Here is a 914,823-nt window from a genome sequence, read left to right as displayed (position 1 = left end):
GTTGACCCCGACGATGTACGGAAGGCCGCGGTCCTCGAAGAAGTCAACCGGCGCGAACGAGTCGGCCAGCCGCCGGGTGTCCGCCAGCACCACCGCGCCGATGGCCCCGCGCACGAGGTCGTCCCACATGAACCAGAAGCGCTGCTGTCCGGGCGTGCCGAACAGATACAGGATGAGATCCTTGTCGAGCGACACTCTGCCGAAGTCCATGGCGACGGTCGTGGTCGCCTTGTTCGGCGTCGCCTCAAGGTCGTCGATGCCGGTACTCGCATCGGTCATCATCGCCTCGGTGGTCAACGGAACGATCTCGGACACCGAGCCGACAAACGTCGTCTTGCCGGCGCCGAACCCGCCCGCCACGACGATCTTGGCGGACGTCATCGTCTTCGGCGCGGCTTCGCGCGGTGCCTTAAAGCCGGCGGAGTCCACTCAACACCCTTTCCATCAACGTCAGGTGCGCCTCGGCGCCTTCGTCACCAGAGACGGTCCTGTGCACGGTGACCAGTCCCGCATCGGCAGCATCGCTGATCAGCACCCGAGCCACGCCCAGTGGTACCCGAAGCCGTGAGGCGATCTCCGCAACCGACTGCGGGGTACGACATTCTTCCATGATCACCTGAAGCTCGATCTGGTCGGGCACCGCGAGGAGCGCCGCGGCACGCGTCGAGATCAGTGTCTCCAGTTCCAGGTGGTGATTCGCCTTGGTCCGGCCACCGGTGAGGGCGTAAGGACGGACGAACCCGGTCTCCTCCGCCGGCTGCAACGGGAAAGCTTCGACTGCCACAGGCTGCTCCTTGATGCTCGTTCCGTTCTCGCCGTGTCCGTTCCCTGGCCCCGCCTGCCCGGAACCCCGGGCAGCCCCGCCCTTCCCTGCCCGCGCCCTGGTGGAGGCAGGCTCGTCACGGGGAGTCGGGGGCCCCGGGCTCATCGCGCGGTCATCCCACCGGTTCGCCGATCCGAGGTCCGCTCGACCCCTGGAGCTGAGCCCGGAGTTCCGGGGTGAGGAGCTGCCCCACGCGCTCCACCAGCAGCGTCATCTCGTAGGCGACCTGGCCGATGTCGCAGTTCGGAGCGGCGAGCACGGCGAGGCACGAGCCGTCGCTGATCGACATGAGCACCATGATCCCGAGTTCCATCTCCACCACGGTCTCGGTCACGGCGCCCGCCTCGAAACACCGTGCCGCACCCTGCGTGAGGCTGACCAGCCCGGACGCGACCGCCGCGAGCTGGTCGGCGCGGTCGAGCGGCAACCGGTTCGACGACGTCAGCAGAAGGCCGTCCGCCGAAACCACGACGGCGTGCGCGACACCCGGCACCCGCTCGGCGAAGTCGTTCACCAGCCATCCGAACTGGTTCTGCTGGGGCGCAGAGCGATCCGCCACGGTCATTCACCCTCCAGTCTTCCGTCTGCGTTGCCGGTCTCACTTGCGGTGTGATGCCGACCTCTGCGGACTCCCTGTTGAAAGCTTGCCAGCCTCCCTCGCACGTCTGCGGGGTCCCTCGGCAGCCTCCGGCGCGGCTCGGCCTGCCCCTCGGGGGCCGCGCTGCCGGGAAGCAGCCTCTCCCCACGCCGTCGCCGAGGCAAACCGGACGCGGTGTAGCTCGCCGGCTCGGCACGGGACACCTCGTCAACCGCTCTCCAGCGCTCATCGACAGCGAAAGCCCAGCTCGCGGCGCCGTGCTCGGGCGCGCGCGTTCCGGCGGGACCGCCGTCGGGAGCCTCGCCCGCCCTCTCGGGCGAATCGGTGGAAGGTCGTGAGTTGTCGGTGAACAGCCCCGCCCCACCGGCCACGACGTCGGTTGTCTCCGTGGCGCTTGGCTCGTCGGCGGCGGCTCCCGGCCTGACACGCCTCGGCCGCACCGCCTGGTCTTCTCCCTGCTCGCCGTCGCCGGGCGCGTCCTCCCTGCGATGCCGCCGCCCCCTCGTGACGCCCTGCTGAAAGCTGCTGAGCCTGCCGAGGACGTCGGCGGGGTCGCGCGGGCGGCGCTGCTGAGACTCGCCGGACGACCGTTCAGCGCTCTCACCACCACCGGGCGTGGCGCTGCCGGGCAGCAGCCGCTCACCTCGTTTGCGGCGGGGCAGACCGGCCTCGGTGAACTCCGAGGGAGCCTCGCGTTGCGAGACCTCCTGCACGGTCTTCCAGGTCCGGTCGGCGGCGAACTCCCAGTTGCCGCTCTCCTCGGGAGACCCGCTGCCCGCGGCGTCGGTGACCTTGCGGAACCACGCCGACACCATCTCGTCGAAGATCGGGGTCGTCTCGGCGTTGTCCACGGCCGCCTTGCGGGCCCTCCGCTGTTCCTCGGTCGGAACCCCCGAGTCCGTCTCGGTGACGGCAGCACTCCACCAGTCGTTGACCGCCGTGCTGTTCGCCTCGAAGAGCTTGCTGCCGGACAGTGGTTCGCCGCTGCGGTCGCCCCCACGTTCCCTGTCGCGTCGGGCTGCGGCCAGGCCCTCACTGGCCCTCGCATGTTCGGCGGCCTGCGCCTCCGAAGGCCAGGCCGGTGTCACGACGTCGGCCTGCGCGCCGTCACCCGCCTGTGCCGTGACCCCGCCCGGCGCGGGCTGCCGGGGTGGGGTCGGGCCGCCCTCTGCGGCCTCGTCCCACCCTGCGGGGGTGAACAAGGCCGATCCGGCCATCTCGTTGCCCGGTACGGCCTGCGCTGCCGCGCCGTCGCCACCGGGCGACGCCGATCGTGCTGCCGCGCTGCGGCCCGGCCTTCTCCGGGGCAGCGGACCTCCCGGCGTGTCCAGCGTCCCCGCGGGGAGCGGCCTCTCCGGCACCGCTCCGCCACCGGCCTCCGCAACCGTCGTTCCCGGAGTCCGGACAGCACCGGCGGCGTTCGCCGGTCCCCCTGCCAGCGCGTCCGCCACCGGATACGGAGCTTGCTCATCCGTCACGAGCTCCGCGGGGACGGCGACGGTGGCTCGCACTCCGACGATGTCCTTGCCACCGTGCAGCTCGACGCCGAATCCGTGCCTGCTCGCGAGCCTTCCCACCACGAACAGCCCCATCCGGCGCGACGTGGTGCGATCGATCGTGCCTGCCTCGGAGAGCCGCTCGTTGGCTTCGGCGACCTCGGCCTCGTTCATGCCGATGCCCTTGTCGAGGATGTCGATGGACAACGACGCGTCATCGAGCTGCCGCGTCGCCACGGTCACCTGCGTCTCGGGCGCGGAGAAGGCGGTGGCGTTGTCGAGCAGCTCCGCCACGAGCCTGATGAGGTCGCCCGCCGCGTAACCGACCACGCTGACCGGCGGAGGGGTGCGCACCGTGACCCGCTGGTACTGCTCGATCTCCGACACCGCTGCGCGTAACACGTCGGTGGCGCTCACCGGCTGGCCGGACCGGCGCGCGGGCTCGGCGCCGGAGAGCACCATCAGATTCTCGTTGTTGCGGCGCATCCGGGTGGCGAGATGGTCGAGCTGGAACAGCGTGGCGAGCTGGTCGGCGTCCTCCTCGTCGCGCTCGAGCCGTTCGATCAGCTGGAGCTGCCGCTGCACGAGGCTCTGGCTCCGGCGGGAGAGGTTGACGAACACGGACGCGTATCCGGCGCGCATCCCGGCCTGCTCTGCCGCCAGCCGCAGCGCCTCGCTGTGCACGGCGTCGAACGCCCTGGCCACCTCACCGATCTCGTCACGGGTGGAGATCGGCACGGGGTTGATCTCGGTGTCGTCGGTGTGGCCCTCCTGGATCGCCTGCACGGCCTCGGGCAACTCGTGCTCGGCGACCTCCAGCGCGGTGTTCCTCAAGATCTTCAGCGAGCGCAGCAGCTGCCGGGCGATCACGAACACGACAGCCGCGGCGAGCACGAACGACACGAACAGCGCCACGGCCAGCATCCCGACGCCGGTGCCCGCGTCGTCGGCCAGCGCCCCTGTCCCCCCTGTGAGCTGGTCGCCCAGCCGGTCGGTGACCGTGCCCATGGCGGTGAACACCGCCGCGGCGGTCTCGGCCCACTCGCCCGCGTCCGTCGAGGCCAGCAACTCGCTGCCCGCGTCCTGGCTCGACAGCACGGCGTCCACGACGCGCTGGTACTCGTCGAACGCCGCACCGCGCACCGTCTCGTCGAAGAGTGCGCGCTGCGCTTCCGTGGCCGCGGCCGAGAACTCGGCGAGCCTGTCGGCGCGGCGCACGTCGGCCGTTCGGACGGCGCCGAATTCGCTGGGCGCGAGCCCGAACGCGATTCCGTGCGCGACGAGAGCCTGGTGGACCGACACCTCCTCGCGGGCGACGAGCAGGTCGTGCATGGCATCGGCTGTGGCGCCGAGACCGTCGTCGGCCCCGATCCCGCTGACCACCGCGGTGTCCACGTCGAGCAGTGCCGCCGTGACGGCCCGGTACTCGGTGACGGCCTCGACGGCGCCGAGTTGCCCGCTCTCGGCCCTGTCGCGGATTCCGCCCAGCGCGGCGAGCTGCTTGTCGAGTTCCGCCCGCGCGGCCGACAGCCGATCGCCGGTCTCGGCGAGTGATTCCGTCAGCGGAGCCCGCGCGCGATCGACCTCCTCGCGAGCCCCGCGCACGTCCTCGGCGTCGAGCCCCTCGCCGTCGGTCAGCGCCGCGGCGGTGAGCGTGCGCTCGCGCTGCACCGCGTCGAGCAGCACGCGTGTCGCCGCGCTGACCTCGGCAAGCCTGTTCTGTTCCTCGTACTTGTCCGCACTGCCGATCCGGCTGCCGAGGGTGATCGCGCCGAGAACCACCGCGATGACGATCGGGACGAGCGTGACGGCCCCGAGTTTGAGCGGGAGGTTCCAGTCACGCCAACGCAGGGCCGCACGCCAGCCGGAACGAGGACGAGCCTCCTCACCGAGGAGTTCGCCCACCGGCACTTGGCCATCTGACGCAACCTTCACGAAGGTGACTCCTCCTCCGGCTCGCCCACTGTCCTGACGATGTGCGCGGCTCGTCCACCCTCAACGTGCGCTGTGAGCTCGTCGTCTGGATGGGCGCCGCTGCCTCGTCGATTCGCGCCTCTTGTCCTTCCGTCGTCCCGATCCTCCGGCCACGGCAGCACGTCACGTACGAGCGGACGCACCCTCCGTGACACCCGTCGGCCGTGCCACGGGCGGGGAGTTCGGTCGGCGGTGGACCGAGCCTACACCACGGGCCGGCCCCTTGATCTTGTTCGCGAACACGTCTCTGACCTGCGGAAACCAAGCCAGGAGACGATCTTCACGGACGGACGCACCCCGAGGCGCGCTGCGCCGATCGCACTGTGGTTACGGGTTTCATCAGTTCGAGCCGGTCAAGGGTCACCCACTCAGCCGATCACAACCCGCAGCAGTCACCCGTTCAGCTCAGCTCTGCGGGATTCTGGGTGGAACCCGGGTCACAAATGTGCACGATCTTGTGTCCCACGACCAGGGCGAACGGCAGGCCGGTGTGCCCTGGAGATTCGCCCTCCTCCGGGGCTCAGGTAGCCGTCCTCTCCCCTCACCGGGTCGCCCCTACCCTCGAAAGGCGTGAACGACACGGTCGCCCGCATTCGCGCCTTCCTCGACACACATCGCCCACCCACACCGTGCCTGGTGATCGACATCGACACGGTGATCGACCGCTACCGGCGGCTCACGAGCGCGTTCCCAGGTTGCCGTGTGCAGTACGCGGTGAAGGCCAATCCGCACCCGGCCGTCCTCCGTGCCCTCGTCGAGGCAGGCGCCGCCTTCGACGTCGCCAGTCCCGGTGAGATCGAACTGTGCCTCGCGGCAGGAGCGGAACCCGGCACGCTGTCGTACGGCAACACGATCAAGAAACCCTCCGACATCGCCCACGCCGACGCCAGGGGCGTCCGGGAGTACACGTTCGACTCCGCCTCCGACCTCGACAACCTGGCGGCCTGCGCACCGGGAGCGCAGGTGTCGGCACGCCTGCTGGTCAGGGGCGGCCCCGACTCGGTCACGCCATTCGGCCACAAGTTCGGTTGTCCTGCCGACGACGCCGCCACCCTGCTGCGGCGCGCCGCCGAGAAGGGCCTCGTCCCTGTCGGCGTCAGCTTCCACGTCGGATCGCAGCAACTGGACCCCACCGCGTGGGACGTCGCGGTGGCCGAGGCCGCGAAGGTGTTCGCTGCCACCGCCGAACACGGTGCCGCACTGCACAGGCTCAACATCGGCGGCGGGTTCGGAATCCCGTACAACGACCCCGCGCCCGAGATCGGCGACTACGCGGATGCCGTCACCGCCGCCGTGCGCGCCCACTTCCCTCGTGCTCCGGAACTGGTGTGCGAGCCGGGGCGCGCCGTCGTCGCCGAGGCCGGGCTCATCCGCAGCGAGGTCGTCGTCGTGTCCCGCAAACTCCCCACCGACCCGCACCGGTGGGTGTTTCTCGACATCGGCCGCTACAACGGGCTCGCCGAGACGGAGAACGAGGCGATCGCCTACCGGCTCGAACCCGTGGGACAGCACTCGCCGGAGGACGGCCCTGTGATCATCGCGGGGCCGACGTGCGATGGTGACGACGTGCTCTACCAGAGGACGCCGTACCGGCTTCCGATGTCGTTGCGGCCGGGCGACGCGATCGACATCCTGGCGTCCGGCGCGTACACGGCGAGCTACTCGTCGGTGGCGTTCAACGGGATCGAGCCGTTGCGTACGTACTGCATTTCCGAAGGGAGGCTGATCAGTGCCGAGTGAGTTCGTGCCGGTCGGTGTGTTCTCGGGCAAGCACGTCCTCGCCGAGCTCGGCGGGGTCGAAGGACGGCTGCTCGACGACGAGGAGTTCCTGCGAACCACCCTGGCGAGCACGTTGACCGACGCTGGTGCGACGGTGTGTGACGTCATCGCTCACCGCTTCGAACCGCAGGGCGTGACCGTGCTGGCGATGCTGGCCGAATCCCACGCCTCCGTCCACACCTATCCGGAACTCGGGGCCGTGTTCGTCGATGTCTTCACCTGCGGCGAACGCGCTGATCCGGAACACGCCGTGCGGCTGCTCGCCAAAGCACTCGGCACCGAGCCCGAGTCCATGTCCACGATCAGCAGGGGCAGGCCTGCGAAGGCGGTGATGTGATGACCATGCGGATCACAGAACCGATGGGCGAGGGGCTGGCCCGCGTCTGGGACGTGTCCGAGGTTCTGCTCGACACCCGAACCGACTACCAGCACGTGGTCATCGGCCGCACGGCGCAGGGCGTCTCCCTGTTCTGCGACGACGAGCGGCAGAGCACGGAGGAAAGCCAGCTCGTCTACCACGAAGCGCTGATGGTGCCCCCGATGCTGCTCGCGGACACGGTGAGGCGGGTTCTGATCATCGGGTCGAGTGAGGGGGTCGCCAGCCAACTCGCCGTCGCCTACGGAGCGACGGAGGTGGACCACGTCGATATCGACGCCGAGACCGTGCGGCAGTGCGCCAGCCATCTGCCCTACGGTTACACACCCGAGCAACTGGCCGAGGCCGAACGCGGTGACGGCCCCATCCGGGTCCACTACCGCGACGGCTGGGAGTTCCTCTCGGCCACGACGACCCGCTACGACGTCGTGGTGATCGATCTCCCCGACGAGAACGCCGACTCCGAGGCGCAGCACAACCGCCTCTACGGCGAGGACTTCCTGCGTCGTTGCACGGCTGTGCTGGCGGAGGGCGGGGTCGTCTGCTGCCAGGCAGGCTGTCCCACGGTGTGGCGCAACGACACACTCCTCGCGGCGTGGGAACGGTTCACCCGCGTGTTCGGCACCGTCGTGTACTTCGGCTCCGACGAGCACGAATGGGCGTTCCTCTCGGGTCGCCCCGATGTGCTCGACGCCCCGGTGCTGTCGATGACCGAGGCGCTGGCGAGGTCGGCCTACCTGCCCGAATCGATCGACGCCGACACGCTGCGAGGCTGCACCGTGCCGCCGCGTTCGGTGAGGGTCAGAGCTTCCGGCCCTCGGTGACCCTCCGGGTCACGGCCCGCTCCACGACGAAGGAGAAGAAGGGCACGCATCCGGCGAGCAGCACGCCGATCGTGCCCTTCACCGACCACCGGGCCTTCAGGGCGAGATCCACGGCGAGCACGAGGTACACCATGTAGATCACGCCGTGGATGGGTGAGTACACGGCCGAGGGGCCCGGGTTGTCGAACACGTAGCGGATCACCATGACCACGACGAGACCGAGCAGGCCGAGACCCGTGACGAAGGCAGCCACCCTGAAGCGCTGCAACGGTTTCCGCAAGTCTGCCTTCGCCGCCGTCTCGTCCCGCGCGGTCGTCACCATGTCAGTTCCTCTCCTGCTCACGGGCATTCAGTTGCGCCAGATAGGCGTTGTACTCCGCCAGCGCCACGTCTTCCGGGTCCTCGACATCCCCGCCGCGGGTGTCCTCGCTGTCGGCGGCACGCCGCACGACCGGCGTACGGGCGGTCCGCGTCCGCTGCCGTGGTCCAGCGGAACCCTCGTTCGTGATCGCGGCGGCTTCACCGGCCATGACGGCATCGACGGTGCCGGTGCCGTCTCCGGCGTTCGCGCGCGCCTGCCTGCGTAGCTTGGCCATCCGCCAGAACATGAACGCGGGGAAGAGCCCGAACAGCGGCCACTGCAATACGTAGCCGAGGTTCTGGTAGCTACCCCCTGCCGAGGTGAAGCGATCCCACTGCCACCACGCCAGCCCGCTGCACACGGCGAGGCTCAGCACGGACACGCAGGCGATCAGCAGCTTGCGCGAGGCCCGCGAGGCTGTGGAGCGACGATCGGACACGCCCCCGACGCTAGCACCCCCACCGGGAACGGCGACGGCTCGCCCGGTTTCACCTGTGATGTCCGTCCGTGGCGGCTCAGCGCCCTTCAGCGCCACCTGATTCCTCGAACGCCGTCCTGGCCAGCTCGGCAGCCAGCTCGGCGTAGTGCTCGGCGAGCCCGAACACCGTGCGGCCGTAATCGACGGAGTGGTTGTACGACAGCACCCCGTCCCACCACCCGTCGCCGGTGGCGAGATCGCGGCCGTGCGCGCACAGATAGAACGCCGCCGACAACGCCGCGTCGTCGATCTGCTGCGGGTCCGCCCTCCCGTCTCCGGACGCGTCAACCCCGACGAGCGACCAGGTACTGGGAATGAACTGCATGGGCCCCACCGCCCTGTCGTGCTTCGCATCGCCGTCGAGCACGCCACCGTCGGTGTCCGTGATGGCCTTCACGCCTGGCGAACCGTCGAGAGCGATTCCGATGATCGGCCGGGATGGCCGCCCATCGTCACCGAGAACCGCCCCGCCGTGCCGTCCGTGGTCGGACTCCACCCTGCCGATGCCCGCGAGAGTGGACCACGACAGCCCGCACCCCGGCAGCTCGTCGGCGACGATCAACTCGGCGTTGCCGTAGGCCAGCAGAGCACGGGGCGGAACACCGACAGCGGGTGCGAGGCGGTCGGCCCACTCCTGGAGTGTCCTCGGTCGTCCGGTGGTGGCGCTCGCGCTGTCCGTGGCGCGTGGACCGGACTCACTGTCGTGCACGGGAGCCTCGCTCCCCGGTTCGACGTCGGCGGGCCGCAGAGATAACGCGGGGATATCGGACCTCGTCGGCCCGGCGGAAGGTCCTGCGGCTGTGGCCACGACCCACACTCCACCGACAGCCACGGTGAACACCGCGCCGAGCACCAGGAGACGAGCGAGAACGGTTCGCAAGTGACCGGGTGCCCGTGGCGGAACGGCCTCGGTGGTCTCGTCCGGCTCAGCCACCGATCCGCCTTCGGTCACATCGCTGGTTCCGTACGCGGGGGGTCGGGGTGATCACGGTCAGGCGCACGACGCCGCACTGTATCCGCTCTGTGGCAAGCGGACAACGACGCCCTGCGGAGCACGCGGCGCGGCTCAGCCCGCGGCGTCCCTGCGCTGCCGCGCGAGCCGGGCGACACACCACGCGGGCGCGCTGCCACGGCGCAGGTGCTCCAGCACGGTCAACGGGCCGAGCCTCCTGGACAGGTCGGACGGTGCCAGCCCGGCCGCGCGGTAGTCGAGCGCTCGCTGATCGAGCGGGCTGACTCCCGCGTCCCACCACGCTTCGGCTTCCTCGACGTCGCCCACCATCTGCCACCAACCGGCTGCGGCGGCCAGCAGGTCGAGAGGGGCTTCGGGAAGCCGCTCCCGCATAGCCTCCACGAAGCCGGGGTCCGCGAGATCGACAGGAGCCCACCGTGCCGTACCGGTTCCCCTGCGCTGGCCCGGAATTCCGGGCGACTTCGCTTCGCCTGCCTCACTGCCGGGGATTTCCGCCAGCCAAGCCGACGCGATGCGGTGAACCTCCTGCTCCTCCGCGCTCTGCTCCCGTTCCGCCGCCCACTGCCGGATCACCGCGTCAACTCCGGGATCTCGCATCCTTGCCTCCTTCGCAACCCACTGCCGTGGTTCCTCAAGGACTGGTCGAGCACCGTTTGCAGGTTTCGAAGCGTGATCCCTCACCTACCGCGGGTCACGCAATGTGAGCACGGTAGGAGAGCCCACCGACAATCCGGAAGAGGTCAGCCGTGGAGGATTTCGGTGACCTGTGACTTCAACGGCGTAATCCACCCGTTTGCCGCAGCGAAACGGCCTTTCCTCGCCTCATGATCACGTTCTGTGGTCGGCTTCCGCGCGCAGCACGGTGTCCGGCCCCGTGATCATCGGGGCCGGACACCGTGGCGAAATGGGGTCAGGTGAACAGGCTCTGGAAGAACGTGATGATGGCTTCCGCACCGTCCTGCAACCAGGCCAACGCCGCACGGACGGTGTCAGCCGACTCGGTGGGCCGTGAGATCAGGAAGAACAGCACGAGTGCGACGACACCAAAGATGAGGATTTTCTTCAGTCCCGGCGACATGCTCCCACCCGATTCCGTCTCGTCCCGGCCTTACCGCGTTCCGGCGGACGCCTCGTCTCCTGCCGCTCCACCGGTTCCTTCATCTTGCCTGATCGCAGTGCCGTGCGAGGGGCAATCACGCGAAGGGGGCATCGCGTGATCGACACCGTCGATCCGACTCTAGGTCGTCCTCGCCGATCCGGGCGGCAACACGCCGAGGCGCGTGATCAGGAAATGGCTCCGCTCTCCCGCAGCGACCGGATCTCGTCGCCGTCGAAACCGAGTTCCTCCAGCACCCCGGCGGTGTCCGCACCACGCGGATGCGGTGGCCGGGGTGTCTCAGGAGGAGTCCTGTCGAACTTCGGCCCAGGCGCGGGCTGGACCACTCCGCCGATATCGACGAACGTCGCCCTCGCCGCGTTGTGCGGATGTTCGGGGGCTTCCCACGGCGAGAGCACGGGGGTCAGGCAGGCGTCGGTGCCCTCCGCCCTCGCCACGAGTTCGTCCCTGGTGCGCTTCCCGATCGCGTCGGCGAGCACCTCCCGCAACCGGGGCCACTGAGTCGGGTCCAGGTGGGACGGGACCGTCCCGGGGTCCAGTTCCAGCACCTCGGCCAGCGCGGCGAAGAACTTCGTCTCGATGGCGCCCACCGCGACGTAACGCCCGTCGGCCGTTTCGTAGGTGTCGTAGAACGGAGCCCCGCCGTCGAGGATGTTCTCCCCGCGCTCCCCTTCCCACAACCCGCTCGCTCTCAATCCGAACAGGTGCGTGGTGAGCAGCGCGGACCCGTCCACCATCGACGCGTCAACGACCTGTCCCCGCCCCGAAGTCTGCCGTTCGAACAGCGCGGCGAGGACCCCCATCGCGAGGTACATGCCACCGCCGCCGAAGTCGGCGAGGAAGTTCACCGGCGGCACGGGTCGCTCACCCCGCCTCCCGATGGGATGCAGCGCCCCGGAGAGGCCGATGTAGTTGATGTCGTGCCCGGCCGTGTGTGCCAGCGGGCCATCCTGGCCCCAGCCGGTGATCCGCCCGTAGACGACGCGGGGATTGCGTGCGTGGACGTCCGACGGCCCGAGTCCCATCCGCTCGGTCACCCCTGGCCGGAAGCCCTCCACGAACACGTCGGCACGCTCGGCGAGCCTCAGCACCACCTCGACACCCTCCGGCGTCTTGGTGTTGACGCCGATCGTCCTCCTGCCTCGCAGCAGAGGGTCCTTCGGCATGGCGAGCACGTCCTCGCCCTCGGTGACCCGGTCGATCCGCACGACGTCGGCGCCGAGGTCGGCGAGGATCGTGCAGGCGAACGGGGCCGGCGCGAGGCCCGCCAGTTCGACGACCCGCAACCCGCTCAGCGGTCCGGCTTTTCTCGCGTTCAAAAAGTCCTGCCTTCCTGCTCGTCGTCGCCGTCACAGCGTGCGGGAGATGATGTCCTTCATGATCTCGTTCGTTCCGCCGAAGATGCGTGAGACCCGGACGTCGGCCCACGCCCGCGCGATCGGGTACTCGGTCATGTAGCCGTAGCCGCCGAACAGTTGCACGCAGTCGTCCACGACCTTATTGACCCGCTCCGTGGTCCAGAGTTTGACCATGGCCGCGCCCTGAACGTCGAGTTCGCCCCTGAGGTGCCGCTCGATGCACTGGTCGAGGAAGGCGCGGGCGACGGCTGCCTCGGTGGCCGCCTCGGCGAGCGTGTACTTCGTGTTCTGGAAACCGAAAACAGGCCGGCCGAAAGCCGTGCGCTCCTTGGTGTAGTCGATGGTCTGCTCGATGGCACTCTCCATGCCGGCGACAGCGGTGACGGCGATGATGAGCCGCTCCTGCGGCAACTGCTCCATGAGCTGGACGAAACCCTGCCCCTCCTCGCCGCCGAGGAGGTTGTCCACGGGCACGCGCACGTCGTCGAAGAACAGTTCGGCGGTGTCCTGGCCGTGCATGCCCACCTTCTCCAGTACCCGCCCCCGCCGGAAACCGGGCGCCGAGGTCTCCACGACGATCAGCGAGACGCCCTTGGCGCCGGCTCCGGGATCGGTCTTGACCGCGACGACGACCAAGTCGGCGAGCCCGCCGTTGGTGATGAACGTCTTGGCGCCGTTGACGACGTAGTGATCGCCGCTTCGCACCGCCCTCGTGGTGATCGCCTGAAGGTCGGAACCCGTGCCGGGCTCCGTCATCGCGATGGCACCGACGTACTCGCCGCTCGCGAGCTTGGGCAGCCACTCGCGCTTCTTCTCCTCGGAGGCGTAGGCGAGCAGGTAGTGCGCCACGATGCCGTTGTGCACGGTGACGCCCCACGCGCTGTCACCGGAACGCGCCTGTTCCTCGTACAGCACCGCCTCGTGGGCGAATGTGCCACCCCCACCGCCGTAGGTCTCGGGCACGGACAACGCGAGCAGCCCGACCTCACCCGCCTTCGTCCACACCTCCCTGTCGATGTGCTTCTGCTCGGCCCATCGCCGGTGGTGCGGTGCGAGTTCCCTTCGGCAGAAGGTCCTTGCGAGGTCGCGGACGTCGTCCAGCTCGTCGGTCATCCAGGACGACCGGTGTGTCGGCAGCGGCACTGGCGCTCCTCAGGTAGAAACATTACGCTCGTAAGGTAAGTTCCATCTGGAATGTACGCCAGTCACACCGTCCGGTAAAGGAGTCGCGAGGACCATGCCGGAACGCACCCATCGCACGCAGGCCGAGCGCAGGGAACGCACCAGGACCGCTCTGCTCGACGCCACGATCACGTGCCTCGTGGAACTCGGCTACGCCCGCACCTCGATGCAGGAGATCTGCGCCAGGGCAGGGGTGTCGAAAGGCGCCGCCCAGCACCACTTCGCGGACAAGGCCGAACTGATGGCAGCGGCCGTCGCGCACCTGACGACAAGGCTGGCCGAACGCAACGTCCCCGAGGCGAGCGAGGTGCCGCCAGGGCCGGAACGGGTCGGGGCGATGGTGGATCTGCTGTGGCGGTCGTACTCGGGAACGCTCGCGACCGCGGCTATGGAACTGTGGATCGCCGCGCGCACCGACCCCGCACTCGCGGCAGCGATGCGCCCTGTTGACAAGGCACTCGCGCGGTCCACACTGGACCGTCTCGCGGAGTTGGTCGCCCTGCCGAGGACGCGGCTCGAAACGGTCTTCTGGCTCACCGTCAACCTCACGAGGGGCCTGGCACTCGATGCCGAACTCGGCGGCGACCCGCATCGGAGGGAGCAGCTCCTGCGCGAGTGGAAACGGGTTGCGACGGCTCTCTGCGCAGAGCACGCCGAGGACACTGAGCACCCCGAGAACGCTGAGCACGGCGGGAGCATCCGCGGCGCAGGGAACTCCCGCTGACCGACCAGGGCGGAAGGAACCGCCGCGCACACCGCCGGAGCGGTGATGCCGATCACGCCTGCGGGCGCCGCGGAGGCCGCAGGCGTCGGTATGCTCGGCGGCCACAGAGACTACTCTCCAGTAACAGGGCGGTTCGCGGAGGTGTCATGACCAGCTCGACTGCGGTCACGGTGGAACGAGAGCAGAGGCCGACGACGATCGGGGGCGTGGTAGGCGCTCCCCCGGTTTCGAGGGCCGAAACCCTTGTCTCCAGGGCCGTGAGCGGCCCCGGTTCTGAGTCGGTGACAATGACAGCGCCGTTCACCGGCCTGCCGACGGCCGTGCTCCCGCAGGCTTCCGACTGGCTGACTCGCTCCGCCTTCGGCCGCGCCCGCGAGGCACAGCCCTCGTGGGCGGCCACGAGCGCCGCGCAGCGGCAGCGGATCCTGCTGCGGCTGCACGAACTCGTCCTCGCCAGGCAGCGGGAAGGGCTCGACCTCGTGCAGGTCGAGTCCGGCAAGTCGAGGCTCGACGCTTTCGACGAGATCAGCGCAACAGCACTCGTCGCCGACTACTACGGCAGGCGCAGCGCGCGGCTGCTGGCGCCCCGGCGTGCGCCCGGCGCGCTGCCCGTGCTCACCAGAGCGACGCACACCCGGCATCCCCGAGGCGTGGTCGGCATCATCTCGCCGTGGAACTACCCGCTGGCGCTGACGGCGATGGACGTGCTGCCCGCACTCGCCGCGGGGAACACGGTGGTGCAGAAACCCGACAACCAGACGGCTCTGTCGGCGCTGTGGCTGCACGAACTCGCCGAGCAGGCCGGACTTCCCCGGGACGCATGGCAGATCGTGCTCGGAAAAGGCTCGGTGATCGGCGACGCCATCGTCGAGGAATCGGACTACGTGTGTTTCACGGGCTCGACTCCCACGGGCAAGCGCCTGGCGTCCTCCATCGCGGGAAGGCTCACGGGGTATTCGCTCGAACTCGGCGGCAAGAACCCGATGATCGTGTTGCCCGACGCCGACGTCACGAAGGCCGCGGCAGGGGCCGTGACCGCATGCTTCGCCTCGGCGGGCCAACTGTGCGTCTCGGTCGAGCGCGTCTACGTCCACGACAGCCTCCGCGAACGGTTCCTCGCCGAGTTCGCCCGGCGGGCGCGGGCGTTGCGGCTCGGCGCCTCGCTCGACTACCGCGCGGACATGGGATCGTTGACCACCGAGGAGCAGTTGCGGGCCGTGTCGGCGCATGTGGCCGACGCGCGGGAGCACGGAGCCACCGTCGTGACGGGTGGCGAGGCCCGGCCCGAGGCCGGGCCGCTGTTCTTCGAGCCGACGATCCTCACCGATGTCCCCGCGAGCGCCGCCGTGTTCGCCGACGAGACGTTCGGCCCCGTGGTCTCCGTCTACGGCTACACCGACATCGACGAGGCGGTCGAGCGCGCCAACGACACCGCCTTCGGTCTCAACGCCAGTGTGTGGTCGCGCGACACCCGCCATGCGCAGGAGGTGGCGACCCGGTTGAAGGCGGGCACGGTCAACGTCAACGAGGGCTACGCGGCCACCTTCGGCACGGTGGGCGTGCCCATGGGCGGGATGAAGGAATCCGGGGTCGGCAGGCGCAACGGCGCCGAGGGCCTGCTGAAGTACACCGAGTCACAGTCCATCGCCGTCCAGCGGGGACTGCGCCTTCGGCCGGGCCGGGGCGTGCCGCCCGCGCTGTGGACGGCGGCGCTGACGGCAGGGCTGCGCCTGCTGCGTAGGATGCCCGGCCGCTGAGCTACGACTCGGGGGTGAGCAGGCCACGGTCGTAGGCGATCGCCACCGCCTCCGCGCGTCTGCTCGCCCCGAGCTTCGCCATGGCACGGGACAGGTGCACGCTCACCGTCTTCTCGCTGATGTACAACTGCTCGCCGACCTGGCGGTTGGTGAGCCCCTCGGCAACCCGTTCCAGCACAGCGCGCTCCCTTGGGGTGAGCGGGTTGACGGCGTCCCGCCGGGGCCGGGCACCCGGCAGCGAGACGCGGGCCCGCCTGGCGAGGTCCTCGACGGCCTCTTTGAGCGGGCGCGCACCAAGCCGCGACGCGACCCGGTGGGTCTCGGTCAGTGCCGTCGCCGCACGGTCGTGTTCGCCCGCGTTCAGCCACGCCTCCGCGAGCTGGCGACGGCACAGCGCCTGCTCGTAGACGGCGCCGAAACCGAACTCCGCCACCGCCTGCTCCCACAGCGCGGGGTCGGCGTGGCCTTCGAGACCACTCGCCGCGGCGAGGGCTCTCGCGAACCACGCCCGCGCCTCCGGGCCGACCGTCCCGCCCCTCGGCACGCCGTTGTCGAGGGTGCTCCGGACACGGTCGAGGATTCCGGTGCCGGCTTCGGCAGCGGCCGTCGCACTCTCGACGCCACCCCTGCGGCGGTCATCCGCCGCCCACGCGGCAGCGGCCTCGACGCCGAGTGCCCCGATGCGGATTCCGACGAGCCCGTCGGGCAGCATCCGTTCCACCCGGTCCATGCCCTCGATCACCGCATCGACCGCCTTGCGATAGTCCCCGCGCCAGTACGCCAGTTCCGCGCCACCCGCTGCCGCCGCCGTCACGACCCACAGATCGACTCCACGCTGGTCGGCATCCCTCGGGTGGAGCAGCTCCAGCAGGCGATCCGCGTCCTCGAACCGGCCACGGGCCACCGACAGGTGCATCCACGTCGATTGGAGGATGGCGGTGACGAGGTCGGAGACCCCGCTCTCCGGCCGGTCCTGCTCGGTGTCGTCCGGCCAGTCCCCCGTGGTGTACCGCAGGGCCAGCAGCCGGGTCCGCGCTGAAATGCCGAGCGGCGACCAGGTGAGCCCCGACTCGGAAGCCCGCTCCGCCGTGTGGCGGTACCCGCGAAGGGCCTCGTCCAGCTCGCCACGGTCGTCGTGACTGAGCGCCCGGTAGTACCCGGCGCGGAGTTCGACATCGAGGGCGTCCGCGGCCTGCGCCTCCCGTTCGGCCTGGCACAGGAGTCGTCGCGCGACCTCGATGTCGCCCCTGATGTCGGCGATCACGCCCTGGATGGTGAGTGCCGCCGCGTGCGGGGCGTCGGCGCCTGCCGCCTTCGCCGCCTCGGCCGCCATCCGTGCGCTGCGCTCGGCGTCGTCGAGGCGGCCGACCCCGCGCAACACCTGGGCGCGCGTCGCGAGCACCCAGGCTTGCTCCCTGCTCGGCTCGCCGTCGGCGACCAGGTCCCACGCCTTGTCGATGGCCTCGACGGCCTCGTGGTAGGTGCCCTCCAACGTCATCAGTGCCTCGGCGAGCCTGCGCCAGATCGCCGCCTGCCGCGCGGTGGGGCTCCCGTCCACGCGGCGCACCCCTTCACGGGCGAACGCGATGGCACGCTCGGGTTCCCCTGCCCTCGCGGCCAGCTCCGAGGCCGACAGCAGCAACGTGATCTCGTCGCAGTCCCCCGGTCTCTGCTCGGGCCGCACCGCGTCCCAGATCTCCAGCGCCTGCTCCACGTGCCGCAGCGCCGAGCCGGGAGCGCCGAGCTCTTCCGCCTCGTCCGCCGCGCGCACCAGCGCGGTCAGCGCCGTCGGCAGATCGCGGCTGCGCAGACTGTGGTAGGCCAGCCGCGCATCGCGACCCCGGTGCGGCGGCAATCCGCCGATGCGGGCCGCGTACGCGGCGTGCATGCGGGACCGCTCGCCCGGCAACAAGTCGTGGTACACGGCCTCCCGCAGCAGCGCGTGCCGGAACCGGTAATGCCCATGATCGACCACGAGGACGTGGTGATGGACGGCCTCCCTCAGTGCCTCCTCCACGTCGATCGCCCCGATGCCTGCCACCTCGGCGACGGCCGTGTCCGCCACGTCCGCGCTCGCCACTGACACGGCGCGCAGCACCCGCCGGGTTTCCTGCGACAGACGTTCCAGTCGCGTCAGCAGCACGTCGGCGAGGCCGTCCGGCACGTCGTCGGCCGACGCTCCCGCGGCCAGCATCTCCTCGGCGAAGAAGGGGTTGCCCTCGCAGCGGCGCACAAGCCGGTCGAGGGCATCGGGCGGTAGTGGCCGGTCCGCGAGCGCCGTCAGAAACGCCCTGGTCTCGTCGTCGGTCATCGGCGGGACGTCCAACCGCTCGACGGCCGCCGACCGTGCCAGCTCCGCCAGCAGCGGCCGCAGCGGGTGCCGCCGGTGCACCTCCTCGGCACGGTAACTGGCGACCACGAGCAGCCGCTGCCCCCCGAGTCGGCCGACGAGGAACGACAGCAGGTCGCGGGTCGCACCGTCGGCCCAGTGGATGTCCTCCACGACCAGCACCACAGGGCGGTGCCGCGCCAGATCGCTCAGCACTCCCAGCACGGCGTCGAACAGCCGCAACTGGCCGAGGTCGTGTTCGGTCCTGACCCTGCGGACGTCCTGTTCGGACGCCGCCGCCCTCACCAGCGCCTCCCTGCCACTCGGAACGGACGGCATCTGAGGGATCAGGGTGGACAGCGCGCTCCTCGCCGCGACGGCGCTCGACACGTCCGGATCGCCGGACGCGGCGAGTGAGCCGAGTGCCTCGGTGAACGGCAGGTACGGCAGCCCGCCCTCGTGCAGGTCAAGGCAACGGCCGGTAAGGACGAGATGCCCTCGCTCTGCGGCGTCGGCCGTGATCTCGGAGAGCAGGCGCGTCTTGCCCACCCCGGCGTCACCCGCGAGGAGCACGCCCCGCCCACGCCCTTTCTCGATGTCGGTGAGCGCTTCACGCAACCGGTGCAGCTGCTCAACGCGACCTACCAGCGGCAGTGTCAGACCCAGTCGAGGCACGAGTGCCATTGTCCACCCCACCATCACCCGGACGTGTTATCAGCAAGCGATCGGCAGGTCGTTCTCCGCGTCCTGGGCCGTGCCGGCCCGCCGATCACGCTCCGGCCCGCGCAGTTCCGTGGTGGCGGACTCGTCGGCGGCCGGGCGACGACCGGTCACCGAAGCGGCCTCGTCCGCCCGGCTGACAGTGCCCTTCCGCCACGTCCTCGGTGCCCTGCTCCGGCGCAGCGACTCCTCCCGGTAGCTGATCTCCGCCCACGTCGAGTCAAAGGTCAAGTTCGAACCCATCATCGTGGTTTGCACCCCTTGTGTCGTTTCGTTGCACCACGAACACTGCTGCGAAGGTCAGGCCACAGGCATCGGTCGATCACGTCGCCCACGACGCACTCGGCCCCTTACCCTGCCGTCTCCTGGTGGGTAAGGGGCCGAGTGAGCGACCTCAGCTCAGATCGAGTTCACCGGCTCGAGCGGCGGACAGGAAGGCATCCCATTGCCTGCCGGACAGCGTCAGCGCACCGCCGCCGGGATTCTTCGAGTCACGCACGGCGGCGCCGCCGTCCGTGAAGGCGACCTCGACGCAGTCGTTGCCGCCGCCGCTGAAGCTGCTCTTGCGCCATTCGAGCCTGGCCAGGTCGGTGTCGGCCACCATCACTTCTCCTTCGTCAGCTCCGGATGGAGTTCGTTGTCACTTGGCGAACCGTCGCGCCGCACCGGCGATGGCCTCGACCGAGTCGTCCGGTTTGAGCGCGGCGGCCCGCAAATGATCGAACATCAACGTGTACCGGCGCACGTCGGCATCCAATTCCAGATAGAGGCCACTACTTGTGCTGTCCACATAAACCACATCGGGGTCCGCGCGCTCGGGAAAACCCAGGATCAGAAAGGGTCCTTCCATGCCGGGATGAGCACCGGATTCGAAAGGAACAACCTGGACAGTCACATGGGGAAGCCTCGCGAAATCACACAGTTGAGTGAATTGTTCGGCCATCACCTCGGGGCTGCCCACCACCCTGTGCAGAACCGCCTCGTCGATCACCGCCCAGAACTCGGGAGGGTTCGGGTCGCGCAGCAGCCGCTGCCGCGCCATCCTCGCCGCCACCCTGCGTTCGATCTCGGCGTCCTCCGCGTCGGGGCGCATCGCCCTGATCACCGCGTGCGCGTACCGCTCCGTCTGGAGCAGGCCCGGCACCAGCAACGCCTGGAACGCCTTGAGAGAGCTGGCATCGGCCTCCAGGCCGACGAACGCGCCGGTGAAGACCTCGTTGTAGGCGTGCCACCAGCCGCGTTTGCGGGCCTCCCTCGCCAGTTGCACCAGTGCTTCCTGATCGTCTCCCCTGACGCCGTACAGCTCAAGCATGTCGCGCACGTCACGGGGCGTGACACCAACGTGTCCCGTCTCGATCCGGCTGATCTTGGAAGCGGAACACTCCAGCTTCTCGCTGACCTCGTCGATGGTGAGCGCGGCGTTCTCCCGGAGCCGCCGCAACTCGCCGGCCAGTCGGCGACGCCGTACGGTCGGGCCGTGCCCTCGGGTCATGACGCACCTCCGGTTCGTTTGTTCGCGCACATCTAACCAGGGCTCGCGACACATCGGACTCGCGGCAACGGACCGTAAGGGAGGAATCCCCGATCGATGGACTGCAAATTGCATGAGGGGGTTGTATGCTCGCTCATGCTTCGCGGACGATCGACGACCGTTCCGTAGAAACACGAATCATCGGGAGAGCAGAGTGGTGGCCGGGCGCGATCTCATCGTCACTCCCTTGCAGGAGAGCGTGCATCGTAAACTCGACGAGATCACACACTCCGTCCACACCACATCCCCCGGAATCCGCGACGAACTCGACAACCTCAGCGTGGCGTTGCTCGCGGGTGCGCTGCGCACGGTACTGGCGGAGCACCGGCCCGACGAGAGTGGACACTGCACCCTCTGCCACGGCAGGCGCAGGCCGTTCGCCCGCAAGCGAGGCCCGCTGCCGTGCCGTGCCTACCTCGCCGCGCAGGTGGCACTCGTGCCCGACGAACCCTCGGCATCGAGAAGAACCAGGAGCGCGACACGTCACCGGTTGCGTGAACGCGCGGCGTTCTTCCTGTCCTGAGAGCTCTTCCCGCGAGAACCGCGTCACAGCACGCGGATCAGTCCCTCCTGCACGACGGTCGCGATGTGTGTGCCGTCGCGGGCGAACAACTGCCCTGTCGCGAGCGCACGAGCGTTCGACGCCGTGGGAGAGGCGCTGTCGTACAGAAACCACTCGTCGGCGCGGAAGGGGCGATGGAACCACAGTGCGTGGTCGAGACTCGCGCCGAGCACGCGGTCCAGGCTCCAGTACACCCCGTGCCGCGCGAGCGTGGAATCCAGCAACGTCATGTCGGAGGCGTAGGTCAGCACGCAGACGTGCAGCAACCGGTCGTCGGGCAAGGTGCCGTCGGCGCGCATCCACACCTGGTTGCGGGCGGGCCGCTCGCCCGTCTCCCGTGTCACCCAAGGCGGGTCGTTGACGTAGCGGACGTCCATCGGCCTCGGCTGTGATCGCAGCCCGAGTGAGTCCTCGTACCCGGCCGCGCGCTCCAGCAGCGTCGGCAGTGACTCAGGGTCCGGCACGTCCGGCATCCGCTCCGCGTGTTCCACACCGGACTCGGCCGCCTGGAACGACGCGGACAGCGAGAAGATCGCCTTGCCGTGCTGGATCGCGACGACGCGCCGGGTGGTGAACGACCGGCCGTCCCTGATCCGGTCCACCTCGTAGATGATCGGCGCCTTCGGGTCGCCGGGCCGGATAAAGTAGGCGTGCAGCGAATGCACGCCGCGCTCGCTCGGCACCGTACGTCCCGCGGCCACCAGCGCCTGACCCGCAACCTGCCCGCCGAAAACCCTGGTCGGCGAGTGCGGCGGGCTCACGCCCCGGTAGATGTTCTCCTCGATCCGTTCGAGATCGAGCAGGCCGACCAGCCTGTCCAGCACACGCTGTCCGCCATGACCACCTTCGGCGTCCAATCCGGACGCCGCCTGCTTCGCCAGCTCAGTCATAAGCGCGATTCAACACCGTCGGCTTCGCCATCCCGTCACGAGTCAGGAGAGGTCGTCCTCACCGAGGCGGTGCACGCGGATCAGGTTGGTGGAGCCGACGGTCCCCGGCGGCGATCCCGCGACGATCACGACGAGGTCCCCGGGCTGATACCGGCCGGTCTCCAGCATCGCGTGATCAACCTGCTCGATCATGCGGTCGGTGGAATCGACCTGCGAGACCAGCCGCGCCGTGGTTCCCCACGTCATGGCCAGCTGCCTGCGCACGCTCTCCAGCGGGGTGAACGCCAGCAGCGGCAACCGCGTGTGCAGGCGGGCGAGCCTTCGAACCGTGTCGCCCGACTGGGTGAACGCGACGAGTGCCTTCGCGTTGAGCCGCTCACCGATGTCACGGGCGGCGTAGGAAATCACGCCCCGCTTGGTACGCGGCACGTGGCTGAGCGGCGGCACGGCAGGCATGTCCGCCTCGACTGCCTCCACGATCCGGCCCATGGTCTTCACGGTCTCGATCGGGTACCGGCCGACGCTCGTCTCTCCGGAGAGCATCACCGCGTCGGTGCCGTCGAGCACCGCGTTGGCGACATCGGACGCCTCCGCACGCGTCGGGCGCGAGCTGCTGATCATCGAGTCGAGCATCTGCGTGGCGACGATGACCGGTTTCGCGTTCTCCCTGGCGATCTGGATGGCGCGCTTCTGCACCAGCGGCACCTGTTCGAGGGGCAGTTCGACGCCGAGGTCACCACGCGCGACCATCAGGCCGTCGAAGGCGAGCACGATGGCTTCCAGGTTGTAGACCGCCTCGGGCTTCTCCAGCTTGGCGATCACAGGGACCCTGCCCTTGCCCGCGCGGTCCATCACCTGGTGCACGAGGTCGATGTCGGCAGGCGAGCGGACGAAGGACAGAGCGACGAAATCGACCCCGAGTTCCATGGCGAACTCGAGGTCCTCGATGTCCTTCTCGGAAAGCGCGGGCACCGAGACGTCCATACCGGGGAGGGACACGCCCTTGTTGTTGCTGACCGGGCCGCCCTCAGTGACCTCGCAGACCACGTCGGGACCTTCGACGCGCTGCACGACGAGGCCGACCTTGCCGTCGTCAACGAGCAGGCGGTCCCCCTCTTTCGCGTCCCTGGCGAGGCCGCTGTAGGTGGTGGAAACACGATCGTGCGTGCCTGCGACGTCCTCCACCGTGATGCGCACGATGTCTCCCGTGCGCCACTCCACGGGACCACCCGCGAACGTGCCCAACCGGATCTTCGGTCCCTGGAGATCGGCGAGGATGCCCACGGCTCGACCCGACTCGGCCGAGGCCGCTCTGATGAGGTCGTAGACCTGCTTGTGATCGCCGTGGCTGCCGTGGCTGAAATTCATCCTCGCCACGTCCATCCCCGCATCGACGAGCGCCCGGATCTTATCCGCCGTCGCCGTGGCCGGGCCGAGAGTGCATACGATTTTCGCTCGTCTACTCACACTCGAACAGCGTAGCCGCTACGGGCGGGTACGTCTGTACCGATCCCGAAAACCGGTCGAGGCGAAAGCGAAAGGCTCCGCCTCGACCGGCAGGTCAGGTCAGTAAGCCAGCCCGAGAACCCACCCGCCGAGCGTGTAGGCGGCGATGGTGATGATGACGAGCGCGATCGCGTTGAGCCACACGCCGCCCTTGATCATCTGCCCGATCGTGACCTGACCCGTGCCGAACACGATGGCGTTCGGCGGTGTCGCGACGGGCAACATGAACGCGCAGGTCGCGGCCAGGGCGGCGGGAACGACCAGCACCATCGGCCCGTAGCCGAGCCCCACGGCGACCCCGCCGAGGATCGGCAGGAACGCCGCCGCCGTCGCGGTGTTACTGGTCAGTTCCGTGAGCAGCAACACGAGCAGCGCCACCACGGCGGCCAGCGCGATCACCGGCAGCGCGTCGAGCGCGCCGACCCGCTCGCCGATCCACCTGGACAGTCCCGTGTCGGTGAAGTGCTTCGACAGGCTCAAGCCTCCACCGAACAGCAGAAGGATCCCCCACGGCAGGTCCTTCGCCGTCTCCCAGTCGAGCGTGCGAACGCCCTCGGCCTTGTTGACCGGCAGCGCGAACAGCACCACGGCCGCCGCGATGGCGATGCCCGCGTCCGAGATGTTGGCGATCCACGGGATCGCGTTCGCTACCGCATCAATGTCGGCGAGCGTCGGGATGACGATCCACGACAGCGCGGCCAGCACGAACACGGCAAGCGCGTTCCATTCGCCCCTGCTCATCGGCCCGAGTTCGGTCAGCTGCCCCCTGATGAGTTCGCGGCCACCGGGCAGCGAGGTCAGCCTCGGCCGGAACACCCTGGTCAGCACGAACCACGCTACAGCGAGGAACACCACGGCGACGGGCAGGCCGAAGAGCATCCACTCGCCGAACGAGATCGTGATGTCGAAGTTCTCCTCCAGATAGCCGACCAGCAGCGTGTTCGGCGGGGTACCGATGATCGTGGCCAGCGAGCCGATGGACGCCGCGTAGGCGATGCCGAGCATGAGGGCCGTGGCGAAGTTCGGGTCGCCCTTGCCGTCACCGAGCTGCGAGACGAGCCCGAGCACCGACAGCCCGATGGGCATCATCATCACGGCGGTGGCGGTGTTGCTCACCCACATGCTGATGAACGCTGTGGCGATCATGAACCCGGCGACGAGCAGCACCGGTTTCGTCCCGACGGCGAGCACCGTTCGCAGCGCGATGCGCTTGTGGAGATTCCACTTCTGCATCGCGAGCGCGATCATGAACCCGCCCATGAAGAGAAAGATGATGTCGTTCGCGTACGGCGCGGCGGCGTCGCTGATGTCGCTCACCCCGAAGAACGGGAACAGCACCATCGGCAGCAGGGCCGTGGCCGCCAGCGGCAGGGCCTCCGTGACCCACCAGACCGCCATGAGCACCGCGACGGCGGCCGTGGCCTTGCCCTGGCTCGACAGGCTGTCGGGAAGGAGCAGGAAGACCGCGACCGCCAACACCGGCCCCAGTGCCATCCCGATCCAGTGTCTGCGCGGAGCCGCCGTACCGGGCGACGAGCTCGTGGACCCGCTCCTCACGGACTGTGCCATGACACACCTCCATCGCTGAGTGTCCGGAAGGTACCGCGATCATGGAGTGCTTTCACCCGGTAGCCCGACCCCGAGATGAGCTTGTTGTGATCGTGCGTGAGCACGGAGTACCGCAGACGCGGCGAGGCCGCCGAACGGATCGGCGGCCTCGTCGTCGGGCTCCTGCTAGGACGGTCAGCCGAAGAAGACCTCCGCCTCCGCGTAACGCTCCGGCGGCACCGTCTTCAGTTCCGCCGTGGCCTCCGCGAGCTTCACCCGGGCGATATCGGTGCCCCGCAGCGCCACCATCACCCCGAAGTCGCCGTCGGCGACGGCGTCAACGGCATGCAGCCCGAACCGGGTGGCGAGAACGCGGTCGTACGCCGTCGGAGTGCCGCCGCGCTGCGTGTGGCCCAGCACCACGGCACGCGACTCCTTGCCGGTGCGCGCGGCGATCTCGTCGGCGAGCCACGTGCCGACACCACCGAGCCGCACGTGCCCGAACGCGTCCTTCTCCCCGCTCTGGAGAACCTCCGCCCCGCCCTCCGGGAGGGCGCCCTCGGCCACCACGATGATCGGCGCGTACTCGCGCTCGAACCGCCGCTGGACCCATTCGACGACCTTGTCCACGGAGAACGGCCGCTCGGGCACGAGAATCACGCTCGCCGCGCCCGCGAGACCCGAGTGCAGGGCGATCCAGCCAGCGTGCCTGCCCATCACCTCGACCACAAGGGCCCTGTGGTGGGACTCTGCCGTGGTGTGGAGCCGGTCGATGGCCTCGGTGGCGATGTGGACGGCCGTATCGAAACCGAACGTGTAGTCGGTGGCACCGAGATCGTTGTCGATGGTCTTCGGCACCCCGACGACCTTCACACCCTCCTCGTTCAGCCTGGCGGCCACACCGAGGGTGTCCTCGCCGCCGATGGCCACAAGCGCGTCGATGCCCTTCTCGGCGAGTACGCGCTTGATCGTGGCCGCCCCGCCCTCCTCCTTGTACGGGTTGGTGCGCGAGGAGCCGAGGATCGTGCCGCCACGGGTGATGATGCCCTCGACGTCGTCACGGGACAGCCAGTCACCCTTGCCCGTGAGGGGTCCTCGCCAGCCTTCCCTGAACCCGAAGATCTCCCAACCGTGGACCTCGACGCCCTTGAGGACGACCGCACGGATCACCGCGTTCAGCCCAGGGCAGTCGCCGCCGCCGGTCAGCACACCGACTCGCATATCTGCGCCTTTCAGTTGTTCTGCGTCACATCGTCGCCGCCAGCGTAGCCCTCGTCACTCTTGATCGGTGCAGGGCCTGTTAGGCTCGGACCCGTGCAGCGCTTCTATTTCTGGTTTAGCAGGCCGGCCCGGGGTGGGCCGGTCGGCGAGACCGCGCGCTGACCGTCAACACCTCCGAGCCGGACGACAAGCCGGCTCGGCAGTGGCGCATCACGACACGGCGAGGCGGCTTGCGGAAAGGAAGCCCCGATGCCGAACAACGCCACCTCCTCCACTCACGGCCCCACCGATGAGACGCAGGACATCGATCCGCTGACCGCACTGGACAACCGGCGCACGGTGCGGGTCAGTCCGCTGCTCTCGCCCGCACTCCTGCGCGCCGAACACCCCATCGATCCCGGAGTGGCGAAGACCGTCACCCTCGGCAGGCGCGACACCGTGGACATCCTCGAAGGTCGCGACGATCGCCTGCTCGTGGTGGTCGGTCCGTGCTCGGTGCACGATCCCGGAGCCGCGCTCCACTACGCCCGTCTGCTGTCCGAGCACGCGGAGCGAGTCCGCGACGAGGTGTGCGTCGTCATGCGGGTCTACTTCGAGAAGCCGAGGACCACGCTGGGCTGGAAGGGCCTGATCAACGACCCCGACCTCGACGGCACCTACGCCGTCAACAAGGGACTGCGACTGGCTCGGCAACTCCTGCTGGACATCTCCGCGCTCGGGTTGCCCGTCGGCTGCGAGTTCCTCGACCCGATCACCCCTCAGTACATCGCGGACATCGTCACCTGGGGATCGATCGGCGCCAGGACGGCGGCCAGCCAGGTGCACCGGCAGTTGTGCAGCGCGCTGTCCATGCCCGTGGGCATCAAGAACTCCACCGAGGGTGACGTGCAGGTCGCGGTGGACGCCGTGCGGGCTGCCTCGGCAGGTCACGTGTTCCCCGGCATCAACGCCGACGGGCTCGCCGCGCTGGTGACCACGACCGGCAACCCGGACTGTCATGTCATCCTCCGCGGCGGTTCGGCGGGCCCGAACCACGATGAGCGAACCGTGGCGGACACGCTCACCCGGCTCCGCGCGGCAGGCCTGCCGGAGCGGCTTGTGGTGGACGCGAGCCACGGCAACAGCCGCAAGGACCACGTGCGCCAGGCCGCCGTCGTCACCGAACTCGCCGGACGGATCGCTGGGGGAGAACCCGGCATCGTGGGACTGATGATGGAGAGCTTCCTGGAAGCGGGGCGCCAGGACCTCACGCTCGGAAGGCGGGACGAGCTGGACTACGGGCGTAGTATCACCGACGCCTGCCTTGACTGGACCACCACGGCGAGCTTGCTCGACGAGCTCGCGGCGGCCGTGCGAGCCCGAAGGCGGCTGCGCGAGAACCGGTGACGCCGCCGATCAGGCCACCGGGAAACCCCGCAGGCGGGTGAGTTCCTGGCGAGCCTGCTCGATGACCCGCCATCGCCGGAGGTTGTGGCGGGCGTCGGCGAGCGCGTCATGGGCGTCGTCGGGCGGTGACGGCAGTTTCGGCCGCCCGACGTCGTCCCAGCGCTGGCGCAGGTCGCGGGTGAACCGGGGCAGTTGCCGGGGAAGCGATGGCATCGGTCCCCACAGCTGCGCCAGCGCCACGTGGTCGTAGGCGGCGTACCAGGCCCACAACTCGATGCCGTCGCGTGGGCGTCCGAGGAAGTCGAGAAGATCGGCGCGGATCCGCTCGCGGCTTCGCCACGCTCGATCGCCGGGTGAGGGGAGCTTGGTCAGCACATGTTCCCGGACCCACGGCCCGGCCTTGCCCTCGTCGAACTCGGTGGACACCGCGTAGAACTCGCGTCCCGACTCGTCAACGACACCGATCGACACGAGTTCGATGGTCTTGCCGTCCTCGATGAATTCGGTGTCGTAGAAGAACCGCACGCCGGGCACGGTACTCGACCGCCGTACGACGGCTCGCGCCCGGTCAACCGGCCTTCGACTCGGGAAGCCGTGCCACGTCGCGAGCTTCGGCCTGTGCCGGAACGGCCGGACGCAACCCCGCCTTCTCTGCCGCGATGAGTTCCTTGGCCTTCGCCGCGTAGATGTCCACGTACTCCTGGCCGGACAGCTCCATGAGCGCGTACATGATCTCGTCGGTGATGGAGCGCTCGACGAACCGGTCGCCGGCGAGACCCTCGTAACGGGAGAAGTCCAGCGGCTCGCCGAAATGGATCTCCAGCCTCCTCGGCCACCACATCTTCGAACCGATGGGATTGACCTTCTCCGTGCCCACCATCGCCACGGGGATGACCGGCACCCTGGCCTCCAGCGCGATCCTCGCCACGCCGGTCTTGCCCTTGTAGAGACGCCCGTCCGGCGAGCGCGTGCCCTCGGGGTAGATGCCGAGCAGGTGGCCCTCCCTCAAGAGCCGGACAGCGGTGTCGATCGCCGCCTGCGCGGCCGTGCCGCCGGAGCGGTCGATGGGGAACTGCCCCGCTCCGGTGAAGAACCACTTCTTGAGCTTGCCCTTGACCCCTGGCTCGGTGAAGTACTCCTGTTTGGCGGGGAAGGTCACCCTGCGCGGGACGCGGTTGGGCATGAAGAAGGAGTCAGCGACAGCAAGGTGGTTGCTGGCGAGGATGGCACCGCCCTCGGCGGGAATGTTCTCGATCCCCGTCACCCTCGTCGGCCAGAGCAGCCGCAGGAACGGACCCAGCAGCACATACTTCATCAGCCAATACAGCACTGCGTCTCGTTCCTCCCGGAGGGTTCAATGCCGACGAAACAGCGTACGAACCGGCGGCATCGGGGCACAACTCGGCCACTGTCATGAATACCGCACCGCGACGGACCTCACACCAGCGTCACCGGCGAGATCACAGGTTCCACATGGACCGGGTTCACCTGCCCCGGCTCGTGCGAACATAGGGTGATGCGGCTTCGAGGGAGGATCACCGGGCATGCCCGTTCTCGCCGGCGCTGAACCCTTTGTCCACGACACCTCCTCCGAGGTCGGCGTGCTGCTGTGTCACGGCTTCACAAGCACGCCTGCCACCATGCGCCCCTGGGGCGAGCACCTGGCGGAGGCCGGGTACACGGTGCGGTGCCCGCTGTTACCGGGCCACGGCACCACGTGGCAGGACTGCAACCGCACCCGCTGGCCGGACTGGTACGCCTGCCTGAGGCGGGAGTTCGCGGAGTTGTCGCGGCGATGCCCTCGCGTGTTCGTCTTCGGCCTTTCGATGGGCGGGACGCTCGCGTTGCGCCTCGCCGAGGACCTCGGCGACGCGATCAGCGGACTCGTGCTGGTCAACCCCTCCGTCCTGACCCGAAGACTCGACGCCAAACTCGCCACCCTGCTCGCCGATGTGCTGCCGTCGGCGAAGGGGCTGGCAGGCGACATCGCCCGCCCCGGTGTCGTCGAACTCGCCTACGACCGCACCCCGGTGCGGGCGCTGGCGAGCCTGTCGAGACTGTGGCGGCTGACAAGGCGAGACCTGCCGAGCGTCACCCAGCCTCTGCTGCTCGCCCATTCCGCCATCGACCACGTCGTGGAACCCGTCAACGCCGCCGTTGTGGCCGCGAATGTGCGTAGCGGGGACCTGCGCGAGGTAGTGCTCCACAACAGCTACCACGTCGCCACACTCGACAACGACGCACCGTTGCTCTTCCGGAGCAGTGTGGAGTTCGTCGAGTCCGTCAGACAGGTTGGTGCCCGATGAACAGAGCGTCAGGAGCGGAAGGGCCCGAGGACGTGGACGCCACGTTCGCCAGAATCGTGGCCGATCTGCGGGCCGAGGGGTTCGGCGCCGACGGCGACGATCACGACGATCGCGACGACCTTCTTGTTGACGCCGAAGACGACGAGGACGGCAGGCAGGGCAGGACGCGTCTGCGATCCGCTCGCGACCAGGACTCCCCCGCACCGCCCGGCACCGGCTGGCGCGATTCGCCGACGGGCTGGGACGAGACCATGCTCGGCGACGATCGGACAGCGGCCGGTCCGGATGACGACGACGAGCACTTCGTCCCACCGGAACCGCCGCCGCTGCCGCGTCCCCGCAAAGGGGCGATCGTGGTGCTGCTGTTCTTCGTGGTCGGACTACTGCTGCTCGTCGCTCCAGACGTGATCGGGCTGGCCGAGTCGATCTCACTGCCGCTGGGCATGCTCTGCCTCGCCACCGGCATCGCGCTCGCGTTGCTGCGCGTCAAGCAGGGACCGCCCGACGGCGCCGACCCCACCAACGGGGCGCAGGTCTGAGCCCTCCAGAAGCTCCCGGAGTCGTCGGAAATCCCCGGGAGCTCTCGGGAGCTACCACTGCCCCACGGGTGCTGTCCGGTCGAGGATTCTCCACAGTTCGGCAGGACCCAGCAGCGTGGAGCCGAGTTCACCGACGCGCCCGCGCAGATCGCGGTCAGCCGTGGCCACGACGACGTGGTCACGCGAGCCACTCGCGCGTAGCCGGGCCACCGTCTCCACCACGGTGTCGTCACCGTCGCCGGGCGCCGCGACGACCTCGACGTCCTCCAGCGCCCCGACACCGCGCGCCCTTCCCTCGGTCACCAGCACGATCCGTGGCCACCAGAACCACCGCACACCGTGGTCGAGGCCCACGCTGGTCGCGCCGACTCCCCTTCCCGCGAGAACGGCCAGCCGGTCCCTCAACCGTTCGGTGGCGCCTGCCCTGTCGTGCCACCAGCCGTCCGGCCTGGCACCGACGACGTTCGCCGCGTCCACGACGAGTACGAGTTGCCTGCCGAGCTGGCGCCGCAACGCGGGCCAGGCCGCGGCGAAATCCCGGTGCAGTTCGTACGTCTCCACCTCGTCCGGCCGCACCCAGTGCAGCGCCGTGCTCTCCGTGTTCGCGATGCGTGGCTCCACCTCGTGGCGCACGGCGGCCAGCACGGTGGTGTAGCGCCAGGTGCCGTGGTCCTCGACCGAGGACGACAGAACCCGGACAGCCTCGGGAGCAACGGTGGTCTCCTCCTCGGTCTCCCTCGTCGCGGCCTCGGCAGGAGTCTCCCCCGGCAGCACAGCGCCGCCCGGCAGGGCCCACGTGCTGCCGTGGTGCGTCCAGCCCGCCCTGTGTTGCAGGAGCACTCCGCGCCGAGGGTCGGTCAGGAGCAGCCCCGCCGCTCCGTGCGGCCCCCAGTGCTGCCGCCCGCAGGAACACTGGACGAAACCCTCGCTCTCACCCACCAGCATCCGCCCAGCGTAACGTCAAGTGGAAGCCCGTCAGCCCGCTGAACTCGGCGACACGGGACGGGTTCAGGACTTCCGCTCGCGGGCGAGAGTGGCCGCCCCGACGATCGCCGTCGCGTCGCCGAGCTGGGACGTGCGGATGCGGGCGAGCGGGCGATGACCGGCGCCGGTGAGCACCCTGGCGTAGTGGTCTCTCGCCTCGTCCGCGAACAACGGCGCCGATTCCGCCACCCCGCCTGCGAGGACGATGACCTCGGGATCGTAGACGTCGGCGACGATCGCCAGTCCCTCGCCGAGCCATCGCGCCAGCTCGGCGAACGCCTCCAGCGCCACGGGGTCGCCCTCACGCGCGGCATGGGCGACACGGCGCCCGCTGACGACCGCGGGGTCGGCGAGGTCGCGCCTCAGCACGGTGGAGCGAGAAGGATGCCGGGCCAGCAGCTCGACAGCCGTGGCCGCGAGCGCGGTCCCGCTGCAATACCTTTCCCAGCAGCCGTGCCTTCCACAGGGGCAGGGCCTGCCGTCCGGCACGACTCGGAGGTGCCCCAGTTCAGGAGCGACCCCGTGCGAGCCCCGGAAGATCTCTCCGCCGAGCAGCAGCCCCGCACCGATTCCGGTGCCGATCGCGAGCAGCAGCGCGACATTCGCGCCCCGCGCCGCACCGAACCGGTGTTCACCGACCGCAGCGGCGTTGGCATCGTGTTCCAGCGTCACGGGAAGGCTGAGGCGCGTCGCCATGCGGTCGGCCACGGGCGCGGCCCGCCACGGCAGATGCGGCGCGAACAGCACCGACCGCCGATCGGGCCGGACGAACCCGGCCACGGCGAGCCCGACGGCATCCACCACGTGGCGGCCACGCAGTTCGGCGACCACCGTGGCGATCGCGTCTTCAAGGGCGTCCTCGGCACCCGGCGTCGCCACCCTGGAGAAGTCCACGACACAACCGGCTTCATCGACGACACCGGCGCGCACGCTGGTGCCGCCGACGTCAACCCCGATCGTGAGCATCGGGCTCCCACTGGTCACTGGGACGCACCGTGACGTGCTGAACCCGCCTGGCTCGGCGTTGCGCGGGCTCGGTGTTCCTCTGCGGAGGGCGGAACCCCGGCATGTGGAGGCCGTCCTCGGGCTCCCACCGGTCGGCGAGCACGGCTCGCAGCAACGCGAGCACCTGGGTCACCTGTTCAAGGACCCTGGCCGCGACGTCCACCCGCTCGCCTCGGCAGAGAGCCACCACAAGGCACAGCGGGCACCGGTCGCGCCCACCGCACCCGGTGTCCTCCCCCGCTTCCTGTCGCGGTGCGGCGGAATCCGGGCGGGTTCCGCCGTGGCCTGCCGCGGCGACACCGTCCAGCCACGGCCTTGCCCGCTCCACCACCAGATCCACGAGCAACCGGATCTCGTCGGCGAGCCTGGCGCCGTCCGCTCGCTCGGAATGGTCGCCGGTGGTCGTCATAACGGACTCTCCAGGTGCACCAGCAGTCCACGGGCGTCGGACTCCGCGCCGGTGAGGGTGTAGGGACGCAACGACTCCGGGAGCGCGACGAGCCTGCGGAAGCCGTCCACCGTGACGGCGAGATCGTCGTCCACCCGTGCGAGCCGCACGGTGGAGTCCTTCGCCAGCGGCAGCACGATCCGCAAGTACACCCCGCTCTCCGCCTCGACTGTCTCCAGCAGTGGCGCGGCTCCTACGTCACCGACCAGCGGACTGGCCTTTCCGTAGAGTTCGTCCGCGATCTCCAGCAGGGCCTCCATTCCGACGGGTTCGACCGCGCGGTGCTCGACCGTCCGCAGTGTCCGGCCGGTGAGCCCGCCATCCCGAAGTTCCTCGATCACCTGCTCCTGCTGTGCTCGCCGGGTACGAAGCCACGAGGCGGCCGCTCCGCGCCACCATCCCGGCGAGGGCATCAGCCGGTTGACCACCACGCCGTCCACCGCGATCCCCCGCAGGGCCAGTGCTGTGAGTGTGCGCCGGGTCTCGGCCGCGACGACGCGCTCGGGCGTGAGCACGAGGCGGACCGTGGTGGTCTCGTGGTCGGTGAGTAACGCCCGCAGCGACTCGACGTGAGCCGCGAAGCGATCCACCGAGCGGGCCACCCTGGTCACGGACCTCCACGCCGGCAACCGCCTGAGATATCCGGCGACGGCTTCGGGCAGCGCGAGCAACCGCAGTGTCTCCGCCGTGGGCCCGCAATCCACGACGATGTTCTCCCACGGCCCTTCGTCAGCGAGCCGCCGCACCTGCCCGAGCGAGAGCAGCTCGTCCACGCCGGGCAGCACGGTGAGTTCCTCCGCGTCGAGCGCGTCGAGCCCAAGGCCCGACAGCGCCGTGGTGAGTTCGTGGCGCAGCGTCTCCCACGTGTCATCGACGAGTGTCCTCGCGTCGATCTGCGCGCCGTACAGGAAGCTGCCCACTTCGGATGGCTCGTCCCCGAGGGGGCTGCCGACGGCGTCGGCGAGCGAATGGGCCGGGTCGGTGGAGACCACGAGGGTCTTGCGGCCACGTCGGGCGAGACACGCTCCGGTGGCGGCGGCGAGCGTGGTCTTGCCGACGCCGCCCTTCCCGGTGAACAGCAGAACCCGCACGTCAGCCCCGGCCCTCCACCCGGCGCTTGAGTTCCCGCAGCGCCGTGTCCATGATCATTTTTTCGGCCTTGCGGCGCAACAGGCCGATCATGGGCAGTGCCAGCTCCACCGACAGCGTGTAGGTCACGCGCGTTCGCTCGGACCCGACGGGCTCCAGCAGGTAGCGACCCCGCTGGGCCTTCTGCATCTGCCCCTTCACCAGGTGCCAGCTCACCGAGAGGCCGTCGTCGGCCCAGTCGTAGGCCAGGGTGTAGACGTCCTTGACCGGACCCGAGTCGAGGGTGAACCGGACCTCGGCGGCTCTCCCCTCGTCGTCCGTGGCGAGAACCTCGGTCTCGCGCACGGCTTTCGCCCACTCCGGATACGCCGGAAGGTCGGCGATGACCGCCATGATGGCGGCCGGGGCGGCCTCGATCTCGATGGACTGCGTGGACTGCTCCGCCATGAGGCTAGAGCGTAGCGGCCCGTGACAGGTGGTTCACCAGCGCAGCACGTACGGGGTGGCCGTCCGCTGGAAGTGGCCGACGTTGCGGCATTCGGTGCGGCCGACTCTCGCCCCTTTCGACAGTGGCTGGTGGACGTGCCCGAACAGCGACCACCTCGGCTGCTCCGACCTGACGAGGTCGAGCAGCGACCGCGATCCGGCCTCCAACCGGCGCGACACCACGTCGAAAATCAGCTCCGGAACCGAGGGTGGGATGTGGCTGCACAACACGTCGATGTCGCGCAGCCGCGCGACCCGGTCGTCGAACTCCACCCTGGACAGCAGGTGGGGCCGCCAGACCGCGTTCGACGTCGGCACCGCGCCGTCCGGCAGGAGGGAGCCGCCGACGAACCCGAACCGCAGCCCCCCGATCTCCGTCACGAGGCCGTCCACGAGGTGCAGGCCCTCGGCGGCGTACTCGGGCCACAGCGCGGGCGCGTCAACGTTGCCGGGGATGGCGTAGGTGGGCGCGGTCATCGCGGGGAAGAGCTCGGCGTACTGCTCGCGCACCGCCTCGTCCACGGCGGCCGCCGGATCGTCGAGGCTCGCCCACAACGACCGCACGAAAGCGCCGATCTCGGAGCGGGTTCCCTCCCTGCGCAGCCTGGCGAAGGCACTGACGTTGTCCGCGCCGAAGAGACGGCCGAAGATCCCACTGCCGTGATCGTGATAGTCGATGAAGTCCAGCAGGTCACCGAGCACGATCAGCGCATCGGCTCCCTCGCCCGCCCTCGCCAGCGCCTCGGCGTTGCCGTGCACGTCGGAAACGACATGTACCCGCACGGGCGACACACTAGTGCCCTTCGTGCACGGCCGGTGCCACGCCAGGCGCCCTCCCGTCCTCAAGGACGTCCTTCAGGTTGAGCGCGATGGCCTTCGCGGCTCTGGCCCTCCGGTCGGCTTCACGCCGCAGTCTGGAAGGAGAAGGCCGCTCACCCGCGAGGTCGGCCCGCAGGAAGTAGTGCAGGATCGTGCCGTCGAACACGGGTTCCAGCCACACCTCCATCGTGCCGACCAGTGCTCCGCGCACCGTCCAGCGCAACCCCTGGTCGCCACGGTCGGTGTAGACTTCGAGCACGAGATCGGGCCAGTACAGAGGCCACGATCGTGGGTCCGCGAACGCCGACGCGATCGTGCTCGGGGGCACCGCGATGAAGGTCTCGTCGATGATGTCCAGAGCGGGCGCGTTCTCGTTGACTGCCACGGTTGCAGAATCGCACGGCGTGTGGAAACCACAGTCGGAGGGCATAGCCAAACCGTTCGTCAGGAGTTAAGTTGACCGCCGAGTAACATCTGCGGAACACGGAGGTTCACGTGCGCGAGTACAGCGCTCCCGCGATCGCTGCGGTCGCCGACGACGAGAACATGTCCGACGTCGTGTGGGTCAACGCCGAGCGGTTCGGAGACACCGTGAGTTTCCGTCGGCAGCTCGACGGTTCGTGGCGGGATGTCACCGCGAGAGAGTTCGCCGCGCAGGTGCTCTCCGTGGCGAAGGGTCTCGTGAAGGCGGGCATCGGTCAGGGCGACCGGGTGGCGCTGATGTCGAAGACGCGCTACGAGTGGACGCTCATCGACTTCGCGATCTGGGCTGCGGGCGGCGTCAGCGTGCCCATCTACGAGACCTCGTCGGCCGAGCAGGCACACTGGATCCTCACCGACTCCGGAGCGAAGGTCATCGTCGTCGAGACCGCCGAGCACACCGCGACGGTCGAGTCGGTACGCGGCCGCCTTCCCGAACTGGCCCACGTCTTCCAGATCGAGGGTGACAAGCCTGCCGTCGAGCAGCTCACCGAACTCGGCGGAGAAATCGCCGACGATGAGGTGCACACCCGCCGTCGCACGGTGGCGTCGAGCGACAACGCCACCATCGTCTACACGTCGGGAACCACGGGGAGGCCCAAGGGCGTCGTGCTGACGCACCGCAACCTCCTCGCCGAGGTGCGCGCCGACACGAAGGCGTTTCCCCGGCTCATGGAGGCGGGCAACTCGCTGCTGCTGTTCCTCCCGCTGGCCCACATCCTCGCCCGCGCCATCGCGCTGACCGCGTTCAGCTCGCGGGTCACTCTCGGCCACACCGCCGACATCAAGGAACTCGTCGCCGATCTCGGCACCTTCCGGCCGACGTTCGTGGTCGCGGTGCCTCGCGTGTTCGAGAAGGTCTACAACGGCGCCAAGCTGAAGGCTCATTCCGGAGGCAAGGGAAAGATCTTCGACGCGGCCGAGGCCACAGCCGTCGCCTACAGCCAGGCGCAGGACACGGGCAGGACCGGACTCGGTCTTCGCCTCAAGCACGCGGTGTTCGACAAACTCGTGTACTCGAAACTGCGGGCCGCGCTCGGTGGCCGGTGCATCGCGGCGGTGTCCGGTGGCGCCCCGCTCGGCGCGCGTCTCGCGCACTTCTTCCGAGGCATCGGTGTCCCGGTGTTCGAGGGCTACGGGCTCACCGAGACCTCGGCGGCGGCGAACGTGAACACCGTGGAGGCGTTCAAGGTCGGCACCGTGGGCAGGCCGGTGGCAGGCACCTCGGTGCGCATCGCCGAGGACGGCGAGGTGCTGCTGAAGGGTGATGTCGTCTTCGGCGAGTACTGGAACAACCCGGAGGCCACCCGTGAGGCTCTCGAAGACGGCTGGTTCCACACCGGCGACCTCGGCGAACTCGACGACGAGGGCTTCCTGAAGATCACCGGCCGCAAGAAGGAGATCATCGTCACCGCCGGTGGCAAGAACGTCGCCCCGTCCGGCCTTGAGGACACCCTCAAGGCCAACCCGCTGATCAGTCAGGCCATGGTGGTGGGCGATCAGCGCCCGTTCATCGGTGCGCTCGTCACGATCGACGAGGAGTTCTTCCCCACCTGGAAGTCCCAGAACGACAAGCCCGAGAGTGCGACGGTGGCCGACCTCGCCGACGACGCCGACCTGCGTGCCGCTGTCCAGGAGGCGGTGGACGCGGCCAACACGCAGGTCTCACAGGCTGAGTCGATCAAAAAATTCGTCATTCTGCCGAACGACTTCACCGAGGCCGGCGGCGAGGTGACCCCGAGCCTGAAGCTCAAGCGCAACGTGGTGAGCAAGAACTACGCCAACGCGATCGAGCAGCTGTACGCGAAGTAGGAATCCGACCGGCCGCGGGCCTTGTGTCCCCGGCCGGTCGCTCACTCCCCCGCCTCCCCCTGTTGCGGCAGGGTGGCCTCGATACCGGCGAGGATCCGGTCGAGGGCTCTGCCGAACCGCGTCTCCGCGTCGATCCGCGGAGTCAGCGCCTCGTACACGAACCGAGCGAAGTAGGGATACTCGCCGCTGTCGGCGATCCGCTTCACATACGCGCCGAGTTCGCGTTCGAGTACCTCCTCCGGTTCCGAGCGGAGGAATTCCACGAGGTCGAACTCCTGGCGGACGAAGCCGCTGGTCCAGGTGCTGATCAACATCACGGTCTCCACCATCTCGTCGATGTCGAGCCCGAGACCGTCCACCAACGACAGCGACCGCTCGAAGTGCCGGAGCACGTTCGGCCCCATGGTCGGCCCGATCCCCCACACCCGCAGCAGCCACGGATGGGCGAGTAACGCCCGCCGCTGGGCGTGAGCGAAGGCCCACAGGTCCTGACGCCACTCACCCGTGGGTTCGGGCCATTCGTGGCGGGCGTACATCCGGTCCGCGACGAGTTCCACGAGCGCGTCCTTGTTCTCCACGTAGCGGTAGAGACTCATGGCGCCGGTGCCCAATTCGGTGGCGACCCTGCGCATGGTGACCGCGTCGAGCCCGTCATTGTCGGCGATCGCGATGGCCGCGTCCGCGATCTGCTCCCTGGTGTAGGACGGAGCGGGCCCTCGTGCCGGTTTCGGAGGAGTCGTCCACAACCGGAGCCGGGATCGCAGGACGGACTCGTCGTTCGTTTCCATGGCTCGTCAGATCACCTCTCGCGAAAACCGTGTTGCGTACACCGTACTCGGTTGGCTAGTTTAACTGCGTACAACGCACCCAGTTCAGGGGGATTTCCATGTCAGCAGCAACCGGCGACGCCATCGTCGTCGCCGAGGGCGTGCACAAGAGATTCGGGGACACCCAGGCTCTGGCCGGGCTGGACCTGAGCGTGCCCCAAGGCACCGTCTACGGACTTCTCGGCCCCAACGGCGCGGGCAAGAGCACCACCGTCCGCGTACTCACCACGCTCACCCGGCCGGACAGCGGGTCGGTCATGGTGGCGGGTCACGACGTCGTGCGCGAACCGGCCGCCGTTCGTGCCAGGATCGGGTTGGCGGGGCAGCACGCGGCACTCGACGAGCAGCTCACCGGACGCGAGAACCTGCGCATCTTCGGCAGGCTCTTCCGGCTCGGGTCGGCCCGCGCCAAGGCACGCGCCGACGAGTTGCTCGAACGGTTCGACCTCGCCCACGCCGGTGATCGTCTCGTCCGCACCTACTCGGGCGGGATGCGCAGGCGCCTCGATCTCATCTCCAGCCTGATCGTCTCGCCGTCGGTGTTGTTCCTCGACGAACCGACCACGGGCTTGGACCCGCGCAGCCGCAACGAGATCTGGGCGACGGTGCGGGAGCTGGTCGCCGAGGGCACCACCGTGGTGCTGACCACGCAGTACCTCGACGAAGCCGACCAGCTCGCCGCCAACATCGCGGTCATCGACCACGGCAAGGTGATCGCGTCCGGCACCCCGCGCGAGCTCAAGGCACGCATCGGTGGCCGCCTCGACGTGGTCGTGGCCGATGCCGCCGAGCTGGCACACGCGGCCGACGTGCTCACCACGCTCACCGGCTCACCGGCCCCGCCCGACATCGACACCGAACTCACCCTCGTATCGGTTCCCGTCGCCACCGACGACGTCACCCTTCCCGACGTGGTCAGGCACCTCGACCAGGCCGGGGTGAAAGCCGTGGACGTCGGAATCCGCAAACCCACGCTGGACGAGGTCTTCTTGACCCTGACGGGGAAGCCTGGCACCGAGCACCAGGAGGCGAACCGGTGACGACCACGACCACGAATCCCGCGTCCGGCGCGCCCACGCAGGCCGGGAACTCCCTGCGTGCCGGTCTCTCCGACGGCATGACGATCCTCGCGCGCAACCTGCTCAAGCTGAAACACCAGCCCGGCCAGATCGTCGCCACGTTCGCGTTCCCGATCGTCTCGGTGGTGCTGTTCGGCTACGTCTTCGGAAGCGCCATCCCCATTCCCGGCGGTGGCAACTACCGCGAGTACCTCATGCCGGGATTGTTCGTCATGACTTCGGTGTTCGCGGTGATGGGTTCGCTGACGGTCATCGCCAAGGACAATGGCCTCGGCGTCATGGACCGCTTCCGCTCCATGCCCATGGCCCGTTCCGCCGTCCCGTTCGGACAGACGGCCGCCGACCTCGTGACCGGCGCGGGCGGGCTGGCCGTCATGGCTCTCTGCGGCCTGCTCTTCGGCTGGCGAGCACACAACGGCCTCGGTGCGACCCTCGCCGGATTCGGTGTCGTACTGCTCCTGCACTACTCCGTGTGCTGGCTCGGCGTCTATCTGGGTGCGCTCGCGAAAAACGAGGAGACCGCGGCCCGCATCGGACCACTCATCATGCCGATCACCATGATCTCCAACGTCTTCGTTCCCACCGACGGTATGCCGTCCGTGCTTCAGGTGATCGCCGACTGGAATCCCGTCAGCGCAGCCACAGCGGCCTGCCGGGAACTGTTCGGCAATCCGGGACTGCCGCTGGCCGAGGACGCGGTATGGCCGCTGCGGCATCCCGTCGTCGCGACGGTGGGCTGGTGCGTGCTGCTGCTCGTGATCTTCGTTCCGCTCTCGATCCGGCGGTTCCGCAACGCCGGGCTGTGACCGGCGCCGGAGGGTGAGGCGGCAGCCGCATCACCGCACCAGCCTCACCCTCTGGCCCGGATCGCCGGAGACCGGGATGTTGTATCGCTGCGCGAGGTACGACGCGATCTCGGAGAACAACGCGCCTGCCGAACTCCCGCCGGGAATCGTCGTGTCGGGAGCGTCCAGCCAGATCCCGACCACGAACCTCGGCTCCTCTGCGGGGAGGATGCCTGCGAACGTGATGTTGTGCAGCCGGTCGCTGTACCCACCGGTGCGAGGATCGACCTGCTGCCCTGTACCCGTCTTGCCCGAGATCTGGTACCCCTCCAGCGCGGCTTCCGGTGCGGTGCCGCTGTAGGCGTACTCACCACCTTGCATCGTCGAACGCAGCATATTCTTCACCGTGTCGGCCGTCTTCGGATCCGTCACCCTGACGCTGTCCGGTGCGGGCTCGGGGATCCTTCGTCCGTCCGGCGTGACCTTCGCCTTCACGACTCGGGGTTCGACGCGCACCCCTCCGTTGGCGATGGCCTGGTACATGCTCGTCATCTGCACCACCGTCATCGACAACCCTTGACCGATCGGGAGGTTGCCGTACGTCGTGCCCGACCACTTCTCGCGCGGCGGCACGTAGCCTGGACTCTCCCCCGGCAGCCCGATGCCTGTGCGCCGGCCCGCGCCGAACTTCGTCAGCGTCGCAAGGAACCGGTCGGGCCCGATCTCGTCGGCCAGCAGCAACGTGCCCACGTTGGACGACTTCCCGAAGATTCCGGTGACCGTGAAGTTCTGCGTGCCGTGGGACCAGGCGTCGTGCACCGTGTGGTCGGCCACCCGCATGGAGCCGGGCACGGAGAGTTCCCTCTCCGGCGTCGCCGTGCCCGACTCGATCGCTGCCACAGCAGTGATGATCTTCGCGACGGACCCTGGCTCGAACGGGGTCGAAACCGCGGGGTTGCCCATCGCGTCCGGCGACGACGGTGGTTCGTTCGGGTCGAACGTCTTGTGGTTGGCCAGCGCGTACACCTCGGCCGTCCGCGCGTCGAGGATCACGGCACTGCCGCCCTTGGCCTTCACCTTGTCCACATAGGCGGCGAGGCTGCGCTGGAGTTCGTACTGCACGTCGGAGTCGATGGTGAGTTCGAGGTCCGAACCCGGTGTGGCGGCCTGCATGTCCCGCTCTGTCCCCGGGATGACGACGTCGGCACCCTGCGCGGTATCGACGATCTGCCTTCCCGGCGTGCCGACGAGGTCGGCGTCGCGGTAGGACTCGAGCCCGGAAAGGCCGTGCAGGTTGTGCTCCGACACCTCGGGGCTGTCCGTGCGCCAGTTGGCGTACCCCACGATGTTCGCGGCGACCTCCTCGCCGGGATACACCCGCTTGGCGCGCTTCTCGTACCCGATCTCCGGAAATCGCTTGCTGATCTTCTCGGCCACCGAGGGCTCGACGTCGTCAACGAGGTAGGTGAAACTGCCGTCCTTGTGGAAGTCGTCGAGGAGGTCCTGTTCGGTGACGAGATGCGGCACCTGCCGGGCGATGTGATCGGCGATCTCGGCGGCTCGCGTCTCGAAGTCCTTGCCCGACCCCGGATGCTCGCGCGCGTACTCGGCCCAGTCCTTTCGCATCTGCCGCAGGTTCACCCACAGCTTGCGGGTCTCGACGCTGAAGGCCAGTTCGGCACCGTTTCGGTCCACGATGGACCCACGCTCGGCAGGGATGTCGATGATCGTCGTGCGCTGGCGCTCCGCGCGTTCGGACAGAGCCGATGCCTCGAAGGCCTGGATGTGCACCAGCTTCAGGCCCGCAGCCACCAGTACCAGCGTCAGCACGATACGCCCTGCCACGAACCGATTGCGGTTGTCCCGCACCGTGGTGGCCGAGCGACTTCTGCGGGCTCGGACCGAGTACGTCCGGTGTGGCCCACCGCCCGACCCGGTTCGCCGCGTGCCCCGCTGCCCCTGCATCACCGCTCTCCCCTCACCACGTTCCCTGCGTCCTACGGCGCCTCGCCGGTGCCCTCCGCGCCCGGCCCGGTGGCGGTTCGCGGCTTCGCCGCCTCCACCGGCTCGCCGACCACCGTGATAGAGCCGTCTTCTTTCACGACAAGGCGCGCCGGGTTACCCCCTGGAACCATGCCGAGCGCTTCGGCGCGTTCCGCGAGCGAGGACGGCGACTGCAACTGACCGACTTCCCTGCGCAGCTGCTCGGCACGCTCAGCGAGCTGCGCGTTGCGCTCCTTCAGCTGATCGAGCCGGTAGGAGTCGGCGATGGCCTGCGTGGACAGCCACAGCGATGTGGCGACCCCGCAAAGCATGAGTGCCATCAGGACGATGACGAAAGTCGCTCGCGAGCGGGGCCAGTTCTGCAGTCCGAGGCGAGCGGCCGTCGCCTTGCCTCGCGTTCCCCGTGCCGTGCCGGTTCGTTCGGCACGACGGGCGTACGCCCGCTGGGCAGCGGGACTTCGCCCGCCGTTCGGATTCGGGGCGGTTCCGCGCCGGGAAGGGCCGCCGGTTGACGGCGAGGGCGCCTCGGTGGGCGCCGAGGAGCGGGGCTGCGAGGCGGCCCGGCTTCGTGTCGGCACGGTCATGTCTCGTCTGCTCCTCTCTTCTCGGCCGCACGCAACCGGACCGAGGCCGCACGCGGATTTCTCCGGATCTCGGCCTCGTCCGCCTTCTCGGCTCCCCGCGTGAGTAACCGCAGCTGCGGGCCGTGGCCGGGAAGTTCGACCGGAAGTCCTTCGGGCGTGCGCGACGTCGCCGCTGTCGCCAGCGCCTGCTTGACGATGCGGTCCTCAAGGGAGTGGTACGACTCCACGACGATGCGTCCGCCCTCGCCCAGCGCCGCGATCGCGGCGGGTACCGCCTCGCGCAGGATGTCGAGCTCGCCGTTGACTTCGATACGCAAAGCCTGGAACGTGCGTTTGGCCGGGTGTCCTCCGGTGCGGCGGCTCGGCGCGGGAACCGCGTCGTACAGCAACCGCACGAGCGCCTCACTGGTCTCGAACGGGCTTCGTTGCCGCTGAGCCACCACGGTCTTCGCGATGCGACGGGCAAACTTCTCCTCGCCGTAGTCACGCAGAATCCGGGTCAGGTCGTCGAGCGAGTACGTGTTGAGCACATCGGCCGCCGTCGGCCCTGTGGTCGGGTCCATCCGCATGTCCAGTGGAGCGTCGCGCGCGTACGCGAAACCACGCTCGTCGAGATCGAGCTGCATGGACGAGACCCCGAGATCCATGAGCACACCCTCAACCGAGTCCAACCCGGCGTCTGCGAGGACTTCCGGAATGCGGTGGTACACGGTGTGCACGAAGCGGACCCGATCGCCGTAGCCAGCGAGTCGCTGCCGCGAACGCTCCAACGCACCGGGATCGCGGTCAAGACCGATCACCCTGAGCCGGGGAAACGCCGTGAGCAGCGCGTCGGTGTGACCTCCGAGCCCGAGCGTGGCGTCGATCAGGACGGCATCACGCCCTGCCACCGCGGGCTCGAACAGTTCCAGCACCCGGTCAACCAGCACAGGAAGGTGCGTGGCGTCCGGCACGGTGCCTTCGGGTTCGCCGGACCCGGCGGGTCTGCCGGATTCGCCGCTGTCGCTCACGACACCCCTCTCGTCGTCGGTTGTCTTCGGACGCCTCCGTCCCACAGAAAAGACGAACCGGATGCCGTCAGGTTGCGGACCTGATACCGGGGAAGTTGCACCAGGGCCGCAGCCTCACGCCATCCGGTCAGAACATGCCGGGCAGGATCTCCTCCTGCGCCTTCGCGTAACTGTCCTCGTGCTCCTCCAGGTAGGTGTCCCAGGCTCCGGCGTCCCAGATCTCCAGCCGCGTGATCGCGCCGATGACCACGCACTGCTTGGTCAGTCCCGCGTAACGACGGAGTTCGGGAGCGATGGCGATACGACCCTGACCGTCAGGACGTTGCTCGTCAGTTCCCGCGAAGAGGTACCGCTGGTAGGCCCGCACCGACTCGTTGGTGAACGGAGCCTCCGCGACCTTGCGGGCAAGCTGCTCGAACTCGGCACGCGGGAAGACATAGAGGCAGTGATCCTGTCCCTTGGTGATCATCAGCCCACCTGCCAGCGCGTCGCGGAACTTCGCAGGCAGCGTGAGCCGCCCCTTGTCGTCCAGCTTCGGAGTGTGGGTGCCGAGGAACACCGGCCTCCACCTCCCTACCGACCAGCGCCAGGACCCGGGGTCCGTCGAGATCGGCCACGGAGCATCCCTTCCGCCCCACTGGCCACCACCGTACCCCACTTTGCACCACAGTCAACGGCAAAACGCGGCGACCAGCCGATGATCGTCTGCGTTTTCGCAGGTCAGAGACACCGGACAGCGGTGGGGCCCTCCGGGGGCATCGCCACGCCGAGTGACACCGGATCGGTACGCCTCGACGTCACGAGACCGGCGGGCACGCGTTCGCGGCGGGATGGTGGGGCGGTGTGGGGAACGGGTTTCGTCCGCACCGTGAACCCGCGCGGACCCGCTTGCCCGGGGCCCGCACGGCAGGCTGCGAGCGAGAGCGGCAGGCCGCGACTCAGGCGCAGGAACCTGCTTCCTCGACGAGGTCAGCCAGCCGCCCGGCGATCCGTGCCGGATCGGCAGGCACGAGACTCAGCCACGGCTCGCTCGCCCTGCCCTCCGCGACGGTGCCGAGGTAGCCGCCTTCGTCCGTGACGAACCAGCTGACACCACCGACGCGCCGCAACCTCGCCTCGCACCGCAGGCGAACGGACAACTGACCGGCTGCGAGCACAGGGCGGGACTGAACGGCGAGCACCTCCCTCGACTGCTGCTCGAACACCCTGGCACGGCGGGTCTGCGAATGTTCCACCGCGGCGTCGGCGACCGTGGCGAGCGCCGAGGACGGCAGGCTCACCCCCATGCCGGGGCCCGCGGCGAAGTCCGGCAGGACACTCACCGCCGCGCCGAACACCTCAGCACCGCGGATGGCCGTGAGGGCGATCGTGCGGCGAGGTTGAACGGCGAGCACGCCACGCTCGCCCGCTGCCGCCGCGACGGCCCGCAGCGGCTCGGCATCGGCGAGATCGAGCAGTGCCTCGCATTCCACGGTGAGTGTCGCCCCGGCGAGCACGTCGAGGCGACGGCACAGCTCCGGATCGACGTCCCCACCCCGCACGAGACCCCGTTCGGCGAGGTTGGCGTACACCTCGGCGCGGATTCCGGCGCGCTCCTGTCCTGTCCGCCCCACGCTGTGCACTGCCAACGGCCGGGGGGAATGCGTGTGGCCAAGATCGGACCACAGGACGTCGAACGCGGACGCCGACACCCTGATCACACCGGCCCCGCCCTTCCGGTCATCGAGGCGGGACCATCGCCGCCGCCCGCGTCCCGCCCGGGACCGGTCAACGACGGCGGCCCGGGGAACCGCGTTCCGGGAACAGCCTCACCGAGCGCGGTGTCGCGCGCGTACATCACGTCCACCGCGCGTTGCCTGGCCTGCTCGGCCTCGTCCCTGCGAGCCGCCATCGCATCGGAGAGTCCCACGAGCTGCCACACATCACCGCTGGTGACGACCTGGCGGATCATCTCAGCGGGGTCGTAGGGCACCGGTTCCGGCATCTCCGCCCTCGCCCTCGCCGCCGCCTCCGCCTGCCCCGCCACGGCGTTGCCAACGGTCTCCGACGTCTCGGCCGCCCGCTGCGACCACTCGGCCGCATCGCGCACCATTGCTCGCAGTGCCTCCGCCGCACCACCCTGCCATGCGCTCTCGCTTCGCCCCGACAGCTCCGCGAGGGTGTCCCCGGCCTCCCGCAACCCCCGCGCGAGTTCGGTCCACTCGCGACTGATTTCTCCCGCTTCCGCCGGATCGTTGCCGTGGCCGACCTCGGTGTACATCTGCTCGTGGCTGTACGACTCGTAGCGGCGGTCAGCGGCTGGTCTCTCGGTCATGTCAGCTCCGGCTCGATCAACTCGGCCACTGTGGTGGCGCGGGTACAGGCCAATGTCGTGTCGTGGAAGTCGGCGTTGGTCACGTCGATGTGGACGGTGCCGTCCCCGCTACCCACGGACACCGACACCGAGCACACGCCGTCGTCGGCGTCACGGTCGGCGACGAGCAGCGCGTGCGCGGAACCCACTCGCACGGCCTCGGCTCCCGGCGCGCGGTCCCGCACCTCTTCCAGGTCCGTGCGGCTGTCCACGGTCACCGTGAGCCCGAACGACCCCGGTTGCACGTAGTCGCAGGCTGGAGACCCGGCGACCGTGATGTGCTCCCCCGGCGACGTAAGCCCTGCCGACGACCGATCCCCCGCCCCGAGGAGGGCACATGGGTCCACATCGATCCCTCCCCCGGTCGCCCCGGTGGAAGCACCGGGGACCGACCGCGCGGGCCCTGTTCCGCCCGCGTTCACCGACATCCCGAGACCGCTGTCGAGCGTGTCGCAGCCCGCGATCAACGCAGTCAACACGGTCAACACGGTCACGAGCGACGTCCCGACAGCGACCGGTGCCGACCGACCTCCGAGCACGCGCACAGGGGCGTCAGCCTCCGCCCACGCAGTCCACTCCGCGGGACGCGGTGCGGTCCTGGTCGTCGTAGCGGCGCAACGCCGTGTCGATGCGCTGCTTGAGGTTCTCGATCTCCTGCCCGAAGCGCGTCAGCGACTCGACGGCCGAGCCGGTGTCCGCGATGCCGTAGGTAGCCATGAATTCGCCGATCTCCCTGGCGTAGCCGTCACCGAGCGGCACGGTGCGGCCCAGCACTGCGGCCCTGCGCGCCAGCTGCCCCACCGTGTCCTGCACCTCGCTCAGCCTGGCGAAGGTGTCGGCGGCAAGCTCGGGATCGACGGCGAAACCGTCGGACGGGATGCGCACGTCGGCTTCGGTCATCACCGCACCTCTCTCGGTAGTCGGCCGACTACGCTGCCGTAGCGTAGGCGAGTTCGAACCTCCGCCAAGGTCTGTCGCCCGAACTCACCTGAAAGGGGCAATACTTTCCTGTGAGATGCTGCGCACCCCAGCGACAGTGATCCGGAGAGTGATCGACAGGCCGGGGCACCGGATCGGCGACCGTTTGACACACTGCGTGTCAGGACGGCTCGCAGGGGCGACGAGGGTCCCAACCGGACGTTCGAACCGCCGTGAGGGCTTTTCGTACCAGGAGGTCGTGTGACGTCGAGAGGACAGTCCACCGCTGTGTCCGCCCCCGCCCCTGCGGGTGACGGTCATTCCGCCACCGAGGCGCGCTACCCGTCCGACGGGTCATCCGGCGGTGACCATGCCGACCATGCCGACCGCGCCGACCGCGCCGACCGCGCCGAACACGGTGCGGCGTCCGGCATGCCGATCGGTCTCGACCAGCTGCACGACACGGCCCGGCGCATCGCGGCTAACGTCGAGCGCGTACTCGTCGGCAAGCCCGAGGTGGTCCGCATCGCGCTGGTGACCCTCCTCGCCGAGGGCCACCTCCTCGTGGAGGACGTGCCCGGCGTCGGTAAGACCTCGCTCGCCAAGGCACTCGCGCGCTCCATCGACTGCACGGTGAGCCGAGTGCAGTTCACCCCCGACCTGCTGCCGAGCGACGTCACTGGAGTCTCGATCTTCAACCGCCAGCGATCGGACTTCGAGTTCCGTCCCGGCCCGGTGTTCGCCAACATCGTCGTGGGCGACGAGATCAACCGGGCTTCGCCTAAAACGCAGTCGGCGCTGCTGGAGTGCATGGAAGAGCGCCAGGTCACCGTTGACGCGACCACGTACGAGCTCGGCAGGCCGTTCATGGTGATCGCCACTCAGAACCCCGTCGAGATGGAGGGCACCTACGCGCTGCCGGAGGCCCAGCGAGATCGCTTCACCGCCAGAGTGTCGATCGGCTATCCGGACGTGGCGGCCGAGCTCGCGATGGTTGACGAGCATGCGGGGGCGGACCCGCTGAGGCAACTCCGGCCCGTCTCCGACGGCACCACCGTGCAGCGGCTGGTGGACAAAGTGCGCACACTGCACGTGGCCGCCGAGGTCAAGCAGTACGCCGTCGAACTCGCGGCCGCGACGCGGCAACTGCCCGAGGTGCGGCTCGGCGCGTCCCCGAGGGCGACACTGCAACTCGTTCGCGCGGCGAGAGCGCAGGCCGCGCTCTCCGGCCGCGAGTTCGTCGTACCCGACGACCTGCACGCCGTGGCCGTCCCCGTCCTGGCACACCGGCTGGTGTTGACCACGGAGGCCCACGCGGCCCGCCGGTCGGCCACGGACGTGGTGCGTGCCGTTCTGGCGCGCGTGCCGGTCCCACACGGCGCCCGGCACAGGTAACGCCCGTGTTCCGCTCGTTGTCCGGCCTCACCACCCGGGGCCGGTGCCTGCTCGCCGCCGGCATCGCCGCGGGAGTGTGTGCCGTCGTCCTCAACGAGCGCGACCTGCTCAGGGTCGCGGTGTTCGTGCTCGCTCTCCCCCTCTGCGTGGTGCTGCTGGTCTCGGCCTCCCGCATGACGATCTCCGCGTCCCGTTCACTGCCGACCGAACGTATTCCCGTCGGCGGGCACGGCGAGGTGCGACTCGACATCTGGCGTACCGGGCGCATGCCCGCCGGCGAGGTACTGCTGGAGGACGGCCTGCCCTACACGCTGGGAGCGCGCCCCCGCTTCGTCGTGGAACGCCTTCCGCACCAGCGTCCCGTGCCGTTGCGCTACACGCTGCAACCCACGCTCCGTGGAGTCCACCGGATCGGGCCGCTCCGGGCCACGATCACCGATCCGTTCGGGCTGTGCGAGTTCGAGCGCGACCTCGTGGCCCACTCGCGGCTGATCGTGGTCCCGCGCGTCACGACGCTGTGGGGCCTGCCGAGGGGCGCGGGACTCGGCTCGGGCGACGACAGCAGCATCCGCCTGCACGCGGGCCAGGGCGAGACGGACGTCGTCGTACGCCAGTATCGCCGGGGTGACGACCTGCGCAAGGTGCACTGGCGCTCCACCGCCCGGCGCGACGAGATCATGGTGCGTGTCGAGGAGCGCCCGTGGCACGGCGGCACCACCGTGCTCCTCGATCACAGGGCGTCGGCCCACCGTGGTTCCGGAATGCATTCCAGCCTCGAGTGGGCTGTCGAGTTCGCCGCCAGCGTGTGCGTCCACCTGAACAGGACGGGACAGCGGGTGCGGCTGGTCACCGAGCACGGCAGGCTCCTCGCCGGCACACCGGAACAGGCGGGGCCGGGGCACGCCGGGGCCGTGCTCGACGCGTTGGCCGCCGTGCAGCCTGCGCACGAACGCGACATCGTGCTGGGCTCCGACCCCGGACAGGGCCAGGAACTGATCGCGGTGCTCGGCACCGTGGGAACCGAGTCGATCCACGAGCTGACCCGCCACCGCGCCCGTGGCACGCGCAGCTACGCCGTGTTGCTCGACACCACGGCCTGGGCCTCGGCCGAAGGGACGGGCGATGGTGACCTCGCCGTCGCCGACACCGCCGCGCTGCTGCGTGCTGCGGGGTGGGGCGTCGTCGTGGTGAAGGGAGGCCGGTCGGTGCCGGAGGTGTGGACGGAGTTGTGCCGGACGACGGCGCCGGGAGCGTCTTTGATCGGCGGTGGCTCGTGACAGCGTCTTCTCCGTCCTCTCCTCCTTCTCCGCCCACGATGTCCTCGGCGGCCTCGGCGGCCTCGCAGGCCGCAGCGCCCTCGGCACCTCGCCACGCCCGCCGGAAGCCGGACCCCGGGCCAAGGACGCCGCCTGCCGCGAGCACGCTGGTGGCCCCGGCCGCGGCGATGTTCGCGACCATCAGCGCCGCCACCTCTCTCACCGGCGTCGTCCGAGGCGGCGTTTGGCTGGCCTTCGTCGCCGTTGCCGCACTGCTCGTGGCGTTCACCGGGCTCGCCCTCCGTGCCCTGCGGGTTCCCACACCGCTCGTCGGGCTGGGCCAGGCCGTCGTCCTGCTGTTCCTGATCACCGGTTCCTTCACGAACAGCGGCATCCTGGCGATCATCCCGGGTCCAGCCGCCTTCGCCGAACTCGACGAGGTGCTGACCGCCGCGTTCGGAACCATCCGAACCGGTGTCCCTCCGGTGGAGGCCACCGCTCCCATCCTGTGCCTGGCCACGATCGCCATCGGTCTCGTCGCGATCGTGGTGGACACTCTCGTCGTGGCTGCCACCGCACCAGCCGCCGCCGGCCTGGTCCTGCTATGCGTCTACGCCGTGCCCTCCGCGCTCGCCGACAACCTGCTGCCGTGGTGGACGTTCGTTCTCGGCGCCACGGCCTTCGCGATCCTGCTCGCGGTGGACGGCAGCCACCGCCACAACCGGTGGCGGAACAGGCCGGCACTCTCGGGCGGTGTGCCCGCAGCCGCACGCCCCACGCCGGTGGCCGTGGTGGCGGGCGCGCTCGCAGCCGGCCTCGTCACGGGAACGGCGATCACCGGAATCGGCACCGAGGGCAGCCTCCCCGGAAGCAAGGGCGAGCGGATCGTGCTCGGCGGTCTCGGCGTCAACCCGTTCACCTCGCTGCGCGGGATGCTCGACCAGGGTGAGGACGTGCCGCTCTTCCGCGTCAGCGGGCTCGACGAACCGAGGCTGCTGCGCGCCTTCACGCTGGACACCTACCGGCCCAACGAGGGGTGGGGACTCGCCGAAGGACCCATTCCCGCCGGTGTCCCCGCGAACGGCCCGCTGCCGTCCGGCCACGGCGACGACGGGTCTGCGCCCGACCGCCGGATCACCATCGAGCCGGTGCACTGGAACGACGTGTGGCTTCCCGTCTACGGCTCCCCTCGTGCGCTGGAAGGGGTGTCCGAGGGCTGGTACTACGACCGCACCAGCGGCTCGGTGTTCCGCGAGCGCAGGCAGACCCCGGGCCCCTACGTGGAGACCGCCGCGCTGACGGAACCGACGAAGGCGGACCTCCGCGGCGTCGAACCGGATCCCACCGAGATCGACGACGTCTACACCCAGGTTTCTTACGTCGATCAGAGGGTCGCCCGCCTCGCGGAAAGGCTGGCGGCGTCATCCGAGACGACCTTCGACAAGGTGCACGCGATCTGGGAGTACTTCGACGTCGAGAACGGATTCGTCTACGACACGAGGACCGCACCCGCGGCGGACGGCGACGCGCTGGCCGACTTCGTCCTTCAGGGCAAGCGGGGCTACTGCGAACAGTACGCCTCGGCCATGGCGGTGATGTTGCGCTCGCTCGACATTCCCGCACGGGTCGCCATCGGATTCACCGGCGGAACCCCAGACGGCGACGTTCGGACCATCACCTCTCGGGACGCACACGCCTGGGTGGAAGTCTATTTCGGCGAGCACGGCTGGGTCGGTTTCGATCCGACACCCCTCGCCGACGGTCGTGGCTACCTGCCGCCCTACCTCACAGAGGAGCCGGACCAGGGCGGTGACACCGCGAACGGCGACGAGGTGCCGAGCACCCGGCCGAACGACTCGCCCGACCAGTCGGAACCGACGCGGGACCAGCAGAAACCGGGCGACGTGGCCGCACAGCAGCCGCAGGACGGCTCGCTCTCCGACCGTGACACCTGGCTCCTGCTGATCGCCGCGATCCTCGCGGCGGCAGCGGTCACCGTGGCGGTATTCGCGGTCGTCTCCGCGCGCAGGAGTCGCCCCTCAGGAAGCACGACACCGGCGGGCCGGGCGGCGTGGCTGCCCCTCGAGGCCGCCGGTCTCGGCTCGCTCGCCGCCGTACTACTCGGGTGGTGGGTGCACTGGGCCGTGGCGCTCGCGTTGCTGGTTTGCGCGGGACTGCTACTGGCGCCTGCCGTCGTAAGGCAGGCGCAGCGTCACCGCAGGCTCAACATTGTGGAACACGGCAGCGACGTGGCCGCCGCCGATGCGGCATGGCGCGAACTCCGGCAGGAATGTGGCGACCGGAACCTGGACATCACCAGCAGCGACACAGTGCGGCTGGCCGCACAGAAGATCGCCAGGAAGCACCGGCTGGACGATCGAGGTAAGCAGGATCTCCGCGTGCTCGTGACCATGATGGAGCAGTCATGGTACGGATCGGCGCGTGAGAGGAGCGACCGGGATGCCGCCGGGTTCGCTCGGGCTTTCCTCGGGGTGCTCGGCGCGCTCGACAGGGCGGAGCCGCTGTCCTGGAAGGGACGGCTGCTGCCCCGTTCGGTCGTGCGGCGAACACGCTCACGTTGACGCGGCACGACCGAACGGCGCTGTCAGCGGTCCTCGAAGCGCTGCCGGAAACGATCCTCCATGCGCTGGGTAAAGCTGTTCTTGGCCGACGATCCGCTTCGACCCTTCCCGCCCTGCCGCCCAGGGGACTCGTCGGCCTCACCCGACGCTCCAATGGCGGTCACGGCCATGAGCACACCACCGAACATCACGAGGAACCCGAGCACACTCACCCACGGGACCTCGGCGATGCGGAGGAACGGCGCGGACCCTGCCACACCGAGCACGAGCATGGCGACACCGACGACGAACAGCGCCGCGCCCTGTAGCCGACGACGGCGTGTGGGACGGCGCATCTTTGTTCCGCGCACGGCGGAAGCGAACTTGGGGTCCTCGGCATAGAGCTCGCGCTCGATCTGATCGAGCAGCCGCTGCTCATGCTCGGAGAGTGGCATCTTTCCTCCTCCGGCACAGCGTTGTCTGGCGACCCCTTGCGGGCACCGGAACCGCGCATGGACGTCGATCCGGACTACCCCCGATCGGGGTGTCAACACCAGGATACGAGTCGCGCGCTCGCAGGACTACCCGATCTCCCCCCAAGCGCCGCGCTTTTGACCACGAACGGCCCAGAGCGTCCACCATCAGCCCTTCTCCACGCCGTCGGCTGCGGCGAAACACCGCTGTTCGGGGCAGCTCACCGGGTTCGCGCTCACTGCGCGTCACGCTCGATCAGAGACGCGGGGCGCACGGCGGCGGCCCCGAACTTCGACCGTGCGACGTCGGCCGCGATCTCGGCGTCCCGCCAACGCGATCTGGGAAAGGCATCGTCGAGGCTGAGCTGCTCGGCGTCACCTGATCCGGCGAGCCCTTCGACACGAACGCCGAGCAAGCGCACGGCGGCAGTGGTCCCTGTCTCGGCGAGCAGGGCAACCGCTGTGGCGTGAACGGTTCTGGCCACGTCGGTGGCCGACGGAAGCGTCCTCGCCCTGGTGATGGTGCGGAAATCCGAGAACCGCACCTTGATCGACACGGTTCTGCCCCGCAGGCCCCGGCCACGCAGTGTCGAGGCCACCTTCTCCGCGAGGTGAAGCAGCTGCCGCTCCTGCTCGTAACGGTCGGCAAGATCGGTGTCGAACGTGCGCTCCGCGCCGAGGGACTTCTCCTCCGTGTCGGGCACAACGGCCCGCTCGTCGCGGCCGTGCGCCAGCGCGTGCAGGTGCTCGGCCGACGCCACGCCCACCCAGCGGCGCAGACGATCGAGCGGCGTTGCCGCGATGTCGGCGATTGTCCGCAGGCCGTGTCCCCGCAACACCTCCGCGCTTTTCGGCCCGACACCCCACAGCGCCGACACCGGCAGTGGCCGCAGGAACGCCGTCGTCTCCGACACGGGAACCACCACCATGCCGTCCGGCTTCGCTATGCCCGAGGCCAGCTTCGCCACGAACTTCACCCCGGCCACGCCGACGGAACAGGTGACTCCGTGCTCGGCCTCCACCCTGGCTCTGATCCGCCTGCCGATCTCCGAGGGTGTGGCCCCCAGCCTGCGCAGCGCACCCCGGACGTCGAGAAACGCCTCGTCGAGACTCAACGGCTCCACCAGGGGTGTGTACTCACCGAAGATGGCCATGACGCCCCGCGACACCTCGCCGTAGAGGCCGCGGGTCGGCGGCAGATACACCGCGTGCGGGCACAACTTGCGTGCCGCCGCCACCGGCATTGCCGAGGAGACACCGAACCGCCGGGCTGGGTAGTTCGCCGACAGCACCACCGAACGGGGACCCGCGCCGGCGACCACGACGGGACGGTCGGCCAGCTCCGGCCTTGTCCGCAGCTCGACGGCGGCGAAGAACGCGTCCATGTCGATGTGCAGCACGTGGCAACCGGTGTCGTCGGGCCCCGCCGAGCCGGTGACCCGGAACCGTTCGAATCCCTCGGGCAGTGCCGTGTTCCGTCCCATGACGGGCCGAGCCTACGTCGCGGCACCGACGTTTTCGTCGTGCCCTCGGGTGTCAGGACGGTTTGCGCGCCAATGCGTGCAGCCGGGTGGCGATGTCCCGCAGGGGCCTGGTGACCCCGGCAAGCGCCTCGAACTCCGCGAGCTCCCGCTCCCATGCGGCCGTGTCTGTCCGCGTTCCCTGCGGGGAGACAACCTCCGCGACGACGCCGTCACCCTGCACCTGCTCCACCGAAAGACCGGCCTCCACCAGGAGTTCGGTCAGTGTGTCGGCGTCGTACCTGCGCTGAACCGTCTCCGTGTCGCCGCACACACCGCCGGGCTCGGACAGCAGTTCCCTCGCCTCGGCCAGCCTTCCCGTCAACGCCCTGTGCAGCACGGCGGCGTGCCGGTTCGCCACCAGTACCGACACCGCACCTCCACCCGCCACGGCCTCGACGATGGCCGCCATGGTCCGCCGTGGATCGTCAACTACCTCCAGCAGCGAATGCGCGAGCACAAGGTCGGCAGACCCGGGCCGCACATGCTGTGCCAATGCTTCCGAGTCGTCGGCCACCACCGTGATCCGGTCGGAGACACCGTCCTCCGCCGCACGCCGCTGGAGCGTCGCGAGCGCGTCGAGATTCGGTTCCACCACTGTCACCCGGCAGCCCGAAGCCGCGAACGGCACCGCCCAGACCCCGCTGCCGCCGCCGACGTCCACCACAACAGGTTCCTCGGAGCCCCTGGCCCGCGCGGCGCGAACCTCGGCCTCCAACACCTTCCGCACCGCTGCCGACCCGTGCCCGGCCGAAGTCTCCGCTCGCATGGCCCCCAAGAGTAGTTGGGACACCTCGCGCGTTCTCACGGTGACCGTCCCCGGCTACGCTCGCAAGCGTGCACACGGTCGCCGTACTGAGCCTCAAGGGTGGCGTCGGCAAGACGACGGTCGCTCTCGGTGTCGCCTCGGCAGCGCTCCGCAGAGGAACCCGGACGCTGGTGGCGGACCTCGACCCGCAGGGCAACGCCACCGCGACACTCGATCCGCCACTCACCGATGCCACGCTCGCGGACGTGCTGGAGGCTCCCCGGCTCGGAGTGCTGACGAAAGCGATCGCGGCGAGTGGCTGGAGCGATCTCGTCGATGTGCTCGTCGGTTCGGAGGAGCTGGAACTGCTCAACGAACCTGGCCCGCACGCCCACCGCATGGACAACCTCGCCCTCGCGCTCGACGAGCTGCACCGGTACCCGCGGGGTGAGCCCTACGAACTCGTCGTCCTCGACTGCCCACCGTCTCTCGGCAGGCTCACGCGGTCGGCGCTGATCGCTGCCGACAGCGCTCTGCTCGTCACCGAACCCACCATGTACGCGGTGGCCGGCGCGCAGCGAGCACTGGAGGCCATCGACAGCATCCGCGCCGAGCACAACCCGAGGCTGCGACCCGCCGGTGTCGTGGTCAACCGGCTCCGCAGCCGGTCATACGAGCATGAGTACCGCGTCCAGGAACTGCGGGAGTCGTTCGGCAGGCTCGTGATGCCGACCGCGATCCCCGACCGGCTCGTGGTCCAGCAGGCTCAGGGCGCCTGCTCGCCCATCCACGAGTGGAACTCGCCCGCCGCACAGGAAATCGCACTGACGTTCAACATGGTGCTGGCCAAGATCCTGCGTTCCAATCGCGCGGGGCGGCACAGGCTCGGCGACGACGAATCCGGTACCGCACCGCCATCTCCTCCGTCACCTGCACCGCCACCGCCTGCACCGCCTCGCGGTGGCCCTCCCCGCCGCCTGCCCCCTGGCCGTCCGTACGCAGGGCGCGAGACGGGCTGAGCAGACCGTGCCCGAGGGTGACACCGTCCTTCACACCGGCGAGCGGCTTCGTGCCGCGCTGGTCGGCCGCACCCTCACCCGCACCGACTTCCGGCACCCCGCACTCGCCACGCTCGATCTCACCGGACTCGACGTGGTGGCCGTCCGCACCGTCGGCAAACATCTGTTCCTGCGGTTCTCCGACGGTACGAGCCTGCACAGCCATCTGAAGATGGACGGCTCGTGGCGGGTCTTCACACCGGGACAGCGGTGGTCCTCACCCGGCCATCACGCACGCGTGATCCTCGGCAACCGAAGCGCCGAGGTGGTCGGCTTCCGCGTGCACGACCTCGCCGTCGTGCCCACGGAGCAGGAGTCACGGTTCGTCGGCCACCTCGGTCCCGACCTCCTCGACCCGGAGTGGGGGCCCGGTCACGCGGCCACCGCGGTCGAAAGACTGCGTCAGCGGCCGGACGCCGAGATCGGTGAGGCGCTGCTGGACCAGCGGGTGATGGCGGGCATCGGCAACGTCTACAAGACCGAGATCTGCTTCCTGCTCGGCGTCTCACCGTGGACGCCGGTTGCCGAGGTGGACGCCGAACGCACCGTGAAAATCGCCAGGCGGCTGCTGTCGGCCAACGCCCACCGCTCGCGGCGCACCACCACCGGCATGGACGTCCGGGGCCGCCGCAGCTGGGTGTACGAACGGACCCGCCACGGGTGTCTGCGGTGCGGCGGGAGAGTTCGCATCGCCGATCAGGGAGTGGGAACGAGAGCGCGGCCGACGTGGTTCTGCCCCCGTTGCCAGCCGGGTCCCGCACCGGCGTGACGCCGGTCGCCGGCGGGAAAATTCGTTGCCGCCTCGGCCGCGACTCGCCTAGCGTGGCTGGTACACGGGAAAGGAGGTGGTCCAACGGTGAATAGCTACAGGACTCGTGAGGTGGCTGTCCGCTGACAGCACACACGGGCCACCCAGTTGACACGTGTGTCTGCCGGTGAATACCAGGCAGCCACCGGCCCCCAGTGCTCCCGGGAACAGGTCCGCCCCGGGCCCGAACGGCTGACGACGGTCGGGAGTCGCACCGGGGGCTTCTTCCTTTCTCCCCGCGGTCATCGGCCCGCTCCTCCGGCCGCCCACCTGCGGCGGGAACACCGGCCCCCATGACGGATACTGGGTGCCGTGCTTTTCGACAGGATCGTCCGCCCCACCCTGTATCGCCTCAACCGGCTGGACGCCGAAACCGTGCACGAGCGCACGGTGCGCGTGCTGGCCAGGATGAGCGCGGCCGGTCCACTCACCACCGCGCTGCGCCGGTACTACCGGATCGACGACCCGTGCACCGTGTTCGGCATCCGTTTTCCGAACCGGTTGGGACTGGCCGCGGGCATGGACAAGGACGGTCGCGCGCTGAACGCCTGGTCCGCGCTCGGATTCGGGTTCGTCGAGGTGGGCACCGTCACGCGCCACGCACAGCCGGGAAACCCCAAACCGAGGCTGTTCACACTCGAAGCCAGTGACGCCGTGCTCAACCGCATGGGTTTCAACAACGCCGGTGCGGCCGCGCTCGCCCGGCGGCTCGCCACCACGGGAACCCCCGACGTGCCGATCGGCATCAGCATCGGCAAGTCCAAGGTCACCCCTGTCGAGAACGCGATCTCCGACTACCGGGAATCGCTGGTGACCCTCTACCCGCACGCCGACTACGTCGCGGTCAACGTCAGCTCCCCGAACACGCCAGGGTTGCGCTCGCTCCAGGACCGCGGTGCGCTCACCGAACTACTGGCCGAACTGTCCCGTACCTCGCGCGACCTCGCGGCGGCGAGCGGGCGCGGCCCGGTTCCGCTGCTGGTCAAGGTGGCCCCCGACCTCACCTTCGACGCGATCGCCGAACTCCTCGACGTCTGCCTCGAACACGAGGTCGCCGGCGTGATCGCCACCAACACCACCCTGTCCAGGGACGGCCTCGCGCCTGAGGACGCACGGTTCGTCTCCGAACAGGGCGGCCTTTCCGGGCGGCCGCTCGCCGCGCGTTCGGTGGAGGTCGTGCGTTTCGTGCACGATCAGGCAGGCGACACGCTGCCGATCATCGGCGTCGGGGGGATCGGCGGGCCCGACGACGCGCTCCGGATGCTCGACGCGGGCGCGAGCCTGCTCCAGCTCTACAGCGCCTTCGCCCTGCACGGCCCCGGCGTGGTGCGGCGGATCAACTCCCGGCTCGCGCGGCGACGGGTCGTACCGCGCTGAGGTGGCGCAGGTAGGCACGCCAGCACTCCCAGGCGGTGAGATCAACACTCCGCTCGGCCACCGAGGGATCGCACAGGATCGCGGGCGCGCTCGTCCCGTCGGCCAGCTCCACGGTGCCGAGGCGCATCGGCGAAGGCAGACGCGCGACGAACTCCCCGAGAGCAGCGGGCGACAGCAGCCACTCCTCGCCCACCAGCGGCCCTCCCTCCGACGGCCGGTTCGCGGGCACCACACCGGCCTCCGGTGGGTCGTGCTCGATCAGCAGCAGGCGGTAGTGGCGTGACGTGGTCGCGAAGCCGGTGAACCGCGCGCCCACGCGTTCCAGATCGGCCGCACGAGGCTGCCCCCGCAGATACGAGCCGAAGGCGATGAGCCGCACCCCCACATCCGGGTACGGCGTTGAAGCCTGCGACCCGGTGAGCAGCCCCGCGAGGTCGAGGACGACCTGGTCGTCGAAGGGCTTGGCCAGCAGACCCACACCTCCCCCGTCGCGGGTGGGGAGAAGGACGGCGGCGGTGTCGAGCCGGGTGGCGAGGCGGGTGAGCGAGCACAGACCCGTGCCGAGCGGCAACAGGAGCGCTTCATGGTCGCCGAGCGCGACCGCGGCGCGCTTGCGGCACAGCCCGCCCGCGCCGTGAAGCTCCACCTCGTGCGTCGTTGCCCCCGCCACGCTCAGCGTGTCGGCCGTCGCGGCAAGCCTTGCCGCCTCCACCCTGCCCAGCTCGGCGAGGAACGCGCGATCCGGCACCGCGATACGCGGGTGCTCACCGGCACTCAGCCGTACCGAGTCGGGCCAGTGTCTGCTGAACCCCGCCGAGGTCGTCCGCGGATCGGGGCCCGTGACCGCGGCAGCGACCCGCTGGGCGACCGCCGCGTCCCGCGCCAGCACCGTGGTGATTCCTGAGCCGCTCGCAGGCAGCAATCCCCGCGTCGGCACGAAACCCACCACGCCACGGCAGGAAGCCGGTGGCTCGGTCACCAGCAGCGCGTCGAGCTTGCTGAGCGTCTCCAGCCGCACCTCACTGCCCGGCGACGGCGCGCCAGGAACCGTGTGCCCCGCGACGACCGCGCCTGCCTGCGCCAGCCTCTCCGCGACCACGGGCACCTCCGGTGCGGCGACGAGGATGCCCACCAACGACATCCGCTCCCCTGCCCTGACCCGCTCGTCCACGGCCTTGGCGTCCATGAGGACGTCCTCCCTGCACCTCAACCGCACCGGAGGAGCGGGACCGAGGCCACGAGCGAGCGCGTCGAACACCGACAACACACGCTGAACGGCCTGGCTGGTGGTGACGGGAGGAAGCGGGACCGTGTCGTCGTCGAACAGGAACAGGTTCACGCCGCTGTCCTTTCCTGACAGAGTCTGGCGCGTAGTACCTACCCGGCGCGACAGCCGGTCAACCGGACAGCACTGCAGCCGACGCCGTCATCGCGACGACAGATCACGCAGAGCCGACGCCAGGCCAGCGAGGCGGTCGGTGGCGTCGGTGAGCGCGTCCTTCGCCTGGGAGACGCCTCCGCTGGAGGCGGCGACGGCTCTTCCCGCCGCGGCGACGAGGGCGCCGTACTCCTCGACGCCGTCGTCGAGCTGCGCTCGCAGACTCGCGATCGCCGTGTCGAGCGCGGGTTGTTCCCCCGCCGGAGCGGACATCTTCGCCCGCTCGACCGACTCGATCCGCGCGGCGAGTGCCCGCAGCGCCGTGGCCGCCTCCGCAGCGGTGGCCCGGGTCTGTTCCACCGACAACGCTGGCACGGGCGCGGTCCCATGATCAGCGGAAGCGGACAGCTGCGCGAGCAGGTCCGTCAGTGATGCCTCGCTGCGTGCCAGCCGCTCCATGGGTTGCCGGGCCGCCGACCCGGTACGCGGTAGCACGGGCGGTCTCGGGGCCGGCACCACCGTCGTCCTGCTCAGCCGGTAGAGGCGTATCCCCGAACGCACGCCGAAAACAGTGAAGATCACCGTTCCCACCAGCCCGCTGAACGCGCCCTGCCACCCGCCGATTCCCCCTGTGATGCCCGCGTAGCCGACCACCGCGTACAGCACCGACAGCAGCGACAGGATGATCCACAGCGTCAGGGCACGGGAGGTGCGCCGTTTGCGACGTTCGTGTTTGGCCGCCGGATCGTTCCAGCGAACCCACTTGTCGCGGACCTCGGCGACCACAGGAGGAACGGCGGCCCCGACCTGGCGTGAGGGTGACCCGTCGCCGGCGGCCGTCGCACCGGACTGCCGCTCGGCCTTGCTCTCGGCGTACGCGCGCATCACCCGGCCCGCGCGCTGTGCGTAGTCGGGCAGACGCTGCACGTGCTTGTCGAACTTCCCGAAGCGCTCGTTCTGTCCGCCCGCCACGGTCACCCCCGCATGGATGCTGCTCCGGTCACGCCTGGTTCTTCTGCCGCTCCGCCTCGACCCTGGCCTGGATCTCACGCTGGACATCCGAGGTGGCCGAGGACGCCTGAGCACCGCTGCCCGCGGACTCGCCGCCGGTCACCTGCGCGACCGATTCGCCCTTCATCGACGCCCTGATCTGTTCGAGCCGGTTGTGACCCGCGAGCTGCGTCGTGGAGTGCTGCACCTCCAGCATCCTGCCCTGCACGGAGTTCTGAGCGAGCTCCGCGGACCCGAGCGCCGTGGTGTACCGCTTCTCGATCTTGTCGCGGATCTCGTCGAGCGACGGCGTGTTGCCCGGCGCCGCGAGTTCGGTCATCTGGGTGAGCGAGGCCGACACCTGCTCCTGCATCTTGGCCTGCTCAAGCTGAGACAGCAGCTTCGTGCGCTCGGCCAGCTTCTGCTGGAGCATGCTGGCGTTGCGCTCGACGGCCTGCTTCGCCTGTTCGGCCGCCTGCAACGCCTGGTCGTGCAGCGTCTTCAGGTCCTCGATGGCCTGCTCGGCCGTCACGAGCTGCGCGGCGAAGCCCTCAGCGGCGGTCTCGAACTCCTGAGCCTTCTTCTCGTCGCCCTTCGCCCTTGCCTCGTCGGCGAGCGTCAGCGCCTGGCGAGTGGAGGCCTGCAGCTTCTCGACCTCTCCGAGCTGCCGGTTGAGCTTCATCTCCAGCTGCCGCTGGTTACCGATCACCGAGGCGGCCTGCTGGGACAGGGCCTGGTGGTTCCGCTGTGCCTCCTCGATGGCCTGCTGGATCTGCACCTTCGGATCGGCATGCTCGTCAACCTTGGACGAGAACGCCGCCATCAGGTACTTCCAGAACTTCACGAAAGGGTTGGCCATCTCCTCCGCCTGCTTTCTCGCGTCCCACAGTTGCACACAGTCGCGGGAGCCGCGCTGCCCGGTCGGCGTCGGCGCCCCGGCGCGACGCGCGCCGCCCGCTCCCCGGACACGTGATCCCCGTGTGTGAGTTCCATCGTGTCAGGTCGGACGCCGCCGTTCCAGGCGACCCCGGTGAATTCAGGGATACCCCTGACCGTGCTGAAGCCGTTCGGTGACGTGGCCGTCACCGAACGGGCCCCACTCACGCGGCCAGCACAGCCTTCGCCTTGGGTGCGTGGATCGTGGTCCGCAGCGCCGGCGAGAGGCGGAGGTCCGCCAGCTCGTTGCCCTTGCGGCCCGAGACAAGACGGCCGCCTTCGAAACCGCGTTCGCCTGCCTTCACCCTGTCCTCGCTTGCCCGCTCCTCGCGGCCCTCCGCATCCCTCACGGCGGCGAGTTCGCCGGCGGTGGGCTCCACTGCCGCATCGACCCTGTCGAGCGCCGAGACGTCGGCGGCGACATTGCGCAGCAGTTCGCTCAGCGGGAGTTCGAGCGCCTCGCAGATCGAGGCGAGCAGCTCACTGGACGCCTCCTTCTGCCCTCGCTCGACCTCGGACAGGTACCCAAGGCTCACCTTGGCGGCGCGGGAGATGTCGCGCAGCGTCCGGCGCTTGGTGGTGCGGGCATGACGGAGCCGATCACCGATCGCCTCACGCAACAGCACGGTCATCACGCGCCTCCCTTCCAACTACGTCCACGGTACCGAGCCAGTGCGACGAAACGCAGGCATACACCGCGAACGTCCGCCCACAGCGAACGAGATAGTTACCGCATGTGTTCCCGGAGCAGCGCGAGAGCACACGTCACCGATCCCGCTCGCACCTCTTCCCTGCCGCCCGGCAGGTGCAAGGTCCGCACCACCCGCACACCGGGTCCGGCCAGCGCCACGTACACGGTGCCGGGCTCGGCACCGTCCTGGGGTTCCGGCCCCGCGACGCCAGTGAGGCCGAGACCCCAGTCCGCGCCGCACCGATGAAGAGCCCCCTCGGCAAGCTGCGCCGCGACCTCGGGATGCACGGCGCCGTGCTCGGCGAGAAGGCGGCTGTCCACGCCCGCGAGGCTGTGCTTGAGATCGGTGGCGTAGACCACGAGTCCACCACGGAGCACCGCGCTCGCCCCCGGTACGCGCGTGATCGTCGCGCACACCAGCCCCGCCGTGAGTGACTCGGCCGTGGCCACCGTCTGCCGCAGGCGGGTCAGCTCGGCCACCAGCCACCCGGCGTGCTCGTCGGCGCGGGCGGGGCCGTCCTGCGCGCTCACTCCACCTCCACGGGCCCCTGACGGGCGACCGCCCTCAGGCGCAACGCCCTCACGAGATAGTCAACGCCGGTGCCGACGGTGAGGACGAGGGCGACACCCAGCAGAACCCACTCGGCGGGATCGGCCTCCACGGGAAGCGGGAGCAGCACCACGCCGATGGCCGCGACCTGGGCCAACGTCTTCGCCTTGCCGCCCTTGCTCGCGGGGATGACGCCGTGCCGGAGCACCCAGAACCGCAGCCCCGTGACGGCGATCTCCCTGCCGAGGATCGCGCCGGTGAACCACCACGGCAGCTCACCGAGCACGCTCAAACCCAGCAGTGCGGCCCCGATCAAAGCCTTGTCGGCGATGGGATCGACGATCTTGCCGAAATTGGTCACCAGGTCGTAGCGGCGCGCCACCCACCCGTCGAGCCGGTCGGTCAGAGCCGCGAGCGCGAACACGCCCGTCGCGACATACCGCCACGGCGATGCAGCGAGGGCGGCCGAGCCGTCGTCGCCGGACACCTCGCCTGCGAACAGCGTCACGACGAACACGGGAACGAGCACGAGGCGCAACACGGTGAGCACGTTGGCCACGTTGAGCGTCGGCACCGTATCCGGTGCGGCGCTGCCCGAACCTCGCCCCCGTGCCGCTTCCTGCCCGCCTGCCCCGCCCGTGCTCACGTCGCTCACGTCTGTCACGTCGTGGAGTCCGGGGCACCGGCCGCCGCCCCTGCGGGCCGCACGACCAGATCGACACCCGCGCTGTCCACGACCTCGCAACGGATCAGCTGGCCGGCCTCGCAGTCGAGGTCGCCGAGCACGACGCACTCGCCGTCCACCTCGGGAGCCTGGTGCGCCGCCCTGCCCACGATCTCCTCCTCCACCGACTCGACGAGCACGTCAACCACCGAACCGATCCTGTCCTCGGCCCGCTGCGCGGTGAGTTCCTCGACCAGCGCCGACACCCTGCCGACGCGCTCGGTGACCTCGGAGGGGTCCAGCTTGCCGTCGAACGTCTCGGCCTCGGTGCCGTCCTCGTCGGAGTACCCGAAGACACCCACCGCGTCGAGCCGTGCCTCGGTGAGGAACCGTTCCAGCTCGGCCAGATCCTCCTCCGTCTCACCGGGAAACCCGACGATGACGTTGGTACGGATACCCGCCTCCGGCGCGTAGGACCGGATCTGCTCGATCAGTGCCAGGAACGACTCCGTCGAGCCGAACCGCCGCATGCGCCGCAGCACCGTCTCGCTGGAGTGCTGGAACGACAGGTCGAAGTAGTCGGCGACACCGGGTGTCGTGGCGATGACCTTGACAAGATCGGGGCGGGTCTCGGCGGGCTGGAGGTACGAAACCCGCACCCGTTCCACGCCCTCGACGGCGGCCAGCCTCGGCAGCAGCAGCTCCAGCGCCCGCGTCCCCCCGAGGTCACGGCTGAGATCCTTGCCGTACGACGTCGAGTTCTCGCTCACGAGGAACAGCTCCCGCACGCCTTGGGAGGCGAGCCACTCTGCCTCGGCGACCAGCTCGTCGGGATGGCGTGACACGAACGAACCTCGGAACGACGGGATGGCGCAGAACGAGCAGCGGCGGTCACACCCCGACGCGATCTTGAGCGCTGCGACGGGTGAATCGTCGAGCCTGGTCCGCAAGACGCGCGGGCCCCAGCTCCCGTGGCCCGGCACCGTCACGTCTTCCGCCGCGGCCTGCCGCTCGACGGGGGTGATCGGCAGCAGCGTCCTGCGGTCGGCCGGTGTGTGCGACTCGACGCGCCTGCCCTCGGCGATGTCGGCGAGCCGGTCGGCCAGGTGGGGATAGTGGTCGAAGCCGAGCACGGCCTCGGCCTCCGGCAGGTTCTGCGCGAGTTCCCTGCCGTACCGCTCGGCCATGCACCCGACGGCGACGACCTTCGCTCCCGTGTCCGCTGCCTCGAGCAGGGTGTCCACCGAGTCCTTCTTCGCCTGTTCGACGAAGCCACAGGTGTTCACCACGACGACGTCGCTGGCGGCGGGGTCGTCGCTGAGTTCCCATCCTCCGGCCACGAGACGACCTGCGAGCTCCTCGGAATCGACCTCGTTGCGAGCACACCCGAGCGTCAGGAGGGAGACCCTGCGGTGGGGCGAGGATTCGGCGCTAGACACCTGTTCAGGGTAACCGGCACCCGGCGGCGTCCGAGCACACCCTGATCACACCGAGACCGCACCCCCGTCCCTGCCCTTCTCCGCCCGCGCTAGCGTTGACGTCTGTGCAAGCACCCCTGATCCGGCGCGCCCGCATCGCCGATGTGCGCGCAATCAAGCGGTTGGTTGACTCCGACGCGGGGCGGGTGCTGCTGGAGAAAAATCTGATCACCCTCTACGAGGACGTGCAGGAATTCTGGGTGGCCGAGGTCGAAGGCACCGTCGTCGGGTGCGGGGCGCTGCACGTGATGTGGGAGGACCTCGCCGAGATCCGCACGGTGACGGTTGACCGGTCGGTGCGGGGCAGGGGAATCGGGCACGCTCTGGTGGAACGGCTCATCGACCTCGCGGCCGAACTGGGGCTGCGACGGCTGTTCGTGCTCACCTTCGAGACCGAATTCTTCGCGAGGCACGGGTTCACCGAGATCACCGGCACCCCCGTGCCCGCTGAGGTCTACGCGGAGATGCGCCGTTCGGCCGACACCGGTGTGGCCGAGTTCCTCGATCTTCCGTTCGTGAAGCCCAACACGCTCGGCAACACGCGCATGCTGCTGCACCTCACCACCGACACCACCGACACCACCGACACTGCCCGCCCCTGCGGCGAGGACGCGCACGACACTCAGCGTCGTTGAAGCAACGCGCCGACCCGCGCCAGGCGCGCCAGCCAGCGAGCCACCTCGACCGGGTCGATGGGAGCGTGGGCGTCAACGAGCGCGGGATCGGGCACCGGCTTCGCGGCGGGCACCGGCACGAACCCGTCAACGGGCCGCAACGCCGCCGACGCGGGAACCACGTCGCCGTCCAGCAACGACAGTGTGCCGAGGCCACACGCGAACGGGAGTTCGGGAAGCGCCGCGGCCAGAGCGACCTCGGCCGCGAGTCCCACGCTTGTCTCCAGCGCCGACGAGACGACGCAGGGCAGGCCACACGCCTCGGCGACCTGGAGAGCGCGATGCACCCCGCCCAGTGGCAGGCACTTGAGCACGGCGACGTCGGCGGCCTCGGCCACGGCGACCCTGAGGGGGTCGTCGGCCCTGCGGATCGACTCGTCGGCGGCGATGCGCACGTTCACCCGCCGCCTCACCTGCGCGAGTTCGGGCACGGTGGGGCAGGGCTGTTCCACGTATTCGAGGCCGCCTGCCGAGCGATCCAGCACTCTGATGTGGCGCACAGCCGACTCGACGTCCCACGCACCGTTGGCGTCAACCCGGATCGCGCCACCAGGCCCGAGCGCCGAGCGCACGGCTTCGACCCTGGCCTGGTCCTCGGCGAGCGAGCCGGGCCGGTCGGCGACCTTGACCTTCGCCGTGCGGCATCCGGACCGCGCGACGATCTCGTGAGCCACGTCGGGAGCGACGGCGGGGACAGTGCAGTTCACCGGCACGCGATCACGCACCGGAGCGGGCCAGTGCCCCGTGCACTGCTCGACGGCCGCCGCGAGCCACGGCACGGCACCGGCGTCGGGATAGTCGTCGAACGGGCAGAACTCTCCCCACCCGGTCGGCCCGCGCAGCAGCATGCCCTCCCGCACGGTGATGCCACGGAACCGCGTCCGCATCGCGATGGCATAGACGCGGACCTCCTCGACGGTGGCCAGTGGGTCGAAGGCGGAGTGGGTCACGGACACGGCGGCTACTCCTCCTGCGGCGGGTCGTCACCACGGATCATGGCGAGCACCCCCGGCAAGTCGTCGGGCTTCACGAGCACCTCCCGCGCCTTCGAACCCTCCGAGGGACCCACCACTCCCCTCGTCTCCAGCAGGTCCATCAGCCTGCCCGCTTTCGCGAATCCCACTCTCAGCTTGCGTTGCAGCATCGAGGTTGACCCGAACTGGGAGCTGACCACCAGCTCGGCCGCCTGGAGCAGCACGTCGAGGTCGTCGCCGATGTCGGGGTCGATGTCCTTCTTCTCACCGGCCTTGGCCGCCGTGACACCCTCGGTGTAGTCCGGCTCCGCCTGTTCCTTGGTCGCGGCGACGACGGCGGTGATCTCCTCGTCGCTGACGAAAGCCCCCTGCACACGGGTGGGTTTTCCCGCTCCCATCGGCAGGTAGAGCGCGTCGCCCATGCCGATCAGCTTCTCCGCGCCCGGCTGGTCGAGGATGACGCGGGAGTCGGTGAGCGACGACGTCGCGAACGCCAGCCGCGACGGCACGTTGGTCTTGATGAGACCGGTGACCACGTCCACGGACGGCCGCTGCGTCGCCAGCACGAGGTGAATACCGGCGGCCCTCGCCTTCTGCGTGATCCGCACGATGGCGTCCTCGACGTCCCTCGGCGCGGTCATCATCAGGTCGGCCAGCTCGTCCACGATCGCCATGATGTACGGGTACGGCCGGTAGACCCGCTCGCTGCCGGGCGGGGCGGTGATCTCGCCTTTCCGCACCTTGCGGTTGAAGTCGTCGATGTGCCGCACGCGGTTGGCCTGCATGTCCTGGTAACGCTGCTCCATCTCCTCCACGAGCCAGGCGAGCGCCGCTGCGGCCTTCTTCGGCTGCGTGATGATGGGCGTGATCAGGTGCGGGATGCCCTCGTACGGGGTGAGCTCGACCATCTTCGGGTCGATGAGGATCATGCGGCACTCGTCGGGCGTCGCCCTGGAGAGCAGGGAGACGAGCATCGAGTTGACGAAGCTCGACTTGCCGGAGCCCGTGGAGCCTGCCACCAGCAGGTGCGGCATCTTGGTGAGGTTGGCTGTGACGAAGTTGCCCTCGATGTCCTTGCCGAGGCCGATGACCATCGGGTGGTCGTCGGAGGCAGCCGTCGGCGAGCGCAGCACGTCGCCGAGGCGCACCATCTCGCGGTCGGTGTTGGGCACCTCGATACCCACAGCCGACTTGCCGGGGATGGGCGCGAGGAGGCGCACGTTCTCGGTGGCCACCGCGTAGGCGATGTTCTTCGTCAACGCGGTGATCTTCTCGACCTTCACGCCCGGGCCGAGTTCCACCTCGTACCGGGTGACCGTCGGGCCACGAGTGAAGCCGGTGACCTGCGCGTCGATCTTGAACTGGTCGAGCACGCCGGTGATTGCCTCGATCATCACGTCGTTGGCGCGGCTGTGCCCCTTCGGCGCGTCTCCCAGTGTGAGCAGTTCCAGTGAGGGGAGGTTGTAGTCGCCCTCGACCGTGCGGGTGACCGACAGCGCGGGTTCCTGCCGTCGTGACGACGCCATCGCCCCTGCCGCCTTCTTGCGGACCGGCGAGGGAGCAGGCACGGGGCCGCTGACCTGTTCCCCCTCCGGCGCGGTGAGATCGAGTGTGGCCTGCGCGTCGTCCGCGTCCGCTTTCGGCGTTCGCCCTCGCGACGGCCTGCGCAGGCGGGCGGTGGCCGGGTCGGCGCCGGTGACGGCGTCGCCGTCGGGAGCGGCAGTGTCGCCGCCCCGCGACCTGGTTCGTGACGGGGCCCGCTCGTCCGCCCCGTCCTCCCCCTCGCCCGGTTCTAGCGCGTCCGACGCGTCCGTGGACCCCGCAGACTCGGTCGTCCACTCGCGCAGCCGCTGGGGGAGGCGGCGGACGGGCGTTCCCGCGAACACCAGCACGCCGTAGGCCAGCACGAGCACCAGCAGGGGAACGGCGATCCACGCGGTGACGCCCCTGGCGAGCAGGTCGCCGGAGAACCAGCCGATCCAGCCGCCCGCGTACATCTGCTGCGCGTGCTCCTGCGGCCTACCGCTGATCAGATGCAGCAGCCCGAGCACGGCGAGGCCCACCAGCAGGCTTCCAACCACCATGCGCGGGCGGGTCTCCGGACGCGGCTGCGAGCGCATGAGCACCACCGCCGCCAGCAACAGGGCCACCGGCAATGCCACGGCCGCGGCTCCGATCACGCTGCGGGTACCGACCGCGATGGCCTCCCCTACCGGCCCCGCCGCTTCCCAGCCGACGCCGACGGCTGCCACCAGCGCGAGAGCGACGAGGCCGAGCGCGAGGCCGTCCCTGCGGTGCTCCGGATCGAGTTCGCGCGTGCGCCCGACGGTCCTGGCCACACCGCCGGTTCCCCTGGCGAGGAGCGTCCACGTCCCTCGCAGTGTCCTGCCGAGGGCTCCTCCCGCCGATCGCTTCGCCCGTTTCGCGGGCGGTCTGCGTGCCGCTGTGGTGCGGCCGGACGGCGTGGCCGACTTCGGTGACCTCGCCGGCTTCGCAGCCGACGCGGATTTCGCCTTCGCCGAGCGTTGCGCTCCGCGCCCCGCGCCTGTCCGCCCGGTGCCGCGCCCCCGTGTCGTCGAGCCGCTCGCCATGCCCCTACGGTAGCCGTTTCACCTCGTTCGCCCCGCGCGCCACACTGGCCACAGGTGATATTGATCAGCGTCACGCCCGCCCCGTGTCATGGGTGCGGGCCGCCGTGACATGCTTTGCGCCCATGGTGTCGCTTCAACACGACCGAGGGTCGTCCGGACGGGGCAAGGCCCCCCTCGTGTGGCGGACGATGCTGGCCGTCGATCACGGGCTCGTCTCCGTGGTGGGACGGCTGCGCGTCACCGGATGCGTTCCCCGTTCCCTTCGCGGGAAGCCCCTGCTCATGGCGGCCAACCACATCGGCGTGTTCGACGCGTTCGTCCTGATGGCCGCGTGCAGGCGCCTCGGCCTCGCGCCACGGTTCATGCTCGCCGGTGGCCTGCTCGACGCCCCGGTTGTCGGGCCCGCGCTGCGGGCGAGCGGACATCTTCGGGTGGACCGGGGTTCGTCGTCGGCGGTGGCGCAGTTCGGTCAGGCGGCGGAGGCCCTTCGCCTGGCGACGGGTCCGCTCATCGTGTATCCGGAAGGGCGCATTAGCCGCGAGCCGGGGCTGTGGCCCGAGCGCGGCAAGACGGGCGCGGCCAGGTTGGCTCTCGCGGCAGGGGTGCCGGTGATCCCGATCAGTCAGTGGGGAGCGCACGAGGCCGTCTACTGGGGAACCGAGACGGTGACCAAGCTGTCCGATATCCTCCCGCTCGCCAGGTCCGGCCTCACGGCACCACTACGACGGCCCACCTTCCGCGTGCACTTCGGGGAGCCGGTTGACCTCTCGCCGTTCCGGGCGGGACGTCCCGGGGACGCCGTCAAGGCGCACGCCGCGATCATGCACGCGATCACCGACGGGCTCGTTCCCCTGCGTGCGGACGAGCCTGATGTTCCGAGGTTCGTCGATCCCACGAGGCCCACGGACGGGCGCAGCCCGTGGCGACCGGGAGCGCGGCCGTGAGCGAGTCCGGTACCGCAGCCCGGGAGCAGGGCACGCCGTCGCGGAGCCGAGCGCGCGGCATCGTACTGCTGGTGCTGGCTTCGCTGTGTTTCGGCAGCTCGGGGGCCCTCGGCAAACCCGCGATGACGGCGGGGATGTCACCAGAGCAGGTCGCCGCTGCCCGCATCGGCATCGCCGCCGTCGTCCTGCTCATCGGCGTCGGACTGATCAGGCCCAGCCTGCTGAAGGTGAAGCGCGGCCAGTGGCGCGTGCTGCTCGGCTACGGCCTGCTCGGCGTCGCCGGTGTGCAGCTGTTCTACTTCCTCTCCGCCGCCCGCGTTCCCGTGGGCATCGCCATCCTGCTGGAGTTCACCTCGCCCGTGCTGGTGGCCCTGTGGGTGCGCTTCGTGCGCAGGGTGCGGCTGCCGTGGCCGATGTGGGCCGGGATCGGGCTGGCCCTGCTTGGCCTGGCGATGGTCGCCCGCGTGCACGAGGGGCTGACACTCGACGCGCTCGGTCTCGCGGCGGGTGTCGCGGCTGCCGTGTGCTCGGCCGCGTACTTCCTGCTGGGCGAACACGGCGTGGCCAGTCACCACCCGCTCGGGATGGTGACCTGGGGCATGGTGGTGGGCGCGGTCGCCGTGTGCGCCGTCGCCCCGCCGTGGACGTGGCCCGCCTCGACGCTTGCGGGCCCCGCCGAGATCGGGCCGTGGCAGCCCCCGGTGTGGACGTTGCTCGTCGCCGTCGCCTTGTTCTCGACCGTGCTGGCGTACCTGGCGGGGATCACGGCGTTGCGCCATCTGCCCGCCTCGACGGCGAGCGTGCTCGCCCTCCTCGAACCGCTGGTGGCCACGACCCTGGCCTGGGTGTTGCTCGACGAATCCCTCGTCTGGGTTCAGGTGCTGGGAGCCTGTGTGCTGCTCGGCGGTGCGCTGCTGGTGCAGCTCACCGCGCCGTCGTCGCAGGGCGGGCCCACCACCGCGGCCGAACCCCTTCCGGTGGGCGACCACGTGGACCACGGCACGGCCCGCTGACAGGGCAGGACCGCACCCGGCTCACGGGACAAATCGGGCGAGAGGGAACCGACAGCGGCCCAGCTCCTTCCAAATGGGTGACACCCGCGCGAGACTGCCCCGAGCGCTGCGGTCTTTCGCGCGGGTGACATCCGAGAAGAGCCGACACACAAGGGGGATGGATGAGCCGTCCGACTCGTGCCGAACAGCGCCGCGCCCGCAGGGCACTGCTCACCCAGGGCCTCACGGTCCTGCTGGCCCTCATGGTGGCCACCGTCAGGGCCAGGTCCCGGGCCTGCCGCCACCGCGACGGCAGCCAATGAGCCCGCTCGTCACACCGGGATGACCGTCGGCACGATCATCGGCCTGCGCCGATAGGTCTCGGCGACCCAGCGGCCGACCACCCGGCGCACCGCCTGAGCGATCTGGTGAGTGTCGGTGATGCCCTCGGCCTCGGTGCGCGACAGCTCCATCTCCACGAGCCTGGTCACCTCGTCGAGCGCTTTCGGGTCATCGGAGAACCCTCGGCCCGACAGCGTCGGTGAACTGACAGCCCTACCGGAGGTGGAATCGACGGCCACCGTGATGGCGATGAACCCGCCCTCCCCGAGCACGAGCCGATCGGACAGCGTGGACTCGCCGACATCGCCGACCGACAGCCCATCGACGTAGACCATGCCGACCTCGACCCTGCCGGTGATCGACGCCTTGCCATCGACGAGATCCACCACGACGCCGTCCTCGGCGAGGACGACGTTCTCCTCGGCCACCCCTGTGCGGACGGCCAGTGCCGCGTTGGCGCGCAGGTGCCGCCACTCGCCGTGGACGGGCATGACGTTGCTCGGCCGGACGGCGTTGTAGAGGAAGAGCAGCTCACCCGCCGACGCGTGTCCCGAGACGTGCACCTTCGCATTGCCCTGGTGCACGACGTCCGCGCCGAGCCGAACGAGGCCGTTGATCACGCCGAACACGGCGGTCTCGTTGCCGGGGATCAGGGAACTCGCGAGCACCACCGTGTCGCCCTCGCGAATGGAGATCTGCCTGTGCTCACCCCTGGCCATCCTCGACAACGCCGACAGCGGTTCGCCCTGCGACCCCGTCGAGATGAACAGCACCTTCGTCTCGGGAAGGTTCACCGCCTCGTCGAGGTCGATGAGCAGCCCCTGCGGGATCGTCAAAAGGCCGAGCTCGGCCGCGATGGTCATGTTGCGCACCATCGACCTGCCGACGAAGGCGACCCGCCTGCCGTGCCGTTGTGCCGCGTCAAGCACCTGCTGCACCCGGTGCACATGGCTGGCGAAGCACGCCACGATCACGCGCTGCCGCACCCGCGCGACGACGTCGTCGAGCACAGGCCCGATGTCGCGCTCCGGCGTGACGAAGCCGGGCACCTCGGCGTTGGTCGAGTCGATGCACAGCAGATCCACGCCCTCGTCACCGAGCCGCGAGAAGCCAGCCAGGTCGGTGAGCCTGCCGTCGAGCGGGAGCTGGTCGAGCTTGATGTCACCCGTGTGCAGCACGACCCCCGCCGGGGTGCGCAGGGCGACAGCGAGCGCGTCGGGAATCGAATGGTTGACCGCGAAGAACTCCAGCTCGAACGGCCCGACAGGGTGGCGCTGTCCCTCGGCGACCTCGACCAGCACAGGGCGCTGCCGGTGTTCCCTGCACTTGGCCGACAGCAGCGCCAGCGTGAAACGCGATCCGTACACCGGAAGGTCCGGGCGCATACGCAGCAGGAACGGCACGGCACCGATGTGATCCTCGTGGCCGTGCGTGAGCACGATGGCCTCGATGTCGTCGAGCCGGTCCTCGATGGCACGGAAGTCGGGCAGGATGAGATCGACGCCGGGCTGGGCGTCCTCGGGGAACAGGACCCCGCAATCGACGATCAGCAGTCTGCCGCCGTACTCGAAGACGGTCATGTTCCTGCCGACCTCGCCGATCCCGCCGAGAGCGACGACACGAAGTCCTCCCTCTGGCAGCGGCGGCGGCAGGTGTGCGGGTCCCGGTGCACTCGACTGATGGTTCAACGCTGAATGGTCCCAACGCTCGTGTGTGTGGTGGGTGTGACGTAGGCCGCCGCCGAATCCGCCTGCGCGACGCGTGAGGTCGCCCAGTCACCGGCAGGTGAGCTCTCCAGCGGCACCCCGGCCTGTGTGAGGTCGTCGGCGACGGCGCGCACCAGCTCCTCGGGCGCCGGCACGATGGGAAGGCGAGGCTCGCCCACGTCCATGCCACGCAGCCGCAACGCCGTTTTGGCGAAGACCACGCCGCCGACCCGCGAGAACGCCCGGTACACCGGGATCATGCCGCGATGGTTGGTGCGGGCCGTCGAGGTGTCGCCGTCCTCGTAGGCGTCGATCATCGCTCGGATCCGGCCTGCCACGACGTGACCGATGACGCTCACGACACCGGTGGCGCCGACGGACAGCCACGGCAGGTTGAGCCCGTCGTCACCCGAGTAGTAAGCGAGATGGGTGTTGGCGATGACCTCACTACCGGCCAGCAAATCACCCTTGGCGTCCTTGACGGCGAGGATGCGCGGGTGCTCGGCGAGCCTGCGCAGGGTATCGACCTCGATCGGCACGATGGAGCGCGGCGGGATGTCGTAGAGCATCACCGGGAGTTCCGTGGCGTCCGCGACAGCGGTGAAGTGCGCCTGGAGGCCCGCCTGCGTCGGCCGCGAGTAGTACGGGGTCACGACGAGCAGGCCGTGTGCGCCGGCCTTCTCCGCCTGCCTGGCCAGTTCGATGCTGTGTGCCGTGTCGTTGGTGCCCGCTCCGGCGACGACCGTGGCCCGTTCCCCGACCGCCTCGGTGACGGCCCGCACCAGGTCGGACTTCTCCGCGTCCGTCGTCGTGGGGCTCTCGCCCGTGGTTCCGTTGACGACCAGACCGTCGTTCCCCAGCTCCACCAGGTGGACGGCGAGCTCCTGCGCCCGCTTCAGATCCACCGCTCCGTCGGCGGTGAACGGCGTGACCATGGCTGTGAGCACCCGGCCGAACGGTCGTCCCGGCGCGGCCGTGGGTGGGGTGGGAGGTGCGATCGACATGGAACTGACGGTACCTCTTCGGCTCGACGACGACCGCGCCGACCGAGGTGAATGACCATGTTCCGGCCCCGGTGCGGCGCGGCAGCAGGATTGCCGGTGACAGCGTGGGGAAACGAGAACGCTTCCGCTACTCCACTTCCTGGATGACCGAACCGGTCCGCTGGCCGCCGTTGCGATCACCGACGAAACAGTAAATCCCCCTGACCCCGTCCGAGCTGTAGTCGTCCGGACGCTTCTCCCATTCCTTCTGGCTCGGGATCAGCGCGCGGTAGCTGAGCCCTTCGCGGAGTCCGTCGTTGACGCGGTTGGAGTGAAAGATCAGCCCGCACGCCTTCTCGGCGTAGCCGACGAGCGTCTCCCTCCCCGGATACCGGGCTTGCGGGGAACCCTCCTCGTCTGCCCCGCCGACCGGGTACTGCGAGGCGTACCACTCGACGTCGTGGTGTTCTTCGCAGTCCACCCAGTTGCTCTGGGTCACCGACCGGCCCTTGTCCAGGGTGGTGTTGACGCAGTTGTAGCTGCTGTCGATGTAGAGCTGGGCCATGTCACCGCCCTCGCCGTAGGTGAGGGTCGGCAGCATCTGCTCGTCAACGGAGGGCGACCACACGGGCTTGCCGAGGAAGAAGCCCGCTGCCAGCAAGGCGACCCCGGCGAGAGCGCCGACGGTCCAGGCTGCCTTCCTCCGCCCCGGGCTCGTGGCCTGGGAGGCGCTCGTGCCGGGATTGCCCGCGATCATGGTCGGCGAGGGCCCCGCGTGGTGCAGCGTCGGCTGCCCGCCCGGCGGTGTCATGGCCGAGGGCTGCTGCGCGGCGAGGGTGAGCAGCGCCTGCGCCTGCTCGGCGGTGATGCGGCCCTCGGGAGAGGACGCCATCAGTCCCATGATCGCGGAGGCGAGCGGCCCCTGAACCCTCGTGAGATACGGGACCTCGTTCATGATCGCGTGGAGTGTCGCGGCCGTGGAGGCCCGCTCGAACGGCACAGCACCCTCGGCCGCGAAGAACAGCGCAGCCCCCAGCGACCAGAGGTCCGAGGCGGGCATCGCCTCCCGACCCGCGACCCGCTCCGGCGCCATGAACGCGGGCGAGCCGATGAGCATCCCGCTGGTCGTGATGCGCGGGTCGTCGATGGCCTGCGCGATACCGAAATCGGTGAGCTTGGTCCTGCCGCTCGCGGCCACCATGATGTTCGCGGGCTTGACGTCACGGTGCACGATCCCGGCCTGGTGCGCGGCCCGCAGCGCCGACAGCACCTGAAGGCCGATGGAGGCGACCTGGTGCGGCGCGAGGGGGCCGCCGCTGCGGACGAGGTCCGACAGCGTCGGCGCCTCCACCAGCTCCATGACGATGTAGGTCGTACCACCGTCGGCCACCACGTCGAAGACCGTCACGACGGCGGGGTCGTTGAGCCTGCCGCCCGTGCGGACCTCACGGAGCACCCGCTCCTGGAACACGCCCTCCTCGGCGCCGTCGGGCAGCCGCAGCTCCTTGATCGCGACCTGCCTGCCGATCACGGTGTCCTCGGCTCGCCAGACCACGCCCATGCCACCACGGCCGAGTTCACCGCCGAGGCGGTAGCGGTTGGCGATCATCCGCATCGCTGGAGCCACGGGTGTGGTGGCGATCTGCTCGTCGGTCAACCTCGAACCCCCTCGTCTCGTGCGCAGAGATGGTAGCGAGGAGACCACCCGATCGGAGGACCGACCGTCCCGCACACACGTTCCCCCTGTGCGCCCGAGTTCGCGGTGGACCAGGCGCGAACCGCGCGGGCAGACAGCTCAGGTGCCGCGCACCTCGTGACCCGCCTCCCGCAGCGCCGCAACGGCACGGGTGAGATCGGCGTCCTTCACCAGCACGTGATCGGTGTCGTAAGTGGACACCGCGAACAGCGACACTCCGGCCGCCGCCAGCTCCCCCGCCAGCGCGGCCATGATTCCCGTCAGCGTGAACTCAAGCGGCCCTTCGACCGTGAGCAACCGCCAGCCCGCCTCCGCGACGGCACCGTCCGGCACGATGTCCACAGGGCCCACCACGGACAGCTCGCCGCCGTTGCACGTGACCGACACGAACGCGGCGCCGGCGGCGAACAACGCGGCCAGGTCGGGCGAGACCCCACCCGACCTGCCGTGCCGCGCTGTATCAACGCTCGCGTCCCGCTCGGTATCCATGCTCGCGTCCCGCTCGGTATCCATGCTCGCGTCCCGCTCGGTATCCATGCTCGCGTCCCGCTCGGTATCCCACCTGGCGACCACGTACTCACCCGGCCGGACGTCCACGACGAGCTTCCGCACGGTGCGATCCTCTCCCTCAGCCCTCGGCGACCATCGGGCTCGAAGCCACCTCGGTGCCGTCGGGCAGTGTCGAGATGGTGAAGTCGGCGAAGGCGTTCTCGGCGGCCTTCTGCAACTGCCGCAGGCATTCCACGGCAAGGGCCCTGATCTCCACGTCGGCCTGCTCTGTGGCCCGCATGGCGATGAAGTGCCGCCACGCCCGGTAGTTGCCGGTGACCACGATTCGGGTCTCGGTCGCATTGGGCAGCACAGCGCGGGCGGCCTGCCTCGCCTGCTTGCGCCGCAGAGTCGCGGAGGGGGCGTCGGCGAACTTCTCCTCCAGCCCCGCGAGCAGTTCGGTGTAGGCATCGACGCTGGCCTGTGTCGCCGCGAGGAACTTCTCGTGCAGCTCGGGGTCGTTCGCGATGACGTCGGGCTCGACGAACGCCGCGTCGCGCTCGGGAACGTAGCGCTGCGACAGCTGCGAGTACGAGAAATGCCGGTGCCGGATCAGCTCGTGGGTCAGCGAGCGCGAGATACCGGTGATGTAGAACGACACGCTCGCGTGTTCCAGCACCGAGAGGTGCCCGACATCGATGATGTGGTTGAGGTAACCCGCGTTGGTCGCGGTCCTCGGGTTCGGCTTCGACCACGACTGGTAGCACGCACGGCCCGCGAACTCGGCGAGCGCCTGCCCTCCGTCCGCGTCGGTTGTCCACGGCACGTCCTCAGGCGGGAAGAACTCCGTCTTCGCGATCAACCGCACCTTGGGTGCCACCGTTTCCGCCACGTCCGACTCCCTCCTTGTATTCGACACCCGCGAGCGTACTTCCGCCGGATGTGGGCTCCGCGAGGCGCGTCCCGGTCTTGGAGCCGACACGACGAAGTCACAGTGACATCATCAACGCCCTCGCCTCCCTTGAAAGACATCACATATGGTGTCACCATGGTGTCATGGACCTGAATCCGTACCTTTCCACGTTGCGGGAGAGCCTTGCCACCACGGCCAGTGCAGGCGACGAGCAACTCCAGCGCGCCGCGGCCGTGCTCGCTGCCACGCTGGAACCCGCAGCCCGCCTGACACTGATGAACGCCTTGTCCGACCTGGCAGCCGAGGTCACCGCCCAGCTTCCCGATCACGTGGTGGAGGTGCGGCTCGACGGCCGGGACGTCCGCGTGGTCGTCACCGGCGGCAGCCCTGCGGGCCAGGCGCAGGAGGCACCCCAACCACCTCCCCCGCCACCGCCTCCGCCGCCGCCCGGTGACTCAGGAGACATCAGCCGGATGACGCTTCGCCTGTTCGAGCACCTCAAAACCCAGGCGGAGCAGGCCGCGGCGGCGCAAGGAGTGTCACTGAACACGTTCGTCGCACAGGCGGTGCAGGGCGCGCTCCAGGGCAAGCCGCACGGCAGCTCCCCGTTCGGTCCTCCTCACCACGGGCGAGGTGGCCGGGGTCACGGCGGCTCGCACCTGCACGGCTGGGTCAGGGGGTGAGCGGAGTGACCGAGCAGTCAGAGGGCGGCAACGACGTCGTCCGCACGCAGACCTTCGACGCAGACGAGCCCGTCGAGCTGGACCTCGACCTCACAGCGGGCACTGTGGAGGTCCGCCTCACCGACGAGCCGGGCGTGTCCGTCGAGATACGGCGTGCGCACGCGCCAGGACCGTCGTGGGCTCAGGGTGCGGCCGGGGTGCTGAACTGGGTCGGTGAGATGTTCGGCGGGCAGAGTGGCCCACTGGCCGCCCCGGCCGACGCCGTGCAGGAGACGCGGATCGAGAAAGTGGGCGACCGTGTCGTGGTACGAGGCCCGAAAGCTCCCCCACCCATGGGTTCGCCGGTCGCGGTCACCGTCCGCGCTCCCGCCTCCTCCCACGTACGCGCCCGCACCCGGCTCGCCGGTGTGACGGTGCACGGCGCCTGTGGCGGGGCGGACGTCAACACCGGCTCCGGTTCGGTCACCCTCGACATGGCCGAGGGCACCACCACCGTGCGCACGAGCAGCGGGGAGATCGACATCGAGACTTTGTCGGGGCCTGCGACCGTCAACGGCGGCAGCGCGCGGGTCCGGCTGGGCGAGGTCGCCGACGCCGCCCTCGTGCGCACCACCAGTGGCGAGATCATCGTCGGCGAGGCCACCTCGGGTGCCGTCGAGGCGATCTCGGGCACCGGGGACATCCGCGTCGGCATCCGGCCCGGTGTCACGGCGGAGATCGACCTCTCCAGTGGCGCTGGCAGTGTCCACAGTGACCTCGACGTGTCGGACAGTCCACCGCAGGAGGCCGCGGCGTTGACCGTCCGCGCTCGCAGCGGCGCAGGAAGGGTCGTGGTCACGCGCGCCTGACCTCCTGCGCATGGCCGGAGGCACAATCGCTTCCGTCGTGCGAGCTGCCGCCCGTCAGATCGCACGACGGAGGTCGAGGGCCAGATCTCCGCGTTCACCGACGACGACCCGATCGAGCCCGAGCCACGACGCCATGACACCGAGTTCGCCCGCCAGCTCGGACGCGACCCTGTCGAGGTCCACATCGGACTCGGCGAAGGCGCCCTGTACCCGCAGTATCCCCGCTGCGCGGTCGGCCTTCAGATCGACCCGCGCGACCAGCGCCCCGTCGAGGAGGAACGGGAAGACGTAATAGCCGTGCACCCGTTTGGCCTCCGGCACGTAGATCTCGATGCGGTACCGGAAGCCGAACAGCCGTTCCGTCCTGCTTCGCTCCCACACCAGCGGATCGAAAGGACACAGCAGCGCCCTGCCCTCCACCGTGCGCGGTGCGCGGGCGGCGACATGCCGGTATGCGGGCGCCCGCCACGTGGCCACACGCACCGGTTCCAGGGTTCCCTCCTCGACGAGCTCGGCGACGGCTCTCTTGCTCACCTCGGGTGAAAGCCGGTAATAGTCGCGCAGATCGGGTTCGGTGGCGATGCCGTACGCCCTCGCGGCGCGGTCCACGAGTTCCCTCGCAGCGACGTCGGCGGCCACCGTGCGGTGCAACACCTCGGGCGGCAGCACTCGTTCGCTGAGGTCGTACAGCCGCTCGAATCCCCTGCGGGCACCCGTGGTCAGCTCCCCGATGCCGAAGAGCCACTCGCAGACCTTCTTGACGTCCGAGCGTTCCCACCACGAGCCCGGTGTCCTGGCCGCGGGCCCGGACAGTTCGCGTTCGATGGTGCCCGCACCGACCGGCCCCAGTTCCTTCACGACGGCGAGCACGTCGTCGATGAGAGCGGGTTCGGATTCGGCGATCCGGCCGTAGTGCCGCCACCAGCCTCGCGGCTTCGCTCCCGAATGCAGGAGCGGCCAATCCTCCACCGGCACCAGGCTCGCCTCGTGAGCCCAGCACTCCACGAGCATGCGGGGGCGGCGCGCGCTGTGTGTCCAGGCAGCGGAGTCCACGAGTTCCCTGTCGTACGCGCCGAGACGGGAGAACAGCGGCGCGTAGTGAGCGCGGACGGCGACGTTGACCGAATCGAGTTGGAGGACCTGCACACGGGACAGCACCCGGCGCAGATGCCTTCGATCCGGCTCACCGACGGGACGTGGATCGGCGAAACCCTGCGCTGCCAGGGCGGTCCGGGTGGCGACCCCGGGGCTGACGGTTCTCACGTCGGGCATCATGCCAGCGGGCACCGACATCCTCCGGCACGTCGATATCCCGTTGCCGGACGGCCGCTACTGTGACCGGCATGACCACCGCCGACGTCCGTCCCGCCACCGGCGGCGACGTGCCCGAGATCACCCGGATCCAGCTCGTCGCCTGGCGCACCGCCTTCGCGGAGTCCCTCGGCCCTTCCGTACTCGACCGGCTCGCTCCGGAGGAGATGTCGGCGAGCTGGGCCGAAGCCGTTGACCACCCCGGCACCGACGTCTACGTCGCCGTCGAGGGGCAGGCCACGGTGGGTTTCTGCGTCGCGGGGATGGCGCCGGAGGCGGAGGTCGCCGCCGCCGACGGTGCACTGCCCGACGACGCCGGGAGCACGGCGCTGATCGCGTCTCTCGTCGTGGAACCCCGCTGGGGCCGCCGCGGGCACGGCGGCCGGTTGCTCGCCACCGCGGCGGCCGGGTTACGCCGCCGTGGAGCCGAACGCGGCGTCACCTGGGTCATGCAGTCGGATTCGGCCACGCTCTCCTTCTACCGCGGTGCGGGCTGGCACCCCGACGGCACCGTCCGCACCCTCGACACCGGTGAGAACACGATCAAGGAACTCCGGCTCACTGGAACGCTCGACCTCCGGCTCGAACACCCCGAGACGTCCGGACCGGGCTGAGGGACTCCGGCGCGCACGGAACCGTGCCAGGGATCCCGGCGTCACAGGAGGCAGCGTCACAGGAGGCATTGAGGTCTCGGGCACCGCGACGAAGGGCGAACGCCATGACATACCCCCCGCAGCAGGGCGGCCAGCGAGGGCCCTACGACCAGCAAGGTCACTTCGGTGGCTGGACTCCCCAGCAGGGACAACCGGCTCAGCCGCAGGCTCCGCAGGCGTACGGGCAGCCACACGGCGCGCAGGCATTCGGGCAGCAGCAACCGCAGCAGGGCTTGGGCCAACTCGGCCAACTCGGCCAACTCGGCCATCCGTACGGTGGGATGCCTCCCGCGCAGCCGCCGCAGCAGTCCATGCCGCCTGCCCCGAAGAAGAAGACCGGGCTGTGGGTGGGGGTTTCCGTGGCGGTGGTGGCGCTGGCGGCGTTCGGTGTCACCGGCTTCGTCACCCCCGGATTCCTCCTCAGCGGTGACGACTCAGGCCGGGACGGCGCTGGCGGCGGCACGGACTTCGGCGACAGCGAGGCCGCCGCCGTCGCCGAGCAGGTCGCGCAGGGCTGGTCGAACGGAGACTACGAGGCGCTCAAGAAGCTGATCTGCCCTGCCGACGAGCCGAAGCTGCACGGCTTCGCCACCGATGCGCCCTACGTCACGAAGTTCGAGGTGACCAGCGGGCTCCAAGAGAAGCAGAACCCGCCGAGCGCGTCGTTCAAGGCGAGCATCGACCTGGAGAACGAGGGCAAGAAGCTCTCCGTCAACGCCACCTTCACCGTCGAGAACTCCTCGGGATCGTGGTGCTGGTCGGACATCGCGGAGGGCTGAACCCGACGTCGAGGACGACGAAGCGAGGTCGAGCGGAGCCGGACGCCGTGCGTCAGTTCCCCGCTCGACCCGCGTGATCGCCTCAGTCTCGGGCTTCCGCGCTTCGCCTCATTCGCCGACGGCCCGGTAGAGCGAGCCGATCTCCGCCTGCGTCAACGCCCGCAGCCTGCCGGGTTTCGTGTTGCCGAGGTACACCTCGCCCACGGCGGTCCTGACGAGTTTGCGCACCGGATGCCCCACCTCGGCCAGCAACCTGCGCACGATGTGCTTGCGACCCTCGTGCAGCACGATCTCGATCAATGTGCGGCCGGGGCGGGTGTCTTTGATCCGGAACTCGTCCACCTTCACGGGACCGTCTTCCAGGCGCACTCCGGCCCGCAGCCGCTTGCCGAGCCCCCTGGCAACCGTGCCGTCCACCTCGGCGAGATACGTCTTGGGAACGTGGAAGGACGGATGCATGAGCTTGTGCGCCAGATCCCCGTCGTTGGTGAGCAGCAGCAGGCCCTCGGTGTCGGCGTCGAGCCTGCCGACGTGGAACAGTCGTTCACCTCGGTCGCCCACGTAGTCACCCACGCACGGCCTGCCCTGCTCGTCGCTCATCGTCGTGTGCACGCCACGCGGTTTGTTCATGGCGAGATACGCGAGATCGTCGCGCACCTGAATCCGCTCGCCGTCAACGTGGATCACGGCGGTGTCAGGGTCAACCCTGCGGCCGAGTTCACGCACCACGGAGCCGTCCACGCTGACCCTGCCCGCCACGATGAGGTCTTCTGCGGCGCGGCGGGAGGCGATCCCAGCCTTGGCCAGCACCTTCTGCAGGCGCACGCCTTGGTCAGCTGTCGTCAATCGAATCCACCTCAGGTAGTAGCGGAGCGATCGGGGGCAGGTCGCCGAGCGACGACAACCCCAGTCGTTCCAGGAACAGTTCCGTCGTCACATACAGGGTGCCACCCGTCTCCGGGTCGGCGCCGCTCTCCTCGATCAGTCCCCGCGCGAGCAGGGTGCGAACGACGCCGTCCACGTTGACACCGCGCACGGCCGCGATCCGCGACCGCGTCACCGGCTGCCGGTAGGCCACGACGGCGAGTGTCTCCAACGCCGCCCTCGTGAGTTTCGAGCGCTGCCCGTCCAGCAGGAGTTTCTCCACGAAGGGTGCGTAGGTCTCGCGCGTGTAAAGCCGCCACCCCTCCGCCACCCTGCGCAGATCCATGCCGCTTCCCCGGTCGGCCAGATCCTCCGCCATCGTGCGCAGCATCTCGGTGACCCTGTCCACGGGCTGGTCCAGCGCGCCGGCGAGCGACTCCTCGTTCGCCGGGGAATCCACCACCAGAAGCAGGGCCTCCAGCGCCGAGGCCAGCGCGGTGTCGCTCGTGAGGTCCGGCAGTTCGCGCTCGTGCGGCACGACGGCGGGCTCACCGGCTCCCTCGCCTCGTCCTTCACCGCCCGCGAGGCTCTCCGCCGCGTCGTTCGTCAGGTCGTCCGTCACGTCGTGCGCAACGTCACTGTCCACGTCGAGTTCGCCCAGTGCGGAAACCCGCACGTCGCCGCTCTGATCATCGACGTCACTCACCCGTACTCCTCGTCCTCGATGCCCACCGCGCGGTCACGTTCGGCGTCGTCGGCGGCCTGCTCCGCCGAGCCGCCCGTCCACCGCACCCGCAGCTCAGCCAGCGCCTCGTCCTGGTCGAACTGCACCACCGACTCGCGATAGAGCTCCAGCAGCGCCAGAAACCGCGCGACCACCTCGATGGTGTGCTCGCAGTCGGCGACGAGTTCGGGAAAGGTCGCCGCTCCCCGTTTCGCCAGCTGGAGCCGCAACACAGCCGCGTGCTCCCGCACCGACACCCGCGCCATGTGCAGGTGGTCGAGCGACACCGTAGGCGGTGGTTTCGGCCGGAACACGCCCACCGCCACGTCGGCGAACTTCTCCTTCGTGACGCCGAGCATCACCTCGGGCAACAGGCTCGCGTAACGCTCCTCCAGCGCCACCGAACGCGGGTAGCGGCGTAGTGCCCCGGCCTCCAACTCGGCGAACAGAGCCGCGACCTGCTTGTACGCGCGGTACTGGAGCAGTCTGGCGAACAGCAGGTCGCGAGCCTCCAGCAGCGCGAGGTCGTCCTCGTTCTCCACCTCCGCCGAAGGCAGCAGGCGTGCCGCCTTGAGGTCGAGCAGTGTGGCCGCCACGACGAGGAATTCCGTGATCTCGTCGAGATTCCAGTTCTGCCCCAGCGTGCGGGTGTAGGCGATGAACTCGTCGGTGACCTGGTGGAGTGCGACCTCGGTGACGTCGAGCTGGTGCTGAGAGATCAGTTGCAGCAGCAGGTCGAACGGGCCCTCGAAGTTGTCGAGCCTCACCAGGAAACCGCGGTGGGGGCGGTCGGTGTCGTCCGGTTCGTCGGCGGGTGGGATGTGGGACGCCGTCATCGGCTCGTGGCGTCCTCGCCGGGGGCGCTGTCGTCGAGGAGGCGGTCCTCGTCGATGTCCTCGTCCTTGAGCCTGCGCACCAGGACGGAATCGTCCCCACGCCGCTCGAAGTCGGCGAGCACGACGGCCACGGCCTCACGCACGATCCGGCCCCGGTCCACCGCGAGATCGTGAGAGCCGCGCAGTTTCAGCCTGGCGTGCTCCATGGCGAGCAGCTCGTCCCCCGACACGTAAACCGTGATCTTGGCGTCGTGCTTCTGTCTTCCCGAACCGCGGCGAGGGGCCGACCGGTCCTCGGTCCTCGCGGGCCGTCGCGGCGCATCCTCCTGCGCGGTGGCCTGCGGCTGACGCGAGGCGTCGATGTCACGTTGCGCAGTCCGGCGAAACAGCTCCGAAGCACCGGGCAGCGGCGCTCGCCTGCTCACCGAGCGATCACCTCACGCGCCAGCGCGCGATAGGCCGTCGCACCGGCCGACCGGGGGGCCCACCTGGTGATCGGTTCACCGGCCACGGTCGTCTCGGGGAACCGCACGGTGCGATTGATCACCGTGTCGAACACGGTGTCACCGAATGCCTCCACCACGCGAGCGATGACCTCCTTCGAATGCAGGGTCCTCGGATCGAACATGGTGGCGAGGATTCCGGTGATGTCGAGCTTCGGGTTCAGCCGCTCGCGCACCTTCTCGATCGTGTCGATCAACAATGCCACACCGCGCAGGCTGAAGAACTCGCACTCCAGCGGAATGATGACCCCGTCGGCGGCGGTGAGCGCGTTCACGGTCAGCAGGCCGAGAGACGGCTGGCAGTCCACGAGGATGTAGTCGTAGTGACCCAGCACGGGACGCAGCACCCGGAGCAGGGTGTGCTCCCTCCCGACCTCGGCCACGAGCTGCACCTCGGCCGCGGAGAGGTCGATATTGCTCGGCAACAGATCGACGTTCTCGACGCGGGTCTCGCAGATCACGTCCTCGACGGCGACCGACCGTTCCATGATGACGTTGTAGACCGTCTGGTCGAGTTCGTGCGGCTGGATACCAAGGCCGACGGACAACGCGCCCTGCGGGTCGAAGTCCACCAGCAGCACCCTCCGCCCATACTCGGCCAGCGCGGCGCCGAGGTTGATGGTGGAGGTGGTCTTGCCGACGCCGCCTTTCTGGTTGCACATCGCGACGATCTGAGCAGGCCCGTGCCGGTCGATCGGAGGAGGATCCGGAATGTCGCGCAGCGGCCGCCCCGTGGGCCCCAGTCTGGGCTCGTCGTCGGCGGCGCCTGCGCTCTTTCCGTTCCTCGTGGCGGTCCTCGGATCCTTGACGTCCCTGCTCCCCTTCGCGATGCGCACGGCGGTCCGGTCGCGCTCCTCGGCGGTGGCCGGGCCTGACCCGTCCGCCTGGCTGGGGCGGTCCGACAGGCGCCGCGCCGGCTGTGGAAAAGTCGACATGGGGCGAAAGCTCCTTGTTCGCATGGACCGGCGTCAGCGTATGACGCACGGAGAGCAGCGCCAAAGCGGCTCGCCGGTCACGACCGGAGTACTTTCGCCCGCTCAGCCCAGTGCTCTGGGATGCGTGGTGGCATACACCTCACGCAGGGTGTTGACGGTGACGAGTGTGTAGACCTGGGTGGTGGTGACGGACGCATGCCCGAGCAGTTCCTGGACCACGCGAACATCCGCGCCGCCTTCGAGCAGGTGCGTCGCGAACGAATGTCGCAGCGTGTGGGGTGACACGGGGGCCGTGATTCCCGCGCGTTCGGCGGCCGACTTCAACACCTGCCACGCTCCCTGCCGCGACAGCCTGCCGCCTCGTGCGTTCACGAACAACGCGCCCGTTCCCCTGCCTTTCGCGACGAGCGCGGGCCTGCCGCGCACGAGGTAGGCATCGAGTGCTTCCCGCGCGGGACGGCCGAAGGGGACAAGGCGTTGCCGCCCGCCCTTGCCGTCGAGGACGACGGTGCGGTCGTCACGATCGACGTCATCGACGTCGAGTCCCGTGGCCTCGGAGATCCTCGCGCCCGTGGAGTACAGCAACTCCAGCAGCGCCTTGTCGCGCAGCGCTCGCGCGTCCTCCCCCGCAGGCAGGTCGAGCAGCCGCAGCACGTCGCCGAGGGGAAGCGCCTTGGGCAGTCTCCGGGTGAGCGACGGCGGTCGCACGTCGCGAGCCGGGTCGTCGCCTGTCCAGCCCTCGGCGTGGGCGAAGCGGTGCAAACCCCTCACGGCGGACAGCGCTCGTGCCGCCGACGACGGGGCCAGAGCGGGCCGGTCGCCGTGGCCACGCCGCATGGCGACGCCGAACGCGACGACGTGGTCGCTGCTCACCTGCCGCAGGTCGTTCACCCCCGCCTCGGCGAGATGGTCGGCGTAGCGGCGAAGGTCGCGGGAGTATCCGTCAACCGTGTTGCGGGCGGTGCCCCGCTCGACGGTCAGGTGATCCAGATAGGCGGCCACGGCCTGACGGAGAGGGTTCTGGGAATCGCCGGCCTGTGCCACGTGCCAACCCTACGGGAACGGACAGGCACGATCGGTGATCAACACGGGGTCAGACCTCGGCGACACCTTCGACGGGACGCGTGCCGCTGAACTGGTCCCGCATGGCGTCAACACCTTCCTGCGGTCGGGCCAACTCGACGAGGTCGTGCCTGTGATCACGCTTGCCTGCCGTGTCCAGCCGCATGGCGTCGTCGCGGTGCAGTTTGAGCGACTCGTCCGCCTCACCGTCGCGGTTGAACGACCACATCAGCATCGCGTCGCCCTTCGGCGCCTCGTCGCCCCGCTCCCCGTCGTGACGACCCGTGTGCCACGTATGCCAGGTCTTGCCGTAGCTGTTCATGAGCTGCTTCATCAGCGCCTTCTCGGCAACGGCGGGAAGGCCGGGGGCCGCGAGCTGACCCGACAGGATCTCGTAGTTGTGCGGGTGCCAGTACGTGCGTTCCTCGCGCGGCATCGTGGCGAACAACCTCTCGGACACGATGTACTCGACGCCGATCAGGTTCGCGTCGGCGGTGTTGCCGTCGAACAACACGCATTGCAGGAAATCCTCGTTCACGACGCGGCAGTAGTGGTGAGCCTCCATCTGCTGGCCGGGACGGTCCTTGGCGCAGTGCAGGCCGACGACGTAGACGTCGAAACCGGCAAGCGGTGTGGCCTGCTGGAGCAGGTTCGCGCCCTGCTCGAGTACCGCGAGCCAGCCGCTCTTCTCCTCACCCGCGGGACGCATCGGTGACGGCCGGGACGGGATGGTCGCATTCATGCCCCAGGCGTTGACGAAGCGGGCGACGACGAAACCTGCGGCTCGCCTAGGCTCGATGCCATGGACGGGGTGTTCGACACGGACGGCCTGCGCATCGGCACAGCGGAACGGGAAGCGGCGAGCCACGTGCTCGCCGACCACTTCGCGGAAGGACGTCTCACAACCGCCGAGTACGAGGAGCGCATCGACCGTGTCCTCACCGCTCGCACGCGAGGTGACGTACGGCCGCTGTTCGCCGACCTCCCCGAGCCCCATCCCGCCTTCCTCACGACGGCCACGCCCGCCACCGTCGCCCCGGCGCCCACCCCAGCCGCAGACCTGACGACCCCGGAGCCGTCCGACCGCTCGGCGGTCACGGCAGGCGTGCTCCAGATCGTGCTTCCCTTCGGCGCAGGCCGCTTCTACACCGGCGAGACCCGGCTCGCCGTCCTGCAACTGCTCTGCGTTGTGATCACCTTCGGCATGGGTGCGCTGTGGCCGCTCATCGACGGCATCATCCTGCTCACCCAGGGCGGAACCGACGGCAGGGGCCGCACACTGCGGTGACGTGCCCCTGCCGGGGTGGTTCAGCGCGTGCGGGAGGCGAAACGGGTCGGCCGGTGCCGCCACGGTGCGTCGGCGGCGCGCGGCGGAACACCTCCGGTGAGCACGGCGTGCGCGGCGAGCAAACCGCCGACGGTGGCCCCGTTGACGATCTCCCCCGACAGCACCATGCGCACCGCTTCGTCGAGCGGGACGGAGTGGACGACCAGGTCGGCTTCCTCCTCACCGTGTGCCTGACGGCCCACCTCGGTGAGGTCGCGCGCCAGGAACACGCGCACGACCTCGTCGGTGAAACCGGGGGATGCGGCGATGTCCACGAGCGTGTCCCACCGCTTCGCCCGAAGTCCCGTCTCCTCGACGAGTTCGCGGCCCGCCGTCTCGGCCGGGTCCTCACCGGGCTGGTCGAGAAGCCCCGCAGGCAACTCCCACAGCCGGTCACCGAGCGGGTGCCGGTACTGGTGCACGAGGGTCACCGCGCCGTCGTCGTCCACAGCGCAGACCGCGACGGCCCCCAGGTGTTCCACGACCTCCCGCGAGGCAGTGGAGCCACCCGGCATGACGACGTCGTCAACCCGAAGGCCCACGACCCGTCCGATGTGGATGTCGCGTGAGGACGCGACCGTGAACTCGTGGCTGCCCGGCTCGCTCACCGCGCCGCCACCGGAGTCTCCGGGAGTTCGACGGGAAGCCGATCCGCGGTGCGGTAGTCAACGACAGCGCGCACGAACGCCGCGAACAGCGGGTGGGGCCGCGTGGGGCGCGACTTCAGTTCGGGATGCGCCTGAGTACCGACGAAGAACGGGTGTTCCTTCTTCGGCAGTTCCACGAACTCGACGAGCCGGTCGTCGGGAGAGACACCGGAGAACACGAGTCCCGCTTCGGCGAGGCGCTTGCGGTAGGCGTTGTTCACCTCGTAGCGGTGCCGGTGCCTCTCGGACACCTCCCGTGTGCCGTACGCCTCGGCGACCTGCGAACCCGCGACGAGCTTCGCGGGGTAGGCGCCCAGTCGCATCGTCCCGCCCATGTCCCTCTCGCCCGCCACGACGTCCTTCTGGTCCGCCATGGTCGAGATCACCGGATTGGTCGTGTTCTCGTCGAACTCCGCCGAGTTGGCGTCCTTGATGCCCGCGAGATTGCGTGCCGCCTCGATGACCATGCACTGGAGGCCGAGGCACAGACCGAGCAGCGGGATCTTGTGAGTCCTCGCGTAGTTGATGGCACCGATCTTGCCCTCGATGCCGCGCACCCCGAACCCTCCCGGCACGAGAATACCGTCCACACCGGACAGTGCTGCCGCTGCTCCTGACGGCGTCGTGGCGTCGTCCGAGGGAACCCACACGATCTCGACCTTCGCCCGGTGGGCGAACCCGCCTGCCCGCAGCGCCTCGGTGACGGAGAGGTAGGCGTCCGGCAGATCGATGTACTTGCCGACGACGGCGACCCTGACGGTCTCGGTGGGGTTGTGCACGCGGTCGAGCAGGTCACCCCAGACTGTCCAGTCAACGTCGCGGAAGGGCAGGCCGAGCCTGCGCACCACGTAGGCGTCGAGCGCCTCCCTGTGCAGGACCTTGGGGATGTCGTAGATCGACGGCGCGTCGGGGCAGGCGATGACAGCCTCGGTCTCCACGTCGCACATGAGGCCGATCTTGCGCTTGAGTTCCTCCGGCAGATCCCGGTCGGCGCGGCACACCAGCGCGTCGGGCTGGATACCGATGTTGCGCAACGCCGCGACGGAGTGCTGCGTCGGCTTGGTCTTCAACTCACCGGACGGCGCGAGGTACGGCACCAGCGACACGTGGAGGAAGAAGCAGTTGTCCCTGCCGACGTCGTGTCGCACCTGGCGGCACGCCTCCAGAAACGGCAGCGATTCGATGTCGCCCACCGTTCCGCCGACCTCGGTGATCACGACGTCGGGCGTCGTCCCGCTGCCGTCGTCGGCGGCGAGCGTCATGATCCGCGACTTGATCTCGTCGGTGATGTGCGGAATGACCTGGACGGTGTCGCCCAGATACTCGCCCCGCCGCTCCTTGGCGATGACCGAGGAGTAGATCTGGCCGGTCGTGACGTTGGCGGTGCCGGAGAGGTCACGGTCGAGGAACCGCTCGTAGTGGCCGATGTCGAGATCGGTCTCGGCCCCGTCCTCGGTGACGAACACCTCCCCGTGCTGGAACGGGTTCATCGTTCCGGGGTCCACGTTGAGGTACGGGTCGAGCTTCTGCATCGTGACCCGGAGCCCGCGGGCCGTAAGGAGTTGTCCGAGGCTGGAGGCAGTGAGCCCCTTGCCAAGCGAGGAGGCGACGCCTCCGGTGACGAAGACGTACTTGGTTGTCCGCGGCTGAAGTCCCACGGGCTTCCACCTTATCGCACAAGGGGCCGTTCGTGCCGACAGGCCGCCTGAGGTGGTTCGCCTCGCGCGTGTGGGACAGTGGTCACGTGGGCGAGGACAACACCTGGGCCGCACCGACGGCCGCCGATGCGATCGATGCCGAGGTCCGGGTTCCCGGCTCGAAGTCGATCACCAACCGCGCCTTCGTGCTCGCCGCCCTCTCGGCAGGGAAGACGCTGGTGCGCGAGCCGCTGGACTCGCGGGACGCGCGGCTGATGTTGTCGGCGCTCGACGTCCTCGGCGCCGCCTCGACCGCGACCACGGACGGTGTGCTCCTGGAGCCGATGACCGGCGGCACCGGCGAGGTCCGTGTGGCGCTCGGCAACGCCGGAACCGTCGCGCGGTTCACGCCCCCGCTGGCCACGCTGGGCTCACGCACGGTCCATTTCGACGGTGACCCCGCCATCCGGCGCAGGCCCGTCGCGCCACTGCTCCACGCACTTCGCGCTCTCGGCGCGGACATCGACGACGGGGGGCGCGGCGCGGCTCCGTTCACCGTCCGAGGTCACGGCGGCCTCGACGGTGGCCGGGTAGACCTGGATTCGTCGGCGTCCAGCCAGTTCCTCTCCGCGCTGCTGCTGTCAGCGCCTGCCTTCACCCGGGGCGTCACGGTGCGGCTCAAGGGCGAGGCTCCCAGCGAGCCGCACATCGCGATGACGCTGGACATGCTGCGCCGGTTCGGTGCGGAGCCGGAACGTGACGGCCCCGAGTTCCACGTGCCGCCTGCCACGCTCGCGCTGGACACCTACACCGTCGAACCCGACCTGTCGAGCGCCGCTCCGTTCGTCGTCGCACCCCTGCTGGCAGGCGGTCGCGTCCGCGTCTCGGGCTGGCCTGCCGAGACAACGCAGCCGGGAGACTGGCTGCGCGACCTCGTGCGCGAACTGGGTGGCGAGGCAGTCCTCGACGCCGAAGGCCTCACCGTCACCGGTGGCGGCACCGTGCCGGGCGCGGACCTCGATCTGCACGCCGTCGGCGAACTCACCCCGGTGATCGCGGCGCTGCTCTGTTTCGCCGAAGGTCCCTCGGAGATCCGGGGGGTCGCGCATCTCCGGGGCCACGAGACCGACCGGCTCGCCGCGCTGGCCACGGAGCTGTCCGCGCTCGGCGGTGACGTCACCGAAACCGACGACGGCCTGCGCATCCGGCCTGCGCCGCTGCACGGCGGGACGTTCCACACCTACGACGACCACCGCCTCGTGATGGCGGGTGCCGTGCTGGGCCTGCGCATCGCCGACGTCGTTGTGGAGAACCCTGCCACGGTCGGCAAGACCTACCCGGAGTTCGTCGCCGACTGGGAGCGCGTGCTGCACCAGGGCTGAGGCACGGCACCGGGCTCACCCGGCGTGCGCACATGCCTCACGAGAACAGTCCGGCCACCCAGGTCACGACCGAGTTCCACCACTGTAAGACGTCGTCCGTGTACATCGGAGCAGCACCGGACAGCAACAGCGCCACCACGACGATCATGGCCGCGGCGCCGAGCAGAGCCAGAGCGAGCGCGGGCACCCTGCTGCGATGCAGCGCCGCGACGGCCTTGCCATCGACGACCTTGGTGCCGAGTTTCAGCCTGGTCAGGAACGTGGACGGGTTCGATCCCGACCGGCCCGCGTCGAGGAACTCGCGCAACGTGGCCTGGAATCCGATGGTCACCACGAGCGCGGCATCGTTGGCCTCGGCCAGCAACAGAGCGAGATCCTCCGGATTCGCTGTGGCGGGGAACGTCACCGCACCGATTCCAAGGTCCTGCACACGTTCGACGCCGGGGGCGTGCCCGTCCGGCTGAGCAGGCACGACCACCTCGGAGGCGGCCTTCAACGTCTCCGCCTCCACCGCTGTCGGATCGCCGACGACGACGTCGGGTGCGAATCCCAGCTCCCGCATCGTGTCGGCAGCGACCTCGACCCCGAACAGCACAGGACGGTGGTCCCGGATGTACCGCTTGAGGTCCCTGAGATCGTCGGCATGCCCTGCACCGGGTGCGACGACGACGATGTGCCGGTCGGTCAGCGACACCCGTAGCTGCGGCACCCCGACACCATCGAGGATCAGGCTGCGTTCCCTGCGCAGGAACTCGATCGTGTTGGCGGAGAAGGCTTCCAGTTGCGCGGCCATCCCCGCCCGCGCCTCCACGATCTGATCGGCGACGCTCTCGGGCGTCTGCACCACCGCCTTCGCGACCTCACGGCGTCCCACGTACACGCTGCCCTCGTGAACCCGCACCCTGCTGCCGTCGCGAACCCGGTGCAGCACCTCCGCACCGGCGTTGTCGAGCAACGGGATACCCGCCTTCAGCAACACCTCCGGCCCGAGATTCGGGTAGCGGCCCGAGATCGACGGCGCCGCGTTGACCACGGCGGCGACCTGTGCGCACACCAGAGCATCGGCACTCGCGCGGTCGAGATCGACGTGGTCGATCACCGCGATGTCCCCGGGTTGAGCCCGCCTGCACACCTCCCGGATCCGGCGATCGACACGGGCCGTGCCGGTGACACCGGGGAGTGCGGGCGTGGAGCGAGACAGCAAGCCGGCGAGTTTCATGCCGGGAATGGTGACAAAAGTCGGCTCGCGATGTGTGTGAGCCACGCCGCAGCGACGCCGGGGGATGACCGGGACGCGGGACGCCGGACCGGCGTGATCGTCCCGTCGAGCCGGAGGTAGATCACACCGATCACCGATTCCCTCGGCCGCTCTACCGGCGCGCCCCCCGTGTTCCGGCGACCGCAGACTCGGCGAACTCCTCCGCCGCGCGCAGCAACTCCTCCGCATGAGCCCGGCCGGTCTCGGTGTCGTCGAGCCCGGCGAGCATGCGGGCGAGTTCGGTGACGCGTTCGTCGTCGTCGAGTGTGCGAACCCCGCTGCGGGTCACCCCGTCGGCCGTGCCCTTGTCCACCACCAGATGCCGGTCAGCGAAGGCTGCCACCTGCGGGAGGTGGGTCACCACCAGCACCTGGTGTGTACGGGCCAGCCGCGCGAGGCGACGGCCGATCTCCACGGCCGCCCGCCCTCCGACCCCGGCATCGACCTCGTCGAACACCAGTGTCTGCACCGTGTCCGCGTGGGCGAGCACCACCTCGATCGCGAGCATCACCCGCGACAGCTCGCCACCCGACGCGGCCTTGTGCACGGGCAGGGCGGGTGCCTTCGCGTGCGCCCGCAACAGCAGCTCGACATCATCGACACCGTCGGGTCCCGCGGCGAGAGTCCGGCCTTCCACGGTCAACGCCGTCGCATCGGCCGCGTCCGCCTCCCTGCCCCGTACCGTGACCTCGACGGCCGCCTGTCCCATGGCCAGCCCCGAGAGTTCACTGGTGATCCGCTTCGCCAGTTCCTCTGCCGCGACACGGCGGGCCGAGGAAAGCCGTGCGGCATGCTCCGCCAGCTCACCGGCCAGGACGTCGCGGCGCGCCGCGAGTTCCTCCAGCGCCTCCTCCGAGGTGTCCATGCCTGCCAGCCGCGCACGGGCGTCGTCCGCCCACGCGAGCACACCGTCGATGTCGGCCGCGTACTTGCGGGTGAGCTTCTTCAACTCGGCCTGCCGCGCCAGGATCGCTTCGAGCCGCTCCGGGTCCGCGTCGAGCGTGCCGAGATAGGAGGCGAGTTCCCGGCTCACTTCCCCGAGCAGCACCGACGCTTCGGACAGCCTCGGCTCGAAGTCCCGCAATGTGGCGTCCTCGGCGGAGCCGAGCCTGCGCCGGGCTTCCGCGAGCAACCCCAGCGCACCCGGAAGGTCGGAGTCACCCTCGGGAGATCCCGCGATGGCGAGTTGCGCCGCGCTGGCAGTATCACGGAGTTCGTCAACGGCGGCGAGGCGCTTGACCTGCTCGGTCAGTGCGGTGTCCTCGCCGGGTGCCGGTTCCACAGCATCGATCTCGGCGAGGCCGTGGCGCAAGAGGTCGGCTTGCTGTGCCAGTTCGCGTGAGCGCGCTCGCCGCTCCGTGAGCTCACGCGCCACGGAGAGCCACTCCTGCCTGATCTTCCGGTACGCGGCCAGCGGGTCGGCGACGGCCTCCCCCGCGAACCGGTCGAGTACGGCACGCTGCTCGGCCGGACGCAGCAGTCGAAGTTGAGAGTTCTGTCCGTGAACCGCGAGGATCTGCTCGGACAACTCCCCGAGCACGCCGACGGGCACGGATCGGCCACCGAGATGGGCGCGCGACCGGCCTTCCGCGCTCACCGAACGCGCCGCGATCACACTGCCGTCCTCGTCGGCCTCGGCACCCGCATCGGACAGGATCCGCAGAGCGTGCTCACCGGTGATGTCGGTGAAACGGCCCTCCACGATCGCCTTCGCCGACCCAGCCCGCACCTTCGACGCGTCCGAACGTCCCCCGGAGAGCAGGTGCAGGCCGGTGACGACCATCGTCTTGCCTGCCCCGGTCTCCCCGGTGACCACCGTGAACCCGGGGTGCAGTTCGAGCGCGGCCTCCTCGATCACCCCGAGGCCCTGGATACGCATCTCGGCCAGCACGCCAACCACCGTAGCGGCAACCCGCGACAAGGTGGTCAACCCCGGCGGGCGTGCCGCTCCCTCCATCCCGTGACCGGCAGGGAGAACTTGTGCACCAGCCGGTCGGTGAACGGACCATCCCACAGTCGCGCGAGGCGCACCGGCACCTCACCGGCCACCACCCGCACCCTCGACCCCGGGTCGAGATCGACGTGCCGCAGCCCGTCGCAGGTCAGCACGGCAGGCGACCCATCGGGATCGACCTGCACGGTGATCACGGACGAGCGTGACACGACGAGCGGGCGCGAGAACATGGCGTGGGCGTTACTCGGCACCACGAGGAGTGCCTCCACCTCCGGCCAGACCACGGGGCCTCCGGCCGAGAACGCGTATGCCGTCGAACCGGTGGGGGTGGAGCAGAGCACGCCGTCGCAGCCGAACGACGACACCGGCCTGCCATCGACCTCGATGAGCGCGTCAAGGATGCGTTCCCGCGAACACTTCTCGACACTCGCCTCGTTCAACGCCCAGGTGCGAGCCACCACGGTGTCGCCGACCGTCACCGTGACGTCGATGGTCATGCGCTCCTCGATGCGGTAGGTGCGGGTCACCACGCGATCCACCGTGTCGCCCAGCGCGTCGTAGTCCGCCTCCGTCAGAAATCCCATGCGCCCCAGGTTCACTCCCAGCACCGGGACGCCTTCGGGCCGCGCCACTTCCGCCGCGCGCAACAGGGTGCCGTCGCCACCGAGAACCAGCACCAGTTCCGCTCCCCGAGCGGGGTTCTCCGACTCAGCGACCACGGCACACGGCAACGATCGGTCGGGAGGTTCCACGAGCTTGCGGACCTCGTCGTCGAGCACCCGGAGACCGATGCCAGCCTCGGCGAGGCGCGTCGCGACCTGCCCTGCCGCTTCACGGGTCGTGTCCCGGTCTGGATGGACGACCAACAGCACCTCTCGGCCAACGGGCTCGGTCACGAAGGTCCCCTTCTCACCGCGGTGCGGACCATGTCGTCGCGCCGCTGCTGTTCGGCTGGATCGGCTGGATCGGCGGGAACACTGTCCACCGCGCACGGCTCCTTGCGCAACCACGCGAAGTACTCGACATTGCCCGACGGCCCCGGTAGCGGGCTCGCCACGACCCCCAGTGTTCGCAAACCGAGGCTCGTGGCTTCGGCGAGCACATCCGACACCGCCTGCGCCCGTAGTTCGGGATCACGCACGACCCCGCCGCTGCCGAGCCGTTGCCGCCCCACTTCGAACTGCGGTTTCACCATCGGCAGCAGGTCGGCGCCCTCCGCGGCACAGGCGGCCAATGCGGGCAGGACCAGTCGAAGGGAGATGAAGGACAGGTCCGCGACCACGAGATCGACCACGCCGCCGATGGTGTCGGGGGTCAGGGTTCGCACGTTCGTCCTGTCCACCACCATCACCCGGTCGTCGGTGCGCAGCCTCCAGTCGAGCAGGCCACGACCCACATCGACCGCGACGACGGAACCGGCGCCGTGACGCAGCAGCACATCGGTGAACCCGCCGGTGGACGCGCCTGCGTCGAGACAACGCCGCCCCTTCACCGTTAGTCCTTGAGCGGAGAACTCCTCCAGCGCACCGAGCAGCTTGTGCGCGCCCCGGGAGGCCCAGCCGGGGTCGTCGTCGGCACGCACCACGATCGCGGCGTCCGGCTCGACGCTGGTCGCCGGCTTCTTGGCCACGAGCCCCCGCACCGTCACGCGACCTTCGGTGATCAGCGAGCTGGCGTGTTCTCTCGACCTGGCGAGGCCCCGCCGCACGAGTTCGGCGTCGAGGCGAGCCCTACGCGGCACGGCTACACCTTGTCGATACTGGACAGCGCCACGGACAACGCGGTGTGCACGGTCTCGAAGCGCTCGACATGCTCGGCCGTCGGCAGTGTGTCCAGCTCGTCGAGCGCCGCGACGGCATGGGCGATGGCGCCGCGAGGATCGGTGTGTTGCGATCCGGGCGGTGGGCCCGGCACCGGACGTGGCGCGGATTCGGTCTCAGCGTGCACCTGACAACGCTAACTGATCCCCGCAACGACGCGCTGTGACCCACGGCCATTCAGCCGAGCTCCCACGGCGCCAGTGCCGACTCCGCACGCACGTCGGCTGCCCGCACGGACGACACGGGTGCCGACCAGGCCACGTGACACAGGTGGCGCAGCAGGTCGAGTGAGTCACCGTCCCCTTCGCCCACGGCGCTCTCCACGACGGCGACGTCGCCCTTCACCGTCACTCGCCAGCCGGGGCGAGGACCGATCTCCAACTCCCCCGCGCTCAGGTCCCTCGTCAGCGCACCGAGATCCGCCGCGAGGTAATCGGGCCGCTCTCCCGGCCCTGCTGCGAGGAGCCGCCGCGGCGTCGCCACCCCGGTGAGGACGGCCAGCGAGCGGAATCCGGCGGCTGCGGCACCGGCGATGTCGGTGTCGAGCCGATCACCGACGACCAACGGCGACGCCGCGCCCGCGGAGTGCGCGGCCGTCCGCAGCAGTGGTGCCTCGGGTTTACCCGCCACGTGTGGTTCGCGCTCGGTCGCCGCCAGGAGAGCGGCCACCATGGAGCCGTTTCCCGGCAGCTGACCGCGTTCGCTTGGCAGCGTGGCGTCGGTGTTGCACGCCACCCACCATGCACCGGCCCGCACAGCGAGGCAGGCTTCCGCGAGGTCGGCCCAGCAGGTGTCGGGTGAGTGTCCCTGTACCACGGCGGCGACCTCGGGGCCGTGCCGCCGGGTGGGTCGCAGACCCACCGACCGCACCTGCGCTTCGAGGAAGGCGGTGCCGACCACAAGCACCACGGAGTCGGCGGGAAGTCGTTCCCGCAGCACCACTGCGGCGGCCTGTGCGCTCGTGCTCACCTCGGTGGGCTCGGCGTGAACCCCGAGGCTCACGAGGTGCTCAGCGACCGACTCCGGCGACTTCGCGGCGTTGTTCGTCACGAATCGCACGGCGCGGCCGCGCTCGCGGACGTGCGTGATGGCATCGGCCGCGCCGGGGATCGGCCGGCTGCCGTGGTACACGGTGCCGTCGAGATCGAACAGCACCGTGTCGTGGCGATCGAGCAGTGTCTTCGCCATCAGCTGGCCAGCTCCGCGGCACGTTCGGCGGCGTCGGTCTCCTCCTCGGGGTCGGCCTCCGCCGCGTGGAGGAACCACTGCACGGCCTCGTCGGTGCGTCCCGCAGCGGCGAGATTGTCGGCGTAGGCGTAGAACAGCCGGTGGCTCCAGGGATCGCGGCGGGCAGGGTCGAGTTCAGGCCCCTGAAGCGCCACCACGGCGGCGTCGAGTTGCCCGAGGTCCCGTCTCGCACCGGCGGCGACGATCTGCAACTCGATCTGCACTTCCTTCGGAAGCATGGACATGTCGGCGTCCTTGGCCACGTCCAGCGCCCTCTCGGGACGTCCGAGAGCGCGTTCGGCGTCGGCGATGACCGCGGCGTGGATGTCGGTCCGCGTCATGCGCCGTACAGCGCGAAGTTCGGACAGTGCCTCCGCCCATTCTCCGGCGTGGTAGGCGGCCAGCCCGACAGCTTCGCGCACGACGGCGATCCTGGCTGCCTTCGACTTGGCGTACCGAGCGTGTGCCAGTGCCGCCTCAGGATCTTCGTCGAGCAGGGTTCCCGCGGCGACGAGGTGCCTGCCGATCCGTTCGGCCAGGTCCTTCGGCAGCGACCGCAGCTCGCGCCGGGCATCGACATCGAGGTCCGTGTGATCGACGGAGTCGGGCAGTTCGGGAGCCGTCAGCAGCTCGCGAGCCGCAGCCGCGTCGTCCCGGCGAGGAGCACGCGGTCCCCCGTTCTGCCGGGGACGGTCGTGAGCGGGCCTTCGACCTCGGTCGTCCCGCTGAGCACCCGAACCGGGCCCACCACGCTCGTCGCGGCGGTCGAAGGACCGCCGATCGTCGCGACGATACTCACTTCGACGCTGGTCGCGGTCCCGATCAGATCGCCGGTCGTCTCGGGAGCGGTCGAACCCACGGTCGTCCCGGCGTCCCGACGACGCACGATCATCGCGGCGATCGAACGGCCTCCCGCCATCCCGCCGCTGATCGCGGCCATGGCCAGAACGGTCGTCGCGGCGATCGAAGGACTTCCTGTCATCCCGCCGGTTTTCGCTGCGCCGCTGGTCACGATCACTGCCGAATCGCCGCTCGTCGCGACGTCCGGAGAAGCGGTCGTCCTGGGAGCGGTCGAACCCACGGTCGTCCTTACGCCCCGACGGCCTGCGGTCGTCGCGACGATATTCACCCCGGCGCTGGTCACCGTCACGGCCGGGTCGCCGCTCACCGCGCCGGTCGGAGAAACTACGCCCCTCCCCGCGTCCGCGACCGTCGCGCCGCCGGTCGTCACTCTTGTCACCGGTGTCGCGGTCCCGAGCTCCGCGGCGATCGCCGAATTTCTTGTTCTCTTCGCGGCGCCCGTGGTCACGACGGTCCGGCCGACCGGGCCTCCTGTCGTCACCTGTGCCGCGCGGACCGTTCTCGGACACGCGTTCTCCTACCTGCATCACCGGGACGCGCCACCGCTGTGGGCGCTCTCTTACCACTATGGATGTAGACATGCTGAAAGGGCCCGCCGGGGTGGCTGTGTGGCCGTGCCCCGGCGGGCCCTTTAGGAAATGTGTTCGGCGGTGTCCTACTCTCCCACACCCCTTCGGGTGCAGTACCATCGGCGCTGGTGGGCTTAGCTTCCGGGTTCGGGATGGGTCCGGGCGTTTCCCCTACCGCTATGGCCGCCGTAACGTTGTGAAACAACCATTGTGTGGTGTTTCAGAGTTGCAGAGTGGGTGCGTAGCATGTTTGTGGTCAAGCCCTCGGCCGATTAGTACCAGTCCACTCGTAAGCGCATTGCTGCGTGTCCATGTCTGGCCTATCAACCCCATCGTCTTTAGGGGGCCTTACCCACTCGAGGGTGGTGGGAGACCTCATCTTGGAACAGGCTTCCCGCTTAGATGCCTTCAGCGGTTATCCTTTCCGAACGTAGCTAACCAGCCATGCCCCTGGTGGGACAACTGGCATACCAGAGGTTCGTCCGTCCCGGTCCTCTCGTACTAGGGACAGCCTTCCTCAAGTCTCCAACGCGCGCGGCGGATAGGGACCGAACTGTCTCACGACGTTCTAAACCCAGCTCGCGTGCCGCTTTAATGGGCGAACAGCCCAACCCTTGGGACCTACTCCGGCCCCAGGATGCGACGAGCCGACATCGAGGTGCCAAACCATGCCGTCGATATGGACTCTTGGGCAAGATCAGCCTGTTATCCCCGGGGTACCTTTTATCCGTTGAGCGACACCCCTTCCACCAGGTGGTGCCGGATCACTAGTCCCTGCTTTCGCACCTGCTCGACCTGTCGGTCTCACAGTCAAGCTCCCTTGTGCACTTACACTCAACACCTGATTGCCAACCAGGCTGAGGGAACCTTTGGGCGCCTCCGTTACTCTTTGGGAGGCAACCGCCCCAGTTAAACTACCCACCAGGCACTGTCCCTGAACCGGCTCACGGTCCGAGGTTAGATTCCCAATCCGGCCAGAGTGGTATTTCAACGTTGACTCCACAACCACTGGCGTGGCTGTTTCACAGTCTCCCACCTATCCTACACAAGCCGAACCGAAAACCAATACCAAGCTATAGTAAAGGTCCCGGGGTCTTTCCGTCCTGCCGCGCGAAACGAGCATCTTTACTCGTAGTGCAATTTCGCCGGGCCTGTGGTTGAGACAGCCGGAAAGTCGTTACGCCATTCGTGCAGGTCGGAACTTACCCGACAAGGAATTTCGCTACCTTAGGATGGTTATAGTTACCACCGCCGTTTACTGGCGCTTAAATTCTCAGCTTCACCCCCACAAGGAGGGTTAACCGGTCCTCTTAACGTTCCAGCACCGGGCAGGCGTCAGTCCATATACATCGACTTACGTCTTCGCATGGACCTGTGTTTTTAATAAACAGTCGCTTTCCGCTGGTCTCTGCGGCCAACCCACCCCAGCCCGCGAAGGGGCTTCAGGTGTTTTGGCCCCCCTTCTCCCGAAGTTACGGGGGCAATTTGCCGAGTTCCTTAACCACAGTTCACCCGATCGCCTTGGTATTCTCTACCTGACCACCTGTGTCGGTTTGGGGTACGGGCCACGCGCGCACTCGCTAGAGGCTTTTCTCGGCAGCAGAGGATCACCCTACTTCGCCACAACGGCTATGCATCACGCCTCACCCTCGTCATTCAAGACAGCCCGACGGATTTGCCTATCGGGCGGGCCACACGCTTACACCAGTATTACCACTGACTGGCGGGGCTACCTTCCTGCGTCACCCCATCGCTTGGCTACTACAAGCTCAGGTCCCACGCACCCCAACACCACGTCCCCGAAGGGACACCAGTGCAGGGCGGGTGGTTAGTCTCACCTGCCTCGCCAGGGACGCACACACGCGGGTACGGGAATATCAACCCGTTGTCCATCGACTACGCCTGTCGGCCTCGCCTTAGGTCCCGACTTACCCTGGGCGGAACAACCTGGCCCAGGAACCCTTGGTCATCCGGCGGCAGAGATTCTCACTCTGCATTCGCTACTCATGCCTGCATTCTCACTCCCACACCCTCCACAACTCGGTCACCCGGCTGCTTCCCTGGATGCAGGACGCTCCCCTACCCATCCACACGACTGCACCCACACCCCCGAAGAGGCGCGGGCGGATCACACATGTGAATGACACAGCTTCGGCGGTGTGCTTAAGCCCCGCTACATTGTCGGCGCAGAACCACTTGACCAGTGAGCTATTACGCACTCTTTCAAGGATGGCTGCTTCTAAGCCAACCTCCTGGTTGTCTCAGCGACTCCACATCCTTTCCCACTGAGCACACACTTAGGGGCCTTAGCTGGTGTTCTGGGCTGTTTCCCTCTCGACGACGAAGCTTATCCCCCGCCGTCTCACTGCCGCGCTCTCACACACCTGTATTCGGAGTTTGGTTGACTTCGGTAAGCCGGTAAGCCCCCTAGGCCATCCAGTAGCTCTACCCCAGATGTGAAACACACGACGCTGCACCTAAATGCATTTCGGGGAGAACCAGCTATCACGGAGTTTTGATTGGCCTTTCACCCCTACCCACAGCTCATCCCCCAGGTTTTCAACCCTGGTGGGTTCGGGCCTCCACGCCGTCTTACCGGCGCTTCACCCTGGCCATGGGTAGATCACTCCGCTTCGGGTCTAGACCACGCGACTACGGACGCCCTGTTCAGACTCGCTTTCGCTCCGGCTACCCCACACGGGTTAACCTCGCCACGCAGCACTAACTCGCAGGCTCATTCTTCAAAAGGCACGCCATCACCCCTACAGGGCTCTGACGGCTTGCAGGCACACGGTTTCAGGTACTCTTTCACTCCCCTCCCGGGGTACTTTTCATCTTTCCCTCACGGTACTTGTCCGCTATCGGTCACCAGGAAGTATTTAGGCTTACCGGGTGGTCCCGGCAGATTCACAGCGAATTCCACGAGCTCGCTGCTACTCGGGAACACCACCAAGACAATGCCATGCGGTTTTCGCGTACGGGACTCTCACCCACTCCGGTCACGCATCCCAACGTGTTCCACTAACCACACACACCATCCCCAGCAGTGTCAGCTACTGGACAGTGGCTCCCACAACACCGCACACACAACACCTGACAGTTTCACCATGCGCACGGTTTAGCCTCTTCCGCTTTCGCTCGCCACTACTCACGGAATCACGGTTGTTTTCTCTTCCTGCGGGTACTGAGATGTTTCACTTCCCCGCGTTCCCTCCACACCGGCTATAGATTCACCGGCGGGTGACACCCCATCACGGGTGCCGGGTTTCCCCATTCGGACACCCTCGGATCACAGCTCGGTTGGCAGCTCCCCGAGGCTTATCGCAGCCTCCCACGTCCTTCATCGGCTCCTGATGCCTAGACATCCACCATGTGCCCTACACAACTTGACCACAAAGATGCTCGCACCCACTCTGCAATTCTCAAACACCACACCAGAAACAACACCAGCGTGTTGCCTCAGGACCCAACAGCATGCCAGCGACCATCGAAACCAATCCCAGCACCCCCCACACCACAACAGCGCGGAGATCAAGCACCAGGATCATCTAGTAGCGGTTCACATCTAAGGCTCTCAACGAGCGAGAAAACTCCTTAGAAAGGAGGTGATCCAGCCGCACCTTCCGGTACGGCTACCTTGTTACGACTTCGTCCCAATCGCCAGTCCCACCTTCGACCACTCCCTCCCCGAAGGGTTGGGCCATGGGCTTCGGGTGTTACCGACTTTCATGACGTGACGGGCGGTGTGTACAAGGCCCGGGAACGTATTCACCGCAGCAATGCTGATCTGCGATTACTAGCGACTCCGACTTCACGCAGTCGAGTTGCAGACTGCGATCCGAACTGAGACTGGCTTTAAGGGATTCGCTCCACCTCACGGTATCGCAACCCTCTGTACCAGCCATTGTAGCATGTGTGAAGCCCTGGACATAAGGGGCATGATGACTTGACGTCATCCCCACCTTCCTCCGAGTTGACCCCGGCAGTCTCCCACGAGTCCCCCGGCATTACCCGCTGGCAACATGGGACAAGGGTTGCGCTCGTTGCGGGACTTAACCCAACATCTCACGACACGAGCTGACGACAGCCATGCACCACCTGTGCACCAGCCACAAGGGAAACCCCATCTCTGGAGTCGTCTGATGCATGTCAAGCCCAGGTAAGGTTCTTCGCGTTGCATCGAATTAATCCACATGCTCCGCCGCTTGTGCGGGCCCCCGTCAATTCCTTTGAGTTTTTAGCCTTGCGGCCGTACTCCCCAGGCGGGGCGCTTAATGCGTTAGCTACGGCACGGGACACGTGAACAGCGCCCCACACCTAGCGCCCAACGTTTACGGCGTGGACTACCAGGGTATCTAATCCTGTTCGCTCCCCACGCTTTCGCTCCTCAGCGTCAGTTTCGGCCCAGAGACCCGCCTTCGCCACCGGTGTTCCTCCTGATATCTGCGCATTCCACCGCTACACCAGGAATTCCAGTCTCCCCTACCGAACTCAAGTGATGCCCGTATCCACCGCACGCCCACGGTTAAGCCGCAGGTTTTCACGGCAGACGTGACACACCGCCTACGAGCTCTTTACGCCCAATAATTCCGGACAACGCTTGCACCCTACGTATTACCGCGGCTGCTGGCACGTAGTTGGCCGGTGCTTCTTCTCCCGGTACCGTCACTTTCGCTTCGTCCCGGGCGAAAGGGGTTTACAACCCGAAGGCCGTCATCCCCCACGCGGCGTCGCTGCATCAGGCTTGCGCCCATTGTGCAATATTCCCCACTGCTGCCTCCCGTAGGAGTCTGGGCCGTGTCTCAGTCCCAGTGTGGCCGGTCACCCTCTCAGGCCGGCTACCCGTCGTCGCCTTGGTAGGCCATCACCCCACCAACAAGCTGATAGGCCGCGGGCTCAACCTGTACCGCCGGAACTTTCCACACACCACCATGCGGTGATGTGTCCTATCCGGTATTAGACCCAGTTTCCCAGGCTTATCCCAGAGTACAGGGCAGATTACCCACGTGTTACTCACCCGTTCGCCACTCATCCACCCAGCAAGCTGAGCTTCAGCGTTCGACTTGCATGTGTTAAGCACGCCGCCAGCGTTCGTCCTGAGCCAGGATCAAACTCTCCAACAATGAATATTCGATCCGACGACTCATCAGTCATCTCAAAGAAACCCACAAAAAAGGGGCTCAAAAAAGAGCACTACTAGCTCGACAATCCACTAGCACACTGTTGAGTTCTCAAACAACACACCGAAACTTGTTTCCCAGCCACCGGGCGCGACCAACCCCACCACCAAAACCACATGATGAAGAAGAACCACACCCAACCGGGGAAGCCCACTCTACCACAACCGTGGGAGCCTGGTTCGCCATCCCCGCACCGAGTACCCCGCCCGGCCCCTTCCGGACCCGGCCGGTCTCCCCGGCGACGAAGAGAAGATTACATGCCCCCAAAACCCACCCGAACAGGGGGGCCCCTTAACGTCGTCTTCGCAGGTCAGGGACTCATTCGCAGGCGAAAGAGCGAAGGCCGCCGATCCCCGGCTCGAGCGGGGGGCGGCGGCCTTCCTGGCTCACGCTCGCGGGCTGTCACTCCGCGACGCGGACTCCGGCCAAGGTCTTCTTGCCACGCCGAACGACGAGCCACCGCCCGTGCAATGCGTCCGACAGGTCCGGCACCCACTCCTCGTCAGTGACCTTGGTGTTGTTGACGTAAGCACCGCCCTCCTTGACCGTGCGACGAGCTGCCCCCTTGCTGTCCACCAGACCACCGGCCACCAGAAGGTCGATGATCGTGGGCTTCTCGGCGAGCTTCACCTCGCCCGTGGGCACCTCGGCCATGGCGGCGTCCAACGTCGGCGCCGTGAGTTCCCGCAGGTCACCGCGCCCGAACAGAGCCTGACTCGCGGCGACGACCTGCCGGGTCTGCTCGGGGCCGTGGACCAGGTCGGTCAGCTCCTCGGCGAGCCTCCGCTGCGCCTGCCGTGCGGCAGGGCGCTCCCGTGTCGCGGTCTCCAGCTCGCCGATCTCGTCCTCGTCGAGGAAGGTGAGCAACTTCAGGCAGCGCACGACGTCGGCGTCCGGAAGGTTGAGGAAGTACTGGTACCAGGCGTACGGCGAAGTCATGCCGGGGTCGAGCCACACGTTGCCGCCGCCGGTGGACTTGCCGAGCTTGCGCCCCTCCGAATCCGTGATCAGCGGCGTCGTCAGCGCATGCACCTGGGCACCGTGAATCCGGCGCACGAGATCGACGCCGGCCACGATGTTGCCCCACTGATCGGAACCGCCGACCTGGAGCCGGACGCCGTAACGATCGAACAGCTCCCGGTAATCGGTCGCCTGGAGCAGCATGTAGCTGAACTCGGTGTAGGAGATGCCATCTCCTACGAGCCTGCGCTTCACGGTCTCCCGCGCCAGCATCGTGTTGATCGAGAAGTGCTTGCCGATGTCGCGCAGGAATGTCGGCACCGTCATCGAACCGAGCCAGTCGAGGTTGTTCACCTCGATCGGCGGCACCTCGGGGTGGTCGAAGTCCACGAACCGGGCGAGCTGCCCGCGCAGCCTGCTCGCCCACTCCCTCACCTGGTCCTCGGAGTTCAGGACACGCTCACCGACATCCCTGGGGTCACCGATGAGTCCCGTTCCTCCTCCTGCGAGCAGGACCGGCCGGTGGCCTGCGTTCTGGAACCGCCGCAGCATGAGCATCTGCACGAGGTGCCCGGCGTGCAGGCTCGGTGCAGTCGGGTCGAACCCCGCATAGAGGACGAGCGGACCACTGTCCAGATCTCGCCGCAACGCATCGAGGTCGGTGGACTGCGCGATGAGACCGCGCCAGGACAGCTCGTCAAGAATGTGCTCGCTCACGACTTCCATTCTCCTCACCTCGCAGAACACCACGGCCCTGGGGACGGCAGACTGCTTCGGTGGACTCCCGAGGACTGAGACCCGACGGCACGATCGCCCGCGAGGGCTCCCTCACGCGCGTCGCGCCCACGTTCCGGCCCGTGGTGGAGGCTGCGCGGGCCCGGATCGCCGCGACCTTCGGAGCGGATCGGTTGCACAGCGCTTACCTGTACGGCAGTGTGCCCCGAGGCACAGCGACGCCCGGGGTGTCGGATCTCGACGTGCTTCTGGTGCTCCGGGAGGAACCTGCCGACTCCGACCGCGCGGATGTGCAGGCCATCGAGAACGACCTGGACGCTGCGTTCGACCAGATCGACGGCGCTGCCATCGGCCTCGCCTCCGCGCCCGACCTACTCAGTGAACGGGAACGATACGACGGCGGGTTCTTCGTCGCGTGCCTGTGCACCCCGTTGCTTGGCGAGGACCTCGCGGCGAACCTGCCCCGGTACCGGCCCACGTCGCTGCTCGCGCGCGAGACCAACGGCGACCTCCACCTGCTGCTTCCTCAGTGGCGGGAACGTGCGGGGCAAATCGGGACGGAGGCCGAACACAAAACGCTGGGACGACGAGTCGGCCGACGGCTCGTGCGCACGGCGTTCACCCTCGTCATGCCGCGCTGGGGCGGTTGGACCAGTGATCTGCGACGCGCAGCGGAGATCACTGCACGCTACTACCCCGAACGGAGCGAGCAGTTTCGTCTCGCGGCTACGACCGGCCTCGGTTCACGCGCGGACGCGGACGTCATGCGAATACTTCTCGACGACCTCGGCCGTTGGCTCGTCACGGAGTACGAGGCGGTACACGGACGAAAAGCTCCGCGCGCCTGAGCACGCCCATGATTCCCTCAACGCCGGGCACGTCCGTTGCGGCGGTACGTGCTGACCGCGGGTGAGCCATCGATCCAGAACCGCCACGGCACGTCCTTGGCCGCCGCCACCCCGACCCGCGGACCCGACCTGATGTGCTCCGCCCCAACCGGTTCGCCGGCCAGGAGACGCACCGGCGAATCCGGGTCGGTGAGGTCGAGCCCGTTGTGGGCCCGGTCGAGCCCCAGCACGGAGGTCAGCACTGCGGGGCCCTTCGCGACGAGTCCACCGCCGCGTGCCGTCGGTCTCCGCGACCGAGCCAGCTCCCTGCCCTCGACGACCTCCCCCGCGCGCAGCAACACCGCTCCGGGTTCACCGTCGTTCAGCCCGACGACGTTCGCACAGAAATGCATGCCATAGACGAAGTAGACGTAGAGATGTCCCGCCGGGCCCCACATCACCTCGTTGCGGGGGGTCCGGCCGCGATAGCAGTGGGACGCGGGATCATCAAGGCCCCGGTACGCCTCCACCTCGACCAGACGTACACGCACCGTGCCCTGATCACTGCGCGACTCCAGCTCGTAACCCAGCAAGCTCAGAGCCAGGTCAACCGGATCGACAGCGAGGTCCTCCCGCCTGACCACACGTCCCGCCACAACTTCGTCCGTCACCGCGCTCCTCTTGCCGACATCGCCGCGACCAGAGTAGTGGGAGGCACCACCTACCGCGTCGCCCACGCACGAAGATCGGCCAGGCGCGACACCAACCGTTCCCTCTGCTCGGCGACCCGGTCGGGAGCCGTCCCACCACGCGAGTCACGGGATGCCACAGACCCACGGACGCTGATCACCGCGCGGACGTCCGGCGTCAGGGCCGGGTTGATCTTGGCAAGTTCCTCGTCGGTGAGCTGGTCCAGGCCCACGTCCCTGCTCTCAGCCACTCTGACGCACTCCCCCGCCGCCTCGTGTGCGCGGCGGAAAGGAACACCCTGCCGAACCAGCCATTCGGCGATATCGGTGGCGAGTGTGAACCCTGCGGGCGCCAGTTCGGCAAGGCGGTCGGTGTGGAAGGTCAGCGTCGCGATCATCCCCGCGATGGCGGGAAGGAGCAGCTCCAACTGCTCCACGGAGTCGAAGACCGGTTCCTTGTCCTCCTGGAGGTCACGGTTGTAGGCGAGGGGCTGCGCCTTCAACGTGGCGAGCAGGCCCGTGAGGTTGCCGATCAGCCGTCCGGCCTTGCCCCTGGTCAGTTCGGCCACATCGGGGTTCTTCTTCTGCGGCATGATGGAACTGCCGGTGGCCCAGGCGTCGTCGAGAGTCACGTAACCGAACTCGGCGGTGTTCCAGATGATGACTTCCTCGGCGATCCTCGACAGATTCACGCCGAGCATCGCGACGGCGAAACTGAACTCGGCGGCGAAGTCACGTGACGCCGTGCCGTCGATCGAGTTGTCCACCGAGGCCGGAAAACCCAGTTCGTGGGCGACGGCCTCGGGATCGAGACCCAGTGACGAGCCCGCCAGCGCGCCCGATCCGTACGGTGATTCGGCCGCACGCGCGTCCCAGTCCTGTAGCCGGCCGACATCGCGAAGCAGTGCCTGTGCGTGAGCGAGCAGGTGATGCGCGAGCAGAACAGGTTGCGCGTGTTGCAGGTGCGTCCGGCCGGGGAGCACCGCACCGGAGTGCCGGGTCGCCTGCGCGACGAGCGCGTCCACGACGTCGAGCGTTCCGGACGTCACCCGGCGAGCGGCGTCTCGCAACCACATGCGGAACAGAGTCGCCACCTGGTCGTTGCGGGACCTGCCTGCCCGCAGTTTTCCACCGAGTTCCTCCCCCGCGCGTTCGAGCAGCCCCCGCTCCAGCGCCGTGTGCACGTCCTCATCGGCCACAGTCGGTGTGAACGCACCCGATTCCACATCCTGCGCGAGGCGGTCGAGCGCCGCCAGCATGCCGTCGAGTTCGTTGTCGGTCAGCAAGCCTGCCCTGTGGAGCACGCGGGCGTGGGCACGTGAACCCGCGATGTCGTAAGGAGCCAGACGCCAGTCGAAATGGGTCGATGCCGACAGCGCAGCCATCGCCTCCGCCGGTCCGCCATCGAACCGTCCACCCCACAGCTTCATCGTGTCCCCTCCAGAAACAGCGGATGGTGGATCACTCGCGCCCGTGTCCGAGCGATCCACCATCTCGTGCCGTCGCGTCAGTTGTTCTTGCTCTGCTGCCGCTTCGCGGCGATCTTGCTGGGTAGGCCCCACAGCTGCACGAAACCCTTGGCCAGCGACTGGTCGAACGTGTCACCCTCGTCGTAGGTGGCGAGGTTGAAGTCGTACAACGACTCGTCGCTGCGCCGGCCGGTGACCGTCGCGGTGCCGCCGTGCAGGATCATCCGGATGTCCCCGGACACGTGTTCCTGGGCCTTGGCGACGAACCCGTCGAGTGCGTCCTTCAACGGCGAGAACCAGAGGCCGTCGTACACCAGCTCGCCCCAGCGCTGCTCGACCTGCCGCTTGAAGCGGGCCAGATCACGCTCGACCGTGACGTTCTCCAGCTCCTGGTGCGCGGTGATCAGCGCGATGGCTCCTGGGGCCTCGTAGACCTCACGGCTCTTGATGCCCACCAGCCGGTCCTCGACCATGTCGAGCCGTCCGATGCCGTGCGCTCCTGCGCGGCGGTTCATCTCCTGGATCGCCTCGAGGACGGTGACATCCTTGCCGTCGATCGCCACCGGAACCCCCTTCTTGAAGGTGATGACCACCTCGTCGGGAGCCTGGAAGTGAACCGTCGGGTCCTGCGTGTAGGAGTAGACCTCCTTCGGAGGCTCGTTCCAGAGATCCTCCAGGATTCCCGTCTCCACGGCACGACCCCACACGTTCTGGTCGATCGAGAACGGCGACTTCTTCGTGACGTCGATCGGAAGATTGCGCTCTTCCGCGTAGGCGATCGCCTTCTCCCGGGTCCACGCGAAGTCACGCACAGGCGCCAGTACGTTCAAATCGGGGGCGAGCGCACCGATTCCCACCTCGAAACGGACCTGGTCGTTGCCCTTGCCGGTGCAGCCGTGAGCCACCGTGGTAGCCCCGTGGTACTTGGCCGCCTCGGCAAGGTGCTTGACGATCAAGGGCCGGGACAACGCGGATACCAGTGGGTACCGATCCATGTACAGTGCGTTCGCCTGTAGCGCGGGAAGGCAGTACTCGTCGGCGAACTCGTCGCGCGCATCGGCGACCACCGCTTCCACGGCGCCGCAGTCGAGCGCGCGCTTGCGGATAGTCTCCAGGTCCTCACCGCCCTGCCCGAGATCGACGGCGACCGCAACCACTTCCGCACCGGTCTCCTCAGCGATCCAACCGATCGCCACGGAGGTGTCGAGCCCGCCCGAATAGGCGAGCACCACCCGCTCAGACATTGTCCTTCTCCTCGCTCACGTTCGTTTCCGCATTCGACGACCGCTGTGCCAGTGCGGTGAACCGTTCGGCTAATTCCTTGCCCGACAACGGTTCCCTGGCGATCACCGCGATCGTGTCGTCGCCGGCGATGGAGCCGACGACCTCGTCCAACGCTGCCCTGTCGATGGCGCTGGCCAAAAACTGCGCTGCACCGGGAGGGGTGCGTAGCACCATGAGATTCCCCGAGGCGTCCACCGAGACCATGAACTCGGCCAGTAGCCTCGACAGCCGTGTCGTCCCTCCCTGTACGCCCTTCACAGGGCTGCCGTCCTCGGGAATCACGTAGACCGGGGCGCCCGAGTCCGCGCCCCTGAGTTTCACGGCGCCGAGCTCGTCCAGGTCTCGCGACAACGTTGCCTGCGTTACCTCGATCCCTTCGGCGGCAAGCAACTTCGCCAGTTCCGTCTGGCTGCGAATGGCCATGCTCGACACCAGCTCGGTGATCCTCGCGTGGCGCCGGGCGCGGTTCATGCCGCCAGTGGGGGCGGGTCGGTGGGATTGGGTTGTCATCATCGCTCCTGCCGCAAAAGCCACACCAGAAGTGCTTTTTGAACGTGCAGGCGATTCTCCGCCTCGTCCCAGACCGCGCTGGCCGGTCCGTCGATCACCTCGTCGGTGATCTCCATGCCGCGATGGGCAGGAAGATCATGCAAGACGATGGTGTCCTTACCCGTCCTGCCGAGCAAATGGGTGTTCACCTGGTACGGCAGGAACGGCGTCGTGCGGTCCTTGCCGTCGCCCTCCTGGCCCATGGAGGTCCACGCGTCCGTGGTCACGACATCGGCACCATCCGCCGCCGCGTACGGATCGGTGAACACGGTGGCGCTCCCTCCTGTCTCCTCTGCCCGTTTCACCGCGACGTCGAGCACCCACGGCAGGGGATGGAATCCCTCCGGAGCTGCGATCCGCACGTGCATTCCGGCGGTGACACCACCCACCAGCAGGGAGTGCGCCATGTTGTTGGCGCCGTCGCCGAGGTAGGTCAGAGTGAGGCCGGACAGCGAGCCCTTGCGCTCGCGCACCGTGAAGAGGTCGGACAGAACCTGGCAGGGATGGAACTCGTCGGTGAGTGCGTTCACGACCGGAACAGTGGCCGCGTCCGCGAACTCCTCGATGCGTTCCTGGGCGAAGGTGCGCCACACCACGGCATCGGTGTACCGGGACAGCACGCGAGCAGTGTCGCCGATCGTCTCCTCGCGACCCAGCTGCATGCTGCGGCCGTCAACAACCACCGCATGACCACCCAGCTGCGCGATCCCCACCTCGAACGAGAAGCGAGTGCGTGTGGAGTTCTTCTCGAAGATCACCGCGACGCTCTTCGGACCGGCCAGCGCGTCGCCGTAAGGCTGTTGCTTGAGCTGTGTCGCGAGGTCGAGAACTTCGGCCTGTTCGTGAGGGCTGAGATCGTCGTCGCGGAGAAAGTGGCGTGGCATGTCAGTCGTCCTTCGAAATGGCGGCGTCGAGAGCCTGGGGTAGTGCTGCCAGCAGCGCATCGACTTGCGCCCGCGTCACGATCAGCGGAGGCGCCAGCCTGACCACATCGGGCTGGACCGGATTGACGAGGAAACCCGCTTGCCCGGCCGCTGCGGCGACGGCCGAGGACACGCCACTGTTCAGCACGACACCGAGCAGCAGGCCAACGCCTCGCACTGTCCGCACCAGCGGGTGGTCGATGCGTTCCACTCCCGCGGTGATCTCCTTGCCGAGGGCTGCGGCGTGTTCGAGCAAACCGTCCGCCGCGATGGTGTCGAGTACCGCGAGCCCTGCGGCACAGCAGACCGGGTTCCCGCCGAACGTGGTGCCATGCTGTCCAGGCTCGAATAGGTTCGCGGCCTCGCCGAACGCCAGGCAGGCACCGAGTGGCAACCCGCCGCCGAGGCCCTTCGCCAAGGTCACGATGTCGGGCCGGATCCCCGCCCGCTGATAGGCGAACCAACTACCCAGCCTGCCGATGCCGGTCTGGACCTCGTCCACGACGAGGAGGGCGCCGTGCCGGCTGGTGATCTCCCTTGCCGCCACGAGGTAATCGTCGCCTGGCACCACCACACCGTTCTCACCCTGGACCGGTTCCACCACGAAGGCCGCCGTGTCGGAGTCGATCGCACTCTCCAACGCTGTGACATCGCCGTAGGGCACATGCCGCACGCCCGGAACCAGCGGCTCGAAGGGCACGCGTTTGGCAGGCTGCCCTGTCAACGCCAGCGCACCCATCGTGCGTCCGTGGAATCCGCCCTCGGTGGACACGACCGTTCGCCTGCCCGTGCGCCGGGCGAGCTTGAACGCCGCCTCGACGGCCTCGGCGCCGGAATTGCAGAAGAACACCCTGCCGTCGTCGAACCCCGACAGGTCGAGAAGCCGCTCGGCCAGTGCCAGCGCAGGCTCGTTGAGGTAGAGGTTCGATGTGTGGCCGATGGTGGAGATCTGACTCGTCACCGCCGACACCACGGCGGGATGTGCGTGCCCGAGCGCGTTGACCGCGATACCCGTCACGAAATCGAGATACTGGCGACCGTCGGCGTCCCACACCACGGCCCCCTCGCCCCGGACGAGATGCACCGCAGGGGTGCCGTAGTTGTTCATCATGGCGGAACGCCACCGAAGCTGAGAGTCCTCATTGGACACCGTCATCGTCCCCCTCGTCCGGAAGTACCATCGTGCCGACGCCACGCGACGTGAAGACCTCGAGCAACACCGAGTGCGCGAGTCTGCCGTCGATGACGTGCGCTCGTCGCACACCACCTCGGACAGCCCGCAGACATGCCTCCATCTTCGGGATCATCCCGCTTGCCAGGCGCGGCAGAAGCTCTTCGAGATCGTTCGCCCCGATACGGTCCACGAGCGACGAGCGGTCGGGCCAGTCCGCGTAGAGGCCTTCCACGTCGGTCAGCACGACGAGTTTCTCCGCGTGCAGTGCCGCGGCGAGCGCGCCGGCAGCCGTATCGGCGTTGACGTTGTGGACCACGCCGTCGGCGTCCGGTGCCACGGTGGACACCACCGGGATCCGGCCCGCGTTCACGATGTCGAGGACCGCGTCCGGGTTGACGCCGACGACCTCACCGACCAGCCCGATATCGACCTGTTCACCGTCCACCGTGGCTTTCTTGCGTTCCGCGGTGAAGAGGTGGGCGTCCTCGCCCGAGATGCCCACGGCGTAGGGGCCGTGAGCGTTGACGAGTCCCACCAGTTCGCGACTCACCTGACCGACCAGGACCATCCGAACGATGTCCATCGTCTCGGGCGTGGTCACTCGGAGCCCGCCCCTGAACTGTCCGTCGATTCCGAGCCGGTCGAGCATGGCGGTGATCTGTGGTCCGCCACCGTGGACGACGACCGGCCGCAGCCCCGCGATGCGCAGGAACACCATGTCCTGCGCGAACGCCTTCTTCAATTCGTCGTCGATCATCGCGTTGCCGCCGTACTTCACGACGACCGTGGCACCGTGGAAGCGTTGGAGCCAGGGGAGTGCTTCGATGAGCACTCCGGCCTTCTCCGCGGCGGCGGTCAGTCGTTCGTCGGCCGGTACAAGAGAATTCGTGTGTGTCATGTCGAGTACGCCGAGTTCTCGTGCACATAGGCGTGGGTGAGGTCGTTGGTCCAGATCGTCGCCGCCTCATCGCCCGCCTTGAGGTCCACGGTGACGGTGACCTCACGGGCCGAGAGGTCCACGGCGTCCCTGGGTTCGCCCGGTTCGCCACCCCGGCAGATCCACACACCGTTGAACGCAACATCCAGTGCCGACGGCTCGAAGGTGGCGTCTGTCGTTCCCACCGCGGCGAGAATGCGACCCCAGTTCGGGTCCTTGCCGAACACCGCGGTCTTGAACAGGTTGCTCCGCGCGATCGCCCTGCCCACCGCGAGCGCGTCGTCCTCCGTCGCGGCGTTGACCACGTCAATCGTGATGTCGTGTTCGGAACCCTCCGCGTCACCGAGCAACTGCATCGCGAGGTCGTGACAGGTGGAGGTGAGCAACGACGTGAACTCCCCCGCGTCCGGCTCCGTGCCGGACGCACCGTTGCACATCAATAACACGGTGTCGTTGGTGGACATGCAACCGTCGGAGTCGAGCCGATCGAAGGTCGCGCGCGTAGCGGCACGCAACGCCCGGTCGGCCGTCTCGGCATCGACCGCGGCGTCGGTAGTGATCACGACGAGCATCGTGGCGAGTGCGGGCGCGAGCATGCCTGCGCCCTTCGCCATCCCGCCGACCGTGTAACCAGGACCTTCGCGTACCACCTGCTTGCTGCGGGTGTCCGTGGTCATGATGGCTTCGGCTGCCGAGGAGCCACCCTCCACCGACAACGCTTTCACTGCCGCCTCGATGCCGGTGTTCAACGCCTCGCGGTCGAGTTTCTCGCCGATCAGGCCGGTCGAGCAGACGACGACGTCGATAGCACCGAGCCCCAGCCGCTCCGCGACCAGCTCCGCCGACGCGTGAGTGGTCTGGAATCCGGCGGGACCGGTGTAACAGTTGGCGCCCCCTGAGTTGAGCACGACGGCCTTCGCACTGCGGTCGGCCATGACCTGCTCGCTCCACAGCACCGGATTCGCCTTACAGCGGTTGGTCGTGAACACGGCCGCGGCTACGTCGGAAGGGCCGTCGTTGACCACAAGTGCGACATCCGGCCTGCCGCTGGCCTTGAGCCCGGCGGCAACGCCTGCGGCGCGGAATCCCCGAGGTGAGGTGACGGTCATGCGCCTACCTCCGCTGGACCCGAAGCGGACCTCATGGTGCGACTCCTGTCATCGGCAGCCCGGCGGTTTCCGGGAGCCCGAGGGCGATGTTCATGGACTGCACGGCACCTCCTGCCGTGCCTTTGGTGAGGTTGTCGATCGCGGAGACCACGACAAGACGGCCTGCTGAGCTGTCCACCCCGACCTGGAGGTGGACCATGTTCGATCCGACCGTGGCTGCCGTCGTCGGCCACACGCCTTCCGGCAGGAGCGAAACGAAGGGTTCGTCACCGTAGGCCTTGTCGTAAACGCTCCGTACCGCGTCCAGACCCGTCTCCCCGCTGAGTGGAGCGCTGGCCGTGGTGAGAATGCCGCGCGGCATCGGGGCGAGCACCGGGGTGAACGACACGGTGACCGGACCGTCCGCGACCGCGCTGAGGTTCTGAACGAACTCAGGCGTGTGCCGGTGCGCTCCCCCGACTCCGTACGCGCTGGCGGAGCCCATCACCTCGGACCCGAGCAAGTGCGGTTTGAGACTCCTGCCCGCACCCGACGTCCCGGTGATCGAGACGATTGTCACCTCCGGCTTCACCAGACCAGACGCGATCGCCGGTGCCAACGCGAGCGATCCACCCGTCGGGAAACAACCAGGCACGGCAATGCGGGTCGCGCCGCGCAGACGCTCGCGCCCGCCTGGCAGCTCCGGCAGCCCATAGGGCCACGTGCCGGCGTGCTCGTTGCCGTACCACTGCTCCCAGTCGGAAGAGTTCTTCAGCCGATGGTCGGCCCCGAGGTCGATCACAAGGGTGTTCCGGCCCAGCTCGGCGGCGATCCCACCGGAGTGCCCGTGGGGCAGAGCGAGGAACACCACGTCGTGACCCGTCAGCGTGGCGGCTGTGGTCTTCTGGACAAGACGGTCGGCAAGCGGACCGAGATGCGGTTGGTGTGCCCCGAGCGAGGTTCCCGCGCTACTCGCGGCTGTGAGTGCGCCGATCTCGACGTCCGGGTGCGCGAGCAAGAGCCGCAGTAGCTCTCCACCCGCGTAGCCGGTCGCACCGGCCACCGCTGCCTTCACCGTCATGCGAATAATTATGCATCATCATGCAAATCCAATCAATCGGGGATCCCAAGCCGAGACATTCGCTCATATGTTCGATAGTATCGCCCGCGCCATCCCCCTCGCAGTTCCCGAAACGGGTGACTTCGTGCCAATACAGAACACACCTGAAAGCGACGAGGTCACCGCTGTGGTGACCGCCGTCCGGGACGGGCTGGCCGCACTCGCCGACCCGCGGAGTGCTCCCGCCATGCAGCGCTACATGAAATCCGACATGCCCTTCAGAGGTGTGCGGACGCCTCAACGGCGTGGCCTCGCCCGCAGGATCACCCGCGAGTTGCCGTTCCGGGACAGGAACACCTGGCTGCAGACGGTGCTCCGGCTCTGGGACGACGCCACCTACAGGGAAGAGCGCTACGTCGCGATCGATCTCACCGGTCACCGCGCCGTCGCCCACTGGCAGGCCCCGGACCTACTTCCCCTCTACGAGCACCTCATCGTGACGGGTGCATGGTGGGACTTCGTCGATGAGATCGCCATCAACCGCATCGGCCCTCTCCTACGACAGCACTTCGCCACCGTGGCCCCCGTCCTCCGGCACTGGGCACACGCCCCCGACCCGTGGAAACGCCGCGCGGCCCTGCTCAGCCAGAACGCGTCGGGAGCCAGCACCGACCCCGCCCTGCTGAACGACTGCATCGAAGCGAATCTCGACGAGCCCAGCTTCTTCCTGCGCAAGGCCATCGGCTGGGCGCTCAGGCAGTACGCGAGAACCGACACGCGATGGGTGGAAGACTTCGTCGCCGATCACCCTGGCCTGTCACCGCTGTCAAGAAAGGAAGCACTCAGGCGACGGTGACGTGGTCGCGCCGTGACGAGCGCGACCACGTCACCGCATCAAGCGCGCAGCACCGCGCCGAAACGCTCGCCCGCCACCGCAACAGCGGCGTCACGAGCCTTCGTGGCCTCCTCGACCGTCAACGTACGGTCAGGTGCGCGGAACCGCATCGCATACGCCAAAGACCGCTTGCCCTCACCGATCTGCTCACCCGCATAAAGGTCGAACAACGCGATGTCCTCCACGAGTTCACCCGCGCCGTCACGCAGAGCGGCAGCGAGATCGGCTGCGGAAACTTCGTCGTCAACGACCAGTGCCACATCCAGCAGAACCGGCGGGAACGGCGAGATCGACGGTGCGGGTCTGCGATCGACCACCGGAATCGCGTCGAGGTTCAGCTCCATCACAGCCGTGCGCTTCGGCAGTCCGAGTTTCTCGACCACCTTGGGATGCAGCTCACCGGCGTACCCGATCGTGCGGCCCTCCACCAAAAGCCGTGCACATCGACCGGGATGCCACGGCATGACATCCGCCGACTCGATGTCGATCTCCACGCCGGACACGGCACCGACGAGCCGTGCGGCCTGAACGGCGTCAGCCCACATGGCGGGCTCTCCCTTGCCCCACCAACCGGATCGCCGCAGCTCGCCGGTCAGCACGACAGCCACATGCAAAGGCTGGTCGGGAACCGCCTGCTCCAGCGCGGCAAGTTCCTCGTCGGACGGCCTCTGTTCCACACCGGGATCGGGTGCGCCGATCTGCTCGGGGCCCGGACGCACAACCTGGCCGACGTGGTAGAGCGCGACGTCACGGAATCCACGTGAGAGGTTGCGCTGCAACACGTCAAGCAAGCCCGGAAGCAACGTGGTCGTCAGCTGGTTCTTGTCCGACTCCAGTGGGTTCAGCACGGGCACCGAATGCCTGCGTGGATCGTCGTCGGACAGACCGAGGTCGTCCCACACCGTGGCCGGAACGAACGGGAACGGCAGAACCTCGACGTAACCGGCCTCGGCGAGAGTGCGCGAGACCGATCGCCGCCGACGCTGCGCCGCCGTCAGTCCGCGCCCCGCCGGAGCGGCGGGCAGGACCGACGGGATGGTGTCGTACCCCTCCAACCGCAGAACCTCTTCGACGAGGTCGGCCGCCTGAGAGAGGTCCCCGCGCCAGCTCGGCGGCACTGCGGTGACCACGGCGGTGCCGTCGTCACCCGTGCCCACCGCGACCTTGCAGCCAATCTGCGTAAGCCTGCGCACCGTGACACCGCGATCGAATCGCACGCCCGCGACCCGATCGGGAAGGCTGATCGGCATGGTGATCGGCAGAGGCGCCTCCACGCGCCCTTCGTCGGTTCGCCCTGGGCGGATACTGCCGTCGCCGTACCTGCGCAGCAGCCTGGCAGCCACCTCCACCGCGACCGCGCACAGTTCCGGATCGGTGAACCGCTCGAACCTGCGCGCCGCCTCCGAGAACAGGTTGTGCCTACGAGCCGTTCTGCTGATGGAACCGGGGTCCCAATGCGCGGCTTCCAGCAGCACGTCGGTGCTCTCGCCGTGAATCTCCGTACCCGCACCGCCCATGGTGCCCGCAAGCGAGATGACCCCGCTGTCGTCCGCGATCACCACGTCATCCGGGTCGAGTGTGCGCTCGACGTCGTCCAGCGTTGTCAGCGTCTCACCCGGCTTCGCGCGACGGATGACGAGATCACCTTGCACGGAGTTCGTGTCGAAGGCATGCAACGGGTGCCCGAGCTCCAGCATCACGTAGTTCGTGACGTCAACGGCGAGAGAGATCGGCCGCATTCCGGCGAGCAACAGGCGACGCTGAATCCACCACGGGGTCGGCGCGCCCGCGTCGAGATTCGTCACCCTGCGCAGCACGAAACGGCGGCAGCCCTGTGGATCCTCGATCCGAACAGGCCATGCGTCACCCTCGCCCTCGGGGACGTCCACATTCGCCGGGTCGCCGTAAGGCACGTCGAACGCGCAAGCCAGCTCCCGCGCAAGACCACGCACCGACAAGGTGTGCCCGAGATCAGGGGTGGGTGTCAGCTCGAACACCGCGTCCACGAGATCGAGCACCTCGCGGGCGTCGTCACCCGGGTCTGCCGTACCCGACGGCAACACCAGGATCCCACCGTGATCCTCTCCGATCCCGAGTTCCCGGACGGAGCAGATCATGCCCTCGCTGACATGGCCGTACGTCTTGCGAGCGGAGATCGCGAAGCCACCCGGCAACACGGCACCCGGCAGCGCGACCACCACGAGGTCACCCTCGGCGAAGTTCGTCGCTCCGCAGACGATGCCGTTGGTGGGCGGCTTCGTGGGATCGATGTCCTCGGCGCTCTCGGCCTCCTCCGTGCCACCGACATCGACCCGGCAGTACCGGATGGGCTTCTTGAAACCGGTGAGTTCCTCGATCTCGACGACGCGCCCGATGACGAGCGGGCCCGTGATCTCACCGACGGCCTCGACGCCCTCGACCTCGATACCCAGGTTCACGAAGGCGTTCGCGATGTCGTCGTTCGTGACGTCCTCGCCGAGTTCGAGGTGCTCCCTCAACCAGCTGGCCGGAACCTTCATCACGCCTCCGTTCCCTGCGGGACACCCGCACCCGGTCGGCGCGAACGACACACCGCCCGATCCTGTGCCATTCCCGCCTCCGTTCCCCGCGGGACACCCGCACCCGGTCGGCGCGAACGACACACCGCCCGATCCTGTGCCATTCCCGCCTCCGTTCCCCGCGGGACACCCGCACCCGGTCGGCGCGAATCACGCACCCTGCGATCCTGCGCCATTCACGCCTCCGTTCCGAAGGGCAGAGTGAACCTCACGTCGCCCTCCACCATGTCGCGCATGTCGGGGATGCCGTTGCGGAACATGAGGGTGCGCTCGAGCCCCATGCCGAAGGCGAAGCCCGAGTACACGTCGGGGTCGATGCCGCACGCCCTGAGCACGTTCGGGTTGACCATGCCGCAACCGCCCCACTCGACCCAGCCGGGGCCGCCCTTCTTCTCCGGGAACCACACATCCACCTCGGCGGAGGGTTCCGTGAAGGGGAAGAAGTGCGGCCGGAACCGCGTGCCCGATTCCTCGCCGAACATGGCTTTCGCGAACGCGTCCAGAGTGCCCCGCAGATGCGCCATCGTGAGCCCCTTGTCCACGGCGAGGCCCTCGACCTGGTGGAACACGGGTGTGTGGGTGGCGTCGAGCTCGTCGGTACGGAACGTCCGGCCGGGACACACGACGTACACCGGCAGTTCCCTGTGCAGCAACGCCCGCGCCTGCACCGGTGAGGTGTGGGTGCGCAGCACCAGGTTGGAGCCCTCCGGGCCCGCGTAGAACGTGTCGGCCATCCGGCGCGCCGGATGGTCCTTGCCGAAGTTCAGGGCGTCGAAGTTGAACCACTCGGCTTCGAGCTCCGGCCCCTCGGCCACCTCGTATCCCATCGCGACGAACACGTCGGCGACCTGCTCGGCGATCATGCTGACGGGGTGACGGGCTCCTCGCGGCACCCGGTCCCACGGCAAGGTCACGTCAACCGCTTCCTCGCGCAGCACCCGTTCGTCACGCTCGGCCTGAAGAGCGGCACGACGTTCGTCGAACGCGGCCTGCACCTCCTGGCGAGCCTGATTGACCAGCTTGCCCGCCTCGGACTTCCGCTCCTTGGGGAGCTTTCCGATGGCCCTGCGGGCGAGCGACAGCGGGGCCTGGTCGCCGAAGTGCGACGGCTTCACCGCGGCAAGGGCATCCAGATCCGCGGCAGCCGCGAACTCGTTCCTCGCCGCATCGACGGCCGCCCTCAACGTCTCGGGCGCGACCCTGTCTGCCGACTCCGGCTCCTGATTCTCCAAGGCTTCGGACATAGCTCCTCGAACGTCCGCTCCACGTTGAAAGGGCTGTACGCGAGCGCGAGCGCACGTCAGCGGTTCACACGCGGAATTCTAGGTGAGCACCATCGGCCACCGTCCGTCACCCTCCGTCAGGAATGGTGCCGGACGGCGCTGGCGTAAAGACACACGGCGGCCGCCGTGGCGAGATTGAGGCTCTCCGCCTTGCCGTACAACGGAACCCGCACGGCGCTGTCGCACGCGTCGAGCACGTCGTCGCCGAGGCCGTGCGCCTCGTTGCCGAAGAACCACGCGGTCGGCTTATCGAGACCGTCCGCAGTCGCCAGATCGGCCTCGGCGTACCCGTGGGCCGCGACAGTGGTCAGTCCGATCCGGCCGCACGCCTCGACAACGCGATCGACGTCGGGTTCCGCCGCGACAGGGAGATGGAAGAGGCTTCCGGTCGAGGCTCGCACACACTTGCCGTTGTGCACATCCACGCAGCGCCCCGCGAAGATCACGGCATCGGCACCGGCGGCGTCGGCCACTCTGAGCACGGTGCCCGCGTTGCCGGGGTCGGCGATGTCCACCAGCACCGCCACGAGGCGAGGCGCATTGGACAGCGCTGCGGCGACGTCGATCGTCACGGTGTCGCACACGGCCACGATGCCCTGGGGGGTCACCGTCTCGGACAGCAACTCGGCCGCACGGTCGTTGACGAGCGACACGAGGGGCGCTTCGGCGACCAACTCGGGATGCCGCCGCGCCGCGTCCTCGGTGACGTACAGCTCGTGCACCGTGCCGTAGCGAAGTGCCTCACGCACCGCCTGTGCACCCTCGGCGAGGAAGCGACCCGTCTCCGCGCGGACCGACCGGCGCGTCAGGCGCCGCGCAGCAACGACCCGGGGTGTCCGGTGGGTGAACGGGACATCCCCGGGTCGTTGATGCCTGGTGCTCAGGCCGACTTCTTCACGTCGGAGGGCAGGCTCTGCTTGGCCACCTCGGCGAGCGAGGCGAAAGCGGCGGCATCGTTCACCGCGAGGTCCGCGAGGATCTTGCGGTCAACCTCGACGCCCGCGGCCTTCAGACCCTGGATGAAGCGGTTGTAGGTGACGCCGTTCTGGCGCGCCGCCGCGTTGATGCGAGTGATCCACAGCTGGCGGAAGTCGCCCTTGCGGGCACGGCGGTCCCGGTAGGCGTAGTTCAGCGAGTGGAGCGTCTGTTCCTTGGCCTTGCGGTACAGGCGCGAACGCTGGCCGCGGTAGCCGCTGGCCAGTTCGAGAGTCGCGCGACGCTTCTTCTGGGCGTTGACCGCCCGCTTGACGCGTGCCACGGATCCATCCTGTCGTGTCGGGGGGCGCGGTCCGAGCGCCCCGGTGGGTTACGGCGAAGCTGGTTCGGCGCGAGGGTTCAGCGACCGAGCAGGCGCTTGACGCGGGGCACGTCCTGCGCCGCGACCTCGGTGGTGCCCTCGAGCCTGCGGGTCACCCTGCTCGACTTCTTCTCGAGCAGGTGCCTGCGACCGGTCTGCTGACGCCGGATCTTGCCGCTGCCCGTCACGCGGACGCGCTTCGACATCCCGCTGTGGGTCTTGTTCTTCGGCATTCTTACCTCTCTCATACGGCAGCACACCGATCACCGGTGTGCTGCTGCGTGGTGGCGGTACCGTCGGCCGACTTCGAATCGGCCGCCTGCCGCCCGCCATGGAGCGGGCGGCAGCGTGTCACGACTGGTCGCTACCTTCGTCCTTGGTCGCCTTCGACTTCGCTTTGGCGTTCTTGTGCGGAGCCAGGACCATGATCATGTTTCGGCCGTCCTGCTTCGGCTTCGACTCGACGAAACCCAGCTCGGACACGTCGTCCGCGAGTCGCTGCAGCAGGCGGAACCCGAGCTCCGGCCTCGACTGCTCACGCCCACGGAACATGATCGTCACCTTGACCTTGTTGCCCGCCTCGAGGAATCGGGACACGTGGCCCTTCTTCGTCGCGTAGTCGTGCGGGTCGATCTTGGGACGCAGCTTCTGTTCCTTGATGACGGTGAGCTGCTGGTTGCGGCGGGACTCACGGGCCTTCTGAGCACTCTCGTACTTGAACTTGCCGTAGTCCATGAGCTTCGCCACCGGCGGGCGTGCCTGCGGGGCGACCTCGACGAGGTCGAGATCTGCCTCCTGGGCGAGCCTCAGCGCGTCCTCGATACGGACGATGCCGACCTGCTCACCGTTCGGTCCCACGAGGCGAACCTCGGGAACGCGGATGCGCTCGTTGATGCGCGTCTCGGAGCTGATGGGGCCTCCTTGGTCCAAGTGCCGGTCATTCTGCTGTCTCGACCTGGTGCCCACATACCACAGGCCCCGGCACAAGCTGGTGTGCGGGGCCCTCGATCCGATCGGCATCCGAATCGGATGCTCGCGTGACCGCGACAACGACGATGCCGCCCGCGAGTCACGTGACCGGACCCGGCCGCCTGAAACGGCGACTCGGGTGGGAGCGGGGCTCCACTTGCGGCCCCCGATGCCTCGGAGGCTGGTCGCACGTGGAATCGTACCAGACGTGCGAGACGACTCATTCAACGCTGCCGAGCCCGGATCTGATTCCCAGGATTCGCCGGAACGTCCGGATTCACCCGAATCAGGGGAGTCGCCGGACGACGTCCGCGAGCTGCATTCCATCCCGAGCGTGGAGATCATCAGCAGGGCCGCCGTGATGCTGATGTCCGCTGCGGCGGAACGGCTCGGACTCGCCCACGAGGACCCCGACTCCAGCCCCCTACGCGACCTGGACGAGGCGCGAAGGCTCATCACCGCACTGGCAGGCTTGGTGACGGCGTCCGGTGAATACCTCGGGCTGCACGCCGCCCCGCTGCGCGACGGCCTTCAGTCGCTCCAGAAGGCGTTCCGCGAGGCCTCGGCCGTGCCGGACGCTCCGGGGCAGGGACCCGGCGAGAAGTACACCGGCCCCGTGTACTGATCACCCGATCACCGCGGGTCCAGCACCGCCAGTGCGTCGATCTCCACGAGCAGCCTTGCGGGAAGGCCCACGTACACCGTGGTCCGCGCCGGGTACGGCTCGGACACCAGCTCGTTGTAGACGGCGTTGAACTCGGCGAAGTGTGCCGTGTCGGTCAGGTAGACGCGCATCATCACGACGTCGTCGAGGTCAGCACCCGCCGCTCTCAGCACGGCACGCAGATTGGCGAACACCTGGCGGGTCTGGCCCGCGACTCCACCGTCGGCGATCTCACCGGTGGCCGCGTCGATCCCCACCTGGCCAGCCACCTGGACGATGTTGCCCTTCCTGACGGCCTGCGAGTACGCCGCCACAGGCGCCGGCGCCTCGGTCGTGGTCACCGCGTCCTTACCCATCACGTCCTCCTGTCACCCTGAGCCGACGATTCCATGATCGTGCGTTCACCCTAGCGGCGCGCCGTGGTCCTGGCGGCGATCATCAACGACGTGATTCCGAGGCCCTGTCACGAAGGTGCCTGCCGAGGCCCCACCGGCCTCGGCGCATCATGGCCGCGTGGTTGAGTCGAAGAAGCGGTCGCAGCCACGGGGACAACACCCGTAACAGGCGTCTCCGTACCTCGACCTCCTGGACGACGTCCACCCTGGTGCCCCTGCCATCCTGCGAGACGACGGCCTCGAGGAACCCGCGCAGGTCGCCGCCGACAGTGGCCCGCAACACCCCGCGCTCGGCGTCCTCCTCGACACGGTGCACATGGAGGACCAGGGTGAACGGAAGGCTCGACCGCGCCACCACACCGGCGGTGTCCCGGTCGCGATGAGACACGGAGCGTACATCGGGCCACCAGCGGGGATAGCCTGCGACGTCGGCCAGCACGGAGAACACGGTGTGATGGTCGGCAGGCAACCACCACACCGTGCGAAACCGGTAGCAGGTCAGCACGACACCGGGTTACCCGGCGAGCACGTGGTCAGCCCTCCAGCAACGGAGCGAGGAACCGCCCCGTGTAGCTGCCCTCCGTGGCCGCGACGTCCTCCGGTGTGCCCTCCGCGATGACCGTGCCACCGCCGGAACCACCCTCCGGACCGAGATCGACGACCCAGTCGGACGTCTTGATCACGTCGAGGTTGTGCTCGATCACGATGACGGTGTTTCCCTTGTCCACCAGTCCGTTGATCACCCCGAGGAGCTTGCGGATGTCCTCGAAGTGCAGGCCCGTCGTCGGCTCGTCAAGAATGTAGACCGTCTTGCCCGTCGAACGCTTCTGAAGCTCGCTGGCGAGCTTCACGCGCTGGGCCTCTCCTCCCGACAACGTGGGCGCGGGCTGTCCGAGCCGCACGTAGCCGAGCCCCACATCGACCAGCGTCTGCAGATGCCGGTGGATCGCCTTGATCGGTTCGAAGAAGGCCGCGGCCTCCTCGATCGGCATGTCGAGGACCTCGGCCACGGTCTTGCCCTTGTAATGAACTTCAAGCGTCTCCCGGTTGTAGCGGGCGCCCTTGCAGACCTCACACGGCACGTAGACGTCCGGGAGGAAGTTCATCTCGATCTTGATGGTGCCGTCGCCCGCGCAGGCCTCACACCGGCCGCCCTTGACGTTGAACGAGAAGCGGCCCTGCTGGTACCCGCGGACCTTGGCCTCGGTGGTGGAGGCGAACAGCTTGCGGACGTGATCCCACACACCTGTGTAGGTCGCCGGGTTCGACCTCGGTGTGCGGCCGATGGGCGACTGGTCCACCCTGACGAGCTTGTCCACGTGGTCGAGTCCCTTGACCCGCTTGTGCCGTCCAGGGACCTGCCGCGCGTTGTTCAGCTTGTTCGCCAGCACCGTCGCCAGGATGTCGTTGACCAGCGTGGACTTGCCCGACCCCGACACCCCGGTGACCGACACAAGGCAACCGAGCGGGAAGGAGACGTCGATGCCACGCAGGTTGTTCTCCCTGGCGCCCACCACCGTCAACTGGCGTTTCGGGTCAACTGGCCTTCGCTCGGCAGGCACGTCGATCGAACGGCGCCCTGCCAGGTAGTCACCGGTGAGGGATTTCTTGTTGCGCAACAGCTTTTCGTACGTGCCGCTGTGGACGATGAGACCGCCGTGTTCACCCGCGCCGGGCCCGATATCGACGACCCAGTCGCTGGCGCGGATGGTGTCCTCGTCGTGTTCGACGACGATCAACGTGTTGCCGAGATCGCGCAGCCTGGTGAGGGTCTCGATGAGCCTGTGATTGTCACGTTGGTGCAAGCCGATGGACGGCTCGTCGAGAACGTAGAGCACGCCGACGAGGCCGGAACCGATCTGCGTGGCCAGCCGGATGCGCTGTGCCTCGCCACCGGAGAGCGTGCCTGCGGCGCGATCGAGAGACAGGTAGTCGAGGCCGACGTCGAGCAGGAAGTGCAGGCGTGCCTGGATCTCCTTGAGCACCGCCCCGGCGATCATCGCCTCGCGAGGGCCCAGTTTCAGACCGTCGAGGAACTCCGACGCCTCCGAGACCGAGAGCGCGCAGACCTCGGCGATCGAACGCGCGCCGTGTCGCTCATGTTCGAGCGTGACCGCGAGAATCTCCGGTTTGAGACGGGTTCCCTGGCACGTGGGGCACGGCACCTCACGCATGTAGCCCTCGTAGCGTTCCCGCGCCCACTCGGACTCCGTCTGCTCGTGCCTGCGTTCGAGGAAGGGAATGACACCCTCGAAGCTGGCATAGTAGGAACGCTGCCTGCCGTATCGATTGCTGTACCGGACGTGGACCTGCTCATCGACGCCGTGCAGGACCGCCTTCTGCACCTTCGCGGGCAACTTCCGCCACGGCGTGTCCATCCGGAACCCGAGAGTGGTCGCCAACGACTCCAGCAGCCGCTGGAAGTACTCCGCGCTCTGACCGCCAGCCCACGGGGCGACGGCGCCGTCGGCGAGCGAGAGCTCATCGTCGGGCACCACCATCTCGGGATCGACCTCCTTGCGGACGCCGATGCCGGTGCAGTCGGGACACGCACCATATGGCGCGTTGAACGAGAACGACCTCGGTTCGAGGTCCTCGATGGCGAGCGGATGTCCGTTGGGGCAGGCGAGGTTCTCCGAGAAGCCCCTCGTGCGGTGTGGGTCGTGTTCGGGAAGGTCCACGAACTCCAGCTCGACGAGCCCGTCGGCCAGCCGCAGCGCCGTCTCCACCGAATCGGTGAGCCGCTGCTTGGCGCTCGACTTGACGGTGAGCCGGTCAACGACCACCCCGATGTCGTGCTTCTCCTGCTTCTTCAGCTTGGGCGGATCGGACAGCGAGTGGGTCGTGCCATCGACCCGCACCCGCGCGAAGCCCTGCTGCTGGAGGTTGGCGAACAGATCGACGTACTCGCCCTTGCGACCGCGGACCACCGGCGCGACGACCTGGAACCGCGTGCCCTCCTCCATGTCGAGGACCTGGTCCACGATCTGCTGCGGTGTCTGCTTGCTGATCGGTTCACCGCACTGCGGGCAGTGTGGCTTGCCCGCGCGGGCGTAGAGCAGCCTCAGATAGTCGTAGACCTCGGTGATGGTGCCGACGGTGGAGCGCGGGTTGCGCGAGGTGGATTTCTGGTCGATCGACACGGCAGGCGACAGGCCCTCGATGAAGTCCACGTCGGGCTTGTCCATCTGACCGAGGAACTGGCGGGCGTACGCCGAGAGCGACTCCACGTAGCGCCGCTGACCCTCCGCGAAGACGGTGTCGAACGCGAGGCTCGACTTTCCCGACCCCGAGAGCCCGGTGAACACGATCAGACTGTCCCTGGGCAGGTCGAGGTCAACGCCGCGCAGGTTGTGCTCACGGGCGCCACGGACTACGAGGCGATCAGCCACCCGAGATCCCTTCAAGAACTGGTGTTGGAGGGGCCGGAAAGCCGGCCGCCACCATGCTAGGGCGGGCCACCGACAGAAGTGCCGCGAGTGTCGCTCCGGCCGACCGCTTCCGTGGGGCGAGCCACAGCGGGTGTGTCTCGCCGGACGAACATACGGTGCGCCGGACGCTCGACGACCACGGTCAGCAGCCAGCCGAGGGCGATGGCCGCCCCGAACACCACCGACAAGCGTAGCCACCACGGCGAGACACCGGCCTCGGACAACGCCCTCGCGATGATGTAGCCGAGTTGCTGGTGGACGAGGTACAGGCCGTAGCTGATCCCGGCCAGCCAGGAAACGGGACGGCGAAGCAGTCGCACTCCCTTGACGTCCCAGTCGGGGCCGCGAGCCGCCGCGCACATCATCGCGAGCATCACCGCGAACCCGAGCGTCGCGTACCACGGACCTCGGAGGCTCTGGATCACCAGCGCGGCCGCGAGCAGCGCACTGAGCTGTGCCGACGAGAGCCTGCGTTGCTGCCACAACCAGATCGCCGCCCCCGCGGCGAACAGGTACGCGTACAGCGTCCCGGTCGCCGCGGCCACTCCCCCGACGAAGATCCGCACCACCAGCGCAAGCGCGGACAGCGCCATCGCCGCCCACAACATCTTCTGCGCACCAACTCGGCGGTGCAGCTTGGCTCGCCACAGCAACGCGGCCACCGCGAAGGCTGCCACCTGCACCGGCATCGTCCAGTACGAGCCGTCGATCCGGTGCCACGGGTCGAGATTCCACTCGTGCAACAGCAGGAGGTTGAGCACCAGGTCGTTCACATCGGGGACGTGCCAGGCGGGAAGGGCGTCCGGCGACGGGTCGTGCGGCATGATCGGGTCGAGGAACAGCAGTCCCGAAAGCCCGTCCTGGTGCACTCCCCCGTTGAACCGCACGACCACGAGCCGCGACACCGTGTAGACCAGCAGCACGGCGATCACGTATGCGGGCAGCAGACGGGCGAGGCGCGCGCGGAACCAGCGTCCGGGAGCACCGCGCCGGAGAGTCGGTCCGATGAAATAGCCGGACAACACCAGCAGCGTGATCGTGCCGAATCGGACGTCAATCCGCACGGGGTACGGTTCGATGCCGGGAACTTTCGCCGCCACTCCGGTGAAATGGCCGATCAGCACCAGCAGGATGGCCACGACCCGGATCACGTCCCAGCTGAACCGGCGTGAACGACGTGGCGATGGTTCCGGACGTGCCACGACGGCCACGACGATCCCCCCAGCACACTCCGCAGACACCCGCGAGAAGCAAACCCTAACGGGGTGTGGGCGGTCCGACCTCGCCGGGGGCGAGATGACGCGCGGACTACCGTGAGAGCGTGAACGTCACCGAGGACTACACCGGCCACGTCGAACCCGGTGGTGCGGCCGCGCGGCGCACGCTCGACGCGCTGACCATCACCAAGGTTTCCGTCGGCCCCATGGACAACAACGCCTACCTGCTGGTCTGCCGCGCCACCAACGAGGCGCTCGTCATCGACGCGGCCAACGAGTACGACCGGCTGTCCGACCTCATCGGCCACGACTCCGACCGGCCTTCGCTGCGCACGATCGTCACGACCCACCAGCACGCCGACCATTGGCAGGCGCTCGGCGCGCTGGCCGGCGCGTACGGCGCGGACACCGTGGTGCACCCTGCGGACGCCGATCCGCTGCCCGTACCGCCGGACGTCCTGGTGGAGCACGGCGACACGGTGTCGTTCGGCGACATCACGCTGGAGGTCATCCACCTTCGCGGTCACACGCCGGGCTCGATCGCCCTCCTCTACCGTGACCCGAAGGGGCACCCCCACCTGTTCACCGGGGACTCCCTCTTCCCCGGTGGGGTCGGCAAGACCACGTCGGAGGAGGACTTCACCTCGCTCATCGACGACGTGGAACAGCGGATCTTCGCCGAACTGCCCGACGAGACCTGGTTCTATCCCGGCCACGGTGACGATTCGACCCTCGGTGCCGAGCGTCCGAGCCTGGGTGAGTGGCGCCGGCGCGGCTGGTGATCGCCGCAGCCGTCTGATTACTTTCGACAGCGCTCGTGCCGTCGATTCGGGATACGTCCTTCGCTCGTGCCTGCCCGCGACGGTTGCCGATCAGGCGGCCACGGTCTCACGCTACCCTCCCGGCGAGCCGTGGCCGCGTCGTCGCCGTGCCGGGGACCCGCCGCACACGGCAGGACGGCGCAGCAACGGAAGGGAAGCGATGCCGAGCACGACACCCGCGACGGTGATCTCCGAGATCACTTCGGAGATCACCACTCATCACCGGATCCTCGCCGAATGGCTGTCCGGCACCGGGGACGCCGGGGCCCTCGAACTGTTCCTCGCGGCCCACACCGACGACTTCTCGCTGGTCACCGTGGACGGTGAGGTCGTGCAGGGGGAGGCGTTGTCCGACGGCCTCATCGCGGGCCAAGGCACCTGCCCAGGGCTGCGGATCACGATCCACGACGTCGTCGTGGTGTTCTCGTCGGCCGACGCGATCCTCGTCCGGTTCACCGAACGGCATCAGGTGGACGACGACATCGACGACCGGGTCGTCAGCGCACTGCTGCGGGTGGACGACACCGCGCCGCGCGGTCTGCGGTGGCAACACGTCCACGAGACAGCCAGGTAGCGCACCCTGGGGCGGCCGGAGCGCCGAGTGCGGGCACTGGCGCTCAGTCGATCTCGCCTCGTTCGGCCAGAATTCCGAGAGCCCGCCGCCCCGCGGGCGGACAGCGGTGGGCGTCCTCCGAGGTCAGCCACGCCAACTCGGCGATCTCCCTGCCCGGCCGCAGACGGCCGTCGTATCCCGCGGTGTAGGCGGTCATGTGGACCCGCCGCCCGTCGGAATAGCCGTCGGCGAGTTCGTCGAGCACCGAGAACAAGCTGAAACTGCGCGGCCGGAGTGCCACTCCCAGTTCCTCGTGAATCTCCCGGCACAGGCATTCGACGTCGCTCTCCCCCGGTTCCCGTTTGCCGCCGGGGAGGTAGAACTTCTGCCTGCCCTTCGTCCGCACGGCCAGCAGCCGCCGTTCCCTGACGAGGATCCAGGTCACGCTGTCGATCACGCTCTCCACACAGCCGGACGTTAGTCACCGGCCGCGCGGGTGACAGTGACAGGGCACCGGAAAGCCTGGACAGAGCAGCAGTGCCAGGGAAGACTGAGCGAGTCGCTACATTGCGTGTTGAGTGTTGTGCATTGTGTGTCGATTGCGGTGAATTACAGAACAATCAACGCGCGAAAGCGCACGAACCCGCACATCCGGGTTAGTCTAAGCGTATGACGACCATCGCCCTCAAGAACGTTCTCGCCAAGGCGGGGCTCAAGGTGGACCCCTCCGAGTTCTTGGCGCTGGTCGAAGACGCGGCCAAGCGCCTCACTCCACCGAGCCCCAACCCCTCGCACTATTTCTCGCCCGATCAGCGAGAGGCTCTGGAAGATGTCGGGCTGGATCTTTCCCCGGAGAGCGACGACGATCGCGACCACAGGGCCCGAACCGTGGCGGCCCATGCCGTGCTCGCGGACTCCGCCCTCACCGTCGGGGAGGCGGCGTCCCTGCTGGGCGTGGACGACAGCCGCATCCGGCACCGGTTGAAGGAAGGCAGGCTCACCGGGTGGAAGGCGCAGGGCGGCTGGCGGCTGCCCGCGTGGCAGTTCACCTCGACAGGGGTGCTGCCGGGTCTCGACGTCGTGCTCCGCTCCGTACCCGACGACCAGCCTGCCCTCGTCGTCGCGGCGTTCATGAGCACGCCGCAGACCGATCTGGTGATCAACGGTAGACCGGCCACCCCGAGACAGTGGCTGCTCGCAGGCGGCGACCCCGAGCTCGTGGCCGAACTGGCCTCGGTGCTCGGAACTCCCGTCTGATCCCGGGACCCGGATCGGTAAGTCACGGTTCATGGCACGACTGCCCCGTCCGCCGTCGCGGGCCGTACTGGTCAACGCGCTGCGCCCAACCGAAGACATCGTCGCCGTCCACCCGAACACCCGGTTGGTGCGGGTGTTCACAGCCCACGGAAGGCACCCGCAGCAGTGGGACACCTTTCGCTACACGGGTCCTCTTCCCCACGGACGGTTCGACCCGCAACAGCCCAAGCACGGCGAACTCGTCACCGACCCGCGCAACGGGGTGCTGTACTTCGGGCTGTCCGTGCGCACGAGTGTGGCCGAGGTGTACCAGACGACCTCGACGGTTGACCGCAAGACCCGGGGCCCGCACCTCGTGGTCGTACGACCCGCCCGCACTCTGCGGCTGCTGGATTTGTGCGGCCTATGGCCGACGCGCGTCGGCGCTTCCCAGGAGATCTCCAGCGGCCCCAAGAAGATAACCCAGGCCTGGGCAAGGGCGATCCGTTCCGCCTACCGCGATCTCGACGGCGTCTGGTACCGCTCGTCGATGGACGCGGGCGAGCCTGCGGTGTGCCTCTGGGACCCTCCGGCGGGAGGGGCGTTGCCGTCCGTGCCCGATGTGCTGCTTCCCCTCGACCACCCGGGACTGGACGTACCGCTGTCCCGGGTGTGCGAGGAACTCAACTACGTCCTGGTCAACTGACCGGCAGGTGTCGCTGCCACCACTCGAGCACCGCGTCGAACCGTTGGATGCGGTGCCGAGGGCTTCCCGACCGGGTCAGTTCGTGTCCCTCGCCGGGGAACAGCAGCATCTCCGTCTCGCATCCCCCGGCCTTCAGTGCGACGAACATGCGCTGCGCCTGCTCGATCGGGCAGCGCCAGTCGTGTTCCGAATGCGCGATCGCGAAGGGGATGCGGATGCGGTCTGCATGGGCGAGGGGACTGCGACGGCGCTGTTCCTCGGGGTCGTCGCCGACGTAGGCACCGGCGAACCACCAGCCGATGTCCGAGCTGCCCGTGAAGGAGTCCCAGGCGTTGACGGCGCGTTCGCTCCACGCCGCCGTGAACCGGTGGCCGTGGTGGGCGGCGAGCCAGCCGGTCATGAAACCGCCGTAGGAGCCGCCCATGACCCCGACACGGTCCGCGTCGGCATCCGGCCTCGTCAACGCGGCGTCGAGCAGGGCAAGCACGTCGTCGGCGTCCACCGTCCCCAGCGCACCGACGACCGCGCGCCCGTGCGACTCTCCGTATCCCGCGGAACCACGGGGGTTGGGCAACACAACGAGGTAGCCAGCGGAGGCGTAGACCTGTGCCTCGTCGAACAATCCCCAGTCGTACTGGGCAAAGGGGCCCCCGTGCACCACGAGCAGGACGGGATGCGGGCCGTCACCGTCCGGGGCCACCACCCAGCCGTGGACGGGGTAGCCGTCCGGCGCTGTGGCCGTCAATTCCTCGACGGGCCTGATCCCGGTCTCTCGCAGCGAGGCTGAGAAGTCCGTGACGATGGAGACCGTGCCGTCGTCGAGAAGCAGGACCTCACCCGCGTCGGCAGGACCAGCCTGCACGACCGCCACGCGTTCGCCGTCGATGGCGAAGGACCGCACGGCGGCATGCTTCCCCGTCACGAGGGTCAACGTGTCGAGCACGGCACCGTCGGAGTCACGGGGAACGTCACGCGGCACGCTGCGAAGCTCCACGGCCCCGCGATGGCGGACCGCGATCAGCACGTCGTCCCGGCGCGGCGCGGGCGGGCCCGCCGAGGTCTCGCAGTCAACCGTTTCCGCGTCGGTCAGTCTCACCGGACTGGCCGGCTCGGTGAGGGACGTGGCCCACAGGCCCGTGTTCCGCGCGACCCCGGCGAAGCCGTCGAACGAGGTGCCGTAGAAGTACACCGTGCCGTCCTCGGCCACCACCGGAAGGGACACGTTTCCCCTACCCCGCACGAGCAGGGAGGGGGTACCTCCCTCCGAGGGGACGACGTAGAGGTCCTCGTGCCGTGTCTCCCTGGCGTCCCAGTCCCTCGGCGCGACGACCACGACGCCACTGCCGTCGGGCGTCCAGGCCGGGTCCGCGACGGAGACCGCCGCGTCGGTGAGCGGCATCGGTTCCTCCGCCGTGGCGGGCGTGAGTCCGCTGTCCTCAGTCTTCACCGCGTCGATGACGAAGAGGCGGCGAGGCCGGTCCCTGGTGAAGCCCTTGTCGTCGATGCGGTAGTCGAGGCGGGTGATACGCCGAGGCCGTTCACGCTCGGGACTCACCACCGACCCGGAGCCGTTGACGGCCGTGCCGTACCGGCCGGGCTCGGGAACGTCGGCGGTGAAGGCGATGCGGCGGGAGTCCGGAGCCCACACCGGCGCTCCAGCGCCAAGGGGAAGGTCGGTGAGCCTGCGTGACTCGCCACCGGCGGAGGGCATCACGTGCAGTTGCGGGGCGTCCGTGCCGGTGGCCCGGAGGAAGGCCACCCACCGGCCGTCGGGAGAGATCGCCGGCGCGGTGTCCCGTTCGCCGTGCGTCCACGGCGAAGGCTCAGGGGAACCGATTCGGACCAGGATGCTGCGATAGGTGTCGGCGTCCGGGTCGGGGCGAGTCACCGCGGTCAGCAACAACTCGCCCCGCAACGCCGGGCGACCGGGGATGGCCATGCGGCCGAGATCTGTGGGGCGCATGGACCGGAACACTATCCGAAATCGTTAGCGAAGGTAACGGTTATCAGTCTCGCGACGGCTCTGGTGTGCCCTCGACGGACGACCCTGCCTGCAAGTTGATCTTGCCGACGGCGTTCGGATCCCTCCTGGCCTTCCTGAGGCTCGCGATGGTGGTGATGGTCAGCACCGTCACGATGACCCCGAGGGACATCCAGTTGTTGATCGCCAACCACGAGGGCGTGACGTGGTACTCGTGCAGCGCGTGGAGCACGAGCTTGACCCCGATGAAGCCCAGGATGACCGCGAGGCCGTAGGAGAGGTAGACCAGCTTGGCCACGAGGCCACCGAGCAGGAAGTAAAGCTGGCGCAGCCCCATCAGCGCGAACGCGTTCGCGGTGAAGACGAGATACGCCTCCTGCGTGATACCGAAGATCGCGGGGATCGAGTCAACGGCGAAGAGGAGATCCGCGCTGCCGATGGCGACGATCACCACGAACATCGGGGTCAGGGACCGCTTGCCGTCCTGCTTGACCAGCATCTTGTGGCCCACGTAGTCCGGGGTCACCGGGAAGAGCCTGCGCACCAGCCGCGTGAGTGCGTTCTCGCTGTACTCCTCCTCGTCGTCCTTCTTCTCCTTGACCATGTTGGCCGCGGTCCAGATGAGGAAGCCGCCGAAGACGAAGAACACCCACACGAATTTCGCGATCAGCGCGGCACCGACGGCGATGAACGCCGCACGCATGACCAACGCCAGCAGGATGCCGATCAGCAGAACCCGGTGCTGATGAATCGCAGGGACCCGGAACGACGCCATGATCACCATGAAGATGAACAGGTTGTCCACGGAAAGCGAGTACTCGGTGATGTAGCCCGTGAAGAACTCGACACCCGAGTCGTGCCCCGCCAGAACCCACACCCCGATGCCGAAGACGATCGCGCAGGAGACGTAGAAGATCACCCACCTTGCCGCCTCACCCGTGGTGACCTGGTGGGGCTTCCGATCGACGATCACCAGATCGACCGCGATGAGGAGGAGCAAGCCCCCTATCGTGGCGATCCACACCCATACGGGCACGCTCATGTATGCCAACCTCCGGTCAGCGCGTAGTGGCCATTACCGGAGGTCTCTCCCACCGGCTCTTCCGCCGGCCGACGGCGCCGGGTGTCGAAGTGATGACAGACCGTGCTGACGACGCCGCCGCGAAGGAATACTCCCCTCCACGAACTCACACATTCTCCTCGGCCGACCCTGTCCGTGACCAGTGGCCGTCACCGGGGTCACCGGCACGTGAGACGTAAGATCCATCACACGAGACACCCGGGTCCTTCGTAACCCGGAGAAAACTCTCAGGAAACGCCCAATACTGTTGCGGACGTGCCCCGAACCCTGATGCCTCGCGCGAGGCGCGCCCGTCTGCTCACGCTGTTGGCCGTTGCCGCGCTGGTGATTACGGGTGCGCTGGTGTGGGCCGACGACGGCGACCGGCCGCCCGGCTACACGACCAACGAGGCCGTGATCGACGTCGCCGCCGCTCCCGGCTCCGACGACCGTGTTCAACTCGACACGACGATGTACGTGCCGGAACGGACACCCGCCCCTGCCGTGCTCGTGCCACACGGGTTCGGCGGCGACAAGAACAGCGTCGCGCGCGAAGCAGCCGAGCTGGCCGAACGGGGTTTCGTCGTGCTGACGTACTCGGCGCGCGGCTTCGGTCGCAGCACCGGCCGCATCGCTTTGAATGACCCTGACCACGAGGTCGCCGACGCCTCACAGCTCGTGGACTACCTGGCCAGCCGTCCCGAGGTCGCGCTCGACGAGGACGGCGACCCCAGTATCGGAGTCACCGGCGCGTCCTACGGCGGTGCTCTCGCCCTGCTGCTGGCAGGTAACGACGAGAGGATCGACGTCATCGCACCCGTGATGACCTACAACGACCTGGGTCAGGCTCTGCTTCCCAACGCGGCGACCACGGAGCCGATCGCAAGCGGTACCCCGGCTCCGGGCGCGTTCTCCGACGGTGGTGTCTTCAAACGAGCGTGGGCCGGTTCGCTGTTCTCGGCCGGGCTCGGTCCCGCTCGGCCGTCCGGGCCTGGTGCGGAGGCCCCTGAGCCGGGCGACGACCCCGAGGACGGCGAGGACGCCGGTTTCTCCTCCGGTACCGCCGGAGCGAGTGTTCCCATGCCGGGGCAACGCCTCCCTGTCGGCGAGAACGACGGGAGTCCGTGCGGACGGTTCACCGAACAGGTGTGCGCGGCGTACACGGACGTCGCGACCGACGGCGTCGCGAGCGAGCAGACACTCGCCCTGCTGCGCCGGGTGTCACCGGTGTCGGTCACCGACAACATCACCGCTCCGACGTTGCTCGTCCAGGGCACCTCCGACACCCTGTTCGGCCTCGACCAGGCCGACGCCAACGCACGTCAGATCACCGGGGCTGGCGGCGAGGTGTCCGTCATCTGGTACACCGGCGGCCATGACGGCGGCGTCCCAGGGGCGCAGCTGCGCACCACCATCGGCGATTTCCTCGAACACCACCTCATCGGCGAGGGAGACGATCCCGGCATCCGGTTCGCCTACGACGTTCAGGGCGCACTCCGCACCAACGGAACCCCGTCCGTGCGCACCGTCGAGGCCACCGCGTATCCGGGCCTGCGCACCGCCCCTGCCGACCGGCGAACCATCCAGCTCGCCGGCACCGAGCAGGTGGCCCAGCGTCCACCCGGCGCCACCCCGTCGGCCGTCAGCGGCATCCCCGGATTGAACCGGGTGCTCGCCAACTCCTCACGCATTGCGGGGCTCTTCGCCGTTGATCCGCCTGGCCAGGCGGCCATGTTCACGTCGGGACCGGTGGACTCCCAGCTTCTGATCACCGGCGCGCCGACCGTGACGCTGAACGTCGCGGCGGCGGGCGACTCGGCGAGAGGTCGCGACGCGGTGCTCTTCGTCAAACTCTTCGACGTCAATCCGGACGGTTCGCGCAGCCTGCCCGGCAGTGCCGTCGCACCAGTGCGCATACCCGCGCTTCCCGCCGACGGCACGCCGGTCGAGGTGACGGTCACGCTGCCCGGCGTGGTGCGTCCGATCGAAGCGGGCCACAGCCTCCAACTTGTGGTGGCCACCACCGACCAGGCCTATGCCACACCGACCGAAGGCGCGGCGTACCGGATCTCGCTGTCCGGCGATTCGGCGGTCTCCGTGCCTCTGGTGCCCGGCACCACGATGACGTCCGGTTGGCCCGTCACCCAACTGCTCGGAATCGGCGGTGTGCTCGCCGTGGTCGCTCTGGTGGCCGTCGTCGCCGCCATCCGGCGAAGGCGTTCGCACCACGTGGACCCTAAACTCGCCGACACGCCGTTGGTCATCCGCGACCTCACGAAGTCCTATCCCGGTGGGCTGACCGCCGTGAAGGACCTGTCCTTCCGAGTGGAGCGTGGCCAGGTGCTTGGGCTACTCGGCCCCAACGGCGCTGGTAAGACAACCACACTGCGCATGCTGATGGGGCTCATCCAGCCCACGGCGGGTGACATCACGGTCTTCGGCCACGCCGTCTCGCCCGGCGCACCGGTGCTGTCGCGCATCGGCTCGTTCGTCGAGGGCTCCGGTTTCCTGCCGCACCTGTCGGGCGCGGAGAACCTCAAGCTCTACTGGGCGGCCACCGGGCGCCCGGCAGAGCAGGCGCGGTTCGAGGAAGCGCTGGAGATCGCGGGGCTCGGCGATGCCGTCCACCGCAGGGTTCGCACCTACAGCCAGGGCATGCGCCAGCGGCTCGCCATCGCCCAAGCCATGCTCGGCCTGCCTGATCTGCTCGTCCTCGACGAACCCACCAACGGGCTCGACCCGCCGCAGATCCACCAGATGCGCGAGGTGTTGCGTCGCTACGCCGCCACGGGGCGCACCGTTCTCGTGTCGAGCCATCTGCTCGCCGAGGTCGAACAGACCTGCACCCACGTCGTCGTAATGCACCGCGGTTCGCTGGTGGCGTCGGGCGAGGTCAGCGACATCGTCTCCGCCGGAGGTGAAGCCAGCTTCCGTGTCGATGACCCCGCCGCCGCAGTGAAGGTTCTCCGCGAGATCGACGGAGTGATCAGCGCGCACGCCGACGACGATGCCGTCCATGCCGATCTCGACGGCCTGCCGCGTTCCGAAGCCGTGGCCGCGCTCGTCCGGGCAGGTGTGGCTGTGGAACAGGCAGGCCCACGGCGCCGGCTGGAGGACGTGTTCCTCCAGCTGGTCGGAGAAGGGGAGCGCGACCGATGAGCAAGGCTGACAAGTCCGGCATCGGCACCGGCGAGGGCGTGCACACCGACCCGGCTGCCCTCGACGACCTCAGCGCGGCAGGCGCGCCCAGCGCCGAGGTTGGCCCGGACGGTGGGGTCGAGGGCTATCGTCCCGGCAAAACGCTGCGGCTGGGTGTGGAGTTGCGCAGGCAGCTGCGCAGGCGCCGCACCCAGCTGGTGCTCGCTCTGGTGGCACTGCTGCCGTTCATTCTCGTGACGGCGTTCGAGATCGGTGACGCCAATCCGAACCGCCGGTCGGGCGCGTTCATCGACCTGGCCACGGCGAGCGCGCCGAACTTCGTCGTCGTCGCGATGCTGGTGTCCGGGTCGTTCCTGCTGCCGATGATCGTCGCTTTGTACTTCGGCGACACCGTCGCCAGCGAGGCGTCGTGGTCGAGCATGAAATATCTGCTCGCCGTCCCCGTGCCGCGTCACCGGCTGCTGCGGCAGAAAGCCGTCGCGTCGGCGCTGCTCTCGGCGCTCACGCTCATGGTGCTTCCGCTGGTCTCACTGGCTGTGGGCGTCGTGTGGTACGGCGCGGGCGAGGCGATCAGCCCCACCGGTGATTCCGTGTCGTTCGGGGCGAGCGTGATGGCGCTCGCACTCGGCACGATCTACATCATCGTCCAGCTGTCCTGGGTCGCCGCGCTCGGACTGTTGCTCAGTGTGTCCACCGATGCCCCACTCGGCGCGGTCGGCGGCACCGTGCTGGTCGCCATCCTGTCGCAGATCCTCGATCAGATCACCGCCCTCGGCGACCTGCGCGACTTTCTGCCGACCCACTTCTCGTTCGCGTGGATGGATCTCATCGCCACGGACGTCGATTGGACCAACATGGCGAGCGGTGTCCTCTCGGCGGTGGTGTACGCGGCGGTGTTCGGTCTGCTGGCCGCACGCCGGTTCGCGACGAAGGACATCACGAGCTGAACCGCAGGCGTCAGCGCTGTCCATGCACGAGTGCCGCCGTCGCCAGGCTCGTCGGAACCGGATGTGCTTCCCCACGGGGCGGAGCGGATCACTGTCACACCGCCGCACACGTAGCTCTCCGGGAGCGCGACCCGCACGGGACGAGCGGCCGCGCGGCTGGCAGGTGCGCCGGTGGCGGGAGACAATTTGAGGACGGAGCCGTTCTCCACACCCACTCGTCCTGCACGCACCATCCGAGAGGTTACGCATGCCTCGACCGGTTCACTTCGAGATCCACGCGACCGACCCGGAACGCGCCATCACCTTCTACACCGCAGTGTTCGAGTGGTCGTTCGAACGCTCCGGGACAGAGCCATACTGGCTGATCACGACAGGTGAAGGACCGGGCATCAACGGGGGCCTCGCGAAACGCGAAGGCCCGATGCCCGATCCCGACGCCAGTGTGAACGCCTTTCCACTCACGATGGAGGTGGACGACCTCGACCTGCTGACCCGCGAGGTGGAGCTCGCGGGAGGCCGGGTCGTTGTCGCGAAGAGGCCGATCCCAGAAGTGGGCTGGATCACCTACTGCCGGGACCCAGAAGGCAACCTTTTCGGCATGCTTCAACTCGACCCGGGCGCCGAGTAGCGACGCCACAGAGCGCCGTCACCGCACTCCGGCGGCGTCCATCCCGCGCAGCTCCTTCTTCAACTCGGCGATCTCGTCGCGCAGCCGGGCGGCCAACTCGAACTGAAGGTCGCGCGCGGCCTGCATCATCTGGTCGGTCATCTGCTGGATGAGGTCGGCGAGTTCAGCTCTCGGCATTCCTGCGACGTCACGGTCAACGAGCACACCAGAGCTCCGCACGCGGTCACCCTGCTCCGGCTTCTTGCCACGCGACACGTTGCGTCCTGAACCGCCCACCTCGATCTCCTGCTCCGAGTCCTCGGCCTCGGTGTACACCCGGTCGAGAATGTCGGCGATCTTCTTGCGGAGCGGCGTGGGATCGATGCCGTGTTCCTCGTTGTAGGCGATCTGCTTCGCGCGTCTGCGGTTGGTCTCGTCGATGGCGTACCGCATCGAGTCGGTGATCGTGTCGGCGTACATGTGGACCTCCCCCGACACGTTCCGCGCCGCCCGGCCGATCGTCTGGATCAACGACGTACCGCTGCGAAGGAAGCCCTCCTTGTCGGCGTCGAGAATCGCCACCAACGACACCTCGGGCAGGTCGAGGCCCTCCCGAAGGAGGTTGATGCCGACGAGCACGTCGAAGTCGCCCGAGCGAAGCTGGCGCAGCAACTCGACCCGGCGCAGCGTGTCCACCTCCGAGTGGAGGTAGCGGACCCGAATGCCCAGTTCGAGCAGGTAGTCGGTGAGGTCCTCTGCCATCTTCTTGGTCAACGTGGTGACCAGAACCCGCTCGTCCTTCTCCGCGCGGACGCGGATCTCGTGCACGAGGTCGTCGATCTGCCCCTCGGTCGGCTTGACGACGACCTCGGGATCGATCAGACCGGTGGGCCGGATGACCTGCTCGACGAACTCACCGCCCGTCTGCCCCATCTCGTACGGCCCCGGCGTCGCGGACAGATATACCGTCTGACCGATCCGGTCGGAGAACTCCTCCCAGGTCAGCGGCCGGTTGTCGAGCGCGCTGGGGAGCCGGAATCCGTGCTCGACCAGAGTCCGCTTACGCGAGGCGTCGCCCTCGTACATGCCGCCGATCTGCGGCACCGTGACGTGGGATTCGTCGATGACGAGGAGAAAGTCTTCGGGAAAGTAGTCGATCAGCGTGGCGGGGGCTGAGCCGGCAGGCCTGCCATCGACATGGCGGGAGTAGTTCTCGATACCCGAGCAGAAACCGACCTGCCGCATCATCTCGATGTCGTAGTTGGTGCGCATCCGCAGACGTTGCGCCTCAAGGAGTTTGCCCTGCTTCTCCAGCTTCGCGAGCTGCTCCTCCAACTCCTTCTCGATGTCCCGGATCGCCTTCTCCATCCGCTCGGGCCCCGCGACGTAGTGGGTGGCAGGGAAGATCCGCACCTCATCGACCTCCCTGACGATGTCGCCGGTCAGGGGGTGCAGGTAGTACAGCTTGTCGATCTCGTCGCCGAAGAACTCGACGCGGATCGCCAGCTCCTCGTACGCGGGGATGATCTCCACTGTGTCGCCGCGTACCCGGAAGGTTCCCCTGGCGAACGCGAGGTCGTTGCGGGCGTACTGAACGTCAACGAGCGCGCGCAGGAACGTGTCGCGTTCCACCTCCTCGCCGACGACGAGCCGCGTTGACCTGTCGAGGTACGACTGTGGCGTGCCGAGGCCGTAGATGCAGGAGACGCTCGACACCACGATGACGTCACGGCGAGACAGCAGGTTCATCGTGGCGGAGTGGCGCAGACGCTCGACATCGTCGTTGATCGACGAGTCCTTCTCGATATAGGTGTCGGTCTGCGGGACGTACGCCTCAGGCTGGTAGTAGTCGTAGTAGCTGACGAAGTACTCCACCGCGTTGTGCGGGAACAGCTCGCGCAATTCGTTCGCCAGCTGGGCGGCCAGTGTCTTGTTCGGTGCCATCACAAGCGTGGGCCGCTGGACGCGCTCGATGAGCCACGCCGTGGTCGCCGACTTCCCGGTGCCGGTGGCGCCGAGCAACACCACATCCTTCTCGCCGGCCCTCAGCCTGCGTTCGAGTTCGTCGATCGCAGCGGGCTGATCGCCTGCGGGTTCGTAGTCGCTGACCACCCTGAACCGGCCGTCGGCTCGGGGCACCTCGGAAACCGGCCGGAAATCCGAATGTGCGAGTACGGGATGTTCGGTCGCGAAAGCCACGTCATCCAGGGTAAGCGCTCGCACCGACAATCCGGCCGACGCCTTCGACCGGACGAGAACTGGGCATCGGCACAACGGCGACGTGCGGACGGATCAGCTGGCGGGGCGGAGAACCTGGGGGTACCGCGTCCGGAGGGCGACGGCCGAAAGGCACCATTCGCACGGCATACCGCGCACCGAAGGCAGCCATTCCGACTCTCCACGCCTCAGTATCGCGCCGCACAGCGCCTCGAGATGATCGGGAACTCCCGGCGTGTCAGGGACCGGCACGACATGGCAGACCCGGCTGGCCTCACCGACGACTCCTCGCCGCAATCGAGCGAGCACCACTGCGTCATCCGGTTCAGGCAGTGCGGACCCCATGGGAGGAAAGCGTAGTGACTCGAAGGCGAATGCTCTTCGTGTCGAGCGACCAAAGGTTCACCTGCCCCGCTGGTCCGGCGAACCGAAAGGAGCCGTCAGCCACGTCGCAGCACGGCGCCGCCGAGCCGGTGACAGAGCTTGAGCGCGAGTTCGACGTCGAGGCGACGCTCGGCGAGGGGGACGGCGAGCAGTTCCTCCGCTTTCCGCACGCGGTACTGCACCGAGTTCTTGTGCATGGACAGCACCGCGGCCGACGCCGTGTAACTGCCTCCTGTCGCCAGGAACACCCGCAGCGTCTCCCGCAACCGTTCGTGCTGCGGGTCGTCTTCGGAGAGCGGCCCGAGCACGTACCTGACCCAGGTGCGCGCCGACGGCAGGTCGGAGCTCATCAGCGCGACCGCGCCCACGTCCGAGAACGTCAGCACAGGTGCGCACTCCTCACCGGCGGCCAGCGCGAGCGACTGCACACGCAACGCCTGACTGTGGGTCCGCCGGAAACCCTCCACACCCCGCGCGGGCTCGCCCAGCGCGACCCTGACGTCGTCGCGCAGTGTGGTGACGATCCGTTCGATCGTGCCCGCGTCGAACTCGGAGGCAGCCAGGGGCAACCAAATCCACGCGCACATCTCGTCGTAGGGGACGAACAGCGGGTCGCCACCCCGGCCGTCCGCACCGGAACGGCCGAGCCGGTGAGCGAGGGTCTCCAGTCCCGACAGCGGGTCCGGCGGATCGGCCTGCGCCGGATACCACGCGACGAGGCCCACGTGCTCGCCACGCAACCGGTAGCCGAGTGCGGCCTCGCTGGCCCCGATGTCCACGGTCTCGCCGTCGAGCACGGCACGCACCCTGGCCGCACGCACCGCGCTGCGGTTGAGCATCCACCGGCCGCGCTCCTCCTCGTAGGCGACCATGACCTGCCGCGTCACCCTGTCTACGAACCGGCACGTCGTCGTGAGCGCGTACCGCATGCAGACCCCGAGATCGGCAGGGTCGGACACCAGGCGGATCGCCTCGTCGAACGCCTTCTCCAGTATCGCTGTCTGCCCGAGGTAGTAGGCCCTGACCAGATCGTTCACCGGTGTGCCGCGTTGAGCGAGCCGCCGCGCGTACTCCATGGCCGCCGCGGGTGCCTCGACACGATCAGGGTCGATGTGGTGCCGGAAGATCCGCAGAGCGGTGTCGAGGTTCTGGTACACGCTCGCCGACAGCAGGCTCACCATGCTCTCATCGTCGTTCACCAGATTCGGGAGTTCTCGCTCGTAGAGGCCGACGAGATCAGCCGTCAGCTCCTGCTCACGGCCGGCCAGCGCAGTCGCGATCTCCGCGATCCACTTCTCGACGTCGGCCTCCAACTGCACGCGGCCACTCTAGACGTGATCTGGATCCCCGTCTCGGAATTGGTCCAGGATGTTTCGGTATGGGCACACATCCGCCGAAGCGGGAACGTTTCGACCTGTCCAGAGGCATCAACGTCGATCCGAAGGGCATCGCCAGAGCCGTCGAGGAGTTCCGCGTCGAGGACTTCGGGCTCTACCTGGCGAGGCCGACACCCGGCAGGGTCCAATTCCACTACCTGGAGTCCTGGGTGCTGCCGGGTTTGGGACTGCGGATCACCGATTTCTGGTTCAACCCCGGGCACGAACTCGACCAGGACTTCTACATCGATGTGGTGTCGGTGGACGTCCACGACACCGAATGGATCACCACCGACCTCTATCTCGACCTCACTGTCCGCACGGGCGAGGGAGTCGAGGTTCTGGACACCGGCGAGTTACTCGACGCCGTGGTCAGCGGCTTCGTCTCCCGTGACACCGCGACGGACACGCTCGAACGGACCTATCGCACAGTGGAGGCACTGACCGCGCACGACTACGACCTGCCCCGGTGGTTGTCGAGCATCGGCGTGTTCGCGACGTGGCGCAGGCATCCACCGATCGGTTGATCAGCAAGGAGACCACCGGTCGATTCGCCGCCCGCGATGCGCCGCGAGTCTTGGAACCATGCCTGAGCAAACCGTCATCGACGTGCATGGCCTCCACAAGAGATACGGCGACACGGTCGCTATCGACGACGTGTCCTTCACCGTGGAGCGAGGCGAGATCTTCGGGATCGTCGGGCCCAACGGGGCAGGCAAGACCACCACGGTCGAATGCGTCGCGGGTCTGCGGGTTCCCGACGGCGGCACCGTGCGGGTGCTCGGTCACGACCCTGGGCGGAACCCGGCCGAGCTCCGGCAACGACTCGGTGTCCAGTTGCAGAGCAGCCGACTGCCCGATCGCATCAAGGTGGGCGAGGCGTTACGCCTGTACTCCTCCTTCTACCGCGATCCCGCCGATATCGGTGAGCTGCTGGACCTTTTCGGGTTGACGGAGCGGCACCACACCGCGTTCAGCAAATTGTCCGGCGGCCAACAGCAGCGGGTCTCCATCGCCCTCGCGCTCATCGGTACGCCGGAGGTGGTGATCTTCGATGAGCTGACGACAGGGCTCGACCCGCACGCCAGACGGGACGTCTGGAGTCTTGTGGAACGCATCCGCGACAGCGGGGTCACCGTCGTTCTCGTCACTCATTACATGGAGGAGGCGGAACGGCTGTGCGACCGCCTCGCCATCATCGACTCCGGCAGGGTCGTGGCAACCGACACCCCGGCCCGCCTCGTGGCCACCGCCGAGGCAGGGCAGCGTGTCCGGTTCCGCCCGTCCGAACCTCTCGACGACGGCCTGGTATTGGCACTGCCGGAGGTGCTGGCCGTCGAACGTCAGGGCAGCCAGGTCGTCGTCTCGGGAACGAACGACGTTCTGCACGCCGTGACGTCGTTACTGGCCCGGCGCCACATCATCGCCCACGACCTGCGCGTCAGCCAGACCACGCTGGACGACGTCTTCGTCTCGCTGACGGGCAGGCCCCTGGAAAGCACCGAGGAAGGCTGAGCACGCCATGTCCACTGCCCCGTCCCCTATCCGCGCACTCGCCGCCATCGAGGCGAAGCTGTTCCTGCGCGACCCCTCCGCGTCGTTCATGGTGATCGGTCTCCCCGTGGGGATCCTGTTCGTGTTCGGTGTAATGCCGTGGACCCGCGTGGCGAGCCCCGAGCTGGGCGGGCAATCGCTGCTGTCGTTGTTCATCGCGCCCCTCGCGGTGACGCTGGTCGTCGCCATGCTCGCGCTGTCGATCTTTCCTGTGTTCCTCGCGACCCACAGGGAGAAGGGTGTGCTGCGGCGAATGCAGGCCACTCCGGTCTCCCCAGCCATGGTGCTCGTCGCGCAGTTGTCGGTCTACCTGCTGATCGGGCTCGTCGCGATCGCAGTCGTCCTGGGCCTCGGGATTCCGGTTCTCGACATCGAACTCCCGGCCAACGTCCCCGCGCTGCTGGTGGTGCTCGCCCTCGGCACCACCGCGCTGTTCTCCATCGGCCTGCTCGTCGGGGCACTGGCCCCCAGCAGCAGGGCCGCCAACGGCATCGCCATGGGAGTGTTCTTCCCCATGCTGGCCCTCGGCGGAGTGTGGGTTCCCGCGGAGTTCCTTCCCTCCGCGTTGCGCTGGGCCGCCGACACTCTTCCGATGGGGGCAATGTTCAACGCCCTGCGCACCGCATGGGCAGGGAACTGGCCGGGAATGGCGCCATTCGTATCGCTGATCGTGACCACGGTGGTATGTCTCGCCGTGGCGGCGCGGCGCTTCCGGTGGCAGTGAGCGATTCGCTGATCCGGTCAGCTTCCCGGGGCGTGCCGCCGGGGCATAATCACGCGGTGCGGCAAGGGTGTGAGCGTCAGTCGGCTTTTCTCTTCCCGGGACCCCACGGTTCCCTGTGGAGGGCATGGTTCGAGGACGGGCTGCCGCTGATACTGCTCGCGGTCGCGACGCTGATCGGTGTCACCGACCCCGGCCAGACTGGCTCGCAGCGTTGGGAGATCATCGCCTACACGCTTCTGACCACGGTCGTCGTGGTGCTCACCGACACGGGGACGCCCCCGGGATGGCGAACACCGTGGCGCAACACCACCGCGTTCGTGGCGCTGTTGTCGTGCGCGAGCGTGCTCACCCTCGTCGATCCGGTGTTCACGGTGTTCACCATCGCGGCCTTCTTCCGCGCCCTGACCCTGCGTCCCAAGCCCGCGATGGTGGCGGGGCTGGCTGTGACCTCGGCGCTCATCCACAGCCTTCCCGCAGGCGGCCCCGTGGTGGCGTTGCAGACGTGGCCGTTCCTCTACCTCACCATCGTCGCCGTCCAGACAGCCGCCATCGCGGGAGGCTTCGTGCTGTCCGAACGATTCATCGCACAGAGCGAGGAGAACCGCGCCCTCGTGGCCGAATTGCGCACCGCGATGGAGGAGAACGCCGGGCTGCACCGGCAGCTTCTGGTGCAGGCGCGGGAGTCAGGGGTGCTGGACGAACGACAGCGGATCAGCCGCGAAATCCACGACACGCTGGCGCAGGGCTTCGCGGGCATCATCACGCAACTCACTGCTGCCCGCCGGTCCGGCGCGGACCCGGCCGAGTCGCGGCGACGCACCGACCTCGCGATCGCACTCGCCAGGGAGAACCTTCAGCAGGCGAGGCGCGCGGTCCATGCGCTGACTCCGGGGGAACTCGACGGCGTGGGACTGAGCGAGGCGCTGGCGGCGGTCACCGCACGCTGGGCTGATCGTGCGGGTATCGACGCCGAGTTCTCCACCACCGGAACGGCCGTGGCACTCCATCCCGAGATCGAGACGACGCTCCTGCGCGTGACCCAGGAGGCACTGGCCAACGTCGCCAAGCACGCGCGGGCCACCCGCACCGTCGTCACGTTGTCGTACCTGGCGGATCAGGTGGCGCTCGACATCCGCGACGACGGTGTGGGGTTCAGTGCAGCCCCCGGTTCGCCCTGCGCTACCGCCTCCGCCGGGGCGGGCACAGCCGAGCGAACGGGCGGATACGGCCTACCGGGGATGCTCCGCCGGGTCCAGCGCATCGCAGGCCGCTTCGTGGTGGAGAGCGAACCCGGTGGCGGAACAGCCGTGTGCGCCACCGTTCCCGCGATCACGGCGCCGGCGATCGCATGATCACCATTCTTGTCGCTGACGACCATCCCGTGGTCAGGGACGGACTGCGCGGCATCTTCACGCCCGACGAGGGTTTCACCGTGGTCGGCGAGGCTGCGGACGGAGCGGAGGCGATAGCCGCTACGGAGCGGCTCCGCCCCGACGTGGTGCTCATGGACCTGCGCATGCCGCGAGTCGGCGGAGTCGAGGCGATCAGGCGGCTGGCCGCGCTGGGAAACCCGGCGCGCATCCTCGTGCTGACCACCTACGACACCGACTCCGACGTGGTGCCAGCCGTGGAAGCGGGCGCCACCGGCTATCTGCTGAAGGACGCACCACGAGCGGAGTTGTTCAGGGCCGTGCGGGCCACGGCACGCGGCGAATCGGTGCTCTCCCCCACCGTGGCCAGCCGGGTGCTCGGCCGGTTCCGCGGTCCCGCTGAGGACGCCCTCACCGCCCGCGAGATCGAGGTGCTGTCACTGGTGGCTCAGGGATATACCAACAGAGAGGCCGCGAAAGAGCTGTTCCTGAGCGAAGCCACCGTCAAGACCCACCTGCTGCACGTCTATGCCAAGCTGGGTGTGCGAGACCGCGCCGCGGCCGTGGCTGTGGCGTACCGGAGAGGTCTACTGTGACGGTGTCTCGGGCGACCAGCACGAGGCCGCGGCCCACTGCTCCGCCCTCCCGAACGCCTCGTTGATCCACGGCTGCTTGGCCTCGGCATACCCCGCCACCGTGCCGGAATCGGCGTGCTCGGCCGCGAGTCGTTTCTTCAGCTCGGCGTAGGCGGCGACCTCGTCCGGGTTGGCCCGCATCCAGTCGCGGAACAGCAGCGCCCGCCGCCATGCGGGGCTGTCCTCCACGCGGACGTGCAGGTTCACCGGACGTGCCGGGTCGGCCCCCGAATGCAGGTGTTTCGTCCACACCTTCTCGGCACCGACTGGCTCGTCCCACCACTCCTGGCCGTCCATGTGGACGAAACCGGCATCGGACAGTGGAGCGGCGAGCGCGTCGGCATCAGCAAGTGTCGGAACGACGACTTGCAGGTCCAGCACGTCCTTGGCAGGCAGGCCGGGAATGGCGGTCGAACCGATGTGGTCCATGCGCAGTGCGACGTGCCCGGCCATCACACGAATTCGCGCCAACGCCCTCGCGGCCTGCATCGGCCAGGTCGCATCGGAAGGGACGATCACGGGTGATGCGTCCGGACGGGCACGGCGCAACCGGATGTTCGTCTCGTACGGCACCAGCCGCTCACTCCACACCGCGTCCACCTGCGCAAACAGGGCATCCCGGTCACCGTTGTTGTCGAGCCACACGTCGGCCACCGCGCGCCGCGCTTCCGGTGACGCCTGCGCGGCGATCCGGGACCGTGCGTCGGTCTCCGCCATTCCCCGCGACTCGACGAGCCTGCGCACACGCATGTCCTCGTCGGCATGCACGACGATCACAAGGTGGTAGCCCGCCGCCAGGTTGTTCTCCACCAGCAGGGGAACGTCGTGGACGACGATGGCGTCGTCGGCCGCCTCGGCGAACCGCTCCACCGTCCGCGCGGCGATCTTCGGGTGCAGGATCGCGTTGAGTCGCTGCCTCGCCCCGTCGTCGGCGAAAGCCTTCGCGGCCAGCGCGCCGCGGTTCAACGCGCCGTCAGCGGTCAGGACCTCGGCACCGAACTCCGCCACCACCTCGGCGAGACCTTCAGTGCCCGGCTCGACGATCTCCCTGGCGATCGCGTCCGCGTCGATCACCACTGCGCCGTGCTCGGCCAGTCTCCTGGCCACTGTGGACTTCCCCGAGCCGATCCCGCCCGTCAATCCCACGCGCAACATGAGAGACATTCAATCATCCGGACCCGGCCCTCGAACGGTCCGGCCTTCAACGACAGTGGCCCCGGTCCACAACGGGACCGGGGCCACTGTTCACAGCCGTTCAGGCTCTACTCACGCACCGCCGGACAGCTTCTCGCGAAGGGCCGCGAGCTGCTCGTCGCTGGCGAGCGTGCCGCCCGAGCGCTCCTGGTCGGACTGCGAGGAGTTGTAGCTGGTCTCCCCGCCGCCGACGGCCTCCTCGGCGACAGCGGCGGCGTTCGCCTGCGCTGCCTCAGCCACCTGGCGCATGTGCTTCTCGTAGCGAGCGTGAGCCTCGGCGTACTGCCGCTCCCACTCCTCACGCTGCTTCTCGTAGCCTTCCTGCCACTCCTGGGTGTCGGGATCGAAACCCTCGGGGTAGATGTAGTTGCCCTGCTCGTCGTACTCGGCCGCCATGCCGTACTGCGTGGGGTCGAACTCGGTGTCCGGCGTGAAGCCCTCGTTGGCCTGCTTCAGCGACAGCGAGATCCGACGACGCTCCAGGTCGATGTCGATGACCTTGACCATGACCTCGCCGCCGACCTGCACGACCTGCTCGGGGATCTCGACGTGGCGCTCGGCCAGCTCCGAGATGTGCACCAGGCCCTCGATGCCCTCCTCGACGCGGACGAACGCGCCGAACGGGACGAGCTTGGTGACCTTGCCCGGCACGATCTGGCCAATGGCGTGGGTACGGGCGAACTGGCGCCACGGGTCTTCCTGGGTAGCCTTCAGCGACAGGGACACGCGCTCGCGGTCCATATCGACGTCGAGCACCTCGACGGTGACCTCCTGGCCGACCTCCACGACCTCGCTCGGGTGGTCGATGTGCTTCCAGGACAGCTCCGAGACGTGGACGAGGCCGTCAACGCCGCCGAGGTCCACGAACGCACCGAAGTTGACAATGGAGGACACGACGCCCTTGCGGACCTGGCCCTTGGCGAGAGCGTTGAGGAACTCGCTGCGAACCTCGGACTGGGTCTGCTCCAGGTAGGCGCGGCGGGACAGCACCACGTTGTTGCGGTTCTTGTCCAGCTCGATGATCTTGGCTTCGAGCTCGCGACCGACGTAGGGCTGAAGGTCGCGCACGCGGCGCATCTCGACGAGCGAGGCGGGCAGGAAGCCGCGCAGGCCGATGTCGAGGATCAGGCCGCCCTTGACGACCTCGATGACCGTGCCGCGGACCGGCTCGTCCTTCTCCTTGAGCTCCTCGATGGTGCCCCAGGCGCGCTCGTACTGGGCGCGCTTCTTGGAGAGGATCAGACGGCCTTCCTTGTCCTCCTTCTGCAGGACAAGGGCCTCCACCGCATCACCGACGGCGACAACCTCGGCCGGGTCAACATCGTGCTTGATGGAGAGTTCGCGGGACGGGATGACACCCTCGGTCTTGTAACCGATGTCGAGCAGCACTTCGTCGCGATCGACCTTGACGATGGTGCCTTCCACGATGTCGCCATCGTTGAAGTATTTGATTGTCTTGTCGATAGCAGCGAGGAAGTCTTCCTCCGTCCCGATGTCGTTAACGGCGACCTGCTTCGCCTGGGCGTTCGGGGCGGTGGTGGTGTCGATGGTCATTAGGTGGGTTGCTCCGGTTAGCGGCTTGGTCTCGTGGGATGTGCAGTTTGCGTGCGCGGGCGGGAACGGCGATGACAGTCCCAGCGTTCGGGCAGAACGGCCGCGACATCACCGAATGGTGCGCGAACCCGAGATCCCAGCACGTACTCACTGGGCCGAAGGCAGCGCGAACCCACTGCGCTGAGTGTCATCCTACGCGGAGCCGGCGTGCGGGCACAATGAGGGGTCCGGCGGCCGTCCGCACGCATCCCGCCGACAATGGTGGCGTGGCAGACCCGAACTCCGCAGATCGCCATGCGAGTGCCGTGGCGCGGCTCGGCACCAGCGGAATCGCTTATCGCGACGTCACTCACCCCGAGGCCGTCTCGGCCAGCCTCGCCTGGTGGGACGCGGACGCCGACGCATACCACGACACGCATGGCGAGTTCCTCGGTGACGCGGACTTCGTCTGGTGTCCCGAGGGACTGACGGAGGAGCAGGCGCACCTGCTCGGAGACGTCGCGAACACCGATGTGCTGGAGGTCGGGTGCGGATCGGCGCCGTGCTCTCGCTGGCTCACCAGCCGGGGGGCGCGAGTGGTCGGGTTCGATCTCTCGGCCGGGATGCTCCAGCACGCCGTGAGCGGCAACCGGCGAACGGGTCTTCGACCCGCACTCGTGCAGGCCGACGCCCAGCACCTTCCGTTCGCGGATGCCGGCTTCGACATCGCCTGTTCCGCCTTCGGTGCGATCCCGTTCGTACCCGACGTCCTCGCCGTGTTCCGCGAGATCGCGCGCGTGCTCCGGCCGGGTGGGCGGTGGGTCTTCTCGACCACGCACCCGCTGCGCTGGATCTTCCCCGACGATCCCGGCCCCAACGGCCTCACCGTCACCCAGCCCTACTTCGACCGAACTCCGTACGTCGAGGTGAACGGCGCAGGGCGGGCCACCTACGTCGAGTACCACCGCACCGTCGGCGACTACGTTCGCGCGCTCGGCGCGGCCGGGTTCCGGCTCGACGACCTCGTCGAACCGGAGTGGCCTCCGGGACACACGCGGGTGTGGGGGCAGTGGAGTCCCCTTCGCGGCAAGTTCTTCCCAGGCACCGCGATCTTCAGCTGTGTGAAGCAGCCGTGACGTTCACCCGGATCGACCCGTTGCTGCCCGACGTACTCGATCCGGGTGAAGGCGAACGCCTCCATGCCCGCACGCCGGAAGGGCGCGAGGTGACGGCGGTGGTGTATCGGGCGCGCCACGACGGCTGGTCGGCTCTGTGGCATCCGCGCGTGGTGTGGGAACTGACCCCGGTGTCCCCCGGCATCGACGCGGCCGGAATGGCCGCGCTGCTCGCCGCGCTGCGTCACCTGCTCCGGCTGCAGCGCCTCGGACCCGACTCCGCGTGCAGTGTGACGTGGCCCAGCCGTGACCTCGACGCCGCGGGAGCGCTGGCCGCGCACGGTTACACACCGTATTCGGTGCTCGCCGTGCGAGACGCGGCCCGCGAGGCTGGCGCCGTAGGCCCGCCGGGTATCCCGCATCGCGCTTCCGACATTGAGGTCAGGCCCGTCGAGGGCGGCGTCGATGCTGGTGGTGCCGGCGGTGCAGTTGATGCCGTCGTGACCGACCTCGTCGCACTGTGGCTGGCCGAGCGGCGGTATGCCGTGGCAGTCGGCGCGGCGGTAGCGCGGGACGACGCCCCCGCGCTGGTGGAGCGGGAACTTCGCAGGGCGATGTCGGCGGGTGACCCGATGTGGATGGCCGAGGCCGAGGGTGTGCTCGCCGGGCTCGCACTGTGCCGGTGGCCGTCGGCAGGTACTCGGTTGCCGTCCGGCACGTGGGCGCAACTGCACACCGTGTCCGTCGCTGCCGGAGCACGCGGCCGAGGGATCGGCCGCGCCCTCGTCTCCGCCGCACACGAGCGGTTGCTCGCTCAGGGAGCGCGCGGCACCTACGTGTTCTACAGTCCGCACAACGCACTGTCCTCGGTGTTCTGGCACCGCCTCGGTTACCGTCCACTCTGGACCACCTGGGAAGTGCGGCCTGCGACGGGAGCACGCTGAGCACCACCGACGGGGCACTTCCATGACCGACTCGACCGACCTGGTGGCCGATCAGGTCCAGCGACTCACCTCGATCGACCCGCTGCTGCCTCCGATCTCGGACCCGGGTTCCGGACACACGCTCGTCGCCGCGATCGCCGGCGGCGCGCGAGTCACTGGAGTGCTCGACATCCGTCTCGATCGAGGTCACGAGGTGCAGGAACTGCGGCCGTACGTGGGCAGGTATGGCGGAGTGGGCATGGACGCCGTGCTCCGTGCCCTGCGAGCCAGGTTCGACAGGACGCCGCCCGACCCGGAATCGATGTGCCTGATCGTGTGGCCGAGCCGGGACGCCGACTGCACAGGACCGCTGCTGGCACATGGCCTCCTGCCCGTTCTCGCGCTCGGCGTGCGAACCAAGCCCGCAGAACTGCCGCGAACACCACGCGCCGAGGTGCGGGAGGGCAACCCTGACGACGCCTCGGCCGTTCTGCGCCTCGCTCGCCAGGAATCCGAGTACTCGGCTCTCTTCTCCGTGTCCGCACCCCACCCGAGCGCCTCGGCGGACGAGGCGCTCGCCGAGGAGCTGCGCATTCCAGGCCGGGTATGGGTGGCACGGCAAGGGCTGCACACCGAGGAAATCACGGGCATGGTGCAGGTCGCCGAGCTACGGGCGGGCTCCTGGGAAAGAAGCTGCCTGCTCCCCGCGGGAAGGTGGGGACAGATCCTGCGCGTCGCGGTACGCCCCGACGAGCGCGGACGCGGAGTCGGGCGCGCTCTCGCCGACGCCGCCCACGGCGTTCTCAATCGCGCCGAGCTCACCCGCAGTGTGGTGTGGTACAGCCCGCTCAATCCGCTCGCCTCGGTGTTCTGGCATCGGCAGGGCTACCGGCCGCTGTGGAATGTCTGGCAGTGCCGTCCCGCCGATGTCGTGCGCTGAGGCGACCGTCCGGATTTCGTGTGAGCACGGCGCGCGCTGGCTCGCCGACTTAACCCGCAGCGGGAGAGACCCGGCGGGGCACCCGCCCGGCGACACCGTGTACCCGGGGTCGCGGCACCGAAGGATGCGGGCGAGGGTGACCGATCTCGTGCCTCGCCGACGGGGCACCCGCGAGAGCCCGCTCCACGGCGTCGCGCACGCCCGCGACGATCTCCGCCTGCCCCAGTGGCCGGGCGTCGTCGAACGCTGACACATCGCCGAGGAAGACGTACTGCGTCGGGCGGCCGGACTGCTCCGGAACCACAGCGGCCTCGGCCATCGGACGCACCTCCACCGAGGGAGCGGCAGGCGACATCAGCGGCTCCACCGCCTCCAGCACCCGTCCTCGATAGGTCTCGTGCAACCAGCTGACGAGCAGGTCAACCGGCCGGCCCTCCATGGCCTCGGCCACCCGGCGAGCCAGTTCGGCAGGCTGCTCCCAGCGTGCTTCCACCCATATCGCGCGCCCCGGATCGACGCCGCCCTGTGCCCTCAGCGGCGAGTACCGGCGGCACGGAAGCACGACATGCCAGCCGTCGGCGACCAAAGTCCGGGCAACGCCACGCAACATGCCGGCACCGGCGAGAATCAACGCTGTGGAAGCCATGCCCGAGATCTACCCGAACGGGCGGTTTTCAACCCGACGAGCCCTGTGACCTCGTTCGCAGCCAACCGAGATGCCTCGATCAGGCTGCCGTCAGTGCGCGGCGTCGTTCCACGAACGCCCGAAACCCACGGACACCTCCAACGGCACCGACAGTGCGTACGCCGACCCCATCTCGCGACGAACGAGGTTCTCCACCTCCCGATGCTCACCCTCGCCGATCTCCAGCACCAGTTCGTCGTGCACCTGGAGCAGCACGCGGCTACGCAGATCCGCCTCGGTCAGCGCGCGATGAACGCCGAGCATGGCGACCTTGATGATGTCGGCCGCGCTGCCCTGGATGGGCGCGTTGAGGGCCATCCGCTCGGCCATCTCGCGCCGCTGCCGGTTGTCGCTCGTGAGGTCGGGCAGGTAACGGCGCCGACCGAAGATCGTCTGCGTGTAGCCGTCCTTGGCCGCTCGATCAACGACGCTGTGCAGGTAGTCACGCACGCCACCGAACCGCAGGAAGTACTCGTCCATGAGGCTCCGCGCCTCCTCGGTGGAGATGCGGAGCTGCTGGGAAAGGCCGTACGCGGACAACCCGTACGCCAGGCCGTAGTTCATCGCCTTGATCTTGGCGCGCTGCTCGCTCGTGACCTCGGTGGGCTCGACGCCGAACACCCGCGCCGCCGTCGAGGCGTGGAAGTCGAAGCCGGACTGGAACGACTCGATGAGTGCCTCGTCGTTGGACAGGTGCGCCATGATGCGCATCTCGATCTGGCTGTAGTCGGCGGTCATGAGTTCGGAATAACCTTCGCCGACCACGAACGCCTCCCGGATGCGCCGTCCCTCCTCCGTGCGCACCGGGATGTTCTGGAGATTCGGGTCCACAGAGGACAGCCGCCCTGTCGCGGCGATCGTCTGGTGCAGCGTCGTGTGGATGCGCCCGTCGTCGGCGATCGACTTGATCAGCCCTTCCACGGTGGTCCGCAGCCGCGTGGCGTCGCGATGCTCCAGCAGGTACTGCAGGAACGGATGCTCCGTCTTCTCGAAGAGGGTTTGCAGCGCGTCGGCGTCCGTGGTGTAACCCGTCTTGGTGCGCTTGGTCTTCGGCATTCCCAGCTCGTCGAACAACACCACCTGGAGCTGTTTCGGCGAGCCGAGGTTGATCTGCTTGCCGATCACCTCGTAGGCCTGCTCCGTCGCCTGCTTCACGCGGCTCGCGTAGTGCGCTTCGAGCGTCGTCAGCGCATCGGCGTCCACGGCGATGCCTGCCGCCTCCAGCTCCGTGATCACTGTCAGCAGCGGCAATTCGATGTCGGCGAGCAGCGCGGTGCCGCCCGTGGCTTTCAGTTCCTCGGACAGCGCCGCCGACAGTTCGAGGATCGCCCTCGCCCATACCAGTTCGTCGTGCACGACTTGGTCGTCCGAGGCGGTGTCGAGCAGCGAGAGCTGCCCGCCGTCCTTCGTGCTCTCCGAACGCAGCTCCCTGCGCAGGTACCGCAGAACCAGGTCGTCGAGGCCGAAGGAGCGTTGCCCCGGCCGCACGAGGTACGCGGCCAGCTCAGTGTCCATCACCAGCCCCGCGAGCCGCCAGCCCCGTGCGCGGAGCGCGTGCAGCGGGGTCTTCAGCGAGTGCCCCACCTTGTGGACGCGCTCGTCGGCCAGCCAGTCCGCGAGTGCGCGCTCGTCGTCCTCACCGAGAGCGGTCACATCGAGATACGCGCCGTCACCGTCGGGTGCGGCCAGGCTGATCGACCGCACGTCGGAGGTCACCGACGCGCCCGTCGTGGTGAACGCCAACCCAACCGTGGTGCCCTCGGGAGCATGCCGAGACAGCCAGTCACCCACCGTGCCGGGCTGCAACGCGGAGCCCGCCACCTCGAACCCGGATTCGGCTTCCGGCTCCGCGCTCGACAGCGACGCGAACAGCCGGTCGCGCAGCACGCGGAACTCCAGCTCGTCGAAGAGATGGTGGACGGCGTCGCGATCCCACGCCCGCACCTCGAGGTCGGCTGGCTCCTCCTCCAGCGGCACGTCACGCACGAGTTCGGTGAGCTGCCGGTTGAGCATCACCGAGTCCAGGTGTGCCCTCAGTGCGTCGCCCACCTTGCCCTTGACCTCATCGACCCTGTCGATCAGCTCACCCAGCGAGCCGAACTGCCGCACCCATTTCGCCGCCGTCTTCTCGCCGACGCCGGGAATGCCGGGCAGGTTGTCCGAAGGGTCACCACGCAGCGCGGCGAAATCCGGGTACTGCACCGGCGAGAGGCCGTACTTCTCCTGGACCCCTGCCGGGTCGAAGCGCACGAGGTCGGAGACTCCCTTCCTCGGGTACAGCACCGTGACCGAGTCGTTGACCAGTTGCAGGGCGTCGCGGTCGCCCGTACAGATCAGCACCTCGTAGTCCTCGCCCGCCTTGGCGGTGAGGGTGGCGATCAGATCGTCCGCCTCGTAGCCCTCCTTCGCGAGCACCGGGATGGCCAGTGCCGCGAGGATCTCCTTGATCAGCTCGACCTGACCCTTGAAGTCCTCGGGGGTTGTCAGCCGGTTCGCCTTGTAGTCGGCGAACGTCTCCGATCGGAACGTCTTGCGTGACACGTCGAAGGCCACGGCCACGTGCGTCGGCGACTCGTCGCGCAGCAGATTGATCAGCATGGACGTGAACCCGAACACCGCGTTGGTGACCTGACCCGTTGACGTGCGGAAGCGGTCGGCGGGTACCGCGAAAAAGGCCCGGTAGGCCATGGAGTGCCCGTCGATCAGCAGCAGCCGGGGTGTGTCGTACGCAACGGAGGTGTTCTGGTTGGGGCTCACGCCCGTGAGTCTAGGGTGAGGGTCCGACAGCCTCGTGGTGCGTCGGCCGCTGGACAACACCCGCAGGACTCAAGGGAGACACGCGGTGACCGAGAACCCGCCCGAACAGCAGGTACGCGCCCTACTGGCCGGTATCTCCCCCGAGATCGCCGAGCAGCAACTGAACGACAAACTCGGGATCACCTTCGTTGACCTCACACCCCAGCGGGTCAGCGCCACCATGCCCGTCAAGGGCAATCTTCAGCCCTTCGGGCTACTGCACGGCGGGGCCAACGCCGTGCTGGCCGAGGCTCTCGGATCGACGATCGCGGCGCTGAACGCGGGCCCGCAGCGCGTGGCCATGGGCCTGGAGCTGTCCTGCACCCACCACCGCGCGGCGCTGTCCGGGTCGGTGACAGGTGTGGCGACGCCCCTGCACGTAGGTCGCTCGACGATCACCTCGGAGATCGTCGTCACCGACGAGTCCGGGAAGCGAACCTGCACCGCCCGCCTCACCTGCGTCGTGCGCGACCGCACACCCGGGTCCTGAACAGTCCCAGGCGCGCAGTCGCACCACGTCGTCTCTCGAGCGCCGATGGGTCGTTGGAACGAACGGAGCCGTTGGTGCTGTCCCTCGAAGTGGTGAAACGGCATCAGGTTTCGCGCCTCTCCGCGTTGGAGAACACGCAGCTCGAGCGGGTGTCCACCACGGAATGCGCACGGCGGTGACTCGGTCCTGTTCGCGGATCGACTTTCCTCACGCTCCCCTTTCCGTATCCACGGGTGGCTAGCCTTGCCGCCATGACCTCTCACCCCCACCTTCGCGCTCCGAACCTGGACGACGCCGCCGACAGCGATAACGGCGATAACGGCGATAACGGCGACTACGGCGAGTTGCTGGGAACGACAAGGCTTTCACCACTGCGTCTGCCGCCCGAAGCCGAGCTGGCCGCCATGGCACGGCGGAGTCCGCTGCTGGCCGCAGTGCGGGCGCTGGCGCTGTGGATCGGCGACGGCCGTCCTGTGGACGACGAGACAGGTGCGCTCAGCGAGGACGATCTCGCTCTGGCAGCCGAGGAACTGTCGGCTCGCGGGGTTCTGCCGACCGAGATGACCGATGCCACCGATGCCACCAATGCCACCCAGGTCACTCAGGTCACCGCGACCCGTGACGAGGTGTCGCAATGGTGGGAGCTCGCCGACGACCTCGAGTTCATCCACATCGGAGAGACGAAGGCCACCGTCGAGTCCGGTGTGGACGATTGGCCGGACGGTGACGACAACACCGTGTTGGAGGTGTGGAAGCAGGCGTTCGCGTCCGTGTGCGCCTGGAGCCTGAGTCTCGACGCCGAGCTGGCAGGCGAGCCGCATCTCCACCTGCACGGGGCGGGGGCCACTGTGTTACCGCTGTTCGCCGCCCGCGAGAACGGGATCACCATGGCCGAGTTGAGCGCGATGGTGCACGAGGTCGCGGTGATCGACGCGGATGGGGATTGGTCCGACGATGGCTGGCGGAGCTGGGTGGCGTCTCACGGCGATCCCGCTGAAGTGCTGTACGGGCGCCTCGCTCTCCTCGGTGCCGTGCAGATCACCGATGGCGTGGTGCGCTTGACGGAGCCAGGTTTGTTCGTGCTGTGGTCGGAGCTGAAATCCGAGATCGACATCCCGCTGCTGCCGTCCGCCGAGAGCATGAGCGCCTCGGACATGGTGTCGATCGCGCTGCTCGGAACGGACGAGCAGGTCGGCGTGGAGTGGAATCTGTGGTCGGCGACCCGGACAGCGACCGACGCCGCGAAGCAGCTCGCGGCCGCCGCCGAGGAAGGCGGTCCCGGCGAACGAGGAGCGGCGACGGCACTGCTGCACGAACTCGGCACGGACGCAAACCAGGTGTGGGAGGGGCTTCTCGACGTCCCGAGTCTTCGCCCTTACGCCAAGCAGGCGCTCCGCGAAGCGGGGAACACGTCGGCGCGGTGTGAGCTGACCGACCACGACATAGCGTGGTTGACGGCGGACATGTTCTGCGACGTCGATGTCGAGCACCCACCGGATCGGATCGGTGACCTCCTGGCGTCCACGGTCGGCGAGGGCGATGAGGGTCTGTTCGAGGTGTTGTGGAGGCTGAACCATCCCGGTGCTGGTGCCGCGCTGCGGGTCTTCGGCGAGTACCACCCGGACAGGAAGGTGGCGAAGGCGGCAAGACGGGCCGCGTTCAAGTTGGAAAGCGTTCGCTGAGCGGAACCGGTGGGTGCGTCTCGGCACCGTTCACCGGTTCCGTCCCGAGCTCACTTGCCGATGTTGTCGATGACCGCCTCGGCGACGGCCTTCATGGTGGTGCGGCGGTCCATGGCGGTGCGCTGGATCCAGCGGAAGGCGTCGGGCTCGCTCAGGTTCTGATGGGTCATCAGAAGTCCCTTGGCGCGGTCGATGAGCTTGCGTGTCTCCAGCCGGTCGGTGAGGCCCGCGACCTCGGCCTCCAGCGCCTGGAGTTCGGAGAAGCGGCTCACGGCGAGCTCGATGGCCGGTACGAGGTCGCGCTTGGCGAAGGGCTTGACGAGGTATGCCATCGTGCCTGCCTCGCGAGCACGCTCGACGAGATCCCGCTGGCTGAATGCGGTGAGGATGACCACCGGGGCGATACGGTCACCGGTGATCTTCGCTGCGGCCTCGATCCCGTCGAGTTTCGGCATCTTGACGTCGAGGATGACGAGGTCGGGCCTCAACTCGCCGGCGAGTTTGACGGCCTCTTCCCCGTCGCCCGCCTCGCCGACCACTTCGTAACCTTCTTCGCGAAGCATTTCGACGAGGTCGAGACGGATCAGCGCCTCGTCCTCTGCAACGAGGACACGCCGCTGTGGAGCGGCAGCGGCATCGCTGGCCTCGGTAGCCGCTTCGGTCACCGGGCTCCTCCTGGAACGATCGACGGGTCTGGGATCAAGCCGTGGCGCAAGCGCCACATCGAGGTTACCGCTATCGCCGACCGAGCCGGGATGGCGTTCACCACGTGCAGTGATCATCACGTCCCTCCGTGACGGCAACAGAACGAGCATGTTGCGACGGCGATAACCCCCGCCGCCACCCGATGCGGCGACGGGGAGTAAACTCCGGACCACGCCCCCGTAGCCCAATCGGCAGAGGCAGCGGACTCAAAATCCGTCCAGTGTGCGTTCGAGTCGCACCGGGGGCACCGTCCGTCACGGCACGAAACGGCCCCTCACCAGGCACGACGCGGTGAGGGGCCGATCTCGTGTTGTCCGGCTACAACCCGTCGTCACCAGCTGGCTGCGGTCTATTCGCGATCTCGGACAGCCATGGATGCGAAAACCTACGACTGTTGACGACGCTTGTCGTCCGGTCCGTGCACAATGCAGCCCACCGCTCCACTGGTCCGCTTGTCGCCGCCACCAATCCCGCGCCCGTCACTGCTACTACCAGCGCCAGGCAGCCCTCCGACCAGGGCATCGGATAGTTTGCGGACACGGCGGAGAGAGCACACGCAGATGCCAGAGCGGCTTTGGAATGACTGGCCCGCCAGGTCCGTAACGAGCTGTCAGCGGCTGGCATACCAGTAGTGGCGCCTGACTTGGTACGCGAATTGATGGCGGGGGCCGAGGTGGTCGTCGAATCGGAGGCCGACAACGGTGCTGTGTTCGTGAGCTGGAATGTTAACCCTCGGCTGCGCTGGAAGGCGTTGGACGCGCTGCGGCACCGCCGTCTGAATGACCCGGCGTTGCAGCATCAGGGCGCAGTCTTGGCCGCGATGGCCATGGCCACGATGACGATCCTGACGGCCACTGGCTTCACCGCGCGGGACGCGGAGAACGACATGAGCCCGTTCGGCGTGCAGATCCTCGACGGCCCCGGCTCAAACACAAAGCCAGCATGGGCCATGTCAGCAGATCTGACTCTCCCCGGCTGGCCGTCTACCACCAACCCTGAGCAACATCCGGTCGGCTCGCTGATCCGAAAGATCACGGCCTACGGCTGAGTACCACCGTCGCGGCATGGCGACATCCGCGACGAATGTCCCCTTCCGCGAGCACCTGGTGCTCTCCCGCGAGGGCAACCAGGCCCGAGATCCCCCAGGCCGTCGCCCGCCACATTGAACCGGCTGCGTAAACGCATCGAAAACAGTTGGCATGGGCGATTCGACGTGGGGGCGGGCGACGACCGCCCGTACCGCTGAGGAAGGCATACGAGACACGGGGACCGTGCGGGTCCTCGCCGACCCGGCCGGGCGGCGCCTGATCTGGGCGATCCCGGCCGGGTCGGCTGAGTTCCGTCAGCGACACCAGTCCTCGATCACGGACTCCACGTTGCGACCACGTCGAACGACCTCAGTGGCACCCGGCGTGACAGCCACGTTCACGCACCGGTTCGATCCGGGATCGCCTCCGCCGCCGTCGGCTTGCGGCCTGGGATCAGCGAGCCTGCGACGACCGCTCCGATGATCGCCGCGATCGCGGTGACGGTGAACGCCGTGACGTAGCCGCTGTCGGCCTGGGTGGCGAGGCTCGCTGCCGCGATGCTGGAGACCACAGCCGCGCCGACGGACGCGCCGAACTCGTGGAAGGTTGACACGATCCCCGAAGCGATCCCCGCCTCGTGTGGTTGGACCTGCCCCAGCGCGGTCGCGGACGCGACCACGAACAGGGTTCCGATTCCCGCCGATCCGACGCTGATGCCCACGACCACGCCGACCGTGCTCGGCCAGAAAGCCGGGATCACCAGCCCCGCCGCCGCGACGACAAGGCCGACGATCGCCAAACCGCGCCCTCCCGACGTTCCGATGATCCTGCCGCCGAGCTGCGCACCGATCATGGTCGCGATCGCGACAGGCAGGAACAGCAGCCCTGTGACGAGCGGGCCGAGCCCGGAGTGGTTTTGCAGATAGAAGGAGCCGAGGAAGAACACCGCCACCATCAACGCGGTGCCGATCGCGATCACGAACGTTCCCGCCACCACAGGCCGCCGGGACAGCAACCTCAGATCCATCAGTGGTGCCGTCGCGACCCGCTGGCGCCAACCGAAGAGCAGGTAGAGCAGGAGACCTGCCGCGAAGGTGAGCAACGTCCGGGGCGCCACCCAGCCGACCTCGCCCGCGCCGATCATGGCGTAGATGACCGATCCAGTCGCCGCGGTCACGAGCAGCGCGCCGAAGACGTCGACGCTGCGCCGCTGCCCCGTCTGTACAGGAGGCAGCGACGGAAGCAGACGGATGAGACCGGCGAACACGATCACACCGATCGGCACGTTGACGTAGAACACCCAGGGCCAGCCCGGCCCCGCCGCGAGCAGGCCGCCCACGAGCACGCCGACCGCGGCGCCACCACCACCGAGGGCCGACCAGATTCCGAGAGCCTTGTTGCGCTCGTCGCCCTCGAACAGGCGCACCACGACGGACAGGGCAGCCGGAGACAGCATCGCCGCACCCAGTCCCTGCCCGACCCTGCCGGTCAACACCATCACACCGTCCTGGGCGGCACCTGTCACCAGCGACGCGATCGTGAACACGGCCAGACCGGCCAGCACCGTCGTTCTCGGTCCGATCAGGTCGGCGATCCGCCCGCCCAGCAGCATCAAGCCACCGAACGTGAGCGTGTAGGCGCTGACCACCCACGTCACCGTCTGCCGGTCCAGGCCGAGGTCGGCACCCATCAACGGCAGCGAGATCGCCACCACGGTCACATCCAGGATCAACATGAACTGCGCGATCCCGAGCAGCGCCAACGTTCGCCAGCGCTGAGGGTAGCTACCCATGACTCCTCCTCAACCCAAACTCATACAAGCCTGTACGAGTTATGAAGCGGGTAGGGTAACTCAAACATTCCCGTACGAGTTGTGAGGTGAGTGATGGCAGCCACGAAGGCAGGTAAGCCCACCCGAGGTGAGGCCGGCTCGCCTGCGCACCGGGCCGCCAACCTCCGCGCTGACGCCCAACGCAACCGGGCAGCGATCCTGAGGGCGGCCGCGGACACTCTGCGGAAAAACCCAGACGCGTCGATGGCCCAGATCGCCTCCGAGGCCGGGGTGGGCAGGATGACACTCTACGGCCATTTCCGAACGCGACCCGAGTTGATCGAGGCCGCGCTCATCGACAGCCTCGATCGCGGGGAAGCCGTCCTCGCCGACGTCGATCTCGGCGGTGACGCGCGAGAGGCGTTCAGCCGCTTGATCGCATCGAGCTGGCTGCTTGTTGGCGAGGCAGGCGCCTTGCTCGCCGCCGCGCAGAAAGAACTCGCCCCGGCACGCATCCGCGAACTCCATCGGAAGGCGGAAGCGCGGGTGCGCGATCTTCTGGAACGCGGGCAGCGGGAGGGCGCGTTCCGCACCGACCTTCCTGTGAGCTGGCTTCTCGCCACGACCCATGTGGTGATGCACGGGGCCGCCGACGAGATCGCCACAGGTCGCCTGACCCCCGAGGAGGCTCCACGGTTCATCGACGCGACGCTGCAAGCCGCCTTCGCGAGGTCAGCCTAGGGACACTCGGACTGGAGACCGAATCTTTGTGCCACCTCCGCCGTCGCGCACGACGTCCCTTCATCTCCCGCGTGTGAAGGATGCGGCCGAGCCCGGCAACCAGTGCGAGTGCACTCGCGTTACAGCCCCGGGCATCGCGAGTCCGACCAAGGCGGCACAGCGCGATGCCGGGGGGCGAGGTCGCATGTGGAGGAACACCCCGCGTGTCGCTTCGACCGCTCCCCCGTGCGTTCTGGTGACATGTCCTGCGACAACGTCTCAACTTCTGTGTCGGCGGACGATTCCAACCTCAGAAAACCGGTTCGAATTCCGCCTTCTCACCGTCCTCGAAGACCGACCCGAAGGGCCCTTCCGCAATGTCCTCCGCGCTGATGTGGGCATGAATCAGGGAACTCAGGGAAAGTCCAGTGTTCCACCATTCGGCACTGCGAGTTCTGCTGACGACCACCGTCCACTCGTCCGGGTCGTCCGAGTCCGCAAGCCAGTATCCGGTATCGCCGTTGTCCGTGAGAAGGCACGGGAAAAGCTTGTGCTCTTCAACGTAGTCGGGGACATCGTCGGCCGAATAGATCTCCAGCAGACGCCTCAACTCCCCGGCCGCGTACTCCTCCGCCCTCAGAAGGTTCCCGTAGTCGGATCCCACAGGATGTAAGATCACGAAGAAGTCGGAGAACTTACCCGGCGGAACGAGGTCACAGATCTTCCTGTAATCACTCGGCAAGGCATGCCCGATACGGTTTTCGATCGTCTCCCATGAAATGCTCCAGAAGACCGGGGCGTACGGGCCGGTGAACTCGACGATGTCCCGAACGTTCCGCTCACAAAGAGGCATCTTTTTCGAACCTTCAAGCCGTTCTACTTCGTCAATACTCGTGGGAAATGGCCACAACGAGTCGCTACAGGCTACCGCTGAACCGACCTTCGCCACCCGCACCTCGCGTTGCGATCTCCGGCCGACCCCATGACAACGCGGCTGTCGTCATCACGTCGGCCCGCCACGCGTCGTGCCCACCGGCAGGGCAAACACCGCGTGCCGGTCCACGCCCACGCGACTCGATCAATCGAACCCGGCCCGAAACAGCGGTCTCGACGGCAGAAACAAGGCGCATTGTGCGGCCATTCGGGCTATTTCGCCGATTGTGTCTTTCCTGCTCGCGGCGACTCATTACCCTTCCGACGCGAGGCGCAGGCGCAATTTGGGGGTGGCATGGACGAGAACATCCTCGATCCGGACGGTGCTCGCGAGCGGCTGGCCGCGTGGAAGGGCCGCATCGACAAGCTCGCCGCCGACACCCAGACGATGAGCGCCCGGCTGCAGGAGGTCCGGGTCACCGTGGCCGACCCTGGCGGGCTCGTCGAGGTCACCATCGACTCGACCGGCGCCCTTGTCGATCTCACGCTGACCAATCGCATGGAGAGCACCAAGCCGGACGTGGTCTCGCGAACGATCATGGAGACACTCGCCGAGGCGAGGAATCAGTTGGCCGACCGGTCGCAGGAGATCATCGCCGAGACGGTGGGCACCGAGTCACCCGCTGCGCGGGCGATCGCGGAATCCGTCGGGAAACACCTGCGCAGTGGGCCGGCCGAGAACGCAGCGACCGACTCGGGTCCCGACGGCGACGACGACTACGAGAGCCGTTCCTTCCTGAAGAAGGGGTGACCATGGGCAACGGCTACGTCGTCAACGCCGAGCAACTCCGCGCGCACGCGAGCAAGGTGGAGCAGATTCGGGCTCGCTTCGACGCGGTGAAGGGCGCCAGCGCGCACATCCAGCAGAACGACCAGGCTTACGGGCTGCTCTGCGGGTGGATCGCGGGAATCCTCGAAGGCCGTCACGCCCGGCAGGACGAGCTGATCGACTTCGTCGCGGAGAACCTCTCGCTCGCGGCGGAATCGTTGCGCGCCGCCGCGGACCTCTACGAAAGCCGCGACAGGGAACACGCGGACCTGATCCAGTCGGCCGGTGAACTGCCATGAGCAACGATTCGCTGGTCGCTCCTGTGGAGTCGTCCCACAAGGCGTGGACCGGCTCTGGACTTGCCGAGGGAGTCGAAGGGCTGGTCACCGCGATCCAGAACGAGGACTGGGTTTCCGGCGCGCTGGCCGGGGTGGGACTGGGCCTCGAAGTCGCCGCCAGTGTGCTCGATCCGTTCAGCGCGTTGCTGTCCAACGGGATCGGCTGGGCCATGGAGTATTTCGAGCCGCTGCGGGAGATCCTCGACGAACTGACCGGCATCCCTGACGTGGTCATGTCCCATGCCGCGACCTGGAACAACATGGCCGAACAACTCGGCACCATGGCAGAAGACCTCACGTCGAGCATCGAAGGCGATCTGCCCGGGTGGCAGGGCGGGGCGGCCGACGCGTACCAGGCGATGATGGCCAACAACGTGGAGGCCGTCGGTGGTCTTTCGGCGATCTCGGCGGCGATGGCATCGGCCACCGAGGGCGCAGGCGGTTTGGTGCAGATGACCCGCGAGATCGTCCGCGACCTGATAGCGGACCTGGTGGCGCGGGTGGTCGTATGGGCGGTCGAAGCGATCTTCGTGGTGACGATCCCGGTGATCGCAGCCCAGATCGTGGCGGCGGTGGTCAAGTGGGCAGGTCGCATCTTCACCTACGTCACGAGTCTGATCGACAGCCTGACGAACCTCAGCAAGTTGCTGAACGGATGAGGGGGTTCCGTGGCGAAACCCAAGAGGCCTGGCGGCACCCACACCGACGGCGGCTCGCCGAGCAAACCCTCGCAGAAGGTCGGCGGGATCGACGCGAGCTCCAGCGTCGCCAAAGCTCAGGACGCCACGTACGAAGCAGCGAAAGGAGGCCGCCCGGGCTCCAACGGTCAGAGCTCCGCGACCCCGTCCAGCACCACCACGACCCCGTCGCCGGACACCCCACCGTTGGCGGACCCACCTCGGCCGCACGGCCAGGACGACGGCACAGAGCCGGACAGCGGGCAGAAGGCTGACGGCAACGACGGTTGCGACGGCAGGGGCGGCGACCCTGTCGATGTGGTGTCCGGCCAGATGATCACCGACGCCGTTGACGTGACCCTGCCCGGTGTCCTGCCGTTGGTCCTGCGCAGGGCCTACGCCTCCGGGTACGCGGACGGCGCGTTGTTCGGGCCTGGCTGGTCGTCAACGCTCGACCAGCGTCTCGAATTCACCAGGGACGGCATCCGGTATCTGGGAGACGATGCGCAGACGTTGGTGTATCCCCATCCCGACGGCGAGCCGGTACTGCCTTCCTTCGGCGCACGCTGGCCGCTGAGTAAGAACGACGACGTCTACAGCATCGAAGACCCGCAGTCCGGCCTCGTGCGTCACTTCGCACCCGACGAGACGGCGGCCGACCGGTGGTCGCTCACCACGCTGACCGACCGCAACGGCAACCGGATCACCTTCACTCGTGACGAGGTCCGCCACGACGGCGGTTACCTCGTGGCCGTTGACAGGGTTTCGACTCCGGCTGGCCAGCGCATCGGAGCGTTACGGCTGCTCGACGGCTCCGCCGAAGGTATCCAGCTTGTTCGGTACGACTACGACGAGCAAGGTCGGCTGGTCGCCATCACCGACTCGACGGGGGTCCCGTACCGCTACGAGTACGACACCGCTGGCCGAATCAACGCGTGGACGGACCGCAACGGCTACCGGTATTTCTACGACTACGACGAGGACGGCCGTGTGGTCCGCGCCGCAGGAGAAGACGGCGCGTTGGCGTCGATCTTCGACTACGACGCCAGGAACCGCGTCACCGCCGTCATCAACGCGCTGGGCCACACGACCACGTACCACTACGACCGGTTCGGTCATCTGACCGAAGTGGTCGATCCACTTGGGAACACGGTCGCCATGGAGTACGACCGCTACCACCGGTTGCTGGCGCACACCGATGGGACGGGCAACACGATCCGGTACACACTCGACGACAACGGTGACCCGATCACTATCGACCAGCCGGACGGATCGAGCCTGACGATCGAGTACGAGAACCGCCGTCCGGTCCGCATGGTGGCCGCGGACGGCGGGATCTGGCTGCGCGACTACGACGAACGCGGAAACCTTCTCGCCGTCACCGACCCGATGGGTGGCGTAATCCGTTACAGCTATGACTCGCGCGGGCATCGCATCGCGCGCATCGACCCACTCGGTCGCGTTGAGCGGTACACGACCGATCCCGCAGGGCTGGTCATCAGTGCCACGTCCGCAGGCGGTGAGACGGTCCGGTTCACACGGGACGCCTCTGGCCGGATCACGGCGATCTCCGATCCGCACCGAGGAGTGACCCGCCAGGGCTGGACCGTGGAGGGGAAGCAGCTGTGGCGAGTGTCCGCGGACGGCGCCCGCGAGGAGTGGCGTTACGACGCCTCAGGCAATCTGGTCGAATACCGCAACCCGGTCGGATACACGACTTCGTTCACTTACGGATCGTTCGGGCTGCCGACGTCACGCACCGAACCCGATGGCGCGAGATACGAGTTCACCCACGACCACGAGTTACGACTGACGACCGTGACCAACCCGCTCGGTCTCCGATGGCGATACGAATTCGACGCGGCGGGACGCCTGGTAGCAGAGATCGACTTTAACGACAGGACCCTCCGGTACGACTACGACGCGGCGGACCGGCTCATTGCGCGTACCAACGGTGCGGGTCAGACCGTGGAGTATTCGCGAGATGTCGTCGGGCGGGTCGTTCGCACGATGTCCGACGACGGCCGGACCACGACCTTCGCTTACGACGCCGCGGGACGCGTCATGCGTGCCGCCACCCAGGACAGCGTGCTGGAGTACGCGTACGACGCGGTGGGGCGGATTGTCGCGGAAACCGTCGATGGCCGGACAGTCGCACACACCTACGACCTCGCGGGCCAACGAGTCCGCCGCGTGACGCCGTCGGGTGCGGTGTCGATGTGGACCTATGACGCGCGTGGGCTTCCGGAGTCGCTCACCACCATGGGCGGCGTCCTGTCGTTTCACCACGATGCCGCAGGCCGAGAGGTGGGCCGTACGTTCGGGCACGGCAGTCTGACCCAGGCCTGGGACCCTGTCAACCAACTGGTCGGTCAGACGATCTGGGGCCAGGATCGGCGCGGTCCGCGGCGACTCCAGACTCGCGGCTACTCCTACCATCCCGACGGCCGCGTGTCGAAGGTCGCCGACCAACTCGGTGGGACCCGCCTTTTCGACCTCGACCCAGCAGGCCGAGTCACCGGGGTGCGTGCGGCGACGTGGAGAGAGACGTACACCTACGACCTGTCCGGGAACGTTGCGGGCGCTAGCTACCCGGCTTCGGACGATGCCGCGCAGGGCGCCCGCCGAACGCAGGGGACGCTCGTGAAGCAGGCCGGCAGGCTGCACTACGAGTACGACGCACAGGGCCGGGTGGTGCGGACTCTGCGTCACACCTTGTCGGGGCGGCGGAGGGAATGGCGATACACGTGGGACGCGGACGACCACCTCGTGGGTGTGGTCACTCCGGACGGGACGTCATGGCGGTACCGCTACGACGCGGTCGGCCGACGAATCGGCAAAACCAGGCTCGCACCGGACGGCAGTGTCGCCGAGGAAGTCGAATTCAGCTGGGACGGCGCCGCGCTGGCCGAGCAACGGATCGGCACCGGCAGCGACCAGCAGGCGGTGACATGGGACTACGAGCCCGGCACCTACCGCGCGGCCTGCCAACTCCATCGGACATGGCGCTCGGGTGCGCTGAGCCAGGAAGAGATCGACCGCACGTTCTACGCGATCGTCACCGATGTCGTGGGGACGCCGAGCGAACTGGTCACGCTCGACGGTCGGATCGCATGGCGACGGGTCACCACACTGTGGGGGAACGGGTTCGCGACGGGTGATCCCGGAGTGAACTGCCCGCTGCGCTTCCCCGGCCACTACCAGGACACCGAGACCGGTCTGCACTACAACTTGATGCGGTACTACGACGTGGAGACCGCCGCGTACCTGTCTCCGGATCCGTTGGGGCTGCGGCCGGCGGCGAACCCACACCGGTACGTGGACAACCCGCTTCTGTGGATCGACCCGCTGGGCCTGTCCGCATTCACGCCACTGCAACTGGGGACCTCGAAGTTTTGGACTCCGGTCGAATACAAGGGACAGCGCGTGTACCAGCGCGATGACCTGATCGACCCCGCCTACGTATCGCCTGAGGACAACTACGGCAGGACGAACCTGAAACGGATGACCCAGGGACTCGCCCCCATGGGACCGGACGACAAGCCGCTCAACATCCACCACATGCTGCAAACCCAGGACGGCCCGCTCGCCGAGTTGACTCAGTCGATGCACCTGGCTCAGGGTGACTACGCGGGCAGCGGCTCATACAATACGTTGCACTGGAAAGCTGGTACGAATATCCCGAGCGGCATCGATCGGGATGAGTTCGCCGAATGGAAGAAAGAGTACTGGAAAGACCGAGCCAAGGGATTCGGATGGTGTCCTAAGAAATGAGTGGCGTCGATTCGGTCAGGGAACTGATCGAACTGATCGAGAACAACCCGGACGAATGCAACTTCACCGGCGGACTGAGCGAGGAGGATATCGCACGCGCCGAAGCCGAGCTTTCGACGACGTTCCCGCCGTCATACCGGCTTTTCATCGCCGAGTTGGGAAGCTGCGAGGCCGGCGGCGTGGAGATCATGGGTGTCCACCGCACTCCGAAAGGCGGTGAACGGCTGCGCGGCACGGTGTCGGAGACACTCGAGGCTCGCGAGGACGAGCGTTTCCCGTCGGACCTGCTCGTCATCGAGTACGACGGCATGGGCGGCATCATCTCGCTGGACAGCTCGCAGCGGAACGAAGACGGCGAGTATCCGGTGGTCGCCTGGGATCCGGGTTCCGAGGCCCGTGGAGGTCCCGAACGACTCGGCGAGGACTTCGGAACCTACGCACTGCACCGCTGCCGGGTGGGTCTGCGCTGAGGGGCGAGAAACGGGGAGGGACAGTGCGAGCATACCGATGTCTCGTTCTCTTCTCCGCGGCGGAAGGCGGCAATGCCGGAGGTGTCGCCACGATCGATCTTGCTCCGGACAGGCTCCATGCCGTTGAGCGTCTCGACCGTGACGCAAATGTCCGCAAGGCGCTGGTCCGGATTTTTCCCTCGCCACAGGAGGGGTTTCCACAGTCTCCACGAATTCGCGGGACCTGATTCCAGATGCCGGACTTACTGCTTCCCCGGGGGTTCCCTGTGACGCCGCTCTTCGCCGCCCCGTGGCTGCTGGAGCGCGGCGGACACAGCATCGTGGCTGTATCGGCGTGGTGGTGCGGGCAGCCTGCGAGGCCGTGACCTCGCAGGCTGCCATCGCTCCAGCGTCGGCTCGATCGGACTACTCGGTGACCTCGAACGTGAGGGCCTCGGTGTAGGCCCGGCCGTGGACGTCGGTCGCCGTGATCTCGGCGGTGTGCTCACCGACGGCGAGGTCGGTGGGCAACTCAAGGCGCCACAGGTGCATGGAACGGTCGGCAAGGCCGCCGCCATGGACGAACTGCTCCTGGATCGCGACCGGGTCCGACCATTCCGCCCCGGCGAGCGGAGTCTCGCCCCGCATCTGCTGGGTGCGGACGGCCTCGACGGGTTCGCCGCCGTCGATCTGGACCTCGACGGTCGAGCCGGTGGAGCCCATCCAGAAGTTCGCGGTCAGCCAAGTCGTGCCGGTGAGATCGTTGTTCGACACGGCACGCGGATTCGCCAACGGAGGGGCTGTGCCACGGCGCTTGCCGACGTTCTCCGCATACCAAGCACGGTAGCGCGGAGAGTTCAGGCCGACTGCCATCTGGTGGGACTCGGCCTCACCGCGGACGGTGTAGCGTTCCGTGATCTTCGTGTTCTTGATGTCGAGCGTCAGGACGCCGGGAGGGGTGCCGTCGCGCTGGACGGCGGTGGGGTAACCCGCGTCAAGGACACGGCCCGCGTACCAGTGTCCCGACACCGCACCGACCGTGAGATGGGTGAACGGCAGTCCCTCGTCGCCGACGATGTCCTTCCACCCGGCCATGAGGTCGCCCTCGCGCAGGTTCTCGGACATGTGGGTGTGTCCGTCGATCGACACGACCTCGCGGCCCTCGAGGATCTCGTAGACCTCCTTGACCTGCTTCACCCGGTGAGAATTGCTGTAGTAGAACTCCAGCAGCGGCATGTGCGCGGCGAGGACGATCGGCTTGTTCTTGGGAACCCGCGCGATGTCCTTGCGCAGCCATTCCATCTGCTGTGCGTCGATGCCGTTGGTGTAGCTGCTCTTCTTGGGCGGCACCACCGTCGGATATTCGACGGTGTTCAGGGCGACGACGTGCGCCTTGCCGACGTCGTACGAGTAGTACGCCGGGCCGAGCTTCGCGCGGAACGTGTCGAAGTTGTGCTCGCTGGCCGGAGCGTCGAAGTCCAGGTCGTGATTGCCCGGCAGGAAACGAGCCGGGCCGTTGAGCATGCCGGTCAGTGCGCGCGTCCGCGGGTAGAGCGAAAGATCGTCGCCAACCACGTCGCCGATGAAGAGGGCGCCGCAGCCCGCGTAGTCGTCGCGTTCGGCGAGGTCGGCGAAAACGCCTGCGCGGGCGTATCCGACCTCTTTCTCGTTGTAGGTCTGGACGTCCGCGCCGATGACGCAGTGCTGTTCCGGCGACTGGGTGAGCGCGCTCTTGGCCAGCGGGAAGTTCACCTCGTCCGGCAGCGGGCCGGTCGGGGCGATGCCGCCGTACTTCAGTTCAGGAGAGCCCTCGGGCAGGTGGTGGTAGAAGAACTGGGCGACGTTGTCCTGATCGACAGGCACCTGGTAGCCGCGCGGCTGGGTGACGAAGACAGTCATGTTGTCGTAGGCCGGGAGTTCGTACCGGCCGTGGCTGTCGGTGGTGGTGACGTCGCGTCCGTTGGACACGGTCACCCCCGCAAGGCCCTGCTCGTTGCGGTTCTGGACGGAGTCTTTGTTCTTGTCAACGAAGACGGTGCCGTCGAGGATCTCCTGGTTCTCGTCTGGCCCCTCGACCACGTCAACGCCACCGCGATAGGCGGCGTCGGCCCAGGTGGCGCCTGCCGGAGCGCCGCCAGGAATAGCTGGGTCGGCGCTCGCTGCGGGCACCAGCAACGCTCCTGAGGCGGCGAGCGCGACAGCGGTGGCGGTGAGGCGGGCGGTGCGGGCACGGAGAGGTCTCGGCGGTCCGGCGTTCACAGTCATATGGCTCCCGTCGATGTCCGGCCGGCTCTCGGCCGGCCAGGCGAGACGGTCTCAGCCACTGGTGAACACTGATCAGCCGATGATCAAACCGCGCATGGAGCGCGCCCGACGATTCGTCCGGGATCAGCATCCGGCTTCTCGTTGCGACAAAGCTGCCGCGGAGCGTGCGCACATCATGAGCGGGAGGCACTTCAGTCTGGTGTAGACAGATCCTCTTGAGTCGCCGAGAAGGTCGGGCTCGTACACGGCCTGCGACGAGCGGCTCTCGATCAGGGGCGACGGCGCTCGTATCGCCGGTGGCAGTTTTCGGCCCGCCTCCACACCCTCGCGTTCGCCGACAGGCTCATCGGTGTCATGCAGAGCGCAAGATTCTCAGGGCGGTCCGCGTTGTGGGCGACGACCACGGTCGTCGGTTACGTGCTGGGAGCCTTGAAGACGATGGGACAAACGATGTGGGCGTCGCGACCGTAGACGCGCCGGTGGTCGGTTCGCCGGTCACCCCACGCGATTGATCGGCGGGCATTGCCAGCGCGCGTCGATGGCGTCCTGGTGCGGGAGATACATGCGCAAGGCCACGAACCAGGTGCCCTGAGTGGGTGTCGGCAGCCAGTTGCCTTCCCTGTCGGGGCCAGGCGAGTCGGGCCGCAGGTGGATGATCAGGCTGCCGTCCGGTTCTGTGACCAGGTCGCGGGCTCTGTCCCCGATGGAGTAGCGGTCGATCGGGTTGGCGATCAGGTTCCGGTTCTCGTCGTACGCCGTGAGCGACCAGAACGCGTCAACGGGAGGCAGTTTCCCCGCCTCGAAACGCATCTCGTAGCTGCCCGTTGACAGGGTTTCGCCCTCCGCGTCCTGGAAGGCCACGAGGTACAGCGCCTCTTCCGGGTCGTTCGCCGCGATACCGAACAGGGCCTGCTCGGCGGCGCGTTTCACGAAGTCGTCCCCGAAATGCCCCATCTGCGGCGGCGGGTAGCGCCAGCCGTTGATGAGTTTGGCCCAGTCGCCACTGAGCAGTTGCTGTTCGAGCATGGGGGCAGGTCGGCGGCCGAGGGCAGCGCGGGCAGGCCCTCGATCGTGGACGCGCGGGGGTTGACGGGGTAGCACGCCCCGGTGAACCCCGAGGCCAGGATGCTGCGCAACACCGCGTTGCCGAGTGATCCCCGCCTCCTTCCGGCCCCCACCACGGCGACCGATCCGGGGCGCAGCAGTGGTCGCAGGCTGGCGACGTCGGCCGTCCTTTCCCGTTCCTCCCAGGGAGCGGGGTAGCCGTCGTGGAGGTCGAGCACGACGTGGTAGGAGTCGCCTGCCGGATTCGCGGTGAGAGGCATGCCAATGTCCCTGAACACCCGCAGCATCGCCGTGTTCTCGGCCAGTACCTCGGCGACGAACCGCCGCACGCCCCGCCGCTGGGCGAGGGAGGCCAGGTGTTCGAGCAGCAGGGTGCCGACACCGTGGGCCTGTTGCCTGCGGTCCACCACGAAAGCGACCTCAGCCTCGTCCGACCCGGCGACCGGCTCGTAGTGCGCCACTCCCACGAGATCGTCGCCGAGAAAGGCGGCGAGCGCGGCATGCTCGGCGCCGGGCGAACTCACCAGTCGTCGCAGCAGCGCATCGAGATTCGCAGGGCGCGACGTGAAGAACCGGAAGTAGCGGTCACGCTCCGTGAGCCCGCTGTGCAGGCGCCGGAGCCGGTCGAGGTCGCCTGCCGACAACGGCCGCACCTCGACGATCCGCCCGTCGGCCAGCAGCGCCCTGACTGGCCCGCCGCCGGTGGCAGGAGATGACATATCGGCCCAGTCTGCCCCGGCCGTCCGGCGGTGTGGCAGGGCAGGAAGTCCTGCACTCGGCGCGGCCTACGACAGGGCGTGAGCAGGGACCATCGGCACTGTGACCGCGTCATCCGAGGGTGAATGCTTGACGACATGGCCGGCCGCAGCAGCCCCGACGAACGGACCCGATACAGCGCCCTCATGCTCGCCTGCCGAGCACCCTCACTGCACAACACGCAACCGTGGCGATGGCGCATCGAGACCCGCTCGGTGCACTTGTTCGCCGAGCGCTCCCGCCGGTTGCCCGCGATCGATCCGCACGGCAGACAGCTGATCGTGAGTTGCGGTGCCGCACTGCACCACGCCAGGGTCGCCTTCGCCTCGCTCGGCTGGCGCACCGATGTGACGCGGCTGCCCAATCCAGCGCTGCCGGATCACCTCGCGGCGCTGGAGTTCGGGCGGCTCGCCGAGATCTCGCCCGAGACGGTGCGACTCGCTCTCGCCGCAGCCCACCGGCACACCGACAGGAGACACTTCCTGCCCGCACCGATCCCGGCCGAACTGCGCGACCAGCTGGTCGCGGCGGCTGGGGAGGAGGACGCGAGCCTGACCCTCGCCGACGACGACGAGCAGCGCAGGGAACTCGCCGTCGCGATCCGGCATGCCGATTCCGTCCAGCACGCCGATCCCGCCTACGCCGCCGAACTGGCCGAGTGGACGGGGCGTTCCGACCTCGCGGAGGAAGGCATTCCGGCGAGGAACCTGCCCCGGCAAGGTGGCAGGGGAATGATCCGCAGGGACTTCGACCCCGAGGGCAGAGGCACGCTGGAGGTGCCGCCCGCTCTCGACGACGGCGCGATGATCGCTGTTCTTTCCACCGGCGGTGACGACGAGCGGGCGTGGTTGCGTGCCGGTGAGGCGCTGAGCGCCGTGTTGCTCACCGCCACCGAAGCCGGTCTGGCGACCTGTCCGCTCAGCCAGATCGCCGAGGTCGGGGAAAGCCGCGACGCCGTGCGGCGGTATGTCCTCACCGACGGCAGCGGGTATCCGCAGATCGCCCTGCGGCTGGGCTGGCCTCCCAGTGCCGAGGACATCCCGAACACCTACCGCCGCGCGCTCGACGACGTGATCGAAACGGCGGCGCAGGCCGGAGGCCGGTCAGGAGGCTCGGCGTAGGATCGAGGTCAGCAGCCGGATGACGACATCGAATGAGTGCGCGGTGGAACCTTCGTGTGAATTCCCTGATCACGGCCATCGGTGTGCATACCCGCCATGCGGGTGATCGCCCGCGACGGCCTGCACGAGATCGAGATCGCACGATCCCGGTTCCGGTGCACCGTCGCGAGGGTCACGGACCTCGACGAGGCCTCGTCGATCGTGGCGCGGGTCAGGAAGGCGGGCCCCGACGCCAACCACCACTGTGTCGCCCTGCGCGTGGGTGATCCCGGCGCGGGCGGGTTCACGGCGCGGAGCAGCGACGACGGCGAGCCCGCGGGTACGGCCGGTGTCCCGATGCTGGAAGTGCTGACCAGGCGCGACCTCACCGATGTCGTCGCCGTCGTCTCCCGGTGGTTCGGTGGCACCAAACTCGGTGCAGGTGGGCTGATCAGGGCCTACTCCGGTGCGCTCACCGCGACGCTGGACCTCGTCGGCGAACTCCGCAGGGTGCGCCACCGCGAACTGCTGGTGGCCGTCCCCCACGACCGCGCGGGACGGCTCGAACATCAACTGCGCCGTTCGCCGTACCGGCTGAGAGGTGTGGACCACGGCGCGGACGTCACGTTCACGATCGCCGTCGCCGAAAACGAGTTGGACGGCTTCCGGGAATGGCTGGCCGCACGCTCCGGCGCCGAGATGGAGACAATCGACGCCGGGCCGTGCGACGTCTTCGTCCCTTGATCACCCGATCGCGCACTCTCTTTTCCCGTGAATCATTTCGGAGTGCCGTTCTCGAATTACGTTGAAGAACACGATCGGACGGCGCGCACCGGAACACATGACCGTGATCAGCGATTATCACCTGGTCAGGCATCCGTCAGCGCGGGTCGGCACACGCCAGGGTGGCGGGGCGGAAACTCAGGTCGCCCTCCGCGACACGGTGAGCTAGCGCCGGATTCGCCGTTTCCGAACGGATCGCCACATCCCCATTCAGCGGGAACGGATTTGTCGCCACATCGCGACATCGCACATTCACCCGATACGGAGAAAACGCATGAAATTGCTTCCGAAAACGGTGGCCCGCACCGTGGCCGTGATCGCTCTCGCACTCGGCACCGTGGGTGTCACCGGATCGCCCGCGCTCGCGCAGACCGAGGACCCGCGCGCCACGGTCTTCCCCGGCAACGCCACCACGTGTGAGGATGCCGGTCTCGAAGGCGAGATCCTGACACCCGGCGTTGACTTCACCTACACCGGGGGAGGCCCGGACGACCAGTTCGTGACCATCGAGTCCGTCTCCGAGGGCACGGAGGTTACCGGCATCGTCGTCAAGGGCGGCCCCAACTACAACGTGTACGTTCCCGGAACGCTCGGCCTGCCTGCCGACCCGCCGTGGGAGGACCTGCGGTCGCCGCTGAACGAGGGCGGCAACATCCCCACGATCAGCCACTGGTTCGTCTGCGGCACCCCGGGCGACGGCAACGGCAACGGCAACGGTGACGGCGACAAGTGCTGCCCCGGCCTGCTCGGCATCTTCCAGCTCGAGAACATCAACCAGAACTCGGGGTACATCAACGAAACCCACGGCTGGAAGCACTGAGGCACACGCCGTCAGCGACAACTGAGCCCTCATCTCGCCACCTCGTCGCTCGATCACGCTCGCCGGAACTCGGCACGATCGGGCAGGAGAACGGCGGGTGAGGGCTCAGTCGTGTCGGCGTCGTGTCGGCCTGTGCCCTGTCGGCTCACCATCACCGGCCTGCTGTGTTGCCACCCACGGTGAGCCCGCCTCCGCCGACGCTGTCCTCACCCGTGTGCTCCGCACGGTGGCGAGCGACCTCACCCGACGCGACGATGAGGACGCGACAGGGCAGGCCGACCAGGACTCGGGGGACGGTGATGAGGGCATCGCAGGCGGGAACGGAACAGGTCCCCACCACCTCACGTGGTGGTCCGGTTCTTATGCTCGTGCTGGCCACACTCGGCTTCGCGCTCAACTTCTGGGCGTGGTCGCTGCTCAGTCCGCTCGCCCCCGCGCTGTCCCGCGAGTTGGGGCTCAGTGCCTTCGAGAAGTCTCTCGTGGTCGCGGTGCCTGTGGTGGTCGGGTCGCTCGGCCGCATCCCGATCGGCGCACTCACCGACCGGTACGGCGGGCGCCGTATGTTCCCCCTCGTGTCCGTGGCGACGATCGTGCCGGTGCTGTTCCTCGGCTTCGCGGGCGACACCTCGCTGGCCGCGCTGCTCGTCGGCGGATTCGTGCTCGGCATCGGCGGCACCGTGTTCGCCGTGGGCATCCCGTTCGTCAACGCCTGGTTCCCTCCACATCGCAGGGGCCTCGCCAACGGGATCTACGGCGTCGGCATGGGCGGCACCGCCATCGGTGCGCTCACCACGGTGACGCTCGTCGATCTGTGGGGACAGCCGACGCCGTTCGTGGTGACAGCGGTGTGCCTCGCGGTCTACGCCGCTGTCGCCACGCTGTTGCTGCGGGACCCGCCAGGACGCACCTCGCACGGCGAGCCGCTGAGCCGCAGGCTACGCACGATCCTGCGGATGCCGGTGACATGGCAGGCTTCCGCGCTCTACGCCGTGGCCTTCGGCGGCTACGTCGCGTTCTCGGTGTACCTGCCCGCCTACCTGGAGACGGCGTACGCGCTGGCGGAATCGGACGCGGCGAACCGCATGGCGGGGTTCGTGGTGGTTGCGGTGATCATGCGCCCGGTTGGCGGCTGGTTGTCCGACAGGCTCGGCCCGATCGTGGTGTTCTCCGTGTCGATGGCCGTGGTCGCCGCGGGAGCGGCGATCCAGTCGTTCACACCATCGCTGATGCCGCTGGGCACCGTGGCTTTCCTGTCCATGGCCGCGGGGCTCGGACTCGGCACGGGCGCGGTGTTCGCACTCGTGCCGCTGTTGACCCCCGCCGAGCGGGTCGGCGGCGTGACCGGAGTGGTCGGCGCGGCAGGTGGCCTCGGTGGGTTCGTTCCACCACTGGTGATGGGAGCCGTGTACGGGCTGCTCGGCTCGTACACGGTCGGGCTGGCCGCGCTGTCCGTCGTGGCGGCGGGGATGCTGGTCTTCGTCCTCACGGTCGTCCGGCGCGGCGTGCGAGCCCACCAGGCGGCGGCAGGCACACCGTGAACCCCCATGCGACACGCACTGCGGTCCCCCCTTTCCGTCGCTATGGTCGAGAAGCGCCAAGGCGGCAAGATCGTCCCCGTTCGCCGAAAGGGGCCGCCCGATGAGCACCGCGGCTGACAAACCCGGACTGGACAGCGAACTGACGGACGCCCTCGTGCGCACCCGCCGCTACTTCACGCGCGCGACGGTGTCCGACGACCGCCGCACCATCGAACACGTCGGGGGGAGACGGGCCGACACCTTCTACCGTGATCGCTGGAGCCACGACAAGGTCGTGCGCTCAACCCACGGCGTGAACTGCACGGGGTCGTGTTCGTGGAAGGTCTACGTCTCCGACGGGATCATCACGTGGGAGTCCCAGCAGACCGACTACCCTTCCGTCGGCCCCGACCGGCCGGAGTACGAGCCCCGGGGCTGTCCTCGCGGAGCGGCGTTCTCGTGGTACACCTACTCCCCCACGCGGGTGCGCTACCCCTACGTTCGCGGGGTGCTGCTGGAGATGTACCGGCAGGCACGCCGGGACACCGGCGATCCCGTCGCCGCGTGGGCGCGGATCGTGGAGGACCCCGAACTCGCCCGTCGCTACAAGTCCGCACGCGGACACGGCGGTCTGGTCAGGGCCAGTTGGGACGAGGCAACGGAGCTGGTGGCCGCCGCCCACGTGTACACGATCGCCCGATACGGCCCCGATCGGATCGCCGGTTTCTCCCCGATTCCCGCCATGTCCATGGTCTCCTACGCCTCGGGGTCGCGGTTCCTCTCGCTGATCGGCGCGCCGATGCTGTCGTTCTACGACTGGTACGCCGACCTGCCGGTCGCGTCGCCGCAGGTGTTCGGCGACCAGACCGACGTTCCGGAATCCGGTGACTGGTGGGATGCCGGGTATTTGATCATGTGGGGTTCGAACCTTCCCGTCACCCGCACTCCGGACGCGCACTGGATGGTCGAGGCCCGCTACCGGGGCCAGAAGGTGGTCGCGGTGTCGCCCGACTACGCCGACAACGTCAAGTTCGCCGACGACTGGCTCGCCGTGCGGCCCGGCACCGACGGCGCGCTGGCCATGGCGATGGGCCACGTGGTGTTGCGGGAGTTCTTCGTCGAACGGCTCGTGCCCGGCTTCGCCGACTACGTCAAGCGCTTCACCGATCTGCCGTTCCTCGTCCGGCTCGACGAGCACGGCGACGGCTACGTGCCGGGCAAGTTCCTCACGGCGGCCGACCTCACGAACGATGTCGGCGCCGACGCGGAGGGCAAAGGCACAGGGCAGGGCGCGGACACCGACGAGCACGCGGCGTTCAAGACCGTGCTGCTCGACGCGGTCACCGGCGAACCCGTGGTGCCCAACGGTTCCGTCGGCTTCCGCTACGGCGACGAGGGCGCGGGCCGGTGGAACCTCGATCTCGGCGAGATCGACCCGCTGCTGTCGCTCGCGGGTGAAGGAGCCGGCTCGGTGCCCGTGCTGCTGCCGCGCTTCGACCCCGTGTCCGATGCCGTGTCCGATGCCGTGCCCGACGATGGACGCGACGGCACGCGAAACGGCGCCGAACGCGCAACCGGCTCGGGGCCGGGGGTGCTCCGCAGGGGAGTCCCGGTGCGGCGCGTGGCGGGAAAGCTCGTGACCACCGTGTTCGACCTCCTGCTCGCGCAGTACGGGGTGGGGCGCGACGGGCTGCCCGGTGACTGGCCGACCGGCTACGACGACGCCGATTCGCCCTACACACCTGCCTGGCAGGAGAGGATCACCGGTGTACCGGCCGTGGCTGCGGCGCGCATCGGCCGGGAGTTCGCCGCCAACGCCGAGGCCACCGGCGGCCGTTCGATGATCATCATGGGTGCGGGCACGAACCACTGGTTCCACTCGGACACGATCTACCGAGCGTTCCTCACGCTCACGATGCTCACCGGAGGGCAGGGCGTCAACGGCGGCGGCTGGGCCCACTACGTCGGGCAGGAGAAGTGCCGCCCGATCACCGGCTGGAGTTCACTCGCGTTCGCGCTCGACTGGTCGCGCCCACCCAGGCAGACCATCCAGACCGCCTACTGGTACCTGCACACCGACCAGTTCCGCTACGACCACTCCGGCGCGAACGCCCACACCGCCGCCACAGCGCGGGGAACGCTGGCGGGACTGACCACCTCGGACCTGCTCTCGCGGTCCACTCGCATGGGCTGGATGCCGAGCGCACCGACCTTCGACCGCAACCCGCTCGACCTCGCCGACGAGGCCGAAGCCTCAGGGCGTGACCCCGTCGAGCACGTCGTGGAGGAACTGAAGGAGGGCAGGCTCGGCTTCGCCTGCGACGACCCCGACGCACCGCAGAACCATCCGAAGGTGCTGGACGTCTGGCGCGCGAACCTGCTCGGCTCGTCGGCCAAGGGCAACGAGTACTTCCTGAGACACCTGCTGGGCACGGATTGCTCACTGCGGGCCGAGGAGGTGCCGCCACACGCCCGCCCTCGCGAGGTCGTCTGGCGCGACGACGCCCCGGTCGGCAAGCTCGACCTGCTGCTGTCGCTGGACTTCCGCATGACGAGCACGACTCTGTTCTCCGACGTGGTGTTGCCGTCGGCCACCTGGTACGAGAAGCACGACCTCAACACCACCGACATGCACCCGTTCGTCCACTCGTTCAACCCGGCCATCGCACCGCCGTGGCAGACCCGCTCGGACTGGGCTGCCTTCCAGGCGATCGCGGAGAAGTTCAGCGCGCTGGCCGCCACCCACCTCGGCACCCGCCGCGACATCGTGGCCACTCCCCTGATGCACGACACCGCCGACGAACTCGCCACACCACGCGGCGTCGTGCGGGACTGGAAGAAGGGCGAGTGCGCCCCGATCCCGGGACTGACGATGCCGAGACTCACCGTCGTCGAGCGCGACTACACCGCCGTCGCGGCGAAGATGAACGCGCTGGGACCGCTGCTCGACTCCCACGGCGCGACCACGAAGGGGGTCACGTTCACCGTCGATCGGGAGATCGCCTACCTGCGGGAGAAGAACGGGACGGTCCGGGGTGGACCCGCGCACGGGCGGCCCTCGCTGGCCCGCGAGGTGGACATGTGCGAAGCCATCCTCGCGCTGTCGGGCACCACCAACGGGCGGCTCGCGACACAGGGTTTCGAGGCGCTCGAACAGCGCACCGGTGTCCGCCTCGCGGACCTGGCCGCCGAGCACGAGGGCAAGCTCGTCACGTTCGCCGACACGCAGAGCGCGCCGGTTCCGGTGATCACGTCTCCCGAGTGGTCGGGCTCGGAAGCCGGGGGCAGGCGGTACGCACCCTTCACCATCAACGTCGAGCGCGGCAAACCGTGGCACACCCTCACCGGGCGCCAGCACTTCTACCTCGACCACGAATGGATGGCCGAACTCGGCGAAAACCTGCCAGTGTTCCGGCCTCCGCTCGACCTCACCGCCCTGTTCTCCGATCCCCGGCCCGGCGAGCACAGCGCGAACGGGCTCGCCGTGCGATACCTCACGCCGCACAGCAAGTGGTCGATCCACTCCGAGTACCAGGACAACCTGTTCATGCTCAGCCTCTCGCGGGGCGGGCCGACCATCTGGATGTCCGTGGAGGACGCCGAGGCGATCGGGGTCTCCGACAACGACTGGATCGAGGCGGTGAACCGCAACGGCGTCGTGGTGGCCCGCGCGATCGTCACCCACCGTATGCCGCGCGGGACCGTCTACATGTACCACGCGCAGGAACGGCTCATCGACGTGCCGAAGACCGAGACGACCGGCAAGCGCGGCGGTATCCACAACTCGCTGACCCGCCTGCTGATCAAACCGACGCACCTGGTCGGCGGGTACGCGCAACTGTCCTTCGCGTTCAACTACCTCGGCCCGACGGGCAACCAGCGCGACGAGATCACCGTCATCCGCAGGCGCGGCCAGGAGGTGACCTACTGATGCGGGTCATGGCACAGCTCGCGATGGTGATGAACCTCGACAAGTGCATCGGGTGCCACACGTGCTCGGTGACGTGCAAGCAGGCGTGGACCAATCGCTCCGGGGTGGAGTACGTGTGGTTCAACAACGTCGAAACCCGCCCTGGCCAGGGTTATCCCCGCACCTACGAGGACCAGTCGCGCTGGCAGGGCGGCTGGGAGCTGAACCGGAAGGGACGGCTGCGGCTGAAAGCGGGCGGCCGGTTGCGCAAGCTTCTCACGATCTTCAGCAACCCGAAGCTGCCGAACATCAGGGATTACTACGAACCCTGGACCTACGACTACGCCACCCTCACCGACGCCCCCGCCCAGGACGACGTCCCCGTCGCGAGGCCGCGATCGCTGATCAGCGGCAAGGAGACGGCGATCACCTGGTCGGCGAACTGGGACGACGATCTCGCAGGCGCGCCCGAGCACGGACCCGACGACCCGCTCGTGGCGAAACTCTCCGAGAAGGTCAAGTTCGAGTTCGAGCGCACGTTCATGTTCTACCTGCCCCGGATCTGCGAGCACTGCCTCAACCCGTCGTGTGCGGCCTCGTGTCCCTCCGGCGCGATCTACAAGCGCACCGAGGACGGCATCGTGCTCGTCGATCAGGACCGCTGCCGGGGCTGGCGCATGTGCGTCACCGGCTGCCCCTACAAGAAGGTGTACTTCAACCACCGCACCGGCAAGGCCGAGAAGTGCACCTTCTGCTTCCCCCGCGTGGAGGTCGGGCTGCCCACGGTGTGCGCGGAGACGTGCGTGGGGCGGCTGCGCTACATCGGTCTCGTCCTCTACGACGTCGATCGGGTCACCGAGGCCGCGTGCGCGCCGGAACAGGACCTGCTGCGCGCGCAACAGGAACTTCTGCTCGACCCGAACGACCCTGACGTGGTGGCGGCGGCGGAGCGTTCGGGCATCCCGCACGACTGGATCGAGGCCGCGCAACGCTCACCGGTGTACCACCTGATCAACACCTACCGGGTGGCGCTGCCGCTGCACCCCGAGTACCGCACGATGCCCATGGTGTTCTACATCCCGCCGCTGTCGCCCGTCGTCGATGTCGTGCGCGACACCGGGCACGACGCCGAGGACCACGGCAATCTCTTCGCCGCCATCGACGCCCTGCGCATCCCCGTGGAGTACCTGGCCGAGCTGTTCACCGCCGGTGATCCCGATCCCGTCAACGACGTGCTGCGCAGGATGGCGGCGATGCGCAGCTACATGCGTGACATCAACCTCGGCAGGGAACCGGACGAGAACATCCCGGCGCGGGTGGGAATGACCGGCGAGCGGATGTACGACATGTATCGATTGCTGGCGCTGGCGAAGTACGACGAGCGCTACGTGATCCCGCCCGCACACGCCGAGCAGGCGCACGGACTTGAGGAGCTGGCCACCGAGTGCAGCCTCGACTACGAAGGCGGCCCCGGGATGGGCGGGTGGGGCCCGTTCGGCGAGTCGTCGGGCGGCGTCACTCCGCTGGCCGTGGAGAACTACGAAGCCCTGCGGTCGCGGCAGACGAGCGACACCCCCGCGGCGCCGATGGACAAGCAGAATCGGATGAACCTGCTGAACTGGGACGGCAAGGGACGGCCTCCCGGTCTCTTCCCGCCGCGCGACGACGGCGGACAGGCGGGTGGTGGACAGGCGAAGGACGCGGGCGGTGATCCGAACGCGGAGACGGAGCCGAAACCATGACGACCGCGCTCGCCGACGCCGACCGCCGCACAGCCCTTGCCTGGCAGGTGCAGTCGCTGCTGCTCGACTACCCCGACGGGCGGCTGCGGGAGCGGCTGCCTCTGCTGTGCAGGGCGGCCGAGAACCTGCCCTGCGAGGTGGGCGGCCCGCTGCTGACGCTCTGCTCGCACCTCGACACCACCCCACCGGCCGCGCTGGCAGCCGATTACGTGGACACGTTCGACCACCGCAAGCGGTTCAGCCTCTTCCTCACGTACTTCCGCCACGGCGACACCCGGGCCAGGGGGATGGCGCTGCTGCGTTTCCAGCACGCGTACCGGGTGGCGGGATACCGGATCGCGCCGACGGAACTGCCCGACCACCTCGCCGTGGTGCTGGAATTCGGCGCGACCGTGGACTTCGAGGCAGGACGGCGGCTGCTCACCGAGTACCGCGCCGGTGTCGAGCTGCTGCGGCTGGGGCTGCGCGAACACGGCTCCCCCTGGTTCGCGGTGCTGGAGTCGCTGTCGCGCACACTGCCGAAACTCAGCAGGCGGGAACGAGCGCTGGTCGCGCGGATCGCGGAGAACGGTCCACCGGAAGAAGAGGTCGGTCTCGGCCCGTATAGCGCGGCGAGCCCCGCGGGACCGGCAGCGCGCGCCCAGGGAGGAGCCACGGTATGAGCCGCCTTTCCGTTCTCTCCGCGATCCGGCAGGTGGCCGACCTCGGCACGGCCGACATCCTGCTGTGGGTGGTGCTTCCGTACGTGTCGCTGGCCGTGTTCGTCCTCGGGCACATCTGGCGTTACCGCTACGACAAGTTCGGCTGGACCACCCGATCCTCCGAGCTGTATGAGAACCGGCTGCTGCGGCTGGGCAGCCCGCTGTTCCACTTCGGAATCCTCGTGGTCTTCCTCGGGCACGTCGGCGGCCTGCTCGTGCCGAAGTCGTGGACGGAGGCGGTGGGCATCGGGCAGGAGACCTACCACGTCCTCGCGGTGGCACTCGGGGTCGTCGCGGGTGTCGCGACCCTCGCAGGCGCCGCCATCCTCGTGTACCGGCGGCGCACGGTCGGCCCGGTCTTCTCGGCCACAACGCGCAACGACAAGGCGATGTACGTGCTGCTGGTCGGCACGATCGTGCTCGGTCTCGGCACCACGGTGCTCGGCAACCTGACGGAGACTCCCCACGACTACCGGGAGACGGTCTCGCCGTGGTTCCGTTCGATCTTCGCGTTCCAGCCGGAGCCGGGACTCATGGCCGAGGCCACACTGGGCTTCCAGCTCCACGCGATCGCCGCTCTCGCCCTGTTCGCGTTCTGGCCGTTCAGCCGCCTCGTGCATGTCTTCTCGATGCCGCTCGGCTACCTGACCCGGCCCTACATCGTCTACCGCAGCCGCGACACCACGCTCGGAACAACGGTGCCGAGGCGAGGCTGGGAACGCACGCCGTGACGGGCGGGCTGATCAACGATTGTGATCGCCGCGCTGAAGTGGCTGACGTAGAGGTGACAGCCCGTCATAGCTGACTGTGATCACGCGGCTACTATGGCATCGCGGATTCGTCTTGGGGGGATTCCATGACATTGTTCAAGAACACCACCTACACCGTGGGTGACTTGGTCCATCGCATACAACGTGGCGAGGTCGGACTCCCCGACCTCCAGCGGCCGTTCGTCTGGGACGCCAGCAAGGTGCGTGACCTTTTCGACTCGCTCTACCGGGGATTTCCCGTCGGAAGCCTGCACCTGTGGGAAACGGGTGCCCAAGCCGGTGCCCGGCAGATCGGAGACGACCGGAAGCAAACCATTCCACACCTTCTCGTCGTGGACGGCCAACAGCGACTCACCTCCCTCTTCGCCGCGATCACCGGTAGCGCCGTGGTGAACGAGAAGTACCAGGAGGTGCGTGTCCGCATCGCTTTCCGGCCCGCCGACGGGGCTTTCCAGGTCTGCGATGCCGCGATCGAGAAGGACCCGGAGTACATCCCCGACATCTCGCTCGTGCTGGGCCAGAGGGGAACCAACAAAACGATCAATCGCTTCCTCTCCCGTCTGGGAGAACGGCGCACCGTCGATGAGGACGAGCAGGACCATCTCGCCACAGCCATCGACCAACTCCACGACATCCTCGGCTACACGTTTCACGCGGTGGAGTTGTCCTCCTCCGTCGAGCCGGAGGCCGTCGCGGACATCTTCGTCCGCATCAACAGCAAAGGCACACCGCTCAACCAGTCCGACTTCATCCTCACGTTGATGTCGGTGTTCTGGGACTCAGGACGCCGGGAACTGGAACAGTTCTCGCGGTCCAGCCGCGTGCCCAGTACCACGTCGGCGTCGTCGTTCAACTGGCATCTACAGCCACGCCCCTCGCAGTTGTTGCGAACGAGCATCGCGGTCGCGTTCCGGCGGGCCGTGCTCAAAGCCGTGTACTCGCTGCTTCGCGGACACGACATGCGTGGAGGAATGCTCGACTCGGCTCAACGCGAGGAACAGTTCGCCCGGCTGCAACGCGCTCAGGAACAGGTACTCGACATCTCGAACTGGCACGAGTTCCTGCGGTGCCTCGAACACGCTGGTTTTCGCAGCGCCCGCATCATTTCGAGCCGGAACACCATCGTCTACAGCTACGCACTCTGGCTCATCGGGCGCATCGACCACGGCATCGCTCCGGAACGGCTTCGCGATGCCGTCGCCCGCTGGTTCTTCATGGCACAGATCACCAGCCGCTACACCGGGTCATTCGAAAGCCGAGCGGAAGCGGACCTCGCACTCCTCGGCCCTGGTGAAGTTCGAAACGGCGACGAGTTCCTGCGCCGCATGGACAAGGTGGTCTCCGACACCCTCACACACGACTTCTGGAAGATCACACTTCCCAACGATCTCAGCACATCAGCCTCAGGTTCTCCGGCGCTGTTCAGCTACCTCGCCGCGCTGAACATCCTTGACGCCGACGTCCTGCTCAGCAAAACCAAGATCCGAAGTCAGATGGACCCAGCCCTGCTCGCGAACAACACCGTGGAGCGCCAGCATCTGTTCCCCCGAGGTTTCCTGCGGAACTCGCTCGGGCTCCAGACCGTGAAGGAAATCAATCAGATCGCGAACATGGCGATCGTGGAGTGGGCCAGCGACGTGGTCATCGGCGACCGCGCCCCCAGCGAGTACTGGCCGGAGCAGGTACGGGCGGCTCGCCTTTCAGAATCTCGCCTCGACAAGCAACGCTACCTGCATGCAGTTCCGGACGGTTGGGAGAAACTCGATTACGACACGTTCCTCGAACAGCGGCGCCGCGGCATGGCCGCCGTCGTCCATGACGCCTTCGACAAACTGGGGGAGGTGTCCTACCAGCCCCACTACGATCCCCCGACCCGCACCTATGTCGAGCGTGATCACGACATGTCCGGAGGAAAGGTGACCGTGCTCGGCGACCTCCTCACCAGCGGGCTGATCGAAGAGGGCGCGCGCATGTACGCGGCCGAGGCGGACGTCGCGGCCACCATTCTCGCCGACGGCCGGATCCGGATGGACGGAGAGATCTACCCAAGCCTCGCGACCGCCTCCGTCGCTGCCGGTGCCGCGGGCAACATCGAGAACTTCTGGCAGGTCGAGACCAAGGAGGGCGTGACGTCGTTGCGCGAGCTGTTCATCCGCTACCGGAGGCTGTCATGACGCGGGGCCGAGCGTCATGACGATATGCGCGGCGAGGTTTTCAAGGTAGGTGACGACGCTTCTCGCCTCGTCGGCCTTGATCGCCGCTCGCTGTCCGGGCGTACCCGGGTCGAGATCCGCCTGGTGGACGATCTGGTTACGCCGCTGGACGATGTGGGAGAGCCTCTCCCTGATGCTGTCGGCGGTAACGGTGCCACCGGTTTCGGCGCGCATCTGTTGTGCCACAGCGTGCCAGAACCGGCTGCCCTTGAAGACATGACCAAAGGCTTCCGCGATCTTGTCAGGGGACTGGAAGGAGCGGTAACGGAAAGTCTCGCGGAGGAAGCGGTCGAACTCGTCGCGCAGCGACGCGCCGTCGTGATACACCCTGTCGAACAGCGAGAGAGGAAGTTCCAGCTTCGCCAATCTGCTGGGCTTGTCCTTCGTGGGTTGCAGCAGCAGGTGCAGCGCTCGATGGTGAACTTCCTCGAAGACCCAGTGGTCCAGAGCGCCGACCGCCATGACCCACGCCGAACGGTACAGGTCTGTGACGTCGAATTCAGTGACGTGCTGCTGCTCCAGCCGCTCGCCACCGTCGATCAGGCCTTCGGAGTACTTGAGGTTCTGTCGAAGGGTACGGAAGGCCTGCGTGGTCCTGTTCAACGGAAGACTCTCCCCCCGGGTCATGCCGAGATCCTCGATCTCGGATCGTCTCATCACGTCGATCCGGCCCGGCAACGCGGTCATCGCACCCCGTTATCCCGTCGTGTGCCCTTGCACGTCGAAGCCGCGGGCGCCTCCGCGTGCCCGAGACCGCTGGCGGCTACTGGTACCTCGCCAGGTCCTCGGCCAGTCTGCGGGCCTGGGCGGCCTCGTCGTGTCGCCCCAGCGCCTCCAGTGCCCGCGCCCGGTTGTGGTGGGTCTGCGGGTCTTCGAGACCTTCGTCCACGGCCCGGTCGAGGCGATCCAGCGCCTCGCGAGGACGTCCGCACGCCAGCAGCGCCGCACCCTCCGCCGCCAGCGCGTAGGCCAGCAGCGCGGCGTTCTCGGCCTGCTCTCCTGTCTCGAAAAGGCGGACAGCCTCCTCGCACAGCTTGAGGGCTACGGGTGCCTCTCCCCTGTCGAGCAGCAGGATCGCCAGGTTCACCCTGGCCGAGCCATAGCCCGGCTCGATACCGATGGCGGTGCGGTAGGCATCGGCCGCCTCGTCGGCACGGCCCGCCGACGACAGCGCGGCACCCTTGTCGAACGCCGCCTGCGCGTTGCGGGGATCGAGACGAAGGAGGTCGTCGAGCACGGACACGGCCTCGTCCGTGCGACCCAGTTGGCGCAGCGTCACAGCCCGGTACAGCAGCGCGTGCGGATAGGAGGGCCGCAGCCGCAGCGCCGTGTCGAACTCCCTCAGAGCCTCCTCCCACCTACCTGCCTCCCCGCGCGCCATGCCCTCCTGGTAGGCGATCACCTCGGGCGGATCGGGCCGCTCGAACACGCGTGACCATCGCCGCCTTCCGTCCACCAGCCTTCCGGCACATCGTGGACAGCTCGGCCCGCGCAACCTGCCACTTTGCTTGTGGACACACCGGTCGCACAGCGTGGATTTGCAGTCCACGCAGATCCGGAACTCCACGGCCCACACCTCGGGTTCGGCCAGCGCCACCGGATTGGCCTGACGCAGCTCGGTCATGGAGACCAGCCGCCCGCACCCCCATCCCACACACGACCCGACCGTCACCTTGCCGCCCTCCGCTCGATCTCCTCGGTACGCAACCAACCCAGTCCCGCGTCGGCCAGCGCGTCGAACAGCGTCCGCCGCTCGACGCGCCCCAGTGCCGCACGTGCGAGGAACGCCTCGACATGCGGCCGCGCGGCCTCATGCCAGTCCGAGGGCTGCGGGAACTCGTAGTCCCATTCCAGCCGCCAGACCACCGTGTGATCAACACCCACCGACACCGCCGTCCTCGCGTCGGCGCTCAGGCCGAGCCACACGACCTCGTTGGTGTGACCTGTTAGCGTGCGCAGGCAGGTGCCCGCGTCGAGATCCCAGACCCGCACCGTGCCGTCGTCGCCGCAGGACAGCGTGAACCGGTCGTCCGCACATGGCGCGAGCATCCGCGCCGCGCCGTCGTGCCCGGTGAGTTCGGCAGCGAGTTCCCCCTCGGCGACCGCGAACACCCGCACAGCGCCGTCCTCGCCTGCCGTGTGGGCGCGGCGGCCGTCCGCGCTCACCGCCAGCCACAACACAGGTTCCGGGTTGCAGGTCAGGACGTCGCGAAAGTCCTGGGTGCGCGGGTCCACCACCCACAACGTCCGCTCGCCGAATCCCACGGACATCGCGGTGCCACCGTCCACACTCACCAGCCACGGCCCGACATGTCTCGGTTTGCCAGGCAGGATGCGCAGGAATCGCCCGGTTTCGGTGTCCCACACGGCGGCCGTGCCACGCTTGCCGACCGCGAACACGAGCCGAGCGTCGTGACTGAACGCGACCTCATCGATCTCGCCGGAGAAACCACTGAGCACCCGAAGGCAGGCGCCACTCGCGAGCTCCCACACCCTGACCTTCCTCCGGCGGCATGCGGACACGAGCAGTGCGCCATCCGCGCTGACCGCCACGGCCACGACCTCGTCCCGGTGACCGGTGAGGACGGCGCGGAGCTGTCCGCTACCGGTGTCCCACACCCGTACCCGCCGGTCCGCGCAACCGGCGACCGCCGTGGTGCCGTCCGGGCTGAGCGTTCTCCCCCTGAGTTCGAGCCCTTCCGCACTCAACCGCAGCAGGCGCCGCCCTGTGCTCAGATCCCACACCACATCTCCGGTGAGCAGGGCGGAACCGTCGCGGCTCAGCGCGTGGCGGCTGAGTGCGGCGTGGAAGAGCCAGCGCTGGTCGTCGGCGGACGCGGTGCGCGAGACCCGGTGTTCGAAGGCGTGTGGCAGCTCGAAGCGCTGCCACACGGTGAGCACTCCGGTGCGCCGCCCTTTCCGTCCGATGTGCGCCCACCGGTCGAGCAGTTCACGATTTCGCTCGTATCCGGGCAGGGTGAGGGCCTGCCGCAGCACACGCGCCGCAGCGGTCAGCGCGCCGTCGGCGATGCGCCGGTCGGCCCTCCGCAGTGCGCGGCGCACCCTGTCGGCCACGGTCGTGTATTCCGTCGCCGACCGGTGCCTCGGGTAGCTCCACGCGGCCGAGGGACCCAGCCTCGGCACCGGCAGCGCGATCAGCTGCTCGTGCCCGATGACGGCTCTGCGCCCTTGTGCGTCGAGTGCCCCGTGCTCGCAGGTGTGGGGCAGAGCACGAACGCAGCGGTCCTCGTCGAGAGACCACACCTGCGTCTCGGCAGGCGTGGAGAGCAGCACGGTACGGCCGTCACCGCTGATCGCACGCGGCCTGATGTCCTTTGTGTCCAGTGGGACCGCGCGGACGGGGGCGGCTTCCTCGGTGTCCCACACCTCAAACCCGCTCTCCGCGCCCACCAGCGCGAACCTGCCGCCTGGCGAGAGCAGCGCGGTCGATCGCGGAAGGCGCAGCACCCGCAGCAGATGGCCTGCGGGATCCCAGACCCGGATTCGCACGTGGTGGGACTCCCAGCGCACGACGCGACCCTCCGTCATCGCCACCGCGATACCGAAACCGGTGGTGTGCGGGCGTTGCACGGTGCGGACGAGGCTGCCGTCCTCCAGGTCCCACAGCCACACCGCGCCGTCGTCGGCCGCCGCGACGAGCGAGGTGCCTTCGGGGCTCACGGCCACAGAGCGGGCGACACCCGACGGACTGCGGATTCGGTGCCGCAGCGTCCCGGCTCCGGTGTCCCACACCAGGATCTCGCCGTCCTGCCCGCACGAGGCCAGCACGCTCCCATCGGCGCTCAGCCCGAGGTCGTACAGCCGTCCGGCGTGCGCGGGGAAGGTACGCGGCGCCGCTGTCGTATCCAGCCGCCACACCCGCACGACGCCGCGTTCACCGTCCCGCCCTGACCGCCCTGACCACCCTGACCACTGTCCCGAACCCGCGTCCGTGACACTGCCCGCGCAGACCCGGCCGTCCGCGCTGACGGCGCTCACCGCGCTCCAGTCCTGCCCGCTGGCGAGCACGGCCGGCTCCGGCACCGGTGGGAGTGCTCTGGCTGCCTCGACCGCCGCGGTGATCTCGGGGATGTTCCCAGCGTCCTCCGCCACCGAGGCCAGCAGCGCCAGAGCCTTCTCCCTGTCGCCCCGCTCCAGGTGCACGAGGCCGAGCAGGTAGTCGTCGATCCAGTCGCCCTCGTGGTTCTCCCTCATCTCCTCCATGCGGGCCACGAGCCGGGCGTCGCTGAGCCGTCCCGCCCGCCAGTGGTGCAGCCCCCGGTTGTAGACGGTGTGGGGATGGTGGGGGTCAGCGCGCAGCGCCTCGTCCCACAGCCGCTCCGCGCGGTCGGCCAGCCCGAGGTCGAGCAGGGACAGTGCCCGGTTCGACAGCCCGTCGGCGAGCAGCCGGGCCGCGGGAGGTTGCTGCCGGGAATACGGCTGTCCGGTCAGCTCCTCGTAGACCCCGGCGAGATCGTCGGCCACCTCCGTCAGGTCGGAGGGCCGCTCGCCGGGATCGGGCGCGAAACACCGGGCGAGCAGCTCCACCACCTGAGTCGGCATCCGGGGTATCACCGGGTCGTCGCCAGCGCCCTCCGCGAGGCGGGACAGCGCGTCGGCGGCCAGCTCGCCGTCGCGCACCGGTGGTCGGCCGGTGAACATCTCGACGACGCTCAGCGCCCACGACCACACGTCGGTGGCGCGGGTGAGACCGATGCCCTCGCCACGTGCGGCGCGCGCCTGTTCCGGCGAGCAGTAGGCCGGGGTCAGACCGCCGCAGCTCACGAGTTCCGAGCCGGACGGCCGCTCGCCCGCGGCGACCCTGGCGCGGGCGAGGCCGAAGTCGGTGATCTTGGCTGTGCCGTGGCCGAGGAGCAGGATGTTGGCAGGCTTGACGTCCTGGTGGATCAGACCGCTCGCGTGTGCGTGGGCGAGTCCCCACGCGCTCTGCACCGCGACGTCGAGCAGCGCGGGTAGCCCGCCCCGGTGCAGGCGACGGGTCCTGATCGCGTCGGCGAGACTGCCGCCGTCTGCCCACTCGGCGAACACGTGGGGCAGGTCGGCAAGCCTGCGCACGTAGACGCAGTCCACCACGTGCGGATGCGGGGCGAGTTCGACCCAGCGTTGTGCCTCGGCCTCGAACCCCCGCACGGCTTCCGCGGAGGCGACGAGGCCGGGCCGGGGCACCTTGACCGCGAGATCGACGTTCCAGCCCCTGTGCCACACGTGGTAGACCACGCCCATGCCTCCGCTGGTGATGACGTCACGAACCTCGTAGAGGCCGTGCACCACCTGCCCGGGAAGCCAGATCGCCATCAGTCCGCCAGCGCCACGTACAGCGGACTACCCAGCACGACACGGCGGCTGCCGAGACACCCGGACAGCAGTCGTTTGGCGACGAATTCGACGTTCTGGAGCGGGCCGCGCAGGTTCGCCGTGGCGAGTTCGACGGCACGCAACGCCTCGTCGTCGGCACCGGTGCCCACCCCGAGAAGGTCACCGATCTCCGGCTCGGCCGCCAGCCCGTCCAGCAGGTTAGGCGTGACCGAGCGTGGCACGCCCTCCGCGTCCCGCTCCGAGGAGCTGCCGAGGACATGCTTGCCCGAACCGCCGAGGCCGACGACGGTGCCGTCGATCTCGCCCCCGAAGTACACAAGCGACGTTCCGTGGAACGGGCCCCAGCGCATCGGCAGGATTCCGCCGAAGAACTGTCCCGGCTCCGCGACCGATCCCAGATCACCGAAGTCGTGCAGGTGCCGGACGACGCGCTCCAGCCTCGCGATGCGGTCGGACCCCGACGGCGCCTCGACGCCGCGCTTCGCCCCGAGCAGCGGAAGGCTCACGCTGACCTCGGTGGTGCGCTTTCTGGTCAGCGCGGGATCGATCTGCGAGAGCAGCATGTCGATCTTGTCATCGCTGATGTACACGTAGTAGCGGAACGACACCTCATCACAGTACGCATCCAAGACAGGGAAGTGGAGACCTTCTCGACCAGGGCTTCTCCGGAACACAGGGTCCAGGTTCCGACCCGTCGCGGCGTCGATCGAGTGGCCGGCCGGAATCCGTCACACGGCACGAAGATCCGGCGGTCATGATCCAGCGGGAACGGCGAGCGCGCACCGCGCGTCGCAGCGAAGACCTGATCCATGTGCGCGGCCGCTCCGGTCGTGCACCGTCGAAAGGGATGCCGTTCGTGAGTGTGGACGACTGGCCCGAATCCGTGGGCGGCTGGGACCTCGCCCGGCACGACCACATCGAGAACTACCGCAAACGACTCGCGAACAATGTGACGGTCTTCGCTGTCTGGGACAACAAGTCCGGCAAGGGTTCGGTGAACGCCAGGGTCGAGCCGCTGGGGATCGGGCGCACCCTCACGTCCAGCCGCACGGACTTCGACGACAAGACGGCGTTCTGGACGGCGGCCCGCTGCATCGTGGACATGGCCGCGAACCTGCCCTCACTCGGCGCGGGATCGGAAAGCCCCGCGCCCTCGGCGATCGCCTCCGAGGTAGCGGGAGAGGTCGAAGCCGAACCCGGTTCCAACGGAACTCCCGAGGCTGAACTCACCTTCACTCTGGTGGACGGCCGTTCCGTCACTCTGATCATGTCCGACGAACAGGCTTTCGACCTCTGCACGCGGATCTACCGGCTGGACAAGCACGTGTGGAGCGAACGGCGAGACGACGAGGACAGCGACTTCGAGGACGGCGACGACTTCGACGACGGCGAGGACTTCGACGACGGCGGGCACGCGGATGGGCACGACGGTGAGGACGGCGCGGACGACGCCGGCAGCGGCGCGGTGCCCGACGTCGGTGACGTCCAGGCGGGGCCTGACAGCGGACACGACCTGGTCACACTCCTCGGCGACCGGTTCGGGGTCACGGAGGATTTCCTCATGTCGCACATCGACTGGTCGGCTCTCATCGTCGTGGGTGAACCCGCCGTGAGCTCACTCATCGAGAGGGGCGACGAGCTGGTCGCCGCGGTGCGGCCGAGGTGGTACCCGGTGGTCGTTGACCGGCCCGGCGAGCAGTGGGTCGTGTTGCGGCGCACCGGGATGCTCTACTGAATCGGCTCCCGGCTCACACCGGCGATCGATCGGCCCGGTCAGCCGGACCGGAGGCCGACCTTGGCGACACCGCCGTCCGAGGAAGCCAGGTCGATCACGCTCTCCAGCAATCCGGGGAACCGCCGTTCCAGTTCGGAACCGCGCAGACGCACGAAACAGCGGGTTCCTTCCTCCCTGGTCCGCGTGATACCCGCCGATCTCAAGACCTTCAGGTGATAGCTGAGCGTTGACTTGGCGACGGGGGCGTCCAGCTGGCCCCAGGCCCGTTCCTCACCGTCGCTGAGGAGCCGGACCAGGCCGAGCCTGACCGGATCGGCCAGCGCGTGGAGGACAGCCGGCAGATCAACGGCCTCGAGATCCGGGTGTGTTGCGGCAGCCATGCCGGCAGACTACAGTGCGCCAAGATCGTTCGACGTTCGACGAACATAGGAGAAAAGTGCCCGCTCGACATTCCATCTGGTTGCCGACCCTGTTCGTCGGCATGCTCGCGCTCGGCACCGACGAGTTCGTGATCGCGGGCCTCCTTCCCTCGGTCGCGGACGACCTCGGGGTGTCGGCGGGCACAGCGGGCCAGCTTGTCACCGCGTTCGCGCTCGCGTTCGCACTCGGCGCCCCGGTTCTGGCTGTGCTGACCGACCGCCTCGATCGCAAGAGGCTGCTCACCTCCGGACTGCTCGTCTTCGTTCTCGCCAACGCCGCGGTGGCGCTCAGCGACGACTTCGCCCTCACACTGGGCCTTCGCATCGTGGCGGGACTCGCCGCCGCCGTGGTGTCCCCGACGTGCATGGCGATCGCGGGCACGGCGGCGCCGGAAGACCGGCGTGGCCGCTACCTCGCCGTCGTCACCGCCGGTCTCACCGTCGCCCTGTTCACCGGTGTGCCGCTCGGGGCGTTTCTCGGTGAGGCACTGTCGTGGCGCGCGACGTTCGTGCTCATCGCGGCCGTGGCCGCGATCGTGCTCGTGCTCGCGCACCTGTTCGCGCCCTCGGTGCCCGGCGGGGAGCCCTCGGACCTCGCGGCCCGCCTGGCCCCTATCCGGAACCCGAGAGTGTTGCTGCTGGTCGCCGCGATGTTCTTCTCCGGAGCAGGCGGGCTGGCGTTCTACAACTACCTCGGGGCGATCCTGGACGACCGGCTCGGCGCGACGCCCGGCGAGGTCGCGTTCGCCCTGATCGTCGTGGGAGTGATCGGTGTCGTGGCGGTGTTCCTCGGCGGGTCGCTCAGCGACCGGCTCGGACCGCGCAGGGCCTCGGCGCTCGTACTCGGCGGACACTGCCTCGCGCTCGGCGCCGTCGCGATCCACCTGCACAGCGCCGGTGAACTCGGCGCGGCCACCTTCGCCCTCGTCGCGGTGTGGTCGGTGTTCGCGTGGGGACTGAGCCCGGTGATGCAGGCGGCCGTGCTGGGGGCCTCCGGCTCACGGCCGATGGCTGCCATGTCGCTGGGCATCAGCGGCCTCTACGGCGGAAGCGCGGTCGGAGCAGCCGTGGGAGGGTACCTCTTCGATCAGCACGGCCCGGCGCTGATCCCCGTCGCGGGAACGGCGTTCCTTGCCGTCGCCGTGCTCAGCGCCGTGCTGGGCACACGCCCTGCCCGGCTCACCGGTGACGTCGCCCAGGGCACGGAGGGCACGGAGGGCGAGGAGGGCGCGGAGCGACCGGTGAACCGGCACTCGCGCTCGTGACTTCTCCCCGTCCCGAACGCGAGGACGCCGCGGCGGTGTGAGTCCCGCCGCCGCGGCTACACCGTCTCTTCCCGCCAGTAATCCCGTGCTCCCCACCTGGCCCATTCCGCGTCGCACTCGGCGGGCTTGCGCCCCATGATTCTCGTGACGAGCTGGACGTAGCCGTTGTAATACAGTGCCCGCTTGTTCGCGAGCGCGGTGCCCGACAGGTTGGCTGGCCGGTTCGCCGTGTCGTAGGACACCCACCATGCCCGGTTGCAGCCGTCCTGCGCGAGAAACGAACGCAGCGCATCCCCCGTCGCGTAGTGGTCGGGGTGATCACCGGGATTGCGGGACCTGTCGTGGTCGGAGGCGTGCACCCACGGGTTCGGGTTCGTGGCACCCTGCCCCTCCGCCGAGACGACGGCTCGCAGGGTCTGCACCACGTCGGCCCACGAGGAGCAGTGCTGCGCGGGAATCTCCGGAGTCCCGAGACTGTCGAGTCCGCTGATCACGCCGTCACGGAGTTTCGGCAAACTCTGGAAACCGGTCGAGGAAAACCCTGTGCCGTCGATGTTGCCGTCGGGAAGACGAAGGAAGTAGCACCGCCAGCTCCCCGCGCGATAGCACCGCAGCCTTCGCCCGTTGATCGTGACCACGGCCGGGGTGAAGTCCTCCGGCTTCGCCGCGCGCAGGGACTCCACGAGGCCGTGCTCGCGCGTCCACCACCAGTCGTCGATCCGGCCCGCATCGCCCGCCGTGGTCACGATGCTGACCACCTTGACGTCGGGCCAGTGCAGGTCGTTGTAGAGCATCTCGCCCTTGAACAGCAGAGCATCGTCCGGATGACCGCCGATGTGGAAGACAACATGCATGCGTAAAACCACTCCCTCGGTCTTCGCTGGCGGAAACCGCGTACGCCCCCACCCGATATCGGCCAAGGCGCACGCGGTCTCGACAGGCCCCGGCCAGTTCCCACTCGAACGAACACGGGACCTTCAGACCGAGGGAGCGGCGTTCACGGTCAGGCGTCGTAGTCCACCGTGAGCGCATCGGACGCGGGCAGCGACTGGCACGTCAGCACGAAGCCGTCTGCCACCTCGGAGTCCTCCAGCGCGAAGTTACGGCGCATGTCGGCGGTGCCGTCGGTGACCTTCGCCCTGCACGTGCCGCAGACCCCGCCCTTGCAGGCGAACGGCAGGTCGGGCCTGACGCGCTGCGCTCCTTCGAGCAGGGACACGTCCCGTGGCAGGGACATCGTGGTGCTCCTGCCGTCGAGCACGACGGTGACCTCGCTGGTGAGGCCGGCGGCGGGCGCCTCCTCGTGGCGTACGGGAGCGGGCGGAAGATCCTCGACGAAGAACAGCTCCTGGTGAATGCGCTCGGCGGGCACACCCGCGTCGAGCAGGTGCTGCCTCGCGGTGGTCACCATCTCGAACGGCCCGCACAGCCACCAGTGGTCGGTGCCCGCGACGTCGCCGAGCACCGGCCCCAGCGCGGCGAGCTTGTCCGAATCGAGCCTTCCGGTGAACAGCTCCGTCTCCCTCGGCTCGCGCGACAGCACGTGCACCAGTTCGAGACGGTCGAGATAGCGGTCCTTCAGGTCGGCAAGCTCCTCGGCGAACATCACCGTGTCGGTGCGCCGGTTGCCGTAGAGGAGGGTGACGGTCGATGCCGGGTTGCGCAGCACCGTCGCCGCGATGGACAGCACCGGCGTGATCCCGGAACCCGCCGCGATCAGCACGTGGTGGCCAGGCACGTCAGGGTCGGGGCTGAACGTGCCCGTCGGCGTGCCGACCTCGACCGTGTCGCCGGGCCGTACCTGACGCACGAGCCACGTAGAGAACAACCCCGTCGGCACCTCGCGCACACCGATCCTCAGCGGTGCGCCCTCCGCCGCACAGATCGAGTACGACCGCCGCTCGTCGCGGCCCTCGACGGTGCGCCGCAGGGTGAGCGACTGCCCTGCCCTGAAGGCGAACGAGTCGGCCAGCTCGCCGGGGACGTCGAATGTGATCGCCACCGCGTCGTCGCACAGCCTGGTGACATCGGCGACGGTGAGGGTGTGGAACTCACCGCGGGGCCGGGGCTTCGTGGTCGTGGTGGAACGCAGGTCCTGGTTCATGAGCCGCCTCCGTGCGAGCGAGGATCGGCGGTGGCTCCACCGAGACAAAGGCCCCGCAGGACCGGGAAATGATGGACGTCGTGGAACACGGCCTAGATCTCCTTGACGTGCTCGAACGGTTCGTGGCAGGCGCGACACCGGCGCAGTGCCTTGCACGCGGTGGCGCTGAACCGCGACACCTCGACGGTGTCGGCGGAACCACACTGCGGGCAACGCACCCGCGAAACAGGCGCGGAGAGTGTCAGCGGAATCGGTCCCGACCTTCGCGGCACGGGTCCAGGAGGGGCGATCCCCGCCTCGGCGAGCTTGCGGTGACCCTCCTCGGTGATCCAGTCGGAGGACCACGCGGGGCGCAGCACGGTTCGCACCTCCACCTCTGCGAAACCGGCCTCTCCCAGAGCGTGCACGAGGTCGTCGCGCATGGCGTCCATGGCCGGGCAACCGCTGTAGGTGGGGGTGATCGACACGACGACCTTGCCGTCCTCCTCGCGGACCTCGCGCAGGACACCGAGATCCGCGAGCGTGAGCATGGGCAGTTCGGGGTCGGTCACCGTCTCCGCCACCGCGCGGGCGCTGTGCGTCGTGGTCATCATGTCGTCACCACGTCGCGCCGGGGTGGGCACGTGCCACGCTCTGCAACTCGGCGAGCAGGTAACCGAAGGCCTCGGTGTGCACGCCGTCCCTGCCCGCCTTCCCCGACACGCCGGGAAGACCAGGGGCGTCCGGGACGTCGAGGGTCGCGGCGTGCAGAACCTGCGCGACGACGTCGTCGAACTCGGCCCTCACCTGCCCCGGATCGGCGGCGGCTCCTGCCGAGGCGAGGTCGCGCTCGACGTCGTGGACGGTGAACAACTCCTCGACGTAAGGCCACACCGCCGCAAGGCCTGCCAGCATCCGCTCGTGGGAGAACTCGGTTCCGTCGCCAAGCCGGACGACCCACTGTGCGGCGTAGTCGCGGTGGTAGGTCAGTTCCTTGACGGCCTTGGCCGCCACCGCCGCGAGGACGGGGTCGCAGGAGGCGGTCAGCCTCTGGAACACCGCGAGCCGCCACGTGGAGAACACGAACAGTCTCGCGATCAGCTCACCGAAGTCGCCGCGCGGCAGCTCGGCCAGTCGCACATTGCGGAACTCGTGCTCGTCACGGAAGAAGGCGAGCTGGTCCTCGCTCCGGCCGCTGCCCGTCGCCGCCTCCTCGGCCGCACCGGCTCGCGTGAGCAGCAGCCGGGCCTGTCCGAGCAAGTCCAGTGCGATGTTGGCGATGGCCATCTCGTCTTCGAGCTCGGGCGCGTGGGTGCACCACTGCTGCAACCGGTGGGAGAACACCAGTGCGTCGTCGCCGAGCATGAGGCAGTACTCGCCGAGCTTTTCCGGGTCCACACCGGACGGAACGGTGGTGTCCACTCCGGACAGCGGGTCGGTGAACCCGGTTCCGAAGGCCCACCGCGCGTCGCTGGACTCGGTCACGGCCTCGTAGGCGTTGTCGAAGGACACGGCAGTCACACCCCCTCTCACATGTGGGGAACGTTGTCGGGGATGTCGTAGAACGTCGGGTGCCGGTACACCTTGTCGGCCGACGGCGCGAAGAACGGGTCCTTCTCGTCGGGGCTCGACGCGGTGATGTCGGCGGCCTTGACGACCCAGATGCTGACGCCCTCGTTGCGCCGCGTGTAGAGGTCGCGGGCGTTGCGCAGCGCCATCTCGTCGTCCGCCGCGTGCAGCGATCCGACATGCACGTGGTTGAGTCCCCGCTTGCCGCGGACGAACACCTCGTACAGAGGCCAGCCTCCGGCCTGCTCGCCGCTCATGCCGCCACCTTCCTCGTCGCGAGCTTCGCCGCGTGTGCCGCGGCGGCTTCCCTGACCCATGCGCCGTTCTCGTGCGCGGCCCTGCGGTGGGCCACGCGCTGTGTGTTGCACGGGCCGTTGCCCGAGACGACGCGCTTGAACTCGGCCCAGTCGATGTCGCCGAAGTCGTAGTGCCCTCGCTCGGCGTTCCACCGCAGGTCGGGGTCGGGCAGTGTGACTCCGAGCGCCTCGGCCTGCGGCACGGTCATGTCCACGAACTTCTGCCGCAGTTCGTCGTTGGTGTGCCGCTTGATCTTCCACGCCATCGACTGCCCGGTGTGCGGAGAATCGGCGTCGGGAGGACCGAACATCATCAACGACGGCCACCACCAGCGATCGGTGGCGTCCTGCACCATGCGGCGCTGCGCCTCGGTGCCCTTCATCATCGTCATCAGCAGCTCGTAGCCCTGCCGCTGGTGGAACGACTCCTCCTTGCAGACGCGGATCATCGCGCGGGCGTAAGGCCCGTAGCTGCTGCGGCACAGCGGAACCTGGTTGCAGATCGCCGCGCCGTCCACGAGCCACCCGATCACGCCGACGTCCGCGAACGTCAGCGTGGGGTAGTTGAAGATCGAGGAGTACTTCTGCTTTCCCGACACGAGTTTCTCGGTCAGCTCAGCCCTGTCGGCGCCCAGCGTCTCGGCCGCCGAGTACAGGTACAGCCCGTGCCCCGCCTCGTCCTGCACCTTCGCGAGGAGGATCGCCTTGCGGCGAAGCGACGGCGCCCGCGTGATCCAGTTGCCCTCCGGCTGCATGCCGATGATCTCCGAGTGGGCATGCTGGGCGATCATGCGGACCAGCGTCGCGCGGTAGGCGTCGGGCATCCAGTCCCTCGGCTCGATGCGCTGGTCCTTCTCCAGCGTCCGCTCGAAGTGTTCCTCGAGGTTCATCGCTCACTCTCCTTCGCGACCAGCGTGAGCACGTCGTACTTGGCCACCGACTCGCCCTCGGCGTTGGTGACGTCGGTGTCCCACCGGACCTCGCCGTAGTCGGCGTTCTCTCTCGGCGTGATCTGCTTGCAGGTCAACGTCACCGTGAGCGCATCGCCCGGCTTGACCGGGGTGAGGAAGCGCAGGTTCTCCAGCCCGTAATTCGCGAGCACCGGACCCGGCTCCGGGGAGACGAACAGTCCCGCCGCGAACGACACCACGAGGTAGCCGTGCGCGACGATGCCGCCGAACAGCGGGTTCGCCTCAGCGGCCTGCTCGTCGGTGTGGGCGTAGAAGGTGTCGCCGGTGAACTCGGCGAAGTGCGCGATGTCGGCGTCGGTCACGGTGCGGGGGCCCGCCACGACCGAGTCGCCGATCCGCAGCTCGGCCAGCGACTTGCGGAACGGGTGGACGCCCTCCGACCTCGGTGCGCCCTGCACCCAGCTGTTGCCGACCGCCGTGAGCACCTTCGGGCTGCCCTGCACGGCCGTGCGCTGCATGTGGTGCAGCACGCCGCGGATGCCGCCCATCTCCTCGCCGCCGCCGGCGCGGCCGGGACCGCCGTGGACGAGCATCGGGAGGGGCGAGCCGTGCCCCGTCGATTCCTTCGCGTCGTCGGCGTCGAGCACGAGCAACCGCCCGTGCCACGGCGCCACGCCGAGCACGACCTCACGGGCGAAGTCCGCGTCGCCGGTGACGACCGAGCCGACCAGGCTGCCCTGCCCGCGTGCGGCCAGCTCGATCACCTGCTCGGTGGAGGTGTAGGGCAGCAGGGTCGAGACAGGGCCGAACGCCTCGACCTCGTGCGGCTCCGTCCGCTCCGGATCGTCGGCCCGCAACAGCACCGGCGACAGGAACGCGCCCCGCTCCGCGTCGGCGCCGACGACATCGACGTGGTCGGGGTCGCCGAACACGATGCGTCCCGCGTCCTTCAGCGCCTTCAGCGACCGGCGCACCTCCTCGCGCTGTTCGAGGCTGGCGAGCGCACCCATCCGCACCTCGGGGTTCGACGGGTCGCCGACGCTGATCCGCGCGAGCCGCGCGCAGACGGCCTCCTGCACGTCGTCGATCAGCTCGGCCGGTACGAACGCGCGGCGGATGGCGGTGCACTTCTGCCCCGCCTTCACCGTCATCTCGGCGACCAGCTGCTTGACATAGAGGTCGAACTCGGGTGTACCCGGCTTGGCGTCGGGGCCGAGGATCGCGCAGTTCAGCGAGTCGGCCTCGGCGTTGAACCGCACCGAGTTGCGCACGATCACCGGATGCGACCGCAGCCGCGCCGCCGTGGCCGCCGACCCGGTGAACGACACGAGGTCCTGCCCCGTGACGTGATCCAGCAGGTCGCCCGCGCTGCCGCACACGAGCTGGAGCGAACCCTCGGGAAGCAACTCGGAGCCGATCATCAGCTCGACGAGCCGCTCGGTGAGGTAGGCGGTCTGGCTTCCTGGCTTGATCAGGGTCGGCACACCGGCGAGGAACGCGGGCGCGAACTTCTCCAGCGGTCCCCACACGGGGAAGTTGAAGGCGTTGATCTGCACGGCGACCCCGCGAAGCGGGGTGCAGATGTGCCGTCCGACGAACGTGCCGCCCTTGCCGAGCGGCTCGACGGGGCCGTCGAGGTACACGGTGTCGTTGGGCAGCTCGCGCCTGCCCTTGCTGGAGTAGGAGAAGAGGACCCCGATGCCGCCGTCGATGTCGAACTTCGAGTCGCCCAGCGTCGCCCCTGTCCTCGCCGACAGCGCGTACAGCTCCTCGCGGTGCTCACGCAGGTGCGAGGCGAGCGCCTTCAGCAGCGCGGCGCGCTGGTGGAAGGTCAGCTCACGCAGCGCGGGCCCGCCGACCCGCCTCCCATACTCCAGCGCCGCGCCCATGTCGATACCCGCCGACGAGATGCGCGCGACCTCCTCGCCCGTCGCGGCGTCGTGCAGTGGCGCGCCTTCGTCGGCGGGGGTGTGCCAGCGCCCGCTGACGTAGCTGCGCAGCAGCCGCGCCTGAGCGGATGGCGTCGCGTGCGTCCCCATCGGACCTCCTCGAATTACCAACCGAACGTTCAGGAAGTTATCGTAGCGTGGAGCTGCCCCTCGCGGAAGGACCCGCTCCGGTCAGCTCCAGTCGTGAAAGCCACGCCCGCTCTTGCGCCCGAGTTCCCCTGCGGCGACCTTGTCGCGCAGCAGTTTCGGAGGAGCGAAGCGCTCACCCAGCGTGGAGTGCAGGTACTCGGCGATGGCGAGCCGCACGTCGAGCCCGACGAGGTCGGTGGAGCGCAGCGGCCCCATCGGATGCCGGTAGCCGAGTTCCATGGCGGTGTCGATCGCCTCGGCGTCGGCGACACCCTCCTCCAGCATCCGGATGGCTTCGAGCCCGAGCAGCACGCCGAGCCTGCTCGTCGCGAACCCGGGAGAGTCACGCACCACGACGTCGGTCTTGCCCAGCGCGCGAACCCACCCGCGGACCGAATCGGTCACCTCGGCCCCGGTCTCCGGCGCCGTCACGACCTCGACGAGCTTCGACGCCGGCACCGGATTGAAGAAGTGCATGCCGAGAAACCGGCCGGGCTCACGCAGCGCCGCACCGAGTTCCGCGATGGACAGGGAGCTGGTGTTGGTGGCCAGCACGGTGCTTTCCGAGACGACCTTCTCGGCCCTGGTGAGCACGTCCACCTTCAGTTCGGGCCGTTCGGGAACCGCCTCGACCACCAGAGCGACGTCCCGAGGCACCCGCGCGAGGTCCGCGAACACGGCGACGCGGTCGAGCACCACCGAGGGCTCCTCGGCCAGCTTCCCCCGCTCGGCCGCCTTGGCCAGCCCGTCGGCGACCCGCTGCCGCGCCGCGGCGACCGAGGACTCATCACCCTCCACGACCGACACGGCCGCCCCCGACGCGGCGAACACCTGCGCGATTCCCGCGCCCATCCGACCTCCGCCGATCACCGCGACCGAATCGGGTACCGCCGTCACTTCGTCCACCGTGGTCTCCTACCTCTTGACACCCGAACACCCGCTGGCTTTACTGAGTCCACTTATTTACCGTCCATTCGGTCAGTTAGCAAGGCGGTGTGCCTGACGTGGTGGAACCCGAGCCGGCCCTTTCGGATGCGGCGAAAGCCATGCTCGACGCCGATGTCGCGTCGGCGACCTTGGGGATCACCATTCTCAAGGCGTGGGACGGTCAGGCCGTCGCCCGCATGAGGGTGACGGAGCAGATGGTCAACGGGCACGGCATCGCCCACGGCGGGTACATATTCCTCTTCGCCGACACCACCTTCGCGCACGCCTGCAACAGCTACGGACCGATCACAGTCGCTGCGGGAGCCGACATCTCGTTCGTCGCCAGCGCAAGGCTCGGTGACGAACTGGTCGCCACCGCAGAGGAACGCACCCGCTACGGCCGCAACGGCATCTACGACGTCACCGTGCACCGCGAGACGGCCGAAGGGCGCGACGTGATCGCGGAGTTCCGGGGACGAAGCCGCACGGTCGGCACGATCTGACAGCACCGAGGAGAGTTCCGGCATGACCATCACGCACAGCGACGTGCCCCCGGCCCGGCATCCCGAAAGGGCACCGGCCGAGGGTGAGCTGTTCCTCCCCGAGCGGCTCGGGAAGGACGAACTGCGCGCCCTCCAACTGAAGCGTCTTCAGTGGACTCTTCAGCACGCCTACGACAACGTGCCGTTCTACCGCAAGAAGTTCGACGAGGCAGGCGTGCATCCCGGTGACTGCAAGGAGCTGAGCGACCTCGCGAAGTTCCCCTTCACCACCAAGCACGACCTGCGCGACAACTACCCGTACGGCATGTTCGCCGTTCCGAAGGAGCGGCTGCGGCGCATCCACGCGTCGAGTGGAACCACCGGAACGCCGACCATCGTCGGCTACACGGAGGAAGACCTCGACACCTGGGCTTCCGTGGTCGCACGGTCGATCCACGCCGCGGGCGGGCGGCCTGGCGACACGGTGCACGTCGCCTACGGCTACGGCCTCTTCACCGGCGGCCTCGGTGCCCACTACGGCGCGGAGAAGCTCGGCTGCACGACGATTCCCGCGTCGGGCGGGATGACCGCACGGCAGGTGAAGCTGATCACCGACCTCAAGCCCGAGATCATCATGGTGACGCCGTCGTACATGCTCACGCTGCTCGACGAGTTCGAGCGTCAGGGCATCGATCCGCGCACCAGCTCGCTCAAGGTCGGCATCTTCGGAGCCGAGCCGTGGACCGAGCAGATGCGCCGCGAGATCGAACAGCGGGCGAACATCGACGCCGTTGACATCTACGGTCTTTCCGAAGTGATGGGCCCCGGTGTCGCACAGGAGTGCGTCGAGACCAAGGACGGCCTGCACATCTGGGAGGACCACTTCTACCCCGAGATCGTCGATCCACTCGACTCTGTCGTGCTCGACGACGGTGAGACAGGGGAACTCGTGTTCACCTCGCTCACCAAGCAGGCCATGCCCGTGATCCGGTACCGCACCCGCGACCTCACCGCGCTGCGGCCCGGCACCGCGCGCCCCGCCTTCCGGAGGATGGACAAGGTCACCGGCCGCAGCGACGACATGATCATCCTGCGGGGCGTCAACGTCTTCCCGACCCAGATCGAGGAGATCGTGCTCGCCACCGACGGTCTCGCGCCCCACTTCCAGATCCGGCTGAGCCGCAAGGACCGCATGGATCGCATGACCGTGCTGGTGGAGTCCGAAACCGGCACCCCTGCCGACCGGCGCGACGCCGCGGCGGCCGAGATCGTCGCCAAGGTCAAGAACGACGTCGGTGTCAGCGTCGAGGTCGAGATCGTCGAGCCCGAGACGCTCGAACGCTCCGTCGGCAAGCTCAGGCGCGTCATCGACCGACGAAAGGACTCCTGAGCGGGCCGGGGGATAATGTCGCCATGACCGACACACCGCCGAGGAGGCCCGGAAGGCGAGGCAGGCCGGGCTACGACCTCGAGTCGCTGCTCGCGGTTGCGGTCGAGCTGTTCAACGAGCGCGGCTACGACGGCACCAGCATGGAGGACCTCTCCCGCAAGCTCGGCATCACGAAGTCGGCGATCTACCACCATGTGCGGAGCAAGGAGGAGCTGCTCCGGCTCGCCGTGAACCAAGGACTCGACGGCCTCTTCGCCGAGGTGGACGCGCTCGACGCGGTCGAGGGAAAGGCCATCGACAAGCTGGAGCACCTGGTGCGGGCCAGTGTCGGTGTCCTCGTCGAGCAGCTGCCGTTCGTGACCCTGCTGCTGCGGGTGCGCGGCAACAGCCAGGTGGAGCGCGACGCGCTCGCGCGCCGCAGGGAGTTCGACCAGATCGTCACCGACCTGGTGAGCAAGGCCGCCGCGGACGGCGACCTGCGGCCCGACGTGGACCCAGCCACCTCGGCGAGGCTGCTGTTCGGCATGGTGAATTCGCTGGTCGAGTGGTATCGGCCGCGCCGGGGCGTCGGTGCGGACGCACTCGCCGACGCCGTGGCCACCGTGGCGTTCGACGGTCTGCGGATCCGCGCGGACGACGCGACCTAACCCGCGTCGTCCGCCAGCACAGCCAGCAGGGCGAATCCGCGTTCCGTGGCCGTGTACAGCACGCTGTGTCCTTCCCTTCGGCTCACGACGAGGCCGTCGGAGCGCAGGCGCGCCAGGTGGTACGACACGGTGGCGGGGCTGAGCGTGTGCCGGGACGACAGTTCCGACGTCGAGCGAGCGGTCGTCAGGTCCGACAGCAGGGCAAGGCGGCGGGGACCGAGGGCCGGGGTGCCGGGTACGGACGCGGGTGACGTGGCTGGCGGCGACCAGACGGTGCCTCTGCCCCGCGCCGGGTAGCCGATCAGGACTTGCTCCGGGGTTCCGTTCCACAGTGCGGGCCACGGCAGGAACACCGAGGGAAGCAGGATCAGCCCCGGCCGCACGTCCACCGTCGCCTCGTAGGGGGTGGCTCGGGTCAGCCTCGCGCCGTCCCAGTTCAGGGTCGGATGCAGGCCGTCGAGGATGCCGCCGAACCCCTCTCTCGCCGCGCGGGCGGCCCGATGGCGGACATCCTCGTCGAGCACGCGGCGCAGGGCGGGCCACGACTCGGCGAGGACTGCGTCCCAGCAGCGTCGCAACTGGTCGGCGGCCACCTCGGCCACAGCGCGTTCCCCTCCACTCGCGAGCACTTCGGCGACCGCGCGAGGCAGCCGGGTGCCGAACGCGCGAGCGAGCTGGTGGCCGACCACCTCGGGCGGTGTCGCCGCCACGGCCGCCAGTTCCGAGTCCAACGCCGGTTCGTATCCGGCGGGTGCGGGGACGAGGAAGTCGGGAACATAGCAGCCGTCGGGCTCCACCAGCGCGAACACCAGGGCGACGGACTCCGGATCGAGCCTCGGCCGAACCGATCGCACCCAGCCGACCGCGAACGGCGCCCTGTCCGGATGCGTCAGCACCTCCAGCGCACATGACAACTCAGCGAGCCTGGACACCGCGAAACGCGACCGCGCGAAAGGTTCCGGTCCCACGTGCAGGGTCAGCATGACGCCACCTTCCGCCGGTTCACACCGATCCTGGCGCCGATTCGAGGATCGTCGAATCTCTCGCTCGAATGATCGTTGGTCTGCTCGACTTCGCCGTGCAGCATCCCAGACCCGTTCGGAGGCGGTCATGACGAAACCGGTACGCAGGCGTGTTGTCCTTCTCGGTGGCGTGGCCGCCGGACTGAGCACGGCACTCGGCACCACCACGGCCACGGCCACGGCATCGGTGCGGACGGCGGCACGGGCGGCAGGCTTCGCCACCAGGCAGGCGGGGCCGTTCGAGATCATCGCGCTGCTCGACGCACACGGCCCCTTCTTCCTGCCCCTCCGTGAATCGTTCGGGGCGGCCACCGACGAGGTGTGGGCGAGGGCCGAGCGGGTCGATCCCGGCGCGTTCGGCCCCGACGGTGCGTGGAACCTCGACTTCCGCTGCTTCGCCGTGCGCCTCCCCCTCGGTGGTGTCGCGCTCGTCGATGCGGGAGTCGGCCCTGCCTCAAGCCCGGCGAAGTCGTGGGCTCCCGTGCCCGGGGTCCTCCTCGACCGGCTGGCCGAGGCCGGGATCGCACGCGACGACGTGCGGCTCGTGGTGCTGACCCACCTGCACGAGGACCACTTCGGCTGGTCGGTGTCCCCCGATGGCGTTCCGTACTTCCCCAACGCGCGCTACGTCGTCCAGCGAACCGAGATCGAGGCGTTGGAGCGGGCAGGTGACGACGTGGTGCTGTCGTACGTGGTGGAACCGTTGCGGCGGACCGGGCAACTCGACGCTGTGGACGGCGAGGTCTGCCTCGGTCGCGCTCGCGGAGGAGCGGTCTCGACACTGCCCACCCCGGGACACACGCCGGGGCATCAGTCGGTGCTGGTCCACGGGTCCGATAGCCGGGTGGTGATCACGGGAGACGTCCTCGTGCACGCCGTTCAGCTCGTGGAGCCCGAGGTGTCCTACCGCTTCGAGGCCGACGAGGTTGTGGCGCGCAGGACGAGGCTGGCCCTCCTCGACGACACGCGGCGCAGACCGACGTGGCTGGCGACCGCACACCTGACCCGGCCGTTCGTCCGTGCCGACGAAGGCGGGTGCTGAGCAGGAACGCCCGAACATGTACAACCCCGCGCTCGCCGGCGGCGGCACGGTGTCCGCCGCACACCGTGCCGCCCGCCCGTACGGGAAGTGCGGACACGCGTGCAGGAAGTGCGGACACGACTTGAGCGAACCCGCCTCCGAAACGCGAGTTACTTCCTAGAATGCCGGTGACGCGCAGGAACCAGCGCGCACGATCCTGGGGAGGAACGTGGAATTCCGCAAATCGAGAACACTGACCTGGTTCTCGCTGGGGCTGATCGTGGTCGGGGCCGTCGGCACGGTGTTGTTCGTCGGCTGGTTGCTTGGCGAGGGGGGACGGCGAACGAGTCTCATCCTCATTCTTGCGCCGTTCGTGCTGCTCATGGGCCTGCTGGGGTTGGTCGCCACGCTCGTGCCCCTGAAGCTGCGCATCGACGAGTACGGGCTGCGGGTGCGCAACCGGCGGGAGCGGGTGAGCCTGCCGGACCCGGTGCCGTGGCAGGTGTTCGACGCGGTCACCATCGAACCCAAGCCGGGCGAGCAGGACAAGGACCCCTATCTCATCGTGTGGCCCAAGGGGCCGGTTCCCGGGCTTCCGGCCGAGCGGGCGATCACCAGGGACGGCGCCGTCGGGTTCCCCGTGGTGAGTCTCGGCGATCTGACCGAGCCTCCCGAGGCACTGACAAAGGCGCTGCGCCACTACGCGGGGCCGCTGTTCCGGGAAACGCCCGCGCGGCACGGCACCGGCTGAAGCACACGACGTCAGCCCGCGTTCGGCGAACGGTCCCGACCGAAGTCGCCGGTTCGTCTACAACGGACAGCGAGGGGCCTTCTCGCCGCACGTTGCGCCGGTGGTGTGCACCGGTGCGGTAACCGTTGATCTTGCAGACTCCCGCTCGCTACGCTTCGCCCGCCGTGCGATTCGACCTGGGGAGAGCGCCGTGACACCGTTCCGTCGTAGGAGCCTGCTTGCCTCGGCCGCGCTCGCGCTCGTCGCCGCGTTACCGGCGACGACCGCGACCGCGGCGCCTCAGAACACTCAGGCCACTCCGCACTTCAGCACCGTTGACGACCCCGCGATGGACGCACCACAGCAGCACACCGCCTACGTGCTCTTTCAGGGCGGGCACCGCGAAAGCCTGAACGGGATCACCTACCACTCGTTCCGCATTCCCGCGATCGTGCGCACCAACGCGGGCACCCTGCTCGCTTTCGCGGAAGGCAGGGTGAAGAGCAACCAGGACCACGGCAACATCAACCTCGTCTACAAGCGCGGCGTGAACAACGGCTCGAAGGCTTCTGACTGGTCCGGGCTCAAGGAAGCCGTCGGCGCAGGCATGGGCACCTGGGGCAACCCGACCCCCGTCGTGGACCGCGCCACCGGCACCATCTGGCTCTTCCTGTCCTGGAACGCGGCGGACAAGAGCCTCGGCGGCGGCACCAACCCCGACACCGGTGAGCCGACGTCCCCGATCCGGCAGTGGGGCGAGCGGCGCGTGTACGCCATGAAGAGCACCGACGACGGCCTGACCTTCACCGGGCTCGACGGCTCCTCGCGGCCCACCGACCTCACCGAAGCGCTCCTGCCGAAAACGAAGGCCGACGGCAGCACGTGGGCCTGGGACGCGATGGGGCCGGGCGCCGGTCTCTACACGTCAGGCGGTGCGCTTGTGATCCCCGCCCAGCACCGCAACATCTACAGCACCGACCACGGCCGGACCTGGAAGGTGCAAAAGCTCGCCGAGGGAACCGGCGAGGCGACGATCACCGAACTCGCCGACGGAACCCTGTACCGCAACGACAGGCCCGGCGGAACGACGTGGGCCGAGATCGCCAAACGGCGGTTCGTCGCGAGGGGCGGCCTCGACAGCGGATTCGCACCGTTCACGCCGGACGACACGCTGCTCGATCCGAAGAACCAGGCATCCGTCCTTCAGTACAACAACGACGCGCCTGCGCGCACGATCTTCCTCAACTCGGCGAGCACCGAGGTCCGTACCAAGATGCGGGTGCGCCTCAGCTACGACGGCGCCCGCACCTGGCCGGTGAGCCGCCCGCTCAGCGACGGCCCCTCAGCGCCGGGAGCGGGCACCGAAGGTGGCTACTCCAGCATGGCCAAGACCTCCGACTACCGCATCGGCGCGCTCGTGGAGAGCAACCTCGACGTCGGCGACAGAACCTCGGCACGCTCCATCGTGTTCCGGAAGTTCAACCTCTCCTGGATCCTGCACGGCTGCGCCTGTTGACGGCGGTTCGAGCCTGCCGCAACCGGCTGAATCCCGATTGAACCCGCTGTCAGCACCTCACCCGAGACCCCTGAGGAGCCCCTCCGCGAGGCTCTGTCCTTCGCGGGCGCCGGGCGGGACCGCGACGATCGCGCTCCCCGTGTGCTCGATGAAGTCGTTGAGCCGGTCCTTCTCCGCGAGCATCCGTTGTGTCTCGACGAACTGCTTCTCCGGGTCCCGCACGTAGCAGCAGAACAGCAGCCCGGCGTCCAGCCGCGAGTGGTTCTTGTGGCCGTCCCCGTGGCCGTGCTCGCCGGTGCCCTCGCCGTGCTCGTGTGATTCGCCACCGACGATCCCGTAGTCGTAGGTGTAGCCACGGCGCAGCATGGGCATGCCGGACGCCCGCCGGATGTGGGCGTCGGCCGGGATGACGAGCTTGCCGTCCGGCGCGCGGGCTGTCAGGTCGGCCGGGTCGAACTCGGCCGATGCACCAAGCGGAGCGCCGTCCGATCGCCGCCTTCCGATGACCCGGTCCTGCTCGTCCAGCGGGGTGAGGTCCCATTCGGCCGTCTTCATACGGATCTTGCGGAAGACCAGGTAGGTTCCGCCAGCGAACCACTCCGGCTCCTCCGGCGATCGCGCCCACACGATGTCGTCGAACGCGGGCGTCCCCGGCTTCGGGTTTGCCGTCCCATCCTTGTGGCCGAACATGTTGCGCGGTGTTCCGCCGTCCGGAGGAGTGCTGAGGAAGCCGTACTGAGTCCAGCGCAGCGTCGCGAGGCCGGGCATCCGCGCTCGCAGCGACCTCACGGCGTGGCTCACGATCTGCGGATCGTCGGCGCAGATCTGGATGAGAACATCCCCACCGCACCACCACGGATTCAGCGCGTCACCGTCGAAGATCGGCAGCGGCGTGAGGTGGCGGGGCCTGCGAGCGGCCAGTTCCGGAATCGCGAACACGGCGGGCCCGAGGCCGACCGTCACGGTGAGCCTCGCGGGAGGCAATCCCGTGCCGAAATCGGTGAGGGACGAGGTCCCCTTCACTCCCGAGTCCCGCTCAGGAGGAGGATCCCCCCGGGTCAGGGCCGCCGCCGTGAGTGTCAGTTCGTCCAGCAACCGCCGCAGCGTCGCGACGTCACGGGAGGCGAGATCGGCGGCGAGGAACGTCGCGTTCCGTTGTTGCCTCGTCGCGATTCCGGCCTGGTGCTTGCCATAGAACGGCACGATCTCCTTCGCCGGTTCCGTGCCCGCAGCGGGTTCGGCCAGCCCGTAACCCGCGAGGGCACCCGCCGCCGTGGCCGCGCCTGCCGTGACGAGCACCGAATTGACGAACGCGCGCCTCGGTACCTCGCCCTTCTTCTTTCCGACCGACATTCGCTTCCCCTTCTCCATGCCGTCACGCACCGGGCCGCACGATCATCAGCACGACCACGACAGTCCACAGCAGATTGAAAATGCCGGAGAGCATCTTGAGTGTGCGCAGCTCACCGGGCTCCGCCGACGAGGCGAGCGCGTCTCGCTGTCGCGGATAGATCTGCAACGCCAGCAGGCCACCGGCCACCGCGGTGAGCACCATCGCGGTCACCACCCAGACCTCGGTCATCCTGTCCTGCGTCAGCGCGAGCACGATGCCGACCGTCGGGACGATGAGCCCCAGCGCCCCGTACACGCGGGTGATGCGATGCAGCAGGAGCGCGACGGCACGATTGCCCCCGCTTCCCTTCTCTTCGCCGCCGCCGTCTTCGCCGCCGCCGCCGTCGGCGGGCACGGGCCTGGCGTAACGCGGGAACAGGCTCACCGCCACGGCCGAGCCGCCGACGAACAGGATTCCGGCAAGGACGTGCACCGACAGCAACACACTTTGCATGGGTTCTCCCTGTCACCAACCAACGTCGCCACGGTAGCAGAAAGTTTCAACCCAATTGAACGTGAGCAATTTCGCCCTGTATAAAGGGATTCAGCCAACTTGACTTACGGAGTGAAACCATGTCGGCCCCCACCCGAGGAACGATCACGGCGCTCACGGCGCTCTCGTTGCTGGAGCTGCTCTCTCTGGCCGTTCTGCTGACCAACCTGGCCACGGTCCACGCCGACGGCGTCACCTCCGTCATGGGCCCGGTTCACGGAGCGGCCTACCTGAGCGTGGCCGTCATCGCCCTGCTCACCAGGGGCTTGCGCACGCGAACGCGGGTTCTCGTCGCGCTGCCCGTGATCGGCGGTATCTGCGCGCTGACGCTGGTGCCGAAGGAAGCCCGGCGGCTGGGCAGCGAGACGGCGACCGCCGAGGAACCAGCCGCCTGACCAGGTCTCCCACCACCCACCGTCGCCGCGCGCGGGCGGTGGTGGGCGAGACTGGGGAGGTGAGCACCGAGGACAAGCGCCGTGAGCCACCTGTGACCAGTGTGTCCGTCATCCTGTTGAGCCTGGCCCGCCGCATCGAGGGCGAACTGAATTCTGCCCTCGCCCCGTTGGAGCTGACGGTGAGCAGACTCGGACTGCTCGGGCACATCGCGGCCGTGCCGGGGGTGTCGTTCAGCGACCTGGCCCGTATGGCTGGCACGTCGGTGCAGAACGTCCACTCCGCCGTCAAGGGGCTCGTGAACGCGGGACTCGTGCGCGACAACCGGGCTCGCGCGGGAGCACGATCGGCCATCGAGGTGACCCCGGCGGGACGGCAACTGCTGCGCGCGGCGATGGAAGCGGTGACGACGGTTGACGAGCGGCTTTTCGGCACCGACGCCGATCCTGTGCAGCAACGGATCGCAGGCGCCGTGCTCAGCGCGTTCGCCGAGTCGCCTCAGGAGAGCGCGGACTAACGCGCCGTCACGCCCGCCAACGACATCACGCCGCGGCGGACGACCTCCGGCCGCCTCACCCGCGAACCGGCTGACAGCCGCGGCGAGGTGTGGCGACGAGGACAGGTCCACCGCCTCGTAACCCTGGCCCGCACCACGTGCGTTCTCGAAAGCGATGGCGTGCCCCGCCACCGTCGCCGTGATCGCGTACGCACGTCCCAGAACGTCGTCGGCGGGGACACCGGACGAGGCGAGGAGCCCGCACAGTTCGTCGGCGAGCGCCACAGACGGTCCGAGCGGCGTGCGCTCCAGCACGAGCGGCGCCGCAGGATGGCGAGTGGCTAACCGATCAGCACGGGCACCTCGCTTGTCCGAAGCTCAGGGCGAACGGCTAAGGGCTAAGGGCAAGGGCGAAGGGCGAAGCCTCGGGTCCGCTGCGGATCCGGGTGCGGGAAGTGCCGACACGCGTACAGGAACTGCGGACACGCGTGCGGGAACTGCGGACACGGCTGCCAGGCCGTTGTTAATCCAGCGCGTAGGTTCGCGCCGCAAGCCTGCGGATGCCGGGCAAGGCCGCCTGCCGAGGGTGGTGAAGCAGATCCGACACCAGCCTGCGGACCGCCGCACGGGTGCGTACCTCGCCCGGCGCGGCACGTTCCGCGGCGAGCAGGGTCTGGAACGCGCGTTCGGGTTTGTCCCACTGAGCGAGGCACAGCGCCACGTCCACGAGGAAGCGCGCACGGCGTTCGGTATCGGGGAACTCGCCGAGGCGGGCGGCCTGCGAATGGTGCAGCGCGGTGCCCGCGTTGCCGAGCACGTAATGCGCGGAAACCCGGTGGCTCACCACGTTGGCCGACAGCGCGGCCCGCTGCGCCGGATGCGCGGAAAGGCGCTGCGCGGTGGCGTCGGCCTCGTCGAGGAGGTCCGTCGCGCGGTCGCTGTCACCGCCGCGCGCGGCCGCGTATCCGGCGGAACACAGCAGCACCCCGTGGAGCGCGAGATGCCGGGGGTCGGGGTCTGCGCCCCCGATCCGCAGCTGTTCCGCCGCGCTCAACGTGAGTGTCCGCGCGCGCTCGTGGTGCCCTGCCCTGCGGCACACCGAGCCGAGCAGGCGCGTCGCCTCGGCGAGCACGAGCGGATCGTCGGCGTCGGACGCGGCGCGCAGGGCCCGGTCGGCCGAGACCCATTCCAGTCCGCTCGCCTCCAGCTTCAGCAGTGCCCGCGTCGCGAGGTTGTACGACGAGGCCACCAGCCGCGCCGCCGGGGCATCCCCTCGCCGCCGCAGCAACGCTTCCGTCCTGGTAATCAATTCGGGCAGGTGGGTGGCGAGTTCGACATACCGGCAGGCGTGGAACGTCTCCCGTGCGGACGCCAGCGCCGTGTGCACGGCGGCAGGTGACGCAGTGCCGGGTTCCGGCTCGGCGGGGTCGAGCAGGACGCTTTCCAGCCGGGCGGCTAAAAACGCCGCAGGATCGATCTCGGTTCCCGCCGAGGCGAAGGCGCCGGGTGCGGTCACCGCGGTGCCCGCGAGTCCCGCCGCGAGCAGGAATGCACGTCGTCGCACGTGACCGTCCCCTTCCTGGCCCCGATCGGTGTTCACCCTAGAGATCCGCGTCGGCGCTCCCGTGGCGACAGGCCGATCATGCTGTGCTCGCTGTGCCGTGGTGAGCCCGAACGCTTCGGCCGGAAGTCCGAGAACGGTGGCGAACCTGCGCAACACGGCGACATCACGAAGTCCCCTTCGGCCGTTCTCGAAACGAGAGATCGTGGAGGCGGAACAGCCGAACTTCTCGCCGAGCCTGCCCTGAGACCAGCCGAGTTCCTCGCGCGCACGGCGCAGCACGGCCGCGTAGTCTCCTCGGCTCGCGGCGTCCCACAGAGAGGACGACCACCCCTCCGGCACAGCGCACCCCCGACACTCCATGCACAGTTGGTGGAACCAGAGTAGTCAACCTGCCACGGTGTGAAGGGGTTTTGCCTGAATGGCACAACCTGTGCCGCACTGGCACATTCCCTTCCCCTGACCGCCGACCACGTTCTAGCGTCGATCGCATCCGGTCCGGTGGAACCACCTCCGACCTCCCCCGGGCCGGCAGGCTGGCAGGAGTGACCACGCACCGACCGCCACTCCTCGGCATCGGTACTTCTGCCAGCCTTTCCACGAGCCGCTGTCCGTGCTTCCCCGGAGCACGCACCCCGTCGCGTGAGGTTGATCTCCGCCACAGTCGGTAACCGATTGGTCTACAGTTCGTTGAGCTGCCCGACGGCATCGGCGTGTGGAGAGGAAACCCCATGAGCGCATCTGTCGCCCCGGCGGTCGAGCAGGTGGTGGACACGCAGCGGTATCCGCTGTCCCACCCCGGAAGCCGCGCCTGGCTCGACGCGGTCGAGACGGTGCGGGCCGACCTCGCCCGCGACGGCTGTAGCGTGCTGAGCGACTTCGTCCGCCCCGCCCACCACGACACCCTGCGCAGGGAAGGTGCGGCGATGGCACCGCTCGCGCACTACGACGCCGAGACCGTCAACGCCTACAACCTTCCGAGAGAACGCGTCGAGACGGAGTTTCCCCACGACCACCCCGCACGGATCACGCTGCGGCGCCGCAACGCCTTCGTCGCCCGCGACCGCATCCCAGCCGAGACGATCATTCACCGGCTCTACACCGACCCGCACCTGCAAGGCTTCCTCGCCGCCTGCTTCGGGCTTGGTGAGATCCACGAACTCGCTGACCCGCTCGCCGCGCTGGTGCTCAACGTTGTGCGTCCCGGTATGGACCACCCGTGGCACTTCGACACCAACGAGTTCGCCGTGTCCCTCCTCACCCAGGCACCCGACGCAGGTGGTGTTTTCGAGTACTGCCCCGGTATCCGCACGCGGGACGAGGAGAACGCGGCCGACGTCCGCGCCGTGTTGAACGGTGAAGGGCGGCACCTGGTGCGCAGCCTGCCGCTGCGCACCGGCGATCTGCAACTGTTCCGGGGCCGCTTCGCCCTGCATCGGGTAACCCCCGTCGAGGGCGAGACCGAACGGCACACGGCGATCTTCGCCTACAGCGCGAAGCCCGGTGTGGTGGGCAGTATCGCCCGCACCCGCCAGCTCTTCGGCCGCGTCACCGAAACCCACGTCGCGGCCGAGGGGCGAGCCGTCAGGAGCGACCGGCTGCTGGACTGACCCGCGACAACACGACAGACCGACGTGAGCAAACTCCGAGAAACTCCGAGGACACCGTGACCCACACCGATCCGACCACGTTCGCCTACGAGGACCAGCTCCCCCGCGTGCCGCTGCCGAGCCTTGAGGACAGTTGCTCCCGGTTCCTCGAGTGGTGCGCTCCGCTGCTGGACGACGAGCAGCGGGCCGTCACGGAGAAGGCGGTGGCCGAGTTCGTTGGCGACGACAGCCCCGCCCGCACCCTGCACGCCGCGCTGGAGGAGTTCGACAACGCCGAGGGCACTCGCAGCTGGCTCGACCTGTTCTGGCCTTCCCGCTACCTCGGCAGGCGCGACCGCATCGCCCTCAACGCCAACTTCTTCTTCCTCTTCCAGCCGTCCGAGCACGGTCAAGAGGCGAGGGCGGCCCGACTGATCGCGTCCACAGTGGAGTACAAGCTGCGGCTCGACACCGAACAGATTCCACCGGTGGTGCAGCGGGGCAGGCCACTGTCGATGGAACAGGTCCGGTACCTGTTCTCCACCACCCGCATCCCCGGCAGGCAGCAGGACACCGTCCGCGCGCCGTACAGCGACGCGGAGCCAGGCCCCTCTCCCGCGCGGCACATCGTCGTGTTCCGCAAGGGCAACGTCTTCCGTATGGACGTGCTGAGCCCCGGCGGCACACCTCATTCGGTGGCCGACCTCGAAGACGGTCTGCGCGCGATCCTCGACGCGGGCGACACACCCGCCGAGTACGCGGTGGGTCACCTCACCACCAAGGCACGCGCCGAGTGGGCCGAGACCAGGGAGGCGCTGCGACGACTCGACGGCAACGCCGAGGCATTCGACACCGTGGAGACCGCGCTGTTCTGCGTGTGCCTCGACGACCACACTCCGTCGGATGTCAAGGATGCGTGCGACCACCTGCTGCACGGTGACAGCGGCAACCGCTGGTTCGACAAATCGGTGTCGTTCGTCGTGTTCGCCGACGGCACGGCAGGCATCAACATCGAGCACTGCGGGCTCGACGGCACCACGGTGCTGTCGTTCGTCGATACGGTGCTCACGACGGAACTCGCCGACCGCTCGCCTGCGGGAACACCGTCGGTCGGCCCCGTGGAGTTCACGCTCGACGACACGGTGAAATCCGACGTGCCTGCCTCGGCGAGCGCGTTCGCCGACTACGCCGCGGCGACGGCCTCGGCGCTGGTGTCGTTCGACGACATGGGTTCCGGCCGCATCAAGCGGCTCGGCATGTCCCCCGACGCCTTCATGCAGCTGGCCTACCAGCTTGCTCACAACCGTGCCAAGGGTTTCGTCGGCGCAACCTACGAGTCCATCGCCACCCGCCAGTACCGGGCGGGACGCACCGAGGCGATGCGGGTGGTCACCCCCGAGGTAGTGCGGTTCGTCGAGGTGATGGACGATCCGGACGCCGACGTCGATGAGCGTGTGGCCGCGCTGAAGGAGGCGGCCGACAAGCACGTGGAGCGGGCACGGGAGTGCCAGGCCGGGATGGCTCCCGAACAGCACCTGTGGGAACTCCAGCTCGTCGCGACCAGGCGCCCCGAACTCGGCGTGAGCCCCGACCTGCCGCTGTACTCGACGCCGGGCTGGACGGTGATGAGGGACGACTACCTCAGCACCAGCTCGGCGCCGTCGGAGCACATCCAGTACTTCGGTTTCGGCTCGACCAGTAGCCACTGCATCGGCGTGGCGTACGTGCTGTTGCCCGAACGCGTCAACATCTACCTGAGCACCCCGGCCTCGGTGGCCGATGAGATGGCCTCGTTCGCCGACCAGCTCACCACAGCGGTGTACGAGCTGGAGGATCTGCTCGACCCCGAGTCGTGATCAGCGCGAAGGCGGGGTGAGTGCCTCCGGCCGCTCACCCCGCCTCTCCTTCACCCGTCAGTCTCCCCTGGCCCATGCCTTCGACCACGCGACCTTGCCCCTGGTCTGGAGCAGCGCACCCGAGTACAACCTCGCGCCGAGCATGACCACGAGCGATGCCGTGACGGCGAGCAGCCCGAGCGAGGCCAGCGCCTCCCACACCTGCGCGTCACCGGTGAACATCCGCACCGGCATCGCCACGGCCGCCGAGAAGGGAACGAACGACAGCACGGTCATCACCGCCGTGTTGTCGGAGAAGAACAGCACCGCGAAGTACGGGCCCATGACGAGCATCATCGCCAGTCCCATCGTGGCGCCGAGATCCTCCTGACGGCTCACCAGCGAGCCCGCCACAGCCCACATCGCGGCGAGCAGGAGGAAACCGAGAATCATGAACGGCACGAACCAGCCGAGCGCGGGAAGCACCACGGTCAGCAGCTCGCCATGCCCTCCTGCGCGCAGTGCGAGTGGTGCGGCCAGCGCCACGACAACGACCTGAGCGAGCGTCAGCAACGTGTGTCCCACGATCTTGCCAGCGAGCAGCGCCCTCACCGGCACGGTCGCCACGAGGATCTCGACGATCCTCGTCTGCTTCTCCGTCACCGTGCTCTGCGCGATGGCCACCCCGCCCATGCCGAACATCACGAACAGCACCGCCAGCACCAGCACCACGATGCTCTGCTCACCGCTGGACACCTCGGAGGTTTCGAGCAGGTCAACCGGTGGCACGACGCCGAGACCCGCCACGATCTCGGCGGGCGGGTCGGACAGTGCGACGACACGCACCCCTGTCGCCGACTCACCCTTCGCGTCGGGCACGACAGCCGCGTCAACCTCCTCAGAGCGAACCAGTTCCTTCGCCGCGGCGACGTCCTGCGCTTCGACGATCTCGACGTCGAGTTGCTCCAGCACCGGACGGACCTCGGCGGCGCCGACGACAGCGACGCTCGGCTGCCCTCCGAGCACCGAAGGCAGCACGGACATCGCGAAGAGCCCGACGATGACGACGCCGAGCCCGATCCAGAAACCCTTCAACCGCACGAACGACTTGATCTCGCGTTCGGCGACGAGTCGGGTCGCCTGCGCGAACGACGTGCCGCCCGCCGTCCCCTGCCCCGGCGCGTCTGTCGTGGTGGTGCTCATCAGATGGCCTCCTTGAAGATCTCGTCAAGCGAAGGCAGCACCGGGGTGAAGCTGCGGACGGCGCCCTTGTCGAGCGCTGCACGCAACACGTCCTGATCGCTGGTGCCGTCGCCGAGTTCGAAGAGCGCTCTCGGACCGTCCAGGTCGATCATCCGCACGTCGTCGAGATCGCGGAGCCATCCGGCGTCGGAGTCCACCACGATCTCCCACCGCTGCGTGCCGTAGCGGTGGCGCAGTGCCTCCCTGTCGCCGCTCGCGGCGATCACACCGCCAGAGATGATCACCAAGTCGTCACAGAGCCGCTCCACGACGGCGAGCTGGTGACTGGAGAACAGCACGGGAACGCCTCGGGCGGCCCGCTCGCGCAGCACACCGAGCACCACCTCGACCGCGATGGGGTCAAGCCCGGAGAACGGCTCGTCGAGGATCAGCAGGACGGGGTCGTGCACGAGCGCCGCCGCCACTTGCACGCGTTGCTGGTTGCCCAGCGAGAGATCCTCCAGCTTGTCGTTCATCCTCTCGGTGAGGTCGAGCTGGTCGAGCAGCGCCTCCGTGTTGCGCCGCGCGGTGTCCCTGTCGAGTCCGTGAAGCTGGCCGAGCCACGCGACCTGCTCAGCGATCTTCATCTTCGGGTAGAGCCCCCGTTCCTCCGGCATGTATCCGAAGCGCTGCCGCAGTGCCGGGCTCACCGGTTCGCCGTTCCAGGTCACCGAACCGCCGTGCGCGGCGAGCACGCCCAGGATGATGCGCATCGTGGTGGTCTTGCCCGCGCCGTTGGCGCCGAGGAAACCCGTCATCCGGCCAGGACGCACCTCGAACGACACATCGTCGAGCACCCTGGTCTCGCCGAACCTGCGGCTGACGCTGGTCACTGTCAACATGCCGGTCAGTCAAGCAGGCGAGAGGCCTCCGGGTCGTCAGGCTCCGGAATGATCATCGGCGTCCTCCGCGAGACGGACGAAGCTCGATCACGCCCCGCCCGGGGTGACGATGCCGTTCTCGTAGGCGAAGACGACGGCGTGTGTGCGGTCGCGAAGGCCCAGTTTGGAGAGAATGCGCGACACGTGCGTCTTCACCGTGGTCTCGCCGAGCACGAGCTGTCCCGCGATCTCGGCGTTGCTCGCGCCCTTCGCCAGCAACGAGAGCACCTCGAACTCCCGATCGGTGAGTTCGGGAGGACGGTAGGCGCGGTGCGGGGATGCCGCCTCGGGCGGGGCGGTGAACCGCGCGATCACCCTGCGCGTCACCTCGGGCGACAGCAGGGCATCACCTCGCGCGACCACGTGCACCGACTCGATCAGATCCTCCGGTGAGGCGTTCTTCAGCAGGAATCCGCTCGCTCCCGCCCGCAGCGCCTCGAACAGGTAGTCCTCGCGGTCGAACGTCGTCAGGATGATCACCTTCGTGGGATGGTCACCCCCCGACGGTCCCAGCAGGCGGCGCGTGGCCCGCAAACCGTCGAGCCTCGGCATCTGGACGTCCATGAGCACGACATCGGCGCGAAGGCTCGTGGCGAGTTCGACGGCCCGCACGCCGTCGCCGGCCTCGCCGACCACCTCGATGCCCTCGCCCGACGACAGGATGACCCGGAAGCCCGCGCGGACGAGAGCCTGGTCATCCGCGAGGAGGACCCGCAGCGGCCGTTCGTCGCCGGCCCTCGCCCCGGTTGTGTCGTTCACGGATTCGCGCTCCTCCTCACCGGGCTTCGGCTCCCGTCGTCACCCTGCGCCTGCTCGATTCGGGGAAGCTCGCCCGGACACGGTACCCGCCGTTCCGCCTCGGCCCTGCCTCCAGCTCCCCGCCGTGCACGGCGACCCGCTCGCGCATGCCCACGAGGCCCAGGCCGCTCCCCTGACCCTTCGTCGGCGACAGCGCGCCCCGGCCGTCGTCGGTGATCTCCACTTCCACACCGGTGCCGAGATAGCGCAGCCGCACCTCGACGATGCGGGCCGAGGCGTGCTTGACGACGTTGGTCAGCGCCTCCTGCACCACGCGGTACACCGACAAGGCGAGCCCGTCCGACACGGGATACCGCTCGCCGTAGACGGCGAACGTCACGTCCAGCGACGCGGAACGCGCGCGGTCCACCAGTTCGGGTAGGTCGTCGAGACCGGGGGAAGCCTCGTGGGACGCGCCTGCCGGGGTCTCCTGCGCTGCCGGGGAGGTGCCCTCCGAGGGCTCGGCACGCAGAACGCCGAGCAGCCCGCGTAGTTCCCCGATCGCGGTGCGCGCGGTCTCCTCCACCGTGTCCAGCGCGGTGCGCGCGAGGCCGGGGTCGGAATCGAGCACCCGGCGAGCCGCGCCTGCCTGGATTCCCATGACCGACACGTGGTGGGCCACCACGTCATGCAGGTCCCGCGCGATGCGCAGCCGTTCGGCGACGAGTGCTCCCCGCATGTTCTCCTCCTGCGAGCGGCGCAACTGCTCGGCCCCGTGCTCGAGCTCCGCCTGCCTCCGCGCGGAAAGCCACGCCAATTCACCGAAGAAGTAGGCGGAGAGGAAGAACAACACGTTGAACGCCAGCCCGTACAGCAACGTGGCGAGCACCGGGTTGAGCGGTCCGCTCGCGCCGGGAAAATCGGGTGCGGGCGTCACCAGCAACTCGACGACCCCCACACCCAGCCAGGCGAACATCGCCGCGATGACCCCGACCCGCGCCCACTTGGCCACGGTGCGATTGCGTTCCCACGCACCGGTGCTGTAGATCGCGAGGAACAACGCGATCGACGGCACGAGGTTGTCGCCGATGTGGCGGGCCTGCACGACGATGAACAGGATGCCCACCGCGACGAGGGTCGCGACGGGGAACCGCCGCCGCAACGCCAACGGCGCGGTCACGGCCGCACTCAGCACCAACTGTTCCCCCAGCGAGGGCGCCCCGCCGAAAGCCAGAAGGCCCATGCTGTTGACCAGGATGATCGTGAACGCCGCGCCGGCGAGCACGGCCAGTGCCACGAGCATGTCGTTGCGTTGCTGCCTCGGCGTCGGCAACGGACGCCGCCACCGCTGCCACGCCGGTTCGGCCGGGTTCTCGCTCGCCACGCGCGACAACGTAGCAAGGGCTGGGCCTCAGGCACGCCGTCAGTCCTGGATCAGGATCGCGCGGGCGACGGTGCGGTGAACGCCACCGAGGTGAAGTCGCCCCTCTCCCTCACCACGCGATCGCCGTACGCCGAGGGGCGCACGACCTCCAGCATCAGGCAGAACCGGCCGTCGATGCCGTGGCGTGCGGCCAGTGCCCGGTAGTTCGCCGTGAGATAGCGCGCGGCGGCCCTGTTGGTGATCGCGGTCTGCCCGCACAGAAGGAACAGCGGGCGACCCCGCCTTCCCGTGTCGATTTTCGCGAGGAGCACGAACTCGGCCTCGCCTGGCCTGCGGTGGAACTCCTCGTCGCCGGCCCGCAGGGTGAGCACGTCACCCACCTCGTCGTACGGGGCCATCGAGACACCGGGGACGAACGTCGCGAGATGTGCTCCCATGCGCGTGTTCGCATCCGGTCCCCCGACGCAGAACTCCGTCGCCGAGTCGAATCCGCTGTCGAAGAGCACGCTGTGCCCCTGCACCTTCAACGCGACGTCCGCGCCGCACTCGCGGGCGACAGTGGCGAGTTCGACGATCGCGGCCACGTCGAGCTGGTTCACGCTGTGCGGCGAGGGTGACGAGGCGTGCCGTGGCGTGACGATCACGCACTCGGCGCGGTCGGACAGCCCGAAGAACCGCCTGCGCCGCTCGTCGCGCCGCCGGAGCCGGGCGCGCTGGAAAAGCCACACCGCGGTACCGGCGATGACACTGGCGAGCAGGTTGATGGCGAGATCACCGACGCTGGACACCAGGATTCCCTCCCGTCGCGGTGTCGATCACCGTAGCGGAGCGGGCCCTCCGCCGGAACCGGACGGCCGACGCGGTGGTCAGGCGCAGGGCGCGGATTGCTCTGAACGAGCGGAATTCGTGCCAGGTGGTCGCGCCGGGGCCCTCCGTACCGGTACGCCACTCACTGTGCGCCGTCACCCGATGCCCGTGCCAGCCCTCACCGCCCTGCGCGGGCACCACCGGCGGAACGCGCAGCCCGCCGATGTTGCCCCTCGTCGTGACGGGGCGGCGAACGAGAATTTCGCACGCGGAGATCGCCCGTGACGCGCGAGGAGGCCGGGGCGCGCCGACGCCCGCCCGCGTTCCGCACACCTTCCGCGAAAGGACCACCGCAATGATCGCCACCTCGAACCGCATCGCCTTCGGCGCAGGTGCGGCCGTCTCCGCGTGCATCGTCGTCCTCGCCCTCGTCCTCCACTGGGCGACGTGGGTGTGGGTTCCACTGGCCGTTGTCCTCGGCCCGGTCACGGCGATCGTGCTGCGGTCGGTGCTGCCGGACCACGACGACGAACCAGAGCCCCACCAGCAAAGGCATGCGCAGGCGACTACCCAGGCCCCGCCACCGCCCGCGCCACGGCGCGAGACTGTCTCCCGGCTGCCCCTGCCCTCCAAGGACCGCGACTACCGGTTCCTGTTCTCCGCCACCGTGTCATGGCTGCACGATCCCCAAGTTCCCGCGATGACCGCCGACCTGGCCGCACTGGCGAAGCAGAACGTCATCGCGAGGGCGATCGAAAGAGCCAGGCAGTACGGCCCCGACGAACACGCCGTCGCGACGGTCGATCTCGGCGCGGTTCTTTCGGAGCGGACGACGGTGGCCAACGGTCACTACGTGTGGGCCACCGACGTGGCACTCACGCTGTCCGAAGCCGACGCCCGACGCCTCGAACGGGTCGCCGAACTACGCAAACAGCGGGCGCTGTGGGAGCTCGAACGCGCCCACGAACTCGGCGTGCGTGACTACCTCGGCAAAGAGGTGCTGCGTGATCCCGGCTCTGCGGTCACCTGGTGGTTCGCCCGCAACCTCGACAAACCCGACGCGATCACCACCACCGTGCGCGACATCGACAACCTGCGCAGGCTGACCTCGGCGGCGCACGCGACGGCGATCCCCGCCCTCGAACCGCCGGAGCCGCTCACCGTGCTGGAGGCTCCACCCGGGCTTGGCGACCACGACGACCCGGTACTTCGCCTCAGCACTGCCGTGGAACAACTCACCGAAGGTCGCGAACCCGCCCTGCGAGCCACGCTTCATCACAGGCTGGCCGACCTGCTGCGAGCCCACGGGCTCACGATGGCCGCCGACGCGCTGTCCCGCCCCGACGACGTGGACGGCACACCGGCACCCCGTGCCGACGGTGCCGTGGACGGACTCACCCCGCCGTCGCTGTCGTCCTGAGGAAGTGCGGTACAGCCGAGCACCGTCCGGTTCGCGTCGTCGGTGGGCGGCAGGTTCGACGTGGCGAAGTAGTGCCGATGTGCTTGCCCACGGCCGCGTCGCTCGCACGAGAGCACGGGCGGCTGCCGGGGTTCGACCGTCCTTTCGCCATCAGCGCCGGCACCTCCCGCTCCCTCGGGTCAAGTTCATTGCCGCGACGCGGGATTCCAGCTCCCGCATCGCGGCCTTCCCGGCGAACAGCGGCGTCAGGAACGGCACAGCGAAGGCTGAACGCAGTTTGACGACCCTGTGGCGATCGCGGCGACGCTGAACTTCGACCGCCGCTTTGCCTTCGTCTACACAGGACTGTCGATCGGCAGCGCGGTGATCGGCTCGATCTGGCTTCGCCGCGACGCGTTCCAGACACCGCGACGGTCCAGGGCAACGGGCGGCCAGCCTTGCGAGCGGTCGCTACCGGCGCATCGCTTGCGGAGGCACTCGGCATCGGCCTTGCCACGACGACGACAATGACCGTCCTGATCGGACACGGACTCGCCGTAGCACAGCTCGGCCGATCCGTGATCACCTCCCTCCCGTGGCTCGTTCTCGGGACTGTGACGGTAATCCGCGGGATCGTCGCCGCGCTGTCATCGGTCGTTCCGGCAGCCGTCATGCTCCGGTCATCATCACGCGCATCCAGCGACCAACATTACGTTGGGTAGTCACAACGTTCGTCGGTGTCGCCGAAGGGTGAAGCCGTGCCACCGTCCACACGGCTCAGTTCGATGCTGCGCACGAAAAGAGGTCGGGGACATGCTGAACCGAACCGGACGCCTCATCGCGGGTTCACTCGCGGCGCTCGTCGTCGCCGTGGGTGCGCCCGCGTCGGCCGAGGCACCGTTCGACGACTACTACTCCGGTACCGAAGGACTCACCGGTGAGGCACTGAAGGACGCACTGCACGACATCATCCGTGACGCCGACCAGCTCTCGTACGGCGAGGTCTGGGACGGCATCAAGGCCACGGACGAGGACCCTGCCAACCCGGGCAACGTGATCCTGCTCTACAGCGGTGAATCCCGCTCGAAGAACGACAACGGCGGCAATGTCGGTGACTGGAACCGCGAGCACGTGTGGGCCAAGTCCCACGGCGACTTCGGAACGTCCGGCCCCGGCGCGGACCTCCACCACCTTCGCCCCACCGACGTCCAGGTGAACAGCATCCGGGGCAACAAGGACTTCGACAACGGCGGCAGTGCCGTCGATGGCGCCCCCGACAACTACACCGACGGCGACTCGTACGAGCCGAGGGACGAGGTCAAGGGCGACGTCGCCCGGATGATCTTCTACATGGCCGTGCGGTACGAGGGCACGGACTCCTACCCCGACCTCGAACTGAACGATCAGGTGAACAACGGTCCGGCGCCGTACCACGGCAAGCTGTCGGTTCTGCTCGAGTGGCACGAGGCCGACCCCGTTGACGACTTCGAACGCAACCGCAACGAGGTCATCTACGACAGCTTCCAGCACAACCGCAACCCGTTCATCGACCACCCCGAGTGGGCGGCCGAGATCTGGGGCTGACGCGGGCACTGACCGCACGACGCCGTGTCCGCACCCTGTGCACAGGTGTTTGCAGCCTGTGTACAGGTGTTTGCAGCGTGCGGTGCGAACACCCGTGCGTAACCTGCGGACACGATGTCGGTTCACCCGGCGACCTGAGTTGCAGGACGAGGCCACCCGGTACCGCGGGGTGGCCTCGTCCCTTACCGGTGTGGTTCGGGTCGAAAGCGACGTCAGCGCGACGACGCCTCGCCCCGGCCTGTTCCCAGCAGGAAACCCAGTGCGATCATGCCGACGCCGAGACCGAGGTGGAGCCAGTCGTCGGCGGAGTTGAGCGGCACGAAGTTCGCGGCCGAGTCGGCGCCGACGATCAAGCCGTAGATCCACAACGCGAGGTAGACGAGTCCACCGCCGATGAGGAACGTCCGGGCAGCGATCGCCGACCGCATCATGCTCAACCCGGCGATACCGAACAACAGGTGCACGATGTTGTGCAGGATCGACACCTGGAACACACCGAACAACATGGCCTGCGAGTTGTGCCCCGCGAACTGCATGGTGTCGTAGTCGGTCGTCACGCCGGGGATGAACCCGAGGATTCCGAGCAGTAGGAACACCGCTCCGACCACGCCGGCCGCCGTTTGCAGCGCGGGACGTGCTCGCATGCCTGCCGTAGCGCGCCACGGATGCGCGGACGAGTAACTCATCGCTGCCTCCCTCGTCGGGTACTGGGGTGTTCCCCCCTCCCGTGGGTCTCACACCAGATCGGCGTCACTCGCCGTGCCGGGACGGGGCACCCTGACTCAGGGCTTGAGCACCACCTTCGTGTAGCCCTCCTCGCGCCGGTCGAACCGTGCGTAGGCGTCCGCTGCCTCGTCGAGCGGGCGCCGCTGCGACACCACGAAGCTCGGCTCGGCCCTTCCCGCGATGATGAGATCGCGCAACTGCCGGTTGTACGATTTGACGTTGGCCTGGCCTGTGCCCATCCGCAGTCCCTTCTCGAAGAAGCGACCGATGTTGATGAGCAGCCTTCCGTTACGGGCGTCCTCGGTCGGCCCACCCGGGTCCTTCGGCAGGTAGAGGCCCACAACGCCCAGGGAACCGGTCGGCCGGACCGTCTCGATCAAGTCGTTCAGCACCACGGCCGGCTGTTCCTCGCCCTCGGGCACCGTGGCCTGGTATCCGACCGCGTCGATGCCTCGATCGACCCCGCCGTCGGTCTGGTCGATGATCTGCTCGGGCGCGTTGCCCTTGGTGAAGTCGATCGGCGTCGCACCGATCTCCGACGCGACCCGCAGGCGGTTGGGCACCCTGTCCACCACGAACACCTTCGAGGCGCCCTTCAGGACCGACGAGTACGCCGCCATGAGCCCGACCGGCCCCGCCCCGTACACGGCGACGGTGTCACCTGGCGAGACCCCGGCGAGTTCCGTCGAGTGGTACCCGGTGGGGAAGATGTCGGCCAGCATCGCGAAGTCGTCCTCGTGCTCGTCCCCGCGTGGCAGTTGCAGGCAGTTGAAGTCGGCGAACGGCACCCGCAGGTACTCGGCCTGGCCGCCCTTGTACGGGCCCATGCCGACGTAGCCGTAGGCCCCGCCGGCGAAGCCGGGATTCACGGTCAGGCAGAACCCCGTCTTGCCCGCAAGGCAGTTGCGGCAGAAACCGCACGCGATGTTGAACGGAAGGACGACCCGGTCGCCCTTCTTCACGGTCGCGACACCGGAACCGACCTCCTCGACGATCCCCATGTTCTCGTGACCGAACACGATGCCGGGCTCCGCCACCGTGCGGCCCTCGTACATGTGTAGGTCGGAGCCGCAGATCGCTGTCGTGGTCACGCGGATCACGACGTCGGTCGGCTGCTCGATCCTGGGGTCCTCAACCTGCTCCACCTGGATTTCGTTGGGTCCCCGATACACCACGGCCTTCATATCGTCCTCCCTGGTCAGCCATGCCGTCGTTCTTCGACTACCCGAGTCCGCGTCACGCATGCGGGGGTACTCGCCGGAAGTTGCCTCGTTTTGTCGGAGTGACCTGGTACACGTCGGGAGGACCCGAAAACCGAACACCTGATCGATGCATTTTCCGAAGCAATCGCTTGTTCTTGTGAAGTGATGAGTCTTACAGTGGCGGAAGACCCCGCCGTGACAGAGGAGAAATCTCAATGAGCCGAGTACGGGTTCTCGTGGGAACACGCAAGGGCGGCTTCGTCCTCACCGCTGACGGCAAGCGCGACGAGTGGGAGGTGAACGGCCCTTTCTTCGGGGGCTGGGAGACCTATCACGTCGCCGCGTCGCCCGCCGATCCAGACCGGCTCTACGCCTCCACCTCGCTCGGCTGGTTCGGGCAGCAGGTGCAGCGCTCCGACGACGGCGGTGCGAGCTGGGAGCCAGTCGGCAACGAATTCGCCTACGTCGGCGAGCCGGGTACTCACCAGTGGTACGACGGCAGTCAGCGTCCCTGGGACTTCACCCGCGTCTGGCACTTCGAGCCGTCTCCGAGCGATCCGGATCGCGTCTACGCCGGGGTGGAGGACGCCGCGCTCTTCCGCAGCGACGACGGCGGCCGTTCGTGGCAGGAGCTACCCGGCCTGCGGACCCACGAGTCCGGCCCATCGTGGCAACCCGGCGCTGGAGGTATGTGCCTGCACACCATCCTCATCGATCCGCGCGACGAGCAGCGCCTCCGTGTGGCGATCTCGGCGGCGGGGGTGTTCGCCAGTGACGACGGCGGCAACACCTGGACACCTGCCAACAAGGGCCTGGTCAGCGAGGGCATTCCCGACCCGGACGCCGAGGTCGGTCACTGCGTGCACAATCTCGCACGACACCCCGACCGCCCCGACACGCTCTACATGCAGAAGCACTGGCACGTGATGCGCTCCGACGACAACGGCGCGAGCTGGTACAAAATCTCGGGTGATCTGCCCACCGATTTCGGCTTTCCCATCGACGTCCACGCCCACGAGCCTGACACGGTCTACGTCGTGCCCATCACCAGCGACTACCTGCACGTTCCTTTCGAAGGGCGGCTTCGGGTGTATCGCAGCCGCAGTGGCGGGCACGAGTGGGAACCGCTCACCGACGGCCTGCCGCAGGAGAACTGCTACGTCAATGTGCTGAGGGATGCCTTGGCGACCGACTCGCTCGACGAATGCGGCGTGTACTTCGGAACAACCGGAGGGCAGGTGTACGCGTCCGCCGACGCAGGAGACCACTGGAAGCCGATCGTCCGTGACCTTCCGCCCGTGCTGTCCGTGGAGGTGCAGACGCTGCCATGATCCGTGTGACGCTTCCACCACACTTGCGCAATCTGGCCGGGGTTTCCGGTGAGGTGCGGCTCGACCTCACCGGAACCATCACGCTGGGCGCAGTGCTCGACGCGCTCGAAGCCGCCTACCCGGTACTGCGTGGCGCCATCCGCGACCATGGCACCAAGCGCAGGCGCGCGTTCGTGCGTTTCTTCGCCTGCGAGGAGGATCTGTCGCACGAGCCGCCCGACACCCCGCTGCCGGGCGCCGTGGCCAGCGGGGCGGAGCCATTGCTCGTCATCGGGGCGATGGCGGGCGGCTGAGGATCCGGGTGGCGTCAGTCCACAAAGACGGGAAGCTTCTCCACGCCGTAGACGATCGACGTCTTGCGGAACTCCAGTTCCTCGGCGGGAACGGCCAGTCGCAGCTTCGGGAATCGGCGGACGAGGGCGGGATAGGCGGCGCGCAACTCCATGCGAGCCAGCTCGGCCCCCACACAGCGGTGCACACCGTAGCCGAACGCGAGGTGCGACGTCGGGGGCCGGGTCCCGTCGAAGATGTCGAGACCGACTCCCAAAGCATCGTCGCGATTGGCTCCGCTCAACGACACGACCACCATGTCGCCCTTCGCGATGGTCACGCCACCGATCTCGACGTCCTCCCTCGCGAAGCGCGGGAACGCCACCTGCACCACGGTGAGGTATCGCAGCAGCTCCTCGACGAAGCCGTGCACCACCTCGTCGTCGTCGTGGACGCGCTTGAAGGAATCGCGGTCGCGCAGCAGCACGAGCGCGCCCAGCGACAACATGCTCGCCGTGGTCTCGAATCCGCCGGTCAGCACGCCGTCCGCCAGCCCGGCGAGTTCGCGGTCCTCGATCTCGTCACCGTGTTCCTTGATGATCATGCCGAGGAGCCCGTCGCCGGGGTTCTCCCGTTCCTTACGGACCACTCCCAGGAGATACTCCAGCGACTCGGAGATCGCCCCGAGCGACGCTCCCGCACCGCCGAAGAGGTCGAACCGCTGCACGGCCAGGTGCTGGAACTCGTCACGATCCTCGTACGCGACACCCAGCAGTTCGCAGATCACCAGCGACGGGATCGGCAGCGCGAACTCCTCGACGAGATCCACCGGGCCTTCGGCCTTGGCCATGGCGTCGAGCCGCTCGTTGACAATCCGCTCGATTCCCGGCTTCAGCCTGGTCAGGCGGCGCATCGTGAACTCGGGGGTGAGCAGTCGCCGCAGGCGGGTGTGCACGGGCGGGTCCGCGAACCCGAGACCACCGGGATTGTCGTCGGCCTGTGCACTGGTCTTGCCGACGAGATTGGTGAAGTCGTTGCTGAACGTCTTGGCGTCGCCGAGGACCGCCTTGGCCTCCTCGTGACCGGACACCAGCCACAGGTTGAGACCGAACGGCACGGGCAGCTTGCTGACCGGCTCCTCTTCCCGCTTCCGGCCCAGCTCCGGCACCGGGTCGAGACCGTCACGGCGCAACGGCATCAGCACGCCGTCCGGCAACAGGGCCATCTTCGAAAGATCAAGGCCCTTCTTCTGCACGCGCGCGAAGTAGCGGCGCGTGAACCACGAGACGAGGCGCGACCGGAGATTCCCCACGACTGCACAGTATCAACCGACCGGCGGTTGACGACGCCGCATAGGCGAAGTCATCTCACTTTTCACGACCATCAGCGCTGGCAGCAGGCACGCCCGCGGCACCGGAGTGTCCGGAGACACAGTGGACTGCCCGGGCTGACGGACGACTGTGGTCTACGCCGCACCCGGAACGTGAACCTGCACATCGGCGAGCAGCTTCGGCACCAGCTCGTCGAGATCCATCCGGCGCTCGACGTTCACCAACTGCGACGGCGTCGTGCGCGTGGCGACCCGGGGCGGCGCCAGCAGGCTGCAACAGTCCTCGTCGGGGAGCTTGGAGATCTCGGCCGTCCCGATGCGGCGGGCCTCGGAGATGATCTCTTCCTTGTCCCAGGCCACGAGGGGGCGCAGCAACGGCAGTTCCGCTGCCTGCTCGACCGTCGCCATGTTGGCGAGTGTCTGGCTCGCCACCTGCCCGAGGCTGTCGCCGACGACCAGCGCCTGCGCACCGAGCTCCCTGGCGAGCGCGTCGGCCGTGCGCACCATCAGCCTGCGCTGCGCGACGATCTGGAGGTTTCCCGCTCCCGCGGTGGCGAGCGCACGCTGAGCGGTGCCGATCGGGATCACGTGCAGCCGGGAGTCGCTCTGGAACCGATCGAGCTGGCGCACCAGCGCGTACGCCTTGTACGTCGAGGACGGCCCCGTCAACGGCGCGCCGGTGAAGTGCACGAAATCGCACCGGAGTCCGCGCCGCATGGCGCGATACGCGGCCACAGGCGAGTCGAACCCGCCCGACAGCAGCACGAGCGCTCGCCCGCTGGCTCCGACCGGCAGACCACCCTGCCCGCGCTGCTTGTCCAGCGAGACGAACACCTCACGCTGGTCCACCTCGACGGTGATCTCGACCTCGGGGTTACCGAGATCGACCGGCCAGCCCCATTCCTCGACGACCCGGCTGCCCACGCGGGCGGCCAGTTGCTCCGAACCCACCGGGAAGGTCTTGTCCCTGCGGTGGGCTCGGATCGCGAACCGGCGAGGCCCGGCGACATCGGGGCTGCCGAACCGCTCGGTGAGCGCCTGCAAGACCGTGTTCACGGCGTCGTCCACGGTGCGGCCGGTCCGCAGAGCGGGTTGCACGACGCTGACACCGATCACGTTGTGTGCGCGGGTGAGCAGCTCGTCAACCGGTGCGCCGGAGAGCACCACCACGCCGGGCCGCTGGGAGATCCGGACGGGAGCGGAGGCGCCGGCGACCGCATGCCGCAGCGATTCGCGCAGGTACTCCTCGAACCTGCCGCGATTCCGCCCCTTGAGCATGAGTTCGCCGTACTTCAACAGCACGCACGGCCGCGCCATCCGCTCACCTCCTCACGTCACCCGAAAGAACCACCGTGACGATACCGGCTCTCACCTCACGCTGGACACGGTCGGTCCCACAACGCGCCGGACAGGTCGCTCGGCCCTCACCACACGCGGGTGCGGAGCGGCGGAACGCTGGCCCGAGCCTGCCGAGGGCGCGGGCAGTTCCCCTGGCACCCGCGACTCCAGCGGCACGGGGGCCTGCGGCACGACGCCGATCGAGGAGCCGGTGCGGTCTGCCGCGACCTCGTCGGGCAGTGGCTCGATCAGCGGCAACGCCCCCGCGAGCGCTTCCCGCGCGGTGCGCAGCTCCGACGCCGCCTTGCGGCGCGCGGCCTCAAGGGTGCGCACGCGGGCGGTGGCGTCGGCCACGATGTGCTCCGCCCGTGCTGTTGCCTCCGCGACGATCCGCTCGGCCTCGGCCTTCGCCGCCTCCTCGCGTCGCGCGAGCGCCCGGTTCATCTCGTCCCTGCGAACGGCGAGGCTCTTGGCGAAGTCGCGTTCGAGTTCCTGTCTGCGGCGCGTGGCGCGCTCGTCGGCTTCCCTGCGCGCGTTCTCGGCTCGCTCCGCCTCCGCCGCGGCTTCGGCCTTGAACTGCCGCACGGTCTCGCGGTGCTGTGACTCCAGCTCGGCACGCCGGGCCTCGAGTTCCGCCTCACGCTTGTCGAGTGCGGCCCGCCTGCGGTCGGCTTCGGCATGTGCGTCGGCGAGCACTTCCCGCGCTTCCCGCTGCGCGAGATCCACCATGTGCCACAACCGCTCGGAGAGGCCGTCGGTCTCCACCGGTGTCCGGCACACGCGATCGAGCCGCTGCCGCAATTTCTGGTTCTCGTCACGCAGCCCGGCCAGTTCTCTCGACTGGAAGCGAACGTATTCCGCTGCGGCGTCCCTGTCCGCTGTCACAGCCTGAAGGGCTTCCCTCAGACCTCGCACAAGCTTTCTGACTTCGTCGCGATCATATCCGCGCCACGTCACGCGGAATTCATCGTGTTGTTGCGGCCGACCGTTGTGGTCTCGTGCACTCGTCATACCCACCTCGCCCCGGCGTCAGTGCGAATGGCCAACCCTAGACGCATTGCTACGTCAAGAGTAGTAAGGGTTTCCGGCCAGGTCGCCGACCCCCTCGGCTACGGGATACCGGTGGACACCGTGGACGTCACGGACGCGATGAACACAGTGGACGAAGCAGCTGCGGCGCAGGCCCGCACGTGGTTCCACCGCGTCCACTCCCGCAGATAACGCACCCACAACCGCCGTGCGCTCTGGCCGTCCGCGACATTGTCGAGTGCCCAATTTCTGGGAAGGTGGGCGATCCTGGTGATTCCTACTGTTCCGGCGAGGTAGAGCGCGCACCCCGCCGCGGGCAAACCGGCGGAATCGCCGTCACCGGCCAGTGAGAGCACGAACGGCACGGGCGAGAGCACAGCGGTTCCGACAAACACCGAGAGAAACGCCGGTCGCAGCGCCGCCGCGTTGATGGCGCGCATCGCCGCCACTCCCGCGTCGGCAGGCAGAGCGGAAAGCCCCCGCATCACGAACGACGAGAAGGCGAAGAACACGCCTGCGAGCACACCACTGCCGAGAGCGGCCCCCACAGTGATCACGAGCTGGACATCGAAGAGCAGTTCAGGTGACACGCCCGTAGTCAACCGAAATCCGGTGGTGTCCGGCCATGGCCGAGCCGCCACGGTGCATACGCGAGCGTCTCGGGCAGGCCCGGCCGCCGCGATGGACGGCCGGGCCTGCTTACGATCCGGCCGAGGCGGGCTCCACCCGTGGGGTTCGAAGTCCGAGCCGGTCAACCAATTCCCTGGTGGCCTTCGAGCGGTTGAACGTGTAGAAATGCAGCTCGGGAACGCCCTCGGCGAGCAGGCGCTCACACAGCTCGGTGATCACGTCGAGCCCCTCGGCCCTGAACGCCTTCGGATCGTCGGAGAGCGGTTCGAGGCGCTCCACCAGCCAGCTCGGCGGCGTCGCCCCCGACAACTCGATGGTCTTGCGCCAGGTGCGCGGGGTGGTGAGCGGCATGATCCCCGGCAGCATCAGCGCGGCGTTGCCTGCCGCGGCGACGCGGTCACGCAATCGCAGGAAGTCCCCGGCCTCGAAGAACAACTGCGCGATCGCGAAGTCGGCACCCGCGTCGAGTTTGCGCACGAGGTAGCGGGTGTCCGTGTCGAGGTCCGTGGAGCGCGGGTGGCCGTAAGGGAAGGCCGACACTCCGACGCAGAAATCGCCCAGCTCGCGCACGAGCCGCACGAGTTCCTCCGCGTACATGAGCCCCTTCGGATGCGGCACCCACTCCCCCATCGGATCTCCCGGTGGATCACCGCGCAGGGCGAGGATGTTGCGCACACCCACCGCCGCGAAATGGCCGATAACGTGGCGCAGCTCGGCCACCGAGTGGTTCACCGCCGTGAGGTGCGCCATCGGTACCAGCGTCGTGTCGGTGGCGACGCGGGCGATGTTGCGAATGGTTCCCTCGCGGCTCGTTCCTCCCGCGCCGTAGGTGATGGACACGTATGCGGGGTCGAGCGGCTCCAGTTCGCGGATCGACCGCCAGAGGACGGCTTCGTCCGCGTCGTCGCGGGGCGGGAAGAACTCCACGGAGAACGTCGGGCACCGTGCGCTCGACAGCCGTTCGACAACGGTCCGCACGATCAACTCCCTTCGTGACGCCGGAGCAGCCGCCGGCACGTCCGAGGACGGCCGGCGGAACCGCGGCGGTGGCGTCAGTACCGGTAGTGGTCGGGCTTGTAGGGCCCTTCCACATCGACACCGATGTAGGCGGCCTGCTCCTTGGTCAGCGTGGTCAGCTTCACGCCGAGCGCGTCGAGGTGCAGGCGCGCGACCTTCTCGTCGAGCTTCTTCGGAAGGACGTAGACCTGCTTGTCGTACTCGCCGGGCTTGGTGAACAGCTCGATCTGGGCCATCACCTGGTTGGTGAAGCTGTTCGACATCACGAAGCTCGGGTGACCCGTGGCGTTGCCGAGGTTCAGCAGCCTGCCGCGGCTCAGCAGGATGATCGAGTGACCGTCGGGGAAGACGTACTCGTCAACCTGCGGCTTGATCTCGACGTGCTTGATGCCAGGGGTCTTCTCAAGTCCCGCGACGTCGATCTCGTTGTCGAAGTGGCCGATGTTGCCGACGATCGCCTGGTGCTTCATGCGCGCCATGTGCTCGGCGGTGATGATGTTGAAGTTGCCGGTGGTGGTGACGAAGATGTCGGCGATCTCGACGACGTCCTCCAGTACCGTCACCTGGTAGCCGTCCATCGCCGCCTGCAACGCGCAGATCGGGTCGATCTCCGTCACGATCACGCGGGCACCCTGGCCACGCAGGGACTCCGCACAGCCCTTGCCGACGTCGCCGTAGCCGCAGACGACGGCGACCTTGCCGCCGATCAGCGTGTCGGTAGCGCGGTTGATGCCGTCGATGAGCGAGTGGCGGCAGCCGTACTTGTTGTCGAACTTCGACTTCGTGACCGAGTCGTTGACGTTGATCGCGGGGAAGAGCAGCTCGCCTGCCCTGGCGTACTCGTAGAGCCGGTGAACGCCGGTGGTGGTCTCCTCGGTGACGCCCTTGACGTTGCCCGCGATACGCGTGAACCGGCCCGCATCCTCCGCGAGGCTCTTGCGCAGGGTGTCGAGCACCACCTTGTACTCGTCGGAGTCGTCCTCCGAGGGCTCGGGCACAGCACCGGCCGCCTCGAACTCGACGCCCTTGTGCACGAGCAGCGTGGCGTCGCCGCCGTCGTCGAGGATCATGTTCGGACCTTCGGCGCCGCCCTCGCCGAAGCGGAACAGCTGGTCGGTGCACCACCAGTAGTCCTCGAGCGTCTCGCCCTTCCAGGCGAAGACCGGCACGCCCTGCGGTGCCTCCGGCGTCCCGCCGGGGCCGACGACGACCGCGGCGGCGGCCTCGTCCTGGGTGGAGAAGATGTTGCACGACACCCAGCGCACCTCGGCGCCGAGTTCCACCAGTGTCTCGATCAGCACGGCGGTCTGCACGGTCATGTGGAGCGAGCCCGCGATCCTCGCTCCCTTGAGGGGCTTGGACGCCGCGTACTCCTTGCGAGTCGCCATCAGGCCGGGCATCTCGTGTTCCGCCAGCCGGATCTGGTGCCTGCCCGCCTCGGCCAACGACAGATCGGCGACGGCGAATTCGAGGCCGTTCACCTTCTGCAACTTCGCGTTCATGATGTCCTTTCTTTTCGTGGGAGTGAGCCCACAGATCAGGTGTTGAAGTACTTGGCCTCGGGATGATGGGCCACGATCGCATCCGTCGATTGCTCGGGATGCAGCTGGAATTCCTCGGACAGCGTGACACCGATCCGCTCGGCGCCGAGTAGCTCGACGATCTTCGCGCGGTCTTCGAGGTCCGGGCAAGCACCGTAGCCGAAGGAGAACCGCGCGCCCCGGTAACCCAGCCTGAAGAACTCCCGCAGGTCGTCGGGGTCCTCGGCCGCCACCGGTGCGCCCGACGCGAACCGCAGTTCCTGCCGGATCCTGCGGTGCCAGTACTCGGCCAGTGCCTCGGTGAGCTGCACTCCGAGACCGTGGATCTCCAGGTAGTCGCGGTAGGCGTTGCTCGCGAACAGCTCGTTGGCGTGGTCGGCGATGGGTTGTCCCATCGTCACAAGTTGCACGGGCAGCACATCGACCTGCCCCGTCTGTTCCGCCTTCTCCCTCGACCGGAAGAAGTCCGCGAGACACAGCCTGCGGTCGCGGCGCTGCCGGGGGAAGGTGAACCGCAGCCGCTCAAGAGCATCCGGCTCGTCCTTCTCCAGCACCACGAGGTCGTTGCCGTCGGAGTAGCACGGGAAGTAGCCGTACACGAGCGCGGCGTGCGCGAGCACACCTTGTGTGGACAGCTCGTCGATCCAGGCCCGCAGCCGTGGCCTTCCCTCCGACTCCACCAGCTCCTCGTACGAGGGACCCTCACCGTCGCGGGCGCCGCGCAGGCCCCACTGCCCGAAGAACGTCGCGCGCTCGTCGAGCAGCGAGAGGTAGTCGGCGACGGCGATCCCCTTGACGACCTTCGCTCCCCAGAACGGCGGCGTTGGCACGGCGACGTCGGGATCGACGTCGGAACGGGTGGTGTCGTAGAGGTCCGGTTCCGGTCCCTGCTCCGCCTTGCGTTTCTCGGCGATGCGCAGCGAGCGCTCCCTCCGGGCCTTGCGTTCTGCCCGCTTCGCGCGCTCGGCCTCGTCCTCCTCGCCGACCTCGCCGCGCTTGACGGCCATCACGCGGTCCATCAGCTTCAGACCCTCGAAGGCGTCCTTGGCGTAGCGGACCTCGCCCTCGTAGACATCGTCGAGGTCGTTCTCGACGTACGTCCTCGTGAGCGCGGCTCCACCGAGCAGGACGGGGTACCTCCGCGCGACGCCTCTCGCGTTCATCTCCTGAAGGTTGTCCTTCATGATCACGGTGGACTTCACAAGAAGGCCCGACATGCCGATGGCATCGACCCTGTGCTCCTCCGCGGCCTCCAGTATCGCGTTGATCGGCTGCTTGATCCCGATGTTCACCACGTCGTAGCCGTTGTTCGACACGATGATGTCCACCAGGTTCTTGCCGATGTCATGGACGTCGCCCTTCACCGTGGCCAGCAGGAGTTTGCCCTTGCCGCCGGAGTCGGTCTTCTCCATGTGCGGTTCGAGGTACGCCACGGCGGTCTTCATGACCTCGGCCGACTGCAACACGAACGGAAGCTGCATCTGGCCCGAGCCGAAGAGGTCACCGACCACTTTCATGCCGGCGAGCAGGTTCTCGTTGATGATGTCGATGGGCTTCTTCTGCCGCATCGCCGCGTCGAGGTCGGCTTCGAGGCCGTTCACCTCTCCCTCGACGATGCGCTTCTCCAGCCGTTCGAACAGCGGCAGCTTCGCGAGTTCCTCCGCGCGGGATTCGCGGGTCGAGGACGCGGTCTTGCCCTCGAACAGTCCCATCAGCCGCTGCAACGGGTCGTAGCCGTCGCGTCGCCGGTCGTAGACGAGGTCGAGCGCCACCTGGCGAGCCTCGTCGTCGATCTTGTTCATCGGCAGGATCTTCGACGAGTTCAGAATCGCCGAGTCCAGCCCGGCCTCGCGGCATTCGTGCAGGAAGACGGAGTTCAGCACCTGGCGCGCCGCCGGGTTGAGGCCGAAGGAGACGTTCGACAGTCCCAGCGTGGTCAGCACGTCGGGATGCCGGGTCTTCAGCGTCCGGATCGCCTCGATGGTCTCGGCGGCGTCCTTGCGCACCTCCTCCTGACCCGTGGTGATCGGGAACACCAGGCAGTCGATGATGATCGACGAGATGTCGAGACCCCAGTTGGTGGTCAGATCCTCGATGGCCCTCTCGGCGATCCGCACCTTCCAGTCGGCCGTCCGAGCCTGCCCCTCCTCGTCGATGCAGGTGACGACCACCGCGGCGCCGTGTTCGACGGCCAGTTCCATGACCCGCTGGTACCGGCTCTCCTGCCCCGTGCCGTCCTCGTAGTTGACCGAGTTGATCGCGCAACGTCCACCGAGGTGTTCGAGCCCGGTCCGCACGACGTCGGGTTCGGTGGAATCGACCATGATCGGCAACGTCGATGCCGTGGCGAGGCGGGAGGCGAGTTCGGCCATGTCGCGCGTGCCGTCGCGGCCGACGTAGTCCACGCACAGATCCAGTACGTGAGCACCTTCCCTCGTCTGTGCCTTCGCGATCTCGACGCAGTCGTCGTAGCGCTCGTCGAGCATCGCCTCGCGGAACTTCTTCGAGCCGTTGGCGTTGGTGCGCTCTCCCACGTTGAGGATCGAGGCGTCCTGCTCGAACGGCACCGACTGGTACACCGACGACATCGACGGAAGGTGACGAGGCGTCCGCTGTCTCGGCGGCAGCGCCGACACCGCATCCACCACCGCCCGGAGGTGCTCGGGCGTTGTGCCGCAACACCCCCCGACGAGGCGGGCCCCGAAGTCCCTCACGAACGTGGCCAGCGCCTCGGCCAGCTCGTCGGGACTCAGCGGGTACACCGCGCCGTTCGGGCCGAGTTCCGGCAGCCCCGCGTTGGGCATCACCGAGAGCGGAACGCGGGCGTGGTCGGACAACACCCGCAGGTGCTCGCTCATCTCGGCAGGCCCCGTCGCGCAGTTCATGCCGATCAGGTCGATGCCGAGGGGTTCCAGCGCGGTGAGCGCGGCGCCGATCTCGGAACCGACGAGCATCGTACCGGTCTGCTCCACCGTCACCTGCGCGATGATCGGCACCCGGCGTCCCGCGACGGCCATGGCGCGTTTCGCGCCGACCACGGCAGCCTTGGTCTGCAACAGATCCTGCGACGTCTCCACCAGCACCGCGTCAACGCCACCGTCGAGCATCCCCAGCGCGTTCTCGACGTAGGCGTCCCGCAACACGGAGTACGGTGCGTGCCCGAGCGTGGGCAGTTTGGTGCCGGGGCCCATCGACCCCAGCACGAACCTGGGCTTGTCCCGCGTCGAGTACTCGTCGGCACACCGCCGGGCCAGGGTCGTGCCCTTCTCGGCCAGTTCCCTGATGCGGTCGAGAATCCCGTACTCGCCGAAGTTGCCGTAGTTGGTGCCGAACGTGTTCGTCTCGATGGCGTCGGAGCCCGCTTCGAGAAAGCTCCGGTACACCGCCGACACCACGTCGGGACGGGTGTCGTTGAGGATCTCGTTGCAGCCTTCCAGCTGCGCGAAGTCGTCGAGGGTCAGGTCGAATTCCTGGAGCGCGGTGCCCATGCCGCCGTCCGCGACGAGGACCCGGCGATCCAGTTCGGCGAGAAACCGACTGTCCATGTTCACACCCGCAGCTTGGATTCGATCTCGGCCGCGGCGTCGCTGCCGTAGGTCGTGGCCACGCGCTTGGAGAATTCCGCCCGATCCAGGGTGTATTCCTGCGTGCCGACGGTCTCCAGGACGATGGCCGCCAGGGTACACCCGACCTGCGCGGATCGCTCCAGCCCCAGCTTCGCGGCGAGGCCCCACAGGAACCCGGCACGGAAGGCGTCGCCGACACCCGTCGGGTCCACCTCGTCGGTCACCGTCAGCGCGGGCACGGTCAGAGCTTCGGTGTGCTTCGACTCGATCCGCACTCCCTCGGGACCGAAGGTCTTCACCCAGTGACCGACCCTGTCGAGGATCTCCGCCTCCGACCAGCCGGTCTCCTTCAACAGCAGCGACGTCTCGTACTCGTTGGTGAACAGGTAGGCCGCGCCCTCCACCAGCGTGCGGATCTCCGGGCCTTCCATCCGCGCCAGCTGCTGGGAGGGGTCGGCGGCGAACGGGATGCCCCGCTCACGGCACTCCTGGGTGTGGCGCACCATCGCCACCGGGTCGTTCGGAGCGACGACCACGAGGTCGAGCCGCCCCACCCGATCGGCCACGACCTGCAGTTCGATGTCGCGGGCCTCTTCCATCGCCCCGGCGTAGAACGACGCGATCTGCGCCTGAGCCTGGTCGGTCGTGCACAGGAACCGCGAGGTGTGCCGGGTCTGCGACACATGGACAGACCCGGTATCGACGCCGTGCCGCTCAAGCCACGAGCGGTAGTCGTCGAAGTCCCGGCCGACCGCGCCGACCAACACCGGGTTCATCCCGAGGCTGCCGAGCCCGAACGCGATGTTGGCGGCGACACCGCCTCTGCGGATGTCGAGGTGATCGACGAGAAACGACAGGGACACCTTGTCGAGCTGATCGGCGACGAACTGGTCGGCGAACTTGCCTGGGAAGACCATCAAATGGTCGGTGGCGATGGAGCCGGTCACCGCTATGCGCATGCGAGCACACTCCTCGTAGGGGTGTCGTTGACCTCGGGGACTGGGGTGGGCAGGGCACGTCCCCGGTGGCCGGAACACTCGGTTTCCGGCCACCGGGATCGGGTACGGGACAGCGGGCGCCCTGGGGCGCTCACGCCTTCGCGGCGTCCTTCAACGCGGGCGCCCTGTCGGTCCTCTCCCACGGGAGATCGACGTCGGTGCGGCCGAAGTGACCGTAGGCGGCCGTCGGGGCGTAGATCGGCCGCAACAGGTCGAGATCACGGATGATCGCCGCGGGACGCAGGTCGAACACCTCGGTGATCGCGGCCTGGATCTTGGCGGGGTCCACCTTCTCCGTCCCGAACGTCTCCACGAACAACCCCACCGGAGCCGCCTTGCCGATCGCGTACGCCACCTGGATCTCGGCACGATCGGCGAGGCCCGCGGCGACGATGTTCTTGGCGACCCAGCGCATCGCGTAGGCGGCCGAGCGGTCCACCTTCGACGGGTCCTTGCCCGAGAAAGCACCACCACCGTGCCGGGCCATCCCGCCGTACGTATCCACGATGATCTTGCGGCCCGTCAGCCCCGCGTCACCCATCGGACCACCCACCACGAACCGGCCCGTCGGGTTGATGAGTGTCCTCGGCTCGGCGGCGTCGAGGCCGAGGGACTCGATCTCCGGCGTGATGACGTGCTGCACGAGGTCGCGGGCGAGCATCCCGTCGAGGTCGATGCCCTCGGCGTGCTGGCTGGAGATCACCACCGTGTCCAGCCGCACCGGACGGTCACCCTCGTACTCGATGGTCACCTGGGTCTTGCCGTCGGGACGCAGGTACGGCACCGTCCCGTTCTTGCGGACCTCGGTGAGCCTGCGAGAGAGACGGTGAGCCAGCGCGATGGGCAGGGGCATCAGCTCGGGCGTGTCCGAGCAGGCATAGCCGAACATCAGGCCCTGGTCACCGGCGCCCTGACGGTCCAGCTCGTCGAGAGCGTTCTCCAGCCTCGTCTCGTACGCGGCATCGACGCCCTGCGCGATGTCCGGCGACTGCGAACCGATAGCGACGTTCACCCCGCACGACGCGCCGTCGAACCCCTTCGCCGACGAGTCGTACCCGATCTCGAGGACGGTGTCGCGCACCAGCGTGGGCACGTCCACGTACGCCTCCGTGGTCACCTCACCCGCGACGTGGACCTGACCTGTTGTGATCAGGGACTCCACCGCGACCCGGCTCCTCGGGTCGGCGGCCAACAGGGCGTCCAGGATGGTGTCGCTGATGGCGTCACACATCTTGTCGGGGTGGCCCTCCGTGACGGACTCGCTGGTGAACAGCCTTCGATTAGCGGTCACTGTGCATCCTCGTCTCTCGTCGCTGACAATTCGCCGTTCGTCTCCGGAGTTCCACGTCAGGCGCGAGCGTGGAATACGCCCCAGGCGAGATTACCGGCCTTGCCACCCTCGACCCAGTGCGTGAGACCGATCTCCATGTGCGTGAGGTAGCTCTCGCTCACCCGCGAGCCGATCTCCTCACGACACCGCCCTGTCTCCTCCATCACTCGCCCGCAGCGATCGGCGAGTTGCTCCGTGTGGTCGTCGAACTCGATGCGGCACAGACCGAGTTTGCTCAGTTCTCGGCGGTAGAAACTCGGAGAGCCCATGCTCTCCAGACGCAGCCGGTCGAGAATGAGCCGAAGCGCCACGCTGTCGCAGCCGTCCGACGCCATGGGATCGGCGAAGACGAACTCACCCCGGGGTCTCAGCACGCGCGCGACCTCCTTGAGGACACGCACGCGGTCACCGCTGAGCAGCATCGCGTCGTGCGACCACACGACGTCGAACTCGTCGTCCTCGAAAGGCAGGTCCTCGAGCGAGCCGTCCACCACCTCGATGAGGTCGGCGAGTCCCTGTTTCCTCGTGTACCGGCGGTTGCGTTCGTTCTCCACCTCGCTGAGGTTGAGGCAGGTGACGCGGCAGCCGAAGGTCCTCGGCCGACGTGGATGTCCTCGCCGCCCCGCACGGAGTGGTAGAAGATGTCGGCGTCGTCGGAGTTGTCGTAGTCGCGCGCGACCGCGACCACCGCCGGGTACCGCGTCCGCGTCGCGCCGGCGGGACCGTAGCTCTTCTCCGCCCCGGAAGAGGCTGGCCCTGAATACTCCATCGCGCGTCCTTCCCGTTCGGCCGGAAAACCACTGTTTCGCCTCACGACCTCGTCGCGTTCCTCCCTGCTCTCGACGCGCGCCGAAAACTCTTTCTGCCCGAGAAAAGGCGCATCGGACACCGGAGATCCGATTGCTGGCACACCGACAGGCAGCATGCGCGCCTGCTCGGCCTTTCCGGTCGGCCGAATTCCGCCGTGGTGACGGCCGGGGTGATTCCAGCACATCGAACATGATCTTCGCAATACACCGTGGTTCGACGTATCGAGAACGGGGCGGCACCGGCGATGGGGCGATTGCGTGACCCCGATCGTCACCCGCCGTACACCCGTACGGCTATCCGAGGGGATATTCGAGCGCATCGGCACGGGGCTTTTCGCCGGCATATCGCCGTGAGCGCGGGAGAACACCGTGGTCGGGGCACAGTCCAGCCTCATCGTGCTCCCTCGGCAGCCGCTTCCCGGCTTCTCGCCCCTGTGAGAACCCTATCCACTCGACCGGAGCAGCGTCCCACAGAAAGTATCCAGGAATCAGCACCGACGGTGATCAACTACTCCGGCTGCGTGAGTTCAACCGCTCGCTGTTTCGACGGCGGCGCCCACGGCAACCGGTTGCGCCATGGACAACAAACCTTCCGCCCCCTGCGGCGAAAACCGCTTCCTTGAGTCCGAGACAGAACAAAGAGCAAGCGAACCCGGAGAAAATTCTTGCTGACGTGGACGAATGCACGTCGCCTGCAGTAGGGGAACCATACGGCGCCGTTCACGGGAAACAAGGCAGTCTGCCACGAAAGCCGCACGACGGGCGGAGAACGACGCCAGGAAATGGCGGGGTGATGACGGTGGGTGTCCCGGTGTTGCTGGGGGTTCAACACCGGGACACCGTCGTTACCGATGCGCCTTGGGGAGGGATACAGGCGCACGGTCGGCCGACAAACGTGAAAGACAATCCGTCGGCTTCATGTTCGAGCATACGGGAGCCTTCGTCGTTTGCATAGTTTTTCGCCCAGTCGCATTCCGTTCACCGGAACACAGACCTCGCATCGTCGGCGAAGGTCTTCCACACCTGCACGGCAGCTCGTGCGAGAACGTCCGCGAGCGCCGACGGTTCGCCGACGTCAGCCTCGGCCACGTCGTAGTCGTCCCACAGCGCCGCCGCCGCACGGGAGCACAGCAGCACGGCAGGATGGATCCGCCGTCCTTCTGCGTCGAGGTAGCCGTCGTCGGCACGGAGATCGATCACTCGCGCGGAGGGCAGGCCCGCGTCGTCCACGACCGTCGCTGCCAGTTCCGCAGCCCTGGCAGGTGCCTCCCCCGGCCCGGCCAGACACAGGACGCGGTGGCGAACCCACCACAGCCCCAGGCCGGGGTCACAGATGCGCGATTGGGAATCATCGTCCACCCCGTCATCGACGTCGGGCGCGGTGACCTGGGCCGAGGACAGCCGAGCCCGCGCCAGAGCGAGGGCCTTCACATACGCGGCGACGTGGACCCGCTCCAGCTCCCCGAACGGCACCCGGTCGCGCCCGCACGCCAGAGCACCGCGCGGGTAGGAGACCAGGCAGGCACCGTCGTCGCCATGAACACCGTCAGCGGGGACGGGTTCTGGCACGCCGGTGCGCCGCAGCACGGGAACGTCGCCGATGCGATGGAGCGGCCTGCGCACGTAGCGACTCAGCCGAAACCCGGCCTCCGGCGCGTCAACGGCCGCGGCACGAGCCTCGATGTCCACGATCCACAGGCGCACATGGCGCCCTCGGCGACGCTGCTCCCACCTCTCCACGTCGGCCGCGTCGCGCCTCAGCCGCGCGGCGCTCGAGCCGGGCACGGCGGCAAGCTCCCTGGCACGTTCCCTTGCGGCCTCGACAGCAGCAGTGAGCGGGGCGCTGTCGCCGATACCGCAATGCCCGCCAGCGCTCCCGGACGCCACTCCGCCGTCGCGCAGGGCGCCGCCACCGCGCACGCCGTCATCGCACACGCGCGACCCCCACCCTGTCCTGGCCCATATCTGTCGTGCTGCTGCATCTGTCGTACTGCTGCGTTCCTGCGACGTGACCAGGCGAGGGGGTCCCACAGCCGACGCCGCCGGAGGGCTAACGTGACAAGTGTCCAACTGTCCGTAGCCATATCGAGCCTAGCGCGCTACATGACTAGCGCGCTACAGCGCGGTGTGGCCCATTCGGGTGAAGCTTGCTCGTTTCACCCGCAGCCGAAAGGTGAGGCCCTTGGTCGAGGTGAGCCACGTCGTCGCGGAGTGGGCGTTCACCCATGGGTTGAAGAAGCTGCGTGAGACCAGCGAGAACTCCAACCAGAGTGAGATCGCTCGCCTGATCGGCAAGAGCCGCGCGACCATCGGGCACTACGAGATGGGCCGCTACCTGCCGAGTCATGACAGCCTCGACATCATGCTCGACGCATACGGACACAGCGACCGCGCCACGTACTACCGCCAGTTGCGCGACAGGGTCGAGATGCACTCCCCCGACTGGTGGGAGGACGAATTCCCCGAGCATTTCCCGCCTCGTTCGACGGCGCTGCTCGCCGGTTTCGAGTACTCGGCGGCAGACCTGCGGATCTTCGAGCCGAACCACGTGCCGGAACTACTACAAACGCCGGCCTACGCCGAGGCACTGCTACGCGCCGAACTCACCGATCAGCGAGCCGACCAGTTGACACTGCACCTGCGCATGCTCCGCGGCAGGCAAGCGATTCTCAACAGAGCGGACCCTCCGCGTCTCGCCTGCGTCGTCGGGGAATCGGCACTGCGGAGTCCCGTCGGCGGCCCGTTCGTACTGGGAGACCAACTCACCGAGCTGGCCTCGTTCGCGCGCCGCGACAACATCGAGGTCCGGGTGCTGCCCGACAGTGAAGGGCGGCCGGTGGGAAGTGCTGCCGGATTCACAGAGTTGTTGCTGCCTTCCGAGGTCATACAGGACTTCTCCGACGTCGTCTACATGACGACACCGGTCGATCGGATTCAGTACGAGGACCCGGAGACCCTCGCCGTCTTCCGGAACCTGTGGGAGCAGGCATGGTCCGCCGCGCTCCCCGGTGACGAGTCGGCCGAACTCCTCGCCGACCTGGCAGGCAGGCTCACCAGGGACGCTTCCTGACGTCCTTCCTGGACACCGGCCCCGGACATCGACCGCCCGTGGCGAGACACCAGCCGAACGGGCTCCCGCAGCGGGCCAATCCTTGGACACGGATGCCGCGGTCGTGCCGCGGCGTGCGGCACGACCGGCCCGCCCTGCTCTGCTCCGTCATTCTTCCCCCTGGGCAGCGGCGCCCTCCGGCGCCGTCGTGCTGATGACGGGTGGTGCGGCCGGGCCGGAAGGGGCAGTCCCGGCCGCACCACCACGGCCGCCGTCGCACGATGAACGGTCCCGCGCCGACAGCCACCGAGACTGTAGCACGCTACGTCGCCAGCGCGCTACACCGCGGTACCGAGTAGATCAGATCATGTCGAGCGACCCCGAACTCCGCGACACAGCGCTGACCACACCCTCGCGCACGATCACTCGCGCGTTTCAGCACCGGGCGACATCCGGCAAGCGACGACCGACGCGGTCGTCGTGGCGATGGTGCGGACCCGCAAAAGCTCGAGTCCAGACCGGAGGCGCGGACAAGGACGTGGAAGAACCGGCGAGGGGAAGCACCGGCCGGGGCCGCGCGACCTGTCCGTGGAAGTGACCGCCTCGGAAAGCCCGAGACGGTGATCGAATTTCTACCTCACCGGGACGCCCTCCTGGTCCGTCCACACCGGACGGCTTCGAGCAACTGCTCCGAAGGAACGTCGAGCGCGACGCTCAACCATTGGCGCCAGTAGGGCCCGGGCACGCGTTTGCCCCGTTCCCACCTGGCCACCTCGTCGCGGCTCACACTGGAGTTGTTCGACAGTTCCGCCAGCCGATCGGCGAGCTGATACTGCGTGAGGCCGCGTAGCTTGCGGACTCGGCGCATCAGATCCCAGATCGGTTCACCGGCTCCCTCCGGAACTGATCGGCGTAACACACCGGAACTCCGCACGACCGGCACATCAGTGGTGACAGGCTGCGGGTCCCGGGCCGCGGGCACACCGGCCCGCGACGCGGTCTCATGAATTGGCATCGGCATCGCTTGCGAGGTTCGGGAACGGTTTTCCGCCTCGTCGTGGCAGCGACAGGTCACAGCAGGCGGACACATCCCGCACACCCCCAGCTGCGCGACCGCACCACGATCGACACAGCACCAGCTTCCTGGAGCGGCCCGTGATCGGCTACCACCAAACGGGCTATTCTCCGCAATCGAAATTCACATCACATCGCGGACGACGTGACGCCGAGTCGTGCAGATTTACGCAGTCGGCTCCAGAATCAATATCGCCGCAGGACACGAGTCGTTACACCACTACGAGCTCCGCCGCCCGGCATTACGGTAAAACTCACCCCGAAATCGCAACGAGAGCGCTTTTCTGGCCCCCTGCCCCGGGAAGTTCACAACGGCTAGAGTTTCGCAACACGTCATCCGCAATTCACAGGGAGCAGACGTGCCAGCACGACGCGGCCAGAGACAGCACGACGATGCGGAAAGCGGCGCCAGAGGAGAGGAGCGCGACTACACCGTTCGCGCCGTCGAACGAGTTTGTTCGATTCTCAACCTGCTACAGGAATCTGTGGAGGGCACCTCGCTCATCGAGGTCGCCCAGGAAACCGAGCTGCCGAAGTCGTCGGCGTTCCGCTATCTGTGGACGCTGGAAGCACACCGCTACGTCGAACGCGACGCCGCCAGCGGGCTCTACCGCCTCGGGCTCGGGTTCGTCGGTATGCAATCACGGCATCTGGAAGTGCTGAGGGAACGCGCTCGGCCATGGCTCGAAAAGCTCCGCGACGAATTCGGCGAAACGGTCAATCTGGCCATCCTGGATGGTGACCACGTCGTCTACCTCGATGTCGTGGAGAGCCGGAAGCAGGTCCGCTTCGCGGCGGCGCGCGGCTCACGGGAGGCGTTACTCGCCACAGCGCTCGGCAGGGCGATCGTCAGCCGGTTCACGGACGAGCGCGTGCACGACGTCGCCCACCACGCCGGCGAGCCGGTTCTCGAGACCGAGGTGCTGCTCGCCGAACTCGCCGAGACCCGACGGCGTGGCTACGTCATCGGCGATGACGAGGACAGCCGCTACGTCTGCGCTCCCCTTCCCGGCACTCGCCTGCCCGTCGCAATCGGCGTCGCAGGTCCCGCCGCGCGATTCTCACCGGCCGACGCCGAGAAGGCCGCGGCACGACTGCTGGAGGTGACGCGCGAGATCGCCACGGGACCGATTCCCGAGCAACGCACCAGCGTGCCACCCCGGATGGAGTAGCCGCGCCGCTGCACCCCGCGTTGCGCCGCGGTCTGCACGTGAACGCAGCGTGGCGCAGTTCTATCGTGCTGCCATGAACGGTCCCGAACGGAAGAAGTACAACCCGGAGAACAAGACCGGGTACGAATACGTCCTGCTCGCCGACCATCTGGCCGGGCTCATCGCCGACGGCGACTGGCCCGCCGGTAGCCGGATTCCGGGAGAACGAGCCCTTTCGGAGGAGTACGGCGTCGCGCTCGACACCGTCCGCAAGGCCACGAAGATCCTGCGAGATCGCGGGCTCGTGCAGACGCTGAAGTCAAAGGGCACGTTCGTCACCTCGCCCCGGTCCTGAGCCCGTTCTCAGCCGAGGAAGCCGAGAAGTGCCCCGGCCAGCGCGGCGGGGGCGTCATGCTGGACGAGGTGCCCCGCGCAGGCGATGCGGCGCAGCCGGGCCCCGGGAATCCGGCGCGCCAGTTCCTCGCCGCGCTCGAGCGGAATCCACGCGTCCTCCTCGCCCCAGCACACCAGCACCGGCAGGTTGAGCGCCTCGAATTGCTCCTCGATGTCGTCGGTGTGCCGTTGATCGGCTTGTGCGATCTGCCGGTAGAACGCGGCCTGCCCTCGACTGCCGAGCCACGGCTTCACGAGACGGTCGATGACGGCCTCCGGCGCGGCCCTGTGCAGTGCGCCTGCGACGTACTCGCGGACGAGCGCCTCATGCAGCGACGGAGGGAGCCGCTCGAACACCTCGGGATGGTCGGCGACGAGGCGGAAGAACGGCGACCCCCACGGCCGTAGCGCGACGACGTCCACGAGGGCGAGGCTGCGGTAGTGGGCGCCGTGCAGCAGATGGGCTCGCAGCGAGACCGCACCACCGATGTCGTGAGCCACCACATCCGGGGCGGCCAGATCCCAGTGGCCGAGCAGCGACGCGAAGATCTCCCCCTGTGCCGCGAGGGACACGTCCTGCCCTTCGCGTTGTTCCGATTCTCCGTACCCGAGCAGGTCCCACACAAAGACCTCGTAGCGCTCAGCCAACGCTGTCGCCATATCTCGCCATACCCAGGACGAGAACGGCGTGCCGTGCAGCAACACTACTGGTCTTCCCTGCCCCAGCCTGCCCCAGCGCACCGTTCCGCCAGGCGTGTCGAACCGCTCCGGCAACTCCGGTCCGGTCATGTCGTCCCCTCCTTCGCGTTACCGCCTCAAGCTCTTAGACGGTAACATCAACATTTTCGGAGAGTTGTAACATCATTGGTATGCCGTTTTCGAGGACAGAGGCACCGGGCGAGTTGAACAGGCTGGAGCAGCTCTGCAACTCGGCGCGGCTGCTGTACACCGAAGACGCGTTGATCACGACGGCGAGCGCCTCGGCCTGGTTACGAGCGATCGGCGTGGACGTCGGGGAAATCCACCGCAAGGAACACGACCTGCTGCTGAAGCTGCGGGAGACCGTGCGGGAGTATCTCGAAGGCCAGGAACGGACAGCGGAGCTGAACAAGCTCGCGAAGATCCTCCTGGCGCCGCCCCGATGGTCCTCGCGCGGCGATCCGGTTCTCCCGCCGAAGAAGACGGGCCCACTCGACATCTACCTGGGCGAATGCCTCGCACTGGTCTTCACGTCGGGGCTGACCGGGGAACTCGAACGGCTCAAGGTCTGCCACAACCCGGACTGCCGGTGGGTCTTCTACGACCGCTCCCCCGCCCAGAACAGCACCTGGTGCAGCATGGACATCTGCGGGGCACGGCACAAGATGCGCACCTACCGCTCGCGGCACGCCCGCTGACCCGGCGCTTCAGGAAAGCGCGGGGGAAGCGGCCACCGCGACAGCCTCCGCGAAGTCCGTGCACACCGGCAGTTCACGGTCGAGGTCGGTGACGCGCAGCGGTCGCAACACCGCTGTGGGGCACACGAGCGCCCACCGGACATGTCGCCGTTCCACGAGAGCCGAGGTGCGCACCAGAACGGAGAGTCCTGCGGCGCCGAAGAACGTGGTGCCGCTCAAGTCGAGGACAAGGGCTGAAGCGCCGGCAACACAGCTCTCGATACACCGCCGCAGCGTCGGAGCGCCCAGGATATCGATCTCCCCGGCGACCCTGATCACGACCAGCCCGGCCACCGGCCGCTCGACCAGCAGGTCGAGGTCGTCCTTCGTGCACGCCATCCGGTCGCCGCCTTCCGCTCGAACGGATTCTTCCGGCGCGGCTGGGTCACAACCACCGCCTGAGACGGTACGCCGACCAGCGTTGATCTCGCAAGCACAACGATTCGCCAACACTCCGGGTGACAACACTGGACAATTGTCCACAGTGGATTCTCAGGATACTGGAACGGCCACCCACGTGGACGGTCGCACTCGCTCGGGAGTGCGACTGCCTCAGGCGGTCCGCACCACCATTCCCGACGCCACACCATCGGGTGACGACTGCGGCGTTCGACCAGGCAGGAACGTCACTCACGGCGAGTACGCGGGGAACCGTCCGGGCAGTGGCAGGCGTGTCAAGCCCCCTCGCCCGACAGCCGACGCGTGGGTGTGGCCCCCTTGTCGCCGGGGTAGCCACGGGCCCGTGACCCCTGACGAGCAATCCCGCGTTGAAGCGCGCGCGCAAGGGGGAGGCTCAAGCGGATACGAGGATCTCGCTCCACTGTTCAACACGCTCGCCGCTCTCGATCCGGAGGACCCGAGAAGGACGGCCGTTCGCGACGAGATCATCACCCGCTGCCTGCCTCTCGCCGAGCACATCGCCCGGCGGTTCGTCGGCCGTGGCGAGCCGCGTGACGATCTGGTGCAGGTCGCAAGGCTGGGGCTGCTCAACGCCATCGACCGCTTCGACGCCTCACGGGGCACCGAATTCGTCGCCTTCGCCGTGCCCACGATCATGGGCGAGGTCCGGAGGCACTTCCGCGATTCGAGTTGGGCGGTCCGCGTACCCAGGAGATTGAAGGAACTCCACCTTTCGTTGAGCCAGGCGAGCGGCAAACTCGCCCAGAGGCTGGGCCGTGCCCCGACACCGAGCGAACTCGCCGCCGAACTCGACCTCTCCCCGGAGGACGTCTGGGACGGGTTGCTCGCGGGCAACGCCTACCAGTCGGTGTCCATGGACGCCGCCTACGACGACGAGGGCACGCTGCCGCTCGCCGAGACCGTCGGTGAGGACGACGTACAACTGGAAAACGTCGAGTTCCACGAGTCGCTGCAACCGCTGCTCGCGAGTCTTCCCGAGCGGGAACGGCGGGTGCTCATCCTGCGTTTCTTCGGCAACATGACCCAGACCCAGATCGCCGAGCGTGTCGGGATCTCCCAAATGCACGTGTCCCGGTTGCTCGCCCGCACGCTGGAGTTCCTTCGCGGAAAGCTCACCGAGTGAGCCACCCCGCGCACGGGCGGCACCGTTTGGTGCCACCACCGGTTGGGTACGTCGCAGCCGAGCCGAGGCAGACACGGGTTCGCGACGATCCGGACGGGGTGACATGGATACCGAGATCACGCTCACGGTTGACGGAGAGTGTCACAGGGTGACGGTCGATACCAGGTCTGCCGCTGGCCGGCGTGAGGAACAGCCCTGAGGGGTTACGCGAGATCGGCATCGCCGGCACGGCCGCCGCGCTCACCAGCGCCGTCCACCTTGCCGCCGATGCGCGAGTCCGCGACCTGCCCATCACCGACGACACGGTGTTCGACCCCAACCCGACCGTTTGTGAGGAGTGATCGGTGAACCAGCCGAAACAGAGCCAGCAACCCCCCGGCGACACCGGGCGGATGGCTCCTCAGCCACGCGACGAGATGCGCGACTGGGTGGGGCGTGACCTGCTCCGTGATCGCAAGGCACTCATCACGGGCGGGGATTCCGGTATCGGGCGTGCCGTCGCGGTGGCGTTCGCCAAGGAGGGCGCCGACGTGGCCATCGCGTACCTCAGCGAGCACGACGACGCCGAGCACACCGCCGCGCTGGTGCGCGAGCAGGGCCGCCGCTGCCTGTTGCTGCCGGGCGACCTCGCGGACGCGGCCCAGTGCGAGAAGGTCGTCGCCGGCACGGTGCGCGAGTTCGGCGGACTCGACCTCCTCGTCAACAATGTCGCGACCCAGCAGGAGCACCAGTCGTTCGACGAGATCGACGACGAGCAGTGGACACACACCTTCGACGTGAACATCCACTCCTACTTCCGGGTCACGGCAGCGGCACTGCGGCACCTGCCCGAAGGCGGCGCGATCATCAACACCGGCTCGGTGAACGGCCTGCGGGGCAACAAGAAGCTCATCGACTACTCGGCCACGAAAGGCGCCGTTCACGCCTGGACGTTCGCCATGGCTCAGTCGCTTGTCCCGCGAGGCATCCGGGTCAACTGCGTCGCTCCCGGTCCTGTCTGGACCCCGCTGATCCCGGCCACGATGGGTGAGGAGCACGTCGAGTCGTTCGGGCAGCAGGTGCCCATGGGCCGAGCCGCCGACCCGGACGAACTCGCGCCCTCGTACGTGTTCCTCGCCTCGAACCGGATGTCCTCGTACTACACCGGCGAGGTCATGGCCGCGCTCGGTGGCGAGACGACGCCGGGCTGACGAGCCGACCATGCGAAGGAGGCGCGACATGGACGCCAGGACGGACAGGCTGTGGGACGAGTTCCATCGCGTCGTCAACATGACGTCGCGGGAACTGTCCGAGTGGTTGCGCACCACCGCCGCCACGGCGAAGGACGAGGAGCTGCCCGACCACGCCGGCCCGGAACTGGGCAGGCGGGTGCTGGAGATTCTCGGCAAGCGCAAGACCGATCTCGCCGACGACGACCTCGACGTGATGCGGAAAGTCGTGGACCGCGTGCACGGGCAGCGCGGTGACGACCTCGAACCCACCGCCGGGGAGACCCATTGGCGTCACCGGCTGATGTCGATCGGTCACGACCCGCTGAAGCCGGTCACCTGACCCGCTGGACGAAGCCATGTCGGTGGCCGCGGGAACGGCCGGATCTCGATCGCGCACCGTACCGCAGTCGGGGCGTTGTGCTCGGCCTCGCACGGGCATACCGTGGCAACTATGAGGCCACGTGTGCTGGTCACAGGTATTGGCACCATCCTGCGCGGTGACGAAGGCTTCGCTCTCGAAGTCGTTCAGCGGTTGGCCGAGCGTCGCCTTCCCTCCTGGGTTCAACTCGCCGATCACGGCATTGGCTGCGGCAGGCTCGACTGCGACATGCTCGGCGACTACGACACCACCGTGCTGGTGGACGGCACGCCACGCGGCGGGACTCCCGGCCGGTTGCGGGTCACGGACCTCGACCTCACGGAGGCGCAACCGGACGGCCTGATCGCGCCGGCTCTGCTGCGGCTCCTCGGGTGTGACGCGGCCCGGCTGGTCGTCGTCGCCTGCGAACCGAGGTCCACCACCGGTATCGGGCTCAGCCCCGAGGTGGCCGCGGCAGTGGACGAGGCTGTCGAACTCGTCACCGAACTGGTGTGGGGCGAACCGCCCGGCGCGGCGGCGGCAGGCTCGCCTCGGCTGGTCCCCTCGGCGCGCGGCGAATAGGCACGCCGCCACGCCATCGTCGAGGCCGAACGGCCGCGGTCTCTCGTCATGCCGGGTACTCGTCCGGCTACTAGCGTGAGTGTCATGATCGGGTTACCCGGCACGGTCACCGCGTGTCTTTTCGACCTCGACGGTGTTCTCACCAGCACCGCCGCCCTGCACATGCGGGCGTGGAAGGAGACCTTCGACGAGTTCCTGCGCGAGCACGGCACGTCGCCGTTGCCGCCCTTCACCCAGCAGGACTACGCCACCTACGTCGATGGCCGTCCCCGGCTCGACGGCGTCCGCGCCTTCCTGGCGTCCCGTGGGATCGAACTCCCGGAAGGTGGTGAAGGGGACGACGCGGGAGCCGATACCGTACACGGCATCGGCAATCGCAAGAACCGCTTGCTCCTGCGGTTGATCGCCGACGGGGTCACCCCGTTTCCGGGTTCGGTCCGGTACCTCGACGCGGTCCGGGAACACGGGCTGGCCATCGGTGTGGTCACCTCGTCGGCCAACGGTGCGACGGTGCTGGACGCCGCTGGGCTCTCCGGCTACGTGCGGGCTCGCGTTGACGGGATCGTCATCAAAGAACGCGGACTTCGCGGCAAACCCGCACCCGACTCGTTCCTCACGTGTGCCGCCGAACTCGGTGTGCGGCCGTCGGCCTGTGCCGTGTTCGAGGACGCGCAGGCCGGGGTACGCGCGGGGCGCGACGGTGGCTTCGGCTACGTGGTCGGCGTCAACCGGGCGGAGTCCGGTGCGCATGCCGACCAGGAGAAGGCCCTGCGAGAGCAGGGGGCCGACATCGTCGTTGACGATCTCGCCGACCTGCTGGAGGAGGGAGCGTGACCGGCGACGTGCCAATGACGGAACGGGGATACGCCCGCTCACCGTGGGAACTGCGCTGGCAGGGACTCGACGTCGAGGCGCTCCAGCGGACCGAATCGACGTTCGCGCTGTCCAACGGGCACATCGGGATGCGGGGCACGCTCGAGGAGGCCGAACCACGCGGGCTCCCCGGCACCTATCTCAACGGTTTCTACGAGGAACACGAACTGCCGTATGCCGAGGCAGGCTACGGCTATCCCGAGGCGGGGCAGACGGTCGTCAACGTGACCGACGGTAAGATCATCCGCCTGCTCGTCGAGGACGAGCCGCTCGACATGCGTTACGGGCAGGCGACCTCACACCACCGGGTGCTCGACTTCCGATCCGGAACCCTGCGGCGCGAGACGGAGTGGACGTCACCCACCGGCCGCAGGGTCCGCGTTCGGACCGAACGGCTCGTGTCGTTCACCCAGCGCGCGGTGGCCGCCATCCGGTACGAGGTCGAGCCACTCGACGGAAAAATCCAGCTCGTCGCCCAGTCGGACCTGCTCACCAACGAGCCGATCGAGCAGGAAGCGGGCGATCCGAGGGTGGCCGCCGCGCTGGAGGCGCCCCTGCTGGCCGAGTACTCGAAGGCCGAGGACTTCAGAGCCGTTCTCGTCCACAGGACCAAACGGTCCGGGCTCCGGATGGCCGCCGCCATGGACCACCACATCGAACCCTGTCCCGGCCTGCGCACCGACATCGAGCACGAGCGGGACCTCGCGCGCCTGACCGTCGCCGTTGACGTGCCGATGGGCAGCGTCCTCCGGTTCACGAAGTACCTCGCCTACGGCTGGTCCGCGCAACGGTCGATCCCCGCTCTGCGAGCGCAGGTCGATGCCGCGCTCGCGGGCGCGCTCCAGACCGGATGGGACGGACTGCTCCGCGAACAGCGCGAATTCCTCGACAGCTTCTGGGCCAGTGCCGACGTGCAGATCGACGGCGACCCCGAGCTTCAGCAGGCGATCCGGTTCTCGCTGTTCCACGTGTTGCAGGCCGGGGCTCGCGGCGAGAGCAGGGCGATTCCCGGCAAGGGGCTCACGGGCCCCGGCTACGACGGCCACGCGTTCTGGGACACCGAAACGTTCGTGCTCCAACTGCTGACGTACACGCTTCCCGACGCCGCGAGGGACGCACTCCGCTGGCGACACTCCACATTGGACAAGGCAAAGGAGAGGGCCGGCCAGCTCGGGCTGCGAGGTGCGGCTTTCCCGTGGCGCTCCATCAACGGAGCCGAATGCTCGGCGTACTGGCCAGCGGGCACGGCGGCCTTCCACGTCAACGCCGACATCGCCGACGCCGTTTTGCGCTACCTCAACGCCACCAACGACACCGACTTCGAGCGGGAGTGCGGAACCGAACTGCTCACCGAGACCGCCCGGCTGTGGATCTCACTGGGGCACCACGACCCGCACGGCGGGTTCCGCATCGACGGGGTGACCGGCCCCGACGAGTACTCAGCGGTGGTGGACAACAACGTCTACACCAATCTGATGGCGCAACGGAACCTGCGCGCCGCGGCCGACTCCTGTGAACGGCAGCCCGACATCGCCGACGCGCTCGGGGTCGATCACATCGAGGTCGCGGGCTGGCGCGAGGCCGCACGGAAGATGCGGATTCCCTTCGACGAACTGCTGAAGGTGCATCCGCAGTCGGAACGGTTCACCGAACACGCCAAATGGGACTTCGCCAACACTCCCCCCGACCGTTACCCGCTCCTGCTGAACTATCCCTACTTCGACATCTACCGGAAGCAGGTCGTCAAGCAGGCCGACCTCGTCCTGGCCATGCACCTGCGCGGCGACGTGTTCTCGCTCGAACAGAAACGCCGCAACTTCGCGTACTACGAGGCGCTGACCGTGCGGGATTCCTCGCTGTCCGCCGCCACCCAGTCGGTGATGGCTGCCGAATGCGGGCACCTCGAACTGGCCTACGACTACTTCGCCGAGGCCGCGCTCACCGACCTGCACGACCTGCACCAGAACGTCCGAAACGGACTGCACATGGCTTCGCTGGCGGGATCGTGGCTCGCGATCGTGGCGGGCTTCGGCGGCATGCGCGACTACGGCGGCGAGTTGAGCTTCCAGCCCAGACTGCCTCCGATACCCCGCCGGATCGCGTTCCGGATGTACTTTCGCGGCTGCCAGTTCTCCGTCGAGATCCGGCAGGAGACGGCCAGCTACCGGCTCACGCAGGGCTCGCCGTTCACCATCACGCACTACGGTGTGCCGGTGAGGGTAACCGAGGAGCCCGTCACGATGCCGATCCCGCCTGCGGAGGAGTTGGAACGCCCCTCGCAACCCGCGTGGCGCGCACCGACGAGGCGGGTTCCCCATGTCGCGCCCGTCGTTCCTGCGGAGTCGCCGAGTCCCGCGGCCACCGTGCCACAGTCGTGAGGCGGCGTCAGTCCGGCGGTTCGACGGTGCCCGCGTCGGGAGTCACGTCGTCGTCGGGCCGCACCTCGTCCCGGTTCGGCGGTTCGGGAACATCGCGTGACGGCAGCTTGCCGAGACCTCCGCTCTCAGGACTCTCAGGACTCTCACGACGGGAGGTCTGCTCAGAGCCGGGGGCAGGGTGCTCCGGCTCTGTGCCGTCCGGGATGTGCTCGTCTCGCATGGATCTCACCGTCCTTTTCGCTCGCGGCTCAGGCCGCACGGGCCCGGACCGCCGGTCGTTCCAACTCGGCAGGGTCCTCCATCAGCGACAGCAACACGCCCTGCGTCGTGGACCAGGGGCAGATCACGGCAGGACCGCCGAACACGGTCAGGAGGGCTTCGGCGACCACCGCACCGGCGAGCGCCTGCCGAGCCCGTGGGCGGGAGATCCCCGGTAGTTCGGCTCGCCGTGACGGCGGCAGCGCCGCCAGTCTCGGAATCCAGCGCTGGACATCCTCGAGGTGCAACGCCCTGACCCTGCCCCGCCCCTCGTGCTTGCGTCCCGCCAGAACCGCAAGCTGGCGCAGGACCTTCGAGCAGCCCACGGTGCCAAATTCGCGCAGTCGCTGCTCGTCCTCGCCGAGGACCTCACGCACTTCCTCGACGGCATGGGTCCGCAGCGCCTCGATGACGTCCTCCGAAGGACGATCGGTGTCGAGCCGCCACGCCCGCGTCGCCTCGCGCGCCCCGAGGGGAAGCGACCGGGCGAAGTCGGCCCGCATCCCGTCTCCTGCTGCCAGTTCGAGCGTGCCGCCACCGATGTCAAGAACCGAAAGCGGGCCCGCGCTCGCGCCGAACCAGGCACGTGCGGCGCGGTAGGAAAGCCGAGCCTCGTCGGCTCCGCTGAGAAACCGGAGGTGACGTCCGGTGGCGGACTTCACGCGTGAGACGACCTCGTCGGCGTTGCGTGCGTCCCGGATCGACGACGTGGCGAGGCAGAAGACGTCCTCGATGCCGCTTTTGACTGCGACCTCGCTCGCCGTCCCCACGGCGGAGACGATCGCGTCGATACCCTCGCTGTGCAAGCGTCCCGATGCGTCGAGCGAGCGGTCGAGGCGGAGCCTGGTCTTGTGGCTCAGCACAGGTTCGAGCAGCGAGCCTCCTCGGCGCACTCCCAGCAGCCGCGCGCTGAAACAACCCACATCGAGCACGGCCACCGTGCCCCTCGTCGTCACAGTCGTCCACCTTTCAGTTGTCACCGGCCGAACATCAGAATTCCCACATACGCCGGCCGGTCAACAGCTGTGTAACCCGAACGGGTGACCTTCAATCCTATCGGCCACGTTTCGGTAACAGTCTTCGGCCCTCAGCGATCCCCTTCCTGGAGGGATTAATCGCAGGAGGGGCGATTGATGGGTGCGTATTCGGTAGCAGTGGCCGGAAGCGACCGGAGTCACCGGAGCCGCTGCCGGTGACCATGACACTGAGCACCCGCCCGCCAGAGCTACGGCGGTCAAGGGGGCTGGCCGCCAGCGTAGTCGCAGTAGTCGCACTGGCGACACTCGCCACGGCCGTGGTCACCACGACGTTGCTGCGGTCACAAGCAGACGGGCAACCGGGGTCGCCACTCTCACCCGGCGCGGAAAGGGCCGCACCCCACGTCATCGACTCCCGCACCCCGCCGATCGCGCACGACGCGCTGCCGGCCTCCCCACCGTCGGCGATCGAGATTCCGGCACTGGGCATCAGCACCGAAGCTGTCGTCGGGCTCGGGCGCACTCCCGGCGGAGTCGCCGAGGTACCGGCCAACGCCGCCGCGGTCGGCTGGCTGGCCTCCACACCCACTCCCGGCGAGGCAGGAGCGTCCGTCCTCACAGGACACACCGATTTCACCCATGAACGCGGCCTCTTCTTCGCGCTGGACACGCTGCGTTCCGGCGACACCGTGCGGGTCACCCGAGCCGACGGCCGGATCGCCGTGTTCACCGTCTACCGCGTCGAGGGGCTACCGGGTGAGTACGCGCTCGACCACGCCACCCGCGACACGGCTCACCCTGAACTTCGGCTCTTGACGGCGCCAGGCGCCGTCGGCCAAGCCACGAGGGCCGAGACTCTGATCGTCTCGGCCCGGCTCACCTCGGTGATCGAGAAGCGCTGACCGGACCGTCAGCGAGTGTGGTCGCGCACCCACACGCGCACGACGTCCTCCAGCACGGTCAGAGGCACGGCACCGACGCCGAGCACGAGATCGTGGAACGCTCTGATGTCGAACCGCTCCCCGAGTGCCCGCTCCGCCTCGGCACGCACACGCTGGATCTCCAGCCTGCCCACCATGTACGACAACGCCTGACCCGGGTAGGCGATATAGCGGTCCACCTCCGCGACGATCTCCACCCGCGCCATCGGCGTATTGCGTTCCAGGAAGTCGATCGCCTGCTGCCTGCTCCAGCCCTTCGCGTGCAGTCCGGTGTCAACCACGAGCCTGCCCGCTCGCACCGAGTCCATGCTGAGCATGCCGAGGCGGGCGACGTCGTCGGAGTACAACCCCATCTCGTCGGCAAGGCGCTCCGTGTAGAGACCCCAGCCCTCGCTGTAGGCGTTGAAGTCGCTGATCCGCCGCAACAGTGGCAGATCAGCGAGGTTCAGGGCCGTGCTGAGCTGGAAGTGATGGCCGGGGATCACCTCGTGGAACGCGGTCACCTCCGACGTGTGCCGGAACCGCTCGGTGACCTCGTGGGTGTTCGCGAAGTACGTACCGGGGCGCGTTCCGTCAACCGAGGGCTGGAGGTAGTACGCCGCGGGAGCGCCAGGCGCCTCCGCCGCCGGAACAGGCTCCACCACCCACGGCTGGGGAGGGATGCGACCGAACCAGTTCGGCGCCTCGCGTTCGGCGCGGGTGATGGCGGCCCGCGCGGTGTCGAGCAACTCGTCGGCGTCGCGCCACCGCAGAGCCGGATCTGTCCGCAACCGCGAGAAGATCTCTCCGAGGTCGCCGGTGCCGAAGACTCTCCTGCCGAGCACCGCGTACTCCTCCGCCAGCCGCTCGATGCAGTCGAGGCCGGTGGCATGCAGTTCGCCGGGGTCGCGCTCCGTCGTCGTGTGCACACGCACCAGCGCCGCGTACCCGGCGTCGCCGTCCGGCAGGTGGCAGACGCCGGGGCGGTCGTCGGGCCTGCCGTGTTCCAGCAACTCCGAGCGCAGCACATCGCGGTAGCGCGCGAACGCGGGCCGCACCACGTCGGCCAGAAGCCGCTGCCTGCGGGAGGCGAAGTCGGAGTCCGGCGGGTCCTGGCGAAGGAGTGGATCGTCACCGGGAGCGGCGAGATATCGGTCGAGATGTTCGGCTGCCGCGCGAACAAGGTGCGCGACAGGCGTGCGGCCCGCCGCGACACCCGCACGGTGACGCTCCGCCACCTGATCCAGGTACGCGGGGATGGCCGCGAGCCGGTCGAGCTGCGCGCTGCCCTGCTCGGGCGTGGCGACGGGCACCATGGGCAGCAACGTCAGGAGGCTCGCCGCTGGCGCCACGAAGAGGTCAGAGATCGTGAACTCGACCATCCTGCTCTGAAGCTGCGCGATCCGCGCCCGCGCCTGGTCGATGATCACGTCGCGGGTCACGCGCTCCTGATCGGACAGCTCGGCGACGTCCAGCGCCCGCGCCCGTTCGACGAGACGCTCCAGCGCGGCGATGTGCCGTGCTTCGCCTTCCTCCGTCACATCGCCCAATTCCGTCCGCGCCGGGTCGATGCCCACGATCACGGGCCACAGCGGTTCAATGTCGAAAAGCAGGTCCACACAGTCGTCGGCGAGTGTGGTCACGGTTGTCGTGGGCGCCATGAACGCACCCTATCGGCCGACTAGGCTCGTGGCCGTGGCCCTGACCGATCCTGTCGATGCACGTCTGCTCGCCGCCCTCGCCGAGGTGGGAAAGGTGGCCGTGCACGAACTCGCCGCGAGGGTGGGGATGGATCCTCGGGACGTCGCCTACCGTCTCGTCGGGCTTTCGGCGCAGGGACTTCCGCTGCTCGTGGGCGTGGAGAGTGATCCTGCCGGCTTGCGAGCCGCACTCGCGAGCGCGGCGGCACCCTATGCGCAGCCGCTCACGACCAACCCGGGAGGCGGCTCCTACCACGGCCATCCGAGCGCCGGAGGGCCTGTACAGGGCACACCCAGCGGCGCGTACGCCGTGCACCCGGCGTCCTCCGGGCCCCACTCCGCGCAGGGCGGCGGCTATCCCTCGCACGGCACACCGAGCGGCCCCTACTCCGTCCAAGGCACACCAAGCGGCGCCTACCAGGTCCAAGGCACACCAAGCGGCGCCTACTCGGTGCAGGGAACGCCGTCGGGCTCGTTCCCCGCTGCGCCACCCGCGCAGGCAGGACCACCGCATCAGGCCGCCGCGTCCCAGCAGTCCGCGCAGATGCCACCGCCAGACCCGGTGATGAGCGTGTGGGGACCTCCGCAGACAGCGCTCTGGGCACGCGGGGATCAATTCCCCGCCGCGAACACACGCAGGCAGGGCCGCCCCGGCGAGGTGCTGGAAACGCTGGGCCTGGAAGGCGAGCAGCTGGCAGTGCAACTGCTGGAGATCCAGGACCCTGCCGACTACCTCTTCGCGGCGGCAGGCTACTCACTCCAGGACGGAGAACGTGCCGTCGTCGTGCACACCGAGATCACCAACAAGAGCCCTGTGCCGTTCGCCGCACTGCCCGACAACTACCTCGAACTGCTGACAGCGGACGGCGGAGTGATCGCCAAGGCACCGGTCTCACTCACCTCGCGACCGCCGCACAAGATCGGTGTGCAGCCCGGCGAGACCAGCGGCGGCCACACGGTGTACGTCGTGGGCGAGTCGGTCCGCGTCACCGCCGTGCGATGGAGCCCCAGGCCGGAACCCGACGAGCGCAGCCTCACCTGGTCCCTCGACGACTGAGGTAACGCCGTGCTCCGTTCGCGGTAGAGCCGGCCGACAGTGTGCCGACCCACGTGCGCGAACTGCGGGCACGCGTGCACAGACTGCGGACACACCCTCCCGCACGCGGGCTCAGGACTCGGCGCGCAGGATGTCGAGCGCGCCCGCGAGGTCGGCCGGGTAGGAGCTGGTGAACTCCACCCACCTGCCGTCGGCAGGGTGTGCGAAGCCCAGCGTCCGCGCGTGAAGCCACTGCCGGGACAGTCCGAGTTTGCGGGCGAGCACGGGATCGGCACTGTAGGTGAGGTCGCCGACACACGGATGCCGCATCGCGGCGAAGTGGACACGGATCTGGTGAGTCCGGCCCGTCTCGAGCCGGATGTCCACCAGCGAGGCCGCGCGGAACGCCTCCACCACCTCGTAGTGCGTCACCGATGGCCGCCCGCCTGCCACGACAGCGAACTTGTAGTCGTGGCGGGGATGGCGGTCGATGGGCGCGTCGATCGTCCCGCGCGTTGGGTCAGGATGGCCCTGCACCAGCGCGTGGTAGCCCTTGTCCACGGTGCGCTCCTTGAACGCCCGCTTCAGCACCGAGTAAGCGTGCTCGCTCTTGGCGACCACCATCACGCCCGTCGTGCCCGCGTCGAGCCGGTGCACCACGCCCTGCCGTTCCGCCGCGCCGGACGTCGAGATCCGCAGCCCCGCCGCGGCAAGACCGCCCACCACGGTCGGTCCCGTCCAGCCGGGGCTGGGGTGAACCGCGACACCCACGGGTTTGTCCACCACGACGATGTCGTCGTCCTCGTGGAGGATGCGCAAACCCTCGACGGGTTCCGCGACGACCACCACCGGCGCGTCCGGCTCGGGCAGCGTGACCTCGAGGAGACCGCCTGCGACGAGCCGGTCCGACTTGCCTGCCGGTCTGCCGTCGAGCAGAACCTCACCCGACGCGGCCAGCTCCGCCACCACCGTGCGCGACAGCCCGAGCAGCTTGGCGAGTCCCGCATCGACCCGCATCCCGTCCAGCCCGTCGGGCACGGGCAACATGCGACTGCTCACTCGGCCGACCGTCCCTTCCCGTCCGCGTCCTGATCCGTGCCACGCTCGGAGTCGTCCGAGTCGGTGCCCGCATCGATGTCCGGCTCGGTCCCCTTCGCCCGCCTGCCCCGGGGGATCACGCTGCCGTCGTAGTCGCGGCCGAGCAGGGTGAGCAATACGACGAGACCCGCACCGATGGTGATCGCCGAGTCCGCGGCGTTGAACACGGGGAAGAACTCGCCGTTCGGCGCGAACACCGAGATGAAGTCCACCACGTGGCCCTGGAACACCCCCGGCGCGCGGAAGATTCGGTCGGTGAGGTTACCGAGCGCACCGGCGAGGACGAGACCGAGGCCGACGGCCCACCCGGCTGAACGGAGCCGCCGGGCGAACCACACGATGCCGACCACGACCGCGATGGCGACCACCGTGAGGATCCACGTCCCGCCGATGTCCATGCCGAACGCCGCGTACGGATTGCGCAGCAATTGGAGGTAGACCGCGCCGCCGAGGAGGCGAATCGGTTCCTCCCCCTCCAGCGTCGCCGTGACGACCACCTTGGTGACCACATCGACGGCGTAGGCGAGCAGCGCGACGAGGGCCAGCAATCCCACCTTGCGAGTGGGTCGAGGGTCCTGCTGCGGCTCCTCGGTGTGCGAGGGGTCGGGCTGTTGCTCGGTGTTCACCTGTTCATTGTCCACGTCCGGTGTCGGCTCTGGTCACGCAGCCGTGGCACCGCGGCGGACGGCCGTGCCGCATACCAGCCGCCACACCGGCCGCCACACCATGGCGGCGGGACTCACTCCCCTGTCTCGCCTCGCCACCTGGCGATGGGGCCTGCCCTGCCGACGGCACGCAGCCTGCGCTCGGTGGCCCCTCGCGCCGCCTCGGTGGTCACGATCAGCAGCTGGTCGTCGTCCTGCAACCGCGTCGTCGGCTCGGGTGTGAAGCCCTTGCCCCTGCGGACCACCAGGCTCACACTCGCTCCCCGAGGGACCCTGAGCTCCGCCAGGTACACGCCGTGCAGGCGGGACCCACGCGGTATCCGGGCCTGGAGCAGCACGGCACCGAGTTCGTCAAGCGGAGCCGCGTCGATGTCGATTTCCTGCGGTTCCTCCGCCGACGCCACACCGAGGGCTCTCGCCAGCGGGGTCATGAACGCCGTCTGCAACAGCGTGAAGACGATGACGATCACGAAGACGGCGTCCACCAGCAACTGCGCGCCGGGAAGGTCAGCGGCGAGCGGGATGGTCGCGAGCACGATCGGCACCGCGCCTCGCAGACCCGCCCACGACAGGAACGCCTGCTCACGCCAGGGGACGCGGAACGGCGTCGTGGACAGCACCACAGCGAGAGGCCGCGCGATCAGCACTGCCACGAGTCCGGCCACGAGCCCCGGCACGACGGCCTCCGGCAACCTTTCGGGGGAGGCGAAAAGGCCGAGCAGGACGAAGACACCGATCTGGGCGATCCATCCGAGGCCCTCCGCGAACGACAGCGTGTTGGACCGGTGCGGGAGCCGGGAATTGCCGAGGACGAGCCCCGCGAGGAAGGTCGCCAGCAGACCGGAGGCGGACGCCAGCTGCGCCGACGAGAAGGCGAGTACGCACATCGCCACAGTCGAGAGCGGGTAGAGACCGGTGGCGGGCAGAGCGCTCCTGCGCAGCACCCAGCCACCTGCCCAACCGATGACCAACCCGACCGCCGCGCCGACGACGAGTTGATAGAGCAGGTGCAGTGGCAGTTCCCAGTTCAGGGACGCCCCGGTCGTCAGCAGCACAACCGCGATGTAGCTCGGGGCGTCGTTGAGCCCCGACTCCAGCTCAACGACACTCGACAGCCTCCGTCCGATGCCGGAGGAACGGAGCACCGAGAAGACCGCGGCCGCATCGGTGGACGACAGGACAGCGCCCCACAGCAGCGCCGTCCGCCATTCAAGATCCAGCAGCCAGTACAGGGCCGCACCGGTGACCACCACTGTGATCACGACCGCGGCCACGGACAGCACGATGCTGGGCCCGAGGCCGGGCCGCACCGCCGACCATTGAGTGGTCAGCCCGCCCTCGACGAGGATCATCACCAGCGCCGCGATACCGAGGCTCTGCATCAACGTGGCGTCGTCGAACTGGACCCCGAGACCGGCCTCCCCGATCAGGACGCCGATCCCGAGGTAGATCAACAGCGAGGGCAGTCCGAGCCGGATCGAGAACCGGACGGCGAACGCCGAGGCGAGCAGGACGATCGCACCGGCGCCGAGAACGACAGGCAGCTCGTCCATGGCACCTCGCTCAGTCCGGCCCGCGTGTCACCACACCAGACGCCATCAGTTCCGCGACGCGCCCGGCGACACCCTCCGCTTCCGGTAGCTCCACGAGCTTGTCCCGCGACCGCTGTCCCTTCACGACAGCCACCTGACGGGCCCTGACCCCGAGCGCGTCGGCCAGGACCCGGCACACCGCGGCGTTCGCCTTGCCATCGACGGCAGGCGCCCGGACACAGACCACGAGGGCCGCACCGAACGCCCCTCCCATCGTCCGCCGACACCGTCCCGCTTCGCTCCGGCCTTCACCCGGACGGCGAACCGCACGATGGCAGGAGTCACGGGTTGGCGACGACCGACACGGTCACCTGAGCTCCATCACCGACCACGCCCGTGAAGCCCTCATCGACGGGAGCGAACCGCACGGTGGTGGACAGCGTCTCGGAAGCGAGGAAGTGCTCGTGTTCCTTCGCCGCCTCCACGACCTCGTCCGGCGCGCCGACGGTGAGCGTGATCCGGTCGGACACCGCGAGTCCGGTGTCACGCCGGGCCTGCTGCACCACGCGCACCAGGTCGCGGGCCAGGCCCTCCCTCGCGAGTTCGTCCGTCACGTCCGTGTCGAGCAGCACCAGGCCCGCGCCGCCCGGCAACTCGGCCGCAGCACCGGAATCCTTCGCCACGAGGCGCCGCTCGTACTCGCCCTCACGGAGTTCGATCCCCGCGGCTACCACGGCACCGTCGGCTGTGGTGGTCCAGTCGCCTGCCTTCACAGCCTTGATGACCTTCTGCACGTCCCTGCCCAGCCTCGGCCCCGCGACCCGCGCGTTGACAGCGACCTCGAAACCACCGTGGGCGGCGACGTCGGTGGTGAACTCGACCGACTTGACGTTGACCTCGTCCCGCACGATGTCGGCGAACGGGCGCAGCGTATCGACGTCCTCGGCGGCCACGAGCAACGTCGCCAGCGGCAACCGGACCCGCAGCTTGTTCGCCTTCCGCAGCGACAACGCCGACGAACACACCTGCCTCACGCGGTCCATGGCCGTCACCAGCGCCGGGTCGGCGGGCAGCTCGTCCACCAACGGCCAGTCGGTCAGGTGAACCGAACGGCCTCCGGTGAGACCACGCCAGACCGCCTCGGTGGTCAGCGGCAGCAGCGGCGCGAGCGTCCGGCACACGATCTCCAGCACGGTGTGCAGCGTGTCGATGGCGTCGCGGTCGCCCTCCCAGAACCGGTCACGCGAACGCCGCACGTACCAGTTGGTCAGCACTTCGAGGAAGTCCCGCACCGTCGAGCACGCGCCCGCGACGTCGTAGTCGTCGAGAGCGCTGCCGACGTCGGTGACGAGTTCGTGGGTCTTCGCGAGCAGATACCGGTCGAGCACGTGGGTGGAGTCCGTCCGCACCGTCCCCGACACCCCCTCGGCACCCGCGTACAACGCCAGGAAGTAGTACGAGTTCCACAGCGGAAGCACCGCCTGGCGCACCGAGTCGCGGATGCCCTTGTCGGTGACGATCAGGTTGCCACCGCGCAGGATCGGGCTCGACATGAGATACCAGCGCATGGCATCGGAGCCGTCGCGGTCGAACACCTCGGTGACATCCGGATAGTTGCGCAGCGACTTCGACATCTTCTGCCCGTCGGAGCCCAGCACGATGCCGTGCGACACGCACGTGCGGAACGCGGGCCGGTCGAACAGGGCAGTCGCCAGCACGTGCAACGTGTAGAACCAGCCTCGCGTCTGTCCGATGTACTCGACGATGAAATCGCCGGGGTAATGGTGCTCGAACCACTCGGCGTTGGAGAACGGGTAGTGCACCTGCGCGTACGGCATGGAGCCCGAGTCGAACCACACGTCGAGCACGTCCGGCACCCGTCGCATGATGGACCTGCCGGTGGGATCGTCCGGGTTGGGTCGTGTCAGGGCGTCGATGTACGGGCGGTGCAGGTCTGTCGGGCGAGTCCCGAAGTCGCGTTCGAGTTCGTCGAGCGAGCCGTAGACGTCCACGCGCGGATAGTTCGGGTCGTCCGAGACCCAGACCGGAATCGGCGTTCCCCAGTACCGGTTCCGCGAGATCGACCAGTCGCGGGCGTTCTCCAGCCACTTGCCGAACTGGCCGTCCTTGACGTGCTCGGGATACCAGGTGATCTGCTGGTTCAGCTCGACCATGCGGTCCTTGAACTTCGTCACCGCCACGAACCAGGACGAGACGGCACGGTAGATGAGCGGGTTGCGGCACCGCCAGCAGTGTGGATACGAGTGCTCATAGGTCTCGTGCCGCAGCAGGATCGCGCCCTGCCGTCCCGCGGCACCGGTGCCGTTCTTGAGGTCCCGGATGATGTTCGCGTTGGCCTCGAAGACGTTCTGCCCCTCGTAGTCGGGGACCTGCGCGTCGAACCGGCCCTTCGAGTCAACGGGCGTGACCGGCGTGATGCCTGCCGCGTCGGTGACGGCCTTGTCTTCCTCACCGTAGGCGGGCGCGATGTGGACGATGCCGGTGCCGTCCTCGGTGGTCACGTAATCCGCGGCCAGCACGCGATGCGCGTTCTCCTGCCCCACGAAGTACGGGAACGGCGGCGCGTACCGGGTGCCGAGCAGGTCGGTGCCCTTGTACCGCGCCACAACGGCGGGCTCGTCGCCGAGTTCCCTCGTATAGGCGGCGACCCTGGCCTCGGCGAGCACGAACCGCTTGCCGTCGTCCGTGCGCACCATCACGTAGTCCACGTCCGGGTTGACGGCCGTGGCGAGGTTCGACGGCACCGTCCACGGAGTGGTGGTCCAGATCAGCAGGTAGGCGCCGTCGAGTTCGGCGAGCGCACCGTCGTTGCCCTCGACGCGGTAGCCGATCGTGACGGCGGGGTCCTGCCTGCTCTTGTAGACGTCGTCGTCCATGCGCAGCTCGTGGTTCGACAACGGCGTCTCGTCACGCCAGCAGTAAGGCAGCACCCGGTAGCCCTCGTACACGAGGCCCGAGTCCCACAGCCGCTTGAACGCCCAGATCACCGATTCCATGTAGGTGATGTCGAGCGTCTTGTAATCGTTGTCGAAGTCCACCCAGCGGGCTTGGCGGGTGACATAGTCCTGCCACTCGCTGGTGTAGCGCAGGACGGAGTCGCGGCACGCCTTGTTGAACTCCGCGATGCCCATGTCGTCGATCTGCGACTTGTCGGTGATCCCGAGCTGTCGCTCTGCCTCGAGCTCGGCGGGAAGGCCGTGGGTGTCCCAGCCGAACCGGCGCTCGACACGCTTGCCGCGCATCGTCTGGTAGCGCGGGATGATGTCCTTCACGTATCCCGTGAGCAGGTGGCCGTAGTGCGGCAGCCCGTTGGCGAAGGGCGGGCCGTCGTAGAAGACGTACTCGTTGCTGCCGTTCGTCCCCGCCTCACGGGCCTCGACGGTGGCGGCGAACGTCCGGTCGGCTTCCCAGTAGGCCAGGACGTCCTTCTCCAGCGCCGGGAACGACGGCTGGGCAGGAACCCGGTCGGCGGGCTGGTCGCCGAAGGATGCCTTCGGATACATGTGTGGTGCGCTCCTCGCGGTCTTCGCTGTCTCGCTCAGGCATAGCCGCCGTCGGGGTTCGACGGCCTGCTCGGGGACGAGACGGCGCCCTGCGACGCACGTACCGCGGTACCACCCCGCTTGCCCGCGCGGACTCGAAACGCGGACCACTCGTTCGACGGCTGTGACGGGCCGGTCCCGTCCGATTCTACTGAGACGTGCGTGGTCGCGTTCGGCACCACGACGTCCGTTCTTCCGGAAGCTCCCCGGTGATGGCCGGATCGACGCCTGTGGGATACAGCGTAGCCGTTCTGCGTGTCGCGACGATCGGTACCCGTGCCTTCGCGGGGACGTCCCCCGTCAGGCCGAACTGCGACGCGCCACCCTGCGCCGACGATGGGCCGCTGTCAGCTCCGCGTCGGGACCGCACAACCCGCACGGCGTGAAGCCGAGATCCCGGGCTTCTCTCACGGCGAGAGGAATCGTCGCCCTCGTGCCGAGCCAGGAACAGTGACCGAGGTGGTAACGCGGGTACTCGTCCACCACGAGGACCTCCGACTCGAGCTCCGACACCAGCAGCGCGTCATCGACACCGGTGTCCTCCTCCGGAGGATCGACGTCCGCTCCCGCGAGTTCGCCCGACGACGCGAGCAACGCCGTACGCGGAGCGGTGTCCGTGAGCGGATCGAATCCCTCGGCCGCCACCGGCTCCCTTCCGCTCGGTTGCTCACCGGATTCGACACCCGGCGCCGCCACGAGGGTGGCCCGGAGCGGATCGCGAGGCCGCCCGCCTTCCTCGTCCGCCGCGCCCTTCTCGTCACCGCGCCGGGACGGAGCCGCCTCCGTGACGGAGTCGCTCGGCGCATCAGCCGCCGCATCGGAACCGTCGCTTGTCTCGACGACGGTCTCCGACGCCGTCACACCGGATGACGTCGCCATCTCGGAGGCATCGGCGTCACCTTTCGCCTCGGAGATGGACTCGACGGCCGAGTCTTCGGTGGTTGGCTGGTCTTCCGGCCCGCCGGTACCGGCGTCGCCACCGCTGCTTGCGCCGTCACGACCACCGCTGTCAGCACCGTCAACATCGGTGTCGCTCCGGTTATGGTCACCGGCGGATTCATCGATGGCACCACCGTCGGCAGTGGCGGAAGACCCCGGCACCCTTGCCGGGTTCCGCGACCGCCGACGCACGCGGTCGGCGATCAGCAGCACCCCGGCGAGGCCGGACACACCGATCGACACCCAGGCCCACACCGGGCTGGCTGTGACGAGTGCCGCCACTACCAGCGCCAGGGCCGTCAGCACCAGGAGGAGGACGATGTAGAGCACGGTGAATTACAACACGTTCCCTGCCGTCACGACCGGGTGACCTGCCGCGACGCACGGGAAACGGCTCAGCCGGCCTCTGCGCGGGGCCCGAAGGAGTAGCCCTGGCCGCTGCTGCTCGACTGGCCGCCACTCGACGAGGACGCCGATGCGGGCGCCGCCGAACCTCTGTCGTCCAACTCGCGCAGCTGCGATTCCAAGAAACCCCGCAGGCGCGTCCGGTACTCGCGCTCTATCGTGCGCAGCTCCTCGATCTTCTTGTTGAGGGCGCTCTTCTCAGTGTTGAGAGTGTTCAGCGTCTCGGTGTACTTGCGCTGCGCCTCGCGATCCATGTTGGTCGCCTTCTCGCGCGCCTGACGCTCCAACGTCTCGGCCCTGGTGCGGGCCTCGTTCAACATGGTCTCGGCACGTGTGCGTGCCTCGTTGACCATCGAGTCGGCCTTCGACCGCGCGTCCGACAGCAACTGCTCGGACTTGGTCCGCGCCTCGGCGAGCATGCCGTCCGACTCGGTCTTCGCCTCGGCGGTGAGCCGGTCGGCCATCTCCTGTGCGAGGCCGAGCACCTTCGCGGCCTGCACGTTCGGCTCCGCGCTGTCGGCCATGAGATTCGTGGCCTGGGTCTGTTCCATCGCGGACGCGGGCGGCGGCACCGGGGCGAGCCTGCGCGACGGTGCCTCGTCGCGGCCGCCGCGGGCCTTGACGGATTCCAACTCGCTACGAGTTGATTCCAACTCGGCATCGAGCTGTTCGACCTGCTGCCGCAGCTCGTTATTGTCCTCAATCAATCGGGCAAGCTCGGTCTCCACCAGGTCGAGGAACGCGTCCACCTCGTCCTCGTTGTAGCCCCGCTTGCCGATCGGAGGCTTGCTGAACGCGACGTTATGCACGTCAGCAGGAGTCAACGACATCAGATCACCTCACGCACTCCATGGCCTGCCGTTCCCACCCGGGTTCCCCGTTACCCGGGAAGCGCCAGTTGCATCAGTATGAACACAACCAACAGCAGCACCATAATCGATAGGTCCAGTCCCACGCCGCCGATCCGTACGACCGGAATAATCCGTCGGACGAGCCGGACCGGTGGGTCGGTCACTGTGTAGATGGTCTCGAGCGCCACCGCAACCCCCCCTGAGGGGCGCCAGTCACGAGCGAACGCACGCACGAGCTCCACGACGATACGTGCCGTGAGCAGCAGCCAAAACGCGAACAGCAGCCAGTACAGAATCATGCGGACAGTGACCACGGGCACCACTCTGCCACATGCCACCGTCGAGATCAGTGGCGGAGGAACAACCCGCCCTCGGCGATCCGCCTGCGGTCCTCTGCTGTGACATCCACATCAGGCGGTGAGAGCAAGAACACCTTGTTCGTCACCTTGTCCATGGAGCCGCGGAGCGCGAAGGCCAGGCCCGCCGCGAAGTCCACGAGCCGCTTGGCGTCGGCGTTCTCCATCTCCGTCAGGTTCATGATCACGGGAGCGCCGTCGCGGTACGCCTCACCGATCTCCCTCGCCTCCGCGTAGCTGGTGGGGTGCAGCGTGATGATCCGGCTCAACGGGTCGCGTGCCGCGGCCCCCGACGGCTCGGCCACCGGGGGCGTGGGAGTCATCGGCCGGACCCGAGCCACGGGCTCCGGCTGCCGGTCCATGGCGAGAGAGCCGTGCACGGCGGGCTCCCCACGCGGAGGCGTCCTGCGGGTACGGGCTGAGGACGACGCAGAGGACGACTCGGCCTCCTCGAACTCGTCCATGACGCGGTAACGCGGCCTCGACCTGCGTGCCGCGCCCTTGTACGTGGACTCGTCGTAGGAGTCGTAATCGTCTCCCTGATAGTCGCGCCGGTAGTCCTCGTCGAAGTCGTACTCGTCGTCCTCGGCAGGGACCATCCCGAAGTAGGCCTTCAGCTTCTGCAGCGCGCTCATGCCTCTCCCTCGCCCTCCACGGTCTGCACTCGTGCGGTCCAACAACACGGCCGGGCCGTCCTGGATGCCGCTCGAGTGGACCTTGCTAAGGGGAGGCTAAACCTCGTCCACCGAGCAACGCGGTTCCGACACGCACACACGTCGAGCCGTACGCTATCGCCTGATCCAGGTCCCCACTCATGCCGGCCGAGATCTCCGTCGCCTCGGGATGGTCTTTCCGCAGTATCTCGGCCACCGAGGCCAGCATCTCGAAGGCCGGCTCGGGCTCGACTCCCAGCGGAGCGACGGCCATCACGCCGCGCAAGTGGAGATAATCACTCTTTCGGGCTACCGCCTCGGCCAGTTCCCTAAGATCATCAACAGGGCAGCCGCCGCGCGACGGATCGTCGTCAAGGCTGGCCTGGACGAGCACGTCGAGCGGACGATCCCGCTCACCGGCGTCCAGAGCCGCCCGCACCCCTTTGGTGAGCGCGTCGGCCAGTCGGAGGGAGTCCACCGACTGCACCTCCGCGGCCCAGCGCGCCACCGATCGCGCCTTGTTGCGCTGGAGACGACCGACCATGTGCCACCGCACGTCGGCTTCGGGACGCAGCGCCGCCACCTCGGCTGCCTTGGCCGACGCCTCCTGATCGCGGTTCTCCCCGAGTTCCCGCACCCCGAGATCCGTCAGAACGACGGCGTCGGACGCCGGAAACGTCTTCGTCACGGCGATCAGGCGGACCTCGTCCGGCGAGCGGCCGACCCTCCGGCACGCCGCCGCGATGCGCCCGGTGACCTCCCGCAGTGACTCCGCGAGCTCCTCGTAACGCTGGTCGTTCACTGTTCCATCCACGTGACGGCCGCGATCCTTCCCGTCGGGGCGTTCCTGCGGTGACTGAACAGGGTTTCGTCCTCCATCGTGCATCGAGGATCCACCCCGATCCTGCCGACCCCGAGATCCGCCAGTTGCCTCCACAACCCCGCCCTGAGGTCGAGGCCGGGAGTGCCTTTCCTGCTCCGGCACGCGCTTCCCGGCAGGTGCGTCTCGACATCCTCCGCCATCGCCTTCGGGACCTCGTAGCACTCCCCGCAGACGGCGGGGCCGAGCAGCGCCTCGACCCGGTCGGGCCGCGCGCCGACCGACACCATGGCCTCCAGTGCTGCGGGCACGACACCGACCCGCGCTCCCACCCTTCCGGCATGCACGGCAGCCACCACACCGGCTTCGGGGTCACCGAGCAACACGGGCACGCAGTCGGCGACGAGCGCCACCAACGCCAGGCCGGGGCGCGTGGTCACCAGCGCGTCCGTCGCCTCGGCCTGCCCGCTCTCACTGCCGTCCACGATCGTCACGGTGCGCCCGTGGACCTGTTCCATCCAGGCGAGCCGGTCCGGCTTCAGGCCGAGTTCGTCGGCGAGCCTGCGGCGGTTGGCCGCCACGGCGGCCGGGTCGTCGCCCACGTGATCACCGAGATTGAACGAGTCGAACGGCGGCTTCGACCGCCCACCCGCCCTGGTGGTCACCACTCGCCGAATGCGCACCGCGCTCAACCCCTTCGACACCTGTTCCTCACTGCCGGTGCCAGCGAGCTTAGCGACGTGGCTCAGCGGCTCAGCGACTCAGCGGCGCATGAAGGGCGGGACATCGACGTCGTCGTCGGTGGGGTCGTCATTGGCAGGGAACGACCGTCCCGGAAGGCTTCCCTGCGTCCGGTGGGTCGAGGGTGACGGCGAGGACGACGGACCCGCGTAAGGGCGCGTGGTGCCGTGTGCCGACGGCAACGAACCGGACTGGCTGCCCTGACCCGAGGCAGGCGAGGTTCTCCGCATGACGGGCGGCGTGGGGTTTCCCGCGTCGCCGTGGGTCAGGCGGGAGGCGCCGTCGCGCTGTTCCCTGACGGCGCTCGACGGCGAGGCGGCACCGGCGCCACCGCCGCTCTGCTCGGAGTCACCGGATCCCTGCGTCCTCGTGCCGAACGTGCCGGGGTCGAGCTTCTTGTGCGTCGGCGCACCCGCGTCGAAACCCGCCGCGATGACCGTGACCCTGACCTCGTCGCCGAGGGAGTCGTCGATGATCGTTCCGAAGATGATGTTCGCCTCGGGGTGGGCGGATTCCTGGACGAGCGACGCAGCTTCGTTGATTTCGAAGAGACCGAGGTCCGAACCACCGGCAATGGACAGCAGAGCACCGTGGGCGCCGTCCATCGACGCTTCGAGCAGCGGGGAGTTTATGGCCTTCTCCGCCGCCTGTACCGCGCGTCCCTCACCACGTGCCGAGCCGATGCCCATGAGCGCACTGCCCGCACCCGACATCACGCTCTTGACGTCCGCGAAGTCGAGGTTGATCAGACCGGGCGTCGTGATGAGGTCGGTGATGCCCTGGACACCCGACAACAGCACCTCGTCGGCCGAGCGGAAGGCGTCCATGAGCGACACACCGATGTCGCCGAGCTGGAGCAGCCTGTCGTTCGGAATGACGATCAAGGTGTCGCACTCGTTGCGGAGCGCCTGGATGCCGTCCTCCGCCTGCCTCGCCCTGCGCTTGCCTTCGAACGAGAACGGCCGCGTGACGACACCGATGGTGAGCGCACCGAGCTTGCGCGCGATCTGCGCGACGACGGGCGCTCCGCCGGTGCCGGTACCGCCGCCCTCGCCCGCGGTCACGAACACCATATCGGCGCCCTTGAGGACCTCTTCGATCTCCTCGCGGTGGTCCTCCGCTGCCTTCTGTCCGACCTCGGGGGACGCTCCCGCGCCGAGACCCCGCGTGAGCTCGCGGCCGATGTCCAGCTTGACGTCCGCATCGGACATCAGCAGAGCCTGCGCGTCGGTGTTCACCGCGATGAACTCCACGCCTTTCAGGCCGACCTCGATCATGCGGTTCACGGCGTTCACACCGCCGCCGCCGATTCCGACGACCTTGATCACCGCGAGGTAATTGTGCGGGGGCGTCATCGGGTTGCCTTCCTGATCGTGGTGGTGCTGTCGTGCGTCGGCGCTGGATCGTCAACAAGCGCGGGTCGATCCGCCGAAACCCTGAACCTGAAGTTGAGGTTTAGAGTTATGTCAACTACCAACGTTGCTGACGGACCGTAGGCACAGTGCAGCCAGGAATCCAGCAGCGACGCGGCGTGTCGCGAACGTCTTTCGCCACAACGTGTTTCATCGTGGTCACTCGCCGGTCCGGCCGTCGATCAACTCGCGCAGGACGTCCAGATGCCCCGCGTGCCGCCCGGTCTCCTCGATCAGGTGTGTCAGTACGTACCGGACACTCACCGAGCAACCGCGGAACGGCACCTCGTCGTCGAGTTCCCGCTCCCCTGCGATCCGCCTGCTGCGTTCGCACTGCCGCTCGTACTCGTCGAGCAGAGCGGCCAGGGGCACGTCGAGCGCCTCGCGGAACTCCGCGTCGGGGTCGGCAGCCAGTCTGTCCTTCCACGTGTCGGGCTCTCCCGCGAGCACGACCTCGAACCAGTACCGCTCCACGTAACTCAGATGGCCGACGAGACCGGCGACGGTGGTCAACTCGCTCGGCAGCAACGCCCTGCGGGCCTGCTCGTCACTCAGCCCATGGCACTTCCACCGGATCGTGGCCCTCAGGAAGTCGAGAAAGCCGTTCAGCGTTTCCCGTTCCGAACCGGCGTACGGAGGCTCAGGCCGGGTGTCGATCTTGCTCACGAGCACTACGGTGCCATACCGGATCGGGCGGTCACGACACGGTCGGCAGCTCGGGACTCGACACGTCGTACGTGGTGGCCTCCCGGGTCAGCAGAACGGCCAGCACCCGTGCCTTCTCCGCGTTCTGGTGCGCGTCGCCCCACCGCACGACACGATCGCCCGTCAGATCGAGTTCCACGTCCCCGGGTGTGGTGGCTCGCGCCGCGACGACCTCACCGGACAGCCCGGACGGCAGTGAGGCCAGTACACCCGTCACGGCCCGCGTCGGGCCGTCACCGGGGCCGGGTTCGGAAATTTCCAGCCTCGGCAGTCCTCCGGGTGGCCGCGCGACCCTCTTGTACGGCACACCGGCCACATCGACGAGCCGGATGCCGTCACCGCCCTCGTGGTAGGCGATCGCCCTCCGCTCGGTCACCGTGATCGTCAGCGTGGACGGCCACGACCGGGCGACGTCCACCGTCGCGACACCAGGCAGCCTGCCGACCCTGGCCGCGACCTCGTCCGTGTTGACGCGAAGAAGTGGATGATCCGCCGGCACGGCGGCGGCGGACCGGACGGCGGCGTGAGACACCGTGCGGACGCCCACCACCTCGACGGTGCTCACCCCGAGGAAGGGTGTGAACCACACCAGATAGCCCAGCGCGACGACCGTGACGACGCTCAGCAGTGCGATGCGCCTGCGCTGCGCCGTCCTGCGGCGCGAAGGCGCGGCCTTACCCCGCTGCGCCGTCCTGCGGCGCGAAGGCGCGGCCTTACCCCGCTGTGCCGTCCTGCGGCGGGACGGAGCGGCGGTTTTGCCCCGCCGCCCCTTCGCGCGCTCTCGGCCGTTACCCCGCCGAGCCGCTCGCTGTGTCCTCGTGGCCACGGCGTCGCCACCTCAGCGATCGCGGCGGTCCAGCTCGGCGAGCAACTCGGGGCCGAGCTGGGTGACGTCACCCGCCCCCATCGTCACCACGAGGTCACCGGGCTTGGCCAGGTCGGCCACCAGGTGGACCACCCGGTCGAACGCGGGCTCGTAGTGCGCTCCCGCGCCGCTGATCCGCGAGGCCACCAGCTCACCGGTGACACCGGGTTCCGGATCCTCCCTGGCCCCGTAGACGTCGAGCACCACGACCTCGTCGGCGAGCCCCAGCGCGTCCGCGAACTCACCCGCGAACGCCTTGGTACGCGAGTACAGATGCGGCTGGAACACCACAACCACCCTGCCGCCGCCCGCGGTCTGCCTCACGGCCCGCAACTGTGCCGCGACCTCGGTGGGGTGGTGCGCGTAGTCGTCATACACCCGGACGTCGGCGGCGCGTCCCTTGAACTCGAAGCGTCGCCGCACGCCACCGAACGCGGCGAGCCCCTCGATCAGCGCCGCACGGTCCGCGCCGAGTTCGAGCCCCGCCAGCAGCGCGCCGACGGCGTTGAACGCCATGTGCTCGCCGGGAACCGCGACCCGCACCAGCAGTTCCTCGCCACCGAGCACGACGCGCACGGTGCCGCCGTCCTCGCCGGGGAGGTACTCCAGCACCGTGGCGTCGGACGCGCCGATCGCGGAACGGCCGTAGCGGCGCACCCTGACGCCTGCGGCCTCCGCGACACCGGCCAGCTCGGTCGTCGCCGGATCGTCGGCACACAGCACCAGCACGCCACCCGGCTCGATCCGGCGCACGAACTCGGAGAACACCGCGTGGTAGGCGTCGGCGGTTCCGTGGTGGTCGAGGTGGTCGGGTTCGACGTTCGTCACGACCGCCACCGAAGGCGAGTAGGACAGGAAAGACCCGTCGCTCTCGTCGGCCTCCGCCACGAAGATTCCGCCCTCACCGTGGTGGGCGTTGGCGCCGGACTCGTTGAGGTCGCCGCCGATGGCGAACGAGGGATCGAGCCTGCAATGCTGCAACGCCACCGTGAGCATCGACGTGGTGGAGGTCTTGCCGTGCGTGCCGGCGATGCACGCCACGCGGTGCCCCTCCATCAGCGCCGCGAGCGCCTCGGCCCTGTGCAACACCGGCACGCCCCGCTCCCGCGCGACGACGAGTTCAGGATTGGTCTCCTTGATCGCGGTGGACACCACCACAGCGGACGGCGCGTCGTCGAAGACGTCGAGGTTCTCCGCCCGCTGCCCCACCGCGATGCGCGCGCCCTGAGCCCGCAGGGTGAGGAACGCCCTCGAATCCTTCGCGTCGGAACCCGAAACGCGGGCGCCCCTCGCGAGGAGGATGCGGGCGATCCCGCTCATCCCCGCCCCGCCGATGCCGATCAGGTGCGGGCGCCGCAGCACCTCGGGAAGTTCGCGCGAGGTGAGTGTCTCAGTCATGACCCCCAGCCTTCCCCCTCGTCGAGTGCATTGCTCACCGACGCCTCTTCTCAGCCTGCTCCAGCACGATGGCCGCGAGGACCTCATCGGCCTCCCTGTGGCCGAGCCCGACCGCCGCGGCGCTCATGCGGGACAGCCGCGAGGCATCGGTCACCAGAGGTACCACGAGTTCGGCCACCTTGTCGCTCGTCAGTTCCTCGTCGGGCACCAACAGCGCCGCTCCCGCGTCCACGGCGGGGCGCGCGTTGAGCGCCTGCTCGCCGTTTCCGTGTGGCAGCGGGACGAACACGGCGGGAAGGCCGACGGCGGAGACCTCGGCCACAGTCATCGCGCCTGAGCGGCAGAGCACCAGATCCGCCGCCGCGTAGGCGAGGTCCATCCGCTCCAGGTACGGCACAGGCACGTAAGGGGGCCTTCCGGGGAATTCCTGCACCGCGAGCGTGTTCTTGGGGCCGTGGGCGTGCAGAACGGACACGCCGGCATCGGCGAAGTACTTCGCGGCCTGCGACACCGCGGCGTTGATCGACCGGGCTCCCTGGGAGCCACCGAACACCAGCAGCGCGGGAGCGTCGGGGTCGAGACCGAAGTGCTTGCGTGCCTCGGCTCGCAGCCCTGCCCTGTCGAGCGCCGTGATGGAGCGGCGCAGCGGGATGCCGACCACCTCGGCGCCGGGCAGCGAGGTTCCCGGTACCGCAGCGACGACCCTCGCCGCGAAGCGAGCCCCGACCTTGTTGGCGAGCCCGGCGTGCTGGTTGGCCTCGTGCACCACGATGGGAACCCGGCCGCGCGCGGCGAGATAGGCGGGCAGCGACACATATCCCCCGAAGCCGACGACGACGTCGGCGCCGAGCCGGTCGAGCACCTGCCGCGTGCGGCGCACCGAGTCGGCCACCTTCACCGGCAGCTTGAGCAGATCCAGAGTCGGTTTGCGCGGCATCGGCACGGGCGGCACCAGTTCGAGCGGGTAACCCCTTGCGGGTACAAGCTGGTTCTCCAGGCCCCGTTCGGTGCCCAGCGCGACGACGCGGGCGTCGGGCCGCAGCCGCATCACCGCGTCGGCGAGCGCCATCGCGGGTTCGATGTGCCCCGCCGTTCCGCCGCCTGCCACCACGACGGTCGGAGCGGTTCCGGCGCGCTCCGGCGCGCTGCCTGCCGAACTCTCCACCGTGTCGCCCACCTGCGACTGTGCTCGCGACGCAGCAGCGTCGCCGGGCCTTGCCTCGGTCACGTCCGTCCTTCTCCAGTGTTTCTCGCACGCCGCGTCACCCGCGGCACACCACGCCACCCCGGTGGCCGGGCACTCTCGAACCTTCTTCAGCGGCGTCCTCGCCGCGGCACCGCCGTCCGCCTCGCCGTCGAGCGGGAGGTCGTGCGCCGACCGTACTCCGGCGCCGCACGCCTGCGTTCGCCCGCCACGGCGCGGCCCGTTCTGTCCGCGCGCCTCGCGGGACGGCCCGTCCTGCCCGAGCCGGCCCTGCCACCGCCACGACGCCGCGCGGGTGGCCGGTACGGCTCCGGCGCGGGCAGTCGCATCAGGCGTCCGAATTTACCGGGCCCCTGGGTGCGCAGTGCCGCCACCGCCTCCGGCTCGTGCCGCGCGCAGTTGGCCAGCAAACCGAACAACAGCATGGTGACGACCAGAGATGTTCCGCCGTACGAGATCATCGGCAGCGTCACCCCGGTCACGGGGAGCAGACCCACGACGTAGCCGATGTTGACCGCGGCCTGTGACACGACCCACGTCGTGAGGGTTCCCGCGACGATCCGGATCCACGGATCGAGGTTGCGCATCGCGATGCGGAGACCGACGAAGCCGAGCAGCCCGAACAACCCGAGAACCACGAGACAGCCGACGAAACCAAGTTCCTCACCGATCAGCGCGAAGATGAAGTCGTGCTGGACGTTCGGCAGGTACATCCATTTGGACTGGCCCTGCCCCAGTCCCTTCCCGAAGAGACCGCCGTCGGCGAGGGCGTACAGCGCCTGGCTGGCCTGCCACCCACCGCCGAGCGGGTCGGCGTCGGGGTTGAGGAACGCCGTCACGCGCTCGAACCGGTACGGCGCGACGAGCGCGAGCGCGACCGCACCGGCGACCGCGCCGACGAGGATGATCCCGAACAGGCTCTTCGGCGCTCCTGCGAACCACAGCAGCGCCAGCAGCACCACGGCGAGCGTGATCGTGCCGCCGAGGTCGGGCTGGGCCATGACGAGAGCGAACATCACCAGTGCCGCGGGCACCACAGGCACGAGCAGATGCCGCCATTGGTGCAGGACCTCGTACTTCACCACGAGGATGTGCGCGCCCCACAGTGCGAGCGCGACCTTCGCGAGCTCCACCGGTTGCAGGGACACCGGGCCGATCACGAACCATCCCTGCGAGCCGTTGCTGTACGTCCCCAGTGGAGTCAGCACGAGCGCGAGCAGACCGAGACACACCACCATCGCCGTCGAGGACAGCGCGCGGATGCGTGACAGCGGAATGCGGACACCCAGCCAGAACGCCACCGCTCCGACGGCGACGAACATGAGGTGTTTCTGGAACAGCGCGTACACGCTGCTGTCGCTGCCGGGACTGTACGAGGCGACCGACGACGCCGACAACACCATCACGATGCCGAGTGCGCCGAGCGTGCCGCACAACGCGAGGATCAGGTGGAAGTCGGCCAGCGGACGCGAGAGCCACGCCGTGAGCGGGGTACGCGGGACCACCGGCCGTCTCTCGGAGCGCGCTCTGGGAGACCGCTCCGGAGCGCGCTGCCGGACACGACGGCTCCGCCCGTTCCTGCCGCCGGCGCGGGGGGTGTCGCGATCGGCGCCCACGGCCGTCACCGTGATAGCTCGGCGACCGCCGCCGCGAACGCCTCGCCCCGCTCGGCATAGTCACGGAACATGTCCATCGACGCGGCAGCGGGAGCGAGCAGCACCGAGTCTCCGTGGCGCGCCAGCTCACGCGCCGCCTTCACCGCTGCGGTCATGGGCTCATCGTCACCCGGGCCGACGCGCCTGACGAGGACATCGGGCGCGTGTCGCGCCAGAGCCTGCGCGAAGCGGTCGGCGTCGGCACCGAGCAGCACGACGCCGCGCAGCCGCCCGGCCACGGCAGCGACGAGCTCGTCCACGGACGCGCCCTTGAGCAGGCCGCCCGCGATCCAGACCACACTGGGATGAGCGAGCAGCGATCCAGCGGCGGCGTGCGGGTTGGTGGCCTTCGAGTCGTCGATGTAGCGCACACCGTCGAGTTCGGCGACTTCCGATGCACGGTGCGCGCCGGGCCGGAAGTTCCGCAGTCCCTCAGCCACCGCACCGGGGCTCACACCGACCGACCGCACGAGTGCCGCCGCGGCCAGCGCGTTCGCGACGTTGTGCGGACCACCGGGGCGGACGTCGGCCAGCGTGCCGAGCTCCTCCGCGGTGTGCGCGGGGTCGGCGACGAACGCGCGATCGACGAGCAGGTCCTCCACCACGCCGAGTTCACCTGGCCTCGGTGTGTCCAGCGTGAACCCGACCCTGCGAGCCCCCTCGGGCGCGTGCTCGTCGGCGAGCGTGCGCGACCAGCGGTCGTTCAGGTTGGCCACCACGGTGGCCGAGGCGTGGTGGATGGAACCTTTGGCCTCTGCGTAGCTCGCGAGGCCGCCGTGCCAGTCGAGATGGTCCTCGGCGACGTTGAGGACGACCGACGCCGAAGGCGCGAGCGTGCGCGACCAGTGCAGCTGGAAACTGGACAGCTCCACCGCCAGCACGGAGTGACCGGCGAGGACCGCGTCGAGCACGGCGAAACCCACGTTGCCGCACGCCACCGCGTCCATTCCCTCCGCACGCAGCATCGACTCGACCATGCCGACCGTCGTGGTCTTGCCGTTGGTGCCCGTCACGGCCAGCCACGTGGGCGCATTCGCCCGCTCACTCGCGACCCGCCACGCCAGTTCGACGTCGCCGATCACCTCGATGCCCGACGCGGCCGCCGAGGTCAGAAGCGGCGCCGTCGGCCGCCAGCCGGGACTGGTCACCACCAGCCCCGTGCCCTCGGGCGGCGCGTCGAGGCCGGGGACGAGCCGGACGTCGAGATCGTCGAGCTGGGCGAGCCGTTCGGCGTCCGCATCGGTGACGGTGACCCGCGCTCCCAGCTCGGAGAGCGCGGCGGCCACCGAGCGTCCGGTGACCCCGGCGCCCGCGACGCAGACGGCGAGGCCGGTGAAGTCGTGCCTCATGACCTCACTCCTGAACAATCCGGGCACAGCAAGACCCGGAACGGTCGGGAGATGCCGCCACTCTCAGGACACCGACAACGCCGAGAACGCCGGACGCCGGGATTCATGGCTCGACTCATCCTCCTCCGAGGCCGAGCTGCTCGCTGTAGAACAGCCCGAGCCCGAACATGCAGCATGTGGCCGCCAGCAACCAGAACCGGATGATGACGGTCGTCTCGGCCCAGCCTGCCAGCTCGAAGTGATGATGGAACGGCGCCATGCGGAACAACCGCTTGCGGGTGGTGCGGAACACCGCGATCTGGAGCACCACCGAGATCATCTCGACGACGAAGAGACCACCGATGACGATCGCGAGCAACTCGGTGCGGGTCGTCATCGACAACCCCGCGACGAGACCACCGAGGGCGAGCGAGCCCGTGTCACCCATGAAGATCTTCGCGGGCGCGGCGTTCCACCAGAGGAAGCCGACACAGGCCCCCGTCGCTGCCGCCGCCACCACGGCGAGGTCCAGCGGGTCGCGCACGTTGTAGCACGCGGGCTGGAACGCCTCGACACAGCTCAGCCTCGCCTGCCAGAACGAGATCACCACGTAGGTGGCGAGCACCATCGCACCGGCGCCCCCCGCGAGGCCGTCGAGACCGTCGGTGAAGTTCACCGCGTTCGACCACGCCGAAACCAGCAGGTAGCAGAACAGCACGAAGATGGGGATGGGGAAGAAGATGAGTTCGATGTCCCTGGCGTAGGACAGGTTCTGCGACGCGGGCGTCAGCCCGTTCGCGTCGGGAAACTGGAGCACCAGGATCGCGAAGGCCACCGCGACCACGAGCTGCCCGACGAGCTTCGCCGTCTTGTTGAGCCCGAGGTTGCGCTGCTTGCGGATCTTGATGAAGTCGTCGAGGAACCCGACCATGCCGAGCCCCACGGACAGGAACAGCACGAGCAGGGCCGACGCGGTAGGGCCCTCGTTGCTCGAACCGCGCCAGTAATCGACGAGGTGGGCGACGAAGTACCCGACCACCATCGCCACGATGATCGCGACACCACCCATGGTGGGCGTGCCTCGTTTGGACTTGTGGCCCTCCGGGCCCTCCTCCCTGATCTCCTGCCCGAAACCCTGCTTCGAGAAGAACCGGATGAGATACGGCGTGAGCAGGATGGAGACTCCCAGTCCCACGGAGGCCGCGATCAAGATACTGATCACGCTTCCGTCCTCCCGGTGCCCCGGCCTCGCTCAACCATGTCAGTTGTGTGTCTCGGTGCGTCGTGACTCACGCGCGCCCGTCCTCCTCCAACAGCGCGTCGGCCACCTTCCACAGCTGGGCGACCTTCGATGCCTTCACAAGAACAACGTCGTCGGGCCGCAGTTCCGCGCGCAGCAGCGCGATCGCGGCTTCGGTGTCCGGTACCAGGACCGACTCCTCTCCCCAAGAACCTTCGTGGCTCGCCCCGTGGTGCATGGCGGCTGCCTGCTCTCCCACCACGACGAGCCGGTTGATGTTCAACCGGACGGCGAGCCTGCCGATCTCGTCGTGCGCGGACACGCTATCGGCCCCCAGTTCGCCCATGACACCGAGGACCGCCCAAGATCGTCTGGCCGAGGTCATGGACGCGAGCGTCTTCAGCGCGGCCCGCATCGACTCGGGGTTGGCGTTGTAGGAGTCGTTGAGGACGACGACGCCGTCGGCGCGGGTGGTGACCTCCATACGGCGGTCGGAACGCCGGGTGGCCGCGCTCAGCCGTACCGCCACGTCGGCGAGCGGCGTGCCGAGTTCGAGAGCGACGGCAGCCGCCGCGAGGGCGTTACCGATGTGGTGCTCACCGACGAGCCGCAGCGTCACACGTGCCCTCTCGTCACCCGCGACGAGGTCGAACGAGGCGTGCGCGTGCTCGTCGAGCCGGATGTTCTCGGCCCGGACGTCGGCGTCGGCCGCCTCCCCGACCCGCACGACTCGCGCGCTGGTCCGAGACGCCATCGCCGACACGAGAGGATCGTCGGCGTTGAGGATGGCGACGCCGTCGGCGGGCAGCGCCTCGACGAGCTCGCCCTTGGTCTGCGCGATGCCCTCGCGGGAACCGAACTCACCGACGTGAGCACTGCCGACGTTGAGCACCACCCCGATACGGGGCGGAGCCACAGCGGCGAGCTCGGCGATGTGTCCCGGCCCTCTCGCCGACAACTCCAGCACGAGGTGCTTTGTCGTCCGATCGGCGCGGAGCGCGGTCCACGGATGTCCCAGTTCGTTGTTGAACGACCCCGGCGGCGCGACGGTCGGCCCGAGTGGTTCGAGCAGTTGCGCGATCAGATCCTTGGTTGACGTCTTGCCCGACGAACCGGTGACGCCGACGACAGCGAGCCCCGACCGCGACAGCCGGGTGACCACGTGCCGCGCGAGCGCGGCGAGCGCCGCCAGTACGGCGGCCCCTGAACCGTCCGTGTCGCCGGTCAGCGCGACGGAACGCTCGTGTGCCTTACCCGGCGGCAGCGGCGGGACGACGACCGAGGGTGCGTCCACCTCACGCGCCGCGAGCACACCGACCGCCCCCGCGGCCACCGCGGACACGGCGAAGTCGTGGCCGTCGGCACGCTCGCCGGGCAGGGCGACGAACAGTCCACCTTCGGTGAGCTTGCGCGAGTCGAACTCGACGGTGCCGGTGACTCGTTCCGTGCCGTCGGCGCCGTGCAGGCGCCCCCCGACCACCTCGGCGATCTCGGCGAGAGTGAGTTCGATCATTCCGTGACACCCAGCCTTTCGCGAATGGCGGCTTCCAACTCGTCGCGGTCGGAGAACGGGTGCACAACACCCGCGATCTCCTGGCCGCTCTCGTGACCCTTGCCCGCGACGAGCACGACATCACCCTGCTGCGCCCGCTCGACCGCTGTGGCGATGGCCGCGCGCCGGTCGCCGATCTCCATGACCTCGCACCCCTCCGAGGGGCCGACGGCGCGAGCCCCGGCCAGCATCGCCTCGCGGATGGCCGAGGGGTCCTCGCTACGAGGGTTGTCGTCGGTGACGATCACAAGGTCGCTTCCCCGCACGGCTGCCTCGCCCATCATGGGGCGTTTGGCCGTGTCCCGATCGCCACCGCAACCCAGGACCGTGATGATGCGGCCCCGCGTTCGGGCCCGCAGTGCCTGCAACGCCTGTGTGACGGCGGCCGGTTTGTGGGCGTAATCGACGACGGCCGTGAACGGCTGACCGAGGTAGACCCGCTCCATCCGCCCCGGCACCTCCACCGTGGCGAGCCCGGCGACGATGTGGTCGAGACCGACACCCACCGTGTCGAGGACGGCTGCGGCGAGGACGGCGTTGGCGACGTTGAATTCCCCCGGCAGCGGCAACGTCGCCTTCGCGCTGCGGCCGTCGGGTGCGTGCAGCGTGAACGACTGCTTCCCCGTGCCGGTGAGCGAGATGTCCGTCGCCCGCCACGCCGCGTCGCTGTCGGTCTCCGTGGACACTGTCACCGTCTGCGGGGTCACCAGCGCCTGTCCCCACGCGCTGTCCACGACCACGACCTCGTGCGTCGAACGGCCGTCGAAGAGCAGGGACTTGGCGGAGAAGTAGTCCTCCATGTCGCGGTGGAAGTCGAGGTGATCCTGAGAGAGATTCGTAAAAGCTCCGACGGCGAACCGGGTGCCGTTGACCCGGCCCAGTGCGAGAGCGTGGCTGGAGACCTCCATGGCGACATGCGTCACCCCGCGCTCCACCATCACGGCGAACAGTGCCTGGAGGTCCGGTGCCTCCGGTGTGGTGAACGCGCTCGCCAGGCGTTCGGTGCCGATCCGGGTCTCCACCGTGCCGATGAGCCCAGTGTGGTAGCCAGCCGCTCGAAGACCCGACTCGACGAGGTAGCTGGTGGTGGTCTTGCCCGAGGTGCCCGTGATGCCCAAGACCGACAACGCCAGTGACGGCTCCCCGTAGATCCACGCCGCCACGGCACCGAGCACACCACGGGGGTCGGGGTGCACGAGCACAGGAAGCCCGGCCTCCTGCACGGCAGGCCGCCCTGCGCCCTCCTCGTCGGTGAGGATCGCCACCGCACCACCGGCGACGGCGTCGGCGGCGAAGTCCGCACCGTGTGCCCGTGCACCCGGCAGCGCCGCGAACAGATCGCCGGGAAGCACCTGCTGGGCCCGCAACGTGGCCCCGGTGACGGCCACGGTCTCCACAACCGCGGGGTCGGCGATGAGCCGTGCGTCCGCCCTCGCCACGAGTGTCGTCAGCGGAACCGGTTCGATCCGATCCGGGCGAGGTGGCGCCACCACGACCCTGGCCTGTTTGTCCTGGTGTGATCGTTCCCGGGCGAGCACCTCATCGTTGTTCACAGACACGCGGGAAGGTTACCGGCGAGGTCGGCGAGCCGCTGAGCCGCCCGCACCGCCGTGTGCACCGTCCGCGCGTGATGCCGTGCCCTCCGAAACGCCTGCTGCGGCGATCAGCACGAACCCTGATACCACGGTCTGCCCCGAAACGGCGAACATCGTCAGACATCTCTGACAATTTTTTACCGGCTACTCGTTAAAGCCAGTGATCTTCCCCTACCGTGCCCCCATGAGCCGTCGTGGAATCGTCTCCGCACTGTTCGCCGTCGCCGCCGCTCTCACGACCGTGACCGCCGTCAACTCGCCACCGGCGTCCGCCGACCCCACCGCCCTTCCCGCCTCGCACTTCCGTCTCTCGGAAGGCCCGTACAACCCTGTCATCGCCCGACTGGACACCCTGCTGCCCGAAGCGTCGATGTCGGAGGTGCTCGCCAGCGCCAACCGCACGGCGTCACCGTGCTCGTCCGGCGCCCACCACCAGATGGCGGCGTTCTGCTGGAACTCGGGGGACAACGGTACGACCGACTGGTATCCCCAGGGCATCACCTCCACCGCCGACGCCTACGGCAAGGGCACCTACGAAGGCGAGACCGCCCTGTTCGTGAGCTGGTACTACCGCCACGACAACCCGAACAAGGGCGTCCGGATCTCCTTCGTGGACTACTCCTCGCCGAGCACGCCCACCTACCGGCACGTCTTGCTCGTCGAGCCGTACACCGACTCCGCGGGCAAACCGAACTTCCGCCCCGTCACCGTGCACGCCGGCGGCATCTTCACCTACGGCTACTTCCTCTACGTGGCCGACACGTGGGGCGGGTTCAGGGCGTTCGACCTCCGTCACATCTGGCGTGTCTCCACCGGTGACAGCGGCCGCATCGGCCGCCAGTCCGACGGCACCTACCACGCCTTCAACTACCGCTACGTTGTACCGCAGGCCCACACGTTCACGGCCTCCACGACAAACGGCACCGCACGCCTTCGCTACTCGTCGGCGTCGCTCGACAGAACAAGCACTCCCGACAGCGTCATCGTTCCCGAGTACAACGCCGACGGCACCGGCACCAGGGTCGTGCGCTTCCCCATCGACTACACCGACCGCAAGTTCAAGGAGTCGTCCGACGGCTACACCCATGCCACCGAGGCGTACCGGGTCGATATCCCCAGTATGCAGGGCGCCACGGCGATCAACGGCAAGTTCTTCGTCTCCGCGAGCGCAGGCTCGGGCAGCCGGGGTTCGATCTACACCTTCACCTCCGGCAGCGGACCGGTCAAACACGCCGGTGCCCAGCCCGTCGGCCCTGAGGACCTGTCGTACTGGGGTCCTCGCGGTCAGCTGTGGGGCCTTGCCGAATACCCGGACCGCCGTTCCGTCTACGCCATGAATCCTTCGGGATTCTGAACCGGCTCGCCCACATCCGCCGGTGTCGTGATCTGCCGAAGCCGTCGCGGTCCGGTGTCGGGCCGCGACGGAGGAGGGCCGAGCACGACCCTCGCGTTGGTGACGAACGCGCCCTCCGGTGAGGCGAGCACAGGATCGAGCGCCAACGACCGCACCTCGGGATGATCCTCCGCGAGCGCGGCGACTCGCAGCACCAAATCCTCCAGCGCGGCGAGATCGGCTGGTTCGTCACCCCGGTAGCCGGTGAGCAGCGGCGCCGTTCGCGGTTCCCTCACCAGCGTCGCCGCGTCCACGTCGGTCAACGGCACAGCGCGGAAAGCCTGGTCGCCGAGCAGGATGCTGACCACGCCGGACAGTCCGAAGGACACGAGCGTGCCGAACGAGGGGTCGTCCCGCAGGCCGATGGCGCAGGACACCCCCTTCGGCGCCATTCGCTGCACGTACACCTCGTCCCGGCCCGACGTGGCGCGCAGGTCCTGGTACGCCATCCGCACCGACTCCGCCGTCGGCAGGTCGAGCCGTACCCCGGCCAGGTCGGGGCGGTCGCGGAGACCATCGTCGTACGCCTTGAGCGTCACGGGAAGGCCCAGCTCCCCCGCCGCGGCCACCGCTTCGTCCACATCGGACACAACCCGGAACGGCACGATGTCGATGCCGTAACAGCCGAGCAGCCGCACCACGTCGTCCACGTGCAACTCGACGCTGCGTTCCGCCGTGAGGTCCCGCACGAGGCCACTGGCCCGCTCGACGTGCAACCCATCGGGACGCACCACGCTGCCCTGCGGTCGCCGCCGCCACTCGGCGTAGCGCACCACCCTCGCCAGCGCGTTGACCGCTCGTTCCGGACTCGGGTACGACGGGATGGACCCGAACGCCACGGTGCCGTCCGCGTCCGTGACGGCCAACTCGTCCGGCACGCCCTCCGCCGCGAGGAACGTCGAGACGATCGGCTTGTCCGGTGTGGTGGGAGTGGCGAGCACCGTCTCCCTCAGCGCACGCGCGTACGCGGTGCCCGGAGTGGCCACCGGTGGCACGAACACCACGACGAGCGCGTCCACCTCCGGCGAGGCCAGCGCCTCACCCACCGCGGCAGCGAACGTCTCCGGCGACGCCTGCGAACCGATGTCCACCGGCTCGATACCGAGGCTCAGGCCCTGCGCCTTCGCCGTGTCGGCAGCGAGGAGCGCGATCGCCGACGAGTTACCGACGATCCCGATCCTCGCCCCCGCGGGCAACGGCTGGTTCGCGAACACCAGGGCCGTGTCGAACAACTGCGCCAGCGTGTCCACACGCACGACACCGGCCTGCTCGAACAGAGCCTGCACACTCGACTCGTCGATCTCGGTCGAGGTCGCGGCCAGTTGCGGCCGAACCGCGTGCCTGCCCGACTTCACAGCCACCACCGGTTTGGTCCTGGCGAGCCTGCGCGCCAGCCGCGCGAACTTCCGTGGGTTGCCGAACGACTCCAGGTACAGCAGCACCACATCGGTGTGCGGGTCGGTCTCCCAATACTGCAAGAGGTCGTTGCCCGAGACATCGGCGCGGTTGCCCGCGGAGACGAAGGTCGAAAGACCGAGTCCTCTCGCCTCAGCGTCGGCGAGGATCGCGATGCCCAGCGCGCCAGACTGGCAGAAGAAACCCGTCCTGCCACGCCGGGGCAGCTTCGGCGCGAGCGTGGCGTTCAGCCGCACCTTCGGGTCGGTGTTGAGCACCCCGAGCGCGTTCGGTCCCACGACCCGCATCCCGTGTGCCCTCGCCTCGCCGACCAGCCGCAGCTCGGCGTGCAGTCCGTGCGGCCCCGACTCGGCGAATCCCGCCGAGACGATCACCAGCGCCTGCACACCCTTCGCCAGCGCACCGTCGAGCACCGACTCCACCTGGCCTGCGGGAACGGCCACCACAGCCAGATCCACCGGGTCGGGGATCTCCAGCACCGACTTGTACGCCCGCACGCCACGCACCGAGACGTGTTCGGGGTTGACGGGGTAGACCGGCCCCGCGAAATCCGCGGCGAGGAGGTTCGACAACACCGCGTAGCCGATCTTCGTGGAGTCCGTGGAGGCACCGATCACCGCCACCGAGCGCGGATGCAACAGGTTGTGCACGCTGCGGGCCTCCGCGGCCTGCTCGCGCGCCCGCGCCACGGCCAGCGACTCCTCGGTGGGATCGATGTCGAACTCCAGATGCAGCAGTCCCTCCTCGAAGGCCCTGCTCACCTGGTAACCGGCGTCGCGGAACACCCGCGTCATCGCCGTGTTCTCGGCGAGCACCTCCGCGACGAACCGGCGCAGACCACACTCCGACGCGGCTGCGGCGAGGTGTTCGAGCAGGATCGAACCAAGGCCACGGCCCTGATGTGCGTCGTCAACCACGAACGCCACCTCGGCCGAGTCCCTGTCGAGCCGCTCGTAGCGCCCGACCGCCACGATGTCGTCACCGAGCAACGCCACGAACGCCACCCTGTCGTGGTGGTCAACCGTCGTGAACCGCTTCAGATCGCGGGCGGGAATCCTCGGATACGCCCCGAAGTACCGCAGGTAGCGAGTGCGTTCGGACAACCGCGCGTGCAGGGCGACGATGCGATCGGCGTCCGTGGGAACGATCGGCCGCACATGCACGGTCCTGCCGTCCACCAGCACGACATCCGCTTCCCAGCGCCGTGGGTAGTCGAACGGATCACGGTGCTGGGCATCGGTGCCGTTCGCACCGCCGGAGACGTCATCCTGGCCATCCTGGCCGCCCTGGCCCATCGGTTCCACCTCAGTCCCTCGGGTCGTCGGGGTCGAGCCCGTGCAAGGGAAACACCGCACGGCGAGTGTCCCGGACGGCGATGTCCACGGGATCGTCCATGCCGTCGCCCCAACGCGAGAACGACGGCTCGGCGCCGTCCTGGCCGTCGGTCATGCGGGCAGGCACCTCCGCCTTCGGCGCCATCGCGAGCACCTGCTCCGTCCACGCCCTCGGCAGCGGGGTCGTCGGGTCCACGTCGCGATCCAACACCGTCGCCAGCAGGTGTGTCCACGACCGCGGTACCACCCGGATCAACTGGTAGCCGCCACCACCGACGGCGAGCCACCTGCCCTCCGCGAACGTGTCCGCGAACTCGCGCAACGTGCGGTAGATCGCCCGATGGCCGTCCACGGTCAGCGACAGGTCCGCCAGCGGGTCCTCCACGTGCGAATCGACACCGCACTGCGTCACGAGGATCTGGGGCCGGAACGCGGCCAGCACCGACGGCACCACCGCGTGGAAGGCGCGGAACCACCCCGCGTCCTTCGTCGCGGGCGGCAGCGGCAGGTTCACAGCCCTTCCACCGGCAGCACCCTCGCCGATCTCCCCCGCGTACCCGGTGCCGGGAAACAACGTGAACGGATGCTGATGCAGCGAGATCGTCAGCACACGCGGATCGGAGTAAAATGCGGCCTGCACACCGTCACCGTGATGCACGTCCGTATCGACGTAGGCGATCCGATCGAAACCGTGGTCGAGCAACCACGAGATCGCCACCACGCAGTCGTTGTACACACAGAAACCCGACGCGCGGTCGCCCATAGCGTGATGCAACCCGCCCGCGATGTTCACTGCCCGAAGCGCCCTGCCCTCCGCGATCCGGCGCGCTCCGAGAAGCGTGGACCCGACCACGAGCGCCGACGCCTCGTGCATGTCGGTGAACACAGGGTTGTCCGGCGTGCCGAGCCCGTGTCCCACGTCCCAACCCGCCATCGGCGCCTGCCTGACAGCCTCGACGTACTCCGCCGTGTGAGCCCGGTACAGCTGCTCGGCCACGGCCGGTTCGGGAACGAGGAAAGGCACGTCCTCGAGCACCCCGAGCGCCGTGGCGAGGCGGATGGTGAGATCGAGGCGAACCGGGTTGAACGGATGGTCGTCGCCCAGGTTGTAGGCGAGGAGAGCGGGATCCCAGACAACGGCCGGACTCGACATGACACCCGAGCTTAAGGCGTCACGTCGGCCGGTGCCCCCGTTGCGGCGCTCAGCCGGGATCGGGGCCGGTCGCCGCGGGCCTTCCGGGATCGGCCACCCAGTTCGACCACGATCCCGCGTACAGCGCCGCAGGCCGGTCCTGATCCCTCAGCCCGGAAAGTTCGAGCGCCAGCACCACCGAGCACGCGGTGACACCCGACCCGCAGTAGGCGCCGACCGGCGTGCCGGGGCCGACACCGAGTCCGGCGAAGTGCCGCGCGAGTTCCTCCGGTGATCGCCAGCGCCCGTCCTCACCAGCATGCGCGGTGAACGGGGAGTTCACAGCTCCGGGCACATGCCCCGGCCTGGGGTCCACCGGCTCCGTCTCCCCCGTGTACCGCTGCGGCGCGCGGGCGTCCAGCAGCACACCGTGCCTGGCGAGCTCGGCCGCACCGTCCGCGTCGAGTACAGGCAGCGCTGCAGGTCGCACCACCAGGTCTCCCCGCACGGGCTCCGGCACGGTACGGGTGACCGGACGCCCCTCCGCCAGCCACGCGGCGAAGCCTCCGTCGAGCACCGCGACCTGCCGGTGTCCCGACCAGCGGAGCAGCCACCACGCCCTCGCCGCGACCGAACCGTCTGCGTCGTCGTAGACGATCACGGGCTTCGACTCGCCGACCCCTGCGGCACGCAAGGTGCGTTGCAGCGCTTCGGGCTCGGGCAGCGGATGCCTTCCTCCTGGTCCCGGCTCACTCGCCAGGTCCGTGTCCACATCGAGGAACACCGCGCCCGGCACGTGTGCCTCGGCATAGGACTCGCGTCCAGGAGGGCCGGTGAGCCGCCAGCGGACGTCGAGCACCGTCGGAGGTGTACCGGTGGCCAAGAGGTCCGCGAGGTCGGAGGTCGAGATGACGGGTCGCATGTACCCATCCTGCCCGCAGCCCGCGCCAGGGGCGTCGGTGACGCGTGCCCTCGGTGTCAGGACCAGCCACTACCATGAGTAAGGGCGAACAAAGGGGACAGGCGTGAATGATCTCATCGATACCACCGAGATGTACTTGCGCACCATCTACGAGCTCGAAGAGGAAGGTGTCGTCCCACTTCGGGCGCGGATCGCGGAGCGGCTGCACCAGAGCGGGCCGACGGTGAGCCAGACGGTGGCGCGCATGGAGCGAGACGGCCTCGTGGTCGTCGCCGACGACCGGCATCTCAAGCTCACCGACCACGGGCGCGAGCTGGCGGTCGCCGTCATGCGGAAACACCGGCTCGCCGAGCGGCTGCTCGTGGATGTGATCGGACTGGAGTGGGAGCACGTCCACAACGAGGCGTGCCGGTGGGAGCACGTCATGAGTGAGGCCGTGGAGCGCAAGCTCATCAAGCTGCTCAACAATCCCACCACCTCTCCGTACGGCAATCCGATTCCCGGACTCGACAAGCTCGACGCCGCCAGTGAGCCTGCTCCACCTGCCGAAGCCGACCTTGTCCGCCTCGACGAGGTCGCGAAGGCCGGCGGCGGCAAGGTCGAGATCCGGCGTATCGCCGAGCACGTCCAGCTCGACGAACGGCTGATGGGACAGCTCCGTTCGGTCGGTATCGTGCCAGGGCGGACGGTCACGATCGGCAAGGCCGCGAACGGCGACTCGACCGTCGAGGTGTCCGACGATTCCGGCACCACCATCACGGCGAGCATTCCGACCTCGGCACTACACGCGGTACTCGCACAAGCGCGGTGACGACGGCCTCCCAGGCTCCTGTCACGGGAAACCGGTGAGCAGGCTCCCCGCAACGGAGGTGAAGGACGCCGCGCGGCTCGCCGCGGCGTCCTTCACCTCCGTACACGGACGGCCACCACAGGGGGTGTGGTCAGCCCCGGGACGCGTCAACCTTGTCGGTGAGCACACCGACTACAACGGCGGCTGCGTCCTGCCGTTCGCGCTTCCGCATCGCACGGCGGTCGCCGTCGCACCACGTGGTGACCGGCTGCTCACCATCGCCACCCTGGGCTCCGACGGTCGCGTTCAGCGCGCGGAACCGGTGGAGTTGCGGCACCTTCGTCCTGGCCGCCCTTCCGGATGGGCCGCCTACGTCGCCGGGGTGGTGTGGGTACTGCGCGATCACGGGATCGAGTTGGGTGCCGATCTCGTTGTCGCCACCGACGTGCCCGCAGGTGCCGGCCTCGCGTCGTCTGCGGCACTGGAATGCGCCACGGCTCTCGCCCTGCTGGGCGTGGCGGAACGGCCTAGCCCCGACGACGCACAACGCGCCACGATCGCCCGTTGGGCGCAGCGTGCCGAGAACGACTTCGTCGGTGTGCCCACCGGTGTGCTCGACCAGATGGCCTCCCTGTGCTGTATCGCCGACCACGTGTTGTTCTTCGATGTGTCCACCGACCACCGCGAGCAGGTGCCCTTCGCCGCGGAAGCCGCGAATCTCGCCGTACTGGTGATCGACACCCGGGTGCGGCACCGCAACAGCGATTCCGGCTACGCCGACCGGCGTCGCGCCACTGACAACGCCGCCCGCCTCCTCGGCCTCGGCTCCCTCGGCGAACTCACCCCCACCGATCTCGCCGACGCCCTCATCGCGGTTCCGCGACAACTGCGCCCGCTGGTGCACCACGTCGTGACCGAGAACGCTCGCGTGCTCGACGTGGTGCGGCTGCTACGCCAGCACCGCTACGCGGACATCGGCCCTCTCCTCGACGCCTCCCACGACAGCCTCCGCGACGACTACCGGGTCTCCTCCCCAGAACTCGACCTCGCCGTGCATCTGGCCCGCTCGGCAGGCGCACTCGGAGCGCGGATGACCGGAGCCGGTTTTGGCGGCTCGGCCATCGCGCTGGTTCACACCGAAGCCCTTCCCCGCGTCGCCTCCGCGATACGCCGTGGTTTCCGCTCGGCACGACTCCGAACGCCGCGCCTGTTCACAGCCGTGCCGTCGCAGGGAGCAGGCCGGGGCTGACGCGCACGCCGACCCCGCTCTCCGGACTGGTCCCCGAGAGGTGCACACTGTCGCCTCGTACCACTGAAACGTTCTTCCCATCCGAGAAAGGGCCCGCACGAATGCCCACCGACACCACGACGTCGAGCACGCCCATGAAACTCGTTGTCACGGGCGGAGCAGGCTACATCGGAAGTGTGTGCACGGCCCGGCTACTCGAGGCGGGACACGAGGTCACCGTGGTCGATGACCTGTCCACCGGCCACGCCGACGCGATTCCCGAAGGCGCGCGCTTCGTCCAGGGTGACGCGGCCGAGGTCGCGGGAACGCTTCTGGCAGAAGGGTTCGACGGGGTTCTGCACTTCGCCGCCAAGAGCCTGGTAGGCGAGTCCATGCAGGACCCGGGAACCTACTGGCGCGGCAACGTTTTGACCTCCCTCCGGTTGCTGGACGCCATGCGGACGCACGGTGTTCCGCGCCTGGTGTTCTCCTCGACAGCCGCGACCTATGGCGAGCCGGAGACCACGCCGATACCGGAAATCGCGCCGACGTCGCCCACCAACACCTACGGCGCCACCAAACTCGCCATCGACCACGCCATCACGAGCTACGCCCGTGCGCACGGCCTCGCTGCGGTGAGCCTGCGCTACTTCAACGTCGCGGGCGCCTACGGCAACTACGGCGAACGGCACACCACCGAGACGCACCTCATTCCGCTGATCCTCCAGGTCGCCACCGGAGACCGCGCCCAGGTGCAGATCTACGGTAACGACTACCCGACCGAGGACGGAACGGCGATCCGTGACTACATCCACGTGGTCGATCTCGCCGACGCTCACTTGCTCGCTCTGGGACACGCGAACCCTGGGGAGCACGAGATCTTCAACCTGGGCAACGGCACCGGCTTCTCAGTCCGGCAGGTGATCGACGCTTGCCGCGAGGTCACCGGGCACGAGATCCCCGCCGTGGTGGCACAGCGCCGCGCAGGGGACCCGGCCGTGCTCGTGGCCGCCAGCGACAAGGCACAGGACAAGCTCGGCTGGAAACCGCAGCACACCGACCTTTCCGGCATTGTCAGCGACGCTTGGGCGTTCACCCAGCGCCGTCAGGAGGCTCGGTAGGCGGTCTTGCCGGAGAGTTCGGCGAGGGCCGGTCCGGCGGTTTCCCCGCATCGGGATCGTCGTCCGGAGCTGTCCAGATCGGCCCCGCTTCGCACGAACTCGCCAGGCCAACGAGTCTCTTCGGCGGCACACCGTGTTCGAGTGCCTTCCTGAGCAGTTCGGACAGTATGTGACCCGGGTCTGCCTGCTGGGCAGCGTCGAGAGCCATGCCGGCGAGCGCACCCTCTCCGCGCACGTAAGCCGAGTACGCCAGCAAGGTCGCGGGTTCGGCGCGTTCAGGAGCAGGCGTGTGCTTGGTGAGCAGGAGCCAGAGACGTTCGGCGGTCATCGCGCGTCCGCTGCCGACAGGCAGGGCGGTAGCCAAGCACGCATCCCTGATCTGTGGCAACGAAAGGGCGACTGCCAGTTCGACCACCTCGGTGTCGGAGAGGTGCAGCGTTTCCTTCCACACGCGCGCGAGCACTGTGCGGACCGCGGCCCTGCCTCGTCGCAGTGATGTCGTGTCGTCGCGTAATCCGTCGGCCGTGCGGTGGCTCAGCATGGCGGCCCTGCGCGCGAGCACGTCGGCCGCCACGGGTTGAAGCTGCCTTTCCATGGCGGCCCTGCTGCTGTGGGTGACGAGACCCGCGTGAGCGCTGACGGCCGCCATCACCGTGCTTGCCGGATCGGGAAGATGACCGGCGCAACAGGCGTCCTCGTAACATCGCCACGGCGCTCCCGCGCTGATGCGAGGTGTCCACAGGGCATGCAGAACCCGCAACCCGGCCTTCCCGAACACCTCGCCGACGGCGGCGACGACGGCCGTGGCCGGTGGAACAGCGGAGCCTGCGCTCCGAAGTCCACCCACGACGGCCACGGTGACGGCGACCGACTCACGAGCCAGCGGGCCGAGAAGCTGCCGCGCCAAGGCCGTTTCACTTCCGGGTGGCGGCAGGTCGGCCCGCACGATGTTGCCGATTCGCGTGCCCTCGGTGCCCCGGTGCCCCACCAGCAACACCGAGTCGCTGGGTTCGAAACCCAGCAGGTGCGGCGTTGCCGCGAGCAAGTCGCCGGGATCACGCAGATCGACCTTGGCGGTGTTGGCGGGCCTGGAATCCGTTGTGGGAGAAGGTGTCATGGGTCCACGATGGACCGGGAAAGCCGCGGTGCGAAGGGGTGGGCGGTGGCTGTGGACTACGAGGGCCGGTTGTCCACAGCCGGGGCGGAGGGGCCTCGCTGACGCGGGGAGTGTCGGGGGAGTGTGGTAAGTGCTCGCGCCACCCTCAGGACACCGGAAACGCTCGTCGAATCGTCTCGGACCCGCCCACGACCGGCACGGTCACCGTCGAACGACCCACGTCGAGACCGACTCCGGTACCAGGGGTGGGACGCAGGGTGAAGTCGTGGTCGCTCGAGACGAGGACGAATTCGAGGCGGTGCCCTTCCTGGACGATGTAGTCCTGCGGCTGAAGCTCGAAGGACACCTGGTACGGCACCCCGGGACGCAATGCCTTGGTGCGGGACGCGCCGTGCCTGTTCTGCGGGTCGATCCACCCACGGGTGATCACGTGGGAGCTGCCGTCCTGAGCGCGGTCCACGAGAACCGCGGTCACGTTGGCGGCGGGACGGTCGAACACCATCCGCAACGTCACCGACGGTGTGCCGCTGATCCTCACCGGAACGCTCGCCGCTTCGGTGCTGTAGGACAGCCGGTGCTCCGACGCCGGCGCGTTCACCAGGTCCTCGACCTTCTTCGTTGCGTCGTCCGTGAGCCACTCGACGACGGGCCTGCCAGGCGAACGATGGACGCCGAGCGCACCTCGTTCTCCCCCGCCGGGACCGAGGCGCAACGTGGCGTCCTCCGTCCCGGGAGCGGGCCAGTCGGCCTCCCTGGTCCACGAGCCGTCCTCGCGCTGGACCGTGGCCCTCGGTTCGGTCTCGACACCGTTGTCGATGCCGTAGAGGTAGTGGCTGAACCAGCGGTTCAGCGTGGTCAGCCACTCCTCCTTGCGCAGGGAGTACGGATCTGCGTGACCGGACTGGTGCAGCCAGATGCTGCGTTCCACACCGTGCTCGGCCAGCGCGTCCCACCACTCGGCGACCTGGCTGACCGTGACGTTCCAGTCGGAGAGACCGTGCACGGCGAGTACCGACGCCTTCACGTTGCCGACGTCGTCGAGATAGTTCCGTTCGTGCCAGAAGTCGCTGTAGTCGCCGGTGAGCCGGTCCTGTTCCTGCTCGAGACGGTCGATGACGGGACGGCAGATCTCCTGATCCGCCCGCGTGTAGACGTACTCGGCGAGTACGTCGGCATCCTCACCCTGGAAACCGCCGGGAGCCACGACGGCACCGTTCTCCCTGTAGTAGTCGTACCAGTTCGAGATGGCCGCGATCGGCACGATGGTCTCCAGGCCCTCGACGCCCGTCGTCGCGACGGCGTTGGGGAGGGTGCCGTTGTACGAGACCCCCATCATCGCGGTCCGCCCCGTCGTCCAGCCTGCGTTCACCCGCCTTCCCTCGGCGTCGCGCGCCCCGGCACGCCCGTTCAGCCAGTCGATCACCGACGTGGCGCCGAGCGTCTCGTTCTCGCCGCCTGTGGTGGGACACCCTGTGGACCGCCCTGTCCCGAGCGACTCGGCGTAGACGACGGCGAAACCACGGGCGAGGAAGTAGTCCTGGTATCGCCACGTGATCTCGCCGAGCGGCTTGCCCGGCACGTACAGTTCGCGATCGACGTTGTGGTTGGTGATCGGGTTGCCGCCCGCGTAGTAGGGGCTCGCCTGGTACACCACCGGGACGCGAAGACCGTTTTCGGTGGCGCGCGGACGGACGACCTCGACGTGCACGACGTCCTCGACGCCGTCGTGATCGCTGTCCACCCCGGCTTCGACCCAGACGTCCTCTCTCACGACGTCGGCCGGGTCGTACACAGGCTGGGCCTGCCCGTCGGCGAACACCGGTTGCGGCACCTCGTCCGCCGTCGCGCTCACGGCGACGAGCGGCAACGACACGGCGACAGCGGCCAGGACGATCGACACCCGCTTGACTCTCACGAAGCCCCCAGATCGGACGGCGGCGACAAGAATGGTGTTGACCATTGCCGTGAGCCCCGCCACTGTCAAGCGTGGATCGGCACGACCCGACGAACGGCGGGGACCACATCCCGGGAGAGCACACTCGGCACCGCCTGTGGAGAGCCCTACTCCTCCGAAAGGGTGGTTTTCTCTCAGTGCTGGACAACTCTCGGTGACTCACCGTGGCGTCGTTGTCGCCGTCCCGGTGGCCGCGTCCGGCTGGCAGACTGGCCGGCATGGACGAGTTTGATCCGAGCGTTGGGCCCGACCCGCACCGCTGGCTGGAAGACGTCACCGGCGAGGACGTGCTCGACTGGGTACGGGGACACAACGCCGCGACGGTCGCCCGCTACGCGGCGGGAGAGCGTTTCGAGCGTATCCGGGACGAACTGCGCGAGGTGCTCGACGCCGACACCCGGATTCCCTACGTCCGTCGCCGAGGTGCTCACCTCTACAACTTCTGGCGCGACGCAAGGCACCCGCGTGGCCTGTGGCGGCGCACCACACTCGACTCCTACCGCACGGCGGATCCGGAGTGGGAGATCCTGCTCGACATCGACGCACTCGCGGCCGAGGAGTCGGAGAACTGGGTTTGGCAGGGCGCGACCGTTCTACGGCCCGGGTTTCACAGGTGCCTCGTCGAACTCTCCCGGGGTGGGGCCGACGCCACCGTGGTCCGGGAGTTCGATCTCGAACGGCGCGTCTTCGTTGACGACGGCTTCACCCTGCCCGAGGCGAAGAGCTCCGTGTGCTGGATCGACGAGGACCGGATCTACGTCGGCACCGACTTCGGCGAGGGCAGCCTCACCACGTCCGGCTATCCGCGGCTGGTGAAGGAGTGGAGGCGCGGAACTCCGCTCGAGGAAGCCACACTGGTGTTCGAGGGCAAGCCCGACGACGTGTCGGTGCACGCCGTCCACGACCCCACGGAGGGCTGGGAGCGCGACCTCGTCAGCAGGGCGATCGACTTCTACCGCTCCGAGGCGCACCTGCGCACCACCGACGGTCTCGTACGAATCGATGTACCCGACGACGCGAGCGTGTCGGCGCACCGGCAGTGGCTGCTCATTCGCACGCGCAGCCCGTGGACGGTCGAAGGCAGCCACTATCCCGCAGGGGCGTTGCTCGGAATCGAGTTGGACGCCTTCCTTGCCGGAGACCGCAGCCTGACCGTTCTGTTCGAGCCCGACGCGCACACCTCGCTCGACTACTACGCCTGGACCCGCGATCACCTCCTGCTCGGCACACTCGTCGATGTCAAGACCCGGCTCAGGGTGCTCACACCAGGGCCGCAGGGCTGGCACGACGAACCGCTGACCGGTCTCGCCGACGTGGGGGCCGTGGACCTCGTTGCCACAGACCCTTACGACAGCGACGAGTTCTTCGTCGAGGCCACCGGCTACACCGATCCGCCCGCATTGCTGCGTGGCGAGGTGGGTTCCTCCGTCGAGACGGTCAAGCGCACTCCCGCGTTCTTCGACGCCGATTCACTCGACGTGACACAGCACTTCGCCACCTCGGAAGACGGAACGCGAATCCCTTACTTCGTCGTCGGGCCGAAGGATCGAGGCACCGTCACGCCGACCCTGCTCACCGGCTACGGCGGGTTCGAGGTGTCGCTGACTCCGTCCTACAGCGGCGTCATCGGCCGAGGCTGGCTCGCCCGTGGTGGCACCTACGTGGTGGCGAACCTCCGTGGCGGCGGCGAGTACGGGCCGGACTGGCACAACCAGGTGGTCAAGACCAACCGGCTCAAGGTCTACGAGGACTTCGCCGCGGTGGCGCGCGACGTGGTGGCCAGGGGCATCACAACACCGGAGCTGCTCGGTGTGCAGGGCGGCAGCAACGGCGGGCTGCTCACCGGTGTCATGCTCACGCGGTACCCGGAGCTGGTGGGCGCCGTGGTCAGTCAGGTACCGCTGCTCGACATGCGCCGCTATCACCAACTGCTGGCAGGGGCGTCGTGGATGGCGGAGTACGGCGACCCCGACGACCCCGAGGAATGGGCGTACCTGAGCCGTTACTCGCCGTATCACAACGTCCACAGTGGCCGGACTTATCCGCCGACGCTGTTCGTCACGTCCACGAGGGACGACCGCGTGCATCCCGCACACGCGCGCAAGATGATGGCCAGGATGCACGCGGACGACCACGACGTGGCCTATTACGAGAACCTCGAGGGCGGGCACGGCGCGGCGGCCGACAACGCGCAGCTGGCCTTCATGTGGGCTCTCGTGTTCGAGTTCCTGTGGCAACGGCTCAGCGACGAGTCCGAACCCACGCGTCGAGGTGGTCCTGGTACGTGATCGTGCCGGTGGCGTCGCCCGGCGCGAGATGGTGTCCGGCGTGGTATCCCGCGAATACCGACCCGAACAGCCTGACCGCTCTGACACGGCGGCGCCTGCCGATCGCCGCGACGTAGCTCCTCGCCAGAGCGGGCAGGGTCGTAATCTCCGGCCCGCCGAGGTCGGGAACCCTGCCTGCCGGACGCGCGGCGGCCAGTGCGGCCAGCCGCGCGCCCACCTCCTCCGCCGCAACGGGTTGCACAGGAATGTCGGGAACGAGCACCAGCGGCGGGCGGGTCAGCCCTGAGAGCAGCCGTGTGACCAGCTCGTGGAACTGCGTCGCGCGCAGGATGGTCCACGGGACACCGCTGTTCTCGACCAGCTTCTCGGTGGCGAGTTTGGCCCGGTAATACGGAAGCGGTATCCGGTCGATGCCGACGATGGAGATGGAGACGACGTGCCCGCAGCCCACGCGTCGAGCACCGGCCAGTACCCGCCTGCCCAGCTCGGTCTCCCCGCCGCGAACGCCGGTGAAGCTGGTCGCGCAGTGCACGACCGCGTCAGGTCCGTGGAAGGCGGCTTCCAAGTCGGCGGGTGAGCCGTAGTCGAGTCGCACCGTCCGGACACGTCCGTGCACGGACGACGTCGAGCGGCTCGTCACGACGACATCGTGGTGAGCGGCCACCAGCGCGTTCACCACGGCCCTGCCGGCCGTTCCGGTACCTCCCGTGACGACGACCGTGCTCATCGGCGCTCCCGTCCTGGGGATTCATTCAGCTCTCAGCCTTGCACAGCGAGGGCGACGGCGCCGCGACCGGCGCGGGCACGGAGGCCCGGCGAGGCCGGACGAGTTCGGGAAGGACCGTGCCGATACCGATCAGCGCGAGAACCGCACCCAACCACAGCGGTGCCCTCAACCCCGCGAGGTCGATCGCGAGCCCGCCCGCGAACGATCCGATCATCACCCCGAGTGTGATGAACGATCCGTGGACGGTGTTCACGAGCGGGCTCGCGTTGCCTGCGCGATGGACACGCACCACCATCGCCGGGTTCATCGTGACGCCCACCAGCCCGATGCCCATCATCGCGGGCACTGCGAACACGGCGTGGCCGGCGAGCAGCGCGAAGGCCGCGAGAAACGCGGCGTTCAGCGCGAGGCCCCACACCTGCACCATCGCGTAGGAGCGGTCGGCGAGGCGCCCGACCACCATGTTCCCCACGACCGTGGCGGCACCGTATCCGACGAGCAGGAGTGGCACTACGGAGCCGTCGATGCCGCTGACCTCGGTGAGAATCGGCTGGAAGTAGCTGAAGCCCGCGAAGGTCGCGCCGATGACGAGGGTGCTCGTGCAGAGGGCGAGCAGCAGCGTGCGGGAGCGGAAGACACCGAGCTGGGTGCGAAGGTCGTCGGCTCCGGTCGCCTCGATCGCGGGCAGTGCGATGACGGTGGCGATCGCCGCGACGGCGGCGAGCCCCGTGACCACCCAGAACGTCGCCCTCCACCCGAAGTTCTCACCGACCACTGTGGACATCGGGAGGCCGAGCAGTGTGCCGAGCATGAGGCCGTTCATGACCACCGCCACGGCCCGTCCTCGCACCTGTGGCCTGGTGAGTTGCGCCGCGAGTGAGATGGCGAGGCCGAAGAACGCCTGCGCGGCGACGCCGGTGACCACCCGTGCTACGAACATCACGGCGTAGTTCGGTGCGACGGCCGCGAGAACGTTGCCGGCGCCGAACACGACGAACAGGGTGAGGAGCGCGGGTTTCGGTGGCCTCCGGCTCAGCAGCATGGTCAGCACGGGCCCGCCGAGCGCCATCGCGGCGGCGAAGGCGGTGATGAGGTATCCGGCCTGCGGCACGGACACTCCCAGCCCCGTTGCCACAGCGGACAGCAGTCCAGCGACTGCGAACTCGCTGGTGACCATGGTGAAGATCCCCAGCGACAGGATGTAGACGGCACGAGGCACCGCGTTCCTCCGTAGTTTTGGATTGATCAATTCAAAACTACGGTAACGCATTCTCAGGCAGATCCTTGCCAGGGGTTGTGGTTCTCACCTGGCAGGAATCCGGTTGCGCGATCACCGTCCGCCCGACCCCTGTCGTACCGCGTTTCTGCCGCTTCCGGCACGCGTCGGCCTCGCGAGATCGAGACGTGACCGCGGAGACGAAGAAAGGGAGCCGACCCGTCGGCCGGCTCCCCCTCGAACTTCGCGTGTCAGCTGCAGCCGGATGTGGCGCCACAGCCCTCACAGGCGTAGCACGACCCCGCAGGGCGCATCTTCGTGCCGCAGGTCATGCACAGCGGTGCATCGGCAGCCTTGCCGAGCTGCAACTCGACCAGCTCGGTGGTCGTCTGCGCCTCCCTGGCAGGCCGGCCACTTCGCGTCGCGGAGTCGTCCGCGGCCTTCCGCTCACCCGCCTCGACACTGCTGCGCAACTCGTCCAGGTCCACGTTCACCGGCTCCGCACCGCCGCCGCCGTACTCGGCCTCCACCTGGGCCGAACGCTCGTCGGCCGTGAAGATGCCGAGCTGCGCACGCTTCTCGTACGGCAGATAGTCCAGCGCGAGCCTGCGGAACAGGTAGTCCAGCACGCTCGTGGCCATCCTGACGTCCGGGTCGTCGGTCATGCCCGCCGGCTCGAAGCGCAGGTTCTGGAACTTCTGCACGTAGAACTCGAGCGGAATGCCGTACTGGAGTCCCACGGAGATGGACATGGAGAACGCGTCCATCACCCCGGCGAGAGTAGACCCCTGTTTGCCGAGCTTGACGAAGATCTCGCCGAGCCCGTCGTCCGGGTAGGAGCCTGCCGTCAGGTAGCCCTCGGCTCCGCCGACAGTGAAGGACACCGTCTGGCTCGGGCGCTTCTTCGGCAGACGCTTGCGCACGGGCCGGTACTCGACGACGGTGTTCTCCGCCGCCTTCTGCTCCGGCGCGGACTTCTCCTTCTTGCCCGTGGACAGCGGCTGGCCGACCTTGCAGTTGTCCCGGTAGATGGCCAGCGCCTTCAGACCGAGCTTCCAGCCCTGGAAGTAGATCTCCTCGACGTCCTCCACGGTCGCCGACTCCGGCATGTTGACCGTCTTGGAGATCGCGCCGGACAGGAACGGCTGCACGGCCGCCATCATCCGCACGTGGCCCATCGGCGCGATCGAACGCTCGCCGACAGCACAGTCGAACACCTCGTAGTGCTCGGGACGCAAGCCCGGCGCATCGACGACGTGGCCGTGCTCGGCGATGTAGTCCACGATCGCTTCGACCTGCTCCTCCTGGTAGCCCAGTGCGCGCAGGGCACGCGGAACGGCGTTGTTCACGATCTGCATGGACCCACCGCCGACGAGCTTCTTGAACTTCACCAGCGAGAAGTCCGGCTCAATACCCGTGGTGTCGCAGTCCATCATGAAACCGATGGTCCCGGTCGGTGCGAGAACGCTGGCCTGCGCGTTGCGCCAGCCGTTGGCCGTCCCGATCTCGATGCCCCGCTCCCACTCCCGGGTCGCCAGCGATCGCACCGCGGCGTCGTTGTGGTGGTAGGTGCGCACGAGTTCATTGGCCGCAGCGTGCTTGCGCATCACCCGCTGGTGCGGCTCGGCGTTGCGCGCGTAACCCTCGTACGGCCCCACGACACCGGCCAGCTCCGCCGACCGCCGGTACGACACCGCCGTCATCAGCGACGTGATCGACGCGGCCAGCGCCCTTCCGCCTTCGGAGTCGTACGCGTGACCGGTGGCCATCAACAGCGCGCCCAGGTTGGCGTAGCCGATGCCGAGCTGGCGGAACTTGCGCGTCGTCTCGGCGATCGGCTCGGTCGGGAAGTCGGCGAAGCAGATCGAGATGTCCATCGCCGTGATGACCAGTTCGACGGCCTTGGCGAACAGTTCGGCGTCGAACGTGCCGTCCTCACGCAGGAACTTCAGCAGGTTCAGCGAGGCCAGGTTGCAGCTCGAGTTGTCGAGGTGCATGTACTCCGAACACGGGTTCGACGCGGTGATCCGGCCCGACTCGGGGCAGGTGTGCCAGTCGTTGATGGTGTCGTCGTACTGCAATCCGGGGTCGGCGCACTCCCACGCCGCCTGCGCCATCTTGCGGAACAGCGTCTTGGCATCGACGTTCTCCAGAACCTCGCCCGTGGTGCGCGAGCGGAGACCGAACGAGCCACCGGTCTCGACGGCCTGCATGAACTCGTCGGACACGCGCACCGAGTTGTTGGCGTTCTGGTACTGCACCGAGGAGATGTCGGCACCGCCGAGGTCCATGTCGAAACCGGCGTCCCTGAGCACGCGGATCTTGTGCTCCTCCTTCGCCTTGGTCTCGATGAACTCCTCGACATCGGGGTGGTCCACGTCGAGCACGACCATCTTGGCTGCGCGGCGCGTGGCGCCTCCCGACTTGATGGTGCCCGCCGAGGCGTCAGCGCCACGCATGAACGACACCGGGCCCGACGCCGTGCCGCCGGAGGACAGCAACTCGCGGGAGGAGCGGATGCGCGAGAGGTTGAGGCCAGCACCGGACCCGCCCTTGAAGATCAGGCCCTCTTCCCGGTACCAGTTGAGGATCGAGTCCATGTTGTCGTCAACCGACAGGATGAAGCACGCGCTGACCTGCTGCTTCGAACTCGTGCCGACGTTGAACCACACCGGCGAGTTGAAGCTGAACACCTGGTGCAGCAGCATCCAGGTCAGTTCGTGCTCGAAGATCTCGGCATCCGCACTGCCCGCGAAATAGCCGTGCTCGAGACCCGCCTTGACGTAGGCCTTGACGACGCGGTCGATGAGCTGCTTGAGGCTGCTCTCCCTCTCGGGGCTGCCCACAGCACCACGGAAGTACTTGCTGGTGACGATGTTCGTCGCGTTGACCGACCAGAACTCGGGGAACTCCACGCCGCGCTGCTCGAAGTTCACCGTGCCGTCACGCCAGTTGGTCATGACGACGTCGCGCCGCTCCCACCGCACCTCGTCGTAGGGGTGAACGCCCTCGGTGGTGTAGACGCGCTGCACCCGAAGGCCCTTGCGCGCACCAGAGCCGTTGCGCTTCCTGCCCGGCTTCGGCGAGGATTCCGCGCCGACCCCCACGGTTTCTGTCATGACTCCCACTCCCGCGTTCTTCGAAACTGGCGGCCGACGTGACTCGTCGCCCGCGACCTCACTCGCTGTGGTCCTGGCCGGACGACCCGGCGATCGCCTCACGCAGGTTCTTGATCTCGGCCTCGAAGTCCTCGATCGACGAGAAGGACCGATAGACACTCGCGAACCTCAGGTAGGCGACGGTGTCGAGCTCCCTGAGCGGACCGAGGATGGCGAGCCCCACCTCGTGGCTCGGGATCTCGGCGACGCCGGTCGCTCTGATCGACTCCTCGACCCTCTGTGCCAACTGCTTCAGCGCGTCGTCGTCAACAGGGCGTCCCTGACAGGCGCGGCGCACTCCGTTGACCACCTTGTCGCGGCTGAACTGCTCCGTCACTCCCGAGCGCTTGACGACAGCGAGCACCATCGTTTCCGACGTGGTGAACCGGCGTCCGCACGCCGAGCACGACCGCCGCCTGCGAATCGCCTGCCCCTCGTCCACCTCGCGCGAATCGACCACCCGGGAGTCCGCGTGGCGGCAGAACGGGCACCGCACAGTCGAACACCTCCCGAACCTTCAGCTTCTTTCCGCGAAGCGGACACGTCACCGACGCCCGCGACGGGCTACCACACCCGAGTGTCGTCCACGTCTTCCACCGAAGACCAGAGCACCACCGTCATCGAGCACCGAAGGCGATGATACCCCAACCTGTGGACCAATTACAGCGATGTAACTACTACATGTAGGGGTTCGACCTTAAGCCGCGGCCCTGTCGCATGCAACTGGGCCCCCTCCCTCACGGGGGTGAGATCCCGGACCTACCATGTGTGACCCTTCGACGGCCGCGAGTCGCGCCCCGCCGTGTTCGCGAGTACGCCCGGCAACCCGGCACAGCCTACGGCGCCCGGGAAACCGTCACATCGGCCCCCGTGCCCGCCGGGCGGGGGCTCCGTGGCGGCGAGGCCCGCACCGACGACCGCGACCGCGACGGCGAGCGCCACGACCACGAGCCATGGCCACCCCGGCCCCCCTGACTGCCGCTCATCGCCCTCTTCTCCCGCGCGCACACGCCCACCCGGCAGGCTCGGAGCGGCTCCTGGCCGCGTCGGGGGCCGGCACCCTCGGCACCCCCGCCGCCCTTTCCCGCCTTTGGGAAAACCGCCGACCGGCGGGCGAGCAGAAGCATGCCGGGCAACACGCGAATGTCTCGTGATCGGCGCCATACCACCATCCCTCCGCTCGGCGGCCACCGCTCGGCACGAGCCGCCACCCGACTGCGCCGAACCCGCGACCGGAACCGGAACCCTCGGCAAGCCCACGCGACTACGGTCGAACATTCGTTCTATCGAACGCCCGTGCGAATGTGTACCACCGACCCGAGGAAAAATCGAGCGAACGTGGCATGTTCTCGAACAGATGTTTGAAATCCTCGACGAGGAGGGCTAGCGTCGTAACCGGATGTGTACACGGGCCCCACATCGGGTCGGGTCCATGACTGGGAGGCAAATCGCGGTGGCACGCAAGACAACGGGCAACGACGTGAGCGGCGGCGAAGTCTCCGCCCTTCCGCGCACGGTCAGTACCCCGGACGAAAGCCTGACACCGCGCCAGCGGAAAGTCCTCGACGTGATCAGGGACTGGGTGGACAGGTACGGATATCCGCCCAGTGTCAGGGAAATCGGGGAGGCGGTCGGGCTCACGTCAACATCCTCCGTTTCCCACCAGTTGAAGGCGCTGCAACGCAAGGGTTATCTCCGGCGCGACGCGAATCGCCCTCGCGCCGTCGGTGTGCTGGCGATGGACAGCCAGCGCGGAACCACTCGCACCTCGCCTCGCGAGGGTGAGGCCGTCACGGCAGCCGGAGAGACGGTTCCCCGGCCCGCACTGGTACCGCTAGTCGGACGTATCGCGGCGGGAGGCCCTGTCCTCGCCGAGGAGTCGATCGAAGACGTCTTCCCTCTGCCGAAGGACATCGTCGGCGAAGGGGACGTGTTCCTGCTCAGCGTCACCGGCGACTCGATGATCGGTGCCGCGATCACCGATGGCGACTGGGTCGTGGTGAGGCAGCAACCCACCGCCGAGAACGGCGACATCGTGGCGGCGATGATCGAGGGCGAAGCGACCGTCAAAACGTTCAAGCGCAAGGACGACGGGCACGTCTGGTTGCTGCCGCACAATGAGGCATACGACCCGATCCCTGGTGACGACGCCACGATCCTCGGAAAGGTCGTCGCTGTCCTGAGAAGGCTGTGAACCCCGCCAGGGGAATGGCAGCGGAAAACCCGCCGAGGAATCGGGTCGGCGAAGGCCGGAAACCGAGGCCTCGAGTCTTCCGGCCTTTCTCGCCGGTCTGACGGCACCTTGATTCAGCGTTGGCGGCGTTGGCGGCGTTGGCGGCGTTGGCGGCGTTGGCGGCGTTGGCGGCGTTGGCGATGGAAGCGGGCCACCAGCACCACACCGAACACGGCGCCGAGTGCCGCGGCTGACCACACCGCGATGGTGAGCGGAGCGACGGGGTCGAGGTCGGGTTCGCCGTCAGCCGACTCGATCGTCTCGGTGCGCTGTTCTGTCGCCGCCTGCTCCGTCGCGCTACTCCGGTCACCGCTGCCCCGGTCGTCCGCCAGCGCGGTGGCGTTCGGAATGGCTCTCACCGGCTCGCCGGAGCCCTCCCCCGCCGACAGCAGTGTTCCGTCGGGGGTGAACGCGATGGCCTCACCCTGCGGCTCACCGGGCAGAGGGACGCGCACGGGTTCGTGGCCGAACGCTCCAGCGATGTCCCCTCCGGTGACCGGATAGAGATAGGCGTCGGTGTACGTCCGCAGAGCCACCACGCTGCCGTCCGGCGACAGCGCGGCGCCGGTAATGAGAACGCTCCCCGCGACCCCGAGCGGACCACCCTGCGTCGCCGTCGGCAGCAGCGACACCGTGGCGACCTCCTCCAGAGGCGTCGGCCCCGGGCTCACCAGCGGACCGGAGGGCCGGTAAACACGGGAGGAGCCGACCGCGCTCTTGGTGATGATGTAGGGCGTTCCCTCGCCGTCCACCACGAGTGCCTCGGCGTCCTGCGGGCCGTCCGGATACGTGAGGCGATACAGCGCGGACGTACCGTCGCGCGACAGGACGTGCAGAGCCACTGTCTCGCGCACCTGACGGTTGTCCCCGGTGTCGCCGAGCCACAACGTCGCGTCGGGACCGAGCGCGAGATCTTCCACGTCGTAGGGATCGGTCGGCGCGGTCAGCACGTCCCGCACCTGACAGTCGTCGTCGAGGACGAGAACCTCGACCCGGGTGCCGCCGTCGGCCACCGCGTAGAGGTGTTCGGAGTCGGCCGTGAGACCCGACAGCTCAGCGAGCCGGGGATCACCGACCGAGCACACCGCCTTCGGCGCGGTGTCCGCGGTGCCCGCGTTTGCCGTGCCGGAGAAGGACGGTGACAGCAGCGTCGCCGCGAGCGCGGACAGTGTGGAAAGCGCCGCTGTCGCCGCCAAACCGAGTCGCGCCACCCCGCTACGTTAGCGTCAGGCTCGCGACCCGTCGGTGACGTACGCCGAGAGAGTGGCGGCGAGTTCCGCATGCACCCTCGCCGTGAGCAACGTCCCTTCTGGCCTGTGCTCCTCCGCCAGTACCTCGCCATCGGCGTGTGCCCGGGCCACGAGTTCGCCGTGCGCGTAGGGCACGAGAACCTCCACCAGCGTCTCCGGACGGGGCAGGCGCGTGGCGATCTCCGCAGCGAGAGTGTCCAGCCCCTGCCTGCGGTGGGCGGAGACGACCACGGCGTCGGGAAGGAGGTTGCGCAGCCGCGCGAGCGTCACCTCGTCGGCGACGTCGGCCTTGTTCACGACCACCAGTTCGGGGGGCAGCGGCTCGGATCGCTTCTGGGCGATCTCACCGAGGACCTCGCGCACCGCCACGACCTGGTCTTCGGGCGCAGGCGCGGCACCGTCCACCACGTGCAGAAGCAGGTCCGCGTCCGCCGCCTCGTCGAGCGTGGAGCGGAAGGCGTCCACGAGCTGGTGAGGCAGATGCCGCACGAACCCGACGGTGTCGGTGATCGTGTACTCCAGCCCGTCAGGGGTCGAGGCCCTCCGCGTGGTGGGGTCGAGGGTGGCGAACAGGGCGTCCTCCACCAGTACCCCCGCGCCGGTGAGGGCATTGAGCAGGCTGGATTTGCCGGCGTTGGTGTATCCGATCAGCGCGACGCTCGGCACCTCGTTGGCGACCCTGCGCCCCCGCTTGGTGGCCCTGATGGTGTCCATCGCGGCGATGTCCTTGCGCAGCTTCGCGATGCGCTTGTTGATGCGCCTGCGGTCGGTCTCCAGCTTCGTCTCACCGGGACCACGCAGACCCACGCCGCCGTTGGCACCACCGGCCCGGCCACCTGCCTGCCGCGACAGCGACTGGCCCCACCCGCGAAGGCGCGGGATGAGGTACTGCAACTGCGCCAGCTCGACCTGAGCCTTGCCCTCACGCGAGCGGGCGTGCTGGGCGAAGATATCGAGGATCAGCGCCGTGCGGTCGATGACCTTCACGCGCAGCTTCTCCTCGAGCTGCCGCAACTGGCCCGGCGAGAGTTCACCGTCGCAGATCACCGTGTCGGCGCCGGTGGCGACGACGATGTCGGCGAGTTCCTTCACCTTGCCGGACCCGATGTAGGTGGCGGGGTCTGGCCGTGAACGGCGCTGGACGAGCCCCTCGAGTACCTCGGAGCCCGCGGTCTCGGCAAGGCGGGCGAGCTCGGCCAGCGATTCCTCGGACTGTTCCGCTGTTCCCTCGGTCCACACCCCGACGAGCACGACGCGTTCCAGCCGCAGCTGCCGGTATTCGACCTCGGTGATGTCGGCGAGTTCGGTGGAAAGGCCCACGACCCTGCGCAGCGAAGCGCGGTCGGAGAGTTCGAGTTCACCCTGCGACAGTTCGATGTCATCGAGCTGATCGGCGGGAACGGCGTTGTGTGTCAGTTCTGTCATCGTCTCCCTATCGTCCCACGGTGCGTGGGAAAGAACGAGCCCATTAATCGTCCAGGCGGCGCCGCACTCACCGCCGTGCGGTGGTGGCCGACGCGCCGAAACGCCCGGACAGCGCCTCCTCGGCCGCCCTTGTTCATGGGCACTGTTCATGGGGCGTTCTTTCCGCCGAGTTCACGAGGACGGTCGTCTCGACGACTCGCTGGTGAGCGCTGTCACGTATGCCAACCGGACGAGCGGAGGACCTATTCCCGGCAGACGAGCCCACGTGTCGCCGACTTACCGGCGATGAACGCCCGCTACCTCACAGAGCGTTCTGCTGTGGTGACCGACCGTGCGCGTCGCCACGGGAAACGTCCTGACCGAGCGCCAGCTGGCAAGCGACCTCTTCGACGGACGGCGGCGTCCCTGTCCGGAGCGGCCGATCGGAGACTCACCGCCTCCGCATGGCGCGCTCGTCTCCGCGCGAACGGAGACGGCGCATCACCTCTCCCCGAGGGAATCCCACCACGCGGCATCGAGTTCACCCCTCGCGACGAACGCAGCGGGCCCGGTAAGTGTCGAGGTTCCCTTGCCGACGGTCACCACCACTCGACCCCCAGGGATGTCTACTGTGGATTCTCCGGTGTCGTCGCCACGCAGGTGCAGTGCTGCCGCGACCGCCGCGACCGTGCCGGTTCCGCACGCCCTGGTCTCCCCGACCCCGCGCTCGTGGACACGCATGCGCAACGCATCGGGACCGAGCAGGTTGACGAACTCCAGGTTGACGCCTTCGGGGAAGAGTTCGGTGTCGTAGCGAGGAGCCCTGCTCAGATCGAGGGTGCTCACGTCGTCATCGATGACCGAGACCAGATGCGGGTTGCCGACGTCCACCGCGACCCCGGAGACCTGCCTTCCGCCGACGACAGCGACCGAGGTCCCGGTCACGGTGACCGGTCCCATGTGCACGGTGACGGAGAGTTCACCCGAGGCGTCGGCCTGCACCCGCACCGGCCGGTCGCCTGCCCTGGTACCGATGACGAATTCCGGTCCCGCTTCGAGTCCTGCCTCGACGAGGTACCGGGCGAAGACCCGAACGCCGTTGCCGCACATCTCCGCTATCGATCCGTCGGCGTTGCGGTAGTCCATGAACCACTCGCCCTTCGAGTCGGCACCCATCGCGGACGAGCGCACGACCCTGAGCACCCCGTCGGCACCGATCCCCTGCTGCCGGTCGCACAGCGCGGCGACCCGCTTCCCGGTCAGCTCCAGCGCCGCGTCGGGATCGGGCAGAAGCACGAAGTCGTTCTGGGTGCCGTGCCCCTTGAGGAACTCGATGCCAGCCATGTCTCCAAGGTTACGGGTCGAGATGTGACAGCACGGCGGCGACCAGGTCCGTCCTGCCACCGTCGAACCACGTGATCCGGTCGTCGCGCCGGAACCACGAGCGTTGCCTGCGGACGAAGCGGCGCGTCGCCACCACGGTGTCCCTCGCGGCGGCGTCGAGATCGCCGTTACCGGCCAGCGCGTCGAGCACCTGACGGTATCCGAGCGCTCGTGACGCCGTCCTGCCCTGGCGCAGCCCACGCTGTTCGAGCGAACGCACCTCATCGACGAGTCCTGCGTCGAACATGTGCTCCACCCGCAGTTCCAGCCGCGTGTCGAGTTCCTCAGCATCCCTGTCGATTCCGATGAGGACAGTCCCGTACCGTGGCGGCCCCGGGGTGGGCAGGTTCGCCGAGAACGGCTCACCGGTGATAGCGATGACCTCCAGCGCTCTCACCACTCGCCGGGTGTCGCCGGGCAGGATCGTCGCGGCGGCCTTCGGGTCGAGCATCGCGAGCCTGCGGTGCAGCGCGGCGGTGCCCTCCGCACCGGCCTGCCGTTCCAGATCACGGCGCACGGCGGGGTCGGTTCCCGGGAAACGGAGGTCGTCCACGATCGCCTGTACATACAGTCCGGAACCGCCGACGATGACCGGAACGCGGTCGGCTTCGAGCAGCCCTTCGATGATCGAGCGTGCCTGCTCCTGGTAGGCCGCCACCGAGGCGGTCTCGGTGACGTCGAGGACGTCGAGCAGATGGTGCGGCACGCCCTTGCGTTCGGAGGGGGTGGCCTTGGCCGTACCGATGTCCATGCCTCGGTAGAGCTGCATGGCGTCGGCGTTGACGACCTCGCCGCCCAGTGCGAGCGCGAGTTCGACACCGAGCGCGGTCTTGCCGGTGGCGGTGGGGCCGACGACGGCGACGGGCGCGATCACTGCCGGGTCCACTCCGCGACGTGGTAGGCGACGCCGAAAGGTGCGGCGGAGTACAGCAACTCCCCACGCCAGTCCCCTGACGCGCGGGCGAAGGCAGCGAGCACCTGCCACGCCGCCCTTCCCGCGGCCTGGAGTTCACCGGCGAGTGCGGCGTCGATCGACAGCAGCGCCTCGCAGTCGGCGTCGGACAGCGCGGAGCGCACTGCCGCGTCGAACCCTTCGGCCCGGTCGTCGGGCCAGCCCGGCGGCGCGGCCGGATGACGGGTGGAACCGTCACCGACCACGAGCAAACCGTCCTCGTCCGCCTCGGCGAGCTGCTCTCCCAGCGCGACGCACTCGGCCACCTCCGCGTGGGAGGCCACGAGTTCGACCCGCACCGACTGTGCTCCTGCCTGCTCGCGTAGCCAACCCGCCACAAGGGCGGCGAGGGGCAGTGTGGGTTCGGACTCACGGGCGGATTCCGACAGCGCGACGGGGACGTCAACACCGAATCCGCCGAAACCGCCGCGCGTACCGGGTTGCACTGTCTGCCGCCGATCGGCGACGCCCACCGCCACCCAGCGACGGCCTGCCCCCGCCAACGTGCGTGCCGCGGCCACCGTCGCGTCGCGCACCGCGGCGCCGCGCTCCACGGCGCCCGGCACGAGGTCGGGCACGAGCAGCGGCGGCGAAGGCACCACGACGGCACACGTGATCACGTGTAACGAGGTTACCGGCAGCGTCGCCAGAGGTACCTATCGAGGCATGGAGTACCCATCAGCGGTGTTACCTGTTTGAATGCGGCCTACAGACCCGTAACACGCACGACCCGGCCCCGCACACCGCGGGGCGCCCGCGATCCTCGCGGGCCGGACAGCGAGAAGGAGCCGGCCATGGCCGAGCAGAACACCACCAGCGGCAGTGACGTTTCCCGCGACGTCTCCGACGTTTCGGCCGACGTCCCCACGCCACACCAGGTGCCCCACGCCTCAGGGGGCACGCAGGCACCCGCTGTGCCGGTCGCCGAGACACACCCGTCGCGGTGGGGACGGGTCGCCGACGACGGCACTGTGTACGTGCGCACAGCCGACGGGGAACGTGCTGTAGGCGTGTGGCAGGCGGGTTCGGCCGACGAGGGACTGATGCACTACGCGCGCAAGTTCGACGACCTGCGCACTGAGGCGGAGCTGCTGGAGACCCGGCTCTCGTCGGGGGCCGGCGACCCGAAGCACGCGCTGTCCAGCGCCGTTCACCTGCGCGACGGCCTCGCCGAAGCCGCTGTCGTCGGGGACCTCGACGCCCTTCGCGCCCGGCTCGACCACGTCGTCGCCCACGCCGAGAAGGCGCTGGAGCGGAGTCGCCAGGAGCGGGAGCGGGCGAGGGCCGAAGCCGTGGCCCGCAAGCAGTCTCTCGCGGAGGAGGCCGAGGAGATCGCCGCGTCCTCGACCCAGTGGAAGGTCGCGGGCGACCGGCTCAAGGCAATCCTCGACGAGTGGAAGACGATCAAGGGTGTCGATCGCAAGACGGACGACGAGCTGTGGAAGCGCTTCTCCAAGGCCCGCGAGGCGTTCAGCAGGCGCCGGGGTTCACACTTCGCGGAACTCGACAAGCAGCGCGCCGCGGCCAAGCGCCGCAAGGAAGAACTGATCGAGGAGGCCGAAGCGCTGTCCGAGTCCACCGACTGGGGACCGACCGCGGGCCGCTACAAGGAACTCATGGTCGAGTGGAAGGCCGCAGGCAGAGCACCGAAGGACGCAGACGACGCCCTGTGGCAGCGGTTCAGGGCGGCGCAGGACGCCTTCTTCTCCCGCAGGGCCGAGGCGTTCTCGGAACGGGACGCCGAATTCGCCGAGAACGCGGCTCGTAAGGAGGAGTTGCTCGCCGAGGCCGAGAAGATCGACCCTGCGACGAACCTCGACGCCGCCAAGGCCCAGTTCCGCCGGATTCAGGAGAGCTGGGACGAGATCGGGAAGGTGCCGAGGGAGCGCATCAGGGAACTCGACGGCCGGTTGAAGGCGGTCGCCGACCGTATCCGCTCGGCCGAGGACGCCCGCTGGCGTCGCACCGACCCCGAGGCCGAGGCCAGGGCCGCGCAGTTCAGGGAGCGGGTCGAGCAGTTCGAGGCGCAGGCCGAGAAGGCGCGAGCCGCAGGCGACGAGCGTCGCGCGAAGAAGGCGGAGGAGCAGGCCGCACAGTGGCGCGAGTGGCTGCGCACCGCTGAGGAGGCCGTCGCCAACCGCTGACGACGCTGGGAAGGCCGTGGTGGTGGGGAGCGGCGCCGCTCCCCACCACTCAGTGCCTCGACCAGGCGAGCTTCATCCACTGGAATCCCAGCACGCCCATCGCGACACAGGCGATGACGAGGCCGATGCCGGGGCCTGCTCCTGGAACACCGCTGACGCCCGACGACTGCTGCGACCACACGGCGAGGATGCCGTCAACGAAGGCGAACCACCCGCCGGTGGCGCACACCCAGGTCAGCCACCACCGGCGAGTGGCGAGCGCCAGCGTCGAGGCCAGCACACCGAAGCCGGTGGACGTCGCCGCGAACAGCTGCGGGATCGCACCCGCGTCTCCGAGCAGTGCCTGCCAGCCGGGGCGGCCGTCCACCCACGGCAGCACGAAGCCGATCAGCAGGAGGAACACGAACACCGCGATGGTGAAACCGCGCCGCCCGAACTCCACGGTGCGTACAGCCTTACCGAGGGTGGCATCGACGTCCGCGGCGAGTTCGTCGAGGTCCCCACCGTCTCCGGTGCGCCCCTCGGACGCCGATCTGGCTTCGTCGCTCACAGCGCACACCCTCCCGCCTGCACAGTCACCGGATCAGCCACCACCGCACCCGGCGGTGCCGTCGGCGCGGCACCGAAGGTGGGCAATCCCAGGCTGACGCCCTTGGTCTTCGGCCGCAGCCCGGCCTCCACGTTGTCCCCTGCCCTGGTGCGCCGGTGCGAGAGGACATCGCCGTCGGCGACAAGGTGGTGCGGCGCCGCGTAGGTGATCGTGGTCTCCACGATGTCACCCGGCCGGATCTCCCGATCGACGGCGCTGCCGGTCGGGGTGAAGTGCACCAGCCTGCCGTCGCGGGCACGGCCGCTCATCCGCTGTGTCTCCGCGTCCTTGCGCCCCTCGCCCATCGCGACGAGCAGTTCGACCGTGTTGCCGACCAGCGCCTTGTTCCCCTGCCATGCGATGTCGTTCTGCAGTTCCACCAGCCGGTCGTAGCGTTCCTGCACAACCTCCTTCGGTACCTGGCCGTCCATCTCGGCCGCGGGTGTGCCAGGGCGAGGCGAGTACTGGAAGGTGAAGGCACTCGAGAACCGCGCCTGCCGCACGACATCGAGGGTCTGCTCGAAGTCCTCGTCGGTCTCGCCGGGGAACCCGACGATGATGTCGGTGGTGATGGCCGCGTCGGGCATCGCGTCCCGCACTCTGTCGAGGATGGAGAGGAAGCGCGACGACCGGTAGGAGCGCCGCATCGCCTTCAACACCCGATCGGAGCCCGACTGCAACGGCATGTGCAGCTGGTGACAGACGTTCGAGGTCTCGGCCATCGCGTCGATCACGTCGTCGGTGAAGGCCGCCGGGTGCGGCGAGGTGAACCGCACCCGCTCCAATCCCTCCACGGAACCGCAGCTTCGCAGCAACTTGCCGAAGGCGAGCCTGTCACCGAACTCGACACCGTAGGAGTTGACGTTCTGCCCCAGCAGCGTCACTTCGAGAACACCCTCTGCCACGAGGGCCTCGACCTCGGCGAGGATCTCCCCGGGACGCCGGTCGCGCTCCTTCCCCCGCAGCGACGGCACGATACAGAAGGTGCACGTGTTGTTGCAGCCGACGGAGATGGACACCCAGCCCGAGTACGCGGACTCCCTGCGCGCGGGCAGTGTTGAGGGGAAGGTCTGGAGCGATTCGAGGATCTCGACCTGCGCCTCGGCGTTGTGCCGGGCCCGCTCCAGCAACACGGGAAGGGAGGAGATGTTGTGGGTGCCGAAGACGACATCGACCCACGGAGCCCGCCGCACGATCTCACCGCGGTCCTTCTGCGCGAGGCAGCCTCCCACCGCGATCTGCATCCCCGGCTTCGCCGACTTGGCAGCGCGGAGGTGGCCGAGGTGCCCGTAGAGCTTGTTGTCGGCGTTCTCGCGCACCGCGCAGGTGTTCAGCACGACGATGTCAGGGTCCTCACCGTCCGTGGCGAGCGCGTATCCCGCGTCCTCCAACTGACCGGCGAGACGCTCCGAGTCGTGCACGTTCATCTGGCACCCGAAGGTGCGGATCGCGTAGGTCCGGGTCACGTCTGCCAGGGTAGGTCAACGGCATTTCGGCACCTCACCGCGTCCGGGCGGGCCTGTCTCGTTAGAGTTCGATAACGCTATGGCGGGGGTGGCCCATGATCACCCTCGCGGACACTTAAGGTTGCTTTTTGATTCAAAGAGCACGCCGGATTGCCCCGAAGGTGTTAAATCCGGGTGTTGCCCGTGACAACCCGCGACCCGCGGCTTGCCGTGTGATGGAGGTCAGATGAGCACCGCGACGCCAGCACCGCCGATGATCAAGGCGGCGGCGGTGAACAAGCATTTCGGCGACCTGCATGTGCTCAGGGATATCGACTTCGAGGTGCCGAGAGGGCAGGTCGTCGTGGTCCTCGGGCCGTCGGGGTCCGGCAAGTCAACGCTGTGCCGCGCGATCAACCGTCTCGAACCCATCGACTCCGGTGAGATCCACATCGACGGGAAACCGCTGCCTGCCGAGGGCAAGGCGCTCGCCGCCCTCCGCGCGGACGTCGGCATGGTCTTCCAGCAGTTCAACCTGTTCGCGCACAAGACGATCCTCGAGAACGTCACGCTCGGGCCCATGAAGGTCCGCAAGGTCGGCGCCGAGGAAGCCAGGAAGACGGCCATGGACCTGCTCGATCGGGTCGGGATCGCCAACCAGGCGCAGAAGTACCCCGCTCAGCTCTCCGGCGGCCAGCAGCAGCGGGCCGCCATCGCGAGGGCGCTGGCGATGCGTCCCAAGGTGATGCTGTTCGACGAGCCGACCTCCGCGCTGGACCCCGAGATGGTCCAGGAGGTTCTCGACACGATGACCGAACTCGCCGAGGACGGCATGACGATGCTCGTGGTGACCCACGAGATGGGCTTCGCCCGCAGGGCCGCCCACCGTGTCGTGTTCATGTCCGACGGCGAGATCGTCGAGGATTCGACCCCGGATTCGTTCTTCACCGCGCCACGATCCGAGCGCGCGAAGGACTTCCTCGGCAAGATCCTCACTCACTGACACATGTCGTGGCGGCGTGGGCCGCCTCAACCGGGAAACAGGAGAGGTGCACATGAAGATCCGCACCCTGACGGTGGGACTGCTGGCCGCGGGCCTCGCGCTCACCGCATGCGGCAAGGAAGGAGCGCCGTCCGACACCGGCAGCTCGGACGGCGACGGCGGCAACACCCCTGCCCTGAGCTATGAGGTGGCCAAGGACGTCACCGTCGAGGGCTCCCCGACCTTCGAGAAGATGAAGAAGGCCGGTCACGTCGTCGTCGGCGTCAAGGAGGACCAGCCGAACCTGGGCTACAAGGACCCGACCACGGGCGAGTTCAGCGGCTTCGACGTCGAGATCGCCCGCCTCGTGTCGGCCAAGCTCGGCTTCGACCCGAAGTCCATCGAGTACAAGGCCGTCCCCTCCGCCGGTCGCGAGCAGGCCATCATCAACGGCGACGTCAACTACTACGTCGGCACATACACGATCAACGACAAGCGCAAGCAGCAGATCAGCTTCGCGGGTCCGTACTTCGTGGCTGGCCAGGGCCTGCTCGTCGCCAAGGACGACAACGAAATCAAGGGCAAGGACGACCTCAAGGGCAAGAAGGTCTGCTCTGTGAGCGGGTCCACCCCGATCCAGCGCGTTCGTGACGAGGGCCTGACCGAGTCCGGCAACATCGTCGAACTCCAGACGTACTCGCAGTGCGTCAACGAACTGCTCAACGGCCAGGTTGACGCTGTCACCACCGACGACGCCATCCTCCTCGGCTACGCCGCCCAGCAGCCCGACGAGCTCAAGGTCGTCGGCGAGTCGTTCTCCGAGGAGCCCTACGGCATCGGCCTGCCGAAGGACGACGACGCTCTCCGGGACAAGGTCAACGACATCCTGGAAGAGGCCATGGAGGACGGCACGTGGCAGGAGATCTACGACGCCACGCTCGGTAGGTCGGGTAACAAGGCCGACATGCCGGAAGTCGATCGCTACTGACGCCGACCACCGGCCCTCGGTGGTGATCCGCCGCCACGGCGGAACCACCGGGGGCCGCGTGTGTGGAAAGCCCCATCTGTCCCCGCACCACCGAGGGAAACATGGACGTACTGCTGGACAACCTCGACCTGTATGGGCCGGGTTTTCTCAACACCATCAAACTGTTCGTCTTCTCGGCGATCGGCTCGCTGGTGCTGGGCACGATCCTGGCGATGCTGCGGGTGAGCCCGGTTCCGATCCTGCGCGCCGCGGGTACGGCGTACGTGACGTTGTTCCGTAACACGCCGCTGACGCTGCTGTTCTTCTTCTTCGTCTTCGCCTACCCGCTGCTGGACATCCTCGATCTGTCGTACTTCTGGGCCGCCGTCGTGGCGTTGACCGTGTACACGTCGGCTTTCGTGTGCGAGGTCGTGCGATCGGGCATCAACACGGTGCCGGTCGGCCAGGCCGAGGCCGCCCGCGCCATCGGTCTGACGTTCGGCCAGACCCTCGGCCAGATCATCCTTCCGCAGGCCACGCGCTCCGTGGTGCCGCCGATGGTCAGCACGTTCATCGCGCTGTTGAAGAACACCACGATCGCGGCCGGGTTCTCGGTCGTGGAGGCCGGAGCGATCCAGAACTACCTTTCGGAGCGCGGATACAGTGTGATGGTCGGCCTGCTGTGGGTGGCGCTCGGATTCGTCATCCTGATCACTCCGCTGACCCTGCTGCAACGCAGCCTCGAGAAGCGCTGGAGCGTGGCCCGATGAGCGCCGTTCTTTTCGACGTCCCCGGACCGAAGGCGCGAGTGCGGCATCGCGGTTACGCGGTCGTCGGCGTGCTCGCCGTCGCGGCGATCATCGCCTACATCGTCTACAAATTCGCCGAAGCCGGTCAGTTCGACGCCCAGATCTGGGAGTGGATCCTCTACGAACAGATCCAGCTGGAGCTCCTCGACGCGCTGCTCAACACCCTGCGCGCCTTCGCGGTCGCGGCCGTGCTGGCGCTCGTGTTCGGCGCCGTCTTCGCGGCGGCGAGGCTGTCCGATCACGCCTTCCTTCGCATCCCTGCGACAACGATCGTCGAGTTCTTCCGCGCCGTCCCGCTCGTGGTGATGATCTTCTTCTTCCACTACGGGCTCGCGTTGGGCGCGCCGTTCTACTCGGTGGTGCTCGGCCTGACCCTGTACAACGGCTCGGTGCTCGCCGAGGTGTTCCGCGCGGGTGTCCTGTCGCTGCCCAAGGGGCAGAGCGAGGCCGCGTACGCGGTCGGCATGCGCAAGACGCAGGTGATGCGCCTGGTGCTGTTGCCGCAGGCCCTGCGTGCGATGCTGCCCGCCATCATCAGCCAGCTCGTGGTGCTGCTCAAGGACACCGCGCTGGGCTTCCTCATCACCTACGAGGAACTGCTGCGCTACGCCCGCTACCTCGGCAGCATCATCGAGTTCGACCGGCCACTCATCCCGATCACGATCGTCGTCGGCGCCATGTACATCGTCATGTGCCTCGCGCTGACGGGCGTGGCGAAGTGGCTGGAGTCCCGCAACCGCCGCAGCAAGAAGGCTCTTCCGGTGGATGTCACGGCAGAAACCGAGGAAGGCGTCCTCACCGACGGCAAACCTGCCTGACCTGCCTCGACATGAGAAGGCCGCCGTTGCCCGAACCGGGTGACGGCGGCCTTCTGCGCTGCGCGCGAGCGTTACCTCACGACCTTTTCCGCCGGAAAAGCTTGTTCCCCAGCCACACCACCGGGTCGTAACGCCGGTCGGCGACACGCTCCTTCATCGGGATCAGCGCGTTGTCGGTGATGTGGATGTTCTCCGGGCACACCTCGGTGCAGCATTTGGTGATGTTGCAGTAGCCGAGTCCGTGCTCCGTCTGCGCTTCGTCCCTGCGGTCGGCCGCGTCGAGCGGGTGCATTTCCAGTTCGGCGATGCGCATCAAAAACCGTGGGCCCGCGAAGGCGGTTTTGTTCTCCTCGTGGTCACGGATCACGTGGCAGACGTTCTGGCACAGGAAGCATTCGATGCACTTGCGGAACTCCTGTGACCGCTGCACATCGACCTGCTGCATGCGGTACGCGCCGGGTTCGAGTTCCGGTGGCGGGGTGAACGACGGGATCTGGCGCGCCTTGACGTAGTTGTAGGACACGTCCGTCACGAGGTCGCGTACCACAGGGAATGTCCGCATCGGAGTGACGGTGATGACTTCTTCCCGGCGGAACACCGAGAGCCGGGTCATGCACAGCAGTCTCGGCCTGCCGTTGACCTCGGCGGAGCAGGACCCGCACTTGCCCGCCTTGCAGTTCCACCGCACGGCGAGGTCGGGTGCCTGAGTGGCCTGTAACCGGTGGATCAGGTCGAGCACCACCTCGCCCTCCTCGGCCTCGACGGTGTAGTCGCGAAGCTCACCGGCGCCGTCGTCGCCGCGCCAGACCCTCAGTTTCGCCTCGTAACCCATGTCAGGCCGTCCTTTCCGGATGGTCGGCCAGTTCCTCGCCGGTGTAGTACTTCTCCAGCTCGCGGAGCTCGAAAAGGCCGAGCAGGTCGGCCCGCATCGGCTCCTGCTCCTTGCGAATGACCTCCACGCGGGGAATCGGAGCCTCGTCGCCGGTTGCCGAACACACGAGCAGGGTGTTGCGCCACCGGGCGTCCATCATCGGGTAGTCGTCGCGGGTGTGCCCGCCCCTGCTCTCCGTACGGCGCAACGCGGCCCGTGCCACGCATTCGCTGACGAGCAGCATGTTGCACAGGTCGAGCGCCAGATGCCAGCCGGGGTTGTACTGGCGGTGCCCCTCGACGGTGACCGCGCGCAGCCTGCCCCGGATCTCGCCCAGCTTTTTGAGCGCCTCCTCCATCTCGTCGGCCGTGCGGATGATGCCGACCATGTCGTTCATGCACTGTTGCAGGTCGGACTGCAACGTGTACGGGTTCTCCGCCTTCTGGCCGTCGCGCGGTGGGTCGAAGGGCGCCAACGCTGCCCGCGCGGCCACCGCGACATCCACTTCGGACACCGCGGGCCGCGTGGTGAGCGAATCGACGTAATCGGCGGCCCCGAGCCCGGCTCTGCGACCGAAGACGAGCAGATCGGACAGCGAGTTGCCGCCGAGCCGGTTGGAACCGTGCATACCACCGGAGCATTCACCTGCCGCGAACAGGCCAGGCACGCTCGACGACGCGGTGTCCGGATCGACCTCGATCCCCCCCATCACGTAATGGCAGGTGGGCCCGACCTCCATCGGCTCGGCCGTGATGTCCACGTCGGCGAGTTCGGCGAACTGGTGGTACATCGAGGGAAGCCGCCGCTTGATCTCCTCGGCAGGCATGCGACTCGCGATGTCGAGAAAGACCCCGCCGTGCGGTGAACCACGGCCTTCCTTGACCTCCGTGTTGATGGCCCTTGCCACCTCGTCTCTCGGCAGCAGGTCGGGCGTCCGCCGGTTGTTGTCGGGATCGTCGTACCAGCGGTCCGCCTCCTCCTCGGTCTCCGCGTACTGCCCCTTGAAGACGTCGGGAACGTAGTCGAACATGAACCGCTTGCCCTCGGAGTTGCGCAGCACACCGCCGTCACCTCGGACCCCCTCCGTGACGAGGATGCCCTTCACGCTGGGCGGCCAGACCATGCCGGTGGGATGGAACTGGACGAACTCCATGTTGATCAAAGCGGCCCCCGCCCGCAGCGCCAGCGCGTGCCCGTCGCCGGTGTACTCCCAGGAGTTCGAGGTGACCTTGAACGACTTGCCGATGCCTCCGGTGGCGAGCACGACAGCCGGCGCCTCGAACAGCACGAACCGCCCCGACTCACGCCAGTAGCCGAACGCGCCCGCGATGGCTCCGTCCGAGGTCAGCAGTTCGGTGATCGTGCACTCCGCGAACACCTTGAGCTTGGCCTCGTAATCGCCGTACTCGGCGTGGTCCTGCTGCTGAAGCGACACGATCTTCTGCTGCATCGTGCGGATCAGCTCCAGCCCCGTGCGGTCGCCGACGTGCGCCAGCCGAGGGTAGGTGTGACCGCCGAAGTTGCGCTGACTGATCCTGCCGTCACCGGTGCGGTCGAACAGCGCGCCGTAGGTCTCCAGCTCCCAGACGCGGTCGGGAGCCTCCTTGGCATGCAGTTCGGCCATGCGCCAGTTGTTGAGGAACTTCCCGCCGCGCATGGTGTCGCGGAAATGCACCTGCCAGCCGTCGTTCGGGTTGACGTTGCCCATCGACGCCGCACAACCGCCTTCCGCCATGACGGTGTGCGCCTTGCCAAACAGCGACTTGCACACCACCGCGACGGAGAGTCCGCGCTGCCGCGCCTCGATCACGGCTCTCAGACCCGCACCACCGGCACCGATCACCACCACGTCGTAGCTGTGCCGTTCGACCTCGGTCATGGAAAGTTGGCCACCTTCGTTCGTCCGCCGCGCCGGGCTTTCCGCGCACCGCACGGCTTCGCGGGATTGTCAGTTGATGAAGCGCAGGTCGGAGATGGTGCCCGTCGAGACGAGCCACACGTAGAGATCGGTGAGGACCAGCGTCCCCAGCGTGATCCAGGCGAACTGCATGTGCCGCACGTTGAGCCTGCTGACCTGTGTCCAGATCCGGTAACGGACGGGGTTCTTCGAGAAGTGCTTCAACCTGCCGCCCGTCACATGCCGGCACGAGTGACACGAGAGCGTGTAGCACCAGAGGAAGAACACGTTGACCAGCAACACGACGTTGCCGAGCCCGATGCCGAAACCGCGCTCGCCGTCGAAGGCCACGATCGCGTCGTAGGTGTTGATCACAGTGATCACGAACGCGACGTAGAAGAAGTACCGGTGCACGTTCTGCACGATCAGTGGCAGCCGCGTCTCACCCGTGTAGCGGGCGTGCGGTTCGGCGACCGCACAGGCCGGAGGCGCGAACCACACTGAGCGGTAGTACGCCTTGCGGTAGTAGTAGCAGGTGAGCCGGAACCCCAGCAGGAACGGCAGCGACAGGAACGCCAGCGGGATGAACCCGGGCAGCTCACCGATCGGCGTGCCGAAATGACTCGACCCCGGCACGCACGAATCGCTCAGGCACGGCGAGTAGAACGGCGTCAGGTAGTGGTGTTCCGCGTCCCAATACCCTTCGCGCATGAACGAGCGGACGGTGGCGTAGACGACGAACGCGGCGAGACCGAGCGTGGTGAACAGCGGAGGGACCCACCAGCGGTCTGTGCGCAGGGTGCGCCCGGTGAGCGCGACGCGGGTGCGCCCCGTCATGGCGCTGGTGCCATCCGGGTTCGCGGCCTCGCTGGAGTTCGAGTGGTCAGTGCTGGTCACGTTGGTAACCACCCACGCCTTCGTCGTCCGCGCCCTTCCACAGCGCGGGGTCGTACGGGGCGTCGGGGATCTTCACGACGTCGGGCCTCGGCCCTGTCGCCTGCGCAGGCACCGGCGGCATGTGCGCGAGGTCTTCGGCGTCGATGTCAAGCCGATCGAGGTCGTTGACGATCCGGCGCACGGCCGACGATTCGCCGTACCTGGCCCTCAGCGCGCCCACACACTGCCGCAGCTGCCCGATCGCTCTGCGTAGCTCCGTCATCTCGGCACTGGACATGATCACCCTCCGAATTCGTTGTCCGTGTCCGACACCGCCCGACTCTGCCCCGGGACCCACAGGTGTGACAAGTAGCACACCCCTACCGTTTGACGTGATCGAGATCACTCATCATTCGCTACTGTATCGATTTTGTTGGCCTGGCGCTGCGCTGTATCGTGCGAGTTGCCACACGGTCGCGACGCCGACGACGCCGTCCCGTCCCCTGAATCACTCACTCTGAGTAGTCAGTTCGTGTCCCTGCCACCCGCCGTGAAGCGACCGGAGAACACGCCGTTGAGCCTTCGTCCAGCCATCGCCGACATCACCCACCGCATTGCCGAGCGCAGCGCCGCCACACGCCGGTCCTATCTCGCCAGGGTCGAGAACGCCGCAGCCGAAGGGCCGGTGAGAGCGGGACTGGGATGCAGCAACCTCGCTCACGGCTTCGCCGCGTGCTCAGGCCCGGACCTGCTCGCCGTCAGGGAAGCCCGCAAACCCGGGATCGCGATCGTCTCGTCCTACAACGACCTGCTGTCCGCACACCAGCCGCTCGACGAGTTCCCTGCGTGGATCAAAACCGCTGCCAGGGAAGCCGGCGGAGTGGCCCAGTTCGCAGGCGGCGTCCCCGCGATGTGCGACGGCATCACGCAGGGGCGTTCCGGCATGGAGTTGTCGCTGTTCAGCAGGGACGTCATCGCCATGGCCACCGGCGTCGCGCTCTCCCACGAGATGTTCGACGGCGCACTGCTGCTCGGCGTGTGCGACAAGATCGTTCCGGGGCTGCTCATCGGCGCACTCGCCTTCGGGCACCTCCCCGCCATGCTGGTTCCCGCAGGCCCCATGCCTTCGGGCCTACCCAACAAGGAGAAGGCCCGTATCCGGCAGCTCTACGCCGAAGGCAAGGCCACCCGCGAGGACCTCCTCGACGCCGAGGCTGCCGCGTACCACTCCCCCGGCACCTGCACCTTCTACGGCACAGCCAACTCCAACCAGCTCGTCGTCGAGGTGATGGGCCTGCACCTGCCCGGCGCCACCTTCGTGCATCCCGGCACACCGCTGCGCAGGGCACTCACCGAGCAGGCCGCCCGCCGCATCGTCGAAATCACGCAAGGCCCCGAGTACACACCGCTCGCCCACGTCATCGACGAACGCAGCATCGTCAACGGAATCGTCGCGCTCCTCGCCACCGGCGGATCGCAGAACCACACCCTGCACCTGGTGGCCGTGGCTGCCGCGGCGGGCATTCAGCTCACCTGGGACGACTTCGCCGACCTCTCGGCCGCGGTCCCCCTGCTGGCGAACGTCTACCCCAACGGAAGCGCGGACATCAACCACTTCCACGCCGCCGGTGGTGTTCAGGTCCTCGTCGGAACACTCCTCGACGCGGGCCTGCTGCATCCCGACGTGAACACCGTGGCGGGCAAGGGACTCGACCGGTACCGGCAGGAACCGGTACTCGAAGACGGCACGCTGACCTGGCGAGAGGTTCCCACGGCGACGCTCGACGACACCGTTCTCCGCACCGCGGACAACCCGTTCGCACCCGAGGGCGGATTGCGCATGGTGTCGGGCAACCTCGGCCGCGCCGTCATCAAGGTCTCCGCCGTGGCGCCGGAGAATCGCGCCGTCCGCGCGCCCGCGCGGGTCTTCTCCTCACAGGACGCCTTCACGGCCGCGTTCCGGGCGGGCGAACTCGACCGCGACGTCGTCGTGGTGATGCGTGACCACGGACCCCGGGCCAAGGGAATGCCCGAGCTGCATGCTCTGATCCCCGCCCTCGGCGTCCTGATGGATAGGGGACACCGCGTCGCCCTCCTCACCGACGGCCGCATGTCCGGCGCCTCGGGGAAGGTCCCCGCGGCCATCCACGTGACGCCGGAATCCGCCATCGGTGGACCGCTGTCCAGAGTGGAGGACGGCGATCTGATCAGCCTCGATGCCGAGACGGGCGAACTCGACGTCCTCGTAGACGCGGCCACACTGGCGGCCCGCCGACCGTCCACACCACCATCTCCGGAGGAGTGGATCGGCAACGGGCGCGAACTGTTCGCCGCCCTCCGCAACGCTGTGGGGCCCGCCGATCTCGGTGGCAGCGTGTTCGGCACGGAGTCCGGTGACGCCGGGACGTTTCCCGGCGGTTCCTCCACTCGGAACACCATCGCAACCCCGCAGAACCCTGCCGACGTGAAGGAAACCGCATGAACACCGACGATCTCCTGTTTCTCTCCCCCGTGCTGCCCGTCGTGGTGCTTCACGATGCCGCGCAGGCCGTGCCGGTGGCACGCGCCCTGCACGCAGGCGGCGTGCCGGTCGTCGAGCTGACACTCCGCACCGACGCGGCACTCGACGCGATCCGCAGGGTCTCGGCAGAGGTTCCGGACGTGGTGATCGGCGCGGGCACCGTGGTCACCCCTGACCAGGCGCGGGCAGCGGCCGACGCGGGAGCCGCGTTCCTCGTGACTCCGGGAACCACCGACGCGCTGCTCGACGCCGCCTCGGACACCGGGCTCCCCGTGCTGCCCGGCGTGTCCACCGTGTCCGAAGCCATGCGGCTGGCCGAGCGGGGCTTCGAGAGGCTGAAGTTCTTTCCCGCCGAGGCCAGCGGCGGTGTGGCCGCGCTGTCGGCCATCGGAGGTCCCCTGCCGAACCTGCGCTTCTGCCCCACGGGTGGCATCACCCCGAGCAGCGCGCCGCGCTACCTGACGCTGCCCAACGTGGCCTGCGTCGGAGGATCGTGGCTGACGCCGACGAACGCGCTCGCGACGCGCGACTACGCCCGCATTGAGACACTGGCCAAGGAGGCCTCCTCACTGCGGACGGAGGCCACGACGGCGACGTAGACGCGGCGGGCAGTCCCGTCGTGGAAGGAGGCCGGCGGGCAGCATGTCGTGGGACTGGTTCACCTCCGACGATTACTGGAGCTCGCGGCTGGTCTTCCAGAAGCTGCTGGCCATCTGGTATCTGGTCGCGTTCGTCTGCGCACTGAACCAGTTCCGTGCACTGCTCGGCGAACACGGCCTTCTCCCGATCCCCGACTTCCTGGCCAGGGTAGGTTTCCGCCGCTCGCCGAGCTTGTTCCACGCCCACTACTCCGACCGGTTCTTCGCCGCGGTGGCGATGACTGGCGCCGTCGTGTCGGCCGTACTGCTCGGCGGTGTGGCGGATCTCGTGCCCGTGTGGGCGTGCCTGCTGCTGTGGGCGGTGCCGTGGGTGCTCTATCTTTCGATCGTCAACGTCGGGCAGACCTGGTACTCCTTCGGCTGGGAGTCGCTGCTGCTGGAAACGGGCTTCCTCGCGATCTTCCTCGGGCCCGCGCACACCGGCGTGCCCACTCTGGTGCTGTGGTTGCTGCTCTGGCTGCTGTTCCGGCTCGAATTCGGCGCCGGATTGATCAAAATGCGCGGTGACCGCTGCTGGCGCGACCTGACCTGCCTGTACTACCACCACGAGACACAACCGATGCCGGGGCCGCTGAGCTGGTACTTCCATCATCTACCGCCCTGGATGCACCGGGTGGAGGCCGCTGCCAACCACGGAGCCCAGCTGGTGGTGCCGTTCGCCCTCTTCGCCCCGCAACCCGCGGCGAGTGCCGCCGCGGGCGTTGTGATCGTCACGCAGGGGTGGTTGATGATCAGCGGCAACTTCTCGTGGCTCAACGCCCTCACGATCACGCTCGCCGTACCCGCTGTCGATGGTGCGATGCTCGGCGTGCCGCCACCGGACGATCTCGCCGCACCGCCGCTCTGGTACGGCGCGATCGTGATCGCCGTGACGGCCGTGGTCGCCGTGCTGAGCTACTGGCCGGTGAGAAACCTGCTGGGTCGCGGGCAGATCATGAACTACAGCTTCAACCAGCTGCACCTCGTCAACACCTACGGAGCGTTCGGCAGCGTCACCCGCGACCGGTACGAGGTGATCATCGAGGGCGCCGAGGACGATGTGGCAGGGCCCACGACAGAGTGGAAGGAGTACGAGTTCAAGGGCAAGCCAGGAGACCCGCACCGACGTCCACCCCAGGTGGCTCCCTACCATCTCCGGCTCGACTGGCAGCTGTGGTTTCTGTCGTTGTCGTCGCGGTACGGGGGCCGCTGGCTTCCCGCGCTCGTGACGAAACTACTCGAAGGCGACCCCCAGATCCGTGGGTTGTTGCGCCACGACCCGTTTGCAGGCCGCGCACCCACTCATCTGCGGGCACGCCTGTTCCACTACCGGTTCACAACACCCGCCGAGCGCGCCGAGACGGGCGCGTGGTGGGTCAGGGAACCTGTCGGAACAGTGGTACGGACCTGTCGGCTCGACACCGACGGCACGCCTGTCCCCGTGTGATGTAAAGCCGAGTCACTCAGCCGACGATCGCACCTGTGCACCTGCCGCGGACACACGCCAACGACCTGCGGACACACGCTCGCACCCGCAGACACATGAGCACACGGTGTGCACACACTGCACCGGGTGCGAACACACGCACATCCTGCCGACACGCTCGCACGAAGTGTGGACACGCGTGGACGCCCTGCCGACACGCGCACCGCCCGCAGGAACACCCGCACAACCTGCGAACACGCGTGCGGGAAATGCGGGCACCCGTGCAGGAAGTGCGGACACGGCGTTCAGGGATCGATGTCGTCGAGGAGGGTCGTCTCCGCACCCGCGTCGCGCAGCTCCTCGCGAACGACCCGGTACGCCAGTCCCTGCGGATAGCCCTTCCTGGCCAGCATGCCGAGCAGGCGGCGCGTCGCCTTCTGCTCATCGAGATCGACCATGGTGCGCAGCTTCTTGCGCACCAGTTCGCGAGCGCGCTGCTCCTCGGCCTCAGCGTCGATCTCCCCGGCAGCCTCGGCCGCGATCTCCGGATCGACTCCCTTGCGCTTCAACTCGGAGACCAGTGCCCTGCGGGCGAGACCACGATAGGTGTGGCGCGATCGCACCCAGGTCTCGGCGAAGGCGGCGTCGTCCACCAGGCCCGCGTCGTCCAGCTTGCCCAGCAACCTCTCACCCAGGTCGTCGTCGAAGCCCTTACGCCGCAACGCCTGGCGCAACTCGTCCTTGGTGCGTGGGCGGGCGGCCAGGAGGTCGAAACAGACCTCCTTGGCCTTGCGCCACGCCTCGTCGGGCGGCAGTTCACTCATCGAGCGATGCCGCGTCAGAAGTCAACCGGAGCCGGCGCGCCGTCCTCACCCTCCTGCGCGCCGATACCGAGCTTCTCCTTGATCTTCTTCTCGATCTCGTTGGCGACGTCCGGGTTCTCGCGCAGGAATCGACGCGCGTTCTCCTTGCCCTGACCGAGCTGGTCGCCCTCGTACGTGTACCAGGCGCCGGACTTGCGCACAATTCCCTTGTCCACACCCATGTCGATCAGCGAGCCCTCGCGGGAGACACCGATCCCGTAGAGGATGTCGAACTCGGCCTGCTTGAACGGCGGCGCCACCTTGTTCTTCACGACCTTGACCCTGGTGCGGTTGCCGACCGGCTCGCCGCCGTCCTTCAACGTCTCGATGCGGCGCACGTCCAGACGCACCGAGGCATAGAATTTCAGTGCCTTACCACCGGTGGTGGTCTCAGGGCTGTTATGCACCATCACACCATCAACGAAGTAGTTGTGATTGCCCTCCACTTCGATGTCGAACCGATGCATCGACCGCACCTTCGGCTTCTCGTGGACATCGAGGACGCGCCCTGGAATCGGCCGCGTACGTGCTTCGGCGAAGCTGGGCTCGACCCGGGACCGACCACGGAAGCGGGGCAGGAGCTTGTACTCCATGCATTCAGCCATATACGGCGAAACCAGTTCCTGGAACCGTTCCGACGCTGCCGTGGAGAAACGGAGAACAGCGACCTCTCCTGAGCCTTGGTGATCGAGTGTCACGTCGAGGTCGTAGGTGTCCCTCAAATACGACAGGAGACGCCGACGGGAGTCCTCCTCCAAAGCTTCGACCCGGATTTCGATACGGCCGCCGCCTTCTGCGGTACGCCCTTGGAAGCCCTCGGAACGGACGGCGAAGCTGCCGTCGTCCATGTACCACACCGCGAGCGCCAGTGGCGTCAGCGCTTTCAAGAAGTCCCAGGACACGTGCTTCTTGCCATCACCGAAGTACACCGCCCGCCGCAGCTCTTCCAACTCGGGCAGCGGCGTGAAATCGGCGAACACCGCCCCCGTGTCGCCGGTAGTGCGGGTACACGCGATGTTCCCCAGCAGCGCGACCTTCCAGTCGAGATAGTCCGCCTGCTTCTCTCCATGTCCCATCCGGAATCGGACGCCTCTGCGCCCATCGCGCCCATCGCGGTTGACGGAGAGGTTGCCGTCCCCGAGCAAGGAACCCAGTACCACCTGCCGTTGCTGCTCCGACAACAGCTCCTTCTCCGCGACCATCACGCGGTCACCGATCTCCAGTTCACCCGCGTGCCGCCACCCTCCTGGCGTGCGAATGAGATGGTTCTCGGTTGCGGCGAACTGCGCCTGGCCGTTGCCACCGGACTTCTCGACCGTGAACTGGAGAAAACGCTCGGCAGGGCCGTTGTCGTACCAGTTGACGACCTTTCGAGGAACTACCTGGTCGGCTTCCGGATCATACGACAGCACCTCGACAGGGAGCTTCTGGTTGACGATCTTGCCGATCTCCTCTTGCGTGCCGTCGGCCAGCATCACCGGGGTCGAATAGTCGAAACACCCGAACATCACTCCGACCTTCTCCCGGAGCTGGTTGATGAAGATCGCCGTGGTTCCCGAGTTGTGGAGCGCACCGGTGATCTTGCGCAGCGCCTGGCTCATCAGACGCGCCTGGAGCCCCACATGGGAGTCACCCATCTCGCCCTCGATCTCCGCCCTCGGCACGAGAGCGGCTACCGAGTCGATCACCAGGATGTCGAGAGCGCCGGAGCGGATCAGCATGTCGGCGATCTCCAGCGCCTGCTCCCCGGTGTCGGGCTGGGACACGAGCAACGCGTCGGTGTCCACGCCGAGAGCCTTGGCGTACTCGGGGTCGAGCGCGTGCTCGGCGTCGATGAAGGCCGCGATACCCCCGGCCTTCTGCGCGTTGGCAACAGCGTGCAGCGCCACCGTGGTCTTACCCGACGACTCGGGACCGTAGATCTCCACGATGCGGCCCCTCGGCAGCCCGCCGATGCCCAGTGCGATGTCCAGCGCGATGGCGCCGGTCGGGATGACTTCGACCGGTGGCCTGCTGTCCTCGCCGAGACGCATCACCGATCCCTTGCCGAACTGCTTGTCGATCTGGGCAAGGGCCAGGTCGAGCGCTTTGCCCTTGTCCGGTGCTGCTGGCATGGAATCCACCTCATTGGCTGTTCGTCGGGCCCGCAGACGCAGATGTGCTGCCGGGAATCCGTGGGATGTCTGTTGTCCGGGTCCGACGTTACGGGCGGGGTCGGACAGTTCGCGGCAGGACCGGGGAGTTGTCCACAGCCGGACCCTATTGTGGACAACACGATAGCCGAACAGGTGTTCGACATCGAAGAGACACTCCGGCCACCATGCGGTTGTGCCCCACGAGTGACGGGGTCTGTCCCCCGCTGGTGCCGCTCAGCGCCGTTCGGCCGGGACGTCGAACTCCGCACACACCTCGCGCCAGATCTCCTTGGCCGGAACGCCGTCGGAAAGGGCCGCCTCGACGGTCCGCCCGCCGAGGCCGGACAGGACGTGGTCGGAGGCGAGCGTCTCCGCGCGCGTCGGGCCGAACTCCTCCGCCATGAGCTGCCGGAACACCGTGATTCGCATCGGTGCCAGCGTAGTCGTCGCGCAGCGGAGTCGTCCCGCAGCGCCCCTCGCGAGACCGTAGGGTTGTCGCATGGTGTCGTTGCAGGGCTTCTCCGACCTTCAGTCCACCGCGCTCACGCTGGCGTCCATCGCCGTGGTCGGCAGCGCGCTGGTCGTGCTGATCATCACCGTGCGCCGGAACCGGAGGAAATGAGCCGGGTCACTGGCCCGGTTGCACCGTTCGTTCGAAGTAGTCCGCCATCTTGTCCGGTGAGGTCGCCTCGCCCTCGCCCGTGACGTTGACCTGGTAGACGAATCCGGCGAGCGGGCGATCGTCCACCGTGAACACCACCACGGACGAATTGCGTCCTGCCGAGGCCGAGTAACGGCCGACGAGGCCGTTGCCCTCCCACGCGGCCTGTACCTGGTCGCCGCCGCCGGTGCGGGTGAGCAGTCCGTCGGTGTACTGCTCGATGGCGTCGGTGGAGGCGGAGTGGAGGTAGGTGATCTGCGCGCCGGGAAGACCGGGGGCCGAGCAGGTGACCGTCACGCCAAGCTCCTCCTCGTTGGGCGCGGCCGCAGGCCCCGTTCCCGTGCCGGGGAGGCAGTCGTTGCCCTGCGGAACCGTGCCCGCGAGCTGGCGGAGGCACCCGGTGAAGCCTTGCTCGTCGGGGGCTCCGGGCTGCGTGCATTCCTCGGCGGTGTACGTGGCGGCCGAGGACGAAGACCAGAACACGAACGCCGCCACACCACCGAGCACCGCCACGGCGGCGACGGCCGCGGCGACGATCCACCGGGTACGTCCGCTCTTGTCGCCGCCGTGGTTCGGCACAGCAGGGAAGTTGGCGGGCTGCGCTCCGGTGACGCCCTGCGACGGCTGACCCGTTCCCGCTGAGAAGGCCGCGGCCGTGGCGTGCTGAGGGTGGGGTTGGTGGAACGGCGGCGTGGACGGCAGCGGCGGTGCCATCCCCCCTGGAGGCGAGTAGGGCCCGGCTGGATTGCCCGTCGCGGCCGGCGCCGGGCCACCTGCCGCCGCGGCCGCCTGCGCGCCGACAACGTCGCCGTCCACCTGCTGGGTGCGCATGGTGAGACCCTCGGCTCCGACGTGGTGGGCACCGAACGCGACCGCCGTCTCCGGCTGGTCGAGGCTGGTGGGCACGACGCCGAGTTTCTCGGCGAGCAGGCTGCCCACGAGCGGCAATCTGCTCGACCCACCCACGAGGTAGATCCCGGCGAGCCGGTCGGGCGACAGCCCGGCGGAACGCACCGTGCGCGCGAGCAGTTCGACACTGCGCAGCATCGCGGGCCGCACCAGTGCCTCCAGCTCGGCTCTCGTCACCAGTACGTCCGAGAACGGCTCTGGCATGGGCACCTCGGTCTGCGGGAGCCGGGACAGCGCCTCCTTGGCTGCTTTCACGTCTTCCTGGAGTGCCCTGCGAGCCCTGCGGTCCGCGGTGGATTCCGGCCGGAGAAGACGCTGCCACCGCTGCGGGTCGCTGTGGGAGACCTCGCGTCCGACATGCACGAGCAGCGCCTGATCGACGTCCAGCCCACCAAGGTCGGGCAGTCCGTCCTCCGCGAGGACCGTGAAGCCGTCACGGGTGGCCCCGAGTACCGCCACGTCGAACGTGCCCGCGCCGAGGTCGTAGACGGCGAGGGTCTGCCCCGGCGCCAGTCCCTTTCCAGGGAACGACGCGAAGTGGGCCGCCGCGGCGACGGGCTCGGCGACCAGGGTGATCGAGTTACCCATCCCGGCGAGCCGGGCCGCGGAGAGCAGCACGTTGCGGCGCACCGGCCCCCACTGGGCTGGGTGAGTGAGCCGGACCTCCTCGGGAGGCTCGCCGCCGAGTTGCCGCACCGTCTCGTCGAGGACACGGCGGAGTACGGCGGCCAGTGCCTCGTTGACGGGAACCACGTCGGTGCCCAGCAGGAGGGTCTGCTCGTCAACCCTGCGCTTGGGGTTCGGTTCGAACCGGGTGGGATCGAGCCTGGCCCTGCGCTCGGCGTCCCTTCCGACCACGAGGCCACCCTGCTCCTCGGCGAACACCGCCGACGGCATCGTGGCCGATCCGTCCACGTCGATGACCCTTGGCTGCCTACCGTGTGCGGAGAGTACGGCCACGGTGTTCGATGTGCCGAGATCGACGGACAGAATCCCCACCAGTTCTCCCTTGCCGATTTCCCGAGAAACCCCGGTGATGCTTTCACGTCCGGCGGCGGCGTGGGGACGCACCCGCCGGGTTCGCGCCGCCACGCCGGGGCGCGAGGGCCGAAACGTCGGTACGGCACGCATCATGGAAACGTGCCTGACTCCGCCCATTCCCCCCACGGTTCCGTGCTGGAGATCTTCTCCCCTGCCACAAGGAACTGGTTCGCGGGGGCCTTCGCCGAACCAACGGCGGCACAGGAGGGGGCGTGGCGAGCCGCGCAGCGGGGCGAGCACGCGCTCGTCGTCGCGCCGACCGGTTCCGGCAAGACGCTGGCCGCGTTCCTGTGGGCGCTCGACAGGCTGGCCACGACCGGCGCTCCGGAGGAGGCACGGCGCACCCGTCGCTGCCGGGTTCTGTACGTCTCCCCGCTCAAGGCGCTCGCCGTGGACGTCCAGCGCAACCTGCGGGCTCCGCTCGCCGGGATCTCGCAGGCGTCCCGCAGGCTGGGGATGGAACCTCCGGACATCACCGTGGGCACACGGACCGGCGACACCACACCGGCCGAACGCAGGGCGTTCACGCGGACCCCGCCCGACATTCTCGTGACCACGCCCGAGTCGCTGTTCCTGCTGCTGACGTCGTCGGCGCGGGAATCGCTGCGCGGAGTCGAGACTGTGATCATCGACGAGGTCCACGCCGTCGCGGGCAGCAAGCGCGGCGCGCACCTCGCGCTGTCGCTCGAACGGCTCGACGATCTGCTCGACCGGCCGGCACAGCGCATCGGCTTGTCCGCCACGGTGCGGCCGGTGGACGAGGTGAGCGCGTTCCTCACCGGTGGCAGGCCGGCTCGTGTCGTTCAACCGGCGTTGAGCAAGACGATCGAGGTCAGGGTCGAGGTCCCCGTCGAGGACATGGGTGAGCTGGACGCCCGTCCCACGAGGGCGGAACCCGCGCCGCTGCCGAGTGAATCGGACCCCGACGACGACCTCGCCGTGCCCGAGCGGCCTCGTCGCCCTTCCATCTGGCCTGCCGTCGAGGAACGGGTTCTCGATCTCGTCCGTGCACATCGCTCCACGATCGTGTTCGCCAACTCGCGCCGCCTCGCCGAGCGACTCACCGCCCGCCTCAACGAGCTGGCCGCGGAACGGGAGGAGGTCGCCGCGGAGGGAAGCGGACACGACTTCCCCGCCGAGGCCGTCGGCCAGTCCGGGATCACCCGGCCGCAGGGAAGCGCGGCACCCGTGGTCGCGAAGGCGCATCACGGCTCGATGTCGCGGGAACAGCGGAGCAGCGTCGAGGAGGGCCTGAAGTCGGGCACGCTGCCGTGTGTGGTGGCGACCTCGTCACTGGAGCTGGGCATCGACATGGGTGCGGTGGATCTCGTGGTGCAGATCGAGGCGCCGCCCACGGTGGCTTCGGGGTTGCAGCGTGTCGGGCGTGCGGGCCACCACGTGGGAGCGGTGTCCACGGGGGTGATGTTCCCGAAGTTCCGTGGCGATCTCGTCTCGTGTGCCGTGGTGGCCGAGCGCATGGCCGAGGGCGCCATCGAGGCCGTTCGCTATCCCCGCAATCCGCTGGACGTGCTGGCGCAGCACGTGGTCGCCATGGTGGCCGTCGAGCCGCGCACCGTGGACGACGTCGCGGCCACCGTGCGCAGGGCCGCGCCGTTCGCCGCTCTGCCGGACGACGCCCTGCACGCCGTGCTGGACATGCTCGCGGGCCGGTACCCGAGCGAGGAGTTCGGCGAGCTGCGCGCGCGGATCACGTGGGACCGCGTCACGGGTGTGCTGAGGGGGCGGCCCGGCGCGCAGCGTCTGGCCGTCACCTCGGGCGGCACGATCCCCGACCGGGGGTTGTTCACGGTGGTCACCCCCGGCGACGGCGAGCGGCCGGGGTCGCGCGTCGGCGAACTCGACGAGGAGATGGTGTACGAGTCGCGCGTCGGCGACACGATCCTGCTCGGCACGTCGTCGTGGCGGATCACCGACATCACCCACGACCGCGTCGTGGTGATCCCCGCGCCGGGAGAGGCCGCGCGGATGCCGTTCTGGCGGGGTGACGCGCAGGGCAGGCCGCTCGAACTGGGCAGGGCACTCGGACGGTTCGTGCGATTTCTGTCCACATCGGACCGCGACAAGGCGCTGCGGCGCGCGAAGGAGGCCGGGCTCGACGAATGGGCGGCGGCGAACTTGGTGGCCTACATCGACGAACAGCGTGAGGCGACCCGGCACGTGCCGAGCGACCGGACGGTGTTGCTGGAACAGTTTCGCGACGAACTGGGCGACTGGCGCGTCGTCGTCCACTCCCCGTTCGGCGCGCAGGTGAACGCGCCGTGGGCACTCGCGGTGGCGGCGCGCCTCCGCGACAACCGTGGGGTTGACGCTCAGGTGGCCCACTCCGATGACGGCATCGTGCTGCGCCTGCCGGACGCGCTCGACGACGAAGGCAGGGAGGTGGTGATCGGCGCCGAGGACGTGCTACTCGATCCCGACGAGGTGGAATCGCTCATCACCACGGAGGTGAGCGGGTCGGCGTTGTTCGCGGCCCGGTTCCGCGAGTGCGCGGCCCGATCCCTGCTGCTGCCCCGGCGAGACCCGCGCAGGCGCACCCCGCTGTGGCAGCAACGGCAACGTGCGTCGCAACTGCTCGGTGTCGCCGCCAAGTACGAACGCTTCCCCGTGGTGCTGGAAGCCATGCGCGAGTGCCTCCAGGACGTCTACGACGTCGGCGGTCTGCGGGAGCTGATGGGCGACATCGCGGCGCGTTCGGTACGTGTCGTCGAGGTCGAGACCCCGTCGGCCTCGCCCTTCGCCCGCAGCCTGCTGTTCGGCTACGTCGGCATGTTCCTCTACGAGACCGACGCGCCACTGGCCGAACGGCGTGCGGCGGCGCTGTCGCTCGACTCGGCGTTGCTGGCCGAGCTGCTCGGCACCGAGGCGATCCGCGAGCTGCTGGACGCCGATGTCGTCGCCGAGGTGGAACGGTCGCTGCAACGGCTGGAGCCCGACCGGCACGCCCGGTCTCCCGAGGACACCGCCGATCTACTGAGTTTCCTCGGTGATCTCACAAAGGAGGAGGCACGGGCCCGGGGAGTCCTTCCAGAATGGCTCGACCAGCTCGTGGCGGAGCGGCGGGCGATCGTGGTGCGCATCGCGGGGCAGGAACGCCACCTGGCCGTCGAGGACGCGGGCCGGGTACGGGATGCGCTCGGTGCTGCTCTTCCGGTGGGGGTGCCCGAGGTCTTCACCGAACCCGTGGCTGACCCGCTCGGCGACCTGCTGCGGCGCTACGCGCGGATCAGGGGGCCGTTCGCGGCGCAGGAAGCCGCGGCCCGGTTCGGGCTCGGTCTCGCCGTGGTGACCGGTGTGCTCGACCGGCTGACCGTCGAGGGTGCGCTGGTGCGCGGTGAGCTACGCCCTCGGGGACACGAGGCCGGCACGGAGTACTGCGACGCCGCCGTGTTGCGCCGCCTCCGGCGTGCGTCGCTCGCCCGGCTCCGCGCGGAGGTCGAACCCGTCGAACGCGCGGCTCTGGGACGTTTCCTGCCGAGCTGGCACGGCATCGGTGCCCGGCGCGGCAGCCAGTGGACACCCAACGCCGACGACGTGCTGTCGGTGGTCGAACAGCTCGCGGGCGCGCCACTGCCGGCGAGCGCGCTGGAATCCCTGGTGCTGCCGAGCCGCCTGCCCGGTTACCAGCCCGCGCTGCTCGACGAGTTGATGGTGGCAGGCGAGGTGTCCTGGTGCGGCTGCGGGGCACTGGCGGGTGGCGACGGCTGGATCGCGCTCGCGCCCACGGATGTGGCCGAGGCACTGCTGCCGGACGTGGAGGACACCTCGACGCACGGGCCCCTGCACGCCGCCATCGGATCGGCGCTGGAGGGCGGCGGGCTGTTCTTCCGCCAGGTCGTCGAGCGCGTGAGCCTCGTACTGGACGAGCCGGTCACCGATGCCGGTGTGGCCGCCGCACTGTGGGATCTCGTGTGGGCGGGGATCGTCTCCGGTGACACGCTGGCACCGCTGCGTGCGCAGGTCGCGGGTAAGGGCGCGGCGCACAAACCGCGCAGGTCGGCGCCCCGGGGTCGCTACGCCCGACTGAGAGCGGCGCGGCCTGCCATGCCGAGCCGTACCGGCCCGCCCTCGGTCGCGGGGCGATGGGGTCTGGTTCCGGGTCGCGAGCCCGACCCGACCCGTCGCGCCCACGCGCGCACCGAGTCCTTCCTCGAACGGCACGGGGTGCTCACGCGTGGTGCGCTGGACACGGAACGCGTCAGTGGTGGGTTTTCCGGCATCTACCGCGTACTTCGGGGCATGGAGGACTCGGGACAGGTGGTGCGCGGCTACGTCGTGGAAGGGCTCGGCGCGGCGCAGTTCGCCGCGCGCGGGGCGGTCGATCGCCTGCGCGCGGTATCGGAGGCAGGCGGCTGGGTGGCGCGGCAACGGGCCGTCGTGCTCGCCGCGGCCGACCCCGCTCAGCCGTATGGTGCCGCGCTCCCGTGGCCCGCTGCGGTGGGCGATACGAAACACCGGCCCGCTCGCAAGGCCGGAGCGCTGACGGTGCTCGTCGATGGTGTTCCCGCCCTGTACGTGGAACGGGGAGGCCGGTCACTGCTGTCGTTCACCGACGACGCGATCACCCTGCGTGCGGCGGCGGGAGCGTTGTCGGATGCCGTTCGCGACGGCTGGCTGGGGCAGCTTCAAGTGCAGCGAGCCGACGGGGAACAGGTGCTGACCTCGGAAATGGCGGCCGTGCTCAGGGAGGCCGGTTTCCGCGCGACTCCGAAGGGCCTGCGGCTGAGGGCGTGATCGGACAGGCAGTCGTGTCGTTCATGGCTGCTGGCATGTCGGCGTTCGGTCGCGAAAGCGGTGGTCAGGCTGTCTCCTGCCGGATGCGGCAAGCGCGTCCGGCGGGGACCGTGGCGAAGGCGGCCCGGTGTGCGCGCGCAGGACATGCGCGAGCGGCCCTCGGCTCGCAGAGGCTTCGCCTCGTGAGGCCGGCAGATCACAGTGCCGGGGGTTCTAAGCTCGGCTGCGCGACTCTCCAGGAAGGACCGTGTTCATGGCCATGCGCGATCTCCGCTACTTCGGCGACCCGGTGCTGAAGTCACCGGCGGATCCGGTGACGACATTCGACGACTCGACGAGGGCGTTGGTAGACGATCTGCTCGACACGGTGCGGGCACCGGGACGGGCAGGTCTCGCGGCGCCGCAGATCGGGGTGGGCCTTCGCGCGTTCAGCTACAACGTTGACGGCGCCGTCGGCTACGTGCTGAACCCGGAGATCGTGGAGCTGTCCGAGGAGAAGCACGAGGTCATGGAAGGGTGCCTTTCGGTGCCCGAATTGGGCTTCCCGACCGTCCGTGCCGCGCAGGCGACGGTCAAGGGTGTGGACCTGCGCAACGAGCCGGTGACTGTGTCCGGCGACGGGCTCATGGCCCAGTGTCTCCAGCACGAGGTTGACCACCTCGACGGGTTGCTCTACCTCGACAGACTCACCCCGGAACTCCGCAAGGAGGCATTCCGTCAGGCACGCGACAAGGACTGGTTCTGGTCGAGATAGGACAGTCACCGTAACGACACGTCCGATCACGTCGATCGTTATCGATCTGTGTCCATTCCCACTCTCTCGTGACACCAACGTTGCCGGTTCTTAATCTGACCGGCGCTGCGATCACGGGAGTAAGGGAACGATGAAAGATCGAGATCGAGCCGCACGCGGCCGACACCGTGCACCGACCACGCCACGCTCCTGGGTTCGCCCGACCGCATTAGGCACTCTGGTGGCCGGACTGCTCGCCCTGACGGTCTACGCCACCAGTGGTCTCGTCCGCAGCGGCGACACCGCCGCGGCAGCACTGGCTCTGTCCGGAGATCCGGTCTCCACCTCAAGGGCCACGGCGGAAACGGCGTCCACCACGACGTCCGCCATCCCGCCGAGTACGACGTCAACGACAACGACAACCTCGGAGACGCCCGAGACGACGGAGCCGGAAACCACAGAGCCACCCGAGCCGGAGACGACCGAAGAACCACCGCCTGAGCCGATCACACCGGAGCCCCAGGCGTGCTCGACCGATCTGGCAGGCACCGAACCGCATGTCGCGCAGGTCGGCCACCATGTGCTCGCCCAGTTCGCCGTGGACTCCGTCGGTGGGCGCGCCAGCCGCGCCAACGCCAGCGATCACCCGGCCGGTCTCGCGCTCGACTTCATGGTCAGCCCGGAGGTGGGCGACGCGCTCGCCGAGTACGTCGTCGCACACCAGGCCGAGTTCGGTGTCACCTACGTCATCTGGGAACAGCGCATCAACAGCGGGTCAGGGTGGTCGGTCATGGAGGATCGGGGCAGTCCCACGGCGAACCACATGGACCACGTGCACGTGTCGTTCGCCGCGGGTGCGGACGTGTCGGTGACCTGCTGAGAAACGATCTGGTGAAAGCACCGGCAGTCACCTCGGTGAGAACGATCTCGCAGAAGCGGACCGGTGAGCGTGACCCGGCAGAAGCGGACCCGGTGAGGACATGGGCCGCTGCGGAATGCCTACCGGGTCGCGAGCCGCAGCAACGCCCACAGCTGCCCGACGGCGTCCTCGTCCCCATCGACCGCGACAGCACCGGGTCCCTGCCTGCCCCACAACCAGAGATAGACGTGATCGGGCTCGCCCGACACAACCGCGTCCACCTCCTCTGCGTCGTCGGCAGCCACCCGCCGGGCGACAGTGCCCTCCGACGTCATGCGCGTGATCCACCGGCACCCCGCCGCGGTGACCGCCACGGTCGCTGCCCTGGTGCCCGTGACGCCGAGCATCGGCAACCGGTGGCCGAACCACAGCAGCAACGCCTCGTCGATACCGTCCAGTGCGATGTCGGTGGCGATCTCGGCGCTGTCCACGCCTGCCGCCTGCTCGGTGTCGATCCGGTGCACCGTGGTCTCGTGAGCCATGCGGCGACACCAGAAACCGGCTGTCGGGTCGCCGCCCCACCACGTGGCCGCCGGCTCGGAAGGGCCGCGTGCGGCCAGCACGTCACGCAAGGCATCGGCGCCTTCGCGCAGGTAACCCTGCACCGTCTGGCCGACCGCCGGGTCGCGCTGCCACTGGCGGGGCGCCTCGCCGCGCAACAACCAGTGCGAGGCAGCCCTATGGACGCTCCCCACATGCCGGACGACCTCACTGACCGTCCACCCAGGACACGTCGGGACGGCGAGATCGGGAGCGCCCGCCCTCGACGCCTCCACCAGTAGTTCGGCTTCGTAGCCGATGACGTTGAGCAGCCTGCCGTGATCGACCACGGAGGTTCCCGTCATTGCTCACCTCGCCGTGGCCGGGTCCTTGATCGCGCGCCACACAAGGGGGCCCGCGGTTCGGGCTCGCCCGGATCGCCGTGCACGACGCGGGCGGCCAGCGCCACGAACTCCTCCGCTCGGTGGCGCAATTCCTCCGTCGCCACAGCCCCGACCCTGCGGGTCAGACCGGACTGCGCGGCGGCGTGCAACGTCGAGCGAGCCGCGAAGTACTCGGCCCATTGCGCCACCTCGGGCGCGGCTGAGGCCAGCAACGTCCAGGTGCTCTGCGGTTTCGCCGCCCGCCGGTGAGGACGCCCCTTCGCCACCAGGATCGCGGCTCCCGCCCGCAACGCGGACAGATAAGAGGCGATGAACCTGTCGGAAGGCGTGATCTCCCTCGCCGCATCGGCGAGCCCGTGCCATGCCTGTGTGAGCAGTGACGCGGCCTCGGGCGATGCGGGACGGCGCGGTTCGAACAACGGCGCGGACTGGCCCTCCGTACGCGGAGAAGGCACCACGTTCGCCCCCGCCGTGGCTTCCCCGGGCCGAGCGCACTGCGCCCAGGTCCCGTTTCGCCCCGAACGCCGAGGTACGAATCCCACCGCCATGGTTCCACCTCTCCTTCCCGCGTGGAGGCCCGAGCCCATCCACCCGAACGAACCCGGCAAACCGGCCACCCTCATATCGAACACCTGTTCGAACACCTCCAGACTAGTCCGCACTCGGTCGTCCTTCAAGTCCCGAACCCGGTCAGCTGCGTCGCACGGCGGAACGAGGCGTGATCTCATAGCCCTATGAGCCGGAAACCCGCCCCCACCTCAGATCCCGCAGCCGACCACCCGTCTGTCGCCAAGGTCGCCGCCGCTCTCGCCGAGGCAGGCCAGGCCAGCAGCGCACGCGGCATCCGGTTCCTTCCCGACGCCGCCCGCACGGCGGCGCAGGCCGCGGAAGCGCTCGAAGTACCCGTCGGCGCCATCGCCAACAGCCTCGTGTTCCGGATGACGGCGGACGACGGCACGGTGGCTCCTCTGCTCGTCCTCACCTCCGGCGCTCACAGGGCCGACACCGCGACGCTGGCGGCGCTCACCGGGGCGCGGCACGTGGACAGGGCGGACCCCGACTTCGTCAGGACCCACACGGGTCACGTGATCGGCGGAGTGGCGCCGGTCGGCCATCCCAGCCGTATCACCACGCTGGTGGACGAGGCGCTCCGCGCGTACGACACCGTGTGGGCCGCTGCCGGACACCCGCACACCGTCTTCCCCACCACGTTCACCGGTCTCGTGACGGCGACGGGAGGACGTGCCGCGACGGTCGCGTCCGGCTCGGGCACGCCGTCGGTGACCGACTCCGGAAAGGCCGCACCCCGATGACCACAGCCTCGCCCGGTCACAAGCGGATCGCCCGGCTCACTGGCGAGGAGTTCCGCACGCTGCTCCCCGAAGCCCTGTCGATCTACGTGGCGGCCATGAACTATCCGCCGAACACCGCGCAGCAACGGGCTCCGATGTGGCTCACCCACGCACTGCGTCCCGGCTGGCGCGGTGTCGCGGCGTTCGACACGGACGACACCCTGATCGGCGTCGCATACGGCTACCGGGGCAGTCCCGGCCAGTGGTGGTACGAGCAGGTACGCAGAGGGCTCCTCGACAGGGAGGACGAAGAAACAGCCCTCTCCTGGCTCTCGGACTACTTCGAGCTCACCGAGATCCACGTTCGGCCCGATCACCATGGCCGCGGCCTCGGCGAGACGTTGCTGCGGGCGCTGCTCGACGGCGTTCCGCAGCGGCACGTGCTGCTCTCGACGCCAGAAGGCCCCTCCCGCGCGTGGCGGCTGTACCGAAGGCTCGGATTCGCCGACGTGCTGCGCGACTACCGGTTCGTGGGTGACCCGAGGCCCTTCGCCGTGCTGGGGCGCGCGCTGCCGCTCGACTGAACGGCAGCGCGCGCCTGTTGCCCTGCTCCTCGCACGGTCACGTCAGGAGGGAATGCTTTCGAGGTCACCGTGGCGTGGCAGGCCGCACGTAACTGCCCGCCACGGCGCCGACCAGCAGCACCGCACCACACCAGCCGACGACACCGAGATCGTCACCAAGCAACACCGCTGCCAGCACGGCCGCCGTGAGTGGTTCCAGCAGAGCCGACAACGCCGCGACCACCGGCCGCGCTCCGGCGAGCCCCCGGAAGTAGGCGCCGTAGGCCAGGGCCGTCGGTACCGCGCCCAGGTAGATCGCCACGGCGATCACGTCGGTCCGAAGGGGCCACAGCGCGGCTCCCTGTGGCGTGGCCGACAGCGCGAGCAGCGGCAGTAGCAGAACCGCCCCGACCAGGCAGCCGAACGCCGTGGTCCGCAACGGGTCGAGCCCCTCGACGGGCTTGCCGTTGACGATGGTCAGAGTGGCGAAACCCGCCCCGGACGCGAGCGCGCACGCGAGCCCGAGCACGAGCTGTCCTCCTCCTTCCGCATCCGAAGGAGACCAGGTGAGCAGCACGAGCCCCAGCACGGCGCACGCGATCGAAGCCATGGTCACGCGGTCGGGAAGGCGCCGTTCACCCACGGCGCCCGCGAGGGCGACGAACACCGGCACGCTGCCGATGGTGGTCATCGTGGCGACACTCACCGAGGTCAGCGTCACCGCCGCGAAGTAGCAGGCCTGGTAGAGGGCCAGCAGTGCGCCTGCCGTGAGTAACCGCCGGAACGCCGCGCCCGTGCGCGGCAGGAAACCGGACGACCTCAGCCCGCCGGCGCAGCCCAGCAGAAGCAGGGCGAAGACGCCACCGAGTGCCAACCGGCAGACGGCAATCGCAACGGAGGACCACCCTGCCCGCTCCGACAGCATGGCACCGGCAAGACCACCGGTGCCCCAGAGAATCCCAGCGGTGATCAGACTGGCAGTGGCCGCGCGCGACGGCGCGGCATCGATTGTGCTCATGAGAAACGCGCTCCAACGTCAGGAAGTCGATTTCGACGAACGACGCACGACGCGAGGCGCACGGTGAAACGAACGTCGCAGCAAGCCGAGCACGGCTCGGGCTCGGGGCGACGCCGAACAGCCCCGCGTCAGGAACGCGGCGGCGAAAGCGGAGACATGCGATGCATGGCGTGATCCTAACCGGGGTGTGCCGCAGGTCGTCACCCGGTTCGCCGCTGGTTTCGATCATCGGGGCTCAGGGAACATGGTGCGGGTGCCGGACCGTAGTCATCGACTCACACCGCCACTGCCGCTCGCCGTGCTGGTGACGCTGCCCGGCCTCTCCATCGGTGGCGCGGACTACCTCGGCCTGCCCCACCCCCAGCTCGCCGCGCCGCTGGCTGCGCTCGTCTACGGCATCGCGATCGTCGGGGCCGCGTTCATTCTCTCGTGGGCGGCCGAGGCGGCACAGGTCGATATCAACGGAGGGCTCGCGCTGGCCCTGCTGGCGTTTCTCGCCGTGCTACCCGAGTACGCGGTCGATTTCGTCTTCACGATGAACGCGGGGCGCATCAACGCCGAGTACGGCCACTGCATGGCGGAAGCCGACGGCGCCAACCCCTGTTCGCTCGCGCTCGCCAACATGACCGGGGCCAACCGGATTCTCGTCGGGGTTGGCTGGCCGCTGGTGGTGCTCGTCTCGACGCTGGCCGTGGTGCGGGCACGCCGCAGAGGAGGCTCGCCGAGCGCGTCGGCGCATCTGGGCTGGGTCAGACTGCCTCGCCGCATGTCGGTGGAGGTCTTCTTCCTCGGCGCGGCCACGGTGTACTCGCTGCATTTCCCGCTGCGTGACTCGCTGACGCTGGTGGACGCCGCCGTGCTTGTGTCCCTGTTCGTGGCTTACGCGTGGAGGCTCGCGAAGGCTCCGGTGGAGGAACCCGAACTCACGGGCACATCGGCGTGGATCGGCAATCGTCCGAAGGCGACCCGGCGCTGGTTGTACGGCGCCATGTTCGGGCTGGCCGCGATCGTCATTCTCGCGACGGCCGAGCATTTCGCGCACAACCTCGTGGCGACGGGCACCGAACTCGGGATCGATCACTTCCTGCTTGTGCAGTGGGTGGCACCGTTGGCGAGCGAATCACCCGAGCTGATCGTCGCGTGCCTGTTCGCCTGGAAGCTGCACGCCAGTTCGGCGCTCGGCACGCTGATCTCCAGCAAGGTGAACCAGTGGACGCTGCTCGTGGGCACGATCCCGATCGTGTTCGCCATCTCCAGCGGTTCGTTCGACGGATTGCCGATCGACCTGCACCAGCGGTTCGAGTTGATGATCACCGCTGCGCAGTCGTTCTTCGCGGTGTCGATCCTCGTGTCGCTGACCATGACCGCGCGCTGGGCGACCGCCTTGCTGACGCTCTTCTCGATCCAGTTCGTCACCAGCATCCTGTTGCCGGAGGAGATCGACCGGATCGTGATCGCCGTGCTCAGCGGCGTGTACGTGGTGCTGTCACTGGTGCTGTTGCTGTTCCGCTTCGCCGACGTCCGGCGTGTCGCGCGCGACGGGGTGGCCACACCGTTCGACGTCCTGCAACGGGCGGATGCGCAGGAGGCCGTCCGGCTCAGCAAGCGCTGAACCGGACGGCCTGGTGAGCCTGCCGAGAAGGTCAGGCGGAGAGCAGGTCCTTGAGCGTGTCGAGGCCCATGCCGCCCATGCGCAGCGCCCTGGTGTGGAACGCCTTGAGGTCGAACGCCGCTCCCTCGCGGCGACGCGCCTCGTCCCGAGCCTCCAGCCACAGCCGCTCGCCCAGCTTGTAGGCGGTGGCCTGGCCCGGCCAGCCGAGGTAGCGGTCGATCTCGTCGTGCACGTGGTCGGCCGAGGTGATGGTGCGGGTGAGCATGAATTCCAGGCCCAGTTCCGGGGTCCACCGTTCGCCCTCGTGGAAGCCGGTGCCCTTGGGAATCTCCAGTTCCAGGTGCATGCCGGTGTCCACGATGACCCGCGCGGCGCGGAAGAGGTGCGCGTCGAGCATGCCGAGCAGGTTGCCGTCGTCGGAGAGGAACCCGAGGTCCTGCATCAGCCGCTCCGCGTAGAGCGCCCAGCCCTCGGCGTGTCCTGAGGTCATCGCGAACAGACGCTGGAAGCGGTTGAGCGAGCGCTCGTACACCTGCGTCGCGATCTGGAGGTGGTGGCCGGGGACACCCTCGTGGTAGACGGTGCTCACCTCACGCCAGGTGGAGAACTCCTCCTTGTCGGCAGGCACCGACCACCACATGCGGCCGGGCCGGGTGAAGTCCTCGTTGGGGCCCGTGTAGTAGGCGCCGACCGGACCGCCGGGCGGAGCGATGAGGCACTCCAGGTTCATCATCGGGTCCGGGATCTCGAAGTGGACGTCGCGCAAGGCGACGAGCGCCTCGTCGGAGAGCTGCTGCATCCACTGCTCGAGGCCTGCCTGCCCTCGCACGCGGTAGCGCGGGTCGGCGTCCAGCGCCTCAGCGACCTCGGCCAGGGTCGCACCCGCCTTGATGCGGCCTGCGACCTCCTTGGCCTCACGCTCGACGCGGGCGAATTCCTCCCAGCCCCACTCGTACGACTCGCGCGGGTCGAGGTCGGCACCGAGGAAGTACCGCGACTGCAGCCGGTAGACGTCCTCGCCGACGGCGTCCTTTACCGGCGCTGCGGGGGCCAGCTCCGCGCGCAGGAAACCGGCCAGCTCGGCGTACGCCTCCTGTGCCTCTCGCGCGGCCCTGCCGAGCTTCTCCTTGAGGCTGTCGGGAACACCGTCGGCCTTGCCGATCAGCGTCTCGAAGTATCCGGTGCCGCCGGAGAGACCGGCCCAGACGTCTGCCTGCTCCGCGACCTTGGTGACCTGGCGCAACGCCGGTGTGTTACCGGCCTCGACGGCCGCCAGCATCGACGCGCGGAAGCCGTCGAGCGCGGCGGGCACGGTCGCCATCCTGGCCGAGAGCGTCTCCCACTGCTCGGTGGTCTCCGTCGGCAGAAGATCGAACACCATCCGCATGTTCTGCGGCGGGCTCGCGATCACGTTGAGCGAGGCGACGTCCTGACCGGCCTCGTGGATCGCGAGTTCGTTGCCGATCCGCTCGGTGAACACGGCCTTGGCGACCCGCTCGCTGTCGTCTTTCGGGTCCGCGGCCTCCATGGCCCGCAGCGCCGTGCGCAGGATCGCGGCCCTCGCCGCGTGTCCCTCGGGGGAATAGTCGGTGACCCGGTCCTCGTGGCCACTGATGCCAGCCTCGGTCGCCAGGTCGGGGTGTGCCCCGGCGTAGTCGTCGAGAAACTGGTTGGAGATCTCGTGGACGTTCATGGCAGCACGCTACCCGGTGGCGCATGCGGGCCGACACCGCTTTCCATCCGCCTGGGACCATGAGGACATGCACCACATCGACGCCGACCTGCCCTCCGAGATCACCCGCGTGCTGACAGACTTCCTGCACCACGCGGGTGGAGCGATCCGCGAAACGGAACCGACCTTCGGTCCTGCCGTGGACGCGCTCCGCGCCTTCGTGCTCGGAGGTGGCAAGAGGCTCCGGCCGACGTTCGCCTGGTGGGGCTGGCGTGGTGCGGGCGGCGACCCCGGCTCCTCCGAAGCCGAGGGTGTGCTCCGCGCGGTGGCGAGCCTGGAACTCATCCAGGCGTGTGCGCTCATCCACGACGACGTCATCGACTCGTCCGACTCCCGCCGCGGCTCGCCCACGGTGCATGTGGCATTCGCCGCGCAGCACGCGCGGGGGCGGTGGCTCGGTTCCGCGGAGTCGTTCGGGCGGGCCGCCGCCATCCTGATCGGTGACCTCGCGCTGGCCTGGGCCGAGGACATGTTCGCCGACTGCGGTCTTCCCGCTCCGACACTGGCCGCTGCGCGTCCCGCGTGGCGGGCCATGCGCTCGGAGGTGCTGGCGGGACAGTACCTCGACGTCCACACGCAGGCGACGGGCGACGCCTCGGCGGAGGCGGCACTGCGCGTTGATCGGCTGAAGACGGCGGCGTACACGGTGCAGCGTCCTCTGCACCTCGGCGCGGCACTGGGGGGAGCCCAGCAGAGCCTCGTCGATGCGCTGCTGGAGTTCGGTGGTGACCTCGGTGTGGCCTTCCAGTTGAGGGACGACCTGCTCGGGGTGTTCGGAGACCCGTCCGTCACGGGTAAACCCGCGGGGGACGACCTACGCGAGGGCAAGCGAACGCTGCTGCTGGCGCTCGGCCTCGCCTATGCCGAGCAGCAGGGCCGCGACGGTGAACGCAAGGTGATCGCCGACGCGGTGGGTGACCCCAGGCTGAGTGATTCGGAGGTGGACGACGTCCGGCAGGCGCTGCTGGACGTCGGCGCGGTCGCCGAGGTGGAACGCAGGATCGAGGAGATGACCGGCAATGCGCTGGCCTCGCTCCGCAGGGCCGCGCTCGCCGAACCCGCCGCGCAGCGGCTCGCGGAACTCGCGCACAGGGCGACCAGACGAACGTCCTGACGCGCTACCGGCCTGCCGGGCGCGTCCGAGAGGAAGGAGCGCGGGTGGAGGCCGAAACGGCAACGAGCGGTGACGAGACGACCGACGTCGTGGTGGTGGGCGCGGGGCTGGCTGGGCTGGCCGCGACATTGCACCTGCTGGGTGCCGGACGCGGTGTCACGCTGCTCGAACGGGACAGTAGTCCGGGTGGCAGGGTGTCCGACCGGCTGGTCAACGGCTACCGCATCGACATGGGCGCGAGCGTGTTCACCATGCCGGAGTTGCTCGACGAGGCGTTCGCGGCAGTGGGGTGCAGCGTGAGCGAGTGGCTGACGCTGATGCCACTGCACCCCGCTTACCTGGCGCAGTTCGCCGACGGCAGCACCATCGCCGTGCACACCGATCCTGAGGCGATGGAGTCGGAGATCAGGGCGGTGGCAGGGCCAGCCGACGCCGAGGGCTACCGCAGGCTGAGGAGCTGGCTCTCGGAGTTGTACGCCGTGCAGCGCGACCGGTTCATCGGCGCGAACTTCGACTCCGTGCTCGATCTCGCCACTCCCGCGCTCGCCCGCCTCGCCGCACTCGGCGGTTTCGGCAGGCTCGGCGCGAAGGTCGCACGATTCGTCACCGACGAGCGGCTCCGGCGGCTGTTCACGTTCCAGTCGCTCTACGCGGGTCTGGAACCCATGCGCGCTCTCGCGGCCTACGGCGTGATCGCCTACATGGACACGGTCGCGGGCGTCCACTACCCGCAGGGCGGCATGGGCGAGGTGGCGAGGGCCATGACGGCGGCGGCCAGCGCGGCGGGTGCGACGGTGCGGCTTGGCACGTCGGCGGAGCACCTCGAACGGGACTCCGGCGGATGCGTGCGCGCGGTGCGCACCAGCACGGGCGAGCGCATCCGTTGCGGCGCCGTGGTGCTCGCGACGGAACTCACCACCGCCTACGCGCTGCTCGGCCGCGCGCCGCGCAGGCCGGTGCGGCTGCGCTACTCGCCGTCGGCCGTCGTGCTCTACGGGCACGCTCGGGCCGACGGTGCCGACAGCACGGCGCTCACGCTCGGCCACCACACGCTGTCCTTCGGCAGCGCGTGGCGGGACACGTTCGCCGAGATCGTCCGCAAGGGCAGCCTCATGAGCGATCCCTCCCTGCTCGTGACGCGGCCCACCGCCACCGATCCCACGCTGGCACCCCAGGGGCAGGACGTGATCACCGTGCTTGCCCCCGCCCCCAACCTGCATATCTCCGAAGTGGACTGGCCGAGGATCACCGGCGCCTACCGCGACGAGTTGCTCCGCACACTCGACGCGCGAGGGTTCCACGGGCTCGCGGGCAACCTCGTCGTCGAGTCCGTCGCGACGCCCCGCTCCTGGGAGAGCGAGGGACTCGGCGCGGGTACGCCATTCTCGCTCGCGCACACACTCGCGCAGACCGGCCCTTTCCGTCCTGCCAACCGCGTGCGTGGTGCGGACAACGTGGTTCTGGCCGGTTGTGGCACCACACCCGGTGTGGGGATTCCACCGGTGCTCGTCTCCGGAAAGCTCGCGGCTGAACGGTTGCTGCGCCGTCAGGGCGCCTGCGCTGTGGAGGATTAGGGTTCGGAGGCATGACGACCACGACAGAACGGCCGATCCGCATCGGGTTGCAGATCCAGCCGCAGCATGCTGACTACGACGCCATCCGGCGCGCCGCGGCGCAGGCCGAGGACCTCGGCGTGGACATCCTGTTCAACTGGGACCACTTCTACCCGTTGAGCGGTGATCCCGATGGCAAGCACTTCGAGTGCTGGACCATGCTCGGCGCGTGGGCCGAGGCCACGTCGCGAGTGGAGATCGGCGCGCTCGTGAGCTGCAACAGCTACCGCAACCCGGAGCTGCTCGCCGACATGGCGCGCACCGTGGACCACATCAGCGACGGCAGGCTCATCCTCGGCATCGGTGCCGGTTGGTTCCAGAAGGACTACGACGAGTACGGCTACGAGTTCGGCACCCCCGGCAGCAGGCTCGCCGCGCTCGGGGAGGCACTGCCCAGGATCGAGAAGCGGTTCGCCGAACTGAACCCCGCGCCGATGCGGAAGATCCCGGTGCTGATCGGAGGAGGCGGGGAGAAGAAGACGCTGCGGCTCGTCGCGCGGCACGCCGACATCTGGCACGGGTTCGGCGACGCCGAGGTGGCCGCCCGGAAGATCGAGATCCTCGACCGCCACTGCGCCGACGTCGGCCGCGATCCTGCGGAGATCGAACGCTCCGTTGGCGTGTCCGGTTCTCCCTCCGACTCCGGGGACCAGCTCGCCGATCTCGGCATCACGCTGTTCACAGTGAGCGCGGACGGACCGGACTACGACCTCTCCGAGCTGCGGCAGTGGCTCACGTGGAGGGACAGCCGCAACGGCTGATCGAGGGTTCTTTGCGACGAAGCGCTCTTCCCGCACGGTGATCAAGCCGCGACACTGACGGGATGCTCGCCGTCTGGGATGGCACGCCCGCGCAGCCACGACCGGTGCGCGGGCGCGCCGGTGAACTCGCCGTTCTGACCGGACTCCTCGACGCCGCGGCCGACGGTGACGGCGCAGGCGTCGTCCTTACTGGGGCACCGGGAACAGGGAAGACCACGCTTCTCGACGCCGTGATCGGCCGGGCCGACGGCTTCGAGATCCTGCGCGCGACGGGGAGTGCCGCCGAGAGCGCTGTCCGTCTTGCCGGGGTCGAACAGGTGCTTCGCCCACTCCACGACCTCGTGGCGGCGTTGCCTGGCGATCGCGCCGAGGCCCTCCGCCCTGTGTGGGGACTGCCCACCTGCGAGGCGGACGAGCACGGACGACTGTCGCTGCCCGCCGCGGTCTCGGCTTTGCTGGACCACGCCGCTCGCAGGCGCCCCACGCTGATTTGCGTGGATTCGGCGCATCTGCTCGACGGGGAATCGCTGTCGGTCCTCACTTTCGCGGCGCGGCGCGCCCGGCACACGAGAGTGCTGTTCGTGTTCACCCTGGATCACACAGCGGCGCCGGGCGCTCGCCCCGACCCTTCGGTGTGGGCCGGGCTGACCGGAATCCGCCTCGGTGGGCTCTCCGACGAGGCGGCTCACGAGGTTCTGCGTGACCGGCTGGGCCCTTCCCTGTCCCGGGATGTCACGGACGCGTTGATCGACGCCGGATGCGGCAACCCGCTCGCCCTCGTCGAACTCGCCGGGAGTCTGTCAGCCGATCAGCTTTGCGGCCGCGCCGCTCCCCCGGCGTCACCGCCGCCAGGAGGGAGGCTGTGCCGGACGGTGAAGCGCAGACTCTCGGTGCTGTCCTCGACCGCGCGCGGCATGGTCGCACTGGCCGTGGCGGCGACGGGATCCGACGGTGTCCTCACTCATCACATCGCGGACCGCGAAGGCACGGCGGCGTTGGAGGAAGCCGTGCGATCGGGACTGGTGGTGGCCGACGCCGCGGGTGTCCGGCCCTCGGCGGACATCGTCCCGTCCGCCGTGCTCGCCACACTCCTGCCCGCGGAGATCGAGGCCGCACACCGCCGCCTCGTCGAGGCGGCCGAGGCCAGGGGCGAACATGATCGGGCGGTGTGGCATCGCGCCGCGACCGCCACCGCGCCCGCACCCGAGGTCGTCCGGCAACTGGATCGGATCGCTGTGCGGGCGCGGGCCGAGGCCGCCTACGACAGAGCCGCCGCCGCTGGTGAGAGGGCGGCCGAGTTGTCCGGCGATGTCACGGGACGGGCTCACCGTCTCGTGGCAGCGGCAACGGATCACTGGGCGTCGGGCAGGCCGCAACGCGCCCGCACAGCACTGCGCCGTGCCAGCCCGCTCGCAGTGGGCGACCTCCGCGTGCGCATCGGGAGACTGGCTGGGGAGATCGAGCTGCGGAGGGGAAACCCTTCCGTGGCCGCGGCCGAACTCGTCACCACCGCACGCCGCCTGGCGCCCACGCACAGCGCGCTGGCGGCCACCACGCTGATGCTCGCGGGAGAGGCGAGCTTCGTCGCGGGCGACAACACGCGCTACTGCCTCACCGCGCGGGACGCGGCAACGCTGTGTGGTCCACGTCGATGGCCGATGACACTCGTGGTCACGGAACATTTCACCGCCATGTCGGCGACCTTCCGAGGGCAGCACACCGCCGCCGCCGCGCCGTTGCGACGGCTCGTGGAACTCGGCGAGGCGAGTTCCGACCCCACTGCGAAGACACTCGCGAGCCAGGCCGCCTTCACACTCGGCGACGCGGGAAGGGCCCGGGGCCTCGCCCTCGACGCGGCCGCCCACGCCCGCACCCTCGGTGACGAGTCCGGCGTGCCGTGGGCACTCGTGTACGCCGCGCTGTCCGCCCTGCTGTCCGGCCGGTTCGCCACCGCGACAGGCACAGCGCTGGACGGACTGTCCATCGCGAGGGCTCTCGGGCAGTCGAACTCGGCCATCGACCACATCGCCGTGCTCGCCATGCTCGCCGCGCTCCAGGGCGATGGAGACACGGCGCTGACCCGGCTGGAGGCCGCGAATTCGGAGCTCGCCGAACGCGGACTCGGCAGGCCGGGTGCGCTCGCCACGTGGGCGGCGGCGTGCGTCGAACTCTCCAACGATCGCCCTGCCGAGGCGTTCGACCGCTTTCGCCGCATGTCGGCCGGACCCGCACGACACTGCGCACCGCTGCGGGTCATGGCGGTGCCGCATTTCGTCGAAGCCGCGGTGCGGTGCGGTGAGCGCGAGGTCGCCAGGCGGGCTCTCACGACGTTCGAGCAGTGGGCTGCCACCACGGGAGGCACGGCCCGCGCCGCGTTGGCCCACCGCTGTCACGCGCTCCTGGCCGACCACGACGGTGAGGCGAGTGCGCGGTTCACCGAGGCGATCCGGCTGCATCGGGACGCCGACGCGCCGTACGACCTCGCAGTCACGGAGTTGCTGTACGCGACTTGGCTTCGCCGCCGCCGAAACCCTGGCAAGGCCAGAGAGGTGTTGCGGGAGGCAGTCCACCTCTTCGACGAGCTCGGTGCCACCCAGTGGGTGCGGCGCGCATCGCGGGAACTGCGCGCCTGCGGTCACCGGGATCGCGGGACCTCGCAGCGTACCTCGATCCACCGGCGGTCCCTGAGCCCACAGCAGGAGCGGATCGCGCAGCTGGTGGCGGAGGGAGCGACGAACAAAGAGATCGCCGCACAGCTGTTCATCAGCCATCGCACTGTGGACCACCACTTGCGCAACATCTTCGCCAAGCTCGACGTCCGATCGCGGGTCGAACTCGCCGCGCGGTACCGATGATCGCTCCTACCCGTCGGTAGCAACTGGTGATTTCGCCGATGTCACGGCAGTCGGCGCGCGTCCAGAATCACCACCGTTCGTCATCGGGCGGACCCAGGCGGCTACCACGCCGCCGGAGGTTGTTCTCGACGCAAAGGAGCGACGCAGTGCGTATCCGGAACAGAGCTGGAGGCTCTCGCGGGCGGTTGACGCGGACGATCGGTGTGCTGACCGCGACTCTCGCCGTGGCGAGCGGTCTGGCAGGCGCCGGTGTGGCAGGTGCGGACGTCACAGCACAGGAGAACCCCTACGAGCGGGGCCCCGACCCCACGGAGGACAGCATCGAGGCCATCCGAGGGCCGTTCCGCGTGTCCGAGGAACGGGTCTCCTCCTTCGCGATCGGCTTCGGCGGTGGCACGATCTACTACCCCACCGACACGAGCGAGGGCACCTTCGGAGCCGTTGCCGTCGCCCCGGGATTCACGGCCGATCAGGGCAGCATGTCCTGGTACGGCGAACGGCTCGCCTCGCAGGGCTTCATCGTGTTCACGATCGACACGAACACCCGCCTCGACCAGCCATCCCAGCGCGGTGACCAGCTGCTCGCCGCACTCGACTACCTCGTCGAGCGCAGCGACAGCGACGTCCGCGAACGGCTCGACCCGAACCGGCTCGCCGTCATGGGTCACTCCATGGGCGGAGGGGGATCGCTGGAGGCCACAGTGGACCGGCCCTCGCTGAAGGCGTCCATCCCGCTCACCCCGTGGAACCTCGACAAGACGTGGGGCGAGGTACAGGTACCCACGTTCATCATCGGCGCCGAGTACGACTCGATCGCCTCAGTGCGCACCCATGCCGAGCCGTTCTACGAGAGCCTGCCTTCCTCCCTCGAGAAGGCCTATCTCGAACTGGACGGAGCGACCCACTTCGCGCCGAACATCTCGAACACCACGATCGCGAAGTACTCGATCTCCTGGCTCAAGCGGTTCGTGGACGACGACACCCGCTACGGCCAGTTCCTGTGCCCGAACCCGACCGACCGCTCCATCGAGGAGTACCGCTCGACCTGCCCGTACTGACCCGGTACGACTACCGGACGGCGTCCGCCGACCGGGTGCGGTGCGCGGCCCCGCGTTCGCGGGTCGCGCACCGCAAGCAAGCCCTGTCGCCAGAGCTGTGTGGAGCCGGTCAGAACGCCATCGCCTGTGCGCGACGCTTCACCTCGGTGCCGTGGCTCGTCCGCAGCGCGTTGACGGGCGTCACACCGGGAAGCGACTCGTCCTCCGAATACAGCCAGCGCAGCATCTCCGTCCGGTTGAACCCGGCGTCCGACAGCACGGTGATGGTGCCGGGAAGCCCCTTGATCGCGCCTTCCGTCCCGACGAAATCGGCGGGCACCAGCAGCTCACCGCTTCTGCGGACCGCGATGAGGTGACCGTCACGCAGCATCTGCCGGACTTTGTTCTCGGACTGACCGATCCTGCTCGCCACCTCGGCGACGGTCAGCACAGGGACATCGGGGTCAAGCACGTCGTCAGCGACTGGAATCGCACTCACACCCCCTACCTTGCCATAATCGGAGCTCCCGGGAGCAGGCCCTTTTCCCCACACGGCGACGGGTGCGCTCATGGGTGCCTTCCAGTCCCCGACCGTAGGATCGACCGCTGTGACACGCACGGAAACCAGCCTCGCAGGCGTACTTCTCGACCGGCGGTACCGCGTCGAGGACCTGATCGCCCGCGGCGGGATGTCGTCGGTCTACCGAGGGGTCGATACCCGCCTCGACCGGCCGGTCGCCGTGAAGGTCATGGACTCCCGGTTCGCGGGCGACCGCTCGTTCCTCGACCGGTTCGAGCGGGAAGCCCGATCCGCGGCCCGGCTACACCATCCACACATCGTCGCGGTCCACGACCAGGGCTTCGACACCTCGGCCGGCGCGGACAACCCGAGGGCGTTCCTCGTTATGGAACTCGTGGCCGGAGGCACGCTGCGTGATCTGATCGAGGACCGGGGCAGGATCGACGTCGCCCTCGCGGTGACGATCGCCGAGCAGGTGCTCTCCGCGCTGGCCGCCGCCCACGCGGCCGGGCTCGTGCACCGTGACGTCAAACCGGAGAACGTGCTCATCGGAAGGGTGGGCGAGCACGGCGGCACCGTGAAAGTCGCCGACTTCGGGCTGGTTCGCGCCGCCGCGAGCGCGGGCACGACCAGCACCAGCGTCATCCTCGGTACCGTCGCCTATCTCTCCCCCGAGCAGGTCTCCACGGGAGCCGCGAGCGAGCGGTCGGACGTGTACTCGACCGGCATCCTCCTGTACGAGATGCTCACCGGCCAAGTCCCCTATCGCGGCGACACGGCGTTGTCGGTGGCCTACCGCCATGTCAACGACGACGTTCCCGCCCCGGGCACCGTGGTGTCCGACCTGCCCTCCGCACTCGATGACCTCGTGGTGCGTGCGACGCGACGTGATCCCGCCGCACGACCGGCCAATGCCGCCGACTTCCTCGCCGAACTCCAACAGGTCCGCGCGGAACTCGGCCTGCGCCCCGCTGCGATCCCGTTCGTACCCGCACCCGCGAACAGTGCCGGTGGCGGTCCTGCCGAGGCAGACTCCGAACTCACCGTCCCCGCCCTGCCTGCCATCGCCCCGGATGCGGGTCCACGCGGCACCCAGGCTCTCCCCCGCGCCGTGGCGGAACAGCTCGAACACACGGGCGACCGGGAGAGCGAGCCGACAGACGGTGTGCCCCGGCGCAGGGCACCGCTGGCGGTGCTCGCGCTGGTGGTGCTCGTCCTGCTCGGTGGTGTCGGTGCCGGGGTGTGGTGGTTCTCCAGCGGCCGATACGTGGACGTTCCCTCGCTGGCAGGCATGAGCAGGGAAGAGGCCGAGACCGCACTGAGCCAGGCGCAGCTGACGCCGGTGTTCACGGAGGAACGGCACAACACGACGCCCTCCGGCACAGTGATCCGCAGCGATCCGGACAGTGGTGCCCGTGCCTTGCAGGGCGACGAGGTGACCGTGGTCGTCTCCCTCGGCAGGCCCGTTGTGCCCGATGTACGCGCGGGCGCGTCGGTCGAGGAGGCCGAACGCGCCATCGAGGCGGTGCAGCTCAAGCCCCGCATGTCCGCCGAGACCGACGACTACAGCGCCGAGGTCCCGGAGGGGGCCGTGATCACGCTGCGGCCGCAACCGGGAAGCCAGGCCAACGTCGGCGACGCGGTGACGATCGTCCGCTCCAAGGGCCCGCCCCCGACCCCTGTGCCTGATATCACTGGCCTGTCCCGCAAAGAGGCGTTCCAGGCGCTGCGCGACGCGGGTTTCGACCCCTACGAAGCGGGCGAGGAGTTCGCCGAGGGAGTTCCTTCCGGCCACGTGGTGCGCACCGAACCCGCAGGCGGCAGCACGGTCGAGCAGGGCAGCCGAGTCGGAGTCGTCGTGTCCAACGCGGTCGAGGTGCCCTCGGTCGTCGGCCGCCGCACTGAGAAGGCCGTTCAGATCCTGCGAGACGCGGGATTCAAGGTCTCGGGTGGCGACTCCCGGGGCCCGATCAGCTTCGTGGTGGACCAGAGTCCGGCAGGCGGGGAGTTCGTCGAACCGGGGACGACGGTCAGTCTCTCGGTGATCCCCTGATCGCGCGGTTTCACCCTCGGGCGGCTCGACGGGCACGGTGAGGTGGCCGAAGATGGAGGCGGTGCGGCACGTTCTCGCACCGTCCCCAAGGCCAGCGGCGGCAGACCATGTCCCCGACTCCCGAAAGAGGCGCGATGCCATCCGACCGGCTCAGCGCGCTGGACACGGCATTCCTCTGCGTTGACCAGCCCGCCACACCGATGCACATGGGAGCGGTCGGGGTCTTCTCACCGCCGCACCGCGCTCGTGGCTCTGCCTGCTCCGCCCGTTCGGGAAGCCGGGAATACCGCGATGCCCGCGCGGTGGCCGCTCTCATCGCCGAAAGGGCGGAGCGGGTGCCAAGGCTGCGGCTGCGGCTGCGATCGGGCGGGCCACTGCTGCCCGACCGATGGGAGACCGACCCCCGGTTCGACGCGGCAGCCCATGTCAGCACCCACCAGGTCACCTCCGAGGGGGCCGATCCGCTCACGGCCCACGCTTCCCGGTGGCTGGCCACGGCACTGGACCCGAGGGCACCGCTGTGGAATGTCCAGGTGGTGACCGGCTTGCCGGAGGGGCGCTTCGCTCTGCTGGTCAAGATCCACCACGCTCTGTGCGACGGCGCGGGGGCTGCCGAACTCGTGCTGGGACTGCTTGATCAGGCTCAGACCGCGCAGGCGATGCCTGGCCCCTCGCTTTCGGGCGGGGCCGACCACGCTCCCCTGTTGGGCAGTCTGTGGCGCGGCGCGCAGCGGATGGTCGGTGAGACGGTCGAGTCGGTGGGTATCGCGGCGGACCTTCTTCGTGCGGTGCGGCCGTTCCCCCTGTCCCCCACCATCACCGGGCTGTCGGCGCGGCGGCAGCTCGGGTTCGTGCGGCTCGACGCCGACGACGTGCGGCGGGTCCGCAGAGCACAGGGGGGAACCACCAACGACGTGGTCCTCGCCGTGCTGTCCGGAGCATTACGCGAATGGCTGCGGGGCAGAGGCGAGGAGCAGCGGCTGCGGACGCTGCGCGCCCTCGTGCCGGTCAGCACCCGGCGACGGCGCGGCAAGGACGCCTGCGGCAACGCGCTCTCCAGCTATCTCTGCGAACTCCCCGTCGGTCTCGACGACCCGCTGGAGAGGCTCCGCGCGGTGTCCGGTGCCATGAACCGCAACAAGCGGACGGGGCCGTGGCGCGGGGCAGGTGCCCTGCCCATTCTCGCCGAACGGCTGCCCAGCGTCGTTCACCGCCTCGCCACGCGCACTGTCGCCCACGCCGCACCGGCACTGTTCGACACCGTGATCACCACCGTGCCGTTGCCGCGTCTGCCGCTGTCACTCGACGGCGCCGCGCTCTGCGAGACCTACCCTGTGGTGCCGCTCGCTCCCCACCAGTCGGTGGGTTTCGCGGTGGCCACCTACCGTGACGGGGTGCACGTCGGCCTCAACACCGGCGGTGACGCCGTTCACCAGGTGGGGGCGTTGGCCGACGCCGTCACCAAGTCGATGGCGGCGCTGGCCCAGCTCTGCCCGTGACCGTTCAGGCCCGCAGCATCTCCGCGACGAGGAACGCCAGTTCCAGCGACTGCTGCGTGTTGAGTCTCGGGTCGCACGCCGTCTCGTAACGGCCGGAGAGGTCGAGGTCCGAGATGTCCTGCGCCCCGCCGAGACACTCCGTGACGTCTTCCCCGGTAAGTTCGACGTGGATGCCTCCCGGGTAGGTGCCGAGCCTGCGGTGCACCTCGAAGAAGCCCTGCACCTCGTCCACGATGCGGTCGAAGTGCCGGGTCTTGTAGCCGTTGGACGACTCGTGCGTGTTGCCATGCATCGGGTCGCACTGCCAGATCACCTTGTGACCCGAGCTCTCGACCTTCTCCACGATCGCGGGCAGCACCTCGCGAACCTTGCCGTTGCCCATCCTGGAGATCAGGGTGAGCCTGCCGGGCTCGTTCCTCGGGTCGAGGCGCTCGACGTACTCGACGGCCTGCTCAGGGGTCGTGGTCGGGCCGATCTTGATGCCGATGGGGTTGGCGAGCAGTTCGGCGAACGCGATGTGGGCGCCGTCGAGTTGGCGGGTCCGTTCGCCGATCCACAGGAAATGCGACGACAGGTTGTACAACGAAGGGTCGTCGGAGGTGGGGTCGTCCAGCCGCAGCATCGCCCGCTCATAGTCGAGCAACAACGCCTCGTGGCTCGCGAAGATCTCGGTGGAGTGCAGGGATGTGTCGCTGACTCCGCAGGCCGCCATGAACCGCAGGCCCCTGTCGATCTCGGAGGCCAGCGCCTCGTACCGCTCACCGGCGGGCGACGTACGCACGAAGTCCTTGTTCCAGTCGTGCACCTGCGCGAGGTCCGCCATTCCCGCACCGGTCAGCGCTCGCACGAGATTCATCGCGGCACCGGCGTTGGCGTAGGCGCGGATCATGCGGCCTGGGTCGGGGACGCGAAGCTCGGGGTCGGGCACGAGCGAGTTGACGATGTCGCCCCGGTACACCGGAAGGCCGAGAGCGTCGGTGTTGTTCGACCTCGGCTTGGCGTACTGGCCCGCGATTCGGCCCACCTTCACCACAGGCAGGCTGGCACCGTAGGTGAGCACGACGGCCATCTGGAGCAGGGTGCGCAGGTTGGCCCTGATATGAGGCTCGGTGTTGGACTCGAACGTCTCGGCGCAGTCGCCGCCCTGGAGCAGGAAGGCCTCGCCGCGCGCCACCATGGCCAGCCGCTCGCGCAGGCGATCGACCTCGGCGGGAACCGTGATCGGTGGCACGCTCTCCAGCACCGACCTGACGCGGGAGACCGCGTCGGTGTCGGGCCATTCGGGCTGCTGCGCGGCCGGACGGGACAGTGCGTCGTCCAGGCGCTTGCGCAGCTCGGCGGGAAGCGGCGGCAGCGAGGGAAGGGCGTCGATGGGGACGTCAACAGTCCAGTTCACGCCCCCAGCATACGAACCGGCCACCCCGGGAGGGCCCGTGGGAGGTGTGAGATCACCCGTGACGATCTCACACTCTCCGTGTTGGCAGCCTCACGGACAGCTCCTGGGGTGGCCACGACTCAGGCCGCTGAGGCGGCGTCGTAGAGCGCCTCGGCGTCCGAGCCGAAGTACGGGCCGAACATGTAGCCAGGCAGGAAGGTGTAGCCGAAGCTGTTCACCGAAGCCTGCACGCCCGTCCCCGTGCTCTCGTCGAAGTTCACAAACCACGGACCGCCGCTCGAACCACCCGTCATGTCACAGCTCATCGCGTGGTCGTCGGTGAGGAGGAAATCGGTGAACGTGGTGCCACTGCAATGGATCAGCGTGCTGCCGTCGTACGGGTCGGCCGCGGGGTAGCCGAAGGCGTACATGTCCTGGTCGCGCTGCTGATTGAACGCGATGCCCTGCGCGCCGACGACGTCCGTCAGATACGCACCGCCGAGTGGTTCCACCACGGCGGCACCGATGTCGTAGTTCATGTCCTCGCTCTGCTCCCACTGCGGCGTGGTGAGCGTCTGGCGCGCGACCCACTCGCCGTGGGGAGCCTGCCCGTTGTCGTAGCCCGGCACGAAGATCCAATCCGTGTGCCAGCTTCCCTGGTACTTCACGCAGTGACCCGCCGTGATCACCACGCTGCGGTTGTCGCTGGTGACCGCGTTACCGCTGCACGAAGCCGGGTTGCCATTGAACGTGAAGAACACCCGGCCCGCGGTGTCGGCCACCTCGCCGCCACCGCTCCACGGTTCACCCGACGTCGGGAACGCCTGCGGGCTCACTCCCGGCACCGTGCGCTCCACACCCCTCGCGACGTCCGCGAGCGACTCGGCCTCGGCGACCGCGGTGCCGCCTGCCTCGGCGCTCACGGTGGCGAGGCTGTCCATCGGGACAGCCGCTCTCATGCGCTCGGGGGTCCAGTAGTCGGTGACCTCGTGTGCCGTCGCTGCGGCGCCCTTGACGTCATTGACCGCCACGTCGAGTGAACTGCTGACCTTCGTCGCTTCCGCACTCGCGGGAACGGAGAGACCCACAGCGGCCAGACCGGCCGCGATCAGGGTGACCGACCGCGACAACCCTCGCTTCATCCCGGCTCCTCCACGTCGTTGGTGAGTTGCCAACTGAGTGGTAGGAACGATCCGAGATGTCGCCCGATTGTGGTACCGCCGAGCGAGGGAAGTGATCACGAGCCGTCGCTGGTGGGCAGCTCAGCACACTCAGCGGCGTCGTTCGGGTCAGACGGCCAGCGGCAGTGCCGTCGGGTGGACCGGTGCGGGAAGGTCGGAGGCGCCGGTCAGATACTCGTCAACCGCCCTCGCAGCCGAACGCCCCTCGGCGATGGCCCACACCACCAGCGAGGCGCCTCGGTGAGCGTCGCCGCACACGAACACCCCTGGCGCCCGCGTCTGCCAGTCCGGGCCGCACGACACCGTGCCGCGCCCCGTCAGCGAGAGTCCGAGCCCGTCGAGCAGCGGCATCCGTTCGACCCCGTCGAACCCGATGGCCAGCAGCACGAGGTCGGCCGGAAGCCGGTCGATCTCCTCGCCGATGGGAACCACCTCGCGGTTCCCCGTCTCCGGATCTCTGCGCACCTCCACGTGGCGCAGTTCGATCTCGCGGACTCGCCCCTCGTCGTCTCCGACGAAACGCTGCACCGCCACGGCGAAGCGCCGCTCACCCGCCTCCTCGTGAACCGGATAGGTGCGCAGGACGTAGGGCCACGTCGGCCACGGCGACCGTTCGTCATCCCGTGTGGACGGTGGCTGCGGGTACCGATCGAGCTGCGTCACCGACAGCGCGCCCTGCCGGATCGCCGTTCCGTAGCAGTCTGCGCCCGTGTCGCCGCCGCCGACGACCACGACGTGCTTGCCATCGGCGCGCACGGCTGAGGGACCGTCGCCCTCGCACTCCCGGTTCGCCGGGACGAGGTACTCCATCGCGAGGTGGATGCCCTCCAGATCCCTGCCGGGAGTCGAGGTGTCGTCACGGCCACGCAACGCGCCCACCGCCAGCACGACGGCGTCGAAGCGCTCCCGCAGCTGCTCCACGGTGACATCGACACCGACCTCGCAGCCGGTGACAAAGGTCGTCCCCTCCTCACGCAGTTGCGCGAGCCTGCGGTCGAGGACCTTTTTCTCCATCTTGAACTCGGGAATGCCGTAACGGAGCAGGCCGCCGAGGCGGTCGTCGCGCTCGAACACCGTCACCTCGTGCCCTGCGCGGGTGAGCTGCTGCGCGGCCGCCAGCCCTGCCGGACCCGAGCCCACCACCGCGACCGACCGGCCGGTGGACACGGTGGCCTGCTGCGCACGCACCTCCCCTGACTCCCAGGCGTGAGCGGCGATGGTCTCCTCGACGCGCTTGATGCTCACAGGGCCACCCGACGACGGCGAGATCGCCAGCACACACGCGGCCTCGCACGGCGCGGGACACAGCTTGCCCGTGAACTCCGGGAAGTTGTTGGTCGCGTGCAGACGGTCGGCCGCGCGTGCCCAATCCCCCTGGCGCACGAGATCGTTCCACTCCGGGATCAGGTTCCCGAGCGGGCAACCCGCGCTGCCGGAGTGGCAGAACGGTATGCCACAGTCCATGCACCGCGTCGCCTGAGTACGGACCGCACGGTCGCGTTCCGCCGCGTCGAGGTCGGCGTACACCTCCCGCCAGTCCGAGACCCGTTCGTCCCGGGGACGCTTGGGCGGATCGACGCGGTCGTACCGCAGAAAACCCTTGGGATCAGCCACGCGTCGCCTCCGTATCCTGCGGGACACCCGCACCCCGGTCGGCGCACATGGCTGCACCACCATCCTCAGCCACGCGTCGCCTCCGTATCCTGCGGGACACCCTCCCCAACCGCGGCCCAAGCCGCGAAGGGGGCCCACCCCGGTCGGCGCACGTAGCTGACACACCATCCTCAGCCACGCGTCGCCTCCGTATCCTGCGGGACACCCGCACCCGGTCGGCGCACGTAGCTGACACACCATCCTCAGCCACGCGTCGCCTCCTGCATGATTGCTTCGTCCACATCCTTGCCCTGCGCCCTCGCCGTCCTGGTCGCTTCCAGCACCCGGCGATAGTCAGTCGGAAGCACCTTCCGGAACGTCACCGAGCGCCGTCCCCAGTCACCGAGCAGGGAGGCCGCCACCGGCGAACCCGTGAGGTGGTGGTGGCGTCGCACGACCTCGCGCAACCACGCCAGATCCTCCGCGTCCGGGGTGAGCAGCTCGACCATCGCGGGGTTGAGATCGCGTTCGTCGAGCCGCAGCACGAACGCGATTCCCCCCGACATCCCGGCGGCGACGTTCCTTCCCGTCCCGCCGAGTACGACCGCACGACCACCCGTCATGTACTCGAAGGCGTGATCGCCTGCGCCCTCGGCGACCAGCAACGCGCCCGAGTTCCGCACCCCGAACCGTTCGCCGACCTGGCCTCTGAGGAAGACCTCGCCCGAGGTGGCGCCGTAGGCGATGGTGTTGCCCGCGATGACCTGTTCCTCCGCGGCGAACGGCGCCTCGGGGTGTGGACGGACGACGATCCGCCCACCCGACAGTCCCTTGCCTACGTAGTCGTTCGCGTCGCCCACCAGGTGCAACGTCACGCCAGGCGGCAGGAACGCGCCGAGCGACTGGCCTGCTGAGCCGGTGAGCCGCACGTGAATGGTGTCGTCCGGCAGTCCCGCGCTGCCGTACCGGCGGGTGACCTCCGCGCCGAGAAGGGTCCCGACGGTGCGGTTGACGTTGCGCACCGGCAGGTCGAGCCGCACGGGCCGGGCGTCCTCCAGCGCCGCCTCCGCGAGCTGGGTGAGAGTACGGTCCAGCGCCTTGTCGAGCCCGTGATCTTGCTCGCGGACCTTCCTCGGTGCACCGCCGTACGGCGAACCCTGCGGTACGGCGAAGATCGGTGAAAGATCGAGTCCCTTCGCCTTCCAATGCTCGACGGCCTCATCGACGTCGAGCAGGTCCGCCCTGCCGACGGCCTCGTCGAGCGACCGGAACCCGAGCAGCGCGAGGTACTCCCGCACCTCCTGAGCCACGAACCGGAAGAAGTTCACGACGTGCTCGGCCTGGCCGGTGTACCGCTCGCGCAGCGCGGGGTTCTGGGTCGCGACGCCGACAGGGCAGGTGTCGAGGTGACACACGCGCATCATCACGCAGCCCGCCACCACCAGCGGCGCGGTGGCGAAGCCGTACTCCTCGGCCCCGAGCAGCGCTGCGACGACGACATCGCGGCCTGTCTTGAAGCCGCCGTCGGCCTGCACCGTGATGCGGTCGCGCAGTCCGTTCAACAGCAGGGTCTGCTGTGTCTGCGCCAGTCCGATCTCCCACGGCGTGCCCGCGTGCTTGAGCGAGTTGAGCGGCGACGCCCCGGTTCCACCGTCGTGCCCGGAAATCAGCACCACGTCCGCGTGTGCCTTCGACACTCCCGCCGCCACGGTCCCGACGCCGAGCGAACTCACGAGTTTGACGTGGATCCGGGCGCGTTCGTTCGCGTTCTTGAGGTCGTGGATCAGTTGTGCGAGGTCCTCGATCGAGTAGATGTCGTGGTGCGGTGGCGGTGAGATCAGCCCCACGCCCGGCGTGGAGTGCCGGGTTCTGGCGATCCACGGGTAGACCTTGTTCGGCGGCAGTTGCCCACCCTCGCCGGGTTTGGCTCCCTGCGCCATCTTGATCTGGATGTCGTCGGCGCTCACCAGGTACTCGCTGGTGACGCCGAATCGCCCGCTGGCGACCTGCTTGACGGCGCTGCGGCGCAGCGGGTCGTGCAGCCGCTCGGGGTCCTCGCCACCCTCGCCTGAATTGGATCGGCCCCCGATGGTGTTCATGGCGATGGCCAGCGTCTGGTGCGCCTCCATCGACAGCGAACCGTACGACATTCCGCCCGTGTTGAATCGACGGCAGATCGACTCGACCGACTCGACCTCGTCGATCGGCACGCTTTCACGCTCGCCCTTCTTGAACGCGAACATGCCGCGCAGCACACCGCCCTCGCGGTTGAGCCGGTTGACCTCATCGACGTAACGCCGGTACACCTCCTGCCGTCGCGACGCGCTCGCGTGCTGGAGGAGGAACACGGTCTCGGGCGTGAAGAGGTGCAGCTCGCCGTCCCTGCGGTAGGCGTAGTCGCCGCCCGTCTCCAGCCTGCGGTGCGCACGCTCGGCGGGGTTGTCCGGATACGCGTGGCGATGCCGGACGGCGACTTCCTCGGCCAGCACGTCGAGGCCGACGCCACCCAGGGTGGACACGGTTCCGGTGAAGTACTCGTCGAGGAGATCCTGCGAGAGCCCGAGCGCCTCGAACACCTGCGCACCGGTGTAGGCGCCGACGGTCGAGATCCCCATCTTCGACATGATCTTCAGAACGCCCTTGTTGAGCGCGGCGATGTAGTGACGCAGTGCCGTGCGCGCATCAGAGCCCTCGATCACGCCCCTGGCCAGCATGTCCTCAATCGACTCGAACGCCAGGTACGGGTTGACCGCGGCGGCGCCGTACCCGATCAGCAGCGCCACATGGTGGACCTCCCGTGCGTCCCCCGTCTCCACCACGAGAGCCACCCGCAAGCGCTCCTTGGTTCGCACGAGATGGTGGTGCACGGCCGACACGAGCAGCAGCGAGGGAATGGGCGCCATGCGGTGGTCAGAGTCGCGGTCGGACAACACGAGTGTGCGGGCTCCCGCCGCGATCGCCTTGGACGCCTCCCGCCGCACCCGCTCGACGGCCCTGCCGAGCGCCTCGCCCCCACCATCCACTTCATACAGTCCCGATAGGACAGTACAGGCGAATCCCGGGAGGTCTCCGTCGTCGTTGATGTGGACGAGTTTGGCCAGCTCGTCGTTGTCGATCACCGGCGAGGGAAGCTGGATGTGCCTGCACGACGCCGGTCCCGGTGCGAGCAGGTTCTGTTCGGGCCCCATCACCCTGCTCATCGAGGTGACGAGTTCCTCGCGGATCGCGTCGAGCGGCGGATTGGTGACCTGCGCGAACCCCTGCTTGAAGTACTCGTACAGCAGCCGCGATCGCTTGGACAGCACGGACGGCGGCGTGTCCGACCCCATCGAACCGACGGGCTCGGCGCCCGCGAGCGCCATCGGGCCCAGCAGGACCTTCAACTCCTCCTCGGTGTAACCGAACGTGAGCTGCCTGCGCAGCACGGAGGCGTGGGTCTGCGTCACGTGCTCCCGACCTGCGAGCCGGTCGAGCGACAGCAGCCCGGCATGCAGCCACTCACCGTAGGGAGCCTGTGCCGCGAGCCCTGCCTTGATCTCATCGTCGTCCACAACACGGCCCGCTGCGGTGTCAACGCAGAACATGCGGCCCGGCTTGAGCCTGCCCTTGGCGACGACCTCGTCCGGAGCCACGTCGAGCACGCCGCTCTCGCTGGCGAACACGATGCGGTCGTCGGCGGTTCGCCACCACCGCGCCGGTCGCAACCCGTTACGGTCGAGCACCGCTCCGACGAGCGAACCGTCGGTGAACGTCACGCATGCCGGGCCGTCCCACGGTTCCATGAGACTCGCGTGGAACTGGTAGAACGCCCTTCTGTCCTCGTCCATGGTGGCGTGGTTCTCCCACGCCTCGGGGATCATCATGAGGATCGCGTGCGGCAGCGTCCTGCCGCCGAGGTGCAGCAGTTCCAGTACCTCGTCGAACGACGCCGAGTCGGAGGCGCCGGGGGAGCACACGGGATACAGCCTGTTCAGGTCTCCGGGGATGAGATCGGAGGCCAACAAGGCCTCCCTGGCCCGCATCCGGTTCCGGTTACCTCTGATGGTGTTGATCTCACCGTTGTGCGCGACGAACCGGAACGGGTGCGCGAGCGGCCACGAGGGAAACGTGTTGGTCGAGAACCGGCTGTGCACGAGCGCGATGGCGCTGGCGAGCCGCTCGTCACGGAGATCGGGGAAGAACAGCGGAAGCTGGGTCGGCGTGAGCATGCCCTTGTAGACGAGTGTCCGCGCCGACAGCGACGGGAAGTACACGCCGCAGCCCTCGGCACCACTCGCGTGCTCGGCGCGTTTACGCAGGCAGAAGGCGAGCCGGTCGAGGTCGATGCCCGCGGCACGAGCGCCGTCGGCATCGGGGACGGCCGCGACGAGCAGCATGGCGAAGTGCGGCATCACCGACCGCGCCGTCGGCCCGACGTCGGCGGCATCCGGGTCGGTCGGAACCGCACGCCAGCCGAGGACCGCGAGCCCCTCCTCAGCGGCGATGCGTTCCACCAGCTCCACCGCCCTCGCCCTCGGCCCCTGATCCTGTGGGAGGAACGCCAGCCCCGCCGCGTAGCGGTGTTGGCCTCGCTCGTCGGGCTCGGGAAGCGCGAAGTCCACGTCCGCCCGCAGAAGCTCGTCGGGCAGTTGCACGAGAATGCCCGCGCCGTCGCCGCTGGTGGGTTCCGCGCCCGCCGCTCCACGGTGGTCAAGATTCGTGAGCGCGGTCAGACCGTCGGTGACGATGTCGTGGGAGCGGGCACCCTTGATGTGGGCGACCATGGCCACACCGCACGCGTCTCTTTCCGCCGCGGGATCGTAGGCGCCCTGCTTCTCGGGAATCGCGGAGAAGATCAAAAGGACCCTCCTGCGTCGTCGTCGTGCTCTTCTCGTGCTGCGCACGGGACGACAATGGCCCGCTGATTAGCGCGACTTTAACAGCTGGGAAATGTTTCGGACATGGGTTGAATCAGCCATTTCGCCGGTTCGCCGTCACGATCCGGCAACATCCTTCGGCCCGCATCGGTACCCCGTCGTGCCGGGTACCCCGCCGGTCAGGCCCTGTCGAGGACTCGCCACCGACCTCGTCGGTAGCGTTGTCGAGCTGGTTACCCGAGTTTACGCGAACACACCGCCTGGTACTGTCACCGGCGACGTGAGCGGGAGCGAAGTCCGGTGAGAATCCGGCGCTGTGCCGCAACTGTGATGGACTCTTTGTGACGGCTGATGACCGCGCCGTGACAGGGGCCGAGCCAGGTCGCCTGACCGTTCACGTGACGCCATGACCGCCTCCGGCGCAGAGGTGCGGCGTCCGCGACCGGCCGACGGTCCCGGCGCGGCCGAAACGCCGGCCGAGAAGTCGAGGTCCGATGTTGCCCTTGAGACGGTTCCTGCTCCTCCCTCTCCTTCTGGTCCTCTCCCTCACCGCCTGCGCCGAGCGCCAGGAGGAAGCCCCCGACACCACGGCAGGCAGCAGTGGTGTCGGGGGCTTCCCTGTCGAACTCACACCGGAAGGCGCCCCTGCCGTCACGCTGGAGAAGCGACCCGAGCGGATCGTGTCCCTGTCCCCCTCGACCACCGAGGTCCTGTTCGCCGTGGGTGCGGGCGAACAGGTCGTGGCCGTTGACGAGATGTCCACCCATCCGGAGAACGCGCCGAGGACCGAGATGTCGGGTCTGAGCCCCGACCCGCAGCAGATCGCGGGACACAACCCCGACCTCGTCATCGTCGAGTCCGACACCGAGGGCAAACTGGCCGATGCGCTGGCCAAGACCGGGACTCCCACGCTCGTGCTCACGGCGCCGACGACGCTGGAGTCGATGTACGAGCAGTTCGAACTCGTGGGGAAGGCGACGGGACACCCGGAGGAGGGCGCCGACCTGGCGAAGCAGACGAAGCAGGACATCGAGAAATTGGTCGCCGACGTCGGTGACGCGGGTAAGGGCCTGAGCTATTACCACGAACTCGACCCGAGCTTCTACAGCGTGACGTCGGAGACCTTCATCGGCCAGGTGTACGGCCTCTTCGGTCTCACCAACATCGCCGACCAGGACGACCCCTCCGCGCACGGTGGCTACCCGCAGCTCTCGGCGGAGACCATCCTCTCGGCCGACCCCGATCTGATCTTCCTCGCGGACACGCAGTGCTGCGCGCAGAACACCAAGACCGTCGCGAAGCGGCCGGGCTGGGACACGCTGACCGCCGTCAAGCAGGACCAGGTGATCGAACTGCCGGACGACGCCGCGTCGCGGTGGACGCCGAGGATCGTCGATTTCGTGCGCTCCGTGGCCGACAGCGTGACGAAGGCCGCGGCCTGACCGTGCTGAAACGCTCGGTTCGGCGCACGCGCGAGGGCGAGCACACCACCCGGCTCCGGCCGGGCACGGTGCTGCTCGCCCTCGTGGTGCTGCTGGTGGTGTGCGTGTTCGCGGTGGTGGCCGGCTCGGGTGAGCTGGGCTGGCAGCGGGTGCTGGCCGAGATCGTCGCTCAGGTCACCGGCACCACGTCACCGCTTTCGGAACGCGAGGCCGCCATCATCTGGGAGCTGCGAGTGCCGAGGGTACTGCTCGCCGGCATCGTGGGCGCCGCACTCGCGAGTGCGGGGGCCGCCTTCCAGGGCGTCTTCCGCAACCCACTGGCCGACCCGTACCTGCTGGGGGCCGCGGCCGGTGCGGGCATGGCGGCCACCCTCGTCATGGTGCTGGCTCCGGTGGTGACGACGTGGCTCGTGGTTCCGGTGCCGCTCGCCGCCTTCGCCGGAGCGCTCGGCGGGGTGGGGCTGAGCTGGGCTCTCGGCCGCTCCACAGGGAGGGGCACCGCGACACTGCTGCTTGCGGGTGTGGCGGTGACCGCGTTCCTCACCGCCGTGCAGACGTTCGTGCAGCAGCTCAACACCGAAACGCTCAAACAGGTGTACACGTGGACCCTCGGTGGGCTGAACGTGAGCGGATGGACCGACGTCTGGCTCGCGCTGCCCTACGTCGCCGTCGCCTCGGTGGTGTTGTGCGTGTGCGCTCGCTTTCTCGACGTCCTCGCGCTCGGCGACGCGGAAGCCGCCTCGCTCGGTCTCCGGCCAGGGCTGCTGCGCCTCGTCCTGCTCGGCGCTGCCTCGCTGGCCACCGCCGCCGCCGTCGCGGTGAGCGGGCTGATCGGGTTCGTCGGCATCGTCGTGCCCCACGTCGTGCGCCTGCTCGTCGGCGCGAGCTATCGCGTGATCGTGCCGCTCTCGCTCATCGGCGGGGCGGCTTTCCTGATCGGCGCCGACTACGTCGCCCGCACCGCGATGCCGGGTGAGCTTCCGCTCGGCGTGGTGACGGCGTTCGCGGGTGCGCCGTTCTTCGCCATCGTCCTGCGTACGTCGAAGGGACGCTCATTGTGACAGCGTCGAAAGGACGCTCATTGTGACAGCGTCGAAAGGACGCTCATTGTGACAGCGTCGAAAGGACGCTCATCGTGACAGCATTGCGACTCGACGGCGTCGGGGTCGCCTACCACGGCAGACCGGTGGTCCACGACGTCTCCGTCGAGGTGGAGGAGGGCGGCTGGCTCGCGATCGTCGGCCCGAACGGCGCAGGCAAGTCCACGTTGCTGAAAGCCGTCGTGGGACTCGTGGCTCACGACGGCTCCATCACCGTGCACGATGCGCCGACCGGCACCCTGACGCGCAGGCAGCGCGCCACGCTCGTCGGCTACGCCGCTCAGAGCCCGGTGCTCCCCGACGGGCTCACCGTGACCGACTACGCGCTGCTCGGGCGAACGCCGCACCTGAGCCCGCTCGGCAGGGAGAGCACCGCCGATCTCGACATCGTGCGCGAGACGCTCGACCGGCTCGATCTCGGCGCCCTCGCGGGGCGCCCGCTGGGCACGCTCTCCGGCGGAGAGCGTCAGCGTGCCGTGCTGGCACGGGTGCTCACGACGCGCACGCGGGTACTGCTGCTGGACGAACCCACGTCCGGCCTCGACATCGGCCACGCCCAGGCCCTGCTGGAGAGGCTCGACAAGCTGAGAACCGAGGACGGCATCACGGTCGTGACCACACTGCACGACCTGACCTTCGCCGCCCAGTACGCCGACACGTTGCTCCTGCTCGACGGCGGCAACGTTGTGGTGTCCGGTACCGCTCGCGACGTGCTCACCACAGAGCGGCTACGCACCCACTACGCGGCGGAGGCCGAGGTGCTCACCACCACCGGCGGCTGTCCCGTGGTGGCTCCCGTGCGCCCGATCTGACCCGGCCGCGCCAACCCACTCGGCCGAACGGACGGTTCCCGAAACAGCAGCGGGGGCAGGCGGACATCCGGCCCGCCTGCCCCCATGCTCACGTGCTCAGCGGCTGCTCGACGAGGAAGCATCGCCGAGGTCCGCGCTCGGCGCGGCACCGTCCGACCGCTCCCCATCACGTCGGCTCTCACCGGCGTCGTCGCTGCCGCCGCTGGCACCGCCGTCGATGCGGTCCGTGTCGGCGGAGTCCGTGGGGTCGGTGGGGTCGGTGGTCCGCCCGGAGGTGTCACTGTCCGGCGAGCCGGACGATTCACTGTGGTCCGGCGAGCCGGACGATTCACTGTGGTCCGGCGAGCCGGACGATCCGGCACTGTCCGGCGAGCCGGACGCGTCGCTTCCTGCGGGATCGGTCGCGAGCGTCTCGGGCCGCTCCCTCGGACCGCGACGCTTCGCGAACACCAGGTAGGCCACCGCGCCCACGAAGACGACCAGCGACGTCCACACGTTCACCCGGAGACCGAGAATGTGGTTGGCCTGGTCGGTGCGCATGAGTTCGATCCAGAACCGGCCTGCCGTGTAGCCCGCGACGTAAAGCGCGAAAGCCCGCCCGTGTCCGAGGCGGAAGCGCCGGTCGGCCCACACCACGAGCAGCGCGACGCCGAGGTTCCACAGCAGTTCGTAGAGGAACGTCGGATGCACGACCGCCAGCGGCACGTCGGAAACGGCCACCCCGTTGAGCGCGTCGGGCAGTCCGGTGTCGGGATCGACCCGCTCGTAAATCTCAAGACCCCACGGCAGGTCGGTCGGCCCGCCGTACAGTTCCTGGTTGAAGTAGTTGCCGAGGCGGCCGATCGCCTGCGCGACCACGATGCCGGGCGCGATCGCGTCGGCGACCGCGGGCAGTGGGATGCCCTTCCTCCGGCAGGCGATCCACGCTCCCACCGCGCCGAGGGCGATGGCGCCCCAGATCCCGAGGCCGCCCTCCCAGATGTAGAGCGCCCTGATCGGGTCCTTGCCCTCGCCGAAGTACAGCTGGTTGTCGGTGATGACGTGGTAGAGTCTGCCGCCCACGAGGCCGAACGGGACGGCGAACACCGCGATATCGACGATGGTGCCTTTGGTGCCGCCGCGCTGCACCCACCGCCGCTCACCCCACCAGATCGCGAGGATGATCCCGGCGATGATGCACAGCGCGTAGGCCCGAAGCGACAGCGGTCCGAGCTGCCAGACGCCCCTGTCGGGGCTCGGAATGTTCGCGAGGAAATACGTGGACGCGGTGTTCACAGTGGTCACCGTAGCGCGACACCGCACGCTCCGGTGCGACCCCCACCACGAGTTACCACTTTGCCGTGAAACCGGCCTGGTCGGAGCTCACGGGTTCTGCGGTGTCAGCGAACCGGCCTGCGCACCCCGTCGGCCAGTTCGGAGGTCAGTGCGGCCAGCGGCCCCGCCCCCTCGCCCGCCTTCGCCACCAGCGCGGATCCCACGATCACCGCGTCGGCGAAACCGGCGACCTCGGCGGCCTGGTCCCCCGAGCGCACGCCGAGGCCCACTCCGACGGGGAGGTCCGTGTGCTGCCTCGTGCGCCGCACGAGTTCCGACGCCGCGCCGCCCACCGAATCCCGCGCGCCCGTCACACCCATGACGGCCGTCGCGTACACGAACCCCGTCGTGGCCTTCGTCGTCATCGCGATGCGGTCGTCGGACGACGACGGTGCGACCAAAAAGATCCGGTCGAGCCCGTGCTCGGTGGACGCCGCGATCCACTCCGATGCCTCGTCCGGCGTGAGATCGGGCGTGATGAGCCCCAGCCCGCCTGCCGAGGCCAGGTCCCGCGCGAACGCAGCGACCCCGTAGTGATGCACCGGGTTGTAGTACGTCATCACGACCGCCCTGCCCCCTCGCGAGGCGATCGACTCCACGACCTCGAACAGGTGCCGCAGCTTGAACCCGTTGCGCAACGCGGTGTCGGCAGCGCCCTGAATGGTCGGGCCGTCCATCACCGGGTCCGAGTAGGGCACGCCGACCTCCACGAGATCGGCACCCGCGTCGATGGTGGCGGCGATCAGCTCCTTCGAGCCGTCCACGGTGGGATACCCGGCAGGCAGGTACGCGACAAGGGCCGCCCGCCGCTCGGCCCTTGTGCTGTCGAACAGCTCGGCGAGCCTGCTCACACGTCCTCCACGAGGTTGAAGTACCTGGCCGCGGTGTCCACGTCCTTGTCGCCCCTTCCCGAGAGGCTGACGACGATGTGCGCACCGGGACCGAGTTCCTTGCCGAGCCGTATCGCGCCGGCGAGGGCGTGCGCCGACTCGATCGCGGGAATGATGCCCTCCGTCCGCGACAGCAGCCGGAACGCCTCCATCGCCTCGGCGTCGGTGACGGCCCGGTACTCGGCCCTGCCGGTGTCCTTCAGCCACGAATGCTCGGGACCGACACCGGGGTAGTCGAGACCGGCCGAGATGGAGTACGCCTCGATAGTCTGCCCGTCCTCGTCCTGGAGCAGGTAGGACATGGCTCCGTGCAAGGTGCCTGGAGTGCCCTGCGTCAGCGTCGCACCATGTTCGCCGCTGTCCAGTCCCTTCCCTCCCGGTTCGAGACCCACCAGCCGCACGCCGGGGTCGTCGAGGAAAGCGTGGAAGATACCGATGGCGTTGGAGCCACCTCCGACGCACGCGGCCACGACGTCCGGCAACCTGCCCGTGAGGTCGAGGATCTGCCTCCGCGTCTCCTCGCCGATCACCCTGTGGAAGTTGCGTACCATGAGCGGGAACGGGTGCGCGCCTGCCGCGGTGCCGAGCAGGTAGTGCGTGTTGTCCACATTGGCCACCCAGTCGCGGAGCGCCTCGTTGATGGCGTCCTTGAGTGTCCTTGAGCCGGTCCGCACCGGCACCACCTCGGCGCCGAGCAGGCGCATGCGGGCCACGTTGAGGGCCTGCCGCTGTGTGTCCACCTCACCCATGTAGATCACGCAGTCGAGATCGAGCAGAGCGCAGGCCGTGGCGGTCGCCACGCCGTGTTGTCCTGCGCCCGTCTCGGCGATCACGCGAGTCTTGCCCATGCGCTTGGTGAGCAGAGCCTGACCCAGCACGTTGTTGATCTTGTGTGATCCGGTGTGGTTGAGGTCCTCGCGCTTGAGGAAGATGCGCGCACCGCCCGCGTGCTCGGCGAACCGGGGTGCCTCGGTGAGCAGGGACGGCCTCCCCGCGTACCCGGAGAGCAGGCGCTCGAACTCCTGCGTGAACTCGGGGTCGGTCCTCGCCTTGTCGTACTCGGCCGCGAGTTCCTCCAGCGCGCCCATGAGCGCCTCGGGAAGGTAACGCCCCCCGTAGGGGCCGAAGTGCCCTCGCTCGTCGGGATCGTGCGAAGTGGCCGACTGCTGCGTGCCCACGGTGTCCGCTCCTGTCATCGGCTCGGCCTCGGGCAGGCCGGGTGCGACCCCGCCGTCACGAGCTTCACCAGCGCACCCTTCGGGTCCTCCGTCGAGACGAGACCCTCTCCGACGAGGACGGCGTCGGCGCCGTGTCCCGCGTAGGCCATCAGGTCGCCGGGACCCCGCACGCCGGACTCCGCGACCTTGTAGACGTCCATCGGAAGCCCCGGCGCCAGCCTGCCGAACACGTCGCGGTCCACCTCGAGCGTGTGCAGGTTGCGCGCGTTGATACCGATGACGGACGCCCCCGCCTCCAGTGCGCGATCGGCCTCCTCCGCGTTATGCACCTCCACCAGCGCCGTCATGCCGAGCGACTCGACGCGGTCGAGCAGAGCCACGAGGGCGTTCTGTTCGAGCGCCGCCACGATCAGGAGCACCATGTCGGCGCCGTGCAGCCGCGCCTCGTGCACCTGGTACGGACTGACGATGAAATCCTTACGCAGCAACGGAACATCGACCGCTGCCCTGACCGCGTCGAGGTCGGCGAGCGAACCGCCGAACCGGTGACGCTCGGTGAGAACGCTGATCACTCGCGCGCCCGCGTCCTCGTAGTCCTTCGCGAGCGACGCCGGATCGGGAATCGCGGCCAGATCGCCCTTGGACGGGCTGCGGCGCTTGACCTCCGCGATCACGGCGATGCCGGATTCGCGCAACGCCGCCATCACGTCCCTCGGCTCGGGCGCTGCCGCGGCACGGCGCTTGAGTTCGTCGAACGGCAGTGCCGCCTCGCGCTCGGCGAGATCGGCCCGCACATCAGCGATGATGTCTTCCAGAACGCTCACCGGGCGGCCCCGCCGGGAGTCGCGACGCCTGTTGATTCACTCGCAAGGTGGCTCACAAAAACCTTCCCCTTCCCGCCGATTCGATGCTAACCCGCGCGATGTCCCACATCGGCCTGGGGTCGTGTTTCGCCTTGTCCGCCAGGAAACAAACACCGGCGTCAACGATCGCGTGTCGTGGGGTCCTCACCCTCCGAGAGCGCGTTCCACAGGTCGGCGTCGGGGTTGCCCGATCGCGTGACCCGTTTGCGGTCACCCGGTGCGGAGTACTTCGCACCCATGCGGGGCATGCGGTGTCCCCGCCACACGAGCACGAGGCCCGCGAGGGTGTACAGCGCCGCTCCGGTCAGCGCGAGGGCGGGGCCCTGCCACGTTCTCACCGGCTCCCCCGGCATCGTGTCGTAGCCGGGTGCCCGCGTCGAGGTGTTCACGTCGTAGGCCGAACCGTCGAAAACGAGCACGGCCACCCACACCGCCACCGCGATGAGCACGACGCCGAGCACCCTGCGTGCGACACCGCGCAGAGCGAGGGTCGCCGCAACAGCGGCCAGCGCGAGAAGCGCGAGTGGCACGGGCCACGTGACCAGATCGCCGCCCGAGATGCGCTCCCGCAACTCGCCGTCGAACACCGTGCCTTCCGGGACGTCGATCCACGTGATCGACGCCGTGCCCCACATCGTCGCCGCGGCGAGCACCAGCAGCACCACGACGATCCACAGTGGACGTTTAGCTGGATCAGGCACCGGTACCGGCCGCCTTCGCGGGGGCGATCGTGTTCGCCGCGGCCACGGCCGACAACACGGTTCTGGCCTTGTTGAGCGACTCGTTGTCCTCGTACTCTGCGTCGGAATCCGCCACGACACCGCCACCCGCCTGAACGTAGGCGACGCCGTCCCGCATCAGTGCGGTGCGAATGGCGATGGCGGTGTCGGCGTCACCCGCGAAATCGAGGTACCCGACGATGCCGCCGTAGAGCGCCCTTCTGGTGGGTTCCAGCTCCTCGATCAGCTCCATGGCCCTGACCTTCGGCGCGCCGGACAGTGTGCCAGCCGGGAAGCACGCCAGCACCGCGTCGAAGGCGGTCGCATCGTCCTTCAGCTCGCCCGTGACGGTGGAGACGATGTGCATCACGTGGCTGTAGCGCTCGATGGTGAACGAATCGATCACCCTGACGGTGCCGGGGCGGCACACCTTGCCGAGATCGTTGCGGCCCAGATCGACGAGCATCAGGTGCTCGGCACGTTCCTTCTCGTCCGCCAGGAGGTCCTTGGCCAGCTGCGCGTCCTCCTCGGGGTCCGCGCCGCGCCACCGGGTTCCCGCGATCGGATGGGTACTGGCCCGCCCGTCGCGCACCGTCACGAGCGACTCGGGGCTCGAACCCACGATGTCGAACCCGTCAAGCCGGAGCAGATACATGTAGGGGCTCGGGTTGGACGTGCGCAACACCCGGTACACGTCGAGGGCGTCGGCGCCCGTGCGCATCTCGAACCGCTGGGACGGCACGATCTGGAACGCCTCTCCGGCGTGGATGGCCTCCACGGCCTTGCGCACGGCGGCGTGGAAGTCCTCCTTGGTGCGCCGCCGGGTGAACTCGGGAGCAGGCCGCTCGAACACCACGTTGGTCGCGGGTGCGGGATCGGCGAGGCGTTCGGTCATCGCGGCCAGCCGCCGCACAGCGTCGTCGTAGGCCGCGTCCACCCGCTCGGGAGAGTCGTCCCAGTTCACGGCATTGGCGATCAGTGTCACCGTGCCCTCGTGGTGGTCGTAGGCCGCGAGATCGGTGGCGAGCAGCATCGTCAGCTCGGGGATGTCGAGGTCCCGCTCGGCCAGCTCGGGAAGGCGTTCCAGCCAGCGAACGGCGTCGTAGCCGAGGTAACCGACCATGCCACCGGTCAGCGGCGGCATACCCGGCAGGGGCTCGGTGTGCAACCTCTCGACCGTCTCGCGCAGGATGGTCAGCGGATCTCCCTCCGTGGGGAGTCCGGCGACGGGTTCCCCCGTCCAGACCGCCTTGCCGTCACGGACGGTGAGCGCGGCGGGGCTGTCCACCCCGATGAACGACCAGCGCGACCAGGACTGCCCGTTCTCCGCCGATTCCAGCAGGAACGTACCGGGCCGGTCGCCTGCCAGTTTGCGGTACAGCGCCACGGGCGTGTCCGCATCGGCGAGCAACCGCCGCACCACGGGGATCACCCTGCGGTCCCGCGCGAGCGCCCTGAAGTCGTCACGACTCGGGCTGACCTCGCCCAGCCCGCCTGCCGCGGTGTGGGAAGTCTGGGCAGTCACCATGCGTTCATTGTGCCGCCGCCCGCACCGGGGTCGTCACCGGGTGATGGCCCGCGCGAAGGAGGAACGGCCCGGCGCTGCGGCATCATGGGTGACGTGACGACGGCGAAACGGGTGACATGACGACCGCGAGGGAGAACACGCGACAGCCACAGGCCGCACGGAGGCGGGGAAGGCGACCGGCCGGAGCGGACACCAGGGCGGGGCTGCTTGCCGCCGCGCGGGACGTCTTCGCCGAGAGCGGCTACCACAACGCCACCGTCAGGGCCATCGCGGCGCGAGCAGGTGTTGACGCGGCGATGGTCAACCACTGGTTCGGCGGCAAGGACGGGTTGTTCGCCCAGGCCGTGCTGAACACACCGTTCGACGTCAGGGAGATCATCGAGGACGTGACGGCCGACGGGCCGGATCGGCTCGGCGAGAACATCGTGCGCCGGTTCGTCGCCACCTGGGACGGCGCGGGCGGCAGCGCGTTCGTCGCGCTGGTGCGCAGCATCTCCACCCACGGAGAGGCGCTGGAGTTCCTCAAGAAGGTCCTCCTGAAGAAGCTTCTTCCCGCGATCACGGCGGCAGCGGGATCCGACCGGCCGGACCTGCGGGCGGCACTGTGCGCCACCCAGCTCCTCGGACTCGGCATGGCCCGCTACGTCGCCGAGGTGCAACCGGTGGCCGCCGCCGACGTGGAGGCGCTCGTGGCGACGGTCGCTCCGACCCTTCAGCACTACCTCACCGGCGATCTCGGCGAGCCGATCTCCTGACCACGCTCACGCCTCGTGGTCTGCCAGTAGCACCCGCTCGTCGCCGTCGAAGCACGTGTGACTGCCCGTGTGGCACGCCGGTCCGGTCTGATCGACCCTCACCAGCAGAGTGTCGGCGTCGCAGTCGAGACGGACTTCGCGAACGTGCTGCGTGTGGCCCGACGTCTCCCCCTTCACCCACAACGTGCCTCTACTGCGGGAGAAGTACGTCGCCCTGCGCGTGGTGAGCGTGCGGTGCAGTGCCTCGTCGTCCATCCACGCCACCATCAGCACTCGCGAGGTCGAGTGCTCGATCACCACGGCGCACACGAGCCCGTCCGGGGTGCGCTTGAGCCGTCGCGCGATCTCGGGGTCGAGTTCGCTCACCGGACCTCCACACCGCCTTCCCTCAGCGAGGCCTTCACGTCAGCGATCTTCATCTCGCCGAAGTGGAAGACGCTCGCGGCGAGCACGGCGTCGGCGCCAGCCCGCACGGCGGGCAGGAAGTGCTCGGGCGTGCCCGCGCCGCCACTCGCGATGAGCGGCACTCTGACCGCGGCGCGAACCAGTTCGATCAGTTCGAGGTCGAAGCCCTGCTTCGTGCCGTCGGCGTCCATCGAGTTCAGCAGGATCTCGCCGACCCCGAGTTCCTCTCCGCGCGCCGCCCACTCCACAGCGTCGATACCGGTGCCCCGCCGCCCACCGTGAGTGGTGACCTCGAACCCGGACGGGGTCGGTGTGTCGCCGTCGGGCACCCTCCGCGCATCGACCGACAGCACGACGCACTGTGCGCCGAACCGGCGCGACGCCTCGCGCAGCAGCTCCGGCCTCACCACAGCGGCCGTGTTGATGCTCACCTTGTCGGCTCCGGCGCGCAGCAACCGGTCCACGTCGTCCGTGCTGCGAACGCCACCGCCGACGGTCAGCGGGATGAACACCTGCTCCGCGGTCCTGCGCACCACATCGAACGTGGTCTCGCGGTTGCCCGACGACGCCGTGACGTCGAGGAAGGTCAGCTCGTCCGCGCCCTCCGCGTCGTAGCGCCTTGCGAGTTCGACGGGATCCCCCGCATCCCGCAGGTCAGCGAAGTTGACGCCCTTCACCACCCGACCCGCATCGACGTCGAGACAGGGGATGACTCTCACCGCGACGGACATGCGACCAGCCTAACCGGACGCCTTCCGGCTCCGTCCCAGGTGACGCCCCCGCTCGCCCTCACCCGACCGCGCATGGCCCGAACGTGGGGCTACCGGGCAGCTCTCTACAGTAATGCCATGACACTCGCCTCGGTGGGGGACGTGCGAACCGTCCACGAACCACAGCCGGGGGACGGCGCAACGCCTCGTGCGGGGCAGGTTCGACGCGCTCGTTTCGCCCCCATCGCCTCTGTGTCGGCAGGCACCGCGCTGATCGGCGTCCACGCCTTGCTGTTCGGCAACTGGCTGATCGACGACGCCGCCATCACGTTCGCATACGCTCGCAGCGTCGCCGAGGGGCTCGGGCCGGTGGTTCAGCCTGGAGCTCCCCCCGTGGAGGGTTACTCGAACCCGACGTGGCTGCTGCTCCTCGTGCTCGGCAGGTTCGCCGGGATCTTCGACAACGGCACGATCTTCGGCATTCCGGACTACGTGCTGCTTCCTAAGGCGCTGGCACTGGTGTGCTGTGCCGGCATTCTCACGCTGAGTTACGTGGCCGCGCGCAAGGTGTTCTCATCACGGGCATGGCTCGTCCCGCTCGTCGTGGGGGCCGTGCTCGCCGCCATCCCCTCGTTCGTGATCTGGAGCTTCTCGGGTCTCGAGAATCCCCTCTACGCTCTGCTGCTCGCCGGCCAGGCGGTGGTCCTGTTCGGCGCGGTCCTGGACAACCGGCTGCTCACCACGAGGGTGGCGCTGGCGGCGGGTGGTCTCGCGGCGCTGGCAGCGCTGACCCGGCCCGAGGGCCTCATCTACGCGGGCACGTACCCCCTTGTGCTGCTCACCCAGCTGCGGCGCGACACGGTCGCGGTGAGCGTGCGGCGGTGCGTGGAGTCCACGGCGGCCTTCGCCGTTCCCGTCGGCGCCTACTTCGGCTGGCGATACGCGACGTTCGGGCAGTGGCTGTCGATGCCGTCCGTGGCGAAGGCTCAAGACATTCCCACACTGGCGGATATGACGAGGCCCGGCGAACTCGTCGCCTATCTCGGCGCACTGGCCGTCCTCCTGATCATGGCGCTCATCGCCGTCGCCGTGTCGAGGGCGCCGTGGTGGCGGCAAGGCTTCGCGGCGCTGCTCGTCCCCCTGAGTCTCGCGGTGATCGCCTACGCCGTGCTCGAACCCGACTGGATGGGGCAGTACCGGTTCGCGACCCCGATATGGGTGCTCGGAGCACTGGCCGCCACGCTGGCCGCCGTCGAGGTGCTGCGCTCGGTGAGCGTCCGGGTGCGAGCGTGGCTGGCCGCCGGTCTCGTCGCGACGCTGCTGCCATCCGGGGTGGCGTTCGCGGAAGCGTCCGAGGAGTTCAGGAAAGACCCCAACATCTCGGCGTGCTACGTGGCCGACCGGTTCGGCAGGGTGTTCAACGGCTACGCCGACATTGTGGGGCTCGACAAGGCGTCGCTGCTGATTCCCGACCTCGGTGGCTCGTCGCTCACCAGCAGGCTCGAACTGATCGACATGGCGGGTCTGACACACGCCGAGTTCGCCGAGATGGCGAGAGAAGGCGATCGCCGCGCGCAGGCCGACTACGTCTACACGGTTGCCAAGCCGACGTTCGTGCACGTACGCGAGCCGTGGAGCAGCGGAACCAGCATCGGCTGGGACCCGAGGCTGCAACGGGACTACCACCCCATCCACTTCGACGTCTACCAGGGCGAACCGCACGGCGACTGGGTACGCAAGTCGGCCGTCCCTTCGCCGGAACTGCTGGCCGAACTGCGTGCCTACGCGAAACGGTCCGCGGCCTGGGTCGAGGAGCGCGCAGGGAACTCCCCGCTCCGGGACTGCGGCCCGACGCTGAACCGGGGACAGACCGGCCTTTCGGAGCCCTTCCCCGGCGAGCAAAGGAGCCCTGCGATTCCGGCCGAACCGGAGGCCGCAGGCAGGTGAAGCGGGACAGCGGAACACTCAGCCCTCTCGCCCGAGCACGCGTGACTCCGACACCTACCCAAGTCGCTCTCGGAAAAGCACGTCGCCGTTCACCACGGTGGCCAGCAGAGTGGTCACCGACGGCGGGGCGCTCAAGGGCTGTCTGCACGGGCGACTAAGTTTGCCCGCGTGCCGATCAATGCCGACAAGCCGCTCATGTGGCGGGCCGACGTCTTCGCGTCGGTGACCCTCTACAACGAGTGGTTCCTCGACGCCGCACCTCGGGCGTACCGCGAAACCCGCAAGGTGGTCGTGAACGATGTGGAAGACCTTTTCGCAGCTACGACAGAGATGCGCAGCATCACCCCGGACGTGATTCGCAAACGGCCTGAAATCGTCGCGACCTTGCGCATGGCTACCGCGCCGCCTATCGCCCGCGACCGCCTGACCGGTCTCGCCTCCCTGCCCAACGGGTTCGTCAAGAAGCTGGAGAGTGGAAACCTCCCCGGCCGTATGAGTGTGGCCGACCTCGACAAACATTTGGAGAGCATCTGCTCGGTCATCGACGAACTCCTGGACCGCGGGCTGTTCGACTGGCTGGACGGAAACCGAGCGCCCGACCCCCAGCAACGCGAGCTGGCAGCGGTCGTCGTGAGCGATCGGCGCTGCGGTGCGGTCGCCGACCCGATCGTTCGAAACGCTCAGGAGGCCCGGCAACTCGGTGTCATCGAGGATTGGCTCGTGGCGCGCGGCTACACAAAGCGGCAGCATCCCGGTTCTCAGTCACTGGAATCGATGCCACGCGGAACATTCTCGTTCCGGCAGAACGTTCCCGTCCGCTCCGAGGACGGACAGCGGACCATCAATATGCCGATCGACGCTGTGATTCAACCCCATACGCCATTTCCGAACGGTTTTCCATTGCTCATTGAAGCGAAGTCGGCGGGTGACTTCACCAACACGAACAAGCGACGCAAGGAAGAAGCCACCAAGATTCGACAACTACGCAGTACCTACGGGAACGACATCCGACTGGTGCTGTTCCTCTGCGGCTACTTCGATGCCGGATACCTGGGCTACGAAGCCTCGGAGGGGCTCGATTGGGTATGGGAGCACAGACCAGATGATTTCGCAATCGCCGGTCTCTGACCTCAGCGCGGCCGAACGTCGCCGCCTGGAGGTTCAGAAAGAACTCGACGCCGAGCGGTCAGCGTCGGAGCGCAACAGGGCAGGCCAGTTCGCAACCCCGCCGGTGCTCGCCAGAGACATTGTGGACTACGCACTCAGCCTGCACGGAGCCCGCCCCGTTCGCTTTCTCGAACCTTCCTGCGGGAGCGGAGCGTTCTACTCGGCGCTGCTCGCTGCGACGGAAGGCGATCGGATCGAGTCCGCCGAAGGAATCGAAATCGATCGCCGGTTCGCTCGCGCGGCACGAGAACTGTGGGGCCCAGCAGGCCTGAAAGTCACCGAAGGCGACTTCCTCGTCCCGCGCAACCGGCCTCGGGATTCCGCGACGCTGCTCGTCGCCAACCCTCCGTATGTGCGGCACCACCACCTAAACGGTGACACCAAGGCGAATGCAGCCGCGATGTCCGTGAGGGAGACCGGCATCAAACCGAGCGGCCTCTCGGGTCTTTACCTCTACTTCATTCTTCTCAGTCATCGAACATTGTGTCCCGGCGCTGTCTCCGCGTGGCTCATCCCGGCAGAGTTCATGGACGTGAACTACGGTATCGCCTTGAAGGAGTACCTGACAACGCATGTCACGCTGCGACGGGTTCACCGTTTCGACCCCGCCGACCTGCAATTCACCGACGCCCTGGTGACGTCCGCTGTCGTTGTGTTCGAGAATCGCCTACCGAACGCCGACGATGTGGCTGACTTCACCTACGGCGGCACGGTATCCGCGCCACGCGACCACCACAGGCGCAAGGTCACCGATCTGCGACCCGCTGCGAAGTGGAGTGCGCTGTACCGGGCGAAGGAGCAGAACGCTTCCGGGCCGAGGCTTGCCGATTTCTTCAAGATCCGGCGCGGTATAGCCACCGGATCGAAGAAATTCTTTGTCATGACAGTGGCAGAGGCGCAAGCTTACGGTTTTCGTCCCGAAAATCTGAAGCCCCTCCTTCCGAGCCCCCGCTACATCAAGGGCGACGTTGTTGAAACGGCATCGAACGGTTATGCAGACACCGATCCACAACTGGTCGTCATCGACACCGGAAAATCGCTGGGTGAGCTAAGGAAAAGCGATCCAGCACTCGCCGCGTACCTCGCCCGCGCCCCGGAGGAGGTGCTTGCCGGGTTTCTCGTCCGGCATCGGAACCCCTGGTATCGGCAGGAGCAGCGTGATCCAGCGCCGTTCATCCTCACCTACATGGGCCGAGGTGCTGACCTCGTCCGCCCGTTCCGGTTCATCTTGAATCGCTCGGACGCAATCGCCACCAACATGTTCCTGATGCTCTATCCCAAGCCTCGTCTTCAGGCTTTTCTCGATGCGGATGCCGAAGGGATCAAGAAAGTCCACCACGCGTTGCTTTCCCTCACTGCCGACGATTTACGCCACGGCGGCCGTGTCTACGGTGGCGGACTGCACAAAATGGAGCCCAAGGAGCTGGCCGCACTCGATGCGTCTGCCATCGTAAACCTGTGCCCGGGCCTTCTCGACGACGGCGAACATGAGCTGAACTAGACAATAGGTACTCGACCGCGATATCGCGGAAGCCATTGTCGCGAGGTGAAAGCCTGAGTTGCCCCGCCCACGGCGGACCGTAGGCATCGCCATCACCCTCGACGGCTGACTGCCGTCGAGGGTGGGCTCCAGGTCCGGGCTACGCGGTCTTCTCGACGGCCGCGAGGGCTTCCGGCAGTGTGAACGCTCCCGCGTACAGCGCCTTTCCGACGATCGCGCCTTCCACACCGTCGCGGGTGAGGCCCGCGAGTGCCCTCAGGTCGTCGAGGCTGGACACGCCGCCCGACGCGATCACCGCGGCGTCGGTTCGCGCGGTGACCTCCCGCAGTAGCTCCAGGTTGGGGCCGCGCAGGGTGCCGTCCTTGCTCACGTCGGTGACGACGTAACGCTGGGCGCCGTCACGGTCGAGCCGCTCCAGCGTCTCCCACAGATCGCCGCCGTCCTTGGTCCAGCCCCTCGCCGCGAGCCGGTGCCCCTCTTCGGTGATCCTCACGTCGAGCCCGATGGCGACGCGGTCGCCGTGGGAAGCGACGACGCGGGCGCTCCACTCCGGGTCCTCGAGGGCGGCCGTGCCCAGGTTCACGCGGCGGGCACCGGTCGCGAGGGCCGCGGCCAGCGACTCGTCGTCGCGGATGCCGCCGGACAGCTCCACGTCCACGTCCAGCTTGCCGACGACCTCGGCGAGCAACTCACGGTTCGAGCCCTTGCCGAACGCGGCGTCGAGGTCCACGAGATGGATCCACTCCGCACCGTCGCGTTGCCAGGTGAGCGCCGCTTCCAGCGGCGATCCGTAGGAGGTCTCTGTGCCTGCCTCGCCCTGCACGAGACGCACGGCCTGTCCATCGGCCACGTCAACGGCGGGAAGTAGTGTGAAACTCACCGGGCCACTATAAGAACCGGCGACGTCACGGCACCTCAGAGGGTCCGCACCCAGTTGCGGAGCAGGTGCGCGCCCGCGTCGCCCGACTTCTCGGGGTGGAACTGCGTGGCCCACAGCGGCCCGTTCTCCACCGCGGCGACGAACTCCTCCCCGTGGTGAGCCGTGGTGACCTTCGGCTGTCGTCCCGGCAGCTCCGACCGCAGTTCCCATCGCCGAACGGCGTAGGAGTGCACGAAGTAGAAGCGGGTGTCCGCATCGAGTCCCGCGAAGAGGTCCGAATCGGGCGGCGCGTTCACCGTGTTCCAGCCCATGTGAGGCAGCACATCGGCGTCGAGCCGCTCGACCGTTCCCGGCCACTCCCCGAGGCCCTTCGCCTCGACGTCGTGCTCGACACCACGTTCGAAGAGGATCTGCATCCCGACGCAGATGCCGAGAACCGGCCGCCCACCAGCCAGGCGGGTGCCGATGATGCGCTCGCCCCGCACGGAGAGCAATCCCTCCATGCACGAGGCGAAGGCTCCCACACCCGGCACGACGAGGCCGTCGGCCTCCAGCGCCGCACGATGGTCCGAGGTCACCTCGACGTCGGCGCCTGTGCGCCGCAGGGCGCGTTCGGCGGAGCGGAGGTTGCCGGAACCGTAGTCAAGGATGACGACTGAAGCCACGCCGTCAGCCTAACCGCTTCGTCTTGGCGCGCGGCCCGCCTGCCAGGCCACCGGCAGCACCGCCAGCGCCGCGACCGCGAGCAGCGTGAACGAGGTGCCCACGGTGGTAGCCGAGATCAGCGCCCCGACCGCGACGGCGCCGAGCCCCTGTCCCGCGTCGAACGCGACGTTCCAGGCCACGCTCGCCTGAGCGGCCGGGGTGCGGGCGAACATCGCCACCAGCGCGTCGTTCTGCACGACACCGAAGCCGACGCCGAACACGGCCACCGAGACGACCGCCACGACGGCACCGGCAGTGGACCCACCCGATTCCGAGACGAGCGCGAAGCCGAGCAGTCCCGCACCACCGGCGAAGAGCGCGGGCAACAGCATGCGACCGGGCGCGGCCGTGCGATCGCTGTAGTGCCCCGCGAGCCAGCGGGTGAGCATCGCGGCGCCCGGTGCGACGAGCAACGCGACAGCCGCCGTGGACGGGTCGAGCACGATCGGCAGGAACGTCGCCAGCGCGCCGTAGCCCGTGGACACCGCGAGCATCGGCAACCACGGCCGCCAGGTGGTCCCCGCGACGTCGAGAGCACCTCGAAGCCCTCCCCGCAGGGAGTCGTCCTTGGGGCGTGACCTGGGCACACCGAGGGTCGGCAGCAGCGCCACCAGCGGCAGCGCGGTCGCCAGGATGAACACCGGCACGAATCCCCAGTTCTCGGCGATGGCCGTGCCCGAGGGCAACCCGACGAGCTGCGGCACTCCCACGGCGAGCCCGTAGAGTCCTGAGCCGCGCGCCACCGAGGCCGAGGGCAGCAACTCGGCGATCAGCGCGCTCGCGCACACCGTGAGCAAACCGAAACCGAGGCCGCGCACGAACGACACGGCGAGGATGGCGGGAGCGGAGGCGAACACGGCCAGCAGCGGCGTCGGCACCCCGATCAGCAGAGCCCCGAGCACCAGACCGGCGCGGTAGCCGAACGCTCTCACGAACGCGGGGACGGCGAACTGCGCCAGCACGGTACTGGCCATGAAGACCCCGGTGGACGCGCCGGCGACCACCGAACCCGCGCCCTGATGCACGGTCCACAACGGCACGACGGGCAGCAGCAGCGCGAACCCGCCGAAGGTGCCGACCGCGGCGAGAAGCATGAGCACGAATGGCCGGTGGCGCAGGGGCGAGACGGCGTCGTCGCTCACCGGGGCGGGGAAACGGGGCATGGACACGCTCCCCTTCTAGTACGCCCGTACCCGTTTTGTCGAACGGCACGCGATCTCAGTCACCACGAGCCCACGCGAGAAGCCCCTCCGAGGTCATCGTGTTGACCACCTCCCCGGCCCCGATCCCGCAGTCGAGAGCCCGCGCGCAGCCGTAGGGCTGCCAGCCGAGCTGACCAGGCGCATGCGCGTCGGTGTCGATCGCGAACCGGCAACCGAGTTCACGAGCCATGCGCAGCAGACGTAGGGGTGGATCGAGCCGCTCAGGACGGGAGTTGATCTCCACTGCGACGTCGTTGGTCCTGCACGCGCCGAACACGGTATCGGGGTCGAACTCCGACTCCGGCCTCCCTCTGCCGGTCACCAACCGTCCCGTGCAGTGACCGAGCACATCGACGTGCGGGTTCGACACGGCGGTGACCATGCGTTCGGTCATCCGGTTCCGCTCCATCCGCAGGTGGGAGTGCACGCTCGCCACCACGATGTCGAGTTCCGCGAGCAGATCGGGTTCCTGGTCGAGCGAGCCGTCCTCCAGGATATCGACCTCGATACCGGTGAGGACGCGAAACGGGCTGCCTTCGCTCTCGTAGACGGTGTTGAGCCCCGCGACGACTTCCAACTGCCTGCGAAGCCGCTCGGCGCTGAGCCCCCGCGCCACCGTCAACCGCGGCGAGTGATCGGTGAGGACGATGTACTCGTGGCCGAGTTCGCGGGCCGCCTCGGCCATCTCTTCGATGGAACTGCCGCCGTCGGACCAGTCGGAGTGCGTGTGGCAGTCGCCACGCAATGCCGTCAGCAGAGCGCCACCGTCGGGAAGGTTCTCCGCTCCGCCTGCCACCTCGGTCAGGTAGGCGGGCTCGCGCCCCTCAAGCGCCTCGCCGATGACATTCGCGGTGGTCTTGCCGATGCCGCCCAGCTCCGTCAGCGTTCCTTCCGCCGCCCTGCGTTCGAGTTCCTCCTGCGACAGCCCCTCGACCACGGAGGCGGCTCTGCGGAAAGCCCTGACGCGGTAGGTCGGCGCTCCTCCGCGTTCGAGGTACAGCGCGATCTGTCTGAGCACTCCTGCCGGGTTCATCGGCTCTCCCGTCCCGGCAGCTCGTGCAGTTCGACGTCGTCAAGACGCCCTCGCGCGATCGTCGCCGTGAGATAGGTGCGGGCAGGCTGCCTGCGCCGGTCGGTGGGCGAGCCGGGGTTCAGCAGCCGCAGCCCGCCGGGCGTCACGTCGTCCCACGGGATGTGACTGTGACCGAACACCAGCAACTCGGCGTCGGGGAACAGGCGGTCACACCGCTGCGCGCGCCCCTTGGCCGGGCCGGTCTCGTGGACGACGGCCATTCGGAGACCGGCCAGCTCCACCCTCGCCACCTCGGGCAGCCTGCTCCGCAGGGCGGGGCCGTCGTTGTTGCCGTACACGGCCACCAGTCTTGCCGCTCTGTCCTCGATCCGGTCGAGCAGCGATTCGGCGACCCAGTCACCGGCGTGGATCACCACGTCCGCGGCTTCGACCTCGCGCCACACCTGTTCGGGAAGCTCACGCGCCCGCTGGGGGACGTGCGTGTCGGAGATGGCGAGCATCCTCACGGTCGCGGTCAGCCGCCCTGGTTGGTGATCTCGACGGTGAGCCCTGCCGCGATGCGCTCGTAGTCCGCGGCGGAAAGCTCCACGCCGCCGAGCTGGTCGCGCAATTCCTGCCTGCCCGCCACCTCCAGCGCACCGGCGTAGTCGGCAGAGCGCCACTGCTTCTCCCCCAGTACGCGAAAGCCCCCCTCGTGCAGGACGAGCCGGGCCGTCGGGTCGTTGCTGGTGAGCAACGTCCTGACATCGTCGGCCGTGACACGCATGGAACCTCCTCTTGCGGTGCGGGCGGCACTTCTCGGCATCCGATCACTGGCGGGTACCCAGAAAAAGAGCTATCGCAATGAAATGAAACTGGTACATCAGCACGGAGCCATCGGAACCGGCACCGGTAACACTGTTCCGATTCGCACGTCAAGCCTGTGACCTGCGTCTATGTCATCGCGGACGAAACGGGGGGTTCATGGCACGGCGATCGCGAGCACCCGTATCTTGGCCTGCGGAGTTCTGGCCGGACGCCGGACGTGAAGGGGTTGCCTTGCAGCAGAATCGCCAGTGGCCCGAATCGCACAGCGAAGAAACGGACATACTGCCGCGAGTTGATGCGCGGCAGGCCCAGCCCGATCCGAACGCCACGGAACAGATCCAGCACGTCCCATACGAGGGGCCGACACAGCAGTTCTCCGCCATGGGGCAGAGTGGCGACCTCGGCGGTGGCGCGCCACCGCACGGCGCTCCCGGCGGGGAGGGTCAGCAGGCGGCGGGCCCCCAGCGTTGGCGCAAGCCGGGGATCATCGCTGCCGCCGTCTTCGGATTCCTCGTCCTGCTGTACGGCCTCGACCTGCTCATCACGAGCGGCGACATTCCCCGTGGTGTCACCGTGGCAGGCGTCGATGTCGGCGGGATGAGCGACTCCGAAGCGGAGGACGTGCTGCGCGAGGAGATCGAGCCGAGGCTCACCCAGCCGGTCGCGTACAGTGCGGGCGAGGTGTCGGGCGAGCTGAACCCCAAGGAATCCGGCCTCACACTCGACTGGGACGCCACGCTGGAGCAGGCAGGCGACCAGCCGCTCAACCCCTTCACGCGGATCGCCTCCTTCTTCACCACCACCGAGCTCGGTGTGGTGACCCAGACCGAGCCCAACCAGTTCGACAACGCCATGAAGGCGCTGCGCAAGAACATCGACCAGAAGCCCGTCGAGGGTGATGTCGTCTTCGAGGGCGCACAGCCGAAGGCCGTGGAACCCAAGCAGGGGCAGCAGCTTCAGCTCGACCAGGCGAGGGAGGCCATCCTCACGCACTGGGCCTCGGGTGAGCGGCTCTCGCTCCCCGTGACGTCCACCCCGGTGACCGTGCCGATGGAACAGGTCGAGAAGGCCATGCGTGAGGTCGCGCAGCCTGCCATGTCCGGTCCGGTGATCGTGCACGGCGAGGGCGCCGACGGCGTGCTGGAACCCGAGGAGATCGCGAAGGGCCTCTCCTTCGAGGCGAAGAACGGCTCGCTCGTCCCGAAGATCGACCAGAAGAAGATCGTCGAGGGAGTCAAGGCCGAGCTGGCCTCCACGGAGAAGGAGGGCAAGGACGCCACGATCGTCTTCCAGGGCGACAAGCCCACCGTGGAGCCGTCCGAGGACGGCAACAAGATCAAGTGGGACGAGACCCTCAGGCCGCTGCTCGACGTGCTGAAGAAGACCGAGGGCCGGGAGTTGACCGCCACCTACGAGAAGAAGCCCGCCGAGATCACCACGGAGGAAGCCGAAAACCTCGGTATCAAGGAGGTCATCGGCGAGTGGACGACGGGCGGGTTCGCGCCCGACTCCGGTGTGAACATCCGGGTGGTCGCCGAAGAGGTCAACGGAGCGATCGTCCAGCCCGGTGAGACCTTCAGCCTCAACGAGCACACCGGCCCGCGCACCAAGGCCGAAGGCTACGTCGAGGCGGGCATCATCAAGAACGGCGCGCCCGGCAAGGCGGTGGGCGGCGGTATCTCGCAGTTCGCCACCACCCTGTACAACGCCTACTACTTCGCGGGCATGAAGGACGCGGGCCACCAGGAGCACAGCTACTACATCAGCCGCTACCCCAAGGGGCGCGAGGCGACCGTGTTCCAGGACACCGACGGCTCCAGCGTCATCGACCTCAAGTTCACCAACGACAGCGAGCACGGCGTGGCCATCCAGACGATCTGGACCCCGTCCGACATCACGGTGCGGCTGTGGGGAACCAAGCGCTACGAGGTCAAGTCGGAAACCGGCGACGAGACCAACCATGTGCAGCCCTCCGAGCAGGAAGGCCCGAAGGAGAACTGCCAGCCGAGCAACGGCGCCCCGGGCTTCACCATCACCGACACCCGCATCCTCAAGGACATCGAGACGGGTCAGGAAGTGCGCAGGGAGGAGCGCACGGTGAAGTACAACCCGCAGCCGAAGATCGTCTGCACGAAGAAGGACTGACGTATTTCGGTGGCCTCCGCGAGTCGCACCTGACAAGGTGGAGGAAAGCAGGTTGTGCACGACTCGCGGAGGTTCCCCATGTCCGATACCACAGCGTCAGAAGGCGGCGGGAACAGCCGCGACGAGGACGTCAAGCAACGGTTCCGCGAAGCGCTCGCCCGCAAGCAGGCCAAGAACAAGGCCGGTGAGTCCCACGCGGACAAGAGCAACACGATGGCTCACCCGCACGGCCCGCTGTCGCACAAGCGCGACTTCCGCCGCAAGAGCGGCTGAGATCGCGGGCAGGGCCGGGTTTCCCGTGTCACGTGTCCCGGCCTCGCCTCGCCTTGCCTCGCCTCGCCTCGCCTCTCGACGATGGCCGCGTTGTCGTCACCGGCAACGCCGTCGTCAACTCTGCCCCTGCGACGTCACCCCGCTCGCGCGAAAGACCCGGCCTACGTCCGCAAGGTCTCCAGATGATCGATGACCTGGAAGCGGGAGTCCGGGCTCGCCGATGTGACCGCGTCGCGCAGCGGTTGCAGCCCTCCCCAGTCCTTCGCGGGCTCGAACAGCGGCTCGTCGAAGTCGTCCCAGTGGGTCGGCACCACGTATGGCGGGTGGCCCAGCGCCCGCAGCAACCTGCCAACGTAGTCGGGCACCATCCCGCCACCGGCGGGCAGCAGCACCACGTCGGGGCGCAGACCGGCGAGTTCCGCCTCGATGTAGTTGGACCCGCCGAAGTTCAGCACGCTCGCACCGGATTCGGTGATCACCTCGTAGGCCAGTGTGCCGCCCTCGACAAGGTCGCGGATGTACTCGGGTGGCGAGGGCGGCACAGCGGGGCGGGTTCCCGCGAAGGCCACCTTCCCCCGCGGTGCGGACGCCGAATGCAGTGACCGCAGCACGCGGATGGCGTATCCGTCGAAGGACAGGTACTCGCCACCGACGGCGATGCTGAGCTGGTCTTTCGGCGCTCCCATGGCGAGCATGAGGTTGACGTGTGTCTCGGTGCCGACGACGGTGGCCCCCGTCCGCTCGGCCAGGTAGGGCACGTCGGGCAGGTGGTCGTAGTGGCCGTGGGTGACGAGGATGTGGTCGGCGCGCAGCTCCCCCGAGTCGATCATCCTGTCGAGCAGCGCGGTGTCCACGGTCACGCGGGTCTTCGGGTCGGCACCTTGCTTCGAGTAGGTGCCGGTGTGGAACCGGGTCAGCCACGGATCGATGAGCACGGTCTTCACGGTGCCGTCAGCGGCTCTCGTCTTGATCTCCCAGCTGTTGTTGCCCCACCAGCGCAGCCAGAGTCCCGGCGTTGCCCGCCGCGCCTGTCGCGCACGTCCTGTTTCGGGCACGTCGGGCAACCGCGTCGCTGCCGCCATGCCACCGCTGGCAGCCACAGCGGCGGCAGCACCGAGTCCCACGCCGAAAACGGCGCGTCGGCTCACCGTGTCGTTCCTGTCGTTTCTGTCGTTCACGCGGCCCATTGAGCTACACCCGGCGCCTATATGTCCAATATCGACAGTGAAGGACCGTGATACCGGAACGGGTATCGTCCCTGCGTGGACCTCGTGCGCGCGCTACGCAGCTTCGTCGTCGTCGCCGACGAACGTCACTTCGGGAGGGCAGCCGACCGCCTCGGCATCGCCCAGCCACCGCTCAGCAGGCGCATCGCGAGGCTGGAGGCCGAACTCGGCGCCCGGCTGTTCGACAGGGACAGCAGACGGGTCGAGCTGACCGAGGCGGGGCACGTGCTGCTCGCGGAGGCGAGGGACGTGCTCGCGCGCTGGGACCGGATGATCACCCTCGTCGGCAAGGCCCACCGCGGCGAGACGGACACGGTGCGCGCAGGGGTGCCGCCCGAGGTTCCCGGCCGCGTTCTCGCCGCGATCCTGCGCGCGTTCGCCGACGTCTGTCCCGGTGTGCGTCTCGACCTTCAGGAGCTGACGACGGCGGAGCAACTTCCCCTGCTGGCCGACCGGCAGCTCGACACGGGTCTGCTGCACCACCCGGTGGACACGGTCGATCTACGGCTCGGTCCCGTCGTGGAGACCCCGCTCGGTGTGGTGCTCCCGAGGGCCGACCCGTTGGCCGCGCGCACCGAACTGGCCCTTCCCGACCTCGCCGGGCACGGGCTCGTCCTCTTCCCGAGAGCGGCTGCCCCCGGCCGCTACGACGAGACGCTGCGCACGTGTTGGGAGCACGGTTTCCGGCCCACCACCGTGCACCACGCGCGCAATCCCGAGTTCGTGCTCGGGCTGGTGCTCGCCGGTAGCGGTGTGGCCTTCGACAGCGGGGGCGTCGCGCGCAAGGAGCCGAGAGTGGTGTGGCGGCCGCTGCGGCCGGAGCCGCTGACCTGGCGCATGTCGTTCGCGTGGCCGGCCACCAGCCCACATCCGCTGGCGCCGCGGCTCGCCGAGGTGGCCACCGAGGTGTTGCGCTCCGACGGCGTTTCGACGGTGGTGCCGCCCGGCCCCGTCCAGCCACCCCGGCCGTGGGAGGTCGTCTACGCCTCGGGCGCGGCCGCGGTCTCACCGCTCGCGCAGTGACTCCACCGCCGCGCGGGCCGTGAGGCCGATCGCGCGTTCGATGTCGGGGCGGCGGCCTTCCAGCGAGGCCACTCGCGTGAACACGGCGACGGCGTACCGCCCGCCGTCGGGATAGGTGACGACGCCGATCTCGTTGCGCACGCACGGCAACGTCCCGGTCTTGCCCTCGACCGAGACCTCGGGAGGGAACGCCGCGCCGAGGCGCAACCAGTTCACCTGCTGCGCCATCCACGCCCGCACGGCAGCGCAGCTCTCGGGCCGCCCCGCCTTGTCCGTCCACACGAGTTCGAGCAGCCTCGTCATGTCCTCCGGCGTGCTCGCGTTGGTGTGCTTCGCGTCGAGCGCTCTCGTCGCGAGCACGTCCTCGGCGGTCAGCAGGGGAAACCGGGCCGCGAACTCGGCGGGATCGCCCGCCCCGATCTCTTCCGCCATGCTCCGCACCACGTCGCGGGGCGGGCACACCACGCGCGTCGAGGTCAGGCCCAGTTCCGTCATCAGCGCCTGGACGTTCTCCACCCCCACCCGGTCGAAGAGCAGGTCCGCGGCGCTGTTGTCACTGAGGCTCATGGCGAGAAACGCGGCGTCGCGCAAGCTCAGCTCGACGTCATCGGAACACCCGGCCGTTCCGGTGCCGCCGAGACGGTCCCCCGCCGTCACGCGCACCCGGTCGGTGGGATCGAGCTGTCCCGCGGCCACCTGGCGGGCGAATTCCAGCACGAGCGGCACCTTCACCACCGAGGCGAGCACGACCCGCTCGCCCGCCCGGTACCCCGCCTGCCTTCCGGTGGCAAGGCAACGGGCGTGCACCCATGCGCGCACGCCCGTCGTCTCAAAGAATGCGATCACCTGGTGAGTATCGACCTCAGCCGGGACACCTCGGCCATGCGGCGCTCGGCGAGCCGGTCGGCCGCGGTCGCGGGCGGCACTCCCTCCTCCTCGGCGAGGGCGAACACCTTCTTTGTCGTCTCGTACAGCGCGCTCACCTGACGGCGAGCCCGCTCGAAGTCGAATCCGCGCAGCTCGTCGCTGACCATGATCACGCCACCGGAGTTCACGAGGTAGTCGGGTGCGAAAAGGATCTTCCGCTCGTCGAGCAGCTTCTCGACGCCGGGGTGCGCGAGCTGGTTGTTCGCTGCACCGCACACGATCGCGGCGCGCAGCGTCTCCACCGTGGCATCGTCGAGCGCGCCACCGAGCGCGCAGGGAGCGTAGACGTCGATGTCGGAGGCGACGAGCGCCGCGTTGTCGGCCACGACCTCCACCGAGGGGTGTGCGGCACGGATCCGGTCGATCGCGGCCTCGGAGACGTCGGTGACGACGACCTCGGCGCCTGCCTCGACCAGGTGGCCGACGAGAAGGTGGCCGACCTTGCCGACGCCGGAGACACCGACGCGGCGGCCGCGCAGCTCGGGGCTGCCCCACACGTGCTCCGCCGATGCCCGCATGCCCTGGAACACGCCGTAGGCGGTGAGCACCGACGAGTCGCCTGCGCCACCGTCGTCACGGGAACGGCCGGTGACGTAGCGGGTCTCCCGCGCGACCACATCCATGTCGGGCACATAGGTGCCCACGTCGCACGCGGTGATGTAGCGGCCGCCGAGGGACTCGATGAACCGGCCGTAGGCCCGCAGCAGCGCCTCCGACTTGAGCGTGGCGGGGTCACCGATGATGACGGCCTTGCCGCCGCCGAGGTCGAGGCCCGCGAGAGCGTTCTTGTACGACATGCCCATCGACAGCGCCAGCACGTCGTTCAGCGCGTCCTGCTCCGACGCGTACGGGTAGAAGCGGGTCCCGCCGAGCGCGGGGCCGAGAGCGGTGGAGTGCACCGCGATGATCGCCTTGAGCCCGGTCTGCGGGTCCTGGCAGTAGACCACCTGTTCGTGGCCGCCGTCGCGGCCGAATACACCATCGGTCACGGTCGTGACTCCTTTGTCGTTGCCGTCGGCGCGGGCTTGTGGCGCGCGCTCCGGTGCCCATGTTCTGTTGTGGGCGGCCGCGACATGGAAGGTCGTTCCAGGTCTCCCCACCGCCGCCTGCGAATCTAGCTCACAGGCCACCCTTCGGGAAGCGGGTGACGGCGGGGCGAGAAGGGCGGGGAGGGCGAAGGACGACGAGTCAGGATTCGGAACGCAGGGCGGACACGACAGTGGCGAACATCGTGTTCTTGATGGCGCCGAGTGTGCCCTTGTCCTTGCCTGCCAGCGCGCGAACCCGCTCGCAGGCGGTGTCGAGGAGTTCGGACTCGTCCGCGACAGCGTCAACGAGCCCGGCGTGCTTCGCCTCGGGCCCACCGAACCGGCGGGCCGTCGTCATCGACGCGATGGCCGAGGCCGGGGTCAGTTTGCTCTGGATGAGAGCGGCCATGCCGGGCGTGAACGGGATGTTGATGTCGGCCTCGGGGAAGCAGAAGTAGCCGCGGTCGGCTCGCATGACCCGGGCGTCGTGGGCCATCGCCAGCATGGCCCCGGCTCCGAAGGCGTGGCCGTTGACGGCGGCCACCGTCGGCACGGGAAGGGTGAGCACCCTCGCGAACAGCTCGTGTACGTCACGTACGTAGCTCTGGGTCTCCTCCGCGTGCGCCACAAGCCACTCCAGGTCGAGCCCGTTGGAGTAGAACTTGCGCTGTCCCACCGTCACGAGCGCGGCGGGCCCACCGTGCCCCGACACGGTGTCCAGCATCCCGTGGACCGAGTTCAGCCAGTCCGGCGAGAACCGGTTCTCGTCAGCGCCGAGTTCGAGCACGAACACGGGATCACGGTGGTGCAGCGTGGGCACGGCGGTCCTTCCTCGGATATCCGGAAACCGCCAGGGACACTAACAGAGCGCTTAGTCACCCCGGTTGTCACCTGTGCCGTGCGCATCCGTGCTCGCTGCCCCAGCGCGGCCAGCACCGCCGCCTCCGCGAGCGCGGCCGCGTCCCTCCGGCCCTCGGCCCGCCCCGGCGCGATCTCCGGGCACACGACGACCTCCAGCACGAGCCCGCGAAGCCGCAATGTCCGGCGCACCGACTCGACGAGCGACTCGGGACCGACGAACGCGGGCCACGTGGTCTCGCGCCCGTTCTCCGTCCGGTAGCGCAGGGCCACGGGCCGCACCGGCACACCCGCGTCGATCGCGGCCTGGAAGAACGCGGGGCGGAACCGGCCGGCCGCCAGCCCGCACCACGTGGTGCCCTCGGGCGTGACGGTGACGAGCGAGCCCGCCCTCAGCACGTCGGCGACCCGCGCCACGGTGCCGGGCAGTGTCGAAAGGCGCTCGCGATCGAGGAACACGGTGCCGGACCTCGCCACGAGCCTGCCGAGAACCGGCCACGAGGCGATCTCCCGCTTCGCGAGCGCCGTCATGGGCCGCACCGCGCCGAGGGCCACGATGTCGAGCCACGACACGTGGTTGCTGACCACCAGCGCGCCCCTGCCCCTCCCGTCGAGACGGCCCCGCACCACGAGACGGATGCCGCAGGCCGCGAGCACCGCGCGGAACACCGCCCGCACAGCACGCTCGCGAGTCCTGCCTCGCAACAGGGCGATGGGCGCCGCGGCGAACACCGCGACGCACAGCACGCCGAGCAGCGCCAGCACGCGGCCGACGACGCGCGCCACCGCCACCGTGTCCTCACCCCTGGTGAGACACGCGGGACCACACGGCGAGGACGGCGCCCACGAGTGCGCGCTCGTCACGACGTCTCCCCGAGGAAGAAGCGCAGGTAACGGGCGTCCACCTGCTGAATGTCGAGCAGCACGGGGAAGTCGGCCACCCCGAAGTCCACGTCGAGCGCGGGCGGCCCGCACACCTTCGCGCCGAGGCGCAGATACCCGCGCAGCAGCGGCGGCACGGCGGGCCGGGGCAGTCCCGTGTTCTCGAAGGGCGAATCCACGCCGTCCCAGGGCCGCAACGGCGTCACCCGGCACTCCTCAGGCGCGTAGTGCCGCGTACGGACGGTGTCCCACACGGCAGAGGCCAGCGCCCCGCCGTCGCCCAGCGGAACCGACGCGCACCCGATCAGATACCGGTGCCCCGTCAGCATCATGTACCGCGCGATTCCCGCCCACACGAGGCCGATGACCGCGCCACCCCGGTGATCGGGGTGCACGCACGAGCGTCCGGTCTCCACAAGGGACGTGCGCAGCGCGTCGAGTGCGGAGATGTCGAATTCGAGATCCGCGTAGAGGTTGCCTGCCTCGGTGGCGCGGGACGGCGGCAGCATGCGGTAGGTGCCGACGACCTCACCGGTGTCGTCCTTCCGCACCACGAGGTGGTCGCAGTAGTCGTCGAAGTAGTCGATGTCGAACCCCGGCTCGCTGGTGTGCAACCGAGCCCCCATCTCCTCGGCGAACACCCGGTACCGGAGGCGCTGTGCGGCGCGAACGTCCGCGCCGTCCCTCGCGACGAGCAGCGAGTAGCGGCTCGCCTCTGGCTGCGTTCGATCGGTTCGGGCCAGAAGTCGTGACGGCGTCATGGCTGTCATGGCTGTCATAGCTGTCGATGCTCACGGCGGCATGCGACAAGGGGGAATGCCGTTCGTGACCGAAACCTGCACATCTCGTGAACTCGAAAAAGCCGCCCCGCCGCAGGTTGCGGCGAGACGGCCTGATCCGAAACGAACCGAGCGCGCTGTTTCAGCCCTTGCGCTTGGCGACCTCGTCGGTCAGCTGCGGGGCGACGGCGAACAGGTCACCGACGACACCGAAGTCCGCGATCTCGAAGATCGGCGCCTCGGGGTCCTTGTTGACGGCGACGATCGTCTTGGAGGTCTGCATACCCGCGCGGTGCTGGATGGCGCCGGAGATGCCGAGCGCGATGTAGAGCTGCGGCGACACGGTCTTCCCGGTCTGGCCGACCTGGAACTGGGCCGGGTAGTAGCCGGAGTCCACAGCGGCGCGGGAGGCACCGACAGCGGCACCGAGCGAGTCGGCCAGCTTCTCCACGACGTCGAACTGCTCGGCGGAACCGACACCACGGCCACCGGACACGACGATCGACGCCTCGGTCAGCTCGGGACGGTCACCCCCGACGACGGGCTCGACGCCGGTGATCTTCGCCGACTTCGCCGGGTCAACGGCAGGCAGCGACACGGTCTCCTCGGCAGCGGCGCCCTCGGCCTGCTCGGGCTCTACGGCACCAGGCCGCACCGAGATCACCGGAACGCCACGGGTGGTCTTCGCCTTCACGGAGAAGGCACCACCGAAGATCGACTGCTCGACGCTGCCGTCGGCGTTGACGCCCACGGCGTCCACGAGCCAGCCAGAGCCGATGCGCACGGCCAGCCTTCCGGACACCTCCTTACCCTCGGCGCTGGCCGCCACGAGGACTGCGGACGGTGACGCCTGCTCGACCACGGCCGCGAGCGCGTCCACCTTGGGCGTGACGAGGTAGGACGCGGCGTCGTCGGACTCCGCCACGTACACCTTCGCGGCGCCGTAGGCGGCCAGCGACTCCTTCGCCTTCGCTGCGGTGCCCGGCGCGCCGACGACGACGGCCGAAGGCTCACCGAGAGCGCGGGCCGCGGTCAGCAGCTCGTAGGTCACCTTCTTGACCTCACCGTCAACGTGATCGACGAGGACGAGTACTTCGCTCATGAGTTTCTTCCCTGTCTTTTCGTCGTTCGGAGAAGTCAGATGATCTTCTGGGCCACCAGGTACTCGGCGACCTTCGTGCCGCCGTCACCCTCGTCGGTGATCTTCTGGCCCGCGGCCCTCGGCGGCTTCGGAGCCGCTTCGAGGACGGCCGAACCCGCGTTGGCGAGGCCGACCTCGGCCGCATCGACGTCGAGGTCGGCGATCGTGAGGGTCTCCACCGGCTTCTTCTTCGCGGCCATGATGCCCTTGAACGACGGGTAGCGCGGCTCGTTGATCTTCTCGGTCACGCTCACCACGGCGGGAAGGGACGCCTCGAGATGAGTGATCCCGTCCTCGGTCTCGCGATCGACCTTGATGCTGCCGCCGTCCATGGTCACCTGGCGGGCGTGGGTCAGCTGCGGCATGCCGAGCAGTTCGGCGAGCACAGCGGGCACGGCGCCGCCACGACCGTCGGACGCCTCGTTACCGGCGATGACCAGATCGACGTCTCCGACCTTGCGCACCGCGGCGGCGAGCACCTTCGCGGTGGCGATCAGGTCGGAACCGCGCAGGGCCTCGTCGGAGACGTGGACGGCCTTGTCGGCGCCCATGGACAGCGCCTTGCGGATGGCGTCGGTGGCGCGGTCGGGGCCGACACAGAGGACGGTCACCTCGGCGTCGCCTGCTTCCTTGATCTTGAGCGCCTCCTCGACGGCGCGCTCGTTGATCTCGTCGATCACCGCGTCGGCGGACTCACGGTCAAGGGTGTGGTCGGTCTCGTTGAGCTTCCGCTCCGAGTAGGTGTCAGGCACCTGCTTGACCAGGACAACGATGTTGGTCATGGGTCTCCTTCGGCGCACACGCAAGGCGTTACTGACCGGTAGATTACGGCGTTCCCCACACGCTACGCCTGCCGAGGTGACAGCGTTCACCCGGATCCCCGAATTAACGGGACCATCGTCCCAATAATTTCCTCGCCGCAGTGGCGACCACACCGAGAAACGACGCGTGCGCCGAAAGTCGCAATGCGCTGCTTCTAATGGGTGTTCGGAGCCGTTACCCTGCCGACGTGCCAGTAGCAGTGATCACAGACTCGACAGCCTGCCTGCCAGGGCAACTGGCCGCCCAATGGGGGATCTCCGTCGTCCAACTCCAGATCCAGGCGAACGGACGCACCGACGACGAGTCCCGCTTCGACAGGGCGGAACTGGTCGAGGCATTGCGCGCGAACCGGCCGGTCACGACGAGCCCCCCTGATCCCGGCGCTTTCTTCTGGACATATCAGGACGCGGTGAGCGCGGGCGCGGACGCCGTGGTCAGTCTGCACATCTCCCGCCGTCTCTCCGCCACGACGGACGCGGCGCGACAGGCGGCCCAGCAGGTGCGGGTCCCGGTCCATGTGATCGACAGCGCCACCACCGGCATGAGCCTCGGGTTCGCCGCCCTCTCTGCGGCGCGTGCCGCCGCGGCAGGCGCCGGGCCCGCGCGCGTGCTGGAAGTCGCCGACCGGCGCTACCGCGCCAGCAGGGAACTCATGTACGTGGACACCTTGGAGTATCTGCGCCGGGGCGGGCGCATCGGCGCGGCTTCGGCGTTGCTGGGCAGCGCATTGGCCATCAAACCGCTGCTCACCGTGCGAGACGGCGAGGTGGCCCCGCTGACGAAGGTGTCCGGTACGCACAGAGCACTCGCCAGACTGACCGACCTCGCCGTCGAGGAGGCTGGCGAGGACGTCGTGGATGTCGCCGTGGCGTCCGTGACGCCCTCGGCCCGCGAAATGATGCTGGTGGAGCAGTTGCGCCGCAGGATTCCTCGCCTCAACGACATCATGCTCGTCAACGCCAGCACCGGAATCACCGTGCACGCCGGGCCCGGCGCCATCGGTATCACGGTCGCGCCGGTGCCCTGACCTGCTCCCTCACCTCTTGGCGAGAACGTCGGGATCGATCACTTTAGTGTTCTGCGCCGCGGCGACCTTCCACTCGCCGCCGTCCTTCGCCAGCACGTACAGCGGAGTCCCCGGAACGGCATCGGGTTTCTCCGCCGCGAGCGCGGCAGGGTCGGCGTGCCCGTGGAATATCTCGTCGAGCGGGTGGCCGTCGCGGGTGACAGGCCGCTGGCGGATCTTGACGGCGGCGACGTCGGGTCGGATGAAGAGGATGTACTGCGCCTCGTAGGTCGCTGTCACCGGCTGCGCAGCCGTCGGGGGCAGCACCGCGCGGGTGAAGGTGCCGATCTCGTCGAGACCGATGAGCCGTTTTCCGTGAGCGGTGGTCCAGATGGTGTCCTCGCGGAAGACCCGCAGGAACTCGTCGGCATCGGCGTGCTGCTGGGCGTGCTCGACGCGGGCGACCAACGCCACGATGGCGTCCACGTCGTCCTGCGGCACGGAAACGCCGGCAACCTCGGGCCTCATCGTCTGTCTCCTTCGTCGTGGTCGCCCCTTTCCGGGACTGCCGACCACTCTCCTTCCTCCAGCGCGGTGGAGGTCAAGACCACGCCCTCGCCCGCCGCCATCCAGCCGATCTTTGCGGTCCTCTCGACCACACCGATGTGCCTCGTGGAGCGGACGCTCGCTGTCGCGTCACGCAGCCGAGAAAGTTGACCTGCCGCCCTGGCGATGAGCTCGATGACGTGACCGAAGTCGCGTTCTGCGCCCGACCCGGCCAGGTTCGCTCCATGCTGACCACCCGGCCGCCGCACGTCGGATACGGTGCCGTTCGACAGTCCGGGAGCCCACTGTCTCGGCGCCTCGGCCAGGTTGCCGAGCATGTAGTTTCCACCCAGAACGACCCCAGAACGACCCCAGAACGACGCTGTACGGACCATCGAGCAGCCAGGAGGGCGCACGAGTGTCATCCATGACCGCAGGTGAGACATCCGGTCTCCACCTCACCGGAGAACGGACAGCCCCCGGCGTGCCCGAAGAGAACTACTGGTTCCGCAGGCATGAGGCCGCCTACCACGCGCTCGCGCCGTACTGCCGCGACGCGGTGGTGCTGGAGGCCGGGTGCGGGGAGGGTTACGGCGCGGCGCTGCTGGCCCGGCACGCGCGGACGGTACTGGCGCTCGACTACGACGAACCGGCCACGGCACACGTGGCGGCGCGCTATCCGGAGCTCGACGTGGTGCGCGGCAACCTCGCGTTCCTGCCCGTGGCCACCGGCTCCGTGGACGTCGTGGCCAACCTCCAGGTGATCGAACACCTCTGGGACCAGGCCGGGTTCCTCGCCGAATGCCGCAGGGTGCTGCGACCTGGCGGGCGGCTGCTCATCACCACGCCCAACCGCCTCACCTTCACCCCGGACTCCGACACGCCGTTGAACCCGTACCACACCAGGGAACTCTCACCGTCCGAACTGGACGACCTGCTGCGCGGGGCCGGTTTCGAGGTGCGGCTCCTCCACGGCGTCCACCACGGGCCGGCGCTCGCCGCACTCGACCGGCGGCACGGTGGCTCGATCATCGAAGCGCAACTCGCCGTCGTCATGGGCAGCCTGCCAGGGCAGGCCACATGGCCTGACGAGCTGCTCGCCGACGTCGCGGCCGTCACCGCCGACGACTTCGCGATCGGCGAGCGTGATCTCGACGCGAGCCTCGACCTTCTCGCCGTGGCGGTGCGGCCATGACCGGCGCCGCGGCCGAGCCCGGCGCAGAGGGCACGTTCTGCCTCGTCCTCCACAGCCATCTGCCGTGGCTCGCCCATCACGGCCGCTGGCCCGTCGGTGAGGAATGGCTCTACCAGGCGTGGGCGCACTCCTACGTGCCGCTCGTGGAACTGCTGAACCGCTTCGCGGATGAGGGTCGTCGCGACGTCCTCACGCTCGGCGTCACTCCCGTGCTGGCCGCACAGCTCGACGACCCCTACACCCTGCGTGCCTTTCACGAGTGGCTCGGCCACTGGACCCTGCGGGCCCAGCAGGCGGCGACACTGTGGCGCGGCGACGAGCTGCTGTCCGACCTCGCCGCAGCCGAACACCGCGCCGCACACCGGGTGCTGGCCGAAGCGGAGGGCCGATGGCGGCACGGGTTCTCACCCGTCCTGCGGCCGCTGGTGGACTCCGGAGTGATCGAGTTGCTCGGCGGCCCCGCCACTCACCCCTTCCAGCCGTTGCTGGACAGCCGGGTGCGTGCGTTCGCGCTGCGGACCGGGCTCGCGGACACGGCACTGCGGGTCGGCCATCGCCCCGAAGGGATCTGGGCGCCCGAATGCGGTTACGCGCCCGGCATGGAACGCGACTACGCCGACGCGGGCGTGCGCCGGTTTCTGGTGGACGGGCCGTCCCTGCGCGGCGACACCGCGACAGCCCGCACCGTCGCCGACTCGGACGTCGTGTGCTTCGGCAGGGACCTCGACGTGACCTACCGGGTGTGGTCGCCGAAAGCCGGGTATCCGGGTCACGGCGCCTACCGCGACTTCCACACCTGGGCGCACGAGGTCGGACTCAAACCGTCGCGCGTGACGGGCAAGCACGTCGCGCCCGAGGACAAGGCCCCCTACGACCCCGCACTCGCGGCGGACGCGCTGCGCCTGCACGTCAAGGACTTCGTCGAGACCGTCGTGCGCAGGCTTCGCTCACTGCGGGGCCAGCACGGGCGCCCCGGACTCGTCGTGGCCGCCTACGACACCGAACTGTTCGGCCACTGGTGGTACGAGGGTCCACAGTGGCTCGAAGCGGTGTTGCGCGCGCTGCCCGAGGCCGGTGTGCGCGTCACGACATTGCGCGGGGCCCTCCAGGCCGGTCACCTCGGCGGTCCCGTTGACCTGCCTGCCTCGTCGTGGGGCTCGGGCAAGGACTGGCGTGTGTGGGACGGCGAGCAGGTCGCCGACATGGTGCGGGCGAACACGGCGCTCCAGCAACGGCTGCTGGCACTTCCGGTGCGAGGTTCGGCACGCGACCTCGTGGCAGACCAGGCCGTCACCGAGGCACTGCTCGCGCTGTCCAGCGACTGGGCGTTCATGGTGACCAAGGACTCCGCGGCCGACTACGCGCGCAGGAGGGCGAGCGAGCACACGGAACGCTTCGACCGCCTCGCGGAGGCGCTGCGCGCGGGACGGCCGGACGCGAGAGCACTCGCCGACGGCTGTCGTGCCACGGCGTCGCCCTTCGGGCACCTCGACGCGCGCGACCTGCTCAGTCCGCCGACCCGGCGGCGATGACGGCACGATTGCGGCCGGCCACCACCGGCACGTCCACCTTCACCACCCTGCGGTCGTAGGTGAGCAGGCCGTTCACCTCGTTCTCCACATCGGTGAGCTGGGTGTAGACGGCGCCGGAGAGCCGATCTCGCGCCAGGGCCTCCAGTTCCCTGCTCAGCTCCACGTATCGCGCGGTGAGCCGGTCGCGGTCGCCCACCATCTCGTACGCCATCGGCTCGCCGGGCCACGCGTGTCCCTCGACGACGAGCCCGATGCCGCCGTACTCGCCATCGACGATCGCCCTCGGATCGCCGGGGGCGAGTTCGGGCCGACCTGGACCCACGTAGGTGTGGTCGTCGTACACGTCACCTGCCCCGGAATCAGGGTGCGAATGGCAGCAGTTGACGCCGCTCGCGGCGACGACGAGGCGGCTCGGGTCAACGGCCTTCACCTCCTCGGCGATGCGGACGGTGTCGTACTCGCCCCACCCCTCGTTGAACACCGTCCACACGACGATCGACGGCACGTTGCGCAACTGGTGCAGCATCGCTCGAAGCTCCGCCTCGAACCGCGCACGCGCCACCTCGACGGGCGGCGGCTGCGGGCCGGGCGGGTTGTCGAGCACCACCGGAAGCGACGGCATGTCCTGCCACACCAGAAATCCGAGCCGGTCGGCCCAGTGGTACCACCGCATCGGCTCCACCTTGACGTGCTTGCGCACACTGTTGAAGCCGAGCGCCTTGATGCGTTCGAGGTCGAACCGCAGCGCCTCGTCGGTGGGTGCGGTGTAGAGGCCGTCGGGCCAGTAGCCCTGGTCGAGCGGGGCGTTCAGGAACACCGGCCGGTCGTTCAGCAGAATGCGCGGCGGTCCCTCACCGTCGGAACCGACGCGCACCGTGCGCAGCGCCGTGTAACTCGCGACCTCGTCCACCACACCGCCCTCGCCGTCGATCAATCGCACCGTGAGGTCGTAGAGGTGCGGGTGATCGGGAGTCCACACCAGCGGGTCCGCGACGTCGAGACGCAGCCGTTGCCCTGGGTTGCCTCGCGCGGACGCCACCTGCTCGCCTCCGCTGGTGACGGACACGTCCACCGTCACACCCGCATCCGCGCCCGTCTCGGGAAAGGCGACGTGCGTCACGAGATCGAAGCCCCGCAGGTCCGGTTCGAGGTCGAGGTCGGTGACGTGCACGGCGGGGACCGACTCCAGCCACACGCTCTGCCAGATGCCCGAGCATCCGGTGTAGAGGATGCCGCCGGGCTGGTTCGCCTGCTTGCCGACCGCGAAGGTGCCCCGGTTGCCCTCGTCGTCGGCGCGCACCACGACCTCCTGAGCGGCGTCGGGCCGCAGCACGTCGGTGATGTCCACGGTGAACGCCGTGCAGCCGCCCTCGTGACGGCCCAGCAGCTGGTGGTTGACCCATACGGTGGCGATCTGATCCACCGCACCGAAGTGCAGCAGCACCCGGCTGCCCTGGCCGAGCCACTCGCCGGGAACGTCGAAGGTGCGCCGGTACCACAGGTTCTCGTCGCGCCTGCCGATTCCCGACAGCAGTGACTCCGGCGGGAACGGCACGAGGATGGCCTCACCCCGATGCTCCACGCCGCCCGCGTCGCGACCGACGTAGTCCCAGAGACCGTTCAGTGTGAGCCAGCGGGGGCGCGTCAGCTGCGGGCGGGGATGCTCGGGATGGGCGTTGCCGGGGCCTACCTGGTAGGTCCACGGCGTTGTCGTCACCACGGTTCCGGCTGTCCCGTCCGAGCCAGCCTGCGGCTCCTGCGTCAGGTGTGCGCTCATCGTCTTTCGATGCTGGCACACAAACGGGGCTGGGCGCCGCCCGCGAAGCGACCGGTGAGTAACCTCGGCCTATGCGCGTGCTGATGTTGTCGTGGGAATACCCGCCCGTTGTGGTCGGGGGACTCGCCCGGCATGTCCACGCGCTGGCCAGGTACCTCGCGCGCGGTGGCCACGAGGTGGTCGTGCTGTGCAGGCACGCCGCGGGCACCGACGCGGAGACGCATCCCACGACCGACGAGGTCGTCGATGGCGTGCGGCTCGTCCGTGTCGCGGAGGACCCCCTGCACGTGACCTTCGAGCGCGACCTCGTGGCGTGGACGCTCTCGATGGGACACGCCATGATCAGGGCGGGAACGGAGCTGTTCCGTACCTGGAAGCCCGAGGTCGTTCACGCCCACGACTGGCTCGTCACCCAGCCCGCGATCGCACTCGCCGAGGCTGCTCGCGTTCCGCTCGTCGGCACGATCCACGCCACGGAGGCGGGCAGGCACTCGGGCTGGCTGTCCCACCCGCTCAATCAGCAGATCCACTCGGTCGAGTGGTGGCTCGCCAACAGGGTCGATGCGCTCATCACCTGCTCCGAGGCGATGCGCCGCGAGGTGGCGCACCTGTTCGAGGTGCCGGAGGAGACCATCACGGTCATTCACAACGGCATCGAGGAACGCGACTGGTGGGTAGCGCGCGACGACGTCGCCGAAGTGCGTGCCACTCACAGCCCCGAGGGGCCGCTGCTGCTGTTCTTCGGGCGCCTCGAATGGGAGAAAGGCGTGCAGGACCTGCTCGACGCGCTCCCCGAGATCCGCAGGCGACACCCGGGAACTCGGCTCGTAGTGGCGGGTGCGGGCAGGCACCACGAGGAACTCGTGGCTCAGGCGGCGCGGCTCACCGTGGACGAGGCTGTCGATTTCGTGGGCCACCTTCCCGACGCCGACCTGCGTGCCGTGCTGGCCTCGGCCGACGCGGTGGTGCTGCCGAGCCGCTACGAGCCGTTCGGCATCGTCGCTCTCGAGGCGGCCGCCGCACAGGCTCCCCTTGTCGCTTCCACGGCAGGCGGGCTCGGCGAACTCGTCGTCGATGGTGAGACCGGGCTCGCCTTCGCCCCGGGGGACGTCGAGGGAATAGTGCGGGCTGTGGACGCCGTCCTCGCCGACGTCGAGGCGGCATCCCGCCGGGCGCACGCGGCACGCTCCCGGCTCGCGGCGGACTTCGACTGGTCACGCATCGCCGAGGAGACCGTCAGGGTCTACCGCCGTACGAAGGCAGGTTCGCCGCAGTCACTCGGCCGTCCCAAGATCGCGACGGGGAACGCCTTCGAGCCGTAGTCCCGCGAGGCCGGAAGCGCCCGTGGTGCGCCCCTCCGGCCCCGCGTCCGAAGACTGATCAGAACACCGGCAGCAGCAGACCTCGTTCACTTTCCGGGCGAGGCCCGAAGATGCGGCGCTGCGAAGCGTCGATCGGGTGGTCGTTGATGCTGGCCTCCCTGCGCCGCATCAGACCGTCGTCGGTGAACTCCCACAACTCGTTGCCGTAGCTGCGATACCACTGCCCCTGCCGGTCGTGGCATTCGTACTGGAAGCGCACCGCGATGCGGTTGCCCCGGAAACCCCAGAGTTCCTTGCGGAGCGCGTAGTCGAGTTCGCGTTCCCATTTCTCGGTGAGGAACGCGACGATCTGGTCGCGGCCGACCACGTGGCGGTCGCGGTTACGCCACACGGAGTCCGGCGTGTAGGCGAGAGCGACCCGCTCGGGGTCGCGGGTGTTCCAGGCGTCCTCGGCGGCCTGGACCTTCTGCGCGGCGGTGTGTTCGTCGAACGGCGGGAACGGTGGGCGTGATGTCATGACGCCATACTAGAGAACGATCGTTCTCCGTGCCAGAGTGGAGCCATGGACGTCAGGGAAGCCACACATCGCGTACTGGACGCGGCCGACGAGCAGTTCTACGAGCGCGGCATCCAGGCCGTCGGCATGGACGCGATCCGATCCCGCTCAGGGGTTTCGCTGAAGCGGCTCTACCAGTGCTTCCCGTCCAAGGACCACATCGTGGCCGCCTACCTGAGGCGGCGGGACGAACGCTGGCGCGAGGAACTGGCCGAGTACGTGCGGCAGCACGGCGGCTCGGGAAGGCACGCGGTTCTCGCCGTGTTCGACTGGTTGTCGGAGTGGTTCCGCAGGCCCGAGTTCCGGGGCTGCGCCTTCGTCAACTCGTTCGGCGAACTCGGCGGAGTCTCGCCCGTCGTCGCCGAAGCCGCCCGCGCTCACAAGAAAGCCGTCGGCGACTATCTCCGCGAGCTCACCGGCTCGCTCGACGTGTCCGATCCGGACGGACTCGCCGCCCAGCTCGCCGTCCTGGTGGAAGGGGCCATCGTGATGGCGGCGGTGACCGGCGATCTCGACGCGGCCCGCACCGGCCGCGCCTGCGCGGAGGCCGCCATCGCCACGGCCGCCCGTTGAGCCGGATGCAGCCGTGGAGGCCGCGAGCACCGCATGACCGGTGCCGCGACCTCCACGGCTCCACGATGACCTCCGGCCGTGTCCGGCAGCCAGGCGGTCAGCTCGGGGTCGTCAGGTACCGCGCGTAGGCACCCGTGGTGAAGAAGCCGGGCAGCTTCTCCGACAACGCCGTCTCCACGAAGATCTCACGGGCGTCGGCGAGGCGATTCGGCTGGCCGAGGTCCGCATGCACGTCGGTGAGTTCGGCGTCCAGCCAGTCGGTCACCCGCTCCGCCGTGACGGCCGTTCCGTCGGCGAGTTTCGTTCCGTTGCGGACCCACTGCCACACCTGGCAACGGGCGATCTCCGCCGTGGCGGCGTCCTCCATCAGCCCGAAGATGCCCGCCGCACCCGTGCCGCGCAACCAGGCATCGATGTAGCGCAGGGCCACATTGATGTTCGACCGGACACCCTGCTCCGTGACCTCGCCACCCGCACCGGCCACATTGAGGAGGTCCTCGGCCTCGACGACCACGTCCTCCCGCAGCTTGGTGAGCTGGTTGGGCCACCCGCCGAGCACCTCGTCGAACACCTCACGGCACACCGGCACCAGACCGGGGTGCGCGACCCACGACCCGTCGAAGCCGTCGCCAGCCTCCCGTTCCTTGTCCTGCCGGACCTGGCGCAGAGCTGTCGCGTTCGCCTCGGGGTCCCTGCTCGGGATGAACGCGGCCATCCCGCCGATCGCGTGCGCGCCACGCCTGTGGCACGTACGCACCAGCAACTCCGTGTAGGACCGCATGAACGGCACCGTCATCGTGACCTGCGCCCTGTCCGGAAGGACGTAGTCCGCGCCGTGCGAGGCGAAGGTCTTGATGATGCTGAAGATGTAGTCCCACCGGCCCGCGTTCAGCCCGGCCGCGTGCTCGCGAAGCTCGTAGAGGATCTCGTCCATCTCGAACGCCGCGGTGATCGTCTCGATCAGCACGGTCGCCCTGATCGTTCCCCTCGGAACCCCGAGTTCGTCCTGCGCGAGGCGGAACACGTCGTTCCACAGCCGTGCCTCGTGGTGGCTTTCCAGCTTCGGCAGGTAGAAGTACGGGCCGCTGCCCCTCGCGAGCAACTGCCGTGCGTTGTGGAAGAAGTAGAGCCCGAAGTCAACGAGACTGGCCGACACGGGACGGCCGTCGATCCGGATGTGCTTCTCCACCAGGTGCCAGCCTCGCGGCCGCGCGACGATCGTGGCAGGCTCGTCGCCGATCACGTACCGCTTGCCCCGGTCGGTGAAGTCGATGTTGCGCCGGATCGCGTCGTACAGGTTGAGCTGGCCCGACACGATGTTGTGCCACGTCGGCGATGTCGCGTCCTCGAAGTCGGCGAGCCACACGTTCGCACCCGAGTTCAGCGCGTTGACCGTCATCTTGCGCTCGGGCGGTCCGGTGATCTCCACCCTGCGGTCCTCAAGACCGGGGGCGGGCTGGGCGACCTGCCAGGACTCGTCGTTGCGAATCCACCGTGTCTGGCGCAGAAATCCCAGCGCCTCCTCCCCTGCGGCGAGCCGCTCCCTGCGCCGACGTCGCCCGTCGAGCAGTTCCCTGCGGCGCCCCGCGAAGGCGTTGTCCAACTTCGCCACGAACTCCAGCGCGGCCGGAGTGAGGATCTCGTCGTAGCGCTCCCGCATGGGACCGGCGATGCGCAGCCTGCCGTTCATCGTGTCAGCCATGTCTCGTCCCCTTCGGGCCGGTGACGCAGTCCTGTTTAGAACTGCGCTTCTTCGGTGGAGCCCGTCAACGCCGTGGTGGAGCTCTCCGGGTTCAGTGCGGTGCTCACCAGGTCGAACCAGCCGGTGCCGACCTCGCGCTGGTGCTTGGTGGCGGTGTAGCCGCGGTCCTCTGCCGCGAACTCGCGCTCCTGCAGATCGACGTAGGCGGTCATGCCCTCGTTCGCGTAGCCCTTGGCCAGGTCGAACATCGAGTAGTTGAGCGCGTGGAAACCGGCCAGGGTGATGAACTGGAACTTGTAGCCCATGTGGCCCAGCTCGCGCTGGAACTTGGCGATGGTGGCGTCGTCGAGGTGCTTCTTCCAGTTGAACGACGGCGAGCAGTTGTACGCCAGCATCTGGTTCGGGTACTTGTCCTTGATCGCCTCGGCGAACTTGCGTGCGACGTCGAGGTCCGGGGTGGAGGTCTCCATCCACAGCAGGTCGGCGTACTCGGCGTAGGCGAGGCCACGCTCGATGCACGGCTCGATGCCGTTGCGCACCTCGTAGAAGCCCTCGGAGGTGCGGCCACCGGTCAGGAACTTCTGGTCGCGCTCGTCAACGTCGCTGGTGAGCAGCGTCGCGGCCTGCGCGTCCGTGCGGGCGACGATCAGCGAGGGGACGTTCAGCACGTCGGAGGCCAGCCTGGCCGCGTTCAGGGTGCGCTCGTGCTGCTTGGTCGGGATGAGCACCTTGCCGCCGAGGTGGCCGCACTTCTTCTCGGACGCGAGCTGGTCCTCCCAGTGCACGCCCGCGGCCCCAGCGGCGATCATGCCCTTCATCAGCTCGAACGCGTTCAGCGGGCCACCGAAGCCTGCCTCGGCGTCGGCGACGATCGGCGCGAACCAGTCGATGTCGGTGTTGCCCTCGGCCCAGGTGATCTGGTCGGCGCGCGTCAGCGCGTTGTTGATGCGCCGGACCACGGCGGGCACGGAGTTGGCAGGGTAGAGGCTCTGGTCGGGGTAGGTCTGGCCTGCCAGGTTGGCGTCGGCCGCGACCTGCCAGCCCGAGAGGTAGATGGCCTTCAGGCCCGCGCGGACCTGCTGAACGGCCTGGTTACCGGTGAGCGCACCGAGAGCGTGGATGTAGTCCTCGGTGTGGAGCAGGTTCCACAGCTTCTCGGCGCCACGGCGGGCGAGCGTGTGCTCCTCGACGACGCTACCGCGCAGCTTGACCACGTCCTCGGCGGAGTAGGAGCGCTTCACGTCCTTCCAGCGGGGGTTGGTCTCCCACTCCCGCTCAAGGGCCGCCGCCTCCTGCTCCAAGCGGGTCTGCTTCTCGGTCATCGTTCTCACTCCAACTTTGCGAACGTTGCGATCAATCGCCTGTTAACGAAAACGATGACACGGCCTGCGCAAACGACACCAGAGCTCCAACTTGCGAAGTTGTGCGAATTTCCCGTAGCATCTTGCGAACGTTGTGAACAGCGTGGTTCGCAGCCCGGTGGATTCCGGGATCTTGACCGTTCCCGGACAGGAATTCCTTCGCGAAGGACTCGATTCAGTGGACAAGACTTTCGCAGGCGCACGGCTGCGTCATCTGCGGGAGAGCCGCTCGATGAGCCAGGCGAACCTCGCCAGACTGCTCGAAATCTCCCCCAGCTACCTCAACCAGATCGAACACAACACCCGTCCGCTGACGGTGCCGGTCCTGCTGCGCATCACCGAGGCGTTCGGCGTCGATGCCGAGTTCTTCGCCGACAACGACACCTCCCGGCTCGTCGCCGACGTCAGGGAGGCGCTGCTCGACGAGTCGATCGGCGCCACCGTCTCCCCCGGTGAGATCAACGACCTCGCGAAGAACCTGCCCTCGGTGGCCGAGGCGCTGGTCAAACTCCATCGCAGCTACCGCAACGCCGTGGAGACCACCGCCGCGCTCGTCACCGAGGACGGCAGGGGCGCCCACGGCAGCGCCGCGGCACCACTGCCCCACGAGGAGGTTCGCGACTTCTTCTACGAGCGCGAGAACTACGTCGCCGAGCTGGACGAACGCGCCGAGAAGATGTATCAGGAGCTGGGGCTCCGGCGGGACGAGATCCGCAACGGCCTTCGCGAGCGCCTCGCCGAGAAGTACGGCGTCACCGTCACCACGGAGGGGCTCGACCTCGCGGCAGGCGAGCAGCACCGCTACGAACCCGGCGCCAGGATCCTCCGCATGGCGCCGACGTTGCGCATCGGACAGCAGGCGTTCCGGATGGCCTCACAGATCGCCCTGCTCGAATACGACGACCTCATCACCGAACTCGCCGACTCGTGGGCGTTCTCCGGTCCTCCCGCGCGATCGCTGGCGCGGGTCGGCCTTGCGAACTACTTCGCGGGTGCGCTGATCCTGCCCTACCGGGACTTCCACGGCGCCGCCGAACGCTTCCGCTACGACATCGAGTTGCTGTGCGAACACTTCGGCGTCGGGTTCGAGACCGTCTGCCACCGGCTCTCGACGTTGCAGCGACCCAAGCTCCGCGGTATCCCGTTCTCGTTCGTCAGGGTCGATCGCGCGGGCAACATGTCGAAACGCCAGTCGGCGGCGGGGTTCCACTTCTCCCGCGTGGGCGGCGCATGTCCATTGTGGATCGTCTACGAGGCGTTCACCCGCCCCGGGAAGGTGCTCACCCAGGTGGCCACCCTGCCCGACGGCAAGAGCTACTTCTGGATCGCCCGCACGATCTCCCGCAACATCGGCGGCTACGGCAGCCCTGGGAAGATGTTCTCGGTGGGACTCGGCTGCGAGCTGCGGCATGCGCACCGGCTCGTGTACTCGTCGGGGCTGAACCTCGACGACAAGACCGCGGCAACGCCCATCGGCATGGGCTGCAAGGTGTGCGAACGCCCGGCCTGCCCGCAACGGGCCTTCCCCACCATCGGCAAGCGCCTCACCGTTGACGAGAACACCAGCACCTTCGTCCCGTACCCAGCGGTGCCGAAACCGGAATAACAGCCGTGTCCGCACTTCCCGCACGCGTGTCCGCACCTCCTGCACGCGTGTCTGCACCTCCTGCACGCGTGTCCGCACTTCTCGTACGCCGGTCCGCACTTTCCGCATGCGTGCCCGCGCCGCGAAGTGCAAACACCCGCACACAGACTGCGGACACGACACCCCGCGTCTCGTGTCCGCACCTCCTGCACGCGTGTCTGCACTTCTCGTACGCCGGTCCGCAGGCTGCACCCACACCGGCAGCCTGCGGGCCTGGTCCATTCAGACCGTCTGCCCCTTCGCGGCACGCTCGGCGAGGACAACGGGGACGGTGAGCGCCGCGAGCCCCGCGCCGATCCACGCGACGGCCGTGCTGGGCGCTCCGGCACTCAACGCGGCACCCGCCAGGAGCGGCACAACGCTGATGCCGAGTTGGAAGGCCGACACCGTGGTCGCGCCGGCCAGAGTGGGCGCGTCGGCGGCGATGGTGAACACCCGCCCGTACACGGCGGGGTTAAGCACGAAGCCCGCCACCCCGAGCAGCAAGACGAGCGGAACCACCGCGATCGTATGCTCGGCGAGCAGAGCGATCGACACCGAGCAGCCCGCGATCCCGAGTGATCCCACGATGAGGGCGTGGTGGGGTCGCCGGTCGGCGATGCGCCCTCCGATGGCCAGCCCGATGTACGCGCCGACTCCGAACAGTACGAGGACGGCCGCGATCCACATCTCAGGAACGCCGGTCACGCCGGTCAGAATCTCGGCGAGATAGTTGAACGTGATCATGTACGACGCCGTGCTCAGCAGCGTGGCCGCGTAGACGAGCCACAGTCGCGGTCGCCGCATCGCGCGGAGTTCACGCCTCACGTCGGAGTCGGTCCCGGCTGCGGTGCGGGGCATCGCGACGGCGACGGCAACAGCGCCTGCGAGGGTGAGCGCCACGACGAGCCAGAAACCTCCCTCCCAGCCCACGCGGTAGCCGATCAACGTTCCTGCCGGTCCGCCGAGGATCATGGCCAGGCTGAGCCCGCTGACCACGACGCCTGAGGCACGGGCGGCGCGGTCGGGAGGGACCAGCCCGACGGCGGTGACGGCCGCGACGGCGAAGAAGCCCGCATAAGCCACTCCGGCGACGAAGCGGGTCACCATCAGCGCCGTGTACCCGCCGGTGAGCATCCCTGCCGCGATGGCACCGGCGAAAACGAGCTGCGTCAGCACAAGGGCAGTGCGGCGAGGCCAGCGCAGGCTGAGGACGGCGAACGGAGGGCCGCCGATCACCACCCCGACGGCGAACGCGGTGATCAGCCCACCTGCCGTGGCGAGGCTCAACCCGATGTCGGCCGCCACCTCCGGAAGCACACCGGCGAGCAGGAACTCCGCACTGCCCATGGCGAACAGGCTGAACGACAGCAGATACACCCCGAGCGGCAGCAGCCGCCCGCGAAGGCCGGAACGTGGTGCGGTCTCGACAGTCATCGGCGCTCCTGCCCGCTCGTTTCCGCCCTCACCGCAGCGGCGGTGACATCGCCGTCGAGCAGCCAGGCGGTGATCGCGATCGCGGTGGCCGAGGCCTGGCCGGCCGCCGTGATCACCTGTGCGCGGGGATTGATCACATTGCCCGCTGCCCAGACACCCGGCACGCTCGTCGCTCCGGTCGCGTCGGCCGCCACCCACCCCGTGACGTCGTCGGACGCGCAGCCGAGTGCGCGAAGCACCGCGTCGTTCGGGCATGGTCGTGGCGCGACGAACACCGCGTCGCACTCCCGCACCGAGCCGTCGGCGAGTTCGACCCCGATCAACCGACCGCCACCGCTGTCATCGCCCACGAGCCGGGTGACGATGCCGTCCACGATCCGGACGCCGAACGCGCGCAGGCGGGCGCGGTCGTCCTCGGAGACGTCCGTTCTGTGCGGGCACAGGGTCACCCTGTTGCTGAATCGGCGCAGCAGAGCGGCCTGGTGAAGGGTCCCGGCGAGCACCTCGCCGCCGATGACCACCAGTCCGCGTCCCCGCACCTCGTGCCCGTGGCAGTGCGGGCAGTGGTGGACCTCCGACCCCCACCGCTCACGGACGCCCTCGATCTCGGGCAGCTCGTCGGTCAATCCCGTGGCGACCAGCACGGCGCGGGCGTGGATGATCGCGCCTGTGTCCAGCACGACGGTGAACCCGCTGTCCGCCCTGGTCGCCTCGACGACCCGTGCCCCGATCAGATCGCCGCCGTACCGGGCGAGTTCCTCCCGTCCTTTCGCCAGGAACTCCGAGGGAGCCACGCCGTCACGGGAGAGGAATCCGTGCATGTGCGCGGCCGGCGCGTTCCTGGGTTTTCCCTCATCGACCACCACCACGTCGGCCTGAGCACGCGCGAGAACCAGCCCTGCGCTCAGACCGGCGGCACCGGCTCCGATAATCACAACATCACGATGGTTGTCCACCACTGTCACCTCCGGTGGACGACGGTGGCCGATCTCGGGACAAAGCAGCAACGAACGTTGCCAAAACCGGAACAGCCTGCTGTCCTGGCACCCATGCAGCCGCATCCCGCGATCGACGCGACCCTGGACCAGATCGGCCCTCGTCTGCGCCGGGTGAGGGAGAAGAGGAACGTCTCCCTCACCGAACTGAGCCGCCGCACGGGCGTCTCGAAGAGCACACTGTCCCGGCTCGAAACCGGCCACCGTAGGCCGAGTCTCGAACTGCTGTTGCCGATCGCGGCCGCCCTCGCGGTGCCACTCGACGAGATCGTCGCCGCGCCGAGCATCGTCGATCCGCGCATGCCGCAGAAACCGAGGAGGGCGCAAGGCCGCGTCATCGTGCCGTTGTCAAGGACTCAGGGAGAGCCCAAGGCGTACAAGCTGACGATTCCCGCGCGCGAGTGCGAGCCGTTCCCCCGCACCCACACCGGGTACGAGTGGCTCTACGTGCTCAGCGGACGGCTGCGGCTCGTGCTCGGTGACTACGACGTGGTGCTCGGTCCGGGGGAGGTCGCCGAGTTCGACACCCAGCACCCGCACTGGTTCGGTTCGACGGGCCGGGGCAGCGTCGAAGTGCTCAGCCTGTTCGGCAAGCAGGGGGAACGAGCGCACATCAGAACCAGGCAGGCCCCACGCCACTGACCACCGTGTCCGCAGTTCTCCCACGCATGTTGGCACTTCGTGTACGGACGTCGTTCCCACACTGCAAACACCCGTGCACAGACTGAGGACACGGCACGATGCGTCTCGTGTCCGCACTTCCTGCACGCGTGTCTGCGCCGTGCGATGCGAGCACCCGTGCACAAACTGCAAACACCCGTGCACAGACTGAGGACACGGCACCATGCGTCTCGGTCAGGGCTCGGGCTCGCCGAGCGTCTTCTTCAGGGCTTTGTTCGCCTTGCGCGCCATGTCCTTCACGGCTTCGCGTCGCTCGGCGTCGGCCTCGTAGTCGGCCCTCCGGTCGCGCACCACCCTGGCAGGCGAGCCCACCGCGATGCCGTAGTCGGCGATGTCGCCACGCACCACGGCATGCGCTCCCAGCACACAACCCCTTCCGACCCGGGTGCCTCGCAGCACCGACACCTTCGTGCCGATCCACGTGTCGGGACCGATGCGTACGGGCGACTTCACGATGCCCTGATCCTTGATCGGCAGAGTGATGTCGGTGGTGACGTGGTCGAAGTCGCAGATGTAGACCCAGTCCGCGACGAGCGTGGCGGCCCCGATCTCGATGTCGAGGTAGGTGTTCACGACGTTCTGCCTGCCGAACACGACCTTGTCGCCGATGCGCAACGAACCCTCATGGCAGCGGATGGCGTTGCCGTCGCCGATGTGCACCCACCGCCCGATCTCGAGGCGGCCGTATCCGGGGCGGCAGTGGATCTCGACGTCGCGGCCGAGGAACACCATGCCCCTGAGCACGATGTGCGGGTTCGCGATGCGGAACTTCAGCAGCCGCCAGTAACGCACCAGATACCACGGGGTGAAGGCGCGATTGCGCCATACCCAGCGCAGCGAGGCCGCCGTGAGGAACCGCGCCTGCCGGGGATCGCGCCGCGCCTTGCGCCACGCCTGCGCCCGCGAGAGCACGGGAGAACCCCACATCGACGTCATATGGTGACGGTAGCGTGTCTGTCGCACCGGAAAACGAGGGAGTGCGGCACGTGACGACCAAGCTCATCATCGACACCGACCCCGGCGTTGACGACGCCTTCGCCATCGCGCTCGCAGCGTTGAGCGACGATGTGGACCTACTGGGCGTGACCACGGTCTTCGGCAATGTCGGCGTCGAGACCACCACCCGTAACGCGCGGCGGCTGCTCGCGCTGTGCAAGCGCGGCGACGTGCCGGTCGCGCAGGGCGCTGCCCGCCCTCTCGTGCACGAACATCCTCACCGCGCTCGCTACGCGCACGGCGCCGACGGACTCTCCGGCCGCTCCGCTGCCCTGCCCGAGGCCGAACGCCCTGTCGAGGCAGGAGGCGCAGTGTGGTTGCTGTCGCGGCTGCTCGAACAGTCCGACGAGCCGGTGACGATCGCGCCCATCGGGCCGCTGACCAACATCGCGTCGCTGTTGAGCGTCCGGCCCGACCTGCACCACAAGATCGCCAGGGTGGTGATCATGGGCGGCGCTCTGCTGCACGGCAACACCACGGCTGCGGCCGAGTTCAACATCTGGAGCGACCCCGAGGCTGCTCACCGTGTGCTCACGGGCGGCGAGGTGCCGTGCGTGCTGGTGCCGATGGACCTCACCTACCGCTGCGCCGTTGACCTCGAATGGCTCGACGCGCTGACGGCCTCCGGCCCGGTGGGGGCCGCGCTCACGGCGCTGACGCCCGACTACCTCGCCCACTACCGCAAGGCGCTGGGCTGGGACGGAATGGTGATCCACGACGCGGTGGCGGTCGCGGAGGTGATCCGGCCGGGCATCCTGCGCACCGTAGCGGTGCCCGTCGCGGTGGAGACCTCGTTCGGGCCTTCGCGCGGAGCGACCGTCGTCGATCAGCGGCGGCCCGAGTTGCGCGCCGACACCGACGGCGCGACCACAACAACGGCAAGCACCACGGTACACACGGCCGTGGACACCGATCTGGATGCCTTGCGCGCATTTCTGCTGGAACGTCTCACGATGCGCTGAGCACGACACCCGCGCGGGGCGAGGCGTCCACCCCCCGTGCGGGGCACTTCCTCACGCACGGTGGCCGAATGCTGCTTATCCTGTGCCCATGCGCGCGAGCGGCGGAGTACGGGGCAGACGACTGGTGATCGCGGCTGTCGCGGCGGCGGTGGTCGCCGTCGGGGTGTTCGTGGTGGCGTTGCGGCACACCCCGCAGCACACCGGGGACACGGCCGCCGCGATGCCGCCCGGACCCCGGACGTCGTCGGCGCAGCCGGTCGAATCGACGGTCACGAGCAGCGCACCGCCGGCGTCCTCGGTGCCTGCCACACCAGGCGTGATCTTCGAGTCGTGGGTGGACGACGTGGCGGGCTGGCTCGACATCCCCCGCCCCGCGATGTACGCGTACGCGTCGGCGACGGTGACCCTCGCCGACGAGGAGCCGGACTGCAACCTGTCGTGGGTCACCCTGGCCGGCGTCGGCCGCACCGCAACGGACCACGGCCGCGTCGAGGGTGGCAGCCTCACCGACGAAGGGAGCATGTCGGAACCGATCGGCACCGTCGAGGTACGCGACTTCGCCGACAAGGTGATCTCCGAACCCGGCGCGGCTGGGCCGTTGCAGCTCGCGCCCTCGGTCTGGAACCGGTTCAAGGCGAGCCCCACCGGCGACGCACCCGACATCCAAGACATCGACGACGCCGCGCTGACCGCCGGAAGGGCGCTGTGTGATGGCGGCAGAGACCTCTCCGATGGCGACGACTGGCTGGCCGGTGTGTCGGCGCTTCAGGACGAGCCGCTGTTCCTGCACCGGGTGCTCGCGACGGCCAACGTGTACGGCACCGTGAGCGAGAAGCGCACCAAACCGGACGCCGCGGCTTTGAAGGCGGTCACCTTCGCCATCGACAAGATCGGCCTGCCGTACGTGTGGGGTGGCAACGGCACCGAGCAGGGCGACGCCGGGTTCGACTGCTCCGGCCTCACCACAGCCGCCTACGCCAGCGCCGGTATCTCGATGATGCGCACCGCGCACACCCAGTACCACAGCGTGCCGCTGGTGAAGAGGGGCGACGAGCTGCGCCTCGGTGACCTGATCTTCTTCGGCGACCCCGACACGAAGATCCACCACGTCGGCATCTACATCGGCAACAACCAGATGATCGACGCCCCGACGTTCGGCCAGGCCGTGCAGGTGCACAACTACCGCAAGCCCGGCGACAACTACGCGGGCGCGGGCAGGCCGTCGGCCGCGTAGGAGGGTGAGCAGGAGCACGACTCGGCAACCGGTCCCCATGCCGGGGGCTCATCGCGCGGATCACGAGCCGCCGGGTACGACAAGGCCGGATTCGTAGGCGACGATGACGAGTTGAGCGCGGTCGCGGGCGTGCAGCTTGGTCATGGCCCTGTTGACGTGGGTTTTCGCGGTCAGAGGGCTGATCACGAGCCGGTCGGCGATCTGCTCGTTCGACAGGCCGCCTGCGACCAGCGTGACGACCTCCCGTTCCCGGTTGGTCAGCCGCGCGAGCCTGGCGTCCACACCTGTGGCGGCTGGCGCCCTGCTGACGTAACGGTCGATCAGTTTCCGTGTGATGGACGGCGCGAGCAGGACGTCACCCCGCGCGGCGACGCGCACGGCGTGCAGGAAGTCCTCCGGCTCGATGTCCTTGACGAGGAACCCGGCCGCGCCTGCCCGCAATCCGTCGAACACGTACTCGTCGAGACCGTAGTTGGTCAGGATGACGACCCGCACCCCCGACAGCGCCGGGTCCTCGGCGATTCGCCGAGTGGCCTCGATGCCGTCCATGACGGGCATCTGAACGTCGATGAGAGCGATGTCCGGACGGTGCGCCCTTGCCTGCTCGACTCCCTCACGGCCGTCGGCTGCCTCCGCCACCACCTCGATGTCGTCCTCGACATCGAGCAGCGCGCGAAAGCCGCTGCGAATGAGGGGCTGGTCATCGACGAGGAGAACGCGGATCACGCCGCCCTCTCAAGGGGAAGCCGTGCCGCGACGGTGAAGCCGCCCTCGGCACGTGGCTCGGCACGCAGATGGCCACCGAGGGCCGTGACCCGCTCGCGCATCCCGAGCAACCCGACGCCCGCAGCCGGAGCTGAGTCCACAGTGGCCTTGCCGTCGTCGTCGATCCTGACCTCCACGGCGTCGGCGCTGTACTCGATGTGGACGGAAGCCGTCGTGGCCGCGGCGTGGCGCGCGACGTTGGTCAGTGCCTCCTGAACGATCCGGTAAGCGGCACTCTGCACTGTTGACGGGAGTTCGACCCTTCTCCCTTCGATCGTCAGCGTGGCGCGGAGACCGGCCGCGCGAGCCCTGCACAGCAGGTCCGGAACCCCGTCGATCCCGTGCGGTGACGACCGTTCGTCGTCGCGCAACGCTTCCAGCGTCGCACGCAGTTCCCTGGCGGCCTCGCGACCGGCTTCCCGGATCGCGAGCAGCGCGTCCGGTACCTCCTCGCCGCGTTTGCGGGCGAGATGGACGGCGACCTCGGCCTGCACCTTGATCACGGAGATCTGGTGGGTGAGCGAGTCGTGCAACTCACGTGCGATGTGGAGTCGTTCCTCGTTGGCGCGGCGCCGCGCGACCTCCTCGCGGGTGCGTTCGGCCTCGTCCGCCCTTCGCTCGGCCTGCCGCAGTGCCTCGCCCGCCGCGCCCGCGGCGATCAGCCAGGCCAGTTCGAGGACATCCCGTGAACGCAGCAACGCCTCCCCCACCTCGGTCGGCTGGGGCGAGGCCAAGATCACCAGCGGCAGAGCGGCGAGCATGCCCACCGACACGGCGATCGTGGCGATGCGGTGCCCCGCCCGCACGGCGGCGTACACCGCGAACAGGTACGCCACGGCGGGCACGTCGAGACCGAGAAGCTGATGAACGAGCGTGCACAGTCCGGTCACGACCAGCACGGCGACCGGCATCCGGCGCCGCGCGGCCAGCGTCAGGCCACCTGCGGCCAGCGGCACGTAACCCAGCGGCCCGATGTCCGTCGGCGGGGGTTGCCCCGACAACCCGGTGGCCACCAGCGTCGCGGCCACACCGACGGCGATCGCCCAGTCCCTGGCACCGATCCGCGCCCTGCTCACGCGTGCACCCTATTCGACGGCTCGCGCCTGCGACTCCCACCGGAAGACGATTCTGCGGCTACCACAACCGCGGTAGACCGTTCCCGGTTCGCCCACGCCCGCCGTAGGCGACCACACCGGGCGTGGCAGCGCAGATTTCCCACGCACGCGCGACGTCACACGGTGCGATCCGGGGACATGCTCGAAAGGCCCCATCCCGTCACAGGAAGGAACGAAAGCCGCCATGTCCGTCCATTCCGCACTCGCTTCCCTGTCCGCAGTCCCGCCGACCTGCTCGCGCACGCCGTGGCACAGTCGTCAGCCGTCGATTCCTACACCCTGACCTCCGGCAGGTTCTGGTCCCTGGTCGGCGCGGTGGTGGGACTGGTCGGCGCGGTGCTGGGCGGCGTGGCACTCGCGCGTCCCTCCAGTCGGCTCGGCACAGGAACCAAACCGAAGGGCGCGATCATGGCACTGGGCGCGGGAGTGGCGAGCGCGGTGGCAGGTGGCGGTGTCGTCGCGGCGGCCGAAGGCGGTCCCGGCACCGGCTACGGCATCGTCGGCGGCTACCTTGCCATCGCGGTCGGCTTGATCGCCGTCGCTCTCGGCTCGCTCGCGCTGGCTCGCGCCCGCCGCACCGCCTGACCGGTACACGTGCGGCGGGGTCTCGACTCTCTGCCGCGCGTGCCGACGTCGTGGCGCGGCGGTCGTAGCGGATTCGGGACCGTCCTTGCGGCGTCAGCGGGTCGAGCACGCCTCCGCCACGGCGGCGGTGTCCCAGTAGAACGGGCGCACCTCGCTGATGCGCCCGTGCTCCACGGTGATCGTCTGAATGATCGGGAACTGGAGTTCGGCCCCGGTTGCCCGAGCGCGGGCCCGCACCTGCGTGAGAACGACGAGCGGGCTGGTGTGCGACAGGAACTCCTGTTCCACCATCTCGAAGGTCTCCCACGTCCGGCTCATGGCGAGAAAGAAGCGCTCCAGACCGTCATGGCCACGCCACGGACCGCCATAGGGGAGGTTCTCCGCCTGGTGAAGCACGACGTCGTGCGCGAAGAACGGAGCGAGCGGTGCGAACGACGCACTCCCGGGTCCGCCTGCCGCGAGGTACTCGGCCTCGGCGGCGTACATACCCTCAAGCACGGAAACAGCGTCTGTCGTGAGTGGATCGCTCATTCTATCCACAGTGCACCGTCCCGCCCTCGCCCCGCTGGCGGAAATCCGTCGTCGCGCTCGCCGCACGGCGAGCTGTGCCGTCACCAGCACGGGGCCGGGTGCGCTGGCTCGTCACCGTCAGTGGGTCACGCCCTGGCCTCCCACCGCTGCCGAACCCCCGACGAAGCGCAGACCGACGATACCTCCCGAACCGCCGACGCATTCGTACCCGCGCCTGGTCACGCCTCCTCACGCACCGACGTAGTCCGCCAGGTGCTTGCCGGTGAGGGTGGAACGACCGGCGACGAGGTCGGCCGGGGTACCTTCGAAGACGATCCGGCCACCGTCGTGACCCGCTCCGGGACCGAGGTCGATGATCCAGTCGGCGTGCGCCATGACCGCCTGGTGATGCTCGACGACGATGACCGACTTACCCGAATCGACGAGCCGGTCGAGCAGGCCGAGCAGGTGCTCGACGTCGGCGAGGTGCAGGCCGGTGGTCGGCTCGTCGAGAACGTAGATCCCGCCCTTCTCGGCCATGTGGACGGCCAGTTTGAGGCGCTGCCGCTCCCCGCCGGACAACGTCGTCAACGGCTGACCGAGGCCAAGGTAGCCGAGCCCGACGTCGTCGAGCCGCTGAAGGATCTTGTGCGCGGCGGGAACCCTGGCCTCGCCCTCGCCGAAGAACTCCCGTGCCTCGGACACCGACATCGCGAGCACCTCGCTGATGTCGCGACCGCCCAGCGTGTACTCCAGCACCGACACCTGGAACCGCTTGCCCTCACACACCTCGCACGGCGCGGAGACCCCGGCCATGATCGCCAAGTCCAGGTACACGACACCGGCGCCGTTGCAGTTGGGGCAGGCGCCCTCGGAGTTGGCGCTGAACAGGCCCGGCTTCACGCCGTTGGCCTTGGCGAACGCCTTGCGGATCGGGTCGAGAAGCCCGGTGTAGGTGGCCGGGTTGCTCCGGCGTGAGCCACGGATCGCGCCCTGGTCGATCGACACGACCCCCGCGCCCGCCGGGATCGAGGAATGCACGAGGGAACTCTTGCCCGATCCCGCGACACCGGTGATGGCGACGAGCACTCCGAGCGGGATATCGACATCGACGCCGGTCAGGTTGTTCGCCGTGGCGCCCCGGATCTCCAGCGCCCCGGTGGGCTTTCGCACCGTCTCCTTCAGCGTGGCCCTGTCGTCGAGGTGGCGGCCGGTGAGCGTGTCGGCGGCCCTGAGTTGTTCGACGGTCCCCTCGAAACAGACCATTCCGCCTGCCGACCCCGCGCCGGGGCCGAGGTCCACGACATGGTCGGCGATGGCGATCGTCTCCGGCTTGTGCTCCACGACGAGCACCGTGTTCCCCTTGTCACGCAGGCGAAGCAGCAGGTCGTTCATGCGCTGGATGTCGTGGGGGTGCAGGCCGATGGTCGGCTCGTCGAAGACGTACGTGACATCGGTCAGCGCGGAACCGAGGTGGCGGATCATCTTCGTGCGCTGCGCCTCGCCGCCGGACAGCGTCCCCGACGGCCGGTCGAGCGAGAGGTAACCGAGTCCGATCTCGACGAACGAGTCGAGCGTGTGCGCGAGGGTGTCCAGCAACGGCATCACGGTCGCCGGGACGCCACTGTCACCGGCCCCCGAACTCGCGGATTCGGCGAGGCCACGCACCCATTCCGCGAGGTCGCTGATCTGCATGGCGGAGGCGTCGGCGATGCTGATTCCGGCGATCTTCGACGAGCGCGCCAGCTCGGTGAGCCGGGTGCCGTCGCACTCGGGGCAGGTGGTGAAGGTGACGGCCCTGTCCACGAACGCCCTGATGTGGGGCTGCATCGACTCGCGATCCTTGGACAGGAACGACTTGCGGATCTTCGGGATCAGCCCCTCGTAGGTGAGGTTGACACCCTCGATCTTCACCTTGGTCGGCTCGCGGTAGAGGAGGTTGTCGAGTTCCTTCTTGGTGAACTCGCGGATCGGCTTGTCGGGATCGACGAACCCGGACTCGGCGTAGACGCGGACGGTCCAGAAACTGTCGGACTTCCAGCCGGGAATGGTGAACGCGCCCTCGGAGATGGACTTGGAGTCGTCGTAGAGCTGGGTGAGGTCGATGTCACTGACCGTGCCCATGCCCTCGCATCGAGGGCACATGCCGCCGGTGATGCTGAAGGCGCGCCGCTCCTTCACCGTCCTGTCACCGCGCTGAAGCGTCACCGCTCCGGCTCCGCTGACCGAGGCGACGTTGAACGAGAACGCCTGCGGTGAACCGATGTGGGGCTGACCGAGCCTGCTGAACAGGATGCGGAGCAGTGCGCCGGTGTCGGTCACGGTGCCGACGGTGGAGCGCGGGTTCGCCCCGATCCTCTCCTGATCGACGATGATCGCGGTGGTGAGCCCGTCCAGCACGTCCACGTCGGGCCGCGCCGTGGTGGGCATGAAGCCCTGCACGAAGGCGCTGTAGGTCTCGTTGATCATCCGCTGCGACTCGGCGGCGATGGTGCCGAACACCAGCGAACTCTTCCCGGAGCCGGAGACACCCGTGAACACCGTCAGGCGTCGCTTCGGGATCTCGACGCTGATGTCGGCGAGATTGTTCACGCGCGCCCCGTGCACGCGAATCAGGTCGTGGCTGTCGGCGATGTGCACCGTGATCGGCTCCTCGTCGGCTCGGAAGTTCTCGGGTCTCGCGTCTGACGGCAGGCAGTGCCCGCCCCGCATGCGAGCGCAGGGCGGACACTTCCGACGGTCCGATCAGCGTTGTTCGAAGATCCGGATCATGTTGCCTGCCGGGTCGCGGAAGGCGCAGTCGCGGATGCCCCACGGCTGGTCGGTCGGTTCCTGAACGACGTCGGCGTCACCGGCCTGCAACCGCTCGAACGTGGCGTCGAGATCCTTCGTGGCCAGGTTGATGCCCGCGAAGGTGCCCTTGGCCATCATCTCGGCGATCGTGCGGCGTTCCTCGTCGGTGATGCCGGGGTCGGCGGCAGGCGGATGCAGCACGATGGACGTGCCTGGCTGGCTCGGAGGGCCCACCGTGATCCAGTGCATGCCCTGGTACTCGACCTCGTTGCGGACGTCGAAACCGAGCGTGTCGCGGTAGAAGGCCAGCGCGGCTTCCGGGTCGGTGTGCGGCAGGAATGCCTGGTGGATGGTGAGGTCTGTTTCGGTCATGACCTCACGCTATTGCGCCCAGGACGCCGACGCTTCTCGATTCCTGACCGGTCTCGTGACCCGCTTCGCCACGCACGGCGGAATGCCCTCGGCCTCGCGCGCCGACTCACGCCGGTAGACGCTGGGCGGGACACCGACCAGTTCGGTGAACCGGCTGCTGAAGGTGCCGAGCGAAGAACAGCCGACGGCGAAGCAGACCTCGGTGACGCTGAGGTCGCCCCGCCGCAGCAGCGCCATCGCGCGTTCGATCCGGCGGGTCATGAGATACGAGTACGGCGACTCCCCGTAGGCGCGCCGGAACTGACGGCTCAAATGCCCAGCCGACATGGTGACGCCACGGGCGAGCGCCTCCACGTTCAGCGGTCGCGCGTACTCCCTGTCGATGCGGTCCCGGACTCGGCGCAGCAGTGCGAGATCACGCAGGTACTGCTCCGGGGATGACGGCGGTGACGTCGTCCTCGGCCACCCCGCCGACGAGGAGGCTGTCACAAGTCGGCATCCTACGTCCCACCTCCCGATCTGGCCGCGCACACTCCTCGCCGCTCTCACGGCAGACGCGCCCAGAAGTCGAGGCGGTGGTCGGCGGCGTAGTCGGTTCCGCCGATTTCCCCGGGCGCGAGCGACTGGACGTGGCCGGTGTCGAAACCCGGCCAGCCGGGCAGCCCTGGACAGGCAGGGGCTCCGTGGGCGGCGAAGGCCGTCCAGTAGCGGATCATCCGCTCGCCGAGTGCGCGCTGCGCCGCCGACAACGGCGGTGCGCCAGCCACATCGAACAGGTATGGCAGGTCGGCGGCGTGCTGGGCGCCGGGCTCAAGGCCGGGAAGCGGGAGCGGCGGTGGTGCGTCGCGGTCGGCGAACTCGTAGAACCAGGTGCCCGTGTGGGCCGCGAACGCACCGGCCACGTCCCAGGTGGGCCGTGCCCACGCCCGGTCGGTGCTGATCCGCGCCCACGCGAGGCTGGGCGTCGCGAAGTCGGTGAGCGGGTAGCGCGCGGCGACGTCGTCGGCCGCGTCCCCGAACGCCTCGGCCAGCAGCCGGGGGAAGGTCTCGGCTGTGACGGGATTGCCCGCGGCGTCGGCGAAGAGCCCGACGAAGAACCTGGCCTCGTCGCGGGTGGCCCCGAGCAGCACCGGCACCCGGTGGAACCGGCCCTCGGCGATCGCCGTCGCGGGCGAGGAGGGCAGGACGGCCCCGCCGAACGCAGGACGGATGAACGACCCGGATGCCTGAAGCAGGTCCTTCACCGGGACGCGGCGGAGCTGCGCGAGCGCCGAGTCCGGGTCGCTGCCCGGCTTCACCCAGCCCTGCTCGGCGGCGACGGCGGCGCCGAGTTGCTGCGCCTCGGCCAGCGGCGACCACCTCGGGGGCAACGCGGGAAGTCCGGGGACGAACACGTGCGCCGGTGTGGAGCCCAGCACGGAGAAGGCGCTGTGCAGGATCGCTCGGTGGAACAGCCCCGCCGACCCTGGCGAGGTCAGGTGCGCTGCGACCATCAGCGCGCCGTAGGACTCGCCGCCGAGCGTCACATTGCCCGGATCGCCGCCGAACCGGGTGATCTCCCGCCTCACCCAGCGCAACACGGCCTGGTGATCCAGTAGACCGAATGTTCCGCTGCCGTCCAGCCCCGGATAGGCGAAACAGGACAGCACACCGAGCCGGAAATTCGGTTTCACCACGACGACATCACCGGTGACGGCGAGCCTTGCCGCGTCGTAGTCGCCAGCGCTTCCGTTCGTGCCGCCACCGCCGTGCAACCACACCAGCACCGGTTTGCCCGCGCCTTCGACGGCGTCGTCCGGCGCGGTGATGTCGAGTGTCAGGCAGTCCTCGTCGAGGGAGGTGGCATCGGCGAACGGCTGGGCGAGCTGCGGTGCGGGGTTCCCCGGCACCGTCGCGTCACGGACGCCGGACCACGGCTCGACCGGTGCCGGTGCCCGCCAGCGCAGCTCCCCGACCGGGGCAGCGGCATAGGGGACACCACGAAACACAAGGTGTCCTTCATCGCGGCGGCCCCGAACGGTGCCGTTCGTCAGCCGCACCGTCACGTGCCGGGTCACCGCGCGGCCTCCGATTTTTGCAATAAGCTCATATGGCAACCGTAGCAACAGGGCGGCTCGCCGCCGAACCGGGAACGGCAGAGGGTTCACGTCTCCGGAACGGAGTCTCCGGCGACGTCGCGCCCAGGAAGGCCGATCCCGCCGGTGAACACGGTGGCGATGACCCGCCGCAGCAGTTCGGGCGCGGGGAAGGTGCCCGCACCCGAGAGCGCGACCTGATCGGCCAGCCCCTGCACGGTGGCGAGAATGGTCCGCGCGGCGAGCACCCCGTCCACCCCGGACTCGACCTCACCACGTTCCTTGCCGTACTCGACCACAGCCGCGACATGGCGAAGGAGATCACCACCCGCCCTGCGCGCCACCTCCGCGAGCCCCGTGTGATGCAGCGCCTGCGCCTGCAAGCTCTGCCGCACCCGGTATTCGAGGTCTCGCTCCTCGTCGAGAGGCAGCAATTCCACGAGCGTGTCGAGCAGCACGCGCGCGAGCGGATGACCGGCGGCCTCACCTCCCCTGCCCCGCAGGCGCACCCGCTCGCTCAGACGAGACCCCGCGTCGTCGTAGGCGAAGCGCAGCAGGGCGTCCCTGCCCGCGAAGTAGTGCTGGATGAGCCCGACCGAAACGCCCGCCTCGGCCGCGACCTTGGAGAAGGAGGCAGCGGCGAACCCTTCAGTGGCCAGCAGCCGCTGGAACGCCCACGCGATCCGGTTCCGGCGCTCGTCGTGATCGACAACCCGTGGCATAGTTTCATCATACAGTCGTATTGTGAAACGTCTCTTCATCGGAACGGGGGTCCCATCATGCGCGCTGCGCTGCGCCAGCACCTGACCACCGCGCTCAAGGCCCGCGACCGTGTCGCCCTCGCGGCGCTGCGCTCCGCGCTGGGCGCCATCGACAACGCCGAGGCCGTCCCGATCGACAGTGCGCCGATCGACAGTGCGCCGGTCGCCGGCCTCGGCGGCGAGCATGTGGCGGGAGCCGCGAGCGGTGTCGGCGCGACGGAGACGGAAAGACGCGAACTCACCGACACCCAACTGCGGGAGATCGTCGAGAACGAGGTCCGGGAGCGGACGGCCGCTGCCGACGAGTACGAGCGGCTGGGCCGAGCCGATCACGCCGAACGGCTCAGGGCGGAAGCCGAGGTGCTGACCCGGCACCTGGTGCGCTGAGGGCAGGGTCGGGCGAGAACTCCCCTCAGCCGCCCGCACCTCGACGAGGGCGTGCGCTCACCGCCGACCGCGACGGCAGTGCGTTCAGCGAGCGGGGGCACCCCGCACGCGCAACGACGACAACAGCTCCGCCGTCGCCATCTCGACGGCGTCCACAGCGCGCTCGAACGCCTCGGCGTTGTGGGCCGCAGGCCGCTGGAACCCGGACACCTTGCGCACGTATTGCAGTGCGGCCGCCCGGATGTCGGCCTCGGTCACGCCCTCGGCGAATGGCGGCCGCAGAGTCTTGATGTTTCGGCACATACGCCCAGTGTCCCGCCGCGACCGACAATCCGCGCAGGTTCGCGCGCTACGAACCGGACACACGGGCAGACGCCCGAGGCTCCTGCTCATCACCGCGTCCAGCGGCACGACCGCCGCTCTCAGTCGTGCGGTGCGACCGGTGCGTCCGGTATCCGCTCGGCGCGGCAGAGGAACGCCACGGCCGTGCGGCCGATACGCGTGATCACCACGCTGGCCTCCGCAGCGCCACGAGGTTTCAGCCTGCGCCGCAGTGCGTCCGGATCGACGTCAACACCGCGCACGAGGATCTCCAGCCGCCCCACGTCGTGACGGCGCAGCAGCGCCCGCAGTGCCTTCTCGGTGAAGCGACCGGAGTCCAGGACCCTGAACGCGCGCACACCCGGAGGAGGGGTGTCGCCGGTCAGGTAGGCGATGCGCGGGTCGAGCTGCCACAAGCCGTGCCGGGCCGCGTAATGCCGCACGAGCCCGGCCCGCACCACGGCCCCGTCCGGATCGACGATCCACTGCCCGGCCTCGCCCACCGGGACGTCGTCGGGTTCGGCGTCGGTGATCGACCACCCACCGCCGTCCGACCTCAGGACCGTCGCCCTGCGCGATGCCGTGGCGAGGCCCTCGCTCAGCAGAGCCGCCTCCCGCACCCTGCCGTCGAGCGAGATGATCTCGACCTCGCTCGCCCACGGGGCGGCCTTCGGGTCGATTCCCGGAGCACACTTCACGGCCAGTGGCCGTCCCGCATAGGTGGCGGCGAGGTCGTCGAGCGCGGGGACGAAGTCCTCCGGCCGCCAGCGGCGCCGACCCGCTGCATCGCGGCGAGCCGGGTCGGCCACCACGATGGTCTCGCGAGTCACCGGGTGCAAGGCGTCCGCGCGCACGAGCGCGGGGGAGACACCGGAGACAGCGCAGTTGTGCGCGGCCATGGCCAGCCGAACCTCGTCCACATCGGACCCCACGCACCGCCGCGCTGTCCGCGCCAGTGCAACGAGATCGGCGCCGACGGAACACGTCACGTCGTGAACGTCGCGGCCCGCGAGCCTGCCTGCCCGGTGAGCGGCCACCGGTGCCGCGCTCGCCTGCTGGAGCGCGGCGTCCGTGAACAGCCACCGGCCTCCACCGTCCACTTTGGCCTCGGCCTTGCGCCGCAGCAGCAGCGTCTCCAGCACGGCGGCGGCGTGTTGCCTGCCGACGACACGGCGTGCCTCTGCGACGTCGGCCAGCCTGCTCCCCTCCGTCAACGCGAGACCGGAACACGCCTCCAACGCCTCCCGGCCCTCCCGCGAACGCAGGAACGCGACGTCGTCGAGAGAGAAGCCGTACGCCACGAGACCTACAGTCGCTCAGGCGCGGACGGCTTCGTCCCGGTGATCATCACGTTGTAGAACAGCTCCCTCGGCAGCACCTTGGACAGCACCGTGCGATCGAGTGCCGAGAGCCGCAACCACGCGCGGTAGGCGAAAAGCCGCCAGCGCAGTGTCAGCTTCTCCTGCGGCACCGCGGCCTCGAACGTGCGGATCGGCCACCCGACCAGCGCGGCGCTGAACTCGTCGGTCACCGCGCGCACGTCCACCGCGCCCGCGCCGCGACTCATGCGTTCCAGTTCGGTCGGATCGAACGTGTGCAGATCGACCACCGCCTCAAGCGCCGCGGCCCGCGACGATTCGTCGAGTTCGGTCTGCGGCCTTCGCCACGCGCGCAGCGGCGGCAGCTTGGTGAGGTTGGTGGTCAGCCACCAGGTGAGCCTGCCGAGCCTGCGGGCGTAGAAATCGCCGATCTTGGTCGGCTCGCCCGCGAACACGAACCGGCCGCCCGGCTTGAGCACCCGCAGCACCTCGCGCAACGCCGCGGGCACGTCCGGAATGTGGTGCAGCACCGCGTGCCCGACGACGAGGTCGAAACTGTTGTCGTCGTACGGGATGCGCTCCGCGTCGGCGACCCGGCCGTCAACGTCGAGCCCCAGGTTCGCGGCGTTGCGCAGCGCCACCTGGACCATGCCGGGCGAGAGGTCGGTGACCGACCCCTTTTTGATCACTCCGCCCTGCATCAGGTTGAGCAGGAAGAACCCGGTGCCGCTGCCCAGTTCCATGGCGTGGCCGTAGGGCTGCTCCTGCGTGCCCGCGACGGCATTGGATAAGTCGCCCGCGACGGCATTGAACACGTCGGTGGCGTAGGCGATGCACCGCTCGTCGTAGGAGATCGACCACTTCTCGTCGTACGTGCCGGCTTCCCAGTCGTGGTAGAGCACGTTGGCGAGTTTGGGGTCCTTGAACGCGGCCTGAACCTCGTCGGCGGTAGCGTGCGGGTTCGGGGCAGGGTCGGACACGTGAGTCACGTCACTTCCCCTCGAAGGTGGCCTTGCCCGGTCCGTTCTCGATGAAGGACTGCATGCCACGCTTCTGGTCCTCGGTCGCCCACAGCGCCGCGAACAGCTCGGTCTCCAGCCTCAACCCGTTGCGCAGGTCGGTGTCCAGACCACCGTCGATGGCGGCCTTCGCGGCACGCAGCGCGACAGCGGGACCGTTCGCGAACTGCGCCGCCCAACGGTGAGCCGCGGCGTACACGTCGTCGGGCGCCACGACCTCGTCAACGAGCCCGATGGCCAGCGCTTCCTCCGCCTTCACGAAGCGTCCCGTGAACACGAGGTCCTTGGCACGGCTCGGTCCGACGAGCCTGGCGAGCCGCTGCGTGCCGCCCGCGCCGGGGATGACGCCGAGCTGGATCTCCGGCTGCCCGACCTTGACGTTGTCGCCCACGACACGACGATCGGCGGTCAGCGCGAGTTCGAGTCCACCGCCGAGCGCGTAGCCCGTGATGGCGGCGACCGTGGGCTTCGGCAGTTCGGCGATGGTGGTCAGCGACGCCGACAGCGCGGTGCCGAACCGCTGCATCTCCACGTAGGACTTCGCCGCCATCTCCTTGATGTCGGCGCCACCCGCGAACGTCTTCTCGCCGCCGTAGAGGATGACCGCCCGCACGTCGTCACGCTCGCCTGCCTCGATGGCGGCCTCGCGCAACTCCGCCTGAACCTGGTTGTTCAGCGCGTTCACCGGGGGCCGGTCGAGCCGGATGGTGCCGACGCCCTCATCGACCTCGAGACGGACGAACTCGCCCACGCCTTCCTCCTTCGTTCCCGCGGACCGGTTCCGCCGACCGCGCTGTGGCCTCCATCGCAGGCTACCCGCCGGTAGAGGCGGTCAGCGACGTCGGGCGAAGTACCTGTCCCCCGACCGCTGCAACAGCAGATCCTGCCCGAACGCCTCGGAAAGATTCTCACTGGTCAGCACGTCGTCCATCAGACCTGAGGCGACCACGCGCCCCTGTGACAGCAGCAGTGCGTGGGTGAATCCAGGCGGGATCTCCTCGACGTGGTGGGTGACCAGCACCATCGCTGGCGCGTCGGGATCGAGCGCGAGTTCGGTCAGCCGCGCGACGAGATCCTCCCTGCCGCCGAGGTCCAGTCCCGCCGCGGGCTCGTCCAGCAGCAACAGCTCCGGGTCGGTCATCAGCGACCGCGCGATGAGCGTCCGCTTGCGCTCGCCCTCGGACAACGTGCCGTAGCTGCGGTCGGCCAGGTGGCCGACACCCAGCGCCGCCAGCAGCTCCTCCGCGCGCCCCGTGTCGAGATCGTCGTAGGACTCGCGCCAGCGGCCGAGCACCGCGTAACCCGCGCTGACCACCACGTCCCTGACCTTCTCCTCGGGCGGGATGCGGCCGTTGATCGCCGCCGAGGTGAAGCCGATCCTGGTGCGCAGCTCGAACACGTCCACGCGGCCGAGCCGCTCGCCCAGCACGTACACCACACCGGTGGTGGGATGCGATTCCGCGGCGGCGAGCTTGAGCAGCGTGGTCTTCCCCGCGCCGTTCGGGCCGAGCACCACCCACCGTTCGTCGAGTTCCACCGACCAGTCGAGGTCGGCGAGCAGCTTGTTACTCCCCCTCCTGACCCCCACACCGGAGGCGTGGATCACGAGATCGGCAAGGTTCTCCGGGACCGGCACGTCATTCACGGCCTCATTGTCACCGACCCGCCCACGAAGGCAAGAACGCACCCCGAGGCTCGCCAGCCCCCTCGCGTCAGGCGAAGACCACCTTCCCCAGCTCGGCGGGACTCGCCAGCAGCGGATGCCGGGGCAGCACCCGCACCGTGTAACCGAGGGAACCCGCGAAAGGCAGTGCGAGTGTGCCCGCGAACTGACCCCTCCCGCAGGGCGACAACGGCACGGTGAGCACGTCACCGAGGTCGTCGGTGTCGCCGACCCTGCCCACGACGGCCTGAATCTCCACATCGGACTCATCGAGCCCCGCGAGGTCCACGCGCGCCGTGATGCGCGCTGCCGCACCCACCACGGGCACGTCACCGCCGCTCTCGACGGACAGCTCCGTCGAAACGACCCGCACCCTCGGCCAGCAGGCATCGACCCTGGCCCGGTACGCCGCGAGGGAACGCGCCCCCGCGTAGTCGTCGGCCGAGGCCGAGGCGACCGCCGTGGCGGCCGGCCCGTAGTACGACTCCACGTACTCCCGCACCATGCGCGACGCCTGAACCCTGGGCCCGAGCGTGCGGAGTGTGTGCCAGATCATGGACACCCAGCCTCGCGGCACTCCTGCGGCGTCGCGGTCGTAGAACAGCGGCGCCACCTGCTGGCCGAGCAGGTCGTAGAGTGCCGACGCTTCGAGGTCGTCCCGCAGCAGCGGGTCGGTCACGCCGTCGGCGGTGGGGATGGCCCAGCCGTTGCTGCCGTCGTAGTACTCGTCCCACCAGCCGTCGCGGATCGACAGGTTCAGGCACCCGTTGAGCGCCGCCTTCATCCCCGACGTGCCACACGCCTCCAGCGGCCTCGTCGGATTGTTCAGCCACACGTCGCAGCCCCGGTAGAGGTAGCGGGCCATCGACATGCCGTAGTCGGGAAGGAACACCATCCGCTCCCGCACGGCGGGGTCGTCCACGAACTTCACGATCTTCTGAATGAGGGCCTTGCCGCCCTCGTCCGCGGGGTGCGACTTGCCTGCCACCACGATCTGGATGGGCCGTGAGTCGTCGAGCAGCAGCGCCCGCAGCCGTTCGGGATCGCGCAGCATCAGGGTGAGCCGTTTGTACGTGGGCACGCGGCGCGCGAACCCGACGGTGAGCACATCGGGGTCGAAGATGCGGTCGGTCCAGCCGAGTTCCAGCGCCGAAGCCCCGCGTTGCAGCCACGCCTCGCGAGCCCGTCGCCGCACCTCGGCGACGAGGTTGCCGCGCAGTTCCCTTCGCAGCGCCCACAGCTGTTCGTCCGTGACGTCCGGGTCGATGCCGGAGCCGTCGCCGTCGTGGCCCCATTCCTCGTCGCTGCCCCCGAGCAGCGCGCTCATCTCGCGCGCCACCCAGGTGGGCCCGTGGACTCCGTTGGTCACCGACGAGATCGGCACCTCGTCGGTGTCGAAGCCCGGCCACAGCCTCGTGAACATGCGCCGCGACACCCGCCCGTGCAGCGCCGAAACCCCGTTGGCGCGTTGAGCGAGCCGCAACCCCATGTGGGCCACGTTGAACCGGCCGGGGTCGTCCTCCGTGCCGAGCGCGAGCACCCGCTCGACGTCGATACCGGGCAGCAACCGCCCGTCGCCGAAGTAGTGCCGCACAAGCTGCACACCGAACCGGTCGAGACCGGCGGGCACCGGTGTGTGCGTGGTGAACACGGTTCCGGCGCGCACGGCCGACAGCGCCTCGTCGAACGTCAGCTCCCCCGAGTCGAGCACCTCCCTGACGCGCTCCAGCCCCAGGAATCCGGCGTGGCCCTCGTTGGTGTGGAACACCTCCGGCTGCGGATGTCCTCGCAGCTCGCAGTAGCGGCGCACGGCCCGCATGCCGCCGATCCCCGCGAGGATCTCCTGCCGGATGCGATGATCGTCGTCACCGCCGTAGAGCCGGTCGGTGACTCCCCTCAGATCGTCGTCGTTGTCCTCGACGTCGGTGTCGAGCAGCAGCAGCGGCACCCTGCCGACGCGCGCCTTCCAGATCTGCGCGAGCAGCTCGCGCCCTCCCGGCATCGCCACCCGCACGTACGCGGGTTCGCCCGACGGCTCGGTGAGCAGGTCGAGAGGCAGCCCACTGGGGTCGATCACCGGGTAGTGCTCGACCTGCCAGCCATCCAGCGACAGCGACTGCCGGAAGTACCCCGCCCGATACAGCGGCCCCACGCCGATCATGGGGACGCCGAGGTCGGACGCGGCCTTCAGGTGATCGCCCGCCAGCACGCCGAGGCCGCCCGAGTAGTTCGGAAGGGCCTCGTGCACGCCGAACTCCAGGGAGAAGTAGGCCACCGCGCGGGGAAAACGCTCACCGTCGCCCGCCCGCTCCACCCTGCGCTGGAACCAGCGGGGCTCGGTGAGGTAGCGCCGCAGGTCCTCGTTCGCCGCCCTCGTCCTTTCGAGGAACTCCGGGTCGCTCGCCAGCTCGTCGAGCCGGGACGCGGGGATCTCGGCCAGCATGCGCAGCGGGTCCCTGATCCTGCGGAACAGCGCGTCGTCCATCGAGGCGAACAGGTCGCGGGTGGGCGGGTGCCAGGTCCACCGCAGGTTGGTGGCGAGTTCGGTGAGCCCCGACAACTCGTCGGGCACTCGCGCGTGCACAGTGAACCGGCGGACAGCTTTCATGAAGATCGACCATAACCCCGGGACACGAGTGCTGCGCGCGGCCTCACTCCGAGGCCGGACCCGGCGCTGCCGTCGGCCGTGTCACAAGCGAATTGTCCGGGATCGCCTCGCTGCGACACCCGCGTGAGTTACTGTGCCCGCCATGGAACGCACAGGGGGACGAGGGGTGCGGCGCCGTTTGCTGGCCATCGCCGCCGTGTTCACGCTGACGGCCACGGCATGCTCCAGTGAGATCAGGGGCGAGCTGCGCAGCGAGGGCGACATCGCGGGGTTGCCGATCACCCATTTCGAGAGCGGGTTGAAAGCCGGGGCGCCGAAACCCGACCTCGTGGTCGAGAACGTGTCGCAGACCGAGGACGACCGGCTCGCTGTCGCGGCCATCGCCGACGTGTCCGCGTTCTGGAGCGAGAAGTTCCCCCGCCACTTCGGCACGGAGTTCCAACCGGTGTCGAAACTGCTCTCCTACGACTCGACCAGCGACGAGATCAACGTGTGTGGTGCGACCACGGCCGACGTGGCGATGAACGCCTTCTACTGTCCCCCCGAGGATCTGGTGGCGTGGGACCGCGGCACGCTGCTTCCGCTGCTGCGGGAGCGGTTCGGCTCGATGGCGGTGGTGACGGTGCTCGGCCACGAGTTCGGCCACGCCGTGCAGTACCGGCTCGGCGACAAAGCCGGTATCAACCAGCAGACCTCGACGATCGTGAAGGAACAGCAGGCCGACTGTTTCACCGGCGCGTATTTCCGGTGGATCGCCGAGGGCCGCAGCCAGTACTTCCACGTGTCCACGTCGGAGGGCCTGAACCAGGTGATGGCGTCGCTGTTCTTCATCCGCGACTCGCCGGGCCAGTCGGCCGCCGAGCACGGCGCGCACGGCACCGCGTTCGACCGCACCTACGCGTTCCAGCTCGGTTTCGAGACGGACGCGGCGAAGTGCGCCGCCATCGACCAGGCCGACGTGGACTCGCGCATCACGGAACGTCCGTTCGATCCGAACGACGCGGGCATGGGCGACATCCCCGTCAACGACCAGACGCTGGGGATGCTTCAGCAGAGCCTTGACGAGTCGTTCGCCGGAGCGGGCGTGCAAGGCCCAAAGATCGTCAACCAGGGCGGTTCGTGCCCGAACGGCGTCTCAACGCCGCCCGCGTCGTACTGCGAGGATTCGAACACGGTCACCATCGACATGGCCGCGCTGGCCGCGCTGGGGCAGCCGATCGACAGGGAGGCCGAGCTCTCCGGCCAGGAGTCCTCGGGCGGCGGTCTCGGCGACTTCGCGGCGTTCGCCGAGGTCGTGTCGCGGTACGCGCAGGGCATCCAGGTGGGTTTGAACGTGCCGGTGGACAACGGGAACGCGGGTCTGCGCACCGCCTGTCTCGTCGGAGCGTGGACCGCCGCCATCGACCACGACGGCGCACTCTTGCGTCCGTCGCCGGGTGACCTGGACGAGGCGATCGCCGAACTGCTCCAACCGCGCAGCCTGATCGCCGCCGACGTCAACGGCCATCCGGCGGTGAACGGCTTCGCGCGCATCGAGGCACTGCGGCTGGGCTACTTCGACGGCTCGGGAGCGTGCAGCGCGGAATATCCGTGAGGCGGACAGCGAAAGCCCGGGTGGGCGAGGTTCGTGATCTGCTCGACAACGGATGATCGCTCGCACAGTCGAGGATGATGTTCCTTTTGTGCTGGTGACCGGCGACTTTAAGCCCACTCATTCACTTGGCCGCTTACCATAGTAAGGCCGGACTACGTCTCTCATCTTTCTTTGAATGCAGCGCAGACTTTGAATAGCGGACTCGTCACTTATACCTGTTGTAGTGGACCACTCGAAACCTGTTCCCATAATATCACTAACGAATACAATCTCTGAAGCAAGTAGAATTCGAGCCCAATCAACCGGAGGTAAGAGGTCGTTTCCCTTGAGTGCAACGCGGAAACGTCGACACTCGCTTAGAAGATCCCGCAACCCCGAAAACCCCATAGCTATGGCCAACTCATTGCTGCACCGGGCAGGACCGCCCCACTCGAGGAGTGCCCGCGCCAGAAGGTTGACCTCTTCCCGGAGCAGTAGGTCCTCCGGCCGCACCAGATCTCCTAATTTCATTTCAGATCATCCCAATAATCATCAAGCACATTCGGATCTCTGCGAAAAACCGTTCCACCGTCAACATGCATCGGGTCGTGAATCACTATGGTTGACCCGTCGTTTCCAAGATAAGCTTTCCTGCCACCACTTAACTCTTTCGTGCGCGACGGATTTCTCATTATTTCCTGCACCAAAACCCCGAGACCCTCGGAGGAAACTCCCGGAAATTCAATGGCATGCTTACCATTCGCATCACCTTTGGCGATATCAAAGCTGTTCTGGGCAACCAAAACACCGCCGACACCGGAAGCTCCACCACTCGGTCGGCTGTAACCCGCTGTGCGGGTGTTCTGCCTTTTCGAGTAGCCGCCGCCGGACCATTGGGGTCGTTGGAAATACCGTTTGACGACCTTGACGACAGTCGAGACCACGTTCTTGAACCACCCGAAGAACAACCCCGACGGATCCGAATACGTGATCGGGCTGTTGTTCGAGTAACTGTAGCCGTGCATCTGCTGCGGACCAGTCACGTCCATCAACGGATCCACCGACAGAAGCCGCCCCAGCTCCGGGTCGTACTGCCGCGCCCCCAGAGTCACCAAGTCCGCCGAGTCATCGATCGTCCCGCCGACGAACCCCTTCTCCCCAGGGAACTCCACTTCCGGACCACGCCGACCACCGAACGGCAACTGCCAACGCCGCGTCACCTGCACGACTGCGCGTCCACCGCCAACCGCGAAGTACCCTGATGATCACCCAATAGCCACGTCACCCCAGCCTCGGTACGCATCGCCACCGTAGGACCCACCGAAGCTGTAGTACCGGGTGGTCGTGGTCTCACCACTCTCCCGGTCCCACCGCAGCTCCTGGCCCTCCAGGTACAGCGTCGCCCCGTCGGGATCGCGCCGTATCAACCGCTGACCGTCCGCGTCATACAGGAACTCGGTGACCACCCCGTCCTTGGAGGACTTCACAAGATTGCCCTCGGCGTCCCACTCCAGCGTCTGCTCGCCGTCAACCGACATCCGCCGCACCGTGTTACCGGCATCGTCATAGGCGAACTGCTCCAGCGTGGTACTGCCGCTCGGGAACGTGCTGGTCACCGCCTCCAGGGCATGCCCGCCGTCGGGATAGGCGTACTCGTGCACCGTGTCGCCATCGGAGGTGTGCTCCACTTGCGACAGCCGGTTTCCCACCTCGTCATAGGTGAAGGAATCCCAGTACGGCGCAGGCCCGCCCAGCGCCTCCACCGCCGGATCCAACGTGCAATCACCCGTCGGCGTCCACGCCTCCACCAGCCGCCGCAGGTGGTCGTACCGGAAACACTGCACATCGGATAGCCCGTCCAACGGCACGTCCGCGATCGAGGTGACGTTGCCCGCGGGGTCGTACGAGTAGCGCGCGTCTGACTGCATCGGTTTCGGCAGCTCGGCATCCACGATCGTGCGCACCAACCGCCGCGTGTGCTCGTGGTAGTACTGCGAAAGCCACACCCGCTGACCCTGCTCACCCAACTGCGTCCGCTGAATCTCGCCGTAGCGGGTGTACTGCGTGTCCGTGACGTACTCCGTGGTCCCCTGCCCGCTGAGACCGCCGTGGCTTGTTCTCAGGAAGCCGAGGTCGTCATGGACCACGCTGTACGGCTCCGCCGATAGATCACCGCCCGATCGCCCGCGCTCGGGGATCAGCCGTAGTGGCGGATGGCTACGTAGGTCTCTTGCTCCAGGACGTTGTCACCGCTCGCCGACGGCAGTCCGAGCCGGTGGTCGAGCATTCGTCGCCACGGTCCGCACCCGCTGACGGCAGGCATCGCCAGTTGGTCGTCGATCGTGGCGAACCGCAGCACCAGCGGCTCGTTCGACACCACCTCGGTGGGGCCGGTTTGCTTCAGGACGGAATGAATCGGGTCGGCCTGCGTGCCGATCGCGCAGTCACGGGGCAGCAGCGGGCCGTCCAGCGCCGCCACGAGATCGATCTCGCCCTTGCGCTCGTCGTCGGACTGGAAATCGGAGTAGCCGCCGTAACGGAAGCTCACCGTCGTCGCGGGCAGGCCGGGCAGCGGGGTCGGCTCGGAGCGCAGCGCACCGAACTCCTGCTCGTACGGCCCACCCGTCCACCTCTCGGCGAAGGTGAGCCGCATCGGCCTCACGTGCACGTCGTCGAGAGCGCCGAACGACAGCGTCGCGGTGGACACCAGAACCTCACAGCGCCACTGCGCCGGATCCGCCCCGGAAGGCAGCTCGGGACAGTCGGAGAAGTCGAACTCCGGCGGAGGCTCGGCCGCGGTGGCGGGGGTGACGAATGCGGCGAGCGTGGTCACGACGCCGGCGAGAGACAGGGCGACTGTGCGAGTGAACGACATGCCGATGATCATGTCGCTGCGGGGACGCCCAGGACATCCGGAAAGGCCCGGAACCCCGGCGAGACGACCTCGGGGAGATCCCCGGTGCGGCGGACGCGACCGCGCCGGGGATCTCACGTGGGCGTCAGAACAGGGCGCTGGCCAGATCGCGGCGGGCCTTGGCGACCCGCTCGTCGGCGGGGTCGAACAGCTCGAACAGGCTCACGAGGTGTTCGCGCACCCGGTTGCGGTCGTCGCCGGCCGTGCGGCGGATGGCGGCGATGAGCCTCGCGAAACCGTTCTCGACCTCACCCATCGCCACTTGCGCGTCGGCCGCCGCGAACTGGGCGTCGAGGTCGCTCGGGTCGGCGTCGGCCTTGGCGATGGCCGAGGGGTCGGTGTTCGCGGCACGCGCGGCGAACCGCACCTGCACGAGCGCGGCCTTCGCCTGCTCGTTGCCCGGCTCGTTGTCGAGAATCCGCTTGTAGGCGGCCTCCGCCTCCGCGAAGTCCCCTCGCTCGAAGGCGTCCTCGGCCTCAGCGAACCTCGGGTCCTGCTGCGGCTCCTCCTGCGGAGCCTGTTGCGCGCCCTGCACGCCGGGCAGCTTGTCCCGCAGCAGGTCCAGCAGTTGCTGCAACCACTGTTTGATCTGCGACTCCGGCAGCGCCCCCGAGAACGCATCGACGGGCTGGCCACCCGCGATGGCGACGACCGTGGGGATCGACTGGACACCGAACAGCTGGGAGATGCGCGGGTTGGCATCCACGTCGATCTTGGCGAGCACCCAGGCCCCGCCACTCTCCCCTGCCAGCCGCTCCAGCACCGGGCTGAGCTGCTTGCACGGCCCGCACCAGTCGGCCCACAGATCCACCACGACCAACTGCCGCAGCGACCGCTCCACGACCTCGGCCTGGAACGTGGCCTCGGTCACGTCGATGACCGAGGCGTTCGTCGCGCCGTCTGCCTGGCCTGCGGCGCCCCCACCGGACTGCGGCGCCTGCCGCGCCGCCGCCTCGGCTCGCGCCTTCACCGCCGAGAGGTCCACGGCTCCTGAGAGTGCCGCGGACATGGCGGGTGAGTTGTTTCCTGATCCGCGTGGCTGTGTCACGCTTCCCATCCTGGCATGGACTCTCGGTGGCGTCATGGCTGGTCCACGGCTTGCCGCACACCCCGATCGGGCGTGCTCAGGAACCCGCGAGCCGCTCCTCGACGCGCTGCACCTTCGCCGACAACTGCCCCGTGAGCCCTGGCCGGATGTCGGCCTTGAGCACCAGGCTCACCCTCGGCGAACCCTCCCCCGCTGCCTCAACGGCGCGCTTGACGACGTCCATCACCTCGTCCCACTCGCCCTCGATGTTGGTGAACATCGCGTTGGTCTCGTTGGGCAGCCCGGACTCGCGCACCACCCGGACCGCGCGCGCCACCGCCTCACTCACCCCGCCGTCGTCGTCCCCACCGGACGGACTGACACTGAACGCCACGATCACTGTTCGCCTCCTCGCTGTCGGGCCGCTGCGCTCTGCCGCACAGCCTGGCCGTACCCGGCCCAAGCCTGCCGTAGCGCGCTGCTAACTTCGAGGCCCATGAGGTCTCCGTTGCCGTTCGACCCGATCGCGCGCGCGGCGCAACTGTGGGAGGACCGCATCGGGCCCTCCTCCACGATGTCGGCCGTCACCGGGCTGATGCGGGTCCAGCAGATCATCCAGTCGGCCGTCGATGCGGCGCTCAAGCCGCACGGCCTGACGTTCGCGCGCTTCGAGGCGCTGACGCTGCTGAGTTTCTCGCGGCAGGAACGCCTGCCGATGCGGGTCATGGGCGAGCGGCTTCAGCTACACCCGACCAGCGTGACGAACATCGTGGACCGGCTGGAGAAGGACGGTCTCGTCAAGCGGCTGCCTCACCCGACGGATCGCAGGACGACCCTCGTCGAGATCACCGAGGAGGGCAAGGAGCGGCAGGTGCGGGCCACGAAGGCGGTGACCGACATCGACTTCGGGCTCACCGGGCTCACCGCACGGCAGACGGAACAACTCACCGACCTGCTGACCCGCGTGCGCAAGGCGGCGGGCGACTTCACGGACTGAGCACGCACCGCCCGCCTGCGCGGGACCTTCGGACGGTCAGGCGCCTGCCATCGCGTCTTCGCCGCCACGCACGAAAAGGCCCGTGCCGCCGTGCCGCAGCCGCTCCGGCCCGTCGAGCTTGCCCCTGCGCAGGGCCCACTTCTCGAACAGCCACGTGAACAGCGGCGGGATCGCGGCGAGCAAAGCCATGACCACGGTGCCGAACCGCCAGCCGAGGGGGCGGGCCACCGCGAGCGTCGTGACGACGTAGAGAACGAACAGCACGCCGTGCACCATGCCCAGCACGGGAACGCCGCCCTCACCGAGTTCGACGACGTACTTCAGGAACATGCCGACCAGCAGTCCCGTCCACGAAAAGGCTTCGGCGATCGCGACGACACGGAACAAGACGGCAGCCTTGTTCGACAACGGTTCCTCCTCGGATAGCCGACCCCCTGAGAGGGGCGGTCGCACAGCACTCTCCACGCACGTCAACAACGCTGTCGGACGTCGCGTTCTCCAGTGTGAGCCGTGACGTCCGTCACCGGCCTACCGGGGGCTTACCCGCGTGCCCGAGCGCCGGTCACGGTTCCCATCGGAACAGTTTCGCGGCGAGCGCGCCGATCACCACGGTGAAGCCGAGCAGCACCAACGCGGGCAGCAGCAGCGCCTCGACGCCGTGCCCTCGCACCATGACGTCGAGCATGCCTTCGTTCAGATGACGCATCGGCAACCCCCACGACACCTGCTGCAACCAGGCCGGGGCTGCCTCGACCGGAAAGAACGCGCCCGAAAGGAAAGCCATTGGGACCGTGACGAGGTTGGCCACCGTGCTCGCCGACTCCTCGGTGCGGCACCACGCTCCGACGAGCATGCCGACGGCGAAGAACGCGAGTGTGCCGAGCATGAGAAGGGGTAGCGCCAGCCACCACTGCCCGGTCAGTTTCAGCCCGAACACCGGAAGCAGCGCGACGGACACGAAAAGCACGAACTGTGCGGCTCCCACCCCGAGAGTCACGAGCAGTCGCGACGTGAGCACGGTGCCCGCTCGCACCGGCGCGAGCCGCAGCCTGCGCAGAACCTGGTTACGTCGCCAGCTCACGAGCGTGATGGCCGCGCCGAACACCGCACCCATCGCCACGGCCCACGACAGGATGCCGGGCGTCAGGTACTGGATGGGCTGCATGGAGGCGTCCTCCACCGGCTCGGCGTCGAGCGAGAACCTCGGCTCCTGACCGGTGACGGCGACGTTGGTCCGGTTCACGACCCCGTCGATGACACCGAGCACCAGATTCGCCGTTTCCCGCGTGCTGGCGGCGAAACGGACACGCACGGTGTCGCCGTCCTGCGTCACGTAGGCAGGCAGGTCGCCGTCGCGGACCTGCGCCTCCGCCTCCTCGGCCGTTCCGACGGATTCGAGGTCGAACGCCTCGGTCTGTTCCAGCGCGGTGATGACAGGGCCCTCGCCGACGACCGCGATCGTCACGCGGGTGTCGCTCTGGCCGTTCAGCAGCAACCCGAAGATCACCAGGAACATGAGCGGAAACAGGAAGGTGAAGAACAGCGTCGTCTTCTCACGCACGATGCCCTTGAACATCGCGGCGGACAACGCGCGGAACGGGGTCGGCGCGATCGTCCCGCGTTCCACCGTTCTCTTGTGGTCCAGGGTGCTCGTCACGCGCGGTACTCCCTGCCGGTCAGGTGGAGGAACACGTCCTCCAACGTCGCTGTGCGCACGGTCAACCCGTCCACGGAGCCGCGTTCGGCCAGGGCCGCGAGCAGCGAAGCCGGGGCGCGCGTGGTGATCGTCACCGTGACGTCGTCAGCGCGGACGCTGTCGGCGCCTGGCAGCTCCCTCGCGTCATCGGGAGTGAGGACCGCGGTGTCGAGGGTGACGTGGGTGGGCGCGTCCAGACCACGCACGAGTCGTGCTGGAGCGTCCATCGCGAGGATTCTCCCGTGGTCCATGATCGCAACGCGGTCGCACAAGACCTCGGCCTCGTCCAGATAATGTGTCGTGTACACGATGGTGCTTCCGCGCTCCTTGAGCTGGCGGAGCACGTCCCACAGATTGCGGCGGGCCTGCGGGTCGAGCGCGGCCGTCGGCTCGTCGAGGAACACGAATTCCGGGTCGTGGACGAGGGCGCAGGCGATGGACAGTCGCTGACGCTGTCCGCCCGAGAGCTTCGACTCCAGCGTGTCGGCCTTGTCGGCGAGGCCGACGAGTTCGAGCATCTCGTCCGCCCTCGCCGGTCCGACCCCGTAGAGGGCGGCGAAGGTCTTCAACTGTTCCCGTGCCGTCAACCGCTCGAAGAAGGACGACGCCTGGAGTTGGACGCCAATGCGCGGTAACAACGCCTCGTTGCGGGGCCACGGCGGCTGCCCCAGCAACCGCACCGTGCCGTCGTCGGGGGCGCGCAGACCCTCCGCGATCTCCAGCGTCGTGGTCTTGCCTGCCCCGTTGGGCCCCAGGATGCCGAAGAACTCCCCTTCGAGGACGTCGAAGCTGACGCCATCCACCGCGAGCGTGTCGCCGTATTGCTTGCGAATGCCGGACACCGAGAGCGCAGGGGACGTCCCAGAAGGCATGGGGGAACCAGGCATGGCCCCACCCTACGGATCGCTGAAAGTCAGGTGAAAGCCTTTCGGAAATCGGCATCGATCATGGCCGGTCCGTTGGCGGTAAGTTCTGCGACCATGAGCGCACCCTCGGTCCCCATCCGGCTTCCCGCGAACCAGCCTGCCCAGTTCTACCGGGGAGGTGCGGCCATCGCCGCACTCCGCTCCGCGTCCTCCGGCGCGACGGTCCGTGCCGAGGAATTCGGCCCCGAGGATTGGGTGGCGTCCACCACCACACTGTTCGGCCGCGAACCCGAGGGCCTGACCCGGCTTCCCGACGGTCGCTGGCTGCGCGAGGCGGTGGAGGCCGACCCGCTCGGCTGGCTCGGCCGCGACCACGTCGAGCGCTTCGGCTCGTCAACGGCACTGCTGGTGAAACTCCTCGACGCGGGCCAGCGCCTGCCCGTTCACTTCCATCCCGACGACGAGTTCGCCCGCCGCCACTTCGACTCGCACTTCGGCAAGACGGAGGCGTGGATCGTCGTGGGCACGCGGGGTGAGAACCCCACCGTGTACGCGGGCTTCCGCGAATCGCTCGACGCGCGCACCATCGCCGACTGGGTCGCCGATCAGGACGCACCGACCATGCTGGGTGCGCTCAACGCGGTCGCCGTCGAGGCCGGCGACACCGTGCACATCCCCGCCGGGCTGCCGCACGCGATCGGCGAGGGCGTGTTCGTCGTCGAGCTCCAGCAGCCCACCGATTTCTCGCTGACCCTGGAATGGCGGGACTTCCTCGGCGAGGAGTCGAAGGGTCACCTCGGGCTCGGGTTCGACACGGCGCTGAAGGCACTCGACACCTCCGCGTGGGACGAGCAGCGGCTGTCGGGGCTGATCCGGCGCACCGCGGGCAAGGGCACCGCCACCGTGGATCTGCTCGCCCCGGACTCCCGCCCGTTCTTCCGCGCCGACCGGCTGCGGCCGACGGCACCGCTGGCCCTCGACCCGTCGTTCGCGGTGCTCGTCGTGAGCGAGGGCAGGGGCAGGCTCACCGCCGAGAGCGGAGACGTGCACGAGGTGTCCACAGGCGACACCTGGGTCGTTCCGCACGCGGCTGGCGAGTTCCAGCTCGACGGCGACGTGACGGTGATTCGCTGCCGCCCTCCTGCCCCGCGCCCCTGAACGACCGCATCAGGCGAGCCTCTGCCCCGCGAGATCCGCCAGGAACGTCCTCACCGCCTCGGCGGCCACCGCGCGCAACCCGCCGCCGAGCGACACCCTGGCCACTCGCAGGGAGGTCAGCTCGGCAAGGCTCGGCCCATCGGGCAGCAGCGTCACGTTCACGGCGGCAGGCGCGAGTTCCGAGGTGATCGTGCGGATCACCTCCGCGTCCCGCACGTGGATCGGGTAGACCACGTCGGCGCCCGCTTCGAGGTAACGCCGCGCCCGGTCGAGCACCTCAGGCACCAGCGCGCGCTCGTCAACGGAACCGCCGCGTGAGAGGAAGGAGTCGATCCGCGCGTTGATGACCAGCTCGTCTCCCGCAGCTTCCCGCAGCGCCGACAGCAGCTCGGCCTGCTGATCCGGGTGGCGGCGCGACCCTGCGCGGTGGTCGGTGTCCTCGATGTTGAGACCGGAGATCCCCGCGTCGAGCAGGCGCCCCGCCAGCTCGGCCGGGGGCAGTCCGTATCCGGATTCGGCGTCCACCGTCACCGGGACCTCGACCGCACGGGCGATCCGGTGCGCGGCGGCCAGCATCTCGTCGGCGGGCGCGCACTCGCCGTCGGAGTAGCCGAGACTGGCCGCGACCGCCACCGAACTCGTCGCCACCACGGGGAATCCGGCCTCGACCACGGCTCGTGCCGTGTCGGCGTCCCAGGCGTTGGGCAGCACCACAGGCGTGCCTGGCACGTGCAGTGCGCGAAGTCGTGCGGCGGTCATGTCGTGGCCGGGAAGGAACGGCTCGGGACACCGAGTCGGCCGAGGAACTCGAAGGCGTCGGAGACCCGGGTGTGCTTGTCGTGACTCACGCCGACGAACCTAGCGGGTACCGGACCACGAGTATGGTCCAGTTCCGTGCCCGAATCGCGGTCCACTCCCGTGGACGACCTTCACCTCGACTGGGACCCCGCCAGCGGGAGGGCGGGACTCGCCGAGGCACTGCGGCACGCGATCCGATCGGGGCGCCTCCCGCGCGGCACCGCGTTGCCCTCCACGAGATCACTCGCCGCCGACCTCGGCATCGCCAGGGGTTCGGTCACCAGGGTGTACACGGACCTCGCCGACGAGGGTTACGTGCGCACCCGGCAGGGAGCGCCCACCGTGGTCACGGCCGAAGCCGGGCAGGATGTGCCTTTGCAGCCGCATCAACCACCACAGACAGAACGTCCACTATGGACTCTCGTCTCGGGACTGCCGGACCTCTCGGCCTTTCCGAGAAGCCCTTGGCTCTCGGCGACCCGCAAGGTACTGAACCGGGCACCCGCCTCGGCCTTCGACCTCCCGGACGTCCTCGGAGTTCCCGCGTTGCGGGAGGCACTGGCCCACCACCTGCGCCGTTCCCGTGGCGTGGTGGCAGATCCCGGCCGGATCGTCGTCTGCGCCGGATACGCACACGGGCTCTCGCTGCTGTCGGCCGTGTTGCGAGCGAGGGGCCTGACCCGGCTGGCCTTCGAGAACCCGTCGCTGTGGGTTCACCGCGACATCGCCACGGCCTCCGGCCTCACCGTCACCGGGGTGGACGTGGACGGCGACGGCGTCCGCGTCGCCGACCTCACCGAACCGGCCGTCGTGGTGACGCCCGCACACCAGTACCCGACCGGGGTGACGCTCGCGCCACACCGCCGCACCGAACTCGCGCGCGCGGCGCGGCAAGGGTTGCTCGTCATCGAGGACGACTACGACGGGGAGTTCCGATTCGATCGCGCACCCGTCGGCGCGGTGCAGGCGCTCGCGCCCGAATGCGTTGTCTACGCGGGCTCGGTGAGCAAAACCCTCGCGCCAGGGCTACGGCTGGGTTGGCTTGTGCTGCCTCGATTCCTCGTCCCGCTCCTCCGGTCGGTGTTGGAGGCGACGAGAGGAGTCGTCGGCGTGCTCGACCAGCTCGTGTTCGCCGAGCTGCTGAACTCCGGCGCGTACGCACGGCACGTCCGGCGCTCGCGGGCGACGTACCGGCGCCGACGCGACCGGATCGTGGCCGCCCTCCCCGAAGGGTTCGCGCCCCGAGGGATCTCGGCCGGTCTGCACGTGCTGATCCCCCTACCCGACGGGGGACCGAAGGAGGCCGACGTGATCAGCGCGGCCCGCAGGCACTCGCTCCAGCTCGCCACACTGGGCCCGCACTGGATCACAAGTGGTGAACGGAAATACGACGGCGTGGTGGTGGGTTACGCGGCCCCGGCCAGCCACGCCTTCCAACCCGCGATCGCCGCGCTGGTGTGCGCGCTCACCGACGCGAGCGCGCACACCAGTGACAAGATCAGACCTTGAGCAGCAGCGCGTCGCCCTGGCCGCCACCGCCACACAGCGCGGCCGCGCCGAGACCGCCGCCCCTGCGCCTCAGCTCGTGCACCAGGTGCACGACGAGACGCGCGCCGGAGGCGCCGATGGGGTGGCCGATCGCGATGGCACCGCCGTTGACGTTGACCTTCTCCTCGTCGAGACCGAGCTTGCGCGCGGACACCAGGCCCACGGCGGCGAACGCCTCATTGATCTCCACGAGGTCGAGGGCGTCCGCGTCCAGCTTCGCCTTGGCGAGAGCAGCCTTGATCGCGTTGGACGGCTGCTCGTGGAGGCTGGCGTCGGGACCTGCCACCACGCCATGCGCGCCGATCTCGGCAAGCGGGGTGATGCCGAGTTCCTCCGCCTTCGCCCTGCTCGCCACGACGACAGCGGCCGCACCGTCGGAGATCTGCGACGCCGACCCCGCCGTGATCGTGCCATCGGCTGCGAACGCAGGCCGCAGCCTCGCCAGTCCCTCGGCGGTGGTGTCGGCCCGCACACCCTCGTCCGAGGAGAACAGCACGGGGTCACCCTTGCGCTGCGGGATCTCGACGGGAACGATCTCGTCGTCGAACACACCGTTGGCAGCGGCCTTGGCAGCGCGCTGGTGCGATCGGGCCGAGAAGGCGTCCTGCTCCTCACGGGTCAGGCCGTAACGGGAGTTGTGGCGCTCGGTGGACTCACCCATCGCCACCTGGTCGAACGCGCAGAACAGACCGTCGTGAGCCATGTGGTCCAGGAGGGTCGCATTGCCGTACTTGACACCGGTGCGCGACGTCGGCAACAGGTGCGGCGCCTGCGACATGGACTCCTGGCCGCCCGCGACGACGAGGTCGAACTCGCCAGCACGAATCAGCTGGTCGGCGAGCGCGATGGCGTCGAGACCCGACAGACACACCTTGTTGATGGTCAGCGCGGGGACGTCCATAGGAATGCCCGCGGCGACGGCGGCCTGGCGCGCCGGGATCTGTCCCGCGCCCGCGGTGAGCACCTGCCCCATGATCGTGTACTGAACGGCATCGGCCGGAACGCCGGCTCGCTCCAACGCCGCCTTGATGGCGATTCCACCCAGCTGCGCGCCGGAGAAATCCTTCAACGAGCCGAGAAGCTTTCCGACCGGGGTGCGGGCGGCGCCCAGGATCACGGAACCGGACACAACATGCCTCCTGCGAGTCATCGACGCGACGGTGCGGGACGCTGGCGCAGCGCATCAGCGATGTTTCGACGATACCGTTTCCCCGACCCCGCCCGGCCGATCGCGACCGACATCACTGCTGTGCGCAGGGGACGGTCTATCCTCCGTGACCATGGACGAGGCACTGGACTCGCTGTCGAGATTCATCACGGCTGTCGATCATGTCGGCATCGCCGTGCCCGACCTCGACGCCGCCATCGCGTTCCACACGAAGCACTTCGGGCTGGTCGTCACCCACGTCGAGGTGAACGAGGAGCAGGGTGTCCGTGAGGCGATGCTGCGGGCGCCCGGCGACACCGGCGGGGCCGCCGTGCAGTTGCTGGCACCGGTTGACGAACGATCGACCATCGCCAAGTTCCTCGACCGCAGCGGCCCTGGACTCCAGCAACTCGCCTACCGCGTCACCGACGTCGAAGCCGCCGCGGACGCGCTGCGGTCGGCAGGGCTGCGTGTGCTCTACGCACAGGCCCGCAAGGGCACGGCGGGCAGCAAGGTCAACTTCGTGCATCCGAAGGACGCGGGCGGCGTGCTGGTGGAACTCGTCGAGCCCGCAGCCGACCCCGGCCAGGCCGGGGACCACTGACGTCTCACGGTCGGTGGGCGTCGGCGTCAACTCCGACGGCGCCGGAGGGTGCCTCCTGACGGACCCGGCCACGGTGCGCTGGCGCGGTGTCGGCAGTGCCTCGGTCGGCCAGGTCCCGACCCTTCCGGTCACTCGGCGGCAGCCCGGTCGGCCCTTCGCGTTCTGGCCGTGAGGGCCGAGGCGATGAACGACAGCTCTGCGCGCATCTCCTCCGGTGTCGCCGTGTGCCGCGCCACCGAATGCCGGTGGCTGACGGCGCGCGCCACCAGTACCGACGCGCTCTCGACGTCGGCGGCCATCCGCGCGGGCACCCCCGCCGCGAGGATCACCGCGCGAACCTGCGCGATCAAAGCCTCGTAGCGGTTGCGCAACGCCTCCCGCACAACGCTGTGGGTGTCGGCCTCACGCCACAGCAGGTGCGACAACACGCGCGAGGAGGACAACCTGCGGTCCAACTCGGTGACCAGCCGGTGCAGGCTCTCGGCGACGTCACCCCGCACCACCACTCTCGCGGGGTCGATCCGTTCGTCGGGCAGCCGTTCCACCAGCGCCGTCAACAGATCGGGTTTGCGGCGGAAGTAGTAATGCACGAGACTCTTCGGAACGTCGGCCGCCTCGGCGATCCGGGACGTGGGAGTCGCCTGGAAACCGAACTCCGCGAAGAGCCGCTCGGCGGCCTGGAGAATCCGTTCCCTCGCCGAAGCATCCGGCACAGCGCCGTCCTGCCTCCGGGGCATTCGCACTCACCGCCCTCTCACGTCACGAACAGCCCTTCGAGTGCCCGCGCCCGTTCACGATGCGCGAGCACTCGACAGAAGAAAGGGGCCGACGAGCTACTGATCGTCCCGCGCGGCCCCGCGCTCAGTGCTGACCTGCCATACGGTGGGCGGCTGTGGCCAGTGGAAGGGCAGCCGCACCCGCGATCACAGTCAGCCCGCCGACGATCCAGGACGTCCACGCGGCACCCGTGAACTCGGTGTAGCCCATCACCCACGGCGAGATGAAGGCGAGTGCGCCGAGCACGATCTGCACGCCCTCGCCGTAGACGGCGCCGGGCATCGCCAACGACACAAGGCCGTCCAGCACGATGAGGGCTCCGAGCACCACCATCGTCCAGGTCGCGGCCGTGTTGGTGTCGAACCAGATCGGCGAAAGGGCGAGGACCGCGCCGAGCACGACCTCGGCCCAGTCGTGTGGTCTGGTCCAGGGCCTCGCCGAGGTCCGATCGGAAATCCGAGCCATCGATGCTCACCTCCTGCGGGCACCGGATCGCCTCGTCGCGATCCGTACCAGCAGAATGCGCGTGGACTGGCCGGCCGGTCAAACACAGCGCTCTCGCTCCTTCGGACTCTCCGAAAAGTGCCCGCAGAGCCCGCCCGCTAGGGTGGGGACCATGAGCCTTGGCGAGGAACGGGAGCTCGTGCCGCTGGGTGCCGGTTTCGACTTCGAGAAGCGTGGCTACAACCGCGCGCAGGTCGATGAGCATCTGGAACGGCTCGACGCCGACATCAAGATGCTCATGTCCGACCGCGACGCCGCCATCTCACAGGCCGAGGACCTGGCGAGACAGTTGGAGGCCGCGCGCATCGAGATCGACGATCTGCGGGGGCAGGTCGAACGGCTCGCCCAGCCACCCACGTCCATCGAGGGACTGTCCGAGCGACTCCAGCGCATGTTGCGGCTCGCCCAGGAGGAGGCGAGCGACACCAAGGCCAGGGCGGAGGCCGAGGCAGGCCACATCCGGGCCAAGGCCGAATCCGACGCCAGCGCCATGCGCGCCCGATACGAACAGCTGCTCACCGAGCTCGCCGAGCGGCGCAAGCAGATGGAGGCCGAGCACGCCAAGGTGCTCGACGACGCCCGCGCCGAGGGCGAACGCATCACCTCCGAGGCCGCGCAGGAACGCGACCGGCTCGACCGCGAGGCGCAGCAGCGCCGCACGCAGGTCGAGGAGGACTTCGAGATCGCGATGGCTCAGCGCCGCACCGAGTCGATGCGGGTGCTGGCCGAGCAGGAAGCCGCGAGCAAGGCCGAGGCCGAACGCCGGGTGCGCGAGGCATCCGAGGAAGCGGCATCCATCAGGGCGCAGGTCGCGGACGAGCGGGCCAAGGCGGAGGCGGAGATCGAGCGCAGGCGCCGCGAATCCGTCGAGGACGCCAACCGCCGCAAGCAGAACTCGATCAGCGAGGCCAACGCGCGTGTCGCCGAGGCCACCGACGAGGCCAAGCGCCGGGTCAGGGAGGCGACGGAGGAGTCCAACCGCCGCGTCGCGGAGGCGACGGCCCGCGTCGAGGAGCTTCGCGCGCTTCGCTCCAGGATCGCCGAGCAGGTCAAGGCGGCGAGGGCGATGCTCGCGGAGGCGGAATCGGCGCTCGGCACCGGGGGCCCGACGGGCGGCAACGATCAGCCGGGCAGCCGCCCACCGTCCGGCGACGGCCCGGCAACGGACCCGGCCGCACACAACAGCGACGGCGCTTCCGCACCGACAGTGCGCGTGCGAGCGGTGACCACAACAAAACCGACTCGCGAGTAGGTAACTGCTGCGCGGCCGTCTCCAACCCGCTACTGTCACCCTCCAGACCCGGCACGACACCCGACTGGAGGACCGGATGGCCGCCTACAACACCGTCGTCGTCGGCACCGACGGCTCGGAATCGTCACTCGCCGCTGTCGAACGCGCGGCGAAGGTCGCAGCCGACTCCGCGGCCACCCTCGTCATCGCGTGTGCCTACTACCCCGCGAGCAGGGAGAGGGTGGACAAAGCCAGGGACGTGCTCGGCGACGAGGCATACCAGGTGGTCGGCTCCGCTCCCGCCGAGGAGACGTTGCGCACCGCAAGGGAGCGAGCCACCAAAGTGGGCGCGATCTCCCTGGAGACCGTCGCCGTGGTCGGCAGTCCGGTGGAGTCGCTGCGCAAGATCGTCCGTGACCACGACGCGGATCTGCTCGTGGTCGGCAACCGTGGGCTCAACACGCTCGCGGGCAGGATCCTCGGCTCGGTTCCCTCCGAGGTGGCGCGCAAATCAGGGGTCGATGTGCTGATCGTCCACACCACCTGAACCCGGCTGACCGGCTCCACGGCCACCGATGGCCGGGACCGCAGTGACCGCTCAGCCCGGCGTGGCAGCGCTTCGAGGAGCGCCGTTTCCCCGAAGCGAAGACCGCGTCGAGATGTCGAAACGTGGAGGCGCCCCAAAGAAACTTCTCGCCCACAGCGTCGAGGGGCCGGTTTGCCTCCGGCCGGGTCACCCACGCGCACGACGACGCGCCGCACGGCGCTGTGTGTCAGGCGGTGGCGGCCCACCTGGCGATCCAGCTCGACCCCGCTCAGCCGCTCAGCTCAGGTGCCTTCGTCGAGACCACCCGCGACCGCGACCCTCGCACCCGCGCCCGCACCCGCACCCGCACCCGACAACCTGGCCGCTGGCGCCCGTCAGCCCCAAGCACCACAAGGCAGCCTTGCTAATCCCAAGCGCCACAAGGCAGCCCTGCCAATCCCAAGCGCCACAAGGAATCTTGCGTCAGCCCCGACACCACAAGCGCCCTTGCGCCAGCCCGAGCACCACAAGGCGGCTCCGCCAATCCCAAGCACCACAGGCGCCTTGCGTCAGCCCCGGGGCGATAGCGGCTGTATTCCATGCGAGCGGCCTGCGCTGAACCGCGCCGTGCTCAGCGCAGGCGGGCGACAGTGGACGGAAGTGCGCCGTCATCACGTGGTGTGCGGCCCACTGTGCCGACGTCACATGGCATGCGATGCGCTGGGCCGCACCCGCACGGGGTCACCGGCTCGCGAAACGCTCGCGGCGAACGACGACCTTCCGCCCCTTGATGCTGCTGTCGCGCAGTGCCGTGATGACATCGTCGGCAGCGGACTCCGGCACGTCCACCAGCGAGAACTTGTCGGTGATCTCGATGGCACCGACGTCCTTGCCTCGCAGCTGCGATTCGCCTGCGATGGCGCCGACCAAATCCTGCGGGCGCACACCCGCCCTGCGACCGAGGCTCACGAACAGACGGGTCATCCCACCGCTGGGCCGCTTTCCGCGCCGCGTGTCCCTCGGACCGCGGTCCTTGGGACCACGCCGCGAACGACCGTCGTCCCGAGGTCGCAGTTCCACGTCGGGAATCTCGGCATCGCCGTCGGTGCCATCGGCACCATGGGCGAGTTTCACCGCGGCGAGCGCGATCTCGACGATGTCGAACTCCTCGGCCAGCGGTTCGACGACGACGCGGTAGCGGTCGAGATCGCCGGCTTCCACCAGTGCCTCACGCAGCGCCACACGGGTGAGTTCGAGGCGACGGGCTCGCAGATCGGCGACGGTCGGCAGCTTGCGCACCGAGATGGTCTGACCGGTGACCCGCTCGATCGTCTTGATCATGCGGTGTTCTCTCGGTTCGGCGAGTGTGATGGCGCTGCCCTCGCGACCGGCGCGCCCAACCCGTCCGATGCGGTGCACGTAGATCTCGGGCGCACTCGGCACGTCGTAGTTGACCACGTGGGTGAGCTGATCGATGTCGAGTCCTCGCGCGGCGACATCGGTGGCCACGACAAGGTCGGCTGTCCCGGCGCGCAGGCGCCCGACCACGCGGTTGCGCTGGCTTTGGTCCATACCACCATGCAAGGCCTCCGCGCGGTAGCCGCGGCCGTTCATGATCTCGGTGAGGCGATCGACCTCTTCCCTCGTGCGGCAGAAGACGACCGTCGCTTCCGGGGCCTCGATGTCGAGAACCCTGCCGAGTGCCGCGGGCTTGTGCCCTCGGGGGACCACGTAGGCGACCTGCGTGACCGCTGCGGCGTCCCCGCTCATCGACTCTGCCCTCGTCAGTTCGATGCGACGCGGCTCGCGGAGGTAGCGGCGCACCATGCCGCTGATGCGCGGAGGCATGGTGGCGGAGAAGAGCATGGTCTGCCGGTCGGTGGGAGTCTGGTCGAGGATCGCGTCGATGTCCTCGGCGAAGCCCATGTCGAGCATCTCGTCAGCCTCGTCGAGCACGACCATGCGCAACTTCGACAGGTCCAGCGATCCGCGCGAGAGGTGGTCCAGCGCCCTGCCGGGCGTGGCCACGACGACATCCACGCCGGTTTCCAGGCTGCGCAGCTGCCTTCCCATCGGCTGGCCGCCGTACACGGGGACGACCCGGATGCCGAGGTGCCTGCCGTAGCGGTACATCGCCTCACACACCTGCGCGGCGAGTTCCCTCGTCGGCACCAGCACGAGAGCGCTCGGCTTCCCGTTCCGATCGAGGTCGGCGAGCCGATGGAGCACTGGCAGTGAGAAGGCGGCGGTCTTTCCGGTGCCCGTGGCTGCCTGCCCGACCACATCAGCGCCGTCGAGCAGCGCCGGGATCGCGGCCATCTGGATGGGGGTCGGTTCCTCGTAACCGAGATCCGACAGCGCCCTCAACAACTCGGGGCGGAGCCCCAGTGTGCCGAACTCGGTGGCAGGGCCGCTGTCGGCCGCAGTGCCGGTGTCGGTGTCGGTGTCGATGGAAGGGTCGGTGGCGACCTCGGTGACGTTGTGCGAATGCGCCGTGCTGGCGACCATGAAAAAGCTCCTGCTCCTGGGGTAGATCTTCTCGGTGACGCCACGGCCGTGGCACCACCCAGGCAGGGGCGGCAACCTACGGTACCCTTCGAACGGGTGATCGATCACCTCGGTGATGCGCGTTCTGCTCGTCACCACCGCGTCACGACATCGACGGGCCCCGCACTCACCACAGTGACGACGCCTGTGGCGCACCTGGCATTCCCGCACAGCCGCTCAACCTGCGAACCGCCTGCTCACCGCCCTGCGGGGAGGACTGCGTACTGCCGGACGTACAGGTCGGTGTAGGTGACCGGGCCGCGCGGGCCGGGCACCTTGTCGAGATTGATGCCGGTCTCCGGCACGCCGAGCAGCTTGAACCCGTCCAGCAGACGCGTCGGCGCGTTCCAGAACACACCGGTTCCCTGGTAGCCGTCGAAGAACGCCTCGGCCGTCGCGGCGTCCTCGGTGGCGATCCCCGCTGCCAGACCAGACGTCTGCTCGTTGGCGATCCGGACCGCTTCGGCGACTCCCCCGACTCGCGCCACGGTGACCGTGGCCTCGCGTTCGGAGTCGAGTGCCCATTCGTAGCCGATGGGATGCTCGTGCGGAGGCAGCGACGGTGTGACACCACGCGCGGCAAGCGCCTCGGACACGATCGGCCAGATCTGGTCGTGCACGGCATCGTGAATGAGCAGCAGGTTCAGCCGATTGCACACGCCGAGTCGGTCGAGGCTGTTCGTGATGAGTGAGCGGACGGTGTCCTCATCGGCATTCTCATCGACGTACAGCACGCCACCGCCGTCGGCGTGAGCGAGCGTCCGCACACCGTGCTGCGCGGCTGTCAGCGCGAGGGAACGTGTGCTGTCCCCGCTACCCCGCAGGATCACCAGCGGCACGAGGTCGGGCAGTCGCACCAGCTCGGTCGCCGCCTCCCGCTCGGCCCGTGGCACGAGCTGCACGACACGCTCGTCGATACCTGCCTCGGCCAGAGCGGGGCGGATGACTCCCTCGAGCAGGCACGTGGCCGAACCCAAAGCAGCCGATCCGGTACGCAGCACCCCCGCGTTTCGGGACTTCACCAGCTGCGACGCGACGTCCACCGTCACGTTGGGCCTGGCCTCGTAGTTGGCCCCGATCACACCGACAGGACGGCGGCGCTCCACGAGCTGAAGGTCGCCGGGAAGTGTGGATACGACGACGCTGCGATCCTGATGCGGGGCCGAGGCAAGGAGACGAAGCTGATCGGCCATGTCCGTCAGCCTGCTCTCGGTGATGGTCAGCCGGTCGAGCAGGCCCGTGCTCATCCCTGTGGACTGCGCAGTGGAGACGTCCTGCCGGTTGGCCTTCAGAATCGCCTCACGGTGTGCCAGCAGCCGCTGGGCCATACCGTTCAGCGCGGCATCGACGGTCTCGTTCGTGGCGCGGGCCAGTGACGGAGCCGCGTCCTTCGCCGCCCGAGCACACTCCTCGACCGCCTTCGCCACCTCGTCCGTCACCGTGCCATCCTTCCGACGACCGCACCCGGCCACACCGGGTACTCGCATCGACTTCTCCTCGTTCTAGTGTGCCCCACCTCGGTGACGGCACCGGCGCCCGGTCACTCCGTCGCCGAGGAGAACACGTCCGCCGGCGCCAGCGCCGGTTCGATCAGCAACATGCCGCCTGCGACCACACAGGTCACCGAAAGCACTCCCACCACGAACAGCCAGAGCATCGCGGGCAACGCCGTCAGGCGCGCCAACTGGTCGATGTCCGAATCGCGCGCCGCGCCCCTGCGTCGTTTCATCTGGAGCTCGAACAACGGCCGGATCGCGCCGAACAGCAGGAACCAGGTGATCAGGTAGACGAAGGCCGCCTGCACGGCTGGACCGGCGAACAATGCGATGCCTCCGAGAACCATGGCGGACAGAACCACCGAGAAGATCCCGTAGGCGTTGCGGACCATCACGAGCACACCGAGCAGCAGCACAGCCGCGATCCCCAGCACGACGCTGAGCCGTTCGGCCGAGACCAGCCACGCGAACACGACCCCGAGCAGAGCCGGGGCCGGGTAGCCCGCCAGCGCCGTCAGCACCATGCCGGGGCCTGTGGGCCTGCCCTTCGACACCGTCACACCGGAGGTGTCGGAATGCAGCCTGATGCCCTGCAAACGACGCCCCGCGAGTAGTGCGAAGAGTGCGTGTCCCGCTTCGTGCACGATGGTCACCACATTGCGCGCGAACCGCCACGGCCTGCTCACGACGACCACTGCCAGCGCCAGCACACCGGTGATGACAGCGATCATGCTCGCGGCGTCAGTTCCGAAGTCCAGCGCCCTCAGCACGATGCCGTCGCCATCCACCCCATTTTCGTCCACCCCGTTCACGAATGTCAGCTCATCACAGGCTGTTCAGCGCACCGTCACCCCCACCTCGGTGACGGCAGCGGCACGACACGCTACTGTTCGTCGATTGTCACCTCCCGGAAGAAGAACGCTCCCCAGCCTCGGTAGGGCCGCCACCGGTCGGCCACTGCGGCGAGTCCCGGTTCGTCGGTGTCGTAATGCCGCCGCAACGCCGTGGTGAGGTGACTTTCCGCCCGGGGAAAGAGATCGGGGTGTCCTGCCCCGCGTCCCACCACGAGCTCGGCGGAGAACGGTCCGATGCCGGGCAGTCTCCGCACCTCCTCCAGTGCCGTGCCGATCGGTAGTCGCCGCAGCCTCGCCGCATCGAGGACACCCTCAACGCCTGCTTCGGCTACCGCAGCCAGCCGCTTGCGCTTCACGGCTGAGAGTCGGTACGAGGAATCGAGATCACCGAGGTCGCCTGGCGCGGGAAAACACACGACCTCGCGGCCTCCGATTCGCAGGCGTCGCCCTCGGCGTTCGGCGATGTGGCGCACGAGGGCATCGGCCTGCGACACCCGGAGCCGATGGCACACCACAGCCCAGCACGCGGCCTCGTACGCCGAGCCGAACAACACCGGCCGCAACCCCGGACCTGCCCTCACCCTGCGCGCGAGTACCGGATCGCGGGCCAGTACCGAGGGAAAGCCGGTGCCGTCCACATCGAGCGACAAGATCCGGCAGGCCTGAGCGACCGTCGCGTGAACGTCCTCCGCGACGGCGTCGGCCTCGATGCGCACCACACCTGGTGCACTCTGACTGACCAGCGCGGCCGCGTAGCTCCAGCTGCGTTCAACAGGGAACGCGAGCGCGACGGAACTCGCCGTTCCACCATCCGTATCGCGGGCACTGCCGTCGGCATCCGTGATGCTGTCGATCCCTGCGATGCCTGCGATGCCACAGCGTTGCGGTGTTCTCGCGAGATGCGCGGTGTAGTCCGCCACATCGACATCGCCACGCACCTCGATCTCGACGGCAACCAGGTCGCTCTCCACCAATGCAGTCATTGCTTCGCTCACTTTCCGTTTCGTCACGAGGAAATCGACCGAACACAGTGGACTCAAGCAGTCTCCACGTCTGGCGATGCGACCGAGGCTACGGCCATCCAGCGCTACTGGAAAGCAGACAGGGAAGCGAACGGAACCATCCACATACGAAGTTGCTCCAGGCGAGTGACGACAAAAACCGGTGGACCTCGCTGATACCGTGACCGCATGGGTTGTTACGCCGTTTACATCCGGCTGCGGCTGTTCTGACAGCAGCGGCTGTGGCCTTTCCCCAGGCCCTCCTTCACGCGGCATTCCACTGCCGCGCACCACGCTGACTCCAGCGTTTCCTTTCTGCTGCCCTCATCCGGGCGGGCAGTCGCTGCGCCATGAAGTTCTCCCGCGCGCTCTCGCGCCTCCCCTCCTTCATGACGGAGCAGACATGTCAGCCGAAAGGCGTTTTCCTCGCCGCAGCGAACGCGGCACCCGGCCCAATCCCTCAGGTGTGCACTTTCTCGTCGCCGAAGACGTGGTGAACACCCTTGTCCGCGTCTGCCGACCGGGACCGGACGATCTAGTGATCGACTTCGGCGCGGGCCCCGGGGTGCTGACGTCCGCCGCGGCGAAACGAGGCGCGCGCGTGCTCGCTGTGGAGCGTGACGCCGAGTTCGCCGCGATGCTCATCCGCAGGTTCCGGGACAACGCCCGCGTGCGGGTCGTACGCGGTGATCTGCGCACCGTCACGTTGCCTCGCAAAGACTTCCTCGTCATGGCGAATCCGCCGTACTCCGCCTCGACGGCGTTGTTTCGCAGACTTCTCGGCGCACGCAGGCCCACGGTCGTGCGAGGGGCGCTGACCGTGGAATGGGGATTCGCCCGGCGGCTGGTTTCGGCGACCTCTTCGGCTGGCGAACTGGCGTGGTGGGCGGCCAGGTACGACATCGGGCTCGTCCGCAGGGTTCGCCCCGCCTCGTTCCGCCCACAGCCCAGAGTGGACTCCGCCGTCGTTTCGATCCGGCGACGCGAACTGTCCCCAGAGGCCGAGCGGCTGTTGGTGGAGCTGCTCAAGGCCGCGGGAAGAAACCCAAGCCGGTCGGCAAGGTCGCTGGTACGCCACATCGGCGCCCCTGACGCCCACCGGCTGCTCGCACGTTGCGGCGTCGAGCCGGGTTCGAGCGCGGGAATCGTTCCGCCTTCCGCCTTCGCGGCGTTCGCCGACGCCGCCACGGCGCGCGGGGAAAAGCCGTCCAGCACGGTGTGACAGCATGGAACGGGGCGTGACAAGGGACACCACTACTGCTCGCGTTAGGGTTTGCCGGTGAACGACCGTCTTGTCTGGATCGATTGTGAGATGACGGGCCTCGACCTCGCGAAGGACGCCCTCATCGAGATCGCCGTGCTCGTCACGGACGCTGAACTGAACGTGCTCGGTGAGGGCATCGACCTCGTCATCCACGCCGATGACGAGGCTCTGGCGAACATGCCCGACGTCGTTCGCGAGATGCATGCCCGCTCGGGCCTCACCGAGGAGGTCCGGCGCTCCGCCATGACGCTCGACGAGGCCGAGCGACTGGCGCTCGACTACATCCGCGAACACGTTCCCGACCCGCGGACCGCGCCGTTGGCAGGCAACTCCATCGCCACGGACCGCGGCTTCCTCGCGAGGGACATGCCCGCGCTGGACGCACACCTGCACTACCGCATGGTTGACGTCTCGTCGGTGAAGGAGCTGGTGCGCCGCTGGTACCCGCGCATCTACTACGCCAAGCCCGAGAAAGGGCTCGCACACAGGGCGCTCGCCGATATCAAGGAATCGATCGGTGAGCTGAAGTACTACCGGCGGACGGCCTTCGTGCCGCAGCCGGGGCCCACCAGCGAGGAGGCGAGGGCCGCTGCCGAGGAGGTGCTCCGTCACCACGAGGGGTGACCCCGTGCGGCGCGCTCGTGCGGGCACGCTATGATGATCGGGCCGAGGTGCTCAGGCACCTCTCGCGGTGGGTGTAGCTCAGCTGGTAGAGCACCTGGTTGTGGTCCAGGGGGCCGCGGGTTCAAGTCCCGTCACTCACCCTCGTCCCGGAAGCCCGGATCGCGTCACGTTCGCGATCCGGGCTTCCGTCTTTCCCGGCCCACGTCGTTCACCCCGCAGGGCGGTTTCCTCACCGCCTGGTCTCCCGCGTTCCTCTTGAGAGGAGGATCGCATCGACGCACATGGGAAACAGTAGGACGCCCTACTAAACTCCCCGGTAACGCGAGACCAGCCAGGAAGGATCGTCATGGGTGACATCACGCGAGTCGGCGTGATCGGTGCGGGCCTGATGGGATCGGGCATCGCGGAGGTGACCGCGAGAGCCGGTCTCGACGTTGTCGTCGTCGAGGCGAATGCGGCAGCCGCCGAGGCGGGCCGGAGCCGGATCGAGAAATCGCTCGGAAAGGGCGTGGACAAGGGCAAGCTCTCGGCCGAGGAACGCGACGCCGCGCTCGCGCGGCTCACCTTCTCGACGGAGCTGGACGCCTGCGCGGATCGGCAGCTGGTGATCGAGGCCGTCGCCGAGAACGAGGCCGTGAAGCTCGACGTGTTCGGCAGGCTCGACAAAATCGTGGCACCCGACGCCGTCCTGGCGTCCAACACGTCGTCGCTGCCCATCACGCGGCTGGCCATGGCGACAGGGCGGCCTGAGCGGGTCGTGGGGTTGCACTTCTTCAACCCCGTCCCGGTGCAGAAGCTCGTCGAGCTGATCCCGAGCCTGCTCACCGACGACGACACCGCGGCACGCGCTGCCGCGTTCGCCTCCGACGTGCTGGGCAAGACCGTGGTCAAGGCGCCGGATCGCGCCGGTTTCGTGGTCAACGCCCTGCTCATCCCCTACCTGCTTTCGGCCATCCGCATGGTGGAGGCCGGGCACGCGACGCCGGAGGACATCGACAACGGCATGGTGCTGGGATGCGCCCACCCGATGGGGCCGCTGCGGCTCGCGGACCTCGTCGGCCTCGACACCACGAAGGCTGTCGCCGAGTCGATGTACGAGGAGTACAAGGAGCCCCTCTACGCCCCGCCGCCGCTGTTGCAGCGCATGGTCGAGGCCGGGCTCTACGGCAGGAAGTCCGGTCGCGGCTTCTACGACTACACCCGGGGAGAGTGACATGTATCAGTTGCCGGAGGAGCACGAGGAGCTCCGCGCCGCCGTTCGCGCACTGGCCGAGAAGGAGATCGCCCCGCACGCCGCCGAGGTGGACGAGCAGGAGCGCTACCCGGTTGAGGCCGCGCAGGCGCTGACCGCGGCAGGATTCAACGCTGTGCACATTCCCGAGGAGTACTCGGGCCAGGGTGCGGACGCGGTCGCGGCCTGCATCGTCATCGAGGAGGTCGCGAGGGTCGATGCCTCCGCGTCGCTGATCCCCGCCGTCAACAAGCTGGGCACGCAGCCCATCCTGCTCTCGGCATCGGAAGAGCTGAAGCAGCTCGTGCTGCCCTCGATCGCCAGCGGTGAGGCGTCGGCGTCGTACGCGCTGTCCGAGCGGGAAGCAGGCTCCGACACCGCGTCGATGCGCACGCGGGCTCACCTCGACGGCGACCACTGGGTGCTCAACGGCACCAAGTGCTGGATCACCAACGCAGGCGAGTCGAGCTGGTACACGGTGATGGCCGTGACCGACCCCAACGCGGAGAAGAAGGCGCGCGGTATCTCGGCGTTCGTCGTCCACGCCGACGACCCGGGTTTCTCGGTGGGGCCGAAGGAGCGCAAGCTCGGCATCAAGGGCTCGCCCACCCGCGAAATCTACTTCGAGAACTGCACGATCCCGGCGAACCGGATCATCGGGGAGCCCGGCACGGGCCTCAAGACCGCGCTGGCGACGCTCGACCACACGCGCCCGACCATCGGCGCGCAGGCACTGGGCATCGCGCAGGGCGCCCTCGACGCCGCCGTCGAGTACGTCAAGGATCGCAAGCAGTTCGGTCAGGCCATCAGCCAGTTCCAGGGTGTGCAGTTCATGCTCGCCGACATGGCGATGAAGGTGGAGGCCGCGAGGCACATGGTGTACGCGTCGGCCGCGGCCACCGAGCGAGGCGACGCGAGGGCGAGTTTCCTCGCCAGCGCCGCGAAGACCTACGCCTCCGACATCGCCATGGAGGTCACGACGGACGCTGTGCAGCTCTTCGGCGGCGCGGGCTACACCCGGGACTTCCCCGTCGAGCGCATGATGCGCGACGCGAAGATCACGCAGATCTACGAGGGCACCAACCAGATCCAGCGCATGGTGATGGCCCGGCAACTGCTGAAGGGCTGACGTTTACGCTGGTCAGGGACCCGCGAGAGTTCTTCGCGGGTCCCTGACCAGCGCGTCAGCATCTCTACTCGATGTCTGACTCCACCGCCACATCGGTGAGCTGTGGCAGCATTCTTCCCGTGCGATCAGTGCGTTCGTCAGCCTGTCGGCGGAGGCGAAGAGAGCATCGCCGCTTCACGATGAAACCCCAGTGGGCGTTTTCGCAGCAAGGTTGTCCCCCGGTCTGTCGGCGCGGGGAGTGTCAAGCCCTGCCGCTCAGGGTCCCTGCGGTGAACGGCATCATCTGCTCGTGCCGGAGGACCAGGTCGCGATACGGGAGACTCACGACCGGGTGCTCGGTTAGACCGAGTTGTCGTTCGGTCTGATCCAGCAGGGTCGCCGCTGCGACCGGATCATCGGCCATGACTTCCGTCTCGGCGAACCCGGCGCGTTGCCGGCCCCTCAGGCACTCGACCGTGGACAGGAAATCCCTGTCGGGACGGCTGTAGTAGGTATCGACCTCGATGCTGGCACCCGCGTCGCGGTAGCCGCCCTTGAGTAGCCGGGCCGTCAATACGGTGGCGTCGGTGAGTGCTCTCTTTCGTTCGACCTCGATTGTGTTCATGGCGTCCAGTTGTCTCCCTTGTTGATCGACGCGTACATGCGGGCCAGGCTGGATTTCCCGCATGATCGGACACCGTGTCGAATGCCTGCCTCAGCGCGGCGACATCGCTGCGGGGTACGTTCTGGAACAGCACCAGTTGTTTGGCGTCGAGCAATGGATTCGCCAGCCGCTTGGTCAGGAACCGGTTGTAGTAGTGCCGACCAATACGGCGGATGTCGTCGGTCGTCAGCCGCTCCGCTCACAGACTCATCAGGACGTACAGGTGGTCTCGCGCGGCGCGCGCTCGTCGCGCGAGACCGATCAGATCGACGACCAGGTCTCCCACCGGGTCGGACACCGTCGCGAGCTCCTCGACGGCGGCCCAGCCGCGGGCCAGCTCGGACGTCCTGTTGTCGTCCACGCCCGCGAGAGTGTCGCGTAGGTCCTGACCGAGTCCGCACACCAACCGTTCCTCCGTCGCCGCTCCGTCTCCGCACAGCTCAAGCGGAGCCAGATCGACATTCCACGGCTCGTCCCGGATGAGCGCGACGAGCTTTCCGAGGACGACCGCGGGATCGACCCATTTCGCCGCTACGGCGTCGAAGTCGGCCATCGACGAGTCGCGGGGACTGTCGAGGGCTCGTGAGGCGGCCTCGACGTCAGGAGCACGGAAGTAGTCGTAGGTGACACCCATCCCGGGGTTGTACCAGCCGACTTCCGACCGGTCCGGCCTAACCCGCCCGCCCGCACACCGTGGCACGGGGTGGCTGTGACGGCCCGCCGGTGACGAACGGCCCTACTGACTGCCCCACGACGCGTGTGTTCTGGAAGGAGGGCCTTCTTCCGGCCCAGCAGACAACTGGCATCAGCGCGCGAAGGAGGTGTTCACAGGTGACACCCGAGGAGCGCAAGGACCTCACCCGCCGCACGGTCCACGCCGTCATCGACGAGGGCGATCTCGACGCGTGTGCCGACATGTACTCCTCGCACTGCACGTTCCACTACCCGAACTTCCCCTTCGAGGGAATCGAGGGATACAAGCAGTTCATGAGCGAACTGCGGCAGGCCAACCCGGATGTGCACTGCGACATCCACGACATTCTCGTGGACGGCGACCTGCTCGCGGCACGCTGGACCATGGGCGGCACCGCCCGCCATGAGTTCCGCGGCATACCCGGCACGGGCAAGACGTGGGTGATGAGCGGCATGCAGCTCACCAAGTGGGAGAACGACCGCGTCGTCGAGGAATGGGGCAGCTTCGACCTGTTCGGCCAGCTGCGTCAGCTCGGCGTCATTCCCGAAACGGCGGAACAGCGGCGTTGACGACGAAGCCCGGGCAGCCCACCTGTCCGGGCTTCTCGCCGAACTAGCTCTGCCACTCCTCCCAGGACATCTGCCACACGCTCCAGCCGTCCGTGGGCTCCAGCTCCGGACCACGGCTGCGCTTGACCGTGAAGACGTCCCCGCGTTTCGTCTTGCCCATCAGCCAGGCCGCGTTCTCGGTGGACAGATTGATGCACCCGTGGCTGACGTTCGCGTTGCCCTGGTCACCGAGCGACCAGGGCGCGGAGTGGTAGAAGATGCCGCTGTTCGACAATCGCACCGCGTAGTCAACGTAAAGACGGTATCCCTGCGCGCTGTCCACCGCGACGCCGTAGGTGCTGGAGTCCATGGTGTAACCGTTGTGCTCGCTCATGACGGTGTAGGTGCCGTGCGGGGTCGGGCTGGCAGGCTTGCCCATCGAGATGGGCATGGTCCGCACGTTCGCGTCGTTGATCGACACCGTCATCGTGTGCTTCTGCCCGTCGGCGACGGCGACGAGCTTGTCGCCCACCGTGAAGTCCACGGCTTCGTCCTCGGCGCCGTAGGTTCCGTCACCGAGGTGCTTGCCGTAGATGTCCGCGTCGATCGAGACGTCCGTCCCCGGCTGCCAGTACTCCTTGGGCCGCCAGATCACCCTCGTGTCTCCGAACCAGTGGAAATCGCCCTCGGTTTTCGGTTCCGCCGTGACGTTCAGCGCTTCCTCGGCCGCGTCACGGTCGGGCACGGGGCCGGTGAAGTCGAAGATGAGCGGCATGCCGACGCCCACCGTCTCGTCGTCCCACACGTTGACGGAGACGGCGACCGTGCGAGCGGGCGTCGCGGTGGTGAAGGTGGATTCCTCCTTCACCGTCCTGCCGTTCTCACCCTTCGCCTCGACGCTGAGCGTGTAGGTCTTGCCGTAGCCGAGGGGTTCGGCTGTTGTCCAGAAGGTGCCCTCCGCGCGGAGGTCGTCCTCGACGTGGGTGCCGTGTTTGCCGATCAGGGTGGCCTTCGTGATGGTGCCGTGTTCGGCGGTCACGGTGATGGCGTCGCCGGGTTCGACATCGGTGTCGCCATCGCTCACCGACAGCGCGAGCAGGACGGGTTTCGGTGCCTCGGTAGACGTCCGCGACGACGGCGGCTCACCGGTCTCCGCAGCCGCGCCACACCCCGTCAGCAGGGCCGCAGCCAGCAGGAGCGAGCCCCACCGGCCACCCGACCGTGTCCGGAGACTCTGCCCTCGCGTCACAAACACCACCCGTTCCCATTACCGCATGCCACGACCGTGTCGCGAGTGTCCCGCACTGGTCGCAGCGCGTGCAGGGACTTGACCAACTTGTGTCCAACCCTGAACGAGGGGGCCCCGGGAAACGCTCTTCGACGGGCGTGCTACTGTTTCTCTCGTCGCCGGGACAGACCGCGAACAGCGGAACCGGAAACGGCAAGCGCCATTAGCTCAACTGGCAGAGCAGCTGACTCTTAATCAGCGGGTTCGGGGTTCGAGTCCCTGATGGCGCACAGAAACCCCAGGTCAAACGGCCTGGGGATTTTTTAGGTCCGCGACAAGCCAACCGAAACCCAACCTTTTGGGGTTTGACTACGTACCCAGTTCATCGTGAAGGGCATCCGCCGCCGCCGGATTCGCCATCTTCCGGGCAACGTACACGTCCTGGGTGAGCGAGGGACGCGCATGGCCGAGTTGGTCGGCAATCTGCCGGGGCGTGAAGCGTGCCTCATCGAGGATCGTCGCGCACGTCTTGCGGAACACGTGCGAGGTGACCCACGCGAACCCTTCGGTTCCTCGCGCGGTCCGCAGGTCCCTTCGGGTATTGCTCGGATCGCGCCAGCCGCCCGCCGTATCGGGAAAGACTGGTGCAGCAGCGCCGATGGCCGGTCCTTCGCCGGGGTACGCAGCCGCCCGCCGCTGGAGCATCTCGACAGCGAAGAGAGGCAGAGGAAGCACACGCCTGCCGCTGTCGGTCTTCGGCGGGATACGACGCAGCCCCTCACCGCGAATACGCACCAAAGTCCACTCGATGTCAACCGTCCGAGCGTCGAAATCGACCTCATCCCAGGAGACAGCCAGCGCCTCACCGATGCGCACACCAGTGGCGAGCATGAACCGCGTCAAGTCCGGGAGATCCTTACGGACGGCGAAGGGATCGGCTTCGAGCTGAGCCAACCACCGCACACGTTCGTCCGCCGTCAACGCCCGGACGCTGCGCTGCCCGCCCGAGCTGATCTTCTTGGTCTCCCGAGTCGGGTTCGTCGCCGTCGCGCCATGCCGAGCCGCGAGCCCCATGACGCCGGACACCACACTGCGCACCACCTTGGCCGTCGCCGCACTCCGCCGCTTCCGCACAGCCTGAAGGAGCACATCAACCCGAGGCGTCGTGACCTCCCGTATCCGCAGCTCACCCAGCGCCGGAAGCACGTAGTTGCAGAGCTGGCGCTCGTAGAGGTACGCCGAGTTCGGCGACAAGTCCCCCGTCTCCACGGCCGAGCTGACCTCACGCAGCCACAGATCCGCAGCAGCGGAGAACTTCGTATCACCAGTGATGAGACCGCCCGCCGACTGCGCCGAACGATCGCGAAGTGCTTCACGAAGCCGATTCCGCGCCGCCGTTTCAGTGTGTCCCGATCGCTCGACCAGCCGTGTCACCCCGTCGAAATCCCGGTACTTCGCCTTGGCGACAAACCCGCCCCCAGGCTTCCGGGTGACCTTGATCTTGCCGTGCGTTCCCACAGGAAGCGGCGGACGAGCCATCAGGTACTCCTCCCCCGCTCCGCGATGGCCTTTTCGGCGATGGCTGCGGCGAAGTCGCGTTCGGCCTGGCTGCGGTAGCCGACTCCGGTGAGTGCCCAGTCGTTGATGACGGTGACCTGGCCGGGGTCGTGGATGCCGAGGGCCGCCAGTTCGTGGGCGAAGCGATGGTCACGGCGGGCGCCGCGCAGGGCGGTGAATGTGGTGGAGTAGCGGCGGGACTTGGTCAGGAAGTGGCCCCGGAAGCCGAGCATGTGCGCCCACTTCCGCAACCGCAGTTCCGCCAGCTCGGGCAGGCTACCGAGCCGCCAGGCAGTGCGGATCATGGTGCGGGTGTGGTCGGTGACATCCAGGTCGGCGATGTGTTGTTCGGAGCGAATCGGAGCATCGGCGCCGGGGGTGTGGCCGGTGCCTTTGGTGGCGTACTTGGCGATGTAGGACGCCACCGAGGAACCCCGCACCAACATGGCCGGATCGTTCGGCTCAGCCTCGGTGATGGCGCGGCAGTCGATCTGCCTTCCCCACACCAGCCGACGGGACCCCACCGCCTCAGAAGGTGGCGAGTCCACCGCCACCGCCCGAGCTGCCGAGCGCACCACCCGTTCCAGCAACTCCACCGTGGTCGCCGCTGGGGGTGGCGTGTTGGGGCCGTCGGGTCCGTCGAGGCGGACCACGGCGTGAAAATGGACCAGACCCCGCCGCTGATACTCCGCCACCTTCACGTACGACACCCGCAGGTGGTGTCTCAGCGCGGTCGGACGTACCCCGAGGGCGCGGGCCAGATGGCGGGCGCAGGCGATGGTGAAGCGCCGCCACAACTCCGAGGCGTGCGCCTGCCACAACACCGCGCCCACGTAGTCGTAGGCCTCCGGATCGAGCGGCGTGCCCAAGGCGGGGTCGTAGTCGTGATGAGTCGTCCCGCAGGCGCACGGGCGACGCTGCCCGGTGCGGGTGGTCGGCTGGTTGTGCACAGGCCCGAACGACGGCGCGGTCAGCGTCACGAACAACCGCGGATGCCCCGTCACCGCCTCCGCCACGCCCTTGCCGCCGGACAAGCCCGCACGGATCAAGTGGAAGGTGTCCGCCGAATACCGGTCCGCACACGACGGGCACACCGACTCCCGCCGGTTGCCGCACGCGGCCAACAGCGTGCCTTCCAACTCCCGCACCCGCTGACCGTCAGCCGTCTCCCACGAAGCTGATCCGGCCAGACGGACCGGCTTCGCGCACCCGCCGACCGCTTGCACCTTGGCCCGCCACGAACGGAACCCCGAGCCCCGCAGCAGCAGCGACAACCGCTCGTCTTCGCCCGGCAATTCCGCCACCAGCCGGGGCGACCTCGCGCGTTCGGCCATGCTCAGTCCACCGCGCAGATACACAGCACCGCAGCACCGACCGTGCCCGTGTAGGAGCCGTCATCAAATTCCAGCAGGGTTCCCCAGCAATTGCCGCACGCATCCTTCGGACACGTGCCCGTCGTGCGCCTCACCACCTCGCAACGCAACCACTCCGCCAGCGAGAACCACTGATCAGCACCCACGACCGAATACACGTCACCGGAGGCCACCAACGCGTTCCACCGCGTCGGAGACAGCCCCACCTGCTCCACAATCACGTCTTCGATGTACGGCGGCAGATCCCCAAACCGGCCCAGCGCATACGGCTCCAACGTCAGCGGGTTCTCATCCGAGAACCGGAACCGCTCCGGAACTTCCACCACAATCGGCTCATCGATGACCAACGCGAGCGCACCCATGACCATGTCCTCCCAGTGAAGTGGCTTGAGCCAGTTGCTGGCTTAAGCCAGTAAAGCGCGTCGCACGTCGTCCGTCAATAGCTGGCTTGAGCCAGTACACTGACCGCGATGAAGACAGGTCCGCTGACAGCAATCGAGGCGTCGTGAACAGTTCCGCAGACCGTCACAGTGACGGGACGCAGCTCCCGAGCCGTCAGGTGGCAAGCGAGCTGCGCAGCGCGATCGCCTCGGGCGACCTGCCTCCCGGTGCCAAGCTGCCATCCGAACGAGCGTTGGCCGCCAAGTACGGCGTGGCCCGCAACACCGCCCGCGAAGCCATTCGCCTGCTCACCGACGAGGGTCTGGTCACCGCGCACCACGGCAAGGGTGTGTTCGTCCGCGAGAAGCGCCGCCTCCTCCGCTTCGGAAGCGAGCGTTACTCGCACAGTCTCCGGAACGAGACGGGACTGTCGCCCTACCGCGCCGAGGTGGCGAAGCAAGGCCGCACGGCCCGCGTGGACTGCACGTCGATCGAGCGTGTCCAGCCGCCCGAGGATGTCGCCGAGCGCCTGGGCGTGGACCCGGCCGAGCCGTCCGTGGTGCGCCGGGAGAACTGGTACTACGCCGACGACGACCCCGTTCAGGTCGGCGTCACCTACATCCCGTGGGAGATCGCGGAAGGTTCGGTGCTGGCCACGTCGGCGAAGATGGGTAAGGGCAGCCTGTACGCGCGGTTCGAGGAACTCGGACACCCGATCACCCGCATCCGCGAAGAAGTCTCCGCCCGCATGCCCACCCACGAAGAAGCCACAGGACTGTCCATCCCGGACGGTGTTCCGGTGCTCGATGTGCTGCACACCGGCATCGACCACCTCGGCCGACCGTTCGACGTGACAAGGTTCGTCATGCGCGCCGACCTGACCGGCCTGGACTACACCATGCCCGTGGAGGACTGATGTTCGAGCCGCACCAGCAGACGACCCCGGTGGTCCGTCCCCGCCACGAGGACGATCTTCCCGCGTGCGCTGCCGCGCTGGTGGCCGTGCACGAGACGGATGGCTACCCCGTCGAAGGAATCGCCGACCCGGAAGCGTGGCTCAAGCCCGCCGGACTGGTGAAGGCGTGGGTTGCCGAACTGGCCGGTGAGGTCGTCGGCCATGCCTGCATCACCGAGCCCACGGACACCGACGCAGCGGCCGTCATGTTCCGCAAGACCGCCGAGGGCGCAGCCGCGGACATCGCCGTGTTGGGCCGACTGTTCGTCCACCCCGAAGCCCGAGGACATCGAGCGGGCGAACTACTCACCCGTGCCGTGATGGACCACGCAGCCGGTAAAGGGCTACGCCTCGTGCTGGACGTCATGGAGAAGGATCAGACCGCGATTCGCCTCTACGAACGTCTCGGATGGCGCAGGATCGGAGTGACCGAGCACGACTCAGGCCACGGCCTCGTGCCCGCCTACTGCTACGTCAGCCCCGCCCCGTAGCTCACCCGGCACACATCCGGTGAGGACTTTCTCTACATGTTCAAGGGCGGCCCCGCCGGGGCCGCCTGCCTGCTGTCTGTGGGTCCGCGCCAGCGGGTCGCCGGGCGTGCGGCTGACGCCGGTCCCGGCGTCCCGCACGCGGACCCGGGAGCGGAAGGCAGGCGACCGGGAACCACGGCGGGACCGCCAGGAGAGAAGAAGAGATGCCCTCGCCGGGCGGGCAGGTCTCCGGGATGGCCGGGGAAAGTGCCGGCAGTTGCGGTTCGTCGGTGGTCCGGTAGGTGTTCCATCCCGTCTGACCTCCCCAAGGGCTATCACGCCGCGCCAAGGGGGCAAGCCTGGCAACGTCAGCCGCCGGTCAACGAGCAAGGTTGCCCCCTTGACACGGCGTGATCGGGCTACGCCAGGTCAGACGGGATGGAACACCAGGCCACCCCAAGTGTGCAGGGCGGAGCCAAACGAAACCCAACCCAAACAACGGCAGAGGACGCCGACCAACGACACGAAAACGCTGCCTCAATTCGCCATCAGCGCAGGTAGCGGCAGTGATCGACAGACGATAGAAACCATCGCGAAACGTCGCCCGCTAATCAGCGGGTTCGGGGTTCGAGTCCCTGATGGCGCACAGAAACCCCAGGTCAAACGGCCTGGGGATTTTTTATGCCTGCGGCAAGCCAACCGAAACGCACGGAACTCACCATGTTCGCCGTGCCTGCTACGCGGTGCGCATAGCCGAGCAACCGGCGTCATGTCCCAGCGCCACGCGAAGACGGCAGTACCGCCACACCGACCGGCACGACCGGGTTCGAACTGAAAGGGAGCCCGCCGCCCACGCACCGAGCGCGGCGCAGGCGCGTCACAGGCCCGCCACCAGCAAGGCGGCCACGGAGGCGATCAATGGGCGATTCGAACGCCCGCGAGCCGGCGCCCGCCCGGGACCTGCTCAACCCTGGTGCGTCAGAACCCGACTACACCCTGTAATATGAACAGACCCTGAACGGAATCTCGTTCACTACAGCGCCCGATCACGCATCAGGAGTCCGATGCCCACCCAGACGCGCTCCTTCCATCCTCCGAAAGCGTGGAAAGAGCGACTCACCAGCTACGAGTGGGTCTTACAGACGATCGGGTGCTCGGAAGCGGCGGTATATCGGCTCGACTCCGAGGGAAAGCCCTCTCTTTTCATCAAAACGGAACCAGCCGGTCCACTCAGCGAACTGCCAGGCGAAGCGGCTCGCCTGCGCTGGCTGTCGATGACCGAAGTGCCCTGCGCCGACGTGCTCGACGAGGTGCGCGAAGCGGGGCAGCACTGGCTGTTGCTCAGCGCGGTCCCTGGCAGGGACTTGCTATCAGCGTCGATCGATCCCGCATCCAAGGTGACCATCTTGGCACAGGCTCTTCATCATCTGCATCGACTCGACCCCACCACCTGCCCGTTTGACCATCGAGCCGAGCACCGCGTCGAACAGGCCCGAGCGCGCTTGGACGCGGGTTTGGTGGACCAGGATGACCTCGATGAAGAGAACCAGAACGTCGAACTGGACGACCTCTTTACCGAGCTTCGGGCGCGTAAACCACGTCGTGAGGATCTCGTCGTCACACATGGCGACGCCTGTCTGCCCAACATCATGGTGGAGAAAGGCCGTTTTTCTGGGTTCATCGACTGCGGACGATTGGGATTGGCTGACCGCTACCAAGACGTGGCATTGGCCACTCGGGATATCGCCGAGGAACTCGGCGAGAAATGGGTCCCATTGTTTCTCGATCAGTATGGGATCCCGGAGCTTGACGGGGAACGAATCGCGTTCTACAGGCTTCTTGACGAGTTCTACTGAGCACTGACCAAACGGGTATGGCCTTCAGCCGTTGCATCGTGGATGTCCCTCACCAGCCCAAGCGCATGAGCTGCCTGCCCTTTCGTTGACACCTCTCGGGGTTGGCCTTACGAAAGCAGGACTTCGCGCTGAGCCAGTGCGGTGCCGAAAGCACCGTGCGCACCTCTCCCCGCGGCGACGCTGGTCTGACGTTCGCGACATCGCCCTCACGCGCCGGCATGGCCGCCTCTCCGCCCGTCGCACCGGCCACGACCAGCACACCATCAGCCGCCAACGACCGTGGGCCCCACCAGCGGCAAAGTTGCTCGCGACATCCGCGTACAGGACTGCTGAATCGGCAACGCGCGCTGGTGACCGAGATCATTATGCGGGGACCGACGTCACACTCGGCCGTACGGGTGACCTGCTTGCCCGGGCGGCAGCCTTCCACGATCGTGGGTTTTCGAGATTATTCCGATTTGCGGTGGGGGCGGAAGCGCACATGGAGACGTGCGACCTCGGCACGATCACTATCACCGGGAAGGCCACTCCGGTCCGGAGTTCGTCGGTGAGCCTGCCGGAAGCCGTGGCATGGTTCGCGGGCGAACGCCACTCCCACCGCCCCCGCTGCCTCTCCCCGGTGCTGCTCGCCACCTCGTCGGTGCTGAGCGAGCGGCTCGCCCATGCGAAGCGGCAACGGCTCAAGCAGTTCGTCCCCGGACTCGCCGCCACCTCGGGCGACGGCCTCGACCGGCAACGCTCGTTGCTCGCGATGGACTGGCTCGTACGGGTCCACACCCCGGCGTGGCTGCGCCTCGTTCCTTCGTTGAACCTGGCCGCGGCCTGCCTCGCCGAAGGAGCACCTGTGCTGCGTGTCGCCGAGGCGGCGGAGCTGATCGAAGCACCCCTCGCCGCTGTGCGCCGCGCGTCGTGGGGGCCGTGGACGAGCGCACCATGGCACGACCACGGCATCTCGGGCGCCGACGTGTCGGCCGCTGTGTCACGCGCGCTCTCCGCTCTCGCCGCCGACGCCGCCGTGGCCGCCACACTCGACATCGCCGGAACGTTCCTTCCCGCGTGCGGGAGGATGCGGCTGGCAATCGAGCAGGCTGTGCTCATCGCCGCCTGCTCCCACCCCTGGAGCAGTGATTCGACGACACTCGACGACCACATCGCGGCCGTCGTGGCGCCGACGGCACACCTGCTGGAGGACGCGGTGATAGAACTCTTCTCCCGTCTCGTCGATGCCACCCCGCCTGCCGACGAGGGCTGGCTCGCGACCCACCCTGCTGACGCGGCGAGGAGCGCAGGCCCCGTCTGAGGACCGGGGCGCGGCACACCTCCCGTGGTGCGGGACGATGGAAGACGTCCCGCACCACGGGACCAGAACCGAATGTCCCGCACCGCGAGACCAGAACCGAATGTCCCGCGCCGCGAGACCAGAACCGAATGTCCCGCACCGCGAGACGACAGCAGGGGCAGCCGAGCCCGAAGGATGTGATGGAACCGTGGAGCCGGTAGCGGCGCCGGAGGATTTGCGGGCCGACTGTTCGCGGTGCGCGGGGCTCTGCTGCGTTGCCCTGCCGTTCCAGAAATCGGCGGGGTTCCCTGCCGACAAGGATGCGGGAGACGCCTGCCACCACCTCGACGTGTCATTCCGCTGCCGGGTGCACGCCGAGCTGCGCCCGAAGGGCTTCACCGGGTGCACCGTGTTCGACTGCTTCGGCGCGGGCCAGCGTGTCACCCAGGCTTTCGGTGGCCGGAACTGGCGAGACGAGCCCCGGCTCGCACAGCCGATGTTCGCCGCCTTCACGGTCGCGCGGCATCTTCACGAGATCCTCGGCTACCTCGCCGAAGCGCTGGAGCTTCCCGCCCCGCGACTGCGCGAGCGGGTACGTCGCGAGTTCCACCGCATCGACGCGCTCGCCGGTGCCGAGCCGGAGAAGCTCGCCGCCACCGACATCGCCGCACAACGCCAGCAGGTCGGCCCGCTGCTGGCGGAGGTGAGCCAGGCCGTCAGGGCACGGGCAGGCAACGGCCGGGATCACCGAGGTGCCGACCTGGCCGGACGGCGGCTGCGCGGCGCCGCTCTGCGCGGGTCCACGTTGCGTGGCGCTCTCCTCATCGGCGCCGATCTACGGAGAGCCGATCTGCGGGATGCGGATTTTCTCGGCGCCGATCTGCGCGACACGGATCTTCGGGGGGCTGACCTCTCGGGGTGCTTCTTCCTCACCCAGGCGCAACTCAACGCCGCTGTCGGCGACGCGAGCACCCGGCTTCCCGAGCGGCTGGCGCGCCCTGCCCACTGGTGACCACTGGTGACCGGCCCGCTCACTCCTCGGGCAGCACGGCCCACAACACCAGGTACAGCAGGAACTGCGGTCCCGGCAGCACACACGAGGCGAGGAAGACCAGCCGCACGGTGCGAGTCCTCCATCCGTAGCGGCGTGCGATGCCCGCGCAGACGCCACCGATCATGCGGTCGGTTCGGGAACGGGACACAACGGTGGTGGTTGCCATGTCTTCAGTGTGGGAGCGACGGTGCACGCCCGCATCGGGGACGACCCGGACTTGTCCACGATCCACACCCTGAGAACCGGCTTCGGCTGCCGCGGCTTCGGTCCAGCAGGGTGATCAACAACTTCGACGGTGCCTCGATCACACCCGACTCAGCTCAAAGACAGTAGCAGCTTTGACGAGTTCGCCGTCGTCGCGCTGCGCGGAGCGAACAACCGGCGCACAGAGCGCCGTTTCACCGCAGGGCCGCACGCGCGAGCACCCAGCAGGTGCCGTGCCGCTGCGGCGTCCTTGCCTCGCCTTCGGCCAGGATCTCCCAACGCTCGCCGAGTTCGGCCGCGAGTTGGCCTGGCCGCACCCTGAACCGAGTGGCACCGGCCTCGCCCGACTCGGCGAGCGCCTCCCACGCCAGCAGCCCGCCTGGCGCCACGGCCTCACGGGCGGAGCGGAACACGGCCGCGTCCCAGAACAGCGTCGCCAGCACCAGCCCGAACGCACCGCGCACGGGGACGAACGCGCGGGCATCCGCCAGCACACACCACAGCTGGCCGCCGAGCCCACGCCGATGTGCCTCGGTGCGGAGCTGCCGCAACGCCACGTCGGAGGTATCCACCGCGAGGACGCGGCGGCCCCGCGCCGCCAGCGCCAGCGCGCTCCCCGATCGGCCGCACGCCAGCTCCAGCACAGGCCCGTCAGGGAATCCCACCCCGCACGCTTGTTTCACGAGCGGATGCGGCTCGAACGCCGGAGGAGTAGCCGCGTAACGTGCGTTCCATCGCGCCGCGTCGTCCCGCCAGGATTCACGCCTCATCGTTGCCGGGTGCCTCTTCCGCCTCGCGCGCCTGCCGCGTGCGCCTGCGCCGTTGCCGTTCCCTCCTGCTGTAGGCGGCACGGTACACCGCGTCCTCGCTCTCCAGACTGGACCCCAATGCGCCAGCGAACGTGCCCATGGAACTGGCCAGCCAGGCCAGTGTGAGGTAGTCGCCGAGATTCACCGGATGTCCCAGCGTCCGCTCCAGGTACCCGTTTTCGATCACTGCGAAGGCGCCTGCGAACGTCACCACGAACAACATCAGGTACCAGGACGCGACGCCGACGGTCAGCGACACCACCGAGGACAGGTTGTAGAGGACGACCTTCGTCCTTGGCGATTCTGGAGCCGATCCCGAACTTTCCCACAGCCGGTTGTACGCGATCAGCCACGCCACCATCGCCGCGATCGCGAGAAGGCTGACGAGCGCGAGTCGTCGCACGCTCAGCGCGTCGGCGAGTAACCAGATGCTGCTATAGAAGATGCCGAACGCCGCGGCGGCGACTCCAGCGGCCAGCGCGGTGGACAACTCGGGAACCAGCCGCCACGGCTTGTTGTCCCACACCATGCCTGCCAGCAGCCGCAACCTGCCCCACAGGCCGACGAGCACGAGGCTCACCTCGATGGCGGCGTCGGGACGATCCACCCAGGCGACCGGGGTGAACTTCCCGCCCGCGCGTCGGCGCTCGCGCCCGGCTCGCCCGCCGACGATGCCCCTGCCCAGCTCGCCCGCGAGGTAGAGGACGGTGTCCCGCATTCGCCGCTTCACCCCCACAACACCGAGTGCGGGCAGCGAGGCGAGTGCCACGCCGTGCCGGACGCTGATGTCCGCCACGACCGGCGTGGTGCTGAGCTGCCGGGGAAGGTCGGTGACGCACAGCAGGAGATCCCAACCCAGCTCCGGTCGAAGAACCTGCGCGAGCCGCACGATGGGCACCGTGCCGTCCTCATCGATCCGGAGCGACTCGGTGCGCATGCGCACCTCCCACGTGACCGCGCCGCTGACATGTTCCGACAGATCGTGTTCGAGGTCGCCGACGAAGGCGTTCACCACGTCGCTCGGCAGTCCGGGATCGCAGAGAAGGCCGACGACCACGGTCGGAGGCGGTTCGCCCGCCCCGTCCCCTGCGTCTTCATGAGGTGTTTTCGGGTGGTCCGGTTCCTCGGTGTCGCTCACCGGTGCGGGCTACCCACGCCGATCATCGGCTACGCGAGCCCGCACTCCGCCCGCTGTGGCGACCGAGACCGAGCGAGGCAGCAGCAGGGCATAGCAGGCGGTGGCCACCAGGAGCACCGCCATGATCAGAAAAGCGAGTGCGTATCCTTCGGCGATCGGTGTGCCGCCGTGCGAAGCCGAGCCGGACACGGCGACCAGCGCGGCCAGTCCCAGTGCGCCTCCGACCTGCTTGGTGGTGTTGAGCAGCCCCGACGCCGCACCGGCGTCGTCGGCAGGCACACCGCTGGTGGCCAGCACTGTGACAGGAGTGTTGAGCAGCCCGCCGCCAAGGGAAATGAGAATCGCGGGCCCAAGGATGCCGGCTAGATACTCGGTGCCTGCGTCGAGCCCGCTCTGCCACGCGAACCCGGCCGCGGCCACCGCAGCGCCCGTCACCACGAGCGTGCGCGGCTCCACCACGCGCATCAGCTTCGGCGTGAGCCAGACACCGACGACGATGGTGAGCACCGTGTGCGGAAGGAAGCCGAGCCCCGTGAGCAGCGGTCCGAACCCGAGCACGTCCCGCATCGTGAACGTCAGGAAGTACCACATCGGATTGAGGCAGGCTCCCACGAGCAGCAGCACGACGTTGCCTCGCACGACGGACCGGATGCCGAGGAGGCTCGGCGGAAGCAGCGGAACCCGCGCGAAGCGCACCTCCACCACGGCGAACGCCGCGAACGCGCCTGCGGCGACGGCCAGTGCCACCCAGGTGGACGGCGAGTTCCCGCCGGGCGAGCCCCAGCGGACGACGGCGTACGCGAGGGCGGAAAGCCCCGAGGTGGCCAGCACAGCGCCGGGAAGGTCCACGGGACGGCGACGGCGCGGCGTGTGACCGCGCGGCAGAGCGCGCAGGCCGAGCAGCAGCGCGAGGATCCCGGCCGGCACGTTGCCGAGGAACACCCACCGCCAGGACAGGAACTCCGTCAGCAGTCCGCCGACGAGGTTTCCCATGGTGCCGCCAGCCAGGCCGACCGCGGTCCAGACCGCGAGTGCGCGATGACGCCGTGGCCCTTCGGGAACGGTGGTGGTGAGCATGGTGACCGTTGCCGGGGCGAGCACCGCGGCACCCAGGCCCTGGCCTGCGCGGGAGGCGATGACGACCGCCGCGTCGGTGGCCGCACCGCCAATCAGACTCGCCGCCGTGAACACGACGAGCCCCGCGAGGAAGACCCCGCGCAGCCCGAGAAGGTCGGCAAGACGCCCACCGACCAGCAGGAACCCGGCGAACACCAGCACGTAGGCATTGACGACCCACTGAGCGCCCGCCTTGTCGAGCCCGAGCGCCACCTCCATCGAGGGCAGTGCCACGTTGACGATCGAGACGTCGAGCACCACGAGGAACTGCGCCACGCAGGCGACAAGCACAAGCATCTCGGCGACCACCATCCTGGTACAGGCGTATCATATACGCTTGTACCAGAAGGAGGCCGCCGATGCCACGAAGAGTCGATCACGGCGAGCGCAGGAAGCAGATCATCGACGCGCTGCTGCGCGTCGTGGGGCGTGACGGTCTCACCTCGGTCACCATGCGCGCGGTCGCAGCAGAAGCCGGGATGTCGCTAAGGCTCGTGCAGTACTACTTCGACACCAAGGCCCTGCTCCTGCACGCCGCACTTCGACATCTGGAGCGGCGAAGCCATGACAGATGGACCGCCCGCCTCGCCGCACTGCCGTCCCTGCCCTCGGCCCGCGATCGTGTCGAGCACTTCCTCCTCGAAGCGCTGCCCACCGACGAGGAGAGCCGCGTCTTCCATTTGGTCTGGACCTCGTACGCCGTGCTCGCCATGACCGATCCCGAACTCGCTCGACTGCCTTTCGTGGCAGGGCCCGACCGTGTCGAACGGCAACTCGCCGAGATGTTGCGCGTGGCGGAGTCTCGCGGTGAACTCGCCGCAGACTCGATCCCGGAGACCGAGGCCGCACGACTGGTCACGCTCGGGCACGGCCTCGGCACAAGCGTGCTCGTGGGCCAGCGCAGCGCCGAGGACGCGACGGCGGTCCTCCGCTACCACCTCGACCGCGTGCTGCCGATGCCGGTGCGAGAAGCGAGCCCCACCTCCCTTTCCTCTCCCACCGAGGCGACCGACGACGAGACGCACGCCACGAAACCGGGCACCGGGACCAATCCCGATCCGAAGGCGCGAGCCGCGCGATGACCAGGCGCACCAAGGCTGACCTGGGACGACACGTCCGGCCGCAGGGCGCGATCCGGCAGCGAAGAAGCCGGTGAAGCTCCGATGTGAGCCCCGTCATCGACGCGACCGTGTTTCACGTTCCGCCGAATGGGGGAACACCCCCGAATCACCGTTCATTTCCGGGCTGGACGGGCGCGCGCAGGCATGACCGCAGGGAGGAGCAGTCGTGGGGACGAAGCCGGCAACCGCACAACACGGAACGATCACACTCGCCCGGAGTTGGGGCGCGATCGGGCGGGTCGCACGCCGCCACCTCCGGCCGACGCCTACGGGACCCCCCTGCGGAAGCGGGTTCGCCACGTCCATCGCAGGCAGGGCGAGCACACCACGGGATGTTGGCTGGCCCACGCCGTCGCGTACACCTAAGATTCGCCGCGTGCACACCGGGATTCCGCCACGATGAAGCTCGACGTCGCACACGGGCGGGCCGGCCATCTCCACGAGGCGGCCGTCTACCGATCCGACGACGAACTGCTGTCCGTCCTGATCCCCTTCCTCCGGCAGGGACTCGACGCCGGAGATCCCGTCTTCGTCTGTTTGACACCGCAGCGGGCCGAACTGCTGCGCACGGCCTTCGCCGACCCGGATTCGGTGATCTTTCTCGATCACTGCACCGGGTACCGGAATCCGGCGACCGCGGTGAAGTACTTCCGCGAACTCGTTGACCAGCACGTGCGGCAAGGAGCGGGCAAGGTGCGCCTCGCAGGCGAACTCGACGAACCCGGCAGTGCGACACCGTGGGGACCGTGGGCGCGCTACGAGGCCGCCGTGAACCACCTGCTCGACGACCTACCGCTGTGGAGCTTGTGCATGTACGACGGGCGCACCACGCCAGCCACCGTCCTCGACGACGTCCTGCGCACACACCCGTGGCTGGCGCTGCCCGGCGGCAGGCACGTCCCCAGCACCGCCTTCACCGACCCGCCCGCGTTCCTCAGCGCACACGTGCCCGCCCCCGGCGAGCCCGGACTCCGATCGAAAGCCCCTGCCGTGACACTGCGGGCGACACATCCCGAACAGGCCAGGGAGGCCGCTCGGGAAGCGGGAAGGCAGGCCGGTCTCGGCGAGACCCGCCTCGGCGAACTGGTGCTCGCGGTCAGCGAATCGGTCACCAACGCCCTGCACCACGGCAGGCCACCGGTGTGGCTACGGCTGTGGCCCGAACACCGCAGGGTCGTCGCCACGGTCACCGACGCGGGCGAGGGGCCGAAGGACCCCTACGCCGGGCTCACTCCGCTCGGGCCGAACAGGGCAGACGGAGGGCTCGGGCTCTGGATCGTGCATCAGGTGTGCGACTACGTGGCGATGCGCCGGCACGAGGACGGCTACACCATCGTCCTCGTCGCCGGCGAACATTCCCGGTGACGCCTCGCTACTCCCGCGCGGGATCGACACCGAATCGCTCCGCGATGTCGTCGAGCATCGCGTGGGCGCCCTGAAGACTCACCGACACATACCAGGTCTGGTCGCTGACCTCGCTGATCTCTCCGGAGAGCGTGTCCCACAGCGGGTTCGACTCGAATGCCGACCTCGGGTTCTCCGCTTTCTGGGTGTCGTCAACGTAGCTCGAAACCCAGATGTGGTCGGCGTCGAGCTGCCCGATCTGTTCCTGGCTCAGCTCGACGGCGATCCCCGACCCGCCACTCGGCTGCCCCTCCGGCCTCCGCAGGCCGACGTCGGAGGCGACGATGCCGGGGAAGGACTCCGGGGTGTAGAGCCGCACGGTCGGCTCACCTTCGACGAACCGCACGAGGGAGTAGGTGGGCATGCCGCCTTCCTTCTCCTCGATGGCCTTGCCGATGGCCTCGGCCCTTCGCTCGTAGTCGGCGATCTTGCGTTCGGCGAGGTCCTCCTTGCCCAGCGCCTCGGCCAGCAGCCTGATGTTGTCCTTCCACGTCGCGCCCGTTGTCTCACTGAACACAGTAGGCGCCACATTGGACAGTTCATTGTAGATTGATTCGTGGCGGACCTTCGCCGAGACGACGAGGTCGGGCGCGATGTCGTAGAGCGCCTCGACGTCCGGGCTCGCCAGATCGCCGACGACGCGTGCGTCCGAGAGGAACCCGACGTCGTCACCGAGATAGTCCGGCGGAGTGTCCGACGCGGGGTACTTCGTGTACGCGACAACCTTCGTCTCCAGCGCCAATGCCGCATCGACGAAACTGGAGTCGAGCGCGGCCACCGTCTCCGGCCGCGTGTCGATCGCCGTCTCCCCCATGGCGTGGGACACGGTGCGCGGGAAACCGTCGCCGCCGCTACCGCCCTCGGAAGGCTGCTCGGCAGGCGGAGAGCACGCGGCGAGGGCGGTGGAGGCGAACACGACCAGCGAGGTGGTCAGCGCTGTCAGTGCCGTCGCCCTTGCCGAGCGACGCCGTGATAGGGACAGGCGGATCATGTTCACCCTTCATGTTCGGTTAGGCTCTCCTAAGGACACCGGGACTGTAATCCACACAGGCGTCGCAACGGAAGGGACCGGGGCGTCCATGACGAGGGGATGACGAGGGACGCCAGATGAGCCCGACACGGTCGCCCTCGCGGGCACACCCCGCGAGCGCCACGGCAACGCCGTCCGGCAACAACAGCTTCACCACCGGCCGCTCCCCGCGCAGGCACGCACTGACCATCGCCGCGCTCGTGGCGGTCCTCGTTCTCGCCACGCTGCTCAGCCTCGCCTACGGCGTTCACCCCGTGCCACCTGGTGAGGTTTGGCGCGCGCTGACCCAGCCCACCGGAGGCGAGCACGACATCATCGTGCGATCGCTACGCGGGCCGCGAACCGTGCTCGGCATCCTCGCCGGGATCGCGCTCGGCATCGGTGGTGCGCTCATGCAGGGCCACACCCGCAACCCCATCGCGGACCCCGGCATCCTCGGCGTCAACCAGGGTGCCGCGTTCGGCATCGTCTGCGCCATCACGGTGTTCGGCGTCGGCTCGCTGACCGGGTTCGTGTGGTTCGGCTTCGCAGGCGCCCTCGTGGCGGCCACCGTGGTCTTCCTGTTCGGCAGTACCGGACGCAGAGGCTCGGCACCGGTCACGCTCGCATTGGCCGGAGCCGCGGTGAGCGCGTTGCTCTCCGGCCTCACAGCGGCACTCGTCCTCGGCAACCGCCAGGGCATGGAGGTGTTCCGGTTCTGGCAGGTGGGCTCGCTCGCGGGGCGGGATTACGACATCGTCCTGCAAGTACTGCCGTTCCTCGTCGCGGGACTCGTCCTCGCGCTGGCCAACACCCCCGGACTGAACACCCTCGCGCTGGGCGACGACGTGGCCACCGCACTCGGCCGCAAGCCGGGACGGACGAGAGCGCTGGGAATCGCGGCCATCACGCTTCTCGTGGGCGCCGCGGTGGCCGCGTGCGGGCCCATCGCCTTCGTGGGACTCATCGTTCCGCACGTCGCGCGCACTCTGAGCGGCGCCGACTACCGCAGGCTCGTGCCTGTGGCCGGGCTCCTCGGTGCGATCCTGCTGCTGCTGGCCGACGTCGCGGGCAGGCTCGTCTCCGGGGACAGCCTCGAGGTCGGCGTCCTGTGCGCGGTCCTCGGCGCGCCCGTGTTCATCCACCTGGTTCGCGGGAAGGGGCTTCGGAAGCTGTGAGCCTCGTACGTGATATCGAAGCCGTGCCGGGAGCGAAGGCGCTGACGGTCGGCAGGTTCTGCTGGACCTTCCGCCCCAGGGTGATGGCCGTGCCGGTGGTCGCAGCCGTCGTGTTGCTGGCCGTTTCCTCGGTCAACATCGCGCTCGGCAGCGCGCAGATCGACGTGCTCGACGTCCTGCGGACACTCGCGGGCGGTGGAGACCGTCGTGAGAACGGCATCGTCTTCGACCTGCGACTGCCCCGCACGCTGGCCGGAGCCCTCGTCGGTGCGGCGTTCGGCCTCGCCGGTGCGCTCTTCCAGTCCATCGCGCGGAACCCGCTGGCGAGTCCCGACATCCTCGGTGTCACATGGGGTGCCGGCGCGGGGGCCGTGGCCGTGATCATCCTCGGCGGGACGCGCGGGCAGGTCAGCGGGCTCCTCGCCGAGCTGGGGGTTCCCCTCGCCGCACTCGCGGGCGGCCTCGTCGCAGGCGTTCTGCTGTACGCGCTGTCGTGGCGGCGCGGTATCGACGGCTACCGCATGGTGCTCGTGGGGATCGGGCTGTCCGCCGTGTTCTACAACGTCGTCTACTGGCTGCTGACGGTCGGCGATGTTGACGACGCCACCCGGGCCACCGTGTGGCTCGTCGGCAACCTCGCCGATGTCGGCTGGGAACAGATCGCCGGTGTGTCCATCGCGCTCGCCGTGCTGGTTCCCACGGCTCTCGTCGCCGCGCACACACTCGGCGGCCTCCAGTTCGGCGACGACACAGCCAAGGGTCTGGGCATCCGGGTCGATGCGGCGCGGGGAACGCTGGTGCTGCTGGCCGCAGCGCTGGCCGCGGTGGCCACCTCGACGGCGGGGCCGATCGCGTTCGTCGCCCTCGCGACACCGCAGATCGCTCTGCGGCTCGCCCGCACCGCGCGGCCCCCTCTCGTCGGCTCCCTTGTGCTGGGAGCGACGTTGGTGGTGAGCGCGGACCTCGTTGTGCGCCTCGTGTCGGCGAGCCTGCCCGTCGGAGTGCTCACCGCGATCCTCGGCGCACCGTACCTGCTCTTCCTGCTCGTGCGGGCCCAGCGCGCATGAGGGAATCCGGCCGGTTCGCGGAAAGGCACACCCAGACAGGAGGTACAGGCATGACCGACGCGAGACTGCGCGCCGAGGGGGTGCGGCTCGGCTACGGCGATCGGCTCGTCGTCAACGGCCTCGACCTCGATGTCACCGACGGTGCGATCACAGTGATCATCGGCCCCAACGGTTGCGGTAAATCGACCTTGCTGCGGGCGTTGGGCCGCCTCTTGCGGCCACGCGGCGGAGCCGTACTGCTCGACGGAAAGCGCATCGACAGGCAACCGACCCGCGAGGTCGCCCGCGTCGTCGGCCTGCTGCCGCAGTCCCCGACCGCGCCCGAGGGGCTGACCGTGGCCGACCTGGTGTCGCGGGGCAGGCACCCGCACCAGAGCTGGCACCGCCAGTGGTCGTCCGGCGACGAGGAAGCCGTGTCGCGAGCGTTGCGGCTCACCGGGATGGATGCCTACGCCGACCGCGTCGTCGATGAGCTCTCCGGAGGGCAACGTCAGCGCGCGTGGATCTCGATGACCCTTGCGCAGGACACATCGCTGCTCTTGCTGGACGAACCGATCACCTACCTCGACCTCGCGCACCAGGTGGACGTCCTCGACCTCGTCCACCGGCTGCACACGGAGAGGGGCACCACGGTGGCGATGGTGTTGCATGATCTGAATCTCGCCGCCCGCTACGCCGACACGCTCGTAGCCATGAAGGACGGCGGCGTCGTGGCGCAGGGTCCGCCATCGGAGCTGCTCACGGAGGAACTGCTGTCCGAGGTCTTCGGCCTGACGGCCACGATCGTGCCGGACCCGGTGGCCGGCACCCCGCTCGTCGTACCCATCAGCGCACACGTGCGCGCGGGTGTGCGCTGACACACTGACCGTGGCATCACCGCGAGTCAGCCGGTGATCTTCTTCGCGAGGCCGGCGTCGAGAGCGACGCGCACGAGGGCTGCGGAGAATCGCGCGAGGTCGTCGGCCTTCACCAGCGATGAGAGCGAATCGACGGAGGACGGCAGCCCGATGCGCTCGGCGCCCTGCCTCGCCTTGCGATCAAGATACGGGCGCACCCACGGCCACACGGCCTGGACCTCCCTGCAGAAGATGTCGGCTCCCACGGCACCGATGCCGGGCACCTCACGCAGCAGTGTCCGGAGCGCGGCCACGTCGCCGTCCGCCCGCTTCGCCATCCGGCGCAGGTCCGACCGGTACTCCTCGGCGAGCAACTCGGCGCCCTTGCCCAGTGTCGTGGCCGTGCTCTCGTCGTAGCGCACGTAATGACCTCGCCCGAGAGCGTCCACCCGCTGCTGCCACGACGTGTCGAGCGTTCCCCGCGGTGTTGTGCAGCCTGCCGCGAAGAGTTCCCTCGTCGAGGCGACGGCGATGCCGGATTTGATCCGGGCCGACAGCAGCACCGCGAGCACCAGTAACCGGTAGAGCGCCGACGGCGTGTCCTTCAGGTCGATTCCCGCCTCGTCCGCATAGGTCTGTCCTGCCACCCGCAACAGTCGCTCGGCCGTCCTTACCTGGTCGGTGTCGGTGCTCATGACCCAGCAGTACCCGTAGGCCGTCAAGCGACACCGCGCCGGCGGATCGGCGATCAGCCCTCCACAAAAGTGATCTGAATTACATAAGGTGGTGGGTTCACGAGACCTGAGGAGGGACAGCGTTGACCACTCAGCAATCCGTCGCGGCCCAGGTGGAGGGCCTCACCATCGCCAGGCTCCTTCGCCGCAACGCCACCGAGTTCGGCCACCTTCCCGCTCTGACGTCCCTCGACGAACCCGGCAGCCCCACCCTCGACTGGGCGCAGGTACGCGACGAGGTCGCCGCTGTGGCCAGGGGACTGATCGACCTCGGCCTCCGCACCGGCCAGCGGCTGGTGATCATGTCGCCGAGCAGACCGGAGCACATCATCACCGACCTCGCAGCCGCCAACGCCGGTGCGATTCCGTGCACGGCGTACTCGACGCTGAGCAGCGACCAGATCAAGTACGTGGTCAACCACAGTTCCGCACCGATCGCCGTCGTGGCCGGAAGCGACGAGCTGTCGCGGTGGCGACCGGTTCTCGACGACCTGCCCGGCCTGAGGCAGGTCGTCGTGCTCGATCGCGAGGCCGTACCCGAGGACGACGACCGGTTCCTCTCCTACGCCGTGCTGCGCGAGCGGGGTTCCGCCCTGCACGCGGAGTCACCGGAGACCTTCGAGCGCCTCACCGACGTGATCGAGCCGGACGACCCGCTTTCCATGATCTACACCTCGGGCACGACCGGTGTGCCCAAGGGAGTGGTGCTGTCCCACCGCAACGCCATTCACGAGGCGATCGCCGTGCACGAGATGCACGCCGCCCCGCCGCACCTTGCGAACATCGCCTACCTCCCGCTCGCCCACATCGCGGAACGGGAGCTGTCGATCTACATACCCGTCGTCCGCGCCGGGCACGTCCACACCCTCGCCGACCCGACCGCCATCGTCGCCGCCCTCACCCGGGTCAGGCCACAGTCCTTCTTCGGCGTTCCGCGAGTGTGGGAGAAGATGGTCGCGGGGCTGAGGAACATGCTCGCCGGAGTACCGGAGGATCGCAGGAACGCGCTGCTCGCCGCCGCGGACCTCGTGCGGGAGGGCTACCGGCTGCGCGGCGCGGGAGCCAAGGTACCGCCCGAACTCGCCGACCGCATCGCGGAGATCGATCGCACCGTGATCGCTCCCCTTCGCGTGCTGCTCGGCCTCGACAGACTCCTGTTCGCGTCGAGCGGCGCGGCAGCCCTGCCGGAGGAAGTGCTGTACTTCATGGCCGGTCTCGGCGTCGAGATCCACGAGGTGTGGGGACTGTCCGAGACGACGGGAGCGGCGACGAGCAACCACGCGGGCGCCTTCAGGGCTGGCAGTGTCGGCAAGCCGGTCGCCGACGTCGAGGTCGCGGTGGCCGACGACGGTGAACTGCTTGTCAGGGGGCCGATCGTGTTCCTCGGCTACCTCAGAGAAGACGGCTCCGTCGAGGCGGCGACCGACTCCGAAGGCTGGTTCGCCACGGGTGACATCGGATCGATCGACGACGACGGGTTCGTCACCATCACCGACCGCAAGAAGGAACTCATCATCACCGCCGGTGGCAAGAACATCGCTCCCACAAGGATTGAGAGCCTCCTCAAGGAACATCCGCTCATCGGTCAGGCCGTCGCGATCGGGGACAACCGCCCCTACGTCACCGCGCTCGTCGTGCTCGACGACGAGATCGCACCGGGGTGGGCGGCCGTTCGGGGAATCGAGACCGACGACCTCACCGCACTCGCCGACCACCCAGCCGTGCGCGCCGAGATCGACCGTGCCGTCGAGTCGGCCAACGAGCGGCTCGCCAGGGTGGAGCAGGTGAAGCGCTACCGGTTGCTCACGCGGGCCTGGACACCCGAGACTGGCGAGCTGACACCGACGTTGAAACTCAAGCGGCGCGTCATCACCGACCGGTACCGCTCGGACATCGACGCGCTCTACGACTGAGCGCGGCCGGGGAGGGTGGACAGACCAGCCACCCTCCCCGGCCCTGCCTTCGCAGCCTCCCCCTCAGGCGCTGCGAAGGGGCCAGGGTGACGGCCGCGTCCCTGACGCCGTGAGTGGAGCCGTGCCGGTCCACTCCCTCAGCGTCGGCGGAACCCGCTTCTCCAGCCCGTACGGTTCGAGGTGCGCGGCGAAGACCTCGCCGAACGCCCGCCGCACACTCTCGCTGTCCCACACCTCACGACGCAGCACGGGCTGCTTCACGTACGGCTGGCCCATGATGTGCAACTCCGGGCCGTTGCAGCGAATGAGCTGCCCGGTGATGCCACGCGAATCGTCGGCGAGGAGGAACAGCACCAGCGGCGCGATCCGCGCAGGCGTCCGCTCCGGCGGGCAGTTCCGCAGCGAACGCTCCGATTTCCAGACCATCCGGGTGTGCGCGAGCGGGCACACCGCGTTGACCCGGACACCGACCTCCTCCATGTCGAGCGCCCACGAGTAGGTCAGCGACGCCACAGCGCCCTTGCTCGCCGAATACGTGGCCAGCCTGCGCTGCCCCAGCGAAGCACCGGACGAGATGTTGACGATCGCCCCTCCACGGCCGCTGTCCACCATCGCCCTCGCCGCCGCCGTCCCGACGTAGATCACCCCGAGCACGTTGGTCTCCACGAGCTTGCGGACGTCATCGGGATCGTCGTGCCACGAGACGGCCTCGTAGTTCAGGCCCGCGTTGTTGACCAGCCCGTCGATACGGCCGAACTCCGTGACGCAGAGCTCGACGAGCGCCGCCGCCTGTGCCGGGTCGGCGACGTCGTGTCCGCTCGCGACGGCTCTGCCCCCGTGCGTCGTGATGTTCGCGGTCGTCCGCTGCGCCAGATCCGCGTCGATGTCGTTGACCACCACCAGCGCACCGGCCTGTGCGGCGTGCGTCGCGAAGGCCTCCCCCAGGCCCCTGCCTGCTCCGGTCACGACGACGGCTTTGCCGTCGAGTTGTCCGTTCATTCGCTTTCGTCTCCCCACCGCGAGCGCGGGCTCGTCCGTCGTCCGAGCCGGCCCGGTGTCGCACCAGGCCGGTCCCAGTCAGTCTCGGTCCACTCGGTGGCACCGGCGGAGACGTCCGCGACGAACGGTGGAGCGACTGCGCCGAACGAGTGGTCGCCGATCGGCCGCGGGATACAGCCCGCCGTTCACGGGGACTCAACCGCGCAGGCAGCCGGCCCGAAGTCCGCGCGAAGGCGCCTTGCGACGGCGTTAGTCCGATCCGGGCAACGTCCCTCGGTCGGGTCCACACCCGGTAGATCAACACTAACGTGGGCGCCGACGTCGCAATACGTAACCGATTCGGCACAAGGTGACCACGTTGGTAGCTACCACGACAGCGGCGCGGATGACCGACGCGATCCGCAACCGCGAGTTCCGGGCGCTGTGGATCGCGGAGGCACAGTCGGTTCTCGGCGATCACTTGACGACGGTGGCCCTGTCCATCGTCGTGTACAGCCGCACCGGCTCGGCGCTCTGGGCCGCGGGCGTCTACGCCCTCACCTTCCTTCCCGCCCTCGCAGGCGGCCTGGGACTGGCACAGATCGCCGACCGGCTACCGCGCAAGACAGTCCTCGTGGTCTCCGCCCTCGTGCAGGCCGGGCTGGTGGGTGCCATGGCGGTGCCAGGGATGCCGCTGGCGCCGCTGTGCGTACTCGTCGTGCTGGCCCGCCTCGCCGGTGCGCCCGCCAACGCCGCGCAGAACGCCTTGACCAGGGAGGTGTTCAGCGACGACGGACTGTACCTGCGCAGTCAGGATCTTCGGGGCATCACCAGCAACATCGCCATGCTCGTCGGGCTGGCCGGTGGCGGGCTGTTGGTCACGTCGTTCGGCGCGTCGTGGGCGCTCGCGATCGATGCCCTGACCTTCCTTGTCGCGGCTCTGCTCGTGCAACTGTGGGTTCGGCAGCGCCCTGCCGCAGGCAACCCGGACGACGGCTGGTTCAGCGCCGTGCGCTGGGTTTGGGGACAGCGGCGCCTACGCGTTCTGCTCGCTCTGTCGTGGCTGGTGGGGCTCGCGGTGATTCCGGAGGGCCTCGCCGCACCCCTCGCCGACCAGATCGGCGCCTCCGAACGTGCTGTCGGCTGGCTGCTCGCCGCCGACCCCGTCGGCTTCATCCTCGGTACGTTCCTGCTGTCGCGATTCGTGTCCCCCGAGAACCGCAGGCGAGTGATGGGAGTGCTCGCCACACTCGCCGCCGCGATCCTCGTCGGCTTCGCAGCGACACCCACTCTGCCGTTCGCGTTGTTACTGCTGATGCTCGCGGGAGCAGCGGGTGCCTACATCATCTCCGTCGGGGCCACCTTCATCACCTGGGTGCCCAACGACAAGCGTGGTGGAGCGGGCGGCGTCTACCGCACGGGGCTCCGGGTGGCGCAGGGCCTCGGCGTCGCACTCGGCGGTGTGGTCGCGGACCTCGTCGGGTCCGCGACGACCGCTATCGCACTCGCAGGAGCGGCCGGTGTGCTCCTCACGATCCCGGTGGCGATCTCCTGGGCGCGGGTACAGAAGGCAAATTAGAGACCGGGCACTCCAGGCACGACAGTGACGACGGCGATCGTCACGACGACCACCTGAAACGACCACCTGATTGTGCCGGTGCCCTCACGGCGTGAAGCCGCCGAAACAGGCTATTCGACAGTAGGAACGCACATATTCGGCAGCAGCCTTGCCGCCGTGGAGAAAGCGGGAATCGACGATGTGTGAACCATGATCCTCCGGCTGACGCACCGATACGTCAGCCGTTCACGCCCCCCGACCCCTTTTCCCTGTGACGACAGTGCCGCGCGGTGTCAGAAGTCGTCAGAAGTCGCGGTCGGTCACGGCGAACACCTCCTCTCGACGGGCTTCGACGATGTCGTCCTCACCGGGAACCGACACCGCCTCATGGACGTCGAACAGGCACGAAGAACCAAGAAGGACAACGAAAAGACCGCAGTCGCCGAAGTGACTGCCGCCTAGAAGCCTCCGAAGTCTCCGAAACCACAGAAGCCTCAGAAGTCACGGTCGGACACGAGGCACCTCCCCAGGGTGTCGTCGTCGATGTGTCAGTTCTAGATCAGAAGTCGCGGTCGGACAAGGGAGAACACCTCCGCTCGCTTCCGAGTTCGTGCGGACGGCGAAAACACGTACAGAACAACACATCCGCACCGTCCGACACTACCGTCCGGCGGCCTCGCCTACACGAATTTCCGGTGCAGTGCGATGATACCGATCACTGACGATGCCTTGTCCCGTAGTGGACCGAGCCGAACCGGTCGCCGTTGCCGGACCGTCACGGAGTCGGCCGTCCACGTGACCGACACACGCGAGAGGATCGGCGAGTGCCGCTCATTCCCCAGGATCGGCCGTCGCCAGAACTCGTCACCTCCCATGAATCCGGTCCCGATGCCGTGAATCGGACGCCGCAGACTCCCGACGTGTCCGGTGGCCGTCCGCGACCGGGCGCTCGCAGAAGGGCACTGCTGCCAAGGAACTGGATGCTGTGGACGAGGCCACGGCACTTCGTGGTGTTCCTCCTCACCATGGAGATGTTGTCGGTGCCCGGCTTCACGGCGTCGTTTGTGAACGCACCCGCGCCCGTCGGCTCCGACTGGCTGGAGTTCGCGATCCTCGCGCTCGGTGCGACCGTTCACATCCAGCTCACGCACCGTCAGGAGGAGCGGCGGCGCAACCGGACGAAGACCGTCCTGATCGACCTCACCGCGGTCTGGGTCTTTCCCGCGACGTTGGTGCTCCCCGCCACACTCGCGGTACTGCTGGTGGTCCTCATCCGTTTCCAGCGCTGGTTCACCGCGCGCAGGCCCGCGCACCACTTCGTCTTCTCGTCCATCGCACACGGGCTCGCTGCCGCGCTGGCCAACCTCACCTACACGGCGATGTCACCGCAGGACTGGACCACCTTGACCGCCTCGGGTTCGTTGCGGGAGTTCGGCCTCGTGCTCGTCACGGCCGCGGTGTACGAGGGAGTGCAGATCGTCTACGTCGGCGGCATTCTCGCGCTGGGTTCACCGTCGCCGACTGTGCGTACCGTCCTCGGCAGCAAGACCGACAACCTCCTCGAGGCCATCACGACAGGTCTCGGCGCCGTCACCGCCGTGCTCGTGGTCATCATGCCTCCGGCAGTGGCGATCATGGCTGTCGTCACGGTCGTGTTCAACCGGCTCGCGGAGATCGACCAGCTTCAGGACGCGGTGGTGACCGACCCGAAGACCGGTCTGCTCAACATGCGCGGGTGGACCGAGTCGGCCGAACGCGCGCTCAACCGGGTGCGGCGCGCGGGGAGCACGCTCTCGGTGCTGATGGTGGACCTCGACCATTTCAAGTGGATCAATGATACGTTCGGGCACCCCGCAGGAGACGACGTGCTCGCGGCGGTGGCGAACGCCTTGTCGAGCGTGACCCGGCCCGCCGACGTCGTCGGCCGCTTCGGTGGTGAGGAGTTCCTTTTGCTGCTACCCGACGCCGACACCTCAGCAGCCGAGCTCGCGGCCGAGCGGATACGCACGACCATCGCGGGGTTGCGCATACCCACCACCGACAAGCGGGGAGCGCAGGCCACCATCAGCGGCAGGACGGCCTCCATCGGAGTTGCCGTGTTCCCCCGCCACGCCGACCACCTCGACGGTCTGCTCCAAGCGGCGGACACGGCCGTGTACGAGGCCAAGGAGTCGGGCCGTAACCGGGTGAGCTTCGCCTCTGTCCCGTCCTGAGCCGTGACGAGACCGTGCCACCTCGTGGACGAGACCAGAGCACCTGACCGGATTCGGGGATACGTATGACACAGCGGCGCCCACACTGTCACCCTGTGGGCATGCCTGCCCGACGGCCCCCGAACACACGCCGGGGGAAGTCGGGCGGCATCGCCCGGCTCCTACTGCTCGTTCTGCTCGTGGTCGGCTTCGGTTTCCTGGCCTCGCGATCGGAAGCCACACCGGCCGGTACCACCGACGCGCCTGCCGACGGCACCGTGACGGCCGCCGAGCGTGCCGTTGAAGCACTCCTCGATCCGCATCGCTCGGCTGAGGCTGTGTCTGCTCTTCCCGCCGACTTCGCGACCGTGACCGGGGTCGAGGTCGCGACGCAGCGCGCGCTCGACGGCACTGAAAGAGCCGTGCACGTCGGTGGTGGCTGCTCCGCGCCGTGGGGCGACGACAGCACGCGATGGGACTTCGGGACGCCGTGCCGTTCTCACGACCTCGGCTACGACCTCCTTCGCTACGCGGAGAAGAAGGGCAGCCCGCTCGACGCCGGATACCGGGAGAAGCTCGACGACCGGCTCTCGGAGGACATGTACGCGACGTGTGACGTCAATCCAAGGGACACACCCGAGTTGTGCCGCAGCGTCGCCGCCGTCTACACCGCCGGTCTCGTGGTGAACTCCTGGCATCAGAGGTGGGGACCACCGATCGGGGAGCCGTTGTCGCCGTTGCTCGCCGGTGTCGCGGTGATCGCGGTGCTGCTGTGGCACCGCTTTCGCGAGCCACTGCTCGACAGCCCTGCCGAGCAACCCCGGCGAGTTGCCCTGAACCGTTCCGAGGTCGTCCCCGCCAAGCCGTGGACGCTTCTCGGCGTCATGAGCCTCGCCGTCCTCATCCTCGGCGAATCGACCGTGGCGCTGACTCGCTGGGCCGGCGTGGACGGCGCGTGGTTGTGGCCACTGACCTGGCTGACGCAGGCGGCGGTGCTGTTCTTCTTCGCCGCGGGTCACAGCAACGCGGCCACCTGGGAGGCCAGCGCTCGTTCGGGTGGCGGGGTGCGGTCCTACCTCGCACACCGGGGCAGCTGGTTGCTCCGGCTGACGCTCGTGTTCACCGTCGTGGCCTTCGCGGTTCCGCTCGGGTTGGAGGTACTGAGCGTGCCGCCGGCAACGATCGAAGGTGTTGTCCGCGTGGCACTGCACCCTCTGTGGCTGCTCGGCTTCTACCTGTTGACGGTGATCCTCACTCCTCTGATGTGGACGGCGCACCGGTACGCACCGAGGATGGTGCCGTTCGGGCTGGCTCTGGCGCTGGCCGCTGCGGAGTGGGCGAGCACGCTGACCACAGCGTCGTGGCCTCACCATCTCGCCACGCTGACCCTCGCGCTGCTGGCGCAGCAGGCCGCTTTCGCTCACCGCGACGGGTTCACCCCGCGCCGTCACCAACTGCTGATCGCCGCAGGGACGGGTCTCGGTGCGCTGACGATCGGCATCACGACGGGGGTTCTGCCGCCTTCGGTACTCGGTGTCGATGGCGGCAACGCCCCGCCCGCGCTGGCGGGGCCCACGACGGCTGTCTTGCTGATCGGTGTGGTCCACATCGCAGTGCTCGGGCTGGTTCGCACCAGGCTCGCTCCTGTGGCGTGCCGCCCGTCGGTGCTGAGAGCCGCGGGGCTGGCCTCTCGCGCACCGATGAGCCTCTACCTGCTCTTCCTCGCGGCGGTGCTGCTGCTCGTGGGTGCCGTGCACCTACCGCAGCATTTCGGACAGGGATTCGACTTCCCGTCCGTGCAGTCCCGCGCGCTGCTGGCCACCGCGCTGCTCGCCGGGCCTGCCGTGTTCGTCTTCGTCTGGATCGAGCGCCATGGGTGGCACGGGTGGCACGGCCCTCCACCCTTGCCTGCGTGGGGCCCCTCGCAGGGCAGGCTCGATCGGCTGCTGTCCCTCGGTGCGACGGCCGCCGGATTCGGCTTCGCCGTCCTCGGCGTCTTCGGCTTCGCCCTGACCACCCTCAACACCGAACCGGACGTCCTCTCCGGACTGCTCCTCGACCCGGTGCAGAGTCTCGTGCATCTCCTGCTCGGGATGTCGTTGCTGCACTGTGTGCGCACCGGCTCGACCAGCACCCCGGGAGCCTGGCTGCTCGCGGCGACGGCCTGCGTTCCGCCGCTGCTCTCGGTGACGGCGGAACCCGTGCCCGACTCGCTCGGCGTTGTGGTGCACGTTGCCGCGTGCACCGCCGCCGTCGCCGCTGCGGCCACGACCACGGTGACCGCTCTGACCTCCCCCGGTCGGGCGTTACGACGCTGACGGAGCCACTGACTGGGGTGGTGTCCGTGTCGGCCGTTCGCCGTGTGGCACTCTACGACAACCGCAGCCGGTGCCAGCGCGTCCGAACATGTGAGGGCGCTTGACGGGAGAAGCAGCGACGGAAAGGAGTCCTGGCGTGAATCGACCGCCGGGAGACGAACCGCGCCGCCCGCGCCAACCGCGTCGCGGGCAGCCATCCGTCGATCCGCGCGGGGGTGGCGCCGACCGCGCGGGCAGGCCGCAGCAGGCACGCAGGCAGCCGCCGGGCAGGGACGCGCGAGCGGGCTCGGCACCACGCTCGGGACGAGACGAGGTCCGCACACACTCGGGAGAGGGCCGTGACCGTCGCGTGCCCGGCAGGCAGCCGGGCCGAGGTGGCGCTCCGGCGACGTCCTCCACCTCGGCCCGGCGCAAGGGTTCAGGGGCCGGGGCGAGGGCCGCATTGGCGATCGTGTCCATGCTCGTACTCACCGTCACCGGCTATGCCTGGGCTGCCATGGAGGGCCTCGTCAACGGGCTGACGACAACCGATGTGATCTCGAACGCCGATCGGCCCGCCGACGGGGCACGCGACATCCTGCTGGTCGGCATGGACAGTCGTGTTGACGCCCAGGGCAACCCGCTTCCGCAGGACATGCTCGCCAAGCTCAACGCGGGTGCGGCCGACGGTGAACTCAACACCGACACGCTGATCCTCCTGCATGTTCCCAATGACGGGAAGAAGGCAGTCGCGCTGTCCATGCCGAGGGACTCCTACGTGACGATCCCAGGCTTCGGCCAGCACAAACTCAACTCTGCTTATGCGAGGGGGAAGCTGGCGGCGAAGAAGGATCTGCAAGCCCAGGGCGTCACCGACGAGAAGGAACTGGAGCTGCGCAGCAACCAGGAGGGCGCCAAGACGCTGATCGCGACGATCGAGGCGCTGACCGGGCAGACCATCGACAACTATGCCTCCATCAACCTGCTCGGCTTCTACGACATCACCAACGCGATCGGTGGTGTTGACGTGTGTCTGAAGCAGGACACGAATGACCCGTACTCCGGCGCTAACTTCAAGGCAGGCAGACAGACCATCTCCGGGGTGGACGCGCTCGCGTTCGTCCGGCAACGGCACGGTCTCCTTCGGGGCGACCTCGACCGGGTCGTGCGGCAGCAGGTTTTCCTCGCCGGTCTGGCGAACAAGGTGCTCTCAGCCGGAACGCTGGCCGACCCAGCCAAGCTGAACAATCTCGTCGAAGCCATCCAGAAGTCCGTCGTGGTGAACAAGGGCTGGGACATCCTGTCCTTCGCGCAGCAGCTCAAGGGGCTCACGGGCGGGCAGATCCAGTTCCGCACCATCCCGATCGTGAATCCCGAGTACGACACGCCCGACGGGATGGCTGTCCAGGTGGATCCCGCGGAGGTCAGGCAGTTCGTGGGGAAGCTGTCGGGGAAGAAGGTCACCAAGCCGCCGGCCCCCTCACCTGCCGAGATCACCGTGGACGTGTACAACACCTCGAACGTCCAGGGCCTCGCGGGCACCGTGTCCGAGGCGCTGGTCGCGCAGGGCTTCATGCAGGGTGAAATCGCCAACGACGAGCCACGGCAGGCGAGCGTGGTCCAGGCCGCGACGGGCGAGCGCGCCTCCGCTCAGGCCGTCGCCGACGCGCTGGGCGGCGGTCTCGCCGTCGAGGAGAGCGCGGAGATCACCTCAGGGCACGTGCGCGTACTGCTGGCGCCGGACTACGACCCGAGCGGAGCTTCAGCTGCCGGAGGGCCAGCCGGTGGTGGCAACGCACCGGGCGCCAAGGCCCCTTCGCAGGCAGGCAAGGGGGCGGCGGAGGAACCGATCACCGCTGACGGCGTCACCTGCGTGAACTGAAGCGATCAGCGTCTCTCCCCACAGGGAGGCCCGCTGCGCCGAACAGCGCAGTAGACTGCGCCGTTCGGGCCAACAGTGTCGAATTGGTGGGTTTTCTTCCGCCCGCCGCGTAAGCGCGAGCCCCTTCGCCCATTCACATGTCGTAGAAGATTCGACGAACGGCATGAGCAGGTGACACCAGTGTTGATCGACACCGACACGTACCAGAGAATCCTGGGCGAGGAACTGCGCAAGCTGCGAACCCGGCGCGGCTGGACCCGCAAGGAACTGGGCGAGCGCCTGCAAAGCGGGATCTCGTTGCAGACGCTCGCCACCTACGAACTCGGCACGCGGCAGTGCTCCGTCGTCAGGTTGGCCGAACTGTGCCTCGCGATGGACGAGCTGCCGCAGAATCTGCTCGCACGCGTGCACGACAGGATCTTCGACCACGAAGCAGGCCAGGTGCGGGTCAATCTGGCCGACGTGGTGGCCGACGAACAACCCGAACTGCTCCCGCTGCGCCGCTGGGCACGCGGCAGGCTCGCCGCGGGCGGGTCCGCCGACGTGCGTTTCGACAGGGCGACCCTTGAGCAGCTCGCATCGCTGTGCGACCTGCGGACCGAGGACCTTCTCATGCGGCTGAGGAAGTTGTCCGCGGCGACGCTGTAGCGCGGCGTGAGAGCCGGAAGTCGGCCGGGTCGAGCTTGCGCGTGCGCATCCAGTACCGCCAGGTGAACCCGGGCCAGATGGTGCGGTTGACGCCCTGCGAGTCGAGATACCAGCTCTTGCATCCTCCCCGCGTCCAGATGCCGTTCGCGAGCTTGCGCTGGATATCGGCGTTGAACTGCGCCTGCGTGTCGGCGCGCACCTCGATGGCGTCGGCTCCGTGAGCCTCGACGTAGCGCATGGCCTCGGCGATGTACCGGATCTGCTGCTCGATCATGAAGACCACCGAGTTGTGCCCCAGCCCGGTGTTGGGGCCGAGCAGGAAGAACAGGTTCGGGTAGCCGCTGGCCGTGATGCCGAGATGCGTCTGCATGCCGTGCTTCGCCCACCGTTTGCCGAGGTTGGTGCCGTCGGCCCCCACGATGTCGAGGTGGTCGAAGCCGTCGGTGACGTGGAAGCCGGTTCCGTAGATGATCGCGTCGAACTCGCGTTCCGTTCCGGACTTGTCGAGGATGCCGTTCTCGGTGACCTCGGCGATGCCCTCGGTGATCACTTCGACATTGTCACGAGCCAGCGCGGGATAGTAGTCGTTCGAGATCAGCACCCGTTTGCACCCGAGCACGTAATCCGGCGTGAGCTTCGCCCTCAGCACGGGATCGGAGATGTGCTTGTCGAGGTGCCGCTTCGCGACCCGCTGCGCGAGTCGCATGATGCGCCTGTCGCCGTTGAAGCCGACCGCACGCAGTTCCAGGGTCCAGTACAGGAAGTCGCGGTAGGCCCTTTGCGCGAGCGGCACACGAGCGAACAGCTTCTTGACCCAGCCCGGCATGTCGTGATCGGGCTTCGGCATCACCCACGGCGGCGTGCGCTGGAAGATGTGCAGACTGCGCACCTGCTCCGCGAGCTTCGGCACGAACTGGATCGCGCTGGCTCCCGTGCCGACCACGGCCACCCGCTTGCCGCGCGCATCGAAGTCGTGGTCCCATCTCGCCGAGTGGAACGCCGGGCCCGTGAATCGTTCCGCACCGGTGAGTTCGGGGATCTGCGGCAGGTGCAGCGCCCCCACACCGCAGACGAGGTAGCGGGCCACGTACTCGTCGCCCTTCGCCGTGGTGACGTGCCAGCGGTGTTCGCCCTCGTCCCACCGCGCACCCGTCATCTCCCTGCCGAAGTGGATGAGGGGATAGAGTCCGTACTTCGTCGCCACCCCGCGTAGGTAGCCGAAGATCTCCGGCTGCGGCGAGAAGGATCGGGACCAGTTGGGGTTCTGCTCGAAGGAGTACGAGTACATGTGGGACTGGATGTCGCACGCGCACCCCGGATAGGTGTTGTCGCGCCAGGTGCCGCCCACCTCGTCGGCCTTCTCCAGCACGACGAAGTCGTCGCGGCCGTCCCTGCGCAGCTGGATCGCCATGCCGAGGCCGGAGAACCCGGTTCCGACGATGACGACACCGGTCTCGGTGCGATGGCCCATGTCCGTGCCTCCATGCGACAGTTCCTGTTACCCCGCGTCCACCTTACCCGGAGTAGGTTACTGCGGGTAGGATAACGATCGTGAGCGCGACTGCAAAGCCCCGGACACAGCGACGCAGGCGGATGCCACGAGCCGAACGCGAACAGCAGATGATCGAGGTCGCCGAGAGCGTGTTCGCCGAGCGTGGCTACTCAGCCGCGTCGATGGACGAGATCGCCGAAAGGGTCGGCGTGTCCAAACCGATGCTCTACGAGTACTTCCAGTCGAAGGAAGGGCTGTTGCTCGCGTGCATCCAGACTGCCCGGTCGGCTCTTCGAGTGGCCACCGAGCAGGCTGTACTCGGGGCGACGAGCGCGGAAGACGCGCTGCGCAAGGGGTTGCTGGCGTTCTTCGAGTTCGTTCGCGACCGGAGGCAGGCGTGGTCGCTGCTGCGACACGAGATGAGCCTCGTCGGAACCTCGGCGGCCGACGAACTCGAAGCCACCCGCAGGCAGCAGACAGACCTCATCGCCTCTCTCCTGGTGGGCCATCTTGACGTGCCCGACGCCGCGCTGGCGCATGCCATGGCCGAGTTCGTGGTCGGCGGCTGCGAGCGGCTGGCGATCTGGTGCGAGCAAAACGAGGACATCACTCCACAGGCGGCCACGGACTACACGATGAATCTCCTGTGGGGCGGCCTACGTCACCTCGCGCCACGATGATCGACGATACGGGCCGTTAGGTTCACCCTTCGTGGCTACAGACTGAGAGTGTTATCACTGTGGGTAGCTTTTTCTGCCGCCTCCTGTTGCTGGCCCGCTGGTCGCATTACAGACTTGAATCATCGTCATAAAGACAGGGGAACGTCCTGCTGAATTAGCGTGCCTCTGTCCTGAAGAGGGGATGAAGCAGGCGATGCAGACAATCACGGCGAAGTACGTGCAACGCGAGGAGGACTGGACCGTCACCGTGTCCGGTCTCGGCAAGACGCTGAACGGGGAAGCGTCGGGCATCATCGCCGCACGGGACCGCGCCGACCAGCTCGTGGAGCAGCTTGCGGGCGAAGGCAACGCGCCGACGGTCGTGCACCTGCTCAACGGCAGTGCGTACGAGTTCACTTCCACCTACATGACCGCGCGGCTCACCCTGGCGACACCTGCGGAACCGGTGGCGAGCGACGACGAGGGGTTGGAGCCCACAGAGCAGGCGCCGGAGGACGACGCGCAGGAGGGCGCTGCGAAGAAGGACGTGTCGAAGACAGGCGTGTCAAAGAAGGGTGAGGAGACCGGCAAGCCCGCGACCGCGACTGTGCCGCGCAAGGAACTGAGCCGCGAGCCGCAGGGCGCGCCACGCCGCTACGCCCACGTGGGCTGAGACGTCGCGGGCAGCCCGCGACGTCTCCCCCGGCTCGGCGTCGGCTCAGCGCAGAAGCTTGCGCAGCAGCAGGACGCCGAGCAACAAACCCGCACCGATCAGCGGGTACTTCACCTTCGGCTCGTCGAACTTGGCCTGGACAGTGCTCCGCGCCGAGTCGGCGAGCTGTTTCGGATTCGCCTTCTCACCGATGCGGTCCAGGGTGACCGCGAGGGCCTCCCTGGCCTTCTCGATGTCGCGTTCGATCGTCTCGGGGTCGCGCGCCACGTGTCCTCCCTGAAAAGCACTGTTCGCCGTGCTGTCACGGTAGATCACCGCAGGCAGGCCCGCCCCACCGGCCACACCGTCCGGCACATCGGCGGATCGACCCGAGACGGCCACCCCGGAGGCCGGGTGGCGCGAACCTCGTCACCGCTCACATCGTGGCGAGGGGCAAGGCGTTAGGCTGCACGGTGTCGGGCCCGTAGCCCAATTGGCAGAGGCACACGGTTTAGGTCCGTGCCAGTGTGGGTTCGAGTCCCACCGGGCCCACCGATTCAGTCATTGTGCGAACCACTCCGCTCGGGGCCGTTTCCGCTGCTAGGGCGGGTGCGGCCCCATCGTTGTTGCGGGGGTTGGGGATGCGGAGAGTACCGGGATGAGCCGGTCGGGCCGGTGATGGTGACCTTGGCGACGAGGGCTTCGACAAGTGCCTTGGCCTGATTGTGGGTGCCGCTGGTGATGATCTCGGTGAAGTGATCGGCCACCGCCGCCAGGGTGGTGGGCTCAGGGGTGGGCTCGTCGTCGAGCGCGAGGGTGAGTTCGTCGCGGCGGACGCGGAGTTCGGTGAGCCGGTCGGCGACGAGTTCTTCATCCATGGTGCCGCGCTCGAACGCGGCCAGGTACCGGTCGATGGCCTGCCCGGTCTTGGTGATCTCGTTCTCGACGGCGGTGAGTTCGGCGTGCCGGTCGGCGTGCGCGGCGCGGTGCTGGGTCTGTTCGTGGGCGATGGCGCTCACGGCTGGCGGGCTCCTGGTGGGCGTGCGGGGGCCGCACACCCGCAGGGCCGATCGGCGATGAGGTCGTGCCGGGTGCGGTGGACGGGTGGCGATGGTCAGAAACGCAACTCGGGGATGGTGTTGAGGTCGATGCCGTAGCGGGCGTAGATCTTGATGGTGTTCTCGCCGGTCAGGTCTGCTTCGGTGTGGCCAAGCAGTCCGGCGACCCTGATCACCTCGTCCTTGGACCCGGCTTCGATCTCCAGGTACGGGGGGATTTGGGGCCAGGTGTCGATCTCGACCTGTGCGCCGTCGAGGATGAAGCTGGTGCGCTTGGTCTCCTGGTAGGACTTCGCGGTGAAGCCGAGAACGTTCAGCAGCGCGTTGGTGGCGGCGAAGTCATCGACGTCCACTTCAATCTCGTGGGTGCCGTCAATGGCGTCGCTGGTGATCTGCTTGACGGTCAACGTGATCTCGTCGCCGGTGTCGCGCAGCCTGATCCACGTGGACCGGTCGCCAGGGGTGATGTCGTAGACATAGCGGCGCATGAACCGCTCGCCGAGCTTCTGGCCGCCCTTGTCCAGGATCAGCCGTTGCATGGCGTCGGGGTCGATGTCGAGGATCTTGGCTTCGTGCTCGATGGGCACTGCGGGCTCCTTTTCGATGGTGATCAGTGATGGACGTTATCCGGCGAGGCGGGCGGTGAGCCGCTGGTACTCCGCTTCGCGCAGGGCGAGGATCTCGGCGCGCTTCGGGCTGGTCACGAACTCCTCCAGCGGCATGCACAGGTCCATGCGCTGGATGCACACCGGTTCAGCAACTCGACCGCCAGCAGCAGCGGAGGGCACGCCGCCACCGCCACGTTCGCGCACGGCGACTGCACTATGCCGAACACGAACGCCAACCACGCCGAGCGGCCGGACACAGGGACACTGGCGAGTGTGAGCGAAGAGTCCGCCTTGTTCGCTCTCGTCCTGTCGCGACCGCACCGAGGCGTCCACCTGACCGCCGTGGAAGGGCAACCCCGATGACCGGAACAGGCTGGGTCGATGTGCTGATCGGCAGCGCAGCGGGCGTGCTCGTCGCGTGGCTTGCGTTGATCGCCGCCTTGCTGGTGATGCGCCCCCGTGCCGGTGTGCTCCGCGAGTCGCTGCGGCTACTGCCAGACCTGGTGCGGCTGCTGCGCAGGCTGGCCGCCGACCGCGCCCTACCCCGGGGTGTTCGTATCCGTCTCACGTTGCTCCTGGCCTACCTCGCGATGCCGATCGACCTCGTCCCGGACTTCGTGCCCCTACTCGGCTGGGCCGATGACGTCATCATCGTCACCGCTGTCCTGCGCTCCGTCGTCCGCCGAGCAGGCGTCGAGGCCGTGCGAGCGCATTGGCCCGGCAGCGATGACGGCTTCGATGCCCTCTGCCGGCTCGCCGGCCTGGGCCGTCCGGGCCGGGAACGCCAGGCGAACCGTCGTCAACCACCGCAGGCGACAGGCCCCGACTCAGCACCCTGACCGGGTCACACGTCCTGAATCGCCGAACAGATCGGACGGACCGGGCGACGCCCTCGCCACGTCGGGCAGGCGTGGGGTGGTGTTGGCCGCGACGGCTGTCCGTGCGACCGTGGCGGTCTGACCGTGGGAGGAGCCGCATGGACGACGACAACGTCGTGCTGAGCGCACTGTGCAACGCCTGCGACGGGGAGGGCCGGGTTCCGGACCCGAAGTGCGCGGTCATCGGTGGTGTGCCACAGACCGTGGTCACGTCACGGTTGTGCCGCTGGTGCGACGGCCACGGCTACCGGCAGGCTCTGCGCCCACCGGTGTGACACCTGTCGGCGCGGCAGCGTGCGCCGCACCCTCCATCGCCTGCGCGGCGCAAATCCGATGCGCTGGGCTGCGTCTCACTGCTAGGGTCGTCCGTTGTTGCCGTAGGACGGAGATCGGAAGTGCTCAGCGACGACGTCTCCGGGTGAGTCCCGGAGCGTGATCGACCACGGGTGAGCGACGAACGCCACCGTGGTCCTCCATCGTCGGCTCCATACCGGACACCGGTATGTCTTCTTCCTTCGAGGTCTCCTATGTCTTCCTCCCTGGTCCTTTCGCACGTGTCGTTCCGCTGGCCGGACGGCACACCCTTGTTCACAGACCTGTCCTTCAGCATCGGCGCGGGGCGCACCGGTCTGGTCGCACCCAACGGCGCAGGCAAAAGCACACTGCTGAAGCTCATCGTCGGCGAATACACACCCTCGGGCGGCAGCGTGTCCGTGAACGGCGTTTGCGGCTATCTCCCGCAGAATCTGCCGCTGGAGAAGGAACTCACCGTCGCCGAGGCCCTCGGCATCGCGCCCGTGCTCGACGCCCTGGCCGCCGTCGAGTCCGGTGACGCCGACGAGAGACACTTCACCACGATCGGCAACGACTGGGACATCGAGGAACGCACCAGGGCTCACCTCGATCGGCTCGGCCTCGGCGAGCTCGCGTTCGATCGGCGGCTCGGCACGCTGAGCGGCGGGCAGGTCTCCTTCGTCGGGCTGACGGCCCAACTGTTGAAGCGGCCCGATGTTCTCCTGCTCGACGAACCCACGAACAACCTCGACCTGCACGCTCGCCGCAGGCTCTACGACGCCATCGAAAGCTGGAACGGCTGTCTCGTCGTCGTCAGCCACGACCGCGAACTCTTGGACCTCATGCAGCGCATCGCCGAACTCGACGGTGACGAACTGCGGTTCTTCGGCGGGAACTTCACCGCCTACGACAGCGCCGTGCGAGCGGAAAGGGAGCTCGCCGAACGCACCCTCCGTCAGGCCGAGCTGGAGGTCAAGAGAGAGAAACGCGACAGGCAACTCGCCCGTGAGCGCGCCGCCCGCAGGGCGAGCACCGGCGCCCGCCACGGGCGCGAGGCCGGACTCCCGAAAATCGTGGCGGGTGCACTGAAACGGAGGGCGCAGGAATCGGCAGGCAAAGCCGACGACACCCACTCCGCCCGCGTTCGCCAGGCGCAGGAACGACTCGACGAGGCCGACAGGAACCTGCGCGACGAACAGAAGATCACCGTCGATCTCCCTGAGACCACCGTGCCGTCGGGACGCACGTTGTTCGAGGGACGTCATCTTCAGGTGCACCACGATGGCCGGGCGCTGTTCGACGGTGATGGGCTCACACTGAGTATTCGCGGGCCCGAACGCATCGCGCTGACCGGAGCCAACGGCAGCGGGAAATCGACGCTACTGCGGATGATCTGTGGTGAGCTGCGGCCGGACGGGGTGCTCAGCCGGGTGGCCGACGGCAGGGTCGCCTACCTATCACAGCGTCTCGACCTGCTGGACCTCTCACGCAATGTCGCCGACAACCTCGCCGAGGCCGCACCCACGATGTCGCGCACCCGGCGACGGCATCTGCTGGCCCAGTACCTGTTCGGAGAGCACCACCTGACGCTTCCCGTCGGCGAACTGTCGGGTGGTGAGCGGCTGCGGGCCACGCTCGTCTGCGTGCTGCACGCCGAGCCCGCACCACACCTGCTGTTGCTGGATGAGCCGACGAACAACCTCGACCTGGTCAGCGTCGGGCAGTTGGAGAGTGCGCTCAACGCCTACCGGGGTGCGTTCGTGGTCGTCAGCCACGATCGGCGGTTCCTCGCCGAGGTCGGGATCGACCGCTGGTTACGGCTCGCCGAAGGCAGACTGTCCGAAGGGGACTCGGTGGACGGCTGACCAGCCCGGTCACAGGCGCATTTCGGCCGTAAGGGGTGGAGATCATGGCACCCCCGCACGACTGTGTCCCGCGAGCGTTACCCACCCCGCTCGGCAGAGAACCCGAGCGGGTGAGGCATCGCTGCACGGTCTACTTCCAGTCCTTGTTGCTCCAGTCGCCGATGACGGGAGGAGCGATGACTTCCTCCGTGGCGAAGATGCCGTCCTCGTCGGTGAGATAGCCCGCGACCCGGTGTTCCTTGTCCTCCTCCTGCTGCCGCGCGCCCGCGGTCGGCATTCCACCCGCCATCGGCAGGTTCCCGCCCGCGCGTGCCTGCCCCGGCAGCGGCTGGACCGCCCGGCTCACACCGTCGCCTGCGCCGGGGCCTCGGACCATGCCGGAATTCTGCGCCGGTGCTCCCGACGAACCGGATGCCCCACCGGGGGCGCCGCCGGGGAGGCCAGCGCCTCCGGCACCTCCCCCGGTGACACCACCGGGAATGCCCCCGCTGGGCAAGCCGCGTCCTCCCGCGCTCGCGCGGGGCGACGACGTCGAAGCCGACGAGGAAGGATCGAATCCCGGAAGTGGCGGCCCCGCGTAGGGTCCGGTACCCGTGCCGGGGGGACGGTGAGTCAGCGAGTCCGGAGTGGAGCCCGGAATCGACGGCATGCTCAGCCCCCTGCCACCAGTGGGCTGGGCGCCGTCCGGGGTCGCGAACCCCGACGCCGACGTAGCCGAGTAGTGGGAGTAGTCGGAAAGTTCGTGGCCGCGAAAGCCGTCCGAGGGGAGTCCGGAGAACTCGGTGTCCGGCACGGAGAAGGCCCCGCCGGTGGCGCCACCGTCCGCAGGCAAACCCGTCCCCGGCACCGCCCCGCCTGGCAGACCCGCGAAGTCGGGCACCTCGGGCGCCGGTGCGGTGTAGGCAGCCGGGTTCTGCCCGCCGAATCCCGTCGAGGCGGCCGGTGCGCCCGCGACGCCGGAAGCCTGCTCAAGCGACATCGGTGGAACGGCCGTCCCCGGCGCGGCGCTCTGCCTGGCCCGAATCTCCGCCTCGCCGCTCACGGGCAGAGCACTCTCCTGCTCGGCCTCGCTCATGCGCCGGCTGAGAAGGTGGGTGGAGGCGAGCTGCTCGGCAGGCTGCCCCTGCATCATCGACGTCGTCGCCGCCATCGGTGCGGCCCCGCCCGCCCCCGCGAGCCTCGGCGGCGGCGTGAACAACGGCATGTCGGCGGCCCCGCCGATCGTGTCGTCGTACTGCCGCATCAGCCGCGCCGCCTGCTCGCGGGCCGCCCGCTGCGCTTCCATCGCGGCCATCGCCTGCCCCGCAGCCGCGGCGTACTCCACCGGGTCGGTGATGCGTACGAGCGCGGCGTTGGCCTCGTCGAGCGAGAACTCGACAGGCGGGTTCGCGGCCATCTGCTTCTGGGTCTCGTTCAGGGTCTGCGAGTGGATCTGCTGCTGCCGTCCCGTCAGCACCGCCCCCCGCGCGGTGCTTCCCAGCCAGCGTGCCACCTCGGCGAGGTGTCTGCGGGCCGCGTCACCGCCCTCTCCAGCCCAGTCGCCCATGCTGTCCTCAATGGCTTCGGCGACGATCTTCTGGTGGGAGGACAGCTCGTTGCCGAGCCTGACCCACTCCTCGGAGGTCTCGGCGACGGCTGCCGAGTCGGCGTCCGTGCCGATCGCCGCCACCATCTGCTCGTGAGAGGCGTTCTCCCACAGTGTGCGCGGGGGCTCGTCCTTCGGCCGCAGCTCAAGCCCTTCGTCGAGGCCCTGCCGCGTACTCACCAGCGTGTCGGAGTACGTCCGCTGGATCAGCTGGTCCTTCTCCCGTTCGGACAGGGCTTTGACCAGCGGGTTGACGTCGAGCAACATCGTGACCAGCGCCCGCAGGTCGTCGCCGGAAGCCGCCGAGTTCTCGATCGGCCCCACGTAGAACGGCGACGACGAGTCAGCCGTGACGTCGTAGTGCGGACTGGTGGGGTCGTAGTTCGGGCTCGCGGGATCCGACACCGCACGGATGTCCTCGACCGGAGTGGACATCGGGACAACACCTCGTTCTCGTCGAGTCGCGGGATTCAGGACGGGGAGAGACCGTCGATCACCTTGCGGTGTTCCGTCTCGGTCTCGGCGTAGCCGCGCTTCGCCGCGCGAATCGCCTCGATGTACTGCGGAAGTTCGTCACGCGCCTGCCGGAGGCGGGTGAGCAGGCCGTATTCGTCGCCTGCGGTCGCGACGGTCCGCTGGGAGATCCAGCGCGCCGTCGCGGTCGTGCTCAACGGCGGTGCCGATCCCAGCTTCTCCAGCTCCGCCCAGCGCTGTTCGAGGACGTCCACGATGTCCTGAAGAGCACGGATCATGCGCTCGCCCGTGGTCTCGTCCACCGAGAAACCATGCCCAACGGCCAGCTTTTTCAACTCCACGCCACTGAGCACTCGGCGCGCCTTCAGCGGCTCCTCACGGTCACTGTTGTCGTTCACATTCCACTCCGGACTGTCAGTACGCGCGGGCGAGCACGTCACGGACAGCGCTCGCGACGTCGGCTCGGCTCGCGGGTTCGTACGTGGCGAGAAACTCGTCGTTACCGCGCCTGCCATGCACCAGATAGCGGCCTTGCTCGGTATCGAGCCAGCTCAGCGCGCGAGGCTCGGCGCCGGCGCTCCTTGTCACCGTGATGTGCCCACCGCCGAGGCGTTTTCCCGAGAGCGCGAGCCGCAGCCGGTCCTCGTCGCCGGGGCGATGCCCACGCCGTTGCGGGCGCGGGGCCGCGACTGTGCCCACCACCTGGAGGTTGCCGAAGGCACTGGTCTCCTCCTCGTCCTCGGCGCGCTCGGCTGCCTTGCGCTCCTCCCACGCCGTGGTGTGTTCGACGGCTGAGCCGCGAACGGTGACCGCCGACCCCTCAGCCGGTGGCATCGGAGGCAGGACACCGGCGAGCACCTCGACGAGTTCGTCGTCGGAGAACAGGGAGAACAGCAGTTCGTCGGCACCGGAGTTCTGGGTCACTCCCAGCGCCTGCGACCCGTCGGTGAGCGCGAGGACCGCGATAGGCGAACCGAAACCGTCGATCCCGCTGATGGACACGCTGACGCGGAAGTTCGCGAACAGGCCGAATGCCGTGCGCAACGACGGGTGCAACGCCGTGCTCGTGGACAAGCGGCGATCGGCCAGCCGCTGCCCCACGATCGCGGTCAGCCGAATACGCCGAGCCGGGTCGGTGGTCGTGTTGCGCACCCGCAGCGGAGCCCTGCGGACGTCCACGCCGAGCGCCTGCCCGACGATGTCGGCCTCCACACTGCCGAGCACGAATTCAAAGCTTTCGGACACCTCTTTCGAAAGCCGCCCTTCCGGAAAACGCCGAGATAGAGAAGACGGACCCCGCCTCGTCGCGGACGCCCCACAGTTGATCACATCCGGCTCCGCGTACACAATGTTCAACGCCGATACCGCTCATCTGAGCAAGCTTTCCTGCGACTTCCCTCTCATGCTGGACCGCTTCGAGCGCGGGCCGCTAGATTGGCGGCCGGCGACGCGCCCGCGACTACCCGAGGGCGATTCGCCGAACTTACCGAGCCGGAACACGGACATCGAAGTCCATTCATTCGGCATGCCCGAAAACAGTATCGAGAATGACAACGTGGCGATCTCAACAAGAACCGTGAGCGGAATTCCGGATGGCGCCCGACATCGCCGGACAGAGCCGGGCAGACCACGCGGGGCGCCCGCGCTCCCGCGACCGCATGGCAGCGAGCCCGGCGCCGCCGCTAGTCGGCACCATCGTGGAACACCGAGCTGATCGGCGAGCTGACCTGGTCTTATCGCGGTTTCCTATGCGATCGGACGATGCCGGCGACGACCGGATCTCCCGGCAGGTCAACTCCTCGACACGAGCACGACCGGGAACGCCACCACCCGGTTCAGGCCGCTGTGCGGCAAACCGAGGCCGTCTCGGTTCCACACTCGTCCGAGCAGTTCGCAAGGCCACGACGCGGACCGTTTCGGGCTCGCTGTCCGGTGACGCTCGCCGACCCGCGCCCTGCCGATTCCGAAACGGCAGCTCGGGTTTCCCGCCAGCGCCTGCCCACGCACAGGACTCGCCGCGAATCAGTGCATGGAACACCGTTTCCAGCTTTTCCCTCGACATCGGAAAGGGAAGCAGGACCGCGGACTCAGGGGCCACAATCAATCGTCAACCGCCTCACCAGGGGCCAGGATGACGACGGAAATTCAGGAGAAGAGGAGTAGGGTGTGGAGCCGGACCTGAGGGAAGGCGAGGACCTTCAGCATTTCCTCGAACGACAGGCGCGTCAGATGCAGGAACGGGCTTCGGAGTTGCAGGAAGCCTTCTCCTCGGCAGGGGCAACGGTGACCTCGCGGGACGGCTCCGTCACCGTGACCCTGGCCCCCAACGGCGGGTTGAAAAGCCTGCAACTCGGCAAGCGCGCCTGTGAACTAGGGCCCGCCAGGCTGACATCGGTGATCATGGAAACCGTAGGCCAGGCGCAGCGCGAAACCGCGCGCGCCGTGGCGAGTTCGCTGGAGTCCGTCATCGGCGGTGGCCAGACTCTCGACATGGTGCGAAGTTTCCTTCCCGCCGAGCCCGGTGAGTCCGAAGTGGACTTCAGAAAGTTCTCAGCGGAGCCGGACGAGGACCCGCGCCCTAAACCGCCGGTGGCTCCTCCGCCCTCGGCAAGGCCCGCACCTCGCCGTCGGCCGGAGCGGGACGAGGACGACGAGGTGAATCCCTGGTGAGCGCGGGTTTCCGGACCGAAGCAGAGGCATTCGACGCCTTCGGCAATCAGCTCGACGACCTTGCCGCCACACTTCGCGAGATAGGCGAGATGATCGGCAGTTGCGTTGCCGACCCCGGAATCTTCGGCGTCGTGGGCCAGGTGTTCGGCGCGGGTGCCAGCATGCACTGCGCCGAGGCCAGCGGGCAGTTCAACGAGTACGCGGACTGCGTCGAGAAACTCAAGGACAAGCTCATCACGGCGAAGCGCACCTACGAGGCGCAGGATGACGCCGTGCGGAGCACGATCGCGAGGTACACGGTATGAGCGACGGGTACGAGCGCGGCGACTTCGATCTCCACGATCCGAAGGACGTCATCACCGATACCCCAACAGCCGGTTCCGGCATCGTCGATGCGACCTACCTCCTGGCCCAGGCGATCAAGGAGAACGACACCACCTCGATCGCCATCGGCTCCGTCGGGCTCGCACTCGACCTGCTGGGCCTGGTGTTCGACCCGCTCGGCACGGTGCTGACCGCAGGGATCGGGTGGCTCATCGAACATGTCACCCCCTTCCGCTGGCCGCTGGATCTGATGATGGGCGACCCTGAGGGAGTCAGCGCGGCCCAGGAAGCCATCGAGGCGCAGAAGGCGAAGCTCGACGCGTGGTCGGAGAAACTCCCGACCGAGCTGGACGCCCTCATGAAGGAGTGGGCCGGGGCGGCGGCCGACGCTTTCAAGGCCAGCATGGAAGGCGTGGCGGCCCAGTTGAAGGAACTCGGCGGCTACGTCGAGTCCGCCGCGAAGAACATGGGAATCGCGGGCGCCATCATCGGCGCGGTGCGGGGCACCGTCCGCGACTTCATCGCCGCCACGCTGGCAGGACTCATCGCAGGCGCGATCGCCGCGGCGGCAGCGATGCCGTTCACGTTCGGGGCCTCGATCCCCATCTTCCTCACCACCTGTCTCACCACCGTCGGCATCGCTCTCGGCAAGATCGCAATGAAGATCGCCGATCTGGCCCGGCGGCTCAAGGAACTCCTCTCCAGTCTCACGAAGCTGCGCCAGGCAGGCGACGATTTCGTCAACGGCACACGCAGGGCTGTTGACGACGGGCCGACCGCGGCGCCCGGCGGCACCGGTGGCAGCGCGGGTGGTGGCGGTTCTCGCGGAGGAGACAACGCGACCGGCGGCACCGGCGGTGGTGGGCCCAGCGGCGGCAGCAACCCCGGCGGTGGTGGGCCCAGCGGCGACAACGCTGGCACCGGCGCTGTCGGCACCTCCACCGGCGGCAGCGGTTCGAGCGGTGGCGCGGCCGGTGGCAGTGGTCCGAGCGGTGGTGGCGCTTCCGGTGGCGGCACCTCCACCGGCACCTCTGGTGGCGGTGGAGCGAGCGGCGGTACCTCCGGTGGCACCGGTGGGAGCGGCACCGCGGGGAATCAGTCGCCGACCAGTGGTGGTGCTTCAGGCGGGCAGTCCCCGCCGCCCAACGCGGGCGGCAGGCCCGACCTCACCGTGGACACCAACGTCGGCAGACAACCCGACACCACACCGGACTCCCCCGCAAGCGGCAACTCCGTCTACGAAACCCCACCACAATCCCCCACACCACAACGACCCGAAGACATCCCCCTCCCCGAATCACCCCGATCACCAACACCGACACCACAGCCGCCGACATCGCAGCCGCCCACCGATCTCCCCTCCCACGGCGGAGCTCCGGCAGCTGGTGGTTCATCGTCACCCGGTTCGCCCGGCACAGGCAGTGGGTCCTCGATCTCGTCGGCCCTCGACGGCGACGGCGCACCCACACCCAGCAGGCCGACCCAGGACACGGGCGACGGCCCGAACACCGGTACCACTCCCGGCGAGCGGCAGGACGGTGGTCAGCAGGGTGGGCGGCAGGACGGCCAGGACGGCCAAGGCGGCCAGCAGGACAACCCCGGCAACCCGGGAAACACGGAGAACGCCTCGGGCAACGGCAACAACGGCAACAACGGCAACAACGCAGGCGACGGAGGCAACTCAGGCAACACGGGAGACACGGCAAACACCGGGAACACGGACCGTTCGGTGTTCCAATCGACCCACGAGCCACTTCCCGACAAGCTCCAGAACATCGCCCGCGACTCGCTGTCGAAGAAGCTCGACGAGTACATGGAGAGCAATCCCGGCTTCACCGCGCAGGACCGTCAGGCCAGGCTGGACAAGTTCGACGACATCCTCAACATGTCGAAGAACGAGCTTGCCGACAAGTTCGGACCGCAGGCGGCCAACCGGGTGGAAGGCATCGTCAGGACTCTGACCGACCCGACGTACGGCTTCCGAGGTTTCGCCACGAGAGGCGTCATCGACTTCATCAGGTGGGGCCTTCCCGGCGTGCTGGAGAACGCTGGGAGCGACGAGTGAGCGCCGCCGTCCGACGCTGACGGACCCGGTGCGAGTAGACGCTCAGAACACGAAGTCGAGCGAACCGTGGTACTCGTAACGGCTGTCGGGCTTCGGGTAGTCGTAGTAGAGCGCGCCGTTGGTTGCGCCCTTGGGAATCTCGACCCTCCAGGGGCGCAACCGGTGCACCGTCTTACCGCCGTCCGGCGTGGGGTTTCCCCGGAAGTCGAACTTGGGCAGTCCGTCCTTCTCCTCGCCGTCCGGGTACCGGTTTCCCACGAACAGCAGCGCTTTCACCCTGATTTCGCCGTGAGGACAGTTGATGGCGAGTTTGTCGGCCCCCTCGGGGATCTGGAAGCTCTTGGCGTGGGCGCCGACGGGCAACTGCACGGGCATGGTGTCCTCCTGTTGCGGAATCGAAGGGGCCCCGCCCGACGAGCGGAACAGGGCGCGCAACTGTGTCAGCGTGCCCCGGTAGGCGTTGCCGTCGATGGGCGAACGTCCGGCCACCCTGGCCGAACTCGTGAACTGGAGCACGGCGACCCGTAGACCGCCGTAGCCGTTCCAGTAGTGAGCGGGCACGTCGGCGTATTCGTCGCGGATGTCACCGACCTTGTTGTCCGGATACCGTGACGACCACAGTGGCGGCAGTCCTGCCAGCGAGGGCGAGCCGAGCTGCTGCCAATACCACCTCGGCAGATACAACAGCGGCACCGAGTACCCGGCGTCACGCAGTCTCGTCACGATTTCACGGGTGAGCGAGACGCCTCCGCTGTTCGCCTCGACATCGGGGATGACGGGAACGGTGGTGGGCACCACTTTTCGCACGTGGGCCACCTGAGCCGCCGCGCTCACCCCCGACCGCTGGTAGTGGTACGCCGCGAACGGTTTCCCCGTCCTCCTCGCCTTCGCGACGTTCTCGCCGAAACGGGAATCGGTGAAGCCACTGCCTTCTGTGGCCTTGAAGATGAAGAAGTCGATGCCCTCGCGGGCCGCGCGCGCCACATCGAAGCTTCCTTGGTGATGCGAGATGTCGATCCCGAAGATAGGCACTGGTCGCTCCCCGAACTCGGCGTCGTCAAGCTGGTGTGCTGTCCGCCTCCCTCACCGATCGACGGCGCGTTTTCACTCTGTGATGAAACCCGTACGGAGAGTGCGTTGACAAGACGGCTGTCCGGGTGAAAGCGCCGGAGAAAACGCGAATGGAATTTCTATCCGAAACGCCGGTGGCTCAGCAGTCGCAACCGCAATCGCAGCCGGAGCAGTCGCCGTTGTCGCAGAGGGCGTCGTGCGCGCGGCCGCTCCACGGGCCGGGCCACGGATCCCTGCAACAGAACTGGCAGGTGCAGCACATGTAGGGCGCCACAAGACATCCCAGCAGCACGTTGCGTTTCCTCGGCGGCACGCGGAACTTCGGCACCCAGCAACACCCGCCATCGCCGTCCCCGACCATGGGATGGTGATCCGGCGGCGGCGTGGGACCGGCAGGCTCGCCCGGGTACGGCGGTACCCCGCCCTCCGGCCATGTCCCCCGGTACGGGCCGGCGGAGGGAGCTCCCGCCGTCCACCCGCTCTCATGGCGGCCGGGTGGGCGGGCGGCGTGGCCGAACGTGCGCCGCACGGCATGGTGGAGTTCGTGGACCAGCAACGCGTGCGCCAGTGCGGGGCGGGTGAACTCGACGTCACGCAAGGCGAGCCGCACACCGCGCACGGCGTCCTCGCACAACCGGTGCGTGTGCTCCAGCGACGTCCCAGTGGCAGTCAACGGGTTCCAGGCTCCCGATGCGAGATCGTCGTCGCGGTCCTCGACGGCGTCGAGCAGATGCGCGACCCTCCCAAAGAACCGGCCCGCCTCGGCCAGCGGTTCCACGTTCGCAGGGTGGCCCGCGAGCACGGCGGTGTGAGCGAAGGCGGCGGCCGTCGCGAGTTCGGTGGGTTCCGTCGCGCTCAGTACGGAATCACCATGGCCGAGCGAGTGCTCCACTGTGGACTGAGAAGCCACGGCGTCGATCAACGGCGAGGTGTCGAACCCGATTCCGGTGGCCGTCGCGCCCCCACGCCGGGCCCACCGGTCCGCCGCGGAACGGGCCAGCCCGGCCAGCACCGGCCGCCGCAACGCGCCGTCACCGTCCTCGGCGTGGTCGCGCAGCTTGGCCGAAGCCAGCACGAGCGACACCGACGCCGCGAGCCTGCTGCCCTCGCCGTCTGCCACGGAGGCACGGCGCATCCCGCGCAGCGGGCACGGCCCCGCCTTGCGACGTCCCGCCTCGTGCTCGGACTGTGCCTCCACGAGCACGGAGATGACCAGCCCGTCGTAGTTGGTCGCCGTCCTGGCGAGCTGCCCGTGCTCGTTGCGCAGCGTCAAGCACAGCCCGCACAGGTGCGCTACCCACTCCGCGTGCAGGCCGGCGGACAGCCGATGCCTGCACGGGCGGATGATCCCGAACACGAGAAGCCCCCAACGTCACCGATCTTGCCGAGGCAGGAGCTTACAACCGCGCCGAGCGGAGTGATCAGCGGACGATCAGTACGTCGGAGCGCACATGCCGCAACACGCTCTGCGCGACACCGCCCAGCAGCACGCGCTCGAAGCGGGTGCTCGAACCACTGCCCGTCACCACCAGATCGGCCAGGTAGCGCGAAGCCAGCTCCGGCAGAGCCCGCTGCGGTGTTCCCGGGCCGACAACGACTGTGTCCGGCCGGGGGTCGAGCCGTGCGGCGAAAGCCTCGATCCTCGGCCGGATCTCCGCGAGACTCGCCTCGCGGAGATCGTCGATGTCGGACTCGCCGAGCCCCCGCAGCCGAAGCAGGTGCTCGCCGATCACCACACTCACATGCGCGACGATGTGCACGGCCGAGGGGGTCAGTGCCATTCCGAACTCCGCAGCCCTGCGTGCCTCGTCACTGTCATCGACGGCCAGCAGCACGGTGGCGTAATCGGAGGCGTCGTTGACCGGAGTTCGCACCACCAGCACGGGACAGCCACTGGCGTGCGCGACATTGGCCGTCGTATGGCCGACGAATGCGCCCGCGAAACCGCGGTCTCCGTTGGCGCCGAGTACGAGCAGGTCGGCCGCGAGGTCCGCGGCCTCGGCGAGGATCGTGCCGGACACGGGGCCGGTGCGCAGCCGGACGTCGGCCCAGGCAGGCGCGTGAGTGGCGACATGGCTGTCGAAGGCGTGCCCCGCGAAGGTGGAGAGATCCTGGGCGAGCGACGGCGGAAGGACTGACAGCACTGTCAGCTCGGCACCGTGAGCGGCTGCGAGGTTCGCGGCCCTCCGCACTGCCGCCCCTGCACCCTCGGACAGGTCCGTGGCCACGAGCACCCTGCGAAGTCGCACGCGGCCACCTCTTTCAGCCCGCCGGTGATGTACCCGAAAAGCCAGGCTAGCCGGGAACTGGGAGGGGATCGAGGTGGTGGGTCACCCGAGAGGTGTCAGCGGCGTGGCCGAGAGCGGCGGGAGCGTGACGAGCGGCCTCGTCCACTCCTGCGACCGTCGTGCCCCTGTGAGGAGGAGGGCCTCGACGAGTTCGAGTTCGGCCCCGGATTGGGTCCCGAGTTCGGCACACCGGGTGCGCCAGGGGCCGGAGCCGTCGCGGAGACGGGCGGGGCCTGGAAGAGCTTCGGCCCGCCGATGGCGGCATCCTGCGGAGCTTCCCCAGAGAGCTCCCGGTAATCCACCGGCTCCTCGTGGGTTGTGTGACTGAACTGCACCACGCCTGCTTCGCCGTCGGCGGCGCCGGGCGTGGGGTTCGATGATGAGTGCAAGTACTTCTCCCTCTGCGACACCTCTGAAGTGGTCGCGAGCGCGGGACGCCGCGAAGTGATCTCTCCGCGGCGTCCCGCAGGTGCACTCAGAGTGCGCGCACTCCCGTGGCCTGCGGGCCCTTGTTGCCCTGGCCCACGGTGAAGGACACCCGCTGGCCGTCCTCCAGGCTGCGGAAGCCGCGGCCATCGATCTCGCTGTAGTGCACGAAGACGTCGTCGGTCCCGTCATCGGGAGCGATGAAGCCGAAGCCCTTCTCGCTGTTGAACCACTTCACGGTTCCCTCGGTCATGTTGTCTCCTTCGTGAGGGGATGTCGGCGGCCACACCGTGCGGCCACCGCGCAGCCGCGGGGTCGAGCCGGCCAGCGTTCCCACTTGTCGCGAGGAGACGTGACACGCCCGCACCGATCTTTCGCGGACGTGCAAAACACGAACACGCAAAACCTGCGACTGCTCAGGACAACGTCCTGGCGTACCGGTTCATTCCCGGTACGCCAGACCACCCTACCCGACCGGATCACCGGTGTCGGTCAGCGGTCGTCGAGATCCTCCAGGGTCAGCCCGCCGTGGCCGTTGCGTCCGGCCGCCTGCTGGTCGGCGTGCTCGTCGAGCAGGTCCCCGACCTCGATGAGGCGTGCGGCCAGCGCGCGCTGCCTCGCCACGGGCACACTGCCCTCGCGCAGGTCCGCGACAAACCGGTCGAGGTCGGCGCGCAGCGACGTGAGCGACATCAGCACGGCCTCGGTGTGGTGTTCCATTCGACTCCATTCCCTCGCAACACCCGAACGGGTCATGCAAGGAGATGAACGGGGGAATCATCCATGACGCCTGAGTCGAGTAACGGCACCCACAGTCACCGTCATTGGCGCCTCCGGGCTAGATCAGCCTGGGTCTCGGCTTCGGTGCAACACTGCGTGTAGCGCCGTTTCGGCAGCCACGAGCCGCTCAGTTTGTCGCCGAGCCTTCCTCGGTCCGCACCGTGCGAAGCGCGCCCGAGGCGTCGTAGGTGTAGACGTCGAAGAGGGCTCTGCCTGGCTCGCCCTCCTCCACGAAGTCGAGCGGGCCGCTCTCACCGTCGTAGTCGATGTTCGTCCCCCTGTCGAGCAGCCGCTTGCAGTCGGCGAACGACGTACACCTCTCGCCGTTCGCGGTGACCTCGTTGATGGCGGTGGCGAACACGATCGGATCGTCGGACTGCGTGGCTTCGACCGCCAGCGCGACGATCGTCACGCAGTCGAACACCTGCGGCGCGAACTGCGATTCCCTCACCTCAGGGGCGAAGGCCCTCAGACGAGCGGTGTACTCACCGTTCCCGGTGGCAGGGGCCGTGCCCTTCAGGCCCGCGAGCACCCCGGGGTCGTCGGGCGACACCTCCGACGCCAGCCGTGCGCCACGCAGCCCGTCCGTGCCGTAGACGTTGATGTCTCGCGGCCCGACACCCGCCTCGATCATCGCTCGGAGCACGGCGGCACCCTCGTCGAACGCCACGACGACCGCCGCGTCAGGGTTCACCTCCCTGACCTTCCGTGCCACCCGGTCGAAGTCCTCCGATCCCGGCTCGTAGGTCTCGCCGAGCACCACAGGGATGCCGGTGTCCTTCAACTCCTTCGTGATCGATTTCAGCAGTCCCCTGCCGTAGTCGTCCCCTCGCGCGACGACGGCGACCCGCTGCTCGCCGTCCGCGACGATCACCTTGCTCAGCACAGTGGCCTGAAGGGCGTCACTGGGTGCGGTGCGGAAGTAGAGACCGTTGTCCGGGTAATCGGTGAACGTCGCAGCCGTGTTGGAGCCGGAACACTGCACCACTCCCGAGCCCGTCACGGTGTCGATGATCGCGAGCGACATGTCGGACGCCGCGGCACCGATAACGGCATCGACGCCGGAGGCGAGCACCCGGTCGGCCGACCGAGCGGCCACGCCCGCGTTTCCGCCCTCGTCGGACGCGGTCACCTCGGGAATCGGCTGCCCGAGCACGCCGCCCGCGTCGTTGATCTCCTTGACGGCGAGCCTCACCGACTCGATCTGGGCGGGGCCCTGCGACGCGAGTTGCCCCGTCTCCGGCAGCACGTAGCCCAGCCTGAATACCCCGTCGCCGCCGTCGGAACCGCCGCGCGGTTCCTCGTCGCCACCCACGCACCCCGCGAGCAGGAGAGCGACCGCACCCATCAGAACCGCCGATCGCCGCCCTGCTGACGCCCCCATCGGGAAACCCCCTTGATCCTGTCGCCACGAACCGCCCGGGGCTTTTCGCTTCTCGCGCGAAGCAGGCCAGCACGGACGTATGGGTGGCATCACGGTAGAACGCTTCCCGGCATTCGGAAAATCGCGGGGCTCCTGCCGCGATCGGCCCGCCGGCCACTGCGAGCGTCCACCTCTTGCCTTCCACGTCGCCGACGCGAAGTATGTGAGTGCTACACGCTGCGTGACGAAACGGAGGGTGAGTCATGGTCGGACGGCGCCTGCTCCGCTGGCCGGACGAATGGGCCGACTGGTTCGAGAAACGCGGCGTCTACGTGCCCGGCGAGGACAACCGTGTCGTGGACCCCTGGCGAGACTGGGGGTGGCTGATCGTGTTGTGGCTCGCCGGACTCGCCGTCTTCATCCTCGTCTTCGCCATCGCAGCGTGAGACCCGGCCGATGGTCCGTGTCACCCCGATGCCGTCGGCGTGTCACGGCGAGGACACGAGCGGGCTCCGACTCCGACTCAACCGCCTGATCCGGGTGGCTGAGGCGGCGCCGCGTCGCCAGAGTGGACGAGGGCGACCGGTTGCGCGCCCGAACGGAGCAACTCCGCCCTGCGATCGGACCAAGGGAGTCGAGCTGTGTCTACGGCGAGGACGACGGCCGCTGTGTTCGCGGCGTTCGCACTGGCCGCGTGTGGCACTGCGGCCGGTGACGGCTCCGAAGCCGTCCCGGCCCCGCCGGCAAGTCCTTCAGTCGCGGCGTCCTCGCCACAGGCCACGTCCTCGGTGAGGCTTCGCGAGTTCGGCTCGGAGCACCGCTTCCCCTCTGGCCTCGTGGTGACCGTCTCGTCGCCGCACATCTTCGAACCGAGCGAGAGTGCCTACCCCCGGTCACAGCGCGCCGCGGCGTTCGGCATCGAGTTGTCCAACGAGGGGCAGCGGCCGTACCGGATCTCCGACCTCTCCGTCCGCGCCACGATCGACGGCGAGGAGGTCAAGCAGGTGCAGGACATCCCCCGTGGCTACAACGGCATCGTGGACGCCGATCGCGACCTCGTGGCAGGCGACTCCACCAAGGTGACGTTCGCGTTCGCCCTTCCTGCGGAGGTGGCCACGGTGGAACTCACTCTCCGACCCGATTCGACCAAGTCCACCAAGGCGGTGTTCGTCGGATCGGTCTGAGGTCCGGGTTACGCTTCGGCCATGACCGACCCCAACCGTCTTTCCCCCGGCGATCCGGCTCCCGACTTCTCCCTGCCCGACAGCGAGGGCACCATCGTGTCGCTCTCCGACTTCCGGGGGCGGTCCGTGGTGGTGTACTTCTACCCCGCTGCGGGAACGCCCGGCTGCACCAAGCAGGCGTGCGACTTCCGCGACAACCTCGCCCTGCTGGGCGACGCCGGGTATCAGGTACTGGGCATCTCCCCCGACAAGCCGGAGAAACTCGCCTCGTTCGTCGAGAACGAGAAGCTGACGTTCCCGCTGCTGGCCGACCCCGGCAAGACGGTACTCACCGAGTGGGGCGCGTTCGGGGAGAAGAAGAACTACGGCCGCGTCGTGCAAGGCGTGATCCGCTCGACGTTCGTGGTGAACCCGGACGGCACGATCGCCAAGGCCATGTACAACGTGCGCGCTACCGGCCACGTCGCGAAGCTGCTTCGGGATCTGAAACTCGCCGGCTGAGCCCTGACGCACACGGGCCGCCTGCGGATGCCGTGCGGTGGAGCGCCGCACGGCATCGCGCTGGCCTTGCGCGTGCGATGTCGCCGTCTTGTCGGCTGCTTCCGATGGTCGATGGCGCAAGGACGGCGCTCCTGCCCGGCGTGACGACCCGCTACGAAGCCAGCTCCCGCAGATACGGCACCAGTGCGCGCAGGGCCTGTCCCCGGTGCGATGCCGCGTCCTTCTCCTCCGGCTTCAGCTCCGCAGAAGTCCGGGTCCCACCGTCGGGAACGAAGATCGGATCGTAGCCGAAACCGTTGTCACCACGGGGTTCGCGCACGATCCGCCCGCGCCATTCGCCGCGCACCACAACGGGTTCGACCCCAGGCGGGACGAGTGCCGCCGCGCACACGAACGCCGCACCCCTGCGCTCGTCCGGCACGTCGGCGAGCTGCCCGAGCACAAGCCGCAGATTCGTCTCGTCGTCGCCGTGCACACCGGCCCAGCGCGCGGAGAGCACGCCCGGCATCCCATTCAACGCGTCCACGGTCAGCCCCGAGTCGTCCGCCACCGTGGCCAGGCCGGTGGCCTTCGCCGCGTCACGCGCCTTGGCGACGGCGTTCTCCTCGAACGTCGCCCCCGTCTCAGGTTCCTCGTCGAAAGGTTCGACATCGGCCATGCCGACGATCTCGATCCCGGCAACCCCGGCATCGGAGAGGATGCGGCGAAGCTCGGCGAGCTTCTTCGCATTGCGGGTGGCGAGCAGTACCCGCGTGGTCACTTCGACCCCTTCTTCTTCGCGGGTGGGGGTTCGGGCAGTGTGCCGGGATAGGGGGCCGCGAGCGCCTCGGCCTGTATGCGGGCCAGCTCCGCGCAGCCCGCCTGCGCGAGGTCGAGCATCTTGTCCAGTGTGGACCGAGTGAAGGTGGCGCCCTCACCGGTGCCCTGAACCTCGATCAGCGTACCCGCGTCGGTGGCGACGACGTTCATGTCCACCTCGGCACGCGAGTCCTCCTCGTACGGCAGGTCGAGCCGCACCCGACCGTCAACGACCCCCACACTGACCGCCGACACCGCGGCCGACAGTGGCTGGGGGTCGGCCAGCCGCCCTGCCGCGCCGAGCCAGGTGACGGCGTCGGCCAGCGCCACGTAGCCGCCCGTGATCGCGGCCGTTCGCGTGCCCCCGTCGGCCTGGATCACGTCGCAGTCGATGACGATGGTGTTCTCGCCCAGCGCGGCCAGATCGATGCAGGACCGCAGTGAACGGCCGATGAGCCTGCTGATCTCGTGAGTGCGGCCCCCGACCCTGCCCTTGATCGATTCCCGATCGCCTCGGGTGTGCGTCGCGGAGGGCAGCATGGCGTACTCGGCCGTCACCCAGCCGAGGCCGGAACCGGCCCGCCACCGGGGAACTCCCTCAGTGACACTCGCGGCACACAGCACCCGGGTGTCGCCGAACTCGACGAGCACCGAGCCCGCAGGCCACTGCTGGAAACCGCGGGTGATCCGAACCTCGCGGAGCTGGTCATCGTTCCTGCCGTCTTCTCGCACCACGCCTGGCAGCCTAGTGAAGCCGTCCCGGCACCGGGTGAGAAGGGCATCCGCGCCCGAGACCCACAAGCCCGTGGCGATCAGCTCAGATGTCGTAGACCTCGCCCTGACGCACCCACCGCACGGGGCCGTCGAACGCGGCGTCGGCCTCGGCGAGGATCGCCTCGCCGTCCGACCACGGCGGCACGTGCGTGAGCAGAAGCCTGCCGACGCCTGCCCGCTCCGCGAGTTCACCCGCCTGCCTTCCGGAGAGATGGAGGCCGGTTGGCCGGTCGGGCGCGTCGGTCCAGCTCGCCTCGCACAGCAGCGCGTCCGCGCCGTCGGCGAGGTCGTCGAGCCCGGCGCACGGCCCGCTGTCGCCGGTGTAGGCGAGGGTCACGCCGTCGTGGGTGATCCGGAGACCGAACGATTCGGTGGGGTGTTCCACGGGCACCGGCGTCACCGTGAACGGCCCGAGAGTGATCGACTGCGGGCTCAGCGGGTGGAAGTCGAACACGTCCGAGAGGTCGGTCTCCCTGCGTTCGGCCTCGTGCGGTGCGTAGGCGTTGGCCAGCCGGGCAGGGGCCTCGGACGGCGCGTGGACAGCGAGCGTGCGCCGCCGCGCGTCGTAGGGCGGGTTCGGATGGTAGCGCCGGAGCACGGCCAGTGCGCTGAAGTCGGCGCAGTGGTCGGGATGCAGGTGCGACAGAACGAGCGCGTCGAGCGAGAAGGGATCGCACACGGTCTGCAGGCGCGCCAGCGTGCCGTTGCCGAGGTCGATCAGCAGCCGGAAGCCTCCCGCCTCCACGAGGTAGCCGGAGGCAGCCGCGTCAGGACCGGGGATGCTGCCGCAACAGCCCAGGATCGTCAGTCGCACGATCAACACCTTGCCACGTCGCGATGCGCTGTGCCTGCCTCACGTGGTGGCGAGCACGGTGCCGAGTCCCATGAACCGGCGCGCCAGCTTGGCGAACGGCTCCGGTGGTCCGGTGGCGAGGAACTCGTGATCTGGCGACTCGGTGCGCTCGGCGAGCAGGTCGAGTTCGGTGAGTTCCCGCACGACGTCCTTGGCGGTCTCCTCGGCGCTCGACACGAGGGTGACGTCAGGACCCATGACGGCCTGGAGCACACCCGTGAGCAGCGGGTAGTGCGTGCAGCCGAGGATCAAGGTGTCCACGGCGTCGCGGGTGAGCGGTTCGAGGTAGCCCTGCGCGAGACCGAGCACCTGCCGTCCCGACGTGATGCCCCGCTCGACGAACTCGACGAACCGGGGACACGCCACGCTGCTCAACGTCACCGAGGTGGCGGCGAGCGCGTCGTTGTAGGCCCGCGACCGCACGGTGGTCTCGGTGCCGATGAGCCCGACCCTGCCGTTGCGCGTCGTCGCCGCCGCCCTGCGCGCGGCAGGCAGTACCACCTCGAAGACCGGGATGTCGTAACGCTCTCTCGCGTCGCGAAGGCACGCGGCCGACGCGGTGTTGCAGGCGATCACGAGCGCCTTGACCCCGTCGGCCACGAGCCCGTCGAGCGCGGCGAGCGCGAGTTCGCGCACCCTGGCGATGGGCAGCGGGCCGTAGGGGGCGTTGCGGGTGTCGCCGACGTAACGGAGGCGTTCGAACGGCAACTGATCGGCCACGGCACGCGCCACGGTCAACCCACCGACTCCGGAGTCGAAGATCCCGATCGGGGCGGACGCGGAGCGGGTCGTGGTCATGCGCCGAGATTACCGGGCGCGCCCTTCGGCGCCGCCGGCCTCGCGGACCTGCCCTTCCTCGCCACCAGCCACGCCGCGAGCACGCCCCCTGCCGCACCGAAAAGATGCCCCTGCCACGACACACCCGGTGTGCCGGGGAAGACGCCCCACAGCATGCCGCCCCACAACGCGAACAGCACCACAGCCACCGCGAGCTGGGCCACGCTCCGGGAGAACACTCCTCGCACGAGCAGGAAAGCGAGCCAGCCGAACGCCAGCCCCGACGCTCCCACCGTCACGGTGTCGTCGGCGGAGGTGAGCCACACCCCGAGGCCGCCGACGACCCAGATGGTGGCCGTCACCACGACCCACTGCCCGAAGCCACCCGCCATCGCGAGGAAGGCGAACACGGCCACGGGCCAGGTGTTCGCGAACACATGCGCCCACCCGTCGTGCAGCAGCGGCGCCCACACCACGCCGTCGAGCCCGTCGAGTGAGCGTGCCTCGATGCCATACCTGTCGAGTTCGAGCGGCAGCGCGACATCGACGAGTTCCACGAGGTAGAGGAGCGCGACGAACGCCATCGCAACGGCAGCCGCGGCGAGCGGCTTGCGCGGAAGGACGCGCTGTGCCGGGTCGCGCTGCCTGCGCGGGGCCGGTGGGGTCGGTGAGAAACCGCTGGGGAGGTCCACGTCTCGCAGGCTAACCCCGTACACCCGCTGGGTGCCTCGGGAGAAAACCCTGAACCGTCACGCCCACAGCTGCCCGTCGAGCCGCTCGGCGGCCTCGTCGAGAGAACCGCTGTAGGCGCCGGTGGACAGATACTTCCAGCCCGCGTCGGCGACCACGAACGCGATGTCGGCCGTGTCGCCCTTCTTGAGCACCTTGTTCGCCACACCCAGAGCGGCGTGCAGGACGGCCCCGGTCGAGATGCCCGCGAAGATCCCTTCCTGTTCCAGCAGCTCACGGGTGCGTCGCAGGGCGTCGTAGGCGCCGACGGAGTACCGGCCGCTCAACACGTCGGGGTCGTACAGCTCGGGAACGAACCCCTCGTCGAGGTTGCGCAGGCCGTACACGAGTTCGCCGTAGCGCGGTTCGGCGGCGATCACCTGCGCATCCGGCTTGTGCTCGCGCAGATACCTGCCGACTCCCACGAGCGTTCCCGTCGTGCCGAGCCCGCCGACGAAATGAGTCAGCGTCGGAAGGTCCTTCAGCAGCTCAGGCCCCGTGCCCGAGTAGTGCGCGTCGGCGTTGGCGGGATTGCCGTACTGGTAGAGCATCACCCAGTCCGGATTCGCCTTCGCGAGTTCCTTCGCGCGGCGCACCGCCTCGTTCGACCCGCCAGCCGCAGGCGAGTACACGATGCGCGCGCCGTAGGCCTGGAGCAGTTGCCTGCGTTCCTCGGAGGTGTTCTCCGGCATGACGCAGACCATGCCGTAGCCCTTGAGTTTCGCGGCCATCGCCAGCGCGATACCCGTGTTGCCCGAGGTGGGCTCCAGGATCGTGTCCCCCGGCTTGAGGATGCCGTCCCGCTCGGCCGCCTCGATCATGGCCAGCGCGGGGCGGTCCTTGATCGAGCCCGTCGGGTTGCGATCCTCCAGCTTCGCCCACAGGCGCACCTCGGGTGACGGCGACAGCCTCGGCAGACCCACCAGCGGGGTTCCGCCGAGTGTGTCGAGCAGAGAGGCGTATCTGGCCATCGGCCGGCCTACCGTGCGCCGCCGGCGACAGCGGGAAGGATCGTCACCGTGTCACCGTCCGCGACCTCCGCGTCGAGTCCACCCGCGAACCGCACGTCCTCGTCGTTGACGTAGACGTTGACGAAGCGGTGGAGCTTCTCGTCCTTGACCAGGCGGGCCTTGATGCCGTCGTGCTTGGCGTCGAGGTCGTCGATCACCTCGGCCACGGTCTTGCCCGACGCCTCGACGGACTTCGCGCCGTCGGTGTGCGTGCGCAGGATCGTGGGGATGGAGACGGTCACGGACATGGCTTACCTCCACTTGGGGTTGTCGAAGGAAGAGACGTTCCTGCGGTCCGGGCTATTCCCAGGAGTGACCTGAGTCCGTGCCGGGGGGCTCGTACGCCTCGACGATCTCCACGGGTTCCTCGGTCACCTCGCCGTCCACGATGCGATACGACCGGAACTCGTGGGTGTCCGGCTGCCGGGTGGACACGAGAACGTAGTGCGCGAACGGTTCCTGCGCGAGCTTGATGTCCGTGCGCGAAGGGTAGGCCTCGGTCGCGGTGTGCGAGTGGTAGATCACGACGGGCTTCTCGTCACGAGCGTCCATCTCGCGGTACAACCTCAGCAGATCGCCCGAATCGAACTCGTAGAAAGTCGGCGAGCGTGCCGCGTTGACCATCGGGATGAGCCGTTCGGGACGATCCGTGCCGTCGTCGGGTCCTGCGACCACCCCGCACGCCTCGTCCGGGTGATCCCGGCGGGCGTGCTCGACGATCGCGTCAACGAGGTCACGGCGAATTCGGAGCACGACCCGATTCTACGTTTCCGCACCCGGGCGTTCACTGCGTGAGAAATCGCAGCTCAGGCCGGGGTCAGGGGCTCCTCATCGCCGGGTTCCGGCACGGTGGCGAGCGCCGCGTCGGCCAGCGCGGTCTGGCAGGTCACCAGCCACGTCAGCTCCCTGCCGCCCTTGAGCAGCGTCACCGTGGGCCAGTCCACGAGCGCGTTCCACCTCGGCCTTGACAGGAAGAGCGACTGGGCGTGACCGAGAGCGCAGAAGACGTCCGCGACCGCCACCTCGGGCACGGTCACCACGGCAGGCTCGTCGCCCGATTCGTGGGCGTGCGCGAACAACACGCTGGTACGGCGCACCGCGTCGAGCACCCGGTTCCGCATCATCCTGCCGTGGCGGGCACGGAACTCCTCACTGGCCTCGCGGTCGAAGTAGGCGTCGGGGAACAGCCTGCGGTCGGGCAGCGGGCGCGGCCTTCGACCGAAGCGCCTCCGCCGCCCGGTGAGCGAGCACTCCACGTCGTCGAGCACGCCGAGCAGCCCCTCAGCGACCGTCCTCGACACCGCGAGGCACACCAGCTGCTCCGCTCGCCACGCCTGGACGAACTCCCCCGTCACGCGTCCCCCTGTCCGATTCACCGTTTTCCGCGTCACACCAGCCGGGGCGGATCGGCGCCCACCCCCACGGTGGCCCGCACGCCCAGGAGCTGGATCTCCGCGACGAGACGTTCGGCTTCCTGCCGCTCCTCGCACGAGAGCACCCGCGCCGTCCCGTGCCGCTGCGCCTCGTCGGCCAGCGCCACGCCGGTTCGCTTGTCGATGCCGCACACCTGGCGCAGCACGAACGCCACACCGGGAAACCGGTTCACGTCGTCGTGGTGGAGATCGACATGCCAGCGCTGTTGCTCAGCCGTCACCGAACGCCTCCGGCCACACCTCGGCGTAGGACGGCAGGCCCGGCGCCGACGAGGCCGCGAGCAGACCGTGCACCATGGCGCGGGCGAACACCCTCGCCGCGGCGGAACAGAGACCGTCGAGCACCATCGCCGCACCGGCGTCCCCGATCGGCCCTTCCGCTCTCGGCAGCTCCGTTGCACCGGTGGCCAGCGCGAACACCGTGTCGCCGTCGAACATCGTGTGCGCGGGACGTGCCGCCAGCGCGATGCCGTCCTGCGCGGCGACGGCCAACCGGCGGCACTCGGCCTTCGACAGCACCGCATCGACGGCCACCACACCGATCGTCGTGTTCAGCCGCGTCCCTTCGGTAGCCGTGAACTCGCCCGCCCTCTCCGGCCAGCGCGACACACCGAACTCGCCGTCCAGCCCGTACTCGGCGGCGTACGGCTCGCCGGTCCCGGGACGCACAACCTCGCCTGCCGCGTTCACCACGGCGAGAGCGCCCACTGTCAGGCGGATACCGTCCGGGCTCTCCACGTATTCGCTCGCCGTGCCGACGCCACCCCTCAACGACCCGGCCTGCGCTCCCGCGCCTGCCCCCACGGAGCCCTGCGCGACAGGCCCTCCCGCCGCAGCCTCGCAGGCGGCGTACCCGAATGTCGCATCCGGACGGTTGCCCCAATCACCGCGCGGCAAGTCGAAAATCACGGCCGCAGGGACGATCGGCACCACGTGTTCCGGACCCGGTCCCACGGGGAAACCGCGATTCCGCTCGTCCAGCCAGCGCATCACCCCGTCCGCCGCCGCGAGCCCGAACGCGCTGCCGCCGGAAAGGCACACGGCGTCCACGGTGCTCACGAGGTTCTCAGGCACGAGCAGGTCGGTCTCCCTCGTTCCTGGAGCCCCGCCGCGCTGGTCCACCCCGCCGACGGTGCCCTCGGGCGGCAGCACGACCGTGGTGCCGCACATCCATCCCGCCTCGGTGCGCTGGTGATGGCCGACCAGGACACCCGGCACGTCCGTGATCGCGTTGTGCGGTCCCGAGCGAGTCGTCGTCACCGGCCTCGCCTCATTCGGTCAGCGCCTGCACGAGTGAGTCCTGCACCCACGTCAACCAGTGGTAGACGCCGAGGTGCGAGGCGCGCGGGTCGTCCTCCGGCAACTGGTCGGGCATGTCCTCGGTGACGTCGAGCGCGGTGCCCAGCGCGAGCCGCACGTCGTTCAGCGCCGAGAGCCAGGCGTCCGCCTCCTCGAACGTCAGGCGCACCTCGCCCCCGCCCGGCGGCAGCGTCCGTAACACCACGTCCGCAACGCCGAGCTTCGCGTCAACCACCTCGGGCTCGTGCAGCGACCGCAACACAGCCGCCGAATCCAGCGATTCCTTCGACGGGTTGTCGGGGTCGAGCCTGTGGAAGTCGGGCAGCAGTCGTCCCAGCACGGGGTCGTCCGGCCCCTCCGAAGGACCGGTGCGGATACCGGTCAGCTCCGCGAGTTCGTCCTGAGGTGCCTCGTCGGCGCGCGCCTTCAACATGTCCTCGATCTGGCTCACCAGACCGCGCACCACAGCCGCTTCCTGCTGCTCGAAACCGCCGATCATCCTGCCGCCCTTGCGGCGCCATTCCCTCACGTCTGTTCCATGGTCGCCCACAGGCCCGCCGCGTGAAGTTTCGCGACGTCGCCCTCCACCTTCTCCTTCGTCCCCGACGACACGACCGCCCTGCCCTTGTGATGGACGTCGAGCATCAGTTTCGTGGCGTGGTCCTTGCTGTACCCGAAGATCCGCTGGAACACGTAGGTCACGTACGACATCAGGTTGACCGGGTCGTTCCACACGATCGTCTGCCACGGTCGGTCCTCGGCGCCGAGATCCGCACCGAGTGTTTCTTCGGCCTCGACGGGCGTGGTCATGCCTCCCATGGTGTCACGGCACGGCGCACCGGCGTGCCAGGAGGTCGGCCACGCGGGTGAGCACCGGATTTCCCCGATCGGAAGGCGACGATCGAGGCGGCGGCCCACCCTGGCCGAGGGGTGTCCGGGTGGCGAATAATCTTGCGGCATGTCCTCCTCGGCGAGCGGGAACAGCACCGCGCTGTTCACCGACCACTACGAGCTGACGATGCTGGCGAGCGCGCTTCGCGACGGGACCGGCGAGCGAGACTGCGTTTTCGAGGTGTTCGCCCGCAAACTCCCCGCGGGACGCCGTTACGGCGTCGTCGCGGGGACGCAGCGGGTGCTCGACGCGATCGCCGATTTCCGGTTCACCGAGGCCGAACTCGCCCAGTTGGAGCAGACGGCCGTGGTCGATTCGGCCACACTCGACTGGCTTTCGGGCTACCGGTTCGCCGGCGACATCGACGGCTATCCCGAGGGGGAGCTGTACTTCCCCGGCTCGCCGATCCTCACCGTGAGGGGCACCTTCGCCGAGAGTGTGCTGCTCGAAACCGTCGTGCTGTCGATCCTCAACCACGACAGCGCGATCGCCTCGGCAGCGGCGCGCATGTCCGGCGCGGCCAACGGCAGGCCGATCATCGAGATGGGCGGGCGCCGCACGCACGAGTACGCCGCCGTCGCCGCGGCCCGAGCCGCGTACCTGGCAGGCTTCGCCACCACGTCGAACCTCGAAGCAGGGCGCCGCTACGGCATTCCCACCCGTGGCACCGTCGCCCATGCCTTCATGCTGTTGCACGACACCGAGGAAGCGGCGTTCCGCGCCCAGATCGAGAAGATGGGCACCGACACCACTCTGCTGGTGGACACCTACGACATCACGAAGGGAATCGACACCGCCGTCCGGGTGGCAGGCCCGGAACTGGGGGCCATCCGCATCGACTCCGGCGACGTCGGTGTGCTCGCGCGGCAGGCACGGGAACAACTCGACGCGCTGGGCGCCAAGGACACCCGCATCGTGGTTTCCGGCGACCTCGACGAGCACGCCATCGCCGCGCTGAGGGCCGAACCCGTCGATGCCTACGGCGTCGGCACCTCCGTCGTCACCGGCTCCGGTGCACCGACCGCCGGAATGGTCTACAAACTGGTCGAGGTGGACGGTCGCCCCGTCGCAAAACGCAGTGAGCACAAAGCATCCAGAGGCGGGCGCAAGTCCGCTCTGCGCCGCCACAAGGCCACGGGGACCGCGCTCGAAGAGGTCGTCTACCCGACAGCGAACCCGCCCGAGCCTGCCGAGCACGACAAACAACTGCCGATTCCTCTGCTCCGTGCTGGACAACCCGCGGAGAACCTGCCCACCCTTGAGGACGGGCGGCAGCGTTTGCGGCGCGCACTCGTGAGCCTGCCGTGGGAAGGGCTGAAGTTGTCCAGCGGCGACCCCGCCATCCCGACCACCTTTCTGTAGACGGCACGTGGCCGCGTCGATCCCGGAGGTGAACATGGCTACCGCGCTGATCGTGGTGGACGTGCAGAACGACTTCTGTGAGGGAGGTGCGCTCGCGGTCCCGGGAGGTGCGGCCGTGGCGGACGCCATCTCGGACTACCTGCGTGGCGACGCCGCCGCGTACGACCACGTTGTCGCCACCCGCGACCACCACATCGACCCCGGCGAGCACTTCAGCGACGAGCCGGATTTCGTCCGGTCGTGGCCCCAGCACTGCGTCGCGGACACACCGGGTGCGAGTTTCCACCCGCGTCTCGACGTCGCCCCGATCGGCGCGGTGTTCTCGAAAGGGCATTACAGCCACGGCTACTCCGGTTTCGAAGGCGCCACCGACACCGGGGAGCAGCTCGCCGACTGGTTGCGGTGGCGTGAGGTGACGGACGTCGATGTCGTCGGAATCGCCACCGATCACTGCGTGCGCGCCACCGCGCTCGACGCCACGGGGTACGGGTTCAGGGTCAGGGTGCTCGCCGACCTCACCGCAGGCGTTTCCGTCGTGACGGTGGACGCGGCGCTGATGGAGCTGCGCGAGGCGGGAGCCGCCGTCGTCGGCACGCCGAGGGTCGCTTCGTGACGGGTACCGGGCTGCTGGCCTTCGGTGAGGCGCTCGCCGTTTTCAGCACGCAATCGGGCAAACTGCGGCACGCCACGTCGGTGGATGTCGGCATCGCCGGCTCCGAGGCGATGGTGGCCATCGGGGTGGCGAGGCTCGGCGTCCCCGCCGCGTGGGCCGGACGGCTCGGCGCCGACGAACCGGGAGCTCTCGTGCTGGCGCGGCTGCGCGAGGAGAGCGTGGACACCTCCGCCGTCCGCACCGATCGTCAGGCCCCGACCGGCCTGATGATCAAGGATTTCCGCAACGTGGACGTGACGCGCTCCGCCTTCTACCGCAACGGAAGCGCAGGGACGCGGTTGTCTCCGGAGGACATCCCCGAGGACCACATCAGGGCGGCGGGTGTGCTGCACCTGAGCGGTCTCACCCCCGGGCTCTCCGACTCGGCGGCGAAAGCGGTGTTCGGCGCGGCCGAGTTCGCCCGCGCCGAGGGCGTTCCCGTGTCGATCGACATCGACTACACCCACGCGCTGTGGTATCCCGAGGACGCGGCCGACATCCTGTACGACCTCGTTTCGCTGTGCGACATCGTGTTCGTGGGGGAGGACGCCGCGCGGCTGCTCGGACTCGACGGAACGCCGCAGGAGCTGGCCGAGGGAATCGCCGCGCTCGGACCGGAACAGGTGATCATCGAGCGGGGTCCGCGCGGTGCCATCGCCGAACTGCACGGATCGCGCTACGCAGTGCCGAGCTTCCCCGTCCGGTCGATCGACACCGAGGGTGCCGACGACGCCTTCGTCGCGGGTTACCTCGCGGAGTTCCTCGCAGGGGCCTCCCCCGACCGGCGCCTGCGCACGGCCGCCGCCTGCCGGGCGTTCGCCCTCACCGTGCCGGGCGAGACCACGGGCCTGCCGGACAGGGAGGAACTCAAACTCCTCAACCGCCCCCGCTGACCCACCCCGCCGTGTCCGCACCTGGTGCACGCGTGTCCGCACCTGGTGCACACGTGTCCGCACCCTGTGCACGGGTGAGTGCGGCCAAGGAGAGGACTGACGCGGGCGCCGGATGCGGAAAACCGCATGCAAGCTGCCGACACCCGTACAGGAAGTGCGGACACGCGTACGGGAAGTGCGGACACGGGTGCAGGCGGTGGCGGTGAAGGTGACAGGGCTTGGCGGTAACGTCTGGTGGCGTGACCGGTGCCCCCTCCGACCTGCCCAGCGTTCGTGAACTCCTCAGCCACGCCGTCGATGCCGTGGGCGGAACCGAGCGCGAGGGTCAGGTCCGCATGGCGGACGCCGTGGACAACGCGATTCGCACCGGTGAGCACCTCGCCGTGCAGGCGGGGACGGGAACCGGGAAGTCGCTCGCCTACCTCGTCCCCGCGATCCGACACGCCGTCGAGTCCGACACCACGGTCGTGGTGTCCACGGCCACGATCGCGCTGCAACGGCAGCTCGTCGATCGCGACCTCCCGCGCCTCGCGAGGTCGCTGAAGAAGCCCCTCGGCGTCGAGCCGACGTTCGCGATCCTCAAGGGCAGGCGCAACTACCTGTGCCTGCACAGAGTCCACACCGGTGTGGAGGACGAGCCCGAGGACACCGCCCTGTTCGACCAGTTCGCCATCTCCCGGATCGGTCGCGAGGTCAAGCGGCTCCACGAGTGGTCGTCCGACACCGAGACGGGTGACCGCGACGAGCTGGTGCCCGGCGTGTCCGACCAGGCGTGGCGGCAGGTTTCGGTGACGGCGAAGGAATGTCTGGGCGCAGGGCGCTGCCCCGTCGGCGACGACTGCTTCGCCGAGCTGGCCAGGGCGGAGGCGGGCAGGGCGAACATCGTGGTCACCAACCACGCGCTGCTCGCCATCGACGCCTTGCAGGACTACCAGGTGCTGCCCGACCACGACGTCACGATCATCGACGAAGCCCACGAACTGGTTGACCGCGTGACCTCGGCCGCGACGGCGGACCTCTCACCTGCCATGGTGACAGCCGCGACCCGGCGCTGCGCGCGACTCATCGACGCCGACATCGTCGATCGACTGCTCGAAACGGGCGAGGGCCTCGCGCTCATGCTGGAGGACGCGCTCCCCGGCAGGCTCGACGTGCTGCCCGACGCGCTGGGCGGCGCTGTCGCGTCCGTGCGCGACGCCGCGCACGCCTGCCTCACCGCGCTGGGCTCCGAGCGCCGTGAGGACCCCGAGGAAGCCGCCAAGCGCAAGCTGGCCCGTTCGGCTCTGGACGACGTGCACGACACCGCCGTGCGGCTGCTGGACGCCTTCGACGACGACCCCGCCGACCGCAAGGACGTGGTGTGGGTGACTGGCGACCGGCAGGGTGGGAGCCCGAGACCTCCCGCCTTGCACGTCGCGCCGCTGGGTGTCGGCGGCCTGCTACGCGAGCGGGTGTTCGGCACGAGCACCACCGTCCTCACCTCCGCGACGCTGGCCCTGGGCGGCTCGTTCGACACACTCGCCAGGCAGTGGGGCCTACCGCCGCAACCGCAGCGCACCGAGAAAGCTGCGGGCTCACCGGGCACACCGGGCTCTGCGGGTTCACCGGGTTCAACGGGCACAGCGACGGAGAAGCCCCCGCCCTCCGACAGCGACAACGGCCCCCGCTGGAGCGGGATCGACGTGGGCTCCCCGTTCGACTACCGGCGCAACGGCATCCTGTACGTCGCCAAACACCTTCCGCCGCCGGGCCGTGACGGGCTCGGCACCGCGACGCTCGACGAGATCGCCGAACTCATCGACGCGGCAGGCGGACGCACGCTCGGTTTGTTCTCCTCCATGCGCGCCGCCAAGCAGGCCACCGAGGAACTCCGCGATCGCATCGGCCACCCGTTGCTGTGCCAGGGCGACGACTCGACGTCGCTACTGGTCAACAAGTTCGCCGAGGACGCCCGCACCTGCCTTTTCGGCACGCTGTCGCTGTGGCAGGGCGTTGACGTACCCGGCGCCTCCCTTTCGCTGGTCATCGTGGATCGCCTGCCGTTTCCCCGCCCCGACGATCCGGTGGCATCGGCGCGGCAGCGCGCGGTGGAGGCGCGGGGCGGCAACGGTTTCCTCACCGTGGCGGCCACCCACGCCGCGCTGCTGCTCGCACAGGGTGTGGGCAGGCTGCACCGTTCGACGGACGATCGCGGGGTGGTCGCGGTACTGGACCCCCGGTTGGCCACGGCGCGCTACGGCGGCTTCCTCAGGGCGTCACTGCCACCACTGTGGCCGACGCACCGGCCCGACGTGGTCCGCGATGCCCTGCGCCGCCTCGACGCCGCCGCCCCGGCCTGAGCACGCCGGTGCGAGGGACTACGGTGGACGCCAACCCGACACCGAGGGAGATGTCGTTGTCGCCCGATTCGTCCAGCGCCCGATCCCGCTCCGTCAGCGTTGACGACACCGGGGTCCGCCGCCTGTTGGCAGACGGCACCGAGGAGTCGATCGCGTGGGGAGACCTGGCCGCCGTCGTCGTGCGGGTGATCCCCGAGGGGCCGTGGAAGGAGGACGTCTTCCTGATGCTGGCGGCCTCCGACGGCACGGGTACGGCGGTGCCCAGCGGTGACCCCGCGGCCGACGCGCTCATCGAGCGCCTGCAAATGCTTCCCGGCTTCGACCACGACACCTTCGTCGAGGCGATGACCACCGACGCCGACAAGGCGTACGTGGTGTGGAAAGCGCGCTAGGCTGCCACCTTCCCCGAGCACTCGATCATCGTGATGCTTCAGGCAACCGCGGTCACGCCGTCGGCTTCCACCGCGCCACCACCGTCACGGTGCCCGGCTCGACCTCAGTGAATCCGGCGTCCCGCACGGCGACCAGACCCTGTTCCTCCCACGCCCCGTGCGGATCGGCCAGCGTCGCCGTCACCCGCACCCACTGCGCGGGCGAGGCGACGCGAACGGCACAGCGGAGGTTCCGCGAAGCCCAGACGGCGAGGTCGGCGGGATCGAGGAGTGCGGCGAGCAGCATGGTGGCGTGCCCGACCTGTGCGGCGGCCTTGCCTGCCGACATCGTCACGCCCGGGTTCAGCAGCAGCAAGGGCAGGTCGGCGGCAGCCGCTTGAGGCTGGTCGGCAGGCAGGTCACTGCCCGAGATCTGCAGCCGGGACACCTCGCGAGGAAGGTCCGCGACCCGGCACGGCACGAGGGCACGAACCTGCGCCCCCTCCACCTCGACCGTCACGCCGGGAAGGCTTTGGACGGCCTCCCAGTGCACTCCCCTCGCGCGGCGCGCGACCTTGCGGATGTGTCCCGACGTCCACGTGTGCACCGCGTCGTACCAGGGACCGCCCGGCAGGGAGTTGTCGTGAAGACACACGGCGACGGCGGCGCTCGCCGCTGCCTCCAGCAGCGGAGTCCGCGCAGGTGGCGCGGACTTCTCCAGTCGCAGCACCACGGGCATCGCCCACACCTGCTCCGGTGGCACGTCCCTGACCGAGGTGCGTTCGGCAGGCAGTCCCAGCCACCACGCGTAGCGGGCCGCGACGGGCGCGAGAACCGGTTCGGGTGCGGTCACGGCCGGAGCAGGGGAAGTCCGTCGGCGACATCGGCCGCCTCGACCTCGGCGCGGGTCACCCCGAGCATGAACAGCACCGCGTCGAGGTAGGGGTGCGACACCGCGGCGTCGGCGACCTCCCGCAACGCCGGTTTGGCATTGAACGCGATACCCATACCGGCGGTGGTGAGCATGTCGATGTCGTTGGCGCCGTCGCCGACAGCGACGCACTGGCCGAGTGGGATGCCGTACCCTGCGGCGTACCGCTTCAACGCCTCCGCCTTCGCGGCCCTGTCCACGATGTCACCGACGACCTTGCCGGTGATCCTGCCGTCCACGATCTCCAGTTCGTTCGCCACGGCGAAGTCGAGGCCAAGGTCGGTGACGAGTCCGTCGATGATGCGGCTGAACCCGCCCGACACCACACCGCAACGGAAGCCGAGCCGCTTGAGCGTCCGCACTGTGGTGCGCGCCCCCGGAGTGAGTTCGATCTTCGCCGCCACGTCGTCGAGCACCGACTCGGGCAGACCTTCCAGCAACGAAACGCGCCTGATCAGCGACTCGCTGAAGTTCAGCTCGCCACGCATGGCCGCTTCCGTGATCTCGCGGACCTCCGCCTCGACACCGGCGTGCGCCGCCAGCATCTCGATCACCTCGCCCTGGATGAGGGTCGAGTCCACGTCGAAGACCACCAGCCGCTTCGCCCTCCTGGCGAGGCCGGTGCGCTCGATCGAGATGTCGAGACCACCGCGTGCGCCGACATCGGCGAGCACGGAGCGGAGTCCGCTGTCGGCCTCCGGTGTGTCGTCGGCGGCCGAGACATGCAGTTCGAGCCCGGTCACGGGGTAGTCCGCGATGCTGCGGATGGTGTCGATGTTGACGTTCATCCGCGCGAGGGTCCTGGCCACCTGGGTAAAGGCCCGTGCCGTGATAGGCCGTCCCAGCAACACCAACACGTGCGTCGAAGCCCGCCTGGCCGGCGCGAACGGGTCGGAGCCGATAGCGGACCCGATACGCACGTCCACGGTCATCGACACGGTCGCCATGGCCTGCTCGACCATCTCCTGAAGACCCTCGGGGTCCGACTCGACGGCGACGAGCACACCGAGCACGAGCTGTCCCCTGATGACCACCTGCTCGATGTCGAGGACCTCGACGCCCTGGCGGGTCAACGCGGCGAACAGAACCGAGGAGACGCCCGGCTTGTCCGGTCCGGTCGCGGTGATCAGGACTGGAGTGGGGCTCACTGCGCCTCCCTCGGCTCGGCCCCGGTCTCCCGTCGCCGGGATGCCGGGCCGACCGTGTCACTGTTCGCTTGCGTTGTCCTTGTCGCGATCGCCCGGCATCGCTCCTGCCGTCACGAGTTCGGACGGCGCGTCCTTGGCGTCCTTGTGGGGCAGCGTCTTGCCGGTGAACGTCACGTGGCCCTCACTGCGCAGCCGCTCGACCATGTGCGGGTAGTGCAGCTCGAACGCGGGGCGCTCGGAGCGAATCCTCGGCAGCTCGGTGAAGTTGTGCCGAGGGGGCGGGCAGCTGGTGGCCCATTCCAGCGAGTTGCCGTAGCCCCACGGGTCGTCCACCGTGACGACCTCGCCGTACCGGTAGCTCTTGAAGACGTTCCAAATGAACGGCAGCGTCGAGGCACCGAGGATGTAGGCGCCGATCGTGGAGATCATGTTCAGCGTGGTGAACCCGTCGCTGGCGAGGTAGTCCACGTAACGGCGCGGCATGCCCTCGTTGCCCAGCCAGTGCTGCACGAGGAACGTCAGGTGGAAGCCGAGGAACGTCAGCCAGAAGTGCAGCTTGGCCAGCGGCTCGTCCAGCATGCGTCCGGTGATCTTCGGGAACCAGAAGTAGATCCCGGCGAACGTGGCGAACACGATCGTGCCGTAGAGCACGTAGTGGAAGTGCGCGACCACGAAGTAGCTGTCGGAGACGTGGAAGTCGATCGAAGGCGCGGCCAGCAGAACACCGGTCAGACCACCGAAGAGGAAGGTGACCATGAAGCCGACCGTGAAGAGCATCGGCGACTCGAAACTCATCTGCCCCTTCCACATCGTGCCGATCCAGTTGAAGAACTTCACACCGGTCGGGACGGCGATGAGGAAGGTCATGAAGGCAAAGAACGGCAGCAGCACCGCGCCGGTCGCGTACATGTGGTGCGCCCACACCGCCACGGACAGCGCCGCGATGGACAGGGTGGCCCACACCAGCCCCTTGTAACCGAAGATCGGCTTACGGGTGAACACCGGGACGATCTCCGACGCGATACCGAAGAACGGCAGCGCGATGATGTACACCTCGGGGTGGCCGAAGAACCAGAACATGTGCTGCCACAGGATCACGCCGCCGTTGGCGGGGTCGAAGATGTGACCACCGAGGCGCCGGTCGGCGAGCAGACCGATGAGCGCGGCGGCGAGGATCGGGAACGCCAGCAGGATCAGCAGGCTGGTGATCAGGATGTTCCACGTGAAGATCGGCATCCGCCACATCGTCATGCCCGGTGCGCGCATGCAGACAACCGTGGTGATCATGTTGACCGCGCCGAGAATGGTGCCGAGACCACTGATGATCAGACCGGCGAGCCACAGGTCCGCGCCGACGCCGGGAGAGTAGATGGCGCCCGAGAGCGGGGTGTAGGCGAACCAGCCGAAGTCGGCCGCACCGCCCGGCGTGACGAAGCCCGCGAGACCCATGAGGCTGCCGAACAGGAACAGCCAGTACGAGAAGGCGTTCAGTCGCGGGAACGCGACGTCGGGTGCGCCGATCTGCAACGGCAGGATGAAGTTCGCGAACCCGAACACGATCGGCGTCGCGTAGAACAGCAGCATCACCGTGCCGTGCATGGTGAACAGCTGGTTGTACTGCTCTTGCGAGAGGAACTGCTGACCCGGCACCGCGAGTTCGGTACGGATCAGCATGGCCATCGCGCCGCCGACCATGAAGAAGGCGAACGACGTCACCATGTACATGATGCCGAGCTGCTTGTGGTCCGTCGTGCGGAAGAACCGCAACAATGACGATCCCTTCACCGACTCTCGCGTCGGGTACGGACGCGTTGCGATCGGCTGGGGCGCTACGGCCGTCACTGAAGCCTCCTGCACTCGAAACCCCGCGAACCTTGCTGTCGCCACGGGCGGGGACCCACGTTGGCTACGGGGGATCGTATCCCTCTCCCTGTCGTGGCCGACGCACCGGGAGCACAGATCACGTCCGGCAGGGCCGTCAGCGCGGTGAGCAGCACGGGAGGCAGCTCGCCACCCTCGGCAAAGCCGCAGGTGAAGACCCCTGTCCCGGCTCGTACGACCGCTTGGCGGAGCCGTGTTGACTTTCGTCACGTCGGAGTCAGCCGAGCAAGCGCGCCAGCGCATCGACCACCGCTTCGGGAGCTTCCAGCGGCGTCAGGTGGCCCGCTTCGGGCAGCGCCATGAGCTCCGCGTGCGGCATCGTGTCGGCAAGGTCACGCGCGACGCCAGGCGGGTTCACGGTGTCCTCCTCGCCCGCGATCACCACGGCGGGCACGTCCACCGACCGCAGCAGTGCGGTGGAGTCGCCGCGCGCGGCCATCGCGCGTTGCGCCGCGGCCACCCCCGAAGGCGACTGCTGCTCGACGATCTCGCGCACCCGCTCGACCACCTCGGGACGGCGCTTGCGCGTGGTCTCGCCGAGCAACACCGGCAGCATCTGGTCGGCGAGCCAGCCTGCCGTACCCTCCGTCTCGGCACGTCGCGCCACCGCGAAGCGGTTGGACCTCGCCTCGTCGGTGTCGGCGCTCGCCTTGGCGCCGATCAACGCGATCCCACCGACCCGCTCAGGGGCGAGCCTGAGCAGTGCGAACGTGACGTACCCACCCATCGAGCAGCCGCCGAGCACCACCCTGTCGAGCCCGAGACGATCGAGCAGCGCCAGCACGTCACGGGCCATGTCGTCGAGGCTGCGGCCGGCTTCGCCGCCGGGCAGCGGGGAGCGGCCGAACCCCCGCAGGTCGGGCGTGATCAGCCGGGTTCGTTCCGCGAGCGGAGCTCGCACGGGATCCCACATGCGCGCGTCGAGCGGGTAGGCGTGCAGCAGAACGAGCGGCAAGGACGACATGCTCCCATTGTCGGCACTGTGGGCAGCCCGGGCAGGCCGAACACGGTCGGCGCTGTCGGCCGGTCCACTCGCGGCCCAAGCGACACGTCGTAGCCCGGTGCGCGATCCTCGGAAAAGTGCGAGAGCCCGCCGCGTGGAGGCACTACATTCGCGGGCATGAGGAGGCTCCGGCCACTGCACACGCCACGGCTGCTGCTGCGGCCGTTCACCGACGACGACCTGCCGGTCGTCGTCGGGCTCCAGGCGGCGCGAGAGACCCACCCTCACGAGAGCACACCCCCGACGCCGCAGGAGGCGCGTGCTCAGTTCCGCTCGTGGCTGCGGCACTGGTCCGACCACGGCTTCGGATACGTCGCCGTGGAAATCGCCGCGACAGGCAGGGTGATCGGCGTGGGAGGGCTCCAGCGCGCCGACATCGACGGCGAGACGGTGCTCAACCTGTACTACCGTTTCCGCCCCGATGCCTGGGGCCACGGCTACGCATCAGAGATGGCCACGGCGATGGTCGAATGGGCGGAGCGGGAGCTCCCCACGACACCGGTGGTGATCGTCACGAACGTCTCCAACACCGCGGCACGAAGGGTGGCGGAGAAACTGTCGTTCGCGGAGTACCGCAGGGACCTCTACCGGGGATCGCCTGCCGTGTACTACCGGAGAAACCCCCAGAACTCCCCTTGATCGGTGCCTCACCAGCGGCGCCGGGTCGGCCCTCGCCTCGTCCTCGCCTTCCAGCAGCTCTGATGCCAGTGCCGCCGATCGGTGACCGAGCCGTGTTCACCGGCAGGCCACGCGACGACGTGTGCCACTCCGGGCCGGATCTCGTGGTCGCAGCCGGGACAGCGGTAGATCTTCGTGGCCTGCGCGCCCGGCACCGAGCGCACCACCCAGTCACCGTCGGGCCCCGACTCGGGTCGCGCCCAGCCCGCACCGAAGCCCGGCGAACCCGTTCTGGGCTCGACACGGCGCGCGCGGTTACGACGGGGCATGTTTCCACGGTAGCCGCCGCGGCTCGCCCGCTCCGACGCGGCCGAAAGCGACTCAGACCTCGGCCAGGATGAACGGCACGAATTGTTCCTCAGGGGTCAGCGATCCGTGCTGGCCGGCGAGTGCTGTCTCCTGAGGCTCCTTCACGCTCCTCACCACCCCGGACCGGCCACGAGCGGCCACGACCACATCGCCGATGCGCGGAAGCACGTGGTCGGCCACGACAGGACCGAACCAGCCCGCGTCAACGGCCTCGTGCCTGCGCATCACCCAGGCCCTGTCGCCGAGCATCTCCCGCCACGTCGCCAGCACGTCGGTGGCGGCTCCGCTCTCGGCGTAGACGTGCCTGGCCCTGACCTCTCCCGCGATCGCCCTCACGCCGTCCGCCAAAGCCGGTTCGGTATCGGCGTCGATCACACAGCCCTGGCTGCCGGTGTCGCGGTCAAGGGTGGTCATGCCGTGGTCGGCCACCACGGCGAGAGCGCTGCCCTCCGGCAACTGCTCGATCATCGACTCCACCAGCCGATCCACCTGCCGAAGCTGCATCCGCCACGGCACCGAACCCGGACCGTGAAGATGACCGAGTCGATCGAGGTCACCGTGGTAGGCGTAGCAGAAGCTGCCCCGCGACCTCAGCGCCACGGGCACGGCCGCCACCAGGTCGCCGAGCGCGTGAACCCCCACGTAGGACCCGCCCGACAGCACAGCCCTCGTCAACGGCGTGCCCGCGAAGATCTCGGACGAGACCACGGTGGCGGTGAGCCCGGCTTCGGTGGCCCTCGCGAAGGTCGTGGGCAGCCGCTGCACCTCGGCGGGGGACACCCGCTCACGCAGGTCACCACCGCCGGGGTGTTCGCGCCAGCGCAGGGCGTTCAGCACGCCGACGCCCGGCAGGTCGAACGTGTAACCGACAAAACCGTGTTCTCCGGACGCGGTGCCCGTGCCGATCGCGGCGAGCCCGGCCGCGGTGGTGGCCGGATAGCCCGCGCACAGCGGCTTTCCCGGCAAACCGGACAGCACGGGGGCATCGGAAGCGTGCGCGGCGAGCAACTCCCAGCCGAGACCGTCGATCAGCAGCACGCACACGCGTGAGCGCTGACCGAAGCCGAGTGTGTCGGTGAAACCGGCGACGCCGAGCGCCGCGAGCGCCGACGGTGTGACCTCGGCGAGCGTCGGAGTTGCCGAGGCGACGGTGGGCAGGTCCATCACGTTCGGCCTCCTACGACGGTGGCGTCCAGCGAGAATCGGCGATAATCGGCCTATGCCAACCTACGCCTACCGCTGCCGCGTGTGTGCGGATTCCTTCGAACTCAACCGTCCGATGAGCGAGTCCGGTGCGCCCGCGTCCTGCCCGCAAGGACACGACGACACAGTGAAGCTGCTGACCACGGTGGCCTTGACCGGCTCGGCGCAGGCTCCCGCCCCGGCCGGCGGCGGTGGCTGCCGCGGAGGCGCCTGCGGCTGCGGCTGAAGGGACGGGTGGAGACCCCGCTGTTGACGCCGCAGGCAGAGGCCAGGGGGTGTTTGGGCTCAGCCCTCGTACTCGGGCAGCCGCGTCCAGGCCAGCTTGGCCAGCTTCCTCGCCGCGGTGCAGGATTCGTCGTCCTTGCCGTAGGTGTAGACGCCGACCACCTCCAACTCGGTCGGCGCCTCGGAGGGCACGATCATGTGAGGTGTCTCCACCATGCACTGCCCCTCGCCGAAATAGTCGGTTCGCGTGGGACGTCCCGCGACCTCGTCGGGGTAGTAGTCCTCGGCATCGGCGGCGCCCGCACCAAAGTCCACGACGCCGAACTCGACGTCGGTCCCCACGTACAAGTCGTCGAACCACCACCACGAGCAGCCGCCGCCGCCGAGGGCGTGCTCGAACATCACGTCCTCGACGTCGAGGATGTCGATCACCTCGTCCGCGGAGAGCAGCGAGCACGGCTCCTGCTCGTCGAGCGAGCCTTCGGGGAAGGTCATCGACTCGCCACCACCCGAGTACACGGCCTGCTGGACACCGTCGGTGACGAGGTCGGCCACGACGCACATCTCGACATCCCCCTTGGTTCCCTCGATGTCGCCGTACGACTCGTACACGGAGATGTCGAGGGCAACCTCGTCCGAGAACACGAGTTCCCGCCAGCAGACCGACTCCTCCTCGAAATGCCTTCGATGCACCGACCGCGCGAGTTCGCGGGACTCGTCGGCCTCCAAGAACGGCGTGGCCCAGTACAGGTCCCCGATCGTCACGGACAGCCCGGCCATCCCCAGCTCGACCTCTGCGGTGCACCGGAGGAACCCGGACGTCGCCACCTCCACCGACACGTCGGCCTCCCGCAGCCCCTGCTTGTCGAGCAGGGTGCAGAAATCGACGGTGGTGAGGTCACCCAGCGCCTCGCCGCTCTCCAGCGGCGGTACCTGACCGGCGTCGGCCTCGCCCTTCACGGTCGGCGCACACGCCGCCAGCAGGATTCCGAAAAGGACGAAAACCGCGAGTCGTCTCAACAACACATGCGTGACATCGCCGTCCTACCAGGCCGGTGTCACGCCGGTTGCCGAGTCGTGATCAACGTGAGAGCCGACCGTGCTCTCTGCTACGCCACGGGGGGACCTGCGCTCACCGGGCAGGCAGCTTCTCCCAGGCGGCCTCGGCGAGGTCGATGCCGTGTTCGCACGGGTCGGCCTCACCGTCCGTCAGCAGTACTCGCACCACCGCGAGCTCCACCTCGCCGTCCACCGCCTCGGCGAACGGGCCGTGCTCGGTGGTGAGGGTGCACACCGACAACGAGTCGGTCTGCGCCAGATGGACCATAGTGTCGCGGCCGGCGACGGTTTCCTTGTCCGCATTGGTGAAGTCCGGCTTCGGGCCCACCGTGAAGTCCAATTGCGCGTTGGGCTGCTCGCCGCCAGGCGTGCCCCATGTGCACTGGTGCTCGGCGGGATACAGCGTGACCTCGGAGGACGTTCCGACGAGGTCGGCGACTTCCCTGGCGGGCAGAAGCCCGCATGCCGACAACCGCGCGAGCGAGGTCGTCGGCGGCTCCCAGTGTTCGACGGCACCCGACGACAGCGACGTGTGGATACCCTCGGCGGCCGTCCTCGCCACCGCGCACACCGTCTCGCTCGGCATGGCGCTGCCGGAACGCTGCGCGTCGGCCTTCACCTCGATGCGGGTCTCGTCGGCGAGCACGACGCGGAGCGTGCACGGGCGAGTGCCCTCCGCCGACGTGGCCACCACCCTCACGTCTCCCGCCAGAGTGGTCACCGGCCGTTCGCCTTCCGCGTCCTCCGGAAGCAGCAGACCGTAGTCCACGATGACGTTCTCGCGATCGACGGCCACCGCGACCCGGCAGTGATCCAGTGATTCGCGGGCCACCCTGCGAGCGTCACCGTGTGACGCGAACGCCTCAGGAGCCACCAGCGAGCACGGATCGAGCGTGCGGGCGTCTCCCAGCACGGCACTGCTGATCGGCTCGTCCCCGCCGTCGGGTTCCGGTGTTCCCTCGACCGTGCCGCCTCCGCAGCCCGCGAGCGCCACGAGCAGCGTGGCGCCGATCCCCCAGTATTTCCTCATCAGCCCTCGTCGAAATGTCGTCGCGCCAGCGCTTCGATCCGTTCGATCGCTTCCTGCGCCTGCGGCCCCGCGGCCTCCACACCGACGCGGTCACCCTTGCGCGCGCCCAGGGACATGATCGCCAGAACGCTGTGCCCGTCGGCCTCGTCGTCACCGAACCGTATACGGACGTCGGCGTCTACCCCGGCGATGGCCCTCACCAGCAACGCCGCGGGCCGCGCATGCAGCCCGGCCTCGTTGTCCAGTACGAACTCCGTTCGCAGGGCGCCCGCCTCGGCAGCCGCAGGAGCGGCAGACGCGGCGGCTGCCCCTGCTGCTCCGCCTGCTTCGGCGGCAGCCTGCGCGACGCCCGCGCGGTCGGCACCACCCTGTGCCGCCACCGCCGCCGCCACCGTTCCCTCCACGAGCGGTGCGTCCACGACCACGGCGGCCCCGGGATCGTCGAGAGCCTCCACCACCATCTCGGCCGTCATCTGGGCGCTGCCGAGGTCGTACAGCACCACGGCTCCCGAACCGCTGTTCGCCCGCTCAACGGCTGCGGCCACCGCGTCGTAGTCGGTGCCGATCCCGCCGTCCGGTCCTCCGCCCGCAGGCACCACCGTGACGTCGGGAGCCATCTGCTCGGCGACCTCGGCGATCCCCTCGGCGAGTTTGGCGCTGTGCGACACCACCACAAGACCGACCCTCATCGCGCCTCCGCGAAAGCCCGCAGCAGCAGGGCTGTGGAACGCGCGCCGGGGTCGAGGTGCCCGATACTGCGTTCCCCGAGGTAGGAGGCCCTTCCCTTTCTCGCCACGAGCGGGATCGTGGAGTTCGCCCCCTCGTCGGCCGCGTCGGCAGCGGCCGTCAGCACGGCCGCGACGCCGTCGCTCGTGGCGGCTTCGGCGGCCTCGACCGCACGGGCGAGCGCGTCCACCATCGTGGCGTCACCGACCTCGGCCTTGCCCCTGGCCACGACACCGTCGAGCCCCGCCCGCAACGCGGCGACCACGGCGGCGGTGTCCAGCTCGGGCGCCTGCCCCACCGCCGTGGCGGCTCGCAGGAACGCCGTGCCGTAGAGCGGCCCCGCTGCGCCGCCCACTTTCGAGATGAGTGTGGTGGCCACCAGCTTCAGTACCGCCCCTGGTGTCTCCGGCACCGCGCCGTCGAGGGCCGCGGTCAACGCGGTGAAACCCCGGTGCATGTTCTCCCCGTGGTCGGCGTCGCCGATGGGCCGGTCGAGGTCGGTCAACTCGACCCTGTGTTCGGCGACGGTGGCCGCCGCCGCGCGCAGGGCGGTTACGACGTCGTTCGTGGTGCAGGCCATCACATTCCCCAGCGCAGGGCGGGAGTCCTCACGGGAGCGTCCCACAGTTCGGTCAGCCGGTCGTCCATCCGCAGAACCGTCAGGCTGATGCCCTGCATCTCGAGGCTTGTGATGTACGGGCCGACGAGCCTGCGCACCACGTTCACACCTCGCTCGGCAAGCAGCCGCTCGGCGATGCCGTGTGCGAGATACACCTCCAGCAGCGGTGTGCCGCCCATGGAGTTCGTGAACAGCAGGACATCGTCACCGCGTTCCAGCGGAAAGTCCTCCGCGACCGCCGACACCATTCGCTCGACGAGCGCGGAAGCGGGCTCGATGCCGATCCGTTCGCGGCCGGGCTCCCCGTGGATGCCGATGCCGAACTCCACCTCGCCCGCCCCGAGGTCGAAGCTGGGCTCACCGACATGGGGCACGGTCGGCGCCGTCAACGCCACACCGATGGAGCGCACCCGCTCCACCACGCCGCGGGCGAGCCCTTCCACCGTGTCGAGGTCGTCACCCCGTTCGGCGGCGGCACCGACGATCTTCTCGAGAAGCACGGTGCCACCGACACCGCGGCGCCCCGCGGTGAACGTCGAGTCGGCCACGGCGACGTCGTCGTCGATGACGACCGTGCGCACGTCGAGCCCCTCCGCGGAGGCCAGTTCGGCCGCGGTCTCGAAGTTCAGCACGTCGCCGGTGTAGTTCTTCACCACGAGCAGCGCGCCTGCGTCACCCGTGGTGGCCGAGATCGCGGCCTGGACCGCGTCGGGCGTCGGTGAGGTGAACACCGCGCCGGGAACGGCACCGTGCAGCATTCCGGGACCGACGAAGCCCACGTGCAGCGGCTCGTGACCCGAGCCTCCACCGGAGATCACCGACACCCCGCGAGCCGGTGAGTCGGCACGGACGACGATGTTCGGGTCGTAGTCCACTCGCACGAGATCGGCATGCGCGGCGGCGAGACCCGCCAGCGAATCGGCGACCACCGTCGCCGGATCATTGATGATCTTCTTCACAGCTACCTCCGAGCGCGGCGATGCGTGGCAGGTCCGGTTCTCAACCTAACGAATTTCCCGTGCTACGGCAGGGTCTTCACCATCGCTTCGGCCAGTTCGGTCACTCGCTGACACGCAGCGTCCACATCGGCTTCCTCCGTGTAGTCGTAGTAGCTCACGGTGATGACCTCGGCCTCGTGCTCGGACAGTCCGAGATGGTTCCACGAGACGTCGCACTCGGCCGTGTCCGTCGTCCCAGGCTGCTGCACGCCGATGATGCCTTTGGCGAGCTCGACCTCCTTCGTGCCTTCGATCGGCGCGACGGGATAGGCGACGCGGGCGTTGGCGTACACGACGAAGTCGTCCTGCGAGAGCTGGCAGAAGTGCAGTCCTCCCGGCAGGAGACGAGCCTCCTCCTCGTCCGTTCCGAGCGCGCCGCCGAACTCCTCGGAGGCGAGCGACTCGCAGAGGTCCACGGTCAGCAACGAACCCTCCTGCGGCGTCAGCGTCGGCGGGTTCGCCCTCAACGTGCCGAGCACACCTTCGAGCACGAGGTAGCTGCTCTGGCACGGGTCTCCACCACCCTGCTCGTGATCGGCCAGCACGCTGATACCCACATCGGGATCGCGCTGGGTCACCGCGGTGGAGAAGCAGGAGGTGTCATCGACGGCCGTCTGCACCAGCGGCAGACCCCCGACATTGCTCGTGGCCTGGTCGGCGAAGACACTTCCCTCGCCGAGTTCGAGCAGCACGCGAATGGGTTTGCCGCCCGCGTCGATGAACGAACGCGAGCACAGACCCCAGCCACTGCTGGACGGCTCCTCCTGCGGCGTGAGGTTGCCCGCGACGTCGTCACCGAGCAGTCCACAGGCGTCCACCGTGCGCAGGGTGGCCAGCTCGACGGCGGGATCGTCGATCGGTCCGGTGGGCACCTGACCCTGCCCTGTGCCGGGCTCCGCCTTCACTGTGGTGCGCTCGAAGTTCTCCTTCGCCAGGTCCTCACCGGCGCACCCGGTGAGCAGACCGAGCCCGGCCACCCAACACACGATCATCCGACGCGATACAGCACGACTCAGCACGCGTGAACGTTATCGGCCGCGCCCCGCGGCCGTGCGAGGTTCCCAGGATCACGACGTCACCGCGAGCGAAGGGCCGCCGTCGCTGGCACGGCGCCGCACACGTTCAGACCCTTTCAGAACAGCGTGAGGTCGTTGCTCTCGATACCGCGAAGCCTGTCGTAGTCCAAGGTCACGCACCGGATTCCCCGGTCCTCCGCGAGCGTGCGGGCCTGCGGCTTGATCTGCTGGGCCGCGAACACTCCCCGCACCGGCGCGAGCAGCGGATCACGGTTCAGCAACTCCAGATACCGGGTCAGCTGTTCGACCCCGTCGATCTCACCACGCCGCTTGATCTCCACAGCCACAGAGCCGCCCTCGGCGTCGCGCGCGAGGATGTCCACGGGGCCGATGGCGGTCATGTACTCCCGCCGCACGAGTGTGTAGCCGTCGCCGAGCGTGGTGATGTGCTCGGCGAGAAGTTCCTGAAGGTGAGCCTCGACTCCGTCCTTCACCAGCCCCGGTTCGGCACCGAGGTCGTGCTCCACCTCGTCGATCACCGTGTCGATGGTGACGACGAGCTTCTCGCCCGCCTTGTTCTCGACGATCCACAGATTGCCGTCCTCGATGAGCCAGCACGGCGGGCTCATCCAGTTCAACGGCTTGTAGGCGCGGTCGTCGGAATGCACCGACACCGATCCGTCGGCCTTGACGAGCAGCAGGCGGGTGGCCATCGGCAGATGGGCCGTGAGGCGGCCAGCATAGTCCACCTGGCACCGGGCGATCACTAAGCGCACGACGAGAGGGTAGGCGACTGCGGTGAGCGAGTATTCGCCACCCAAGACGATCCCCCGTTAGGGTCAACCCCCGACCCCGACGAGAGGTTTTACCGAGTGAATGACAATCCGACACTGCTCGACTGGACCGACAACCTCCTTCGCGGACTCGGCGTCACGCTCCTGGTGACCGTTCTTGGCACGGTTCTCATGCTGGTCGTTTCGGTACTGCTGGGGCTGGCTGCGCGTTCCTCGACGCTCGCCGTGCGCGGATTCGCCCGAGTGATCATCGAGTTCTTCCGGGGCACGTCGTTGCCCATTCAGTTGTGGTGGCTGTTCTTCGCCCTGCCGCTGCTCGGAATCAAGTTCGACCCGCTCCTCGTGGGTGTCCTCGCGTTCGGCCTGAACTACGGCGCGTACGGGGCCGAAGTCGTCCGCGGTTCGATCGACGCGGTACCGCGACCGCAGTGGGAAGCCGCTGTCGCGTTGAACCTGTCACCGTCCCAGCGGATGCGCCGCGTCATCTGGCCACAGGCGACCGTGCTGATGATCCCCTCGATGAACAACCTGTTCATCCAGCTGCTCAAGAGCACACCCCTGCTCTACACCATCTCGCTCGTCGATCTCATGAACATGGGTGAGGCGTTCCGCTTCGCAGGCGGCGACCAGACGGTGATGTACCTGGCGCTGATGGTGATCTACTTCGTGCTCGCGTACGGCGTGACGATGCTGTCCAACATGGCCGAGGTGGTCGCCAAGTCCAAACTCGGCAGACACGAGGGGCTGCGCAGCGTCTTCCGGTATCGCAAGCCCATGCCGGAGGAGGTGCCTGCCCGATGAACTGGGACTGGGACTACACGTTCGACATCCTTCCCGAACTGCTCACGCACTTCGTGCAGTACACGCTCGTCGCCACCGTCCTCGGGATCGCGCTCGCCGCCGCGCTCGGTCTCGTGTTCGCGATCGTGCGCAACCTGCGGATACCCGTGCTCTCGCAGGTGACGACGGCGTTCATCGAGTTCATCCGCAGCACGCCGCTGCTGATCCAGCTGTTCTTCCTCTTCTACGCGCTGCCCGGCATGGGCATCACACTGTCGCCGATGACCGCCGGTGTGATCGGCCTCGGCGTGCACTACGCGTGTTACTGCGCCGACGTGTACCGGGCCGGTATCGACGCCGTGCCGAAGGGTCAGTGGGAGGCCACCGTCGCGCTCCAACTGCCGCCGTCGATCACGTGGCGCAAGGTGATCCTTCCGCAGGCTGTCCGCAACGTCCTGCCCGCACTCGGCAACTACGCCATCGCCATGTTCAAGGAAACACCGTTCCTGGCGCTCATCACCGTTCCCGAACTGCTGCGCACCGCACGCACCATCGGCGGGGACACCTACGAGTACCTCGAACCGCTGACCCTCGCCGGCCTCATCTTCCTCGCGGCGAGCTACCCGACCGCGCTGCTGCTGCGCCGCCTCGAACAGCGCATGCGCCCCGCGGGCTGAACGCGAACCGGCGAGGTGGTGAGCGGGCGCACCGGCCGTTCACCACCTCGCCGGGCAGTCACCGTCAGCTCGCGTCTGCGGCAACCACGAGCCCTCTTCGGACTGGGACAACACGCCATCGTCTGGCGGTACCCCTCAGCCCTCCGTCGCGCAAAGTTGTTCGGTCGTGGAGTTCCGCGACGCCTTGGCATCGAAGCCCCACTTGTCGAGAATCTGCGCGAACTCGTCGGTCTCCTTGAACTTCTTCAACTCGGCGTCGAACTTCTTGTGGAAGTCCGCATCGGACTTACGGAACGCCGCACCGGCACCCGTGGTCGGGAACGCCTCGAGCGGCTCGGTGATCTCGAACTCGCCGCCGTACTGCTCCTTGTGCGACTTCAGCGTCAATGTGGGAAGGAGGACGGCGTCCACACGGCCGTCCCGCATGCCCTGCATGGCGTCGGGAGCCTTCGGGTAGGTCTGCAACTGCGGCTCCGGCACACCGAGTGCCTTCGCCGTCTTCAACTCGTAACTTCCCGCGAGCACGGCGACCACCGCATCCGAATCGAGCAAAGCGTCCACAGTGGTCAGTTTCTTCGGGTTACCGGCAGGCACGGCGAAAGACTCGGTGGAGACGATGTCCGGTGAGGCGTACAACACCTTGGCGCAGCGGGTCTTGTTCATGAACAAGCCCGCGCTGACGATGTCCCATCTGTCGGCGTCGAGACCGGGGATCATCGAGTCGTAATCGGTCTGGATGCCCTCGACCTTGGTGATGCCGAGCCGTTCCAGCACCGCCTTCGTGACGTCGGGGGACGCGCCGGTGAGTTCGCCGTTCGCCTCCAGCTTGGTGTAGGGCGGCTCGTTGGCCACCGCCAGCCGCACGGGCTGACCTGAGTCGATGCGCTGTTGCAGACCCGAGCCCTCGACCTGGCCGGTCTCGGGGTTCGTGGTCTGGCACGCGGCGAGCAGCGAGCCCCCTCCCACCGCGGCGAGGCCGACGGCCGAGTAGCGCAACAATGCCCGGCGGGAGAGGTTCAGCTCTCGTTTCGACAAGGGATTACTCCGTTCGAGAGACGGCAGGTCGTGCGACCCTAACCCAATCGGGTGGCTCAGGGAGAATGTCGCGAATGAAGAGACTCGGCTCACGGCAGGTGTATGTCAACAATTGGATGACGGTTCGCGAGGACCGGATTCGCAGAGCTGACGGCTCCGACGGCATTTACGGCGTCATCGACAAACCGGACTACGCGCTGGTCATCCCCCTTGCCGGAAGCAGACTGAAGCTCGTCGAGCAATATCGTTACCCACTCGGGATTCGCAGGTGGGAGTTCCCTCAGGGCACCGCGCCCGACCGCGCCGAGCTGCCTCCCGCCGAACTGGCCGCTCGCGAACTGCGCGAGGAGACAGGACTCTCCGCTGGTGAGCTCGTGGAGATCGGGCTACTCGACGTCGCTCCGGGACTGACGAGCCAGCGTGGGCGGGTGTTCCTCGCCACGGACCTTTCCGACGGGGAGCCGGAACGTGAGCACGAGGAGCAAGATATGCGCACGGCGTGGTTCGACCGCGCCGACGTGGAGCGAATGATGACCGAAGGTGAGATCACCGACGCCCAGTCGATCGCCGCCTACGCCCTGCTACTCCTCTGGGAGCGCCGCAACTCCGCCTGACGCCGTGTCCGCACTTCTCGTACGCGTGTCCGCACTTCTCGTACGAGTGTTTGCACCCCAGGTACGGCGGTCTCCTCCCGTGAGCCGGCTCGGAGGACCGTGGGGACCGCCTCACGTGCAGGAAGTGCGGACACACGTGCAGGAAGTGCGGACACGCGTGCAGGAAGTGCGGACACGGTGTGCGTGGTCAGTCCGGCCACACCGGTGGGCGCTTCTCCAGGAACGCCGCCATGCCCTCCCTCGCGCCGGGCAGTTGCGACGCCGACGCCATGACCTCCACCGCGAGCGCGTAGGCGTCGCCCTCGGGACGATCGAGCTGTGCGTACAACGTTCGCTTGCCGAGTGCCTTGGACGCCCTGCTGCCCCGCGTCGCCCTTGCCAGCAGCTCTGCGACGGCGTCGTCGAGCTGCTCGTCCGGCACGACGCGGTTGACGAGCCCCCAGTCCAGCGCTGTCGCCGCGTCGATCGGATCGCCGGTCAGAGCCAGCTCCATCAGCCGCTTGCGTCCCACAGCTCGCGCGACGGGAACGGCTGGCGTGTGGCAGAACCACCCGCCCTTGCCCCCCGGCAGCGCGAAGCCCGCCGAGGCCGCCGCCACGGCCAGGTCGCACGATGCCACGAGCTGGCAACCTGCCGCGGTGGCGAGCCCGTGCACACGGGCGACGACCACCTGCGGCACCGACTGGACAGTGCGCATCACGTCCGTGCACAACCGCAGCAGTTCCCTGACACCACCGAGGTCGCGCGCCGCGACGTCGCCGAAGTCGTGCCCCGCCGAGAACACAGGCCCCGCGCCCGCCAGCACGATCCCGGTCGCATCCGATGTGCCTGCCTCGGTGAACGCGGCGAGCAGCTCCCGAAGATGTGGTTCGGACAGCGAGTTACGCCGCGCGGGCCGGTTCATGGTGATCGTGACGGTGTCGTCCTCCCGCTTGACGAGGACGTGTTCGTAGTCACCCATGCCCCGACCGTAGCCCGTGACCACCCGCGCACCAAGGCCCCGCGGAGGGGCGTCACGCCCTGTTCAGCACCGCGTGCAGGAACTCCCTTGTGCGCTCGTGGTCCGGTTCGGTGAACAGCTTCTCCGGCGTGGCGTCCTCGATGACCTGCCCCTTGTCGAACATCATGACGCGGTCGGACACATCCTTGGCGAACTGCATCTCGTGTGTCACACACAGGAACGTGATGTCGGTGGTCTCCGCGATGTCCCTCAGCACCGCGAGCACACCGGCCACCAGCTCGGGGTCCAGCGCCGACGTCACCTCGTCGAGCAGGAGCACGTCGGGCTCCATCGCCAGCGCGCGGGCGATGGCCACCCGCTGCTGCTGCCCGCCCGAGAGCTGCGAGGGGTGCGCGTCGATCTTGTCGGTGAGCCCGACCATCTCCAGCAGCGACCTCGCCCGTTCCTCCGCCTCGTCGCGGGACTTGCCGAGCACCCTGATCGGCGCCTCGGTGAGGTTCTGGAGCACCTTCATGTTCGGGAACAGGTTGAACTGCTGGAACACCATCCCGATGCGCCTGCGCACCTTCCTGAGGTGCTTCTCGTCGGCGGTAACGAGCTTCCCACCACGCTCCATGTGGCTGAGGTACTCGTCGCCGACCTGGATGGTGCCGCCGTTGACCCGTTCCAGCGTCATCAGCAGCCGGAGGATGGTGGTTTTGCCCGAACCGCTCGGCCCGATGAGCGTGACGAACTCGCCAGGAGCGACCTCGAAACTCAGGTCGCGCAGCACGACGTTGTCGCCGAACTTCTTGACCACCCGGTCGAAGCGGATCATCACGTCGGACACCGGGTGGTTCGACGGATTATTTTGCGAGTCCAAAACGACGCTCCAGGTATCGAACGAGTAGTGAGGCAGGGTAGCTCAACAGAAGGAAAAGGACACCGGCGATTGTGATCGGTTCGACGTACCGGAAAGCCAGCGAAGCCTCCTCCTCCGCGGCGCCCACGATGTCCAGCACACCGATGGCCAGCAGCAACGGCGTTTCCTTGAACATCGAAATGGTGTAGTTGCCGAGCGCGGGAAGCACCCTCGGAATGGCCTGCGGCAGGATCACCGCGGTCCAGGTCCGGTGAGTGGGCAGGCTCAGCGCGGTCGCGGCCTCCCACTGCCCCTTCGGGACGGCTTCGATGCCCGCGCGGTACACCTCGGCGGTGTAGGTCGCGTAGTGCAGCCCCAGCCCCAGCACACCGGTCACCATCGGAGACATGGTGACGCCCACCAGAGGCATCACGTAGAACAGGAAGAACAGCTGAACCAGCAGCGGTGTGCTCCGCACGAATTCCATGATCAGCCACACGGCCGTGCTCACCACGCGAACAGGCGAACGCCGCAGCAGCGCGAACACCAGCCCCAGCACGTAGGCAAGCAATGAGCCGAGCACGGTGGCCTGGAGAGTGATCAACAAGCCGTCGAGGATCGCGGGCAGCACCTCGAACGCGAAGTCCCAGTCCCAGCTGAAATTCATGCGACACCACCGCCCCTCGCGATCGCGGCCTCGCGCTTGGCAGGCATTCTGCCGACCTTCCTCGCAGCCCAGCGCTCCAGCAAGCGCATCAAGAATGTGATCACAATGGACAGTACGAGGTAGAAGAGCAGGAGGGTCGTGAAGATCAGTGCGACGTCACCGGTGAACGAGGGAACGAGGACGACCGTGGCCTGGTGCGTCATCTCGGGAACCGTGATGAACGTCAGCAGCGCGGTGCCCTTGAGCAACTGGATGAAGAGGTTGTTGAACGGCGGCACCATCTCGACCAGCGCCTGAGGCAGGATCACCCGCCGCATCCGCTGCGCGGGACTGAAGTTCAGCGCGATACAACCCTCGTGCTGCTCCTTCGGCACGGACTGCACGGCACCTCGCACGATCTCCGCACCGTACGCGCCGAAGTTCAGGCCGAGCACCAGAACTCCCGCCCAGAGCGGCAGAAGCTGGAATCCGGTCAGTACGGGAAGGACGAAGTAGAGCCAGAAGAGCTGCACGACCTCGGACGTGCCGCGCCAGACCTCGACGTACACGCGGGTGATGGCCCGGACAGCCGTGTACCGCGACAGCATCGCGAGACCTGCCACGAACGACAGCACCGTTGCCAGGATGATGCCGCCGACGGTCGCCTGGATCGTGACCAGGAGACCGTCGGCGATGACGGAGATGAAGTGGGGAGCGTTGTCGAACATATTCGATTACCTGGCCCCGGGCATCACTCGCCCGAGCACAGCTGTTCGGTGGTGACGTCCGCAGGCGGCAGATTGTCCTCTGTGAACCCGAACGGCCGCACGATCTCCAGCCACTGGCCGTTCTCGTGGAGCTTCCGCAACTCCTCGTTGAAGGCGTTCACCAGGTCTGTGTCGCCCTTGCGGAACACGAAACCGCCCGCCTGAAGCTGCTCCTCACCGTCCACGACCGGCACGAAACCGTCGGTCACCTCGAGCTTCGCGTTGGGGTTCTGCTCGAGCAACGCCCGCAACGAGATGTCGGTGAGCGCGCCCGCGTAGGCGCGATCGGCCTGGATCGCCTGAAGCATCTCAGCCTGGCCGCCGAAGGTCTGCACGTTGGTGATACCGAGAGACTCGGCGACCTGCTGCTCGATCGTTCCCGAAAGGACAGCGAGGTTGACGCCCTTCGCCTTGACGTCCTCGAAGTTGTTGATGCCCTCCGGATTGCCTTGCGGCACAAGGAAAGCCGTGTTCGTGACGTAGTCAACGGCCGAGAACTGTGCCTGCTGGCACCGCTCCGGCAGGATCGCCATCCCCGCGGCCACCATGTCGTACTGTCCCGCGTTCAGTCCGGGGATCAGTTGGCCGAATTCCACCTGGGTGGACTCGACATTGGGTACCCCGATGGCGTTGAACACAGCCTTGGCGACCTCGGGCGACTCACCCGTCACCTCGCCGTCCCTGGTGAACCCGTATGGAATCTCACCTGCGATACCGACCCGCACCGTGCCCGCGTCGCGAAGGCGCTGCAGCGTGTTCCCGCCGCCCTGGCTGCCCGTCTGTGGTGCTTCCGTACACGCCGCGAGCGTCGCGGTAACTCCGACCGCGAGCGCACCTTTCATGGCAGATCGTCGGGACAGAACCCGTCGTGCCCACTCACCCTGAGCCATGATCGCACCCCTTACCGATTGGGTCTGTTCGCCGACTCAGACGAACGGCCTTCTCCTACATGGTCACCGAACGTAGGTGTTTTGCACGATCGGGTCAAAACCGAGTTGACCCTCCGTTATCAGACCGAGATCAACACCACGGGGTGACGAAAGGGCGGATACGGCCCCCTCGGACCCCGCGTCAGCGACGGCGAATGACCATTTCGACTCGACTTCCCACTGCGCATATTCCCTGCACCGACCGTATGTCTGTACCCACGATTCGGCAGCTCAACGGTGTGACGGAGCGAATTTCCACCCGGAGCGGACCCATGCTCGCGACCCCGTCGGCGACGTCACACACGCTGCGTTCCACCACCGCAACACACCGCTTCCGGTTACGCTCGGACGACGTGACGTGGAGTACGTACGGCAGCTACCTGATCCTGGTCGTCCTCGTGGTGCTCGCCCCCGGCCCCGACACCGTCGTCACGCTGAAGAACTCGTTCGCGGGAGGCTTCCGGGGTGGCCTCGTCGCCTCGGCCGGCATCGCGGCAGGCAACCTCGTTCAGGGCACAGCGGTGGCGTTCGGCCTCGGCGCCCTCATCGTGCGGTCGCAACCGGTGTTCCAGACCCTCCGCTGGATCGGTGTGATCTACCTCTGCTATCTCGGCGTCCAAGCACTGAGATCGGCGCGCAGGGGCGAGTACGCGGCACTCGACGGGATCGCGGCGCGGTCCGGCGTGCTTCGCCGGTTCCGCGAGGGATTCCTCTCCAACGTCACGAACCCGAAGGTCTTGGCCCTCTACCTCTCGGTACTGCCGCAGTTCATCGATCCGGCCCACCACTCGACGGGTGACACGCTGCTGTTGGCCTACACCTTCGCGGTGCTCGGCGCGGTGTGGCTGCTCCTGCTGGTGGCGTTCGTGCACACGGTGCGGGTTTGGTTCCAGCGAAGGAGCGTGCGCCGGGGCCTCGATGTGGCCACCGGCACGACACTCATCGGATTCGGCGCGGCCCTCGCGATCAACGACTGACGCCGCTCACTCGGCGACGACGCGGTCGGGTTCGGCAGTGACGCGCTCGACCCGCGCGCCGAGACGATTGAGGTTCTCCACGAACGCGGGATAGCCGCGATCGATGTGGAACACGTCCCACACCTCCGTGACGCCCTCCGCGCAGAGACCCGCGAGCACAAGGCCGGCACCCGCGCGGATGTCGGAGGCCCACACCGGCGCGCTCGACAGCCGTTCCACACCACGGACGACGGCGTGGTGGCCATCGGTCCTCGCGTCGGCGCCGAGCCGCACCATCTCCTCGATGAACCGGAACCGCGCCTCGTAGACGTTCTCCGTGATCATCGAGGTGCCGTCGGACACCGCAGAGAGCGCGACGGCGAACGGTTGCAGGTCGGTGGCGAAGCCCGGATACGGCAACGTCACGAAGTCCACGGCCTTCGGCCGCCCGTCCTGCACGACGCGGAAACCCTTCCCGTCGTACGTGGTGACGTCGGCACCCGCCAGCCTCAGCTTGTCCAGCACCAGGTCGAGGTGGTGCGGGTCAACACCGGTCACCGTCACGTCGCCCTGGGTCATAGACGCGGCGAAAGCCCAGGTCGCCCCCACGATGCGGTCGCCGATCACGCGGTGCTCGGTGGGGTGCAGCGAATCCACGCCCTCCACGGTCAGCGTCGAAGTGCCAGCTCCCTCGATGCGCGCGCCCATCTCGGTGAGCATCGTGCACAGATCGATGATCTCGGGCTCCCTGGCGGCGTTGTCGATCACCGTGGTTCCCTCGGCCAGTACCGCCGCCATCAGGATGTTCTCCGTCGCGCCGACACTCGGGAAGTCCAGCCAGATCTGCGCGCCGTGCAGCCCGTCCGCCTCGGCAACCACGCAACCGTGCTCGATCGCGCTCGTCGCCCCCAGCTTGCGCAACCCGTTCTGGTGCATGTCCAGCGGCCGCGACCCGATGGCGTCCCCGCCCGGCAGCGCCACCACAGCGCGTTTCAGCCGCCCCACCAGAGGACCGAGTACGCACACGGACGCACGCAGCTTGCCCATCGCGGGAGAGTCGGCGCGGTGCGACAGCTCGGCAGGCGTGGTGATGCGCGTGACGTCGCCGTCCATCTCGACCTCGCAACCCACGCTGCGCAGGACGTCGGCCATCAACGGGACGTCGAGGATCTGCGGGCAGTTGCTGATCGTGGTGGTCCCCTCGGCGAGCAGGGCGGCCGCCATCAGCTTCAACACGCTGTTCTTGGCGCCGACAACCTCGACCTCGCCGACCAGACGCGCACCGCCGTACACGTCGAAGTGCTCGCTCATGGTGGCCCATCATGCCCGGCTCGGTCACGGCGTGTGCGCTGGGGCACGTTACCGATCAACCGGGTCACAAGATCGCTCATACTGAAACGTTCGGACACCTACGGACGATAAGTGGGCTCGGCCGGTGGCCGCACGTCGATGTGGCCAGTGCCTCCGGGCAGCCCCTGGCCGTAGACTGCCGCCATGCCCGTACGGATCAACCGCGTCTACACCCGGGTCGGCGACAACGGAACCACGGCACTCGGCGACGGAACCCGCGTTCCCAAGACCGATCCGCGCCTCGGCGCGTACGCCGACGTGGACGAAACGAACTCGGTGGTCGGCGTCGCGATCGCGCTGGGCTCGCTGCCCGAGGAGATCAACCGGGTGCTCCGGCACGTGCAGAACGAGCTTTTCGACGTCGGCGCCGACCTGAGCACCCCGGTGATCGACAATCCCCCTTATCCGCCGCTGCGCGTCACCAAGGAATACGTCGAACGCCTTGAGCACTGGTGTGACGAGTTCAACGAGCGGGTCGGCAAGCTGACGTCGTTCATCCTCCCCGGTGGTACTCCGGGGGCGGCGCTGCTGCACCAGGCGCGGACGGTGGCCCGCAGGGCCGAGCGGTCGGCGTGGGCACTCGTCGAAGCCGACCCGGACGGCACGAACGCGATCGCCGTGACCTACCTCAACCGGCTCTCGGATCTGCTTTTCATCCTCGCCAGGGTGGCCAACCCCGGCGGAGACGTGTTGTGGAAGCCCGGGGGCGACCGCTGAGGCCGGAAGGCGCGAACCTGGAGTGTCGGAAAGTCTGCCGACGGCCGGTGGCCGGGAAAGACCTGCCGATGTGGGTACGGAAAAGTGCGGACACTCGTGCCACAAGTGCCAACGCATGTACGAGAAGTGCGGACACGCGGGGCTGAGTCAGCCCGCTCTCGGAAGGCGGCGGCCTGGAGGGGCCGATTCGAGCCAGGATAGAAAACCTGTCAGCGCCCCGGGGCCCATGGCGATCTCAATGGCCTCGTCATCGCCTGGACGGCATCGCAGCACGCGCGAGTCTGCCGGAACGGCGTACGACTCGGTGCCGACCGGATCACGGCGACCGACGATCTCCAGCGTGTCCCTGCGGAAAACGCGACTAGGGCCGACCCGCAGACTCCACACGCGATACCAGACGAATTCCTCACCCTGGTACCTACCGACACCGAGGTGCCAGCCCGACCGTTCGCGGTCCGGCTGCCACCGCAGAGCCACGCTCACGCCGCCGTGACGGCGCATGACCACCCACCGCAGCGCGTAGCACAACGCAAGGACGAGCAGAACGAGCAGGAGCGCCAGGACCAGCGTCGCGATGTCCATGGTCGGCTCCCGCTCGTAGTCCGGTCAGACCGACTGACCGGCCGCCCGGAGCCGGGCCGCAGCCCTCGCACGCTCCGTCGCGTCCTCCTTGGACAACGCGCGGCGCGCTCGCTCCACGTCGATCTCACCACCGAGTTCGGCCGATTCCGCGAGAACGCTGACGGCGCTGCCCGTCACCGAAAGGAAACCGCCGTGTACGGCCGCGGTCACGGTCTCGTCGTCCGTGGTGGTCACCTTGACGATGCCGCCCTCGACGAGCTGTCCCAGCACCGGCTCGTGGCCGGGGAGGATACCGATCTCGCCTTCGGTGGTCTGCGCGGCGACGAACTTGGCCGTACCCGACCACAGGCGGCGTTCGACGGCCACCAGCTCGACGGACATCTCAGCCACGTAGCTCTCCTTCATGCCTCACGCGCGTTCCGCCCAGTGTAGCCGGGCCCGCCGACGTGCTGACACACACCGGCGATACACGAACGACGGGGCCACATCCACAGTGGACGCCACCCCGTCGCTCACGGAACTCACTTGCCGGTGATTTCCTTGTACTTCTTCTCAAGGTCGTCGAGGCCACCGATACCCAAGAACGCCTGCTCCGGGTAGTGGTCGAAGTCGCCCTTGCTGATCTTGTCGAACGCCTCGACGGTCTCGGCCAGCGGCACCGTCGAGCCGGGCATACCGGTGAAGGTCTCCGCCACCAGCATGTTCTGCGAAAGGAACCGCTCGATACGGCGGGCCCTGTTCACCGTGAGCTTGTCCTCTTCCGACAACTCGTCCATACCGAGGATGGCGATGATGTCCTGCAGTTCCTTGTACTTCTGCAGGATACGGATGACCTCGGAGGCGACCCGGTAGTGCTCCTCGCCGACGATCGCGGGGTCAAGGATCGTCGAGGTGGAGGCCAGCGGGTCCACCGCGGGGAAGATGCCCTTCTGGAACACCGAACGCGACAGCTCGGTCGTGGCGTCCAGGTGGGCGAACGTCGTGGCCGGAGCGGGGTCGGTGTAGTCGTCGGCAGGCACGTAGATCGCCTGCATCGACGTGATCGACCGGCCACGGGTCGAGGTGATGCGCTCCTGGAGCACACCCATCTCGTCGGCCAGCGTCGGCTGGTAACCCACCGCCGACGGCATCCGGCCCAGCAGGGTGGACACCTCGGAACCGGCCTGGGTGAACCGGAAGATGTTGTCGATGAACAGCAGCACGTCCTGGTTCTGCACGTCGCGGAAGTACTCCGCCATCGTCAGAGCGGACAGCGCCACCCGCATACGGGTGCCCGGCGGCTCGTCCATCTGCCCGAAGACGAGCGCGGTGTCGTTGATGACGCCGTCCTCGCTCATCTCCAGAAAGAGGTCCGTGCCCTCACGGGTCCGCTCGCCGACACCGGCGAACACCGACGTACCACCGAAGTTCTTGGCGACACGGGTGATCATCTCCTTGATGAGCACCGTCTTGCCGACGCCGGCACCACCGAACAGACCGATCTTGCCACCCTGCACGTACGGGGTGAGCAGGTCGATCACCTTCAGGCCGGTCTCCAGCATCTGGGTCCTGCCCTCGAGCTGGTCGAACGCCGGAGGCTTCCGGTGGATGCTCCACCGCTCCAGGTCCTCGCCGTAGCCGGGCTCGTCGAGGCACTCACCGAGGGCGTTGTAGACGTGGCCCTTGACCTTGTCACCCACCGGCACCGAGATCGGCGCGCCGGTGTCGGTGACCTCCGCACCACGCACCAGGCCGTCCTGCGGCTGGAGCGAGATGGTGCGCACGAGGTTGTCGCCGAGGTGCTGCGCCACCTCCAGGGTGACGGTCTTACGGAGTTCGGCGAACTCGATCTCGACCTTGAGGGCGTTGTTCAGCTCCGGCACCGCGCCACGGGGGAACTCGACATCGACGACCGGCCCTGTCACGGAGACGATCCGCCCCTTGGCCGCAGTTGCTGTGTCTTGCACGGCAGTCATGGCTTACACATCACTTCCTGTGGCGGCGAGCGCGTCCGCCCCACCGACGATTTCGCTGATCTCCTGGGTGATCTGGGCCTGGCGGGCCTGGTTCGCCAGCCGGGTGTACGTCTCGACCAGCTCGCTGGCGTTGTCCGACGCCGACTTCATGGCGTTGCGCTGAGCCGCCAGTTCGGATGCCGCCGACTCCAGCAACGCCGCGTAGATGCGGGTGTTGATGTACTTCGGCAGCAGAGCACCCAGCAGCTGCTCGGCGCTCGGCTCGAACTCGTACGCGGGCGGGATGCCCCCCGGCTCCTCGGTGTACTCCACCTCGAGCGGCGCGATGCGGCGAGCGACCGGGGTCTGCGTCAGCATCGACCGGAACTCCGTGTAGACGATGTGCAGTTCGTCCACACCAAGCACACCGTCCGCTCCCGCATCGGTGCCCTGGTCGTCCGCGCCGGCGAGGAAAGCGTTCACCAGGGTCTCGCCGACCTCGGCGGCGTTCTCGTAGTGCGGCTGCTGCGAGAACCCGGTCCAGTTGGCCGCGATCTCCCTGTTGCGGAACCGGTAGTAGTTCACGCCCTTGCCGCCGATCACGTACAGCTGCGGGTTCTTGCCCTGCTCACGGAGCAGGGCAAGCAGTTCCTCGGCCGCACGCAGGGCGTTGGCGTTGTAAGCACCGCACAGACCCTTGTCACTGGTGACCACGAGAACGGCCACCCGTGAGGGGTTCGGGCGCTGCACGAGCAGCGGGTGGTCGAGGTTCGTGCTGGCCGTCGCCAGCGCGGAGAGCACGTTCGTGATCTCCGCGGCGTACGGCCGGGAAGCCTGGACCCGTGCCTGTGCCTTGCTGATGCGGGAGGTGGCGATGAGCTCCATCGCCTTGGTGATCTTCCCGATCGACTTGGTTGCCCGGACCTTCTGCCGGAGCTCGCGAAGCTGAGCGGCCATACCCGCGCCCTACTTCTTCGTCTCGGGACGGCGCACCTTCACGGACTCCTGTCCCACCTTCTCGGCGTCCATGGGCTCGACGACCTCGTCACCGACAAGCGACCGGCCCTCGGAGGTGGTGAAGCCCTTCTTGAACTCGGCCACCACCGACACGACGCGCTCAGCAAGCTCGTCGGTCCACTTGCCGTTGTCGCGGATCTCGGAGAGAACGTCGTCGTGCTTGTGCCGGATGTGCTCCAGCAGCTCGCTGTTGAACCGAGCCGTGTCGTCGATCGGCACGTCGTCGAAGTGACCGTTCGTGCCGAGGAAGACCGTGATGACCTGCTGTTCGACCGGAACCGGCGAGTACTGCGGCTGCTTGAGCAGCTCGTAGAGCCGGGCACCGCGGTCGAGTTGGGCCTTCGAGGTGGCGTCGAGGTCGGACGCAAAGGCGGCGAACGCCTTCAGCTCCTCGTACTGCGACAGGTCGATCCGCAGCGAACCGGACACCGTCTTCATGGCCTTGATCTGCGCGTCACCGCCGACTCGCGACACCGAGGTGGTCACGTCAACGGCGGGGCGCTGACCCGAGTTGAACAGGTCGGACTGGAAGAAGCACTGCCCGTCGGTGATCGAGATGACGTTGGTGGGAATGTAGGCCGAGATGTCGTTGGCCTTCGTCTCGATGACCGGAAGGCCGGTGAGCGAACCGCCACCCAGCTCGTCCGACAGCTTCGCGCACCTCTCCAGGAGACGGGAGTGCAAGTAGAAGACGTCACCGGGGAACGCCTCGCGGCCCGGCGGACGACGAAGCAGCAGCGAGATCGCGCGGTACGCCTCGGCCTGCTTGGTGAGGTCGTCGAACACGATCAGAACGTGCTTGCCCTGGTACATCCAGTGCTGGCCGAGCGCCGAGCCCGAGTACGGCGCGAGCCACTTGAAGCCTGCCGCGTCGGAAGCGGGAGCCGCGACAATGGTCGTGTACTCCATCGCGCCCGCGTCCTCGAGCGACTTGCGCACCGAGGCGATCGTGGAACCCTTCTGGCCCACGGCGACGTAGATGCAGCGGACCTGCTTCTTCGGGTCGCCGCTCTCCCAGTTGGCCTTCTGGTTGATGATCGTGTCAACGCAGACCGCGGTCTTGCCCGTCTTGCGGTCACCGATGATCAGCTGACGCTGACCACGGCCGATGGGCGTCATCGAGTCGATGGCCGTGATACCGGTCTGCAGCGGCTCGCCGACCGGCTGCCGCTCCACCACAGAGGCGGCCTGGAGCTCCAGCGCACGCCGCTCCGTCGATTCGATGTCACCCAGACCGTCGATCGGCTTGCCGAGCGGGTCGATGACCCTGCCGAGGAAGTTGTCGCCGACCGGGATGGAGAGGATCTGGCCGGTGCGCTTGACCTCCTGGCCCTCTTCGATCGAATCGAAGTCGCCGAGGATCACGACACCGATCTGGCGCGGGTCGAGGTTCTGCGCGACGCCGAGGATGCCGCCGGGGAACTCCAGCAGCTCGTTCGCCATGGTGCCGGGCAGGCCCTCAACGTGGGCGACACCGTCGCCGGTATCGACGACGACGCCGACCTCTTCCCGGCTCACGTCCGGGGAATAACTCGAGACGTAGTTCTCGATCGCGTTGGCGATCTCATCCGAGGAGATCGTCAGCTCCGCCATGTCGTTCCCGCTCTCACTTCGTTCTTGCCAGTGTGCAAAGTATGTGTCATGTCGCCGGACGTTCACCCGGCCAGTTGCCTGCGCAAGGCTTCCAGCCTTCCGGCGGCACTGCCGTCGATCACCTCGTCGCCGACCCGGACCACCAGGCCTGCGCCGAGCGAACGGTCGAGAGCCACGTGCAACGCGATCGGCCTCTCGAACAGTCGTTCCAGCTGCCCTGCGAGGCGGTCGCGCTGCTCGTCCGTCAGCTCCGTCGCGCTGGTGACGCGGGCAACTGCCCTGTCGCTACGACCGGCGGCCAGCTCGACCAGCCTGTCCACACCGTGAGCGACACTGCGGCCACGCGGGCGAACCACGGCCTGTTCGATCAGCACCTTCGTGATCGGATCGACCTTGTCCGCCACGAGCTGGCGGGCGAGGCCGCGCTTGGCCTCGGTGGGCGCCGTCCTGTCGGACAGCGCACCCTCCAACTCGGGCGTGCTCTCCAGGATACGAGCGAACTGAAACAATTCGTCTTCGACGGCGTCCAGTTTGCCCGCTTTCTCCGCACCGGCGAGCAGAGCGGAGAAACCGAGGTGTTCGAGGCCGTCCACCAGCTCGCGCGGGTTCGACCACCGTTCGCCCACCACGGCTTCCAGCACCGACAGCGCGGGGGCCGAGAGCTTGTCCCGCAGCAGGGTGGCGACCAGCTGCTTGCGGGCCTCGGGGTCCGACGAACCGTCCGACACGGCCCGCCGTAGCCCGATCTCCCTGGTGAGCAGATCCACCACGGAGAGCAGCTCTTCCCCGACGGCGGACGGATCGGCGCCCGCGTCGCCGAGTACTCCGTCGAGACGGGTCTCGGCGAAGCTCAGAGCCTCGCGGCTCGCAGCATGCAGCGTCATCTAGGCCCTACTTCCTTGCTCCGGCCGCACCAGCCGCACCACTGACAGAGCCACTGGCTTCGAGTTCGCTCAGGAACCGGTCAACGGTGCCTCGGCGCCGCGCCTCGTCCTCGAGCGACTCGCCCACGATCCGCCCAGCGAGCAGGACGGCGTTGCGTCCGAGATCGTCTCGAAGCTCGGCCACCAGCTGAGCCCTCTGGGCCTGCAACTGTGCCTCGCCCTGCGCGACGATGCGCCGCGCCTCCTCCTCGGCCTGCGCCCGCAGCTCTTCCTTGATCTGCTCGGCCTCGGCCCGTGCGTCATCACGGATCTTGGCGGCCTCGCTACGAGCCTCGGCAAGCTGCGCCTTGTACTGCGCCAGCGCCTGCTCGGCCTCGGCCTGAGCCTTCTCGGCCTTCTCGATACCGCCCTCGATCTTCGCTGCTCGCTCCTCGTACAGCTTCTCGAAGCGCGGTTTGACGAACTTCGTGATGACGAACAGCAGGAGGAGGAAAGCGACAAGACCGATGATGATCTCGGAGGTGTGCGGAAGAACCGGGTTGTACTCTTCCTGCGCCAGAATCATCGCCGTCTCCACTTCGTCTGGTTATTCAAACAGTCGGTGGAGGAGCGTCAGCCCGCGAGGAAGAAGAGCACGAACCCGAGCAGTGCGAGCACCTCGACCAGGGCGAACGTCGTGAAGCCGATGTTCATCAGCTTGCCCTGCGCCTCGGGCTGGCGGGCGGTGCCGCTGATGACCGACGAGAAGATCATGGCCACACCGATACCGGAACCGATAGCGCCGAGGCCGTAGCCGATGACGGCGAGACCGGCGTTGATGTCGGTCGCGGCGGCCTGCTGGGCAAGAAGCATGGAGCTCACGTGATTTCCCTTTCCAACTTCGTCCGTGTTCGGTTAACGGAGGTTTTGCCTTGGGGTTGAACGGACGTCACCTTCGCGTGGCCCGTCCGCCGGTCTTTTCCGGGTCGCTCAGTGCTCTTCGGCCAGAGCGGCCCCGATGTAGTTGGCCGACAACAACGCGAAGATGAACGCCTGGATCACCATGATGAGCGCCTCGATGAATGTGATCGCCACGGCACCCGCGAACGACAACGCGGAAATCGCCTTGAGCACGCCCTCGCCGTGCAACAGCAGGTACTCGGCCGAGATCCCGAACAGCATGATCAGCAAGTGACCCGCGAACATCGCCGCGAAGACTCGGATGGCGAGCGTGATCGGGTTCATCACGAACTTCGTGAAGAACTCGATCGGCGTCAGCAGGACGTACACCCACTTCGGTGCGCCCGGCGGGAAGAGCTGGTTCTTGAGGTACCTGCCGAGGCCGTGCTTCCGGATGCCCGCGTAGTGGTACACGGGGTAGACCACCAGCACCGAAAGGGCGAGCGGGAACCCGATGTGGGACATCGTCGGGAACTGGAGGATCGGCACGAGCCCGAACAGGTTGTTCACCAGGATGAAGGTGAACAGGCTCAGCACCAGCGGCACGAAACGGAGGAAGTCGGCCGCACCGATCTGTTCACGGGCGATGTTGTTGCGCCCGAAGTCGTAGATCGATTCGACAAGGAACTGCCCCTTGCCGGGAACGACGCTCATCTTCCTTGTTGTCATCAGGAAGAAGGCCACGATGATGACGACCGAGAGCACGGCAAGCAGCATGGGTTTCGTGACCCAGCCGAAGATTGCCGGCAGATCGAAGGATTCTGCCGTCGGCGGTGTGAATTCGTCACCTGCGGCTAGTACCAGCGCGCCCAACTGGGCTCCTTCCGGTTCTCCCGGCCGGCGTTCACTCCGCCGGGGGAATCGTCACAAACCTGGACTTAACGTACCGGATACAGTTCCGGCACCGTGCAGGGCATCCCCGAACGGGGATGTGACCTTGCCGCGGACGATACCAGGGGCATCACAGCCAAGCCGTACGGGCGTACTTCTACCCTGCCGGACGCAGGAGATCGGGTCTAGGCGTCCGTATCGATCTCGGCCGAACGGGGCACGACGAGAGTAGGTGTCTTCGTCGTCCGGAACGCCACGATGTCCGCAGCCGCCCACGCCACAACGGTGACCAGCATCCCGAAGGCCAGCGCGGGCCTGCTGAACCCGTCAACGTCGCGCAGCAGCAGCATGACCACCAGCAATACCGACATCTTCGCGGCGTAGCCACCGAGGGCCACGGCCATGAGCGCGCTCGGCGGCCTGGTGGCCGCCATCCGCATCATCGTGATCGTCACCAGTGAGGAGCCGAACCCGAGCACAGCCCCGAAGGCGGCACCGACCAGGCCGACCTGTCCTGCCAGGACCGTCGCGACACCGATGGTGACCAGTACGGGCGGTAGTGAGAGGCGCAGTCCCCACCGCAGCATCGCGTCGGCGAGCTGGTACACCGACCGCGCGTGGGCGGCGCGAACCTCGGCCTGCGCCGAGTCCCGAGCGGAGTCCCGCGTGGAGCTTCCGGCTTCTGCGGCGCCGGACAGGTGATCGGCTGCCGTGGAGGCGTCCGCGCCACCGTCCATCGCGTTCATTCGCCTTGCTCCTCCAACTGCTCGACCTACCGCGCCGGCACCGCCGCCGACCCTGCCCAGCCTAGTCCGCCTGCTTGCGGCGAAGACGTGGCACGAGTGAGACGAGCGCGGCGACTACCAGACCACCACACGTGATCCAGAACACGGCCGAGGTGTCGAACATCGCCACCGCCACCGCACCGAACGCGAGCAACGCGGCCCACAGGTAGATGAGCAGCACCGCCCTGCGCTGCGAATGCCCGATCTCCAGCAGCCTGTGGTGCAGGTGCATCTTGTCTGCGGCGAACGGGCTCTCCCCTCGTCGCGTGCGCCGGACGACGGCGAGCACGAGGTCGAGCAGCGGGAGGAACAGCACGGCCGCCACGACGAACAGCGGCGAGAGCAGGGCGACGACGTCCGTGGCGTCGAACGACGTGTACACGATGCGGCCCGACGCCGACGTGCTCGCGGCGGCCAGCATCAGCCCGATCATCATCGAGCCCGAGTCGCCCATGAAGATCTTCGCGGGCTGGAAGTTGTGCGGGAGGAATCCCAGACACGCACCGGCGAGCGTGGCGGCGATGAGTGCGGGCGGATATGTACTCACCTCGCCGCCGGACGAGTGGAGCAGCCAGAGGGTGAACGTGCACGTCGCCGCAGCCGCGATGAGCCCGAGTCCGCTCGCGAGCCCGTCAAGGCCATCGACGAAGTTCATCGCGTTGACCATGACGACGACCAGCAGCACGACCAGAAGGCCACCCTGGTTGCGGTCGAACATCAGGACGTTGCCGACCGCGTCGGCGTCACCGCCCCACGGCACCCACAGCGAGACCCACTGAACGCCGAACAGGACGAGAATGCCCGCGCACATGACCTGACCGGCGAGTTTGGTCCACGCGTCCAGCTCGAACCGGTCATCGAGCGCGCCGATGAGCACGATCACACCGCCACCGATGAGGACGGCCACGGGATCGTAGGAGTACTCGAAGGCCCTTCTGAGCACCGGAAGCTGGTGGGCGAGCGCCATGCCCCCGACCACGCCGAAATACATCGCGAGCCCGCCCATCCTCGGGATCGGGACGACGTGAACATCGCGTTGACGCGGGACGGCGACGGCCTTGACCTTGATCGCGAAGCGGCGCACCAGTGCGGTGAGCAGATAGGTCAACGCGGCTGAGACAAGCGCGACGAGAAGGTACTCGCGGATGGGAAGACCGGTGGGGACGGCGGAGTTCACGGCCGCGTCACCCTCCGAAAAACACGAACGGGTTGTTCACAGTGTGCAACGCTACCGCTACCGCTACCGCTCACTGTGCCCGGCCGATCTCCATGCCGAGGGCCTCCGACACCGCCTCGGCACTGACGGCGCCCTCACGAAGCAGGGACGGCGCCTCACCGGTGAGATCGACGATCGTCGAGGGCACGGGGTCGCCGCTCGGACCTCCGTCAAGGTAGACGGTGACGGAATCGCCGAGCTGGTCGAGTGCCTCCTGAGCCGTGGAGGCGGGGGGCTGCCCCGACACGTTGGCGCTCGACACCGCCATGGGGCCGACCTCACGCAGCAGTTCGAGCGCCACCGGATGCAGCGGCATGCGGAGCATCACCGTGCCCCTCGTGCTTCCGAGGTTCCACTGGAGGCTCGGCGCGTGCGGAACGACGATCGAGAGATCACCGGGCCAGAACGCCTCGATGAGCGTTCTCGCCTGCTGGGAGAGGCCGAGCACCAGCCCGTCCACTGTGGACCACGAGCCGACGAGGACGCCGACGGGCATGTCCGGTCCCCGGTTCTTGGCCCGCAGCAGTGCGTGCACGGCCTCCGCGTCGAAGGCGTCGGCACCGATCCCGTAGACGGTGTCGGTCGGCAGGACGACGAGCCTGCCGGAACGCACCGCCGAAGCTGCGGCTTTAAGCCCGTCTGACCTCGTGTGCGGATCACCGCAGTCGTACACCGCGCTCATGCGCGCCAAGCTTAGCGATGCCCTCGCACCGGCCCACGGCCCACGGCGGTCAGGCCCTGCGGGCGGTGACGAACCGGGGACGCCCCACGAGATCGGTGTGATCGGCCACGTCGGTGAGCACCCGCCGCGCCTCTAACAGTGGTGGAACCGCGCGCGCGTGGGTGTCGTCGTGCTCGATGGCCACACCACCCCCCGGCCTCAGCAGGCGGGCCGCCATCGTGACGACGTGCTTGATGACTCCGAGGCCGCCCTGCTCGGCGAACACGGCTTGCGGCGGGTCGTAGTCGGCGACCTCAGGTGGAACGGGGGTGCCCTGTGGCACGTAAGGCGGGTTGCACAGGACGAGATCGACGAGCCCGTCCAGTTCCGCGAACACCGTGTCGTCCGTCACATCGCCGGAGTACAGGCGGATCGGGGTGTCCCCTGCCTCGGCGCGGAGATCGGCGTTGTGGCGCGCCCACGCCAGCGCGTCGGGGTCGTTGTCGAGCGCGTAGACGACCGCGTCCGGCCTGGCGTTCGCCACGGCGAGCGCGAGTACCCCCGACCCCGTGCACAGGTCAACGACCACCGGATACTCGCGGCCCTTGAGCACCTTCAGCCCCCACTCCAGCAGTAATTCGGTCTCGGGCCTCGGCACGAACACCCCGGGGCCGACCCGCACGCTGATACCGCCGAGCACGGCCTCGCCGAGGAGATACTGGAGCGGCACCCTGGTGGCGCGCTCGGCGGCCAGCCTGCCGATGGCCTCCACGACGGGAGGATCGACGAGCGGGACGAGCGGCAACCGTCCCCGCTCGACACCGAGTACATGGGCGGCGATGAGCTCGGCCTCGGCACGCGGTGACGCCACGCCTGCCTCGTCGAGGGTTCGAGCGGCCTCCATCAGCGCCAGTCGCAGGGGCAGTCTCTTCACGAGGTCAAGACTTGCACACACCCCGGACAGCGTGGTCAGACCCGGACCTCACCGGCGAGGCCTTCCAGCGCGAGGCGGTTGCGCCGCAACTGCTCGATGCGGTCGTCAACGGCACGCAGCTGTCCCTCCAGCAGCTCACGCAGCTCAGGGCAGAGGTCGAGCCGCGGGTTCTCGCCACTGGCGCACGGGAGCACGACGCGGATCTGCTCGGTGGAGAGGCCGGCGCCGAGCAACGCCTTGATCTGCCGCACGCGCGTGACCGCGTCCTCGTCGTACACGCGATAGCCGTTGATGTCCCGCCGCACCCGCAGCAGACCCTGCGACTCGTAGTACCGCAGCAGCCGGGCACTGACGCCCGTGCGCGTGGCCAACTCGCCGATCAGCACGTTGCCTCCCGCCTCCAGTCTTGACCTTGTCACCGGTGTCAGACCTTAACGTCGCGTCATGACCGGAAATTTCGCGACGACGACGACAGGTTCGGGGCCTGGATTGCTGCTCGCGCACGGCGCGGGAGGAAGCGTCGAGGCCAACTTCGGCCCGCTGATCGACGTGCTGTCCCGCACACACACGGTGATCGGCGCCGACTACCCCGGCACCGGTGCGACACCGCGCAGTGCCACACCCCTGACTCTCGACGGGCTTGCCGACGCACTCGTGGACACGGCGGTGAGGGAGGGAGTCGAGCGGTTCACCGTGCTCGGGTACTCGCTCGGGACGGCGGTGGCGGTGCGGGTGGCGACCCGCCACCCCGAACGTGTCACGAGATTGATCCTCACCGCGGGCTTCGCCAGGCTCGACAACCGCACGCGCCTCGGCGTCGAGGTCTGGCGGCACCTCCTCGACGGCGACCCACGCGCGCTCGCCAGGTTCGTGCTCCACGCCGCCTCGGACCCCGTCCGGCTCGACGCACTCACGCCCGGCACGATCGACGCGGCCGTCGAGGACATCGCCGCGTCGGTCCCGCCGGGTACTGCTGACCACGTCGATCTGGTCACCTCGGTGGACACCCGTGCCGAACTCGCCCGCATCACCGTGCCGACGCTCGTCGTCGTCCCGACCCGGGACCAGCTGATCAGCCCGGCGCTCGGCCGCGAACTCGCTCTCGGTATCCCCGGCTCACAGCTCGTGGAAATCGACTGCGGCCACCTCGTCGGTGCGGACGCGCCAGGGGAATGGCTGAAGGCCGTGACGGAGTTCCTCGGCACCCGCGAGCCGTGACCCCCGGGTGAACGAGCCCTTGAGCTCCAGTGCGGTGGAGGTGTGAGAGTGGGTGCATGACGACCCGGAGCGACACCGTCCTTCTTTTCCGCAACACCATGCGGATCACCGAAGGCCATCTCGACAGCTTCCGCGACGCGATCACCAGCGCCGTTGACTTCGCCGACCGGCACGGACCGCAACTGCTGGTGCAGACCTTTGTGGACACCGAGAGGCTGCTCGCACACAGTTTCCAGCTCTACCGTGACTCCGACGCGGTCCGCACGCACTGGAAGCTCGCCGACCCGTACATCAGGGAGGTCATGGAGCACTGCACCGTGGAGCGCTTCGAGGTGTTCGGTGAGCCGGACGAGGATGTGGCGGCGGGGGTGCGATCCGGTGTCGGCCGGGACTGCCCGGTCACGTTCCACCCCCGCATCGCGGGCTTCGTCCGCCTCGCGGGCTCCGAGGCGTGACCGGGCCAGTCGGCCCCGCACGCACCCGTGACCGGCCTCAGCCGTCCTGGCCGCACGACTCCGCGCGGCACCACGCCGGTCAGGCCACGAGCACCGCGCGTTTGCGGAACACCACGAGTGCCACACCGAGCACCACCACCGCCATGCCCGCGATCACGGCCACCTCGGTCACCACATCGGGCAGGCCCGCGCCCGGCTCCGTGAGCGCCAGGAGCGCGTCCATGCCCCACGCGTGGGGAAAGAGGTAGCCGAGGGTGTTCAAGGGCTCCCCTGCCACTTCCCTCGGCCACAGGCATCCGCCAAGCATGCCCAGCACGATCCCGAGCGGCGGCCCGATGGCGGGTGCCTGTTGCGGGGACCGGACGTAGGCACCCACGAGCATCGCCGCGCCGGTGGCCACAAGGCAGAAGACGCCCACCACCACGGCGACGCCGAGCGGATCGCCCCATTCGACGCCGAACAGCAGCGCGCTCACCACGATGATGAGCAGTGACTGTGCCAGCGCGACGGCGAAGCGGCTCACCGCCTCACCGAGCAGGATGCGGCTTTCACGCACCGGCGCCGCGACGGAACGGCGGATCATCCCGAGACGTTTGCTCTCCACGAGCGCCGCGGCGACGGCCATGGAATTGATGAAGGTGAACAGGAGCAGGTTGGCGGGCGCGGTGTAGGCGAAGCCGCTGGGCTGACCGCCCTCCTCGCCCTCGCTTGTGCGAACGTCAACCGTGGCGGGCGCGGCGTCGGCCTGCGCCTGGCGCACGTACCGGGCCGCCTCCTCCGGCGTGGCACCCGCACGTTCCGCGGCGCGCTGAGCCTCGAGCACGGCGGCCACCTTGCCCACGGCGACATCGATGGCGGCGCGGGCCGCCAGTGTCGTGCCGTTGGTCTGTGCCAGGACGAGGTCGAGTTCCGCGTCACCAGGCGTGATCATCAAGCCCGCCGCCACCGTACCCCTGCTCACCTCCTCCCGCAGCTTCTCGACCGAGTCCAACCTCTCGACGACGACCTGGCCGCCCCGCTCGAGTTCGGCCACCACGGCGTCGGCCACCGGATCGGTTCGCTGCGCGTACACGCCTACGGGTAGTTCGTCGTCGCCGGACGTGCCGCCCATGGCGAGTCCCACGAACAGGATCGTCACGAACGGCATGACGACCATGAAGAACAAACCCACCCTGTCACGCACCTGCCGCAGCAGGTTCGCCACCACCAGCGCGGCGATCGGACGAGGCTTCATCGAAACTCCAATCGGCGGACGATCCGTGCCTCGGACAGGAGCGGCGAACCGGGTGCCGGACACCCCGCCGGTACGCAGTGGGAAGCCGGGAACGACATCATGCGAACCGTCCCTTCGCGAACCGCAGGAACGCCGGGATGGCCGCGAGCACCCCGATGCCGAGCAGTACCGCCACCGGTGTGGCGACGGCCGACACCCCGGCACCGGCCTCGGCCAGCTCGCCGAGCCCCGTCGAGACCCAGCCGTTGGGTGTCGCCAGGGTCGCTGCCTGGAGGAAGTCCGGCAGGTTGTACACCGGGACGATGCTGCCCCCGAGAAGCGCGAAGACGAAAGAGATCGCCATGACGAACCCGTCCACCTGCGCGTCGGTTCTCGCCCTGCTCGCCGCGAGCAGCACGAGCATCGTCGCGGCGAAGGTGTGCCCGAGCAGCAGCAGGAACACCGCCGCCGGATCGCCCCAGTCGGTGCCGAAGATGAGAACCGAGGAGACCCACGTGACGCACATGCTCACGAGCGCGAGCAGGAAGCCCACGGCCGCCTTGCCTGCGAGGGTCGTCCACAACGGAATCGGCGCGGCCCGCATGCGGTCGAGCGTGCCGAGCTGCCGTTCGGTGAGCAGGCTCCGGGCCGACGTCCCCACCACGAAGAACGCGAACATGACCGCCATCCCCGCGCCGTAGTGGACTGTCATCTCGACCTCGGCCGCCGCCACCGTGTCACCCGAGATCCGCAGCGCGGGACCGGCCGCCCCGTTGTCCTCGACGAACAGCTTCACCTCGTCGGCGGGCACGCCCGCGTCGAGCGAGGCTTTCACGGCCAGCGTTCTCGCCTCAACCAGCGCCGAGATCTGGTTGACCAGGCTTCTGGCGATGGCACCCGCGAACGGCGCGTCAACCGACTCCAGCACCGAGACCGAGCCACCCTCACCGGCACTGACACTGTCGCTGAAACCGGGAGGGAACACGAGGACCGCGCCGACCTCACCGGCGTCCAAGGCGTTCCGCGCGCCGGATTCCCCTTCGAACTGCCGGAATTCGAGCACCTCCCGCAGTTCCTCCGTCTTCATCGCCTCCCGCTGCACGCTGGCGGGGAACTCGCCACCGTCGTCGTCAACGACTCCGATCGCGGTGTGCAACGGCCCTTCGTCGCCGTCGTCGCCGAGTGCGACGCCGAACAGCGTCGCCAGCAGGACCGGCGCGACGAAGGCGATCAACACGGCGGTTCCGTCCCGCAAGCGGGACCTCAGTTCCTGGCCGACGATCACAGCCAGCGGCCCGAACTTGCTCCCCACGCTCAACTCCCTTGCCGTGGTCAGTCGCGCAGTGTGCTGCCGGTCAGGTGCAGAAAGGCCGCTTCGAGGTCCGGCTCGATCACCTCGACGCCCGTCACCGTGGCCGCTCCTGCCACGGCCGCGAGGAGTGAGGGAAGCAGGTGGCGTCCCTCGACGGCCAGCAACCGCACCGAGTTCGGCCCGGTGATCACGGCCTCGGTGACGCCCTCGAGAACGCGCAGCTTCTCGACCGCGGCGTCGGCGTCGCCGTCGAGGACGAGTTCGATCCTGTCGGTGCCACCGAGCTCTGCCACCAGCTCACGCCTCGTGCCGTCGGCGACGACCCGGCCCTTGTCCATGATCCCGACGCGGGTGCAGATGCGCTCGACCTCTTCCATGTAGTGGGAGGTGTAGAGCAGGCTCATTCCCTCGCCGACGAGCCGTTCGACGTTGTCGAGGATGGCCACCCTGCTCTGCGGGTCCACTCCCACGGTCGGCTCGTCGAGGATCAGGAGCTTCGGCTCGTGCAGCAGCGCGACACCGATGTTGGTGCGTCGCTTCATGCCGCCGGAATAGGTCTGGACCTTGTCGTCGCCTCTGTTGGTCAGTCCCACCGCGGCGAGCACCTCGTCGATGCGGCGGGCGAGTTGCTTCCTCGGCAGGCCGTAGAGCCGTCCGAAGTACCGCAGGTTCTCCCTCGCCGTCAGCTCGGGATAGAGGGCGATCTCCTGCGGCACGTAGCCGATGAGCCGTTTCGCGGCCACCGGGTCGGCCTCCACGTCGATGCCGTTGACCCGCACCGACCCTTCGTCGGGTTTCAGCAGCCCCATCACCATCGAGATGGTGGTGGTCTTCCCCGCCCCGTTCGGCCCGAGCAGTCCGTACGCCTCGCCGGGGTCGATGTGGAAGCCGACGTGATCGACCACCGTCCTGTCACCGTACCGTTTGACGAGGTTCTCGCAGTGCAGAGCAGCGGTCATACCGTCCCCTGTGGTCCTTGTCCTTCGACGTGTCCTTCGACGTGTCCTTCGAACAGTCCTTCGGGCTGGGAGGAGCCGACCACATTGTTGCGGAACCGCTGCCCCGACGGGTCCGTTCCGACCAACGCGTCGAACGGTTCGTTGCCGGTGACGACGTTCCACTCGAAACAGTTGTCCACCGCGTCGGAACCGCCCCAGTCCGCCGAGCTGGCCAGCACCAGCGCTCCGGGCATCACCGAGGGCCCCGAGGGGCGGTTGTCGTGGACCCGGTTACCCACGACCGTAACCCGCTCGACGCCGATGGCCGCGATGCCGACACCCGAGATCGGCGGGCCCGCCGCACCGAGGGCATCCGGCTCGTCTCCGCCCGCGGCGAGGGTGTTGCCGGAGACCTCGTTGTCGGCGACCAGACAGTCGCGCACCCCACCCGGCAGTTCACCCTCGTAGGTCTGATGCAGCAGGAGAATTCCCGCCGCGTTGCCGTGGCAGCGGTTGCGCAGCACGCGCACCCCGCTGGAGTTGTCAACGAACACGCCGAACGCGCTGCCGGAGAAGTCGCTGTCCGACACCACGGCGTCGGCCTCGGAGCAGAACGCGAACGCCACCCCTGCGTACTGGCTCGCGCCCGCCCTGCACCGTCGCACCGCCACGTCACCCGACTCGCGCAGGTACATCCCCCACACGCGGTTGGCGTCCGACTCCACATCGCGTAACCGCACTCCCGAGCAACTGTGGACGTACACGCCCGCGCCGCTGAACCCGCGCACCGTCAGACCCTCGATCGTGACGTCCGACGTCGCGTGGACGGCGATTCCGCTGACCACATCGGCAGGCGCGTCGTGCAGTGGCGGGATCGTCGAGGGGGCCACCGCGCCGGGCACGAGCACCGTGCGGCCCGGGCCCGCGCCCACGATGCTCACACCTGGTGTGGTGACGGCGAGATTGCCCGCGTACGTCCCTTCGGCGAGCCGCACCACCGTGTTCGGTTCCACGGTGGCGAGCACCGCCTGCACGGACTCACCGGGAGCCACGGGCACCTCGGTCGTCTCGGTCGTCTCGGCCGCCTCCGACCGGGTGCCGTTCGCGGAACTCATGAGTTCTCCTTCGCGGAAATCGTGACGAGTATGGCAAGAGCGACGATCACCTCGTGGCGTCGTCCCCAGCGAGCGGCGCCCACCACCGACGTCTCGCCGGGGGCTTCGCCGAGCCGGGCCAGCGCCGCGTCCCGGCTGGCACCGCGCACCGTGTAGGTACGCACTTCGGTCAGTTCGATGCCGGTGGCCGCGGAGATCGGAGGCAACGCGCCTGCCAGCGAGCGGTCGATCAGGGCAGGCGAGCCACCAGGCCCTTGCGCGACGAAGTCGTGCCAGGAGAACCCGGGTGGTCTGCCGCCGACCGCCTTGACGAAACCCTCCTTCACCGCGACACCAGCGGCGGTCGCCAGCGTCCGGTCGGTGTGGAGGCACTGTTCGTCCTCCGCGAGCACGTGCCTGGCGTACACAACACCGTTGCGGTCGAGCGCACGCGCGACCCGCCGGACGTCCACGAGGTCGATCCCGAACAGCATCCGGGGCACGCTCACCCCGCCACCCGGTCGAGGAACTCCAGAAGCCGCCGGGTGTAGTCGTCGCCTCGCTCGACCATCGGGATGTGACCGCAGTCGTCCACCGTGACGAACTCGGTGTCCTGGTAGCGCGCCACCAGGTCCTGCCACGGCTGCACCGGGGTCATCCTGTCGTGCCTGCCCCATACGTACAGCGAAGGGCAGCGCACCTTGTCCAACCCGTCAGGGACGCGGTAAGTGCGGGTGGCCCTGAGACTGCGCGCCATCGCGACCATGGCCGGACCTGTCGCGAGCAACTCACCCGTCGCGAGGATCTGTTCCTCGGTGAACAACGGCTCGCCGTGGAACAGGGCGCTCAGCATCCGTTCCCGGAACTGATCGGTCGCGAGCTTCACGCTGCCCCTGCGGTCCATGCTCAGGCCGACATCGGGCTCGGTGCTCAGGCCGGGCGCACCGCTGACCACGATGCCGCGGACCCGGTCGGGAAACCGGCCTGCCAGGTCGATCGCCACGAGCCCGCCGAGCGAGTTGGCACACACGACGACCTCGCCCACGCCCGCTTCGTCACAGGACTCCAGGAACGCGTCGCCGAGTCGTTCGATGGAGCCCGCCACTTTCGCGTCGATGGCACAGATCGCCTCGTTGGTGCGCAGCACGGGACGGCCGGCAGCGGCCAGCGCCCCGAACGGCTGGTCCCAGATCCACTTGCCCGCGAACAACGCGGACATGAAGGCGACGAGGGGCCCGTCGCCAGGGGTGTTGTGGTGTTCGGCGGTGAAGGTGGTCACGGGATCTCACTCCTCGGGCTGCGAGAACAGGGGGCTGGGCGGAGGGGTCCACCCGCAGTCGCAGGAAGCGCCTTCGGCGGCGGACACCATCACGTCGCAGGAAGGGCACCGCAGGTAGAGGCTGTCGCGCTCCAGTTGCCACACGCTGGTGTAGGCACCGGTGCACAGACCGCCCTTGAAGAACTTGCGCATGGCCCGCTGGTGAGGGCGCGCGTGCACCGCGCGCACGGACGCGAGCGTGTCGAAGGCGCTGAGGGTGTACTTCCGGTTGCCGATCTCGAAGATTGCCGCGCCGAGGAAACCCTTGGTGGGCCGCAGTGCTTTGACCACCTCGGTGCTGAGCAACGTGACCTCGGCACCCTCCTCCTCGTCACGGGCGTCGAGCCAGGTCAACGTGAACGCGCCAGGCTGTGTGGTGCGGTCGGTGGCCGCGCGGAAACTCGTTCCGTACTCCATGTCCGGGGTGGGCGGCGGGAGGAACCGGGCGGTGTGGCCGAGTGACTCGGCGATGCCGAGGCGATCGTGGTAGCGCCTGACGTGAACCTCGCCGTCCACGAGGCTGAGCACGTCGCAGCCCCGCACTCCGCGCACCTCCGCCCCGCCCCCGGTCACCGGGATACCGAGATACGGCGCGCGGTGCGGCGCGGTGAGGGTCCAGGTGACGACAGCGGTCGGCCCGGCGTCGGCCACCGTCTCCACGTCGAGTGTCCATTTCGGAAACCTGCGGAACACGGCGTCGAGATGGCCGGTCAGCGCCTCGCCCCGCACCGGCTCCCGCGTGTCCGGGTCGGCGAAGGAGGCGATGACGGCTGCCACCTCCTCAGCGCTGCCGGTCCGCCACGCCGACACCCAGTGCCTGGCCGTCTCCGTGAGAGTCATCGTTCGTTCCCGTCCTCGTACTCGTCGCTGCCGTACCGGTCGGTGTCGTCCTCGGGCAGCGGCGCGGACGCCAGTGCCACGGCGATCGCGGTGGAGGCCGCGTGGCTGATCGACACCCCGATGCGCGTACCCGTCTCGACCCGATCGCGCAGCGCCGCAGGCAACCGCACGCCGGGCGGGTGCCCGTGCAGGCAGGCCGTGGTGCGCGTGCAGAAGACCGATGGGCGGGGCAGGATCTCCACCTCACCGAGCAGGTCCGCGTTCGCCCTGTGAGCCGGGTCGAGTCCCAGCAGCCGCAGCACAGCGCATTTCGCCGCGAGCCTGCCCGCCCAGTGCTGCACGGTCCTGCCACTGCCCGACCGGATTCGCTCGGCCCGTGTGAAGACGACCTCCAACGGCAGCGGGTCCACCAGCGCCGCCGGTGAGCGGACACCGGCGAAGCTCACGGTCGCGCAGGCCCACGAGACAGGTTCGCTCCCTGCCTCTGTGAGGAGAGCGCCGGGTGACGCCACTTCACGGACCGTCGTCCCGCTCGTCATGTCGCGACCAACGCGGCCAACGTGCGTAACGCGGTCGGCGCCGCCATGCTCACGCAGCGAACGCCCTCGGTGCGCAGCATCCCGCTCAGCGCCTTGCTGTCCCCCACCTCGACGCAGTGCTCCGCCACGGCCAGCTCACGCATGGTGCGTGACCACAAAACCCTGCCGGTGAGCTGCTCGATGAGTGCGTCCACAATGGTCGCGAGGTCGGTTGTCGGCTCGGCCGTGACGTTGGGGATCACGGGAATCTCCGGTGGCCGAAGGGGCGCGGAGCGCACCGCCTCGGCCCAGCCGTCCACCGCACCGGCCATCAGCGGGGAATGGAACGCATTGCTCACCTTCAGTGCCACGATCTTGCGGGCCTCACCCGCCGCTGCCGTGAACCGCTCGATCGCCGCGAACGAACCTGAGACAACCACCTGGTCCGCCGCGTTCTCCAGTCCCACGACCAACGGCTCACCCGGCGCGGCGGCCAGTTCGGCGAGCTGCTCGACCCGTTCGACGGAAAGTCCCAGAACGGAGGCCATGCCGCCGGTCTCGGGGAGTGCGGACATCAGCCGGGCCCGCGCACCCACCAGCCGGATCGTCGTATCGACGTCCATGACCCCGGCCGCGCACAGTGCGCTCAGTTCGCCGACGCTGTGCCCCGCGACGACGTCCGGCTTGTGGCCCTTCGCCCGCAACACGGCCAGCGCGGCGAGGTTGCATGCCGTGACGGCAGGCTGAGCGTGTGCCGTGTCCACCAGCCGAGGCAGCGGTCCCCGCGCACAGAGCGCGCTGATCGGCTCAGGCGACAGCTCGTCCGCCCTGCGCAGGATCGCGCCGCCGACGGGATCGCGTCGCAACCAGCCGCCCATGCCGACGCGGACCGTGCCCTGACCGGGGAACACGAAACCGATCACAACGTCCTCCGGTCCCGGTCAGAGCCTGCGCCTGCGCGTCGGCATCGCCGCGGGCTTTTCGGTACCGAGGAAACCCTTCAGCAACGTGGTCGTCAGTTCCGGCTGGTCGAGCGGAATCCAGTGGCTGGAGTTCTCGACGCGCTCGTAGCGCCACGGGCCCTTGACGAACTTCGCCGAGCCCGTCATGCCCTCCTCCAACATGGCCTTGTCGCCCGTTGACCACACCCCGAGCGTCGGAGCCAGCACGGGCGGGAAGTTCCGTTCCACGCGCAGCTCCGCCTCGGGTGAGCGGTTGGCCCTGTACCAGTTCAGCGCCGACGTCAGCGCGCCAGGCTTCGCGAGTTCGCGCGGGTACCGCTGGTAGTCGCCCTCGGCACCCATGATCTCCTTGAACAACCGCCATCCGTTGCGCCGCAGCAGTTGCTCACTGACCCCGGGGAACTGGTAGAAGAGCATGTACCAGCTCGCCCTGCGCTGCTCGATCGTCGGCATCGCGAAGACTCCCGGATGCCCCACCGAGAACACCGCGAGGTGATCGACGCGACGGGGCATGAGGAAGGCGTACATCCACGCGATCGCGGCGCCCCAGTCGTGACCGACGATGTGCGCCTTGCCGATCCCGAGGTGCTGGGTCAAGCCCACGACGTCGTTGACGATCGTGCGCATGTCGTAGGCGTCGATCTCCTGCGGCTTGCTCGACTCCCCGAAACCCCGCAGGTCCGGGACGATCACCCGGAACCCCGCCTCCACGAGCGGGTCGATCTGATGCCGCCACAGGTAGTGCGAGTCGGGGAAGCCGTGCAGCAGCACGACCGGGTCTCCCTCGCCCTTATCGACGTAGGCGAGATCAACCCCGTTGACGTGAACCGAATCGGTGATCAATGACTGTCTCGCGGTCATGCGGTCTCCCTGAACAGGCGCTCCGCGAAGAACTCGCTGAAGCCGAACTCCGGAACTTCCTCCGGCGGAACCATGTTGAGCAGGCCGAGCACTTGAGCCGCGGGGTTCTCGGCCATGAGCCTGCGCGCGCGGCGACGGCGTTCGGTCGCCTCGGGGCCGAACTCGCACTGCAATGTGGAGATGACCGAGGCGCCGAACACGAGCCGTTCCATCCGGAACTCGCGTTCCTTCAGGTACGGCCGGAACGCCTCGGGCGACCAGTCGCTCTCCTTCAGGAGGATGTCGCACACCAGCCGGACGTCCCGCAGCGCGCAGGACAGCCCGGTACCCAGCACGGTGTCGGCGTTGCCTGCCTCGTCGCCGACGAGCACGACGCCCTGCGTGACGATGGACTGCTCAGGCCTCATCGTGATCGACGGCCACACCTTCAGCGGGCCGATCGGTTTCGCCGCGGCGTAGACGGACTTGCCGCCGTCGGGGAGCGCACTCAACTCGAAGTCGGCGAGGAACCGTTCGATGCCCCCGTCTCCCCGGTACCGGTGCTTGTTGTGCGTCGGGAAGTTGATGTACAGCCGGGCTCTGCCGTCCCCCTGCGGGAACACCATGAAGTTCTTCTCGCCCTCGGTGCCCATCGCCTGGACGTCCATGGGCCAGTCGTCGATCCCTTCCACGCGCACTCCACCGCCCCAGTGGTGCACGGACGTGGCCATCGAGACGCCGATCTGCCTGCCCACCCTGCCGCCTCGGCCGGTGGCGCCGATGATGATCCGGGCGCGCACCTCGTGGCTCTCCCCGTCGAGTTCGTAGCGCACCGACGGCTCCGGTCCCGCCGTCACCTCGCAGCGCTGCGCCCCCATGACGACCTTCGCCCCGGTGTCGGCGGCCTGCTCGGCGATCGCCTCGCACACCGTGTGATGAGGGAAGCCGAGCGGCCCTCCGACGCCGGGGACGAAATGCGTCATGTCCACGGTCTCGGCCTCGTCAGGGGCTACCACCTCGTCCCACTGGGTCCATTCGCGGATCTCCCAGCCGCCCCCGAACGCGATCGCCTCGTCCACACCGAGCCGTTGGGCCTCCTGTATGCCCCACGGCGCGAACCACTCACCTCGGACGATGTCGGCGTAGCGCTCCTGCTTCTCCAGTAGCACGACCGACAGCCCGTTCGCGCTGAGGTACGCGGCGGCCGAGGTGCCTGCCATCCCTCCGCCCACGATGACGACGTCGGTGTACTCCACACTCATGCCTGCCACCTCTCCCAACTCGTACGCGACTTCGCCGGGTACCGGTTCGCGGGGCGGAAGTCGGTGCCGACCGTGTACGCCACGGGCACCATGCAGACCTGCGTCACCCCGGCCGGTATGCCGAGCAACTCCCCGACCTGCCGTTCGAACGGCAGGTGCAGGCACGTAATCGTGCTGCCGAGGCCACGGCTGCGGAGTGCGAGCTGGAACGACCAGATCGCCGGGAAGATCGAGCCGTAGAAGGTGCTGGCCCGCATCGCGCCGATACGGACGTCGTCGCGCGCCGTCGCCGCGTCGGCGGGGCGGGAACGCAGCCACTCCGCATCGATCGCGCCGATGTCCGGCGGCCTGCCGAGCACGCACGGGATGACGAGCACCGGCACCTTGGCGATCTCGGCGGCCAGCTGTGCGGCGGAGTCGTTGTTGCGCTGCGCCTGCCTGCTGTTTCGCCGCCGTCCCGACGCGGTCCAGACCTCTTTCTGGTGGAACCGCCACGAGATGTCGATCAGCTCCGCGAGCCGCTCCTTCACGGCCGCCTCCGTGATGACGACCCAGCGCCAGTTCTGCTGGTTGTTCGCCGTGGGAGCCTGGACAGCGACCTCGAGTGCCTCCTCGATCACCGAGCGAGGCACCGGCCGTTCGAAGTCCAGCCTCCTCCGCACCGACCGGGTCGTGGTGAGCAGCCGGTCGGTTTCCAGCACGTCGAAGGGCACCGACGTCATACCGCCTCCAGCAACGTCGCGCCCCGCACCGACCCCGGTGCGGAGCTGAGCACCAGCGCGGTCCTCACTCCGGAGACGGCGTCCGGCTTGCGGAGGTAGTTCTCGACCGATCCGGCCCTCGGCCTCGCCAGGTCCGTCAGTGCGGGCGCGACACCGTCGGCGATCGCCAGTGCCCCGAGCGCGAGGTTCAGCGCTCCGGTCGCCGAGCGCACATCGCCGGTCAGTCCCGCGGAAGCCGTGAGCGGAGCGCCCGGCACCGAGGCCAGCACGGCCCTCGCCTCCTCTGCGTCCCGCTCACCGCCCACAGCGGACCCGACCACCAGGTCGGCGCCCTCGGATGCCACCGCGGCGATACCCCGCTCGATGAGCGCCTGCTCGCCCATGCCGGTCGCCGAGCTGTGGGACGACGCCGCGACCCTGGCGTACGGCGTGGCGCCCCTGGCCGCCGCGTGCGCCGCCGACTCGACGACCAGGCAGACCGCACCCGAGGCCGCTGCCATCGCGGACGAGCCTTCGTCGTACGGCACCGGAGAAGCCGGTGGGAGCGAGGTGGCCACGCCGTCACCGACCTCGTCGGCGGCGACCACGAGCACCACCTCGGCCTTGCCGCACCGGATGGCCTCCACGGCGCAGTCGAGGGCGATCGAGGCGGAGGCGTTGCCGTTGCAGATCGTGGTCGTGACACCCCGCAGCCCCAGCGTCTGGCACACCGCGCCACCCGTCGCGTTCAACACCACGTTGGAGAAACTCAGCACGGCGGGCTTGTTGGGGTTGGCGAGCACGCTCTCGTCGAACCCGAGCGTGCTCTCGGCCGACCCTGCCGCGGTGGCGAAGACGACGCCGACGTTCTCCAGCGCCGCCCTGCCCAGTTTGAGCTTCGCGTCCTCCCACGCCAGCCGTGAGGCGGCGATCGCCATGCGCGACAGGTGGTTCATGTGCCGCCACAATGAACGCGGCGCGAAGGTCCGGCCGTCGAGAACGGGTTCGGCACCGACGGCGCTGCGGCTCTCCGCCAGCGCGACCCTGAGCTGGTCCACTCCCGTACCGATTCCGAGTACGGGGCCGATGCCGGTGAGGACGACGTCCGTGGCAGGCAGCGCTTCGTAGGAGCGCGCCGGTCCCGGAGTGCGGAGCACGAGCGAGGCGTTGTTGCCGCCGAAGGCGTAGTTGTTCGACACGACGACGTCCATCGGCAGCGCGCGGGCCGTGTTGGGCACGAAGTCCAACGTGGCCGAGGCGATCGCCTCGTCGGTGAACCCGATCGTCGGCGGCGCCGTTGCGTTCCGGAGCGCGAGCACACTGGCCACCGCCTCCACCGCCCCAGCCGCGCCGAGCGTGTGTCCGATGAACGACTTGATGCTGCTGGTCGGCACCGCTGCGGCACGTTCGCCGAACACGGTGCGCATGACCTTCTTCTCCATCGCGTCGTTGGCGGGCGTCCCCGTGCCGTGACCGTTGACGTAGTCCACGTCGTCGGTGCTCAGCCCCGCGTCGGCCAGCGCCCTGCGAACCGCGCTGACGCCGCCTCGCCCCGTCGGGTCGGGCGCGGTGGCGTGGTAGGCGTCGGCGGAAAGGCCGTAGCCCGCCACCTCGGCCAGTGGCTCCGCGCCTCGCGCCAGCGCCCGATCGAGCGGCTCCACCACCAGAAACGCCGCGCCCTCACCGAGGTTCAACCCGTCCGAACGGCTGTAGGGCGCGCACGGATTCGAGCTGAGCGCCTGTAGTCCCGCGAATCCCGCGTAGGTCCCGAACAGCAAGGGGTCCACCCCGCCTGCGAGGACGACGTCGGCCTCACCGGTGAGGATCTTGTCCTTGGCCAGGCCGACGGCGTTGCCTCCGGCAGCGCAGGCTGTGGAAACCAGGATGCGGGGACCGCCCGCTCCGAGACGCGAGGCCACCGTGTCTGCGGTGGCGTGCATCGGCTGGTAGCCACCACCCTGGTCGGGCGTTGCCTGGCACTTGCCGAGCACCACCCCGAACCGTCCTGCCGGGATCTCGCCGAGGCCGGCGTGCGCCACCGCCTGCCTGGCCGCGACCAGCGCCAGCCTGGCCGTCCGGTCGAGCGAGTGGTCCGAGTCGGGCAACTGCCCCTCGATCCACTCGTCAGGGACCTGGCCTGCGAAACGGGCCTCGAACGCGGCGAACCGCTCGTCACGGACGGCGGTGATGCCGGACTCGCCCGAGGTGAGCCGCAGCCAGAACTCCTCGGGATCGCGGCCGACCGCGCAGATCACCCCGACTCCGGTGATGACCACAGGGCGCAGCACCATGTTCGCTCCTCACTCGCCTCCGACGATCAGATGATCGGAGTGCTCCAGCTCTTCGGGGTGATGTACGGGCTGGTCAGCGTGGTCACCTCGGCGTCGCCGACCGAGAGGCGCAACCCCGCGGCGGCCAGGTCGGGGGCGATCCTCGCGAGCCCCAGGATGGTGCCGAGTGCCACGCTGCGGACGGCGTAGACCACGTCGCCGACCTGCTCGCCGTCCACCGTCACGGGCGTGCCGGACTCGGGCACCGAGTCACCACCGGAGAATCCGATCGTGCGCCGCTTCGCGGGAGCCTCGAAGGCGGCCAGCACCGCGTCCCTGCCGAGGAAGTCGTCCTTGGTGATGTCCACGAGCCAGTTCGCACCGAGTTCGACGATGTCAGCGCCCGTCGCTTCCCTCCTCACGACGGGCTGGCGGACCTCCAACATCGCCAGTTCGAGAGCCTCGTATCCGGCGGGCACGGCCTGTTCGACGGCCTTGGTCCACAGCCGCTCCGCCGATTCGGCAGGCGCGATGATCTGGTAGCCGTACTCGGCCGTCGATCCGGTGCGAGCGAAGACGATCTCCGCACCGTCCCACGTGGTGTCCACAACGGACTCGAAGGGCAGCGCGGCGAGTTCACCGTCGATGAGCCTGCCGACCACACCCCACGCGTAGGGGCCCTCCAGCGCGAGCAGCACCAGCTCACCCGTGCGGTCGGTGATCGTCACGTCGTCACCGGCCTGCGCGCGCAGGTGTTCGAGCAGCCTGCCGCCCATGCCGACGGAGCTCTCCAGCAGGAGGCCGTCCTCCCTGCCCCACACGACGACGGTGTCCACGACGGCCCCTTCGCCGTCGAGCACGAGGCTCGTCATGCAGCGCTCGGCCGTGAGGTACTCGACGTCGCGGGCCAGCACCCGCTGCGCGTAGTCCACCGCGCCGTCACCCGTGACCTCGATCAATCGCGCTCCGGAGAGGTCGAAAACGGCCGCGCGGTTGCGGATGGCGTCGTACTCCTGTTCCAGCGTCGTGTACCGCAGCGCGGTGACGGCCTCGCCGACGGTGTCGTAGACCGTTCCCTCGGGATGCGCGGCCTGCAACGGCGATGTCAGGGCTGACGTGTCATTCACGGGTTCTCAAAACCTTTCCGTTCGAACTGGTGGCTGCCGGGTCGGCGATCGTGATCGACCCCTCTGCGACGACGGCGCCGTCCACCCTCGCGCTGACCTTGTACTCGCAGTACCCGCGACCGCCCGCGGTCCGCTCCGAGGTCAGTGACAGCGAATCTCCCGGCCGCACAGGGCGCCGGAACCGCATCGAACGCACTCCGGCGAGGTAACCGATGGGGCCCGCACCGGCGAGCGCGAAGACCACTCCGGACAGTTGTGCGAGCGCTTCGACGACGAGCACACCGGGAAACACCGCATCGGCGGGGAAATGGCCCTGAAACCACGGCTCCGTGGCGGTGACGTTCTTGACCCCGGTTCCCCTGATCCCCGGCTCGACCCGCTCGACCCTGTCGAGCAGCAGCATCGGCCACCGGTGCGGCAGGATCTCCTTGATGCGGTCGTTGTCGAGACCCGTCAGGACAGCCGGTTCGCTCGTGGTCGTCATGCCGCGCCGTCGCCGCCTGCCCCGGCGGGTTCCGTCTTCGGCAGGTCGGGGTTGACGTACTCGGCGAGGCGCGAGACCGAACCGAACACGGACATGTCGCTGTCGTAGAGCGCCACATCGAACTCGGCCTCGATGGCGACGTAGAGTTCGAGCACGTCGAGGCTGTCGAGTTCGAGACCCCGGCCGAACAGCGGCTGGTCGTCAGTGATCCACTCCGGCTCGATCGGCAGGTCGAGCCGGGAAACGATCATCTTCTTGATCTGGGCGCAGGTCTGCTGCCGTGCGGCTGCGGCGGCACGGAGTTCGTCGATGGTCACAATCTCCTCCGAAGGTGCTGTGTGCTCAGCCGAGCCCGCCGCCGTTGGCGACGAAGATCTCGCTGGTGATGTAGGAAGCACGGGCAGAGGCGAGGAAGGTCACCAGGTGGGCGATCTCCTCGGGCTTGCCCATCCGGCCGAGCCGGATCCGCGAGGCGTAGTTCTCCCGCAGCTTGGTGGGAATCACCTTGGTCATGTCCGTCTCGACGAAACCGGGCGCGACCACGTTCACCCTGACCCCGTAGGGAGCGGCCTCGTACGACAGCGCCTTGGTGAACGCGATGATCGCGCCCTTCGAGGCGACGTAGTTCGTCTGCCCGGGGAAGCCGCCGTCGAGCCCGCTTGCCGAGCTGAGGGTGACGATCGAGCCACGGCGCTGGTGCTGCATGATGCGCAGCGCCTCACGGCACGCGAGGAACGTGCCCTTCATGTTGATGTCCATGGTCTCGTCGAACAGCTCGCTGCTCATCGCGATGAGGTGCTTGTCGCGCGTCACGCCTGCGCTGGTGACCAGGACGTCGAGCCTGCCGTGCTCGGAGCGCAACGCACGGAACATCTCACGCACGGCACTCTCGTCGGTGACGTCGGCCCTGATGGCCGATGCGGAGCCTCCCTCCGACTCGATCCGGGCGACCACGTCCTTGGCCTGCTCCTCGGAACGGGAGTAGTTGATCACTACGTGGTTCCCGTTCGCTGCGAGGTCGAGCGCGACCGCCCTGCCGATCCCCCGGGACCCACCGGTGACCAATGCGACCGAGCCTGCTTCGAACATCCGCGACTCCACAAGGGTTTTTCCGGCGCTCTCGAACCGCGCCCTTCGGCGTGCCGGCTCACCGTACTGAATCGGTCTTTCATGGCCTTATCACGCGCTTATCAGCACCTTGACCGCACCTGGAGCGGTGCTTCACGCTCAGCGCATGGCTGACATCGAGGTGGACGTCCTCATCGTCGGTGGAGGGCCGGTCGGGCTCACCGCAGCGCTGGAGTGTTCCCGGCACGGACTGACCTCGTTACTGGTCGAGCGGCACGAGAGCACATCGATCTTTCCCAAGGCACGCCTCGTGTCCACGCGCACCATGGAGCTGGTGCGGGCGTGGGGTCTTCAGGACGAGGTGGAACGGCTCGGACTGCCCAGAGAGGACAGTCTCGCCGTCGGCGTGGGCAGTTCACTGACCGCGCCGGACTTTCACCGCGAGGTCGCCCCGATCGAGGAGGACGCGCCGCAGAGCCCGACCTACACCTACCTCTGCGCACAGGACAAGTTCGAGGTGGTCCTCAAGCGCACGGCCGAATCGCTGCCCGGCGCCGACGTCCGGTTCGCCACGACGATGACCTCGCTGGAGCAGGACGCCGACGGCGTCTCGGCGGTCGTCGAGTCTGCGCACGGCACGCTCACGGTCCGCGCAGCCTACGCGGTGGCCGCCGACGGGGCCCGCAGCGGAATCCGGCAGCGACTCGGCATCGGGGTGGAGGGCCCACCCCCGCTCGGGCACATGATCAGCATCATGTTCGACGCCGATCTGCTTCCGCTGCTGCGCGACCGGATGTGCGCGCTGTACTTCCTGCGCAGCACCATCCCCTGCGCTGTCGAGGCCGTCGATTACCGGCGTCGGTGGATCATCCAGACCGGCTACGCCCCCGAGGAGGGCGGAAGCGAGGCCGACTTCACGCCCGAGTTCTGTGTCCACGTGATCCGCGAGGCGGTCGGGGTGCCCGATCTCGACGTGGAACTCGTCGGCGTCATGCCGTGGCTCCAGCAGGCCGTGACGGCGGAGCGGTTCAGGGAAGGGCGGATCTTCCTCGCGGGGGACGCGGCCCACGTTTCCACTCCGCAGGGCGGTTTCGGCATGAACTGCGGTATCCAGGACGCGCACAACCTCGTGTGGAAGCTCGCCGCCGTCCTGCGGGGGCACGCCGGGGAAGCCCTCCTCGACACCTACTCGGCCGAACGGTGCCCCGTGGGGGAGCGCACGGTCGCCGAAAGCCTCGCCAACGCCTTCATCACCTTCCGCATGATGGAGGGGGAGTTGACGATGAGGGACGCCATCGCGCTCCAGGCAGGCAGGCGGTGCAGCGAGGGGCTGGTGCTGGGCTTCCACTACGACTCGGCGGCGATCGTTCCTGACGGGACCGTCCCGCCGGAGCCCGACGACCCCTACCGCACCTATGTGCCGACTGCCCGGCCCGGTCACCGGGCGCCGCACGTGCTCGTCAACCGCAACGGCGTCGGTATGTCCACACTGGACCTGATGGGCACGGGTTTCACGCTGTTCACCCCCGAGGGCAGCGGCTGGGCCGCAGCGGCGAAGGAGGCGGGCGCCCTGACCGGGACCCACCTCGTGCCCATCGAGATCTCCCCGGACGGACGTGGTGGCGCCGCGGTCACCTCGCCGCGATGGGCCGAGGTCTACGGCGTCGGGTCCTCAGGAGCGGTGCTGGTCAGGCCGGACGGCCACGTGGCGTGGCGCACCGTCCAAGGTCTTTCGGACTCAAGCGGCGCGGACACTCTGGTGACCGTGCTGGACACCGTCCTCGCGCGGCGGCGGCAGGCGCCCGTAGCGCGGTGACAGCCGCAGGGCCGGGCCCGAGGCTTGCCGTCACGGCCTTGACGCGCCGAAACGCGCACGCGTCAGGCACCCGCGCGCCACGGGCCCGTGGCCGGCGCGGGCTCGACGTCCGCTGTCGCGGCACGCCGGAGCAGCAGCGGGTTGCCGCCGGAAAGTCCGGTGATGCGCTGGGCGTCCCGCTGCCGCTGCCCGACCCAGTCCTCACCGAGCAGCAGCGAGAGCAGCTCCCAGGACTCACCCGGTTGCAGAGGGCCGACGGGGCTGCGCCGCGCACCGAGCCGCACCACGAGGTCGGCCAGCGGGTCGCGGCTGGTGACGAGTACCCGGCAATCGGCGCAACCAGGCAGCAGCGGCACGACCTGATGCGAGTCCGCGGCGTCGTCGAGCACCACCAGGAGTTTCCTGCGGGCGACCACGCTGCGATAGAGCGTCACCTTCTCCGCGAGATCACCTGGCACGGACTGCGGCGGCACGCCGAGGGCGTGCAGGAACCGGTCGAGGACGGTCGAGGCCAGCACCGGACTTCCCTGTGGATCGCGCAGGTCGGCGTAGAGCTGACCGTGCGGGAACCACTCCGCCCGCTCGTGTGCCCAGCGCAACGCCAACGCCGTCTTGCCGACGTCGGCAGGACCCCACAACACCATCGTGCCCGGCGCATCAGGGCGGTCGGCGAGCGCGTCGTCGAGTATCCGCAGTTGCTGCCTGCGGCCCGCGAACGGCACGGGCTGCCTCGGTAGCTGGGACGGCACGGTGGAGGGGGCGGCGAAGGACACCGCGGACACTGTGGGCACTGCGGGCACTGCGGGCACTGCGGACGCTGTGGCAGGCGCCTCGGCCGGAACGGGATTCCCTGCCGCAGGGGACGGAGCCAGCGTGGGCGCATCCCGCAGGATGCGTTCGTGCAGTACGCGCAGTTCGGGTCCGGGTTCGAGCCCGATCTGCTCGACCAGGACCCGGCGGGCGTCCTGATAGGTCCGCAACGCCTCGGCCCGCCGTCCCGACCGGTACTGGGCGAGCATGAGCTGTGCCCGCAGGCGTTCCCGCAGCGGCTGTTCCGCCACGACGGCCGACAGTTCGGCCACGATCCGGTCGTGCCTGCCCAAGTCGAGTTCCAGCTCCGCGCACGTCTCCACCGCGTCGAGACGCGCCTCGTGCAGCCGATGGGCTTCGATGCGCAGGCCGGGAAGATCCTCGAAAGGCACGCCACGCCACAGATCGAGCGCCTCCCGCAGCAGCGCCACAGCGGTGAGCCGGTCGCCGGCTGCAGCCTTCGCAGCCGCGCGCGCGGTGAGCGAGCCGAACCTCGGCCAGTCGGCCGCGTGCTCGTCGAGGCGCATGAGATAGCCGGGGCTTGCCGTCTCGACGGCCTTGTCCAGGTCCACGGCGCTGAGCGCCCTGCGCAGCCTGGACACGCAGATGGCCACCTGGCTGCGCGCGCTCGCAGGCGGCTCACCTCCCCACACGGCACCGATCAAGCGATCGACGCTGACCACCCGGTTCGCGTCCAGCACGAGACTGGCCAGGACGGCCCTTTCGCGGGCCCCTCCGATCCGCACTTCACGTGCGGCCCTCACGACCCGGACAGGGCCCATGATCTGGATCTGCGCCGGGCCGGTCATCAGCGTCGCGCCAGGTGGACTTCGAGGCGGTCGGCGGCGCGGGTGGCGCCCCCGGCTTCGGCGATGGCCTCGCTCATCGACGCGGCGGCCTCGGCCGCAGCATGGTCGGCCAGCACCGATGCGACCGCATCGGCGAGCGATTCCGGCGTGATCTCGGCCGAATCGAGCAGCACGCCGAGTCCCAGTTCCCTGATCCGCCAGCCGGTGGGCCGGTCGAGCGCCGAGGTGGGCACACACACGAGCGGCGTTCCCGCGCGCAGTGCCTCCATCACCGTGCCCATGCCACCGTGCGTGACGCACAGGGAGGCGTGTTCGAGCACCGTCACGTGCGGCACCCAGCGGTGCACCTCGACGTTCGGTGGCAACGTGCCGAGGCCGTCCGGGTCCATGCCTTCCGCCACCGTGAGCACCGCGTGCCACGGCTTCCCCCCGAACGCCTCGACACAGGCGCGGAAGATGTCCTCGTGCTCGTTGAACACCGCGCCGAGTGACACCAGTACCACGGGGTTCTCACCACGGGGCGGCGTCCACTCACCGAGGAAATCCCGCTGACCGACGCACGGTCCGACGAAGGTGAACCGGTCGTCGAAGCTGTCACCCTCGTACTGGAACCGCCGGGGAATCGTCACGAGACTGCACTCGGGAACCTCGAACCACAGCTCGTGCGGCGGCACCTCGACGCCGTGGGCGTGGCACAGCGCTCCGATCCGGCGCATCGTCGCACCGACCCACTCGGGCAGCTCCGCCGGTTTCTCCTCGGCGGGGCCGTCGCCGTCCTGGTCGTTGTACATGGCGTTGAGGTAGGAGAACTTCTCGTTCGACGCGAAGAACGGGATGAGCTGCGCCGAGGGAATCCCCCACCGCCGCGCGAGGATCCGGCCGGCGTAGAGCACCGACGTGTCGTAGACGACTCCGTCCACACCGTCCAGTCCGGACACAGCCGTTTCGAGCATGGCGGCGCTCTCGTCGAGCAGCACGCTCAGCAGGTAACCGGGGTCCTCGGCGAGACGGGAGAAGTCGGAATCGCGGTAGCGCGACTCATAGGTCAGCACCGTCGCACCGGTCTTCGCGACGACGTCGCTCATGCTCGGTGCTGTCAGGTAGCACACGTCGTGACCTCGGCGCACCAGCTCCTCGACCACGGCCAGACTCGGGATGATGTGCCCGTGGTCGGGATGGCACAGGAAAAGAACCTTGCGCGGCATGTCGGCTCCACTGGGAAGAAACGCGGCGGCACGGGAACGCAGCGGATCACACGTTGATCTCTAGAACTACGGCCGCCGCCGTCACCGTAGAAGCCTCACCGAGACGACCGACACCCCTACCGCTCCCCTATCCTCGGCAGAGCCCTTCGATAGGCGGAACGGAGCATTCCGCACCGCGGCCACGCGGCCGATCAGCCCTGTTCGCGCGCCGGGTTAGGGGTTACCCCTACGGCCGCACACGTGCCTATGCTGGCGGCGAATCGCGCGAGCCGACGGACGACAGGGACGACATGCCAACGCTGGTCTGGGACTATCTGCCCGAATACCACGACGAGCACGACGACATCCTCGACGCGGTCGAGACCGTCTTCTCCTCGGGACGGCTCGTTCTCGGGAAGAGTGTCTCGTCGTTCGAGGCGGAGTTCGCCGGCTACCACGGCGTTGCCCACTGCGTCGGCGTCGATAACGGGACCAACGCGATCCGGCTCGCGCTACAGGCCATGGGCATCGGCAGGGGTGACGAGGTGATCACCGTGGCGAACACGGCGGCCCCCACCGTCCTCGCCATCGACGCGGTCGGCGCGACCCCGGTGTTCGTCGATGTTGACCCCTCCACGTATCTGATGAACGTCGAGCAGGTGGCAGCGGCGATCACGCCGAGGACCCGCTGCCTGCTCCCCGTTCATCTCTACGGCCAGTGCGTCGAAATGGAACCGCTGCGCAGGCTCGCCGACAAACACGACGTGCTCATCCTCGAAGACTGCGCTCAAGCACACGGCGCACGGCACCACGGCACCGTGGCCGGGTCCATGGGCACGGCGGCGGCGTTCTCCTTCTATCCGACGAAGGTGCTCGGTGCCTACGGCGACGGCGGCGCGACCATCACCGGTGACGCGACCATCGACGCCAACCTGCGCAGGCACCGCTACTACGGCATGGAGCAGCGGTACTACGTCGTCGAGACGCCGGGGCACAACTGCCGGCTCGACGAGGTTCAGGCCGAGATCCTGCGCCGCAAGCTGCGCAGGCTCGACCAGTACGTCAAGGGAAGGCAGGCCGTCGCCGACCGCTACGCCGAGGCCCTGTCCGGCACCGATCTCGTGCTGCCGACCACCGCCGAGGGCAACACCCACGTGTACTACGTCTACGTCGTGCGCCACCCACGCCGCGACGAGATCCTCGACGCGCTGAAGGCCCACGACATCCAGCTGAACATCAGCTACCCGTGGCCGGTCCACACCATGACCGGTTTCGCGCATCTCGGATACGCCGAGGGCAGCCTGCCCGTCACCGAATCCGTGGCCAAGGAGATCTTCTCCCTGCCGATGTATCCCTCGCTGCCTCGCGAAACCCAGGACCGCGTCATCGAAGCGCTGAGGTCGGTCCTGTCAACGATCTGAGCCGTGTCCGCACTTCTCGCACGCGTGACCGCACTTCTCGCACGCGTGACCGCACTTCTCGCACGCGTGACTCCTTGCCTGATCTGAAGCGTCACGAACCCTCACCGATCGAACGCCTCACACCACGGCCAGGCTCCGCAGGCACAGCACCAGACTGCGGGCCTGGATGTTGACGTAGAAGCTGTGCCGAAGCAGCTCGTCGTACTGTGCCAGCGTCAGCCACCGGTACTCGGGGTCGTCCCTGGCCACGTCCACGTCGCTTTCCACGATCAGGTACCGGTTCTGCGCACCGAGAAACCGGCCACCCTCCTCGGACAGCACCGTGTCGAACCGGACTCTGTCCGAGCGCAGCACTTCGGCGAGGAACCGGGGACGCGCCGAGTCAGGGAGCACAGCGTAGTTCTCCGGAGCGCACTGCACGGTCGGAGCCAGCTCCACGACGTCGGCGTAACCGGGTTCGGTGCGGGCATGGGTCAGGACGTGCAACACGCCGTCGATCTCTCGGACGAGGAAGGCGATCACGCCCGTTCCAGCAGGCTCGATCATCGGCTGTGACCACGCACCGACCTCGCGGCCGCCCGCACTGACGTGGACACCGACGACCGAGAAAAACCGTCCACTGTGGTGGGAGATGACGCCGTTTCGTTCCTGCCAGCCTTCGAGCCCCCGGAGTGCCCTCTTCTCGACGCGCAGCTCGGTGCGAGTCCTGGCCTCGGTGATCCAGCTCAGCACCTCGTCGGTGGTGTGCACGGACGGCGCGGCCGGATCCGCCGACCTCGCCAGTGCGGTGAGGAAGCCGCCGTTGGCGGCAACGGCGTCCGCCCAATAGGCACCGCCTCCCGGCAGGCAGGCCAGCACCGTTCGGGTGTCCATGTTCACCAGGTCCGGCACGCTGAGCAGCTCGGCGAGCTGACGCAGAGTCAGCCAGCCGAAACCGTCGATGGCTTCGACGTCGTCGCCGGCCTCCACCACCATGTTGCGGTTGCGCTTGCGGTAGAACCACGCACCCTGCTCCGACTGGCGGATGTCCACGAGCACCCTTCGGCCGAGTGGCTCGCGGAAGTACTCCAGATACGGGATCGCCCTGCCCTTGTGCACACCCGTGTAGTTGCTGCGGGTCGCCTGCACCGTCGGAGACAGTTGCAGGCCACCGCCCGGATTGCCTGGCTCCTGCTTGGCCTGGATCAGGCAGTGGAGCACACCGTCGATCTCCCGCACGAGGATGCCGAGAATGCCGATCTCCGGCTGGTTGATGATCGGCTGCTGCCAGTGGGGCACCGCGGCGCCGACATGGTCCACCGTCACCGCCTCGACGCCGAAGAAGCGGCCGGTGTGGTGCCGGAGGAAGCCCGTTTCCGGGTCTCGCGTCCACCCCGGCAGCTCGTCGAGACCCGCTCGCGTTGTCTCCATCCAGGCGTGCCGGGACATTCCGGAAAGCCAGTCGCGCACGTGCTCGGCACCGCGCAGGTGCGATCCCTGCGCGAACCACGAGTCGATCAGCCGCGACTCGGCTGCACTGCGCGACGAGGGACGGAAGGGAGCGACCACCGAGCTACTCCTTCGGCAGGACTGGCGTTTCCGCGATGCCGGTGACCGGCCGTGACCGGCCCGGGACAGGCTGACCGGCCTACAAAGGCAAGCTTCGTTGTGTCCGATCGCGACGGTCAACCGCCCTGCGCCCCCTAACCGGCGAAATAGGGGTCGCCGGGCCTGCCTGCCTGATCCGCCACGGCGGAGACGGTCGCGGTGATCCCGTCCGCGACACCGACCGTGGCTCTCCACCCGGTAGCCGTGGTGAACGCCGTGGGATCGACGACGAGGCTGCGCACGTCCATCGCGGTGGCCGTGCGCGGCGGTGGAATCGACACCACCGGCACCGGCGGGCGTCCGGTGTGGACGGCCACGGCAGCCGCGACCGTCTCGAACAACTCGCGAACCCTCACTCCCCTGCCGGAGCCGAGCGGCCAGTGCCTTCCCGCCACGCGGTCGGCGTTGACGACGGCGTGCACGAAGGCACTGGCCACGTCCTCGACGAAGACGAGATCCCGTTCCGTCGCGCCGTCGCCCCACACCGTCAGCCGTTCACCGGCCAGTGCCTTGCGGATCATCGCCGTGACCACGCCCCGGTCGAGCGTGCTCGGGGAAGGGCCGTACACGGTGGGAAGCCGCAGGCTGATCCCGCCGCCGTCGAGCACAGCGCGCTCGGCCACCGACTTCTGCCGGTCGTACTCGGTGGTGGGCTCGTCGGTCTCGGTGCCGTCGATGCGCTCCCCCGCCCCGGCGCCGACCTGCGACGTCGATCCGGCGAACACGACAAGGCGTCGTTGCGCGGCGGCGACCACCGCCCTCACGACGGCGATGTTGACCCGTGCCGCCGCGTCGGCTTCACCCTGCCCGACCCGGTAGGTGCCGCCGCCGGTGTAGAGCACGAGAGGCAGCACCACATCCGCATCCTCGATCACCTCGGCGACGCGGCCGGGTTCGGTGAGGTCGGCGGCCACGGTCTCGGCACCGGGGAACGGTGCGCGACCGCTGAGGGACACCGACCGCACCGTCGCCCCCGCCTCGGCGAACCGTGCGGCGGCGGCCGATCCGACAAACCCGGAACCGCCGAGCACCACAACCCTGACTCCGGTGAGCGTCCGCTGCATCGTCAGACCACGTGGACGTCCGGCACATACCGGATCCACCGGCCACCGGCCTCCCGGAAAGCCTGTTCCTTGGCCATGATCTCGTCGGCGTGGTTCCACGCGAACAACAAGGCGTACGGCGGGTAGTCGTCGGAGAACGCCTCCGGTGGCCGCACCGGGATGTGCGAGCCGGGCGTCAGCTTGTGTTGCTTGGCCGGGGTGGTGTCACACACGAACTCCACGAGATCCGGCCCGATACCGCAGAAGTTGGTCACGGTGGCGCTCTTCGCGGTCGCGCCGTAGCCCACGATGCGATGGCCCTCCGCGCGCAGGCGCGTCAGCAACGCCACCAGGTCGTCCCTGACTTCGCGGACCCGCTCCGCGAAGCGCTCCAGCACCGCGAGATCACCCAGTCCTCGACCGCGCTCCTCGGCGAGCAACTCCTCGACCGCCGCGCCACGCTTCCGCGCTCCTGGCCGCGCCAGCGTGTACCGGACCTCCCCGCCGTGTACGGGAAGCCGCTCGACATCGACGAGTTCGAGGTCGTGCCTGCGAGCCATCTCGTCAACGGACGACGCGCTGAAGAGGAAGAAGTGCTCGTCGTAGATCTGATCGAACGACGTGCGCTCGACGATGTCGCCGAGGTAAGGGTCCTCGAAGACGAAAATGCCTTCCGGCCGCAGGAGCGCGGTGACGCCCCGCAGGATCGACGACATGTACGGGATGTGGCACAGCGTGTTGGCCGCGTAGATGACGTCCGCCTGCCCCTCGGTGGCGACGATGTCGAGTGCAGTGGCCTCCTCGAAGAAGTCCTTGCGCACCCGAACGCCCTCTTCGGCAGCCAGATCCGCCACGGCACCCGAGGGTTCCACGCCGAGGTGCCGCACTCCCGCTTCGGCGACGGTCTTCAGCATGGTGCCGTCGTTGCAGCCCAGTTCGACGATGAACGCGTCGTCTCCGGACAACTCCGTCGTGAGGAACCGCTCGGCGAGCGAGCGGAAATGTTCCCGCATCACTGAGGAACCGCGCGAGAGGTATGGGTACTCCTCGTGGAACATCTCTTCCCTGGGTACCTCCTCGGTCAGCTGCACCATGCCGCACGTTCCGCACCGGCCGACCGCGAGCCGGTAGGTGAATTCCTCTGCCGTGTCGCCGGGATCACGGAAGGCGTCCGAGAGGGGTTGCGTGCCGAAGTCGAGGAATTCGACGACCGCGTCGCCGCAGATGCGACAGCGGGGCTCGGGTGCCATGGGTGGTCTCCTTCTGTGCTGTTGATCGCGAACAAGATCAGGCACCCGTGCCGCAGACATCGGCGTGAATGCCAAGGGAGGTCAGTTCTCTCGGCAACTCGGCGCGACCCTTCACGCCAAGCTTCCGGTACACCCTGGTCAGGTGCTGTTCCACCGTGCTCACGGTGATGTAGAGCAGCGCGCTGATCTCGCGATTCGTGCGACCGGCCGCCGCCAGCTCGGCGACCCGGCGTTCGGAGTCGCTCAACATCGACGCCACCGCGGCTTCGCCCTGAGGTTCCCGCGCGACGGCGGTGTCGGCGAGGTCTTCGGCAGGTGCCGACGTGCCCGAGGCCAGGCGGTCCAGGTGCCGCTGAGACTTCGCGAGCGCGAGGCCGTCTCCGGCCGCGCGCAACAACTCGACCGACTCCGTCAACAGGAACTCGCGATCGCGCGGCGCGCTGAGGTCGGCGAGGACACGCAGGGCGACGCCCCTGGTCCACCTGTCGGTGCTCGGCCGCGTGAGCTGCTGGGTGACGAGGTCGCGAGCAGCGTCGCGCCTGCCGAGGGCGAGATTGGCCTCCGCGAGGTCGAGCCGCCACGGCGCCACCAGCGGAAGGTCCGAACCCCGCTGCTCCATCCGGAGGCCGCAGTGCTGGAAGTCGCTGATCGCGGCGAGGACACGGCCGCACGCGAGCTGGGCGTGTCCACGGGCATGCAGGTAGAACAGCCCCACGACGTTGTCGAACATCGCTTCGGGAACCGGCAGGCGCAGCAGTTCGTCGAGGCGCGGTAGATCCCCGAGTTCCGTGAGCGCGGTGAGCAGCACGGCGGTGGGGTAGCCGATCGAAACACCCCAGCTCTGTGCCGGCAGGAGACTCATCGCCGACTCGGCGAGGCGGAACGCGGTGGCCGGGTCACCTCTCCGCAGGGTCAGGTGCGCCCGCACCACCTCGAAGAACGCCTGCCAGGTCCGCACCCCACCGTTGACCGCTTCGTCGATCACCCTGCCGCACCAGTGGGCGGCGCTGCCGATGTCGCCCGCGAAGCTGAGCACAAGGAGCGCGGTGGCGACCACCTCGGGCACCGTCTCACCAGGACGGCAGCTCTTGAGGACGTGCTCGGCCGCGGCCACCGCCTGCCGGTCGAAACTGCTGGTCCAGAACTGCCCGAGTGCGGTCCCGGCTTCCGCCCAGGGATCGGTGTCCCGCCTCACCTCGAGCGTACCGCCGAGAGAACCCGCGCCGACACCGTGGAACCGGCAGAGGATTCTCAGCTCCGCGGCCGACTGCACGTCGAGCTTGCGCGGGTCCTTCCCGCACTCCTCCAGTCCCCGCTCGACAGTGGTGTGGTCGCCGGTCCACAGGGCGTGCCAGAGCAGGATCACCACGTCGCGACCACGTAGCGCGCCGTCCCACAGCGCCGTGCGCAGCGGATCGAGGTACGCGGCGGAGGCCGAGGGATTGACGCGCCACCACGCGCGCACCAGCATCCTGCTCACCTCGACGTGTTGCGGCCCCTCGGCCGAGGTGAGCGCGAGCTCCAGGCACCGGATCGCCGCATCGACGTCGTCGGCGGACAACGCCTGTTCGGCGGCGACACGCAACACGTCCACCGACCAGCGGGCGCACCCACCGTCGAGCCTGCCGAGCGCGAGCAGGTGTGCCGCGACCGTGCTCGCATCGTCGCCTCTGTGGTACAGCACCTCCGCCGCACGTCCGTGCAACGCGGATCGTTCGGCACTGGACAGACTGTCCAGCACTGCCGCACGCGCACCGGGATGGCGGAACCGCGTGCCGAGCGCAAGGCCCGAGGTTCCCAGGAACGCCACGATCTGTTGCGCGATCTCGGTGGAGACCTCGGCGAGGCGGGCGACGACGTCAACGGAACAGTCGTCCCCGAGCACGGCCATCGCCTGTGCGACGGCCGGAATCGACGGCTCCCAGCGATGCACTGCCGACAGCACCGACGCGACGGCGGAGGGCCCAAGGTTGTGATCGTCGGCCACGTGACCGGCGACGAGATCATCGAGCATCGCCCGCACCAACATGACGTTGCCGCCGCTCCACCGCCGCCACAACGGGGCGAGTTCGGCCGAGGTGCGGGAATCCGTGTGTTTCGCGAGCAGGGTGGCGATCCCCGATTCGCTCAGCGGACCGAGGTGGATCCGGCAGGCCGGTCTCCGGTTGACCTCCGCGTGCAACAGCGAGGCCAGCGGGTGGCAATGATCCCACTCGCCGAGGACCAGCAGCACCCTGGAGGACGAGACTCTCCGCCGCAGGTGGAGCAGGAACTGCTGCGAGAGACTGTCGGCGAACTGGACGTCGTCGATGCTCACCACCACGGGCTGCTCGCGCGACAGCTCCAGCAGCGTCGTGCACAGCTCGTGGAGAAGGTGAGCCTTCGGCAGGTGGTCGGTCGGACTCCCCGCGCAAGACATGATCAGACCGGCCAACCGGCTTGCGACCTCGGCCGGTGTGCCAGCGCCTGGCACCAATTGCTCCAGCATCCCGCCCTGGAGCGACTGCTCACTCCACGCGCCGCTCGCGGACAGCACCAGCGCACCGGCCTCGACGGCCCTGTCGGCGAAGCGCTGCAATAGTTCGGTCTTCCCGCTGCCGAGCCCACCGGTGACCACCGCGAATCCGCCCCGGCCGTTCCGGCAGTCCGAGAGCAGCGACCTGAGCTGGTCGAGGGCGGCTCCCTGGTCCGGCATCCACACCCCCTGCTCGGCGTTCTCCGGCTACCGCCAAGGGGGTTATAACACGTTCCGGGCTCCCGGAAGAGCCGCGCAAAAAAGGTCGAAAGCGGCACGAAACTTTCCGCGTTCGAGACAGACCACTCGGGCTCGATCCGGTCACGAGTGGCCTGACCTCTTGACGATCCACTTCCCGCACGCGTGTCCGCACTTCCCGCACGCGTGTCCGCAGCCTACGGCGCGGACACGCCAACCCCCCGTACCGAAACTGCCAACACCCGCACATAGCCTGCGGACACAAGTACACCAGCTACAAACACCCGTACACAGCCTGCGGACACAAAGTAGGCGGGCCCCAGCGCGGGACGGCGACTGTCTGAAATGGACGGCAGCGTCAGGAGCCCGACTGGGCTCGCGCCATCCGCTCCTCGCGGTCGGCCGAGCGCAAGGCGTCGAGCACACCCGCCAGTTCCCCGTCCAATACCTGATCCAGGTTGTACGCCTTGTAGTTCACGCGGTGGTCGGAGATCCGGTTCTCCGGGAAGTTGTAAGTACGCACCCGCTCGGAGCGATCAACGGTCCGCACCTGCGAACGGCGGGCGTCGGCGGCTTTTGCCGCTGCCTCCTCCTCCGCCAATGCCTGAAGGCGGGCCTGCAACACCTGAATGGCGCGCGCGCGGTTCTGGATCTGCGACTTCTCGTTCTGACAGGACACCACGACCCCGGTGGGAAGGTGGGTGATCCGGACAGCCGAGTCGGTGGTGTTCACGCTCTGCCCGCCGGGCCCCGACGACCGGAACACGTCGATGCGCAGGTCGTTCGGGTCGAGTTCGACCTCGACCTCCTCCGGTTCGGGATAGATCAGCACGCCTGCCGCCGAGGTGTGGATACGGCCCTGCGATTCGGTGGCAGGCACCCGCTGCACGCGGTGCACACCACCCTCGTACTTCAGTCGAGCCCACACCCCATCGACGTCCGCGCCCTTGCTCTTGATCGCCACGGTCACGTCCTTGTAGCCGCCGAGGTCCGACGGGGTGGCGTCGAGGATCTCCGTCGTCCAGCCCTGCCGCTCGGCGAACCTCAGGTACATGCGCAGGAGGTCACCGGCGAACAGGGCCGACTCCTCACCGCCCTCACCGGACTTGATCTCCATGACGACGTCGGAGCTGTCGTAGGGGTCGCGAGGCAACAGCAATTCCGTCAAACGCGCCTGTAGCGCGGGAAGCCGGTCGGCCAGCCGCCCCGCCTCCTCGGCGAACGACTCGTCCTCCTCGGCCAGCTCCCTGGCCGCGTCGAGGTCGGAGCGCGTGGCGTTCAGCTCGTTGACGGTCTTCACCACGGGCGCGAGTTCCGCGTAGCGGCGCCCCAGTTTGCGAGCCTTTGCCTGGTCGGCGTGCACTGCCGGGTCCGCCAACTGCTCTTCCAGCTCGGCGTACTCGTCGAGCAACCCTCGCAGTGATTCCGACTCCACGGCTCTCCTTCTCTCGCTCGCCTTCCCCTGGGACACGTTCGCAACGCGAAACGGCGCTCGCCTCTGCCACACGAGCAGAAGCGAGCGCCGTCCACCAAGCTACTTCTTGCGCCTGCCGTAGCGAGCCTCGAAGCGCGCCACCCGGCCACCGGTGTCGAGGATCTTCTGCTTGCCCGTGTAGAACGGGTGGCAGTTCGAGCAGATCTCGACCTGGATCGAGTCGGAGGCGGCGGTGCTGCGGGTGGTGAAGGTGTTCCCGCAACCGCAGGTCACCGTGGTGACGTGGTAGTCGGGGTGAATACCGCTCTTCATGGTGTCCTCTCTCAACTGGCCGCCGGATCCCCGCGAACGGTCGCGAGGTGAACCGGAGCCGGACGTCAGCGGAACAAGTCTGCCAGAGACTCAGACTGCCCGTTCAAACGCACCCTGATGGGCCGATATTCCCAAGGATAATCCGGGAACCGGGTGGTCGGCGGCGAGGGGGCCGCCGACCACGGATGCGCTCAGCGGTGACGCTGACGGACGTCGTCGGTCGCCGTCAGTCGTCGTCGGAGCCGGGCGCGGTCTTCGAGACCTGCATCAGGAACTCGATGTTGGTCTTCGTCTTCCGCAGCCGGTCGAGCAACAGATCGATGGCCTGCTGCGAGTCGAGCGCGTGCAGCACCCTGTGCAACTTGTGGGTCACAGCCAGCTCGTCGGGCGAGAGCAGCAGCTCTTCCTTGCGGGTGCCGGACGGGTTGACGTCCACAGCGGGGAACACCCTGCGCTCGGCGATCTTGCGGTCGAGCTTGAGCTCGGCGTTGCCGGTGCCCTTGAACTCCTCGAAGATCACCGTGTCACCGGTGGAGCCCGTCTCGACCATCGCGGTGGCGAAGATCGTGAGTGATCCACCGCCCTCGATGTTGCGCGCCGCGCCGAGGAACCGCTTCGGCGGGAACAGCGCCGTGGAATCGACACCACCGGACAGGATGCGCCCCGAAGCCGGAGCCGCCAGGTTGTAGGCCCTGCCGAGCCGGGTGATCGAGTCGAGCAGCACGACGACATCGTGCCCCATCTCCACGAGGCGCTTGGCCCGCTCGATGGACAGCTCGGCCACCGACGTGTGGTCCGACGGCGGGCGGTCGAAGGTGGAGGCGATGACCTCGCCCTTCACCGACCGCTGCATGTCGGTGACCTCTTCGGGCCGCTCATCGACGAGAACCACCATGAGGTGACATTCGGGGTTGTTCGTCGTGATCGCGTTGGCGATGTCCTGCATGATCGTCGTCTTGCCCGCCTTGGGCGGGGAGACGATCAGCGCGCGCTGCCCCTTGCCGACCGGCATCACCAGGTCGATGACGCGGGTGGTCAGCTTGTTCGGCGTCGTTTCCAGCCGCAGCCGCTCGTTCGGGTACAGCGGCGTGAGCTTGTGGAACTCCGGCCGCTTCTTCGCGACCTCGGGATCGAGCCCGTTGATCGAGTCCACCCGCACGAGCGGGTTGAACTTCTGGCGCTGCTGCTCGCCCTCACGCGGCTGCTTCACGACACCGGTGATGGCGTCACCACGGCGAAGTCCGTACTTGCGCACCAGCGACAGCGAGACGTAGACGTCGTTGGGGCCGGGAAGGTAGCCGGAGGTCCGGACGAACGCGTAGTTCTCCAGCACGTCGAGGATGCCCGCGACGGGAAGCAGAACGTCGTCTTCCTTGATATCGGTCTCCGTGCCGCCGCCTTCACCACGACCGCGGCGACGGCGGTCACGGAAGCGCTTGCTGCGACGGCCACCCCGCTCGTCGTCGTCGCCCTGGTTGTTCTGGTTGTTCTGGTTGTTCTGGCCACCGCCCGCGTTACCGCGCTGCTGGCCGCCCGCCTGCTTGCCGTCGGACCTGCCGGAGTCGGACCCACCGTCCTTCTCCCCGCCGTCACGCTGGCCGGACTCGCCGTCGGAACGCTGCTGGGCGCCGCCGTCGGCATTCGCACCGGACCTGCCGGAGCCGCGCCTGCGCCGGTTCGGCCTGTTGCCGCCGTCGTCCTGCGTGTCTCCGGAGACCTTGGCTTCAGCGTTGTCCTTCACGTTGTCCTTGGCGTCCCTGGCGGCACCGTTGCCGCCTTCGTTCCTGCCGCCGCCGTTCCTGGCGGAGTCGGCGCCGCCGTCGGCCGTGCTTTCGGCACCAGCCTCACGCCGACCGGCGTCGCCGCGCTTGGCCTGCCGCTTGTCACCGGCATCACCGGCCTCGCCGGACTGACCGGGTTGGCCGTGACCGTCGAGAGCCGCGACCGGCTCACGGGCAGGCGCAGAGGTCGTCGAGGTCACAGAGGTCACAGAGGGCTCGGCGGCGTCCTTGGCCGTCGATTTCGCACGCTTCGTCTTGCCCTGGCGCTCGCGGATGGCCGCGATCAGGTCGCCCTTGCGCATCCCCGTGGTGTCGCCGATGCCCAACTCGGTGGCGAGTGCGCGAAGCTCGGCGATCACCATGCCCGACAGGCCGCCGGGACGCCGCTTCGGGGCCGTTCCCGCGCCGTTGGTCTGCGGCGTCTGCTCACCCGAGTCGGACGATGCAGACGGTGCTGCCTGGGTCTCGTCGCCGCTCAACAGATCGGTGTTGCTCACACATGTCCTTCCTGACCGGTCAACGCTCCATGCGTGGACCAGCGGACCACCGCCCGCGTCCGAATTGCGAGACGGCGTACTGGGGTCCCTGTGCGGCCGGTTCGTCGCCGAAGATACGAGATACAGCGAGAACCGCCGTCATGGGATCAATCGATCACCGTGTTTGCCCGAAACCCCGTCGAGAACCAACGGAAGAAATCCGATCCGGAAAACGTTCCGGGACCAGCACCGGGTGCGGAAACCGCACGGTGACCGAACGCCTCCGAGGGTAGACCGACAGGGCACGCGGTGCAACAACCACCCCCCACATGGCGGCGCCCTTTTCCGATCATCGGGGAGGGCTACCACGAGGATGTGCCGATGCGGTCGTCTAGCTCACGCAGAGGCGCACGCCGACGAGATCGACGGGCAACTCGATGACCTCGAATCCTGCAACGTCAACGCCGTCGGGAAGTATTCCCGTCGTGGTCAACGCGAGCACCGTGGGGCCGGCGCCGGAGATCACCGCGGCGACCCCGCGCGACCGCAGTGCCCGCATCAACCGGACCGAAGCGGGATAGGCGGGCTCGCGGTAGTCCTGGTGCAGCCGGTCCTCCGTCGCCGCGAACAACAGGTCCGGCCGTGCCGTCACCGCGTGCACAGCCAGCGCACTCCGGCTCGCGGCGAACGCGGCATCACGGTGCGGGACACGATCGGGAAGCAGCCCCCGCGTCTGTTCCGTGGCCGAACGCACCTCCGGAATCGCGACCACCGGCCTGATCGCGGAGTGCGGAACGAGCCGCTCCGCGTGATACGTCGAACCCGACTGCCACGCCACGACGAACCCGCCGAGCAGGCTCGCCGCCGCGTTGTCGGCGTGCCCCTCGAACTCGGCGGCGAGTTGCAGCGCGCTGCCGTCGATGTCCTTACCCGCCAACGCATACCCGGCCGCGACCCCCGCCACGACAGCAGCGGCCGACGAGCCGAGTCCACGCGAGTGCGGGATCGCGTTGTGACACCGCAACACAATGCCGGGCACGGAGATGTCGAGGTAGCGGCAGGCGCGGCGCAGCGCCCGCACCACGAGGTGCGACTCGTCTGTGGGCACGCCCGACATGTCGCCCGCGCCCGCGTCGATCACCTCGACGGCGAGACCGGACCCGGTCACCTCGACCTCGACGACGTCGTGCAGTGCCAGCGCCATGCCGAAGGTGTCGAATCCGGAGCCGAGGTTCGCCGTCGAGGCCGGAACGGTGATCGTGTACTTCACATCGGGACTCGTTTCCTCGAAGCAGGCCGCGCGTTCACAGTTCCAGCGCGGCCGCGACGGCACCGGGATCGACGGCGAGTGGCTCGACCTCCACGTTGCCCTCCAACGCCGTGGCGGGGTCCTTGAGCCCGTGGCCCGTGACCGTGCACACCACCGTCGAGCCCTTCGGGAGCCTGCCGTCGGCCGCCGTCAGCAGCAGTCCCGCGACACTCGCCGCCGACGCGGGCTCCACGAACACGCCCTCGCGCCGAGCGAGAAGCCGGTAGGCGTCCAGGATGCGTTCGTCGCTCACCGCCTCGAACAGGCCGCCGCTTTCCGTTTTCGCCTTCACTGCCGACCGCCACGAGGCAGGGCTGCCCACCCTGATCGCCGTCGCCACGGTCTCCGGGTCCTTCACGGGCTCGCCCTTCACCAAAGGAGCGGCACCCTCGGCCTGGAACCCGAACATGCGAGGCACCGTGCTGACCATGTCGTCGGCGGCGTACTCGGTGTAGCCGGCCCAGTAGGCGGTGATGTTTCCCGCGTTACCGACCGGGAGGCAGTGGATGTCGGGTGCCTCGCCGAGCGCGTCGCAGATCTCCCACGCCGCCGTCTTCTGTCCGACGAGCCGGACGGGGTTCACCGAGTTCACCAGCGTCACCGGGTAGTCGGCCGCGGTCTTGCGCGCCAGTTCGAGGCAGTCGTCGAAGTTGCCGTCGATCTGGAGGATGCGGGCGCCGTGCAACACGGCCTGCGCCATCTTGCCCAGCGCGATCTTGCCTTGCGGCACCAGCACTGCCGTGGTGAGCCCCGCGCGGGCCGCGTAGGCGGAGGCCGAGGCCGAGGTGTTGCCCGTGGACGCACAGATCACGGCCTTCAACCCGCTGGCGAGGGCGTGCGTGATCGCCACCGTCATGCCCCGGTCCTTGAACGAACCGGTCGGGTTCGCGCCCTCCACCTTGAGATAGACGGTGCTGCCGGTGAGTTCGGACAGATGGGGAGCGAACAGCAGCGGCGTGTTGCCCTCTCCGAGCGTGACGATCTCGGCGCCCTCGGGAATCGGGATCCGATCCGCGTAGGCACTGATGATGCCGGGCCAGCCGGGCCGCACACCCTGACCCGCAGCCGATGAGTTCCGCGCGTTCACGAGTCCTCGCCTTCCACCCGCATCACACTGACCACTTCCCGCACCACGTCGAGCTTGCTGATCTCGTTCACCGTGGCCTCCAGCGCCGCGTCCCGCGCAAGGTGTGTCACCACCACGAGGCTCGCCGTCGAGTGCTTGTCCCGCTGCCGCACGGCCGCGATGCTCACGTCGTGCACCGCGAAGACCTGCGCGATCTGCGCGAGCACACCAGGTTTGTCGGCCACGTCGAGGCTGATGTGGTAGCGCGTTGGCGTCTCGCCCATCGGTCGCACCGGCAGGGCCGCGTGCATCGACTCGCGAGGACCCCTTCCCCCAGCGACGCGATTGCGCGCGGCGGCCACGAGATCGCCGAGCACCGCACTGGCCGTCGGCGCGCCTCCCGCGCCCTGCCCGTAGAACATCAGTTCGCCTGCGGCCTCCGCCTCGACGTAAACGGCGTTGAACGCGCCGCCGACGCCAGCGAGCTGGTGGGTCCTCGGGATCATCACAGGATGCACGCGCACCGAGACCGACTCGGAAGCCTCCGGACCTTCCGCGACGCGCTCACAGATCGCGAGCAGCTTCACCGTGCGGTTCAACCGCTGCGCCGCCACGATGTCCGACGCACTGATGCCGGTGATCCCCTCGCGGTACACATCGGAGGCCGTCACCCTCGTGTGGAACGCGAGCGAGGCGAGGATCGCCGCCTTGGACGCGGCGTCGTAGCCGTCAACGTCTGCGCTGGGGTCCGCTTCCGCGTAGCCGAGGCGGGTCGCCTCGTCCAGCGTCTCGGCGTAGCTCGCTCCCGTGGAGTCCATTGCGGACAGGATGAAGTTCGTGGTGCCGTTGACGATGCCCATCACGCGCGTGATGCGGTCGCCCGCGAGTGATTCCCGCAACGGCCGGAGCAACGGGATCGCACCGGCCACAGCCGCCTCGTAGTAGAGATCGGCGCCGGACTCGCTCGCGGCTGCCGAGAGTTCCGCTCCGTACTCCGCCAGCAGCGCCTTGTTACCCGTGACCACGGACTTGCCCTTGCGCAGAGCCGTCAGCAGCCAGCCGCGCACGGGTTCGATGCCGCCGATCAACTCGATCACGACGTCCACATCGGACTCAACGAGCCCGCTCGCATCGGCCGTCAGCAACTCTTTCGGCAACTCGGGATGCTTGTCAGGCCTGCGCACCGCGATACCGGTCAGCTCGATCGGGGCGCCCACCCGCGCGGCCAGTTCCTCCGCGTCGCCGAGCAACCGCCGAGCGACCTCGCTGCCGACCGTGCCGCAGCCCAGCAACGCGACCCGAACCGGAGTTTGACGACGCTCGCTCACGACACCTCCAGTGTCTTGCGGGACACCCTCCCCTGCCGCGGCCCCAGCCACGACGGGGGCCCACCCCGGTCGGTGTCCGCGAGTGCCCACACCATGCTCACTCACGACACCTCCAGGCGGAACAGGTCCTCGTTCGTCTCCCGCCTCAGCAACAGCCTGTGGTTGCCGTTGCGCACAGCCACCACAGCGGGCTTCGGCTGCTTGTTGTAGTTGCTCGCCATCGAGTAGCAGTACGCTCCCGTCGCCGCCACCGCGAGCAGGTCTCCTGGCACAAGGGTGTCCGGCAACCAGCAGTCGCGGACGACGATGTCGCCGGACTCACAGTGCTTTCCCACGACGCGGGACAGCACGGCGCGAACCTCGCCCGGCTGGCCGTCGTCGCTCGACCGCGACACGAGGCGGCAGTCGTACGCCGCGTCGTACAGGGCGGTGCGGATGTTGTCACTCATCCCGCCGTCCACACTCACGTAGCGTCGTGAGGCGTCGTCACCGAGCACGACGTCCTTGGTGGTCCCCACCTCGTACAGCGTGACCGTGCCCGGCCCTGCGATGGCGCGGCCCGGCTCGCCCGCGATCCGGGGCACGGGCAGGTCGGCGAACGCGCATTCCTTGCGCACGATCTCGCGAATCTGCGTGATCATCTGCGCGGGAGGGGGCGGATTGTCGCGATCGGTGTAGGAGATGCCGAAGCCTCCGCCGAGGTCCACGAGGGACAGTTGGTCGAGCAGTTCGGAGCCGTGTTCCTTGTGCAGGTCGGCGAGCAGCCCGACGACTCGGCGGGCGGCGACCTCGAAACCGTCGGTGTCGAAGATCTGGGAACCGATGTGGCTGTGCAGGCCGACGAGCTTGAGCGACGGGCTGTTGAGCACTCGGCGCACCGCCTCCGCCGCGTCGCCGGAGGCGAGTGAGAAGCCGAACTTCTGGTCTTCGTGCGCCGTGGCGATGAACTCGTGCGTGTGCGCCTCGACACCCACGGTGACCCGGATCAGCACCGGCTGCACCACCCCGTGGCGCTCCGCGATCTCGGCGAGTCGCGCGATCTCGTGGTAGGAGTCGAGCACCACGGTGCCCACCCCCGCCTCGACGGCGGCCTCCAGTTCGGCGAACGACTTGTTGTTGCCGTGGAACGTGATGCGTTCCACGGGGAACTCCGCGCGCAACGCGACGGCCAGCTCACCGCCGGTGCACACGTCGAGGCTGAGCCCCTTGCCCGCCACCCAACGGGCGATCTCCGTGCACAGGAACGCCTTGGCTGCGTAGTGCACGAGCGCCGGGTCCTCGAACGCCTCGGCGTACTCGGCGCAGCGCGCCTTGAAGTCCACTTCGTCGATCACGAACAGCGGCGTGCCGTACGTCTCGGCGAGCTCCCGCACGTCCACGCCCGCGATGCGGACGACACCGTCGGGAGCGCGGTAGGTGTTCCGTGGCCAGACCTTCGGATAGAGCCGGTCCAGCTCCTCCGAAGTGGACGGCGGGAAACCCGCCTGGTCCGCGTGCGGGTGAACCTCCGCATGACGAGGCCCCGCGGGGTGTGCGCACATTGCTACGTTCCTTTACGGCGAACCCGTGCGGCGCCACACGCCGCCGGGGCATTGCAGTTGGCCACGTCCCCGACGGTACGCCGTCGAGGTACCGGGGCGTCCCGCCGCTACATCCGCTCCGGTGCGGACACTCCGAGCAGTGACAGCCCGTTGGCGAGGACCTGGCGGGTCGCCTCACACAACGCGAGCCGGGCGAACGTGAGCGGGGTCGGCTCCTCGTCACCCTGCGGCAGGACCCTCGCGACGTCGTAGAACTTGTGGTATGCCGACGCCAGCGATTCCAGGTAACGGGCGACGCGGTGCGGTTCCCGCAGCTCCGCCGCCTTCGTCAACACCGAGGGGAACTCCCCGATCGTCCTGATCAGGTCACCCTCCCTCGGGTGTGTCAGCAGGCTGACGTCCGCGTCAGCCCGCAGTTCGAGTTTCAGCTCGGCCGCATTGCGTTGCAGGGAGGCCAGCCTGGCGTGCGCGTACTGGACGTAGAACACCGGGTTCTCGTTCGTCCGCTGCCGGAGCAGGTCCAGATCGACGTCCAGCGGGGAATCGACGGAGTACCGGCACAGCTCGTACCGCGCCGCATCGACACCGACGACCTCCACGAGGTCCTCCATCGTGACCACGGTGCCCGCGCGCTTGCTCATGCGCACCGGTTTGCCGCCGCGCACCAGGTTGACCATCTGGCCGATCAGCACCTCGACGGCTCCCGGGTCGCGCCCCATCGCAGCCGCCGCTGCCTTCAGCCGCGCGATGTAACCGTGGTGGTCAGCCCCGAGCATGTAGACGCACGTGTCGAAACCGCGGTCGAGCTTGTCGCGGAGGTAGGCGAGGTCACCGGCGATGTAGGCGGGCGCGCCGTCGGACTTGATGACAACCCTGTCCTTGTCGTCGCCGTGCTCGGTGGAGCGCAACCACCAGGCTTCGCCGTCGTTGTAGAGGCTGCCCGATTCCTTGAGTTCGGCGAGGACGCGGTCGAGTTCCCCCGACGTGTGTAGCGACTTCTCCGAGAACCAGACGTCGAAGTCGGTGCCGAACTCGCTGAGGCTCCGCTTGATCTCGGCGAGCATGAGTTCGACGCCGAGGCGCTTGAACGTCTCGTGACGCTGCTCGTCCGGCTGGGCGAGCGCGCCGGGGTCGCGCTTCAGGACCTCGGCTGCGATGTCGCCGATGTAGGCGCCCGCGTAGCCGTCCTCCGGCACGGGAGCACCCTGCGCCGCGGCGATCAGCGACTCGGCGAACCGGTCGATCTGCGAACCCGCGTCGTTGATGTAGTACTCGCGGGTCACGTCGGCACCCTGCGAGGCGAGGATGCGGCCGAGCGCGTCACCGACGGCGGCCCAGCGCGTGCCGCCGAGGTGGATGGGGCCGGTCGGGTTGGCCGAGACGAACTCCAGGTTGATCCGGCGCCCCTCGTAGGCGGTGCCGCGTCCGTAGTCCGCGCCCGCCTTCAGCACCTGTGACACGATCAGCCCCTGCGCGTCGGCCGCGAGCCGGAGGTTGAGGAACCCCGGCCCCGCCACCTCGGCCGACTCGATGCCTGGTGAGGCGGAGATCACATCGGCGAGTTCCTGCGCGAACTCCCGAGGCGCCAACCCGGCCTTCTTCGCGACCTGGAGCGCGAGATTCGTCGCGTAATCGCCGTGCTCCGGATTCCGGGGTCGCTCCACCGTCACCTGTTCGGGCAGGATGCCGTGATCGAGCCCGCGATCGGTGAAGATCCGGGCAGCGGAAACGCGAACGAGGTCAGCGAGAGCGGCGGGAGTCACGAGGCGAGTGTAAGTCCGGCAACGTCGTCGGTTGACACCGGTCGCCGGTTGTATCACTACACTTCAGGGCGGTAACCGTCGCCGGACGAAACGACAGGAGCCATGGCCAACGGAAAGCAGCAGAAGGGCGCGAAGGGCACGAAAGGCGCGAGCAAGAAGGGCAGCGTCGCGTCGGCCCGGGGCTCGGTGGTCAACGGGAAGCAGACTCCGTGGGGCACCATCGCCGCGGTCGTTGGCATCGTCCTCCTCGCAGCCGGTGTGTTCGGTTACTACTACGTGGCCTCCAGCGATCAGCGCGCCCAGCGGGACAGGGAGGAGGCCGCGGCGGCCTTCACTCCCGACCAGAAGAACCCCGACCCTTCCGGCAAAATCGAGGGCGTCGTGAAGCAGGAGTACGAGGGCGGCGCCCACGTGCTGCCCACGGAGCGCGTCGCCTACGACAAGACCCCGCCGTACGGCGGCCCGCACGACGGCTACTGGGCCGCGTGCACCGGCGTCGTCTACCCGGAGGCCGTGCGAAGCGAGAACATGGTCCACTCGCTCGAACACGGCGCGGTGTGGATCGCCTACAACCCCGACAAGATCAAGGGCGAGGCGCTCGATCAGCTCAAGCTCCGCGTTGACGGCGAGCCGTTCATGATGATGTCGCCGTACCCCGGCCTCGACACGCCCATCGCGCTCCAGTCGTGGGGCCACCAGCTCAAGCTCGACAGCGCAGAGGACGAGCGCATCGACCAGTTCATCGCCGCGCTCCGCCGCAATCCCAACACCTACCCGGAGATCGGCGCGTCCTGCGACGCTCTCGGGCCCGGCATGTTCGACCCGGACAACCCGCCCGCGTTCAACGCCGAGCCGCCTGGTCCCGACGCCAAGCCGATGGACTACCAGGGCAGCACGGGCGCTCCGGAGGACAACCTCGGCACCCAGGTGCCGCAGCAACAGCAGCAGTCGTCGTCGGCCCCGAGCGAGGAATGATGCCGGAGCAGGAGCGGCCGGACCCCGACAGCACCGACGAGACGTCCGGCGAGGAGACGGCCCCAGAGCGCGGCGAGTCACCCACGTGGTCCCGCGCGGTGATCTTCGGGGCTGCCGCCCTCGCGGTGCTGCTCGTCGGCGCCACCGTCGGGCTGCTGATCGGGCAGAGCCGCACGGGCGACGACGAACCGCCGACGCCGCAGGCAGGCTCTGTCGCGGTCGGGTTCTCCCAGGACATGTCGCGGCACCACCTCCAGGCCGTGACCATGGCCAACTGGGCGCGAGAGCACAGCGCCGACCCGGAGATCGTGCAGCTCGCCTTCGACATCGCGAGCGTGCAGCAGGAGCAGGTGGGCCGCATGAAGGGCTGGCTCATGCTGTGGGGCCAGCCGGAGGAGCCGCTCGGCGAACCCATGACCTGGATGGCCGAGCCAGGCGGCCATGGCCATGGCGCAGGCGGGACCGCGGTGTCGGATGACGGCCGGATGCCCGGCATGGCCAGCGAGGAGGAGCTTGCCGAGTTGCGCTCCCTCAAGGGCGAGGAACTCGACGTCTACTTCCTCAAGTTGATGCTGCGCCACCACCAGGGCGGCGTCGATATGGCCCAGTACGCCTACGACCACTCGACCGTGCAGGCGGTGAGGACGCTCGCGAAGAGCATGCTCGCCTCCCAGGGCGCCGAGATGAACACGATGCGCGGAATGCTCGCCGAACGCGGGTCGGAGCCGCTGCCGTTTCCCTGACGCGGCTACCAGGTCAGCCGAGCGCAGCGGAGGGCCGACTCCCTCGGCTCGACCTGGAGCGTGGCGTGTTCGATGGTGTAGCGCGAGGCCAGTAGCTGCTGCGCGGACGAGAGCACCTCGGCGGGGTCGCTGTCGGCGTCCACCGTGAGGTGTGCCGAGGCGACCTCCATGCCGGAGGTGAGTGTCCAGACGTGCAGGTCGTGGACGTCCTCGACGCCGGGGAGTCGGTGCAGATCACCGTTGAGCGCCGCGACGTCAACACCGTGTGGCGCGTGCTGGAAGAGAATGCGCAGCGCCCGGCGGGCGAGGACGGCGGTGCGGGGCAGCACGAAAAGCCCAATGACCACACCGATGACGGGGTCGGCGTAGCGCCAGCCGGTGGTCAGGGTCAACGCGCCGCTGACGAGCACCCCGATCGAGCCGACGAGGTCGGCCAGCACCTCGAGGTAGGCCCCGCGCACGTTGAGGCTCTCCTGGGCGCCCCTGCGCAGGAGCAGGAAAGCGACGACGTTGGCGGCGAGGCCGAGCGCCGCCACCAGGAGCACGGGAAGCCCGGGAACCTCGGGCGGGTCCGTGATGCGGTCCACGGCCTCGTAGACGACGTATCCCGCGACGCCGAAGAGCAGGACGGCGTTGGCCAGGGCGGCCAGCACCTCGGCGCGATACATGCCGAAGGTTCGCGTGAAGGTGGGACCGCTGCGGCGTGCGAGGTGGACGGCGGCCAGCGCCATGGCGATGCCGAGCACGTCCGTCAGCATGTGCGCGGCATCGGAGATCAGAGCCAGCGACGACGTCGCGAAGCCCACACCGAACTCCACCACCATGACGACAGCCCCGAGGGCGAGCGCCGCGGCCAGGCTCGCGACGTATCGTCCTGATGCGCTCCCACCCTGCGCGGGCAGGTGCCCGTGCCCGTGGCCGTATCCCATCGCCTCGCCTCTCTTCCGATACCCAGCCAGAAAATATAGCGACATGCGCATGAATGCAATCATTGCGCTGTGTCCTGTGACGATCACCCCACCGCCGACGAAGCTTCCCTTCGCCCACCACCATCAAACGCACCGATCACGGAAAGCACCCACCGACACGACGCCAACGGGGCATGCGCTAAGCTTCACTCATCGCACACGCGATGGGCCCTCGTAGCTCAGTGGATAGAGCACTGCCCTCCGGAGGCAGGTGTCGCAGGTTCGAATCCTGCCGAGGGCGCCCAGGTCACAGCGTCACAGCCCCATTCAAGATCACTCCCGGGGCACATCCGGGGCACTAGCTCTTCTTGCCGGTCGTGGTTGCCCGATCGCCATCGCGTAGATCCTTCACTCGACATCGGCTCGCGACGAAGCCGCTCACCTCGGCCGTGATCGACGCTCGCGAGCACTCGGTCGTTCGCACGTCGGCGCATCGTCGAACAGCATCAGTAGTTTCCGCCGAGTCGGCCACCCGTACGAAGCCGGGTGAGCGCGTTTGGCGGCTTCCGGGCCCGTGAATACCCCGTCGGCGGCGCCCGCGCGAGGCAGCGACGGCACGACGAGCCGCCGTTTTCCGCGCCGGACCGAGACGGAGTTCACTCATGGGCACCCTTTCCTACCAGGCCGACCTCCTTCCCGGACAGCGGCTCAACGTACTCGCCGGGCTGGCCTCCGACGGCACACGCACCGTGTTCAACAAGACTCTCGCCCCGGGAATCCCGCAGCCGGTGGAGGAGGTGATCGCCGCTGCCGATCCCGAGGAGTGCGTCTTCGGCCCGTTCCCCGTCCTCACCCCGTGCCGGACCTGGACCGCGCTCGTCGAGGAGTTCTTCGCCCGGTTCGCCTTCCACGGACTGCCCTCGTCGTTCGCGGGCGCGGCGGCGAGACAGGCCCACAGCAGGCAGCCCGAGGCCATCCGCCACGAACTCGCCGACCGGCTCGGAATCCGAGTGGAGGACGCCAGCGACAACGCCGATCGGAGCTTCGTCCTCGTTCGCATCCCCCGCACGGTGCCTGGCAGCACGATCCGCCTTCCCGACCCTCGCACCCGCACCATGTGGAAGTCGGTCGTCGAGCAGAGCCGGGACGCGCTGGAGGAGACCGTGCGGCGACTGGGCTCGGCGGGCAGGAACGGCTCGATGACCCCTGAGCAGGTCAGGAACGCTTTGAACGAGGTGGAGAACCACACCGGATCGCACCTCGTGGAGAGCCTGTCGATCGGTGACGAGGCATTCCAGGTATTCGTCTACACGCGACAGAATTTCGACCGGGTTCGCCAGGCCATGGACAAAACCGGCTGGAAGGGTGTCAACGCGCTCGGCTTCCGCTACTTCACCTCGAAAGGCTTCCGCCTCTACGCGACAACGCCGAAGCTGGCCTCCGGTGACCCCGCCTTCTCCGAGGTGCGGCGGCATCTCGCCGACGACGTCTACCAGGTCGAGGAGTCCGTCTTCAACCTTGTCCTGAACCAGGAGGCCGCGCGGGCGAGTACCGCACTGAAAAGTCTCACCTGCACCGGAGCCACCCTCGTTCCCGTCGCCGGCCTCTCGACCGCCGGAACCGAGGCGGAGCGGCTCTCCGAGCCGTCCCCTGCCGACACGCTGATCAACACGGTGACCGTGCAGGGCGCGATCGCCCGATTCGGCTCGGAGGGCTGTGGTGCTCCTGCCGTACCCGGCGACGTCTCCGTCCCCTACGCGGACCTCTACGAGCCGTTCACCACGACCGTCCCGGCTCCCGCGCTGTGGTCCCCGTATGTCAGCCTGGCCCAGCCCTACGTCGAGCTCGGGGAGTTCTGGAACGGCACCTCGACCGACGCCTCGGCGGTGCGGCACCTCGTCGTGGTGGCCGACGTGATCGAACTGCGTGACTCGATCGACCTCTCCTCGCTCACGACGGTCACCCTGGCCTGCCGCATGCTGGTCGTCGGCAGTCACGACGGGACGGTACCGACCGTGCGGCTCTCGGCCTCCGCCTGGGACCCGCTCCAGCTGTTCTGCGGCTCGATGAGCGGGACGTGCGCGTTCGAGGCAGCCGACGATCCGGCGTCCCGGCGGGTGGTGTTCGGCGACGACGCCGTGTCGCTCAAACCGGACGACGACCAGGTGGCCTTCGACAGTTTCTTCGGCGGACAACACCCGGTCGAGCCGCTCGTGAACATGTCGAAGGCAACGCGGGAAGCGCAGTGGCGCAGGAGCGCGCTCGAAACCGGCATCGAGACGTTGCTGCTGGCCTCGGCCGCATCCCTGCGCCCGCAAGCCATTTTGTCGCCCCGGTTGAAGCAGACCGCCGTCCAGTTCTGGCAGTGTCTGCAATGGATCGGTGGCTACCTCCGCGAGATCACGGACGGCTTCACCAAGACCGGCGCGGCGCCACCGGATCACATCGCCTCGCTCTACAGTCTCTCGACCACACTCGCACGATCGGCGCTGTCTCCCTGGACTCAGGCCGACCAGGTGCTGCCCCAGGTACCGTCGCTGCGCTTCACCGCCTTCCAGGACGCGATCAACAGGCTTCTCGGTGTCGCCGACACCTACGCGGCGCAACTCGGCCGCTCACGGCAACTGCTCGCCGACCACACCCTCGCGAAGCAGCACGAATTCGAGGAAGACAAGCGGGAGGCTCTGCTCCGCGACCTGGCCTCGTTCCTGGTCAAGCAGAACGAAGCCGTCGCGGAGAAGGAGAAGGACCTCGTCGAGAGCCACAACGTCGTCATCAACAAGAACAACGAGGCCGTGCTGGTGCTCACCCAGCGGGAAGGGGAACTGCGCAGCCAGTACCGGACCTATCTGGAAAAGCTGACCGAGGCTCAGCGGGAGATGAGCGACGCCATCGCCGAGGAGCGACGGAAGCAGGAGACCAAACTGGTCTTCGAGTTCGTCGGCGGCATGGTCGAGGTGTTCGGCGGTGTGCTGACCGGCATCTACAGCTTCAAGGTCGCCGGAGCCGCGGAAGGCATGGAGAAGACGCTCAAGCGGTGGGAGGCCTTCCTCAAGTTCGCCGAGACGGCCAACAAACTCATCGAGTCGGGCACCAAGCTCGCCGAGAGCATCGAGCACGTGATCGACCTCGATCATGCCACGCCGAGTGCGTTCGTTGAGCCGCCGACCGACACCGACTGGGACATCTTCCTGAACGACACCGAGGCGAAGGTGCGCCCCGCGGAGGACTTCATCAAGCCCGAGGTGGCGCGGTTCGTCGCGGCCGTCCGCAACCTGGTGGCCATCGCGAAGTCGCTCAACGCCGTCCTGCGGCAGAAAGCGCAACTCCAGTTCAACAACATCGCCGAGTCGGCCGCACGCGACGTCGCGGAGCGACAGGCTGCCAGGCTGCGCGCGCTCACCCTCGACCTCGGCGAGCCGACGAAACGCCCCGGCCACGACTACGTCGCCGACCTCGGGCAGCTCACGGCCGTGCTCGAACAAGCGCAGCACAGGGCGTTGAACCGGCTCGCCGAGGTCGCCCTGTTGCAGGACGACTCGATGACCTACCACTACCTGAGCCGTCCCTCGCTGATCAGCCGGTTCGACCTCGCGCAGATCAGGGAGAACCTCGCCGCGCAGGCGCTGAGCGCTGTTCAGGCGTTGCAGAGCTACCCGTATCCGCCGACCGATCTCCGTGAACCCGTCGAGGTCACGGTGAAACACGTCCCGGTCGCCGACCTGCTCGGAGCAGGCGCCGAGATCGACGTGTCCCCGACGCAGAACGACTTGTTCAACTCACTGGCCCGCGTTCGCGTCAACGCGGTGGATGTCCGGATCGACGGGGTCACCACCACCAAGGGGCGGTGTCACGTCCAACTCGTGTCCGAAGGCGAACCCATGACCGACCGGGGTCTGAAACGGGAGACCCTGACCTATCGAATGATCTCCCGGGACTGGCATGTCGTCTACGACATCGCGAGTGATCGGACGGTCATCGGGACGGAACCGGCGAGGGAATGGGGTGCGCTGTTCACCAAGCCGACGCCGTTCCAGCGGTGGCGCGTTCTGCTGCCCCGGACGGCGGAGAACGCGGGGATCTCGCTGGACTCCGCGACCGCCACGGTGACTCTGCGATTCCATGTCGAGGCGATGTATTCCGCTCCCGTCGGCGAGCGGGCCGAAAGGGCGGCGCCACTCGCGGCGGCGCAGGCGACGCCGGACCCCGCGGAGTTCCTGAGCCTGCTGAAGGGCTGTTCCGTGACCGACGGCTGGGACGTGGTCAGCTTCGTGTCCGTCGATCGGATCAACGATCTCTGGCGGCAACGCTGGAAAGCCGAGACCGAGGCGGCGTTCCACGGCGACCGCATGTTCGTCCAGGACATCGACGTCAGCCACACCCAGTCGCTGCCGGGCAACATCCGCGTCGAGTACCGGCTCGACGCGAAGGCAGGCCCGCCATCCCTGACGTTCGTCGCGAGCGCCGAGCAGGCCGCCGAAGTGGGCATTCCCCTGATCGACGGTGCGCTGACCACCACCACATACCAGGGCGACAAGGTCATCGGTGAGGAGACCAAGCGCATCGAGAGCACCAGCGTCCAGCCTGTTCTGATCAAGACGAGGGCGCAGCTCGCGAAGCTGCCCGGCGACGTGGACAAGTTCCACGCCGTGCACATCGACCCTTCTCAGGGCGTGTTCGCCTTCGAAAACATCGAGCTCGACCCTCAGGTCGATGCCGGGTTCAGCAACGAGATCGTCGAGTACTTCAAGAAGAGGAAGCTTCAGCCGTGGCTGCTCGGGTCCCTGCGGTTCGAGTCGGACGAACCGTACTTGCGCCCACAGAGTTTCACGTTCCGCACCTACACCCCGCCGCCGACCCACGCCCATGACTGGCCCGCGATCCTCGGCATCTATGTGTTGACCTCGACGGCGAACCCGCCGGCTCACGGGATGCGCCAGTCCTGGCCGGACGCCGCGTGGCCGGTCAGCGCCCAGTTCGACGCCGCCGTCTACTTCTCGGCCGAACTGCTGTGGGAGAACGAGGTGCTGCCCGCGCTACCCGCCTCTATGGGTGCGACGGTGAAACGCGATCCCGACACCCACCAGTACCACGGTGCCTTCACCGGCAAGCAGGTCGTGTGGGAGCAGTCCGTCGAACTCAAGGAGGGATGGGAGTCCGGCGCGTGGCACAGGGTGTATCCGCAGGCCAAGGTCACGTTCGACTATGCGCCGCTCTCCCTCGACTTCGACCTGACCGCGCTGCGGCTCTCCTACGACCACACCTGGAAGGAGCCGTTCCCGTACCAGGGACGGCATCCTATGCCCAAGTTGGACGACGTCAGCCTCTCCGTAGCCTGGGACGACGTGACCTTCTCGTGCTCGTTCAACGCGCAGAGCAACGCTCACATCGACAAGGACACGTTCACCGTGACCTTCGACCGGATCACCCTCTCACCGACCGTTGACGTCAAGTACAACATCCACAAGTTCCTCGGCATCCCGATCCTCGCCCAGTTGAAACCGGAGGTGGTCGCGAACGCCAAGAAAGCACTCAACGACACCTTCTCCGCCGTGAAGATCGAGCTGCGGGCCATGTCGCTGTTCGCGGTGTCCAACCTGCTCTTCCCCGAGTCGAAAACACTCGACCCTTCCGGGGTGTACTTCCCCGGCGACCTGGCGATCGTTGGGAACGTGACCCGCCTGTGGAAGCCGCCGACCGGCGGCGAGTAGGCGCGGGTCGGCGCATCTGCCCCCATCACGCGATAACTCTGTGACAATTCGCCGCGAACGCCGTCGAAATGTTGCGCGCCCAATTCTTTCATGGGCGATGGCTCGTGGATTGTGATTCGACCTGTGACCGATGTTGCCGCTTTACCGGTCGCGCCTCGTGGCTGTCCCCCGGCTTGCCCGCGAGGGCTCAACGGTGACCTCCTGGATCAGCGTAGTGATCACGTTCCGGCTGCGGGCGTGGAACTCGGCCTCGGGGACGGCCGCGAGCACGAGGTGATGCAGCACGCCGACCAGCGCGAGCGCCAGCACCGCAGGCTCCGCGGTACCAGCGATCCGACCGAGTGCCTGCTCGTCGGCGAGGTAGCGTGCGGCGGCGGTCTCGATCGCGTCGAGGCCCGTTGTCCGGTCACCGAGTACGGCCTGAACCCGCCCCGCCAGTTCCGGTCGCGAGACGAGCAGTCTCGCCAGTGCTGCAAGGGTCCGTGACGGCATCGTCTGCACGACCTCGCACAGGTTCTCGACCACGCTCCCGGTTCCGGCCGTGCCCGGCAGGTTCGCGGCCCCCGCGGAGACCACGAACGACCGATCGACCGCGTATGCCGTCAGGAAGTCGTCGAGGTCGGCGAAGTGCGCGTGGAGCAATCCGGTCGCGACACCGGCCTCCGCCGTAACAGCACGTCCGCTGAGCTTGCCGGGACCGTCCCGCACGATCACACGCTCCACCGCGGAGAACAGCTGTTGCCTGAGTTCGGGAATCGCGACGCCTCGGGGCACATCCGAAGTGTAGCGAACTTGCCACCGGTTTGAACATGTGATCATACTGAGCTTTGAACACGTGATCAAACAACTCGAAGGGACGGACCGTGGTGAAGAGGGCAGGACGAGTGATCGTCGTGGGCGCCGGTATCGCAGGGCTGGCGACCGCGCTGCGATGCCATCAGGCGGGCTGGGATGTACTCGTGATCGAACGCGCGCAGGGAAGGCGCAGCAGCGGTTACCTGGTGAACCTGCTGGGCCACGGCTATGACGCCGCGGATCGGCTTGGCGTGCTCCCCGAACTGAAAGGCCGGGATCTCGGCGCCTTCACCTCGATCCTCGTCAAGGCCGACGGACGGCAGAAGTTCGCCATTCCGGCCGAGATCGCGCAGGCCGCACTCGGCGCTCGGGCGATCACGGTGTTCCGGGGCGATCTGGAATCCGCCCTGTTCGAAGCGGTGCACGACAACGTCCCGATTCGTTTCGGCACCACCGTGCGTTCCGTTAGCCAGAACGCCAACGGGGTCGAGGTCGCTCTCAGCGACGGCACCTCAGAGCGCGCCGACCTGCTCGTCGGCGCCGACGGTGTGCATTCCGGAGTCAGGGAGATCGTGTTCGGCCCAGAGCCTGGGTTCCGGGTGGATTTCCAGCACCTCGTCGCTGCATTCCCCCTCGATAAGGAGCCTGAGGACGTGCCGAAGGGGGCTGGGACCACCTACATCGGCCCAGGACGCACGGCGGCGGTGATCAATCTGGGGCCGGATCGGTCGTCGGCTTTCTTCACCTACCGCGATGCGGCTGGTGAGACCGAGCTGGCGAGAGGCCCCGCACACGCCCTCACCACGGCTTTCGGCGACCTCGGCGGTGGTGTTCCCGCAGCTCTCGACCGGCTCACCGCGGCCCCTGCCGATGCCTACTTCGACTCGGTCAGTCAGATCACGATGGACGCGTGGAGCCGTGGCCGGGTCGTGCTGGTCGGAGACGCGGCTTGGTGCGTCACACTATTCGCCGGTTACGGCGCGGCCCTCGCGTTGACCGGAGCCGACCGCCTCGGCGCGGCTCTCGAAACACACGGCCTCGACGTCTCGTCCGCGTTGGTGCGCTGGGAGGAGTCACTGCGCGACGAGGTACAGAAGCGGCAGGCACTGGCACGTAAAGGCATGAGCCAATACGCACCCGCCTCCTCGGCGCATGTCCTGGCGCGCGAACTGATGATCCGCGCAGTCCGGCTTCCGCCCCTGCGGCGGCTGGTCCAGCGATCCGTTCAGCGCGCGAACGCCCGAGCCGCCGACCGGCCTTGATCAGGGAAGACCTCGCCCCGCGCAGCTCGCGCTGCGCACCCAGTTCACGTTGCCGCTGAGCATGGCGACGAGATAGAGCTCGTCACCGACCCTCATGACCAGCGGCAACGTGATGGTCCCGAGCGTCGCCCAGCCACTGCCCACCTCATCAGCCGGTTCGGGGCAGCTCCGAGCGACTACAGCCCTGCCTGCCCCGGTCGAGAAAGCGGGTCGAGCCAATTCGGGCGTCCAGCTCCGCACGGCACGCCTTTGGTCAGCCAGCGGCGAAGTACCGGTTCGACGCAGGGCGGAACATCGACACCAGCGCGGCAACCACCGCGCCGAGGTACACGACCCGGCTTGCCGCGAACAACCAGTCGGTCACCGTGAAAGCCGCAAGAGTCGCTTCCAGCTCGCTGCCTCCCAGCACCCACCGAACGGGGTCGATCAGCAGCGACGCCGTTCCAAGCATCCCCAACAACACGGTCAAGGCCCAGCGAGCCCAGTTCACTCCTCCACGAAGCCGGACGACGAGGTAACCGGCCACCACGAAGACGACGAGCCGCACACCCGCACCCGTGACTAACTCACCGACCGGGACCGGCGCACCCCTGTCGAGGAGACGATCAGTGCCCTTGACGACGCCGTGCGGGCAGGGAAGGTGTGCACATCGGCTTCTCCGACACCCCGGCCTGGGTCACGGCGAAGGCCGACACCTCGCGCAATGCAGGGGATGGACTCCGCTTTCGGCGGTGCAGGTGCCCTACACACCTGCTGCGAAGGGACGTCGAGCGGGAGCTCCTTCCCATGGCGCGGTCACTCGGGCTCACCGTCGCCGCGTGGGGCCCGCTCGCCCAAGGAGCGTTGGCGGCCCGCACACCACGTCACGGCGCCCCCTCCGCTCTCAGCCAGGGCGAACGCTCCCTCGTCGAAAGCGTCAGGAACGTCGCGGCCGAACTGGATGTCACCACCGCACAGGTCGCGCTCGCCTGGCTGCGGTCCCGTTCCGACCTGATCCACCCCGTCGTCGGGGCTCGCACGGCCGCACAACTGGCGGACTCGATGGCCTCGTCCACCCTCACCCTGCCCGAGGCGGCGCTCCGGCAACTCACCGAAGGCAGCGACTTCTCCCTCGGGTTCCCTCACGACTTCCTCGGCGAAGTCGAACAGGACGTGCTCGGAGCCGCCGCGATACCGCCCGGAACCACACTGACCAGCACCAGGAAACCCGCGCGCGGGTTTCCCGTCAGCGGTGTGGAGAACCGCGTGGTCGTCGGCTCGACAGCCCTCGCGACCGGCGACCACGCGGGGTAAGGCACTCAGCAGTTCGGTGCGCTCCAGAACCGGCTGGACTTGTTGCCCACGTGAACGTGGTCGTTGTGACCGGGGTAGCCCGGCCCGAGGATCTCCTCGAAGCCCGCGGACTTCGAGCCGTGGAACATCTGGCACTGCGTCGGCGAGCTGCTCAGTCCGAGGTCGGCCGCCTGCCCGTACATGTGGAGGCTGGTGGACGACCCGCCGACCGACGAGTTGCACGACACGCTGCGGAACCCGGAGGTCACCACGAGCGGGCGGTCACCGAGCTTGTGCCGCAACGCCTCCAACTGCCACATGACGCGGCGCATGTTCTCCCGCGCCGTCGCAGCCGTCACCTTCCCACCGTTGTAGTTGCGGGCGCCGCAGTTGTAGTTGAACTCGGAGTGGTCGAAGTGGATGGGCGTGCAGTCCGCGTCCTGCAACTGGTAGATCTTGTTGAAGGTGTTGGTTCCCGCCACTCCGTCGGCGGCGAGACCGTATCCGCTCTGGAACCGCTTGACCGCGGCCTCGGTGGCGGGGCCGTAGCTGCCGTCGAGCGCGAGGTTCTCCCCCGACGCGACCCAGCCCGCGACCCTGATCTGTAGTTCTCTGACGTCACTGCCGCTCATGCCAGGTTTGAGCACGCGGCTCCACGTGTAGCATTCGTCGGCCGATGCGGTGCCTGGTGACATCACCGTCGTCACCACGGTTCCGCCGAGTAGGAGGGCCAGAACGGCCAGCACGTATCCGATCCGTTTACGCATTGCGCCTCCGCAGGGTGAGTGCGTCGTGCAGGGTTCGTCGCACGCCCGGCATCCTGCGGTGAAAAACTGTCGGGAGTCAATGCGGATTCAGAGAATTCGCACCACACGGAGCAACGTGGTCCTCGGACGGCCGTGTTCCGGTGGCCCACACCGATGGATGTGAAGCCCATCGGCACAGTAACGCGGAGCTATGCCGAACAATTAAAGTCCCAAAAGGACTGTCTTGTGTGGAATCCGCGACGGCCTTCGTCGCGGATTCCACACGATTCGGCTCACGCCTTCGGCAGCTTGCTCACGAGGTTCTGGGCGAGTTTCGTCGCCTTGTCGCAGGCGGCGGTGTGGTCCACACCGGTACCTTCTTCCGCCCTGAAGGTGACATAGACGTTCTCACCGTAGGTGTCCGCCTCGTCGTCCCTCGGCGACTTGATGTGCTGCCACTCCACCGTGCAGCCCACCTCCAGGTCCTCGACGCCGCGAACGGCGCTCACCCCGTTGCCGAGATCGACGGCCTCGCCCTCGGCGGGATCAGGCTCGATGCCGAGATAGAACCCGACCTTCACGAGCGGGTACGCGCCGGAACCTTCCGCCCACATGTCGCACTCGTGCAGGTTCTGCGGCTCGAGCGGAGGCTCGGTGCCGAGCGTCTCGGTGATGAGCGCCATGTCCACCGTGGCACACGGATCGAGTTCGATAGTGGTTCCCGGCAGCTTCTCGTACTGCTCCGGCTCCTTGTGCAGGGCCTGCACGACCTTCTGCATCGCGGTCTTGGCAGGGCCACAGGCGTCACCGCCGCCTTCGTAGCTCGCTTGGAACTCGATGCCCATGGTGTACTCGTGCGAGGTCACGACCGACACCCAACAGGTCTCCGGATCGTCGGAATCGACCTCCATCGGAAGCCCCTCGACCTGCTCGTTCGCCTCGTCCGTCGAGACGAGGTTCGAGCCGAGCCGCAGCGTGAACTCCACGGTCTTGCCTGCCGAGTCCTCGACCTCGGCCGAGCAGGAACCCCATTCCACCTCGTGCACGCTGTCCTCGACGACCGTGCCGACGTCGGCGAAGGTTTCCTCGCCGAGAAGCGCGCACGGGTCCGCAGTGCGTAGCGCCGCGGCCGTGACCGCGGGATCGTTGATTTCCGGCTTGGCCGACGTGGCACCGTCGGCGGCCGCTTCCCCAGTTTCCCCAGTGTCAGAGGCGCCACCGCAACCGGCGGCGAACCCCAGCGACAACACGGTGGCGACCACGGCGGATCGCCTTACCAACTTGTTGATCACGGCGCAACCGTAGCGTTGCTCACTCACCCCGGCCGAACCCCCCCTTTTCGATCACTACGAGTGCCTTTGTGCCTGCTCTTCGTAGTACTCCAGGAAGGCCGCATAGGCCCTGGCGCCGTACACCGTGGCCGGACCGCCGTTCAAAAGGAACGTCACGCCGATCGCCTCGGCCGCCTCCTGAGGTTCGACTCCGTGAAACACGGCGGCCTTCGCATGGGCGGCGATGCAGCCGTCACACTGCTCGCTCACCGCGACGGCCAACGCGATGAGTTCCTTCGTCCGCTGGTCGAGCGCGCCCCGCGCCATGACCGCGTCGTGCAACCCCGCGTAGCCCTCGTACACGCCGGGAATCGCGCGCCTCAGTTCGCGCGTGGGTTCCCGCAGCGCCCGCCGCACGTCCTTGCCGTAGGTCATACCGCCTCCTCACCGTCGTACGCGACGGCTCGGGAATGCCCGGAGAAGGCCCGAGTGACACACCGGCGGGTGGAGACCGGCCGCACGGGAAAGAGAAGCCCGGTCGGTGGGTCACCGTAAACGGGCGTCGCGCCGACCGCACACATGTCGCCCCGCAGGAGGTAGCGAGTCCGCCCCACTGTCCACAACGGACGAACGAGGACCCGGCCGGGTGTTCCGGCCGGGTCCTCGTTCATCACGCCACGTGAAGCCTGGGTCAGTAGCCTCGGTAGCCGCCACCCGCCGCCATCTGGGCGAGGCCGGGGTGCTCGGCGAAGCTGCCGTAGCGGCTCAGCGTGTACCGGGTGCCGGCGATGATGTTGGACACCGGGTCGTAGATGTCCTCGTAGCCGGGCAGCTTGTAGGCGTGGAACGTCGAGTCGATCGTCTGCATCAGACCCTTGGACGGGGTGCCGCGCTTGGCGTTGATGTCCCAGAGGTTGATGGCCATCGGATCGCCGCTCGACTCCTTCTCGATGACCGTCCGGATGGCGGGGACATCGGCTTCGGACACGGGGACACCGTTGGCCTGCATCACACCGATCGCCGACCGGATCCAGCCGTCGAGTTCGTCGATGGGCTCGACCGGGGCAGGCGCGGGCGGCTGGGCGCCGCCACCCTGCCCGTCCGCGGCAGGCGCCGGAGCGGGCTGCTCCGGCTGTTCCGGTGCCGGTGGGGCCTCGGGAGCCGCCGCCTGCTCGCCGTTCGCGAAGGCCGGGTCCGCGCTCCTCGGGGCCGGAGCACCACCGCCGATGGGTCCTTCGCCCTTCGGCGCGGCCTTCTCACCCGCGTTCGCCGCTGACTCGGCGCCGCTCTGCTGGACGACGGCCGCCGTGTCGGCCGCCACGGTCCTCGCCGCGTCGTCGTCCGTTCCCGCCAGCACGGCGGGGCTTGCCACACCGGCGACGAAGAACGCGAGCACGCCGACGGAGGCATAGCTCCTGGCCGCGTCGCGTACGGAGCGGCCGAACGACGTCGCGGGCATCGAGATGTTTCGGGTCGGGGCCTGAAGCGCGATGATCTTCTTCACGCGCTCGAACATCTTGTTGTCTGCCACGTGCGTGGATCTCCTTCTCGCTGTGGTACCGCCGGTCTGTTCGGGGGCTTTCGGCCGACGGCCGTCTCGCGTGAGACCCCTCGGGGGAAAGATGCGGTCAAACACGAAAGACTGTGCGAGATTACGAAACGACAACAGCAAAAATCACTAAGGGGTGGCCAGGAACACAGATCAACTGAGTTTGACCAAGGAGAATGCGGTTTCACAGCAGCGAGAACACGCGTTTGACCTGCATAGACGGCCATCGATGACGTGGTTCACACCGAGCGGCATTCGAGCCTATGAGCGATCTTGCCGAGCCGTCGATCGTATCTCGTTCGCATAGCGAAACAGTTAACAGCACGTGTTCAATTACGTCCTGCCCAGTGTTTCGGATTTCGATCCAGAACCGCGAAGACGCGCGGAGTCGTTCATTCTGTAGATCGAATTCAACGACACGAATCGACAAGGTTGCTCGCTGTGACGAGCGTCATCTCGCTGTTTCGGCGTTGGGCGCCTCCGCACCACGCCCCTACTCACCCGCGTACTCCTCCCTAAGCTCAGCGCCGGACATCGCGGGAAGCTCCGGAACTCCACCGCGCGCACGACGCGGGTCATGCAGCGTTCCGGTTGTACACACCGTCCGCCCGATGTCCACAGTGACCGCCGCCACTTCCGTGGCAGGCTTCACGTGCCGCGCCTGTCCACAGTGGCCGATCGAGTGCCGGAAGGGCCGGCTCTGTCGTTGCCGCGAGGGCAGCGGCGACGCAGCCCGTACGGCAGGAATAGCGCGACGACCACGGCCAGCGCGGCCACCGCACCGACCTGACCCCACGCCCACGCCGCGTAGACGGCGAGCGCGGCCAGCTCGGTGGCGAGTCCTGCGAACGATGTGACGGTGGCGCGTGCGCCGCTGTTAACCCGCTCCTGCAACCGGGTGTTCGCCACCACGTACACCGCCCGGTATCCGGCATAGAAGACGGCAACACCCACGAGCCCACCGCCCTGCCCCATCAGACCCGCGACGGCGAACACCGCGACAGCCACGCCGAAGAACGCCGTCAGAGTGCGAAGGCGCACAGCCGCGAGTCGTCCAGCCACCGCGGCACCGAATGCTCCGGCGATCGGGATTGCCATCACCACGAGCGGAACCTGGTGCGCCGGCACGCCCCAGTCATGCGCCATCAGACCGAAGTACTCCTCCAGCGCGTCCAGCGACGCCAGCAGCGCCACCGCGAGCACCGCGCCACGCACGACGGGGTTGCCGAGAGCCTCGACCGCTCCCGAGCGCAACACACCGGCGTAGGTGCTTTTCCCACCCTTCGCGCCGGACTCGTCCGCCCGCTCCGCCTCGGGCAGGTTCCAAGCCAGCAGCGCCGCCAGTGCGCAGGCACCCACACTCACCCAGCCGACCAGGGTGAACCCGCCGAAGGCGAACAGGGTGGTCGCGGCCACAGCGGCGGGCACGTTGGCGGCGAGTTTGATGGCATCGAGCTGCCCGTAGACCTCGCCGAACCGGTCGGCCGCGCCTGCCGCCGCGAGACCGTCGGCGAGCAACGCCTCCATCGCCCCTGAGACGAAAGCACCACCGACACCCCAGAGAACGAACCCGAGAGCGAAGCAGGTGAAACCGGGCAGCGTGGTCCACAGGACGTAAGCCGCTGCCTGGGCGAGGCCACCCAGCGCCATCGCCCCACGACGGGAGAACCGGTCGGCCACCGCACCGCTCGGCACCTCGGCCAGGATGCCCACCACAGACCAGACGGCGAACAACCACGAAATGTGACCACCGGAGAGGCCGGAATCGGCGAACAGCAGCGCGTAAAGGGGATAGAACGGGATCGTCTCCGACACCAGCGCCCACAGCCGCAGTCGCCGGACGAGCCCACGCTCAGGCGTGGCGGAACATCGCGATCGCGAGAGTCAACATCGAGCACTCATGATCGCAATGCTACGCCGCGACGAGGTCATGCAGTACCCTTCGCGCCGTCCACGGCGCCACCCTTCACGCCGTCCACGGCGTCCTTGACGATGCCGAGGCCCGCACGAACCACGCCGATGCACTCGTCCTCGACGTACAGCAGCCCGGCGTCCTCAGCCAGCGCACGCGCCTCAGCCGAGAAGATGCCTTCCTGCAACCACACGGCCCGCGCCCCCGCGGCCACAGCCTCCCTGGTCACCGAGGCGGCCTCCGGCGAGGGCCGGAAGACGTTGACGACGTCGATGGGCCTTCCCGCCTCGGCTGCCTCGCCCAGGCTCCGGAACACGGTCTCGCCGAGCAGCGTGCTGCCCGGTTCCGCGACCGGGTTCACCGGGATGATCCGGAAACCCGCGGCGCGCATCCCGGCAGGCACCGAATGCGCTTCCTTCGCGGGATCACGGCTGAGCCCGACCACCGCGATGGTGTCGAACTCCCGCAGAATCCGCTCAGCTGTGGTCGTCATGGTGCCGTCCTTTCCGGTACTTCGTCCCGATCGTGCGCTCCTCCCGCCGATACCAGCGGGCCGACGTGTTCAACGGAGGGCGCAGCTCCGCGCCGACCACGAGCACGTTCGGTTCCTCCGTGCGCGTGAACTCCCTCAGCAGCCGCCGGAACGCCCTGCCGAACCCGTCAACGCGATCGGCGTGGACGCCGAACGACTTGGCGAGTCCCACGAAATCCGGTGTCGCAAGATCGACTCCGGCATATCCGAACCCCGCGTCCTGGCCGTAGCCCAGCATGCCGTAACCGCCGTCATCGACGATCACCACGGTGACGGGCAGTGCGTCCTGGATCGCTGTCGCCAACTCCGCGCACGCGGGCAGGAACCCGCCGTCACCCGTCACACACACCGCGCGGACCGCACCCGTGGCCGCCACACCCAGCGACGCGGGGAAACCGAATCCCACCGTGCCCCAGCCCATCGGCAGCGCGAGCTGCCTCGGCCCCGACACCCGGTGGAAGCCGCCGATCCAGTACCCGGCGACACACATGTCCGTAACCAGCACGGACCCTTCGGGGAGTGTCTCCTTCAGCGCCGAGAGAAACTCGGCGGCGTGCGGCTCCTCCTTGCGCACCCGCCTGCGCACCCTGACCTCGATGTCGTCGAGCCTGCGCGTCAGCTCGTCGAGACCCGGTTTCGACGGAATGCCCAGCGACAACGCTTCCACCACCTGCCGTGCATCGCCGAGCAACAGCGAATCCGGGGGGTAGTACTTCGCCGCGTCCTCGGCGTCCACGTTGACCGCGATGAGATGCGGTGGCTGCGGCATACGCCAGTTCTGCGTCATCGCGCCGTCGAAGTCGGTGCCGATCGCGAGCACGACGTCAGCCTCGTCCCAGAGCGCACCGACCTCGGGTGCGTGTACCGGGTTGGACGCCAGACACGGATGATCGGGCGGCACGATGCCGCGAGCGGTGAACGTGGTGATGATCGGCGCGGCGAGTCGTTCGGCGAGCACGCCGACGGCGTCACCCGCCCCCGACCGCAGCGCGCCGCCACCGGCCCAGATCAGCGGGGACCTTGCCGCGAGGAGGGCCTCCCGCGCTCGCTCGACGTCCTCGCTCGCCGGTAGCGGCAACTCCGGCTCGACCGGACGACCGGTGTCCTCCCGCACCTCCACCGGGTCCCCGAGGAAACCGGCAGGGACCCCGACGTACACGGGACCGCTCTGCGGGCGCGTCGCGATCCTCGCGGCTTCCCGAACCACGGACGCGATCTCGTCCGGGTGGCCCACCGTGAACGTCGCCTTCGTCAACGGCGCGAACAACGACTCCTGCTCACCGACGTCGCGGTGGGAACCACGCGCCGCCCCCTGCGGCCGCTGTGGCGCACGTACCTCGGTGGCGAGCACCAGTACGGGAGACGCCGACGCCATCGCCTCCCCGACCGCGCGCAAGGCATTCACCGCGCCGGGCCCCGTCGTCACGAGGGCGACACCGAGCGAGCCTGCCACCCTGGCGTAGCCGTCGGCTGCGTGGGCCGCGGCTTGTTCGTGCCGCACACCGATGAGCCGGATACCAGCGGCGGTGCCGGCGCTGGCGTCCGCCAGCGCATCCCAGATCGGCAGACCGTGCGATCCCGGCAGCCCGAACACGACCTCAACCCCGAGTTCGGCCAGGGTCTTCACAAGGCTGCGCGCACCGGTCATCGACACGCGGCGAGAATACGATCTTTCTCAGCCGACGGCAGGCAAGACTTCCCGCACGCGTGTCCGCACCTCACGTACGTGAGGCCGCACCTGTGGTCCGCCTGTCCGGCTCACAGGACGACACCGCCGTACCGGAACTGCCAACACCCGTGCAGGAAATGCGGACACGAGTGCACAGGCTGCAAACATCTGTACACAGGCTGCGGACACGGTGGTCAGAGCCGGGGGCTCGCCGGCCTGTCGGTCGGCCACGGGTTGATCTCCTCGGCGAGCTTGGCCACGGCAAGCACGAGGTCGTCGGAGTGACGGGGCCCCACGATCTGCAGGCCGACGGGAAGGCCCTTCGAGGTGAATCCGGCAGGCACGGTGATCGCGGGCTGCTGCGTCATGTTGAACGGGTAGGTGAAGCGCGTCCACTCCGGCCAGCTTCCGAGGCCGCTGCCGGGAGGCACGTCGTGCCCCACCTCGAACGGTGCGATCGGCACGGTCGGAGTCAGCAGCACGTCGTAGCGCGTGTGGAACTCGCCCATGTGGATTCCGAGCGCAGCCCGCTCGGCGTTGGCTTCGAGGTAGTCGCTCGCCGAGTAGGTACGGCCCCGCTCCCACACCTCTCGCAGGCCGGGATCGACGTCGTCCGCTGAACCGGGAGGGAACGAGTCGAGCCACTTCGCCGCTCCCGTTGACCACAGCACCCCGAACGCGTCCAGCGGATCGCCGAAACCGGGATCGGCGTCCTCGACCGTCAACCCGGCCTCTCCGAGCTTCGCCACGAGCGACACGACGATGCGCGCGATCTCCGGATCGACATCGACGTAGCCGAGATCGGCCGAGTACGCCGCGCGCAGGCCACGCACGTCACGACGGACGGCCTCACGGTAGGTGGCGGGCGGCGGGGGAAGCGCCGAGGGATCGCGGTGGTCCGGTGTGGCGAGCACGTCGAGCAGCAGTGCGACGTCGTCAACCGAGCGAGCGATCGGCCCCGCGTGCGACAGCGCGCCGAACGGGCTCGCCGGATAGAGCGGGATGCGGCCTCCGGTGGGTTTGAACCCGACGACACCGCAGAACGAGGCGGGAATCCGCACCGATCCACCGCCGTCCGTACCGACCGACAACTCGCCCATGCCGGTGGACACCGCCACCGCGCTCCCGCCGCTCGACCCTCCCGGGGTCAGCGCGGGGTTCCACGGATTGCGGGTGATGCCGTCGAGCGGGCTGTCGGTCACGGCCTTCCAGGCCAGCTCGGGCGTCGTGGTCTTGCCCAGCAGCACGAGACCGTGTTCGCGCATCCGCGCGGTCACCGGGCTGTCCACCTCCCACGCCTGGTCGCGATCGATGCACAGCGACCCGCGCAGCGTCGGCCAGCCCTGGGTGAGGAACATGTCTTTGACCGACGCGGGGACGCCGTCGAGCCATCCGATGGGATTGCCCTCGCGCCACCGCTCCTCGGAACCTCTGGCCGCGTCGAGCGCCACCTCGGGGTCCACGAGAGTGAAAGCCCGGTAGTCGGAATCGACCTCGGCGATCACGTCGAGCGCGGCCCGTGTCGCATCGACGGGCGACAGTTCACCTGACGAGTACGCGGCGACGAGTTCGCTCGCGGTCAGCATGGAGGTGCTGGGGATGCTGGGCATTGTTCTCCTCATCCTCGGTGACCCCTCCGGCGCGAAAGGCCGCTCGCGTGTCAGCGTGACGAGGGTACATAGCCGAGGTGTTTATCGACGACATTGCGTAGGGGCCTGCCATCACACCAGCGGGCGAAGTTGTCGGCGAAGAGTTCGACGAGCGCGTTGCGCCAGCCGACCACGTCGCCGGACATGTGCGCGGAGACCAGAACGTTCTCCATCGTCCACAACGGACTTTCAGGAGGGAGTGGCTCCTGCTCGAACACATCGAGCGCCGCGCCGGAGAGGCGCCCTTCGCGCAGGGCCGAAACGAGGTCGGCTGTGACGACCAGTTCGCCACGACCGACGTTGACGAAGCGGGCGCCTTCGCGCATCGCCGCGAAGGCGCCCGCGTCGAACATGCCTCTGGTGTGTTCGGTCAGCGGCGCGACGGCGACGACGACGTCGAAGCCGGGAAGGTGCCGGGCGAGGTCGTCCGACGCGACGACGTCTCCGAAGTCGGGATCGGCCTGCCTGGCACTGCGCCCCGCACCGGCCACCCGCATGCCGACCGCTCTCAGCAGTCGTGCGATGGCCCTCCCGATGGGGCCTGTGCCCACGACGAGGGCCGACGTCCCCGCGACCCGCTCCGTCTCACGATGCCGCCAGGTGCGCTGCTGCTGAAGACGCAGCGAACCGGCGAAGTCCTTGGCGAACGCGATCACCAGCCCGAGAACGTACTCGGCGATCGCGGCGTCGAAGACGCCCCTGGAGTTGGTGAGCACGACATCGCTGTCGCGGAGTTCGGGGAACATCACCGGGTCCACACCCGCGCTGGCGATGTGCAGCCAGCGCAGCCGATCCGCGGCATGCCACGCGCCAGGCACCGCTTTCGAGAGGAAGTCGTAGACGAACAGCGCGTCCGCGCCCCGGAGCGCCGAGGGTAATTCTCCGGCGTCCGCGTAACGAACCGATGCCACGCTTTCGATGGGCTCCATGTCCGGGGGACGCTGCTCGCCGCACAGAACGGCGAGAACCGGACGATCCGTGCCACTCACGTTGACACGGTATGAGGCAGTCGTATGATTGTCAACAATCCGAGGAGTCCCCCCGGAGGCCCCTTCATGCATAAAAGCCGTCGGAGGTCGATCCTTGGATTTCGCAGCACTCGACATCCCCTCGTTCGACGGTCCGCTCGCCCAGCGCGGCATCGGCGTGATCGCCCCGTTCGACCTCGCCCTCGAACGGGAGCTGTGGCGCTGGGTGCCGATGGAGGTCTCACTCCACCTCGCCCGCACCCCGTACGAGCCCGTTCCGGTCAGCATGGAGATGGCCCACCTGGTCAGCAACTCGGCACACCTCGCCGCGGCAACGCGCGACGTACTTCACGTCGAACCCGAGGTGGTCGCCTACCTGTGCACGTCGGGCAGTTTCGTCAACGGGGTCGGAGCCGAACAGTCGCTCCGCAAGGTCATCTGTGACGCCGGCGCGCCGGAGGCGGTCACCACATCCGGTGCGCTCGCCGAGGTCCTGCGGCAGCTCGACCTGCGCCGGATCTCCGTGCTCACACCCTACGACGCCGACCTCACCGCACGGCTGCACGACTTTCTCGGCGAGCTGGACGTGGACACCGTGTCCAGTGACCACCTCGGCCTCGGCGGCGGCATCTGGAAGGTCAGCTACCGCACCATCGCCGAGCGCATCCTCGCCGCCGACCACTCCGAAGCCGAGGCGATTTTCATCAGCTGCACGAATCTGCCCACCTACGACGTCATCGATCCGCTGGAGGAAGCCCTCGGCAAGCCGGTGCTCACGGCGAACCAGCTCACGATGTGGGCCTGCCTGCGGCGAATGAAGCTGCCGATCGTGGGGCCGGGTCGCTGGCTACGCGAAGTTACCTGATTCATCTGAGTAAGATTGTCAACAATCAGCGCAGGAGGTGCCCCTTGCCGCAGCAGGACACAGCCGTCTCGGTCGGTTTCATCTACCCCGACCACGCGGCGGAGCACGACTACCCGTACGCCGAGAAACTGCTCGGCGGCGCGGCGCGGCTGCCGGTCGAGCACATTTACGGAACCGATCTCCACGCGGTTCCCGAACTGCTCGACCTCGGAAGCCCTGCCCGGCTCTCCGAAGGGGCCGCGCAACTCGCGGGCCACAGCCCCGCAGCGGTCGTCTGGGCGTGCACCAGCGGCAGTTTCGTATACGGCTGGGACGGCGCGCACGACCAGGTCGAACACCTCTCGCGCGCCGCAGGCGGCCTTCCGGCCTCCAGCACCTCCTTCGCGTTCGTCAGGGCGGCCGAAGCTCTCGGTGTGCGCACCGTCGCGGTCGCGGCCAGCTACCCTGACGACGTCGCGGACCTTTTCGTCGATTTCCTCGGGCGCGGTGGCGTGGAAGTCGTCGGCATGTCGAGCGCCGACATCGTCACGGCAGCCGAGGTCGGCAGGCTCTCCCCCGACGACGTGGTTGAGCTGATCGTCAGCCGCGACCGGCGAGAGGCCGACGCCCTGCTCGTGCCTGACACAGCCATGCGCACGCTCGCGCTGATCGACATCCTCGAACAGCGCCTCGGCAAGCCGGTGCTGACGGCCAACCAGGTGACCGTGTGGGAAGGTCTACGGCTCGCCGGTGTCACCCCCGGCGTGCCCGGCCTGGGCACGCTGTTCCGAAGGAAAGGCACGTAACCCATGCTGGCCGACATCGAACCCGTCAACAGGGAGTCGACAGCGTCGATCATCGCCCGCCAACTCCGCGACGCGATCATGACCGGGTCCCTGCCACCGGGAACCCAGCTCGGCGAGACGGAGCTCGCGTCCCGGTTCGAGGTCTCGCGGGGCCCGCTGCGGGAGGCCATGCAACGGCTCGTCTCCGAAGGTCTGCTGCGCAGCGAACCGCACCGCGGCCTCTTCGTGATCGACCTCGAACCCGACGACGTGCACGACATCTACTGGGCACGATCCGCCATCGAACGAGCGGCGGCCCAGCGCGTCGTGCGAGGGCCACAGCGGGAGCGCGTCGCCGACGTGCTGGCCGACGCCGTCACCGCGATGGCGGAAGCCGACGAGCAGGACGACCCCAACGCGCTCAGTGAGGCCGATCTCGCCTTTCACGAGGCGCTCATCGAGGCGTCGGGCAGCAGGCGCCTCGTGCGCATGGCCAGCACGCTGCTCATCGAGACGAGGATGTGCCTCTCGGCGCTGCACAACTCCTACCGCCGCAGCTACCAGGGCGTTGACGAGCGGATCGCCGAACACAATCGGATCATCGAGGCCCTGCGCGACGGCGACGAGGAATTGCTGCTCGCGCTTCTGGAAGCCCACATGGAGGACGCCGTGCGGCGGCTTGCCCCCGACAAGAGTCTCGTGACGAAGCAGTCGGACTGACGAGGTCGCGTCAGCCGCCGCGCACCTGGGCCCGGTCCTATCGCATTCCGGCGAACGCGCCCGCCGCCGTCGCCGCGGTCGCGCTGCTCAACGCGATGCCCCAGCCGAGGGGGCCCAGCGGTGTGCAGCCGAAGAACTGGCTCAGCCCCGGCGTCTGGATCACCGCCGCCAGCACGGCCGCCGAACCCACCCCGCTCGCGACCACCGAAGGGTTGCGACGCCCCGTCACGAGCGTCTGACCAAGTTGCGTCGCCACGAGTGCGGCGAGGGCCACGGTGCCCGCCCGTTGCCTCCGCCCGGTGATCCGGGCCAGTGCCCACGCGGTGGTGGCACCGGCCGCCGTCGTTGCCGCACGCACCCCGATCTCACGGTAGAGCGGTGTGCCCAGCGAACTCTCCGGACCCTCCACCAGCGAGGTCTCCGCACTCGCCCCATCCGGACGGCGCAGCGCGATCGCCATCGACGGCACCAGATCGGTCAGCATGTTGACCAGCAACAACTGACGGGCGCCCAGCGGGGAGCGGCCCGACACGGTGGCGCCGAGGACCGTGAACGCGATCTCGCCGAGGTTGCCGCCGAGGAGCACGCCGAGCGCCGAACGCACCGAAGCCCACATCGCGCGGCCCTCCACCAGCGCCGCGATGATCGTTTCGAGCCGGTCGTCGGTCACGACGAGGTCGGCCGCGGCCCTCGCCGCCGGTGTGCCCCGCTCACCGAGGGCGATCCCGACGTCGGCCAGCCGGATGGCGGGTGCGTCGTTGGCTCCGTCACCGGTCATCGCGACCGTCTTGCCCAGCGCTCGGTACGCCTCCACGATGCGGACCTTGTGAGCCGGCGTGCAGCGCGCGATCACATCGACGTTCGGCAGCAGTTCGCGCAGCCCGTCCTCGTCCAGCTCGTCGAGGTCGGCGCCGGTGACCACCGTGAGATCGTCGTGCCCGCTGATCTCTGCGGCGATGGCCTCCCCCGTCGCGGGGTGATCGCCCGTGAGCATCACGATCTGCACACCCGCACTGCGCAGTCGTGCCGCCGCAGGCGCCGCGCTGTCGCGCACCGGGTCGGCGATCCCGAGGAAGCCCCGGAACTCCAGACCCCGCACCGAATCGGGATCACGCAGGTCGATCACGTCCTTCAGCGGGCGTTCGGCGACGGCGAGCACCCGGTGTCCCGTCGCGGCGAGGGCCCGCAACCTGCTCGCGAGGCGCTTGCGGGCCTTTCCTCCGAGGTCGCAGCGGGAGAGCACCTCCTCCGGTGCGCCCTTGACACTGAGCAGCAGTCCGTCGCCGGTGCGGCCGATGGTCGCGTGGAGACCTCGGGACGACTCGAACGGCGCGGTCGAGACCTCTTCCCAGCCCGGCGCGCCGGTGGCGGTGGTCAGTCCGAGCCGCGCACCGGCTTCGGCGACGGCCCTGTCGGTCGCGTGCGGAAGGGTGCCGGGTTCTTCGGCGTGCGGGGTCGCCCGCAACGCCGAGGCCAGCACGGGCCTCAAGTCCCGAGGAACATCCATTGTGGACCTCAACCGCCCGTCGTCCACCTCGCTGACGGTGAGCCTGCCCTCGGTCAGGGTTCCCGTCTTGTCGAAGCAGAGGACATCGACCCGGCCCAGTGCCTCGATACTGCGAGGATTCCGCACGAGGGCGCGGTGTTCGGCCAGCCTGCGCGCCGCGGCGAGCTGTGCCGCGTTGACCATGAACGGCAGTCCCTCCGGAACGGAGGCGATGGCCAGGTTGACCGCCGCGCTCAGGCTCTCGCGCAGCGGGATGCCACGCAGCAGACCGGCTCCCGCGACCGCCGCCGCCGACCCCGCGGCCAGCGGAAGACTCTTCTCGGTCAACTCGGTCAGCCGCGCCTCCACACCCGTGGTCGGCGCGCCCTCCCGCGCGATCGTCATGCTGCGCCCGGCCTCCGTGTCGTTGCCGACCGCGACGACCACGGCCCTGCCCTGTCCTGTCGCGACAGTCGTGCCCTCGTACACCATGGACGACCGATCGGCGACCTCCGAGGCCACCACGGGAGCCGCGTCCTTGGCAACGGGCAGCGACTCGCCGGTGAGGGACGACTCGTCCAACTCCAGCCCCGTGGACTCGACCAGCCTGCAATCGGCTGGCACCACGTCACCCGCGTCCACCATCACGAGATCGCCCGGCACGAGATCGTCGGCGGTGACCACCCGCTCCGTCCCACTCCTCACGACCCTGGCACTCACGGCGGAACGGCTCAGCAACTCCGCCAGTTCCCGCTCGGCCCTGACCTGCTGGACGCTGCCGATCAGCGCCGAAAGCCCGACGACGGCCACCACAAGAGCGGCGTCAACAGGGGAACCGACGGCGGCGGCCACTGCCGCACCGCCCGCCATCACCGGGGTGAGCGGGTTCGCCAGTTCGGCGATGAACGCGCTGCCCAGCGTGGTGCCGCCCACCCGCCGGGTGCTGCGTGCGGCAGCCCTCCGTTCGACTTCCTCGTCGGTCAGGCCACGCTCACCGGAACCGAGCCGCTCACGCACCACCGTCGCGGGCATCGTGTGCCACGGCACGGTCGCGGTACTCAGACCGGCCGCGCAACTCGGCTCGCGCAGCCGCATGGCGTGCCTGCGTGCGTTGAACAACGCGATCGCGGCTCCGGCGTTGACCGGGCGCAAAGCCCTGGTCGTCGGATTCGAGACGCCACCGCGCAGCACCGAGATCATCCCCACCGCCGAGGCCGCCTGCGCGATGCGGATGCTGTGAGTGGTCACCGTCCTCATCGCACCGACGGCCTCGATCAGAACGGCCGCTGTCAGCAGGTCGGTTCCCACCAGGACGTGGGCGCCCCACGGAGGTCGCTCGCCGTCGGCGAACACACCGACACCACAGTCGGCCACGCTGAGCGCCCTTCGGGAGTCGGACACGCACAGCACCCGGTGTCCGCGTTCCTGCAACTCGTGCACGGTGCCCCGGGGGTCCTCGGTCTCGTACACGGGAAGGCCGCTGCGCCGCGCGGCCACGGTGAGCAGGTCCGTGTCGGGCAGGGACTCCGGGTTGAGCCCGGCCACCGCCTGAAGCCTTCTCCCCCGCCCGAGGCCGACGACCCGGCTGGCGCCCTGGCGAAGCGCCTTGGCGCTCTCCTTGCCGCCGTGCGGCCCTTCGAGGTCACGGCCTTCCGTCGGCCCGAGCCACCACTCACCGTCCTCGGCGACACCGTCCGGGTCTGCTGAGGAGAAGAGCCGCCACGCCACCTCCGCGATGGCCTTCTTGTCGGCGCCCTTGACCGGAACGAGCGCGGACAGCGAGAGAGCGCCGGTGCGAAGGCCCGGCGTGTCGAGCACGACGGCGTCGATGGCGTCCATCCTGCGCAGCACGGAGCGTTCCATGACGATGGCTCCGCGCCGCGCGATCGTGGTGCCGAGTGCGCTCCCGAACGCCGACCTGCCCACCTCGACCGGCTTGGGCAGGGTCGCGAGGCCGAGCGCCAGCGCCCTGCGCGGCCCCATGAAGGGCGCCGACGAGAGACCGGCCAGTGCCCCCGTGGCAAGTGCCCTGTGCGCATACCGATCCGCCTCACTGGCGGGTGCGGGAGCAGGCCGCTCGGTGGGCCTTGTCTTCGCCGCGACCGATTCCGGGCTGGTCACGACCCGCTCCTCGACGGCGGACCAGGCCCGTTCGACCGCGTGGGCCTCCTGCCACTCCCCCGCACGCGAGACGACGTCGAGCAGGATTCCCTCGTTACCTGCGGCGAGCCCCTGCGCGAGCGCCCCCGCCATCGCCATGCGCGATCCCGCGCGGGTGGGGCCGTGTGCGCGCCTGTTGATCCGTTCCTTCAGCGCGGGGTGGTGGTCGATGGCCGTGAGCACACCCGCCACCTCCGGCGGAAGCGGGGCCCACCGGCCGATCCGGGTGATCGCGGAGATGAACAGCCCGAGCGCGTCAACGGCCAGCGTCGGGACGACCTGGGTGCCCTTCACTCCTTCCGCGGGATGGTGCGACTCCTCCTCGGCGACCTCGTCCTCGATCGACACCGGCATGGATTCCGCCTGCCTGACGAGGGCGACGATCTCCTTCGGGTCCGGCGGCGGGTCGGCGACCGTCACGACGAGCCGCGACGTCGGCCCGTTCACCCGCGCCCACAGCACCCGAGGGTGCGACTCGACGGTCTCCTCGACCCGTCGGGCCACCTTGCCCCTTCCCGATCCCTGCACGCCGTGGACCTCGACGAACAGACGGCCGGGGCTGGTCCTCACATACCGTCGAGGTGTGGTGACCAGCGATGCCACCCCCTGAGCGGTACCGACGGCGGTACCCACGAGGGACAACGGGTCGGGCAGCGGAAGGCCGAGCACACGCATGCAGCCGGAATGCCCAACCACATCGCGTTCTACGCACCCGCCCGCCGTCCCACGAGGCCGCAGGAGGAGGTCAGAGCGCCTCGGCGATCGCCGTGCCGAGCTGCTCCGTGGTGGCCTTGCCCCCGAGGTCGGGAGTCGCCACTCTGCCCTCCTCGAGCACCTTCTCCACGGCCGCGTTCACCGACCGTGCCGCCTCCACCTCACCGAGGTGGTCGAGCATCATCGTGGCGGCGAGGATCTGCGCAACGGGGTTGGCGATCCCCTTACCCGCGATGTCCGGCGCGCTCCCGTGCACGGCCTCGAACATCGAGGGGTGGGTGCGTTCCGGATTGATGTTGCCGGACGGCGCCATGCCGAGCCCTCCGGTCACGGCCGCGGCGAGGTCGCTCAGGATGTCGCCGAACAGGTTCGACGCCACGATCACGTCGAGCCGGTCTGGATGTTGCACCATCCTGGCGGCGAGCGCGTCGATGTGGCACTGCTCGGCCGCCACGTCGGCATACTCGGCCGCGACGAGTTCGAAGATCTCGTCCCAGAACGGCATCGTGTGGATGATGCCGTTCGACTTGGTGGCCGAGCAGACGCGCTTCGAGCGGGTTCGGGCCAGCTCGAACGAGTACCGGATGATGCGCTCGACCCCGACGCGCGTGAACACCGACTCCTGGAGCACGAACTCGCCGGGCTGGCCGGCGTTGTGCCTGCCGCCGAGGGTCGAGTACTCGCCCTCCGAGTTCTCGCGGACGATCACCATCTCCAGTTCGTCCGCCGTGCGGTTCGCCAGCACCGACGTGGTGCCGGGCAGCAGGCGCACCGGCCGGAGGTTGACGTACTGCGAGAACGCGCGCCGCAGCGGAATCAGCAGCCCCCACAGCGAGACGTGGTCCGGCACGCCGGGAAATCCAACGGCTCCGAGCAGGATGGAGTCGAAGCCTGCCAGCTTCGCGACGCCGTCCTCCGGCATCATCGCGCCCGTGGCGCTGTAGCGCTCGCAGCTGTAGTCGAACTCGGTCCACCGCAACGCGAAACCGTGCTGGGCCGCGGCGGCGTCGAGCACCTTGCGCGCCTCCACGGTGACATCGACGCCGATGCCGTCACCGGGGATCGTGGCGATCTCGTAGGTCCTCACCGGCGCGCTCACAGGCTCACCGCGATGTACTTGGTCTCGAGGAACTCGTCGATGCCAACGGTGCCGCCCTCCCTGCCGAGGCCGGACTGTTTCACGCCGCCGAACGGTGCGGCCGGGTTGGACACGATGCCCTGGTTCAGGCCCACCATTCCCGTTTCGAGCCGCTCGCTGACCCGCAGCGCGCGCTTGACGTCGTTGGTGTAGACGTAGCCGACGAGCCCGTACTCGGTGTCGTTGGCCGCGGCGAGTGCCTCGTCCTCCGTGTCGAAGACCGAGATCGGCGCGACCGGACCGAAGATCTCCTCGACCGACATCCGGGCACCGGACGGCACGTTGGTGAGCACGGTGGGCTGGTAGAAGTTGCCTGGCCCGTCCAGAGTCGCGCCGCCGGTCAGCACCTGCGCGCCACGCCGGGCCGCGTCCTCCACGAGTTCACCGACCTTCGCCACGGCGTCGGAGTCGATCAGTGGGCCGACGACGACGCCCTCCTCCGTACCGCGGCCGATGGGCAACGCGGACATGCGCTCGGTGAGCCTGCGCGCGAACTCGTCGGCGACACCGCGCTGCACGTAGAAGCGGTTCGCCGCCGTGCACGCCTCCCCGATGTTGCGCATCTTGGCCTGCATGGCGCCGTCCACCGCCGCGTCGAGGTCGGCGTCGTCGAACACCAGGAACGGCGCGTTGCCGCCGAGCTCCATCGACGTGCGCAGCACCTTGTCGGCGCACTGTCGCAGCAGCACACGCCCCACGGCCGTCGAACCGGTGAACGACAGCTTGCGCGCCCTGCCGTCGCGGATGAGCGGCTCCATCACACCGCCGGGGTCGGTTGTGGTGACGACGTTGAGAACACCGTCAGGCAATCCGGCTTCGGCGAGAACCTGTGCGAGGGCCAGCATCGACAGCGGTGTCTGCTCCGCGGGCTTGACGACCATGGTGCAGCCCGCCGCCACGGCGGGGCCGATCTTGCGCGTGCCCATCGCCATCGGGAAGTTCCACGGCGTGATGAGCAGGGAAGGACCAACGGGCTGCTTGGTGACGAGGAACCGGCCGGTGCCGTTCGGTGCCACGGCGTACCCGCCATCGATGCGCACGGCCTCCTCGGCGAACCAGCGGAAGAACTCGGCGGCATAGGCCACCTCGCCTCGGGACTCGGCGAGCGGCTTGCCCATCTCCAGCGTCATCAGCAGGGCCAGCTCCTCCTGCCTTGCCAGAAGCGCGTCGTAGGCCCTGCGGAGGATCTCCCCGCGCTCCCTCGGCGGGTGCGCCGCCCAGTCGGCCTGCGCGGAGGCGGCGGCGTCGAGTGCCGCCATCCCGTCCTCGGCCGAGGCGTCGGCGACCTCGCAGAGCACCGCTCCCGTGGCCGGGTCGTGCACGGGGAACGTCGCGCCGCTGGTGGACGGCGTCCACTTGCCGCCGATGAACAGCTCCTTGGTGACGGCTTCCACCACGCTCGACTCGGTGACCGCGCTCATGAAAACTCCCTGCTGTCGCTGATTGCGCCGCTGCGGGTGCCATGCTACGAATATTGTTGACAATCTACAACCCCGTGAGGTCGCACACCCGCGCCGCCCGCGGGGAGCGTCTCACGGTCAACCCGAGCACACCCTCACACACGACGCCCACCACCGCTGTCGCAAAGGAGCACGCAGTCATGGCCCAGCTTTCCCCGATCCTCAAGCAGGCCACCCCGGTCGTCGTCGATCACGGCGAAGGCGCCTATCTCTACGACACCAGCGGACGCCGTCACCTCGATTTCACAGCGGGTATCGGCGTGACCAGCACCGGGCACTGCCACCCCCGCGTCGTGGCCGCCGCGCAGGAGCAGGTCGGCAAGCTGATCCACGGCCAGTACACCACCGTGATGCACAAGCCCCTCCTCGAACTCAGCGAACGGCTCGGCGAGGTGCTGCCGAAGGGCCTCGACTCGCTCTTCTTCGCCAACTCTGGCAGTGAAGCCGTCGAGGCCGCGCTCCGCCTGACCAGGCAGGCAACGGGACGGCCCAACGTGGTCGTGTTCCAGGGCGGCTTCCACGGCCGCACGGTGGCGGCAGCGTCGATGACGACGTCGGGGACCCGCTTCAGCGCCGGTTTCTCCCCGCTGATGAGCGGCGTGCACGTGGCACCGTTCCCCTACGCCTACCACTACGGCTGGGACGAGCGGACGGCGACGGAGTTCGCACTGCGCGAACTGGACTACCTTTTCGCCACGCAGACCTCGCCGCAGGAGACGGCCGCGTTCTTCGTCGAGCCGATGCTGGGCGAGGGCGGCTACGTGCCCGCGAACACCGAGTTCATGGCCGGGCTGCGGCGGCGGGCCGACGAGCACGGCATTCTCCTCGTCGTTGACGAGATCCAGACCGGTTTCGGGCGCACAGGGAAGTTCTGGGGCCACGAGCACTTCGACGTGCGCCCCGACGTCGTGCTCATTGCGAAGGGCCTCGCCAGCGGCTTCCCGCTCTCGGGCATCGCCGCGTCGAAGGACCTCATGGGCAAGGCGTGGCCGGGTTCACAAGGAGGCACCTACGGCGGCAACGCGGTCTCGTGCGCGGCTGCCATCGCCACCCTCGACGTGATCAAGGAGGAGCACCTCGTCGAGAACGCGGCGGCGCGGGGCAGGCAACTGCTCGACGGCGCGAAGGCGGTCGGCGACAAGACGCCGGGCATCGGTGACGTGCGGGGACTCGGCCTGCTGGTCGGATCGGAGTTCGTGACGTCCGACGGCAAGCCCGACACCGCGACCGCGCAGGCGGCGCAGAAGGCAGCGGCGGAGAAAGGGCTGCTGCTGCTCACCTGCGGCGCGTTCATGAACGTCGTGCGCATGATCCCGCCGCTGGTCGTCACCAGTGAGCAGATCGAGGAGGCGCTGGAGATCTGGACCGACGTCGTCGCCTCGGTCACCGCCTGAGAACCCGTTTACCGGACCCGCGAGGAGTTCCTGTTGGCCCGCTACATCACCATCACGCTCGACAAGCGTGGCGTCTCGTGCCGCGCCCGCCTGCTCGACGCCGAGGCGCCGAGGACCTGCAAGGCGGTGTGGGACGCCCTGCCGCAGAGCGGTTCGGCGTACCACGCGAAGTACGCGCGCAACGAGGTCTACACCCTCGTGCCGCCGTTCGCCGACCCGCAACCAGGCCGGGAGAACCCCACCGTGACACCCATTCCCGGCGACGTCGTCTACTTCGGGTTCGAGGCATGGGAGATCGGCAATCCCGCATACGGCTACGACGAGGAAAGCGCCGCCCACAGTGAACAGGGCGCCACGGATCTCGCCATTTTCTACGGCCGGAACAACCTGCTGATCAACGGTGACGCCGGCTGGGTGCCCGGCAACGTGTTCGCCACGATCGTCGAGGGGCTCGACGAGATGGCGGCCGCGGCGCAGGACCTCTGGCTGCGGGGTGTCGAGGGGGAGACGCTGACGTTCGCCCGCGCGTGAACCCTCGTCGTTCACCCGACCGGGTACTATTGCGATCTTTACGTTTCGTACTGACGCGGTAACTCGTTGGTGTCATGGGCGAAGTGCGCCGACGAAGTCCGCGACTCATCGCAGCAGAAGACCCGGTCGGGCGAACACGAATCGTCACAATCGAATGGAAATGCTGGCCCCTCAGTAAAACACGAAGGGCGTACGTGTTTACACTGAGGGGATTTCACATCAGGCTCCGCCCGCACATCCCGATCTTTGACAGCGAGTGTCTCACGGTGCGAATCTCGATCTCGCTTTCGAAAGCGGTGTGCGCGCACCAATTCGCAGTACTTCCTACGAATGCCTCTTGGTAAAGGAGCCCCTGATGCAGTACATCGTCATGCACGCGACCTCCGCAGGCGACGTGATCACCGGCGTGCTGGCACACCTCGCCCACCTCCTCGGCTGGCTGATCTAAGAGCCGGGCGCAATGGCATGACATCGCGGGGCCGGCACCTGGCGCGGAGCCGGCCCCGCCCCTTCACCACCAAACGCGAGAATCATTCATAGCCGACCGGCGCCCCACCGTACTAGGCTCTCCGCCCATGGGCGACGTAGCGCAGCGGCTGACCGAGATCGTCGGCGCCGACAACGTGGCGAGCGGCGACGCCGTCGGTGACGACTACACCGGCGACGAGGCACTTGCCGGTGGCAAGGTCCGGCCTGCTCACGTGGTGAAACCCGGAACCGCCGACGAGGTCGCCGCCGTCCTGCGGCTGGCCACCGAGGAGTCCGTTCCCGTGACGGCCCGAGGCTCCGGCACCGGGCTCTCCGGAGCGGCGCGCCCCATGGCCGGTGGCCTCGTCGTCTCGTTCGAGCGCATGAACGCGATCCTCGACATCGACACCGTCAACCACGTCGCCGTGGTGCAGCCCGGAGTGTCACTGTCCGACCTGGACAGCAGAGCCGCTGAGGCAGGTCTCCGCTACACCGTGTACCCCGGTGAGATGAGCGCGAGTGTCGGCGGCAATGTCGGCACCAACGCAGGCGGCATGCGTGCCGTCAAGTACGGTGTCACCCGGCACAATATTCTCGGCCTCCAGGCCGCGCTGCCGACGGGTGAACTGATCCGCACCGGAGGCCGGACAGTCAAGACCTCCACCGGCTACGACCTCACGCAGTTGATCATCGGTTCTGAGGGGACGCTCGCGCTCGCCACCGAGGTGATCGTCAAACTGCACCCCCGCCTCCCCCACGACACGACGGTCCTCGCGCCCTTCCCCGCACTCGACACGGTGATGAGCTCCGTTCCCCGCGTTCTCTCCAGTGGACTCGCGCCGCACATCCTCGAATACATCGACGCGCTCACGATGGCCGCCATCACCCACACCGCCGAGTTGTCCCTCGGCATCCCCGACGATGTGCGCGAGTCGTCGCAGGCGTACCTCGTCGTGGCTCTGGAGAACAGGGACGCCGACCGGCTCGCCGGTGACGTCGAGGTACTCGGGACCCTGCTCACCGAACTCGGAGCCTCCGACGTCTACGTGCTCGAAGGCCCCTCGGCGCGCAAACTCGTCGAAGCGAGGGAGAAGGCGTTCTGGACCGCCAAGGCAGCGGGCGCCGACGAGGTGATCGACGTCGTCGTGCCCCGATCGGCCCTCTCCGCGTTTCTCGCCGAGTCGCAGGCCGCCGCGGCGCGCACGGAGTCAGGCGTGGTCGGCTGCGGGCACGCGGGCGACGGCAACGTGCACCTCGCTGTCTTCCAGAAGGACAAGGACAAGCGTTCCCAGCTCCTGCACGAGATTTTCGCCGCGAGTATGGCGCTCGGCGGAGCGATCTCCGGCGAACACGGCATCGGAAGGGCGAAGAAGGAACACTTCCTCAAGCTGGAGGACCCAGTCAAGATCGAACTGATGAGCCGGGTGAAGCGCGCTTTCGACCCCGCGGGCATCCTGAACCCCGGCGTGCTCTTCGGCCGAGAGGACTAGACATGGCAATGAACGGCGCACAGTCGTTGATCCACACTCTCGTCGATGCCGACGTTGACGTGTGCTTCACCAACCCCGGCACGTCGGAGATGCACTTCGTCGCCGCGCTCGACGACGTGCCCCAGGTGCGGGGAGTGCTCGGCCTGTCGGAGGGCGTCGTGACCGGAGCGGCCGACGGGTACGGCCGCGTCGCGGGCAAACCGGCGGCGACGCTGCTCCACCTCGGTCCAGGGCTCGCGAATGGGATCGCGAACCTGCACAACGCCCGCCGCGCACACACGCCCGTCGTCAACGTGATCGGCGATCACGCGACCTACCATAAGAAGTTCGACGCGCCGCTGGAATCCGACATCGAGGCTCTGGCCGGGTCGCTGAACGGCTGGGTTCGGCGGTCGTCGAGCACGGCCGACGTCGGTGCCGACGCGGCGGCTGCGGTCGCGGCGGCCAAGGACGCACCAGGTCGCGTGGCGACGCTGATCCTGCCGGCCGACGTGTCGTGGGGCGAAGGTGGTGCCCCTGCCGCGCCGGTTCCCCCGCGTGCGCCGCGCCCCGTGGCCTCGGCCGTTGTGAAGACCGTCGCCGACGTTCTGCGCGGTGACGAACCGGTGGCCGTGCTGGTCGGCGGAGCAGGGTGCCGCGAGGCCGGGATGCGCGCGTTGAGCCGCATCGCGAAGGCCACGTCGGCGAAGCCGTTCGCGGAGACATTCCCCGCCCGCATCGAACGCGGCGCAGGCCTTCCCAACATCGAGCGGCTCGGCTACCTCGCCGAGCAGGTGGCCTACCAGCTCGACGGCGTGCGGCACATCGTCGTCGCGGGAACCCGCCCTCCCGTGTCGTTCTTCGCCTACCCCGGCAAGGCGAGCGACCTCGTGCCGGAAGGTGCCCACGTCCACATGCTGGCCGAGGTGGGCGACGATGTCGTCGCGGCTCTCGAAGAGCTGGCCGACGAGGTGGCTGAGGGAGTTGAACCGGACCTCGCGCCCGCCCAGCGGCCGGAGCTGCCGACCGGCGACCTGACGCCGCAGAACTGGGCGCAGGTGATCGGCGCGCTGCTTCCCGAGGGCGCGATCGTCTCCGACGAGGCGAACACGTCCGGATTACTGGTGCCGATGGCCACCGCCGGAGCCCCCCGCCACGACGTGCTGACGTTGACCGGAGGAGCGATCGGGCAGGGCATGCCGGTGGCCACGGGCGCGGCCATCGCGGCGCCAGACCGCCCGGTGATCAACCTGGAGTCCGACGGCAGCGCGCTGTACACCGTCCAGTCACTGTGGACGCAGGCTCGGGAGAACCTGAACGTCACAACGGTGGTGCTCAACAACCGCGCCTACGCCATCCTGCGGATGGAATTGCAGCGGGTTGGCGCGGAGTCGTCGGGACCGAAGGCAGGCAGCCTGCTCGATCTGTCCACACCGGACCTCGACTTCGTGCGCATGGCCGAGGGCTTCGGCGTCCCCGCCACCAGGGCGAAGACGGCCGAACAACTCGCGGAGCAGTTCCGCCGTGCGGTCTCGGAGCCGGGCCCCCACCTCATCGAAGCCATGGTGCCGCCCCTGCTCTGACCGGCTCTGCCCCCGGAAGCCGTGTCCGCACCCTGTGCACGGTTGTTTGCACTGCACGTCCGTGTCCGCAGCCTGCGCACGGATGTTTGCACGTTGGGTCTGCGCTTACAGCCTGAGTGCTGTCCTCAGGTCACGGGAGCACGTCGCGCATGCGGAAACGAGTCGGGGCCGACAGAACAGATGCACAGCTCACGGACCCGGTGCAGCAGCTGCCGACACACGTACAGCAAGTGCGGACACGAGTGCAGGAACTGCGGACACGGGCGCAGGAACTGCCAACACGAGTGCAGGAAGTGCAGGCACGGCGAGGGCCACCGGCCCTGTACGAGTCGGTGGCCCTCATCCACACGGTGAAACCTGTCCCACACTGCGAGACCCACACTGCGAGACCCCACGCCGCGGACGCCCCACACTGCGAACCCGCTCCGTGCGTCCCACCCCGCGGCGCCCCACTCCGTGGGGTTTCTCGGGGGAGGCTTACTCGAAGATTTCGCCCTTCTCGGCCTTCTCCGCCAGCGAGGCAGGCGGCTCGAAGTGGCTGCCGTAGCGCTGCGCCAGCTCACGCGCCCTCGCGACGAAGCCCTTCAGCCCGCCCTCGTACTGATTCATGTACTGCACCACACCACCGGTCCACGCCGGGAAGCCGATACCGAAGATCGAACCGATGTTGGCGTCCTGCACGGAGTTGAGCACGCCCTCGTCGAAGCACTTCACGGTTTCCAGCGCCTCGGCGAACAGCATCCGCTCCTGGAGGTCCGTGAACGGCACGTCGCCGCTGCCGCTGCCGAACGCCTCCCGCAGCCCCGGCCACAGTCCGGCCCGCTTGCCCTCGGAGTCGTACTCGTAGAACCCCGCGCCCGCCGAGCGGCCCAAACGGTCGAACTCGTCGAGCATCCGGTCGATGACGGCCTCCGACGGGTGCGCCACCCACGTGCCGCCTGCCGCTTCGACGGCGGCCTTCGTCTCGGCGCGGATCTTGCGAGGCAGCGTCAGCGTCAGCTCGTCCATGAGTTGCAGCGGTGGTGCCGGATATCCGGCCTGCGCACCGGCCTGCTCGATGGTCGCGGGCTCGACGCCCTCGCCCACCGCGGCCACGGCCTCGTTCAGGAACGTGCCGATCACGCGGCTGGTGAAGAATCCTCTGCTGTCGTTGACGACGATCGGCGTCTTGCGGATCTGCAACGTGTAGTCGAAAACCTTCGCCAGCGTGGCGTCCGAGGTCTGCTTCCCACGGATGATCTCCACGAGCGGCATCTTGTCCACCGGCGAGAAGAAGTGGATGCCGATGAAGTCCTCCTGCCGCGTGACGCCCTCGGCAAGGCCGGTGATGGGCAGCGTGGAGGTGTTGGAGCCGAGCACCGCGTCGGGGTTGACGACGTCCTCGATCTCGGCGAACACCTTGTGCTTCAGCTCGGTGTTCTCGAAAACGGCCTCGATCACGAAATCAACGCCTGCGAGGTCGGCCGCGTCGCCGGTGGTGACGATGCGGTCCAGCAGCGCCTTCGACTTCTCCTCGGTGGTCTTGCCGCGCTTCAGGGCCTTCTCTTCGAGCTTGCGGGCGTAGTCCTTGCCCTTCTCGGCGTTCTCCTTGGAGACATCCTTGAGGACGACGTCGATGCCCGCCTTCGCCGACACGTAGGCGATACCGGCGCCCATCATGCCCGCGCCGAGCACACCGACCTTGCGCGCCTGGTACTTCTCGAACCCGTCGGGCCGTGAACCACCGGAGTTGATGTGCTGGAGGTCGAAGAAGAACGCCTTCGTCATGTTCTTCGCGACCTGGCCGGTGACGAGGCTGACGAAGTACCGAGTCTCGATCTTGAACGCGGTATCGACGTCCACCTGCGCGCCCTCGACCGCCGCGGCAAGGATGGCGCGCGGGGCGGGCATCGGCGCGCCCTTGAGCTGCTTGCGCAGCGTCGCGGGGAACGCGGGCAGGTTCGCGGCGAACTTGGGGTTCGACGGCGAGCCACCGGGGATCTTGTAGCCCTTGGCGTCCCACGGCTGCTGAGCCTCGGGGTTGGCCTTGATCCATTCCTTGGCCTTGGGCAGCAGCTCGTCCACCGAACCCACGAGTTCGTGCACCAGGCCCAGTTCCAGCGCCTTGGCAGGCTTGTGCCGCTGACCCTGCACGAGGACGTTGAGCACGGCGTTCTGGATGCCGAGCAGGCGCACGGTGCGCACGATGCCACCGCCGCCGGGCAACAGGCCGAGGCTCACCTCGGGGAGTCCGATCTGGACGCCCTTCACATCGGCGACGACGCGGTGGTGGCAGGCCAGCGCGATCTCCAGCCCGCCGCCGAGCGCCGCGCCGTTGATGGCGGCGACGACCGGCTTGCCCAGGGTCTCAAGGCGGCGCAGGTCCTGCTTCATGGCGTTGGACATCTCGGTGATCGCCTCGGCGTCGGCTGGCGTCGCCTTGATGAGGTCGTTGAGATCGCCACCAGCGAAGAACGTCTTCTTCGCCGAGGTCAGCACCACACCGGTGATGGAGTCCTTCTCCGCTTCGAGGCGATCGACGATCACGCGCAGCGAGGAGCGGAAGTCGGCGTTCATGGTGTTCGCCGACTGCTTCGGGTCGTCGAGTGTCAGCACGACGATGCCGTCGGAGTCCTGTTCCCAGCGGATGGTCTTGGATTCAGTCATCGTTTGTTCTCGTTCCTCACACGCGCTCGATGATCGTGGCGAGGCCCATGCCACCGCCGATGCACAGCGTCACGAGCGCGCGCCGGGCCTGGCGGCGCTCCAGTTCATCCACCATGGTGCCCAGGATCATCGCGCCGGTCGCGCCGAGCGGGTGCCCCATGGCGATGGCGCCACCGTTGACGTTGACCTTCTCCTCAGGGATGTTCAGGTCCTTCATCCACTTGAGGACGACGGCGGCGAATGCCTCGTTCAGCTCGAACAGGTCGATGTCGTCGATCGTGAGGCCAGCCCTGGCCAGCACCTTCTCCGTGGCAGGTGTCGGACCGGTCAGCATGATCGTCGGGTCGGAGCCGGTGACGGCGGTGGCGACGACGCGAGCCCTCGGCTCCATGCCGATCCGCTTGCCGACCTCCTCGCTGCCGACGAGGACGATGCCTGCGCCATCGACGATGCCCGACGAGTTACCGCCGGTGTGCACGTGGTCGATCTTCTCGACCCAGTGGTATTTCTGCAGCGCCACGGCGTCGAACCCGGCGAAGTCACCGAGGTCCGCGAACGACGGCCTGAGCTTGGCCAGGGCCTCCAGCGTGGTGCCGGGCCTGCGGTGCTCGTCGTGGTCGAGGATGGTCACGCCGTTCATGTCCTTGACCGGCACGACGGACTTGGAGAAGTAACCGCCCGCCCACGCCGCCTCGGCCCTCTGCTGGGAGCGCACGGCGTAGGCATCGACGTCCTCGCGGGAGAAGCCCTCGGTCGTGGCGATCAGGTCGGCGCCGATGCCCTGCGGCACGAAGTAGGAGTCGTAGTTGGTGGCGGGGTCGGTGAACATCGCGCCACCGTCGGAGCCCATGGGCACACGCGACATCGACTCGACGCCGCCGCCGATGATGAGGTCGTCCCACCCGGCTCGCACCTTCTGCGCCGCCTGGTTCACGGCTTCGAGCCCCGAGGCGCAGAAGCGGTTGAGCTGCACACCCGCCACCGTGTCGGGCAGCCCGGCCGCGATCGCGGCAGCACGCGCGATGTCGGCGCCTTGGTCGCCGACCGGCGAGACGACACCGAGGATGATGTCGTCGATCAGCGCCGGGTCGAGGCCCGGGTGCCGCGCCTTCAGTTCGTCGATCAGGCCGACCACCAGGTCGATCGGCTTGGTTCCGTGGAGGGAACCACCCTTGTTCTTGCCACGAGGCGTACGGATCGCCTCGTAGATGAACGCCTCTGTACTCACGCCTGAGGTCCTTCCTGGCGCAGATTGCCGTTCGTGGTGCTAATCGCTACTAACATAGTCCCGCATCGTCCGAGGTTGTCAACGGGTTCACAGGGTTGCCTTCCCGTCAACAAAAGCTAGGGTGGGCTCACGTTATGGATGATGGAAACGGCAGGAACAGGCGTCCGCGCGACCGCAGGGCCCAGCTCGCCTCGGTCGCGTCCGAGCTGTTCCGGCAGCGCGGCTACCACGGCGTGGGCATCAACGACATCGCTGCGGCGGCGGGAGTGACAGGCCCCGCCCTCTATCGGCATTTCGCCGACAAGCAGGCCATCCTCGCGCACGTACTGCTCACCGGGCTGAGCGACATGGAAGAGGCGACGGAGGCCGCGCTCGACGAGAGCCGCACCGAGTCGTACGAGCGCATCAGGGAGTTGCTCACCGGTCTCGCCGCCCGCTCGGTGGAGCGCAGGGACACCGCCGCGCTGTGGCGCTGGGAGGGACGTCACCTCGACGCCGAGGCACAGCAACAGATCCGGCGCCGCTCGACGGCCATGCTGGCACAGTGGGCGACAGTGCTCCTGCGCAAGCGCCCCGGCCTTTCCGGCGAGGACGCCGAACTGCTGTGCTGGGCCACGCTGTCGGTGTTCGGCAGCGTGTCCGTGCACCACACGACGCTGGCCAAACGCCGGTTCACCGATCTGCTCACCACGCTGGCGCTGCGCGTGCTGCACGCGGATCTGCCGGAACCCGGTGAGCGGCCGACCGAGCCGTCGGCGCCCGCACTCACGTTCGGCAGGCCGTCGCGGCGGGAACAACTGCTCACCGAGGCGGCCGAGTTGTTCCGCAGGCGGGGGTTCACCGACGTCAGCATGGAGGACATCGGCAAGGCGGCTGGCATCGCGGGCCCCAGCGTCTACCGGCACTTCCCCAGCAAGGCCGCGTTGCTCGCCGCGATCGGCAGGCGCGCGGGCGACCGGCTGATGTTCGCCGCCGACCAGGCGTTGCGAGCGAGCGCCCCCGCCGACGAGCGGGAGGCGCTACGCAGGCTCGCCGGCTCCTACGTCCGCACGCTGACGGGCCCTCCCGAACTGCTCGTGGCGTTCTCGGCGGATCACGTGCACATCGACGAGAAGGACAGGCCTGAACTGCTGCGGATCCAGCGAGACTACGTGGCGCAGTGGGTGCGGCTGCTGGAGGCCGTGCATCCCGGGATGGACAGCCGCGAGGCGAAGATCACCGTGCATGCCGCGCTGACCATCGCCAACGACCTCACGCGGACACGGAGGGTGGCCTCACGACCGAACCTGGTCGCCGAGCTGACCACATTGCTCCACGCGGTGCTCGACATCGACTGAGCCGCCGACCCTACTGGCGGAACGCCCATCCCACCGGTTAACCTACTCGCGAGTAGGTACACGGAGGGGAGCACTGTGGCCCGACACGAAACAGCGCGACGCGACGCCATGGGCTTCGGTCTCGCGGCGCTCAACCGGCTCGCCGGAAGCCCACTGCTCGACCGCGCCGGACTGCGCAAACCCGTGGAGAGGATCGTGGCCACAGCCACGCGCGGAGGTTTCAAGGCGGCGGGCGCGGCGCAGCGGGCGTTCACGGCGCCCACCCGGCTCGGCAAGCCCGCGCGGCTGGCTCCCGCCCCGGAGGCGGGCCTGTTCGACCTGACGCCGGACGACGAGCAGCAGATGATCGTCGAAACGGTCACGGAATTCGCCGCCGAGCAACTCCGGACTGCCGCCGCCGAGGCCGACACCACGCTCGCGCCTCCCGGCGACCTGCTCACCCGCGCGGCGGAACTGGGCCTGACGGTGGTCGGCATCCCGGAAGAGGTCGGCGGCGTCGGCACCGAACGGTCGGCGGTGACGAACGTCCTCGTCGCCGAAGCCCTCGCCCACGGCGATCTCGGCCTTGCGGTCGCCGTGCTCGCGCCGTCGGCGGTGAGCAGCGTACTCGTGCGTCACGGCGACGCCCATCAGCAAGCGACCTACCTGCCCGCGTTCACCGGCGACGACGTGCCCGCCGCGGCACTCGCATTGCAGGAGCGCACACCGCTGTTCGACGTGTTCTCCCCGAAGACCACCGCGCGCCGCACCCCCGGCGGCTACCGCCTCGACGGTGTCAAGAACCTGGTGCCGAGGGTGGCGCAGGCGGAGTTGTTCATCGTGTCGGCCACCCTGGAAGGCCCGCAGGGTGGTCCCGCACTGTTCGTCGTTGAGTCCGGCACCGACGGCGTTTCGGTCGAGCCGGAACCCGCGATGGGCCTGCGCGGCGCCGCGACGGGCAGGCTCGTGCTTGACGGCGTGTCCCTGCCCGCGAGCGCACTGATCGGCGGCGGGAAGCGTGAGGTGTTCACGGACGTGGTGCGTTCCTCACGCCTGGCGTGGGCGGCGCTCGCGTGCGGCACCGCGAAGGCCGTGCTCGACTACGTCGTCCCGTACGTCAACGAGCGGGAGGCGTTCGGCGAACCCGTCAGCCACCGGCAGGGCGTGGCATTCCAGGTGGCCGACATCGGGATCGAGCTGGAGGGTCTGCGGCTGGTGACCCTGCGGGCAGCGGCACGGATGGAGCAGGGCAGGTCGCATGCTCGCGAGGTGGCGCTCGCGCGCACGCTCGCCGCCGAGAAGGGCATGTGGATCGGCAACGCGGGCGTGCAGTTGCTCGGCGGGCACGGCTTCATCAAGGAACACCCGGTGGAGCGCTGGTATCGCGACCTGCGGGCGGTCGGCGTCATGGAAGGGGTCGTCACGGCATGATCAATCTTGAGGTCCCGAAGAAGGCCAAGGCCCTAATCAACCAGGCAAGGCAGGCCGCGACGGAGGTGTTCCGGCCGATCTCACGCAAGTACGACCGCGCCGAGCACGCCTACCCCATCGAACTGGACATGCTGGCCGCGCTGCTGGACGGGCTGAACACCTCCGGGGAGGGCGGCGCGGGCGCGGCGGGAGTGCGCCGCAAGGACGACACGGATTCCGGCGCCAACCGCAACGGCGGCAACCTGCTCACCGTGCTCGGCACCATCGAGCTGTGCTGGGGCGACGTGGCGCTGCTGCTGTCGATGCCGAGGCAGGGACTCGGCAACGCGGCCATCGCGTCGGTGGCGAACGACGAGCAACTCGAACGCTTCGGCAAGCTGTGGGCGGCTATGGCCATCACCGAACCCGGCTGCGGCTCCGACTCGGCCGCCATCACCACCACTGCCACCAAGGACGGCGACGACTACGTCCTCAACGGCGAGAAGATCTTCGTCACGTCCGGCGAACGCGCCGATGCCGTGGTGGTGTGGGCGACGCTGGACAAGAGCAAGGGCCGCGCGGCCATCAAGTCGTTCGTCGTGGAGAAGGGCACGCCCGGCTTCGAGGTGGTGCGGCTGGAACACAAGCTCGGCATCCGCGCGTCCGACACGGCGGTGTTGCGCTTCGACAACTGTCGCGTGCCGAGCCGCAATCTCCTCGGCTCCCCGGAGATCGACACCAAGAAGGGTTTCGCGGGGGTCATGCAGACCTTCGACAACACCCGCCCGCTGGTGGCCGCGATGGCCGTCGGTGTCGCGAGAGCGGCGCTGGAGGAGACCCGGAGGATCCTGGCCGAGGCCGGTGTCGAAGTGGACTACGACAAACCTGCCCTGGCACAGCACGCCGCAGCGGCGACGTTGTTGCGACTGGAGGCCGACTACGAGGCCGCGTACCTCACGACGCTGGAAGCGGCGTGGATGGCCGACAACCGCAAGCCGAACTCGCTACAGGCGTCGATGGCGAAGGCCAAGGCGGGCCGCACGGTCGTGGACATCACGCTCGCCTGCGTCGAACTCGCGGGCACCTTCGGGTACACGGAGGATTCGCTACTGGAGAAGTGGGCGCGCGACTCGAAGATCTTGGACATCTTCGAAGGCACGCAACAGATCCAGCAACTCATCGTCGCCCGCAGGCTGCTGGGCAAGACGAGCGCGGAGTTGAAGTAATTACACGCCAAGGGAAACCGTCCGTCCACTGCGGTTTTGCTGTGGCGGGCGGTCATGCTTTCAGACCTTCACCGACCGTCAGGCCGGTGACTGTGCATTCCATAAGCCGGAGGGACCATGAGCGCCGCATGTTACCGAAGAACATGCCTCGGGCCGACCGCATCAAGAAGAATCCCGAGCTCGACCGGTGCGTCGCCGGGTTGCTGAACCCGAGTCATCGAATCCGTGGACCGTCGTTCGCCGAATAAAGTTTTGGGCAAGCGGCGCTCTCGCGGGACCGCAGGTGATCGGCGCTCACAGCGCCCGCAGGTACCGGACCTCCTTCAACGGTGGGCTCGATCCGATCGTGTCTACTTTGGTCGCGCCGTCTTCCGTCCACCCTGCTCGCTCGTAGAACCGCCGCGCCACGGCGTTGCCGTCCAGTACCCACAGCGTGGCGCGCCGATAGCCGTCGCGCCGCAGCGTCGCCAGAGCCTCGGCATGCAGCAGACGGCCCAGCCCGAGGCCCCACTTCGCTGGGTCGAGGTAGATGCTCTGCAGCTCACCGGTCGCGGCCGCTGCGTCATCGTCGCGGGAGGCACCCACGCACGCGAAACCCACGACCGTTTCACCGTCAGCCACAACCAGGACCCGCGCCGACCTGTGCGAAGCGATGAACCATCGCCGCCACGCGCGCTGCCGGTCGGTGATCGACAAGCCTGCCAGGTAGTCCCCCGGTAGCACGTTGACGTACGCGGCACGCCAAGACACGACGTGGATCCGCCCGATCGCATCCGCGTCATCAGCACATGCGAACCGGACCACCGGTGCTGGAGAGGCTGCCACCATGCTGCGACCTTCGTCCTTCCCAGCCGTCCACGGCAAGCGAAGCCGGAAAGCGAGTCCTCTGGAGCAGAATTCCCGGATGAAGGTCGAGCGTGAATCGCTCAGTCACCCATCTAACGGAACTCAACCATGACTGCCCGCCAGCCACGACTCCAGGGTGGTGATGAACTCCCCCAGATCCGTGGTGGAAAGATCCCGGCGGATGTGGTCCCAGTCGCGGACGAAGACAACCAATCGGAAGCGTGACCCGTACCAGCCCGCATCGAGGTGGATGTCCTCCCGCTCCCCTGCCGGTGGGCGTTTGCTGGCCCAGAACAGGTCTTCGGAGTCGTTCACCTCGTAGCGCCCCGACGGCAGCCGCCGGGCGACGATGGCGTTCTTGTGAACTGTCCACTCCGCCGGAGCCTGAAGTGGTATCGGCGCCCAGTCCTCTCCGATACTCGCCGCGGACGGTGAGTCCGGCGGCAACCAGAAGCTGCCCATCCGGGAATGCTACCGGCCTGGAAGGCGGACTCAAAATTGTTTCACCTAATTTCGGACGATCCTGTTCAGGAAATGCGGAATCCTCCTCAGTCCCACGAAGATCGAACGAAATTCCCAGTCGTTCAACGATCATTCGCGCGCGACCGCACAGGCGGTCACCGGCGCTTGCCGACGTGTGGGTGTGACAACGAAACCCGAACAGACCATTACAGAAGTAGCTCTACACCTATTCTCTGTGTTCGTAGGTGGTCCGGCACTTCGCGAATGCCTTGGCGTGCCGGGTGAAGCGCCTACGTCGAGATGGAGCGCGCCCCATCAGTCAACGCACCCCCGTTGCCTGCTGGAGAGAAAATCATGAGCAATTCCACGACCGCGACGACACGCCTGTTCGTCATTCCGGAAAGGACCTTCGTTTCGGAGGGTCGGCCGGTGCCGATAACGGTCACCGTGGCCCCCGATCGCCCCGGCACGGGCACACCGACCGGGTCGGTGACCGTGTACGACGGGGGCACCGAACTCGAAACGGCACCACTGGGCGCGACCGGCAGCACGACGTTGCTCCTCAGTGGATTGAGGGTCAACGACGCTCGGCCGCATCAACTCACCGCCCGCTACAGCGGTGACGCGACCAACCCACCGGCCACCTCGGCACCGGTGCCCGTGGTCATCACGCCGCCGTCCGCCGTGCCCGCCTCGGCCCCGGCAGCGATGGAATCCGCCTACGTGGCCTCGCCCGCCGTAACCCTGATCACCACCACCCGCTACACCGCCACCTTCGCAGGCGACGCCACCCACGCCCCCGCGACGGCCACGGCACCGCTGACGTTCCAGCCCATCTAGAAAGGACCACGCCGGGCTCCGCGTCGTGTCGCGGGGCCCGGCGCCCTTCGCGCCAGACGTCACCCGGGCGCAGCTTGTGCACGGGTGAGGTCCTCACGTTCCCGGTAGGCGAGGAGAACCACGGAAGCGGGCAACCCTCCGCGTTCGCGGCCGATCAAGCCCCGGCACCGGTATTTTCGGCACTCTCGGACACTGTCTCCCAGGGAGAAGCTCATGATCACGAAGGTGGCGTCCGCGGTGTTGTACGTGGGTGATCAGGACAAGGCGCTGGAGTTCTACCGCGACGTGCTCGGATTCGAGGTCGTCATGGACGCGGACATGGGCGAAGGCTCGCGCTGGGTCGAGGTCAGGCCACCCGGTGCCCAGACGTCGATCGTCCTATCGTCTGCGGCGGCGTTCGGGAAGACCCCCGGTGAGGGCGCCTATCTGACCTTCGCCGCTGATGACGTGGCCGCGACGGTGGCCGAACTGCGCGCTCGGGGTGCGGTCGTGTCGGATCCGGTGAGCGAGCCGTGGGGCACGTACGCCACGGTGGAAGCGCCGGACGGCCACCGGCTGCAGTTCAACGAACGTCCGGGCCGCTGACGTCGCGCCGGGCGGGCGCACACGGACCCGGCCGGGTCAGTACCGTCGAGCCGCAGTCCCATGCTGGGCGCGCGCATCCACGCGACGATGATTCGATGGGACGACGGACACATCAGCCCGACGACACCGGCAGCACTCGCCCGCAGATCGTCACGTTCGGCCACGGCACAGCCGCCCCCGAGACGATCACCCGGCTGCTGCGGGATGTCGGCGTGCGGATACTGATCGACGTGCGCACCGCGCCAGGGAGCCGCCGCAACCCGCACACGGCGCGGGCGGCGATGTCCCGCTGGCTGCCGCAGGCGGGGATCGACTACCGCTGGGACGAGCGGCTGGGCGGCTGGCGACGGCGTGAGCCGGACTCTCCTGACCTCGCGCTGCGCAACGAGTCGTTCCGGGGCTACGCCGCGCACATGCGGACCGGGGAATTCCGCACCGCCATCGACGAGTTGGTTGCCAGCGCGAAGGACGGCGCGACCGCGGTCATGTGCGCGGAGTCGGTGTGGTGGCGCTGCCACCGCAAACTGATCTCCGACTATCTGGTGCTCGCGTGCGACGTGGACGTGCGGCACCTCATGCCCGACGGCTCGCTTCGTCCCCACCGACCAAGCCCTGAGGCGAGGCTGGTGGAGGAGGAGCACCTGCTCGTCTACGACAAGCAGGGCGGGTAGCGCCGGGAGCAGGCCGGGCGTGTCCGCAGCCTGTGCACGCGAGTTGGCACCTCACGCACGCCTGTCCGTCACCACTCGTGCGAGAAGTGCCAACACCCGTGCGGAAAGTGCCAACACCCGTGCGAGAAGTGCGGACACGCCCGAGCGGGTCAGCTCACCGAGAGGACGATCTTGCCTCGGGCGCGGCCTTCCTGACTCAGCCGCCAGGCCTCGGCGGCTTCCTCCAGCGGCAGCACGCGGTCCACGAACACGCGCAGCTCACCGGCGTCCGCGAGCCTGGACAGCTCGGTGAGGTCGGCGGCGCTCGGCCGGACCCACATGCTGGCGCCACCGAGTTCCTCGGCCCTCGGATCGGCCACGGACACCAGGCGCGAGAGGTCTTTCAGCAGCTCCCGCGAGGCGTCGATCGACTCGCCGCCAACGCAGTCAACGGCGGCGTCGATACCTTCCGGTGCCAGAGCCCGCACCCGCTCGACAAGCCCGTCGCCGTAGGTGACGGGCTCGGCTCCGAGTTCGCGCAGGAAGTCGTGGTTGCGCTCCGATGCCGTCCCGATGACCCGCGCGCCACGGGCGACGGCGAGCTGGGTGGCGAACGTCCCCACACCACCCGCTGCGGCATGCACGACCACGGTGTCGCCCTCAGCGATGCGGGCCCGGTCGAGCATCTGATACGCGGTGAGCCCGGCCAGCGGCAACCCGGCCGCCTCGTTCCAGTCCAGTGCCCTCGGTTTGGCCGCGATGTGGCGTACGTTCGCGGCCACGAGTTCCGCGTACGTACCGTTGGCCACCCAGTCCTTGCGCGCGTAACCGATGACCTCGTCGCCGACCCGGTATTCGTGGACGTCGAGCCCGACAGCCTCCACGACACCGGATACGTCCCACCCCGGAATGATCGGGAACCGAGCTTCCATCATCGAGTCGAGATAGCCGGCACCAAGTTTCCAGTCAACGGGGTTGACGCCTGCGGACTTCACACGGATGAGCAATTCACCCGGCGCCACCTTCGGGTCCGGCCGTTCCGCCAGCGTCAACACGTCCGGCCCGCCGTACTGCTCTTGGATGATCGCTCGCATACCAACGGCAACGACGAGCCTCGCGGTGGCTATTCCGGTCGCAACCTGCTCGACCGGTGGAAGGTCCACGATCAGCAGGCCCGTCGGCCTCACCGGTGGGTGCGGTGAGACGACGCCAGCGTGGACGAGCACACCGCCGCCCTGCGCGTCCTCGTAGTAGGCCACGCCGGGCCCGCTCGGGGGACGATCAAGGTGATCAGAAGCTAACGCTGGCCCGTCTCAGACCAGCCCGTCACCCGAAAAACGCTGCCTAGCGTACAAGGTCGCACGCGAGCAGGGGCAGCCTTACCAGCCACGACTGGCACAAATCGGCCTATGGCCCGCCGAAGAAGGAAGTCACGAGCTACCGGCCCGCCGGAGCAGGAGTGACAAATCACGGCCCATCGCGGCCGGACCGCCTACCGGAATATCTCCCTCCGCCTCGCGTTACAGTGGTAGTTGAACGCACAACTACTTACGGGTCTGGTGACACCATGCAGTTCGGCATCTTCACCGTGGGCGACGTGACGACCGATCCAACCACCGGACGGACCCCCACCGAGCACGAGCGCATCAAGGCGATGGTGCGCATCGCGCTCAAGGCCGAGGAGGTCGGACTCGACGTCTTCGCCACGGGAGAGCACCACAATCCGCCGTTCGTGCCGTCGTCACCGACGACCATGCTCGGCTACATCGCCGCGCGCACCGAGCGGCTGATCCTCTCCACCTCGACGACGTTGATCACCACCAACGACCCCGTGAAGATCGCTGAGGATTTCGCGATGTTGCAGCACCTCGCCGACGGGCGGGTGGACGTCATGCTGGGCCGGGGCAACACTGCCCCGGTATACCCGTGGTTCGGCCAGGACATCCGGCAGGGCATTCCGCTGGCTGTGGAGAACTACGCGCTGCTGCACGAGTTGTGGCGCTCCGACGTCGTTGACTGGCAGGGCAGGTTCCGCACCCCGTTGCAGGGCTTCACGGCAACACCCCGGCCGCTGGACGGCGTTCCGCCGTTCGTCTGGCACGGCTCCATCCGCAGTCCCCAGATCGCCGAGCAGGCCGCCTACTACGGCGACGGCTTCTTTCACAACAACATCTTCTGGCCCGCCGAGCACACCAAGCGCATGGTCGCCCTCTACCGCGAGCGATACGCGCACCACGGCCACGGCGAACCACACGAGGCGATCGTCGGCCTCGGCGGGCAGGTGTTCATGCGCAAGAACTCGCAGGACGCCGTCCGCGAGTTCCGTCCGTACTTCGATCACGCCCCCGTCTACGGCGGTGGACCGTCACTGGAGGACTTCACCGAGCAGACCCCGCTCACCGTCGGCAGCCCGCAGCAGGTCATCGACCGCACGCTGAGTTTCCGCGAGTACGCGGGCGACTACCAGCGGCAACTGTTCCTCATGGACCACGCCGGCCTGCCGCTGAAGACCGTGCTCGAACAGCTCGATCTGCTCGGGGAAATCGTGCCCGTGTTGCGCAGGGAGTTCGCCGCGCTGCGGGCGCCGGGTGTGCCCGACGCGCCAACCCACGAATCGTTGCGAGCGGCGAAGCAGAACAGGAGCGAGCAACCATGAGTGTCCGCAACCTCGCCGTCGTCACGGCAGGGCTCACCAACCCGTCGTCAAGCCGGCTGCTCGCCGACCGGCTGACCGAGGCCGTCGCCCTGCGCGTCCCCGTGGAGCCCCACGTCGTGGAGTTGCGGGATCACGCACGCGACGTCGCCGACAACTTCGTCACCGGCTTCGCGCCCCCCGCGCTGGCCGAACAGCTCGACGCCGTGTCCAAAGCGGACGCTCTCATCGCCGTCACGCCGATCTTCACGGCATCCTTCAGCGGACTGTTCAAGTCGTTCTTCGACGTGCTCGACAACACGGCCCTGCGGGGCAAGCCAGTGCTCATCGGCGCCACGGGCGGCACCCCGAGGCACTCCCTCGCGCTGGAGCACGCCGTGCGGCCGATGTTCGCCTACCTGAGGGCGATCGTCATGCCGACCGGCGTGTATGCCGCGTCGCAGGACTGGGGCGGCGAGGGCGCGGCGGAACTCTCGCAGCGCATCGACAGGGCGGCAGGAGAGCTCGCCGACGCGCTGAACGGCCGAACCGCCGCAGCCGAGCCGGAGGAGGAGTTCGTACCCTTCGACGAGCTGCTGCGACGGCAGGGCCGATGACGGCGGCTCAGCGCACGAGAGTGTGGTGCCTGGCCACAGCCCACCAGCGGCCGTCCTCCTTCACGACGACGTAGAGGACCTTCATCACGTGCTCGGCGTCGAGGAGGTTGCCCTCGGCGTCGGTGGCCCGCGCGCCCTTGTACGCCAGCGCCACGTCCGGCCGGACGAAGAGCACGTCGAGCAGGTCGTAGCGGACGTGTTCGTCGCGAAGGAAACCGGCGAGCCCCTGCCTCGTGGACTCCACGATCTCGTCCACTCCGGACAGTGTCACGCCCATCGCGTTGACCACCGTCGCGTTGCAGGCGAAATGTTTCGTCATCAGCTCCGCGTCGTTGGTGTTGTACGCGGTCTCGGTGTCGGCGATGATCTGCCGGATGGCGGCGATGTCGTCCTCGGCCGGTGAGGAGTACTCGACGAGGGGTGGTAGGTCTGCTGTTGTCATGACACCACCCTCCAACCTCCAGCATGCTGAAGGTCAAGCACCGTGTCCGCATTTCTCGCACGCGTGTCCGCACTTCCCGCACGCGTGTCCGCACCTCTCGCACGCGTGTCCGCACCTCTCGTACTGGGGGTGTACAGGAAGTGCGAACTCACGTGCACAGACTGCCAACTCACGTGCACAGACTGCGGACACGCGTGCACTGGGTGCGGACACGGCGTCGGGGTCGGGTCAGCTCGTCACGCCCAGTTCCCTCGCGATCAGCATGCGCTGCACCTCGCTCGTGCCCTCGCCGACCTCCAGGATCTTGGCGTCGCGGTAGAAGCGGCCGACGGGGTACTCGTTCATGAACCCGTACCCGCCGAAGATCTGCGTCGCGTCGCGGGCGTTGTCCATCGCGGCGTTGGAAGCGGCGAGCTTGGCGATGGCCGCCTCCTTCTTGAAGCGTTCGCCGCGCAGCATCTTGGCCGCTGCCTGGTAATATGCCAGCCTCGCCGTGTGGGCGCGCAGCTCCATGTCGGCGATCTTGAACTGGATCGCCTGGTACTCACCGATCTTGTGGCCGAACGCCTCGCGTTCCTTGACGTAGCGCAGGCACTCGTCAACACACCCCTGTGCGAGCCCCACCGACAGCGCCGCGATCGCGACCCTTCCCTCGTCCAGAATGGACAGGAATTGCGCGTAGCCCCTGCCGCGCTCACCGAGCAGGTTCTCCTCGGGAACCCGGCAGTCGTCGAAGGTGAGCCCGTGCGTGTCGGAGGCGTTCCACCCGACCTTCGAGTACTGCGGCTGCACCGTGAACCCCGGGGTGCCCGACGGAACGATGATCGCGGAGATCTCCTTGCGCCCGTCCGGCCTCTGCCCCGTGACCGCCGTGGCTGTGACAAGGCTGGTGATGTCGGTACCGGAGTTGGTGATGAAAGACTTGCTGCCGTTGATCACCCACTCCCCGCCGTCGAGCTTCGCCGTGGTGCGGGTGGCCGAAGCGTCCGAACCGCCGCCCGGTTCCGTGAGCCCGAACGCGCCGAGCGCCCTGCCGGCACACAACTCGGGCAGCCACCGCTGCTTCTGCTCCTCGGTGCCGAACCGGTAGAGGGGCATCGCACCGAGCGACACCCCCGCCTCCAGGGTGATCGCGACCGACGAATCGACCCTCGCCAGTTCCTCAAGGGTGAGGCACAGCGCGAAGTAGTCGCCGCCCATCCCGCCGTACGACTCGGGGAACGGAAGGCCGAACAGACCCATCTCCCCCATGCGCTTCACGATGTCGTACGGGAACTTCTCGCGCTCGTAGAACTCCCCGATCACCGGGGCCACCTCGGACGTGGCGAAATCACGCACCGTGGTGCGCAAGTCCTCGTACTCCTCGTCCAGCCTGTAATCGATCATGATGCGCCTTCTTCCGGGGTAACCAGAGCAAGGGGTTCGTCGAGCGCCACCTGTTGGCCCGCCCGCACGTTCAACTGCGTCACGACACCGTCCACAGGTGCCGTGATCGTGTGTTCCATCTTCATCGCCTCGACGACGAGCAGTGGCGCTCCGGCCTTCACCGCGTCACCCGGTGCGACCTTGACGACCAGCACCGTGCCCGGCATGGGGCTCGTCACCGGTCCCGCCTCCACGGATTCGCCGTGCGAGGCCAAGAGGTTCGGCCGCTCGCTCACCGCGACGGCCCTGCCTTCCCTCGCGTACCAGACAGCGCCGTCGGGAGCCTCCGCTCGCCGGTAGGCCCGGCGTTCACCCGCCACCCGCACGACGAGATCAGCCCCCTCGCGGGAGGCCGAGACGGACACCGGATCGGCGTCGTCCACCACGACGCGAGCCTCCGCCGGGGTCCCTTCGACACGCACGACGGCCTCGGCCGCACCGGCCTTCAGCCGCATCGTCACCCCGGCGTTACCGCCGATGCGCCAGCCGTCCGGCACGTCCCACGGGTCGATCAGCTCGCCGGTGGGCCACAGCGACAGCACGCGGTCGAGAGCCGCCGCGATCAGAAATTCCTCGACGTCGTACTCGTCGGTGAGAGCGGACAGTTCCCGCTCGACGAGGCCCGTGTCGAGCCTGCCTGCGACCACATCGGGGTGGCGCACCAGCGCGCGCAGGAACGGCACGTTCGTCGGGACACCCAACACCGTGGTGTCGGCCAGCGCGCGATCGAGCCGGTTGAGGGCCGAGGCCCGGTCGGGCCCCCACGCGATCACCTTCGCCAGCATGGGGTCGTAGTTCGATGCCACGACCGTGCCCTGCCGCAGCCCCGAGTCCACCCGCACGTGCGGGCCCTCGGCCTCGTCCAGGCCAAGGACGGTGCCACCGGTCGGCACGAAGTCCCGCGCGGGGTCCTCGGCGTAGACGCGGGCCTCGACGGCGTGCCCTTCGAGGCGCACGTCGTCCTGGGTGAAGGCCAGCGGCTCACCTGCCGCGACCCGCAGTTGCCACTCCACGAGGTCGAGCCCGGTCACCAACTCGGTGACGGGGTGCTCGACCTGGAGGCGGGTGTTCATCTCGAGGAAGAAGAACTCGTCGGGCGCCGACGACGACACGATGAACTCGACCGTGCCCGCGCCGACATAACCCACGGAGCGGGCCGCCTCGACGGCGGCCTTGCCCATGCGGGCGCGAGTGCTCGCGTCGAGCAACGCGGAAGGAGCCTCCTCCACGATTTTCTGGTGCCGCCGCTGGAGGCTGCACTCACGCTCGCCGAGGTGCACCACGGTGCCGTGGCCGTCGCCGAGAACCTGGATCTCGATATGCCTCGGGTCGGTGACGAACCGCTCGACGAGCAACCTCTCGTCGCCGAAGGCACCCCGCGCCTCCCGCTGCGCCGACTCGACGGCCGCCACCAGCTCGGCCTGCTCCCGCACGAGCCGCATACCCTTGCCGCCACCACCGGCGGAGGGTTTGAGCAACACCGGGTAGCCGACCCGCTCGGCAGCCGCGGCGACCGAGTCCACATCGGACACGTCGTTGGCTCCCGGCACCACGGGGACCCCGGCGGCCGACACCGTCTCCTTCGCACGGATCTTGTCGCCCATCGCGTCGATGGCCGCGACAGGAGGCCCGACGAAAACGATCCCCGCCTCTTCGCACGCCCTCGCGAACGCGGCGTTCTCGGAGAGGAAGCCGTACCCGGGATGCACAGCCTGCGCGCCGGTCTCCAGCGCGGCGGCCACGATGTCCGGAATGGACAGATAGCTTCGGGCGGCATCGGCAGGACCGACCCTGCGCGCCACGTCGGCCTCCGCGACGTGCCTTGCATCGGCGTCGGCGTCGCTGTAGACGGCCACCGACCGGATGCCCAGCCGCCGCAGGGTCGCGATGACCCGCACGGCGATCTCGCCACGGTTGGCGACCAACACGGTGTCGAACATGCTCATCACATCCTGAAGACGCCGTAGTTGACCGGCTCCAGCGGCGCGTTGGCCGAGGCGGAAAGGGCCAAGCCGAGCACCCTGCGCGTGTCCATCGGGTCGATCACGCCGTCGTCCCACAGCCGGGCCGTCGAGTAGTAGGGGTTGCCCTGGCGCTCGTACTGGTCCCTGATGGGATTCTTGAACGCCTCCTCGTCCTCGGCGGACCACTCCTGGCCACGCGATTCCAGACCGTCCCTTCGCACGGTGGCCAGCACGGAGGCGGCCTGCTCACCGCCCATCACGGAGATCCGCGCGTTCGGCCACATCCACAGGAACCGTGGCGAGTACGCCCGCCCGCACATCGAGTAGTTGCCCGCTCCGAACGACCCGCCGATGATCACCGTGAACTTCGGAACCCGCGCGCACGCCACAGCGGTGACCATCTTCGCGCCGTGCTTGGCGATACCGCCAGCCTCGTAGTCCCTGCCCACCATGAACCCGGTGATGTTCTGGAGGAACACCAGCGGCACCGAACGCCGATCGCACAGCTCGATGAAGTGCGCGCCCTTCATCGCCGATTCCGCGAAGAGCACACCGTTGTTGGCGATGATGCCGACCGGATGTCCGTGGATGCGGGCGAACCCGGTGACGAGCGTGGCGCCGTACTCCTTCTTGAACTCGGCGAACCGGCTGCCATCGACGACGCGGGCGATGACTTCCCGCACGTCGTACGGCGTGCGCGGATCGGAAGGCACGACGCCGTAGAGCTCCTCGGGATTGACGGCGGGCTCCTCGGAAGGCGCGACCTCCCACGGACGTGGCGCGCGCGGACCGAGCGTCGAGACGATGGAACGCACGATGCGCAGCGCGTCGGCGTCGTCGGCCGCGAGGTGGTCGGTGACCCCGGACGAACGTGCGTGCACGTCGCCGCCGCCGAGGTCCTCCGCCGAGACGACCTCCCCCGTCGCGGCCTTCACCAGCGGCGGACCGCCGAGGAAGATCGTGCCCTGGTTCCTGACGATCACGGCCTCGTCACTCATCGCGGGAACGTACGCGCCGCCTGCCGTGCACGAGCCGAGCACGGCGGCGATCTGCGGGATGCCACGCGCCGACATGGTCGCCTGGTTGTAGAAGATCCGGCCGAAGTGCTCGCGGTCGGGGAAGACCTCGTCCTGATGCGGCAGGAAGGCACCGCCCGAGTCCACGAGGTAGAGGCAGGGGAGGTTGTTGGACAGCGCCACCTCCTGCGCGCGCAGGTGCTTCTTCACGGTCAGGGGGTAGTAGGTACCGCCCTTGACGGTGGCGTCGTTGGCGACGATGACGCATTCCCTGCCGGACACGCGGCCGACACCCGTGATGATGCCCGCGCTGGGTGCCTCGTCGTCGTAGAGGCCGTTGGCGGCCAACGGCGACAGTTCCAGCAGCGGCGAGCCGGGGTCGAGCAACGCATCGACCCGATCACGCGGCAGCAGCTTGCCGCGCTCGACATGCTTGGCCCGCGCCTTCTCAGGACCCCCGAGGCGCACCGAGCCCAACCGCTCGCGGAGGTCGGCGACCAGCTCCGCGTGGTGAGCGGCGTTGCGCTCGAACGACTCACTGCGGGTGTCCACAGCGCTGGCGAGAACAGGAGTGTCCATCACACCACCAAGTTAGCACCCGTTAACAGCACTCGGGAGATGTTAGTGCGGACTAACGCCACCTGTCCACACCGTGTCCGCACTTCCCGCACCCGTGTCCGCACTTCCCGCACCCGTGTTGGCATCGCACGATGCAAACACCCGTACACAGACTGCGGACACGAACCGAAGCGTCTCGTGTCCGCACTTCCTGTACGCGTGTCTGCACTTCGACGCCGATGGAAGCCAGCCCGAACGTGCAGGGAGTGCGAACACCTGCGCATAAGGTGCGGACACGAACATGAGGTGCAAACACCTGCGCATAAGGTGCGGACACGCGGGAAGGGCCGCCTGCCCCTTCGGGCGGCGGCCCTTCCCGAGCCCTTCCCGGCCCTTCCCGAGCACTTCGCCGGCACTTCCTCAGTCCCGCCCCGGCCCGCTCTAGGCCCTGACCGGCCCGTTCCCGAATGTTCGGCAGGCCGTCCGGCAGTATCGGCTCGGCAGGCCTTCCTGCAGTTCAGTCCGGCAGGGCCGGTACGGCAGGTCGGCCCGACAAGCCGGTACGGCGAGGCCGGTGGGGCAGGATCAGCCCGTGACGCTTCGCAGCGCGGCGTAGTAGCCGAGCTTCTGACCGTTGGCGGTCGGGTGGTACGACTCGACGACCGGCCAGGTGAGGCTGTGCAGCCACCGCTCACCGTCGGCGCAGATCTCGTGCCCGCTAAAGGCGGGACGCATGTCCACGAACGTGAGACCCCACGCCGCCGCACGCGCGGCCGTGACCTCGGCCAGAGTGTCGGCACCGGAGTTGATCGCCGCGCGTTTGGTGTCGCTCAGGCCGACGCTGCACGAGCCGCCGATCTTGTAGAAGCGCGGGTAACCCAGCACCACGATCTCCGCGTTCGGCGCGCGGTTCTTCAGGGTGCTGTACACGTTGTCCAGCCTGCCGGGCAACGTCGTCCTCGCGAAGTTCTTGGCCTCCTCCACTCGTGCGACGCACTTGCTGTCGGAACTGAGGGTGCAGTCGGTCATCACGTCGGCGAACCCGGCGTCGTTGCCGCCCACCGACACGGTGATGAAGGTGGTGCTGGAGTCCACGGCCGAAGCCTGGTTGATCACATCGGACGTCACCGCGCCCGAGCAGGCGACGAACTTGAAGCTCGACACGCTGTGGGAGTCGGCCCACAGCTGGGGATACGCGTTGGAGCTGCGCAAGCAGTTGCCCGAGTCGCCGTAGTTCTTCGCGCCGACACCGGACGAGTAGGAGTCGCCGAGGGCGACGTAGTTGACGGCCGCGGGCGTGGCGGCCGCCGTGAGGGCCCCTCCCGCAATCGCTACGAAGAAGACCGCTAAGACCGTGAAGAATCGCCGAGCCCGCACCGTCATGGCGCACCCTTTCGTCAAGTTTCAGCCGCCCAGAGCTGTATCAGGTGAAGAGGTGACGAAAGAAGTGCGCGAACCAGACATAACCCGACTGGATCACGCCATAAGTCTGTAATGTGGTTAACATTCGCTAACCCGGTCGCTACAGTATCGACGTGCCCTCGGAGTCCCCGCTCGTTCGCGGCGAGAAGACGACCCGCCGCGACCAGATCCTCGCAGCCGCGGCGGAACTGTTCGCGCGCCACGGCTTTCACGGCGTCGGCATCGACGAGATCGGCGCGGCGGTCGGTATCTCCGGCCCTGCTCTGTACCGGCACTTCCGCAGCAAGGACGCCATGCTCGGCGAGATGCTCACCTCCATCAGCCGCTACCTGCTCGACGGGGGAACGGCGAGAGTCGCCGAAGGCGGGTCGCCCGACGAGGTGCTGGCCGGGCTCGTGCGCTTCCACATCGATTTCGCCCTCTCCCAGCCCGCACTGATCACCGTGCAGGAACGCAACCTCGCCAACCTGTCCGAGCCGGACCGCAAGGAGGTCAGGGCGCTGCAACGCAGGTATGTCGAGGTGTGGGTTTCGGTGGTGCGGGCCGCCGTCGGCGGGCTGAACGACACCCGCGCGCGGTCGGCCGCGCACGCCGTGTTCGGGCTCATGAACTCGACGCCGCACAGCCGTCACCTGCCCGACGACGAACTCGCCGAGTTGCTGACGACTCTCGCGCTCGGCGCGCTGTACGCGGCGAAGTGACGATCACCCTCGCGGGCGGCACCCAAGACGCTTTCGGTCGTGTTTGATGGGACGCGTGTGGGGCTCTGACGACCACGCCGGCGACCAGGCCGACGAGGGCGGACCCGAGGACGCGTTGCTGCGCAAGGCACAGCGCGCCCTGGTCGCCGCTGCGCTGGCCGACGAGGAGGACGCCCTCGCAGCGGTCGGCCCCGACGGCCTCAGGGGCAAGCTCCCCGAGACACGGGAGTTGCTCCTCCTGCTGTTCGGCGCGTGCAGCGCCATGATCGCGAGCCTTGGCGAGGGCGGCTCCCGGCCCGTGAAGGTGCAGGTGTTCGACGAGACCGGCGAGGAGGTCCCCATCGACAGGGCCGACCCGCCGATGCGCACAGCCGTGCGCACCCTGCTCGCGGAGGTCCACGGCAACACCGACGCCGCGGCCGATCAGGTGGAGATCGCGCTGGCGAACGCCGCACCATCCGAGGTGGACAGTGTGGTTCTCGCGGCACTGCACTGGACACTGCGCCTCGCCGTCGAATGTCTCGACCGCGACCTTCCGGTACCTGCGTGGGTCGAGTCCGCGTTCAGTGACTAGCCCAACGGCCGGGCGCGGTCACCCTGCCGCAGGCGCCGCGTGGCCCCAGGATGAGGGCACCGCCCCCGAGGCCGACGAGGAGGACATCGTGCGCATCGGCGTGCCCCGAGAGATCAAGAAGCATGAGTACCGCGTGGCTCTCACACCGCCCGGTGTTCACGAACTGACCCGCAGAGGACACGCGGTGTACGTCGAGGCAGGCGCTGGTGCTGGCTCGGCCATCGCCGACGCGGAGTACGCAGGGGCAGGCGCGACGGTGCTCGACAGGGCCGAAGACGTGTGGGGCGAGGCCGAGTTGCTGCTCAAGGTCAAGGAACCGATCGCCTCGGAGTACGGCCATCTCCGTGAGGGCCTTGTGTTGTTCACGTATCTCCACCTCGCGGCGGACCGGCCACTGACGGAGGCACTCCTCGCCGGTGGCAGCACGGCGCTGGCCTACGAGACGGTTCAAGCAGAGGACGGCACCCTCCCCCTGCTCGCGCCGATGTCGGAGGTGGCAGGCAGGCTCGCACCCCAGGTCGGCGCTGCCGCGCTACTGCGGCCGTCCGGTGGAAGGGGTCTGCTCCCCGGCGGAGTCCCCGGGGTTCACCCTGCCAAGGTGACGGTGATCGGCGCGGGCGTCGCGGGCAGGGGAGCCGCCGGGATCGCCGTGGGGCTCGGCGCCGACGTCGAGGTGCTCGACACCAAGCTCGACCGGCTCTCCCGCCTTGATCAGGAGTTCACCGGCCGCGTCCGGACCGTGTACTCCACGACGCTGTCCGTGGCGGATGCGGTGACGAACGCGGATCTCGTGATCGGCGCTGTTCTCGTCCCGGGGGCGAAGGCACCGACGCTGGTGTCACATGAGCTGGTGGCCGGGATGAAACCGGGCAGCGTCGTGGTCGATGTGTCGATCGACCAGGGCGGCTGCTTCGCCGACTCGCGCCCGACAACCCACGACGACCCGACCTACCTCGTGGGCGACACGGTCTTCTACTGCGTCACGAACATGCCGGGTGCCGTGCCGCGTACCTCGACGTTCGCGCTGACCAACGCCACCATGCCCTACGTGCTCCGCATCGCCGAGCTGGGCTGGCGCGACGCCGCGGCCGAGGATCCCGCGCTGGCAGGGGGACTCAACACGCATGCGGGAGAGCTGACCAACGAGCCGGTGGCGAAGGCACACGGAATCCGGTTCACCGAACCTCATCTGTGACTGCCCGGCACTCGGCCGAATCGAAAGAAGGGGCGGCCCGCTCTACCAGCCTGGGGGTCACCGGGAGCGGGCCGCCGACACCAAGCTTAAGCAATAACGTCCGGCTTCGCCGCTCGGGGGAGCCCGGTCACACACGTTTCTTTCCCACCACACCCCTACTTCCTTCGTGAATCGTCCAGTTCGGCCGGTCGGTGTGCCGTCTCACCGGCCCCCTGCGACGACGAAACCGATCCCCTCGCTTGATCGTCCAAACAGCCGGTACGGCAGGATGGCGCGAGCCAAGCGCACGATCACGAGGAAACGAGGGCAGCATGCACGACGGCAGTGGCCGCATCGCGGTGCAGAACCTCACCAAGCAGTTCGGCGCCGTCACGGCGGTGCAGAACCTCAGCTTCACGGTCGAACCCGGCAGCGTGACCGGGTTTCTCGGACCGAACGGTGCCGGTAAGACGACGACGTTGCGGATGCTGCTCGGCCTCGTCAAGCCGACGTCCGGCACGGCCACGATCAACGGGAGGCAGCACCACGAACTGGGCAATCCGGCCCGCGTCGTCGGTTCGGTGCTCGACAACGGCAGTTTCCACCCGAAGCGGACCGCCCGCGACCACCTTCTCGTCTACGCCGCCGCGATCGGCGTCCCCGACCAGCGGGCCGACGAGCTTCTGGCTCTGGTGGGTCTCGCTCCGGCCGCCCACCGCAAGGCAGGCGGCTTCTCGCTCGGCATGCGGCAGCGCCTCGCACTGGCCACCGCGCTGCTCGGCGACCCGCAGGTGCTCGTCCTCGACGAACCTGCCAACGGCCTCGACCCCGAGGGCATCGCCTGGCTCCGCACGTTCCTGCGCTCGTACGCGGCGCAGGGCCGCACCGTGCTGGTGTCCAGCCACCTGTTGTCGGAGGTCGAGCAGACGATCGACCAGGTTGTGATCGTCAGCGCGGGCATGACGCGGTATTTCGGGCCGCTGGAGAACCTTCGCCAGGGCCAGCGGTCGCGAGTGCTCGTCCAGCCTGCGGACGCGGGCGGGCTGGCCACGGCTCTGCGCGAGGCGGGGATCAACGAGGTCGAACCGACCCAGGACGGGCGCGTCGCGGTGACAGGGACCACGGTGCAGCAGATCGGTGACATCGCCGCACGCGCGGGCATCGCCGTGTACGGCATGGAGGAGCAGAAAGCCGACCTGGAACAGCTGTTTTTCCAGCTCACGACACCGCAGTACAACGGGGCGCCGATCCAGGCTCAGCAGCAGGCGCAGCAGGGCGGCTGGGGCCAGCAGGGACCGCAGTCCGGGCCGCAGGCATACCAGCAGTACCAGCAGTACCAGCAACAGCCGTACCAGCAGAACTACCAGCAACCCGGTCAACAACCGCAGCCGAACCAGGGCTGGGGAGGTCAGCAGCAGTGATGGGCAACCTGATCAAAGCGGAGTTCCGCAAGACGCTCACGCTCGGCCTGTGGTGGGCGCTCGCGATCCCGGCGTTCGCCGCATCCCTGGTGTTCGCGCTGAGCTGGGGCGCCACCGTCAACGACTTCAACGACTTCCTCGGCAGCACCGACGCGCAGCAACTCGCCATGCTGCTCGGTATCGAGGTTCAGGCGATGCCGGTCGGCCTGCTCTCCCTGGGGCGCGCCATCAACATCGGCGTGTTCTTCGGAGTCATCTTCGGTATCTCGGCGCTGGCGGGTGAGTACACGCGCAAGACGATCAGCACGACGTTCCTCACGGCCCCGAACCGCGCGGCCGTGCTCTCCGCGAAGATGATTACCTCCGTGGTGTGGGGGCTGTTGTACGGCTTCATCGCCGTGGCAGCGGCGAGCATCGGCACCGTGATCACCGTGGACAGCGAGGGGCTTCCTTCCGCAGGGCAGTGGATCGGCATTTCGGCCGCAGGCATGCTGGCCGCTGTTCTCGGCACGCTGTTCGGTGTCGGGCTCGGCGCCGTCTGGAAGAGCGTCACAGGGCCGACGGTGTTCCTGTGCCTGTGGATGCTGCTGATCGAGAACGTCATCGTCATCGTGGCGTTCATCTCGGCGGAACTCGGCTGGCTCGGCGGTGTGCTGCCGAACGGCGCGTTGAACGGCATCGTCGGCGCCGTCGGTGCGGAGGCGTTCGGCGCGATCGGCTCGTCGATGGCCGACCAGATCAACCAGGTCGATGACGGCTTGCAGTGGGGTATGCAGTTCTTCGCGGGCGCGCCGGGCGCGTTCTCGTGGTGGGCGTCTGCCCTGATCTTCTTCGCATGGACCATGCTGTTCTTCGGCAGTGGCTGGGCGGCGAACCAGAACCGCGACATCACCTGACGAGCACAGGGGGGCGTGAGTGCGAACGACAACGGCGGCACCGTCGCGCGCTCACGCCCCTTCCCCAGGCTGGATCCGGCGACTCGCGTCAGCCTGCTGGCGCCACCCCGTTGTGGTCGTGCTGGCGCTGTCGGCCGCCGTTGTGGGGGTGGGCCTTCAAGCGGCCACTCCCCTGCTGGTCCGAGCCGCCGTTGACGACGCGGTCGCGGGTGACACCTCACGCCTTTCCGTGTTCGCCGCCGCGCTGATCGGACTCAACGTCCTCGCGTTCGGCAGCGCGTTCGCCCGCCGCTACCTCGGCGGCAGGCTCGCCCTCGACGTGCAGCACGACCTGCGCCGCGACGTCTTCGCCTCCGTCTCCCGGCTCGATGGCGGCAAGCAGGACTCGATGAGGACCGGCCAGATCGTCTCGCGGGCCATCACCGATCTCCAGCTGGTCACCGGATTCCTCATGCAGGTTCCGCTCTCGGCAGGCTCCGTGGTCTTCGCACTGCTCGCTCTTGGCGCGATGCTGTGGATGTCACCGGTGCTCACCCTGATCGCGCTGGTGGTGGCGCCCGCCGTCGGCATCGTGGTCGCGATGAGCCGCACCAGGCTCTTCCCCGCGACGTGGTCGGCCCAGCAGCGCGCGGCCGACGTCGCCCAGCAGGTCGAGGAGACCGTCACGGGCATCCGCGTCGTCAAAGGGTTCGGCCAGTCGTCGCGGGAGGTCACGACGCTGGCAGGAAGGGCGCGAAGGCTCTACGCCGAGCGCCTGCGCGCTGCCCGCCTCTCCGCCGTTCCGGCGGCGACCACCTCGGCTCTCCCCGCTGCGGGGCAGGTGGCCGTTCTCGCCGTCGGCGGCGTCCTCGCGCTCCGGGGCGAGATCAGCCTCGGCACGTTCCTCGCCTTCGCCACCTACGTCTCTGCGCTGGTCGGGCCCGCTCGGATGCTCGCCAGTCTCGTGGTGCAGGCGCAGCTCACACGCGCCGGGGTCGAACGCGTGCACGAGCTCGTGGACGCGCAACCGGAGGTGACCGATCCGCGGCGTCCTGTCGCCGTCCCGGAAGGGCCGCTCTCGGTGCGCTTCGACGCCGTGCGGTTCGGCTACACGAGGACCGAGCCGGTGCTCGACGGCCTCTCGCTCGAAGCCCGCCCTGGCGAGACGCTCGCGCTCGTCGGCACCGCGGGCTCGGGGAAATCGACGATCTCGCTACTGCTTCCCCGCTTCTACGACCCGCACGCCGGTTCCGTCGAAGTGGGCGGCATCGATGTGCGTGACCTCTCCCTCGGCGACCTCCGGCGCACGGTGGGGGTCGTGTTCGAGGAGGCGTTCCTCTTCTCGACGTCGGTGCGCGAGAACATCGCCTACGGCAGGCCCGACGCCTCCGACGACGAGATCGTGGCCGCGGCCAGGGCTGCGGAGGCCCACGAGTTCATCAGCGCGCTCCCCGACGGCTACGACACGCAGGTCGGCGAGCGGGGACTGACGCTGTCTGGTGGGCAACGCCAGCGGCTCGGGCTCGCCCGCGCGCTGCTGACGGACCCGAGGGTGCTGATCCTCGACGACGCGACGTCGGCCGTGGACACGGTGACCGAGGCGGCGATCCACGACACGCTTCGCAGCGTCACGCGGTCGCGCACCACCCTCCTCATCGCTCACCGGCGCTCGACTCTGGCGCTCGCCGACCGGATCGCGGTGCTCGACGGTGGAAAGGTCGTCGATGTCGGCACGCACGACGAGCTGCGGCAGCGGTGCGCGCTCTTCCGCGACCTGGTGTCGGGGCCGGGGGACGACGCCGAGGAGATCCATCGCCACGGCGACCTCGTTCCGGACGATTCCGGGATCACGCCCGCGCTCTGGCCCCCGATGCCCTCCGACGAGTCGCCGGTACTGGCGAGCACCGGCGGAGCCATCACAGCGGCCGATACGCCGGGCACGAGGGCGGCGCTCGGCCTGGCGCCAACACCGGATCTGCTGAGGCGCGTTGCCGAGTTACCGGAAGCCACCGGAGAGCCGCGCCTCGGCGGCGAGGACCCCACCGCACCCGATCCACACTTCCGCCTCGGGCGACTGCTCCGGCCGGTGAAGCCGCTGTTGGCTGCCGTGGTGGCGTTCGTGGCCGTCGATGCGCTCGCCGCCGTCGCGGTTCCCGCGCTGTACGAGCGGGGTGTGGACGACGGTGTGCGGGTGGGTGTGGAGTCCGCGGTGTGGCTGGCCGCGCTCGCGGGTGTCCTCGTGATCGCGGCCGACTGGCTGGCCGTGTGGGCTCAGACCCGGCTCACCGCCCGAACCGGCGAGTCGGTGCTCTACCTCCTGCGCGTTCGCAGCTACGCCCACCTGCAACGGCTCGGCCTCGACTACTACGAGCGCCAGCTCTCCGGCGCGATCATGACGAGGATGACCACCGACGTCGATGCGCTTTCGACGTTCCTCCAGACGGGCCTCGCCACAGCGGTGGTGAGTGTGCTGACGCTGGTGGGCATCAGCGTGGCCCTGATCGTCACCGACGCGAGCCTGGCGCTGTTCGCGTTCGCCGTGCTGCCGGTGCTGGTGGTGGCGACGATCCTGTTCCGGAGGCGGGCCTCCGCCGCGTACACCGAGGCGAGGGAGCGGGTGAGCGCGGTCAACGCCGACATGCAGGAGAACGTCTCTGGACTGCGGGTCGCACAGGCATACGCCGCGGAGAAGCGTTCGGCGGAACGGTTCGCCTCGCGCAGCGCCGCGTACCGGCGGTCTCGCCTGCGCGCGCAGCGCTACGTCGCCACGTACTTCCCCTTCATCACCCTGCTGTCGGGAGTCGCGGAAGCCGTCGTGCTCGTCGCGGGCGCGAACCGCGTCGCGGACGGCACGCTCACGGTCGGCGTACTCATGGCGTTCCTGCTGTACCTCGGCCTTTTCTTCTCGCCGGTGCAGCAGTTGTCGAGTGTGTTCGACGGCTATCAGCAGGCCAAGGTCGGGCTACGGCGCATCGGCGACCTGTTGCGCACCCCGACGTCGGTGCCCCCGCCGGAGAAACCTGTTCCCGCACCGGCCCGCCTGCGGGGCGACGTCGAACTCGCGGGCGTCGAGTTCCGCTATCCGGGCGCCGAGCGGCCCGCGCTGCGGGACTTCGACCTTCGGGTGCCAGCCGGAACCACGGTGGCGCTCGTGGGAGCGACGGGTGCGGGCAAGTCCACGGTGGTCAAGCTCGTCGCACGGTTCTACGACGTGACCCGAGGCAGGGTGTGTCTCGACGGGGTGGACGTGCGCGACTACGACCCCGAGTCGCTCAAGGGACGCATCGGCGTCGTGCCGCAGGAAGCACATCTGTTCTCCGGCACGGTCGCCGACAACGTGCGATACGGCAGGCCCGGCGCCACCGACGCCGAGGTGGAGGCCGCCGTCCGAGCGGTGGGCGCGCTGGATGCGATCGCCGCGCTGCCACACGGGTTCCGCCAGCAGGTCGGCGAGAGGGGCAGGGCACTGTCGGCAGGTCAGCGCCAGCTCGTGGCACTGGCGAGGGCTGAGCTGGTGAATCCTGGAGTACTGCTGCTCGACGAGGCCACGGCGGCACTCGACCCGGCCACGGAGGCTGCGGTGCTGAAAGCGACGGACCGGCTCGCCTCGGCCCGCACCACGTTCGTGGTGGCGCACCGGCTGGCCACCGCCGCGCGGGCCGACGTGATCGTGGTGCTGGACCGCGGCCGGATCGTGGAGAAGGGAACGCACGACGAGCTGGTCGCGGCGGACGGGCACTACGCGAGGATGTGGCGTCACTCCGAGTGAGCGCGAGCGGGCGTTCGGCAAGAACGAAAAGCCCGCACTCACTACGACGTGCGGGCCCCGCGCCGGGTTGCTGTGACAACATTCACCGTATCGATACAGTCCGCCCGTGTCCCCATTCCGCCCATGTCGAGAGCGAGTTCGATGACACGCGAGGAAACCAGGGGGTTAGCCTGGTAATCGCGAATTCACCAACCCCAAGATCGAGACGGATAGAGGCGAGTCCCAGCCGTGTCCAGCAGCAGCCCTGCGTCACAGTTCGGCCCCAACGAGTGGCTCGTCGAGGAGATGTACGACCAGTTCCTCGCCGACCCCTCCTCAGTCGATGCCGCCTGGCATGAGTTCTTTGCCGACTTCAAGCCCACCCAGACTGCACAGGCGAAGCCGGATACGACGGACGCGGAGCCGAAGCCCTCCGCGAACGGCCAGTCGGCGACGCGGACCTCGCCGAAGCCGGCGCAGGAGACCGGCAAGGCCGCCTCGGCTCCCAAGGCCCCCGCCAAGCCCGCACCGAAGCAGGCGGCTCCGCAACAAGCGGCCCCGAAGCGTGAAGCGGAGCAGGCTCCCACCTCCGCGGCCTCGGCGAGGACCGCGCCGCCCAAGACCGCAGCCGAGCCGGAGCGCAAACCGCTGCGTGGCGCCGCCGCGGCCATCGCCAAGAACATGGACGCCTCGCTGAGCGTCCCCACAGCCACGAGCGTGCGCGCGGTGCCTGCCAAGCTCATGGCAGACAACCGCATCGTCATCAACAACCACCTGAAGCGCACCCGTGGCGGCAAGATCTCGTACACCCACCTGATCGGGTACGCGATGATCAGGGCGCTGCACGAGTTCCCGAACATGAACCGGCACTACGCGCTCCTCGACGGGAAGCCGCACGCGGTGACGCCGGAGCACGTCAACCTCGGCCTCGCCATCGACATGAAGGGCAAGGACGGGCAGCGCACGCTCGTCGTGGCCTCCATCAAGAACTGCGAGAACATGACGTTCCTCCAGTTCTGGCAGGCCTACGAGGACATGGTCAAGAAGGCCAGGAACAACAAGCTCACCGCCGACGACTTCGCGGGCACCACGATCTCGCTGACCAACCCTGGCGGTATCGGCACCAACCACTCGGTGCCCCGTCTCCAGGCCGGTCAGGGCGCCATCATCGGCGTCGGCGCGATGCAGTACCCCGCCCACTTCGAGGGCACCAGCGAGAGGACGTTGGTCCAGCTCGGCGTCAGCAAGATCATGACGCTGACCTCCACCTACGACCACCGCATCATCCAGGGCGCGGAGTCCGGCGAGTTCCTGAAGCGCATCCACGAACTGCTGCTGGGCGGCGACGGTTTCTACGACGACATCTTCACGTCGCTGCGGCTGCCCTACGAGCCGGTGCGCTGGGTCGAGGACCTCCCCGAGGGCGAGATCGACAAGACCGCCCGCGTCCTCGAACTCATCGACGCCTACCGGATGCGCGGCCACCTCATGGCCGACACCGACCCGCTGAACTACCGCCAGCGCAGGCACGAGGACCTCGACATCCTGTCGCACGGGCTGACGCTGTGGGACCTCGACCGCGAGTTCGCCGTCGGCGGCTTCGCCGGCAAGGAGCGCATGAAGCTGCGGGACGTGCTCGGCGTCCTTCGCGACTCGTACTGCCGCACGGTCGGCGTCGAGTACACGCACATCCTCGACCCCGACGAGCGGCGCTGGATCCAGGAGCGCGTCGAGGTTCCGCACGAGAAGCCGGACCCCGCCGTCCAGAAGTACGTGCTCTCCAAGCTGAACGCCGCCGAGGCGTTCGAGACCTTCCTCCAGACCAAGTACGTCGGGCAGAAGCGGTTCTCCCTCGAAGGCGGCGAGACCGTGATCCCGCTGCTCGACACCGTGCTGGACAAGGCCGCCGAGCACCAGCTCGACGAGGTCGTCATCGGCATGCCCCACCGGGGCAGGCTGAACGTGCTCGCCAACATCGTCGGCAAGCCGATCTCGCAGATCTTCCAGGAGTTCGAGGGCAACCTCGACCCGGGGCAGGCGCACGGTTCGGGTGACGTGAAGTACCACCTCGGCGCCGAGGGCAAGTACTTCCGCATGTTCGGCGATGGCGAGACCAAGGTGTCGCTGACCGCGAACCCGTCGCACCTCGAAACCGTTGACCCCGTGCTGGAAGGCATCGTGCGGGCCAAGCAGGACCTGCTCGACAAGGGCGACCGCGAGACCGGCGGGTTCACCGTGCTGCCGGTGCTGCTGCACGGCGACGCCGCGTTCGCGGGCCAGGGCGTCGTGGCCGAGACGCTGAACCTCGCGCTGCTGCGCGGCTACCGCACGGGCGGCACCGTCCACGTCATCATCAACAACCAGGTCGGTTTCACCACCGCCCCCGAGCACGCGCGCTCGTCGCAGTACGCCACCGACGTGGCCAAGATGATCGGCGCGCCGATCTTCCACGTGAACGGCGACGATCCCGAGGCCGCGTACTGGGTCGCGAGGCTCGCCGTTGACTACCGCCAGGCGTTCAACAAGGACGTCGTGATCGACATGATCTGCTACCGGCGGCGCGGCCACAACGAGGGCGACGACCCTTCGATGACGCAGCCCGCGATGTACGACATCATCGACGCGAAGCGCAGCGTGCGGAAGACCTACACCGAGGCGCTGATCGGGCGGGGCGACATCTCCATGGAGGAGGCCGAGGCCGCGCTGCGCGACTTCTCCAGCCAGTTGGAGCACGTGTTCAACGAGGTCAGGGAACTCGAGAAGCACCCGATCGCGCCGAGCCCCTCCGTCGAGCAACGGCAGCAGATCCCGGCGCAGGTGCCGACGGCCGTGGACCGGGAGGTCATCGAGCGCATCGGGGACGCCTTCGTCGATCTTCCCGAGGGCTTCACGCCGCATCCGAGGGTCAAGCCGGTTCTCCAGCGACGGCACAAGATGTCGCGCGAGGGTGGCATCGACTGGGCGTTCGGCGAACTGCTCGCCTTCGGCTCGCTGGCCATGGAGGGCAGGCTCGTTCGGCTCTCCGGTCAGGACTCCCGCCGCGGCACCTTCACGCAACGGCACTCGGTGCTCATTGACCGCAAGACCGGCGAGGAGTACTCGCCACTGCAGAACCTCACCGAAGACCAGGCCCGCGTGATGATCTACGACTCGGCGTTGTCCGAGTACGCGGCCGTCGGCTTCGAGTACGGCTACTCCGTCGCCAACTCCGAGGCGCTGGTGATGTGGGAGGCGCAGTTCGGCGACTTCGTCAACGGCGCACAGACCGTCATCGACGAGTACATCTCGTCCGGTGAGGCCAAGTGGGGCCAGCTCTCCGACGTCGTGCTGCTGCTGCCGCACGGCCACGAGGGGCAGGGCCCCGACCACACGTCGGGTCGTATCGAGCGGTTCCTCCAGCTCTGCGCGGAACACTCCATGACGGTGGCCGTGCCGTCCACTCCGGCGAACTACTTCCACCTGCTGCGCAGGCACGCGCTCGACGGTGTGAACCGGCCGTTGATCGTGTTCACGCCGAAGTCGATGCTGCGGAACAAGGCGGCGACGTCGGGGGTCGAGGACTTCACCGGCGACTCGAAGTTCCTGTCGGTCATCGGTGAGGCCGAGGTGGATCCGGCCAAGGCCCGCAAGGTGCTGCTCACCTCGGGCAAGCTCTACTGGGAGCTGCTGGCGGAGCGGCGCAAGCGCGAGGCGAACGACGTGGCGATCGTGCGGGTGGAGCAGTACTACCCGCTTCCGAAGAAGAAGCTGCTCTCCGAGATGGAGCGCTACAACGGCGCCGAGGTGGTGTGGGTGCAGGAGGAGCCGGAGAACCAGGGCGCATGGCCGTTCTTCGGGCTGAACCTCCCGCGCAGGCTGCCCGAGGCGTTCTCGAACCTCCAGGTTGTGGCGCGCCGTCCGATGGCGGCGCCGTCGGCAGGTTCGTCGAAGGTGCACGAGGTGGAGCAGAAGGCCCTCATCGCCAAGGCGTTCGAGTAACGAGCTCTGACTCTGATGGCGGCGGGACCGGCCGGTTCCGCCGCCATCGGCGTTTTCGGGCATTGTCAGGCACGGTCGAGCCCCCCGCGCTCGTGCTGTGCCGGCCGCAGTGCTTTCCCGTTGACACGCTTGTGCCGGCACCGCCGTAGGCGGCGGTGAAGCCTCGAAAGCCTTCAGCGGGCTCGCGCGGTGTGCCGTTCGGCGAGGTCTGCGGCGAGTTGCCGAATACGCTGCCGCGCCTCGTCCGGACTGAGCACTTCGATGTGATCGGCGAACTGGAGGAGCTGGCGCACCGATTCGATGTCGGGGTAGCGAAGCGTGACGAGCACCCAGCCCGGATCGGCCGCGGCGACGTCGTGGATGCGGGCGCCGAGAATGCGGCGCGCGAGATCGACGCGGCTCTCCCTGAGACGGGCTGTGATGGTCACCGTGCCCGGCGCCTCGGTACGTCGCTTCAGCTCTGCCCAGACGGTGCCGAGTGTCTGCCCAGCGCGTGTCCTGGCGGGTTCGGCGAGGCAGTCGTAGGTTTCGAGCCGGTCGAGTGCGAAGAGCCTGCCCTCTCCGTGATCGTCGGCGACGAGATACCAGCGGCCCGATTTCGCCGCGAGCCCGTAGGGATCGACGATCCGCGCCGTCGCACTGCGATCCGCGCTGCGCCGGTACCGGATGCGCAGCCTGCGACGGCCACGAAGGTCGAGTGCGAGATCGGCGATGTCCACGCTAATCGCCGGGCTCGCCAGCCATCCGGTGTTGTCAACCGTGATCAGATCCGCCAGCCTCACGGAGTCCGGCGCGGCGCCCTGAGCCGACACCTGCCTGGCCGCGATCTTGTGTGTGGCCGTCCCGTGCGCGGACGCCAGCCCGAGCCTGCCGAGCTGGTCACTGTCCAGCCCCGCCACCGACAGCGCTTCCAGTTCCTTCGGCTCGAGCTGGGAGATGGCGAGTCGTGCGCCGGGGATCAGAACGATCCCGCCATGACGGCCACGTTCGGCATAGACGGGCACCCCAGCCGAGGACAGTGCCTCGACGTCGCGCAACACGGTGCGCCGGGACACTTCGAGCCGCTCGGCGAGTTCGGCCGTGGTGATGCGCCCGCGCGTTTGCAGGACGAGCAGCAATGTCAACAGTCTGGCGGCCTTCACGGCGCCTCATTCTCTCCGCAAAAGGTGACAGGTTCTGTCGCGATTCGCTGATGTCCTTCTCGCCGAGAAACGATCAACCCGCAGGAGCACGTCATGCAGGCACCCAACTTGTTCTTGGTCTACGTTCGCGACGCGGAGGCCGCCACGGCCTTCTACAGCGATCTGTTCGGCATCGAGCCCAACTTCACCAGCCCCCGCTACGTGTCGTTCGAGGTCGCGCCCGGTGTTCTCTTCGCGCTGTGGACAGGAAGGAGCGAGCACGCGAACCCGGGCACGCCGCGTACGTTCGAGGTCGGTCTCATGGTTCCCGGTCCTGCCTCGGCGGTTGACGAGGTGTACGCGCGCTGGTCGGCCAAGGGGGTTCGGGTCGTCGAGGAGCCGTACGACGACGTCTTCGGCCGTACCTTCGTGATCGCGGACCCTGACGGCAACCTCATCAGGGTCTCCCCGGTGGATTGACCAGCCCGGCGGGACGCCACGACATCCGGCGGAGGCAGGCCACCTCGGTGGCCTCCCCGGCTGCCGGGTTCAGGAACGCACGAGTCGGGCGATGGCGTCGCTGGCTTCCTTCACCTTCGCGTCGGCCGTCTCGCCGCCCTCGGCGATGGCTTCGGCCACACAGTGTCGCAGGTGCTCGTCCATCAGCCCGAGCGAAACCGCCTGCAACGCCTTGGTGGCCGCCGCGATCTGGGTGAGCACGTCGATGCAGTACTCGTCGTTCTCGACCATGCGCTGCAAGCCTCGGATCTGGCCCTCGATCCGCCGCAACCGCTTGAGGAACGCGTCCTTGTCTTCTGTGTATCCCCGCATTTCAAACTCCTTGCCTCGCGACACCGTTCTTCCACGTTACCCGGTACCCGTATGACGAGAGTCCGGACTCGGCGCCGCCACTACGTCCTTTATACCCTAGGGGGGTAGGGCAATCAACCGCCGCCGCCTCTCCTCACGCGGAAGTCACGAAAGCCGTCCGTCCGCACCGGAAGGGGAACCAGTGCGGACGGACGGCCCTCGAACAGGCTGGTCAGCCCCAGGTCACGGGGTGAGAGTCCAGCTGTTGATGTAGCCGGTGTCGCCGTAGTAGACGTCGGTCACCCGCAGCTGCCAGGTGCCGTTGGCCGGGGAGCTCGACGCGTTCACCGTGTAGGTCTCGATGACGTTGTCCCTCGAGTCCCAACCGGAGTCCTTCAGCCGGTGGGTGGTGCCGTCGGGAGCCACCAGATCGATCTGGAGGTCACCTCGGTAGGTGTGCCGGATATCCACCGCGACCTTGGTGGTGCTGGAAGCGGCACGGTCACAGCCGCTGACGGTCACCGAGCTGCTCACGGTCTGCCTGTCCACGATGTTGACGTCGGTGCCGTTCGTGACGGGGTCACACTCGGTGGGGTCCGGGTCGGGCCCAGGGTCGGTGCCGCCACTGCCCGTGTACAGCAGCACGTTGGGCGAGCCGCTGCCGGGGTTGCCGACGGCGCCGCTCGTGCCGTTGTTCACCAGCGCGTCACGCACCTGCTGCGGCGAAGCCGCCGGGTTGTCCGCCAGGTACAACGCCGCCGCACCCGCCACGTGCGGGGTGGCCATCGAGGTGCCGCTGATGGTGTTGGAAGCCGAGTCGCTGCCGATCCACGCCGAGGTGATGTTGCTACCGGGAGCGAAGATGTCGAGGCAGCTACCGACGTTCGAGAAGCTCGAACGCGCGTCGGTGTTCGTGGTGGAGCCCACCGTGATCGCCTCACGAGTCCGCGCGGGCGAGGTGTTGCAGGCATCGGCACCGTAGTCATTGCCCGCCGCCAGCGCGTACGTCACGCCGGAGTTGATCGAGCGGCGTACCGCGTCGTCCACGGCGGCGGACGCCCCGCCGCCGAGGCTCATGTTCGCCACGGCAGGCTTCGTGGCGTTCTCAGTCACCCAGTCGATGCCCGCGATCACGCCGTCGTAGGTGCCGGAACCCTGGCAATTGAGCACTCGAACGCCGATCAGCTCGACACCCTTGGCCACACCGTAGGAGCTGCCGCCGATCGTGCCTGCCACGTGGGTGCCGTGGCCGTTGCAGTCAGTGGCGTCACTGTCGTTATCGACGAAGTCGTAGCCGTGCCGCGCCCTTCCCTGGAAATCGTTGTGCGAGATCCGGATGCCCGTGTCGATGACATAGGCCTCGACGTTCGACGCCGTCGTCGAGTAGCTGTACTTGTTGTCGAGTGGAAGCGACCGCTGGTCGAGCCGGTCGAGTCCCCACGACGGCGGGTTCGTCTGGTCGGCCATCGTGTGGAACACGCGGTTCTGCTCCACGTACTCGACACGGGGGTCGGCAGCGGCACGCTTGGCCTCACCCTCGCTCATCGTGGCCGAGAAGCCGTTCAGCGCGCTGTCGTAGACGCGGTCGATGTCCGCGCCGTGCCGTTCGGCGACGTCGTCGGCCTGTGCTCCGTCCTTCAGCACGACGATGTAGCTGTTGTCGATGGCGCCCTCGGCGTCGGCGCTCAGGATGGTTCCCTCCTGCGCCGCCGCGGGGAGGTTCGCTCCCAGAGCGGTCAGGACGGCGACGCCGGCGGTGATTCCCACACCCGCCAGGGATCTGCCGTTGAACATTCGGTGACCTCGCACGTTTCTCCTCCTACACGTTCCGGTGAACGTTGGCGGAAAACGTAAGCGTGAAATAAGTTCACGAACACCTCTTGCCTCAACAGGGCAAAGGCGGTATCCGGCACACTCCAGGCAGGCCACGACGCTGGAGGAACCACTCGGTTGGTCCGATCCGAAAGTAGGGACGGCACCCTACTTCGGACGCGATCCGTTCGCCCTCAGCGACTCATCCAATGTGATGTGCCACACTCGCGGCAACCTGCGACCACCTTCCTGCGTACGCGCCGACAGACAACCCGGCTGACAACCCCAGGACCCTGTTCGCCACGTCCTCTTCGCCCGTGCGGCCGGTACGAGGGAGGTGCGATACACGGCTTAGGCTCGTGGTCGTGGATCTCGGCGTGCTCGCGCGACAACACCGGCTGGCCATCACACTGCTCACGCGGGGCTGGTCCCGGTTCGACGACCTCGTGAGAGAGACGGGACTACCCCGGCGCTCGGTCGAGGAACTGCTCGCCGAACTCGGTGAGGACGTCGAACGTTCCGGGTCGGCGCTGCGGCTGCGGCCTGACTCCGCTGAACGGTGGGCCGACCACGTGGGATGCCCAGCCACACCGCCACCTGACCTCGAAGCGAGAATCGCCGAGCACCTCGCCGACGTTCCCCCGCCGCTGCCAGCACTCGACCATGTGCAGGCGACGGCAGACACCGTGCTGCGGCGGGCCTTGTGGCTGGACGAACACTACGATCTCGGTCGCGTGAAGATCGTCTTCGTCGGGGACCACGACCTGACCTCGCTTGCCGTCCACGAGCTACGCGCGGACGCCGACCTCGCCGTGGTCGATCTCGACGACAGGGTGCTCGCCCACATCGACCGGCGCAGCGAAGGCACGATCCGCACCGTTCACGCTGACCTGCGATTCGGACTGCCCCGAGCCGTGTCGGGTACGGCGGACATCGTGTTCAGCGATCCGCCCTACACCCCGGAGGGCATGGCGTTGTTCGCGTCGAGGGCTGTGGAATGTCTCTCCGAACCCGTCAGGGGGCGGGTGCTGCTCGCGTACGGCTACAGCCGTCGCCATCCCACACTCGGCCACCAGACGCAGAAGGCCCTGTTGAACCTCGGTCTCGCGTTCGAGGCGATCGTGCCGGGCTTCAACCGCTACCACGGCGCGCAAGCCATCGGCAGTACCGCCGATCTCTACGTGTGCCAGCCGACCCCCCGCGCCCGCAGGAAGACGAAGAACCCCCAGGCCATCTATACCCACGGGCCCAGCTCGGTCGAAGCGGGAAAGACAACCGAGTCGCGGGAGGCTCTGGCCGCCTTCACCGCGCTCGCCGGTGAAGGCGGAAGGACCGTCACCGTGGCCGGTCCGGATTGGACCAAACCGGCCACGGCCGAGCAAGGAACGGCCGTGGCCTTGGATCTCACCGGTGATCCTGGTCCGTGGTTGTGCCGAGCGTTGCTGGCCGTGAACGCCGAGCGAGTGGCGGCGCTGGTTCCCAACGCACACCCCGATCTCGCCGACGCCGCCTCGCAGACCGCACTGATCGAGCTAGTGGCCCCCAAGTACAAGCTGCGGCTGCTGCGCAGCACGCCCGACAACAAACATGCCGTTGTGGTCGCCGACCGGGTCGAAACCGTCTCGGCCGCGAGCCAGGTGTGGACCCGCGCGCACGCCCGGCTCGGCAACGTCTGGCCTGACGCTCCCGCCGGGCTGGCCGACCTCCGGTTGATCGACCTGCCACGGCATCGGATCGTCGAGGTCCTCCGCCTGCTGACGGCGAACCGTTCGATCTCCGACTAGAACTTGCGGCTCGCCGGGAGGGCCAGCAACAGCAGCGTCACGGCGCCGAGTACGAGAGACAACAGACCGTTGTTACCTTCGGACACCACGAGTGCGACCACGTTGACCACGATGCCGACACCCGACGCGGCGAACAGCACCGGCGTCTTGCACTTCAGTGTCATGACGCCACCCCAGATGTAGACGCCACCCACGAGCGCCGACACGAGACCCATGATCATGAAGAGGTTCCCGAAGTTGGTCCCCGAGCCTGCCGCCGATTCAAGTTCGCCGACGACCGAGCCGCCGAGAATCCAGAGCAGCCCGCCGATGATCTCGAACCCGGCCGTCACGAAGCCGAGGACCGCCGCTCCCGTGAGCGTGCCGGGCCGCTCCTTGCGGACCATGTTCACGTCACTCGCCGTCGGGCTGGCAGGCAACGGGTTGGCCTGCGGCGAGGGAGGCATCGACGGCATGTTGGGCTGCTGCGGTCCCTGCGGAAAACCGGGACCGTTAGGGCCTACCGACATCATTCTCCTTCGTGTGAAGGCAGCACCCTCCGTGCTGCGGACGCCGCAGCATAACGTGTCGATCTGACTGTCAATCACCCGTTGGGTGAAAATTTGGGGCCGGTGGTCTCGACCACCGGCCCCTTCTCCCTGGTTCTCAGTACGTGATCGCCGTGGCGACGCCGTCGGATTCGGCCGCCTTCGCCACCGCAGCGGCCACCTCAGGAGCGACCCTCTCGTCGAGCGGGCTCGGCACGATCCGGTCGGCGGCGAGCGAGTCTGCGGCGACCGACACGATCGCGTCGGCCGCGGCGAGCTTCATGTTCTCGGTGATCGTCGTCGCACCCACGTCGAGCGCACCCCTGAACACGCCGGGGAACGCCAGCACGTTGTTGATCTGATTCGGAAAGTCGCTGCGACCCGTCGCGACGACGGCGGCGTAGGCCGCCGCGACGTCCGGATGCACCTCAGGGTCGGGATTGGACAGTGCGAAAACGATCGGGTCCGGCGCCATCGTGGCGAGCAGGTCACCGTCCACCGTCGAGCTCGACAGCCCGATAAAAACGTCCGCTCCCTTCAACGCCTCGGCGACTCCACCCCGCAGGCCCTGCCGGTTCGTGAGCTGCGCGAGTTCCGCCTTGACGGGGTTGAGGTCGTCCCTGTCACTGTGCACGATGCCCTTCGAGTCCAGCACCGTGACGTCTCCCGCTCCCGCGGCGCGAAGGATCTTCGCACAGGCCACGCCCGCCGCGCCCGCACCGGACACGACCACGCGCTGGTTCTCCACCGAGCGATCCAGCACCCCGTTGGCCCCGCGCAGGGCCGCCAGCACCACGATCGCCGTTCCGTGCTGGTCGTCGTGCATCACGGGACAGTCGAGCGCCTCGATGAGCTTGGCCTCCAGCTCGAAGCAGCGCGGCGCGGAGACGTCCTCGAGGTTCACGGCGCCGAACGACGGCCGCAGCCGCACGAGAGTCTCGACGATCTCATCGACGTCGGTGGTGTCGAGCACGAGAGGAATGGAGTCGAGACCGGCGAACGTCTTGAAGAGCACCGACTTGCCCTCCATGACCGGCAGCGACGCTTTCGCCCCGATGTTGCCGAGTCCGAGTACGGCCGTGCCGTCGCTCACCACGGCGACGAGGCGGTCGGCCCACGTGTAGCGCGCGGCGAGCGCGCTGTCGTCGGCGATGGCGCGACTGACCTTCGCCACACCGGGGGTGTAGGCGATGGAAAGGTCGCGAGCCTGGCTGATGGGACGGGTGGCGGCCACCGAGAGCTTTCCGCCCTCGTGACCCTTGAAGATGTCTTCGTCGCTCACCTGAGCCTGGGACACGTCAATCTCCATGACTGGCAGACGGGGACACAGCAGGAAGGACCTTGCATCCCCGATGATGTGGGTTCCTCCACACGGCGAATCGGCGCTGTAGCGCGCATCGCCGCCGAGGCGTCCGTCGGGGCCCGTGGTGAGATGGGTCGGAAGACACCGTGGCCGCGGACGCAGCGGTCTGCCCAGTCTGCCAGTACCCGTGCACCCCGTGTCGCGGGGGTGCGGCTGAGATCACAGAATGACACACTCTTTCGGCTGGTCAGCGGGGTCGGTAGCAAGACGACCGTCCGGCTTGCATGGCCGTGCCGGGGGGCTTCCGGTCCCGCTCTAAGCTGACGCGCATGGACGTGCGCGAGCTGGCCGTGCGGGACGCCTACGAGTTCATCCCCCGGACCTTCCCCGACCACAGGGGCGTGTTCGTGGCGCCGTACCAGGAACCCGCCTTCGTCAAAACCGTCGGCCACCGGCTGACTGTCGCTCAGACGAACACCAGCACCTCGCGGCGCGGCACGGTGCGCGGCGTGCACTTCAAGGACACACCGCCGGGGCAGGCCAAGTACGTGTACTGCACGAACGGTGCGCTGCTCGACGTGGTCGTCGATCTCCGTGTCGGCTCCCCCACGTTCGGCCGCTGGGACGCCGTGCGTCTCGACCGCGAGACCTTCCGCTGTGTCTATCTCGCCGAGGGGCTCGGCCACGCCTTCATGGCGCTGACCGACGACACCGTGATGCATTACCTGTGCTCCACCGGCTACGAGCCGAGTGTGGAGCACGGCATCACCCCACTCGATCCGGAACTGAAGCTGCCCTGGCCTTCGGATATCGAGCCGCTTCTTTCGGACAAGGACGCAGAGGCCCCCACACTCGCCGAGGCACGCGAGGCTGGACTGCTGCCCAGCTACGACGACTGCGTCACCCACTACGAAAGCCTGCGCGCCGCCGAAGCCTGACGGGGCCGCGTTCCTCGCGGAGGCCCAGAGCTGATCAGCGCAGATCCTCCGCGACGATCCGTTCGATGTTGCGCTCCGCCAGCGCCGTGATCGTGACGAACGGGTTCACCCCCAGGTTGCCCGGCACGAGTGCACTGTCGGTGACGTAAAGGCCGGGATGGCCAGGAACGCGGCCATAGTCATCGGTGGCCACCCCCAGCACGGCACCGCCGAGCGGGTGGTAGGTGAACCGGGTCTCGAAGGTCCGGGTGTCGCCGAACAGATCGGCCCGGTAGGCGGTGTGGTTGGCCGCGTTGAGCCGGTCGAACAGCGCCTTGGCCGCCTGGACGGACGGCTGCGCGTTACTGGCGTCCCAGCGCAGAACCGCGCGGTCGGAGGTGGCGTCGTAGACGACATGACCACGCTCGGGGTTCCGTGTGATCGCCAGATACAGACTCACCCAGAGTTCGACGCCTGCCGGCATCGGCGCCACCTCGGCGAAAACGGGATGCCGGGGATCGTCCCATGCGTCGATGGCCAGCGCGGGCATCCCGGACTGCGTTGCCCCCGTGCGGTCCCAGGCGTGGTTGGCCCTGGCCGTCATGACGTTGCCGTTGGGGCCCCAACCCTGCCCGATCTCACCTCCGAGATCGGGTAGTGCGCCCGTGTCGCGTGCCCGCAACAGCAGTTCGGTGGTCCCCAGACTTCCCGCGCCGAGGAACAGGTGTCGCGTGGCGAGCTGCCGCGTCGCGACACGGCGACCTGTGGTGTCGAGTTCGTCAACCGTCAGAACGTAGCGAGCGCCACCACGTCCGCCTGGCCGTCCGCACCGTTCGATCGCCCTCACGTGCCGCAGCGCCTGGATGGAGACGAGCCCCGTGCCGAGCGCGTCGGCGAGATAGGTGCGGTCGAGCGACCGCTTGCCGTGGTTGTTGCCGAAGATGACCTCGGAAGCCAGCGCTGACCTCGGCACCGCGCGCTCCTCCTCCCTTCTCAGGTAGTCGAAGTCGTAGACGCTGGGAACGAAGCGAGTGGTCAGACCTGCGCGCTCCGCGTGCTTTCCCGACACTCGCGCGTAGCGGTAGGCCTCGCACGCGGCGAACCACTGCGGGTCGATGTGGTTGACGCCGAGCCCCTCCCTGGCTCGCGGGAAGTAGACGCGATACATCTCGTCGGCATCGACGCGAGGGAACGCCTCGGCGAACGTGGCCCGCTTCGGCGTCACCGCCATCGCCCCGTTGACCAGTGAGCCCCCACCGACACCGCGCCCGACGTAGACCGACATGTCGCCGTGGTGAACCCGGTCGAGCACACCCGTGTACCGCTCGATGCGGCGGTCGATGCCGAACCACAGAAACGAGGCGAGCGGCAGTTCAGTGCGCTGTTTCAGCCACATCGACCGCCGGTCGGGGTGCAGCATGTCGCTGAACACCCTGCCGTCCGCTCCCGGCGTGTCCCACAGGCGCCCCATCTCCAGCATGATCGTCGGAATACCCGCCTCCCCGAGGCGGAGGGCCGTCACGGCAGCCCCGTATCCGGTGCCGACCACCACTGCGGGGGAGTACTCCCTGCGACCCGTCGCGGCGGCGGGTCCTGAGCCGACGATGTCGAGCCCGAGCGCGGCGGCGGAGTTCAAGGCGACAAGCCCGAGCAGGCGCCTACGAGAAATCGGATTCATGTTTCCGATCATGGACACTTCGAATTCGTCACGCAACGGAGTGATATGAATACTCTGCGCGAGGGGGGCCGGGACGTTCGCATCTTCACTCGACCGAGTTAGAAAATCGAGACCGCCGCCGCAGGTCGCTGACCCTCTCCGGCCCTGCAAGACAGCTATATTGCAGGCGTGCCCGAGCACCACCTGTTCCTCCTGCGCCATGCCCTGACCGAGTGGTCCACGGTCGGGCGGTACTCGGGCAGGTCGGATCCGCCGCTCACCGCGGTGGGCGAACGGCAGGCGCACGCCGCAGGGCGCACCTACGCACTCATGTCGGACGACGTGCCCGCTCTCGTGCTCAGCAGCCCTCGCCGCGCGACCCTGACGACGGCCGAACTCGCCGGTCTCGCCGTGTCCGACACCACCGAAGACCTCATGGAGTGGGACTACGGAACCCACGAGGGCAAGACACCGGCCGAAGTGCACGACGAAACGCCGGGCTGGACAGTGTGGTCCCACCCTGTGCCGGGTGGTGAGAGCGTCGAGCAGGTCGAACGCAGGGCCGACATCCTTCTGGACCGGCTCCGCGCCGAACTCGAACTGCGGCCAGTCGCACTCGTGGTGCACGGCGACTTCGGCCGGGTGCTGATCGCCAGGTGGCTCGGCCTTCCCGCCACCTCGGGGCGCTGGTTCGGTCTCGACGCGGCGAGCCTCACGGTGCTCGGCTATGACCAGCGCGGTCCCCGCCTGCTGCATCTCAACCTCCCACCGTCCTGACGAACCCCGGAAGGAAACCCGTGGAAAGCCACATCCGCCGCGTCCGCGAATCGGACGTGGACACCGTCGTGAAACTCGTCCACGACCTCGCCGAGTACGAGAAGGCGCCGCACGAGTGCCACCTCACGCCGCAACAACTCCGCGCCGCGCTGTTCGGGGAGAATCCCGCCCTCTACGGGCACGTCGCCGAGGTCGATGGCACCATCGCCGGGTTCACGCTGTGGTTCCTCAACTTCTCCACCTGGCGCGGCGTGCACGGCATCTACCTCGAAGACCTCTACGTCCGCCCCGAGATGCGAGGCAGCGGCATCGGAAAGGCACTGCTGGCGACCCTGGCCAGGGAGTGTGTTGACCGGGGTTACGCCCGCCTCGAATGGTGGGTGCTGAACTGGAACCCCGCCGTCGAGTTCTACAAATCCCTCGGAGCCGAGGCGATGGACGAGTGGACCGTCTACCGGCTCACCGACGACAAGCTGGCCGCGCTGGCGGCCGAGGGCTGAAACCGAGAACCTGAGCGCCTGCACGCGTGTCCGCACCTCACGCACGCATGTTCGTTGCCATGGGATGCGAGGACATGTCCACGAGGCGCTCATCACGGGGATGCAGGGGGATGCGTCGCGTGTCCGCACTGACCGCACGCGTGCTCGCAGTCGCCCTGCCCTGAACCGACCTCAGTCCCCGTACTTCTCGCGCTCGGAGGCTCGGCCCGCCGCTCCCCCTCGCCGCGCGGCCTCCTCCTCGCTCTCGTCCGCGCGCTGACCCAGCACCCACGCCCGCGACGGCTCCCTGAACAGCAGGACCACGACGGCGAGGCCGACGAGCATCACGGGCACCCCGAAACCCGGCTGGTCGGAAGGCCCCGTCGCGTACCAGCCGACCCCGATCACGACGAGATTCACCACGAGTGACGGCGAGCGCGCCCACGTCTTGCCGAGCAGGAGGGCCGCCGCGCAGACCAGCACTCCGGCGGCCAGCACCACGTAGTAGGCGATCTCGGCGGCGACGTTGCCTCCGGCCATGACCGGGTCGTCACCGGCGTTCACGGCGAGCAGCACGCCGAACACCAGCATCGCGAGGCCAGGAAGAGCCGTCAGTGCTCCGGCGAGGCGTACCTGACGCGGTGCGGGGGAGACGAGATCGCTGATCGGCACGAGGCTGCTGCCTTCCTTTAGGGGCTGGGCCCTGGGCGACACGCTGGACGTGACCCTGTGTGAACGCTTCCGATGGTATGCCACCCGGTCGGACGTTTTACCCCGGCGCCGCGGCGGGCAAAGATTCAAGTGTCGTCGATGAGCGGGCGGTCGTGCCCGGGGTGCACTCGTCACGGCGCTGTCGGAAACGACACGGCAAGATTTGGACGAGTCTCAAGGAGGCAGCAGGCGGAAGCGAACGGATGAGCGGGTCCTGCGGCTGCCGTGGGACACGAGTGACGAGATTCGCAGCGGAAGTTGGGCGCGAGGACGCCGCAAACGGCGTCCACTCGCCTACTCTGCGCCTAGTGCGTGCTGTTCTCATCGTCAACCCTCAGGCAACCGCCACAACACCGGCCGGTCGCGATGTGCTAGCGCACGCGCTGGCCAGCCAGGTCAAGCTCGACGTGGTCGAGACCGACTACCGAGGGCACGCCATGACGGTGGCACGTGCCGCCGCCTGCGACGACATCGATCTCGTCGTGGCACACGGTGGCGACGGCACGGTCAACGAGGTCGTGAACGGCCTGCTCGCGGTCACCGGCGGTCGGCCGGGCTCCCACAGCTCAGCCCCGATGCTGGGGGTCGTGCCAGGCGGGTCGGCGAACGTGTTCGCCCGTGCCCTCGGGCTGCCGCGAGACCCCGTCGAGGCCACCCACCACCTGCTGAACGCGCTCGAACAGGGCCGCAGCAGGCAGGTCGGGCTCGGCCGCGCCGACGGCCGATGGTTCACGTTCAACGCCGGGATGGGCTGGGACGCCGATGTCGTCGCGGCGGTGGATCAGCGGCGCGGAAAACGCACGAGCCCTTCGTTGTATCTCCGCACGGCCGTGCGCTGCTATCTGCGGCCTCCGCACGGACACCCGGAACTCACCGTGCAGGTGCCCGGCGAGGAACCGGCCACCGTGCGCACGGCGTTCGTCTCCAACACCGATCCATGGAGCTACCTCGGCCCGAGGCCGGTGCATCTCAACAACACCTGCTCGTTCGACACGGGACTCGGCCTCTTCGCGCTCACGCGGCTCGGTCTGCCCACGGTGTTGCGGCACACACGGCAGGCGTTGCGCAGGCGCGGCGAGCAGCGCGGACGGCGACTCGTCAGGCACGACGATCTCTCGATAGTCGGCATCACCGCGCCGTCGCCGGTAAACTTGCAGGTTGACGGAGATCTGGTGGGTCAGCGCACTCACGTGGAGTTCGTCAGTGTGCCCCGAGCGCTCACGGTTGCGGTGTGAGTCACCGTGGTCGGCGAGCAACAGCAACGTGATCGCCTGCGGCAAAGTCCGCGCTGCCACTCGGCGACGGGAACGGTCCGCTCACCGCACCATTTTTCCGTCACCTCCCCGGCGAATGGACAAAGTCGCAGGTCAGAGACGTCGCTAAGCCGGGTGAGCTGACTCACCGATCGCCGCGAAACACTTGTCGAACCCCAGGGTTCGTGAAAGCATTCACAAGCACCCCAAAAAACGACCGCCATGACGACTGTGGCGCGGAGCACCGCGCCCGAATAAGGAGCTCGAAGAAATGGACTGGCGCCACCGCGCGGCCTGCCGAGACGAGGACCCCGAACTGTTCTTCCCCGTGGGCACCAGCGGTCCCGCTCTGTCTCAGATCACCGCGGCGAAGGCCGTGTGCCACCGCTGCACCGTCGCCTCCGACTGCCTGGCCTGGGCTCTGGCCAGCGGCCAGGACGCGGGTGTCTGGGGCGGTATGAGCGAGGACGAGCGGCGTGCGCTCAAGCGTCGTCGCGCGCAGATCGGCACGCGCAGCAGCTTCTGAGCGAGAACCGCGTTTTCCTTTTGCCAGGCGAGGGCAAAAGGTTTGAGGGCCGGCATCCTTTTCGGGTGCCGGCCCTCAAGCGCGCCCGATCACTTCCCGGCAACGGTTTACGACGCATCTACCGCGCGGGTGTCGAACGCGCACTCGAAGGCCGAACGCAAATGCGCACGTTCGTCACGATCGTCTGCTGAGCGGAATACGCACAGCCGCTTCCGTTCCGGTCGGTTTGGTCCCGCCGCCGGTCTCCGGTTCCGCACCGGCCGTGGTGTCGTCCTCACGCATTCCGCGCAAGGAAAGGGACCCGCGCAGTTCCGACTCCACCAGGGTTCGCGCGATCTGGAGCCCGAGACCGTCGGCCCGTTCCAGTGAGAACCCGGAGGGCAGCCCCTTGCCGTCGTCGCGGACGAGGACGTCCAACCAGCGCGCGGACCGTTCCACCACGATGTCCACACGTCCCTGACGCCCACCGGAGAAGGCGTGCCCCACCGCGTTCTGCACGAGTTCGGCGACCACCATCACGAGCGGTGTCGCGATCTCGGCCGCCACGATCCCGAACGAGCCCGTCCTCGACAATCTGACGTGCGATTCGGCCGTTGCCACTTCCCCCACCATCGGCAGGACCTTGTCGAAGAGGTTGTCGAGGTCCACGCGCTCGTCAACCGACATCGACAGTGCCTCGTGGACCATCGCGATGGACGACACGCGCCGGACGGACTCGGCGAGAGCCTGCTTCGCCTCCTGGGACGGCGTGCGCCGGGACTGCAACCGCAGTAGCGCGGCGACAGTCTGGAGGTTGTTCTTGACCCTGTGGTGAATCTCCCGGATCGTGGCGTCCTTCGACAGCAACGCCCGATCACGCCGCTTCACCTCGGTGACGTCCCGAACCAGCACGAGCGCACCGGCCGCACGGCCCGCAGGGCGCAACGGGAGCGCTCTGAAGAGCACCACAGCGCCGCGTCGTGACTCGACCTCGGCGCGAGTGCCGGGCTTGCCGTCGATCGCGTCGAGGATGCGGTGCGCGACGTCGGTCGCGTCGAAGGGATCCTTCACCAGCGAGCGGGTCAGCGGAACGAGCCGGGTACCGATCAGGTCGGATTCGTAGCCCATGCGGTGGTAGGCGGACTGGCCGTTGGGACTCGCGAACACGACGGTGCCGCCCTGATCGACGCGCACGAGGCCGTCCCCGACCCTCGGGCTCGTATGGACGTCGGTTCCCGCCTCGGAACTGGGGAACGTACCGTCGGCGATCATTTGGCAAAGATCGGCCGCACTGCCGAGGTAGGCGATCTCCAACGGGCTCGGCACCCTCGGCGTCGCGAGGTTGGTCTCCCGCGACAGCACCGCGATGACGGAGCCGCCGAGGCGCACCGGGATAGCTTCCCTGCGCATCGGCAGGTCTCGGTACCAGTGCGGCTCCTCCTCGCGGCAGATCCGTCCCTCTCGGATCGCCCTGCGCAACTGCGGGTGTTCCTCCGTGGTGAACCGGGCACCGACCACGTCCTCAGGGTGGGCCGTCGGCGCCGTGGTCGGCCGCACCTGGGAGACGCACACGTACTCGTCGGTGCCGTCGGCGACAGGGACCCACATGAGGAAGTCGGAGAACGACAGATCGGCGACGAGTTGCCACTCGGCGACCACGAGTTGCAGATGGTCAACGGACTCGCCGGGAAGCCCCGTGTGGTCGGCGAGCAGCTCAGCAAGCGTGGACATGCCTCTCCCGGATCGACGGCGGCGAAGGGGGCGGCAACGTGAAAGACACCCCTCATGACACACTAAACGCGACGTCTTCAGGCAAGGAGTGAGAATGTCGAAGCGAGCACGCAAGCGGCGCGACCGTAAGAAGAACAAGGCCAACCACGGCAAGAAGCCGAACGCCTGAGTGCGCGTCGCCCGGCGCGTGACACGTGGGCGAACTCACGTGCTTCCGGCGCCGGGCGCGCAATCGGCCTCACCCCGCGATCGGCGCCACCGTCGCGGCTGTGAGTGCCACGAGGTCGTCGGGTGCGAGCTCGATCTCCAGTCCCCTGCGCCCTCCCGAGCAGAACACGGTGTCGAACCGCCTCACTGACGCATCGACGACAACGGGAAGCCGGGTTCGCTGCCCCAGCGGTGAGATCCCGCCCAGTACGTAGCCGGTAGCTCGTTGCGCGGCTTCGACGTCGGCCATCCTCGCTCTCTTCCCACCCACCGCCGCGGCGAGGGCTTTGAGATTCAGCTGTCCGGTGACGGGCACCACGCCGACTGTGAGCTTGCCATCGACCTCGGCCACCAACGTTTTGAACACTCGCTCCTCGGCAACTCCGAGAGCGGCCACCGCTTCGAGACCGTACGACGACTCCCTCGGGTCGTGTTCGTACGAATGGACGGTGTGCGCAACCTTACGTCTGGTCAACAGAGCGGTCGCGGGGGTTCCCTTTCCTGCCACGACGCCGGATGGTAGCCGGGAATATCTCGCGCGGCCCACACGTTGACGGTGACGTGCCGACAACGCTGACCACGCCATCGAACCGCCCTCGGGTGTTCACCGCGAACCTGAGCGGGACCCGGCCGGTTCGGCACACAACGCGCCGTCACGTCGGCGCCGATTCGGAAGGGAACGGTTTGCCGAGCACCCAGAGCCCTGTCGTCCCATCGGCTGCGCAGTCGGCGGAGTCGGGTTCGGACGCTGAGCGCGCGCTCGCCGAGCGTTTCGAACGTGAGGCCATGCCGCTGGTTGACCAGCTCTATTCGGCCGCGATGCGGATGACGAGGAACCCCGCCGATGCGGAGGATCTCGTCCAGGAGACGTACCTCAAGGCTTACTCCGCGTTCTCGTCGTTCAAGCAGGGCACGAACCTGAAGGCGTGGATGTACCGCATCCTGACCAACACCTACATCAACGGCTACCGGAAGCGGCAGCGGCAGCCGATCCAGCAGCCGACCGAGGAGATCACCGACTGGCAGCTCGCTCAGGCGGAGAGTCACACCTCGACGGGCCTCCGGTCGGCCGAGGTCGAGGCGATGGACAAGCTGCCCGACACCGACGTGAAGGCCGCGTTGCAGCAGCTACCTGAGGATTTCCGGCTCGCCGTTTACCTTGCCGACGTCGAAGGCTTCGCGTACAAAGAGATCGCCGAGATCATGAACACCCCCATCGGCACGGTGATGTCGCGCCTGCACCGTGGCCGTGGCCAGCTGCGGAACCTGCTCGCCGATGTCGCCAGGGAACGGGGTTTCATCCGCTCAGGTCAGCGGGAGGTGGCACGTCGATGACCGTCCGCGACGAATCGCACCACTTCGAGCAGGTTGACTGCGACGAGGCTTTGGCGGAGATCTATCTGCTGCTCGACAAGGAGTGCACTCCCGAGCGCGACGCGGAACTGCGGCGGCACATCGAGGAGTGCCCTCCGTGTCTTGAGGAGTACGGCATCGACGAGCAGATCAAGCAGCTGCTCGCCCGCAAATGCGGGGGCGAGCTCGCTCCAGCCGAGCTGAAGAGCAGACTCAAGGCGTCGATCCGCAACAGGGTCGCGGAGCGCTGCGGCTTCGTGGTGTCCGAGACCGAGATCGTGATCGAGCGGACCACTCGCACCACCGAACCGCCTTCGGCCCGTTAACGCGTGCTCCTCGCGGCGGGGTCATTCGACGAGGGGCCGAAGGACACGGGCCAGCCACTCCGACGCGGCGCGGGACACGGCGTCGAGGTCGGCTTTGAGGCTGTGGTCTCCAGGAACCGTGACGATCTCGTGGTGTGGTCCCGGCCTCGGCATGCCGAACGGATCCCGCTCTCCCTGGATGACCAGGGTGGGCACCGAAACGGCGTCGAGTTCGTGTTGCCTGCTCTTCTCCGGCCTGCCCGGAGGGTGCTCGGGAAAGGCAAGGCAGAGCACGGCCTCGGCCTGCCCGGCTTCGGCTGTGCGGCACGCCACTCTCGCGCCTGACGACCGCCCGCCGAACACGAGCGGCAACTCGTCGTACGTGGTGGCCGCCAGGTGCTCGGCCACGGCGAGCCAGGCCGCGTCGAGCTGCTTGGCCGACGCAGGGGCTCGCCGCCCTGCGACCCGGTAGGGCTGCTCGACGAGTGCCACGTGCACATCGGCGGCACGAGCGGCCCTCGCGACGGCGACGAGATCGGGTGCTTCGATGCCACCACCTGCCCCGTGGCCCAGTAGCAGCGCCGCGATCCCCTGGTCCGCGGAGTGCAGTGACACCCTCGCGGGCCCGTGAGGCGTCTCGATCTCGGTGGTCGTCATCGCGGATTCGGCAGGTCGAACAGCGCCGTGTCGAGGTTCACCGGCTCGGGTTCGACGCGCTCGACGAGTTCGGGTCCGTTGTTGCGGACGCTGTTGACCTTGGTCGAGACCGGGCGAAGTTCCAACTCGTCCAGCCAATCGCGGTCGGCGGGTGTGAGGAGGCCGGTGGCATCGGTCCTGTTCGGGTCGAGCCAGTCCGCCCAGCGTTGGCTCGGCAGCACCAGCGGCATCCGGTGGTGAATGTCGGCGAGCCGTCCCACCGCGTCCGTGGTCAGCACAGAGAACGTGATCAAGGGCCGGGCTTCGGGGTCGGCGTTCGGATCACGCCACGTCTCCCACAGCCCGGCGAACGCGAGTGACGAGGAGTCCCTTGTCGTCACGTAGTACGGCTCCTTGGCCGCCTTGCGGCCCTCTCCGGGGTCGGTCGCCTTCCACTCGAACCACCCGTCGGCAGGAACGAGGCAACGCCTGCGCGAGAGCGCCTTGCGGAACGCGGGCTTCTCCTTCGCCGTCTCGGCCCGCGTATTGATCATGCGGTTGCCCACGGAGGGGTCCTTCGCCCAGAACGGCACGAGTCCCCAGCGCATCACCCTGAGGCTGCGCACGGCGGGTTCGTCCTCCAGCACCGCGCCGTCGGCGTCCCTCGGGTGGCGTTCGACGACGGTGACGACCTCCTTGGTGGGTGCGACGTTGTAGTCGGCCCTTGTCGCCTTGCCCTCGGTGCCGTCCAGCGCGTCGAACTCCCGCATCAACGTCGCGGGGTCCTTGGTGGCGGCGTACCGGCCACACATGTGTATCGGCCTCCCTCGGCTGTTCGCGCTGCCCGACCGCCATCGTGGCACGGTTGCCCGGCCGTGGCGAGCGCCGTGAGGGATCATGTTCACGACGGACGACGTTCACACGGGAAGTGGGTGGCAGCGGCTTGGCCCGAAGGGATTGGCGCAGGCTCGACGAGAGTGATGTCAGAGTGCGGCCGGGAAAGGGCTCGCGGCCACGCAGCAAGCGCCGCCCCGCACACACCGACGCCGTGCCTGCCATGGTGGTGTCTGTTGACAGGGGCCGTTGGCGCTGCGCGGTCGAGGCCGATCCCGGCAGTGTCGTCACCGCCATGCGTGCGAGAGAACTCGGCCGCACCCCCATCGTCGTCGGAGACCGGGTGCGGCTGGTCGGCGACGTCAGCGGCAGGCCTGACACGCTCGCGAGGATCGTGGGTGTCGAGGAACGCGACAGCGTGCTGAGGCGCACGGCCGACGACACAGACCCCTTCGAGCGTGTGGTCGTGGCCAATGCCGAGCAGTTGCTGATCGTCACGTCGCTGGCCGACCCCGCCCCGAGGACCGGGTTCATCGACCGCTGTCTCGTGGCGTGTTACACGGGCGGACTCCAGCCCGTGCTGTGTCTCACGAAGGCCGACCTCGCCACGCCGGACGGGCTCCTCGCTTCCTATGCGGACCTCGAAGTCCCCTTCGTGGTGACGCGGCACGACCGAGACGTTCCCGAGTTGATCGATGTCCTGCACGACCGCGTGTCGGCGCTGGTGGGCCATTCGGGCGTCGGCAAGTCCACGCTCGTCAACCGGGTGGTCCCCGAAGCCGGCCTCGCCACCGGAGAGGTCAGCGCGGTCGGCAAAGGACGCCACACCTCCGTCAGCGCGGTCGCGCTCCCCCTGCCCTGCGGAGGCTGGGTGATCGACACGCCGGGGTTGCGGTCGTTCGGACTCGCACACGTGACGCCGGACGAGGTGGTCGCCGCGTTCCCCGAATTCGCCGAGGCAGCTGAGGAATGCCCGTCCAACTGCGGTCACCTCGGCCCTCCTGACGACCCTGGCTGCGTGCTCGACGACGTCGTGACCTCGGGTGCGGCACGGCGATCGCGGCTGGTGTCACTGCGCCGCCTGCTGGCCTCTCGCGCAGGCACAGACAGCTAAAACACAGGTTTCGGCGAGGCTGTGTAAATCCTGTGAGTTCTGTATGGAACCCTGAGAGCCGTTCACCCGTCTGAGTGAATATCAACTCGGACCCGAATGTGAAGAGGGGAACCCCCATGCGCACCTCTGTCCTCGCTGCTGGCGGCGTCGCGCTGGCTCTGGCGCTCAGCGCCTGCGGTGGAGAAACCAGCGGCACCGGCCTGCCCGGCGGCAACGGCAGCGGCGACGCCGGCTCCACGCAGTTCTCGGACCTGTCCTCGCTGATCGCCTCGGCTCAGGAACAGACCAACAAGAGCCAGTCCTCCAAGTTCAGCATGGAGATGGAAGCCTCCGGCATGAAGATCCAGGCCGAAGGGCAGGGGCGCTACGCCGGTCAGGACACCGCGATGTCCATGACGATGGACATGCAGGGTATGTCCTTCGACGTCATCTTCGTTGACAACACGATGTACATGAAGATGCCGGAAGGCATGAACGCCGACCCCAGCAAGCCCTGGGTGAAGATGACGAGCGAAGACGCCGCAGCCATGGGCGGGCAGAGCTTCGACCAGATGACGGAGCAGAACGACCCGACCAAGGTTCTTGAGCAGCTCGAGCAGGCCGGTGGCGAGATCAAGAACACCAAGGAGACCGAGGTCAACGGTCAGCAGGCCACCCAGTACACCGTCGAAGTGGACCTCTCCAAGGCGGGCGCGCTGCTCGGCGACGAGAGCACGGCCGGCAGCATCCCCGAGGGCACGATCATTCCGGTCGAGCTGTACCTCAACGGTGACAACCTCCCCGTGCGCGTCGAGATGGACATGCAGTCGCTCGCCCAGGCAGGCGGCGCGAAGATCGTCATGAACTACAGCGACTGGGGCACGCCGGTTGACATCACGGCGCCCCCTGCCGACCAGGTCGGTGAGATGCCGTCGTACTGACAGGCCCGATCGCCACGCGAACACGTAGCGAAGAATGACGAACGCCCCCGGGGTCCTGCCCCGGGGGCGTTCTTCTGCTCGGGGTCCCCTCAGCCCATGTGCGGGTAGGTGATGTCAACCGGCGCGTCGAACGTCTCCTTGATGGAGCGAGGGCTCGTCCAGCGCAGGAGGTTGAACATCGAGCCTGCCTTGTCGTTGGTGCCCGAAGCGCGGGAACCACCGAAAGGCTGCTGGCTCACGATCGAGCCCGTCGGCTTGTCGTTGACGTAGAAGTTGCCCGCCGCGTGCCGCAGCGTGCGGTGCGCCTGCTGGACCGCGTGACGGTCGTCGGCGAACACCGCTCCCGTCAGCGCGTACGGCGCCGTGGTGTCCACGAGTTCGAGCACGCTCTCGTACTCGACATCCTCGTACACGGACACCGCGAGGATCGGCCCGAAGTACTCCGTGGAGAACACCTCGTGCCGGGGGTCGTCGGAGACCAGCACGGTCGGCTCGACGAACCAGCCGACGCTGTCGTCACAGCCACCGCCGACCAGCACCTCCAGGTGCGGGTCGTCCGGAACGCTCGACAGCAGAGCGCGGTGCTTGGCGAACGCCCTCTCGTTGATGACGGCCCCGCCGAAATTCGAGAAGTCCGTGATGTCGCCGTAGGACACGGTGCGCGTCAGGTCGGCCAACTGCTCACGGACACCACCGTCCCACAGCGACCTCGGCACGTAAGCCCGCGACGCGGCCGAGCACTTCTGCCCCTGGTACTCGAACGCGCCGCGAACGAGGGCGGCCACCAGTTTGTCCCGGTTCGCCGAAGGGTGGGCCACCACGAAGTCCTTGCCACCGGTCTCGCCGACGATGCGCGGGTAGCAGCCGTAGCTGTCGAGGTTGTCGGCGATCGTGCGCCACAACAACTTGAACGTCGCCGTGGAGCCGGTGAAGTGCAGCCCGGCGAACCCGGGGTCGGTCAGCGCGACCTCGCCGACGGCCCTGCCGTCGCCGGTCACCATGTTGATCACACCGGGTGGCAGACCTGCCTCCTCGAAGACCTGCATGGTGTAGTGGGCGGCGAGCTGCTGCGACGGCGTCGGCTTCCACACCACCGTGTTGCCCATGAGCGCGGGCGAACTCGGCAGGTTGCCCGCGATGGCCGTGAAGTTGAACGGCGTGATGGCGACGACGAAACCGTCGAGCGGCCGGTATTCCATGCGGTTCCACGCGCCCGGCACCGAGTTCGGTTGCTCGGCGAGAATGCGACGGGCGTAGGAGACGTTGAAGCGCAGGAAGTCGATCAGCTCGCAGGCGGCGTCGATCTCGGCCTGCTGCACCGACTTCGACTGGCCGAGCATGGTGGTGGCGTTCAACGTGTCGCGGTAGGGCCCCGCGATCAGATCGGCCGCGCGCAGGAACACCGCGGCACGCTCGTCAAACGGCAACTCACTCCACTCACGGGCGGCGCCCTTGGCCGCCGCGACCGCGTCGGCGACATCGGAATCGGTGGCCTGCGCGCTCACTCCGAGGACGTGACCGCGGTCGTGTGGCTGCACGACGTCGAACGCCTCACCACCTGCCATGCGGCGGCGGCCCCCGATCGTCTGGGTCAGCTCGTGCTTCGCGTTCTCCAGCTCGGTGAGCTTCGCCTTGAGCGACTCCCGTTCCTCGGTCCCCGGCGCGTAGGTGCGGACCGGCTCGTTCGCAGGCACGGGTACGGATGTCACAGCGTCCATGGTGTGTCTCGCCTTCCGTGTCGATCGACTCCGCCTCGTGAGCGGTACATCGATCCCATGCTTACATGAGTTCAAGAAGGAACGGCAGCTCCTGCGGCGCGTACCAGGCGAGGTCGTGGTCCTCCACGTCGCCGAGCGCCAACTCCGCGTCCTCGTCGCCGAGGTCCGCGTCGTCGATCACCGCTGCCGCCGCCAGCACGGCGTCCTCCGCCTCGGGGGCGTCCACATGCACGGCCGCGATCGCGTCCGACGGCACCGGGCCCGACAGCTTGACGACGGAGTCGTCGAGATCCGGCCGGAGTGTGACGTCGTCGATGTCCGCCGACACCACGACTCTCCTCGGCGGCTCCTTGTCCTCGTCCCCCGCACTCGCGTCGGTCGCGAGCAGTCGCAGCGACGCCCTTGCGGCATCGGTCAGCGCCGCGTACTCCAGTTCTTCCGTCGTGCCACTGGTGTAGGACTCCCGCAACGCAGGTGTCAAGGCGAAGGCCGTCCCTCCCACGGGCGCCAGTTCCCCCGCGTCGAGCAGTCGGCGCAGCATGCCGATGGTGGCAGGCACGTAAATCCTCACCAGTTCGTCCCTTTCAGTTCCTCGATCGCTTCGGTCACCGCGCCGGCGAGCACCGTGACGTCCGACAACGCCTTCCGGTCCCCGTTCAGTCCGAAGTAGACGCCGCCGTGGTAGGAGGTGACACCCACCGCCAGTGCCTGACCGCGCGACAGCGGCAGCACGGGGTAGATGCGCTCCAACGGTGCCTCACCCGCGTACAGGCGCTGCTGTGGGCCCGGCGAGTTGGCCACGGCGACGTTGAACAACCGGTCCGAGAGCGAACTCGCCGCCCGCGCGGCCAGCGAGTACATCGTCGCAGGCGCGAAACCACTCACCCGCACCATCGCTCGCGCCGCCACCGAACGCCGGGTCCGCACGTGTTCGGCCATCGCGTGGGCGATGTGCTGCAGGCGCAACCCTGGATGCGGCTCACCAACCGGAAGATCGACGAGGCAGGGATCGACCCTGTTGTCGAGGAGTCCCACGGAAGAGAAGCCGACGCTGTCCGGTGCGCGCACGGCGAGCGGGGCGAGCGCCCGCACCGTCTCCGTCTGTTCCAGCGACCTGCCCCGCGACAGCAACCACTGACGCAGAGCACCTGTGAACACGGCGAACACGACGTCGTTGATAGTGCCGCCGTGCCGTTCCCTGATCTCGCGCAGGTCCTCCAAATTCGCCGAGACCCCCGCGAACACCCGCCCTCCGCTCACCCGCGCGTTCAGCGGGCTGCGCGGAGCGGGCCGCACGAGGGAACGCACGGTGGTCGCCACGTCTCCCGCTGTGTCAAAGACGCGTTCCGCTGTGCTGGTGAGGTCCTGCGCCGCGCTGCGCACGTTGTCCACGACCTCGGCGGGGCGGCGGAGACTGTCGGTGACAGCGTCGAGGAGCAGCTTCGCGCGTCCCGGACGTGACGACGGCGCCCACTCCGGCCACGGCGGTCGCCCCACCTCCTCACCCTGTCCCTCAGGTTCCGTGGGTTCGGCGTCGAGGATGAGCTGCCCGATGTCGATGGTGGCTGTGCCGTCCACCATCGACTGATGAGTCTTGGTCACGAGCGCCACCCTGTCGTCGGCCAGCCCCTCGACGACGTACAGCTCCCACAACGGCCGATCGCGGTCGAGCGGACGCGCCAGCAGGCGAGCGACCAGCTCGAACAACTGGGCGTCGCTGCCCGGCGCGGGAAGAGCCGAACGGCGCACGTGGTACGTGAGGTCGAAGTCGGCGTCGTCAACCCACACCGGTCGCGCCAGATGCCCTGGCACGAACTCCACGTACTGCCGGTAACGCGGCAGATACGCGAGGCGACGGGACACCATGGCGAGTAGCCGCGCGTAGTCGAAACCGGATTCCGGTCGTCGCAGGATCGCGACGCTGCCCACATGCATGGGCACGAACGGCTCCTCCACGTAGAGGAAGGATGCGTCCAGCGCGGACAGACGGTCGGCCATGACGCGATCCTGACAGAATCGGCGCCCGAACGCCTTGAATGCCGCTCGCCGCGCCGACGGCCCGTGGTGGGAGACTGGCCCGGTGGGTGACAAGCAGGCGACGTCGCCGAAGGACCGCTTCCTGACCGTCTACGGTCGCAAACCCGTTCTCGAGGTTCTGGGCGACCCGGCTCTCGATATCGACAAGGTGATCGTTGCCGACACCGCTCACGGACCCGCCGTGGACGACATCCGCCGCGCCGCACGGGCACGGGCGGTGCCGGTGCGAAGCGCGAGCGCCCACAGGGTGAAGGTCCTCGCAGGCAACGGCAAGCAGGACCAGGGCGTGCTGGCCGACGTCGTCGCTCCCCGCATGCGGCCGCTGTCGGACGCGCTCAAGGGCACACCGCCGTCGCCGCTGATCGTCCTCGACGGCATCACGACCCCGGCGAACGTGGGCATGATCCTGCGGAGCGCGACCGCGGCGGGGGTCGCCGGTGTCGTGGTGCCCCGCCGTGGTGTGGCGGCACTCGACCCGCTTGTGGTGAAGGCGTCGGCCGGTGTGGCGTTCCGCGCACCCGTGCTGCGGTGCGCGTCGGCAGGGGAAGCCGCCGAGTCACTCACCGAGGCCGGCTACACCGTGTACGCACTGGGTGCCCGGCCAGGGGCCACCGCCACCACGCTCTTCGACGTCCCGCTGCCGTCGCGGGTCGCGTTCGTGCTCGGCGGGGAAACACACGGCGTGAGTGAGGCCGTGGCAAACCTCGCGGCAGGCTGGGTGTCCATTCCCATGCCGGGTGATGTGGAGTCGCTCAACGTGTCCGCGGCCGCTGCCGTGGTCTGCTTCGAGCTGGTTCGCCGAAGCCGGTGTCTCTCATCCGCTCTGGGTCACGACCAGCTGGCCCCGTAACGACTCCAGCGTGGCCGCCACGACGGCGGGACTGGCGGGCTGAACGCAGAACTCCTCCTCGTCCCCGACCCGCACGCGATAGTTCACGTACCGGCCCCAGTCGGTATCGACGACGTGCAACGGCGTCCGCAGGCCGCGGCGGCGCCCGCCCGGGTCGCGGTCCGCGACATACAGCTCGCCCCCTCCGGCCACGGGCCGTTGCATGACCTTGGAGATCTCCGCGATCACCCTGGCCACGGATCTGTCCCGATGGGTCTGTGTGAGCCCTTCCCGCAGGTCGGGAACGCGCACCACCCAGCGGGAGCCGCCGCCAGGCACCACGTCCGGCAGCACGCCGGCGAGTGCCGAGGGCAGCTCGGTGTGGTCGATGGCGGTGAGGGTGACCCGATCACCCCGCCGCACGGCGAGCACACCGAGCATCCCGCGCGATGCGGCCAGCGCACTCCACGTGGCGTCGTCCTGAGACAGCCAGCCGAAGTACTCCAGCGACGCGCCCGTGAGCACCGGAAGCAGGTCGCGGAAATCCGGGTCGAGTCGTCCGCGCCGATCGACGAGCCCGGCGGCGGCGAGCTCGCCGTCCAGCGCCGACCGGGCCGAGTCCAGCTCCTCGCGCGGAATCCACATCGGCTCGGGTTGCAGGGACAGGTGAAGCGCGCCGAGACCTTCGCGTTCGGCTGCCCCCGCAAGTGCTCCGACGGAAAGCTCCAGGTGGGTCACGCTCACTGCCCGATCACCGGTGGCGCCGTCTTGCCGAGATCACCGATGAACGCCTCGTCGGGATCGTTCTCCTGGAGGTAGGAGGCGCGCTGGTGTTCCTTGTCCTCGTCGCCTTGGCCACGGCCGCCTGCTGCGCCCATCGGGGCCATGCCCGCGCCTCGCGTGCCTGCGCTGCCCGAGGAACCCGCCGATGCTGCGCCCAGGGGAGTGCCGCCCATGCCGGGACCGCCGCCGGTACCGCGGGGAGCGCCGAGAGAGCCGCCCTTCGCGGGCGTTTCGCCGAGCCGCGCGGCCGCGCCGCCCGAGGCGGGTGCCGCACCACCGGCGGGACGCGGCCCGTAGAGGCGGGAACCGGCGCGCTCGCCGACGCCGCCACGGCCGGGACCGGTCGCGGGGCGAGGCCCCGTCGATCGGCCGGTGTTGCGCCTGGTGTCTCCGGTGGGTGGCGTGCCGACGGGACCTGCGCCGCCGATGGGAGCGGGAGCGGGCAAGCCCGGGGTCTGGGGTGTGGGTCCGACCGGCGAGGTGGCGCCGGGAAGGCGTGTGCCGGAGCCCGCGGGCCCGACCGGCCCCGAACCGCCGGGGAACTGCGTGCCGCTCATGACGGGTCCCCCGCCGGAGGTCACGGCGGGCCCGGATGTCGCAGACGTCCCGCCGCGCACCTCGGGCACGGCTGAGGTTCCGGTGCTGACGGAACTGGGCGCGGTGCCGCTGTCGATGGTGACAGCCGCCCCCGTTGAGGACAGGGTCGTGTAGTTGCGGGGGAAGTCCTGGTTCGACGTCGTCGCCGCCTCATAGCTGCTCATGACCTCGACGTTGCGCGACGACACGGCGATGTGCTGGCCGAGTTTCTGCCAGTAGTTCTCCGAGGCGTCGCCGAAACTGGTGATGTTGTCCCACGCGCTCGGCTTCTCCGGCAGGGGCGGGACGGGCTCGACAGAGTTCGCGGCCTGATGCCACGCCTGCGCCTGGCCGGTCACCGAACCGAACGTGCCCTCCATATTCACAGCCGAGTCCTCGAGCGCGGTCGCCAACGGCCCAGCCCCTGACGAGGCCGCAGACCCCGCATCCCCGGTCCAGGCCCCCTCCATGCGCTCCTGAACCTTCTTGATCGCCTGAGCCCGCTCGGCGTAACTACGCCGAAGCTGAATCAGAACGTCGGCGAAGTTCTCGAGAGCACCCGTACCGGACCCTTCCTTGAAATTCGTGAATATCTCGGGTCCAGACATTCCGCTCATGCTTGTTCACCTCACTCTTCTCGACGATGGAAAGCGATGGAGAAAGTCACGCCCGGAGGACGAAATCGACATTCAGCTACCCTTCCGCAGGTTAGCGATCACATCAGCCGCAATCTCGTCCGCCACGTCGCACGCCTGCTGGTCACCACTGGAGAAACCGATCGCTGCGACCGAGAAGGTCATATCATCAGCGATCCCAACCGCAAGGTCACAGTCACCTTCCGTTCGCGCATCCCTGACACCGAAGTACACGGCAGGGTAGGCAGAAACGGAAGACTCTTCCCACAGCTTGAAGCGACCCTGCTCCCGCAAGAGTTCAAGGGCCCGAAGACCTCCCGCGCCACGGCGGGCGTTTTCCGATGCAATGCCGATTCCGATGCTTCCCTCACCTTCGATCTTCCAGCTACATGAAGGGCCAACACCTGCAGCAACCTCGTCATCCTTCGGCAGCCGAGGATTGCTCTTGTCCGGAGAGGTTCCTAGCTTGCCAAGTAGTTGCGAAGACACGAGATCACAGGGCCTGGAGAGGTAGGGAGATATCTCCAACGGTTCGCTTACTCGACGCTGCGGATGGTTACTCGAAGATACGACGATTGATTTATTTTCGGTGGACCGAGCGAAACCATCATCGGATGCCGAGCAGGAGATAGCTAAGATCACCACAAGCACCATAGGAACAATCCGCTTGACAAGATCACGCATTCGACGCCCCTTGCTCAAATGATCCGGCACTATCGCCATCCGAAGAAACGATCGAGCTCGTCGCTCTCTCAAGCCTTTCAATGAAACCCAGAACATAGTCGCGCATCGACTTGTTCGACTGTTCGAGTGCCAAAAATCCGTCATTCAGAGAGTTCATAAAGGTACTGCTCGGGTGGTCGTTGGAAGGCGGGTAGAAGAATTGCTGAGACGAAGAGAAGATCTGCCGATCCTCCTCGAGTTCTTCCGCCAGTGCCTTCCAATCCTTGATCACGGCGTCGATCTCGTCCTCGTCAAAGGACCACGAACCACCGCCACCCGCCGCGTCAGCCATACGCGCAGCCACCGACGCACCCGCCACAGCCGCACCCGCAGGACCACCCAGCACCGCACCCACCGCAGCAGTCGCACTCACACCATTCGCAGCCTCATCCGCCAGCGCATCAAACCACGACTCAGCCATCAACACCCCCACCCAACATCACCGGAAACCACCACGAGAGTAACGAACACCCCCACACCCAGTCACAAACTCGACAGAACCAACCCGAACAACACCGCCAACTCATCCAAGGTGTCTTGGACTCGCACATGCCGGACACCGACCATGCCTGCCTTCACCGCGCCCGCGACATTGGTCGCCGAGTCGTCCACGAACGCGCACGCGCGCGCGTCGATGCCGAGCAGGTCGGCCGTCAGCGAATACACGGCCACATCCGGCTTCGCCAGCCCCACCTCACCCGAGAACACCATGGCGTCGAACCAGCCCCCGAGTGCGCGCCTCGCCTCCGCGCCCCCTGGCGCGTTCGACAGCAGCGCCGTCCTCACCCCGTTGGCCCGCGCCGTCCCCACCGCAGCCAACAGCCGTTCTCCTTCCACATCGGTGAGCACACCCGCGTAGTCCAGCACCAACCCTCTCAGCATCACGCCACCCTACGTTCGCGCTTCTAACACAGCATCACGGAACAAGCACGCCGAGCCGAGGGACGATCACCTCATCAGGCCCTATTTGGGGCGGAACGCGCGTTCGCTCCCTCTGTCTTAGTGGGCGGTCAGGGGGGCCGCCCACGACAGGACAGAAAGGACAGTGATGCACGCGTTCCAATCGGCAGGGGGATTGCTGCCCCTCAACCCGTACGAACCGATCGAGTTCGAGGAGCGTTCACAAAGCGAGGTCGCCGAAGGACAACTGTCACTCGACGACCTGCTGGCCGAACTCCACGCACAGCAACTCACACGCCACCAGTTCACGTTGTCCGCGCCGGGCAGGCGCATGCTGCACCGGGTGCTCTCGGCACTCGTGGAGGTACAGGCGGGCAGGCGCGCCGCCAGCCAGCTCGACGGCTGGCTTACTCCCGTGCTCCAAAGGCGGCTCAGGGCTATGCCCCGCACAGTCAGCACACGCTACGTTCTGCGGAACATCCACGTGTGCCGACCGGCTGAGAAGGCTCTGGAGGTGTGCGGCACCGCCCACCTGATCGACCGGGCATACGCGCTCGTCGCGCGGTTCGAGCACGGCGAATCAGGATGGCGCTGCACGATGTTCACCGTGCTCGGCCGACGGCCTTAGAACTCCCGACACATCGGCGTTCGCTCATCCAACGCCGTAGGCCCCTACCGGTGGCAACAAGCCTGCCCGGTAGGGGCCCAGCATCGCAAGACGCAGGGACGTCCCGCTTACCAGGAATACGTCGGCAGTCCTCCAACGCGGCGAGGCGCCGCCTGGGCGTCCCGAGCAGAACAGACCACTGTGTCAGGAGTGCTCAACGACGCTTGTTCTTCTTCGCCTGTTCGCGGGCAGCGGCTCGCCGCTCCCTGCGGGTACCGCCGGCAGCCGTGCCGCCCCCGGCCTTGTTGCCGGTCCCGTCACCGCGAGACTGGACGCCGCCGCCCTCGGACGGGCCCGAGAAGGTCAAACCCTGCGGAGTCTGCCCGCCGAGCCCTTTGCCTTGCAGCGCAGCAGGAACCGGTTCTGCCGGAACCGTCGGCGGTGGCGGCACCGGACGCGCGTGCCGAGGAGCACGCGGCGCGGCCGCCTTACCGTTACCCCCTGCCATCGGCGCGGCCGTCGCGGGCTGCGGGGTGCGGGGCGCCTCGGTCGGCGGCGCCTGCTGCTCCGGCTGCTGTTGCTCCGCCTGTTGCACTTGCAGGTTGAACACCAGGCCGGCGGCTTCCTCCTTCAACGAATCGAGCATCGCGTTGAACATGTCGAAGCCCTCGCGCTGGTACTCCACCAGCGGGTTGCGCTGGGCCATCGCCCTCAGCCCGATGCCCTCCTTGAGATAGTCCATCTCGTAGAGGTGCTCCCGCCACTTGCGGTCGAGCACGGACAACACGACCCTGCGCTCCAGCTCCCGCATCGCGCCCTCGCCGACCTTGGCGTCGATCTCGGCCTCGCGCTTGTCGTAAGCCTTGAGGGCGTCCTCGACGAGAATCTCGCGCAGGCGCTCTGCGTCTACGTCCTCGTTCTCCTCAATGATCTCGTCCCAGGTCACGCCGACCGGATAAAGCGTCTTCAACGCCGTCCACAGCTTGGCGTGGTCCCAGTCCTCCGCGTAACCGTCGGCCGTGGCGCCGTCCACATAAGCCGCGACAACGTCGGCGATCATGTGTTCGAGCTGGTCACGGAGGTTCTCGCCCTCGAGCACCCTCCGGCGTTCGGCGTAGATGACCTTCCGCTGCTCGTTCATCACCTCGTCGTACTTCAGGACGTTCTTGCGGATCTCCATGTTCTGCTGCTCGACCTGCGTCTGAGCGCTCTTGATCGCCCTGGAGACCATCTTGTGCTCGATCGGCACGTCGTCGGGCAACCGCATGGTGGTCATGACCCGCTCCACCATCGCGGCGTTGAAGCGCCGCATCAACTCGTCGCCAAGCGAAAGGTAGAAACGGGATTCACCCGGGTCACCCTGGCGGCCCGCCCTACCACGCAGCTGGTTGTCGATCCGCCGCGACTCGTGACGTTCGGTGCCGAGCACATAGAGGCCGCCTGCCTCCAGCACCTCCTCAGCCTCCGCCTTGCACTCGGCGGCGACCTCCTCAAGCACCTTCGGCCACGCGGCCTCGTACTCCTCGGAGTGCTCCACCGGGTCGAGGCCACGCTCGCGCAGGACCTCGTCGGCGATGATGTCCGGGTTGCCGCCGAGAACGATGTCGGTGCCTCGACCCGCCATGTTGGTCGCGACCGTGACAGCACCTTTCCTGCCAGCCTTCGCGACGATCAACGCCTCGCGGTGGTGCTGTTTCGCGTTGAGGACCTCGTGCGGAACCCCGCGCTTGAGCAGCAATTTCGACAGATACTCGGACTTCTCGACACTCGTGGTGCCGACAAGGACCGGCTGGCCCTTCTCATGCCGTTCGGCGATGTCGTCGGCGACCGCCTCGAACTTCGCCTCCTCGGTCTTGTAGATGAGGTCGGCCTGATCGACACGAACCATCGGACGGTTCGTGGGGATCGGCACGACGCCGAGGTTGTAGGTCTGATGGAACTCCGCTGCCTCGGTCTCGGCGGTACCCGTCATACCGGCGAGCTTGTCGTAGAGGCGGAAGTAGTTCTGCAGCGTGATCGTGGCCAGCGTCTGGTTCTCGGCCTTGATCTCGACGCCTTCCTTGGCCTCGATCGCCTGGTGCATGCCCTCGTTGAACCGGCGACCCGCGAGGATGCGGCCCGTGAACTCGTCAACGATGAGCACTTCGCCGCCCCGGACGATGTACTCCTTGTCCTTGCGGTAGAGCTCCTTGGCCTTCAGCGCGTTGTTGAGGAAGCCCACCAGCGGCGTGTTGGCGGCCTCGTAGAGGTTGTCGATGCCCAACTGGTCCTCGACGAACTCGACGCCCACCTCCGTGACACCGACGGCACGCTTGCGCTCGTCAACCTCGTAGTGGACGTCCTTCTTCATCAACGGCGCCATCCGCGCGAACTCGACGTACCAGCGGGAGGACTGGTCGGCGGGGCCGGAAATGATCAGCGGGGTCCTGGCCTCGTCGATCAGGATGGAGTCAACCTCATCGACGATGGCGAAGTTGTGGCCGCGCTGGACACAGTCGTCGAGGCTCCACGCCATGTTGTCGCGCAGGTAGTCGAAACCGAACTCGTTGTTCGTGCCGTAGGTGATGTCAGCGGCGTACGCGGCCTTACGCTCCGCAGGCGAGAGGTCGGACCGGATGACACCGATCTCGAGGCCGAGGAACCGGTGAACACGCCCCATCCACTCGGAGTCACGCTGCGCCAGATAGTCGTTGGTGGTGACGACGTGCACACCCTTGCCCGACAGCGCGTTCAGATAGACCGGCAGGAGGCTGGTGAGCGTCTTACCCTCACCGGTCCTCATCTCGGCAACCTGCCCGAGGTGCAGCGCCGCGCCACCCATCAACTGAACGTCGTAGTGCCGCTGACCGAGAACGCGCAGAGCGGACTCCCGCACGACGGCGAACGCCTCGGGCAGAAGGTCGTCGAGCGACTCCCCATCGGCGTGCCGCTTCCGGAACTCGTCGGTCTTCGCCTGCAGCTCGGCGTCCGAAAGGTCCTTGACGTCGTCTTCGAGGGTGTTGATGTGATCGGCGATGCGGCGCAACCGCTTCACCATCTTGCCCTCGCCCGCGCGGAGCAGGCGGTTCAGAAGCATCGGGTTGACCTCGCTAGCGGTGTCTGTGTGGACGTCGTAGCACCCCAGCGGGGCGCCGGGCAGCACCCCCATCGTAGGGAATGCGCAGGCCCACGTGCACGCGGCGGCCCGCGCGCCGACTTCGCGCGGGCCGCCGGAAACGGAACTCGGAACGTGGACGACCTGCTCAGAAGGTCGTCCCAGCCCTCAGCCCAGTCGTATCACCCCGTAGTCGAATCCCTTCCGCCGGTACACGACGCTCGGCTTCCCGGTTTCGGAATCGTTGAAAAGGTAGAAGTCGTGCCCCACGAGTTCCATCTGGTAGAGGGCATCGTCGATCGTCATCGGTTCGGCGGGGTGCTGTTTCTCCCGGACCACCCTGCCCGGCTGGCTGGGCGTCACCCCGTCGTCCCAGCGAGGCCCCGGCACTTCCAGTCCGCCCGCCGTCACACCGCCGTCGATCACGGGCTCCGCCGGTGCTTCGAGCACGGCGGTCGCCGTGCGTCCTCGGCCCTCGCCTGCGGTGTTCGGCACGCCGGCCGCGGTCGCCTCGGCGAGTGACGCGGGTGCGCGCCGTCCGTAGTGGACACGACGCCGGTCGTGCATGCGGCGGAGCCTGCTCTCGAGCTTGTTGATCGCACAATCGAGCGCCGCGTAGAAGTCGCCAGCCCGCGCCTCGGCGCGGACGATCGGGCCCTTGCCCTTACCGGTGATCTCGACGCGCTGGCAGTTCTTCGCCTGCCTGCGGTTGGGCTCGTGGAAAAGCTCCACTTCGTAACGGATGACCTTTCTGTCGTAACGCTCCAGTCGGGCCAGTTTGTCCGCCACGTGCACCCGATAGTGCTCGGGAACCTCCACGTTGCGACCCTTGATGACGATGTCCATTCACGACCTCCTCGCTCACCTACGTGCGAGTGTTGGATTGGGCGACCACTGGCACCGAAGCAACGGCTAGACCGGATGCGGCAGAAATTTCGGGCATCCGAGCCGATTCAGGGCTCCGGCACCGGGGACATCGACTGTTCACCTCCCCTACGGCCGGGACGTTCGTTAGCGCTGCACGGTAGCCCGCGTGACGCCGCCGCAACAGCCCCCACGGCGAGGGACGCCGGAAAAACCGGAACGGTGACGGTACGCGGTGAAACACGGGGGGCGACGGACGCGCCAATCCCCATTCGGAGCAGCACACCGGTATCGCTCTCATACCGGCGTCGCAATCGGCAGCCCCTGACCTCGCTCTGCGTGACCCTGGGTTGCCTCATATCCGGTCAACGACGCCCCCCCTTCTCCAGTTCCCCAACTACCCGTGTGGGTGACAAGTGTGGGAGTTTGAGGTGGTTGTGGCCGCAGTCCCGCGTGAGCGTCCGGACGCCGACGTGAGTGTCAGCACCGCCGTCACCACCACACCGTGCGCGGCGAGAACCCGGGTGCAGGCCTCGGCCGTGGCCCCCGTGGTGATCACGTCGTCGAGCAGGACGACCGGCGTTCCAGGAAGAGGCGCCCCAGCAGAATCGAAACGGACCCGGCCTTCCAGGTTCGCCACACGCGCGGCGCGGCTCAGCCCCACGGCGTCCTTGGCACTCGCCGAGAGCCGCAGAACCGGAGCAACGGCAGCGGCCTCGCCCCGGTCGGCCAGCGAAGCGGCGCACCATCGGGCCAGTGCAAGGACATGTGAGCCACCTCGGGATCGCGCTGCCGACGGCCGTGATGGAACCGGCACGAACCACCAGGTGCCGTCCGGTGCGGGACTTGCGCGCGGCAATCTCGGAACGGCTGCCGCGAGGGCCTGCCCGAGTGGCCGAGCGAGATCCCGGCGGCCCCGCTCCTTGTTGGCGAGCACGACCTCACGCGGGATGCCGTCGTGCGTGGCCAGTGCCGTGATGCCCTGCCGCACGGGGACGAGCCCTGAGGTGAACTCGGCGAGGCAGCCGTCGCAGGCGGCAGCGCCGATGAGCCCGCATCCGGCGCAGACAGGTGGCAGCAGCAGATCGGCAACGGCCTTGCCGAACGCGCCTGCCAAACCGGAGAGGCTGCCGGGCCGGGCCGAAGGTCGTGTACGTCGTAGTCGTCGCATAGCGGACACCGTCGCCCGCGCCTCCGACAAAGTCCCAGTGCGGCGGGCGATAAGGCTCCGTTCGGTACGCGAACGGTTCAGCCGGGGTAGAACGGCTCCGCACCCGCGGCGCTCTGATCATGCGGCACCCAGACCGCACCGATCTCGGCCGCCGTCCACAGCCCGCTCCGGTCGGCCACGACGATGGGCCGTCCCGGCGCCGCCGTGACGGCGCGCATCGGCGGCGTCAGATTCGAGGTGTTGTACTGGTCGAACTGGAAGCCGTCCACCGAGACACGCGCGACGGGCGCTCTGTCCGACGAAGTGACCGCGACGAGGGTGTCGTGATCGATCCAATCGACATCGACGACTGAGGTCAGCCGATCCTCCTGAAGCACCCTCGGTGCGCGCAACGTCGCTCCCGACGCTGTGCGCACCACCGAGGCGACCACCAGTTTGCCGTCAACGACCAGCGCGGCCCTCGCCCCGTCACGGGACAGTCGCAGTGCGCTGATCCAGCCGGGATCGGACAGTTCCGAGGCGTTGACCGGCAACGCCACCCACTGTCCGTCGGCGTCCTGCTGCACCCTGGTCACCTGATCGCCGTCCGCGACCGTCCACACCTCTGTGGACTTGTCGTCCTTGCTGACAGGTGGGCGCCAGGTCGGTCTGGTCAGCAGCGAGGCGGTCAGCTCTACCTCCTGTGCCTGAGCGCCGTAGTCGCCGACCCGCAAGCGCACCTGGTCGCCGGAGGACACGACGACCGCGAGCTGATTGCCGTTGATGGCCTGAGCCGCGCTCACGACCTGATACGCGCCCGATCCCGCGGGACCCTCGATGGGTGCGCCGGTGCCGAGCGAACGGACCCTGCCGTTCACCGTCATCAGCCCTGGCAGCTCCGCGCTCGGGGCCGACACCGTGTCGTACGCGGGGAGATCACTGGGACGCCATTCGGGCTGTCCCGACACCAACGGTGTGCCGTCGGAGAGCAGCTTCACCCGGCTCGTCGTGACGTGTTGCAGCGAGCGCACGACCTGCGCCGCCATCAGTTCACGTTCCTGGACCGGCTCCTCACCGAGCCCGGTCAAGGGCACGACGAGCGCACCGTCGTTGCTGATGGTGACGTTGCTGTCGAGTGCCGCCGACTCACCGATCGGGTTGCGCACCGCACCGGTCAGGCCGTCCGAAGGACCCGACAGCAACAGATCGACCACCCGCGCAGGCAGGCCGGACTGGGGGCGGGCCACCACATATCGGAGGTCGGAGACGAGCGCCGTCGAGTCCGGCGCGAAGAAGTACACCGGCACCTGGAGGTAGGCGTCGTTGAAGTCGTTCTCCGTGATCACGATGCCGTCGGGAGGATCGACGATGCGCCATTCGCCGTCGGCCTGCCTTCGCACCCGCACGGGCGTGCGGTAGTCCTCGACGCCGGCGATGAACGAGTGATCGGCGGCCAGCCTGCCGACCTCAACCGCCCGCAGCGCCACGACACGCTCGTTGGGGTCCGCGGGCTGCTCCGCCTCGGGTGCGTACACGGTGCCGAACTCGTCCTCGATCACCCTGAGGCTCGGGTCCGGTTGCCACTGCTCGCGCAAAGGGCCGCTGAGGTAGGCGCGGGACGCGGCGTAGTCGTTCGCCGGTTGCACGCTGTTACGGACGAACTCCCTCACCACCGACAACGGGTCGAGCCCGAGTTCGGGCTCGGGCACTTCCTGCGTCGCCTGCCCCGCGTTCGGCTGCGGGATCGCCTTGGGTTGCGACTCGGTGGGGATCGCGGCGCAACTCGCCGTGACGATGGCGAGGAGCAGGGCCGACACCAGAGCGGCGACGTTCGCGAACCTGCGTCGTCTTCTCACCGTGCGTCCTCCTGTGCTGCCGCGACATCCGTGCTCGCGTGAGCTCCGATCGATTCCTCCCGCTGCTCCTGGCGGGCCGTTTCGGTCTGCGGTGGGTCCGGAGGCAGTGGGATGGGGCTGTGTTCGAGCTCGTCGCCCGCGACGCGGGGCAAGGTGAGGCGGAAGCAGGAACCGTGGCCCGGCTCTCCCCACGCCTCCAGCCAGCCGCCGTGCAGGCGGGCGTCCTCGTGGCTGATCGCGAGGCCCAGTCCGGTGCCTCCCGTTCGCCGGTTACGCGAGGGGTCGGCGCGCCAGAAACGGTTGAACACCAGCTCCGCTTCACCCTGCCGCAGGCCGACACCGTAGTCGCGCACGCTGATCGCGACGGCGTGCGCGTCGGCGGCCAGCCGCAACCGCACAGGATGCCCTTCGCCGTGATCGACGGCGTTCGCGAGCAGGTTCCGCAGGATGCGCTCGACCCGCCTGGTGTCGAACTCGGCCGTGACCTCCTCTTCGGGCAGTTCGAGGACGATCTCGCTGCCGGTCGTTCCCGCGATGACCTTCACCTGCTCGACGGCCCTGTGGACGACGGGGCGGATGTCGGCCGACTCGGCGGCGAGTTCCTCCACTCCCGCGTCGAGACGGCTGATCTCCAGCAGGTCGCGCAGCAGGCTTTCGAACCGGTCGAGTTCGTCAACGAGCAGCTCCGACGACCGCGCGAGTCCGGATGGGAACTGCTCACGCGATGCGTAGAGCACGTCTGCGGCCATCCGCACCGTCGTGAGCGGCGTGCGCAGCTCGTGGGAGACATCGGAGGTGAACCGGCGTTGGAGCTGCCCGAACTCCTCCAGCCTGCGGATCTGCTCCTGAATGCTCGCGGCCATGTCGTTGTACGACAGGGCGAGCTTGGCGAGGTCGTCCTCACCGGTGACGTCGAGCCTGCGATCGAGATCGCCGTCGGCGAACCCCTCCGCGGCGGCCGCCGCTCTCCTGACGGGAAGCACCACTTGCCGCGTCACCATGTTGGTGATCACCGCGAGGAGCACGAGCAGGAACGCGCTGCCCACGAGCAACGTGTTCTGCACGGTGGCCACGGTGTTCTGCTCTGTGGTCATCGGGAACAGCAGGTACAGCTGGATCGGCCGGGTCGCCGTCGTCACCGGCGCGCCAACGACGAGGTAGGTCGAACCCTGGGTGTGGTACTGGCGTGCGACCTGGTTGTTCTCGGCGTAACTCATCACGCCGCCCGGCACGTTCTCGATCGGGCCGGCGTAGATCAGGTCACGGTCGGTGTCGCTCGGATCGCCTGCCACGAGCACCGGCTCGAACGCCCCTGCCGCCGCCGAGTTCTCGATGTCCTGTGTGGCCACCGAACTGCTGGTCAGCGCCTTGAGCGCGTTGGAAAGGCGGTTGCGCAGGGTGTCGCCTTGTCCCGCGTCGCCCATCAGCTCGTTCTCGGCAGTGCGCACGGCCACGTGCAACTGCGCGATCGCGGCCCGCTCCTTGGTGTCGAGGAGCCGTTCGACGATCTGGTTCTGCAGCACGACACCGAGCACGAAAACAACGGCCGACGACAGGGCGAGCGTGGACGTCGTCACCCGGAACTGCAACGAACGTTGCCACAGCTCGCCGAACGCGCCCGTCCTTCGCCTGCCGTACGCGGCCGCACGCCTCGCCACGGCCAAGGCCGACCGGCCCATCGACGCCAGCCGCCCGTTCATGGGTTCACCTTAAGCGCACCTCACGGCGGTCCAGCCTTGTAACCGACACCGCGGACCGTGAGCACCACCTCAGGATGCTCGGGATCCTTCTCGACCTTCGACCGCAGGCGCTGCACGTGCACGTTGACCAGCCGCGTGTCCGCGGCGTGCCGGTAGCCCCACACCTGTTCGAGCAGCACCTCGCGGGTGAACACCTGGCGCGGTTTCCTCGCCAGCGCCACGAGCAGGTCGAACTCCAGCGGCGTCAGCGCGATCGACTTGCCTTCCCTCGTCACCTCGTGCCCCGGCACGTCGATGGTGAGGTCACCGATCGTGAGCGTCTCGGCAGGCTCGGACTCGGTCCGCCGAAGCCGCGCCCGCACCCTCGCGACCAGCTCCTTCGGTTTGAAGGGTTTGACAACGTAGTCGTCGGCACCGGACTCGAGTCCGAGAACGATGTCCACGGTGTCGCTCTTGGCCGTGAGCATCACGATCGGCACGCCCGACTCGGCCCTGATCGCCTTGCAGACGTCGATGCCGTTCATTCCCGGCAGCATGAGGTCCAGCAGCACCAGGTCGGGTTTGAGTTCACGCACCGCGGGCAGTGCACGGGAGCCATCGGACACCACGGCGGTGTCGAACCCCTCACCGCGCAGCACGATGGTGAGCATTTCAGCCAGAGCGGGGTCGTCATCGACGACCAGCACACGCGCCTTCATGGGCCACATGTTCGCACTGTCGCCGCGCGCATTGTGCACGACCCGGTCAAGATGTGGCAGGCCCGCGCGACGATGGGGCGTACGCCCTCGCCCGGAGCGACGAACCGGGCGCCCGGGTCGCGTCGCGGCAACCGCACGTGACCTGGGCTCTTGCTCCGGCACGTTACCGTTGCGCCATGCGGAACCCCGAGTCAGCGAAAGGCGCCGCCACGACCGTGCAGTCCGTCGATCGCGCGATCAGCGCGCTGGAACTGCTCGCCAAGGAGGGAGAGGCAGGCATCACCGACATCGCGGCCGAGCTGGGTGTGCACAAGTCAACGGCCTCGCGGCTCATGAGTGCATTGGAGTCGCGCCATCTCGTCGAGAAGCTAGGGAAGCGAGGCAAGTACGCCATCGGGTTCGGCGTCGTCCGGCTGGCAGGGGCCGCGATGAGCAGGCTGGACCTCGCCACCCTCGGCAACCAGACCTGCCTGTCGCTCGCGGAGTCGCTCGGGGAGACCGTCAACATCGCCGTCGCCGACGGCGGCGTGGCGATCAACATCAGCCAGGCTTTCGGGTCCGCGTCCGTCACCGCGAGGAATTGGACGGGCAGGCGCACCCCGCTGCACGCCACGTCCAGCGGCAAAGTGCTGCTGGCCTACATGCCGGAACAGCAGCGTGTGCCCTTGCTGCACGGGCAGCTGGAGCGGTACACGCCGTCCACGATCGTGCAGCCGGACGAGCTCCTCGCCGAACTCGGCCATGTGCGGAAGGCCGGGTATGCCGCCTCGTTCGAGGAACTGGAACTCGGCATGCACGCCGTGGCGGTACCCGTCTTCGGCGGTGAGGGGCGGGTGATCGCCGCGATGAGCGCGTCGGGCCCGTCCTATCGGCTCTCGCGAGAGCGCGCCCGGCAACTCATCGGTCCGCTGACCGACGCCGCGACGGCGCTGTCGGCGCAGCTGGGTCACTTCCCGAAGTAGAGCCCCTTCGCGAGCACGGCGACCGACTCGGTGGGCTCCGGCCCGCTGGTCAGCTCGCGGTTCCCGTCAACGACGTGCCACTCCGAGAGCCAGTGCGCGGCGGCCAGCTCCTCGTAGACCCGCGCACACCGGTCCTGGAGGGCGCCGTCGGACTCGAACACGTCCATGGCCCTCGACGAATCCTGTCGCGCCCTGTTCGCTGCCCGACTCGCGGCGACCGCGACGGGCACTCTGAGCAGCAGTTGCAGGTCGGGAACCGGAAGTCCGAACCGTTCGATCTCCAGCTCGCGCACCCAGCGCACCACGGGGCCGTCGATGCCCTGGCGAAGCCGGGCGGCCTGATAGGCGGCGTTCGACGCGACATACCGGTCGAGAATCACGACGTCGTGCTCGGCGAGCGCCGTGCGGATGTCGTCGGCGGCGTCCCTGCGGTCCAGCGCGTAGAGCAGCCCCATCCCGTACACGGAGTCGGCGAGATCTCCGTGCTCACCGTGCAGCGCCTCCTTGACGAGGTCGGCGTGCACGTCGGTGCCGTAACGGGGGAAGGCCGCGGTGGTGACCGTGGCCCCCTGCTCGTGCAGAGCCGCGGTCAGCGCGCCGGTCAACGTGCGCTTGCCCGCTCCGTCGAGGCCCTCGACGACCACCAGTCTCCCCATGCGTTCCATTGTGGCTCACGCCGGTTTCGCTCTGGCGAGAACCACGGCGCGAGCAGGACAACCAGCGAAAACGTCGCGACTTCGTTACCGTGGGTACACGATCGTCTTCGGCGCCGACCAGGAGAGTTAACGGTTCCGGTTTTCCCATCCCCGATGAGCGAGGTGTGACGCGCGTGCCACTTCCCGGGCCAGACACCCATGTCGTCGAACTGCGAGTGCCGGGACTCATCGGCACCACCGGCGACAACCTACTGGACTCGATGGGCACCGTTGACGTCGCGGGAGACGGCGTCGGCAGGATCATCCGGCCGAGCGACCGGCTGCGCAGACCCGCGCCGGGGCCGGTGTTGCAGGCGCCCGGCCGTTCCGTGTCCCGGACACTGGAGGGCTATCTGTGGAGCCGGATGACCTCGGGCGGTGCCGCGAAGGCGGCGTGGGCGCTGCTCTTCCCCTTCGCCCTTGTCAACGTCGCACAGTGGATGCTGCCACCCGAATCGGGTTCCCGAGCCTCGCTGGCGCTGTCGGCGGTCTGCAGGGCGTTGCTGCGGGTCGCCGCGCTGCTGCTGACCATGCTGCTGGTGGGTCAGCTCGCGGTCATCAGCCTCGATCTGCTGGCAGTCCAATGCCTTTCTCCGGGAGCCGGATGCCTCGACGGCGCACCGGCCTGGATGCGGGAGATACCCGCCGTACGCACCGTTCTGGGGCTCACACCGCTGCTGGGGCTGATCGGAGTGCTCTTCGCGGTGACCTCGACCTCCTGGAAGGTCAACGCGCCTCGTCTTCGTGAGCGCAAGTCCCACCTCCCCGGCGGCACATTGCTGGACGACGAGCAGGAGACGACAACCCTGCGCTGCCTGCACACGGTTGCCGCGCTCGGCGTCGTCGTGCTCGTGCTGCTCGGCGGTCCGCTGACAGCACCAGACCGGATCGTGGACGCCGTCGTCTGGGCCGTCGCGCTCGCGCTGCTCGGCTTCAGCTCCGGCGCTGCGGCACTGCACGCCCACCGCCTGCTCGGGCCGGTGTCCCGCGCCGCGCTCATCGCGCTGGCGCTGCTGCTCGTCACCTTGGCGTCGTTCGCGGCGACGCCGCTGACGGCGAGGGTGTCGGCAGGCGCGAACGCGACGGTGGAACTGGTGGCCGCGGCGTTGTTCGCGGTATGCGTACTCTTCGCGCTGCTTCTCGTGCCCACAGCCGTCGTGGCAAGGAAAGCGTGGTCGGCGCTGCCCCGGCGGCTCCGGCCGTGGGCAGGGGGCTGGGCCGCCGCACCCGCGCTCGCGCTCGCCGCACTGCTCGGCGGTGGCTTCGGCGCCGGTACAGCCATCGCGGCGAGGCACCTGCTCGATCCCTCGCTCGCTCTCCCCCAGGGATACACGTTGATCACGTTGCTCTGGGGCGCCGGACTGGTGTTCGCAGCGCTTGTCGCCGTACCGGTGTTCACGGTGTCCGTGCCACTTCGCCGAGCCCGGCGCGGAGTGCCCGAGGTGCTGCACCTCATGGAAACCCGCGAGGAGGACATCGACGACGCGGCGGACGCCTGGGCGCGCGCGGCCTGGGAACGCAAGCATCTGCACCGGATCGTCCTGGCCGTGGTCCTCGCCATGATCGTCGGGGCTGCGGTGCTCATGGCCGTGCGACTCGGGGCGTTCGACCTCCCCAGCGTCCTTGCGCCGCTGTCGGCGGTCGGGGTTGTGGCACTCGGTGGGCTCGCCGGTGCGCTCCTGCGCGCGGTCCTCACCACCGCGACCGGCACGATGCGTGTTCGCCATCTCGCCGCGTTCGCCGACCTCGTGTGTTTCTGGCCCCGGGTCGCGCACCCGGTGGTGCCGCCGTCCTACGCGCTGAAGGTCGTCCCCGAGCTCGCGGAACGCACGAAGGAACATCTGCGCACACCGGACAGCAGGGTCGTGCTCGCCGGATACCACGTCGGCGGCCTGCTGGCTGTGATCACCGCAGGCAGGCTCTCCGACGAGCTGGATGCCGCCGAGCTGGAGCGACTCGGCCTGCTCACGGCAGGCACACCGTTGCAGTGGGGATATCAGCGCGCGTTTCCCGGCGTGTTCGGGCACGACGGGCTCGTCACGCTCTTCGGTGCTCTCGACGGCCGCTGGCGCGGGCTTTGCCGGGGCACCGACACCTTCGGCGGTGGCGCCACCACCTGGCGCCACCAGGTCGCGGGCGGTGAACTTCTCGGCATAGGTTACCTGCCCGAAGGCAGGGTCGGTCCCCTCGAACCCGCCGACCGAGGCCCCCACGGTGTCCTGGTGCTCGGCGGAGACCACTGGCTTCCGGATCCGGCGCAGGGCCCTGTCAAGGGGCGACGCTGGGCGCCCGGCGTGCGCAGGCACGCCGACTACATCGCCGAACCCGAGTGGGACAGGGCCGTGGCCTACGCTGCGGGCCTCGACGGGATATCCCCTGTCATCCCTGAGCCGACCCGGCCGACGGGACCAGCGCCCAGCGACATTCTCGGAACTCCGAGAACTGGCCGTGTCGTGGGCAGGCCGGGCTGACCTGCCCGTGTTCGGCGGCGTAGACGCCGAACACGGCGATCAGGACGTGGTCTTGCCCTTGCGCAGCCTCGTCACGGCGAGCAGTGCTCCACCGCCTGCGACCAGTGCGGCGCCGAGCCCGATCAGCCAGCCACCGCTGAACCCGGTTGACGCGAGGTCGTCGTCTTCCGCCACCGGCGCGGGCGCGCTCTCGGTGGTCTCGGGAACGCTCGCGCCTCCACCAGAGGGAGTCGAGGTTGCCGGGGCTCCGGCGCCGGACGACGGAGGCGCTTCGGTCGGTTCGCCCGACGGCGATTCCTCACCCGGTGTCTGGCTCGGCTCCGGCTCGCCGGGGTTCGGGTTCGTGGGTTCGGACGTCGGCGTGGCGGACGGCTTCTCCGCGCCGCAGGCGTACCAGTGGCTGATGGCGGGAATATTGCCGCCGTTGTTCAACGGGGCTCGCAAGTCCGCCCACGGCACGGTCTCGAGCAGATCCCGCGCGCCGGGGACGTAGACGTTGTAGCCGTCGCCGCCCTTCACGACGATCGCGGTGACGTCGATGCCGGACGGCACTTCGGTGATCGTCAGGTACTGGTCCTGTCCTGGCACGCCACCTTCGTAGGTGAGTGCGACGTTCTCGATCTTCTCGTCGTCGCCAACCTTCACCAGGATGCCACCGCCGAAGTCCTCGCAGTCCACCGCATTGCCGTCGTGGACCTCCGCGCGCGGGTCTTGTCCGGCGTCCGTCGCGGACATGGCGTCCACCTCGCCGGCGACCTCGGTCGCGAGCGCGGGCGCCACGGCGACCGCCGTCAGTCCGAGGCCCAGCACGACGGCGGCGACATCACGGGTCAGATCACGGGTTCGGAAACGCTGGGGCATGAGGCACTCCGGGGGCGGCACAGGGGGACGGGGGCGGCCTCGAAATCGGGGGAGGCCGCCCGCACTGTATAAGCCCTGAATGAAACCGTCGTGCCGAAAGCATGAGGGTGACCCTTTTGATCCCGATCGGTAACGACCGGCGACACAATCGCCATCAAGTCGCAACAATCACCCTGCGCGGCCCTCGCCTCAGCGAGGCTCCGACACCGGAACGCGGTACAGATCCGGCTCCAGATAGATCAGCCTCGCTGACGGCACCTTCGCCCTGACACGTGCCTCGGCCTCGTCGATGGCAGTGGCGACGTCGGCCATGTCGAGGCCGTCTCGGAGGCCGAGCTTGGCGGCCACGAGCAGCTCCTCCGGCCCGATGTACTGGGTGCGGATGTGGATGACGCGCTCGACATCGCCCGAAGTCAGCTCGTTCACGATCGTTTCGAGCTCGCCTTCGCCTGCACCCTCACCGATGAGGAGGCTCTTCATCTCGACGATCAGCGTGATCGCGATGACGCCGAGCAGCACGCCGATCATCAACGTGCCGATGCCGTCCCAGATCGGGTCGCCCGTCACCACGGCGAGACCGACACCAAACAACGCGAACACGAGGCCGAACAACGCGCCCGCGTCTTCGAGCAGCACAACCGGCAACTCGGGCGTCTTCGACTGCCGGATGAACGCCCACCACGTCTTGTCGCCCTTCACTTTGCGGGACTCGACGATGGCGGTGCGGAAGCTGTAGGTCTCCAGCGCGATGGCCAACACGAGGATCACGACCGCCACCATCGGCGACGACAGCTCCTCAGGGTGCTGCACCTTGTGGATGCCCTCGTAAAGGGCGAACGCCGAGCCGAGCGTGAACAGCATCAGCGCCACGATGAACGAGTAGAAGTAGCGCTCGCGCCCGTAGCCGAAGGGATGGGCCTTGGTCGCCCTGCGCTTCGAGGTCTTCTGCCCGAGAAGCAGGAGGCCCTGATTCGAGGTGTCGGCCACCGAGTGCACCGACTCGGCCAGCATCGACGACGATCCGGTGATCAGAAAACCTACGAACTTCGACACGGCGATGCCCGCGTTGGCGAACAACGCCGCGAGGATCGCCTTGGTCCCACCTTCTGCTGCCACGCTCTTCCCCCTTTTCACGTGCGGGCCTTCCGGCCCGGTCGGGGTGCAGCTTAAATGCTGCGAGCGGCAACGGGGCGTAGCACCCGCCTTCGACGTCGTCACAGTTCGGAGCGGGCGCGCGGTGCGGTCTGTGACGCACGCCCTAGTATGCGTCCCTCCGAGGAGGGAACGCCATGACCAGGTTCGGACTGCTGGGACCACTCGTCGTCACCGATTCCGAGGGCGACGTACTCCGTCTGCGCAGCGAACGGCAGAAGGCGCTGCTCGCCGTTCTGCTGTGTCACGCGAACGAACCCGTTCGCACCGACCTGCTGGTGGAGACGCTGTGGCCGGAAAGGCCACCGAAGTCGTACGCGTCGAACCTGCACACCTACCTGTCCCGGCTCCGTGACCGGTTGCCCGGCCTGGAGATCGACCACGCCGCCGACGGTTACCGGATGTGCGTTCCCTCCGAGGACGTGGACGCGCTCGTCTTCACCAGCTCGCTCGCCTCAGCCCGCGATGCCGCAGGCGGCGGCGACCTCCTCGGCGCCGCAACCCGCTTCCGCAGGGCGCTGGAACTGTGGCGAGGACCCGCGCTGGCCGACGTGCACGTGCCCACGCTGTACCCGGTGCTCTCGACGTGGGAGCAGGAACGTCTGACCGCCACCGAGGAGTGGGCCGAGGCGGCACTCGCGCTGGGCGCGCACGCCGAAGTGATCACCGAGTTGCGGCCCTTCCTGACCCGGAACCCGCTGCGGGAACGCGCGGCCGCGTTGCTCATGGTGGCGTTGCTGCGAGCCGGCAGGCAGGCCGAGGCGCTCGCCGTGTACACGGCCACCCGTTCCACACTCGTGCGCGAACTCGGTGTCGAGCCCACCGAGGAGCTACGCAGAACCCATGCCGCGGTGTTGCGTGGCGAGGACATCGGGCCTGCACCGATCTCCCTTTCCGCCGTGGTCCGCGCGCCGACGCCGTGGCCGGTGCGGCAGCTTCCCGCCGATGTCGTCGGTTTCACGGGCAGGGACAGGGAGCTGGGAGAACTGGTAGCGGCACTGTCCGGTTCCGTCCCCGTGCCCGTGGTCGTGGTCAGCGGCGCGCCGGGGGTCGGCAAGAGCGCGCTCGCCCTGCGGGCCGCTCACGAGGTCGCAGGCGACTTCCCCGACGGGCACCTCTACGTTCACCTCACCGGCGTATCCGCACCACAGGACCCCGGCGCCGCGCTCGCCGACGTGCTGCGCGCCCTCGGTGTGGCGGGACCGCTCATTCCGGACGACGTGCATGCCAGGGCCGCGCTGCTGCGGGCGACACTCGCAGGTCGCCGGGTTCTCGTCGTCCTCGACGACGCGGCATCGGCCGAGCAGGTCCATCCGCTGCTTCCAGGAACGCCGGGATGCGCGGTGCTGGTGACCAGCAGGCGCAGACTCAGCGGGTTGGCTGCGACCCACCGGCTGACCGTGGCTCCCATGACCGACGAGGAGGCGCTCACGTTGCTCGGCGATCTCGTCGGTTCCGGCCGGATGCACGCGGACCCCGCCGCGGCCCACCGAATCGTCACCGCCTGCGGCAGGCTGCCACTGGCCTTGCGCATCGCGGGGACCCGGCTCATCCGTCGTCCCGAGCTGACGCCGCGGCATCTGGCGGACCGCCTCGACGATCAACGGACACGGCTGCGTGAGCTGGCGCTGAGCGACCGGGATGTGGCAGGCAGCATCGCGATCAGCTACGACAGCCTCGACACGCGGTCCAGGTGGGCTCTGCGGGGATTCGCTCTGTGTGGCGATGTGAGCATTCCCGGATGGGTAGCCGAGGTGCTCGTCGGCGAGGACGACGTGGACCAGGTGATCGACGAGCTCGTCGAGGCGAGCCTGCTGACCTCGACGGAAACCGACGGCACCGGCGAACCTCGCTACCGCCTCCACGCGCTGATCCGGGTGTTCGCGCAGGCACACAGTGACGCGTCCCGGACGCCCGGCGAGCAACTCGCGGCGTTGCGCCGCATCACCGATGCCGCCATCGGACTCGCCGACGCCGCGGCAAGGCAGCTTCCGTGGACACTGCCGCTGCCGGCATTGACCGGCGAGGACCCTCCACCCCCTCAGCCTCTGCCCCGCGCGACCGTGGCCAGGCTGGTCGATGACCCGCACGTGTGGTTCGAGACCGAACGGAACAACCTCGTCGCGGTCATGGGTTCGATCTTTCGCATCGGCTGGCGCAGGGAGGCGATGCTCCTGCTGGAGCGGCTCACGACGTTCTTGTGGTTGCAGGGCGCGTTCGCCGACCTCCGCGAGTGCCACGACACGATGCGCCGTGCCGCCGTCGATGCCGGTGAACCCGAGATCGCCGCGTGGTCCGCCGCCTACCTCGCGATGCTCGCGCACGCACGGGGTGAACACGCGGAAGCGGTTCGTCGATACCGCTCCGTGGTGACGGAACTGGCGGACGCGGGGCGGACACGCGAGACCGGCTGGCTCACCGCGAACCTCGGTACCTGTCTCATCGGGTTGGGCAGACCTGCCGAAGGACTCGCCGAGATCGAGCGGGCCGCTCGCCTGCTCGACGACGATCCCGCGGGCCTGCACCAATGTGACACGGCGAGGTCGTACGCGCTCACCCGGCTCGGACGGCTCGACGACGCTCTCGACAGCAGCAGGCGTGCGCTGGCACGCGGGCGGATGTGCGGAGATCCGGTGCGGGTCGCGTTGTCACTCGACGGCTTGGCGTGGAACCTCGCGCTCGACGGCGACTGGCAACACGCCGGGGAGCTGGCCGACGAGGCGGTGTCACTGGCGCGGACCCTGCCCGTTCGGTCGCTGCTTGCCCGGTCGCTGCGCACACTCGGGGCCGTCGCGGCGGGAAAGGGCGCCCGCGCGGAAGCCGTGGCGGCGTACACCGAGGCTCACGACATCGCACGGCGGCTCGGCGAGCGACCACGAGAACTGTCGTGCCTGCGCGCACTCGCCTCCGCCTGGATCGGAGACGGTCGCGCGGCCGAAGCCGTCGTCGCGCTGCGGCGATGCCTCTCGGAATTCGAGTCCATGGGCAGCGTCGCCTCCACCGCCATCACGTGGCGCGTCCTGGCTCGGGCGCACAAGGCGGTCGGCGATCTGACCTCTGCCGAACACGCCGACACCGAGGCGGACCGCCTGCTCAACCCCGACGACCGTGGAGCGGCTCGCCTGATCTCGGCACTGCTCGTGTTGACGCGAGATGCCGGGCACGCGAGCGCGTACCCGGCATCACCCCCAGTCAGCGGCTGTTCTTGAGCTGCCGCGCGTATCGGTTCACCGGCGGCAACCACGCCAACACCAGCGTCGCGATCGACGCGAACGTGGCGAGCGCGCCGAGCAGCAGAAGCAGGTTGGTGCCGTCGTCACCGGCAATCATCACGCCGACGAGGATGTTGATCGCGGCGAAGATCGTCACGAGAACGCGGGCCCAGATGGCGGCCCGTCCTCCCAGCAGCGTGAAAAGCAGAAGCAGACCCCCGACGACGAACGCCATCATCGCCCTGGCGTCCAGAGTCTCCACCATCGACTCCGTGATGAAGCTGTCCGCGGCGCTGGCCTGCACCATGGCGACGTCCATGTCGAGCGCTTCGGCGAGGATCTCGATGGCGAGCTGCTCCCCGCCCGTCTTCATGACGATGCCGTTGGTGAGGGTCGCCAAGGCCGCGACGGCGGCCACGGCGAGCGCGGCGAACAGCAGTCCTGGACGCTTCGCGGGAGCGGCCGCGGCGACATCCGCGGTGTGGTCCGCGGACACCGTCGAGTGCGAAGTCACTGAGTGTTCTCCTTGTCCCTTCCTGTGGGCGAATTCTGATTCCGCCCATATGGAGGAGCATGGCGTCCTCGACCACACAGAGAGAACACAGAGAGTAGAGACAGTGTGTGGCGGTCGCGTCGGCAACCGCCGTCAGAAGCACGTTCCCGCGGTCGCGCGGAACACCCTGGCCGGACCGCCGACCGTGGGGCGGATTCGCACCTCGGGGTCACACGCGGGCAACCACACCGATTCCCCTCGACGCAGTTCGACCTTCGTGCCGTCGTCGGAGACGAGCAGCAGCTCGCCCTCGGTGCAGAGCAGAATCTGCGGCGCGCCGCCGTCGAGCCTGACCTCACCGTGGTCGTCGGCTGCCCACTCCACGCGGGAGAGCTCGAATTCCGGCGCGTCGGTGCGGTACACCGCCATCCGTTCGTCCAGCAGCCCGTGTTCACCACAGAGGACGGGCATGTCGCCGCAGGCGAAATCGACCACCCTCAACAGTTCCGGGACATCCACGTGCTTGGGCGTCAGCCCGCCGCGCAGGATGTTGTCGGAGTTGGCGAGAATCTCCACGGCGGTGCCGTGGAGGTACAGGTGCAGATTCCCCGCAGGCAGGTAGAGAGCCTGACCCGCGCGGAGCGTGAGCCTGTTGAGCAGCAGTGCCGCGAGCACGCCCGCGTCGTGAGGGTGAGCCTCTCCCAGCTCAAGCACGGTGCGGCACTCGATGTCGAACTCGCCGTGTTCCTTGATGTGCCGCACACAGGCGTCGAGTACCTCGGGCAGCAGCTGGTCGAGAGCGGGCTGCGGCATGGTGATCAGAGTTGTGAACAACGCTCTGAGACCGCCGGGGTCGGGTTGCGCGGCCAGCAGCTCGCTGTACCTCGTGAGGCCCGGCGTGTCGATGGCTCTCAGCAGGCGCACGGTGCGCCGCGGATCACGGAACCCGGCGAGCGCGTGGAACTCCGTGAGTGCGCACACCAGCTCCGGCTTCGCCGTCGGATCGGGGTAGTTGCGGTTCGGCGCGTCCTTGGGGATCCCCGCGGCCTCCTCACGAGCCCAGCCTTCGGCTGCCTGCTCCGCCGAGGGGTGGGCCTGCATGGACAGCGGCTCCTCCACCGCGAGGATCTTGAGCAGGAACGGTAGCCTGCCGCCCCACCGGCCGGCGCAGTCCTCACCGAGCTGACCGAGCGGATCGCTCTCGACCAGCTCGAGCAGGCTCCGCTCCGTCCCGTCCTGGCTCACCACATGAGAGGGGTCCCCAGGGTGCGCGCCCATCCACAGCTCCGCCTCCGGGTGCGGCGCCGGCACCGGACGGCCCAACAGCTCCGGGATCGTGGTCCTGGAGCCCCAGGCGTAGGGCCGGACTGCGTTGCGCAGCAGTTCCACGGTCAACTCAACTCCTCGCCGGCCGTTCCACCGGCCTTCCTCGTGTGCTGGCCCTACGCGGTGGCGGGTGCAACGCGGCCAGCTCCCCCAATCGTTCCCGCCGCGAGGCCGAGGTAGAGCGCCGCGAGTTCGAACCGCAGCGCCAGCACGGCCGCACGGCCTGCCTCGTCGGCCACGATCTCGTCGGCGGGCGCCAGAACATCCGCCGACGGCAACAACTCCCCCACACGGCGACGGCCGCTGTCCGCCACCTGCCCTGTGACGACCGCGAGCAACACCACGCGCACCGGAGCGCCTTCCCTGTCCTCGGGATCGGCGAAGATCGTGTTCTCTGCCGAGACGTCCGTCGCCGCGCGCCGCAGCGCGGGACGTGACAGCGCCTGCCGGTAGTGCGCGACATCCGCGACGACGGCCGCATGAGCGGCAAGAGCGTGCGCGGCATGGCAGGCGACGCCGACCGCCGCCATGTCGAGGCCCCACAGGAGCGGCACGCGCTCCGCCAGCCGCAGTGCCAGCGCCTTGGCGGGATTGACGAAGGACTCGTGGCCGAGATGGCACCGTTCGGCCTCGTGATCGAGGCGATCGGCGAGCGACTCGATGTCGGCCACGGAAAGCCCGAGGGTGTTGGCCGTGAGAAGACCGGCTGTCAGCGCCCTCGGCAGAGCCAACTCTGCCGGTACGGGCACCCGTGGCGCGAGCACCAACCCGCGTCCCGCCACCGACGACGCCACCGGACCGTCCGGTGGCGCGGACAGCACCACACCAGCGCCGTAACGCGCGGCCCGTTCCAGCGACATCGCCAGTTCGTGGTCGTAAGGGTCGTCGGTGTGCGCGAACACCACGTCGAGCGCCCCGACCCAGCTCGGCACCACGTCGCTGACGACGACAGGCACCGGGCTCGCGGGCGCGATCAGGCCCTCCAGCAGCCTCGCCGCGGTGTGCCCGACCCCAGGACGCGACACCAGTACCAGTGAACGCGGCCTTCCGACGTCGAGCCGCTCGCTCAGTTCCAGCTCCGCCGCGGTCTCGGCGGTGGCCCTGACCTGGGCGCCCGCCATCGCGGCGGCGCGGAGCAGCCCGGCGCCGTCGGCGTCGGCCAACCGCGTCGGGTCGTCGAGCAGGCTGTCGTCAAGCGCCATCGGAACTGGTCTGGTCATCGGTCTCACGCTCGCCGTCGTCGGGAGGGGTCGCCTCGTCGAGCAGGAGAACGGGGATCCCGTCACGCACCGGGAAGACACGGCCGCACGACGTGCAGGTCAGCGCATCCGCTTCGGGGTCGCCCGGTGCGCCCGGCCTCAGCGGAGCGTGGTCCGGTGCGGGGCACGCGAGAATCTCCAACAGCTGCGCATCAAGCGTGACGGCCATGCTTCCTCTTTACCACTAGCGAGTTGTTCCGTGACGTCTTATGGACGTGACGGCTGCGATCTGTGATTCAGCCACGCACGATGGCGAGGACCTCATCGGTCAGCGCACGCATCGCGGCCTCGTCGGGCGCCTCGACGTTCAACCGGAGCAACGGCTCCGTATTGGACGCACGGAGATTGAACCAGCCGCCCTCGCCGAGGTCCACCGTGAGCCCGTCGAGTTCGTCGAGTTCGGCTCCGTCCCGTCCTCCGAACGCCTCGCGCACGGCGGCGAGCCTTCCTGCCTGGTCCTCCACCGTCGAGTTGATCTCGCCGGACGCGACATAGCGGCTGTACTCCGAGGTCAGCGCCGACAGCGGACCGTCCTGCTCGCCCAGCGCCGCGAGCACGTGCAGAGCCGCGAGCATGCCGGTGTCGGCGCGCCAGAAGTCGCGGAAGTAGTAGTGCGCCGAGTGCTCCCCACCGAAGATGGCGCCCGTCTCCGCCATCTGTTCCTTGATGAAGGAGTGTCCGACGCGGGTACGGACAGGTGTTCCCCCGTGCTCACGCACGATCTCGGGGACCGCCTTGGACGTGATGAGGTTGTGGATGATCGTGGCACCGGGTTCCTTCGCGAGCTCCCGCACCGCCACGAGAGCGGTGATGGCGCTCGGCGACACCGGGTCGCCGTTCTCATCGACCACGAAGCAGCGGTCGGCGTCGCCGTCGAACGCGAGCCCCAGGTCGGCGCCCACCTCCCTCACCTTCGCCTGCAGATCGACGATGTTGGCGGGGTCGAGCGGATTGGCCTCGTGATTCGGGAACGTGCCGTCGAGCTCGAAGTACATCGGCACGATCTCGATCGGGAGCCCCTCGAAAACGTGAGGGACGGTGAGTCCGCCCATCCCGTTGCCCGCGTCCACGACCACTGTCAGCGGCCTGCTGCCGCTGAGATCGACGAGACGGTGCAGGTGGGCGACGTAGTCGCCGAGCACGTCGCGCTCGGTGACCGTCCCCGGCTGGCCCGCGAACTCGGGCACCCCGTGTTCGACCGTGTCCTTGATCTCCGCGAGCCCGGACGCCTGGCCCACAGGCGCGGCTCCCGCCCTGCACAACTTGATGCCGTTGTACTGGGCCGGATTGTGGCTGGCTGTGAACATCGCACCGGGCATGTTGAGCGAGCCGGACGCGAAGTAGAGCTCATCCGTGCTGGCGAGGCCGATGGACACCACGTCGAGTCCCTGCGATGTCACACCCTCCGCGAAGGCTCTCGCCAGGCCCGGTGACGACTCCCGCATGTCGTGCCCGATCACCACCGACGGCGAGTCCGGCTTGATGAGCAACGCGAAGGCGGCACCGAAATCGGTGACCAGCTCCTCGGTCAGCTCCTCACCGACGACACCACGGATGTCGTAGGCCTTCACGATGGCCGACAGGTCTGACACGCCTCTCCCCGATCGTCTCCGATGTAGGCTTCGCAAGCCTCGATACCCGCGAGGAAGCCTACCGACACGTCCGGACGGTCAAGCGCGGCCGGGCAGTACCCGCAGGTGACCTCGCCGACCCTGGCCCGTTCGGGGTGGCTCTGGCTGGTCGGGAGGTCGAGCCTGCGGACGATCGGACCGGCCCGCCTCACGCACGGCCTCGGCCAGCGCGGTCAACTCGTCGCTGGACGGTTCAGGTGCAGCGAACTCACCCTCGTGGCGGACGACCTCCCAGCCCTTGGGCGCCGTGAGCCGCAGGGCGTGAGCCTCGCAGAGGTCGTACGAGTGGGGCTCCGACGCCGTGGCCAGCGGACCCACCACCGCCGTGGAGTCGCTGTAGGCGTAGGTCAGCGTCGCGACAGCGGGCTCGAGGCAACCCGTCCGCGAACACTTTCGCACGCTCCGCACAGTTGGTCACCATATCCTGTGCGCGCGCCCCTGTGCCCCCGACACACCGAGAATCTCGCCGCCCACAGCGGCGTAGGCTTCCCATCGTGGCTATGGCGAAGGGCTCGCGACAGCGTCAGCGGTTCCGCCGCGACCGGCATGGTCGCGGCCTGCGCGGACCGCTGTTCCCGTCTACGCTGCCTGCCGCGTCGAGCCGCGCGGAGAAGTTCGACGCGCTCGTGCTCGACGCCCTCGAACCGATCGAGGCTCGGTGGCGCCACGACCTCACCGAGCTCGACGTCGCCGTGGACGAGGTTCCCGAGGTGCGAATGGAGATCCCGTCAACGCAGGTGGACGGTGTATTGCTCGACGGGAGGGTTCCGCTGTCCCGGCTGGTCCCCGCAGGGGTGGACCGCGAAGGGCTGCCGACAAGGGCGAGGATCGTGCTGTACCGCCGCCCGCTCGAGGCGAGGGCGAAGGACCCAGCGGAGCTGTCGGAGCTGGTCCACGACGTCCTTGTGGAGCAGGTGGCCAACTACCTCGGAGTCGAACCCGACGTCATCGACGGCGGTTGAGCGCCGGTCGTCGGCTCACTCTGGTGCGCGGACCGCTCCGCCTGCGATCACGCCGCCGTCCCGTTCCTTACTTTCTTTGTCCGCACCGTTGTCGCCGCCCCTAGCGCCTTCGGCATCGTCCTCCCGCAGGCCATCGCCGGTGTCCTCGGTGCTCGTGTCGCTCTCACCGTCGCGGGGCGACCCGGTGTCGCGCGGCCTTGCGGCTCGACGGCGCAGCGACGGAAGCGCCGTCAGCACGGTGAACAGCACTGCCGCGAGCTGACCGAGTAACAGCAGATCGTGGCGGTCGCCGTCGAACCAGACGCGGACCTCGGCCTGCTCGGGTGGCACGGCCACCGCCACCTGACCTCCCCAGGCGAGCACGATCGGGGCCGCCGCGCCGTCCACCGTCGCACGCCACCCCGGCGCGTAGGCCGCTGACAACACCAGCAGTCGGCCTTCCGGTCCCTCCGACACGCGCACACCGACCTCGGGCGGCACGGCGGCCACCGCCACCGATGCCGGGGTGGTCAGCAGGCCCGCATCGGGTGTGAGGCCACTGACCGACCGGCGCGCCTGTTCCGAAGAGATCAAGGTGGCCGCTCCGACCTCGGGAGTCAGCCGCACCACCACACGCCCATCGGCTGCGCGCGGTGCCGGTTCGACGAGGTCTTGCGCGGCGGCCGACAACGCCCGGCCGTCGTCACCGTGCGGCAGGACCACGTACAGCACGCCCGAGGCCGCGGCCGACGTGACAGCCGAGGTGACCGCCTCGGGCTCCCCGGTGAGCAACTGCCGCTGCCAGAGCTGTACCCGTGACCTCATCGTGTCGGTGGCAGGCAGCGCGTCGTCGCCGAACCGTGCCTCACGCCCCGAGATCAGCCGGGGAGCGTCGCCGGAGTCGTCCGGATCGCCGAGTATCAGCAGGCCGCGCCCCGTCGCCTCGATCTCGGCGGCCAGCGGCGCCGTCGGCGAGATCGGCTCGTTCGACAGCGGTCCTCCCCGTCCCACGACGAGCCAGGAAACGCACAGCGCCAGCACGGCGGACGTCGAGCCGACCACGGCAACACGCCGCCATCGCCGTCCTGCGGGACGCGGTCCGCGGGCCCACGCGATCAGCACGATCGAGAGCAAACCCGCGCCGGCGAGCAGCAACGGAATCCCGGCGAATGCCGTCGCTGACGCACCACCACGGACCGGTCGCACGTGCGCCGCAGAACCGACCACCACGCTGAACGCCCCAAGCAGGACGAGCGCGACCGCGGGCACCATGCGCGAGGTCGGCCGCGCCATCACAGCCACGAAAGCCGCGAGCACCACGACGAACCCGGCCGGTGAGCCGCCCGGCCCCCCGGGGTCGAGCCCGAACAGTTCCACCAGCGTGGGGTCCTCGGTCGCCGGGCCATCGATTCCGTGCAGCACGAGCGCCGGATGAGCGGCGAGCACGGGTAGCCACGGCAGCAGCAGAACCGGAGGCGCCAACACCAGCACCGCCAGCGCACCGGCCCGCGTTCTCGGCCGGTCCCTTCGCGGCGAGGCGACAAACACGGCCGAGGCAACCGCCACCAGCAGCAGGTAGGTCAACGGCGAGAACGCCGCAGCGAACGCAAGACCGAGCGCGCACACAGCGCTCGTGCTCAACCAGCGTGGACCGACGGGCCCGCCGAGCAGCGCGAGCGTTCCCGCGATCAGGAGGGGCAGCAGGACATGTACCACCACGACGTCGAGTCGCCCCTGCGCGGCGGCCGCGGTGGCGGGAGGCAACATCCCGTATGCGGCCGCTGTCAGCGCCCTGCCCCAGCGTGGCACCGGCAGCGTGCGGGTCGCCGCGTACGCCGAGAGCGCCGCGAGAGGAACGCCCCCCAGCAGCAACACAGCCACGAGCGCGGACGGCCCGCCCACCGGCGCGAACGGTGCACCGAGGACGCCGAGGACAGCCAGTGCGGCCGGAGCACCGCCGGTGACGCCACCGGCCACACCGTGCCATGCGGCGAGGTACTCGCTCCACACCTCACCAAGATCACCGACCGGCAGCAACGCTCCGCCTGCGAACGAGAGCCCGAGCCGACCCCCATGCGTAGCCACGGCCAGGACGGTCAGAAGCACAGCCAGCAGCGCCGGTGGAAACCAGCGCGATCGCAGCGCGTGCATCACCCGGCTCCGACCGCGACGTCAGCTCTCGTGTCACACGGCCTCAATGGAGACACGCCGACCACGACGGCGTGCTCGACGTAACCGAGGGCATGGGCCAGAATGCTCGATGCCCCGGATCGTCGATCGGCGGGTTGACGCCCCCGTCCTTCAGGAAGGAGAACGGTGGCGAAAGGAAGCGCAGCACGAACCTGCGAGGGGACGATCGTGGACGGCAAGTGCCTCTCCGCGTGCGACGACGATCAAGGGCACTCACTCTAACGAGCAGCCACCGCCGAGGGTCACACAGCGCGCTTCTTCAACTTCCTCCGCTCCCGCTCGGAGAGACCACCCCAGATCCCGAACCGCTCGTCGTGGGCCAGCGCGTACTCAAGACAGTCGTCCTTCACCTCGCACACCTGGCAGATCCGCTTCGCCTCCCGGGTCGAGCCCCCCTTCTCCGGGAAGAACGCCTCCGGATCGGTCTGCGCGCACAGTGCGCGCTCCTGCCAATCCTGTTCCCCCGTCACGTCGAAGAGCTCGGTGAGCACACCCAGATCGTCCTCCGGGTGTCCACCCCACTCCATGACGTTCCCCCATCCCGTTTCAGTAGTGTCCAACCGCACGTCCGCCTCCTCGCTTTCACGCACTCCCTGGGCCGGCGGTACTGGATGCCCCGACTGCCCCCCTTTTAAGACAGCGGAATGACATCAATGTGATTACACCTGTGTAGTGCTGCCGGGTCAAGCGGAGTAGCAAGGTTGGGGGATACTTGTGGCGGCGTGCGCAAGGGGACACGCCGGAAAGACCTCGACCGGTTTCGACTGGTTCCACCGAAAGTTCACCGCCATCCGGTGGACGGAGAGGACATACCGAACCCGTGCAGCGCTCAGTCGTTCGTCCCAGCCTGCTCTTCTATGCGATCTTCGCCGTCACCGTCGCCGGAGGCGTGCTCACCGCCACCCTGACGTTCGACGACATCCTCGAGCGGCCGGTACTCGGCACGCTCGGCATGTTCCTGCTGGTCATCGGCGGGTGGGCCCTTTCGCTCACGCTGCACGAGTTCGGGCACGCGTTCGTCGCCTACAAGGGCGGAGACCACGGGGTAGCCGCCAAGGGCTACCTGTCGATGGACATCCGCCGCTACACCGACCCCGTCATGTCCCTCGTCCTGCCGTTGATCATCCTCGCGATCGGCGGCATCCCGCTGCCAGGCGGCGCGGTGTGGATCAACCGGGGAGCACTGCGGTCACGCACGGTGTCGTCGTGGGTCTCGTTGGCAGGCCCACTGAGCAACCTGGCACTCGGCGTCGCCCTCACCGCGATCGTCGCCACGATCTCCATGCCGCCGGGGCTGTTCGCCGGGCTCTCCTACCTCGCCTCTCTCCAGATATTGGCGTTCGTCATCAACATCCTGCCGGTGCCGGGCCTCGACGGCTTCGGGGCGATCGAGCCCTACCTGTCGCCGCAGGCGCGCGAGTTCGGCGCGAAGGCACGCCCGTGGGCTCCGCTCGTCCTGTTCGCGCTCGTTCTCGGTGTTCCCGCCGTCGGCGAGGCTCTGTGGTCACTCACCGACACCGTGTTCGCTGCGGTCGGCGGTGACTCGTTCGCCGCAGCCGTCGGTCAGTACGTCTTCATGTTCTGGCGCTGAGGGCAGCCGTCCGGCCCAGCGACCCACCGAGAGCTATCGCGGCAGGCAGCGCACCACCGGCGAACAGGAGCAGCGCGCGCCAGTCGATCAGGAGCACGTTGTCGCCGCCCGGCCCCGCGACACCCAGCACGAGCAGCGTCAGAAACCACACGAGGAGCGGGACGACGGCAAGCCTGCGCGATGCCAGTCGTTCCGCCGTCGTGACGAGCAGCGGCGTGGTGACGGCCGCCACGAGTGCGCTCAGCGGCAGCGGCGCGTCACCAGCATCCGGCAGCACAACGCCGTCGAGCCGCAACGGGAGGTAGAACAGCTCGAGCGTCGCCAGCAGCACGGCGTCCACGGAGAGCAGCACGATCACCGGCCAGGCCCTCGCGTGCCGCTGCCCAGGTGCCCTCAGCACGGCGGAAGGCCTCCGAGGAGATCGGTCTCCGCACCTTCGGAAGGTCCGTGGACGAGTACGAAGAACTCCGTGTGCGGCACCGGTTGCGCTATGCCGTTGGAGAGCGCGAAGCAATCCGGCCCCACGGTCACCTGTGTGCGGTGAGCCCGCAGCGCGGCGAACTTCGCCTTGCGGTGGGCGGCGATGTCCACCCGCGTCGTGATGTCGGCGTCCGGGGTCACGGGCAACTCCTCGTCGGAAGGCACCCGGAACGGCACCTTCTCGTCCCGCCTCAGGTCGGCCAGGCCTCGCGCTGTGGCCTCGGCCGACGACACCGTGTGAAAAAGGCGGCGAACTCCGCCCGCCAGCCGCACCGCGGCCGTGGTGATCTCGTGCGCACGGATGTGGTCGGGGTGGCCGTAGCCGCCAACGGCGTCGTACGTGACGACGACCTCGGGCCGTAGTTCCTCGAAGACGGAGAGAAGCTGGCCGACCTGCTCGTCGAAACAACCGCGGACGAACGCCCTCGGATGCTCGTTCGCCTGTGTCCCAGCCATTCCCGAGTCACGCCAGCGCCCCGCTCCGCCGAGGAAGCGGTGCTCCGCCCACCCCAGCGCCGCACCGGCCTCAGCCAGTTCCGCGATGCGGTAGCCGCCGAGCTGGTCTCCTGCCCACGAGCCGAGCTGGTCGAGTTCGGGCGGGATGATTTCCCCCTCCTCACCCAGCGTGCAGGTCACCACAGCAACGTGCGCGCCTTCGGAGGCGTAGCGGGCGATCGTGCCGCCCGTGGTGATGCTCTCGTCGTCGGGGTGTGCGTGAACGAACAGCACCCTGCGGCCATCTACCGATGTCACAACTTAAGATTAGTTCGTTCGTATAGTCCCCACACCGGCGCATCTGCACTATCCTCGCGCCGAGTCACAACCACACATCGCCGTGACACCCTAATCTCCCTCACGAAGGGCTTCTGGTGAGCGTAGAAGCAGTATCGCCGCAGTCGGCGGAATCGTCGCAATCCGTGCTGTCCATTTCGGATTTGAAGATCTCCTTCTCGACCGAGGACGGCGTCGTCGAAGCGGTCAAGGGAATCGGATTCGACGTCGCCCCCGGCGAGATTCTCGCGATCGTTGGGGAGTCGGGGTCCGGCAAGTCGGTCACGTCGATGTCGGTGCCTGGTCTCCTTCCGAAGTCGGCGAAGATCGCCGGTGCGCGCAAGCTCGGTGACGTCGATCTCGGCGGCATGTCGCCCAAGCAGTTGAGGAAGCACCGCGGCAGCGACGTCGCCATGATCTTCCAGGAGCCGATGACGGCTCTGAACCCGATGTACACCGTCGGCTGGCAGATCCGTGAGGCTCTGCGGGCTCACCAGGACATCTCCAAGCAGGCCGCGGACAAGCGGGCCATCGAACTGCTCGACATGGTGGGCATCCCCGAGCCCGCACGGCGTTTCAAGCAATACCCGCACCAGCTCTCTGGCGGTCTGCGGCAGCGCGTGGTCATCGCCATGGCGATCGCCTGCGATCCGAAGGTCATCATCGCCGACGAGCCCACAACGGCGCTCGACGTGACGGTGCAGGCCGAGATCCTCGCCCTGCTGCGGAAGTTGCGCGACACGCTCAACACCGCCATCGTCCTCATCACCCACGACATGGGCGTCGTCGCCGACCTCGCCGACCGCGTCGTGGTGATGTACCAGGGTGAGATCGTCGAGCAGGCTCCCGTCAGGGAGCTGTTCGCCAACCCGCAGCAGGACTACACCAAGCGACTGCTGGCTGCCGTACCCGTGCTCGGTCAGCGTCCGGAGGGTCAGCGTCTGCTCGACACTCCGAAAGCGAACGTCACGGAGAGCAAGACAGACGCCGCGCTGCGCAAGGCTCACGAGAAACTCCAGTCGCGGCTGGACGATTCGGCGCCCGCGCTGGCCATCAAGGATCTCGTGCTGGAGTACCCCGGCAAGGGCCGTCAGGGCAAGAACCGCGCGGTGGACAACGTGTCCCTGCACATCGACCGCGGCGAGATCCTCGGCCTCGTCGGCGAATCCGGCTCCGGTAAGTCCACGGTGGGCAGGTGCGCCATCCGGCTGCTCAAGCCCACGTCCGGCACGGTGACGATCGCCGGCACCGACATCACCACGATGTCGCACAAGGACCTGCGCCCGATGCGCATGTACTTCTCCATCGTCTTCCAGGACCCCGCGTCCACGCTGGACCCGAAGATGACGATCGGCGACTCGATCGCCGAACCGCTTGTGTTGCACAAGATCCTCACGGGCAAGGATCTGGACAACCGGGTCGCCGACCTGCTCGACAAGGTGCAGCTGTCAGGGCACTACCGCAACCGCTACCCGCACGAGCTTTCGGGCGGTCAGCGGCAGCGTGTGGCCATCGCCCGCGCTCTCGCACTCGACCCCAAGCTGCTCATCGCCGACGAGCCGACGTCGGCGCTGGACGTGTCGGTGCAGGCGAAGGTGCTGGACCTTTTCCTCGACCTCCAGCAGCACCTGCGCTTCGCGTGCCTGTTCATCAGCCACGACCTCGCCGTGGTCGATCTGCTGGCCGACCGCGTCGCGGTGATGCAGCACGGCAAGCTGGTCGAGGTCGGCACCCGTGAGCAGGTGCTGCACGACCCGCAGCAGGAATACACGAAGCGTTTGCTGTCCGCGGCTCCCGTGGCCGATCCGGAGTTGCAGGCCGAGCGCAGGCGCGCGTGGGAGGAAGGCAGGGTGGCTCCGGTCAAGGACTGACCGGAAAGCTCCTCACGAGCCCGTAGAGCCCGAAAGGGGCGGCACCGCACGGTGCCGCCCCTTTCCCGTGTCCGTACCGCCGTGTCCGCACTTCTCGCACGCGTGTCCGCAGTTCTCGTACGCGTGTCCGCAGTTCTCGTACGCGTGTCCGCAGTTCTCGTACGCGTGTCCGCAGTTGCCGTACATACGGCCCCGAGAGGCGAGGAAGCACAAGGACTACGGACCCGCGCCGCTTGCATGCTGCCGTCCACAGAATGCAGACACCCGCGCAAGAAGTGCGGACACGGTGGTATGACGAAGGGGGAGCATCTCTCGCTCGTGCGAGGACACTCCCCCTTCGTGACGGGGCCGACGAACTTGCCGCTACGCCTTGACCTTCCGCTGACGCGGGTCGAAGGCGTCACGAAGACCGTCACCGATGAAGTTGATCGACAGCGAGATCAGCACCAGCACGACGAACGGCCCGAAGAACAGCCAGGGACGTCCCGTCATCTGCGCGTAGTTCTCCGAGATCACGCGACCGAGCGAGGTGTCCGGCGGCTTCACACCGAGACCGATGAACGACAGAGCCGCCTCGGCCAGCACCGCCTGCGCGACGGCGAGCGTGGCGTTGACGGTGATCGTGCCGACCATGTTGGGCACGAGGTGTTTGAAGACGATGCGCCCCGTACCCGCGCCCGACGCCCTTGCCGCCTCGACGAACTCTCGTTGCGACAGCGACATCGCCTCGGCTCGGGTGATACGCACGATGGGCATCCACGCGAATCCGGCGAGCACCACGGCAACGACCCACCAGCTGCCGCTGAACACCTTCACCAGGATCGCGGCGGCCGCGATCGCCGGGATGATCAGGAACAGGTCGGTGAGGCGGGAGATGGCCGAGTCGGCGAAACCTCCCATGTACCCGGCGAACGCGCCGAGCACGACACCGATGAACGTCGCCACGAGTGACACGGTGATGGCGATGAGCAGCGAGTACTGCGTGCCGCGCAGAATCTGCGACACCATGTCCTTGCCGACCTGCGTGGTGCCGAGCGGGTGTTCGGCACTCGGTTCGGCGAACGACGGGAACGACGAGTCCCAGTAGTCGTGCGGCCAGAACATCGGCATGATCAGCGCCACGAGCGTGATCAGCAACAGCATGCCGACGCTGACCATCGCGAGCTTGTGCCGCAGGAACTTGCGCAGGACGAGCGCGCCCTGACTGCGCGGCTCCGGCAGAGCCTCGTTGCTCAGTTCGCCTTCGGAAATCGGTGGCTTGCTACCGGTTTCGGCGCCGGTCACAAGCGAGTTCATGTCAGCCAACGCGAATCCTCGGGTCCAGAATGCCGTACAACAAGTCCGCGATCAGGTTCGCGATGATCACGGCAATGGAGATCACCACGACCCAGCCCATCATCACGTTCGGGTCGTTCTTGTTCACGGCCTCGACGAGCACAGCGCCCATGCCGTTCCAGTTGAACACCCGCTCTGTGATGACGGCACCCGTCACGACGGTCACGAAGTTCACGGAGAACAGCGTGGTCGTCGGGATCAGCGCGTTGCGGAAGGCGTGCTTCATGATGACGCGCCGCTCGGTGAGACCCTTCGCGCGCGCGGTCCGCACGTAGTCCATGTTCAGCGTCTCCAGCATCGAGGCCCGCTGGAACCGGCTGTACGCCGCGAAGCTGATGAACATGATGGACAGTGTCGGCAGCAGGAACGCGCCGGTGTACTTGACGACGAAGTCCCCGAAACCATCGGCTTCCAGGGTCTCCGGGCTCGTCGTTCGCAGGAACGGATTGCCGAACACGTCGCTGAGGCCGAGGTTGTTGATCACCACGTTGAGGTCGATCGCGTAGATCTTCAGCACGATGGCGACGCAGAAGATCGGCATCGAGAAGAACAGGAACGCCAGCGCGGTGGCCGTGTAGTCGATGAGGCTGTACTGCTTCACCGCGGCCAGCAGACCGACGGCGACACCGAGGATCACGGCGAGGATCTCGGCGCCGAGGATCAGCTGGATCGACACCCAGAAGGCGCTCATGATCTTCGGGAACACCGGCTCCATGGCCGAGCCCTGGGCGATCGAGATCCCCCAGTCACCGGTCAGGAACCCGCCGAGCCAGTCGAAGTACCTGGGAATCAGCGGTTTGTCCAGCCCTAGCTGATGAGCGATCGCGTCGATGGACTCCTGATTGATGTTCGGCTGGGTACGTAGCTCCGCGAGAGGGTCGCCCGCACCGGCCACCATCACGAAGACCAGAAAGCTTCCGATCAGCAGGATCGGAATCGAGATCGCCAGACGGCGAAGGATGTAGAAAACCAGGTTCAACGACTTGCTCCTAGTCCCGGGATCGCCCGGAATTATTTCGTCACCGTCCCGCGCCACGGTAGTGGGGTTCGGGTTCGCGTGAACAGCTACTAACGTCGGCCGTCGGGGACCGGTGTGATGGCCGGTCCCCGACGGGGTCAGACGTCAGCCGGTGACGTGAGAGGGGCCGATTACTCGGCGGCCTCCCACTCCCCGACGTTCCACAGAGCACCGTTGTACGACTGCATGTACACGCGGTCGATACCACGGAAAGCCCACATCGACGGCGTCTCGAACAGCGGGACGGTCGCGTAGTTCTCCGCGAGCGCCTCGTCGGCCGCGATGTAGTTCTTCACCGCGTCTTCCCTCTTGGTCGCCGAGGTCGCCTTCTCGTACGCCTCGTCGATCTTCGGGTCGCTCAAACCCTGCCAGTTCTGGCCACCGCCGGTGATGTAGATGGCCTTGGACTCGGCCTTGAACGGCTGTGACGACCAGCCGAAGAGGGCGATGTCGTAGTCGCCCTTGTCAACACGGCCCTTGAGGAAGTTCGGGTCGGTGTCGTCCTTGATCTCGATGCCGGCCTCACGGGCCTGCGACTGGATGATCTCCACCGTCTGGCTGCGGCGGGCGTTCTCGTTGTGCGAGATCGACACCGAGAACCTCTTGCCGTCCTTGGCGTAGATGCCGTCGGCGCCCTTCTTCCACCCGCCCTCTTCGAGGGTCTTGGCCGCGGCCTCGGGGCCCTTGTTCATCTTGTCGCTGTAGCGGTCCTCGTAGCCTTCCTCCGTGCTGAAGAAGACGATGCTGCCCAGCGGCTTGGCGTCGGCCTGCACCGGCTTCAGCAGCTTGTTGACGATCTCCTCGCGGTCCACGACCTGGAAGAACGCCTTGCGAGCGGCGTCGTCGGCGAAGATGCGCTTGAAGTTCAGGTCGAGGTGCTCGTAGGTGAGCTGCGGCGCGGAGGCGTACTTCACGCCCTGCGAGGCCAGGTTCTTCAGGGTGTCGGCGGCTGTGGCGTCCGGCTGCGTTGACGCGGCGACGTCGATCTCACCGTTCTGCAGCGCGGTGGCCATGGCCTTGGTGTCAGGGATCGCCCGGACCGTGACTTCCTTGGGGCCACCCTTGGCGCCGATCCAGTTCGGGTTCTTCTCCAGAACGACCGTCTCGGAGTTCCGGTCGAAGGACTTGATCTTGTAGGGGCCGGAGCCGGGCATAGTCTCGGCCTTGAAGCCCTTCCACTCGCCAGCCCAGTACTCGGCGACCTTCTTGGCTTCCTTCGACTTCGGCTCCACCTCGCGGATGTCGGAGATGCCGACTTCCTTCTCGATGATGTGCGCCGGCATGAGACGCACGTCGGCGAACATGCCCATGTAGTCGAGGTAAGGCTCGCTGAACTCGGCCTTGAAGGTGTAGTCGTCAACACACTCGGGCGTCATGAGTTCGTAGCCCGTGGTGGAGGCGGAGTTGAACTCCTTGGTCGTGCCGGAGCTGGAGAGCCACGCGAGGTAGAACTCGCGGCAGTCCCACGTGTCACCGTCGGACCACTTGACGCCCTGCTTCATCTTCCACTCGACGGTGAACGGGTCCTCGGAGGTGACCTCCACGGACTCCATCACATCGCCGTTGAGCAGGACCTTGTTGTTGCCGTCGAGGATAGTAGGACCGGTGATGACGCTGGTCAGCACGTAGTTGTTATACGAGCTGTTGGCGTCCGCGGTGTTGTTGTTGTAGGCGGAGAAGCCCTCGTCGATGGCCACCGTGACGGGGTCCATCTCAGGGACGTCGGCGAGCTTGAAGGTGTCACCCTCCTGCGCCTTGCCCTCCGCCAAGCTCTTGGCATCGACGGTCGAGCCGCTGTTCTCATCCGCCGCGTTGTCGCCGCCCCCGCCGCACGCGCTCAGCACGAGCGCTGACGCGGCGAGCATCGACCACGCGGAGATGGCTTTCGATCTCCTCATTACGTGTGCCCTCCTAGCACTGAGTCCCGGGTCTTCCACGGTGGGACCCAACTCTCCGGTTAGCGCCGGAGCTTATGACACGCCCATCACACTCGATTGGCGCACTGCGGGGGAACGCTAAGAAGGATGACCACCATCGGTCAGTACTTCTGGCGGGATCGTGACCAAAGGGTGACATCTATCTAGCGAACGAAACATACAACAGTGACAACGTGTGATCAGTCACTGTACAACCAACCGGGGCTGAGAGTCGATGGCCGACGAGCGTCCGATTGCTGTGGTAAGGGCGGCGCTAGCGAGGAGCGCGGGTCCAGTTGACAGCGGAGGAGAATGGGCCGGTCAGCGCAGGTCCCGGCGTCACTCCGGACGCACCTGAGCCCACAGCAAGAGTGTCGGCGAGCTGGAACAGCGGGATGGAGACGTTCTGGTCCCACACCTCCGGTTCGACCTCGGCGAGGCTCTGCTTCAACGGGGTCTCACCCGTCAACGCGGCATCGAGAGCGGACTGCACCTCCGGATCGCAGAAGCCCGCGGGATTCGCGGGCACCACGAGACCGGTGTCCGGGGTGTTCGCTCCCGCTTCCCCAGTGGATGCTGTGGACGACTCTGGCGTGTCCGTCTTCGACGAATCCGACGCTGCCGACGAGGAGCTGCCGCTGTCGTTCCCCGTGTCCCCTTCGTCCCCGCCGTCCTTCCCGTCCTCGGTGTCGCCCGCGCCGTCTCCTGCGGCGTCGTCCTGCGCCGCGGCGGGGCAGGAGAACCAGGAGGCGGCTGTCGTGGCAGAATCAACGCTGACCGCCCTCGGGATCACCGCGATGTCGATGCCAACCTGGCCGTTGGTCGGTGCGGGTTCGCCTGCGGCACCACCGTCGAGGTCCACGGGAGCGGCCAGCGCCGAACCGAAGAGTTCCCGCGCCGGTGGCTGCACCGCGGTGGCCTCGATGCCTTCCGCGATCAGCTGCTCGGTCAGTGCCTCCGCGATCCGCCCGTACGGCTGTTTCTGCCCCGGCGAGGCCACCACGAGGGAGAGTGCCCTGCCCTCCTCATCGACCCAGCTTCCCGCTTTCCGCTCATACCCTGCCTCGGCAAGCAACCGGTAGGCGCGCCTGGCATCGCGTTCCAGCGGCGGCCCGGAACCAGGGATCGTGTGCGCGTACTTGTCGGACGACGGTGGCAGCACCTGCGCACTGGCCCGCAGGTCCGCCGAGTCGCCACCCTTCGTGCCCTCCTCGATCAGCGCGTTGCGGTCGATCAGCGCCGCGATCGCCTCCCGCACCGTGTCATCCGCCAGCGCGGGCCCCACCGGTCGCAACACCACGTCCACCACGTACGGCTGTGGCACCGCGTGCAGGGCGACCTCGTCACCGAGGTCGGCGAGAAGCGCCCGCGTGTCTCCGCTGACCCCGCCGAGGGTGAACTGGGCGCTGCCGCTGCGCAGCGCCGACACCATACCGGGCCCCTCGGAACGCTGGAGCACGATGCGATCGACAGCCGCGGGTTTCTCCCAGTAACGCTCGTTGCGTTCGAGGATGATCTCGCCCCTCGCGGTGTCGATCTTCTTGATCGCGAAAGGACCGCCGTACGCGGGGAAGTTGTCGGCCAGCGCGGCAGGCCAGCCGCCCGGTGCGTCCTTGAAGACATGGGCAGGAAGCAGGTTCGAGAACAGCGTCTTCCAGCCGGGGTAAGGCTTGCTGAAGATGACCCTCACGAGCTTCCCGCCCTCGCCGGGCTCGATCGAGGAGATCAGCTCGTAACCAGCGGAGTTCGCCACCCCCGGCTGGGATTTCATGGCTTCGGCGAGGTAGGAGAAGTCCTCGACAGCGATGGGCGCGCCATCAGACCACGACGCCTCGGGACGGATGCGGTACTCGACCGTGAACGGGTCCTCACTCGTCACCTCAGCCGACGTCATGAGGCTGTCGTCGAGAGTGAGCTCACCCTCGACGTCCGGCCGGAAGACGGAAGGCAACAGCAACTGCGACAGCGCCGTCGTCACCGTCGAGGCGTCGGCGAGGGAATGCGGGTTGTAGCCGCCGACGATGTCGTCCACCGCCGCCACGATCTGCGAAGGGGTCTCACCCGGCAGCGGCGCCGACGGGGACACGGGCGAGGTCACCACAGGCGGGGGCGGGGTGTTCGAACACGCGGTCAACACCCCTGCGAGCACCAGTACCAGCACGGCCGTCCACGGCCTCCCCCTGCCCCTGCTCGCTCGCACGCCACAGCCTCCCTGCTCGCTCGACACCGTCCACCCCAGGCACAACGATGGTGCCGTGGCCTTCGAGGCTGCCGATCCGGCGACACGGTCACCGACCGATCAGCCGTCACCGTTCCCCCGTGTGGCTGACGCACGGACCGACCGTGTGGTTCCCCCAGTCTCCCAAGCTCGCGTCGCGCCGGTGTCAAGGGCCAGTGTCAATGGCCAGTGTCGAGGGCCAACGTCAAGGGGCGCTGCCAAGGGGCGCTGTCAAGGGGCGCTGCCAAGGACGCAGTCGAAGGGCGGCCGTTGACAGGGCCGAACGCCCGTCAACGGCGCTGTCAACGACCGACGCGAGCCGGGCTACCCGGTCAGGCGTTGCGATCGCGGCTGCGAGCCTTGGACCGCTCCTTGGCACGCTGTGTGGAGTCCAGGACGACCTTGCGCACCCGCACAGCCTTCGGAGTCACCTCGACGCATTCGTCACCCGCGCAGAACTCCAGCGCCTCCTCGAGGTTCAGCGTGCGCGGGCGCGCGAGGCGCTCCAGCTCGTCGGCAGTGGACGAGCGCATGTTCGTGAGCTTCTTCTCCTTCGTCACGTTGATGTCGAGGTCCTCGGCCCTGGGGTTCTCACCCACCACCATGCCCTCGTAGACCTCGGCGCCGGGTTCGACGAAGAAGGTCCCACGATCGGCGAGCTGCAACAGCGCGTACGTGGTGATCGGGCCCGAGCGGTCGGCCACGAGCGAACCGCTGTGCCGCGTGCGGATCTCCCCTGCCCACGGGAAGTAACCCTCGAAGATGTGGTTCGCGATGCCCGTGCCCCGGGTCTCGGTGAGGAAGTCGGTACGGAAACCGATCAGCCCCCTCGACGGCAGCACATACTCGAGCTTGACCCGCCCGGTGCCGTGTCCGTCCAGGTTCTCCATCCGTCCCTTGCGCGACGCCAGTAGCTGCGTGATGGCTCCGAGATGCTCCTCCGGCGCGTCCACGTAAAGCCGCTCGAACGGCTCGTGCAGCTTCCCGTCGATGGTACGGGTGACCACCTGCGGCTTACCGACGGTCAGTTCGAATCCCTCACGCCGCATGGTCTCCACGAGGATGGCGAGCGCCAGCTCACCACGGCCCTGGACCTCCCACGTGTCTGGGCGCTCGGTGGGCAGAACGCGGATGCTGACATTGCCGATCAGCTCCGCGTCGAGCCTTGCCTTGAGCAGGCGCGCCGTCAGCTTGTCGCCGCCGCCACGTCCCGCGAGCGGTGAGGTGTTGACACCGAACGTCATCGAGATCGCGGGCTCGTCCACCGTGATGCGGGGCAGTGCCTCCGGCTGGTCACGGTCGGCGAGCGTGTCCCCGATCGTGATGTCCGGAATACCGGCGATGGCCACGAGATCGCCTGCGCTCGCCTCCTCCGCGGGAACGCGCGTGAGCGCCTCGGTGACCAGCAGCTCGGAGATACGGACGTTCTGCACAGAACCGTCCTCACGCAGCCAGGCGACCGTCTGCCCCTTGCGCAGCCGTCCCGCGTGGATACGGATAAGGGCGATACGGCCGAGGAAGCTGGAGGCGTCGAGGTTGGTGACGAGCGCCCGCAGCGGGGCGTCCGGGTCGGCCTGCGGGGCCGGGATGCGGTCGAGCAGCACCTCGAAGAGGGGGTCCAGGTTCTCCCCGTCAGGAAGCTGGCCGTCGGCGGGCCGTTCCAGGCTGGCGACCCCTGCTCGGGCGGCGGCGTAGACGACCGGCATCGACAACACGCCGTCCAGCGCGTCGTCGTCCATGCCCTCGATCTCACCCGCGAGTTCCAGCAACAGGTCGTGGGTCTCCTCGACGACCTCGGCGATCCTGGCGTCGGAGCGATCCACCTTGTTGACGACGAGAATCACCGGCAGTTGCGCGGCGAGCGCCTTGCGTAGCACGAACCGGGTCTGCGGGAGCGGCCCCTCGCTGGCGTCCACCAGCAGCACGACTCCGTCAACCATGGCAAGACCGCGCTCGACCTCTCCGCCGAAGTCGGCGTGCCCCGGCGTGTCGATCACGTTGATCGTGACGGGGCCGTCGGGCGTGCTGCGGCGGATCGCGGTGTTCTTCGCGAGAATGGTGATGCCCTTCTCGCGCTCCAGCTCTCCGGAGTCCATGACCCGTTCGACCGGCTCGGAGCGTTCGGCGAAGGCCCCCGACTGCCTCAGCATGGCATCGACCAGAGTCGTCTTACCGTGATCGACGTGCGCGACGATGGCGACGTTGCGCAAGTCGGTGCGGACTTTCTGAGCAGCGGCTGTGGGCACGCGAAAGCTCCCTGATGAAGAAGAATGATGGTTGACCAACGGACACGGCGCCTGGCGTGGTCTGGCGACCAGCATAGTCGCCGTAGTCGCAGCCCAACCGTGTCCCCCGATCATCTGCGCGTGGAGAGCGACACACCTAGCCTCGTGCTGTGGGCAAGAAAGGCAAGCACTCCCTGGACGACCCCAAGGCAGTTGTCCGCGAGCTCATGAAGGCGGGCAAGGTCAAGAAGAAGTGCTGCAAGTCGAAACCGCGGTGCGACAAATGCCCCGTGCGAGCGCTGAAGAAGGCACAGAAGAAGGCGCAGAAGAAGATCGAGAAGGCAGCGCGAAAGGCGGCCTGACCCCGTGCGGGAGGCCGACCGTCCCAGGGCGTTCAGCCTGCCAGTGCCTCGTTGATCGCACGCAGTTCGGGGCCGGTGCGCGTGGCCGAGAACTCGATCACCTCGTGATGCGCGAGATGCCGGAGCAACAACGGATCACCGGCCAGTGCGGCTTCGAGTGTGCCCAGCGACATCGGCCGGCTCAGCAACACCTCCCCTCTGTGATCCGCCCTGCGCCCCGACGCGAGCAGACGCCCCAGCTCGAACTGCCTGGCGAGCCATTCGGCGTGGTCGGGAAGCGCATAGTCGATCTCGGGTAGCGGTGCCGTGTAGGTCAGCAGAACGACGTACATACCTCCACCGTAGGACCGCGAGGCGTACGTCACAGGATTCGGCGCCGGAAGCCGATCACAGGAGAGCGAGCAGGGCCGGTACGAGCAGTCGGTCTGCGGGCAGCCAGTCCAGCTCCGCCACCCCTGTGGCCGTCAACCAGCGCAGCGCCCGATGCTCCACGGCCCGTGGTTCGGCCCATGGCTCCCGCAGGGTCGCGGCGTAGACCCGCAACACCATGCCGTTGGGGAGGGCGACGTCGTCGCCGATCCGGTCGCCCACGACGACGGCGACACCCAGCTCCTCAAGGCATTCGCGCCGCACGGCCTCGACGTCGGGCTCCCCCGCCTCGACCCGGCCGCCCGGAAGCTCCCACAGCCCTGCGGCCTCGGGCGGGAAGGCTCGCTGTTGAGCGAGCAGGCGGCCGTCGCGCACCACGGCCGCGCCGACGACGACGGTGGCAACCGTCCGATCGGCTTTGTCGTCTGTGGTCACGAGCAGCACAACCTACCCCGCGTGGCGACGCCACGACACCTCGAACCTCGCGCCTCCGTCCGGCGACTCCCCCACAGCCACCTGCCCGCCTCTCCTTCGCACCAGCTCGGCCACCATCGCCAGGCCGAGCCCTGTACCGCCCGAGGTGCGCGCGCGGTCGTCGGCGACACGGTAGAACCTGTCGAAGACCCGCGACCGGTGTTCGACCGGAACCCCTGGGCCGTCGTCGTCCACCACCACCCGCACGAACGACCGCGACGCAGGCACGGAAACCACCACCTCGCTCGCAGCGTGGGCGCACGCGTTGCGCAGGAGGTTGTCCAGCACGAGTTCCACCTCCGCATGGGTGGCGGAAGCCCAGGCCTGCCTCGCCACGGCGCTGATGCGCACCCGAGGGAGCTGAGGCCCGCCAGGGCTCGCCCTTGCGACGACATCCCTGACGATCGTGGTGACCTCCACCGGCTCCGCTCCAGGTAGTTCACCGGCATCCGCGCGGGCGAGTGCGAGCAGGTTGTCCAGCAATGCTGTGAGGCGCTCCGCCTCGTCGAGAATGTCACGCAGCGTCTCATGAGCCAGCTCCGGATCAGGGTTCGTGACCGCCACCTCGGCCTGCACACGGATCGTCGCCACCGGCGAGCGCAGCTCGTGCGCCGCGTCTCCCGTGAACCGGCGGAGCCGCTCCACGGCCTCCTCCTGGCGGGCGAGCAAGGCGTTGAAATCGGCGGCCAGCGCGCGCAGCTCGTCGTCAGCAGCAGGCAATGGAAGCCGCGCGCCCTGAGGCAGGTGCCGCGCGGCACCTCGCATGCGGGTCACCGGACGCAGTGCCGCTCGCACACCGGCCCACGTGGCGACCGTGGCGATCAAGGCTCCGACCCCGGCGGCGACCAGCAACCAGCGCGCTCCGTCCTCCACCGTGTCCGCGACACCCACGAGCGGCGCGCCCACCGCGACGAGGCGCTGGGCGCCGTCCGGAGCCGTGACCACGGAACCGAGCCAGCGCCACGGCTGAACAACGTCAGCTCCCCCGGCGTCACTCTCGACGCTGACAGGCAACCCCGCCTTCAGGTCTGCGACGTCCTCGCTGCCGAGCCGGGGCCGTTTCCTCCCGTCGATCGGAGCGCCTGCCGTGTCGAGCACCCGCACGTCGATGCCCGGTACCTCGTGCGGTGTCCTGCCTGCGGTGACAGCGGCGTTCGCCGCTGTCAGCACGGCATCGAGCTCGCCGTCAACCGAATCCACCAGTAGCGGACCGAGCGTCCGGCCCGCGAGGAGCGCGAGCCCGAACAGCGGCACCAGAGCCACGGCCGTGACGATCAACGTGATCCGGAACCGGAGGCCACGGCGACCCCACCACCGGTGAGAAGCCCTGTTCACGTCCGCACGGGGACCACGGGTTCGGCTTCCGGCTCCGACACGACGTAGCCGTGCCCGCGCACCGTCCTGACGAACGCGTTCGCTCCCGCGGCCTCGAGCTTGCGCCGCACGTACCCGACATAGACCTCGACCACGTTGCGCGTGGCAGCCTGCTCGTCGCCCCAGACCTCCCTCAGAAGGTCCTCCTTCGGCACCACCGTGCCCACGCGTCCCGCGAGAGTGTCCAGAAGGGCGAACTCCCTCGGCGACAGCGGCACCGGCTGGTCGTGCCAGCGCACCTCGCGCTTCGCTCTGTCGATGGTGAGCGCTCCGATCCGCAGAGGACCGCGGTGCCCTTTCGACGCCCTGCGCAGCACAGCCTTGATCTGAGCGACCAGTACGACGAAGGAGAACGGTTTCACCACGTAGCCGTCGGCTCCCAGGTCGAGGCCGTCCGCCTGGTCGATCTCGCCGTCCTTGGCGGAAACGAGCAGCACCGGTGTGCCGACTCCCTCCGCGCGAAGCTGTTGGAGCACTCGGTAGCCGGACAGTCCAGGAAGCATGATGTCCAGCAGAAGCACGTCGAACGACCGGGTCCGCGCCAGCCGCAACGCCGTCGGCCCTTCTGCTGCCAGGACGACGTCCATCCCTTCGGCCGTCAGTCCGCGTTGCAGGGCCTTGCGCATCCCAGCTTCGTCATCGACAACCAAAACCCGAGGTCTCACATGCACAGGATGCCGGTTCGGCGTGGTTTCCGGCACGGGTTCTCAGTGTTGTCTCAGCGTCGCTGCGGCTCTCAGCGCGATCTCAGCGGAGATGGGCGAGTGTGGGAGTTGCCGCTGAGGGCACACTGGATCCGGATGTGAGGAGACGACGTGAAACCCGTCAATCCGAGAAGAAGAGCAGCTGTCATCGCCGTGTCAGGCACGGCACTGGGAGCTGCCGGGCTCGGGGTACTGGCCGTGCCGGCCGGTGCGGGAGAGGCACCCGAACTCCCCGCCGTGGAACCGCTGGCTCTGGTCGAGTCGGTGCTTCGGTCCGACGCCCCTGCCCTGTCCGGGTCGATCACCGTGGACAACGAGCTCGGTCTGCCGAAGATCGACGGGATGTCAGCCGTCACAGCCGAGTCGGGACGGGTGTATTTCGACGGCGAAGGTCGCGCCCGGCTCGCGCTCGAACTCCACGGAGGTGAGTACACGGTCGTCAGCGACGGCACGCAGGTCTGGAGCTACGACTCCGAGGAAAACATCGCCACCCGCCTGAGTCTGCCTGACCATGCGGACATGGAAAGCCCACACGGAGCTGTCCCCTCCGACCCCGCCACCATGGCCAAACGGCTGGTCGAGTTCGCGGGCAAGGCCAGCACGGTGTCCGTGGACGGCACGGCAACAGTCGCGGGGCGTGCCGCTTACGAACTCGTGCTCACCCCGAAGCCCACCGAGAAGACGCTGCTCCGGGAGGCTCGCATCGCCGTGGACGCCGAGAACCGGCTGCCGCTACGAGTATCGGTGTTCACCCACGGCACTGCGGAACCCGTGGTCTCCCTGGGCTTCACCGAGATCGATTTCGGCGGGCAGGCCCCTGACCTGTTCAGCTTCACTCCACCTGCGGGCGCAGAAGTGGCCGACATCGAACCGCGAGCGCGCAATCGCGGGGAGAAGCCTTTCGACGACGCTCACGTCGTCGGTGAAGGGTGGGACAGTGTCATGGTGGCGCGGGTGACCGCCGACACCAGAAGCGAGCTGGCCGACGCCAGGACACACGACTTGCTTTCCCGTATCGGCACGAGGGTGAACGGCGAATACGGCGAGGGCTACCTCGTCAAAACCCGGGCTGTCACCGCCCTCCTCACCGACGACGGAAGGATCGCTGTGGGCGCTGTGCCCGAGAAGGTCCTGAGCGATGCGCTTTCCAGGAGCGGTAGGTGACAACGCTCGATGGCAGGGTGGGCGCTTTCGACGACGGGCCGGAAGCGTCCCCTCCTCCGACAGGGGCGATCGCCGCGTCCGCCCGGGGCCTTCGCAAGGTCTACGGGCGGACGGTGGCGGTCGAGCACGTCGATCTCGACATCCCCGAGGGTGCGGTGCTGGGAATGCTGGGCCCCAACGGTTCCGGAAAAACCACAACGATCCGCATGCTGCTGGGGCTCAGCAGGCCGACGGAAGGTATCGCGACCGTGCTGGGCCACGCCGTCCCAGAGCATGCCGGGAAAGCACTTCCGGACGTCGGAGCACTCGTGGAGGGTCCCGGGTTCCATTCGTTCCTCTCAGGACGCGACAACCTGCTGCGTCTTGCCGCTGCCGAGCCACGCCTGGCCAGGCAGGACATTCCCCGTGCCGTCGAGACAGCTCTGGAACGGGTCGGTCTGTCTGGTGCGGCCGGTCGGCGCTATCGCGGCTACTCGCTCGGTATGAAGCAGCGACTGGGACTGGCTGGTGCGCTACTGGCACCCCGCAAGCTCGTCGTGCTCGACGAACCCACGAACGGCCTCGATCCGGCAGGAACTCGCGACGTACGAGCGTTGATCGCCGAGCTGCACGCCGCAGGCGTCACCGTGCTGGTGTCGTCTCACCTGCTCGCCGAGGTCGAGGCCACGTGCACCCATGTTGCCGTGCTCAATCACGGCACCGTGGTCGCGCAAGGAGAACTCGCCGAGCTGCTCGACTCGGGTACCCCTGCCGTCATCGTGTCCACACCCGACTCCGAGAAGGCGCTGAAAGCTCTGCGGCAGGCCCGGATCGTCGCTCGGCCCGCGCCAGGCGGGGTGCGCGTGGATGTGACGACCACGACCCCGCCCGAGGTGGTCGCGACACTCGTGCGCGCCGACGTTGCCGTCTACGAGGTCCACAAGGACAGAACCGGCCTCGAGGACCTGTTCGCCCGGCTGACCCAGGGAGCAGATCCGGAGGAGCGACCGTGACCGAATTCGACCGACCACAGCCCGATGCGTCCACCACGAACGTCGAGGGGCCACTGTGGACTGCCGAACCCGTTGCACGCGATCGCGTGCCGGTGGGCAGACTGCTCCGCTCAGAACTCTCCCTGATCTACCGCAGGCCCCGGAATCTCGTCCTTCTCGGCATCCTCGCGGCGATCCCGGTGATCATGGGAATCGCACTGGCGGTCATCGAGAAGCCGACAGGTGGACCTGACGGTGAGGGCCGGAACGTCGCGCTGCTGACCACGGCAGCCGGCAACGCGCTGGTGTTGCCGGTCGCCGCGTTGGTCGTGTCGCTCACTTTGATGTTGCCACTCGTGGCGGCGATGTCGGGTGCCGACGCCATAGCGGGTGAGCAGGCGAGTGGAACTCTGCGTGGCTTGCTGCTGGCACCTGTCGGACGAGGGCGGGTGTTGTTGGTCAAGGCCGTCGGCGTCGCGATGCTCACGTCCACGGCGGCCGTGCTCATGGCGGTGAGCGGCATCGTCACCGGGCTGGTTTTCAATGGCACCGATGCCTTGTTCACCTTCTCGGGCACGACGGAGTCCTTGCCGGGTGCCGTCTGGCGAGTGTTACTCGCCTCGGCATGGGTTGCGGTGCAGCTATGGGCGGTGGGAGCCGTGGCGCTGGCAGTCTCCACCGTCACCGAGCATCCCATCGTTGTACTGGTGTCGGTCGTCGGCGGGGTGCTGCTCTTCTCCATACTCAGCGCGCTCGAAGCGCTGTCGTGGCTCCATCCGTTCCTGCTCAACACGTCGTGGGAATCCGTGGTGGACGTCCTGCGAGACCCGATCCCACTGGATGCGCTCGGCGAAGGCATCGTCCGCGCGGGCTGCTACATCGTGATCGCGCTGTCACTCGCGACAGCCCGAATGCTCACCAAGGACAGCTGAGGGGCACGGCTATACGAGCGTTGTGTCGCAAGCTCGCGGTACTCCGGCTGTGACGAGGTGACGGCCCTCTGAGCGTCTCCTCGTCACAGCCCCACCGTGGCAATGCCGTCCGCGTCCAGGGTGAGGACAACCCGATCACCGGCTACCGCCCTGCTGGTCATCGCCGCGACCGCGGCCACCTCGGAGAGATCGCCGTCAGGTTTCACCACGAGCCGAACGTGATCACGGCGGTGTACCCGAGCGAGCACTTCGCCCCGCAGCGAACCGGACGGTGGCGCGGCTTCGGAGGCCCGGTCGAGTTCCTCTGCCCGCACAGCATTGGGCCGCAGCCCGATCAGCACATCGCCGGTGCCACACCAGGGGAGTGAAACCTCACCCAACACGCACCGCAACCGACCGTGGTCGGCCCGTCCGTGCAGGAACGTGGTCACGCCGAGAAACCGGGCGATCCGTTCGTCCACCGGCCTGCGCCACACGTCGAGCACATCGCCCACCTGCCGGATCACGCCGTTGTCGAGCACCGCGATCCGGTCGGCCAGTGTGAACGCCTCTTCCTGGTCGTGCGTGACGAGAAGCGTTGTGGTTTTGGTGCGTCGCAGCAGTTCGGTCACCTCGATCGCGAGCTGTTCGCGCAACTCCGCGTCGAGTCCGGACAGCGGTTCGTCGAGCAACAGCAACCGGGGCTGCGGAGCGAGTGCCCGAGCCAGTGCGACCCGCTGTGCCTCCCCTCCGGAGAGTTCCGTGATCTTGCGGCGCTCGTATCCACTGAGGCCGACCAGATCGAGCAGTGTGCGCACCCGCTCCTGCCTGGCCACACGATCCATGCCACGCATGCGCAGACCGAATGCGATATTGCCTGCCACATCCCGATGCGGGAAAAGCTGACCGTCCTGGAAAACCAGCCCGAAGTTGCGGCGGTGGACAGGCACCCCGGCGAGATCGTCACCATCCCAGCACACCCGGCCGCCCGCGGCAGGTTCCAGACCCGCGATCGTACGCAGCAGAGTCGATTTGCCCGACCCCGATGGCCCGAGCAACGCGAGAACCTCACCATCGGCGATCTCGAGTTCGGCATCACGAACCGCGACCACGTCGCCGTAACGGACGGACACACCGGAGACGGTCAACATCAGAATTCTCCCAGCCGCGCATGCGGAGCACGCACGCTCTCGATCACTGCCGCCACGATCACCGTGACCACCATCAGCAGCACGCAGCCCGCGTACGCCATCAAATGGTTCAGCTCGCCCGGCCGGTTGATGAGGTCCGCGACAGCGACCGGCAGCGTGGGCTTGTCAGGGCGAGCCAGGAAACTGGTGGCGCCGAACTCCCCGAGCGCCACGACGTACCCGAACGCCGCTGCCGCGATCAACGACCGCGCCACCAGCGGGAAATCCACTTCCCGCCACACGCGCACAGGGCTCGCGCCCAGCGTCGCCGCTGCCTGACGCAGGCGTTCGTCCACCGAACGCAGCACCGGCAGGATGAGCCGAACGACCATAGGAATGATCACCAGAGCCTGCGCGAAGGGGATCAGGAGCGGCGAGGTCCGCAAATCCCACGGCAGATCACCGAGCGTCACCAGATAGCCGAACCCGACGGTCACCGCCGACACCCCGAGGGGCAGCATCAGGGCCGCGTCGGTGATCTCACCCGCGGTCCTGGCGCCCCTGCTCGGTGAGCGGCGCAGTACGACGACGGTGACCGCCGCGATTATCCCCACCACGAGGGCGAGCATCGTGGCATCGGATGCCGTGCGGAGCGAGTTGAGCGCGGCATCCCATCCTGTGACGTTCAACGCGCCGTCCTGCCCCGCTCCGGACAGTGCCCGGTATCCGTCGAGGGTCCAGCCCTGCCGTCCCGACACTGAGCGAAGAAGCAACGCGACGATCGGGGTCAGCAACAGACCGAGCACCAGCGCCGAGACTGCCACCACAGCCCACTCGCCGCCCTCCGGTCTGCGAGCCGAGTGCCGCGCCGAACGAAGCTGCGCCGCGTGTTCGTTGCGGCGGCGGGCCACCGCGCCGACGCCGAGCGAGGCGACAACGGCCAGGAGTTGCACCAGTGAAAGCGCCGCCGCGCCGGGGAGATCGAGCAGATCCACCGTGCGGAGGTAGATCTCGGTCTCCAAGGTGCGGTAGCGATTGCCTCCCAACATCAGCACCACACCGAAGCTCGTGGCGCAGAACAGGAACACCACGGCCGCCGACGCCGACACCGCAGGGAGGAGCGCGGGCAACGTCACGGTGCGGAACGCCCTGAACCGGGATGCTCCGAGTGATCGGGCCGCGTCCTCGACCCGCCGGTCGAGGTGAGCCCAGAGGCCACCGACGGTGCGAGCCACGACGGCGACGTTGAAGAAGGCGTTGGCGACCATGATGCTGAGCACGCCGCCGTCCGGCCACAGCGCGCGGAACGCCAGCCCGACCACGACAGCGGGCAGGACGAAGGGCACCAGCACGAGCGTGCGCACCACGGTGATCCCGGGGAGCCGCACTCTCGCGAGGACGAAAGCCAGCGGGAACCCGGCGATCAAGGCGACCACGGTGGCGCCCAGTGCCTGCGCGACCGTGAAACCGGCGAGTCGCCACGTCGAAGGGTCGGCGAGCGCCTCGGCAACTCCGCCTTCGGTGAAACCGAGGCGGATGATCGCGACGACGGGCCAGGCGAAGAACAGCCCGAGGAACGCGACCGGCAGGGCGGCCAGCGCGCCGATCGCCGACGCCCGCCGCACGCCGGACCGCGGGCTCAGCCCTCCAGCAGTGAGCGCCATTCCCCGATCCACTGCTCCCGGTTGGCCTCCACTTGTTCACCGGGCAGCGAGATGGGCTCACGCGGCAACGGCGCAGCCTGCGCCCACCCCTCGGGGAGCGCGACGCCCTCCCTGGTCGGATACACGTACATGTTCGCGGCGACGGTGGACTGGAACTCGTGCGAGAGCAGGAAGTCGATCACCTTTCCCGCCTCGTCGGGGTGTTTCGTGCCTTCGAGCACGCCCGCGTACTCCACTTGCCGATAGCAGGTGTCGAGCAGTGCCTTGGTGCTGGTGGTGCCGTCCGGCCGGATCTCGGCGGCGGGAGAGGACGCGTACGACAGCACGATCGGCCGGTCGCCCTCACCCGAGGACCCCGAGAAATCCTGGGTGTATGCCTCGGTCCATCCGCTGACGACCTTCACTCCGTTGTCGGCAAGGTCGCCCCAGTACTCCTTCCAGCCGTCCTCACCGTATTTCGACACGGTCGCGAACAGGAAGGCCAACCCTGGCGACGACGTGGCCGGGCTCGGCACCACGACAAGGTCCTTGTACTCCGGCTCGGTCAGAGCGTCGAGACTCGTCGGCTCGGGCACGTCGTTGGCGGCGAACCACTCCGTGTCGATGTTGACGCAGACATCGCCGACATCGATGGCCGACAGCCGCTGCTGCGGGTCGAGGGCGTAACGCTGCGGGCCCCGGTCCGCCTCGGGTGAGGTGTACGGCTGGAACACACCCTCCGTGAGCGCGCGGGAAGCGAACGTCGAATCGACTCCGTACGCGACGTCGGCGATGGGGTTGTCCTTGGTGAGCACGAGCTTGTTGGTCAGCTCCCCCGCATCGCCTTCCTTGCGGATCTCGACGCGGATGTTCGCCCGCTGTTCGAAGGCATCGACCACCTCTTGCGGGACGGCCCACGACTGGTGGGTGACGAGGGTGACCGTCACCGGCCCTTCCTCGGGCTCGTCCTCAGCACCGATGACCGTGCATCCGGCCGTCAGCGCCCCGGCCGAGAACAACGCGATCGCCGCGCGCAACGACGTTGACCACTGGCCCGACCTCTGGCCCATTCAGCCTCCTCGCCGTGACCGCGCAGGAAGCTGCCGTACACCTTCCTGCGTCGGCATGATCCGAATCAGGTGCGGACGGTCGTGGGCCGCGTGCCCACCTCTCAGCCCGGCGCGCCGGACTCCCGTGGCAGCGTGCAGCGTACCCGTCCCCGTACCACGATGAGCGCATGACGGAGCTACTCAGTGACCAAGGCATCGACGAGGCCCTGCGCGAGCTGCCCGCGTGGCGGCGCGTCGGCGACGCGATCGAGCGCGAGACCGAGCTGGCGAGTTTTCCGGAAGCGATCGAGGTGGTGAACCGGGTCGCCGAGCTGGCCGAGGCGGCAAACCATCATCCGGACATCGACATCCGTTGGCGCACGGTCATTCTCCGCTTGAGCACCCATTCCCACGGCGGAGTCACCGACAAGGACATCGCTCTTGCACGGGAGGTCGAAAGAGTGTTCCCGAGCGTATGATTCCGGCCTTTTCGGGCAACTCTCGGGCGGATGCCCAACGTTGGGATTGGTGAGAACCGATCACCTTGAAACCCGAGGGGAGTGCGCGATGATCCGCATCGTCCGGCGTGCGCCGTTCGCGTCGGCGCTGGCTCTGTTGGCGGTCTTGCTGGTGGGGGCGATCCAGCCCGCGATCGCCGAGCCTGCGGATACGGAGCGACCTCCCGAGAGCGCGCCGACCGCTCCGCGCGACGAGGTCGTCCAGGCTCTCGTCGTCGGAGGAACGGCCTTCGCGCTGATGGTCGCGGCTGGCGCCGCCGTGTTGTTCTACACGGCCCGACGTCGTCAAGATGACCCGCTGTGATGTTGTGATTACCCTCTGGGGCGCAAGCCGCGGTGTGGAAGGTCCCACCGTGGGCCTTTCACACCGAGGGAGCACGATGTTTTCGCAGCGTGGCGTGGTGACCGTGGTGGCGCCGTTGGTGGCGGTCGTACTGGGGTTGGCGGGTTGTTCCGGCTCCTCGGGCACGCCGAGTGGGGAGGCGGCGCCTGCGGGTAGCTCGCAGTCCAGGGCGGCTGACGAGCAGGCCATCCGTGACACGTTCGAGCGATATCGCACCGCACTGCGCGAGCAGGACGGCGAGTCGGTGACCTCGCTGGTCACCGCGGGAACGCTCGACTACTACGGTGAGCTCGCCGGGTTGACCGCGACCGGAGGTCCCGAGGAGATCGGGGCACGGGGCATGACCGACCGCATGAACGTCGCCATGCTGCGGCACAAGTTGGGGGCAGGGAAGGCTGAGGGCATGGACGGCAAGGCTCTGCTGACTTTCGCCGCGAAGGGCGGCCTCGTGGACAAGTCGGCCGTCGAGGACTTCTCGCTCGGGGAGATCACCGTCAAGGGCGACACCGCGGTCGCGTCCGTGTCGCCGTCACGCCAGGACGGCCCTCAACTGCCCCCGCGCACCTTCGCGAGGGAGTCGGGTCAGTGGCGGGTCGATCTTCTCCCGATGATCGAGAACACCGACAAGACGCTCGCCCAATTGGCCGAGAAGTACAAGCTGACCGAGGACGAAGTGATCTTCAAACTCCTCTCGGCGGCCACAGGGAAGCAGGTCGGCCAGTCGATCTTCGCCAAGCCGTAACGATTCGGGTGATCAACGCGGTGATCGGGGTGCCGAGGTACGTCGAAGGGACCGTCATGCATCGGAACGCACCCGCGCTGACCCCGAACCAGCGCGCCGGGATCTGGGCGCTCGCCACCGCGATCACGCTGTTGTTGATCATCGCTTTGGGGGCGCTCGGGTGATCGCCTCGAGGTGAGAGGGTTCTCATCCGGAACTCATCGTCGGCCAACGCGCCTGGTGCACTCTGGGGCGAATGACCGCGTGCCCACTCCTTCTCGAACCTCTGACCTGCACCTTTTGCTCGGCTCGTCCGCGAGGGAGCTCGTCGCCGCCGTGCTCGGTGCCTCCCCTTTCCCGGCTGCCGAGGTCCGGTCGGTGCGGCCCATGTCGGTGACCGTGCAGCCTTCCGGTGCCGCGCTCGTCCGATACGCCGTCGAGTTGGGCATGCCTGACGCGACCGTCGTGCGGGAGACACTTGTGGCGGCGACAGGCTCTCTGCTGCCCCGAGGTGCGGCCGTGGTGGAGGGTGATATCGACGCCAGGCAGATCGCGGTGGGCCTGTGGCGGTGGCCGAACGACCCCGCGCTTCCCGCACTGCCGCGGCTTCTCGACCCGCACCGCCTGAGAAGCCTGCTCGCGTCGGCCGACGTATCCGGGGAGCATCCGCCGATCGTCCGGGTGCTGTCGTACCGGCCGACGCGGCGGGCGGTGCTGGAGATCACGACGGGGGAACAGCGGCTGTTCGCGAAGGTCGTCACCCCGTCGCAACTGCCGGGGCTTCGCGACCGCCACGATCTGCTTGTGCAGTGCCTGCCTGTGCCTCGCTTGCTGATCACCACCGACGACGGGCTCGCGCTCATGCCCGCTCTGCCCGGCTCCTCGGCTCGCACCGCATTGCGCCTGCGCGATCCGCTGCCAGGCCCTGCCATGTTGGAGGACGTACTCGACCGCCTTCCTGCGGCTCTCACGGGCCTGCCGCGCCGATCCGATCACCGGCGGAGTGCCCACCACTACGGGGCCGTCCTTGCCATGACAGTTCCGGAGGAAGGCCATCGCGTCACCACTCTCGCCGACGCGATCGCCGACGCCGATGTCGGTGAGCATCCCATCGTGCCGACGCACGGTGACTTCTACGAACATCAACTCCTGACAAGCGGCGGCCAGGTGACAGGTCTGCTCGACATCGACACGGCGGGCCCTGGGCATCGACTCGACGACTGGGCGAACCTGCTGGCCCATCTGTCGGTCACCGGAACCCCACAGGCTCGCCGATGGAGAAGCGAGATCCTGTGGCACGTTCGAGACCGTTTCCGCATGGACGACCTGTGCCCGCGAGTGGCGTCCACATTGCTTGGCCTGGCCACCGGCCCTTTCCGCACACAGCGAGCCGGTTGGCGGGAGCGCACCCGGCAACGCATCGATCTGGCCGAGCACTGGCTCACCTCACCATGAGAGTCCCCTCATCCGATTCTCCGGCCCTTCTCATGCAGCCGCGGAATGCTGGATCACGTCGAAGTCATGGAAGGGAAAAAGACGATGGCAATGACCCCCAACTGGAAGATCCTGACCGTCGGCGCCGCGCTCGCGGGCCTGGGCGTCACCGGCACGGGAATCGCGCTGGCCGACGACGCCACCAGCACCTCGCACACCAAGGCGATCGAGGTCACCGCAGTCGGGTCGCCCGGCGCCTCACCGACTCCGGCCGCGCCGACGGAGGACGACCACCGCGCGGGCAGCACGGGCACCGAGCACAACGCCGATGACGCTGACGACACCGCCGACGACACGGACAACACGCCCGACGGCAACACTCCCGACGAGACGGACGACAGCCCGGACGACGCCCTCGACGGCACGGACGACACCCCCGGCGAGGCGGACGACAATACGCCCGACGGCGACTGAGTGCGGCCGGTCGGCCTGCTCGCCCCGAGCCGGCCGACCGGTGGTTCAGTCGCGTTCCTCCAGCCGGTATCCCATGCCGCGCACCGTCGTGATCCGGTGCGCCCCGAGCTTGCGCCGCAGGTAACGGACGTACACATCGACGACGTTGGAACCCGGGTCGAAGTCGTAACCCCACACCCTGCTCAGCAGTTGTTCCCGCGACAACACCTGGCCGGGATGCCGCAGAAAGGTCTCGGCGAGGGCGAACTCCCTCGCCGAGAGATCCACCGTGTCGGTGCCCACGTGCGCCCGCCGCGTCCGCAGGTCGAGCCGTAGCCCGCCGTACGCGAGCACGGTCGGCTCGGTGGCGCGTTCGGGCACCAGCCGAAGCCTCACGCGGGCCAGCAGTTCCTCGAACCGGAACGGCTTCGGCATGTAGTCGTCGGCGCCACCCTCAAGACCCGCCACCGTGTCCTGCACGGAATCCCGCGCGGTCAGGATGATCACTGGAATCGGACAGCTCTGCTCACGAAGCTTGCGCAAGACCGTGAATCCGTCCATGCCCGGCAAGCCGATGTCCAGCACCATCAGATCGAACGAGCCGGTGAGCGCGTACTCGTACGCCGAGGGACCGTCCTCCACCACGGTGACCGCGAAACCGTTTGCCCTGAGTCCTTTCTCGACGAACGCCGCAATCCGAGGCTCGTCCTCCGCGATCAGGATTCGGCTCATCGTCCTCCTTCGACGTGCTTGGGCTGCGGTGTCCCGGCCGCGATGGGAATCTCCACCGTGAACGTGGCGCCACAATTAGGTTCGCTGTCCACCATGGCCCTTCCCCCGTGCGCTGCGGCGATGGCTCTCACGATCGACAGGCCAAGGCCCGCACCCTCGGAACCGCGGCCCGATTCGCCCCGTGCGAACCGCTCGAAAATGCGCTCCCGGTCTTCTTCGCGGATTCCGGGGCCAGAGTCCGACACCTGGAAGCGCACGGTTCCGTCATCACGGTGGGAGGCGAACGCGATACGCCCTCCCCTCCGCGTGTACCGGGCGGCGTTGTCGGCGAGCGCCACGACGGCCTGGGTGATGCGCTGCGGGTCCATGACGGCCTCGCCGTCGGCCACGTGGTCGAGCGTCCAGTCGCGCCCACCGAAACCGGTGATCTTGTCGTAGATCGCCTCGGTGAGCGCCGCGACGTCCACCGATTCGGCGCGCAGGAACTCCGGCTGCTCCGACCGCGCGAGCAACAGCAGGTCGGACACCATACGGTTCATCCGCCCCAGTTCGTCGTCCACCAAGGCCACGGTGCTTCTGACGTCCTCATGGTCTGTGGGGTCGAGGACTTCGAGGTGCCCTCTCACGATGGTGATCGGGGTGCGGAGTTCGTGCCCCGCGTCGTCAATGAACCGGCGCTGCACGGCTACGGCGTTCTCCACGCGGTCGAGCATGGCGTTCACCGTGTCGGCGAGTTCCCCGATCTCGTCGCCAGGACGCGAGGACGACCGGGGAATACGCCGGGAAAGATCGACGTCGGTGATCGAACGCGCTGTCGTCGTGATGTCGCGCAGAGGCCGTAGTATGCGGCCTGCCACCAACCACGCACCCGCGGCGACGAGCAACATCGTCACCGCCCCCGCGGCGAGCATCAACCGGGCTGTCTGGTTGACGTCTTCCCGTTCCCTGTCCGCGAAGTACGCGGCGACGAGCACGCCCGCACGCGGGTCGTTCTCCAATCGCACCGGCACGGCGACGTAGCGCACTTCACCGGCAGCGCTCCCGTAACTTCCGGCCTCAGGCCGGATCACCGTCGATACGAGCGCCGTGAAATCGGGATCGCTCGCCAATGGCACAGGCGCCTTTTGCCTGCTCTGGTAGGCGAACGTGCCGTCAACGTATCCGATGAACTTCTCGTTCGGCCTCGCGAGGTTGTAGGTGATCGCGGCGTTGAGCACCTCGTCGATCCCGGTGAACGCCTGCCCCGTCGCGGGGTCGATGCCGCTTTCGGTGAGGGTGCTGAACTCCTCGATCTCACTGCGCAGCGCGTCGTCCATGCGCCTGTCCACATCACCCACGGACAATCGCCACGTCGCCAGGGTGAGCGCGCCCAGCGCCACCAACACCAGCAGCAACATCCAGCCGATGATGCGAGCACGTGCCGTGGACAGCGCGCGGTGTCGCGGCCTGCGAACGGACGCCGAACGCGCTGTCGTCGTACCGGTCGCGGTCATCGATCGCTGTCGAGATCGTCGAGATCATCGAGGTCGTCGGTGTCGTCGGCGTCGTCGGCGTCGTCAAGCGCGGGCGGCGGTCCCACCACACCGTCGTCGTCGATGTTGTCGTCATCGTCGGCGTCGTCACCACTCTGCGCCGGCGCCGGGGACGGTGATCCCGCCCCGGGGACCTTCGAAGGGGTGCTGATGGTGATCGGCTCGGGCAGCGGCTGAGGAGGCGCGGGCCGGGTGATGAACAACACCGCGACCAGAATCCCGCCGACAGCGACCAACATCGACACGATGACGAGCGGGCGTTTCACCCGGACGAGTCTAGGTCTCGACCCATGGCGCAGCGGTGAGAACGGGATGAGAACGCTCTCATCTTCGGTCGATATCGACTGGCGGCACGGTCCGGTCCCGAACCATGATCGGTCGCTGTGGACACCTGTGCCGACTTCTCCGTGAAACCGACCTTGGAAGGACGTGCGGTTCTGCTCCGGCCTGTGCGCAGAACCGACGCTTGCGCCCTCGTGGCCATGCTCGCCGACCCCGAGGTGAGGCGGCTCACCGGCACCCACCGCACGCTCGCCCCTCGTGAGGAGTTGCGCCAGGCCGAACAGTGGTACAGCTCACGGGGCGACCACACCGACCGACTCGATCTCGCGATCGTCGAACGCGTCACCGGCGCGTACGCGGGGGAAGCGGTGTTGACCGATCTCGACCGCGACAACCGGTCGTGTTCTTTCCGCATCGCGCTCGCGAGTCGCAGACTGTTCGGCCGAGGCTATGGCACCGAGGCCACGCGCTTACTCCTTGCTCATGCCTTCGGCACCGTTGGTCTGCACAGGGTGGATCTTGAGGTCTATGCTTTCAACCCACGCGCCCTGCGGGTGTACGAGAAGGTCGGCTTCGTCTGGGAGGGCACAAAACGTCAGGCCTTGTACTGGGACGGTGAGTGGATCGACGCCCATGTCATGGGAATGCTCGCGCGGGAGTGGCTCGCGCATCGGGGTGCCCCATGACGATCATCGCCGGGTGGCCACGAACACGAACTCCCTGCCGGGCCGGTCCGGCGCGTCACGCACGTCATGGACATCGAACCCGGCAGCGCGCAACGACCGGTCCACCTTCTCGCGGTCGCGGAACCGCAGGGTGGAGTCGGAGGTGAGCACGGTGCCGTCGGCGTCGAACGCGTAGGTCCAGCGGAACGACACGAGCGGCTCGGCCACCTCGATCACCTCGCACCACGCCCGAACCACGCCGACACCGGGCACGTCGGCCTCGGTGAGTGTGTTCTCCCGCGTCCACCGCTCCCAGGCCCTCACGGCCGGGCGCCTTGTCTCGAAAACGAACCTCCCCCCACGGCGGAGCGCACCGTGCACACACCGCAAGGCGTTCCCCCAGTCCTCGTCGGAGAGGAACACCTGTGCGACGTTGGCTGTCATCACGGCGAGATCGGCCGAGATCGCCGGAACCGCAGTGGCGTCACCATGCACCCACCGAACCCGCTCGGCGAACGGCTTGGACTTCGCGACGTCCAGCGACGCCGCCGCCGGTTCCACCCCGACCACGTCGAAACCGCGTTCGGCGAGCAGACAGGCGAATGTCCCGGTGCCACACCCGACGTCCAGCACCCGCCGCGCCCCGAACTCCTCGGCCATCGCCAGATACGGGTCGAGATCACTGCGGTCCGGATCCAGTGAATCGTAGAGCGGCGCGAGCCGAGGATCGGCGTACAAGGCGTCGGGCATCGCGTCACGCTAGCGCGCCGACCCTGAGCCGGAAACGGTTTTTTCAGCGGCTCTGAGCGGCGTGCCCGGTTCTACCGAGCGAGCGAACGGGCATGCCGCGCGTACGCCCGTTGCCCCGTTCACTCGTGATGGTCGGCAGGTCCCCCCGCCGGAGCACGGTCCAAAAACGCTGTGACCGACGTGATCCGGCCGCCGGCGTTGAATGCGAGGATGTCCGTGCCCTCCGCGAAGGATGTCCCCTCGGCGAGCACGAGTTCCCAGTGGAGGCGAGCGCGATCGTGATGGTGGTCCGGCTCGGTGCGGGCCCGGTAGGTCACCGCACCGACGTGGTCCACGAACGGTCCCGGAAACTGATCATCGAGTTGACTCCGTGCCACACCCCCGGCACCGCGCGGTACTCGATCTCGTCGATGAACACGTCGTCGGCGATCCGCCGCTGCTCCTCGCTCGTCCCGGCGTTCCAGAACGCCTCGTACTGCGTGATGATCCGTGCCGGGTCAACACTGGTCGTGGTCATGATGCTCCTCCTGACTGGCGCGTGGCGGCCATGAGGCCGTGGCCTCCAGCCTTACGTCGCCATGCCGAGGAGTCCATGACGTTCGAGGTCATCGACGACCGGGCCCCAGGGGGTGCAGCGTTCAGGCACCCAGCGCCGACACGTCGCCACCGGCGTTGTGGATCATGCGCTGAAGAACCTTCAGTGTGGTCAGGTATTCCTCGTCCGAAATGCCCGCGTGAACGACGCCGCGGTTGCGGCGCTGAGTTTCGGCCGCGCGCTGATGCAGCGCCCTGCCCTCGGCGGTGATCCGAAGGCGATCGTCCTCGCCCCGAGTGAGCATGCCTCGCTCCACCAGCAGGTCGATGTCAGGAGCCAACCCTGCGCCCACGTCGAGGTTCATCTGGTTGGCGCTGATCGCCTCTTCCCGCGTGATGCCGTCCGGGCTGTGCACCGCCTGGTTCAGCACCCACCATTGCGGCTGGGTGACACCGATCGCCGCGAGCCTGCCCCGCACGTACGCCATCAACGTCTTGTTCGCGGCCCATGCCCAGTAGACGATCGGCTGCCGGACCAGCTCGTCGTCGGCGTGTGAGTACTCCACCATGTCACCCTCTTCGCGTCGGTAACTCCCAGAACCGAGCGTAGAATCTCCACCAAGCTGGAGCTCCATGGTGATCATGATCACCGGACACCGCAGTGCACCGTACCGCCGAAATGCTGCGGGAAAGGGCCGAGCATCTCGCCGATGGAATGGCTACGCGTTGTGGCGGAATTCGACCGGCTCCCGTGGCCCCGCGAGAGGCCGTGTCCGAACCGCGAGACGCGAAGCCGCGTAGGGACAGCTGCGTCCCGGCGTCGGCTGGTGGGCCGCCGAACCGAGCAAGCCGACGTCCCCAACCTCCCGTACCCCCAGGTCGGCCCGCCCGACGATCGAACATCGCAGACGCGATGGCGTCCGAGACTTCGGTGTAAGCGTTAGCTTCCGCAGCACGGCAACTACACGTTGAACCGGAATTCGACCACGTCGCCGTCGGCCATGACGTAGTCCTTGCCCTCCATACGGACCTTCCCCGCCGATCGCGCCGCCGCCATCGACCCGGCCTCGACGAGGTCGTCGAACGAGACCACCTCGGCCTTGATGAAGCCACGCTCGAAGTCCGTGTGGATCACGCCTGCGGCCTGCGGGGCCGTCGCACCCTGCGGGATCGTCCAGGCACGCGCTTCCTTCGGCCCCGCCGTCAGGTACGTCTGCAAACCGAGAGTGTGGAACCCGGCTCGCGCGAGCGCATGCAACCCCGGCTCCTCCTGCCCGACCGATTCCAGGAGTTCCCGCACAGCTTCCTCGTCGTCCAGTTCGAGGAGTTCTGACTCGACCTTCGCGTCGAGGAACACGGCGTCCGCAGGCTCCACGAGCTTCGCGAGCTCGGCGCGCCGCTGCTCGCCGGTCAGCACAGCCTCGTCGGCGTTGAACACATACAGGAACGGTTTCGCGGTGAGCAGGCTCAGCTCCCGCAGGCCGTCGAGGTCCACCTCGCTCTGCGCGGAGAAGAGGGTCCTGCCCGAATTGAGGATCTCCTTCGCCAGCTGGGCGTTGTCGAACTCGGGCCGCTTCTCCTTCTTGGTGCGCGCTTCCTTCTCCATGCGCGGCAGCGCCTTCTCCAGCGTCTGGAGGTCGGCGAGGATCAACTCGGTGTTGATCGTCTCGATGTCCGAGAGCGGATCGACCCTGCCCTCGACATGGACCACGTCCGGGTCGTCGAAAACCCGGATGACCTGGCAGATGGCGTTCGCCTCACGAATGTTCGCCAGGAACTTGTTGCCGAGCCCCGCACCTTCGGACGCACCCTTGACGATCCCCGCGATGTCAACGAACGACACGGTGGCAGGCACCGTTCGCTCCGACCCGAAGATCTCGGCGAGCTTGTCGAGCCGAGGGTCCGGCAACGGCACCACCCCGACGTTGGGCTCGATCGTCGCGAACGGGTAGTTCGCCGAGAGCACGTCGTTACGGGTCAGTGCGTTGAACAGGGTGGACTTGCCGACGTTGGGCAGACCGACGATGCCGAGGGTGAGACTCACGGCTGGCCAGTGTACGGGGCCGACGCGCAGCCCGGCTCAGCCGTCGCCCTCCCGGCCGTAACCGCCGTCGTCACGCTCACCTCCGCCGTCATCGTCCCCGTCTTCGCCATCTCCCCCTTGCCCGTCTCCGTCGTTCCCATCGCCCCCGTTGTCCCTGCCGTCCCCGTTGTCGTTGTCCTGCTGCTCTTGCTCGTAACCGCCGCCGTCCCGCGTGTCGTCACAGGCCGTGGTGGCGAAACCGGATGCCGTCACGACCGCAGCGGCCGCCACACCGGCCAATACCCTGAACACCGGACGTCGCCGTTCGCGTTCTGTCATGCACCGACCGTAGGCACGCGATCCCACACTCGCACCTCGGCGAGTGCGCACGGTGGTCGTGTCCGATTTCCGCCAGTCCCCCTGTCGGATCGGTGGCACGATCGCAGCATGACTCAGGTGTTGGAAGCGCCGCCCACCTGCGCAGGGCTCTGGCGCGACGCGGAACGCTGCTACCGGGCCGTCAGCTCGCGCGACGCGCGGTTCGACGGCCAGTTCGTGGTTGCCGTCCGCACCACCCGGATCTACTGCAGGCCTTCGTGCCCCGCCATGACACCGAAGCCACAGAACGTCGAGTTCTACCCCACCTCCGCCGCGGCACAGTCACGCGGTTACCGTGCGTGCAGGCGCTGCCTGCCTGACGCTGTCCCCGGTTCTCCCGAATGGGATGTGCGAGCCGACCTGGCCGCACGCGCCATGCGCCTCATCGCCGAGGGGACGGTGGAGCGGGAAGGGGTGCCGGGACTGTCGCGCAGGCTCGGCTACTCGGAACGGCAACTGGGCCGCGTGCTCAGCGCCGAATTGGGCGCCGGACCGCTCGCGCTCGCCCGCGCTCACCGCGCCCACTCCGCCAGGGTGCTGATCGAGATGTCGGACCTTCCGATCACCGACATCGCGTTCGCGGCAGGCTTCGCGAGTGTGCGGCAGTTCAACGACACCATCCGAGAGGTGTTCGCCAGAACCCCGTCCGAACTGCGCACCGCCGCGGCCCGGCGTGGGCACCGCAAGCACCCTGCGACCAACACGGCTCCGTCCACCGGGGTCCGGCTGTGCCTGCGGCTGCCTTTCCGGCAACCGTTCGACGCCGAGGGCATTCTCGGCTTCCTCGCGGCGCGCGCGATCCCCGGTGTGGAAGTCGTGGACGGGGACTACCGCCGGACACTGCGCCTGCCACACGGTCCCGGTGTCGTCAGGGTGACCACCCGCACGACACACGTCGAATGCCTCGTGCGGCTCACCGACGTGCGCGACCTTTCCAGCGCGGTGGCTCGCGTGCGCAGGCTGTGGGACCTCAATGCCGACCCGCAGGCCGTACTCGACTGCCTCTCAGCCGACCCGATGCTGGCTCCCATGGTCGGTGCCGCACCAGGTATTCGTGTGCCGGGAGCAGTGGACGGGGCGGAACTCGTGTTGCGAGCGATGCTCGGGCAGCAGGTGTCGGTGGCAGCAGCGCGCACGGCAGCCGCTCGCCTCACAGCAGAACTCGGTGAACCGGTGACGATCGCCTCGGGCGGCGACCCCACACAACTGTTCCCAGCCCCGGACGTCGTGGCCGAACACGCAGGAGAGATCCTCAACGGCCCGCAACGGCGCATCGCGGCAATCCGGGAGGTCGCCGCCGCGCTGGCTTCCGGAGAGCTCGACGTCCACGTCGGTCGCGACGCCGACGAACTGCGGCACGACCTGCTCGCTATGCCGGGCATCGGCCCCTGGACGGCCGACTACGTGCTCATGCGGCTACTCGGCCGCACAGACCTTCTACTCGACACCGACCGCGCGCTGCTGCGCGGTGCCGAGGCTATCGGTATCAGCCCCCGCAGGCTGGCCGACCACGCCCGCCGCTGGAGGCCCTGGCGATCGTACGCGGGCATGTACCTCTGGCGCGCGAGCACAACCCCACCCCGAGCACGGACGCGAAAGGACACACCGTGATCGCCTACTGGTCCACACAGGACACACCCATCGGTGCCTTCACTTCGGTGATCGACACTGACGACGCCGTTCTGGCGTCCGGCTGGACCGATGATGTCACCCAACTGACCAGTGTCGTGGCCCCCGCTCTTCGTCCGAGCGCGCTGCGGCATCGCGCGGATCTGGGAGCCGTCACGAAGGCCGTGCACCGCTACCACGACGGCGAACTCCACGCCGTGGACGAGATAGCGGTTCGCCAGCAATCGGGCCCCTTCCTTAGCCACGCGTGGGACGTACTGCGGACCGTGCCCGCAGGAAAGCCTGTGACGTACTCCGAGTTCGCGGCCCTGTCCGGGCGCCCTGCCGCCATTCGCGCCGCTGCTGCGGCGTGTGCGCGAAACGCCGCAGCACTGTTCGTGCCGTGCCACCGGGTGCTGCGCATCGGCGGCGCGCTCGGAGGCTTCCGCTGGGGCCTCGATGTGAAACGCTGGCTGCTCGACCACGAATCACCCACCTACCACGAGAACTGATCCCGTGCGGGATTTGCGGACCCTGAGCCTGGTGGGGATGCGCTGCCTGAGCTCCTCCACATGCGAGACCAATCCCACGACACGGCCGCCGGCGCGCAACTCGTCAAGTACGCCCATCACCACGTCGAGCGTTTCGCCATCCAGCGTCCCGAATCCCTCGTCAACGAACAGGGTGTCGAGCAGCGCACCACCGGTTTCGGCAGCGACCACGTCGGCGAGGCCGAGGGCGAGGGCGAGTGAAGCGATGAACGATTCACCACCGGACAGAGTCTTGGACGATCGGATCACGCCGGAGTAGTCGTCGAGCACGTCAAGACCGAGACCGTGTCCGCCCTTGACCCGGAGTTTGCTCTCCTGATCGGAGTGCACGAACGAGTAGCGTCCCTGGCTCATCGACCGCAAGCGAGATGTGGCTGCCACGGCGACCTCCTCCAGCCGCGCCGCGAGGACGTACGAACGCAACGACATGCGGCGCGCGTTTTGTCCCTGCCCACCCAGGACATTGGTGAGTGCGTCGAGCTCGGCGAACTCCTCCTCAGCCGGAGCGAGATCGTCGAGCGCCGTTTCGAACTCACTCACCAGTGCGGCGACGTCAGCGGCGGTACGCTCGCAGGAACGCACCGCCGCCACCGCTGTCTCAGCACGTGCCCGCGCCTCTCGTTCGGCCTCCTCCGCCGACGTGAGGTCAACCTCGTCATCAGGTGACACGCCCGCGAGCTCAGGTTCGGCGAGTACACCGGCCGCTGCTGCCTCCGCGTCCGCCGCCTCCCTGATCAAGGCGTCCAGTTCGGCAATACGTTCGGGCGGCCGCACCGCGGCCAAGGCGTCGTCCACCGTGGCGAATCCGGCTCGAATCGCAGCCTCGGATACCGAACGGCGCCGTTCATCGCGTTGCCGCCGGGCTACGACGACCGCCATACGGGCATCGGCGAGTCGCTCCAGAGCAGCCCCCAGCGCCAACAGGTGATCTTTTCTGGCCGGAACGTCGGGGAACTCGCCGCGTGCGTCGTCGAGCGCCCGTGCACGCTCCTCAACAGCCTCGATCAAAACAGCGCGCTCCGCACGGCTCTCGCTCAGCGATCGCTCGTGGGCGGCCCGCTCTGAATGCAGACGCTGTTCTTCCTCCTTCGCGGCTCGAACGGCGGCCGCCAACGCCTCCGACCGCGCAGCACGGTCAGCCAGCTTCACCCGCTCGGCCCGCACGTCGGCCAACTCGGCAGTCAGTTCGGCAGAACTGCGTCCTGCCACTCGCTGGGCCGTCGCGTCCCTACGGTGTTCCGCCTCGAACCTGGCGACTCGCGCCTTCTCTCGCCGGCGGTTCGCTGTCACCTCGTGCTCGGCAGCAGAGCGCTCGGCTTCCTCGCTCACCGCGTCGGCCGTGGGAATCGCCGGCGCGGGATGGCTCTCCGAACCACACACCGGGCAGGCCGCCCCGTCGGCCAGTTCGCCCGCCAATTCGGCCGCCATGCCTGCCAGGCGGCGTTCGCGGATGTCGAGCAGAGCGCTCCGGGCCTCGTTGTGAGCTGCCACCGCAGCGATCTCGGCTTCACGAGCGGCGGCCACGGCACCGTCGAGTTCCGGAAGCGACTCGACATCGTCGAGAAGCGCCGTGAGTTCGTCCTCCCTCGCTCTGATTCCTCCAAGTCGTGCCACGGCATCCACCGCCAGTTCGCGCTGCCGGGTCAGTTCGCTCACCTGCTCGGGCAAACCGTCCAGTTTGGACTGGACGACGGCGATGCGTTCCTCGTCGTAGGCCACAGCCTCGTCCAGAATCTCGATGCGACGCCGGTCCGCCTGCTGCCGTTGCGCCAGTTCGACAAGGCTTGTGAGCCCACCTGCTTCTTCCCGGAGCTCGCCCGCACGCTCCCGTAGCTCCTCGACATCCAGACCGACATCGGCGAAGCCCAGCTCGCGACACATCGCTGCCGCCACCGACTCCTGACCGACCACCTGATCGTGGTGAGCTTCCCCCGAGCTCACCTCGGTAGCTCGTTCGGCCACCGTGGCCGCTCGCCGCGCCGCCTCAGCCTCGGAGACCCACCCGGAGCGTTCCGGTGCGGTGCACTTCAATTCGCCAAGCCGCTCGTGGGCCGCCCTGACACGGCGGATGCGCTCGGCTGACGTCCTGTGGCCGTGGAGCCGCTCTCGGGCCTCCTCCCAAGCGGCACGAGCGGCAATCTCCTCCGCCCTTGCCGTCTTGACCTCGGCACGAGCCCGAGCGGACAATCCGGCCGCCCAGGCTCGATCGGCCTGCTCCGGCACCTCGGCACCCGCAGCCTGCGCCAACCGTGCCACCCATTCACGCACGCGCGCACGCCGCCGGTCCAGCTCTGCGTGGCGCTTCCTCCGGCTCTCCCTGAACCAGTCTTCGACAGCGGCGAATCGCTCTGTCCCGAAGAGCCGTTCCAGCAGCTCGGCCCGCTCCTTGGTGTCGGAACGAAGGAACTTCGCGAAGTCACCTTGCGGCAACAGAACAACCTGGAAGAACTGCTGGGCGTTCATACCGAGCAGTCGCTCCACCACCCTCGCGACCTCGTCGCTACGCGTGACCGCTTCGGTCCTACCGCCGTCTGGCGGAGGGGTGAGCCAGGTCAACGAGGCCTTCGCCGGTTGCCTGGTGTACCCGGAGCCGCGACGTTTGGGCCGCTCGTATTCAGGGCTTCGGGCGACCCGCAATCGGTGTCCCTGCACTGTCAGATCGAGAACCACCTCGGTAGGCAGGTCGGCCTCGGCGAGATCGCACCGGAGCCGCTTCGCGTCTGCCCGTGCTCCGGGAACCGTGCCGAACAGCGCGAACGCCACCGCGTCGAGCAAGGTGGTCTTCCCCGCGCCCGTGTCGCCGTGCAGTAGGAACAGCCCGTCGGCGCCGAGGGCATCGAAGTCAACCGTCTGCCGCGTGGCGTACGGCCCGAAAGCGCACACCTCCAAGCGATGCAACCTCATCGGACGGCCTCCCCGAGACCTGCATTCGCCCTTCCCGCCGACTCCAGAGCCGCCACCAGCAACCGTCGCTCGCGCTCTCCGGGGCCGGCCCCTCTACAGTCGGCGAGGAAGTTCTCCGCAATCTCGAGATCCGTCCGCCCCTTGACCGCTTCGGAGTAGCGCAACTCTCCGCCTGCTCCTCCCTCCGGTTCCCAGTCGAGGTGCACCGCGTGGGGAAATCGGGCGCGCAACCGTCGCATGCCGTCCACGGGGCGCACCGGATCGGTGAGTGTGGCCGAGAGATAACACTCACGCAGGTCATCGTGCGCTGGGTCCTCCAGCAGGTCGTCCAGCCGCCCCCGCACCGTGGCGAGCCGCCTCGGCACCGGCAACTCGACGCGATCGACCTCGGCGAGACCTTGTTCGTCGAGGTCCACGATCCACACCGACTTACGCGCCGCCTCGGAGAAGGAGTACGCGAGCGGGCTTCCTGAATAGCGCAGGTGGTCGGCCAGCCGTTGGGGACCGTGGAGATGACCGAGCGCGACGTAGTCGACGCCATCGAACACCGAACCGGGGACCTGCTCGACGCCCCCTACCGCGATGGTGCGTTCGGATTCACTACCGACGCCACCGGTGACGAAGGCGTGTGCCAAGACCACAGAACGGACTCCGGAGCCTCGCGTGGCCAGATCCGCCTTCACTCGCCGCATCGCCTCGGTGAGCACACCCGTGTGCCCTCGCGCCTCAGGTACCCCGAGCGCGATCCGTGCGGGATCCGGCTCCAGGTAAGGGATTCCGTACAGTGCCACGGGACCGTGTTCATCCTCGAGCAGGACGGGCCGATCGATGGAGTCGATGGTCGTACGGAGGTGCAGACCACCTGCCTCGGCAAAATCAGCGAAGGCACCCAGTCTCGCGGCCGAGTCGTGATTGCCCGGCGTGATCACCAGCTGGGCTCCCGCTTCACGGAGCCCACGCAGAGCAGCCGTCGCGACACGGACGGCCTCCGCCGAAGGCACGGCACGGTCGTAAACGTCGCCCGCCACGAGGACCACATCGACGGACAACCGTTCGACGACCTCGGCGAGGTGCCTCAACACGGTGTCCTGGTCGGCCAGCAGGTCGGCGCCGTGGAAGGTCCGGCCCACGTGCCAGTCGGAGGTATGGAGCAGTCGCACGCCGACAAGCTAAGCGTCTCGGGCGACGTTTGTCCGCACCACCCCCCGGCACTTCACTCGAACGTGTGTTCGAATGGCGCGAGCGCTGATTCCCCGGGAACTTTCCGCCATGATGAGTGAACGACACGACGGCATGGATGCCCGGTCCGGCGGTTCCGCGAAGTCACGCGATGCCGGCCGCCGCCACGTCAAATGGGGGAAGGACGGACAACACGGTGGGCTCGACGATTCTGACCACTGCCGCCATCGTGGTCGCGCTACTGCTGGCAGCAGCGGTGGCCATGCTCTGGCGCCTGTACCAGGACGGCATGCACAGAGCCGACAGAGCCGCGCGCCAGGTCGAAACCGAACGCGCCAAAGTGGATGCGCAGCAAGCCGCACTCCGCCGATACGAGGTCGCCTTCGCGTCCATCAGCGGACGTGGTGAACTCGGAGAGCAGGTACTGATCGAGACAGCGAGAGCACTCGGACTGCGGGAAGGGCTGCACTTCACGGTGCAGACCGACGTGGCAGGTGGCGGCGCCGCCAAACCCGATCTCCTGCTCACCGTCGGCGGCGGGCGGACGGTTCCCGTCGATGCCAAGGCCAGCCTCGCTTGCTGGGCCGAAGCAGTGGAGACCGACGATCCCGACGAGCGACTGGACGCGCTCCGCGTTCACGTGCGTAACCTGCGGTCCCGCGCGGCCGAGTTGGCGGGCAAGAACTATCAACGCTGGGCCGACGCCATCTACGGCACCGTGATGTTCGTGCCGTCCGACGCGGCCGTGGTAGCGGCGCTGGACACCGACCCGGAACTGTTCCGATGGCTGCTGGACCGCCGGGTCTTCCTCTGTGGACCGACGGGCTTCGCCGTTGTCGCCTCCGCAGCGCTGTTCGCGGCGACGGAGCGCACACTCGCCGACGACGTCGAAAAGGTCCGGGCGCAGGCGGAGGCTGCGCACAGGGCAGCAGGCAACGCGGTGGAGGCGCTGAACCTGTCGAGCACGCACCTGCAGCGTTTCCTGTCGGCACGCCGCCGTGAGGTGGAGGCACTCGACAGCTTCCGTGCACAGGTCGCGCCGCTCTCCGACGCGGCGGCAAGCCCGTCTCCTGTGCCGGAGGTCCGCCGAACCGACGAGCTGTCCGCGACATGAGCACCGGTGAACCGAGGCTATTGTTACCGACCATGGCGCTCGTGCCCCCCGTCACAGTCACTGCTCCGAGTGAGCGGGAGATTCGTCTCAGTTGCCCCAGGGCGTCACTCTTGACGGCGCTTCGCGCGTACCTCCTACCGGCGGGTCACCGGTTTTGCCGACGCAAGGGATACGGTGTTGCCTCGTGACCGCCATTCGTGACCGACGGAGTAACGCTAAAAGCGCCGACAAGGACGCGGCCGCGCTCCAGTGGGACGAACGCTCTGTGCTCAATTCCCGCCGGGGCATCCCCTGGTGGGGTGCCGCGTTGCTGGCGTTCGGGCTGGCGCTGATGGGCGCCTTTGTAGATCAGGTCGTCACGGACAGTCTGTCCGTGGTCTTCCACGTGTGTTACGCGCTTGGAGCCGTGGGGACTGTCCTCACGGTTCAGCGCAAGAGCCTTTTCGGTCCGATGGTGCAGCCACCGCTCACGATGGCGCTGGCCGTTCCACTCGTCGTGATCACCGCATCGGGTCTGCCTGAGGACAGCGACATGCTGGACAACGCATTGGCCATCGGTAAACCCCTCATCAACAGCTTCCCGATGATGGCAGGCACCACTGCGGCGACCGTGCTCGTGGGAGCACTGCGCATGGTGAAGCAGCGCGCCCCCGGACGCTCGACCGACGCAGGGAACGCCAAGCCCGCCAACACCGAGGCAGGCAGGTCTTCGTCCAGCGGCACCCGCCGCGAGAAGGACGCCAATGACACGGCGAAACCTGCGAGCGCCAAGCCGGGCAAGGACGAGACTCACAAAGCCGTACCCGGGCCTACCGCCGCGCCAAGCGATGAGGGGAGCGCGGAGGATGACAGGACACGCCCGGTCATGGACCCGGCACGGCCGGCCGCACGGGACGGAGCGCGACCTGGGCGCCGTGCGCCTGGAGCACCGAAACCGCAGGACAAGTCTGCGGCGCCGCCGCCCGAGCGGAGCGCCCGTCCAAGGGGTGGCCCTGCGGCACCACCGCCGCGACGGTCACGTCAGGACACCGGACAGCCACGCGCGCCGCGCGATGACGCCCCGCCACCGCGTCGGCGACCCGCACCTCCACCCGACCAACTCGACAAACGACGTGGGGAGGGACGTCCGCAGCCACCGGCGGGACGGGGCAGGCGGGTGCCGCCCTCGTCGAGAGGAGAGGAACCGCCGCGCAGCGAACAACCACCTCGCGGGCGGCAGTCCGGCGGCGGCCCGCGCCGAGACACACCTCGGTCCGAGCCGCCCGGGGGCCGACGCGGTGGTCGCCCACGTGGTGTCAACCCGCCGCCTCGACGGCCGTGGGAGGAGGACAGGCCCTGAGCTGTCCTGACTCGGACAGTCCTCCCCTCATGTCGCGGAGGGCTTGAGGCAGCTTTTCTACAGTCTCCCCATGACGGGGAGCACGCAGAACTGGTCAAACACGACTAGAGGGAACTGCCGCAACGGCGTTCGAACAATGGGCGGTGGACCACGTGCCGCCACCCTGGCGCGAAGGCGGCGGCCCGAGTCTCGCGATCGAGGATCGGCCGCGTACTAAGAACGTAGGTGGCCGACCCTCCACAGCGACGTACCGGCTGGTTGTCCGAAGCCGAGCAGATCACCGGGCTCCGAGGTCACCTGACCCCGCTGCGGGTCTTCTCGTCGCGCAACTCACGCGGCAACGCGAACGAGATCTTCTCATTCGCCGTGGTGACTTCCTGAACATCCGACCAGCCACGTTCGGCAAGGAAGTCCAGCAGCTCGAGAACGAGGACGTCGGGAACTGAGGCTCCGCTGGTGACACCGATCGTCTCGGCTCCTCGCAGCCACTCTTCGTCAACCTCACGCGCATAGTCGATCAGGTGAGCTTCTTTGGCTCCAGCCTGAAGCGCCACCTCGACGAGCCGCTTCGAGTTGGACGAGTTCCGTGAGCCCACCACGAGCACAAGATCGCACTCGGCTGCCATGGCCTTGACCGCGATCTGACGGTTGGACGTCGCATAACAGATGTCGTCGCTCGGCGGGTCTGCCAGCTCGGGGAAACGTTCCTTGAGCTGGTTGACGCGTTCCATGGTCTCGTCCACGCTCAGGGTCGTCTGCGACAGCCACACGACCTTCGATGGGTCGCGGACGGTGACCTTATCGACGTCCTCCGGGGTGTCCACAAGCTGGACGTGCTCGGGTGCCTCACCGGAGGTTCCCTCGACCTCCTCGTGGCCCTCGTGGCCGATGAGGAGGATGTCGTAGTCGTCGCGGGCGAAGCGATTGACCTCCTTGTGCACCTTCGTGACCAACGGGCACGTGGCGTCGATGGTGCGCAGGTTGCGCTCCTCGGCCTCGGCGTGCACTGCAGGGGACACACCGTGCGCCGAGAACACCACGAGCGCGCCCTCCGGCACCTCGGATGTCTCGTCAACGAAGATGACGCCGCGCTGCCGCAACGTGTCAACGACGTGCTTGTTGTGCACGATCTCCTTGCGGACGTAGACGGGAGGACCGTACTTCTCGAGGGCCTTCTCCACCGTGACGACCGCTCGGTCCACGCCGGCGCAGTAGCCGCGAGGCTTGGCCAGCAGGACACGCTTGCCGTTCGGGGCGGGGCTCGCTGCACTCATGAGCCCCAGGGTACGGGAGGCTCGCCGGCACCTGCTCACGACGATCTTCGTGGGATCGCCGACACGCATGGCCGGATCGGGTTGGGCACGGCGCGCCCGGTGCGGCAGGCTATGGGTATGAGACATGTCCCGTTCCCGCTCCGGGTAGCCGCCGGCCTGGCCGTGACCACGGCCGAGCGGGTGCGTGGCCTGCCGAGGCAACTCGTGGAACTGCCCGTCACCGTGGCCAGTCAAGCCCTCCAGGTATCCATGCGGGTGCAGCAGCACGTCACCGAACTCGCGATCAAGGGCGACGACGCGCTGTCGTCGCTGCGCCGCCCCGAGGAGACACCCGAATGGGCGACGTTCGACGAGGACGAGGTCGATGATCTCGGGCGCGAGAGCACAACGGCGGCGACGCAACCAGGCACCGCCGAGCCCGACCCGTGGGCTGAAGAGGAGCGTGCGCTCGCCTCCGATCACACCGAGGGCGAGTTCGACAGTCCCGTCGGCGCCGTCGCACCCGGAGGATTCGCGAACTACGACGACCTGACGTTGCCGCAGGTCCGGGCGCGGCTGCGCACGTTGTCGCTCCCGCAGTTGGAGGAGCTTCTCGCGTACGAACGCGAGCACGCGAACCGTCCCTCGTTCGTCGGGATGCTCACCCGTCGGATCGCCAACGTGCGGCAGGCCGAGGGTTCGGCGGACGGTGAGTAGCGGCGCCGAGCGAGCCCGCGGTCCAGAGCCTGCCACGGCGGAGAACCCGTGGCCGGTCCGCACGGTCGCCCGTAAGATCGCCGACTGGGTCCACAGGCTGGGCGCGGTGTGGGTGGAAGGCCAGGTCACGCAGATCTCCGCGCGGCCCGGCACCCAGACGTCGTTCCTGACGCTGCGCGATCCCGCCGCCGACGTCTCGATGACGGTGACGTGCCCGGCGAGGCTGTTGCGGGAGTGCGAGCCTCCGTTGCGCGACGGCGCGAGCGTGGTCGTGCACGCGAGGCCCACGTTCTTCCTCGGCAGGGGCACGCTGAGCCTGCGTGCCGACGAGATCCGGCCGGTCGGCATCGGTGAACTGCTCGCCCGCATCGAACGGCTTCGCAAACTGCTGGCCGCCGAGGGGTTGTTCGCGCGGGAGCGCAAGCGACCGTTGCCGTTCCTGCCGAGAGGGATCGGCCTCATCACGGGCCGGGCTTCGGCGGCCGAACACGACGTACTCGTGAACGCGCAGACCCGCTGGCCCGCCGCCAGGTTCCGCGTCCTCAACACCGCGGTCCAGGGCGCGCGAGCGGTTCCGCAGATCATGCGGGCGCTGTCGGAGCTCGACGCCGATCCGGACATCGACGTCATCGTGATCGCACGTGGCGGTGGCAGCGTCGAGGACCTGTTGCCCTTCTCCGACGAGACGTTGTGCCGCGCGGTGGCAGCCGCCGGGACACCGGTGGTGAGCGCGATCGGGCACGAACCGGACTCACCGCTGCTCGACCTCGTCGCCGATCGGCGGTGTTCGACTCCCACGGACGCGGGCAAGACCGTCGTCCCCGACGTGGCCGAGGAGACAGCGCGCGTCCACCAGCTCCGCGACCGCGCGCGGCGCGCTCTGCACGGGTGGGTGGACACGCAGTGCCGGCTTCTGGAACAGATTCGCAGCCGCCCCTCGCTCGCCGACCCGTTCGGTCCGGTCGAGCGTCGTGCCGCCGAGATCGAGACCCACACCGAACGCGGCAGGAGGGCCATCCTCACCGCTTTGACCCACGAGCAGTCCGCGCTGTCCTCGGCGAGGGCCCGGCTCGCGGCTCTCGGTCCCGCGGCCACGCTGCAACGCGGGTACGCGGTCGTGCAGTACCTCGACGCGAACGGGGAGTTGCGGGTGCTGCGGTCGATCTCCGAGGTGAGCGACGGCGCCGCACTGCGAGTGCGGGTCGCCGACGGCGCGATACGAGCGGTCGCGGACGGGTCAGGGTCGTGAACGGCGTTCCGGTCGCCACTCGGCGAGCACGGTAATGTGCGGCTCGAAACCCGTGACCAGGCTGAGACGAGCACCGTGAGCGAACCGAACGACGACGAACAGACCGACCTCGGCTACGAGGAAGCGCGTGACCAACTGATCGAGGTCGTCAAGGGTCTTGAAGCGGGGGGCCTCTCACTTGAGGAGTCCCTCGCGCTGTGGGAGCGCGGCGAACGACTCGCCAAGCTGTGCGAGCGGCATCTCGAGGGCGCCCGCGAGCGCATCGAAGCGGCGCTGGCTACCGTGGAGGGCACGGAAGACACGGCGGGCACCGAGGGTCCGGCGAACGACTCGGAGACCTCCGGGTAGCGCGCGGGAAGCACCGGTCCGAGCGGTTCGTGAGTCGCGTGATCTCCGCGACACAGGCGTGGGCGTCACGCCCTTTGATGCCTTAGCTAGGGCAGTAAGCGTCGAAAACACCATCGGGAGGCACCATGACCGCCGCCAGCCAGCCAGCACGCAGTCAGCGTCGAGGCGAGGCGCCTGATCGCAACCTCGCGATGGAGCTCGTGCGGGTCACCGAGGCTGCCGCGATGGCTGCGGGACGGTGGGTCGGCAAGGGGGACAAGAACGGCGGCGACGGTGCTGCGGTTGACGCCATGCGACAGCTCATCGGGACCGTGTCGATGCGGGGTGTCGTCGTGATCGGCGAGGGCGAGAAGGACGAGGCGCCCATGCTCTACAACGGTGAGGAGGTCGGCAACGGCGACGGTCCCGAATGCGACGTGGCCGTTGACCCGATCGACGGGACGACCCTCATGTCGAAGGGCATGCCCAACGCGCTCGCCGTGCTGGCGGTGGCGGAGCGCGGAGCGATGTTCGACCCGTCGGCGGTGTTCTACATGGAGAAGCTGGCCGTAGGCCCCGAGGCCGCAGGCACCGTGGACCTTTCGGCACCGATCGCGGAGAACATCCGCAGGGTCGCGAAGGCCAAGCACAGCAGTGTGTCGGATGTGACCGTGTGCATCCTGGACCGGCCCCGGCATCAGCGGATCGTCGAGGAGGTGCGCGAGGCGGGGGCGCGTATCCGGTTCATCAGTGACGGCGACGTGGCAGGTGCGATCGCCGCGGCCCGGCCCACCACGGGCGTGGATCTGCTGCTGGGCATCGGTGGTACGCCGGAGGGCATCATCGCCGCGTGTGCCATGAAGTGTCTCGGTGGTGAGTTGCAGGGCAGGTTGTGGCCCAAGGACGACGAGGAGCGGCAGAAGGCGCTGGACGCGGGGCACGACCTCGATCGGGTGCTGACCACGGACGACCTGGTGCGGGGCGACAACGTCTTCTTCTGCGCCACCGGAGTCACCGACGGCGACCTGTTGCGGGGCGTGCACTACCGCGCCGGTGGGGCGACGACGCAGTCCATCGTGATGCGCTCCAAGTCGGGGACCGTTCGCATGATCGACGGCTACCACCGGCTCACCAAGTTGGCGTCCTACTCATCCGTTGACTTCGACGGATCGGCCGAGGACGACGTCGTCCCGCCGCTTCCTTGACCCGCAGCGCGCGCAGACTGCGGGCATGCGTGCAGGAAGTGCGGACACGGCACGCATCGTCTCGTGTCCGCAGCTGGTGAACAGGTGTCCGCACTTCTCGCACGTCACAGCTCGCCGGGCCGGGGCTGACCGAGAGCGGCGAAACGGCTCACACGTCGCTGGAGTGGCCCGGGAAGAGCTTGGCACCCGGGTTCAGTGCCACGGCGATGTTGTTGACGGCCGTTGCGGCCTCTCCGAACCCGGTGGCGATGAGCTTGACCTTGCCGGGGTACGTCGCCACGTCTCCCGCGGCGTAGACACCTTCCCGCGCGGTCGCCATGGTGGTATCCACACGGATCGCTCTGCGCTCCACCCCCAGTCCCCAGCTCTCGATGGGCCCGAGGTCGGCGGTGAAGCCCAGCGCGGCGACGACCGTCTGTGCGGGAAGGGTGACGCGGTCGCCGCCGACCGCCACATCGACCTCGGCGAGCAGGTCGTTCGCGTCACCGCGTAAAGCGACAACCTCCGCGTCGGTCATCACCCGCACGCCCTCGGCGTACGCCTGCCGCACGATGGACTCGGCGGCACGGAACCGCGCTCTGCGGTGCACCAGCGTCACGCTCGACGCGATCGGCCGCAGCGCCAGCGCCCAATCGAAAGCCGAGTCACCGCCGCCGACCACCACGACATCCTGGCCCGCGTGCGCGTCGAGAGCGGGAACGAAGTGCACGAGGCCGCGGCCCAGCCAACCCTGGCCGGACGGCAGCGGCCGCGGCGTGAACTCGCCGATACCCGCGGTGACCAGCACGGCACGAGCGCTGACCGAGGCCCCGTCCTCGAGAACCACCCGCAGGCCGTCGTCCCCGTCGTCCGAGGAGTGCAGCTTGTGTGCCCTGCGTCCCAGCAGGTAGGTCGGGTTCCACTGGCTCGCCTGCTCGACGAGGCCCTTCACGAGGTCACGTCCACGGACGGCGGGGAACCCGGCGACGTCATAGATCATCTTTTCCGGGTACATGGCGGTGACCTGTCCGCCCGCTTCCGGCAGGGAATCGACGACAGCGACGGACATGCCGCGGAAGCCCGCGTAGTAGGCGGCGTAGAGGCCGGTGGGGCCGGCACCGACCACGAGCAGGTCAACGGCAATCTCCCCGGGGGCGCTCATGGGCACACCGCCTTCCTCTCGCCGCGCGCCTTCGCGCGACTGTCGTGATGGCAGTCGTGATCCTAGTGCGTCACGCCATGCGGCGACGGCTGTGAACCTGGGCCAGACTGGCGACATGGCTGAACAGGAGTACCGGATCGAGCGCGACACGATGGGCGAGGTCGCCGTACCCGCCGATGCGCTCTACCGTGCGCAGACCCAGCGTGCCGTCGAGAACTTCCCGATCTCCGGCCGTGGTCTTGAACGTTCCCAGATTCGGGCGCTGGGATTGCTGAAGGCCGCTGCCGCGCGCGTCAACGCCCGGCTCGGCGTGCTGGACGGCGACGTAGCCGCCGCCATCGCCGCCGCGGCGGACGAGGTCGCCGAAGGCAAGCATGACGCTCACTTCCCCATCGACGTGTTCCAGACCGGGTCCGGAACCTCCTCGAACATGAACGCCAACGAGGTCATCGCGACACTAGCCTCGCGATCCCTCGGCCGGGATGTGCATCCGAACGACCACGTCAACGCCTCACAATCGTCGAACGACACGTTCCCCACCACCATTCGCGTCGCGACCACGGAGGCCGTGCTCACCGACGTGGTGCCCGCGCTCGACCACCTGGCGAGCGTGATCGAGCAGCGCGCCGCCGAGTGGCAAGACGTGGTGAAGTCCGGTCGCACCCACCTCATGGACGCCGTGCCGATCACGTTCGGACAGGAAGCGGGTGCGTGGGCCGCGCAGATCCGGTTCGGCATCGAACGGCTGCGCAGCGGGCTTCCGAGGCTGGCCGAATTGCCGATCGGCGGCACAGCGGTGGGCTCGGGCCTCAACGCACCGAGAGGTTTCGGCTCCGCCGTGGCAGGCGAACTGGCGAAGGTTACGGGTCTGCCGCTCACCGAGGCACGCGACCACTTCGAGGCACAGGCCGCTCAGGACGGCGTTGTCGAGACCTCGGGGCACCTCCGCACGGTGGCCGTCTCACTGAACAAGATCGCCAACGACCTGCGCTGGCTCGGCTCGGGACCGCGCACCGGCCTGGCCGAGGTGGCATTGCCGGATCTCCAACCGGGGTCGTCGATCATGCCGGGCAAGGTGAACCCGGTGATCTGTGAGGCCACGTTGCAGGTGGTGGCGCAGGTGATTGGTAACGACGCGGCGGTCGCGTTCGCCGGTTCGCAGGGCAACTTCCAGCTCAACGTCAACCTGCCCGTGATCGCGCGCAACGTGCTGGAGTCGGCACGGTTGCTCGCGGCGGTGTCGCGGTTGCTCGCCGACAAGGTGATCGCCGGGTTGAAGGTCAACGTGGAGACCGCGCGAGCGTACGCGGAAGGGTCCCCCTCGATCGTCACGCCGCTCAACGCCTATCTCGGCTACGAGGAGGCGGCCGCGGTGGCCAAGCAGGCGCTCGCGGAACTCAAGCCGATCCGCGACGTCGTGATCGAACGTGGGCACGTGGCGAGTGGCAGGCTCACCGAGCGGCAACTGGACGAGGCACTCGACGTGCTCAGGATGGCTCGCGGCAACCGCTGACCATGCCGGACTCGCGCCAGGAGGAGGACGGTCACCGTGTGGGGCGCCGCGCGGTGACCGTCTCACTCGCGCGAGCGACGCTGTCGGGGGCCGCCCTCGTGGCCGGGTATTTCTTCGTACCGTTGCAGGATTCCGGTACGGCCACGTGGGCGTGGTTCGCGATCGCTCTCACGCTGTGGACGGTGTTGATCGTCCGTCAGGTACTGGCGGTGTCGCGGTCCACCGCACCCCGGCTGCAGGCAATCGAGACGCTCGGGGTTGCGGTGCCGCTGTTCCTCGTGGTGTTCGCACTGACCTATGCCGCACTGGGCCAGGCCGATCCCACCGCGTTCACCGAACCGGTGGACAAGACCGACGCGCTCTACTTCACCGTGTCGGTCTTCGCCACCGTCGGGTTCGGTGACATCGCCGCGGTCAGCCACGCGGCCAGGGTTGTGGCGACATTGCAGATGATCGTCGGGCTGGTTCTCGTCGGCGTCATCGCCAAGGTGCTCGTCGGAGCCGTTTCCGTCGCCGTGCGACGCAGGGGAGGCGAGAAGTGAACGGCCGGTTCAGCTTCGGCGGGGACGGGCACGCACATGCATGCGCTCCCCCTGCGGCCCGAAAAGGCTGAGGATCTCGGCGGGATACGGGCCTGCGTTGCCGAACCAGTGTGGCAGCCGCGTGTCGAACTCCGCCGCCTCGCCCGTCTTCAGCACCACGTCGTGCTCGGCGAGCACGAGCCGCAACCGCCCGCTCAACACATACAGCCACTCGTATCCGTCGTGAGTCCTCGGGTCGGGTTCCTCGTCGGCCGGAGCGAGGATGATCTTGTATGCCTGCAACGCTCCGGGGTTGCGGGTGAGCGGCACGACGGTTCTGCCGTCCTGCCGCATCGGGTGCATCCTCACTCGCGGATCGTCCACCGGTGGAGCGCCGACGAGGTCGTCGAGCGAAACGCCGTGGGCCCGCGCGATCGGCAGCAGCAGTTCGAGGCTCGGTCTGCGCTGCCCCGACTCCAGCCTCGACAAGGTGCTGACCGAGATGCCGGTGCTCTCCGAGAGCGCGGCCAGCGTGCGGTTGCGTTCCCGCCGCAGGCGACGCAGCCGGGGACCGACCTGCCCGAGGACGTCTTCCATATCGGTATTGCAGGAGCGGCAAGGGGTGTTGTCAAGCGGCGCCGGACGACTGCCCTCCGGTCAGCCCGCTCCGATCAACTGCCTCGCCACCTCCTTGGCGTTGCCCACCGCTCCCGGCACGACGCCGAGGGAGGCGGTGACCGTGGCTCCCTCCAGCAGCATCAGCAGCGAGGTGGCGAGCTTGCGGGGATTGCGCACCCCCGCGTCCCTGGCGAGCGCGCGCAGGTAGTCGAACATCCACTGCTTCTGCTCCCTGATCACCTCGCGGGCGGGGTGGGCGGCGTCCGGTAGCTCGGCCTGGGCGTTGACGAAGGCGCACCCTCGTGGGTTCTCCGTCGCGATCCACTCCTCAAGGGCGTCGAAGACGAGCAGCAAGCGGCGCGTGGGCGTCATGCGTCCCCTTCGCTCCACCACGGCTTGCACGTGCTCGCGGTACCGCTCGTCCCTGCGCCTCAGGTAGTGCGTCACGAGGGCGTCCTTGGAGCCGAACCGGTCGTAGAGGGTCTTCTTCGTGACCCCGGCCTCGCTCGCGATCGACTCGACACCGACGGCGTGGATGCCGTTGTCGTAGAACAGCCGCCCCGCCACTTCGAGTACCCGCTCGGCGGCAGGGGTCAGCGCGAGATCTTCGCTCATGCCTTGACGGTATACCGATCGGTTTCCGTTCGATGAACATACCGGGCGGTGTACAGGGCAGGCGCCCATGAGATCCGGTGCCCTGCACGCCTTTCGTGCTCACGCGGGGTTCCGGGTTCACCGTGCCGCCCTCGGCACCGCACGCGATCGCGTGGACGCCGCTGCTCCGGCGGTTCTGGATCGTGGCGGCGGTGCTGAGCGGCTGGTGACTGCTTCACCGCGGGCGTTCGATCGCGCTCCGCGACGCCGGTGTTCACCCGGTCTGCTGTCGCAGGCCGTCGTCCTCCGCGCCTCCCGCACCACGTCGTCGCCGCGCGAGCTGTCGGACCCCGGCGCGATGATGGCGACATGTGGCTGTCCGACGTCGTCACCGCCTCCTCGGCCCTCGCGGCGACCCGATCGCGCAAGGCCAAAACGGCCTTCCTCGCCGAGCTGCTGAGCGGCGCACCCGCCGACGAACTCGCCGCCGCCGTGGCCTTCCTGACGGGCACGCCCGCACAAGGCCGGATCGGCATCGGCTGGCGCACCCTGTCGGAGCTGCGGACAGCCCCCGCCGAGTCACCTGCCCTGACGGTCGCCGAGGTCGATGCGACGCTCGGCGAGGTGGCGACCACGAGTGGAAGCGGCTCCGCCCGCCGCCGCTCCGAACTGTTGCGGTCGTTGCTGTCGCGGGCCACAGCCGAGGAGCAGGACTTCCTGTTCCGGTTGCTCACCGGCGAACTACGGCAGGGCGCACTCGAAGGTGTCATGGTCGAGGCCGTCGCCGCCGCGTCGGACGTGCCTGTCGAGGCCGTGCGGCGCGCGTTCATGCTCTCCGGTCGCCTGCCCTCCACCGCTCACGCCGCCATGGCAGGTGGGGTGGCCGCGTTGAACGCCTTCCGCATCGAGATCGGCAGACCGCTTCGTCCGATGCTCGCCTCCCCCGCCGAATCACTCGCCGAAGCCACCGCCGAACTCGGCTCCGTTTCGGTCGAGTACAAGCTCGACGGGGCGAGGATCCAGGTCCACCGCCGAGGTGACGACGTCCGCGTCTACACGAGGACACTGCGTGACGTCACGGCGCACGTCGGCGAGCTGGCCGACCTCGTGCGCGGCCTGCCGTGCGATTCCGTCGTACTGGACGGCGAGACACTCGCGCTCGACGACGGTGGAAGGCCCCGGCCGTTCCAGGAGACCATGTCGCGTTTCGGAAGCACGCGAGAGGAGCAGGTGCACGCGCTGTTGCTGCGGCCCTACTTCTTCGACTGCCTTCACCTCGACGGCACCGACCTCCTCGATGTCCCGCTGCGTGAACGCCAGGCGGCATTGCGCACGGTCGCGGGCGAGTACGTCGTCCCAGGCGAGCACGACCCGGGCGACCCCGGCGCGATCCTCGCGGCGTCACTGGATGCCGGGCACGAGGGCGTCGTGGTCAAGCATCTCGATTCCCCCTACGCCGCCGGGCGTCGCGGCAGGGCCTGGCTGAAGGTGAAGCCGGTGCACACGCTCGACCTCGTGGTGCTCGGCGTCGAATGGGGACACGGGCGGCGCAGCGGCTACCTCTCGAATCTCCACCTCGGTGCGCGAGATCCGGACGGCGGGCCCCCGGTCATGGTCGGCAAGACGTTCAAGGGGCTCACCGACGAGTTGCTGGCCTGGCAGACCACCGAGCTACCCCGGCACGAGACCCACCGGGACGACTGGACGGTGTATGTGCGCCCCGACCTGGTGGTCGAGATCGAACTCGACGGCGTGCAGACCAGCACCCGCTACCCCGGCGGGGTGGCCCTGCGGTTCGCGAGGGTACTCCGGTACCGGCCGGACAAGGACGCGAGCGACGCCGACACCATCGACGCCGTGCGCCGCCTGCTGCCCGGCGATCGGACCGCCGATCGCTGACACCGACCGCCCACTGCCCCTAAGCTGGACCCTCGTGCAGTTCCTCGAAGGCCACCGGCCTCCACACGACCTGACCTACGACGACGTCTACCTGCTGCCCAACCGCTCCGCGGTGGAGTCGCGGTTCGACGTGGACCTCTCCACGGTCGATGGCACGGGTACCACCATCCCGATCGTCGTCGCCAACATGACCGCCGTCGCCGGACGCCGGATGGCCGAGACCGTCGCCCGCAGAGGTGGCCTTGTCATCCTTCCCCAGGACGTCGATCCCGACGCGGTCGCCGACATCACGGCGTGGGTCAAGAACCGCCACCCCGTGTGGGACACGCCGCTGATCCTGCGTGCCGGTGATGCGGTGGCCGACGTGCTGAATCTCGTGGGCAAGCGCTCCCACGGCGCCGTCGCCGTCGTGGACGGCGAGGGCCGCCCCGTCGGCATCGTCACCGAGGAGGCATGTGGGGGCGTCGATCGCTTCGCCCGTCTGACGGAGGTACTGGAGCGGTCGGTGTTGACCGTGCCACTCGACACCCCGCCCCGTGAGGTCTACGAACACCTGCACGAACGCGGCGAGAATCTCGCGCTCGGCATCGATGCCGAGGGACGGCTCGCGGGTGTGCTGACCCAGGTGGGCGCGCTGCGGGCTGGCATCTACACGCCCGCTCTCGACGCCGAAGGCAGGTTGCGCATCGGCGCGGCCGTCGGCGTCAACGGCGACGTGGCGGCCAAGGCCGAGGCCGTGCTGAGCGCGGGTGTCAACGTGCTCGTCGTCGATACCGCCCACGGCCACCAGGAGAAGATGCTGGCCGCGCTGAAGGCGGTGCGGTCGGTGTCACCCTCGGTGCCGGTGGTGGCAGGCAACGTGGTGACCGCGGAAGGCACCCGCGACCTCATCGAGGCCGGAGCTGACGTCGTCAAGGTGGGTGTCGGCCCCGGCGCCATGTGCACCACCCGGATGATGACCGGTGTCGGCAGGCCACAGCTTTCGGCCGTGCTCGACTGCGCCGAGGCCGCACGCGAACTCGGCAAGCACGTGTGGGCCGACGGCGGTGTCCGTCACCCGAGGGATGTGGCACTCGCGCTCGCGGCAGGTGCGTCGGCGGCCATGGTGGGGTCGTGGTTCGCGGGCACGTACGAGTCGCCCGGCGACCTGCGCCACGACGAGCACGGCAGGCCGTACAAGGAGTCGTTCGGCATGGCCTCCAAGCGAGCCGTCACCGCGCGCACCCGCTCCGACAACGCCTACGAACGCGCGCGCAAATCGCTGTTCGAGGAGGGCATTTCGTCGTCGAGGATGGCGCTCGACCCGCTCAGGCCGAGCGTGGAGGACCTGCTCGACTCGATCACGGCGGGTGTGCGCTCGGCCTGCACGTACGCCGGAGCCGCCGACCTGGAGCAGTTCCACCAGCGGGCGGTGCTGGGTGTGCAGTCGGCGGCGGGCTTCGCCGAAGGCCGCCCCCTTCCGGCAGGCTGGTAACCCCCACTCCGCCGTGTCCGCACCTCCTGCACGCGTGTGCGCACTTCTCGCACGGGAGTGCGCAGCAGGGCGTTGCCGACTGCTCACAGGTTGCGGACACACGTGCACCAGGTGCAGACACATGTTCACAGCCTGCGGACACGAGACACACCGTCTCGCGTCCGCAGGCTCCTCCTACCGACCGCTAGCCGTGGTTCTCCAGCATTTCCGTGACCAGCGCGGCGATCGGTGAACGCTCCGAACGCGTCAGGGTCACGTGCGCGAACAGCGGGTGCCCCTTCAGCTTCTCGATCACAGCGGACACCCCGTCGTGCCTGCCGACCCGCAGGTTGTCCCGCTGCGCGACGTCGTGGGTCAGCACGACCCTCGACGCGGTTCCCAGCCGGGACAACACGGTGAGCAGCACGTTGCGTTCCAGCGACTGCGCCTCGTCCACGATCACGAAGGCGTCGTGCAGCGAGCGGCCCCTGATGTGCGTCAGCGGCAGCACCTCGAGCATCCCCCGGTCGAAGACCTCGTCGATCACTTCCTGGCTCACCAGCGCGCCGAGGGTGTCGAACACGGCCTGCGCCCACGGCTGCATCTTCTCGCTCTCGGTGCCGGGCAGGTAGCCGAGGTCCTGCCCTCCCACCGCGTAGAGCGGCCTGAACACGACGACCTTGCGATGCATGCCGCGTTCGAGCACCGACTCCAGCCCAGCACACAACGCGAGCGCGGACTTCCCCGTGCCTGCCCTTCCGCCGAGTGACACGATCCCGACGTCCGGGTCCATCAGCAGGTCGAGCGCGATGCGCTGCTCAGCCGATCGCCCGTGCAGCCCGAACACCTCGCGGTCACCCCGCACCAGCCTCACCCGCTTGGCCGGGGTCATCCTGCCGAGCGCGCTCGTGGTGCCTGCCATCAGCCGCATCCCGGTGTTGCACGGCAACTCGGCGGCCTCGGCCCTTCCGAAGTCGGCCAGATCCACCTCGCCGTCCGCGAACAACGCGTCGATGGCCTCGGCAGGCACGTCGAGGTCGGCCATGCCCGTCCACCCGGACGGCGTCACCTCCTCGGCGCGGTACTCGTCGGCGGCAAGCCCCACCGCGCCCGCCTTGACCCGCAGCGGGATGTCCTTGGTCACCAGCGTCACCGACGTCCGCTCCGTGGCGAGGTTCAACGCGCACGCGAGAATGCGGTGATCGTTGGAGTCGGTGCGGAAACCGGGTGGGAGCACCGTCGGGTCGGAATGGTTCAACTCCACCTGCACCGTTCCGCCGCACGCACCGATCGGCACGGGCACGTCGAGACGGCCGTGGGTGCGCCTGAGGTCGTCCAGCATCCGGAGCGACTCCCTGGCGAACCACCCGAGTTCCGGATGGTGTCGTTTGCCCTCCAACTCGCTGATCACAACGATGGGCAGCACCACGTGGTGTTCGGCGAACCGGGTGAGCGCCCACGGGTCCGACAGCAGTACCGACGTGTCGAGCACATAGGTACGCGGGGTTCGGTCGCCTGTTGCGCCGGAATCGGAGCCGGCGTCGGCGCCGGGGGCGCTGACGGGCGAGCGGCCGGAGTCCTCTCGGGGCACACGCTGCGCAGTCACGACGGCATCTCCCTCAGGGGCGTCGGCACCACGCCCCGCACTCGCTGGGGCCGGGCACTGCCCTGGCTGGTCGCGGGCTCCGACACGCTTTCGGTGTCAGGGCATGCGGCCACGAGGGCCCGGTGCCGGCCCCCTCGTGCGCTTCGGAAGCGGCTCGGTCTCCTTCGCCGCCGTTCGCTCCACCACTGCCACGACCAGGGCCTCCCGTGGCGACTCACCTGGGTCCGTGCGCCGCCACTTCGGAAGCTACCTGCGACGCTCGTTTCACGCAGGCAGCCAGCTAGGTGAATCGGTGGTGTGCCGACTCACGTTTCGTGAGCACGCCGAGCCACCCGTGGGTGAGGCAAGCGAGTCTTCACCAGGAGTTCATCCGCCGTACCGACGGTGTCGCACCGCGAAGTCCCGCAACGCGCGCAGGAAGTCAACGCGCCGGAACGCGGGCCAGTACGCCTCCGTGAACCAGAACTCGGAGTGCGCCGACTGCCACAGCAGGAAGCCGGACAAGCGCTGCTCGCCGGACGTGCGGATGATCAAGTCCGGGTCGGGTTGTCCCGACGTGTACAGGTGCTCGGAAATGTGATCGACGTCGAGGATCTTCGCGAGTTCGTGAATGGTCGTGCCCTCGTCGGCATGCTGGCGCAACAACTTGCGCACGGCGTCGGCGATTTCCTGTCGTCCCCCGTAACCGACGGCGACGTTAACGATCATTCCGGTGCGGCCGTCCGTGCGCTGCGCCGCGGCCGTGAGCCGGGCCGCGACGTCGGTGGGCAGCATGTCGAGGGCGCCCACGATCGAGAGCCGCCACGGGTTGCCGGGCCTGGCCAGCTCGTCAACCACGTCCGGGATGATCTCCAGGAGCGCGGCGACCTCTTCGTTGGAGCGGTTACGCACGTTCTCCGTTGACAGCAACCACAGCGTGACGACCTGGACGTTCGCCTCCCTGCACCAGCTCAGGAAGTCGGCGATCTTGCGCGCGCCCACTCTGTGACCGCCGTTGACGTCGGTGAATCCAGCCTCACGGGCCCAACGGCGATTGCCGTCGAGGATGATGCCGATGTGACGCGGGTGCCTTCCCGCGGCCTGCTGCTTGAGCCGCCACGAGTACACCGTGTAGACCACGCGGGAGAGGAACGAGCGAAGACTCACAGCAGGGGAGACTACGCCTGGCGACGAAGTGACCTTCGCCGTACTCCCGCACCTTGAGGGGTGCGAGAAAACTTACGGTTCCGTAGCCTGGGGCCGGTGAGCGTAGCGACACACGATCAGCCGAGGCCCGCAATGTCCGACGTCGTGGACACCAGGCCCCGCCTGCGGGGACATATCCATTTCTGGAGTTTCTTCGGAGCCGTCGCGGCAGGAGCGACACTGATCGCGCTCGCCGCGTCCACGGTGTCGGGGCTCGCCGCCCTCGCCACGTCCGTCTACGGGGCGACCGTGCTCGGCGTGTTCGGGGTGAGCGCGCTGTACCACCGGAGGCTGTGGAGCCCTCGCGCGTACGCCTGGATGAAACGCGCCGACCACTCGATGATCTTCTTGTTCATCGCGGGCACGTACACACCGTTCACGCTGCTGGCGATGTCGCAGCCGACGGGCTACATCGTGCTCGGCGTGGTGTGGGGAGGTGCGATCGCGGGCGTGGCGCTGAAGATGCTGTGGCCGACGGCGCCGCGCTGGCTCGGTGTGCCCATCTACATCGCGCTCGGCTGGGTGGCGGTCTTCGTGCTGCCCGAGCTGGCGGCCAACGCCGGCATCGCGGCGCTGGTACTGCTGCTGGTCGGCGGCGTGCTGTACACGCTGGGGTCGGTTTTCTACGCGACGCGCTGGCCGAACTACTGGCCCGAGACCTTCGGCTACCACGAGTTCTTCCACGCCTGCACCGTGGCCGCGGCGATCGCGCACTACATCGCGATCTGGCTGGCCATGTACGCCTAGCAGGGGGTTTCCGGGGTCCGGACCAAGCTCAGGCCGAGACCAGGCCGTGGTCCCAGCCCAAGAGTTCGGCGGACACGGGTGGCTCACCTCTACGCGGAGCCACCCGTGTCCGCTCATCTCGACAGCAGCACGGGAGTCATCGGCGCCTGATGCGCGTCTCCTCTCCCGTGATCAGGGACCGGCGCGTGCCGGTTTCCCTGCCGGCTACAGGTTCTGCCAGGTCGCCGCGAAGGTCTTCGCCAGGTTGGCCGGAGTTCCGGGGAGACTGTGCAGATTCTGTTGTCCGTCGGCGAACACCAGGATCCTGCCCTCCTCGCGGAGGTCGATCACGGAGAGCGGTTCGCTGCGCCGATACCTGCCATCCGGCGTGCCACCGGCGTAGACCTGGTGCACCGCTTCACGCGGAGCCTTCAGCCGTCTCTCGAATTCCATTTCCGGGGTCAGCTCCGCGGCGAACATGTCGTGATTCTCGGCCCGCACGTCGAAGGCCTGGCGGGTCGTGTGCAGCTCCGGCACCGGCGCGGGCGGGAACTCGGGCAGCTCACCGAGGAACGCCTCGACGAGGTGGCGTTCGGCGATCGGCACGATCGTCACCGACTCATCTTTGACCTGCATCGCCACCGCGTCACCTCCCGCAGAGGCCACGAGGAACTTGCGGTCCCTCTCTTCAGCGTCGGAATACGTGCTCCAGCAGTACAGCTCACGGCCAGGAGACGCCACGATCCGCAGTGCGACGCGGAACTCCCGGGTGAGCATGTCCTCCCGAGCAAGGCCGAGACGGCCCAGCTCGCGGAAGCAGCGGCGCGTGAACTCACCCCGCTGATCCTGAGGAAGGTAGAGGTCGGACGCCCCCAGCAGCGGGTGCGGATCACCGAGTCCTTCCAGCTCCCACAGGTGCAGCAGCAGAGCCCGAGGGAGCGCGACGGGACGGGTCAGTACGGCCATCACGTCTACCCGCCGATGGTCGGGGGCGCGACGGCGTTGCCCGTGACGGGATCACGGAGTACCTCTCCGTCTTCGGTGAGCGCGAACGCCTCGTCACTGGCCTGGACGTACTGGCGCTGGTGTTCCTCGTCGCCGCCGCCCTGGCCGCCCCGTCCCGCACCACCGCCCATGGCGCCCATGGGCATCGCGCCCCGGCCACCGGCCGCGCCTGCGGGGCCGCCGACAGGGAATCCACCGGCGGCTGCGGTCCTGCCACCGCCGGCAGGACCGAACGGGGCACTTCCCGTGGCTTTACCGGAGCCTGGCGCGCCTGTCCCTCCGGGGCCACCGGCCGTGCCTGCACCGGCCGCACCTCCACCGGGCAAGCCGCCGGGAACCCCTCCTCGGCCTGGCATGGAGAAACGCCCGCCTCCTCCTGCCGGGGGGCCACCGCCGCTCGGCCCGAAAGCGTGGGGACCGGCCGGGCCGAAACCCGGCGGTTGGTGTGGGCCGGGTGGGTTGCTTCCGCCAGGGCCGAAGCCGGGGCCCGGGTTGTAGCCGGGCGTGGAGAAGTTCGGCGCCGTGGCCGCGGGGCGAGTCACCTCAGGAGGCACATATCCCGACGCCGACGTACCGGAATCGGGCCGCGACGAACCCGGCATCTGTGGTGTCCCGAAGTCCGGCGTCGCCGCCGAACCTCCGACCGTCGCTTGCTGGCCCAACGATGGGCTGCCCGTGCGCGGCGACGAGGTCGGTCCTGTGGCTTCCGTTCGACCGGCGGGTTCGCCGTGTCCCGTGGGCTCGTTGAACGTCTTGATGCCCGTTCCGGCGTCCTTCACCGTGCTGGACTTGTCATGGTCGAGGGTGCCGAGTTCGCCGTCGAATGCGTCGAGCGAACCGAAGTCCCGCATGACGCTCTGCTGCGCCGACTGCATGGCCTGTTCGTAGCCCTGGTAGATCTGGCGGGCCCGCTCCACGTCGGCCTTGTGCTGGTTGATGCGGTCCTCGGTGTCGGTGTCCCACGGGGTTAGAACGTCCACGACATCCCGTTCCGGCGGTTTCTCGGCGATCGTCGGCAACTGCTGTTTGATGGTGTCGAACGTGTACGCGCCGTCGGTGTACTGCCGGGCGTTGTGCGCGTACACCTCGGCGGACAGCTGGGTCGCTCTGGCCCCTGTGCGGATCTTCTCCGCCGCGGCGTCGGCGGCGGCCCCCGACCAGGAACTTTCCAGCGCCTGCAACATCTTCCCGCTGCGCTCGCTCGCGTCACGGTGAGCACCGACGACGGTGTCGGCCATGGTCATGGACCCGTGCCATCTCGCCGCGTCCCCCTCGCGCAACCGCCGCACCAACTCGTGCACCGGAACGACTCCTACGTCGGCGAGGATCTTCCGCATGAACTCCTCGTCGAAATGATCACCGATCCCGTCGAACAACCCCACCGTCATCCCCCGCCTTGGCCTTCAAATTCTCCACGACTATCTCGGAGACAGTCTCCGCCGCAACACAGGAATCAGTCCCGTCCGACTCCCCCTCTAAACCCAAAGTCACAACGGTCACTACCGAATACTCGTTGGCAATACCCACGGCCACAGTACAAACGATCTCGTCTTCACTGTCCTTGAACGCCACCGCGGGAAACCCCGCGACCGAATCCAACTCCCGGAAAACCGCCTTCTGAGGCTTCGTATTCGCATACTGCGCACTCAACCCCTGCCGCGACACAACACTGAAACCAACCGCGAACCCGGAGAACCTCTCCTTGTTCCCCCAGTCGCAAACCGGCCCGACCGACCCCAGATCCCTACGCCTCCCCTCCGACGCCCCCGTACCCAGCACCGCCCGCACCTGCTCCGGCGTCAGCACCTCACACGGATGATCAGACAAAACCGACTCCGGCAACGGATCCACCACCACCGGAGCACCACTATGCGGCAACCCCGAACCATGTGGAGAACCCATCGATGCCGGCTCAGCCGTCCCAGACCCCGAAGGTCCAGCCGTTCCGCCCGAATCTCCCGAACACCCGGCAACCACCAACACAACCAAGCCGACACTCAGCGCCGTAACAACGCGCTTCACGCCGAACCACCGAACAACACGGCCCTCAACCCCCACCAAGAACAACTCCCCCAAGCCGACGGTAAGACGGCCGGCTACCTACCCGCCTTGGCCTTCAAACTGTTCACGACTAGCTCGGAGACAGTCTCCGCCGCAACACAGGAATCAGTCCCGTCCGACTCCCTCTCGAAACCCAAAGTCACAGTCGTCACTACCGAATACTCGTTGGCAATCCCGACGGCCACAGTACAAACGATCTCGTCTTCACTGTCCTTGTATGCCACCGCGGGAAACCCGACGACCGAATCCAACTCCCGGAAAACCGCCTTCTGGGGCTTCGTATTCGCATACTGCGCACTCAACCCCTGCCGCGACACAACACTGAAACCAACCCGAAACCCGCCGAGGCTTTCTTTGTTCCCCCAGTCGCAGCCCGGCCCGACCGACCCCAGATCCCTACGCTCCCCCTCCGACGCCCCCGCACCCAGTACCTTCCGCACCTGCTCCGGCGTCAGCACCTCACACGGATGATCAGCCAACACCGACTCCGGCAACGGATCCACCACCACCGGAGCACCACTATGCGGCAACCCCGAAACTCCCGCAGCCGAACTGGACGGTCGAACCGCCGACGACCCAGGGTTCGGTGCCGCCTCGCCGCCTGACACATTCGAACACCCGACGACCACCAACACGGCAACGCAGGCGCCCGCCATCGCGACCACACGCTTCATCAGATCACCGGCCTGTCAGAGCCGGACTCGCCGCCGGAGGCGGCGATGTCTTTCCCTGCCTGCTCGTCGGCCTCTTGATACATGCCCAGCGCCTTGCCCAAGGCCCTCGCGAGACCGCGGTAGTACTCGATCTCTGCCTTGACATGCGCAGCCCCCGCTTTGAAGGCTTCGACACCGGCATTGTTGAAACTCACACTGGCCGGGTCATCAGCCACCGGCTGAGTCTCACAAAGCTGCTCCGCATCACGCCATATCTTCTGCAGGTCATGCGCCAGAGAAACGGCCTCCCGGTAGAGGCCTTCGGCGGTGGCGAGATCGAGGTCGAAGCCACCCTCCGCGCCCGGCACCGACGGCTTGCCGTCCACGATGAAGTTCACACCGTTCCACAGATTCGCCATAACACCGGCCCCGCCGCCGTCCCCCGGCGCCATCAGCGCCCCCTGGTCGGCACCACCTGCGGAAAGATCACCAGTTCCCTTGCCGACTTCCACTCCCGCTCGCCCCTCCCTCGACGCACGAACGAACGGCATCGTAGCGTAGCCAGCCCCTTACCGTGCGGAAAACGGACAGAAGCGGCCGGCCTCCCTTTTCGGAAGGCCGGCCGCCTGGGTTCGCCCACGAAATCAGTTGTTCACCGTGGTCTGCTCATTCTTGGGGGCCGCCAGGAACCGGTCGCCCGGCTGCTCCGCGCGCAGGGCTCTGTACAGGCCCCACATGACGAGAACCATCACCACCGAGAACGGCAGTCCCATCACGATCGTGGCGTTCTGCAGGGTCGCGACCCCGCCGACGATGAGCATCGCCAGCGTCAGCACACCGATGACGGCCGACCAGAACACCCGCAGCCAGGGCACCGCGTCCGTGGTGGGAGTGGGCAGGTTCGACGTCAGGTTGCCCAGCACGAGCGCGCCCGAGTCGGCCGAGGTGACGTAGAACAGCAGGCCGACCACGGTCGCCAGCCCTGCGGTGAACGTGACGCCGGGATATTGCGTCAGGAGCGTGTAGAAGCCCTGCTCCGGCGCAGCGACTGCGGTCTCACCGAACTCGGTGTTGCCTTCCCGCACGAGCCGCAGCGCACTGTTGCCGAACACCGACAGAAACGCCGCGGTGAACAGGAACGGGATGATCAGTGTGGCCGCGACGAACTGCCTGATGGTGCGGCCCCGCGAGATCCGCGCGAGGAACAGACCGACGAACGGTGCCCACGCGATCCACCACGCCCAGAAGAACAGCGTCCACGCGTTGAGCCACTCGGTGGGCCGGTCGTAGGCGAAGGTGTTCAGCGTCAGGTCGGAGAAGCCGCTGACGTAGTCGCCGATGTTGAGCACAAGACCGTTGAGCAGGTAGACGGGATCACCGGCGAACAGGATGAACACCATCAAAAGCAGAGCGAGCACGACGTTGATCTGCGAGAGCCGCTTGATTCCCCTGTCAACACCCGCGACGGCGGACACCGTGGCCATCAGCACGGCCAGCGCGATGAGCCCGACCTGCGCTGCCGTCCCCTGTGGGATGCCGAACAGGAAGTTCAGCCCGAAATTGAGCTGCACGACACCGATGCCCAGCGACGTGGCGATGCCGAACACCGTGCCGAGCGCGGCGGCGATGTCCACGGCATGGCCCGCGCGGCCGTGGACGCGCTTGCCGATCAACGGGTACAGCGCGGAGCGAATCGCCAGTGGCAGTCCCCTGCGGAACGCGAAGTATCCGAGCGCCATGCCCATCAGCGCGTACATCGCCCAGCCTGTGATGCCGTAGTGGAACAGCGTCCACACCACGGCGTCCTTCGCCGCCCGCAACGTCTCCGGGTCGCCCTGCGGCGGGTCGAGGTACTGGGTCACCGGCTCGGCCACCGAGAAGAACATGAGGTCAATGCCGATGCCCGCGGCGAAGAGCATCGAACCCCACGCGAAGACGCCGTAGTCCGGTGTGGACTTCGCGGGGCCGAGTGTGATCCGGCCGTACTTGGACACGGCAAGAAAAACCACGAAGACGAGAAACGCGGTGGCGATCAGGATGTAGTACCAGCCGAGTCCCTCCGAGACCCAGCCCACGACGACGCCGATGGTGTCCGCCGCGTTGTCAGGAGCGATGATGCCCCACAGCGCGATCAGGAGGATGATCGCCGCCGACCCGGTGAACACCACGCGGTTGACGGAGCTGTTGGCCCTCACAAGCTTGTTCTCCGACAAGGAACTCACCTTTCGCCGTCGCGACGATCGTGGCGGTAGTAGGGCGTGTCCGACGGCGGAAGTGGTGTGTCGCCCTTGATGAGGTCGGCGGCCTTCTCGGCGAGCATCATCACGGGCGCGTAGATGTTGCCGTTGGTGAGGTAGGGCATGGCGGAGGCATCGACGACACGGAGGTTCTCCACACCGTGCACACGCATGCTCGTCGGATCGACCACCGACATCTCGTCGATGCCCATCCGTGCCGTGCACGAGGGGTGGTAGGCGGTTTCGGCGTCCCGTGCGACCCAGTCGAGGATCTCCGAGTCCGACCGCACGTGGGGACCTGGGGAGATCTCACCGCCGTTGAACTCGTCCAGCGCGGGCTGTCTGAGGATGTCCCTGGCGACGCCGATCGCCTCGACCCACTCCTTACGGTCGTTCTCGGTGGACAGGTAGTTGAACCGCAGCGCGGGTTTGGCCTTGGGATCGGCCGACTTGATCCGGACGTTGCCGCGAGCGTCGGAGTACATCGGTCCGATGTGGACCTGGTAGCCGTGCGGCGTGTCGATCTGCGTGCCGTCGTAGCGAACCGCGATCGGCAGGAAGTGGAACATGAGGTTGGGGTACTCGACCGTGTCGTTGCCCCGGACGAACCCGCCTGCCTCGAAGTGGTTGGTCGCCGCGGGGCCGGTGCGGCCCAGCAACCATTGCAGGCCGATCTTGGGCCGGTTGCGCAGCTTCAGCGCGGGGTTGAACGTCACCGGCTGCCTGCAAGCGTGCTGCACGTAGACCTCGAGGTGGTCCTGAAGGTTCTCGCCGACACCCCGCAGCTCGTGGACGGTCCTGATGCCGAGGGATTCGAGGTGCGTTGGGTCGCCGACCCCGGAGAGCTGGAGCAGCTGCGGCGTGTTGATCGCTCCTCCGCAGAGGACGACCTCCCCGCCGTAGACGTTCTCGGGCCTGCGGCCCAGCCTGCTCACCGAGACGCCCACCGCGCGCTTCCCATTGAACAACACGCGGTTGACGTGCGACAACGTCTGCACGGTCAGGTTGCGGCGATGCTTCACCGGATGCAGGTATGCCCGCGCGGCCGACCAGCGGCGGCCGTTGCGGATGTTCCGGTCGAACGCCGCGAAACCCTCCTGCTGATAGCCGTTGACGTCGTCGGTCAGCGGGTAACCAGCCTGTTGCGCCGCCGCGAGGAACGCGCCGAACAGCGGGTTCTTCACCGGGCCGCGTTCGAGCCAGAGCGGGCCGTCGTCGCCGCGCCAGTCGTCGCCGCCGTCACGGCAGTTCTCCATGCGCTTGAAGTAGGGCAGACAGTGGGCGTAGTCCCAGGTCTCCATGCCGGGGTCGGAGGCCCAGCGCTGGAGATCCATCGGGTTGCCGCGCTGGAAGATCATGCCGTTGATGGAACTGGACCCGCCGAGTACCTTGCCTCTGCCGTGGTAGACGCGGCGCCCGTTCATGTACGGCTCGGGCTCGGACTCGTAACGCCAGTCGTACAGCGGGTTGCCGATCACCATGGTCAGCGCGGCCGGCATGTGGATGAGGATGTCCCAGATCCAATCGGAGCGACCGGCCTCCAGCACCAGGACGCTGGTGGACGGATCGGCGCTCAACCGGTTGGCCAGCACGCACCCGGCCGACCCACCACCCACGATGATGTAGTCGTACCTTCTTGCCACTTCTTCATCCCTCCTTGGGCGCGCCGGAGAACCAGCGCATCGGTGCCGGGTTGATGTTGTGGTAGATGTGCTTGGCCTCGCGGTACTCGTCGAGGCCGGTCGGTCCCAGCTCACGCCCGATTCCCGACTTGCCGAACCCGCCCCACTCGGCCTGCGGCACGTAGGGGTGGTAGTCGTTGATCCAGACTGTGCCGTGCCTGAGCGCGTTCGCGACGCGCTGCGCCACCGAGGCGTCGTTCGTCCACACGGCACCGGCGAGTCCGTAATCGGTGTCGTTGGCGATGCGGATCGCCTCGGCCTCGTCGCGGAAGCGTTCGACGGTGACGACTGGCCCGAACACCTCTTCCCTGACAGCGGTCATGTCGCGCGTGCACTCGGCGAACACGGTCGGGCGCAGGAAGTACCCGTTCGCCAGTTCCGGTTCGGAAGGGCGCCCTCCACCGGCGACGAGCCGGGCGCCCTCCGCGATCGTGCGTTCGATGTAGCGTTCCACCTTGGCCCGATGCTCGGCCGAGACGAGCGGGCCGCACTCGGTTCCCTCGTCGAGACCGTTGCCGAGCCGGATGGCGTCGGCCCTGCGACCGAGTTCGGCGACGAACTCGTCGTGGATCTGTTCCTGCACGATCAGCCGCGCTCCCGCCGAACACACCTGACCGGAGTGGACGAACGCCGCGGCGAGTGCGTAATCGACGGCGGTGTCGAAGTCCGCGTCGGCGAAGACGACGTTGGGGTTCTTGCCGCCGAGTTCGAGCGCGACCCGCTTCACGCCCTCGGCGGCCATCGCCATGATCTTCTTGCCTGTGGCGAGCCCGCCGGTGAACGACACCAGGTCCACCGCCGCGTGGCGCACCATGGCCGAGCCCACGGTCGCGCCGTCGCCGAGCACGAGGTTGACCACGCCACGGGGAACCCCGGCCTCTTCCAGCAGGCGCACGAGGATGATCGTGGTGAGCGGGGTGAGTTCGCTGGGTTTGAGCACCACGGTGTTGCCTGCGGCCAGCGCGGGTGCGACCTTCCAGGCCATCTGGAGGAGCGGGTAGTTCCACGGCGCGATGAGCGCACACACCCCGACCGGTTCGTGGACGATCCGACTGACCACTCCCGGGTCACCGGTGTCAACCACTCTGCCCGCGTCAGCGTCGGCCAGTCCCGCGTAGTAGCGGAAGACGTTCGTGACGTCGTCCACGTCGATCCGGCCCTCGCTCAGGGTCTTGCCCGTGTCGAGGCTCTCCTGCCGGGCGATGTGTTCCCGGTCGCGCTGCAGCAGCTCGGCCACCCGCCGCAGGAGGTCACCGCGCTCCCGTGCGGGGGTCGCGGGCCACGAGCCCTCGTCGAAGGCACGCCGGGCTGCGGACACGGCGGCGTCCACATCGTCCGGACCGGCTTCGGACACGGTCGTCACGGTGCTGCCGTCGTAGGGGTTGAGCACGGCTCGGCCGCCGTTCGACGTCGTCGCCTCGGTCCAGGCTCCGTCGATGTAGAGGTCTCTCATGAGGCGGGTTTCCCACTCCCTCGATTCGGTGTGGTCTGCACCACACGATTTGTGTACGCTGGTACATGTTATATGTACATGAGTACACAGTGAAGGTGTGGGGCTGTCGCACCCCGCCCGACGTGGTGTGATGTCATGGCCGGGACCGGCCTTGGAGGGGAGCCAAGCGCATGACGGCGCAGGAACCGGCGACACGCAGGCGCACCCGTGGTCCGAACGACCCGGACCGCCGCAACCGCATCGCCCGCGCGGCCATCACGCTCATCGCCGAACGCGGCATCAACGCGCTCACCCACCGTGCCGTCGCGGCGAAGGCGGGCGTGCCGCTCGGCTCGACCACCTACCACTTCGCCACGCTCGACGACCTGATCGCGAGCGCCCTCGACGAAGCGGCACGGCGCAACGTGGCCGCGCTCCGCGAATGGGACGCCGCACTGCCCACCGACGTGGACCTGGCGACGGCGCTGGCTGAACTGGTGCTCGACTCCGTGACCAGGGAACGTGCCAACACGATCGCCGAGTACAACCTCTACGCGCTCGCGCTTCAACGCCCGAGCCTGCGCGGTGCCGCCGTCGCGTGGGACGACGCGCTCGCCGAGTTGTTCGTCGCCCGCACCGATCCGCTGACCGGGCGACTGGTCGCCACCCTCACCTGTGGACTCATGATGCAGGCGGTACTCGGCGAGGCCCCGCCTCGGCGCGAGGACGTCGAGGCGCTGTACCGGCGCGCGCTGGGCTGAACGCGGCTAGAGCGCAGTCACGCCGTCGAGGCGTTCGCGCAGGATGTCGGCGTGTCCGGCATGGCGAGCCGTCTCCTCGATCAGGTGGGTGACGATGACACGCAGTGGTACGCGCACCTGCTCTCCCGGGTTGGCCCGCGCCGCGAGCACGCCGAGATCGGATGCGGCGCGCACGATGTCGTCGCTGCGCGCGCACGCCTTCCGGTAGGCGGCCACGATCTCGTCGCGTGACTGTCCGGCGGGCACGACCATCGAGTCGGTCGTGCCCGGCTCCTCACCGAGGAACACGCGCTGGAACCAGTGCTGCTCCACCCAGGTCAGATGGCGGACGAGTCCCAGCAGGTTGGTGCCGGACTCCACGCCCGGCTCACGCTGACGTTCCTCGGACAGTCCCTCGGACACCCGCACCACCGCGTCGCGCATGGCGTTCAGGTAGTGCAGCGACACCTCGCGTTCCGAGGCCATCCAGGCGAAGCGCGCGTCGGACATGTGCGCACGCTAGTGCCGCGATCCGGTGGAGACAAGCGCTTTTCGCCGCCTCATGCTCGTCCGGGGTGATGGAATCGTGCCCGACTTCGGGACTGTGCGAGTTCTCAGCGGTCGACGGCCATCTCACCGAGTTCGGCCCAACCGTCCTGGTCAACGGTGGTGCTCACGATGCGCGGAGTCTCGACGAGGTACTGCGGCAGCTTCCGCTGGGCGGCCTTGAAGTGGTCAGACTGGACGTGGGCCGCGCCCGCTTCGCCGTCGCGGAACGCCTCCACCAGCACGTACTCGTTCTCGTCGTCGAGGCTGCGCGACCAGTCGAACCACAGGCAGCCCGGCTCCGCTCGCGTGGCCTCGGTGAACTCACGCGAGATCTCCGGCCACGCTTCGGCGTGTTCGGGAAGGACGCGGAACTTGGCGGTAATGAAGATCATGACACTCCTATGTTCGTGGGAAGCACTCATCCGCGATGGTAGGAGCTCCCTCGGCGACGACGTCGGCTCAGGTGAGCTCCCACTCCAGCGGAGTCGTCAGCATCATGTCGCGCCACCGTTACGCACGCGGGCTGCGGGCTCGGGCACCCGATCTGCCGTCACTCGTGCAGGAACTGCCAACACTCGTGCAGGAAGTGCGGACACTCGTGCAGGAAGTGCGGACACGCGTAGAGGAAGTGCGGACACGGCGAGGGTCAGCCGAGGTCGCACGTCGTCAACAGGTCGTCGGGGGTGGCGTCGGTCGGGCGCGGGATCGTGGCCGACACCGGGGGCGGCGTGCCGTCGGCCAGGAACGCCTCCAGCGCCTCGAAAGCCGTGCGGTGACACGGCGTCAGAGCACGCAGCCTGCCGGGATACGAGTCAACCAGCGAGTCGGTGTGGGTTCCGTCGGCTATGCGGTAGTAACGGTGCAGGTGTCCTCGTCCCTGTTCCCGCACCATTTCGGCGTAGACGTCGGAGCTCTCGCTGATCGGCAGCAGCACGTCCAGCGTGCCGTGCAGGGTCAGCAGCGGCTTGCCGATCCGTCCGGTCAGCCCGATGCGTTCGACGGCCTCGTGCACCTCGGCAGGACGCTCGCGGTAGTCGTAGTCCGCGTCGCACGCGGGTGTTCCCGGTTCGCAGAACGGGATTCCCGCCACGACGTCACCGTCGAACTCGGGGTCGATCTCCTCGCGATAGATCCGCTGGGTCAGATCCCAGTAGATCTCGTAGTGGTACGGCCACAGGAACTCCGAGCCCTCACCGAATCCGGCGGCCACCAGCTCGGCGTGTGCCGCGTCGGCGTCTGCTCCGCCGTCGGCGTAGCGAGGGTAGGCCGACAGTGCCTTCGGAAGGTACTCCACCAGGTTCGGCCCCTCCTCCGACCACAGCGTTCCCTCCCAATCGACACCGCCGTCGTAGAGTTCGGGGTGGTTCTCCAGTTGCCAGCGCACGAGGTAGCCGCCGTTGGACAGTCCTGTTGCGACGGTGCGGGACGGGGGACGGCGATAGTGCTGGGCGACCGTGGCCTTCGCCGCCCTGGCCAACTGGGTCACCCGGTGGTTCCACTCGGCGACCGCGTCGCCAGGACGCCTGCCGTCGGTGTGGAAGCCCAGCCCGGTGTTGCCCTTGTCCGTGGCGGCGAAGGCATAGCCCTTCGACAACACCCAGTCGGAGATGACCCTGTCGTTGGCGTACTGCTCGCGGTTCCCCGGCGTCCCGGACACGACGAGACCACCGTTCCAGTCCCGAGGAAGGCGGATCACGAACTGCGAGTCGTGATTCCACCCGTGATTGGTGTTGGTGGTGGAGGTGTCGGGGAAGTACCCGTCGATCTGAATTCCGGGCACCGGTCCCGGCACCGGCAACGCGCTCTGCGTCAGCCCTGCCCAGTCGGCGGGGTCCGTGTGTCCTGTTCGCACCGTTCCCGTGGTGGTGAGGTCGTCGAGACACGCCACCTGCTGGTGACGCGCTCCCGGCACTCGAAGGTGCCGTTGAGCGCACTGACCGTCCGAGCCGGGCTGGACCTCCGCCAGCGCTGCCGGGGAGGCAAGGGATGCGCCGACGAGCAACGACGACAGCAGTGCGGTGGCGATGGTGCGCTTACTCATCTCGGGACCTCCGGCTCCTTGCGGCACCCGGCCACCGTAGGAGGAGCGCCGACGACGCGGAATGTGCTCACGCCCCACAGCAGGCAGCGGTGTTGTGGCCTCGGCAGACATGGCCGCCGAATCGACACACCCCTACCGTGTCGTGGATCACAACGACGTGAGGAGGCCCGTAATGGCATCCGTCCGCAGGCGACGTCTCCGCCGCATCCGCATCCTGCTGCCCCTGCTGGCCGCCGTATTCCTGGCCGCTTCGACCACCGCAGGGGCCACCACGACATCGGCGGCCGTGGTGGAAGTTCCCTACTTCGGGACCAACCCCGGCAACCTTCGCATGTTCCAGTACGTACCCGACGGGCTCGCCGAGGGGAGGCCGGTGGTCGTCGCCCTCCACGGGTGCACGCAGAACGCCACGGGTTACGGCAGCGCCGCGGGCTGGATCGAGCTGGCCGACATGTGGCGCTTCAGCGTCGTCCTGCCGGAACAACGTTCCACGAACAACGCCAACAACTGCTTCAACTGGTTCGCCTCGTCCGACACGACCAGGGGCAAGGGCGAGGTGGTTTCCGTGATCAGCATGCTGGACCACACGCTCGCCGCCACCCGTGGTGATGCCTCACGGGTGTACGTCACGGGACTGTCGGCAGGCGGTGGGATGACCTCGGCGTTGCTCGCCACCTACCCAGATCGCTTCGTCGGTGGCGGCGTCGTCGCCGGGCTCCCCTACCGGTGCGCGAGCGCTCTCTACGAGGCGTACACCTGTATGTACGTGGGCAAGAATCTCAGCCCCTCGGCGTGGGGTGATCTCGTTCGCGCGGCGAGTTCCCACGAAGGGCCGTGGCCGACCGTGAGTATCTGGCACGGTACCGCCGACAGCACGGTGTCCGTCGCCAACCAGCGCGAACTCGTCGAGCAGTGGACGAACGTGCACGGCACGGATGCCACCGCCGACCACACCGACACCGTGGGAGGACATCCGCGCGCTGTGTACGAGGACACCGAGGGCAGGCCGGTGGTCCAGACCGTGACGCTCACCGGCATGGGACACGGTCAGCCGGTCGATCCCGGAACCGGTGAGGGACAGTGCGGGCGCGCGGCCCCGTACCTGCTGGACGTCGATGTCTGCGCCGCCTGGCACCTCGGCCGGTGGTGGGGTCTCGACTGAGCCGTGTTGATCCCCGCAGGCGTCGCGCGAGGCCGGGCGCGGCGGGAGCCGGTGTCGCGATCGCCGTCCACAATCGACGAACACCCGCCCCCGGTCAGCGCCCAGCCCACGGAGAAGGGCCAGCCCTACTGCCCTCCGACCCCGGGAACGCCGCTGATCACGACATCGACCACGACCGGGAGGTGGTCGGAGGCGTCGGTGTCGATCACCCGTGCCGAGTCCGCCCGCACCTCGTCGCTGGCCAGCACGTAGTCGATGCGCGCGTGCGGCGTTGCCACGTCGTAGGTGTAGCCGTCACCCTCACCGGCCACCGGCCACGTGTCGTACAGGTTGGTGGTCATCCGCTCGATCTCGGGCGTCGTGGGCACGGCGTTGAGGTCGCCGACGAGCACGACGGGCCGCTCGACGTCGTCGAGCACGTCGTTGACGGCTTCGGCCTGCGCCAGGCGTTCCACCTGCGAGTTGTGCTGGAAGTGCGTCGAGTAGAAATTCATCGGAACACCGCGTACCAGCAGTACGGCCTCGAGCAGGCCGCGTTGCTCACCACCCTGCGGGCGAGGAAGGTGGATGTTGCGACTCTCCATGATCGGATGACGCGACAGGATCGCCGTGCCGTACTGCCTACGGGGTTGCTCTGCTCGCAGCGGGTCCCTGTCGAGATTCGCACCGAACACGACGTGCATGTCCAGCCGCTCGGCCAGCCAGCGCGCCTGGTCGGCGAAATCACTGCGCTCGCCCCAGTGGCGATCCACTTCCTGCAACCCGACGACATCCATGCCGTTGTCGGCGATCACGTCGGCGACGTGCGCGAGGTCGAGCTCGTCGTCGGGACCCGCACCGTGATGGATGTTGAACGTCGCGACGGTCAGGTGCCGTTCCTGCACCTGGCCCTCCGCGTTGGCGGGTGTCGTCGCCACGAGGGCTCCGACCAATGCCACCACCGGCAACAGTTTTCGTCCGGCACGTCTCACGACAGTTCCTCCACGGGTAGGCGATGTCCGTTCGTTCATCGTGTTCCTACCCGCGCCAGGTCACGTGCCGCCGACCTCGCGGTGAACATCGCAGCTCCGGCTCAGGTCCAGTCCAGCATGGGCACCTGAACCAGCGCCTCTGGCACCGCGAACGCGTCCACGAGTGTTCGCGCGTGCGGGCGCAGCTCACCGCAGAGCCGGTTCACCCCCGCCACCACCGCCTTCGCCCTTCCGCTGGTGAGCCTGCCGTGTTCGAGGAACCAACCGCGGTCGGCCTCGATGGTGGACAGCACGTGCAGATCGCACACCTTGTTCAGCAGTGCGCGTGCCTCGTCGTCGTCACAGCGCTCGACGGCCGCGACGAAGGAGTCGAGCACCAGCCGATCGACGTGGACTCGGGCAGCCCTCAGCACGTGGTCGCCTGCTGCATTGAACACCTCGAAGGCGTTGTCCCTGCCCGCTGCGCGCAACCGCCGCGCGAGCCCGTCGAGGACGTGCGACTCGCGGTCGGTGAACAGCTTGCACTGCCACGCGCGATCGAACACCGCGTCATCGTCGTCCCTCACGGGTGAGGCGTCCACGATCCGCTCCACGACCTTCCTCGCCGCCGTTCGCTCGATCACGGCGCCGACGAACTGCTCGGCGACGAACCGGGCTGTCGCAAGTGGACTGAGGTCCTGGAACTGGAGCCGGTAATTGGTGAGCAGCCCCTTCGCGACCAGTTGCAGCAACACCGTGTTGTCACCCTCGAACGTGGTGAACACGTCGGTGTCGGCCTTCAACGACGGCAGCACGTTCTCCGCCATGTACCCGGCTCCACCGCAGGCCTCGCGGGCGGCCTGGATCGTGTGCGTCGCGTGCCAGGTGGCCACGGCCTTGAGCCCCGCCGCACGGGACTCCAGCTCACGCTGCCGGATTTCGTCGGCGTTCGCGACGTCCTCAGGGGTTCCGCCCTGGAGATCGTGCAGCTCCGCGACGAGGTCCTCCTGCGCGAAGTGCAGCGCGTACGTCGTCGCCAGCGCGGGCAGCAGGCGCCGCTGGTGGGTGAGGTAGTCGAGGACGGTGATCTCGTCGCCGTCCGGGCCCTCGAACTGCTTTCGCCGGTCTGCGTAGTTGACGGCGATGGCCAGCGCGCGTTTCGTGGCGCTGCCCGCGCTGCCCGCGACGCTGATCCGGCCGCGCACCAGCGTGCCGAGCATGGTGAAGAAGCGCTTGTTGTCGCTGTCGATCGGGCTGGTGTAGGTGCCGTCCTCTGTCACGTCGCCGTAGCGGTTGAGCAGCGCGGCGCGGGGCACGCGCACCTGGTCGAACGTCAGTCGCCCGTTATCGACCCCGTTGAGCCCGGCCTTCACCCCGGAGTCCTCGACGGTGACGCCGGGCAGCACCGTGCCGTTCTCGTCGCGGATCGGTACCAGCAGTGCGTGCACGCCACGGCTCCGTCCGCCGGTCACGAGCTGGGCGAATACCACGGCGAGACGACCGTCACGCGCCGCGTTGCCGATGTAGGTCTTCGCCGCCGCGCTGTCGGGTGTGTGCACGACGAACTCGGCCGTGCGCGGATCGTAGGTCGCCGTGGTGCGAAGGCGCTGCACGTCCGACCCGTGCCCGACCTCCGTCATCGCGAAGCAACCGGGCAGCGCGCCCGACATGATGTCCGGAAGGTACTGCTCGTGGTGGCGCCGCGTGCCCAGCAGGTGGATACCGCCTCCGAACAGTCCCCACTGGACGCCTGCCTTGACCATGAGGGAGAGGTCGCCGAAGCCGAGCATCTCGAACGACACCACGGCGGCGCCGATGTCACCCCCACCGCCGTACTCCGTGGGGAAGCCGAGCCGGGGGCCGCCCGTCTCGGCGAGGGCCTCGATCTGCCGGGCGATTCGCTCCCGATGCGCGGCGACGTCAAGTCGCGCCGTGTCGAGAGCACCGTGCGCCGCTTGTGCGGCCAGATGTTCCCGGACGTCGCGGCGCACCGCCGCCCATCGCCCGTCCAGCAGTCGAGTCAGTGCTGCGCTCGAAACGGTCAACGACTCCATGCCTCCAGCCTGCCCGAACGGTCGGCTCCCCGCAGTCTTCGAAGATCGTGTCCGCAGCCTGTGCACGGGTGTTTGCAGGTTATGCACAGGTGGTTGCAGTTCCCGCACACGAGCCGAACGGGAAGTGCGGACACGGGTGCAGGAAGTGCGGACACGGTGCGCCAGGTGCAAACACCCGTGCAGGAAGTGAGGACACGGTGTGTGAGGTCAGGGGTGTCAGAGCAGCCTGGCTAGGGATTCGGTGTCGGTCACCGGGCGGTCGCAGACATAGCCGTGACAGACGTACGCCGCGGCCGCGCCGTCCACGAGGGAACGGTCGGCCAGCAACGGAACACCGTCGGCCTCGGGGCTCCCGCCCAGCACCACGCCCCCGCCGTGCACGTTCCTCGCGGCCTCGGTGAGCAGGTCGGCGCGCTCCTGCGCGTCAGAGCCCACGACGGCCACCTGCACGGGGCCGGACAACATCGCCTCGGCCACCGACAGCCAGTGCCCCGCGAACCGCGGTGCCTGCGCCACCAGCGCGCCTGCCCTGCGGAGTGCCTCCTCGCACGCCGCCCGATACGCTCCCGCGCGATCCGGGCCTGCCAGCGCGGACGCCGTGAGCAGCGCGCCAGCCAGCGCGGATGCCCCTGACGGGCTCGCGTTGTCGGTGGGATCGCTCGGCCGGTGCACGAGCGTCTCCGCATCCTCCGCCGTGTCGTGGAAGGCTCCCGGCGCGCCCTCGACGCCGAACCTCCGCAGCGCCGTGTCGATCAGCGAGGTCGCCTCGACCAGCCACCCGGATTCGCCGGTCGCCTGGTGCAGGGCGAGCAGGCCGTCGGCGAGACACCCGTAGTCTTCGAGGACACCGGCGGCCGCACCTGCCACGCCGTCGCGCGAGCTGCGCAGCAGTCCGTCGCCGGAGGCGTGGACGTCGAGCACGAACGCTCCGGCCGCCACGGCCGCCTCCACCCACTCCGGTCGCCGCAGGGCGAGACCCGCCTCGGCGAGTGCCGTGATGGCGAGGCCGTTCCACGCGGCGATCACCTTGTCGTCGCGAGCGGGCTGCGGGCGGGCGTTCCGCGCCTCCACCAGCGCGGACGTGACCCGCATCCAACGGGCGGGATCGTCCGGGTCACGCCGCAACTGGAGTGTGGACGCTCCCCGCTCGAAGGTGCCCTCCCTTGTGACACCGAACGTCTCCGCCGCCCACACGCCGTCGTCGCGGCCGAGCACGTCAACGAGTTGTTGCGGCGTCCAGACGTAGGTCAGTCCCTCGACGCCGTCGGTGTCCGCGTCGAGGGACGAGGCGAACCCGCCCTCCGGGGTGCGGAGGTCGCGCAGCAGGAACTCCGCCGTCTCACCGGCGACGCGATGAGCCAGCGCGGAACCGGTGCGCCGGGCGAGGTGCGCGTAGAACCGCAGCAGCAGTGCGTTGTCATACAGCATTTTCTCGAAGTGCGGTACGACCCACCCCGCGTCAACTGAGTAGCGGGCGAACCCGCCTGCGAGCTGGTCGTAGATGCCGCCACGGGCCATTCCCTCGGCAGTGAGGTCCACAATAGACAGAGCTTGCGCCGAGCCGGTTCGTTCGTAATGGCGCAGCAGGAACTCCAGCACCATCGACGGCGGGAACTTCGGCGCGCCACCGAATCCACCGTGGCCCGGGTCGGTCTCTGTGCGCAACGTGGCGACGGCCGACGTCACGGTGTCCTCGTCAACGGGGTGAGTGCTCAGGGGCGTCGTCCGCTCGGCGATGTGCTCGACGATGCGGCCCGCGCCCTCCACCAGCTCGGCGCGACGCTCCCGCCACGCCTGATCGACAGCCTCCAGCACCTGCCGGAACGACGGCATACCGTGGGCAGGGACGGGCGGGTAGTACGTGCCGCAGTGGAACGGCTTCCCTTCAGGGGTGAGGAAGCACGTCATGGGCCACCCGCCCTGCCCGGTCATGGCTTGGGTGGCGGCCATGTACACGGCGTCGATGTCGGGCCGCTCCTCCCTGTCCACCTTGATGTTGACGAAGTGCTCGTTCATGAACGCCGCGACGTCGTCGTCGGAGAAGGACTCGTGTGCCATGACGTGACACCAGTGGCATGCGGCGTACCCGATCGACAGCAGGATCGGCACGTCCCTACGCCGTGCCTCGCCAAGCGCTTCCGGTCCCCACGGCCACCAGTCCACGGGGTTGTCGGCGTGCTGGAGCAGGTACGGCGACGTGGCGTCGGCGAGGCGATTCATGAGCTTCAGCGTGTCACACGCGACGGCTGCTCACAGCGGAACCGCAGGTGCGGTGGGTGCGTCGCCGCAGGCATGCTGGAACGCGAGCTGGTCAGCCCTCGCCGCGGCGCGCAGCCCTATCGACGAGCACGGCAATGCCGTCGAGCAGGACTTCGAGACCGAACTCGAACGCCAGCTCGGGGGCGTTGGGTCCGTAGTACTCCTCGCCGACGGCGTTCCCGACCTCGCCTGCCATCGGAAACCGCTCCGCGTCCAGCACCTTCGCGAGCAGCGGTTCGTACTCGGTCCACCACTCCGGATTGTCCTTGCCCGTATCCTGCCCGACCCTGCGGACCTCGACGGCGGCACGGGCGGCGCTGTGGATGTAGTTGGCCAGGAGGGTGACCACCTGGTCCATTTCGACGGGCGTCAGCTTGAGGTTCGAGACGGCGCGGAGGTCGGTGTCGTACTTGGCGATGACGTTCGGGCCGAGCAGAGGCCGCGCCATGGAGACCTGGAGCAGCCACGGGTGCCGAAGGTGCAGCTCCCACGCCTGGCGGGCCAGCGCCTCCACTTCGGCCCGCCACCCCGGGCCGGACGGCTCGGGCGGGCCCAGTTCGGCATGAACCCTGTCCACCATGAGATCAACGAGTTCCGACTTGCCCGGCACATAGCCGTAGAGCGACATGGCCGTCAGACCGAGAGCCGACGCGACTCCGCGCATGGTGACCGCTTCGATGCCGTCGGCGTCCGCCAGCTCGATGGCCTTGGCGACGATGTCCTCGACACTGAATCTCGGCTTCGGCCCTCGCCTCGGCTTTTCCGTCACCCCCCACAGCAGTTCCATGCTGCGCTTCGGGTCACCGCCGCCCACGTACACGCTGCTCACCTCCCACACGTTACCCCGGCTTGCAATCTCCATACAGTGTAGAGTAATCTAACTTCTCCATACAACGTAGAGTGTTCGGAGGGCGAATGAACCCCGCTCCGGCCGTGGAGGCCGCAGGACTACGCAAGCGTTACGACACCACCAACGCCCTCGACGGATTGGATCTCCTCGTTCCTTCCGGAACCGTGCACGGGATCCTCGGCCCCAACGGCGCGGGGAAGACCACCACGGTGAGGGTGCTGAGCACACTGGCCCGCGCCGATTCCGGCACCGCGCGGGTCGCGGGCTTCGATGTGCGCGCCCAGGCGCCGCAGGTCCGGCGCAGCATTGGCCTCGTCGGCCAGCACGCCGCCGTGGACGAGATCCTCACGGGGCGGCAGAACCTCGTGATGTTCGGACGGCTCTACCACCTGAGTCCATCCGACGCGGCGCGAAGGGCCGACGAACTGCTGACCGCGTTCAGGCTCAGCGAGGCGGCAGGCAAGCCGGTGAAGGGGTACTCCGGCGGGATGCGCCGCAGGCTCGACCTCGCCGCGGGTCTGCTCACCGCACCACCCGTGCTGTTCCTCGACGAGCCGACGACGGGGCTCGATCCCCGCGCCCGCACGGAGATGTGGGACGCGGTGCGCGAACTGGCCGCCATGAAGACGACGGTGATCCTCACGACGCAGTACCTGGAGGAGGCCGACCAGCTCGCCGACGCGATCTCGGTTGTGGACGGCGGCAAGGTCGTCGCGCAGGGATCGCCGGAGGAGTTGAAGGCACGCATCGGCGGCGACCACCTCGACGTCACCGTTCACCGCGCCGACGAGCTCCCCGCCGCCGCAGGGCTGCTCAGCCGGGTCTGCGGCACCGACGTCCACACCGACGCCGACCGCAACCGCCTCAGTGCGCCCGTCTCCGACCGCGTCGGCGCGCTCGGGGCGTTCCTCCGCGCTGTTGACGAGGCCGGGCTCACCGTCGAGGACGTCAGCATCCGCCGCCCCACGCTTGACGACGTGTTCCTGCGGATCACCGGTACCGACCGACCCATGAAGGAGACGGTGGCATGACTGGCATGACTGGCATGACTGGCATGACTGGCACAACCGACATGACTGGCACGACCTCACTCGCCTTCTCCTCGGCTCCCAGCCCTGCCGAGTTGCCGACGACAGCGGCGTCACGGCTGCGCTGGGCATTGGCCGACGCGTGGACGGTGACGCGCCGCGACCTCGCTCACTGGGCCAACCAGCCGGGGATGCTGGTGGCCAACCTGCTGTTCTCGGTGATGGTGCTGCTGATGTTCGGCTTCCTCTTCGGAGGAGCGATGGCGGTACCCGGCGACTACTGGGAGTTCCTCGTCCCGGGTGTGTTCGCGCTGACCATGGTGTTCGGCGTCGAATCGACGTTCACGGCCATCAGCACCGACCTCGCGCGCGGTGTCACCGACCGGTTCCGTTCGCTGCCGATGGCGGCCTCGGCGGTCGTGGTCGGCCGCGCCACCGCCGACCTGCTGAGCAGCGCCGTCACCCTTGCCGTTCTGGTGGCCGCGGGGCTCGCCGCCGGCTGGCAACCTCATGGCACACTCGGCACCACCCTCGCCGCGTTCGGCCTGTTGTTGCTGCTGCGCCTCGCGATGCTGTGGCTCGGTATCTATCTCGGCCTCGTCGCGCGAGGGCCCGAGTCGGTGATGGCGCTGCAGATTCTCGTGTGGCCGGTGGGATTCCTCTCCAACGCCTTCGTGTCTCCGGCCACGATGCCCGGCTGGCTCGGCGCGATCGCCGAGTGGAACCCGCTTTCGGCAACGGTCGCCGCCGTCCGCGATCTCTTCGGCAACCCCGGCTGGACAAGCGATTCCTGGGTCGCCACACACCCGATGCTGCCTGCCGTGGTGTGGCCGGTGCTGCTGATCGCCGTCTTCTTCCCCCTGTCCGTCCGCCACTTCCGGCGATTGAGCCGCTAGGCCGTGCTTCATGCCGCCCCGCGCAGCCAGCTGCGCGGGGCGGCACCGAGAAACCGAGGAGATCCCGAGTGGACAACACTCACATCGTCATCACCGGCGCGCGCGAGAACAATCTCGCCGACATCACCGTCGCCGTGCCGAAACACCGGATCACCGCCTTCACCGGGGTGTCCGGTTCCGGTAAGTCGTCGCTGGTGTTCGACACGATCGCGGCGGAGTCCGGAAGGCAGTTGAACGAGACGTTCTCCGCCTTCGCCCGCACCTTCCTGCCGAGCTACTCGCGGCCCGACGTTGACAGCATCGAGAATCTGCCTGCCTCGATCATCGTGGACCAGAAGCGGCTCGGCGGGAACGCCCGGTCCACCGTCGGAACCGTCACCGACATCGCGCCGTTGCTGCGCCTGGTGTTCTCCCGTGCAGGCACGCCGCATGTCGGTTCGTCGAACCTCTTCTCGTTCAACGATCCCGCTGGGATGTGCCAGGACTGCCAGGGGCTCGGCACCATCACGAAACCCAACCTCGACGCCTTGCTGGACCGGTCGAAATCACTCGCGGACGGCGCGATCCTGCACCCGCAGTTCAAGGTCGGGAACTGGATGTGGAAGCTGTACGCACACTCCGGACTGCTGGACGCGGACAAGCCGCTCGCAGACTACGACGCCGACGAGTGGCAACTCTTCCTGCACGGCCCCGAGGCGGAGACCAAGGTCGCGCTCGACTGGAACGGCAGCACCGTGAAGTCGGTGTTCGAAGGGTTCGCAGGCAAGATCACCCGCCTTTTCATCAACAAGGACGACGGCGAGGGCGAGGCCGCCGCGCGCAAGAAGGAAGTGCTGCGGCAGTTCACCACCACCGTGGTGTGCCCCGCGTGCGACGGCGCCCGGCTGTGTCCCGAGGTGCTCGCGTGCCGGGTGAACGGTCACTCCATCGCCGAGTTGTCCGCGATGCAGGTCTCCACGCTCGAAGGCGTCGTCGCGGGCATCACCGAGCCGACGGTAGCGCCGGTCGTGGCGAACCTGCTCGAACGCCTCCGCAACCTGGTGGACATCGGCCTCGGCTACCTCAGCCTCGACCGCCGCACCGGCACCCTGTCCGGCGGGGAATCACAGCGGCTCAAGACGGTCAAGCACCTGAGCAGCGCGCTGATCGACATGCTCTACGTCTTCGACGAGCCGAGCGTCGGCCTGCACCCGCGCGACGTGCACAGGCTCACCGAACTGCTGGTGCGGCTGCGCGACCGGGGCAACACGGTCCTGGTCGTCGAGCACGATCCTGACGTGGTCGCCGTCGCCGACCACGTGATCGACATGGGCCCTGACGCCGGAACGGGCGGAGGGCACGTCGTCTACAGCGGCGACGTCGCGGGCCTCGCGCGAGCCGACACGCTCACCGGCAGGTACTTCTCGCGCGGGACCCGGTTGAAGGACACGGTCCGCACCGCCACCGGAGTCCTGCCGATCGTCGATGCGAAGGCACACAACCTCACCGGGATCACCGTGGACGTGCCGAAGGGGGTGCTCACGGTCGTCACCGGGGTCGCGGGGTCGGGCAAGAGCACACTCGTCCACGAGGGCTTCCTCTCCCAGCACCCCGAGGCCGTGGTCATCGACCAGTCGGCGCCGAGCACGTCGAGGCGGTCCAATCTCGCCACCTACACCGGTCTGCTCGACGTCGTCCGTAACCTTTTCGCCCGCGAGTGCGGTGTGAAGCCGTCGCTGTTCAGTTTCAACTCCGAGGGCGCCTGCAAGGACTGCCAGGGTGCCGGGGTGATCTACACCGACCTCGCGTTCCTCGAGGGGCTGAAGTCGGTGTGCGAGACGTGCGAGGGGCGGCGCTTCTCCGACGAGGTGCTGACCCACCGGCTGCGGGACCGCTCCATCAGCGACGTGCTGGCCATGACGGCCACCGAGGCCGGGGAGTTCTTCATCGAGCGCAAACCCAAGGCGATCCTGTCGTCGGTGCTCGACGTCGGCCTCGGCTACCTGACGCTGGGACAACCGCTTGGCACCTTGAGCGGCGGTGAATGCCAGCGAGTCAAGCTCGCCACGGAACTGAACAAGCAGGGCGCGATCTACGTTCTGGACGAGCCGACCACCGGTCTTCACCCCCGCGACGTCGAGGTGGTGCTCTCGGTTCTCGACCGGCTGGTGGACGGCGGCAACACGGTGCTCGTGGTCGAACACAACCTCGACGTCATCGCGGGCGCCGACTGGGTGATCGACCTCGGCCCCGAGGGCGGCCACGAAGGCGGCAGGGTGATGTTCGAGGGCACGCCACGCGAGCTTCTCGACGCACCCGGTTCATACACGGCGCAGTACCTCGGCAAGGCGGTGCGGTCAACCGTGCCGACGGCGTAGCCGCTCGCTACTCGCCGCCGCCCCCTCCGCCGCCGGAGTCACCACCACCGCCCGAGTCACCACCGCTGGAGCCGACATCAGCACCGACGTCGTCCGTGCTCCCACGGCCGCCGGCTCCGCCGACGTCCCCGCCGGGCGCCGACCCGCCGTCGAAGCTCGCGGGGATTCGCTTGAGATGCTTGGTCATCGAGCGGACGAGAAACGCCACCGCGACGAAGAAGACCAGCAACAGCAGCAGGCCGACGGGCGAGGACTTGCCGAAGTCCTCGCCCTGACCGCCGCCGTCGCCGTTCTCGCCTCCGGGGGGTTGCTGCGCGACCCAGACCCCGGCGTTCATGGCGGGTACGGCCGCGAAGGCCGGCAATGTCATGTCGTCACCCTCTCTCGGACTCCCGCGAACAGATCGTCCTCGGGAAGGGTCGTATCGACGAGCGAGCGCACCAGCTCGTACTCCTCGGTTGGCCACACCTCGCGCTGCAGGTCGAGCGGCACGGCGAACCACCGGCTGTTGGGGTCGATCTGCGTGGCGTGTGCGCGCAGCGCGTCGTCGCGGACCTCGAAGTAGTCGCCGCACGGTACCTGCGTCGTGACCCGCTCCATGACGTCAGGGCGGTCGGAATCCCAGTTCTTCAGCCACTCGTCGTAGGGCGACTCCAGCCCGCGAGAGGTGAGCGCCTCATGGAACGCCTCGAACTTCGCTCTGGAGAAGCCATGGCTGTAGTAGAGCTTCAGCGGCTGCCACGGTTCGCCCTCGTCCGGATACCGCTCGGCGTCGGCGACGGCGTCGTACGCGGCCATCGACACCTCGTGGCAGCGGATGTGGTCGGGGTGCGGGTAACCGCCGTTCTCGTCGTAGGTGATGACGACGTGCGGGCGGAACTCACGCATGACCTGCACGAGCCTGCGAACCGGTTCCTCGATCGGAATGTTCGCGAAGCAGTCCTCCGGAAGCGGCGGCGGCGGGTCGCCCTCGGGAAGCCCCGAGTCGATGAAGCCGAGCCAGCGATGCTGAACGCCGAGGATCTTGGCCGCCCTCGCCATCTCCTCCCTGCGCAGCATCGTCATGTTCTCGTGAACCTCGGGCCGGTCCATCGCGGGATTGAGAACACTGCCCGCCTCGCCCCCGGTGCAGGTCACCACCATCACGTCGTGGCCCTCGGCGACGTAGCGGGCCATCGTGGCCGCACCCTTGCTCGACTCGTCGTCCGGATGGGCGTGCACCGCCATCAGCCGCAACCCCGCGTCCACCCTGTCAGCCCTCTCTCCGTCGGTTCGCGCCATGTCGGCTCGGTTCCTTTCCCGATCGCACGTCGTGTGCGGGCCCCCCGGCCCATGTCCGTTCCGCTCTCACGGATACTCAACACGCGAGGTGGGTGATTTCATTCTCCTCGTCCCAACGACAAGACCGTTCGGGAGGCCCTCCGTTGAGCAGTTCCGAGCCCGGCCAGGCGTCGGCGCGCGCTCTGGGGGACCGCTACGGCTCCACTCGCACCCGCCGCCCTCACCGGGGATCGCGTGGCAGACGAGCCTGGGCGGCGGGCCTCGCCGCGGTCGTGGCGCTCGGCATCGGCAGCTACCTCGTGTACTCGCAGTGGTTCGCGACTCCCATCGACGCCCAGCGCGTCGCGTTCGAGGAACGACCTGGCGACGCCATGTCGATCACCGTGGACGTGAACCGGAACGACCCTTCGCGACCCGCCGTGTGCATCGTCAGGGTCCGGGCCATCGACGGAGCCGAGACGGGCAGGAAGGAGATCTACGTCCCACCGGGCGTGCAACGCCTCGAAACCGTTGTGCGGAGCATCCGGCAGCCTGTCACTGCGGATGTGTACGGCTGCTCCTATGATGTTCCCGAATACTTGTCAACCCCCCAGCGGCCAACGGAGTGAAATAAGCGCCGGACGCCCGGCGTTGTCAACAATATGGCGGCCCTCGGGGGTGGTTCCATGCTATCCTCGTATCGTCGGCACGGCCCGAGACGGGCCGTGTCTTTCCTTTATCTACCAGCCACGACGGCGTGGCGGCCGGCTTGTATACCCAGGTTCGGCAGGCCCTAGGAGGAGATGGTGACCGTGAGCGACAGCAAGGTGACCTGGCTGACCCAGGATGCCTACGACAGGCTCAAGAGCGAGCTCGACGAGCTGATCGAGAATCGTCCGGTCATCGCCGCGAAGATCAACGCCAGCCGGGAAGAGGGCGACCTCAAGGAGAACGGCGGCTACCACGCCGCTCGCGAGGAGCAGGGACAGCAGGAGGCCCGCATCCGGCATCTGCAGGAGCTGCTGCGCGCCGCCAAGGTCGGCGAGGCGCCGAAGGACGACGGCATCGCCGAGCCGGGCATGGTGCTGACCGTGCGCTACGACGGCGATGACGACGAGGAGACCTTCCTGCTCGCGACGCGTGAGGAAGGCGGCAACGGGCCGATCGAGGTCTACTCGCCCGACTCCCCGCTCGGCAAGGCCTTGCTCGGGGCGAGGGAGGGCGAGTCGCGGGAGTACCTGCTGCCCAACGGCAAGAACCAGAAGGTCACGCTCGTGAAGGCTGTTCCCTACAGCTCATGAGCAGATAGGGCGGCGAACCCCGGACACACGTGCACGGCCGGTGCGGTCATCGATGAGGTGGCGCACCGGCCGTTCGTTTTGGCCCGCGGCGTCTTCGCTCCGGGGCTCTGTACAGGAGCTCTCAGCGCGGTGCCCTTGCGGCAACGATTCCCGGTCATATCGGCCAGGTGCCGATCATCCTGTAAGGCCGATCAGCCCTTCCGGTCGGCGATGCGCTCCAACAGCGGCCGCACCCTCGGCGGGACCGGCGTGGAGAGTGCGATCGACGTCGCCGTCCTCCGCACTCCCGGCACCCCGACGACCTTGTCGATGACGCGTTGCAGGTCGTCGTTGGAGCGGGCGACCACCCGCACGAACAGATCACCCTGCCCTGTCGTGGCATGGACCTCGCACACCTCGTCGATGGCCGCCAACGCCGTCGCCACCTCGGCACGGCGGCCCTGCGCGATCTCCAGTACGGCGAACGCCGTGAGGCCGTAGCCCATCTCGGCGAGATCGAGGTCCGGCGGGAAGCCCTTGAGCACACCGGAGGCCGCGAGCCGGTCGAGCCGGGCCTGCACGGTGCCCCTCGCCACGCCGAGCCTGCGGGCACACTCCAGCACCCCGAGGCGCGGCGCGTCGGCCAGCAACAGCAGCAACCGTGCGTCCAGCGCGTCCAACGTCATGCCGCTCTCCTGCGCAATCCGGCCGATCTGATCACTCGGATGCCAGTATGACTGAGCATATTGCCCAGTGTTTCACCCGACTGTTGCCCAGTCTGTGCGCCAGGGCGCATTCTTCGTCCCATGGCGAACCCAGCACTCGATGACATCGACTACAACCAGCTCCGTCAGCTCGTCGGCCTCGTCGATCACGACCTGGCCAGCGATCCGTTCCCCGTCAAGGCGATGGACGCCGTCGTCTTCGTGGTGGGCAACGCCACGCAGGCCGCGCACTTCTACCAGTCGGCTTTCGGGATGGACCTCGTCGCGTACTCCGGTCCGGAGACGGGCAACGTCGAGTACAAGTCGTTCGTCCTGAAGTCCGGCTCCGCGCGCTTCGTGATCAACGGCGGTGTCAAGCCCACCTCCTCCCTCCTCGACCATCACCGCAAGCACGGTGACGGCGTTACAGACCTCGCCCTCGAGGTCGCCGACGTGGACAAGTGTGTCGAGCACGCCCGCGCCAACGGCGCGACCGTGATCGAGGAACCGCACGACGTGTCGGACGAGCACGGCACCGTCCGCATGGCCGCCATCGCCGCCTACGGCGACACGCGGCACAGCCTCATCGACCGCTCCCGTTACTCGGGTCCGTACCTGCCCGGTTACGAGGCACGCGAGCGGTCGTTCCCGAAGCCGGAGGGCGCGCCGAAGCGGCTGTTCCAGGCTGTCGATCACTGCGTCGGCAACGTGGAACTCGGCAAGATGGACGAGTGGGTGGCCTTCTACCACCGCGTCATGGGCTTCGTGAACATGGCCGAGTTCGTCGGCGACGACATCGCCACCGAGTACTCCGCGCTGATGAGCAAGGTGGTCGCCAACGGCAACCACCGCGTCAAGTTCCCGCTCAACGAACCGGCGATCGCCAAGAAGAAGTCGCAGATCGACGAGTACCTCGAGTTCTACGACGGCCCCGGCTGCCAGCACATCGCGCTGGCCACCAACGACATCGTCAGCACGGTCACGGCGATGCGGGCCGCGGGCGTTGAGTTCCTCGACACGCCGGACTCCTATTACGACGACCCCGAGCTGCGGGCTCGTATCGGTGAGGTCAGGGTGCCGATCGAGACGCTGAAGGAACACCGCATCCTCGTCGATCGGGACGAGGACGGCTACCTGCTCCAGATCTTCACCAAGCCGGTCGGCGACCGTCCGACCGTGTTCTACGAGCTGATCGAGCGGCACGGTTCGCTCGGCTTCGGCAAGGGCAACTTCAAGGCGCTGTTCGAGGCCATCGAGCGCGAGCAGGCCCGGCGCGGCAACCTGTGACACCGTCCGTGGGGCCGCTCGCGACCGGGCGGCCCCACGGACAGTGCCGCCGTCACACCAGCACGCGATAACCGGCCCTCTGGAGCTGTGCCGCCACGTCGGCGCAGTGCTCGGGGCCTCGCGTCTCCAGCTTCAGCGCGATCTCCACCTCGCCCATCGCCAGCCTGCCCGAGATGCGCGAATGCTCGACGTCCATCACGTTCGCTCCGAGTTCGCCGACCAGGGACAGCAGACCGGCCAGCGACCCCGGCCGGTCGGGCACCCGCAGCCGCAGGCTCAGGTAACGGCCTGCGGCCGTCATGCCGTGCTGGATGATCTGCAACAGCAGCAGCGGGTCCACGTTGCCACCAGACAACACCGCGACCACGGGGGGTTCGAAGACGCCGGGGTGTTCGAGCAGCGCGGCGACCGCGGCAGCGCCGGCGGGTTCGACGACGAGCTTGCGTCGTTCGAGACACAGCAGCACCGCACGCGACAGCGACTCCTCGCTCACCGTCACCACATCGTCAACGAGGGCGCGGACGTGTTCGAACGTGATCGGGCCGGGACCGCCGACCGCGATGCCGTCGGCCATGGTCTGCGTGCGTTCGAGCCGCATCGGGTTGCCTGCGGACAGCGAGAGAGGGAAGGCGGCGGCTCCCTCCGCCTGCACACCCACGACGCGCACGCCGGGCTTCACCGCCTTCACGGCGCTGGCCACGCCTCCCACCAGTCCCCCGCCGCCCGTGGCGACGAGGACCGTGGCGACGTCGGGAACCTGTTCGAGGATCTCAAGGCCGACGGTGCCCTGGCCCGCGATGATGTCGGGGTGGTCGAAGGGGTGGATGAACACAGCCCCGGTGCGTTCGGCGAAGGCGGTCGCCTCCGCGAGCGCCTCCTCCAGCGACTCGCCGTGCAGGTGGACGTCGGCGCCGTACCCACGGGTGGCGGCCAGCTTCGGCAGCGGAGCCCGCTGCGGCATGAAGACGGTGGCCTTCGCGCCGAGCAATGCGGCGGCAAGAGCCACACCCTGGGCGTGGTTGCCCGCACTCGCGGCCACCACGCCCCTCGCGCGCTCCTCCTCGCTCAACCCGTGAATCCGGGTGTAGGCGCCTCTGATCTTGAACGACCCCGTGCGTTGCAGGTTCTCGCACTTGAGATACACGGGCCCGCCCTGAGGCCGTTCGAGGTCACGCGCATGCTCCATCGGCGTCATCCGCACGATGGTCTCCAGCAGACGCCTCGCCTCGCGGATTGTGTCCACGCTGACAAGTCCCATGAACGGAGATGATGTCACTGCACGAAGCGTCACGACGAGGCTACCTGCTTGAACAGATCACGATTGGGTAAGCTTGTCGCGCACGCAGTCGTCGCCGGATCAGCAGGGTGGGGAGAGCCGGATATGAGGGCACGCACGTCGGACGGGTCGCGTTCCGCGGGTGTCGTGCCCCTTCTCGCCGGCGTGGTTTCCGCCATCGCCCTCACCGGAGCCGCCGTCTACACCGTCACCGAAGCCAGGTGCGAACCCGGCCACTACGTCACGGACGGCAGGCAGGTCACGCTCATCGGAAGTTGCGTTTCGGGTGCGGAGCTGAGGGAGGCAGGCCATGAGCGGCCGGGCCCCGAGGACGCCTCCCCCAGCAACTTCCGTCCCTGACGCGTCAGGAAGCGTCGAGCGCGTACCTGAGGTCGGCCAGCAGGTCGTGCGCGTCCTCGATGCCCACCGAGAGCCTCACCAGTTCGGGGGGAACCGACAGCAGCGACCCCGCGACGCTCGCGTGCGTCATGCGGCCGGGATGTTCGATCAGTGACTCCACGCCGCCGAGCGACTCGGCGAGTACGAACAGCTTCGTCCTCGCGACCATGTCGAGTGCCGCGCGTTCACCATCGACGTGAGTGAAGGACACCATCCCGCCGAAGCGGCGCATCTGCTTGGCCGCGAGGGAGTGACCGGGGTGTTCCGCGAGACCCGGGTAGTACACCCGCTCCACCTTGGGGTGCACCGCCAGCGCCTCGGCGATCAGCTCGGCGTTCCCGCAGTGCCGCTCCATGCGAACGGCCAGCGTCTTGAGACCGCGCAGAGTCAGCCACGCGTCGAAGGCACCGGGCACGGCACCGGCGGAGTTGCGCAGGAAGAACAGCCGCTCCCGGACCTCGTCGGAGTCGGTGATCACGGCGCCGCCGACGACATCGGAGTGGCCGCCGAGGTACTTCGTCGTGGAGTGCACGACCACGTCGGCGCCGAGTTCGAGCGGAGTCTGGAGGTACGGCGTGGCGAACGTGTTGTCCACGACGAGCTTGGCTCCACCGACATGGGCCAGCTCCGCGAGCGCCGCGATGTCGGCGATGCCGAGCAGCGGGTTGGTCGGCGACTCACACCAGACGAGTTTCGTCTCGGGCCGCATGGCCGTCCTGACCTCGTCGAGGTCGGACAGGGACGCGACGCTGTAGTTCACGCCCCACTCGGTGAGGACCTTGTCGATCAGCCGGAACGTGCCGCCGTAGACGTCGTTGCCCAGCACCAAGTGATCGCCCGGCCTGAGCATGGTCCGCAGCACCGCGTCGCTGGCGGCCATGCCGGACGCGAACGCGAGGGCGTGCCTGCCGTTCTCCAGCGCTGCGAGTGCCTCCTCCAGCGCTGTGCGGGTGGGGTTGGCAGTCCTGGAGTACTCGTAGTCCCCTTCGCGGGTGCCGCCGACACCGTCCTGCGCGTAGGTGGAGGTCTGGTAGATCGGCACGATCACCGCACCCGTGCGAGGGTCGGGTTCCTGCCCTGCGTGGATGGCGCGTGTCTCGAATCCGTAGCGCGGGTCTGCAACCATGCCCACAGCCTACGGGCGCCTCGGGCGAGAAGCCTCCGAGACCCGAAGGGGGCCGCAGGCTGCTCGCCCACGGCCCCCTCGCGCTCTGGATCAGTGGTTCACCACTGCTGCGGCGGCTGTCCTGGCTGGCCCTGCTGGCCGAACTGGCCAGGCTGGTCGAAACCGCCGGGCTGGCCGAAGCCACCTGGCTGGCCGAACCCGCCGGGCTGACCGAAGCCGCCGGGCTGACCCGGCTGACCGAAGCCGCCGGGCTGGCCGGGCTGACCCGGCTGACCCGGCTGACTCGGCTGACCGAAGCCTCCGCTAGGCGGGAACTGGCCTCCCGGCTGGCCGAAACCACCCGGCTGCCCCGGCTGGCCGAACTGGCCGGGCTGGCCGAACCCGCCAGGCTGCCCCGGCTGACCGAAACCACCCGGACCACCAGGGCCACCACCGGTTCCCAGCATCTTGGCCGTGGCAGGAATGACCGCCAGCACGCCGCCGATGACCACGAGGATGCCGAGGATCAGGTAGAGCACGGATGTGCCCAGCACGCCCGCCTGACCGTACTGGTCGGCGAACTCCTTCTTGACGGACGTCCCGATCAGCAACAAGACGCCGGAAAGCAAGAGCAGGACCCCACCGCCCAACACCACGAACGGTCCCAACTTCTGCAACGCGCCCTTGAGCTTGGCGCGCAGCGCCAGCAGGACACCACCCGCGATCGTCGCGACGGAGCCGACCATGGTGAGAATCGAGTAGAAGGTCAGCGTCCCTGGAGAAGCGATACCGGCCTGTTCCAGGGCCTCCGCGATTGCAGGCGTGTTCTCGGCGAGGTCACCGAGTTCGCTGATGTCGCCGAGATCGCCGAACGAGAAGATCAGTGAGACCAGGCCGATCACCGCGAGCACGCCACCGACGATCATGCCGACGGGGCTCATCCCGACCGAACCGCCGGGCATCCCCGGCCCGCCCGGACCGAACGCGGGCGGCGGCGGGCCGCCGAAGCCGCCACCAGGCGGTGCGCCGAAACCGCCCTGCGGCGGCTGGCCGAACGGGCCCGGCTGGCCGCCGAAGCTCGGCTGAGGTCCGGACTGGGGGCCAGGCTGCCCCAGCGCGCCGAAGCCACCGGACTGCGGCTGCTGCCCGAAGCCGCCCTGCGGGTTCACGGCGGCGGGGTTGTCCGCGGCGCTCGGCGGCGGCGCGTACGGGATCGCGGGCTGCGGCTGCGATCCGGGCGACACGAGCTGGGTGGACTCGGCGTTGTCGCCCTGTTGGCCTGCCGAAGGGTTCGGGGGCTGGACGACCTGAGTGGGTTCGGGGCTGTCCCCGAACGGCTGCTGCTCACCCTGCGACTGCTGGGGCTGCTGCGGCTGCACCACCTGGGTGGGTTCGGATGTGCCGAACGGGCTGTTCTGCTGTGGTTGAGGGCCGCTGGACGGCCCCTGGGGTTGTTGCTCGCCACCCCAGGGCTGATTCGGTGGCTGAGGAGCACTCATTGGGTCGTGAACCCCCTTGACGAGGACCTTAGTGATTTCGCTCGCGCACACGCTATCGGATCGTGACCCGCGCGGCGTGTAACGCCCCTGGCAGTTCCGTCGATGATCTTGATTTCGGTCAGGCGTGACCCGAGAGGAACGCGAGCAGATCGTGCCTGGTCACGACGCCTGCCGGCTTGCCGTCCACGAGGACCAGCGCGCCACTCGCGGCGCCGAGTGCCTTCATCGCGGCGCCGATCTGCTCGCCGGCTCCGATAGTGGGCAGCGGGGGCGACATGTGCTGGTCGAGCCGATCGGCGAGGGCGGCCTTGCCGGTGAAGAGCGCCTCCAGCAGGTCACGTTCGTTGACGGCGCCCACCACCTCGGCCGCCATCACGGGAGGCTCAGCGCTGACGACCGGCATCTGGCTGACGCCGAACTCCCGCAGGATCGCGACGGCCTCCGCCACGGTCTCGGTCGGGTGCGTGTGCACGAGGTCGGGCAGCCTGCCGTCCTTACGGCGCAGAACGTCGCCGACCGTCGCGTCCTTCGACTCGGGCGAGAGGAACCCGTACGACGACATCCAGCTGTCGTTGAAGACCTTGCCGAGGTAGCCGCGACCGCTGTCGGGAAGCAGCACCACGATGACGTCGTCCGGCCCGCACCGCTTCGCGAGTTCGAGCGCCGCGGCGACGGCCATACCGCACGAACCTCCGACGAGCAGGCCTTCCTCCTGCGCGAGCCTGCGCGTGATCGTGAAGGAGTCCGCGTCGGAAACGGCGATGATCTCGTCGGCGATGTCGGTGTCGTAGGTGCCGGGCCAGAAGTCCTCACCGACGCCCTCGACGAGGTAGGGCCTTCCGGTGCCGCCGGAGTACACGGACCCCTCCGGGTCGGCTCCGATCACCTTGACGCGACCTTCGGAGACGTCCTTGAGGTACCGGCCGGTGCCCGAGATGGTGCCGCCGGTGCCGACGCCTGCCACGAAGTGCGTCACCTTGCCCTCGGTCTGCTTCCAGATCTCGGGGCCCGTGGAGTGGTAGTGGCTCTCGGGGTTGTGCGGGTTGGCGTACTGGTTGGGCTTCCACGCCCCTTCGATCTCCCTGGCCAGCCGATCGGAGACGTTGTAATAGGACTCAGGGTGCTCCGGCGGCACGGCCGTCGGGCACACCACCACCTCGGCGCCGTACGCCTTGAGCACGTTGCGCTTGTCCTCGCTGACCTTGTCGGGGCACACGAACACGCACCGGTAGCCCTTGCGCTGCGCGACCATGGCCAGCCCGACGCCGGTGTTGCCCGAGGTCGGCTCCACGATCGTGCCGCCTGGCCTCAGCTCGCCCGACTCCTCGGCGGCCTCGATCATCCGCTGGGCGATCCTGTCCTTCACACTGCCGCCGGGGTTCAGGTACTCGACCTTGGCGAGCACGAGCGGTTCCACACCCTTGGTGAGAGCGTTCAGCTTGACCAGCGGCGTGTTGCCGACGAGGTCGGTGACGTGTTCGGCGTAATCCATGTGACCAGGGTAGGCGGCTGCCGGACGCTGCGGCCGCGAGAGGAGACGTTCGTCGGGTTTCCCTCACCAGCATTGTCCGAAAAGGACTGGTGTGGTTAGCTCTGGCCCGACATCGTCAAAAGCTATCAACCGAGGAGCCCGCGTGAGATCCCTCCGCAAGGCCGGACTGTGCGCCCTCGCCGCGGCCACGATGCTGGGCACGTCGGCGCTGACCGCGTCCGCGGCAGACCGCGCCGACTTCACCCTCACCGTGCTGTTCACGAGCGACATGGAGTCCGCGCTGCTCGGCGTGACCGGCTCCGGAGCGCAGGAGGGGCCGATCGTGGACGGCGGCGAGCGCCCCTACGGCAGCGCCTCCCGCGTCGCGACCCTGGTGGACGAGCTGCGGGCGGAGGCGACCCGTGGCAGGCCATCGCCGGGGCAGGCAGGACATCGAGGCGTCGTCACGGTGTCGGGCGGGGACAACTTCCTCGCAGGCCCCGAGTACTCGGCGAGCACGAGGGACGGCGCCCCGTTCTACGACGCGCTCGCGCTCGAACACATCGGCTACGACGTGAGCGCGCTCGGCAACCACGACTTCGACTTCGGCCCCGACGTGCTGGACCGGTTCCTCGACACGGCGGGCGACGAAGTGCCGTTCGTCAGCGCCAACCTCGACGTCTCGGGTGAGCCCGAGCTCGCCGCACACGCCGCCGACGGAACGCTCGCTCGCAGCAGGGTGCTGCGGACGGCAGGCGAGCGGGTCGGTGTCATCGGGCTCACCACCCCGGAGCTGCCCGCGATCTCCAGCCCTCGCGACGTCGAGGTGAGCCCCGAACTCGACGAGATCACGAACGCGCTCGCACGCGATCTCACCCGCCGTGGTGTGGACAAGGTGGTGCTGGTCAGCCACCTCCAGGACATCGACAACGAACTCGCACTGGTGCCGGAGCTGCGGAACGTGGACGCGGTGGTCGGCGCCGGTGGCGGCGAGATCCTCGCCGACCCCGGCGATCGCCTGATCCCCGGTGATGTCGCCGAGGGCAGTTTCCCCCGCTACGCCATCGACGCCGACGGACGGCGCGTCCCCGTGGTCGCCGTCGCGGGAGACTACAAGTACGTCGGCAGGCTCGTCCTGAACTTCGACCGCCACGGCACTGTCGTGAGCGTGGACGACGAATACACCCAGCCGGTGCGGGTCTCCGGGGTCGGCCCCGACGCGGTGCACGGCGACCCTGTGGTGCGGGCCGAGGTGGAGAAGCCGGTGTCCCACCATGTGCTCTCGCTCGCCGATGAGGTCGTCGCCACCACCGAGGTGCCGCTGAACGGCGTGCGCGGCGACGTCCGCAGCGAGGAGACGAACCTCGGCAACCTGGTCGCCGACAGTCTGCTGTGGGCGGGACGGCGCAACGCCGCCGAGTACGGCGTCGCGGAACCGCAGGTGGCGATCCAGAACGGTGGAGGCATTCGCAACGACTCCGTCCTGCCGGCAGGTGAGCTGACCGCGCTGCACACCTACGAGGTGGCTCCGTTCGCCAACTTCGTCGCCGTGGTCCCCGAGGTGCCGAGGGACGTGTTGCGGCAGTTACTCGAACGGGGAGTCGCCGCCGCGCCCGAGGCATCCGGCGCGTTCATGCAGGTGGCGGGGCTGTCCTTCACGTACGACCCGGCCAGGCGAGCGCAGGAGGTTCGCGAGGGCACCAACGAGATCGTGACGCCTGGCGAGCGGGTGCGCGACGTGGTGCTCGACGACGGCACGGTCCTGGTTTCGGACGGCGTCGTCGTGGAGGGGTCGCCGGTGTCGGTCGCGACCAACGACTTCTCCGCACGAGGCGGCGACGGGTACCCGTTCGCGGGGCTGCCGTTCACGAGCGTGGGCCTGACCTACCAGCAGGCTGTCCAGCGCCATCTCACCGAGGGACTCGGCGGAATGGTGACCTCGGCCGACTACCCGGTCGGTGGTGTGGGCCGGATCACCAGGCTGTGAGCACGGCGCGGGCGCAGGATGTGGTGTCCGGCGCCCGCTCTTTGCATTCCCGTTTCCTGCGGGCAGGATGAGACTAAGCACGCGCTTAGCGACCCGAAGGAGTGTCCGATGCCGGAAGCCGTCATCGTGTCCGCAGCCCGATCCCCCATCGGGCGGGCCCGCAAGGGCTCACTCGTGGACATGCGTCCCGACGACCTCACCGTACAGATGGTGCGGGCGGCGCTCGACAAGGTACCCGAGCTGGACCCGCGCGACATCGACGACCTCATGCTCGGCTGCGGCCTGCCGGGCGGCGAGCAGGGCTTCAACATGGGCCGCGTCGTCGCCGTCGAACTCGGCTACGACCACCTGCCCGGCTGCACGATCACGCGGTACTGCTCGTCGAGCCTCCAGACCACCAGGATGGCCCTGCACGCGATCAAGGCAGGCGAGGGCGACGTGTTCATCTCGGCAGGTGTCGAAGCCGTGTCACGAGCCGTGAACGGCACCTCCGACTCGTGGCCCGACACCCACAACCCGCAGTTCGCCGACGCGGAGTCCCGCACCGCACGGCGTGCCGAGTCGGGAGCCGACGGCTGGAGCGACCCCCGCGACAACGGTGAACTGCCCGACATCTACATCGCCATGGGGCAGACGGCCGAGAACCTCGCGTTGCACAAGGGTGTGTCCCGGCGCGAGATGGACGAGTTCGCCGTGCGGTCGCAGAACCTGGCCGAGAAGGCGCTCGCCGACGGGTTCTGGGCCAAGGAGATCACCCCGGTTACCCTGCCCGACGGCACCGTCGTGTCAGCCGACGACAGTCCACGGGCCGGCGTGACCATGGAGGGTGTCGAGGCACTGAAGCCGGTGTTCCGCCCCGACGGCAAGGTCACGGCGGGCAACGCCTGCCCGTTGAACGACGGCGCCGCAGCCCTCGTGATCATGAGCGACACGAAGGCTCGCGAACTGGGTATCACGCCGCTCGCGCGGATCGTCTCCACCGGCGTGTCCGGGCTGTCGCCGGAGATCATGGGTCTCGGCCCCGTCGAGGCGTCCAAGCAGGCGCTCGCCAGGGCAGGCCTGACCATCGGCGACATCGACCTCGTCGAGATCAACGAGGCGTTCGCCGCGCAGGTCATTCCGTCGTACCGGGACCTCGGAATCGACATCGACAAGCTCAACGTCAACGGCGGTGCGATCGCGGTCGGTCACCCGTTCGGCATGACCGGCGCGCGCATCACGACGACGCTGCTGAACTCCCTGCGCCATCACGACAAGCAGTTCGGGCTCGAGACGATGTGCGTCGGCGGCGGCCAGGGCATGGCCATGGTGATCGAAAGGCTGAGCTGAGGAAGCCGGTGTGCGCGAGCCTGCCGCCCGCGCACACCGCTCTCTTCTCTGGCAGGGCGGGTCCTGTCACACCGCCTGCGGCTGCCCGAAGCAGAGGACCCGCGCGGGTTCCGAGTAGTACGCTCCGCCGAGCGCGTCGCCGAGCATTCCGCACACGCCATCGACGTCGGTGGCTCCCTCCTCGACCCTGAGGATCATCAACTCGGCTTCCGACGCGGTGCAGGTCACCTTGCTGATGGCGGACATCTCACCGTCGAGGTTGGAGAGACAGTCACCGGCCTCCACGTTGAGAACGAGGCAGAGCTTGGTGCCGGTGTTGTAGTGGTACTCGTCGTAGTCGCCGTCGGGGCACGGACTCGACGTGCTACTGAGATTCGCGGCGACCCGCCACAGCGCCTTCGGATCGGAGCAGTCCACCGACCTCGCGACGGCGAGATCGTCGGAGCCCTTCACCGCGACGCAGTGGCCCACCGCGACGTTGCCACCGTCGGCTGTCGTGCCCGACGGCCGCGGCATCACCACGAGAGCCACGGCACCGGCCACCACGGCGAGCGCGACAACGACCGTGGCGACGACGGCGCCTGCCTTCAGCTTCTTCGGCGGAACGGGGGGAAGCGGCATGGGCGGCGCCGTGGGCAATTCGCCGTAGCGAGGCTCGCCCCACTGCTGCTCACCGAAAACCGGCCCTCCCGCGCCAGGCTGTTGCTGCCCGTACTGGGGTTGCCCGTACGCCGAGCCCGAGTGGAAGTCACCGGGCTGGGGACCGGAGCCGGGAGGGACACTCACCGCAACCTCACACCTGTTCGAGGGAATCCGCACCACAAGAATTCACATAGAGTAAATGCCTTGCCGCCGCGTCCACTTCGATCAGGTGACCACCAAGGTTCGAAGGATGCACGAGAGATGCGAGCCGGTTACGCACGCCAGTACCACAAAAAGAGGGCGCCCGACCTTCCGGTCGAGCGCCCTCAGCCGCCGGTCGAGGCGAAAGCCGTCAGTCGTTCTGTAGATACGACAGCAGCCGCAGGATCTCCAGGTACAGCCACACCAGGGTGACCAGGAGACCGAAAGCGACGAACCACGCGAACTTGGCCGGCATGCCCTGCCTGATGGCCTCGTCGGCCATGTCGAAGTCGAGCAAGAAGCTGAACGCCGCGATGCCGATGACCACGAGGCTGAACACGATCGCAAGGCCACTGCCGTCCCGCAGACCCGTGTTGACGCCGAAGAGGCTCAACACGAGGTTCACGAGCATGACGACGGCCACACCACCGAGTGCGCCGATCATCCACTTGCGGAACTTGGGTGTCACCTTGACCGCGCCGGTCTTGTAGACCACGAGCATCACGACGAACACGGCGGCGGTGCCGAGGATCGCCTGCAACGCGATACCCGGGTACAGCATCTCGAACACGCCGGTGATCGCACCGAGGAAGACACCCTCGGCTGCCGCGTACGCGAGCGTCATCGGCGCGCTGGCAAGCTGCTTGAAGATGATGATCAGAGAGAGCACGAGACCGACGAGCATCCCGGCGATCATCGCGCCGACGATGGGGCCCATCGTGCCCGAGGCAGCCTGCGTCTGCGCCCAGATCGCCGTGACGACGCCCACGAGAAGCGTCACGCCCAACGAGGCACCGGTCTTCATGACCACGTCGTCAACCGTCATGGGACGGCTCGCCTCGCCGGACGGCGCCTGCGGTGCACCGTAGCCCGTAGGCGGACCGTAGCCGGGCTGGCCGTACGGCTGGCCGAAGCCCGCGTACGGAGCGCCGGCCGCACCCCGTGGCAGGTTGCGGAAGGCGGGGTTGCTGGAAGTTCGCACCTGATCCTCCTGGATCTTTCGGCACTTGCATCGGTTCCAACGACCGTGCGCGCCGGTTGGTTCCCTTCAATGAAGTAAAGACAACTTTACCTGCTCAGGCCGACGCGAAAAGGGAGATCGGGTCCGGTTGTGGACCCTGCGGGGCCTCGCGGGCGGGGATGCCACCTCGCATCCTCCCCGAATGGGCCCCCACACGTCCACCGCCTGGCCGATTGTGCTGGTCGTGCGTCTCACGCCATTCTCACGACGCGAGTCAGATATGCCGGCGCGAACCGCCGCGTCACCGCGCCGACGTGATGGGGATCTCACCACAAGACCATTGGGGGTTTCGTCCCGTGACACGAAGACGCCCGGCGCAGGCGCTCCGCCTCGCCCTCGTCGCCCTGCTCGGCGCCCTGTCCCTCGTCGTGGTCGCACCCGCTGCGTCCGCGGAAGTCGATGAGGGCATCGGGCACCGGACCACTCCGGGTCAGTCCTGGGGCGGCAGAGACCGCGCCTACGACTGGCTCGGCTCCTACGTCGTGAACGGACAGCACGTGTTCTGCGTCTCGTTCGCGCTCAAGGCCCCGGACAGCGACGAGCGGTACGAACCCGGCGACGAACTTCTCACCAAGTGGGGAGAACCACTACCGGCCGACGCCGCGGCCAACATCTCCTACCTGCTGCTTCGCTACGGCGACACACGCGACGCCGACGAGGCGGCCGCACTCGCCCACCTCCTGCACTCCTACACCGCCGCGCCCCGCAGCGACGCCGACCTCGACCCTCGCAAGCCGTTCACCGAGATCGGCTACGACGTCGAGGCCCACTTCGCCAAGCTTCCGAAATCCGCGAAGGCCGCCGTGAAGCGACTGAGGGCTGACGCCGAGGCCAACAGGGGTCCATGGACCGCGACGGCGACAGCACCCGAGGGTGAACAGATCATCGACGCCCCCGCCGAGTGGTCGGTCACGGTCACCAACGCCGAGGGCAAGGGCATCCCCGGCGTCGAGGTGACCCTGACGCTGACCGACCTCGCCCCCGCTGGCGACGCCGGTGTCGAGCAACGTCCCGGCGCCGGAACGGCAGAGGGCACGGACGGAGCCGCCGCACCCGGAGCGTCGTCCGGCTCGTCCGCCACGGCGAAGGATGACTCGAAGGATGCGGAAACCTCCGAGGGCTCGCAGGACTCCGAGAACGCCAAGAACACCGAAAACCCCGAGACCGGCGAGACGGACGGCGCCGAGAACCCGAACGCCGCGGAGACCCAACCGCGGACGCGGGAGATCACACTGCTCACCGACGACACCGGGACCGTGCGCGTCAGCGCCGCGCCGACGGGCGAGCGGCCCGGCATCGCCGCGACGTTGGAGGCACCGGCCGAGCGCCCCTACGTGCGCGATCCGGTGACGGCCGACACGCAGCGTGTGGTCTCCACCGGTGGCGAGCAGACCCTCACCGCAAAGGCAGCAACAAGCGCCATCCCCGCGCCCGGCGTCGTGAAGGTGACCAAGGTGGACGACGAGACCGGCGAAGGCATCGCAGGGGTACCGCTGCGGCTCACTGCCGAGGACAAGTCGTCCCCCGCCGTCGGCTCCGACGGTGCGGAACTGGTGGGATCGGACGGTGAGCCGATCGTGGTGACCACCGAGGGCACCGAGGGGACGGTCACGATCGAGAACCTGCGCACCCCGCAGACGGTGTGCGTCATCGAGGTGAAGCCACCGAACGGATACACCCAGGCCTTCGATCCGAAGAACCCGCCGACGGCCTGCGGCGAACTCGAACCTGGCGGAACGCTCGAACTACGCATCGCCAACGTGGCCGACGAAGTGCCGAGAACCATCCCGGCAGGCGCTAAGACGACGGTGTCGCAGGCCGCGACCACCTCGGGCGCTCCGGTCGGTGCTCTCGTCGCACTCGGCGCTCTCGCACTGACCGTGTCGGCACTGGTTGGCTGGCTGGCTCGGAAGCGGATCACCCGGCAGCGATGACAGTCACCAGCGGGACCAGCGGGACGTCCGGACATGACGACCGGCGCCGGTGGCGCAGGGCCTACCTGCTCGGCGCCGGAAGCGTGCTCGCCGTCGAACTCGTTGTCGGCGGCGTGGTAGCACTGCGCTCACCGGCGGTCGTGGCCGGCACGGCGGTGCCTGCCCACCCGCCCGTACCGGTCGCACAACCCGTACCGGACGGGAAGAGGGAGACGGAGCGGGAACAGCGGCAGGCGCCCGAACGCAAGCCCGAAGAGGAGCGAGGCCGCGACGAGAGCACGCCGGAGGGCGGGGGCGAGAGCGGGGGCGAGAGCGAACCCGCCGACCAGCGACCCGTCGCGGCACCCAGCGGTCAGCGTCCCGGCACCGTCGTCCTGCCGGACGGCGGAACGGCGACGCTGGTCCGCAAGGAACTCGGCCCCGACGCGGTGCTGCCGGTACCGGACGATCTCGGCGAGGCCACCTGGTGGGGCGCCGGCCTCGACGCGCCGAGCGGCGCGAGCGTCTTCGCTGGGCATGTCAACTGGCGGGGCCGCACCGGCCCCTTCGCCGAGTTGTGGGATGTCCGCATCGGAGAGCGGGTGACCGTCACGGACGACGACGGGACCGAGTTCGCCTACTCCGTCTCCCAGATCATCACGCTGGGCAAGAACGAACTGCCTGCCCGCGCCACCGAACTGTTCGGCCAGAGCGGGCAGCATCGCCTTGTGCTGGTGACGTGCGGAGGGCGCTGGCTCGGCGGCACCACAGGGTACGCGGAGAACCGGGTGGTGATCGCCGAACCCGTCTGAACACAGCGGTCCGCACCACTCACCCGGTCGGCCTGCCTGACGCAGGCGTGACGGCACGCGCGGGTACGGTCGGAGCATGGCTTCCGACCACGATCACCGTCTGCTTCCGCTGAGGCGGGAGTTCGGCCAGGCATGGCATGGTTTCGACCGCAACCAGGTGGTGCAGTACCTCGACCATCTCGAAGCTCAGGTACACCGGCTCATCACCGAGCGGGATGCGGCGATGGCGCGGGCCAACGACTCGGCCCGTGAACTCGACGGCGCCCGCAGGGAGATCGCCAAGCTTCGGGATCGCGTCGAGGAGTTGAAGAAACCGCCGGAGCGCGTCGAGGACCTCGACGAGCGGATGCAGCGCACCGTCCAGCTCGCCGAGACGCAGGCCGCCGAGATCCTCGCGCGTGCCGAGGCAGCCGCGGAGAAGAACTGGGCAGAGAGCAGCAAGGTCTCGAAGCGGCTCCACGAGCGCTACCAGAAGCTGCTGGAAACGCTCGACAGCCACGCCGACGAGTTGAAGCGGGAGCACGAGGAGGCGCTGGCCGCCACCAAGGCCGAGGTGCAGCGCATGACCACGGAGGCGGCGAAGCGCCGGGAACAGCTCGACGCCGAGGCCGAGCACAAGCGCCGCAGGATCGAAAGCGACTTCCAGTCGCGGCTGGCCGCGGAGAAGAGCGCGCTGGAGAAGCACGTCGCCGATCAGACGACAGCGAGCAAGAACGCGGCCGAGCGGCGGATCGCCGAGGCGACGGCCGAGGCGAAGCGGCTGGTCGATGAAGCCACGGCCAAGGCCCGCAAGCTCGTGGACGAGGCCACGGCCGAGGCCGACCGCAGGACGACGGAGGCCAACGAGGTCGTCAGCCGCCTCACGCGGATCAGGGAGGAGGCCCGCGCGCGGCTCGCCGAGGCCGACCAGGTGCTGCGCCGCAGCGAGGCGGCGTTGATTCCTCCGTCCGATGAGGAGGCCACCGTCATCACGAAGGCCGCGAGCAGGCCAGGGGCCTGAGCCGGTTACGCACCTCCCGCGTACCCGCAGCAGCGCGGGGAGGCGCGTCACTCGGCCTGGCGATCACGCGGTAGCCACGACTGCGAACGAGGGGCGGGCCGGATCCGGCTCGCCCCTTGCTCAGCTCACCTTGCGCGCCTTCTCCAGGTTGGCCGCGAGATTGTCGATGGTCCTGGCCTGCGCGACGTAGTCCATGGAACTGAACTCCCACGGGTAGACCTGACCTGCCTTCGCCGCGGGCAGCTGCGCGAAGGTGGGCTGGTCCAGCATGGCTTCGCCGTCCATGGCGCGGAGGGAGTAGAGCACCACGTCGGTGCGGTAGTCGGTGATGTTCTCCCAGCTCACGGAGCGCCAGTAGTAGTCGGAGCCGCCGGGGTCGGGGTAGGAGAGTCCGAGATCGACGTAGCTGCGCAGCGCGGGGTCGTCCTTGGCCTTGGCGATGTGCACGCCCTCGCTCGGGTAGGCGGCGACCGCCATGACCGACAAGCCGCTGCCCGCGACCTTGCGCAGCCGCTCGCGCGCGGCTTCGTACTTCCGCCTTGGCTCCGCGAGGGTCTCTTCGGTGACTCCGAGCGACGTCGCGAGGTCCACGGTGCGTTCGATCACCTTGGTCGCCGGTCCCGCCATCGCGATGGCGACGATGGGTGCGACCTCACCGACGAGCTTCTGCTGTTCGAGGTCGTTGAAGCCGTACAGCGGTTTCGCGGGGTCGAGCTTGCCCGACGTGTCAACGGGGTAGGCGTGGGTGACGATCACGTCCGGTCGCTGGGCGGCGAGCGCCTCGACGTCGATCTGACCGTACGTATTGCCGACCTCGGTGACCTTGGAGGTGTCCTTGCCCTCGAAGTTCACGTCGTCGGCGAGCGCGGTGGCGCCGAAGGACGCCACCGGGACGATGCCGTAGTTCCACAACGACGCGATGGTGTCGTTCAGGCCCGCGATGCGGGTGGGCCGCCGGTCGAGGTTGACGGTGTTGCCGGTGTCGTCCTTGAACGACCACGACCCCGAGCCGCCGCCCTGGCCACTCGACGCTCCACCGCCGCAGGCGGCCAGCAGGCCGGTGGCCCCGACTGCGAGGCTGCCACCGAGGAACGCGCGACGAGACAGTGATCTGACCATGGCGGTTAGGTTAGACGAACCTAACTTCCCTCGGAAGTGTGATCTCGGCGGATCGATCTCCGGTCGTCCCGGGTCGTCGGCTCGTCGCGGAGCCTCTTCGGCATACGGTTCACAGGTCAGGAAGGGGGCCGAACGTGGCGAGGAGGACCGTGGACATGACGGTCGAAGCGGAGCCTGCGCTTGTGCCGGTGGTGCGAAACGTCGCTGCCGACCTGGCCATCCGGCTCGACCTCCAGCTCGACACGATCGCCGACCTGCGACTCGCCGTTGACGAGGCGTGCGGGCTGCTGCTGGCCCGCGCGGCGGCACCAACCCTGCTGCGAACCCGGTTCGTCATCGGCGACGGAACCATCACGGCGCGATCGGAGGTGGCGTGCCGTGACGGCACGTCGCTGCCCGAGAACGGCTTCAACTGGCACGTGCTCACCGCGCTGGTGCGCTCGGTGAAATGCTTCCACGCCCGCGGGGCCGGTGGGGAGACGCTCGCGGTCATCGAGCTCACCGTCGGCGACCGCTGACCGCGATCACCCCACGACCCACACAGCGTCCCGCGCCGCCCTCACCGTCCGGCGACGGCGGTCAGCCCTCCCAGCGGCACAGGAGCAGGCAGACGTCGTCGTCGTGATCGGTGGCGCCCAGCATCGCCTTCAGCACGTGCTCGGCCGTGCCGTCGAGTGCATCGACCCGGCAGGTACGGAACGCCTCGGCGAGCCGCTCCATGCCCGCGTCGAGATCACTCGACCTCCGCTCGATCAGACCGTCGGTGAACAACGCGACCGATGAACCGGGTTCGAGTTCGCGCTCGTGCTCGGGGAACTCCAGCCCCCGGGGCAGGTGGATGCCGAGCATCGGGGCGTGCTCGGCCTCGAGGAAGGACACCTCGCCGTCGCGGCTCCTCAGCAACGGCGGGGGGTGTCCGGCGCTGGTCCACCGCAGCAGCCCCGTTCCCGGCTCCACCTCGGCGACAACGGCCGTGGCATACAGCGGCGTGTCCAGCCCTCTGAGCAACTCGTGCACCAACCGCAGCGACGCGGCGGGGCCGTGCCCCTCCAGCGCGTACGCGCGCAAAGCGTTCTGGAGCTTCCCCATCACCACGGCGGCATCGACGCCGTGGCCCGTGACGTCGCCGACCGTCAGCACCACGGTACCGTCGGGGCGCGTCACCGCGTCGTACCAGTCACCGCCGACGTGGACACCGCTGGTGGCGGACCGGTAACGGGCGACGAGCCCGAGATCGCGCAGCGGCGCCAGCGTGGGCAACATCGCCAGCTGTAGCCGTTGGGCGAGTTCGTGTTCACGCTCGTACTCGTTGGCGTTGCGCAACCCGACGGCGGCCCGGTTGGCGATGCCCAGCGCGAGGTTGAGGTCGTCGTCGGTGAACTCGGTGAGGTCGCGGTGCAGGTCGAAGACACCGAGCACGTGCGGCCCCGCTGTCAGCGGCACACTCACCCTGCGCACGCCGTCCCGCACCGCGTCTTTTGTCCTCGCGGCACTGCGGGTGGCCTGGTCCGGCTCGCGCTCGGGGTCGTCGGGGCAGGACAGCCCGTATTCCGTCAGGATCCACACGCGGGTGCTGTCGGAGAAACCGTGGGAGCACACCAGCCGTCCGACCTCGTCGAGCAGATGAGTCGGGTCGAGTGACTTCCCCGAGGCCCGCGACACCTCGTCGAGGAACGACGTGCGCTGCCGTTGGCGGTCGATCTCCGCGTGCAAAGCGAGCAATCCGGCGTTGGTCTGTTCGAGCTCGGACTGGTGCCAGCGCAGGTTCCGATCGCGCTCACCCAGTATGTCGGCCAGCACCCGCAGAGCCGTGGCGAGTGTGTCCGCCGCCGTGTCGCTCCCCGAACCCTCACCGAGCCGCTCGTCCAGCCGTCGCCATACCTCGGGCGGGAGTTCTGTTTCCCCCAACGCACCGCGTAGCGCGGAACGTGCTGCGTCCCGGCTCGTTGCGCGAAGGTCGTCGGTCATGTGCTTCCACTTCCGGACACCACGACGACGCAGGCGTCGTCCCGGTGCCTTCCATATTTTCCCAGCAACCAGCCTGCCACCGTGGCGGGGTCGTGGTCGAAGGCGTCCGACTGCTCAGCAGGGCTCCACCGCTCCGACACGCCGTCGGTGTGCATCACCAGAAAGCTCCGGTGGTCCCAGGGACGCGCCAGCGGCAACGGCCGCCTCCCACTTCGCTGCCTTCTTCCCACGATGCCAGGAGTGGAGACCAGCGTCTCGTGAGAGCCGTCACCTCGGACAAGGCGCACGGTGGAATTGCCGACACCGCAGAACAGGACCGTCGATCGCGCGTGGTTGAACTGGGCCACCGCCACCGTGGCCCCGCGTCTCGGCCCCATGTCGGCGTCCATCGCGGAGACCAACGCACTCGGCGGCGCCGCCGGGTCCGCCGTCACGTGCGCCATCGCCGACCGGCTCGCCGCCGCGGCGTCGGGGCCGTGCCCGAGGCCGTCGCTCAACGCCACGGTGGTCACGCCGTCCGCGTTCGCGACGGCCCAGCTGTCGCCGCACGTCGTCTCACCGGGTGCGGGCAACAGTGCCGCGCCGATCCCGACGTCGGAGCTCCACGCGGCCGTCCTCGTCGTGTTTCGCCAGCGCGCCAGCACCGTCGTGCCCTCGCCGTAGCGCGAGAAGATGTCGAACTCGTCGGCCGTCCTGCGGATTCCGCCGAGTCCGATACCCAGCGTCCCCGTGGTGGAGTAGCCGTCCCGCATGCTCTGCGGCACGTGCTCGATGCCGGGCCCTCGATCGGTAGCGATGACGTCCAACCGATCCTCTGATGGCATCACGACGAGAAGCCCGCCCGTGGCGTACTTCACGAGATTGCTCGCCAGCTCCGACGTGGCGAGAGCCACACGCTCGGCGACGGAGTCGGGCAGTCCCGCACTCCGCGCGGCGCGGCCCGCGAGCTGGCGCGCCTGCGTCACGTGCACCGGCGACGTCACCGCAAGCGCCGCGCCGGTCATCCCGATGCCGATCTCGTGCGGAACGCGACCACCACCGTGGTCCCCTCACCCGGTGCTGTCTCAAGGTCGAACTCGTCGGCGAGCCTGCGAGCGCCGCTGAGCCCGAGCCCAAGCCCTCCCGCGCTGCTGTACCCGTCGGTGAGTGCCAGGTTGACGTCCTCGATGCCAGGACCCTCGTCACGGAAGACGAGCCGCACGGCCGTGTGCGCCGACGTGCGTTCGAGTTCGACCTCCGCGACCCCGCCGCCGCCGTGTTTGAGGGTGTTGCGAGCGAGTTCACTCGCCGCGGTCACCAGCTTGGTCTGCTCGACGAGTGAGAAGCCCACCGAGACCGCCACTTCCCGAGCAGCCTGCCTGACGTGCACGATGTCCACCTCCTCGCGGATCGGCACCTCGTGCACGGTCGAAACGCTCGTCATCGCAGCCCCGTGCTGCCCAGCAGGGAAAGCCCCCCTGCCACCGTCAACGCGGTTTCGAGGCCCGGCAACGTAAGCCCGAGTTCGACGAGCGTGATGGCCACCTCGGGACGCATGCCCACCACCACGGTCCTCGCGGCGAGGAGGGCGCTCGCGCCAGCGATGTCGTGCAGGGTCCTCGCGAGGAACGAGTCAACGATCTCCAACCCGGAGATGTCGATGAGCACCCCCCTCGCACTCGTCTCCGCGACCCGGGAGGTCAGCTCCTCCTGGAGTGTGAGGGCGTCGTCGTCGCTCAACTCGCCTTGGATCGTGACGAGCAGGACGTCACCGAGTCCGACGATCGAAGTCGTGGTGCTCATGCCGAACTCACTTCACCTCGTCTGTACGCGTCACCGAGAAACCGGAGGTACGCAGCGCGTACGCGAAGGCGTCCGCCAGTGTGGCCCTCGTGGCGACCTCACCGAGGTCGATGCCGAGTTGCACCATCGTCTGAGCGATCTGGGGGCGGATACCGCTGATGATGCATTCCGCGCCCATCAGCCGGGCCGCCATCGCCGTCTTGAGGAGGTGCTGCGCGACGAGCGTGTCAACGGCGGTGACCCCGGTGATGTCGAGGATCGCGACCCGCGCCTGCTGCTTCACGATCTGTTCGAGCAGGCTCTCCGTAGCGGCCTGACTGCGCATGCTGTCGAGCGTGCCGATCAGCGGAATGGCGAGAATGCCGTTCCACAGCTTCACCACAGGGGTGGACAGCTCCGCGAGCTGCTCCTGCTGTGCCAGGATCGTGTCCGCGCCCGCGGACAGCTCGATCTCCAGCAAGGTAATGCGGAGCGTGTTCAGGACGGTGGAGAGCGTGATCGCGCCGTAGTAGGCGTCGTCGCCTGTCACGTCCTGCTGCTGCCACAAGCGCAGCAACGGCTGCTTCAGCGAAGTCACGTCGGGCCGCTTGCTGCCGGAGGGGCCTCCCGCCGACCGTGCGGCGAGCGAGCCGAGCACCGTGCGGACCATGGCGAACCCGTCCGCGGAGGGGTCCTCCTCGGAACGGGCCTGGATGACCTCCTTCACGCCGCTCAGCAGAGCGGCCGCCTCCTCAGCCGCGTCAGCCTGGTTCCGGTGACTGAAGAGGGAGCTCGCGAGCCACTCGCGCTGGATGTCATCCTGGTGCTCTTCCAGGAAACGGAGCACGCGAAGTCGGACGGGGTGAGGGGTCTCGTCGGTCATAGATCGGCTCCAGAACTGGATGGCTGGGTTCTTCGCGCTGATAGGTGCGGCTCTCCCTGGCAAACTTAAGGCACGACAGGGCTAACCTCCAGGTCGGGTACTGCCTGGTAGGGGGTGTAGGCGACATCCAGGAGCGGTCGAACATGACGGACGGCGACAAACCGCCCACGACACGAACCCACAACAGTCCCGAAAGATCGACGGTACACGTCGATCTGGTCAACAACGCCGAGGGACGCATCACTCTCTGTGGTGAGATCGACCACGGGATCGTGCCGCGGTTCGACGACGCGCTTGATCGGTTGCTCGCCGAAGGCGCCGACCGGCTCGTGATCGACTTCGACCGGCTCTCCTTCTTCGACTCCGCCTGCATCAGCGCTCTCGTCAGGGCACACGCACGAGTCACCGAACGTGGAGGGACCGTGAAATTGGTCAACGTGGACCGATACGCCCACCGGGTCCTTCAGATCTCCGGCCTGCTGCCGCTCTTCGACATCGAACCGGAAACGTAGATGAACGGGCGGCGGGCCGGTGTCCCGCACGCGACTCCACTGGTGGACGTGCGGCTCAGCGTTGACAGAGACATCCCGACACAGGCAAGGCGGGCCGCAGGCGCCGTACTCGGCGACATCGAGCCGAACACGAGGTACAACTTCCTGCTCATTGTCTCGGAACTGGTGGCGAACGCCGTTCTGCATTCCCGTAGCCCCAAGTGGCTGCGGGTGCTGAGGCGAGGGTCGGTGTTGCGCGCCGAGGTGCACGACGGGAGCAGGGAGCCACCGCTCGTGCTCGCCCCCTCGCCCTACCGGGCACACGGGCGCGGCATGTTCCTCGTGGACTCCTTCGCCGACGACTGGGGTGTCGAGACGAACCCGGCCGGAAAGATCGTGTGGGCCGAGGTGAACGCGCCGTTGCGCGGGGACAGGGAAGGCTGATCCGGTCGCCGAGCGCCCCATGTCACGAGTCGAGCCCATCCCGATCCGCCCAGTCCAGCAACGTCTCCAGCGAGTAGGCGACGTCGTCTATCCCCTTGTGCAGGTCGCCCACCTCGGCGAACCGCGAGGGGACGGTGGCGATCGTGCAGTCGCCGGGTTCGACGTCGTCGATCTCGTCCCACCGCAGCGGCGTGGACACGGTCGCCTCGGGAACACCACGGACGGAGTAGGCGGCGGCGATCGTGTGGTCGCGTGCGTTCTGGTTGAAATCGACGAACACCGCGGCCGGGTCACGGTCCCTGCGCCACCACGCCGTCGTCACGTCTTTCGGCGCCCGCCTCCCGACCTCGACCGCGAACGCGTGTGCCGCTCTCCTGACCCGCGCGAAGTCCCAGTGAGGTTCGATGCGCACGAGGATGTGCAAACCCCTGCCGCCTGAGGTCTTCGGCCAGCCCCGCATGCCGAGTTCCTCCAACACCTCGTGCGCCACATGAGCCACCCGTCTCACCGCGCCGAATCCGCTCTCGGGCATGGGGTCGAGGTCGATCCGCCACTCGTCGGGGTGCTCGGTGTCGGCTCGGCGTGAATTCCACGGATGGAACTCGACGGTGGACATCTGCACCGCCCAGATGACGTGTGCGAGTTCGGTGACGCACAGTTCGTCGGCGGTGCGGTTGTAGCGGGGAAAACGCACGCGAACGGTGTCCAACCAGGACGGCGCACCTCGCGGGACGCGCTTCTGATGCACCTTCTCCCCACTCACCCCGGTGGGGAACCGGTGCATCATGCAGGGCCGCTCGTACAGCGCACGCACGATGCCCTCACCCACCGCGAGGTAGTACCTGGCGAGGTCGAGTTTGGTTTCGCCCCGCGCCGGAAAGTACACGCGGCCGGGGTGGGTGAGGCGCACCGTGCGGTCGCCGACGTCCAACTCGACAGCGTCGTCCGTGCCCATGGCCCCACGGTAACGGCGCCGCGCTGTCCGCGTCGGTCGTCGCTAGCCGGTGATGTTGTTCAGCACGGACACGAGCTGGGACTCCTCGTAGTCGAGGTGTGCCTCGATCTCCTCCGTGAGGTGATCGACCTTCGCCCGCAGCTCGTCACGGCTGAGGTCAGCGGACTGGATGGCTTCCTCAAGCTCCTCGATGAGCCGCTCGACGACGCGGTGTTCCTCGCGCAGCCGTCGCATGACCGGTTCGAGTTCGGGGTGCCGCTCGTCGAGGACGGGAAACAGTTCGGCGTCCTCCGCGGTGTGATGGTGTGCCAGTCCCCTGCACACCATGAGGCAGTTGATGCGCAGTTGAGCACCGAGCCCCGGCCCGGAGCGGGCGATCTCCTGGCGGACGAGTGCCAGTTCGCGCCGGAACATGGCGTGGGTGGCGACAAGGTCGTCCCCCCACGGGCGCTCACTCGGCTTCGCGGCGACGGGCGAGAGCGCCACCACGGGGATGACCCTGTCGGTCTTGCGCTGGTACTCGGCCCAGCCGGGGTCGGCCTCGACCGCGCGGGAGAACGCCTCGTCGCGTTCCTCGCCCGCGAGGATCTCCGCCTCAGCCTCGAAGGTGAACGTTCCGGTCTCCACGGTGGCCCTCTGGTCGGCGCGGAGGTTGTGGAACCAGGCCGGATGCCGGTCCGAACCGGCCGCCGACGCGATCACGAGCATGCGTCCGTGCCCGTCATGTAGGAAACCGAGCGGTACCGTGTGCGGCTTCCCGCTGCGGGCACCGGTTGTGGTGAGCAGGAGCAGGCGAGCGCTCTCGAACGGCCCGCCCACCGTCCCTCCGTTGGCGCGGAATTCCTCGATGATGGCGTTGTTGAAATCAGTCAAAGCTCTTCCTTTGCAGGATCTGACGCAAAAAGTACACAGTGGACAGTAATCGGGAGGCGCACCACACCGGTGGCATGCGAGAACCGGCGATGGCGAAGCGGTCTCAGCTCCGACCTGACGACCGGCGCCGCGAGCGAAATCGCGCGGAAAACGAGTGCGGTGCGCGGACGATCAGATCCGACCCGCGGTGATTTGTGCGGTCACTGCACCCTCCCCAGAGAATCGGTGCCCGGAGACGGTGCGGAAGGCAGTAGCACGACACGAAACGCAGCGACACGAAATGCGACAGCACAACGCACCACATCACGGGGCACGCCGCCATGCAACCGCAATCGATAGCAGTCGGTCAAGTTCGTCACGGCGCCACGATGCGATCGCTCACGGCGAGCGAGACCACATCGCCCTCGGTCATGCCCGGCTTCAGAACGAGGGTTCGCTCGTCGTCAGGCGCGTCCGGCCGCGAGAAGTTCCTTCTCAACGCCGAATCAGGGTGGCGTCCTGGAATACGGTGGAGCTTGGACCGAAGAATCGCCGGGGACCACGAGCGGAGTCGAACTCTCTCACCCCGGCACGTCACCAGTGGAGCCAATGGATGCTGCTTGCCGAACATCGCGAGTCGGTGTGCGACTACGCCCGCAGAATGGTCAGTGACGGGCTCGTGGTCGGCACATCGGGAAACCTCTCGGTGAGGAAGGGCGACCTCGTCGCGGTCACACCGACGGGCGTGGATTACGCATCCCTGCGTCCCGAGGACATCCCGGTGCTGCGGCTCGACGGTTCGCCGGTTGCCGGAGACCTCCTTCCGACGAGCGAGTTGCCCATGCACCTCGCCGTGTATCGCGAGGCGGGCGACCCCGACGGCGCGGACATCACCGCGGTGGTGCACACGCATTCCACCCACGCCGTCGCCGTCTCGACACTGGTGGACGAGGTACCCGCCGTGCATTACCTGGTCGCCACCATCGGTGAGAGTGTCCGCGTCGCGCCGTACGCCACCTACGGCACCGAGGAACTCGCGACCAACATGCTCGCGGCGCTGGAAGGGCGCAGGGGTTGCCTGCTCGGCAACCACGGCACCCTCACCTATGGAACCGGACTCGCTGCGGCGTACTCGCGCGCGCAGCAGTTGGAGTGGGTGTGTCAGGTGTGGCTGACAGCGCGATCCGTCGGCTCGCCGCGGTTGCTTCCCCGTGAGGAGATCGAACACGTCGTGGACCGGCTCCGCGGCTACGGACAGAAGTAACGGCGTGCGCTGCCACGGCAGGGAAGCACGCGGCCGACCGTGACCACCGTGGCTGATCGCTATGGTGACCCCATGAAGCTCGGGCTGTCTCAGCTGATCGACCCTCGGCTGATCCCGTTGATCGATTCGACTCGCGCCTTCTACGAGCGGCGAGGCATGGGCCGTGGCCCGGGTAGCTGGAGCGAACTGCGGGCGGTCCGTGCCGAGGCGCCATCTCCGGCCCCTTCGAACCCTCCCGCAGCCGTCGAGATCGTCGGGTGGGGTGACCGCACCGTCCCGGTGAGGATTCACGTTCCGGGGTCCGCTTCGCCGAGGGGTGTGCTTCTCGACATCCACGGTGGTGGCTTCTACCTGGGTTCGGCGGCGGGAAACGATGTCCGCAACCGCGAACTGGCCGACTCACTCGGTATCGCGGTCGTCAGCGTTGACTATCGGCTCGCGCCGGAAGACCCGTGGCCCGCCGCACCCGACGATTGCGAGGCAGCAGCCCTCTGGCTCGCGGAACACGCGGCAACCCGATTCGGCACATCGCGTCTCGCCATCGGTGGATTCTCCGCCGGTGCCACCCTCGCGATGACGACTCTCGTTCGGCTCCGCGATCGGAGCACCGCCGCTTTCGCTGCCGCCGTGCTCCAGTTCGGAACCTACGACCTCAGCGGGCAGACCCCCAGTGGACGGCTGATCGCCGACGAGTATTTCCTCGACGCCTACGCCGGTCGTGCTCCCGACCGCACCCACCCGGACATCTCGCCGATCTATGCCGATCCCGAGGGCCTGCCACCGGTGCTGATCATCGTCGGCGAAGAGGACATCCTGTTGCGGGACAACCTCGCCATGGCCGCACGGCTGGCCGCCGCCGACGTCGATGTCGATCTGCGGGTCTACCCCGCCGCGCCACACGGTTTGACCGTCCACAGGACCCCCATGGCCGACGCCGCGCTCGACGACCTCCACGCCTGGCTCGCCACCCACCTCACGTCGTGACGGTCAGCACGCTCGGCGCGATCACCGCTGCTGCACCCGCAGGCCGATCACCGAGGTGACGGTTCCACCGCTCCTCTGAGGAAGATGGCCACCGCATCGGCGAAGCGGCCGACGCTCTCGGCACTTCCCGGCTCCGGCGCGTCGAGCGCACCGTTTCCCGCCACCCGGTCGAACACGAGCCCTTCCGTGAACGCCACGAGGTCGGCACCCGCCCGCGGTTCGGAGGCGCCCAGCGTCGTGAGCAGGTCGGCCGCGAGTGGCACGGAGAAGGCGGCACGAGCGAGTGCGGCACGCAGCTCCGGTTCGTCGGCGACCTCGACCACGAGCGCGTACCGGGCCATGGTGTCCCTGCGACGGGGTCCCACCATGTGATCCAGCAACGAGGCGATGCGCAGGGCGGCGTCCTCGACGTCCGAGGGCGCCTCCTGCTCTTCTTCGGCCTCCTCGAAGTCCGCTCGTGCCCGCAGGGCGAGCCGGGTCACGGCCGCGCGCAGGAGTTCCTTGCGGGTGCGGAAGTAGAACGAGGTCGAACCGACGGGCAGACCGAGGCGAACGTCAACGGCGCGGTGGGTGAGTGCCCGCGCTCCCCGTTCAGCCGCGACGTCGAGCGCCGCCTCGCCGATGAGCACGCGGCGATCTGTGTCACTCAAGGCCGTCACCTCCTCTCACCCGGAGTTACTCTACGAGCCTAGAGACTCTTCACCTGTAGAGGGGCTGGGATGGATTTCGAGGCGCACCTCACCGCAGCCGCCGCCGCTCACGGTTTCGTTCCTGACACCGCTCAGCGCGCCGCCGCGGCAGTGCTCGCCGACCTCGGACGTGAGCTGCGGCGCCGGCCTCGGCGGTTCGCCCGTGGCGTCTACCTGCACGGCCCTGTCGGGCGGGGCAAGACGTTCCTCGCCGACACCTTCCACGCCACGGTCGGCGTTCCCACCAGGCGCGTTTCGTTCCACGAGTTCTTCGACTCGCTGCACAGTGCCGTGTTCAGCCACGGTTCCGCCGATGCCGCCATCGCACAGTGGGCAGGCGACAGCAGGCTCGTCGTGTTCGACGAATTCCAGGTGGACGACCCCGGCGACGCAGCGCTGCTCACCCGGCTGCTCACGGTCCTGAGAAAGCGGCGGGTCAGCCTGGTGCTGACCTCCAACCACCATCCCCACGACCTGCTGCCCAACCCCCTCTACCACCACCTTTTCCTCCCCGGGATCGCGCTGCTGGAGGAGTGCGTCCGCGTCGTGACCGTGTCGGGCCCGCGTGACTACCGGGCGCACGACGCACCGCTCGGGAACTTCGCGGGCGGATACACCTGGAACGGCGCTTCGGACGACGCGGCCGGGCGACGGCACATGCCCGAGCCTCTCGAGCGCACCACGCTGACGATGCGGTCGCGCACCCTCGGCGCGCTCGCCGTGCGTGGCACCGAGGTGTGGTTCGACTTCGCGGAGCTGTGCGAACGACCGGTGTCCACACAGGACTATCTCGATCTGGCCGAACGCTTCGACACCTGGGTGCTCACCGGTGTGCGCCCCGCCATGACTGGCGACGGCTGGCAGCGCTTCGCCAATCTGGTTGACATCCTCTACGACCGCGACCGCACGCTGTACGTGCGGGCTGATCGATCACTTCCCGACCTGCTGCGCGACAGTCCGATGAGGACCGAGCGAACGGCGAGCAGGCTCGCATTGCTCACCAGGGCGAGCTGAGACAGCTCGAACGGCCCGGTCTCGTGATGAGACCGGGCTGCGCGAAGGGCCGCCGGCGCGCGCGGCTCGTCCCGTCGTCACTGCCGGGGAAACCGCATGGTCACCGTGCCGGGGCCGGCGAGGCTGTGGCCTTCCTCGTTTCGAGCGCGGGACTGTCCGCGAGCTTCAGCCAGACGACGCCCGCGATGATCACGGCCAGCCAGAACGCCCGAGTGAGGGTGAGGGTCTCGTCGAAGAACACCGGGCCGAGCACGGCCGCACCGACGGCGCCGATGCCCGCCCAGACGGCGTACCCGATCCCGACATCGATGTTCTTCAGCGCGACGCTCAGGGCGAACAGCGTCAGGAGGAAGAACACGGCGGCGGAGACGGACCAGCCGAGAACGGTGAAGCCTTGGCTGCCGCCGACGCTCAGCGCGTAACCCACCTCGAACACTCCGGCAAGGAGTAGCACGAGCCATGCGCCTGCCTTGTTGGTCTGCGCGACATTCGTGGTCATGAATCGGTCCCTTCGGGATTGGCTTTGTCAGGGTTCTCGGGCGAGGGTGTGGTCACGCCGCGCCGCTGAGCTGGAGTCCGACGACCCCGGCGATGACGATGAGGATGCCGAGGAGCTTCTTGACGTTCAGTCGCTGACCGAGGAAGAGCGTGCCGACGACGACGATCCCGACACCTGCCACCGAGGTCCAGACCGCGTATCCGACACCGACGTCGAAGGTGAGCAGCGCGAGGCTGAGGAAGAAGGTCGCGATACCACCGCTGACCAGCGTCGCGACGGTCCACCACAGGTGGGTGAACCCCTTCGCGTTACTCGCCGCGAGGGCGACCAGGATTTCGAAGATCACGGCGATTCCCAAGTAGAGCCAGCTCATGATGTCCCTTTCGATTTCGTTGGTGAAGCCGACGGTGGCTGCGCGCCACCGTGTCCGATGTGGAGGAAGCGTTCGAAGGGCTCCAGCCCGCGAGGGACTTCGAGCCGACGAACCATGCCGGTGGCGGCGAGGCGAGAGGGGTTGACGCCGTAGGCCGGATAGCTGCGGCGGTAGTCGAAGCCGTACGCGGCCGCGGTGTCGCTGTCCACGGCGACGTAGACCCGCTCGACCCCGTGGTCGATGGCGAAGCGGTAGCAGAGGCCACACGGCTCACCCGTCGCGAGCAACCACGTGCCCCGGAGGTCGTCGCGCTTGCTCAACGCCTCACGCATGGCCACGATCTCGGCGTGTGCCCTCGGGTCCCGGGTCTCGTACACCAGGTTGACGCCGGGCGCGGAGACGTAGCCGCCGTCGCCGACGACCACCCCGACGAACGGAAGGCCGCCGGACTCGACGTGCCGGATGCCGTACTCGACCGCCTCCCGCATCAGCCCGGTCAGCTCGGCCTCGGACCGGTTCATGCCGTGCGCTCCCGCGCTGCCGAGTTGTCGGCGTTGTCGGCGGCCTGCTTCAACTGGTCGGCGTCCAGCACGCCCGAGTAGAGACGGCCGTCGATCCGGAAGCTCGGGACAGCGGTGACGCCGACGAGCTCGGCTGCGTATCGTTGGTCGTCGCGCTGGCGGGCGAAGCGCTCCTCACTGGCCAGCGCCTTCTCCACGTCGTCCCTGTCGAGCCCGACCGAGGTCGCCACCTCGACGATCACCTCGTCAAGGCCGATGTTGCGGTCCTGCTGGAAGAACGCCCGGAACATGGCCGACGAGTACTCGGCCGCGATGCCACGTTCCTTCGCCAGTTGCAACACCACGAAAGCCTTGGCGGTCCGCGGCTGCGGTGATGACGAGGGCAGTGTGATGTCCATGCCAAGCCGCTCCGCCATCGGATACACCGATCGGCTCCACACGTTCGGCAGGTAGTCGTCCTCCGGCCGCAGTGTCGGCACCGGGTCGGGCCGCAGCTCGAACGGCCGGATCTCCACCTCCACGTCACGGTCGCGCTCCAGCTCCGCGACCGCGTCCTCCACGAGGAAGCAAAACGGGCACACGTAGTCCACGAACACTTCGACCTTCGTGCTCATCGAACATCCTCCACTATCTGCCTGTACATACATATATAACCCTGGACTTCACCCACGCACTCTCACGGCGAGAAGGCTAGGAAGAGACGGCGTCGCTGACGTCGATCAAGGCACGACTGAGCCGACCGGCGTCCACCTGCGGATAGCGCGCGGCCACGTCGCCGAGCAGTTCGCGAACCCGTTCGCCGTAAGGACCGCGCACATCCCGGAGCAGGCTCTCCCCTTGCTCGGTGAGGACCGCGTAGACGCCCCGCCCGTCGTCGGGGCAGACATCCCGGAAGGCCAGCCCCTTCGTCTCCAGCCTGCTCACCAACCGGGTCACCGAACTCTGGTTCAAGCCAACCCGATAGGCGAGATCGTTCACGCGCAACTCCCTGTCGGGAGCCTTGGCCAGATGCGCCAGCGCACGGTACTCGGTCAGGCCGAGCCGGTAGGTCTCCGTCAGCCACTTGCCGAGGCTCGCATCCACCGCCGAGGCGAAGACGGCGACCTGAGACCAGGCCGAACTGAGTTCCTCCGCAGATATCTGCATGCGCATGCAGTGAATCTACCACGATCCACGTAGAACGCAAACCTGGCGGGCGCTGCCCACAGGGGAAAGAGGCGGGCGCGGTGATGTCGCCCCCCATGACCACAACAAAGAACGCCGGCAGTCCGCGAGGCCCCGATCGTGGTCTATCCAACGTCAGGCAGGACACCTAGAATCGAACTTATGTTCGATAGCTTCTGTCACTCGCGCCACGGCATCCGAAATCGTTTCGTGCTCCCAGACGCGAACGACACCCCAACCGGCCGCCGACAGAGCCACGTCCGCACGTCGGTCCCGCTCGACGTTCCGCCGTAGCTTCGGAGTCCAGTACCACTCGTTGCGAGTTGGTTGACGACCATGCTCCGGACACACGTGCCAGAAGCAGCCGTCAACGAACACAGCAACTTTGTGTCGCGTAAAGACGATGTCAGGCCGTACACGAACGCCGGTCGGGAGATCAAGCCTGTGATCCTTGCGGAACCTGTAACCCAGCCGGTGCAGTTGGCTACGCAGCAGAACTTCAGGCTTCGTGTTCGCCCGCCGGTTGGCTCGCATATTGCGAGACCGCCCCTCATCCATCGCCTCAGGACATCTGGTCTGCCCACGAACATGCTGCTGCGGACGGCCTCCACCAACCTGCGACACCGCTCCCACATCCAACACCGTCCCTAGCTCCGCCGTCGGCATAAGGCAAGATACTTACATGCTCCCGCGCGGCGCAGGAAGGAGAGCTTCGATGACAAAGCACGAAGTGGTCGAGATCTGCGCTGGCGCCGGTGGGCAAGCGTTGGGCCTGGAGAAAGCTGGGTTCGAGCATGCGCTGGCGATAGAACTCGACGAGAACGCATGCAACACCCTCCGGACCAACCGCTCCACCTGGAAAGTTGCCGAAGGAGACGTCGCCGATCTGTCCGTGTGGGACCCGGCTGATTACGAGGGAGTTGCGCTACTCGCCGGCGGTGTGCCGTGCCCGCCGTTCTCCATCGCAGGCAGGCAACTAGGGGCAAGCGACGAACGTGACCTCTTCGCCTGGGCTGTCGAACAAGTCGCTGTTGTGCGACCACGGGCATTGCTACTCGAGAACGTGCGCGGCTTGAGCATGCCGCGCTTCACTGGCTACCGGCAGCACGTTTTAGACCGGTTGACTCAGTTTGGCTATGTAGCGGAGTGGAGGCTTCTCCATGCTTCTGATTTCGGTGTACCTCAGCTCCGACCTCGGTTCATCTTGGTCGCTCTAAAACCCGAGGATGCCCCATATTTCCGCTGGCCCGAACCCAGGTCGTCCGCGCCCACCGTCGGGGAGACGCTGATCGACCTGATGGCATCTAATGGCTGGCACGGGGCCAAGGAATGGGCAAAGAGGGCAGATAAGATCGCTCCGACAATCGTAGGAGGATCGAAGAAGCACGGTGGTGCCGACCTCGGACCGACTCGGGCGAAGCGAGCCTGGGCAGCGCTAGGCGTTGACGCCCTCGGTATAGCTGATGCTCCCCCGTCAGCCAAGGAATCTGACGACTTCAAACCGAAGCTCACCTGCGAGATGGTGGCCAGAATTCAGGGCTGGTCGGATGAATACACATGGGAATTCACAGGCCGTAAGACCTCCCGTTACCGGCAAATCGGCAACGCCTTCCCTCCACCAGTCGCACACGCAGTGGGCTCCGCGATCATGCGCGCATTCCACCACGAAGGAACTCCCAAAACCGTAGACGATACCGAGCACGATCCGATTTATAAGACACTCCGGGCATCCTCGGGCTTCGTGACCCCGGAACGGCTAATGAAGTCAGCCGACCTCGATGACCGGGCTGAGCTCGAACGCCGCATCGGCCTCCTCAGCCGGGACTTCGAGGTCGAGATCCGCACAGAGGGAACTAAGACCCGGTACAGACTTGGCAGCTTCAAAGCCTTCATCGGACAAGAAGATCATGCTCGTCACGATCTCTTCCTTAAGCACCGGGCGCGTATCAGTTAGAGGCCGTCAGGGTTGCCCGACTTCACGAAACAGCCGGGCAGTCTCGACCACCGTCAGCGCTTTCCGTTCTTATTACGCTTGTTCGACGGGTCCCGCCTCGCCACCTCTGCGCGAATTGAGCCTTCCGGCCACGGCTCCCAACGCTCGGCTCGATACCAGGTGTTGGTCCGGCCAGTGATCGGATCTTTTGACCTCCGCGTCCTTATCTCCCACCCCAGGAGACGAAGCTCTCGAAGACGTTTTTGCCAGTCTTCCTGATACTGCTGCATGGATGCGACGACACCAATCAGACTGGAAGGAACCCAGCTACCATGGAAGGCTTTTAGTAGCTCCCCCAATCCGGCCATGTGGTTCTGGATGCAATGATGCCGCCGCGATTTCTTCGGCATATTCATCATATGTGGCATAGAAAGCTTTTTTGCCGGAATTGCAATCCTCACATAGAGGCTGCAGATTCTCGATATCGTCGGCACCTCCCCATTCCCGGGGAACCTTATGATCAACGACCAGGACGACACCATGTTCCAGCGGCTGACGTCCGCACTGCGCGCAGCGCTGAGGAGCGAGAACCTCGGCACGCACCCGCTTGCTGACACCTTTCCTCGACCCGGCTTTCTTGACCTTCGACCATCCGGTCAGCCTGTACCGATAGTCAGCCCCAAGCCGGACCGCTGGCACATCGAAGTGATCACGTAAGTCACGCACACGCCGGTCCGTCTGCGCCGGAGCCTCCCCAAGCCGCTCCGCGAGATATGCCCGGATCTCCCGCATCGTCGGAGGATCATCACGTCGCTCGAAGAGGTACGCGTACAGCAGCCTGTGCGACTCAGTGGGTAGCACGTCAAGTTCCGGCGAGTCCGGCAACGGCAATGGTCTCTGTTCCATACGATCATCGTGGCCGACGAGATCCGGCAAGATTGTTCAGCCCTGCTCCCACACCCTCCCGCCGCAGCCATGCGCAGGCCGAGACCACGGCCATCCGCGCCTTTCCTTGACACCGAAGCGAACCCGCCCGACACGACGACCGAAGCAGCCACTCACCCCAGCAGCAGCGCAAACGAGCCCACCAGCATCACGACAGCCGTTGCGCCGTGGATACCGTAGGCCGCACCACGTGGGCCGCGGGCACACAGAACCGCCGCCGCATCACCGATCGGCGCGAGGGTGAACCCCAGCAGCGCGACCCCGATCACGGGATTCGACGCCGTCGCGAGCAGGGCAAGCAGCACCACCCCTGAGGCGATGTCTCGGGCGGACTTGACGCTCAGCCAGGACCGGAAAACCGGATCGTCGGTTCGTGTGCCGGGTATGCCGAATCCCGCCGCATTGCTCGGCATCGCCAGAGCCAACACCCCGATGATGATGATCGCCACCCCGACCAGCCCGGCAATGATGAGCCCGACAACAGCCATGACCGTCTCCCCTCCACAGGTATCTAGCATCGCTAGATTTCATAGCAAGAGCTAATCATAGCGAAATTAGAATGTCTAGCACTGCTAGACTCCCGGTTATGACACTCTCCGAACGGCGCGCCCGCGAGCGCACCGAGCGCGAACGATTGATCGTTCGAGTCGCCCGCGAACTGGCCGAAGCCGAGGGCTGGGATGCGGTGACCGTCCGCCGCCTTGCCGACCGCGTGGAATACAGCCAACCCGTCCTCTACAGCCACTTCCGAGGCAAAGCTGCCATCGTGCGGGCCGTCGCCCTCGACGGTTTCACCGATCTCGCCCGGCAACTGCACGCAGCACGGGAAACCGCTTCTTCGCGCCGTGCGCTGCGCGCGGTAAGCGCCGCCTACCTTCGTTTCGCCGCCGAACACCCCGCTGTCTACGAGGCGATGTTCGAGATGCCGAATGACGTGCCGTTTGCCAGCGATGACACTCCCGAACCCCTTCGGGCCTGTTTCACAGCCTTCACCTCGGCCCTCCCTGCGGGCACCCGCGACATCGACCTGGCGGCCGAGGTGATCTGGAGCGCGCTGCACGGCCTGGCCGCGCTCGCCCGCGACGGCCGCATTCCGCCGCAACATCAGGAGGCTCGCCTCGATCTTCTGCTGTCACGGATTGCTGGAGAAAACCAGTGATCCCGGTGAGGACACCCGCTCGCGACGGAGGCCGGTGGAGCAGCCACCTCACCAACGTCCGATCCACGGCGAGCGACGAACGCTTGACCGGCACTGCGCAGCCACGCGTCACCGCAAGCGGCTCACGATCACCGTGGCCTCTCGTGATCCTGTTTCCTTCGTAGGCTGCTTCGCCATCGCGGTCGGATACATCGATACGTCGTGATCCGGGGCGGCAAGAAATTATCTTGTCGGCTCCAGCATGGGTGCGGTGGGTTAGGGTCCAGTTATGTCGAGCTTCGCGGTCACACCGATAGGCACGGTCGAAAACGAGCGGACCGACGTCCAGCACTCGGACAACTGGGGTGCTGTCCGCAGCACGATCGTCATCGACGAGCGCTTCGGCGAGGCGTGCCTCCAAGGTCTGGAGGACTTCTCCCACGTGGAAGTTCTCTTCATCTTCGACCAGTTACCGGAGCTCGACGACTACCGCGAACCCCGCCCGAATCGCGGTCGCCCCGACCTTCCACCCGTCGGCATCTTCGCAGGCCGCGGCCCCCGCAGACCGAACCGCATCGGGTCAACGTGCTGCGCCATCGAATTCGTCCGCGGCCGCGAACTGACCGTGGTGGGCCTCGACGCGGTCTCGGGCACCCCGGTGGTCGATCTCAAGCCGGTCATGGCGGAGTTTCTCCCCGTGAACGTCTCGCAGCCGGAATGGGTCAGCCGCCTGATGTCCGAATACTTCAAGCCGTAGGTGCCCATCAGGTGAGGAGATGCCACAGCACTGGATCCGTGCGGTCGTACTGCTGCCGACTCGAACTTGGCACGCGCCCGTATGCGAAGGTGGCCGGGTGCTCCTGCCACGCGACAACGCGCTGTTTCTCCTTGAGTCCAAGCCCATGCTTGTGCTCGGCGACGCTCCGGTGCACCGACATCTGCCCCCGTTGCGTGCCTCGACTCAGCAGCCGCCCCTTTGCGAGGGATGGTCGATCCTCGCAAGGCTTACGCTGTGTGTCGTTGATGGGCCAGGCGAGGCGGGATGTCTTGTGCCAACCCTGCTCCCCTCCGCGGAGGCGGACGAGGTCACGCATATGAACACGTGGTGCGCTGCGGTGGACGAGTTCGGCGGGGCCGTGGTCGTCTCGCTGGACGGCCGACCGTCCGAACTCCACTGGAAAGCCCGACTCGCCGACGGTCGTGCCCGCGGCGGCTTCGTCGGGGTCGCCTGACGGCCCGCCGCAAGCCGCTTCAAACTCCAGGATCGCAGTTACTGCTGCACCGATATGCGTGCAAACCAGCTCGGCGATCACCCGTCGTCTGATGACGTCGCGACCAAGCCAAATTGGGGCCACAGGGCTGTCCCACTCGTCAGGCAGAGTGCTGTGTCGTGCTCGGCTGGGTACCGTGACGCCGCGCCATCAGGCGGTCAGGTGTGCCGCGAAGGTCAGACCGAGTGAGTCCCCACCGTCATCGACTCGGCCCATCGGCGCATGCGCTGTTCGTAACCTTCTGCGGGGAACGTGCCATCGACGGAAACATCCTCAATGGTCACCGTCGCCGTCAGCGGTGGCGGCGGGTCCCCGGCGAGCCACGGGCGTGCCCCGCGCCGATTCTGACGCACCCGATCGGCCGTGAGCTGGTGAACGGCATCCAGTCCGTCCGCGACGAACGTCGTGACGATCTGCCACTGCCCGGCGAGAGCGTGTGCCTGCGTCTGCGACCGGTGCTGCACGAGGTAACAGGCCACGTTGACGCTGTGGAACGCAGCCCACGGTTGCCGGCGTTCGTGGTCGAGGGCGAGCAATACCCTGAAAAGCTCGCCGCAGGTGCCGAAACGCCCGCTCGCTCCGCAGTCGGCGCACGCCGTGGTCTCGCCAGTCATGCCCCGACGATAGCGCGCCCCTCCCCGCAGCAGTCCTGACGCAGGAAGCTCGCCGCCAGCCGCTCTCCGAGACAGCAAACAAGGCCAGGACAGGCGGCATCAACGGATACGGACGTGCCCCCAAACCCGTTAGATGTCCATAGTGGATAGTGTCACTACGCATCACCAGTCTGCCAACCAGAACCGCCGGACCCTCCCAGCCATCCCGGAGCCTGCGCGCCCGGCGAGGGCATCTCTTTTACTGCTCGACGGTCCCACCGTGGTTGCTGGTTCCGCTCCTGGGTCCGCGTGCGGGGCGGCGGGACCGGCGTCAGCCGCACGCCTGGCGTCCCGCTGGCGCGGACCCACAGGCAGTAGGCAGGCGGCCCCGGCGGGGCCGCCCTTGAACAAGAGAAGAAAGTTTAAACACACGCGCTGTGCTGGAACAACAACCCGTGGCCGATGGGGCATGAGCGATGCCCAGCTTGGTGGTCAGGTCAGCGCTGGTCGCTTCCACCACGACCCCAACTCACCGACCAGCACCGTTGGTGCCCCCGACGGGACTCGAACCCGCACTGCGTCGATTTCAAGGCAGCGATGATCAATGTTTGTCGTCCGCTGCCACCACTTGACACTACCTGCACCATTAGCAAGTGCTAACGCTGGACCTTTATCAACGGTTGTCGTCGCATCGCGGTGATTTCCGGGGGAAAGCCGGGGAACTCGTCTTCTCCTGCGCACGCGGGTCGCCTGGTGTTCCATCCCGTCTGACCTGGCGTAGCCCGATCACGCTGTGTCAAGGGGGCAACCTTGCTCGTTGACCGGCGGCTGTCGTTGCCAGGCTTGCCCCCTTGACGCGGCGTGATAGCCCTCGGGGAGGTCAGACGGGATGGAACACCTACCGGACCACCACCGAACCGGAAGTGCCGGCACTTTCCCCGGCCATCCCGGAGACCTGCCCGCCCGGCGAGGGCATCTTCTTCCCTCACTGCGGTCCCGCCGTGGTTCCCGGTCGCCTGCCTTCCGCTCCCGGGGCCGCGTGCGGGACGGCGGGACCGGCGTCAGCCGCACGCCCGGCGTCCCGCTGGCGCGGACCCACAGGCAGTAGGCAGGCGGCCCCGGCGGGGCCGCCCTTGAACAAGAGAAGAAAGTTTGAACACACGCGCTGCGCTGCGGCTTCGGGCTGGAAGCTGTGCGGCTGGGTGGCCTGGCATGTGTGGGCGTTAGCCCTGGTCCTTCCACCACGGGCGGCCGTCAGCACCGTCCTTGGCCGCGGGGCCCACTTCGAACTCATCGAGGCTTGGACTGTCGGCGGGGTTGCCCGTGATGGCTAGTCCGGTGGCTCGTACGGCTTGGACTCGTTGCAGTGCGACTCGACGGCCGTCCGAACTGCGTTCGCGCCACTGGGCCGACTTGTGTGTCTGCCGTTCGTGGATTCGGTAGAGCCATGTCGTGGCAGGGTCGTTGTATCCGTCAGCGATCTCGGACAAGGCGGAGAACATTACGAGGTCGTCGTCAACGGGCACGCCTCCCCATCCACCACAGGCACGCACGAGCTGGGTGCGCATGAGCAAGCCAGCACAGTGGATGGGCCAGTTGCCGCCGTGTTCGATCGCCCACGTGTTCACAGCACCTGCGGCGACCCGTCCGAAGGGCAGCGCGGATTCGTACTCGCGCCGATTTCCATCCGGAAGCAGGTCGTCGGCCTGGCCGACCACCCAGTGAACACCCGGTTCGTCGAACCGAGGTAGCAAGGTCTTCAGCGCATCCGGCAGAAGTACGTCGTCGTGATCGAGGACCTGCACGATGTCACCAGTTGCACGAGTCAATGCGAGGTTGCGCGTGGCGCTGATGCCCGTGTGTGCGTTGTTGGCCGAGTACTTGATTCCAGGAACCCCTGCGACCATGCCTTCGAGGTCGGGGTGCTCGCCGTCCTCCTGCACGAGCCATTCAAGCTCCCATCCGTCCGGGAGTTCCTGGGCGGCCACGCTCTCGATCGTGGCTTTGAAGTAGTCGCTGAGCGGCGCGTATGCGGCCGTGATGATTGAAACGCGGCGAGTCATTATTTGGTGTCTTCCCATCGGGCCAGGGGTGTGTGGAAGCTGAGCATGGTGCGATCGGCGGGATACTGAGCGTCGCTGACTTCGACGACACGCTCGTCGGTGTCGATCGAGATCCGGCGTGTCCACATCAGCGGCACACCTTCGGAGAGCTGCCACTCCTGCGCTTCGACCGTTGTCGGCATTTCCGCCGTTACCTGATCGATCACCTCAGCGACCTCGACACCGACGGTGTAGAGCTGGTGCATCGTGCCCCCGGGCCACGCCTTGTTCGCAGGGTCGGAGATCGCCGGATTCGGCTTTATGAGGTCACAAGGCATCCATGACACCGACCACGCTTCGAGTGCGCCTGTGCGCTTGTCGCGGTGAGTGAACTCGCGACGTAAGAGCGAAGTCCCCTCCGGCAACCTGAAGGCATCGGCAAGTCCCTGGTCGGCGCTGACGATCGAGTACGCGGCGTCGATCTCGAAGTCGGCGACCGGACCACCCATGTCGATCTCGGCAAGCCCCTTGGTGGCTCGGACTTCCTCGGGCTGGCGAACGAGATCCTTCTCCAGCTGGTGACGTAGGTTCGAACGCTCGATACGACGCGGCATCGGTCGAACTCGCGCGGCATGCCCCCGACCACCGAGGATCAACCCCTGTTGCTTGAGCAAGGCAATCGCCCCACGGGCGGTCACCGTTGAGCACTCGTACTGCTCGGCGAGCTGCTGCAACGTCGGCAGATCGTCCCCTGCCCTCAGCTCACCTGTCTCGATCTTGATGCGCAGATCATCAGCGATTCGTAATGCGATCGGCTGCCGCGCGGCTGTCCGTCGGGGGCTCATAACCGCATCGTACTGCGCCTTCAGAAGTTTGTAAGCAAACCCCTTGCGCACCCAGAGTAGCTGGGTGTACTGTCGGAGCAGTTGGTAAGCAAACTTACAAACTAGGGAGCAAGCGTGATGCGAAACATTCCGGTGAACCTGGCGGCCTTTCGGTTGCGAGTGGTCGAGCCTCCGACGATGAAGATGCGCAAGGACGACGCGGGGCGCGAGATCGTGGTGACCGACCGCGACGGGGCGGCGAAGTTCGTGATGTCGCTGTTCGCGAAGGTCGCGGGCGAGAAGGGTGAGGAGATTCGCGTGACCCTGGACACCGACCCCGGTGAGGGCCTGGAGGAAGGCGACCTGGTCGAGCTGGTGGACGCGCGAGTCAACCCGTATTCGTTCAAGAACGATAAGGACGAGGTCATCTCTGGGATCGCTTTTAGCGCGGCCGGCGTCAAGCCGCTGGATCGCTGACTGGAAAGTCTTCCTTTTTGCCCTTCCTCTGTTGTGGTGGGCGGCCCGTTCGAGTCGGGCGGGGGCGCTATTTCGGTGTTTGATAATTCCAGAGTGGGCCGAGCTATGCCAAAAATAGTTGTTTTGGCAACTGTTCTATTCGGCGTTATATACCTTTGGGAAGGGGGTGATGGGTTTTGTCGTTGGCGTATTGCCCGGCGTGTCATTGCGATGGCTGGTTGTATCGGCACTCGGGTGATCAGTACTGCAAGAAATTCCGTTCCTCGGCGCTGCCCGAGGAGGTGTGACCTGGCAGGAGGTGGTCACGGTGGGTTTCCACGGTTCGTGTTGCTTGGTGGTGGGGCACGGTGTGACGGTTGTTGGAAGGGAGGTTGTGAGGGGTGGATCTGCGTAAGGGTGCGTTGCGGCGTAATACTGCGGCGGTGCAGCGGTTGAAGCGGATCGCGGACACGATTGACGAACTCGACCGGGATTTGGATCGGGTTGAGTTTCTGGAAGGTGACATTGTCGAGAAGAAGGATTTCGACACCGCGACTGATCTGGCTGGGAAGGTTCGGTCGGCGTTGCGGATGGTGCGTGGTGAGATCGGTAAGAAGTCGGGCGGGAATGTGGCGAAGGGATACAAGAAGTGATGGCGCGGGGTGATGGTGTGCACTCCACGGTGCGGCGGATCGACGCGACGATGCTTGCGCTGGTGTCCACGTTGCGTCAGCTCGGGGTCCCGAAGGGGATGGGGACGTCGCTGAACAAGCTGCGGAACACGGTGGGTGATCTGGTCGCGCACCTGGAGATGACGCAGCGCCGGAACTGATCCGGCGACATAACGACTCGGCACGGGGCATCGGGCCTCCCTTTGCAGCGGGCTCGGTGCCCCTTCTTTTGTGCGCGATGTGGGAGGTGAGACGAGGAATGCGGGACACGCGAGTGGGCGTGCATCGGACGCCGGTCCGGTCGGCGGCGCGGTTTGTGGCGCGGCATCCACGATCGACGGGCTCGGTGGTGGTGCTGAACTCGGCGGGCTTGTGGGCTGGGTATCAGGCGGTGCTCATGGCGGCTGGTGTGGCGGTGGTGGCTGGGGTGTCGTGGCGGCTGCTGGATCAGCCGACGTTTGACCGGTTCGCCGGTCGGCTGCTGCGGGCGTGGTGGCGGCGCTGGCTGGTCTACCAACGCCAGTGGCAGCGGGTGGTCTTCGCCTGCAACCTCACCACGACCGACCACCGCGGGAACACGCTGGTGCCGAAGCTGCTGCGGGTGCGGTCGGCGTGGGTGTGGGATTCCCTGCACATCCGCCTGGCGAAGGGGCAGCAACCGGAGGACTTCGAAGAGGTTTTGGGTCGGTTGGCCATGGCGTTCAAGGCTCGTGCGGCGGCGGTGCGGCTGCTCAAGCCAGGAAAGATCGCTTTGGATTTCCAGCGGCGGGAGCCGTTCGACGAGATGCTCGTCCCCTTGCCTGAGCTGGGCGAGACGGCCGACGAGGTTGACTTGGGCAAGCTGGTGATCGGGCGGGATGAGTACGGCCGCGACTTCGGGCTGAATCTGCACGACAAGGATCTGCACATCCTCCTGGGCGGGGAGACCGGCGCGGGTAAGGGCTCGTGGTTGTGGGCGCTGCTGCGCACCCTGGCTCCGCTGCTGAGGGCTGGTCATGCGCGGTTGTGGGTGATCGACCCGAAGGGCGGCATGGAGTTCAGCGCCGGACGGCCGCTGTTTCACCGCTTCGCCGACAACGAGCGTGACGGCCTGGCGCTGCTGGCCGAGTACGTCGAAACCCTCGACCGCACGAAACTCCAGCTCGGTCGCGGCGGCCACCGCACGGCCACCCCGTCGGCGGACACACCACTGGAAGTGCTGATCATCGACGAGTTGGCAGCGCTGACCGCCTACGGCTCCCGCGACATCGTCCGTGCCGCCGAACCACTGCTGAGCAAGGCCTTGACGCAGTACCGGGCGGTGCTCGGGCGAGTGATCGCGGCGACGCAGGAACCGGACAAGAACACCGTCCCGATGCGGGGTTTGTTCCCCACCCGTATCGCTCTGCGGCTCGCCTCGGCGTCCTATGTGGACATGTGCCTTGGGGAAGGCATGCGGGACATGGGCGCACTGGCGGACAAGATTCCCGCCTACCTGCCCGGTGTGGCGTATGTGAAGAAAGACGGCCGACGCGAACCCCTGCGGGTCCGTGCCGCCTACACCTCCGATGACGACATCGCCGAGCTCGTGCGGTTCTGCACCAGCACCGACGCGGCCGTCATCCCCCTCCACCGCGACACCACCACTACGGCGACGCCACCGGCTGAGTCCTCCGCCACGGCCGACGCGGTCGATTTCACCGCCTGGGAAGTCGAGGACGAGGACGTCGAGGAGATCCCGGAAGACGAATGGACCGAAGGCGACGAAGACATCGCCTGACAACCGACACAGCAAGGAGCCAACCATGACCATGCACAGCCTGTCCGAACTGCTTGATCACCGGCTGCCCTACGACGGCCCCCATGGGCCGGACACGGTGCTAGAAGCGGCGCGGGGGTTGCGGGAGCTGGTCCGCTACCTCAACAACGCCACCGGCCCCGGCAACGGTACGCAGACACTGCCCAACGCACCCACCGTGGATTGGGTGCTGTCGAACGTGGCCACGGCGGTCAGCGGCCTCGACCAGCTCTTCCAGCAGCTCATCACGGCGCTGGAACACCATGCAGATCAGGCCAGCCTCTACGACGACCGCCGCGACCGCCCCGGCGCACACACCGCAAGGCAAGCCATCGCCAATCTCGTGTGGTGCCGCGCCACTACCGACCAGCTCACGAGGGAAATGCAGCAGGCAGCCGCGTTGACCTCACACCTCGGACACGACCTGACCGACTGATCCACACCGATCACACGAAACGGCCCGCCCGGTTTCCCCTGGCAGAGACTTCCGGGCGGGCCTACCCCTACAGAAGAGGCAGGTTCCATGCTGGCAGAAATCGCACTCGTCGTCACCACAACCACCACCCTGAGCACCGGCTTCGGTGCCTACCGGCTGCGGCGCAAGCTGCGCACCGATCCACTCACCGGCTTGGGCAACCGGCTCGCGCTGGCGGAGGCGTTCGCTTGGGCTCGTCGCCGTTCACCTCTGGTGGCGGTGGCGCTCGGGGACATGAACGGGTTCAAGGCCATCAACGACACCCACGGCCATCGCTTCGGCGACCGCGTCTTGATCGAGGTCGCCGCGATCCTCCAGCGCACAGCATGCCGGAGGGAGCTGGTGGTGCGGCTGCACGGCGACGAGTTCGCCGTCCTCATCCCCTGTGACACCCCCGACCACGCCGCGCGACGGCTCGACACCTACCGGGCCGCTGTTGCGGCGCTGGATGAGGTCGAGGGCCAACCGATCACGGCATCCATGGCGCTCGGGGTCATCACAGCCCCGAGCGAATCCGCGGATCTGTCGGCGCTGCTCGCGTCGGCGGATGACCGCATGTACGGCGACAAACACACGCACAACTCCACACGGAAGGAACAACTGAAATGCAGATCCATCTCACCGGCAAAGGCGTCCTGATCAGCCTCCTGGTTCTGCTGATGGTGCTGGCCGTCCTCGGGGTGGTGTGGCTGATCAGTCCACCCTGGGCCATCGCGATCGGCCTGGTGCTGCTCGTCCTGGTCAAGGGCTTGTTCGCCCTGCTCAAACCCAGCGAATAGGAGAAAAATCGTGTCACCCGCAGACGACCGCACCCCCTCCGGCCGCACTCGGCGGGTGCGCAAGCTCGGCAAACGCATCTCCGAGGCTCGACGCCTGCGGGGCCTGGTCCGTGACCCTGACTTGCAGGCCGTCGAGCTGGAACGGCGGGGACGAAGGACACTGCTCGGCTTGTGGTTCTTCCTCGCCCTCGGCCTGGTCTATACCACCGAAGGGGTCCACGCGTTCCTCTCGGAGGGCACCACTCCGGCTGATCCGTTGTGGTGGGCCGCGTGGACGGTGGAGCCGATGTTCGCGGGCTTGCTGATCACTCTGCTGAACTTCGAATCGGTGATCCTGTCCCACGGCGTCGAACCGGATCACCGCTGGTGGTCGCGGCTCAAACACGTGCTCCTTGGATCGACGTTGGCGATGAACGTCCTCCCGCAACTCATGCCGCTGGCGCAAGGCCGGTGGGAGCGGTTCAACCTCGGGTCGCTGGCGGTGCACGCGATCATCCCGGTCATCGTCTACGGCATCGCCGAAGTCATCCCGGTCATCCAGGCCCGGCAACGCGAGATCGTCCTCGCCGTCTACGCCCAGGCCGACCACCACGAGGCGACAACCACACCGGAACCCGAACCGACGCGGAAGCCAGCACCGGAACCAGCAACACCGGAGCCGAAGCCGGTGGTCTCGGAGCCTGAGCCAGCAACGGCATCGACGTTGGCGTCTGCGCCTCGACTGGCACCGGCACCGCCTCGTAAGGCTCCCGTGTTGGGGAAGTTGCCGGGTTCGCTGCGGGACACCGTGACCGGCCTGGCGACGTCGGTGCATCAGCAGGGACGCCAGGTGACCGCTGAGGACATCACTCAACGGGTCGCGCTGCCAGAGCAGATGGTGACCGCGCTAGTGGAAGAGCTGAACACCACGGTGAACGGGTACCACCCCGCGCCTGCTTGATCACCCGAACTCGCTGACTCCCTTGGGGGGCGGGGCACACATCGACTCGCGGTGTGCGCTTCGCCCCCTTTCTCATGCCTGAAAGGAGGACCTCACATCGTGCTGACGCTGGACGATCGTCTTGCCGCTCGTTTGCGGGCGGCGGACTACAAGACCTGGCGCGAGAAAGTGATGTCCGTCAACGGTTGTGCTCGGCCGATCCGGCTGACCGGTGCGCATCAGCTTCGTGATGCCTCTACGGGGCTTGTGGTGCATCACTACGGGGGCAGCATCTTCGCTCCGTGCGGCAACCGGCGCGAGACCGTGTGCCCGGCCTGCTCGGACCGTTACGCGGCTGATGCGTTCCATTTGATCCGGGCGGGCCTGTGCGGCGGCGACAAGGGGGTTCCGGAGGCGGTGACGGAGCATCCTCGGGTGTTCGTCACCCTGACCGCACCGAGCTTCGGTCGGGTCCACACTCGGCGGGTGTCTCGGCGGGGTCGGGTGATGCCTTGCGGCTGCGGCCACTCCCACTACCGCGAGGACGACCCCCGCCTCGGCACCCCCCTCGATCCCGAGACCTACGACTACGAAGCCGCGGTGCTCTGGCAGGCACATGCCGGGAAGCTGTGGCACCGCTTCACGGTGCGGCTGCGACGTGAGCTCGCCTCCCGCGCGGGTCTACGGGTCCGGGACTTCCCCGACCACGCCCGGCTGTCGTACAGCAAGGTCGCCGAGTACCAGCGGCGCGGGCTGGTGCACTTCCACGCCCTGGTGCGCCTCGACGGCCCTGACGGACCCACCGACCGCGCTCCCTCGTGGGCTTCCAGCGCCTTGCTTTCCGATGCGATCACGGCGGCGGCCGGTGGCACGGTCGTGACCACCACACGCCCCAACGGCACCCGGTTGTCGCTGATGTGGGGCGACCAGCTCGACATCCGCCCCGTCGAACATGAGGACACTGAGACCGGCGAGGGGATCGGGGAACGGGCGTTGGCGGGCTACATCGCCAAGTACGCCACCAAAGGCACCGGCACCGTCGAAGGCGCCGACCACCCCCTCCGTTCCGAACTCGACATTGACCACCTGCGGATCTCCGAGCATCACCGGCGCATGATCCGCACCTGCTGGGACCTCGGCGGCCTTGACGAGTACGCGGAGCTGAACCTGCGCAGGTGGGCGCACATGCTCGGATTCCGCGGCCACTTCCTCACCAAGTCCCGCGCCTACTCCACCACCTTCAAGCAGATTCGCGCCGACCGGCGGGCCTTCCGCCTGGCTGAGGCCCTCGACCGCCTCGACCTCGACCCCGAGAACGTGCTCGTCGTCAACGACTGGGCGTTCACCGGCTCCGGCTACCGCAACGACGCTGAACGCGAACTCGCCCTCGGCATCGCCGAACGACTCCGCACCCAACGACAGCAGAAGTACCGAGAGGAGAACACCCGATGAGCTCGAAGCTCTGGACCATCACCGACCTCGCCGACTACCTCGGCGTCCCCGTCAACACCCTCTACCAATGGCGCACCAAAGGCTACGGACCACAAGGCCGACGCATCGGCAAATACGTCCGCTACCGACCCGAAGACGTCGAAACCTGGGTCGCGCAGCAGGGGGAGTGCTGATGGGGCGTCCGCCGTTGGAGATCGGTACCCACGGGAAGATCCGTTTTTCTCCGACGAAGACCGGCTTCCGTGCTCGTGCGAGTTTTCGCGGCTATGACGGTCGGGTCCGGGACGTCGAACGTGTGGGCAGGAGCAAGGCGAAGGCTGAGCAGGCGCTGAAGCGCGCGATTCAGCAGGAGCTACAGACTCCGAGTGGCAGTGAGATCACGGCGAAGACCCGTTTCAGCACGGTCGCCGAACTCTGGCTTGCTTGGCAGGAGCGTCGTGTCGCTGCGGGGGAACGGGCCGTGGGTACCTTGGACAACTACCGCAGCATGTTGAAGAACCACGTTCTCCCGGCGCTCGGTGAGTTGCGGCTGTCGGAGGTGACCGTGCCGCGGCTCGATCGCTTCTTCCCGGAGTTGATCACGCAAACGAGCGCTGCTCATGCGATCACGGCTCGCGCGGTTGTCAGCGGCATCCTTCGCTACGCCGCTCGTCATGGAGCGATCACGGGGAACCCGGTCCGAGACATCGAGCCCATCGAAGGTGGAGCACGGAAGCGGTCGCGTGCGCTCACTCCGGCAGAGCGCCGCGAGTGGCTTGCCCAGCTCGAACAGGATCCGACGGCACGGCGACACGATTTGCCCGATCTGACGCGGTTCATGATGGCGACGGGCGTCCGGATCGGTGAGGCGCTCGCACTGTACTGGGAGGATATCGACCTCGATCGAGGCCTCGTGCGCATTGAATGGACCGTTGTCCGGGTCCGGGGTGCCGGGCTACGGCGGACGCCTCCGAAGACGCAGTCAAGCGAACGGACGCTGGTGGTGCCTGTGTGGGCGTTGGAGATGCTCCGTCGGCGGTATGCGACAGCGGTTGCCGAGAACCGGCCACCCGCGAGTCCGGTGTTCCCGGATTCGCTTGGCGGTCTGCGGGATCCCTCCAACACCCGACGTGCCTTCCGGGAGGCTCGTGGCAGTGGTGACTTCGCGTGGGTGACGTCGCACGTGTTCCGCAAGACGGCGGCGACGATCCTCGACGAGGCGAAGCTCACCGCGCGTGAGATCGCGGACCAGCTTGGTCACGCCAAGCCATCCATGACGCAGGATGTGTACCTCGGTCGCGGAGTGGCGTCGCCTCGGGCGGCAGAGGCGTTGGAGTCGCTCGCGCTGAGCGACTACCGACCCAATTCCGGGGGTAAACCGGGGATCTGATCTTCGGCCGTTCCGCCGGGAAGGCTCCGACCAGCACCGTTGGTGCCCCCGACGGGACTCGAACCCGCACTGCGTCGATTTTAAGTCGATTGCCTCTGCCGATTGGGCTACGGGGGCACGATCTACTCTATGCCCCCGCCACCACCTACGAGCGCGATGCCCTGGCGAACTCTTCCTTCGGGTTGTTGATCTGTCCCAACGAGACCGTTTCGCGCTTGAACAGACCGCCGAGCGTCCAGCCGAGCAGGATCCTGACCTTGCGGTTGAAGGTCGGCATCGCCTTGACGTGGTAGGCGCGGTGGAACAGCCACGCCGGGAAGCCCTTGATCTTCAGATTCATGGCATCGGCGACGCCCTTGTGCAGGCCGAGACCCGCCACCGCGCCGAGGTTCTTGTGGTAGTAGTCCTTCGGCGTTCCGCCACGCAGTGCGCGGATGATGTTGTTGGCCAGATGCCGCGCCTGGCGCACCGCGTGCTGGGCGTTGGGCGGGCAGGTGGCCGTCGGGTCGTTCTCGGTGCGCGACAGGTCGGGCACCGCGGCGACATCGCCCGCCGTCCAGACGTCGGGATGGCCCACCACCTGCAACGCCGCCGTCGCCTGGAGCCTGCCCCGCTTGTCGGTGGGCAGGTCGGAGTTGGCGAGCACCGGGTTCGCCTTCACACCGGCGGTCCAGATGATCGTGTCGCTGTCGAACTCCGTGCCGTCGGAGAGGACGACGTGCCCGTTCTCGAACGACTTCGCCGCCGTCGAGAGATAAACCTCGATGCCGCGCTTCTCCAGCTGCTCCGCTGTCCAGACACCGAGGGTTTCGCGCACCTCGGGCAGGATGCGGCCCGCAGCCTCCACGAGCACCCACCGGATGTCCTCCGGCTCGATGTTTTCGTAGTAGCGGCAGGCGTCGCGAGTCATGTCCTCCAGTTCGGCCAGCGCTTCGATGCCCGCGAAGCCGCCGCCGACGACGGTGAACGTGAGCAGCCGCTTGCGCAGCTCGGGATCGAGCGTGCTCGCCGCCTCGTCCAGCTTCGTCAGGACGTGGTTGCGCAGATAGATGGCCTCGCCGATGGTCTTGAACGCGATGCCGTGCTCGGCGAGCCCCGGAATCGGCAGCAGCCGCGCCACGGAGCCGAGCGCGACCACGAGCACGTCGTAGTTGAGTTGCTCGACATGGCCGTCGGCCGCCTCGACCGTGACCGCTTTACGGTTGTGCTCGATGGACGTCACCCTGGCGGTGAGGATATGGCAGCGCCGGAGCACCCTGCGCAGCGGAACGACCACGTGACGCGGCTCGATGGACCCCGCAGCGGCTTCCGGAAGGAAGGGCTGGTAGGTCATGTGCGGCTGCGGATCGACGACGGTCACGGAAGCCTCGTTGGCCCGCAGCTTCTTCTGTAGCCCGAGGGCCGTGTACAAGCCGACGTATCCGCCACCGAGGATCAGGATCCGCGTCGGTTCCGACTTGACTGCCATACGTCCATAGTTGCACCGACGTACGGCTGGTGTTAGCTACCCCTCCTTGGCTGTGACCAGCGTCGCCACACTACGCAAACGATTCAGTTGGCCCCGCTGGGCGAATGCCGTCGTTGTGCCTTCGCTGTCCCCACCCCGGCCGTGCGGCGCCGCTTCAGGCGGTCCTTCTGTCCGTCGTCACTGCTATACGTTCGGCATGCAGTCTGCGAACCGCGAGTTGCCCGAGCCCCCGTATTACATTGCCGTCTTCACCTCCCGGCTGAGCCCGAACACCGACGGCTACAGCGACACGGCTGAACGAATGAATCGGCTCGCCTCGGAACAGCCCGGCTTCCTCGGTATGGACTCCGTTCGCGACGGGCTGGGCATCACGGTCTCGTACTGGCGCGACGAGGAATCCATCGCCGCATGGCGGCGCCATGCCGAACACACCATCGCCCGCGAGACCGGCCGCCAGCGGTGGTACGACAGTTTCGAGGTTCACGTCGCCGAGGTGAAGCGCCGCTACGGTTTCCGGCGTGCACCGGAGGGTTCAGCCGAGCACGACCGGTGACCGGCGCCGCTTCGCTGCCCTCCAGCACCGGCGGGACAGGCGTCAGGCATCCCGGTTCCCTTCGGTGGCCGTCAACCCCACCAACCCCGCCAGCCCCTTCGCCTGTTCCAGCACCGCGCGCAGCATCGCGGGCGTCAGCTTGCCGGTGAACGTGTTCTGCTGCGAGACGTGGTAGCAGCCGAGCAGGTGCAGCGGGGTGGGGCCGTCGAGGGTGATGTGGACGTCGTGGCCGAACTTCGGTCTCGGCCTTGGGATCGTCCACCCGGCTTCGGCGAGCACGGGCAGCAACGCCTGCCAGCCGAACGCTCCGAGCACCACCACCGCTTTCAGCGTCGGGCGCAGCAAGGCGAGTTCGTCGGCGAGCCAGTGGCGGCAGGTGTCGCGTTCGCCCGGCGTCGGCTTGTTCGCGGGCGGCGCGCAGTGCACGGGCGCTGTGATGCGGGTGCCGCGCAAGGTGAGGCCGTCGTCGCGGTGTGTCGCGGTCGGCTGCGAGGCGAGCCCCACGTCGTAGAGGGCCTTGAAGAGAACGTCCCCCGACCGGTCGCCGGTGAACATGCGGCCCGTCCTGTTTCCGCCGTGCGCGGCGGGCGCGAGCCCCACGATCGCCAGCGCCGCGTCGTCGGGCCCGAAACCCGGCACGGGACGGCCCCAGTAGGTCTGGTCGGCGAACGCCGCGCGCTTCGTCCTCGCCACGTGCTCCCGCCACTCCACCAGACGCGGGCACGCGCGGCACTCGCTCACAGCGGCGTCGAGCTGGGCCAACGACTTCCAGGAAGCGCTCACCGCACCATTGTGCCGTGACCTACGTTGTCCGTATGCCAGACAAGATCAGTGAGGCCACGCAGGACACCTCCGCGAAGGCCGGGGAATCCAAGGCCGAACCACGTGACGACATGGTCACGACCCACCACACCCTGTCACTCGCCGACCGCGAGCTCGCCTACACCGCCACCACCGGCCGCATCGTGCTGCGCAAGGAAGTGCTCAAGGACGGCGCCTTCGACGGCCACCAGCCGAAGGCCGAGGTGTTCCTCACCTCGTACACGCTCGACGGGGCCGACCCGGCTTCGCGACCGGTGACGTTCGCGTTCAACGGGGGTCCCGGCTCGTCCAGCATCTGGCTGCACATGGGCCTTTTCGGGCCGCGCCGCGTGGTGTCGGGCGACGTCGATGCCCCGGAACCGCCTCCGTATCGGCTCGCGGACAACACCGAGACACTGCTCGCGCACAGCGACCTCGTGTTCATCGACCCCGTGTCCACGGGTTACTCACGCGCCGTCGAGGGGGAGAAACCGAAGGACTATCACGGCTTCACGCCCGATGTCGAGGCCGTCGGCGAGGTGATCCGGCTGTGGACGTCGCGCAACGAACGGTGGCTTTCGCCGAAGTTCGTGGCCGGTGAGTCCTACGGCACCGTGCGCGCCGCCGCGCTGGCGTCCCATCTCCAGCAGCGGCACGGCCTCTACCTCAACGGCCTCATGTTGATCTCCTCCGTGCTCGATCTCGGCACCGTGATGTTCCATGAGGGCAACGACCTGCCCTACTCGCTGTACGTGCCGACGTACGCGGCGATCGCCCACTACCACGGAAAGCACGGCGACAGGCCGCTCGACGAGGTGCTGGCTGAGGCGGAGGAATTCGCCTCACGCGACCTCCCGTGGGCGCTGTCGCGCGGGAACCGGCTTTCCGAAGACGAACGCGCCGACATCGTCGCGAGGCTCGCCCGCCTCACCGGCCTCACCGAGTCCTATGTGGATCGCGTGGACCTCCGTATCGAACACGTGCGGTTCTTCACCGAGTTGTTGCGCGACAAGGGGTTGACGACGGGCCGCATGGACGGCCGGTTCACCACGTGGGAGCCCGACGGCGGGCGCGAGCACATGAGCGACGACGCCTCGATCTCCCGGATCATCGGCGCGTACTCCGCGACGTTCAACCACTACGTGCGCGGCGAACTCGGCTACGCCAACGACCTGCCGTACGAGATCCTGTCGCTCGACGTCAACAAGGAATGGTCCTACTCGGACTTCGAGGGCAGGCCGATCTCCGTGGTGGGTGATCTCTCCTCCGCCATGCGCGCCAACCCGCATCTGAAGGTCCACGTCGCCTTCGGTTACTACGACGGCGCGACCCCGCACTACGCGGCCGAGCACGTCATCGCGCGCCTTCAGATCCCGGAGAACCTGCGGGCCAACATCGACACGGCCTACTACCCGGCGGGACACATGATGTACGTGCACGAGGAATCGCGGATTCAGCAGTCGCGAGACCTCGCGGAATTCGTGCGGGCCAGCGCGAACAGGTAACCAGGGCTGTCACAGGCGAGGACGGTCGTGGGACGGATAGGGGACACGCGCGGTGATGTGACCCCATGTCCCACGACCGCACCCCCGACCTCCGGTCCACTCGACGGCACGGTGTCCGGCCCAGGCACTCGCGTCAGCCCGGCGTGGTGAAGCACACGAGGGTCGAATCCTCGTTCACCAGCAACGACCAGTACGGGTTGGCGTCGTACTCGCTCTGTACGCAGTGATCCGTACTGGCGTTCGCAGGGGCCGCATAGACGGCCGAGACGACGAGGACGGTGTCGTACGGCTGGGGCACGCTGTCCGCGTCGCAGTCCACAGCGGTGCTCGTGCCGAGGGAGGAGATGCCACCGTTGCCGTCGCTCTCCGCGAGAGCGCAATACCGTGGCACCCACACTCGTTCGAGGCAGATCGTCGTTTCGCCCGAGGCGCCGGAGTAGCTCCACCAGGTGTGCCCGGGCCCCGTCCCGCATTCGCCGCTGCTGTTGCCGACGTGCGTGACCTGGAACAGCCCGCCGTAACTCGAACCGCACGACACAGGAGCAGGCGGCTCCGAGTGGCTCCATTCGTTTCCGTAGCCCGTCATGTAGACGGGAAGGCAGCTGCCCACCTCGACCGACCGGAAAGCTTCCTCGGTGGTGTCGAAAGCCGACGTGGTGGGTTCCGGAACGTGGACAGGTGACGGCGACCCGGCTTCCTCGTCGGGGCCGACGTTGATGTCGGGGCCTAGGTCGATGTCGGGGCCTAGGTCGATGTCGGGGCCTAGGTCGATGTCGGGGCCGACGTCGATATTGGGACCGGCATCGATGTTGAGTCCGCTATCGGAGTCCCTGTCGTGCTTGCGGCCGCACCCGCTCAGAACGACGGCCAGCACGAGACCGACCACGCCCACCCACCGCCACCGCCGATGCGTTCCGCTCGTGCTCATGACATCTCCCAGAGAACGCCTGCCCCGATCACGCATGCCATCCAGGTAGGATGCCGGATCCTGGCCTGCGAGAGCGCGCTTCTCGCGTTCCTGTTCCCCGGCTGTGCGAGTTCAGCGGATTCGGTGGCTTGGGTGGGTTCGGCGGGTTCGGTGGGTTCGGTTGTCAGCGGGGTTGGCGCCGTCGGCTCGAAGCGGCGACCGGCGTGCGCGGGCTGCCGACACGTGTGCGTGAGGTGCCACCGCCCGTGCACAGGATGCGAACACTGGTGCGGATTCTGCCGGCACGTGTGCGCTGGCTGCCGACACGCGCGCGAGAAGTGCCAACACGCGGGCATGAGGTGCCAACACCCGTTCACAGGGTGCGGACACGCGGGTTGACTCAGGCCAGGGAGAGCGCGATGCCGTCGAGGATGTCGTGCTCGCTCACCACGAGCGGATCGGCGGGGCCACCGCGCTGGGCGATCTGCTCGGCGAGGACACGCACCACGAGCCCGCCACCGCCGATGACGTCCACCCTGCCGGGGTGGATCACCGGGTTCGCCGCTCGGGTCTCGTGGTCGGAGACCAGCAACTCACCGACCACCGTGTCCAGATCGGCGCGGGCCAGACTCGACAGGTGTGTGCGCTCCGAGTCGTACTCCGGGAGCTTCTGCGCGATCGCCGACAATGTCGTGACCGTGCCTGCGACCCCGATCCACCGGCGGGCCTTCGACACGTCCACCGACTCGAACGCGGGCTCCAGCGTGCGCACGACGACGTCTTCCGCCTCGGCGATCTCCTCGGCGGTCGGGGGATCTGACCGCAGGGTGCGCTCCGTCAGTCGCACACATCCGATGTCCACCGACCGTGCCGCCCACACGTCGGCCGCGCGGCCGTCCCACGTGCCCAGCACCAGTTCGGTCGAGCCACCGCCGACGTCCACGACGAGGAAAGGACCGTCGTCGGGATCCTGCTCCCCCACCGCGCCCGCGAACGAAAGCCGGGCCTCCTCGTCGCCGCTGATCACCTCTGCCTCGGTGCCGAGCAGCTCGCGTGTCATCGCGAAGAATTCGTCGCGGTTACTCGCATCCCGGGTCGCGGAGGTCGCCACCATGCGCAACCGCTCGACACCCTTGCGGCGCGCTGCGACGGCGTACGCCTTCAGCGCTTCCCGTGTCCGTTCCAGCGCCTCGGGCGCGAGCCTTCCCGTGGCATCGACACCCTGACCGAGACGCACGATGCGCATCTCCCGGTGCAGATCCCGCAGGTCCACACTCCCGTCGTGGCGATGCGTGAGTTCGGCGACGAGCAGGCGGATGGAGTTGGTACCGCAGTCGATGGCAGCTACCCGTGGCATGCCACCAACCCTAACCGTCCTCGGCGTCCTGCTCCTTGGTGGCCGACTCCTGCCCCGGCGATGTGCTCTCGTCCGGGGTCTCCCTGTCGGTTTCCTCGTCACCGCACGGCGTTTCGTCCGAATCCTCGCCGCCGACGGAGTCGTCACCGTCGGCGGGGTCGGTGGAGCCGGAGCTGTCCGTGGTGGGCGAAGTCGTGGTCGGCGTCGTTGTAGGTGTCGTCGTGGGTGTCGTGGTCGGGTCCGAGTTGAGTTGCTCCGCCTCGGTCTCCGTTGCCTCGCCGTCCTCGGGCGCGGGTTCGTCGGTCTCCTCAGTCCCGCCTTCCGGATCGCAATCGGGGTCCGGCTCGGTTGGGTCCGTCGGGGGATCCGTCGGGTCGCTCGGGTCGGTCGGAGGGTCGGTCGGAGGGTTGGTCGGGGGGTCGGTCGGAGGGTTGGTCGGGGGGTCGGTTGGGGGGTCGGTCGGAGGGTCGGTCGGGCCAGTGCCAGGCGTCCCGGGATCACTCGGGCCCGTCGGGGGGGTCCCATCGGTGCCGCCGGGCGTACCCGGTTTCGTCGATCCGTCCGGCAGCGTGGGGTCCGACTCGGAACCACCCGGCTTCGACGTCCCCGGCTTCCCAGCTCCGGATTTCGGCGGTTCGGTCGGCCGCGAACCGCCCGACGGCGGCTGAGCACCCGAGGACACGTCGTAGCCGGGGCCGGGTCCGTGCGCGAGCAGTGTCTCGGGCACGGCAGAAGGAAGGTCGCTGTCCGGCAGCGTCAGCACTCCACTGCGATACGCCTTGGCCCATCGGATCACCGTGTCCACATACGCCCACGAGTTGTTGTATCGGTAGATCGCGGTGCGCAACTGTTCGCTGTCGGACAGGTCGAAGTCACCCGAGCAGAGATACCGCCCCGCGGCCAGGGCGGCGTCGTGGATGTTGTTCGGGTCGGTGATGCCGTCGTCGTTGCCGTCTGCCGCGTAGTGCGCCCATGTAGAGGGGATGAACTGCATCGGGCCGACCGCGCGGTCCCACGTCGTGTCACCGTCGTGCCTGCCGCCATCGGTGTCGGCGATCGCGGCCACGTTGCCCTTGCCGTCGAGCACAGGGCCGAGAATGGTTTCGAGCGTGTCACCGGCCGTATCGACGTATCCGCCGCGAGCGTGGTTGGACTCGATGCGCCCGATGCTAGCGAGCAACGCCCAGTCGATGTTGCAGCCCGGATACTCGGTTGCCAGCTTTTCCGCCGCGCGCCGGTAGGCATCGAGCGCCGATTCCGGGATACCGAGAGAGCCGGTGTCCGGCTCGGAGTGCACGCTCAGTTCCTCGGGCGTCACCGCGTCCGGCAGACTGCCGTCCACCGAGATCGGCCCGAACGCGGAGGGCCTGCCTGCCACCGGACCCTGCGCGGGACGTTCCTGCCCTGCTGCCAGGTTCAACCATCGCGCGGTGGAGTCGCTGACGACGAGTACGGGGAGTACGGCCAGCGAGCCTGTGAGCACCGCGATCGTGGCCTTTCGCCCGATCCCGGAACGCCCCTGCGCGCCGGTCCCTCCGTCAGCACCCAAGATCGATCCTCCCGCCGACCACACGAGTCGTTCCCGGGGCCCAAGCCTGCCGCAAACCCTCTGGACGTTTCACCCCCTCGGGGGCGAATCAAACTCGGATTACTCCGGACGGACTAACGAGACTGCGCACAATCACCGAGCGGCCAACCCTCTTCCCGCAACAGGCGAAGGGTTTCGTCACCGAAGGGGTTCACACCAATACCGCAGGCAAGCGTGTGGGCGAGGTGGACGTGGAGGCACTTCACCCGCGTCGGCATGCCCCCGGCGGTGACCTGGTGGCCGAGCGGCTCGATCGCGTCGCGCTGCGCGAGGTACGACTCGTGGGCCTGCCGGTACGCCTCGGCCAACTCGGCGTCCTCGCCGAGCCGCGCCGTCATCTCGCGCATGATCCCGGACGCTTCGAGCCTTCCCACCATCGACGACAGTGTCGGGCACGTCAGGTAGTACAGCGTGGGAAACGGCGTCCCATCCTCCAGCCGAGGATTGGTCTGCACCACCGAGGGGTGGCCGCTCGGGCAGCGCGCCGCGATGGCACGCACCGCGCGAGGCGGCCTGCCCAGCTGTTGCCTGATGACCTCGCGGTCGATGTCGGTCACCGGCTCGAACTCGATGGGACTCACCTCTGCCTCACGCTGTTCCACAACTTCTCGTACCACGGTTCCGGCTCACCGGGCTGCTCCCCCGCACCGCCTGCCTGCCCTGTCCGGCTGTCGGGGAACTGCACGATGTAGGGCGTCTCCCCCGGCATGACGTAGCGCAGTCTCCTTCTGGCCTCCGCCTCGACCTGAGCGGGGTCGTTCAGTTCGTCACGCCGGTTCTCCAGCCGCTCGACCTCGGCCTCCAGCTCCGCCACCTCGTGCTCCTGCGCGGCGACATCGGCCCGCTGCGACAGGTAGGTGCGCAGCGGGACGGCGATGGTGAACGCGAGCGCGCACACGACGATGGCCACGAGCGCGGCCCGCCGCGTTGTCGAGAGACCGAGGGCCTTCGCCGCGTCGGCGACCTTGCCGGCCCCGAGCCGCCGCAACCGCGCCACGCGGCGTTCTCTGCGCACGCGACGCGGGCGGCGGGGGACGGAACGGCCCGTCTTCCCCCCACCGCGTCTGCTCCGGGACCTTCCCCGCTCGGCCACGCCGGCTCAGCCCTCCGGGTTGAACCTCGGGAAGGCCAGCTCACCCGCGTAGCGCGCGGCGTCGCCGAGTGCCTCTTCGATCCGCAGGAGCTGGTTGTACTTGGCGACACGCTCACTGCGTGCGGGGGCGCCGGTCTTGATCTGCCCGACTCCGGTGGCCACCGCGAGATCGGCGATCGTGGTGTCCTCGGTCTCCCCCGAGCGGTGACTCATCATCGACTTGTAACCACAGGACGTCGCGAGCTGCACCGCGTCGAGGGTCTCGGAGAGTGTGCCGATCTGGTTCACCTTCACCAGCAGCGCGTTGGCCGCGCCGCGGGAGATGCCCTCCTCCAGCCGGTCCGGGTTGGTGACGAACAAGTCGTCTCCGACGAGCTGAACGCGGCCGCCGAGGTCCGAGGTCAGCTGCACCCAGCCGTCCCAGTCGTCCTCGGACAGCGGGTCCTCGATCGACACCAGCGGGTAGGCGTCCGCCAGCTCGGTGTAGTAGGCGCTCATGTCGGCGGCACTGCGCTTGCTGCCCTCGAAGTTGTAGGCGCCGTCGGCGAAGAACTCTGTGGCCGCCACGTCGAGAGCCAGCGCGATGTCCTGGCCTGGCCGGTAGCCCGCCTTCTCGATGGCGGTGAGGATCAGGTCGAGAGCCTCGCGGTTGTTGGGAAGGCTCGGCGCGAACCCACCCTCGTCGCCGAGTCCCGTGGCAAGGCCCTTGCTCTTCAGCACCGACTTCAGCGCGTGATAGGTCTCGGCACCCCAGCGCAGCGCCTCGCGGAACGACTCCGCCCCGATGGGCGCGATCATGAATTCCTGGATATCGACATCGGTGTCCGCGTGGGCACCGCCGTTCAGGATGTTCATCATCGGCACGGGAAGGACGTGCGCGTTCGGCCCGCCGAGGTAGCGGAACAGTTCCAGTTCGGCGGAGTCGGCCGCCGCCTTGGCAACGGCGAGCGAGACACCGAGGATCGCGTTCGCGCCCAGCCTGCTCTTGTCGGGCGTTCCGTCGAGGTCGAGCAGTTTCTGGTCCACGATCCGCTGCTCGACGGCCTCGATGCCCACGAGGCCAGGGGCGATCTCGTCGCACACGGCCGCGACCGCACGCTCGACACCCTTGCCGTTGTAGCGTCCGGTGTCCCCGTCCCGCAGCTCAACGGCCTCGTGCTCACCCGTGGACGCGCCGGAGGGCACCGCGGCCCTCGCCAGCGTGCCGTCATCGAGGGCGACCTCGACCTCGACCGTGGGGTTGCCACGCGAGTCGAGAATCTCGCGCGCACCTACCTGCTCGATAACCGCCACACTCAGCTCCTCATCCGGTTGTCGCCACTGCATGGCTGTCGCGGACCTGGTCGCGCCGTCACGGCGCGACCTCGGTCTCAGCCTAGCCGTCCACGGCGTAGCGACCGTGTGCGGCCGACGCCGCCCCGTTCGTCACACCAGGCCGGTGTTGCCGGGCGTCTCCTGCTCCGAGATCAGGTCGCCCTCGGAAGGCAGGCCGCCGGAAGCATCCTCGGCGCGGATCTCCTGCCAGCCGACAGGAAGATCGACGATGTCGGAGACGTGCTGCCAGAACGTCCAGCTGTTGCCACCGACGTCCTGCACCGTGAACAGCCGCGCGCCGTAGGGCTGGTCCTGCGGCACGGTGAGCTCGACCGACTCACCCACGGCCTCGCGCACCCGCTCGTACTGGGCGTCCACATCGTCCACGTACACGACGTTGAGCTGCCCGACAGGACCATCGACGCCCTTGCTCTCCCAGTAAGTGGGATCGACCGCGGTGACCTGCACCTCGGCGTCGCCTGCCAGCAACGTCGCCTGGAACACCGCGCCCGCCGCATCGACGTAGCGGACCTTCTCCCCGAAGCCGAACACCCGCGTCAGCCACTCAACAGCCTCGGTCGCGTCGGTGTAGTACAGGTACGGCGCGAGGCCGAGATACCTCGGGACTTCGTCGCTCATGACGTGCAAGTCCACCACATCGGTTCCCCACGCCGTCACGCCCCCGCCGGATCGACGCCGGATCGACAAGGTGCGCCACGGACTGTGACGGCGTGGTCGCGGTTCGGCATCCCCCTCTCATGCGGGTACCGTCGATAGGCGATGGCTGACGAAGCACCCCCACCGCAGGCGCTCTCCGGAGGCGAGCGGCTCGCGGCGTTCCGCAGAGCGGAGGAACTGGTGCGCAGGCGCCCGCTGGAGGCGCTCAAGACGCTGCGACCGCTGCTCGATTCCGACGCCGACAAGCCGAGTGTGCAGCTACTGGCAGGCAGGGCGTACTTCCACTCCGCGCAGCTGAACCGGGCAGAACGCGCGCTGAGCCGGGTCGTGGAACTCGATCCCTCGGACCACTACGCGCGATTCGTGCTCGGCAGGACACTTCAGCGGCTCGGCAGGTGGGCCGAGGCGCTGGCCCAGTTACGCATGGCCACCGCGATGAACCCGGTCCCCGAGTATCAGGACGCGCTCGGTCAGGTCTCGGCGAGGGTCGCGCTGAACCGCGAGGACTAGCGCGCGTTTCCCGCCGCGTCGCCGTCGTCGCTCACGAGGGACGACGCGCGCCACTCAGCCTCGCGGCCAGAACCGGCGCCAGCCTTCGGCGTCGAGCGTGGCGGGGTCGATCCCGTTCAGGCGGGCCTCCCTCTCGGCAGCGCGGACCTTCGCCGCGAAATCCTTCGCCGTCGCCCGCAGCGCCCCCTCGGGGTCCACTCCCGCACGTCGAGCGGCAGCGGCGATCCGGAAGAGTTTCGCGCCCTCGTCGGAGCCGGAGGGGAACAGGTCGAGCGGCAGCCCCCTCCGTCCCGTGCGCTGGCCGAGTTTGCCTGCCAGTGCCGCCGCCGGTTGACCGAGAGCCACCCCGTCGATCACGGATTCGCGCTGCTTCTCCGCCTGTTTGAGCTGCTCCCAGCGCTGCTCCTGATGGTCCGGGGTGTGCACGGCCTCGGCCCCGGTGAAGATGTGCGGATGCCGGTTGACGAGTTTGGTCACGAGTTCGTCGGCAACCTCGTCGATGCCGAAAGGGTCACCGGCGTCCTCGGCCGCGACCCGCGCATGGAACAGGACCTGCAACAGCACATCGCCGAGTTCCTCCCGCATGGCCGTTCGGTCGCCCTCCTCGATGGCGTCGAGCAGTTCGTAGGTCTCCTCAACGAGGTACTGCACGAGCGACTCGTGGGTCTGCACGGCGTCCCACGGACAGCCGCCCGGTGAGCGGAGACGATCCATCACCTCGGCTGCCCGCACCAGAGGAGGCACAGGTGTCTCGACGACCTCGGCTCCCCGGCGAACGAGTTCCGCCGCTCCGGGCTCGTCCGTGCTGACGGCCACGAGCACGACGCGCGGGATGCGCGCCAGCTCCTCCGGACGCGGCGCTGCCTTCACGTCGAGTGCCGCTCGGGTGGCCTCGGGAAGGTCAGCGGCGCCGTAGACGGCGTCGGCCGACCTCAGCACTGGCCACGCCGCAGCGGGCAGGAACCCGGGCATCGCGCGCGACACCAACACCACCGTGGCAACACCGGCCGTCCCGCTCGTCGCGGTCGAGAACGACGTCATGGCTGCACGGTACGGGACTCCCACTGGTAGCCGGTCACCTCGTCCTCACTCGCGGCCGGGGCCACGGCCGCGCTGTCCCAGACACCGAAGCGCGGGTTGATCTCCACGCCGAGTTCGTCGGCGATCGGCTGGAGCTGCCGCAACCCGACCCAGTACAGCAACCGGGGATCGATCTGCTGCTCCGCGGGCTGCTCGGTAGCGGTCTGACGCACCGTGCGCTCCTCGATGAGAGCGACGAGCCAGCCCACCTGCTGCTGGCTCGGCTGAATCACGACGACGGACCCTTGCTCGGCGCCGAACACGGCGCTGATCGCCAGTTCGGGGTCCTGGGTCAGCGCGTCGGAGAGCGTCATGCGCTGCTCGATCAACTGGTGCCCGGACTCCCGCACGATCCGCTCGACGTCGCCGGGATCGGCCGCGATGCGCCTGCCCAATTCCTGCGCCACCTCGGAGTCCGTCGCTCCGGCATCGGACCCGGTGATCATCGCGCCGACGTAGCGAACCGTCAGGCGGTTCTGGTACGCCGTGCCGAGTTCCTCAAGGAGTAACTGGTCACGCGCCACCGTGCGCACCCTCGACGGTTCGACGGCGATGCTCCTCGCCGCGGCGTCGAGACCACCGCTGCCCTCGATGAGTGCGTCCACCTGTGCCTCGTCGATGCGCAGCCCCTCACGCCGCTCTGCGACCCCGAGCAGCTCGTGCACGACCCTGCTGCGCACGATCTCCCTGCTGATCTGATCGACCTTGCGCTGCTGCTGAGCCTCCTGAGCCTGCGGTGCGTTGTCGAGCAACCACCGGATCTCGGTCTGCACATCGTCGAGCGCGATGGTGCGGTCGCCGACGACTGCTGCGGCATTCGCCGTGTCCGGCCCCGAACCACACGCCGTGAGAAGCAGGGCGGTGACGAGAGTCATGGCGAACCCGGCTGAGCGCCGGAGCTGGCGGGAGCGACGGATGGTCCGAATCACAGCGCGTACTTTCTCACACACCCCACCAGCCACCGCAAGGCCGCGTGATCACACCAGCGTGTCCGCGCCTCTCGCACGCGTGTCCGCACTTCATGCACGAATGCCTGCACTTCATGCACGCGTGCCTGCGCCTTCCGCATCAACGCTCGTGCTCAGGCACCCACAACGGCAGGCTGCTTCGTCAGCGAACGAATGAACGTGGTGCACCACTCCAGCAGAGCCTCGTCACGCAACACCGGAGCGCCGATGCGGCCACCGGCAGGACCCTCCGTGGGCCGGGGAACCGACACCGTGCTGGTGACGGCCTTGAACACCGCCTTCGGGTACAACCGCTTCAGCCGCACGAGCTGTGAGTCGGCCAGCTTCATCGGCGCGAAGCGGATGTTGTTGCCCTGCGCGGTGACCTCGGTGACGCCTGCCTCGCGGCACACCTGCCGGAACGCGGCCACCGCGAGCAGCCGCTCAACGGGATCGGGCAACCGGCCGTAGCGGTCGAGGAGTTCGTCCCGCACCGCGTCCAGCTCCGCCGTGCCCGGCGCGGACGCGATCTTGCGGTACGCCTCAAGACGCAGCCGCTCGCCCGGCACGTAGTCGTGCGGGATGTGCGCGTCCACCGGCAGGTCCACCCGGACCTCCGCCGGGGTGGGTTCCTCCTCGACGGCGCCCGCGCCCGCATGCCTGCGGAACACGTCCACCGCCTCGCCGACGAGCCGGACGTAGAGGTCGAACCCCACTCCCGCGATGTGCCCGGACTGCTCCGCACCGAGGATGTTGCCAGCGCCCCGGATCTCCAGGTCCTTCATCGCCACGGCCATGCCTGCGCCGAGCTCGGTGTTCTGTGCGATGGTGGCGAGCCGGTCGTGAGCGGTCTCCGTCAACGGCTTCTCCTGCGGGTAGAGGAAGTACGCGTACCCGCGTTCGCGGCCACGCCCCACCCTGCCGCGAAGCTGATGCAGCTGCGCGAGCCCGAGCAGATCCCCTCGTTCCACGATCAACGTGTTCGCGTTCGAGATGTCCAGCCCTGTCTCGACGATCGTGGTGCTCACCAGCACGTCGAACTCACGTTCCCAGAAGCCCTGGATGATCTGTTCGAGACGGTGCTCGTTCATCTGCCCGTGCGCGGTCACGACCCGCGCCTCCGGCACCAGTTCACGGAGGCGCTTGGCCGCCTTCTCGATGGACGAGACGCGGTTGTGCACGTAGAACACCTGGCCGTCGCGCAGCAGTTCCCTGCGGATGGCCGCCGCGACCTGCTTGTCGTCGTACGCGCCGACGTAGGTGAGGATCGGGTGCCGGTCCTCCGGCGGGGTGAGGATGGTGGACATCTCGCGGATGCCGGCCATGCTCATCTCCAGCGTGCGCGGGATCGGCGTCGCCGACATCGTCAGCACGTCAACGTGGGTTCGCAGCGCTTTGATGTGTTCCTTGTGCTCGACGCCGAACCGCTGTTCCTCGTCCACGATGACCAGCCCGAGGTCCTTGTAGCGAACACTCGACTGCAACAACCTGTGGGTGCCGATGACGATGTCCACCTCGCCGTCGGCGAGCCCGTTCAGTACCTTCTCGGACTCTCCAGGATCGGTGAACCGCGACAGCCCTTTGATCGTCACGGGGAAGGAACGCATGCGCTCGGTGAACGTCGCGAGGTGCTGCTGAGCGAGCAGGGTGGTCGGCACGAGGACCACGACCTGCTTGCCGTCCTGCACCGCCTTGAACGCGGCCCGCACGGCGATCTCCGTCTTGCCGTAGCCGACGTCACCGCAGATCACCCTGTCCATGGGCACTCCGCGTTCCATGTCCCGCTTGACCTCGTCGATGGCCGCGAGCTGGTCGGCCGTCTCGGTGAACGGGAAGGCGTCCTCCAGTTCCCGCTGCCACGGCGAGTCCGCCCCGAAGGCGTGTCCCGGCGCGGCCTGCCGCGCGGCGTAGAGCTGCACCAGCTCCGCGGCGATCTCCTTGACCGCCTTGCGTGCCTTGGCCTTGGTCTTCTTCCAGTCGGAGCCGCCGAGCTTGTTCAGCGTCGGCAACTCGCCGCCGACGTAGCGCGACACTTCGTCGAGCTGATCGGTCGGCACGAAAAGCCGGTCACCGGGGTGACCGCGCTTCGACGGCGCGTACTCCAGCACGAGGTACTCGCGCGTCGCACCGCCTACCGTGCGCCGGACCATCTCGACGAAGCGGCCGATGCCGTGCTGCTCGTGCACCACATAGTCGCCCGACTTGAGTGCGATCGGGTCAACGGCGTTGCGCCGCCGCGACGGCATCTTGGTGTTCAGGTCCACCCGCGCGCGCCCTGCCGTGGCGCCCCGGCCGGTGATGTCGGCCTCGCTCAGTACGACGAGCCCACTTCCCGGGGCGACGAACCCGTCGGAGATTCCGCCGCAGGTCACCGTCACCACACCGGGTTTCGGTTCGCCGGTCAGACCATCGGTGGCGAGCGTGGTGGGCACCTCGGCGCCGGAGAGCTGCTCCACGGCGCGTTTCGCCGTGCCCGCGCCCGCGACCACCACGACGGCTGCTCCGCCCGACGCCGTGTGTGCCCTCAGATCGGTCGCCACACGGTCGAGCTCTCCCCGGTAGCCGAAAGCGGCCTCGACGGCGACGTGGTGCACCTCGTCCTCGCTGGTGAGCTGCGACAACGTCCACCAGCACCGCTTGGTGTCCGTGGCGTGGAGCCGTACCTCGTCGAGGTCACGGTAGGCGGACGCGCCGAGATCGATGGGCGCGCGGCCACCGTCTGCCGCGCTCGTCCAGGACGCTTCGAGGAACTCCTGACCGGTACGCACGAGGTCGGCGGCTCTGGCGCGGATCTTCTCCGGGTCGGCGAGCACCACGTGGGTGCCCTCCGGCATGGCGTCGGTGAGCAACTCCAGCTCGCCGTCGCACAGCACGGGGATGAGCGCCTCCATCCCCTCGCAGGGAATGCCGTCGGCGAGTTTGGTGAGCATCTCCGACAACTGCGCGTCCGCCTCGTGAGCCCGCGCCAGCTCGGCGGCCCTTGCCTTCACGTCGGGGGTCAGAAGCACTTCCCTGCACGGCGGTGCGACGATCTCCCGCACCTCACCGGGCAGCGACCGCTGGTCCGCCACGGCGAACGCACGGATCTCGCTGACCTCGTCGCCCCAGAACTCGACGCGATGCGGGTGCTCCGCCGTGGGCCCGAACACGTCGAGAATCCCGCCGCGCACGGCGAACTCGCCGCGCTTCTCCACCATGTCAACGCGGGTGTAGGCGAGCTCGACGAGCCGTTCGAGCACCGCCTCGAAGTCGCTTTCCTCCCCGACCCGCAACTGCACAGGGTGGAGGTCCCCGAGGCCGGGCGCCATCGGCTGGATCAGGCTCCGCACGGTGGCCACAACCACCCGCAAGCCACCCTGGCCATGACTTGCCAGCCTGCGCAGCACCTCAAGCCGCTTGCCGACCGTGTCGGCTCTTGGGGAGAGCCGCTCGTGCGGCAGCGTCTCCCAGGAAGGGAAGTCGGCGACCGCGGCAGGGCCGAGCAGGCTCGCCAGCGAGGCTGTCAGCTCCTCGGCCTGCCGTCCCGTCGGGGTCACGGCGAGCACGGGCCTTCCCGCGCCCCGTTCCGCAGCCAGCGCGGCCACCACGATCTGATGGGCGGCGCCGGGGCCGTCGAGATCGAGCAGCGGGGCACCCGCGCGCTCCACGACACCCCGCACCGCGGGGTCGGACAGCAGTGCGGACAGCAGCCCGGACAGCGGGCCGGTGGGTGATTCGGTCACGGACGTGTTCTTCCCCTCAACACGAGACACACCCCTGCCCGGGCGGCGTGGGGACATGGGGCTTTCGCCTTTCCAGGGTACGGGTGTACTCGCCCGGCGATCGAACGTGCACCGGGGCAGACTGAGCCCATGCGCGTCCCCGCCCTTCGCCTGACCTGTCTCGTCGTGCTCACCGTCCTCGGCGGCGTTCTCGCGGCGTGCGGAGTGGACCCCGAAAGTGGCGCATCAGGCCCCCACACCACCACGCGAACAGCCCCGGACGGCATGGCGTTGCGCGTCGAGCGGGTCGCTGACGGCCTGGAACACCCGTGGGATCTCGGCTTCCTTCCCGGCGGCGCACTTCTGGTGACGGAACGTCGTGGCGAGTTCGTGCTCGTTGACAGGGACGGCACCCACCGTGTCGAAGCCGACACCTCGTCGGTGTACGCCGAGGGCGAGGGTGGGCTCATGGGGCTGGTCGTGCACCCCGACTTCGCGTCGTCCCGCCTGTTCACGACCTGTCAGACCCACCAGCGTGGCGGCAAGGCCGTTGACGTCCGCCTCGTCACGTGGCGGCTGTCCGAGGATCGCCGTAGCGCCGAGCACGTGCGCGATCTCCTCACCGGCCTGCCGATCAACGACAGCGGAAGGCACTCCGGCTGCCGTCCTGCTCTCGCGGGCGACGGCAGCCTCCTTGTCGGCACAGGCGACGCCGCGAACGACCCCACGATCCCGCAGGACCGCACCAGCCTCGGCGGCAAGGTGCTTCGTGTCGATCTGCGCACCGGGCAGGGGCTGCCCGACAACCCGTTCGCGTCCTCGCGGAACGAAGCCGAACGCCGGGTCTACACCTACGGGCACCGCAACGTGCAGGGCGTCGCCGTGCGTCCCGGAACGGGCCAGGTGTACACGGCAGAGCACGGCCCCACCGGCTTCGACGAGGTCAACCGCATCCGGGCGGGCCGCAACTACGGTTGGGACCCCTCCAAGGGCGGGTCGAACACCGACGTCTACGACGAGGACGTCCCGATGACCGATCTCCAGCGGTTCCCCGACGCGGTGCCGCCGCTGTGGACGTCGGGAGAGTCGGCGACGGAGGCGCCGTCGGGAGCGGCGTTCGTGTCGGGTGCCCGGTGGGGCCCGCTGAACGGGACACTCGCGGTGGTGGCGTTGCGCGGGCAGAAGCTGCTGCTGTTCAGGCTCGACGACGCGGGCGAGAAGGTGACCGAGATCGTGGTACCGCAGGAGTTCGACGACCGGTTCGGCAGGTTGCGCGGCATCCGCACGGCCGAGGACGGCTCGGTGTACGTCACGACGTCCGAGGGCGCAGGCGACGCCGTGCTGCGCGTGACACCACAGCCCAAGCCGTAGGCCGCGGAAAAAACGTTCGACGCCTTCGCCGATCCCTGACACAGTGGCGCCCCATGACGAGCACCGATGTCGTGACCGCACAGGACCTGCGACTCATGCAGGGACTGGCGCAGCAGGTCACAGCCACTCGCCCTGAACTGATCAACAGCGATGCGTCGTTGGGTGAGCTGGCGTGGAACTGGGGCAGGAACCATGCCAGCGACGGGGAGAGCTGGCGGCGGCGACTGTGGTTCTCCGGCGACGACCTCGTCGCCTGGGGCTGGGCCCAGCTCCCGCGCACAGTACGGTTCAACGACGGCTCGGTGAAGGACGTCACCGACGCCTACCTGGCCTACCAGATCCATCCCGACCATGCCGGGCTGATCGACGAGGTGATCGAGTGGTACGACGCGACTGCCACGAACCTCGAGAAAAGTGTGTCACCGAGCGCTGCCGACGAGTTCGCCCTGAGTCGTTGGGCGGCGCACGGCTACGACACCGATCCGGGCGCACTCGGTGACACTGGGTCGTGGACCCAGCTCAACGAGCGGCACCTCACCGACGTGGAACGGCCGGAGCTGCCGCACGGGTTCCGGTTCCTCACAGCCGACGAGGCCGGGCCGGAGGCCGCGGTCAAGGCCCATCTGGATGCCTGGGGTCGCTCGACGTACACGATCGAGGGCTACCGGGGCGTCCGGCAGACCACGCCGTATCGCGGCGACCTGCACCTCCTCGTGGAGGCGCCCGACGGGACCATGGCGTCGTCGGCGATCATGTGGCTCGACGAGCTGAACAGGACGGCCGAGTTCGAACCGGTCGGAACGCACCCGCAGTACCGAAGGCAGGGGCTTGCGAGGGCGATACTCCTGCGGGGAATGCTTCTCGCCAGGGATGCAGGGGCGAACCACATGACCGTCGCCTGTCTCGGCGCGCCGGGGCACCCCGCGGCGCGGGAGCTGTACTACAGCGTCGGGTTCACCGAGCTGGCGCGCGACGCACCACTCATCAAGCCGGCCGAGGGCTGACGAAGCGGCGGTCCGCCCTCTCGCGGCAAGCCTGCGACGGTGGCAGGACGACGACGGTGGCAGGGTGCCGAGTCACGACCGGAGTGCCGGTACCGCGTACGAGAAGTGCGGGCACCCGTGCAGGAAGTGCGGACACGCGTGCGGGAAGTGCGGACACGCGCGGGATTCAGCCGCGCGTGAGTCGCAGTTTGGGCTTGTGTTCGAGGTTGGAAAGGCCGTTCCAGGCCAGGTTCACCAGGTGGGCGGCCACCTCGTCGCGCTTGGGTTTGCGAGCGTCGAGCCACCACTGCCCCGTCAACGCCACCATGCCGACCAGTGCCTGCGCGTACAGCGGCGCCAGTTTGTCGTCGTAGCCTCGCGAGTCGAACTCGTGAGCGAGAACGTACTCGACCTGGCTGGCGATGTCGTTGAGCAAGGTGGAGAACGTTCCCGTCGAACTCGCGACCGGCGAATCCCGCACGAGGATGCGGAAGCCGTCGTGGCAGTCCTCGACGTACGCGAGCAACGCGACGGCGGCCTGTTCCAGCAGCTCCCTCGGATGGCCGCCGTGCAGCGTGGAGACCATGCGGTCGAGCAGCACCCTGGTCTCGCGATCGACCACGACGGCGTAGATGCCTTCCTTGCCGCCGAAGTGCTCGTACACCACGGGCTTCGACACGTTGGCCTTCTGGGCGATCTCCTCGACCGACGTGCCGTCGAAACCCTTCTGCGCGAACAGCGAACGGGCGACGTCGAGAAGCTGCTGCCTGCGCTCGGCCCCGGTCATGCGAACGCGAGTCACCGGCGCACCCATGGAGCTACCGGTGACCGATTCCCGTTTCGCTCGTCGTCTCGCGGCCACCGGGGCAGCCTAGCCCCGTGGCCGCGAGACGACTCGGGAGGACGTCGGCGCGCCGTTTCCCGTTGGAGGCTACTTGCCGTCAACGGCGAGCTTCGCCAGCCGCGCAGGCGTCGGCCAGCGCACGTTGTAGGCCCAGCCGAACTTCTCGAAGATCCAGATCAGTCGTGCCGAGATGTCGATCTGCCCGCGCTTCACGCCGTGTCGTGCGGACGTCGGGTCGGCGTGGTGCAGGTTGTGCCACGCCTCGCCGAACGAGAAGATCGCGAGCGGCCAGAAGTTGGCGGAGCGGTCGCGGGCGGCGAACGGCCGTTCGCCGATCATGTGACAGATCGAGTTCACTGACCAGGTCACGTGGTGCAGCACGCACACACGCACGAAACCAGCCCAGAAGAGCGCGGTCAGCGCACCCCACCACGACCAGGTGAGGAGACCGCCGAGCAGTGCCGGGAGCGCGAAGCTCAGCACGCCCCAAAGCCAGAAGTAGCGGTCAACCCGCGCGATGGCCTTGTCTTTGAGCAGGTCGGGTGCGAACCGTTCCGCGTTGGTGCAGTCCCTGTCGAACAGCCAGCCCATGTGGGCGTGCCAGAACCCCTTCGCGATCGCGGCGGGCGAGGTTCCGTACAGCCACGGCGAGTGGGGATCGCCCTCCTTGTCGGAGAAGGCGTGGTGCCTGCGGTGATCGGCGACCCAGGTGATCACCGGACCCTGGAGCGCCATGCTGCCCGAGATAGCCATGACAACCCGCAGCCACGGCTTGGCCTTGAAGGAACCGTGGGTGAAGTGGCGATGGAAAGCCACGGTGATTCCGAGCCCAGTGATGGCGTAGAAGAGAACGAACAGCCCGACATCGACCCATGTCAAGCCCCATCCCCACGCGAAGGGAACGGCGGCGGCCAGTGCGGCCAACGGGGCGATGACGCCGAAATACACCGCGAACTGCACGCCGGCGGTGCGCTTGCCGTCAAGTATCGGTTTGGGTCCTTTCGCGGCTTTCGCCGCGGTTTCGTCGAGAGTGGCCGTCATGCGCTTCACTTCTTTCCACGAGGGTCGGCAAGGTCACCCTTACCTACGTTTCCGTAAGTTACGGTACAGGAGGTTCCCTCGTCCCGGGAGAGCCGAAACGTCGCGGCTCGGCCCCTGGCTTCAGCACGTGATTCACTACTGGCTATCCTGACCAGGCGCAATCCGCCGTAGTGTAATTGGCAGCACTTCAGATTTTGGTTCTGACAGTCCAGGTTCGAGCCCTGGCGGCGGAGCAGAGGCGGCTCCTGACGTGCCAGGAGATGCCCGAAGGGGGTTGGGGCGGCTGCACGGGGACGGCGTTGGCGACGAGCGGCACCCGGCGTTGGGGGACATGTCCGACGCCTGGGTACTGGGGCGCGCTCGTGAGCTGATCGCCACCGTCCAGCGCACCGATCGCGCCGAACAACTCCGGGTCACCACCCTGCTCGATGAACTGCTCGAAGAGACCCGTCACCGTGGCGAACCGGTATTGGTCGCCCAGTTGCTCAGGGCCACAGGGCTGGCCCGCCTCGTGATCCGTGGCCTCGCCGAGGAGGCCGAGCCGCTGCTCGACGAGATGCTCACGCACACCCGGCGACACGGTCTCGCCCTGCTCCGCGCCGACGCGCACGCCTTGCGGGGCAGGCTGCTCGTGGTCAGGGAGCAGGAGGACGCGGCGCTCACCGAGATCGCCCGCGCGCTGGCGCTGCTCGACGACCTCCCCGCGCCGGACGTCCACCTCGGCAGGCGGGCATGGGACCGCATGTTGTCGTCGGCACTCAACGACTGCTGGATAGTGCTGAACCAGCTCGGGGTGTACGAGGCCGCCGAAGAGGTCATCGCCCGCGCCCATCAGGCCATCCGCGACAGCGCGGGCCCTCACGAGATCACGCTCCAGTTGATGAACCGCGTCAAGATGCTGCTGGGCTGGGGGCTGCGGCTGGAACGTGTCGGCCGTTCCGAGGAAGCTGGCGAGAAGTTCCGCACCGCCGCTTCCATGACCATCGCGGTCGAGGCGCCGTTCGCCGAGTCGCTGTTTCCCAGGAAGCCAGGGGTGCCCGCGGTGGAGCAGGTCGGTGTGCTGGCGGCGGCGCTGGCGCTAGCGGCCCCCGCGTCGGCACACGTCGAACGCCTCCGGCGGCTCGTCGCCGAGCAGGGCTACCCGCAGGAGAAGTTGCTCGTGACCATCGCGCTCGCTCGCTGTCTCGTCGCCGACGACCGCAGGCAGGAGGCGATCGAGACGTTGCTTCAGGCACGCGACACCGAGGCGGAGGACACCTCCCAGCCTTCGATGCGCCTCAACCTGCTTCGCGAACTCACCGCGCTGAGCGGCGGCCTCACCGGCGAGGTGAGCGGGAAAGGTGCGCAGGACGATCCCATCCCCCTTCTGCTCGACTACGCCACGGCGCTGGAGGGGGAGCTGTGGTCGATGCGGGAGTCGCAGATCGCCACGCTCAACACGCGGAGGGAGCATGAGCGGCTGTCGGCCGAACACGGCGCGATCACGCAGCAGGCCATGCAGGACCCGCTGACCGGCCTGCCCAACCGCAGGGCACTCGACGAACGGCTGCGCGCCCTCGCCACCTCCACGTCCTCCGACCCGCTTTCGGTGGCGCTGACGGACCTCGACGGCTTCAAGGACGTCAACGACCAGCACTCCCATGCCGAGGGTGACGCGGTGTTGCGGGTGGTGGCGAGCACGCTGCGCGACGCGTTGCGGGCCGACGACATCGTGGCGCGCTACGGCGGCGACGAGTTCGTCATCCTGCTGCCGAAAGCGCCGATGGGCGCGGCGACCCAGGCACTGACCCGCGCGGTGAAGGCTGTGGCCTCGCTGCCGAGGCATCTGTCCCACGGCGTCACGTTGTCGGTCGGCCTTGTGTGTCTGCGTGCGCAGGAAAGTGCGGAAGAGGTGTTGTCACGCGCCGATGCCGCGATGTATCAGGCGAAACGCAGAGGCGGCAACCAGATCGCGTCCAGCCCCGCGGGCCAGGAGAACCACGGCAATGCCGCCGGACAACGACAGTCTCCCGCCTGCGAACGTGGCGCCACCCACTCGCGGACCGACCCGACGGCGGAGGCGGGAGACCACCCGTAGGATCGTGGGCCGTCGGACTTCCCATTCCATTTCCGAGGAGCGCCGTGACCGGCCCGCTGAGCACTGTCATTCTCGCCGCGGGTGAAGGCACCCGCATGAGGTCCAGCCTCCCGAAGGTCCTTCATCCGCTCGCGGGGCGGCCGCTGGTCGAACACGCCGTTCGCGCGGCTGCGGGACTGGACCCCGACCGGCTGGTCGTGGTGGTGGGGCACGGAAGGCAGGCGGTCGTCGAGCACCTCGCGGGGTTGGAGACCGCGCTGGGCAGGCCCATTTCTAGTGCCGTGCAGGAAGAGCGCAACGGAACCGGCCACGCCGTGTCGTGCGCGCTCGACGTGTTGCCGTCCACGGCGTCGGGCACCGTGCTCGTCACCTACGGCGATGTGCCGTTGCTGGACACCGAAACGCTCTCGGTGCTGCTCGCCGAACATCGCGAGCGCGGCAACGCGGTCACGGTGCTGACCGCGGTCGTGGCCGATCCCACCGGCTACGGGCGCATCGTGCGTGACGCGGAGGGCCGATTGACCGGCATCGTGGAGCACAAGGACGCCAGGCAGGACGAACTGGCGATCACCGAGATCAACTCGGGGGTGTACGCCTTCGACACCGCCGTGCTCGTGGACGCGCTGTCACGGCTTTCGACGGACAACGCACAGGGCGAGTTGTACCTCACGGACGTGCTCGGCATCGCCCGTGGCGACGGGCGCGAGGTCGGCGCGCTCGTCGTGGACGATCCGTGGCTCACCGAGGGTGTGAACGACCGCGTGCAGCTGTCCGCTCTGGGGGCCGAGTTGAACCGGCGTATCGTGCGGCGCTGGCAACGAGCCGGGGTCACGGTCGTTGACCCGGCGACCACGTGGCTGGACGCCGACGTCGAACTCGCGCAGGACGTGGTGATCCGGCCCAACGTTCAGCTTCACGGCAGGACCACGATCGGCGAGGGAGCGGAGATCGGCCCCGACACCACGCTCACCGACGTCACGGTGGGACCGCGCGCGAAGGTCGTGCGAACCCATGGCAGCGGAGCGCTCATCGGCGCGGACGCGGAGGTCGGCCCGTTCGCCTATCTGCGGCCCGGTACGAAACTCGGCGAGGCAGGCAAGATCGGCACGTTCGTCGAGACGAAGAAGGCCGACATCGGCAGGGGCTCGAAGGTGCCGCACCTGAGCTACGTCGGCGACGCGACCATCGGCGAGTACAGCAACATCGGCGCGTCGAGCGTGTTCGTCAACTACGACGGCGTCAACAAGCACCACACCGTCGTCGGCTCGTACGTGCGCACAGGCTCGGACACGATGTTCATCGCGCCGGTCACCGTGGGGGACGGCGCTTACAGTGGTGCTGGAACGGTGATTCGCCGCGACGTTCCTCCCGGGGCGCTCGCGGTGTCGGGGGCACCGCAACGCACCATCGAAGGCTGGGTGGTCAGGCGAAGGCCGGGCACACCCGCGGCGGAGGCAGCGGAGAAGGCGCTCGCCGCACAGCAGGAAACCGAAACCCACGGGGAGTCGCCAGAATGAGCCCGAAACACGGCACGCCGAAGAAGAACCTCATGCTCTTCTCCGGCCGTTCGCACGTCGAACTCGCCGAAGAGGTCGCGAAGCACCTCAACGTGACGATCACCCCGCAGACGCTGCTCAGTTTCGCCAACGGTGAGATTTACGTCCGTTTCCAGGAATCGGTCCGCGGCACGGACGCCTTCGTCCTGCAGAGCTTCTCCCCTCCCATCAACGAGTGGATCATGGAGCAGCTCATCATGGTTGACGCGCTGAAGCGAGGCAGCGCCAAGCGCATCACCGTGATCATGCCGTTCTACCCGTACTCGCGGCAGGACAAGAAGCACAAGGGCCGCGAGCCCATCTCGGCCAGGCTCATCGCCGACCTGTTCAAGACGGCCGGCGCCGACCGCATCCTGACGGTGGATCTGCACACAGCGCAGATCCAGGGCTTCTTCGACGGCCCCGTCGATCACCTGCACGGCCAGAATGTGCTCGCCAAGTACATCGAGGAGCACTACGGCGACCAGAACATCGCCGTCGTCTCTCCGGACTCGGGCAGGGTGCGGCTGGCCGAGAAGTGGGCGCAGCAGCTCGGTGACCGGCCGATCGCCTTCATCCACAAGACCCGCGACCCCGACAAGCCCAACCAGGCCGTCGCCAACCGCGTGGTGGGCGACGTCAAGGGCAGGCTCTGCGTGCTGATCGACGACATGATCGACACCGGTGGCACGATCACGAAGGCCGCCAACGCACTCGCGGATGAGGGTGCGGCCGACGTCGTCATCGCCTCGACGCACGGCATTCTGTCCGACCCCGCCACCGAACGTCTCGCGAAGGCACCGGTGAAGGAGGTCATCATCACCAACACGCTGCCGATCCCCGAGGAGAAGCGCTTCCCCAACCTCACGGTGCTGTCGATCGCGCCGCTTCTGGCCCGCGCCATCCAGGAGGTCTTCGAGGACGGCTCGGTGACAAGCCTCTTCGACGGCAGCGCCTGAGCCGGCCTGTTCGACCTCGTTCCTTCTCGTTGCCCCGGGGCCACCGTCACGCGGCGGTGGCCCCGGGCTTTTTCCCGCCTCCCCGCCTCACGGGAGGTAACCGCCGGGTGCCGTCGAGCGGCGGAATCGGTTGGCCTAGACTGAAGCGGTTGTCTCGGCGAGGTGGGTGCCGCGAGATGTCGCCGGCGCCCGACGTGATCGACGCGGCGGCTTCGAGGGCCCTCGTGCGCGCACGTCGTGGACTCGCCGCCGGACAGCCGACAAGCAACGATCTTGAATTCATCGCGAGGAGTGCATTTCCGTGTCCGAGGTACGTCTGACGGTCGAACCACGCACCGAGTTCGGTAAGGGCGCCGCGCGCCGCACCCGCCGCGCGGGCAAGATCCCCGCGGTGCTCTACGGCCACGGCATCGACCCGAGGCACCTGGCACTGCCTGCCCTCGAATTCGCCCGCGTGATCCGCGAGAACGGGCAGAACGCTGTCATCACGCTGGACGTCAAGGACGCCGACAGCGCGGAGGCCACGCAGCTGGCCCTCACCAAGACCGTCACGGTCCACCCGCTGAAGAACTACATCGAGCACGTCGATCTGCTCGTCGTCAAGCGCGGTGAGAAGGTGACGGTCGAGGTCCCGATCGTCCTCACCGGCCAGTCCGCACCCGGCACACTGGTGACGCAGGACCTCGACACTGTCCAGGTCGAGGCCGACGCGCTGAACCTGCCTGAGCAGCTCGAGGTGTCGATCGACGGCGCCACGGCAGGCACGCAGATCAACGCCTCCCAGGTTTCCCTGCCGAAGGGCTCGACGCTGGTGACCGACCCCGACGCACTCGTCGTCGCCGTGGCGGAGTCCCCGAGCGAGGCCGCCATGGAGGGCGCGGTGGACATCGAGGGCGCCGGTGTCGTCGAGGACAAGCCGGAGACCTCCGAGAACGCCTGAGCCTTCCTGTCGAGGACACGACTGTGACTCCTGATCTGCCGGGGACCGGCGAGCACGTGCTGCTCGCCGGTCTCGGCAATCCCGGACCTCGTTACGAAGGCAACCGGCACAACATCGGCTTCCTCGTCCTCGACGAGATCGCCGACCGCATCGGTGGGCGCTTCAAGGCCCACAAGGGCGGCGCGGAGGTGTGCGAGGGGCGTCTCGCCGGCCGCAGAGTCGTGCTGGCCAAACCGCGATCGTTCATGAACCTCTCCGGTGGCCCCGTCGCGGGCACCGCCCGGTTCTACAAGATCGGCCCCGAGGGCGTCGTGGTGATCCACGACGAGCTTGATCTTCCCTACGGGTCGGTGCGGCTCAAGTTCGGCGGTGGCGCGGGCGGCCACAACGGACTCCGCTCCATCACCAAGTCCCTCGGCACGCAGGAGTATTTCCGCGTCCGATTCGGTATCGACCGGCCGCCAGGACGCATGGACCCCGCTGACTACGTGCTGAAGGACTTCTCCTCCACCGAGCGACGCGAACTGGCGCTGAACATCGGACTCTGCGCCGACGCCGTCGAAGCGTTGATCGGCAAGGGATTGGCCGCCGCGCAGAACGAGTTCCACGGCCGCTGACGGCCTCTCATCCGGTTTGTCACCACCTGACCGGGTTGTCCTGGCTCCTCGATCGGGCTATGCCCTGTGTTGTCAGGTTTCCGGACCTACCGCTCGTGGCTAGGTCGTTGCGCACAGCGACGACGTCTGAGCCCGAGAGAGGTCCCATGTCGTTCACCGCGCGAGAAATCTCCGACATCCAGTTCGACAACGCTCCGTTCGGTCGCCGCGGCTACGCCAAGGCCGAGGTCGATGCCTTCGTCAGCCGGATCGCCCTCACATTGGCGGGCAAGGACACCGTCACGGCCGCCGAGGTCCACCACGTCCGGTTCGGACGCCCGTTGCTGGGGCGGCGAGGCTACGACGAGGAGCAGGTGGACGAGTTCCTCGACCTCGTCGAGCGGCAACTCGCGCAGTCGAGCGGGTTGCGGCCCGCGTCGGCGACGGCGGAAGGTCTCGATCGCTGATGGAGATCACAGCCGACGACGTCGATAGAGCCTGGTTCCCTCCCGCCCCGTGGGGCACGCGCGGCTACAACCGCATGCAGGTCGATGCCTTTCTCAGCCGGGTCGCGGCCACCTTGGAAGGCCGTGACACCGTGACGGCGGCCGACGTGCACAAGGTGGCGTTCACACTGTGCCCGATGGGCCGCCGCACGGTCGGCTACGACCCGGCAGCGGTGGACTCGTTCCTGCGGCTGGTGGAGACGGCGCTCGCGGCCCGCGAGTCCGCCACGCTGCCGAGGGCGTACGTCGCGACCGCGCTCGACCACAGCCACGCCCGCGCACCGTTGTGGCGCAAGCTGGTCTGAAGGACTTCACAAAGAGTTGTTCAGGCCCTCGAGTCGATGAGTTCCCGGTAGCGCGTCGCTGTGGCGGCGCGCTTCACCTTGCCGGACGGGGTCTTGGGCAGGCTGCCCTTCGGCAGCACGACGACCGCGTAGGGGCGGGCGTCCACCGCGTCGCGGACCCTGGCCGCGACCGCCTTCGCCAGCGCGTTCTCCGCATCGGTGTCACCGGCCACAGTGGACTCCAGGACGACGGCGAACCGCTCCCTGCGGGTTCCGGCGTCGATGCGCACCGCCACGGCGTTGCCCGCACGGACACCGTCAACGGCACTCGCGGCCCTCTCGATGTCGGTCGGGTACACGTTGCGCCCACCGAGAATGATGACGTCTTTCTTGCGCCCGCAGATCACGATCTGCCCGTCCACGAGATAGCCGATGTCACCGGTGGGGAACCAGCCTTCGGCGTCCCTCGTGTCGAGAGGGCCGTCCACGGTGAGGTAGCCGGGAGACACCGCTTCCCCGCGAAGCTGGATCTCCCCGACCTCGCGCTCCCCGCGCTCCGTGCCGTCCTCGCCGACGATGCGGGCCTCGAGGCCAGGCAACGGATGTCCGAGCACGGCGAACCGTCGCACCTCGTCGGTATCGCGGCGAGGATCACCCTCCGGCACCGCCACGGCGCGGTCGCCGACCTCCAGTGCCTCGGCCTCGACGACGTCAACCGTGAGACCGGTGAACAGCGGCGCGAACGACACCGCGAGCGTGGCCTCGGCGAGACCGTAGGCCGGAAAGACACACTCGGCAGGCATGCCGAAACGGCTGCCGGCTTCGGTGAAGGTGCGCACCGCCGTCGGGTCGATCGGTTCGGCGCCGTTGAGGGCGATACGCAGGGAGGACAGGTCGTAGGCGCTGTCGTCGTCCACTTTGGCGAGCCTGCGACCAACGATGGCATAGGCGAAGTTCGGGGCGGCCGTCGTCGTCCCCCGGTACCTGCTGATCAGCTCCGGCCACACGAGCGGACCGCCGAGGAAGTCCATCGGCGTGATCTTGACGAGTTCGACACCGAAGGTCATCGGCACGGTAAGGAAACCGACCATGCCCATGTCGTGGAACAGCGGGAGCCACGACACCATCACGTCGGTGTCGAAGTCGAACTCCGCACGCCGCACCATGGCGGTGACGTTGGAGAACAGGTTGCCGTGCGTGATCTTCACGGCCTTCGGGTCGGCCGTCGAGCCGCTGGTGAGCTGCAACAACGCCAGCGCGTCCTCACCCGTGGGTACGGGTTCGGGAAGCGGCGCGGCTTCGAGCAGGTCCGTGATCGAGCGGTAGGCGATGCCGTGTTCGTCGAGCACCGGCGCGAGACCGTCGAACGGCTCCCCCAGTGCGACGAGCGAGGACCCGATCATGCCGAGCACGCGCAGCGTGTCCTCTGCCCACTTGGCGAGATCGGTCCGTGCCGTGGGCTGGTGGAGCATGGTCACGCTGCCGCCCGCGAGCCACACGCCCTGCACTGTCGGCGCGATGAGTTCGGGAGCACCGGCCAGCACCGCGACCGCACCGCCGGGTCGGAGACCGGCCTCGATCAGACCTCCGGCGACGCGGCGGGCCCGCTCGTGCACCTCGAACCACGTTCTGCGCACGGGCTCCCTTGGCTCCCCGGTGACCATCCCGCGTTGCCGCCCACCCGCGTTCGCGGTGGTGACCATCGTCTCCACGAACCGACTCATGTGAAGAACTCTAACCGCGCCCGTTTCCGGCGCCTCGGATGGCCGCCGCAGGGCGGTCAGCCGACGAGTTCCGAGAGTTCGAGCCACCGCTGTTCGAACTCGGCGACCTCGGCCTCAAGTTCCCGCAGCTCACCCGCGTGCCGCTGCAATCCCTCGTAGTCACTCTGGTCGTGCTCGGCGAGGCGCTGATGCATCGCCTTGATCTCCCGCGCGAGTTTGTCGAGGCGTCGTTCGATCGCGCCGAGCTCCTTCTGCGCCGCCCTGCGCCGCGCACCGGAGACGGCAGGAGCCTGTGCCCCCTCCGCGGAGTCCGTCTCCGGCTTCCCGGCAGAGCTGGACACAGTGGACGTTTCAGGTCCGGCGAACACCCCGGTCCCAGTCTGAGAGGCAGACTGCTCCCGACGCAGCCGGAGATACTCGTCCACTCCGCCGGGAACATGCCGGAGCCGACCGTCGAACACGGCGTACTGCTGATCGGTGACCCGCTCCAGCAGGTACCGGTCGTGCGAGACGACGATCAGCGTGCCCGGCCACGAGTCGAGAAGATCCTCCATCGCGGCGAGCATGTCCGCGTCCACGTCGTTGGTCGGCTCGTCCAGCACGATCAGGTTCGGTTCGTCGAGCAGCAGCAACAACAGTTGCAGCCGCCGCTTCTGGCCGCCGGAGAGGTCTCCGACCCTCGCAGAAAGGTGCTCCCTCGCGAACCCGAGACGTTCGAGCAGCTGCGCGGGGGTGTGGTCCTTACCGTCGATGGTGAACGTCGTCCTCGTCCGCGCGAGCACCTCCCTCACCCGGTCGCCACCGATGTCGGCGAGCTGGGAGAACTGCTGGTCGAGCAGCCCAATCCGCACCGTCTTGCCCCGCTTGACACGGCCTGCCGAAGGCTCGACGGTGCCGCAGACCAGCCCGAGCAGCGTGGACTTGCCCGCGCCGTTCGCTCCGAGAATCCCGGTGCGCTCGCCGGGACCGATGCGCCAGGTGATGTCCCTCAGCACCTCGTGGTCGCCGTAGCGCACACTCACGTCTTCGAGATCGACGACGTCCTTGCCGAGCCTGGACACGGCGAGCCGCTGCAACTCGACGGGGTTTCGCACGGGAGGAACGTCGGCGATGAGCTGGTTGGCCGCGTCGATGCGGAACTTCGGCTTCGACGTGCGAGCCGGTGCGCCACGGCGCAGCCACGCGAGTTCCTTGCGGAGAAGGTTCTGTCGCTTGCTCTCGGCCGCCGCCGCGATCCGGTCCCGCTCCACCCGCTGGAGCACGTAGGCGGCGTATCCGCCCTCGAACGGCTCGACGATGCCGTCGTGGACCTCCCAGGTCTCCGTGCACACCTCGTCGAGGAACCACCGGTCGTGGGTGATCACGAGCAGGCCGCCCGCGTTCCTCGACCAGCGGCGTTTCAGATGGTCGGCGAGCCAGGCGATGCCCTCGACATCGAGATGGTTCGTCGGCTCGTCCAGGGCGAGCAAATCCCAGTCGCCGACGAGCAACGCCGCGAGCGCGACCCTTCGACGCTGCCCACCGCTGAGTTCCGCGACCTTCGCCTGCCACGGGATGTCCGAGACGAGACCGTTGATCACGTCGCGGATCGCGGGGTCGCCTGCCCATTCGTGCTCGGGGCGGTCACCGACGATCACATGCCCCGCCGTGGCGCCGGGGTCGAGGTCGTCGCCCTGGCCGAGCACTCCGAACCGGACGCCGCCTCGCCGCGTCACCCGCCCCGCCTGTGGTTCGATCCTGCCAGAGAGCATGCCCAGCAGGCTCGACTTGCCGTCGCCGTTGCGGCCGACGATCCCGATCCGGTCGCCCTCCTCGATCCCGAGTGTCAGCGAGTCGAACACGACCCGGGTCGGATACTCCAGACGCAGGCCCTCCGCTCCGAGCAGATGCGCGGCCATCAGCGTCCCTCTCCCTGTGTCGTCGCGGCAGGCAGCACACCACAGGCCGCGCCGAGCACGGCGCACGGCAGCCGGTCTCCGGTGCTCACCGCGTCGTGATCGGTGTCCATTTGCCTGTTACGTCCTTTCGTCGTCCTGGTCACTCGTCGCACACGCGGGCGCCCTGCACCGGCCCGTGCGCGACCCGCACGGTGCGGCACACCCCCGCCCCCGCGAGTTCGGCGGCGACCTTCAACGCCGATTCGCCGTCGGAGCACAGGAACGCACACGTCGGGCCCGAACCCGACACCACACCGGCGAGCGCACCCGCCGTCACCCCGGCACGCAGCGTGCGACGTAACCCCGGCCTCAGTGACACCGCGGCGGCCTGGAGATCGTTTCCGAGCAGCAGACCGAGCTGCCTCGGATCTCCTGAGGCCAGTGCTTCCAACAGCGCCTCCGGCGAGCCCACCCTCGGCGGGTCGCCCGCGTCCCTGAGCCGGTCGAGTTCGCCGTACACCTTCGGCGTGGACAGGCCGCGCTGGTCGAACGCGAGCACCCAGTGGAATGTGTGCCGCGACAGCACCGGCACGAGCTGCTCACCCCGGCCAGTGCCCAGCGCCGTCCCGCCGTACAGGGCGAACGGCACATCGCTGCCGAGCGTGGCCGCGATCTCGGCAAGCTCATCGCGGTGCAGCTCGAGGTTCCACAGCGTGGTGCACGCCAACAGCGTGGCCGCGGCGTCGGCGCTGCCACCCGCCATGCCCCCTGCCACCGGGATGCCCTTGCGGATCACCACCCGCACCCTGTCGGCCTCGTGTGGTTTGCCGACGTGGTCGGCGAGCGCGCGAACCGCGCGCATCGCCAGGTTGCCGTCGTCCGTCGGCACCAGTCCCGCGCCCTCGCCGGAGACCTCGATCCCGGGCTCGGTGGTGACGAACACGGTGACCTCGTCGGTCAGCGAAAGGGCCTGGAACACCGTCGTGAGGTCGTGGTAGCCGTCGTCCCGCAGATCACCGACGGACAGGTGCAGGTTGATCTTCGACGGCACCCGCACGGTCACGGGTGGCGGTACGACGGCAAGCACGGCCACCAGCCTACTTGCCCGCCAGGAACCACCGATTCAGGCGGCGACGTCACGCAGCCCGTACATCGGTGTGCTGACATGCGCGCCACGCTCGGCGATCCACGCCAGCGCGGCGTCGGCTCGCTGCCCTTCCACACCGAGCCGGAACCGAGCCACCGGCGTGTCACCGAGCCGCGTCAGCCCGCCGCCGATGGTGGTGAAGCCGACGTCGAAGCGTGCCGACGCCTCGGGCAGCAGCGCGCCGACGGCCGCGAAACCGACGAGGACAACGTCCACGGCGCGGTCGTAGGACGACAGGTGTGCCCTCGGCGTGTCCACCGATGGCAGGAGTACTTCCGCGAGCTGGCTCCCGGGCTTGCCGAGCAGGCTCAGCAGCGTGCCGGACTCGACGACACTGCCCCGATCCAGCAAAGCCACCTCGTCGCAGATCCGCTTCGCGATATCGGCATCCCTGGACGTGACGATCACCGTGGCGCCCAGCTCGGCCCTCGCGCGGTCCAGCACGGACAGCACCGAGGCTGACTCCTCAGCACCGACGCCGTCGGTGGGCTCGTCGGCGAGCAGCACCGACGGCGCAGCTGCCAGCGCCCTCGCCACGGCCACCCTGCGCTGCTGCCCCGGTGTGAGTTCCGACGGCAACCGCGCGCCCGAACGCGAGAGCCCGATGACATCGAGCAGCACACCGACCCTGCTCCGCCGCCGGTCGAGTTCGACGCCCATCCGTTCGAGCGGCGCCGCGATGTTGCCTGCCACGGTGCGCTCAGGCCGCAACACCGGGTCCACGATCGCGACCTGCCGCTGAGCGCCCCACAACCTGCGGCCTGCGAGTCTGCTGGTGTCCATGCCGTCGTAGCGAACCGTGCCCCGGTCAGGACGCTCACGCAGCGCGACGCAGCGCGCCAACGTCGTCTTGCCTGCCTGAGCCGGTCCGACGATGCCGAAGAGCGAACCCGCGTTCACGGCGAGGTTCACATCGCGCAGCGCCGTCACGGCGGACTCGGCGGAGGGGAACGACTTGCTGACGTTCTCGACAGTGATCACCACAGCTCCAGGGCAACTCAAAGCAGGCGCCCGCGCACGGACGCCTGAGAAAAGGCAGACGAGGGGAACCGACGTCGGTTCGAGAGGAGGATTCGCTCAGCGAGAAACGGTGTGGCTACAACACGCACACACCGTGCGGCGACCCTGATCCACGACTCTGCGCTGGGTCAACAGCGGGGTGCGATACACAGTTCCTCCATCGGTCCTGGCGTTAGCACCTTCCCCATCAGGGGCGGTTGCTGCGACGTCGCGGAGCCAGGTCTCTCGGTCGCTCAGGATGGATGCCCCCACAGTACATCGGACCGGCCACCGGATTGGCAAGCATGGCAGGCCCAGATCACACTGCTGTCGCAACGCGAGCCAGCTCGGCGAACTCCCCGACCGTGAGCCGCTCACCGCGCGTCGAAGGATCGATGCCCGCGCGGCGGAGGAGGATCTCGGCACGGTCGGCGGAACCCGCCCACGAGGTGAGTGCGGCTCGCAGAGTCTTGCGGCGCTGCGCGAAGGCGGCATCGACCAACGCGAACACAGTCTCACGATCGACGCCTTCCGGCGGGTCCGACCGCTCGAACGCGACAAGTGAGGAATCCACGTTCGGCACGGGCCAGAACACCGAGCGGGACACGGGCGCGACCTTGCGCGCCCTGCCGTACCAGGCGAGTTTCACGCTCGGCACGCCGTAGACGCGACCGCCGGGTGCCGCGGCCATGCGGTCGGCGACCTCGGTCTGGACCATCACCAGCGCGCGACGTAGCGACGGCAGTTCCGCGAGCAGGTGCAACACGACGGGCACGGCCACGTTGTACGGCAGGTTCGCCACCAGCGCCGTCGGCGGAGTCGGCAACTCCTCCGCCCGCAGTCGCAGTGCGTCGCGTTCGAGCACGTTGAACCGGGCGGCATCCTCCGGCGCATGCTCGGCCACGGTGGCAGGCAACCTGGCTGCGAGCACGGGGTCGATCTCCACCGCGAGGACACGCGCCCCGGCATGCAGCAGACCGAGAGTGAGGGAACCGAGTCCCGGCCCGACCTCCAGTACCGCGTCACCCTGTCCCACACCGGCGAGATCGACGATGCGGCGCACGGTGTTGGCGTCGTGGACGAAGTTCTGGCCGAGCTTCTTCGTCGGCCGCACACCCAGAGCCGAAGCCAGCCTGCGGATCTCGGCGGCTCCAAGCAGCCCAGGTGAATCGGTCACCGGATCAGCCTAAAGACCCCGCGCCGCAGCGAAAACCGCGGGCTTTACTGCGGTAGCCCGAGCTTGGACGAGCAGTGCGGCCATGCGCCATAGCCGCCGCGGTCGTCCCGCAGCTTGGTCGCGATCGCGATCTGCTGCTCGCGGGTGGCCTCGTGCGGGTAGGCCGCGTACTGCGTGCCGCCGTAGGCGTCCCAGGTCTGCTTGTTGAACTGGAGACCGCCGTAGTAGCCGTTGCCCGTGTTGATCGACCAGTTGCCGGTGGATTCGCACTGCGCGAGCGCGTCCCAGACGGATCCGTCGGTGACGGCCGGGTTCTCCGGTTCCTTGGTGCCGATCCGGACGACCCTGTCCTCGGCCTCCTTGACGACCTTGACGGACAGCTTCTCGCTATCGACGACCTTGCCGTTCTTCTTCGTCACCCGGTAGGTGACGACCTTCTCGCCCTGCTTGCCTTCCTCCTCGACGACCTCCTTGCCCTTCTCGAGGGTGTCGTCGTGGATGGTCTTGACCTCGGGCTCGATGATCTCGGTCTTGTTCACCACCGAGACGCCGGTGCGGCTGACGTGCACCTCGGCGCCGTCGGTGAGTTTGAACTCCGCGCCTTCTTCGATCTTGTCCTGTTTGCCGAGGTCGAGCTTCAGCTCGGCGAGCAACTCCGCGGCGGTGACGGCGTTGGTGGTGACCTCGCGGGGCTCCTCGCCGCCATCGTGGACGGTGACGGTCTTCTGGGTCTTGACCTCCAGGCGCATGCCGTCGATCGGCAGCTCGCCCGACAGCGGCGCGGAGAACCAGGTACCACCGGTGCTCAGGTGATCGAGGTCGAGCTGGGTCAGCGCCTCGCGGACCGTGGTGGCACGAACCCAGGACTCACGCGACTCGCCATCGACGACGAGGGTGAGATGGCGGCCTCGTTCGAGCTTGATGACCCCGCCGTCACCGACGGGGGCCTGCGGCGACGGCGAGAGCGCGTCGTGAGCGCCGACGCTGATGCCCGCGTCCTCGAGAACCTCGCCGACGGTGTCGCCGTAGCTGCGGATCGTCTGCTTCTCACCATCGACATCGACGGTGACGCTCTTGTTCATCGCGAGCGCCGCGGCACCGCCACCGGTGAGGGTGATCATCACAGCGAGGACGGTGCCCCGCAGGAACCGCTTCTTCCACGTCTTGACGGCGCTGACGAAGCCGTCCTCGCGCTCCGGCTCGGCCTGCGCCTGCGGCTCCGCGGCGGTCTCGGCAGGGAGCACGATCGGCGGAAGCATCGTGGTCTCGGCGTTCACGAGCCTGATCAGCTCGTCAACGTCAACGCCTGCCTCGGACATGAGAGCTTCGGCGTCGGGGCCGAGTGCCGCCAGCACGTCCTGTGGTGTGACCTCCGGCTCGGGCGAGAAGTCGAGGTTCTCGGCTTCGCTCGGCCAGTCGAGCAGGGCCGTTGACGCAGCCGTATGCCCGTCTCTACCAGTCACAGGGTCGATCCCTTCACGTAAGTACACCGACTCCCGCAGTCAGCGCCGCCCCTCGCGTCCCGCAGGACGCTCTCCCCGACGTACACCGACGTGACTGTGGGCCAAGCCGGTCGCGATCCTCGGTCGGCACAGGCCGTCTTCGGATCACTACCCAGCACGGTCACGGGACCATAACGAGTGCCAGGGGGTTGCGCAAATACCCCCAGGGCAACTCGTGATCTTCCTCACGCAGCGCTGCGTGATCACCCAGTCTCCTCGGCGTCACCCGAACGCAGCCCGAACACCCGCTCGGCATTACGCCGTGCTGCCTCTGCCAGGGCCTTCACCGGCTGATTCCGCAGCTCGGCGAGCCCGGCGACCGTGTAGGCCGCGCAGTAGGGCTCGTTGGGCCTTCCCCGGAACGGATGCGGGGTGAGGAACGGCGCGTCGGTCTCGACGAGCAACTGCTCGTCGGGCACCAGCGTGGCCGCCTCACGGAGGGCGTGTGCGTTGCGGAACGTCACCGTGCCGGCGAACGACAGCACGTAGCCCGCATCGACACACCGGCGTGCCACATCGGCGTCGCCTGAGAAACAGTGGAAGACCACCGTCTCGGGGGCGCCTTCGGACTCCAGGATCGCCAGCACGTCGTCGTGGGCCTCCCGGTCATGGATCATGAGCGGTTTGCCCGCCCGCTTGGCGAGGTCGATGTGCCAGCGGAACGCCTCCTGCTGCGCCGAGGGCGGCGAATAGTCCCAGTAGTAGTCCAGACCCGTCTCACCGACCGCGACGACCCGCTCTGCGGCCACGAGGCGTTCCAGTTCGGCCCTGTCCTCGTCGGAGAAGTCCTTCGTGCGCGTGGGATGCAGGGCGACAGCACCGTACAGCCGCTCGTCCCACGCGCACGCCTCCACGACCCACCGAGCCGACGCGAGGTCGTCGGCGACGGTGACGACGGCGGCGACCCCGGCAGCCGAAGCCCTGTCGAGCGCGGCCCTCACCAGCTCCGGCGTCGTCGCGCCGCAGGCGTCGAGGTGGGTATGCGAATCCACCGTCGGTGCCGGAAGCCGCTCCGGTACCGGCGGCAGCTCCCGACGGCTCATTCGGACACCTGGATCGGCGCCCATTCCGGGCCGGTCTCGGCCAGCTTCGGGTCGATCTTGGCGAAGAGCGGGGTCGGCTTGGCCAGCGGCCTGCCCACCTCGATCGGCTTCGACTCCCATGCGGCCTGCTCGACGGTGTAGTCACCGGTCAGGATCGGGTTGATCTTGCCGGGCACGTCGAGATCGGTGACCTCCCGCAGCTCGGGCTGGGCCGCCCACACCCCGGTACCGCCCAGTGCCTCGTGCACCTTCTGCGCCGAGTGCGGCAGGAACGGGGTGAGGAGCGTGTTGGCGTCCGACACCACCTGCAACGCGGTGTGCAGCACCGTGTCCCTGCGCTCGGGGTCGTCCTTGAGCTTCCACGGCTGCTGGTCGGACAGGTACTTGTTGGCCGCGGACACCACACGCATCGCCTCCTGGATAGCCAGCCGGAAGCGAGAACGGGACAGGTGACCGCCGACGGTGTCGAAGGCCGCCCTCGCCTGTGCCTTCAGCTCCTCGTCCTCCCGGGTCGGCGTGTTGGGCCTCGGCACACCGCCGTTGTTCTTGTGGGCCATCGAGATCGAGCGGTTGACGAGATTGCCCCACTCGTTGGCGAGTTCGAAGTTGACGCGGCGGGTGAACTCGTCCCAGGTGAAATCGGTGTCCTGCGTCTCGGGCCCGGCCACGCTGATGAAGTACCGGAGCGTGTCGGGCCCGAACTCGCGCAGGAAGTCGTGCACGTAGATCACCGTGCCGCGCGAGGTGGAGAACTTCGAGCCGCTCATCGTCAGGAACTCACTCGACACGATCTCGTCCGGCAGCCGCAGCGTGCCGTAGGGGCCTGGCTCGCCCCCTTTGTCCCCCGCACCGTTGTGACCGAGCAGCAGCGCGGGCCAGATCTGGGCGTGGAACGTGATGTTGTCCTTGCCCATGAAGTAGTAGCCGCGCGCGTCCGGGTTGTTCCACCACTGGCGCCACGCATCGGGATCACCGGAGCGGCGCGCCCACTCGACGCTCGCCGAGAAATACCCGATCACCGCGTCGAACCAGACGTAGAAGCGCTTCATCGGCTGGTCACGCCAGCCGTCGAGCGGGATCTTCACACCCCAGTCGAGATCGCGGGTGATGGGCCGGGGCCGCATGTCCTCGACGAGGTTACGGGTGAAGTTGACGACGTTGGGCCGCCAGTCGGTCTTGGTGGACAGCCACGTGCCCAGCGTCTCGGTGAACGCGGGGAGGTCGAGGAACAGGTGTTCGGTCTCGACGAACTTCGGGGTCTCGCCGTTGATGCGCGAGCGGGGGTTGCGCAGCTCGACGGCGTCGAGCTGGTTGCCGCAGTTGTCGCACTGGTCGCCGCGGGCGCCGTCGTAACCGCAGATGGGGCAGGTGCCTTCGATGTAGCGGTCGGGCAGTGTGCGACCGGTGGACGGGCTGATGGCGCCCTTCGTGGTCTTCGGGATCACATAGCCGTTGCGGTGCAACGCGAGGAAGATCTGCTGGACGACCTCGGCGTGGTTTCCCGTGCTGGTACGGGTGAAGAGGTCGTAGCACAGCCCGAGGCCCCGCAGATCCTCGGTGATCTGCCGGGTGTACTTGTCGGCGGCCTGCTGCGGCGTCAGGCCCTCGTTGTCGGCCTGCACCTGGATCGGCGTGCCGTGCTCGTCGGTACCCGACACCATGAGCACCTTGTTTCCGGCCATTCGCTGGTAGCGGGAGAAAACGTCCGAGGGGACGCCGAAGCCGGATACGTGGCCGATGTGGCGGGGACCGTTGGCATAGGGCCAGGCCACCGCGGTCAACACTGGGGTGCTCATACCTGATTAGCCTACGGATCGGGTCCGCCGTTTCGTGCGCGAGGCACTGGGAGTGGAGGCATCAGGACGTGTCGGCTGTTCGGTTACTCGTGCTCGGTGTCGTGCGCATGCACGGCAGGGCGCACGGCTACGTCGTGCGAAGGGAGTTGCTGTCGTGGTCCGCGGACAAGTGGGCCAATGTGCAACCCGGCTCGATCTACCACGCGTTGAAGAAGATGAACGCGGAAGGACTCCTCGCGCATGTGGACACCGCCGACGGAGACCGGCCGGACAAGGTGACCTACGAGTTGACGGCAGAGGGGGAACGCTACTTCGACCAGCAACTGGCGACGATGCTGGCCGAGGTGAGGCAGGACCCCAGCGCGAACTACGCGTTCGCCGCCGCTGTCGCGTTTCTGCCCGCGCTGACCAGGGCGAGGGCCACCAGCCTTCTGGAGTACCGCCTCACCCAGCTCAAGGGCGAACTCGCCAATCTCGACGTCGCGTTGAGCGAGGGCGAGAACTGGGGTCACCCTCGCCATGTCAGCGCGCTGTACCGGTTCTGGCGCGCTCACGTGGAGGCGGACACCACGTGGACGCGGGACCTGCTCGACCGGCTCGGGGCAGGCGAGTACGTCATGGCCGACGACGCGGGGAATTCGTTCGGCCGCCCCACGAGCAACCGGTAACCCTCTTAGTCAAATTTGACTAGCGTCTCCGCGCTGAGGCAGAGTGGTCGCGTCAGTCGATAGTCAAATTTGAACACGGAGGCTTACGCATGATCCACGCACGCGGCCTAGCCCGGCGGTTCGCCGCAAGGGGCCGCACGGTTGACGCCGTCAAAGGGGTCGATCTCGATGTCGGAGAAGGGGAACTCGTCGGCTTCCTCGGGCCGAACGGGGCAGGCAAGACCACGACACTGCGCATGCTCACCACACTGCTTCGCCCCACGGCAGGCGAGGCCACGGTGGCAGGTCACGACCTGATGCGCGATCCACTCGGCGTCCGCAAGCGCATCGGCTACGTCGCACAGGGCGGCGGCGCCCTGCCGGAGTGCAGGGTGAGCGAGGAGATCGAACTCCAGGGCAGGCTGTACGGGTTGCCGAAGCAGGAGACCCTCCGGCGCGCCGCCACACTGGCCGATCGACTTGATCTGTCCGGATTGGACGGAAGGCTCACCAAGACGCTGTCGGGAGGCCAGCGTCGCAGGCTCGACATCGCGCTCGGGCTGATCCACAACCCGCCGCTGGTCTTCCTCGACGAACCAACAACCGGGCTCGACCCGCAGAGCAGGGCGAACCTCTGGAACCACATCGCGGGTCTGCACGCCGAGCACGGTGTCACGGTGTTCCTCACCACCCACTACCTCGACGAAGCCGACGCCCTCTGCGATCGCATCCTCGTCATCGACGGCGGCCGGATCGTCGCGGAGGGAACCCCCGACGAACTCAAGGCCCGCGTGTCCGGCGACAGGGTCGAGATCGGCGTTGACGGCAGGCAGGCAGCCGACGCCGCCGCACTGGCAGGCAAGCTCGACGGCGCGCACGACGTGAGCACGGCAGGCGACCTCGTCCGGTTCAGGGTTCCGCGCGGCGACCTGGTGCTGCCCGAACTACTGCGCGCTTTCGACTCCCACGGTGTGGCGATGACGTCGATGCAAGTGCGGCGCCCGACCCTCGACGACGTGTTCCTCACGATGACCGGCCGCAGCCTGCGCGAGGCCGAATCCGGCACCGAGGAGGTCCTTGATGTGGCGTGACGTGTGGTTGATCTTGCGCAGGGACTTCGCGCTGTCCGTGCGGAATCCGGCCTGGCTGATCATCCAGATCATGCAACCGGTGCTGTACCTGGTGCTCTTCGGCCCGCTGATGGAGAAGGTCGTCGCCAAC

At 68.3% G+C, this 914,823-nt stretch carries 847 protein-coding genes, 7 tRNA genes, 3 rRNA genes, 2 pseudogenes and 2 riboswitches (2 of these 861 cut by a window edge); of the genes and pseudogenes, 326 read left to right on the top strand and 533 right to left on the bottom strand.

What is annotated here, in order from left to right:
- The 4 genes from SACXIDRAFT_RS18265 to SACXIDRAFT_RS18250 form a co-directional block, all read right to left on the bottom strand.
- Nucleotides 1–429, bottom strand: the 5' portion of a protein-coding gene (locus tag SACXIDRAFT_RS18265) for a GTP-binding protein (RefSeq protein WP_006240124.1). It extends 186 nt beyond the left edge of the window; 429 of the gene's 615 nt are visible here — the first part of the coding sequence; the start codon lies at nt 427–429; its stop codon lies off the left edge, out of view.
- Nucleotides 410–784 (bottom strand): DUF742 domain-containing protein, encoded by a 375-nt coding sequence (locus SACXIDRAFT_RS18260; protein WP_006240123.1) that lies wholly within the window; start codon nt 782–784, stop codon nt 410–412. The genes SACXIDRAFT_RS18265 and SACXIDRAFT_RS18260 overlap by 20 nt, the downstream gene beginning before the upstream one ends.
- Nucleotides 785–935: 151 nt before the next feature.
- The gene (locus SACXIDRAFT_RS18255) at nt 936–1,388 is read right to left on the bottom strand and encodes a roadblock/LC7 domain-containing protein (protein ID WP_006240121.1); all 453 of its coding nucleotides are present in this window, start codon (nt 1,386–1,388) and stop codon (nt 936–938) included.
- Nucleotides 1,385–4,852, bottom strand: a complete 3,468-nt coding sequence (locus SACXIDRAFT_RS18250; RefSeq protein WP_006240119.1) for a nitrate- and nitrite sensing domain-containing protein — start codon at nt 4,850–4,852, stop codon at nt 1,385–1,387. The genes SACXIDRAFT_RS18255 and SACXIDRAFT_RS18250 overlap by 4 nt, the downstream gene beginning before the upstream one ends.
- Nucleotides 4,853–5,461: 609 nt before the next feature.
- On the opposite strand from SACXIDRAFT_RS18250, the gene SACXIDRAFT_RS18245 reads away from it, so the two are divergent.
- From SACXIDRAFT_RS18245 to SACXIDRAFT_RS18235, 3 genes are read left to right on the top strand one after another with little or no spacing between them, the layout of a single operon-like run.
- Nucleotides 5,462–6,631, top strand: coding sequence for a type III PLP-dependent enzyme (locus SACXIDRAFT_RS18245; RefSeq protein WP_006240118.1), 1,170 nt, complete (start codon nt 5,462–5,464; stop codon nt 6,629–6,631).
- Nucleotides 6,621–7,007, top strand: a complete 387-nt coding sequence (speD, locus tag SACXIDRAFT_RS18240; protein WP_006240117.1) for an adenosylmethionine decarboxylase — start codon at nt 6,621–6,623, stop codon at nt 7,005–7,007. The genes SACXIDRAFT_RS18245 and speD overlap by 11 nt, the downstream gene beginning before the upstream one ends.
- Entirely contained in the window at nt 7,007–7,870 is an 864-nt protein-coding gene (locus tag SACXIDRAFT_RS18235; protein ID WP_006240116.1) for a spermidine synthase, read from the top strand. Before speD ends, SACXIDRAFT_RS18235 begins: the two co-directional genes overlap by 1 nt.
- Here the strand turns inward: SACXIDRAFT_RS18235 and SACXIDRAFT_RS18230 are convergent.
- From SACXIDRAFT_RS18230 to SACXIDRAFT_RS18205, 7 genes are all read right to left on the bottom strand, one after another.
- Nucleotides 7,848–8,192 (bottom strand): DUF3817 domain-containing protein, encoded by a 345-nt coding sequence (locus tag SACXIDRAFT_RS18230; protein ID WP_006240115.1) that lies wholly within the window; start codon nt 8,190–8,192, stop codon nt 7,848–7,850. The two genes, SACXIDRAFT_RS18235 and SACXIDRAFT_RS18230, sit on opposite strands and share 23 nt — an antisense overlap.
- A 1-nt stretch (nt 8,193) precedes the next feature.
- Complete coding sequence (locus tag SACXIDRAFT_RS18225; protein ID WP_040922267.1) at nt 8,194–8,670, bottom strand: glucitol operon activator-like protein; 477 nt, start codon at nt 8,668–8,670, stop codon at nt 8,194–8,196.
- A 76-nt stretch (nt 8,671–8,746) separates the two neighbouring features.
- Nucleotides 8,747–9,643 (bottom strand): lytic transglycosylase domain-containing protein, encoded by an 897-nt coding sequence (locus SACXIDRAFT_RS18220; protein WP_006240112.1) that lies wholly within the window; start codon nt 9,641–9,643, stop codon nt 8,747–8,749.
- 132 nt (nt 9,644–9,775) lie between these two features.
- A complete protein-coding gene (locus SACXIDRAFT_RS18215; RefSeq protein WP_006240110.1) occupies nt 9,776–10,279 on the bottom strand; it encodes a hypothetical protein in 504 nt (167 codons plus the stop codon).
- Nucleotides 10,280–10,592: 313 nt separating this feature from the next.
- Nucleotides 10,593–10,760 carry a hypothetical protein gene (locus tag SACXIDRAFT_RS23360; protein ID WP_006240109.1) on the bottom strand — a complete coding sequence of 56 codons (168 nt, stop codon included), beginning with the start codon at nt 10,758–10,760 and terminating at the stop codon, nt 10,593–10,595.
- 206 nt (nt 10,761–10,966) lie between these two features.
- A complete protein-coding gene (locus tag SACXIDRAFT_RS18210; RefSeq protein ID WP_006240108.1) occupies nt 10,967–12,118 on the bottom strand; it encodes a CaiB/BaiF CoA transferase family protein in 1,152 nt (383 codons plus the stop codon).
- Between the two features lie 30 nt (nt 12,119–12,148).
- Complete coding sequence (locus tag SACXIDRAFT_RS18205) at nt 12,149–13,270, bottom strand: acyl-CoA dehydrogenase family protein (protein ID WP_408640392.1); 1,122 nt, start codon at nt 13,268–13,270, stop codon at nt 12,149–12,151.
- Nucleotides 13,271–13,394: 124 nt separating this feature from the next.
- On the opposite strand from SACXIDRAFT_RS18205, the gene SACXIDRAFT_RS18200 reads away from it, so the two are divergent.
- Together SACXIDRAFT_RS18200 and SACXIDRAFT_RS18195 are read left to right on the top strand one after the other, a co-directional pair.
- Entirely contained in the window at nt 13,395–14,063 is a 669-nt protein-coding gene (locus tag SACXIDRAFT_RS18200; RefSeq protein ID WP_006240106.1) for a TetR/AcrR family transcriptional regulator, read from the top strand.
- Nucleotides 14,064–14,209: 146 nt separating this feature from the next.
- Nucleotides 14,210–15,820 (top strand): succinic semialdehyde dehydrogenase, encoded by a 1,611-nt coding sequence (locus SACXIDRAFT_RS18195; RefSeq protein WP_006240104.1) that lies wholly within the window; start codon nt 14,210–14,212, stop codon nt 15,818–15,820.
- A gap of 1 nt (nt 15,821) precedes the next feature.
- On the opposite strand, the gene SACXIDRAFT_RS18190 is transcribed toward SACXIDRAFT_RS18195, so the two are convergent.
- The 4 genes from SACXIDRAFT_RS18190 to SACXIDRAFT_RS18175 all read right to left on the bottom strand — a co-directional run bounded on the left by SACXIDRAFT_RS18190 (nt 15,822) and on the right by SACXIDRAFT_RS18175 (nt 20,361).
- Nucleotides 15,822–18,833 carry a helix-turn-helix transcriptional regulator gene (locus SACXIDRAFT_RS18190; protein WP_006240103.1) on the bottom strand — a complete coding sequence of 1,004 codons (3,012 nt, stop codon included), beginning with the start codon at nt 18,831–18,833 and terminating at the stop codon, nt 15,822–15,824.
- Between the two features lie 30 nt (nt 18,834–18,863).
- Nucleotides 18,864–19,115 carry a hypothetical protein gene (locus SACXIDRAFT_RS18185; protein ID WP_006240102.1) on the bottom strand — a complete coding sequence of 84 codons (252 nt, stop codon included), beginning with the start codon at nt 19,113–19,115 and terminating at the stop codon, nt 18,864–18,866.
- Between the two features lie 148 nt (nt 19,116–19,263).
- On the bottom strand, nt 19,264–19,473 hold the full coding sequence (locus SACXIDRAFT_RS18180) for a DUF397 domain-containing protein (protein WP_006240101.1): 210 nt from the start codon (nt 19,471–19,473) through the stop codon (nt 19,264–19,266).
- A gap of 36 nt (nt 19,474–19,509) precedes the next feature.
- Nucleotides 19,510–20,361 (bottom strand): helix-turn-helix domain-containing protein, encoded by an 852-nt coding sequence (locus SACXIDRAFT_RS18175; protein WP_006240100.1) that lies wholly within the window; start codon nt 20,359–20,361, stop codon nt 19,510–19,512.
- Between the two features lie 193 nt (nt 20,362–20,554).
- Between SACXIDRAFT_RS18175 and SACXIDRAFT_RS18170 the strand changes: the two genes are divergently transcribed.
- A complete protein-coding gene (locus SACXIDRAFT_RS18170) occupies nt 20,555–20,923 on the top strand; it encodes a hypothetical protein (RefSeq protein ID WP_006240099.1) in 369 nt (122 codons plus the stop codon).
- Between the two features lie 23 nt (nt 20,924–20,946).
- Here the strand turns inward: SACXIDRAFT_RS18170 and tesB are convergent, their stop codons facing one another.
- The 4 genes from tesB to SACXIDRAFT_RS18150 all read right to left on the bottom strand — a co-directional run bounded on the left by tesB (nt 20,947) and on the right by SACXIDRAFT_RS18150 (nt 26,127).
- Nucleotides 20,947–21,852 carry an acyl-CoA thioesterase II gene (gene tesB, locus SACXIDRAFT_RS18165; protein ID WP_006240098.1) on the bottom strand — a complete coding sequence of 302 codons (906 nt, stop codon included), beginning with the start codon at nt 21,850–21,852 and terminating at the stop codon, nt 20,947–20,949.
- 42 nt (nt 21,853–21,894) lie between these two features.
- Nucleotides 21,895–23,319 (bottom strand): pyruvate kinase, encoded by a 1,425-nt coding sequence (pyk, locus tag SACXIDRAFT_RS18160; RefSeq protein WP_006240097.1) that lies wholly within the window; start codon nt 23,317–23,319, stop codon nt 21,895–21,897.
- Nucleotides 23,320–23,418: 99 nt separating this feature from the next.
- Nucleotides 23,419–24,927, bottom strand: a complete 1,509-nt coding sequence (locus tag SACXIDRAFT_RS18155) for an SLC13 family permease (RefSeq protein WP_006240096.1) — start codon at nt 24,925–24,927, stop codon at nt 23,419–23,421.
- Nucleotides 24,928–25,101: 174 nt separating this feature from the next.
- Nucleotides 25,102–26,127, bottom strand: coding sequence for a 6-phosphofructokinase (locus SACXIDRAFT_RS18150; RefSeq protein ID WP_006240095.1), 1,026 nt, complete (start codon nt 26,125–26,127; stop codon nt 25,102–25,104).
- 249 nt (nt 26,128–26,376) lie between these two features.
- On the opposite strand from SACXIDRAFT_RS18150, the gene SACXIDRAFT_RS18145 reads away from it, so the two are divergent.
- Nucleotides 26,377–27,513 carry a 3-deoxy-7-phosphoheptulonate synthase gene (locus SACXIDRAFT_RS18145; RefSeq protein WP_006240094.1) on the top strand — a complete coding sequence of 379 codons (1,137 nt, stop codon included), beginning with the start codon at nt 26,377–26,379 and terminating at the stop codon, nt 27,511–27,513.
- Between the two features lie 9 nt (nt 27,514–27,522).
- On the opposite strand, the gene SACXIDRAFT_RS18140 is transcribed toward SACXIDRAFT_RS18145, so the two are convergent.
- Nucleotides 27,523–28,038, bottom strand: coding sequence for a polyadenylate-specific 3'-exoribonuclease AS (locus tag SACXIDRAFT_RS18140; RefSeq protein ID WP_134715877.1), 516 nt, complete (start codon nt 28,036–28,038; stop codon nt 27,523–27,525).
- Nucleotides 28,039–28,081: 43 nt separating this feature from the next.
- Complete coding sequence (locus SACXIDRAFT_RS18135; protein WP_006240092.1) at nt 28,082–28,843, bottom strand: lysophospholipid acyltransferase family protein; 762 nt, start codon at nt 28,841–28,843, stop codon at nt 28,082–28,084.
- A 214-nt stretch (nt 28,844–29,057) separates the two neighbouring features.
- Here SACXIDRAFT_RS18135 and SACXIDRAFT_RS18130 point away from each other — a divergent pair, with 214 nt between their 5' ends.
- Both SACXIDRAFT_RS18130 and SACXIDRAFT_RS18125 read left to right on the top strand, forming a co-directional pair.
- Nucleotides 29,058–29,819 (top strand): alpha/beta hydrolase, encoded by a 762-nt coding sequence (locus SACXIDRAFT_RS18130; protein ID WP_006240091.1) that lies wholly within the window; start codon nt 29,058–29,060, stop codon nt 29,817–29,819.
- On the top strand, nt 29,816–30,358 hold the full coding sequence (locus SACXIDRAFT_RS18125) for a hypothetical protein (protein ID WP_006240090.1): 543 nt from the start codon (nt 29,816–29,818) through the stop codon (nt 30,356–30,358). Before SACXIDRAFT_RS18130 ends, SACXIDRAFT_RS18125 begins: the two co-directional genes overlap by 4 nt.
- A gap of 51 nt (nt 30,359–30,409) precedes the next feature.
- On the opposite strand, the gene SACXIDRAFT_RS18120 is transcribed toward SACXIDRAFT_RS18125, so the two are convergent.
- From SACXIDRAFT_RS18120 to SACXIDRAFT_RS18090, 7 genes are all read right to left on the bottom strand, one after another.
- Entirely contained in the window at nt 30,410–31,303 is an 894-nt protein-coding gene (locus SACXIDRAFT_RS18120; protein WP_006240089.1) for an NUDIX domain-containing protein, read from the bottom strand.
- Nucleotides 31,304–31,366: 63 nt separating this feature from the next.
- On the bottom strand, nt 31,367–32,308 hold the full coding sequence (locus SACXIDRAFT_RS18115; protein WP_006240088.1) for an ROK family protein: 942 nt from the start codon (nt 32,306–32,308) through the stop codon (nt 31,367–31,369).
- Nucleotides 32,289–32,756 carry a hypothetical protein gene (locus SACXIDRAFT_RS18110; protein ID WP_006240087.1) on the bottom strand — a complete coding sequence of 156 codons (468 nt, stop codon included), beginning with the start codon at nt 32,754–32,756 and terminating at the stop codon, nt 32,289–32,291. Before SACXIDRAFT_RS18110 ends, SACXIDRAFT_RS18115 begins: the two co-directional genes overlap by 20 nt.
- Complete coding sequence (locus SACXIDRAFT_RS18105; protein ID WP_006240086.1) at nt 32,753–33,886, bottom strand: ArsA family ATPase; 1,134 nt, start codon at nt 33,884–33,886, stop codon at nt 32,753–32,755. The genes SACXIDRAFT_RS18110 and SACXIDRAFT_RS18105 overlap by 4 nt, the downstream gene beginning before the upstream one ends.
- 1 nt (nt 33,887) lies before the next feature.
- Nucleotides 33,888–34,331 carry an SRPBCC family protein gene (locus SACXIDRAFT_RS18100; protein WP_006240085.1) on the bottom strand — a complete coding sequence of 148 codons (444 nt, stop codon included), beginning with the start codon at nt 34,329–34,331 and terminating at the stop codon, nt 33,888–33,890.
- 33 nt (nt 34,332–34,364) lie between these two features.
- The gene (locus tag SACXIDRAFT_RS18095; protein WP_040922767.1) at nt 34,365–35,153 is read right to left on the bottom strand and encodes a metallophosphoesterase family protein; all 789 of its coding nucleotides are present in this window, start codon (nt 35,151–35,153) and stop codon (nt 34,365–34,367) included.
- 10 nt (nt 35,154–35,163) lie between these two features.
- Nucleotides 35,164–35,574, bottom strand: coding sequence for a hypothetical protein (locus SACXIDRAFT_RS18090; protein ID WP_040922766.1), 411 nt, complete (start codon nt 35,572–35,574; stop codon nt 35,164–35,166).
- Between the two features lie 110 nt (nt 35,575–35,684).
- Between SACXIDRAFT_RS18090 and SACXIDRAFT_RS18085 the strand changes: the two genes are divergently transcribed.
- Entirely contained in the window at nt 35,685–37,481 is a 1,797-nt protein-coding gene (locus SACXIDRAFT_RS18085) for an AMP-dependent synthetase/ligase (protein ID WP_006240082.1), read from the top strand.
- A 41-nt stretch (nt 37,482–37,522) separates the two neighbouring features.
- Here the strand turns inward: SACXIDRAFT_RS18085 and SACXIDRAFT_RS18080 are convergent, their stop codons facing one another.
- Nucleotides 37,523–38,269, bottom strand: coding sequence for a TetR/AcrR family transcriptional regulator C-terminal domain-containing protein (locus tag SACXIDRAFT_RS18080; protein WP_006240081.1), 747 nt, complete (start codon nt 38,267–38,269; stop codon nt 37,523–37,525).
- 98 nt (nt 38,270–38,367) lie between these two features.
- Here SACXIDRAFT_RS18080 and SACXIDRAFT_RS18075 point away from each other — a divergent pair, with 98 nt between their 5' ends.
- Together SACXIDRAFT_RS18075 and SACXIDRAFT_RS18070 are read left to right on the top strand one after the other, a co-directional pair.
- On the top strand, nt 38,368–39,348 hold the full coding sequence (locus SACXIDRAFT_RS18075; RefSeq protein ID WP_006240080.1) for a daunorubicin resistance protein DrrA family ABC transporter ATP-binding protein: 981 nt from the start codon (nt 38,368–38,370) through the stop codon (nt 39,346–39,348).
- Nucleotides 39,345–40,193, top strand: a complete 849-nt coding sequence (locus SACXIDRAFT_RS18070) for an ABC transporter permease (protein ID WP_006240079.1) — start codon at nt 39,345–39,347, stop codon at nt 40,191–40,193. The genes SACXIDRAFT_RS18075 and SACXIDRAFT_RS18070 overlap by 4 nt, the downstream gene beginning before the upstream one ends.
- Before the next feature lie 30 nt (nt 40,194–40,223).
- Here SACXIDRAFT_RS18070 and SACXIDRAFT_RS18065 read toward each other — a convergent pair whose 3' ends face one another.
- The 8 genes from SACXIDRAFT_RS18065 to SACXIDRAFT_RS18030 form a co-directional block, all read right to left on the bottom strand.
- Entirely contained in the window at nt 40,224–42,137 is a 1,914-nt protein-coding gene (locus SACXIDRAFT_RS18065; RefSeq protein ID WP_006240078.1) for a peptidoglycan D,D-transpeptidase FtsI family protein, read from the bottom strand.
- Nucleotides 42,138–42,169: 32 nt separating this feature from the next.
- Nucleotides 42,170–42,760: a cell division protein FtsL gene (ftsL, locus tag SACXIDRAFT_RS23885; RefSeq protein WP_006240077.1), complete on the bottom strand. Its 591-nt coding sequence runs from the start codon at nt 42,758–42,760 to the stop codon at nt 42,170–42,172.
- Complete coding sequence (gene rsmH / locus SACXIDRAFT_RS18055) at nt 42,757–43,770, bottom strand: 16S rRNA (cytosine(1402)-N(4))-methyltransferase RsmH (RefSeq protein ID WP_006240076.1); 1,014 nt, start codon at nt 43,768–43,770, stop codon at nt 42,757–42,759. Before rsmH ends, ftsL begins: the two co-directional genes overlap by 4 nt.
- A 127-nt stretch (nt 43,771–43,897) precedes the next feature.
- The gene (mraZ, locus tag SACXIDRAFT_RS18050; protein ID WP_006240075.1) at nt 43,898–44,329 is read right to left on the bottom strand and encodes a division/cell wall cluster transcriptional repressor MraZ; all 432 of its coding nucleotides are present in this window, start codon (nt 44,327–44,329) and stop codon (nt 43,898–43,900) included.
- Nucleotides 44,330–44,708: 379 nt separating this feature from the next.
- Nucleotides 44,709–45,470 carry an ESX secretion-associated protein EspG gene (locus tag SACXIDRAFT_RS18045; RefSeq protein WP_006240074.1) on the bottom strand — a complete coding sequence of 254 codons (762 nt, stop codon included), beginning with the start codon at nt 45,468–45,470 and terminating at the stop codon, nt 44,709–44,711.
- Nucleotides 45,467–46,084 (bottom strand): PPE domain-containing protein, encoded by a 618-nt coding sequence (locus tag SACXIDRAFT_RS18040; protein WP_006240073.1) that lies wholly within the window; start codon nt 46,082–46,084, stop codon nt 45,467–45,469. Before SACXIDRAFT_RS18040 ends, SACXIDRAFT_RS18045 begins: the two co-directional genes overlap by 4 nt.
- Nucleotides 46,081–46,617, bottom strand: a complete 537-nt coding sequence (locus tag SACXIDRAFT_RS18035) for a DUF3558 family protein (RefSeq protein ID WP_232285328.1) — start codon at nt 46,615–46,617, stop codon at nt 46,081–46,083. The genes SACXIDRAFT_RS18040 and SACXIDRAFT_RS18035 overlap by 4 nt, the downstream gene beginning before the upstream one ends.
- A gap of 58 nt (nt 46,618–46,675) precedes the next feature.
- Entirely contained in the window at nt 46,676–47,023 is a 348-nt protein-coding gene (locus SACXIDRAFT_RS18030; protein WP_006240071.1) for a hypothetical protein, read from the bottom strand.
- Nucleotides 47,024–47,302: 279 nt separating this feature from the next.
- Here SACXIDRAFT_RS18030 and SACXIDRAFT_RS18025 point away from each other — a divergent pair, with 279 nt between their 5' ends.
- Genes SACXIDRAFT_RS18025 through SACXIDRAFT_RS18015 form a run of 3 tightly spaced genes read left to right on the top strand, consistent with a single transcriptional unit; the run spans nt 47,303 to nt 52,274 of the window.
- Entirely contained in the window at nt 47,303–48,436 is a 1,134-nt protein-coding gene (locus SACXIDRAFT_RS18025) for an AAA family ATPase (protein ID WP_006240070.1), read from the top strand.
- Nucleotides 48,437–48,441: 5 nt separating this feature from the next.
- A complete protein-coding gene (locus SACXIDRAFT_RS18020) occupies nt 48,442–49,713 on the top strand; it encodes a DUF58 domain-containing protein (protein ID WP_006240069.1) in 1,272 nt (423 codons plus the stop codon).
- A gap of 38 nt (nt 49,714–49,751) precedes the next feature.
- A complete protein-coding gene (locus SACXIDRAFT_RS18015) occupies nt 49,752–52,274 on the top strand; it encodes a transglutaminase TgpA family protein (protein ID WP_083840144.1) in 2,523 nt (840 codons plus the stop codon).
- Between the two features lie 23 nt (nt 52,275–52,297).
- On the opposite strand, the gene SACXIDRAFT_RS18010 is transcribed toward SACXIDRAFT_RS18015, so the two are convergent.
- From SACXIDRAFT_RS18010 to SACXIDRAFT_RS18000, 3 genes are all read right to left on the bottom strand, one after another.
- Nucleotides 52,298–52,708 carry an SCO2097 family morphological protein gene (locus tag SACXIDRAFT_RS18010; protein ID WP_006240067.1) on the bottom strand — a complete coding sequence of 137 codons (411 nt, stop codon included), beginning with the start codon at nt 52,706–52,708 and terminating at the stop codon, nt 52,298–52,300.
- 254 nt (nt 52,709–52,962) lie between these two features.
- Entirely contained in the window at nt 52,963–54,210 is a 1,248-nt protein-coding gene (dinB, locus tag SACXIDRAFT_RS18005; protein ID WP_006240066.1) for a DNA polymerase IV, read from the bottom strand.
- Nucleotides 54,211–54,262: 52 nt separating this feature from the next.
- Nucleotides 54,263–55,015 carry a methyltransferase domain-containing protein gene (locus SACXIDRAFT_RS18000; RefSeq protein ID WP_040922265.1) on the bottom strand — a complete coding sequence of 251 codons (753 nt, stop codon included), beginning with the start codon at nt 55,013–55,015 and terminating at the stop codon, nt 54,263–54,265.
- Nucleotides 55,016–55,083: 68 nt separating this feature from the next.
- On the opposite strand from SACXIDRAFT_RS18000, the gene SACXIDRAFT_RS17995 reads away from it, so the two are divergent.
- The 3 genes from SACXIDRAFT_RS17995 (at nt 55,084) to SACXIDRAFT_RS17985 (ending at nt 58,237) form a co-directional block, all read left to right on the top strand.
- The gene (locus tag SACXIDRAFT_RS17995) at nt 55,084–56,013 is read left to right on the top strand and encodes a ParA family protein (RefSeq protein WP_006240064.1); all 930 of its coding nucleotides are present in this window, start codon (nt 55,084–55,086) and stop codon (nt 56,011–56,013) included.
- A 7-nt stretch (nt 56,014–56,020) separates the two neighbouring features.
- Nucleotides 56,021–56,821, top strand: a complete 801-nt coding sequence (locus SACXIDRAFT_RS17990) for a DNA-formamidopyrimidine glycosylase family protein (protein WP_006240063.1) — start codon at nt 56,021–56,023, stop codon at nt 56,819–56,821.
- Nucleotides 56,822–57,172: 351 nt separating this feature from the next.
- Nucleotides 57,173–58,237, top strand: coding sequence for a quinone-dependent dihydroorotate dehydrogenase (locus SACXIDRAFT_RS17985; protein WP_006240062.1), 1,065 nt, complete (start codon nt 57,173–57,175; stop codon nt 58,235–58,237).
- Here the strand turns inward: SACXIDRAFT_RS17985 and SACXIDRAFT_RS17980 are convergent.
- From SACXIDRAFT_RS17980 to rimO, 7 genes are all read right to left on the bottom strand, one after another.
- Nucleotides 58,197–59,576 carry an allophanate hydrolase-related protein gene (locus SACXIDRAFT_RS17980; protein WP_006240061.1) on the bottom strand — a complete coding sequence of 460 codons (1,380 nt, stop codon included), beginning with the start codon at nt 59,574–59,576 and terminating at the stop codon, nt 58,197–58,199. The two genes, SACXIDRAFT_RS17985 and SACXIDRAFT_RS17980, sit on opposite strands and share 41 nt — an antisense overlap.
- 87 nt (nt 59,577–59,663) lie before the next feature.
- A complete protein-coding gene (gene pspM, locus SACXIDRAFT_RS17975; RefSeq protein WP_006240060.1) occupies nt 59,664–60,587 on the bottom strand; it encodes a phage shock envelope stress response protein PspM in 924 nt (307 codons plus the stop codon).
- 28 nt (nt 60,588–60,615) lie between these two features.
- The gene (locus SACXIDRAFT_RS17970; protein ID WP_006240059.1) at nt 60,616–61,464 is read right to left on the bottom strand and encodes a PspA/IM30 family protein; all 849 of its coding nucleotides are present in this window, start codon (nt 61,462–61,464) and stop codon (nt 60,616–60,618) included.
- 241 nt (nt 61,465–61,705) lie between these two features.
- Nucleotides 61,706–62,173: a helix-turn-helix domain-containing protein gene (locus tag SACXIDRAFT_RS17965; protein WP_006240058.1), complete on the bottom strand. Its 468-nt coding sequence runs from the start codon at nt 62,171–62,173 to the stop codon at nt 61,706–61,708.
- A gap of 95 nt (nt 62,174–62,268) precedes the next feature.
- Nucleotides 62,269–62,763: a CinA family protein gene (locus SACXIDRAFT_RS17960; protein WP_006240057.1), complete on the bottom strand. Its 495-nt coding sequence runs from the start codon at nt 62,761–62,763 to the stop codon at nt 62,269–62,271.
- Complete coding sequence (pgsA, locus tag SACXIDRAFT_RS17955; protein WP_050987039.1) at nt 62,760–63,428, bottom strand: CDP-diacylglycerol--glycerol-3-phosphate 3-phosphatidyltransferase; 669 nt, start codon at nt 63,426–63,428, stop codon at nt 62,760–62,762. The genes SACXIDRAFT_RS17960 and pgsA overlap by 4 nt, the downstream gene beginning before the upstream one ends.
- 14 nt (nt 63,429–63,442) lie before the next feature.
- The gene (rimO, locus tag SACXIDRAFT_RS17950) at nt 63,443–64,885 is read right to left on the bottom strand and encodes a 30S ribosomal protein S12 methylthiotransferase RimO (protein ID WP_006240055.1); all 1,443 of its coding nucleotides are present in this window, start codon (nt 64,883–64,885) and stop codon (nt 63,443–63,445) included.
- Nucleotides 64,886–64,980: 95 nt separating this feature from the next.
- Here rimO and SACXIDRAFT_RS17945 point away from each other — a divergent pair, with 95 nt between their 5' ends.
- Nucleotides 64,981–65,559 carry an amino-acid N-acetyltransferase gene (locus SACXIDRAFT_RS17945; RefSeq protein ID WP_050986955.1) on the top strand — a complete coding sequence of 193 codons (579 nt, stop codon included), beginning with the start codon at nt 64,981–64,983 and terminating at the stop codon, nt 65,557–65,559.
- Here SACXIDRAFT_RS17945 and SACXIDRAFT_RS17940 read toward each other — a convergent pair.
- Together SACXIDRAFT_RS17940 and SACXIDRAFT_RS17935 are read right to left on the bottom strand one after the other, a co-directional pair.
- Nucleotides 65,547–66,554 (bottom strand): o-succinylbenzoate synthase, encoded by a 1,008-nt coding sequence (locus SACXIDRAFT_RS17940; protein WP_006240053.1) that lies wholly within the window; start codon nt 66,552–66,554, stop codon nt 65,547–65,549. The genes SACXIDRAFT_RS17945 and SACXIDRAFT_RS17940 overlap by 13 nt on opposite strands.
- A gap of 5 nt (nt 66,555–66,559) precedes the next feature.
- Nucleotides 66,560–68,911 carry a DNA translocase FtsK gene (locus SACXIDRAFT_RS17935; RefSeq protein ID WP_006240052.1) on the bottom strand — a complete coding sequence of 784 codons (2,352 nt, stop codon included), beginning with the start codon at nt 68,909–68,911 and terminating at the stop codon, nt 66,560–66,562.
- Here SACXIDRAFT_RS17935 and SACXIDRAFT_RS23625 point away from each other — a divergent pair.
- The 4 genes from SACXIDRAFT_RS23625 to SACXIDRAFT_RS23355 all read left to right on the top strand — a co-directional run bounded on the left by SACXIDRAFT_RS23625 (nt 68,889) and on the right by SACXIDRAFT_RS23355 (nt 71,422).
- On the top strand, nt 68,889–69,176 hold the full coding sequence (locus SACXIDRAFT_RS23625; protein WP_232285327.1) for a hypothetical protein: 288 nt from the start codon (nt 68,889–68,891) through the stop codon (nt 69,174–69,176). The two genes, SACXIDRAFT_RS17935 and SACXIDRAFT_RS23625, sit on opposite strands and share 23 nt — an antisense overlap.
- 109 nt (nt 69,177–69,285) lie before the next feature.
- The gene (locus SACXIDRAFT_RS17930) at nt 69,286–70,107 is read left to right on the top strand and encodes a lysophospholipid acyltransferase family protein (RefSeq protein ID WP_050986954.1); all 822 of its coding nucleotides are present in this window, start codon (nt 69,286–69,288) and stop codon (nt 70,105–70,107) included.
- The gene (locus SACXIDRAFT_RS17925) at nt 70,104–71,120 is read left to right on the top strand and encodes an EamA family transporter (protein ID WP_006240050.1); all 1,017 of its coding nucleotides are present in this window, start codon (nt 70,104–70,106) and stop codon (nt 71,118–71,120) included. Before SACXIDRAFT_RS17930 ends, SACXIDRAFT_RS17925 begins: the two co-directional genes overlap by 4 nt.
- Nucleotides 71,121–71,281: 161 nt before the next feature.
- Nucleotides 71,282–71,422 carry a hypothetical protein gene (locus SACXIDRAFT_RS23355; RefSeq protein ID WP_006240049.1) on the top strand — a complete coding sequence of 47 codons (141 nt, stop codon included), beginning with the start codon at nt 71,282–71,284 and terminating at the stop codon, nt 71,420–71,422.
- Between the two features lie 9 nt (nt 71,423–71,431).
- On the opposite strand, the gene SACXIDRAFT_RS17920 is transcribed toward SACXIDRAFT_RS23355, so the two are convergent.
- The 5 genes from SACXIDRAFT_RS17920 to thyX form a co-directional block, all read right to left on the bottom strand.
- Nucleotides 71,432–73,129, bottom strand: a complete 1,698-nt coding sequence (locus tag SACXIDRAFT_RS17920) for a ribonuclease J (protein WP_006240048.1) — start codon at nt 73,127–73,129, stop codon at nt 71,432–71,434.
- Nucleotides 73,126–74,151, bottom strand: a complete 1,026-nt coding sequence (gene dapA, locus SACXIDRAFT_RS17915) for a 4-hydroxy-tetrahydrodipicolinate synthase (RefSeq protein WP_006240047.1) — start codon at nt 74,149–74,151, stop codon at nt 73,126–73,128. The genes SACXIDRAFT_RS17920 and dapA overlap by 4 nt, the downstream gene beginning before the upstream one ends.
- Nucleotides 74,152–74,278: 127 nt before the next feature.
- Nucleotides 74,279–75,787, bottom strand: a complete 1,509-nt coding sequence (locus SACXIDRAFT_RS17910; protein WP_006240045.1) for a serine/threonine-protein kinase — start codon at nt 75,785–75,787, stop codon at nt 74,279–74,281.
- Between the two features lie 138 nt (nt 75,788–75,925).
- The gene (locus SACXIDRAFT_RS17905) at nt 75,926–76,315 is read right to left on the bottom strand and encodes an ACT domain-containing protein (RefSeq protein ID WP_050987038.1); all 390 of its coding nucleotides are present in this window, start codon (nt 76,313–76,315) and stop codon (nt 75,926–75,928) included.
- Between the two features lie 139 nt (nt 76,316–76,454).
- The gene (gene thyX, locus SACXIDRAFT_RS17900; protein WP_006240043.1) at nt 76,455–77,207 is read right to left on the bottom strand and encodes an FAD-dependent thymidylate synthase; all 753 of its coding nucleotides are present in this window, start codon (nt 77,205–77,207) and stop codon (nt 76,455–76,457) included.
- A gap of 164 nt (nt 77,208–77,371) precedes the next feature.
- Between thyX and SACXIDRAFT_RS17895 the strand changes: the two genes are divergently transcribed.
- The gene (locus SACXIDRAFT_RS17895; RefSeq protein ID WP_006240042.1) at nt 77,372–77,911 is read left to right on the top strand and encodes a toxin-antitoxin system HicB family antitoxin; all 540 of its coding nucleotides are present in this window, start codon (nt 77,372–77,374) and stop codon (nt 77,909–77,911) included.
- Between the two features lie 5 nt (nt 77,912–77,916).
- The gene (locus SACXIDRAFT_RS17890) at nt 77,917–78,759 is read left to right on the top strand and encodes a DUF4097 family beta strand repeat-containing protein (protein ID WP_006240041.1); all 843 of its coding nucleotides are present in this window, start codon (nt 77,917–77,919) and stop codon (nt 78,757–78,759) included.
- 54 nt (nt 78,760–78,813) lie between these two features.
- Here SACXIDRAFT_RS17890 and SACXIDRAFT_RS17885 read toward each other — a convergent pair whose 3' ends face one another.
- The gene (locus SACXIDRAFT_RS17885) at nt 78,814–80,031 is read right to left on the bottom strand and encodes a winged helix-turn-helix domain-containing protein (RefSeq protein WP_232285394.1); all 1,218 of its coding nucleotides are present in this window, start codon (nt 80,029–80,031) and stop codon (nt 78,814–78,816) included.
- 71 nt (nt 80,032–80,102) lie between these two features.
- On the opposite strand from SACXIDRAFT_RS17885, the gene SACXIDRAFT_RS17880 reads away from it, so the two are divergent.
- Both SACXIDRAFT_RS17880 and SACXIDRAFT_RS17875 read left to right on the top strand, forming a co-directional pair.
- Nucleotides 80,103–80,684: a GNAT family N-acetyltransferase gene (locus SACXIDRAFT_RS17880; RefSeq protein ID WP_006240038.1), complete on the top strand. Its 582-nt coding sequence runs from the start codon at nt 80,103–80,105 to the stop codon at nt 80,682–80,684.
- A 104-nt stretch (nt 80,685–80,788) separates the two neighbouring features.
- Nucleotides 80,789–81,502 (top strand): hypothetical protein, encoded by a 714-nt coding sequence (locus tag SACXIDRAFT_RS17875; RefSeq protein ID WP_006240036.1) that lies wholly within the window; start codon nt 80,789–80,791, stop codon nt 81,500–81,502.
- A gap of 108 nt (nt 81,503–81,610) precedes the next feature.
- On the opposite strand, the gene SACXIDRAFT_RS17870 is transcribed toward SACXIDRAFT_RS17875, so the two are convergent.
- The 7 genes from SACXIDRAFT_RS17870 to SACXIDRAFT_RS17840 all read right to left on the bottom strand — a co-directional run bounded on the left by SACXIDRAFT_RS17870 (nt 81,611) and on the right by SACXIDRAFT_RS17840 (nt 87,168).
- Nucleotides 81,611–82,348, bottom strand: a complete 738-nt coding sequence (locus tag SACXIDRAFT_RS17870) for a pseudouridine synthase (RefSeq protein WP_006240035.1) — start codon at nt 82,346–82,348, stop codon at nt 81,611–81,613.
- The gene (scpB, locus tag SACXIDRAFT_RS17865; protein ID WP_006240034.1) at nt 82,335–83,072 is read right to left on the bottom strand and encodes an SMC-Scp complex subunit ScpB; all 738 of its coding nucleotides are present in this window, start codon (nt 83,070–83,072) and stop codon (nt 82,335–82,337) included. The genes SACXIDRAFT_RS17870 and scpB overlap by 14 nt, the downstream gene beginning before the upstream one ends.
- On the bottom strand, nt 83,069–83,926 hold the full coding sequence (locus tag SACXIDRAFT_RS17860) for a segregation and condensation protein A (protein WP_006240033.1): 858 nt from the start codon (nt 83,924–83,926) through the stop codon (nt 83,069–83,071). Before SACXIDRAFT_RS17860 ends, scpB begins: the two co-directional genes overlap by 4 nt.
- Complete coding sequence (locus SACXIDRAFT_RS17855; RefSeq protein WP_006240032.1) at nt 83,923–84,351, bottom strand: hypothetical protein; 429 nt, start codon at nt 84,349–84,351, stop codon at nt 83,923–83,925. Before SACXIDRAFT_RS17855 ends, SACXIDRAFT_RS17860 begins: the two co-directional genes overlap by 4 nt.
- Nucleotides 84,348–85,364, bottom strand: coding sequence for a ParA family protein (locus SACXIDRAFT_RS17850; RefSeq protein WP_006240031.1), 1,017 nt, complete (start codon nt 85,362–85,364; stop codon nt 84,348–84,350). Before SACXIDRAFT_RS17850 ends, SACXIDRAFT_RS17855 begins: the two co-directional genes overlap by 4 nt.
- A 102-nt stretch (nt 85,365–85,466) precedes the next feature.
- Nucleotides 85,467–86,408: a site-specific tyrosine recombinase XerD gene (gene xerD, locus SACXIDRAFT_RS17845; protein WP_006240030.1), complete on the bottom strand. Its 942-nt coding sequence runs from the start codon at nt 86,406–86,408 to the stop codon at nt 85,467–85,469.
- Nucleotides 86,409–86,457: 49 nt separating this feature from the next.
- A complete protein-coding gene (locus tag SACXIDRAFT_RS17840) occupies nt 86,458–87,168 on the bottom strand; it encodes an OBAP family protein (RefSeq protein WP_006240029.1) in 711 nt (236 codons plus the stop codon).
- A 60-nt stretch (nt 87,169–87,228) separates the two neighbouring features.
- On the opposite strand from SACXIDRAFT_RS17840, the gene SACXIDRAFT_RS17835 reads away from it, so the two are divergent.
- Nucleotides 87,229–87,714 carry a DUF1707 domain-containing protein gene (locus tag SACXIDRAFT_RS17835; RefSeq protein WP_006240027.1) on the top strand — a complete coding sequence of 162 codons (486 nt, stop codon included), beginning with the start codon at nt 87,229–87,231 and terminating at the stop codon, nt 87,712–87,714.
- Nucleotides 87,715–87,734: 20 nt separating this feature from the next.
- On the opposite strand, the gene SACXIDRAFT_RS17830 is transcribed toward SACXIDRAFT_RS17835, so the two are convergent.
- Together SACXIDRAFT_RS17830 and pyrG are read right to left on the bottom strand one after the other, a co-directional pair.
- Nucleotides 87,735–88,361 (bottom strand): NUDIX domain-containing protein, encoded by a 627-nt coding sequence (locus tag SACXIDRAFT_RS17830; RefSeq protein ID WP_006240026.1) that lies wholly within the window; start codon nt 88,359–88,361, stop codon nt 87,735–87,737.
- A complete protein-coding gene (pyrG, locus tag SACXIDRAFT_RS17825; RefSeq protein WP_006240025.1) occupies nt 88,358–90,058 on the bottom strand; it encodes a CTP synthase in 1,701 nt (566 codons plus the stop codon). The genes SACXIDRAFT_RS17830 and pyrG overlap by 4 nt, the downstream gene beginning before the upstream one ends.
- 86 nt (nt 90,059–90,144) lie before the next feature.
- On the opposite strand from pyrG, the gene aroA reads away from it, so the two are divergent.
- Nucleotides 90,145–91,419 carry a 3-phosphoshikimate 1-carboxyvinyltransferase gene (aroA, locus tag SACXIDRAFT_RS17820; protein WP_040922263.1) on the top strand — a complete coding sequence of 425 codons (1,275 nt, stop codon included), beginning with the start codon at nt 90,145–90,147 and terminating at the stop codon, nt 91,417–91,419.
- 37 nt (nt 91,420–91,456) lie between these two features.
- On the opposite strand, the gene steA is transcribed toward aroA, so the two are convergent.
- From steA to SACXIDRAFT_RS23350, 8 genes are all read right to left on the bottom strand, one after another.
- Complete coding sequence (steA, locus tag SACXIDRAFT_RS17815; protein WP_006240022.1) at nt 91,457–92,638, bottom strand: putative cytokinetic ring protein SteA; 1,182 nt, start codon at nt 92,636–92,638, stop codon at nt 91,457–91,459.
- A 151-nt stretch (nt 92,639–92,789) separates the two neighbouring features.
- Complete coding sequence (recN, locus tag SACXIDRAFT_RS17810) at nt 92,790–94,568, bottom strand: DNA repair protein RecN (protein ID WP_040922262.1); 1,779 nt, start codon at nt 94,566–94,568, stop codon at nt 92,790–92,792.
- A 35-nt stretch (nt 94,569–94,603) separates the two neighbouring features.
- Nucleotides 94,604–95,527, bottom strand: coding sequence for an NAD kinase (locus SACXIDRAFT_RS17805; RefSeq protein ID WP_006240019.1), 924 nt, complete (start codon nt 95,525–95,527; stop codon nt 94,604–94,606).
- On the bottom strand, nt 95,524–96,372 hold the full coding sequence (locus SACXIDRAFT_RS17800; protein WP_006240018.1) for a TlyA family RNA methyltransferase: 849 nt from the start codon (nt 96,370–96,372) through the stop codon (nt 95,524–95,526). The genes SACXIDRAFT_RS17805 and SACXIDRAFT_RS17800 overlap by 4 nt, the downstream gene beginning before the upstream one ends.
- Before the next feature lie 2 nt (nt 96,373–96,374).
- Nucleotides 96,375–96,578 carry a hypothetical protein gene (locus tag SACXIDRAFT_RS17795; protein WP_040922261.1) on the bottom strand — a complete coding sequence of 68 codons (204 nt, stop codon included), beginning with the start codon at nt 96,576–96,578 and terminating at the stop codon, nt 96,375–96,377.
- Between the two features lie 50 nt (nt 96,579–96,628).
- The gene (locus tag SACXIDRAFT_RS17790; RefSeq protein ID WP_006240016.1) at nt 96,629–97,639 is read right to left on the bottom strand and encodes an HAD-IIA family hydrolase; all 1,011 of its coding nucleotides are present in this window, start codon (nt 97,637–97,639) and stop codon (nt 96,629–96,631) included.
- The gene (locus SACXIDRAFT_RS17785; protein ID WP_232285326.1) at nt 97,639–98,100 is read right to left on the bottom strand and encodes a hypothetical protein; all 462 of its coding nucleotides are present in this window, start codon (nt 98,098–98,100) and stop codon (nt 97,639–97,641) included. Before SACXIDRAFT_RS17785 ends, SACXIDRAFT_RS17790 begins: the two co-directional genes overlap by 1 nt.
- Before the next feature lie 200 nt (nt 98,101–98,300).
- Nucleotides 98,301–98,618, bottom strand: coding sequence for a hypothetical protein (locus SACXIDRAFT_RS23350; protein WP_198284404.1), 318 nt, complete (start codon nt 98,616–98,618; stop codon nt 98,301–98,303).
- On the opposite strand from SACXIDRAFT_RS23350, the gene SACXIDRAFT_RS23345 reads away from it, so the two are divergent.
- Nucleotides 98,617–99,174 carry a hypothetical protein gene (locus SACXIDRAFT_RS23345; protein ID WP_198284403.1) on the top strand — a complete coding sequence of 186 codons (558 nt, stop codon included), beginning with the start codon at nt 98,617–98,619 and terminating at the stop codon, nt 99,172–99,174. The two genes, SACXIDRAFT_RS23350 and SACXIDRAFT_RS23345, sit on opposite strands and share 2 nt — an antisense overlap.
- Before the next feature lie 7 nt (nt 99,175–99,181).
- On the opposite strand, the gene rrf is transcribed toward SACXIDRAFT_RS23345, so the two are convergent.
- The 4 genes from rrf to tyrS form a co-directional block, all read right to left on the bottom strand.
- Nucleotides 99,182–99,299: ribosomal RNA gene (rrf, locus tag SACXIDRAFT_RS17780) — 5S ribosomal RNA — on the bottom strand.
- Between the two features lie 61 nt (nt 99,300–99,360).
- A 23S ribosomal RNA gene (locus SACXIDRAFT_RS17775) occupies nt 99,361–102,500 on the bottom strand.
- A 206-nt stretch (nt 102,501–102,706) separates the two neighbouring features.
- Nucleotides 102,707–104,231: ribosomal RNA gene (locus tag SACXIDRAFT_RS17770) — 16S ribosomal RNA — on the bottom strand.
- The 16S, 23S and 5S rRNA genes sit together here, the layout of an rRNA operon.
- Before the next feature lie 459 nt (nt 104,232–104,690).
- On the bottom strand, nt 104,691–105,965 hold the full coding sequence (gene tyrS / locus SACXIDRAFT_RS17765; protein ID WP_006240013.1) for a tyrosine--tRNA ligase: 1,275 nt from the start codon (nt 105,963–105,965) through the stop codon (nt 104,691–104,693).
- A gap of 59 nt (nt 105,966–106,024) precedes the next feature.
- Between tyrS and SACXIDRAFT_RS17760 the strand changes: the two genes are divergently transcribed.
- On the top strand, nt 106,025–106,831 hold the full coding sequence (locus SACXIDRAFT_RS17760; protein WP_006240012.1) for a nucleotidyltransferase domain-containing protein: 807 nt from the start codon (nt 106,025–106,027) through the stop codon (nt 106,829–106,831).
- A gap of 17 nt (nt 106,832–106,848) precedes the next feature.
- On the opposite strand, the gene SACXIDRAFT_RS17755 is transcribed toward SACXIDRAFT_RS17760, so the two are convergent.
- The 9 genes from SACXIDRAFT_RS17755 to argC form a co-directional block, all read right to left on the bottom strand.
- Nucleotides 106,849–107,481 carry a DNA-3-methyladenine glycosylase gene (locus tag SACXIDRAFT_RS17755; RefSeq protein WP_006240011.1) on the bottom strand — a complete coding sequence of 211 codons (633 nt, stop codon included), beginning with the start codon at nt 107,479–107,481 and terminating at the stop codon, nt 106,849–106,851.
- A gap of 50 nt (nt 107,482–107,531) precedes the next feature.
- On the bottom strand, nt 107,532–108,929 hold the full coding sequence (argH, locus tag SACXIDRAFT_RS17750; RefSeq protein WP_006240010.1) for an argininosuccinate lyase: 1,398 nt from the start codon (nt 108,927–108,929) through the stop codon (nt 107,532–107,534).
- Between the two features lie 77 nt (nt 108,930–109,006).
- The gene (locus SACXIDRAFT_RS17745) at nt 109,007–110,212 is read right to left on the bottom strand and encodes an argininosuccinate synthase (RefSeq protein WP_006240009.1); all 1,206 of its coding nucleotides are present in this window, start codon (nt 110,210–110,212) and stop codon (nt 109,007–109,009) included.
- The gene (locus tag SACXIDRAFT_RS17740; RefSeq protein ID WP_006240008.1) at nt 110,205–110,762 is read right to left on the bottom strand and encodes an arginine repressor; all 558 of its coding nucleotides are present in this window, start codon (nt 110,760–110,762) and stop codon (nt 110,205–110,207) included. The genes SACXIDRAFT_RS17745 and SACXIDRAFT_RS17740 overlap by 8 nt, the downstream gene beginning before the upstream one ends.
- Nucleotides 110,762–111,685, bottom strand: a complete 924-nt coding sequence (argF, locus tag SACXIDRAFT_RS17735; RefSeq protein WP_006240007.1) for an ornithine carbamoyltransferase — start codon at nt 111,683–111,685, stop codon at nt 110,762–110,764. Before argF ends, SACXIDRAFT_RS17740 begins: the two co-directional genes overlap by 1 nt.
- Before the next feature lies 1 nt (nt 111,686).
- The gene (locus SACXIDRAFT_RS17730) at nt 111,687–112,880 is read right to left on the bottom strand and encodes an acetylornithine transaminase (protein WP_006240006.1); all 1,194 of its coding nucleotides are present in this window, start codon (nt 112,878–112,880) and stop codon (nt 111,687–111,689) included.
- Complete coding sequence (gene argB / locus SACXIDRAFT_RS17725; protein ID WP_006240005.1) at nt 112,864–113,796, bottom strand: acetylglutamate kinase; 933 nt, start codon at nt 113,794–113,796, stop codon at nt 112,864–112,866. Before argB ends, SACXIDRAFT_RS17730 begins: the two co-directional genes overlap by 17 nt.
- Nucleotides 113,793–114,944, bottom strand: coding sequence for a bifunctional glutamate N-acetyltransferase/amino-acid acetyltransferase ArgJ (gene argJ / locus SACXIDRAFT_RS17720; RefSeq protein WP_006240004.1), 1,152 nt, complete (start codon nt 114,942–114,944; stop codon nt 113,793–113,795). The genes argB and argJ overlap by 4 nt, the downstream gene beginning before the upstream one ends.
- Nucleotides 114,945–114,975: 31 nt before the next feature.
- A complete protein-coding gene (gene argC, locus SACXIDRAFT_RS17715; protein WP_006240003.1) occupies nt 114,976–116,004 on the bottom strand; it encodes an N-acetyl-gamma-glutamyl-phosphate reductase in 1,029 nt (342 codons plus the stop codon).
- Between the two features lie 67 nt (nt 116,005–116,071).
- Between argC and SACXIDRAFT_RS17710 the strand changes: the two genes are divergently transcribed.
- Complete coding sequence (locus SACXIDRAFT_RS17710; protein ID WP_006240002.1) at nt 116,072–116,839, top strand: DNA alkylation repair protein; 768 nt, start codon at nt 116,072–116,074, stop codon at nt 116,837–116,839.
- A gap of 38 nt (nt 116,840–116,877) precedes the next feature.
- Here SACXIDRAFT_RS17710 and pheT read toward each other — a convergent pair whose 3' ends face one another.
- The 6 genes from pheT to infC all read right to left on the bottom strand — a co-directional run bounded on the left by pheT (nt 116,878) and on the right by infC (nt 122,946).
- A complete protein-coding gene (pheT, locus tag SACXIDRAFT_RS17705; protein WP_006240001.1) occupies nt 116,878–119,397 on the bottom strand; it encodes a phenylalanine--tRNA ligase subunit beta in 2,520 nt (839 codons plus the stop codon).
- A gap of 215 nt (nt 119,398–119,612) precedes the next feature.
- A complete protein-coding gene (gene pheS / locus SACXIDRAFT_RS17700; RefSeq protein WP_006240000.1) occupies nt 119,613–120,680 on the bottom strand; it encodes a phenylalanine--tRNA ligase subunit alpha in 1,068 nt (355 codons plus the stop codon).
- A 116-nt stretch (nt 120,681–120,796) separates the two neighbouring features.
- Nucleotides 120,797–121,603 (bottom strand): TrmH family RNA methyltransferase, encoded by an 807-nt coding sequence (locus tag SACXIDRAFT_RS17695; protein ID WP_006239999.1) that lies wholly within the window; start codon nt 121,601–121,603, stop codon nt 120,797–120,799.
- Nucleotides 121,600–121,977 carry a 50S ribosomal protein L20 gene (gene rplT / locus SACXIDRAFT_RS17690; protein WP_006239998.1) on the bottom strand — a complete coding sequence of 126 codons (378 nt, stop codon included), beginning with the start codon at nt 121,975–121,977 and terminating at the stop codon, nt 121,600–121,602. The genes SACXIDRAFT_RS17695 and rplT overlap by 4 nt, the downstream gene beginning before the upstream one ends.
- Before the next feature lie 77 nt (nt 121,978–122,054).
- Nucleotides 122,055–122,249, bottom strand: coding sequence for a 50S ribosomal protein L35 (gene rpmI / locus SACXIDRAFT_RS17685; protein ID WP_006239996.1), 195 nt, complete (start codon nt 122,247–122,249; stop codon nt 122,055–122,057).
- Between the two features lie 118 nt (nt 122,250–122,367).
- On the bottom strand, nt 122,368–122,946 hold the full coding sequence (gene infC / locus SACXIDRAFT_RS17680; protein ID WP_040922757.1) for a translation initiation factor IF-3: 579 nt from the start codon (nt 122,944–122,946) through the stop codon (nt 122,368–122,370).
- Between the two features lie 247 nt (nt 122,947–123,193).
- Here infC and SACXIDRAFT_RS17675 point away from each other — a divergent pair, with 247 nt between their 5' ends.
- A complete protein-coding gene (locus SACXIDRAFT_RS17675; protein ID WP_006239994.1) occupies nt 123,194–123,610 on the top strand; it encodes a DUF1844 domain-containing protein in 417 nt (138 codons plus the stop codon).
- 8 nt (nt 123,611–123,618) lie between these two features.
- On the opposite strand, the gene SACXIDRAFT_RS17670 is transcribed toward SACXIDRAFT_RS17675, so the two are convergent.
- The 4 genes from SACXIDRAFT_RS17670 to SACXIDRAFT_RS17655 form a co-directional block, all read right to left on the bottom strand.
- Nucleotides 123,619–124,005: a RidA family protein gene (locus tag SACXIDRAFT_RS17670; protein ID WP_006239993.1), complete on the bottom strand. Its 387-nt coding sequence runs from the start codon at nt 124,003–124,005 to the stop codon at nt 123,619–123,621.
- Between the two features lie 82 nt (nt 124,006–124,087).
- Nucleotides 124,088–124,549, bottom strand: coding sequence for an SRPBCC family protein (locus SACXIDRAFT_RS17665; RefSeq protein WP_006239992.1), 462 nt, complete (start codon nt 124,547–124,549; stop codon nt 124,088–124,090).
- Nucleotides 124,550–124,577: 28 nt separating this feature from the next.
- Nucleotides 124,578–127,436, bottom strand: coding sequence for an excinuclease ABC subunit UvrA (uvrA, locus tag SACXIDRAFT_RS17660; protein WP_006239991.1), 2,859 nt, complete (start codon nt 127,434–127,436; stop codon nt 124,578–124,580).
- A gap of 56 nt (nt 127,437–127,492) precedes the next feature.
- Nucleotides 127,493–128,626: an acyltransferase family protein gene (locus SACXIDRAFT_RS17655; RefSeq protein ID WP_006239990.1), complete on the bottom strand. Its 1,134-nt coding sequence runs from the start codon at nt 128,624–128,626 to the stop codon at nt 127,493–127,495.
- Between the two features lie 170 nt (nt 128,627–128,796).
- Between SACXIDRAFT_RS17655 and SACXIDRAFT_RS17650 the strand changes: the two genes are divergently transcribed.
- Both SACXIDRAFT_RS17650 and SACXIDRAFT_RS17645 read left to right on the top strand, forming a co-directional pair.
- A complete protein-coding gene (locus tag SACXIDRAFT_RS17650; protein WP_006239989.1) occupies nt 128,797–129,474 on the top strand; it encodes an MBL fold metallo-hydrolase in 678 nt (225 codons plus the stop codon).
- Between the two features lie 199 nt (nt 129,475–129,673).
- Nucleotides 129,674–130,087, top strand: a complete 414-nt coding sequence (locus SACXIDRAFT_RS17645; RefSeq protein WP_006239988.1) for a hypothetical protein — start codon at nt 129,674–129,676, stop codon at nt 130,085–130,087.
- A 43-nt stretch (nt 130,088–130,130) separates the two neighbouring features.
- Here SACXIDRAFT_RS17645 and SACXIDRAFT_RS17640 read toward each other — a convergent pair whose 3' ends face one another.
- Entirely contained in the window at nt 130,131–130,532 is a 402-nt protein-coding gene (locus tag SACXIDRAFT_RS17640) for an NUDIX hydrolase (protein WP_006239987.1), read from the bottom strand.
- Nucleotides 130,533–130,735: 203 nt separating this feature from the next.
- On the opposite strand from SACXIDRAFT_RS17640, the gene SACXIDRAFT_RS17635 reads away from it, so the two are divergent.
- Entirely contained in the window at nt 130,736–131,323 is a 588-nt protein-coding gene (locus SACXIDRAFT_RS17635) for a MerR family transcriptional regulator (RefSeq protein ID WP_006239986.1), read from the top strand.
- 31 nt (nt 131,324–131,354) lie between these two features.
- Complete coding sequence (locus SACXIDRAFT_RS17630) at nt 131,355–132,008, top strand: RES family NAD+ phosphorylase (RefSeq protein WP_006239985.1); 654 nt, start codon at nt 131,355–131,357, stop codon at nt 132,006–132,008.
- Here the strand turns inward: SACXIDRAFT_RS17630 and SACXIDRAFT_RS17625 are convergent.
- Nucleotides 132,001–133,971, bottom strand: a complete 1,971-nt coding sequence (locus SACXIDRAFT_RS17625) for a S9 family peptidase (RefSeq protein WP_006239984.1) — start codon at nt 133,969–133,971, stop codon at nt 132,001–132,003. The genes SACXIDRAFT_RS17630 and SACXIDRAFT_RS17625 overlap by 8 nt on opposite strands.
- Nucleotides 133,972–134,014: 43 nt before the next feature.
- Entirely contained in the window at nt 134,015–135,031 is a 1,017-nt protein-coding gene (locus SACXIDRAFT_RS17620) for a TerC family protein (protein WP_006239983.1), read from the bottom strand.
- A 309-nt stretch (nt 135,032–135,340) separates the two neighbouring features.
- Between SACXIDRAFT_RS17620 and SACXIDRAFT_RS17615 the strand changes: the two genes are divergently transcribed.
- The 3 genes from SACXIDRAFT_RS17615 to SACXIDRAFT_RS17605 all read left to right on the top strand — a co-directional run bounded on the left by SACXIDRAFT_RS17615 (nt 135,341) and on the right by SACXIDRAFT_RS17605 (nt 139,783).
- The gene (locus SACXIDRAFT_RS17615; protein WP_006239982.1) at nt 135,341–138,208 is read left to right on the top strand and encodes an alpha/beta fold hydrolase; all 2,868 of its coding nucleotides are present in this window, start codon (nt 135,341–135,343) and stop codon (nt 138,206–138,208) included.
- Nucleotides 138,205–139,155: an ABC transporter permease gene (locus tag SACXIDRAFT_RS17610; protein WP_006239981.1), complete on the top strand. Its 951-nt coding sequence runs from the start codon at nt 138,205–138,207 to the stop codon at nt 139,153–139,155. The genes SACXIDRAFT_RS17615 and SACXIDRAFT_RS17610 overlap by 4 nt, the downstream gene beginning before the upstream one ends.
- Nucleotides 139,156–139,402: 247 nt before the next feature.
- Nucleotides 139,403–139,783, top strand: coding sequence for a VOC family protein (locus SACXIDRAFT_RS17605; protein ID WP_006239979.1), 381 nt, complete (start codon nt 139,403–139,405; stop codon nt 139,781–139,783).
- Nucleotides 139,784–139,801: 18 nt separating this feature from the next.
- Here the strand turns inward: SACXIDRAFT_RS17605 and uvrB are convergent, their stop codons facing one another.
- On the bottom strand, nt 139,802–141,961 hold the full coding sequence (uvrB, locus tag SACXIDRAFT_RS17600) for an excinuclease ABC subunit UvrB (RefSeq protein WP_040922257.1): 2,160 nt from the start codon (nt 141,959–141,961) through the stop codon (nt 139,802–139,804).
- A 458-nt stretch (nt 141,962–142,419) separates the two neighbouring features.
- A complete protein-coding gene (locus SACXIDRAFT_RS17595) occupies nt 142,420–143,682 on the bottom strand; it encodes a PucR family transcriptional regulator (RefSeq protein WP_006239976.1) in 1,263 nt (420 codons plus the stop codon).
- A 59-nt stretch (nt 143,683–143,741) separates the two neighbouring features.
- Here SACXIDRAFT_RS17595 and SACXIDRAFT_RS17590 point away from each other — a divergent pair, with 59 nt between their 5' ends.
- From SACXIDRAFT_RS17590 to SACXIDRAFT_RS17570, 5 genes are read left to right on the top strand one after another with little or no spacing between them, the layout of a single operon-like run.
- Nucleotides 143,742–144,266 carry a ribonuclease FAU-1 family protein gene (locus SACXIDRAFT_RS17590; protein WP_006239975.1) on the top strand — a complete coding sequence of 175 codons (525 nt, stop codon included), beginning with the start codon at nt 143,742–143,744 and terminating at the stop codon, nt 144,264–144,266.
- A gap of 58 nt (nt 144,267–144,324) precedes the next feature.
- Nucleotides 144,325–145,254, top strand: a complete 930-nt coding sequence (locus SACXIDRAFT_RS17585; RefSeq protein WP_006239974.1) for an ABC transporter ATP-binding protein — start codon at nt 144,325–144,327, stop codon at nt 145,252–145,254.
- A gap of 7 nt (nt 145,255–145,261) precedes the next feature.
- Nucleotides 145,262–146,017, top strand: a complete 756-nt coding sequence (locus SACXIDRAFT_RS17580) for an ABC transporter permease (protein WP_006239973.1) — start codon at nt 145,262–145,264, stop codon at nt 146,015–146,017.
- A gap of 56 nt (nt 146,018–146,073) precedes the next feature.
- Nucleotides 146,074–147,369, top strand: a complete 1,296-nt coding sequence (locus SACXIDRAFT_RS17575; protein WP_040922256.1) for a sensor histidine kinase — start codon at nt 146,074–146,076, stop codon at nt 147,367–147,369.
- Nucleotides 147,366–147,983 carry a response regulator gene (locus SACXIDRAFT_RS17570; protein ID WP_006239970.1) on the top strand — a complete coding sequence of 206 codons (618 nt, stop codon included), beginning with the start codon at nt 147,366–147,368 and terminating at the stop codon, nt 147,981–147,983. The genes SACXIDRAFT_RS17575 and SACXIDRAFT_RS17570 overlap by 4 nt, the downstream gene beginning before the upstream one ends.
- Here SACXIDRAFT_RS17570 and coaE read toward each other — a convergent pair.
- Complete coding sequence (gene coaE / locus SACXIDRAFT_RS17565; protein WP_040922255.1) at nt 147,975–149,177, bottom strand: dephospho-CoA kinase; 1,203 nt, start codon at nt 149,175–149,177, stop codon at nt 147,975–147,977. The two genes, SACXIDRAFT_RS17570 and coaE, sit on opposite strands and share 9 nt — an antisense overlap.
- A 111-nt stretch (nt 149,178–149,288) precedes the next feature.
- A complete protein-coding gene (gene rpsA / locus SACXIDRAFT_RS17560; RefSeq protein WP_006239968.1) occupies nt 149,289–150,770 on the bottom strand; it encodes a 30S ribosomal protein S1 in 1,482 nt (493 codons plus the stop codon).
- A 218-nt stretch (nt 150,771–150,988) separates the two neighbouring features.
- Between rpsA and SACXIDRAFT_RS17555 the strand changes: the two genes are divergently transcribed.
- Genes SACXIDRAFT_RS17555 through SACXIDRAFT_RS17545 form a run of 3 tightly spaced genes read left to right on the top strand, consistent with a single transcriptional unit; the run spans nt 150,989 to nt 153,727 of the window.
- Complete coding sequence (locus SACXIDRAFT_RS17555; protein ID WP_006239967.1) at nt 150,989–151,885, top strand: class I SAM-dependent methyltransferase; 897 nt, start codon at nt 150,989–150,991, stop codon at nt 151,883–151,885.
- The gene (locus SACXIDRAFT_RS17550; RefSeq protein WP_006239966.1) at nt 151,882–152,808 is read left to right on the top strand and encodes a GNAT family N-acetyltransferase; all 927 of its coding nucleotides are present in this window, start codon (nt 151,882–151,884) and stop codon (nt 152,806–152,808) included. Before SACXIDRAFT_RS17555 ends, SACXIDRAFT_RS17550 begins: the two co-directional genes overlap by 4 nt.
- A 22-nt stretch (nt 152,809–152,830) precedes the next feature.
- Nucleotides 152,831–153,727 carry a GNAT family N-acetyltransferase gene (locus SACXIDRAFT_RS17545; RefSeq protein ID WP_006239965.1) on the top strand — a complete coding sequence of 299 codons (897 nt, stop codon included), beginning with the start codon at nt 152,831–152,833 and terminating at the stop codon, nt 153,725–153,727.
- 49 nt (nt 153,728–153,776) lie between these two features.
- On the opposite strand, the gene SACXIDRAFT_RS17540 is transcribed toward SACXIDRAFT_RS17545, so the two are convergent.
- Nucleotides 153,777–154,373: a Rossmann-fold NAD(P)-binding domain-containing protein gene (locus SACXIDRAFT_RS17540; protein ID WP_006239964.1), complete on the bottom strand. Its 597-nt coding sequence runs from the start codon at nt 154,371–154,373 to the stop codon at nt 153,777–153,779.
- A gap of 90 nt (nt 154,374–154,463) precedes the next feature.
- Entirely contained in the window at nt 154,464–157,169 is a 2,706-nt protein-coding gene (gene polA / locus SACXIDRAFT_RS17535) for a DNA polymerase I (RefSeq protein ID WP_040922253.1), read from the bottom strand.
- 85 nt (nt 157,170–157,254) lie between these two features.
- Between polA and SACXIDRAFT_RS17530 the strand changes: the two genes are divergently transcribed.
- Together SACXIDRAFT_RS17530 and SACXIDRAFT_RS17525 are read left to right on the top strand one after the other, a co-directional pair.
- A complete protein-coding gene (locus SACXIDRAFT_RS17530) occupies nt 157,255–157,698 on the top strand; it encodes a PaaI family thioesterase (protein ID WP_006239962.1) in 444 nt (147 codons plus the stop codon).
- A 251-nt stretch (nt 157,699–157,949) separates the two neighbouring features.
- A complete protein-coding gene (locus tag SACXIDRAFT_RS17525) occupies nt 157,950–159,380 on the top strand; it encodes a hypothetical protein (protein WP_006239961.1) in 1,431 nt (476 codons plus the stop codon).
- 50 nt (nt 159,381–159,430) lie between these two features.
- Here SACXIDRAFT_RS17525 and SACXIDRAFT_RS17520 read toward each other — a convergent pair whose 3' ends face one another.
- Complete coding sequence (locus tag SACXIDRAFT_RS17520) at nt 159,431–160,045, bottom strand: ANTAR domain-containing response regulator (protein WP_006239960.1); 615 nt, start codon at nt 160,043–160,045, stop codon at nt 159,431–159,433.
- 213 nt (nt 160,046–160,258) lie between these two features.
- On the opposite strand from SACXIDRAFT_RS17520, the gene SACXIDRAFT_RS17515 reads away from it, so the two are divergent.
- Together SACXIDRAFT_RS17515 and SACXIDRAFT_RS17510 are read left to right on the top strand one after the other, a co-directional pair.
- Nucleotides 160,259–160,332: transfer RNA gene (locus SACXIDRAFT_RS17515), tRNA-Leu, on the top strand.
- A gap of 384 nt (nt 160,333–160,716) precedes the next feature.
- On the top strand, nt 160,717–161,133 hold the full coding sequence (locus SACXIDRAFT_RS17510; RefSeq protein ID WP_040922252.1) for a hypothetical protein: 417 nt from the start codon (nt 160,717–160,719) through the stop codon (nt 161,131–161,133).
- A 377-nt stretch (nt 161,134–161,510) separates the two neighbouring features.
- On the opposite strand, the gene SACXIDRAFT_RS17505 is transcribed toward SACXIDRAFT_RS17510, so the two are convergent.
- Complete coding sequence (locus tag SACXIDRAFT_RS17505) at nt 161,511–162,905, bottom strand: MFS transporter (protein ID WP_006239959.1); 1,395 nt, start codon at nt 162,903–162,905, stop codon at nt 161,511–161,513.
- 93 nt (nt 162,906–162,998) lie between these two features.
- On the opposite strand from SACXIDRAFT_RS17505, the gene SACXIDRAFT_RS17500 reads away from it, so the two are divergent.
- Nucleotides 162,999–163,625 (top strand): TetR/AcrR family transcriptional regulator, encoded by a 627-nt coding sequence (locus SACXIDRAFT_RS17500; protein WP_006239958.1) that lies wholly within the window; start codon nt 162,999–163,001, stop codon nt 163,623–163,625.
- Between the two features lie 289 nt (nt 163,626–163,914).
- Here the strand turns inward: SACXIDRAFT_RS17500 and SACXIDRAFT_RS17495 are convergent, their stop codons facing one another.
- On the bottom strand, nt 163,915–164,457 hold the full coding sequence (locus SACXIDRAFT_RS17495; protein WP_006239957.1) for a hypothetical protein: 543 nt from the start codon (nt 164,455–164,457) through the stop codon (nt 163,915–163,917).
- A 375-nt stretch (nt 164,458–164,832) separates the two neighbouring features.
- Between SACXIDRAFT_RS17495 and SACXIDRAFT_RS17490 the strand changes: the two genes are divergently transcribed.
- From SACXIDRAFT_RS17490 to SACXIDRAFT_RS17470, 5 genes are read left to right on the top strand one after another with little or no spacing between them, the layout of a single operon-like run.
- A complete protein-coding gene (locus SACXIDRAFT_RS17490) occupies nt 164,833–165,288 on the top strand; it encodes a YbaB/EbfC family nucleoid-associated protein (RefSeq protein WP_006239956.1) in 456 nt (151 codons plus the stop codon).
- Between the two features lie 2 nt (nt 165,289–165,290).
- Nucleotides 165,291–165,605, top strand: coding sequence for a type VII secretion target (locus tag SACXIDRAFT_RS17485; RefSeq protein WP_006239954.1), 315 nt, complete (start codon nt 165,291–165,293; stop codon nt 165,603–165,605).
- Nucleotides 165,602–166,303 (top strand): WXG100 family type VII secretion target, encoded by a 702-nt coding sequence (locus tag SACXIDRAFT_RS17480; RefSeq protein ID WP_006239953.1) that lies wholly within the window; start codon nt 165,602–165,604, stop codon nt 166,301–166,303. The genes SACXIDRAFT_RS17485 and SACXIDRAFT_RS17480 overlap by 4 nt, the downstream gene beginning before the upstream one ends.
- A 9-nt stretch (nt 166,304–166,312) precedes the next feature.
- Nucleotides 166,313–170,095 (top strand): DUF6531 domain-containing protein, encoded by a 3,783-nt coding sequence (locus SACXIDRAFT_RS17475; protein WP_006239952.1) that lies wholly within the window; start codon nt 166,313–166,315, stop codon nt 170,093–170,095.
- Nucleotides 170,092–170,565, top strand: a complete 474-nt coding sequence (locus SACXIDRAFT_RS17470) for an SMI1/KNR4 family protein (protein WP_006239951.1) — start codon at nt 170,092–170,094, stop codon at nt 170,563–170,565. Before SACXIDRAFT_RS17475 ends, SACXIDRAFT_RS17470 begins: the two co-directional genes overlap by 4 nt.
- Nucleotides 170,566–170,970: 405 nt before the next feature.
- On the opposite strand, the gene SACXIDRAFT_RS17465 is transcribed toward SACXIDRAFT_RS17470, so the two are convergent.
- The 3 genes from SACXIDRAFT_RS17465 to SACXIDRAFT_RS17455 all read right to left on the bottom strand — a co-directional run bounded on the left by SACXIDRAFT_RS17465 (nt 170,971) and on the right by SACXIDRAFT_RS17455 (nt 174,593).
- On the bottom strand, nt 170,971–172,809 hold the full coding sequence (locus SACXIDRAFT_RS17465) for a calcineurin-like phosphoesterase C-terminal domain-containing protein (RefSeq protein ID WP_006239950.1): 1,839 nt from the start codon (nt 172,807–172,809) through the stop codon (nt 170,971–170,973).
- Between the two features lie 495 nt (nt 172,810–173,304).
- Entirely contained in the window at nt 173,305–173,739 is a 435-nt protein-coding gene (locus SACXIDRAFT_RS17460; RefSeq protein ID WP_050986952.1) for a DUF1214 domain-containing protein, read from the bottom strand.
- Nucleotides 173,736–174,593: a GNAT family N-acetyltransferase gene (locus tag SACXIDRAFT_RS17455; RefSeq protein WP_040922250.1), complete on the bottom strand. Its 858-nt coding sequence runs from the start codon at nt 174,591–174,593 to the stop codon at nt 173,736–173,738. The genes SACXIDRAFT_RS17460 and SACXIDRAFT_RS17455 overlap by 4 nt, the downstream gene beginning before the upstream one ends.
- A 135-nt stretch (nt 174,594–174,728) precedes the next feature.
- Here SACXIDRAFT_RS17455 and SACXIDRAFT_RS17450 point away from each other — a divergent pair, with 135 nt between their 5' ends.
- From SACXIDRAFT_RS17450 to SACXIDRAFT_RS17410, 9 genes are all read left to right on the top strand, one after another.
- The gene (locus tag SACXIDRAFT_RS17450) at nt 174,729–175,751 is read left to right on the top strand and encodes an Acg family FMN-binding oxidoreductase (protein ID WP_157599681.1); all 1,023 of its coding nucleotides are present in this window, start codon (nt 174,729–174,731) and stop codon (nt 175,749–175,751) included.
- Between the two features lie 96 nt (nt 175,752–175,847).
- Nucleotides 175,848–176,474 carry an IMPACT family protein gene (locus SACXIDRAFT_RS17445; RefSeq protein WP_006239948.1) on the top strand — a complete coding sequence of 209 codons (627 nt, stop codon included), beginning with the start codon at nt 175,848–175,850 and terminating at the stop codon, nt 176,472–176,474.
- A gap of 313 nt (nt 176,475–176,787) precedes the next feature.
- Nucleotides 176,788–177,333 carry a hypothetical protein gene (locus SACXIDRAFT_RS17440; protein ID WP_006239947.1) on the top strand — a complete coding sequence of 182 codons (546 nt, stop codon included), beginning with the start codon at nt 176,788–176,790 and terminating at the stop codon, nt 177,331–177,333.
- 299 nt (nt 177,334–177,632) lie between these two features.
- The gene (locus SACXIDRAFT_RS17435; RefSeq protein WP_006239946.1) at nt 177,633–178,871 is read left to right on the top strand and encodes an MFS transporter; all 1,239 of its coding nucleotides are present in this window, start codon (nt 177,633–177,635) and stop codon (nt 178,869–178,871) included.
- Between the two features lie 100 nt (nt 178,872–178,971).
- Entirely contained in the window at nt 178,972–182,781 is a 3,810-nt protein-coding gene (locus SACXIDRAFT_RS17430; RefSeq protein WP_006239945.1) for a nitrate reductase subunit alpha, read from the top strand.
- Complete coding sequence (narH, locus tag SACXIDRAFT_RS17425) at nt 182,781–184,502, top strand: nitrate reductase subunit beta (RefSeq protein WP_006239944.1); 1,722 nt, start codon at nt 182,781–182,783, stop codon at nt 184,500–184,502. Before SACXIDRAFT_RS17430 ends, narH begins: the two co-directional genes overlap by 1 nt.
- Nucleotides 184,499–185,164, top strand: a complete 666-nt coding sequence (narJ, locus tag SACXIDRAFT_RS17420; protein ID WP_006239943.1) for a nitrate reductase molybdenum cofactor assembly chaperone — start codon at nt 184,499–184,501, stop codon at nt 185,162–185,164. Before narH ends, narJ begins: the two co-directional genes overlap by 4 nt.
- Nucleotides 185,161–185,934 carry a respiratory nitrate reductase subunit gamma gene (narI, locus tag SACXIDRAFT_RS17415; protein WP_006239942.1) on the top strand — a complete coding sequence of 258 codons (774 nt, stop codon included), beginning with the start codon at nt 185,161–185,163 and terminating at the stop codon, nt 185,932–185,934. Before narJ ends, narI begins: the two co-directional genes overlap by 4 nt.
- A 125-nt stretch (nt 185,935–186,059) precedes the next feature.
- The gene (locus tag SACXIDRAFT_RS17410) at nt 186,060–188,147 is read left to right on the top strand and encodes a GmrSD restriction endonuclease domain-containing protein (protein ID WP_006239941.1); all 2,088 of its coding nucleotides are present in this window, start codon (nt 186,060–186,062) and stop codon (nt 188,145–188,147) included.
- Here SACXIDRAFT_RS17410 and SACXIDRAFT_RS17405 read toward each other — a convergent pair.
- From SACXIDRAFT_RS17405 to SACXIDRAFT_RS17390, 4 genes are all read right to left on the bottom strand, one after another.
- Nucleotides 188,142–188,873, bottom strand: coding sequence for a hypothetical protein (locus SACXIDRAFT_RS17405; protein ID WP_006239939.1), 732 nt, complete (start codon nt 188,871–188,873; stop codon nt 188,142–188,144). The genes SACXIDRAFT_RS17410 and SACXIDRAFT_RS17405 overlap by 6 nt on opposite strands.
- A gap of 76 nt (nt 188,874–188,949) precedes the next feature.
- Entirely contained in the window at nt 188,950–189,810 is an 861-nt protein-coding gene (locus tag SACXIDRAFT_RS17400; RefSeq protein WP_232285323.1) for a tetratricopeptide repeat protein, read from the bottom strand.
- Between the two features lie 44 nt (nt 189,811–189,854).
- On the bottom strand, nt 189,855–193,502 hold the full coding sequence (locus SACXIDRAFT_RS21840; RefSeq protein WP_006239937.1) for a protein kinase domain-containing protein: 3,648 nt from the start codon (nt 193,500–193,502) through the stop codon (nt 189,855–189,857).
- Nucleotides 193,502–194,131 carry a DUF7019 family protein gene (locus SACXIDRAFT_RS17390; RefSeq protein WP_006239936.1) on the bottom strand — a complete coding sequence of 210 codons (630 nt, stop codon included), beginning with the start codon at nt 194,129–194,131 and terminating at the stop codon, nt 193,502–193,504. The genes SACXIDRAFT_RS21840 and SACXIDRAFT_RS17390 overlap by 1 nt, the downstream gene beginning before the upstream one ends.
- A gap of 239 nt (nt 194,132–194,370) precedes the next feature.
- On the opposite strand from SACXIDRAFT_RS17390, the gene SACXIDRAFT_RS17385 reads away from it, so the two are divergent.
- Nucleotides 194,371–195,258, top strand: coding sequence for a hypothetical protein (locus tag SACXIDRAFT_RS17385; protein WP_006239935.1), 888 nt, complete (start codon nt 194,371–194,373; stop codon nt 195,256–195,258).
- A gap of 38 nt (nt 195,259–195,296) precedes the next feature.
- Here the strand turns inward: SACXIDRAFT_RS17385 and SACXIDRAFT_RS17380 are convergent, their stop codons facing one another.
- The gene (locus SACXIDRAFT_RS17380) at nt 195,297–195,638 is read right to left on the bottom strand and encodes an ArsR/SmtB family transcription factor (protein ID WP_006239934.1); all 342 of its coding nucleotides are present in this window, start codon (nt 195,636–195,638) and stop codon (nt 195,297–195,299) included.
- Between the two features lie 56 nt (nt 195,639–195,694).
- Between SACXIDRAFT_RS17380 and SACXIDRAFT_RS17375 the strand changes: the two genes are divergently transcribed.
- Nucleotides 195,695–196,942, top strand: coding sequence for an MFS transporter (locus SACXIDRAFT_RS17375; RefSeq protein ID WP_006239932.1), 1,248 nt, complete (start codon nt 195,695–195,697; stop codon nt 196,940–196,942).
- 56 nt (nt 196,943–196,998) lie between these two features.
- Here SACXIDRAFT_RS17375 and SACXIDRAFT_RS17370 read toward each other — a convergent pair whose 3' ends face one another.
- The 8 genes from SACXIDRAFT_RS17370 to SACXIDRAFT_RS17335 all read right to left on the bottom strand — a co-directional run bounded on the left by SACXIDRAFT_RS17370 (nt 196,999) and on the right by SACXIDRAFT_RS17335 (nt 204,785).
- A complete protein-coding gene (locus tag SACXIDRAFT_RS17370; protein ID WP_006239931.1) occupies nt 196,999–197,796 on the bottom strand; it encodes a PIG-L family deacetylase in 798 nt (265 codons plus the stop codon).
- A gap of 149 nt (nt 197,797–197,945) precedes the next feature.
- Entirely contained in the window at nt 197,946–199,046 is a 1,101-nt protein-coding gene (gene paaE / locus SACXIDRAFT_RS17365) for a 1,2-phenylacetyl-CoA epoxidase subunit PaaE (protein WP_006239930.1), read from the bottom strand.
- A gap of 92 nt (nt 199,047–199,138) precedes the next feature.
- Entirely contained in the window at nt 199,139–199,639 is a 501-nt protein-coding gene (gene paaD / locus SACXIDRAFT_RS17360; RefSeq protein WP_006239929.1) for a 1,2-phenylacetyl-CoA epoxidase subunit PaaD, read from the bottom strand.
- A gap of 4 nt (nt 199,640–199,643) precedes the next feature.
- Complete coding sequence (paaC, locus tag SACXIDRAFT_RS17355; RefSeq protein WP_006239928.1) at nt 199,644–200,537, bottom strand: 1,2-phenylacetyl-CoA epoxidase subunit PaaC; 894 nt, start codon at nt 200,535–200,537, stop codon at nt 199,644–199,646.
- Nucleotides 200,538–200,554: 17 nt separating this feature from the next.
- Nucleotides 200,555–200,851, bottom strand: coding sequence for a 1,2-phenylacetyl-CoA epoxidase subunit PaaB (gene paaB, locus SACXIDRAFT_RS17350; RefSeq protein WP_006239927.1), 297 nt, complete (start codon nt 200,849–200,851; stop codon nt 200,555–200,557).
- The gene (gene paaA, locus SACXIDRAFT_RS17345; protein ID WP_006239926.1) at nt 200,848–201,780 is read right to left on the bottom strand and encodes a 1,2-phenylacetyl-CoA epoxidase subunit PaaA; all 933 of its coding nucleotides are present in this window, start codon (nt 201,778–201,780) and stop codon (nt 200,848–200,850) included. Before paaA ends, paaB begins: the two co-directional genes overlap by 4 nt.
- A complete protein-coding gene (gene paaZ / locus SACXIDRAFT_RS17340; RefSeq protein WP_006239925.1) occupies nt 201,777–203,840 on the bottom strand; it encodes a phenylacetic acid degradation bifunctional protein PaaZ in 2,064 nt (687 codons plus the stop codon). Before paaZ ends, paaA begins: the two co-directional genes overlap by 4 nt.
- A gap of 81 nt (nt 203,841–203,921) precedes the next feature.
- On the bottom strand, nt 203,922–204,785 hold the full coding sequence (locus tag SACXIDRAFT_RS17335) for a 3-hydroxyacyl-CoA dehydrogenase family protein (protein WP_006239924.1): 864 nt from the start codon (nt 204,783–204,785) through the stop codon (nt 203,922–203,924).
- A 140-nt stretch (nt 204,786–204,925) separates the two neighbouring features.
- On the opposite strand from SACXIDRAFT_RS17335, the gene paaI reads away from it, so the two are divergent.
- Genes paaI through SACXIDRAFT_RS17320 form a run of 3 tightly spaced genes read left to right on the top strand, consistent with a single transcriptional unit; the run spans nt 204,926 to nt 207,325 of the window.
- Entirely contained in the window at nt 204,926–205,309 is a 384-nt protein-coding gene (paaI, locus tag SACXIDRAFT_RS17330) for a hydroxyphenylacetyl-CoA thioesterase PaaI (protein WP_050987035.1), read from the top strand.
- A gap of 22 nt (nt 205,310–205,331) precedes the next feature.
- On the top strand, nt 205,332–206,678 hold the full coding sequence (paaK, locus tag SACXIDRAFT_RS17325; RefSeq protein ID WP_006239922.1) for a phenylacetate--CoA ligase PaaK: 1,347 nt from the start codon (nt 205,332–205,334) through the stop codon (nt 206,676–206,678).
- 23 nt (nt 206,679–206,701) lie between these two features.
- Nucleotides 206,702–207,325, top strand: a complete 624-nt coding sequence (locus tag SACXIDRAFT_RS17320) for a TetR/AcrR family transcriptional regulator (protein ID WP_006239921.1) — start codon at nt 206,702–206,704, stop codon at nt 207,323–207,325.
- Here SACXIDRAFT_RS17320 and SACXIDRAFT_RS17315 read toward each other — a convergent pair.
- Nucleotides 207,322–208,308: an ArsR/SmtB family transcription factor gene (locus SACXIDRAFT_RS17315; protein WP_006239920.1), complete on the bottom strand. Its 987-nt coding sequence runs from the start codon at nt 208,306–208,308 to the stop codon at nt 207,322–207,324. The two genes, SACXIDRAFT_RS17320 and SACXIDRAFT_RS17315, sit on opposite strands and share 4 nt — an antisense overlap.
- A 127-nt stretch (nt 208,309–208,435) precedes the next feature.
- Here SACXIDRAFT_RS17315 and SACXIDRAFT_RS17310 point away from each other — a divergent pair, with 127 nt between their 5' ends.
- From SACXIDRAFT_RS17310 to SACXIDRAFT_RS17300, 3 genes are all read left to right on the top strand, one after another.
- A complete protein-coding gene (locus tag SACXIDRAFT_RS17310) occupies nt 208,436–209,389 on the top strand; it encodes an MBL fold metallo-hydrolase (RefSeq protein WP_006239918.1) in 954 nt (317 codons plus the stop codon).
- A 208-nt stretch (nt 209,390–209,597) separates the two neighbouring features.
- On the top strand, nt 209,598–210,119 hold the full coding sequence (locus SACXIDRAFT_RS17305) for a hypothetical protein (RefSeq protein WP_006239916.1): 522 nt from the start codon (nt 209,598–209,600) through the stop codon (nt 210,117–210,119).
- A gap of 190 nt (nt 210,120–210,309) precedes the next feature.
- Nucleotides 210,310–211,614 carry a sialidase family protein gene (locus SACXIDRAFT_RS17300; protein ID WP_006239915.1) on the top strand — a complete coding sequence of 435 codons (1,305 nt, stop codon included), beginning with the start codon at nt 210,310–210,312 and terminating at the stop codon, nt 211,612–211,614.
- A 57-nt stretch (nt 211,615–211,671) separates the two neighbouring features.
- On the opposite strand, the gene SACXIDRAFT_RS17295 is transcribed toward SACXIDRAFT_RS17300, so the two are convergent.
- The gene (locus SACXIDRAFT_RS17295; RefSeq protein WP_006239914.1) at nt 211,672–212,967 is read right to left on the bottom strand and encodes a Dyp-type peroxidase; all 1,296 of its coding nucleotides are present in this window, start codon (nt 212,965–212,967) and stop codon (nt 211,672–211,674) included.
- A gap of 22 nt (nt 212,968–212,989) precedes the next feature.
- Complete coding sequence (locus tag SACXIDRAFT_RS17290) at nt 212,990–213,460, bottom strand: hypothetical protein (RefSeq protein ID WP_006239913.1); 471 nt, start codon at nt 213,458–213,460, stop codon at nt 212,990–212,992.
- Between the two features lie 119 nt (nt 213,461–213,579).
- On the opposite strand from SACXIDRAFT_RS17290, the gene SACXIDRAFT_RS17285 reads away from it, so the two are divergent.
- Together SACXIDRAFT_RS17285 and SACXIDRAFT_RS17280 are read left to right on the top strand one after the other, a co-directional pair.
- The gene (locus SACXIDRAFT_RS17285) at nt 213,580–213,894 is read left to right on the top strand and encodes a hypothetical protein (protein WP_006239912.1); all 315 of its coding nucleotides are present in this window, start codon (nt 213,580–213,582) and stop codon (nt 213,892–213,894) included.
- Nucleotides 213,895–213,953: 59 nt separating this feature from the next.
- The gene (locus tag SACXIDRAFT_RS17280; RefSeq protein WP_040922249.1) at nt 213,954–214,409 is read left to right on the top strand and encodes a MarR family winged helix-turn-helix transcriptional regulator; all 456 of its coding nucleotides are present in this window, start codon (nt 213,954–213,956) and stop codon (nt 214,407–214,409) included.
- Nucleotides 214,410–214,911: 502 nt separating this feature from the next.
- On the opposite strand, the gene SACXIDRAFT_RS17275 is transcribed toward SACXIDRAFT_RS17280, so the two are convergent.
- Complete coding sequence (locus tag SACXIDRAFT_RS17275; protein WP_006239910.1) at nt 214,912–216,291, bottom strand: helix-turn-helix domain-containing protein; 1,380 nt, start codon at nt 216,289–216,291, stop codon at nt 214,912–214,914.
- A gap of 389 nt (nt 216,292–216,680) precedes the next feature.
- On the opposite strand from SACXIDRAFT_RS17275, the gene SACXIDRAFT_RS17270 reads away from it, so the two are divergent.
- Entirely contained in the window at nt 216,681–217,559 is an 879-nt protein-coding gene (locus SACXIDRAFT_RS17270) for a HalD/BesD family halogenase (protein WP_006239909.1), read from the top strand.
- Between the two features lie 56 nt (nt 217,560–217,615).
- Complete coding sequence (locus SACXIDRAFT_RS17265) at nt 217,616–219,394, top strand: choline/carnitine O-acyltransferase (RefSeq protein ID WP_006239908.1); 1,779 nt, start codon at nt 217,616–217,618, stop codon at nt 219,392–219,394.
- A 57-nt stretch (nt 219,395–219,451) separates the two neighbouring features.
- Here SACXIDRAFT_RS17265 and SACXIDRAFT_RS17260 read toward each other — a convergent pair whose 3' ends face one another.
- The 5 genes from SACXIDRAFT_RS17260 to SACXIDRAFT_RS17240 form a co-directional block, all read right to left on the bottom strand.
- Nucleotides 219,452–220,576 (bottom strand): ABC transporter permease, encoded by a 1,125-nt coding sequence (locus tag SACXIDRAFT_RS17260; RefSeq protein WP_006239907.1) that lies wholly within the window; start codon nt 220,574–220,576, stop codon nt 219,452–219,454.
- Nucleotides 220,576–221,457 (bottom strand): ABC transporter ATP-binding protein, encoded by an 882-nt coding sequence (locus tag SACXIDRAFT_RS17255; protein ID WP_006239906.1) that lies wholly within the window; start codon nt 221,455–221,457, stop codon nt 220,576–220,578. Before SACXIDRAFT_RS17255 ends, SACXIDRAFT_RS17260 begins: the two co-directional genes overlap by 1 nt.
- Before the next feature lie 87 nt (nt 221,458–221,544).
- Entirely contained in the window at nt 221,545–222,255 is a 711-nt protein-coding gene (locus SACXIDRAFT_RS17250; protein WP_006239905.1) for a response regulator, read from the bottom strand.
- Between the two features lie 16 nt (nt 222,256–222,271).
- Entirely contained in the window at nt 222,272–223,618 is a 1,347-nt protein-coding gene (locus SACXIDRAFT_RS17245) for a sensor histidine kinase (protein ID WP_040922247.1), read from the bottom strand.
- Nucleotides 223,619–223,668: 50 nt separating this feature from the next.
- The gene (locus tag SACXIDRAFT_RS17240; RefSeq protein ID WP_040922246.1) at nt 223,669–224,409 is read right to left on the bottom strand and encodes a hypothetical protein; all 741 of its coding nucleotides are present in this window, start codon (nt 224,407–224,409) and stop codon (nt 223,669–223,671) included.
- A gap of 371 nt (nt 224,410–224,780) precedes the next feature.
- Between SACXIDRAFT_RS17240 and SACXIDRAFT_RS17230 the strand changes: the two genes are divergently transcribed.
- Nucleotides 224,781–225,845, top strand: coding sequence for a hypothetical protein (locus SACXIDRAFT_RS17230; protein WP_006239902.1), 1,065 nt, complete (start codon nt 224,781–224,783; stop codon nt 225,843–225,845).
- Between the two features lie 792 nt (nt 225,846–226,637).
- A complete protein-coding gene (locus SACXIDRAFT_RS17225) occupies nt 226,638–227,408 on the top strand; it encodes an endonuclease I family protein (protein ID WP_006239900.1) in 771 nt (256 codons plus the stop codon).
- 212 nt (nt 227,409–227,620) lie between these two features.
- Here SACXIDRAFT_RS17225 and SACXIDRAFT_RS17220 read toward each other — a convergent pair whose 3' ends face one another.
- Entirely contained in the window at nt 227,621–228,094 is a 474-nt protein-coding gene (locus SACXIDRAFT_RS17220) for a DUF4383 domain-containing protein (protein WP_006239899.1), read from the bottom strand.
- 96 nt (nt 228,095–228,190) lie between these two features.
- A complete protein-coding gene (locus SACXIDRAFT_RS17215) occupies nt 228,191–229,318 on the bottom strand; it encodes a glutathione-independent formaldehyde dehydrogenase (RefSeq protein ID WP_006239898.1) in 1,128 nt (375 codons plus the stop codon).
- Between the two features lie 233 nt (nt 229,319–229,551).
- Between SACXIDRAFT_RS17215 and SACXIDRAFT_RS17210 the strand changes: the two genes are divergently transcribed.
- Together SACXIDRAFT_RS17210 and SACXIDRAFT_RS17205 are read left to right on the top strand one after the other, a co-directional pair.
- A complete protein-coding gene (locus tag SACXIDRAFT_RS17210; protein ID WP_006239896.1) occupies nt 229,552–230,667 on the top strand; it encodes a WD40/YVTN/BNR-like repeat-containing protein in 1,116 nt (371 codons plus the stop codon).
- Nucleotides 230,664–230,960, top strand: a complete 297-nt coding sequence (locus SACXIDRAFT_RS17205) for a MoaD/ThiS family protein (RefSeq protein ID WP_006239895.1) — start codon at nt 230,664–230,666, stop codon at nt 230,958–230,960. Before SACXIDRAFT_RS17210 ends, SACXIDRAFT_RS17205 begins: the two co-directional genes overlap by 4 nt.
- 14 nt (nt 230,961–230,974) lie before the next feature.
- Here the strand turns inward: SACXIDRAFT_RS17205 and SACXIDRAFT_RS17200 are convergent, their stop codons facing one another.
- From SACXIDRAFT_RS17200 to SACXIDRAFT_RS17150, 11 genes are all read right to left on the bottom strand, one after another.
- Nucleotides 230,975–232,249 (bottom strand): cytochrome P450, encoded by a 1,275-nt coding sequence (locus SACXIDRAFT_RS17200; protein WP_006239893.1) that lies wholly within the window; start codon nt 232,247–232,249, stop codon nt 230,975–230,977.
- 153 nt (nt 232,250–232,402) lie between these two features.
- Nucleotides 232,403–233,584: a tRNA uracil 4-sulfurtransferase ThiI gene (gene thiI, locus SACXIDRAFT_RS17195; protein ID WP_006239891.1), complete on the bottom strand. Its 1,182-nt coding sequence runs from the start codon at nt 233,582–233,584 to the stop codon at nt 232,403–232,405.
- Between the two features lie 51 nt (nt 233,585–233,635).
- Nucleotides 233,636–234,616, bottom strand: a complete 981-nt coding sequence (locus tag SACXIDRAFT_RS17190; RefSeq protein WP_006239890.1) for a hypothetical protein — start codon at nt 234,614–234,616, stop codon at nt 233,636–233,638.
- A 98-nt stretch (nt 234,617–234,714) separates the two neighbouring features.
- Nucleotides 234,715–235,224, bottom strand: coding sequence for an anthrone oxygenase family protein (locus SACXIDRAFT_RS17185; RefSeq protein ID WP_157599680.1), 510 nt, complete (start codon nt 235,222–235,224; stop codon nt 234,715–234,717).
- Between the two features lie 109 nt (nt 235,225–235,333).
- Entirely contained in the window at nt 235,334–236,242 is a 909-nt protein-coding gene (locus SACXIDRAFT_RS17180; RefSeq protein ID WP_006239888.1) for a methylenetetrahydrofolate reductase, read from the bottom strand.
- Nucleotides 236,243–236,316: 74 nt separating this feature from the next.
- Nucleotides 236,317–237,783, bottom strand: a complete 1,467-nt coding sequence (ahcY, locus tag SACXIDRAFT_RS17175) for an adenosylhomocysteinase (RefSeq protein WP_006239887.1) — start codon at nt 237,781–237,783, stop codon at nt 236,317–236,319.
- Between the two features lie 35 nt (nt 237,784–237,818).
- Entirely contained in the window at nt 237,819–241,367 is a 3,549-nt protein-coding gene (metH, locus tag SACXIDRAFT_RS17170) for a methionine synthase (RefSeq protein WP_006239886.1), read from the bottom strand.
- A gap of 2 nt (nt 241,368–241,369) precedes the next feature.
- Nucleotides 241,370–242,347 (bottom strand): carbohydrate kinase family protein, encoded by a 978-nt coding sequence (locus SACXIDRAFT_RS17165; RefSeq protein WP_006239885.1) that lies wholly within the window; start codon nt 242,345–242,347, stop codon nt 241,370–241,372.
- Between the two features lie 130 nt (nt 242,348–242,477).
- Complete coding sequence (gene metK / locus SACXIDRAFT_RS17160) at nt 242,478–243,677, bottom strand: methionine adenosyltransferase (protein ID WP_006239884.1); 1,200 nt, start codon at nt 243,675–243,677, stop codon at nt 242,478–242,480.
- A gap of 56 nt (nt 243,678–243,733) precedes the next feature.
- A complete protein-coding gene (locus SACXIDRAFT_RS23615) occupies nt 243,734–244,270 on the bottom strand; it encodes a class I SAM-dependent methyltransferase (protein WP_050986951.1) in 537 nt (178 codons plus the stop codon).
- Nucleotides 244,271–245,503: 1,233 nt separating this feature from the next.
- A complete protein-coding gene (locus tag SACXIDRAFT_RS17150; protein ID WP_040922244.1) occupies nt 245,504–246,460 on the bottom strand; it encodes a hypothetical protein in 957 nt (318 codons plus the stop codon).
- A gap of 247 nt (nt 246,461–246,707) precedes the next feature.
- Here SACXIDRAFT_RS17150 and SACXIDRAFT_RS17145 point away from each other — a divergent pair, with 247 nt between their 5' ends.
- Entirely contained in the window at nt 246,708–247,595 is an 888-nt protein-coding gene (locus SACXIDRAFT_RS17145) for a helix-turn-helix domain-containing protein (RefSeq protein ID WP_040922243.1), read from the top strand.
- A 616-nt stretch (nt 247,596–248,211) separates the two neighbouring features.
- On the opposite strand, the gene SACXIDRAFT_RS17140 is transcribed toward SACXIDRAFT_RS17145, so the two are convergent.
- Nucleotides 248,212–248,493 (bottom strand): helix-turn-helix domain-containing protein, encoded by a 282-nt coding sequence (locus SACXIDRAFT_RS17140; protein WP_232285321.1) that lies wholly within the window; start codon nt 248,491–248,493, stop codon nt 248,212–248,214.
- Nucleotides 248,494–249,007: 514 nt separating this feature from the next.
- Here SACXIDRAFT_RS17140 and SACXIDRAFT_RS17135 point away from each other — a divergent pair.
- Nucleotides 249,008–249,820 carry an IclR family transcriptional regulator gene (locus tag SACXIDRAFT_RS17135; RefSeq protein ID WP_006239880.1) on the top strand — a complete coding sequence of 271 codons (813 nt, stop codon included), beginning with the start codon at nt 249,008–249,010 and terminating at the stop codon, nt 249,818–249,820.
- A gap of 73 nt (nt 249,821–249,893) precedes the next feature.
- The gene (locus SACXIDRAFT_RS17130) at nt 249,894–250,154 is read left to right on the top strand and encodes a GntR family transcriptional regulator (protein WP_006239879.1); all 261 of its coding nucleotides are present in this window, start codon (nt 249,894–249,896) and stop codon (nt 250,152–250,154) included.
- An 8-nt stretch (nt 250,155–250,162) separates the two neighbouring features.
- Here SACXIDRAFT_RS17130 and SACXIDRAFT_RS17125 read toward each other — a convergent pair whose 3' ends face one another.
- The gene (locus tag SACXIDRAFT_RS17125; RefSeq protein ID WP_006239878.1) at nt 250,163–250,981 is read right to left on the bottom strand and encodes an alpha/beta fold hydrolase; all 819 of its coding nucleotides are present in this window, start codon (nt 250,979–250,981) and stop codon (nt 250,163–250,165) included.
- Nucleotides 250,982–251,061: 80 nt separating this feature from the next.
- Between SACXIDRAFT_RS17125 and SACXIDRAFT_RS17120 the strand changes: the two genes are divergently transcribed.
- Complete coding sequence (locus tag SACXIDRAFT_RS17120) at nt 251,062–251,589, top strand: CGNR zinc finger domain-containing protein (protein ID WP_040922242.1); 528 nt, start codon at nt 251,062–251,064, stop codon at nt 251,587–251,589.
- Between the two features lie 9 nt (nt 251,590–251,598).
- Here SACXIDRAFT_RS17120 and SACXIDRAFT_RS17115 read toward each other — a convergent pair whose 3' ends face one another.
- Nucleotides 251,599–251,967 carry an STAS domain-containing protein gene (locus tag SACXIDRAFT_RS17115; protein ID WP_006239876.1) on the bottom strand — a complete coding sequence of 123 codons (369 nt, stop codon included), beginning with the start codon at nt 251,965–251,967 and terminating at the stop codon, nt 251,599–251,601.
- A gap of 403 nt (nt 251,968–252,370) precedes the next feature.
- Between SACXIDRAFT_RS17115 and SACXIDRAFT_RS17110 the strand changes: the two genes are divergently transcribed.
- From SACXIDRAFT_RS17110 to SACXIDRAFT_RS17085, 7 genes are all read left to right on the top strand, one after another.
- A complete protein-coding gene (locus SACXIDRAFT_RS17110) occupies nt 252,371–253,171 on the top strand; it encodes a SigB/SigF/SigG family RNA polymerase sigma factor (RefSeq protein ID WP_006239875.1) in 801 nt (266 codons plus the stop codon).
- 182 nt (nt 253,172–253,353) lie between these two features.
- Nucleotides 253,354–253,512, top strand: coding sequence for a hypothetical protein (locus SACXIDRAFT_RS23110; protein ID WP_157599679.1), 159 nt, complete (start codon nt 253,354–253,356; stop codon nt 253,510–253,512).
- A gap of 3 nt (nt 253,513–253,515) precedes the next feature.
- Complete coding sequence (locus SACXIDRAFT_RS17105; protein WP_006239874.1) at nt 253,516–254,361, top strand: SDR family oxidoreductase; 846 nt, start codon at nt 253,516–253,518, stop codon at nt 254,359–254,361.
- 28 nt (nt 254,362–254,389) lie between these two features.
- Complete coding sequence (locus SACXIDRAFT_RS17100; RefSeq protein WP_006239873.1) at nt 254,390–254,722, top strand: DUF3140 domain-containing protein; 333 nt, start codon at nt 254,390–254,392, stop codon at nt 254,720–254,722.
- Nucleotides 254,723–254,833: 111 nt separating this feature from the next.
- Entirely contained in the window at nt 254,834–255,322 is a 489-nt protein-coding gene (locus SACXIDRAFT_RS17095; RefSeq protein ID WP_083840134.1) for a hydrogenase maturation protease, read from the top strand.
- A gap of 84 nt (nt 255,323–255,406) precedes the next feature.
- A complete protein-coding gene (locus SACXIDRAFT_RS17090; RefSeq protein ID WP_006239870.1) occupies nt 255,407–256,156 on the top strand; it encodes a beta-phosphoglucomutase family hydrolase in 750 nt (249 codons plus the stop codon).
- Between the two features lie 14 nt (nt 256,157–256,170).
- A complete protein-coding gene (locus SACXIDRAFT_RS17085; RefSeq protein WP_198284390.1) occupies nt 256,171–258,573 on the top strand; it encodes a glycoside hydrolase family 65 protein in 2,403 nt (800 codons plus the stop codon).
- Nucleotides 258,574–258,580: 7 nt separating this feature from the next.
- Here the strand turns inward: SACXIDRAFT_RS17085 and SACXIDRAFT_RS17080 are convergent, their stop codons facing one another.
- Together SACXIDRAFT_RS17080 and SACXIDRAFT_RS17075 are read right to left on the bottom strand one after the other, a co-directional pair.
- Nucleotides 258,581–258,793, bottom strand: coding sequence for a hypothetical protein (locus SACXIDRAFT_RS17080; RefSeq protein WP_006239868.1), 213 nt, complete (start codon nt 258,791–258,793; stop codon nt 258,581–258,583).
- A gap of 28 nt (nt 258,794–258,821) precedes the next feature.
- Nucleotides 258,822–259,787, bottom strand: coding sequence for a Ppx/GppA phosphatase family protein (locus tag SACXIDRAFT_RS17075; RefSeq protein WP_006239867.1), 966 nt, complete (start codon nt 259,785–259,787; stop codon nt 258,822–258,824).
- Nucleotides 259,788–260,023: 236 nt separating this feature from the next.
- Here SACXIDRAFT_RS17075 and SACXIDRAFT_RS17070 point away from each other — a divergent pair, with 236 nt between their 5' ends.
- The gene (locus tag SACXIDRAFT_RS17070; RefSeq protein ID WP_006239866.1) at nt 260,024–260,710 is read left to right on the top strand and encodes a class F sortase; all 687 of its coding nucleotides are present in this window, start codon (nt 260,024–260,026) and stop codon (nt 260,708–260,710) included.
- Nucleotides 260,711–260,718: 8 nt separating this feature from the next.
- Here SACXIDRAFT_RS17070 and SACXIDRAFT_RS17065 read toward each other — a convergent pair whose 3' ends face one another.
- Nucleotides 260,719–262,389 carry a DUF885 domain-containing protein gene (locus tag SACXIDRAFT_RS17065; RefSeq protein WP_006239865.1) on the bottom strand — a complete coding sequence of 557 codons (1,671 nt, stop codon included), beginning with the start codon at nt 262,387–262,389 and terminating at the stop codon, nt 260,719–260,721.
- 34 nt (nt 262,390–262,423) lie between these two features.
- On the opposite strand from SACXIDRAFT_RS17065, the gene SACXIDRAFT_RS17060 reads away from it, so the two are divergent.
- Nucleotides 262,424–263,485 carry an Lrp/AsnC family transcriptional regulator gene (locus SACXIDRAFT_RS17060; RefSeq protein WP_006239864.1) on the top strand — a complete coding sequence of 354 codons (1,062 nt, stop codon included), beginning with the start codon at nt 262,424–262,426 and terminating at the stop codon, nt 263,483–263,485.
- 111 nt (nt 263,486–263,596) lie between these two features.
- On the opposite strand, the gene SACXIDRAFT_RS17055 is transcribed toward SACXIDRAFT_RS17060, so the two are convergent.
- The 21 genes from SACXIDRAFT_RS17055 to SACXIDRAFT_RS16955 form a co-directional block, all read right to left on the bottom strand.
- Entirely contained in the window at nt 263,597–264,523 is a 927-nt protein-coding gene (locus tag SACXIDRAFT_RS17055) for an RluA family pseudouridine synthase (protein ID WP_085978666.1), read from the bottom strand.
- Nucleotides 264,520–265,188: a signal peptidase II gene (gene lspA / locus SACXIDRAFT_RS17050; RefSeq protein ID WP_006239862.1), complete on the bottom strand. Its 669-nt coding sequence runs from the start codon at nt 265,186–265,188 to the stop codon at nt 264,520–264,522. Before lspA ends, SACXIDRAFT_RS17055 begins: the two co-directional genes overlap by 4 nt.
- Before the next feature lie 113 nt (nt 265,189–265,301).
- Nucleotides 265,302–266,780 (bottom strand): potassium/proton antiporter, encoded by a 1,479-nt coding sequence (locus SACXIDRAFT_RS17045; protein WP_006239861.1) that lies wholly within the window; start codon nt 266,778–266,780, stop codon nt 265,302–265,304.
- A 10-nt stretch (nt 266,781–266,790) separates the two neighbouring features.
- Nucleotides 266,791–267,033: a DUF167 domain-containing protein gene (locus tag SACXIDRAFT_RS17040; protein WP_408640382.1), complete on the bottom strand. Its 243-nt coding sequence runs from the start codon at nt 267,031–267,033 to the stop codon at nt 266,791–266,793.
- A 67-nt stretch (nt 267,034–267,100) separates the two neighbouring features.
- Entirely contained in the window at nt 267,101–270,283 is a 3,183-nt protein-coding gene (gene ileS, locus SACXIDRAFT_RS17035; protein ID WP_006239860.1) for an isoleucine--tRNA ligase, read from the bottom strand.
- A gap of 339 nt (nt 270,284–270,622) precedes the next feature.
- Nucleotides 270,623–271,591 (bottom strand): hypothetical protein, encoded by a 969-nt coding sequence (locus SACXIDRAFT_RS17030; RefSeq protein ID WP_006239859.1) that lies wholly within the window; start codon nt 271,589–271,591, stop codon nt 270,623–270,625.
- A gap of 65 nt (nt 271,592–271,656) precedes the next feature.
- Nucleotides 271,657–272,496 carry a DivIVA-like cell division protein Wag31 gene (wag31, locus tag SACXIDRAFT_RS17025; RefSeq protein ID WP_006239858.1) on the bottom strand — a complete coding sequence of 280 codons (840 nt, stop codon included), beginning with the start codon at nt 272,494–272,496 and terminating at the stop codon, nt 271,657–271,659.
- Between the two features lie 50 nt (nt 272,497–272,546).
- Complete coding sequence (locus SACXIDRAFT_RS17020; protein WP_006239857.1) at nt 272,547–272,816, bottom strand: YggT family protein; 270 nt, start codon at nt 272,814–272,816, stop codon at nt 272,547–272,549.
- Nucleotides 272,817–272,863: 47 nt separating this feature from the next.
- Nucleotides 272,864–273,508: a cell division protein SepF gene (locus SACXIDRAFT_RS17015; RefSeq protein ID WP_006239856.1), complete on the bottom strand. Its 645-nt coding sequence runs from the start codon at nt 273,506–273,508 to the stop codon at nt 272,864–272,866.
- An 85-nt stretch (nt 273,509–273,593) separates the two neighbouring features.
- Complete coding sequence (locus SACXIDRAFT_RS17010; protein WP_006239855.1) at nt 273,594–274,328, bottom strand: YggS family pyridoxal phosphate-dependent enzyme; 735 nt, start codon at nt 274,326–274,328, stop codon at nt 273,594–273,596.
- Nucleotides 274,325–275,029 carry a peptidoglycan editing factor PgeF gene (gene pgeF / locus SACXIDRAFT_RS17005; RefSeq protein ID WP_040922739.1) on the bottom strand — a complete coding sequence of 235 codons (705 nt, stop codon included), beginning with the start codon at nt 275,027–275,029 and terminating at the stop codon, nt 274,325–274,327. The genes SACXIDRAFT_RS17010 and pgeF overlap by 4 nt, the downstream gene beginning before the upstream one ends.
- A 78-nt stretch (nt 275,030–275,107) precedes the next feature.
- The gene (gene ftsZ, locus SACXIDRAFT_RS17000; protein WP_006239853.1) at nt 275,108–276,442 is read right to left on the bottom strand and encodes a cell division protein FtsZ; all 1,335 of its coding nucleotides are present in this window, start codon (nt 276,440–276,442) and stop codon (nt 275,108–275,110) included.
- 216 nt (nt 276,443–276,658) lie between these two features.
- The gene (locus SACXIDRAFT_RS16995; protein ID WP_040922738.1) at nt 276,659–277,165 is read right to left on the bottom strand and encodes a DinB family protein; all 507 of its coding nucleotides are present in this window, start codon (nt 277,163–277,165) and stop codon (nt 276,659–276,661) included.
- 31 nt (nt 277,166–277,196) lie between these two features.
- Complete coding sequence (locus SACXIDRAFT_RS16990; RefSeq protein ID WP_006239851.1) at nt 277,197–278,030, bottom strand: cell division protein FtsQ/DivIB; 834 nt, start codon at nt 278,028–278,030, stop codon at nt 277,197–277,199.
- 12 nt (nt 278,031–278,042) lie between these two features.
- On the bottom strand, nt 278,043–279,467 hold the full coding sequence (murC, locus tag SACXIDRAFT_RS16985; protein ID WP_006239850.1) for a UDP-N-acetylmuramate--L-alanine ligase: 1,425 nt from the start codon (nt 279,465–279,467) through the stop codon (nt 278,043–278,045).
- Between the two features lie 34 nt (nt 279,468–279,501).
- The gene (gene murG / locus SACXIDRAFT_RS16980) at nt 279,502–280,644 is read right to left on the bottom strand and encodes an undecaprenyldiphospho-muramoylpentapeptide beta-N-acetylglucosaminyltransferase (RefSeq protein WP_408640391.1); all 1,143 of its coding nucleotides are present in this window, start codon (nt 280,642–280,644) and stop codon (nt 279,502–279,504) included.
- A gap of 137 nt (nt 280,645–280,781) precedes the next feature.
- On the bottom strand, nt 280,782–282,296 hold the full coding sequence (ftsW, locus tag SACXIDRAFT_RS16975) for a putative lipid II flippase FtsW (RefSeq protein ID WP_040922240.1): 1,515 nt from the start codon (nt 282,294–282,296) through the stop codon (nt 280,782–280,784).
- Nucleotides 282,293–283,675 (bottom strand): UDP-N-acetylmuramoyl-L-alanine--D-glutamate ligase, encoded by a 1,383-nt coding sequence (gene murD, locus SACXIDRAFT_RS16970; RefSeq protein WP_006239847.1) that lies wholly within the window; start codon nt 283,673–283,675, stop codon nt 282,293–282,295. The genes ftsW and murD overlap by 4 nt, the downstream gene beginning before the upstream one ends.
- Nucleotides 283,676–283,790: 115 nt before the next feature.
- Nucleotides 283,791–284,876: a phospho-N-acetylmuramoyl-pentapeptide-transferase gene (gene mraY / locus SACXIDRAFT_RS16965; RefSeq protein WP_006239846.1), complete on the bottom strand. Its 1,086-nt coding sequence runs from the start codon at nt 284,874–284,876 to the stop codon at nt 283,791–283,793.
- Nucleotides 284,877–284,943: 67 nt separating this feature from the next.
- Entirely contained in the window at nt 284,944–286,407 is a 1,464-nt protein-coding gene (locus SACXIDRAFT_RS16960; RefSeq protein WP_006239844.1) for a UDP-N-acetylmuramoyl-tripeptide--D-alanyl-D-alanine ligase, read from the bottom strand.
- Entirely contained in the window at nt 286,404–287,999 is a 1,596-nt protein-coding gene (locus SACXIDRAFT_RS16955; RefSeq protein WP_006239843.1) for a UDP-N-acetylmuramoyl-L-alanyl-D-glutamate--2,6-diaminopimelate ligase, read from the bottom strand. Before SACXIDRAFT_RS16955 ends, SACXIDRAFT_RS16960 begins: the two co-directional genes overlap by 4 nt.
- A gap of 226 nt (nt 288,000–288,225) precedes the next feature.
- Here SACXIDRAFT_RS16955 and SACXIDRAFT_RS16950 point away from each other — a divergent pair, with 226 nt between their 5' ends.
- A complete protein-coding gene (locus SACXIDRAFT_RS16950; protein WP_040922736.1) occupies nt 288,226–289,395 on the top strand; it encodes a hypothetical protein in 1,170 nt (389 codons plus the stop codon).
- Here SACXIDRAFT_RS16950 and SACXIDRAFT_RS16945 read toward each other — a convergent pair.
- The 3 genes from SACXIDRAFT_RS16945 to SACXIDRAFT_RS16935 are packed head-to-tail and all read right to left on the bottom strand — an operon-like array spanning nt 289,368 to nt 294,238.
- Nucleotides 289,368–292,145, bottom strand: coding sequence for a bifunctional acetate--CoA ligase family protein/GNAT family N-acetyltransferase (locus tag SACXIDRAFT_RS16945; RefSeq protein ID WP_006239841.1), 2,778 nt, complete (start codon nt 292,143–292,145; stop codon nt 289,368–289,370). The genes SACXIDRAFT_RS16950 and SACXIDRAFT_RS16945 overlap by 28 nt on opposite strands.
- 10 nt (nt 292,146–292,155) lie before the next feature.
- Nucleotides 292,156–293,337 carry an acetoin utilization protein AcuC gene (locus tag SACXIDRAFT_RS16940; protein WP_006239840.1) on the bottom strand — a complete coding sequence of 394 codons (1,182 nt, stop codon included), beginning with the start codon at nt 293,335–293,337 and terminating at the stop codon, nt 292,156–292,158.
- Nucleotides 293,338–293,386: 49 nt separating this feature from the next.
- Nucleotides 293,387–294,238, bottom strand: a complete 852-nt coding sequence (locus tag SACXIDRAFT_RS16935) for a sulfurtransferase (RefSeq protein ID WP_006239839.1) — start codon at nt 294,236–294,238, stop codon at nt 293,387–293,389.
- Nucleotides 294,239–294,341: 103 nt separating this feature from the next.
- On the opposite strand from SACXIDRAFT_RS16935, the gene SACXIDRAFT_RS16930 reads away from it, so the two are divergent.
- The 3 genes from SACXIDRAFT_RS16930 to galE all read left to right on the top strand — a co-directional run bounded on the left by SACXIDRAFT_RS16930 (nt 294,342) and on the right by galE (nt 297,377).
- Nucleotides 294,342–295,049 carry an iron-dependent transcriptional repressor DtxR gene (locus SACXIDRAFT_RS16930; RefSeq protein WP_006239838.1) on the top strand — a complete coding sequence of 236 codons (708 nt, stop codon included), beginning with the start codon at nt 294,342–294,344 and terminating at the stop codon, nt 295,047–295,049.
- A gap of 34 nt (nt 295,050–295,083) precedes the next feature.
- Complete coding sequence (galK, locus tag SACXIDRAFT_RS16925) at nt 295,084–296,277, top strand: galactokinase (protein WP_006239837.1); 1,194 nt, start codon at nt 295,084–295,086, stop codon at nt 296,275–296,277.
- A 101-nt stretch (nt 296,278–296,378) separates the two neighbouring features.
- Nucleotides 296,379–297,377, top strand: a complete 999-nt coding sequence (gene galE / locus SACXIDRAFT_RS16920; RefSeq protein ID WP_006239836.1) for a UDP-glucose 4-epimerase GalE — start codon at nt 296,379–296,381, stop codon at nt 297,375–297,377.
- Here the strand turns inward: galE and SACXIDRAFT_RS16915 are convergent.
- Together SACXIDRAFT_RS16915 and SACXIDRAFT_RS16910 are read right to left on the bottom strand one after the other, a co-directional pair.
- Nucleotides 297,349–298,494 (bottom strand): DUF4192 domain-containing protein, encoded by a 1,146-nt coding sequence (locus SACXIDRAFT_RS16915; protein ID WP_006239835.1) that lies wholly within the window; start codon nt 298,492–298,494, stop codon nt 297,349–297,351. The genes galE and SACXIDRAFT_RS16915 overlap by 29 nt on opposite strands.
- A 145-nt stretch (nt 298,495–298,639) precedes the next feature.
- The gene (locus tag SACXIDRAFT_RS16910) at nt 298,640–300,454 is read right to left on the bottom strand and encodes a Xaa-Pro dipeptidyl-peptidase (protein ID WP_006239833.1); all 1,815 of its coding nucleotides are present in this window, start codon (nt 300,452–300,454) and stop codon (nt 298,640–298,642) included.
- Between the two features lie 212 nt (nt 300,455–300,666).
- Between SACXIDRAFT_RS16910 and SACXIDRAFT_RS16905 the strand changes: the two genes are divergently transcribed.
- On the top strand, nt 300,667–302,736 hold the full coding sequence (locus tag SACXIDRAFT_RS16905) for a prolyl oligopeptidase family serine peptidase (RefSeq protein WP_006239832.1): 2,070 nt from the start codon (nt 300,667–300,669) through the stop codon (nt 302,734–302,736).
- Here SACXIDRAFT_RS16905 and SACXIDRAFT_RS16900 read toward each other — a convergent pair.
- The 4 genes from SACXIDRAFT_RS16900 to nrdR form a co-directional block, all read right to left on the bottom strand.
- Complete coding sequence (locus SACXIDRAFT_RS16900) at nt 302,690–303,463, bottom strand: SDR family oxidoreductase (RefSeq protein ID WP_006239831.1); 774 nt, start codon at nt 303,461–303,463, stop codon at nt 302,690–302,692. The genes SACXIDRAFT_RS16905 and SACXIDRAFT_RS16900 overlap by 47 nt on opposite strands.
- Before the next feature lie 25 nt (nt 303,464–303,488).
- Nucleotides 303,489–304,682: an MFS transporter gene (locus SACXIDRAFT_RS16895; protein ID WP_006239829.1), complete on the bottom strand. Its 1,194-nt coding sequence runs from the start codon at nt 304,680–304,682 to the stop codon at nt 303,489–303,491.
- 248 nt (nt 304,683–304,930) lie between these two features.
- Entirely contained in the window at nt 304,931–307,798 is a 2,868-nt protein-coding gene (locus SACXIDRAFT_RS16890) for a vitamin B12-dependent ribonucleotide reductase (RefSeq protein WP_006239828.1), read from the bottom strand.
- Between the two features lie 58 nt (nt 307,799–307,856).
- A complete protein-coding gene (nrdR, locus tag SACXIDRAFT_RS16885) occupies nt 307,857–308,333 on the bottom strand; it encodes a transcriptional regulator NrdR (protein ID WP_006239827.1) in 477 nt (158 codons plus the stop codon).
- A gap of 957 nt (nt 308,334–309,290) precedes the next feature.
- Between nrdR and lexA the strand changes: the two genes are divergently transcribed.
- Nucleotides 309,291–310,031, top strand: a complete 741-nt coding sequence (gene lexA / locus SACXIDRAFT_RS16875; RefSeq protein WP_006239826.1) for a transcriptional repressor LexA — start codon at nt 309,291–309,293, stop codon at nt 310,029–310,031.
- Nucleotides 310,032–310,144: 113 nt separating this feature from the next.
- Here the strand turns inward: lexA and SACXIDRAFT_RS16870 are convergent, their stop codons facing one another.
- The 5 genes from SACXIDRAFT_RS16870 to SACXIDRAFT_RS16850 all read right to left on the bottom strand — a co-directional run bounded on the left by SACXIDRAFT_RS16870 (nt 310,145) and on the right by SACXIDRAFT_RS16850 (nt 315,679).
- The gene (locus tag SACXIDRAFT_RS16870; protein WP_006239825.1) at nt 310,145–311,281 is read right to left on the bottom strand and encodes a hypothetical protein; all 1,137 of its coding nucleotides are present in this window, start codon (nt 311,279–311,281) and stop codon (nt 310,145–310,147) included.
- A gap of 15 nt (nt 311,282–311,296) precedes the next feature.
- Entirely contained in the window at nt 311,297–312,745 is a 1,449-nt protein-coding gene (hflX, locus tag SACXIDRAFT_RS16865) for a GTPase HflX (protein WP_006239824.1), read from the bottom strand.
- Between the two features lie 480 nt (nt 312,746–313,225).
- Nucleotides 313,226–314,068 (bottom strand): diaminopimelate epimerase, encoded by an 843-nt coding sequence (gene dapF / locus SACXIDRAFT_RS16860; protein ID WP_006239823.1) that lies wholly within the window; start codon nt 314,066–314,068, stop codon nt 313,226–313,228.
- Nucleotides 314,069–314,078: 10 nt separating this feature from the next.
- Nucleotides 314,079–314,993, bottom strand: a complete 915-nt coding sequence (gene miaA / locus SACXIDRAFT_RS16855) for a tRNA (adenosine(37)-N6)-dimethylallyltransferase MiaA (protein WP_040922238.1) — start codon at nt 314,991–314,993, stop codon at nt 314,079–314,081.
- The gene (locus tag SACXIDRAFT_RS16850) at nt 314,978–315,679 is read right to left on the bottom strand and encodes a class III extradiol ring-cleavage dioxygenase family protein (RefSeq protein WP_006239821.1); all 702 of its coding nucleotides are present in this window, start codon (nt 315,677–315,679) and stop codon (nt 314,978–314,980) included. The genes miaA and SACXIDRAFT_RS16850 overlap by 16 nt, the downstream gene beginning before the upstream one ends.
- Before the next feature lie 174 nt (nt 315,680–315,853).
- Here SACXIDRAFT_RS16850 and SACXIDRAFT_RS16845 point away from each other — a divergent pair, with 174 nt between their 5' ends.
- On the top strand, nt 315,854–317,203 hold the full coding sequence (locus tag SACXIDRAFT_RS16845) for a DUF349 domain-containing protein (RefSeq protein ID WP_006239820.1): 1,350 nt from the start codon (nt 315,854–315,856) through the stop codon (nt 317,201–317,203).
- A 49-nt stretch (nt 317,204–317,252) separates the two neighbouring features.
- Here SACXIDRAFT_RS16845 and SACXIDRAFT_RS16840 read toward each other — a convergent pair whose 3' ends face one another.
- Complete coding sequence (locus tag SACXIDRAFT_RS16840; RefSeq protein ID WP_006239819.1) at nt 317,253–317,753, bottom strand: Rv2732c family membrane protein; 501 nt, start codon at nt 317,751–317,753, stop codon at nt 317,253–317,255.
- Nucleotides 317,750–319,258, bottom strand: a complete 1,509-nt coding sequence (miaB, locus tag SACXIDRAFT_RS16835; protein ID WP_006239818.1) for a tRNA (N6-isopentenyl adenosine(37)-C2)-methylthiotransferase MiaB — start codon at nt 319,256–319,258, stop codon at nt 317,750–317,752. Before miaB ends, SACXIDRAFT_RS16840 begins: the two co-directional genes overlap by 4 nt.
- A gap of 253 nt (nt 319,259–319,511) precedes the next feature.
- Here miaB and SACXIDRAFT_RS16830 point away from each other — a divergent pair, with 253 nt between their 5' ends.
- The 4 genes from SACXIDRAFT_RS16830 to SACXIDRAFT_RS16815 all read left to right on the top strand — a co-directional run bounded on the left by SACXIDRAFT_RS16830 (nt 319,512) and on the right by SACXIDRAFT_RS16815 (nt 322,813).
- Nucleotides 319,512–320,240 (top strand): amino acid ABC transporter ATP-binding protein, encoded by a 729-nt coding sequence (locus SACXIDRAFT_RS16830; RefSeq protein ID WP_198284385.1) that lies wholly within the window; start codon nt 319,512–319,514, stop codon nt 320,238–320,240.
- Nucleotides 320,241–320,292: 52 nt separating this feature from the next.
- The gene (locus tag SACXIDRAFT_RS16825) at nt 320,293–321,207 is read left to right on the top strand and encodes a glutamate ABC transporter substrate-binding protein (RefSeq protein ID WP_006239816.1); all 915 of its coding nucleotides are present in this window, start codon (nt 320,293–320,295) and stop codon (nt 321,205–321,207) included.
- 101 nt (nt 321,208–321,308) lie between these two features.
- Nucleotides 321,309–321,956 (top strand): amino acid ABC transporter permease, encoded by a 648-nt coding sequence (locus tag SACXIDRAFT_RS16820; protein ID WP_006239815.1) that lies wholly within the window; start codon nt 321,309–321,311, stop codon nt 321,954–321,956.
- Nucleotides 321,953–322,813, top strand: coding sequence for an amino acid ABC transporter permease (locus SACXIDRAFT_RS16815; protein ID WP_006239811.1), 861 nt, complete (start codon nt 321,953–321,955; stop codon nt 322,811–322,813). The genes SACXIDRAFT_RS16820 and SACXIDRAFT_RS16815 overlap by 4 nt, the downstream gene beginning before the upstream one ends.
- Nucleotides 322,814–322,889: 76 nt before the next feature.
- On the opposite strand, the gene SACXIDRAFT_RS16810 is transcribed toward SACXIDRAFT_RS16815, so the two are convergent.
- From SACXIDRAFT_RS16810 to SACXIDRAFT_RS16795, 4 genes are all read right to left on the bottom strand, one after another.
- The gene (locus tag SACXIDRAFT_RS16810) at nt 322,890–323,645 is read right to left on the bottom strand and encodes a succinate dehydrogenase/fumarate reductase iron-sulfur subunit (protein WP_006239809.1); all 756 of its coding nucleotides are present in this window, start codon (nt 323,643–323,645) and stop codon (nt 322,890–322,892) included.
- A gap of 1 nt (nt 323,646) precedes the next feature.
- Nucleotides 323,647–325,563, bottom strand: a complete 1,917-nt coding sequence (locus tag SACXIDRAFT_RS16805) for a fumarate reductase/succinate dehydrogenase flavoprotein subunit (RefSeq protein WP_006239808.1) — start codon at nt 325,561–325,563, stop codon at nt 323,647–323,649.
- Nucleotides 325,564–325,632: 69 nt separating this feature from the next.
- Nucleotides 325,633–326,418 carry a succinate dehydrogenase subunit SdhC gene (gene sdhC, locus SACXIDRAFT_RS16800; RefSeq protein WP_040922732.1) on the bottom strand — a complete coding sequence of 262 codons (786 nt, stop codon included), beginning with the start codon at nt 326,416–326,418 and terminating at the stop codon, nt 325,633–325,635.
- A gap of 46 nt (nt 326,419–326,464) precedes the next feature.
- On the bottom strand, nt 326,465–326,755 hold the full coding sequence (locus tag SACXIDRAFT_RS16795; RefSeq protein WP_006239806.1) for an Rv0250c family protein: 291 nt from the start codon (nt 326,753–326,755) through the stop codon (nt 326,465–326,467).
- A 252-nt stretch (nt 326,756–327,007) separates the two neighbouring features.
- Here SACXIDRAFT_RS16795 and edd point away from each other — a divergent pair, with 252 nt between their 5' ends.
- Genes edd through SACXIDRAFT_RS16780 form a run of 3 tightly spaced genes read left to right on the top strand, consistent with a single transcriptional unit; the run spans nt 327,008 to nt 331,063 of the window.
- Nucleotides 327,008–328,939 carry a phosphogluconate dehydratase gene (gene edd, locus SACXIDRAFT_RS16790; protein WP_408640390.1) on the top strand — a complete coding sequence of 644 codons (1,932 nt, stop codon included), beginning with the start codon at nt 327,008–327,010 and terminating at the stop codon, nt 328,937–328,939.
- Nucleotides 328,936–329,577 carry a bifunctional 4-hydroxy-2-oxoglutarate aldolase/2-dehydro-3-deoxy-phosphogluconate aldolase gene (eda, locus tag SACXIDRAFT_RS16785; protein ID WP_006239804.1) on the top strand — a complete coding sequence of 214 codons (642 nt, stop codon included), beginning with the start codon at nt 328,936–328,938 and terminating at the stop codon, nt 329,575–329,577. Before edd ends, eda begins: the two co-directional genes overlap by 4 nt.
- A gap of 43 nt (nt 329,578–329,620) precedes the next feature.
- Complete coding sequence (locus tag SACXIDRAFT_RS16780) at nt 329,621–331,063, top strand: lipase maturation factor family protein (RefSeq protein ID WP_006239803.1); 1,443 nt, start codon at nt 329,621–329,623, stop codon at nt 331,061–331,063.
- A 284-nt stretch (nt 331,064–331,347) separates the two neighbouring features.
- On the opposite strand, the gene SACXIDRAFT_RS16775 is transcribed toward SACXIDRAFT_RS16780, so the two are convergent.
- The 5 genes and pseudogenes from SACXIDRAFT_RS16775 to SACXIDRAFT_RS16765 form a co-directional block, all read right to left on the bottom strand.
- Nucleotides 331,348–331,866, bottom strand: a complete 519-nt coding sequence (locus SACXIDRAFT_RS16775; RefSeq protein WP_006239802.1) for a regulatory protein RecX — start codon at nt 331,864–331,866, stop codon at nt 331,348–331,350.
- Between the two features lie 14 nt (nt 331,867–331,880).
- Nucleotides 331,881–332,372 carry a hypothetical protein gene (locus SACXIDRAFT_RS23860; protein WP_269731945.1) on the bottom strand — a complete coding sequence of 164 codons (492 nt, stop codon included), beginning with the start codon at nt 332,370–332,372 and terminating at the stop codon, nt 331,881–331,883.
- A gap of 171 nt (nt 332,373–332,543) precedes the next feature.
- Nucleotides 332,544–333,110, bottom strand: a pseudogene (locus SACXIDRAFT_RS23855) (LAGLIDADG endonuclease); the annotation flags it as partial.
- Nucleotides 333,111–333,167: 57 nt separating this feature from the next.
- A pseudogene (gene recA, locus SACXIDRAFT_RS23850) lies at nt 333,168–334,019 on the bottom strand (recombinase RecA); the annotation flags it as partial.
- Between the two features lie 255 nt (nt 334,020–334,274).
- Entirely contained in the window at nt 334,275–334,469 is a 195-nt protein-coding gene (locus tag SACXIDRAFT_RS16765) for a DUF3046 domain-containing protein (RefSeq protein WP_006239800.1), read from the bottom strand.
- 70 nt (nt 334,470–334,539) lie between these two features.
- On the opposite strand from SACXIDRAFT_RS16765, the gene SACXIDRAFT_RS23725 reads away from it, so the two are divergent.
- Nucleotides 334,540–334,662 (top strand): hypothetical protein, encoded by a 123-nt coding sequence (locus SACXIDRAFT_RS23725; RefSeq protein WP_006239799.1) that lies wholly within the window; start codon nt 334,540–334,542, stop codon nt 334,660–334,662.
- 6 nt (nt 334,663–334,668) lie between these two features.
- Here the strand turns inward: SACXIDRAFT_RS23725 and SACXIDRAFT_RS16760 are convergent, their stop codons facing one another.
- Nucleotides 334,669–336,609, bottom strand: coding sequence for an Hsp70 family protein (locus SACXIDRAFT_RS16760; protein WP_040922237.1), 1,941 nt, complete (start codon nt 336,607–336,609; stop codon nt 334,669–334,671).
- Between the two features lie 174 nt (nt 336,610–336,783).
- On the opposite strand from SACXIDRAFT_RS16760, the gene SACXIDRAFT_RS16755 reads away from it, so the two are divergent.
- The 3 genes from SACXIDRAFT_RS16755 (at nt 336,784) to SACXIDRAFT_RS16745 (ending at nt 343,016) form a co-directional block, all read left to right on the top strand.
- Nucleotides 336,784–341,403, top strand: coding sequence for an ATP-dependent helicase (locus tag SACXIDRAFT_RS16755; protein WP_006239797.1), 4,620 nt, complete (start codon nt 336,784–336,786; stop codon nt 341,401–341,403).
- A 253-nt stretch (nt 341,404–341,656) separates the two neighbouring features.
- Nucleotides 341,657–342,157, top strand: coding sequence for a peptide deformylase (gene def, locus SACXIDRAFT_RS16750; protein ID WP_006239796.1), 501 nt, complete (start codon nt 341,657–341,659; stop codon nt 342,155–342,157).
- Nucleotides 342,158–342,287: 130 nt separating this feature from the next.
- Entirely contained in the window at nt 342,288–343,016 is a 729-nt protein-coding gene (locus tag SACXIDRAFT_RS16745) for a VldE C-terminal domain-containing protein (RefSeq protein ID WP_040922235.1), read from the top strand.
- A 119-nt stretch (nt 343,017–343,135) separates the two neighbouring features.
- On the opposite strand, the gene SACXIDRAFT_RS16740 is transcribed toward SACXIDRAFT_RS16745, so the two are convergent.
- Both SACXIDRAFT_RS16740 and SACXIDRAFT_RS16735 read right to left on the bottom strand, forming a co-directional pair.
- Nucleotides 343,136–343,900 carry a maleylpyruvate isomerase family mycothiol-dependent enzyme gene (locus SACXIDRAFT_RS16740; RefSeq protein ID WP_006239794.1) on the bottom strand — a complete coding sequence of 255 codons (765 nt, stop codon included), beginning with the start codon at nt 343,898–343,900 and terminating at the stop codon, nt 343,136–343,138.
- Entirely contained in the window at nt 343,897–344,487 is a 591-nt protein-coding gene (locus tag SACXIDRAFT_RS16735) for an SAV_6107 family HEPN domain-containing protein (RefSeq protein ID WP_040922730.1), read from the bottom strand. Before SACXIDRAFT_RS16735 ends, SACXIDRAFT_RS16740 begins: the two co-directional genes overlap by 4 nt.
- A gap of 186 nt (nt 344,488–344,673) precedes the next feature.
- Between SACXIDRAFT_RS16735 and SACXIDRAFT_RS16730 the strand changes: the two genes are divergently transcribed.
- Nucleotides 344,674–345,252: a YbaK/EbsC family protein gene (locus tag SACXIDRAFT_RS16730; protein ID WP_006239792.1), complete on the top strand. Its 579-nt coding sequence runs from the start codon at nt 344,674–344,676 to the stop codon at nt 345,250–345,252.
- Complete coding sequence (locus SACXIDRAFT_RS16725; protein ID WP_006239791.1) at nt 345,249–345,815, top strand: GNAT family N-acetyltransferase; 567 nt, start codon at nt 345,249–345,251, stop codon at nt 345,813–345,815. The genes SACXIDRAFT_RS16730 and SACXIDRAFT_RS16725 overlap by 4 nt, the downstream gene beginning before the upstream one ends.
- A gap of 64 nt (nt 345,816–345,879) precedes the next feature.
- Here the strand turns inward: SACXIDRAFT_RS16725 and SACXIDRAFT_RS16720 are convergent, their stop codons facing one another.
- The gene (locus SACXIDRAFT_RS16720; RefSeq protein ID WP_006239790.1) at nt 345,880–346,812 is read right to left on the bottom strand and encodes a DMT family transporter; all 933 of its coding nucleotides are present in this window, start codon (nt 346,810–346,812) and stop codon (nt 345,880–345,882) included.
- A gap of 247 nt (nt 346,813–347,059) precedes the next feature.
- On the opposite strand from SACXIDRAFT_RS16720, the gene SACXIDRAFT_RS16715 reads away from it, so the two are divergent.
- On the top strand, nt 347,060–348,424 hold the full coding sequence (locus tag SACXIDRAFT_RS16715) for a calcium:cation antiporter family protein (RefSeq protein ID WP_040922729.1): 1,365 nt from the start codon (nt 347,060–347,062) through the stop codon (nt 348,422–348,424).
- A gap of 31 nt (nt 348,425–348,455) precedes the next feature.
- On the opposite strand, the gene SACXIDRAFT_RS16710 is transcribed toward SACXIDRAFT_RS16715, so the two are convergent.
- Nucleotides 348,456–350,117: a DUF885 domain-containing protein gene (locus SACXIDRAFT_RS16710; protein ID WP_006239788.1), complete on the bottom strand. Its 1,662-nt coding sequence runs from the start codon at nt 350,115–350,117 to the stop codon at nt 348,456–348,458.
- A gap of 67 nt (nt 350,118–350,184) precedes the next feature.
- On the opposite strand from SACXIDRAFT_RS16710, the gene SACXIDRAFT_RS16705 reads away from it, so the two are divergent.
- The 5 genes from SACXIDRAFT_RS16705 to SACXIDRAFT_RS16685 all read left to right on the top strand — a co-directional run bounded on the left by SACXIDRAFT_RS16705 (nt 350,185) and on the right by SACXIDRAFT_RS16685 (nt 357,557).
- Nucleotides 350,185–351,270: a polyprenyl synthetase family protein gene (locus SACXIDRAFT_RS16705; protein ID WP_006239787.1), complete on the top strand. Its 1,086-nt coding sequence runs from the start codon at nt 350,185–350,187 to the stop codon at nt 351,268–351,270.
- Nucleotides 351,271–351,314: 44 nt separating this feature from the next.
- The gene (crtI, locus tag SACXIDRAFT_RS16700) at nt 351,315–352,844 is read left to right on the top strand and encodes a phytoene desaturase family protein (RefSeq protein ID WP_006239786.1); all 1,530 of its coding nucleotides are present in this window, start codon (nt 351,315–351,317) and stop codon (nt 352,842–352,844) included.
- An 11-nt stretch (nt 352,845–352,855) separates the two neighbouring features.
- A complete protein-coding gene (locus SACXIDRAFT_RS16695) occupies nt 352,856–353,644 on the top strand; it encodes an LLM class F420-dependent oxidoreductase (RefSeq protein ID WP_006239785.1) in 789 nt (262 codons plus the stop codon).
- 62 nt (nt 353,645–353,706) lie between these two features.
- Nucleotides 353,707–356,499, top strand: coding sequence for a helix-turn-helix transcriptional regulator (locus tag SACXIDRAFT_RS16690; RefSeq protein ID WP_006239784.1), 2,793 nt, complete (start codon nt 353,707–353,709; stop codon nt 356,497–356,499).
- Nucleotides 356,500–356,645: 146 nt separating this feature from the next.
- Nucleotides 356,646–357,557, top strand: a complete 912-nt coding sequence (locus SACXIDRAFT_RS16685; RefSeq protein WP_006239783.1) for an alpha/beta hydrolase family protein — start codon at nt 356,646–356,648, stop codon at nt 357,555–357,557.
- A 109-nt stretch (nt 357,558–357,666) separates the two neighbouring features.
- Here the strand turns inward: SACXIDRAFT_RS16685 and SACXIDRAFT_RS16680 are convergent, their stop codons facing one another.
- Complete coding sequence (locus SACXIDRAFT_RS16680) at nt 357,667–358,035, bottom strand: Rv2175c family DNA-binding protein (RefSeq protein ID WP_040922234.1); 369 nt, start codon at nt 358,033–358,035, stop codon at nt 357,667–357,669.
- A gap of 109 nt (nt 358,036–358,144) precedes the next feature.
- Here SACXIDRAFT_RS16680 and pknB point away from each other — a divergent pair, with 109 nt between their 5' ends.
- Together pknB and SACXIDRAFT_RS16670 are read left to right on the top strand one after the other, a co-directional pair.
- Nucleotides 358,145–360,109, top strand: a complete 1,965-nt coding sequence (pknB, locus tag SACXIDRAFT_RS16675; RefSeq protein WP_006239781.1) for a Stk1 family PASTA domain-containing Ser/Thr kinase — start codon at nt 358,145–358,147, stop codon at nt 360,107–360,109.
- Nucleotides 360,110–360,243: 134 nt separating this feature from the next.
- A complete protein-coding gene (locus tag SACXIDRAFT_RS16670) occupies nt 360,244–361,608 on the top strand; it encodes a wax ester/triacylglycerol synthase family O-acyltransferase (protein ID WP_006239780.1) in 1,365 nt (454 codons plus the stop codon).
- A 4-nt stretch (nt 361,609–361,612) separates the two neighbouring features.
- Here SACXIDRAFT_RS16670 and SACXIDRAFT_RS16665 read toward each other — a convergent pair whose 3' ends face one another.
- The 4 genes from SACXIDRAFT_RS16665 to gltB all read right to left on the bottom strand — a co-directional run bounded on the left by SACXIDRAFT_RS16665 (nt 361,613) and on the right by gltB (nt 370,595).
- Entirely contained in the window at nt 361,613–363,004 is a 1,392-nt protein-coding gene (locus tag SACXIDRAFT_RS16665; protein ID WP_040922233.1) for a class II 3-deoxy-7-phosphoheptulonate synthase, read from the bottom strand.
- Between the two features lie 119 nt (nt 363,005–363,123).
- Entirely contained in the window at nt 363,124–364,125 is a 1,002-nt protein-coding gene (locus SACXIDRAFT_RS16660; protein WP_006239778.1) for a trypsin-like serine peptidase, read from the bottom strand.
- 147 nt (nt 364,126–364,272) lie between these two features.
- Nucleotides 364,273–365,778: a glutamate synthase subunit beta gene (locus SACXIDRAFT_RS16655; protein WP_006239777.1), complete on the bottom strand. Its 1,506-nt coding sequence runs from the start codon at nt 365,776–365,778 to the stop codon at nt 364,273–364,275.
- Nucleotides 365,779–366,020: 242 nt separating this feature from the next.
- Nucleotides 366,021–370,595, bottom strand: coding sequence for a glutamate synthase large subunit (gene gltB, locus SACXIDRAFT_RS16650; protein WP_006239776.1), 4,575 nt, complete (start codon nt 370,593–370,595; stop codon nt 366,021–366,023).
- A gap of 512 nt (nt 370,596–371,107) precedes the next feature.
- Here gltB and SACXIDRAFT_RS16645 point away from each other — a divergent pair.
- The 3 genes from SACXIDRAFT_RS16645 to SACXIDRAFT_RS16635 all read left to right on the top strand — a co-directional run bounded on the left by SACXIDRAFT_RS16645 (nt 371,108) and on the right by SACXIDRAFT_RS16635 (nt 373,967).
- Entirely contained in the window at nt 371,108–372,055 is a 948-nt protein-coding gene (locus SACXIDRAFT_RS16645; RefSeq protein WP_006239775.1) for an ABC transporter substrate-binding protein, read from the top strand.
- Nucleotides 372,056–372,057: 2 nt separating this feature from the next.
- A complete protein-coding gene (locus tag SACXIDRAFT_RS16640; RefSeq protein WP_006239774.1) occupies nt 372,058–373,116 on the top strand; it encodes a FecCD family ABC transporter permease in 1,059 nt (352 codons plus the stop codon).
- Between the two features lie 74 nt (nt 373,117–373,190).
- The gene (locus tag SACXIDRAFT_RS16635) at nt 373,191–373,967 is read left to right on the top strand and encodes an ABC transporter ATP-binding protein (protein WP_006239773.1); all 777 of its coding nucleotides are present in this window, start codon (nt 373,191–373,193) and stop codon (nt 373,965–373,967) included.
- A gap of 96 nt (nt 373,968–374,063) precedes the next feature.
- Here SACXIDRAFT_RS16635 and lgt read toward each other — a convergent pair whose 3' ends face one another.
- From lgt to SACXIDRAFT_RS16605, 6 genes are all read right to left on the bottom strand, one after another.
- Nucleotides 374,064–375,242 (bottom strand): prolipoprotein diacylglyceryl transferase, encoded by a 1,179-nt coding sequence (gene lgt / locus SACXIDRAFT_RS16630; protein ID WP_050986949.1) that lies wholly within the window; start codon nt 375,240–375,242, stop codon nt 374,064–374,066.
- Nucleotides 375,243–375,346: 104 nt separating this feature from the next.
- A complete protein-coding gene (gene trpA, locus SACXIDRAFT_RS16625; protein WP_006239771.1) occupies nt 375,347–376,132 on the bottom strand; it encodes a tryptophan synthase subunit alpha in 786 nt (261 codons plus the stop codon).
- Nucleotides 376,129–377,367: a tryptophan synthase subunit beta gene (trpB, locus tag SACXIDRAFT_RS16620; RefSeq protein WP_006239770.1), complete on the bottom strand. Its 1,239-nt coding sequence runs from the start codon at nt 377,365–377,367 to the stop codon at nt 376,129–376,131. The genes trpA and trpB overlap by 4 nt, the downstream gene beginning before the upstream one ends.
- Nucleotides 377,364–378,173, bottom strand: a complete 810-nt coding sequence (gene trpC / locus SACXIDRAFT_RS16615; RefSeq protein ID WP_006239769.1) for an indole-3-glycerol phosphate synthase TrpC — start codon at nt 378,171–378,173, stop codon at nt 377,364–377,366. The genes trpB and trpC overlap by 4 nt, the downstream gene beginning before the upstream one ends.
- 158 nt (nt 378,174–378,331) lie before the next feature.
- On the bottom strand, nt 378,332–378,913 hold the full coding sequence (locus SACXIDRAFT_RS16610; protein WP_006239768.1) for a Trp biosynthesis-associated membrane protein: 582 nt from the start codon (nt 378,911–378,913) through the stop codon (nt 378,332–378,334).
- The gene (locus SACXIDRAFT_RS16605; protein ID WP_006239767.1) at nt 378,906–380,459 is read right to left on the bottom strand and encodes an anthranilate synthase component I; all 1,554 of its coding nucleotides are present in this window, start codon (nt 380,457–380,459) and stop codon (nt 378,906–378,908) included. Before SACXIDRAFT_RS16605 ends, SACXIDRAFT_RS16610 begins: the two co-directional genes overlap by 8 nt.
- A 116-nt stretch (nt 380,460–380,575) precedes the next feature.
- On the opposite strand from SACXIDRAFT_RS16605, the gene SACXIDRAFT_RS16600 reads away from it, so the two are divergent.
- Nucleotides 380,576–381,214 (top strand): TetR/AcrR family transcriptional regulator, encoded by a 639-nt coding sequence (locus SACXIDRAFT_RS16600; RefSeq protein WP_006239766.1) that lies wholly within the window; start codon nt 380,576–380,578, stop codon nt 381,212–381,214.
- A 6-nt stretch (nt 381,215–381,220) separates the two neighbouring features.
- On the opposite strand, the gene hisI is transcribed toward SACXIDRAFT_RS16600, so the two are convergent.
- Together hisI and hisF are read right to left on the bottom strand one after the other, a co-directional pair.
- On the bottom strand, nt 381,221–381,580 hold the full coding sequence (hisI, locus tag SACXIDRAFT_RS16595) for a phosphoribosyl-AMP cyclohydrolase (protein WP_006239765.1): 360 nt from the start codon (nt 381,578–381,580) through the stop codon (nt 381,221–381,223).
- Nucleotides 381,577–382,350: an imidazole glycerol phosphate synthase subunit HisF gene (gene hisF, locus SACXIDRAFT_RS16590; protein WP_006239764.1), complete on the bottom strand. Its 774-nt coding sequence runs from the start codon at nt 382,348–382,350 to the stop codon at nt 381,577–381,579. The genes hisI and hisF overlap by 4 nt, the downstream gene beginning before the upstream one ends.
- Nucleotides 382,351–382,467: 117 nt before the next feature.
- Here hisF and SACXIDRAFT_RS16585 point away from each other — a divergent pair, with 117 nt between their 5' ends.
- The 3 genes from SACXIDRAFT_RS16585 to SACXIDRAFT_RS16575 all read left to right on the top strand — a co-directional run bounded on the left by SACXIDRAFT_RS16585 (nt 382,468) and on the right by SACXIDRAFT_RS16575 (nt 386,944).
- The gene (locus SACXIDRAFT_RS16585) at nt 382,468–384,276 is read left to right on the top strand and encodes a hypothetical protein (RefSeq protein WP_040922232.1); all 1,809 of its coding nucleotides are present in this window, start codon (nt 382,468–382,470) and stop codon (nt 384,274–384,276) included.
- A gap of 168 nt (nt 384,277–384,444) precedes the next feature.
- The gene (locus SACXIDRAFT_RS16580; protein ID WP_006239762.1) at nt 384,445–385,404 is read left to right on the top strand and encodes a XamI family restriction endonuclease; all 960 of its coding nucleotides are present in this window, start codon (nt 384,445–384,447) and stop codon (nt 385,402–385,404) included.
- Nucleotides 385,379–386,944 (top strand): Eco57I restriction-modification methylase domain-containing protein, encoded by a 1,566-nt coding sequence (locus tag SACXIDRAFT_RS16575; RefSeq protein WP_006239761.1) that lies wholly within the window; start codon nt 385,379–385,381, stop codon nt 386,942–386,944. The genes SACXIDRAFT_RS16580 and SACXIDRAFT_RS16575 overlap by 26 nt, the downstream gene beginning before the upstream one ends.
- 139 nt (nt 386,945–387,083) lie before the next feature.
- Here the strand turns inward: SACXIDRAFT_RS16575 and priA are convergent, their stop codons facing one another.
- Genes priA through SACXIDRAFT_RS16545 form a run of 6 tightly spaced genes read right to left on the bottom strand, consistent with a single transcriptional unit; the run spans nt 387,084 to nt 391,530 of the window.
- Nucleotides 387,084–387,824 (bottom strand): bifunctional 1-(5-phosphoribosyl)-5-((5-phosphoribosylamino)methylideneamino)imidazole-4-carboxamide isomerase/phosphoribosylanthranilate isomerase PriA, encoded by a 741-nt coding sequence (gene priA / locus SACXIDRAFT_RS16570; RefSeq protein ID WP_006239760.1) that lies wholly within the window; start codon nt 387,822–387,824, stop codon nt 387,084–387,086.
- A gap of 35 nt (nt 387,825–387,859) precedes the next feature.
- Nucleotides 387,860–388,489, bottom strand: coding sequence for an imidazole glycerol phosphate synthase subunit HisH (gene hisH, locus SACXIDRAFT_RS16565; RefSeq protein WP_006239759.1), 630 nt, complete (start codon nt 388,487–388,489; stop codon nt 387,860–387,862).
- 9 nt (nt 388,490–388,498) lie between these two features.
- Nucleotides 388,499–389,692, bottom strand: coding sequence for an MFS transporter (locus SACXIDRAFT_RS16560; RefSeq protein WP_006239758.1), 1,194 nt, complete (start codon nt 389,690–389,692; stop codon nt 388,499–388,501).
- 55 nt (nt 389,693–389,747) lie between these two features.
- Nucleotides 389,748–390,764: a PHP domain-containing protein gene (locus SACXIDRAFT_RS16555; protein WP_006239757.1), complete on the bottom strand. Its 1,017-nt coding sequence runs from the start codon at nt 390,762–390,764 to the stop codon at nt 389,748–389,750.
- Nucleotides 390,761–391,270 (bottom strand): metallophosphoesterase family protein, encoded by a 510-nt coding sequence (locus SACXIDRAFT_RS16550; protein WP_040922231.1) that lies wholly within the window; start codon nt 391,268–391,270, stop codon nt 390,761–390,763. The genes SACXIDRAFT_RS16555 and SACXIDRAFT_RS16550 overlap by 4 nt, the downstream gene beginning before the upstream one ends.
- Before the next feature lie 8 nt (nt 391,271–391,278).
- Nucleotides 391,279–391,530, bottom strand: a complete 252-nt coding sequence (locus tag SACXIDRAFT_RS16545) for a hypothetical protein (RefSeq protein ID WP_006239755.1) — start codon at nt 391,528–391,530, stop codon at nt 391,279–391,281.
- A 272-nt stretch (nt 391,531–391,802) separates the two neighbouring features.
- Here SACXIDRAFT_RS16545 and SACXIDRAFT_RS16540 point away from each other — a divergent pair, with 272 nt between their 5' ends.
- Nucleotides 391,803–393,716, top strand: coding sequence for a VanW family protein (locus SACXIDRAFT_RS16540; RefSeq protein WP_040922230.1), 1,914 nt, complete (start codon nt 391,803–391,805; stop codon nt 393,714–393,716).
- A 78-nt stretch (nt 393,717–393,794) separates the two neighbouring features.
- A complete protein-coding gene (locus SACXIDRAFT_RS16535) occupies nt 393,795–393,989 on the top strand; it encodes a DUF5302 domain-containing protein (RefSeq protein ID WP_006239753.1) in 195 nt (64 codons plus the stop codon).
- Nucleotides 393,990–394,150: 161 nt separating this feature from the next.
- Here SACXIDRAFT_RS16535 and SACXIDRAFT_RS16530 read toward each other — a convergent pair whose 3' ends face one another.
- Nucleotides 394,151–395,176: an MBL fold metallo-hydrolase gene (locus tag SACXIDRAFT_RS16530; protein WP_006239752.1), complete on the bottom strand. Its 1,026-nt coding sequence runs from the start codon at nt 395,174–395,176 to the stop codon at nt 394,151–394,153.
- A gap of 75 nt (nt 395,177–395,251) precedes the next feature.
- Between SACXIDRAFT_RS16530 and SACXIDRAFT_RS16525 the strand changes: the two genes are divergently transcribed.
- Complete coding sequence (locus SACXIDRAFT_RS16525; RefSeq protein ID WP_006239751.1) at nt 395,252–396,238, top strand: LysR family transcriptional regulator; 987 nt, start codon at nt 395,252–395,254, stop codon at nt 396,236–396,238.
- Here SACXIDRAFT_RS16525 and SACXIDRAFT_RS16520 read toward each other — a convergent pair.
- The 7 genes from SACXIDRAFT_RS16520 to SACXIDRAFT_RS16490 all read right to left on the bottom strand — a co-directional run bounded on the left by SACXIDRAFT_RS16520 (nt 396,221) and on the right by SACXIDRAFT_RS16490 (nt 402,635).
- Nucleotides 396,221–397,084 carry a serine hydrolase gene (locus SACXIDRAFT_RS16520; protein ID WP_006239750.1) on the bottom strand — a complete coding sequence of 288 codons (864 nt, stop codon included), beginning with the start codon at nt 397,082–397,084 and terminating at the stop codon, nt 396,221–396,223. The genes SACXIDRAFT_RS16525 and SACXIDRAFT_RS16520 overlap by 18 nt on opposite strands.
- The gene (locus tag SACXIDRAFT_RS16515; RefSeq protein ID WP_006239749.1) at nt 397,081–398,154 is read right to left on the bottom strand and encodes a Glu/Leu/Phe/Val family dehydrogenase; all 1,074 of its coding nucleotides are present in this window, start codon (nt 398,152–398,154) and stop codon (nt 397,081–397,083) included. The genes SACXIDRAFT_RS16520 and SACXIDRAFT_RS16515 overlap by 4 nt, the downstream gene beginning before the upstream one ends.
- A gap of 199 nt (nt 398,155–398,353) precedes the next feature.
- Nucleotides 398,354–399,013, bottom strand: coding sequence for an enoyl-CoA hydratase-related protein (locus tag SACXIDRAFT_RS16510; RefSeq protein ID WP_040922229.1), 660 nt, complete (start codon nt 399,011–399,013; stop codon nt 398,354–398,356).
- The gene (locus tag SACXIDRAFT_RS16505) at nt 398,932–399,915 is read right to left on the bottom strand and encodes a lysophospholipid acyltransferase family protein (RefSeq protein ID WP_006239747.1); all 984 of its coding nucleotides are present in this window, start codon (nt 399,913–399,915) and stop codon (nt 398,932–398,934) included. The genes SACXIDRAFT_RS16510 and SACXIDRAFT_RS16505 overlap by 82 nt, the downstream gene beginning before the upstream one ends.
- Nucleotides 399,912–400,694, bottom strand: a complete 783-nt coding sequence (locus tag SACXIDRAFT_RS16500) for a GNAT family N-acetyltransferase (protein ID WP_040922725.1) — start codon at nt 400,692–400,694, stop codon at nt 399,912–399,914. The genes SACXIDRAFT_RS16505 and SACXIDRAFT_RS16500 overlap by 4 nt, the downstream gene beginning before the upstream one ends.
- A 160-nt stretch (nt 400,695–400,854) precedes the next feature.
- Nucleotides 400,855–401,814 carry an electron transfer flavoprotein subunit alpha/FixB family protein gene (locus SACXIDRAFT_RS16495; RefSeq protein WP_006239745.1) on the bottom strand — a complete coding sequence of 320 codons (960 nt, stop codon included), beginning with the start codon at nt 401,812–401,814 and terminating at the stop codon, nt 400,855–400,857.
- Nucleotides 401,815–401,849: 35 nt separating this feature from the next.
- Nucleotides 401,850–402,635 carry an electron transfer flavoprotein subunit beta/FixA family protein gene (locus SACXIDRAFT_RS16490; protein ID WP_006239744.1) on the bottom strand — a complete coding sequence of 262 codons (786 nt, stop codon included), beginning with the start codon at nt 402,633–402,635 and terminating at the stop codon, nt 401,850–401,852.
- Nucleotides 402,636–402,832: 197 nt separating this feature from the next.
- On the opposite strand from SACXIDRAFT_RS16490, the gene SACXIDRAFT_RS16485 reads away from it, so the two are divergent.
- Nucleotides 402,833–403,702 carry a DegV family protein gene (locus SACXIDRAFT_RS16485; protein ID WP_006239743.1) on the top strand — a complete coding sequence of 290 codons (870 nt, stop codon included), beginning with the start codon at nt 402,833–402,835 and terminating at the stop codon, nt 403,700–403,702.
- A gap of 9 nt (nt 403,703–403,711) precedes the next feature.
- Here the strand turns inward: SACXIDRAFT_RS16485 and SACXIDRAFT_RS16480 are convergent, their stop codons facing one another.
- On the bottom strand, nt 403,712–404,209 hold the full coding sequence (locus tag SACXIDRAFT_RS16480) for an SgcJ/EcaC family oxidoreductase (protein WP_006239742.1): 498 nt from the start codon (nt 404,207–404,209) through the stop codon (nt 403,712–403,714).
- Complete coding sequence (locus SACXIDRAFT_RS16475; protein ID WP_006239741.1) at nt 404,206–404,565, bottom strand: hypothetical protein; 360 nt, start codon at nt 404,563–404,565, stop codon at nt 404,206–404,208. Before SACXIDRAFT_RS16475 ends, SACXIDRAFT_RS16480 begins: the two co-directional genes overlap by 4 nt.
- 89 nt (nt 404,566–404,654) lie before the next feature.
- Between SACXIDRAFT_RS16475 and SACXIDRAFT_RS16470 the strand changes: the two genes are divergently transcribed.
- Both SACXIDRAFT_RS16470 and SACXIDRAFT_RS16465 read left to right on the top strand, forming a co-directional pair.
- Nucleotides 404,655–405,422 (top strand): class I SAM-dependent methyltransferase, encoded by a 768-nt coding sequence (locus SACXIDRAFT_RS16470; RefSeq protein WP_040922227.1) that lies wholly within the window; start codon nt 404,655–404,657, stop codon nt 405,420–405,422.
- Entirely contained in the window at nt 405,419–406,954 is a 1,536-nt protein-coding gene (locus tag SACXIDRAFT_RS16465) for a 1,4-alpha-glucan branching protein domain-containing protein (protein WP_006239739.1), read from the top strand. The genes SACXIDRAFT_RS16470 and SACXIDRAFT_RS16465 overlap by 4 nt, the downstream gene beginning before the upstream one ends.
- Here the strand turns inward: SACXIDRAFT_RS16465 and SACXIDRAFT_RS16460 are convergent.
- Nucleotides 406,929–408,731 (bottom strand): glycoside hydrolase family 2 protein, encoded by a 1,803-nt coding sequence (locus tag SACXIDRAFT_RS16460; RefSeq protein WP_006239738.1) that lies wholly within the window; start codon nt 408,729–408,731, stop codon nt 406,929–406,931. The two genes, SACXIDRAFT_RS16465 and SACXIDRAFT_RS16460, sit on opposite strands and share 26 nt — an antisense overlap.
- A 71-nt stretch (nt 408,732–408,802) precedes the next feature.
- On the opposite strand from SACXIDRAFT_RS16460, the gene SACXIDRAFT_RS16455 reads away from it, so the two are divergent.
- Nucleotides 408,803–410,053 carry a glycosyltransferase family 4 protein gene (locus tag SACXIDRAFT_RS16455; RefSeq protein WP_006239737.1) on the top strand — a complete coding sequence of 417 codons (1,251 nt, stop codon included), beginning with the start codon at nt 408,803–408,805 and terminating at the stop codon, nt 410,051–410,053.
- Nucleotides 410,054–410,111: 58 nt separating this feature from the next.
- Here the strand turns inward: SACXIDRAFT_RS16455 and SACXIDRAFT_RS16450 are convergent, their stop codons facing one another.
- Nucleotides 410,112–410,570, bottom strand: coding sequence for a nuclear transport factor 2 family protein (locus SACXIDRAFT_RS16450; protein ID WP_006239736.1), 459 nt, complete (start codon nt 410,568–410,570; stop codon nt 410,112–410,114).
- Between the two features lie 45 nt (nt 410,571–410,615).
- Here SACXIDRAFT_RS16450 and SACXIDRAFT_RS16445 point away from each other — a divergent pair, with 45 nt between their 5' ends.
- Nucleotides 410,616–411,182 (top strand): TetR/AcrR family transcriptional regulator, encoded by a 567-nt coding sequence (locus SACXIDRAFT_RS16445; RefSeq protein ID WP_006239735.1) that lies wholly within the window; start codon nt 410,616–410,618, stop codon nt 411,180–411,182.
- Between the two features lie 97 nt (nt 411,183–411,279).
- On the opposite strand, the gene aceB is transcribed toward SACXIDRAFT_RS16445, so the two are convergent.
- On the bottom strand, nt 411,280–412,884 hold the full coding sequence (gene aceB / locus SACXIDRAFT_RS16440; RefSeq protein ID WP_006239734.1) for a malate synthase A: 1,605 nt from the start codon (nt 412,882–412,884) through the stop codon (nt 411,280–411,282).
- 35 nt (nt 412,885–412,919) lie between these two features.
- The gene (gene aceA / locus SACXIDRAFT_RS16435) at nt 412,920–414,206 is read right to left on the bottom strand and encodes an isocitrate lyase (RefSeq protein WP_006239733.1); all 1,287 of its coding nucleotides are present in this window, start codon (nt 414,204–414,206) and stop codon (nt 412,920–412,922) included.
- Nucleotides 414,207–414,423: 217 nt separating this feature from the next.
- Here aceA and SACXIDRAFT_RS16430 point away from each other — a divergent pair, with 217 nt between their 5' ends.
- Nucleotides 414,424–415,851, top strand: a complete 1,428-nt coding sequence (locus SACXIDRAFT_RS16430; protein WP_006239732.1) for a short-chain fatty acyl-CoA regulator family protein — start codon at nt 414,424–414,426, stop codon at nt 415,849–415,851.
- A gap of 261 nt (nt 415,852–416,112) precedes the next feature.
- Here SACXIDRAFT_RS16430 and SACXIDRAFT_RS16425 read toward each other — a convergent pair whose 3' ends face one another.
- Together SACXIDRAFT_RS16425 and SACXIDRAFT_RS16420 are read right to left on the bottom strand one after the other, a co-directional pair.
- Entirely contained in the window at nt 416,113–417,306 is a 1,194-nt protein-coding gene (locus SACXIDRAFT_RS16425) for an MFS transporter (RefSeq protein ID WP_006239731.1), read from the bottom strand.
- Nucleotides 417,303–418,241: an NAD(P)/FAD-dependent oxidoreductase gene (locus SACXIDRAFT_RS16420; RefSeq protein ID WP_232285319.1), complete on the bottom strand. Its 939-nt coding sequence runs from the start codon at nt 418,239–418,241 to the stop codon at nt 417,303–417,305. Before SACXIDRAFT_RS16420 ends, SACXIDRAFT_RS16425 begins: the two co-directional genes overlap by 4 nt.
- Before the next feature lie 114 nt (nt 418,242–418,355).
- Between SACXIDRAFT_RS16420 and SACXIDRAFT_RS16415 the strand changes: the two genes are divergently transcribed.
- On the top strand, nt 418,356–418,943 hold the full coding sequence (locus SACXIDRAFT_RS16415) for a helix-turn-helix domain-containing protein (protein ID WP_006239729.1): 588 nt from the start codon (nt 418,356–418,358) through the stop codon (nt 418,941–418,943).
- A 213-nt stretch (nt 418,944–419,156) separates the two neighbouring features.
- On the opposite strand, the gene SACXIDRAFT_RS16410 is transcribed toward SACXIDRAFT_RS16415, so the two are convergent.
- Entirely contained in the window at nt 419,157–419,918 is a 762-nt protein-coding gene (locus SACXIDRAFT_RS16410) for an acyltransferase (RefSeq protein ID WP_006239728.1), read from the bottom strand.
- A 50-nt stretch (nt 419,919–419,968) separates the two neighbouring features.
- Between SACXIDRAFT_RS16410 and SACXIDRAFT_RS16405 the strand changes: the two genes are divergently transcribed.
- Nucleotides 419,969–420,940, top strand: a complete 972-nt coding sequence (locus tag SACXIDRAFT_RS16405) for a nucleoside hydrolase (protein WP_006239727.1) — start codon at nt 419,969–419,971, stop codon at nt 420,938–420,940.
- 88 nt (nt 420,941–421,028) lie between these two features.
- Nucleotides 421,029–422,174, top strand: a complete 1,146-nt coding sequence (locus SACXIDRAFT_RS16400) for a C40 family peptidase (protein ID WP_006239726.1) — start codon at nt 421,029–421,031, stop codon at nt 422,172–422,174.
- A 60-nt stretch (nt 422,175–422,234) separates the two neighbouring features.
- On the opposite strand, the gene SACXIDRAFT_RS16395 is transcribed toward SACXIDRAFT_RS16400, so the two are convergent.
- Together SACXIDRAFT_RS16395 and SACXIDRAFT_RS16390 are read right to left on the bottom strand one after the other, a co-directional pair.
- On the bottom strand, nt 422,235–422,900 hold the full coding sequence (locus SACXIDRAFT_RS16395) for a response regulator (protein WP_006239725.1): 666 nt from the start codon (nt 422,898–422,900) through the stop codon (nt 422,235–422,237).
- Entirely contained in the window at nt 422,897–424,015 is a 1,119-nt protein-coding gene (locus SACXIDRAFT_RS16390; RefSeq protein ID WP_006239724.1) for a sensor histidine kinase, read from the bottom strand. The genes SACXIDRAFT_RS16395 and SACXIDRAFT_RS16390 overlap by 4 nt, the downstream gene beginning before the upstream one ends.
- A 177-nt stretch (nt 424,016–424,192) precedes the next feature.
- Here SACXIDRAFT_RS16390 and SACXIDRAFT_RS16385 point away from each other — a divergent pair, with 177 nt between their 5' ends.
- A complete protein-coding gene (locus SACXIDRAFT_RS16385) occupies nt 424,193–424,639 on the top strand; it encodes a DUF6223 family protein (RefSeq protein ID WP_006239723.1) in 447 nt (148 codons plus the stop codon).
- A 93-nt stretch (nt 424,640–424,732) separates the two neighbouring features.
- On the opposite strand, the gene SACXIDRAFT_RS16380 is transcribed toward SACXIDRAFT_RS16385, so the two are convergent.
- The 6 genes from SACXIDRAFT_RS16380 to SACXIDRAFT_RS16355 all read right to left on the bottom strand — a co-directional run bounded on the left by SACXIDRAFT_RS16380 (nt 424,733) and on the right by SACXIDRAFT_RS16355 (nt 431,111).
- Nucleotides 424,733–425,137, bottom strand: coding sequence for a nuclear transport factor 2 family protein (locus tag SACXIDRAFT_RS16380; RefSeq protein WP_232285318.1), 405 nt, complete (start codon nt 425,135–425,137; stop codon nt 424,733–424,735).
- Between the two features lie 261 nt (nt 425,138–425,398).
- On the bottom strand, nt 425,399–427,861 hold the full coding sequence (locus SACXIDRAFT_RS16375) for an ATP-binding cassette domain-containing protein (protein WP_050986948.1): 2,463 nt from the start codon (nt 427,859–427,861) through the stop codon (nt 425,399–425,401).
- 33 nt (nt 427,862–427,894) lie between these two features.
- Nucleotides 427,895–428,314: a VOC family protein gene (locus tag SACXIDRAFT_RS16370; protein WP_006239720.1), complete on the bottom strand. Its 420-nt coding sequence runs from the start codon at nt 428,312–428,314 to the stop codon at nt 427,895–427,897.
- Nucleotides 428,315–428,323: 9 nt separating this feature from the next.
- Complete coding sequence (locus tag SACXIDRAFT_RS16365; protein ID WP_006239719.1) at nt 428,324–428,803, bottom strand: helix-turn-helix transcriptional regulator; 480 nt, start codon at nt 428,801–428,803, stop codon at nt 428,324–428,326.
- A gap of 56 nt (nt 428,804–428,859) precedes the next feature.
- Nucleotides 428,860–430,371, bottom strand: coding sequence for a carboxylesterase/lipase family protein (locus tag SACXIDRAFT_RS16360; RefSeq protein WP_006239718.1), 1,512 nt, complete (start codon nt 430,369–430,371; stop codon nt 428,860–428,862).
- A gap of 86 nt (nt 430,372–430,457) precedes the next feature.
- Nucleotides 430,458–431,111 carry a TetR/AcrR family transcriptional regulator gene (locus tag SACXIDRAFT_RS16355; RefSeq protein WP_006239717.1) on the bottom strand — a complete coding sequence of 218 codons (654 nt, stop codon included), beginning with the start codon at nt 431,109–431,111 and terminating at the stop codon, nt 430,458–430,460.
- Nucleotides 431,112–431,168: 57 nt separating this feature from the next.
- On the opposite strand from SACXIDRAFT_RS16355, the gene SACXIDRAFT_RS16350 reads away from it, so the two are divergent.
- Nucleotides 431,169–431,537 carry a GatB/YqeY domain-containing protein gene (locus SACXIDRAFT_RS16350; RefSeq protein ID WP_006239716.1) on the top strand — a complete coding sequence of 123 codons (369 nt, stop codon included), beginning with the start codon at nt 431,169–431,171 and terminating at the stop codon, nt 431,535–431,537.
- A gap of 84 nt (nt 431,538–431,621) precedes the next feature.
- Here the strand turns inward: SACXIDRAFT_RS16350 and SACXIDRAFT_RS16345 are convergent, their stop codons facing one another.
- The 6 genes from SACXIDRAFT_RS16345 to glgP all read right to left on the bottom strand — a co-directional run bounded on the left by SACXIDRAFT_RS16345 (nt 431,622) and on the right by glgP (nt 438,467).
- Entirely contained in the window at nt 431,622–431,840 is a 219-nt protein-coding gene (locus tag SACXIDRAFT_RS16345) for a DUF2277 domain-containing protein (RefSeq protein WP_006239715.1), read from the bottom strand.
- Nucleotides 431,841–431,959: 119 nt separating this feature from the next.
- The gene (locus SACXIDRAFT_RS16340) at nt 431,960–433,159 is read right to left on the bottom strand and encodes a THUMP-like domain-containing protein (RefSeq protein WP_006239714.1); all 1,200 of its coding nucleotides are present in this window, start codon (nt 433,157–433,159) and stop codon (nt 431,960–431,962) included.
- A gap of 5 nt (nt 433,160–433,164) precedes the next feature.
- Entirely contained in the window at nt 433,165–434,166 is a 1,002-nt protein-coding gene (locus tag SACXIDRAFT_RS16335; protein ID WP_006239713.1) for a class I SAM-dependent methyltransferase, read from the bottom strand.
- Nucleotide 434,167: 1 nt separating this feature from the next.
- A complete protein-coding gene (locus tag SACXIDRAFT_RS16330; RefSeq protein WP_006239712.1) occupies nt 434,168–434,947 on the bottom strand; it encodes an enoyl-CoA hydratase/isomerase family protein in 780 nt (259 codons plus the stop codon).
- Nucleotides 434,948–435,028: 81 nt separating this feature from the next.
- Nucleotides 435,029–435,841: an ABC transporter ATP-binding protein gene (locus SACXIDRAFT_RS16325; protein WP_040922225.1), complete on the bottom strand. Its 813-nt coding sequence runs from the start codon at nt 435,839–435,841 to the stop codon at nt 435,029–435,031.
- 67 nt (nt 435,842–435,908) lie between these two features.
- Complete coding sequence (gene glgP, locus SACXIDRAFT_RS16320; protein ID WP_006239710.1) at nt 435,909–438,467, bottom strand: alpha-glucan family phosphorylase; 2,559 nt, start codon at nt 438,465–438,467, stop codon at nt 435,909–435,911.
- Nucleotides 438,468–438,609: 142 nt separating this feature from the next.
- Between glgP and SACXIDRAFT_RS16315 the strand changes: the two genes are divergently transcribed.
- Nucleotides 438,610–440,061 (top strand): neutral zinc metallopeptidase, encoded by a 1,452-nt coding sequence (locus SACXIDRAFT_RS16315; RefSeq protein WP_040922224.1) that lies wholly within the window; start codon nt 438,610–438,612, stop codon nt 440,059–440,061.
- 506 nt (nt 440,062–440,567) lie between these two features.
- Here SACXIDRAFT_RS16315 and SACXIDRAFT_RS23610 read toward each other — a convergent pair.
- From SACXIDRAFT_RS23610 to SACXIDRAFT_RS16295, 5 genes are all read right to left on the bottom strand, one after another.
- Nucleotides 440,568–441,266 carry an RHS repeat-associated core domain-containing protein gene (locus SACXIDRAFT_RS23610; protein ID WP_232285317.1) on the bottom strand — a complete coding sequence of 233 codons (699 nt, stop codon included), beginning with the start codon at nt 441,264–441,266 and terminating at the stop codon, nt 440,568–440,570.
- A 39-nt stretch (nt 441,267–441,305) separates the two neighbouring features.
- A complete protein-coding gene (locus SACXIDRAFT_RS23605; RefSeq protein WP_040922223.1) occupies nt 441,306–442,187 on the bottom strand; it encodes a hypothetical protein in 882 nt (293 codons plus the stop codon).
- Nucleotides 442,188–442,237: 50 nt separating this feature from the next.
- Complete coding sequence (locus SACXIDRAFT_RS16305) at nt 442,238–442,915, bottom strand: hypothetical protein (RefSeq protein ID WP_232285316.1); 678 nt, start codon at nt 442,913–442,915, stop codon at nt 442,238–442,240.
- A gap of 124 nt (nt 442,916–443,039) precedes the next feature.
- A complete protein-coding gene (locus SACXIDRAFT_RS16300; protein ID WP_006239707.1) occupies nt 443,040–443,963 on the bottom strand; it encodes a tetratricopeptide repeat protein in 924 nt (307 codons plus the stop codon).
- Nucleotides 443,964–444,078: 115 nt separating this feature from the next.
- Nucleotides 444,079–444,381 carry a thiamine-binding protein gene (locus SACXIDRAFT_RS16295; protein ID WP_006239706.1) on the bottom strand — a complete coding sequence of 101 codons (303 nt, stop codon included), beginning with the start codon at nt 444,379–444,381 and terminating at the stop codon, nt 444,079–444,081.
- A gap of 96 nt (nt 444,382–444,477) precedes the next feature.
- Between SACXIDRAFT_RS16295 and SACXIDRAFT_RS16290 the strand changes: the two genes are divergently transcribed.
- Entirely contained in the window at nt 444,478–444,978 is a 501-nt protein-coding gene (locus SACXIDRAFT_RS16290; protein WP_006239705.1) for a MarR family winged helix-turn-helix transcriptional regulator, read from the top strand.
- Nucleotides 444,979–445,014: 36 nt separating this feature from the next.
- On the opposite strand, the gene SACXIDRAFT_RS16285 is transcribed toward SACXIDRAFT_RS16290, so the two are convergent.
- The 3 genes from SACXIDRAFT_RS16285 to SACXIDRAFT_RS16275 form a co-directional block, all read right to left on the bottom strand.
- Entirely contained in the window at nt 445,015–445,386 is a 372-nt protein-coding gene (locus tag SACXIDRAFT_RS16285) for a DUF3817 domain-containing protein (RefSeq protein ID WP_006239704.1), read from the bottom strand.
- 154 nt (nt 445,387–445,540) lie between these two features.
- Nucleotides 445,541–446,635 (bottom strand): ABC transporter permease, encoded by a 1,095-nt coding sequence (locus SACXIDRAFT_RS16280; RefSeq protein ID WP_006239703.1) that lies wholly within the window; start codon nt 446,633–446,635, stop codon nt 445,541–445,543.
- Nucleotides 446,632–447,561, bottom strand: coding sequence for an ABC transporter ATP-binding protein (locus SACXIDRAFT_RS16275; protein ID WP_006239702.1), 930 nt, complete (start codon nt 447,559–447,561; stop codon nt 446,632–446,634). The genes SACXIDRAFT_RS16280 and SACXIDRAFT_RS16275 overlap by 4 nt, the downstream gene beginning before the upstream one ends.
- 93 nt (nt 447,562–447,654) lie before the next feature.
- Here SACXIDRAFT_RS16275 and SACXIDRAFT_RS16270 point away from each other — a divergent pair, with 93 nt between their 5' ends.
- Nucleotides 447,655–448,698 (top strand): class I mannose-6-phosphate isomerase, encoded by a 1,044-nt coding sequence (locus tag SACXIDRAFT_RS16270; RefSeq protein ID WP_006239701.1) that lies wholly within the window; start codon nt 447,655–447,657, stop codon nt 448,696–448,698.
- A gap of 9 nt (nt 448,699–448,707) precedes the next feature.
- Here the strand turns inward: SACXIDRAFT_RS16270 and SACXIDRAFT_RS16265 are convergent, their stop codons facing one another.
- Complete coding sequence (locus SACXIDRAFT_RS16265) at nt 448,708–449,457, bottom strand: isocitrate lyase/PEP mutase family protein (protein WP_006239700.1); 750 nt, start codon at nt 449,455–449,457, stop codon at nt 448,708–448,710.
- Between the two features lie 135 nt (nt 449,458–449,592).
- Here SACXIDRAFT_RS16265 and pdxR point away from each other — a divergent pair, with 135 nt between their 5' ends.
- Entirely contained in the window at nt 449,593–451,005 is a 1,413-nt protein-coding gene (pdxR, locus tag SACXIDRAFT_RS16260) for a MocR-like pyridoxine biosynthesis transcription factor PdxR (RefSeq protein WP_006239699.1), read from the top strand.
- Here pdxR and SACXIDRAFT_RS16255 read toward each other — a convergent pair.
- The gene (locus SACXIDRAFT_RS16255; protein ID WP_006239698.1) at nt 450,995–452,173 is read right to left on the bottom strand and encodes an acetyl-CoA C-acetyltransferase; all 1,179 of its coding nucleotides are present in this window, start codon (nt 452,171–452,173) and stop codon (nt 450,995–450,997) included. The genes pdxR and SACXIDRAFT_RS16255 overlap by 11 nt on opposite strands.
- A 151-nt stretch (nt 452,174–452,324) precedes the next feature.
- On the opposite strand from SACXIDRAFT_RS16255, the gene mce reads away from it, so the two are divergent.
- Nucleotides 452,325–452,795, top strand: a complete 471-nt coding sequence (gene mce, locus SACXIDRAFT_RS16250) for a methylmalonyl-CoA epimerase (protein WP_006239697.1) — start codon at nt 452,325–452,327, stop codon at nt 452,793–452,795.
- 128 nt (nt 452,796–452,923) lie between these two features.
- Here mce and SACXIDRAFT_RS16245 read toward each other — a convergent pair whose 3' ends face one another.
- Both SACXIDRAFT_RS16245 and SACXIDRAFT_RS16240 read right to left on the bottom strand, forming a co-directional pair.
- Nucleotides 452,924–453,532: a TetR/AcrR family transcriptional regulator gene (locus SACXIDRAFT_RS16245; RefSeq protein ID WP_006239696.1), complete on the bottom strand. Its 609-nt coding sequence runs from the start codon at nt 453,530–453,532 to the stop codon at nt 452,924–452,926.
- 124 nt (nt 453,533–453,656) lie between these two features.
- Nucleotides 453,657–454,037: an SPW repeat protein gene (locus SACXIDRAFT_RS16240; RefSeq protein ID WP_006239695.1), complete on the bottom strand. Its 381-nt coding sequence runs from the start codon at nt 454,035–454,037 to the stop codon at nt 453,657–453,659.
- A gap of 151 nt (nt 454,038–454,188) precedes the next feature.
- Here SACXIDRAFT_RS16240 and SACXIDRAFT_RS16235 point away from each other — a divergent pair, with 151 nt between their 5' ends.
- Together SACXIDRAFT_RS16235 and SACXIDRAFT_RS16230 are read left to right on the top strand one after the other, a co-directional pair.
- Nucleotides 454,189–455,328 (top strand): coiled-coil domain-containing protein, encoded by a 1,140-nt coding sequence (locus SACXIDRAFT_RS16235; RefSeq protein ID WP_006239694.1) that lies wholly within the window; start codon nt 454,189–454,191, stop codon nt 455,326–455,328.
- 76 nt (nt 455,329–455,404) lie between these two features.
- The gene (locus SACXIDRAFT_RS16230) at nt 455,405–455,854 is read left to right on the top strand and encodes a universal stress protein (RefSeq protein ID WP_006239693.1); all 450 of its coding nucleotides are present in this window, start codon (nt 455,405–455,407) and stop codon (nt 455,852–455,854) included.
- A 720-nt stretch (nt 455,855–456,574) separates the two neighbouring features.
- On the opposite strand, the gene SACXIDRAFT_RS16225 is transcribed toward SACXIDRAFT_RS16230, so the two are convergent.
- The 4 genes from SACXIDRAFT_RS16225 to SACXIDRAFT_RS16210 all read right to left on the bottom strand — a co-directional run bounded on the left by SACXIDRAFT_RS16225 (nt 456,575) and on the right by SACXIDRAFT_RS16210 (nt 461,713).
- Entirely contained in the window at nt 456,575–458,341 is a 1,767-nt protein-coding gene (locus SACXIDRAFT_RS16225) for a DEAD/DEAH box helicase (RefSeq protein ID WP_006239692.1), read from the bottom strand.
- A 236-nt stretch (nt 458,342–458,577) separates the two neighbouring features.
- A complete protein-coding gene (locus SACXIDRAFT_RS16220) occupies nt 458,578–459,867 on the bottom strand; it encodes an aldehyde dehydrogenase family protein (RefSeq protein ID WP_006239691.1) in 1,290 nt (429 codons plus the stop codon).
- Nucleotides 459,868–459,920: 53 nt separating this feature from the next.
- Complete coding sequence (locus SACXIDRAFT_RS16215; RefSeq protein ID WP_006239690.1) at nt 459,921–460,688, bottom strand: M50 family metallopeptidase; 768 nt, start codon at nt 460,686–460,688, stop codon at nt 459,921–459,923.
- A gap of 71 nt (nt 460,689–460,759) precedes the next feature.
- Nucleotides 460,760–461,713, bottom strand: coding sequence for a DNA-3-methyladenine glycosylase family protein (locus SACXIDRAFT_RS16210; protein WP_040922221.1), 954 nt, complete (start codon nt 461,711–461,713; stop codon nt 460,760–460,762).
- 421 nt (nt 461,714–462,134) lie between these two features.
- Between SACXIDRAFT_RS16210 and SACXIDRAFT_RS16205 the strand changes: the two genes are divergently transcribed.
- The 5 genes from SACXIDRAFT_RS16205 (at nt 462,135) to SACXIDRAFT_RS16185 (ending at nt 465,979) form a co-directional block, all read left to right on the top strand.
- A complete protein-coding gene (locus tag SACXIDRAFT_RS16205; RefSeq protein WP_006239688.1) occupies nt 462,135–462,953 on the top strand; it encodes a ribosomal RNA small subunit methyltransferase A in 819 nt (272 codons plus the stop codon).
- Between the two features lie 57 nt (nt 462,954–463,010).
- Nucleotides 463,011–463,619: an oligoribonuclease gene (gene orn / locus SACXIDRAFT_RS16200; protein ID WP_006239687.1), complete on the top strand. Its 609-nt coding sequence runs from the start codon at nt 463,011–463,013 to the stop codon at nt 463,617–463,619.
- 67 nt (nt 463,620–463,686) lie between these two features.
- Nucleotides 463,687–463,759, top strand: a tRNA-His gene (locus SACXIDRAFT_RS16195).
- A gap of 206 nt (nt 463,760–463,965) precedes the next feature.
- Nucleotides 463,966–464,832 carry a 3-hydroxybutyryl-CoA dehydrogenase gene (locus SACXIDRAFT_RS16190; RefSeq protein ID WP_006239686.1) on the top strand — a complete coding sequence of 289 codons (867 nt, stop codon included), beginning with the start codon at nt 463,966–463,968 and terminating at the stop codon, nt 464,830–464,832.
- Between the two features lies 1 nt (nt 464,833).
- Entirely contained in the window at nt 464,834–465,979 is a 1,146-nt protein-coding gene (locus SACXIDRAFT_RS16185; RefSeq protein ID WP_006239685.1) for an acyl-CoA dehydrogenase family protein, read from the top strand.
- 241 nt (nt 465,980–466,220) lie between these two features.
- On the opposite strand, the gene SACXIDRAFT_RS16180 is transcribed toward SACXIDRAFT_RS16185, so the two are convergent.
- Both SACXIDRAFT_RS16180 and SACXIDRAFT_RS16175 read right to left on the bottom strand, forming a co-directional pair.
- Entirely contained in the window at nt 466,221–466,583 is a 363-nt protein-coding gene (locus SACXIDRAFT_RS16180) for a hypothetical protein (RefSeq protein ID WP_006239684.1), read from the bottom strand.
- A 238-nt stretch (nt 466,584–466,821) separates the two neighbouring features.
- On the bottom strand, nt 466,822–467,256 hold the full coding sequence (locus tag SACXIDRAFT_RS16175) for a hypothetical protein (RefSeq protein WP_006239683.1): 435 nt from the start codon (nt 467,254–467,256) through the stop codon (nt 466,822–466,824).
- 197 nt (nt 467,257–467,453) lie between these two features.
- On the opposite strand from SACXIDRAFT_RS16175, the gene SACXIDRAFT_RS16170 reads away from it, so the two are divergent.
- Nucleotides 467,454–467,885 carry an ester cyclase gene (locus SACXIDRAFT_RS16170; protein WP_006239682.1) on the top strand — a complete coding sequence of 144 codons (432 nt, stop codon included), beginning with the start codon at nt 467,454–467,456 and terminating at the stop codon, nt 467,883–467,885.
- A 43-nt stretch (nt 467,886–467,928) separates the two neighbouring features.
- Here SACXIDRAFT_RS16170 and SACXIDRAFT_RS16165 read toward each other — a convergent pair whose 3' ends face one another.
- A complete protein-coding gene (locus SACXIDRAFT_RS16165; RefSeq protein ID WP_006239681.1) occupies nt 467,929–469,119 on the bottom strand; it encodes a L,D-transpeptidase in 1,191 nt (396 codons plus the stop codon).
- A 190-nt stretch (nt 469,120–469,309) separates the two neighbouring features.
- On the opposite strand from SACXIDRAFT_RS16165, the gene SACXIDRAFT_RS16160 reads away from it, so the two are divergent.
- A tRNA-Lys gene (locus tag SACXIDRAFT_RS16160) sits at nt 469,310–469,382 on the top strand.
- 79 nt (nt 469,383–469,461) lie between these two features.
- Here the strand turns inward: SACXIDRAFT_RS16160 and SACXIDRAFT_RS16155 are convergent.
- From SACXIDRAFT_RS16155 to SACXIDRAFT_RS16145, 3 genes are read right to left on the bottom strand one after another with little or no spacing between them, the layout of a single operon-like run.
- Nucleotides 469,462–470,631: a tyrosine-type recombinase/integrase gene (locus SACXIDRAFT_RS16155; RefSeq protein ID WP_006239680.1), complete on the bottom strand. Its 1,170-nt coding sequence runs from the start codon at nt 470,629–470,631 to the stop codon at nt 469,462–469,464.
- Complete coding sequence (locus SACXIDRAFT_RS16150) at nt 470,631–471,983, bottom strand: replication initiator (RefSeq protein ID WP_006239679.1); 1,353 nt, start codon at nt 471,981–471,983, stop codon at nt 470,631–470,633. The genes SACXIDRAFT_RS16155 and SACXIDRAFT_RS16150 overlap by 1 nt, the downstream gene beginning before the upstream one ends.
- Nucleotides 471,984–471,985: 2 nt before the next feature.
- Nucleotides 471,986–472,384, bottom strand: a complete 399-nt coding sequence (locus tag SACXIDRAFT_RS16145; RefSeq protein ID WP_006239678.1) for a hypothetical protein — start codon at nt 472,382–472,384, stop codon at nt 471,986–471,988.
- 143 nt (nt 472,385–472,527) lie between these two features.
- On the opposite strand from SACXIDRAFT_RS16145, the gene SACXIDRAFT_RS16140 reads away from it, so the two are divergent.
- From SACXIDRAFT_RS16140 to SACXIDRAFT_RS16120, 5 genes are all read left to right on the top strand, one after another.
- The gene (locus SACXIDRAFT_RS16140) at nt 472,528–473,319 is read left to right on the top strand and encodes a GntR family transcriptional regulator (RefSeq protein ID WP_006239676.1); all 792 of its coding nucleotides are present in this window, start codon (nt 472,528–472,530) and stop codon (nt 473,317–473,319) included.
- Nucleotides 473,319–473,849 (top strand): GNAT family N-acetyltransferase, encoded by a 531-nt coding sequence (locus SACXIDRAFT_RS16135; protein ID WP_006239675.1) that lies wholly within the window; start codon nt 473,319–473,321, stop codon nt 473,847–473,849. The genes SACXIDRAFT_RS16140 and SACXIDRAFT_RS16135 overlap by 1 nt, the downstream gene beginning before the upstream one ends.
- Nucleotides 473,850–474,892: 1,043 nt before the next feature.
- Nucleotides 474,893–475,684 (top strand): APH(3')-II family aminoglycoside O-phosphotransferase, encoded by a 792-nt coding sequence (locus SACXIDRAFT_RS16130; protein ID WP_006239673.1) that lies wholly within the window; start codon nt 474,893–474,895, stop codon nt 475,682–475,684.
- A gap of 481 nt (nt 475,685–476,165) precedes the next feature.
- Nucleotides 476,166–476,984 carry a hypothetical protein gene (locus tag SACXIDRAFT_RS16125; RefSeq protein ID WP_006239672.1) on the top strand — a complete coding sequence of 273 codons (819 nt, stop codon included), beginning with the start codon at nt 476,166–476,168 and terminating at the stop codon, nt 476,982–476,984.
- A 187-nt stretch (nt 476,985–477,171) separates the two neighbouring features.
- A complete protein-coding gene (locus tag SACXIDRAFT_RS16120) occupies nt 477,172–477,975 on the top strand; it encodes a pentapeptide repeat-containing protein (RefSeq protein ID WP_006239671.1) in 804 nt (267 codons plus the stop codon).
- 19 nt (nt 477,976–477,994) lie between these two features.
- Here the strand turns inward: SACXIDRAFT_RS16120 and SACXIDRAFT_RS16115 are convergent, their stop codons facing one another.
- The 4 genes from SACXIDRAFT_RS16115 to SACXIDRAFT_RS16100 all read right to left on the bottom strand — a co-directional run bounded on the left by SACXIDRAFT_RS16115 (nt 477,995) and on the right by SACXIDRAFT_RS16100 (nt 481,581).
- Nucleotides 477,995–478,183: a PspC domain-containing protein gene (locus SACXIDRAFT_RS16115; RefSeq protein ID WP_006239670.1), complete on the bottom strand. Its 189-nt coding sequence runs from the start codon at nt 478,181–478,183 to the stop codon at nt 477,995–477,997.
- Nucleotides 478,184–478,415: 232 nt separating this feature from the next.
- Entirely contained in the window at nt 478,416–478,991 is a 576-nt protein-coding gene (locus SACXIDRAFT_RS16110) for a methyltransferase domain-containing protein (protein ID WP_006239669.1), read from the bottom strand.
- A complete protein-coding gene (locus SACXIDRAFT_RS16105; RefSeq protein ID WP_006239668.1) occupies nt 478,981–480,168 on the bottom strand; it encodes a hypothetical protein in 1,188 nt (395 codons plus the stop codon). The genes SACXIDRAFT_RS16110 and SACXIDRAFT_RS16105 overlap by 11 nt, the downstream gene beginning before the upstream one ends.
- Nucleotides 480,169–480,177: 9 nt before the next feature.
- On the bottom strand, nt 480,178–481,581 hold the full coding sequence (locus SACXIDRAFT_RS16100) for an MFS transporter (protein WP_006239667.1): 1,404 nt from the start codon (nt 481,579–481,581) through the stop codon (nt 480,178–480,180).
- A gap of 62 nt (nt 481,582–481,643) precedes the next feature.
- Here SACXIDRAFT_RS16100 and SACXIDRAFT_RS16095 point away from each other — a divergent pair, with 62 nt between their 5' ends.
- Together SACXIDRAFT_RS16095 and SACXIDRAFT_RS16090 are read left to right on the top strand one after the other, a co-directional pair.
- Complete coding sequence (locus SACXIDRAFT_RS16095; RefSeq protein WP_006239666.1) at nt 481,644–482,366, top strand: TetR/AcrR family transcriptional regulator; 723 nt, start codon at nt 481,644–481,646, stop codon at nt 482,364–482,366.
- Between the two features lie 438 nt (nt 482,367–482,804).
- Nucleotides 482,805–483,770, top strand: a complete 966-nt coding sequence (locus SACXIDRAFT_RS16090; RefSeq protein ID WP_006239665.1) for an anti-sigma factor RsbA family regulatory protein — start codon at nt 482,805–482,807, stop codon at nt 483,768–483,770.
- 7 nt (nt 483,771–483,777) lie between these two features.
- On the opposite strand, the gene SACXIDRAFT_RS16085 is transcribed toward SACXIDRAFT_RS16090, so the two are convergent.
- On the bottom strand, nt 483,778–484,800 hold the full coding sequence (locus SACXIDRAFT_RS16085) for an ABC transporter substrate-binding protein (RefSeq protein WP_006239664.1): 1,023 nt from the start codon (nt 484,798–484,800) through the stop codon (nt 483,778–483,780).
- A 116-nt stretch (nt 484,801–484,916) separates the two neighbouring features.
- On the opposite strand from SACXIDRAFT_RS16085, the gene SACXIDRAFT_RS16080 reads away from it, so the two are divergent.
- The 3 genes from SACXIDRAFT_RS16080 to SACXIDRAFT_RS16070 are packed head-to-tail and all read left to right on the top strand — an operon-like array spanning nt 484,917 to nt 487,920.
- The gene (locus SACXIDRAFT_RS16080) at nt 484,917–485,996 is read left to right on the top strand and encodes a FecCD family ABC transporter permease (protein ID WP_006239663.1); all 1,080 of its coding nucleotides are present in this window, start codon (nt 484,917–484,919) and stop codon (nt 485,994–485,996) included.
- Entirely contained in the window at nt 485,993–487,063 is a 1,071-nt protein-coding gene (locus SACXIDRAFT_RS16075; RefSeq protein WP_006239662.1) for a FecCD family ABC transporter permease, read from the top strand. The genes SACXIDRAFT_RS16080 and SACXIDRAFT_RS16075 overlap by 4 nt, the downstream gene beginning before the upstream one ends.
- A 50-nt stretch (nt 487,064–487,113) precedes the next feature.
- A complete protein-coding gene (locus tag SACXIDRAFT_RS16070; protein ID WP_006239661.1) occupies nt 487,114–487,920 on the top strand; it encodes an ABC transporter ATP-binding protein in 807 nt (268 codons plus the stop codon).
- A gap of 26 nt (nt 487,921–487,946) precedes the next feature.
- On the opposite strand, the gene SACXIDRAFT_RS16065 is transcribed toward SACXIDRAFT_RS16070, so the two are convergent.
- Nucleotides 487,947–488,594, bottom strand: coding sequence for a hypothetical protein (locus tag SACXIDRAFT_RS16065; protein WP_006239660.1), 648 nt, complete (start codon nt 488,592–488,594; stop codon nt 487,947–487,949).
- A gap of 122 nt (nt 488,595–488,716) precedes the next feature.
- Here SACXIDRAFT_RS16065 and SACXIDRAFT_RS16060 point away from each other — a divergent pair, with 122 nt between their 5' ends.
- Nucleotides 488,717–490,546, top strand: a complete 1,830-nt coding sequence (locus tag SACXIDRAFT_RS16060) for an AMP-dependent synthetase/ligase (RefSeq protein WP_006239659.1) — start codon at nt 488,717–488,719, stop codon at nt 490,544–490,546.
- Nucleotides 490,547–490,609: 63 nt separating this feature from the next.
- Here the strand turns inward: SACXIDRAFT_RS16060 and SACXIDRAFT_RS16055 are convergent, their stop codons facing one another.
- Entirely contained in the window at nt 490,610–491,545 is a 936-nt protein-coding gene (locus SACXIDRAFT_RS16055; RefSeq protein ID WP_006239658.1) for an SDR family NAD(P)-dependent oxidoreductase, read from the bottom strand.
- 385 nt (nt 491,546–491,930) lie between these two features.
- Between SACXIDRAFT_RS16055 and SACXIDRAFT_RS16050 the strand changes: the two genes are divergently transcribed.
- From SACXIDRAFT_RS16050 to SACXIDRAFT_RS16020, 5 genes are all read left to right on the top strand, one after another.
- Nucleotides 491,931–493,103, top strand: coding sequence for an MFS transporter (locus SACXIDRAFT_RS16050; protein WP_006239657.1), 1,173 nt, complete (start codon nt 491,931–491,933; stop codon nt 493,101–493,103).
- Nucleotides 493,104–494,062: 959 nt separating this feature from the next.
- The gene (locus SACXIDRAFT_RS16035; RefSeq protein WP_006239655.1) at nt 494,063–495,295 is read left to right on the top strand and encodes a GGDEF domain-containing protein; all 1,233 of its coding nucleotides are present in this window, start codon (nt 494,063–494,065) and stop codon (nt 495,293–495,295) included.
- 101 nt (nt 495,296–495,396) lie between these two features.
- Complete coding sequence (locus SACXIDRAFT_RS16030) at nt 495,397–497,592, top strand: phospholipase A2 (RefSeq protein ID WP_040922712.1); 2,196 nt, start codon at nt 495,397–495,399, stop codon at nt 497,590–497,592.
- Between the two features lie 349 nt (nt 497,593–497,941).
- On the top strand, nt 497,942–499,453 hold the full coding sequence (locus SACXIDRAFT_RS16025; RefSeq protein ID WP_006239653.1) for an LCP family protein: 1,512 nt from the start codon (nt 497,942–497,944) through the stop codon (nt 499,451–499,453).
- Nucleotides 499,454–499,633: 180 nt separating this feature from the next.
- Nucleotides 499,634–500,101: a helix-turn-helix transcriptional regulator gene (locus SACXIDRAFT_RS16020; RefSeq protein ID WP_006239652.1), complete on the top strand. Its 468-nt coding sequence runs from the start codon at nt 499,634–499,636 to the stop codon at nt 500,099–500,101.
- Here the strand turns inward: SACXIDRAFT_RS16020 and SACXIDRAFT_RS16015 are convergent.
- The gene (locus SACXIDRAFT_RS16015; protein WP_006239651.1) at nt 500,064–501,572 is read right to left on the bottom strand and encodes a flavin-containing monooxygenase; all 1,509 of its coding nucleotides are present in this window, start codon (nt 501,570–501,572) and stop codon (nt 500,064–500,066) included. The two genes, SACXIDRAFT_RS16020 and SACXIDRAFT_RS16015, sit on opposite strands and share 38 nt — an antisense overlap.
- Before the next feature lie 80 nt (nt 501,573–501,652).
- On the opposite strand from SACXIDRAFT_RS16015, the gene SACXIDRAFT_RS16010 reads away from it, so the two are divergent.
- Nucleotides 501,653–502,273 carry a TetR/AcrR family transcriptional regulator gene (locus tag SACXIDRAFT_RS16010; RefSeq protein ID WP_006239650.1) on the top strand — a complete coding sequence of 207 codons (621 nt, stop codon included), beginning with the start codon at nt 501,653–501,655 and terminating at the stop codon, nt 502,271–502,273.
- Between the two features lie 193 nt (nt 502,274–502,466).
- A complete protein-coding gene (locus SACXIDRAFT_RS16005) occupies nt 502,467–502,925 on the top strand; it encodes a hypothetical protein (protein WP_006239649.1) in 459 nt (152 codons plus the stop codon).
- Nucleotides 502,926–502,970: 45 nt separating this feature from the next.
- On the opposite strand, the gene SACXIDRAFT_RS16000 is transcribed toward SACXIDRAFT_RS16005, so the two are convergent.
- Nucleotides 502,971–503,192 (bottom strand): DUF3618 domain-containing protein, encoded by a 222-nt coding sequence (locus SACXIDRAFT_RS16000; protein ID WP_005458635.1) that lies wholly within the window; start codon nt 503,190–503,192, stop codon nt 502,971–502,973.
- Between the two features lie 190 nt (nt 503,193–503,382).
- Here SACXIDRAFT_RS16000 and SACXIDRAFT_RS15995 point away from each other — a divergent pair.
- Nucleotides 503,383–503,456 (top strand) — tRNA-Leu (locus SACXIDRAFT_RS15995).
- Between the two features lie 5 nt (nt 503,457–503,461).
- Here SACXIDRAFT_RS15995 and SACXIDRAFT_RS15990 read toward each other — a convergent pair.
- Together SACXIDRAFT_RS15990 and SACXIDRAFT_RS15985 are read right to left on the bottom strand one after the other, a co-directional pair.
- The gene (locus SACXIDRAFT_RS15990) at nt 503,462–503,923 is read right to left on the bottom strand and encodes a hypothetical protein (protein WP_006239646.1); all 462 of its coding nucleotides are present in this window, start codon (nt 503,921–503,923) and stop codon (nt 503,462–503,464) included.
- 95 nt (nt 503,924–504,018) lie between these two features.
- Nucleotides 504,019–504,549, bottom strand: a complete 531-nt coding sequence (locus SACXIDRAFT_RS15985) for a class IV adenylate cyclase (protein WP_006239645.1) — start codon at nt 504,547–504,549, stop codon at nt 504,019–504,021.
- A 380-nt stretch (nt 504,550–504,929) separates the two neighbouring features.
- Here SACXIDRAFT_RS15985 and SACXIDRAFT_RS15980 point away from each other — a divergent pair, with 380 nt between their 5' ends.
- From SACXIDRAFT_RS15980 to SACXIDRAFT_RS15975, 3 genes are all read left to right on the top strand, one after another.
- Nucleotides 504,930–505,409 (top strand): YkvA family protein, encoded by a 480-nt coding sequence (locus tag SACXIDRAFT_RS15980; protein ID WP_006239643.1) that lies wholly within the window; start codon nt 504,930–504,932, stop codon nt 505,407–505,409.
- 137 nt (nt 505,410–505,546) lie between these two features.
- On the top strand, nt 505,547–505,723 hold the full coding sequence (locus SACXIDRAFT_RS23340; RefSeq protein ID WP_006239642.1) for a hypothetical protein: 177 nt from the start codon (nt 505,547–505,549) through the stop codon (nt 505,721–505,723).
- 252 nt (nt 505,724–505,975) lie between these two features.
- The gene (locus tag SACXIDRAFT_RS15975; RefSeq protein ID WP_006239641.1) at nt 505,976–507,607 is read left to right on the top strand and encodes an ABC-F family ATP-binding cassette domain-containing protein; all 1,632 of its coding nucleotides are present in this window, start codon (nt 505,976–505,978) and stop codon (nt 507,605–507,607) included.
- 130 nt (nt 507,608–507,737) lie between these two features.
- Here SACXIDRAFT_RS15975 and SACXIDRAFT_RS23720 read toward each other — a convergent pair whose 3' ends face one another.
- Genes SACXIDRAFT_RS23720 through SACXIDRAFT_RS15960 form a run of 3 tightly spaced genes read right to left on the bottom strand, consistent with a single transcriptional unit; the run spans nt 507,738 to nt 510,911 of the window.
- Nucleotides 507,738–509,627, bottom strand: coding sequence for a hypothetical protein (locus SACXIDRAFT_RS23720; RefSeq protein WP_006239640.1), 1,890 nt, complete (start codon nt 509,625–509,627; stop codon nt 507,738–507,740).
- A 35-nt stretch (nt 509,628–509,662) separates the two neighbouring features.
- Complete coding sequence (locus tag SACXIDRAFT_RS15965) at nt 509,663–510,064, bottom strand: hypothetical protein (protein ID WP_006239637.1); 402 nt, start codon at nt 510,062–510,064, stop codon at nt 509,663–509,665.
- 16 nt (nt 510,065–510,080) lie between these two features.
- The gene (locus SACXIDRAFT_RS15960) at nt 510,081–510,911 is read right to left on the bottom strand and encodes an ESX secretion-associated protein EspG (protein WP_006239634.1); all 831 of its coding nucleotides are present in this window, start codon (nt 510,909–510,911) and stop codon (nt 510,081–510,083) included.
- A 921-nt stretch (nt 510,912–511,832) separates the two neighbouring features.
- Between SACXIDRAFT_RS15960 and SACXIDRAFT_RS15955 the strand changes: the two genes are divergently transcribed.
- From SACXIDRAFT_RS15955 to SACXIDRAFT_RS21835, 3 genes are read left to right on the top strand one after another with little or no spacing between them, the layout of a single operon-like run.
- A complete protein-coding gene (locus SACXIDRAFT_RS15955; protein WP_006239633.1) occupies nt 511,833–512,336 on the top strand; it encodes a YbaB/EbfC family nucleoid-associated protein in 504 nt (167 codons plus the stop codon).
- Nucleotides 512,333–512,641, top strand: coding sequence for a hypothetical protein (locus SACXIDRAFT_RS15950; protein ID WP_006239632.1), 309 nt, complete (start codon nt 512,333–512,335; stop codon nt 512,639–512,641). The genes SACXIDRAFT_RS15955 and SACXIDRAFT_RS15950 overlap by 4 nt, the downstream gene beginning before the upstream one ends.
- Nucleotides 512,638–514,725, top strand: coding sequence for a hypothetical protein (locus SACXIDRAFT_RS21835; RefSeq protein WP_006239631.1), 2,088 nt, complete (start codon nt 512,638–512,640; stop codon nt 514,723–514,725). The genes SACXIDRAFT_RS15950 and SACXIDRAFT_RS21835 overlap by 4 nt, the downstream gene beginning before the upstream one ends.
- A 42-nt stretch (nt 514,726–514,767) precedes the next feature.
- Here the strand turns inward: SACXIDRAFT_RS21835 and SACXIDRAFT_RS15935 are convergent, their stop codons facing one another.
- The 6 genes from SACXIDRAFT_RS15935 to SACXIDRAFT_RS15910 all read right to left on the bottom strand — a co-directional run bounded on the left by SACXIDRAFT_RS15935 (nt 514,768) and on the right by SACXIDRAFT_RS15910 (nt 520,674).
- Nucleotides 514,768–515,757, bottom strand: a complete 990-nt coding sequence (locus tag SACXIDRAFT_RS15935; protein ID WP_006239628.1) for a glycoside hydrolase family 25 protein — start codon at nt 515,755–515,757, stop codon at nt 514,768–514,770.
- Nucleotides 515,758–515,935: 178 nt separating this feature from the next.
- Nucleotides 515,936–517,153, bottom strand: coding sequence for a DUF5685 family protein (locus SACXIDRAFT_RS15930; RefSeq protein WP_006239627.1), 1,218 nt, complete (start codon nt 517,151–517,153; stop codon nt 515,936–515,938).
- A 64-nt stretch (nt 517,154–517,217) separates the two neighbouring features.
- Nucleotides 517,218–518,045, bottom strand: a complete 828-nt coding sequence (locus tag SACXIDRAFT_RS15925; protein WP_006239626.1) for a universal stress protein — start codon at nt 518,043–518,045, stop codon at nt 517,218–517,220.
- A gap of 514 nt (nt 518,046–518,559) precedes the next feature.
- A complete protein-coding gene (locus tag SACXIDRAFT_RS15920; protein WP_006239625.1) occupies nt 518,560–518,763 on the bottom strand; it encodes a cold-shock protein in 204 nt (67 codons plus the stop codon).
- Between the two features lie 239 nt (nt 518,764–519,002).
- Nucleotides 519,003–519,230: a hypothetical protein gene (locus SACXIDRAFT_RS15915; protein ID WP_006239624.1), complete on the bottom strand. Its 228-nt coding sequence runs from the start codon at nt 519,228–519,230 to the stop codon at nt 519,003–519,005.
- Nucleotides 519,231–519,417: 187 nt separating this feature from the next.
- Nucleotides 519,418–520,674 (bottom strand): ABC transporter substrate-binding protein, encoded by a 1,257-nt coding sequence (locus tag SACXIDRAFT_RS15910; protein ID WP_006239623.1) that lies wholly within the window; start codon nt 520,672–520,674, stop codon nt 519,418–519,420.
- 242 nt (nt 520,675–520,916) lie between these two features.
- Here SACXIDRAFT_RS15910 and SACXIDRAFT_RS15905 point away from each other — a divergent pair, with 242 nt between their 5' ends.
- From SACXIDRAFT_RS15905 to bcp, 3 genes are all read left to right on the top strand, one after another.
- The gene (locus SACXIDRAFT_RS15905) at nt 520,917–521,099 is read left to right on the top strand and encodes a hypothetical protein (protein ID WP_006239622.1); all 183 of its coding nucleotides are present in this window, start codon (nt 520,917–520,919) and stop codon (nt 521,097–521,099) included.
- Nucleotides 521,100–521,294: 195 nt separating this feature from the next.
- Nucleotides 521,295–521,837 carry a hypothetical protein gene (locus tag SACXIDRAFT_RS15900; RefSeq protein ID WP_006239621.1) on the top strand — a complete coding sequence of 181 codons (543 nt, stop codon included), beginning with the start codon at nt 521,295–521,297 and terminating at the stop codon, nt 521,835–521,837.
- 21 nt (nt 521,838–521,858) lie between these two features.
- Entirely contained in the window at nt 521,859–522,338 is a 480-nt protein-coding gene (gene bcp / locus SACXIDRAFT_RS15895; protein ID WP_006239620.1) for a thioredoxin-dependent thiol peroxidase, read from the top strand.
- Nucleotides 522,339–522,489: 151 nt separating this feature from the next.
- Here bcp and rdgB read toward each other — a convergent pair whose 3' ends face one another.
- The 13 genes from rdgB to clpS form a co-directional block, all read right to left on the bottom strand.
- On the bottom strand, nt 522,490–523,098 hold the full coding sequence (gene rdgB, locus SACXIDRAFT_RS15890; RefSeq protein WP_006239618.1) for an RdgB/HAM1 family non-canonical purine NTP pyrophosphatase: 609 nt from the start codon (nt 523,096–523,098) through the stop codon (nt 522,490–522,492).
- A complete protein-coding gene (gene rph / locus SACXIDRAFT_RS15885; protein ID WP_006239617.1) occupies nt 523,095–523,871 on the bottom strand; it encodes a ribonuclease PH in 777 nt (258 codons plus the stop codon). The genes rdgB and rph overlap by 4 nt, the downstream gene beginning before the upstream one ends.
- Nucleotides 523,872–523,953: 82 nt before the next feature.
- Entirely contained in the window at nt 523,954–524,724 is a 771-nt protein-coding gene (locus tag SACXIDRAFT_RS15880; protein ID WP_006239616.1) for an MBL fold metallo-hydrolase, read from the bottom strand.
- Between the two features lie 39 nt (nt 524,725–524,763).
- Complete coding sequence (gene murI / locus SACXIDRAFT_RS15875; protein WP_006239615.1) at nt 524,764–525,561, bottom strand: glutamate racemase; 798 nt, start codon at nt 525,559–525,561, stop codon at nt 524,764–524,766.
- Nucleotides 525,558–526,124, bottom strand: coding sequence for a rhomboid family intramembrane serine protease (locus SACXIDRAFT_RS15870; RefSeq protein ID WP_050987032.1), 567 nt, complete (start codon nt 526,122–526,124; stop codon nt 525,558–525,560). Before SACXIDRAFT_RS15870 ends, murI begins: the two co-directional genes overlap by 4 nt.
- A 165-nt stretch (nt 526,125–526,289) precedes the next feature.
- Nucleotides 526,290–527,240 carry a PLP-dependent cysteine synthase family protein gene (locus SACXIDRAFT_RS15865; protein WP_006239613.1) on the bottom strand — a complete coding sequence of 317 codons (951 nt, stop codon included), beginning with the start codon at nt 527,238–527,240 and terminating at the stop codon, nt 526,290–526,292.
- 8 nt (nt 527,241–527,248) lie between these two features.
- Complete coding sequence (locus tag SACXIDRAFT_RS15860; RefSeq protein WP_006239612.1) at nt 527,249–527,527, bottom strand: MoaD/ThiS family protein; 279 nt, start codon at nt 527,525–527,527, stop codon at nt 527,249–527,251.
- A gap of 52 nt (nt 527,528–527,579) precedes the next feature.
- Nucleotides 527,580–528,032, bottom strand: a complete 453-nt coding sequence (locus SACXIDRAFT_RS15855) for a M67 family metallopeptidase (protein WP_006239611.1) — start codon at nt 528,030–528,032, stop codon at nt 527,580–527,582.
- 53 nt (nt 528,033–528,085) lie between these two features.
- Entirely contained in the window at nt 528,086–528,634 is a 549-nt protein-coding gene (locus SACXIDRAFT_RS15850) for a DUF2017 family protein (protein WP_006239610.1), read from the bottom strand.
- Nucleotides 528,635–528,666: 32 nt separating this feature from the next.
- Nucleotides 528,667–528,933 (bottom strand): ATP-dependent Clp protease adaptor ClpS, encoded by a 267-nt coding sequence (locus SACXIDRAFT_RS15845; protein ID WP_006239609.1) that lies wholly within the window; start codon nt 528,931–528,933, stop codon nt 528,667–528,669.
- On the bottom strand, nt 528,923–529,972 hold the full coding sequence (locus tag SACXIDRAFT_RS15840; RefSeq protein ID WP_006239608.1) for a P1 family peptidase: 1,050 nt from the start codon (nt 529,970–529,972) through the stop codon (nt 528,923–528,925). Before SACXIDRAFT_RS15840 ends, SACXIDRAFT_RS15845 begins: the two co-directional genes overlap by 11 nt.
- 10 nt (nt 529,973–529,982) lie before the next feature.
- Nucleotides 529,983–530,540 carry a DUF2017 domain-containing protein gene (locus tag SACXIDRAFT_RS15835; protein ID WP_006239607.1) on the bottom strand — a complete coding sequence of 186 codons (558 nt, stop codon included), beginning with the start codon at nt 530,538–530,540 and terminating at the stop codon, nt 529,983–529,985.
- Entirely contained in the window at nt 530,537–530,821 is a 285-nt protein-coding gene (gene clpS, locus SACXIDRAFT_RS15830; RefSeq protein ID WP_040922216.1) for an ATP-dependent Clp protease adapter ClpS, read from the bottom strand. Before clpS ends, SACXIDRAFT_RS15835 begins: the two co-directional genes overlap by 4 nt.
- 148 nt (nt 530,822–530,969) lie before the next feature.
- Between clpS and SACXIDRAFT_RS15825 the strand changes: the two genes are divergently transcribed.
- The 5 genes from SACXIDRAFT_RS15825 (at nt 530,970) to SACXIDRAFT_RS15805 (ending at nt 536,541) form a co-directional block, all read left to right on the top strand.
- A complete protein-coding gene (locus SACXIDRAFT_RS15825; RefSeq protein ID WP_006239605.1) occupies nt 530,970–532,265 on the top strand; it encodes a nicotinate phosphoribosyltransferase in 1,296 nt (431 codons plus the stop codon).
- 34 nt (nt 532,266–532,299) lie between these two features.
- Complete coding sequence (locus SACXIDRAFT_RS15820; RefSeq protein WP_006239604.1) at nt 532,300–532,878, top strand: nicotinamidase; 579 nt, start codon at nt 532,300–532,302, stop codon at nt 532,876–532,878.
- Complete coding sequence (locus SACXIDRAFT_RS15815; protein WP_006239603.1) at nt 532,875–533,810, top strand: sugar kinase; 936 nt, start codon at nt 532,875–532,877, stop codon at nt 533,808–533,810. Before SACXIDRAFT_RS15820 ends, SACXIDRAFT_RS15815 begins: the two co-directional genes overlap by 4 nt.
- Before the next feature lie 239 nt (nt 533,811–534,049).
- Entirely contained in the window at nt 534,050–536,149 is a 2,100-nt protein-coding gene (locus tag SACXIDRAFT_RS15810; RefSeq protein ID WP_006239602.1) for an ATP-dependent DNA helicase, read from the top strand.
- A gap of 50 nt (nt 536,150–536,199) precedes the next feature.
- The gene (locus tag SACXIDRAFT_RS15805; protein WP_050987031.1) at nt 536,200–536,541 is read left to right on the top strand and encodes a hypothetical protein; all 342 of its coding nucleotides are present in this window, start codon (nt 536,200–536,202) and stop codon (nt 536,539–536,541) included.
- 52 nt (nt 536,542–536,593) lie between these two features.
- On the opposite strand, the gene SACXIDRAFT_RS15800 is transcribed toward SACXIDRAFT_RS15805, so the two are convergent.
- From SACXIDRAFT_RS15800 to SACXIDRAFT_RS15785, 4 genes are all read right to left on the bottom strand, one after another.
- Nucleotides 536,594–537,373, bottom strand: a complete 780-nt coding sequence (locus SACXIDRAFT_RS15800; RefSeq protein WP_006239600.1) for a peptidyl-tRNA hydrolase — start codon at nt 537,371–537,373, stop codon at nt 536,594–536,596.
- The gene (serB, locus tag SACXIDRAFT_RS15795; protein WP_006239599.1) at nt 537,370–538,599 is read right to left on the bottom strand and encodes a phosphoserine phosphatase SerB; all 1,230 of its coding nucleotides are present in this window, start codon (nt 538,597–538,599) and stop codon (nt 537,370–537,372) included. The genes SACXIDRAFT_RS15800 and serB overlap by 4 nt, the downstream gene beginning before the upstream one ends.
- A 57-nt stretch (nt 538,600–538,656) precedes the next feature.
- Entirely contained in the window at nt 538,657–540,441 is a 1,785-nt protein-coding gene (gene ctaD / locus SACXIDRAFT_RS15790; RefSeq protein WP_006239598.1) for an aa3-type cytochrome oxidase subunit I, read from the bottom strand.
- A gap of 256 nt (nt 540,442–540,697) precedes the next feature.
- On the bottom strand, nt 540,698–541,444 hold the full coding sequence (locus tag SACXIDRAFT_RS15785) for an alpha/beta fold hydrolase (protein WP_006239597.1): 747 nt from the start codon (nt 541,442–541,444) through the stop codon (nt 540,698–540,700).
- A gap of 156 nt (nt 541,445–541,600) precedes the next feature.
- On the opposite strand from SACXIDRAFT_RS15785, the gene SACXIDRAFT_RS15780 reads away from it, so the two are divergent.
- Complete coding sequence (locus SACXIDRAFT_RS15780; protein ID WP_006239596.1) at nt 541,601–542,122, top strand: GNAT family N-acetyltransferase; 522 nt, start codon at nt 541,601–541,603, stop codon at nt 542,120–542,122.
- Nucleotides 542,123–542,130: 8 nt separating this feature from the next.
- Here the strand turns inward: SACXIDRAFT_RS15780 and SACXIDRAFT_RS15775 are convergent, their stop codons facing one another.
- Nucleotides 542,131–542,430, bottom strand: a complete 300-nt coding sequence (locus SACXIDRAFT_RS15775; RefSeq protein WP_006239595.1) for an Rv1322 family protein — start codon at nt 542,428–542,430, stop codon at nt 542,131–542,133.
- A gap of 52 nt (nt 542,431–542,482) precedes the next feature.
- Entirely contained in the window at nt 542,483–543,634 is a 1,152-nt protein-coding gene (locus tag SACXIDRAFT_RS15770; RefSeq protein WP_006239594.1) for an alkaline phosphatase family protein, read from the bottom strand.
- 55 nt (nt 543,635–543,689) lie between these two features.
- Here SACXIDRAFT_RS15770 and SACXIDRAFT_RS15765 point away from each other — a divergent pair, with 55 nt between their 5' ends.
- The gene (locus tag SACXIDRAFT_RS15765) at nt 543,690–543,899 is read left to right on the top strand and encodes an FmdB family zinc ribbon protein (RefSeq protein ID WP_006239593.1); all 210 of its coding nucleotides are present in this window, start codon (nt 543,690–543,692) and stop codon (nt 543,897–543,899) included.
- Nucleotides 543,900–543,958: 59 nt separating this feature from the next.
- Here SACXIDRAFT_RS15765 and SACXIDRAFT_RS15760 read toward each other — a convergent pair whose 3' ends face one another.
- The 7 genes from SACXIDRAFT_RS15760 to nucS form a co-directional block, all read right to left on the bottom strand.
- Entirely contained in the window at nt 543,959–544,924 is a 966-nt protein-coding gene (locus SACXIDRAFT_RS15760; protein ID WP_006239591.1) for a DUF3558 domain-containing protein, read from the bottom strand.
- Nucleotides 544,925–545,030: 106 nt separating this feature from the next.
- The gene (locus tag SACXIDRAFT_RS15755; protein ID WP_006239590.1) at nt 545,031–545,987 is read right to left on the bottom strand and encodes a hypothetical protein; all 957 of its coding nucleotides are present in this window, start codon (nt 545,985–545,987) and stop codon (nt 545,031–545,033) included.
- Nucleotides 545,987–546,676, bottom strand: coding sequence for a dihydroxyacetone kinase phosphoryl donor subunit DhaM (dhaM, locus tag SACXIDRAFT_RS15750; protein ID WP_006239588.1), 690 nt, complete (start codon nt 546,674–546,676; stop codon nt 545,987–545,989). Before dhaM ends, SACXIDRAFT_RS15755 begins: the two co-directional genes overlap by 1 nt.
- Complete coding sequence (dhaL, locus tag SACXIDRAFT_RS15745) at nt 546,673–547,293, bottom strand: dihydroxyacetone kinase subunit DhaL (protein ID WP_006239587.1); 621 nt, start codon at nt 547,291–547,293, stop codon at nt 546,673–546,675. The genes dhaM and dhaL overlap by 4 nt, the downstream gene beginning before the upstream one ends.
- Nucleotides 547,293–548,291: a dihydroxyacetone kinase subunit DhaK gene (dhaK, locus tag SACXIDRAFT_RS15740; RefSeq protein ID WP_006239586.1), complete on the bottom strand. Its 999-nt coding sequence runs from the start codon at nt 548,289–548,291 to the stop codon at nt 547,293–547,295. Before dhaK ends, dhaL begins: the two co-directional genes overlap by 1 nt.
- A gap of 62 nt (nt 548,292–548,353) precedes the next feature.
- Nucleotides 548,354–549,307 (bottom strand): hypothetical protein, encoded by a 954-nt coding sequence (locus SACXIDRAFT_RS15735; RefSeq protein WP_232285314.1) that lies wholly within the window; start codon nt 549,305–549,307, stop codon nt 548,354–548,356.
- A gap of 155 nt (nt 549,308–549,462) precedes the next feature.
- Nucleotides 549,463–550,122: an endonuclease NucS gene (gene nucS, locus SACXIDRAFT_RS15730; protein ID WP_040922708.1), complete on the bottom strand. Its 660-nt coding sequence runs from the start codon at nt 550,120–550,122 to the stop codon at nt 549,463–549,465.
- 96 nt (nt 550,123–550,218) lie between these two features.
- On the opposite strand from nucS, the gene SACXIDRAFT_RS15725 reads away from it, so the two are divergent.
- Both SACXIDRAFT_RS15725 and ehuD (SACXIDRAFT_RS15720) read left to right on the top strand, forming a co-directional pair.
- On the top strand, nt 550,219–550,941 hold the full coding sequence (locus SACXIDRAFT_RS15725; RefSeq protein WP_006239583.1) for an amino acid ABC transporter permease: 723 nt from the start codon (nt 550,219–550,221) through the stop codon (nt 550,939–550,941).
- Nucleotides 550,938–551,597, top strand: coding sequence for an ectoine/hydroxyectoine ABC transporter permease subunit EhuD (gene ehuD, locus SACXIDRAFT_RS15720; RefSeq protein ID WP_006239582.1), 660 nt, complete (start codon nt 550,938–550,940; stop codon nt 551,595–551,597). Before SACXIDRAFT_RS15725 ends, ehuD (SACXIDRAFT_RS15720) begins: the two co-directional genes overlap by 4 nt.
- A 135-nt stretch (nt 551,598–551,732) precedes the next feature.
- Here the strand turns inward: ehuD (SACXIDRAFT_RS15720) and ehuB (SACXIDRAFT_RS15715) are convergent, their stop codons facing one another.
- Nucleotides 551,733–552,632, bottom strand: a complete 900-nt coding sequence (gene ehuB, locus SACXIDRAFT_RS15715) for an ectoine/hydroxyectoine ABC transporter substrate-binding protein EhuB (RefSeq protein ID WP_006239581.1) — start codon at nt 552,630–552,632, stop codon at nt 551,733–551,735.
- Between the two features lie 74 nt (nt 552,633–552,706).
- On the opposite strand from ehuB (SACXIDRAFT_RS15715), the gene SACXIDRAFT_RS15710 reads away from it, so the two are divergent.
- On the top strand, nt 552,707–553,246 hold the full coding sequence (locus SACXIDRAFT_RS15710; RefSeq protein WP_006239579.1) for an NUDIX domain-containing protein: 540 nt from the start codon (nt 552,707–552,709) through the stop codon (nt 553,244–553,246).
- 187 nt (nt 553,247–553,433) lie between these two features.
- Here SACXIDRAFT_RS15710 and SACXIDRAFT_RS15705 read toward each other — a convergent pair whose 3' ends face one another.
- The 5 genes from SACXIDRAFT_RS15705 to ehuB (SACXIDRAFT_RS15685) are packed head-to-tail and all read right to left on the bottom strand — an operon-like array spanning nt 553,434 to nt 557,303.
- Nucleotides 553,434–554,207 carry an enoyl-CoA hydratase-related protein gene (locus tag SACXIDRAFT_RS15705; protein WP_040922707.1) on the bottom strand — a complete coding sequence of 258 codons (774 nt, stop codon included), beginning with the start codon at nt 554,205–554,207 and terminating at the stop codon, nt 553,434–553,436.
- Between the two features lie 52 nt (nt 554,208–554,259).
- Nucleotides 554,260–555,024 carry an ectoine/hydroxyectoine ABC transporter ATP-binding protein EhuA gene (gene ehuA, locus SACXIDRAFT_RS15700; RefSeq protein ID WP_040922706.1) on the bottom strand — a complete coding sequence of 255 codons (765 nt, stop codon included), beginning with the start codon at nt 555,022–555,024 and terminating at the stop codon, nt 554,260–554,262.
- Nucleotides 555,025–555,052: 28 nt separating this feature from the next.
- Nucleotides 555,053–555,715 carry an ectoine/hydroxyectoine ABC transporter permease subunit EhuD gene (ehuD, locus tag SACXIDRAFT_RS15695; RefSeq protein ID WP_006239576.1) on the bottom strand — a complete coding sequence of 221 codons (663 nt, stop codon included), beginning with the start codon at nt 555,713–555,715 and terminating at the stop codon, nt 555,053–555,055.
- Nucleotides 555,712–556,422, bottom strand: a complete 711-nt coding sequence (gene ehuC / locus SACXIDRAFT_RS15690; protein WP_006239575.1) for an ectoine/hydroxyectoine ABC transporter permease subunit EhuC — start codon at nt 556,420–556,422, stop codon at nt 555,712–555,714. The genes ehuD (SACXIDRAFT_RS15695) and ehuC overlap by 4 nt, the downstream gene beginning before the upstream one ends.
- Nucleotides 556,423–556,445: 23 nt before the next feature.
- Nucleotides 556,446–557,303 carry an ectoine/hydroxyectoine ABC transporter substrate-binding protein EhuB gene (gene ehuB / locus SACXIDRAFT_RS15685; RefSeq protein ID WP_006239574.1) on the bottom strand — a complete coding sequence of 286 codons (858 nt, stop codon included), beginning with the start codon at nt 557,301–557,303 and terminating at the stop codon, nt 556,446–556,448.
- A gap of 440 nt (nt 557,304–557,743) precedes the next feature.
- On the opposite strand from ehuB (SACXIDRAFT_RS15685), the gene SACXIDRAFT_RS15680 reads away from it, so the two are divergent.
- Complete coding sequence (locus tag SACXIDRAFT_RS15680) at nt 557,744–558,367, top strand: LysE family translocator (RefSeq protein ID WP_040922705.1); 624 nt, start codon at nt 557,744–557,746, stop codon at nt 558,365–558,367.
- 6 nt (nt 558,368–558,373) lie between these two features.
- Here the strand turns inward: SACXIDRAFT_RS15680 and murA are convergent, their stop codons facing one another.
- Nucleotides 558,374–559,657: a UDP-N-acetylglucosamine 1-carboxyvinyltransferase gene (gene murA / locus SACXIDRAFT_RS15675; protein WP_006239572.1), complete on the bottom strand. Its 1,284-nt coding sequence runs from the start codon at nt 559,655–559,657 to the stop codon at nt 558,374–558,376.
- A gap of 183 nt (nt 559,658–559,840) precedes the next feature.
- On the opposite strand from murA, the gene SACXIDRAFT_RS15670 reads away from it, so the two are divergent.
- The gene (locus SACXIDRAFT_RS15670; RefSeq protein WP_006239571.1) at nt 559,841–560,413 is read left to right on the top strand and encodes a cob(I)yrinic acid a,c-diamide adenosyltransferase; all 573 of its coding nucleotides are present in this window, start codon (nt 559,841–559,843) and stop codon (nt 560,411–560,413) included.
- Between the two features lie 147 nt (nt 560,414–560,560).
- Here SACXIDRAFT_RS15670 and SACXIDRAFT_RS15665 read toward each other — a convergent pair whose 3' ends face one another.
- From SACXIDRAFT_RS15665 to SACXIDRAFT_RS15600, 14 genes are all read right to left on the bottom strand, one after another.
- Nucleotides 560,561–560,995, bottom strand: a complete 435-nt coding sequence (locus SACXIDRAFT_RS15665) for a DUF2550 domain-containing protein (protein WP_006239570.1) — start codon at nt 560,993–560,995, stop codon at nt 560,561–560,563.
- Nucleotides 560,996–561,019: 24 nt separating this feature from the next.
- Nucleotides 561,020–561,385, bottom strand: a complete 366-nt coding sequence (locus SACXIDRAFT_RS15660; RefSeq protein WP_006239569.1) for a F0F1 ATP synthase subunit epsilon — start codon at nt 561,383–561,385, stop codon at nt 561,020–561,022.
- 131 nt (nt 561,386–561,516) lie between these two features.
- Nucleotides 561,517–562,950, bottom strand: coding sequence for a F0F1 ATP synthase subunit beta (gene atpD, locus SACXIDRAFT_RS15655; RefSeq protein ID WP_006239568.1), 1,434 nt, complete (start codon nt 562,948–562,950; stop codon nt 561,517–561,519).
- A 3-nt stretch (nt 562,951–562,953) separates the two neighbouring features.
- Entirely contained in the window at nt 562,954–563,886 is a 933-nt protein-coding gene (locus SACXIDRAFT_RS15650; RefSeq protein ID WP_006239567.1) for a F0F1 ATP synthase subunit gamma, read from the bottom strand.
- Between the two features lie 9 nt (nt 563,887–563,895).
- A complete protein-coding gene (atpA, locus tag SACXIDRAFT_RS15645; protein ID WP_006239565.1) occupies nt 563,896–565,539 on the bottom strand; it encodes a F0F1 ATP synthase subunit alpha in 1,644 nt (547 codons plus the stop codon).
- Nucleotides 565,540–565,601: 62 nt separating this feature from the next.
- Nucleotides 565,602–566,423 (bottom strand): F0F1 ATP synthase subunit delta, encoded by an 822-nt coding sequence (locus SACXIDRAFT_RS15640; protein ID WP_006239564.1) that lies wholly within the window; start codon nt 566,421–566,423, stop codon nt 565,602–565,604.
- A 7-nt stretch (nt 566,424–566,430) separates the two neighbouring features.
- Nucleotides 566,431–566,988, bottom strand: a complete 558-nt coding sequence (locus tag SACXIDRAFT_RS15635; protein ID WP_006239563.1) for a F0F1 ATP synthase subunit B — start codon at nt 566,986–566,988, stop codon at nt 566,431–566,433.
- A gap of 47 nt (nt 566,989–567,035) precedes the next feature.
- Complete coding sequence (locus tag SACXIDRAFT_RS15630) at nt 567,036–567,275, bottom strand: ATP synthase subunit C-like protein (protein WP_006239562.1); 240 nt, start codon at nt 567,273–567,275, stop codon at nt 567,036–567,038.
- Between the two features lie 117 nt (nt 567,276–567,392).
- On the bottom strand, nt 567,393–568,175 hold the full coding sequence (gene atpB / locus SACXIDRAFT_RS15625; RefSeq protein ID WP_006239561.1) for a F0F1 ATP synthase subunit A: 783 nt from the start codon (nt 568,173–568,175) through the stop codon (nt 567,393–567,395).
- Nucleotides 568,176–568,378: 203 nt separating this feature from the next.
- A complete protein-coding gene (locus tag SACXIDRAFT_RS15620; protein ID WP_006239560.1) occupies nt 568,379–568,939 on the bottom strand; it encodes a Cg1360 family ATP-synthase-associated protein in 561 nt (186 codons plus the stop codon).
- 61 nt (nt 568,940–569,000) lie between these two features.
- Nucleotides 569,001–570,155 (bottom strand): glycosyltransferase family 4 protein, encoded by a 1,155-nt coding sequence (locus SACXIDRAFT_RS15615; RefSeq protein ID WP_006239559.1) that lies wholly within the window; start codon nt 570,153–570,155, stop codon nt 569,001–569,003.
- Between the two features lie 70 nt (nt 570,156–570,225).
- Nucleotides 570,226–570,876 (bottom strand): L-threonylcarbamoyladenylate synthase, encoded by a 651-nt coding sequence (locus tag SACXIDRAFT_RS15610; protein WP_006239558.1) that lies wholly within the window; start codon nt 570,874–570,876, stop codon nt 570,226–570,228.
- 49 nt (nt 570,877–570,925) lie between these two features.
- On the bottom strand, nt 570,926–571,789 hold the full coding sequence (prmC, locus tag SACXIDRAFT_RS15605; RefSeq protein ID WP_040922214.1) for a peptide chain release factor N(5)-glutamine methyltransferase: 864 nt from the start codon (nt 571,787–571,789) through the stop codon (nt 570,926–570,928).
- 35 nt (nt 571,790–571,824) lie between these two features.
- The gene (locus SACXIDRAFT_RS15600; protein ID WP_006239556.1) at nt 571,825–572,175 is read right to left on the bottom strand and encodes a MerR family transcriptional regulator; all 351 of its coding nucleotides are present in this window, start codon (nt 572,173–572,175) and stop codon (nt 571,825–571,827) included.
- A gap of 58 nt (nt 572,176–572,233) precedes the next feature.
- On the opposite strand from SACXIDRAFT_RS15600, the gene SACXIDRAFT_RS15595 reads away from it, so the two are divergent.
- Together SACXIDRAFT_RS15595 and SACXIDRAFT_RS15590 are read left to right on the top strand one after the other, a co-directional pair.
- Nucleotides 572,234–573,007: an alpha/beta fold hydrolase gene (locus SACXIDRAFT_RS15595; RefSeq protein ID WP_006239555.1), complete on the top strand. Its 774-nt coding sequence runs from the start codon at nt 572,234–572,236 to the stop codon at nt 573,005–573,007.
- A gap of 56 nt (nt 573,008–573,063) precedes the next feature.
- Nucleotides 573,064–573,462 (top strand): hypothetical protein, encoded by a 399-nt coding sequence (locus SACXIDRAFT_RS15590; RefSeq protein WP_006239554.1) that lies wholly within the window; start codon nt 573,064–573,066, stop codon nt 573,460–573,462.
- Between the two features lie 79 nt (nt 573,463–573,541).
- Here SACXIDRAFT_RS15590 and SACXIDRAFT_RS15585 read toward each other — a convergent pair whose 3' ends face one another.
- The 17 genes from SACXIDRAFT_RS15585 to fabG form a co-directional block, all read right to left on the bottom strand.
- Nucleotides 573,542–574,696: an ABC transporter permease gene (locus tag SACXIDRAFT_RS15585; protein WP_006239553.1), complete on the bottom strand. Its 1,155-nt coding sequence runs from the start codon at nt 574,694–574,696 to the stop codon at nt 573,542–573,544.
- Between the two features lie 97 nt (nt 574,697–574,793).
- Nucleotides 574,794–575,987 (bottom strand): ABC transporter permease, encoded by a 1,194-nt coding sequence (locus SACXIDRAFT_RS15580; RefSeq protein ID WP_006239552.1) that lies wholly within the window; start codon nt 575,985–575,987, stop codon nt 574,794–574,796.
- Nucleotides 575,988–576,007: 20 nt separating this feature from the next.
- The gene (locus tag SACXIDRAFT_RS15575; protein WP_006239551.1) at nt 576,008–576,946 is read right to left on the bottom strand and encodes an ABC transporter ATP-binding protein; all 939 of its coding nucleotides are present in this window, start codon (nt 576,944–576,946) and stop codon (nt 576,008–576,010) included.
- Nucleotides 576,943–578,040 (bottom strand): right-handed parallel beta-helix repeat-containing protein, encoded by a 1,098-nt coding sequence (locus SACXIDRAFT_RS15570; RefSeq protein ID WP_006239550.1) that lies wholly within the window; start codon nt 578,038–578,040, stop codon nt 576,943–576,945. Before SACXIDRAFT_RS15570 ends, SACXIDRAFT_RS15575 begins: the two co-directional genes overlap by 4 nt.
- A complete protein-coding gene (locus SACXIDRAFT_RS15565) occupies nt 578,037–578,528 on the bottom strand; it encodes a holo-ACP synthase (protein ID WP_157599678.1) in 492 nt (163 codons plus the stop codon). The genes SACXIDRAFT_RS15570 and SACXIDRAFT_RS15565 overlap by 4 nt, the downstream gene beginning before the upstream one ends.
- Nucleotides 578,525–579,298 carry an alpha/beta fold hydrolase gene (locus SACXIDRAFT_RS15560; RefSeq protein ID WP_006239548.1) on the bottom strand — a complete coding sequence of 258 codons (774 nt, stop codon included), beginning with the start codon at nt 579,296–579,298 and terminating at the stop codon, nt 578,525–578,527. The genes SACXIDRAFT_RS15565 and SACXIDRAFT_RS15560 overlap by 4 nt, the downstream gene beginning before the upstream one ends.
- 6 nt (nt 579,299–579,304) lie before the next feature.
- Nucleotides 579,305–580,177, bottom strand: coding sequence for a nuclear transport factor 2 family protein (locus SACXIDRAFT_RS15555; RefSeq protein ID WP_006239546.1), 873 nt, complete (start codon nt 580,175–580,177; stop codon nt 579,305–579,307).
- Nucleotides 580,174–580,716, bottom strand: a complete 543-nt coding sequence (locus tag SACXIDRAFT_RS15550) for a holo-ACP synthase (RefSeq protein ID WP_006239545.1) — start codon at nt 580,714–580,716, stop codon at nt 580,174–580,176. The genes SACXIDRAFT_RS15555 and SACXIDRAFT_RS15550 overlap by 4 nt, the downstream gene beginning before the upstream one ends.
- A complete protein-coding gene (locus tag SACXIDRAFT_RS15545) occupies nt 580,713–581,618 on the bottom strand; it encodes an ACP S-malonyltransferase (protein WP_006239544.1) in 906 nt (301 codons plus the stop codon). Before SACXIDRAFT_RS15545 ends, SACXIDRAFT_RS15550 begins: the two co-directional genes overlap by 4 nt.
- Nucleotides 581,619–581,636: 18 nt before the next feature.
- A complete protein-coding gene (locus tag SACXIDRAFT_RS15540) occupies nt 581,637–582,518 on the bottom strand; it encodes an alpha/beta fold hydrolase (RefSeq protein WP_006239543.1) in 882 nt (293 codons plus the stop codon).
- Entirely contained in the window at nt 582,515–583,759 is a 1,245-nt protein-coding gene (locus tag SACXIDRAFT_RS15535) for an FAD-dependent oxidoreductase (protein WP_006239542.1), read from the bottom strand. The genes SACXIDRAFT_RS15540 and SACXIDRAFT_RS15535 overlap by 4 nt, the downstream gene beginning before the upstream one ends.
- Nucleotides 583,756–584,481, bottom strand: a complete 726-nt coding sequence (locus SACXIDRAFT_RS15530; protein ID WP_006239541.1) for a nitroreductase family protein — start codon at nt 584,479–584,481, stop codon at nt 583,756–583,758. Before SACXIDRAFT_RS15530 ends, SACXIDRAFT_RS15535 begins: the two co-directional genes overlap by 4 nt.
- Nucleotides 584,478–586,751: a beta-ketoacyl-[acyl-carrier-protein] synthase family protein gene (locus tag SACXIDRAFT_RS15525; protein WP_006239540.1), complete on the bottom strand. Its 2,274-nt coding sequence runs from the start codon at nt 586,749–586,751 to the stop codon at nt 584,478–584,480. The genes SACXIDRAFT_RS15530 and SACXIDRAFT_RS15525 overlap by 4 nt, the downstream gene beginning before the upstream one ends.
- A gap of 26 nt (nt 586,752–586,777) precedes the next feature.
- Nucleotides 586,778–587,857 (bottom strand): aminomethyl transferase family protein, encoded by a 1,080-nt coding sequence (locus SACXIDRAFT_RS15520; RefSeq protein ID WP_006239539.1) that lies wholly within the window; start codon nt 587,855–587,857, stop codon nt 586,778–586,780.
- On the bottom strand, nt 587,850–588,341 hold the full coding sequence (gene fabZ / locus SACXIDRAFT_RS15515) for a 3-hydroxyacyl-ACP dehydratase FabZ (RefSeq protein ID WP_006239538.1): 492 nt from the start codon (nt 588,339–588,341) through the stop codon (nt 587,850–587,852). Before fabZ ends, SACXIDRAFT_RS15520 begins: the two co-directional genes overlap by 8 nt.
- A complete protein-coding gene (locus tag SACXIDRAFT_RS15510) occupies nt 588,338–588,658 on the bottom strand; it encodes an acyl carrier protein (RefSeq protein ID WP_006239537.1) in 321 nt (106 codons plus the stop codon). The genes fabZ and SACXIDRAFT_RS15510 overlap by 4 nt, the downstream gene beginning before the upstream one ends.
- A 25-nt stretch (nt 588,659–588,683) precedes the next feature.
- Nucleotides 588,684–589,430: a 3-oxoacyl-ACP reductase FabG gene (gene fabG, locus SACXIDRAFT_RS15505; protein ID WP_006239536.1), complete on the bottom strand. Its 747-nt coding sequence runs from the start codon at nt 589,428–589,430 to the stop codon at nt 588,684–588,686.
- A gap of 145 nt (nt 589,431–589,575) precedes the next feature.
- On the opposite strand from fabG, the gene SACXIDRAFT_RS15500 reads away from it, so the two are divergent.
- On the top strand, nt 589,576–591,225 hold the full coding sequence (locus tag SACXIDRAFT_RS15500; protein WP_006239535.1) for an FAD-dependent monooxygenase: 1,650 nt from the start codon (nt 589,576–589,578) through the stop codon (nt 591,223–591,225).
- Between the two features lie 62 nt (nt 591,226–591,287).
- On the opposite strand, the gene SACXIDRAFT_RS15495 is transcribed toward SACXIDRAFT_RS15500, so the two are convergent.
- On the bottom strand, nt 591,288–592,844 hold the full coding sequence (locus tag SACXIDRAFT_RS15495; protein WP_006239533.1) for an AfsR/SARP family transcriptional regulator: 1,557 nt from the start codon (nt 592,842–592,844) through the stop codon (nt 591,288–591,290).
- Nucleotides 592,844–594,049 (bottom strand): macrolide family glycosyltransferase, encoded by a 1,206-nt coding sequence (locus tag SACXIDRAFT_RS15490; RefSeq protein ID WP_006239532.1) that lies wholly within the window; start codon nt 594,047–594,049, stop codon nt 592,844–592,846. The genes SACXIDRAFT_RS15495 and SACXIDRAFT_RS15490 overlap by 1 nt, the downstream gene beginning before the upstream one ends.
- A gap of 290 nt (nt 594,050–594,339) precedes the next feature.
- On the opposite strand from SACXIDRAFT_RS15490, the gene SACXIDRAFT_RS15485 reads away from it, so the two are divergent.
- Entirely contained in the window at nt 594,340–595,449 is a 1,110-nt protein-coding gene (locus SACXIDRAFT_RS15485) for a DegT/DnrJ/EryC1/StrS family aminotransferase (RefSeq protein ID WP_006239530.1), read from the top strand.
- 117 nt (nt 595,450–595,566) lie between these two features.
- On the opposite strand, the gene SACXIDRAFT_RS15480 is transcribed toward SACXIDRAFT_RS15485, so the two are convergent.
- The 12 genes from SACXIDRAFT_RS15480 to argS form a co-directional block, all read right to left on the bottom strand.
- On the bottom strand, nt 595,567–596,997 hold the full coding sequence (locus SACXIDRAFT_RS15480) for an NDP-hexose 2,3-dehydratase family protein (RefSeq protein ID WP_006239529.1): 1,431 nt from the start codon (nt 596,995–596,997) through the stop codon (nt 595,567–595,569).
- A gap of 134 nt (nt 596,998–597,131) precedes the next feature.
- Nucleotides 597,132–598,100, bottom strand: a complete 969-nt coding sequence (locus SACXIDRAFT_RS15475) for an NAD-dependent epimerase/dehydratase family protein (protein WP_050986947.1) — start codon at nt 598,098–598,100, stop codon at nt 597,132–597,134.
- 2 nt (nt 598,101–598,102) lie between these two features.
- Nucleotides 598,103–599,329: a class I SAM-dependent methyltransferase gene (locus tag SACXIDRAFT_RS15470; protein ID WP_006239527.1), complete on the bottom strand. Its 1,227-nt coding sequence runs from the start codon at nt 599,327–599,329 to the stop codon at nt 598,103–598,105.
- Between the two features lie 37 nt (nt 599,330–599,366).
- The gene (locus SACXIDRAFT_RS15465) at nt 599,367–602,024 is read right to left on the bottom strand and encodes an AAA family ATPase (protein ID WP_006239526.1); all 2,658 of its coding nucleotides are present in this window, start codon (nt 602,022–602,024) and stop codon (nt 599,367–599,369) included.
- Nucleotides 602,025–602,400: 376 nt separating this feature from the next.
- A complete protein-coding gene (gene prfA / locus SACXIDRAFT_RS15460; protein ID WP_006239524.1) occupies nt 602,401–603,477 on the bottom strand; it encodes a peptide chain release factor 1 in 1,077 nt (358 codons plus the stop codon).
- Nucleotides 603,478–603,576: 99 nt separating this feature from the next.
- Nucleotides 603,577–603,789 carry a 50S ribosomal protein L31 gene (rpmE, locus tag SACXIDRAFT_RS15455; RefSeq protein WP_006239523.1) on the bottom strand — a complete coding sequence of 71 codons (213 nt, stop codon included), beginning with the start codon at nt 603,787–603,789 and terminating at the stop codon, nt 603,577–603,579.
- 226 nt (nt 603,790–604,015) lie between these two features.
- Nucleotides 604,016–606,067: a transcription termination factor Rho gene (gene rho, locus SACXIDRAFT_RS15450; protein ID WP_006239522.1), complete on the bottom strand. Its 2,052-nt coding sequence runs from the start codon at nt 606,065–606,067 to the stop codon at nt 604,016–604,018.
- A gap of 370 nt (nt 606,068–606,437) precedes the next feature.
- Entirely contained in the window at nt 606,438–607,316 is an 879-nt protein-coding gene (thrB, locus tag SACXIDRAFT_RS15445) for a homoserine kinase (RefSeq protein ID WP_006239521.1), read from the bottom strand.
- 34 nt (nt 607,317–607,350) lie between these two features.
- Nucleotides 607,351–608,442: a threonine synthase gene (gene thrC, locus SACXIDRAFT_RS15440; protein ID WP_006239520.1), complete on the bottom strand. Its 1,092-nt coding sequence runs from the start codon at nt 608,440–608,442 to the stop codon at nt 607,351–607,353.
- Nucleotides 608,439–609,749 (bottom strand): homoserine dehydrogenase, encoded by a 1,311-nt coding sequence (locus SACXIDRAFT_RS15435; protein ID WP_006239519.1) that lies wholly within the window; start codon nt 609,747–609,749, stop codon nt 608,439–608,441. The genes thrC and SACXIDRAFT_RS15435 overlap by 4 nt, the downstream gene beginning before the upstream one ends.
- Before the next feature lie 101 nt (nt 609,750–609,850).
- Nucleotides 609,851–611,290, bottom strand: coding sequence for a diaminopimelate decarboxylase (gene lysA / locus SACXIDRAFT_RS15430; RefSeq protein ID WP_006239516.1), 1,440 nt, complete (start codon nt 611,288–611,290; stop codon nt 609,851–609,853).
- 107 nt (nt 611,291–611,397) lie between these two features.
- The gene (argS, locus tag SACXIDRAFT_RS15425) at nt 611,398–613,053 is read right to left on the bottom strand and encodes an arginine--tRNA ligase (RefSeq protein ID WP_006239515.1); all 1,656 of its coding nucleotides are present in this window, start codon (nt 613,051–613,053) and stop codon (nt 611,398–611,400) included.
- Nucleotides 613,054–613,155: 102 nt separating this feature from the next.
- Between argS and SACXIDRAFT_RS15420 the strand changes: the two genes are divergently transcribed.
- Together SACXIDRAFT_RS15420 and SACXIDRAFT_RS15415 are read left to right on the top strand one after the other, a co-directional pair.
- Entirely contained in the window at nt 613,156–614,028 is an 873-nt protein-coding gene (locus tag SACXIDRAFT_RS15420; protein ID WP_006239514.1) for a thioredoxin-like domain-containing protein, read from the top strand.
- A complete protein-coding gene (locus SACXIDRAFT_RS15415; protein WP_040922213.1) occupies nt 614,028–614,771 on the top strand; it encodes a DUF305 domain-containing protein in 744 nt (247 codons plus the stop codon). Before SACXIDRAFT_RS15420 ends, SACXIDRAFT_RS15415 begins: the two co-directional genes overlap by 1 nt.
- A gap of 5 nt (nt 614,772–614,776) precedes the next feature.
- Here the strand turns inward: SACXIDRAFT_RS15415 and SACXIDRAFT_RS15410 are convergent, their stop codons facing one another.
- On the bottom strand, nt 614,777–615,700 hold the full coding sequence (locus tag SACXIDRAFT_RS15410) for a cation diffusion facilitator family transporter (protein WP_040922212.1): 924 nt from the start codon (nt 615,698–615,700) through the stop codon (nt 614,777–614,779).
- A 207-nt stretch (nt 615,701–615,907) separates the two neighbouring features.
- On the opposite strand from SACXIDRAFT_RS15410, the gene SACXIDRAFT_RS15405 reads away from it, so the two are divergent.
- Together SACXIDRAFT_RS15405 and SACXIDRAFT_RS15400 are read left to right on the top strand one after the other, a co-directional pair.
- A tRNA-Arg gene (locus tag SACXIDRAFT_RS15405) sits at nt 615,908–615,980 on the top strand.
- Between the two features lie 361 nt (nt 615,981–616,341).
- A complete protein-coding gene (locus SACXIDRAFT_RS15400; RefSeq protein ID WP_006239511.1) occupies nt 616,342–621,390 on the top strand; it encodes a hypothetical protein in 5,049 nt (1,682 codons plus the stop codon).
- A gap of 141 nt (nt 621,391–621,531) precedes the next feature.
- On the opposite strand, the gene SACXIDRAFT_RS15395 is transcribed toward SACXIDRAFT_RS15400, so the two are convergent.
- Nucleotides 621,532–622,164, bottom strand: coding sequence for a TetR/AcrR family transcriptional regulator (locus SACXIDRAFT_RS15395; protein WP_040922211.1), 633 nt, complete (start codon nt 622,162–622,164; stop codon nt 621,532–621,534).
- Nucleotides 622,165–622,253: 89 nt separating this feature from the next.
- Between SACXIDRAFT_RS15395 and SACXIDRAFT_RS15390 the strand changes: the two genes are divergently transcribed.
- On the top strand, nt 622,254–623,447 hold the full coding sequence (locus tag SACXIDRAFT_RS15390) for an FAD-dependent oxidoreductase (protein ID WP_040922210.1): 1,194 nt from the start codon (nt 622,254–622,256) through the stop codon (nt 623,445–623,447).
- On the opposite strand, the gene SACXIDRAFT_RS23105 is transcribed toward SACXIDRAFT_RS15390, so the two are convergent.
- Together SACXIDRAFT_RS23105 and SACXIDRAFT_RS15385 are read right to left on the bottom strand one after the other, a co-directional pair.
- Nucleotides 623,448–623,591, bottom strand: a complete 144-nt coding sequence (locus tag SACXIDRAFT_RS23105) for a hypothetical protein (RefSeq protein WP_157599677.1) — start codon at nt 623,589–623,591, stop codon at nt 623,448–623,450. It abuts the gene before it with no gap.
- A 109-nt stretch (nt 623,592–623,700) separates the two neighbouring features.
- Nucleotides 623,701–623,994, bottom strand: coding sequence for a hypothetical protein (locus tag SACXIDRAFT_RS15385; protein WP_050986946.1), 294 nt, complete (start codon nt 623,992–623,994; stop codon nt 623,701–623,703).
- 95 nt (nt 623,995–624,089) lie between these two features.
- Between SACXIDRAFT_RS15385 and SACXIDRAFT_RS15380 the strand changes: the two genes are divergently transcribed.
- A complete protein-coding gene (locus tag SACXIDRAFT_RS15380; RefSeq protein WP_050986945.1) occupies nt 624,090–624,740 on the top strand; it encodes an aldo/keto reductase in 651 nt (216 codons plus the stop codon).
- A gap of 5 nt (nt 624,741–624,745) precedes the next feature.
- Here the strand turns inward: SACXIDRAFT_RS15380 and SACXIDRAFT_RS15375 are convergent, their stop codons facing one another.
- The 9 genes from SACXIDRAFT_RS15375 to SACXIDRAFT_RS15335 all read right to left on the bottom strand — a co-directional run bounded on the left by SACXIDRAFT_RS15375 (nt 624,746) and on the right by SACXIDRAFT_RS15335 (nt 634,976).
- Nucleotides 624,746–625,486: a D-Ala-D-Ala carboxypeptidase family metallohydrolase gene (locus SACXIDRAFT_RS15375; protein WP_006239508.1), complete on the bottom strand. Its 741-nt coding sequence runs from the start codon at nt 625,484–625,486 to the stop codon at nt 624,746–624,748.
- Nucleotides 625,487–625,758: 272 nt separating this feature from the next.
- Nucleotides 625,759–626,757, bottom strand: coding sequence for a DUF3558 family protein (locus SACXIDRAFT_RS15370; RefSeq protein WP_040922701.1), 999 nt, complete (start codon nt 626,755–626,757; stop codon nt 625,759–625,761).
- 54 nt (nt 626,758–626,811) lie between these two features.
- Entirely contained in the window at nt 626,812–627,171 is a 360-nt protein-coding gene (locus SACXIDRAFT_RS15365) for a carboxymuconolactone decarboxylase family protein (RefSeq protein WP_006239506.1), read from the bottom strand.
- A 256-nt stretch (nt 627,172–627,427) separates the two neighbouring features.
- On the bottom strand, nt 627,428–628,267 hold the full coding sequence (locus SACXIDRAFT_RS15360; RefSeq protein WP_006239505.1) for a transglycosylase SLT domain-containing protein: 840 nt from the start codon (nt 628,265–628,267) through the stop codon (nt 627,428–627,430).
- Between the two features lie 666 nt (nt 628,268–628,933).
- Nucleotides 628,934–630,100 carry an MFS transporter gene (locus SACXIDRAFT_RS15355; protein ID WP_006239504.1) on the bottom strand — a complete coding sequence of 389 codons (1,167 nt, stop codon included), beginning with the start codon at nt 630,098–630,100 and terminating at the stop codon, nt 628,934–628,936.
- A 113-nt stretch (nt 630,101–630,213) separates the two neighbouring features.
- The gene (locus tag SACXIDRAFT_RS15350; protein WP_006239503.1) at nt 630,214–630,690 is read right to left on the bottom strand and encodes a CoA-binding protein; all 477 of its coding nucleotides are present in this window, start codon (nt 630,688–630,690) and stop codon (nt 630,214–630,216) included.
- Nucleotides 630,674–632,377, bottom strand: coding sequence for a thiamine pyrophosphate-binding protein (locus tag SACXIDRAFT_RS15345; protein WP_006239502.1), 1,704 nt, complete (start codon nt 632,375–632,377; stop codon nt 630,674–630,676). Before SACXIDRAFT_RS15345 ends, SACXIDRAFT_RS15350 begins: the two co-directional genes overlap by 17 nt.
- A 215-nt stretch (nt 632,378–632,592) precedes the next feature.
- Nucleotides 632,593–634,008: an amidase gene (locus SACXIDRAFT_RS15340; RefSeq protein WP_006239501.1), complete on the bottom strand. Its 1,416-nt coding sequence runs from the start codon at nt 634,006–634,008 to the stop codon at nt 632,593–632,595.
- 50 nt (nt 634,009–634,058) lie between these two features.
- A complete protein-coding gene (locus SACXIDRAFT_RS15335; RefSeq protein WP_050986943.1) occupies nt 634,059–634,976 on the bottom strand; it encodes a D-2-hydroxyacid dehydrogenase in 918 nt (305 codons plus the stop codon).
- 154 nt (nt 634,977–635,130) lie between these two features.
- Between SACXIDRAFT_RS15335 and SACXIDRAFT_RS15330 the strand changes: the two genes are divergently transcribed.
- The 3 genes from SACXIDRAFT_RS15330 to SACXIDRAFT_RS15320 are packed head-to-tail and all read left to right on the top strand — an operon-like array spanning nt 635,131 to nt 637,364.
- Complete coding sequence (locus SACXIDRAFT_RS15330; protein WP_006239499.1) at nt 635,131–635,880, top strand: maleate cis-trans isomerase family protein; 750 nt, start codon at nt 635,131–635,133, stop codon at nt 635,878–635,880.
- Nucleotides 635,881–635,924: 44 nt separating this feature from the next.
- Nucleotides 635,925–636,665 (top strand): maleate cis-trans isomerase family protein, encoded by a 741-nt coding sequence (locus SACXIDRAFT_RS15325; RefSeq protein ID WP_006239498.1) that lies wholly within the window; start codon nt 635,925–635,927, stop codon nt 636,663–636,665.
- A 3-nt stretch (nt 636,666–636,668) separates the two neighbouring features.
- Entirely contained in the window at nt 636,669–637,364 is a 696-nt protein-coding gene (locus SACXIDRAFT_RS15320; protein WP_006239497.1) for a GntR family transcriptional regulator, read from the top strand.
- 37 nt (nt 637,365–637,401) lie between these two features.
- Here the strand turns inward: SACXIDRAFT_RS15320 and SACXIDRAFT_RS15315 are convergent, their stop codons facing one another.
- The 3 genes from SACXIDRAFT_RS15315 to SACXIDRAFT_RS15305 form a co-directional block, all read right to left on the bottom strand.
- On the bottom strand, nt 637,402–641,685 hold the full coding sequence (locus tag SACXIDRAFT_RS15315) for a cation-translocating P-type ATPase (RefSeq protein WP_006239496.1): 4,284 nt from the start codon (nt 641,683–641,685) through the stop codon (nt 637,402–637,404).
- A 70-nt stretch (nt 641,686–641,755) separates the two neighbouring features.
- Nucleotides 641,756–642,823, bottom strand: coding sequence for a tartrate dehydrogenase (locus tag SACXIDRAFT_RS15310; protein ID WP_040922209.1), 1,068 nt, complete (start codon nt 642,821–642,823; stop codon nt 641,756–641,758).
- Entirely contained in the window at nt 642,820–644,283 is a 1,464-nt protein-coding gene (locus SACXIDRAFT_RS15305; protein ID WP_006239494.1) for an NAD-dependent succinate-semialdehyde dehydrogenase, read from the bottom strand. Before SACXIDRAFT_RS15305 ends, SACXIDRAFT_RS15310 begins: the two co-directional genes overlap by 4 nt.
- A 179-nt stretch (nt 644,284–644,462) precedes the next feature.
- On the opposite strand from SACXIDRAFT_RS15305, the gene SACXIDRAFT_RS15300 reads away from it, so the two are divergent.
- The 4 genes from SACXIDRAFT_RS15300 (at nt 644,463) to SACXIDRAFT_RS15285 (ending at nt 649,767) form a co-directional block, all read left to right on the top strand.
- Nucleotides 644,463–645,716, top strand: a complete 1,254-nt coding sequence (locus SACXIDRAFT_RS15300; protein WP_006239493.1) for an aspartate aminotransferase family protein — start codon at nt 644,463–644,465, stop codon at nt 645,714–645,716.
- 33 nt (nt 645,717–645,749) lie between these two features.
- Nucleotides 645,750–646,247, top strand: coding sequence for a DUF3830 family protein (locus SACXIDRAFT_RS15295; RefSeq protein ID WP_006239492.1), 498 nt, complete (start codon nt 645,750–645,752; stop codon nt 646,245–646,247).
- 575 nt (nt 646,248–646,822) lie between these two features.
- Nucleotides 646,823–648,205, top strand: coding sequence for an FAD-binding oxidoreductase (locus SACXIDRAFT_RS15290; RefSeq protein ID WP_006239490.1), 1,383 nt, complete (start codon nt 646,823–646,825; stop codon nt 648,203–648,205).
- Nucleotides 648,206–648,207: 2 nt separating this feature from the next.
- Entirely contained in the window at nt 648,208–649,767 is a 1,560-nt protein-coding gene (locus SACXIDRAFT_RS15285) for an acetolactate synthase large subunit (protein ID WP_006239489.1), read from the top strand.
- A 477-nt stretch (nt 649,768–650,244) separates the two neighbouring features.
- Here the strand turns inward: SACXIDRAFT_RS15285 and SACXIDRAFT_RS15280 are convergent, their stop codons facing one another.
- Both SACXIDRAFT_RS15280 and SACXIDRAFT_RS15275 read right to left on the bottom strand, forming a co-directional pair.
- Nucleotides 650,245–652,413 carry a 3-hydroxyacyl-CoA dehydrogenase NAD-binding domain-containing protein gene (locus tag SACXIDRAFT_RS15280; RefSeq protein ID WP_006239488.1) on the bottom strand — a complete coding sequence of 723 codons (2,169 nt, stop codon included), beginning with the start codon at nt 652,411–652,413 and terminating at the stop codon, nt 650,245–650,247.
- 16 nt (nt 652,414–652,429) lie between these two features.
- A complete protein-coding gene (locus SACXIDRAFT_RS15275) occupies nt 652,430–653,641 on the bottom strand; it encodes an acetyl-CoA C-acetyltransferase (protein WP_006239487.1) in 1,212 nt (403 codons plus the stop codon).
- Nucleotides 653,642–653,775: 134 nt separating this feature from the next.
- On the opposite strand from SACXIDRAFT_RS15275, the gene SACXIDRAFT_RS15270 reads away from it, so the two are divergent.
- From SACXIDRAFT_RS15270 to SACXIDRAFT_RS15260, 3 genes are all read left to right on the top strand, one after another.
- The gene (locus SACXIDRAFT_RS15270; protein ID WP_006239486.1) at nt 653,776–654,978 is read left to right on the top strand and encodes a TetR/AcrR family transcriptional regulator; all 1,203 of its coding nucleotides are present in this window, start codon (nt 653,776–653,778) and stop codon (nt 654,976–654,978) included.
- 108 nt (nt 654,979–655,086) lie between these two features.
- Nucleotides 655,087–656,388, top strand: coding sequence for an acyl-CoA dehydrogenase family protein (locus SACXIDRAFT_RS15265; RefSeq protein ID WP_085978663.1), 1,302 nt, complete (start codon nt 655,087–655,089; stop codon nt 656,386–656,388).
- Entirely contained in the window at nt 656,385–657,593 is a 1,209-nt protein-coding gene (locus SACXIDRAFT_RS15260) for an acyl-CoA dehydrogenase family protein (RefSeq protein WP_006239484.1), read from the top strand. Before SACXIDRAFT_RS15265 ends, SACXIDRAFT_RS15260 begins: the two co-directional genes overlap by 4 nt.
- Nucleotides 657,594–657,887: 294 nt before the next feature.
- Here the strand turns inward: SACXIDRAFT_RS15260 and SACXIDRAFT_RS15255 are convergent, their stop codons facing one another.
- The gene (locus SACXIDRAFT_RS15255; RefSeq protein ID WP_232285313.1) at nt 657,888–658,343 is read right to left on the bottom strand and encodes a GNAT family N-acetyltransferase; all 456 of its coding nucleotides are present in this window, start codon (nt 658,341–658,343) and stop codon (nt 657,888–657,890) included.
- 198 nt (nt 658,344–658,541) lie between these two features.
- Nucleotides 658,542–658,901 (bottom strand): hypothetical protein, encoded by a 360-nt coding sequence (locus tag SACXIDRAFT_RS15250; protein WP_006239481.1) that lies wholly within the window; start codon nt 658,899–658,901, stop codon nt 658,542–658,544.
- 354 nt (nt 658,902–659,255) lie between these two features.
- Here SACXIDRAFT_RS15250 and SACXIDRAFT_RS15245 point away from each other — a divergent pair, with 354 nt between their 5' ends.
- The 3 genes from SACXIDRAFT_RS15245 (at nt 659,256) to SACXIDRAFT_RS15235 (ending at nt 660,997) form a co-directional block, all read left to right on the top strand.
- Complete coding sequence (locus SACXIDRAFT_RS15245; RefSeq protein WP_006239480.1) at nt 659,256–659,741, top strand: Ig-like domain-containing protein; 486 nt, start codon at nt 659,256–659,258, stop codon at nt 659,739–659,741.
- A 213-nt stretch (nt 659,742–659,954) separates the two neighbouring features.
- The gene (locus SACXIDRAFT_RS15240; RefSeq protein WP_006239479.1) at nt 659,955–660,326 is read left to right on the top strand and encodes a VOC family protein; all 372 of its coding nucleotides are present in this window, start codon (nt 659,955–659,957) and stop codon (nt 660,324–660,326) included.
- Between the two features lie 95 nt (nt 660,327–660,421).
- A complete protein-coding gene (locus SACXIDRAFT_RS15235; RefSeq protein WP_006239478.1) occupies nt 660,422–660,997 on the top strand; it encodes a DUF488 domain-containing protein in 576 nt (191 codons plus the stop codon).
- Nucleotides 660,998–661,146: 149 nt separating this feature from the next.
- Here SACXIDRAFT_RS15235 and SACXIDRAFT_RS15230 read toward each other — a convergent pair whose 3' ends face one another.
- The gene (locus tag SACXIDRAFT_RS15230; RefSeq protein WP_040922698.1) at nt 661,147–662,070 is read right to left on the bottom strand and encodes an NADP-dependent oxidoreductase; all 924 of its coding nucleotides are present in this window, start codon (nt 662,068–662,070) and stop codon (nt 661,147–661,149) included.
- Nucleotides 662,071–662,543: 473 nt separating this feature from the next.
- Here SACXIDRAFT_RS15230 and SACXIDRAFT_RS15225 point away from each other — a divergent pair, with 473 nt between their 5' ends.
- Nucleotides 662,544–663,632 (top strand): LLM class flavin-dependent oxidoreductase, encoded by a 1,089-nt coding sequence (locus SACXIDRAFT_RS15225; RefSeq protein WP_006239476.1) that lies wholly within the window; start codon nt 662,544–662,546, stop codon nt 663,630–663,632.
- Nucleotides 663,629–664,225: an FMN reductase gene (locus tag SACXIDRAFT_RS15220; protein WP_006239475.1), complete on the top strand. Its 597-nt coding sequence runs from the start codon at nt 663,629–663,631 to the stop codon at nt 664,223–664,225. The genes SACXIDRAFT_RS15225 and SACXIDRAFT_RS15220 overlap by 4 nt, the downstream gene beginning before the upstream one ends.
- Before the next feature lie 7 nt (nt 664,226–664,232).
- On the opposite strand, the gene SACXIDRAFT_RS15215 is transcribed toward SACXIDRAFT_RS15220, so the two are convergent.
- From SACXIDRAFT_RS15215 to SACXIDRAFT_RS15195, 5 genes are all read right to left on the bottom strand, one after another.
- Nucleotides 664,233–664,667, bottom strand: coding sequence for an SgcJ/EcaC family oxidoreductase (locus SACXIDRAFT_RS15215; RefSeq protein WP_006239474.1), 435 nt, complete (start codon nt 664,665–664,667; stop codon nt 664,233–664,235).
- Nucleotides 664,668–664,895: 228 nt separating this feature from the next.
- The gene (locus tag SACXIDRAFT_RS15210; protein ID WP_006239473.1) at nt 664,896–666,053 is read right to left on the bottom strand and encodes an acyl-CoA dehydrogenase family protein; all 1,158 of its coding nucleotides are present in this window, start codon (nt 666,051–666,053) and stop codon (nt 664,896–664,898) included.
- The gene (locus tag SACXIDRAFT_RS15205) at nt 666,050–668,032 is read right to left on the bottom strand and encodes an acetyl-CoA carboxylase biotin carboxylase subunit (protein ID WP_006239472.1); all 1,983 of its coding nucleotides are present in this window, start codon (nt 668,030–668,032) and stop codon (nt 666,050–666,052) included. Before SACXIDRAFT_RS15205 ends, SACXIDRAFT_RS15210 begins: the two co-directional genes overlap by 4 nt.
- A gap of 5 nt (nt 668,033–668,037) precedes the next feature.
- Nucleotides 668,038–669,651 carry a carboxyl transferase domain-containing protein gene (locus SACXIDRAFT_RS15200; protein ID WP_006239471.1) on the bottom strand — a complete coding sequence of 538 codons (1,614 nt, stop codon included), beginning with the start codon at nt 669,649–669,651 and terminating at the stop codon, nt 668,038–668,040.
- A gap of 564 nt (nt 669,652–670,215) precedes the next feature.
- Nucleotides 670,216–671,013 (bottom strand): SGNH/GDSL hydrolase family protein, encoded by a 798-nt coding sequence (locus tag SACXIDRAFT_RS15195; RefSeq protein WP_006239470.1) that lies wholly within the window; start codon nt 671,011–671,013, stop codon nt 670,216–670,218.
- A 152-nt stretch (nt 671,014–671,165) separates the two neighbouring features.
- Here SACXIDRAFT_RS15195 and SACXIDRAFT_RS15190 point away from each other — a divergent pair, with 152 nt between their 5' ends.
- The 7 genes from SACXIDRAFT_RS15190 to SACXIDRAFT_RS15160 all read left to right on the top strand — a co-directional run bounded on the left by SACXIDRAFT_RS15190 (nt 671,166) and on the right by SACXIDRAFT_RS15160 (nt 683,523).
- On the top strand, nt 671,166–671,753 hold the full coding sequence (locus SACXIDRAFT_RS15190) for an SACE_7040 family transcriptional regulator (protein WP_006239469.1): 588 nt from the start codon (nt 671,166–671,168) through the stop codon (nt 671,751–671,753).
- A 46-nt stretch (nt 671,754–671,799) separates the two neighbouring features.
- Nucleotides 671,800–672,327 (top strand): hypothetical protein, encoded by a 528-nt coding sequence (locus SACXIDRAFT_RS15185; RefSeq protein WP_006239468.1) that lies wholly within the window; start codon nt 671,800–671,802, stop codon nt 672,325–672,327.
- A gap of 88 nt (nt 672,328–672,415) precedes the next feature.
- On the top strand, nt 672,416–673,522 hold the full coding sequence (ald, locus tag SACXIDRAFT_RS15180; protein ID WP_040922208.1) for an alanine dehydrogenase: 1,107 nt from the start codon (nt 672,416–672,418) through the stop codon (nt 673,520–673,522).
- 311 nt (nt 673,523–673,833) lie between these two features.
- Complete coding sequence (locus SACXIDRAFT_RS15175) at nt 673,834–674,922, top strand: ABC transporter ATP-binding protein (RefSeq protein WP_006239466.1); 1,089 nt, start codon at nt 673,834–673,836, stop codon at nt 674,920–674,922.
- Nucleotides 674,922–675,818: an ABC transporter permease subunit gene (locus tag SACXIDRAFT_RS15170; RefSeq protein WP_040922207.1), complete on the top strand. Its 897-nt coding sequence runs from the start codon at nt 674,922–674,924 to the stop codon at nt 675,816–675,818. The genes SACXIDRAFT_RS15175 and SACXIDRAFT_RS15170 overlap by 1 nt, the downstream gene beginning before the upstream one ends.
- A 19-nt stretch (nt 675,819–675,837) precedes the next feature.
- Nucleotides 675,838–679,566 carry an ABC transporter ATP-binding protein gene (locus tag SACXIDRAFT_RS15165; protein WP_006239464.1) on the top strand — a complete coding sequence of 1,243 codons (3,729 nt, stop codon included), beginning with the start codon at nt 675,838–675,840 and terminating at the stop codon, nt 679,564–679,566.
- A gap of 228 nt (nt 679,567–679,794) precedes the next feature.
- On the top strand, nt 679,795–683,523 hold the full coding sequence (locus SACXIDRAFT_RS15160) for a multifunctional oxoglutarate decarboxylase/oxoglutarate dehydrogenase thiamine pyrophosphate-binding subunit/dihydrolipoyllysine-residue succinyltransferase subunit (RefSeq protein ID WP_006239463.1): 3,729 nt from the start codon (nt 679,795–679,797) through the stop codon (nt 683,521–683,523).
- A 173-nt stretch (nt 683,524–683,696) separates the two neighbouring features.
- Here the strand turns inward: SACXIDRAFT_RS15160 and SACXIDRAFT_RS15155 are convergent, their stop codons facing one another.
- Nucleotides 683,697–684,665, bottom strand: a complete 969-nt coding sequence (locus SACXIDRAFT_RS15155; RefSeq protein WP_006239462.1) for a helix-turn-helix transcriptional regulator — start codon at nt 684,663–684,665, stop codon at nt 683,697–683,699.
- Nucleotides 684,666–684,758: 93 nt separating this feature from the next.
- Between SACXIDRAFT_RS15155 and SACXIDRAFT_RS15150 the strand changes: the two genes are divergently transcribed.
- Nucleotides 684,759–685,124, top strand: a complete 366-nt coding sequence (locus SACXIDRAFT_RS15150) for a VOC family protein (RefSeq protein WP_006239461.1) — start codon at nt 684,759–684,761, stop codon at nt 685,122–685,124.
- A 69-nt stretch (nt 685,125–685,193) separates the two neighbouring features.
- Here the strand turns inward: SACXIDRAFT_RS15150 and SACXIDRAFT_RS15145 are convergent, their stop codons facing one another.
- Together SACXIDRAFT_RS15145 and SACXIDRAFT_RS15140 are read right to left on the bottom strand one after the other, a co-directional pair.
- Nucleotides 685,194–685,475 carry a metal-sensitive transcriptional regulator gene (locus tag SACXIDRAFT_RS15145; RefSeq protein WP_006239460.1) on the bottom strand — a complete coding sequence of 94 codons (282 nt, stop codon included), beginning with the start codon at nt 685,473–685,475 and terminating at the stop codon, nt 685,194–685,196.
- Between the two features lie 222 nt (nt 685,476–685,697).
- Nucleotides 685,698–687,248, bottom strand: coding sequence for a S8 family peptidase (locus SACXIDRAFT_RS15140; protein ID WP_332306774.1), 1,551 nt, complete (start codon nt 687,246–687,248; stop codon nt 685,698–685,700).
- A gap of 383 nt (nt 687,249–687,631) precedes the next feature.
- On the opposite strand from SACXIDRAFT_RS15140, the gene SACXIDRAFT_RS15135 reads away from it, so the two are divergent.
- Nucleotides 687,632–689,050 carry a bis-aminopropyl spermidine synthase family protein gene (locus SACXIDRAFT_RS15135; protein ID WP_006239458.1) on the top strand — a complete coding sequence of 473 codons (1,419 nt, stop codon included), beginning with the start codon at nt 687,632–687,634 and terminating at the stop codon, nt 689,048–689,050.
- On the opposite strand, the gene SACXIDRAFT_RS15130 is transcribed toward SACXIDRAFT_RS15135, so the two are convergent.
- Both SACXIDRAFT_RS15130 and SACXIDRAFT_RS15125 read right to left on the bottom strand, forming a co-directional pair.
- Complete coding sequence (locus tag SACXIDRAFT_RS15130) at nt 689,047–689,559, bottom strand: hypothetical protein (RefSeq protein WP_006239457.1); 513 nt, start codon at nt 689,557–689,559, stop codon at nt 689,047–689,049. The genes SACXIDRAFT_RS15135 and SACXIDRAFT_RS15130 overlap by 4 nt on opposite strands.
- Before the next feature lie 136 nt (nt 689,560–689,695).
- Nucleotides 689,696–690,874 (bottom strand): NAD(P)-dependent malic enzyme, encoded by a 1,179-nt coding sequence (locus SACXIDRAFT_RS15125; RefSeq protein WP_006239456.1) that lies wholly within the window; start codon nt 690,872–690,874, stop codon nt 689,696–689,698.
- Between the two features lie 335 nt (nt 690,875–691,209).
- Here SACXIDRAFT_RS15125 and SACXIDRAFT_RS15120 point away from each other — a divergent pair, with 335 nt between their 5' ends.
- A complete protein-coding gene (locus tag SACXIDRAFT_RS15120) occupies nt 691,210–691,818 on the top strand; it encodes a dTDP-4-dehydrorhamnose 3,5-epimerase family protein (protein WP_040922206.1) in 609 nt (202 codons plus the stop codon).
- Between the two features lie 34 nt (nt 691,819–691,852).
- Here the strand turns inward: SACXIDRAFT_RS15120 and SACXIDRAFT_RS15115 are convergent, their stop codons facing one another.
- Nucleotides 691,853–693,475: a GMC oxidoreductase gene (locus tag SACXIDRAFT_RS15115; protein WP_040922696.1), complete on the bottom strand. Its 1,623-nt coding sequence runs from the start codon at nt 693,473–693,475 to the stop codon at nt 691,853–691,855.
- A 168-nt stretch (nt 693,476–693,643) separates the two neighbouring features.
- On the opposite strand from SACXIDRAFT_RS15115, the gene SACXIDRAFT_RS15110 reads away from it, so the two are divergent.
- Entirely contained in the window at nt 693,644–694,231 is a 588-nt protein-coding gene (locus tag SACXIDRAFT_RS15110) for a histidine phosphatase family protein (protein ID WP_006239453.1), read from the top strand.
- 20 nt (nt 694,232–694,251) lie between these two features.
- Nucleotides 694,252–694,731 (top strand): GNAT family N-acetyltransferase, encoded by a 480-nt coding sequence (locus tag SACXIDRAFT_RS15105; protein WP_006239452.1) that lies wholly within the window; start codon nt 694,252–694,254, stop codon nt 694,729–694,731.
- A gap of 171 nt (nt 694,732–694,902) precedes the next feature.
- Here SACXIDRAFT_RS15105 and SACXIDRAFT_RS15100 read toward each other — a convergent pair whose 3' ends face one another.
- On the bottom strand, nt 694,903–695,382 hold the full coding sequence (locus SACXIDRAFT_RS15100; protein ID WP_085978662.1) for a hypothetical protein: 480 nt from the start codon (nt 695,380–695,382) through the stop codon (nt 694,903–694,905).
- Between the two features lie 347 nt (nt 695,383–695,729).
- On the opposite strand from SACXIDRAFT_RS15100, the gene SACXIDRAFT_RS15095 reads away from it, so the two are divergent.
- On the top strand, nt 695,730–696,656 hold the full coding sequence (locus tag SACXIDRAFT_RS15095) for a diacylglycerol/lipid kinase family protein (protein ID WP_040922205.1): 927 nt from the start codon (nt 695,730–695,732) through the stop codon (nt 696,654–696,656).
- A 289-nt stretch (nt 696,657–696,945) separates the two neighbouring features.
- A complete protein-coding gene (locus SACXIDRAFT_RS15090; protein WP_005440673.1) occupies nt 696,946–697,200 on the top strand; it encodes a WhiB family transcriptional regulator in 255 nt (84 codons plus the stop codon).
- Nucleotides 697,201–697,374: 174 nt separating this feature from the next.
- On the opposite strand, the gene SACXIDRAFT_RS15085 is transcribed toward SACXIDRAFT_RS15090, so the two are convergent.
- Nucleotides 697,375–698,910 (bottom strand): sensor histidine kinase, encoded by a 1,536-nt coding sequence (locus SACXIDRAFT_RS15085; RefSeq protein WP_006239449.1) that lies wholly within the window; start codon nt 698,908–698,910, stop codon nt 697,375–697,377.
- 94 nt (nt 698,911–699,004) lie between these two features.
- Here SACXIDRAFT_RS15085 and SACXIDRAFT_RS23830 point away from each other — a divergent pair, with 94 nt between their 5' ends.
- Entirely contained in the window at nt 699,005–699,079 is a 75-nt protein-coding gene (locus SACXIDRAFT_RS23830) for a 50S ribosomal protein bL37 (RefSeq protein WP_006239448.1), read from the top strand.
- Nucleotides 699,080–699,148: 69 nt separating this feature from the next.
- Here SACXIDRAFT_RS23830 and ybaK read toward each other — a convergent pair whose 3' ends face one another.
- Nucleotides 699,149–699,625, bottom strand: coding sequence for a Cys-tRNA(Pro) deacylase (ybaK, locus tag SACXIDRAFT_RS15080; protein WP_006239447.1), 477 nt, complete (start codon nt 699,623–699,625; stop codon nt 699,149–699,151).
- 176 nt (nt 699,626–699,801) lie between these two features.
- Between ybaK and SACXIDRAFT_RS15075 the strand changes: the two genes are divergently transcribed.
- Both SACXIDRAFT_RS15075 and rsrA read left to right on the top strand, forming a co-directional pair.
- A complete protein-coding gene (locus SACXIDRAFT_RS15075; protein ID WP_040922695.1) occupies nt 699,802–700,452 on the top strand; it encodes a sigma-70 family RNA polymerase sigma factor in 651 nt (216 codons plus the stop codon).
- Entirely contained in the window at nt 700,449–700,796 is a 348-nt protein-coding gene (rsrA, locus tag SACXIDRAFT_RS15070; protein ID WP_006239445.1) for a mycothiol system anti-sigma-R factor, read from the top strand. Before SACXIDRAFT_RS15075 ends, rsrA begins: the two co-directional genes overlap by 4 nt.
- A 21-nt stretch (nt 700,797–700,817) precedes the next feature.
- Here rsrA and SACXIDRAFT_RS15065 read toward each other — a convergent pair whose 3' ends face one another.
- Nucleotides 700,818–701,432, bottom strand: coding sequence for an alpha/beta hydrolase family protein (locus SACXIDRAFT_RS15065; RefSeq protein WP_006239444.1), 615 nt, complete (start codon nt 701,430–701,432; stop codon nt 700,818–700,820).
- Nucleotides 701,429–702,223, bottom strand: coding sequence for an SOS response-associated peptidase (locus SACXIDRAFT_RS15060; protein ID WP_006239443.1), 795 nt, complete (start codon nt 702,221–702,223; stop codon nt 701,429–701,431). Before SACXIDRAFT_RS15060 ends, SACXIDRAFT_RS15065 begins: the two co-directional genes overlap by 4 nt.
- Before the next feature lie 131 nt (nt 702,224–702,354).
- Between SACXIDRAFT_RS15060 and rsgA the strand changes: the two genes are divergently transcribed.
- The gene (gene rsgA / locus SACXIDRAFT_RS15055; protein WP_006239442.1) at nt 702,355–703,359 is read left to right on the top strand and encodes a ribosome small subunit-dependent GTPase A; all 1,005 of its coding nucleotides are present in this window, start codon (nt 702,355–702,357) and stop codon (nt 703,357–703,359) included.
- 116 nt (nt 703,360–703,475) lie between these two features.
- Nucleotides 703,476–704,279: an SCO4651 family lipoprotein gene (locus SACXIDRAFT_RS15050; protein ID WP_006239441.1), complete on the top strand. Its 804-nt coding sequence runs from the start codon at nt 703,476–703,478 to the stop codon at nt 704,277–704,279.
- Nucleotides 704,280–704,368: 89 nt separating this feature from the next.
- Here the strand turns inward: SACXIDRAFT_RS15050 and pruA are convergent, their stop codons facing one another.
- From pruA to SACXIDRAFT_RS15035, 3 genes are all read right to left on the bottom strand, one after another.
- On the bottom strand, nt 704,369–705,997 hold the full coding sequence (pruA, locus tag SACXIDRAFT_RS15045; RefSeq protein ID WP_006239440.1) for an L-glutamate gamma-semialdehyde dehydrogenase: 1,629 nt from the start codon (nt 705,995–705,997) through the stop codon (nt 704,369–704,371).
- A gap of 61 nt (nt 705,998–706,058) precedes the next feature.
- Complete coding sequence (locus tag SACXIDRAFT_RS15040) at nt 706,059–706,568, bottom strand: DUF6912 family protein (RefSeq protein WP_198284322.1); 510 nt, start codon at nt 706,566–706,568, stop codon at nt 706,059–706,061.
- Nucleotides 706,565–707,995, bottom strand: coding sequence for a WS/DGAT/MGAT family O-acyltransferase (locus tag SACXIDRAFT_RS15035; protein ID WP_006239438.1), 1,431 nt, complete (start codon nt 707,993–707,995; stop codon nt 706,565–706,567). The genes SACXIDRAFT_RS15040 and SACXIDRAFT_RS15035 overlap by 4 nt, the downstream gene beginning before the upstream one ends.
- An 82-nt stretch (nt 707,996–708,077) precedes the next feature.
- On the opposite strand from SACXIDRAFT_RS15035, the gene SACXIDRAFT_RS15030 reads away from it, so the two are divergent.
- Nucleotides 708,078–708,884 carry a TrmH family RNA methyltransferase gene (locus SACXIDRAFT_RS15030; RefSeq protein WP_006239437.1) on the top strand — a complete coding sequence of 269 codons (807 nt, stop codon included), beginning with the start codon at nt 708,078–708,080 and terminating at the stop codon, nt 708,882–708,884.
- Here the strand turns inward: SACXIDRAFT_RS15030 and SACXIDRAFT_RS15025 are convergent.
- The 5 genes from SACXIDRAFT_RS15025 to SACXIDRAFT_RS15005 all read right to left on the bottom strand — a co-directional run bounded on the left by SACXIDRAFT_RS15025 (nt 708,849) and on the right by SACXIDRAFT_RS15005 (nt 712,462).
- The gene (locus SACXIDRAFT_RS15025; protein WP_006239436.1) at nt 708,849–709,607 is read right to left on the bottom strand and encodes an ESX secretion-associated protein EspG; all 759 of its coding nucleotides are present in this window, start codon (nt 709,605–709,607) and stop codon (nt 708,849–708,851) included. The genes SACXIDRAFT_RS15030 and SACXIDRAFT_RS15025 overlap by 36 nt on opposite strands.
- Nucleotides 709,604–710,839: a hypothetical protein gene (locus tag SACXIDRAFT_RS15020; RefSeq protein WP_006239435.1), complete on the bottom strand. Its 1,236-nt coding sequence runs from the start codon at nt 710,837–710,839 to the stop codon at nt 709,604–709,606. The genes SACXIDRAFT_RS15025 and SACXIDRAFT_RS15020 overlap by 4 nt, the downstream gene beginning before the upstream one ends.
- A gap of 72 nt (nt 710,840–710,911) precedes the next feature.
- The gene (locus tag SACXIDRAFT_RS15015) at nt 710,912–711,541 is read right to left on the bottom strand and encodes a DUF3558 domain-containing protein (RefSeq protein ID WP_040922204.1); all 630 of its coding nucleotides are present in this window, start codon (nt 711,539–711,541) and stop codon (nt 710,912–710,914) included.
- Entirely contained in the window at nt 711,534–712,001 is a 468-nt protein-coding gene (locus tag SACXIDRAFT_RS15010) for a hypothetical protein (protein WP_006239434.1), read from the bottom strand. Before SACXIDRAFT_RS15010 ends, SACXIDRAFT_RS15015 begins: the two co-directional genes overlap by 8 nt.
- Before the next feature lie 62 nt (nt 712,002–712,063).
- A complete protein-coding gene (locus SACXIDRAFT_RS15005) occupies nt 712,064–712,462 on the bottom strand; it encodes an HAD-IA family hydrolase (RefSeq protein WP_006239433.1) in 399 nt (132 codons plus the stop codon).
- 166 nt (nt 712,463–712,628) lie between these two features.
- On the opposite strand from SACXIDRAFT_RS15005, the gene SACXIDRAFT_RS15000 reads away from it, so the two are divergent.
- Nucleotides 712,629–713,108, top strand: a complete 480-nt coding sequence (locus SACXIDRAFT_RS15000) for an Rv3235 family protein (RefSeq protein WP_006239432.1) — start codon at nt 712,629–712,631, stop codon at nt 713,106–713,108.
- A gap of 193 nt (nt 713,109–713,301) precedes the next feature.
- On the opposite strand, the gene secA is transcribed toward SACXIDRAFT_RS15000, so the two are convergent.
- From secA to mtrA, 6 genes are all read right to left on the bottom strand, one after another.
- Nucleotides 713,302–716,163 (bottom strand): preprotein translocase subunit SecA, encoded by a 2,862-nt coding sequence (gene secA, locus SACXIDRAFT_RS14995; protein WP_040922202.1) that lies wholly within the window; start codon nt 716,161–716,163, stop codon nt 713,302–713,304.
- Between the two features lie 186 nt (nt 716,164–716,349).
- Nucleotides 716,350–717,027 carry a ribosome hibernation-promoting factor, HPF/YfiA family gene (hpf, locus tag SACXIDRAFT_RS14990; RefSeq protein WP_006239429.1) on the bottom strand — a complete coding sequence of 226 codons (678 nt, stop codon included), beginning with the start codon at nt 717,025–717,027 and terminating at the stop codon, nt 716,350–716,352.
- A gap of 415 nt (nt 717,028–717,442) precedes the next feature.
- Nucleotides 717,443–718,162: a ComF family protein gene (locus SACXIDRAFT_RS14985; RefSeq protein ID WP_232285311.1), complete on the bottom strand. Its 720-nt coding sequence runs from the start codon at nt 718,160–718,162 to the stop codon at nt 717,443–717,445.
- Between the two features lie 131 nt (nt 718,163–718,293).
- A complete protein-coding gene (locus tag SACXIDRAFT_RS14980) occupies nt 718,294–720,051 on the bottom strand; it encodes an LpqB family beta-propeller domain-containing protein (RefSeq protein ID WP_006239428.1) in 1,758 nt (585 codons plus the stop codon).
- The gene (mtrB, locus tag SACXIDRAFT_RS14975; RefSeq protein WP_006239427.1) at nt 720,048–721,751 is read right to left on the bottom strand and encodes an MtrAB system histidine kinase MtrB; all 1,704 of its coding nucleotides are present in this window, start codon (nt 721,749–721,751) and stop codon (nt 720,048–720,050) included. The genes SACXIDRAFT_RS14980 and mtrB overlap by 4 nt, the downstream gene beginning before the upstream one ends.
- Before the next feature lie 20 nt (nt 721,752–721,771).
- A complete protein-coding gene (gene mtrA / locus SACXIDRAFT_RS14970) occupies nt 721,772–722,449 on the bottom strand; it encodes an MtrAB system response regulator MtrA (RefSeq protein ID WP_040922201.1) in 678 nt (225 codons plus the stop codon).
- Between the two features lie 176 nt (nt 722,450–722,625).
- On the opposite strand from mtrA, the gene SACXIDRAFT_RS14965 reads away from it, so the two are divergent.
- Nucleotides 722,626–723,411, top strand: a complete 786-nt coding sequence (locus SACXIDRAFT_RS14965) for an IclR family transcriptional regulator (protein ID WP_006239425.1) — start codon at nt 722,626–722,628, stop codon at nt 723,409–723,411.
- Here SACXIDRAFT_RS14965 and SACXIDRAFT_RS14960 read toward each other — a convergent pair.
- Nucleotides 723,396–724,067 (bottom strand): dTMP kinase, encoded by a 672-nt coding sequence (locus tag SACXIDRAFT_RS14960; RefSeq protein WP_040922691.1) that lies wholly within the window; start codon nt 724,065–724,067, stop codon nt 723,396–723,398. The two genes, SACXIDRAFT_RS14965 and SACXIDRAFT_RS14960, sit on opposite strands and share 16 nt — an antisense overlap.
- A gap of 173 nt (nt 724,068–724,240) precedes the next feature.
- Here SACXIDRAFT_RS14960 and SACXIDRAFT_RS14955 point away from each other — a divergent pair, with 173 nt between their 5' ends.
- Nucleotides 724,241–726,577, top strand: coding sequence for a hypothetical protein (locus tag SACXIDRAFT_RS14955; protein WP_006239423.1), 2,337 nt, complete (start codon nt 724,241–724,243; stop codon nt 726,575–726,577).
- Nucleotides 726,578–726,616: 39 nt separating this feature from the next.
- Here SACXIDRAFT_RS14955 and SACXIDRAFT_RS14950 read toward each other — a convergent pair whose 3' ends face one another.
- Together SACXIDRAFT_RS14950 and SACXIDRAFT_RS14945 are read right to left on the bottom strand one after the other, a co-directional pair.
- On the bottom strand, nt 726,617–727,438 hold the full coding sequence (locus tag SACXIDRAFT_RS14950) for a superantigen-like protein SSL4 (protein WP_006239422.1): 822 nt from the start codon (nt 727,436–727,438) through the stop codon (nt 726,617–726,619).
- A 189-nt stretch (nt 727,439–727,627) separates the two neighbouring features.
- The gene (locus tag SACXIDRAFT_RS14945; RefSeq protein ID WP_006239421.1) at nt 727,628–728,554 is read right to left on the bottom strand and encodes a cation diffusion facilitator family transporter; all 927 of its coding nucleotides are present in this window, start codon (nt 728,552–728,554) and stop codon (nt 727,628–727,630) included.
- 173 nt (nt 728,555–728,727) lie between these two features.
- Here SACXIDRAFT_RS14945 and SACXIDRAFT_RS14940 point away from each other — a divergent pair, with 173 nt between their 5' ends.
- Nucleotides 728,728–731,799 carry an AfsR/SARP family transcriptional regulator gene (locus SACXIDRAFT_RS14940; protein ID WP_006239420.1) on the top strand — a complete coding sequence of 1,024 codons (3,072 nt, stop codon included), beginning with the start codon at nt 728,728–728,730 and terminating at the stop codon, nt 731,797–731,799.
- On the opposite strand, the gene SACXIDRAFT_RS14935 is transcribed toward SACXIDRAFT_RS14940, so the two are convergent.
- The 6 genes from SACXIDRAFT_RS14935 to SACXIDRAFT_RS14910 form a co-directional block, all read right to left on the bottom strand.
- Nucleotides 731,783–732,316, bottom strand: a complete 534-nt coding sequence (locus tag SACXIDRAFT_RS14935; protein WP_006239419.1) for a hypothetical protein — start codon at nt 732,314–732,316, stop codon at nt 731,783–731,785. The genes SACXIDRAFT_RS14940 and SACXIDRAFT_RS14935 overlap by 17 nt on opposite strands.
- Before the next feature lie 132 nt (nt 732,317–732,448).
- Nucleotides 732,449–733,684 carry a mannose-6-phosphate isomerase, class I gene (gene manA, locus SACXIDRAFT_RS14930; RefSeq protein ID WP_085978686.1) on the bottom strand — a complete coding sequence of 412 codons (1,236 nt, stop codon included), beginning with the start codon at nt 733,682–733,684 and terminating at the stop codon, nt 732,449–732,451.
- A gap of 53 nt (nt 733,685–733,737) precedes the next feature.
- On the bottom strand, nt 733,738–734,823 hold the full coding sequence (locus SACXIDRAFT_RS14925) for a hypothetical protein (protein WP_040922200.1): 1,086 nt from the start codon (nt 734,821–734,823) through the stop codon (nt 733,738–733,740).
- Nucleotides 734,813–735,049 (bottom strand): Trm112 family protein, encoded by a 237-nt coding sequence (locus tag SACXIDRAFT_RS14920; protein ID WP_006239415.1) that lies wholly within the window; start codon nt 735,047–735,049, stop codon nt 734,813–734,815. Before SACXIDRAFT_RS14920 ends, SACXIDRAFT_RS14925 begins: the two co-directional genes overlap by 11 nt.
- Nucleotides 735,050–735,116: 67 nt before the next feature.
- A complete protein-coding gene (locus tag SACXIDRAFT_RS14915) occupies nt 735,117–736,472 on the bottom strand; it encodes a phosphomannomutase/phosphoglucomutase (protein WP_006239414.1) in 1,356 nt (451 codons plus the stop codon).
- Nucleotides 736,473–736,550: 78 nt separating this feature from the next.
- Nucleotides 736,551–736,919, bottom strand: coding sequence for a DUF3499 domain-containing protein (locus SACXIDRAFT_RS14910; protein WP_006239413.1), 369 nt, complete (start codon nt 736,917–736,919; stop codon nt 736,551–736,553).
- Nucleotides 736,920–737,011: 92 nt separating this feature from the next.
- On the opposite strand from SACXIDRAFT_RS14910, the gene SACXIDRAFT_RS14905 reads away from it, so the two are divergent.
- A complete protein-coding gene (locus SACXIDRAFT_RS14905; protein ID WP_006239412.1) occupies nt 737,012–737,473 on the top strand; it encodes a metallopeptidase family protein in 462 nt (153 codons plus the stop codon).
- 15 nt (nt 737,474–737,488) lie between these two features.
- Here the strand turns inward: SACXIDRAFT_RS14905 and SACXIDRAFT_RS14900 are convergent, their stop codons facing one another.
- Together SACXIDRAFT_RS14900 and SACXIDRAFT_RS14895 are read right to left on the bottom strand one after the other, a co-directional pair.
- On the bottom strand, nt 737,489–739,603 hold the full coding sequence (locus tag SACXIDRAFT_RS14900; RefSeq protein WP_006239411.1) for a hypothetical protein: 2,115 nt from the start codon (nt 739,601–739,603) through the stop codon (nt 737,489–737,491).
- Between the two features lie 281 nt (nt 739,604–739,884).
- The gene (locus SACXIDRAFT_RS14895) at nt 739,885–740,169 is read right to left on the bottom strand and encodes a WhiB family transcriptional regulator (RefSeq protein WP_085978685.1); all 285 of its coding nucleotides are present in this window, start codon (nt 740,167–740,169) and stop codon (nt 739,885–739,887) included.
- 293 nt (nt 740,170–740,462) lie between these two features.
- On the opposite strand from SACXIDRAFT_RS14895, the gene SACXIDRAFT_RS14890 reads away from it, so the two are divergent.
- Nucleotides 740,463–741,233, top strand: a complete 771-nt coding sequence (locus tag SACXIDRAFT_RS14890) for a site-2 protease family protein (RefSeq protein ID WP_006239409.1) — start codon at nt 740,463–740,465, stop codon at nt 741,231–741,233.
- On the opposite strand, the gene SACXIDRAFT_RS14885 is transcribed toward SACXIDRAFT_RS14890, so the two are convergent.
- Together SACXIDRAFT_RS14885 and mshB are read right to left on the bottom strand one after the other, a co-directional pair.
- Nucleotides 741,217–741,633, bottom strand: a complete 417-nt coding sequence (locus SACXIDRAFT_RS14885; RefSeq protein WP_006239408.1) for a hypothetical protein — start codon at nt 741,631–741,633, stop codon at nt 741,217–741,219. The two genes, SACXIDRAFT_RS14890 and SACXIDRAFT_RS14885, sit on opposite strands and share 17 nt — an antisense overlap.
- Nucleotides 741,627–742,442 carry an N-acetyl-1-D-myo-inositol-2-amino-2-deoxy-alpha-D-glucopyranoside deacetylase gene (gene mshB / locus SACXIDRAFT_RS14880; RefSeq protein WP_006239407.1) on the bottom strand — a complete coding sequence of 272 codons (816 nt, stop codon included), beginning with the start codon at nt 742,440–742,442 and terminating at the stop codon, nt 741,627–741,629. Before mshB ends, SACXIDRAFT_RS14885 begins: the two co-directional genes overlap by 7 nt.
- 140 nt (nt 742,443–742,582) lie before the next feature.
- Here mshB and SACXIDRAFT_RS14875 point away from each other — a divergent pair, with 140 nt between their 5' ends.
- Nucleotides 742,583–744,355 (top strand): ABC transporter ATP-binding protein, encoded by a 1,773-nt coding sequence (locus SACXIDRAFT_RS14875; protein WP_006239406.1) that lies wholly within the window; start codon nt 742,583–742,585, stop codon nt 744,353–744,355.
- Nucleotides 744,356–744,718: 363 nt separating this feature from the next.
- On the opposite strand, the gene SACXIDRAFT_RS14870 is transcribed toward SACXIDRAFT_RS14875, so the two are convergent.
- The 5 genes from SACXIDRAFT_RS14870 to typA all read right to left on the bottom strand — a co-directional run bounded on the left by SACXIDRAFT_RS14870 (nt 744,719) and on the right by typA (nt 753,088).
- Nucleotides 744,719–745,651: an ABC transporter permease gene (locus SACXIDRAFT_RS14870; RefSeq protein WP_006239405.1), complete on the bottom strand. Its 933-nt coding sequence runs from the start codon at nt 745,649–745,651 to the stop codon at nt 744,719–744,721.
- Between the two features lies 1 nt (nt 745,652).
- The gene (locus SACXIDRAFT_RS14865; protein WP_006239404.1) at nt 745,653–746,669 is read right to left on the bottom strand and encodes an ABC transporter permease; all 1,017 of its coding nucleotides are present in this window, start codon (nt 746,667–746,669) and stop codon (nt 745,653–745,655) included.
- Between the two features lie 170 nt (nt 746,670–746,839).
- Nucleotides 746,840–748,606 (bottom strand): ABC transporter family substrate-binding protein, encoded by a 1,767-nt coding sequence (locus SACXIDRAFT_RS14860; RefSeq protein WP_006239403.1) that lies wholly within the window; start codon nt 748,604–748,606, stop codon nt 746,840–746,842.
- A 292-nt stretch (nt 748,607–748,898) separates the two neighbouring features.
- On the bottom strand, nt 748,899–750,824 hold the full coding sequence (locus tag SACXIDRAFT_RS14855; protein ID WP_006239402.1) for an ABC transporter family substrate-binding protein: 1,926 nt from the start codon (nt 750,822–750,824) through the stop codon (nt 748,899–748,901).
- A gap of 350 nt (nt 750,825–751,174) precedes the next feature.
- Nucleotides 751,175–753,088: a translational GTPase TypA gene (gene typA / locus SACXIDRAFT_RS14850; protein WP_006239401.1), complete on the bottom strand. Its 1,914-nt coding sequence runs from the start codon at nt 753,086–753,088 to the stop codon at nt 751,175–751,177.
- A 149-nt stretch (nt 753,089–753,237) separates the two neighbouring features.
- On the opposite strand from typA, the gene SACXIDRAFT_RS14845 reads away from it, so the two are divergent.
- The gene (locus SACXIDRAFT_RS14845; protein ID WP_006239400.1) at nt 753,238–753,429 is read left to right on the top strand and encodes a hypothetical protein; all 192 of its coding nucleotides are present in this window, start codon (nt 753,238–753,240) and stop codon (nt 753,427–753,429) included.
- 32 nt (nt 753,430–753,461) lie between these two features.
- Here SACXIDRAFT_RS14845 and SACXIDRAFT_RS14840 read toward each other — a convergent pair whose 3' ends face one another.
- From SACXIDRAFT_RS14840 to SACXIDRAFT_RS14825, 4 genes are read right to left on the bottom strand one after another with little or no spacing between them, the layout of a single operon-like run.
- Nucleotides 753,462–753,761 (bottom strand): YciI family protein, encoded by a 300-nt coding sequence (locus SACXIDRAFT_RS14840; RefSeq protein WP_006239399.1) that lies wholly within the window; start codon nt 753,759–753,761, stop codon nt 753,462–753,464.
- A gap of 55 nt (nt 753,762–753,816) precedes the next feature.
- Nucleotides 753,817–754,233, bottom strand: a complete 417-nt coding sequence (locus tag SACXIDRAFT_RS14835) for an NUDIX domain-containing protein (RefSeq protein ID WP_006239398.1) — start codon at nt 754,231–754,233, stop codon at nt 753,817–753,819.
- A gap of 12 nt (nt 754,234–754,245) precedes the next feature.
- Nucleotides 754,246–755,607, bottom strand: a complete 1,362-nt coding sequence (locus SACXIDRAFT_RS14830; protein ID WP_006239397.1) for a sensor histidine kinase — start codon at nt 755,605–755,607, stop codon at nt 754,246–754,248.
- Nucleotides 755,604–756,311, bottom strand: a complete 708-nt coding sequence (locus SACXIDRAFT_RS14825; protein WP_083840216.1) for a response regulator transcription factor — start codon at nt 756,309–756,311, stop codon at nt 755,604–755,606. Before SACXIDRAFT_RS14825 ends, SACXIDRAFT_RS14830 begins: the two co-directional genes overlap by 4 nt.
- A 150-nt stretch (nt 756,312–756,461) precedes the next feature.
- Between SACXIDRAFT_RS14825 and SACXIDRAFT_RS14820 the strand changes: the two genes are divergently transcribed.
- The 3 genes from SACXIDRAFT_RS14820 to SACXIDRAFT_RS14810 are packed head-to-tail and all read left to right on the top strand — an operon-like array spanning nt 756,462 to nt 759,417.
- The gene (locus tag SACXIDRAFT_RS14820; protein WP_006239395.1) at nt 756,462–757,514 is read left to right on the top strand and encodes a LolA family protein; all 1,053 of its coding nucleotides are present in this window, start codon (nt 756,462–756,464) and stop codon (nt 757,512–757,514) included.
- The gene (locus tag SACXIDRAFT_RS14815; protein ID WP_006239394.1) at nt 757,511–758,506 is read left to right on the top strand and encodes an ABC transporter ATP-binding protein; all 996 of its coding nucleotides are present in this window, start codon (nt 757,511–757,513) and stop codon (nt 758,504–758,506) included. The genes SACXIDRAFT_RS14820 and SACXIDRAFT_RS14815 overlap by 4 nt, the downstream gene beginning before the upstream one ends.
- A complete protein-coding gene (locus SACXIDRAFT_RS14810) occupies nt 758,503–759,417 on the top strand; it encodes an ABC transporter permease (RefSeq protein ID WP_006239393.1) in 915 nt (304 codons plus the stop codon). Before SACXIDRAFT_RS14815 ends, SACXIDRAFT_RS14810 begins: the two co-directional genes overlap by 4 nt.
- Nucleotides 759,418–759,500: 83 nt before the next feature.
- Here SACXIDRAFT_RS14810 and SACXIDRAFT_RS14805 read toward each other — a convergent pair whose 3' ends face one another.
- From SACXIDRAFT_RS14805 to SACXIDRAFT_RS14795, 3 genes are read right to left on the bottom strand one after another with little or no spacing between them, the layout of a single operon-like run.
- Entirely contained in the window at nt 759,501–760,547 is a 1,047-nt protein-coding gene (locus SACXIDRAFT_RS14805; RefSeq protein ID WP_006239391.1) for an ABC transporter ATP-binding protein, read from the bottom strand.
- Entirely contained in the window at nt 760,547–762,190 is a 1,644-nt protein-coding gene (locus SACXIDRAFT_RS14800; RefSeq protein WP_006239390.1) for an ABC transporter permease, read from the bottom strand. Before SACXIDRAFT_RS14800 ends, SACXIDRAFT_RS14805 begins: the two co-directional genes overlap by 1 nt.
- A complete protein-coding gene (locus tag SACXIDRAFT_RS14795; RefSeq protein ID WP_006239389.1) occupies nt 762,166–763,239 on the bottom strand; it encodes a thiamine ABC transporter substrate-binding protein in 1,074 nt (357 codons plus the stop codon). The genes SACXIDRAFT_RS14800 and SACXIDRAFT_RS14795 overlap by 25 nt, the downstream gene beginning before the upstream one ends.
- A gap of 25 nt (nt 763,240–763,264) precedes the next feature.
- A riboswitch (TPP riboswitch) is annotated at nt 763,265–763,375 on the bottom strand.
- 31 nt (nt 763,376–763,406) lie between these two features.
- Here SACXIDRAFT_RS14795 and SACXIDRAFT_RS14790 point away from each other — a divergent pair.
- The 5 genes from SACXIDRAFT_RS14790 (at nt 763,407) to SACXIDRAFT_RS14770 (ending at nt 766,708) form a co-directional block, all read left to right on the top strand.
- A complete protein-coding gene (locus SACXIDRAFT_RS14790; RefSeq protein ID WP_006239388.1) occupies nt 763,407–763,697 on the top strand; it encodes a 4a-hydroxytetrahydrobiopterin dehydratase in 291 nt (96 codons plus the stop codon).
- An 88-nt stretch (nt 763,698–763,785) separates the two neighbouring features.
- Complete coding sequence (locus SACXIDRAFT_RS14785; protein ID WP_006239387.1) at nt 763,786–764,040, top strand: hypothetical protein; 255 nt, start codon at nt 763,786–763,788, stop codon at nt 764,038–764,040.
- Nucleotides 764,041–764,116: 76 nt separating this feature from the next.
- Nucleotides 764,117–764,821, top strand: coding sequence for a hypothetical protein (locus SACXIDRAFT_RS14780; protein ID WP_006239386.1), 705 nt, complete (start codon nt 764,117–764,119; stop codon nt 764,819–764,821).
- A 243-nt stretch (nt 764,822–765,064) separates the two neighbouring features.
- Nucleotides 765,065–766,255 (top strand): phosphotransferase, encoded by a 1,191-nt coding sequence (locus tag SACXIDRAFT_RS14775; RefSeq protein WP_040922198.1) that lies wholly within the window; start codon nt 765,065–765,067, stop codon nt 766,253–766,255.
- 84 nt (nt 766,256–766,339) lie between these two features.
- Nucleotides 766,340–766,708 carry a hypothetical protein gene (locus SACXIDRAFT_RS14770; protein WP_006239382.1) on the top strand — a complete coding sequence of 123 codons (369 nt, stop codon included), beginning with the start codon at nt 766,340–766,342 and terminating at the stop codon, nt 766,706–766,708.
- 45 nt (nt 766,709–766,753) lie between these two features.
- Here the strand turns inward: SACXIDRAFT_RS14770 and SACXIDRAFT_RS14765 are convergent, their stop codons facing one another.
- From SACXIDRAFT_RS14765 to SACXIDRAFT_RS14755, 3 genes are read right to left on the bottom strand one after another with little or no spacing between them, the layout of a single operon-like run.
- On the bottom strand, nt 766,754–767,419 hold the full coding sequence (locus SACXIDRAFT_RS14765; RefSeq protein ID WP_006239381.1) for a response regulator transcription factor: 666 nt from the start codon (nt 767,417–767,419) through the stop codon (nt 766,754–766,756).
- Nucleotides 767,416–768,912 (bottom strand): sensor histidine kinase, encoded by a 1,497-nt coding sequence (locus tag SACXIDRAFT_RS14760; RefSeq protein WP_006239380.1) that lies wholly within the window; start codon nt 768,910–768,912, stop codon nt 767,416–767,418. The genes SACXIDRAFT_RS14765 and SACXIDRAFT_RS14760 overlap by 4 nt, the downstream gene beginning before the upstream one ends.
- Nucleotides 768,909–769,217: a hypothetical protein gene (locus tag SACXIDRAFT_RS14755; RefSeq protein WP_040922197.1), complete on the bottom strand. Its 309-nt coding sequence runs from the start codon at nt 769,215–769,217 to the stop codon at nt 768,909–768,911. Before SACXIDRAFT_RS14755 ends, SACXIDRAFT_RS14760 begins: the two co-directional genes overlap by 4 nt.
- A gap of 117 nt (nt 769,218–769,334) precedes the next feature.
- On the opposite strand from SACXIDRAFT_RS14755, the gene SACXIDRAFT_RS14750 reads away from it, so the two are divergent.
- Nucleotides 769,335–769,919 carry a GNAT family N-acetyltransferase gene (locus SACXIDRAFT_RS14750; RefSeq protein WP_006239375.1) on the top strand — a complete coding sequence of 195 codons (585 nt, stop codon included), beginning with the start codon at nt 769,335–769,337 and terminating at the stop codon, nt 769,917–769,919.
- Between the two features lie 3 nt (nt 769,920–769,922).
- On the opposite strand, the gene SACXIDRAFT_RS14745 is transcribed toward SACXIDRAFT_RS14750, so the two are convergent.
- The 6 genes from SACXIDRAFT_RS14745 to SACXIDRAFT_RS14720 form a co-directional block, all read right to left on the bottom strand.
- Nucleotides 769,923–770,648: a class I SAM-dependent methyltransferase gene (locus SACXIDRAFT_RS14745; protein WP_006239373.1), complete on the bottom strand. Its 726-nt coding sequence runs from the start codon at nt 770,646–770,648 to the stop codon at nt 769,923–769,925.
- A gap of 119 nt (nt 770,649–770,767) precedes the next feature.
- Entirely contained in the window at nt 770,768–770,983 is a 216-nt protein-coding gene (locus SACXIDRAFT_RS23335) for a hypothetical protein (protein WP_198284321.1), read from the bottom strand.
- Nucleotides 770,962–771,165 carry a hypothetical protein gene (locus SACXIDRAFT_RS23330; RefSeq protein WP_040922196.1) on the bottom strand — a complete coding sequence of 68 codons (204 nt, stop codon included), beginning with the start codon at nt 771,163–771,165 and terminating at the stop codon, nt 770,962–770,964. The genes SACXIDRAFT_RS23335 and SACXIDRAFT_RS23330 overlap by 22 nt, the downstream gene beginning before the upstream one ends.
- 121 nt (nt 771,166–771,286) lie before the next feature.
- Complete coding sequence (locus SACXIDRAFT_RS14730; protein WP_006239371.1) at nt 771,287–771,751, bottom strand: MarR family winged helix-turn-helix transcriptional regulator; 465 nt, start codon at nt 771,749–771,751, stop codon at nt 771,287–771,289.
- A 392-nt stretch (nt 771,752–772,143) separates the two neighbouring features.
- Nucleotides 772,144–773,226 carry a redox-regulated ATPase YchF gene (ychF, locus tag SACXIDRAFT_RS14725; RefSeq protein WP_006239369.1) on the bottom strand — a complete coding sequence of 361 codons (1,083 nt, stop codon included), beginning with the start codon at nt 773,224–773,226 and terminating at the stop codon, nt 772,144–772,146.
- Nucleotides 773,227–773,262: 36 nt separating this feature from the next.
- Nucleotides 773,263–773,544, bottom strand: a complete 282-nt coding sequence (locus tag SACXIDRAFT_RS14720; RefSeq protein WP_006239368.1) for a hypothetical protein — start codon at nt 773,542–773,544, stop codon at nt 773,263–773,265.
- Nucleotides 773,545–773,652: 108 nt separating this feature from the next.
- On the opposite strand from SACXIDRAFT_RS14720, the gene SACXIDRAFT_RS14715 reads away from it, so the two are divergent.
- On the top strand, nt 773,653–775,194 hold the full coding sequence (locus tag SACXIDRAFT_RS14715) for a DNA-3-methyladenine glycosylase 2 family protein (RefSeq protein ID WP_006239367.1): 1,542 nt from the start codon (nt 773,653–773,655) through the stop codon (nt 775,192–775,194).
- Nucleotides 775,191–775,703, top strand: coding sequence for a methylated-DNA--[protein]-cysteine S-methyltransferase (locus SACXIDRAFT_RS14710; RefSeq protein WP_006239366.1), 513 nt, complete (start codon nt 775,191–775,193; stop codon nt 775,701–775,703). The genes SACXIDRAFT_RS14715 and SACXIDRAFT_RS14710 overlap by 4 nt, the downstream gene beginning before the upstream one ends.
- Here the strand turns inward: SACXIDRAFT_RS14710 and SACXIDRAFT_RS14705 are convergent.
- Together SACXIDRAFT_RS14705 and SACXIDRAFT_RS14700 are read right to left on the bottom strand one after the other, a co-directional pair.
- The gene (locus SACXIDRAFT_RS14705; protein WP_006239365.1) at nt 775,680–778,646 is read right to left on the bottom strand and encodes an AAA family ATPase; all 2,967 of its coding nucleotides are present in this window, start codon (nt 778,644–778,646) and stop codon (nt 775,680–775,682) included. The two genes, SACXIDRAFT_RS14710 and SACXIDRAFT_RS14705, sit on opposite strands and share 24 nt — an antisense overlap.
- Complete coding sequence (locus tag SACXIDRAFT_RS14700) at nt 778,643–779,806, bottom strand: exonuclease SbcCD subunit D (RefSeq protein WP_006239364.1); 1,164 nt, start codon at nt 779,804–779,806, stop codon at nt 778,643–778,645. The genes SACXIDRAFT_RS14705 and SACXIDRAFT_RS14700 overlap by 4 nt, the downstream gene beginning before the upstream one ends.
- Nucleotides 779,807–780,021: 215 nt before the next feature.
- Between SACXIDRAFT_RS14700 and rmuC the strand changes: the two genes are divergently transcribed.
- On the top strand, nt 780,022–780,939 hold the full coding sequence (gene rmuC, locus SACXIDRAFT_RS14695) for a DNA recombination protein RmuC (RefSeq protein WP_040922195.1): 918 nt from the start codon (nt 780,022–780,024) through the stop codon (nt 780,937–780,939).
- Nucleotides 780,940–781,270: 331 nt separating this feature from the next.
- Nucleotides 781,271–782,278, top strand: a complete 1,008-nt coding sequence (locus SACXIDRAFT_RS23775) for a DUF6542 domain-containing protein (RefSeq protein ID WP_332306779.1) — start codon at nt 781,271–781,273, stop codon at nt 782,276–782,278.
- Nucleotides 782,279–782,571: 293 nt separating this feature from the next.
- On the opposite strand, the gene SACXIDRAFT_RS14685 is transcribed toward SACXIDRAFT_RS23775, so the two are convergent.
- Complete coding sequence (locus SACXIDRAFT_RS14685; RefSeq protein ID WP_040922680.1) at nt 782,572–783,552, bottom strand: 4-hydroxy-3-methylbut-2-enyl diphosphate reductase; 981 nt, start codon at nt 783,550–783,552, stop codon at nt 782,572–782,574.
- Between the two features lie 117 nt (nt 783,553–783,669).
- Here SACXIDRAFT_RS14685 and SACXIDRAFT_RS14680 point away from each other — a divergent pair, with 117 nt between their 5' ends.
- The 4 genes from SACXIDRAFT_RS14680 (at nt 783,670) to glpX (ending at nt 787,029) form a co-directional block, all read left to right on the top strand.
- Nucleotides 783,670–784,248 (top strand): lipid droplet-associated protein, encoded by a 579-nt coding sequence (locus SACXIDRAFT_RS14680; RefSeq protein WP_006239360.1) that lies wholly within the window; start codon nt 783,670–783,672, stop codon nt 784,246–784,248.
- Nucleotides 784,241–785,497 carry an exodeoxyribonuclease VII large subunit gene (gene xseA / locus SACXIDRAFT_RS14675; protein WP_006239359.1) on the top strand — a complete coding sequence of 419 codons (1,257 nt, stop codon included), beginning with the start codon at nt 784,241–784,243 and terminating at the stop codon, nt 785,495–785,497. Before SACXIDRAFT_RS14680 ends, xseA begins: the two co-directional genes overlap by 8 nt.
- Before the next feature lie 75 nt (nt 785,498–785,572).
- Complete coding sequence (locus SACXIDRAFT_RS14670) at nt 785,573–785,845, top strand: exodeoxyribonuclease VII small subunit (RefSeq protein ID WP_040922679.1); 273 nt, start codon at nt 785,573–785,575, stop codon at nt 785,843–785,845.
- A gap of 125 nt (nt 785,846–785,970) precedes the next feature.
- On the top strand, nt 785,971–787,029 hold the full coding sequence (glpX, locus tag SACXIDRAFT_RS14665; RefSeq protein ID WP_006239357.1) for a class II fructose-bisphosphatase: 1,059 nt from the start codon (nt 785,971–785,973) through the stop codon (nt 787,027–787,029).
- Nucleotides 787,030–787,177: 148 nt separating this feature from the next.
- Here the strand turns inward: glpX and SACXIDRAFT_RS14660 are convergent, their stop codons facing one another.
- Nucleotides 787,178–788,170 carry an NAD(P)/FAD-dependent oxidoreductase gene (locus SACXIDRAFT_RS14660; RefSeq protein WP_006239356.1) on the bottom strand — a complete coding sequence of 331 codons (993 nt, stop codon included), beginning with the start codon at nt 788,168–788,170 and terminating at the stop codon, nt 787,178–787,180.
- A gap of 115 nt (nt 788,171–788,285) precedes the next feature.
- Between SACXIDRAFT_RS14660 and SACXIDRAFT_RS14655 the strand changes: the two genes are divergently transcribed.
- Nucleotides 788,286–789,683, top strand: coding sequence for a class II fumarate hydratase (locus SACXIDRAFT_RS14655; protein ID WP_006239354.1), 1,398 nt, complete (start codon nt 788,286–788,288; stop codon nt 789,681–789,683).
- A gap of 53 nt (nt 789,684–789,736) precedes the next feature.
- A complete protein-coding gene (locus SACXIDRAFT_RS14650) occupies nt 789,737–790,225 on the top strand; it encodes a potassium channel family protein (protein WP_232285309.1) in 489 nt (162 codons plus the stop codon).
- 9 nt (nt 790,226–790,234) lie between these two features.
- Here the strand turns inward: SACXIDRAFT_RS14650 and SACXIDRAFT_RS14645 are convergent, their stop codons facing one another.
- Both SACXIDRAFT_RS14645 and SACXIDRAFT_RS14640 read right to left on the bottom strand, forming a co-directional pair.
- A complete protein-coding gene (locus SACXIDRAFT_RS14645) occupies nt 790,235–790,801 on the bottom strand; it encodes a helix-turn-helix domain-containing protein (protein WP_006239352.1) in 567 nt (188 codons plus the stop codon).
- Nucleotides 790,802–790,861: 60 nt separating this feature from the next.
- Entirely contained in the window at nt 790,862–791,437 is a 576-nt protein-coding gene (locus SACXIDRAFT_RS14640) for a TetR/AcrR family transcriptional regulator (protein WP_006239350.1), read from the bottom strand.
- A 77-nt stretch (nt 791,438–791,514) separates the two neighbouring features.
- Between SACXIDRAFT_RS14640 and SACXIDRAFT_RS23715 the strand changes: the two genes are divergently transcribed.
- From SACXIDRAFT_RS23715 to guaB1, 3 genes are all read left to right on the top strand, one after another.
- A complete protein-coding gene (locus SACXIDRAFT_RS23715; protein WP_269731177.1) occupies nt 791,515–791,646 on the top strand; it encodes a hypothetical protein in 132 nt (43 codons plus the stop codon).
- A 139-nt stretch (nt 791,647–791,785) separates the two neighbouring features.
- Nucleotides 791,786–793,315 (top strand): ATP-dependent DNA ligase, encoded by a 1,530-nt coding sequence (locus SACXIDRAFT_RS14635; RefSeq protein WP_006239349.1) that lies wholly within the window; start codon nt 791,786–791,788, stop codon nt 793,313–793,315.
- 34 nt (nt 793,316–793,349) lie between these two features.
- Entirely contained in the window at nt 793,350–794,789 is a 1,440-nt protein-coding gene (guaB1, locus tag SACXIDRAFT_RS14630; RefSeq protein WP_006239348.1) for a GMP reductase, read from the top strand.
- A gap of 184 nt (nt 794,790–794,973) precedes the next feature.
- Here the strand turns inward: guaB1 and phoH2 are convergent, their stop codons facing one another.
- Nucleotides 794,974–796,374, bottom strand: coding sequence for an RNA 5'-3' helicase PhoH2 (gene phoH2 / locus SACXIDRAFT_RS14625; RefSeq protein ID WP_006239347.1), 1,401 nt, complete (start codon nt 796,372–796,374; stop codon nt 794,974–794,976).
- A 366-nt stretch (nt 796,375–796,740) separates the two neighbouring features.
- A complete protein-coding gene (locus SACXIDRAFT_RS14620; RefSeq protein ID WP_006239346.1) occupies nt 796,741–797,520 on the bottom strand; it encodes an isoprenyl transferase in 780 nt (259 codons plus the stop codon).
- A gap of 132 nt (nt 797,521–797,652) precedes the next feature.
- On the opposite strand from SACXIDRAFT_RS14620, the gene trhA reads away from it, so the two are divergent.
- Nucleotides 797,653–798,306, top strand: a complete 654-nt coding sequence (gene trhA / locus SACXIDRAFT_RS14615; protein ID WP_006239345.1) for a PAQR family membrane homeostasis protein TrhA — start codon at nt 797,653–797,655, stop codon at nt 798,304–798,306.
- A 204-nt stretch (nt 798,307–798,510) separates the two neighbouring features.
- Here trhA and SACXIDRAFT_RS14610 read toward each other — a convergent pair whose 3' ends face one another.
- The 8 genes from SACXIDRAFT_RS14610 to SACXIDRAFT_RS14575 form a co-directional block, all read right to left on the bottom strand.
- Nucleotides 798,511–799,254: an ESX secretion-associated protein EspG gene (locus SACXIDRAFT_RS14610; RefSeq protein ID WP_085978661.1), complete on the bottom strand. Its 744-nt coding sequence runs from the start codon at nt 799,252–799,254 to the stop codon at nt 798,511–798,513.
- Between the two features lie 2 nt (nt 799,255–799,256).
- Nucleotides 799,257–800,678 carry a hypothetical protein gene (locus SACXIDRAFT_RS14605; RefSeq protein ID WP_006239343.1) on the bottom strand — a complete coding sequence of 474 codons (1,422 nt, stop codon included), beginning with the start codon at nt 800,676–800,678 and terminating at the stop codon, nt 799,257–799,259.
- Nucleotides 800,647–801,312 carry a DUF3558 domain-containing protein gene (locus SACXIDRAFT_RS14600; protein ID WP_040922678.1) on the bottom strand — a complete coding sequence of 222 codons (666 nt, stop codon included), beginning with the start codon at nt 801,310–801,312 and terminating at the stop codon, nt 800,647–800,649. Before SACXIDRAFT_RS14600 ends, SACXIDRAFT_RS14605 begins: the two co-directional genes overlap by 32 nt.
- 74 nt (nt 801,313–801,386) lie before the next feature.
- The gene (locus SACXIDRAFT_RS14595) at nt 801,387–802,025 is read right to left on the bottom strand and encodes a DUF3558 domain-containing protein (protein WP_006239341.1); all 639 of its coding nucleotides are present in this window, start codon (nt 802,023–802,025) and stop codon (nt 801,387–801,389) included.
- On the bottom strand, nt 802,025–802,456 hold the full coding sequence (locus SACXIDRAFT_RS14590; protein ID WP_006239340.1) for a hypothetical protein: 432 nt from the start codon (nt 802,454–802,456) through the stop codon (nt 802,025–802,027). The genes SACXIDRAFT_RS14595 and SACXIDRAFT_RS14590 overlap by 1 nt, the downstream gene beginning before the upstream one ends.
- A 192-nt stretch (nt 802,457–802,648) precedes the next feature.
- Nucleotides 802,649–804,226, bottom strand: coding sequence for a choline BCCT transporter BetT (betT, locus tag SACXIDRAFT_RS14585; protein WP_006239339.1), 1,578 nt, complete (start codon nt 804,224–804,226; stop codon nt 802,649–802,651).
- Nucleotides 804,223–805,884 (bottom strand): choline dehydrogenase, encoded by a 1,662-nt coding sequence (betA, locus tag SACXIDRAFT_RS14580; RefSeq protein WP_006239338.1) that lies wholly within the window; start codon nt 805,882–805,884, stop codon nt 804,223–804,225. Before betA ends, betT begins: the two co-directional genes overlap by 4 nt.
- Nucleotides 805,885–805,888: 4 nt before the next feature.
- Nucleotides 805,889–807,376, bottom strand: a complete 1,488-nt coding sequence (locus SACXIDRAFT_RS14575; protein ID WP_006239337.1) for an aldehyde dehydrogenase family protein — start codon at nt 807,374–807,376, stop codon at nt 805,889–805,891.
- Between the two features lie 170 nt (nt 807,377–807,546).
- On the opposite strand from SACXIDRAFT_RS14575, the gene SACXIDRAFT_RS14570 reads away from it, so the two are divergent.
- Complete coding sequence (locus SACXIDRAFT_RS14570) at nt 807,547–808,116, top strand: TetR/AcrR family transcriptional regulator (protein ID WP_006239336.1); 570 nt, start codon at nt 807,547–807,549, stop codon at nt 808,114–808,116.
- Between the two features lie 6 nt (nt 808,117–808,122).
- Here SACXIDRAFT_RS14570 and SACXIDRAFT_RS14565 read toward each other — a convergent pair whose 3' ends face one another.
- The 3 genes from SACXIDRAFT_RS14565 to SACXIDRAFT_RS14555 form a co-directional block, all read right to left on the bottom strand.
- Nucleotides 808,123–808,605 carry a DinB family protein gene (locus tag SACXIDRAFT_RS14565; protein WP_006239335.1) on the bottom strand — a complete coding sequence of 161 codons (483 nt, stop codon included), beginning with the start codon at nt 808,603–808,605 and terminating at the stop codon, nt 808,123–808,125.
- Between the two features lie 104 nt (nt 808,606–808,709).
- On the bottom strand, nt 808,710–809,036 hold the full coding sequence (locus SACXIDRAFT_RS14560) for a putative quinol monooxygenase (RefSeq protein WP_006239334.1): 327 nt from the start codon (nt 809,034–809,036) through the stop codon (nt 808,710–808,712).
- A 254-nt stretch (nt 809,037–809,290) separates the two neighbouring features.
- Entirely contained in the window at nt 809,291–810,685 is a 1,395-nt protein-coding gene (locus SACXIDRAFT_RS14555) for a 3-hydroxybutyrate oligomer hydrolase family protein (RefSeq protein ID WP_006239333.1), read from the bottom strand.
- Between the two features lie 172 nt (nt 810,686–810,857).
- Here SACXIDRAFT_RS14555 and SACXIDRAFT_RS14550 point away from each other — a divergent pair, with 172 nt between their 5' ends.
- Nucleotides 810,858–811,847 carry an extracellular catalytic domain type 1 short-chain-length polyhydroxyalkanoate depolymerase gene (locus tag SACXIDRAFT_RS14550; protein WP_006239332.1) on the top strand — a complete coding sequence of 330 codons (990 nt, stop codon included), beginning with the start codon at nt 810,858–810,860 and terminating at the stop codon, nt 811,845–811,847.
- A 125-nt stretch (nt 811,848–811,972) separates the two neighbouring features.
- Here the strand turns inward: SACXIDRAFT_RS14550 and SACXIDRAFT_RS14545 are convergent, their stop codons facing one another.
- From SACXIDRAFT_RS14545 to SACXIDRAFT_RS14530, 4 genes are all read right to left on the bottom strand, one after another.
- Nucleotides 811,973–812,785: an endonuclease/exonuclease/phosphatase family protein gene (locus SACXIDRAFT_RS14545; RefSeq protein ID WP_232285308.1), complete on the bottom strand. Its 813-nt coding sequence runs from the start codon at nt 812,783–812,785 to the stop codon at nt 811,973–811,975.
- A 134-nt stretch (nt 812,786–812,919) separates the two neighbouring features.
- Nucleotides 812,920–814,851, bottom strand: a complete 1,932-nt coding sequence (locus SACXIDRAFT_RS14540; protein ID WP_006239330.1) for an acyl-CoA dehydrogenase family protein — start codon at nt 814,849–814,851, stop codon at nt 812,920–812,922.
- 216 nt (nt 814,852–815,067) lie between these two features.
- Entirely contained in the window at nt 815,068–817,071 is a 2,004-nt protein-coding gene (locus tag SACXIDRAFT_RS14535; protein WP_006239329.1) for a thioredoxin domain-containing protein, read from the bottom strand.
- A gap of 91 nt (nt 817,072–817,162) precedes the next feature.
- Nucleotides 817,163–817,972 (bottom strand): TetR/AcrR family transcriptional regulator, encoded by an 810-nt coding sequence (locus tag SACXIDRAFT_RS14530; protein ID WP_050986940.1) that lies wholly within the window; start codon nt 817,970–817,972, stop codon nt 817,163–817,165.
- Nucleotides 817,973–818,025: 53 nt separating this feature from the next.
- Here SACXIDRAFT_RS14530 and SACXIDRAFT_RS14525 point away from each other — a divergent pair, with 53 nt between their 5' ends.
- The 3 genes from SACXIDRAFT_RS14525 (at nt 818,026) to SACXIDRAFT_RS14515 (ending at nt 822,241) form a co-directional block, all read left to right on the top strand.
- Nucleotides 818,026–818,991, top strand: a complete 966-nt coding sequence (locus SACXIDRAFT_RS14525) for a daunorubicin resistance protein DrrA family ABC transporter ATP-binding protein (protein ID WP_006239327.1) — start codon at nt 818,026–818,028, stop codon at nt 818,989–818,991.
- 23 nt (nt 818,992–819,014) lie between these two features.
- Nucleotides 819,015–819,884 carry an ABC transporter permease gene (locus SACXIDRAFT_RS14520; RefSeq protein WP_232285307.1) on the top strand — a complete coding sequence of 290 codons (870 nt, stop codon included), beginning with the start codon at nt 819,015–819,017 and terminating at the stop codon, nt 819,882–819,884.
- A 68-nt stretch (nt 819,885–819,952) separates the two neighbouring features.
- Entirely contained in the window at nt 819,953–822,241 is a 2,289-nt protein-coding gene (locus SACXIDRAFT_RS14515; protein WP_006239325.1) for an ATP-binding cassette domain-containing protein, read from the top strand.
- A gap of 7 nt (nt 822,242–822,248) precedes the next feature.
- Here SACXIDRAFT_RS14515 and SACXIDRAFT_RS14510 read toward each other — a convergent pair whose 3' ends face one another.
- Nucleotides 822,249–822,611, bottom strand: coding sequence for a hypothetical protein (locus tag SACXIDRAFT_RS14510; protein WP_006239324.1), 363 nt, complete (start codon nt 822,609–822,611; stop codon nt 822,249–822,251).
- Nucleotides 822,608–823,522, bottom strand: a complete 915-nt coding sequence (gene mca / locus SACXIDRAFT_RS14505) for a mycothiol conjugate amidase Mca (protein WP_006239323.1) — start codon at nt 823,520–823,522, stop codon at nt 822,608–822,610. The genes SACXIDRAFT_RS14510 and mca overlap by 4 nt, the downstream gene beginning before the upstream one ends.
- Nucleotides 823,523–823,665: 143 nt before the next feature.
- Here mca and SACXIDRAFT_RS14500 point away from each other — a divergent pair, with 143 nt between their 5' ends.
- Both SACXIDRAFT_RS14500 and greA read left to right on the top strand, forming a co-directional pair.
- The gene (locus tag SACXIDRAFT_RS14500; RefSeq protein ID WP_006239322.1) at nt 823,666–824,130 is read left to right on the top strand and encodes a DUF4307 domain-containing protein; all 465 of its coding nucleotides are present in this window, start codon (nt 823,666–823,668) and stop codon (nt 824,128–824,130) included.
- A gap of 177 nt (nt 824,131–824,307) precedes the next feature.
- Nucleotides 824,308–824,802 carry a transcription elongation factor GreA gene (gene greA, locus SACXIDRAFT_RS14495; protein WP_006239321.1) on the top strand — a complete coding sequence of 165 codons (495 nt, stop codon included), beginning with the start codon at nt 824,308–824,310 and terminating at the stop codon, nt 824,800–824,802.
- A 191-nt stretch (nt 824,803–824,993) separates the two neighbouring features.
- On the opposite strand, the gene SACXIDRAFT_RS14490 is transcribed toward greA, so the two are convergent.
- The gene (locus SACXIDRAFT_RS14490) at nt 824,994–825,467 is read right to left on the bottom strand and encodes an Lrp/AsnC family transcriptional regulator (protein ID WP_006239320.1); all 474 of its coding nucleotides are present in this window, start codon (nt 825,465–825,467) and stop codon (nt 824,994–824,996) included.
- Between the two features lie 120 nt (nt 825,468–825,587).
- Here SACXIDRAFT_RS14490 and hppD point away from each other — a divergent pair, with 120 nt between their 5' ends.
- Nucleotides 825,588–826,772, top strand: coding sequence for a 4-hydroxyphenylpyruvate dioxygenase (gene hppD, locus SACXIDRAFT_RS14485; protein WP_006239319.1), 1,185 nt, complete (start codon nt 825,588–825,590; stop codon nt 826,770–826,772).
- Between the two features lie 52 nt (nt 826,773–826,824).
- Here the strand turns inward: hppD and ilvA are convergent, their stop codons facing one another.
- Nucleotides 826,825–828,030, bottom strand: coding sequence for a threonine ammonia-lyase (ilvA, locus tag SACXIDRAFT_RS14480; protein WP_040922191.1), 1,206 nt, complete (start codon nt 828,028–828,030; stop codon nt 826,825–826,827).
- 123 nt (nt 828,031–828,153) lie between these two features.
- Between ilvA and SACXIDRAFT_RS14475 the strand changes: the two genes are divergently transcribed.
- Nucleotides 828,154–828,408: a hypothetical protein gene (locus SACXIDRAFT_RS14475; RefSeq protein WP_006239317.1), complete on the top strand. Its 255-nt coding sequence runs from the start codon at nt 828,154–828,156 to the stop codon at nt 828,406–828,408.
- Between the two features lie 4 nt (nt 828,409–828,412).
- Here SACXIDRAFT_RS14475 and SACXIDRAFT_RS14470 read toward each other — a convergent pair whose 3' ends face one another.
- The 3 genes from SACXIDRAFT_RS14470 to SACXIDRAFT_RS14460 form a co-directional block, all read right to left on the bottom strand.
- Nucleotides 828,413–829,573, bottom strand: a complete 1,161-nt coding sequence (locus SACXIDRAFT_RS14470; protein ID WP_006239316.1) for a cystathionine gamma-synthase — start codon at nt 829,571–829,573, stop codon at nt 828,413–828,415.
- 98 nt (nt 829,574–829,671) lie between these two features.
- On the bottom strand, nt 829,672–831,051 hold the full coding sequence (locus SACXIDRAFT_RS14465; RefSeq protein ID WP_006239315.1) for a hypothetical protein: 1,380 nt from the start codon (nt 831,049–831,051) through the stop codon (nt 829,672–829,674).
- A gap of 118 nt (nt 831,052–831,169) precedes the next feature.
- Nucleotides 831,170–832,543 (bottom strand): cystathionine beta-synthase, encoded by a 1,374-nt coding sequence (locus SACXIDRAFT_RS14460; protein ID WP_006239314.1) that lies wholly within the window; start codon nt 832,541–832,543, stop codon nt 831,170–831,172.
- Nucleotides 832,544–832,685: 142 nt separating this feature from the next.
- Here SACXIDRAFT_RS14460 and SACXIDRAFT_RS14455 point away from each other — a divergent pair, with 142 nt between their 5' ends.
- Together SACXIDRAFT_RS14455 and SACXIDRAFT_RS14450 are read left to right on the top strand one after the other, a co-directional pair.
- A complete protein-coding gene (locus tag SACXIDRAFT_RS14455) occupies nt 832,686–834,509 on the top strand; it encodes a bifunctional metallophosphatase/5'-nucleotidase (protein WP_006239313.1) in 1,824 nt (607 codons plus the stop codon).
- 108 nt (nt 834,510–834,617) lie between these two features.
- On the top strand, nt 834,618–835,838 hold the full coding sequence (locus SACXIDRAFT_RS14450; protein WP_006239312.1) for an acetyl-CoA C-acetyltransferase: 1,221 nt from the start codon (nt 834,618–834,620) through the stop codon (nt 835,836–835,838).
- Nucleotides 835,839–835,904: 66 nt separating this feature from the next.
- On the opposite strand, the gene SACXIDRAFT_RS14445 is transcribed toward SACXIDRAFT_RS14450, so the two are convergent.
- Entirely contained in the window at nt 835,905–836,624 is a 720-nt protein-coding gene (locus tag SACXIDRAFT_RS14445) for an LppU/SCO3897 family protein (RefSeq protein WP_006239311.1), read from the bottom strand.
- A gap of 208 nt (nt 836,625–836,832) precedes the next feature.
- Nucleotides 836,833–837,663: a Bax inhibitor-1/YccA family protein gene (locus SACXIDRAFT_RS14440; protein ID WP_006239310.1), complete on the bottom strand. Its 831-nt coding sequence runs from the start codon at nt 837,661–837,663 to the stop codon at nt 836,833–836,835.
- Between the two features lie 335 nt (nt 837,664–837,998).
- On the opposite strand from SACXIDRAFT_RS14440, the gene SACXIDRAFT_RS14435 reads away from it, so the two are divergent.
- The 3 genes from SACXIDRAFT_RS14435 (at nt 837,999) to SACXIDRAFT_RS14425 (ending at nt 841,427) form a co-directional block, all read left to right on the top strand.
- A complete protein-coding gene (locus SACXIDRAFT_RS14435; RefSeq protein ID WP_006239309.1) occupies nt 837,999–839,636 on the top strand; it encodes a SpaA isopeptide-forming pilin-related protein in 1,638 nt (545 codons plus the stop codon).
- Nucleotides 839,633–840,427: a class F sortase gene (locus tag SACXIDRAFT_RS14430; protein ID WP_006239308.1), complete on the top strand. Its 795-nt coding sequence runs from the start codon at nt 839,633–839,635 to the stop codon at nt 840,425–840,427. The genes SACXIDRAFT_RS14435 and SACXIDRAFT_RS14430 overlap by 4 nt, the downstream gene beginning before the upstream one ends.
- A gap of 76 nt (nt 840,428–840,503) precedes the next feature.
- The gene (locus SACXIDRAFT_RS14425) at nt 840,504–841,427 is read left to right on the top strand and encodes a coiled-coil domain-containing protein (protein ID WP_006239307.1); all 924 of its coding nucleotides are present in this window, start codon (nt 840,504–840,506) and stop codon (nt 841,425–841,427) included.
- 120 nt (nt 841,428–841,547) lie between these two features.
- Here SACXIDRAFT_RS14425 and SACXIDRAFT_RS14420 read toward each other — a convergent pair whose 3' ends face one another.
- Nucleotides 841,548–842,546 carry an ABC transporter substrate-binding protein gene (locus SACXIDRAFT_RS14420; RefSeq protein WP_006239306.1) on the bottom strand — a complete coding sequence of 333 codons (999 nt, stop codon included), beginning with the start codon at nt 842,544–842,546 and terminating at the stop codon, nt 841,548–841,550.
- Between the two features lie 134 nt (nt 842,547–842,680).
- On the opposite strand from SACXIDRAFT_RS14420, the gene SACXIDRAFT_RS14415 reads away from it, so the two are divergent.
- Nucleotides 842,681–843,064, top strand: coding sequence for an ATP-binding protein (locus SACXIDRAFT_RS14415; protein ID WP_006239305.1), 384 nt, complete (start codon nt 842,681–842,683; stop codon nt 843,062–843,064).
- 61 nt (nt 843,065–843,125) lie between these two features.
- Here SACXIDRAFT_RS14415 and SACXIDRAFT_RS14410 read toward each other — a convergent pair whose 3' ends face one another.
- The 5 genes from SACXIDRAFT_RS14410 to SACXIDRAFT_RS14390 are packed head-to-tail and all read right to left on the bottom strand — an operon-like array spanning nt 843,126 to nt 847,158.
- On the bottom strand, nt 843,126–844,514 hold the full coding sequence (locus SACXIDRAFT_RS14410; RefSeq protein WP_006239304.1) for a PP2C family protein-serine/threonine phosphatase: 1,389 nt from the start codon (nt 844,512–844,514) through the stop codon (nt 843,126–843,128).
- Nucleotides 844,511–845,518 (bottom strand): ATP-binding protein, encoded by a 1,008-nt coding sequence (locus tag SACXIDRAFT_RS14405; protein WP_006239303.1) that lies wholly within the window; start codon nt 845,516–845,518, stop codon nt 844,511–844,513. The genes SACXIDRAFT_RS14410 and SACXIDRAFT_RS14405 overlap by 4 nt, the downstream gene beginning before the upstream one ends.
- Nucleotides 845,515–845,937 carry an anti-sigma regulatory factor gene (locus SACXIDRAFT_RS14400; RefSeq protein ID WP_006239302.1) on the bottom strand — a complete coding sequence of 141 codons (423 nt, stop codon included), beginning with the start codon at nt 845,935–845,937 and terminating at the stop codon, nt 845,515–845,517. Before SACXIDRAFT_RS14400 ends, SACXIDRAFT_RS14405 begins: the two co-directional genes overlap by 4 nt.
- Complete coding sequence (locus tag SACXIDRAFT_RS14395) at nt 845,934–846,296, bottom strand: STAS domain-containing protein (RefSeq protein ID WP_006239301.1); 363 nt, start codon at nt 846,294–846,296, stop codon at nt 845,934–845,936. The genes SACXIDRAFT_RS14400 and SACXIDRAFT_RS14395 overlap by 4 nt, the downstream gene beginning before the upstream one ends.
- A 7-nt stretch (nt 846,297–846,303) precedes the next feature.
- A complete protein-coding gene (locus SACXIDRAFT_RS14390; RefSeq protein ID WP_006239300.1) occupies nt 846,304–847,158 on the bottom strand; it encodes an STAS domain-containing protein in 855 nt (284 codons plus the stop codon).
- Between the two features lie 143 nt (nt 847,159–847,301).
- On the opposite strand from SACXIDRAFT_RS14390, the gene SACXIDRAFT_RS14385 reads away from it, so the two are divergent.
- Together SACXIDRAFT_RS14385 and SACXIDRAFT_RS14380 are read left to right on the top strand one after the other, a co-directional pair.
- Nucleotides 847,302–847,670, top strand: a complete 369-nt coding sequence (locus SACXIDRAFT_RS14385) for an STAS domain-containing protein (RefSeq protein WP_006239299.1) — start codon at nt 847,302–847,304, stop codon at nt 847,668–847,670.
- Nucleotides 847,671–848,093, top strand: coding sequence for an ATP-binding protein (locus SACXIDRAFT_RS14380; protein ID WP_006239298.1), 423 nt, complete (start codon nt 847,671–847,673; stop codon nt 848,091–848,093).
- A 22-nt stretch (nt 848,094–848,115) separates the two neighbouring features.
- On the opposite strand, the gene ligD is transcribed toward SACXIDRAFT_RS14380, so the two are convergent.
- The 3 genes from ligD to SACXIDRAFT_RS23710 form a co-directional block, all read right to left on the bottom strand.
- Nucleotides 848,116–849,048, bottom strand: coding sequence for a non-homologous end-joining DNA ligase (ligD, locus tag SACXIDRAFT_RS14375; protein ID WP_006239297.1), 933 nt, complete (start codon nt 849,046–849,048; stop codon nt 848,116–848,118).
- Between the two features lie 42 nt (nt 849,049–849,090).
- Nucleotides 849,091–849,921, bottom strand: a complete 831-nt coding sequence (locus SACXIDRAFT_RS14370) for a nitroreductase/quinone reductase family protein (protein WP_006239296.1) — start codon at nt 849,919–849,921, stop codon at nt 849,091–849,093.
- 355 nt (nt 849,922–850,276) lie between these two features.
- Entirely contained in the window at nt 850,277–850,399 is a 123-nt protein-coding gene (locus SACXIDRAFT_RS23710; RefSeq protein WP_269731148.1) for a hypothetical protein, read from the bottom strand.
- 114 nt (nt 850,400–850,513) lie between these two features.
- Here SACXIDRAFT_RS23710 and SACXIDRAFT_RS14365 point away from each other — a divergent pair, with 114 nt between their 5' ends.
- Entirely contained in the window at nt 850,514–851,164 is a 651-nt protein-coding gene (locus SACXIDRAFT_RS14365) for a class II aldolase/adducin family protein (RefSeq protein ID WP_006239295.1), read from the top strand.
- Nucleotides 851,165–851,212: 48 nt separating this feature from the next.
- On the top strand, nt 851,213–852,148 hold the full coding sequence (locus tag SACXIDRAFT_RS14360) for an alpha/beta hydrolase (protein ID WP_232285306.1): 936 nt from the start codon (nt 851,213–851,215) through the stop codon (nt 852,146–852,148).
- 47 nt (nt 852,149–852,195) lie between these two features.
- On the opposite strand, the gene SACXIDRAFT_RS14355 is transcribed toward SACXIDRAFT_RS14360, so the two are convergent.
- The gene (locus SACXIDRAFT_RS14355; RefSeq protein WP_408640381.1) at nt 852,196–852,807 is read right to left on the bottom strand and encodes a TetR/AcrR family transcriptional regulator; all 612 of its coding nucleotides are present in this window, start codon (nt 852,805–852,807) and stop codon (nt 852,196–852,198) included.
- Between the two features lie 60 nt (nt 852,808–852,867).
- On the opposite strand from SACXIDRAFT_RS14355, the gene zapE reads away from it, so the two are divergent.
- Nucleotides 852,868–853,851, top strand: a complete 984-nt coding sequence (zapE, locus tag SACXIDRAFT_RS14350) for a cell division protein ZapE (protein WP_006239292.1) — start codon at nt 852,868–852,870, stop codon at nt 853,849–853,851.
- A 100-nt stretch (nt 853,852–853,951) separates the two neighbouring features.
- Here the strand turns inward: zapE and SACXIDRAFT_RS14345 are convergent, their stop codons facing one another.
- The 6 genes from SACXIDRAFT_RS14345 to SACXIDRAFT_RS22485 form a co-directional block, all read right to left on the bottom strand.
- Nucleotides 853,952–854,350 (bottom strand): DMT family transporter, encoded by a 399-nt coding sequence (locus SACXIDRAFT_RS14345; protein ID WP_006239291.1) that lies wholly within the window; start codon nt 854,348–854,350, stop codon nt 853,952–853,954.
- A 52-nt stretch (nt 854,351–854,402) separates the two neighbouring features.
- Nucleotides 854,403–854,723 carry a DMT family transporter gene (locus tag SACXIDRAFT_RS14340; protein WP_006239290.1) on the bottom strand — a complete coding sequence of 107 codons (321 nt, stop codon included), beginning with the start codon at nt 854,721–854,723 and terminating at the stop codon, nt 854,403–854,405.
- Nucleotides 854,720–855,244, bottom strand: coding sequence for a tRNA-specific adenosine deaminase (locus SACXIDRAFT_RS14335; protein ID WP_006239289.1), 525 nt, complete (start codon nt 855,242–855,244; stop codon nt 854,720–854,722). Before SACXIDRAFT_RS14335 ends, SACXIDRAFT_RS14340 begins: the two co-directional genes overlap by 4 nt.
- Nucleotides 855,241–855,858, bottom strand: coding sequence for a DsbA family oxidoreductase (locus SACXIDRAFT_RS14330; RefSeq protein ID WP_006239288.1), 618 nt, complete (start codon nt 855,856–855,858; stop codon nt 855,241–855,243). Before SACXIDRAFT_RS14330 ends, SACXIDRAFT_RS14335 begins: the two co-directional genes overlap by 4 nt.
- Before the next feature lie 76 nt (nt 855,859–855,934).
- Nucleotides 855,935–856,396 carry a MarR family winged helix-turn-helix transcriptional regulator gene (locus SACXIDRAFT_RS14325; RefSeq protein WP_006239287.1) on the bottom strand — a complete coding sequence of 154 codons (462 nt, stop codon included), beginning with the start codon at nt 856,394–856,396 and terminating at the stop codon, nt 855,935–855,937.
- Nucleotides 856,397–856,543: 147 nt separating this feature from the next.
- Entirely contained in the window at nt 856,544–856,966 is a 423-nt protein-coding gene (locus SACXIDRAFT_RS22485; RefSeq protein ID WP_157599674.1) for a very short patch repair endonuclease, read from the bottom strand.
- A 157-nt stretch (nt 856,967–857,123) separates the two neighbouring features.
- On the opposite strand from SACXIDRAFT_RS22485, the gene SACXIDRAFT_RS22480 reads away from it, so the two are divergent.
- Nucleotides 857,124–858,362, top strand: a complete 1,239-nt coding sequence (locus SACXIDRAFT_RS22480) for a DNA cytosine methyltransferase (RefSeq protein ID WP_006239285.1) — start codon at nt 857,124–857,126, stop codon at nt 858,360–858,362.
- Between the two features lie 306 nt (nt 858,363–858,668).
- Here the strand turns inward: SACXIDRAFT_RS22480 and SACXIDRAFT_RS22475 are convergent, their stop codons facing one another.
- Together SACXIDRAFT_RS22475 and SACXIDRAFT_RS14310 are read right to left on the bottom strand one after the other, a co-directional pair.
- Complete coding sequence (locus tag SACXIDRAFT_RS22475) at nt 858,669–859,247, bottom strand: HNH endonuclease (protein ID WP_232285305.1); 579 nt, start codon at nt 859,245–859,247, stop codon at nt 858,669–858,671.
- A 152-nt stretch (nt 859,248–859,399) separates the two neighbouring features.
- Nucleotides 859,400–859,774: a DUF4267 domain-containing protein gene (locus tag SACXIDRAFT_RS14310; protein ID WP_006239284.1), complete on the bottom strand. Its 375-nt coding sequence runs from the start codon at nt 859,772–859,774 to the stop codon at nt 859,400–859,402.
- 98 nt (nt 859,775–859,872) lie between these two features.
- Here SACXIDRAFT_RS14310 and SACXIDRAFT_RS14305 point away from each other — a divergent pair, with 98 nt between their 5' ends.
- From SACXIDRAFT_RS14305 to SACXIDRAFT_RS23090, 3 genes are all read left to right on the top strand, one after another.
- A complete protein-coding gene (locus tag SACXIDRAFT_RS14305) occupies nt 859,873–860,445 on the top strand; it encodes a TetR/AcrR family transcriptional regulator (protein WP_006239283.1) in 573 nt (190 codons plus the stop codon).
- A gap of 268 nt (nt 860,446–860,713) precedes the next feature.
- A complete protein-coding gene (locus tag SACXIDRAFT_RS14300; protein WP_006239282.1) occupies nt 860,714–861,181 on the top strand; it encodes an SAM-dependent methyltransferase in 468 nt (155 codons plus the stop codon).
- Between the two features lie 337 nt (nt 861,182–861,518).
- On the top strand, nt 861,519–861,656 hold the full coding sequence (locus SACXIDRAFT_RS23090) for a hypothetical protein (protein ID WP_157599673.1): 138 nt from the start codon (nt 861,519–861,521) through the stop codon (nt 861,654–861,656).
- Nucleotides 861,657–861,871: 215 nt separating this feature from the next.
- Here the strand turns inward: SACXIDRAFT_RS23090 and SACXIDRAFT_RS14290 are convergent, their stop codons facing one another.
- The 3 genes from SACXIDRAFT_RS14290 to SACXIDRAFT_RS14280 all read right to left on the bottom strand — a co-directional run bounded on the left by SACXIDRAFT_RS14290 (nt 861,872) and on the right by SACXIDRAFT_RS14280 (nt 865,226).
- A complete protein-coding gene (locus SACXIDRAFT_RS14290) occupies nt 861,872–862,309 on the bottom strand; it encodes a DUF5946 family protein (protein ID WP_006239280.1) in 438 nt (145 codons plus the stop codon).
- 1,202 nt (nt 862,310–863,511) lie between these two features.
- Nucleotides 863,512–864,351 (bottom strand): glycosyltransferase family 2 protein, encoded by an 840-nt coding sequence (locus SACXIDRAFT_RS14285; RefSeq protein ID WP_006239279.1) that lies wholly within the window; start codon nt 864,349–864,351, stop codon nt 863,512–863,514.
- Nucleotides 864,351–865,226, bottom strand: coding sequence for a GntR family transcriptional regulator (locus tag SACXIDRAFT_RS14280; protein ID WP_006239278.1), 876 nt, complete (start codon nt 865,224–865,226; stop codon nt 864,351–864,353). Before SACXIDRAFT_RS14280 ends, SACXIDRAFT_RS14285 begins: the two co-directional genes overlap by 1 nt.
- 66 nt (nt 865,227–865,292) lie before the next feature.
- Here SACXIDRAFT_RS14280 and SACXIDRAFT_RS14275 point away from each other — a divergent pair, with 66 nt between their 5' ends.
- The 11 genes from SACXIDRAFT_RS14275 to SACXIDRAFT_RS14230 all read left to right on the top strand — a co-directional run bounded on the left by SACXIDRAFT_RS14275 (nt 865,293) and on the right by SACXIDRAFT_RS14230 (nt 873,052).
- Complete coding sequence (locus tag SACXIDRAFT_RS14275; RefSeq protein WP_006239277.1) at nt 865,293–865,631, top strand: hypothetical protein; 339 nt, start codon at nt 865,293–865,295, stop codon at nt 865,629–865,631.
- Between the two features lie 380 nt (nt 865,632–866,011).
- Nucleotides 866,012–866,263, top strand: coding sequence for a hypothetical protein (locus SACXIDRAFT_RS14270; RefSeq protein ID WP_006239276.1), 252 nt, complete (start codon nt 866,012–866,014; stop codon nt 866,261–866,263).
- Nucleotides 866,263–866,442: a hypothetical protein gene (locus SACXIDRAFT_RS14265; protein ID WP_006239275.1), complete on the top strand. Its 180-nt coding sequence runs from the start codon at nt 866,263–866,265 to the stop codon at nt 866,440–866,442. Before SACXIDRAFT_RS14270 ends, SACXIDRAFT_RS14265 begins: the two co-directional genes overlap by 1 nt.
- 98 nt (nt 866,443–866,540) lie before the next feature.
- Nucleotides 866,541–868,040, top strand: coding sequence for an FtsK/SpoIIIE domain-containing protein (locus SACXIDRAFT_RS14260; RefSeq protein ID WP_006239274.1), 1,500 nt, complete (start codon nt 866,541–866,543; stop codon nt 868,038–868,040).
- 25 nt (nt 868,041–868,065) lie between these two features.
- Nucleotides 868,066–868,494: a hypothetical protein gene (locus SACXIDRAFT_RS14255; protein WP_006239273.1), complete on the top strand. Its 429-nt coding sequence runs from the start codon at nt 868,066–868,068 to the stop codon at nt 868,492–868,494.
- An 87-nt stretch (nt 868,495–868,581) separates the two neighbouring features.
- Entirely contained in the window at nt 868,582–869,172 is a 591-nt protein-coding gene (locus SACXIDRAFT_RS14250; RefSeq protein WP_006239272.1) for a GGDEF domain-containing protein, read from the top strand.
- Nucleotides 869,139–869,312, top strand: coding sequence for a hypothetical protein (locus SACXIDRAFT_RS23325; RefSeq protein WP_006239271.1), 174 nt, complete (start codon nt 869,139–869,141; stop codon nt 869,310–869,312). Before SACXIDRAFT_RS14250 ends, SACXIDRAFT_RS23325 begins: the two co-directional genes overlap by 34 nt.
- Nucleotides 869,313–869,322: 10 nt before the next feature.
- Nucleotides 869,323–870,252: a hypothetical protein gene (locus SACXIDRAFT_RS14245; protein WP_006239270.1), complete on the top strand. Its 930-nt coding sequence runs from the start codon at nt 869,323–869,325 to the stop codon at nt 870,250–870,252.
- Between the two features lie 99 nt (nt 870,253–870,351).
- The gene (locus SACXIDRAFT_RS14240; RefSeq protein ID WP_006239269.1) at nt 870,352–871,683 is read left to right on the top strand and encodes a replication initiator; all 1,332 of its coding nucleotides are present in this window, start codon (nt 870,352–870,354) and stop codon (nt 871,681–871,683) included.
- Nucleotides 871,680–871,856 carry a helix-turn-helix transcriptional regulator gene (locus tag SACXIDRAFT_RS14235; RefSeq protein ID WP_006239268.1) on the top strand — a complete coding sequence of 59 codons (177 nt, stop codon included), beginning with the start codon at nt 871,680–871,682 and terminating at the stop codon, nt 871,854–871,856. Before SACXIDRAFT_RS14240 ends, SACXIDRAFT_RS14235 begins: the two co-directional genes overlap by 4 nt.
- Nucleotides 871,856–873,052: a tyrosine-type recombinase/integrase gene (locus SACXIDRAFT_RS14230; protein ID WP_006239267.1), complete on the top strand. Its 1,197-nt coding sequence runs from the start codon at nt 871,856–871,858 to the stop codon at nt 873,050–873,052. Before SACXIDRAFT_RS14235 ends, SACXIDRAFT_RS14230 begins: the two co-directional genes overlap by 1 nt.
- 40 nt (nt 873,053–873,092) lie before the next feature.
- On the opposite strand, the gene SACXIDRAFT_RS14225 is transcribed toward SACXIDRAFT_RS14230, so the two are convergent.
- Both SACXIDRAFT_RS14225 and SACXIDRAFT_RS14220 read right to left on the bottom strand, forming a co-directional pair.
- Nucleotides 873,093–873,169: transfer RNA gene (locus SACXIDRAFT_RS14225), tRNA-Leu, on the bottom strand.
- A gap of 28 nt (nt 873,170–873,197) precedes the next feature.
- A complete protein-coding gene (locus SACXIDRAFT_RS14220; RefSeq protein WP_006239266.1) occupies nt 873,198–874,520 on the bottom strand; it encodes an NAD(P)/FAD-dependent oxidoreductase in 1,323 nt (440 codons plus the stop codon).
- Nucleotides 874,521–874,716: 196 nt separating this feature from the next.
- Here SACXIDRAFT_RS14220 and SACXIDRAFT_RS14215 point away from each other — a divergent pair, with 196 nt between their 5' ends.
- The gene (locus SACXIDRAFT_RS14215) at nt 874,717–875,073 is read left to right on the top strand and encodes an antibiotic biosynthesis monooxygenase family protein (protein WP_006239265.1); all 357 of its coding nucleotides are present in this window, start codon (nt 874,717–874,719) and stop codon (nt 875,071–875,073) included.
- A gap of 42 nt (nt 875,074–875,115) precedes the next feature.
- On the opposite strand, the gene SACXIDRAFT_RS14210 is transcribed toward SACXIDRAFT_RS14215, so the two are convergent.
- The gene (locus tag SACXIDRAFT_RS14210; protein WP_006239264.1) at nt 875,116–875,856 is read right to left on the bottom strand and encodes a uracil-DNA glycosylase; all 741 of its coding nucleotides are present in this window, start codon (nt 875,854–875,856) and stop codon (nt 875,116–875,118) included.
- 32 nt (nt 875,857–875,888) lie between these two features.
- Between SACXIDRAFT_RS14210 and SACXIDRAFT_RS14205 the strand changes: the two genes are divergently transcribed.
- Nucleotides 875,889–877,379 (top strand): S10 family peptidase, encoded by a 1,491-nt coding sequence (locus SACXIDRAFT_RS14205; RefSeq protein ID WP_006239263.1) that lies wholly within the window; start codon nt 875,889–875,891, stop codon nt 877,377–877,379.
- Between the two features lie 133 nt (nt 877,380–877,512).
- Here SACXIDRAFT_RS14205 and SACXIDRAFT_RS23320 read toward each other — a convergent pair whose 3' ends face one another.
- The 7 genes from SACXIDRAFT_RS23320 to SACXIDRAFT_RS14170 all read right to left on the bottom strand — a co-directional run bounded on the left by SACXIDRAFT_RS23320 (nt 877,513) and on the right by SACXIDRAFT_RS14170 (nt 884,277).
- Entirely contained in the window at nt 877,513–878,307 is a 795-nt protein-coding gene (locus tag SACXIDRAFT_RS23320) for a hypothetical protein (RefSeq protein ID WP_006239262.1), read from the bottom strand.
- A 379-nt stretch (nt 878,308–878,686) separates the two neighbouring features.
- Nucleotides 878,687–879,643: a Ppx/GppA phosphatase family protein gene (locus SACXIDRAFT_RS14195; RefSeq protein WP_006239261.1), complete on the bottom strand. Its 957-nt coding sequence runs from the start codon at nt 879,641–879,643 to the stop codon at nt 878,687–878,689.
- Nucleotides 879,644–879,653: 10 nt separating this feature from the next.
- Entirely contained in the window at nt 879,654–881,192 is a 1,539-nt protein-coding gene (locus tag SACXIDRAFT_RS14190) for a lytic transglycosylase domain-containing protein (RefSeq protein ID WP_006239260.1), read from the bottom strand.
- Between the two features lie 113 nt (nt 881,193–881,305).
- Nucleotides 881,306–881,833, bottom strand: a complete 528-nt coding sequence (locus SACXIDRAFT_RS14185; protein ID WP_040922189.1) for a DUF501 domain-containing protein — start codon at nt 881,831–881,833, stop codon at nt 881,306–881,308.
- Nucleotides 881,809–882,324 carry an FtsB family cell division protein gene (locus SACXIDRAFT_RS14180; RefSeq protein ID WP_040922188.1) on the bottom strand — a complete coding sequence of 172 codons (516 nt, stop codon included), beginning with the start codon at nt 882,322–882,324 and terminating at the stop codon, nt 881,809–881,811. The genes SACXIDRAFT_RS14185 and SACXIDRAFT_RS14180 overlap by 25 nt, the downstream gene beginning before the upstream one ends.
- A gap of 6 nt (nt 882,325–882,330) precedes the next feature.
- Nucleotides 882,331–883,617, bottom strand: coding sequence for a phosphopyruvate hydratase (gene eno, locus SACXIDRAFT_RS14175; RefSeq protein ID WP_006239257.1), 1,287 nt, complete (start codon nt 883,615–883,617; stop codon nt 882,331–882,333).
- Between the two features lie 132 nt (nt 883,618–883,749).
- Complete coding sequence (locus tag SACXIDRAFT_RS14170; protein ID WP_050987029.1) at nt 883,750–884,277, bottom strand: VOC family protein; 528 nt, start codon at nt 884,275–884,277, stop codon at nt 883,750–883,752.
- Between the two features lie 141 nt (nt 884,278–884,418).
- On the opposite strand from SACXIDRAFT_RS14170, the gene SACXIDRAFT_RS14165 reads away from it, so the two are divergent.
- Nucleotides 884,419–884,826 (top strand): tetratricopeptide repeat protein, encoded by a 408-nt coding sequence (locus SACXIDRAFT_RS14165; RefSeq protein WP_006239255.1) that lies wholly within the window; start codon nt 884,419–884,421, stop codon nt 884,824–884,826.
- Nucleotides 884,827–884,880: 54 nt separating this feature from the next.
- Here SACXIDRAFT_RS14165 and SACXIDRAFT_RS14160 read toward each other — a convergent pair whose 3' ends face one another.
- The 3 genes from SACXIDRAFT_RS14160 to mfd all read right to left on the bottom strand — a co-directional run bounded on the left by SACXIDRAFT_RS14160 (nt 884,881) and on the right by mfd (nt 890,632).
- Nucleotides 884,881–885,867, bottom strand: coding sequence for a nucleoside triphosphate pyrophosphohydrolase (locus SACXIDRAFT_RS14160; protein ID WP_006239254.1), 987 nt, complete (start codon nt 885,865–885,867; stop codon nt 884,881–884,883).
- Nucleotides 885,864–886,835 (bottom strand): SurA N-terminal domain-containing protein, encoded by a 972-nt coding sequence (locus tag SACXIDRAFT_RS14155; protein ID WP_040922187.1) that lies wholly within the window; start codon nt 886,833–886,835, stop codon nt 885,864–885,866. Before SACXIDRAFT_RS14155 ends, SACXIDRAFT_RS14160 begins: the two co-directional genes overlap by 4 nt.
- A 152-nt stretch (nt 886,836–886,987) precedes the next feature.
- A complete protein-coding gene (mfd, locus tag SACXIDRAFT_RS14150) occupies nt 886,988–890,632 on the bottom strand; it encodes a transcription-repair coupling factor (RefSeq protein ID WP_006239252.1) in 3,645 nt (1,214 codons plus the stop codon).
- A gap of 72 nt (nt 890,633–890,704) precedes the next feature.
- Here mfd and SACXIDRAFT_RS14145 point away from each other — a divergent pair, with 72 nt between their 5' ends.
- Both SACXIDRAFT_RS14145 and SACXIDRAFT_RS14140 read left to right on the top strand, forming a co-directional pair.
- Nucleotides 890,705–891,925 carry a PQQ-dependent sugar dehydrogenase gene (locus SACXIDRAFT_RS14145; protein ID WP_006239251.1) on the top strand — a complete coding sequence of 407 codons (1,221 nt, stop codon included), beginning with the start codon at nt 890,705–890,707 and terminating at the stop codon, nt 891,923–891,925.
- A 53-nt stretch (nt 891,926–891,978) separates the two neighbouring features.
- On the top strand, nt 891,979–892,929 hold the full coding sequence (locus tag SACXIDRAFT_RS14140) for a GNAT family N-acetyltransferase (protein ID WP_006239250.1): 951 nt from the start codon (nt 891,979–891,981) through the stop codon (nt 892,927–892,929).
- Between the two features lie 166 nt (nt 892,930–893,095).
- On the opposite strand, the gene SACXIDRAFT_RS14135 is transcribed toward SACXIDRAFT_RS14140, so the two are convergent.
- On the bottom strand, nt 893,096–893,695 hold the full coding sequence (locus tag SACXIDRAFT_RS14135) for a TetR/AcrR family transcriptional regulator (RefSeq protein WP_050987028.1): 600 nt from the start codon (nt 893,693–893,695) through the stop codon (nt 893,096–893,098).
- Nucleotides 893,696–893,839: 144 nt separating this feature from the next.
- A complete protein-coding gene (locus SACXIDRAFT_RS14130) occupies nt 893,840–894,793 on the bottom strand; it encodes an acyl-CoA desaturase (protein WP_006239248.1) in 954 nt (317 codons plus the stop codon).
- 161 nt (nt 894,794–894,954) lie between these two features.
- Between SACXIDRAFT_RS14130 and SACXIDRAFT_RS14125 the strand changes: the two genes are divergently transcribed.
- From SACXIDRAFT_RS14125 to SACXIDRAFT_RS14090, 8 genes are all read left to right on the top strand, one after another.
- A tRNA-Gln gene (locus SACXIDRAFT_RS14125) sits at nt 894,955–895,026 on the top strand.
- A gap of 98 nt (nt 895,027–895,124) precedes the next feature.
- Entirely contained in the window at nt 895,125–896,870 is a 1,746-nt protein-coding gene (locus tag SACXIDRAFT_RS14120; RefSeq protein WP_040922185.1) for a GGDEF domain-containing protein, read from the top strand.
- A 44-nt stretch (nt 896,871–896,914) separates the two neighbouring features.
- Nucleotides 896,915–898,387 (top strand): bifunctional UDP-N-acetylglucosamine diphosphorylase/glucosamine-1-phosphate N-acetyltransferase GlmU, encoded by a 1,473-nt coding sequence (gene glmU / locus SACXIDRAFT_RS14115; protein WP_006239246.1) that lies wholly within the window; start codon nt 896,915–896,917, stop codon nt 898,385–898,387.
- Nucleotides 898,384–899,364 carry a ribose-phosphate diphosphokinase gene (locus tag SACXIDRAFT_RS14110; protein WP_006239245.1) on the top strand — a complete coding sequence of 327 codons (981 nt, stop codon included), beginning with the start codon at nt 898,384–898,386 and terminating at the stop codon, nt 899,362–899,364. The genes glmU and SACXIDRAFT_RS14110 overlap by 4 nt, the downstream gene beginning before the upstream one ends.
- 301 nt (nt 899,365–899,665) lie before the next feature.
- Complete coding sequence (locus SACXIDRAFT_RS14105; RefSeq protein WP_006239244.1) at nt 899,666–900,304, top strand: 50S ribosomal protein L25/general stress protein Ctc; 639 nt, start codon at nt 899,666–899,668, stop codon at nt 900,302–900,304.
- 23 nt (nt 900,305–900,327) lie between these two features.
- Nucleotides 900,328–900,921: an aminoacyl-tRNA hydrolase gene (gene pth, locus SACXIDRAFT_RS14100; protein ID WP_006239243.1), complete on the top strand. Its 594-nt coding sequence runs from the start codon at nt 900,328–900,330 to the stop codon at nt 900,919–900,921.
- A gap of 146 nt (nt 900,922–901,067) precedes the next feature.
- Complete coding sequence (locus SACXIDRAFT_RS14095; RefSeq protein ID WP_006239242.1) at nt 901,068–901,367, top strand: DivIVA domain-containing protein; 300 nt, start codon at nt 901,068–901,070, stop codon at nt 901,365–901,367.
- Nucleotides 901,367–901,711 (top strand): DivIVA domain-containing protein, encoded by a 345-nt coding sequence (locus tag SACXIDRAFT_RS14090; protein ID WP_006239241.1) that lies wholly within the window; start codon nt 901,367–901,369, stop codon nt 901,709–901,711. Before SACXIDRAFT_RS14095 ends, SACXIDRAFT_RS14090 begins: the two co-directional genes overlap by 1 nt.
- 20 nt (nt 901,712–901,731) lie before the next feature.
- On the opposite strand, the gene SACXIDRAFT_RS14085 is transcribed toward SACXIDRAFT_RS14090, so the two are convergent.
- The 8 genes from SACXIDRAFT_RS14085 to metG all read right to left on the bottom strand — a co-directional run bounded on the left by SACXIDRAFT_RS14085 (nt 901,732) and on the right by metG (nt 912,955).
- On the bottom strand, nt 901,732–903,414 hold the full coding sequence (locus SACXIDRAFT_RS14085) for a fatty acyl-AMP ligase (protein WP_006239240.1): 1,683 nt from the start codon (nt 903,412–903,414) through the stop codon (nt 901,732–901,734).
- 56 nt (nt 903,415–903,470) lie between these two features.
- Nucleotides 903,471–905,312 (bottom strand): ABC-F family ATP-binding cassette domain-containing protein, encoded by a 1,842-nt coding sequence (locus SACXIDRAFT_RS14080; protein WP_006239239.1) that lies wholly within the window; start codon nt 905,310–905,312, stop codon nt 903,471–903,473.
- A gap of 139 nt (nt 905,313–905,451) precedes the next feature.
- A complete protein-coding gene (locus SACXIDRAFT_RS14075) occupies nt 905,452–906,378 on the bottom strand; it encodes a 4-(cytidine 5'-diphospho)-2-C-methyl-D-erythritol kinase (RefSeq protein ID WP_006239237.1) in 927 nt (308 codons plus the stop codon).
- 36 nt (nt 906,379–906,414) lie between these two features.
- Nucleotides 906,415–907,419 (bottom strand): methionine ABC transporter ATP-binding protein, encoded by a 1,005-nt coding sequence (locus SACXIDRAFT_RS14070; protein ID WP_006239236.1) that lies wholly within the window; start codon nt 907,417–907,419, stop codon nt 906,415–906,417.
- Nucleotides 907,420–907,612: 193 nt separating this feature from the next.
- Nucleotides 907,613–907,703, bottom strand: a riboswitch (SAM riboswitch).
- Nucleotides 907,704–907,756: 53 nt separating this feature from the next.
- Complete coding sequence (gene rsmA, locus SACXIDRAFT_RS14065) at nt 907,757–908,614, bottom strand: 16S rRNA (adenine(1518)-N(6)/adenine(1519)-N(6))-dimethyltransferase RsmA (RefSeq protein ID WP_006239235.1); 858 nt, start codon at nt 908,612–908,614, stop codon at nt 907,757–907,759.
- 44 nt (nt 908,615–908,658) lie between these two features.
- A complete protein-coding gene (locus SACXIDRAFT_RS14060; protein ID WP_006239234.1) occupies nt 908,659–910,077 on the bottom strand; it encodes a resuscitation-promoting factor in 1,419 nt (472 codons plus the stop codon).
- Nucleotides 910,078–910,319: 242 nt separating this feature from the next.
- Complete coding sequence (locus tag SACXIDRAFT_RS14055; RefSeq protein WP_006239233.1) at nt 910,320–911,159, bottom strand: TatD family hydrolase; 840 nt, start codon at nt 911,157–911,159, stop codon at nt 910,320–910,322.
- On the bottom strand, nt 911,156–912,955 hold the full coding sequence (metG, locus tag SACXIDRAFT_RS14050) for a methionine--tRNA ligase (protein ID WP_006239232.1): 1,800 nt from the start codon (nt 912,953–912,955) through the stop codon (nt 911,156–911,158). Before metG ends, SACXIDRAFT_RS14055 begins: the two co-directional genes overlap by 4 nt.
- Before the next feature lie 68 nt (nt 912,956–913,023).
- Between metG and SACXIDRAFT_RS14045 the strand changes: the two genes are divergently transcribed.
- The 3 genes from SACXIDRAFT_RS14045 to SACXIDRAFT_RS14035 form a co-directional block, all read left to right on the top strand.
- Nucleotides 913,024–913,623: a PadR family transcriptional regulator gene (locus SACXIDRAFT_RS14045; protein WP_006239231.1), complete on the top strand. Its 600-nt coding sequence runs from the start codon at nt 913,024–913,026 to the stop codon at nt 913,621–913,623.
- Between the two features lie 89 nt (nt 913,624–913,712).
- On the top strand, nt 913,713–914,693 hold the full coding sequence (locus SACXIDRAFT_RS14040; RefSeq protein ID WP_006239230.1) for a daunorubicin resistance protein DrrA family ABC transporter ATP-binding protein: 981 nt from the start codon (nt 913,713–913,715) through the stop codon (nt 914,691–914,693).
- On the top strand, nt 914,683–914,823 hold the start of the coding sequence (locus SACXIDRAFT_RS14035; RefSeq protein ID WP_006239229.1) for an ABC transporter permease. It continues 627 nt past the right edge of the window; the window shows 141 of its 768 coding nt (coding positions 1–141); it begins with the start codon at nt 914,683–914,685; its stop codon lies off the right edge, out of view. Before SACXIDRAFT_RS14040 ends, SACXIDRAFT_RS14035 begins: the two co-directional genes overlap by 11 nt.

Source organism: Saccharomonospora xinjiangensis XJ-54 (genome assembly GCF_000258175.1).
GTDB classification, from domain to species: Bacteria; Actinomycetota; Actinomycetes; order Mycobacteriales; family Pseudonocardiaceae; genus Saccharomonospora; species Saccharomonospora xinjiangensis.
This window is presented reverse-complemented; position numbering and strand designations above follow the sequence as displayed.

Bases quoted from the DNA above. Each gene is read 5' to 3' on its own strand.
- SACXIDRAFT_RS18255 (WP_006240121.1), bottom strand. From the start codon at position 1,388: ATGACCGTGGCGGATCGCTCTGCGCCCCAGCAGAACCAGTTCGGATGG.
- SACXIDRAFT_RS18235 (WP_006240116.1), top strand. From the start codon at position 7,007: ATGACCATGCGGATCACAGAACCGATGGGCGAGGGGCTGGCCCGCGTC.
- SACXIDRAFT_RS18230 (WP_006240115.1), bottom strand. From the start codon at position 8,192: ATGGTGACGACCGCGCGGGACGAGACGGCGGCGAAGGCAGACTTGCGG.
- SACXIDRAFT_RS18215 (WP_006240110.1), bottom strand. From the start codon at position 10,279: ATGCGAGATCCCGGAGTTGACGCGGTGATCCGGCAGTGGGCGGCGGAA.
- SACXIDRAFT_RS23360 (WP_006240109.1), bottom strand. From the start codon at position 10,760: ATGTCGCCGGGACTGAAGAAAATCCTCATCTTTGGTGTCGTCGCACTC.
- SACXIDRAFT_RS18205 (WP_408640392.1), bottom strand. From the start codon at position 13,270: ATGACCGACGAGCTGGACGACGTCCGCGACCTCGCAAGGACCTTCTGC.
- SACXIDRAFT_RS18200 (WP_006240106.1), top strand. From the start codon at position 13,395: ATGCCGGAACGCACCCATCGCACGCAGGCCGAGCGCAGGGAACGCACC.
- SACXIDRAFT_RS18195 (WP_006240104.1), top strand. From the start codon at position 14,210: ATGACCAGCTCGACTGCGGTCACGGTGGAACGAGAGCAGAGGCCGACG.
- SACXIDRAFT_RS18190 (WP_006240103.1), bottom strand. From the start codon at position 18,833: ATGGCACTCGTGCCTCGACTGGGTCTGACACTGCCGCTGGTAGGTCGC.
- SACXIDRAFT_RS18185 (WP_006240102.1), bottom strand. From the start codon at position 19,115: ATGATGGGTTCGAACTTGACCTTTGACTCGACGTGGGCGGAGATCAGC.
- SACXIDRAFT_RS18180 (WP_006240101.1), bottom strand. From the start codon at position 19,473: ATGGTGGCCGACACCGACCTGGCCAGGCTCGAATGGCGCAAGAGCAGC.
- SACXIDRAFT_RS18175 (WP_006240100.1), bottom strand. From the start codon at position 20,361: ATGACCCGAGGGCACGGCCCGACCGTACGGCGTCGCCGACTGGCCGGC.
- tesB (WP_006240098.1), bottom strand. From the start codon at position 21,852: ATGACTGAGCTGGCGAAGCAGGCGGCGTCCGGATTGGACGCCGAAGGT.
- SACXIDRAFT_RS18155 (WP_006240096.1), bottom strand. From the start codon at position 24,927: ATGGCACAGTCCGTGAGGAGCGGGTCCACGAGCTCGTCGCCCGGTACG.
- SACXIDRAFT_RS18150 (WP_006240095.1), bottom strand. From the start codon at position 26,127: ATGCGAGTCGGTGTGCTGACCGGCGGCGGCGACTGCCCTGGGCTGAAC.
- SACXIDRAFT_RS18145 (WP_006240094.1), top strand. From the start codon at position 26,377: ATGCCGAACAACGCCACCTCCTCCACTCACGGCCCCACCGATGAGACG.
- SACXIDRAFT_RS18130 (WP_006240091.1), top strand. From the start codon at position 29,058: ATGCCCGTTCTCGCCGGCGCTGAACCCTTTGTCCACGACACCTCCTCC.
- SACXIDRAFT_RS18125 (WP_006240090.1), top strand. From the start codon at position 29,816: ATGAACAGAGCGTCAGGAGCGGAAGGGCCCGAGGACGTGGACGCCACG.
- SACXIDRAFT_RS18120 (WP_006240089.1), bottom strand. From the start codon at position 31,303: ATGCTGGTGGGTGAGAGCGAGGGTTTCGTCCAGTGTTCCTGCGGGCGG.
- SACXIDRAFT_RS18115 (WP_006240088.1), bottom strand. From the start codon at position 32,308: ATGCTCACGATCGGGGTTGACGTCGGCGGCACCAGCGTGCGCGCCGGT.
- SACXIDRAFT_RS18110 (WP_006240087.1), bottom strand. From the start codon at position 32,756: ATGACGACCACCGGCGACCATTCCGAGCGAGCGGACGGCGCCAGGCTC.
- SACXIDRAFT_RS18100 (WP_006240085.1), bottom strand. From the start codon at position 34,331: ATGGCGGAGCAGTCCACGCAGTCCATCGAGATCGAGGCCGCCCCGGCC.
- SACXIDRAFT_RS18080 (WP_006240081.1), bottom strand. From the start codon at position 38,269: ATGGAAACGAACGACGAGTCCGTCCTGCGATCCCGGCTCCGGTTGTGG.
- SACXIDRAFT_RS18075 (WP_006240080.1), top strand. From the start codon at position 38,368: ATGTCAGCAGCAACCGGCGACGCCATCGTCGTCGCCGAGGGCGTGCAC.
- SACXIDRAFT_RS18065 (WP_006240078.1), bottom strand. From the start codon at position 42,137: ATGCAGGGGCAGCGGGGCACGCGGCGAACCGGGTCGGGCGGTGGGCCA.
- ftsL (WP_006240077.1), bottom strand. From the start codon at position 42,760: ATGACCGTGCCGACACGAAGCCGGGCCGCCTCGCAGCCCCGCTCCTCG.
- SACXIDRAFT_RS18040 (WP_006240073.1), bottom strand. From the start codon at position 46,084: ATGACCGAGAGACCAGCCGCTGACCGCCGCTACGAGTCGTACAGCCAC.
- SACXIDRAFT_RS18030 (WP_006240071.1), bottom strand. From the start codon at position 47,023: ATGACCGAAGCCGACGTGCGCATCCCGTCCGACGGTTTCGCCGTCGAT.
- SACXIDRAFT_RS18015 (WP_083840144.1), top strand. From the start codon at position 49,752: ATGTCCTCGGCGGCCTCGGCGGCCTCGCAGGCCGCAGCGCCCTCGGCA.
- SACXIDRAFT_RS18010 (WP_006240067.1), bottom strand. From the start codon at position 52,708: ATGCCACTCTCCGAGCATGAGCAGCGGCTGCTCGATCAGATCGAGCGC.
- dinB (WP_006240066.1), bottom strand. From the start codon at position 54,210: ATGGGACGGAACACGGCACTGCCCGAGGGATTCGAACGGTTCCGGGTC.
- SACXIDRAFT_RS18000 (WP_040922265.1), bottom strand. From the start codon at position 55,015: ATGCGAGCGGAGACTTCGGCCGGGCACGGGTCGGCAGCGGTGCGGAAG.
- SACXIDRAFT_RS17970 (WP_006240059.1), bottom strand. From the start codon at position 61,464: ATGGCCAACCCTTTCGTGAAGTTCTGGAAGTACCTGATGGCGGCGTTC.
- SACXIDRAFT_RS17965 (WP_006240058.1), bottom strand. From the start codon at position 62,173: ATGACCGTGCTGTTGCGTGAGGCGATCGGTGATCGGCTCCGTCATGCC.
- SACXIDRAFT_RS17930 (WP_050986954.1), top strand. From the start codon at position 69,286: ATGGTGTCGCTTCAACACGACCGAGGGTCGTCCGGACGGGGCAAGGCC.
- SACXIDRAFT_RS23355 (WP_006240049.1), top strand. From the start codon at position 71,282: ATGAGCCGTCCGACTCGTGCCGAACAGCGCCGCGCCCGCAGGGCACTG.
- dapA (WP_006240047.1), bottom strand. From the start codon at position 74,151: ATGTCGATCGCACCTCCCACCCCACCCACGGCCGCGCCGGGACGACCG.
- SACXIDRAFT_RS17905 (WP_050987038.1), bottom strand. From the start codon at position 76,315: ATGGATACCGAGCGGGACGCGAGCGTTGATACAGCGCGGCACGGCAGG.
- SACXIDRAFT_RS17895 (WP_006240042.1), top strand. From the start codon at position 77,372: ATGGACCTGAATCCGTACCTTTCCACGTTGCGGGAGAGCCTTGCCACC.
- SACXIDRAFT_RS17885 (WP_232285394.1), bottom strand. From the start codon at position 80,031: ATGCCCGACGTGAGAACCGTCAGCCCCGGGGTCGCCACCCGGACCGCC.
- SACXIDRAFT_RS17880 (WP_006240038.1), top strand. From the start codon at position 80,103: ATGACCACCGCCGACGTCCGTCCCGCCACCGGCGGCGACGTGCCCGAG.
- SACXIDRAFT_RS17875 (WP_006240036.1), top strand. From the start codon at position 80,789: ATGACATACCCCCCGCAGCAGGGCGGCCAGCGAGGGCCCTACGACCAG.
- SACXIDRAFT_RS17860 (WP_006240033.1), bottom strand. From the start codon at position 83,926: ATGACGGCGTCCCACATCCCACCCGCCGACGAACCGGACGACACCGAC.
- SACXIDRAFT_RS17850 (WP_006240031.1), bottom strand. From the start codon at position 85,364: ATGTCGACTTTTCCACAGCCGGCGCGGCGCCTGTCGGACCGCCCCAGC.
- SACXIDRAFT_RS17840 (WP_006240029.1), bottom strand. From the start codon at position 87,168: ATGAATGCGACCATCCCGTCCCGGCCGTCACCGATGCGTCCCGCGGGT.
- SACXIDRAFT_RS17835 (WP_006240027.1), top strand. From the start codon at position 87,229: ATGGACGGGGTGTTCGACACGGACGGCCTGCGCATCGGCACAGCGGAA.
- steA (WP_006240022.1), bottom strand. From the start codon at position 92,638: ATGAAACTCGCCGGCTTGCTGTCTCGCTCCACGCCCGCACTCCCCGGT.
- SACXIDRAFT_RS17790 (WP_006240016.1), bottom strand. From the start codon at position 97,639: ATGGCGAAGACACTGCTCGATCGCCACGACACGGTGCTGTTCGATCTC.
- SACXIDRAFT_RS23345 (WP_198284403.1), top strand. From the start codon at position 98,617: ATGGCCAGAACGGTCGTCGCGGCGATCGAAGGACTTCCTGTCATCCCG.
- SACXIDRAFT_RS23350 (WP_198284404.1), bottom strand. From the start codon at position 98,618: ATGGCCGCGATCAGCGGCGGGATGGCGGGAGGCCGTTCGATCGCCGCG.
- argH (WP_006240010.1), bottom strand. From the start codon at position 108,929: ATGAAGCTGTGGGGTGGACGGTTCGATGGCGGACCGGCGGAGGCGATG.
- SACXIDRAFT_RS17745 (WP_006240009.1), bottom strand. From the start codon at position 110,212: ATGTCTGAGCGGGTGGTGCTCGCCTATTCGGGCGGGCTCGACACCTCC.
- SACXIDRAFT_RS17740 (WP_006240008.1), bottom strand. From the start codon at position 110,762: ATGACAACCCAATCCCACCGACCCGCCCCCACTGGCGGCATGAACCGC.
- argF (WP_006240007.1), bottom strand. From the start codon at position 111,685: ATGCCACGCCACTTTCTCCGCGACGACGATCTCAGCCCTCACGAACAG.
- SACXIDRAFT_RS17730 (WP_006240006.1), bottom strand. From the start codon at position 112,880: ATGACGGTGTCCAATGAGGACTCTCAGCTTCGGTGGCGTTCCGCCATG.
- argB (WP_006240005.1), bottom strand. From the start codon at position 113,796: ATGACACACACGAATTCTCTTGTACCGGCCGACGAACGACTGACCGCC.
- argJ (WP_006240004.1), bottom strand. From the start codon at position 114,944: ATGACCGTCACCTCACCTCGGGGATTCCGCGCCGCAGGCGTTGCCGCC.
- argC (WP_006240003.1), bottom strand. From the start codon at position 116,004: ATGACGGTGAAGGCAGCGGTGGCCGGTGCGACCGGCTACGCGGGTGGA.
- SACXIDRAFT_RS17710 (WP_006240002.1), top strand. From the start codon at position 116,072: ATGTTCGATAGTATCGCCCGCGCCATCCCCCTCGCAGTTCCCGAAACG.
- pheT (WP_006240001.1), bottom strand. From the start codon at position 119,397: ATGAAGGTTCCGGCCAGCTGGTTGAGGGAGCACCTCGAACTCGGCGAG.
- pheS (WP_006240000.1), bottom strand. From the start codon at position 120,680: ATGTCCGAAGCCTTGGAGAATCAGGAGCCGGAGTCGGCAGACAGGGTC.
- rpmI (WP_006239996.1), bottom strand. From the start codon at position 122,249: ATGCCGAAGAACAAGACCCACAGCGGGATGTCGAAGCGCGTCCGCGTG.
- SACXIDRAFT_RS17670 (WP_006239993.1), bottom strand. From the start codon at position 124,005: ATGGGTAAGGACGCGGTGACCACGACCGAGGCGCCGGCGCCTGTGGCG.
- SACXIDRAFT_RS17645 (WP_006239988.1), top strand. From the start codon at position 129,674: ATGCCGAGCACGACACCCGCGACGGTGATCTCCGAGATCACTTCGGAG.
- SACXIDRAFT_RS17635 (WP_006239986.1), top strand. From the start codon at position 130,736: ATGACGACCATCGCCCTCAAGAACGTTCTCGCCAAGGCGGGGCTCAAG.
- SACXIDRAFT_RS17630 (WP_006239985.1), top strand. From the start codon at position 131,355: ATGGCACGACTGCCCCGTCCGCCGTCGCGGGCCGTACTGGTCAACGCG.
- SACXIDRAFT_RS17625 (WP_006239984.1), bottom strand. From the start codon at position 133,971: ATGCGCCCCACAGATCTCGGCCGCATGGCCATCCCCGGTCGCCCGGCG.
- SACXIDRAFT_RS17620 (WP_006239983.1), bottom strand. From the start codon at position 135,031: ATGAGCGTGCCCGTATGGGTGTGGATCGCCACGATAGGGGGCTTGCTC.
- SACXIDRAFT_RS17615 (WP_006239982.1), top strand. From the start codon at position 135,341: ATGCCTCGCGCGAGGCGCGCCCGTCTGCTCACGCTGTTGGCCGTTGCC.
- SACXIDRAFT_RS17610 (WP_006239981.1), top strand. From the start codon at position 138,205: ATGAGCAAGGCTGACAAGTCCGGCATCGGCACCGGCGAGGGCGTGCAC.
- SACXIDRAFT_RS17605 (WP_006239979.1), top strand. From the start codon at position 139,403: ATGCCTCGACCGGTTCACTTCGAGATCCACGCGACCGACCCGGAACGC.
- SACXIDRAFT_RS17590 (WP_006239975.1), top strand. From the start codon at position 143,742: ATGGGCACACATCCGCCGAAGCGGGAACGTTTCGACCTGTCCAGAGGC.
- SACXIDRAFT_RS17585 (WP_006239974.1), top strand. From the start codon at position 144,325: ATGCCTGAGCAAACCGTCATCGACGTGCATGGCCTCCACAAGAGATAC.
- SACXIDRAFT_RS17580 (WP_006239973.1), top strand. From the start codon at position 145,262: ATGTCCACTGCCCCGTCCCCTATCCGCGCACTCGCCGCCATCGAGGCG.
- SACXIDRAFT_RS17570 (WP_006239970.1), top strand. From the start codon at position 147,366: ATGATCACCATTCTTGTCGCTGACGACCATCCCGTGGTCAGGGACGGA.
- coaE (WP_040922255.1), bottom strand. From the start codon at position 149,177: ATGTTGCGCGTGGGATTGACGGGCGGGATCGGCTCGGGGAAGTCCACA.
- rpsA (WP_006239968.1), bottom strand. From the start codon at position 150,770: ATGACCATCGACACCACCACCGCCCCGAACGCCCAGGCGAAGCAGGTC.
- SACXIDRAFT_RS17555 (WP_006239967.1), top strand. From the start codon at position 150,989: ATGAGGGGTCCGGCGGCCGTCCGCACGCATCCCGCCGACAATGGTGGC.
- SACXIDRAFT_RS17545 (WP_006239965.1), top strand. From the start codon at position 152,831: ATGACCGACTCGACCGACCTGGTGGCCGATCAGGTCCAGCGACTCACC.
- SACXIDRAFT_RS17540 (WP_006239964.1), bottom strand. From the start codon at position 154,373: ATGGCTTCCACAGCGTTGATTCTCGCCGGTGCCGGCATGTTGCGTGGC.
- SACXIDRAFT_RS17525 (WP_006239961.1), top strand. From the start codon at position 157,950: ATGACCTCTCACCCCCACCTTCGCGCTCCGAACCTGGACGACGCCGCC.
- SACXIDRAFT_RS17505 (WP_006239959.1), bottom strand. From the start codon at position 162,905: ATGGGTAGCTACCCTCAGCGCTGGCGAACGTTGGCGCTGCTCGGGATC.
- SACXIDRAFT_RS17500 (WP_006239958.1), top strand. From the start codon at position 162,999: ATGGCAGCCACGAAGGCAGGTAAGCCCACCCGAGGTGAGGCCGGCTCG.
- SACXIDRAFT_RS17495 (WP_006239957.1), bottom strand. From the start codon at position 164,457: ATGCCTCTTTGTGAGCGGAACGTTCGGGACATCGTCGAGTTCACCGGC.
- SACXIDRAFT_RS17490 (WP_006239956.1), top strand. From the start codon at position 164,833: ATGGACGAGAACATCCTCGATCCGGACGGTGCTCGCGAGCGGCTGGCC.
- SACXIDRAFT_RS17485 (WP_006239954.1), top strand. From the start codon at position 165,291: ATGGGCAACGGCTACGTCGTCAACGCCGAGCAACTCCGCGCGCACGCG.
- SACXIDRAFT_RS17480 (WP_006239953.1), top strand. From the start codon at position 165,602: ATGAGCAACGATTCGCTGGTCGCTCCTGTGGAGTCGTCCCACAAGGCG.
- SACXIDRAFT_RS17470 (WP_006239951.1), top strand. From the start codon at position 170,092: ATGAGTGGCGTCGATTCGGTCAGGGAACTGATCGAACTGATCGAGAAC.
- SACXIDRAFT_RS17465 (WP_006239950.1), bottom strand. From the start codon at position 172,809: ATGACTGTGAACGCCGGACCGCCGAGACCTCTCCGTGCCCGCACCGCC.
- SACXIDRAFT_RS17455 (WP_040922250.1), bottom strand. From the start codon at position 174,593: ATGTCATCTCCTGCCACCGGCGGCGGGCCAGTCAGGGCGCTGCTGGCC.
- SACXIDRAFT_RS17450 (WP_157599681.1), top strand. From the start codon at position 174,729: ATGGCCGGCCGCAGCAGCCCCGACGAACGGACCCGATACAGCGCCCTC.
- SACXIDRAFT_RS17445 (WP_006239948.1), top strand. From the start codon at position 175,848: ATGCGGGTGATCGCCCGCGACGGCCTGCACGAGATCGAGATCGCACGA.
- SACXIDRAFT_RS17440 (WP_006239947.1), top strand. From the start codon at position 176,788: ATGAAATTGCTTCCGAAAACGGTGGCCCGCACCGTGGCCGTGATCGCT.
- SACXIDRAFT_RS17435 (WP_006239946.1), top strand. From the start codon at position 177,633: ATGAGGGCATCGCAGGCGGGAACGGAACAGGTCCCCACCACCTCACGT.
- SACXIDRAFT_RS17430 (WP_006239945.1), top strand. From the start codon at position 178,972: ATGAGCACCGCGGCTGACAAACCCGGACTGGACAGCGAACTGACGGAC.
- narH (WP_006239944.1), top strand. From the start codon at position 182,781: ATGCGGGTCATGGCACAGCTCGCGATGGTGATGAACCTCGACAAGTGC.
- narJ (WP_006239943.1), top strand. From the start codon at position 184,499: ATGACGACCGCGCTCGCCGACGCCGACCGCCGCACAGCCCTTGCCTGG.
- narI (WP_006239942.1), top strand. From the start codon at position 185,161: ATGAGCCGCCTTTCCGTTCTCTCCGCGATCCGGCAGGTGGCCGACCTC.
- SACXIDRAFT_RS17410 (WP_006239941.1), top strand. From the start codon at position 186,060: ATGACATTGTTCAAGAACACCACCTACACCGTGGGTGACTTGGTCCAT.
- SACXIDRAFT_RS17405 (WP_006239939.1), bottom strand. From the start codon at position 188,873: ATGACCGCGTTGCCGGGCCGGATCGACGTGATGAGACGATCCGAGATC.
- SACXIDRAFT_RS17400 (WP_232285323.1), bottom strand. From the start codon at position 189,810: ATGACCGAGCTGCGTCAGGCCAATCCGGTGGCGCTGGCCGAACCCGAG.
- SACXIDRAFT_RS21840 (WP_006239937.1), bottom strand. From the start codon at position 193,502: ATGGCGATCTGGCTTCCCGGGCAGGTGGTGCACGGCCTCTACGAGGTT.
- SACXIDRAFT_RS17385 (WP_006239935.1), top strand. From the start codon at position 194,371: ATGCCGTTCGTGAGTGTGGACGACTGGCCCGAATCCGTGGGCGGCTGG.
- SACXIDRAFT_RS17380 (WP_006239934.1), bottom strand. From the start codon at position 195,638: ATGGCTGCCGCAACACACCCGGATCTCGAGGCCGTTGATCTGCCGGCT.
- SACXIDRAFT_RS17370 (WP_006239931.1), bottom strand. From the start codon at position 197,796: ATGCATGTTGTCTTCCACATCGGCGGTCATCCGGACGATGCTCTGCTG.
- paaE (WP_006239930.1), bottom strand. From the start codon at position 199,046: ATGAACCAGGACCTGCGTTCCACCACGACCACGAAGCCCCGGCCCCGC.
- paaD (WP_006239929.1), bottom strand. From the start codon at position 199,639: ATGATGACCACGACGCACAGCGCCCGCGCGGTGGCGGAGACGGTGACC.
- paaB (WP_006239927.1), bottom strand. From the start codon at position 200,851: ATGAGCGGCGAGCAGGCCGGAGGCTGGCCTCTGTACGAGGTGTTCGTC.
- paaA (WP_006239926.1), bottom strand. From the start codon at position 201,780: ATGAACCTCGAGGAACACTTCGAGCGGACGCTGGAGAAGGACCAGCGC.
- paaZ (WP_006239925.1), bottom strand. From the start codon at position 203,840: ATGGGGACGCACGCGACGCCATCCGCTCAGGCGCGGCTGCTGCGCAGC.
- paaI (WP_050987035.1), top strand. From the start codon at position 204,926: ATGCTCGACGCCGATGTCGCGTCGGCGACCTTGGGGATCACCATTCTC.
- paaK (WP_006239922.1), top strand. From the start codon at position 205,332: ATGACCATCACGCACAGCGACGTGCCCCCGGCCCGGCATCCCGAAAGG.
- SACXIDRAFT_RS17320 (WP_006239921.1), top strand. From the start codon at position 206,702: ATGACCGACACACCGCCGAGGAGGCCCGGAAGGCGAGGCAGGCCGGGC.
- SACXIDRAFT_RS17315 (WP_006239920.1), bottom strand. From the start codon at position 208,308: ATGCTGACCCTGCACGTGGGACCGGAACCTTTCGCGCGGTCGCGTTTC.
- SACXIDRAFT_RS17310 (WP_006239918.1), top strand. From the start codon at position 208,436: ATGACGAAACCGGTACGCAGGCGTGTTGTCCTTCTCGGTGGCGTGGCC.
- SACXIDRAFT_RS17295 (WP_006239914.1), bottom strand. From the start codon at position 212,967: ATGTCGGTCGGAAAGAAGAAGGGCGAGGTACCGAGGCGCGCGTTCGTC.
- SACXIDRAFT_RS17290 (WP_006239913.1), bottom strand. From the start codon at position 213,460: ATGCAAAGTGTGTTGCTGTCGGTGCACGTCCTTGCCGGAATCCTGTTC.
- SACXIDRAFT_RS17285 (WP_006239912.1), top strand. From the start codon at position 213,580: ATGTCGGCCCCCACCCGAGGAACGATCACGGCGCTCACGGCGCTCTCG.
- SACXIDRAFT_RS17270 (WP_006239909.1), top strand. From the start codon at position 216,681: ATGAGCGCATCTGTCGCCCCGGCGGTCGAGCAGGTGGTGGACACGCAG.
- SACXIDRAFT_RS17260 (WP_006239907.1), bottom strand. From the start codon at position 220,576: ATGAGCACCACCACGACAGACGCGCCGGGGCAGGGGACGGCGGGCGGC.
- SACXIDRAFT_RS17255 (WP_006239906.1), bottom strand. From the start codon at position 221,457: ATGTTGACAGTGACCAGCGTCAGCCGCAGGTTCGGCGAGACCAGGGTG.
- SACXIDRAFT_RS17230 (WP_006239902.1), top strand. From the start codon at position 224,781: ATGATCGCCACCTCGAACCGCATCGCCTTCGGCGCAGGTGCGGCCGTC.
- SACXIDRAFT_RS17225 (WP_006239900.1), top strand. From the start codon at position 226,638: ATGCTGAACCGAACCGGACGCCTCATCGCGGGTTCACTCGCGGCGCTC.
- SACXIDRAFT_RS17220 (WP_006239899.1), bottom strand. From the start codon at position 228,094: ATGAGTTACTCGTCCGCGCATCCGTGGCGCGCTACGGCAGGCATGCGA.
- SACXIDRAFT_RS17215 (WP_006239898.1), bottom strand. From the start codon at position 229,318: ATGAAGGCCGTGGTGTATCGGGGACCCAACGAAATCCAGGTGGAGCAG.
- SACXIDRAFT_RS17210 (WP_006239896.1), top strand. From the start codon at position 229,552: ATGAGCCGAGTACGGGTTCTCGTGGGAACACGCAAGGGCGGCTTCGTC.
- SACXIDRAFT_RS17205 (WP_006239895.1), top strand. From the start codon at position 230,664: ATGATCCGTGTGACGCTTCCACCACACTTGCGCAATCTGGCCGGGGTT.
- thiI (WP_006239891.1), bottom strand. From the start codon at position 233,584: ATGGCGCGGCCGTGCGTGCTGTTGAAGTACGGCGAACTCATGCTCAAG.
- SACXIDRAFT_RS17190 (WP_006239890.1), bottom strand. From the start codon at position 234,616: ATGACGAGTGCACGAGACCACAACGGTCGGCCGCAACAACACGATGAA.
- ahcY (WP_006239887.1), bottom strand. From the start codon at position 237,783: ATGAACGCGAAGTTGCAGAAGGTGAACGGCCTCGAATTCGCCGTCGCC.
- metH (WP_006239886.1), bottom strand. From the start codon at position 241,367: ATGGACAGTCGGTTTCTCGCCGAACTGGATCGCCGGGTCCTCGTCGCG.
- SACXIDRAFT_RS17165 (WP_006239885.1), bottom strand. From the start codon at position 242,347: ATGCGCATAGCGGTGACCGGCTCCATCGCCACCGACCATTTGATGGTC.
- SACXIDRAFT_RS17130 (WP_006239879.1), top strand. From the start codon at position 249,894: ATGAACGGTCCCGAACGGAAGAAGTACAACCCGGAGAACAAGACCGGG.
- SACXIDRAFT_RS17125 (WP_006239878.1), bottom strand. From the start codon at position 250,981: ATGACCGGACCGGAGTTGCCGGAGCGGTTCGACACGCCTGGCGGAACG.
- SACXIDRAFT_RS17120 (WP_040922242.1), top strand. From the start codon at position 251,062: ATGCCGTTTTCGAGGACAGAGGCACCGGGCGAGTTGAACAGGCTGGAG.
- SACXIDRAFT_RS17115 (WP_006239876.1), bottom strand. From the start codon at position 251,967: ATGGCGTGCACGAAGGACGACCTCGACCTGCTGGTCGAGCGGCCGGTG.
- SACXIDRAFT_RS17100 (WP_006239873.1), top strand. From the start codon at position 254,390: ATGGACGCCAGGACGGACAGGCTGTGGGACGAGTTCCATCGCGTCGTC.
- SACXIDRAFT_RS17095 (WP_083840134.1), top strand. From the start codon at position 254,834: ATGAGGCCACGTGTGCTGGTCACAGGTATTGGCACCATCCTGCGCGGT.
- SACXIDRAFT_RS17090 (WP_006239870.1), top strand. From the start codon at position 255,407: ATGATCGGGTTACCCGGCACGGTCACCGCGTGTCTTTTCGACCTCGAC.
- SACXIDRAFT_RS17085 (WP_198284390.1), top strand. From the start codon at position 256,171: ATGACGGAACGGGGATACGCCCGCTCACCGTGGGAACTGCGCTGGCAG.
- SACXIDRAFT_RS17080 (WP_006239868.1), bottom strand. From the start codon at position 258,793: ATGCGAGACGAGCACATCCCGGACGGCACAGAGCCGGAGCACCCTGCC.
- SACXIDRAFT_RS17065 (WP_006239865.1), bottom strand. From the start codon at position 262,389: ATGGCGCCCACGACAACCGTGACCACACTCGCCGACGACTGTGTGGAC.
- SACXIDRAFT_RS17045 (WP_006239861.1), bottom strand. From the start codon at position 266,780: ATGGACGAGCTGCCTGTCGTTCTCGGCGCCGGTGCGATCGTCCTGCTC.
- SACXIDRAFT_RS17040 (WP_408640382.1), bottom strand. From the start codon at position 267,033: ATGGGAGGGGCGTTCGGTGCGGCCCTCGTGGTCTGTGTCCGGGCGCCT.
- ileS (WP_006239860.1), bottom strand. From the start codon at position 270,283: ATGTATCCGAAGGCATCCTTCGGCGACCAGCCCGCCGACCGGGTTCCT.
- wag31 (WP_006239858.1), bottom strand. From the start codon at position 272,496: ATGTCGTTGACTCCTGCTGACGTGCATAACGTCGCGTTCAGCAAGCCT.
- SACXIDRAFT_RS17020 (WP_006239857.1), bottom strand. From the start codon at position 272,816: ATGATTCTGTACTGGCTGCTGTTCGCGTTTTGGCTGCTGCTCACGGCA.
- SACXIDRAFT_RS17015 (WP_006239856.1), bottom strand. From the start codon at position 273,508: ATGAGCGCGCTGCAGAAGCTGAAGGCCTACTTCGGGATGGTCCCTGCC.
- ftsZ (WP_006239853.1), bottom strand. From the start codon at position 276,442: ATGACGCCCCCGCACAATTACCTCGCGGTGATCAAGGTCGTCGGAATC.
- murC (WP_006239850.1), bottom strand. From the start codon at position 279,467: ATGACTGAGACACTCACCTCGCGCGAACTTCCCGAGGTGCTGCGGCGC.
- murD (WP_006239847.1), bottom strand. From the start codon at position 283,675: ATGAGGCACGACTTCACCGGCCTCGCCGTCTGCGTCGCGGGCGCCGGG.
- SACXIDRAFT_RS16960 (WP_006239844.1), bottom strand. From the start codon at position 286,407: ATGATCGAACTCACTCTCGCCGAGATCGCCGAGGTGGTCGGGGGGCGC.
- SACXIDRAFT_RS16950 (WP_040922736.1), top strand. From the start codon at position 288,226: ATGAGCCGTCGTGGAATCGTCTCCGCACTGTTCGCCGTCGCCGCCGCT.
- SACXIDRAFT_RS16945 (WP_006239841.1), bottom strand. From the start codon at position 292,145: ATGGGCCAGGGCGGCCAGGATGGCCAGGATGACGTCTCCGGCGGTGCG.
- SACXIDRAFT_RS16940 (WP_006239840.1), bottom strand. From the start codon at position 293,337: ATGTCGAGTCCGGCCGTTGTCTGGGATCCCGCTCTCCTCGCCTACAAC.
- SACXIDRAFT_RS16935 (WP_006239839.1), bottom strand. From the start codon at position 294,238: ATGCGACCCGTCATCTCGACCTCCGACCTCGCGGACCTCTTGGCCACC.
- galE (WP_006239836.1), top strand. From the start codon at position 296,379: ATGCCCACCGACACCACGACGTCGAGCACGCCCATGAAACTCGTTGTC.
- SACXIDRAFT_RS16915 (WP_006239835.1), bottom strand. From the start codon at position 298,494: ATGACACCTTCTCCCACAACGGATTCCAGGCCCGCCAACACCGCCAAG.
- SACXIDRAFT_RS16910 (WP_006239833.1), bottom strand. From the start codon at position 300,454: ATGGTCAACACCATTCTTGTCGCCGCCGTCCGATCTGGGGGCTTCGTG.
- SACXIDRAFT_RS16905 (WP_006239832.1), top strand. From the start codon at position 300,667: ATGGACGAGTTTGATCCGAGCGTTGGGCCCGACCCGCACCGCTGGCTG.
- SACXIDRAFT_RS16900 (WP_006239831.1), bottom strand. From the start codon at position 303,463: ATGAGCACGGTCGTCGTCACGGGAGGTACCGGAACGGCCGGCAGGGCC.
- SACXIDRAFT_RS16890 (WP_006239828.1), bottom strand. From the start codon at position 307,798: ATGACAGAAACCGTGGGGGTCGGCGCGGAATCCTCGCCGAAGCCGGGC.
- hflX (WP_006239824.1), bottom strand. From the start codon at position 312,745: ATGACAGAACTGACACACAACGCCGTTCCCGCCGATCAGCTCGATGAC.
- dapF (WP_006239823.1), bottom strand. From the start codon at position 314,068: ATGGCTGGCATCGAGTTCCTCAAGGGGCACGGCACCCAGAACGACTTC.
- SACXIDRAFT_RS16845 (WP_006239820.1), top strand. From the start codon at position 315,854: ATGGCCGAGCAGAACACCACCAGCGGCAGTGACGTTTCCCGCGACGTC.
- SACXIDRAFT_RS16830 (WP_198284385.1), top strand. From the start codon at position 319,512: ATGATCAAGGCGGCGGCGGTGAACAAGCATTTCGGCGACCTGCATGTG.
- SACXIDRAFT_RS16825 (WP_006239816.1), top strand. From the start codon at position 320,293: ATGAAGATCCGCACCCTGACGGTGGGACTGCTGGCCGCGGGCCTCGCG.
- SACXIDRAFT_RS16820 (WP_006239815.1), top strand. From the start codon at position 321,309: ATGGACGTACTGCTGGACAACCTCGACCTGTATGGGCCGGGTTTTCTC.
- SACXIDRAFT_RS16815 (WP_006239811.1), top strand. From the start codon at position 321,953: ATGAGCGCCGTTCTTTTCGACGTCCCCGGACCGAAGGCGCGAGTGCGG.
- SACXIDRAFT_RS16810 (WP_006239809.1), bottom strand. From the start codon at position 323,645: ATGGGTTACGAGGCGAAACTGAGGGTCTGGCGCGGCGACGACGGCGCC.
- SACXIDRAFT_RS16805 (WP_006239808.1), bottom strand. From the start codon at position 325,563: ATGACCGAGGTCGAACGGCACAGCTACGACGTGGTGGTGATCGGTGCC.
- sdhC (WP_040922732.1), bottom strand. From the start codon at position 326,418: ATGACGGGGCGCACCCGCGTCGCGCTCACCGGGCGCACCCTGCGCACA.
- SACXIDRAFT_RS16795 (WP_006239806.1), bottom strand. From the start codon at position 326,755: ATGTCCAGTGCCGAGATGACGGAGCTACGCAGAGCGATCGGGCAGCTG.
- eda (WP_006239804.1), top strand. From the start codon at position 328,936: ATGAACACCGACGATCTCCTGTTTCTCTCCCCCGTGCTGCCCGTCGTG.
- SACXIDRAFT_RS16780 (WP_006239803.1), top strand. From the start codon at position 329,621: ATGTCGTGGGACTGGTTCACCTCCGACGATTACTGGAGCTCGCGGCTG.
- SACXIDRAFT_RS16775 (WP_006239802.1), bottom strand. From the start codon at position 331,866: ATGAGTGAACTGCCGCCCGACGAGGCGTGGCGCAAGGCCAAGGAGGTC.
- SACXIDRAFT_RS23860 (WP_269731945.1), bottom strand. From the start codon at position 332,372: ATGCATCGGTTCGACATCGAAGTGGAGGGCAATCACAACTACTTCGTT.
- SACXIDRAFT_RS16765 (WP_006239800.1), bottom strand. From the start codon at position 334,469: ATGCGAATCACGGTGTTCCGGCAGCTCATGGCGGAGGAGTTCGGCCCG.
- SACXIDRAFT_RS23725 (WP_006239799.1), top strand. From the start codon at position 334,540: ATGGTGTCGTTGCAGGGCTTCTCCGACCTTCAGTCCACCGCGCTCACG.
- def (WP_006239796.1), top strand. From the start codon at position 341,657: ATGGCCATGCGCGATCTCCGCTACTTCGGCGACCCGGTGCTGAAGTCA.
- SACXIDRAFT_RS16745 (WP_040922235.1), top strand. From the start codon at position 342,288: ATGAAAGATCGAGATCGAGCCGCACGCGGCCGACACCGTGCACCGACC.
- SACXIDRAFT_RS16740 (WP_006239794.1), bottom strand. From the start codon at position 343,900: ATGACGGGAACCTCCGTGGTCGATCACGGCAGGCTGCTCAACGTCATC.
- SACXIDRAFT_RS16735 (WP_040922730.1), bottom strand. From the start codon at position 344,487: ATGGCGGTGGGATTCGTACCTCGGCGTTCGGGGCGAAACGGGACCTGG.
- SACXIDRAFT_RS16730 (WP_006239792.1), top strand. From the start codon at position 344,674: ATGAGCCGGAAACCCGCCCCCACCTCAGATCCCGCAGCCGACCACCCG.
- SACXIDRAFT_RS16725 (WP_006239791.1), top strand. From the start codon at position 345,249: ATGACCACAGCCTCGCCCGGTCACAAGCGGATCGCCCGGCTCACTGGC.
- SACXIDRAFT_RS16720 (WP_006239790.1), bottom strand. From the start codon at position 346,812: ATGAGCACAATCGATGCCGCGCCGTCGCGCGCGGCCACTGCCAGTCTG.
- SACXIDRAFT_RS16710 (WP_006239788.1), bottom strand. From the start codon at position 350,117: ATGAACGTCCACGAGATCTCCAACCAGTTTCTCGACGACTACGCCGGG.
- SACXIDRAFT_RS16705 (WP_006239787.1), top strand. From the start codon at position 350,185: ATGCACCACATCGACGCCGACCTGCCCTCCGAGATCACCCGCGTGCTG.
- SACXIDRAFT_RS16695 (WP_006239785.1), top strand. From the start codon at position 352,856: ATGACGACCACGACAGAACGGCCGATCCGCATCGGGTTGCAGATCCAG.
- SACXIDRAFT_RS16690 (WP_006239784.1), top strand. From the start codon at position 353,707: ATGCTCGCCGTCTGGGATGGCACGCCCGCGCAGCCACGACCGGTGCGC.
- SACXIDRAFT_RS16670 (WP_006239780.1), top strand. From the start codon at position 360,244: ATGCCATCCGACCGGCTCAGCGCGCTGGACACGGCATTCCTCTGCGTT.
- SACXIDRAFT_RS16660 (WP_006239778.1), bottom strand. From the start codon at position 364,125: ATGAAGCGAGGGTTGTCGCGGTCGGTCACCCTGATCGCGGCCGGTCTG.
- SACXIDRAFT_RS16645 (WP_006239775.1), top strand. From the start codon at position 371,108: ATGTTGCCCTTGAGACGGTTCCTGCTCCTCCCTCTCCTTCTGGTCCTC.
- trpB (WP_006239770.1), bottom strand. From the start codon at position 377,367: ATGACAGGAGCGGACACCGTGGGCACGCAGCAGTCGGCCACTTCGCAC.
- SACXIDRAFT_RS16605 (WP_006239767.1), bottom strand. From the start codon at position 380,459: ATGGTGACTGCCCAGACTTCCCACACCGCGGCAGGCGGGCTGGGCGAG.
- SACXIDRAFT_RS16600 (WP_006239766.1), top strand. From the start codon at position 380,576: ATGACGACCGCGAGGGAGAACACGCGACAGCCACAGGCCGCACGGAGG.
- hisF (WP_006239764.1), bottom strand. From the start codon at position 382,350: ATGTCCGTCGCGGTGAGAGTCATCCCCTGTCTCGACGTCGATGCGGGT.
- SACXIDRAFT_RS16585 (WP_040922232.1), top strand. From the start codon at position 382,468: ATGACACTCGCCTCGGTGGGGGACGTGCGAACCGTCCACGAACCACAG.
- SACXIDRAFT_RS16575 (WP_006239761.1), top strand. From the start codon at position 385,379: ATGATTTCGCAATCGCCGGTCTCTGACCTCAGCGCGGCCGAACGTCGC.
- SACXIDRAFT_RS16560 (WP_006239758.1), bottom strand. From the start codon at position 389,692: ATGCCCCGTTTCCCCGCCCCGGTGAGCGACGACGCCGTCTCGCCCCTG.
- SACXIDRAFT_RS16555 (WP_006239757.1), bottom strand. From the start codon at position 390,764: ATGAACCCGGCAGGAGTGCTCAGACAGATCGCGCTGTACCTCGAACGC.
- SACXIDRAFT_RS16545 (WP_006239755.1), bottom strand. From the start codon at position 391,530: ATGCGTGTCACGGCCGACGATGTCAGGACGTTGCTCACCAGCAACGAC.
- SACXIDRAFT_RS16535 (WP_006239753.1), top strand. From the start codon at position 393,795: ATGTCCGATACCACAGCGTCAGAAGGCGGCGGGAACAGCCGCGACGAG.
- SACXIDRAFT_RS16530 (WP_006239752.1), bottom strand. From the start codon at position 395,176: ATGGGCCGCGTGAACGACAGAAACGACAGGAACGACACGGTGAGCCGA.
- SACXIDRAFT_RS16500 (WP_040922725.1), bottom strand. From the start codon at position 400,694: ATGACGCCGTCACGACTTCTGGCCCGAACCGATCGAACGCAGCCAGAG.
- SACXIDRAFT_RS16495 (WP_006239745.1), bottom strand. From the start codon at position 401,814: ATGAGCGAAGTACTCGTCCTCGTCGATCACGTTGACGGTGAGGTCAAG.
- SACXIDRAFT_RS16490 (WP_006239744.1), bottom strand. From the start codon at position 402,635: ATGACCAACATCGTTGTCCTGGTCAAGCAGGTGCCTGACACCTACTCG.
- SACXIDRAFT_RS16485 (WP_006239743.1), top strand. From the start codon at position 402,833: ATGGGTGTTCGGAGCCGTTACCCTGCCGACGTGCCAGTAGCAGTGATC.
- SACXIDRAFT_RS16480 (WP_006239742.1), bottom strand. From the start codon at position 404,209: ATGAGGCCCGAGGTTGCCGGCGTTTCCGTGCCGCAGGACGACGTGGAC.
- SACXIDRAFT_RS16475 (WP_006239741.1), bottom strand. From the start codon at position 404,565: ATGCTCGGCAACCTGGCCGAGGCGCCGAGACAGTGGGCTCCCGGACTG.
- SACXIDRAFT_RS16470 (WP_040922227.1), top strand. From the start codon at position 404,655: ATGACCGCAGGTGAGACATCCGGTCTCCACCTCACCGGAGAACGGACA.
- SACXIDRAFT_RS16465 (WP_006239739.1), top strand. From the start codon at position 405,419: ATGACCGGCGCCGCGGCCGAGCCCGGCGCAGAGGGCACGTTCTGCCTC.
- SACXIDRAFT_RS16460 (WP_006239738.1), bottom strand. From the start codon at position 408,731: ATGAGCGCACACCTGACGCAGGAGCCGCAGGCTGGCTCGGACGGGACA.
- SACXIDRAFT_RS16455 (WP_006239737.1), top strand. From the start codon at position 408,803: ATGCGCGTGCTGATGTTGTCGTGGGAATACCCGCCCGTTGTGGTCGGG.
- SACXIDRAFT_RS16450 (WP_006239736.1), bottom strand. From the start codon at position 410,570: ATGACATCACGCCCACCGTTCCCGCCGTTCGACGAACACACCGCCGCG.
- SACXIDRAFT_RS16445 (WP_006239735.1), top strand. From the start codon at position 410,616: ATGGACGTCAGGGAAGCCACACATCGCGTACTGGACGCGGCCGACGAG.
- aceB (WP_006239734.1), bottom strand. From the start codon at position 412,884: ATGGCTGACACGATGAACGGCAGGCTGCGCATCGCCGGTCCCATGCGG.
- aceA (WP_006239733.1), bottom strand. From the start codon at position 414,206: ATGACCGAGAAGCAGACCCGCTTGGAGCAGGAGGCGGCGGCCCTTGAG.
- SACXIDRAFT_RS16425 (WP_006239731.1), bottom strand. From the start codon at position 417,306: ATGACTGTCGAGACCGCACCACGTTCCGGCCTTCGCGGGCGGCTGCTG.
- SACXIDRAFT_RS16415 (WP_006239729.1), top strand. From the start codon at position 418,356: ATGCAGCCGCATCCCGCGATCGACGCGACCCTGGACCAGATCGGCCCT.
- SACXIDRAFT_RS16410 (WP_006239728.1), bottom strand. From the start codon at position 419,918: ATGACGTCGATGTGGGGTTCTCCCGTGCTCTCGCGGGCGCAGGCGTGG.
- SACXIDRAFT_RS16400 (WP_006239726.1), top strand. From the start codon at position 421,029: ATGCGCGCGAGCGGCGGAGTACGGGGCAGACGACTGGTGATCGCGGCT.
- SACXIDRAFT_RS16385 (WP_006239723.1), top strand. From the start codon at position 424,193: ATGCTCGAAAGGCCCCATCCCGTCACAGGAAGGAACGAAAGCCGCCAT.
- SACXIDRAFT_RS16375 (WP_050986948.1), bottom strand. From the start codon at position 427,861: ATGCGGGGCGGGCACTGCCTGCCGTCAGACGCGAGACCCGAGAACTTC.
- SACXIDRAFT_RS16370 (WP_006239720.1), bottom strand. From the start codon at position 428,314: ATGACCGAAACAGACCTCACCATCCACCAGGCATTCCTGCCGCACACC.
- SACXIDRAFT_RS16355 (WP_006239717.1), bottom strand. From the start codon at position 431,111: ATGCCACGGGTTGTCGATCACGACGAGCGCCGGAACCGGATCGCGTGG.
- SACXIDRAFT_RS16350 (WP_006239716.1), top strand. From the start codon at position 431,169: ATGCGCGCTGCGCTGCGCCAGCACCTGACCACCGCGCTCAAGGCCCGC.
- SACXIDRAFT_RS16345 (WP_006239715.1), bottom strand. From the start codon at position 431,840: ATGTGCCGAAACATCAAGACTCTGCGGCCGCCATTCGCCGAGGGCGTG.
- glgP (WP_006239710.1), bottom strand. From the start codon at position 438,467: ATGAAAGCTGTCCGCCGGTTCACTGTGCACGCGCGAGTGCCCGACGAG.
- SACXIDRAFT_RS16315 (WP_040922224.1), top strand. From the start codon at position 438,610: ATGGAACGCACAGGGGGACGAGGGGTGCGGCGCCGTTTGCTGGCCATC.
- SACXIDRAFT_RS16305 (WP_232285316.1), bottom strand. From the start codon at position 442,915: ATGTCGTTCACTCGCACAGTCGCCCTGTCTCTCGCCGGCGTCGTGACC.
- SACXIDRAFT_RS16300 (WP_006239707.1), bottom strand. From the start codon at position 443,963: ATGTCCGCGGCACTCTCAGGAGCCGTGGACCTCTCGGCGGTGAAGGCG.
- SACXIDRAFT_RS16290 (WP_006239705.1), top strand. From the start codon at position 444,478: ATGAGGTCTCCGTTGCCGTTCGACCCGATCGCGCGCGCGGCGCAACTG.
- SACXIDRAFT_RS16275 (WP_006239702.1), bottom strand. From the start codon at position 447,561: ATGCCTGGTTCCCCCATGCCTTCTGGGACGTCCCCTGCGCTCTCGGTG.
- SACXIDRAFT_RS16270 (WP_006239701.1), top strand. From the start codon at position 447,655: ATGAGCGCACCCTCGGTCCCCATCCGGCTTCCCGCGAACCAGCCTGCC.
- SACXIDRAFT_RS16265 (WP_006239700.1), bottom strand. From the start codon at position 449,457: ATGACCGCCGCACGACTTCGCGCACTGCACGTGCCAGGCACGCCTGTG.
- mce (WP_006239697.1), top strand. From the start codon at position 452,325: ATGGACGAGGCACTGGACTCGCTGTCGAGATTCATCACGGCTGTCGAT.
- SACXIDRAFT_RS16245 (WP_006239696.1), bottom strand. From the start codon at position 453,532: ATGCCCCGGAGGCAGGACGGCGCTGTGCCGGATGCTTCGGCGAGGGAA.
- SACXIDRAFT_RS16240 (WP_006239695.1), bottom strand. From the start codon at position 454,037: ATGGCTCGGATTTCCGATCGGACCTCGGCGAGGCCCTGGACCAGACCA.
- SACXIDRAFT_RS16235 (WP_006239694.1), top strand. From the start codon at position 454,189: ATGAGCCTTGGCGAGGAACGGGAGCTCGTGCCGCTGGGTGCCGGTTTC.
- SACXIDRAFT_RS16230 (WP_006239693.1), top strand. From the start codon at position 455,405: ATGGCCGCCTACAACACCGTCGTCGTCGGCACCGACGGCTCGGAATCG.
- SACXIDRAFT_RS16225 (WP_006239692.1), bottom strand. From the start codon at position 458,341: ATGGTCGCCAGCACGGCGCATTCGCACAACGTCACCGAGGTCGCCACC.
- SACXIDRAFT_RS16220 (WP_006239691.1), bottom strand. From the start codon at position 459,867: ATGCGAGTACCCGGTGTGGCCGGGTGCGGTCGTCGGAAGGATGGCACG.
- SACXIDRAFT_RS16210 (WP_040922221.1), bottom strand. From the start codon at position 461,713: ATGACTGCATTGGTGGAGAGCGACCTGGTTGCCGTCGAGATCGAGGTG.
- SACXIDRAFT_RS16205 (WP_006239688.1), top strand. From the start codon at position 462,135: ATGTCAGCCGAAAGGCGTTTTCCTCGCCGCAGCGAACGCGGCACCCGG.
- SACXIDRAFT_RS16190 (WP_006239686.1), top strand. From the start codon at position 463,966: ATGGGTGACATCACGCGAGTCGGCGTGATCGGTGCGGGCCTGATGGGA.
- SACXIDRAFT_RS16185 (WP_006239685.1), top strand. From the start codon at position 464,834: ATGTATCAGTTGCCGGAGGAGCACGAGGAGCTCCGCGCCGCCGTTCGC.
- SACXIDRAFT_RS16180 (WP_006239684.1), bottom strand. From the start codon at position 466,583: ATGAACACAATCGAGGTCGAACGAAAGAGAGCACTCACCGACGCCACC.
- SACXIDRAFT_RS16175 (WP_006239683.1), bottom strand. From the start codon at position 467,256: ATGGGTGTCACCTACGACTACTTCCGTGCTCCTGACGTCGAGGCCGCC.
- SACXIDRAFT_RS16155 (WP_006239680.1), bottom strand. From the start codon at position 470,631: ATGGCTCGTCCGCCGCTTCCTGTGGGAACGCACGGCAAGATCAAGGTC.
- SACXIDRAFT_RS16150 (WP_006239679.1), bottom strand. From the start codon at position 471,983: ATGGCCGAACGCGCGAGGTCGCCCCGGCTGGTGGCGGAATTGCCGGGC.
- SACXIDRAFT_RS16145 (WP_006239678.1), bottom strand. From the start codon at position 472,384: ATGGGTGCGCTCGCGTTGGTCATCGATGAGCCGATTGTGGTGGAAGTT.
- SACXIDRAFT_RS16135 (WP_006239675.1), top strand. From the start codon at position 473,319: ATGTTCGAGCCGCACCAGCAGACGACCCCGGTGGTCCGTCCCCGCCAC.
- SACXIDRAFT_RS16130 (WP_006239673.1), top strand. From the start codon at position 474,893: ATGCCCACCCAGACGCGCTCCTTCCATCCTCCGAAAGCGTGGAAAGAG.
- SACXIDRAFT_RS16125 (WP_006239672.1), top strand. From the start codon at position 476,166: ATGGAGACGTGCGACCTCGGCACGATCACTATCACCGGGAAGGCCACT.
- SACXIDRAFT_RS16115 (WP_006239670.1), bottom strand. From the start codon at position 478,183: ATGGCAACCACCACCGTTGTGTCCCGTTCCCGAACCGACCGCATGATC.
- SACXIDRAFT_RS16110 (WP_006239669.1), bottom strand. From the start codon at position 478,991: ATGAGGCGTGAATCCTGGCGGGACGACGCGGCGCGATGGAACGCACGT.
- SACXIDRAFT_RS16100 (WP_006239667.1), bottom strand. From the start codon at position 481,581: ATGCTTGTGCTTGTCGCCTGCGTGGCGCAGTTCCTCGTGGTGCTCGAC.
- SACXIDRAFT_RS16095 (WP_006239666.1), top strand. From the start codon at position 481,644: ATGCCACGAAGAGTCGATCACGGCGAGCGCAGGAAGCAGATCATCGAC.
- SACXIDRAFT_RS16090 (WP_006239665.1), top strand. From the start codon at position 482,805: ATGAAGCTCGACGTCGCACACGGGCGGGCCGGCCATCTCCACGAGGCG.
- SACXIDRAFT_RS16085 (WP_006239664.1), bottom strand. From the start codon at position 484,800: ATGATCCGCCTGTCCCTATCACGGCGTCGCTCGGCAAGGGCGACGGCA.
- SACXIDRAFT_RS16080 (WP_006239663.1), top strand. From the start codon at position 484,917: ATGAGCCCGACACGGTCGCCCTCGCGGGCACACCCCGCGAGCGCCACG.
- SACXIDRAFT_RS16070 (WP_006239661.1), top strand. From the start codon at position 487,114: ATGACCGACGCGAGACTGCGCGCCGAGGGGGTGCGGCTCGGCTACGGC.
- SACXIDRAFT_RS16065 (WP_006239660.1), bottom strand. From the start codon at position 488,594: ATGAGCACCGACACCGACCAGGTAAGGACGGCCGAGCGACTGTTGCGG.
- SACXIDRAFT_RS16055 (WP_006239658.1), bottom strand. From the start codon at position 491,545: ATGAACGGACAACTCGACGGCAAAGCCGTCGTCGTGACCGGAGCAGGC.
- SACXIDRAFT_RS16050 (WP_006239657.1), top strand. From the start codon at position 491,931: ATGACCGACGCGATCCGCAACCGCGAGTTCCGGGCGCTGTGGATCGCG.
- SACXIDRAFT_RS16035 (WP_006239655.1), top strand. From the start codon at position 494,063: ATGCTGTGGACGAGGCCACGGCACTTCGTGGTGTTCCTCCTCACCATG.
- SACXIDRAFT_RS16030 (WP_040922712.1), top strand. From the start codon at position 495,397: ATGCCTGCCCGACGGCCCCCGAACACACGCCGGGGGAAGTCGGGCGGC.
- SACXIDRAFT_RS16015 (WP_006239651.1), bottom strand. From the start codon at position 501,572: ATGGGCCATCGCACCGAGACCGGTGTCGTCATCGTCGGAACCGGGTTC.
- SACXIDRAFT_RS16005 (WP_006239649.1), top strand. From the start codon at position 502,467: ATGCAGACAATCACGGCGAAGTACGTGCAACGCGAGGAGGACTGGACC.
- SACXIDRAFT_RS15980 (WP_006239643.1), top strand. From the start codon at position 504,930: ATGACCGGAACAGGCTGGGTCGATGTGCTGATCGGCAGCGCAGCGGGC.
- SACXIDRAFT_RS23340 (WP_006239642.1), top strand. From the start codon at position 505,547: ATGGACGACGACAACGTCGTGCTGAGCGCACTGTGCAACGCCTGCGAC.
- SACXIDRAFT_RS15975 (WP_006239641.1), top strand. From the start codon at position 505,976: ATGTCTTCCTCCCTGGTCCTTTCGCACGTGTCGTTCCGCTGGCCGGAC.
- SACXIDRAFT_RS23720 (WP_006239640.1), bottom strand. From the start codon at position 509,627: ATGTCCACTCCGGTCGAGGACATCCGTGCGGTGTCGGATCCCGCGAGC.
- SACXIDRAFT_RS21835 (WP_006239631.1), top strand. From the start codon at position 512,638: ATGAGCGACGGGTACGAGCGCGGCGACTTCGATCTCCACGATCCGAAG.
- SACXIDRAFT_RS15920 (WP_006239625.1), bottom strand. From the start codon at position 518,763: ATGACCGAGGGAACCGTGAAGTGGTTCAACAGCGAGAAGGGCTTCGGC.
- SACXIDRAFT_RS15915 (WP_006239624.1), bottom strand. From the start codon at position 519,230: ATGGAACACCACACCGAGGCCGTGCTGATGTCGCTCACGTCGCTGCGC.
- SACXIDRAFT_RS15910 (WP_006239623.1), bottom strand. From the start codon at position 520,674: ATGGGGGCGTCAGCAGGGCGGCGATCGGCGGTTCTGATGGGTGCGGTC.
- SACXIDRAFT_RS15905 (WP_006239622.1), top strand. From the start codon at position 520,917: ATGGTCGGACGGCGCCTGCTCCGCTGGCCGGACGAATGGGCCGACTGG.
- bcp (WP_006239620.1), top strand. From the start codon at position 521,859: ATGACCGACCCCAACCGTCTTTCCCCCGGCGATCCGGCTCCCGACTTC.
- murI (WP_006239615.1), bottom strand. From the start codon at position 525,561: ATGACCACGACCCGCTCCGCGTCCGCCCCGATCGGGATCTTCGACTCC.
- SACXIDRAFT_RS15870 (WP_050987032.1), bottom strand. From the start codon at position 526,124: ATGGCGTTCGTCGCGCTCCTCTACCTCGTGGAACTCGTCGATGTCGCG.
- SACXIDRAFT_RS15865 (WP_006239613.1), bottom strand. From the start codon at position 527,240: ATGGCCAGATACGCCTCTCTGCTCGACACACTCGGCGGAACCCCGCTG.
- SACXIDRAFT_RS15860 (WP_006239612.1), bottom strand. From the start codon at position 527,527: ATGTCCGTGACCGTCTCCATCCCCACGATCCTGCGCACGCACACCGAC.
- clpS (WP_040922216.1), bottom strand. From the start codon at position 530,821: ATGACCACGCCCGTCGAGGCCGAAGAAACACTCGGTGCGGATCTCGGC.
- SACXIDRAFT_RS15825 (WP_006239605.1), top strand. From the start codon at position 530,970: ATGTCCTCCTCGGCGAGCGGGAACAGCACCGCGCTGTTCACCGACCAC.
- SACXIDRAFT_RS15820 (WP_006239604.1), top strand. From the start codon at position 532,300: ATGGCTACCGCGCTGATCGTGGTGGACGTGCAGAACGACTTCTGTGAG.
- SACXIDRAFT_RS15805 (WP_050987031.1), top strand. From the start codon at position 536,200: ATGTCGTTGTCGCCCGATTCGTCCAGCGCCCGATCCCGCTCCGTCAGC.
- SACXIDRAFT_RS15785 (WP_006239597.1), bottom strand. From the start codon at position 541,444: ATGTCGTCCTTGCCGCTCGTTCTGCTGCACGCCTACCCGCTCGACGCG.
- SACXIDRAFT_RS15780 (WP_006239596.1), top strand. From the start codon at position 541,601: ATGAGGAGGCTCCGGCCACTGCACACGCCACGGCTGCTGCTGCGGCCG.
- SACXIDRAFT_RS15775 (WP_006239595.1), bottom strand. From the start codon at position 542,430: ATGCCCCGTCGTAACCGCGCGCGCCGTGTCGAGCCCAGAACGGGTTCG.
- SACXIDRAFT_RS15770 (WP_006239594.1), bottom strand. From the start codon at position 543,634: ATGGACCTGCCCACCGTCGCCTCGGCAACTCCGACGCTCGCCGAGGTC.
- SACXIDRAFT_RS15765 (WP_006239593.1), top strand. From the start codon at position 543,690: ATGCCAACCTACGCCTACCGCTGCCGCGTGTGTGCGGATTCCTTCGAA.
- SACXIDRAFT_RS15755 (WP_006239590.1), bottom strand. From the start codon at position 545,987: ATGAGGAAATACTGGGGGATCGGCGCCACGCTGCTCGTGGCGCTCGCG.
- dhaM (WP_006239588.1), bottom strand. From the start codon at position 546,676: ATGAGGGTCGGTCTTGTGGTGGTGTCGCACAGCGCCAAACTCGCCGAG.
- dhaL (WP_006239587.1), bottom strand. From the start codon at position 547,293: ATGGCCTGCACCACGAACGACGTCGTAACCGCCCTGCGCGCGGCGGCG.
- ehuD (WP_006239582.1), top strand. From the start codon at position 550,938: ATGAACTGGGACTGGGACTACACGTTCGACATCCTTCCCGAACTGCTC.
- SACXIDRAFT_RS15710 (WP_006239579.1), top strand. From the start codon at position 552,707: ATGAAGAGACTCGGCTCACGGCAGGTGTATGTCAACAATTGGATGACG.
- SACXIDRAFT_RS15705 (WP_040922707.1), bottom strand. From the start codon at position 554,207: ATGGGTGACTACGAACACGTCCTCGTCAAGCGGGAGGACGACACCGTC.
- ehuA (WP_040922706.1), bottom strand. From the start codon at position 555,024: ATGATCCGCTTCGACCGGGTGGTCAAGAAGTTCGGCGACAACGTCGTG.
- ehuD (WP_006239576.1), bottom strand. From the start codon at position 555,715: ATGAATTTCAGCTGGGACTGGGACTTCGCGTTCGAGGTGCTGCCCGCG.
- ehuC (WP_006239575.1), bottom strand. From the start codon at position 556,422: ATGTTCGACAACGCTCCCCACTTCATCTCCGTCATCGCCGACGGTCTC.
- ehuB (WP_006239574.1), bottom strand. From the start codon at position 557,303: ATGAAAGGTGCGCTCGCGGTCGGAGTTACCGCGACGCTCGCGGCGTGT.
- murA (WP_006239572.1), bottom strand. From the start codon at position 559,657: ATGAGCGAGCACTTCGACGTGTACGGCGGTGCGCGTCTGGTCGGCGAG.
- SACXIDRAFT_RS15670 (WP_006239571.1), top strand. From the start codon at position 559,841: ATGCCCGTACGGATCAACCGCGTCTACACCCGGGTCGGCGACAACGGA.
- SACXIDRAFT_RS15665 (WP_006239570.1), bottom strand. From the start codon at position 560,995: ATGGACATCGCGACGCTGGTCCTGGCGCTCCTGCTCGTTCTGCTCGTC.
- atpD (WP_006239568.1), bottom strand. From the start codon at position 562,950: ATGACTGCCGTGCAAGACACAGCAACTGCGGCCAAGGGGCGGATCGTC.
- SACXIDRAFT_RS15650 (WP_006239567.1), bottom strand. From the start codon at position 563,886: ATGGCCGCTCAGCTTCGCGAGCTCCGGCAGAAGGTCCGGGCAACCAAG.
- atpA (WP_006239565.1), bottom strand. From the start codon at position 565,539: ATGGCGGAGCTGACGATCTCCTCGGATGAGATCGCCAACGCGATCGAG.
- SACXIDRAFT_RS15640 (WP_006239564.1), bottom strand. From the start codon at position 566,423: ATGACGCTGCATGCTGCGAGCCGCGAGGCTCTGAGCTTCGCCGAGACC.
- SACXIDRAFT_RS15635 (WP_006239563.1), bottom strand. From the start codon at position 566,988: ATGATTCTGGCGCAGGAAGAGTACAACCCGGTTCTTCCGCACACCTCC.
- SACXIDRAFT_RS15630 (WP_006239562.1), bottom strand. From the start codon at position 567,275: ATGCTTCTTGCCCAGCAGGCCGCCGCGACCGACATCAACGCCGGTCTC.
- SACXIDRAFT_RS15620 (WP_006239560.1), bottom strand. From the start codon at position 568,939: ATGAACGCGATGGACGGTGGCGCGGACGCCTCCACGGCAGCCGATCAC.
- SACXIDRAFT_RS15610 (WP_006239558.1), bottom strand. From the start codon at position 570,876: ATGAGCGCGGTGTACGACTGCGGTGATCCGCACACGAGGTCAGACGGG.
- SACXIDRAFT_RS15595 (WP_006239555.1), top strand. From the start codon at position 572,234: ATGACCGGAAATTTCGCGACGACGACGACAGGTTCGGGGCCTGGATTG.
- SACXIDRAFT_RS15590 (WP_006239554.1), top strand. From the start codon at position 573,064: ATGACGACCCGGAGCGACACCGTCCTTCTTTTCCGCAACACCATGCGG.
- SACXIDRAFT_RS15585 (WP_006239553.1), bottom strand. From the start codon at position 574,696: ATGAAGCCTCGTCCGATCGCCGCGCTGGTGGTGGCGAACCTGCTGCGG.
- SACXIDRAFT_RS15575 (WP_006239551.1), bottom strand. From the start codon at position 576,946: ATGACCGCTGCTCTGCACTGCGAGAACCTCGTCAAACGGTACGGTGAC.
- SACXIDRAFT_RS15570 (WP_006239550.1), bottom strand. From the start codon at position 578,040: ATGAGTTCCGCGAACGGCACCCGGTCGGAGGCGGCCGAGACGACCGAG.
- SACXIDRAFT_RS15555 (WP_006239546.1), bottom strand. From the start codon at position 580,177: ATGACTCTCACGGAGACGGCCAGGCACTGGGTGTCGGCGTGGCGGACC.
- SACXIDRAFT_RS15550 (WP_006239545.1), bottom strand. From the start codon at position 580,716: ATGACGAGCGGGACGACGGTCCGTGAAGTGGCGTCACCCGGCGCTCTC.
- SACXIDRAFT_RS15540 (WP_006239543.1), bottom strand. From the start codon at position 582,518: ATGACCGCGAGACAGTCATTGATCACCGATTCGGTTCACGTCAACGGG.
- SACXIDRAFT_RS15535 (WP_006239542.1), bottom strand. From the start codon at position 583,759: ATGAGTGTGGAGTACACCGACGTCGTCATCGTGGGCGGAGGGATGGCA.
- SACXIDRAFT_RS15530 (WP_006239541.1), bottom strand. From the start codon at position 584,481: ATGACGTCGGTGCCCTTCGACGTGCTGGAAACCGACCGGCTGCTCACC.
- SACXIDRAFT_RS15525 (WP_006239540.1), bottom strand. From the start codon at position 586,751: ATGGTGCTGCGCCCTGTGGTCATCACCGGAGTCGGGGTGATCTGCGCG.
- fabZ (WP_006239538.1), bottom strand. From the start codon at position 588,341: ATGACGACCACGAGCGAACCGGCTGTCCTGACGGGTCTCGACAACGAC.
- fabG (WP_006239536.1), bottom strand. From the start codon at position 589,430: ATGTTCGAAGCAGGCTCGGTCGCATTGGTCACCGGTGGGTCCCGGGGG.
- SACXIDRAFT_RS15500 (WP_006239535.1), top strand. From the start codon at position 589,576: ATGGCTGACATCGAGGTGGACGTCCTCATCGTCGGTGGAGGGCCGGTC.
- SACXIDRAFT_RS15495 (WP_006239533.1), bottom strand. From the start codon at position 592,844: ATGACCGGCCCGGCGCAGATCCAGATCATGGGCCCTGTCCGGGTCGTG.
- SACXIDRAFT_RS15490 (WP_006239532.1), bottom strand. From the start codon at position 594,049: ATGCCGCGCAAGGTTCTTTTCCTGTGCCATCCCGACCACGGGCACATC.
- SACXIDRAFT_RS15485 (WP_006239530.1), top strand. From the start codon at position 594,340: ATGCCAACGCTGGTCTGGGACTATCTGCCCGAATACCACGACGAGCAC.
- SACXIDRAFT_RS15475 (WP_050986947.1), bottom strand. From the start codon at position 598,100: ATGCAGCGGACGCTCACCGGAGTCAGGGTTGTGGTGCTCGGCGGTTCC.
- SACXIDRAFT_RS15470 (WP_006239527.1), bottom strand. From the start codon at position 599,329: ATGGCACCCGAGCCCCGCTGTCGCATCTGCGGCGACGCGGTCGTCGAA.
- SACXIDRAFT_RS15465 (WP_006239526.1), bottom strand. From the start codon at position 602,024: ATGCCGGACCAGGGAGCCGCCCTCGACCAGCTCAGGTCGCTGCTCTCG.
- rpmE (WP_006239523.1), bottom strand. From the start codon at position 603,789: ATGAAGAGCGGTATTCACCCCGACTACCACGTCACCACGGTGACCTGC.
- lysA (WP_006239516.1), bottom strand. From the start codon at position 611,290: ATGTGCGCACACCCCGCGGGGCCTCGTCATGCGGAGGTTCACCCGCAC.
- SACXIDRAFT_RS15420 (WP_006239514.1), top strand. From the start codon at position 613,156: ATGGCCAACGGAAAGCAGCAGAAGGGCGCGAAGGGCACGAAAGGCGCG.
- SACXIDRAFT_RS15415 (WP_040922213.1), top strand. From the start codon at position 614,028: ATGCCGGAGCAGGAGCGGCCGGACCCCGACAGCACCGACGAGACGTCC.
- SACXIDRAFT_RS15410 (WP_040922212.1), bottom strand. From the start codon at position 615,700: ATGGGATACGGCCACGGGCACGGGCACCTGCCCGCGCAGGGTGGGAGC.
- SACXIDRAFT_RS15400 (WP_006239511.1), top strand. From the start codon at position 616,342: ATGGGCACCCTTTCCTACCAGGCCGACCTCCTTCCCGGACAGCGGCTC.
- SACXIDRAFT_RS15375 (WP_006239508.1), bottom strand. From the start codon at position 625,486: ATGCGTAAACGGATCGGATACGTGCTGGCCGTTCTGGCCCTCCTACTC.
- SACXIDRAFT_RS15365 (WP_006239506.1), bottom strand. From the start codon at position 627,171: ATGACCTACGGCAAGGACGTGCGGCGGGCGCTGCGGGAACCCACGCGC.
- SACXIDRAFT_RS15350 (WP_006239503.1), bottom strand. From the start codon at position 630,690: ATGACGACCACAGCTGAGCGGATTCTGCGGGAGTTCGACACCATCGCG.
- SACXIDRAFT_RS15345 (WP_006239502.1), bottom strand. From the start codon at position 632,377: ATGACCGGTGCGCGCAGCCTTGTGAAGACCCTGGCCGAACTCGGGGTT.
- SACXIDRAFT_RS15340 (WP_006239501.1), bottom strand. From the start codon at position 634,008: ATGCCCAGCATCCCCAGCACCTCCATGCTGACCGCGAGCGAACTCGTC.
- SACXIDRAFT_RS15335 (WP_050986943.1), bottom strand. From the start codon at position 634,976: ATGGAGCCCATCGAAAGCGTGGCATCGGTTCGTTACGCGGACGCCGGA.
- SACXIDRAFT_RS15320 (WP_006239497.1), top strand. From the start codon at position 636,669: ATGCTGGCCGACATCGAACCCGTCAACAGGGAGTCGACAGCGTCGATC.
- SACXIDRAFT_RS15315 (WP_006239496.1), bottom strand. From the start codon at position 641,685: ATGCGTGTGCTCGGCCTTCCGCTGCCCGACCCGTTGTCCCTCGTGGGT.
- SACXIDRAFT_RS15305 (WP_006239494.1), bottom strand. From the start codon at position 644,283: ATGAGCGCGGTCACCGAGTCGAGCGTGGTGGAAGCCGTCACCAAGGAG.
- SACXIDRAFT_RS15300 (WP_006239493.1), top strand. From the start codon at position 644,463: ATGGCCCAGCTTTCCCCGATCCTCAAGCAGGCCACCCCGGTCGTCGTC.
- SACXIDRAFT_RS15290 (WP_006239490.1), top strand. From the start codon at position 646,823: ATGGGCGACGTAGCGCAGCGGCTGACCGAGATCGTCGGCGCCGACAAC.
- SACXIDRAFT_RS15285 (WP_006239489.1), top strand. From the start codon at position 648,208: ATGGCAATGAACGGCGCACAGTCGTTGATCCACACTCTCGTCGATGCC.
- SACXIDRAFT_RS15280 (WP_006239488.1), bottom strand. From the start codon at position 652,413: ATGACTGAATCCAAGACCATCCGCTGGGAACAGGACTCCGACGGCATC.
- SACXIDRAFT_RS15270 (WP_006239486.1), top strand. From the start codon at position 653,776: ATGGATGATGGAAACGGCAGGAACAGGCGTCCGCGCGACCGCAGGGCC.
- SACXIDRAFT_RS15265 (WP_085978663.1), top strand. From the start codon at position 655,087: ATGGGCTTCGGTCTCGCGGCGCTCAACCGGCTCGCCGGAAGCCCACTG.
- SACXIDRAFT_RS15260 (WP_006239484.1), top strand. From the start codon at position 656,385: ATGATCAATCTTGAGGTCCCGAAGAAGGCCAAGGCCCTAATCAACCAG.
- SACXIDRAFT_RS15250 (WP_006239481.1), bottom strand. From the start codon at position 658,901: ATGGGCAGCTTCTGGTTGCCGCCGGACTCACCGTCCGCGGCGAGTATC.
- SACXIDRAFT_RS15245 (WP_006239480.1), top strand. From the start codon at position 659,256: ATGAGCAATTCCACGACCGCGACGACACGCCTGTTCGTCATTCCGGAA.
- SACXIDRAFT_RS15240 (WP_006239479.1), top strand. From the start codon at position 659,955: ATGATCACGAAGGTGGCGTCCGCGGTGTTGTACGTGGGTGATCAGGAC.
- SACXIDRAFT_RS15235 (WP_006239478.1), top strand. From the start codon at position 660,422: ATGGGACGACGGACACATCAGCCCGACGACACCGGCAGCACTCGCCCG.
- SACXIDRAFT_RS15230 (WP_040922698.1), bottom strand. From the start codon at position 662,070: ATGCGAGCGATCATCCAAGAGCAGTACGGCGGGCCGGACGTGTTGACG.
- SACXIDRAFT_RS15225 (WP_006239476.1), top strand. From the start codon at position 662,544: ATGCAGTTCGGCATCTTCACCGTGGGCGACGTGACGACCGATCCAACC.
- SACXIDRAFT_RS15220 (WP_006239475.1), top strand. From the start codon at position 663,629: ATGAGTGTCCGCAACCTCGCCGTCGTCACGGCAGGGCTCACCAACCCG.
- SACXIDRAFT_RS15215 (WP_006239474.1), bottom strand. From the start codon at position 664,667: ATGACAACAGCAGACCTACCACCCCTCGTCGAGTACTCCTCACCGGCC.
- SACXIDRAFT_RS15210 (WP_006239473.1), bottom strand. From the start codon at position 666,053: ATGATCGATTACAGGCTGGACGAGGAGTACGAGGACTTGCGCACCACG.
- SACXIDRAFT_RS15205 (WP_006239472.1), bottom strand. From the start codon at position 668,032: ATGTTCGACACCGTGTTGGTCGCCAACCGTGGCGAGATCGCCGTGCGG.
- SACXIDRAFT_RS15200 (WP_006239471.1), bottom strand. From the start codon at position 669,651: ATGGACACTCCTGTTCTCGCCAGCGCTGTGGACACCCGCAGTGAGTCG.
- SACXIDRAFT_RS15195 (WP_006239470.1), bottom strand. From the start codon at position 671,013: ATGACGGTGCGGGCTCGGCGATTCTTCACGGTCTTAGCGGTCTTCTTC.
- SACXIDRAFT_RS15185 (WP_006239468.1), top strand. From the start codon at position 671,800: ATGGGACGCGTGTGGGGCTCTGACGACCACGCCGGCGACCAGGCCGAC.
- SACXIDRAFT_RS15175 (WP_006239466.1), top strand. From the start codon at position 673,834: ATGCACGACGGCAGTGGCCGCATCGCGGTGCAGAACCTCACCAAGCAG.
- SACXIDRAFT_RS15170 (WP_040922207.1), top strand. From the start codon at position 674,922: ATGGGCAACCTGATCAAAGCGGAGTTCCGCAAGACGCTCACGCTCGGC.
- SACXIDRAFT_RS15150 (WP_006239461.1), top strand. From the start codon at position 684,759: ATGCAGGCACCCAACTTGTTCTTGGTCTACGTTCGCGACGCGGAGGCC.
- SACXIDRAFT_RS15145 (WP_006239460.1), bottom strand. From the start codon at position 685,475: ATGCGGGGATACACAGAAGACAAGGACGCGTTCCTCAAGCGGTTGCGG.
- SACXIDRAFT_RS15140 (WP_332306774.1), bottom strand. From the start codon at position 687,248: ATGTTCAACGGCAGATCCCTGGCGGGTGTGGGAATCACCGCCGGCGTC.
- SACXIDRAFT_RS15130 (WP_006239457.1), bottom strand. From the start codon at position 689,559: ATGTCGGTAGGCCCTAACGGTCCCGGTTTTCCGCAGGGACCGCAGCAG.
- SACXIDRAFT_RS15120 (WP_040922206.1), top strand. From the start codon at position 691,210: ATGGACGTGCGCGAGCTGGCCGTGCGGGACGCCTACGAGTTCATCCCC.
- SACXIDRAFT_RS15115 (WP_040922696.1), bottom strand. From the start codon at position 693,475: ATGAATCCGATTTCTCGTAGGCGCCTGCTCGGGCTTGTCGCCTTGAAC.
- SACXIDRAFT_RS15090 (WP_005440673.1), top strand. From the start codon at position 696,946: ATGGACTGGCGCCACCGCGCGGCCTGCCGAGACGAGGACCCCGAACTG.
- SACXIDRAFT_RS15085 (WP_006239449.1), bottom strand. From the start codon at position 698,910: ATGTCCACGCTTGCTGAGCTGCTCGCCGACCACACGGGGCTTCCCGGC.
- rsrA (WP_006239445.1), top strand. From the start codon at position 700,449: ATGACCGTCCGCGACGAATCGCACCACTTCGAGCAGGTTGACTGCGAC.
- SACXIDRAFT_RS15065 (WP_006239444.1), bottom strand. From the start codon at position 701,432: ATGACGACCACCGAGATCGAGACGCCTCACGGGCCCGCGAGGGTGTCA.
- SACXIDRAFT_RS15060 (WP_006239443.1), bottom strand. From the start codon at position 702,223: ATGTGTGGCCGGTACGCCGCCACCAAGGACCCCGCGACGTTGATGCGG.
- SACXIDRAFT_RS15050 (WP_006239441.1), top strand. From the start codon at position 703,476: ATGCGCACCTCTGTCCTCGCTGCTGGCGGCGTCGCGCTGGCTCTGGCG.
- pruA (WP_006239440.1), bottom strand. From the start codon at position 705,997: ATGGACGCTGTGACATCCGTACCCGTGCCTGCGAACGAGCCGGTCCGC.
- SACXIDRAFT_RS15035 (WP_006239438.1), bottom strand. From the start codon at position 707,995: ATGGCCGACCGTCTGTCCGCGCTGGACGCATCCTTCCTCTACGTGGAG.
- SACXIDRAFT_RS15020 (WP_006239435.1), bottom strand. From the start codon at position 710,839: ATGAGCGGAATGTCTGGACCCGAGATATTCACGAATTTCAAGGAAGGG.
- SACXIDRAFT_RS15015 (WP_040922204.1), bottom strand. From the start codon at position 711,541: ATGCGTGATCTTGTCAAGCGGATTGTTCCTATGGTGCTTGTGGTGATC.
- SACXIDRAFT_RS15010 (WP_006239434.1), bottom strand. From the start codon at position 712,001: ATGGCTGAGTCGTGGTTTGATGCGCTGGCGGATGAGGCTGCGAATGGT.
- SACXIDRAFT_RS15005 (WP_006239433.1), bottom strand. From the start codon at position 712,462: ATGCTGAGAGGGTTGGTGCTGGACTACGCGGGTGTGCTCACCGATGTG.
- SACXIDRAFT_RS15000 (WP_006239432.1), top strand. From the start codon at position 712,629: ATGCACGCGTTCCAATCGGCAGGGGGATTGCTGCCCCTCAACCCGTAC.
- secA (WP_040922202.1), bottom strand. From the start codon at position 716,163: ATGCTTCTGAACCGCCTGCTCCGCGCGGGCGAGGGCAAGATGGTGAAG.
- hpf (WP_006239429.1), bottom strand. From the start codon at position 717,027: ATGGACATCGTCATCAAGGGTCGCAACGTGGAGGTTCCCGAGCACTAT.
- mtrB (WP_006239427.1), bottom strand. From the start codon at position 721,751: ATGAACGGGCGGCTGGCGTCGATGGGCCGGTCGGCCTTGGCCGTGGCG.
- mtrA (WP_040922201.1), bottom strand. From the start codon at position 722,449: ATGAAGGCGCGTGTGCTGGTCGTCGATGACGACCCCGCTCTGGCTGAA.
- SACXIDRAFT_RS14965 (WP_006239425.1), top strand. From the start codon at position 722,626: ATGCGGAACCCCGAGTCAGCGAAAGGCGCCGCCACGACCGTGCAGTCC.
- SACXIDRAFT_RS14960 (WP_040922691.1), bottom strand. From the start codon at position 724,067: ATGGGGAGACTGGTGGTCGTCGAGGGCCTCGACGGAGCGGGCAAGCGC.
- SACXIDRAFT_RS14950 (WP_006239422.1), bottom strand. From the start codon at position 727,438: ATGCCCCAGCGTTTCCGAACCCGTGATCTGACCCGTGATGTCGCCGCC.
- SACXIDRAFT_RS14940 (WP_006239420.1), top strand. From the start codon at position 728,728: ATGACCAGGTTCGGACTGCTGGGACCACTCGTCGTCACCGATTCCGAG.
- SACXIDRAFT_RS14925 (WP_040922200.1), bottom strand. From the start codon at position 734,823: ATGGCGCTTGACGACAGCCTGCTCGACGACCCGACGCGGTTGGCCGAC.
- SACXIDRAFT_RS14920 (WP_006239415.1), bottom strand. From the start codon at position 735,049: ATGGCCGTCACGCTTGATGCGCAGCTGTTGGAGATTCTCGCGTGCCCC.
- SACXIDRAFT_RS14905 (WP_006239412.1), top strand. From the start codon at position 737,012: ATGGCGAAGGGCTCGCGACAGCGTCAGCGGTTCCGCCGCGACCGGCAT.
- SACXIDRAFT_RS14900 (WP_006239411.1), bottom strand. From the start codon at position 739,603: ATGCACGCGCTGCGATCGCGCTGGTTTCCACCGGCGCTGCTGGCTGTG.
- SACXIDRAFT_RS14895 (WP_085978685.1), bottom strand. From the start codon at position 740,169: ATGGAGTGGGGTGGACACCCGGAGGACGATCTGGGTGTGCTCACCGAG.
- SACXIDRAFT_RS14870 (WP_006239405.1), bottom strand. From the start codon at position 745,651: ATGAACTCGCTTGTGACCGGCGCCGAAACCGGTAGCAAGCCACCGATT.
- SACXIDRAFT_RS14860 (WP_006239403.1), bottom strand. From the start codon at position 748,606: ATGAGGAGATCGAAAGCCATCTCCGCGTGGTCGATGCTCGCCGCGTCA.
- SACXIDRAFT_RS14840 (WP_006239399.1), bottom strand. From the start codon at position 753,761: ATGTACGTCGTTCTGCTGACCTACACGGCACCGCTACCCGAGATCGAC.
- SACXIDRAFT_RS14805 (WP_006239391.1), bottom strand. From the start codon at position 760,547: ATGTTGACCGTCTCCGGTGTGTCCGTCCGTTACGGCGACGTGGTCGCG.
- SACXIDRAFT_RS14800 (WP_006239390.1), bottom strand. From the start codon at position 762,190: ATGGCGCTCACTGCTGGAGGGCTGAGCCCGCGGTCCGGCGTGCGGCGG.
- SACXIDRAFT_RS14795 (WP_006239389.1), bottom strand. From the start codon at position 763,239: ATGGGCCAGAGGTCGGGCCAGTGGTCAACGTCGTTGCGCGCGGCGATC.
- SACXIDRAFT_RS14790 (WP_006239388.1), top strand. From the start codon at position 763,407: ATGACGGAGCTACTCAGTGACCAAGGCATCGACGAGGCCCTGCGCGAG.
- SACXIDRAFT_RS14785 (WP_006239387.1), top strand. From the start codon at position 763,786: ATGATCCGCATCGTCCGGCGTGCGCCGTTCGCGTCGGCGCTGGCTCTG.
- SACXIDRAFT_RS14780 (WP_006239386.1), top strand. From the start codon at position 764,117: ATGTTTTCGCAGCGTGGCGTGGTGACCGTGGTGGCGCCGTTGGTGGCG.
- SACXIDRAFT_RS14770 (WP_006239382.1), top strand. From the start codon at position 766,340: ATGGCAATGACCCCCAACTGGAAGATCCTGACCGTCGGCGCCGCGCTC.
- SACXIDRAFT_RS14765 (WP_006239381.1), bottom strand. From the start codon at position 767,419: ATGAGCCGAATCCTGATCGCGGAGGACGAGCCTCGGATTGCGGCGTTC.
- SACXIDRAFT_RS14760 (WP_006239380.1), bottom strand. From the start codon at position 768,912: ATGACCGCGACCGGTACGACGACAGCGCGTTCGGCGTCCGTTCGCAGG.
- SACXIDRAFT_RS14745 (WP_006239373.1), bottom strand. From the start codon at position 770,648: ATGCCCGACGCCTTGTACGCCGATCCTCGGCTCGCGCCGCTCTACGAT.
- SACXIDRAFT_RS23330 (WP_040922196.1), bottom strand. From the start codon at position 771,165: ATGACCACGACCAGTGTTGACCCGGCACGGATCATCACGCAGTACGAG.
- SACXIDRAFT_RS14730 (WP_006239371.1), bottom strand. From the start codon at position 771,751: ATGGTGGAGTACTCACACGCCGACGACGAGCTGGTCCGGCAGCCGATC.
- SACXIDRAFT_RS14720 (WP_006239368.1), bottom strand. From the start codon at position 773,544: ATGACAGAACGCGAACGGCGACGTCCGGTGTTCAGGGTATTGGCCGGT.
- SACXIDRAFT_RS14715 (WP_006239367.1), top strand. From the start codon at position 773,653: ATGACTCAGGTGTTGGAAGCGCCGCCCACCTGCGCAGGGCTCTGGCGC.
- SACXIDRAFT_RS14705 (WP_006239365.1), bottom strand. From the start codon at position 778,646: ATGAGGTTGCATCGCTTGGAGGTGTGCGCTTTCGGGCCGTACGCCACG.
- SACXIDRAFT_RS23775 (WP_332306779.1), top strand. From the start codon at position 781,271: ATGGGCGCCTTTGTAGATCAGGTCGTCACGGACAGTCTGTCCGTGGTC.
- SACXIDRAFT_RS14685 (WP_040922680.1), bottom strand. From the start codon at position 783,552: ATGAGTGCAGCGAGCCCCGCCCCGAACGGCAAGCGTGTCCTGCTGGCC.
- SACXIDRAFT_RS14680 (WP_006239360.1), top strand. From the start codon at position 783,670: ATGAGACATGTCCCGTTCCCGCTCCGGGTAGCCGCCGGCCTGGCCGTG.
- glpX (WP_006239357.1), top strand. From the start codon at position 785,971: ATGACCGCCGCCAGCCAGCCAGCACGCAGTCAGCGTCGAGGCGAGGCG.
- SACXIDRAFT_RS14660 (WP_006239356.1), bottom strand. From the start codon at position 788,170: ATGAGCGCCCCCGGGGAGATTGCCGTTGACCTGCTCGTGGTCGGTGCC.
- SACXIDRAFT_RS14655 (WP_006239354.1), top strand. From the start codon at position 788,286: ATGGCTGAACAGGAGTACCGGATCGAGCGCGACACGATGGGCGAGGTC.
- SACXIDRAFT_RS14645 (WP_006239352.1), bottom strand. From the start codon at position 790,801: ATGGAAGACGTCCTCGGGCAGGTCGGTCCCCGGCTGCGTCGCCTGCGG.
- SACXIDRAFT_RS14640 (WP_006239350.1), bottom strand. From the start codon at position 791,437: ATGAGCGAAGATCTCGCGCTGACCCCTGCCGCCGAGCGGGTACTCGAA.
- SACXIDRAFT_RS14635 (WP_006239349.1), top strand. From the start codon at position 791,786: ATGTGGCTGTCCGACGTCGTCACCGCCTCCTCGGCCCTCGCGGCGACC.
- trhA (WP_006239345.1), top strand. From the start codon at position 797,653: ATGTCCGACGTCGTGGACACCAGGCCCCGCCTGCGGGGACATATCCAT.
- SACXIDRAFT_RS14605 (WP_006239343.1), bottom strand. From the start codon at position 800,678: ATGACGGTGGGGTTGTTCGACGGGATCGGTGATCATTTCGACGAGGAG.
- SACXIDRAFT_RS14595 (WP_006239341.1), bottom strand. From the start codon at position 802,025: ATGAAGCGTGTGGTCGCGATGGCGGGCGCCTGCGTTGCCGTGTTGGTG.
- SACXIDRAFT_RS14590 (WP_006239340.1), bottom strand. From the start codon at position 802,456: ATGGCGCCGGGGGACGGCGGCGGGGCCGGTGTTATGGCGAATCTGTGG.
- SACXIDRAFT_RS14575 (WP_006239337.1), bottom strand. From the start codon at position 807,376: ATGAGAGACCTCTACATCGACGGAGCCTGGACCGAGGCGACGACGTCG.
- SACXIDRAFT_RS14570 (WP_006239336.1), top strand. From the start codon at position 807,547: ATGACGGCGCAGGAACCGGCGACACGCAGGCGCACCCGTGGTCCGAAC.
- SACXIDRAFT_RS14565 (WP_006239335.1), bottom strand. From the start codon at position 808,605: ATGTCCGACGCGCGCTTCGCCTGGATGGCCTCGGAACGCGAGGTGTCG.
- SACXIDRAFT_RS14560 (WP_006239334.1), bottom strand. From the start codon at position 809,036: ATGATCTTCATTACCGCCAAGTTCCGCGTCCTTCCCGAACACGCCGAA.
- SACXIDRAFT_RS14555 (WP_006239333.1), bottom strand. From the start codon at position 810,685: ATGAGTAAGCGCACCATCGCCACCGCACTGCTGTCGTCGTTGCTCGTC.
- SACXIDRAFT_RS14550 (WP_006239332.1), top strand. From the start codon at position 810,858: ATGGCATCCGTCCGCAGGCGACGTCTCCGCCGCATCCGCATCCTGCTG.
- SACXIDRAFT_RS14540 (WP_006239330.1), bottom strand. From the start codon at position 814,851: ATGGAGTCGTTGACCGTTTCGAGCGCAGCACTGACTCGACTGCTGGAC.
- SACXIDRAFT_RS14535 (WP_006239329.1), bottom strand. From the start codon at position 817,071: ATGAATCGCCTCGCCGACGCCACGTCGCCGTACCTGCTCCAGCACGCC.
- SACXIDRAFT_RS14530 (WP_050986940.1), bottom strand. From the start codon at position 817,972: ATGGAGATTGCAAGCCGGGGTAACGTGTGGGAGGTGAGCAGCGTGTAC.
- SACXIDRAFT_RS14525 (WP_006239327.1), top strand. From the start codon at position 818,026: ATGAACCCCGCTCCGGCCGTGGAGGCCGCAGGACTACGCAAGCGTTAC.
- SACXIDRAFT_RS14520 (WP_232285307.1), top strand. From the start codon at position 819,015: ATGACTGGCACAACCGACATGACTGGCACGACCTCACTCGCCTTCTCC.
- SACXIDRAFT_RS14510 (WP_006239324.1), bottom strand. From the start codon at position 822,611: ATGACATTGCCGGCCTTCGCGGCCGTACCCGCCATGAACGCCGGGGTC.
- mca (WP_006239323.1), bottom strand. From the start codon at position 823,522: ATGGCGCGAACCGACGGAGAGAGGGCTGACAGGGTGGACGCGGGGTTG.
- SACXIDRAFT_RS14490 (WP_006239320.1), bottom strand. From the start codon at position 825,467: ATGACGTTGGACGCGCTGGACGCACGGTTGCTGCTGTTGCTGGCCGAC.
- hppD (WP_006239319.1), top strand. From the start codon at position 825,588: ATGGCGAACCCAGCACTCGATGACATCGACTACAACCAGCTCCGTCAG.
- ilvA (WP_040922191.1), bottom strand. From the start codon at position 828,030: ATGGGACTTGTCAGCGTGGACACAATCCGCGAGGCGAGGCGTCTGCTG.
- SACXIDRAFT_RS14475 (WP_006239317.1), top strand. From the start codon at position 828,154: ATGAGGGCACGCACGTCGGACGGGTCGCGTTCCGCGGGTGTCGTGCCC.
- SACXIDRAFT_RS14470 (WP_006239316.1), bottom strand. From the start codon at position 829,573: ATGGTTGCAGACCCGCGCTACGGATTCGAGACACGCGCCATCCACGCA.
- SACXIDRAFT_RS14465 (WP_006239315.1), bottom strand. From the start codon at position 831,051: ATGAGTGCTCCTCAGCCACCGAATCAGCCCTGGGGTGGCGAGCAACAA.
- SACXIDRAFT_RS14460 (WP_006239314.1), bottom strand. From the start codon at position 832,543: ATGGATTACGCCGAACACGTCACCGACCTCGTCGGCAACACGCCGCTG.
- SACXIDRAFT_RS14450 (WP_006239312.1), top strand. From the start codon at position 834,618: ATGCCGGAAGCCGTCATCGTGTCCGCAGCCCGATCCCCCATCGGGCGG.
- SACXIDRAFT_RS14430 (WP_006239308.1), top strand. From the start codon at position 839,633: ATGACAGTCACCAGCGGGACCAGCGGGACGTCCGGACATGACGACCGG.
- SACXIDRAFT_RS14425 (WP_006239307.1), top strand. From the start codon at position 840,504: ATGGCTTCCGACCACGATCACCGTCTGCTTCCGCTGAGGCGGGAGTTC.
- SACXIDRAFT_RS14420 (WP_006239306.1), bottom strand. From the start codon at position 842,546: ATGGTCAGATCACTGTCTCGTCGCGCGTTCCTCGGTGGCAGCCTCGCA.
- SACXIDRAFT_RS14410 (WP_006239304.1), bottom strand. From the start codon at position 844,514: ATGACCGACGACCTTCGCGCAACGAGCCGGGACGCAGCACGTTCCGCG.
- SACXIDRAFT_RS14405 (WP_006239303.1), bottom strand. From the start codon at position 845,518: ATGACCGGCGCGGCGCTTGCGGTGACGTCGCCGGTGCACGTGACGCAG.
- SACXIDRAFT_RS14400 (WP_006239302.1), bottom strand. From the start codon at position 845,937: ATGACGAGCGTTTCGACCGTGCACGAGGTGCCGATCCGCGAGGAGGTG.
- SACXIDRAFT_RS14395 (WP_006239301.1), bottom strand. From the start codon at position 846,296: ATGAGCACCACGACTTCGATCGTCGGACTCGGTGACGTCCTGCTCGTC.
- SACXIDRAFT_RS14390 (WP_006239300.1), bottom strand. From the start codon at position 847,158: ATGACCGACGAGACCCCTCACCCCGTCCGACTTCGCGTGCTCCGTTTC.
- SACXIDRAFT_RS14385 (WP_006239299.1), top strand. From the start codon at position 847,302: ATGACGGACGGCGACAAACCGCCCACGACACGAACCCACAACAGTCCC.
- SACXIDRAFT_RS14380 (WP_006239298.1), top strand. From the start codon at position 847,671: ATGAACGGGCGGCGGGCCGGTGTCCCGCACGCGACTCCACTGGTGGAC.
- ligD (WP_006239297.1), bottom strand. From the start codon at position 849,048: ATGGGCACGGACGACGCTGTCGAGTTGGACGTCGGCGACCGCACGGTG.
- SACXIDRAFT_RS14365 (WP_006239295.1), top strand. From the start codon at position 850,514: ATGCTGCTTGCCGAACATCGCGAGTCGGTGTGCGACTACGCCCGCAGA.
- zapE (WP_006239292.1), top strand. From the start codon at position 852,868: ATGGATTTCGAGGCGCACCTCACCGCAGCCGCCGCCGCTCACGGTTTC.
- SACXIDRAFT_RS14345 (WP_006239291.1), bottom strand. From the start codon at position 854,350: ATGACCACGAATGTCGCGCAGACCAACAAGGCAGGCGCATGGCTCGTG.
- SACXIDRAFT_RS14340 (WP_006239290.1), bottom strand. From the start codon at position 854,723: ATGAGCTGGCTCTACTTGGGAATCGCCGTGATCTTCGAAATCCTGGTC.
- SACXIDRAFT_RS14335 (WP_006239289.1), bottom strand. From the start codon at position 855,244: ATGAACCGGTCCGAGGCCGAGCTGACCGGGCTGATGCGGGAGGCGGTC.
- SACXIDRAFT_RS14330 (WP_006239288.1), bottom strand. From the start codon at position 855,858: ATGAGCACGAAGGTCGAAGTGTTCGTGGACTACGTGTGCCCGTTTTGC.
- SACXIDRAFT_RS14325 (WP_006239287.1), bottom strand. From the start codon at position 856,396: ATGCGCATGCAGATATCTGCGGAGGAACTCAGTTCGGCCTGGTCTCAG.
- SACXIDRAFT_RS22485 (WP_157599674.1), bottom strand. From the start codon at position 856,966: ATGGATGAGGGGCGGTCTCGCAATATGCGAGCCAACCGGCGGGCGAAC.
- SACXIDRAFT_RS22480 (WP_006239285.1), top strand. From the start codon at position 857,124: ATGACAAAGCACGAAGTGGTCGAGATCTGCGCTGGCGCCGGTGGGCAA.
- SACXIDRAFT_RS22475 (WP_232285305.1), bottom strand. From the start codon at position 859,247: ATGGAACAGAGACCATTGCCGTTGCCGGACTCGCCGGAACTTGACGTG.
- SACXIDRAFT_RS14310 (WP_006239284.1), bottom strand. From the start codon at position 859,774: ATGGCTGTTGTCGGGCTCATCATTGCCGGGCTGGTCGGGGTGGCGATC.
- SACXIDRAFT_RS14305 (WP_006239283.1), top strand. From the start codon at position 859,873: ATGACACTCTCCGAACGGCGCGCCCGCGAGCGCACCGAGCGCGAACGA.
- SACXIDRAFT_RS14300 (WP_006239282.1), top strand. From the start codon at position 860,714: ATGTCGAGCTTCGCGGTCACACCGATAGGCACGGTCGAAAACGAGCGG.
- SACXIDRAFT_RS23090 (WP_157599673.1), top strand. From the start codon at position 861,519: ATGAACACGTGGTGCGCTGCGGTGGACGAGTTCGGCGGGGCCGTGGTC.
- SACXIDRAFT_RS14290 (WP_006239280.1), bottom strand. From the start codon at position 862,309: ATGACTGGCGAGACCACGGCGTGCGCCGACTGCGGAGCGAGCGGGCGT.
- SACXIDRAFT_RS14285 (WP_006239279.1), bottom strand. From the start codon at position 864,351: ATGACTCGCCGCGTTTCAATCATCACGGCCGCATACGCGCCGCTCAGC.
- SACXIDRAFT_RS14275 (WP_006239277.1), top strand. From the start codon at position 865,293: ATGCGAAACATTCCGGTGAACCTGGCGGCCTTTCGGTTGCGAGTGGTC.
- SACXIDRAFT_RS14265 (WP_006239275.1), top strand. From the start codon at position 866,263: ATGGCGCGGGGTGATGGTGTGCACTCCACGGTGCGGCGGATCGACGCG.
- SACXIDRAFT_RS14260 (WP_006239274.1), top strand. From the start codon at position 866,541: ATGCGGGACACGCGAGTGGGCGTGCATCGGACGCCGGTCCGGTCGGCG.
- SACXIDRAFT_RS14255 (WP_006239273.1), top strand. From the start codon at position 868,066: ATGACCATGCACAGCCTGTCCGAACTGCTTGATCACCGGCTGCCCTAC.
- SACXIDRAFT_RS14250 (WP_006239272.1), top strand. From the start codon at position 868,582: ATGCTGGCAGAAATCGCACTCGTCGTCACCACAACCACCACCCTGAGC.
- SACXIDRAFT_RS23325 (WP_006239271.1), top strand. From the start codon at position 869,139: ATGCAGATCCATCTCACCGGCAAAGGCGTCCTGATCAGCCTCCTGGTT.
- SACXIDRAFT_RS14235 (WP_006239268.1), top strand. From the start codon at position 871,680: ATGAGCTCGAAGCTCTGGACCATCACCGACCTCGCCGACTACCTCGGC.
- SACXIDRAFT_RS14230 (WP_006239267.1), top strand. From the start codon at position 871,856: ATGGGGCGTCCGCCGTTGGAGATCGGTACCCACGGGAAGATCCGTTTT.
- SACXIDRAFT_RS14220 (WP_006239266.1), bottom strand. From the start codon at position 874,520: ATGGCAGTCAAGTCGGAACCGACGCGGATCCTGATCCTCGGTGGCGGA.
- SACXIDRAFT_RS14215 (WP_006239265.1), top strand. From the start codon at position 874,717: ATGCAGTCTGCGAACCGCGAGTTGCCCGAGCCCCCGTATTACATTGCC.
- SACXIDRAFT_RS14205 (WP_006239263.1), top strand. From the start codon at position 875,889: ATGCCAGACAAGATCAGTGAGGCCACGCAGGACACCTCCGCGAAGGCC.
- SACXIDRAFT_RS23320 (WP_006239262.1), bottom strand. From the start codon at position 878,307: ATGAGCACGAGCGGAACGCATCGGCGGTGGCGGTGGGTGGGCGTGGTC.
- SACXIDRAFT_RS14195 (WP_006239261.1), bottom strand. From the start codon at position 879,643: ATGCCACGGGTAGCTGCCATCGACTGCGGTACCAACTCCATCCGCCTG.
- SACXIDRAFT_RS14170 (WP_050987029.1), bottom strand. From the start codon at position 884,277: ATGAGCGACGAAGTCCCGAGGTATCTCGGCCTCGCGCCGTACCTGTAC.
- SACXIDRAFT_RS14165 (WP_006239255.1), top strand. From the start codon at position 884,419: ATGGCTGACGAAGCACCCCCACCGCAGGCGCTCTCCGGAGGCGAGCGG.
- SACXIDRAFT_RS14160 (WP_006239254.1), bottom strand. From the start codon at position 885,867: ATGACGTCGTTCTCGACCGCGACGAGCGGGACGGCCGGTGTTGCCACG.
- mfd (WP_006239252.1), bottom strand. From the start codon at position 890,632: ATGTCCCCACGCCGCCCGGGCAGGGGTGTGTCTCGTGTTGAGGGGAAG.
- SACXIDRAFT_RS14145 (WP_006239251.1), top strand. From the start codon at position 890,705: ATGCGCGTCCCCGCCCTTCGCCTGACCTGTCTCGTCGTGCTCACCGTC.
- SACXIDRAFT_RS14140 (WP_006239250.1), top strand. From the start codon at position 891,979: ATGACGAGCACCGATGTCGTGACCGCACAGGACCTGCGACTCATGCAG.
- SACXIDRAFT_RS14135 (WP_050987028.1), bottom strand. From the start codon at position 893,695: ATGACCGGGGCCGAGCGCAGGCAGCAGCTTCTCGACGTCGCCCGTTCG.
- SACXIDRAFT_RS14130 (WP_006239248.1), bottom strand. From the start codon at position 894,793: ATGACGGCCACTCTCGACGAAACCGCGGCGAAAGCCGCGAAAGGACCC.
- SACXIDRAFT_RS14120 (WP_040922185.1), top strand. From the start codon at position 895,125: ATGTCCGACGCCTGGGTACTGGGGCGCGCTCGTGAGCTGATCGCCACC.
- SACXIDRAFT_RS14110 (WP_006239245.1), top strand. From the start codon at position 898,384: ATGAGCCCGAAACACGGCACGCCGAAGAAGAACCTCATGCTCTTCTCC.
- SACXIDRAFT_RS14095 (WP_006239242.1), top strand. From the start codon at position 901,068: ATGTCGTTCACCGCGCGAGAAATCTCCGACATCCAGTTCGACAACGCT.
- SACXIDRAFT_RS14090 (WP_006239241.1), top strand. From the start codon at position 901,367: ATGGAGATCACAGCCGACGACGTCGATAGAGCCTGGTTCCCTCCCGCC.
- SACXIDRAFT_RS14085 (WP_006239240.1), bottom strand. From the start codon at position 903,414: ATGAGTCGGTTCGTGGAGACGATGGTCACCACCGCGAACGCGGGTGGG.
- SACXIDRAFT_RS14080 (WP_006239239.1), bottom strand. From the start codon at position 905,312: ATGGCCGCGCATCTGCTCGGAGCGGAGGGCCTGCGTCTGGAGTATCCG.
- SACXIDRAFT_RS14055 (WP_006239233.1), bottom strand. From the start codon at position 911,159: ATGAGCCGTCGGGAGCTGCCGCCGGTACCGGAGCGGCTTCCGGCACCG.
- metG (WP_006239232.1), bottom strand. From the start codon at position 912,955: ATGAGCACCCCAGTGTTGACCGCGGTGGCCTGGCCCTATGCCAACGGT.
- SACXIDRAFT_RS14040 (WP_006239230.1), top strand. From the start codon at position 913,713: ATGATCCACGCACGCGGCCTAGCCCGGCGGTTCGCCGCAAGGGGCCGC.